Raw genomic sequence first — 922,746 nt, 5'->3', positions numbered from 1 at the left:
AAACTGCGATGCAGTGCTTATTGAAGACACACTCACATTGACCTACAACGAAGTAGCGAGCGATATTGACGAAGCCAGCAAACTGATTGCCGACAATGCTTTTAGCGCTCTTCGTAGCTGTATAAACAGTATAAAAAGCACCACAGACAACCCTTTTTCAGTCTTTCTTGGCGGGGTGTTTGCCTACGACATGGTCGCAAATTTTGAAACGCTGTCTGACGTACCTGAAGGTGAAAACAGCTGCCCAGACTATGTTTTCTATTTAGCCGAAACACTTGTGATAATTGACCATCAAGCCAAAACCACCGAGTTGATTGGTAATGTGTTTAACGGCCCAGAAGTGCACGCCAACTGCTTCGAAGTCGGTCAGCAGCTAGAACGCTTGAACAGCGTATGTGACAACGCAGCGCAATACCAAGGACAAAAGCAAAACGGTGCAAGCCCTGTCTCGGTTGATGTCAGCGATGAGCAATACTGCGAGCATGTCATCAAATTAAAAAAGAACATTGTCGATGGCGATATCTTCCAAGTCGTACCATCACGTACTTTTTCTCTTGCCTGCCCAGATTCACTTCATGCCTACAGCCAACTTAAGCAACAAAACCCCAGTCCTTACATGTTTTACATGCGCGACGAAGAGTTTGTGTTATTTGGTGCATCGCCTGAGTCAGCACTTAAATATTGTGTTGATAGCAAGCAAGTTGAAGTGTATCCAATTGCAGGTACTCGCCCACGCGGTAAATTTGCCAATGGACAAATAAACCCAGATTTAGACAGCCGCATTGAACTTGAACTACGTAACGACCAAAAAGAGCGCGCTGAACATTTAATGCTGGTTGATTTAGCCCGTAACGATGTCGCCCGCATAAGCGTGCCGGGTACACGCCATGCCAAAGAGCTATTAAAAGTAGACCGCTACTCACAAGTGATGCATTTAGTTTCACGCGTGGTCGGTACATTAAAACCTGAACTTGATGCCCTGCATGCGTATCAAGCATGTATGAATATGGGCACCTTAGTCGGTGCTCCCAAAGTACGAGCTGCTGAACTTGTACGTCAAACAGAACAAAAGCGCCGTGGTAGCTACGGTGGTGCAGTTGGTTATTTAACCGGTGATGGTGCGATGGACAGCTGTATTGTTATTCGCTCAGCTTTTGTGAAAAACGGCATGGCTTATGTACAGGCAGGTGCTGGCGTGGTGTTTGATTCAGACCCGCAGTCAGAAGCCAATGAAACGCGCGCTAAAGCACAAGCAGTGATTACCGCAATTCAATCGACTTATGAGGCACAATAATGAACACACCATCAGCCTATAAAATCTACTTTTTAGATAACTTTGATTCATTTAGTTATAACTTAGTCGATGAACTTTCTATGTTAGGGTGCGAGTTAGTGGTATACCGTAACAATATCAGTGCACAAAGCATTTATAACAAAATGTGCCAAGAAACTGTGCCAGTATTACTCGTGTTATCACCTGGGCCGGGAGCCCCCTCAGATGCGGGCTGCTTAATGGCATTAATTGAGCTTTGTAAGGGACGTTTCCCAATGCTAGGTATTTGTTTAGGCCAACAAGCATTAACACAAAGTTATGGTGGCGTGATTGGCCATGCAGGTGAAACCGTACATGGTAAATCGTCGATTATTGCGTTGTCTGATCACCCTGTATTTGCAGGGATGGGTGAAAAAATGCCAGTAGCGCGTTATCACTCACTCATGGCAACTAAAGTGCCAGACGCAGTCGATGTCATTGCCTCGTATGAAAATATTCCAATGGCAATTTATCACCCGCAAGATAATGCACTTGGTTACCAGTTTCATCCAGAATCGATTTTAACGCCAAACGGCGCCTTGCTATTACAGCAAAGTATTGAGTTTTTAACCGCACGCGTGCAGTAGAGGAATAACATGGAAGCAACAACCCTATCCCCGTTAAACCAATTATTGGCCAATCAACACTTATCGTTTGAGCAATCAAGTGCCTTATTCGATGCAATAATGAATGGCCAATTAAATGATATAGAGCTAACTGCTGCACTTATCGCGTTAAAATTTAAAGGTGAAACGAGCGACGAAATCGCTGGCGCTGCAGCATCTATGCGCGCCAACGCAATGCCATTTACCACCAGTAAAACACTGTTAGCCGATAGCTGCGGTACCGGTGGCGATGGCTCAAATACGATTAATATAAGTACCACGGCTGCCATTGTTGCCGCAGCCGCGGGTATCAATATGGTAAAACATGGCAACCGTAGCGTATCGAGTAACTCGGGGTCAGCTGATTTACTAAAAGCCTTGGGCATCAATATTGATATGAGCCCAGAGCAAGCTGCCACTTGCTTAGAAAACACTGGCTTTGCATTTTTATTTGCCCCGCATTATCACAGTGGTGTGCGCCATGCGATGGGGGTACGTACTGCCCTGAAAAGCCGCACTATTTTTAATATTTTAGGTCCGCTTGCCAACCCAGCCGCACCCCACGTGCAATTGCTTGGTGTCTACGATGCATCTCTTTGCTTACCGATGGCCGAAACCCTAAAAACCCTCGGCACGCAACGCGCTATGGTAGTGCATGGAGCCGGTACCGACGAAATTGCGCTACACGGCGAAACCAACGTCGTTGAGCTCAATGATGGCAAGCTAACCGAGTATACGCTGACAGCAAACGATTTTGGTCTTGCAAACTATTCACTTGAACAATTAGCAGGTCAAGGCCCAGAATATAATGCGAAAGCCAGTTTAGCGATTTTACAAGGCCAAGGGGAAGACGCTCACAACGCAGCCATTATTGCCAACGTAGCAGCGCTTCTTTACCTAACAGGCAAAGCAAGCGACTTAAAAACAGCCGCGAAACACGTAACCGAGTTGTTAGCATCTGGCAGCGCGATGAACACATTGAACGCAATTATTGAGGTAAGTCATGGCTAACGTATTAGACAAAATTGTTGCCGACAAACGTATCGAACTTGAAACCAGAAAAGCACAGCGTCCACTTACATCATTCATTGCGGATGTTGTGCCAACCACCCGTGATTTTGAAGGTGCGCTGGCAGCAAAAGGCACACAATTTATTTTAGAATGTAAAAAAGCATCGCCTTCTAAAGGGCTTATCCGTGAACCGTTTAACTTAGATGAAATTACCGCGGTCTATAAAAAATACGCAACCTGTATAAGCGTATTAACCGACGAGAAATATTTTCAAGGAAGCTATCACTACCTTGAGTATGTGCGCAGTCAGGTTGAGCAGCCGATTATTTGTAAAGACTTTTTCATCGATGAGTACCAAGTGTATTTGGCACGGTTATCAGGCGGTGATGCCATTTTATTAATGCTGTCAGTACTCAATGATGAGCAATACTTAGCACTGCATAACGTCGCAGATACTTTAAATATGTCGGTGCTGACTGAGGTTAGCAACGAAGAAGAAGTGAGCCGTGCACTTGCACTGAATGCTCGTTTGATTGGCATCAACAACAGAGACCTGCGTGATTTAAGTACGGACTTGGCAACCACTGAACGATTACGCACCTTAATACCAAACGACAAAGTAGTTATTTCAGAGTCTGGTATATATACACACAACGATGTAAAACGCCTTGCTCCTTTATGTGACGGTTTTTTAATTGGCAGTTCACTCATGGCTGAACGCGATTTAGACGCAGCTTGCCGCAAGGTGATTTTAGGTGAAAATAAAGTGTGCGGTTTAACCCGTTCACAAGATGCTGAGGCTGCTTATCAAAGTGGTGCGGTGTATGGAGGGTTAATTTTTTACCCTAAATCGCCTCGTTATGTTGATATTGACTGCGCGAAACAAGTGACACAAAGTGCCCCGCTTGCTTATGTTGGCGTGTTTGTTAACGCACCACTTGAACAAGTCGTTGACTACGCACAAAGCCTAAAATTAGCCGCCGTCCAATTACATGGTGATGAGAATAGCGAGTATATTCAAAGTCTCAGAAAGCAGTTACCACTTGGCTGTGAAATTTGGAAAGCGCAAGCGGTAAATGGCACGTTACCAAAACCGCTTGAAGGGGTTGACCGCCACTTATACGACACATACAGCAAAACCCAAAAAGGTGGCACTGGCGAAGCCTTTGATTGGTCAATATTAGACACAGCCACAGTGCCATTTATGTTAGCGGGCGGTTTAAATCCAGAGAATATTCATGCAGCGCTTTATCGCGGTGCCAAGGGGCTTGACCTAAATTCTGGCGTAGAAGCGTCAGCAGGTAAAAAATGCCCAACAAAATTACACAATGCGTTTTCGCATATCAGAAATTATTGAGGTTAGAATGCAAAATCCAGCTTATTTCGGTGAATTTGGTGGTATGTTCGTACCACAACTGCTTGTACCAGCACTTAAGCAATTAGAAGCAGAGTTTAATAAATCACAAAACGATCCTGCTTTTCAGGCAGAATTTGAAAAATTATTGAATGAGTACGCAGGTCGTCCAACGCCATTAACGTTAACCCGAAACTTAATAAAAAACCCCAAGGTTAAATTGTATTTAAAGCGTGAAGATCTCCTTCACGGTGGTGCACACAAAACCAACCAAGTACTGGGCCAAGCGTTATTAACGAAACGCATGGGTAAAAAAGAAGTGATTGCAGAAACAGGGGCTGGTCAGCACGGTGTTGCAACAGCACTTGCGTGTGCCCTACTTGGTTTAAAATGCCGCGTTTATATGGGTGCAAAAGATGTTGAGCGTCAGCAGCCTAACGTGTTTCGTATGAAGTTAATGGGCGCAGAAGTTATACCTGTAACAGCCGGTTCTGGTACGTTAAAAGACGCAGTAAACGAAGCACTTCGTGATTGGTCTGCAAACTACAAAGATGCCCATTATTTGCTAGGTACAGCAGCAGGTCCGCATCCATTCCCGACCATGGTTCGCGAGTTCCAAAAAATGATCGGCGAAGAGGCAAAACAGCAAGTATTAAAAGCAGAAGGCCGTTTGCCTGATGCCGTATTAGCCTGTGTAGGAGGTGGCTCAAATGCCATTGGTATGTTCACTGATTTTATCGATGAGCCAAGTGTAAAACTCATTGGTGTAGAGCCTGCGGGTAAAGGCTTAGATACCCACCAGCACGGTGCTACTTTATGTAAAGGCACGAAAGGTATTTTACACGGCACCTATACGTACATTATGCAAGATAATGATGGCCAAATTGAAGAGTCTTACTCTGTTTCTGCTGGCCTTGATTACCCTGCTGTGGGTCCTCAACACGCTCATTTACATGAAACAGGCCGAGCTCAGTACGTCGGTATTACCGATACCGAAGCACTTGAAGCATTTCAGCTCCTTGCTAAAAATGAAGGGATCATCCCTGCGCTAGAATCGAGTCATGCACTGGCTTATGCACTGAAATATGCCGAGCAACAAACCGAAGACACAATTTTAGTGGTTAATTTAAGTGGCCGAGGCGATAAAGATTTGGCTCACGTTCACAGTGTTTTATCAGAAGGAGGCGCGCTATGAGCCAAACTAATCGTTACGGACACATGTTCGCCACATTAAACGAGACAAACCAAGGTGCGTTTGTGCCCTTTGTCACCATTGGCGATCCTAATAAAGAGCTCAGTGTTGAAATCATCAAAAGTTTGATAGATGGCGGCGCAGATGCGCTTGAGCTAGGTATCCCGTTTTCAGATCCAATTGCCGATGGCCCAGTTATTCAAGCAGCGAACATTCGCGCACTTGATGAGAACATAAATACCCAAGACTGTTTTGATATTATTAAACAAGTACGTGAATACAATGCCGACATTCCCATCGGTTTATTACTGTATTCAAACCTTGTGTTTAAACGGGGCATCGAAAAGTTCTATCACGATGCAAAAGACGCCGGTGTTGATTCAATTTTAGTGGCTGACGTGCCGCTGCACGAATCAAAGCTGTTTCGTCAAACGGCAATGAAAAATGGCATTGACCCAATTTTTATCGCAACCCCGAATGCCGATGACGACACCTTACGTCAGTGTGCATCTTATGGCCGTGGTTATACCTACTTGCTTTCACGCGCGGGGGTTACGGGCACTGAAACCAAAGCACAAATGCCTGCTGATTCATTGGTTAAAAAATTAAAAGAGTACCATGCAGCCCCTGCTTTGCTCGGCTTTGGTGTATCAACACCTGACGATGTGAAATCGGCGCTTGAATCGGGTGCTGCTGGTGCAATTTCAGGCTCTGCGGTTGTAAAAATCATCGAAGCAAACCTTGACGACCAAGCAGCAATGCTAAGTGGTTTAAAGGCGTTTGTTGCCAGTATGAAAGCGGCAACGAAGTAATACCATTCCGCTTAATTAAGTGGTCTATTTTGAGGCAATAAAACCGCGTTGATAACAAGGCAAAAATTTAGTTATTTAGTTGTTCTAAATCAGAAATTTTTAACGTAGGTAGCGACTGGTTTAATCACTCAAAATGATTAAGTATTTTTGCGGAATGGTATAACGCGCAACCAATATTAAAAAAGGGCCCTGTGGCCCTTTTTTGCTGCTTATGACTAATGATGACGATGAACGCCTTCTTTTATTTCCTCAATAAACTTACGATTGAACGCCTCTAAGTCAGCAGGACTGCGGCTTGTTACAATCCCTTCGTCGACACACACTTCTTGGTCAACCCAATTGGCACCTGCATTAATTAAGTCGGTTTTAATGCTCGGATAAGAGGTCACTTTCCGATCACGTAATTTGTTAATCTCGGCTAATAACCATGGGCCGTGGCATATCGCCGCAATCGGTTTGTTCTTACCGGCACTGAAGAAGCCATCCACAAATGCTTTTGCATCGCTATCTTGTCGTAACGTATCTGGATTAAATAATCCACCTGGCAGTAATAACGCGTCATACTCCGTTGAGTCAGCTTCACTCACAACACGGTCTACAGTGACACGCTCCCCCCATTGATTTTCATTCCAGCCTGTAATATCCCCACGTTCAAGAGATACCACTTCGACTAGCGCCCCAGCTTCTAATAAAGCGCTTCGTGGTGACAGTAGTTCGCTTTGTTCAAAGCCATTGGTGGCTAGAATTGCAATCTTTTTACCATTAAGTTGGCTGTTTAAATCTGACATGTTACCTCCTTATTACTGTGAAACTACACCAGTAAAAGCAGACAACATGCCAAGCTTAATGCATTGATATTATTGAAATTAAATTTAATGAGTTGCGACAAGCTCTGTAAATACTACAGTGCCTTTGCAAATCCTACTTAAAGAATATCCTTTAAGGCTTTAGCAGGCTTAAAAACAGGTTTATTTGCGCCTTCAATTTCAATTTCTTCACCCGTTTGTGGATTGCGGCCTTTACGTGCTGGGTAATAACTTAAAGCAAAGGTACCAAACCCGTTAATTTGTACTTGATCACCTTCTGAGAGTGATTTTTCAATGGCATTTAACATACTATTCAGCGCTGCTTGGGTGTCTTTTTTAGTTAATTCACTGTGGGCTGCCATTTGTGACACTAAGGCGGCTTTATTCATAAACTGCTCCAAAATACGCCGCTTAATCATCTAAGGTTAAGCGGAAAAAGATAAGGTAAAACAACCTAAACACGGGTTTAAGTCAAATTGGCTCGGCAGGCTAAGCGTTAAGGAAAGCTAAGTCAACCTTGTATCTTAGCCAATATATTGATACAACCCATTATCTTTTTAAATGAGAGCATTTTAAAATCTATGCATGCAATTATTGAATATATTCCGCTGATTCTGTTTTTTGCGGTTTTCAAACTCGTTGATATTTACTGGGCAACAGCAGTACTTATGCTAACTACCTTGATACAAGTTGCGTATTGTTATTTTAAGGAAGGTAAAGTACCGACTCGCCACTGGGTCTTTTTTGCTATTGCCGTCGTGCTAGGAACATTAACGTTAGTTTTCCATGATGAGCAATTCGTAAAATGGAAAGCCACAATTGTATACGCAATTTTAAGTTTCACCTTATTATTTAGCCGTTATGTACTTGGTAAAAACCTCGTAAAAAAAGCATTGAGTTCAATTTTAGAAAATGCCTCAGAAAGTAAACAAGAAGTCATTGTTCCCGACTCCTTGTGGAATAAACTAAATTTATTCTGGGTGGCTGTTACAGCGGGTATCTCAGCACTTAATATTTATATTGCTTATAATTTTTCACTCGATTTTTGGGTTAACTTTAAAGTATTTGGTTTAATGGGTATCACCTTTGTTTGCGTACTTGCGACCATTATCCTGCTGTTCAAATACTTACCCGAAGATGACGAAAACACCGATACGAAAGAACTGTAATGTCATAAAACTGTCGTCTTAGCTTGGTAACGTAAACAAAAAACGCGCTGAGACGACATTGAACGCCAATCAATACCGCTGGTTTGAATTTACCCTCATATTTGTTTCGCTTCCGCTTTTAGGCTTCTTGTTACGCGCACACCTTGCGAATTGGCTGATACCCGCCCTAATCATTTTAATGAGTGTCTGCGGGATGTTACTGTTATCAGACCCCCACTTTAAGCGCTTTCGTTTAACCAGTCTTGGTCAATTTAGTGCCGTTAAGCGCAGGCTATTTAGCTTTTTCTTTTTAGGTGCACTCTTTTCAGGTATGTTTTACGGCATCATAAATCAAGAAAATTGGTTTTCATTACCCCGAAACTCATTCAACGACTGGCTGTTATTGTTGCTGCTTTATCCTATTTTATCTGTGATGCCACAAGAGCTGATTTTTAGGACGTATTTTTTTCACCGTTATAAACGCATTATGCCAAGCAAAACAGTGCGGATTTTTGTGAGTGCTTCAGTCTTTGCCCTCGCTCATATTGTCTATGCCAATGTACTTGCGGTACTGCTTGCCTTTATGGGCGGCCTGTTGTTCTCCTATACATATGCGAAAAGCCGCTCCACTTTTGTTTGTGTTATCGAGCACAGCTTATGGGGGCTTTGGATGTTTACTTTGGGACTGGGTGATGTTTTAGATGCAGGGGCTATTTAGCGAATATAAAAAAGCCGCGCAAGGTGCGCGGCTCAATAACGAACGGGTTTTTAAAATCCGAAAATACTAAATGCAAAGAACTTCGTTGCGACAGTATTTACAAATATAAGCAGTAAAATAGCCGGAATAAATGTTGATAAAGAGAAGTTCACATACTTTTCTGTAAAGCTGCCTATATAACCTTCACAACCTTGGCTTAACTCTTCAGATAGATTTGCTTTTTTCCAGCGATACATAACGAACAAGCACACCATTAAACCATTCAGCGGCAAAATAGTATCGTAGAACACGTCATAAACAATATCGAATAAGCTTTTATCTGCGCCACCATAATTTACAAACGACGTTAACGACTCCACCATACCAAACGACATGGTGCATAAAACCGTTAAAACACCTGTTGAAAGCGTTAAAATAGCTAACGCTTTTTTACGGCTAATACCTTTACGATCGCTTAGCGTTGCTGTTGGTACTTCAACAATTGAAACTAATGACGTAATTGCGGCAAAAAACACCAATAAGAAAAATACAAAAGCAACGACCGACGCACCAAAGTATCCGATGTCAGCTTGAAGAGCTAACAGAATTTTGGGTAAGTACACAAAAATCATTGATACTGATGAATCTGATAACGTGCTTGGATCTGTATTTGGATTAAAACTAAAAATAGCAGGTAACACCATAAGACCAGCAATAAATGCCACTAATGAATCCGTGACCGCGACCATCTTTGCACTGCCAACAATGTCATCTTTCTTAGAAATATACGACGCATAGGTCATTAAGATACCCATACCTAACGATAAAGAGAAAAACGCTTGAGCCAATGCCCCATTTAATACGCTAGCATCCATTTTACTAAAATCTGGAACGATGTAATATTTAACACCCGCCATAGCATTATCAAGGGTTAATACATAAACAACTAAGGCCGTTAAAAGTACAAAAAGCGCTGGCATCATAAACTTCGCGGCTTTTTCAATACCTTCTTTAACACCACCCACCAGAATTAAATTTACAATAATGGCGACAACAGCCATGTAACCAAACACAGTATAATTGTTTATAAACGTGCCAAAATTATCTGGCTGAGCGAGTGCATCTAAATTACCCAATGCGGTTTGCGATAAATAACCAAAAATCCACACTGTGATTACCATATAAAAAACAGCAATCATAAATGGCGTTAATACTGCTAAAAAGCCTGCAAAGTTCCATTTAGGATCATTACCCGCTAAAAGCTTGTACGAACCAAGGGGATCTTTTTGCGCCTTGCGACCCATTGCCATTTCGGCCATCATTACCGGTAAACAAATAAAAATGACAAACAGTGCATAAACTAAAAGGAAAGCGCCACCGCCATTTTTAGTTGCCGAAACTGGAAAACCCACTAAGTTACCAATTCCTACAGCAGAACCCGCTGCCGCTAAAATAAAACCGAGGCGGGAGCTAAAATGCTCGCGTTTTTCGCTCATTTAAAAACCTTATTATTATTTTTTCAATCCCGCGACTCTACCAGTGTTACACCGCGTATTTCAAGCTTTATAAGTTAAAGCTATATGCCCAGCTGTAAAGATTATTACGCGAATAACTTCTCGTCTATTGACAAGAATATGCTACTATTTTCAAAAATTACTTTGGGAACACACCATGTTGTATATGATTTATTCAACAGATGTTGAAAATAGTTTAGAGGCACGTAAGTCTGCACGTCCTGCTCACTTAGCTCGCCTGCAAGAGTTAGCCGATCAAAACCGATTATTCACTGCAGGCCCATTGCCAGCAACTGACAATGAAGATCCTGGCGAAGCTGGATTTACTGGCTCTTTAGTCGTTGCAGAGTTTGAATCATTAGAAGCGGCTCGCGAATGGGCAGCCAACGATCCTTATATTGCTGCGGGCGTTTATGATAATTCTGTGGTTAAGCCGTTTAAAAAAGTATTTGGTTAAGCCCTTTTAGGCCTGAACTTAACTGAAGCAACAATTCAGTGTTTGTTCACTGCTTATTAACTAAAATTTGCTCGTTGAATCACTTAATTTAACGTTTTTACTTGAGTTTTAGTTAATTGGTTAATTAAACTAAAAGGGTCTGGTTTAGGAGTTCCCCATCATGCGCGTATTGTTAGCCTTCAGTTTTAGCCTACTATTTGCACTTTCAAGCTATCAAGCTGCTGCAAATAACAAGCAACCTGCTGAGGTGACTAAAAAGCAAGCTGTTGTTATAGCTAAAAAAGCTGAAGATGGCCGAACCCTCAAGATCACAGAGCAAGAAAAAATATATACCGTGAGAATTTTAAAAACGAACGGCCATGTGGTTGATGTCCACGTGAACAAAAAAACTGGCGAAGTGAAAAAGGATTAAGAATGCGAATTTTAGTAATTGAAGATGATTTACATTTAGCAGACAACCTTCGTAATGCTCTAGAAAAAGAGCGTTATAGTGTAGACCTTTGTCACGACGGTGAAGCTGGTTTATTTCATATTACAGAGTACCCGCTTGATATGGCTGTGGTCGATCTTGGCTTACCAAAAATTGATGGTATTGAGCTAATCAACAAAGCACGTGCTCAGGGTATTACAATCCCTATTTTGATTTTAACAGCACGTGACCGTTGGCAAGATAAAGTAGAAGGCTTAGATGCTGGCGCAGATGACTATTTAACAAAACCATTTCATGTTGAAGAGTTAATTGCCCGTTGTAATGCACTTATCCGCCGCAGTGCAGGTAAAGCAAACCCAGAAATGACAGCCGGCCCGATAAAAATCCATACCCGCTCACAACAAGTCTGGGTTAATGACAGAGAATTAAGCTTAACGGCATACGAATACAAAGTGTTAGAGTACTTGATGGTTAATCCGCAAAAAGTGATCTCAAAATCTGAGTTAACTGAGCATATATACGACCAAGACTTTGACCTTGACTCAAACGTTATCGAAGTTTTTGTTTTACGTTTGCGTAAAAAGCTTGACCCTGAGGGTACATTGAACCCTGTTGAAACATTACGCGGCCGTGGTTACAGGCTTAAAAGTCAGTGGTAGCATCGCAAATTCCGCTTAAAGTAAGGCAAGGATTTATCCTTGTCTTTGTTTTATTGGTCGCTTTACCCATTTTATTTTTCTCAATTGGTAAAGCTTATTATGCCTCCCTAGTCGAAGCGACCGAAAAAACCCTTGAAGCTCACCTTTACTCATTGATCTCTGAAGTTGATTTCACCGAGCGTGGTATTGTGATGCCAAGCACAATTTTAACGCCAGAATTAAACCGATTAAATTCAGATACCTATGCAATGATTTACCGAGGTGATTTACCCGTCTGGTATTCTGAGTCAGCCACAAATATTAATTTTATTCCCGATAACTTTGAAGCGCCTGCAGGCTCCGCTGATTTTCGCCGTGTAGAGTACAATAATGTTGTGTACTGGCAATTAACGCTCACCGTTATATTAGAAAACATCGATCAATCAGAACATGCTCGCTTCATTTTGCTCAAACGCAACGACGCCCTATTGCGTTTAATGGATGGTTTTAAACAAACACTCGTCAATTGGATGTATGTAATGGGGGTAGCCATTGCGGCATTGATGGCAATCGGCTTTGTTTGGAGTGCGCGACCTTTACAACGGTTAGATAAAGAAATTAAAGCGATTGAATCGGGTGATAATCAACAAATAAGAGGGCTTTACCCTGTTGAGCTACAAACAATCAAAGCCGATTTAAACCTTTTGCTTGAATCACAGCAGCGACAAAAAGAACGTTACCGTGCTTCACTCAGCGACTTGGCGCATGCCCTAAAAACACCGTTGGCTGTATTAAAGTCGAGCCCTTTAGCCAATGACGCAGATGCACAAGAACAGCTAGACCGCATAAATGTGATGATCGAACATCAATTAAAACGCGCTGCAACGGGAGCATCTGACACGTGGAAAAAGCAAACCCACATCAAACCTGTTATTGATTCTATCCTAAGTGCAATGACTAAAGTGTATCGTGATAAAGATATTATTTTTACTTCAGAGGTGAGCGAAAAAGATTACTTCTTAGGGGATAAAACTGATTTAATGGAGCTACTTGGGAATTTAATTGATAATGCATGTAAAGCCTGCCGTTCTCAGGTCGATATAAAGGTTATACAAAATAAAACGTTAACAGTGAGTATCTGTGATGACGGCCCGGGTGTCCCACACGATAAGCGTGAATCGTTATTAACACGTGGCACACGTCTAGACACTTACGAGAGCGGTCATGGGGTGGGTATGGCCATCGTTTCCGATTTAGTAAACTCCTACAATGGCACACTAACAATCAGCGATGCTGAAAAACTAGGTGGTGCAGAGTTTATCTTAGAGTTTAATTATCATGATAAAAAATAGACCTTCTTTAATCAGTTCATCAGCCCTAATAAGCTTACTCGCCCTCAGCTCGCATGCAATCGCAGATCAAAACTGTGTGCTTAAAGGCAATCATCCTGATGAAACTAGGCATTATATTCAATGCTTAGATCAAACCATTGAAGATTTACAACGTGACCATAAAATGTGGGTCAACAAACTTACAATGGATATCGAAAAAATTAAAGAAGAGACAGGTAATAGTCAACTTTTGCCTATTTTTCAGCGTAGTTTAAAAAACCAAGAACGTTATTTAGAAGACAGCTGTCGTTGGCGCTACTTACAAAAAATGCCAAATGCAACAACAGCGGCAATTACCTATAAACACTGTGAGATTGAGATTTTAGAAAATCATATTAAAGTTTTACAACGACCATTAAATTAAAAAAGGCGCTTAAGCGCCTTTATTAATCTTCTAGTTTTAACTCTTCACCATTACCAAGCAAAGTAGCAAGCCAGCGCCCTTCTTGACTTGTCTCTAGCGCAATTTTAACGATCATCGTAAGCGGTACCGACAACAACATACCTACAGTACCCATGAGCCATCCCCAAAATATTAACGATAAAAAAACCACCAGCGTTGATAAACCAAGGCCTTTACCCATAAATTTTGGTTCAACAATATTTCCCATTACAGTGTTAATAACGAGATAACCACCGGCAATAAAACTGGCCACCAGCGGGCCCTGGGTTATCAGCGCCAATAATACTGCAGGTATCGCGGCAATAATCGACCCTATATTAGGAATGTAGTTAAACATGAAAGCAACAACACCCCACAGCACAAAATAATCAACATTAAGCGCCCAAAGCATAAAACCAGCCAGCAGACCCGTGCCTAGGCTCACCATCGTTTTTATGGCTAAATAGGAGTTAATTGAGTCTAAGAAACGGTCAATTTGCTTCATTTTCATTTCGGGGTCATCTAATGCCAAATGTATCTTTTTGCCCAACATAGGGCCTTCAAACAGCATGAATACTACGGTTAGAATAATCAAAAATAGATTTGCCATTACACCACCCAGCCCCGTTAGCATGTTAGTGGCAACATCGATTATTTTACCTGGATCAAACAGTGATATTATTTGTTCTTTGTCTATCAAAATGTTGTAACGCGCGGCAACATTGACTACCCACACAAATTCTTCTTTTAATTGCGCTTTATATTCTGGGAGATTTTTCGAGAAATCTGTCATCGATTGCCCAACCAACCCGGCAAGACTGATCCCCACACCAACAATTATCATCATTACAAATATCACTGCTATCGCTTTGGGGATGCCATATCGGGCAAAAAAACGAATTAAGGGATTACATATAATGGCAATAAATGCCGCCAAGACAAATGGAATAACAATCACACTTGCAGCTTTAATTCCTGCTAGAACAATAACTAATGCAGCAAATATCACTAAACTCTTATTAACACCCGTCAAACTCGACAAAATAAAATCCTTGTAAACTATTTCCCCCAGTGTAAGTGAAATGAGCAACAAAATAAATCACAACGCACTTGGCATAATAAGCGCTTAGCATATGTACGAAATTTGTACAAATTATAATATTGAGTTACCATGCGTTGAAGGCGCTTAAAAGGAGTTATAAATGTCACATTTATCAGAACAAGAGCTCTCTTTTTTCAACAGCCTATTTGAGGCAGAACACGGTGTAAAAGATTTAACAACCGACACTAAAATATCTGTTAACTTTAATTTACCCGATAAGCTGAATGGTCTGTTAAACAATGCCAAGCTAACCCTACTTGCTGAAGTGGGTATTTATCAATTGTGGTTTCCACTTGAGTTTATTGTTGACGACAAAGGGCAAGTTACCCCCACGTTAAGTGCCCCCGAAGTGATCGATACAAAAGGAATTGAACGCAGCTGGCGTACCCCCAACCTAGAATTGCAAACAGAACAATACCTGATTATTTCACTGTCTAGCACGGGCGTATTGTTGCAACCCAAAAATGCTGAGGAAACGCTCGATAAAGAAATTTTACTCGCTTTTAATCTGCCTAATAATGAGCATGTCGTCATTAGTGCAAAACCTGTGCGTGTCACAAGTAATGGCGTTGCAGCTAAAATAGAAAAAATTTGCGAAGGTGAAGACGCTATGCGTCAATACTTGTTTGATATTCATAAGCATCATCATGCAAAACTGTATGAAGAGGAAAATATTTCCACTGACCTTATCTAGTTGCAGGCTATGCTGAGCTTCGTTAAGCTTGGCTTTTTTGCACCTAAATCCAAAAAGGTATTTTATGAATTATCCTATCGGAACCCCTGGTAAGCCATGGAACGACGCAGATAAAAAAGCATGGCTTGAGTTACAATCTGTCAAGCGAAGCTACCAAGATGATGTTGTTTCACAATTAGACGCCTTATCAGCTCACTTCGATATTGAGCAGTATGGTGCACTAAGTTATGACACCGAAAACTACCCTCTTTACATTCTAAAAAGTAAGCATTGGCAAGCAGATAAACCGTGTGTGCTGATAACCGGAGGTGTTCATGGCTATGAGACAAGTGGCGTTCATGGTGCACTAGCCTTTGCTAAAACAAAAGCAGCTGACTACCTTGAACATTTTAATATCTTGGTTGCGCCGTGTATTAGCCCATGGGGTTATGAAACAATCAACCGCTGGAATCCGAACGCAACAGATCCTAATCGTTCATTTTATAAAAATAGCCCCGCAGAAGAATCAGCAGCTATTATGTCTTTTTTAGCAGAGCATGATATCGCGCCGTTAGTGCATGTTGATTTGCATGAAACAACCGATACCGATAACAGTGAGTTTCGTCCAGCGCTGGCAGCCCGAGATGCAAAAAACCACGATAATTGGAACATTCCTGATGGTTTTTACCTTGTTGCAGACAGTGAACGACCACAGGATGCCTTTCAAACAGCAATCATTAAAGCCGTTGAAAAGGTAACACATATTGCTCCAAGCGATGAAAACAACCAGCTCATTGGTGTTGTACAAACTCAATTTGGCGTCATAAATTACGAGGCGAAAAAACTGGGTTTATGCATGGGTTTAACCAATGCAAAATATGTTACTACCACAGAGGTATACCCTGACAGCCCACACGCTAACGATACAATTTGCATCAATGCTCAAGTCGCTTCTATTACCGGAGCACTTGATTACGTTGTTAATAATTAGTTAGTTATAAATCAATTATGTTGCATATAAATTATACACATATGGACGTAATACAGGTAAATTATTAATTAAAATAAACAATAGCGAAAAAGTTATGCTTTTTCGCTATTGTTCAAAAAATCGCTAGACACGCACTGCAGATTGTATAAAATTCGCGCTCTTTTAATTAGATAGGGAAGCAAATTGAATTTTAAGAATCACTATGGCAGTGTCGCTATAATCACTGATGGCCCCATTATTATTGGGCAATTTTCTGGTAATATTAATGCACGTTTGGTCAACGACTTCGCGGCTGGATTAAAAAAACATATTTGCGATTTAGCTGGAAAACCGTGGGCATACATTAGTCATTCAACAAATTTATATGCAACTACCCCAGATGCTGAGCACGGTTTTGTCAGCTTATTAAAAGAGTTGAAAGATACCAATTGTAAAGCCACCGCGTTTATATTTAGCTCATCCATTGTGCTAAACCAAATGAAGCGTGTAATTGCGCAAGCACAATCACCGATTCAAATTCTAGACTGTTTATATGATGATTTAGACAGTGCAAAGGCCTATGTTCTAAAACAACTAGAGTTAGCAGAAATGGCTTGTTAAAAACAAGCCATTTAATACCAATGTGCAAAAATACTTAATCTTTTTGAGTGATTAAACCAGTCGCTACCTGCGTTAAAAATGTCTGGTTTCAAACACCTAAATAACTAAATTTTTGCCTTGTTATCAACGCGGTTTTATTGCCTCAAAATAGACCACTTAATTAAGCACAATGGTATAGGTAGCCACTGTTTAATCTCTGTAGAATTTACTTTCTTTCGTTATGCCAATACTCGCATCTTCCAGTGCTTGTATATGAAAACGAATTGATGTCACTTTTGATTTTAACCCATAGCCATCTGCAACAACAGTCACTGGCACTCGCTTCATTTTACCGGCTTCAATTAAAATTGACTCTGCTACTTGCAACACTGCCCCATCAATTCCTGAAATGCCAATCGTATAATTTAACGGCTGCTGTGTTTTATTGATAATCGACAACGTGTAAGGATTCTCAACTAGCCCTTCAAAGTTAACCCGATATAAAGCGTTTCTATCCCTTATCACTGATGCTTCGATTGGCGTACGCATTGCTGTCCATACAACCATAGCTAAAATAAACAAAGCTGTTAGACCACCATAACCAAGTAGCTTCAACCTAAATGGATTTGTCGTTTCACCATCCATTTGCTTTTCAGAAGCATATTTTATTAACCCTTTTGGATAGTTAAATTTTTCCATTGTACTATCACAAGCATCAATACATAACCCACAGTTGATGCACTCGTATTGCAAGCCATTACGAATATCGATGCCAGCAGGGCAAACTTCAACACATAGATTACAGTCAACACAGTCACCTAGCCCAAGTGCTTTAGGGTCGGCTTTACGTTTACGTGCACCACGTGTTTCTCCCCTTTGTTGGTCATAAGTTACCACTAACGTGTCTTTATCAAACATCACTGATTGAAAACGAGAGTAAGGACAGGCGACAGTACACATTTTTTCACGTAAAAAACCCGCATTGCCATACGTACAAAATGCAAATAAAAACACCCAGAAGCTTACAATACCTGACATTTCAAGCGTAAATAAACTCATGTATAACGACTTTGCAGGAATAAAGTACGCCATAAAAGACATCGATGTGATTAATGAAATAAGTAACCACGCAGCATGTTTAATCACTTTTTTTTGTACTTTTGTTGCCGACCAAGGTGCCTTATCCATTTTTATACGTTGGTTTCTCGATCCTTCTATTTTTTGCTCAACCCATGTAAACATTAACATCCAGATTGTTTGCGGACAGGTGTAGCCACACCATACTCGCCCTAACCAATTCGTAACGAAAAACAAGGCAAATGCACCAGTCATAAATAACATAGCTAAAATCATAAAGTCTTGGGGTAATAGCGTTAGGCCAAACAAGCTAAACTTTTGACTCGCAACGTCTAATAGCACTGCTTGGTGACCTTTATAAGGTATCCATGGAATCGCTATAAATATAAGCATTAAAACCCATCCAAGGTATCGACGAATACGTTGAAAACGGCCTTTTTGCTCACGAATATAAATGGGACCCTCTTGATTATAGGGCTTGATGATTAGGTCTTGCTCTTTGATTTCTAATTTCATTTTGCTACTTACTGTTAGTCTCGGTTCTAACAAGTAAGAGCAACAATCAGGCCAACAACACAACACACATAACACATTGAAAAATAACGACATTAAATATATAGAACGCCTTAATTTCGTGAAATACCGCGAGCTTGCGTGATATTTCGCGCCTTAGTATTTAATACCTAGCTTTTTCATTTTTGAGCGCAGAGTACTTTCTGGCAACTCAAGTAATGTCGCAGCACCATCCTCACCAGAAATTTTGCCATGACACTGCTTGAGTACAGTACAAATATGCTGTTTTTGCGCGGCATCGAGTGAAAGTACCACACCAGAAGCAGGGTCTTTATCACTCAACGCAGATGATAATTGCAGAACATTTTGTTTTGATAGAATTGCTTCACGCTCAAGTATGTTTTGTAATTCACGAATGTTGCCAGGCCACTCGTAGTTAGCAAGCTGTGCCAAGGTTGTTTTTGTAAGACCTTTAAAGTGTTTGCCAAGACGCTTATTAAGCTGGTTAATAATATTAGCAGCAAGCAAGGGGATATCTTCTTTTCGCTCACGCAATGCTGGTACGCGAATAGGAAATACATTTAATCGGTAATAGAGATCCATACGGAAACTTCCCTGCTCTACCATCTGCCATAAGTTTCGATTTGTGGCTGCAATAACACGAATATTCACAGTTAAAGTGTGTGTTCCCCCTACGCGCTCAAACTCATGTTCTTGTAATACTCTCAAAAGTTTACTCTGTAATTCAAGCGGTAGCTCTGCTATTTCATCTAAAAAAAGCGTTCCGTTATCAGCTAACTCAAAGCGACCTTTCCTGCGTTCATTCGCGCCTGTAAACGCCCCTTTTTCATGACCAAATAATTCAGATTCGATCAAATTTGCTGAGAATGCAGCACAATTTACTTTGATAAAAGGTTGCTCAGCTCTCGTACTCAAACGATGTAAGTTACGTGCGACAAGTTCTTTACCTGTGCCATTCTCCCCCAAAATAAGCACTGTGCTGTTTGTTTGGCTGACAAGGGTAATTTGTTCAAGCATCGTCTGAAATGAGTGACTTTTTCCAACAAGACCCGAATCTTGCCAATCTTCATTTAACTCAGAAATAAGATAAGCATTCTCTTCTTGTAATTGTTCAGATAAATGCTGTACTTGCGCCAATGCATCACGCAAAGCGAGTTCGGTTTGCTGTTGTTTTGAAACGTCGCGAAAAATCGCGACAGCCCCTATCAGCTCACCATTCTTATAGACAGGTGTTGAGGTGTATTCTACTGCAAAATGGCTTCCATCTTTGCGCCAAAACACCTCATCGGTTACATGCCGATGCTTGCCATCAAACATGGTGCAATATATCTGACATTCGTCGGCAGGATAAGGCGAGCCATCTTTTCTAGTATGATGATGATATTGGTGAATTTTTTTACCTAATAACTCATCGGCATGCCACCCCGTCATGCGCTCTGCGGCAGGGTTAACAAACACCGCATTGCCCGATAAGTCAAAGCCATAAATCCCTTCACCTACCGCATTGAGTAATAATGTTGGGTCGTTTAAAAATTCCTTAATCATACATAGGCTCCACTCGCGAAATATCACGAGCATTATGACAAGCTTTTAATTAGCAAACAAGTAAAGTAATAAAGGACTGTTATACCAATTGGCTTAATTAAGTGGTCTATGTTTAGGCAATAAAACCGCGTCAATAATAAGGTAAAAATGTCGCTATTTAGTTGTTTTCGGCAATTGCTCCTGCATTGCTCTCCCCCCTGCATCCATGCAGTCGTAAATCAGGCATTTTTGTCGCAGGTGGCACAGGTTTTATCACTCAAAATGATTATCTATTTTTACGGATTGGTGATAGTCAGTTGGCGACTAAGTTTGACGTTTACAAAATTACACTGACGTTTTCAGAAAAACGACTTAACTATTTTTAAATTGACGCACTAAATACATTAAAAAAGCGGCATTTTGCCGCTTTTTACACTGCTTGCTGATACCCTTTCTAGAGAGTAGGTACTAAGAGAATTTCACCCTGTGATACTTTCATATCCAAAGGTAACTTACTTAGTAGTGCCACTTTAGGGTCATTCATATTTAGTTTATAAACTGGATTAACGGCTAAAAAGCTATTTATAACTTGCATCGCTTGCTCATCTAGTAAGTTTAAATTACCTTTAAACCCAGCAGTATCGACCGTGGTGTCTATTAATTTCACATTACGAAGAAACACCGCTTTTTTCTCACTGTCATAGAAAGGACTGCCTTCGATTTTTAGTTTTAATCTTACTGGGTATTTAAGTGCAAACGCTTTAATCACTGCACTTGAGTCTGCGCCTAAAACGACTACGTCGCGTTTATCTGGACCAACGTTAACACTTAAGTCATTTACTGAAAAATCAACTGGCAAACCCATCAACTTAATTTGTTCACTGAGTTTTGGTAACTGATTTGCAAGTGCAGTTTCTATTTCTGAATTTGTAAATGAATAAACAGAGACACCTTGATCTGTGCTCTTACACGCCCCTAAAAATAAACACGTAAGTAATATTAAAATTCTCATTTTTTTCCTCAAAAAAGCCGCTTTAAAAGCGGCTTAAATCAACCATGTTAACTTATTTAATCTTTCAATAATCAAGATAAGTAGGATATGACACCCCACTTATCTTGAGAGAAAACTAAATACCTTAATCGATTGCTATTAATCGTTAAATTGCGAATATAACTTTAAGCCTAGCTAGTGTGTCAGGTGAAACTGAACCTTCACTGACCGCTAAAAGTTGTTTTAGATAGTAGTAAACATCAGCCTGTTCGCCACGATGCTTATCATCAAGCATTGCAACTTGCTCTGTCATACGTAATTGGCTATCGGCTGATTCAACCCCTGCTAAAATTTCAATACGTGTCAACAACTGCTGCGCAGTTAATGCTGTTGTTAACGAAGCCTGAAATTGAGCCGGTATAGTACTGCCCTCTTCTAGGGCACTAAACAAAGCAGCTAGCTTTGATTGTTCAGCTTGTTTACCAAGCACCTCTGTTTTCGCCGCGATGGCACTTTCTAATTGCGCAACTCGACCACTAAGTGATTTAGAGTAGTCTAATGCTGATAATTTAGCCGCTAAGTCTTTAAGTTGTGCTAAGTGAACCACACTGCCTAACGCAGACTCAAGCTCGGTTAATTCCACTGCAGCGACTTCATCATTCTGCTGTTGAGCTTGCTTTTGTATTTCAAACTCTGCGCTACGCTTTGCAAATGTCTCATCGTTGACACGTCTAAATTGCTGCCATAACGTGTTTTCTGCTTTCATGCCAGCAAAACCAATTGTTTGCCATGTTTGTTGCAATGCCTTTAATTGCTGACATGCGGTTGCAAGGTCGTCAGATTGAGAAAGTAGTGTTGCCTGCTCAACGAGGGCACTTTTCTGTTCCGCATTGGCTTTGTGAAATGCAGCTAACTTCGCATTCACTTGCGACTGAACCGTTTTGAACTCGCTGTGTAATTCACGATACGTTTTAGGGTCTACATTACCCACAGAACGCCATGATTTACTGATGCGGTTATACTTACTTTCAAACTGTTTCCAGTCAAAATCATCGGTCTGTGCATCAAGCTCAGCTAATTGCTGCATTTGTGCAATAATATCTAAACGCTGTGTTTTTGCGTGCTCGCGCAACTGCTCTTGCTCTGCAAAATACTCACGACAAGGCGTGAACAACACTTCAATGTGTTGATCAAAAAGTTCACCCTGCTGTTTTTCAGCATCAGTATCTAAGCGACCTAATTCATTCCAACGACGGCGTAATTGTTTAACTTGCTCAGCACGCTGTTTAGGATCGGTACATGGCGTTGCAACAAGCTCACTGACCTCTTGTAAAATAGCGTCGCGCTTCGGCGCCGATGCATATTTTTGCCAGTCTTTCGCTTCTGCTAGCTGTGCCTCAAGATCTGCTTTTAATGTATTTAATGGCTGCTTATAAGACTCGGTTAATGTCTCATATAACTCTTCAAATCCTTTAAAAACACCAAAGGCAACATTAAAACGACCTTGATCAATCAAACGTTTAACATCACGTGCTTTGCGCTTCGCGGCTTGTTGGTTTTTGTCAAACTTATTCGTTAATGGCAACATAGCATGTTGCCACGCTTTCACACATTCCGTTAAGTTAGCTTTAAAGCGCCCTTGTAAGCGAGACGGGATATGCGAGAGTTTTTTTCGCGCGAATTTGCTTTTCTGCTCAAACTCTTTATTTAGCGTATCAAACTGTGTTTCATCGTCGCTTGTCGTAACCGCAGATAAAGCATCGAATGCCGCTTTATAGTCAGCAATCGCAGCAACTAACTGTGGTAACTGCTCCACTTGTTTAAACAAATTCGTTAAATGCTGTTTCACATCACGTACATTTTGATTGTCAGCAAGCTCAGTCTCAGCAAGTGCCTCTTTTGCTTGACTTACTTTCGCTTCAAGCCAATCTTGCTGTATTTGTTCTGGGGTCTCTAGACCGAGCTGTAATGCATTTTCAATTTCTTCGCCTAGCGCTTCTAAAGTAGCCAGTGCCAACACTTGACGCTGTTGCTCTGCAAGCTTTTGCTGCTGCGCCTCATGCTCTTTGCTAAGCATCGCAAGATGTGTATCTAACTTTGCGATAATGGCTGAGTATTTTTTATCTAATAAGTTGACTTGTTCATCCGTTAGCCACTTTAACTCGATGGCCTGCCATTGCTGTAGTAAATCAGCATGTTGCTGAGATACTAGGTTGAAATCACTTTTTTCACGCAGTGCATTAAGTTTAGCAAGTACAATTCGGGTATCAGCTTCAACTTTAGCCGGCATTTCAGCGGCTAAACGCTCATTTTCTAAATGGGCAGCAAGTTGCGTATGCGCTTCACCTTTAGCATGTTTCAAAAGTGGTTTAGACAGTTGGTGTTGAATTACAAGTTCAACTAATTTGAGCTGTAACTCTTCGCTTCCTTCTTTGAAAGCTTTATCAACTAGGTTTGGGTTAGCTAAGCGTTTTAGTAACTTAACACGCACTTGAATTTCTTTTTCTGCAAACGCGAGTTTTTCAAGTGTTTTAACGGGTGCAAAACGTTCAATGAATTCGTTTTTTATGCTCTCATCAAGCTGACTGTCGGTGTTTAACACCGCTTGATTTATATGCTGTTCGGCAATCTCTTTTAATGCCTGATCTTGTTTATATACTTGCCACCATAAAACAATATCATTTACTTTATTCAATGCTTTTTTACGGATTTCTGCTGAACTGTCTTCAAGCGCGATGCTATTCAAAATGTTGACATCACGTTCTGAGTCAAGGCGTTCAACAGCAGCCAAACGAACTTGGCTCTTAGGGTGTTTCCATTTCGGTGTAAATAGGTGTTTAAAGATCATTTTCACTAAACCTAGCTATTTCATTTTCAGATGCGAATTCTTTTTGCAATTGAGCTTTGCTCTTTTGCACCATTTCACCATTGGCACCAATGGTAAACTGCTCATTGGTCTGCGAAACTTTAGCTTGATAAAGCATCACGAGTTGAACGGTTTGTTGTTTTTGCTCTTCAGTCAATACCGTGCCATCAGGCCATTTGCCTGTTGATGCGCCATACTGAAGACGTTCAAATACTTCTGGGGTGATATTCTTAACGATGTGATCAATATTCATGTTACTTTTTCTTTTTTAAAACAACTAAATAGATACGGCTTACAATATACCATACAAAGCCTACTGCCATGGCTGCCGAATAGGCATACCACTCTAAAGATTCTGCTTCAGGGTGAATAAAGTAATAACAGAAAAAGCCCCCTAAAAATAAAATCAGTGCGAGGAAAGAATGATTCATAAACTTTTGCTGTTTACGAATGCGCGTTTCTTTTTGCATTTGCTGCAACTGCTCATTGCTCAGCTCAGTGACTTGGCACTCACAATGAGGACATTGTTTATGTTTGTCAGATATTGATTTTGCACATTGCGGGCAACTAATAATCGCCATATCTTTCTCCATACTACGCATAAAAAAGGCGCCTTTAGGCGCCCTTTATTGTACTTGTTTTATGAGTCGATGTCTTTTTCGAATTGCATTCAATCGTGAAGATTCGAAAATAGTAATAACTAAGACGCTCTAACCCACACTTTAAGTTTATTGCTTTAGCAACTTATAATTTATCTTTTGCCTTTTGTTCAAGGCGTTTTTCCCAGAATGTGGCATTTTTAATCCCTAACTTAATAGGGTCGAATGTAATTTCGCCACCGGCTTTCTTTTGCTCTTCATAATCGCGTAAACAATTAAGCGCAGGCTTAGCCACGAAAAAGATAGCTAAAATGCCCACAATATTAATCCACGCCATTAAGCCAACACCGATATCACCAATAGCCCAGATATACCCAGAGCTATTAACCATACCGTATGCCACCATAAACATAATAACGAGCTTTACAAGAACAAGTGGAATGCTCCCCTTGAAGTAACGATTTAAGTAAGCAACGTTTGTCTCTGCGATATAGTAATAAGCAAGAATTGTCGTAAATGCAAAGAAAAATAACGCAATACCAACAAACGCCTGGCCAAAACCACCAAACACACTAAATAATGCCATTTGCGTAAAGGCTGCTGAGCCAATTTCAGTTGCTGCATCAACGTTTTGAACAATGAATTGCCCTTCAGGTAATTCACCTACGATATTATATTGTTGAGTAATTAAAATCATTAATGCCGTTGCTGTACATACAAAGATAGTATCAACATAGACTGAAAAAGCTTGCACTAATCCTTGTTGTGCTGGGTGATCAACCTCAGCGGCTGAAGCAGCATGCGGCCCCGTACCCTGACCCGCTTCATTTGAGTATATACCGCGTTTTACACCCCAACCTATCGCTGCACCAAAGCCCGCTTGAGCCGTAAATGCATCAGTAATAATAAGTGAAAAAATACCCGGTACTTTATCAAGGTTTATAAATACCACGATTAAAGCAAGAACAATGTAACCAAGAGCCATAAATGGCACAACGATTTGAGTAAAGTTGGCAATACGTTTAATGCCACCAAAAATAATGAACGCTAACACAATCAAAATGATCGCAAGTGCAACCAGTTTAAAGCTACCAACATCACCAAAACTTGTGCTCACTAATGTACCTTCGCCAAAAACTTGGGTAAATGCGTTACCTACCGCATTCGCTTGTACACCTGGTAAAAATACACCGCATGCGATAATTGCCGACACAGCAAATAGCACTGCTAACCACTTTTGTTGTAAGCAACGATCAAAGTAATAAGCAGGGCCACCGCGATACTGGCCATCTTCTTCTGATTTATAAATTTGACCTAGTGTTGATTCTGCATACGCGGTACTGGCTCCTAAAAATGCCACGACCCACATCCAAAAAATAGCACCGGGGCCACCAAAACCAATTGCTGCAGCTACACCTGCGATGTTACCAACACCAACACGGCCTGATAACGAAACTGCCAAAGCTTGAAATGATGAAATACCGGTATTAGAACTGTTTGAGCTTAGTAGCAACTTACACATTTCTTTGAAATGTCTAACTTGAGCAAAACGGGTTAAAACGGAATAAAACAGACCTGCGCCAAGACATAAATAGATGAGTGCACTACTCCAGACTACGTCATTAACGGCGCTTACAAAAGCTTCCATGGATATCCTCTATGATTATATTTTTTATTGTTAGTTACGATACTCGGCGTTAGCTTGTGAGAATGCGCGACATACATATAGATGCGAGAAATAAATACTAAGATTAATTTACTTCTCAGCTAAACGTATTGAATATTAACTTAAATCAACCAACCTTGTTAACAGTTAATTTTCAATATAACAAATCTAATTACGTGATATGTAGCAGAAACAAGGACGGGCATCAGTATTCGCTGATGCCCGTCATTGGATTAGACTCGTTATCGTAATTTATCGACAACGTTAACAATGGCCGCTAGTGTATCTTGACCAAATTGATACGAGCGACGATCTGACCAGCCATAGTCAGGATCTGGTAAATCGTTATTATCTTTAAATGGCATTTCAACAGTGTACGCCAAAGCATTAAACTCATGAGCAACTGCAGAAGAACCAACCGTTAAGTTCGCTTGGCCTGGTTCATCTTTCGGATAACCGTGCTCATCTTGAAATTCAGGTGTCACTGTTAATAGCGCTGCTTTGAAGCTGTCTTCAAGCTCTTTTAAGCGGTCATCGTATCCCGGAATACCTTCGCTGCCCGCAACAAAGTTATATGGAATAGCTTCGTCACCATGAATATCTAGGTGCATATCAAGGCCTGTTTCACGCATTTTATTTAGCACTAAGAATACTTCAGGGCTATTTTCCATGCTTGGCGTTTGCCATTCACGATTTAAGTTCACGCCTTTAGCATTGGTACGCAGATGACCACGAACGCTGCCATCTGGGTTCATGTTTGGCACAATGTAGAACACCGCTTTTGATAAAAGTGCAGCGGCATGTGGGTCTTCATCATCAAGTAATTTATGTAGTAAACCTTCAACGTACCACTCAGCCATCGTTTCGCCTGGGTGTTGGCGTGCAGTAATCCAAATTGTTTTCTTATCACTGCTTGGAATACCAACACGTAGCACACTCATGTCACGACCATCTAACGTTTCGCCGAGTGTTTCAAGCTCACAAGCGTGCTGGCTTTGTGCCCATGCTAATAAATCTAAATGACGGTCATAGCTGTATGGCGCAAAATACGCGAAATACACGCTGCCACACTCTGGTTCCATTTCAAATGATAGTGTGCCATTTGCGTACTCTGAAGGGACACGGAACCACGTTTGACGGTCGTAAGACGCAACAGCATGGTAACCTTCCCAACCATCTGGGTAGGCTGAATTTTCTAAGTTGTTGATATGTAACTTGTGGTTTTGAAATGGGGTTGTTTCTAGACGAAAGTGAAACCACTGGAAAAAATCAGACTGATTATCTTTATTGATTTCTAATTGAATATTCAGCGGGTCAACGGCTTCAATAACCTTGATGTTACCACTGTCAAAATTGCTGGTAATTTTCATTCTATAAACCTATTGCTTAAAAATAATTCTTAACGACGTAGTCATTAGATAAGAATTAAGTCAACGCACCGATTAGGACGTTTTGTTAGTAATATGTAGCAGACTAAATACAGCCTACCACATGCAGAAAATTTGCAAAAACTTTCACGACTAAAAAAGCCAGCAATATGCTTAATGCAGATCAGTTAAGCATATTTTTATGATCACTTGACTGATCTTTTCATAGCTTCACAATCCGATATTAGAAATAGTATCGGATTTTTTTATGTCTCTAATTCAACACTTCGATGATATGTCCTCCTTTTTAGATGATGTACATACACTCGACAAACTTAAGCAGGTTCTTGACCCTGATATTCTTGAACAAGCATTTGAACATGCGGGAGTTGCCACTGTTCGTAAAAGGCGGTTACCGCTAGAAGCTATTATGTGGTCTGTAATTGGTATGAGTTTATTCCGAAACGAAACTGTGTGGGATATTGCTAACAGACTCGACATATCCTTGCCTGGAAAAAACAAATTAGTAGCGCCGAGTGCGCTCGTGCAAGGTCGCCAAAGGTTGGGTTACGAAGCAGTCCAACAAACATTTCAATTACTTTCACATAAAGTGTTTGCCACCCAGCCTTTTGAGCAGTGGTGTGGACTTAATTTACTTGCAGTGGATGGCGTTAGCTTCCGAACTCATGATAATCAAGAAAACCGAGAAAAGTTTGGCAGTGACAGTAATCAGCATGGAGAAGTCAGCTATCCACAAATTCGAATGTGTAGCTTAATGGAAGTATCTAGCCACTTATTGTTAGACAGTAGTTTTGATGCCCGTTGTGTAGGCGAAATGAGCTTAGCTCAACGTCTATTACCAGCCGTACCGGATAACTCTCTGACCTTGTTTGACCGTGGTTATTACTCATTAGGGCTACTTTATCAATGGCAAAGCCAAGGAAAAAACTCTCACTGGATGTTGCCAGCAAGGAAGGATTTACAGTATCAAGTTGAACACAGTATCAGTGACAATGATAAGATTGTTACCTTGTCTACAAGCCTTCAGGCGAGAAAGAAGTTTGAGTCATTACCAGATACCATAACGGCAAGATTAACCACTTATAAAGCTGATGGAAAAAGCTATCGTGTTCTGAGTTCTCTTATTGACCCTTTACGATTTCCGTATGACGAATTAATAGAGGTTTATACACAACGCTGGGAAATTGAGCTGGCGTTTAGAGAAATAAAGCAGGGATTGAATCACAGCAAACATACATTACGTAGTAAGAAGCCAGACATGGTACGCCAAGAGTTATGGGGATTACTACTCGCTTACAACTTAATACGCATAATCATGCTTGATGCAACTAAAGAAGAAGATATCTTGCCTACTCAATTAAGCTTTAGCCAATCTATGCGGCAGGTAATCGCTTTCTTCATGTTTACGCCAATACATAGTGCAAGTAAGTTACCTGTTCATTATGATGAGTTACTGACAACACTTAGGTTGTTTATCTTACCCGATAGGCTACCAGACAGGCATTATCCAAGGGTGATAAGAAGGAAACCAAATAAGTATCCTTACAAAAGAAAATGCCAGTCAGCTCTTAACTGACTGGCATTAAGCAATATGCTGGCTTTTAAATTTATCACGTTAGGTATTAGCGAGGTAAGCTTGGGAACGTTACTTCAGCCATATCACGCATACAACGTACTACTTGGCAGCTATAACCAAACTCGTTATCGTACCAAACGTAAAGTACAACACGGTTGTCATCAACAATCGTCGCTTGTGAATCTACAACACCTGCATAGCGGCTGCCCACTAAGTCTGTAGATACGATTTCTGTTGATGCTGTGTAATCGATTTGGTCACGTAAATCTGAATGCAGCGCAGTATCACGTAAGAAAGCATTTAACTCTTCAACGGTTGTGCCTTTTTCAAGGTTAAGGTTTAAGATAGCCATTGATACGTTAGGTGTAGGTACACGGATAGCGTTACCCGTCAGTTTACCTTCAAGTTCAGGTAATGCTTTTGATACAGCTTTAGCAGCACCTGTCGAAGTGATAACCATGTTAAGTGCCGCAGCACGACCACGACGCTCAGCACTGTGGTAGTTGTCGATTAAGTTTTGGTCATTTGTATAAGAGTGAACCGTTTCAACGTGGCCATTCTTAATACCAAACTTATCGTTTAATGCTTTAAGCGTTGGTGTGATTGCATTTGTTGTACAGCTTGCTGCACAGACAATTTTATCTTCAGGTTTGATATCTTTGTTATTTACACCGTAAACGATATTTTTAATATTACCTTTCGCAGGCGCAGTTAAAAGTACTTTTGAAGCGCCTTTTGATTCTAGGTGAAGTCCAAGACCTGCTTCGTCTTTCCAGATACCAGTATTATCAACGATAAGCGCGTTGTCGATACCGTATGCAGTGTAATCAATTTCGTTAGGTGAGTTAGCATAGATAACTTGGATGTAGCTACCGTTCGCTTTAATTGCATTGCGCTCTTTATCAATCGTAATAGAACCATTGAAAGGACCATGGATTGAGTCACGACGCAATAAACTTGCACGCTTTTCAAGGTCACCGTCTTTACCGCCACGTACAACTATCGCGCGTAAGCGTAAGTCTGCATAAGGACCTGATTTTTCAATTAATAAACGAGCTAACAAACGACCAATTCGGCCAAAACCATATAAAACAACGTCACGTGGCTCTTTACGCTCTGCATTCGCAATTTCAGCAAGCTCTTCAGTTAAATACTCTTCAACAGAACGGCCTTTAGCGGCATCGTTATATAAATAACCGTATGCTAATTTACCAATATCGATGCGTGCTGAGTTTAAATCCATTTTGCTGATGGCTTCTAAAAATGGGAAGCTCTCGCGCAAACGTAATTTAGTGCCTTCAAACTGAGCAACAGTTTTGTGTGCTTTGATGATATCGATAGGGCTAGCATTAACAAGCGGGCGGCCATAAACAGCAATTTCGATACCGCGGTTACGGTATAGGCGACCAATAATTGGTTGCATGCTTTCTGCGTAATCTTGGCGTTCTTGCCAGCTGTTTGTGTATTCTAACTCGTGAGATGAGGTCATTTTTTTTACCTAATTAAACAATTTTGAACGGATAGCCTTAAAAATATGCTGTGATTTGAGAGCAACACATCTCAGGCAGGGGTATTCTAATTTAAACTCAAATGATTCTCCACTGTTACAGAACAATTCATTGCGCTAGAATAAAGTCGTATTTATTAACTCGAGGTTAAGGAATGTTACTAAGAGCAAGCGTTTTGCTTGGTTTATTGGCATTAACAGGGTGTGAAGATCCGCTTACACTGGCTAAAGTGTGCGACGAAACACCGGGTTTTTGTAGTGATCTAAACAAAGATAGCCACTGCAAAGAACAACGTGCCGATGTGATAATTCAACGTTATGTTGAATATAAGTCACCCACTGACGAAAACAAATATCAATTATTGAAAGACTTTGAAAAATATAATCAATGTGTGTCTTTGGCAGCAAAAATTGAGCATATTAAGTTAAAAGAAAAAACCACATCTCGTGTGGAAGGTCATTTAACCAGTATTAAAGAAATGACACGTATCTTCCAAGACACTAAAGATACCAATCATCCAGGGCTACTCTATTACCATTGGTCACGCAATAACGACCAATCAGCGTTATCAAAATTACTTGCTTTAGAGAACAAACAAGATAAACGCGTAACAGAAAATGCAGAAATACAATTTTTCTTAGCCAGTTACTATGTCAAGTTTGACGATGAAAAAACCATTGATCTGCTCTACAAAACATTAGAGCTAAATAAGGCGGGTCAAACACCTAACCCAGAAATTTATCCAACACTTGTAAGCTTATTTTACAAACACGAAAAATATAAGCACGCTTACACATTTGCACGTGTTGCACAATTATCAGGGTTTGAAAATGTTGATATCTTGCCGATTGAGCACAAGCTCACCGTTTCTGGTAAAAGTCTCGACAGCCTCAATGAGCTCGCACAAAAAACTTACGACAGCATTCAAGCTGGCGAATTTGTCTCGCCCCGAGGCTTTTAAAAATAAAAAAGGCAGCGAATGCTGCCTTTTCTTATTTTGATTTGCTTGTACCAACTTCCACACGAGTTTTAAGCTTCTGACCTGGTCTAAAGGTCACAACTCGGCGTGCCGAAATAGGGATGTCTTCGCCTGTTTTCGGATTACGGCCTGGACGTTCTTTTTTATCTCGAAGATCAAAGTTACCAAATCCAGAGAGCTTAACCTGCTCGCCTTTTTCTAGCGCTGAGCGGATTTCTTCAAAAAACGCTTCAACTAAATCTTTGGCATCTTTTTTATTGATCCCGAGTTTTTCAAATAGGTGTTCAGCTATGTCGGCTTTAGTAAGCGCCATATCTAGTCCCTCAACGATGCGTTAAATTGTTCGGCCAATGCGGCCACCACATTATCAACTACTTGATTGATATCTTTCTCTTCGAGCGTTCTATCAACCGCTTGCAGTGTTAGAGCAATCGCCAAACTCTTATAATTTGGCTCAATACCTTTGCCCTTATACACATCGAATAAGTTTAGGTCAACCAATTGATTTCCGCCAACTTTTTCTATGACCTTAAAAATATCACCCGATTTCACGTGATCTTCCACTAAAATCGCGATATCACGGCGGTTTGACGGGAATTTCGACACTGCAACTGCTTCAGGTAATTTTCTTTTTTCAAGAGCCGACATTTCAATTTCAAACACGAATGCTGTGTTATTGATATCTAGCGACTTTTGTACTTGTGGATGAACCGCACCAAAGAAACCAACCTTTTTACCATCAGCATAAATAACGGCAGATTGACCAGGGTGTAAGCCATCTGACTGTTCTGCTTTTATCTCAAAACGTGACATATCGTTGCTAATAGCTAAAAGTGCCTCAACATCGCCCTTTAAGTCATAAAAATCAACAGGACGCTTTTCTTGAACCCAATGTTCACCGTGAGCAAGACCCGAAATCACACCACCGATTACCGCAACTTGGTTTACCCCGTTTTCGGCCTGTTCGTCACGTAAGAATTTTAAGCCATGTTCAAACAAACGAACACGCGGTTGCTGACGATTTTGGTTATACACCAATGATGCCAACAAGCCAGGCATTAAGCTTACACGCATCGCTGACATTTCAACTGAAATTGGGTGAGGTAATATCAATGCATCACTTTGCGGATGCAGAATTGCTTGTGCTTTAGGGTCTACGAAGCTGTATGTGATGGCTTCTTGATAACCACGTGTCACTAAAGTATTACGGAATTTAGTAACCGCAACATGTGATTCATTGTGGTTAGTCATTTTTAGCTTAGCTGTCGGCGCTACGTTTGGAATGCTGTTATAACCAAACACACGCGCCACTTCTTCAATTAAGTCTTCTTCGATACGGATATCAAAGCGGTAACTAGGTACATCAGCGCTCCATACACCATCGACAATTTTCACGTCTAAGCCTAAACGCGTTAGGATATCAGTAACTTTTGCATCATCAATGTGATAACCAATGACACGGTCTAAACGCTCACGGCGTAAACGCACTTCAGTTACTTTTGGCAATTTATCATTTGCAACCGCTTCAACGACTGGACCTGCTTCACCACCTACAATATCAAGTAACAGTGCTGTTGCACGCTCCATTGCATCTTCTTGCAAGGCAAAGTCAACACCGCGCTCATAGCGATGTGATGCATCTGTGTGAAGACCGTAACTACGTGCTTGGCCCGCAATAGCAACTGGGTTGAAAAACGCACTTTCTAATAAAATATCAGAGGTTGATTCTGTCACACCTGACTTTTCGCCACCAAAAATACCTGCAATAGCAAGCGCTTTGTTGTGATCTGCAATAACAAGCGTAGACTCATTCAGTTTAGCTGTGTTGCCATCAAGAAGGACCAACTCTTCGCCCGCATGAGCGCTGCGAACTTTAATGCCGCCTTCAATCGCATTTAAGTCAAATGCGTGCATTGGGTGGCCAAGCTCTAATAACACGTAGTTTGTTACATCAACCACTGGGTCGATTGAACGAATACCACTGCGGCGCAGCTTTTCTACCATCCAAAGTGGTGTCTGTGCATCTAAGTTAATTCCCTTGATTACACGACCTAAATAACGAGGACAGGCATCATCGTTAACAAGTTCAATTGAAACTTTGTCGTCGATCGTTGCAGCAACTGGCGCAATATCAAGTGTATTAACATCAATACTGTTTAGAACACCCACTTCACGGGCAAGACCTTTTATGCCTAAACAGTCACCACGGTTTGGTGTAAGGTCAACATCAATGATGTTGTCATCTAGGTTTAAATACTCGCGTAAATCTGTACCGATTGGTGCATCAGCTGGCAATTCCATGATGCCGTCGCCTTCTTCGCTGATCCCTAATTCAACGAATGCGCACAGCATACCATGTGAGGGGTGACCACGAAGCTTGGCTTTTTTAATTTTAAAGTCGCCAGGTAAAACTGCACCAACCGTGGCGACAGCTACTTTTAGTCCTTGACGGCAGTTTGGTGCACCACACACGATATCAAGAAGCTCATCACCGCCAACATTTACTTTAGTCACACGTAGTTTGTCTGCATCTGGGTGCTGACCACATTCAACAACTTCACCAACGACAACACCGGTAAATTCTGCCGCTGCGGGCTCCACGCCATCCACTTCAAGACCAGCCATTGATAACTGTTCCGAAAGAGCCTGCGTGTCGATTGCTGGGTTAACCCACTCTCTTAACCACTTTTCACTAAATTTCATTTTATTTCTTCACTCTTAACGGAACTGGTTTAGGAATTTTAAATCGTTTTCGAAAAATGCACGTAAGTCATTCACGCCATAACGTAACATTGTTAAGCGCTCTACACCCATACCGAATGCAAAGCCGGTGTATTTTTCAGGATCGATACCTACTGATTTAAGAACGTTAGGGTGTACCATGCCACAACCAAGTACTTCTAACCATTTACCGTTTTTACCCATTACGTCAACCTCTGCTGATGGCTCGGTAAATGGGAAGTAAGATGGACGGAAACGAATTTCCATATCTTCTTCAAAGAAGTTACGTAGAAAATCGTGAAGAATACCTTTTAACTCTGTGAAACTAACATCTGTATCAACCATCAAGCCTTCCACTTGGTGGAACATCGGCGTGTGCGTTTGGTCATAATCGTTACGGTATACACGACCAGGAGAGATAATACGCAATGGCGGCTGTTCCGTTTCCATAGTACGAATTTGCACACCACTTGTTTGCGTACGTAGCACAAGCTTAGGATTAAAATAGAAAGTATCGTGATCCGCACGCGCTGGATGATGCTCAGGAATATTTAATGCGTCGAAGTTATGAAAATCGTCTTCAACTTCAGGGCCTGATTTAACCGCAAAACCTAATTCGCCGAAAAAGCTCTCAATTCGCTCAATTGTACGAGTTACTGGGTGTAAGCCACCTGTTGGCATAACACGACCAGGTAATGTTACGTCGATCGTTTCTGCCGCTAGCTTTTCTTCAAGAGCCTTACTTGCTAGTAACTCACGCTTTTCGTTGATTGCTGTTTGTACTTCTTGTTTTGCTTGGTTAATCACTTGACCCGCTTCTTTACGCTCTTCAGGGGCAATCTTGCCAAGCGTTTTAAGTAAGTTGGTGATTTCACCCTTTTTACCAAGGTAATTAACCCTGATATCTTCTAATTGCGCGATTTCACTCGCACTGGCTACTGCCTCAAGTGCTTGCGCTAAAATATTTTCTAAGTTCATTGAGTACCTGGTTTTTCACAGAGGATTTTGTAATAGCTAATGATAACTGAAAGCAAGGACTAGATTCTAGCCCTACTAAAGCTTTAACGTTGATTTTATGAAAGGAATAGTTAATTTTCTTTGTGCAGCCATCGATGCATGGTCAAGTTTGTCCAATACATCCAATAATGCTCGCATATCACGACTTAATCGGGTTAATAAAAAGCGGGCACACTCATCGGTTAATTCAAGGCCACGCATATGAGCACGACGTACTAGCGCTTCTGCTTTATCATCATCGCTCATAGAACGAATTTGCAACGTTGTGCCCCACTTTAAACGCGACTCCAAGTCGGGCAAATTAATATGCAACATGTCTGGAAGCAAATCAGCCGTTACCACTAAAAACTTGCTCGGCTCGTTAAAGCGATTAAAAAAGTTAAAAAGGCCTTTTTCCCACGCATCATTCCCTGCAATAAGGTGCAAGTCATCAATACATAGAACATCGAGCGTTTCTAATCCTTCGAGCACAACTGGACCAAAATCAATGACCTCTCTCATCGATAACAACATCGTTGATAGACCCAGTTCTTGCGCGTGAATACAGGTTGCATAAAGTAAGTGTGACTTGCCTGAGTCACCTAAACCACACAAATATGTGTATTGAAACTTGCTATTTAACTTAGTAAAAGCATCTTTCAAGTGGCTGACTTCAAGCGAGTTTTCACCACCAAAATACGATGTAAATGTTTCATCATCAGGCAACGTTACTGGCAATGCCATTTGCATAGGTTCTTGCACGAGTGTTAAAGCCCCTGCCATTGATACTCTAGTTCATCGTTGTTGACGACTTGATAAAAATCTCTTGGGTTTTGGTAGGCTTTAAAAGCACTATCAAGTTCTAGTGCTTTTCTAAAATCATTCATACTGCCAGTGTGGTTCACAACAAATTGTACGGAGTTAGGAGTACGAACAGCAATTTGTGCTTGTGTAACAACACTTAAACTTTCTAAGCGACGTTTTGCAAACTCAATATCAACAAAGTTCGTAATTCCTTTTAAATGAAAGGTTGCGGTTGCGAGTTGCCCAATCATGGTAGGATCAATGGCGTACTCAAGCGCTAAGCCGCCTGCTAGGCTATCTACCATATCAGCCACAATTTGTTGCTTATCACCCACCAAGCGATTCGATTCAAACAATTCATCATTGGTAAACCGCCAATCAAGCACCCACGTTTCAGAATCCTGCTGTTTATACATGCGCGCAGTAATACTTCTTTCAGCACTGTAACGACTTGAAGCTCGCTCTACAGGGTCTGAAAAGTTCCCCCATACTTCTGGTATACCGACAATGGCTCGATCTTCTAAATCAAGCAATGGCACAACAACGGGTAAACCGCGGCGACCTGCTTTATCATATATAAGCTGTTCAAGCTGAGGGTAACTTTCTTGTGTCACAAGTTCGCGACGCCAGTTATCTTCAATTGCAAGCCAAATTGCCACCAATGGACGACGAGTCCCCCAAAGTGGAAGATTTAAATCTTTAATTAACGCATTGATTTTATTCGCTTCAAATTTTACGACGAGATTTAAAGTGCCATCTGCTTTTTCGTCGTATTCGAATTTAAGCATGTAATCTGAAATGTCTTTCGTGCGCTCTTTCGCGGTTGGATTTTGATCCGCACTCGTGTCGCCACTCACTTTAACCAATACATTCAGAAGCGCTTCACGGCTTGCTGCTAGGCGAGCATCGCGTGATTTATCAGCCACTTTAAGGGTATCTTGGTATAAGTTGGTTACTTCAACTGCAAATACTGACGCACTCGAAAAAAATAATAATAAACAAATAAGTAATCTAGACACTGGCTATTAGTTCTTGCTTTTAAACTCATTTGATCCTAAATCAAAGCCATAAACAAAGCAAAGTTAATTTACTGAACGGTCGCTGATCATAAGGTGATTCATCGTGCACAACGCTGTTAGAAGACTCATTAATAAAGGACGAATCAGCGCTAGGCGAAGTAGACAGCTTTAAAGATTTCAGCCCACTCTTCCCCTTTGATCGATACATCGTGATTAAACACCGTAGGAGATTTATGGACTCCCATAAAATAATGACACTGCGAGTAATCGTATGCGTTTTCGTGCGTTTGGTTCTTTTCGCGAAAGCGCTAAAAGCTGTTCAGCTATGTTTTGGTTCAATGTTATTAACCGGTGATTTTATATAGCCTATATTAGATCAGATATTAAAGCGGAATGGTATTAGCCCTGAACTTAATTAGGAGCCATGGTGCGCTACGCAGTAAGATGTCCTACTTTCACATGGTCAATGCCACACGATGCTTACAAAGATATAGGTCGTAGGGGTCTTGGTTGGGTATTTTATTTTTCTACAGGCAACAAAAAACCCGACTCTTTCGAATCGGGTTTCTCTAATTAGGAGCCTGGCGATGTCCTACTTTCACATGGCAAATGCCACACTATCATCGGCGCTGTTTCGTTTCACTACTGAGTTCGGCATGGAATCAGGTGGGTCCAAAACGCTATTGTCACCAAGCAAAATGCGTGGAAAGGATTCTCGACAAAGCGCATCGCGCTTACGAGTCCTTTGCGCAAGGTGAACTGATTTCGCATTAAGCGCTGCGGTTCACCCTACATAAAATTCGGAAATCTGATAATCGTAAAATCTACTTTAGTATACTAACTTCTGTCTGTTACGCTGTCATAAAACGCGTTTGGCGTTGTATGGTTAAGCCTCACGGGTAATTAGTACAGGTTAGCTTAATGGCTCACACCACTTCCACATCCTGCCTATCAACGTTGTAGTCTTCAACGGCCCTTCAGAGACTTTAAAAGTCTAGTGAGAACTCATCTCGAGGCCTGCTTCGCGCTTAGATGCTTTCAGCGCTTATCAGTTCCGAACGTAGCTACCGGGCAATGCCATTGGCATGACAACCCGAACACCAGCGGTTCGTTCACTCCGGTCCTCTCGTACTAGGAGCAACCCCTCTCAATTCTCAAACGCCCACGGCAGATAGGGACCGAACTGTCTCACGACGTTCTAAACCCAGCTCGCGTACCACTTTAAATGGCGAACAGCCATACCCTTGGGACCGACTTCAGCCCCAGGATGTGATGAGCCGACATCGAGGTGCCAAACACCGCCGTCGATATGAACTCTTGGGCGGTATCAGCCTGTTATCCCCGGAGTACCTTTTATCCGTTGAGCGATGGCCCTTCCATTCAGAACCACCGGATCACTATGACCTACTTTCGTACCTGCTCGACGTGTCTGTCTCGCAGTTAAGCTGGCTTCTACCATTACACTAACCGTACGATGTCCGACCGTACTTAGCCAACCTTCGTGCTCCTCCGTTACTCTTTGGGAGGAGACCGCCCCAGTCAAACTACCCACCAGGCACTGTCCGTAACCCCGATCAGGGGCCAACGTTAGAACATCAAAACTACAAGGGTGGTATTTCAAGGACGGCTCCACAAAGACTAGCGTCTCTGCTTCAAAGCCTCCCACCTATCCTACACATGTAGGTTCAATGTTCAGTGCCAAGCTGTAGTAAAGGTTCACGGGGTCTTTCCGTCTAGCCGCGGGTACACAGCATCTTCACTGCGATTTCAATTTCACTGAGTCTCGGGTGGAGACAGCGTGGCCATGGTTACACCATTCGTGCAGGTCGGAACTTACCCGACAAGGAATTTCGCTACCTTAGGACCGTTATAGTTACGGCCGCCGTTTACCGGGGCTTCGATCAAGAGCTTCGTCCGAAAACTAACCCCATCAATTAACCTTCCGGCACCGGGCAGGTGTCACACCGTATACGTCATCTTGCGATTTTGCACAGTGCTGTGTTTTTAATAAACAGTCCCAGCCACCTGGTCACTGCGGCTCCAATCAGCTTAAAGAGCAAGTCTCATCACCAATCGGAGCGTACCTTCTCCCGAAGTTACGGTACGATTTTGCCTAGTTCCTTCACCCGAGTTCTCTCAAGCGCCTTAGTATTTTCTACCTGACCACCTGTGTCGGTTTGGGGTACGATTCGGTATAATCTGAAGCTTAGAGGCTTTTCCTGGAAGTATGGCATCAACAACTTCACCACCTTAGTGGCTCGTCTCGTGTCTCAGTCTTAAGAGTCCGGATTTTCCTAAACTCTCAACCTACTCACTTTCACATGGACAACCAACGCCATGCTTGCTTAGCCTGCTCCGTCCCCCCATCGCAATTATACCAAGTACGGGAATATTAACCCGTTTCCCATCGACTACGCCTTTCGGCCTCGCCTTAGGGGTCGACTTACCCTACCCTGATTAACATGGGATAGGAACCCTTGGTCTTCCGGCGTGCGGGTTTTTCACCCGCATTATCGTTACTCATGTCAGCATTCGCACTTCTGATACCTCCAGCATACCTCCCGGTACACCTTCAACGGCTTACAGAACGCTCCCCTACCACTCAAAATAAATTTTGAATCCGCAGCTTCGGTGCATAGTTTAGCCCCGTTACATCTTCCGCGCAGACCGACTCGACCAGTGAGCTATTACGCTTTCTTTAAAGGGTGGCTGCTTCTAAGCCAACCTCCTGGCTGTCTGGGCCTTTCCACATCGTTTCCCACTTAACTATGACTTTGGGACCTTAGCTGGCGGTCTGGGTTGTTTCCCTCTTCACGACGGACGTTAGCACCCGCCGTGTGTCTCCCGGATAGTACTTTACGGTATTCGGAGTTTGCAAAGGGTTGGTAAGTCGGGATGACCCCCTAGCCTTAACAGTGCTCTACCCCCGTAAGTATTCGTCCGAGGCTCTACCTAAATAGATTTCGGGGAGAACCAGCTATCTCCCGGTTTGATTAGCCTTTCACTCCTAGCCACAGGTCATCCCCTAACTTTTCAACGTTAGTGGGTTCGGTCCTCCAGTTGATGTTACTCAACCTTCAACCTGCCCATGGCTAGATCACCGGGTTTCGGGTCTATACCTTGCAACTCAACGCCCAGTTAAGACTCGGTTTCCCTACGGCTACCCTAATCGGTTAACCTCGCTACAAAATATAAGTCGCTGACCCATTATACAAAAGGTACGCAGTCACCCAACAAGTGGGCTCCTACTGCTTGTACGTACACGGTTTCAGGTTCTATTTCACTCCCCTCACAGGGGTTCTTTTCGCCTTTCCCTCACGGTACTGGTTCACTATCGGTCAGTTGGGAGTATTTAGCCTTAGATGATGGTCCACCTATATTCAGTCAAAGTTTCACGTGCTCCGACCTACTCGATTTCACTTAAGATGCATTTTCGTGTACGGGACTATCACCCTGTATCGTCATACTTTCCAGAATGTTCCACTAACACATAATAAGCTTAAGGGCTGGTCCGGTTTCGCTCGCCGCTACTTCCGGAATCTCGGTTGATTTCTGTTCCTACGGGTACTTAGATGTTTCAGTTCTCCGCGTTCGCCTCTTACACCTATGTATTCAGTGCAAGATACCTGCAAGCAGGTGGGTTTCCCCATTCGGAAATCCTAGTCTCAAGTGCTTTTTACTAGCTTGACTAGGCTTATCGCAAGTTAATACGTCCTTCATCGCCTCCAACTGCCAAGGCATCCACCGTGTACGCTTAGTCACTTAACCATACAACCCAAACGGGTCTTTGTTAGTGACAGCTGTTAACTTCGCCAGAAGTTAATTCATCAAATAATGATGAGAATACTAAAGTAGATACCGATTAATTTTTCAATTAATTGGCATATTTTTACTTTTGAAAACTCTTGATAAATAACAATTGTCATTCATCAGAATTTTATTATCAGCTTTCCAAATTTTTAAAGAGCATATTAATTAGTGAAGCCAACGGCTTTACTAACTAACAATCATCTGTGTGGACACTACGAACAAATAAGTTCTAAATCGTATAAGGAGGTGATCCAGCCCCAGGTTCCCCTAGGGCTACCTTGTTACGACTTCACCCCAGTCATGAATCACTCCGTGGTGAACGTCCTCCCGAAGGTTAGACTATCCACTTCTGGAGCAACCCACTCCCATGGTGTGACGGGCGGTGTGTACAAGGCCCGGGAACGTATTCACCGCGTCATTCTGATACGCGATTACTAGCGATTCCGACTTCATGGAGTCGAGTTGCAGACTCCAATCCGGACTACGACGCACTTTAAGTGATTCGCTTACCCTCGCAGGTTCGCAGCACTCTGTATGCGCCATTGTAGCACGTGTGTAGCCCTACACGTAAGGGCCATGATGACTTGACGTCGTCCCCACCTTCCTCCGGTTTATCACCGGCAGTCTCCTTAGAGTTCCCGACCGAATCGCTGGCAACTAAGGATAGGGGTTGCGCTCGTTGCGGGACTTAACCCAACATCTCACAACACGAGCTGACGACAGCCATGCAGCACCTGTATCAGAGTTCCCGAAGGCACCAAACCATCTCTGGTAAGTTCTCTGTATGTCAAGTGTAGGTAAGGTTCTTCGCGTTGCATCGAATTAAACCACATGCTCCACCGCTTGTGCGGGCCCCCGTCAATTCATTTGAGTTTTAACCTTGCGGCCGTACTCCCCAGGCGGTCTACTTAATGCGTTAGCTTTGAAAAACAGTTCCGAGGAACCGAGCTTCTAGTAGACATCGTTTACGGCGTGGACTACCAGGGTATCTAATCCTGTTTGCTCCCCACGCTTTCGTACATGAGCGTCAGTGTTGACCCAGGTGGCTGCCTTCGCCATCGGTATTCCTTCAGATCTCTACGCATTTCACCGCTACACCTGAAATTCTACCACCCTCTATCACACTCTAGTTTGCCAGTTCGAAATGCAGTTCCCAGGTTGAGCCCGGGGCTTTCACATCTCGCTTAACAAACCGCCTGCGTACGCTTTACGCCCAGTAATTCCGATTAACGCTCGCACCCTCCGTATTACCGCGGCTGCTGGCACGGAGTTAGCCGGTGCTTCTTCTGTAAGTAACGTCACAGCTGAATGCTATTAACATCCAACCTTTCCTCCTTACTGAAAGTGCTTTACAACCCGAAGGCCTTCTTCACACACGCGGCATGGCTGCATCAGGCTTGCGCCCATTGTGCAATATTCCCCACTGCTGCCTCCCGTAGGAGTCTGGGCCGTGTCTCAGTCCCAGTGTGGCTGATCATCCTCTCAAACCAGCTAGGGATCGTCGCCTTGGTGAGCCATTACCTCACCAACTAGCTAATCCCACTTGGGCTGATCTTATGGCGCGAGGCCCGAAGGTCCCCCGCTTTGGTCCGAAGACATTATGCGGTATTAGCAGTCGTTTCCAACTGTTGTCCCCCACCATAAGGTACATTCCCAAGCATTACTCACCCGTCCGCCGCTCGTCAGCAGAGTAGCAAGCTACTCTCTGTTACCGCTCGACTTGCATGTGTTAGGCCTGCCGCCAGCGTTCAATCTGAGCCATGATCAAACTCTTCAATTAAAAGTTTTTTCTGTCCTTCCCATAAGGGAGCGGACATGCTCAATGAATTCTGAATTTATTTAACATCTTTCGATGTTGAATTGACTGTGCTGAAATAAGTAAACTTATTTCCGTTGGTCACTCAGTTTAAATTGAGACTCTAAATTTTTTTGTCTTACTACCTAAGTAGCTCGACTGTTAGAACTCAATCTGTACGAGTGCCCACACAGATGATTGCTTTATATTGTTAAAGAACGTTTCGAGTTGCTTTCGCGTCTCGAGGGATGCGTATAATACATCCTTAATTTTTCGAGTCAACACTTAATTTTAAACTTTCTTTCGAAGACTTAAAACCGAAGTTTTACTTAACTCTCTGCTACGTTGTTCAGCGTCTTTCGTTGCTGCCCGCCGTGTCAGTGAGGTCGCATTATAGGGAGATGGATTTTTTACGCAAGCACTTTTATTACTATTTTTTAATTATTTTTAAATACGTTAGATACCCACTAAGTACCAACATCTTACCCACAAAACCCTGTGGATAACTCTGGTTTTTTAACAGAATTACTAAACTATCCCTCTATGTTGTGGTAAGTTGCGCCGCAGATTTTCCACTCGCTCACAAGGCATGTAAAATGACAGATATTATAAATAGTATAAGTGGCCTACTTTGGGGTCACATTCTGGTTTACCTATTAATAGCTGCGGGGCTATTTTTTACTCTTCGACTCGGTTTCATTCAATTCACCCAATTTCCCCATATGATCAAGGTTATGTTTCATAGCCGCCAAGGTTCAGGAGAAGGCATCTCCTCTTTTCAAGCTTTTTGTACTTCTTTAGCAGCTCGCGTTGGTACAGGTAATATGGCGGGTGTAGCAGTTGCACTTTATTTAGGGGGCGCAGGTGCTATTTTTTGGATGTGGTTGATTGCTTTAATTGGTATGGCAACCAGTTTTGCTGAAAGTACACTTGCGCAAGCTTATAAAACGGTCGATGAAGACGGTAACTTTCGAGGTGGTCCTGCTTATTATATGGAATACGGTTTAGGTAAACGTTGGATGGGCGTGATCTTTTCGCTGTGTTTGATCCTTGCCTTCGGCCTTGTATTTAATGCTGTACAATCTAACTCTATCGCTGCAGCGTTTGATGTCGCGTTTGGTATTCCAAAGTATATTGTCGGTATTACGCTTGTGCTTGGTTCAGGCATTATTATTTTTGGTGGTTTAAAGACAATTTCTCGATTCGCAGAGATGGTTGTTCCCTTTATGGCGCTTGCCTACTTACTCGTTGCACTTTATGTTTGTGCAATCAACTATGAATTATTACCTAATGTGTTTATGCATGTAATTAATAGTGCATTTGGACTTGAACAAGCAGGTGCAGGCGCTATTGGTTATGGCGTGATGCAAGCAATGATCCAAGGTATAAAACGTGGTTTGTTCTCAAATGAAGCAGGTATGGGTAGCGCCGCGAATGCTGCTGCAACAGCAACACCTAATCCGCCACACCCAGCTTCACAAGGTTATGTACAAATGCTTGGCGTCTTTGTTGATACCATTATTATATGTACAGCCACAGCGGCTCTTATTTTATTATCTCAACAATTAATCCCAGAATCAGGGGTTACGGGTATTGCACTGACACAAGCAGCACTTGAGGAGCATGTTGGAAGTTGGGGCGCAACCTTTGTTGCAATTGCGATTTTATTCTTTGCATTCACATCGATAGTTGCCAATTACTCATACGCTGAAACAAATCTATTATTTCTAGAACATAACCACGCTGCAGGTATGGTGATCTTCAGATTATTAGTGCTGGGTATGGTAATGTTTGGCGCACTTGGTGAGTTACCTATTGTCTGGACTCTCGCTGATATATCCATGGGCCTTATGGCTATCGTCAACGTTATTGCGTTATTTATGTTGTCAGGTGTCGTAATTTGGCTTGCTAAAGACTACAACACCCAACGTAAAGCGGGCAAGCTACCCACGTTTGATCCGTCACAAAACGAAAAATTAAATCAAACAATACCAAAAGGTGCTTGGCGTAAGTAAGCTTGATAGGTCTTTGCTTAATTTAGTGTCGTATTTTCAGGGAGCTGTTCAGCTCCCTTTTTTGATTCTGCAAGCTTTTCAAAAACCGTGAGTAAGAATGTAACTTGCTGTTCGGTTAACGTTACTTTTAGCTTTTCTGTTAACTGAGCTTTGACTTTTGTTTTAAGGGCTTGCTTCTGTTCTGCCGAAAATAGCGGCTGAGTTTGTTGTTGGTAAGATTGCACTGCCGTGAGCACTTCCATCACCACTTCATTGTCAAAATCAACAAGTGCTGTTTTCGCTTTTTCGAGAGCTTGTTCTGTTTTATTAAATGCCGTTGAGACTTTTTTGACTAACACACTGACTTCATGAATCTTCAGTACGTCATTGATGTTAGACATGATAATCGCAACCGGAATAAGAACAAGCGCAATGGCGAAACATACACCAAACACTGCGCCTACCCAAAACTGATTTAAACCACGTTTAAATTGTTCCATTATCTGTCCTTGATACTTTATGAATAATACCACTGATAATGTAAGGAAATTTAACGCATACATTAATCAAGTAGCCATAAACAAACTATAAAGCTATTTTGGAAATAACAAAACTAATTAGAGTAAATAAGGAAATAGAAATAAATATGAAATAGAGTAGATATAAACTTTGAAGTATAAATGGTGCCCGGGGCCGGACTTGAACCGGCACGTCCTTACGAACGAGGGATTTTAAATCCCTTGTGTCTACCAATTCCACCACCCGGGCATCGGGTCGCTCTAAGAGCATGTGGAGTATTAAATGGAGGCGGAACCCGGAGTCGAACCGAGGTAGACGGATTTGCAATCCGCTGCATGGCCACTCTGCCATTCCGCCTTATCGCTTCCAAATAATTGGAGCGGCACACGAGGCTCGAACTCGTGACCTCAACCTTGGCAAGGTTGCGCTCTACCAACTGAGCTAGTGCCGCAAATTTAGTGTTTTATCCATACAGTTTAAACTAAATAAAGTTTAAATGGTGCCCGGGGCCGGACTTGAACCGGCACGTCCTTACGAACGAGGGATTTTAAATCCCTTGTGTCTACCAATTCCACCACCCGGGCATCGGGTTTGCTATTTAAAGCAAGTGGATAAAGCTAATATGGAGCGGCACACGAGGCTCGAACTCGTGACCTCAACCTTGGCAAGGTTGCGCTCTACCAACTGAGCTAGTGCCGCATCATATTAACTCTAAAGTTAAACTATTTTAAAACTACATTTGGTATTGTAGTCAACCAAAAATGGTGCCCGGGGCCGGACTTGAACCGGCACGTCCTTACGAACGAGGGATTTTAAATCCCTTGTGTCTACCAATTCCACCACCCGGGCATCGGGTTGCTCAAAGAGCGTGTGGAGTGTTGAATGGAGGCGGAACCCGGAGTCGAACCGAGGTGGACGGATTTGCAATCCGCTGCATGGCCACTCTGCCATTCCGCCAATTTAGATAATTGGAGCGGCACACGAGGCTCGAACTCGTGACCTCAACCTTGGCAAGGTTGCGCTCTACCAACTGAGCTAGTGCCGCTTTTCTTTATCTTGTGGGCTATACCCTCTCAACACGGACGCATTCTACAGAGATTATTAAACGCGTCAATATAAAAAATGCGAGTTTTAAACTGTTTGCTTATTTTTTATCTAAAATGGTGTGTAATTATACGTTTAGGATCAATTTTTGGTCAATTCTGACCAAGCAGCAAACAAATATTGCAGCATCGAACTCAATGTTAAGAACGTGGCAATATATAAAAGTCCATAACTTAAATAAATCATCCAGGTATCAAACTGCCAAATAAGTCCGATTATCGCCAACATTTGTGCAGCTGTTTTGAACTTGCCCATATTAGATACAGCAACGTTATCTCGTTTGCCCTGCTCTGCCATCCATTCGCGTAAGGCAGAAATAACTATTTCACGGCTAATGATAACAAGTGCGGGAATCGTCATATATAAATTCTGATAATGACTAGATAATGCCACTAATGCAGCACAGACCATTACTTTATCGGCAACAGGGTCTAAGAATGCACCAAAAGGTGTAGACTGATTTAAACGGCGTGCTAAATAGCCATCAAGAATATCAGTAATTGATGCAAGCCAAAAAACAAACGCGGCCGCGAAAAACGCCCATGAATAAGGTAAATAAAATATCACCAAAAAAATGGGGATAAGAAAAAGTCTAAAGGTTGTGAGTGTGTTTGGAATATTCCACATAACTACTTGGAGATGTCTTTTTTTCTATATTCGCATGAAGGCTACGCCTTGTCATGCAAATGATTAAATATCTTTTCAGCCATTTCAGGGCTGATCCCAGGAACTTGTTTTAGTTGTTCTATATTAGCAGCTTTTACCCCTTGCATGCCCCCTAAATATTTTAATAATGATTGTCGGCGCTTTTGCCCCACACCATTTATTTCTTCAAGTAATGATTGAGTCCGTTGTTTCTGACGCTTATTACGATGTCCTGCAATTGCGAAACGGTGTGATTCATCGCGAATATGTTGGATCAAATGAAGTGCCGGCGCATCTGAATCAAGCGGAATAGTCTTCCTGCCGCCGTCAATCAATAAGGTTTCTAAACCGGGCTTACGGCTCGTGCCTTTTGCTACGCCAACTAACAGTGGCATTTTGCTATGGGGCCAATTTTCAAAATATTGCTCAGCACGCGATAATTGCCCCTTACCACCATCAATAAAGATAACATCTGGGATCTTGTCTTCATCAACAACTTTGTTATAACGCTTGTTTAACGCAAACTCCATGGCGGCATAGTCATCACCGCCAGTAATACCCGTCACATTAAAGCGACGATACTCTTTATTATTTGGCCCTTGTGAGTCAAACACGACACAACTTGCTACTGTGTTTTCACCCATTGTATGGCTGATATCAAAACACTCCATGCGATTAATGTCGTCAAGCCGAAGTGTTTCTTTTAATTGCGCATAACGCTTGTTAATTGAGTCTTGCGTGCTTTGTTTTACACTTATGCTGTTAAGCGCATTCTTATTTGCAAGCTTTAAGTATTGCGCTCTCTCACCTCGATTCGCTACTTTCAAGCTGACTTTACGTTCTGAAATTGTGGTAAGCGCATTACTCAATGGCTCACTTTCTTCAATAGCAAACGGCAAAATGATTTCTTTTGCAATTCGCCCTGTTGCACCCGGTGCTAAATAGTATTGCCCTAAGAAGGAGGTGAGAATTTCTTCTTGCCCTGAATCCTTAGGGACTTTCGGAAAATAAGTCTTACTGCCTAATACTTTATGATCGCGAATCATTAATAAATGTACGGCATTTAAACCATTTAAATGTGCAAAGCCCACCACATCCATTTCAGCATGATTACCTGAAATAGATTGTTGCTCTTGCATTTTTCTAAGCAACAAAATTTGGTCACGAACTTTAGCGGCCAGTTCAAACTTTAGTGCTTTACTGGCCTGTTCCATTTTTGTAATTAAATCGGCAATAACTTCATGTGACTTGCCAAGTAGAAACTTACGAACAAAGTCGACTTCTTGACTGTACTCTTCATCAGATACTTTGTTGACACAAGGTGCAGAGCAGCGTTTTAACTGATACTGAAGGCATGGGCGACTTCGTGCACGATAATAAGCATCTTCACATTGACGAACAGGAAAGATTTTTTGCATTAGCCGTAAGCTTTCTGATACCGCACCCGCACTTGGAAAAGGACCGAAGTACTCACCTTTAATTTTGCGACTACCACGATGAAACGCCAAACGGGGATGTTTATGATTTGTCAGTAAAATATACGGATACGATTTGTCATCTCGCAGTAAAATATTATAGCGAGGCTGATATTTTTTTATAAGGTTGTTTTCGAGAAGAAGAGCCTCAGTTTCTGTATTCGTCAGGGTAACTTCAATGCCACAGATATTGCTAACTAATACACGCGTTTTACTGTCTGTTACATTGCTGCGAAAATAACTTGTAACACGCTTTTTGAGGTTCTTTGCCTTACCGACATAGATAACTTGCCCTTCACTATCAAGCATTCGGTATACACCGGGTTCGCTTGATAGTGTTTTAAGAAAACGGGCGGAATCGAAATCAGACATTGAGCAAATTAATGCGAGCTATCAATGTCGATCATTTTATGACGTATCGCCAAATGGGTTAACTCAACATCGCCACCCACATTTAGCTTTTCAAACATACGATAGCGATAGCTATTGACTGTTTTAGAGCTGAGGTTTAAACGCTCTGCGATATCTTGTGCTTTTTCACCTTTGGTGATCATAAGCATAATTTGCAGTTCACGCTCAGATAAACTTTGGAAAGGGTTTTCATCAGTACGACCGCTAACTTGCGCAAGAGCAATCTGCTGGGCAATTTCAGGCGCAATATAACGCTGACCCGCATTAACAGCACGAATGGCATTAACCATTTCATCAGACCCAGCCCCTTTGGTTAGATAACCATGGGCACCAATTTGCATTACTTTACTTGGGAATGGATCTTCACAATGTACAGTAAGCACAATAATTTTCACATCAGGGCAGTAACGACAAATTTTCTTCGTCGCTTCTAAGCCGCCAATACCTGGCATATTCATGTCCATTAACACGATATCAGGTGAGTTTTGACGGCAAAATTGCACCGCTTCTTCACCTGTTTTAGCTTCACCCACCACTTTAAAACCACGAACATCATCAAGTATACGTCTGATCCCTGTCCGTACAAGCTCATGGTCATCAACTAAAAGTACATTAATCAATGGAACACCCTCAAATAACCCAAATATATGCTTTTGCACTATTTAATGTGCCACATTAGCACAGAAGAAGTGAAACGATAAATCAAAATATCGTTTCACTCGTTAATTTTACGCAGCGGCTTTCTCGCTAAAGCGATCAACCCACAACGCAATGATACCATCGCCTGTTACATTACAGGCAGTACCAAAACTGTCTTGCGCTAAATAAAGGGCAATCATTAATGCCACTGCACCTTCATTAAAACCAAGCATACTTGTTAACAAGCCTAACGCAGACATCACTGCACCACCTGGTGCACCCGGTGCTGCAATCATTACAACGCCTAACATCATAATAAATGGCAACATACCAAACAATGACGGCACATCCATATTAGGTGATAAAAACATGACAGCCATCGCACAGGTAACGATTGTAATCGTCGAACCTGATAAATGAATGGTTGCACATAGAGGCACAGTAAAGTTTGCAACATCTTCTTTTACATTGTTGGCTTTACTAGAGCGTAACGAAACTGGAATCGTCGCCGCGCTCGACATTGTACCTAAAGCAGTAAAATAAGCTGGCAGCATATTTTTTACAAGCTCTAATGGGTTACGCTTTAATAATAAACCAGTTGTTACATATAAAACGGTTAGCCATAACCAATGCATTATAAGTGCGGCAAGTAACACAATACCGAAGGTTTGAAGGGTATCAACGACGGTACCAGCCACTGTCATTTCAGCAAACACACCAGCAATATAAAATGGTAATGCTGGAATAATTACTTTCGCCAACAAGCCATCAATAACATCGCGACCTTGATCTGACACTTTCTTTAAAGTATCTAGCTGCAACTGGCTCATACCAATACCAAACACAAATGCGGTTGCAAGCGCGGTCATCACACCCATTAACGGCGGAATTTCTAGATCAATAAAGCTACCCACTTCTGTGGCAACTTCAGCTTCAAATGTTAAGCCACCATCAAATAATGGGATCATGGCACTTACGAGTAAAAATGCCAATGTGCCAGCAATGATGGTAGAGCCATAGGCAAAGCCAACTGTTTTGCCAAGTAAGTGGCCCGAGCCTTTTGGCAAACCAGCAATACCTGATGCAATAAAAAATAAAATAATCAGCGGAATCGTAAAGGTGATCAACTGACCAATAATTTCTTTTGCTGTATAAAGGAGTTCAACACCCGTTAGTGGCACATACAAGCCCACTAAAATACCGGCAACAATACCGGCAATTAATTTAAGAATTAACTTCATAACGATCACTTCTTTTTTGTGGTGGTAACCTTTTACCACGTTTTGATTTACTTTTGTTATAAAACAGCCAAATTTGTGTTTGATTGCCTAATTTACCACCACGATTATCCTGAATCTAATTTGAACGTAAATATATGCACCCTATCGCGTTGCATTTGTTAACAAACTCGTAAATTAATAACATGCGCGCAGTTTTGAATACCAAAAATAGTACTTATGTATAAATCAATTTTAAGTGTGGCCCTTTTGTGTACGCCTTTTACAAGCTTGGCGACTAGCCTACCCATTCAACTTCCATTTATTGCTGAATCTGCAACAGTTGATGGTCAACTGGATGAACCTAGTTGGCAGCAAGCCAGAAAAATAATAATCGATAATGTCACTTGGCCTTACGAGAATGCTAAGAGCCCAGTCACTACCTTTGCCTATGTCTATGAAGATGGCGAAACCTTATACATAGGTTTTGAAGCAAACGATCCGAACCCTGAACTTATTCGCGCTTTTTACCGTGACCGTGATGCTGCATGGAATGATGACCTAGTCGGCCTAAAAATAGATTCATATAATAATTCGCAGCTTGCTTATCAATTTTTTATTAATCCATTAGGTGTGCAACAAGACTCCATTGAAAATGAGCTTACAAAACATGAAAGCTCTTCATGGGATGGTATTTGGGATAGCGAAGGCGTTATTCATGACCGTGGTTATACCGTTGAAGTGGCTATTCCACTTCGCGTACTTAACTTCGATGACAGCATTAAAACCAAAACCATGGCTATGGAGTTTGTCAGATTCTTACCACGCAGCGAACGTTTGCGTCTTTCCAATATGAAAATTGACCACGGCAATAACTGCTGGATTTGCCAAATGCCAAGCTATCAAGGTTTTGAAGAAGCCAAACAAGGGAATAACGTGGCCGTGATCCCCTCTATTGTATTAGGCAAAAATGAAACCCGAGAGATAGAGAATGCTCATATTGATGAATGGGAAAGTGAAAACACCACCGAAGCAAGCTTAGATTTGAAATGGGGTATAACACCCGATATCACATTAAATGCCACTATTAATCCTGACTTTTCACAAGTTGAGGCCGATGTAGCGCAGTTAAGTGTTAACAACAACTTTAGCTTGTTCTTTCCTGAAAAGCGGGCATTTTTTCTTGATAATGCAGACTACTTTGCTTCAACACTCAATTTAATCCACACCCGTAATATTGCTCAACCTGATTACGGCACAAAAATAACGGGTAGCAAAAATGGTCATACTTTCGCAGGCTTTATAGCCAACGACAATCAAACCAATGTGCTGATCCCTGGCAACTTGGGCTCGTCGCTTGTCTCTCTTGACAGTAAAAGTGAGAACGGTGCTTTGCGCTATCGATACGATTTTGAATCAGGTTTGTCATTAGGCTCAACAGCCACACACCGTCAGAGTGATGACTACAAAAACACGGTATACAGCATCGACAGCAAATATAAACCAACGGTGAACGACACGTTTCTCGTACAAGTCCTGAAGTCGGAAACTCAGTACAGTCAAACATTTATCGATGAGCTTTGCGATGGCAATAACTGCACACAGCCAGAACAAGTGACATGTGAAATCAATCGCGACTGTGATTATAACGAAGGAGTTTTACGGGTACTCAACCAACAGGAGCAATCAGGGAACGGTTACTTTGTAAAATACCAACACGACGAAAAATATTGGCGTGCGTTTGCAGACTATAATTACCGCGATGCCGACTTACGCGCTGATTTAGGTTTTATTTCACAAGTTGATTTTAAAAAATTTACCACCGGTGGTGAATACCGCTGGTATGGCGATAAAGGTAATTGGTGGAATCGAGCTAACCTTTATGCCGATTGGGATATTACACATAACGAGAATAACGAACTACTTGAGAAGGAAGCGCAGTCAAGTTTTTCAGTCAGTGGCCCATTACAAAGCTTCTTTGAGTTATCAGTTGAACATCGAAACCGCAGAGGGCTTCGTCATGACAAGTCACGACTAGACATAGATGACAACACGGATCTATTTAGCGAAAACGGCATTGGCTTTTACAGTGACTTTAAGCCACAGGCAGGTTTGTTTGCCTCTCTATATATGTATACCGGAAATGCAGTCGATTTAGCGAATAACCGTGTTGGTGAAAAGCTGCATATTCGCCCTGTTCTAAATATGAACTTAGGCAAGCACTTTGAAGTACGATTACGTCATACATACGAACAACTAGAAGCTGATGGTAGCGATGTTTTCACTGCTAATTTAAGCGATGTACGTTTGACTTACCAATTTAACGTCAATAGCTTTTTACGTCTCGCTGTTATTTACACAGACCTAGAGCGCAATCAAGCTAACTATCAAGACGACGTAGACAGCCAATACAAAAAGCTCGCCACACAATTACTGTATTCATACAAATTGAACCCACAAACAGTCTTTTTTGCTGGCTATTCTGATAATGGCTACCAAGATGATGAACTGTCATCAATCACCCAAGAACAACGAACCTTATTTGCTAAGTTCAGCTACGCTTGGTTATTGTAGACTCATTAAGGGCACTCAAACGAAGTGCCCTTTTGTCCTTTAGTTTTAAAGCTTATTCCTAAATGCTATAAGCCTATTCGCTATATGTTATAGCCAAACTTTACTTTCGTTTTTTATTAGGCGAAGTAAAGTGTGACTATTACAGATCGATAGCCTAAGCTATTTGATCCCGATTGAATAAATTGCTTCCAAGGGAACATTATGTCTAACATTTTTGAAGATAATTCATTAACGATTGGTAACACACCAATTGTAAAGCTTAACCGCGTTACCACAGGTAATGTGTTTGCTAAAGTAGAATCACGTAACCCGAGCTTCAGTGTTAAATGCCGTATCGGCGCTTCAATGATCTGGGAAGCTGAAAAGTCTGGCGTTTTAACAAAAGACAAAGAGTTAATTGAACCTACATCTGGTAATACGGGTATTGCATTAGCATTCGTAGCCGCTTCTCGTGGTTACAAATTAACTCTGACTATGCCAAATACAATGAGCTTAGAACGTCGTAAGCTATTAAAAGCATTGGGTGCAAACCTTGTGTTAACCGATGGTGCTAAGGGGATGAATGGCGCAATTGAAAAAGCGAAAGAAATTCAAGCGAGCGAGCCTGAAAAGTACATTCTTTTACAACAATTTGAAAATCCAGCCAACCCTAAAATCCACTTTGAAACCACGGGCCCTGAGATCTATGATGCAATGGATGGAAAAATCGATATTTTCGTAGCTGGTGTAGGCACGGGCGGTACAATCACTGGCGTGAGTCGTTACCTTAAGCTTGAAAAAGGCCTAAATGTGCAATCTGTTGCTGTTGAGCCAACAAACTCACCTGTTATCAGCCAAACGCTTGCTGGTGAAGAAATCAAACCAGGCCCTCATAAAATTCAAGGTATCGGAGCCGGCTTCATCCCGGGCAACTTAGATTTAGAAGTTGTCGATTCAGCGGAGCAAGTATCAAATGAAGATGCGATTGCAATGGCACATGAATTGATGAAAAACGAAGGGATTTTAGTCGGGATTTCTTCTGGTGCAGCGGTTGTTGCAGCTAAACGTTTAGCTGAAAAACCAGAAAATGCAGGCAAAAATGTTGTCGTTATTTTACCAAGTGCAACAGAGCGTTACTTATCTAGCCCATTGTTTGCAGAAGAATTTAGCGACAAAGAATTAGTACAGTAATCACACACTCAAAATCAAAAAAAAGGATGCATGTGCATCCTTTTTTATTACATAAAATTCAATATTATCCAATAAATTTACTGAGTTAACTTTACATCACTGCCATTTCGTCACACACTTAAAGTTATCTTGAACTGCCAAACAATAACAATGAAAAAAATACTCTTTATTTGTGCTCTATTAAGTGGCGTGCTGCTGTTCGGTTGCGGCTCTGAAGATTCTCCAAAAGGTGAAAAGAACACACCAGGAAACACGGCAACCTTATATTTCGATGCCCTTTATAATCAAAAAGATTTCGACCTTGCAATGCAATATGCCACCCCTAAAATGGCGCGCATTATGAAATCTTACGGCACAGCAAGCCAATTTGCGCGTAACCTTATTAATATGCAATACGATGAAGTCGTGATTGAAGTCGATATGACAAATATGAGTCTACGCGAACAGTACGGTGATAAAGCGAATATAAACCTAATATTTACCGGCTACTTTAATGGTAAGAAAATAGATGATATGCGCAGTGTTCAAATGATACGTAAAAAGAGCAATTGGTATATCGAAAAAATTAATCCAGACCCATTTGCACGATAAATAACGTTTAAAAAAGCCTTGCTCTTGCAAGGCTTTTTTATGCTATGAGCTACAGCTCACCGGGGGCAAAGTTATCAACAGCAATGGCTCGTTTTCGCAGCGCATTTGCTTCATTCATTCGCTCAACAACCGTGTCGTTAATCAAGTTTTTCTCTGCCGCCACCGCTATCGCATCTTCTAGCTCTAAATTACGGCCAATGGTGCCCTCTTTTTGCCACTTGCGCAGCTGCTTGAAGTCTTCATGAGTATCAATCATCGCCATAAAGGCATTTTCCATCACACCCGTCCCAGCATTCTCATCTACATAGCACAAGTGTGTTAACCTATCTCTGAACACACCAGGCTTACTCATGTGCTCACACATAGTTTGCGCCAGCTCATCACTTGGGCGGTGATAATGGTTGCCTAATGGAAACACAATACGTTTAAGTAAAAAGTTCACTACAGGGTTTGAGAAGTTTTTGAAAAAGCCATCAAATGCTTGGCCAATACTAAACAGTGAATGTTCTACTGCGTATTGAACAAACGGTAAATCGGCCTGTTGACGCCCTTCATCTTCGTAACGTTTAAGTACACAAGAAGCTAAATACAGGTGGCTGAGAACATCGCCTAAGCGTGCTGAAATCATTTCTTTGCGCTTTAACTCGCCGCCTAAAACTAACATCGCTACATCGGTGCAAAACGCTAAGCCTCGGCTCATGCGCCCTAATTGCTTATAATACACAGAAGTGGCACCACTCACAGGCGCTTTGGCAAAATAACTACGCGTTAAACCGTGTACAAAAGCCATCCCCGCATTACTCCCAGCAAACAAAATATGCTGTAGTAGTAGCGCGTCGAACTCTTTTAACGCTAAGTCGTGATCTTCCATTGCAGCAGCTTCCATTTCTTTAAGTACAAATGGATGGCAGCGGGTTGCGCCCTGACCAAAAATCATTAAATTACGGGTAAGAATATTAGCGCCTTCTACCGTAATAGACACTGGGATCCCCATATAACCATGAGCTAGATAGTTATTAGGCCCGACTTGAATTCCCTTGCCTGAATGAATATCCATTGCGTCGTTCATTACTGTACGACCCATTTCTGTCATATGGTATTTGGCAATCGCAGTGACTACCGAAGGGCTCAATTTTAAATCAATGGCTCCTGCGGTCATGAGTCGAGCAGACTCAAGCGTGTAAGTTAACCCGCCGATGCGTGCCAAAGCCTCTTGCACTCCTTCAAATTGACCAATAGAGACACCAAACTGTTGACGAACAGTGGCATAGGCAGATGTCATCCGTGAAGCTAAATGCCCGGTTGCTGTGCTTAAGGCGGGTAACGAAATACCGCGGCCTGCGCTTAAGCATTCAACCAACATACGCCAACCTCGTCCTGCACCCTGCTTTCCACCAATAATCCAATCAAGCGGAATAAATACATCTTTACCATACGTGGTGCCATTCATAAACGCCATATTCAATGGATAGTGGCGCTCACCTGTTTGCACGCCTTCGTGGTCGGTTGGAATTAACGCACACGTAATGCCCAGCTCTTTTTTATCACCTAGTAAACCATCGGGGTCATACATTTTAAACGCGAGCCCCAACACGGTCGCAATCGGTGCAAGCGTAATGTATCGTTTCGACCAGTTAAGTTTTAAACCAATGACTTCTTCGCCATTAAACTCACCTTTACACACGACACCCGTATCAGGAATACTCCCTGCATCTGAGCCGGCCTCAGGTCCTGTTAATGCAAAGCATGGCACATCATCACCTTTTGCAAGGCTTGGTAACCAACGCTCTTGCTGCTCTTTTGTACCGTAATGAAGCAGTAATTCTCCCGGTCCTAAGCTATTAGGAACCATAACCGTCACAGCGGCTGTTAGACTCTTAGTGGCGATTTTAGACACAATGGTTGAGTTAGCAATTGCCGAAAATTCACGACCACCAAACTTCTCTGGAATGATCAGTGCAAAGAAACCTTCTTTTTTCAGGTAATCCCATACTTCTTTAGGCAGGTCTTTATCTTTTTGAACAATTTGATAATCGTCGAGCATTGCCAGCAAGGTTTCTACTTGCTCAGCTAAAAATGTACGTTCTTTTTCGCTCAACTCAGGCTTGGGAAAGCGATGTAGCTTTTGCCAATCAGGGTTACCACTAAATAACTCACCATCCCACCAAACATCACCCGCTTCCATTGCTTCGCGTTCTGTTTGAGATAAAGGCGGTAATACCCTTTTAAACATACTAAATGTAGGTCGCGTGATCAGGTTTATGCGAATATCTTTCACAGCAAAAATCACAATCACAGCAACCAGTAACAGAATAATTACAGTAGTCATTGTGCAATCCTTTTATTTTAATCAACTGCCTCAAGTATGACTGATCGTGCCATAAATACAACGTGTCAAATCGTAACGGTGACTCAATTCGGCTCTTCGCTTGTTCTTTTTTTCGACACTGCTATTATGCCACTACCATACTAAAACTACTGACACATCAGAGCTCAGCCAGTAGTTCGATAACAATAACATTCTTTAGGGAAAAACTATGAAGACTCCATTTAAGCTCAGTGTGAGTGCTGTAATGGTCGCAAGTGCCTTGGCACTTTCTGGCTGTAACGACGAAGCGCCTACTGCGAAAACAACGACCACGCAAACACCACCCCAAGCAACAGCACAAGATGCAGATAAATTTATCGCAGAAACAGAAAAAGAATTAAGTGCACTGTTTTTAGAATCGAGCCGTGCTGAATGGATTTACGCAAACTTCATTACTCATGACAGTGCTGAGTTATCAGCAGAAGTTAATCGAAAAATGACTGAATCGGTTGTGCGACTCGCTAACGAAGCAGCCAAGTTTGACAGTATAGAGCTTGATTACGATGCGCGCCGAAAACTCGATAAACTAAAGCTAGCTCTCACATTGCCTGCACCTCAAGATGCAGCAAAAACTGCTAAGTTATCACAGCTTGTGGCTGAACTCGGCGGTATTTATGGTAAAGGGAAATATTGTAAAGAAGAGGGAAATTGTTTAAGCCTAGGTGAAATGACCGCTAAAATGGCCACCAGCCGAGACTACAACGAACTACTCGATTTATGGCAAGGTTGGCGACAAGTATCAAAACCTATGCGCCCGTTGTATGAACAACAGGTTGTGCTAACCAATGAAGGCGCTAAAGAACTAGGTTACGCAGATACAGGTGCAATGTGGCGAAGCAAGTACGATATGCCTGCTGATGATTTTGCCAAAGAACTCGATCGTATTTGGGGTCAAGTTAAACCACTTTACGAATCGCTTCATTGTCACGTTCGTGCAAAACTGGGTGAACAATATGGTGAAGATAAAGTACCCCAAGACCAACCAATCCCAGCACATCTATTAGGCAACATGTGGGCACAAACGTGGGGCAATATCTATGATGTTGTTGCGCCTGAAAACGCAGATCCTGGTTACGATGTGACAGCATTGCTTGCTGAACACGATTACGATGAACTGAAAATGGTTCGCGGTGCAGAAAAATTCTTTACATCAATGGGATTCGCACCACTTCCTGACACGTTCTATGAACGTTCATTATTTATAAAGCCTCGTGATCGTGATGTGTTGTGTCATGCCTCTGCATGGAACATCGATAGTAAAGACGATTTACGAATTAAAATGTGTATTCAACGCACAGGCGAAGAATTCTCAACTATTCACCACGAGTTAGGGCATAACTTTTATCAACGTGCCTACAACACTCAACCGGTTTATTATCAAGAAAGTGCGAACGATGGTTTCCATGAAGCAATTGGCGACACCATTGCCCTCTCGGTAACGCCGGGTTACTTGAAAGAAATAGGCCTGTTAAATGAAGTGCCTGATGAGTCTAAAGATATTGGGCTATTAATGAAAATGGCTCTTGAGAAAGTCGCCTTCATTCCATTCGGCCTGCTTGTCGACCAATGGCGCTGGAAGGTATTCTCTGGCGAAGTAACACCTGAAAACTATAATAAAGCATGGTGGGAGTTACGTGAGAAATATCAAGGTGTGCAAGCGCCAATCGCTCGAAGTGAATCAGACTTTGATCCCGGTGCAAAATACCATGTTCCAGGTAATGTGCCTTATACACGTTATTTCTTAGCTCATATTTTACAGTTTGATTTCCACAGAAGCCTTTGTGAAATTGCGGGCAACGAAGAAGCCATTCATCGCTGTTCTGTGTATAACTCTAAAGAGGCTGGTGAGAAACTAAATGCAATGCTTGAAATGGGCTCGAGTCGTCCATGGCAAGAAGCACTTGCCACCATTACCGGTAAAGAACAAATGGATGCCACTGCAATCTTAGATTACTTTGCACCATTACAAAAATACCTTGATGAACAAAATAAAGACCGTGAGTGCGGTTGGTAAACAACCTAAAGCAAAAAGCCCGCATATGCGGGCTTTTTCATATAATCAAATAAATGATTAGAACTGCAGGCTAACGTTTGCGAAGTATGCATCGTAATCTGAGTCATCCCAGTTGTTTGCATAACCCACTTTTAAGCCCACATTTTTGTTGAAATAATGTTGAGCACCAAAGCTGTAATCATCTTCTTTGTTAAATGTAACAAATGCCGATGTTGCTTTTGAGAAATAGTAGTTAGAACCTAACTCCCATGAACTACCTGCATTATCAGTATCAGAGATAGTCCCTTCAACCGTTAAGTAATTACCTTGTTTAAGGTCCATGAAGTACTTCGCATTCACCGCGCGATAATCAAAGTCATCATCCGCTGTTAATGTGAAGCCCACGTAATCTGTGCTGTTTAGCTGGTGATTGTACTTAAGATCAAACATCACCGAATTTTCACCGTCTTCAACGTCGATGAATGTCGCTTTTAACAGTAGGTTCGGATTAAAGAAATAACCCGCAGATACGTTAAATACATCTGTGCTCGAACCATAGTCATAATTGTTATAGCCCGCACCAAATACGAAATCTTTTACAAAGTACTCACCGCCAAGACCCGTCACATCACCAAAGTCATCATCAGCATACGAACCATACACGTTGGTTGTTTTGTTGATGTATTCAAATTGATCATACGGACCTAATGTCGTCTTTGGAGCAAAGTAGTAAGTTGAATCAACACTCACAGTGTCGTTGCCATCGGTGTCCATGTACCCTAAATGGCTAATTGATTGATAACTATCCGCAGCAGTCGCGGCAGTTGACAGAAGCATACTTGAAATAATAACTGCTAACTTTTTCATAAACAGATTTCCCTATTAACATTGTTTTATTGCTATTAAAAACTAGCCTGTTGGCTAATGTGGGCACATGCTAACGTGAGAAAACTGAACAACAACTTAACTAAGCATTTGTTTTTACTATACTAATTGTAATAAAGTGTCGGTAAATGTAAAGAAAAAGTTGGCTTAAACGGATGTTCAAAGCCCCCTTTTTTCTAGAAAAGAACAAGCAGTTCAGTACCTTATATAGAGAATTGGCTTATAATTTTATAAACTTCATTAATGTTATCTCCGGCTTTAAAGTCTTTAGTGATTGGTGTTGGATCTGACCCAACCCAAATTTTCAACTCCGCATCTAAATCAAAATGACCGGCACTTTCCTTACTAAACTTGGTGATTTTTGAATAAGCAATACTCAAAATTTCCATTTTAGAACCAGTAACACCTTGTTTATCAATAAGGATTAGTCTTTTATTGGTAAAGATAAACATATCGCGTACAACCTTGTAGGCTTTTTGTACGCTTTCTCCTTCAATTAATGTATTGGCAATTAAATGCTCTAAGTCACTGTTATCGACTTCGCTTGCATTCCCCATTAACCCACTTAATAGACCCATGATTAGCTCTCCTTATTAAATATTTGATTTTCAAGTGTATGACCATTAACCAATTGGCGATAGTGCCAACCTTGTTGATAACAAAAATGAAGAAGATTGATATCAAATGGGTCAGCGCCTTTTTCAAACTCTATAACATATTCTTTTGATTGACTCATATAGACATGGTTGACCTCTGGCAAACTTGATAGTTTGGTCTCTACCCCGTCGTATAATTGACTCAGTTGCAAAGTGATATAATGTTTGTTGTCCTGACTTGTTGAACGAGCTTGATGCTCGCTTAACACACCTTGGTCTAAATGCAGCACTTGAGAGCATAAACGCTCGAGTTCAGTTAAATCATGCGAGCTCAAAATAAAAGTCGCTTCATTGCTAAGTGTACTGACAAGCTCGCGCACTTCACGCGCATGAATCGGATCAAGGCCAGCGGTTGCTTCATCTAGCATCACGATTTCAGGTGTGCCTATTAATGCTTGCGCAATTGTGACACGCTTGCGCATACCATGCGATAAATCATCAGGGCGCTGTTTAGCTACCTCAGCCAAACCAACCAGCTCAAGTACGCGTGCGGTTTCTTTGTTGCGTACCGCATTGCTTAAGCCTTGTAATTGACCATAAAAATTAAGTTGATGGGCAATGCTAAAGCGCGGGTCCAGTTGAGCATCTTGTGGTAATGCAGTGAGCTTACCAAACAAGGCCGCACTGCCCGGTTTATGTCCCATTACCGATAAACTTCCTGCGCTAGGTAAAATGTAACCACAGAGCAAACTAAATAGCGTTGTTTTACCGGCTCCATTTGGCCCAACCAATGCCACTGGTGCCCCTTTACTAATTTCGAAACTGACATTATCGAGCGCGCGTTTGCTGCCATAATTTTTCGATAGACCTTCGCCACGAATTAATACGGTCATAATGAACTCCTTGCAAAAATACGCTCAGCCACAACTAACAAAACAGCTGTCTGCAGCAAAGGTAAACCGACACCTAACATCAGCCCTGCCCTTTGCCCTGCCATAAGGTCAATTTGATAACCTGGAAACAGATAATTTAACACCTCAAAAATAGGCCATTGCCAGCTTAAAAGACCAATAATAATGTTCCCTGCTGCAAAAAATAAAATAGCCAAAACAAAGGATAATCGCGCAGAACGTGCAAACGTATTTAAAAAACTCATTAACGCGATAAATGGCATAACGGTGATCACTAAATGCAGTAATAAAACAACACTGCGGCTAAGCCCAGATACAAATAAGCTCGGCTCTCGGTACGCTAACATCGAAACAGTGGCCATTAAGGTCACAAATAAAAGTACGGTGAGTATTAATAACTGCCCTAAAAAGCGACCTATAATTATTTCGCTGCGCGTCGCTCTCAAGGATAAAAAGCGCAGTGTGCCGCGTTGTTTATCTCCCACGGTTTGGTCACTGCATAAAAATAAACAAAAACCAGGAAAACTAAACAAAGCAATAAGCCAATACACCGCAAGTTCTGATTCTGGCCAATCGAGAAGTTTACTAATTCCGATAGCACCAAACATTTGCCTCGCAAAATCGGCAAAATCTGGCGAACTTATTAAGCTAACAGATTGCGCTATGGGGTAGCGTAAAATTAATAACCAACAAATGGCAAATGCGGCAACGGCTAGTAACCCTCTTTTGGTTAAAAAGAGTCTTACAAGCTCAAATTGTGCAATTTGCGCAAGGCGTTTAGGATGTAACTGCGTCACTCATAATCCTTAATGAATTTTAATATTTAATTTACACTAAGGTGAAACAGCTTGAATTACCAGAAAAAAAGAGCCGATAAACGGCTCTTATGTAACAAAGTATATTTTTAAGTTAGAGGTGCTGCTCATAAATGGCGAGTGCTTGATCTAAATCGGCTAGCAAATCAGCCACATCTTCTAGGCCTATATGTAAACGTATCACAGGGCCTTGCGTCCAACCAGTTTCAGAACGCAGTCCTTTCATGGTTAAATTTGCCGTGACGAGGCTTTCATATCCTCCCCATGAAAAGCCCATTTTAAAATGCTGTAAGCTATCTAGAAATGCATCAATGGCTTGCTGATTACCTGCTTTCATTACAAATGAAAACAAGCCATTACTGCCATCAAAGTCACGCTTAAAGAATTCATGCCCTGGGCATGTTTCGAATGCAGGATGGCGTACATGATCAACCAATGGGTGGGTTTCAAGCCATGTTGCAACGTCAATTGCAGCTTGCTCATGTTGTTTTAATCTCACAGCCATCGTACGAAGGCCGCGCAATGCTAAATACGCATCATCTGCTGAGGTACATTGACCCAATAAATATGAGTTTTCTCTTAATGTTGGCCAATATTTTTTGTTTGAAACCGCCACACCCATCATTACATCGGAGTGACCAACAATGTACTTTGTTGCAGCTTGAATACTGATATCAACACCGTGCTCAAGTGGGCGATAATGCAAACCGTTCCCCCACGTATTATCGAGCATGGTCATCACACCACGTTCGTTTGCTTTAGCAACCATCGCTGGCACATCTTGAATTTCCATGGTGATTGAGCCCGGCGATTCTAAAAATAGCACGCGGGTGTTGTCTTTTATAAGCGCACTAATGCCCGCGCCAATGCCTGGCGGGTAGTAAGTGGTTTCTATGCCCAAGCCCGCCAATATTTTATCGCAAAAGTCGCGTGTCGGCTCATAAGCCGTGTCGACCATTAAAATATGATCACCCGTTTTTACAAACGACAATAAAGCGTTACTAATAGCCGCAGCGCCTGATGGATAAAGCGCACAGCCTTCGCCACCTTCAAGTTCAGCGATGGCTTCTTGTAATGCAAAGTGTGTTGTTGTTCCTCGTCTGCCATAAAAAAGTGTTTTATCACCCCGTTTTTTTGCTGCTTCCTTTAACTCTGCAACTGAGTCGAATACCACCGTTGACGCACGTTGCACTACCGGGTTAACAACGCCTTGTGTATAGGCTTTCTTACGCCCTGCAGAGACGAGTTGGGTATTTCTATTTATCTTTTTCATTTGTTTTCCAATCTGCTTTACAGGTTGCGCCAGTGCTCAACCAAAAATCGTGAAATAGAATCTTGTCGTGTTAGCTTAAGGTGATTGCCTTGTTCATGCCATTGCCCAAATTCATTAAGTTCTGCACGACTAAACCATCTCGCATCGTCTAATTCGTCTTTATCAACTAAGATATCTTCTGACACGGCGGTTGCCATAAAACCAAACATTATAGAGGAAGGAAATGGCCACGGTTGAGAGGCAATGTATTGAATGTCTGTCACCTCAATCCCCGCTTCTTCCATTACTTCGCGTGCAACGGCTTGTTCTAACGTTTCGCCAGGATCAACAAATCCAGCAAGCGTTGAATAAACCCCTTCGGGCCAACTGGCTTGGCGGCCTAGTAAACAGCGCTCAACGCCATCAGCAAAGGTTTTTGTTACAATCATAATAACGGCAGGATCAGTGCGCGGGAATGTTTGATGTTGGCAGGTTTGATTTTCACATAAGCGTGAATGACCCGCTTCAACCATGTTATTTTCATGACCACACCGACCACAAAAGCGATGCGTTGCATGCCAGAAGCACAAACCTCTGGCAAGGGCTGCAATAGAGCCTTGTTTAAGTTCAACTTGAGGGCCTAACTTGCGAATATCAACAAATTCAGCACCATCAAGTACGGGAGCTATTACCGATTCTGGAACGTCACTTACATCCAATGCAAAATGAGCAATGTCCTGCTCATCAAGGCCAAGCAAAATGCCTTTTGATAAGTCTAAATGATCCACTTGCGATAACCGTAAATAACATACTTGCGGCGTATCTTTTACGAATAAACTTTGATTTTTATTAACCAATAACCAGCGGCTTTGCGAATTTATTTGTGCCTTTAGCCACTTAGGATCTTTGCGACGATTTGATGCACGGTCCAATGGCATTTGAGAGTAATTCAGCATGACGTTCCTTTGAAATAATTTACATCTTCTACTCTAACCATTTAAAGAAACTACGTTTTAGTATCCTAAAAAGGTTCGTCTACGAAATTACCATAAGCTGATGATAAACCCAATTTATAACGGGCATAAAAAAAGCCCAAATGGGCTTTTTTATGCTCTCTCACAATTTTACAAGCTCGCTAGGTGTGCCTGTAATTTTTGGTTTTCAGCCTCTATGTGCTGATAAAACGCCAAATCTTCTAATTTACTTGCGGCAGCTTTATCGATAATAATCACTGCATCTTTGTGTAGCTGCAATGCTGATGCTGGGCATTTCGCCATTAATGGGCCTTCAACCATCGCATGTACAGCATCGGCTTTACTTTCACCTGTAGCTAGCAGCACCACTTTTTTAGCATCGAGAATGGTGCCAATCCCCATCGTAATTGATAAATGAGGCTGGTATTCGCCCTCAGCAAAAAAACGCGCGTTATCATCTATCGTTGCTTTAGTCAGTGTTTTAACACGTGTGCGTGATGCAAGCCCTGACGACGGCTCATTAAAGCCAATGTGACCGTTACGACCAATGCCCAGTAATTGCACATCGATGCCGCCCGCATCGACAATTTTTTGCTCGTAGTCTTTACACGCAACCAAAGGATTCTCTGCATCCCCTGGCGGCACATGCGTATTGGCTTTATCGATATCAATATGATTAAACAGCTGCTCATTCATAAAGTATCGGTAACTTTGTGGATGCTCACCTGTTAAACCTAAGTATTCATCTAAATTAAATGTTGTCGCTTGGCTAAAGGAAATATCACCCGCTTTATTTTTAGTAATGAGTTCTTGATATAGCGCAACAGGTGTTGAACCTGTTGCGAGACCAAGTACTGACGCTGGCTTTTTTAATAATTGTTTTGCAAAGATGTCAGCACCATAGGCTGCGACTTGTGCGGCATCATCAAGAATCACTATTTGCATATCGATTAGCTCTAATTTTAAGTTGGAAAAAAATGGGATCTAAAACCCAACCACACGTGCAATCTAATTGGGTTTTAGATCAAGCCACTGCCAGGATACGGTACAGTGACTACAACCATTATGACAACGCTGTCATTATCACTTTTAGATTTAAGTTTGTAAAGTAAAAGTGAATAAAAAATAACTGTTTTCGACAAAAATATGGGGCTATTTTGTCATACACTCACGAAAATTTTGCGGCGGTACATCCAATGTAACACCAGCATTTGAACGGCCAGTAATGCAATAACACTCATTAAAGGCTGCCATATTTCTGGTGTTGAGCGGATCACTCCACCAAACACACTTTGGCTTACATAGCCCCAATTCACCAAACTTGATGCCAAATAAATAATAATTGAATTAGCACCAATGATCACAAATGGATACGCTGCTCGCTGGCCTGGCAGAATATCCACCAGCGCGTAAAACACAGCAAGTAACATCGCACTCCAGCCAACAGTGACCAATACAAACGAACTCGTCCATAATTCTTTATTTACCGGAAAATGTAAGTCCCATAACCAGCCTAAACACACACAGATAACCCCTGAGGCAAACAGTATTACCGACATTTTCCATTCACCCATTTGCTGAGCTCGGGCAATAAGTTGGCCTGCAAACACACCGATTAAAGCATTAACAATCGCTGGAACATTCGACAGCACGCCTTCTGGGTCAACGACACGGTTTTGATAGCTAATACCTGGTAATAAATGTGCATCAAACCATGCATTCCAACTCCCCGCTGCAGATAGGTCCCCTGCACTGCCACCGGGTACTGGCACAAAGCACAAAAGGACCCAATAACCGACTAAAATAGACAATGCCGTGATAACTTGAGTACGCAGACTCGTGTGCCACACTAGCATGGCACAAAAAAACCACGCGATCGCAATGCGACCAAGTACACTGGCATAACGGATTTCATCAAGCGCCACAGGCATGCCTGTGCCCCAACCATGATTATACAAAATCCCTAATAGGCACAATAATAACAAACGTTTAGCTGCCTTACGGTAATACACTTTACGCTCATCCCAACTTAAGTGGTCAATGCGCTTCGGTGCAAGCCCCATAGCAACGCCTGATAAGAAAATAAATAACGGGAAAATTAAGTCATAAAAAGTAAAGCCATGCCAGGCACTGTGCACAGTATGTGCTTCAAATACTTTCCAGCCAGTCCAGCCTGTTAACACAAATAGCGCTGCGAATATCGACTGACCACCTAATATCCAAAACATGTCCATGCCACGAAGCGCATCTAATGAGGCTAAACGTTTTTTTGTAGGGTGTGTTGTTGTCATGTTATTACCTCGAATACAAAAAGCCCCGCGATACAACGGCGGGGGTTTTTACCAGGGAAGTTAATTACAGCGCTTTACCAGCAATAAAAGTAGCTGTCACACATTGATGCTCATCAAGTACGACAAAATCGGCATCATAGCCTTCTAGTAAGCGGCCTTTTTTCTTTAAACCGAGGTACTGTGCAGGATACAGTGACGCCATGCGTAATGTTTCCGCTAAACTAACATCTAAGGTATTCACGGTGTTTCGCACCGCGCTTGCCATGTCTAATACACTGCCCGCCAACTCGCCCGTCGTTGAATTTAAACGATCACCTGTTCGAATTACTTTTCGACCATCAAAAAAATCAAATTCCATATCATTTGTACCCACAGGTGGCATCGCATCTGTGACTAACATGATTTTCCCACGTTGCTTGGTACGAATTGCCAACTTGGCTGATGATGGGTGTACATGGTGACCATCAACAATCAATCCGCACCAGCTGTTATCATCCCAAAGTGCGGCACCAACAACACCAGGCTCTCGAGAAGTAAACGCTGACATAGCATTAAATAAGTGTGTAAACCCATCGGCTCCCGCAGCAAGTGCTGCATTCGTTGTCGCAAAATCAGCATTCGTGTGACCAATAGATACTTTTACACCACACTCGATTAAACGAGCAATGTCGTCGGTACTGACACTTTCAGGTGCCAAGGTCACCATTTTTATACCCAAGTCTTGACGTGCATAAATCGCAAATTCTTGTTCTGTTATTGGTCGAATGAATTGCTCACTGTGTGTGCCTTTTTTAGGGAATGATAAATGTGGGCCTTCAAAGTGTATTCCTAGTACCCCAGGTACCCCCTCAGCAAGTGCTTTGGCTGTTGCATCAGCCGCCATCGCCATTACTTCAACTTTATCGGTGATCAAGGTGGGCATCAGTGCCGTAGTGCCAAACTGACCATGTGCTTTCGCTATTCGGTCTAAGCATTCTGTTGTTTGCTCAGCATTAAAGAAGGCACCGCCTCCTCCATTCACTTGTACATCAATGAAACCCGGAGCGACTAAGCCATCTAATTCAATCGCATTATCAACAGCATCAACAAATGTCATCACCCCATTTGCAACACTAAAAAAAACATTTTCTAAAAACTCGTCACCGGTAAACAATGACGTAGCATGATAAGTAGCCATTACAGAGCAACCTCTTGATTTTGTTCGAGCACTGATTGTTGTGCGAAATACACAGCGCCCATTTCTGGTGGCTGAATAGGCGCTTCTACGCGTTTTGCTATCTCGGTATCAAGCCATTTATTAAGGGGCTCTGCTAGGCCACCAATCATCGATAACCGAGGAGGCTTATTTTCAAGTAAACGGTGCGCTAATTTACTCACATAATCAGCACCATCTTGAACGATAGCAGTGGCAACCGCATCGCCATTATTAGCAGCGTCAAACACATAGCGCGCTAGTTTTGCATAACTACTTGAAGGCTGTCCCGACATTTGCTCAACAATACCCATCGCATTTTCAGCAGAAAAATGTTCAGTAATCACTCTCGTTAAGCTCGTTGAAGGCCCTAAGCCATCTAAATTAAGTAATGCGGCTTTAATTGCTTCTAAGCCCATCCATGCGCCACTTCCTTTGTCACCTAACGCAAAACCGTGGCCACCAAAGTTAGTCGTGCGACCGTTTACGCATGAAAAACCACATGAGCCAGTGCCTGTAATAATAACAGCGCCATCACTGCCCTCATGTGCCCCTATACACGCGGTGTGTAAGTCGGTCGTTAAGAACATTTGTTTGAATGGATGATCCCATTCCATAATTTTATCGTAAAGGCTCGGAAGATTTACACCCGCTAATCCTAAACCAGCATAAAGTTGATGAACCGTTTCAAGGGGTAATCCCGCGTCTCGAAGCGCAAGCTGTGTGGAAACCATGATTGATTCAAGTGTGCGTTCCAAACCATGTAATGGATTCGCTGGACCACCCAGGCCGGTTCCTAATACACCCTGTTTAACAGAGTAGATAGTTGCTCGACATTTCGTTCCGCCACCATCAATACCAATAAACAACTGGTCCTCACTCACACTCTTCGCCATCATTTAACGACCCCTAACCTTCGTTTAGTTTTTGTCTCAATCGCACTTTTTTTCTTATCTGAATGCGAAATCATCTCGACCCATGTTGATTTAATGTTACACAACAAATGACAGCGTTGTCATTATATTTTTTATAAAAATTAGCATTAGTTTCATATTTATTCATAATTCACTGAATTAAATAGCTTTATTTAAAGGTAAGAAATTTTAATTCTCCATCAAGGATGGCTGATAACGCTTTCATTCACACCTTTTTTGGCATAAATCTGGTTTTGACAAACCACGTTTCCTTTATTTGTAATCAGTGTAACTCATGTTAGCTTAGCTGAAATAATACTTTATTTAAATATTTTATTTATTATGGAATAATTTTTCTTCACTTACCGAGCAACAAAGAATCATCAATACAATGAAACTCAGCAGCAGCGTGTTTAAGCACATCGGCAGTAAGGTATTCAGCGCCATACACATCGCAAGGAATGTGGTAGTTGTGTGCTAGGTGGCCAAGCAATAAGGCAAAGTCACCATCGCCGGAGAGCAAAATCATTTTATCGAGTTGTTTTGCATGCTCAAGCATATCAATGGTAATACCAACATCCCAATCCCCTTTTGCGCTCCCGTCGCGGCGTTGAATAAAAGGTTTAAGTTTTACCTCAAAGCCAATCGCACGGAGAATATTTTGAAACTGAGACTGTTTCTCATCACCGCGATAAATTGCATACGCAATCGCGCAATCAATCTGATATCGTTCGCTCATTTTCGCCCAGAAGGCATTGTAATCAAAATTCTTTTTATAGCTCTCTCTGCAGGTATAATAAATATTCTGCACATCAACAAAAATGCCGACTTTTGGCTTATCAACTGCTTGCATACTGATTCTATTCTTAGTGGTTTGATCACACTGTAGCATATCTTGGTTGAAATTTACGAAAGAGTAACCTAAATTGGTTACATAAAACAAAGTAACCGAATTTGGTTACTTATCGCGATGTAACCGAATTAAGTTACTTTAAAAAGGAAATCCATAATGATAGCGGTGATCAGTGGTGATTTAATTAAATCACAAAAAATCCCCCAGCAAGAATACGACGCGATGCTGTATCAGCTTGATCAGAGTCTACGCTTTATTGCTAATCGGTTCGACGCTGACTATACCATTTACCGCGGCGATGCTATGCAACTGCATCTAGCGACGCCTGATACAGTATGTTGTGCGGCGATACTTTTATATTTGCAAATGAAAGCCGCTAATTATGAGCTCAGACAAAGCCTGGCCATTGGAAAGGTTGATAATCCACGGGCTGATATAAAAACAGCCACAGGCAGTGCCTATACTCTATCTGGCCGGGGGTTAGATAATATGGGCCATCAACGACTCATTTTACAAATAGACAATCAGCCCCTTGACGAGGGTTTTTTACTCAATATTGAACTAATTGAAGTATTACTTGAAAAAATGAGTCAAAAACAAGCAAATGCGTTGTTTTATTATTTAACAGCAGAACACAACAATCATGCCGAACTTGCTAAAGAACTCGCAACAAGCCGAGCCAATGTCACAAAACTTTTAAATTTAGCTCACTACCAATTAATTGAACGTTTTATGCAGTACAGCCAAACCACACTCAAAGGAATGACAACATGAGTTTTTCATTACTTATCGTAAGCTTAATTTTAGCGCATTTAATTGCCGACTTTTACTGGCAACCCATGAGCTGGGTGCATGACAGAAATACACGCCACTTTCGTGCCAGTAAACTTTACTTACACGTGCTCACCCACGGTGTTAGCTCATTTTTGGTGCTATTACTTTGGGAGTTTAATTATGGTTGGCAAGCGCTTTCAAGCGTCGTTATCGCCACGGCAGTAATTATGGTTACACACTATGTAATCGACCTTGCTAAATCTTACTCAAGTAAAGGCGTGGTTCCTTTTATTGTCGACCAACTTGCACATTTAGTTGTCTTGTTGTTACTGGCTATATGGTTAAGCGACAACGATGAATTTTTTACACATAGCTGGGAATGGTTGATACAACCGGCGACATTATGGGTGCTGTGTGGCTATTTATTGGTTTTAAATCCAACAGCGGTGTTTATTCGCATGATGTTAGAGCGCATCACATCTGGCTTTAGCGCCACTGGCAGTTTACCAGCCGCAGGACAAAGTATTGGCATGCTTGAGCGCGTATTAATGCTAACATTTATCTTACTGGACCAATTTGCAGGCGTTGGCTTTTTACTTGCAGCAAAATCCGTATTCCGCTTTGGTGATTTAAGTGCCAGTAAAGATAAAAAACTGACTGAATACGTTATGCTCGGTACCTTACTCAGTGTCAGCATGACTTTATTCATTGGCTTAGCGGTTAATTACCTCAAAGCAGTGTGACTTTGCAGACCCATAAAAAAACGCGCCAAAATAGGCGCGCTTTTTATTAATCAACCGATAAATTAGCTGTTATTTGAGCCACCGTTTTTAGGGCGACGTTTGCGTTGAGCATTCCCCCCTACAGACTGACGCTTAGCCCATGGGCTTTGTGTTTGCTCGTCACTTCCTTTAGTGGCATTAGATTTTTTTCCCGAACCACCACGGCGTGGACCTATGCCACTGCCATTGCTATTTGGTTTTTTACTATCCGACTTCGGCTTAGAAAACGGCTGTTTGGCTTTTTTCGGCTTTTTAGGTTTAATTGGGCGTGCATCAAGCTCTCTTTCAGGCACGGGATTGCTTGGTTCAAACCCCGCTTCAGTCGCGCGCGGGATCAATTCACCAATAAAACGTTCAATACCGTATAGATCAATGGCATCCTCGGCTGTCACAAACGAAATAGCATGCCCAGAAGCACCTGCACGACCAGTTCGACCAATACGGTGTACATAATCTTCGTACACATTCGGCAAGTCGTAATTGATAACGTGTGGCAGCTCAACAATATCAAGCCCTCGGGCTACGATATCTGTGGCAACTAATACACGTACTTCGCCATTTTTAAAACCTTCAAGCGCTTTAACACGCGCACCTTGCGATTTATTACCATGAATAGCCGCGCCCACAATGTCATCACGCTCTAACTGTTTAACCAAACGGTTAGCACCGTGTTTGGTACGGCTAAAAACTAATACCTGTTGCCAATTGTTGGTACGAATCAAATGGCTCAATAGGGCTGTTTTTCTTGACTTATCAACCGCGTAAACCGATTGTGACACGGTTTTTGCGGTGGTGTTTTTAGCTGCTACAGAAATCTCGACTGGGTCGTTAATAAGTCCCTTTGCTAAGGCACGTATTTCATCAGAGAACGTCGCTGAAAACATCAAATTTTGACGCTGAGTAGGTAACTTCGCAATGATACGTTTAATATCGTGAATAAAGCCCATATCAAGCATACGGTCGGCTTCATCAAGCACTAACACTTCTAAGGTATCAAACTGGAGCGCATTCTGATTATGTAAATCCAGTAAGCGTCCCGGTGTTGCAACTAAAATATCAACACCTTTACGAAGGCGCATCATTTGCGGGTTAATTTTAACGCCACCATACACCACAAACGAACTAATATTAGAATGCTTAGCATATTCCTCTACGTTTTCGCTCACTTGTAATGCAAGCTCACGTGTAGGTGCAAGCACAAGCGCGCGCACGCGATTTCCACTTGCCTTTTTGCCTTTGGCTAAACGCTCGATTAACGGTAAAGTAAAACCTGCTGTTTTGCCTGTACCGGTTTGCGCCGCGGCCATCACGTCTCTACCCGCTATAATCGCAGGGATCGCTTGTGTTTGAATAGGCGTAGGTGTTTCATAGCCTTTTTCTAAAACTGCATTAACTAAAGACTGTGATAATCCTAAGCCATCAAAACTCATAGTGTCTCTCAAATTCAAAAAGTCAGCTGAATTGCCGAAGTGCGCGCATTATACCTATGATAGCCAATAATGCATGGAATTATTTTATAACGGCGATTTATTGGTATGTGTATTAAAGACGAAAAAAGCGGCCTGAGCCGCTTCTTTCTAGTCGTTTGCTTTTACTTAACGCCTAGCTCACGTAAACGTTCTTGTAAATAACTATCGGCAGTATAGCGCTCAGACAATACAACATCTGGACGCGGGTGAAGGAATAACGGTAACGAAATGCGTGATTTCGTTGACGCTTTACCCGTTGGGTTGATCACACGGTGAATAGTCGATGGGAAGTAACCACCCGACGCTTCTTGTAACATGTCACCAATATTGATGATCAGGTTACCAAAATCACACGGAACATCTAACCAACCGCCATCTGTTGTTTGTACTTGCAAACCTGGTTCGTTCGCTGCTGGTAAAACCGTTAATAAGTTAATATCGCCATGTGCAGCGGCGCGAATCGCACCCGGCTCTTCATCACCCGTCATGGGGGGGTAATGTAAAATACGTAGAAGTGTTTGCTCAGAGTCTGCAATCATATCTTTAAGATCGATAGAAAACTTAGCACGCACGTCTTCTGGTGCTTCAGCTTGAACCCAGCTTAAAAGTGTGGCTGCAAACTCATTGGCTAAGCGATAGTACTCACGAATTTCTTCTTCTAATTGTGCGGGCACTCGGCCTTTAGGATAAACGTGGTAGTACTCTTTAATATCTTTTACGGTAAAGCCTTTTGCAACTTCAGACACAGACGGCGGGAAATAACCATCTTGTGTTTCTTTTGAGAATAAAAACGCATGCTTTTGCTCAGAATTAAAGAATTCTTGCCAATTTTTATAGATTGATTCAACTAATGACTGAGGAATTGGGTGATTTTTTAATACACCGAAACCTGTGTTTCTTAGTGACTCAACAAATTGAGCGGCCGCATCGCTCGCTTTATAATCAACGGTAGGTAAATGTTGCATTGTCTTTTCCAGTGAATAAGGTTCTAGAAGTCTGTGCTAAGCATAGCATTTCTTCATTATAGCGCTTCGCGAGGATAGAGAAACGCAGTTAAAAATATAAGGACTTATGTCCTCCCCTACAGGCTGAGTTCCTGAAATTTGACACAGATCAACTAAACTTTATCGACTATAATACACACGCTAGAACACACTTTAATGTGCTTATTTAGATACGTTTCAACGTAAAAGGATTGTTTATTCTACACCGCGATGCCAATTTTCCATCCGCGTCGTCATGTAAGGCGGCTCAGGATTTAAACTTGGGTCACCGTTTAATTCATGCGCAACTTCAACCGTTAAATAGCCATGCTGATGAAAAACCTGCTGCGCAAATTGATAATCTGTATGCGCCATACCGTAACCTGCGCCAATAAAAACAACGGGGCACTTTTTCTGCGCGGTGCATTTACTATCGGTAGGCGTTATCGTCACTGGAATATGGCGCGATCGTTGGGTATCAAACAAAACCTCAGTTTCAGTAGCAATGGCTCGCTGTCCAAAAAGTGTAAACGCTAATAACAAAGTTATTTTTCTTATAGTCAACACTTTCTACTGCTCTAATTTATATTCTAAACTGCGTTTAACCATCGGCCACTCGCCATCAATAATTGAAAACACCACCGTGTCACGCACATGCCCATCGGCCATTACTTGGTGGTTTCGAAGTACACCGTCTTGTTTAGCCCCTAAACGTGCAATAGCATTGCGTGATGCCATATTATGCCAATGAGTACGAAACTCTACAGCAATCACATGCAGCGTTTCAAAAGCATAATTAAGCAGTAACTTTTTGCATTCGGTATTGACGGCTGTGCGCTGAAAGCGCTTGGCATACCAGGTATAACCAATTTCTAAACGGCGGTTTTTAGTATCAATATTACAAAAACGGCTTGAACCGATAACCTCGCCACTTTGCTGGTCTATAACTGCAAATGGTAATGCTCGGCCCTGAGCTTGTTGCTCAAATGCCATGGTTAAATAGTCATCAACTCGCTCTTCATTGGGCACAGAGGTAAACCATAATTTCCACAACTCACCATCTGCGGCTGCATTTACAAGTGCATCACGATGCGCTGGTGTTAATGGCACTAATTTAATAAATTTTCCTTCCAAGGAGGTGGGACTTAAATTCATGGCTTTCCTTAATCCTATTAGTAATGGTACTTAATCCACCAGCTCTATATCGAGCCCGGCGAGTAAGTCCAAAGCTGCATAACGCTCGAATTTAGCTTTACTTATATTATTAGCGGTTATATCAATAGCAAAATGGCTGGCGCCAATAAAATTAGCTTTACTGAGATTCGTTTGTTGAAACACGCTGTCACGAAAATCAGTATCAGTAAAATCAGCAGATGATAAATCCGCATGCCTAAAATCAACATCTTTGGCAAAGCAGCTGCGCATTTTTAAGGCCTTTAAACTGAGTTCAAAAAAGCTGCTATGGCTAAGTTCACAGCCAATAAAACTCACAGGGGCACGGGTGGCAAGCAGCGGCCAATCAACATCTGTAAAGCGTACACTGGTTAATTTACACGCTTTAAAGCTCACCTCTTCAAGTGAGGTATACTTGAGCCCAAGCGCCACTAAATTACAGTTTTTAAACTCGCATTCTATAAACCGACAGTTTTCAAACTGGCTGTGGCTAAAGTCGCAATCGATAAATTCGCATTGCTCAAATTCGCAATGCGAAAATGTTTGCCCTGCTAGGTTTACTTCAAAGGTGTGTTCAAAGGTGTGTTCAAAATAAAGCGAATGGCTTGTGATCACGCGCTCGTCTCAATATCTTTTTTAAGCGCCAGTACAGCAATAAATACCAGACCAAATAAAGGCATTAAACCTAACAAACCACCGATAATAGCGACAATGATAGGGGTTGTCGTTTTACGTTTACCGAGGTAATAACTCATTACAGCAAAAAACGGAACTAAAATAAGCATTAAGTAATTAATAAAGCTGGCGTTTATATTCATACCCACTCCTTGAAATACACCATATAAAAATTAATTTAAACACAAAAAAGCCCTAAGGGGTACACCTTAGGGCTTTCATTAAAGCTTATAATTCAGTTTATTAAGAATTACTCAGCGTCTTTTGCAACCACATTAATCGCAAGCTCTGTTAACGAATCCGCATTGGCTTTGCTTGGTGCATCTGTTAATAAACATGATGCTTGCGTTGTTTTAGGGAATGCAATTACGTCACGAATGTTATCAGTGCCACATAGCAACATCACTAAACGGTCAAGACCAAACGCAAGACCTGCATGCGGTGGTGTACCGTATTTTAGGGCGTCAAGTAAGAAACCGAACTTGTCTTGTTGCTCTTGCGCATCAATACCTAAAATTCTAAACGCTGTTTCTTGCATGTCGGCGTTGTGAATACGTACTGAGCCACCACCTACTTCATAGCCATTCAATACCATGTCGTATGCATCAGAGATTGCTGCGGCAGGGTTTGCCTCAAGCTCTGCTGGCGAAATTTCTTTTGGAGCCGTGAATGGGTGGTGAACCGCATGTAATGTACCTTCGTCGTCTTCTTCGAACATTGGGAAGTCAACAACCCATAGCGGTTTCCAGCTATCAAGGTTTGTAATACCTAAATCAACACCAATCTTAAGACGTAGCGCACCCATTGCTTCGTTAACCACGTTGCGTTTGTCTGCACCAAATAGAATGATATCGCCCGATTGCGCATTAGTACGCTCAAGTAATTGGTTAATCACGTCTTCATTTAAGAATTTAGCGATTGGTGATTGTACACCTTCAACGCCCGCAGCACGGTCGTTAACCTTCATCCATGCAAGGCCTTTCGCCCCATAAATACCGATGAATTTCGTGTAGTCGTCAATCTGCTTGCGAGAAAGCTCTGCACCGCCTGGTACAGTTAACACGGCAACACGGCCTTTTTCGTCGTTTGCAGGGCCTGAGAAAACTTTAAATTCAACGTCTTTGACTAAGTCAGCAACATCAACAAGTTGCATTGGGTTACGTAAATCTGGCTTATCTGAACCGTATAAACGCATTGCTTCGCTGTAAGGCATGACAGGGAAGTCACCTAAATCAACGTCAAGCAGTGATTGCCACATTTCACGGATCATTTTTTCTGTCATCGCACGAACTTCATTAGAGCTCATGAATGACGTTTCTAAATCGATTTGTGTGAATTCTGGCTGACGGTCAGCACGTAAATCTTCGTCACGGAAACATTTAACAATTTGATAGTAACGGTCAAAACCCGACATCATTAGTAATTGTTTAAATAACTGTGGCGACTGAGGCAATGCATAAAAGCTGCCTTTGTGCACACGGCTTGGTACTAAGTAGTCACGCGCACCTTCTGGTGTTGCTTTTGTAAGTACGGGTGTTTCGATATCTAAGAAACCATTGTCATCTAAGAAACGACGCACAAAGCTGCTCGCTTTTGCACGTAGTTTAATACGGTCACTCATTTCAAGACGACGTAAATCTAGGTAACGGTATTTTAAACGGCGCTCTTCAGAGTTTTGCTGATTAAAATCAAGAGGTAATGGCTCTGAACGGTTGATGATAGTTAAGCTTGTGCCTAAAATTTCAACTTCACCTGTTGCCATGTCTTTATTTACTTGGCTTTCAGGGCGTGCGCGAACAACACCTTTTAACTGCACACAAAACTCTTGGCGTAGTTTATTCGCAGTGTCCATTAATCCTTCTACTTCAGGATCAAAAACCACTTGAACGAGCCCTTCTCTGTCACGCAAATCGACGAAAATAAGTCCACCAAGGTCACGGCGTTTATTGATCCAACCACATAGTTCAACTTCTTGATCTACGTGAGATTTATTTAGCTGTCCGCAATATATAGAGCGCATAGTATTCCTGTCAGTTAAAGACTTATAGCCGCCTGCTCTTAAGAGTTCGCTATTTTGAGAGCAAAAGCCACTATACAAAGTAATCATTTAAGGCTGAGCATTATACCCAAACCATCTCAAAATGCGAGTGCCAGCAGTGCGCCAAGAAGCCTAAATATGCGCACTGACTTCTGAGCATTCATTTCTTTTGTTACACTACGCGCAGTTTAAATTTATTGGTTGATTTAATGCTGTACTTAGGTTGTCCACAGTGGTCTAGCACCGCATGGAAAGGAAGTTTACTTTCTAGTCACTGTAAAAGTGCCGACATGCTCAACGAGTATGCGCACACCTTCAACTCGGTTGAGGGCAATACCAGCTTTTATGCTGACCCAAGTCACGAATCACTATTACGCTGGTACGATGCTGTACCCGAAGACTTTAAATTTACTTTTAAGTTTCACCGGCGTTTTAGTCACGAATTACAGCTCACCAATATAAACAATGAGCTAAATGCATGGCTGACCCTGTTTGAACCTATTTTTGCCAAAACTGGGCAAATTATGTTGCAGTTACCAAGTGCCTTTGGCCCTAATGCTCTGCCCCTGCTGACTAATTTTATTACCCAGTTACCCAAACACCTCAATTATGGTGTTGAAGTACGCCACCCCGCGTTTTTTCAAAAAGGTGATGCTGAAATTCGCCTTAATCAGCTACTAATTGAAAACAACATTAATCGCATAAGTATGGATACACGGGCTTTATTTGCAGTGCCCGCAGAAACAGATGCATTGATTGATGCGCAAAAGAAAAAGCCTTATTTACCTGTCCATGCTATAGCAACGGGCAGTAATCCGATGCTGCGCTTTGTGATTGCAAGCCTTAACCATGAATACAAATCGTATTACCAACCTTGGCTTAAAAAAATAAAACAATGGCTTGAAGAAGGTAAATCACCGTATGTGTTTTTTCATACCGCCGATAACCGCGAATCGCCACTATTGGCGAGGCAATTTTGCCAAGATTTAGGTTATAATCACCCGGTGCTCGCGCCTTTTGCAGGTGAGCGAGAAGCCAGCCAAAGCAGTTTATTTTAATTTCAGAGTGCATATGAAAGACTACAGCCGTTATTTTCAAGGTTACCCGCCCCATATCGTTGACCAAGTATTACAGCTTTTTAATAATGACAAAGCCGCACAGTATTTAAAAGGTAAATACCCTGACGCGCATAACATCACCAGTGATAAAGCCTTATACAATTATGCAACCGAGCTTAAAAAACGTTACCTTAAAAACGCCCTGCCTTTTGGTCGTGCCGCGTTTAAAAAACAAGGCGATATGGTCACCAATGCGTTAGGTACGCATACTTTTCGTATGCAAGGCAAAACGCGTAAGCACGACCTAGCCATTAACAGCGACTTACTATGCGCACCAGAGCCGTTATTAAAAGCATTGGTTGTTCACGAACTTGCACATTTTAAAGAAAAAGATCATAACAAAGCGTTTTATCAACTCTGTTGCCACATGGAGCCGCAATACCATCAACTCGAGCTTGATTTAAGAATATTCAGTGTGTTGGTAGGTGAAGGGAAAAACCCTTATTAATGCTATCAGTAAAAATAATATGAGATCTAATACCAAAAATAGACTGTTTACTTAAGCTTTTTTATAACATCATCACTAAAGAGCATTAAAATCAATGCACCTTCGCAAAGAGTAAGTAAATAACCAATAGATGCATCAAAATACATTGTGACATATAGCCCAAGAATGTAAGGGCTAACAAGAAAGTTAAAGGCAGTCAGTGAACAAAATAACCACTTTGCTAATTTTTTGTATAAATAAAGACCAAGTAGACTTAATACATATACCATTGAGTAAATATATGGAAACGAGCTTTGAGGATCGATAATTCCACCTGTTCCTGCAGCAGATAATAAGTAAGAAATGTCTTCAGAGTAAATATATTGCCAAATATACGGTAAGAAAAAAAACGTCGAGTATAAAACTGCTGTAACCAGCACAGTAAACTGAAAATACCTAGTCATGCTTTTCTTGCCAAAAATTTTAAACTTAATATTTACAATAATTAAGTTATTGGTTCATAGCAACATGTTCCTCATAAACGTTCAATCAAAATTGCCCCTCTCTCATTTCGGCTAAAAACTGACAGCTAAACTTCAGTTACCTCAAACCTTCTCTGACCTATCAGCTGCCCTGATTCGGTAACCACTTTAACGACCCATTTTCCTGCCGCATTAGCAGGGAAATTCGTTTTGTGGCTCCATGCTCTATAGCCTTTTTTACGACCGCCGGAAATATCCAGGGCTATGCGTTCAACTTCTTTACGATTATGCACCCAAACATGGAAGACTTTTTCATTTAAACCTCTCGGGGCTTTAACTGCGCTAAAGCTGTATAGACCTTTTTGATGTAAATCATACTCGGTTAACTTTTGGATAGGCTCTATTGGTTTACGGGCTTGTTCATCAAGCTGATACGACACGCTCATATCGGTTAAACGCAGTGCCGCAGGCGGTACAAAGCTACGTAATTGCCAAAGCCCGGCACTTAAAGCGCAAAGCAATAGTACCAACAGCGGGAAACGCCACCATTTTGCATTCGGCATCAAGTTTCCTAAACTCGGGATAGTTAAAATAACCGCTGTCACCAGCGCAATTTCAAAACTCTGACTGGTCGTTAATTTTAATAAAATAGGTAAGGTAACCGACAACACGACAAACAAGGAAAAGCTATGAAACACACTAAACCAGACACTGTGCCTTGCGAGCTTTTTGTAATAGAGGGGATCAACAACAGAAACGAACGCACAAAGAATGATTAAGGCGGTAAACGCAGCCTGACCATGATCCCAGGTTGTCACCGCTAAGAAAAATGGTAAAGCAAAGAACAGGCTTTCTTGCTGCACAACTTGCAGCGCAAAGCGCACCACGTTGGGCGACACCGCCACACCAAAACGCTCCTCTACTTTATCTCTTAGCCAGTTATCTATTAACAACCACAACCAAGTGACTAATAACAAAATAGAGATAAGTTGCGAAAACGATTCTTTTCGCTCAACAAATACATAGCTTGCCACACCACTGCAAAACGCTAACACCGCCATTAACCCTGGGCGCTTTTGCATCATGAAAACAAATTTAGTTATAACGTTTTTTAAGTAATTCATGCAGTCATCAAATCCTTTTTAGGCTTTATGAGTAAAGCATAAATTGGATGAATGTAGGCTTTAAAACGAGCTTTTAGTTCAAAGCTGTAAGATATTTAGATAAAGTTAACGAGCATCGAGTATTTTTTCTAAAAGGAACAAATGAAATGTTATATAGAGTCTTGATAATACTTTTATTACTTTTTAAGTGTACAACTGCAGATGCTTTTGAAGATTATAACTTTCTAAATGGTGAATGGACTTGCAAGATGAAATCAGTATTAGAAAACGATGCAATACTTGAAGTTGATAGCCACATAGCTACTTCAATTAAAAATTTAAACTCATACGCAAAAAGCTTTTTTTAAATTTATTTTAAGCAAAACCCTGATTTGGCCTCTATTATCTCTGTTGAATCGTCAGAAAAAATGGATTTTGAGGGTGATATCATGATCAGCTTTGATTCTAAAACCCATAAAATAGATTTAATCAAAGATGAGCTAAATATCTTTTCACCAGAATCTGTGAAAAGCTTTACTCGAGGGCCTTCAGTGACAGTTAAATCAAAAATTCAAAAGATAGACGATGAGACTATTACGTTAATTGGGATCCCTGCTAAAGATGTTATCAATTGCTTTAAAGCACAAAAAAGCGCGGTCTAAACCGCGCCTCTATTTTATCTAACAGCTGAAAGCCCAAGTCGTTGAGTTACAACCCTAATTCGGCCATAAAATCATCATCGGCATCGTCTGCTTGTGATGCTGCTTTTTGCTTTTCAGCTTTTTGTTTTGCTTCGTTTTCAATGATGTCATCAGGGTCAACCGCTTCTGAAATATCAAAGTCATGAAGCTTGATAAACTCAGTTTTATCCATCGCAAGCTCAAGATAGAAGATATTTTGCTTCGATGTAGTGAATGTCACGCGGCGTGCTTGTGGTCTATCCATAGTGGTATCAACCGAAATCTGTACTTGCTTGTTGATTGCCATCATTTTAGGTTGGTTTTGGGTGATAGACGTATGCAATTGGTCGCGTACTTTAGAAGTAAAGTCGCCCACGATTTGGTTCATCAGCTCACCAAGTACGTTGGCAACGTCGTCTGATAAATGGCTATTGGCTATTTCTTCTTCTGGCATACCCATACTGCGCATATAATCATGGTAAATTTCCATCGCCGCTTGTGCCGTGAAGTTTGTTACCACCAGGCCTGTAAAACCACCATCGAACAATACAAAACAACCTATATCTGGGCGCATGCAGGTACGGGTTATTTTTTGTACCATAGCCGAATAGCTAATTTTATTGCCACTTGCTGACGATAATACGCCGGTAACTGAATGACACAGAGTTGATAAGATATCTTCTGTACTGATCACTTTGCTTTTAGTCATTAAACTTCTCTTTCTTGTACTTGTTATTGATAATTCTAGCCAAGCTACTGAATTTATCACTGACTATCCAGCTAAAAATGCTAAAATAGCGGTATTATTTTTTAAAGAGACTGTTCACGTGACGCAAAAAGACAGTATTTATGCCACTGAGCAAGCGGTTAAAGACTTTAGTTTTGACCAACATGTAGTTGAAGTATTCCCAGATATGATCCAGCGTTCGGTGCCGGGTTATGCCACTATTGTTAGTACCATGGGAAAACTAGCTGGTGAGTACGCACAAAGTAACTCAAACCTATATGATTTAGGCTGCTCGTTAGGCGCTGTAACATTAAGCATGCGCCGTAATATTCGTACAGATAACTGTAATATCATTGCGGTAGATAACTCACAAGCCATGGTTGAGCGTTGTAAACTGCATTTACAAGGCTTTCGTTCTGAAGTTCCCGTTACAGTTACCCTTGGTGATATTAACGATTTAGCCATCGAAAATGCTTCTGTTGTAGCAATGAACTTTACCCTGCAGTTTATTCCGCCTGAAAAGCGCCACGCAGTGCTTGAGAAAATCTATGCTAATTTAAAGCCCGGTGGCGTATTGCTGCTTAGCGAAAAAATTAAAGGTGAAAATGAGCAATGCAATAATTTGCTGATTGATTTACACCATGATTTTAAACGTCACAACGGTTACTCAGAACTTGAGATCAGCCAAAAACGCACTGCGATTGAAAATGTTATGCGCCCTGATCATTTGAGTACTCATTTAGCACGCCTCACTGAGATTGGCTTTAGCCAAACCCAAGTATGGTACCAATGTTTTAATTTCTGCTCGATGATTGCCATCAAGTAACAGCACAACGATATAAAGAGTATTTCATGTCTCAATGGTTTAACCAATTTTACGCTGCAATAGCACAAAGCCCGCTCAGTCATTGGCTCGAAACCTTGCCTGCTCAACTTAAGCATTGGGAGCAAGAAGCAAGTCATGGTGATTTACCCAAATGGCAAAAGGTATTAAAAAACTTACCAGAAATCAGTACGGATCATGTAAACCTGCAAGATAAAGTACAGATAGGCACAGGCGATGAGTTATCAGAAGGTCAACAAAAGCAGCTCACCCATTTATTAAAACGCATGATGCCTTGGCGTAAAGGCCCATTTAGCTTACACGGTATCGACATTGATACTGAATGGCGCAGCGATTGGAAATGGGATCGTTTGTTGCCGCATATTGAGCCATTAAAAGGCCGTACAGTACTTGATATTGGCTGTGGTTCTGGTTACCACTTATGGCGTATGCGTGGTGAAGGTGCCAACTTTGTGGTGGGCATTGACCCCTCTGATCTATTTTTATGCCAGTTTCAAGCGATTAAACATTACCACCAAGATGACAATGTTCACTTATTACCACTCGGTGTTGAAGCACTGTCAGAGCTTAAAGCGTTTGATACCGTGTTTTCGATGGGGGTGTTATATCATCGTCGCTCGCCTATCGACTTTTTAGCCCAATTAAAAGCACAGCTTCGTCCTGGGGGTGAATTAGTGTTAGAAACGCTGGTTGTCGAAGGTGACGAACACACGGTACTTGTGCCCACCGATCGTTACGCAAAAATGCGCAACGTGTGGTTTATTCCAAGTACGGCAGCATTAAAGCTGTGGATGGAGCGCGTTGGTTTTAAAGATGTCCAAGTTAAAGATTGTGCAATCACCACACTTGAAGAACAACGCAAAACCCAGTGGATGGAAAACGAGTCACTGGTTGACTTTTTAGACCCCACCGACACCAGCAAAACGATTGAGGGCTACCCTGCTCCTCTGCGGGCTATTTTAACGGCGAAAGCCTAACCTATTTTACCCCTCTTTATTTAGGCGCCAGAACACAGTGGCGCCTCTATCCTTACACCTTCATTCTCATTTTGCGGACAACTGTCCTTGTCAAGTCGGTTAAAGTGATTTTTCAACTAGCCGCGCCAGTGCAATTGTTGTAAAATACGCGCGTTTCTAAGCAACCCACATGCAACTTTTTTGAGGAAAACCTGTGAGCGAACAAAAACAGTCTCTTAGCTATAAAGACGCGGGCGTAGATATCGATGCCGGTAATGCACTTGTTGAGCGTATTAAAGGCGTCGTTAAAAAAACCAAACGTCCTGAAGTAATGGGCGGTATCGGTGGTTTTGGCGCACTTTGCGAACTACCAACTGGCTATAAAGAGCCTGTCCTGGTTGCTGGCACAGACGGTGTTGGTACAAAACTACGTTTAGCAATCGATCTTAAAAAGCACGATACAGTGGGTATCGACCTTGTTGCTATGTGTGTGAACGACCTTATTGTACAAGGTGCTGAGCCACTATTTTTCCTTGATTACTATGCAACGGGTAAATTAGACGTCGACACTGCAGCTGATGTTGTAACAGGTATCGGTAAAGGCTGTGAGCTTTCTGGCTGTGCGTTAATCGGTGGTGAGACTGCTGAAATGCCAGGTATGTATGAAGGTGAAGACTACGATATGGCTGGTTTCTGCACCGGCGTTGTAGAAAAGTCAAAAATTATCGATGGCACTAAAGTGGCTGCTGGCGACCAATTAATCGCTCTAGCATCAAGTGGTCCTCATTCAAACGGCTTCTCATTAATTCGTAAAGTACTTGAAGTATCAGGTGCTGACACAAGCGCTGACCTAGACGGCAAAACACTGGGCGATCACCTTTTAGAGCCAACTCGCATCTACGTTAAACAACTTCTTGAGTTATTTAAGCAGGTTGACGTTCACGCGTTATCGCACATCACAGGCGGTGGTTTCTGGGAAAATATCCCACGTGTTTTACCTGAATCTGCAAAAGCAGTGATCAAAGGTGACAGCTGGGAATGGCCTGTAATTTTCAACTGGTTACAAGAAAATGGCAACATCACAACTCACGAAATGTACCGTACATTTAACTGTGGTGTTGGCATGGTATTAGTTGTTCCAGCCGATAAACTTGAGCAAAGCCTAGCGATTCTAAAAGATCTTGGCGAAAATGCATGGCATATCGGTGAAATCCAAGATGCAAAAGCTGGCGAAGAGCAAGTTGAAATTTTAGGTGGCCGTGATTAATGGCCCCTTGTCGTCTTGTTGTATTAATTTCTGGTAGTGGTTCGAATCTTCAGGCCATCATTGATGCCTGTGGACGTGGTGAAATTAACGCCGATATCGCCGCTGTAATTAGTAATAAAGCCGACGCCTATGGCCTTGAACGAGCAAAGAATGCAGGTATACAAACACGTGTACTTAGCCATAAAGACTTTGACTCACGCGAGGCCTATGATGCAGAGTTAATGGACATTATTGACAGTTTTGAACCAAATCTGGTTGTATTAGCTGGTTTTATGCGTATTCTAACACCTAACTTAGTGCAAAAATTTAAAGGAAAAATGTTGAACATTCATCCTTCTTTGTTGCCTAAGTACCAAGGGCTGAATACCCATCAAAGAGCTATAGACGCAAAAGATGATGTTCATGGCGTTAGTGTTCACTTTGTGACAGAAGAGCTAGACGGTGGTCCCGTTGTGCTTCAAGCCAAAGTGCCGGTACTCGAAAACGATACCGCAGAAACACTCGCACAACGTGTTCATCAGCAAGAACATATAATCTATCCTTTGGTGGTCAAGTGGTTCAGTGAACAACGACTCAAGATGGAAGCAGATTATGCAGTTTTTGACGAAAAACAACTTCCTGCACACGGCGCGCACTACCCAGAATAAAAATCGAAGTGCCCTACTCGCGTGTGTGGGCACTTTATTACTTCCTACCAGTGTTTTAGCTGGCGATCTCACTCAATACCAAGCCAAATACGATGTACTTCGTAAAGGTGAAACCCATGGTAAAGCAGTACGCGAACTTAAAAAAACAGCCAACGATAGCTATGTGCTAACTTATCATAGTGAAATCGAATGGATGATATTTTCTGATTCACGAAAAGAAACCTCAAAATTTACCTATCAAGATCAAAAAGTATCGCCTTTAAGCTACACAATGGAGCGCTCTGGTACAGGACCTGATAAAGAGTACACATTAAAATTTGATGCTGCACAAAAGCAAGTGAACAGTAATCAAAGTAAATACCCGCTAAAATTTGATTGGTCAGATGATTTTCAAGACTCTCTGTCGTACCAAGTTCAAGTGCGCGAAGAGTTAAAGCAAGGTAAAACCCAGCTTTCATACCCATTAGTAGATAAAAAAGGAAATCTGCGTAGCTACGACTTTGAAGTCATTGGCACCGAAATGATTTCTTTACCAATCGGCAATATTGAAGCCATTAAAGTAAAACGCTTATACGATAACGATAAACGTCAAGCCCTTGCTTGGTTTGCTCCCGAAATGGATTACATGTTAGTGCGTATGTGGAAAGGCGAAAAAGGCGTGGAACAGTTTGAAGTACAACTTAACTCATTCACAGTAACAGCACCTGTGAGTACGCCGACTGCGGTTAAGCAAGAAATGAGTAACGAAGCGCCGTAAAAGCGCTTCGATTTTATCGTTATATTTTCTCGCCCATTTTAAATAGCACGAACTCACCTGGTTCCATTTTTTGCCAGCGCTCATCGTGGGTAAGTGGTCGGGTTGCAATGACAGTAACCACATCATTCGGTGTGGTTTCTTTTTGAAAATCAACCACCATATCAGCATCAATTAATGTGGCTTTGCCAAACGGCGCACGACGGGTGATCCAATGCAGATTATTAGTACAATAAGCCAACACATACACGCCATCCGTTAATAGCATATTAAACACCCCCTTTTCTCGCAGAGTATGGGCGAGTTTTGCGGCATAACGGAAAACCGACGCCATGTTGGATGGGCGCTTAGGGTACTTTTCACGAATTTTATCGAGTAGCCAGCAAAAAGCCAATTCACTGTCGGTGTTGCCAACTGGCCGATAGTAATCAGGCTTTAAGTCATGATAATTAGACAACTGACCATTATGTGCGTAAGTAATTTCGCGGCCCCATAATTCACGCGTGAATGGGTGTGTATTTTCAAGACACACGCGGCCACGATTGCCCTGACGAATATGACTAATAACCGAAATACTCTTTATAGGATACGCTTTAACAAGCTTCGCAATCTCAGATTGGCAGCTTGGCTCAGGATCCTTAAACGTACGGCAGCCTTTTCCTTCATAAAAAGTAATGCCCCAGCCATCTTTATGTGGTCCGGTGTTACCGCCACGTTCTAATAAGCCTGAAAAACTAAAACAAATATCCGTTGGTACATTGGCAGACATGCCAAGCAACTCACACATAGAACTCTTTACCTATAAAACTAAATGAAGGAATGGCATTAATAGCGAAGCTGTGCCAGCAGTTATTGTTAAACATAGCGACACTATTAGCAACTACCCTATTTGTATTTTATTAACTATCTGGTTGAACACGCTAAATTTTCACTTTTATCAACATTATTATTTATTAAATCGCAATAATAAACCCGAATGCCAATCTGGTTGTCTGCTCATCATGGTTTACACTGTAAAAAAATGAACAGGTAAAATTAGTTTTATCCGTGTCCCCCTCTTGATAATTAGCGTTTCTAGCGCTACTCTAAGAGAGGTGGTCTGACCTCTATTAAGGAATAATCAATGACTCTCTTATTTTTACTTGGTTTACTCGTGCTGCTTAGTATTGCGAGTTACCACAGAGCAAGCTGGAATACCTGCTTAGGTATTGCCATTGCGACCTTACTTGTTGGCACTTTTGCTGGCGCGTTTGGCGCAATTAGTTGGCTACTATTCTTATTAATTGCTGTGCCACTTTCTGTGACTAGCATTCGTCAACAATACATTATCAAGCCTATTTTTGCTGCATTTAAAAAAGTAACTCCGACAATGTCGGATACAGAAAAATCAGCAATCGATGCCGGTACAACATGGTGGGAAGCGGATCTATTCTGCGGCCGTCCTGACTGGAATAAATTACATCAATACCCAGTCCCCAAACTAACCATTGAAGAGCAAGCCTTTATTGATGGTCCTGTTGAAGAAGTATGTGGCATGCTTGATGATTGGCACGCAACTCATGAATTAACCGATTTACCACAAGATGTTTGGCAATATCTAAAAGATAATAAATTCTTTGCCATGATCATCAAAAAAGAATACGGCGGTTTAGAGTTTTCTGCGTTTGCACAATCATGCGTACTGCAAAAGCTTACGAGTAAATCAACACTACTTTCTTCAATTGTCGGTGTGCCTAACTCGTTAGGTCCAGGTGAGCTGCTTCAGCACTATGGTACTAAAGAGCAAAAAGATCATTACTTACCACGCTTAGCAAGTGGTCAAGAAATTCCATGTTTCGCCCTAACCTCACCTGAAGCCGGTTCAGACGCGAGTGCTATTCCTGACTACGGTGTCGTATGTAAAGGTCAGTGGAATGGTGAAGAAGTGGTAGGTATTAGCCTAACATGGAATAAACGTTACATTACCCTAGCACCTGTTGCGACAGTGCTTGGTCTTGCTTTTAAATTACAAGATCCAGACGGGTTATTAGGTGATGACAAAGAACCAGGTATTACTTGTGCGCTCATCCCAACAGACACCCCAGGGGTTGAAATTGGTCGTCGTCACTTCCCGCTAAATGTTCCATTCCAAAATGGTCCTACACGCGGTAAAGACATTTTCGTACCACTAGATTACATCATTGGTGGCCCTAAAATGGCTGGCCAAGGCTGGCGTATGTTGGTTGAATGCTTATCGGTAGGCCGCGCAATCACCTTGCCGTCTAATTCAACGGGTGGTATCAAAACCATCGCACTTGCTACTGGTTCATACAGCCGCATTCGTCGTCAATTCCGTTTACCTATCGGTCAAATGGAAGGGGTTGAAGAGTCACTCGCAAAACTTGCAGGTTATGCCTACAGCTCTGATGCCGCAGTCAGCATGTCGACCGGTGCCGTTGACCTTGGTGAAAAGCCGTCAGTGGTATCAGCTATCATTAAATACCACTTAACAGAACAAATGCGTGAAGCAACCATTCACGGCATGGATGTTCACGGTGGTAAAGGCATTATGCTTGGTCCAAACAATTATTTAGGCCGTGGTTACCAAGGTGCGCCAATTGCAATAACAGTTGAAGGTGCAAACATTCTTACGCGTAACATGATCATTTATGGTCAAGGTGCAATTCGTTGTCATCCGTTCGTACTTACTGAACTAGGTGCATGCTCGATTGAAGACCGCGAAGAAGCACTTGCAGTATTCGACAAAGCACTTATGGGTCATATTGGTTTTACCATTTCGAACCTAGTACGTACTAAGTGGTTAGCATTCACCGGTGCGCGCTTTACAAGTACGCCGTACAAAGATGAAACCGCAGAGTTTTACCGCGTAGCGTCACGTTTTAGTGCTTCACTTGCATTAATGTCTGACATCAGCATGGCTGTATTTGGTGGTTCATTAAAACGTAAAGAGCGTATTTCAGCACGTTTAGGTGACTTACTAAGCTACTTATACCTAGTGTCTGCAACACTTAAACGTTACAACGACGAAGGCCGTAAAAAAGAAGATTTTGCGCTTGTTCAATGGAGCTGCCAAGATCACCTTTATCACTGCCAACGTGCACTGGCTGACTTAATTAATAACATGCCATCTGCTGCGCTTCGTGCGATGCTTAAAATCATGTTATTCCCATTTGGTCGCCCGGTACGCAAGCCAACAGATAAGCTTGAGCACAAACTCGCACACTTATTACAAGTACCTAGCGAAACACGTAACCGTTTAGCAAGTTATGTATACCTTAAAAATGAGCCACTTAACTTAGTGGGCCGTCAAGAGCAAACGCTTAAAGACGTACTAGAAGTTGAACCATTATTTGATAAAGTATGCCGCGAAAAAGGCGTAAAACTGCCTTTCTTCCAACTTGATAAAGTGGCGCAAATGGGCCTTGAAGCAGGCATTTTAAGCCAAGCCGAAGCTGATAAACTAGCTGCTGTTGAAAAAGCTCGTCTCGATGTAATTAACGTAGACGATTTTGACCCAGCTGACCTCGTTGCAGGTAAAGCTGCACGTAGCGGAAATAACAGCAAAGCTGATGCAGCTTAAGCAATTAACGCTATTCCAATTGTTATAACACACCAAACCAGCGCATAATGCGCTGGTTTTTTTTGCGCTAAAAGCTGCTGTAAAAAGCACCACACAGCAGCCAAAGCGACCAGCGGCCATTGTAAAACATTTAACAAAAGCATTGCCGCCAATGTCGCTGCACTATAAAACAGTAAACTGGGTATAAAATGACTTAAATAAAACCGTCTGTACTGACCATTTGTTTGAAAAAACACTCGGTATTTTTGAAGCACTGCAAAGCAATCAAACTGTAATGAACTACCTAGTAATACACAGTTTGCCAACACCATAACCTGTATCGCATGATTAAAGTCGCTACGAATTTCAACTAGTTGCACTGCGGCTAATAGGCTTGCAGTAAACAAAGCACTTCGCCAAATTACACTCCAGCTGTGCTCCAAAAAGTAACTAATCCAAAATGAAGTGAGTGAACTAACCACACGTTTGTGACTGAGGTTCATGTTAGGAAAAAATAAACTCCCCATAAAACCAATTAAAAAGCCGCTATGGTAGTGTAAGGAATCTAAACTAAACGGTAAAAGAACCAGAATACTACACGCTAAAAAACCATAAAATAGCGAATAAGGTCTATAAATTACCATTAAACCGCACAGCCACTGCAACAGCATAAATAGAATAAAATGAGGAACCTGCAACCATTGCTGAAGACGAAGGTCAACGGCTATCAATAAGCTTGCCATTAACCACACATTACTGAGTAGTAAAAGCTTACAGTCGATTAAAATTAGCCAAGCAGGCTTAAAGATATGTGCTTGAAAGGCTCTATTTTCTGAGTTTGTTATAGCAGGAGCAACAGCCCATAACATAACGGCTTGCAGTGCCAGATAGAGCAAAGCTAACTGGGCGCTAAAACGGGCATGTTCATGGCTGTCTACAATTTTACCCAGCCCCAAAAATAACAACAGCGCGATGCCTAAAACCGCAGGCCCAAGCACTAACGCAAACAACAAACCAAAGTTTTTAAGCTGCGCCAGTAAGTTCTTAAGTGCAGTTGTATATGCTAAATAGCGGTAGCTCATTAATGCATTATAACGTGACAAGCTCTCTATCATAATGGCGTACACTCAAAGCCTTGGTGTAAAAACACATCTGGCTCGTGGCTGGTTAAAATGATTTGCCCATCGGGTTTATCACTTAAATAGTTATCAAGCAAATTTAGTAAATAATGGATACTTGCTTGGTCAAGTGCTGCACTCGGCTCATCTAAAAGCAAATAAGGCGCCCGCTTCATAAACGTGATTATAAGCTGGCATTTTTTTTGATTGCCTGTCGATAATGCACTAAAACGGGTGTGTAAGTGTTCGCTGAACTTAAATCCGTTAATAAGGTCAATTGGCGCAGGCACATTTAAGGCTTTACAGGTCAGTTGAATAATTTGCTGAGCCGTTAAAAAATCAGGTAAACAAATGCGATCGCTGGCAATAGCCACATACTTTTGTGGTGAACTATGCTGTTTATTAGCATACATTATTTGCCCCGACTGTGGTTTTTCAAGGCCAGCAATTATCATCAGTAACGTGGTTTTGCCACTCCCATTGCTCGCCTGTAAGCACATTTTCTTACTGTTAAATTGCTTATTATAATTTTCGAACACGGTTGCTGTAGCAAAACGCTTATTGAGATTTTTTATTTCTATCATTGCCATTCCTTTGCGAAATTTAAATTGTAACACAGCAATGTCCCTAAAAAGTTACATGCTTTGTAACAATTATTTAGCTGCAAAACTTGCGTTTATATATTGAACAAGTAAGACTCAATAACGGAAAAATAATAAGGAATAATTAAAATGAAACCGAGTTTTCAACTAGCAGCCATTGCGTGTGCATTAAGCCTTGCATTAGCAGGATGTTCACAATCAAACCAAACGACCACCAGCGAAATTAGTCAGCAACAAGAACACACTATTAAACAGTATGACGCTGAAACATTTTTTGATACCACTTCAATTATGGGCAGCAGCTTTTCACCTAAAGGTGACAAAATCCTTGTTAGCAGTGATGAAAGCGGCATCTATAGCCTCTATGAAATTGATATTAAAACAGCGAAAAAAACACGTTTAACAAACTTTGAAGACAGCACCTATGCTGTTCGCTATTTTCCAAATGATGAGCGCGTATTATTTACCAAGGACTCAGGCGGGAACGAGCGCTATCATATTTATGTACGTGAGACAGACGGCACTGTCAAAGACCTGACTCCTGGCGATGAAACTCGTGCCAGCTTTGCGGGCTTTACAGACGATGGCAAACACTTTTTTATAACGAGTAATCAACGCGATCCTAAGTTTATGGATTTATATCGCGTAGACAGTTCACGCTATGAAATAACACCTGTTTATCAAAATACTCTTGGTCTAGATGTCGGGGCGATTAGCCCTGATGGCCGCTTTATTGCCTTATCAAAAAATAACTCTAATAAAGACAGTGATGTGTTCATTCTCGATACAATGAAAAAAACGCTCAAACCTGAGCTAATCACTCGTCATGATAATGAAGCGCAATATGGCCCTGAAACATTCTCAAAAGACAGCAAGTCTCTGTATTACTCGACCGATGCAAAAGGTGAATTTTCACAGGTTTGGCGCTATGACTTAACGACAGGTGAGCACAGCCCCGCCCTAAAAGATGACTGGGATGTCAGCTTTATTTACTTCTCAAAATCAGGGCGTTACCAAGTAAGTGGGGTTAATGCTGATGCCAGTACTAAAGTGACAATCATTGACACAAAAACCAATAAACAAATCGATATGCCTGCCTTGCCCCAGGGCAATTTACGTGGTGTAAGCTTTTCAGCTGATGAAAAGAGCATGGCGTTTTACCTAAATTCAGATACCTCGCCAAGTAACTTATTTGTTTGGCAATTAGGCGAAACGAAAGCAAAAAAACTGACCCATACTTTAAGCGATGCAATTGATCAAAATGATCTCGTTGAAAGCACGATTGTGCGTTTTAAAAGCTTTGACGGTTTAGAAATCCCTGGCGTTTTATATAAGCCCAAACAGGCTAATAGTAATAATAAAGTGCCTGCTCTAGTGTGGGTGCATGGGGGTCCGGGCGGCCAGAGCCGCACAGGTTACAGCGCAATGCAGCAGCATTTAGTTAATCATGGCTATGCTATATTTGCTGTAAACAATCGCGGTAGCTCTGGCTATGGTAAAACTTTTTTCCATTTAGATGATAAAAAGCATGGCACAGACGATTTGCAAGATATTGTCTACGGGAAAAAACACTTACAGAGCTTAGACTGGGTTGATGCTGATAAAATTGGCATTATGGGTGGCAGTTACGGTGGCTTTATGACGGCAGCGGCGCTGGCTTTCGAGCCTGAAGAATTTAAAGTGGGTATTAATATTTTTGGTGTAACTAACTGGGTAAGAACATTAAACTCTATACCACCTTGGTGGGAAAGCTTTAAAAAAGCGCTGTACGATGAAATGGGTGACCCTGCAACTGATGGCGAACGCCATCGAGCGATATCTCCCCTCTTCCATGCTAAAAACATTACGAAACCACTGATGGTTATTCAAGGTGCAAACGACCCTCGTGTATTGCAAGTTGAAAGTGATGAGCTTGTTGCCGCAGTAAAAGCGAATGGTGTCCCCGTAGAATACGTGTTGTTCGATGACGAAGGTCATGGTTTTACTAAAAAAGAAAACCGTATCAAAGCATCAAACGCGTACCTTGAGTTTTTAAATACGTACTTGAAAAACTAAATTTTAGAAGCCGGTGTACACCGGCTTCTTTATCAAAACACCTGTATAAACCTCAAATATCCTGCATACAAACTACTGTATAAACTTCGATATAAAACACTATATATATTATTTCATCCATTTTTCACAAAATATCACACTGCAAAGAAACAAAATAACCAATTGTTTTTAAAGATTTAATTTTTTAAAATTATTAAAAGCTGAATAATTGGTTAAAAAAATAGCAAAAAAACACTTGCGCAAAAACACTGTATAAACTACTGTATACACATACTGTATAAACAACCAGTGAGTGAAAGTTATGTTACAGCCAATTACCTTAAGAACCGTTAAAAGCTATCAACAAGATAACGACAAAGCGTCGGTTAATTTAATTCAAATTGAAGACGAAATTTCAGCAACATTTGAGCTATTAAAGGTATTACATCACTATAACAGTCAAAGTGCGTGGACATTGTTAATTGCACCTGATCATGTGCCAAGTAAAGCATTACTCGATTCATGTTCAATCGACACCAGTAAACTGTTAGTGATCAGACAAAAGCACCTTGTGAATCTTGAATATGTGTTAAGTTCGGCGCTGCACAACGGTAACTTTGCCGCAGTGATCACCTGGACAGATATTGTCAGCAACAATCAACTAGATTCTATGACTCTTAATTTAGAACATGCATCTGCAAAGTTTTACTGCTTCACCAAAAGCAACCCATTAAACAATTTAGTACCGCAGCCACAATAGGCTTGCTAAAATAGCAATTTATTGTTTTAGGTAAGTTGTTATGACATCACTCACACACTCCCTTTGTCCTTGTGGCAGCAAACAAGATTACTCGCTTTGCTGCCAACCTTTGCACACAGGCGATAGCCAAGCGCAAACGCCGGAACAACTTATGCGTTCTCGCTTTAGTGCTTATGCCTTAAAAGATGCAAAATATGTCTTTACAACATACGCACAAAGCCAACAAACCGCTAACCCTGTTAGCGAAATCAAAGATTTTGCTAATAGCTGTCGTTTTACCAAGCTAAGCGTTTTAGATACTGAATATAACGAGCAAGAAGGTTTTGTAGAATTTAAAGCAAATTACTTTTACCAAAACTTGTATTGTGAGTTACACGAGAAATCGCGTTTTATTAAAGAAAATGGACTATGGCGTTACCTTGATGGTGAAATAACGCCCGTTGCTGATATTAAAATTGGCCGTAATGATGAATGCCCTTGCGGTAGCGGCAAAAAATATAAAAAGTGTCACGCAATTTAAATCACGGCTATTCACTTTTTATATAGCCAATCTAAACCTTGACTAGCCATTGTAGGGAAAGCCGTTGCGTGGTGGGCATGTGATATAAATCAACACAAAATAATGTCATTGTATTTCAGACAATAAAAATGGGCCTCAAGGCCCATTCTTAAATTCTATGAATTATAACGACTATTCTTCGTCAAATTCTTGTAACTGGCGTTGTGCTGGACGCGCTAGAATCTCGACATAAAACGATGTAAGCCCTTTTGCTTCAATATCGCTAATGCATTTATTAATTTCCGCCACATGAACGACTTTCGCGTCGTCAGCTGACTCTCCAAATTTACAATCAAATGCCCAGTAATCGGCATCTTCTGGGAGAGTTTTATTACGCTCACGTTTTAAATACTTCTTCACTTCGTGCTTAGCTGCATCAACCATGCGAGGGTATTTAATTTTCTCATGGTTAAGCGTGAATGTTTTCTTCATTATAGTCCTAATAACTTGGTTCAATGATAATGGCATAAAGCCATTTGGGCGCATTATAACAAGCACATAAAAAATTAGCTGTACTTTTTACTGATTTGCACCAATTTACCTATCTTTGTAAGTGTAGCGTACAAGGCGAGTATGACAATTTCAATTAATTAAGCAGTTGCCAATTGCAAAGGCTGATGAATCGCCTCGTCCGTTAAGCTGTCATAAAACGCAGCTGCATCCATTTGCATACGCTCTGTGGGTGCGTTTTTATCGTAATAGCGTTTTCTGACTGCTGGCTCACAGTTATCGATAACTTCTAACGGCACATGATTTTTATCATCGCGGATAGCAAGCGGCTCAGGACTGAGACAATTACGTAGGCGAATATCTGACAAGCCACCTTGTAAAAGTCGCAGCCCATTATTCTGCCCGATTAACATATCATATTGTTCAGGCGCTAATGGTTGTTTTGGGCCTGCCCCTAACTCATTTCTGAGTACGTGTTCTGAACTCTGAGTATCGGTTAATTCTGTTTTCGGTAAATGAAACTGGCTAAAATCAAGCGCATCATGAGACAGCATCGCCAATAATAAGGCAAACTCACCTTGGCGGTGTTCATGAACACTTTTGTTAAGACGATTATCAAGTTGACTCTCGTTGAGCAACAAACCATCAATTTGCATAGACTTTGGCCGAATAGTTTCAAGATTAACCAGTTATCGGCATTAATCTATTTTTCTTTAGTTTTTTTCTTTACTTAAAGAGCCAGTTTGCTATTATCAGCGCCGTTGCATTGGAGGGGTTCCCGAGCGGCCAAAGGGATCAGACTGTAAATCTGACGGCTCAGCCTTCGCTGGTTCGAATCCAGCTCCCTCCACCACTTTTCTACGCTCAGTTAAGTGGGGCCAAATGCAATAAAAATTAGTGTGGAGGGGTTCCCGAGCGGCCAAAGGGATCAGACTGTAAATCTGACGGCTCAGCCTTCGCTGGTTCGAATCCAGCTCCCTCCACCACTTTCCTTCTCTGCTAATTCACTATTCTATTTTTCATCTTATTATTTACTTCTCTTTTCCTAAATCGTTAAACTAAAAATACAGCTATTTCAATTGAATTATCCTTTTGTTATACCATTACGCTTAATTAAGTGGTCTATTTTGAGGCAATAAAACCGCGTTGATAACAAGGCAAAAATTTAGTTATTTAGTTATTTAGTTGTTCTCGGCAATTGCTCCTGCATTGCTCTACCTCCTGCATCCATGCAGTCGTAAATCAGACATTTTTAACGCAGGTAGCGACTGGTTTAATCACTCAAAATGATTAAGTATTTTTGCGGATTAGTATTAGAGCCAGCGTAAAAATGGACCATTCACTTTCAGCCAATTGCTTGCTTTTTTATGTTCGGGATAAAACTCACTCACCCGTTGCCAAAATGCCGCACTGTGATCCATATGCTTTAAATGCGCAAGTTCATGAACAACAACATAATCAATAACCCATAGGGGCGCACTGGCTAAGTGCAAATTAAAGGTTAACTCTCTTTGGCGATTACAACTGCCCCATCGCCGCTTGTAATGTTGAATTTTAAGACGTGTTGGTAACGCTTCTCTCATTTGAATACAGTAGTTTTGTATACGCATCTCAAGGTAGGTTTCTAACTTGTCATGTAAAAACTCTTCCATCAATGCAAGATACTTTGCGTCTGTGAGTTTAACGCGCGGTGAAATAGCAAGGGTTAATTCATGAGTATCAGTGTCTTGATACCATTGGCTGCAATTTTCTTGCTTAAATACAAGGGGAATTACCTGATCAAATAGCTTGATTTGCGAATTTTTAATGGGAAATTGACACTGCTCAGCGTGTAATGATTGTTTAGTAACTTGCTCTGCAACCCAATGCTGCTTTGTTTTTAACCACGCTTCAATATCTTTACGCGGGACAAAGTGAGGTGCATACACAGTCAACTGCTGCTCGGCGACTTTAATCGCGACAGTTTTTCTACGTTTACTGCGTTTTAACGTGTACTCAAACAAAATAAGCCAATGTAATTAATAAAATCTTTGTATTATATTTTACCCCGTAAAATACCTGCTAATCTATAAAGATGACTCATAAATAAGTTTTTATTCTTATGCCTGATAAACCGTGTTGTAGCTACATTTCACCAACAGGTAACACGTGTCAAGAAACCGATATGGGTTCTGGGTATTGCTTTTGGCATGACAATAAATTTGATAAATCAGGCTTAGAGCTGACTCAAAAACTTGAACGATATGCGAAAAAGGGCGGGTTACTTCAGGGTCTGCAATTACAACGTGCAAATTTAGTGGGTCTAAATTTAATAAAGAAAGATGATGAAGAAGGTTATGATCTTTCTTACTGCAATTTTTATCGAGCCAATTTGTCGGGGGCACATCTTTTCAACAATAAAATTGCCAATACATCCTTAATGAAAGCGAACCTTCATAGCGCCAGCTTACACTACTGCGATTTACGAAATACCAACCTACTTGGGGTTAAACTCAGTGATAGCCGCATTGATAATATCGATTTAGGCGAACAATTACTGCAAGAAGCCGAGGCGTTTAAAGCTCGTCGAAATAGGCAATACTCGACTGCACGCGACTTATTTGAACAATCCGAAGAAATATACAGAAATTTACGTAAAGCGTCTGAAGACCAAGGGCTTTTCGAGCTCGCGGGTAACTTTACCTATAAAGAATTAAGAATGCGCCACGCACAGTACCCGAAAGGATCAACGAAACAAATTACTTCCAGCTTTATTGACATGTTATGTGGTTATGGTGAAAAACCTGAAAATGTCATTCGCTTTAGTCTGTCTCTTATCGTTTGTTGCGCAATATGTTACTTTTTATTTGGTGTCAGCTATCAAGATTCATTGCTTAGATTTAGTTTTGATAATTCGTTCGATGATAACGTATCAGCACTTTTAAACAGCATTTACTTTAGCGTTGTTACTTTTACAACGCTAGGCTATGGCGATATTACCCCCATTGGATTATCAAGGCTCATAGCTGCGATTGAAGCATTTTGTGGCAGCTTTTCGCTAGCGCTGTTTGTGGTGGTGTTTGTAAAGCGTATGACACGTTAATGGATTATGTGAGAACCTTGATGCTTTTTAGCCTCGTACATTTTCCGATCAGCACGATTTATAAGCTCCTCAGCACCGACGGTGCTGTCTAAAGGCGCTGAAATAATGCCAAAACTCAAATGTAACGGGGGGTATTTTGCTTCAAAAGCAACGATCAGCTTATTACATATCGCAATGGTGTTTTCTACGTCGCAATCTGGCATGATCAGGCAAAATTCATCTCCCCCATAACGACAGGCAATGTCTATTTCTCTTGTATTCTTTTTAAGATATTTCCCGATGAATTTTAATACCTCGTCACCTTTCAAATGCCCTTGTGTGTCATTCACTGATTTAAAGTTGTCTAAATCAAAATATACAATAGTCAAAGGTAGCTTCTGACGGCGCGCTCTTGCTAATTCTCGCTGAAACAACTCTTGCATTTCTCGGCGATTATACAAATTTGTGAGGGGGTCTAGTTTGGCAAGTTTTTCAAGTTCATGTGTACGCTGCGCCACTTTCTCTTCAAGCCCTTTCGCATACACTTCTGTTCTTCGTTTCGCATTTTCTATTTCGCCAACAAGACTCGCAATGTACGTATCAAACACTAATGTTGTATCAAAATAAATAAGCTTATCAATAATGGTTAATGTTTGATTTAGCTCTGCATGGTCTTTTATGGTGTTTCTTAACACATCAAAAATGAGCTCTTTAAGGGTACATACCGCCGATAAATAAAGTTTGGGCTCTACCCCAATTCGCTTATGTACCATGCCAATACGTAGCCGATTATTAACGTAATCATTTTCATAACAGCCACAAAATAAATCTATAATGTATTGTCTTTGTGCATCTCTTAAACGTGTCAGTGTGTCAGCATCTCCAATAAGTAATGAAATTTCATCGACTTCTGTTTGCTTTTTATAGAACTCATCAACCATTTTCTCAATCGCCGACTCGATAAGTGGTTTATAGTTAATGAGTGATGCTAAGCATTGTGAAGAGAGCCCTAATAAATTCATTCTATGCTGAATTTCAACATCATTTATTTGCATTTGCTCGACGAGTGTCTGCTCAGTCCTGCGCATGGGTAATCTCACACTTAAGTATTTTCTAATTAAATATAGCTAATGAAATAAATCCTACTTAGTCTGTCATATCTTTTTTCTCTAAATCTAGCGCAAATTGTATTAGACTGACATTACTTGCAGTCTGAACGAATTATTATGCTCGCGAAATTTTTTATTACCGATCAAAATCCAAGCTTAATCATAAGTGGGGTGTACAATCCTAGTTTAGTTGTCCTTTCGATTGCTACCGCTATTTTTGCTGCATATTTTTCATTGCATATTATTGATTTAGCCAATAAAACCCGCTTTGAATCATACAGAAAACTAGGCAATGCAACCGGCTCTCTAGTCTTGTCTGGCGGAATTTGGAGTATGCACTTTATTGGTATGCTTGCATTTTCTTTATGCACAACCATTAACTATGATCCTGCTCTGACATTTTTTTCGTTTATTCCTGCTTTTTTAGCCTGCTACACAGGTATGTCACTAATACGCAGTAAAGACATTGCACATATTCCCGCAGGGTTAAAGTTACTCATGAGTTCTGTGTTAGTGGGCGCAGGTATTGGTACCATGCATTACACGGGTATGGCGGCAATGGAAATGAGCCCATTACTTCGTTATGACCCTATGTGGTTTGCTGCATCCATTTTTGTTGCCGTGTTTTTATCCTTTATTGGGCTGTATACTCGCTTTCATTTGAACGACCACTTTCAAAATTTAACCGCATTACAAAACCGGATTATTTGCGCCATTATTTTTGGTTTTGCTGTCGCCGGTATGCATTACATGGGCATGGCTGCAACGCGATTTGTCGCGACCTCCCCTTTTTTATCCGATAACACAGACAATACCAATCTTGTTTTTATTGCTGCCATGGTGTCATTTGCTACCGTGTTATTAACCGCTGTCGTTGCGATTATCAATGGTATGGTGCGCTATCGTATGCTGCTTGCTGAAAAATCGGCAGAAGAATCACGACTCGATGCCATTTTAAGTACGGCAATCGATGGTATTGTGACAATTAATTGTCGCGGTATTATTTTAAGCTTTAATAAATCTGCAGAAAGTATCTTTGGCTGGAAACAAGAAGAAGTGCTCGGTCAGAACGTGAAAGTGTTGATGGATGACGACATTGCGGCTCAGCACGATGGTTATTTGCTAAACAGTGGCAACCACGCTCTTAAAAAAGTGATTGGCGTTAACCGCGACGTGTGTGCAAAACACAAGGAAGGTCATTTATTCCCTATTCGCTTAGGTCTTGGTGAAGTGAAACAACCCGATGCAGAAACGTTGTTTGTGGGCTTCATAACCGATTTAACTGAACAACGCGCATTACAACGCAGCCTAGAAGAAAAAGAACAGCAATATCGCACGTTAATGAATAACACGCCTGGCGCTGTATTTCGTTGTTTGCTCGATGACCATTGGAGCATGCTGTTCATTAGTCCCAATGTATTTGATCTAACGGGCTATACTGCCGAAGAATTTACGTCAAAAGCCATCAGTTTTGCTGACATTATAAATAAAGAAGACGAAGCGCATATTAATGAGATCATGACAAAAGCAATCTCTGAAAAAAATCAATATGCACTTGAGTATCGCGTACGCCATCGCAGCGGTAAGGTCGTTTGGGTATTAGATCAAGGTTCTATTAACAAAACGGATGATTCTGAAGTTCAGTGGATTGATGGTGTATTAGTTGATATTACCGCACGCCATATCTATGAAGAATCATTAAAACACGCAAAACAAGAAGCTGAAGCCGCTGCACAAGCTAAACAGGCATTTATGGCAAATATGAGCCATGAAATTCGCACGCCCATGAATGCAATTATCGGGTTCAGCGATATTTTAATGGACAGCCCACTTAATAAAGAACAACAAAAGCACATCGTTACCGTAAATAATGCAGCACGCTCATTATTGCATCTTCTTAACGATGTTTTAGACTCGGCAAAATTAGAAAAAGGCAAACTCGATATTCATCACGAGCACTTTAATTTACAAGCCCTTCTCGATAACATCGTTTCTACCTTTTGGCTTGAAGCAAAGCGCAAAAACCTGTTATTAGATTTAAAAATTGCTGATGATGTCGCACCAATTTATATCGGTGATGACGCGCGTATTCGTCAAGTACTCAATAACTTAATTGGTAATGCGGTTAAGTTTACAGAATCAGGTTCTGTCACGATTAGTGTAAGTAAGACACAAAACAATCAGCTCTTTTTTGAGGTGCAAGACACTGGGATTGGCATTGCAAAACACCGCTTGAAAGCAATTTTCCAACCTTTTGAACAAGCCGATGGAACGATGACGCGTCGCTTTGGCGGCACAGGCTTAGGCACCACCATAAGCAAGCAATTGGTCGAGCTTATGGGAGGCACAATAAGTGCCGTGAGTAATGAAGGCGAAGGCAGTTGTTTTTTCTTTTCTCTTCCTTTGCAAGAAGGCGACATTAATAAAGTAGATAAACTCAGTAATAACCTACTTACATTACCACCTCTTCGTGTCTTAGTGGTTGATGATATTGAACAAAATGTCGAGCTATTAAACATATTACTCTCACAAGCTGGCCACACAGTGTATAAAGCAAAAAATGGGCTAGAGGCTATTGCTGAATTTAAACAACACAGCTTTGATATCATTTTAATGGATATCCACATGCCTGAATGCGATGGTATAACTGCTTGTAAAAAAATTCGTGAATTAGAGCAGCAACAACAATTAAAGAAAACACCTATCATCGCGTTGACCGCCAGCGTGCTTCAACAAGATAAGCTCACAGCTAAGCAAGCAGGTATGAATGGCTTTGCAAACAAACCCGTCGATATACAACAAGTTAATCATGAGATAGCGAAAGTGCTCGGTTTAGAAATTAAGCACATCACAGCTAAGCCTGATAACAAAGCAAAGCAACATATCAATTATGTTAAAGGTATCCAAATGTGGGGTAGCAAAGAAAAGCTTAATACTGAAATACGCTTATTTCTTGCTAATCATCAGCAGAGTATTCTACGTTTAAAAGAGTCAACACTTAATGCATCTGAACAAACGACACTGTTACACACGCTAAAAGGTGTGGCGGGCAATTTGACACTAACGAAATTACTGTATTTATTGTCGCAGGCCGAAAAAGAACAGGGTAAAGAAGACTTTTCTAAATTAATAACTGCGTGCTATCAAGAGTGGCAAGCACTGGCTACTTTACTCGATGAGCAAGAGCAGGTTAATACTGATAAAACACCTTCGCAAGCGGTATCGATAAGCGTATTTTTAAATCACATCGAGGCACTACAAAATCAAGCCGAGCATGCTGAAATAGATGATGAACTACTGAGTGATGTTCAAAACAATGCCCCTGTCGAGTATAAAGACGCAGTCGCAGAGATAGTTGGACATTTTGATAACTTTGACTTTGATGCAGCAAGTACTGCATTAGCCAATTTAAAGCACCGCATTGCAGCTGATTAAGGAGCAGTCATGAGTCAAATTACTGATCGAGCAAGAATTCTTGTCGTTGATGATGAGCCCGCAAATCTTAAGGTCATGCGTGAAGTTCTTGCAAATGACTATCGGTTATCATTTGCTAAATCGGGTGATTTAGCTCTGCAGCTCATTGAAAATGAACCTCCAAAACTAATTTTACTGGATGTCATGATGCCAGATATGAATGGCTTCGAGGTATGTAAAATTTTAAAAGCGAACCCTGAAACAGCTCATATTCCCGTGATATTTGTCACGGCACTGTCCCATGAACAAGATGAGTCCGAAGGCTTTTCACTTGGTGCTGTTGATTATATAACCAAACCCATCAGCCCTGCTATTGTGCGAGCCCGAGTGAAAACACATTTATCGCTAGTGCAGGCCGAGCAATTACAATTAGCCCATATTGATTTAATTAATCGCTTAGGCCGAGCGGCAGAATATAAAGACACAGATACAGGTGAGCATATCGCCCGTATGAGTCGCTACAGCAAAGTACTCGCGTTAGCTTATGGTATGACTGAATACCAAGCCGAACAGTTGAAACAAGCCGCCCCTATGCATGATGTTGGCAAAATAGGCATACCTGATTCGGTACTTTTAAAACCCGGCCGTTTAGATGCCAACGAGTTTGAGCATATGAAGCAACATGCTGTCATTGGTGCAAAAATACTCGAAAATTCAAGCTCTCCCCTATTACAGCTCGCTCATAAGCTTGCACTGGAGCATCATGAAAAGTGGGATGGTACGGGTTACCCTCTTGGTTTAAAAGGAGAAGAGATCAGCATTGAAGGTCGTATCGTCAGTATTGCTGATGTATTTGATGCACTCACCTCTGTGCGCCCATACAAAGATGCGTGGCCAGTTGAAAAAGCAGTAGAGCTGCTACAAGCCGAATCAGGCAAACACTTTGATCCCCAACTCGTCGATTTATTCATTGGCCAAATCGACGCAATTATCGAGATTAAAAATACTTACTCTCGCTAGTTTATACCCATTAAAAGGGGCCTTACTTAAGCCCCTTTTTAATTTGCTCATAATCATGAGAGGTAATTTCATGACTGTTGCCAGCACAGTCTTTAAAATACATAGAATAAGTCACGCCATGATCGGCAATCACCGTTTTTATATTAAATTGAGCTAAATGCTCAAGCCACGCTAAAAATTGCGCTGCGTTTACACTAAAAGCGATCCCTTTACTATTACCGGGCGCTTCAAATAATGCGAGACGGATTGTTTTTGCCTGATCTTCAAGGGTTAATGGACCTTTACCTTCATCCCAAAAAGCAAGCTCAGGAACCACAGAAAAACCTAACACATCACGGTACCATGTCACTGCCCGCGCCAAATCATCAACATTTAAATGGCAGTGATCAACCCCGTTTAATAAAGGTACACCCATGGTTACTCACCAATCTCAGATTTAAGTTGTTCTAGAAAGGCCAACATATACTCTGTTCGTCTTTTTGCTTCATCTTTCGCCGAGGGAGTATTCATACTTTGGGCGATATGTAATAGTTTAATAAAAAAGTGATCAAGCGTGTATTTAGTGTCATCAGGCTCACGATGTAAACAGAATGGATCGTCTTTATGGTAAAGGTAACGCCCTATCGAGCCACCCACTTTCATGCAGCGACTTACCCCAATAGCCCCTAATGCATCCATTCGATCAGCGTCTTGGACTATTTGTGCTTCAACACTTTGTACTGCGATGTTAGCGCTAAAACTATGTGCAACAATGGCGTGATGAATTGCGGCAAAGTATTGCTCAGGGTAATTAATGGATGATAAAAAACTCAACGCTTTATCTGCAGCCATTGTTGACGCTTTCGCTCTATCAGGGTGGTTTTTAGCAACCGCAACGCAATCATGTAACCAGGCTGCGGGTAACACAACTGCCATATTAGCCTCTTCTGCAGTGCACAGCTGTTTTGCAACCCTCACCACTCGCTCAATGTGGCTGATGTCGTGTGCCACATCGGCATGAAGTAAAGATAAAATAAAATCTCGACATTGGGTTTCAAGTTCTGCAAAGTCTATTTTTGACTGCATAAAGCGGCTGTTACCATTAACTGATTGAAATTATGCTTACTTTAACGTGGTTACTGGATTTGTTCAAAACATTCATTGTATGTTTGCCAGTGCTTCATTAAACTATGCCCCCTTTTGTTTGACGCGAGAATCCCTATGTCATCTGCTATTTACCTACAAGCTGGACGAGAAAAATCATTAAAAAGAAAACACCCTTGGGTGTTCTCTAAAGCCATTAAAAAAGTAAAAGGTAAACCAGGACTAGGTGATACGGTTACTATTTATGATAATGACGGTAAGTTTCTCGCCATTGCAGCTTACAGCCCAGAGTCACAAATTCGCGCACGTGTATGGAGCTTTGACCAAAACGAAGTGATTGATCAAGCATTCTTCGAAAAGCGTCTTCGCCGTGCGTACGATGCACGCCAGCAAGTGATTAGCGAGGGAGGCTTAACAGGCTTTCGTTTAAGTGCTGCGGAGTCTGATTACTTACCGGGTATCACAATCGACAAGTTTGATAACGTATTAGTATGTCAGTTACTCAGTGCAGGTGCAGAGCGCCATAAGGGCGAAATAGTCGCGGCATTAATGGCTATTTTTCCTGGCTGCGATATCTACGAGCGCTCTGATGTCGACGTGCGAACAAAAGAAGGGTTAGATCCAATCAAAGGTGTTCTGTGGGGTAATGCACCGACAGAGCCCGTATTAATTGAAGAAAACGGCCTAAAGCTAGAAGTCGATATTATAGAAGGTCATAAAACAGGCTTTTATTTAGACCAACGTGATAGTCGTGCGGCTCTAGAACGCTTCTCTAAAGATAAAACAGTGCTTAACTGCTTCAGTTATACTGGCACATTTTCGCTGTACGCATTACGTGGCGGCTGTCAGCATGTAACCAATGTGGATGTATCGCAACCTGCGCTCGATACCGCCAGACGCAATGTAGAGCACAACAACCTAGATTTGAATAAAGTCGATTTTGTTAAGCAAGACGTCTTTAAGTTACTGCGTCAATACCGTGATGAAGGCAAGCTGTTTGATACCATCGTGATGGACCCGCCTAAATTTGCAGACAATAAAGCACAGCTGACCGGCGCATGTCGCGGCTATAAAGATATTAATATGATTGCGATGCAAATACTAAAGCCCGGTGGCACCTTATTAACGTTCTCGTGCTCTGGCTTAATGGAACAAAACTTATTTCAAAAAGTGGTTGCCGATGCAGCGCTTGATGCAGGTAAAGATTTACTGATTATGGAACGATTAAACCAAGCTGCCGACCACCCTATTGCTGGCAGCTACCCCGAAGGTTTTTACCTAAAAGGCCTTATCTGTAAAGTGTACTAAAACAGCTAAAACCTAGTTAAAGTGAACAATTTCAAGTCCTGCACTCAAGGAGCCATCTTGCTCCTTGGTTGCTCTAATAACTTTAACTGTTGCATCAAACGAGGTGATTGCTGTGCTCGTAGAGGCAATCACCACTCGGTAAACACTGCCAATTTCTAATACTTCATCACAACATATTGCTAAGCCTGTTGCACTTAAATCAGTGCATGTAACGACTATTTCGGTGTGACTATTTTCGCCCTCTAAAGGTATTAACTTTGCGGGGGTATGAATTTGCATGCGGCGAAAATCGCGCTTTTCCTCATGAAACATGACGCCTCCTTACACAAGTGCTTTTATTTTTTCTATGAGTGTTTTTACAGAAAATGGTTTCACTACATAGGCGTCACATCCAGCATCAAATCCTGCTTTTTGCTCAAGTTCAGATTCTAAGCCAGATACCATAACAACGGGGATATTTTCTGTTTCCGGGGTGTTTTTTAATAACCGACACGTGTCATAACCATCAAGACCAGGCATACACACATCTAATAAAATGGCATTGGGAGGGTTTGCAATAGCCGATGCCAAACACGATGTTCCTGAATCTGCATAGCTTAACGAAAACTCATTGCTTAAGGTTGCTTTGAGCATTTCGAAGTTAAAATATTCATCGTCAACAACCAAAATTTCTGGTCGTACTCGACGTGAAGTGTCTGCTGGAACTGCAATCGGTTTATCCTTTTCTATGCCCACATAATCTCCTTTTAGCATTTGTGTTACTAATTCAAGCGCAATGAATTCACTGTTTCATTGCGCATACCTTTACTGAATTATAACTCACATTCTTTGATTGCGTTTAAAACACGCTTTGCAGATACAGGATAAGGTGTCCCTAGTGTTTGTGCAAATAAAGAAACACGTAATTCCTGCTGCATCCAAAAAATAGACCTGATTTCATCAGGTACGGGCATTCCTTTGGGAATTTTATTCGCCAGTTTTTGATACTGTTCAGCCACTTTTTCTAGTTCAAGTACACATAAACGATCTCGATTAGGATCAACAGGGAGTTTTTCTAGACGACGTTCAATCGCTTTTAAATAACGAATTAAATCCGCCATTTTTGCCGCGCCGTGCTGACTTACAAACCCTTTAAAAACGAGGCTTTGTAATTGTGATTTAATATCACCATGAGCGGTGATCATGGTTAAATCTACGCGCCCTTTCATACGCTTATTAAGACTGTGAGCAATGCTGAGCACTTGCTCAACTTGCGTTGCTATGTCGACCACCGTATCGCCCAACTCACCACGAATTTGCTCTTTAGCCTGCTCAAATGCTTGCTGAGTACGAATGTTGCCGTACTTTATCAATAAACTATCAACACCTGCAGCAATACAATCATCAATCAAATCATTCACTTTACCAAAGGGGTTAAAATACAACCCAAGCTTAGATTTATTAGGTAAATTTTGCTGCAAATACTTAATCGGTGACGGTACATTTAAAAGCACTAAACGACGTAAGCCCTGTTGGTGCGCCTGCTGTGCTTTTTGTTCGTTATCAAATAACTCAACCGCAGCGGAGTCTTTTTTATCGACTAAAGCTGGAAACGCTTTTATTTCATACTGACCTTGCTTTTTAACATAGGAAGCTGGTAACTCACCAAAGCTCCACTGTGTTAAGTCGGCTTTTTCTATGCCTTTATCAGCCACTTTTGATAAGGTATCGGTGACTTTGCCCTGAAGCTGAGCTTTCAGCTTAGCCAAATTTAGACCTCGAGCAAGTAACTTATCGTGCTCATCGCGAACTTCAAACTGCAAACGCAAATGAGGGGCCAACGTTGAGTAATCCCAAGCGTCTGGCTCAACACGTACCCCTGTCATACGCAGCAAACGAGTGCTTATGGCGTCAATTAAATTGCCTTGCATAGGCTCAATTGCCGCTAATACAGCATCGGCGTAGTTCGGAGCTGGAACAAAATTACGGCGTAGTGTTTTTGGTAATGACTTAATTAATGCGCAAATCAACTCATGCCTAAACGCAGGAATATGCCAATCAAAGCCGGTTTCTTGTACTTGATTAAGTAATGCAACCGGAATTTGAACCGCAACACCATCAACAGCTTGCCCTGGATCAAAATGGTACGTCAGCGGCAAGAGTAAGTTTTCTTGTTGCCATGTATCTGGGTAATCAAATTCGGTGACATGATCAGCACCATGCTGCATTAACGCTTCACGTGACATGTGCAAAAAGCGTTTATCTTTTTGTTTTTGTTGCTTCCACCAGGCGTTAAATGCCGCACGATTGTTGATATCAGCAGGAATTTTTTTGTCGTAAAACTCATACAGTGTTTGCTCATCCACTAAGATATCGCGACGACGAGACTTATTCTCAAGCACTTGAATATCATCAATAAGTTCTTGGTTATACTGTAAAAAGCCTTCATTCTGACCAAGCTCTTGTTCAACCAAAGCGCCACGAATAAACAACTCTCGGCTCACTTTAGGATCAATTTTGCTGTATACACAACGACGCTTATTAACAATAAGCAGGCCGTATAAAGTTTGCTGCTCGAAGGCGATAACAGCACCCGGTTTTTTCTCCCAATGAGGCTCGCTGTAGCTGCGCTTCACTAAATGTTGAGCAAAACCTTCAACCCATTTAAGGTCGATACGGGCATTTATACGAGCGTAGAGTTTACTTGTCTCCACCAGCTCCGCAGCCATAATCCACTTAGGGCTCTTTTTAAATAATCCTGAGCCCGGAAAAATATGGAACTGACTATTACGTGCGCCTTTGTAAATTTGTTTTTCGTCTTTAAAACCAATGTGGCTCAACATACCGCTTAAGAGTGACTGATGAATTCGGTCGCTGTCGGCTACGTTAGTTGTTGCTTTCATGCCCATTTCATTACACACAGTCGACAGTTGATAAACGATATCTTGCCATTCTCGAATACGCATATAAGCTAAAAAGTCTTTTTGACACAGCTTTCTAAACTGACTATTGCTTAACTCACTTTGTTGCTCTTCAAGATAATTCCACAGATTTAAAAATGCGATAAAGTCTGAATCTGGATCATCAAATCGGCCATGTTTTTCATCAGCTGCCCCCCGCTTTTCTTGGGGTCGCTCACGGGGGTCTTGAATCGAAAGCGCAGCAACTATAATAATGACTTCACGCAATGCCCCAAGGCTGTCTGCGGTTAGCACCATTTTGGCTAAACGCGGGTCGACGGGTAAACGACTTAAGCTACGTCCTGATTTAGTCAGCTCAGTTTGCTTATGGCGCTTAGCAGGTTTAACCGCCTCAAGCTCTTCGAGTAACGTTAAACCATCATTGATGTTACGACTGTCTGGCGCTTGTACAAACGGAAATTGTTGCATATCGCCCAGCCCAAGGCCTAGCATTTGCAAAATAACCGACGCTAAGTTAGTACGTAGAATTTCAGGGTCAGTAAATTCTGGACGCGAATTAAAATCATCTTCGCTGTATAAACGAATACAAATACCCGCTTCGATACGACCACAACGGCCTTTACGCTGATTGGCACTGGCTTGTGAAATTGGCTCTATTGGTAAGCGTTGTACTTTTGTACGGTAGCTGTAACGGCTAATTCGCGCGGTGCCTGGGTCAATAACATACCGAATACCGGGCACGGTTAACGAGGTTTCTGCCACATTTGTGGCTAAAATGATGTGGCGACGTGAATGCGGTGCAAAAATACGATTTTGCTCGGCATTTGATAAACGCGAATAGAGTGGCAGGATATCTGCGCCTTTTAAGTTGCGTTTAGAAAGCGCATCGGCAGTGTCGCGTATTTCACGCTCACCATTCATAAAGATAAGAATGTCACCGGGTCCTTCGTCACACAGCTCGTCAACGGCATCAAAAATACCTTGCAGTTGGTCACCATCGGCTTCCATCTCTTCTTTATTAATCTCTGTAGTTGGGCGATAACGTACTTCTACAGGGAAAGTGCGTCCTGACACTTCAATAATCGGGGCGTCATCAAAATGCTGAGAAAATCGCTCTGGATCGATGGTTGCTGAGGTAATAATGACTTTTAGATCGGGGCGTTTTGGCAATAAATTCTTTAAATAGCCCAAAATAAAATCGATATTTAGGCTACGCTCATGGGCTTCATCGATAATAATCGTATCATATTGATTTAAAAAGCGGTCTTGCTGAATTTCAGCCAGCAAAATACCATCGGTCATCAATTTTATATAACTATTATCTGAGACCTGATCACTAAAACGAATTTTAAAACCGACTTGCTGACCAAGCTCACATTGCATCTCTTCAGCAATACGGTTAGCAACACTGCGAGCTGCCAAACGCCTTGGTTGAGTATGCCCTATGTAGCCCTCTACCCCACGACCAAGCTCTAAGCACATTTTTGGAATTTGTGTTGTTTTACCCGAGCCAGTTTCACCTGCAATGATCACCACTTGGTTGTTGGCAATCGCCTGCTTAATATCCTCTTTCTTTTGGCTAACAGGAAGTTGCTCTGGATAGGTTACTGATGGTAATGCCGCTATACGTTGAACACGCAATTGCTGTGAGCGAGCAATATCATCCGCAATTTTTTGCGCTATGTTCGCTTGCTTTGTTTCATCGTTTATTTTTTTGATGCCATGCAGGCGTTTTTTGAGGATGAATTGATCTTTGCGTAAGCATGTTTTTAATTCGCCGAACAGCGGACCTAGGTTAACCACCCGATACCCTTATAGTTATTTGCCAATAGGGCAACCATTGTATCAAATAATCTATTGGGTGGTCATGGCTTATTTATGCCAATTCGCTCAATTAAATGAACAGTTTTGAGGCAATCAAACCGGGTTGATAACAAGGCAAAAATGTCGTTATTGGGGTGTTCTCGGCAATTGCTCCTGCATTGCTCTACCTCTTGCATCCATGCAGCCGTAAATCAGACACTTTTAACACAAGTAGCGACAGGTTTAATCCCTCAAAATGATTAAGTATTACTGCGACTTGGCATTATTCGCTCGGTTGGAATAGGCATGGCACATACGTCGATGTAATGTGGGCTTTCAACGAACCAATCTTCTACTCGATTTTTGCGCGCATCGATTAACTGTTTAAAAGCTGTTGAATCTGTTTTCATTACTTTAAACTGGCTTGTATCAATGTCTGTAATATCAGCCAGAACTTGCATATCTGTAATAGGATTAAATACCGCACCTTCAATGGGCTTTCGCATTAATTGGTTAAAGTGCTCCATCCCCTCTAATACACGCCCAAATACTGTAATATTTCGGTCTAGGTAGCGCTGTGCATTACCTATCGTGATATAAAATTCTGTGCCACCACTGTTAATATCGTTATCACGAGCCATTGCAAAGATGCCGGGGCAATGCACTTGCCATGTTTGTGTTTGACTTTCATTTTGCGCAACCGCGAACCCATTTAGAAAGCCCGTTTTTACTGCGTAACCATCTGGGCCTTTTAATTCAGTGATCGCCAGTGGTGTATCCGTTTTGAAGTAAAATTCAGCAGGCAGCGCTTTTTTCGCCTTTTTAACCGACTTTGTTTCATTCGCGTCACCACCTTGCGCGACAAAACCTTCAACAAAGCGGTAAACACTCAGCCCTTGATAAAAACCTTCTTGGGCGAGTAGTCGCATATTTTTGGCGTGCAAAGGCGCCAAGCCATCATTGAGCTCAATATACGCGGCACCCGTCGGGAGAGTAAGTTTAAGAACGTTGTTTGGTTGCACAATGCGCCATTGAGACTCATCTGCGGTTTCAATAATTTCAGCTGCTGAGCGTTTTTCAACGTTATCAGCAGCGTGAATAGGCCCTGTTAAAAGTGCAGCAACGCATACCGTTAATAGACTAAATTTCATTATTATTATCTTTTAAGTAATTGACAATTCAGCCTATTAACTTCTTAACAATTAAGCAAGTAAAAATACCCCAACGCACTGTGATACGATTCGCTTAATTAAGTGCTCTATGTTGAGGCAATATAACCTCGTTGATAACAAGGCAAAAATGTCGTTATTGAGGTGTTCACTGCAATTGCTCCTGCATTGCTCTCCCCCCTGCATCCATGCAGTCGTAAATCAGACATTTTTAACACAGGCAGCGACAGGTTTAGTCCCTCAACATGATTAAGTCTTATTGCGGATTGGTATGGTTATTAATCCCAATCAAACTTATACAGAATATCAACATTTTGATAAAGACCGCTGGTTACTTCAATATACAGTTGTGACAAGAGTTGATAGCGCACTGCCACCTCACTCAATGAATCAAAAATCCCCACGCTGTATTTCACTTGAATACCGGGCGTAACATAGCCTGATATTTCAACTTTAGTATCATCGCCACTGCCTGTAGAACTCAAGCTCACATCCGATAAACCAAAGCTTTCGCCAATTTTAGATACCACACCTTCACTGCGGTTAACACCTTGCGCTAATAATAGTTGCGTCAACATTGCATCGGTTGAGCTGTCCCCTTCGTCAAGTGGCTGACCATTCAATAAGTAAGCCAATGCTTGTGCTTGATCCATTGCCGGCTCTGAGAACACTTTTAACGATGGCTGTTCCACATTCCCGGTTAAAGTAATACCCGCAACCACACCATTTGCGGTGTTATCAGGGTTGCGAATAGCTTTAATATTTAAATACGGTTTATCTATAGAGCCACTAAAGCCGACTTGACCTGTCCGTATTTGTAAATCTTGGCCAAAAGCGCGGTAGGTTCCTTCAACAAGGTTTAATTCTCCGGTGGCAATCATCGGTGTCGTTTGGTCCATGTTGATATTAATATCCCCTTCGACTTTTGACTGTAATCCAAATGAATCAATACGCACGTCTCTTTCAACCAGTACCTTTAAGTTGATAGCGTAATCGAAAGGAACTTTTTCAGCTTGTTGTTGTTCAATATCCACAATGACTTCGTCATCACTGACTTGCACAGCCCCCTCGGGTAGCTCCTCAATGGCAATCCGCCCCCACGGAACAACAACCTGCCCTTCAAGGTTAAAGGCATTATTTTTTAATGACATAGTGAGCTCAGGCGACACTTTAAAGGTGACATCTTGTTGCGCACGTACAAAGAACTCATTGCCTTGCAATTGTAAATTTACATCGGGTAAATCTGCATGCCAATCAACACCCCCAGATAACTTTAGCGCTCCCCCTTCACGGTCTTTTAGCTCACCAGTCACTGTCGCACTTTGATTATTAAAAGCGATATTCACCTGTGAGTTTTGCAATGAAACAGGAAGCGTTGCTCCTTCTAAGTTAATGCTGTCAACATTAAGCTCACCATTAATGAGTGGCTCTTTTAATGAACCTGCCAAGGCAAGCTGACCCTTAATATCACCATTTAGCTGCTCTAACGTGCCAATAAAAGGCTGTATATTCGTGAGTAGAATTTTTTCAATAACCAGATCACCCGAGAGTAATTGCTGGTTTTGAATATCCTCTACATTAATTTGTGAGGTTACTTTTCCAAGTACTGATGAGTCGAGTGTCGCTTCAAGCTTCGCCGTTTCTGCATCACTTATCGCAGACAGGCTGAAGACCTCAATCGGTAGCTTATAAACTGTCGCACCATCGATTAGTGATGCAGCTAGTTCTTGCGTATTAATGTTAGCTCGCAGGGTTTTTAGCTCTGCGTTATGCCAGTTGGCAACAAACTCACCTTGCGCTAAGCCGGTTAAATCGAGATTATCTGGTAAGAAATGTTTAAACTCTGGTATCGATAACGCCCCAAGTTGCGCATTAAGTTGACCCAATTGCTTTGTTTGCTGCAAGGTGTTTACACACAACTGAGACTTTTCACTTTGCCAACAGTGTGCCGAGACATTAAAGTCTTGCGTCTGCGTATTTACACTGACATTAATGGCTTTATCTGTTCCAAAACGAACTTTATTATCGGTAACAAGTATTTGACTTAACGCCCCTTGCCACGTGTTCTTTGTGAACTTTCCATCTAAATCAAACGACACTTTACCTTGATCAGCATCCAGTAAAAATACGACATGGTGATCCGTTTTGTCACCTGAGGCATTAAGTTCAATCTGATTAATTTTGTGCTCAGCAAAACTAGCTGAATCCAAAATAAGCGATATCTCTGTTTGCCAGTCCGCAGCATAATCAAACTGCCCGTTTAACGCTAAACCCTCAACTTGGATATCCTGATAACTTAAAGTATTGAGGAGCAAGTTCACATTGGCTGTCGGTTCAAGGCGTGCTCCGCGCAATTTAAGGTCTGCACTTCCTTTACCCTGCAAAGGAAGCACACTTTGTTCACTTGCATCAAGGCGGATTTTACCGTCAACAAGCCATGTATCATCGACTTGACCCGATAGTGTAATTTCGTTATTTCCACTTTTAAGCTCAAGCTTATCAAAACTCGCGTGAAGGCTGCTGTCGAGTTTAAAGTCAGAGGCGACGTTCACAGGGATATCATTTACTGTGCCATCAATCACTGTGTTTGCTAAGATTAGCTGCCAATCCTCGTCTTTTAGAGTGAAGGAGCCATTAAACTTGCCAGATAAATTACTGCTTACGGCATCCGTTAAGTACTGAGCTTTTAAATCGCTTAACGTGCCTGAAAACTGACTTGTCACGCCCTCAGACCAATCTGCTGATGCGTTAACCGTAGCTTGGCTGTCGTTAGCACTGAGCTTTAGTTGATCAATTTTGACTCGTGTAAGGCCTCCATTTGCCTGCATTTCAGTTAACATCGCAGGGTATGCACCTAGCCGACTTGTTAAATTCACATTAATGGCGTAATCATCCGCATCGCCTTGCATACTGATAGCAAGGTCAGATAAACGTAATTGCGCAGCTTCTGTGTCTAACAGCCACGTATCAATGCCACCTTTTAGGCTAAACGGGTAATTCGTTTGTTGTAGATTGACTTGACCACTCAGTGTAGCTGGGTATTGACCCTGCGTAGTGAGGTTTAAGTTTAAATCCCCTAAACGCCCATTTAAGCCAAGAGTTGCTTGGTGCTGAGAATTAACCACAGACAACGAGGCATCAACTTTATTATCACCCCTTAAAAGCGCATGAAACTGGGTATTCAACTGCCAGTCAATGTAACGTGCAGCCAATTTCTCGACGCTGATTTCACTCTCTTTCGCTATCGCTTCAAGTTCAATGTTGTTAATAACGTGCGCACTTTCAGCTGCAAAAGGAGTTATTGCAACTTTATCGACCTTAAATGCGTGCAATTGCACATTAATTGGTAAGGTAAAATCAAGTGATGGTAGAGCTGGCAGCTCATTCAGCGGCGCACTTTTTGGGGCTTCTTTTACTTCATGCAATGCAACTGCAATATCGGCGATAGTAAATGCGTGTACGTTGATATCAGATTGTGATGCATAGGCTGTCAGGTTTAATTTGCTCACCGTCACATCAGCACTTGCATGCTCCAAGGTAAAACGATTAACAGCAATGCGTTTAACCGTGACATTTATCGGCAACGTTATTTGCTCAGCCGTGGTGGGCTCACCGTCAGTCATTTTTGTATCGGTTGGTTGTGGGTTTTCTGCCAAAGAGGGGGGTGTATCAAGTTTTAAATCTATTGTTTGCGCACTTAAGTTGTCTACACAAACACCATCACACCCCCACCAGTACAAATCAATTTTTAGTTGTTTTGCTGAAAACTTAAGTCCTTGTTTATCGTACGAGATATCGAATGCATCATTGTACAAAAAACGCCCACTCGGTAAATTTATCTTCAAGCCATCTACTAATTTATTAGCTGAATATGCAATAAAGTGATTTCCTGGCGCGGTGAATAATAAACAAAAAAGTATGACGCCTACGCTGACTAGTATGGCTGATAAAATCGTCGTCGTTTTTTTAAACTTGTTCATTAAATTTCAGGCCCTATGGTAATACTTAAACGGGTACTTTTACTCTCTTTTGTCAGCCCCCATGCATGATCAATGCGAACGGGTCCAACGGGCGTTAAGTAACGAAAACCAAAACCAGCACCAACTTCAACACGATCAGTAAAATCATTAGTCGCTGTACCACTGTCTACAAAGACGGCAGCTCGCCAATGTTCTGCAAATTGATAGTTATACTCAACAGTTCCAGTGGCTAGGTATTTCCCCCCAATAAGGCGACCTTTTTCATCTTCAGGAGAAATTGATTGATATGCAAAACCACGGACACTTTGGTCCCCCCCCGCATAGAAACGCAGTGAAAAAGGCACATTGTCAATATCATCCACTAACATGGCCCCCAAATTAGCACGTAAAAATATCATGTGACGATCAGCAACGGTTGTAAGCCAAGCGTTCTGTAATTGAAGTCGCAAAATATTTGTCGTTGAAAACATGTCTTTTAAACCAAATTCAGCAGATATAAGCCATTGATAACCCTCGTAAGGTGTTGTGCCACCTTCGGTGTCTTTTTTCGCGTAACTAATGCCTGGCATCAGCATTTTAGAGCTTTGCTCTTCATCGCCAATTTGGTAGGTTTCTCTATCGCGTCTTAAAAAGGCAGTACGCACCCACTCATCATCAGTTAACCACTGGCGCTGCAGTTGGGCTGTTAAAATTTTACTGTATACATCATTTGTCAGCTTATCTTCGAGCTTATAACCGACTGAAAAACGCCATAAATCATCATTTGGATCATTTACCGGCACAGTATAACCTAACGATATGTCTTGTTGCTTTTCAGAGACATTCAGGTTGCTTTCGAGATAGTGTCCGTCTTGTGTAATCCAAGGTTTAGACCATTTAAAACGCACTTTTGGGCCTAGGTCGGTACTAAATCCTCCCCCCACTTCGTAACTATTTGCAGGCTTGTGCAAAACATCAACATTCACTGGCACCTTGCCATCTTTTCGATTTGCTATGTCGGCATAGACTCGTACACTCGTAAAATAAGGGGTACTCGAGAGTGCTAGATTGTAGTCGGATACTTCTGTTGATTTGTAAGGTTGACCTGCCTTAAATTCAGCTAAAGATCGAATGTATTTTTCAGCTGGCGTTTGATTACCTATCGTTATTTCACCAAATTGATAACGAGGACCGGTATCAACATTGAAGGTAATTTTCGCACTGTTTTTCTTAAGAGATACAGCCAAGGTATGTGCATGCCATTTAGCATCAAAATACCCCAGCTCTAAAAGTTGACTTTCAATACGCTTCCTTGCGGCTTCATATTTAGCGTGATTTAAAAAATCACCCGGTTTTAAACTAATACTATCTACAGCAACCATAAACTCAGGATCCGCTTTACCGGCCCCGCTAATGGTAATTTCAACGTCGGATATACGTGTCACTGGCCCACGCTCTATATCAACGATGATCAACTGCTCGGCGTTATCAAATTTTATTTTAACGACAGGCTTATAATACCCCAGTGCTTTTAAGCTCGCTTTTACTTGGCTTTTAGCATGACGCTGCAAGGCTTTAGACGTTTTTTCATCTATTAACGGTTTAATGTAAAGCGCGACGTTTTTTTCAAGGTCGCCATTGACCCCTTGAATTTTATAATCTTTGATGATCGTTTCAGCACTAAATGCATTATTACTCAGTGAAAAAAATAAAATTAAAAAGACAAAAAAGAAATGCCGAATGTACAAAAAATATCCTTACTTTTTTGAAAGTGTCATAAATCAGATAAATACAAAATGATACTAGCACAGTGAAATAGCCACTGACATAATTGAAGTGTTAAAATTAGTGCGCGTTAACCAATTATTTTCGCTACAATAGCTAACAATTCCTAGATTTATAATGAATGAGCGATTAAATGCATTTCCCTGACGACGAAAATGGTCAATTATTAGCAGAAATTGCAGCGGCTGGTGTTGATTTAACCAGCATGCAAGTAATAGATTTCTATATTCTTTTTGAACAAAAACCTGAAGCAGAAAAGTTCGCAACGGCAATTGCAAGTGATGAACTAGCGCCTGCAACAGAGTTAGTAAAGTGTCCCGACACCGGGGTGTGGGAAGTCGTTACACGTGTTGAAATGGTCCCTGACCACACGCTATTAAGCCAAACTGAACAATACCTCGAGAGCATCGCAAATAGCCACAACGGCTATGGTGATGGTTGGGGTTTAATGGCTGACGAATAAACACGCGACATAACGCCTGCATATGGCAGGCGTTGATTACTTTAATTGATTGGCTTTTCTATAATTACCCTGATAATCAAATAGTTTCTGGGCAACTTTCCAACCATACTTTTTGTTCTTCCGGGCAATAACAAAATCTGGCGCGACCAATACATGTTGTTGTTCAATAACCTGTTCTGCCGTTTTCCAGGTAATCGGGGCACTATTCCCTTGAGCTCGCCGACCAAATTGCTTGTTAAAGATAAAACGGCCTGTGTCGTTACTAAGATTAAAAACTTCGTCGCAACTGGCACCATCCTCATCAAAATAGCTAATTTTCAACAGCCCATTTGCGATAAGTTGTGCCGATAAACCACTACAGCGAAGCACCAACGCATCTTTTAAATTAAGCGCTTCACGCAACTTATCATCGGGGTCTGTCATCATGGCTGAGCAAGCTTGGCATTGCCTCGCTGCTATATCATTTTGCTCACCGCACTGCTCACATTCTTTAAATCTAAAACGGTAGTCGCACTGTATTTGCGTGCCATCATCATCGTCTAGAAGACCTTGGCAGCGACGCCCAAAGTGCTCAATGACATTGCCTGCGGCATCTGTTTTTCCCCAAAAAATATTCGCAAAGCCACAACCAGGACACAGTACTTGCACAGGTTCGTTGTCACTTTGGGCTTTTTTACTGCCCACCTCTGGGTAAAATAAGTCAAAGCCATTGCCTGCGTAATCAATCACTAAGCACTCTTTTTTCCCCTCACTTAATCTAAGCCCCCTGCCAACAATTTGCTGATATAAACTGACTGACTCGGTTGGACGCAAAATAGCAATAAAATCGACATGCGGCGCATCAAATCCGGTGGTGAGTACAGACACATTGACCAAAAATTTCAACTTTTTCGCTTTAAATTGATTGATGATAGTGTCGCGCTCGTTGTTATCTGTATCACCAGTAATTAATGCGGTATTGTCAGTTGGCAAGTAGCCGACGATTTCTTTGGCATGCATGACTGTTGCCGCAAAAATCATGACGCCGTGCCGATGTTCACTGTAGTCAATAACCTGCTCAATAATCGCCTTCGTTGCGCGGGTATTATCTTTGAGGAGCGCATTCATATTTTCAGCACTATAGCGTCCAAATGAATCGCTGGGTAAAGATGAAAAATCATAATGGCTTATGGCTGCGTCTACTTCATGAGGCGGCGTTAAATAGCCATGTTTAATCATGTAACGAAGCGGTAACTCAAAAATACACTTTTTAAAGGGTGCGTCTTTATCTCCCCTTACAAAGCCATGATAATGATGATGATAAACCCACCCCATTCCCATACGAAAAGGAGTCGCGGTTAACCCCAATACTTTTAGCCGGGGGTTCTGTTTTTTAAGGCTGGATATCACTTGACCATACTGACTTTGATCATCCCCACTGACGCGATGACACTCATCAATAATGAGCAATGAATACGTATCACTAAGTTGCGCCGTATTGCGCGCTAGTGACTGCACACTTGCAAACGTAACCTGTTCTTTAAGCGATTTTTGTTTAAGCCCTGCAGAGAAGATACTCGCTTCAAAACCAAAGCTGATGTACTTTTGCGCGTTTTGCTCTACGAGCTCTTTAACATGTGCTAATACTAAAATTTTCTGTTTAGCAATACGTGCTAATTCAGCAATCACTAAACTTTTGCCCGCGCCTGTTGGTAATACAATCAGTGCCGCCTCGTCCGATTGCTTAAAGTGGCTAACCGTTCGCTGTACGGCCTCTTGCTGATAAGGTCTAAGTACGTATTTCATTATTTTGTGCAGTAATAAAGACAAAAAAGGGAAGCATGTGCTTCCCTAAAAGTTCATATGGGTGAAATTAAGCGAGGTGCTTAGTTAAGTCAACACCTTGGAATGCTTTAGGGCGTTTACCACGGCCTGTCCACTCAATAATTTCACCATTGTATTCGATGCGGTATTTAGGTTTTACTTTCGTACGCTTATCTGTGCCTACTACATCTTGTAAATCTTCTAATGTAAGTCCTTTTTCTTTTAGCAGATCGAGTACTTCTTTTTTAGCTTCTTGCTGTTGAGTATATTTCTCGATAGCTGAATCAATTAACTGTTTTGCTTTTTCAAGTTCAGTTAAAGACGCAGATTTGACAAAAGATCGGATTTCTTTCATTTAAAGCTCTCTTAATTATAAAAGTTAAAGATACATATCAATACACAGCTTAGTATATGGTGAAAAAATAAAATAATCTAATTTAAGTTTATTATAACCATAACTTTATTTTTTCGATCACGTCGCTTAACTCGACAATTAATTCCCTGACTATTAATGTCTCTTTTTCTTGATTAAAGCGATTTTCAGTACTCACTATAAGTTTTGATAATGGCGGGTATTGCAACATCACAATAGCCCCCTTAAGTTTATGAATAGCAGGGGGAATTTTTTCTATATCTTGGTTATCCACATGTGCAGTTAGCGTGTTTAGATCTTGTTTCAAGCTCGTAATAAACACCTCTGCTAGTGTTTTAGCGTCATTTTCATTACCAAAAACATTTAACCAATGTTGTTTATCTTTTATACCTTGCAGGTTCGATACTGGCACCTCATCTTGTACCTGTATTTCATCTTTATTTACATCAATAAACTCGGCTAAACGATTATATAACTCGTTAAGTTTATATGGCTTAAATAACACACTGTTCATGCCTGCATCTAACGCTTTATTTAGGCACTCTTGTGAATCGTCAGCAGTAAAACCAATGATCGGTAAATACTTAAACTTTTCTTTATCACGTAACTGTTTAGCTAATTTAAAGCCATCTAAATGAGGCATATGACAGTCAGTTAGTAATACATCAAAATTATCATTTTCTAGGGCTTTTAATGCGGCTAAACCGTCTTCAACCATCACGGCTTTTATGCCTAATTTTTGACACTGTTTTTCTAAAAGAAGCTGATTAGTTTTATTATCTTCTGCAATTAGAATCTGCCCATGCAACGCAGTTGTGAGGCTGTGTGGTAATACGTCAACACCACAATGAACATTGTTAACCAGCTCTCTGAGTAAATCGGGATAAAGAGGATCAACAAGTAAAATATGGCAACTACATTTTGCGGGAGTTTGAGTATCATTAGCGCTGGCCACGATGATGTATTTATTCTCAATATTACAAATATTCTTTTGCCAGTTTTTACCCCATCGCTCAATGGCATACTTTTCATCAATAATCATATTATCAACTTGCTGAAATACGTTAGCATCTAAAGGATGACTGAGCTGATTATGTTTAACTCCCATGCTTGCTAAATTATTCAGTAATAAATGATTCTGAGTACACACAGACCAATAAACAGAACTCGCTGCTAAATCAGGTTTAGCGACTTTAGTCAAAGGAACCGAAATAAATACATTCGTACCTTTTCCAAATGTACTGGAAATATTAATTTCACCTTTCATCGCTTCTATTAATTGCTTAGCAAGTGTTAAACCAAGCCCTGTGCCGCCATAACGTCGCTCTGTCGAGTTATCAGCTTGCTCAAAGGGTGTAAAAGTATGCGCAAGTTGCTGGGCAGTCATTCCTGCGCCGGTGTCGGATATCTCAATCTTCAAGGTCTGTTTTTCAAATAAAACGTCGCAGCTAATCGCGCCTTTCTCAGTAAACTTAACGGCATTATTTAAAATATTAGACAAAACTTGCAGTAAATGACTTACATCTATACGCGCTTGAGTAAAAGCAGCTGTTCGCCACGTTAAACGGAATTCGAGACCCTTTTGTTTTGCTAAATATTCATGCGCCCTTAAAACACGGCACAGGTGGGACTCGAGATCTACATCTTGGCAGTCGATTTCAATTTTACCTGAGCTTGTATTTGCAAAATATAAAATGTCATCAACCAAGTTACGTAATTTCGAAATCGCACTGTCAATATGTTCTACGAGGTAGAACTGCTCTTCATCTAAATAAGAAGCCCGCAGTAGTTCAATAAAACCATTAATGCCAGATATGGGGGTTCTTAACTCGTGACTCATGGTCGCGATGAATCGGCTTTTAGCTAAATCGGCCTGATGAGCCAGTTGATTTGCTTTACTTAAATCTGCTTGCTGACGCTTGAGTAAACTAATATCAAGCAATATACCATTCCAGCGAACGCCTTGAAGTTGATCATCAGAATTTTTTTCGCCTGTCGCAATGTAACGACACCATATTTTCTGCCCTAAGTTATTAACCCTAAACTCAATATCAATCATTGAGTTACGCTTTGCCGCTCGCTTAAAACTCTTCGCAATTTTTACTCTGTCTTCATCAACAATAAGCGGTGAAATACACCCTGTCATACCGCGTTGGTTAATGGTTCGAGATGTAATCCCTAAAAGGCTTTGCGCTCCTTTACTTATGTAAGTATAAAACCCCTCACCATTGTCATAGTATTCATATTGAAATACCCCGCCGGGTATCGTATCCGTGATCGTCTTTAATAATTTTTGAACAGATTCATTTTCTCGCTGCAGATTATTATGCTCTGTGACATCAGTTATCACAGTCATGATCCCTGCGATATGGCCGTCAATCCCCAAAAAAGGTTTCTTTGTATAAAGCAACTCGAGTGGTTTACCCAGACGATTGGTGAAGCGAATATGTTGATTAATTATTTTACCCGAAGTAAGGCTTTGCTTATTTTGATCTACTAATTCTTTAACGACTGCAAGATCACTGCGCAAAAATTGCTGCTCGTCATCCCAAAGATGCGCGAAATTATCTTTATACGCTTTATTCCACATGATGCGCTTTTGGTCTTGATCCTGAATAACAACCATTGTGGGTAAATCATCAATTAACTTTTGCGTAAAATTAAGCTTACTCAGTGCAGCCTGTTCTGATTGCTTACGACTCGCTATTTCCCGATTTATATTGAGACGCCGATTGATAAAGTAAGTCAGTGATAAAACAACTAAAATCAACACCAAAATTGCAGTGATATTGACCGTTTTTTTATCATAACCACGCTCTATATTAAAAATACCATGACGATTTACAACATGGCTAAAATCATTACTAGTTAAGGTTTTAAATAAACTGTCTAGCAACGTTGTTAATTCAGAAAAGTGCCTATTAATTAAAAAATAAATTGGCTGTGTATATCGATATTTAGGGTTGATATAAAACTCACCAATATAAAACTGGTTTAGCTGATACGCTGCAATGCTCTGCGGTAGCATAGCCGCATCAACAGCATCATTTCGTAGTGCATAGAAAAGCGTTTGAATTGAGTCAAATGACACGGTTTCGATAGGCTCGCTACCAACTAATTTTTCTTTAGGATCTGCAAACGCCTCAATATAACCAATACGGCGAATTTTACTCGCACGCTTAGAAACCAATACCATTTCGAAGCTATAATGTGAGGGTAACGCAATTAATATTCCTTCATCTATTTTGTCAGGTGTCATCGATGGAATGATATCGATTTTATTTGCAAGAAATAGCTTTTCTAACTCTTTACTATTTGCAGCGGGTATATATTTAAACTGTATGCCACTTCTCTGTGAGAGCAATGCAAGAGTATCATTTAAATACCCAGTAGCTTCGCCTGTTTTACTGGTTGAATTAACGGGGTATAAACCATCAATAAACGAGAATGTGAGTAAATAGTTAGTACTCTGCTGTGCATCAATACGGTTAAAATCACGCTTGAATTTACTGTATGCCTTTGCAGCGATGTATTCTTCACTGGCAGAACTTTCCCACAGCTGTTTAGTTGCAGGTGAAATAGAGGCGAGTACCGAGTTAACTTGATTTCGTAATGCGGTTTCCTCTTTATTAAACATGACGTGAAGGGTTTCACTCTCGAGCCAAATAGGACTAACAACCTTTAAGTTATTTTTAGAGTGATTTTTTAATTGGTGAGACAACACTGAATAGTCCCCCAAAAACCCGTCAAACGTACCATCAGCAACCTTGTCTATCGCATCTTCAGGTTGAATAAATCGGTTTATGAATAAAGCACCATTTTCGGCTAAATACTCACAGTGTGAGCTCCCTGTTATACATACCCAACGCAGACTCGCTAAATTCTTTAATGCATCATTAGCAATAGACTGGTTTGCAACAATACCCCGTGGGGCTTCCATAAATGCGGAAGAGAATAAAAAATGCTTTTTACGTTGCTGGGTTTTATTAAGACCCACTGTAAAATTAATGTCGCCCGCCTGAAGCGCATCTAACAGTAAATCGAGACTGTCGTATACATGATACTCTAAATCAGCATCTGCTAATCGCGCAATCTCATTACTGTAACCAACGATGACCCCCGAAAACCGGCCATTTTCATCACGTGTATGATAAGGAAAGAAGTTATAATTAACGATACCTGCTTTGAGCTGCTTTGCATATGCACAACTTGAAAGGAAAGCAAATGTTAACGCAATGAAAAATAAGAATAGCTTATTCAGAATGATGCCAATAAGAAGGTTAAAATTTGTTACATTTTAGCAGTGTAAATTAAATACAACAATTCAGAAATCCCCACTGCTTAGATTTCTTTACAGCAAAGACTATTTAAAAGCCCTAACAACAACTTTACATGTATCACTTAAGCTAACTCGTTTTAACGTGTGAACAACACCACTCTAATTCACCTTAGTTCAAATACAGTTTATAAGGTGATAAAAAATCATGGTTTATGCCAGACATAAGCAAGCTGTAAACAGCAAAAATACTTCACCTAAATGACGATGGATATTTGACTACCCAAATTTATACCATTCCGCTTAATTAAGTGGTCTATTTTGAGGCAATAAAACCGCGTTGATAACAAGGCAAAAATTTAGTTATTTAGTTGTTCTCGGCAATTGCTCCTGCATTGCTCTACCTCCTGCATCCATGCAGTCGTAAATCAGAAATTTTTAACGCAGGTAGCGACTGGTTTGATCACTCAAAATGATTAAGTATTTTTGCGGATTAATGGAATGGACTCTCTCCACTCCCCAACGGCGTCATAATGCGCCATAGTAGTTTAGGGTAAGTTTTAGCGTAAACAAAGTAGAGAGAGTCACATGAATAAAATAACAATTGGATTAGATATCGCCAAGAACATTTTTCATTTAGTTTGGTTATCAAACTCGGGAAAAGTGCTCAAAAAGAAAAAGCTCAAACGCACTAACATGAAAGAGTATTTTTGTAATTTAGAGCCCGCAATTGTCGTCATGGAAGCGTGTGGCTCATCAAACTACTGGGCACAAAGTATTCAAAACTATGGTCATGAAGTGAAAGTTATCGCTCCACAATATGTAGTCCCTTACCGAAAAGGAAATAAAAATGATTTCAATGATGCAGAAGCGATAGCTGAAGCTTCACAACGAGTGAATATGCGATTTGTGCCAATAAAAAGTGTAGAGCAACAAGACATTCAACTGTTGCACCGTATAAGAGAGCGGCGAATAAAATGTAGAACGGCCTTAGTGAATCAAACCAGAGGCCTCTTAGCCGAATATGGTATTAGCCTCTCGCAAGGCGTTAATCAAGTGAGAAAGTCTATCCCCGATATTTTAGAAGATGCGAGTAACATGTTAACGCCATTGTCTCGTCGATATATAGCCAGTTTGTATGATGAATTAATTGAGGTAGATAAGTTAATCACGGATTTGGATAGCGAGATAAAAGCTTTAAGCCATCAGATAGAGCAGTGCCAGAAATTAGAAACAATGACAGGAATAGGTCCCATCATCGCAACAGCTTTGTATAGTGCAATAGGTGATGGTAAAACCTTTAAAAGTGGACGTCATATGGCAGCCTGGCTGGGACTAGTTGCCAAACAGCATACGACTGGCGATAACCCCAAGTTAAAGGGAATAAGTAAACGAGGAAATACTTATTTGCGAACTCAGCTGATTAATGGTGCCAGAGCTGCGTTAGTCAAATCGGGGAGTAAAGCTGACAAGGTAAGCTTATGGGCAAATAACCTGCGGGAGCGGCTGCCATTTAATAAAGCAGTGGTTGCATTAGCGAATAAAATGGCGCGAATGGCATGGGCGATGACCGTAAAACAAGAGAGGTACAAATTTGTATAAAAACATTAACCGCAATTAAAAGACAAAAGTTCAATAGCAAAAATTGCAAAGATTGAGATTGACGGAAAACGGTTCATAGCCGTCCTATTTAAACCTGATAATACCAAAGGCTGTTAGAAGCCGTCGAGATTGATAAGGTGATAGGGGCGGATATCCATCAGGGCTAGAGCGGATAAATCCGCTCATAAAAAAGCCGAATATATGGCAGCAATGAACTTTGAAATTCTATCAATTACTGTCTTGCAATCGGAGAGAGTCCATATATGGTATTAATATTAAGAAAATTCTTGTACGAAGGAAAGGCTATTGGAGCGTAATGATGAATGATACACCATAAAGAACAGGAACGTTCTTTATGGTGTATTTTATTGATAATACAGACTAATTATACTGTATTAAAATTTATAAGATGCTTGAAGGTAACCAAATCGACCGATATTGTCATAGATGGCTGAGCCTGCACCTGTACCCGTTGTGCTTCCTGGTAACCTACGGTTAAATAAGTTGTCAACACCCAGTTTAAGGCCAACGCCATTTTCAAAGTTATATGCGAATGAAGCATCAGTTATAAAGTATGAGCCATAACGCATTTCACTTGATGGATTTGGGTTAGTATCTAACGACGTGTGATCATATAGTTCAACACCATCTATAAAGCGTGTGCTAAAACCAACTTTATAGTTATTGTAAGTATAATCAACGGTTAGATTACCTTGCCATGTCTCTTCACCTAAAACACCTTCATAATCAGTGTAGTTTTCTGGCTCTGCTGAGAATGGATAATCTTTTGCTTCAATTAGGTATGTACCAATGAAGCTAGTATTGAATCGACCACCTAGTGCGTCAAAGTCATATGCAAACTCAAAGTCAACACCAGAATTTAAACTACGAGCAATGTTAAGCGCAAACCCTTTTAGTAGGGTAATTTCGCTCGTTTCAGGATCGCGAGTAATTAAATTACAGAATTGATTATCAACACCTGTAGGCGAATCAACACAACGGTCAATAATAGTTTGGAAACCGATACCACTAATTGTATCGTCAATGTCAATTTCCCAGTAATCCGCAGTTACGCTGAAGCCTTCTAACCAACTTGGTTGATAAACGATACCAGCCGTAATTGATTTTGATTCTTCAGGTTGCAAATCAGGATTACCACCGACTAAAGTTTCAAGAGTTGCGCTATCGTAGTTAGAATCGAAGTCTGCTGGAACACCTAATGCAGCACAGTTTGCAGCACGTATTGCTCTGCCCTCAGCGCTTAACTGATCCAACTCAGAAACCTTACAACTATCATCTACATTAGTAAATGACTGGCTCTGACCAGAGAATAGCTCGTCAATGTTTGGTGCTCTCATTGCTTCTGAAACAGTGAAACGTGCTCTCAACTCTGGGTTAATGGTCCAATCTAAACCTAACTTCCAGCTTGTTGCATCACCAATTGTAGAATAATCCGCATAACGAACAGCCGTGTCTAAAACGAGTGAATCGATTAAAAAGACTTCTTCTAGTAATGGAATCGATAATTCAAAGAATGCTTCAGATACATCATATCCACCATCGGTTTCACCTAGGGCATTAAAGAAAGTAGCCCCGGTTTTAGCAAATGGGTCTTCAATAGTGACGCTTGATTCGTCTCTATATTCGATACCACCGGCGAAACCAACCATACCCGCAGGTAATTCAAAAAGTGCAGAATTAGAGAATGTCGCATTAAACACAGTTTGCTCAATCTCTGAAGTTCCCACAGACGTCGTAGTTACATAGTCAATCGCTTGCTGACTAATAGCACCATCGCCCATAATATTAGCAGCTACACAGCCATCAGCACGGGCTTCTTCACTACGACAAACAATATTTCCTGCGTCATCAAAAACCGCATCTATTGCATTGGCATAATTAGCCATGATGACGTTTGCACCATTAATACGTTCTATCTCTGACTTACCATGTACCAAAGATATATCCATGCTCCAGTCTTCAGTCAAATTACCTTTGAACCCTGCTACGAATCGTGTTGTCTCACGCGTATTTTCTTCTAAGCGGCGACCGATATCATTGTACATTTTATTGACACCAATGATCGATAGACCTTCTTGATCCATTAGGGCTGCTGTATCTTCAGATAAGAAAGCATTATCACGCTTTATTAAGTTTGCACCACTGAAGAAGCGGAAGAAAGGCTGACCAATATTTTCCCCTTCGGTTTTAGAGTACTTTGCTTGGAAATATGCATTCAAGTCATCTGTAACATCATAATTAACTTTGAAATTTAAGTTAATGCGGTCAAACTTTGGCTGAATTTCCGAATATTGGCGTAAATTAATATAATCACAATCTGGGCCACCACAATATGAGCCGTCCTCAAAACTGCCTGTATTTACAGGTCCTAACGTGCTGTCTGGGTTAAATCGACCCATAATCGCACCAGTGTTAGGGTTCCAAACTGTACCCGCGTTAGAGATTAAATAATAGCCCGCATTTGGTACTACTATTTTGTCTGGAAAATCTTCACTGTCTAGCATATCTTCAGGTCTTTCCATACCTGTCACGACTTCATATGGCATCGAAGCATAAGATGTCGAAGTCCACGGGTTATCTAATGCATTTAGAGAATCCTGTGAATTGTATTCGAAAGAGATAGCCGCATTACCGCGCCCTTCTGAAAAATCTTGACCGTATGAAAAAGTAAACTTCTCATTTTCATAATTATTGTTATCCGCAAACCCTTTCGTTGCAGATACATTAAGGCCTGTTATTTCTTCTTTTAAAATGAAGTTAACAACCCCCGTTACAGCATCAGCACCATATACAGCTGACGCACCACCTGTGATAATCTCAACTCGTTCAATCCACGCACTAGGAATAGTATTTGTATCTACAGAAGATGTACCTGGGGCACTAGAAACGTGACGTTTTCCATCTACAAGTACTAACGTACGCTCACTACCCATACCACGTAAATCAAGTAAGCTTACACCGGCTGTACCAATAAATCGGCCTGAGTTAGCCAGTGAATACGTCGTTGCTAGTGCAGGTAGCTTGTTTAAAACCTCACCGATATTCATTGCACCAGTGCTTACTAAATCTTCACCTGTAATTACAGTAACTGGTGATGGAGAGATAGCCCCTTCACGAAAAATGCGCGAACCTGTAACCTCAATACGCTCAACTTTTTCTACGCCTTCATCATTTTCATCTGCCGCAATAGAGCTTGCAGAGAATAGTGAAGTTGACGCTGCACTGAAAGCAAGTGCTAAGCGAACGGCCTTCGAAACCTGATTATTTAACATTGTATTCTCCCTGGTCATATCCATATTATGACTTATTAATTTTTATTTAACCCCGCCATAGGCACTAATACCTTAATGCGGTGATTAAATACTAATATCCTAGATAACTTCTGGTCAACATGTTTTTAACTTGCGCTTTTTAAAATAAAATCAATATAAATACAAACGCAACAAAAAATAAAAAATTTAAAATAAACCAAACAATGTAAAAACAAAATTGCAACAATATATTAATAATGCATATTTAAAAAAAACATTAAAACCCCACTATTTTAAAGGGAAAAAGTCTAAAAACGCAGGAAAGAAGAGAGCATCAACCTTAAAACACATAAATCCAAAAAACAGAACAATGAACAACCACTAAGCTCATCACCTATAACGTCCTCATAAGTCAAAAAGGTTATAAGCACTGATGATTTGCTAATATAAAATACTAAAGACACAACTTTTCATAAATAAAAGTAGCTTTGATAGCCTTCGGCATAATTACCACCCGATAGACGGATCAGCTATGTACATTTACATGTCAAACTCACCACCCAATCATAAGCACTTGATTTTAATGTATTTTTAGTTTTAATGGCCAGAAAGCTAAATTTGAGACGCAGGAAAGATTTTAAATGTTCGAGATTAATGGCATATCAGTGTCAAAATATGCAGCTGCTATGCGAAATGAAATGGACGGCTACTTCATAACTGAAGCACTACCCTATTCTTAATTCAATATTGTTGAATGACAAAAGATCTAATATAAAAAGTAAAGAAGTGACATTTCTAAAAAACACCATTACAAATATAAAGTTTATTTTCATTCACGTAAAAATTAATAGTACAAAATATTAAATATAATCTTCCAAAACTTATTATAAAAACCCCTCATAAAAACACAAAAATTTAACAAACGTAAAAACAAGCATTAGAAATAAATAAAGACATGAAACCATTGCATTCAAAGCCAATACCAAAGAGCTAGAACAATTACTTCAACCTACACTAAATTACATATGATAAAACGATGTTACAACAATGTATTTACAACACTTTCAACTCTGATATTCTTAATACCTACAATTAAAAAACCAAAAACAATTGGATTGATATGAGATATATAAAAAGTTTAGGCCTCTTACTTTTACTATTTAGCCAAATGACTTTTGCTAAAAACACCCTTGAAGACTTCTTTAACAGCAAAGATTATCAACAAGTAAAAATCTCGCCTAATGGAAAATACTTTTCGATTACATTTCAAGATGAGACACAAGTTAAGCTTGTGATTCTCGATAGAAAGACAAAAAAAGTGCTATCCAGTTATGGATTTGGTGAATATCAAAAAATAGCTAACGTCATCTGGGTAAATGATGAACGCTTCATCATGTCAGTCAAAAAAACCGTTGGTTATTTAGATACTAAAGGTGGTTCACCTTACTTCATAGCTTCAAACTTTGACGGCTCTAACCGACGGGAATTGTTAGCGTCACAAACATCGTTTTACAACATTTTAAGTATTTTACCTGACGACAAAGAAAACATATTAGTTACAAAACAACATTATGCTGATGATTTTGCAGTAAAAGTTCATAAGGTAAATGTTTATAATGGTCGTTCTAGTTATCAAGCAGATCAACCTAAAGAAGATGTCTTTGGCATGGTTGCAGATGTGTCAGGCCAACCAAGAATTGCTTTTAGTTATGTTGAAAAAGAAGAGCATGAAATGGGGAAAGGTGAACTCAACATGTTCTATAAAAAGACACCTAATTCAGACTGGGAGACATTTAACCTAGGAATCTTAAATTATAATCCTGGTGATAACCTTTCAATTATTGGCATGAACAAGTCAGGAAATTTAGCGTACTTTACTAATGACTCTACCACTAAGAACATAGCCGTATTTTCTTTTAATTTGGAAACAAATGAACTTAAGAAACTGATAGAAGACGCAGATGTTGATATTTCAACACCTATATATGGCTTTTCAGGTGAGGTTGTGGGTGTTACGTATGATCCCAATTATCCTGCATATCATTATTTCTCGGATGCAGGGGATAACGATGTTTTAAAAAGGCTAAGTGACTCATTCCACGCATATAGGCTAAGATTTACAAGTCATGCCAAAGAACAAAAGCTTTCTGTCTTTGAAGTTTCATCAGATAAATCACCCACAGAATTTTACCTTTACGACATTACCTCGAAGAAAGCGAGTTTTGTCGCTTCGATGAACGAGAAAATAAACAAAAAGGAACTAGCAACTGTAGAGCCATTCAAAATATCAGCACGAGATGGTGTCGTATTACACGGTTATATAACGATACCAAATAATAAAAAAGAACCTTACTCTGCAGTAGTAATGCTGCATGGAGGACCTCATGGTGTCAGAGATTTCTGGGGGTTTAATGCTGAAGCTCAGTATCTCGCAAGTATTGGATATGCAGTGTTGCAAGTAAACTTCAGAGGCTCTGGTGGCTATGGTAGCTCATTTTTAAAGAGTGGTTACAAAAATTGGGGTACAAAAATGCAAGATGATGTAACTGATGCCACCCACTGGGCTATAAAGCAAAAAATTATCGATAAAAATAATATCTGTATATATGGTGGGAGTTATGGTGGTTACGCAGCACTAATGGGCGCAGTAAGAGAGCCTGACTTGTACAAATGTGCTATTGGATATGTAGGCGTATACTCTATCCCTGAAATGTTTTCCAGTGGAGATATCCCAACGAGAGATTCTGGGGTGAAATTTTTAAATACTGTGCATGGTATGGACGTAGAAGATCAGAAATCTCGTTCACCTGCATATAATGTTGATAAAATTAAGGCTAAACTTTTTATAGCTCATGGCTCGGATGATATTAGGGTTCCTATGGAGCAATATGAAGCGCTAACTTCAGCCCTTGATAGAATTAATTACCCTTATAAATCAATGGTAAGAAATGAGGGGCATGGTTATCATAAGCCTAAAAATCGCACTGATTTTTACAATGCTATGACAAAGTTTTTAGATGAAAATCTTAAATAGAGTTTAAAGAACCAGAAATAAAATTAGCAAAATTTTAAGCCGTTAGTTAAATAACCTCTAACGGCTTAATGTTAAACAGAGTGTAGATAATTAAGTTTATTAACCTAGTTGTGATACGCTTTGAGAAAATAAAAAAGTTCACTGCTCTTATAAATAGCGTGCAGTAATTAATCTGAGCAGCTTATATTTACTAGGAAGTTTTTATAATGTTCATGCTTTTTTGTAACGCTAACTTAAATTTAAAGTCCTTTTATTAGTGATAAATACACAGAAACACAATAGAAATATTCAGCGGGAGATTCGTTTTAACGAAACAAGGGGCCCTTGCCTCTTTACTCGATAACAACGGTCCATGCAAAGTGTTCTTCATCAACTGACATTGGGTTAATACTTTTAATCTTTAATTCTAGACTCGCTTCATCGAATGCGCTGCGAATAGAGTTTTCAGTCATTGACACACGTGTTTGCTCTTCAAGCCGTTTAATTTGAAATTCAACATTAGTCTGTAATTTATCAATTGCAGTATGCGACTCTGAATTAATGTTTTGCATTATTTTTGCAACATTACTTACAACATCTTGAAACCACTGTAATGAATTATTGTCCAGTGAAAACTCATTTAGTGATTTAATGAGTTGTTTATTTTTGTTAGTAAACTCAAGCTGCTGATTTGTAAGCTTGAGATCAACCAATGTTTTTAGTTTTTCAAACAGTTCCAACTCAACCAAAGATTTAAACACTGACAGTCCTGCTGCCGAGTTTAGTGCAATTTGTGATGATGCACTGTGCATCATAAACACCGCTTGGCCACCTGGTTTTAAAACCCGGGTCACTTCTTTGAGGGATGATTCCCACGACGAATATTCGAAGCCAAATTGACTAACTAACAGATCAAAACAATCATCTTCATAAGGCAACTGTTCAAGGTTAGTCGCAAATGAAAAATTTATATCTTTAATGATTTTTTCTAATTTCACATCATTTGACTTTATCGAACTTACGTCTATGTCAGCCGCATCACAAGCATAAATATCAACCAACTTATTCTGTGAATTTGCCGCAGCTTTTAGCCAAATAGCAAGCGCCCCCTTACCGGTTGCTAAATCAAGTACCTTTAGATTTTCACTGCTTATTTCACTAAGAGTTTTCTGCCAAAAATGCAGTATTTCTTTAGGGTAACCAAACTCATTTTTAAGTTCTGCAAAACTTGAAAAACCATCTGTTGAATTCCAATATTGTTCCCAATGCATAATAAAGTCCGAATTTGATACGCACACACTCCAGCTCATATTATAAAGAATCAAAAAACTAGATTCTATAATTAAAGTCTCTACTGTGTATTCGTATTAATAAAGAGGGGCGAAAGAGGTTATAAAATAAAAGAGCGACATATAATAATGTCGCTCTTTTCTAGTTAAACTTAAACAATATTAGAATGATTGTTTAAAGTTGAAGTACATGATACGACCGAAACCTGAGTATAGGTTGAAGTTGTAGTCACGACCATCATAAGCAAATAGAGGTGGCTCTTTACCAAATGCATTTTGAGCACCGAAGCTGATCTTAGAGTTCCAAGGCGTGTTATACGCTACTTGAAGGTCATGAGTTACCCACGTAGGAATATGACCAATACACTTACCATCTGCATCGATGTCTTCACATTGGCTATCAATAAGGTTTAAGTTCCAAGTTACATCAAAATCAGCAACTGAATAAACATTTGATAATGTTAGACGTTGTTGTGGTACACCTGGGTCTTTAACGAAGTTACGACCACCGTCCGTGCTGTAATCAAGGATGTGAGAGATGTTTAAGTTAGTTGTTAAACGACCTGCATCACCGAAATCAAAGCTTGAACGTGCTTTAAAGTCTAAACCAGAAGTTTCAAGTGTACCATCGTTACCGAAACCACGAACTACATTAGTAATACCGCCATTTGGTGCACGAGTTACTGTAAATGCTGGCGGAAGTGAGTCACCACGTAATGTTGCATCAATAATGTATTGAGAACCAAACGCACGGATACGGTTAGTAATCTCGATATCATAGTAGTCTAGCTCAAAATCGATGTTATCAGTCGCTTGATATACGATACCTAATGACATTTGCTCTGATTGCTCAGATTGTAGATCAGGGTTAGAGATAACAGTTGCATTAATTTGTGATGAACAACCAGCTGCCTCACCGATTGCCGCACATGTTAAATCATCGCTTACTGAGTCAGCAGACTCTGCTGGCTGTTGTGTAAGGTCTGGTAATGACGGTGCACGGAAACCTTTACCCCAAGAAGCACGAAGTACTAACGCATCAATTGGGTTATAACGAGCAGATACTTTTGGTGAGAAATCTGAACCATAGTCAGAATAATCATCGTAACGACCAGCGAAGTTTAGTTCAAATTGCTCAGTTACTGGTACTAGCGCTTCGAAGAATAGACCTCGAACAGAACGTGAACCACCTGCAGAGCTACCTGATGAACCACCTACTTGACCCGCTTCAGAAAGTGAATCGTAGTTATCAGCATAATCTTCTGTACGGTATTCAAAACCTACGAAACCTTGGATAGCACCAGCATCAGTTTCCATGATGTCAAATGCCGCATTCGCAAAGACTTCTTCTTGGTTAAATTTACCAGTACGAGAAGTCGTTACAGTCATCGCGTTACGTACTTCTGCTGAAGCACCAAACGGGTCGTTTAACATGTAAGTACCGTCATTGATATACTGACGAGCGATACTACGAAGAATGTAACCACTACCTACGTTGTGGCTTTCGTTGATTGTTTTACGTGCGCCAGCTTCAACTGAAACACTACCAATCATACCATTAGTACCGAATGTGATATCTTTCAACTCTGTAGAAAGGTTGTTATCACGATTACCTAGAGCAGCAAAACGGTGCCAAAAATCGAGTGGCTGTTGCTCAAGCTCTAACGAAGGATCGTAAATAGGGCTATCAGGGTTAGTTGGGTTATTTGGGCTATCCGCATCAATTTGGTCTGGGCCATATGCAGTCTCATCTAGACCTGGTGCGTAACGACCAAATGACTTAGTTTGTGCGATATTGATGTTAGAGAAAATGCTCCAGTCATCATTGATGTCAAAACGTGCTTTTACGAAAGCTGAACGGTTTTTAATTGACGCTTCATCAGCAGATACAGCTGCGAAGTTAAAACCACAACGCGCACCAATTCGGTAGAAGTTTTCGTTACCAACACCTTCACAAGTAGCTTCTGGCGAGAAGAAATCAAAGTTACTTGCACCTGGGATGTAATTACCCTCATCATCTTGTGCCATTGTTGTGAAGTTGTTTGAGTACACTGAACCACCTGGCGAATACCAAGGGAAGTCACGAGCGTAAACAATATCACGACCATTCCATGAAGCACCTGCAAGTACTGATGCATTATCAGAAGAAGCACCGAAAACTACAGAACCATTTTCACGATCGCCACCTTCATGCTCAATACGACCAGAACCTAATGTAACTTCTGCGCCGTTGTAATCTTTACGAGTGATTACGTTGATTACACCACCAATTGCATCTGAACCGTACAATGCTGATGCACCATCTGAAAGAATTTCAACACGCTCAACAGCTGCCATTGGGATGAAGTTTAAATCTTGGCTAGAACCAGTAAGTGTTGACTTAGGTAAACGACGACCGTCAACTAGAACTAATGTACGGTCAGAACCTAGACCACGTAAACTTACAGTAGTAGCACCTTGCGCAGAGCTACCAGACTGTGGACGAAACGAACCCAGACTGTTGAAAGTTGTGTTACGAAGTAGATCAGCAACTGAAGATTCACCACTAAGCTCAATTGCTTCACGGTCAATTACTGTGATTGGTAAATCAGTAGCCATATCAACACGCTTAATGCGTGAACCAGTTACTTCAATTCGCTCAACCTTTTCAGCACTTTCTTCATCTTCTGCTGCCATAGTGCTAACAGAAAAAGAAGCAGCTGAAGCTGCACCAAAAGCGATCGCTAAGCGAACAGCTTTTGAAACTTTATTATTTAACATTTGATTCTCCCTGGACCACTATACTGTGGCTATATTTTGCATAAGCTTGTTTATTATTTGTTATCGGACATGCGTCGCGACCAACAAATAATAAACAAATTAAACAAAATATCCAGAGTTTTGTTTATAAAAAATTAATAAATTGATACAAAAATTAATTAAACGCTCAAAAAAAGCACTGTTTTAACATTAATAAAGCTGTGAAATTTACAACACTTGGGCAAAAAACAATCAGAATAGCTGAATTTGACTAGAATATAGCCCCTTTGAATTAGTCCCTGAAACCTCAATAATCATGTTAACCAGTGGCAACAGCTGTTTATTAACATAAACACCATAATCGAACTTGTGATTTCCGGTATAATACTCAGCGCCTTTCAGCGTATATACGTATTCAATTACTTGACCTCGTTGCATTTGAGCATTGGGGTTATGTGCTAAATATTGCTTAGCAGCTTTGACATGAGGAGGGATATTTTTTTGATAGTCTGTTAGGTGTTGACCTAGACGTTTTCGATAAACCAGTAGCGAGTCATACTCGCCTGCGTAAAGCTTTTCCACATAGTTATCAAATAGCTGCCTGATCAGCTCTTGGTTGTATTGTTCGCTAAATAAAATTTCAAAGAGTGCGACCTGAAACCTCTGAGCAAGCTCTGTCCAATCACTTCGCACTGTTTCCATTCCTTTAAACACAAGTGCTGTTTTTCCATGTTTTGCTACTCTACCTACATAGCGTTTCTTTGAACCGGTGGTTTTGCCCCTAATTGTCGGCATAAAAAATGGGCTGTAGTGAGTTTCAAACTCAATTTCTAAGAAATTTTCTAATTTGTATGTTTCCTGTAATACACTTTCCCAGCGTTTGTTTATATTTCTTGCCAGCTTTGTACCGATTTCGTTACAGTTCTGAGAATTTAATTCATCATCAAGTTTCACAAACGTGGAGTCAGTATCACCATAAATTACCTTATACCCCCACTCTTCTAGCCACTTTTTAGTAGTTTGCATAATTTCATGACCACGTAATGTAATTGAACTTGAAAGACGAGGATCGTAAAACCGACAGCCTTTCGAGCCTAAAACACCATATAAACTATTCATGATGATCTTTATAGCCTGAGAAAGCATCGGCTGTTCATTGTCTTTAGCAAGTTGCCTCGTTGCGGCAAGTTCACGAATAAGCTCAGGTAGGTGGTGCTCTGTTCTTGAGAAAAGGGCTTGATTAAAACCTTCAATTGCGTGATTAGGGTGTTTTAGCCCCTCCACCATACCAAGTGGATCTATACAAAAAGTGCGCATTATTGATGGATATAAGCTTTTGTAATCAAGTACTAATATATTTTTATATAAACCAGGTTCCGAGGACATGACATAACCACCTGGACTATCAAAGCTAAGACCATGATCGCCTGAGTTTGGAGCTACATAACCACTGCGATGCAATAAAGGAAGATAAAGGTTAGTAAAGGCCGCAACGGATCCACCCATTCTTTCAAGCTCCAAGCCGGTTAGTTGACTTCGAACAACGGCAAAATCGAGTAGCTTAAGCTTTTCGAAAATGCGTTGTACTAAAATGCAGTCTTGGCGGTTGTAGCAAGCAAGTGCGCGCTTATCTTCATTAAATTGGCGAACGATTTCTTCTAAGCGGTTATCTGAAGAAATCAGTTTTTCTTCACCTAGCTCAATATTTGCCACATTCGCGAGGCTAAAGCTATCGTAGTGATACGTTGCATTTTTAAGTGTATCAATACCATCAATAACAACCCTGCCTGGGATCGTTAAACGTGTAAAATTACCAGTTCTGAGGGTCATTTTTTCATTGTTACGACCCAGAGGCAGCCCTACACCTAATGCTTCAGAACGAGCATGAAGTACCGTAAAATCAAACTCAATGACGTTCCAGCCAATAATAACGTCAGGGTCAATGACTTGCACACACTCACAGAGCTTATACAATAAGTCGATTTCATCCTCACACCATATAACATTGAAGTTAAGATCAGCGGTGTCATCAGCTTTACCGATCATAAGAACAGCATCTATGCTCTTCCCGACTAGTCCTACTGAAAACAGCACCCCTTCTCCATCACATTCGATATCTAACGATACAGTCGTGAAAGTGGGTGTGAACTCGGTATTTTGTTTAAACTGAACGTCTGCTAATACGGGGTAAGGCTGACCTTTAATTAACCGCCCTTTGGCCCACACCGAACCTTTGATAAAACGCTCCATTAAAAACCGGTCAACCGGTCTAATATCGTCTTCGTAAACTTTGATGAAATGGGCTTTTAGCTGTTTTGCAGCGCGGTAATAATGCTTAAGTGAAGAAAAATAGCACGACACAACAGCCTGCTGCTGGAAGCTTTTTAATTGCACTGGCTTAAATTCACATGCCACATTGTGCTGTGCCAAGATTCGAGTTGCCGCAGCAACATCTTTTTCATTAATGAAAAAGAGCACTTTTTGCGGTGGGCTAATCAGCTTGACAGGTCCTTGCTCAGACAAAATCCACACCACAATGGATACGCCATGCGTACTATCAAAGCATTGTGTTGAAAGAATAAAGCCAGAAGTTAATTGCATCTATATGACCCTTTAAACCCAAATATGAAAATGCGAAATGCATAAAACAAATGCTAATCAACAAATTTACTAACAAGTCGCTTGTAGTTACTCAGTTAACTCTCTAAAATTAATTACTGTAATTATATACATACTTTAGGTTATCTGGGCATGCTTTCTGACTCATTAAAAAAAACTATTCGGCAAATTCATAAGCATGTAGCTGATAATCTCACTGATTACCGCCCACGAAGTAGTCAAAACTACTTAGTTGCTGAAATAGCCAAAACACTGGCGGGTGAATACCATAAAAGCCAACGTATCTGTGTTATAGAAGCCGGCACAGGCACGGGTAAATCGTTAGCTTATTGTTTAGGTGCGCTGCCACTCGCTATGGCAAAAAAGAAAAAGCTGGTTATTTCAACGGCGACCGTTGCACTGCAAGAACAGCTAATTAATAAAGAGCTGCCTTTTTTCAAAGAGCATTCTGGCCTCGATATCAAGTTTGATCTTGTTAAAGGCCGACAACGATATATTTGTGCACAAAAGCTCAGCAATGCGGTCAATGGCGATAGCCAAACCCAAATGGAGTTCATGCCCACACTTTCTTCTCCCTTAAGTGATATGGAAACAAAGTGTTTAAAACAGCTGTACGATGCGTATTCAAAAAAACAATGGCAAGGCGATCGCGATAGCTGGGCCGACACAATTCCCGATAAAGTATGGGGCCTTATTGCTTGCGATAAGCACTCATGCCAACGACAAATGCGTGCTCATCAATTATGTCCATTTCATATGGCGCGCCAGCGGTTAATGCAGATGGATGTGCTTGTTATCAACCACTCATTATTGCTTGCCGATCTTGATTTAGGCGGCGGAAAAATACTGCCTGAACCCGATAACACCATTTATGTTATTGATGAGGCGCATCACTTAGCCCATATCACTCGCGACTTTTCATCTGCCGCAGCGACCATCAAAGGCACGATAGAGTGGCTTGATAAACTGGTAAAATTTGCAGGCAAAATGGCCAACGTTTTGGTAGGCCAAAAGGCCATTGGGCAAAATTTTAAACTGAGCGACAGTATTAATGATGCGGCTAAAAACTTAAAAGTGGTGCGCGACATACTCGACAATGCCAACTTTAATTACAACAGTGATGATACCTATCGCTTTGAGCACGGTGAAATCCCAGCCTCGTTACATGCCAAAGCAAAAGACATTAGCGACGCAACGCTTGATGCTCTGCGTGCCTTGAATAAAATGCATGACACGCTCGTACAAGATGTGAGTGATGGCGATATAAAACCCTATGTTGCCGACCCTATTTTAGGAGAAAGTGGTCACTACATAAATCGTTTGGAATTATTAAATAAATTATGGTTTAGTTATGCCACAAAGGGTGAAGGTATTCCCCATGCACGCTGGATTAAACGTTTAGAATATAAAAATCATCATGATCATTTACTCAGTGATTGCCCAATTGAAGTTGGTTATTACTTAAAAGATAAACTTTGGAATCAATGCGCGGGAGCCGTACTTTGCTCTGCAACTTTAACCGCACTAGGGTCATTTGACCACTTTGCTTACGAGTGTGGCCTTGCCAAAGAAGAGGGTGTTAAATATATCAAAGTGCCGTCACCTTTTGATTACCCCAAACAAGCTATATTACATATTCCGAACACACTTATAGAACCGACAGACAAAGCATTTAGTGATCATTTAGCCGAAAAGTTACCAAGTTACCTTGATGATAAAAAAGCAAATTTAGTGCTTTTTGCCTCATATTGGCAAATGGACCATGTGGTCAAAGTACTTAGAACAAAAGGGATAGATGTCTTAGTTCAAGGTGAAATGTCGCGCGAGGCTTTACTCAAAAAACACAAAGCTAATGTCGATTTAGGGAGGGCAAGTTATTTATTTGGTACACAAAGCTTATCAGAAGGGCTCGATTTACCGGGTAAATACCTAGAAAACCTCGTCATTACTAAAATTCCTTTTGCGGTGCCAACTTCACCGATAGAAGAAGCACAGGCCGAGTTTGTGCAAAGTAAAGGGGGCAATCCATTTTTATCAATCACAGTTCCTGATGCAGCAAAGAAATTAGTTCAAAGCTGTGGTAGACTGCTTCGCAAAGAAAACGATCAAGGTCGCATTACCATTCTTGATCGCCGTTTAGTGACCAAGCGATATGGCAAAGCCATGCTCGATACCTTGCCACCTTTTAAAAGACAAATTGATTATTAATGTTTGAACTAGCTTTAGAACCAACCACATGGGCATTACTTTGCGCTGTCGCGCTGGCCGCTGGATTTATTGATGCCATTGCTGGCGGTGGAGGTATGCTTACCGTCCCCGCGTTACTGACAGCCGGACTTCCTCCCCATCTTACGCTTGGCACCAATAAATTGGCAGCCAGTTTTGGCTCATTAACAGCCAGTGTCACCTACTTTCGTAAGAAGTTATTTAGCCCTCGTTTTTGGGCTGCATCCATAATAGCAACAGCAATAGGGGCATTAATTGGTACGTTGGTTGTTGATTATTTAAGTATCGATTTTTTAAATAAATTGCTCCCTGTGGTAATCATTTTGGTTGCCTGTTACAGCTTATTTGGCAGCCTAAGCACAACAGAGCATAATGAATTACCAACACTTGATACTAAAACAAAGATTAAACAATGGTTACAAGGTTTAGGACTTGGCTTTTTTGATGGTCTTGCAGGCCCCGGTACCGGCACGTTTTGGACGGCTTCAAATAGTCTATTATATAAAATGAGCTTATTGCTTAACTGCGGCCTTGCTCGGTCAATGAACTTTGTCTCAAACTTTATTTCATTGATTACCTTTGTCGCATTAGGCCATGTTAATTTTTTATTAGGCATCACAATGGGCTTATTTTTAATGCTAGGCGCATGGCTAGGTGCGCATTCTGCGATTAAATTTGGTGGTAAAATGATACGCCCTGTCTTTAATACCGTGGTCATTATTTTGGCATTAAAGTTAATTTATGAGGCTTACTTATAAATGCATTCCCCTGCTTTTGATAAACTATGTGAACAAATTGCTCGGCTGAAACATCAAGCCACACAATTCGATCAAAGCAATTTATTTGCTAAAAACCGCTACATGCAAGCGCAACCAAGTTTATTTGATAGAGGGGTGTTTACAACAAAAAGTATGAAGCTTGCTGACTACGTGAGTGAAATTGAAGACGAGTTAAAAAGTTTACCCCCGGCAGAGCATCGCCACGCGTATCAATATGCCTTAGAGCGGATAACTCAGCAGGTACAAGCCGTCTTCAATGTAATAAAGTCGACTCCTGTTTGGGCAAAAGAAAATAAATACAGTTTTAAGCCTAAGACCAAACCTCAGGTATACAAACAAGCCGTACAAAAAATGATGCAATCGTCGCATGAACTGTATGACGAACTGAAACAGAACCATGAGTTTGAACGTCGTTTAGTACTGATGATCGAAGAAAGAAAACTCAAACTAGACGCAGCCAGCGCAGCAAAAGCAGCAGAAATAAATCAAGAGATACTAGCATTGCATGCACGCTTAGGAAGGTGTCGTAAAGCAATTTCTGCCACCGAAGACAAAATTCAACAGGTCGAAAAACAGCAGCTTAGATAATGTTTTACTATCATCCCAGTTATTCTGCGCTTAATTTACCCGCACGGCATCGCTTCCCTATTCAGAAGTACAGCTTACTAAAACAAAAATTAAGTACCTTTATAAACGACGATAAGTTTATTACACCTAATAAAGCCACAACAGCACAATTAGCGTTGTGTCACGACCCGGCTTACATTAATGCATTTTTAAATGGGACACTTGAGGAAAAAGCCATTAAGAAAATGGGCTTTCCTTGGTCAAACGAGTTAGTTGAACGCACCTTACTTTCTGTTGGTGCAAGTATAAATGGCGCTGAATTCGCATTGCAGCACGGTGCCGCTTTTAATCTAGGCGGCGGTTATCATCACGCCTTTAGTGATCACGGAAGTGGTTTTTGTATTTTTAACGATTTAGCGATTGCTGCAAACCACTTAATAAACGAAGGGCTGGCTGACACTGTTCTGATTTTCGATTGTGATGTACACCAAGGAGATGGCACCGCAGAAATTGTAAGCCATCACGAACAAGTGATTAGCTGCTCAATTCATTGTGAGCAAAATTTTCCGCGCATCAAGCAAGACTCTCACTACGACTTCGCACTTGAGCATGGCACCACTGACCAACACTACCTTGAAACAGTAAAACAAGCATTCCAACTAACCGTTCGACTTCATCAACCCGATATCATTTTATATAACGCCGGCGCAGATATCGCTAGCGACGATGAGTTAGGGCATTTTTTTGTTAGCCTTGATGGGGTATACCAACGTGATCACTTCATATTAAGCCAAGCAAAAGCGCAGCAAATTCCTATTTTTTCGGCTTTGGGTGGGGGCTATCAACGAAATATAAATCGCTTAGTTAATGTTCATTCTCAGCTTTTTAGAGCTGCTGTCGATTTATTTTAAAGCTTGGTATACACTGAAATGACTATCACTTTGGATTCAAACTGTATGAAATTGCATGATGATATTCATAACTATTATGAAAAACTGGTTGTCGAAGATATAGCGCAACGAGAGTTAGATTCCGTATACAATGACGATGTGATGGCCGATTTATGCTGCACAGTACTCAACCAGCTTCCCGCTCGTTACATTCGCTACGATGTCGATATGGAGTTCTATTTACCGCACAGTGAGCGAATGCTAATGGAACAACAAGTACAAACGGCTATCGATGTTGCAATCAGCCAGGTTGCAAAGAAAAAGGAATTACAGAATGGGCAATGAATTAGAAGCCGCTCCTAATTATATTAAAGTGGCTGTCGACCTTATTATGCTCTTAGAACAAAACGAAGTCCCTGCAGAGGATGTGCTCGCAGCATTAGAAATAGTCAAATCAGATTACGAAAAAAAACGTGTGAAACCTGCTGAATAGAGGCCTTCTATCCAGTGCTTACTCTACACTTACAAGCCCGAATAAGGCGAGTTTATCAGGCAGTATCTGATATGCTCGTGTTTTATTATTTTGAATGATTCATCATTATGCCAATACACAGCTTACTGCGCTTATTTTTTCTTGCCGCTATTTGGGGCGCATCATTCTTGTTTATGCGTATGGCGGCCTCAAGTTTAGGGCCTGCCGTTTTAATTGAACTACGCGTAGGGTTTGCTGCCTTAACACTCTGTGTCTTTGCCGTGTATTTTAATAAAAAGCTTGCTTTTCTTACCTACAAAAAGCACTTTTTTATTATTGGTGCACTCAATTCTGCGATTCCATTTTTATTATTTGCGTTTGCCGCACAAACTATTAATGCCTCGACATTAGCGATTTTAAATTCAACAACCCCCATTTGGGGAGCCATTGTTGGCATAATTTGGAGTAAATCGACACCGAGTAAAAGTATGATACTGGGACTCTTAGTCGGTCTCATTGGGGTTGCTATCCTAGTTGGACAAAACAGCCTAACTATCAATACCGCCACAGTAACAGCAATTATTGCATCCCTGTGTGCCTCACTTAGTTATGCTATTGCCTCGCATTACACCAAACACGCCCCCAAACTGTCAGCTTTCGATAATGCGCATGGCAGTATGTGGGCCGCAAGTATGCTCGTATTACCATTGATTTTTGTGATGCCAATAAGAGAAATGCCAAGTCAAACCGTAATGGCGGGTGTTATTGCTCTGGGTATTGTGTGTACTGCAGTGGCGTATATTCTCTTTTTTCGTCTAATTGACGAGATTGGTCCAACCTCTGCGCTCACCGTTACCTTCTTAATTCCTTTGTTTGGCATTATATGGGGCAACCTGATACTCGACGAAGAAATAGGGCCAAATACGTTACTTGGCGCTCTGTGTGTTATTGCTGGCACCATGCTTGTGACTGGGTTTATTCGTATAAAATCGCTTTTTAAACGACATACCTTGTAACAGAATCCCCTTTGCTTTTTAAAATCCAGTCTATACTCTATTGGATAAAGATACTGATAAAAGGAGAATTATGATGTCAGGCACTACGATGGTGGTATTAATTGTACTGATCTCGGTTGGTTCAGGCGTTATCTTCGATATGTATAAAAAACATTTAGAATTTAAATCGCGCACCCTAAAAGACAATAAAGAAGCGAATGAACAAGTTGCAGCGGTTACCGCTGAGCTTCTTGAGTTAAAACAACGCGTACAGACCCTCGAAGCCATAGTCACAGACTCAAGTTACAGCGTAAAACAAGAGATTAACAAGCTTTAAAACAATTAGGTTCGCATTAAGCGAGTATACTCATTAAGCACTTGCTGATAATAATCAGCATCTTGGTTTAGCATGCGTTGGTAATGTGCACATAGTTGCCCTAAGTAAGCTTGGTGCTCCTTATTCGTTAATTGCCACATCCCCTGTCCTACTCGCGTTATTGGCGTTTTAGCCGATGCGCTCACGAACATTAACTCATAAAAGCGTCTATTTTCAGAAATAAGGTGCTCGGCGACTAAACCAAAATCTAATGACTGTAGGTGGCTGCGTACTTTATAGCTATGGTGCACAGGACAAACTATAAAATCGATGTGAGCAAGATGATTGTGAGCCTGAATCTGCGAAATAAACTGACACATTAAATCTCCCCCAACTCCTGCAATAATCACGAGATGACGTTTTTGGGGTGTTAAAGAAATAGTGGCCACATCTTGGCAATGTACCTGCCAATGTCCGCGTTGTTCTTCAGTTGAAAAACGCGCCAGTGTCTGTTGGAGTGACTGCATCAACTCAGGCACGATATCTACAAAGTGGATTTGATCGGCTCTATTATCTTTGAGTAACTGCATGCCTAAAAAGCCATGATCGCAGCAGCAGTCCCAAATCTCATCATACTCATTTGGGACCATTTGCGCGATCGCTGATAAACGCTTACTTAACGCCATTACTGTGTGGTTTTATAAACAAGCGCTTTTAAGCTTCTATCGCTGTCTACTTCAATAAAACCAGCGGTAGGCGCTAAACGTTCAACGAATGTAATTGCACCTTCTGTGTGCTCTGCAATCAGTGCTTTAAATGCTTGTTCAGACATTTCAGGGCTATTGGCACACAACAATAAAAGGGTGTTTTCGTTGAGCAGCTCAGGCAAACGGCGCAATATTTTTTGATAATCTTTCGTCAAAATAAAGCTGCCTTTTTGAAAGCTGGGCGGATCGACAATAATCAACTCATAAGGTGCTGACTTTTTAAGCTTACCAAATGATTTTAAAATATCATGAGGCAAGTAACTAACACCCCGTGTAAACCCATTAAGTTGGTGATTTTGTTTACCTGTTCTGAGCACGCCTTTATTCATATCCATATTAATGACTTGCTCAGCCCCCCCTTGCATTGCCGCAACGGAGAATCCGCAAGTATATGAAAATAAATTCAGTACTTTAGCCCCCTGACTATGAGCCTGTACAAACTCACGGCCACGACGCATATCAGGAAAAATACCGGTATTTTGCCTGCTCAATAAATCGACTCTAAATTTTATGTCATTTTCTTGAACAACATGCTCGTCAGGAAGTTCGCCGTGTACCACGCTATTAATCGTATTTATACCGCTACGCTGTTGATACACCAACGCAGTAATTAATTCTGGGGCATTATTTTGCGCCCATTGCCAAAGTACTTCAGTGAGTTGACCTAGTTGATCGTCAGGGATGCTCTCATACGACACTAAAAATAATGCCGGAGGGTAAAAATCAACATTAATATGGCTTAATTCAGCCACACTGTGGCCGCGGCCATGAAAAATACGGCAAAGTTCGTTAGCCGAAAGTGGCGCATCTGCTAACGCAGTTAAAATGGCTGAAAAATCGTTTGTCATAGTACTTAATTTATTAGCTGTTGTTGTAATTCATGTATTTCGTCACGCACTGAGGCTGCTTTCTCAAACTCCAGATCACTTGCGTACGCGTGCATTTTAGTCTCCAGTGCTTTAATTTGACTGGCAATCTCTTTAGCGCTTAGCACTTTTTTAGATTCTTTACGGACCAATCGAAGGTTATCTTTAGGGCCAGCCTCTTCACCAACATCCATAATATCCGTGATACTTTTCACTAACGCTTGCGGTACAATTCCATGTTCTGCGTTATGAGCTTGCTGTTTTTCACGACGACGATCAGTTTCATCAATAGCCTGACGCATTGAATTCGTTATACGATCACCGTACAGAATTGCTTTACCATTTAAATGACGAGCAGCGCGCCCTATTGTTTGTAATAAAGAACGCGTCGAACGTAAAAAGCCTTCTTTATCAGCATCGAGTATCGCTACGAGTGAAACCTCTGGCATATCAAGGCCTTCTCGTAATAAGTTAATACCCACTAACACATCGAAAACACCAGCGCGCAAATCACGAATAATCTCAACTCGCTCAACAGTGTCGATGTCAGAATGCAAATAACGAACTTTTACATCATGATCATTTAAGTAATCCGTTAAGTCTTCTGCCATACGTTTTGTTAAGGTCGTCACTAAGACACGCTCATTTACCTCAACTCGTTTGTAAATCTCAGACAATAAGTCATCAACCTGAGTACCCACAGGGCGCACTTCAATTTCAGGATCTACTAAGCCTGTAGGACGAATAACTTGTTCAGCCACTTCACCTGCTGAGCGCGTTAGCTCAAATTCGCCTGGCGTTGCCGATACATAAATCGTTTGCGGTGCAATTGCTTCGAACTCTTCAAATCGAAGTGGCCGATTATCCAATGCCGAAGGAAGACGAAATCCATATTCAACTAAGTTCTCTTTTCGACTACGGTCACCTTTGTACATTGCACCAATTTGCGATACGGTCACATGCGACTCATCGATGATCATCAAGGCATCATCAGGTAAATAGTCAAGCAATGTAGGCGGCGGATCGCCCGGAGTACGCCCCGATAAATAACGGCTGTAGTTCTCAATACCAGAGCAATAACCAAGCTCGGTCATCATTTCTATATCGTATTGTGTTCGCTGTGCAATACGTTGCTCTTCGACAAGTTTATTTGCGCTAAGCAACTGGGCTCTGCGATCTTTTAACTCGACCTTAATATTTTCAATCGCATCAAGAATTTTCTCACGGGGTGTCACATAGTGTGTTTTTGGGTAAATAGTCGCGCGCACAATGTGCTTTTCAACAGCCCCTGTTAATGGATCAAAGATACTTAAACGCTCAATTTCATCATCAAACATTTCCACGCGCACCGCGTATGTATCTGACTCAGCTGGGAAAATATCAACCACTTCACCGCGCACACGGTACGTACCACGACTAAATTCAATGTCATTACGCGTATATTGCAACTCGGCTAAGCGACGAAGCATATCACGCTGGTCGACAGTTTCGCCTACTTTAAGTAACAACATCATCTTCATGTACGAGTCAGGATCGCCCAAACCGTAAATAGCCGAAACAGATGCAACAATAATTGTGTCACGGCGTTCAAGTAACGCTTTGGTTGCACTTAAGCGCATTTGCTCAATATGCTCGTTAATAGAGGCATCTTTTTCTATAAATGTGTCACTGGCAACAACATACGCTTCAGGCTGATAGTAATCATAATATGAGACGAAATATTCAACCGCATTATGAGGGAAAAACTCTTTCATCTCTCCATATAACTGCGCTGCAAGCGTCTTATTATGCGCCATGATAATCGTTGGCCGATTTAGATCATGGATTATATTTGCCATGGTAAAGGTTTTACCCGTCCCTGTAGCACCTAACAATGTTTGATGAGCAAGCCCTGCTTCAAGGCCCTCAGATAATTGAGCAATGGCCGTGGGTTGGTCACCACTTGGTTTAAATTTTGAAACCAGTTGAAAATGATCACTCATAAATGACACTCCTTCATCGCCGTTGTGCTTAATGCATTTACTTCTTTTATAAACCACTTATAAGCCACAAAAGCGGTAAACAAATTACCCACAGCTGCGCCTATAAACAAGCCTGTTAACCCTGCAATTTCACTCCCGACATAAGCAATTGGCACATAAAAGACAAATAAACGAATGATACTTAAAATCAGCGCATTCATTGGCTTATGTAAAGCATTAAATGAAGAGTTAGAGAGAATTATCACACCTTGCAAACCGTAACTTAATGGCAAGATATAAATGAAAAGTTTAATGACATCAATAACCGCCTGCTCTTTACCAAAGACATGCGCAATAAAACCAGAGGTCAAAAGCAACAGTAAATAAATGCCGAATTGCCAAATCATCACAAACTTCAACGTAGTAATATACGCTTCTTTTACACGGCCTAACTTTCCGGCTCCGAAGTTCTGACTAACAAACGGTGGCAATGTCATCGACAATGCTAAAACCACTAAACTGGCTATTGACTCAATTCGGCTACCCACACCAAATGCAGCGACGGCTTCAGGGCCATGCTTAGCCACTAACGCCGTCATCACAGCCATTGCAATGGGTGTCAACATGTTCGCCCCTGCTGCAGGTAAACCTATTTTTAAAATTTTTCTTATTGCCCCAATAATCGTTTGTTGGCCAGCGTACAAGCTCAACAAACCATTTTTAATTGCCAGTATATAAAGAATAATCACCACCGCGAAAGACCATGCAATTACACTGGCAATGGCAGCGCCTTGAATACCCAATGCCGGTATTGGGCCCAAACCAAAAATTAAAATCGGATCTAACACGGCATTAATGAGACCCGCTCCCCCCATTACTAAACTCGGCGTTTTTGTATCGCCACTTGCGCGCAAAACAGAATTACCAACCATCGGGGTAATCAAAAATACACTGCCTAAAAACCACACACTCATATAGTCGTGTATTAGCGGAAGTACTTGCTGCCCAGCTCCCAACAATTCAAAAATAGGGTTAATAAATACATACCCAACAACAGACAAGCAAAACACCAAAACCACAGAAATGAGTAAAGCAATACTGGCATCAAACCGAGCTTCATCTAATTTGTCACTCCCTAATGCTTTCGCAATTACCGCTGAAGTGCCAATACCGAGGCCAATGGCAAGACTAATAACCGTAAAGGTTACAGGAAAAGTAAAGCTTACTGCTGCAAGGGGTTCTGTACCAAGTAGACTAATAAAGAAAGTATCAACTAGGTTAAACATCATTAAGGTGATCATCCCGAAGATCATAGGGATAGTCATTTTTTTCAACGTTGGCAGGATTGGAGAGTTTAAAAGATCAGGTTTAGATTTGCTCTGCGACGTCACGGTCATGGGAATACTTTGCCTCTTTTACTGAGCTGATAAGTTTAAAGCATCCTCGCCTTGCAAGCCACGGTTAATTTTAAACAAAGAAAACTGTCACTTTTGAGGCTTTAACATAAAAACAACCACGAACATCGTTAAAAAACAAAATAAGAACATCATTAATAGCATTGTTACAATAAAATGGCAGTAACCGCTGCTTTTTTACACAACAAACCGTGTCATTTTATCGTCACGAATAACATTACTTATCAATTCAGCGTCGCTTCAGATACAAAACTTAACTGTTTGATTTTAAATAAGTAAAAAAAATATGATTAAATGCTTGAAATTGCTGCAGCGCCCTAAAATTCTAGCGCCATAGCTGTTCTTAAAGTTTAATAAACAGAGTTATCCACAGAAACCGTGGATAACTCTCTGAAAGCCGCAATTATAAAGGCTTTTGAGCTCAGTATTTATCGCAACCTATGAAAATCACGCAAGTGTCTTGTTTTAACCCTTTTGTTAGATTCTTTTAAAGAATGCCTAATTATTGTTCACACTCACCCTGCAAATAAATATGACAATTCAAAATAAAGTGGCTAAAAAACAGCCTAACACACTGATAAAAAACACTTAAACCACTCTTCCATCTGTCTTTACATTCACAATTCAGGATCAATTAATGCCGTATTTAACGTTTTTTCTCAACCGACAGACCGATTTGAGACCTCTAAAATGGAAGAATTTAATGCGCAAAAAAAATGATTAGATTAAATTTTTATAGCGAGAATAAAATCTGAGATAAATGACAATTTCCTCTCTTATAAGCCAAAATTCTATACAACGAATACTTTTGACTAATTTATAATATTGCTCGTGGTCAAAAAGCATGCAAAAAATCACATGATCCAACATGAAATTTTACTTTAACCGCGAAAACATCTGTGTTTTTCAGCTACATTTTGTTCAGATCGAACATAAAAACATCGAATACACTTCTTTTTTGAATTTATGAAGTTTTTATGTTGACACTTTGCAATGCTGTCATTAATATTTCGCCCCGTTGAAAGGCATGACGCTTCCCCCTTAGCTCAGTTGGTTAGAGCGACGGACTGTTAATCCGCAGGTCCCCCGTTCGAGTCGGGGAGGGGGAGCCAAGTTTTTCGACCATAAACGTTTCCCCCTTAGCTCAGTTGGTTAGAGCGACGGACTGTTAATCCGCAGGTCCCCCGTTCGAGTCGGGGAGGGGGAGCCAAGTTTATGATTATGATTGTTCCCCCTTAGCTCAGTTGGTTAGAGCGACGGACTGTTAATCCGCAGGTCCCCCGTTCGAGTCGGGGAGGGGGAGCCAAATCATAAAGCACACTACTCTATTGTTCCCCCTTAGCTCAGTTGGTTAGAGCGACGGACTGTTAATCCGCAGGTCCCCCGTTCGAGTCGGGGAGGGGGAGCCAACTTCCAGAATATATTAGACTTTTATCATCTTTCACATTCTGCGAATCTATTAGACTTTCTGCCTTATATATTCTAATCTATCCTGAGTTATTTCTTTTTTGCTATTTAAATAGAATTCACTGTACTTAAAGCAATCAATCAGGGAATTGATTCTTCCTTTTAGGCTTTTATAAGATAAAAAACATGGCAGGCTTTAAAAAACTAATATTTGTTCAACTTATTTCTTGGCTACTATTTGCATTGCTCGGTGGGTATTTTATTGCACTGGGGTTTGACAACGCAGTTAGCGATGCTCAGAAAAAAGCGCAATTCGTAGTGAATACTTACATAAATAGTTTAACGATGGACGAGCTTGCGCCTGAAAAAATACAAAAAGCGCTTGCCGACGGCACTACTTTCTCTAAATTTATAATACGAGATCAAGCAGGTAACCTCGTTACCATGGTTGAATCGCCACAGCCCCTGCCCCTCTTTGCAGATATTGTAAATACGAGCTTTAATTCGATTCGCCCACAATTTGCTGTTAACCAAGCTTCTGACATAAAAGTTGAATTCACAATCAACGCAAACAATCTGGCAAACCTGCTACAACAGTCCATGTTTATTGTCATTTTAGTCTCAGGCTTAATTGCTTTGTTGCCTATTATATATATGCAAAGCATGTTCAGACGCTTAAACCGAAAAGTGAGCACCACCATTGCAGATATCATCGATATCTATATCAATCAAAATCAGGTTAATGGCGATCTTGAACAAGCAATGGACACAACACGCTTGAAAAAGCTTAGTAAAGATTTAATACCTACTTTCAATCGTCTTTCGCACTTTTTACAAACCAAGCATGATGATATTGAAAACAATGCAATGAGCATTAAGCAAGAAGCGTATAAAGATGTCATTACAAATCTTGGTAATCGTAATATGTTCGTCGAATACTACGAGAAAAACATCGAAAATGCCGATAAAAGCACCTTTGGCTCTTTAGCTATGGTGCGTTGTAGTGAGCTACAAGCAATAAACCAAACTCGCGGTTATCAAAAAGGCGATGAATACGTAAAAGGTGTTGCCGATATTATTAAACATATCAGTGGTACTTACACCAATAGCCAAGTATTTCGGGTAAACAGTTCAGACTTTGCTGTTATTTTACCTAATACTCCCCTAAAAGAAGCTGAACGATTCGGTGATAACTTACAATCGCGTTTTACGCAGTATCAGCAGAACCAAGAATTAAGTTCAGTAGCAAATACAGGCATAGTTGGGTACGAAAAAGGCAAACCTTTAGGCGAACTACTGTCGATTGTTGATAACGCTATGAGCATGGCACAATCTAAGCAAGCAAATGCATGGCATGTTCAACGCGAAACAGATTTAGTAAACAATGTGAGTGCTGGCTTTGGTAATCAAAACTGGCGCAAAGTGATAAACGAAGTGATCGAGTCAAAGCGTGTTCACTTAGTTATGCAAAATATCATGCCAATTGGTAAAAGCATCAAAGCCTATGCCGAAATTCAAGTGCGCTTTAAAACAGCCGAAAATCAAATGCTTCCTACGGCGTCTTTTTTAGCGATGGCCGAAAAACTCGGTATGGCAATGGAAATTGATCGATTAATAATCGACACCACCCTTGAAAAAGTGAAGACACGCAACTTCTCACAAAAGTTTTTTGGTATAAATGTCACAGCATCCAGTGCGCATAATGATCAGTTTCTTATTTGGTTAGAACGCCGTTTGTTAAAAGATAACAATATTGCCACTAAATTAATTTTTGAAGTCAGCGAATTTGGTCTTCAGCAAAATATAAAAGCAAGTAAGCGTTTTATTGATATGGTTCATCGTGTCGGTGCGCGTGTGACTGTTGAACGCTTTGGTGTAGGCTTAACTTCATTTAAATTCTTCAGAGACTTGAAGCCTGACTTTATTAAAATGGATGCAAGCTATACCCGCGGCCTTGAAGATGATAAAAACAATCAATATTTTATGCGCTTGATGGTAGATCTTGCTCACCGGATTGGGGTTAATGTTTTTGCCGAAGGTGTAGAGAGCCAGGAAGAGAAACACATTATCGAAACCCTTTGCTTAGATGGCGTGCAGGGTTATTACATAGAAAAACCAAAAGACATCTAAGATCTACGCCAATAAGACCTAATAAACCGACTGTTTATCAGGTCTTTAACGTAACTTTAACACTTCAAATACAAACAGCTTTGTTAATTTAAGCTAATCGCCTCGCATGTGTTGTGTCAGCCTCCAGAAAAAAGGATAATGACGTTGTTTTTATTCTCGTGAGGCACGCATGACAGAGTATGTCTTGTTACTGATTGGTACCGTACTAGTCAACAACTTCGTTTTAGTTCAGTTTTTAGGTTTATGCCCGTTTATGGGTGTATCAGGTAAACTCGACACTGCTATTGGTATGTCTTTAGCGACAACCTTTGTGCTAACACTCGCCTCTGTTACCAGCTATCTGGTGAATCACTATATTTTGATTCCACTCGATATCGCATTTTTACGCACCATGAGCTTTATTTTGGTGATTGCTGTCGTTGTGCAATTTACTGAGATGGTTGTTAGAAAAACCAGTCCAACTTTGTATCGTTTGCTCGGTATATTCTTGCCTCTGATCACAACAAACTGTGCAGTGTTAGGTGTTGCCCTTCTTAATATCAAAGAAGACCATTCATTCTTACAATCAGCCGTGTATGGTTTTGGCGCAGCAGTTGGTTTTTCAATGGTGTTAATTCTTTTTGCCGCATTACGCGAACGTTTAGCTGTTGCAGACGTTCCTTCACCATTTAAAGGTGCATCGATTGCGATGATCACCGCAGGTCTGATGTCGATGGCCTTTATGGGTTTTACAGGATTAGTGAAGTTTTAATATGACCTTGTTTTATGCCTTAATTGCGCTAGGTTCATTAGCGCTAATATTTGGTTTGATTTTAGGATTTGCTGCCGTACGTTTTCGGGTAGAAAGCAACCCTATCGTTGATCAAATTGACACCATATTGCCACAAACTCAATGTGGACAATGTGGCTACCCTGGTTGTCGCCCTTACGCAGAGGCGATAGCGAATGGTGACGAAATAAATAAATGCCCGCCGGGCGGCGAAGCCACGGTAAAAAAACTGGCAGATTTAATGGGGGTTGAAGCAAAACCTCTTGCTGGCGGCGAACAAGCAGAGCCAGTAAAAACCGTTGCATACATTCGAGAAGACGAATGTATTGGCTGTACTAAATGTATCCAAGCCTGCCCTGTTGATGCCATTGTTGGTGCGACCCGTCAAATGCATACCGTACTCATTGACGAATGCACTGGCTGTGATTTATGTGTTGAACCTTGCCCAGTTGACTGTATTGATATGCTGCCTGTAAAAGAAACCAAACAAACTTGGAAATGGCAATTAAATGCAATCCCTGTGACTCAGGTAGATTAGGAGCGCAGATGGAAACGTTAATAGAACAAATCAAACAAGGTAAAGTCTGGCCATTCGCTGGGGGGATTCATCCACCTGGACAAAAGCAACAATCAACATCACGTGCAATTGAGCGACTAGAGCTGCCAGATAAATTAGTTGTGTCACTAAAACAACATATTGGTGCCAACGGCAAATTAATCGTAGAAAAAGGCCAATCAGTTCTTAAAGGTCAAGCGTTAACGAAACCTAGCGGTAACTGGTCAGTACCTGTACATGCGCCTACTTCTGGTGTGATCACTGATATCTGCCCGATGCCATCTGCGCATCCATCAGCGTTGCCTGAGCTCAGCGTCATTATTGAACCAGATGGCAAAGATACATGGTGTGAACTAAACCCTGTTGATGACCCTAAAGCACTCTCACATGATGAGCTAGTCGATATTATTCATCAATCAGGTATTGCAGGGATGGGGGGAGCTGGTTTTCCCACTTACGTAAAAGCAGATACGCGAAAAAGCATTGAATTTTTAATTGTAAATGCCGTTGAGTGTGAGCCATACATCACTGCAGACGACATGTTAATGCGTGAACATGCACACGGAATTATCGCCGGTATTGAGTTAATGCAGCACTTGCTCAACCCAACACTGACAATCATAGGTATTGAAGATAATAAGCCAGAAGCTATTGCAGCAATGCAACAAGCAGCAAAACATAATGAGTCTATCATTGTTCAAACTGTCCCTACTGTTTATCCTTCTGGCGGTGAAAAACAATTGATAAAATTGCTAACAGGCAAAGAAGTACCTAGCGGCAATATTCCTGCTGACATTGGTATGTTAGTGCACAATGTAGGCACCCTGTTTGCAATTAACCAAGCGGTTTATGAAGGCAAGCCATTAATTGAACGCGTGGTCACAGTGACTGGCAATACAATCCATAAACAAGGAAATGTATGGGCGTTACTTGGCACTGAAATAAAACACTTACTAGATTGCCAAGGCTTTTCACCGGTGCCACAACAACGAGTTGTCATGGGCGGCCCTATGATGGGCTTTACCTTACCAACGGTAAGAATCGGCATTGTAAAAACCACAAACTGTATTTTAGCCCCTGATCATCAAGAGCTGGCTGAACCAGGAGACGAAAAAGCCTGTATTCGTTGTAGTGCCTGTGCTGATGCCTGCCCTGCTTCGCTATTACCCCAACAGCTGCAGTGGTTTGCTAAGTCAAAAGAATACGACAAGTTAAATGAGCATAACCTATTCGATTGCATCGAATGTGGAGCCTGCGCCTATGTCTGCCCGAGTGAAATTCCACTTGTGCAATACTACCGAGTTGCTAAAGCCGAAATCAAAGAGCAACAAGCAGAACAAATAAAAGCTGAGCGCGCCAGAGAGCGCTTTGAAGCACGCAAAGAGCGTTTAGAGCGCGAGCAAGAAGAGCGACAAAACCGTCATAAACGCAAGCCCGCGACGAAGTCGAGCGATGAAAAACAAAAAGTGGCCGATGCCCTCGCCCGTGTTAAACCAAAATCTGACGATAAAGACAGTAAATCAGCTGTTGCAGCCGCAATTGCTCGTGCCAAAGCGAAAAAACAAGGTGCAGAACTGGAACCAGATAATTCTGAAGTAGCTAAAGAACGTGCTGCACGTAAAGAGCAAGCGCGTAAGTACAAAGAGCTAAAAGCGCTAGAGCAAAGTGAAGAAACCGTCGATAAAGACGATAAGAAGTCAGCTGTTGCAGCGGCTATTGCCCGTGCTAAAGCGAAAAAAGCAGCACAAGCCACAGAAGCTGATAACGCAACCAATGCAGAGCCTCCAGCCGTTGACGATAAAAAAGCGGCCGTAGCGGCGGCGATTGCCCGTGCTAAAGCGAAAAAAGCAGCACAAGCCACAGAAGCTGATAACGCAACCAATGCAGAGCCTCCAGCCGTTGACGATAAAAAAGCGGCCGTAGCGGCGGCGATTGCCCGTGCTAAAGCGAAAAAAGCAGCGCAAGCCACTGAAGCTGATAGCGCAACCGATGCAGATCCTGCAGCCGTTGACGATAAAAAAGCGGCCGTAGCGGCGGCGATTGCCCGTGCTAAAGCGAAAAAAGCAGCGCAAGCCACAGAAGCTGATAACGCAACCGATGCAAAGCCTGCAGCCGTTGACGATAAAAAAGCGGCTGTTGCAGCGGCGATTGCCCGTGCTAAAGCAGAAAAAGCAGCACAAGCCACTGAAGCTGATAACGCAACCGATGCAGAGCCTGCAGCCGTTGACGATAAAAAAACGGCTGTTGCAGTGGCAGTTGCCCGTGCAAAAGCAAAAAAAGCAGCGAAAGAGCAAGCCGAAACTGAGAGCGCAACCGATGCAGAGCCTGCAGCCGTTGACGATAAAAAAGCGGCCGTAGCAGCGGCAGTTGCCCGTGCAAAAGCGAAAAAAGCAGCGAAAGAGCACGCTGAGCAACAAGCAAAAAACGAAAGCGAAAGCGCAGACACCCACGGTACTGACGCTCACTCTGATGATTCAAGTACAGATGAATCTGAAGCACAGCAAATAGATAACACGCCTGAATCAAGCGAAGACAAAAAGAAAGCGGCGATTGCACGTGCAATTGCTCGCGCTAAAGCTAAAAAGTTACAACAAGAAGGAACCGATAAGTCATGAAACTAACCATGGCCAGTTCGCCGCATAATCATAGTACCAAATCATTAAGCCGCTTAATGATCACCGTGATTGCTGCGTGTATTCCAGGTTTAATAGCCCAAGTTTACTTTTTTGGCACTGCGGTATTAATTCAGCTTGTGCTCGCGTTACTGACTGTCAGTGCCTGTGAAACGGCTGTTCTGTTACTTCGTAAACGCAAAGTATGGCCAACATTAAGTGATGGTAGTGCTTGGCTTACAGCTGTGCTATTGGCGCTTAGTATCCCACCTCTTGCCCCATGGTGGATTATCGTAATTGGTTGCCTATTTGCTATTGTCATTGTTAAACAACTTTATGGCGGGCTTGGTTTTAACTTGTTTAACCCTGCAATGGCGGCATATGTATTATTGCTTGTGTCATTTCCTGTGCAAATGACAAGCTGGCTGCCAGTAAACGATCTGCTCGCAAACCCAATTAGCTTTACACAACAAGTATCCGTTATTTTTAACGGCTTTACCTTTGCTGGATTTAGTGTTGATCAGCTGCGTGTTGCAATTGATGGCACAACAATGGCAACCCCTTTAGATACGGTTAAAACCGATGTGGCTCACCACCTAACAGTATCAGAAAGTATGAGCAAACCGCTGTTTAATGATTGGTTTGGACTTGGCTGGGGCTGGGTAAACTTTGGTTTCTTATTAGGTGGTTTATACTTATTAAAAGCAAAGATAATAAACTGGCATATTCCTGTCGGCTTTTTAGCATCTCTTATACTGTGCAGTGGTATTGGTTATATTGCAGCGCCAGGCACAGAGCCAGGCGTGGTATTTCATCTATTCAGTGGTGCAACCATGTTAGGCGCATTTTTTATCGCGACTGATCCTGTTTCGGCATCAACCACCAATAAGGGCCGCTTAATTTACGGTGCCTTAATTGGTTTACTTGTTTACTTAATTCGTACCTTTGGTGGTTATCCAGACGCGGTGGCATTTAGTGTTTTGTTATTAAATATGGCTGTGCCGTTAATTGATTACTATACACAACCACGTACTTACGGCCATGGAGTGAAATAATGATCCTTTCCTCAATGACTAAAAATGGTGGCATTCTTACTGTTTTTGCACTGCTTACCACAGGGGCTGTTGCACTGACACATAGCCTGACGGCTGAGCGTATAAGCGAGCAAGAAAAAAAGCAACTTGCAGAGCAATTACAGCAAGTGCTTGATGCCCATCACTATGACAATCAACTATATAAAGATTGTGTGATCATTACAGATGAACGTTTAGGACCTCGTCCTGATCAGGTTATTTACCGTGCTTACAAAAATAACGAACCCTATGCTTTAGTCATGCGCCATGTCACACCTAGTGGCTACAGCGGCGATATCAACTTACTAACAGCCGTATTTGCTAATGGCGATATTGCTGGCGTGCGTGTCACAAAGCATGAAGAAACGCCCGGTCTCGGCGATAAAGTCGAAATAAAAAAATCGGATTGGATCACCCTCTTTAAAGGCCAAAATGTGCTAGGTGACGATGACACACGTTGGGCCGTTAAAAAAGATGGCGGTCAGTTTGATCAGTTTACTGGGGCAACAATTACCCCTCGAGCGGTCGTTGGCTCAGTCAAAAATGCGGTGCTGTTCGCAAAAGCTGAGTTTGATAACCTATTTGCTGCGCCAAATTCATGCCAAGGAGCACAGTAATGAGCGAAATCAAAACCTTATTTAAAGAGGGTATGTGGGCAAACAACCCCGCCCTCGTGCAATTACTGGGCTTGTGTCCTCTGCTGGCCGTAACATCAACCATTACAAATGCATTAGGCCTTGGTTTAGCAACCTTACTGGTATTGGTTGGTTCAAACATCACTGTCTCTATTGTGCGTAACTGGGTGCCGAAAGATATACGTATTCCCGTTTTCGTGATGATCATTGCAGGGTTTGTTACCATCGTTCAGCTGCTTATGAACGCCTACACATTTGGTCTGTATCAATCATTAGGTATTTTTATTCCACTGATTGTAACCAACTGCGCAATTATTGGCCGAGCAGAGGCATTTGCCTCTAAAAATACCGTGCCTCTTTCTGCATTCGATGGCTTAATGATGGGACTTGGCTTTATGTTGGTGCTTGTTGTGCTTGGCGCTATTCGAGAATTAATAGGCCAAGGCACGCTGTTTGATGGTGCCGACTTATTACTTGGACCATGGGCAGAAGTACTGCGCATTGAAGTCTTTAGCTTTGACAATCAGTTCTTATTAGCAATTTTACCTCCTGGCGCTTTTTTAGGGCTTGGATTATTGATTGCGGCAAAGAATGTGATTGATACACAAATAAAATCTAAGCAAGTTGTTACTCCAGAAGTAGAAAAAGGCCCTCGAGCCCGAGTAACGAGTTTAACTTAAAGGGGAGCACGCACCGTCACTGCGTGCTTAACACTCACCATGAATAAAGAAAAACGCTACGAGATCCTGTCTCGCCTCCGCGCAGAAAACCCTCACCCAGAAACTGAGCTTGAATACTCAAGTCCTTTCGAGTTGTTGGTTGCGGTTACCCTATCAGCTCAAGCAACGGATGTTGGTGTAAATAAAGCGACCCGTAAGCTTTTTCCTGTCGCAAACACGCCCCAAGCTATTCTTGATTTAGGTCTTGAAGGCCTGCGTGATTACATAAAAACAATTGGTTTGTTTAATTCTAAAGCCAATAATGTCTATAAAATGTGTGAAATTCTGGTCAATAAACACAACGCTGAAGTACCAGAAAACCGCGAAGCCCTTGAAGCACTACCGGGCGTGGGTAGAAAAACGGCTAACGTTGTTTTAAATACCGCTTTTGGCTGGCCGACAATTGCAGTTGATACGCATATTTTCCGTGTTTCTAACCGCACTAAGTTTGCCATGGGTAAAGACGTCGTTGCAGTTGAGCAAAAACTAGAAAAAGTCGTACCTAAAGAATTTAAGGTCGATGTGCACCACTGGTTAATACTTCATGGGCGCTACGTGTGTACTGCACGTAAACCTAAATGCGGCAGCTGTATTATCGAAGACTTGTGTGAGTTTAAGGATAAAACAGAGTAATAAAGTTTGCTTTGCTAACTTAAAAAGTGGTCGCGCTGAATGCGCGGATAATGTCGCTAATGTGTCAATATAATCGCTAATTTGTGAGAATCTATCAGTATTGCAAACTCACCACTGCTATTTTCCATCCTGAGTTCATTCGCTAATTGTGCCAAACACAGGCTTTGACACAATTAGCTAGGCCTATTATTAAGGGTTTTGGCTCAACTGTTTTTTAATAAAGTCTCGCGTATCTTTTAAAAGCGACACTCTTGCTGGTTCGTGAACATACATCATGTGACCACCGTGATAATAGTAGTAATCAATTTTATCAGCGTTTATACCGTGTCTGTTTAAGGTGTATTCAGCATCAAAAAATGGTGTGACCATATCGTAATACCCAGAGGCAACCATAACTTTCATCTGTGGATTACTGCGAAGGGCATACGATAAATCTGGCGCAGTATTCACGTATTTTGGCTCCCAGCTTTGTCCATCAGGAGCCGTACGCCAGCGCCAATTATCAGATAATTCAGGGTCAGATGGATTTAAGTATTTTCTTTTCCACTGTACGTTTAAATCCGTGTGCATATATTTCATGAGTGCTGCTTTGTAGGCCGGTGCTATGGCTTTCGACGCATCTTGCGAAGGATCAGCGGATAGGTCGTCTCTTTCATCAAGCTTATAACGTCCATCGAGCAACCCAACGGCGACGCCCTCGTCACGCAACAACTCTTTAGCAAATCTAAACGCGTTGATGCGCAAATCAGTTCGCTCTATGTATTGTTTGCTAAGGCCTGTATAACGTTGTAATCCCTCAACAATTCGCGCTCTTTCAGCTGTGCTAAGGGTATTACCTTTAAATAATGCGGGCAGCAATTCATCAACGGAAAATTGTCGACTCGCATCAATAAACGCTTCAAAACTTCCTGATGTATCAACTTTTTTATGGTACCAAGCTGTCGCAGCTAATGTTGGTATGTAAGTAATGTAAGATATAATATTGTCGTCTACATAAGGGCTTGAGCCTTGGTAATCCAAAGCTTGGGACACAAAAATGATGCCATTTACATTAATAAGGTGTTTGTCCATGAGCACTTTAGAAACAGCTGCCGCTCTAGTCGTACCATAGCTTTCTCCTAATAAAAATATTGGCGCGTTCCAGCGATTTTCTTTCGTCAGCCACTGCGCGATAAAATCAGCAATGGCGGATGTGTCTTCATTCAACCCCCAAAAGGCTTTGCTTTCAGTTTCACCTAATGCGCGAGAGTACCCTGTACCAACAGGATCAACAAACACCATATCAGTCACATCGAGAATCGTTTCTGGCGCATCTTTTAATTCATATGGAGCAGCCCCTGGATGCGCTGCGTCACTTGGCACAACAACGCGTTTAGGCCCGTAAGCGCCCATGTGTAACCAATTAGAAGACGAACCAGGGCCACCATTCCATATAAACGTAACCGGTCTGTTCTCTTTGTCGTCTGCGACAATGTAATCAAATGAAAAGACAGAGGCGGTAGGTCCTTCGTCTTTGTTCAATAAATAGGTTTCACCGGCTATAACTTTGTATTTCAGTTTTTTGCCATTAAAGGTGCCTTTGTGCTGTGTAACAAATTGAGTGGCTTCTGGTATCAGTTTCTTACTGTTGTTTGAAGCTGATACTTCCTCTGCATACGCCACGTTTATACTCAACGCGCTTAATGTAAATATGACCACTGTTTTGAAATTTTTAAAATACGCCATTCTTTACTCTCTTGGTTGTTTACTTTTGTTTTTATCTGTATCGAGTGGGAGTGCTTTTGTCACTCGTTCTTTATCGCTGAGCATTTTTCAATTAGGCAGTCATCCTCCCACGAGTCAAACTTAGAAGCGTGCAAGTCCCCTCTGTTTACACTTGGCAATGATGTAAAAAGTTGCATTATCGTGTTGCTCACTCAGGATAGCCTCTGTGGTGAATACCCTATGCCATCGGGTCCATTTCCTGTGGGCAGTTCAAATAACGTTTTGCCAGAGATTATATCAATAACAAGCACCTTATTTTTTCATAAGCAAACAAAAACAAAGTACGATCATCAGGATGAAAAACCACACCTTTTGGCCCCGTCCCCTTCTCAAATACGATTTGATGCAATATTTCCAACGAAAAGTACACAAATCAAATAATACATCCACTTCATTTTCTGCTCCCTATTCTTAATAAGCTTAATTTTCGAATTAGGTATAATTAAGCCCCCTCTAAGGAAAATATATTTTTCTGCCTTCCTAACTCAAGTGCGGCGATATAAGTTGTCTGCGTTTAGTTGTATATAATTACAGCAATCTCGCCAGAAAATAAAATATATGTGTTCAAACTCACTATTCTGTTTGCTAATACATAAAACATTTTCCTTGCTAAGGTATTACTAGTATCGAATGATTGTGAGTGATTCCAACTTGTACTCGAATTAAAAACATGAAATTGCACAAACTGTCATCTCAAAAGACTCGAAACTAATAGCACAATAATCAAAGTATTAATTTCACAAGCCACCATCCTTTCGTTATGCTGTTGAGTATTGTGAAAATTTTTATGAGAATTGCTATGTTACCTTTACTTCGTATCTTGTTAATTGAGCAAGACCCTGCCACTTTGCAAGAGCTGTCAACGAACCTTGCACGAACAATCCCTAATTTTGAGCGGAGTGATGTTGATATCGATATTATTGAATGTAATGAGCTCAAGCAGGCATTAACATGTGTAGAAGAAGATGGTGATATTCAAGCTGTGGTACTCAGTTGGGATGTACTGAACAATAGCGAACGAACCTATAGTCGCTTTATAGAGCAGTTAAAAGGGATCCGTCTTGAGCTGCCAGTGTATGTTATTGGCGACGATACTAAAGGGTTAGAGATCGTTAACGAGTCAGAAGAAATTGAATCTTTCTTCTTTAAAGATGAAGTAATTTCGGACCCCGAAGCAATCTTAGGTTATATGATCAACGACTTTGATGACAGATCAGAAACCCCATTTTGGACAGCCTACCGTCGTTATGTCGGCGAAGCGAATGATTCATGGCACACACCCGGGCACAGTGGTGGTTCTAGCTTTAGAAATTCTCCCTACATCAAAGATTTTTATCAGTTTTATGGCCGTAATGTATTTGTTGGCGACCTGTCGGTTTCTGTTGATTCGCTTGGTTCATTGTCAGACAGCACCAATACCATTGGCCGCTCACAAGAGTCAGCTGCTGCGACATTTGAAGTTAAGCATACTTATTTTGTCACCAACGGTTCATCCACCTCGAATAAAATTATTTTGCAAACGTTGCTGCGTAAAGGCGATAAAGTGATCATCGATCGCAATTGTCATAAATCAGTACATTATGGCATTTTGCAATCAGCTAGTTTACCCATTTATTTGTCGAGTATTTTAAACCCTAAATATGGCATCTTCGCGCCCCCCTCATTAGCAGATATCAAGCAAGCGATTGAACAAAATACTGACGCAAAACTGCTTGTTCTCACCGGTTGTACCTACGATGGTCTTCTTAGTGACTTGAAACAAGTGGTTGAGTTTGCCCATCAACATGGGATTAAAGTGTTTATCGACGAAGCGTGGTTTGCGTACTCGCTTTTTCACCCAAGTTTACGCTACTACTCTGCCATTCATGCGGGCGCTGACTATGTAACCCACTCTGCACATAAAGTCGTGTCGGCGTTTTCTCAGGCGTCTTATATTCACGTAAACGATCCTGATTTCGACGCCGATTTCTTCCGCGAGATCTACAGTATTTACGCCAGTACATCACCTAAGTATCAACTTATTGCCTCGCTTGATGTGTGCCAAAAACAACTAGAGATGGAAGGCTATAAGCTACTGAATGCCTTGTTGAATCATGTCGCAGAGTTCAAGCAACAGATGGCGTCACTCAAGTATATAAAAGTGCTTGGAAAAGAAGATTTTATGGAAATTTTCCCGCATTTTAGTGGCGATAACATGGGTCACGATCCACTAAAAATTCTTATTGATATTAGCGAATTGCCTTATTCATTAAAGGATATTCATAAATTCCTATTGGATGAAATTGGCCTAGAAATAGAAAAATACACGCACAGTACAATATTGGTTTTACTGACACTTGGCGGAACGCGTTCAAAGATCATTCGTCTTTACAATGCATTAAAGAAACTAGACAGCGGAAAAGTAAAACTAGCTACATCAATGAGACGTACACGCTTACCAGAGAACTTACCAGCCATAGACTTAGCATGTATTCCAAGCGATGCGTTTTACGGCGAACGCGAGTCTGTGCCTATTAGTAAGAGTAACAACCGCATTTGTGCCGGATTAGTGACTCCTTACCCGCCTGGTATTCCACTTTTAGTGCCAGGCCAGCATATCACTGATGAGCATATAGAATATCTAAAAGAATTAGCAGGACAAGGACTGACGATTCAAGGGAGTTTTGATGGCGAGATCTATGTTCTTAAAGGTAAGGTGAAAAAGTAAACAAGACTATTAATACCGTCAAGTACCTTATCACTATTCAGCAATGCCTCACGGTATTGCTGAATAGTAGATTAAAAACAGCCCCACACACTACAAAATAAACGAAGCGAGAATGCAATGCTACAATTGAAGAACAAAAAAGCGCTCAGACTTATGCGCGTTGCAGCTCTTATTGTTACTCTCACTAGCATATACATTTTTGCCCCCTGGCAGTTTGCCATATATTACTTTCAGCCACTTCCCGCCAACATTCAAGCACAAACACAAGAGGCTATTGAACAAGGAGTTGATGGCATTATTGTGTATATTCATAAACAAGGAAACCAACCTGAATATTTTGCACAAGGTTGGCATAATCGAGAGCAAAAAATCCCCGCTTATGCGACTGCGTTGTTTAAAATTGGGAGTATCCGTAAGCTGTATGACGCATCAGCTTTAACAAAGCTTGTGTCTGCAGGGCTGATTGATATCGATAAAACACTGGCTGATTATCTTCCATCGTTAGTTGGACGCATTCAAAACGCAGATAAAATCACCTTACGAATGATGGTACAGCACAGAAGTGGCATTCCCAACTACACAGATACTAATAACTTTGATTGGTCAATCGCCTACCCCGATCCGCTAGCTTTGGTGCTAGACACCCCTGCTGACTTTGATCCAGATACAGATTATGGTTATTCCAACACAAATTACCTGCTACTGCGAAAAATAATGTCTACTGTGCTGGGTTATGATCATAACCAATTTATTAAAGATGAAATTTTAACGCCATTGGGCCTAACGCATACGTTTTCATCAGTACATGAAATCAATTTAGTAGATTTGATGAGTGGTTATTACGTGGGTTATGAGAATGATTTTAAAGCACTCGATCAAGGCTATGTGGCGACAGCACAAGATGTAGGCGACTTTATTCTTGCTTTAAACAAAGGCACTTTTTTCAACCAACAAGAGCAAATTTTGTATGCATCACTTTATAAGTATGAACACACAGGTTGGGTATTAGGGTATTCAAGCATTGCTCGTTATTATAAAGATATCGATACAGTCGTTGTGCAGTTTATAAATACTAATGGCGATGATACTGTGATGCTAGCAGAAATAATTTATAATCGAATTATTGATATTTTAACAGCGCAGCAGTAGCTGCGTTATCAAAAATTTGTGAATTTTAAAGAGGATTTAAATGCGTTTATTACACACAATGCTTCGCGTTGCTGATTTAGACAAATCTATCGAATTTTACACGCAAGTATTAGGCATGAAAGAACTGCGTCGTGCAGATAATGAAGAATACCGTTACACACTTGCTTTTGTTGGTTACGGTGAAGAAAAAGACGCTACCGTACTCGAGCTCACCTATAACTGGGATACTGACAGCTACGACTTAGGCAATGCGTATGGCCACATTGCAATTGAGTTTGATGACATTTATAAAGCCTGCGAAGATATTAAAGCCGCAGGCGGTAATGTAAGCCGTGAGCCAGGCCCAGTAAAGGGCGGCACCACTGAAATCGCTTTTGTTAAAGACCCTGATGGTTATGCAATTGAGCTAATTCAGAAAAAAGACTACAGTCAATTTTAATTGTTTTGGCTATTTCAGTCATTAAATTGACTGAAATAGCCACTTTGCAAGCGCCCGTTCAAGCTCTGTGAAATCGATTGGCTTCGCAATGTGATCGTGTATACCTATTTCCATACTTTTTTCGATATCTTCTCTCATTGCATTCGCACTCACCGCGATAATGGGTGTATTAAATCCTTCTTGCTTCAGCAGTGTTTTACTGGCCGTTAAACCATCCATCACAGGCATTTGAATATCCATTAAAATTAACGCGTAGTTATTCATTGATGCCTTATCACAGGCTATTTGGCCATTTTCAGCAAGTTCATAGCTCAAACCTAATTGCGATAAGTATTTCGTAATAACAATTTGGTTAATTGGGTTATCTTCTGCGACTAACAACGGTGTTTTTATGCTTGAAAAGTCGACCGTTATCGCCGTGTCGAGTTGACTTGTTTTTGCTTTGCTAAGCACGTGTGAGTGGGTTTTAAAACTCACCATAATAGTAAATGTAGTGCCTTCACCAAGCTCACTTTTAAGCGTAATTTCGCCGCCCATTAAATCCACTAAGCCTTTACTTATGGCAAGCCCTAAACCTGTGCCGCCATATTCACGCATGATATTACTTTGCGCTTGTACAAAGGGGTTAAACAAAGCGGTTAATTTATCTTCTGCTATACCAATACCTGTATCAGTCACAGTAAATTCAACTGTTGTCGTGTGAGCATCTTTGTCAATGACATTAATTGATAGAGTAATTTCCCCTTCTTTTGTGAATTTAATCGCGTTTGACAGCAGGTTTATGAGCACTTGCTTAACGCGAATTTCATCACATTCGACGTTGACTGCTTTGAGTTGATTAATATTAAGTTGGCAAGCAATCCCCTTAGCATCGCAGCTGGGTTTAAATAACACAATGAGATCTTGGCATAGCGCGATTAAATTGCATTCTCGCGTATCGAGTTCTATTTTATTTGCTTCAATTTTTGAAAAGTCGAGTATGTCATTAATCACTGTGAGTAACACATCGCTGCAGTTATTAATTTGTCTCACAAAATCAGCTTGTTCTGGATTTAATTGGCTTTTTTTCAACAACTGTAAAAAACCAACAATCCCATTCATTGGTGTTCTAATTTCATGGCTCATATTTGCTAAAAACTGGCTTTTAACTTGCTCAGAATGCTCCGCCCTAACCTTCTCTAGCTGTAAAGAAGTGATCTGAATATCAATTGTTTCAGCCATGCTATTGAGTGACTGAGCTATATCTTTAAACTCCTGATAATGAAAATCATCGGTTATTTTTTTGTAGTTACCACATGCAAACTCCCGACTCAGTGCAGTAATACGATTAAGTGGATTATGCAAACGTTGCGTTAACCAATGAACCAAAAACAATGACACAACTGAAAGACCTATAATTAACAAACCTCCAGCTATCGCTGTTTCCTTTACCGCATTGGTATATGCAGTTTCAGCTTCATTAATTCTAAAGTGTAATGCTGTTCGTTCATTATTAAACAGCACGTTACTAATCGACGCACTTCCTGTTAGTAACGCCGTACTTTCAACGACCCCTAAACTGTATAAAACATGATCTTGCACGGTAATTTGTACTTGTTTACCTGATTGGTAAGTAGGCTGCTCATTGTGAACAGCAAGCCACTTTAATGCTTCAGATAACGGAATGAACGACACTAATAACCCCGTTTTTCGGATTGGTTCACTTAACGAGTCTTGCTCGTGTAACAGCGTTGAAGTAATTGCTATTAATGCATTTTGTTTGGCTTCTGTTTGAAAGAGCAATTCATTCAACTGCGGCTTATTAATTACTTGAATGCTATTTTGATTGTTCGAGATCTGCGCACTATCGAGAATACTTTTTGTTAGTGCGTAATTTAGCGTTAACGATGTTATTGGGTAACCTTCAACAATAAAGCCTTGATTATCTAAAACAATTGATGCAATTATTTGTGGGTTATCTGTTACAAATTGCTGTAATTGAACCAATGCAAATTGCGAATACACCACGGTATCTGGAAGCTCAGCTATCGCTTTTGTACTACTTAATAACTGACTATTTTTTTCTAATTTGAAGATCAGTTGTTCCAAGCTTGCCGCGTTATTTCTTGCCTGCCATTGTAAGCTTGTTTTAGCTTGTTCAATCGAGTTTAAATAAAAACGCCCGATCATCAAGCCTGCCAGCACCAAAAGCGGAATAATAACCAGCAATAATACACTTGCGAATAATGCTTGGCTAAACCGTGGGCTGTTCATTGCACCTCTTCATTCGCAATTGAGCGCTCTGCGAGTCCCTGCATAAATAAACCTGCTTGTTCGGCAGTCAGCGCACCACTGCCATAACGAGAAAAGCCTTTTGTTAACACTTCCCATGCAATTATCATCGCAGCCGATGATGGCATTGGTTTGGTGTGTTGCAAAGCAGCAAGCAAGGTAAGTAACGTATCATCGTTTTGCTCTAAAAGCCGCGTTAAAACTTGCGTGTTCACTGGGATATCGTGAAGTTTTTGCCAAATTAAATGCTGAAATGGTGCATGTTGCACAGCCTTTGCAAACTTAATTAAGTTGTCTTTATTAGGGCCCTGTAAACTATTATTCGGAAAAGCTAAAACAAACGTTGAGTAGTACGGCTGCATGAAGTGACCATTCAGTTTTGGTAGTGGTTGTACGGCCAAATGCTCCCCCAGTGCTTCTTTGTAAGTATTGAGGGACCAAGCACCATTTATAATAAATGCAGCCTGTTGGTTTTGAAATGCGGCATGTGAACAGCTGTAATCACACTCTCTGTCCACGATACCTTGCTGATTTAAATCCCATACATATCGCAAAGCTAATTGCATTGCTGATGTATTCAACTGTACTTTGTCATCAACAATCAGGTCGCCTTCAAATGCGCTTAAAAATGGAATAAACCAATACATTTCCATAAAACTCCAAGTGATTAGTTTCACCTGTTCAGGCAGCATAGGTTTTAGTTTAATAATATCCTGCCAGTCATTTATTTTTTTCTTTACGTACCGAGTGTTATAAAAAAGCAGTAAATGATTACCTTGAATAATGGGAATGCCGAGTAATTGACCATTCACTCTTGTTGTATCTAAAGTGCGTTTATCTGTTGTTTCAGCTATCAGTGATTCGGGAATAACACTAAAATTAGCGTATTTGTTCAGACCCAGATGGTCAGCAGGAAAAATTACGGCATCGGTGGTTGTCGCACTATTGGCTTGAACAAGCCGTACTTTTAACGCTTTTTGGTCAACCAACACAGAATCAACCGTTAATTCTGTTTGCTCAGCCAGCTCACTTAACAGTTGATTGAAGTTATCATGCTTCATTGTATAGGCCAGCTTAATTGTCGTGGCATAACACGGGAACATTGCCAACAGCACTACCAACCCAAATACTCGCCACACGCTCGTATCTACTTAATAAACAGAAAATTATAAATTTAGTTAAGCACACTTGTTTACAATTGCCTAGCTTAATCAGGGGTTTTCTTACATCTCAACGTTGTGATCACTAAACCAACAATTGCAAAACAAATTAACCAAATAATACCATTCCGCTTAATTAAGTGGTCTATTTTGAGGCAATAAAACCGCGTTGATAACAAGGCAAAAATTTAGTTATTTAGTTGTTCTAAATCAGAAATTTTTAACGCAGGTAGCGACTGGTTTGATCACTCAAAATGATTAAGTATTTTTGCGGATTGGTATAAGGTCTCCACTCATACTCGTTAACGTCACACCTTTTAAAAACAATGCCTCAAATTAGACATACATGATGTGTCGCAGGAAGCATTAGAAATAGATTAAAACTGTCTGTCGCAGTGAGAAGTAAAGATCTGTACTGTGATTTTTAAAAATATCAGAGAAAAGTCGAAATTAAATAGCGTAGATAATTGATTTTTATAAGATAAGTATGGGATGTATAAATAGGAATTTTTGAATTGAATCTTACAGTATTCACTGTGCAATAAATATAAATTACGCAAGTAAATGGCGTCCCCAAGGGGATTCGAACCCCTGTTACCGCCGTGAAAGGGCGGTGTCCTAGGCCTCTAGACGATGGGGACGCAGAAATTGGTTTGCAAATCACTGATTTGCTATTTCTGCGTAAGATGAGACCGAGCCTGTTAGGCGAATGGCCTTAGCTTAAACAGAAAGTTTCTGTGTCACTAGGACAACTGAATAGTTAAACTCGATTCAGGCGAGCTGTTTAATAACACAACACCCTCTTTAACACGGTTAAAGTAAGTGGCGTCCCCAAGGGGATTCGAACCCCTGTTACCGCCGTGAAAGGGCGGTGTCCTAGGCCTCTAGACGATGGGGACACAAGAATGTGTCACTAGGACAACTGAATAGTTAAGCTCGATTCAGGCGAGCTGTTTAATAACACAACACCCTCTTTAACACGGTTAAAGTAAGTGGCGTCCCCAAGGGGATTCGAACCCCTGTTACCGCCGTGAAAGGGCGGTGTCCTAGGCCTCTAGACGATGGGGACACAAGAATGTGTCACTAGGACAACTGAATAGTTAAACTCGATTCAGGCGAGCTGTTTAATAACACAACACCCTCTTTAACACGGTTAAAGTAAGTGGCGTCCCCAAGGGGATTCGAACCCCTGTTACCGCCGTGAAAGGGCGGTGTCCTAGGCCTCTAGACGATGGGGACACAAAAATGTGTCACTAGGACAACTGAATAGTTAAACTCGATTCAGGCGAGCTGTTTAATAACACAACACCCTCTTTAACACGGTTAAAGTAAGTGGCGTCCCCAAGGGGATTCGAACCCCTGTTACCGCCGTGAAAGGGCGGTGTCCTAGGCCTCTAGACGATGGGGACACAAAAATGTGTCACTAGGACAACTGAATAGTTAAACTCGATTCAGGCGAGCTGTTTAATAACACAACACCCTCTTTAACACAGTTAAAGTAAGTGGCGTCCCCAAGGGGATTCGAACCCCTGTTACCGCCGTGAAAGGGCGGTGTCCTAGGCCTCTAGACGATGGGGACACAAAAATGTGTCACTAGGACATTAAATGATAGTTTGACTCATATCAGAGTAAGGTTGCTAAATTAACATGTAAATACTCGAAATTGACATGTTTAGCGCCTTGGTATTAGCTCACTTACATAAATAAGTGGCGTCCCCAAGGGGATTCGAACCCCTGTTACCGCCGTGAAAGGGCGGTGTCCTAGGCCTCTAGACGATGGGGACGCAGAAAACTGCTACCCTAGGACAAACACTATGCAAATTGGTGGAGCTATGCGGGATCGAACCGCAGACCTCTTCGCTGCCAGCGAAGCGCTCTCCCAGCTGAGCTATAGCCCCGACTTTGCATACACACTACCAACTAATGCTGACGTGTATCGCTGAGTGCGGGGCGCATTCTATGCAGCCCCCCAAATAAAGTCAACAGTTTTTTATCTAACTTTATTTAAATGATTTAAATTTCAACAAGCTGACTAAATAACACCCCAAGGAGGAGCTATTTTATACAATCCACTAATAAATAGCTGAATTTTACATATTAGCGTGCTGTTTAGATTTTATTGTGCCTCAATGAAAGGAGGTTTCGCTTACTAAAAGGTATACATTTATATGGAAAACGGCGATATCTTAATTTTATAACTAAATTGATCATTCTTCCCCTCCCCCACGCCCTTTTAATTAACGTTAAAAAGAGCACTGCGTTGTACTTATTTATACAACCGACAAATGCATTTACATATAAACAAAACTAACACAGCTCATCCCCGCTAAAGTAATTGACCCCAAACAGCCTAAAAGTCAGCTTGCGTATAGAAGGAAAAGCACTGAATTGCATAATTGTTCATCAAAAAATGTAAAAAAGCCATGTCGTTGTTTATAAAAGCTGCATCTAGCACATTTTTACTCATTCAAGTGTTGACACATTTACAACTCTATCTATAATAGCGCCCCACAACAACGCAGCAATGAGTTGTTTTTTAGATATGGGTCGTTAGCTCAGTTGGGAGAGCATCGCCCTTACAAGGCGAGGGTCACTGGTTCAAGTCCAGTACGACCCACCATTATTAAATGGTGTTCATATCTGAAGTTCTTAATGGGTCGTTAGCTCAGTTGGGAGAGCATCGCCCTTACAAGGCGAGGGTCACTGGTTCAAGTCCAGTACGACCCACCATTTAAATGGTGTAAACTCAACATTAAGAATTTATTGCATGTAATATGGGTCGTTAGCTCAGTTGGGAGAGCATCGCCCTTACAAGGCGAGGGTCACTGGTTCAAGTCCAGTACGACCCACCATTATCTTTTAATGGTACTTCATATTACACAATCTAAATGGGTCGTTAGCTCAGTTGGGAGAGCATCGCCCTTACAAGGCGAGGGTCACTGGTTCAAGTCCAGTACGACCCACCATTAATCCAAGTTTAATGGTGTTCTCATTTAGATTATTCTTCGCGGGTCGTTAGCTCAGTTGGGAGAGCATCGCCCTTACAAGGCGAGGGTCACTGGTTCAAGTCCAGTACGACCCACCATTTTAAAAATGGTATCGCGAAGAAAAAGATTATTTGGGTCGTTAGCTCAGTTGGGAGAGCATCGCCCTTACAAGGCGAGGGTCACTGGTTCAAGTCCAGTACGACCCACCATTTAATCTTTACAAATTAGCCTTTCGGCAATTATATGTGGGTCGTTAGCTCAGTTGGGAGAGCATCGCCCTTACAAGGCGAGGGTCACTGGTTCAAGTCCAGTACGACCCACCACATATAAAACACTCTTTTCCATACTCCATACTTTATATTCTAAACTTTCTAAAAGCATCGCCACTCTTTACAAAGACTCGACTCGATGGTTCAAGTCCAGTGCAACCCACCACAAATAAAACACTCTTTTCCATACTCCATATTAAAAATTAAATTTTCTAAAAGCATCGCCACTCTCTACAAAGACAAGGCTCGATGGTTCAAGTCCAGTACGACCCAGCACCTGCAAAACACGTCTAGTCGTTGTGCCATTTTTGATATTCACTAATATAAATATCATCACGTTTGTAGCTGATTGCTAAGCTAATTCTTTGAGATAAAAAGGAAATAAAAAATACGACATAAGTCATGCTATAGCATGAGTCAGGTTTTTAAATTAACTGAAAACCTGTAATTTGCCTTGTCAGCAGCTAGACTGTTTATTATAGTCACTGTTAATATCACTCGATCGCAAGTCCAATGCCTGCAAAGATTTTTTCGAAAGCCAAAATTTTAATAGTTGAAGAGCAACCACTCGCTCAAAGCTACATGAAACAATCCCTCGAAGGATTAGGTTTTCGACAACTGCGCTTTGCTGACCATGCCATTTCAGCCAAAGAACAATGTCAGGACGAACAATTTGATCTGATTGTTTGCTCATTCAATTTAAGCAAGCACCAAGATGGCTACCAACTTTACGAAGAACTTAAAGTTAAACGCTTAATTAAAAACTCCACAGGGTTTATTTTCATTTCAGCCGAAACAAGCGGTTCTCTAGTTCACAGTGTGTTAGAGCTCCAGCCTGACGATTTTTTAGTAAAGCCATTTACCATTTATGAATTAAAAAGCCGTATTGAGAAAGTACTACTTCGTAAGCACCACCTTTACAGTGTTTATCAGCTAATTGATGATGAAAATGACTCGAAAGCAATAAAGAAAATCGATGAATTACTACAAAATAAAAGTAATACCTACAGTGCCATTTTATTACGATTAAAAGGTGATGCCCTACTTCGTTTAAATCGAAATGAAGATGCAAAAACTTTTTTTAAATCCGTACTCGATATACAAAAGTTTACGTGGGCTAAAGTCGGGTTAGTAGAAGCGCTTATTGCCAATAATGAGCATATTCTTGCTCAACGCATGTTAAAAACCATGCTACAGCGCAGTGAAACTCGCCTTGTGGCTCTTGATTTGTTAGGTCGTTTAGACATTAAACTTAATAAGTTTGACGACGCTCAACTATTTTTTAGTCAAGCTGTTGATATAGCACCAAGAAACATTGAGCGACAAAAAACACTCAGCCATGTATCACTGTTAAATCATGACTACGAGAAAAGCTACTTAACGCAAAAAGATATCGCCAGTTATGCAAAGCACTCCATACACGATCACCCTGATATATACTTAAATGCAGCACGGGCAGGTATCGATTTTGCTCTGACAACAGATCAAACAGACCAAGTTAATCGTATTGCGAGACAAACAAATCAATATTTAAATGATTTAAAACAACAGTTTCCAAATAGTAACAATCAAACCCAAATTGATGTACTCAACGCACGTTTACATTATTTGAAAGACGAGCATAAAAAAGCAAAGGCCCTAATCGAGCAACTTGATGAGAGTGACAGTCAAATTCGTTCTGTTGATGGTGCGCTTGATAAAGCAAAGGCATTCCACGAGCTCGGTTTTCACAACAAAGCGCAAACACTCTTTAATCAAATTATAAGCCATTGTGAGCGCCATCCTTCTGTAAGTGATCCTGTGTTTCTTCGCTACATTCAACAACAGCAAACTGAACGTCGTGATATCAAAATGGGGCCGAAAGAACTCAATAACCATGCTGTTACGCAATTTAATAAAGGCCAGCTAAATATTGCGCTCGAAGCGTTTACACAGGCCTTTAGAATTATGCCTAAAAACGCCAGTATTGCATTGAATCTTTTACAGTGTTTATTCGACTCTAATGCGCAAGGGCAATCATTTAACTTATTGCTAGCAAAAAAATGCTACGCTTTACTTAATGAATACACATTACACGATGAGCAAGCCACTCGCTTCGAAAAAATAAAAGCGCAAGCTGCAAAAATGAATCTTCAGCTATCTGAGTAAATGTTCTCATTATGGAGCGCCCTTTTTTGAAATCTATTAAGCTTCTTTTAGCTGCAATAGCACTCTTCAGTCCAGTCAGTATTGCTTCTGCTACTTTGCAGTATTGGCAGCAAGCTAATATAAATTGGCAAAGTGAAGCAGGCAGTCATATAAATATACTGGCTGACGAGCAGCCCGCATTTTTGGCCCTTAAACCTTATATCCCCCTGTTTGAGCAACTTACCGGGATTTCTGTTGGTTTTCATGCGCTGGAACAATCTCAAATGCGCTCTCGTCGTCATCAAGATTTAAGCGAAGGTTTAGGCCTATACGATGTATTGCCTATGGGCATTACATTTTTAGGTGAAGCACAAAATCAAGGCTGGATAGAGCCCCTACAACCTTATCTAGATAACCCACTCATAACTGATAAAACGTGGTATCAACTTGAAGATATTAGCGAAAGAAGCCTCACTCTTTGCAAAATAGATAACAAACTTTATTCTTTACCTTTTGATTTTTCAGCCCCTATTTATTTTTATCGCAAAGATTTATTTGAGCGCTTTAATCTTGAAGTGCCAGATACTTACGAGCAGTTACACGCAACTAAAATAAAATTACAGCGCGCGATTGATGCCGACTCTAAACTCGCCGGCATGCACGCGTTTGCTTCACGCACACTACCCGGTGCGGGGCTTAATACATGGACGGTGTTACCCGTAATGCGTGCCTATGGCGCAGAAGTGCTCAATGAACAAGGTGTATCAACATTTGATAGTCCACAGACGGCACAAAGCCTTAAAATGTATCGAAACTTAGTTACAGGTTACGGTAATCCGGAAAATAGCCGCTTACTGCATTTTTATGAGATACGTCAATTGTTTAAGCACGGCAAACTGGCTTCAGCAATCCTTGCGTCTCACTTTTACAATGAAATAGACACGGCTGAAGAATCCGATATTTGGAATAAATGGGAAGCCGCTCCCCTTCCAAAAGGACCTGTTGCCAGAGAAACATCACCATGGGCATGGGCATTTGCGATTAATAGCCACTCTAATAAAAAAATTGCAGCCTGGTTATTTATTCAATGGGCAACGAGTGAGCAAACGGCCGCTTTACTCAGCACCGGGGGGTCGCCACCAAGACAAAAGGTATGGCACGAAAAGCTATTTACTTTAGTCAATAAACCCGGCTTTAACAACGCAATGCTATGGGTATTTGAGCATGCCACGCCTGATCGACTGCAAGCAGGTATGGTTGAATTTCCAGTCATTGGTGAAATTATTTCGCAAACATTTAGCCAAATATTTTATGGTGCCGACATTAAACAATTAATTAAAAGTACTGATGCAAAAATTAATGCAAACATGCACGCTTTAAAAACACAAACTAAGAGCAGCCAATGAGAATCAGTATTGCGCATAAAATTCTGATAATCATCGGTTTTACTATCACGCTAATTTTAGGCGTGAGTACGGCTATACATGTCTTGGAATTAAAAGAGCAAACCTTGCTTAATATGAGTGAAAAAGCAGACGCGATTGTTTCGCCGATGCTGTCTGAAATAAACTCATTAACATCAGATAACACCGCTGGCAGTTGGGTCTTAAAAATTCAGGGGATAACATTAAAAAATATTCTCAAACATAATACCTTTGATGACCTCAAAACCATTTATTTTATTGATCAAAATAACTTTATTGCGGCCCACCCCGATAACAGTAAAGTCGATACCTTAGAGACGAATCAAACGATATTGCAGCAACTCAATCCGAGACGAAATAATATTATCGCGCTTGATCACCAGTACGCTGTAACAGTGCCAGTAAAAAATCATTACGGTGAAAATATTGGTTACGTTATTGTCACGTTTTCTGACATCGATTTATCCCAAAAAACCAAATCTATTATCAGTAACGCCGTCTCTTTATTTGCAATCTATCTGCTAACTGCACTCATTATTGCTTATATCATTATTAGGCGCATAATTTTGCAACCCATTGATCAACTTGTTGAGTTCTCCCATGCAGTGACCACAGGCGATTTAAATTGCCCTATTAATATTAAAAGCCAAGATGAAATAGGCACACTTGCCAGTGGCTTTAAAATGATGCGAGCCGCGGTTAGACAACAAATTAACAGCATGCATGAACAGCACAGCCAACTCGAAGAAACCGTGGCTAAGCGCACTCAAGAATACTTGGATGCAAAAGAACAAGCAGAACAATCAAACCAAGCAAAAAGTCGCTTTTTAGCCAATATGTCTCACGAGTTAAGAACACCTTTAAATGCCGTGTTAGGCTTCAGCCAATTATTGCAAGACAGCGAAACCGACAAAAACAAACGCCGCTACCTTGAAGCGATTTCCATCTCAGGCAATTCGTTATTAAACGTACTAAACGATATTCTTGATTTATCAAAAGTCGATGCAGGTAAAATGCAGCTCGATATTGAGCGGGTTGAAATTCCCACCATGTGCCATGAATTAAATATGATGTTTTTACAGCTCAGCGCACAAAAAGATCTCAATTTTAAAGTAACCGCACACCCTGATCTCACTCCCCCCGTATTGCTCGACAGTAACAAGCTTCGTCAAGTACTTACCAACTTAATAAGTAATGCTATTAAGTTTACGTCACAAGGCAGTGTAAGCGTATACTTTGACTTTAAACCACATGATGACGACAGCCACCTTGATATAAAAATTCATGTGAAAGATACCGGTAAAGGCATTCCAAAAGATCAACAAGATTTAATCTTTAATGACTTTGAACAAGTTCAAGGACAACGCAGTTCTGAGTTTGGTGGTACAGGCTTAGGCCTTGCTATTTCATTACGCTTTATAAAATTGATGGGCGGCGAGTTATCGGTTATCAGTGAAAAAGGCAAAGGCAGTGAGTTTATTGTTTCAATTCCGAACGTCGAGTTAGCTGAATCAATAACAGAAATTGAGCACCGTAATTACCCTGCAATCACTAGTTATCACTTTAATCCTGCGCGCATTTTAATCGTAGACGACATTCCCTATAACCGTGATTATTTAGAATCGTTCTTATCGCGCTGGAGTTTTACTATCGATACGGCAATTAATGGTGAAGATGCACTGAAAAAAATAGAGCAACATCAGCCTGACCTAATCATAATGGATTTGAAGATGCCTGTAATGGGAGGGCTTGAAGCCAGCCAGTTAATTCGCAGTGATGATCGTTTTAAACATATCCCGATTATTGCTGTAACAGCCTCGGCTTTAAAGGATGATAAGGCACAATCAAGTATCTTGACAGACTACACTATCAGTAAGCCAATTTACCGAGAGCACCTTATTTTTATTATTGCGCAATATTTAGATTAGTTTACCTAATCGCATTTTTTCATTGCCACCGCATTCATGCAGTAGCGCAAACCACTTGGCGGCGGACCATCAGGAAAAACATGACCTAAATGGGCATCGCAGACATTACAAATAGCCTCAATACGTTGCATACCGTGACTTGTATCGGCTATGTACGCAATGCTTTCGACGCTGCTTGGTTGAGTAAATGAAGGCCAACCAGTGCCACTGTCAAACTTTTCATCGGCATCAAACAATAAATTATCGCAACATACACACGCATATTTCCCAGGCTCAAAGAGTGTGCATGAATCAGAGCTGTGCGGACGCTCTGTGCCTTTTTGGCGTGTTACATAGAAAGTATCTTGCGCAAGCTCATGCTGCCACTCTAATGGCGTTTTTTCAACTCTACGGGGAGGTGTTGGATTGCCGTTGTGGGCAAACTCTAAAATATCTTGCCAAGTTAACATTGTGTTCTCCTAGGATTGATAAACCCACGTTCAAAATACTGCTTAAAAAATAGTTAAGCAAATTAAACCTTATACCAATTTACTTACTTAAATGATCTATTTTGATGCAAAAAAACCGTGTGGTCGCAAGGCAAAAACGATGATATTTAGTTGCTATCGGCCATTGCTCCTACCTTGCTCTAATGCCCACAACGAAACTGTCGTTCATGAGCAATTTTTAACGCAGATAGCAACTGGTTAAATCCATCAAAATGATTCTGTATTATGGCTAGTCGGTACTAGACTGCTTAATTATTTTTATATTTTCGCGTTCTCGTTCAGACAGTAAGGTATGTAAATATGCGTCAATTTTCGACTCTGCAACGCTTAAAACTGCGGTCAATGTCTGTTCATTGATATCTGTAACATGAATAATACCATCGCCAATTTTTATCTTTTTAATCTGCCCTATTAATACAAATTCCGCTTTGCGTTTAAAATCAAACAAACCGGAAAGGCTAATCAATGCTAACTGGTTAACATCGCGCTTTAATGAATCTTCAATTGGATTGCGTGACACGAATAAAGGTGTCACACGGTACAGACTTGATACTGTGATAAAAGCCCACAAAAGAACAAAAAAAGAAAACGCGACACTGTGCCAAAGTGGTGTAAAAAACCACAGGGCAATCAATACCACTGCAATCAATGCTGAAATTTTTGCTAGTAATTGATTAATAGCCAGCATGGTTAGTTTCCTTTTTTTACGATTGGATCGGGCCAATCATTGAAAAACACGGATAAATAGCGACTTTTTACCAGATAAAGTAGCACCCAAAGCACCAATACCATTTGGCACGCCAAAAAAAATGAGAATTGATAATAACTGTGCGCGGCTTGGTAGGTCAGCCAGCCTAAATCTATCACAGCACACACAATCAAAGGCCACCGCATAAAACGCCACACAGTTGCCCACCGCTTAGCGGTTTCAGGGTTTTCTTGTGGCCTTCTAAAACAAAAAACAACCGCGGGTAACAGCGCAATTGCTGCAATGCCTATCGCCATAAAAAACTCTGATTTAGAGCTAAAAAACAACGACATAATATCTAAATCAGGGCGCCGACTTAACGCGGCCATTAACCAGATAAAATAACTACGAAGCAGTACTAACAAGGTTAAATGAAACGCTATGGGGGTTCGATAAGCGCCATGTTTATCCCAATATTCTGGCCCGTAACGCATCATAGCTGATTCTTCTTATCTGCGATAACACCCAATACCAAGAATGCACCGGTTAACGTTAAACCTAACCACTTTATACCTAATAACATCAGTAGCTTACTTAAAAATGGCGTCACAAACACCACCAAAAGCCCCATACCAAAGCCTGTCACGGCAACAAAGCATAACACGCGAATAATAAAGTGACGTCTGGCAACAAAGCGCTTAGTCACTTTAATAATATCGTTGGCATATAATGAGATAAAACACACCACTAACAATAAAGAAATATTATACAAATGGGGTTGAATCCACTGACCTATCGTTAAAGAGACTGACGAGACAGCTTGCTGCAAACTATCCATTGTGTTCACTTAATAAAGCAATTAAATCGGCTTCTGTAAGCACCTCAATACCCAACTCTTGTGCTTTTGTTAGTTTAGAGCCTGCTTTTTCACCTGCAATAAGGGCATTTGTTTTAGCCGACACACTCCCCGATACTTTTGCGCCGAGAGCTTGCAGACGCGCTTTCGCATCGTTTCGATTAAGCTCACTTAAGGTGCCTGTTAAAACATACGTCAGCCCAGCTAAAGGTTGCTTCTCAGCGCTTGGTGCATTTAAAGCTGGCCAATGAATTCCCTGCTCTATTAACGCATTAACAACAGCCATGTTGTGCTCTTCACTAAAGAACCCGCGCACATGCTTAGCAACAATTTCACCCACATCGCTCACTTCTGTTAGTGCATCAACACTGGCTTGAGTAATTTTCTCTAAGGTTAAAAAGTGATTAGCGAGGTTTTGAGCTGTTGCTTCACCGACTTCACGAATACCCAAAGAGTAAAGAAATTTAGCTAAGGTAGTTTGCTTTGCCTCTTGCAGCGCATTCACCAAATTTTTAGCAGACTTTGGCCCCATTCGTTCAAGTGACTCAAAGTGACCTTGTTTTAAAATAAATAAATCAGCAGGCGTTTTGATAAGCTCACGATCGACTAATTGGTCAACAATTTTGTCTCCTAACCCGTCAATATCAAGCGCTTTACGTGAAGCAAAATGCTTAATTGCTTGTTTACGTTGTGCTTGGCACACCAACCCACCGGTGCATCGTGCAACTGCTTCACCCTCGATACGCTCTACATGCGAGTCACAAATTGGACAAGTGGTTGGGAATACAATCTCTCTTGCACTCTCAGGACGACGCTCCAGTACCACTTGGGTAATTTGAGGGATTACATCGCCTGCGCGGCGAATAATCACCGTATCGCCAATTTTAACGCCTAACCGGGCTATTTCATCCCCATTATGTAAAGTGGCATTCGATACAGTCACTCCGCCAACAAATACAGGCTCTAAACGTGCTACCGGTGTAATTGCACCCGTTCGCCCTACTTGGAATTCAACATCTAAAAGTTGTGTAATTTCTTCTTGAGCTGGAAACTTAAACGCAATAGCCCAACGAGGAGCGCGAGCAACAAAGCCCAAGCGCTCTTGGAGCTTTTTGTCGTTGACCTTAATAACCACACCGTCAATTTCATAGGCAAGCTCACTTCGGCGCGCTAAGATATCTTGATAATAATCAAGCGCCGCCTGTTGACCTTCAACTAACTTAGTTTCAGGGCAAAGTGGTAATCCCCAATCAGTCAATTTTGCCAGTTGTTGGTAATGATCTTCTGGCAATTGCCCATCAGCCACCAGCCCTGTGCTGTATGCATAAAACATTAATGGGCGTTTTGCCGTTACCTTAGAATCGAGCTGACGTAAACTCCCAGCCGCAGCATTACGCGGGTTAACAAATACCTTTTCGCCTCGCTTTTCAGCGTCGCTGTTCAGTTTTGCAAAGCCTGCACTATCCATAAATACTTCGCCGCGTACTTCAAGTTCAGCAGGAAAGTCATTGCCGCGAAGTTTTAATGGCACATTACGAATCGTTTTCACGTTTTGTGTAATGTTTTCACCCACCATACCATCGCCACGTGTTGCAGCTTGAACCAGCACACCATTGCGATAAATAATCGACACAGCTAAACCATCAAGCTTTGGTTCGCAGCAAAATGTGAGTTCGCGGGTATCCATCACGCGCTCTTTAATTCGGCGATTAAACGCCGCAAACTCTTCTTGTGAAAAAGCATTATCAAGCGACAACATAGGAACTTGGTGCGTTACTTGTTCAAATTTATCAAGCGCGGCCCCACCCACTTTTTGGCTGGGTGAATCAGGACTCTGAAACTCAGGATTTGCTTGCTCTAAGCTACTTAGCTCTCGCATTAAGCGGTCATATTCAGCATCGGGAATACTGGGTGCATCCAGCACATAATAATTATGATTATGCTCTTCTAACTGGGCACGTAGTTGACTAATTTGCTCAAAGATAGGGCTGGACATGAAAACCTCAAAAATCTACATAAAAAAGCCACTTAGACGACTTAACGCCAAGTGGCCTAACAATCATTTACTTGCGAATATGGATTACGCTGAAAAGCTTCTTACCTTTTCAACATATTCACGTACGCTATCAACCGTCATTTCTTCACGGTTGCTATCTAAAATAGTCGCACCAAACTCATCCGCTAACTTTTTAGCAGCGCTGTGCAACATATTGAAGGCACTTAGGCCATCACCATCGCATGGTAATGTCATAAACAAACTAACACCCGCTGTGCTGAACTGTTCCATATTATCAATATCAAACGTTCCAGGATTGTACATATTCACTAAACGGAATAACACAGGGCCTGTTCCAGCAGGGTCTAGATGGCGATTAAAGAAGCCTTCATCCGAGTATTTGAAACCTAGCATATTAACAGCTGGCAGTAATTGACTGCCCTCCATTGCTAAGCCTTCTGGCATCTGTAAGTGCACAATTATAAAGTCTGTCGGTGCAGGCGATTCTGGTTGCTCTTCAGTGTCAGCCGCTTCTTCGACTTCAACGTCTGGCTCTTCGGTGTTTTCAGCAGTAAAGCTTAAATCACCAAACTCAGGCTCATCACGCTCTTGCGCATAAGGCTGTGAAGATTCACTCGTTTCTGCACTTGCTTTATTTGGCTCAACCCGTTCTTGCTGCTCAACATCAGGATTATCCTTTTTGCGCACAGACCATAAACCATGAATTAATAAACCACCAATGACAAATACACTGATTACGATTAAAGCCCATCTTAATTCTTCGGCCATCCCCTCACCTTTATTATTTGATATGCCAAACTAAATTTATGCATGTGCCATTTGCACAGCTTGTTCGATATCTACGGCAACCATACGTGAAACGCCTGGTTCAGCCATAGTTACACCCGTCAATCTGCCTGCCATTTCCATAGCAATCTTATTATGACTGATATAAATAAATTGCACTGATTGTGACATCTCTTCTACCAAACGGCAAAAACGACCCACATTTGCATCATCCAATGGCGCATCCACTTCATCTAGCATACAGAATGGAGCTGGATTGAGCCTGAATATTGAAAACACCAATGATAATGCGGTCAGCGCTTTTTCTCCACCACTAAGCAGGTGAATTGTCGAATTTTTCTTGCCAGGAGGCCGTGCCATTATACTAACACCACTTTCAAGCAAGTCATCACTGGTTAATTCTAAGTAAGCGCTTCCGCCGCCAAATACTTTTGGAAATAACTCACCAAAATCACTATTTACTTGTTCAAACGTCGCCTTAAATCGATTTTTCGTTTCGCGGTCGATTTTTTGAATCGCGCCCTCAAGCGTATTAAGTGCTTGAGTTAAATCATCAAGTTGCTGATCTAAATAGTCACTTCGCTGCTTAGCCTGCTCAAACTCATCGATCGCGGCTAAGTTAACTGCCCCTAGTTCATGTAAGCCCTGCGTCGTTTTAGATAGCATGCTTTGCATACTATTTAAGTTGGCATTGTCTGGCAGTGCTTCAAGCACTGTTTTTAAGTGTTGATCCAACTCTTCAAGTGGCTCCAGCGCCGCTTGCGCTTTTACAAGCAAACTTTGTTCATCTAACGCCAGTGATTGCAGTTGTTCTTGCAACGTAACTAGCTCTGATTGCGATGATTTAAGCGATGCCTGCTTATCCGCTAGTTCCTTTTTAGCGTGAGTCAGTGACGCTTGCAAGTTTTTTAGCTCAACGTCACTTTGTTGATGTTTTTCAAGCAATAACACAATATGCTCTGCCGTCTCTTCAAGCGGGATCACTAACTCTTCTAACTGCGCCGTTAATTCTAAAACAGCGTCACTTGCGGCTGTATGTGCTGCATCAGCATGTTGTAATTTTGTTTCACTGAGTTGACACTCACTACGGGCTTTTTGTTCCGCTAAATTCGCTTGATGGGCAAGTGTCTTGTAATGCTCTAATTGAGACGCAACTTGGCGATACTGATTGTCAGCATCCATTTGCACTTGCTTAGCCTGTTCAAGGTTACTTTCAAGCGTTGCGTGGTGTTCTAGCAAGTCTTCTAGGCGCAATTGTTGGTTTTCTTGTTGCTGAACGACACCTTGCATTTGCTCTTTAAGCGACGTTTTGCGCAGCTGTAATTTAGCCAGTTGATTTTGCCACTGCGTTTGCTGCTCAAGGAGCATGTCTCTGCGAGTACTTGCTGAGGCAATTTGCTGCGCAACGTGATGAATACGCTCTCTGTGTTGCTCTTTTTCAGCGATGAGCGTGTTCTTTTTGGTAAGGTGACTGTCGAGCTGCTGTTGCTTGTCTGCGATTTGCTCATTGAGCTCTTCATCAAGTTCCTCTGCATCACTCAACTGGGCATGTTTTAACAGCAGTGAGTTGTCCGTGTCTTTTTTTGCATCAGCTTGAAAATTACGACCATAAATACAGCCCTTTTCATCAATCACGGCGAGCCAATATGGATCCGCTAGAATCGCTTCATCAAACGTTGCTTGAAATGCAAACCGTGTCAGCAGTTCAGGGTAAATCCCCTGTTCAATGTATTGTGCTAATGAATGTTCAGGCACAGCAAGGGTCTGTGACCAAACACTATTAGGCTGCGCATTTTTGCTGACCTGTAAATGCTCAAGACCCAGTAAAGCTTGCTCAACGAGAGGCTCAAAACCTGGCGTTACTTTTAATTGCGATAATAAAGAAGTGCGGTCACTGTCAGCATGCTCACTCAGGACTGAACTCAGTGCCGCAATACTGGCTTTATTTTCATTGCTGTGTTGTTGCACCCGTTGTAGTGCTTGCGCTAACTGTGCTTGCTCTGTCTCTGTTTGCACTAGATTTTGTGTCAGCCGATTCAGAGCCGTTTGCTGTTGAGCAAGTTCCTTGGTGAGCGCTTGGATATGAGTTTGCTGCTCAGTAATCTGCGTCGCAACAGGAGTCGCTTCAAGCTCACTGATTTCGTCCGTAAGCTGTTTAAGCTGTGTCTCTAGTTGGTCGATGGATTGCGAAAAATGCGCCAGCTGATTTTTGGCTACTGTCACCTCACTACTGAGCGTTTGACTTTGCTCTAATGCACGCTGGTATTCCTGTGAAGCAGTATGTCTGTGCTGATGTTGTTCTGATGCGTGAAGTTCAACTTCGGCCACGTGCTCTGCACATAATAAACTTTGCTCTATCGCTTCTTGTAACTGCTCTTGCAGTAAAGAAGCCGCAGCGTGTTGCTCAGCCTGCAACTCTTTGTTTTGCAATTGCAGTTGCTGCTGCTTAATCAAGTTTTGACTAATATTTTGCTGCTGTTGCTTTAAGCTGATTTGTTGCTGCTCTTTACGCGTTAACTCAGTGTGAGTTTGGTGCTGCGCGTGTTGTGCGTCTTGTAATTTTTGCTGCTCAAGCTGTACTTGATTCTCAAGGCTCGCTAAAACATCATCATGACCAGAGTGGGCTTCTTTAAAAAACTGTATTTGTTCTTTAAGCTTATCTATTTCAGCAGCCTTATCAACTTGCTGTTGATGCAGCTTTTGCCACTTTAAAACCGCAATTTGCCCTTTTAGAGTCCGCTCTGTGGCTTTTAACTCACGGTATTTTTTCGCGTCGACTGACTGTACAGCAAGTTTATCGAGTTGCGTTTGTAACTCTTTACGAACATCCAGTAAGCGCTCAAGGTTTTCGCGAGTACTTTTAATACGGGTTTGTGTTTCGCGTCGGCGCTCTTTGTATTTAGACACCCCAGCAGCTTCTTCTAAAAACACACGCAAATCGGCAGGCTTACTCTCGATTAGTCGCGATATCATGCCTTGTTCTATAATGGCATAGCTTCGCGGCCCAAGCCCTGTTCCCAAGAAAATATCAGTAATGTCGCGCTTACGACATTTGCTGCCATTAAGAAAATAAATAGATTGCCCATCACGCGTTACCAATCGCTTAATAGCAACTTGGTTCCTGTCTGCAAATGTATTCGGTAAATGACCACTGGTATTATCAAAAATTAGCTCAACAGAGGCTTGTGAAATCGGCTTACGATTGGTTGAGCCATTAAAAATAACATCGGTCATGGCATCGCCACGTAAGTTCTTCGCTGAACTTTCACCAAGCACCCAGCGCACCGCATCAATAACATTTGATTTGCCACAGCCGTTAGGCCCGACAACACAAGTCATTTGATCAGGAAATGGGATTTTAGTGGGTTCAACAAACGATTTGAAACCCGCTAACTTTATGGTGCTTAAGCGCATCTAGTTGTTTTACCGATTTTTATTATTATTCTGCAATTTAACTCATTTTATAACAAAAGGTTAAGCGTGACGTTTAAAATTATCTAAAATAATGCCTGTTGCCATGGCTACGTTCAGCGATTCAGCCTGACCATAAGCTGGTATGGTTATTTTATCAGTGACCAGCTTTTCACAATCTGGACGAATACCGTGCGATTCACTGCCCATTAAAAGAACAGCATCTTGTTTAAGCTTTGCTTGATGAATATTATCACCCGCTAAAAAAGCCCCATAAACGGGCAGGTTTAAGCTCGGTAAATAGCACGTTAAATCGGTTTGCGACACTGTCACACGGGCAAATGACCCCATGGTTGCACTAATGGTTTTTGGATTATATGCATCGGCACTGTCTTGGCTTGTCACTATATGGTTAATTCCATACCAGTCCGCCACGCGAATAATTGTGCCTAAGTTACCGGGGTCTGATACGCCGTCTAGCGCTAAAATAAGGCCCGAAGTGGGTAATGCTTGCTGCTTTGGCATATCAACAACAGCAATGGCTGCGTTATTGGTCACCAAGGTGCTGGCTTTCGTTAGACTGTCTTCATCGGCTTCGATAATTTGATGGGCTGCAAGTGCTGAGCGATGCGCGGCAATAAACGCGGGTGTTGCGAATATATTTGCGATACTCAAACCACTGTTTAATAACTCAAGGACATTTTTTTCACCTTGAACTAAATACTGGTTGTATTGCTTGCGGTATTTCTTCTGACCTAATGCTCGAATAAGTTTCAGTTGGTTTTTTGAAATCATAACAGCCTCATAAAATGAAGCCGTTAGTATACCCAAACCACCTAAAGATGCGAGTTTCAGTTAGAATTAAACGCGATTTAGGCAGGCATTAATTGCAAAGTGTGATTATTCCGATATTTAAATCTTTAAATCATAAAAATCACCGTTAAACCGACTACAGGGGGTGTCTCGCGGTGAATGATGTATCGCACAGTAAGAGCGCACTTAAAGTCGCAGACCGTGCCAATTGCTTTCCCCAATCGGCACGTGTGAATAGGCTATAAGCTATTAGCTAATTTTTGTTAGCCATTCATTTAACCATGGCTCAGTTACCGGCCACGGTTCAAAGTCTTCACAGGCATCAATTTCAAGGCGATGGCCAACAGGCTTTGCCTGTAAATCACGAAATAGTTCATCAAAACTGCGCCCTGCCCCACAAAATGTATCACCATAGCTGCGGTCACCCATAGCGATAATGCCATACTGCTTGCCTGTTAACATGGGGAATTGGTCATTTAACTGGCTGTACAATGTCACTAAATTATCAGGAATATCACCTTGGCCTGTGGTCGAGGTAATCACCAATATATGTGATGCAGCCAGCATGTCTTCTACTGTGCCATTTTCAATAAGCTGTGCTTGGTGCGGTGACTTTTTAATCACCTCAATTACTTGCTCACTTAAACGCTCTGCACCGCCGTACACACTGCCGACAAAAATACTAATGGTTGCCATAATAATCCTTTTCTTCTGTTGGCCAGCCTAGTTGCTGGCAAATCGTTAACATCGCCTCTCCAAGGGGGGCTCTAATCGTTATTACTTGTTTATTATAAGGGTGCACAAACTTTAGCTCAGACGCAAATAACATCAGACGACGCAGCTGAAAGTGCTCTCTAAAAAATTGGTTATGTTGGTTATCACCGTGGTTTACATCACCAATGATCGGTAGCGATAAATGTTTTAAATGCCGTCTAATTTGGTGCTTTCGCCCCGTTTTAGGAAAACACTCCACTAGCGAATATCGCACAGTGGGGTATTTACCAATTGGGATCGGCAAAGCGGCTTGGTGCAAGCAGTTAAAGTGAGTTTGCGCCTCTTGTGCAGCCTTATTTTGATCAGCAAACTTATCGGCTATTTTATCGAGTTCTTCTTTTAAAGGCTTATCAAGGAAGATTGACTCATTTAAAAAGCCCCTAACCAAGGCTAAGTAACGCTTTTCTATTTGCCCATCAATAAACAATTGATTCATGTCTCGAGCCGCTTCTGAGCTCAATGCAAACAATAAAACACCTGAGGTGGGTCTATCTAAACGGTGCACCGGAAACACATGTTGACCAATTTGATCACGTAGCATTTGCATGGCAAATTGTGTTTCGTGTTTATCTAAAAATGAGCGATGCACCAGTAAACCCGACGGTTTGTCTATTGCGATATAATTTTCGTCGCGATATAAAACCGTTAACTCTTCATAGTGCGGTTTAACAATTTCATCCATCTTGGTTATCACTCAAATGCTGATCAAGCTTTAGTAAAACGCTAATAACATCATGGCCACCGGCATGTTGTGCCAGCATCATTTCAGCCATAGGCGCAATAGCAAAGTTTCGAGGCAATGGCTGGTTATTGGTGATTAACACCTGCATTTTTTCAATAAATACAAATTGTAACCACTGCTCAAACGCCATGGTGTCATGACAAAACGGAACAGATGAATTTAATGCTGCAGGATCAATTGCAGCTGTTTGCCATAGTTCATGACGTTGGAGTGTCGTTTGTAATTCGCGCAGCAGCGCCAAAGTCTGTTGATACATTATATAACTCTTAAAACCTTTGGACTTATTATACCCTGTTCCAAGGCGCCATGGTATGGCGTATAATTCGCATCTTATAACGATTTATAAACGACGATTGGGATTTTATGACAGAGCAAATTGCTACTTTAGGGCAACTTCTTGATGCTGGGGGCACTACATGGCGTGCTTTTGATATTGGTAGACACATCACTAAGTTAGACAAAAAACAATTTCTTGCGATTGAAGAAACTAAAATCCCTTACCCTTACCCACTTGCTGGTCACGCTTGGCTTGCGATTCAGTTTTGGGATGTCAAAGCATCCAAAGAGCCTTATGTCTGGTTTTTGAAGTTCCCACTCGATGAACAAAGCCGTTTAGTCAGTGCCAGCCGTGATCATTTTGCGAACATGGTCATCGAAGCATTAGGTACCGAAATTACCGGTGAAAATGCAGAAGGCAAACTCGACAATAACCCGTATGTATTTACACCAAACGCCAATAAATTGGCCGCATTTAATGCCCAAGTTAAGTGCTTACTCAAACAAAGTGCATCGCAATATTATGAATATGCACAACTTTATTTTTCTGGCACCCTAGGTTTTGAAAATTGGCAAAGTGTTGCTGTACAAGGCATTGCTGATTTTGCAATGCGATTAGACAACGATAAAAACCTAACTAACTTGCAATCAGCGTGGCCGCAACTACCTGTTGAAGTGTTACAACCACTCAGCGCTATGCTTGAACACGTTACAATTCCTCCCGCTTTTGCGGAGCAACTTTTAGCTTATGGCTTAAATGCCATAGAGCAAAAAGATGAGATAGCACTCGTCGCTGCACTTCGCAGTATATCAAAAGCATCAGCACAAGGTTTAACAGCCCAACTGGTTGATGCCGTATTGAACTCTGAAATGAACACGCATTCAGATGTGCTTTTAACCATTGCCGGACGTTGCTTTAGTACCTTAGAAGATCCTGCGCGCCTACATGTGTTTATGGATTGTTGTGCGCATCACACGGATATCGAACAGTTGTTTGTGAGTATTTTCACAGACCTAGTTGCAATTCCAACTATTCGACCTCACTTATTAGGTTTGTTACGTTTAGAAAATCGCAGCGAAACACTCGCGCGAGCAATAGGAAGGTTATTTTCGTAAATGGCAGGTTTATGGACACTCATCATTATTGGCAGCATTATCTATTTTTTTTGGTTAAACAGAAAAGTAGCTGAGGCCGCCAATCTTCATGCACAAAGGCAAATTGAACAGTTAAATGTGCAATTGGTGAGTGTTGCATGTAATAAGCGACGTATTGGCATTCTAAAAAATGGCAAACCCGGCATCAAAAGCGAGTTTATTTTTGAATTCTCAAGTGATGGGGAAAGTGTCTATCAAGGTGTGCTGTTTATGGAAAATGAAATGCTGAAAAGTGTGGTGATACCACCGCATAAGATTTAAGTTGCGAGTTGCGAGTTGCGAGTTGCGAGTTGCGAGTTGCGAGTTGCGAGTTAACAATACTAAGTTGCTCAGCTAAAAATACAACCCCATAAAGAACTAAGGCGTAGCTTCAAGCCACGCCCCAATCTTGCTACTTCCATGATAAAGTATCCGTACTTTTGCCGAAGCTGCCGTTTTCATCTATCCCCTGAACGGGTATACATCCGATACACCCACCATGCAACATCATGTCACATTTAACACATCCTAGTGTCGTCCACTTGCCTTCACTGGCTATCCTCTACGTTTCCAAACGCTCCTTTAGCTTCCTGCTAATATCATCCCTTGGTCAATCCTTTTCAATTGCTCCGCAATTGTACTGCGTCCTGGCAGTGTCCTTGTTCGTCCTTGCCTTCCTTAGAACTTGTCCTTTTGCTTCCTGCTTAAGCATCATGCTTGGTGTGCCATAATCCTAATCCTTGGCATCAGTTCATTCATTGAACCTGTGTCTTCTTGACATGGTTAAGTTTAGAGAATTCCTGAGATGTAGATAGGCATAAAAAGTAATTTTTCTTAAGTCACAAAATTGCAAAAAACAATAAATCCTTATAAATCATTTAAATAAGTCATTTTAGGTACAAAAATAACTGTATTAAAGTGATAATACTCACAGCAATGTAAGAGAAATCGCACACGCTACTTTCCAAAACGTCCCAATTACTCTCTCGCCGCTTTGAACATTAACTCACCTTCGACCTGATTAAAGCTTAATGCTTTAAAGACTTCGAACCCTTCGGAACTAAAGAATTCACGCTGCTCACCACGTGTGACAAATACGGCTAAACCCGATACTTGTTGGTGGCTGTCTACTAAATCATCTAGTCCTCGAAGTAAGTAACGTCCTAAACCTTGCCCCTGAAAATGAGGGTCTACAGCGATAAACGCTAAAAACAAATACTGCCCTTTTTCAGCTAACATTTCACGAATTGTGCGCTCTTTTTCAATAAGTTGATTTGTCTGTAGATATCCTGCACTAAGCATTAACTTTAAACGCCAGTGCCAATAGCGCTCTGCTTGTAACTCACTGGATGAATCAAACACGCATGCAATGGCTTTTAATCGGCTTTGCGAGTACAAACCAATTAAAGGTTGTTTTTCTTGCCAAAAGCTCGCGAGCTCTTCACGTACTAAAGCGCGTAGTTTGGTTTCATACTTACTGGGATTATCTTCTTTGTAGCCCAGCACATTCTGAAGTACGGGGTCATCATGATAGGCTTGGTAAATAAGACTAGCGGCCGTGCTGATATCTTCAGCACTTAAGTATTGCACACGTAAGGTCTCGGGTTCAGCAACAGTTGTCATACTCATCCTTTTCTGTGTTTTATTATTTTTAGTACTAGACTATAAGGTATATACCCAAGCGCGATTAAAGACAAATTCAGCGTGAGTTAAACTGCTGTTCATCATTATTATGGTTGAGCAGTAATAAAGACCGCCATACACAAGGAGCAGAATTATGGATACGACAAAACATGATATTTCGACCTTATTTGCACAATTAGGTTTACCCAGCAAAGAAAGTGAAATCGATGCATTTATTGCCTCGCATCAGCTGTCTGATACCACCCTACTACAGGAGGCTCCATTCTGGGACGAAGCTCAGCAACATTTTCTAGCAGAATCTTTAGCTGAAGATGGGGCGTGGAGTGAGGTTATTGATGAATTAGACGCCCGATTGCGTCAATAAACACACGATTAGTTATCCATAACCTAAAATCTGCCAATTTTGGGTTATGGATAAGGAAAGTAATTTCACATCACCTCTATTATTGCTACCATACGCGCGCATTGCAGCCCATACGCTACAGTGCTTTTTATTCTTTAATAAGAGTTTATACAAAAATGAATGCCGTTGTATTTGATGCAATTAAAACCCTTCTTGATGAAGGTAAAACCCCTACAGTTGCGCTAACAAAAAGCAAACTATCACAACCGATGCCAATGCCTGTAATTATTGCAGCTGTTAGTCAGTATAAAAACAATCCGGATTCAATTAAAAATTTCATTAATAACCCGTCAAATGAACATGTTAGTGCGCCAAAAGAAAGTCAATTAGATCGTATTGAAGCAAAACTAGATAGGTTATTAGCATTACTTGAGAAAAAATAATGTTTGTTGTCGATCTGACTTTTGATTGCTACCAAGATACCACCCTAGAGCTTGCTGAACAGGCAATAAACCGCCTTGTGAATGCATTGCGATTTAATGGCCAAATAATCGGTGATGAATTCCCCACTGTTTTAAAAGATGGCTATTTTATTACGCGTGTTATGTGCCCAACCGAAGATGCGATGCACCCGCTTAACAACAGCCCGTTTGTTAAACACAGCATTGAGCAACTGCACTCGGCGGGATTGTTAGCGCCTAAAGTGAAAGTGATCGGCCAAGATATACATTCAAATGGGGCTGACGCGTGTCAGGACCCATCGTGTTATATTTTATACACCACTTATGTGCATACCTGCAGCCCACTTTATTGTGGTGATGACTTTTTGCCTGTCCCCCTGTTTCGTATTCCAGCCATTGCTAATGGTGATTACAAAACACTGATCAAATGGCAAGAAGACTGGCAAGCATGCGATCAAATCCAGATCAATGGCGCTACGCGTTGCGAGTTTCCAGCCCTTGAGGAAATGGCGAGCACACAAAGTGATTTGTATCGTCGTGGTAAAGACATTACTAAGCGAATAAGTTATTTGACTAAAAAACCTGTCTACTATTACTTATATCGTGTTGGTGGTATTGATAAAGAATCAGAACTCAAACGACGTTGTCCAAGCTGTGATGGTGACTGGAAACTGCCTGAGCCATGGTTTGGCTTATTTGATTTTAGATGTGAGCCCTGTGGCCTTGTATCGAATATATCGTGGGATTTTCAGTAAACATAAGGGGCACACAGCCCCTTTTTGTTTATTAAACTATACCAATGCAATGCGCTTAATTAATACCACTGTGCTTAATTAAGTAGTCTATTTTGAGGCAATAAAACCGCGTTGATAACAAGGCAAAAATGTCGTTTTTTAGGAGTTGCTCTGCATCCATGCAGTCGTAAATCAGACATTTTTAACGCAGGTAGCGACTAGTTTAATCCCTCAAAATAATTAAGTATTATTGCAGGTTGGTATTAAACCGTTACCATATCTAAAAACTCACTAATGCTGTTAGCAAGTACATGGTGCGGTTTTTTGCCCACGTATTCTAAACACACCTGACCGTTTTCAACTAACACCGTAATCAGCAAATCATCTTGCTCTGTGAGGCCAATAAATACGGTCTCAGGCTGTTTTAACTTACGTTTCATAAGCACATGCCCGGTAATATTTTGTTGCAGGCGGCTAAAATCGTCTTCATTCCATGCTTGTAATAACTCAATATGATGATCGTTTATATTTAACAGCACGTTGCCTGCATAAAGGTGACCAAATAACGCATTTAACCCTTCAGGGAAGCGAAGCTCAAGCGCACTGGCTAGGTCATCTAAAGAACCTGCTGGCTGCTGCGCAACGGCACGCCATTGAATTAAACCTTGCTCGTCCACTTCACCGTGTTCACAAGGACTTGGCCAAGCGGTGTCATGTTCAATGACAGGAAGCTTTCCTGTACGCTCTAGGCATTTTTCACTAAATGCTTGGTGTAACTTATCCAGTTTTGAAGAAACAGACATACTGCGAAACTCATTAGCTTTAGGTATAATGCCGTTATTGTAACCACAAAAGTGTAAAGATGACAGATTACAGCAACTCCCCCGAACTGAAAAACAGCGTGCTTGGTAAGTCAACGGACTATGTTGATACCTATACACCTAGCTTGTTGTTTCCTATTGCCCGTAAACTAAACCGCGATGCACTCGGTGTGAGCGAAGATAACTTACCTTTTAAGGGCCAAGATATTTGGACAGGCTATGAATTATCATGGCTAAATAGTAAAGGTAAGCCGATGGTTGCTGTCGCTACATTCGTGTTTCCTTGCCAAAGTAGTCATATTATTGAATCAAAGTCATTCAAGCTTTATTTGAATAGTTTTAACCAAACTCGCTTTGCATCGATTGAAGAAGTGCACCAAGCACTTACACGCGATTTGTCAGCGACAGTGAATGCAAACGTGAACGTTACTTTGTATCGTGCAGATGATCATAATTGTTTACCATTTAGTGCGCTACCGGGTGAGTGTATTGATGATCTCGATATTGAAATCTCAAGTTATGACATTGATGCAACATCGCTTTGCCATAGCCATGATGAAAAGGTATCTGAAACCTTACACAGCCACCTTTTAAAGTCGAACTGTTTAATCACCTCTCAGCCAGATTGGGCCAGCGTGATCATTCGTTACACAGGCCAAGCAATCAGTCACGAAGCCTTATTAAAGTATTTGATTTCGTTTAGAACTCACAATGAGTTCCACGAACAATGTGTTGAGCGTATTTACTGTGACTTAATGCAGCACTTAAACATTGATGAGCTTGAAGTGTATGCTCGCTATACACGCCGAGGTGGTTTAGATATCAATCCTTATCGCTCGACGAATCAAGACGCAACCCCCTTTAACGTGAAAATTAATCGCCAATAAGCAGAACTCAAGCAATAAAAAACCGAGTAAAACTCGGTTTTTTATTGCTTATCTAATCGTTAAGCAGCATTGCAGAAGAGATTAACGCGTCGATTTCTTTTTTAACAGCCCAGCTTCGTTACTCATCGTTGAAGATCGCAACATACGTTGGTGTTGTATTTGATTTACTCGCGCGATACATGCCAGCAGTATTAAACGGCAAACTAATATTGCCTTTCGTATCAATAATAATTACACCGCCAGTGCCACCAACAGGCATTAATACATCATGGATAACTTCGTTACCCGCTTCAGCAATCGTTTTACCTTGGTATTTCACACGTGCGCAGATATCTGCGGCAACGTTGTAGCGAATAAAGTACTCACCATGGCCGGTTGCCGACACAGCACACGATGCATTTTCGGCAAAGGTGCCCGCACCAATCACAGGCGCATCACCAACGCGTCCAAAGCGTTTAGCTGTCATTCCCCCCGTTGAAGTACCTGCCGCAATGTTGCCATTTTTATCTAGTGCAACGGCACCAACCGTGCCCATTTTGTAATTAACAGGTAACGCTTTATGTGCTGCTTGGTAATCTTTACTGGTCACTTTCTCTTTATCGAGTTTTTCTTTGGCTTTTAGTAAAGCTTCATATCGGTTTTCGGTATCAAATAAATTATTTTCAACCAATGGCATGCCCTGAGTTTTTGCAAACTCTTCGGCTCCTTGGCCACTTAACATCACATGCACCGATTTTTCCATCACTAAACGCGCTAGATTAATGGGATTTTCAATATGCTTTACACCTGACACGGCACCTGCTTGACGAGAACGGCCATCCATAATTGACGCATCTAATTCGTGTGTCCCGTCGTAGGTATATACCGCACCACGCCCTGCATTAAAATAAGGTGAATTCTCAAGTACATTGATTGCCGCAGTGATGGCATCTAAGCTTTCTCCGCCTTTTTCTAACACAGAATAGCCTGTTTCAACCGCCTCTTTTAATTTTGCACGGTAGGCTTTTTCTTGCTCTGGGGTAAAACGGCTTTTCTCGATGGTTCCCGCTCCACCATGAATGGCAATAGCGAATGGTTGCTCTGCTGAGTAAGCAAACGTGCTTGTCGTTAACGCACTGAATGCAACGATTGAAGTGAGTAATGTTCTTAGCATAGTGGGCACTTAAATTGAGTGTAGTTTGTAAGCCCAATGTGAATAATTTACGACTGTTTTTCAAGCTTTAACCGACGAAAGAAACAAAAAAAGCGCCTAACGGCGCTTTTCTGTTTGCTGTTTAAAATTAAGCTTTAGCCGCTTTTAAACGCGCTAAACGTGCTACTTGATGAGTAGACGTTAAGAAAGAGTAGATAGGTGCTAGGTAACCACGTTTACGAAGGTCTAAGAACTCTTCATCGCTTAATGAGTTAAGTTTTTTCTCATCAACCAGATAGATACCGTTAATGTCTTTCTTCTCACCTTTGATTTCTACTGTTAGCGTTTGTGCTACAAGTAGTTCTTTATCTGCAAGGTATTTAGTGAATGCTTCAGTTACTTGAGAAAACTCGATGAAAGAAACAAGCGCTTCTTTACGACGTTTAAGGTACTCCGTTTCTTCACCATTTTCGAAAAGTGCATTACCAGTTTCTTCGCTAACTAAAGGGCTTGCTTCGTCGATAACGATGCCAAATTGGTCAGCTTCTGGGTGCTTAACAAGACCCAGTGGGTAGCGAGTCATTGCCATTGGTGCAAATGCAGCTGTCCACTTGTCGTCTTGAATGAAAAGGTTTTCACCTGGCTCTAGACCAAATAACGCAACGGCTTGAAATTGACCTGACTCGTTGTTTTTAACAAATGCCATTGGGAATTCATTTGCGATACGTGCAAATTCGTGTGCAACCACAGGAACTAAATGCTGAGTTTTCATGAACTCAATGTTGATGCCGTTTTGAATTTTAGTGTTGGCATGTTTTTCGTTATGTAAAGGCTGTACTTGTTGCTCCGCCATGATACTGCTCCATTAAATTTTATAATATGTTTTTTGCTGTTAGTGCCCAAAGCCTATAGGTTTTGGCAACAAAAAGGAAGTGAAAATTTTGTGGCAGTTTGTACATTATTAATTAACAAACCGAGCTGTTTTTACTTACACTTTAAATTGACTAAAAAAACAGCATCAATGAAGTAAATATTGTCACGCTTAAGTAATTATTTTTGTTAGTATATTCAATAAATAATACTATGTTTACTGAGCCTATAATGGAAAGTTATCAATTAAATAAGCACTATAAAACACAAGTCATTCATATTAATGAAATCAACGACAATGTAATCATTATTGATGACTTTTTATCCAGCTTAGCACCTGTTTATCACTTTGCATCAGAGGTTGCCTATTTCCAACCTCCAGGGAGCGACGGTACATTATACCCTGGTAAGCGTGATGAAATGCCCGCCCCTTATTATCGCGTTTTTGAACAATTAATGGCAGAGTTAATTGATAAAGGCATATTAGTCAGTGGCGAAAACACCCTTTATTTACACAAGTGTAAACTCTCTATCGTGACCCAAAAACCGAACGAGCTTTCGCCGTTACAACGTATGCCACATATCGATTCAACCGATGACAAAACATTCGCTGCGGTGCACTACTTATCAGGTAAAGAATGGGGAGGAACTGGTATTTACAAGTATTTACCTGCAAACGTAATTAAAGTGGGCTCCGATAATAAAGAGATAATTTTTGAAATGATCAATGACATGCAGCAATATGAAAGTACGCATCAAGGTTATTTAAATACCAGTACAGAGTTATTTGAAAAAGTGGTCAATATTGAAGCTAAAGAAAATCGTGTTGTGATCTATAAAAGCAATTTACTTCATAGCGCTGCCATCATTAAAGCACCAACAAATGAGCCCACAATAGGGAACTGTCGGTTAAGTATTTCATCTTTTTTTAGAATTGACTAAAACCCGAGGTGGCCATCAATTCATAAAATTAACAGCCAGTTATATGTACCTGATATAAATTAGTATTTTTGCATGCCGAACATTTTAATTTTGGCTAATAATGCCCGGTGCGTCGGTAACTCGGCTAGTAGCTGATTAACACGTTGTTGCTTTAACTGAGTTAATTGTTCATGTGCCTTATTGTCAGAGTGACCGGTGTTTAGCGTCGGCAAATATTTCATACCGAAAAGCACATATAAATAGTTTTCAAGATCAAACAGATCAAACTTACTTTCGAAATCTTCGCGTTGCGGTGCAAACCGCTGCCAACGCGCTAAATTATATTTAAGCTTATCTGATATCTGTGTTTTATTTCGGTTTTCACGCCAAAAACCCGAATCAGTACGATCGGAGACACAGTAGTGCATTTTTATAAAATCAAAAGTCTGTTCCCATACATAATTTACTTGGCGATTATAGTCATCTGCGATTAAAGCGATATCGGCTCTGCACCGAGGAAAACGTTTTGAAAGTAAATTAGCAGAAAAGTCAGCGATGAGTATCGCCGTGGCTTCTAGGGGCTCAACAAAGCCTTGTGACAAACCAATAGCAACACAGTTTTTATGCCACATTTTTTCTCGCCGTCCCACTTTAATCGGTATTTTACGAGGAGTAAGGTGAGTAAATTGATTACCTAAATAGCGATGCAACTTAACTAAAGCCTGTTCTTCCGTCATGTACTTTGATGAATAGACTAAGCCAACCCCTCTTCGCTGTGTGAGAGCAATATCCCAAATCCACCCGGCTTGGTGTGCAGTGGCAATAGTATAAGGTGGGATTTCTTGTTCAGGATTGGTTGGAACTTGAATCGTAATTGCAGTATCCGTCAATAAGTAGTCTGACTTATCGATATACCCAACGTCCAGCTTCTGACCAATAAATGCCGCGGAAAACCCTGAACAATCAATAATAAAATCAAACGCTGTGGCGTTTCCATCAGTATCAATAAGCTGAGTAATGTAGCCATCTTGGTCTGTTATTACTTCTTCAATTTCAGCATAACGATGCTTAACTGCAAATTGTTTCTGCGCATGACGCCCTAAAAAAGCAGCAAACTTCTTCGCATCAAAGTGATAAGCATAACCATTAACTCCTGCATATTCTGGCGTGGCAATTGTTTTTGGTGCCAGGTTATGCTCGCAACAGGCATGTTGCTTTGAAACAAATGAAGCATAGTCTGAATCACTACTTTGTCTGAGCCATGCGTCGGTTAATTGCTCACCGAATACATGAGGGTGATCAAACAAGTGATGATAAAAATTACTGCCATGTTTCGATTTATCGAGCCAATTCACGAACTTTATAGACTGCTTAAAGGTCACATCGCATTCATTTATAAAGTCAGTTTCACTTATACCGAATTTTTTAGTGAATTGCGCATAGAAGGAACCGTGCCCTCACCTACACCTATCGTTGGAATTGTGGGTGACTCAATTAGGGTAATTTCGATACCAGATCCAGCGAGAGCGTGACCCAAGTGATTAGCCGCCAGCCACCCTGCAGTTCCCCCGCCGACAATTGCGATTCTTTTAATCATTATTAACTCGCTATCATTTACACACAAAAAAGCCCAGAACACGCTGGGCTTGATAGTTTCGTTACCTAACTTAAATTAGAAACGAAGTGATACACCTAGCTTATAGCGTGCTTCACCTTCGAAGCTCCATGCTGGGTAGCCATTACGAAGCTCAGGAACAACTTCAGCATCTGAAGGCGCAACACCAATTTGTACGCTATCTTCTTCAGTTAAGTTAACAGCTTCAAACGTTACGTCAATGTTATCTGTCACACTGTAGTTCGCACTGAAATCAAGTGTACCGTAAGATTGGTGTTCACGGTTACCGTAGAAACCAGGAAGCTCACGGATCATATACTCTGAACGCCAGTTATAAGCTAAACGTGCTGAGTACGTATCTGTTTCATAGTAACCTACTAAGTTAACTGTGTGCTTAGACGAATCCGAGAATAATGGAATCATATCAGGGTAATTTTCAGCTTCTGATGGTGCATCTACAAATGTATAGTTTGCAGAGTAACCAAAGCCACTGTCGAAACCATCTTGGATTTGTAGCTCGATACCTTCGATTTGACCGCCACTTGCATTTAGCTTAGTTGATAAAGTCCAGTTGTCGCCTTGGGTATCTGGGTCAACAACACCAATTTGTTGATTCAAGATTTGGCTTGAAGTCACGAATGAAGTGATGTCTTTAAAGAAGTAAGTTGCACTTACCATACCGTCGCCATCAAAGTACCACTCGATACCTAAATCTGCTTGTGTTGCTTTGAATGGGTTAAGACCAACGTTACCTTTTGTTAGTACTTCGTTATTTGCTGTGCCATCTGAGTAACCTGCAAATGATGATGCAGAGAACATATCTGTGTAATTAGGACGCGCAATAACTTGTGCAGCAGAAGTACGTAAAATAACATCTTCAGCAATATCGAATGCAATATTGATACTAGGTAAGATATCGTTGTAGCTTGCTTTATCTGTGCTCAGAGTGCTTTCGTATTCACCGTTTGCAAAGCCATAATAATCTGATTCTGCATCTGTCGAGATATAACGTAAACCGAAGTTACCGCGAATAGATTCCGCAGAGAATTCAGCCATTGCGTAAACTGCAAAGTTTTCTTCTTCGATAGTGCCGTAACCTGAACGGTATACTGCTGAATCATTATCAAAACTTGAAATTGCTGCACGTGCATCTGCAACCATTTTGTCAAAGTCTGGTTCAGGTAAAGTAAAACCAGCGCCTGATGACATCGTACCAGAGTAATATGTCTCGCCATCACCACTTGGTAATGTATCAACTAACGTTGTTGAATAAGTTTCTTGCTTAACTTCGTGGTCAGCCCAGCGGAAACCTGTTTTAATCGCAGTAATAGCACCAAACTCTACAGGGAAAGAAAGGTCGAACTGTGCGTAAGTTTCTTCATCTGTGTTAGGTTGCTTTTTAAGTGCCCAACCAGCTGGCGATAATGGACCAGCAAAGTCTGACGCTTCAAAGTATTTGTTATTAATATCAATTTTGATTACTTCGCCCGTTGCATCATATGTACCGGCATAATCAGATGGAACACCAATAAAGTTACCATAGTTTGCAGTAAGATCTGTACCACCTTCAGACTCAGTTGTACCTAAGCGACCTTTTAGCGTAAAGTTTTCACCTTCATATTTAAGGCTGAAATCAGCTGTATCAGATGTCATGCTAGCGATACGTGCCCACGTTTGAACCCAACCTGGGTTAGCGCCTTCGCCTGTACGACGATAGAAAGTACATGTACCTGATGCATTTTTTTGCTCACATGCAGCTTCTTTATCGTCTGGGAACATTACGAAGTTTGAGGTATTTGCGTTGTTTGCATCTAACTCAAGGCTCATAATATTTAAACCTAATTCTAGGTTTTCTGTAGGACGGTACTGGAAAGTTGCATTTAATGCAGTACGCTCACGCTCTTGTTGGAACGTTGTAGGAACAATATCACCCCAACCGATTAGTGACTCAATACCGTTACGTTGATAGTTTGTTTCAGCCCAAGACACTGAGCCTAATAGACCAAATGTTTCTTCATCATTTTTCCAGCTAAATAAGCCAGAAACTTGTGGATCTGTTTCTTCAGAAATTGTGCCGTAATCTGCTTTCGCACTTAAGAAAGTTGTACCAGCATCAAGGTCAAGCGGTTTACGAGTATTAACAATTACTGTACCACCGACACCACCTTCAACAATGTCTGCTTGAGATGATTTATACACTTGAATTTCACCAACTAATTCTGGTGGTAAAAGTGTGTAGTTAAAGCTACGGTCGATTGATTGCTGATCATACCAACCTGTCGATGCAACAGTTTGACCGTTTAAAAGCGTACGTGTTAATTGACTAGACGCACCACGAATAGAAACTTGCTGACCTTGACCGAATTGACGGTTTACGGCAACACCCGAAATACGGCCTAATGCTTCACCCACGTCACCATCTGGAAATTTACCGATGTCTTCAGCAGACACGGCATCGACAACGCTGTCAGCAAAGCGCTTAGTATTCATTGACGCTTCAAGTGAACGACGAATACCACGTACTTCAATAACTTCAACGTCTTCTTGAACTTTTGTTTCATCAGCTGCATATGCAGCACCAGTGAACCCGGCACTCATTACAAGACCGATATTAACTGCTAATAAGCTTTTCTTAAAATTTTTAGCTAACACAGGATTCCCCTTGAATCATTTTGTTGGTTTTTATATCACTTCTGCCCAGTGATGATGACAACGCTGTCATCTAGTAACAAACCATACACTCTAAATTACATTTGTGCTACATCTTTTTGGTGAATTTGTGCAAAAAATTGGCAACAAATAAACAAAGTTATTGATATAGAAGAAAATTAATTATTAGATATTTAAGAATTGTTACATTTAAACGGCGCAAATATAACATGAGTAATGAGGCTGATGACAAGTCACAAATGATAACTTTGTGAAATTGACATCATTTTTTGGACTTTTTTGTAAGCTTAACTTGCCAGTGACCACTTATTAACCATAACAAAAAGTTATAATAAACCACTGTTTTTACAATATGTTAGAATTAAAAAAACGTGCTATTTTGGAACAGCACTGTCACTGGAAAAGAAATGTTAACTTTTTTCAGGGCAGAAAGAATCAAGGGTTATGATAATAAAAATCAATATCAATGACAGCGCTGTCATTTTTAAGTATAACGAGTCATTCTTACGATGTCTATCGTTTTTATATTTTGTTATTGAAACAAAAAAGCGAGCCTAAGCTCGCTTTAAATACAGAGATATTGATTAGAAACTAAGGTGCCCAATAAACTTCAATATTAATTGTTGGATGGTTAAGAACTGCTCTAAGTGGCATGTCTGCAACATCACCACCCTCTTTCGCTTGTTTGTATACAGCCAGTTTTTCTTCACCACTGATCAACAGCTTAACCACTTTTGAATGAGCAATCGCTGCAAGCGTTAATGTCATTCTTTCAGTAATTTTACCTGTCACATCACTTTCAATCGCATTTATTGCACACACCAAATCATCAGTGGCAAGCCCATGCTCTAATCCATCAGCGTGTGGAAACAACGATGCAGTATGGCCATCTGGCCCCATTCCCAAAATGGTTACATCAAATGGGCGCTTTAATGTCTGATAAGCAGCTTCACATTGAGCAACGCCATTGTGTGCTGTTAACGCATCATTTTTCATTGTAATGAAATTAGCGGCTGCGCCTTTGTTTTGCAATAAGGTGCTGTTGATAAATGCTTCGTTACTTTTGTCATGTGAGGCATCAACCCAGCGCTCATCGACCATTGCAACATCAATATTTTGCCAATCAAGATCAAGGTTAGATAAATGCTTATACGCAGGTGCAGGTGAAGAACCACCCGATACCATCAATACAGCACGGCCATCATCTTTAATGCCTGCAACTAAACGTTGCTCTAAACTTGCTGAAAGCTCAGCTGTTAATTCGTCTTTGCTTGCAAAGAATTTTTCAACAATTGTAGCCATCTTAATTATGCCTTGTCGCCAGTGTTAAACCATACATGGTTATTTTCTTCGAGTAGCTCATCTGCATCTTCTGGGCCCCAGCTACCTGCACGGTATAACGATGGTGCCCCTTTTTCTTGCCAGCGTTCGATAATTGGATCAATCCATTTCCACGCTTGACGAACTTCATCACGATGGATGAAAAGTGATGGATTATTTGCTGCTGCATCTAACATTAAACGTTTATAGGCATCAGAATGGAAACCATTGCTGTAAGCTTGTGATAATTCAATGTTCATTGTCACAGGCTCTAATTGCATTTCAAGGTTATCAAGACGCTTCGACATCAAGGTTAACTGAATTGTTTCTTCAGGTTGTAGTCGGATCACTAAGCGGTTCGGCTCAATATTTCCGACTTTATCGCTGTACACATTGTGCGATACTTTTTTGTATTCAACGACAATTTCAGCACAACGCTTCTTCATGCGTTTACCTGTACGAAGATAAAATGGCACACCCGCCCAACGCCAGTTGTCAATGTGTGCACGAATAGCAACGAAAGTTTCTGTTTTACTTGCCCCTTCGTTTAACTCTTCTAAATAACCAGGGACGATTTTACCGTCAAGGTTACCTGGTACATATTGTCCTCGAACAATATTTGCATCAACATCTTCTGCAACCAATGGACGCAGTGATTCAAGTACTTTTAATTTTTCAGTACGAATGCTATTCGCTGTTAATTTATTTGGTGACTCCATCGCCACTAAGCAAAGTAACTGCAACAAGTGGTTTTGTACCATGTCACGCAAAGCACCTGCTTTATCATAAAAACCAGCTCGGCTTTCAAGACCCACAGTTTCAGATAAGCTAATTTGAATATTGTCGATAGACTTTGCATCCCACATATTTTCAAATAATGAATTTGAAAAACGCAGCGCCATTAAGTTTTGTACGGTTTCTTTACCTAAATAATGATCGATACGGAAAATTTGCTCTTCAGTAAAATACTCAGCGATTTTGGCATTAATTTCTTCTGCAGACGCACCGCAATAACCAATTGGCTTTTCTACAACAACACGTGAAGTTTCCGTGATAAGGCCTTTTTTAGATAAAATTTCACAACAACTACCGTACACGGCAGGAGGAAGCGAAAGATAAAAAACACGAGACTTGTCAGTATCGTGTTCATCTAAAATATCTCTTAATTTATCCCAGTCATCATCGGCTTCTGTCACATTAGAGACAACGGGTACTAAATATGCTGAAAAGGCTTTCCAGTCTTTTGCGTTAAACTCGCCTTTTCCTAAGAAGTCTTGTAATGCTTTGTGCGCAGTTTCTATGTATTCTTCACATTTGCTTTGCTCACGTACGGTAGGAAGGATACGTGAACCTTGAGGAAGGTTGCCCTCTTGATAAGCGCGATACATGGCAGGAAGTAATTTGCGTAACGCAAGATCACCACCGCCCCCAAAAATTACGATATCAAATGGATTTAGCATATATCACTCTCTACATTGGCAATGCCATTTAGTTCACTTCATGTTGTATGGCAGTGCGTATTGTTATACGGATGATTTGGCCGTGTTAGCAGGTTCCCTTAACAAAGCCTGTTGAATTTTTTTGTAAGTAGCTTACTCATTATTCTTATAGTGTGCTGAAGTAAATGAGTCTTAGGGGCTCTGTAAATCCTCTCACAAAAATACAGGCCCTAAGAACTCCAGCGCTACCCGTTCAAAGGTATTTTTTTTGCAGCAATGCTGCGAATCTGTTACTGCTTACGATGTGTTTTGTAGTAAGCGATCAATCCGTTGGTTGAGCTGTCATGAGGATGGCTCACTGAGTCATCACATAATTCAGCTTCAATTTTAGAGGCAAGTCCTTTACCTAGTTCAACGCCCCATTGGTCAAATGAACAAATTTCTAAAATAATGCCTTGGCAGAAAATCTTATGCTCATAAAGCGCAATTAAACGACCCACTGTTTTTGCATCTACTTTGTCTAGTAGCATTGACGTTGTTGGGCGATTGCCTTGATGAATCTTATGATTCAGTAATTCTGCAATTTCGGCTTCAGATTTACCTTTCGCGGTCAAATCTGCTGTTACTTGCTCTGCATCGACACCGGCCATCATGGCTTCTGTTTGTGCAAAGAAGTTTGATAATAAAATATCATGGTGTTTGCCAACATTCACTTGCGGCTCAATTGACGCAATAAAGTCAGCTGGCACAATCACATTACCTTGGTGTAAACATTGGTAAAATGCGTGTTGGCCATTAATACCTGTCATACCCCAAATGATTGGAACTGTTGTATACGGTACAGTGTCCCCTGCAAAGTTAACATGCTTACCGTTACTTTCCATTTCGCCTTGCTGTAAGTACGCAGGTAGCATATGCAGTGCTTGATCATACGGTAAAATAGCGTGCGACGTATGACCTAAAAAGCTCGTATTCCACACACTTAAAAGTGCCATTAATAAAGGAATATTAGTTTCAAAGTCAGCATTTTTAAAATGCTCATCAACTTCAAACGCACCTTCTAATATCGCTTCAAACGCGTCGAATCCTAGGTACAACGCGATTGGTAATCCTATCGCACTCCATAAAGAAAAGCGACCACCGACCCAATCCCACATTGTGAATACGTTTTCATCAGCAATACCAAATGCAGCTGTTTTTTCTAAATTTGTGCTCACTGCTACAAAGTGCTTAGCGATATGCGCTTGTGCGTCTGCCGCTTGTAAAAACCACTCAACAGCCGTTTTAGCATTCGTCATCGTTTCTGACGTAGTAAATGTTTTCGAAGAAATCACAAAAAGCGTGGTTTCTGCGTCTAATTCTTTTAAAACAGATGCAATCTGTACACCATCAACATTCGATACATAATGCACGTTTAACGTATCGTCAGCGTAAGCGGCCAATGCTTCAGTTGCCATTTGCGGTCCTAAGTTAGAACCCCCGACACCAATCGCGACAACATCTTTCACTGCTTTGCCAGTGTAACCACGCCACTCACCGCTGCGCACCTTATTTACAAAGGTCTCCATTTTAGCCAGTTCTGCGTTGACTGCATCGGTCACATTCTCACCATCAACCACAATAGCCGTGTTTGCACGATTACGAAGAGCGGTATGAAGTACGGCACGATCTTCAGTGATATTAATTTTTTCACCACTGAACATTTTTTCACGCCATGCACTCACATTGCACTCTTTGGCTAATGAAATGAGCTGCTCAAAAACCGTTTTATCAATATGTTGCTTTGAATAATCAAATAATATGCCTGGGATTTGAGTAGAGAATTGTTCGAAACGCGCACTATCTTCGGCAAATAAATTTTTAAGATGAATTTGTTTCATCTTCTTTGCACTTTCTGACAGTGCTTGCCAACTAGCTAATTGCGAACGGCTGCTCATAAACATAATCCCCTAAAAACTTGCAACAAACTGATTTAAAACTATCTTTTTATTAATTTAGAATAAAGACAGCAACTAAAAACACGAAGTAAAATAACACTAAGTTAAAATGACAACGCTGTCAATGTTCTACTTTTACATTTTATAGTCGAGATAATAGCGCAATTTTTCTCTTTTGACACCGGTATCATAAAAATTATCTCAATTATTTTACTGCTAATTTGGTAGAACATTAGATACACTAAACAACTTATATTAAATATTAATGTACTTAAGTAAGAAAAGCGTGCAGGAGCACATCTTTCGAGTAATATTATAATACAATTATAACGAACTATAAAGTAACCGTATGAAAGTAACCATAAATGATGTAGCTAAACTTGCGGGTGTTTCTATGAAAACCGTTTCGCGAGTGATCAATAAAGAGCCATCGGTCAGAAAAAAAACGTATGACATCGTGATGGACGCTGTTAATACGCTTAACTACCAACCTAATCTTGCAGCTCGAAATCTTGCGGGTACATCTTCTTTCACTGTCGGCTTAGTGTATGACAACCCGAATGCCTATTACGTTATCGATATGCAAAATGGGGTTTTATCTCGTTGTAAAGAAGAGGGCTATGAACTTGTAATCCACCCATGTAGCTACACAGACAGCAATATGGAAGCAGATTTTAAGACCATGATAAAACGTTCTCGTTTAGCTGGTTTAGTCCTCACTCCCCCACTATCCGAGCAAAATAGTATTATTGATATGCTCGATGAAATGGGTATCCATTATGTGCGTGTATTATCTGGCCGCCCTACAGACGAAGACCAAGATACGTGTATTTATGTGAACGATTATGAAGCTGCGTATGAAATTACTTCTCATTTATTATCGCTTGGTCATAAAAACATTGGCTTTTTATGCGGCGACAAAGAGCATAAGTCAACCACTGAACGCTTAGAAGGCTATCAAGCTGCGCTAAAAGATCACAACATCGCGCTCAACAATGCACTGGTTTATGAAGGCCAATATTCATTTGAATCAGGCGTTGAAGGAGCCAAAGCGTTACTTGGTGAGAACAACCCACTGAAAATTACTGCGCTTTTAGGCGGAAACGATGAAATGGCAGCCGGTGCGTTGTTCGCGTCTCGGCTAATGGGAATTGAAATTCCAGAGCAATTATCAATCACCGGGTTCGAGGATTCACCATTCTCGCGCCAAACATGGCCTAAACTAACAACCGCGCATCAGGCTAATGATGTGATTTCACAACATGCAGCGCGCCTGTTATTCAGAAAAACACGTGGTGCGCGCAATCAAGATAAAGACATTATTACCACATTCACCCCTTCGTTGGTGATACGTGAAAGCTCAGGGCCTAACAGCGCCTCCTGATAAAACACATCAACTATACAAAAGCCGCTATAAATAGCGGCTTTGTTTTTTATAACTCAATGGTGCTGTGTCGCGCTAATACCAGTTCGCTTAATTCAGTGGCCTATTTTGAGGCAATAAAACCGCGTTGATAACAAGGCAAAAATGTTGTTATTTAGATGTTCTCGGCAATTGCTTCTGCATTGCTCTGCATCCATGCAGTCGTAAATTAGGCATTTTTAACGCAGGTCGCGACAGATTTAATCCCTCAAAAATTAAGTATTATTGCTGATTGGAATTGATCAGTGCGAGTCCGCCATTCAAGTTATAAACATGTTCAAACCCTAATTGCGATAAATTATTTGCAGCCTGCTTTGAGCGATTACCGCTGCGGCACACTAAAATATAATTTTTCGCTTTATCGAGTTGTCCTTGCACTATCGCATTTGCCATACGGCTCAATGGAATATTGATAACTTTCGCGTTCTCAACATTAAATACCTCAGCAAGATTAGCCACACCATGTTCGTAAGGTTCACGGGTATCAATCAAATAGGTTGCTTGATCGCCTAACATAGCTTTGGCATCCGTTGATGTAAGCTGTTTCATTGGCGTGCTTTCAAGCACATCAACGTAACCACACAATGGGTGACTTGTGTGCTGCTTTTGTTGATCGGCTTGCTGCTTTAATTCAATAAATTCAGCCTCACTTAACTGCCCATTAAGCAACGTCGCTAATAAAGGAGTCGTCGCTTTTTGTGCATGCCAATCCATCGCAAAGCATTGCTGGTAATCATGTCCCGAGCAAATCAGCGTAGTATCATCAATCAGCGTAGCGAGAGATTTTAATGATTGCACCATTTGTGCCGTATCACTGCCACTAATTACTGTGTTACCTAACCCACCAGGAAGAATTAAATCACCGCAGAAACAATAACTAACATCATTTGTTAGGCTATTTTCGAGTAAATAGCTCACACTGTCTTGGCTGTGACCCGGTGTCGCGACTTTACGTAAACGCGCGGTATTAAGTGCTATTGTTTCATCATTAACAGGCCAGCCTAATTCGTCTGTTTCATTGCCTACGTACTGCTCTGCTAATTCTTTAGCAAGTAAACAGCGAGCTGATAAGCGTTCTTGATGTTTGTGTGTATCTAAAATAGCTTTAACTAACAAACCTTGTGTTGCGACAATTTTAGCCATTCGCGGTATCAGCTCAATAATTGGATCAATCACAACTGCATGCTTATTGCTATCAACGTATAACCAACAACACGCTGCTTGATGACGTAATTGAGTCAAACCAATTGCACAGACCTCTTGTTGAGGTGAAGTGCTGTCCGAAACCACCAAACAATTTGCTTCAAGAATAGGTTTAAGCGAGCGGATCTTATCGCAGGCATAATTAATTTCTTGCTCGGTTACCGCTGGACCAAATGACATCCGAATTGCATTTTCACTCTGCCAATCAGATGCGCCCATTGCATCAAGTACAAAGCTGCGATTCGCACCAGAGCTACACGCAGAACCACCACTAACACGAATACCCGCAGCATCAAATAAGTCCATCATCTCTTTGCTGGTTAATTCGTTCACAGCAAAATTTAATGTCGTTGGCACTGAATACTCAAATTCATGATTAAACGTAATACTGCCAAACGTATCAATCAGAGCTTCATGCAGCTGCTTGCGAAAAGCATGTAACTGCTCTAGTGGTTTAAAGGTGTGATTATCTTTATCAAGCAATAACGAAAACAACTCGTTCAGGCCAGCAATTCCCGGTAAGTTTTCTGTGCCAGAGCGCATGCCGCTTTCTTGACCACCACCGGCAATAAACGGAGTGTATGCACTGCCTTTACGAATATATAGCACCCCAATGCCTTTGGGTGCATACAGTTTATGGCCAGAAAAAGGCGCATAGTCTATTGTGGTTTGGCTTAAAGCCAAACGGGTTTTACCTAAAGCTTGAACACAATCGACCATCCAAGCGACGCGCGTGTTTTCACTGCGGATCACTTGCTCGATAGCCGCTAAGTCTTGAAACACACCCGTTTCATTATTGACTGCCATAGTGCAGATCATTAGAGCATTTGCAGCATGCTTGCGGATGAACTCATGATCTAAAATGCCGTATTTATCAACCGGAATAGCCAACACTTGCGCATTAATATCCAGCACATTGTTCCAGTGCTTTAATGTATTTGGAACCGCTTTGTGCTCTGTGGCGCCATAAAGCAGCACTGGATTTTCAATTTGATGATTTTTTGCCGCTATTAATGTCGATACAACAGCAGTCTGAATACCTTCGGTTGCTCCCGAGGTAAACAATATGTCGCCATCAGACGCCCCAATCACATCACGTGCTTTGCTTCGTGTTTGTTCTAATAGATATTTTGCTTGAATACCTGTGATGTGTGAACTCGATGGGTTACCAAAACAGACTTGCATTGTATGAGACACTACATCTGCAATTTGAGGAAGTACCGGTGTCGTTGCGTTTGCATCTAAATAAATCTGCTGATTAGCATCGTCTGGAAGAAAAAAATTTGCCATGAAAAACGCACCATATTACTAAAAGATATATCTTATAACCTATTTTACATTTTTCACGTGTAAATTATAATAATCAATTAGTCAGTAAAGTGCGTTTTATATAGCTTTTAATACTAAGCTAGCTAGGAGTAAGGTCGACCTGCTTCGATGACCAAGCATTAATTAGTGCTTTAACAAGCGATGCCAGCGGTATCGCAAAAAACACGCCCCAGAATCCCCATAAGCCACCAAAAAATAAAACCGCAACGATTATAAATACAGGATTCAAATCAACAGCTTCCGAAAATAACAGCGGAACTAACACATTGCCATCGAGCGCCTGAATAACCCCATAAATAATAAGGATTGTCCAAAACTGGGTCTCTAAACCAAATTGGAATAGCGCAACAGCCGCAACCGGAATCGTCACCAAAGCAGCGCCAACAAATGGAATAAGCACCGATAAGCCCACTAAAACGCCAAGTAATGCTGCATAACGTAAATCAAGCACCGCAAATGCAATAAATGAAGCAGTACCGACAATTAAAATTTCAAACACCTTGCCACGAATGTAATTCATGATTTGCTGATTCATCTCTTGCCATACTTGGATGATAAGGCGGCGTTGTTTTGGAATTAATCGTTCAGCACTTTGTGTTAATTCTTGCTTGTCTTTAAGCATAAAGAAAACTAACAGTGGCACCAAAATCAGATAAATAAGCCAAGCAGCCACATCTTTTAACGACGTTAACGAAACCGACAGCGCAAGTTGACCAAATTCAATCACTTTTGCTTCAACGCTACTGACTATCGACTTAACTTGTTCAGAGGTAATTAAACTGGGGTAATCTTCAGGTAAATGTAGTAGCAGTGCTTTCCCTTTTTCTATCATGTAGGGGGTTTCTTGCACTAAATTACTGGTTTGCTGCCAAAGTACAGGCCCCATTCCAATTAAAATCATGATCATCAAACCGCTAAATAACAGCATCACTAAAATAGAGGCCGTAAAGCGCTTCATGCCTAGCTTTTCTAAATGAACAACAGGCCAATCAAGTAAATATGCAATGACCAGCGCAACCAGCACCGGCACAATAAGAGAGCCAAAAAAGTAAAACAGCGCCACCGTTGCAATTAGCAGCAACAATAAGGTGACCGAATGGGGGTCGGAAAATTTATTTTCGTACCAAGCTTTTACATATTCAAACACGAATTGGCTCCACAATGAGTACACCTAATTTTAGGTCAATTTTAAAATGGTAATGATGTTTTTCTAAAAATCGCTGCATATCCTCACTCGACTCAGCAGCATTAAATGTAAAAGTAACTGATTGATTGGCAGATACTGCCTTATTTAACCCTAATTTAAACTGAATAAACTGTTGCGGGCATTTAAATGGCCGCAAATCACACATCAACATAACGAATCAACTACGTAATTTATATGAATAATAAGTATTAGATCACAGCACTCATTAAAAAATAAGTCTTTATAATGAGTAATAAATCATTTTTTTCTTAAAACACGCAAAGCAATAGTTTATCCTTATCGGATACCGGATAGTAAAGGAAACACGATGCCTGGCTCGCATAATAAAGCGCAATTACCAGCGAATCCAACTCTTAAAGAGATTAATTGGTTTAAAAAACAAATAAACTGGGGGGAATTGCCTCCATTTTATCACATGGTGGCATCTTCGGTCAGCGAATCGGAAGGTATTTTAGATCATGGTTTTGACAATGCAGTAAAGCGGCTTATCGACCCGCGAAATTGGAATCTTGATATACTTGATGGACACGAAACAGAATTAGGCGAGATAGTGTGTAATAATAAGCCGCGCCTTGCTTTGCACCAAAGCTTCACGGACCGAGGGTTCGAGCTGTGGGCTTATCCTTATGCAAAAGATGTCACGGTCGATCAGTATATTAAAGATAATCGCTTTATGGAGTTTCGTGTGTGGGATCCACATACTATGAAAAATCTGATTCGTATCAATCAGCTACATAAATTTATTGCATTTTACTTTGAACGAGGCGATAAAGCAGATAAAGCACTGATCCTTCATGCTCATAAAGTTGTGCATAAAATCATAACTTTTTTACAACGGGAGTTGAACGTTGTTAAGCTAGATGGAGTCACAATAAAAGATTTCTATCAATTGTGCGAAAAAGATAGCCGTGCATGCAGCGACGAAATTGATATAGCCAAAGTCATGCTAGGTGAACAAATCAACAAGGAATAAAATGCGAATAAAATCAGCCTTTATTACACTATGCAGTGCATTATTAACGTTTTCGATACTGCATAGTGAGCCGTTGAAGGCACAAACAAATTTTAAGCTTCCAGATTTAGGTACCTCAGCACTGCAAGCATTGCCGATTGAAAAAGAGCAAGCAATCGGCGAAGTTATGATGATGCAAATTCGCGGTTCATCCCCTGTCGTATCTGATCCGGTACTTGATGAATACCTCACCACTTTAGGCCGTCGATTAGTGGCCAATGCCAATGATGTGCGTTTCCCCTTTTCATTTTTTTGGATCGACAACCCCGAAATAAATGCGTTTGCTTTTTACGGTGGCCATGTTGGTGTACACACGGGTCTCATTGCACAAGCCGATAATGAAAGTCAATTTGCCTCGGTACTAGGTCACGAGATTGCACACGTAACACAACGCCACTTAGCGCGTCGTATTCAACAACAACAAGACAATAATGCTTTAACCATTGCCGGTATGATTGCAGGTATTTTAGCAACCGTCGTTGCTCCCGATGCCGGTATTGCTATTATTTCAGCTAACCAAACACAAGCGGCATTTAGCCAACTAACACACAGCCGAGCTGCAGAACAAGAGGCAGACCGTATTGGTATGCAAACACTCAATAATGCCGGCTTCGATCCGCGCCAATCGAGTGAATTTTTAACTAAACTGGCTGCACAAATTCGTTACAAATATAAGCCACCGGCGTTTTTGTTAACTCACCCATTACCTGAAAGCAGGGTGTCTGATGTTCGCCTACGTGCCGAGCAATATCCAAAAAAACATTTCGAAGACAGCCTCGAGTTCAATTTAGCAAAAAGCCGAGTTATTGCTCGCTATTACCAGAAATCAAAAGCTGCTGAAGACTTATTTCGTAAGTTAATGCGTGAAAATACCGTACACAACACCGCACTGAAATACGGATTAGGCATTAGTTTGTTAGATCAAAAAAAGCTGGATGAAGCGGCCAGTATTCTTGAGCCTTTACTGAAGGAAGACCCTAAAAACCTATTTTATATCGACACCCACACTGATTTACTTATTGCGCAAGGCAAAGCCGCTGAGGCTGTGACGTATTTAGCAAAACTGGATGTTGATAGGCCAAACAATCAAGTAATTACACTAAACTACGCAAATGCAGCAATTGAAGCAGAACAATACGAACTCGCTGAGCGTATTTTAAAATCGTTTTTATTAGCAAAGCCAGAACATAACTTAGGGAAGCAATTAATTGCCTCTGTTTATAAAAAACAAGAAAATATGGCGTCATATCATGAAGCAAATGCCGATGTACTTGCCCAGTATGGAGCCTATTTAAAAGCCGCTGACGAAATTCAAAAAGCGCTTAATTTTGTTGAGCCTGAAGAGCTCGTTAAGCAACAACGCTTAAAAGCACTTCTAACACAATATCGTCAACTGCAAAAAGAACTAGCGAGACTTTAAGTCTCGCCACGCTTGCCCTAAAATAAACCAAATTCATAAATTTAGAGAACACACCATGTCTGTTACTATTTATCATAACCCACGTTGTTCAAAGTCACGTGAGACACTTGCCCTACTCGAAAGCAATAACGTACAACCTACCGTGGTTGAATACTTAAAAACGCCACTAGATGAAGCGCAAATCGCAACGCTTGTAGACCAGCTTGGTTTTTCTTCTGTGCGAGAATTAATGCGCACCAAAGAAGATATCTATAAAGAACTTGATTTAAAGAGCGAGCAAGATGAAAGCAAACTGCGTGCTGCAATGGTTGCTAACCCTAAATTAATTGAGCGTCCAATTGTTGTAAATAACAACAAAGCGGCCCTAGGTCGTCCACCTGAAAACGTATTAAGCGTGCTTTAATGACAACCAATATTGTTGTTTTATACCACTCAAGCCATGGTTCTTTAGAAGCCATGGCCCATGAGATTTGCGATGCTATTGAGCAGCAAGGGGCAAACGCCTTATTGCGTACGTTTGTACAACGTCAACCGCACGACATCGTGATCAGTAAAGATGATTTGATTAACTGTGATGGCCTTGCGTTTGGCACTCCTACACGCTTTGGTATGATGGCCTCACAAGCAAAAAGCTTTTGGGAAACAACCAGCGATTTATGGCTTAAAGGCCAGTTGATTGATAAACCTGCTTGTGTCTTCTCGTCATCAAGTAGTATGCATGGCGGAAACGAAGCCACACTGCTTAATTTATCATTACCACTGTTACATCACGGTATGATGTTGCTTGGTGTTCCCTATGACGTACCTGAACTGCTTGGCACCGAAACAGGGGGTACGCCTTATGGCGCAACACATGTCGCGGGTAGTAATAACAGCAATGTTCTAAGTAAAGACGAAATAAAAATTTGTCAGAGTGTTGGAAAACGTCTGGCACTGATTGCGAGTAAATTACAATGAGCTCAGAGTCTGAGTTAAACCACCCTGTAGCCAAAAAGCCGATTACAAAGCGTTTTCAACGTTTTGCATTAATTGGTTACATTGGTTTATTAATTTTAATGCCAATTTGGTTGTTTTTAATTGCACCACGAGAAGGCCACAGCAACGCATTTATATTTGTTGTTTATATTGTGCCATTGCTATTGCCATTAAAAGGAATTATTCAAGACAAGCCCTACACCTACGCATGGGCTAACTTTATTGTCATGTTCTATTTTATTCATGGCTTTACCTTGCTTTGGGTAGCCCAAGATCAGCTTATTTGGGTGTTACTTGAGTTAACCTTTGCAAGCCTCATGTTTATTGGTTGCACTTATTATGCACGCCATAGAGGGCAAGAGTTAGGATTAAAAATTCGTAAGCTCAAAGAAGAGTTAGCAGAAGAAAAAGCCGCCCACGAAAGCGAGTCTAAAAAATAGCAAAAACGGCAACCAAGGTTGCCGTTTTTTTATTGAAATAAAAGCGGAAACTCCACACTTCTGTACTTATCCCAATTCAATTCGGTTAATTAAATGAGCAGTGTTGAGGCTAAAACGTCGCTGATAACAAAGCAAAAAAATCGTTATTTAGTTGTTCTCGGCAATGGCTCCTGCATTGCTCTACCTCCTGCATCCATGCAGTCGTAAATCAGCAATTTTTAACGCAAATAGCGACAGGTTAAACCCTCAAAATGATTAAGTATTATTACGAATTAATGATATTAAACAAGCTCTGAAAGTGTCGCTAATGCCACAATGCTTGCCAAACCAACTTGTGCGACCAAACTAAACAACGAAAACATACGCAGTAGAAAGAGTCCCCAAGGGTGGCGTAAATGTGGGTAAAGCGCGCAACGCTTTAAACTCGTTGCAAAGAAAAAGCACATGATGGCAAGCAAGGTAAAGCTCAGCGTTAATTCACTTTTTATAGCAATGCTATCATCAAAAAAGAAGAACAACTGCACAGGGAAAAGCAAAGTGACGATGGCATGCAGCAAATGCACTTTTTTCACACGTTCGAACTGCCCTTCTGGTGAAAGCTCTTTAATCCCAAAATCGCGCTCTAGGCATTTTACCAAGTTATCTGCTTTTATACTGACGGCTAAGCGATAACAACTTAAACCTTCGTTATTACGGACACGAAAATCAAACCCCGATTTTAACAAAAACACTAACAAAGGTTCACTTTGGGCAAACACGGCATAATGTAATGCGGTATTACCTTTGTTATCTTGTCGCGTTTTATCTTGATGTTCGAGTATCGTTTCAACAACATTTACGTAGCCTTTTTCTATCGCCCACATAAACGCAGTTTTACCGTTTTCGTCAGCAAGTGTGCCTGTTGCCCCTTGCTCAATAAAGCGCTTTGCCATTGTTTGCTTTGCACTTTCATGACTTAAATGCGCTAACAGCGCTTGCTCAAGTAACGCGACAGAATCAACGTCTGGCGAGACCAACTTCAATAACGTAAAGTAGTCTTCCCCTTGCGCGACTTTATCTGCTGCAAGGCTGGTTAAATGTTCCAGGTCAGCAACCGTTTCAGGGATAAAGCCACTAAGACGATCTCTAAAATCCACTTCAGTCCACAGCTCAAGCACGTCTTGTGCAGACATTTTTGCACCTTGATTCAGCACATGCTCAATCACCGTAAAATAGCGACGATTGAATAGCTGGTGAATAAGTGTAATCGGTGTTTTAACCGCTGATTGCGCAAATGCACTGGCGTATTTTTCAAGACGCTGGCAGAGCATAAGTACAAGGCTTTCTGGGGTGTAATCGTTGTCTAGAAAATGCGTTTTCATTGCATTTATATAGTGCTGCGCAGATTCATCAAACTCAGAAATATGCTGAAAGTAGCACTCTTCAAAAGGCTCAAGCGGTGTTAACCAAGTAAGGTAATAAATAGGTGGCAGAACCGTCGTGCACACACCGTCATCTTCATTTGTTGAACGACATGCAGGCCAAGCTTCTAAAGCATCTAAAATATAAGCCCCGTTTTGCTCAGCTAATCCTTTGATCAGTAACGGGTATTCCTTCGGCCAAATCAGTACATTTTCCATTAAAAAAACACAACTCCGCTGCACATTATTCGAGGTCTTATTAAGCACTCAGTTATAACAAAATATAACTGACACTGAGCTTAATATTGCGACCAAAAAACGAGTATCTTGACAGATACTTAGGTTAATAAGAAAAGTAGCTTGATTCTACCACAGAGGGTACGAGGTGCTAGCGCAAAGTAGGTGATTTTTAAAGAAAATAGAAAAGCAGTGGCACACACACGGAGCACACTGCTTGGTTGGAGACTATATAAACTTATTTACTGGCTAATTCGTGTGTTACTTGGTCGATGCCTACTTGGCTAATGCGTTGCAATACTTCTTTTTGCTTTGCACTTAAGAGCGAAATACCTTCAGCAACGATATCGTAAACTTTCCATTGCTTGTCTTTGCCTTGACGCAACTTAAAGTGTAAATCAATGGCTGGGGCATTATCGTCAACAATTTGCGTTTTCACTGTTGCATAATCACCATCGACTAACTGAGATTGATCGAAAATAACTTTTTGCCCAGTGTACTTCATAAGCGCACCCGCATAAGTCACCGTTAAATAGTGCTCAACAGCAGCAATAAACTCAACAGCCTGTTCGCGGCGTAAACCTTTAATATGCTTACCTAGCAGTTTGTAAGATACAAATTTAATATCCATGTGTGGCAGTAAACGTTGCTCTACAATACTGCTCATTGCTTCAGGGCTTGCATCACCTTTGGCATTCACATTGGCGATATCAACAAATAAATCGGCTGTTACTGATTCTAATAACTGCTTTGGCGAACTCACATTACTGGCGCTTACACTGGCCGTAAAGAGTGTTGCAATTAGCAAGAATGAATTAACTAATCTGGTCATTGTGTGTGCTTCTGGATCAAAAAATTTTCGCTAATATACCGATTACTACCCCAAAGAAAAAGAACCAATACGACACCTTTTTAATGCCAAAATGACACCAATCAGTTTTTATTAGCATTTTCATATAATTACTTCTAAAACCACGAGCCTGCACAGCGTCTGTGTATTTTCGCACATTGAAAACGGCTCCCCCCTGCCCTTATCTACATTCTCACAGTCACAAAGAGAAGTACCGATATGAAAAAAATGCATCAATTAAAAACCCTCATACTTTGCGCAACGGCTTTGGTCGCAGGCCCGCTTTATGCAGCTTCAAATCATGGTTATGCAATTGATTATATTCAAGGTGAAGGCGACGTGAAAGGCATTAAATTAGCCTACCAATATCATATCCCGAGCGAGAAATTACCACTCAAGTACGGCCGTTTATACTTCGAATCGAGTTTTAACATTTGGCAATACGGTAAAGAAAACAATCATCAAACTAACGTAGTGTTAGCAATGTCACCCGTGATTCAATACCCCGTGTTCAATGTTAAAGGTATACCGGTGTCAGTTGAGTTTGGTATAGGCGTCTCAATTTTAGATGACACCCACTTTGCAGGAAAAAATGTTAGCACTCACTACCAGTTTGAAGATAGGTTAGGCTTGGTTGCTGATTTAGGTGACAACCGTTCGTTAGCACTACGCTATTTACACTACTCTAACGCAGGATTCAAAAGCCCAAACCCTGGACTTGATTTTATTTCTCTTTCTTATGCAAAACGCTTTTAATACCATTGTGCTTAATTAAGAGGTCTATTTTGAGGTAATAAAACCGCGTTGATAACAAGGCAAAAATTTAGTTATTTAGTTGTTCTCGGCAATTGCTCCTGCATTGATCTACCTCCTGCATCCATGCAGTCGTAAATCAGACATTTTTAACGCAGGTAGCGACTGGTTTGAACACTCAAAATGATTAAGTATTTTTGCGGATTGATATAAGTGCTACTATCTAGATTGGTGAATTAGCTGAGTGTACCTATGGAAACCTGGCAAAAAATTGCAATCGTCGTGGCCGTGTTTGGGGTTGTCATTGGCAACCTTGCTTTATTAAAACATGCAGCAAAAATGGACTTTAAAAAGCCCGAAAAAAAAGACGAAAATGATCAAAAAAGCCCTGATTGATCAGGGCTTTTTGATTATGCGCTGACGAGTTTACACTAACCAATGCGCCATCAATACAATGACCGGCAGCGTCACCAATGTTCTTAAAATAAAAATTAAAAACAATTCAACGATATTCACCGGGATTTTGCTGCCTAATAACAATGCCCCTACTTCTGACATGTAAATTAACTGCGTGACACTCATAGCAGCAATAATGAAACGGGTGACATCGCTCTCAATGTTTCCCGCCGCTAATATTGACGGTATAAACATATCGGCAAAACCCACCATAATAGTTTGCGCCGCTGCTTCTGCTTCAGGGACCTGCAGTAATTCTAAAAATGGCACAAATGGTTTGCCCATGTATTCAAAAATGGCAGTGTATTCAGCGATAATCAGGGCAAATGTACCCACAGCCATCACCACGGGTAATACAGCAAAAACCATGTCAAATGCGTTGTGTAAGCCTTCTTTAAGCGTACCTACAACGCCTGGAGCTGTGCGTGCTTTAGCTAAAGCAACATCGAGAGAATGCGTAATAAGAGTTTTCCCTTCTGGCACTGACTCTGCGTGCTTGTCGGGTTCTGTGCCGTCAACATACAAATCTTTCTTAAAACGTAAAGGCGGTAAACGCGGAACAATTAAAGCAGCAACAAAACCCGCTAAACACACGGTCAAATAGAATGGAGCAAACAAGTGTTCTAATTTTACTTGGCCAATAACAACCAAACAAAAAGTAATTGATACCGCAGAAAATGTGGTACCAATAATCGCAGCTTCACGTTGTGTATAATGCTTGTCTTCATATTGGCGTGCGGTCATTAAAATACCGACACTACCATCACCAAGCCACGACGCTACGCAGTTAACTGCGCTTCGTCCTGGTACACCAAATAAAGGGCGCATCACCTTTGTCAGTAACGTACCAACAAGCTCCAACAAACCAAAGTTGAGTAATAATGGCAGCAGTAAACCCGCTAAAATAAACACCGAAAAAAGTACCGGCAGGAGGTCGTTTAAAACTAATGCCCCTGTATCACCCGAAATAATCATTTCGGGACCTTGCTTCGTGTACGTTAATATAATAAATACCATACCGAGCAAACGCACAGTCAACCACAGCCAACTTACATCAAACAAATGTTTAATAATAAATATTTTTAACAGCGCTCTTGGCTTAAAAAACTTTATTATTAACGACATAACACCTGTGATACACACAATTGTGGTAATTAACCCCAATGCAAATGGCGCAATCCACTCCTGCACAGCTTTTGCCATAACAGCAATTGGAATTGTCATTGCTTCACCTATGGGTACCGGCGTCATAAACAAGAAGACACCTATAAGTGAAGGAACGAAAAAGGTAAACAAAGTTCGCAAGTTACTGCGGTTTGCAGCGTTTAAGTTAGACATATTTTCAACCTGTAAAAACCACAAAAAGAGCGGCTAGGCTCTTTTTGTGGTGGTTTTAACTTTTTTAATTATTAAATATTGATGCCGCGTTGGCGCAGCGCATTTTCTAATGCTTGTTGTAGGTCATTCATTGTACCCGGCTCAAGTGTATTGCCTTCTGAGTCCATCCAAGTCAGGCTTGTGCCACCTTCATTGGTACGGCTAACAAGAATTTGGTATTGGCCATCTTCAATAGGCAGTTCTGCAAGCTCTTCACCCCAAATAGAATCCCACACGCTTGACTCTGGCTTTTTGTAATCAGCCGTGATCAAACCGCGCTCTTGATCGATTTCAACAATGGTGAAAGACAAACGCTCTAAGAAACCAGAAAAACGATCAAACACAACAAAGTAATCTTGCTCAGTAACTAATGCGGCATTGCCTTTGTTATCAAAGCCCATTTCAAGCGAAATAATGCCTTGTTGTTTACGCATTTCAACCTCAAGTTGACGATAACGATAGTCAAACTCAGCGATTACTTGGTTTAAAACACGCACTTCTAATTGTTGTTGTAGAAGCGGTGTTAATTCTTGTGAGTCACTTTTATAATCAACCAGTTTTGCATTTAAAGATGCAGTACGTTGATGCGATTTCTCTTCAATTGTAAAAAGAAAACGCTGCTGTGACACTTCCGTTTCGCTTTCCCAAAACCAGCTATCTTCAGGCTTGATGATTGTGTACCAATCAGTTTCTATGCTGCCTAATAACTTATCTTCTTTAACGGCACGGGTATTACTCTCATTCAGTACCGCGTGAACGGAATCCCAAATAAACTCATCTAAATCAACGATACCGTCATTTTTATCAAAATAAACACGTGCGTCTTTATCGCCTTCTTCAACCCAGCTACCTTGTGCAATGGTGATCACTTGCGCCGGTGGACGATAATTTTTCGCTTCAGGATTATTGTCGTACTGAGCCACTTCCATTTTATAAGTCGGATCTTGAGCTGGTTGCGCAAGTCCTTCAGGCGCTTTAACCGGTTCGTTAGCACGATAATTACGTTTATGGTGTGCTTCATCGGTAAATACACCGCACCCAGTTAAACTTACCAATACGCTTACAGCAAGCGCCTTTGAGATCCAATACTGCACAGATATTTCTCCTTAGCAAACCCTTAATTTTTTTAACAAATATATGAGTGGGTAATGCCGATTTGGTTCACTGTAAAATCACTTTTAACTTTACATTTTTTATTTTATGCAAAAAACCCGAATGGTTTGGGTTAGCGTAACGTATGTGTTTGCTTATCACCTTGCAAAATTTTAACTATGGTACTTTCTGATGCCCCTAAAAACAAGAAAGAGCGCACTTTATTCACGGCTTAATTAATCGTCGCTATCGTTAACTGAGTAAATTATGTTAAACTTTGCCGCCGTGCGTTATTAAACTCACGTGAAATCAAGGCTTATTCTGGCTTATATCTATTGGTATTATTAATTACTAGGTACTTAAAATTCCATGACTGTTTTTACAAATCATCAGATAGTGCTCACTGCGATTGGCGAAGATAGACCCGGTATCGTTAGCGAATTGACTCAGTTAGTGAGTGATTGCCATTGCAATATAATTGACAGTCGCATTGCTATTTTGGGCAACGAATTTACCTTTATCATGTTATTGGCTGGCGATATGTCAGCAATTAGCCGCATTGAGCATACATTGCCTACAAAAGGCATGGAGCTTGGCTTATTAACCATGATGAAACGCACAGCAAGTCATGTTGCGTGTGAATTTTGTGCTGGTTACACCCTCGAATACACAGGTATTGACACACCGGGAACACTAAGCAAAGTAACGCGCTTTTTTGCTGACAATCATATCAGTATTTGTTCTCTTAAATCAGACACCTATGAAGAGAATGACGAACTTAAAATGCGCTGCGAACTAGAGTTTAATATCCCTGTAGAAGTCGATATTGATCACTTTAAAGTGAGCTTTGAAGATCTTTCTCGTAGTTTGAACGTAGACTATATATTCAGACGCATTCGCTAAGGAGCAAAGCATGAAGAAAATTAATCCACTACAAGCTGGCGACACAGCCCCTGCTTTTAGTTTACAAAACCAAAACGACGAAACCGTTGTCTTAGCTGATCTTTTAAAAGAGCAGCAAGTACTGGTTTATTTTTACCCTAAAGCATCAACTCCTGGTTGCACAGTGCAAGCTGAAAACCTTCGTGATGAAAAAGCAGAGCTTGCTAAGTTCAATACGCACGTTGTTGGTATTAGCCCTGATCCAATCAAACGACTAAAGAATTTTGAAACAAAGAAAGAGCTTAATTTTGATCTGTTAGCCGATGAAGATCACGCCATTGCCGATGCATTCGGTATTTGGGGTTACAAAAAGTTTATGGGTAAAGAGTACGAAGGTATTCACCGCATCAGCTTTTTAGTTGGTCAAGATGGTAAAATCAAGCACGTGTTTGATAAGTTTAAAACCAAAGATCATCATCAGGTTGTGCTTGATTATTTAGCGCAGAATAAATAGTTACGAGTTACGAGTTACGAGTTACGAGTTACGAGTTACGAGTTACGAGTTACGAGTTACGAGAACATAGTAAAAAAGCGTTGCCATGGTGCAACGCTTTTTTTGTTTCTGTACACAAAAATTATGTGTTTAGCTAATTCCCAAATACTTATGCACTTGCACTGATAAACGCCAGTTCTTTGCAATACAGGTCTCAATGGCAAGTTTAGTCGCTGATGTTTTTTGGCTGATGGGTTGAAGGTAAACTAAACGCGGATTCACGCCTGTTTTTAAAAACAAATCTTCAAGCTCTTCAACATGCTTTTGCATGGCCACTGGGTGTTTAATTTCATCGGCGCGTTGCATTGCACTGCGCAGTACTTTGTAACCGCCGCGCATATTAATTTTTGGTGAAACCGTTACCCACGTTTGCTCAGGGACTAAAATCTCGAATGTGCCGCTGGTTTCTATTTGCGTAGAATAACCGTTTGCATGTAATAGCTCACACACTGGGTTTAAGTCATACATGCAAGGTTCACCACCGGTGATCACCACATGCTTTGCGTTGTAACCGCGTTCTTTAAATAGCGCTAATATTTGCTCTGCAGAGGCTTCGGCCCAATGATCAGAGTCCGCTTTTTTTTCGACCGTGTCATCAAGCGACACCCTATACACATTATCAACGTCCCATGTTTGTTTTGTATCACACCAAGCACAGCCCACAGGGCAGCCTTGCAAACGTAAAAAGATTGAAGGTGTACCCGTAAAACTTGCTTCACCTTGAATTGTTTCAAACACTTCGTTAATTTTGTACAAAAGACATCTCACTTACGACGCGACGGACAGTAAAAATTGGCCGCCTAAAAACCAAAATCGCGGGCAAAAATTGTTATTTAGGCCCGAGCCGTGTAGTATATCGCGCCCTGAAGTAAACCTCTATCAAAAGTATGAGCAAAACAGTTATGACGCAAAAAGTAGTTGTTATTTATTCCGGCGGTATGGACTCATTTACCGTATTAAATAAAGCCCTGCAGCAAGGCCACGAAGTGTATGCCCTGTCGTTCGACTACGGCCAGCGTCATGTTAAAGAGCTTAAAGTGGCGGCACAGGTATGTGAAAAGCTTGGTGTTCCTCATAAAATCGTTGATATTTCTGCGATTAATCAACTAATTGGCGGCTCGTCGTTAACCGACGATATAGACGTGCCAGAAGGTCATTACGAAGAAGAGAGCATGAAAAGCACGATCGTGCCAAACCGTAACATGATTTTATTATCACTGGCTGTTGGCTACGCAGTGTCGCTAAAAGCCAGCAAAGTGTATTACGGTGCTCATTCAGGTGACCATGCAATTTACCCAGATTGTCGTCCAGAGTTCGTTAAAAAAATGGATGATGTATGCCGTATTGCAAACTACGACGCCGTTGAAATTTTCAGCCCTTATTTAAACAATACGAAAATCGATATTTTGACAGATGGTTTAAAAATGGGCCTTGATTACAGCCAAACATGGACCTGCTACAACGGCCGCGACAAAGCCTGTGGTAAATGTGGTGCATGCCAAGAGCGTTTAGAAGCCTTCGCACTTAATAACGTAACAGACCCTATTGAGTACGAATAACCGCAAACGCAAAATGATAAAAGGCGAGTTTAACTCGCCTTTTTTGATTGTGTTTGCTGAATAAGTTTTAACAACTGGGCTGTGGCGGTAGCATCAGCCAGCGCACGGTGATGATTCGTTAAATTCAGTTCAAAATGCGCAGCTAAATTACCAAGCGAGTATGAGGGAAGTTTCGGAAATGCTTTTCGCGACTCAACCACCGTACACAATTTAGGCATTTTAAAGGTCTGGGCGATTGCGGCGTATTCTTTACGAATAAAACTGTAATCAAAATTCACATTATGAGCCACAAATACCGACCCTTTTAAGAACCCTCTGAGCGTATCGGCTATATCAGCAAAACAAGGGGCATCGCGCACCATGGCGGCATTAATGCCGGTCAACTTGGTGATAAATGGCGGTATACTTCGCTCTGGATTAATTAAACTTGCCCACTGCTTAATCACTTCGCCGGCTTGTAGCTGCACCACGGCAATTTCGGTTATTTTATTATTACCTTGCACCCCACCCGTGGTTTCAATGTCAACCACACTGTATATACGGTTAGGATCATTAAACCAATTTACCGCAACAATATTCACGGTAAAGCCATGCTGTTTTAATATATCAATACTCACCAGCTGATTGCGTCTGAGTTTATCACCAGGCGCTTTCACTTCTTCAAAGCACAAGCCAGTGTCTTTCAGTACCATTAAGTCTGGGTAGCCATCTTTGAGTTGTTTAAAAGTTTTTGTCATTTGCAATAAATGCGCTTTTAAACTCTCAAGTTCACTGTGCTGAATAAGCACTTTTAAAGGCTCAAGAATATCACTGTGCCATTGAAACAACCCCGTTGGCGTATCGTAAAACTGCGCTGCACTTTTGCAAACCTGCTTATAAATACAATCATTATGGGTGAACGTTGCCAGTTTTTGCTCAATATCTGCCTGCTGCGAAGCGTAAAAACAATCGGCTAATAAAACATGCGGGTAAATATCAAATTCATTGCACGGTGGGTACGGTGTATCCACAAACAGTTCTTGCCAAAACGTCAACGCGAATAAACTCAACCACAGATTATTTTCAGTAAAAAATACCGTATATCCCTGCTGTTGATAATACTCACAGACTCCTTGTTCAACATCGCCACGATAAATATCGTCAATCTCTAACTGACACTCAGTATCACTGAGCATTTGTGTTAACCGAGAACGCTGCTGCTTGTTGTATTTTCGTTGTAAGAAATCTTCAGCAAAATACAAAATGCCGTCGTCGATGGGGTCGTTAATAATTGCTTCTAACGTTTGCTGTACCCAATCAGTATCACCTTGTTTATAACGTACACGAATAGCCAGTTCTTGTGCCTCACTGCTACCAGTGCAATTATCTAAAAGTGTGCATGCATAAGCCAAATCGGCCTCTTTAAATTGCTTAAATAAGCGAATAAGCAGTTTATTTTTAATACTATGCGCTAAATCGTCAGTACAGTTTATCTGTAACAGTTCATTGGCTAAATGACGATATTGTTCAGGCATCTCGCATGCCTTAAACTGCATGCGGCATTGATTTAATTGGTAATGAGTCTGTGCTTCTTCAAGAGTATTAAAACGTGACCGCGTTTCACCAACATCATTACGCACCTTCGCTATCCCTAAATCACGCATAACAAAGCGGTTTTGATGGTTTATATCACCTGCACTTAAGCGACCGCTGTATAAAAATTCAAAGTACTCGTAATATTCTGCTCGGCTATTAACAACAAACTCTCCACATAACTGCTCAAGCGCATTCGCCTCTCGGTCAATATGTTGTTTACACAGTGCCAGTAAAACCCCTTTACTGGCCGACTTTTTAAACGTAACAGGGGTTTTAAAAAGTACGTCATCGGCAAGCAATGCAACAAGCTCTGGTTTCGTTAAATGAGCAAGTACCAAATCAAGATCATCAACCCTAGGGTGAGCCACCAGCGCAAACTGCTTAAGTTTAAAAATAGCGCCGTGTAGGTTTGGGATTTCTTCGTAATTAAGCGATGAAAGCGCGACGAGTCTTGGTTTTCGCGAATAGATACGTAACAAAGTACACAAGCTTTGTTCGTCGAGCTGGGTTAACTTAACGATAAATTGCTGTTGTTCAGGAGTTAGCAACGTTTTGCATTGCGCCTGAATAAATTCGGCTAATTCAAAAAAGTGATTTAAATAATATTTTAGCGGTAATTGTTTTTGCATAGCTAACACCACAACTGTATATAAATACAGTATCAGGTATTAGCTTGCTTATTTCAACATGTGGTTGCTTATTTTACTTTATAAATTCCCACAATGGCGCAGATTGCCCCACCCACCATACCAAGCCATGCTTCGATTGGTGTGTCGCCACTAAACGTACGACTTACTTGAGCACTGGCCGAGTCATAAACGTTATAACCCCATACAGCAAGTGCAACACCAATCACGATAAGTGCGATACCAATAATTTTACCCATAGTTATTATTCCTTATTGTTGTTCACTTTCAGTGTTGCACATAAATACACACGCTGCAAAATTTCACTTTAATTTCAAACTAAAGGTAATAAATTCCTCATTTAACTCAACGTTAAGTTCGGCGTTTATCGATGTGCTTAACGCTTTTGCAATCGATAATCCAAGACCAAAATTATCGCTGGATGTTCTGGCACTGTCTTTTTGCCACAGTGGATCAAATAACTGGCTAATATCTTCATCGGTTAAGGGTATTTTTAATTCATTAGTAACAGATAATTGCAACTTACCCTCTTTATTAAGCAGCGTACTTACAGTCACTACACTCTTTTCTGGGCTGTATTGTTTGGCGTTATTCACAAGATTGATGATGATTGATTCAAGTGCAAATAGGTTACTAACAATAGCTGGGATATCTTCTTGAAGTGCAAATTCAACTCGCTCTAGATCGCACCTTTCTAAGGTACGCATTATGACCTGATTTAAATCGCAAGCATCTTGTTTTGATAAGGCTTCATTACTGTATTTATGCAGTAGCAATAGGTTCGACACAATGCTTTTTAACCGTTGGCTAATTTTCAGTACCTCGGGTTTAAAATCGGCTTCAAATTCTTTTTCATCAGGAAAACGAATGGCCACTTCGGCCATGTTGATTAGCTCAGCAATGGGGGTTTTTAGTTCGTGAGCGATGTCTGACGTTAAACGTTTTTCGCGAAAGTACAGCTGCCTATTTTCTTTAATAAAGGCATTCAAGCTATTTACAATCGGCTGCAGCTCTTTAACTGGTTCTTCAACGACAATTATTGCATTTTTATCTGCGATACTAAGCCGACTAATATCACGATTGAGTTTATTCAGTGGCGCTAAAGAACTGTCGACCGATTTACGTACAAAGAGCCGAATAAAAACAATGACTGTCACTGTGGTTACAATAAAAATAACGTCAATTAACCACAAAATAAAATCAACTTCTTCAGAAGACGCGGCATAGGCCAAAGTAAGCGTGCTGTGATGTGGTCTACTCACTCCATTATAAAAATTCCTATGTGAGTGCGAGTCAAGTTGCGGCTGAAAACGAGTATAAATGATTCGTCCGTCACGACCATCCGGTAGCTGGGTGGTCATTATTTTCGCTTCACCCAATTTTAACTCTTCAAACTTAAGGTTCTTCAAAGCAAATAAATTAAGGCTTTGTGAGCGTGTAAACACTCCCTCCTCAGTCCAAATCTGAAAATACTCAGGCTCAAACTGCCCATCAAACTCTGGCATAAATTCACTCGAGAAATTAAAAGCCACCCCTTCTTCATCTTCATGTACCAAAGTCATCAGCATGCCAGCTTTTGAGTGTAAGCCACGGTTAAACTCATTATCAATCCAATTATCGACTGCAATATCTGTGGCTAATAAAATACCTAAAACAAGCCCAGTTATCGCTATGGATAGAGTAAAAACTAATTTACTGCGAATTGATTTCATCACCTTCCTTGAATTATGTAACCAAAACCACGCTTGGTTTGAATAGGTAACTCACCACCTGCCGCTCTGACCTTTTTACGTGCTGATGATAAATGCGCCTCAATAGAGTTTTTCGAAACTAAGTCATATTGCCCTGCAATATAAGTACTTAACTTTTCTGATGTAATCACTTTATTTTGATTACTAAATAAGCACTCAACAATTTTGTATTCGTTGGGCGTAAGGTCGATTACAGTGTCACCGACTTGCAACAGTTTTAATTGTAAGTTCAAAGCCAAGTTATCGATGCGGATCACATCACTGATTGTTTTCAAGCCACCGCGACGCATCAAGTTTAATAACCTTGCATGAAGCTCATCAAACGAAAATGGTTTTGTTAGGTAGTCATCGGCCCCAGTCAGCAGCCCTTTCACTTTGTCTTCAGGTTCTTGCTTGGCAGATAAAATGAGCACACGCACATCGAGCTGCTTTGCTCTTATGGTTTGTAATAACGTAATACCATCAATACTGGGTAACATAATGTCGAGTACTATTAATTCGTACTCTCCTGTCATTGCCATACTAAGTCCTTCAGCGCCATCGCCAGTTTCATCAATGGTAAAACCTAAGTTTTCAAGGCCAACTCGTAGACTACGTCTTAATGACACTGAATCTTCAATAATTAACAATTTCATATGTTACTCAAATAAGTAAAAACTCTTCTACCTCATCAGGTTACAGCACCAAACTTAAGATTCACTTAAGATTTACTGAAGTTTTTCTGGTTTAGAAAATATTAAGATTACCATAAGGATTTCTTAAGTTTTGCTTCCTACTATTGCCGTAGTTTCGATTAAGAAAGTACGACTATGACAGCAAAACTCTCCGTTTTAAAACCTTTGTTTCGTTTTACCTTATTATTAATGACAGTTTTTATGCTGTCGAGAATTGGCTTACTGTTATGGCAGCAGCAACGGCTTGTTGATGGTGATAGCATAGCTGTGCTAATTGGTGGCCTGAGAATCGATTTGAGTAGCCTAGGTTACCTATCAGCTTTAGCCGTTTTGATGTTACTTGCTAACGTGTTTTTGCGCAGTAAAACCGCTTTATTTCAACATGCTTTTACTCTTTATAGCAGCCTAGTCGTAACTTTAATCGTGGTTGTTGAGGCTTCAACACCCGCATTTATTAACCAATACGATGTGCGACCAAATCGCTTGTTTGTCGAATACCTAGATTACCCTCAAGAAGTATTCTCTATGCTGTTAAATGGCCATCAGCTGGCTATGATAAGCACCTTAATTATTGCAACACTAAGTTGTGTGTTTGCGTATCGCTTTATAAATGCAGCATTTAGTAAACAACAAAACACTAAAAAGGCTAGCCAAGTGGTAATACTCGTTACCACCTTAATAATTTGTTTAATTAGCGCAAGAGGTACTGTAAGTCATCGACCTCTAAATCCGGCATTAGTGTATTTTTCGGGTGACTCGCTGGTTAATTCACTGGTGCTCAACTCACCCTACAGTGTAGCGTTTGCTTTAAAAAATATGGGTAATGAAAAGAATGCCAGTAGTCTATATGGCACCATGCCACGCAGTGACATTATCGACACCGTTAAAAAAGCATCATATCGCTCACAGTTCACCATTGAGGCAATCCCAACGCTTGCTGTTAACACAGCGTTTAACCATAAAAGTAAAAAAAACTTAGTGATCATTTTAGAAGAGAGCTTAGGTGCTCGTTTTGTCGGGGAGTTAGGTGGCATTGGTGTTACACCACACCTTGATAAGCTGTATAAAGAAGGTTGGGGATTTAACAATTTATATGCAACGGGTACACGTTCTGTCCGAGGAATTGAAGCTGTAACAACCGGTTTTATCCCCTCACCTTCTCGCTCAGTAGTAAAGCTATCAAAGTCACAGCATAACTTCTTTTCACTTGCCGATGTATTGGCACGCACAGGTTATACCACCCAATTTATTTATGGCGGAGAAAGTCACTTCGATAACATGAAAAGCTTTTTCTTAGGCAATGGCTTTAGCGATATTGTAGATATTAATGACATACAAAGCCCAGAGTTTATCTCATCTTGGGGAGTAAGCGACGAAGACTTATTCAATCAAGCTGATAAAGAGCTAAACGAGCTAAATAAAGCGGGCAAACCTTTTTTCAGCCTTGTGTTTACTTCAAGTAATCACGATCCCTTTGATATTCCAGAAGGTAAGGTAACGCTGCCTGAAGGCCACGACCCTCAAAACTACAAACGCGATCTCGCAATTAAATACGCTGACTACGCGCTAGGTAAATTCATCGCAAAAGCCAAAACACAAGATTACTGGCAAGACACGGTATTTTTAGTGGTTGCTGATCATGATGTACGCGTGTTTGGCTCAGAGCCTGTGCCGCTTAAATCTTTCCATATTCCTGCGGTCATTTTAAACAGTGATATGAAAGCAAAGCGTGATACTCGCTTAGTAAGCCAAATGGATTTACCGGTAACCTTGTTATCGTTGTTAGGTGTTGAACAAGCGACTCCAATGATCGGCTACGACTTAACAAAACAATACCCCGTAGAGCGCGCCATGATGCAGTACTACGACAACTTTGCTTACGTAGAAAATGGTGAAGCCGTGATCCTGATGCCAAACCAAAAAGTGAGCTATTGGCGCTATGACCCTGCTAGTAAAACCCAAGTTGCCATCGATAACGCAGATAGCAGCGTTGAGCTTGCCAAAAAAGCCTTAGCTCACGTCTTATTTAGCAATTTAGCTTATACCGAACAGTTGTATCGCTTACCAAATAAACCGTAGCGATGAGGAATGATTATGAGCATGCAAATTAAACAACTCCTTACTAAAAAATGGCACGTTAGCTACAGCCAATTTGTCTGGCTGGTGTCGTTTTACTTGGTTATAGCATTTAATGGCCTGTTTTTATTTAACATGCTTGAAGCTGCCAGCAAACCTGAACATATCAATTGGTTATTTATAGCAAGCGTACCTTTTTTCTTATTAGCACTGACGGCAATGGTATTGAGTTGGTTATCGTTAATCACCTTTGTAAAACCCGTGCTTTTAACAAGCATCGTAGTTTCGTCGCTGTTGTTTTATGCAACCTTAAATTACGGTGTTATCTTTGATAAAAGCATGTTGCAAAATGTCTTAGAAACAAATTCAGGTGAGGCATTTTCATACCTAAATGTACAAGTCATCGCTTTTATTGGTGTGCTTGGGGTGCTCCCAGCCTATTTGTTTTCTCGCTTTAAAATTGTCGGAAACTTTCGTGTTCGCCTAAAAAGCTTTGCGTTTCTTAACGTCACAGCGTTTATTGCTGTAGCCGTTATTGCTGTGCCATTTTATAAAGATTATGCCTCTGTAGGGCGTAATAACCGCCAGCTAACAAGTTACATAACTCCCTTTGCATTTTACACCGCAAGCTATAAGTACTTGCGCGATAATTATTTTTACCCGCCTTTACCATTTAAAGTATTAGATAAAACACCGCATTTATTGGCTGAGCAGCAAAGCTCACTCACCATTATGGTGGTAGGCGAAACAGCCAGGGCAGCTAACTTTTCACTGCAAGGTTATGACAAGAAAACGAATCCATATACACCAAAACTCGGTGTGAAATACTTTAGCGATGTCAGCTCATGTGGCACCGCAACAGCCATTTCTGTGCCTTGTATGTTCTCGCGTTTAGATAGAAATGAATACGATTCCCGACTTGCGCAAAGCCAAGAAAATGTGCTTGATCTTATCCAGCGAAGTGGTGTTGAAGTCACTTGGATTGACAATAACAGCAGCTGTAAAGGCGTTTGTGTTCGCGTTAAGTCTAAGACTATCGAACCAAATAAAACAAATACACAGTGTGATGGCCATTACTGTTTTGATGAAGTACTCGTTGAAGAGTTAGCTGCAACACTTGCCAAGAGTCATGCGACGCACCAACTAGTCGTGCTACACATGATTGGTTCACATGGGCCAACTTACTATCGCCGCTATCCAGAAAAAGAGACTAAATTTTTGCCTGACTGCCCACGTAGCGATATCCAAAATTGTAGCAGCGAGCAACTCACAAACACCTATGACAATACCATTGCTTATACCGACTTAGTGCTGAGTAAACTAATCAACTTGCTTAAAGACAGTAAGGCGGATGATAAATCACTGTTATATGTCTCTGATCATGGTGAGTCGTTAGGTGAAAAAGGTTTGTATTTGCACGGTTTTCCCTATGCATTAGCGCCTAAAGAGCAAACCCAAGTGCCTATGCTATTTTGGAGTAATAAACTAGCCGATAGCCGCTTTAACCAATGTATTGAACAACAGCGTAACCATGCTTTTTCGCACGATAACATATTTGACACCCTACTTGGCTTAACTCATGTCGGAAGTACTAAATATAACCCTGAGCAAGACATTTTCTATGCTTGCTCAAAACAAAGCTAACGAAATAGAGATTTCATACGATGCAATTTGATAGCACTAACAAACCTATAGGCATTAAACGTATTCGCCTAGCATTTAAAAATTCCCAACGTGCATTCACGTGGTTAGCAAAGCATGAGTCTGCTTTTAAACAAGAGCTGATACTGTTAGTCCTTGCCATAGCCGTGGTTTTTGTCTGGCAAATTACCCTGTATGAGAAAATCATGCTGCTTGTATCTGTGTTATTTGTGATGTTTGCTGAAGTGGTCAATACGGCAATTGAAGCTGCAATAGACCGCATAGGCCTTGAAATTCATCCATTATCAGGCCTAGCCAAAGACTTGGGGTCAGCAGCTGTACTTATTGCTCTTACGATTTGTGCGCTGGTATGGGGCGGTGTATTTGTTAACAACCTAGGTTAATTCGCTTTTTTATCATCTGGGGTGTCATTACACAATGCACAATGTCGCCCTTTTGATGAGTGATATAAACGGGTTGCGATAAAAATTGCCGTTGCAATAAATGACCAAAGTAGCGCAAAACTTAATGCACTTTGTGTGTCGTGGCCTTTAAGGATTTCTACCATAAATAATAAAATAGCCACCAGCGTGAAAACTCTAATGGCTCTTAAAATCCAAAATTTTGTACTCATAACTTACTCCTTTAAAAGAGTAAGCGTAGTGCAAAATAAGCAAAAACACCTAAAAATCCAAAGCAGGCTCAGACAAAACCTGTACACCATTTTTAAATACTTCTAATTGCCCCGCTGGTGATTGCTCAGTACCTAGCACAATAACATGACACACATAGCGGTAGCCGTTATTCATAAACGTATAAAAATGGTTACCGCCACTGCCATCAAAACGCAATGTGCCATTTGTTATCACAATGCGTGGTTCATCCGCCATTGTTTGCGTGATGTCCCATGCTGCATAGCGGTATTGATTTTCTGCCAATTCATCAATACGAATTAAATGCTTTTTTGTCTTCCAAGTTAGTATCGGCTGTGTAAATTCGCGAAGACTTTCATGCAGGCGTTGTTTTTGCTTTGCAATAAGCGCTTCACGCCGTGTTTTTTCTGCTTCTGATTCATAGGGAACAGCCCAAATTGAACCATCAAAATCAAGCCACAATTTACCCGAGTCAAACATAATGCCTCGCCAGCCCATCATTTGCCAATCGTGGCGAATATTGGAGGTTGTGATTTTTTCAACGAACGCTTTATCAAAAACCTCATCAAAGCGCGCTATCAGCATGTGCTTGTTTTTAATAGCTTCTAAGGGGGCTTTACGCTTTAGCGGATAATGAACACGCTCTGCGATGGTGTCTTTATCACCCGCTTTAAATGCCGCAACTACTGGCTTAACAAGATTTATATGTTGAGTTGCGGCCATATTTTTTGTCGAAAAAATACATCCCAGCAGCAATACTGCAAATACCTTAATTGCGTTCACTCTGATGCCTATTTTATTGATTTTCATAAGCGTAACAGATAAAGGGATACAGCGTACAGGCTCTACTTAAAGGCGATTTCTGTGGCAGGGCTTTGATTTCCTAGCCTATCGACCGCAATCAGTTTTACAACATTGAGCGACTGCCCCTCTTTTGTTTCATTGACCTTAAGCCAATTAACATCAGGCGTGTAAATTTGATAGTGCCAATCATCACCATATTGCGTGTACACTAAGCTGTGCGCGACGTGTTCAGGGGTTGTATGTTGCCAGCGTAACACTATAGATTCAGCCTGTTGTTGATACTCAAGTTTAAACGGTGATAGAGCGGGCATGTCTATCCAAGGCGTTTCAGGAATTAAAGCTTGATGCTGAAATACGCCATCTGCAATGACGTCACGCATTAATTGGCTACCATCTAGTGCGGCAACATTCCAAAAAACGGTCCCTGGTGATGCAGTCAAAAATCCACGGTTGATCATTATTTGATTAACCACTTCATCAACACCAGCTTCGTCGAATGATCGCAGCGCATTAATACCAGGCCATAAATGACGACCTTGCGTGTTTTGTGACTGCCACCAGCTTAATAAGAGCGGGTAGCTTTGTGCGTATTGGTTTATTGGCCAATAAAGCTGAGGTGAAAAGTAATCTAACCACCCTTCGTTTAGCCATAACTTGGCATCTGCAAAAAGCGTTTCGTACTGATCCATGCCACGAATGGTACTAGGCTGTGTTGGTCTATATACACCGAATGGGCTGATCCCGACTAACACATGTGGTTTAATTTCTTTCACCGTACTGTAAAGACGCTGCACAAATGTGTTCACCGCATTGCGTCGCCAGTCTGACACACTTAGCGTCCCACCTGCTTGAATATATGCCTGATATTGCTCAGCATCTGGAAAATCGTCTCCTTCGTTATACGATGGATACGGGTAAAAGTAATCATCATAATGAATACCATCTAAATCATAGCGCGTTACCAGCTCTGTTAATGTATTTAATGTATGAGTGACCACATCTTTATCTGTCGGCAAAAACCAAAAAGTACCATTTTTTAATTTAACCACCTTATCAGGCTGGGTATTCACGACCGACTGCGACGATAATGGCCCGCCTACATGATGATGTGCTCGATATGGATTGATCCATGCGTGAAGCTTTAAGCCACGTTTATGCGCGTTTTCTATCCAAAATTGTAAGGGATCATAATAAGGCTCTGGGGCTTTTCCCTGCTCTTTCGTTAAATAGTAAGACCACGGCTCATAACTACTTTGATAAAGGGCATCAGCTTGGGGCCTCACCTGAAAAATCACCGTATTAAAATTATGTTGTTGCAGCGTATCCAGTATTCTAATTGCGTGTTCTTTTTGCTCTGCAACAGGTAACCCCGGCTCCAGGGGCCAATTTATATTGGCCACTGTCGCAACCCACGCTGCGCGAAATTCTCGCGCGACGACCTGTTGGTGAATTTTGCCAAGCATCTGCTTTTCAGCACTACTCGGCTCAGAACTGGGCAAAAAGCTACATCCAATCAAACCAGAAAACATCAACAAGATAAGTAAATTTTTAAAATGCATAGCTAACCTATTATTAAAAAGGCACAGCATAAATATGCTGTGCCTTAATCAAATGAGTAAACGTCGAATCAATCTGATTAGAATTTCATTTGTGCGCCCAGTAAGAAACGGCGACCGTAGTCATGAATAGCCAACGGACGATTGTTATCAGGCATACCTGTGCTGTTACCCGACGTCGCTTTTTGCTCTTCGTTTGTGAGGTTAATCGCTTGGAAAATAAGATTAAGATTTTCTGTCACGTTGTAACTCATGTTCAAATCATATTGACCAAAGCCATCTTTATACTGGTTTAAACCTAAGTAGTTTGTGTAGAAGTACTCAGAGCGATAAGTGTATGAAACACGTGCAGAGAATGCGCTGTTTTCGTAATAAACCGTGGCATTAAACGTATCTTCAGAGTTATTTGGTAATACGGCTTCTTCACCTGCTTCTTTTTGCTCAGCGGTTTGCTCAAGCTCAGCATCAGAATAGGTATAGTTTGTTTGAATACCAAAACCATACGGTAGTTTTTGGGTATAGTTCACTTCGAAGCCCGCATTTTCGCCACCTAAACCATTTTGTGGCTGCGTCACTAAGAAATCACGCACTTCTTCAATACCGGTATCTGGGTCCGTCCATGTCCACTGTTTTTCAACAGTCGCATTGGTAATATACGAGTCGATATCTTTGTAGAAGTAAGCAAATGATAGAATTGACGATTCATTAAAGTACCACTCTGCCGAAAGGTCATATTGAGTCGCACGATATGGTTTTAAATAAGGATTCCCTTCGGTGCCTTTACACCCTGTGGCAGCTGCACAGTAACCACTTTTGCGTGCAGATAAAAAGTCATAATCAGGGCGAGACATCACTTTTGCTGCAGCAAAACGCACAACAACATCATCGGCTAAATCATAATTAATATTTACACTCGGTAAAAAGTCATCGTAACTATTTGTGCTTTCGACATCTTGGATATTTTCAGGTGCAAAGCTGCGACCTGTGTACTCAACTGAACGCGAATCAAGCTCAGTTTTCACCGCTCGAACACCCATGTTACCGCGCCATTTATTGTAATCGAACACAGCCTTTACATACCCAGCGGTCACGGTCTCTTCTAAATCAAAGGTGTAATCTAAGTGCTCGTATGGGCCACTAGTCGGCGTGGTTGATGAAATCCAATCGGCGTACTTAGCGTTATCAAACTGCCATAAAATTGCATTTGCCCCCTCGCCCATAAAGTCAGAGGCCGAGTCGCTTGCAAACATACCCAAGTGATAAGTTTCACCGTCTGCTGACACTTTAGGGTAATTAGCTTTCATTAAACTGGCTGCTTTTGAGTGCTCTCTGTACTTAACACCCGCTTTGATAGCGGTAAAAAAACCACCATCAAGTAAATATTCAACGTCTAATTGACCATAAATTTCTTTTGAATCATTAAAAATATCGTTTTTATGGTTATAGTCTAGGCGGTAATCTTGTGGACTTAAATCCGCTGATAAAGTGACATCGGGTGTACCATTTTCAAGTGTAAATGAGGCATCTGTATTAGCATAATATTCTGAATACACATCGCTGACCTCACCATCCGCTTTGCTGTAACCTAATTGCCCCGTTACGGTGTAATTATCAGCTTTGTAAGTTACTTTTAAATCATGCGCTTGAGTCTTAAATTCGCCCTCGTAACCTGCATTACCGTAATAACCTAAATTATTATGAGCCGGTAAATCACCCGCCACTAACGTACCATCAACAATAACAGGATTTTCTACATTACTGATATTTTGTAAAATAAAACCACTGGAGTAAGTGCCAAACGACTTGTGCTCCGACGATGAATATAAATTGTTAAATACAAAATCCAGATTATCATTTGCAGCATATTGCAGCGTCACGGTTGCGGTGTCTAAATCACTGTCACTTGCATAACGGTTGTAACCCACAGCACCCGGATAAAACTCAGCATTGCCGTCTTGGTTTGCATCAGTACTACGGTAGCCAAAACGTACTTCTTTACTGTCACGTTGCGTCGCTGTTTCTTTGTGAATAAAACCTACATTGAAGCCAAAGTCTTGTGCTTCATTTTTCCACGAGTATAAACCCGATAAATACGGTTTTGTTTCATCAGCATTTTCAAAATGGAAAGCCTTTACTGATAACGCGGCATAATTTGCCTCGCTGTCCAACGGTTTACGTGTTTTAACAACAACGGTTCCCCCAATTGAGCCTTCGTCAATGTCAGCTTCAGCCGATTTATATACTTCAAGCGTATCAACAAGCTCTGCAGGTAATAACGAATAGTTAAAACCTCGTGATGGGCGCGTAATTGAGGCTGAAGCTGTCGCTGATGCCACGTTTTGCCCGTTCAACAACGTAATATTTAAATGAGGTGCAGTACCACGGATACTTACTCTGTCGCTTTCGCCACCCAAGTCTTTTTCAACCTGAACACCTGGAATACGCTGAAGTGCGTCTGCGACCGTTTGATCTGGAAACTTACCGATGTCTTCTGCAGACACAGCATCAACTACGCTATTTGAAAAGCGCTTCATATTGATACTTTTTTCAACGGAAGCCGCATACCCACGAACTTCTATTTGTTCAATGTCTTCTTTGGTGACTTTCTTTTTATCAGCTTGTTCATCGGCTGCGAAAACCGATGCTGAAGCCCCTAAAACAAGTGATGGAACGAGCGCTTTTTTAATACAAATAGCTAACGCAGAGAATTTTTTATTCATGAAACTGTAACCCTATCGTTTTTTATAAAGTGAGAGATTTTGTGACTACAAACTACATAAATGCTCTTTAGAACAACAAACGGTAACAACTTTATTGTTACATTGCGGCTACAATATTCGTAATAAACTTTAAAATCAAGATATTTTATTCTTTACATTTAATTTTTTAAAAATATAAAATTCTATAAAAGGGACTAAAAGTGTTTAGCTGAATTTTTGTCACATTATTTTTTATCCATTAATCAACGTTATAGAAAACGAGAAAAGGCTATATCGCTTAACACCCCCTGATGAATACGCATTTATAACGCCTAAAACAGAGAAATTCGCGCTCGGGTTACTGTTATTGGGTAACCAAAAAGTGCTGATGAGACAGTGGGTATACACACCTCCTAAAAAGAGTATGTTTAACTCATAACTAGGTAAATACAGTGCCCAGAAAACTGATTGCAAGGGCCGTTGTCACCATAGTACCGCCCCTTTACTTCGGCACTTATCGGCTTTCGCTCTTTGTGCTCGCCGTAATGTATAAATACCTAAACATAAACTTTAACTTTTTGTTCGATTACAAAAAGCGTTTTATCAGCCTTAAAAAGTGCCCGATAACATAGTTGCAACCGCCTCTTTTAAAACGCTTACTAGCATACTCTGTATGCCATTCACTAAACACAGAGCCATTAAATACACAAAACGCATTGAACAAATCTTTTAGTAAAAAATTAAACTAAAACAATGAGATACTAAGGTCATTAGTTAATTCAATTAAATATGCAGCCTACCTATTACTGTTTTTAGATAAATAACAGCTTATTTTTCAATGCATTATTTTGCGAGTATATAACAGGTTTTTGAACGTTTTTTACCACTGACGCATTAACATTTAGACATAAATTGACGAGATAAAAATGATGAGCCATAGTCATTCAACCCATGCTTTAATCCAAAACAGTAAAACACTCTCAATAAGCAGTGTCATTGCATAAAAAAATAAGGAGGGAGAATGTTATGAGCCGTAAATCAAAATTAATTTACCGTATTATGTTGGCCTCTAAACTTCGTAGCCGTAACAAAGAAATTTCACTGGAAAAACTCAAACAAGATTGCTGCCTGAGCGAGTTTGAATTATTAACCATTATGAAAGAGCTTGAAATCAAACAGCTCGTCAGCTGGGATCCCAATAAATCTGCATTTTTCATCTCTGCTTAATTTCCCTAGATCACATAACGGCTAGCAGTACTTAATGTTAGCTAGCCGTTTTATTTATTGATAAAGGCCCCCCTAAATAAACTTAACCATTCCAGAAAACATCAAAAAATAACTACGAATACACAGCAAATATATCACTTAATCGATTATGTAAATTAAAAGTGAATACGTATGCACTTTATTGTTGCACCGCGATTTGAAGTATATATTTTAATCACACGCTGTTATTCAACTGTGTTTAAGGAATCACATGAATTCATTTCTGCAAAAAAGTTTACTAATACTCACACTGTGTGTGCTCACTGCCTGTACGCAAACCACGTCAACATCCCATGTTTACGAGCCAAAGCCCTATGTAAAGATCACTCACCCCGACTGGTCAAAAAATGCGGTAATGTATCAACTAAACACCCGTCAATTTACGCCCGAAGGCACCTTTAACGCAGCTAAAAAGCAGTTACCTCGTTTAAAAGAGTTAGGTGTCGACATAATCTGGTTAATGCCCGTACACCCAATTGGCGAAGAAAACCGTAAAGGCACTCTCGGCAGCCCATATTCAGTCAAAGACTACAGAAAAGTAAACCCTGAACTGGGCACCCTTGAGGACTTAAAAACCTTTGTAAGTGAAGCGCATAACATGGGCATGTACGTTATTTTAGATTGGGTGGCGAATCACAGTGCATGGGATAACTGGCTGCGCTATGAGCACCCTGATTGGTACGAGCGTGACTACCAAGGACAATTTAGACCAACGCCTTGGTGGGATTGGTCGGACATAATCGACTTCGATTACTCAAAACCTGCGCTGCGTGAATACATGACAGAGTCTATGAAGTTCTGGGTAAAAGAAGTCGGTGTAGATGGCTATCGTTGTGACGTAGCCGGTTTTGTTCCCGTTGATTTTTGGAATAATGTACGTCGCGAACTCGATGAAATAAAACCTGTATTAATGCTAGCAGAATGGGAGTCTCGTGATTTACACGCTGAAGCCTTTGATATGACCTATGCATGGTCGTGGTCAGAACAGATGCACAAAATAGTTAATGACCATGTCGATGTCAGCGCTCTATTTGTTTACTATTCTTGGAACGAAAGCGCATTCCCTGTAGAGGCTTATCGGCTTGTAGGGGTTGCCAATCACGACTCGAATGCATGGGAAGGAACTATGTTTGAAACCTACGGTGACGCACTTGAAGCGGTCATTACATTATCGGTCGTAGGTGAAGGTTTCCCAATGATTTATAACGGACAAGAAGCAGGAAACGATAGACGACTCGCCTTTTTTGAACGCGATCCGATTAAGTGGCAACCCCACCCAATCGGTGATTTATATAAATCACTATTTGCACTCAAACATCGTAACGAAGCGCTGTGGAATGGCCAATTTGGTGGGCGTATGGTACACGTACCAAACACGGCTCCAAAACATGTTCTTAGCTTTGTACGCGCAAAAGGCGATGAAAAAGTCTTTGCAGTATTTAACCTATCCAAAGAACCGCAAACAGTGAACTTTAAAGAACCATTATTTATCGGTGAATATAAAGAGGCGCTATCGGGGAAAACGGTTAACTTTACCAACGACACAACGTTAAGTTTGCCCGCTTGGGGATTTAAGGTATTCGAAAAATAACGACCTTAGGTACATAACAGCTCTCTTAATTAAGAGGGCTGTTTTAAGGCTCAAAAACAGGGTGTTGATAAAATACGTTTCGCTCTTTAAAGCTTGGTTGTTATAGCTTAGCTGTTATGGCTTGGCTGTTATGCATCGCTAATTTAGCCGTGCTAAAAATAAATTAAAAGCGCAGCGGTTTCGCAATAAAATCAACGATAAAGTGACTAAAAAGGCCAACTATAATTTGTAAACGTTGGCAATGCAGAGCGAGCCAACGGCCGACTTAAACGACTTATTGCGTCGTTAAATTAAGCTCACACGCATGAGCAGACCTTGATAATTGTGATACCAGACCTTAAAGCTCCACCATTTTGGCTTTTGTAATGTGTTTATTTTTTAGAAAACAACATACGTTTAAAAGTGTTATCTGCCAAAACGTAATGGTGAAATAATGCAGCCGCAGCATGTAAGCCTATTAAGTAATACCCAACCTCAGCTGCTGTTTCGTGTATTTCTTTAATGGTTTTACCAAGCTCTTTGTTTTCACTTGCCAATGGGGGGAGCTCTACACCAAAAAATGGCACAGGTTTACCTGCCATACTCAATATTAACCAACCCGCTATCGGCATAGAAAACATAAAGACATACAGCAAAACGTGTACACATTTAGCGAGTGTGCTTTGCCACTTTGCAGGTTCAGGCTGAATAGCAGGTAACGAGCCACTCGCCAAGCGCACAATTACCCTCACACACACTAAAACTAAAACAGATAAACCCAACATAAAATGCCACATTTTAAAGGCATCACGGGTTTCTGTGCCTTTTTCAAATAACTCACGTAGCTCAATACTGCCAAAAACAGTGACAATTAATATAAACATTAGCCAGTGCAAGGCAATAGAGAGTGTATTGTAATGAGTTGTTGTATTTTTAAAATTCATAATGCCTCTTTTGTAAAAAACGCATTCAGATAAGTGCTCTTTTTATGCGTAATAAATGTGCAGAATTAGCCTAGCGTATACTCATCCTTGTTTTCATGTTCTAAAACATAAAATGAGTTACTTTTAACTTTTTTGTTTACTACTTTCTTGCTTACTACTTTGCTGGCACTTAACTGTAATTTATTAAACTTAAAATAACCTTATGTATGTTATTAAAATTAAATATCGAGGATAAAAACGATAACCTTAAGTGACCGTTTTAAAAAAATAACGTGCGTTTAAGAGCTATAAACAACTGAGGTTGAAGCAAACAAAGATGTCAGATCTACTTTATTTTATTGCACCAAAATTCTGAATAACCACCATCAATCCAACACTCAACACGAATCGTTCCATACTCTCTTTGTGAGTTTAGTGCTTGGGATATGATTACTTTCTCAGATTGAAGTAGGTTAGAAACTAGATCTAGATCATCCAAGCCCTCTATTTCTATAGTCTTGGATTCATTATCACACTCAACTTGAAAACAGAGTGCCAACTCCCCTTCAAGGCTGTTTTTTCTAGTTGTTAAATCGCTGACAAACCAAGGTCGCTGAAATTCAAAAAATATTTTGTAGTTACTCATATGCGCTAAAAAATGTCATGTTTATAGCGAACAGGTAATGTATTTTTCTACACACTCGTGCTCACTTTTAGTGATTGATGTACATGTATCAAATAATATAAGTTGTTGCCACTTTTTTGACTTTAGTCAAAAGTCTCAAATTGAAAGTTACAGTTAACATCATCATCGTATACATCAAGTTGTATAATCTTCGCAAACCAGGATATTAACCCCACTATTTTATAGCTGTGACTACTTGAAAGCGCAGATACAATTTTTATGACTGCATCGCTTAACTGTTCATTATTGGCTGACTTTGAACATCTTGAACAATCAATGATTCTGGCAACAGTTTTCTAATAAATTATTAAGCTGACGATTTACGCCAGTTATGAACAATTTGTGAAGCATTTTCTTTGGTTATTGCAATATGCTGCTGCAAACGAGCAATAGTTTCTTTTACTGGAGTATCTATGGTACATAGGGCATTTAATGCGTCAGTCAGATTAGCAAATAAAATAGGCTCAATGCTGTACAATCCGTGTGATCTAAACCAACCTCTTTCTGCGGCAAAACACCGTGCAATCGATGAATAAAAATATTTCGAATAACTTACCTGTAATAAAGGGTTTAACATTTTCTGAAATATAGACGCATCAACCGGTTTAGAGAACTTCTCTAAAATACTTTGCATTGAATCCAAATATTTAGGTAAATCTATATTACGATAAGCATGCGCGGGGGTGGTATACAATTGTCGATCGACCTGAACAACGCGGGCCTCTTCAACTAAGCCATCTAGGTAGATTGAAGCGTGAGCAAGACTTTTGCTTTTCAAAAGACTTGCGACCTCCGGTTTAGTGTAGGGCTTTATTCTAGTATTCATAGCTTCGATTATCACATCTTTTTGTGTAATATTTTTGAAGCCTTTTTCACGACCAACCGAATCCGCTTGTGATCGACCACTGAAATAGTAGCCATAGTCTTCACCAAAATGCTTAATGAAGTAACGAATCTCGTAGTAATTAAAACGTTTTAGATAATTTGATGATTTGTAGCACTCATTTAGGTGAAATACATCTCTTGAAGCCACCTCTGTATATTTACAAAGTTCCGCAAACACCTTTTCTAAATTGGTAATATCAGTAATATCAGCACTAATAAATCGCGTGTGTTTATAAATGCCTTTGCCAGCTAGATAGATATAGTCTTTATGCTTAAAAGCTTCGCTGTCTAATCTATCCTCATATATTTCTGTTCTAGAATAACCGTTTGCATTAACTAAGGCTGCAATGTCTAACCATGGTAAACCTTTAGGATGACTTACAAGTATACATGCAGAAGCTTCAGACTTGCCTAGCATTTTCGGCACAATATCTTCACCATCAACAACTAATACACCTTGCTTTTGTAGATATAAAATAGCGTTACGTGGATTTTTCACATTCACCAATTCAGCCTCTTCTATTACATCCATTGCACTTTGGATATGAATTGGAGCTCCATTTTCAGCAAAGTATGAGTTTAAAATCGTTTTATCGATTTCTGGATATACATAATAAAAGAGTTTCTCTTGCTGGCATACAATATCCAAAAACTCATAGAAAGATTTTTCAGACGAGAAACAGCCAAACAAATCAGGAAGTTGTTCCTTGAGTGAAGGTGCCATGTGAGGCTCTAAAAGATGCCAAAGTACGTTAGGGTTAACTTTTAAGTTCAATATCAATAATTTATTAATCAGTGCTTCTTTTTGGCGAACTCGCTCTCTTGTCAGTCCTAATCGAGCACCCACTTGCTCCAAAGTTTCTTTATCCTCTACGAAGCCCCAGCGCCTTTGTGCAATATCAACTTCATCGTCAGCTAATTTATCGAGAAAGGTATCTATATCTTCTAATATCACTCGCTCAATTTCTGTCAAAGGCATGGTCTCGATATCAAAAGGAACTATGATTTGTGATTGTAACGCCAAATAATCGACTTCTCCTTGATAAATCGCTTTGATTTCAGCTTCTATAATACTTTTAAACTCCATCAGTAAATCAACAACACCTTTCCCAAAACCAGGCAATTCTAATAATTTATCTCGCTCAAATTTCAAAATAAGCTCTATTTGCTGTGACATATCTGGTAATTGGTATTGCCGAGCATATTTGTCTAATGGTTTTACGAAACGCAACTCAACTCCCGACATGCTAATTAAGAAGTTAGATGTATCAACTATTGAGCAATCAAACGATTTATTTTTCGCTTTCTCCAATTCAGATGAATAACCAGTTTGCTCAGCAACAAGTGATTTAAGCTCTTTTAGGGTCTCAACGTAAAAAGCTCCTACACCAATTAGGGATGCAACTTCAACAACCTTTAGATCTATCAAATCTCTAAAAGTATTACCTAGCTTAAACTCAAAATTATTGATGTTTGCTTTTCTCAGTCTATTTATAAGTTTCATGAAACGAGTAGGTAATTGCAAGCCATACAAAGGGGTTTCTAGGTCTGGAACTACGAAGTCTTCCTCAGAGGTGGACGCTGGAATTTCAATTTTGTTGCTCGATGCAATTATAGCTAATTGGGAGTCACTTTCTAAGAATTCATTCTCTGGTAGCTCAATTTTATTTTCACTCGACTTAATAAAAACCTGGCGAAGAAAATCTGCAAAATAGACATTTTTATGTAGCATGCTAAAAGTAACCGCATCCATTTCTTCAACAATATCCCACAGGGTTTCAAAGTTATGATTCTTAGAGTCTTGCTGCAGACATAAATCACGGGTTAATTTATCTAATGCCACCATCATTTGTGTTTCATCTATTTCAATACCCAAGTTTTTCAATTTAAGATGCTTCCTTTAACTTCTTTAAAAATAATGAAACCGAGCCATATTTTGCTTTAATCTGCTTCAGCACTGGATCAGAGATTAATTTTAAATCTGAACGTGAACTAATTTTATCTTTATATTGGTTAATGAACTCGCATTCTATATGCTTACTATCTTCAATAACCTCATTTTCACTATCTGGAACGACAACGTTGCATTGCTCGACCTCTAATTTAGGCAAAAGTTGTTTAATTTCGCGTTCTGTAAATTCGAAAAGCTCTTGATACATAAAATGATAAGTAATCGCTCGAAAACTAGGTACAACTTTTTGCTTAGATAAAAACTTCGAAACATACCCCTTTATTCGTTTTTCCATTGAGTGCTTATCAAAACCTTGGTCGAATGCCGCTAACAAATAGCTATAGTAAGAACCGAAGTGAGTAGCAATTTGATCAAGGCTCACATCTGGGAGGCTTTCTTCAAGCTCTTCGATTGCAGGAACTCTGCCTATTTCCTCTTTACACACTCTAATTTTATCTATCAGTATCTCACGGCTATTAAGCTTCATTTTCATATGCTCAAGTAGAGTGAGTACTTTTGCTGCTTCTTCACTGTATTTAACTTCTAGTGTTGAATCATGTAATACGCTTCTGCACTCCTTAGGCTCGTCATAAGCAACAAGACTCTCTTTATCAAGAGGCTCTCTTTCAACAGCTTGTGAAAGCTCTTTAATTTCATTTATACGTTCTAACGAACCTACAAAATCCAATACATGTACATAGTCTTTATTTGGCGTTTTACGTAAACCTCGACCTAATTGTTGTAACCAAATAGTTCTTGAACCGGTGTAGCGCATGAAAATGAGCAAATTAGTTTCGGGGATATCAATCCCTTCATTGAATAGATCACAAACTAAGATGAATTTAAAGTCGCCTTCGCGAAAGTTTCGTATGTTTTCTCTGCGCTCCTGTTCAGCCATTTTTGAATGGACTAAAGTGGCAGTACCTAATTCAAAAAAACCCAGCAAATGTCGCATGTGTTGAATACTACGACAAAAGATAATGCCCTTTACATCTTCTATTTCTTTTTCAACCACTGTTCTTTCTATAATTTTGACAACTTCTTGATCCTTTTTATGCAAGAACAATTGTTTGTCTAGATCTGAGATTGATAGCCCACTTTCTAGTTGATCAATTTTATCTTGGTCAAGGTCATCTAAAAGAACTAAGTACTTAGGAAATGCCAACTTTCGATGCTTAAGAGCCCAAACTAAATCGAACTTACCAATATGACCATCAGTACCTCCGAAAAAACTTAGAACATCTTTGTTGTCTGCGCGATGGGGTGTCGCAGTTAAACCAACCAAAAGCCTTGGCTTAAACAAGCTTACTACTTCACCATATGTTCGAGCAGGTGTGTGGTGAGCTTCGTCAACTATTACAAAATCAAATGACTCTGAACTTATTGAATCTATCTGACCATATAGTGTATCAAATGATGCAAACACAAAGTCTGTGTCCTCTGGCATAGATCCTGAGAAACAAGCAGAAAAACTATAATTCCCCACACCTAATACGTTCTTAAACGATGTAACAGATTGAAGCAATATTTCTACTTGATGAGCTAAAAACAATACTCTTGTCCGCTCTTTAGTATTTTGAATTAAATGTTTAACCAAATGGGCGACCGTATAGGTTTTACCAAGACCAGTGGCCATCTCTATTAAAAGTTTTGTTTTACCCGATGCAAAATTTGCAATAGCATCATCAATCACATCCTGTTGATATTTGCGAGGCTTAATTTCCCGGCCAATTTCTGAATGTTTTTTAACCCATAGGTTTTGTAATGCATCACGATCAATTAATTCAACGCCTAATCGCAAAGCTCGTACTTTTACCTCAGATGTGAAATAAGAGTTAGTAACTAAAATCTTGTTGGTTACGTTTGCAAGTTTTGCCCCAGTAATTAATTGATTTAATGCTTTGACATCAACAGTAGAATCAATATGCCGTTGCTTCACTTCAATCGCAAATTTACGCTTCCCTTTATAAGCAAAAATATCAACACCACCATCACCATAGCGATATTCCCGACCGACCTGTGTTACTTCTGCATTACTCCAACCAGAAACCAAAAATAAATCTCGGATAAAGAGCTCAAAATCACTAGGGCTTAGTTTATCAATATTCTTAAAATCATTAATCATTCAGCTTGAACTAATCCTTTGTATAATTTTCATTCCAGTACAATATTTGCTTTTTGCTTGCCGTTACATTTTTATCACAAAAAGTAACAATTGTGTAAATGCGATCACACAAAAGAAGGAGGAAAATCTCTGTCGGCTAACAATAGTATCGCAACCTAAAGAGGTCGCTTAGGAGTAAAGCCCATCTTTAAATTAAGTTATAGCCTCTTGATTGTGCTTATCAAGTTTTACGCCGGTACATCAGGGTTTCGGCTTTGGATTGATCCCAATATATAAAGTCATTTTCTAGATGGTAAAATTCTAAAAATAAATGCTGCACATCTTATATTTTAATACAAGTTTATCAGCTGCGGTCCTTAGGTGCAGGGAACCATAAACACAGGTAATCAAGGGCGGCTCACTGAGTTGTGTGACGCTGCAATTAGGAGCAAGTGATTTACATTGTTAGCTTTCTATATCAATATTCAGCTTGTTTTTATCTCGCATATACCCCAGCTTATAAAGCTCAATAGCTATTTGCTTGAGCTCCCTATTCTGGGGTGGCGTTCTTGCTTTTAAAGTAATAAGTTTTTGATATCGCTTATGCATAAATCGGACGCCTTGATCTTTTTTTCTACATTCAATACACCTTGTGCAGTGGGCGTCGATCCAAAATCCCAGCTCTTCAAACCAGTGCTTCTGCTCTTGCGCAAAGAAAATGAAAGGCCTGCAACATACGTCACACATTTCTTCAATGTCTACATAAATCTTGCGGGGGTAAATAGCAAAATTCTGCTTAGAAGTGTCTGCAAAAATCGCTGTTTCAGCAAAGTAATTAAGACTTGAGTAACGCCAATGTGCACTTTCAATTGCGCATGCAGGCACTTCATCTGATGATATAACTGGGCGATCGCCATATCTTGGGTGAGTAACATAGCTCGGAATGCTATCTTTCTTCGTCATAAGCCTAGAAGTGCTAATTAAGTAGGATCAGGTCTTTCATTTTGCACATAGCCGATAACTTAATCAACATTAGCTCTATGATACGCTTCGTAAAAGTACCGTTTTCAATTATAGCGGTATAGTGGTTTTGATCACCCAAGATAGCTTGTTTCTTATTTATGCCGCATCAAAGAGTTAATAAACCACTCCACATAAGGTGAATTAGAGGGGATTTTTATACTCATCGAAAGCAGATTCAACTAAACAGCTAGATTTATTTTTTTATAACTTACTGGAGGATTTAACAGGCGGTGTTTTATTTTTTTCTGTACATGTGAATGAGTTAAGGACTACTTAGTTAGGTACAAAGCCATGTCACTTTATACTTTCAATTTATGTCATCTTTTATTAAAACGACACCCAAGAAGAATTTGGGTGGCAGTCTTACCAGCCACATCTCGGCACACACGTCACACGCTGTGGCTGCTCCCTTCCGGGCCTGACCAGGTTCACCTGCTAGTGTTGCGAGAGGACCAATAAGACTACCATTGAGGGCCTTGTTTGGCGCGGGAGGGATTATCTCTACTTTTGGCTCGTTATTCAAGGGGTATTCGAAAAAGAAAGTGCGATTGCATACTTGGTATACAATCGCACTGTATTTAGGGGCTTTTATGCTTACTTTTCAAGTTCAGCTTTTATGTTACGCAATGCTGCTTTTACTTTTTTCATATTTTCTGGGCCCATACGCAATAATTGTTTTTGCGCATCGGGTAAGTTTTCCCATTCTGAATAAGCATATTGATAAGTCACTGAGTTACGCACTAACGGCATATCACCTTTGGGTTCTGGGGTATCGAGTAGTACATCAATCGCTTCTTCAAGTGTTTGCGTAAAGGCATCACCTTGATAACCAATTTCTGCGTATGCTTCATTAATAAGCGGTTTGTATTCGTCATAAATACGAATCGCTTGTGCAGCACTTAAGCTGGTAAATAATTTTACATACGGGGTGTAACGCTCATAACTATTTGGGTCAATCGTTAAAATATCCCCTTCGATAACCATGAATGACTCTTTAGGGCGCTCAACGGGCGCATGGCTCAATGCAACTTTGCCTTTGGCTAGGTTATCAACATAAACCACACCACGGCGAATAAGATCATCGGTCACCATTAAACTCATGACTTGATCTGTTAATAATTCATCCATACGAGCCACCACGACCTCATCACTGTCGTTTAATGTAGGCAGAGGCTTAACCTCTGGCTCAGGTTCAACAGCTCGTTGCTCTGGGCGTTCAACCGCTACAGGGTCTGGGGTTGGCTCTGTTACTACGGGTTCTGGCGCTGGCTCGTTATATTCAGCCATTGGCGTTTCTTCGATAACAACGTCTTCGACTACTTGCGTCGGTTTGTCGTCTGGCTGTAAAAAAATAAACGCCGCAACACAGGCTACAATAATAACAATAACAACTGCAAAAATGAGATTGTTATTCCCAGGACGCTTTTCTAATTCGGTATCTGACGAATGCTCTGACATACACACTCCCTTAATATAAAAAACAGACAAAAAAACACGACAAAATTAATATTACCAGTAAGGTAAACTTTGCTTCTTCTAGCTTAAAGACTTACAGTTGATAAATAAAGTAAAGACGCACAACGATTTAAATGCAACCATGAGCAGTAAGTTAAAAAAAACACAACACTCAAAAATCGCTTTATTATTAACAGGTGGTGGTGCCCGAGCGGCTTATCAAGTGGGTGTGCTTAAAGCCATCACACAAAGTATGCCTCGTACTGCGCCTTTACCTTTTACCATTATTAATGGGACATCAGCCGGCGCAATTAATTCCGCTGCGCTTGCCTGTTATGCTTCTTGTGCTCACTTAGCAAGTAAAAAGCTTGAATGGGTATGGCGCAACTTTTCCACCTCGCAAGTTTATAAAAGTGATTTTTTAAGTGTATTTTCACACCTCACTCGCAATATTTTAACGAGCTTTCAGTCTGAACATATTAACCACCCACCCGCAAGCTTGTTAAATAATCAACCGTTAAGAAAGCTGCTTAACGAGATACTCGATTTAGCACGCATTGAGCGTAATCTTCACAAAAACTACCTTGATGCGGTATCAATCACAGCCTCTAGTTATACAACGGGTGACTCTGTGGCGTTTTTTCAGTCGTTAACCCAACAGCCTTGGCAGCGAGCCAAACGCGAGGGACAAGCGACCCGCATTAATGTTGAACACTTAATGGCATCCAGTGCCATTCCAATGGTGTTTCCAAGTGTTAATGTGTACAACCATTACTTTGGCGATGGTTCAATTCACCAATTGTCGCCGTTAAGTCCTTCTGTGCATTTAGGGGCTGAAAAAATATTTATTATTGGTGTCGATGCACCCAAAGAGTTGCACCCACCTGGTTATCAACCCCACTATCCGGGACTGTCTAATATTGCAGGTCACCTGTTAGATAGTGTTTTTACCGACACATTGCAGTCTGATTTAGAACGTTTACAGCGTATTAATCGTACGCTTGGGTTATTACCAGCGCGTGACAAGCACCAAGAACTGAAACAAATTGAAACCTGTATTATCAATCCATCACAAAACTTTAATATGATTGCTGCGCAGTATTACGACGATATGCCATTAGCTATTAAAGTGTTGCTGCGCATGATCGGGGTGAAAAAACGTTCTCAATCAAGTTTAACGAGTTACTTGTTATTCGAAAAACGTTACACCCAAAAATTGATCGAGATTGGTTATCAAGATGGGCTTAAAAAACTGCCCGAAATACGGAAATTTTTAGAATTAGAGTAACTGACCCGTTACTCTAATCCATCAAGTAAAAAGCGTTCAACGCGCTCTACCCTGCGTGGTTTCCCCTGCAATACCAAAATATCACCGGCGAGCAAAACCGTTTGCTCAGAGGGCGATTCTATTTCACGGTCTTGACGACGTAATGCACGAACTGATACTCGGCGCTGCTCAAGCTTAAGTTCGCTTATCATGTGATTCACAGCGAATGCGTGTTCAGGTAAAGCGATAACATGTAAGTACTCTAATCGGTCTGAGCTGCTTTCTTCGCTGTCGAGTTTATCACCGGTAAAAAATCCATTTAAAAACTGATAACGATTGCGGCGCTCTTTGCTCACTCTACGAATAATACGGGTCATTGGTACACCCGACATATACAGTACGTGTGATACGAGCATTAAACTTGCTTCAAGGGTTTCTGGTACTACTTCTGTGACACCTAACTCTTTGAGGGTTTCGAGCTGTGAGTCGTCACGCATACGTACGAGTATCTTAACGGTGGGTGCAATTTGTTTTATCGCATCTACCACGACTTGCGTCTGCTCAAAGTCTGTAAACGTTATGATCACTAAACGAGCACGTTCAACCCCTGCAGATTTTAAAATATCTTTTTGTTTTACATGACCAAATATAATTGGCTCACCTGCAGCTTTTGCTTCTTGCAATAAAATGGGGTTGCTTTCTATTGCAACGTACTCAATGGCTTCGGGCTTTAAAAAGCGAGCGATTGTTTGCCCTACCCGCGAAAACCCACATATAACAACATGGTTATGATACAAGGGGCTGCTATTCGCTGGCTGTTGCCAATACTGCCCTGGCTGAGAAAGCAAACCCAAACGCTTTAGTAAAACAGGTGTTTTTTCAATAAGGTAAGGGGTCAGTGCCATAGACAACACGCCGACCGCAATTAAAAATGAGGCTTGCTCTGAGCTTATCAATAAATGCTGTGAAGCGAGTGCAATCAACACAAAGCCAAATTCGCCCATTTGCCACAGCATAATACCTGCTGCAACGGCATCTTGCTTTCGCTCGCCTATTAGCTGTGCAGAAATAGCCAGAACCGCAATTTTAAAAAATAATAAACCGACTAATACCGCAATAATCCAATACCAACTTTGCAGCACATACAAAATATCTAATTGCATTCCTACGGTAACAAAAAACAGCCCCATTAAAATATCGCGAAACGGTCTAATATCGGCTTCTAATTGGTGACGGTACTGGCTTTCACCGAGCATCATACCGGCCAAAAACGCTCCAAGCGCCATAGAAAGACCAAACAAATACGTTAAACCGGCTGCAAACAATGCCACTAACAATGTGGTGAGCACAAAGAGCTCGTCGGTTCTAACAAGCGCTATTTCTCTAAAGACTTTAGGCAGTACCCACTTGCCTATTGCCCATAACAAAATACACACAAAAGCACCTTTGGTTAATGCAAAGGCAAGTGCGCCAACAATTTCATCAGAGCCACTTTGAGCAAGTAAGGGGTAAATAATTAGTAAGGGCACGACAGCGATATCTTGAAACAACAATACGCCAATTGCTAACTGACCACGCCGCTGATTTAACTCACCTGATTCTTTGAGTAACTTCACGACCACTGCCGTTGATGATAAAGCCATTAAGCTCGCAATCGTAAAGCTATTAAGTAGGCTGTACTCAAGTAACAGTAAAATCAACATGAACACTAGGCTTGTGATCACCACTTGCAGTGACCCTAAGCCAAATACAATATTGCGCATTGCCATTAGGCGCGGTACTGAAAACTCAAGCCCTAAGCTAAACAGCAAAAAAACAATGCCTAGCTCAGCTACAAAGTGCATTTCGTGGCTTTGTGCCATCCAGCCAATACCATGACTCCCCGCTAATAAACCCGTTGCGAGGTACGCCAGAATAGGAGGTAAGCCAATTCGCTTGAAAAACCAAACAAAAATGACCGCAGCTACGAGTAACCCAAAGGCTTGAATCAGCACATTTTGCAAGCAATTACCTCCTTCTACTTAATGATAAAGCCGAACCCTCGTTTAAATATAGCAACCATATGTTTTTCAGCCAGTTTAAAAAAGTGGCACAAATTTCGCTTTATTAAGGAGTATCTAACACTCCGGGGGGAGAACAATCATGGAAAATGTCCATATTTTGACGCAGCGAGTGACTGCAAGAGGCGACTTTATGCCGTTTTCGGCAGAACGTTACCGAATAAGTGAACAGCACAATACACATGACTTAGTGACAAAGTTACAAACAACCCTGTCTATTGAGGGGATTTTGACTATTTTTGCCGAGCATGCAAAACAGCTCATCAATTTGTCTGGGTTGCAGTTTCAATCGGCTTTGGGTGTGTCTGAAAGTGTCGACAGCGATACCACGCACACTCCCTACTCGTTTGATTTAGATTTAGAAAGTGAGCGTTTAGGTCAGCTAATTTATTTTAGCCAATTTCCTATGGGGCAAGCTATCGAAACCAAACTACAGCAATTACATGCTGCGCTTGTTTACCCGCTTCGTAATGCAATTATGTATACACGTGTATTACGCTTGGCAACAAAAGATGCGCTAACGGGGTTAAATAACCGTAGTCAATTTAATGACAGCTTGGCACAAAGACTAGAGCGTTGTCGCCGTCAGCATCGTCCATTTAGCTTAATGTTGCTCGATTTAGACAACTTTAAACAAGTGAACGACAATTTCGGTCATAAAATTGGCGACGACGTACTACAAGAATTTGCTAACGTTTTACGTAACTGTGTACGAGGCACAGATTCAATTTTTCGCTTTGGTGGCGATGAATTTGCGCTGTTAATTGACGACCCTGAATTTACCACTAACAAAGTCATCGCAGATCGCGTTATGCGTTTAGTCTCGCAATCAAGCATAATGGCCCAATACGCTGTAACATCGAGCATAGGGTTTACGCTTGCGAATAACCAAGACTGCGAAAATGAAGTGTTTGCCCGCGCAGATAAAGGCCTATACCGTGCTAAAGCCGCGGGTAGAAACTGCGCAAAAGCGTACTAAAAGTCACATTTTTAAAGCGCAAAACAATTCGCAAATATCGTTACGAAAAGCCTAGCTTCCCCCGCTAGGCTTTTTTGTAGCCAATTTATAACCGAGTAATACCAACCAAAAACCTGCAAAAAAACCGCTCAGTAAATAAAGTAAAGCTGCCATGGTCGTTAGTGGCGACACAACAACGAGAGCAAGGGGTGTTAACACCCCTAAAATAAAAAACACGCCGCCTTTGCCTGACCAATACCCTAACAGCAATAACGAGCACGCAACGCCCCCCGCTAGCGCATAAAACAAGGTACTCATTTCAAGCTCAGCAAACGAAAAACCGGCAATAACCGCAACTATAATCGACACAATAAAGCCCAGCGGTGCTTTATTAACTAGCGATAAACCAACATGAGCCTGTTCACTCATTTTCACTCTCCCAAAAAATGCCTTCATCTGAACTGTGCGTAGCACTGATAAAATAGCCAACCACTTGAACAAGCGAATCATTATAAAAAATAAGCGGCACTTGTGCACGAACCCAAGGAGCGACCTTCGCATCTTTAAACCAATGTTTGAGCGTATTTGACCCCGGCTTTTTAAGCGGCTTTATGCGCGCTTGCGGGCAATTAAACACCACTTTCACCTGCTCATCAGCCTTTGGCAATCGAATTCCTTTACCGGTTTTAAGTCTTAAAGTTCGACCATCCGATAAGGTTACGGTTTCAAGATTTATATCGCATGATTTAGGTATTGGCTGTTCTGTAACGAAATACCAGTAATGTTGATGGCGACGAACTTGTCCGCTCGCTAAACAGATTTTTAATTGGGCATCGGCCTGTGCGTTTAAGCCCTGTTCAATAATTTGCTTAAGCTGATTTTCAGAGGGCATTTGATGTGTAAATTGCTTGAGCCACGCGCGCACAATGTTTGCTTTACGCGTATCAGAAAAACCTTTAACCGCACAACAGCTTAAACCGCCGTGTTTATTTTGACAGTGCGCAAGGTCTGTTTCTGTGTATTCATCTAACAGTGATTGTTGCTGCTGTAATAAGCGAATACTGCGCGCAGCACTTTTCTCAAAGCCCTGAAAGCGGTCGTTTAAAACGGGGATCACCTGATGACGTAAAAAGTTACGGTCAAAGCGCTCGTCGCTGTTTGAGTCATCTGTAATATGTTGAATTCCACGCTGTTCAGCAAATAGCTCTATTTGCTGGCGTGTCACATTAAGCAAGGGTCTAAAGCAAACACGCCCAGATGACAACACTCTTTGCTGCTGCATTGCACTTAACCCTTGCAAGCCTGAGCCACGCTTTAGGCGCAAAAAGAACGTTTCAAGCTGATCATTTAAATGCTGACCTAGTAACAACACGCTGCCTTTTGGACTATGCGTATCGAGCGCATCATAGCGTGCGTCTCGGGCTTGCGCCTCGAGGCTGGTTCGTGCTTGTGTTTCAATGTTCACTTTTATTGCTTTAAATGGCACTGCAAGAGAGCTGCATAACGTTTCACAAAATGATTGCCACTGCCCTGCATATTCACTCAAGCCATGATTTACATACACAGCATCTACACTCAGTGCCGTATTTTCACGGTGTAATTCAGCCATTAAATGCAAAAGCACCACAGAGTCGACACCACCAGACAAGGCAACAGTATACGCCTTGTGCCCCTTTGTAATTAAAGGCTCAAGTTCTTTACGAAAATCGGTATAAAGTGGCAAAGTTAACATCGACTGGCACGCTTAAAATAAATTGCGTTGTATTATAAAACAAAAAAAGCCGCAAAAGCGGCTTTTTCATCATTATGCTAATTAGCAATAACCAAACGACATTAAACGTTTGTAACGCTGATCAAGCATTTCATCAAGTGACAAGCCTTGTAAATCAGCTAAATCGCGCTTTAGTTGATTTTTAAGGTTACGCGCCATTGCATCGTAGTTACGATGTGCGCCACCCAGTGGCTCTTCAATCACGTTGTTGATTAAATCTAGTTCTTTAACACGTGCAGCTGTTACACCCATTGCTTCTGCAGCGATAGGCGCTTTATCTGCACTCTTCCAAAGGATTGATGCACAACCCTCTGGTGAAATTACTGAGTAAGTGCTGTACTGCAACATGTTTACGCGGTCACCCACGCCTATTGCCAATGCACCACCCGAACCACCTTCACCAATAACAGTACAGATCGTCGGTACTTTTAATGCAGCCATCACTTTAAGATTACGTGCAATCGCTTCTGATTGACCACGTTCTTCTGCGCCAACACCTGGGTATGCTCCCGGCGTGTCGATAAATGTCATGATAGGCATTTTGAAACGCTCAGCCATTTCCATTAAACGTAATGCTTTACGGTAGCCTTCTGGTTTTGGCATACCAAAGTTACGTTTGATTTTTTCAGCTGTATCACGCCCTTTTTGCTGACCAATAACCATGACTGGTTGGCCTTCAAAACGCGCAACACCACCTAAAATAGCGGGATCGTTAGCAAAAGTACGGTCACCTGCTAGTTCGTCAAATTCCGTGAAAATGCGCTCGATGTAATCACGAGTATAAGGACGCAACGGATGACGGGCTAACTGTGAAACCTGCCAAGCACCTAACTCAGAGAAAATTTTCTCTTTCATTTCAGCGCTTTTTTCTTTTAATCGACTGACTTCCTCTTCTAATCCAAGGTCTAATTCGCCAGCGCGGCTTACATTTTGTAACTCTTCAATTTTTGCTTCTAATTCTGCGATTGGAAGCTCAAAATCAAGATAATTGAGGCTCATGCTCTAAACTACCTAATTAATTAAATTCTAGTTCTACATCTTGCGCCACCATCAGTGATAACTTGTGAATTAAGTCATCACTAGGCGTAACACACCATTCGGTTCCTAACGTAATCTCAGCCAACGCATCAGGACGTTGATAGAATACTTTAATAGGACACGTGCCAAACTTATAAGGTTCAAGCACTTTTTGTAAATTATCGAAGAAGTTCGCCTCGATCTGCACCATATTCAGCGTCATTTTAATCGCTTTTATACGCTTTTCTCGCGCTTGAGCAATGGTGCATATGTCTCTGGCGGTCATTGTAATGCCACCGGAGAAGTTATCAAAGCTGACCTGTCCAGATATTACCAAGATATTGTTAACTTGCAGCATATCTTGGTACATTTCAAACTGTTCTGGGAATAAGCGTACATCAATACGGGCACTCTTGTCATCTAAAGTTACAAGACCCCAACGATTTCCCTTTTTATTTATGAGCGTACGCGCCGCAATGACTAAGCCTGCAGCGGTTGACTGCACATCGCGATTCGTTGGCTGCAAATCAACCAAACGCCCCGAAGTATAATATTTAAGCTCTTTTCGGTACTGATTAATCGGGTGGCCCGTTAAATACAGCCCTAACGTTTCTTTTTCACCGTCTAACCATTCGTTATCCGTAAGGTCTGGGGCTTTAATAAAGGCTTGTTCAACTTCGTCTGGCTCTGTGGCTAATAAACCAAATAAATCAGCCTGACCAAGCGACTCCGCTTTATGGTGCTGGTCTGCCGCTCGCATGGCATCTTTTAAACTAGCTAACAATGTTGCACGACCAGGCTGGGTTTTATCAGGGCCTAACTGATCCAGCGCCCCCGCATAAATAAGTTTTTCTACTACGCGTTTATTTAAACGTTTTAAATCAACGCGAGCACAAAAATCAAATAAGTCTTTAAACGGGCCGCCTTCTTTACGCGCTTCTAAAATGGCTTCTACTGGGGCTTCACCCACCCCTTTAATCGCACCAATACCGTAAACGATTTGGCCTTTTAAGTTAACCGTAAACTTGTACTCACCCGCATTTACATCAGGCGGCAGCAAGGTTAACTTCATGTTTTCACATTCGTCGACCAAGGTAACAATTTTATCGGTGTTATCCATATCAGCCGACATTACGGCCGCCATAAACTCGGCCGGATAATGCGTTTTCATCCACAGAGTTTGATACGACACCAATGCATAAGCAGCAGAGTGAGATTTGTTAAAGCCGTAACCTGCGAACTTTTCGACCAAGTCGAAGATTTTTATCGCTAGTTCGCCGTCAATACCGTTCTTTTCTGCACCTTCTTCGAAGGTTGAACGCTGCTTGGCCATTTCTTCAGGTTTTTTCTTACCCATTGCACGGCGAAGCATGTCTGCGCCACCAAGGGTATACCCTGCCAGTACCTGAGCAATCTGCATTACCTGCTCTTGATACAGGATGATGCCGTAGGTCGGCTCTAATATTGGCTGTAAGCTTTCATGTTGCCATTGTACATCGGGGTACGATATTTCTTCACGCCCATGCTTACGGTCGATAAAGTTATCTACCATGCCTGATTGCAGTGGACCCGGTCGGAATAATGCCACGAGTGCAATCATATCCTCAAAGCAGTCGGGTTTTAGACGACGAATAAGGTCTTTCATGCCGCGCGATTCTAGCTGGAAAACCGCGGTCGTCTCAGCGCGGAGCAATAAGTCAATGCTGGGTTTATCATCAAGCGGGATAGCATTGATATCAACGGGGTCTTTACCTTCGCGCGCTAAACGCTCGTTGGTCATGTCGAGCGCCCATTGCAAGATGGTTAATGTTCTTAAACCTAAGAAGTCGAACTTAACCAAACCTGCGGTTTCAACGTCATTTTTGTCAAATTGAGTTACCGGGAACTTGCCTTCATCGTCGCAATAAAGTGCAGCAAAATCGGTGATCGTGGTGGGTGAAATTACCACCCCCCCCGCGTGTTTACCGGCATTACGTGTACACCCTTCAAGAATGCGACACATGTCGATAAGCTCTTTTACCTCTTCGTCACCGTCATAGGCTTCTTGTAAACGCGGCTCTACATCAAACGCTTTCGCAAGCGTCATACCGGGGTCGCCAGGGACTAATTTTGATATGCGATCGACAAACCCATAAGGGTGGCCAAGTACACGCCCCACATCACGAATAACCGCTTTTGCAGCCATGGTCCCAAAGGTGATAATTTGCGATACCGCGTCGCGGCCATACAATGCCGATACGTGATCAATCACTTCATCACGTCTGTCCATACAGAAGTCAACGTCAAAGTCGGGCATGGATACACGTTCAGGGTTCAAGAAACGTTCGAATAGTAAGTCAAATTCAAGCGGGTCTAAGTCGGTAATTTTAAGTGCATATGCAACCAACGAGCCTGCACCCGAACCACGTCCTGGTCCTACTGGAATATTGTTATCCTTACTCCACTGGATGAACTCCATTACGATTAAGAAGTAACCCGGGAACCCCATTTGGTTAATTACATCAAGCTCGATTTGTAAGCGCTCATCGTATTCTACGCGCTTTTCTTTTCGCTCTTCTTCATCGGGGAATAAAAACTGCAATCGCTCTTCAAGACCATCTTTCGATACTTTAACTAAGAATTCATCGATTTTGAGCGAGCCCGTTGGGTAATCGGGTAAGAAATAGGTGCCCAACTGTACGGTTACGTTACAGCGTTTTGCAATTTCAACGGTGTTTTCGAGCGCTTCAGGAATATCACTAAAGAGCTCAGCCATTTGCTCAGCTGTTTTTAGGTATTGCTGATCAGAAAAACGTTTTGGTCGGCGCTTATCTTCAAGGGTGTAACCATCATGAATTGCAACACGAATTTCGTGGGCTTCGAAGTTTTCAGGTTTTAAAAACACCACCTCGTTAGTGGCCACCACGGGCAGTTGTTCTTGGCTTGCTAATTCTACCGCTAAATGAAGGTAATCTTCTTCAAACGGGCGCTCAGTCCGAATAAGCTCAATATAATAATGGTCACTAAAGTGTTGCTTATAGAAACTCACCACCGACTCAATCAGGCCGGCATTGCCTTTAAGTAATGCTTTGCCTAAATCGCCATCTTTTGCGCCTGATAAAATTATGAGGCCATTTTTGAGCCCCACCAGCCATTCACGGTCAATCACGGGACGATGAAAAACATGCCCGCGTTGATACGCTTTAGAGATTAATAACGTGAGGTTTTTATAGCCTTCGTTATCTTTGGCTAAAATAGTTATTCGGCATGGTTCATCTTCGAATTCTGGGCTTCGTAACCAAAAATCAGCCCCCACAATTGGCTTAATTCCAGCGCCATGTGCAGCCCCATAAAAACGCACCAAACCACATAAGTTCATCTGGTCTGTTATGGCCAGCGCTGGCATTTGTAGCTCTTCTGCTTTGGCAACGATTGGTTTTGTTTTTGCGAGGCCATCCACCATTGAAAAATCAGAATGAACACGTAAATGAACAAATTGCGGCGCAGGCATTAGCGTTGCTCTCCTTTTAACGCCAAAATGCGCTGCACAGGTTTAAAGCTTTTGCGATGCTCATTAATAGCACCATACTGTTCTAGTGCAGCAAAATGCGCTTTGGTTGGGTAACCTTTATGTCCTGCGAAGCCGTATTCTGGATAGCGTTTATCGAGTTCAATCATTTCGTCGTCTCGGGCCACTTTCGCAAGAATTGATGCAGCCGAAATCTCTTCCACTAAGCTGTCGCCTTTAACTACCGCTTGCGCAGGTATGGTTAATTGGCTAGGAACGCGATTACCGTCAATAAATACAAACTCAGGTTTTACACTGAGTCCTTCAACCGCACGGCTCATTGCCAGCATAGTGGCATGTAAAATATTAAGCTCGTCAATCTCGCTTGGGCTACAACGACCAATGGCATAACACAGGGCTTTTTCTTTAATTTCTGCAGCTAAAAGTTGGCGTTTTTTATCCGATAATTTTTTTGAGTCGGCTAGTCCCACAATCGGTTTTGTAGGGTCGAGGATCACCGCGGCGGTTACTACGTCACCAACGAGCGGGCCACGTCCTACTTCATCAACACCGGCAATATAATTTACATGTGGTCGATCAATCTGCATTTAGTAACTCCGCGACTGCTGTTGCAGCTTGTTCGTTGGCATTTAACCTAATTTCTTTATGAATCGCTAAAAAGCGTGCTTTTAGTTCACTATTATCTGAATTTAACATAGGTGTGAGTGCATTTGTTAAATTATCAACATTACATTCTGTTTGTAGGTACTCGGGGACAAGCTCTTCATCGGCCAGTAAATTCGGTAGCGAAAAGTACTTGATGTTAAAGGTAAACAGCGTTTTAAATATCCAATAGCTCATTGGCTTTATTTTATACCCTACTACCATTGGCTTTTTATAGAGCATGCCTTCTAATGTCGCGGTCCCTGAGGCAAGTAAAATCGCATCGGCAGCTTGCATAGCAAGATTTGACTGGCCATCGAGTAACTGTAATTTTAAATGAGGGGCTGTTTTTTCTAGAATGTCACAAAACTGAGTTTTTCGTTTTTCGTTAACGAGTGGTACCACTATTTTCAGTGCTGGGTTTTCTGCCTGTAGTTTAGCGGCTGTTTGAATGTAAGTGTCACTCAAAAGACCCACTTCTGAGCCTCGGCTGCCCGGTAAAAGCGCCAATACTTTGTCTGAATCTGATAAACCGAGTGCATTACGCGCTTTGCTCTGATCATGCTCCAGCGCAATATCATCAGCCAGCGTATGACCAACAAATGTGCAAGGCACGTTGTGCTTGTCATAAAATGCTTTTTCGAATGGTAATAAAGCCAACACTAAATTAGTTGCTGCGCTGATTTTATGAATACGTTTTTCACGCCACGCCCAAACAGAGGGGCTCACATATTGAATTGTTTTGATACCTGCTTCTTTTAGCGGCTTTTCAACACGTAAATTAAAGTCTGGCGCATCGATACCAATAAACACATCAGGCGGATTATCTATAAAATGTTGCACGAGTTGTTTGCGAATTTTTAATAAGCGCGGTAAGCGCCCCAACACTTCAACCAGCCCCATTACCGATAACTCATCCATATCGAATAATGTTGTACAACCCGCAGCTTGCATACGCGGCCCTGCAATTCCTTCAAAAATAGCATCTGGGAAACGTACTTTAAGTGCTTTAATGAGCCCTTCACCTAAAATATCACCTGATAACTCACCTGCCACCAAGGCAATACGTAACGGCTTTGTTTGTTCTTTCATTCGTTGATAATTCGCAACTTTCTGCACTAATAAAAATGAGTTTACCGTGTTTTAGCAATCGGATAAATGTCACAGAGTTAATAAATACTAGAAATTAAAATTGCGATTAAAAGTTGCTCTAAAAGCCGTTTATAAAATAGATAAAAACAATGCCAGCACAGGGGACTACTCACTTTTAAGTAAGTCAAAGGGGTTGAATTAGTAATTAATCACTTTCTTAAATTATAGATTAATCATTTGAAATATTTAGTTTTTATCTCTAATCTGTAGAATTAACGAACAATCGCTATCATATTAATTTCCTATTTTCTATTGACTAAAATAGATACAAGGTTAATATTCACAAAGTTTCAGTAATTACTGAAACTTTGAAAGCTGTTTTTTGTCGTGTCTACCTCACCCTTTAATAAGGAGCTAAACAATGATAGATGAAACATTTGTGGATCTATCGCGATTGCAATTTGCAATTACTGCCCTCTTTCACTTTCTATTTGTACCACTCACTATAGGTATGACGTGGATTTTGGTGATCATGGAATCCGTTTATGTGATGACAGGTCGTGAAATTTACCGTGATATGACTAAGTTTTGGGGTAAGTTGTTTGGTATAAACTTTGCGATTGGTGTGGCCACTGGTCTCACCATGGAGTTTGAGTTTGGTACTAACTGGTCTTATTACTCTCACTATGTGGGTGATATTTTTGGCGCTCCTCTGGCTATTGAAGGGTTGATGGCGTTCTTTTTAGAATCGACCTTTGTCGGCATGTTTTTCCTTGGTTGGGAGCGACTCACAAAACGCCAACACCTTGCAGCGACCTTTTTAATGGCTTTAGGCACCAACCTTTCGGCATTATGGATTTTGATTGCCAATGGTTGGATGCAGAACCCTGTGGGCGCAGAGTTTAACTATCAAACCATGCGCATGGAAATGACCAGCTTTGCGGAGCTAGTATTCAACCCCGTCGCACAGGTTAAATTTATTCATACGGTGTCTGCCGGTTATGTCGCGGCTTCAATGTTCGTACTCGGCATCAGTAGTTGGTACATACTCAAAGGTCGTGATTTGGCCTTTGCGAAACGTTCATTCTCTGTTGCATCAGGTTTTGGCCTTGCCTCTATTTTATGCGTTATTTTACTAGGAGATGAGTCTGGTTATGAAGTAGGCGAAGTACAAAAAGTTAAACTGGCTACAATCGAGGCTGAATGGCACACAGAAGAAGCGCCCGCAGCATTTACACTGGTAGGTATTCCTGACTCTGAACAGCAAGTCACCCATGCTGCGGTTAAAATACCTTATGCGTTGGGCATTATTGCGACACGTTCGATTGATGAACAAGTCACGGGTATCAAAGATTTAGAAAAACAACACGAAACACGTATTCGTAACGGTATGCAAGCATACGAGTATCTCGAAAAATTGCGTGGTGGTGATGACTCCGCCGAGAACATTGCCAAGTTCGATACACTGAAAGCTGACCTCGGTTATGGTCTGTTGCTTAAACGCTACACTCCTAATGTGGTTGATGCCACAGAAGCGCAAATTCAGAAAGCGGTGAAAGACTCATTTCCGAAAGTGGGGCCCATGTTTTGGTCATTTAGGATAATGGTTGGCTGCGGTGTGATTATGTTAGGGGTCTTTGTACTGGCCTTTTACTATAACGCCAAACGCGTTATAGAGCATAAGCGTTGGTTACTCTGGGCCGCCGTGTGGAGTATTCCATTACCTTGGATTGCTATTGAGTTCGGTTGGATTGTTGCTGAATATGGACGTCAACCATGGGCTATTTCAGAAATATTACCCACATTTTTAGCAACCTCCTCGTTAACTGTAAATGATTTGCTGATCAGCATTACGGGCTTTATTGTATTTTACACCGGTCTAGCAACCGTTGAAGGTTGGTTGATGCTGCGCTTTGTTAAACAAGGGCCTAGCTCTTTGCACACAGGTAAATATCATCACGAACTCATTAAAGAAGACTCGCTAGCAGGCCAAGGAGTACAGTCATGATCTTTGATTACGAAACACTAAAATTAATCTGGTGGGTATTAATCGGTGTGCTCCTGATTGGCTTTGCTGTTACCGATGGCATGGATATGGGGGTGGCTATTTTGCTCCGCCTTGTTGGCAAAACAGATGTCGAGCGCCGAACCGTTATCAATACCATCGGGGCTCACTGGGATGGTAACCAAGTGTGGTTTATTACCGCTGGGGGTGCATTATTCGCTGCATGGCCTATGGTGTATGCTGCTGCATTCTCAGGCTTTTATTTTGCAATGATGTTGGTCTTATTTGCGCTGTTTTTCAGACCACTTGGGTTTGATTATCGCTCAAAAATTGAGTCAGCTCGTTGGCGAAATAACTGGGATTGGGGCTTGTTTGCAGGCAGTTTTATTCCTGCACTCGTATTTGGGGTTGCTTTTGGTAACTTGCTACAAGGTGTGCCTTATCATATTGACGATTTATTACGTGTAAGCTATCAGGGCTCATTCTTTGCTTTACTTAATCCATTTGCCATTGTTGCTGGCTTAATAAGTGTGCTTATGTTGGTTGGTCATGCGGGTATGTGGCTGCAACTTCGTACCGATGCAGACGTAGCCAAACGCTCAGCACAATATGGCCGATATGCACTTATGGCGTTTATTGTATTGTTTGCCTTAGCAGGTGTTTGGATATCGCAAATTGACGGTTATACAATCGTCAGCATGGGCGACACTCAAGGCTATGCGAACCCACTGGCTAAAACAGTAACGCAGGCACCAGGTGCATGGCTTGATAACTATACAAAAATGCCTCTAACGATGCTTTTCCCAGCGCTAACATTTGTGATGGCGGCACTGGCTATTGTGTTATCTAAATTACAAAAGCCTGCGTTAGCACTTGTTTCATCAAGCATCATGTTGGCTGGAGTTATTTTAACAGCAGGCATGTCAATGTTCCCGTTTATTATGCCTTCAAGCAACAACCCTAATATTAGTCTTACTATGTGGGATGCGGTTTCGAGCCATATGACCCTCAATGTTATGTTTGTTGTTGCCATTATTTTTGTTCCTTTAATTTTAACTTACACGACCTGGTGTTATGTGAAGATGTGGCGAAAAGTCACTATCGCTGAAATCGAAAACAACACTCACGGTAGCTATTAAGGAGATTTAATTATGTGGTATTTTGCCTGGATATTAGGTGTTCTATTAGCCTGTACACTTGGGGTAATTAACGTGATGTGGTACGAATTTCATCAACATAAAGATTCTATCGCTGATGATGAGCTAGAGCTGTACGCGAGACTCAAAAACAACGATGACAACTAAACCCCGACCAAATCGCGCGCAGCAGCAAACGTTGCGCGCTTTTTTAAAGCAGTATAGTCAGTCCGCTTCTGGGCTGCTTAAATTAAGCATTAGTCTGGGCACTTTCAATGCCCTGTTAATGATTGCCTCTTGTTACCTTCTTGCGAATGCAGTTCATCAAGTCATGTTCGAGCAAGCAAACTTGCAAGCTGTAAGCCCTTTATTATGGCCTCTTGCTGGGCTAATTTTAGTTCGTGCTTTGTTGGTTGCGCTAAGTGAACGCGTGAGTAACCTTGCCGCGTTAAAAATAAAAAACGTGATGCGAAATACATTGCTAGAAAAGCTCACCAAACTTGGGCCAGCCTACAGTGAACAAAAAGGTCACGGCGCTACACTTAATACCTTACACAATGGTGTTGAAGCACTGCATCAATATTACGCCAACTATATTCCAAGTGTTGCTTACAGTGCACTTATTCCATTTGCGATATTAGTGGTGATTTTTCCAACCGATTACAAAGCGGGCCTCATTTTCCTATTAACAGCCCCGCTTATCCCATTTTTTATGATTTTAGTGGGCCATAAGGCTGAACAGTTAAACCAAGAGCGTTGGCAACAGCTAGCGGTACTAGGAAATTACTTTTTTGACAGATTACAAGGACTGACTCAACTCAAGCTCTTTAATGCAACCAAGCGTGAGCTAAATAGCATAAGTCAGATTTCTGATGATTACCGTGGTGCGACCATGGGGGTGTTGAAAGTCGCCTTTTTATCATCTTTCGCCCTTGAATTTTTAGCCACCATTAGTGTTGCCCTTGTTGCCGTTATTATTGGCTTTAGGCTGTTTTTTGGCACGCTCGACTTTGCCACTGGTTTTGTGGTGTTATTACTGGCTCCTGAGTTTTATTTACCGCTTAGGCAAATGGGCACCCACTACCATGCAAAACTTGAAGGTATCAGCGCTGCTGCTGATATGGTCGAGATTATTAATCACAGTGAAGCAGATGAACACACGGGTACATCCCCTCTCCCATTACCGCTTAAAGACATAAAATTAACCGCACTTAGCTATCACTACCCCGAAACAAACGAAGGGGTGACAGATATCAATTTAACACTACCTAACACGGGTTTAATTGCATTTGTTGGCGAAAGTGGCTCAGGGAAAAGTACTTTATTTGACTGCCTATTAGGTTTTCATCATCACGCTAACCACGCCATTAGCATCAACGGGCAACCCTTAAGTGACACAGCTTTAAGTGATTGGCATGCACAGCTTGCATGGATCCCTCAACACGCCACTTTATTTTACCGAAGTGTTGCCGACAACCTGCGTCTAGCCAAACCTGATGCATGCCAAGACGAGCTCATTGAAGCCGCCAGTAAAGCGGGCGCACTTGAATTTATTAACGCTTTACCACATGGCTTTGATACCTTACTGGGTGAGCAAGGTGAAGGCCTCTCCGGTGGGCAAAAACAGCGCATAGCGCTTGCCCGTGCATTTTTAAAAGATGCCCCAGTTCTACTACTCGATGAACCTACAGCACATTTAGACAGCCAAACAGAACAGCTTATCAACCAAGCAATCTGTGAATATGCGAAAAATCATTTAGTCTTGGTCATTGCTCACAGACTTAATACGGTAAAGCACGCTGATACCCTTTACGTAATGCAGCAAGGCAGCATTGTAGAATCGGGCCGTTATAAACAACTGGTCAACGACGCGGGGCTATTTGCAAAACTGGTAAGTCGAGGTGAAGCCCATGCATAATTTTGTACGCTTACTTAAACTATGCAAACCGCATGCTGGCATGCTGTTACTCGGGGCTTTTTTAGCAAGCTTAACCTTGCTGGCTAATGTGGGTTTACTGGCTATTTCAGGCTGGTTTTTGGCCGCGATGGCTGCCGCTGGCATTGCCGGTGTGCAGATGAACTATTTTACTCCAGCAGGCGTGATCCGCTTTTTAGCGATTGTGCGAACCGCATCGCGTTATGGCGAGCGAATGATTACACATAACGCGACATTTTTATTATTGAGCGAGATTCGCGTAAAAATGTTCGCAACACTGAGTCGGCTCAATAATGTCGATTTAGCAATGAGCCGCAGTGCCGATTTAGTCAATCGATTACAAAACGATGTCGACGCGCTCGATAAGTTTTACTTAAATGTGCTGCTACCAATCATCGTTGCGCTTTTTACTATCCCAATTGTGCTGGCGTTTATGGCAGCGTATAACGCCGACGTTGCATTGCTATGCTTTATTTCATTAATGGTTATAGGGGTGCTACTCCCCGCTTTACTAAGCCGTAAACTTCATAAAGAAGCGCATGTCGAAACACAACTTAGTGCAGAATTAAGAGCTGAACTTGCCGATACATTAAAAGGGGCAAGAGAGCTTGCTGTATATCAAGCACAAAACGCTCAACTCACGCATTGTGATTCTTTAAGCCAACAATACAATGCTCAGCTTTATAGCCGCCATAAAGCGGTTGCAAACAGCAATGGTTTAAGCACCTTGGTTATTCAACTGACTATGCTGGCAAGTGTGTTTATGATTATTCCATTGGTTTCTCTGGGCACCATGAAAAACGTTGAACTGGCTATGCTGGCGCTATTTGTTCTAGCAAGCTTTGAAACTGTACTCACCCTGCCTACAGCGTTTATAGAATTACCTCTGACCTTAAGCGCCGCAGAGCGCCTGTTCGTACTTGAAGACAATCACAGCAAAGCCAATACACAGCAAAATGAAATAGACAATCAATCAGCGCTCGGTCTTACGTTAAGTAATGTCAGTTATCAATACGCTGGAAGCACACGTAAGGCACTTAATGACATCAACGTGTCTGTCTGTGCTGCAAGCAAGGTTGCGCTGGTTGGTGCCAGTGGCAGTGGTAAAACCACGCTTGTTAATTTACTCACCGGTCTTTGGCCACTGCAATCAGGCTCTTTAAAGCTGACCACAGACGAGCACAGTTTTGAGCTTGAGAGCATGACACCTTCAGCACGCTTTAAACAACTGACAATTGTTGCGCAGCAGCATCATATTTTTGATGGCACTCTGCGTGAAAACCTACTCTATGCAGCGCCTGATGCAACAGATGAAATGCTTATTCAAGCCTGCGAACAAGCAGAACTCAGCTCTTGGCTTAACAATTTAAAGGCCGGGCTCAATACCCGTTTAGGCATAGCAGGTAGAAAGCTGTCGCACGGTCAATCACGCCGTATTGCAATTGCTCAAGCCATATTAAGGCGCGGTAATTTAGTCATTCTTGACGAACCGACAGAAAGTTTAGATAACCACACTAAATACCATTTGCTTAATACACTTGAGACAGTTTGGGCAGATAAAACGATGCTCACTATTACCCATGACCCAGCCATGCTTAGCCGGGTTGATAAGGTCATTTGGTTAGAGCAAGGGAAAATAAGAGCAGTGGCCACTCATGCAGAGTTGCTTGCAAACGAAGCTGATTATGTTGAGCTGATCACGCGTTTTTAATCGAGCTGCTCAACCGTAACGTCAATCACACCGTGCTTTAAGGAAGCAATTTCTGAAAACGCCTGCTTAGATAAATCAATAATGCGACCGCGAATAAATGGGCCGCGGTCGTTAATGGTAACAATCACACTTTTGTTGTTGGCAAGGTTCGTCACTTTGACCCGTTTGCCAAACTTAAGTGTTTTATGAGCAGCACTCAAGGCTTGTTGATTAAAAGCCTCCCCGCTTGCTGTCGTTCGACCATGGTACTTGTCAGCGTAATAACTCGCTTTACCTTTTTCTATCGCGCCCTTTGGTACGGAAGGTGCGCTACTACAGCCACTCATTAGCAAGGTCGCTAACACTAAAATAAAGAGTTTGTTCATATTGATTGTCCTTTTTAATCAATAAATTTAGCAAATCATTGCTTAGTAAAACCTGAACTACAAATACAAAAAAGCCACCTGTCGGTTAATGCCAGTCAGTTAAGAGCTGACTGGCATTTTCTTTTGTAAGGATACTTATTTGGTTTCCTTCTTATCACCCTTGGATAATGCCTGTCTGGTAGCCTATCGGGTAAGATAAACAACCTAAGTGTTGTCAGTAACTCATCATAATGAACAGGTAACTTACTTGCACTATGTATTGGCGTAAACATGAAGAAAGCGATTACCTGCCGCATAGATTGGCTAAAGCTTAATTGAGTAGGCAAGATATCTTCTTCTTTAGTTGCATCAAGCATGATTATGCGTATTAAGTTGTAAGCGAGTAGTAATCCCCATAACTCTTGGCGTACCATGTCTGGCTTCTTACTACGTAATGTATGTTTGCTGTGATTCAATCCCTGCTTTATTTCTCTAAACGCCAGCTCAATTTCCCAGCGTTGTGTATAAACCTCTATTAATTCGTCATGCGGAAATCGTAAAGGGTCAATAAGCGAACTCAGAACACGATAGCTTTTTCCATCAGCTTTATAAGTGGTTAATCTTGCCGTTATGGTATCTGGTAATGACTCAAACTTCTTTCTCGCCTGAAGGCTTGTAGATAAGGTAACAATCTTATCATTGTCACTGATACTGTGTTCAACTTGATACTGTAAATCCTTCCTTGCTGGCAACATCCAGTGAGAGTTTTTTCCTTGGCTTTGCCATTGATAAAGTAGCCCTAATGAGTAATAACCACGGTCAAACAAGGTCAGAGAGTTATCCGGTACGGCTGGTAATAGACGTTGAGCTAAGCTCATTTCGCCTACACAACGGGCATCAAAACTACTGTCTAACAATAAGTGGCTAGATACTTCCATTAAGCTACACATTCGAATTTGTGGATAGCTGACTTCTCCATGCTGATTACTGTCACTGCCAAACTTTTCTCGGTTTTCTTGATTATCATGAGTTCGGAAGCTAACGCCATCCACTGCAAGTAAATTAAGTCCACACCACTGCTCAAAAGGCTGGGTGGCAAACACTTTATGTGAAAGTAATTGAAATGTTTGTTGGACTGCTTCGTAACCCAACCTTTGGCGACCTTGCACGAGCGCACTCGGCGCTACTAATTTGTTTTTTCCAGGCAAGGATATGTCGAGTCTGTTAGCAATATCCCACACAGTTTCGTTTCGGAATAAACTCATTCCAATTACAGACCACATAATAGCTTCTAGCGGTAACCGCCTTTTACGAACAGTGGCAACTCCCGCATGTTCAAATGCTTGTTCAAGAATATCAGGGTCAAGAACCTGCTTAAGTTTGTCGAGTGTATGTACATCATCTAAAAAGGAGGACATATCATCGAAGTGTTGAATTAGAGACATAAAAAAATCCGATACTATTTCTAATATCGGATTGTGAAGCTATGAAAAGATCAGTCAAGTGATCATAAAAATATGCTTAACTGATCTGCATTAACCTGTCGGTGGCTTTTCGTCTATCGCTATTGATTAGCGAATGATTCCGCGCTCAGAACTTTTCACAAAGTCGATCATAAGCTGAACGGCTGGGTATTTTGCTGCATCTTCGCTGAGTTCAGCGATTGCCTCCTCTACACCTAGGCTCTTACGGTAAAGTGTTTTATACGCACGGCGTGTTGCCATTATTTCATCACTTTCAAAGCCACGTCGTTTCATGCCTTCTGTATTGATAGCAACGGGTCCTGCTGGGGTACCAATCGTTGTAACAAACGGTGGAACATCTTTGTTAACGCCTGAATACATGCCAACAAATGCATGTGCACCCACTTTACAAAATTGATGAATACCCGAGTTACCAGCAAGAATAACCCAATCACCAATGTGTACATGGCCTGCAACAGATGCATTATTAGCAAAAATAACGTTATCGCCAATAACGGCATCATGCGCAACATGGGTGTACGCCATAAACAAGTTATTGCTACCAATTTTAGTAACACCTTGGTCTTGGATAGTACCGCGGTGGATTGTTGCACATTCACGAATTACGTTGTTATCACCGATAATTAACGTAGTTGGCTCATTAGCATATTTTTTGTCTTGGCAAGCTTCACCAACCGATGCAAATTGAAAAATATGGTTACCAGAACCTATTGTCGATGGGCCTTTAACAACCACATGAGACTCAATGATACAGTTATCACCAATTTCTACATCATTACCAATGTAGCTGTATGGGCCAACTGAAACATTATTTCCAAGCTTCGCACCTGGTTCGATTATCGCCGTAGGATGGATCACTGTTAAAACTCTCTTCTCGCACACATGATTTCGGCAGTACACACTACTTTGCCGTCAACTTTTGCTTCTGCTGCAAATTTCCATATATTGCGGCGCTCTTTTACAAACTCTACATGCAAATGCATCGTATCGCCAGGTAAAACGGGTTGCTTGAATCGCGCATTATCAATCGCAGCAAATAAATAAAGTTCATTTTCGCTGCGGTTTTCAACTGTTTTAAAACCAAGTAAACCAGTCGCTTGAGCCATTGCTTCTAAAATCAACACACCTGGGAAGATTGGTTGATTAGGAAAATGTCCCGTAAAAATAGGTTCATTCACTGTTACATTTTTAATAGCATGTAACGACTCGCCTGGCGTGTAATCTAGTACACGGTCAACAAGCAACATCGGATAACGATGCGGAAGTAAACTCAAGATATCTTGGATATCAAGACTATTTAATTCATTTGCCAAAATAGCTTCCTTATTTGTCTTCAATATTGAGTGACTTTGTCAGTGACTCAAGTGCTTTAATGCGGTCTTTCATATCACCTAAATTACGGATATGGGCGATACTGCGTCGCCATTCTTTATTGGTTAGATGCGGTAAACCAGATGAGTAGATCCCAGGTTCAGTGATTGCCTTTGTCACCATACTCATGCCCGTGATTATAGCACCATCGCATACGCTAATGTGACCATTAATTGCGACCATGCCACCAATCTGACAATTCTTACCAATCACGGTACTGCCAGCAAAAACAGTGCAACCAGCAACGGCTGTACCTGAACCGATCTCGACATTATGCGCTATTTGACATTGATTATCGATAATTACATTACTATGGATGAGTGTGTCGTCAAGTGCACCACGGTCAATGGTGGTCGATGCCCCAACTTCAACTTTATCACCTATAATAACGCGACCCAGCTGCGGAATTTTCACCCACTCGCCACGCTCATTTGCATAGCCAAACCCGTCACTGCCGACCACGGTATTCGCCTGAAATAAGCAGTCACTGCCAATTTCAACGTCGTGGTAAATAGTGACATTAGCCCAAAGTTTAGTGCCTTGACCTATTTTTGCATTTTCGCCAATGAAACAACCTGGGCCAATTTGCACATCATTTGCAATCACGGCACCGGCTTCAATCACGACGTTAGCAGCAATCGCGGCATTATCACCAATTGAGGCTGAATCGTGAATGACTGCACTCGGATGAACACCTGTCGTAGCAGAGCGTGGCGTCGTGTCCATTAATTGAGCTAGCTTGGCGTAGCACACGTACGGGTTAGCAACAATAATCTTGTTACCCGCAAAATACTCAGCGTCGGCAGGTGATAAGATCACCGCACTGGCTTGTGTATCATCTAATTGCGAGCGATATTTCTTGTTCGCTAAAAATGCAATATGCCCAGTACGGGCATTTGCAAGTGTTGATATTTTTTTAATCTCTGTAGCGCCATCACCCTGAAGTTCGGCGCCCAGAAGATCCGCAATCTGCGAAAGCGTGTAGTTTTGCATATATGGTTTCTATTGCTTACTTACTTTTTCAACTACTTTATCTGATAAATCAGATACTGTTTTAGAGTTAACGTAAATTGTGGTTTCTTTCACTTTTACTTCGTCAAACTTGCCAGCTTTAGCAACTTCTTCAATTGCATCTAAGATTAGCTTTTGTACTTTCGCTAATTCTTGGTTTTGACGCATTTTGATTTCTTGCTCTAAAGGACGGCCTTTTTCTGCAAGTTGTTGTTGCATACCTTGAATCTTAGTACGTAATTCTTCTTTTTGCTTGTCGCTCATTGTCGTTGCTTCACGCTTGAACTTTTCAGCTTCAAAACGGATATCACCTTGCAGCTTTTCAAGCTCCTGACGACGCTCTGAGAATTCAGCTTCAAGTGTTTGTTCAACTTTCGCCATTTGAGGGATTTGTTTATAAATTTCTTGCATGTCTACAATCCCTACCTTGTGCGCAAAAGCATTAGTAGATAGGCCCATAGACAATGTAGCAAGAAGTGCAAACGCTGTTGATTTAAATGATTTTTTCACAAAAAACTCCTTTAGAATGTATTACTAATATTAAAGCTGATGGTCTTCGTATCGTCATCTTCTTCTTTTTGCAATGGATACGCAAAACTGATCAGCATTGGACCCATTGGAGAGATCCATTGTAGTGATAGACCGGTTGACACCCTAAAGCGCATAGGATCTGAATAATCCTCTAATTTAGCGCGTTGATCAGGTAACAAGTTTTGATAACGGTCAATGTTAAACTCTGTATCCCATACGTTCGCAGCATCCACGAAGAAGCTTGTACGTACAGAGCTGGTGTTTTCTTCATCTAAGAAAGGCGTAGGAACAATAAGCTCCATACCTGCAACCGCTTTGGCATTACCACCAATACGGCCTTGTGGTATTAATACATCAAATTCTGATGCGCCACCAATACTGCCTGTTGTTGTGCCATCTGGCAGTGGTGTGCCCGGAATGCTTTGTGGCTGACGAGACACCGCGCGCGGTAGAATTGTATTACGGTCAAAACCACGCAGTTCCATCTCGGTGATACGGAAAAACTCTTGGAAAGGCAGCGTTTGGTCATAACCATTTGTCGTGCCATAACCATTACCATAAGCAAGGGCTGCACGCGTTGAGAATACCCAACGATGGTCATTACTAATTGGCCAGTAAAAACGTGAATCATAATTTAACTTAAAGTAGGTTAAATCTGAATTCGGCGTTGTACCAGTTAAGTTAAGTGACTGACGCGAACCCGCTGTTGGGAATAAACCACGGTTTACAGTAACACGCGACCACCCTGCACTCAGCTCAAACTTGGTAAAGTCGAAACCAGCATCTGGATTCTCTGGGTCTAAGAAGGTTTCACGCATTACACGTGTTTGCTCATATTCTGCAATATCAGACAGTTCTTCTTGAATCCAACGGAAACCAAAGTTAATACGGTTCACCGCATCAATTGGGAAACCAATATTGGTACCAATACCATAACTCTTCGATTTATAGTCGATAAGACTAAATTTGCTCGCATCATAGTTGCTATAGAAGATACTGCTTCCTTGCGATACACCATCTGGCGTAAAGTAAGGGTCGGTATACGACAAGCTGATACGCTCAGAACCACGTGAGGTATTAATGTTAAAGCCAATTTGGTTACCGGTGCCTAAGAAGTTTGATTCACTCACACCAATATTAAATTGCAGACCCAAGTATGAACCATACGCAAGGCCCGCATTAAAGCTACCAGCAGATTGTTCTTTAACCGTAAAGTCTACATCAACTTGGTCGTCAACACCGGGAACTGGCACCACATTAAAATCAACACTTTCCATGTATGGAAGACGTTGAATTTGTAATTTTGAACGCTCAAGATTTTGATTTGAAAGCCATGCACCTTCAAGCTGTGTCATCTCACGACGAACAACTTCATCCGCAGTATTTTGGTTACCACCAACAATGATTCGGCGAACATACACACGCTTACCTGGATTAACAGACAGTGTCAGTTGCACTTCTTTCTTTTCATCATCAATCTCAGGAATGGTGCGCACTTCTGCGTTCGCATAACCAAAACGTGCTAAGTAGCTTTTGATAAATTCTTCAGATGACGTAACCACTGAGCCATTATAAAGCTCACCAGTTTTTAGCGGTATAACACTCTTAATTAGCTCTTCTCGACCTAATAAATCACCGATGAAGTCAAAACCCTTTACGGTGTATTTTACACCTTCGCTAATATTAGCTGTTACATAAACAGAATCGCGCTCAGGGCTAACCGATACCTGTGTTGAATCGATATTAAAACGCAGGTAACCACGGTCTAAGTAGTAACTACGAATTTTCTCTAAATCGCCTTCGATAGTTTGCTTTTGATAACGGTCACTCGACATAAACTTCCACCACGGCAAGTCTTGTTGTGACTCAGCAAGTTTTAGCAATTCTTCGTCAGAGAATAACTCGTTACCCACGAGGTTTATTTGACGAATTGACGCGGCGTCACCTTCATCAAACTTAAATAATAATTTTACACGGTTACGTGGCAGCTTTGTGATGCTAACTTCCACTTTTGCATTGTATTTACCAATACTGTGGAAAAACTCAACTAAGCCTTTTTCAATGTTATCAAGTACCGTTTTATCAAGCGGCTCACCAGTACGAATATCTTGCTGGTCTAGCGACTCGTTTAACTGCTCATCTTTGATGTCTTTGTTACCATCAAACTCAATGAGGCTAATCGTAGGGCGCTCAGTTACTCGAAAAATGACGTTATTACCGTCACGTAACGCTTTAATATTGTCAAAGTGACCAGAGCGATAGAGAGCCTTTATGGTTCTTGAAATTGTGTACTCATCAATATTATCGCCCACGTTGATCGGAATATGGGTTAGCGCTGCACCTAGAGCAACACGTTGTAAACCTTCAACTTTTAAATCTTCTACAATAAAGGAGTTTTGGCCTAGGGCTGCAAAGCTTGCACCTAATAAACTTGAAACTGCCAAATGTTTTTTTATAGCCATTTTGTTATCTTTATCCTTTACAACTGTATTACCGCTCAACACCTTATAAATTAAACTTTTGCGGTGTTTTACAATCGTGTTCAAATTGGAATTTTTCACTTATTTGTTATAAACGCGATACATCATTGAACAAAGCGAAACATGTTAAAAATATGAGTAGCAAGGCACCCACTTTAAAACCAAATTCTTGCGTCTTTTCAGAGACCGGCTTTTTGCGAAAAAGTTCAATTATGTAATACATTAAGTGCCCACCATCAAGCACTGGCAACGGTAATAAGTTAAATACGCCAAGGTTTACACTGATCAAAGCTAAAAAGCTTAAAAATGCAACCAAGCCATAGCTTACGCTAGTTCCCGCTCCAACTGCAATGCCTACAGGGCCACTTAAATTTTTAACCGAGACTTGACCTGTAATTAAATTACCAATCATGTCAAAACTTAGGGTGATTAAACGCCATGTTTCTTGTATGCCCAGCACAATACTATCGACAGGGCCATAATGTCTAGTTTCAATATAATTTTCTGGCCATGCTTCAACTACAGGAGCCACACCTAAAAAGCCCTGCGCTACACCATCTGCATTGGTTCTGCTCTGAGGTGTCACAGTCAACTTTCTTATACTATCTTGCCTTTGTACACTAAATTGTAAGGATTTGTTAGGTGATTGCTGAATAACTGAAACTAACTGGGTCCAACTGCTGATATTTTCGCCATTTACAGCCACAATTGTGTCATTAACCTGTAAACCAGCCAGCTCAGCGGCTGAGTCTTTAGTGATTTGCGCAACGGTTAATGTTGCTTCAGGTCTAAAGGGCACAATACCGATTGAGGTCAATGGTGGGACATCTTGCTGATCAAGTTTCCAACCATCTAGATTTAAAGTGCGGACATGTTTTTGGTAATTCTGATCACGTAATGTGACGACCACACTTTGCTCACCTAAGCGGCTCATTAATGAGAATGTGGCATCTTGCCAAGTGCTGATATCATCTTCACCAATTTTGATAATTTGCTGATTAGGTTCGATCTTAGCCGCTGCAGCACGACTGCCCTCGGTTACAGACCCCACCACAGGCTTTAATGATTGCACACCGACCATGTACATTACAGCAAGTGCAAAAATAGCGAACAAAAAATTGGCCATAGGACCTGCTGCTACAATCGCAATTCGCGCTTTCACTGACTTAGCATTAAATGATAAATGACGCTCTTCAGCAGGCACTTCATCGACACGCTCATCCAGCATTTTAACGTAGCCACCAAGGGGAATAGCAGCAATAACATATTCCGTTTTATGTTTGTCGTACCACTTAATCAGTGGTTTACCGAAACCTATTGAGAAACGTAGCACTTTTACACCCGCTTTACGGGCTACCCAAAAATGCCCATACTCATGGACAGTCACTAAAATACCCAGTGCCAAGATAAACGAACCAAGGTTCCAGAAAAAATCAAACATGTTAGTTCAGACCCCTTTTTATAAACTCACTCGCTTTGATACGTGCAGCTTCATCACACGCTAAAATCTCTTCCAGCGTGTGTACGTTCACATCCTCAGTCGCGTTGAGTGTCTGTGAGTTTATACGGTAAATATCAGTGAAACCGATTTGCCCATTTAAAAATGCAGCAACGGCAATCTCATTCGCAGCATTGACTGTTGTTGTTGCACCCTGTCCCATTTCACACGCATCAATCGCCAGTTTAAGGTTAGGGTAACGAGCATAATCAGGTTTGGTAAATGTAAAATCAGCAATCTGAGAAAAATCAAGCGGCTTAACCCCTGCATCAACACGTTCAGGAAACGCCAGTGCATGCGCTATCGGTGTACGCATATCAGGATTCCCCATTTGCGCAAGCACCGAACCATCTTGATATTGCACCATAGAATGAATGATACTTTGTGGGTGGATCACCACTTCAATATCGCTGGCATGGCAATTAAACAGCCATTTAGCCTCGATAAACTCAAGCCCTTTATTCATCATGGTTGCTGAGTCGACTGAGATTTTTTGTCCCATAGACCAATTTGGGTGCGCAACAGCTTCTGCCACAGTCACCGATGACAAACTCTTTAAGTCACGCGTCAAAAATGGCCCACCAGAACCTGTCAGTAATATTTTACTCACGCCGTTGTCTGACAGTAACCCCGCAGTGGCTTGCAGTTTTGCTGGCATACATTGAAAAATAGCATTATGTTCGCTGTCAATCGGCAACAAGATTGCACCGTGTTGTTTTACTTTATCAATAAACAACTGACCCGACATAACTAACGATTCTTTATTGGCAAGCAGTACTTTTTTACCTGCTTCAACCGCACTTAACGTGGGTAATAGACCTGCCGCGCCGACAATGGCCGACATAACTGTATCAACATCAACATGCGCCGACAGCTCACTCATAGCAGTGACACCCGCGAGCACAGCTGTTGTACAAGCGGTATTAGCTAACAACGATTTTAATTTATTTGCAGCGTTCTCATCCGCCATCACTGCAAATTTAGGCTGATGCGTAATACACAACTCTGCCATTTTTTCTGCATTTTGCCCCGCGGTTAATGCAAAAACAGCAAAACGATCTGTATTTCTAGAAACAACGTCTAAGGTGCTTAAACCGATTGAGCCAGTTGCGCCAAGTACGACAAGCTGTTCTATTTTGCTCATAAACTTAACGTCCATGCATAACAAAGCACAAAAATAGGCGCTGCAGCTGTTAAACTGTCAATACGGTCCAAAATGCCGCCATGACCGGGTAGGCATGAGCCACTGTCTTTTAAGCCGACTTCACGTTTAAACATACTTTCTAATAAATCACCGACTGCTGAAAACAAGGCGATAAACGCGGTCATTACGGCGTAGATTGGCCATACTGCCATGTCTACATTGGTAAAGTGACAAAACGCCAAAACAAAAATAACCGCGGCAACAATGCCCCCCAATAGACCTTCAATCGTCTTATTTGGGCTGACTTTCGGCATGAGCTTGCGTTTACCTAGGTTTTTTCCGGTGAAATAAGCGCCGATGTCTGCGCTCCATACAATACCTAGCACGACTAAAATAAGCACTGATCCAAAATGCGTCGACTCGGTATACCCTGCACTTCTTAAGGTATTGAGCGCAAGCCACAACGGTACTAAAGTAAGGAATCCTGCAATCGCGCGCATGAGAATGCCTTCATTCCATGCTTTTGCCATGGCTGGGTAGCGCCATACTAAGTACGTCGCAACAATCCACCATGCAAATGAAAGGGTAAATAAATAGTTCGCGTCACCAACAAGCTGACCATTTTGCCACAACGCTTCAATAGGCCAATGCCAATTGAAAAGAGCAAGAATGACCGCCGTGGCTGCCACAAATGAAAAACGTTTAATTTTATCGCACAGGCCCATAAAAGCTGACCATTCCCACGCACCAAGTAAAACAATACCAGCGGCGATATAACTAAATAATGTTAGTGGGGTATAAAAAACCAGTACAAGTGCAAGCGGTGCCAGCACCAGCGAGGTTAAAATTCGTTGTTTAAGCAATGTGTGTACCTTCAACTAGTAATTAGGTCTCGGCGAGTAATTGTTTTATTTGTTCGCCGGTACAACCAAATCGTCGCTCTCTGGCAACGTAACATGCGACAGCATCAGCAAAAGCAGCTTCATTGAAGTCTGGCCAAAGCGTATCGGTAAAGTAAAGCTCAGCATAGGCAGCTTGCCATAAAAGAAAATTACTAATGCGTAAATCACCACCAGTGCGGATCATTAAATCAAGCTCACCTTGACCTGCCATACTCATGTGTTCATTCATGAGGTCTTCTGTAATCTCTTCAGCTGCTAATTCACCCGCAGCGACTTTTTTCGCAAGTGCGGTTGCTGCGTTGGTTATATCCCAACGACCGCCATAGTTAGCTGCAACATTTAATTGTAGACCCGTATTATTACGAGTTAATTCATGGGCTGCATCAACTTTGTTTCGCAAACTTTCTGAAAAGCGCGATAAATCACCAATAATAGTGAGCTTTACATTATTCTTATGAAGTTTTTTAACTTCTTTGCCCAGTACGAATAAAAACAGTTCCATGAGTGTATTTACTTCGTCTTCTGGACGTCGCCAATTTTCACTACTAAATGCGAATAGTGTTAACGACTGTATACCTAAGCGAGTACAAAATTGCACTGATTGACGAACCGCATCAACGCCCTTTTTATGCCCATATACACGTGGGCGATTTTTCGCTTGCGCCCAACGACCGTTGCCATCCATGATTATAGCGACATGCTTAGGCAAACTTTGCTGGGAAATTTTATCAGCGTTAAGAACCATAAATATCGAGTATTCCATAAAAAAACGCCGTCTAGTATACCCCAGACGGCGTTTCAAAACTAATAAATTTAGTTGCTTAGATTTCCATCAACTCTGCTTCTTTCGCAGCCAGCTGTGTATCCATCTCTTTGATGAATTTGTCCGTTAGCTTTTGAATTTCATCTTCAGCTTGGCGCGCTTCATCTTCAGAAATATCTTTATCTTTCAATAAGCTCTTAATATCGCCATTAGCATCACGACGAATATTACGAATGGCAACACGGCCACCTTCAACTTCACCACGCACAATTTTGATAAGGTCTTTACGACGCTCTTCTGTGAGTGGAGGAAGTGGTACACGGATTACAGTACCTGCTGACATAGGGTTTAAACCTAGGTCAGATGCCATAATTGCTTTTTCTACCGCTTGTGCAAGCGACTTATCAAACACACTAATTGCAAGAGTACGAGAATCTTCAATCGTCACATTTGCAACTTGGTTTAATGGCGTGTCTGCACCGTAGTAAGACACTTGAATGCCGTCTAGTAATGCTGGGTGAGCACGACCTGTACGAATTTTAGATAATTGACTGCCTAGTGCCGCAACACTTTTTTGCATGCGCTCTGACGCATCTTTTTTGATATCGTTAATCACGGTTCAATCCTAATCTATTTAACAATTTCATCTGAGGCTTGTGAAGAGATAAGCGTTCCTTCATCTTCGCCCATAATAACACGCTTAAGCGCGCCTGATTTATTCATATTAAAAACGCTTAAAGGCATTTTGTGGTCACGTGCAAGTGTGAATGCCGCCAAATCCATCACCTTTAACTCTTTTTCGATGATCTCATTGTAGCTTAAGTGGCGATATAGTGTAGCTTCTGGGTTTTTAACTGGGTCATCAGAATAAACACCATCTACTTTCGTTGCTTTGATCACGGTGTCAGCTTCAATTTCAATACCACGTAAACACGCAGCAGAATCTGTTGTAAAGAATGGATTACCTGTGCCCGCAGCAAAAATAACAACACGGCCAGATTTTAATAAGCTAATCGCTTCAGCCCAGTTGTATGCATCACACACACCATTAAGTGGAATAGCAGACATTAGACGACAATTAACAAATGCACGGTGAAGCGCATCACGCATCGCTAAACCATTCATTACAGTCGCTAACATACCCATGTGGTCACCTACAACGCGGTTCATACCCGCTTCGGCTAATGAACCACCACGCAAGAAGTTACCGCCACCGATAACTAAACCTACTTCTACGTCGAGCTCTACAAGTTCTTTAATTTCTTGCGCCATACGGTCAAGTACTTTCGGGTCGATGCCGAAGCCTTCGTCTCCCATTAATGCTTCACCGCTAAGTTTAAGAAGAACACGTCTAAAAATAGGTTTACGATTGATAGTCATAGTATTTGGGCCAGCCTTAATAATGAGATAAAAAATAACCGCGCTTATGGTTACACATAAAACGCGGTTATTTTAAAGAATTTTCGTCAGTGACGCAAAAGCTAATAGCAGATTAATTTCATCTAATTATCGTTGCGTCACTTACGTTGAAAATTACTCGCCTTTTGCAGCAGCGATTTGTGCAGCAACTTCAGCAGCGAAATCTTCTTCTTTACGCTCGATACCTTCACCAACTTCTAAACGGATGAAGTTAGTAACAGTTGCGCCTTTCTCTTTAAGAATTTCACCAACAGTTTTCTTAGGTTCCATGATGAAAGCTTGACCAGTAAGAGAGATCTCACCAGTGAATTTCTTCATACGACCAACAACCATTTTCTCAGCGATTTCAGCAGGCTTGCCTTCGTTCATCGCGATGTCGATTTGAACTGCTTTTTCTTTTTCAACAACGTCAGCTGGAACGTCTTCTGGGTTTACGAACTCAGGCTTAGACGCAGCAACGTGCATTGCAACGTGCTTAAGTGTTTCTTCGTCAGCATCACCTACTACAACAACACCGATACGGTCGCCGTGGCGGTATGCAGATAGTTTTTCACCGTCGATGTACTCAACGCGACGAACGTTGATGTTTTCACCGATTTTAGCAACAAGTGCAACACGTGTTTCTTCGAACTGTGCTTTAAGTGCATCGATGTCTGCTTTTGATTCAACAGCAGCATCTAAAACTTCGTTAGCAAAACCAAGGAAGTTTGAGTCTTTAGCAACGAAGTCAGTTTGACAGTTAACTTCAAGAAGTGCAGCGAAACCGTTGCCTTCTTTGATAAGGATTGTACCTTCAGCAGCGATGTTACCCGCTTTTTTAGCAGCCTTTGCAGCACCGCTCTTACGCATGTTTTCGATCGCTAACTCAATGTCACCGTTAGTTTCAGTTAACGCTTTTTTACAATCCATCATGCCAGCGCCAGTACGCTCGCGTAATTCTTTAACTAGGGCAGCAGTTACAGCCATTAGAATATCCTCAATTGAATTCTGTTATTAGGGAAGCGGTATAGGCCGCTTTACAAGAATAACAAGTCTTCACCTTAAGTAAGATGAAGACTTGATGACAGCTAATTATTCAGCTTCTACGAAGTCGTCTTTCTCAGCTTGAGCAACGATGTTGTTCTCACGACCTTCAGTGATCGCAGCTGCAACAGCACTTGTGTAAAGGTTGATAGCACGGATCGCATCGTCGTTACCAGGTACGATGTAATCAACACCGTCTGGGTTAGAGTTAGTATCAACGATAGCAACAACTGGAATACCTAGGTTGTTAGCTTCACGGATAGCGATGTGCTCGTGGTCTGCATCGATAACGAAAAGTGCGTCAGGAAGACCGCCCATATCTTTGATACCACCAAGGCTCTTTTCAAGCTTTTCCATTTCACGAGTAAGCATTAACGCTTCTTTCTTAGTTAATTTCTCGAAAGTACCGTCTTGGCTTTGTGCTTCAAGGTCTTTAAGACGCTTGATTGATTGGCGAACTGTTTTCCAGTTAGTCAACATACCACCTAACCAACGGTGGTTTACGTAGAACTGATCGCTTTGAAGAGCTGCTTCTTTAACTGCTTCGCTTGCTGCGCGCTTAGTACCAACGAAAAGTACTTTACCTTTGTTAGAAGCTGCGTTCGATAAGAACTTAAGTGCTTCGTTGAACATTGGTACAGTTTGCTCTAGGTTGATGATATGTACACGGTTACGAGCGCCGAAGATGAAAGGCTTCATCTTAGGATTCCAGTAACGTGCTTGGTGACCAAAGTGAACACCAGCTTGAAGCATATCGCGCATTGAAACGTTTGCCATTTGTAAATTCCTCTAATAGTTTAGGGTTAGGCCTCCACATATCCCATAGCACCAACACCTAAGTTAATTTGTAACTTATGTGCACCCAAGTGTATGTGACGATACGTGTGTGTGTTAAAATAAAATTGTGTTTGTCTTAAATACAAAAAATCAGTAAAGAATTTATTTGTAAAAAGACGGCGCGCTTTATACCATATTAAAATTGAAAACTCAACATTCAGTGCAAAAATTGTGCACTGAAAAATGACCTGAAAAACAACTTTGGAGCCTCAATGAGTGCTGTGATCAAGACCCCTGAAGAAATCGAAAAAATGCGTGTTGCCGGGCGCTTAGCCGCTGAGGTACTCGAAATGATAGAACCGCATGTGGTGCCTGGTGTAACCACAGATGAATTGAATACAATTTGCCACGATTACATCGTTAATGTGCAAGACGCGATTCCAGCGCCGCTAAACTATCACGGTTTCCCTAAATCAATCTGCACCTCAGTGAATCATGTTATTTGTCACGGTATTCCTAACGACAAACCTCTCAAAGAAGGTGACAGCGTTAATATCGATGTAACCGTAATTAAAGATGGCTTTCATGGTGATACCTCAAAGATGTTCCATGTAGGCACACCCAACATTCAAGGCAAACGCCTTGCTGATATAACCCAAGAAAGCCTTTACCTTGCCATAAAAATGGTAAAACCAGGTGTTCGCTTAGGTGACATTGGTGCCGCGATTCAAAAGTACGCAGAAAGCTTTAATTATTCGATTGTACGTGAATATTGTGGTCATGGTATCGGCGCTGAGTTCCACGAAGAACCTCAAGTAATGCACTACGGTAAACCAGGTACAGGCGAGGTGTTAAAAGCAGGAATGTGTTTAACAATTGAGCCAATGGTGAACGCAGGAAAACGCCAATGTAAGTTATTAAAAGATAACTGGACTGTCGTTACAAAAGACCGTTCATTGTCTGCTCAGTGGGAACACACACTGTTAGTGACTGAAAATGGTGTTGAAATTTTAACGCTCCGATCAGATGATACTATCGACAGGATCATCGAACACTAGGAGCCAGCCCCTGTGGCATTACCCAACAAAGTAAAAAAGTTGCTCAGCCAAGCTGAGCAACTTAGCGATTATCGCGACTGTTCTGGTTATTTTTATAAGTGGCTACAGAACGAATTTTCTAAACAACCCGTCAGCAACTTAATCAATGCCCGCGCTGAGTTTATTGACCGCTTATTGATTAAACTGTTTCACGACTTTGACCTTGCCCACGAAAGTGATTTAGCACTTATTGCTGTCGGTGGTTATGGGCGTGGCGAGCTACACCCCTACTCCGATATTGACTTTATGCTGCTGGTTAGTGAACAACCAAGTGACGCTGTATGCGAAAAAATTGGCCAGTTCGTGACGATGCTATGGGACCTCAATCTCGAAATTGGTCACAGTGTTCGCACTATTGAACAAGCACTGGAGCAAAAACGTGAAGACGTTACTTTTGCCACCAGCTTACTCGAAAGCCGTTTAATATTTGGCAATCACATTGAGTTTGAAAAACTCAAAATGCACTTAATCGACACGCCAATTTGGCGCTCTGATGAATTCTTTTTGGCAAAAGTACAAGAACAACAATTACGCCATAAAAAATGCCATGGAACCGCCTATAATCTTGAGCCTAACATTAAAGAAAACCCAGGTGGCTTGCGCGATTTACAAACCATTATTTGGGTCGCAAAAAAGCACTTTAGGGCTGAAACATTACAAGAACTCATTAATCATGGTTACCTCACTCATGAAGAATACCAAGAACTCTCAGAGTGTTTAGAAAACCTGTGGAATATCCGCTTTGCCTTGCACATCGCTGCGGGACGTTCTGAAAACCGTTTATTGTTTGATCACCAGCCTCATGCTGCCGAAATTTTAGGTTTTGGTAGCGACGGTAAAGCGTCGGTCGAGCGCATGATGAAACGTTTATTTCGCATTATGAGCCGTGTACGAGAGCTTAACCAAATGTTGCTGTCTTACTTTGAGCAAAGCATTTTGCCAGGTGCAGGCGAGTTACCCGTTGTAGAGCTTGACCGGAACTTTGAGCGTATTGGTCATCAGATTCGGGTTAAAAACCCTTCTGTATTTTTCCGTCGCGACCAACTCTTTGTGTTGTTTGAGCACATTGCCGACAACCCCGAAATTACGCATATTTACCCAAGCACGATTCGTACAATGCGCCAAGTACGTCGCCGTTTATTAGGTGATTTACAAGATTACGCGGCGTGTCGTGAAGCATTCTTACGGTTAATTAAACACCCTAATGGCATGGGCCGAGCATTCACGCTCATGCACAAACACGGCATTATTGCGGCTTACTTACCGCAGTGGCGAAATATATTCGGACAAATGCAATTTGACTTATTCCACGCCTACACTGTGGATGAGCACACGCACAAGCTTATTAATAATATTTACAAATATTTTGATAAGTCTCGAGTCAGTGAATTTCCTCTGTGCAGTGAAATCGTCACCCGCATGGATAAACCTGAACTGTTATATTTAGCCGGTATTTTTCACGATATTGCCAAAGGACGTGGTGGCGATCACTCAGAGCTTGGCTCGGTCGATGCCTTAGCGTTTGCCAAACTGCACCGTTTTCCTGCATCAGATGGTAAACTTATTGCGTGGTTGGTTGGCAATCACTTACTTATGTCGGTCACCGCGCAACGCAAAGACATTAACGACCCTGATGTAATTAAAGATTTTGCCAGCAAGGTGAAAAATGAACGCCAGCTCGATTATTTATATTGTTTAACACTGGCTGATATCCGTGCTACAAATGATAACTTGTGGAATGATTGGAAAAACACCCTACTGCGAGAGCTGTATTTACACACCCAGCGCGCACTGCGCTTGGGACTTGAAAATCCAATGGACCAACGAGATCAAATTCGAGACAAAAAGCGCCAAGCAAAACAGCGCTTGCTTAATCTTGGCTGTAACGAGGATCAGATTGATTTAATTTGGAGTCGCTTTAAAGCTAATTATTTTACCGCTTTTAGCGAGCAGCAGATTTCATGGCACACAGAGCACCTGTTAAACAGTGCAGACTTAAGCCAACCCAGTGTCATGGTGTCTGACACAGCAATGCATGGTGGCACGCAGGTATTTGCTTACAGCCCCTATTCTGGTGGCTTATTTGCACGCCTTGTGAGTGTTATAGGCTCTAAAAAAGCACAGATCCAACATGCGCAAGTGTTAACGACCAAAGACGGTTATGTGCTGTTTAGCTTTGTTATTTTAGAAGTGAATGGCGACCCTATTGCCAGTGGTCGTGCACAGTCGATTAAGCGTGCATTGGATCTCGCTATTAATGATCCTAAAAAGAAAATTCGCTTTAAAAAGAATCGTTCGCAGCGCTTTAAAGACTTTAATATTAAACCAAAAATTGTGCTTAGACCGCATGCACGAAAAGACCGCAGTCTAATTGAAATTCAAGCAGTGGATATTCCGGGCTTACTCACCAAAATAGCCGAAGTATTCCAAGCACATTTACTGCATATTCATGCTGCACGGATCACCACAGTGGGCGAACGCGCAGAAGATTTCTTCGTGGTATCGAATAATGAATACCAAGCATTAACAGACGAAGAACAAGCAAAAATTCATCAAGCATTGCGTAAAAAACTCAACGCAGAAACCGAATAAGAGGATCTTATGTCAGATTTAAAAACCATGATCGAAAACGCCTGGGAAAACCGCGATAGTATCAGCCCAAGCACAGTATCAAGCGAAGTAAAACAGGCCATTATTGATGCGCTTGAACTGCTTGATAGCGGCGCGGCTCGTGTTGCTGAAAAAATCAGTGGTGAGTGGGTTGTTCATCAATGGTTGAAAAAAGCAGTACTGCTGTCATTCCGTATTCGTGATAACCAACCAATGAACGATGGTGTTAATCAATTCTACGATAAAGTACCACTAAAATTTAGCGACTATACGCCAGAGCAATTCCAACAAGGCGGCATGCGCGTAGTCCCTAACGCTGTGGCGCGCAAAGGCAGCTTTGTTGGTAAAAACGTGGTGCTTATGCCTTCTTACGTCAACATTGGTGCTTACGTTGACGAGGGCACCATGGTCGATACTTGGGCAACCGTTGGCTCGTGCGCACAAATTGGTAAAAACGTTCATTTATCAGGGGGCGTAGGCATTGGTGGTGTACTTGAGCCACTTCAAGCAAACCCAACCATTATCGAAGATAACTGCTTTATTGGCGCACGCTCTGAAATTGTTGAAGGCGTTGTTGTTGAAGAAGGCGCCGTTATTTCAATGGGTGTATACATCAGCCAAAGTACGCGCATTTATGACCGTGAAACCGGCGAGGTTCACTACGGCCGTGTACCAGCGGGTGCCGTTGTTGTTCCGGGTTCACTGCCTTCTAAAGATGGTTCGCACAGCCTATACGCTGCCATCATCGTAAAAAAAGTAGATCAACAAACGCGCGAAAAAGTAGGCATTAATGCACTACTTCGCTCGATTGATGAGTAATCAGTGATTTTACACAGTCTGTTATGACTAAAAAGCGCTTTCCTTAATGAGGAATAGCGCTTTTTTTATACCTGTTAATTTTCATCAACTTTATTAAATTGTTACATCTTATTTCAAAAACACACTTTATCGCGTATTTACAGCAACCCAGCGTCTACTTTGACATACATTCCATTAAACTTACTGGCACTTTTTTTACGTCGCATTACAATGCACACAAATTGATTTTGGAACACACACAATGAATTTGACGCGCAGTTCACTGAAGAACCCAGCGAGTGTTATTGTCATCTTAGTACTGATTATGTTGTTTGGCATGTTGAGTATTTTCAAGCTGCCAATTCAACTTACACCCGATATTGAACAACCGCAAATCACTATTTTTTCAGGTTGGCGCCAAGCCGCACCAGAAGAAATAGAATCCGTGATTATTGAGCCGCTCGAAAACGCAGTAAAAAACACACCTGGCGCTTTAGAGGTGAATACCAATATCAACCGAGGTAATGGCTCTATCACCCTTACTTTTGCAGTCGGGCAAAATATGCAGCAAGCCATGCTCGATGTACTCACAAGTCTAAACCAAGCACCGCCACTGCCCTTAGATGCATTCGACCCTGTGGTATTTGCAGGCGGCAATAATGGCGAAGCCGCTGCCACTTTATTAGTGACTCCGACGCACTACAACGCCGATAGCTTAGATCTTGATATGGCACAGTTTCAAAAACAAATCGACGAATTTGTTGAGCCACGTTTAGCCCGTATTCCCGGTGTTGCCCGCGTTGATTTAGCCAGTGAACGACCAAAAGAGTTGCGCATCACCTTTGATCCTCACAAAGCCGCTGCCCTTGGCGTAAGCCTTGACCAAATAAGTAACGTATTAGCCAGTTCACGCGATACCTCAGGAGGCCTTGCTAATGTCGGACGCCGTCAATATACCGTGCGCTTTACGGGTCAGTATGATTTGTCGAGCATGGCACAAATGCGCGTTGGTTATTCTGGCGACAGGCCAATTTACCTTGGCGATATTGCACGCGTAGAACGCACTTTTTCTGACCGTTTAGGCATGAGTGGCCGAAATGGTAAACCGGCGTATTACATTCGAATTTCGCGCGCCAACGAAGCCAATACTGTCGCACTTCTTGATGACATAAATTTAGCGATTAAAGAGCTAAACGAAGGCCCTCTTGCTGAAAATGGCTTATCGATTGAGTTAAGCTTTGATGCCTCAGTGCATATTCGTAACGCCTTATCATTAGTGAAAAGTAACTTAGGATTAGGTGTACTTTTATCATGCTTGATCTTATGGTTGTTTTTCCGCGGGTTAAAAGCCACGTTTGTGATTGCCGCTACAATCCCGGTGTCGTTGATGGTGGCGTTTTTAGCCCTTAATATTTTTGAACGCAGCTTAAATGTTATTTCCCTTGCCGGCCTAGCCTTTGCTGTCGGCTTAGTTTTAGATGCTGCTATCATAGTCCAAGAAAATATAGCCCGACTCAGAAGCGAAGGCTTTGATACTAAAAAAGCGGCATTAAAAGGAGCAGCGCAAGTCACCGGTGCCTTATTTGCGTCAACCACCACCAGCGTTGCTATTTTTCTCCCTATTCTCTTTATGGCAGGCATTGAAGGTCAGCTGTTTTCAGACCTAGCACTCACCCTCTCTATTGCGGTCATTGCCTCAATGGTCTGTGCCATTACACTCATTCCATTAGCGAACCATGTTTGGCCTGACACTGAACTAAAACCCGATCCTTATCGTGCTTATTGGCAAAAACTAACTAACTTTATCATGGCACTCACTAACACCCGCACTAAGCAACTGCTCTGGATTGCCTCGTTATTAGGTGGCTCATTAATTACCACCATGACTATGCTGCCAAAAACTGACTTTATGCCCAGAGCGCCAACTGATGGCTTTTTCTTTAACTTGAATACCCCACCGGGTGGCAATGTGCAATTTATGGAAGAAGAGTTATTAATGCGTATCAAAAAACGCTTAATGCCTTACTACACAGGCGAGAAAGAGCCAGGAATAAAAGACTTTAACTTTTATGCATTTGGTTCCAACGCTGGCGGATTTATTTATTCGGCTGATCCACAACGCGTTGAAGAATTGATGAAAGTTGCTCGAGAAGAAATTTTCATCGACTTACCCGACACGCAGGTATTCTTCTTTCGAGGTTCTATGATCCAAGTCGCGAATGGGGGAGATGGCCGAGATATCAATATTGATCTAACCGGTCCGAACATGGATGACCTGATTTCAGGTGCTAATGTCGCCTTGCAAGCAGTCACAGAAGCAATGCCAAATGCCACAGCAAGACCACAACCGCGTTTAGATATGGCCGAACCAGAGCTCAGGCTTACACCTAACGACCGCCGTATTACTCAAGCAGGGCTAACTCGCCGTGACGTTTCACAAGCGGTACAGGCTTATACAGGCGGCTTATTTGTTAACGAATACTTTGACGGCAACGAGCGCATGAATGTAATTTTGCGAGGCACTCCATGGCAAACCCCTGAAGAACTAAAAGCCTTGCCCATTGTTACACCGCTCTCGGGCATTCAAACTCTGGGCGAGCTTGCCCAAATTAAGCGCACTGTTGGCCCTACACAATTACGCCGTGTTAACGGACGTCGCACAGTGAGTATTGTCGTCACACCACCTGCCGATATGAGTTTGCAACAAGCACAAACTATTTTAGCCGAACACGTTATGCCAAAAGTACGTGCCAGCTTACCCGAAAGTGCTGGCGCGATTTTGGCTGGCAACGCACAAAAAATGAATTCAGCTATGCAAGAGATGACTCTCAACTTTTTACTAGCCTTGTTTATTTTATTCCTGCTGATGACAGCATTATTTAAATCTGCAAAAGACAGTGTCTTGGTACTGCTAGTTATGCCGCTGGCGATAGCTGGCGGGGTACTGGCCTTGTTTGTGCTGAATTTATTCACTTTCCAATCACTCGATTTATTGACCATGATTGGCTTTATCATTTTGCTGGGATTAGTGGTCAATAATGCGATTTTATTGGTCGACCAAACGCGTGTTGCGATGTCTGCAGGGCTTAACCGAGAGGCTGCAGTTCGCCAAGCAGTGCTACTTAGAGCACGCCCCGTTTATTTAAGTACCTTAACGAGTTTATTTGGCATGTTACCGCTGATGTTAATGCCCGGTGTTGGCTCAGAGATTTATCGCGGTCTTGCGACCGTCATTGTAGGCGGCATGGCTATTAGCGCGCTATTTACGCTTATTTTAATGCCGAGTTTATTGCAGCTTGGCAGGCAATTACCACCAATAAACAATAATCAACAACCCGAAAAAACGCCTTTAAGCTTGGTATCGAATCAATGAGTGATAAAACGATGATAAAAAATATACGTATTGTAACCGCGGTATTATGTGCCTTCGCCTTTCATGCTTTCGCGGTCGTTCCTGTCACGGTCGATACAGTGAGTAAAGCACAGCTAACCAGTGAAATTGAAGTAAGTGGCACTTTATACGGTAAAGACGATGTCACGCTTACCGCAGGAATTAGTGGACGTTTACTCTATGTGGTAGAGCCCGGCACTTTAGTCAACCAAGGTGATACGCTAGTGCGCATGGACACTTTACCACTGGAACTTGAAAAAGCCCGTCAGCAAGAAATGCTCAACCGTGCAAAAATAAACCTGCGTTTATACGAGCAAGAGTTAGCCCGTTTACAAAAACTCGCAAAAGCGAGCAGTGCAGCGGCAAGCCAAGTTGATGGAATGCAAAATAAACACGACCTCGCTTTGTCTGATATTGCCCTTGCTGAGGTAGAGTTAAAGGTGATCGACGATAAACTATCCCGTGCGACCATCAGCGCACCCTTTTCAGGTGTTATCAGCGAGCGCTATAAACGTGCTGGACGTGAAATAAACCGCGCCGATGAATTAGTCACCTTACTCGATATCACTCATTTAGAAGTGCGTTTATATGTCCCTGTTAAATACCTTAAGTTTTTACATAAAGACATTGCACTGCCGGTCAAAGCAGGCGATTTATCAGCACCTGAAACAACAACCGCTAAAATTACAGCAGTGATCCCATCTACAGATCCGCGTTCACAAACAGTCGAAGTACGTGCCGCATTGCACGTATCTCAAGAGCAAGTATGGGCGATAGGTCAACTTGTCGATGTTACTGTTCCATTAACAAGTAAAGGCGATGTGTTATTAGTGAACCGAGATGCCCTCATTTTACGTAAAAATGGCACGCATATCGTAAAGATTGATAACGCCAGTACAGCAACACAAATTCCCGTTATCGTTGGCAGTGGCAAGGGTCAGCTTGTTGAGGTGAGTCCCCTCACTCCTGCGTCTCTTAGTGCGGGCGATAAAGTGGCAATAAGGGGGGCTGAACAATTGCAAACAGGCCAAAAGGTTGATGTACAAATAAAGCCCGAATGAAAAATGAGTAAAGTATAAAGCCAGTGTCACTGGCTTTATACTCCTAGGTTTTTAACTGACTTTAAATTGCTTCACAATTTGGTCTAGCTCAAGCGCTGTTTGCGCTAAGCCATCAGCAATCGCTGCTGCGCGCTCTGCACCATCCATCGTTTCATGTGCTTTTTCGTTAACATGTTGAACACTTTCACTTATTTGCATACTCACGACATTTTGCTCTTCAGACGCACTGGCAATTTGTACATTCATATCTTTAATTGTGCCTACCGATTGTGAAATTTGCTCGAGGACTTCACCGGTTTGCTCAGTTTTCTCTGCGGTTTGCTCCACATTTTGCATATTCATTTTCATCGAATCGACTGAGCGCTTCGCTTCATTCTGTAAATTAGAAATCATCACTTGAATTTCTTCAGTACTTTGTTGTGTCCGACTTGCTAAAGAGCGCACTTCATCTGCAACTACTGCAAAACCGCGTCCTTGCTCTCCAGCTCTAGCAGCTTCGATGGCCGCATTTAAAGCTAATAAGTTAGTTTGGTCAGCAATACCTCTTATCACATCTAAAATGGAGCCCACTGACTCAGTTTCTGCTTCTAAGTTTTCAATCGTTTTGCTCACGTTCATCATGGTCTCAACCAACTCGTCCATTGCGTGATGCGTTTGTGAAACTACTTGCGTGCCCGTCAGTACTTCATTATCGGCTTTTGTTGCTGCATCAGCAGCCATTTGTGCACTTTGCGTAATCTCATTAATGGTTGCTGACATTTCATGCATTGCAGTGGCTGTTTGTGTTAATTGGTCAGATTGATGCTCTGCACCTGTTTTAGAACTCGCCGTTATCGTTGTTAAATCTTGTGATGTGCGCGAAACTTGCGTGGTAGATTCACTGATCTGAGTCAGCATTTCGTTAAGCTTTGACACCATTTCGCGCATCGCTAAGTAAATTCCTGTTTCATTTCCATGCTGACTAAAACGATATGTTAAATCACCTTCAGCTATCGATTGCACAATGGTCGCTATTTCGCTCGGCTCCCCGCCAATAGGCGCTTTTATTAAACGCGAGATAAAGATACTTAAGAAAATGCCCACAGTAATAATTATGATGGCAAAGACTAAAATGGTGGTAATCGCATTTTCACTGCTGGCTTGTATCATGGGACCTATTTCATCTTGGCGGTTTTGGCTGGCGAGTTTAATACGTTCAATTTCCTCAGCTATTTGCGGGCCTACTTTATCAAGTGTCCCGCTAATTATATTATTACGCTCTGTAATCAAGGACTTTACTTGCTCAAGCCCTGTAATATAGTCATTCGTTCTGGTTTTGAAATCAGACAATAATGCCTGCTCTTTTGCATCAAAAAGGCCCGCTGACAATTGCTGAGTTTTAGCTTGAACGCCCTTAAATTCTTTCATTGTTCTGTCAAAATCGGCCAGTGAGTTGCTGACTAAAAACTTTGCAGCATACAATCGCCCAAGTAATAACGACTCTTGCAATTGTGCACTTAAAAATAATGCTGCGCTGTTTTCTTTGTTTTTACTCAGCAGCATAATTTCTGTTAAGGCCTCACGCATAAACGGCCCGTTTCCATCGAGCTTATTTTCGACTACATCATTGCGTTTTTCTACTAACTTAACGATGTCTTCAAAACCATTCTTATAATTACTTGCTCCTTTTTCTATTACTGTCATTGCTTTTACTTTCTCGGCATCAGTAAACTGTTTTTTGCTCTGAGTGATTAATTCACTGAGTAAATTATGACGCTCGTTAAAATCGGAAATGGCTTGAGGTTCTTGATCTTTCAAATATTTGAGTGCATTTAAGCGTAAAGTTAATACGTTTGATTGGACTCGTCCCGTGATATTGCTATCGCGTGCATTTACGCGATAATCAACAAAATTATCATAGCCTGAGTTAAGAGCTAACAAGGCAACTATACTGACTACCCCTAGCAGAACAATCATTGCGCCAAATGCAAGATACAGCTGTGTATTTAACCTGAACTTCGTAAACATAATGTTCTCTCTGTTTAATTGCAGTACCCTATGCGTGATGGCTTCCTTACTAAAAATCTCATTAAGTATAGGAAACAACAGTGAGAATGATATGTTATGAGGGGAAATAGGGGGGAATTTAAGAAATATCTGATATGTAAGTAAAAATCGTCCTAATTATTCCAGTTTTATAAACAATTAAACCCCTCTAAGGAAATCTGTTTAGTTTGCTCATCGACATTACTTTTTTGATAGATCTGTAAACTATCTTGATGAACTTTAAAACTAAATTCACCTGCCCACGGTAATGAAGCAACCGGGATCTGGCGATAAAAACCATAACGGTCATAGCAAATATATGAAATATGATGGTAAACATCTGTAAAAACGCCATAGTCAGCTGTAAATACACTAATATGCTGTTGCTGCTTAAAATACTTTGCCTGTGTCCCTGCAACAAGGTACCAAAAACACAGACTCACCATAACCACAAGTTGAAGCCCTGCGACAATGAATAATAAAAGATGTCGTCTAGCGGTTGGTTGAGTCTCTAGCGCTGCTCTGCCTGTGTCACACCTGTTATTTTTGAGTAATAAATAAATGCCCGTTATGACCATAAACAGCTTAATAATGAGTAACGCAACGCCTATTTGATACATCATTTTTGGGCTATGCCATTGAATGCCAAATACAGGAGGTACAAAAAGGCTGTCGATAAGCGGCAATAAAATAAGTAATGAGGCTATGATTAGGCTTTTATTCTTCATTGTTTTCTACCGTGTTGTTTCATAACGCAAATACACTATATAGGCTTTTTCCTTTTAACAAAAATAAAAAGGCGCGACCTTGGGTCACGCCTTCTGGGCAGAACTTATTGCGTTTTATAATGCAGCAAAGACATCGTCAGTTTTTGCAGCACAAATAAAATCGTTTTTATGTAAGCCTTTAATTGAGTGGCTCCACCACGTAACAGTCACTTTGCCCCACTCTGTAAGTAAACCTGGGTGATGGCCTTCTTCTTCAGCCATATCACCTACTTTATTTGTAAATTCAAGTGCTTGTTTAAAGTTTTTAAACTTATACACACGCTCTAATTGCATAATGCCGTCGCGCACTTCTGGTACCCAATCAGGGATCATTTTAATTAATTCTGCTAACTCAGCATCAGATACTTTCGGCGCATCAGCACGACACGCTTCACACTTTTGTGTGCTTAATGAAGACATTATAAATCCTTAACTTGCTAATTTTTCTTTAGGTGGAAACTTTGGCTCATGAAGCCCTAATTCTTTTGCTTTACTCACCAATGACATGATATCCATTTGTGAGATATCAAATAAGTCATTAATCGAATTAATGGTGTAGTACACAGGCTGCATTATATCAATACGGTACGGTGTGCGAAGCACATCCAGTACATTCATTGCATTGATTTCTGGTTTATCAGAGTACACGTATTGCGTTTCACCTGGGCTTGATAAAATACCGCCACCATAAATACGCAAGCCTTGGTCTGTTTGCATTAAACCAAACTCAACAGTAAACCAATATAAACGTGCCAGATACACGCGATCTTTTTTCTCTGCTGCATACCCTAATTGACCGTATTTATGCGTAAACTCAGCAAATGCAGGGTTTGTTAACATTGCACAGTGACCAAAAATTTCGTGGAAAATATCTGGCTCTTGTAAATAGTCAAACTCTTCACGGGTGCGAATAAACGTGGCCACGGGGAATTGCTTATTAGCTAACAAACGGAAAAACTCGTCAAAATCAATTAACGCAGGCACAGGCGCAACTTGCCATCCAGTGGTTTTTTCCAGTACTTCGTTTAATTCACTTAATTGGGGAATACGATCTGAAGGAAGGTTTATTTTTTTTAAACCCTCAAGGTATTCATTGCAGGCTTTGCCTTCAATGCAAGCGAGTTGGCGAGCAACCAGCTCAGACCATATTTTGTTTTCGTCTTCGCTCCAATGGATCACCCCATTTTCATCGGGTTGCTTGGAGGTGTAATTACTTGCTTTAGCCATAATAACCTTCTTCGTTAAATCTTGATCAGCACGATAAGAATCACTTTAACTTGTTAAGTCGATACTATGTAAAAGTAAGCGAGATTTTAATAGTTTTGGGTGTTTCTACTGTTTGCAGAAACACCCCCACTGTAAATAAAAAATTACACCAAAAGATCTAAATATTTACACACCCCGTTAAATAAGGGCTAAAACACCACTTTGGTGTAAACTTAAATTCACACCCTACCCAATAGATGTAAATGCAGTTTTAAGATCGTTAATTATATCGTTAACATCCTCTAAACCGACTGATAAGCGAATTAATCCATCACTAATACCAGCCGCAGCCCGTTCTTCTGGTGTATAGGGAGAGTGAGTCATAGACGCGGGATGCTGAATGAGGGTTTCAGCATCACCTAAACTCACTGCTAACGTACAAAGCTGGGTATTATTAATGAAGGTTTCACCTTGTTCTAAGGTGCCTTTAATTTCGAACGCGATCACACCACCCGCTGCTTTCATTTGTGTACCAATAAACTTATGACCTTGATGTGATTTAAGGCCAGGATAATAAACCTTGCTCACCAACGGGTGCTGCTCTAAAAACTCAGCAACCACTTGGGCACTCGCACAATGGCGCTCCATTCGTACTGCAAGCGTTTTTAACCCTCTGTTTATTAACCAGGCATCATGTGGACTAATCGTTGCGCCAATATCTTTAAGCACGGTCATTTTTATTAAATTAATGTGCTCATTAGAACCACACACAATGCCAGCAACCACATCGCCATGTCCGTTCAAGTATTTAGTCGCACTGTGAATAACAATATCGATGCCATATGAAGTGGGTTGCTGAAGTAAAGGCGTTAAAAAAGTATTATCAATAACACTGAGCAACTTATGTTGCTTCGCGACTTCTGCAATTAAGCTTAAATCAAGCACCGTCATGGTTGGGTTTATCGGCGTCTCAGCAAAAATCATTTTACTGTTTGGTTTAACAGCAGCACGTAACGCGGCTTCATCGCTCATATCAACAAAACTGACTTCTATACCGAAGCGAGGCAGCATGTGAGCAAAAAAAGCAAAAGTACAACCGTAGAGTGCACTTGATGCCACAAGGTGGTCACCATGCTGTAAAAAGCTCAGTACAGAGGCTGATACTGCGCCCATTCCCGTTGCTGTTGCTGCAGCCGCTTCACAATTTTCAAGTTGTGCAACTTTTTGCTCTAACTCTTGCGTGGTTGGGTTACCTAAGCGAGTGTAAATAAACCCCTGCTCTTCACCAGCAAAACGTGCAGCTCCTTGTGCTGCACTCGTGAACGCAAATGTTGAGGTTTGATAAAGTGGCGCACTCAGTGCGCCGTGAGGATCATTTGGCTTTTCTGGACCATGGATACATTGTGTATGTAAGTGATGCTTAGTCATTGTCTGTTCTCGTTTTTATTATCAGTACTTCATACTCATAAATAAAACGCACATACAGCCTAACCACAAGCATGCCGGATGCTCAGATGGCTAAATATCACTCAACCGTTTTTATTAACTGTACACAAATGTTGTCATTGAGTCTTTTCGGTGTCTTTATCGCTGCTGCGCGAGGCTATTTTTCGCGCAATACTATTAGCCGTTTCTTTTAATAGGCTACGTTTGTGCTCTAAACGTGGCAATGGCCTACTTAACTCCATGGCTTTATAGCCAATGCGAGCAGTAAAAATACCGGCGCTAAGCCCTTGCGCGGCACGGCCCGACAATTTACCCAACAGCTCTGCACTGAGTGCCGTTGCAGCCAGATCGGACACCAGTTCAGCACTGCCTACAAAAAGCACTTGTTTGATCAACAAGCGATACAATTTTATGCGACTTGCATAACCAAAACCAATGCCATAAATACGACCAATTTGCTCAATTAATTTAGTGCCACGCCAAAGTACCGCCATCATATCAACCAGTGCAAGTGGGCTTAATGCCACCAATAAGCCCGATTCTGTGGCAAACCGATTAATCAGTTTCTTTGCTTGCTGATCTTGGCTGACTAATAAGCTGTCTGCATATAACGTCATGATTTCTTTGTCGGTATGATGACTGGCTATTTGTGTTTTAAAGTCATCAAAGCCTGTGAGTGCTTGATGTTTATTGAGTTTTTCTAGCCAAGGCAGCGCTTCACCTACTTGCTCACTATTAAGTAATCGATCAGCCTCTGTACGATGTAGCTGATTGCGCTTTAAGCTACGCAGCATGCGATACTCACGCCAAATAACACGGCTAATCAAGAGCACGCCACTTAGTACCGCTGTTAAATACACTGAACCGACAATAATCGATTGCTGAAACGTCACATACAGCGACATACCAAATTCAAGCAAGACCAAGACTAAAAAGCTCACAACAAAAAGGCTTTTTAATGTTTGCCATTTTGACTTTCTGTATACCGGTGCCAGTTCTATGTCGTCAGTTAATTCGTCATCGTTTTCAATAAACTCTGCATTTTCAATTACCTTTGCAGCTGTAAGCTCCTCAGTCGGTGCTTCATTTGCTGCAGAGCTCGCAATACGGCGCCCAGCTTGAAAATCAACCTCGTTCGGCTGTTTACTCATGTTAGTTTATCTCCTATCAGATACTGCATGACATGATCTAAACGAATATGCTTTAACCGTTTATCAGGGCATGGTAATGGCGAAAACGATAAAAACTCAAAGCCTTGTGCTGGCCACTCGTGTTTATTCAATAGTCGTGAAGGTGGCTGGGGGGGTAAATAAGTGACCCACTCATGCTCGCCCAATGGTTTACCGTAAATACAGGCTAATTGCTGGCCTTTTTCTACAACTTGACGCGGCTCTGTCGCACAAATTGACGACATAGCCATGGTTTCAATTTGTACGCCTTCAAACTTTAAATGGTTGCTTTGATCATGCACGATTGAATCAAGCAATAATGCTAAATCTTTATGATACTGCGCGCTAATATGGTCTGATTTATTTGCAGCAAACAACAGCTTGTCGATGTTAGGTTTAAACAAACGTTTAAAGAAACTGGCTTCACCGTAATTAAAATGTGCAAGCAATTGGTTTATTACACGACTTTGCTCATGTAACGTTTCGGCCCCTTCGTTCAATGCACTCAAGACATCCACCAGCACAATTTGTCGGTCAAAATGGCGAAAATGTTGCTCATAAAATGGCTTCACAACTTCTTTTACGTAGGCCTTATAGCGCTTTTTAAGGTGCGCTAAATTTGACCCTTCAGCAATTTCCTCTGGTACGTTTGCGACCGGGAAAAACTGCAGTAAGGGGGCACCTTTAAGTTCACCCGGCATCAACATACGCCCGGGTTGTAACATGGCAAGTTTGGTATCTTGCTTTAGACTGATGAGTAACTGCTGATACAGTGCTGCCACCTCAGCAAGTAAACTTTCATCAACACTGGACGATAAATCGAGCTCTGCAAGTGCAGATAAAAATGGCTGAGCTTTTTCATTGCGCGCCGTTTGCATAAGCAATGAATATTGTAACTCACACCAATCAGCAAATGACTGCTCAAGCATTGGCAAGTCGAGTAACCATTCACCTGGGTAATCAATGATGTCTAAATACAAAGTGGATTGCGGTGCAAAATGACCACGAAGCCCGGCATTACTTTGATACTTGATTGCCAGTCGCAGTGTGTTGATACGCTCAGTTGATGCCGGCCATGCCGGTTCACCTTCCAGGGGCAATAATGACGACAAAGCCTGATTATATTCAAACGTTGGAATGGTGAGAGCTTGCTGAGGTACCACTTTGGTTGCAATATGGCGTTTTTCACGCATTACATTAAAAAATGGTAGGTTTTTATCATCAGCTTGACTGGTTAAATGCTTAACAAGTGCGGTTATAAACGCCGTTTTACCACTGCCACTTAATCCTGTTACAGCAAGTTTCACGTGTTGATCTAAACCACGATGCAGCGCTTTTTCGGCTTTGTTTTTTAATTTATTAAAGGTGTTCTTTGCAAATGATTGGCTCATACAGTGTCTAGCACCCTATTTGCGCTTGGTTTCACATTGCAAACAAGGTGCTTTAAAATCCTTTAAAGTTTGTTAATTTCACGGCTAACCGTAAATTCAGTTGAGGTGACATAGCGTTCCATCTCTTGTAAACGACCATCAACTCGCGCAAGACGCTCTTTTAAATCTTGCAGTGCACGGCGAGGTGGTTCCCCTTTTTGCCATACTTTAAATTTCACTTCAAGCGGGTCTTGGTGAATACTGTCGCCAGTTTTCATTGTTTTCTCTGATGGTTTCTTATCTAAAATAAACCACGCAGCAATGTAAGCAACAACAATAAATGGCCCACCCGATAACAACACTGCGGTGACGACAAGAATGCGTACGAGCCAAAGCTCCATATTAAAGTAGTCGCTGATACCCGCGCACACACCGGCTATTTTACCGCGCTCTGCGTCTCTGAATAATTCGCGTTTGGTACTCATACTTTACGTCTCCACTGTGGAGCCTCTTGATCAAGTAAGGCTTCTAATGTTTCAACTCGCTCTGCCATTTTGTCTGCTTTTTGTGCAAGCTCTAACAGCTGGCGATGTTCGTGTTCACTTAAACCTTGACTCACTTGCTTTTTACTACGGTAGTGTAAAATAAGCCAAAGTGGGGCAACAACCACCATAAATACAATAATGGGTGCCATCAAAACTTCTGCGTCGAACATGATTCTCTCCTGTCAATCCGTTATGTGTTTAAGCATTGGGGGACTTGCCCCCATTTTTTATTTTTTATCTGCCAGTTTTTTCTTAAGCTCAGCAAGCTCATCATCAATCTTTTCGTCTTGCTGTAGACCCGCAATTTCGTCAGCTAATGATTTTTTACCAAGATCATAAGACTCTATTTGAGATTCTAGACCATCGATCTTGTTTTCGTAACGTTCGAAGCGGTTTAGCGCATCTTCCACTTTTGAGCTATCAAGCGCTTTTTTCACTTCTAAACGTGACTCAGCTGAACGTTGACGTAAGATAATCGCTTTTTGACGTGATTTAGCATCAGCCAGCTTCTCTTGTAACGTACTTACTTCTTGCTGAAGCTTTGCAATATGAGATTCAACATGCTCAAGCTCAGACTCAACGGCAGCCACAGCATCCGCAGACTTTTGCTTTTCAATCAGTGCTGCACGCGCTAAGTCATCACGGTCTTTGCTTAGTGCTAACTCCGCTTTTTCTTGCCAATCAGCAACCTGTACTTTTAATGTATCAACGCGACGTACTAATTCTTTTTTCTCAGCAAGTGTTTTTGCTGACGTAGAGCGTACTTCTACTAATGTATCTTCCATCTCTTGGATGATCAGACGAACCATTTTTTCTGGGTCTTCTGCTTTATCTAAGATGGCATTGATATTAGAATTAACGATGTCTGCAAAACGTGAAAAAATTCCCATAACATTTACCTCTTTGGTGTTTTAACTTAATCAGTTGGTATATCTAGTATCAATATGCTTGCCAACTTTTATAAAGCTAGAATAACTTAATATATTCAAACAGTTAAACTAAATTTATAAATTTCTTTAGTTCTCTCAGATAATGAAATACACTAGATCTTAGTAAAAATGACTAAGAGTTAGGGAATATGAGCCAATTTCGCCAACAGGATAATTTACTCGGCCAATCTGACAGCTTTTTAAGCGTGCTGGATCAAGTATCACAGCTGGCTAGTTTAGATAAACCAGTGCTTATTATTGGTGAACGCGGTACAGGTAAAGAACTGATTGCAGCGCGTTTACATTTTTTATCGAAACGCTGGGAACAGAACTATATCAAGCTCAACTGTGCGGCGCTTAACGAGAACCTACTCGAAAGTGAATTATTTGGCCATGAAAGCGGGGCTTTTACCGGAGCAAGTAAACGCCATGAAGGTCGCTTTGAACGCGCCAACAGTGGCACGCTGTTTTTAGATGAATTAGCCAACACCTCAGCGATGGTGCAAGAAAAACTGTTACGCGTTATTGAATATGGTGAGTTTGAGCGTGTCGGCGGTAAGCAAACCGTTAAAGTAGATACTCGCCTTGTTTGCGCAACAAATGAAGACCTACCAAGTCTTGCAGAGCAAGGTGAGTTTAGAAGCGACCTACTTGATCGTCTCGCTTTTGATGTTATTACCCTGCCCCCGCTTCGTGAACGCCAAGAAGATATTATGTTACTTGCAGAACAGTTTGCGATTAATATGGCGCGTGATCTTGAGTGGGAGCTATTTAGTGGCTTTACTCGCAGCGCTACCGAAACACTGCAGTCATACGACTGGCCGGGTAATATTCGTGAATTAAAAAATGTTGTTGAACGAAGTTTGTATCGTCACGGCAATGAACATATTCCCGTTCACCAGATTATTTTAGACCCATTTGCCAGCAAATTCAGACCTAAGCAACGTATTAAAGGCAGTAGTAACAGTGCACCAATTGCACATATAGAACATGCGGTTACACCCCCTTCACAGGCGCAAGAGTCAGTATCACTAAGCAAACCTGAAATTCAGTTTCCTTGTAACTTGAAACAACTTTCCAATGACTTTGAAATTGATGTCATAAAAAAAGCATTGGAACACAGTCAATTTAATCAAAAGAAAACTGCAGAACAGCTCGAATTAACGTATCATCAATTACGTGGCTATTTGAAAAAATACAATTTATTAGACCAGCAGCAATAGTTAGAGGCTAATCAGGTGTATAAACCGTTACTTGCTTTGTCTTTGGTATGCTTAGTAGGCTGCCTAGATAGCGAAGAAAAAACCACTGAACAAAAAAATCAGGGCTTAGTGTATTGCGCTGAGGCTAACCCGGTGTCGTTTAATCCACAAGTAACGACCACGGGCTCAACCATTGATATTATTGCTAATCAGCTTTATGACCGCCTATTGAGTATCGACCCTGTGTCTGCTGAATTTCAGGCGGAACTTGCCACCGATTGGAAAATCAGTCCAGACGGCAAGTCCATCACTTTTACTTTACGAAAAGGGGTGAAGTTTCATACTACCAAGTACTTTACACCGAGCCGTGATTTTAATGCCGATGACGTCATTTTTACCTTTAGTCGCTTATTTGATGTATACAATCCCTATCATTTTGTGGGTGATGCCAATTACCCGTATTTTCAAAGTGTCGGTATTGATCAATTAATTCGCCGCATTGTGCGTGTTTCTGACTACCAGGTGCGCTTTGAACTTTATAATGCAGAAAGCAGCTTTTTAGCGAATCTTGCAACTGATTTTGCCGTGGTGCTATCAAAAGAATACGCCATGCAATTAAAAGAGCGAAAGCAAGAAAACCTCTTTGACCAGTACCCCGTTGGCACGGGCCCTTATGTGTACAGAGAATACCGTCGCGATCGCTTAATTCGCTATTACCGTAATCCTGATTATTGGAAACACCCTGTGGTGCTTGAGCAATTGGTTTACGACATAACGCCAAATGGCACCACCCGAGTTGCCAAAATGCTGACCAAAGAATGCGATGTAACCGCTCACCCTAGCAGCGCACAATTAAGTATTTTAGCTGAACGAGACGATATTAACGTTCAAAAAGAGCAAAACCTTAATATTGGTTATTGGGCATTTAATACTGAGCGTCCACCGTTTGATGATATTCGTGTGCGCCAAGCACTGGCCAGCGCGATTGATGTCGACAAAATCATGCAAGCAGTTTACTACGGTAATGGTATTAAGGCACAATCGTTACTGCCCCCTGCCTCTTGGGCTTTTGAAGCACAAAAAGCGATGCCTGAATTCAATCCTGAACTTGCGAAAACACTGCTTGCAGAGGCCGGCTATAAAAATGGCTTTGATATGAATATCTGGGCCATGCCAGTCAGCCGAATTTATAACCCAAATGCCCGTAAAATGGCGGAGCTGATGCAAAGTGATCTGCGCAAAATCGGGGTTAACGTGAGTATTGTGGAATACGAATGGAATACCTTTTTACAACGCGTTGGTGAACACCGCCACGATAGCGTGTTACTCGGCTGGGCAGCCGATACGCCCGACCCCGACAACTTTATGAGCCCATTGCTAAGTTGCACAGCAACTTTTAGTGGTAAAAATCCGGCAAACTGGTGTAACCCTGAATTTGATTTATTACTCACTCAAGCGCTCGACACCACCGATTTAGAAAAACGGAAGCAATTTTACAATCAAGCTCAGCGCATTATTGTACAAGAGTTGCCGATTCTGCCAATTGCCCACGGCATGCGTTTTCAAGCATCTAGCAGCGATGTGAAAGGGATAAGTTTAAGCCCGTTTGGCGGTATTTCACTGGCTAACGCGAGGAAAGAATAATGATACTTGATTATATTCTTCGCCGCTTAGCGCTGTTAATGTTTATGATGCTGACATTAAGTATTTTTACTTTTTCGTTAAGCTATTTATTCCCCGGTGATGCCTTAACCAATTTAAGTGGTATTACTAACAGCACTTTTTCGCAAACCAGCGTGCTTGAAGAAAAGTTCCACTTTACTGAAAATTATGCCGTTCAATACTTCGCGTTTTTAGAGCGCATCGTCCAAGGAGATTGGGGGGTATCTTTCGCCTCTGGTGAAAGTGTATTTCAACATATTGTTGACCTATTTCCTGCCACACTCGAGCTGAGTACCTATGCGCTAATCGTGTCAGTGGTCGTCGGCGTGCCAAGCGGTATTTTAGCCGCAGCTTATTACAGACGTTGGCCCGATAAATTCATTAACTCAGGCACACTCATTGGCTATTCAATGCCCGTATTTTGGTTAGCACTGCTGTTAATAATGGTGTTTTCACTGCAGTTAGGCTGGTTTCCGATGTCGGGCCGTATGGGGTTACTTTACGAGATTGAACCTGTCACTGGGTTCATTTTGATAGATATCATTGCGGGAGACTTTCCGTATCATGGCATGGCTTTTGTGGATGCATTGCACCACCTAACATTGCCAACTATCGTTTTGGCTATGTACCCAACAACCGTGTTGGTGCGCTTTACGCGCGATTCAATGCTCAAAGTGCTTGATCAAAGTTACATTAAAACAGCACGTGCTAAAGGGTTAAACCGCGCCCAGCTCATTATTCATCATGCCCTTAGAAATGCGTTATTGCCTGTGATAAAGCAAATCGGCTTACAATTTAGTACGCTGATCACCCTTGCGATGATCACCGAGGTCATTTTCTCATGGCCCGGCATAGGCCGATGGTTAATTGACAGTATTTATCAACGCGATTACCCCGCTATTCAAGGCGGCTTATTGGCTGTGTCTATGTTCGTAATTTTAGCAACGATTGTCGCAGAGCTCACTTACACTCTATTCGACCCACTCTCGCGGAACCAAGCTCATGGCAAAGTTTAATTTATTCTCTGAAGAGTCGAATAAATCGCCGTTGGCGCGATTTTGGCGTAAATTTAAAACCAACCACCCTGCACTTGTTGGCTTATGGTTATTTATTGCCTTTGCTTTACTGGCTGCATCAGCCCCTTTACTTGCCCCTTATGGCGTAAACCAGCAGCACAGCGATGCGTTATTATTGCCGCCGTCATGGCATGATGCCGGTGATGTTCGGTTTCTATTAGGCACCGATGATTTAGGTCGCGATGTGTTGTCGCGATTAATGAATGGCGCAACTTACACATTTGGCTTATCTGTTGTAGCAGCCCTTATCACCACGGTTATTGGGGTTTTGGTAGGCACTTTTGCGGGCATTAGTCGTGGTATTCGTTCAAGCTTTTTAAATCACTTACTCGACATTACCTTGTCGATTCCCTCGTTACTTTTAGCCATAATTATTATCGCGATTCTTGGTCCTGGCTTAATGAACACCGTGTGGGCAATTATCCTTGCTCTACTGCCACAGTTTATTCACTCTGTTCGAAACCTGATTGTTGAAGAGCTCAATAAAGATTATATCACCGCCTTTAAACTAGATGGTGCGTCTAACTGGCACATATTAGCCCGAGGAATTTTCCCGAATATCTACGAACATATTGTGGTTATATTCACAATGGCACTTTCTACAGCAATATTAGATATCTCAGCACTGGGCTTTTTAAAGCTCGGTGCACAGCCGCCAACCACTGAATGGGGGGCGATTTTGGCCGAAAACCTTGGTTTAATTTACCTTGCCCCTTGGACTGTGGGTTTACCCGGCGTATTATTATTTTTAGCTGTGCTGTCTACCAATTTGGTGGGTGATGGTTTACGCCAAGTGCTCAAAGAACGTAAGGCCGACTAGTTATGCAATTACTCGATATTCGCAATCTCACGATAGAGTTACGCACCTCTGATACGGTAATTCGTGCGGTTGATAAAGTGAGCCTAACCCTTAAAGAAGGTGAGGTTCATGCGCTGGTTGGTGAGTCAGGCTCTGGCAAAAGCTTAATTGCGAAAGCCATTGTTGGGGTGTTGAATAAGCGCTGGCATATCACTGCTGACAGAATGCACTGGCGCGGTGTTGACTTAATGCGTCTATCCAATGAGCAACGCCGTAAATTAGTTGGTCAAGATATTGCTATGATTTACCAAGATCCAAGCCGCTGTTTGGACCCCACAGCAAAAATATTTGATCAAATTGCCGAAACCTTACCCGTTGAAGCAACCAGTGGCTTTTTCTTAAAACGAAATCGCCAACGTAAAGACCGCGTAAAAGCACTTATTCATAAAGTGGGAATTAAAGATCACAAAAAAGTGCTCGACAGCTATCCTCATGAGCTTTCAGAAGGTATCTGCCAAAAAGTGATGATAGCGATGGCGATTGCTCGTACTCCTAAATTACTTATCGCCGATGAACCAACCACAGCCCTTGAGAGCACGACTCGTGCACAAGTTTTTAGATTATTAAAAAGTTTGAACCTGTTAAAAAACATGTCAATTTTAATGATCTCTCATGAGCTTGAAGAGATCATAGACTGGTCGCATGGGATGCATGTTTTATACTGCGGACAAATGGTTGAAGCAGGCCCTACAAGCCGCATATTTAGTCAGCCACACCACCCTTATACACAAGCATTATTAAAGAGCTTACCTGACTACGAGCAAGGTTTGGCACATAAAGAGCCCTTTTATGCGCTCAAAGGCACGATTCCAACCTTGCAACATTTGCCGATAGGTTGCCGACTTGGCCCCCGTTGCCCACAAGCACAAAAAGCGTGTGTGGTAACGCCTAAATTGACGAAACATCATGGTCATAGTTATGCGTGTCACTTCCCATTAATTAAGGCGATGAAATAATGCAACCTCTGCTAAAAGTGCAAGCCCTATCGAAAAGTTTTAATTTGCGTGCAGGACTCTTTTCACGCAAGCGTTTTACGGTGCTGAAAGACATTTCATTTTGTTTAGGCCAAGGAGAAACTATCGCCATTATTGGTGAAACAGGCTCAGGTAAAAGCACCCTTGCAAAACTATTAGCAGGTGCAGACAACGCAGATAAAGGGCAAATTTTACTCGATGGTAATATCATTGAAAATGATGGGCTTCGCGATAATGACTGTCGTCATATTCGCCTTATATTCCAAGATTCTGAAGCCTCACTCAACCCCGGCCTCACTATTGGTGACATGCTAAACGACTGCTTACAATATAATACTGATCTAGACAAAGCCGCTCGCGAAGAGAAAATTAAACAAACGTTAGCAAAAGTCGGGCTCTTGTTAGACCATCGTCATTATTACCCGCATATGTTCAGTAGTGGTCAATTGCAACGTATAGCGCTTGCACGCGCTTTAATTCTAGATCCTAAGGTTGTGGTGCTTGATGAGGCTTTATCGTCGCTAGACCCCTCTGTGCGTGCTCAAACGGTAAACTTATTACTACGTTTACAAAAAGAAACGGGCCTTAGCTATGTCCTGATCACTCACCATTTAAGTTTAGTGCGCCATATTAGCGATCAACTTGTGGTGCTTGATCACGGCGAGATTGTCGAATACGGCCAAACTGAAACGATTTTCCAAAACCCGCAATCATCCGTAACACAGAAATTGCTGAGTTGTTGATTTACCTTAACGCTTTACGCTTAATTCGGCGTTAAAACGCCTCCTACACTCGGCACGATTCAAATCGAGGTAGGAATGGCGTGAGCCATGAAGAAGTTGCTATTCGGCGTTAAAACGCCTCCTGCACGATTTCAAATCGGGGTAGGAATGGCGTGAGCCATGAAGAAGTTGCTATTCAGCGTTAAAACGCCTCCTACACTCGGCACGATTCAAATCGAGGTAGGAATGGCGTGAGCCATGAAGAAGTTGCTATTCGGCGTTAAAACGCCTCCTACACTCGGCACGATTTCAAATCGAGGTAGGAATGGCTTTAGCCATGAATGCAGCATTCGCTAATGCACTTTGGTATAAAGAAAGCGCGCAATCTTGGCCCATCAAGGCTAAGTAACAGCACAAGCCTCATCTGAGCGACACTTCGACTCTATCACCGTGACTGGGGGTGTTGAAGTGACAATAAAATGAAGCGCTTCAGAGCCTTGATTACTTAATTGATGAACTTTGCCTGCGCTGAGATGTAAACCATTGGTATTTTTAAACGACAAAAAAGGCGCCATAAGGCGCCTCTTCATTTAGCTAACTAATAGCTTACTCTGAAGGTTGAGCAGCTTTAGGTACTTTTACATCAGCTTGCGCTTTGAGTGCAGCAATAAATACCATATAGTTTTTATTTACTTGCGCCATTGTGATGTTTTGTTTTTGTTGCTCATTAATATCACTGCTTTGAGCTTCATTCACCGCTTTAAGCGCAACAATCGCAGAGTCACCATTATTTAAATCAACAACATCTGTCACGGGTGCACCTTGTGGGTGTGCCATTCTAAATGCCTGTTGAACAATAGCGGGTGAAACGGTGTACGCTTGACGTGCTAACGCCGCTTCTTGGCGAACTTCTAAGCCTTCAGCTTCCGCAATATCACTTAAGCTTTTACCTGCTTCAATATCTGCATACAGAGTACGTGCTTTATCTTTAGCAAGTTCAGATGCTTTCTGCGCAACTAACGTCGCTTTGATTTGCTCTGAAACATCTGCAAGTGGCTTCGTCGTTGCTGGTTTGTGATCATTCACTCGAACAACAACAGCATGCTCATCACCCACTTCAATCACTTCTGAGTTCATGCGATCTTCTAACACTTCTGGAGAGAAAATTGCCGCAATAACTTGTGGGTTGTTAAGTGGCTCTGGTAATGCGTTACGCGTTACTAGCTCTGTTTTTTGAACTTCAACACCTGCCGCTTCTGCTGCATCGTTTAATGTGTCAGAGATTTCAAACGCTAATTCACCCATTTCTGTTTGCTTCTCATAGAAAGCATTCACTTTCTTAGAACGCTCCAGCTCAGCACGTAGCTCGCCTTTTACGTCAGCATAAGGTTTTACTTGCTGTGTTTGAATATCTGTCAGCTTGATGATGTGATAACCAAACTCAGATTCTACAACATCAGAAATGTCACCTTTGTTTGCAAGTGCATATGTTGCCTCTTCAAACGCAGGGTCCATCATGTCGCGTTCTATCCAATCAAGATCACCGCCCATCTCAGCACTCACGACATCGTCTGATGACGACTCAGCAAGCTGAGCAAAGTCTGCACCATTTTTAAGTTGTGCAAGTAACTCTTCTGCTTTCGCTTTTGCAGCATCATCGTCTTCACTATTATCAATTAAGATATGTGAAACACGGCGTTTTTCTGGCTCAATATATTGCGCACTATTTTGATCGTAATACGCTTTTACATCTTCTTCTGACACGCTTGAATCTAGGCTCAGATTCGCCGCATTTAAATCAATGTAGCTCACTGATACTTGCTCAGGTGCTAAAAACTTCGGTTGATTTAGGTCATAGTAATCAGCAATTTCTTGTTCGCTTACTTCAACGCCTTCTTGTAACGACTCTTTAGTAACAACAAGGTAATCGATACTGCGCGTTTGTTGTTGAAGTGCAACACTGTTGTTTAATTCGTTTTCTAATACGAAATCAGTTCCTGCAACAGCACCCACAAGTTGGCTACGCGTCATATCTTCACGTAGATACTCTCTAAAAGTATCTGGTTGAAAGTTCATTTGACGAAGCACTTGTAGATAGCGGTCGTTATTAAACTGGCCACCCACTTGGAAGTAAGGCATTTCTAAAATAGCTTTACGAACACTTTCGTCACTAACACGAAGACCTAATTCTGCCGCTAGTTGAGTTTGCAATTCTTGTTGTACTAAACGGTCAATTACGCCTTGGCGGATTTGTGCCATGTAATTTGGATCGGCTGCGATTTGCGCAAAATATTCACCAAATTGTTGCTCTAAACGATTACGCTCATTTTGATAAGCACGGCTGAATTCGGTTTGGCTAATTTTAACACCATTTACTTCTGCAACGGGTTGCTCTGTGGTTTGTCCTAAATAACCACCGATCCCAGCTAAAGCAAAAGATAAAATCACCGCGCCTAAAATAATTTTGGCTGCAGGTCCCTGCGAACCTTCTCTGATTTTCTCAAGCATTTATCTATCTCTATTCTGATCAGGTACAAATTAACCCTGCTCATGTAAAAAAAGCGTATCTTACCAGATACGCTTTTTCACTTGAAGTAACTGGTGCTAAGTTACCTAATTCAATTTAAGTGTGATTAGGTATCTCTCACCTTACTAATCTTTTATTGATTAGTTTACTGCGTCTTTCAGCGCTTTACCTGCTTTGAAAGAAGGAATGTTTGCTGCTGCAATCTGGATAGCTTCACCAGTTTGTGGGTTACGACCTGAACGCGCTGCACGCTCACGTACTGAGAAAGTACCAAAGCCAACTAGCGCCACTGAATCGCCATCTTTAAGAGCGCCTGAAACAGCCTCGATGAATGAATCTAGTGCACGACCAGCAGCCGCTTTAGAAATGTCAGCATCAGCTGCGATTTGATCGATTAATTGAGATTTATTCACAATATCATCCTCTTTCATTGTTATTATCAAGAGCGATTGTTTTTTTAATTAACATCACTGTTTTGAAAATTTATGAGCAAGTTAAGTTTATGCTCAGGTTATTATATTTTTCTCAACCCTAGGCCACATAAGGCCTAGGCTTGAAAACTAGTGCTTAACTTATCATACCCTTTGTATTTGAAAAGCCCCTAAAAGCACTTTTTTGCTGTTTTTTACTGGTTTTTTTCAGTTTCGACTGAAAAACTCTCTACTGGGTGCTTCAAAGCTATCTTTAAAACGTCATCAATCCATGTAACTGGGTGAATTTCAAGACCCTCTAAAACGTTATCAGGGATCTCTTTTAAGTCACGTTCGTTAATTTTTGGAATAATAACGGTTTTAATACCGCCACGGTGGGCAGCTAAAAGTTTCTCTTTTAAGCCACCAATTGGAAGTACTTCACCACGTAAAGTGATTTCACCCGTCATGGCAACATCAGAACGTACCGGGTTACCCGTTAAGCTCGATACTAAACCTGTCACCATGGCAATACCCGCACTTGGGCCATCTTTGGGTGTTGCACCTTCAGGCACGTGGACATGTATGTCACGTTTTTCGTAAAAGTCACTATTGATACGCAATTTATCCGCGCGATTACGCACCACAGTCATTGCTGCTTGAATTGACTCTTGCATCACATCGCCCAGCGATCCCGTGTACGTTAGTTTGCCTTTACCAGGCACTGCGGCTGACTCAATCGTTAATAAGTCACCCCCTACTTCAGTCCACGCTAAACCCGTTACTTGGCCTATACGATCGCCATCTTCTGCTTTACCGTAATCAAAGCGCTGCACACCTAAGAATTCTTCTAGGTTGTCTTCGTCAATGGTGACTTTCTTAATGTCTTTATTAAGCAAAATATTTTTCACTGCTTTACGACACAGCTTAGACACTTCACGTTCAAGATTACGCACACCAGCTTCGCGGGTGTAGTAGCGAATAATGCCAATGATGGCGCTATCTTCAATCTCAACTTCGCTATCTTTAAGACCATTACGCTTAACTTGCTTTGGAATTAAATGCTGCTTGGCAATATTTAGCTTCTCATCTTCGGTGTAGCCCGATAAACGAATTACTTCCATACGGTCTAATAATGGACCCGGAATATTAAAGCTATTTGATGTAGCAACAAACATTACATCAGATAAATCGTAATCGACTTCTAAATAGTGATCAGCAAAATGGCTGTTTTGTTCTGGGTCTAATACCTCAAGCAATGCTGAGGCTGGGTCACCACGCATATCAGAAGACATCTTGTCGATTTCGTCTAATAAGAACAGTGGGTTTTTAACCCCAACTTTGGTCATGTTCTGAATCAACTTACCTGGCATTGAACCAATGTAAGTACGACGATGACCACGTATTTCAGCTTCATCACGTACGCCACCTAAAGCCATACGAACATATTTACGACCCGTAGAGCGCGCAATAGACTGTCCTAGTGATGTTTTACCCACACCCGGTGGACCAACTAGGCACAAAATTGGGCCTTTTAATTTATTAGTACGCTGTTGTACTGCAAGATACTCAATAATACGTTCTTTAACTTTGTCTAAACCGTAATGATCGGTATCAAGAATTTTTTGCGCACCCGCTAAGTCTTTTTTCACTTTAGAGCGTTTTTTCCATGGCACATTGATAAGCGTATCAATATATGAGCGAACCACGGTGGCTTCTGCCGACATAGGCGACATCATTTTCAGCTTCGCAAGTTCAGCACTTGCTTTCTCTTGCGCTTCTTTTGGCATGCCCGATTCTTCGATACGCTTTTTAATTGCTTCGAATTCATCTGGTACATCATCCAGCTCGCCAAGCTCTTTTTGAATCGCTTTCATTTGCTCGTTGAGGTAGTACTCACGCTGCGATTTTTCCATCTGCTTTTTAACGCGAGTACGAATTTTCTTCTCAACTTGCAGTAAGTCTATCTCACCTTCCATCAAGGCCATTAAGTACTCAAGACGTTCTGTTACATTAGAAATCTCAAGTACTTTTTGTTTTTCTGGCACTTTAAGTGGCATATGCGCTGCCATCGTATCTGCTAAACGTGCAGCCTCATCGATTCCCGACACAGAAGTAAGTACTTCAGGTGGGATTTTCTTATTGAGTTTCACATAGCCTTCAAATTGGCTAATAGCGCTACGAATAAAGATATCTTGCTCTTGCTCATCAATGTGGCTTGATTCAATGAACTGCGCCTCAGCAACGAAGAAATCATCGTTATCTAAAAACGTTTCGACGCTCGCACGCTGCGTGCCTTCTACAAGCACTTTAACGGTGCCATCAGGTAGCTTTAATAACTGAAGTACTGTGGCTATGGTACCAACACGGTAGATATCATCTTGTTGCGGATCATCAACAGAGGCGTCTTTTTGCGCCACTAGGAAAATTTGTTTGTCTTTGTCCATCGCCGCTTCTAAGCATTTTATTGATTTTTCACGACCAACAAATAGCGGGATCACCATGTGCGGGTATACCACTACATCGCGCAGTGCCAACACGGGGATTTCAACTCGATCTGTTCTCTCAAGCGTCATTATATTCTCTTCGCACTTCATTTATTTTAAAGATTACTCAAGTATATGGGGATATGTAAGGGAAAGTTCAACATATTTATAAAAAAAGGAGCCATTGGCTCCTTTTTTATGTTTAACCGCTTAAATTTTGAACTATTTCAAATTTATTCAGATGCCGCTTTGTCTTGATTACCACTTTGGTAAATCAAAATTGGGTCTGACTCACCTTTAATAACCGTTTCGTCAATTACCACTTTGCTTACATCATCCATCGAAGGAAGTTCATACATGGTATCAAGTAATACACCTTCTACGATTGAACGTAAGCCACGTGCACCTGTTTTACGCTCCATTGCTTTGTGCGCAATCGCTGATAAAGCATCTTCACGGAACTCAAGCTCAACGTCTTCCATTGCGAACAATGCAGAGAACTGTTTAGTTAAAGCATTTTTAGGTTCACTTAGAATTTGAATCAGTGCGGCTTCATCCAGCTCTGTTAACGTTGCAACAACCGGTAGACGACCAATGAACTCAGGAATTAAACCGTACTTCACCAGATCTTCAGGCTCAACATCTTTAAATGTCTCACTTAAGCTGCGGCTGCCAGATGATTGTTTAACTTCAGCACCAAAGCCAATACCCGTATTTTTGTGACTACGCTGCTCAATCACTTTATCTAGGCCTGCGAATGCACCCCCACAGATAAATAAAATTTTCGACGTATCAACTTGTAAAAACTCTTGCTGCGGATGCTTACGACCGCCTTGCGGTGGTACAGAGGCAACCGTGCCTTCAATCAGTTTTAAAAGTGCTTGTTGTACACCTTCGCCTGATACATCGCGGGTGATTGATGGGTTGTCTGATTTACGAGAAATCTTGTCAATTTCATCAATATAAACAATACCACGTTGCGCTTTTTCGACGTCGTAATCACATTTTTGCAGTAATTTTTGAATAATATTTTCGACGTCTTCACCCACATAACCGGCTTCGGTTAGTGTTGTGGCATCAGCCATAGTGAATGGCACATCAAGTAAACGAGCCATCGTTTCTGCAAGCAATGTTTTACCACTACCTGTAGGACCAATTAACAAGATATTACTTTTACCAAGTTCAATATCAGCGTTGATGGTTTGATTACGAAGACGTTTATAGTGATTGTATACCGCAACCGACAGTACTTTTTTCGCGTGGTCTTGGCCAATCACATAATCATCTAAGTGATTACGAATTTCTTTCGGCACAGGCAGTTTATCAGACGCGCTATGTTTCGGCGCAATGTCTTTGATCTCTTCCCTGATTATATCGTTACACAGCTCAACACATTCATCACAAATGTATACTGAAGGGCCTGCAATTAATTTGCGAACTTCATGCTGGCTTTTGCCACAAAAAGAGCAGTATAACAATTTATTACTTTTGTCGCCGTCTGTAGGAGTGTCAGACATTCAGCTACCTCATTTTTTACGTTGGCAGCAGCACGCAACTGCTGCTAATTCACTATGGTTAACTATATCAAAGAATATAAGTTTTCGCATAGTAAAGGGTGATAGCTAATAATACGATATCATTAGCTATTCAGATTACTTTGTTTCGCGACTAGAAAATACTGAATCAACGAGACCGTATTCAACCGCTTCGCTTGCACTCATAAAGTTGTCACGGTCGGTATCGCGTGATACCACGTCTAACGGCTGACCCGTATGCTCAGCCATCAAGCGATTTAGTTTATCTTTAATTGATAAAATTTCACGGGCATGAATTTCGAAATCAGACGCCTGACCTTGGAAACCACCAAGTGGTTGGTGAATCATCACACGCGAGTTAGGTAAACAAAAACGTTTGCCTTTAGCGCCACCTGATAGCAAGAAGGCTCCCATGCTCGCCGCTTGACCAACACAAATAGTACTGACATCTGGCTTAATGAAATTCATTGTATCGTAAATCGCCATGCCTGCAGTGACCGAGCCACCTGGCGAGTTGATATAAAGATAAATATCTTTTTCTGGATTTTCTGACTCTAAAAACAGCATTTGCGCAAGAATCAAGTTTGCCATGTTATCTTCAACTTGGCCTGTTAAGAAAATAATGCGCTCTTTTAAAAGACGTGAGTAAATATCATATGAGCGCTCACCCTTTGCTGTTTGCTCAACAACCATAGGGACTAATGCGTTTAGAGGGTCTATCATACCGCTGTTCATTCTTATTTAATTCCTTATCCGCTGCGACTCATCCTTACTATAAGGAAAGCACATTTATACTAATGTTAATTTACGCGTATTTTCAATCTATTTAAGTATATGCGAACACAAAGATGTATTTTCAATCCTTTATGTTTAATGTTGCGCATTAACATAAGTATTGTTGGTTTTGGTGAAACTGGCCACCACAAACTAAAATGGCCCGAGTACGCTGTATAAATACAGTGTAACACGAGCCATTTAATCGCTAGCGAGAGCTTAAGTCAATGACTTATTAGGCACCTTGCTGTGGATTCATGATGTCGTCGAATGCTTTTTCAACGTCAGTCACGTTTGCTTTAGCTAGGATAGCTTCAACTGCTTGCTCTTCCATCGCTACGTTGCGCATTTGCTGCATTAGTTGATCATTTGCTTTGTAGTATTCTACTACTTCAGTTGGATCTTCGTATGCAGAAGCCACTGTTGCAATTAACTCTTCAACTTTTGCGTCATCAACTTTAAGCTCGTTCGCTTTAATCACTTCACCTAGTAATAGGCCAGTTTTAACGCGAGTTACAGCTTGCTCGTGGAATAACTCAGCTGGAAGCTCAGGCATGTTTTGAGCGTTGCCGCCAAAACGTTGTGCCGCTTGTTGACGTAGAGCATCAATTTCTTGATCTACTAGTGCTTTTGGCACGTCGATTTCGTTGTTCGCTAAAAGACCTTTGATAGCTTGGTCTTTCACGTTAGCTTTAACCGCTTGGTCAAGCTCACGTGACATGTTTTTCTTAACTTCTTCTTTCAGTGCATCAACGCCGCCTTCAGCAACACCGAATTTAGTTGCGAACTCTTCGTTAAGCTCAGGAAGCTCTTGAGTTTCAACTTTCTTCACAGTAATAGTGAAAGAAGCCGCTTTACCTTTTAGGTTTTCAGCGTGATATTCTTCAGGGAATGTTACTTCAGCAACAACTTCTTCGCCCGCTTTTTTGCCAACGATGTTGTCTTCGAAACCTGGGATCATACGACCTTGACCAAGTTCTAGAGGGAAGTCTTCAGCTTTACCGCCTTCAAACTCTTCACCATCGATAGAACCAACGAAGTCGATAGTTACACGATCTTTTTCACCTGCAGCAGCGTCAACTTCAGTCCACGATGCGTGTTGCTTACGTAACGTTTCTAGCATGTTAGCTAGGTCTTCGTCAGTAACAGAAACAGCTGGTTTTTCAACGTTAATTTTATCTAGACCTTGAATTTCAACTTCAGGGTACACTTCAAACGTTGCATCGAATTCTAAATCTTTACCTGCTTCTAACGCTTTTGGTGCGAAAGTTGGTGCACCCGCTGGGTTGATTTTTTCAGAAACGATTGCTTCGATGTAGTTGCGTTGCATTAATTCGCCCGCAACTTCTTGACGTACTGCAGCACCGTAACGTTTGTTGATGATAGACGCTGGAACTTTACCAGGACGGAAACCATCGATACGCTGGGTTTTAGACAGTTGTTGTAAGCGTTTTTTTACTTCAGTCTCAACGTTCTCTGCAGGAACGGTGATGGTCAGACGGCGCTCAAGGCCTTGAGTCGTCTCAACAGAAACTTGCATGATTTACCTCAATCTTCAATTTTGGCGACTGTTCGCCTTCCTTACAAACAAGGTGATCTCCATGAGTGATAGCAAGTTTTAACGCTGAAAAATTCAACTTAAAACGGCGCATTGTAACCATGAGATACCATTGCTGCTCTGCCCCTATGGGCACTATGTTAAACAATAGACGCGGCATTATAACCTAATATTTTTGATAGTCGAGTCTAGGGGGCAATTATTTGGTCTATATAGCGGCAATCAGCGTTTAAACGAACAAAAAACGAACGTAAAATTATCAGCAAAGTAAGGTGATTAATTAAATCAGAATGTTTAAAAAGGGAATGACTAAGCGGTATTAGTTTAGCGCATGAAACGCTCAGATTACCAAGATGAATATACTAGTAGAAAGTGGTCGGCGATGCAGGATTTGAACCTGCGACCCCTTGGACCCAAACCAAGTGCGCTACCAAACTGCGCTAATCGCCGATATAAAGAGAAGTTTTGAAAATACAACCACAATGAAAGTGGTCGGCGATGCAGGATTTGAACCTGCGACCCCTTGGACCCAAACCAAGTGCGCTACCAAACTGCGCTAATCGCCGATACTGTGTGTAAATTGGGGTGACTGATGGGGCTCGAACCCACGACAACCGGAATCACAATCCGGGGCTCTACCAACTGAGCTACAATCACCACGGCATTTACATATTTTCAAATGGCGCACCCGGAAGGATTCGAACCTTCGACCAACGCCTTAGAAGGGCGTTGCTCTATCCAGCTGAGCTACGGGCGCATCGAAAACTTCAAAAGTTTGCCTGTAAGCAACCGCTTCTTAAAGAAGAAGTGGTCGGCGATGCAGGATTTGAACCTGCGACCCCTTGGACCCAAACCAAGTGCGCTACCAAACTGCGCTAATCGCCGATGCTTACTATTGTTTGCGAGTGACCTCGTTAACAACGGGGTGCATAATAGTGATTTGGCCGAGTCAGGTCAAACATTTTTTTAAGAAAATAATTCAATCGGTCACTTTTAGTTCATAATGGTTAAATATTGCAAATATAAGCTAAAATTTGAACTCTTTTTTATAAATAGACGCTTTATATCATATTGCATCTTGGCGCTATGCAGGTTTTCTGCGAAAATACGCAGCATAATAAAATATGATCAAACAAACGTGTTTGTTATATCCATGCCCCTTATTCGGATGATCATATTTTGATGTATCAGTATCAAGTTAACTAACCCCAATGAAAGGTCACCCATGACGGCAAACATCATCGATGGTAAGGCAATAGCTAAACAAGTACGCAGTAATGTGGCAGAACGAGTTGCAGCGCGTGTTGCAAACGGTTTACGTGCTCCAGGACTCGCAGTCGTGTTAGTTGGTCAAGATCCAGCAAGCCAAGTATATGTAGGTTCAAAACGCAAAGCCTGTGAAGAAGTCGGCTTTGTTTCTAAATCTTACGACTTACCTGGCGACACGACAGAGCAAGACTTACTCGCATTAATTGATCAACTTAATGAAGACAAAGAAGTAGACGGCATTTTAGTTCAACTTCCTTTGCCGCAAGGTCTTGATGCAGAGAAGATTCTTGAACGTATTACCCCTCATAAAGATGTTGATGGTTTCCATCCTTATAACATTGGCCGTTTAGCACAGCGTATGCCAGCACTTCGCCCATGTACACCTAAAGGGATTATTACCCTACTCGACTCTACGGGTGTGCGTTACAAAGGCATGCATGCGGTTGTGGTTGGTGCATCGAACATTGTTGGTCGTCCTATGTCACTTGAGTTACTGCTTGCCGGTTGTACAACAACGGTGTGTCATAAATTCACGCAAGATTTAGAAACTCATGTGCGTCGTGCAGACTTATTGGTGGTGGCTGTAGGTAAACCAGAATTTATTCCTGGTGACTGGGTTAAAGAAGGCGCTATCGTCATTGATGTAGGTATTAACCGCCTTGAATCTGGCAAACTTGTGGGTGATGTTCAATATGATATTGCCGAACAAAAAGCGCACTTCATCACGCCTGTACCAGGTGGTGTCGGCCCGATGACTGTTGCAAGCCTCATTGAGAACACCCTTGAAGCATGTGAAAAATATCACAGCTAATAATGATTGATTGTAAAAAGGGTTGCCACATGGCAACCCTTTTTTGTTGTGAAACGAATACGTTTACACGCGTTTAAGTTTTAGCATTTGCGGCAACACCGAAAAAATAATCATCGTAAACATAATCAAATACTGCCATGGTTGGTATTGCTCATTTAATAAAATAATTGCACAGATGATCCCTGCAATTGGATTCGCAATCGTGCCAAACGAAAATTCAGCCACACTCATACGCCCAAGTAACCACACATATAAAATATAGGCAATCGCTGTATTGGGCACAATAAGCCAAAATAATGCACTGTATTGTAGCGTTGAAATAGGCTCAAAAACGCTGTAGTAATTTGTTGGATTAATGAAGCTGCCGTCTATAACCGCAGCGAGTAATAAAATAGTACCGCCAATAATTAACTGCCATGTAAGCACCACCCACCAATGAATACTGACTGATAAGGTTTGTACAAGGGTACTGCCAATCACAATCGTCAGTAATGCCCCCAATAAAGCACCGACACCCAGAGCATTTAAAGCGACATAAGCGGGGTCGAACAATAACCATGCAAGCACGACTAATACGGCTGCACTAATAGCTTGAGGCTTTGCAGGTCGCTGTCCTTTTGCTATCCATGCATATAAAAGTGCGACCACGGGGACCGACACCATGCCAACACCAGCAATTGCTGCAGGAAGATTAATCGCCATAATAAAGATAAACGCAAAAAACAGGGCGATGTTTATAGCGCCTAAAACGAGTAAGCTGGGCCATTGACGCGCGCGAGGAAAGCTTGGTTTTATTAATAATAAAAGTAACCCTGCGGGTAATGCGCGTAACGCACCTAATAATAACGGCGGCCAATCAGGGGTCGCATATTTTGTCACCGCATAAGTTGTACCCCATAAAAAAGCGGGGATCATGGCAAGAAAAATATTCAATGTAAGTCCTTGTAAATGCACAATAGCGATAAAATAAAACCTCAACCTTTATTGAGGTCAATACTTAAAAATAAAAAACTAAAAACAAAAAACAAAAAAGGCTGCCAATATGGCAACCTTTTGTCGGTTTCAATTTTAGCTTCGTGTTTACGCTTTACGCCACGTTGTTTTTCCAGCAGAGTCTTCAAGCACCACACCTAACGCATTTAGCGCATCACGTGCTTCATCAGCAGCGGCCCAATCTTTGTTAGCGCGGGCTTCATTACGTTGCATGATTAAGGCCTCAATCTGTGCTACTTCGTCATCGTCTTGACCGCCTTGCAGGAAGGCTTCTGGGTCTTGCTGCGCAACACCTAATACTTCGGCAATACTACGAAGCACAAAAGCTAATTTTCCAGCTTGCTCTGCATCGCTGTCTTTCACACGGTTAAGCTCTTTTGCTAATTCAAATAACACAGGTAATGCTTCAGGTGTATTGAAGTCATCGTCCATTGCTTTTCTGAATTTTATAACGTATTCATTGTCGGCTAATTCACACTCAATAGGCGTTACACCGCGTAATGCCGTGTAAATGCGCTCTAATGATGAACGTGCTTGCTCAAGGTTCTCTTGCGAGTAATTAAGTTGGCTGCGGTAATGACCCGAAATTAAGAAATAACGAACCGACTCAGCATCGTACTCTGTTAGTACGTCACGTACGGTAAAGAAGTTGTTTAATGACTTAGACATCTTCTCTTTATTTACCTGCACCATGCCTGTGTGGATCCAGGTATTTACGTACTTACCATTGTTTGCACAGCATGATTGAGCAATTTCGTTTTCGTGGTGTGGGAACTGTAAATCTGATCCTCCCCCATGAATATCAAAATGCTCACCTAAATGTTTAGAGCTCATTGCCGAACACTCAATATGCCAACCAGGACGACCCTCACCCCATGGCGATGACCACGAAGGCTCACCTGGCTTGGCTCTTTTCCAAAGTACGAAATCAAGCGGATCTTGCTTATCTTGCGCAACTTCAACACGCGAACCCGCTTGCAACATAGTTAAGTCTTGCTGTGAAAGTGCACCGTATTGCTCAAATGTAGATACATCAAACAATACATCGCCGTCAGCTGCTACGTAAGCATGACCTTTCGCTATTAAACGCTCAACCATGGCGATGATTTCATCCATGTGGTTGGTTACCGTTGGCTCAACATCAGGACGAAGCATGTTTAAACTATCAAAGTCTTCGTGCATCGCTTTAGTCATACGGACTGTTAAGTCATTTATAGACTCACCGTTTTCATGAGCACGCTTGATTATTTTGTCATCAACGTCCGTAATATTGCGGACATATTTTAAGTCGTAACCAATGTGGCGCAGGTAACGGACAATAACGTCGAAGCCAACAAAAGTACGCGCATGTCCAATGTGACAGTAATCATAAATAGTGATACCACACACATACATGTCGATTTTGCCATCAACAAGGGGTTTAAACTGTTCTTTTTGTCGTGTAAGTGTGTTGTAAATTTGTACCATTTATAAAATGTCCTTAACGGTGTTTCGAGATTCTCTATGGTAACACTTGCAAAGCCACTGCTCTAGCGCTTTATCAATTGAACAAGCACTTTGTTAATCTTCTCAACAAGCACTTTGTTAATCTTAGCTAAGTGCTATAAAATAACGGCATTATTAAACCAGATATAGGAAACCTCATGGTTGTTCTACACACAAACTTTGGTGATATCACCATCAAAATGCACGAAAGCGATGCACCAAACACTGTTAAAAACTTTTTAGAGTATGCAAACGCAGGCTTTTACAACGGTACTATTTTCCACCGTGTAATTGATGGTTTCATGGTTCAAGGTGGTGGTTTTGAGCCAGGTATGGTTCAAAAAGAAGTTAATAACCCTATTCAAAATGAAGCAAACAATGGCCTAGCAAACAAAGTTGGTACATTAGCCATGGCACGTACGCCTGATCCACACTCAGCGACTGCACAGTTCTTCATTAACGTGAACGACAATGATTTCTTAAACTTCAGCAGCGAAACCTCACAAGGTTGGGGCTATTGTGTATTTGCAGAAGTAGTTGAAGGTATGGACATCGTAAACAAAATCAAAGGTGTTGCGACTGGCAGCGCAGGCTTCCACCAAGACGTACCACTTGAAGATGTAATTATCGAAAAAGTAACTGTTAGCTAAGCTAACGGTGAGTCTTTATAAGCGGGCTTAAGCCCGCTTTTTTGCGAGTGACTATGAAACAGAGCTATTTTATTGCCGACCTCCATTTAACAGAAAACCGCCCTGATATCACTGCGGCATTTTTTGATTTTCTTGATGAGAAGATTATTAATGATGACGTAGATGCGTTATATATTCTGGGTGATTTTTTTGAAGTTTGGGTTGGTGATGACTATCAAACGACACTTTCAGAACGTGTCGCTGCACACTTAAGACAAGCAGCTGAAAGTGGTACTGAGCTTTTTTTCATACACGGCAATCGAGACTTTATTATGCGTGACGGCTATGCCAACAGCGCCAATATGACGTTGCTGCCTGAACAGGTTGTTATTGATTTATATGGCACGCCGACGGTGCTACTGCATGGCGATGAAATGTGTACTCAAGATATTGAATATCAGAAGTTTCGTAAAAAAAGTCGTGGTTGGTGGTGGCCTAAGCTCATGTTAGCGATGCCACTATGGTACAGAAAGAAAATTGCCCGTAACGCCCGCGAAAAGTCAAAACAAAGCCAAGCAGGTAAAGCACTCGAAATTCTTGATGTAACCGAAGAAGCTGTACTTGCCATGTTCAAAAAGCACCACGTTGCCAATATGATCCACGGTCATACACACCGCCCAAATGTTCATCAATACACTGTTAATGGTAAAACGTTAATTCGTACTGTGTTAGGTGACTGGTATGAACAAGGCTCATATTTAAGAGTAACCCCCAACAATCAAGAACTCGTCCACACCCCCTTTAAATCGTAAGAATTTTAGCTATGCTTGAACAGAGTCTCCGTTTAAAGCGTGCCGTTTTATGATTACACGATTAACATGCCTGTGCTGCTTACTAGTTTGCTTTACACTCAATAGCCAAACTTGGCGGTTAGTCACAGAGCCTTTCCCACCTTTTCTAATCGATAATAGTGAAAAACCGGGTTGGGTTCATGAGGTGGTTATTGCCGCTTTAAAAAGTCAAAATAAAAAAGCCGTCATTGAATATACACAGTGGGCTCGGGCACTTAAATTAGCCAAACGACATAAGCACATTGCTGTTCTAGGTGCTTTTTACTCAGAAGAGCGAGCCAAAGTATTTTATTATTCAAAACCTCTCGGCTTTGCCCATGTTGTCTTGTTTAAGCGCCAAGATGCCGTAATTCGTTACAATGGCTCTGTTGATTCTCTGAAACCTTATACCATTAGTATGGGGGAAGATTATGTGAGTAGTGAAGAATTTACGAACAACACAACATTAGGTGTTACAACCACACGTGATTTAGTTGAAAGCCTTTACTTGCTTCAGCAAGAACGGGTTGACCTCGTAGCAGGTACGCAAGAAGTGGCTGAATACTGGCTCGCACATAATAGTAAATTACAAAACAGCGATGTGGTTGTTACCGCGTTAAACCCCAATCTTGCAACGCATCAACTCTATATCATTTCAGCTAAAAGCCATCCTCAATCAATTGAATTTCAAAACGAATTAGAAAAAGGCTTGGTCGAAATAATTAACAATGGCCAAGCAGAAATAATCCTTAATCGTTATCAACTAAGTGACAAAGAAAAACAAGCCTTCTACTCACCATTTCTTCGCACTGAGATGCCTTAAGCAGGCACCCCACTGTGAAATTTAAAATCGTCATCAGGCGTTGAAATTAACTCAGCTTCAATGTGCGCAAAAAATTCGACACGCTCGCTGATATCGAACTCACTGATCTCTTGCGCAAGTGTTAAATAGTCTTGGTAATGACGCGCTTCTGAGCGCAGCAATGAAATATAAAAATCACCTAAGCGTTTATCAACATGCGGCGCTAATTTAGCAAAACGCTCACACGAGCGTGCTTCAATGTAGGCACCAATAATTAACTTATCAACTAAGGCATCTGGCTCGTAAGTTTTTACGTGGCGCAGCATCCCTTTGGCATAACGACATGGGGTAATACTTTTATACTCAATGCCATATTCATCCATAATCTCAAGCACTTGATAAAAATGATGCAGCTCTTCTTTAATCAGCATCACCATTTTATCAATGAGATCTTGCCCATAAGGTGAATCCGACTTTGGGATCATCGACTTAGTCAGCTTGTTTTTATCTGCAAGCTCACGCCAATCGCCGTCGCGCTTATAAATAAGTGTTTCAAAGGGCTTTAACCACTCAAGTAACGCATCCGCACTTTCTTTATCAACCGCATACTTACGAATTAAAAACATCGCACTCTGTGCCGCTTTTAATTCACAAATTAAGTGATCGATTAATACGATATCTAAGTTTTCTTTTTTGGTTGCCGCAACAATCCACTCATCGGGTGTTTCGCATTGCAAAAATGACTGTATCGGGGCTAATAATGCAGAGTAAGGCACTGATTCTATTCTCATCGTCAAACAAGCGTGCATTTTACCACATAAATATCGTTTCACTCCATGACCCAAATCAGGGCAAAAGTAATTTCTTATATGCACTAAAGAGTTACATCTTAACTGAGTATTCGATTATTTCAGCTTCTTGACAAGATTTAATAAGTGAACCATAACTTAATCAAAGCTGTACAAAAATAAAACAGCTCATATTCCTTTTTTACAGGGGCAACAATTATGATTCTAAACCATCTATGGGGCTTATATGCTCATCCACTCGAAGAGTGGCAAACCATTGATAACCGGCATGAAAGCTTGCGTTACAGCTTATCACATATCTTACTTATCGCGTGTATCCCCTCTATTATGGGGTATTACTCTTCAGTTCATTTGGGTTGGAGCATTGGCTCAGGTGAGGCAGTCTTTTTGACCCATGATAGTGCATTGCTTATCGCGGTTGCGATGTATTTTGCACTAATAGTAGGCGTATTTGCGCTGGCCTACCTTGCGCATTGGATGGCCGTTACGTTTGGTGCAAAACCGACCTTTACACAAACTTTGGAACTTGCTGCGTATACGGCAACACCGGTGTTTATGTCATCGCTTGCTGCATTTCTACCCGAGCTGTGGTTTGTCGTGTGTGTAGGCTTGGTCGCGCTTGCTTACTCGGTATATTTACTCTACACAGGGGTGCCCATTTTAATGCATATCCCTGAGGAGCGAGGTTTTATTTATGCCAGTTCAGTGGTCACATGCGGACTGATTTTATTGGTTATTATTTTAGCTGCAACCGCTATTTTGTGGACTAACGGCATTGTCCATCCTATGTTTACCTAACGAGAATTAAATCCTTTCTTTCCACAAACAAAAAAGGAGCTCGCAAGCTCCTTTTTTATTATTCAAGCGAGTTGCTAATTAATCAGCACCATTCTCTTCTTGATTGTGTAACTCTAAACCTGACGACATTGCATTTTCACGCGTTGATTTCGCTGAATCATTACGTAAGCGGTCAATGCGGTTTAAATAATCCTGATCAATATCACCCGTAATATACTGACCATCAAATACCGATGTTTCAAAACGTGTGATTTCAGGGTTCTCTTGGCTTACTGCCGAGATTAAGTCATCAAGTGACTGATAGATTAGGCCATCTGCACCAATACTTGCATTAATGTCTTCTACTTCACGGCCATGCGCAATCAGCTCAGCAGCCGAAGGCATGTCAATACCGTACACGTTCGGGAAGCGTATTTCAGGCGCTGCTGAAGCAAAGTATACATTTTTAGCACCTGACTCACGTGCCATCTCAACGATTTGCGCTGAGGTAGTACCACGTACAATTGAATCATCTACAAGCAGTACATTCTTACCTTTGAACTCACGGTCAATCGCATTTAATTTCTGGCGAACTGACTTTTTACGCATTTCTTGGCCAGGCATGATAAATGTACGGCCAATATAACGGTTTTTAACGAAACCTTGGCGGTATGGCAAGTTAAGTACAGAAGCAATTTCCAGTGCGACATCACATGATGTTTCAGGAATAGGGATCACAACGTCAATGTCTTTATCGGCCCATTCACGTGCAATTTTTTCACCGAGCTTGGTACCCATGTTGACACGCGTTGCATACACTGACATACGGTCAATGTTTGAATCAGGGCGTGCAAAGTAAACAAACTCAAAAATACAAGGCGAGTAACTCGTTTTTTCAGCACAAGGTTGAGAGAAAAGCTGACCGTCTTCAGTCACATAAATCGCTTCGCCTGGCGCAACATCACGTACAAACTCAAAACCGTCTGTTTTTAATGCGACGCTTTCTGATGCAAACATATATTCTGTGCCGTTTGCCGTTTCACGCTTACCAAATACTAACGGACGAATACCATTCGGGTCACGAAAAGCAACAATACCGTGGCCGATGATCATTGCAATTGTTGCATAGCCACCATTTACTTTATTGATTACTTCAGTGACAGCATCAAAAATGTCTTGTGCTTCAAGCTTTAATTTATTTGGCTTACTTAACTCATGCGCCATGATATTAAGTAAGATTTCAGAGTCTGATGTTGTATTAACATGACGGCGAGCTTCTGAAAATAATTGCTGCTTTAATGCTTCTGCATTTGTTAAGTTACCATTGTGCGCAAGTGCAATACCAAATGGCGAGTTAACATAGAAAGGTTGCGCTTCAGACGAGCTAGATGAACCAGCTGTCGGGTAGCGAACATGGCCAATACCAATCGTTCCTTGTAGACGCTTCATATGACGGGTATGAAATACATCTTTAACTAGGCCATTGGCTTTACGTAAGCTAAACGTGTTGTTTTCAATGGTAATGATGCCAGCTGCATCTTGACCGCGGTGTTGCAAAACAGTTAAGCCATCATATATCGCCTGATTAACAGGAGAAGTTCCGACTATGCCAACGATACCACACATTAAATTTATCCTCGCCGATTAACGGTTTACAGAATTTAAAAAACTTGAGTTGTTTTCGAGGTACGAAAAGAACCACTCAACAACAAAGCCAAATTCTGGAATCAAAATAGAGTTGCCCCACCAATGCGTATTAGGCGCACCGGTAAAAGCATCAAGAAAGAAGAGTAACGCGCTCACGACCAACACGCCTCGAAGCGCACCAAACACTATGCCAAAAACACGGTCGGTGCCAGATAAACCAGTACGTTGTACAAGCTCACCTAAAATATAGTTTAGTAATCCACCTAACAGGAGTGTCGCAAAAAATAATATGGCTATTGCGGCAGCATTTCTTAAAAGGGGTTCTGAAATACTTGTTAGGAAGGATGCTAAATATTGGTAAAACAAGCTAGAGATGATAAATGCGCCAGCCCATACAGCCAATGACATTGCTTCTTTTACAAAGCCACGTATTAAGCCAATGATGGTAGACAGTGCAATGATGCCAAGTATGGCGTAATCAACCCAGATCATAATAACCAACTAGTCGTTAATTTGGGGCGCATTCTATACCCAAACCACCTGTAGATGCAAGATTTCAGCATGATATAAAACGTATTTAGACAAGGCATTGATTGCAGGCAATAGTGATATCTTGGCTAAATCAACATGGCAGTAAAAACATGTTTTAGCCATGCCCTTTGGCACGTTACAAGGGGGGCTGTACGGTGTTGTGGCAACTTAAATGATACTTGAGCTGTATCGCCACCCGTTCGGTTAAAGCCCCCTTGTCGCTGTTACAGGATTCGTTAGGGGGTTAAGGGGTTATACCAATCCGCAATTAGACTAAATCACTTTAAGGGACTAAATCACTTTAAGGGACTAAATAAGCGCATTGGTATGAAAGCGTGCAACTTAGGTTAGATCACTTTGTTACTTCAAACTGAGTAACTTTGCCATTTAACTTGGTTAGCTGTTTTAACTCGGGCAGTTTACTCTCAAGCTCTTTCTTATTCAGTGACGGACCCACAAAGACTTTTGTTAAAGTGCCATTAGGGGTCTTAATTGGACGAGTGAAGGTTTTAAAGCCGTTTGCTTTTAGCTTTTCTTGCAGTGATTTAACGTTTGGAGCGTGCGAAAAGCTACCGAGTTGAATCACATAAGCCATTTGCGTCAAGTTTTCTTCGGCTTTGCGTGCCGGTTCTGCTGTTTTTTCAGCAGGCTTAGGCTGCGCTTTAACTTGCGTTTTAACTTGCGTTTTAACTTCCGCTTTAGGCTCTATTTTAGCAATAGTCACGGTGTCGTCTGTCGATGCTTCGACCATTTTGGCGGGTTCATCGATTTGTTTAACGTGGTCTGAAGCAAGCTTTGCGTCATCAGCCTGAATATCTTCTTCCGGCGCTGCTAAGGGCTGCTCTGTTGAGGCGACCTTATTATCAATCGCCTCTTGTAAGTCAATCGTCGTGAACTCTGGGCGTTCAGGGATCGCTTTAAAGCCGTCTGTGTAATGAACCTTCTCTCCATCCAAAATATTTGGAATAAAGACAATAGCCGCTACAACCACAATGGTGGTCCCTACTAAGCGATTAATAAACCCTGCGTTCACCGAATTCCTCTCTATTTTTTAAAGTAGTTAATGGCTGCAGCCACAGTGATAAACGAACCAAACACAATCACTAAGGTGTTCGCATCGACTGTTTGCACTATTTTATCCAGCGCAGCTTCTACATTGGGGTAATGCGTGCTGGGTGCTGTCGATGGTGTCTCAGCCAGTGCCTTCGCTAGATTTTCAACTGTGTCTCCACGAAAACAATCTAAGCTCGCTAATGACCACTCATCAACCACATCTGCCACGGCCGACATCGCAGCCACTTTATCTTTATCTGCAAGCATAGCGACTAATGCATGAATTTTAAACCCTTGATCTTTATACACGCTTAATTTGCGCGCTAAATAACGTGCTGACTCAGGATTATGTGCAACATCGGTAAAAACACGTGGTGTGTCGCTTAATTGTTGAAAGCGCCCTTCTACCGTTAAATTTGCCAAGCACTCACGCACCTGCTGCTCACGTGGTAAAAGTGCAAGCTTGCTTAATAAGGTCAGTGCAGTTGCAGCGTTTTGACAAGGGATGGCAGGCTTTGCAAAGCGCCAGTTATTTCCCTGATACTGCCAATTAAACCCGTCAGCGTCCTCGGCAAAAGTAAAATCACGGCCAGATAACACCATATCCGCGTTAATTTCATTACCGTAATCGGTAACCGTATGAGGAATATTTAAATCGCCAACAACTGCGGGAGTATTGTTACGAAAAATACCGGCTTTATCGTAACCGACAAGCTCACGTGTATCACCTAGGTATTCTTTATGATCAAGGTCGATGGTAGTAATCACACAGGCATGCGGTGTAACAATATTTGTTGCATCGTATCGTCCACCTAACCCGACTTCTAACAGCACGTAATCAACAGCATGGCGTTTAAAGATAGCTAACGCGCCTAAGGTGCCATATTCAAAATAAGTCAGTGACGTGTCACCTCGGCCTTTTTCGAGCATATCAAACGCATCAACATGAAATTGATCGTCCAGCTCTTGTCCGTTAATACGCACTCGCTCGTTATATCGAATTAAATGAGGAGAAGCATACGTACCAACACTAAAGCCTTGCGCCAGAAGAAGGCTTTCAAGGCAACGCGCAGTCGTGCCTTTACCATTCGTACCTGCGATAAGGATAATTTTGCTAGGGCTATTGAGTAAATCGACTTGATTAGCAACGCGTGCAACGCGCTCTAAGCCCATCTCAATATTTGCAGGGTGGATACTTTCTAAATAACAAAGCCAATCATCAAGGCTCGATGATTGGCTAGGAAGGATTTCTGTCATAGCGTGTAATCAGTTAAGCTGAAATTTACGCTACTCTATGCTCTTGTTCGGTAGAAGGCAAGTTCATAAATTTTGCGAGGATGCGAGCAAGGGTGTCACGCATTTCACGACGGTCAACTATCATGTCAATTGCACCGTGCTCTAACAAGAATTCACTGCGTTGGAAACCTTCAGGAAGCGTTTCACGTACTGTTTGCTCAATAACGCGTGGGCCTGCAAAACCAATTAATGCTTTTGGCTCAGCGACATTAACGTCACCTAACATGGCAAGTGATGCAGATACACCGCCCATCGTTGGGTCTGTTAATACTGAAATAAATGGCAAGCCTTTTTCGCTCATTTTAGCTAAAGCTGCACTTGTTTTAGCCATTTGCATTAATGACATTAATGCTTCTTGCATACGCGCACCGCCCGATGCAGAGAAACAGATAAGCGGCATGTTGTGCTCTAAACATTGGTCAACAGCATCAACAAAGCGTGCACCTACAACCGACGCCATTGAACCACCCATAAATGAGAACTCAAATGCAACAGCAGCGACTGGAATACCTTTTAAACGGCCTTTCATTGCAACAAGTGCGTCTTTTTCACCGCTTACTTTTTGCGCCTGCGTGATACGATCTGAATACTTTTTAGAGTCTTTAAACTTTAAAACGTCCTTTGGCTCATGCTGTGCACCAATTTCTTGGCGGTCAGCGTCATCTAAAAAGTTTTCAAGACGCTTACGACCACTTAAACGCATGTGGTGATCGCATTTAGGGCATACATTGAGTGCTTTTTCTAATTCTGCTTTATATAAAATTGAATCACAGTCTGTACACTTAGCCCAAACCCCTTCAGGGATTTCTTTTCGACCTGACGATTTAGTCGTTTTAGGTAAGATTTTTTCTAACCAACTCATTTGCAACTCTCTTAATACTGTTCTGTGTCGCAGTCTGCTAAAGTGAAATACCACTTAGTAATTTACACAAGAAATAAGCAGACAGATTTTTTCAATTAAAACATGAATTACCCGCAGACGATATAAAAAACTGGTCTTAGTAGTGAGCCATTCGCAGTTAACTATCTGAATCAGGTAAGAACAAAGGTCCTAATGGGGTTTTAGGAATACCAAAATGCTCAGGGTAATCCACGTCCACTAAATACAGTCCCGCCGCTTTTGCAGTGGCACTTGCCTTTGCACGCTCTTTTAAATCAAGTAATTCTTTTAACCACACTGGCTCATGCTTGTGTAAGCCAATATCCATTAAACAGCCCGTGATATTTCTCACCATATGGTGCAAAAATGCATTGGCTTTAATGTCAATAACGACATAGTCACCCTGACGTTTTACAGACAAGTGATGAATCGTTCTATTTGCCGTATTCGCTTGGCAATGCAGTGCGCGAAACGAAGTAAAGTCATGCTCACCTATTAAATACTGACAGGCTGCTTGCATTTTAGTTTCATCTAGTGGGTGATGAAAGTGCGTCACCCCTTCGCTCATAATTGCGCCACGATAAGTGTAATTGTAAATCACATAACGATATCGACGCGCCGTCGCACTAAAGCGAGCATGAAAATCTTCATCAACAGGCTTTGCAAAACGTATCGAGATATCTTTAGGCAATAAGGTGTTCATGCCCATCGTAAACGCGACCATTTCACGCTCTGCGTGTGTATCAAAGTGCACGACTTGCCCAGTGCCATGCACTCCAGCATCAGTTCGGCCAGCACAGACTATTTCAACGGGGTGATTACAAATGCGCGACAACGCAGTTTCTACTTCTTGTTGTACGCTATTAACATGTGACTGGCGCTGCCAACCACTATAACGTGCGCCGTTGTACTCTACTCCAAGTGCTACTCGCATAATGACATATTTACCTAGTGTGCTTAATGACGGGGCATTTTATGCGATCTACGAGCGCAATAAAAGCCACCATCGCAGATCGCACAATGCTGTGTGCTCAGATATTAATCGTCTTCAATATTATCTAAGCCCTTTGTGCCTTCTTTAGCCCGTAGCTTATGATGTATTGCCGACTTAATGAGCATGTAGCCACTGATAGGTGCGGTAATTAATAAAAAGATAGAAATTAAAATTTCTTTTACGCTCACGCCATCGTGGGTGTAAGTAAAATAAACCATGGCAGCAATGAGTAACGATGCCATACCTAATGTTGTTGCTTTCGTTGGCCCATGTAAACGCATGAAGAAATCAGGCATTTTAACTAACCCTATTGAGCCTATTAAAATAAAGCAACCACCAATTAATAATAAGATTGATACAATCCACTCACTCATCATCTGTTACCTTATTCAATAATATCGCCGCGTAGCAGGTACTTACATACAGCGACGGTGCTCACAAAGCCCAACATGGCGATAAGTAAAGCCGCTTCAAAATAAAGCCCTGTATCCATGCTCATCCCATACAGAATGATCAATGCGATGGTGTTGATAAACATAGTATCAAGAGCCAAAATGCGATCAGGCACTGATGGCCCTGCAATCAAACGCCACAAGTTAAGCAATAACGATATTGCGATCATGGCGTAAACAATTAAAAAAACCGTATCTAGCATCGAAAAATCTCCTTAAGCGGTGCTTCGTAGCGCTGCTTAATCGTATTAATTAACACCTGTTCATCTGCTAAGTCCAAGACATGAATTAACAAATAGCGTTGCTGTACTTCTTCCCCTTCCGCAAGTGATTCAGGAATAGGATACACCTCAGCACTTACCGTACCTGGGGTTAGCGACACGGTGCTTGCCAAAATTGTGATTGGCATTTCATGACTTAAATCGAGAGGCACTTTAACAAACCCCGGACGCAACTTTTTAGTTGGTCCCAAAATTAAAAGTGCAACTTGCAAATTGGCTGTGACAATATCGTATAAAACTAACAATAAATGTCTAAATGCCAGCCCTGGTCTTACAATTAACGGTTGCGGGTCACGAAATGGAAAAGTAATCCACGGGATCGTGATAGCAAAGAAAGCAGCCAACAATAGGTGCCCAGGTGACACGCTATTATTTAACAGCAGCCACACAATAAATAATAATACGCTGCGAAATGGCGTAGGTAGCCAACGAAAACGAGCTTCTAACCGCATTTACTGGCCTCCATGTAAAACATCATTGATACCACTGTTTATGTCGAACAGTTGCTCTGAGGTCGCCAACATAAATTCAGACACTGGCCCAGCAAAAATAACCATCAACGGCGAGCAAATTAATAGCGTCATTAATGCAATCACTTTCAGTGGGTGTGCATTGACGCCTTTTATTGCATCGCTGTCTTTGTGTTTATGATCCCAAAACAAGCTTGTACCTGCACGAGAAATAGCCACCAAAACAGCCAAACTCGTTAAAAGGTAAATAGGCCAAAATAACATGGCTTTTTCGCTATCTAGGGTACTCTTCAAAATCCAAATTTTACCCACAAAGCCCGACAGCGGTGGCATACCCACAACTGTAAGTGCGGCTATCACAAAACTAATCCCCAACAAAAACGGCTGAGCGACAGCGCGTCCTGCAACTAAACGGTCTGCAACTTTACCACGCTGAAGCGCGACCAAGTCAGCAAGTAAAAACAACACGGCGCACACGATAGTCGAATGCACTAAGTAATACAGTAATGCCGCAGTTGCCGCTACATTTTGAAGCGCAACAAGTGCCACTAACGTACCGACTGATACGATGACTAAGTTAGCCACCAGTTTTCTAAAATCTTGGCTGGCAAGGACACCAATGGCCCCCATTACAATGGTAGCAAGTGCTAAACCCCATAACCAAGGTTGAGCCATGTGCGCAAGCTCGCCTGCATTATCACCAAAAATAACGGTGTATACACGCAGCATGGCGTATACACCGACTTTAGTCATAATAGCAAAGAGTGCAGCTACAACCGGTAATGCGCTTGCGTAGGTGTTCGGCAGCCATAGGTGCAGCGGTAATAACGCACCTTTTAACGCAAACACGACAATAAGCAACAAACCACCTATTTTTGCTAAATAAACATCATCCCCTGTAAGCAAAGGCACTTTTTGGGCTAAATCAGCAATATTCAATGTGCCTAGTACACCGTAGAGCACGCCTAATGCTATCAGGAACACGCTTGAACCAATTAAATTTAAAGTCACATATTGCAACGCAGCTCGGGTGTTGTGTTTGTCGCCAGCATGCATTAATAATGAGTATGAAGCGATGAGCAATACTTCAAAAAAGACGAACAGGTTAAAGACATCTCCCGTTAAGAACGCGCCATTCACACCTAAGATCAAAAAGTGCACTAATGGGTGGAAAAAACTGCCTTTTTTGTCATCTCCGGCACAGCTATAAAGTACAACAACAGCCCCCAGTAAACTGGTTAAAAGCACTAACAATGTCGCTAATCTGTCGGCCACTAATACAATGCCAAACGGTGCTGACCAATCGCCAATAGCATACACAAGTGGCGTAGTATCATTCACATACACTAATAAACCAGCGCTAATGAGTACGGTGATCACAGCCATAATCACCGACATAACACGGCGAATATAGAGGTTTTTCCCACAGGGCGGCATTAAAAGTATAACGCCTGTTAGCATAGGGATTAAAATAGGCAATGAAGCTAAATGCTGGATCATTTTTGCTCCTTCGACGATTTAACCAGGTGTCCGTCTACATGGTCGTTACCTAAATCTGCGCGACCACGAATAGATAAAATCACCACAAAGGCTGTCATTGCAAAGCCAATAACAATGGCCGTTAATACTAACGCTTGCGGTAACGGATCGGCATATTCACTGCCACTGCCAAGCACAGCCGCTTTATTGATTGTTAAACGGCCTGATGAGAATAAAAATAGGTTTACCGCGTACGATAACATGGTTAAACCAAGCACCACCGGAAAGGTTCGTGCTCTTAAAATTAAGTAAATTCCACACGCGACAAGCACGCCCACGCATGATGCGTACAATACTTCCATTAAATATTTACCTCTTGCTTGGGTGTATCAGCAGTGAGTTTTCCTAAACTTGCTAAAATCATCAGCGTTGCACCTACAACAGTTAAATACACACCTAAATCAAACATGATAGCACTGGCAAGTTCTGTCTTGCCGACTAGCGGTATATCAAAATAATCAAACCATGTTGTTAAGAATGGACGCCCAAACACCCAACTTCCTAACCCCGTGAATAAGGCAATGGCAATACCGGAAGAGATAATCTTACGGTAATTCACATCAAAACGTGCCGCAATCCAGTTAGAACCGTTAGCCATATATTGCAAAATAAAGGCAATCGCAGTCACTAACCCCGCTATAAAACCGCCTCCTGGTAAGTTATGACCACGCAAGAAAATGTACGCAGACACCAATAACGCAAGCGGTAATAAGCTTTGTGAAATACTGGCAAGTAAAATGGGGTATCGTTCACGTGCCCAAGGTCGCCCTTCACTGTCACTTGCTGGCATAAATAATGGCAAGTTAATTAATAGTTTATAAATACCCAGTGCAGCGATACCTAACACGGTGATTTCACCTAATGTATCGAATCCCCTAAAATCAACAAGGATCACATTTACAACGTTGGTTCCCCCACCGCCTGTTTTTGCATTTGCCACAAAAAAGTCTGAAATAGACTCAAGCGGTCTAGTTAGGAGTGCATAACAGATACTTGCTATAACAACACCAAATGCAGAGGATATACCTAGGTCACGTAACATGCGTAATGAGCTTGATTCTTTTGGTGTGCGCTGTGGTAAGAAAAACAGCGCAAGCATCAGTAGAATAACAGTCACTACTTCAACCGTTAATTGAGTTAATGCTAAGTCAGGTGCCGAGAATCGAGTAAATGCGACCGATACCATTAAGCCCACGATTGAAATCATGATCAGTGAAATCATACGAGAGCGATGCCAAATAACAGTTGCCAGCGCACCAATAATTAATAAGCCAGCCCCTATCGCATTATGAAAATCAATCGGCGTTAGTTCACTTGCCCCTGCTAGTTGGCGCATTTCAAATAGCGGCCAACCTGCACATAAAAGAACCACCGCAATCATCACAAAAGCATAGCGTTGCAGTGAGCCATTTTCGATACGATTAACTTTCTGTTGCGACCACTTAATAACACTGTACAAGCCAAGGTCGAATCCTTTTTTAGCATTCAGCGTGGGGAGCGATGCTTGGAAATGGAACAGGTGTTTGCGCTGCACATAAATGATGATACCGCAACAGGTCGCAATAAAGCTCATTAACAGCGGAAGGTTTAAACCATGCCAAACAGACAACTTATAGGCTGGCGCCGCATCACCTAAAACGGCAAATGACGCTGAAGCCAAAATATCGCTGACCGCAAAATGCGGGAACATACCGACTAATATGCACACTACGACTAATATTTCGATTGGTACTCGCATATAGCGCGGCGGTTCATGAGGCGTTTTTGGCAAATCAATTGGGTCACCATTAAAAAAGACATCATGAATAAATCGCGCCGAATAAGCGACTGAGAGCGCACCTGCAACGGTCGCTAAAACAGGGATTAACCATGACATTGAACCAAGCACTTGTTGATGCAGTGTTTCTGCAAAAAACATCTCTTTCGATAAAAAGCCGTTCAGTAGTGGCACACCCGCCATTGCCGCTGCTGCGACCATTGCTAATGTGGCGGTATATGGCATAAAACGCCACATACCATTGAGTTTACGCATATCGCGCGTGCCCGTTTCATGGTCAATAATACCGGTGGCCATAAATAAAGACGCTTTAAATGTCGCATGGTTAATAATATGAAAAATAGCGGCCACAGTCGCAAGCTCTGTATCTAAACCAAGCAATAAGGTAATAAGGCCCAAATGACTAATTGTTGAGTAGGCAAGCAGCCCTTTTAGATCATGCTTAAAGAGCGCAACGTAAGCACCAACAAGCAACGTTGATAACCCTGTCATAGCAACCAAAATAAACCACGTATCGGTTCCTGATAAGGCAGGATAAAAACGGGCGAGTAAAAAGATCCCTGCTTTAACCATGGTTGCCGAGTGTAAATACGCACTCACAGGTGTTGGCGCTGCCATGGCATGCGGTAACCAAAAATGGAATGGGAATTGCGCCGATTTAGTAAACGCCCCCAACAGCACAAGTACCAATGCCACTTCATATAAATCATGCGATTGAATCAGTGTCTTACTGGCTAAAATAACATCTAAATTATAACTACCAACAATATCGCCGATGAGTAATAAACCCGCTAATAACGCTAAACCACCTGCACCAGTAATTGCCAATGCCATGCGCGCACCTTTACGTGCTTCTGACTTATCCCACCAATAGCTAATTAGTAAAAACGAGCTAATGCTGGTTAGCTCCCAAAATAGCCATAATTGAATCACGTTATTTGACATAACAATGCCAACCATGGCTGTCATGAATAGCATTAGATAGCAGTACAACTTCGGTAAAGAGTCATCTTTGCTCAGGTAATAGCGAGCATAGAATATGACCAAGACACCAATGCCTAATATCATATACAGAAACAGCAAGGTTAGGCCGTCAAGCCTAAATGAAACTTGCATGTTGAGTAGCGGGATCCAGTCCGCGCTATAACGGATTATTTCGCCAGAAAAAACCGCAGGCGTAAACGAGAATACAATTCCAAGGGCAATCAAAGGCGCTAACATGGTCAAAGCCGTACTTTGATTTCGCGTTAGTTTTGAAGTGCAGGATGAAATAACACTGCCGATTAAGGATAACAGGGGTATCCAGAGCAAAGTCATAATAAGGAGCCTTTTTGTGTCATAAGAATATCAATACCGCTGCTAGTTATAGTTAGGTGCGTACTGTTCATTTGGATGGTTAAAAGTTGGCTTCAAAAAAAGCTTACAGTGCGTATAGTTATACTGATCAGGTGCTATTTTGTCTATAGGAGAGCAGCCTATTTGCACATTTTTTAACCGCTTTGTGTGTTAAAATAGCAATAATTCTACGATTAGTCAGAAAATTTATCCAAGCTTGAAGTTGTTGTTATCGTTGGCTTTACACCTAAAAACGTGAAGTAATCAAGAAACCTTATCGGCTTTGTTAAGGGCTGGTTAATTTGTTTTTGCCAAAGTTGTCTGTATTGCTGTGATAACGCCATTGTTTGGTATTGCATAATTGACCAATTAGGACTGGGTTTATACGCCATTGAATTCTTGCATGCGCGGCTCTTCTGCCAACCACTTGGTGGCAATACATCATTGGCAATGAATAAATTAGGCGCCACTTTACCCTGCTGTTTACACAACCACTGCTGTTTTTTCTCTGGAAGTGGGTATTCATCCTCAAAACCATTAAAGTGCATTAGCTCATGCAAAAACACTTGATAGCTCTGTTGAGAATTAATATGCATAATCCCCCCAACCACATTTGCCGCGCCCGACTCTGACATCATTACGATAAAGTCAAAGCCTGCAGGCCAATTGTATGCAACAGCGTTTTCCCAATTACACTGAACTGCCATATCATGATTACGGCAAGAAAACTGATCGCCAACGTAGACAATTTCGCTAAAGCAAAAACTATTCTTCTCTGGCTCTGGTTTAGCTTGGTAAAAACGTTTAAATGATTTCAGTGCATTAATTCCTGCATGATGATCAGTCAACATCAACACATTAAATTTACACTGTGACATGACACTCACTGTGTGTAATGACAGTGAAAAATTGTGACGTTTTGCAAAATCGGCCTTTATATACTCTGCATCCGAGCGCTGGCGTAACAACCAAGCTTGCCTCGCATCGCCTTGTGGCAAACGATTCGTTTGCCACAACCATTCAATTGACTGCCACTGCTGCTGAGCAATCAAGTTGTCTGCTAAGGCTTGTTGCTGGTCCACAGCATAATTATCAAACTCGGATTGCCACCACAGCTTAGCTGCCGCAGGGTTACCTTGTTGTAGAAAGCGTAATGCGAGTTGGTAATGAGCATCTAACTCACCTAGTTCAGCGAGTTGCCGTAATTGAACATTATCAACAAGGGTAAGGTTTGAACTCACAACAGTGGGAGCCAAATAGAAAATGGCCACAGCACGTGTTGGATTTTTATTAAAATAATAAAGATACGAAGGCGTGAAGTCAGATACTGAGCTTGAGAGAGTGCTCAAGCTCAGTAATAACCCGCCTATCAGGTAAACATTAGCTCGCGTCTTCACCAGCCATTAACTCAAGCTCTAGACGCGCATATTTATATTCAACAAACTCATGCACATTTGTTGCAAGGGCAAGCCTAAAATAATCAGCCGCAATGTAATCATTACCTGCTGCTTGATGTAATTTAGCTAAATAGAAATACGCCTCGCATAAACGATGCGCATACTCTTGCTCAGAAGTAACCCCTTCAATAATACCTGATAAGAATTCAAACTCACTGATTTCGCCTAAATACAATGCAAGTAATTGATAACCCCATTGGGATTCGTCAACCCCTTGTGAATTGGCTTTTAAATCAATCAGCGCTTGCTGCTTGTCAGCGTCTGCTTGTGCTAGGTAAAGCCATAAAACACGATAAGGGTCACTGGGTGAGCGGTCTAAAAACTGCTGTAAGTCGTCTTGTGCTAATAATGGACGATTTCCATAATACAACGCAATTCCGCGGTTTAAGTAAGCATATTCATGCTGTTCATTGAGTTCCAGCGCCGAGTCAAAAAGCTCATACGCCTGCTCATACTGTTGCATAAGCGTGTGATGAATACCTAAAAAGTTATACACTTCTGCTAAATCAGGCTTTAGTTTAATGGCCCGATTAAAGTCTATACGCGCTAATGTCGACATGCCCAAACTGTCAAATAACACACCGCGATCATAATAAAGTTTTGCTTGTTGTTCTGCACTTAAATCGGTGCGATTAAGCAGCTCTGAATAACGGGCTATGGTAATTTCATTTCGAAAATCAGACGCTAATGGTGCGGTGAACGGCACATTAACAATAGGGACTGACTCAGGCTGAGAAGTTGTTTGACATGCACTTAAAGAAAAAATAGCCACAGCTGTCAATGCTAAGTGTTTAAAAATCATTAAAGTCCTTAATACCTGAATTCTCTGTAGACAAAGTTGAAGCGATTGAGTTTCATTAAAGCATAAAAAAAGGGGCTAAACAGCCCCTTTTTCTTGTATCCAGTAAATTACTGGAAAATCAAACCTTATTCAGCGTCTTTAGGCGCTTCTGCTGTTTCTTCAGCAGCCGGTGCCATCGCTTCTTTGATACTTAAACGTACGCGACCTTGGCGGTCAACCTCAAGTACTTTTACTTGTACTTCTTGGCCTTCGCTTAAGTGATCAGTAACGTTGTTTACGCGCTCAGTGCTGATTTGAGAAATATGCACTAGGCCATCTTTACCCGGAAGGATATTAACGAATGCACCAAAATCAACGATACGAACAACTTTACCTGTGTAGATTGTGCCTACTTCAAGTTCTGCTGTTAATTGCTCAATGCGCTTGATTGCATTATTTGCGCTAATGCCGTCAGTTGCTGCAATTTTGATTGTACCATCGTCTTCGATTTCAATCGTTGTGCCTGTTTCTTCAGTAAGTTGACGAATCGTTGCGCCACCTTTACCAATTACTTCAGCAATTTTCTTCGCCGGAATTTGCATCGTGTAGATACGTGGAGCGAACTGAGATAACTCTTCAGAAGGAGCAGAAATCGCTTCGTCCATTACACCTAAGATGTGTAAACGTGCAGCTTTTGCTTGTTTAAGCGCGATTTGCATGATTTCTTGTGTGATACCTTCGATTTTGATATCCATTTGAAGTGCAGTGATACCGTCTGAAGTACCCGCAACTTTAAAGTCCATGTCACCTAAGTGATCTTCATCACCTAAGATGTCAGAAAGAACAACAAAGTTTTCTTCTTCTTTAACAAGACCCATCGCAATACCTGCAACAGAGGCTTTAATAGGCACACCCGCGTTCATTAACGCAAGAGAAGTACCACATACAGACGCCATTGAAGATGAACCGTTAGACTCGGTGATCTCAGATACAACACGGATTGAGTAAGGGAACTCAGTTAGTGTTGGCATTACAGCTTGGATACCACGCTTAGCTAGGTTACCGTGGCCGATTTCACGACGCTTAGGTGAACCAACAAAACCTGTTTCACCTACGCAGAACGGAGGGAAATTGTAGTTAAGCATGAAGTGGTTTTTGTGCGTGCCCGTTAAATCATCAATTAACTGTGAATCACGTTCTGTACCAAGCGTTGCAGTAACAAGTGCTTGTGTTTCACCACGTGTGAAGATAGCAGAACCGTGAGTACGCGGTAATACACCCGTCATTACGTCTAGTGCACGGATCATATCTGGTTCACGACCATCGATACGTTTTTCACCGGCAGTGATACGGCCACGAACAATTTTCTTCTCTAAAGAACCAAATACTTTACTTACTTCTTGAGTATCAAGTGTTTCGTCTTCAGCAAGCTCAGCAGAAAGCGCTTCAATAACAGCGTCTTTAGCTGCGCCTAACGCTTCTTTACGCGCTACTTTGTCAGTGATGCGGTATGCTTCACCCACTTTATCAGCAGCAAGTTCAGCTACTTTCTCTTCAAGTGCAACGTTCTTTTCTGGTGCAGTCCAATCCCATGTAGGCTTGCCCGCTTCTGCTTTGAACTCATTGATTGCGTTGATGATAGCCTGAGATTGCTCATGACCATATACAACAGCGCCTAACATAACATCTTCAGACAGCACGTTCGCTTCAGACTCAACCATTAATACCGCGTTGTCTGTGCCCGCAACCACTAAATCAAGTTGGCTTTCTTCAAGCTCTTTTAACGTTGGGTTTAGAACGTATTCGCCGTTGATGAAACCAACACGTGATGCACCGATAGGACCATTAAATGGAATACCAGAAATTGCAAGCGCTGCTGATGTACCAATCATTGCAACCATATCAGGTTGGATTTCAGGGTTTACAGAAACAACTGTCGCGATAACTTGTACTTCATTTACGAAGCCATTCGGGAAAAGTGGACGAATTGGACGGTCAATTAAACGTGCAATAAGTGTTTCGCCATCGTTAGGACGACCTTCACGCTTAAGGAAACCACCAGGGATACGACCCGCAGCGTACATGCGCTCTTGGTAGTTAACTGTTAGTGGGAAAAAGTCTTGACCTGGTTGTGCATCACGCTTACCAACAACAGTAACAAGTACTGAAGTGTCGCCAATGCTTGCAAGTACAGCGCCGTCAGCTTGACGAGCGATAGCACCTGTTTCTAGTGTCACAGTGTGTTGACCTAGTTGAAATTCTTTAATAATTGCTTGCACTTAAAAATGTCCTTTAAATGTAGAAGCAACTCAGAAAAATTAGCCCGTAGGCTGCATCTCTGAATTGGTAAAAATAGTCCATCAAAGTACCAATTACAGTACTTAATTAACCTTAAGTAAAATCAATTAAGTACTACAATTGGCAATGATGATTTTTCAAACACTTAGCAACCTGTGCTACTAAGTTGTGCGCTAGTATACCTTTCATACGCGCACAAAAAAAGGGGCTATATAGCCCCTTTTCTCGTAATCTAGTTCTTAGCGACGTAGGCCAAGGTCTTGGATTAACGCAGTGTAACGTGCAATGTCTTTACCTTTAAGGTAATCAAGCAGTTTACGGCGTTGGCTTACTTTGCGAAGAAGACCACGACGTGAGTGGAAATCGTGCTTGTGATCAGCAAAGTGGCCTTGAAGCTTGTTGATATCGAACGTTAGAAGTGCAACTTGTACTTCAGGTGAACCAGTGTCGCCTTCAGCGCGTGCAAATTTAGCAATGATTTCAACTTTTTCTTGATTGCTTAGTGACATAGTAACTCCAAAAATTAATTTAAATTGTGTCTTAGCCGATCACTAATTCAGCCAAAACGATTGAGCGGGCGTATTCTACCAGCTTTAGCAATAACTACAAGGTAATCTTTACTCAGGCAGTTGATTCGATAAACCACGCTTTGATTTTAGGTGACCGTCTTTATGACGCTCGCCTGTGCCAATGAATATACCATCAGCCATTACTTTCACCACACCATCAGGCACGGGCTTACCAATCACCACGGTTTGACCATGGCTAAATGCCATACCTTGTTCTTTACTAATTTCAATCACAGGTAAGTCAACCAACGCGGTATCCATGGGTAACAAAAGCGCATCTAAATAAGTAGACGGTGCAACGTCATCGGCTTTAGCTTGTTGCAATTTTTCTTCAAGTTGCTCAAGCGTCACCATTTTATCACTCGGATAATGACCAACAGCACTTCGGTGCAACATAATAACGTGTGCGCCACACCCTAACTTTTCACCAAGGTCATCCACAATAGTGCGAATATACGTCCCTTTCGATACATGGGCGGTCATTTGCACTTCGTTATTTGCTTCATCAAACTCATCAAGCGTTAAACTAAACACATTAATTTTTCGGCATTTACGCGGTACCTCAATGCCCTCGCGTGCATATTTATATAAAGGCTGGCCTTGATATTTTAATGCTGAGTACATTGATGGGTATTGGTCCGACTCACCTAAAAAACTTGCGATCTCTTGCTCGAGTTGAGCACGAGTTACCGCTACTGGACGCGTTTCAACAACTTCGCCATCCGAATCTGAGGTGGTTGTACGTTCCCCAAGTTTAGCGCGTACGACATACGTTTTGTCCGTGTCTAACAAAAACTGGGTAAACTTAGTTGCTTCACCAAAACAAATCGGCAGCATGCCTGTTGCAAGCGGATCGAGCGCGCCGGTGTGCCCGGCCTTCTGTGCAAAGTAAATGCCCTTTGCTTGCTGCAATGCTTTATTAGACGAGATACCTTGCGGCTTGTTAAGTAATAAAATGCCGTCAATTGCACGGCCTTTACTGCGTCTAGCCATTAGTCTTTAGTGCCTTCTTCGCTATCATCTTCGTTGACATGCTTTGCATTATCTTCACGAATAACCGAGTCCACTAAATTTGAAATACGCATACCTTCCATCAGTGAGTTATCAATGACAAAACGTAACTCTGGCATAATGCGCGCACGAATGCGTTTACCTAATAAAGAACGAATATAACCCGTTGCTTCATTCAGGATTTTAGCGCTCTGCTTGGCTTTATCTTCATCATCAGTATTGAATACTGTAATAAATACTTTTGCGTACGAAAGATCGCGAGATACCTCAACTGCAGACACCGTTACCATACCTAAGCGCGGGTCTTTAATTTCGCGTTGAAGAATAACAGCAATCTCTTTTTGAATTTGCTGTGCAACACGATCAGTGCGAGAAAATTCTCTCATTATACTTCACTCTAAAATTATAACTTATTGATGTATATAAATAAGTTAATTTAATTACGAATACACAAATGGGGGCTTAGCCCCCATTTATAATAGTGACTTAGACGAAATTAAAGTGAACGTTGTACTTCAACCGTCTCGAACACCTCGATTTGGTCGCCAACTTTAACATCGTTATAGTTCTTAACGCCGATACCACATTCCATACCGTTACGAACTTCAGCTACGTCATCTTTAAAGCGACGTAATGATTCAAGCTCACCTTCATAGATAACCACGTTATCACGAAGTACACGGATAGGTGCGCTACGCTTAACGATACCTTCGGTCACCATACAACCTGCGATAGCACCAATCTTAGGTGACTTAAACACGTCACGAACTTCAGCAAGACCAATGATCTCTTGCTTAAATTCTGGTGCAAGCATACCAGACATGGCTTGTTTAACTTCTTCGATCAGGCTGTAGATTACGCTGTAGTAACGTAGGTCTAGGTTTTCTGATTCAATCACTTTACGTGCTGATGCATCGGCACGAACGTTAAAGCCTACAACGATTGCATTAGAGGCTGCTGCAAGTGTTGCGTCAGTTTCGGTGATACCACCTACGCCTGAACCAACAATCTTCACTTTAACTTCATCAGTAGATAGTTTAGTTAATGAATCAGCAATTGCTTCAATTGAACCTTGTACGTCCGCTTTAAGTACCACGTTAACTTCAGAAACATCGCCTTCAGTCATGTTAGTAAACATGTTTTCAAGCTTCGCTTTTTGTTGACGCGCTAGTTTCACTTCACGGAACTTACCTTGACGATATAAAGCAACTTCACGGGCTTTACGCTCGTCTTTAACCACCGTTGCTTCATCACCTGCAGCAGGGATACCAGAAAGACCTAGAATCTCTACAGGAATAGATGGGCCAGCAGACTTAATGTCTTTACCGTTCTCATCTTTCATTGCACGTACACGGCCGTATTCAAGGCCACATAGTACGATATCGCCTTGGTTAAGCGTACCAGACTGAACTAAGATAGATGCAACTGGACCACGGCCTTTATCTAAGCGTGATTCGATTACAACACCCGCAGCCATCCCTTCTGATGGTGCAGTTAGTTCTAAGATCTCAGCTTGCATTAATACCGCTTCAAGTAAGTCATCAATGCCTAAACCTGTTTTTGCAGAGATATGGACGAATTGCGTGTCACCACCCCACTCTTCAGGAATAACGTCTAGCTGTGCTAATTCGTTTTTAACGCGATCTGGATCTGCGCCTTCTTTGTCCATTTTGTTTACAGCGATGATTAGAGGCACGCCAGCTGCACGCGCATGCTGAACCGCTTCTTTAGTTTGTGGCATTACGCCATCATCTGCTGCAACAACAAGGATTACGATATCAGTGGCTTTTGCACCACGAGCACGCATTGAGGTAAATGCGGCGTGACCTGGTGTGTCTAAGAACGTGATCATGTTGCCATTTGTTTCAACATGATAAGCACCAATGTGCTGAGTGATACCACCCGCTTCACCTGATGCTACTTTCGCTGAACGAATGTAGTCAAGTGTTGACGTTTTACCATGGTCAACGTGACCCATTACTGTCACAACCGGCGCACGAGGAAGCGCTTTGCCTTCTTCGTTACGGTCGTTTAGCACTTTCTCTTCTAATTCATTTTCTTTAACAATGATAACCTTATGTCCCATTTCTTCAGCAACAAGCTGTGCTGTTTCTTGGTCGATCACTTGGTTGATGGTAACCATGTCACCCATTTTCATCATTGTTTTAACAACTTCGGCACCTTTAACAGCCATACGCGATGCAAGTTCAGCAACAGTGATAGTTTCACTGATACGAACTTCATTTTTAACGTCTGCGGTTGGTTTTTGGAAACCATGCTGTAACGATGTAGGCGCTTTAAGCTTGCCTTTTTTACCTTTAGGTGCAACAAATTTTTCTTTTGCTGGACCTTTTTTCTTTTTCTTAGCACGGCGAGCAGTTTGCTCTTCACGAGCATCAGACTCATCTTCTGCTTCACGTGCATAAGTTGAAGTCGTAAGGTGGTGATCAGCACTTTCTTCACGCTGCTTACGCTCTTCTTCTTCTTTCTTCCAGCGAGCTTCATTTTCTTCAGCTAGCTTTCTTGCCTCTTCTGCTTGACGTTTCGCTTCTTCTTCAGCTTTTCTCAATGCGGCCTCTTCTGCTTCTTTTTGCAGACGCTCAGCTTCGGCGCGATCTTTTTCAGACTTAGCACTTTGTTCTGGGGTCATCTGCTTCTGTTTCGCTTTACGCTCAGCTTCAGCTTTGCGTTTAGCCTCTTCTTTGGCTTTACGCTCAGCTTCTTCTTTCGCTTTACGTTCTGCCTCTTGTTTCGCTTTTAGCTCCTCAGCTTCTTGCTGGGCTTTAAGCTCTGCTGCTTTACGTGCAGCTTCTTCTGCAGCTAAACGCTCTTCTTCTTGCTGTTGCTCAATGGCGCTTTTCTTAACATAAGTACGTGTTTTACGTACTTCTACTTGTACAGACTTTGCTTTACCTGTAGAGCCAGTCACACTCAGTGTGCTCTTGCTTTTACGTTGCAAAGTCATGCGAGCAGGGCCTTCCGAGCCCGTGCCGCCATGCTGCTTGCTAAGGTGGTCAAGTAACGTTGACTTTTCAGCCTCGCTCACCATATCACCTGCTTTTTTAGAAATACCGGCTTGCTCAAGCTGCTGTAGTAACTTATCAACAGTTGTACCAATATCTCCGGCTAGTTTTTCAACATTTACTTCTGCCATAGTGTGTAATACCTCCGTTAATAAATTACTCGTCTGCGAACCAACAAATGTTACGCGCAGCCATAATTAGTTTGCCAGCTTCTTCTTCTGAAAGCTCAGTGATATCAACTAACTCGTCGATACCTTGCTCGGCTAAATCTTCTAATGTTATAACACCTTTACTTGCCATAACGAATGCAAGGTGACGCTCTAAACCTTCAAGGGCTAATAAGTCCTCTGCAGGTTCTGCACCTTCTAGGCTTTCTTCAGTTTTAAGTGCTTTGGTTGTCAGTGCGTCTTTCGCACGTGAACGTAAAACATCAACTGTTTCTTCGTCTAAGCCATCAATTTCTAAAAACTCTGATGCTGGTACGTAAGCAACTTCTTCAAGGGTTGAGAAACCTTCGTTGATTAGTAATGTTGCAAACTCATCATCGATATCTAGGTACTCAGTAAATAAGTTGATTAACTTGTCTGACTCAGCTTCATTTTTCGCACGCATTTCATCAACCGTCATTACGTTTAATTCCCAGCCAGTTAACTGGCTAGCAAGACGAACGTTTTGACCATTTCGACCAATTGCTTGCGCTAGGTTATCAGCTTCAACAGCGATATCCATTGAGTGCGTGTCTTCGTCCATCACGATAGATGCTACCTCAGCAGGTGCCATCGCGTTAATAACGAATTGCGCTGGGTTATCATCGTAAAGTACGATATCAACACGCTCGCCACCAAGTTCAGTAGACACCGCTTGAACACGCGCACCACGCATACCTACACAGGCACCTACTGGGTCAATACGTTTGTCATTTGACTTAACAGCGATTTTCGCACGTGAACCTGGATCACGCGCTGCTGCACGTAATTCAATCATTTCTTCGCCAATTTCTGGCACCTCAATGCGGAATAGCTCCATGAGCATTTCAGGCTTAGAACGCGTTACGAATAACTGTGCGCCACGCGCTTCAGGTTTAACTTCGTAAAGAAGACCACGAATACGGTCGCCCGGACGGAAGTTTTCACGCGGTAGCATGTCGTCACGGTAAATAACCGCTTCTGCATTGTTACCAAGGTCAAGTACGATAGCATCACGCGTTGCTTTTTTAACAACACCCGTTACTAACTCACCTTGTTGGTCTTTGTATTCTTCAACAACAAGTGCACGCTCAGCTTCACGTACTTTTTGTACGATAACTTGCTTAGCCATTTGTGTTGTAATACGGTCAAACTTAATTGACTCAATTTGTTCTTCTACGTAATCACCCATTTGCAATTCAGGGTCTTCAACTTGTGCCGCTTCAAGCGTGATTTCGCTATACGGGTGCTCAAGTGAACCATCTTCTTGCACAGGAGCGATTTTCCAGCGACGGAATGTATCGTAATTACCTGTTTTACGGTCAATTGATACGCGAACGTCAATTTCACCATCGTGTTTTTTCTTTGTTGCAGTCGCTAATGCGAACTCTAACGCTTCAAAAATCTTTTCTTTTGGAACCGCTTTCTCATTGGAGACGGCTTCAGCAACCAATAATATTTCTTTTGCCATGGGTTATGCCTCGCTTGCCCTATTCCTTCGCACTCGAATTAAAACTTTGCGATGATGTTCGCACGTTCAATGTTACTTAGCATAATCATATGCTCAGTCCCATCTGCTGAAAGTGTGATCATATCACTGCTAACTGATACTAAATCGCCTTTAAAATTACGGCGACCATCTTGTGGAAGCTTAGTACGCACGCGTACTTCTTCTCCTTGTGCCTTCTCGTAGTGATCTTGTTTGAATAATGGACGATCAACACCAGGAGACGACACTTCCAAATCGTATTCGTTTGTAATTGGGTCTTCGACATCTAAGATTGCGCTAACTTGACGACTTACGTCGGCACAATTGTCTACCGTGATCCCTGCATCATGATCGATGTAAACACGTAATGTAGAGTGGCGACCAGCTTGCACAAACTCAAGACCATGTAACTCAAAGCCTAACATTTCAACGGCTGGTGAGAGCATGGCTACTAAATCTTGCTCAAGTTTTGTCACGAAAATCCTCCATACAAACAAAAAAAGGGCATATAGCCCTGAAATACTGAGTTTAATAATGATTCATAAAATCATGCTAGATCAGATACAACAACGCCCCGAACCAAGCGGGGCGTCACACCTAAAGCATAAAACTGTGTGGCCTAGGGCCAAGCTTGGTTGCGGTCAATTACCTGACTAAATTAAACTAAATAGCCTAAACGCAAAACGCGCATTACCCAGAATGCGCGACTTCATACAGTAAAAAATTACTGTGCATGTTAAAGACAACTTACGATGTTTTAACATGAATTTGGTTGCGGGAGCCGGATTTGAACCGACGACCTTCGGGTTATGAGCCCGACGAGCTACCAGGCTGCTCCATCCCGCGCCAATGGATATCAAGTAAATTACTTAATATCGTTTGCTTGAGTGGCAAGCACATCAAGTCAATGGCGGCTATTATAAGCATGTAGCGCTCAATTAGCAACCTTCGGGCATGAATTAGTTGGACAATTTTTTACGAAAAAAAATAATGACAACCTTGTCATAAAATTTCCTATTTCCGAAAAAATAGGTCTATAGTTAACACTATAAGAAGAACAAACTATAGTGTTGGCTATTAAGCGATTTTCCTATGAGTCTATCTATTTTTCAAAAAAGGCTTTTACAACAGAATGTTGAATTGCTAAAACCTGATTTCCATCAATTTACGCACACCTTTTACCACAATTTGAGCCAGCGTAATCTAACAATGACGATGCCAAGCGAAGAGAGTGTTAGCAAACGAAGCTATATACTATTTTGTGCGCTTAACAAGGTTGTGTCACACCTTGATGACTTACCTTTGGTGATGCCTTTCATTCAATATATAGCAAATAACCTAAGCTTTTTGAATGTATCAAGTCACGATATAGACCATTTGTGTGACGCATTTTTCGACACGCTGGAGTCCCAGCAAAGAGGCTTAAACAGCCACCTAAAACAAGCGTGGTCACAGGCAATTCGTATATTTTCCAACATTGTTAAAAGCTATTTGTTTGCTTACAGTAATGTAATTTCAATCAATACACGTTGCGCTACTCGACTTAGTTCGTAGTTGAGGGCTGACACTAATTAATGTTGAGTAAGTTCATTATTCAGTCTATCGATTTGGCGCTGCTCAACAGCAATGAGTGTATTAAATTTACTGGTCACCGCAGACATTTTGTCTGATAAAGCCTGGTCGCTACTCGCATCGACTAGATTAGTCGGTCTGGTAGAGGCTTGTTGCTCAAGGCGCTTAATTTGTTGATTTAGCTCAACATGATAACGGTCAATTTTGTCTTTGTGCTCTGCGATTTCACGTTTAATCTGTTCACTACGAATAAAATGGTCAATTTCATTCTTTTCTGTATCGTTACTTTGCAAGACTAACTGGCTTTTTTCTGTGCTTAACCTGTCTATATTACGCTGCTCATTGTTGATCAATAAATTATAACGTTCTGAAACGGCAGACATCTGTTTAGCTATGGCGGCTTCTTTTTTTGCTCCGACCAAATTGTGCAGTTGCGCGTCGGCTTGACTGCTTAATGCCGCAATTTCATTGTTCATCCGTTCTGAGTAAGAGTCTATTTTATTATTGTGTTCTGCAATTTTGGCGTCTATTTGCTTTAATCGAATATAGTTATCAATCTCTGCTGTTACATCGCTTGATTCAGAAACAGGTTTTGGCGAGCCTAATAATGTGGGGTTTTGCTCTTTAACGGTGATCAACTTTGCATCTTTGCCGCAAGGTTGTTGGCTAAACTCAACAATGCCATTTTTTTCACATTGATAAATTGCCGCGTTGGCCGCCTTGCTCAAAGTGACCCCTAAACAAACCAGTGTAAATAAAGTAAAGAAGCGTGGTTTCATAATATCGTCCCTGTTGTTTATCCTGTGTTTCTGTAAGCATGTTGTGGGCCAACACGATCTAAATTCAGCGGTATTACGTAGTAATTTAAATCAATTATCATGGGTTTACTATTGTGCATTACTCTACTTTGCGATTTATTTTTGGCGATCAACTCAATGCTAGCCACAGCTGGTATAAAGACGAAGATCAGCACACCACTCTCTATGTCATCGCTGAGCTAAAACAAGAAACCGATTACGTAAAACATCATACACAAAAAATTGCCGCCTTTTTCTTAGCAATGGAACACTTTGCAAAGGCGCTCAAAAGCGCGGGGTTTAATGTGCTACATCTTACCTTAGATGACACAAAAGATGACGAATCATTACCCGCCCTTCTTACTCGTTTAGCGAAACACTACCAATGTAAACGCATTGAATACCAGTATCCCGATGAATACCGACTCAAACAGCAATTACAGGCATTCTCAGAAAACAGTGAGTGTACGATTAACGCATACGACACAGAGCATTTTTTACTTCCCTTTAATGATATATGCCAACACTTTAAAAAAGACAAGCATGTAAAAATGGAATTCTTTTATCGCGCAATGCGTAAACGATTCAATATATTAATGGACGAAAACAATGAACCGGTCGGAGGCAAGTGGAACTTTGATCAACAAAATAGAAACAAGTTAAAACAACATGATCTCAACGCAATTCCTGAACCACTGTGCTTTGGGCACGATGTTAAGGACATTCTTTCACGCATAAAAAAACATAACATAACGACATTTGGAGAGTGCAATCATTCGATACTTTGGCCAACAACACGTTATGAAGCAAAGCAGCTTCTTGATTTTTTTTGCGATCATTTGTTAGTTCACTTTGGGCAATTTCAAGATGCCATGACCTGTCAATCTGAGCACCAATGGTCGTTATATCACAGCCGCTTGTCGTTTGCTCTCAACACTAAAATGCTGCACCCAATGCAGGTTATTAAGCGCGTGATTGAGGCTTTTGAACAACAGCAAAAAATTGATATTGCCCAAGTTGAAGGGTTCATTAGACAAATTCTGGGCTGGCGCGAATATGTGCGTGGTATTTACTGGCAAAATATGCCTGACTACGCCAACAAAAATGCCCTTGACGCAAAGCGTGCCCTGCCCGACTATTTTTGGCACGCAAACACTAAAATGAAATGTATGCACCATGCAATTAAGCAAAGTTTAGACACCGCCTATGCTCATCATATTCAACGTTTGATGATAACGGGTAACTTTTGTTTGCTTACAGCCATAAACCCAAATGAAGTCGATGCTTGGTATTTAGGTATTTATATTGATGCTATCGAATGGGTTGAAATGCCCAACACTCGCGGCATGAGTCAATTTGCAGACGGCGGCTTAATTGCCACTAAACCGTATGCCGCAAGCGGTAATTACATTAATAAAATGAGTGACTATTGTAAGGATTGCCATTACAACGTGAAAGAAAAAGCCACCGATGATGCGTGCCCTTTCAATAGTTTATATTGGAACTTTATGCTAGAGCACGAACAATTGCTTAGCAAAAATCCGCGTATAGGCATGATTTATAACACTTGGTATAAACAAGACGAATCGCAGCAACAAGCCACTCTCAAACGCGCAAAGTGGTGCGTCGATAATTTAGAGAAATTATAAAAAAGGCCGCCTCAAATGAGGCGGCCTACTTCTAACAAATAACAAGGGGAAACAATGCTGATTACAGCTTAATTACTTATTCTCAAGCAATTTACCACTGCCAATTTCAATTTTACGTGGTTTGAGTGCTTCAGGAATTTCACGCTGTAAATCAATGCTTAAAAGTCCATTTTCAAGGTCTGCACCGAGTACTTTAACGTGGTCACCTAGTTGGAACTTACGTTCAAAGTTGCGCTCAGCAATTCCTTGATGGATAAACTTACGCTCTGCATTGTCTTCTTTGTCAGCTTTTGTGCCGCTGACTTTTAATGTATTGTTTTCTGACTCAATGGTCAGTTCACTTTCACTAAAACCGGCAACGGCCATAGTGATACGGTATTTGTCTTTATCTAATGCTTCGATGTTGTATGGAGGAAAACTTGGCTGCTTGTCTGTGCGTGCTGCCGCATCCATTAATGATGCTAAATGATCAAAGCCAATGAATGAACGATAAAGTGGTGATAAGTCTACTGTACGCATAATAATATCCTCATATTTAAGCGATATTTTGTTAGTACTCTTCTTTTGAACAAGTGCTAACAAAGTTAAATTAATTATATAGATTTCAATTACTTTGGTTTATTTGGGACCCATCAGGCGTCCTCACTAAACGATTTATGGGCAAGCAAAATCTTTTCAAGATTTTTTACAAAAAAAATTGCAATTTTTTTCTCTTTTTGAAATTTATTGAGGCTTATTCTGGTCTGAATAAGTTGATTTTAAAGGGCTAAGCACGTACAAAATAAAAATGAAAAAAATACCCTCAGTTTTAAAAAAAATAGTCGCTTTGACTAAAAACCTGCTGTTGATGGCTATCATCTTGTATGCCGTTACGCTATTTCAGCAACGAAATTTATTACCAACAGACCACACTCCCGCCCCCTATTTCAATTTAGCGACACTCGACAACCCACAGCAACGCGTCACCATTGCCGATTTAAAAGGCACAAACACAGTGCTGTATTTTTTTGCCCCTTGGTGCAGTATTTGTCGCTACAGTATGCCTAATCTCGAAAAAGCCTATCAACAAGGCGAGCTGAATGCGGTTGCCATTGCCCTTGATTATAAAAATATTGACGAGATAACGCAGTTTACAGATTCACTAAACTTAACGATGCCCGTTTTATTAGGGACGCGGTATACAGGACAAGATTACAAAGTCAGTGCCTACCCAACGTATTATGTTATTAATGAGCAACTCGCAATTACAGCTCATTCTATGGGGTATTCCACAGAACTTGGGCTGCGCATACGAACACGTAAGTGACTTAAGAGGCACTCAGAGAAAAAACAGAATAGAGTAATCGATTTTATGCACTGTTTTTATGAATCTAATTCGTTAATATGATAACCAGACCAACACACTTACATCGAGGAGAGCGATATGTTGACTGTAATTTTTGGCCGTGAGGGCTGTCCATACTGTGTACGCGCAAAAGACGTAGCAGAAAAACTAGCGAACGAGCGTGAGGATTTTAAATTTCGCTACATCGATATCATTAAAGAAGGTATCAGCAAAGCAGATTTAGAAAAGTCTGCTGGCAAACCTTGCCCAACCGTTCCACAAATTTTTATTGACCAAACTCACATTGGTGGCTTCACAGAATTCGAAGCATACGCTAAAGAAAATTTAGGGTTATATCAATAAATTGTAAACATGGTTGATTTTGGTAAATTACAACTGATTAAATTATGACCAACATCAACCACATACAAATTAGTTGTAATTTATACAAGCAATTGCATTGTATTTCCTATACAATGCGCGCCTCTTTAAATTCGTTGAGGCGTATTAATGTCAGAACCAGTCACGTTTGAATCTTTAAATCTTTCTCCTGCAATTTTAAAAGCAGTTGAAGAGCTAGGTTACAAGACTCCATCTGAAATCCAAGCTCAATGTATACCGTTATTGCTAGAAAGAAAGGACGTACTGGGACTAGCGCAAACGGGTACAGGTAAAACAGCAGCATTTGCACTGCCATTACTAAATAATATTGACCCGTCTGTGAAACAGCCACAGATCCTTGTTCTAACGCCTACGCGTGAACTTGCGATCCAAGTAGCTGAGGCATTCGAACAATATGCTAAGCATACTCGTGGTGTAGAAGTTTTAGCCCTTTATGGTGGCCAAAGCTACAGCATCCAATTAAGTGCACTTCGTCGTGGCGCGCAAATCATTGTTGCAACGCCAGGCCGCTTAATCGACCACATTAACCGTGGCACAATCAAATTCGAGAGCTTACAAGCCCTTGTTCTTGATGAAGCGGACGAAATGTTACGCATGGGTTTCATTGATGATGTAGAAAGCATCATGGAAAAAACACCGCGTGAAAAGCAAACATGTCTTTTCTCTGCAACCATGCCTAAGCAAATCCAAAATATCAGCAGCAAATACATGAACGAGCCTGAGCAAGTTCATATTTCAGCGCGTAACTCAACAGTATCGACTGTTGAGCAAGTATTTTGGAATGCACACGTACACAAAAACAAAGCGATCGTGCGCTTCTTAGAAGCTGAAGAATACGATGGTGCGATTGTTTTCGTACGTACACGTAATGACACAGTACAATTAGCTGAATTACTTGAGCGCGAAGGTTTCTCTGCCGCACCACTTAATGGTGACATGAACCAACAAGCACGTGAACGCACTGTAGAGCGTTTGAAAAGTGGTTTACTTGATATCGTAATTGCAACCGACGTTGCAGCACGTGGTCTAGATGTTGACCGTTTAAGCTTGGTAATTAACTACGATATTCCACAAGACTCTGAAGCCTACGTTCACCGTATTGGCCGTACAGGTCGTGCGGGTCGTTCAGGTAAAGCGATTCTTTTCGTAAAACACAACGAGCGTTATTTACTTAAAAATATCATTCGTCATACGAAGTCTGAAATTGCACAAGTAGATTTACCAACAGCGAAAGTTGTTGAAGAAAAACGCATCAAAGCATTGCAAGACAAGTTGACTATTGCACTTGAAAATAAAGACATCACGTTCTTTAACCAAGTAGCGGCCAACATGGCTGAAAAGCTTGAACTAAGCTTCGAAGACTTAGCAGGTGCCTTACTGTGTTTAGCGCAGCAACAATCACCAATCAAGGTTGAAGAAGTTAAAGTTCAACCGCGTGGCGAACGTACAGAACGCGGTGGTGATCGCCGTCGTAACGAACGTGCTGACCGTGGTGATCGCCCTGCTCGCGAACGTAAACCACGTGAGCCGCGTGAACGTAACAGCCGCAGCATGGGCCCTATGGATACATACCGTATCGAAGTAGGTCGTGAGCACGGTGTACAAGTTAAAAATATCGTTGGTGCGATTGCTAACGAAGCAGATATCTCAAGCAAGTTTATTGGTGACATTCGTCTGCACGACAGTCACAGTACGGTACAATTACCGCAAAACATGCCTAAAGATGTGCTTGATCACTTCCAAAAAGTGTTTATTTGTAAACGCCCAATGGGAATGACACTCACCAAAGCTGAAACCGCTTCTGAGCGCCCAGAGCGCAGCGAACGCCCAGCAGGTGAGCGCAGTGATAAAAAGCGTAGCTTCAAAGACAAAGACCGTGGTGAAAAACGTAGCGGCCCTCGTAAAGAGCGTCGTCCAGTAAGCTTCACAGCAAACTAAGCGTTTAAAGCTAACGACTAAAAAAACCTTGTCATGAGAGTGACAAGGTTTTTTTGTGTCTGTAATAAAAAGCACCTACTGTTCTCAATTCATATACTCAGCTCATTTCTCTCATATTTGTTAGTTTTCTTTTTATTTATAGCGTTATACTTAATAAGAATCCACTCAGTTCTTTTTTCAAACTTTTTATTCCAATCTGCATTTATTGTTGTTGGCTGAGGATACTTAAGACGTGCAATTACCCTTGCGTAAAAATTGAGATCATATCTTTTAGGGTCGAGTTGATTGCAAAGCTCTGAATAACCGTTCATTGAAGTACCAAAAAATGCAATAGACAAATAACTTTCTGCTATAACTTTTTTTTTCAGTTTAAAACTAACTAACAAAGCTAATAACTGTTCGACTATTTTACGAGTCGCTGTTCTCTCATAACGACCTGTAACAGTTCGAATAAACTGTTGTTCAATTGTACTCGCACCTTGAATGCTACCTTGTAAAGTACTAAGAATGGCTCTTCCCACTCCAAAAAAGTCCACTCCATAATGAATCAAATTACGTTTGTCCTCACCTAAGTAAAGACATTGAATTAATCGCGGATCAAAATTTCTCTCTCTGTTTTTTGCTTTTTCAATACATAAATTATAACAATCCCTCGTCTTACAAATATTAAGGATGTAGAAAAGCACTGACAACAATGCAAAAGGCATTGATAAAGTAAGATATAAAATTCTTAAAAAGGTTTTCTTTGCCAAATTGAAAGTCCTTCTTGGTTGGCTACAAAAGAGTTAAATGTCCCAACAAAATTCTGCTTGTTTACGTCAAGAATAAAAAAGTTTGTAGATTCTCGACCTTTACCACGTTCATTTATGTGTATATGCATACGATCTTTACTAAAATAATTTTTTTCATACACACCAGTTAAACTTCCTCTAGACCTATTCTCACCGATGTATTCTCTTTCTCCTGTAGATGATATTTCATATACTTTCTCAACTGTGCCATATAAGTGATTACCTTCTCTCCAAACTACAGCCACGTATCGTAAAACCATATTTTCATATGGTTTATAAGCAGTTTTTTGAGTAGTCATATCAAAATACCATGTACCTGAAACATCAGCTATTCCGAAACACTTTTCACGAATCCAGAAAAAAAATATTGCCAAGAAAACCCCTCCAACTATTGTTGATAAAGTACCAACAAAAAAACTTTCTAGAAATCCCATTTTATCTCCCTAACTCAATGGTGCATTACAAAATCTGATTAAAAGGATATTTAAAAAGCCTCGACATAAGATGGCGAGGCTAGCTATTCGTTGTCTATGTTGGATATTGGACGTTAGGAGCCCATTGCTGGGTACACGTAGCTTGACTGTAGGCCGAGTGGGATGCCTAAGCCCCAATATGCTAGTAAGAAGATACTCCAGCCAATTAGGAACGCGATAGAGTACGGCAGCATCATGGCAATTAAGGTGCCGATACCTGTGCCTTTAACATACTTCTGGCAGTACACGACAACCAATGGGAAGTAAGGCATTAACGGGGTGATAATGTTTGAGCTTGAATCACCCACACGGTACGCTGCTTGGGTTAAGTCTGGCGATATGCCTAATTGCATTAACATAGGCACAAAAATAGGCCCAAGTAATGCCCATTTTGCCGAGCTTGAACCCACAAACAAGTTTACGAACGCAGTTAAGAAAATAATACCAATCACGGTTACAGAACTGGGTAATTGCATGGCTTTTAACAGCTGTGCACCTTCAATTGCCAGTAATGCCCCTAGGTTTGATTTACTAAAGGCCGCGATAAATAACGCACAGAAAAACGCCATTACTATGTAATACGCCATGCCGCCCATTGCTTTACTCATGGCATCAATCATGTCTTTAGAGCTTTTGAACGTGCCAACCACAAAGCCATAAACTGCACCAGGTATCCAGAACAGTAGGAAAATTAGTGGCACGATAGACTGCATCAAAGGTGAACGGAAGTTAGTCAGCGAGCCATCGGGGCTGCGCATAGCTGAGTCTGCGGGAGCGGATACAAACCAAAGTAAAGCAAGGCCTGCTACCATCACTGTGCTTGCAATATAAAACGCACGCTTTTCATCGCTACGCGCTTCATCAAAAGCGGGTAAGTCTTCGGTGTCACCATCAAGTGGGGTATTTTGTAAGCGTGGTTCAATAATTTTATCGGTAATGTACCAGCCTAATAGAATAATGAATAAGCTTGAAGCTGAGGTGAAAAACCAGTTATTTAATGGGTTAATCGCCATATCAGGATTAATAATTTGTGCTGCACTTTGGGTAAAGCTTTGCAGTAATGGATCGATACCTGATGGAATGAAATTGGCACTAAAGCCCCCACTCACGCCCGCAAAAGCCGCGGCAATACCCGCAAGAGGATGACGACCCATCGCATAAAAAATAACCCCAGCAAGCGGGATAACTAACACGTAGCCAGCATCAGTTGCGGTGTGGCTAACAATCGCCACTAAAATAATAGACGGGGTCAATAGCTGCTTAGGAGTGACTTTTAGCATTAGCTTTAAGCCCGTATTGATAAAGCCTGAATGCTCAGCAACCCCAACACCTAACATTGCAACAAGCACAACACCTAAAGGAGCAAAGCCTGTAAAGGTTTTTACCATCGACGATAAAAAGGTGGCTAAGGAATCACCCGCCAACAAATTATGGACAACAATGGCCTCGCCTGTTCGTGGGTCTATGGCGTCAAATGTCATGCCCGAAAAAAGCCACGACAGCAGCCAAATAAGTAACATGGCCACTAAAAAGATAATGGCCGGATCAGGAAGCTTATTGCCTACCCTTTCAATCGTATTTAAAAAACGTGCGATTGCTCCGCTTGGTGCCTGCACATCATTGTTATTATTCATTTTCGAATTCCCTAGAAAAATTTCTTGCTTACCTTATCGCATCCGCGTTAAGAGGTAAATTTTAAGTTAACTAAGCTATCCGATTTGGGTACTTAAACTATATAAAAAAAGCGGCCAAAGCCGCTTATTTAAATAACATCAACACCGATTAGGCTAATGCTTTTACTTCATCCCATAAACGAACCACTAATGCTTTATCATCTTCGTTAAGCTCCCCATTACGGTATGCTTTAACCAGGCTCGACTCGACTTGGTTATTAAGCTCGTCGGTTGATAAGTTTAATTCTTCAACTTGCGCATACCCTACCGCCAAATCAAAATGGCCTCGTAAATAGCCACCAGCAAATAACTCATCATCGGTTGCTTTATCAACTAAATCATCAAAATATTGCTGCGCTGCATCAATATAATTTACTAAACTCATGGTTATCTCTCCTCTGGGTGCAGCCCATCTTGATGACCTACTGCATACATTATATGGTCATTAAAACCTGTGGTTACTCGAATATAACCACTTAATTCATCGTCTAACTCACTGTCGCCAGTATCGGCAATCAATGGGCGGCCATTCAAGGCCTGTAATTTTGTTTTGGTTGCGACCACAATAATATTATCGCGGCCGATAGCACGAATAAGTGCTGGACTGAGCTGTTGATTTCCACGACCAAAAATATGGCCCTGACCACCGATCAGGGTGATCACTAATTTAGTCGGTTTACCGTGTGTTAGCTCCAGTAATTGCTGTGCAGTTAAATCCTGAGCAATCAGCGCTTGGTCTGCCACTAAATCAACACCGAGTAAGGTATTCTCTAGGCCCATTTCTTCCATAATGGCAGCAACTGTTGAGCCACTGCCCATGACGTATAAAGTCTCTTCATCCATGTCAGACACCACATAAGCAGCAATATCAGCAAGCACTAACTCGTCGGTTTCTTTACCACCATTTTTAACCGCTTGCACGTAACGTACTTCGCTCGGCACTTGCATTTCACCATACCGCTTTGCTTTTACAGTGCCTTCGCGAAATGCGGCTTCGTCGATATCCATCACGTCTGCATCGCCTAAGCTCACCAACTCACCTTTTACAAGCATTTCAACCACTCGGCCCGCAGCTTTTGGGGTAATAGCATACACACCTGAATGAATTTTACAGCCTGCGGGAATGCCCAACACGGGTGTAGTGTCGCCAACAGCATGACAAATATTTCGGGCTGTTCCGTCACCGCCTGCAAATAAAATAAGGTCTACGCCTTGTTCTACGAGACGCTTTGCAGCTTGCTCGGTGTCATCCGGCGTCGTAACGTCGCCACTGTGATAAATAACCTGGGTATTAAAGCCTAATTGGGTGGCTGTTCGCTCCCCCATTTCACCATTAACGGTGTATATAATGAGCGAGTCTTGATACGCAAGTAATGCTTCAAGTGCTGCACGGGTGCGTAAATTTGCTTTGGGTTCTGCGCCGAGTGCCATGGCTTTCGCTGCTGTATCAGCACCATCACTGCCTTTAAGAGCTACACTGCCACCAAGCCCTGCAACAGGGTTTACAATTAAACCTAACTTAAACTGCATCAGATAACTCTCCTGGATGTTGCCATACAAATTGTGCACTTGTCAGTGGCCACGGGGTCTTATAAAAATCACTGAGTGCTTTTAGTAGTGCGTAAGTTCGTTGATTAAAACCAGACGCTAGTAAACTTAATAGGTGCTGGTGAACACGCTGCTGAAAAGCAAAACGACACGTTTGTTCGCCATTTAAATTATCGACCGAAACATTAAAGTCAAACCCTGCCGCAGCGCTAAGCGCCCATTCTATTGCTTGGGGTTTAACTTCTACCGCTTCAAACTCAGCTTGCTGATGTTTATCACGACCATCTGGACAATACCAATAGCCATAATCTTCAAGTAAGCGGCGTTTTTCACCTGCCACCAGCCAATGGGCAATTTCGTGGAGTGCACTGGCGTAAAAACCATGCGCAAAGACAATTTGATGATAAGTCGTTTGCTCATCTGCAGGCAGGTAAATAGGCTCGTCAGCACCTTTAATTAAGCGCGTGTTATGGCTTTGATAAAAAGTGCTGTCAAAAATAGCGATTAAATCGGCAATCTGATGCATACTGGCTTACATTCATCTCGTTAAAAGCGTTACAACAACGCACCAAAAACGAGGCGAATTGTACGGACTTTTCAGCCTAAAGTAAAAACAACCCCTCTCGGTTAGAGGTATTTTGCGATATCGACGTTATCTATTTGTTCAGGGCTCAAATAGCGTTTTGCGTATTCAAGGTAAATACCTGAACTTAAAAACAGTTTAAATACGTCACGATCAATATGATCGTCATCGACCATTTTAGCTAAAATATCAATAGCAACACTCAATGGTTTGGCCTTTTTATATGGCCTATCTGCTGCAGTGAGTGCTTCAAAAATATCAGCAAGTACTAACACTCGTTCAGGTATCGATAAGTCATCCGCTGATAATTTACGCGGATACCCCGTGCCTTTTAAGGTTTCGTGGTGGGTCGATGCATAGCGCGGCACACGGGCTAGCTCTTCAGGGAATGGCACATTATTAAGCATACGAATCGTGCTGATAACGTGTTCATTAATTTTAAATCGGTCTTCTGCGGTAAGTGTTCCACTTCTAATTTGTAAGTTATATAACTCACCTAAATTATACTTGTATTCAGGAACCGACATTTTTATACCTAAATTAGCATCGTATTCCACAGCCTTGTGGTGCGTAATTAGGTCACTGGGTTTATCACTTAACAGCGTTTCTTCAACAGGTAAAGATTGCCCCTTTAAATCTGCAAAGCGCATTTCTTCTAGAGGCGATAAACCAAGCGTTGCATCGAAATGCCGATGCCACTTAATACACGCAACGTCTTTTAAGCGTGCAAGCTGCTCATCATCCATAAATTCACTTCCCACATTGCAAGTAGCAATGAAAGCAAAGTCAGCATGTAATTTGTCTGTTTCAGCGTCTAACTGCTGTTGCAGTGTCTCCTCGTGTGTTGGGTTTTCAAGCAGCTTTTCGTAGTAGTTTATTTTAGCGTCGCGCAGCAACACTTCAAAACGTGTACGGATTTCATGAATACGATTATAAATGGTTTCTAGTTTGGTGCCTTTGTCTACAATGTGTTCTGGCGTGGTAATTTTACCACAGTCATGTAACCACGCTGCCAGTCTAAACTCACGTTTTTCATCTTCGTTTTCAAATGCAAACTCTGCAAAGGCGGGATCTGTTGAATCAGATGCAGCATTTGCAAGCCAAATGCCAAGCTCAGGGACACGTTCGCAATGCCCTGCTGTATAAGGTGATTTATCATCAATCGCTTGGGCTATAAGTTCAACAAACGATTCCATGAGTGCTTTTTGTGAGTTTTCGTGTTTCTCTATAGAGCGGCTCATATCAACCATTGAATTGGCTAAATAATGAATTTCGAGAATGCTACTTGACAGAGTAGACACATTTTTATACTCGCGCTGCTGAATTTTTTTGTTCTCACCAACAAGCTTTAAAATTGGATTCACAATTGATGATGCAAAAAACCACGATATTGGCAGTAGCAGTAATAAACATAAACTCGTTATTAAAATAGAAATCCGAATTTTCTCGCGAATGACCGCAAGTACATCTTCTTTTGCTACCAATACAGTGAAGAAATCGTCATTGTCAGCTTGCATGTCACCGCTTAATGGTAAGGGCACGACAAACATGTATTTTTCTATCCCATTTTCATGTACATCCAGCATTTTGCCAAACTGATGACGCTTATTTGCAAGGCCTGTTTTTTGGTCATCAAGCTTAATAAGCGCTGATAAATCGTCAAAGGTATGCTGATGGCTTTGCGTTCTACTGCTGGCAATAATGTCACCACTACCCTGATAGACATACATTTCGGCGGAAACCAAAAACTGCATTTTAGTCTGTTGCTCAGTTAAATACGCACTTAAACTCGAACTTGCTATATCCACCGCAAGCACATCGCCGGTATCATCTGACTTAATCGAATAGGTATAACCCGGTACGTGGTAAACATTAAACATGTACGGTTCAGATTTGGTAACAACCCCACTTTCTGCGTCTTGAAACCATATTCGCGTTCGTGGATCAAAATCGGTTTGTTGCTCTTCTGCTTTACGGACTGTCAGTTGTGAGTCTAAAAATAACATCGACTTACGACGCTCTTCACCTTCCCCCGATACTTTAATGACCAGCCATTTATACTCATCTTTTATATTCAAGCTGGCGGGTAAATTTGCATACCCTTTTAGATTAATAACTTGGAGAAAATCACCATTCGCACGCCCTAAAATAAGTGAATAAAAATCTGTGTGGCGACTAAGTACCTCTATGAGTACATTTCGAAAAATCTCATAGTTACCTTGGCTTTGTGAAAATAGGCGTGTGTCATGAACCATCACGCTGAGGGTGTTATCTGCACGCTGATTTATACGTGTGATATGATCAGCAATCTGCTGGCTTGTTTGCTTAAATTGCTGAGCTTTGGTGTGCAATACTAACTTTTCACTGAAGTAATAATGCAAGCTAATCGCCACAATTCCCGTTAAAAGACTGGCAAGCGCAAAGACTAAGAGAACACTCGCTCTAATTGATATTTTATAGCCTTTTTTATGGCGTGATAGCATTATGCATCTCCTTGCATGCTCTCTTTATTGAATGAATATAAGAAAAAAGAAGTACAGATAATATATACAAGTATCTTTGGATAATTACAATTTATTGACTAAATTAAACGCACCTTGGTATCGATTAAATTTTAATAACCAATTGATTTCTTCCGCCTTCCTTAGCTTGATACAAAGCCAAATCAGCTCGTGATATCACTGATTTTTGCTGCTCCTCACGCATGATGGTCAGACCAAAACTTGCTTGTATCGACAAAGAGCAACTACCTAATTTAAACTCCTCGGCATTTAACCTTGCTATCATGCCGTTTATAAGCGCAGTGGCATCTTTTAATGAACAAAGCGGCAGTACAATGACAAACTCTTCACCACCAAATCGATAGACATCATCAGCACTGCGCAGAGAGTTCGTTAAAAAAGTCGAAAAGTGCTTAAGCACGGTATCCCCCATTTCATGTCCATGGGTATCGTTTACGCGTTTAAAGTAATCAATATCAGCTAAAACGACACACACATGTTTCGTTTTATTTTGCTGCTTAATTAATTTTTGATATCCCTCATAGTTGTTATCAAACGCACGCCGGTTAGGCAGCTGTGTGAGCGCATCTTTAAATGCCTGTCTTTTCATTTCATCTGCAAGTTGACTTAGCTGAGTGTTACGAACAAAAAGCTGCCGACGCATTAAATGCTCATGAGCCGACATAACGACCCCTGCAAAATTAGCGGATACATGTGCCAACCCAACCATATAAAAAGTATGGCTACTTACATCTTTATTAAAATAAATAACGGTAATTGCAAATGCACTGTAAGACACACCGATTAAGGTGGCATTCTTTAATGACAATAAAGTAGAGAAATACATAGTGATCAAAATAATCACATCAAAAAACATATGCAGGACATAATGGCGCTCAAAGGTGAACACCATAAATTGCATACTAAAAAATAAGAATGTCATAAACGCAGCCACCGCCTGCGATAATTGCTGTGGCGTCCGGATATAGCACACCCCAAGTGCAGTGATCACACAAACTGCAACAGAAATAGTCCGGCTAAATAATGCAATACCGGGCCAAAAGCTGGGTTGAATTATCATTTTATCGGAATAGGTCACCAGCATAATCATAATGGCGGTGATACAGGCAAGAAACTGTGCAGTTTTTTTATCTTGCTCAAGCTTACTTTGAGTAAATGCTTGCTCAACTTGCATAGAGTTGAACCGACAAAAGTAGCGTGCAATTGACATATCTTGATTTAATAACTTTGCACCGAATGTGCTCATAATTATATACCTACGCAGGAACGGAAAAAGGCGAGTAATGAGGTGTTCAAATAAAGAGCAACCGTTCCATTATAGAGTGAAGAGCTTACAATTAAACTCGTTCTTTTGTATATAAATTACACACATGCACCAACACAAAGTTGCGAAAATGGCACAAAGCATAAAATTATCGCTTTGTGCGCGGTGATTAAATAATATTCTCTCCTGCCTCATCACTTGTAACAATATCTGTTTCTTGCAGTGCGTGTGCAATCCAATTCTTCAAAACAGGACACGATAGTACCTGGTCACAATAAGCTTGTGCAGGGCTTGATAATGTAACTTGGTAAGTTTTAAAGCGCAGTACCACGGGCGCAAACATCGCATCAACAATTGAAAACTCACCATACAGCCATGTATTGGACGACGATTGTGGTCGCATCGAAAATATCTCATCAATGCGGGCAATGTCTTTCTTTGCGTGTTCTGTCAGCTCAACATGTCTTTTAGCTCGAATATTCATGGGCATTTCATTTCTGAGTGCGAGAAAGCCACTATGCATTTCTGCAGCCACACTTCTTGCGTGAGCTCTTTTATTTAAGTTTTCAGGCCATGCTCTGCCATTTAGATAAGCATCGTTGATGTATTCACAAATCGCGAGTGAATCCCACACAGCTAAATCACCGTCGATTAATGCAGGGACTTTTTGTACAGGAAATTTCGTTTTTAATCTGTCATAAAAGTCTGGGGTATCTAAAACAAGTTGCTGCTCAGTAAATGATATATTGAATTTACTTAATAAATACCACGCTCTTAATGACCAACTCGAATAATTTTTATTACCAATAAATAATTGCATTTTTCATCCCTTAACGATTAGATTAATACCACTATAGAGCAGCAAAAGGCGAATTACTCGCCAATTGTTCTTATACAACCCATAAGAGAAACTGATACATCATGGATATTGATGCCTTACGAACTTTTTGTGCTTTTGTAGACACGGGCAGTTTTACCCGCGCAGCCGCACAGATTTGCCGAACCCAATCTGCGGTAAGTATGCAGATGAAAAAACTAGAACAAGACATAGGGAGTTCTTTATTTGAGAAGCAAGGACGCCAGTTAGTGCTTACCCAACAAGGTCATCAATTAGCAAGTTATGCAAAGCAGTTAATTAATCTTCACGATGAGGCCTTTAAGCAACTTCAAGCAGGCACTGGAAACCGTCGAATTCGTATTGGCTGCCCTGATGATTACGCCCATTCAATTTTACCGCGACTCGTGAATTCACTGCGCATGTTAAATACTGCGCTGGATATACAAATTAGCTGCGCACCTAGCAGTGAATTAAGGGCTAAGCTTGACCAAGGTCAACTTGATTTAGTGATTGCGACCCGTTCACCGAACTCAGAGGAAGGTTACCTAATACAATCAAGCCAAGGAGTGTGGGTGAAAAGTCCGTCTTTTAAATTAAACCCTGCAACCCCCTTACCACTGGCCTTATTTCAACGCGGCTGTAAATTTCACCAAGCCAGCATCGAAGGTCTACTGAAAGCAGAGCGACACTTTAATATTATCGCCTGCTGCGGCTCTGTGGGGGCTTTACATGGTTTAATTGAGCAAAATCTCGCAATAGGGAGCATGGCACGCATTAGTATGCAAAAGAGCGTAGAAGAAATCACCGATGAAACACTCCCCCTCTTACCAGTGATTGATATAGTGCTTTTGCATGGTAATCATGCTCATAACCCCGTCAGCCTTGAGCAACTTAAGTCTCTGATAGAACACATTAAAGTAGTTTGACTAATTTGCGCGTACGTTTAGGGTCGGTTAAGTATAAAAACTCATTCAAATCGTGTGACGCATTAATCAGCATATGCTGTTTTGGGGCTGTTAATTGCCAACTTTTGCTATTAGATGAAACTAAATCAATCGTTTGATATTTGATACTATGCGGCTGTTCTAGGGTGATAGCTAATTGCTGCTTTTCAACTGCAATTCCAATAATTTCATCTTGTTGAGACTGCCATATTAACTCAATATCACCGTCAGAATTTATGCGAAAAACTTCATTACTATTTGAAAAATAAATCTGGTCTTTATCATCTAAGTCCATACCGTAGCAACTCAAGCGTTTACCAGAACCAGAAAATGGCGTCAGCGTTAGATCATTTAAATCAAACTTAGCTGGGTGAAATGTAACCCCATCTTTTGCGCGGTAAGAGACTAAAATGGATTCTTCATTATGATACATTTCGCGTAAATAAAATGAGTGATGAGGATGTGGAATAGCTTCATAGGTCCCACTGACAATATCAATTTTATATAAGGTATCTTTGCTTGCAGTGAATACTTGCTGACCATTTTTATGCCATACAGTACCAAACAGCTCTTCGTTATCTGGATTTGCGAAGACTAATTTCTGTTTTTCATTTTCATACAAAAATAATTGTTTTAGTCCAAAGCGATGTGACTCAAATACAAATTTTGTTGAATCCGGTGAAAACACTGGCAGAAAGTCAACCGAGGAAGTATCCACCCGCTTTGTAAGTGTATTTGGATCTGTTCGTGTTTGACTGACAATATCAACATCCACATTCACTAATTCCATTAAAATTGATTCAGCAGATGAAGTGTACTGGGCATCGCGAATTATTTGATAATTATTAAACGGAATAAGCTGCAGCTCACCTTCAAGATCTAAACTTATAAGTTGGTTACGTTGGCTTATTAATAACGCTTGATTGTTTGGATGCCAACTCAAACCTTGAATACCGTTTTCTATTACTGCAATGGTTTTCACTGTATTACTAGCAAGCTCAAGCACATCGATACGGTATTTATTTTGTCCTGCTTCAAAACCTAACGCGACTTTACTACCATCATTTGATAACGCATGAACAAGTAACCAATCTTGCTCAGAAGCCGCTAGTAAGCGCTTTTTTTGTTTACTGTTTATATCCAGTGAAACCAGTTGGGTGTCATTACTTTGTTTATTTTTCTCGATAAAATAGAGTACTTCTCCAGCTCCCCAATAAATATGATGGCTCGTCAGTGTCGTCTCGGTAAAGCGATTGACAGTCGTTTTCTCACGTGCCACAAATGACGATAAATCAAGCGATAAAGTTTGGAGTGACTGATTATGCTCACTCGCTTCGACAAACGCCAACGCATTGTCTTGTGAAGACCACCCTAAGGCAAAATAACTTGCAGCAAACTTCGTGAGCCTAGCTTCTCGACCTGTAGCTAATTCCTTTAACCAGATATGTTGGTTGCCTTTATCACCTCGAACAAAGGCTAAGTGGTTACCATTATGCGATAAAGATAAATTAGATTCATTCAGTTCGCTTGACGTCAGTGGCATTAATTGACTAAAACTTGGATGCGCTTGCTTATCAGCAATCATTTGCCAAACTACAACGCCTGTAAAAACGAGTACCACGAGTAGCAACGGCAACCATTGCGTTTTTGCTTTAGTTGCTTTAATTGATTGGCTCAATTCAACCTGCTCCAAGCTATAACCCCGTTTTGGATGAGTAATTATAAATTGAGGGTTCTTGGCATCTTCTTTTAAGGCTTTTCGTAATAACGCAATACAACGCTGTACTGAGCTTGGATTAAATATTGAATTAGGCCAAACCGCAGCGAAGATCATTTCTTGGCTTACGACCTTCCCCTGATGAATATAAAGGGTATGTAATACATCCATGACTTTGGGCTCGACAACTTGCTCATATTCTTGCGATGAAATTAAACATCTGCTTTCATCAATCACAAATTTACCGATTCGATAACTCGCCACTTACTGCTCCAATAAATATTGACGAATCAAAGGTTAAGGTTTTCTTAAGAGAAACTCAAGCATTACTCCATTGTGGCTTTACTCAAACTCATAGATTGTTTTTTCATCTTTCAATAGGTAACAAAAACAATGTATAAACTTTTATCAATCGCCACTATTTTCATCAGTGCTTTTTTACTTTTTCAAATTCAGCCTCTGCTCTCAAAGCAACTTTTACCTCACTTTGGTGGAGGTGCCTCTGTCTGGTCAGCCAGCTTAGTGTTTTATCAAACAATGCTATTGCTTGGTTATTTTTATGCACACTATATCAGTCGGTACACGATTACATTACAAGTAGTTACTCACCTGCTATTGGTTATCATTGCAACACTGGTTATTTACTTACAAAACGAAATTTTTCACTTCACTGATTGGCCTCCAACTCTCGCTGTATTTGTGCATTTATTGCGAGAAATAGGCCCTATTTTTATGCTACTTAGCGCAACCAGTGTGCTTTTACAGCGTTGGTATATCCAAGCCTTTGCAAGACATGTTCCGTACCATTGGTATTCTATTTCAAACCTAGGCTCTTTAATGGCGTTAATGAGTTACCCATTTATATTTGAATTACTGTTTTCGCTAGAGCAGCAAAAGTCATATTGGCTTTTTGGGCTACTCTGCTACTGTGCCTTATTACTATTAATAATGGCATTTTTGCTAAAAAAAGACCTTAAAGTAGCCCGAAAACCTCAGTTAGCGAATAGTGCAAAGCTATCACAAGGAAAATCAATCTGGATTATTTTGAGTGCCTTAAGTACCGCGATGTTAGTGTCAACAACACATATGATCAGTACTAATATTCCACCAATGCCATTACTTTGGTCCTTGCCACTGGTGATTTACTTACTCACTTTTAGTTATACGTTTGCCAATAAAGTAAATTATCAGCGTTATGTGTGGGCGTATACGTTTGTATTTGCAGTGTTTGCTGGACTGTTAATGTTTTATTTTGGCAGCCAATTTAGCGCACTAGCTCAACTCATTATGTATTGCTCTATCTTATTAACCGCCTGCATGGTGTGTCATGGTGAACTAAGAAGTACAGCCCCTGATAACGCTCAATTAACCACTTTTTACTTTTATATTGCCCTAGGAGGTGTGCTAGGTTCACTTAGCAGTACCATGATTGCTCCTTTGCTTTTCGTGCAACTTGATGAGTATCTACTGGGGTTAGCTGTTATTTTTAGCTTTATTTGCTATTGCCAATTTAAAACCCAAACAGGTAATAAACACATTAAGTACACCCTCGTTGCAACCGCTGTTGTATGGCTCTCATGCTATTGTTTCTTAGCCGTAAACTTTAATCAGTATAATGTTGCTACGAGCCGCAATTTTTACGGTTACCTCACAGTAAAAGATATTAATACCAATACAATAAAAGAAAGGCGCTTAATAGATGGCACAACCATCCATGGCGCAGAGCCACTTGATAATAATCAATTCCTTGGTCAAAGTTATTATCATCAACATACGGGTGTTGCTAAATCTCTCACGATTTTAAAACAACAGGGCGCATTAAACATAGGTGTCATTGGTTTAGGAGCTGGTGTACTCGCAAAGTTTGTGGGTCAAGGTGACCGCCTCCATTTTTTTGAACTCAATCCTGCAGTGCATGACATGGCAAAGAATTATTTTTCTTATTTAAATAGCAGTAAAGCCAATGTGAGAGTAACCATAGGTGATGGTCGAATTGCGCTTCAAAAAAATCATCAAGAAACATTTGATGTGTTAATCATTGATGCTTTTTCAAGTGATGTTATTCCCGCGCACTTACTCACTCGAGAAGCTATGTCGCTCTATTGGCAAAGACTCAATGAAAATGGCGTGCTGATCGTGCATATTTCCAATAACCACATCGATTTATTGCCCGTATTACAAGCCCACAGCCAGCATTTTGATAAAACGTTAATAAAGTACAGTTATCAAGGGCGAGGCTTAAAATCTCTAGGCTCTGACTGGGTGGTATTAACCAGTAATCACACTTTTTTAAATGATGTTTCTATTAGTGACTTATCGCCTATAAAGCACTACGGGAATTATCAACTTGCAGAATGGACTGATCAAAAAAACAGCTTATTGCCTCTGTTAAAATTTTAAATTAAAACACAAAAAAGCGCGATGGCTTGAAACCTATCGCGCTCATTACTTTTTCTAAATAGATACTTTTAGATTGAGCCTTTGATTGGCCCATGCTCGTGGCTAACATGGGGGTTTTGGCCACGCTGGCGTAATAAATGGTCCATTAAGGTAATCGCCATCATCGCCTCGGCGATGGGGATTGCACGAATACCCACACACGGGTCGTGACGACCTTTGGTGATCATTTCAACGGCTTCGTTGCTGGTATTTATACTGTTACCCGGAATCGTAATACTTGACGTTGGTTTAAGCGCGATAGACGCAATAATATCTTGTCCTGTCGAGATACCCGCAAGCACTCCCCCCGCGTGATTTGATGTAAAACCATCTGGGGTCAGCTCATCACGGTGCTCTGAGCCTTTTTGCTCAACGACATCAAAGCCATCACCAATCTCAACACCTTTTACCGCGTTGATGCTCATTAGTGAGTGCGCAAGCTCAGCATCAAGACGATCAAATACTGGCTCACCTAAGCCAACAGGCACATTCTTAGCGACTACTTTCACTTTAGCGCCTACCGAATCACCCTGCTTTTTAAGCTCACGCATGTACTCATCAAGCGCGTCTAATTTACTGGTATCGGGGAAGAAAAACGCATTGTTTTCTACTTCATCCCAGTTATAGTTTTCGGCTTTAATAGGCCCAAGCTGACTTAAACATGCACGTACTTCAATACCATGAAATTGCTTTAAATATTTTTTAGCAATCGCTCCTGCCGCCACTCGAATCGCGGTTTCTCGAGCTGATGAGCGACCACCGCCACGATAATCGCGGATACCGTATTTATGCCAGTAGGTGTAATCACCATGACCTGGGCGAAATACGTCAGCGATTTTACCGTAGTCTTTTGAACGTTGATCGGTGTTTTCAATCAGTAAACCAATACTTGTTCCTGTGGTTTTACCTTCAAATACACCTGAAAGAATTTTGACTTCGTCACTTTCACGGCGCTGTGTTGTATAACGACTTTGCCCTGGTTTACGACGATCTAAGTCAATTTGTAAATCGGCCTCACTAATTTCGAGGCCTGCTGGTGTGCCATCAACAACGCCGCCTAATGCAACGCCGTGGCTCTCACCAAAGGTGGACACCTTAAATAACTGCCCTATGCTATTACCTGCCATTAACTTTCCTCATTCCTGGCTACTGAGACCGAGCCCTAAGGCTCGGCTTTTAAATTCGCTATTAATCGGCGAAATAATTAACAAGCTGTTGTTTGCTTATCACAAATACGCCCAAGCCACCTTGTTCGAATTCAATCCATTCAAACGGCGCGCCTGGGTACAGTGCATCCATATGTACCATAGAGTTACCAACTTCGACAAATAACAAACCGTTATCAGTTAGATGCTCTGCTGCTTCAGCTAAAATGGTACGAGTGACGTCAAGGCCATCATGTCCCGATGCTAAACCAAGCTCTGGCTCATGGTGGAATTCGCGCGGTAAGTCGGCCATGTCTTCAGCATCAACATAAGGCGGGTTGGCAACGATCAGGTCATATTTTTGTCCTGGCACACCGCTAAATACGTCTGACTGAATAGGTAATACACGCTCATTAAGCATGTAATCACTAATATTAATATCAGCAACTTCTAAGGCTTCATACGAAATATCGACGGCATCAACTTGCGCGTCTTCAAAAGCTTGTGCAAGCGCAATGGCGATACATGCAGAGCCTGTGCATAAATCAAGAATGCGGGTTACCGACTCAGGCTCTTCAAGCCAAGGAGCAAACCGGTTGTTAATTAGCTCAGCAAAAGGTGAACGCGGAATCAATACACGCTCATCAACATAAAATGGCATGCCGGCAAACCAGGCAATATTTGTTAAATAAGGCACTGGCGTGCAATCGTTAATACGTTCAGCGATTAATGCTGCTAAACGATTTTTTTCAGTGCTCGTTAAACGCGCATGCATTAGCTCTTTAGGTGCATCAACAGGTAAACTTAGTGCTGGTAGCAATAAGCTGACCGCTTCATCCCATGCGTTATCTGTGCCGTGGCCAAAGAAAATACCACTGCTCGCGAATTGACTGGTTGTCCAACGTAACCAATCGTGCAACGTTGAAAGTTCAGCAATTGCCTCGTCTAAAATTGCGTCTTCTATTTGGAAATGGTTCATGTATGTTCCTTAACTTTCAAAGTCTGTTCTGACGCGTATTGTACCGTCTTTTCAATTGCTTTTTACTCGATTTTTAGCGTTTTTTTGTTTAGACTGCCGTCATGAAAAAAGATCCCCACGACAACAATCACATCAGCACTGACGATATAGACTTATTTCGTCAGAGTATCAGTGGTGCCAAAGCATTTAAACAAGACACTATCCGATTTACTAACAAGCCTAAAGTGTCACAAGCGAAGCAATTTTCCCAGCAAAAAAAGCAACATCAGTCAGAATTTTTCTTTTCAGACGAATATGTGCCAGATATTGATACGCACGGCACTGTAAGCTATGTCAAACCAGGACATGATTCCTACTTGGCAAAACAACTGCGTCGTGGTGACTACGTACCTGAGCTAACCCTTGATTTACATGGGTTAAATAAAGAACTTGCCAAAGATGAGCTTGCAGGACTGATTCACGAATGTAAAAAACAACATTACTACTGCGCGTGTATCGTGCATGGGATTGGTGAGCGTATTTTAAAACACAAAGTACCGCAGTATTTAGTGCAACATCCCGATGTTATTGCTATGCACCAAGCCCCGCTTGAATTTGGCGGTAAAGGCGCAGTACTTATTTTAATTAACCTTCCACAAAGTGACGAATTCCGACGTTAACGTCACTTTTAATAAGGCCACAAGTGCATATTTTTTCGATCATCTTTCCACTGATTTTTATCGTGCTAAGTGGTTACATTAGTAGTCGTAGCCGATTTTTATCGAAAGAACACATCGCAGGCCTCAGTAAATTTACTTTTTATATTAGCGTTCCGGCATTTTTATTTGTCAATATGGCGCAAGCAGATTTACATAGTAGCGTTAGTATTGCTGGATTTTTAAGCTTTTATATTCCTGTATTAGCAATCTACGCACTCGGGTATTTGCTTGATCGCTATGTAATTTATAAGCAATCAGCCGCATCTCGCCATGCCGTGTTTGCGCTTGGTAGTAGCTACTCTAATACCGTACTAGTCGGGCTACCAATTATTATCGCCGCACTTGGGCAGCAAATGGTTGGGATTGTGTTTATGATCATTACCTTTCACAGCGCTTTACTGTTTACACTGACTTTTCTATTGAGTGCAAAATCGCAGCAAACCTTTTCATGGCGAGCCTTCGCGAAAAATATGTTACTGAATCCTGTGGTTCTAAGTATAAGCAGCGGCCTTGCGATTAACTTATTGGGTGTAACGCTTTATCACGATTTGGCGAATGGTTTGAGCTTACTTGCCAAGCCAGCTATTGCCTGCGCACTGTTTGTGTTAGGCGCAAATTTAGCGTTTTATAAGGTGGCAGATAACTGGCAAGCATCCCTTATCGCAACCATCATTAAGCTCGTAGCCTTACCATGTAGTGTGTACTTTTTTGCAACTCAGGTTTTTAACCTTGAACACTCTTTGATGACTGTACTGGTATTGCTCAGTGCGTCGCCATTAGGAGTGAATGCGTATTTAATAGCGAACCAAATAAAACAACATCAAGCAACGCTCGCAAGTGCTGTCGTCATATCAACCACACTGAGCGTTATAAGTTTTACAGTTTGGTTAAGCATTTTACTTTAAGTCTTACAGCCCACCAGATACATCCACAAAACTGCCTGTGGTAAACGATGCATGCTCTGAGGCCAAAAAATAAATGGCTTTGGCGACCTCATCAGCCTCACCGCCTCGCCCGAGTGGTAATTTACTTTTTAAGCGGTCTACGCGATTAGCTTCACCACCATCACGGTGCATGTCAGTGTAAATTAAGGCGGGCCTTACAGCATTAACACGAATTCCCATACTGGCGACTTCTTTTGCAAGGCCTATGGTAAAGGTATCAAGTGCGCCTTTTGAGGCAGCATAATCTAAATACTCATTCGCTGAACCTGTCCGTGAAGCCCCCGATGACACATTAACAATACTGCCTTTGTGCATTCGCTTTATAGCTTCTCGCGCACATAAAAATGCCCCTGTCACATTACAGCTCAAAATAGCATTAATACGCGCCGCGTCCATTTCTAAAAGTGACATTTGTGGCTTCATCATCGCAGCATTGTTAACCAGTATATCTAAGCGTGACACCGTGCTATCAAGTGCAGCAAACATAGCCATTACTTGTTGCTCATCAGCCACATCTGCCTGAAAGGTGTGCGCTTTAACCCCTTGCTTTTCGATTTCTTTGGCAACTTGTTCGGCGCTTTGTTGGTCTGATTTATAGTTAATGCACACATCATAGCCATGCTTGGCAAATAGTTTAGCTGTTGCTGCGCCAATACCACGCCCACCACCAGTAATAAGCACAACGGGATTTGAACTCATGATGACTCCTTAAAAACTAACTGAAATTGCTCGCACACTAAGGGCATCTCAGGATGACGTGAATAAGCTGTGCCGTGTAATTCTCGCTGGTAGTATGGCCAATGCACTTGTTGCCAATAACGAAGGCTTTTATCGCCCTCGCCTTCTAACGCGGCATACGCTTCGGTAATTTGATTATAAGGGGTGATAACAACAGAGGTGGTTTCAATAATGCCAAGCGGCCGCCCTTGCCAGTTCGTAAAAATAGCCAAGTCACCAACCCGAGGGAGCGCCTCGTTATTAGCTTCAAACCAATACAGTGATGAGGTGGTCGCTCGCTTGACTCCTTGCAGAACAAGGTCAGCGCATTCATTGGCATCCACCTCATTATCGCAAAAATGCCAAGCAGGCAAAGTACTAATTTGACGAGATGACTGCTGCTTAAAATCAGCAATCATCTTGTTAATTCGTTGCTCGTTACTTAACGGCTGCAACAACTGAAATCTCAACAAGTAGCGCGTCACGCGCCATTTTAGCTTCAACACAGGCACGCGCGGGGGCATGACCTTCAGGTACCCATGCATCCCACACTGCATTCATATCGGCAAAGTATTCCATGCTTTTAAGATAGAGGGTGGCGCTTAACATATGCTCTTTGCTGCTACCGGCTTCAATTAGCAGAGTTTCAACTTTATCGAGCATAGTTTGCGTTTGTTCAGCAATGCCTTTTTCTGCATCAGCGCACACCTGCCCACATAAGTACACCGTGCCGTTATGCTTAACGATGCGGCTCATTCGCGCACCTGTTTGTAATCGTTCAATTGTCATAGTATGTATTAAATAGTTAACAGTGACAGTAATTTAACAGACATACTGCTATATTTCGACGTTATTTGGCGAGTGAATACTTAAGTAATGGCTTCGCTGTTTCGTTTCATCATATTCAATGACTGCTACAGCACCCGTATTAAAAATAGGCATATTACCAGGGCTCAATTGATCAACTAAATAACTCACGATCGGCATATGAGCGACGACTAGCCAAGTATTACACTGTGGATGCATCGCGATTAACGTTTCTAAATAATCAGTAGCCACTTGTGGTACACCGTCGGGAGTAATGTCGCGACACGTTTCTTTGTAGAGTAACGGAATATTGTGTGTTGCATTCTCAGCCGTTTGCTGGGCACGTAAGTACGGACTTACCAACAAAGCGTCTGGTTTATAATGACATGCTAACCACTTCCCCATCCTACTGGCTTCTTGTTGACCCGTTGGCGTCAATTGTCTTGCTGCATCATCTGATTGCATAGGCGTTGCTTCGCCATGGCGCATGATTAAGATTGTTTTCATAAAAAATCAACCAATTAAAGAATATAAAACAGTAGCCAGTTTGCTTGATTGTTAGCTATATTAGAATATCATCACAAGATAGATTAAACATCCGCTTATGATATTCAGGTAGATTTTCGTTGCTGTGCCTTTAGCGTTCCTGAGATTATCATCTGTTGTTAGGACATTAACGCATTCTTTCAGGAGAATCTTTTGAATATCAGCCGCAATGATAACAGAACATACCAGCCCCTAACACTGGACAATGGTCTAAAAGTGCTTTTAGTGCAAGACTTAGAGTCAACAAAATCAGCGGCTTCGATGGCTGTTAATGCGGGTCACTTTGACGATCCCCTTGATAGACAAGGTCTGGCTCATTTTTTAGAGCATATGCTTTTTTTAGGGACTGATTTATATCCCGAGTCTGGTGCCTTTTCGAACTTTGTTTCACAATCAGGTGGCAGCACGAACGCCTGGACTGGCACCGAGCATTCTTGCTACTTTTTTGACATCAATAATCAACAGTTTTCAGATGCACTCGCGCAATTTAGTCGCTTTTTTATTGCCCCCTTACTCAGTCCAAAAGAAACCACCAAAGAGCGCAATGCAATTGACGCTGAATTTAAATTAAAAATTAAAGACGACGGACGCCGTATTTATCAAGCGCATAAAGAAACGGTAAACCCAGCACACCCTTTTGCTAAGTTTTCGGTGGGGAATCAACACACATTAGCAGACCGTGAGGGCTGTATTAGCGAAGAACTGCGCGCATTTTTCGACCGTCATTACCAAGCACAATGGATGACTTTAGTTATTTGCAGTAACGCCGATATTGCCACGATGACTGACTGGGTTAAGCAGTATTTTAGCGATATTAAAGGGCAAGCAAAGAGTAAAGAGATCATCGAGCCTCCCCTTTATCGCAAACAAGATTTAGGCAAAGTTTTACACATTGAACCGCACAAACATATGCAAAAGCTCATCATCAGTTTTGCTATGCCCAACATTGACGATTTTTATCGCCATAAAACGGTTAGTTTTATTGCTCACTTGCTTGGCTATGAGGGCAAGGGCTCGTTGTATTCAATTTTAAAAGAACAAGGTTGGATCAATGCTCTTTCTGCTGGTGGCGGTATTAATGGCAGTAACTTTAAAGATTTTAATATCAGCGTAGCTCTTACAGATGAAGGTATTGAATACTATGAAGATATTGTCGAAATGGTATTTGAGTATATCTGTTTAATTAATCAAAACTGCGCCAAACTTCCCAGGCTTTATCAAGATAAAAAGAACCTGTTGCAAATTGCCTTTGATAACCAAGAAAAAGCACGCCTCATCGACTGGGTTAGTAATTTAAGCATTAACATGCAGCATTACGATGAAGAAAATTACGTACAAGGCGATTATTTAATGGAAGGCTTTAATCGTTGCGCCCATGAAATTGCGATGCAATGGTTAACCCCAGATAATATGCGATTGGTGCTCATTCACCCCGATGTTGAGCCAGAACATACTACCGCTTGGTACAATACACCTTATAAAATCGAAGATATATCGCCATGCTGGTTAGAAGCATTAAGTGAAATAAACACGCCCTTACCTGAAATGTGTCTGCCTTGCGCTAACCCTTATTTAACCAAAGAGGTTGAACTGTTACCGCTAGACACTCCCAAAAAAGCGCCTGAACTACTTGTGAAACAAGAAGGGTTTGATTTTTGGTTTAAGCAAGACGCGACTTTCCGCGTTGCTAAAGGGCATTTTTATTTAGCGATGGATTCTCACTACGCAATTAAAGACGTAAAACACATGGCGCTAACGCGCCTGTTTGCAGACCTTTTTATGGACAGTGTGGCAGAGCAGTTTTATCCAGCCGAACTGGCTGGGCTGAGCTATCATTTAACCTCGCATCAGGGTGGGCTTACACTGCACACCGCCGGTTTATCTTCAAGTCAGCTCACTTTAGTCAACGAATTACTCGAAGCACTGTTTAATGTCGATATTTGCGCAAAACGCTTTGCCGAGTATAAAAAACAGCTTGTTAGGCATTGGCGTAACAGTAATCAAAACAAACCCGTCAGTGAGCTATTCAGTATTTTAGGGGCGCAAATTATGCCGTGGAACCCTGAGCCCAATGCACTTGCTCAGGCGCTAAAAGATACCAGTTTCCACCAATTCAACTGCTTTAGAACTGAGTTTTTTAAAGCCTTGCATGTTGAGTCATTTTTACATGGCAATTGGCAGCGAAGCGATGCACTAAAATTTCAAAAGCAAATCGTTGATCACCTCGCTGGCAGTACCACTATTATCGATTTAACACGGCCACTAAACGATGTTACCGAAGTAGAACACCAACGTATCACACTCAATTGCAACGACCACGCAATGGTGCTTTATTACCAAGCATTAACCGATGACACCACAGAAAAAGTTAAAATGATGGTGCTTAATCACCTTATCAATCAAGACTACTTTAACGAGCTAAGAACAAAACAGCAGCTTGGCTATTTAGTGGGTGCTGGTTATGCCCCATTCAACACACGCGCTGGCATTGCGTTTTATGTGCAATCGCCTAAACACAACGCTGATGAGATACTCAAACGCCACCAGCAATTTATTAGTAATTTTGTCGCACAGATCCCCACTGTTGATGAGCAGCAATGGCTTCAAACAAAAGCGGGACTCGTGACACATATTGCAGAAAAAGACAAAAACTTACGACTTCGCTCACAACGTTTGTGGCTGGCAATTGGTAACCGCGATACTGAGTTTAATATGCAGCAACAACTGATCGCTGAGCTTGATGCGCTGAGTCTTGAGGATATGCAGCAATATATTATTGAGATCTTTTCTGAAAATCGGCCTAGAATCGAACTTTTAAGTGAGCCGAAGCTCAAAAAACCAGCAAAAGCCAACCTTTCTTCTCATTCTCTTTGACTCGTTCGTGAGCTTAGATTAAATTATCTGGTGCGAATTAAGGTATTTCATTAATGATAAAAATAATAAAAATGATTTCTACTTTTTTAATAATGAGTATGGCGGATGTTTTTTCTGCTTCTGCAAGCCCGATAGAGCTTGAGCAAAGTACACTGTTGCTGATCCCAAGCACTATTATGATGCTCTTGCTGCCATATTTGCTATTTGTCATTTACAAACTAAAGCGTTCTCGACATCAGCTGCGAATCTCTGAACATCGACTAAAAAGTACCGTAGAAGGCAGTGGTGATACCCTATGGGACTGGAACATAAAAACGGGCGAAGTAATACGTATCAACGATAAATACACCACAGATACGAATAACGCCAACGGCTTCCCTCCTAATCGAGACCTTATTCACCCACATGATTTACCACACGTTGAAAATGCACTCAAAAGACATTTTGCAGAACACACTGCATTTTTCGAGGCTAGTTACCGAATTAAAGATAGTTTTGATCGCTGGCACTGGGTATTAGACCGTGGAAAAATTATCGAAAAAGATACCAACCTAAACCCCTTACGAATGACAGGCACTGTCAGAGATATTTCACAGCTAAAATCAACAGAAGCCCGTTTAAACCTATTTGCTAAATGTGTTGAATCGCTGACTGATGCAATTGCTATCTACGACAAAAACTTTAAGCTTGTTGATTTAAACCCGAGCTTTTTAACTCTGTTTGGCGGCAGCCGTGAACAGTATTTAAAGAAAGATTTTGCACTGCTTGGCTACGACCAAAGTTATGTCGACGAAATTAAAGCCACCGTAAAAGCCACCGAACATTGGCAACAAGAAGTCAAACTTAAAAATGCTCAACGTCAATTATTACCCATTGAAATTTCAATTGATGAAATTAAAAATGAGCATAATCAAATTTGTAATTACGTGGTTGTTTATTCTGATCAAACCGAGCGTAAAAAAGCGGAGTCTCAATTACATAACCTATCAAACAGAGACCGGACAACCGGTTTGCCTAACCGAAACTTATTTTTCACCAATTTAAAAAAACTCGCAAAGCAAGACAATCACCATGCTCTTTTAGTGTTTGACCTAGACAACTTTAAAAAAATTAATGACTCATTAGGTCATCAACTAGGTGACAGTCTCCTAGCCAAACTGGCAATGCGTTTAAATAAACTCACTCGCGAGAAAGATGTGTTTTATCGTTTGGGTGGTGATGAATTTGCACTGGTTATGTCGGGCACTAACGACATTCATACCATCACACGCATGGCTAAACTATTTTTAGCCGCAATTGCCACCCCTTTTAATATGGCAGGCCATGAGCTGGTAATTACCTCAAGTGTCGGAATCGTGCTGTTTCCAGAAGACGGTAATACCCCCGAGCTATTGCTAAAAAATGCCGATACTGCGATGTATCACGCAAAGAAAAAAGGCAACAGCTACTTATTCTTCAATGACACAATGAACCGTGAGGCGGTAAAGCGCTTGCAAATTGAAAACTTAATGCGCTACGGATTAAAAGAGGATCATTTCGAAGTCTATTACCAACCGAAAATGAATATTCACACCGGTAAACTCGATGGCATGGAAGCACTCGTCCGCTTTATCACTCCTAAAAAGGGGATTATAAGCCCAGGCGTCTTTATTCCGATTGCCGAAGAAACAGGGCAAATTATTGAAATTGGTGAAGTGGTCTTAAATAAAGCCTGTCGCGATGTGAAAAACTGGATAGATCAAGGCCTCTTTAATGGCCGTGTGGCGGTGAACTTATCCGCAAAGCAGTTTAGTTTACCCGACTTAACCACTCGCATTGATTTAATATTACAAAAGAACGAGTTGCCCTCTTATTTTCTCGAACTCGAAATTACCGAAGGCACCGTAATGGATGACCCGCAAGAAGCCATTGCAGTCATGCGCTCGTTAAGCGCTAGAGGCATTCACTTAGCGATGGATGACTTTGGCACCGGTTATTCATCCCTCGCCTATCTAAAACAGTTTCCACTAAACACGCTTAAAGTTGATAAAGCATTTATTGATGATATGCAAACTGAGCGAGGCCGGAACATGGTTGACTCAATCGTTACCATCGCACACAACCTAGAGTTACATGTTGTTGCCGAAGGGGTTGAACAAGCTAAACAAGTAGAGATGTTAAAAGAATTAAAGTGTCAAACGGTGCAAGGTTATTATTACTCAAAACCATTGTCACACCCTGAATTTACCGCATTTTTGAAAAGCCAACTCACTAAGTCAGCTCCAAGTTTAATCAGGAGTGTAAACGTTAATTAAGGGCGCCAACCACATGCCTGACGGCCAACATGGCGAACAAAAGCACGGCGGTAGTGCACATTAAACAAACACCAAGCAATGGGCCCAAGCACGCCCCCTAAAAACATCCAACGTTTTACAGGCATTCCCTTCGAAAGCGACTCTAAATACATCACCAATACAAATAAACAACTCAGTAGAATTAGCAGCACACAGCACCTCATTAAAAACAGCGCGCAGTGTATATAATTTAAGCACAGGTTTAAACCATGAAGCTGTAATAGCCACTATAAAGACGGGTTATATTCTATTACTATCAATTGCAAAGCGTTAAAAAATGCGTGAAATGATATACAGAATAAAGTCGAGGATATAATATAGGAACGTGCCTGTGGCACCTAAGGAAAAAACAATAAAATATGAGGATATATTATGTCTAATGAAACCAGCAATCTATACCAAGCGCCCGAAGCTACCCTAACAGATGCAAACAGCAGTGGTAATAAACCAATCTTAAACTTTGACCGTTTCTCTGCGTGGGGCGTGTTCTTTTTAAGTGTTTTTACACTGGGCATTTACAGTGTTTATTGGCTAGTAAATCGCACAAATCTTGCAAATTCACTCGCTAAACATCAAGTTAGCCAAGGTATAATTTACGGCTATGTTGGTTTATACGCGGTGAATATTATTTTATCGATTGCGGGAGTTAGCCCCGAACTTGGGGGGGTTGTGTCGCTTATTTCTTTTGTTGTCGCGATCATTCTTATCTTTTCACTGCGTACTTCTTTAACTGAGTTAATCAACGAAAGCAGTGATGAGCCTGTCAAACTAAATGGTATTTTAACCTTTTTCTTCAACGTGATTTACTTTCAATATAAAATCAACGAAGCAATAGACAAGCAAAAATAATCGTTACAAACGTAAAAAAGGCATTGAATTCAATGCCTTTTTTATTACCTGCTAGAGAGCACCTGAGTGCTTCACATTTAAATACGTATTCAACACATGTGGCAGTAGTTGCGTAGGCTTACAATCAATAGCGATGACACCTTGCTTTTTAAGCTTTGCCATATTGGCTTTGTGTGCATTAAGTAAAGCAAGTGCCGCACAATAACTAGTTGCATCTTCATACTTCTCGATTGGCTCATCGAGTACCTCAGCCACTGCACGGTTATTTATATTGATAAGCGCTACAAGGTGGTGCTTTTGCAGCATTTTTATGGCTGGGAGCAATTCATCAATACTCTGCTCATCTAACGTTGTCACCAAGAGCACCAAAGAGCGTTTAGTTCGCTTAGCAATAAGTTGATTAACCGCGACTAAATAGTCACTGCTGCTATTATCGGGGTATAAATCATAAAAATGATTCATCACCCGCGAGACATTCTGCGCCCCTTTAACATCTGGTAACCAACGCAAGGCTTGATTGAAACTTTGCATACTGAACCAGTCACCTTGTTTTAAAACGGTGTGAGCGAGCAATAAAAGTGCATTTAATGCATGATCAAAGTGAGTGCCTTCGTTTGCTTCAATCGCCATTTTTTTAGATGCATCAAGCATCACAATCACATGCTGATTCTGCTCTTCTTGGTATTCACGAGAAATTAATTTACGACGTTTACTGGTCGCTTGCCAGTCAATTTGCCTAACACTATCACCTTGCCGGTATTCCCTTAATTGATGAAACTCAATACCTTCACCCCGCTTTTTGGTTAACTTTAAGCCATTAATTGGCTTATTGGTTACGCCATTAAGGTGTTGCTTTGAGGTTACACGACTAAAATCAGGGTACACTTTTAACCGAGTCTCTTGCTTGACTAACCAGCTAGATTGCCACAGCCCAAAAGACGAGCCAACTCTGAGCTCAATAGCGGTTATGTCAGCATCACCGCGTTTATGAGCACGAATATTAAAGCTCAGCTGTGCTTGCTGCATCGCTGTTAAAAATACCGTCTGTTGCGGCTCAGCAAGCTCTATGGCCTGACTTAAATGCAGACTAGCATCGAGAAGCTGGGGCTGCTTAGCGGTGTTATTGATAGTAAGCTGAACTGGCTGCCAACGATACAATGCCATATTTTGGCTCGTCGACAATTCTGTTGATAACAGCGGCTGCGACTTTGACAACATTAAGTCAATCCATGTAATCACGACAGGCACCAATAATAACGCCGTCATTATTACGCTTCCAAGCTCAGCTATAGCACAGACAAGCACCATCAGCACGACTGCACATAGCAGTAAAACAAGGCGTTTGGCAGGTCTAAGCTTAATTCGAATCATGAGCGAGGTGCTTCAATACTGGCTAATATGGCATTGATAACTTCGTCGTACGACACCCCTTCTAACTCTAAATCAGCCGATAAGATCAAACGGTGTCTTAAAATATTAGGGGCGACTGATTTTACATCATCTGGGATCACAAAATCGCGCCCATTCATCAATGCGATTACTTTTGCAGCCTTAATCAGGTTTATTGATGCTCGTAAACCTGCGCCGTGCAATACACCTTGCCAAGTTCGTGAATTACGAACAATATCGACAGCATAATTAAGAATTTTTTCGTCAACTAGCCTATCTGCACATAGCTGCTTAATTTCACTAATACGCGCGGCATTAAGTACTGCTGGCAGTTGCTCAACCGTTGATTCATTCGATATCACTTTGGTGTTAAGTTTTAACAACTCCACTTCCGCTTCATGCGTAGGAAAACCCAATTCAACTTTCATCATAAATCGGTCTAATTCCGCTTCAGGCAACGGGTAAGTCCCTTCTTGATCGAGCGGGTTTTGTGTTGCTAAAACCATAAAAGGAGAATCGATAGAAAGCGATTCACCATCAATCGTTATTTGTTGCTCCTGCATCACTTCAAGTAATGAGGACTGGGTTTTTGCGGGTGCACGGTTAATTTCGTCTGCCAATAAAATATTGGTAAAGGCGGGTCCTTTTTTAATATTGAATTCACCCGACTTCATATCATATAAGCTATGACCAACAACATCTGATGGCATTAAATCAGGCGTAAACTGTACGCGCGAAAAATCCACGTTTAAGCTTTTTGCCAATGCCCTAACCAGTAACGTTTTGCCAAGCCCTGGCACACCTTCAAGCAGTACGTGACCACCTGCAAATAAAACGGTTAGCACATCTTCAACAATGGCATCTTGACCAACGAGGACACGTGAAATGTTTTGCTTTACTTGTTTTACAGCCTCCGCTGCATCTATCAAGCTCATGCGTTTATTTTCCAGTTCCGTGCTCATAATGCATTCCTTAATTGTTTAAATCGTTTGATATATTCTAATCGTTGCTCGCGTGATGTGGGTAATTCACTTACAAGCAGCTGGGTCACTTGTTGTTTGTCGAAGTGCGTTAAATTAGCAATAATTTGTGCCTGTTTATCATCACTTAACATTTTAAAATTAGGGACTCGCATCTCTACTTTGGCATTAAAGTCTTTACGAAGCGCTGTCCATAAATACGCTTCGTGTCCGTGTTGCATGTAGAAATTAGCCACTGCACGAATATGCGCATTAAAACTGGTTTTAATATCGAAGTCAGGGGCATAGGCTCGACCAATTCGACTACTGATATGCCACACTGTAAACACAACCAATAATAAAAGGCTCACAACAAACTGCCAGCTCCAGTGCCATATTTTTGCCAGCCAATTAGGGTATGTTAAATAAGGAACATACGTCACTTTATCAGCCCCTTTGCTAAGCCAAAGTAGGAGGCTGCCATGGTCAAGGTGGCGTAATCGATAGTTTGTAAATGGTGCCAATGACGGCATTACAATAACGCGGCCTTGCCCAAAAGCGAGGTCGCACATAACAGTATCGCCCTGTTCTGTGTTTGTGCTGACACCTGGGCAATGTTCAATCGTAAATGCACGGCTTAGTTCAAGCGCTAACACGGTGTCTTCATTTATAGCCAAGGTGCTGTTTTTAGACCCTTCTTTAAGCATTGCAAAGTCATAGTCAAAGGCACTGTCTTTCGCTGAAACGGTGATCCCTAGTTGATTAAAAAACAATGTATTATCAAGTGCCAACTCATCGCGCTGTCGATTTAATACATACACCAATCGCCCACCTTCAGCCACCCATTCAGCGAGCTGCTGATCTAATTGATACGAATCGGCAAGCACCGCTTCATCGACAATTAAAATAGTGTGTGGGTCAATGCGTATTTGTTCGCTATCGGCATGTGCAGCAAGGTGTTTATCTTTAAGCCATTTAATGCCATTTGCGTTTAACAATCGCTGCGCCATGGTGAAATTATCTTTAGCCACATCAGAGTGAAAACCTATTTCGAATTCTTTTTTCTCCCACTCCAGCGACGCAACCCCCGCAACAATAATAAAACCAAGCAATACCAAACCAGCAATCAGTACATATTTAAGCTTCATGAGTACTTTCCTCCTTGCTGGCTGTCATTGCTTTTATTTCCTCTGTAAGAGCAATAAAATCAAGATCGGGTGTTTGGTGCCCCCAAGCAACACTCACCCACGCTGTAAACAAGCGCGTAAAAATATCGTGTATATGCGTCGGTACTTTGGCATCTATCGCACGCTTACATTCACGCTCAGTCATTGAGCGATGTAATCTCACTTGATGTTGCTGCTGCGCCCAACTAAGCGAGTAATGTAACAAATAAGCCAGCGCTAAACGGTGTTGCCCTGCATTAAAACAACGCAATGCCGAGGCAATTAAATCTGTAGGTAAATCCTGTGCTTTAATTTCAGCAAACAAACTGGGGATCACGGGCTCTTCTTTATGTCTGGCACGTTCAGGCAGGCTTAAATTGGCAAAAAAACCGCGTTTTTTCATTAAGTAATAGACTAACCAAATGACTAATAACGCCACTAACACCCATCCCAATACACCAAAAACCTGCCCTATGGCTTCAAAAATATTAAATAACCATGATAAGTCACTCGATGAGGCTTTTTTGGGTTCAAAAATAGGCGTCCACGTTGTTTCTGTCTCTATCACATTAGGTTCATTATAAAGCGCTGTGACTTGCTCTTTTACCTGTTGTTTATCAATTTCATCGGCGTAACTGGCAGACGGAGCAATAGTAACACTGGATAAGAAAAGCAGTGCCAGTGAACACAATACACCGCTTAGACGTGCGCGAATATTTTTAAAAGCAAGCTCAATATCCCACCCTTCAAGCTCAACTCGACGGTGTAAATAAGCTAAAAAGCCCCCCGTGACAAATAAAGGCGCAACGAGTGCAATACTTACTATATATAAAGCATTAAAGGCAATTTCTAACCATTCAGGGGCCTCAAAAATCTGATACATCGCTTCTTCAGCTGTAAATGAATACGGCACTAATGCAATCGTTAATGCAGAAAACCCCATCAACAAAATAAATTCAAAGTGGACACAAAATAGCATCCAAAGTGTTTGTTTGGGTTTTGTTGAAGCGAACAACAGCTGTTTACGCTTCGCTTTTCGCTCTTTAGACAGTTGCTCTAGTTGTTCAACTGGCGCCAAGAAAGCACGATTAGGACTGAACCTTAAGACACTTAAATGCACTAGCATCTCTGCCAACTTTAATTGCTTTAACGACTTTAAACTGTGGGTAATCGAGACCGGTTGATTAAAAACCGCTTTTGACATGTAATCGAGTATCGGGCGCTCGAATAAAGGTTTAAGCCACCATATTAAAAAAGCACTCCAGCTCCAATTAAGTAACACGCCCACAATTATAAATAGTGGTAAGGCCATGCATAAATACATAAAAAACAAAGAAAAAAAGTGCGATTTAACTAATAACACTGTTAAATCAAAGGTTTCGTAAGCATCACGTTTACGAGGGTTAAAACTCAGGCGATTAAGCTCCATAACGCATTCCCTTATAGAGACGATACAGCACATACGCCCAACACCCACTGCCCACTGTATATTTTATTTCATTCGCAATATCGCGCGGAGACCAAAACGCTTCTATGAAAGCAGCTATCACCAGCATTAAAAAGGCCCCTACAATTAAGGGCAAAGCTTTTTGTGCGGCTTGTTTTATGGCATAAGCACGCGTGAATTGGCCAGGGTTAAGGAGTGCGTAGCCAATTCGGCACCCTGCTGCAGAGGCAATGATAATCGCTGTCAGTTCAAAAGAGCCATGGGTGATAACAAACGAGAAAAACGGTCCTTCAAACCCAACATTTACAATATGTGCGGCAATGGCCCCGAAATAAAAACTGTTGAATAACAAGAAAAATGCAGCTCCTACACAAAACAACACTCCCCCTGCAAACATTTGAAATGCGATCCCTATATTGTTGTAGATATACACCCCAAACATTAATAAATCTTGTGATGCTCCCCGCTCAGCAGATTGCACACTTCCACTTGGGTCATACATTTTTTCTATGTTTAGCAACGTACCTTGCCCTAGAAAAGTATACGCTGCATCTGGGTCCAGTCTTACCCAAATAAAGGCAATTAAAGCTAAGCTCCAAAAAGCCAGCAAATTAACAGCTAACATCACACGGTTTTCATACAGAGCCCGAGGAAACGCTGTTCGTGCGACATGCCATAGCTCAGAAAACTGATTGCTACGAGACAAATACAAACGTTTTTGGCCTAACTGCACTAAACGATTTATTTGTTCAACGAGTATGGGGCTGTATTGACGGCTTTGAGCGATGGCTAAATCATTACAGATCTTGCGATACAGATTTGGAAAATGAATGGGCAACGACTCTGAACGTTCCATTTCACATAACGCTTTGAATTCATCCCAGCTTTGTGTGTTCGATTTTACAAATTGGGTTTGTTTCATTGCTGACTCTCCACGTGTGGGTGGTCATGATTATCGTGTAGTTGCCCAGCAAAATAACGGGCATAACTGGCTAATTGCTCCTCAATATCGGTTTCATTACTGGCTAAAGGCTCAGCAAGTATAGTGGCAATCTCTAGGTGTCTGGCAGCGGATAACTCATTGTGTCGTTCAGCAAAAGCAAGCACCGCTAATTGCTCTTCGGTCGTCAAGCTGACCGCAGGAATGCTTACATCACCTTTAGGCAGTAATGGGCGCTCTTGCAGCTCATCATCATAAATAACTAAGGTGCCTGCTGCCCAATCGCCGATCCGTTTGAATCGCGTATTAAACATCATCACGATGAGTCCTAAAAAATAACCAATAGGCAGCATATCTGCAGGACGTAATAAGTTGCGTACCACTATTTGCGAAAAGCTCGCTGGCAAACCGTTGTCTTGTACTACACGTATTTTGAGGCGTTTTTTACCGGGGGTCTGACCATTTTCCATTTCAAAAAGGATGTTGTATCCCCAAGATATAAGAAAGTAGGCAATAAGAACAAGGCCTTCGCCTGCGTCTCCAAAAAAAGAAAAGAGCGTTGATATGGCAAGCAGGATCAAGCCACGAATAATAAGATCGATAATATAAGCGTAACTACGCGCCACAACACCTGCTGGTGTTATAGCAATATCAACACCTTCTGGGAGTTTAATGTACTCTCTGTTTTCCAATCCGTGGTTTAACATGCAATCTACTACTAGTCGTTATTATCGTCTTTGCTTATTAGGGCAGAACCTTAAAAAGCAATAAGTTAAGTAAACCATGATGCGCGTTTTCCAGTCTTTTTTCAATGCCTTTTAGCCTAAAAAAAGGAACATAGGCTGATGTTTAAAGTGAACTTAGCCCTAATTTTAACTTAACAAAAAAGCCGACATAACGTCGGCTTTTACAGATGATCTGATAATTATTTTTCTGCTCGACCCATAAACTTATGTTCAGCAGTATTAATACGAATACGATCGCCCGTTGAAATGTGCTCTGGTACTTGAATCGTTAACCCAGTAGTTAAACGCGCAGGCTTCGAGCGTGCACTCGCAGAGGCACCTTTAATCGAAGGGTCAGTTTCTTCAACAACAAGTTCTACACTTGAAGGTAAATCGATACCAACAGGCGCGCCATCAATCACAATGACATGCACACCTTGTGTTTCTTCGTTAACGAATAAAATTTCTTCGCTAATTGCGTCTTTATTAAGGTTGTAAGGCGTGTAATCTTCATTGTCCATGAACACATATTCTTCGCCATCAATATAAGAAAACATTGCTTCACGACGCGTCAAATCAGCAAGCTTTAACATGTCACTGTCTTTAAACGTCTCATCGACTTTACCGCCAGTAACAACATCGTATAAACGCATACGGTATAAGCTACCACCAGCTCGACCTTGCGGCACAGAACGCTGGATATCTTTTACTACTAAAACACGGCCATTGTATTCAATCGCTGCGCCTTTTTTTACTTCACTTGCCTTAGGCATGGGTGTATTCCTATCGTTTTTTGATGACAGAAATTTACCACGTAATGGCTTTTGTTCAATAAAAATTTGCAGTTTTCCATCACCCGCATTATTTATCCTAGTTTTCAGCAAATTATAAAAATAGATATCTCCAAACTTAAAAATTCTGCTATGTTTATAACTACGAAAAATGACTTCAAGGATTGGATCATGAATCAACACACAGTACACGAATATTTAATGAAAAAGCCATTGGTGATGATCACCCAACCATTTGGCCAAGATGTCGATGTTTATAAGGTTAACCATAAAATGTTTGCCACTCTCGTAGAGGGAAAAGAAGGCCAAATTGACGATGAAGGTAACCTTGTTTGGTGGTTAAATTTAAAATGCGATCCTGATGAAGCCCAAGCATTGCGAGATATTTTCCCTTCCGTGGTCCCGGGTTATCACATGAATAAACGTTTATGGAATACCGTTATTTTAGATGGCACAGTACCACAAGGGGAGATTGAACGTATGATTGATAATTCGTTTAATCTAGTGGTCGCAAACATGCCTGAAAAAGACAGAAAAGCGATTGAGATGCACCTTTAACCTCTTCGCTAGTTACATCAGCACTGATCACAGGGTGTGATCAGTGCGATTCAAATAAAAATGATGATCGGTATACAAAATACCCCCTATCATATAAGCATCAGGCTGTTTTTCAATTAACTGAAAACCACATTTCTCCAGCACTTTTTCTGAACCGACATTGCCCTCAGTGACCACGGCTTTAAATTCACAAACGCGGTGTTCGCGAATAGCATAATCAAGCACCGCTTTTAATGACTCAGTAGCATAACCACGGCCATGAAAGTTTGGCAGTAGCAAATAGCCTACTTCTTGGCTATTTGGCACAGTGGATGACGTAAACCCTGTCACCCCGACTTCTTTGCCCGTGCAGGTTTCGACTATCACCAAACACAACGGCGTATTGCCACCTGGTGACCAAGGCTTTAAGCGTTCATTAAACTTAGCGCGTACGTGTGCTTCAGAGGGTTTATCAAAGCACTTTTCAATCACATCAATATCGTTGTGTAATGCATAAAATAATGGCCAGTCATCGGCATTTAAAGGTCTTAAAGTTAATCGCGCAGTGGTGAGAGTCATGGTGATTAGTCGTTTGCTAAATAAAGTCTGTTATAGCAAATCACTCCCCTACTTTAAATACAACTTATAGCCAATACAGCAACAAAAAAGCCCTGTTCAATAGGAACAGGGCTTTTAGTATAAAGTCACTCGTTAACTACGCAGCTTAACTTTTAGTTGTTTCAGCATTTGGCTCTTCTAAGGCTTGCTCATCTTCAACCACTTCTTTCGTTACTTCGACAGGGTCTAGGTGTGATTCCTGTTGTTCAACAACAGACTCTTCAGCACTTTGATAAAAACGCCCCTTATTCTCAGCCATTGCCTTTAATGTATCGCATGGCGTAAAAATAGGGTTATAGTTTGCAAATGTTGCCATTTCAGAGCTCACTTGCGCCGCCCCTAGCTTATCCATATAGCTAAATGGGCCGCCTAAGAACGGTGGGAAGCCGATACCAAAAATAGCCCCAATATCCCCGTCACGTGGGCTGGCAATAATGCCATCATCTAAACAACGTACCGCTTCATTTAGCATTTGTGCCACACAGCGTTTGGCTATTTCGCTTTTATTTAGACGTGGCGAAGGAGTCACACCCAATAACTCGTAAACTGACTCATCCACTTTTTTATCTTTCTTGTCGTAAAGATAAAAACCACGTCCCGTTTTACGACCTAAACGTTTAGAATCAATTAAACGATTAAAGGCATCAGGGGCTTTAAAACGCTCACCCAATTCTTTTTCTAAAATTGGCGCAATTTTAGAGCCAATATCAATGCCAACTTCATCAAGTAAAGCTAATGGACCCACAGGGAAACCAAACTCAACAAGCGCTTGGTCAATCTTCTCAATAGGTTCACCCGCAAGCAGTAAATTAGCCGCTTCGTTTACATACGGCGCTAAAATACGGTTTACGTAAAAACCCGCCATGTCTTTCACCACAATCGGCGTTTTACCTTGCTTACGAGCAAAATTAACAACGCGCGCAATGGTGTCTTCAGACGTGCCAGCGTGAGGAATTATTTCAACCAATGGCATTTTTTCTACAGGTGAGAAGTAGTGCAATCCTATTACATTCTCTGGGCGTGCAGCATTAGCGGCAATGTGTGCAATCGGTAATGACGATGTATTACTTGCAAAAATCGTGGTGTCTTGGCACTCACGCTCAACATCGGCCACCATACCTTGCTTAAGTGCCAAATCTTCAAACACAGCTTCAATAACAATATCAATGTGTTTAAAGCCGCTGTAATCTGTCGTGCCTGTAATACGGCTCATGGTTTGTTGCAGCTCGGCTTTTGATAAAATACGGCGCTTTTGCTTTTTGTCTAAAATCTTGTAGCTGTAGTTCATTGCATTACTAATGCCCTTTTCAGCCACATCTTTAATACGCACAGGCACACCCGCTTTAACAGCACTTACGTGGGCAATACCCGCGCCCATCAATCCGCCGCCAAGAACTGCGGCTTTACTAATGGCTGGTGCGTCATCATTACGCCACTCTTTTTTCATTTCAGTGGTTGCAAAGAAAATACCACGCAACGCTTTAGACTCGTCGCTCATAACAAGCGTTGCAAAGCCTTCTGCTTCTGTTTTGTATGCTTTTAATTGATCAAGTTCAACACTCGCACGCACGGCTTTAATAATTGCTAAAGGCGCAGGGTAATGACCGCCTGTTTTCTTAAGCACATTTTCTTGGGCTTTTTTGAAAATAATATTGCGGCCAAACGGGTTTGACTCTAACAATTGGCTCAAACGGTCTAATTTAGGCTTGCTTACTTTCGCTTTCCCTTTAAGGGCAAACTCTTTTGCAACTTCAAGTAATACACTGTGCGGAACACAATCATTTACCAAGCCTGTTTTTTTCGCTTGTTTTGCACGTACTTGTTTACCTGTTAGCATCCATTCGAGCGCTTTTTGCAGGCCAACTAATTTAGGTAAGCGCTGAGTACCCCCACCCCCAGGTAATAAGCCTAGTTGTACTTCGGGTAAACCCAGCTTCGTGATGTCGCTGTCTGAACAGACACGATAATCACACGCTAATGCAAACTCTAATCCCCCACCAAGCGCCGCACCATGAATGGCACTGACTGTTGGGAATGGTAGTTTTTTCATATCGAAAAACGCTTGCTGACACATCTCGCTCAGCGCTAATGCATCTTCACGACTGTTTGCACTATCAAGCATTTTAATGTCGGCACCGGCAATAAAGTTATCGCTTTTACCACTAATAAATACCATGCCTTTAACAGCTTGTTGTTGTGCGTCTTTTAAGAGTGTTTTTAAATCTTCTGCGAAACTACTGCGCAGGGTGTTCATTTTTTCACCCGGCACATCAATTGTCACAACGCCAACACCGTCATCACCTACCGATAAACTAAATACTGAATCTGTCATTACGCACTCTCCAATACAAAGGCTGCACCTAAGCCACCCGCTGCACAGGCAGTCGTTAAAGCAAGGCCGCCACCGCGACGATTAAGTTCATGTAAGCTTTGCGTGATCAGGCGCGCACCTGTTGCCGCAAATGGGTGACCGTAAGCAAGTGAGCCACCTAACACATTGAACTTGTCCATGTTAATTTCGCCGATCGCTTTGCTGCGACCCAGCTTTTCTTGGGCAAACTTATCTGATGCAAACATTTTCATATTTGCCAGTGTTTGCGCTGCAAATGCTTCGTGCATTTCAATTAAATCTAAATCAGCTAATGTGATGCCCGCACGGTCAAGCGCGATGGGTGTTGAATGGGCTGGGCCCATAAGCATGTCTTCGTGCACACCGATTGCCGAAAACGCAAAACTACGGACATAGCCTAAAATATTGTAACCCAGTGCTTTTGCTTTGCTTTCGCTCATCATAAGCACCGCAGCGGCCCCATCAGTTAATGGCGTTGAGTTTGCCGCCGTCACTGAACCGTGTTGACGGTCGAAGGCTGGTTTTAATTTAGCGTAACCTTCAATACTTGAGTTATGACGAATATTGTTATCTTGCTCGATGAAGCTCTTATACGGTGCAACGTGTGCCGTCATCACTTCGTCTTTTAATTTACCGTCGGCCCATGCTTGGCTCGCAAGCGTGTGTGAACGGTGTGCAAGTGCATCTTGGTCAGCACGGCTAATGTTATGCGTTTTAGCCATTTGCTCAGCTGTTTGACCCATAGATAAACCTGTAGAGTATTCCGCAACGGCAGGCGGTACCGGCATTAAGTCTTTTAAACGCAATTTAGAGAATATTTTTAAACGCTGCCCGAACGTACGCGCCTTGTTTAAATCAACTAAGCTGCCCGCTAATTTTTTGCTCACACCGATTGGTAATACAGACGATGAATCAGCACCGCCAGCAATACCAACCTGCACAGACCCCGCCATAATTGACTCGGCTACGTTGGCAATTGCTTGGAAACTTGTTGCACACGCACGTGATACCGAATACGCATCAACAGAGACAGGCATACCGGTACCAAGCACTATTTCGCGGGCAATATTAGGGGCTTCTGGCATTTGCACTACTTGCCCAAATACCAATTGATCAATTTCAGATTTATCGAAGTTAAGGCGCTCAAGCATTTCGTTGACAACTAACTTGCCCATATCAAGGGCTGGTACATGATGGAATGCTGTGGCTTGTTTTGCGAATGGCGTTCGTAAGCCGCTAACGATAGCGATACGATCGCCCTTTGCTGTTTTAAGTATGTTTTGCTCAGACATTTATGCTCTCCCGCTGACAGGTCTGACCTGTTTGTTTTTCCTGATTCTAAAACAACCCGTGTATGAATGCCAATAGTAAGTTACCAACCATAGGCTTTTTTCGACCTATTTACAAAAAATAGCACCATTTATATGCTAGGCTAAAAATCCTTAAAAAATAACGAACTATTTTAGGATTTTCTGTCTAACACTTGTGTTATGACTTTTGAATCCTTATAACTTGTTGATAGCGCCCCAATCACAGTATCGCTTGGATAATTTATCGGCACTGAATAGTGTTTATTGGCGCTTCACAAAAATGAACTTTGACTCACGCTTTTAGGACAGTCTTTTTATTATGGCAGTTAACGCATTTTCACAATTAAAATCATACTTAGACACGCAAATTATCGGCCAACCTCAATTAACTCAAGCACTGTTAATCGCTATTTTAGCGGATGGTCATTTATTGGTTGAGGGCCCGCCAGGACTTGCTAAAACGCGTGCTGTTAACGCGCTAGCTAAAGGCGTTGAAGGCAGTTTCCAACGGGTTCAATTTACCCCTGACTTGTTGCCAGCAGATGTCACAGGCACCGATATCTATCGTCAGCAAACAAGCGAATTCGTCTTTGAAAAAGGGCCGTTATTCCATAACCTGATTTTGGCTGATGAAATTAACCGTGCTCCTGCAAAAGTGCAGTCTGCATTGCTCGAAGCGATGGCAGAACGCCAAGTAACCGTTGGCAAAAACACTTACCCGTTGTCAGACTTGTTTATGGTGATGGCAACGCAAAACCCATTAGAGCAAGAAGGGACTTACCCTCTGCCAGAAGCACAACTAGACCGCTTTTTATTACACTTAAGCATTGATTACCCGGGCGCTGAGCATGAGCTTGATATTTTGCGTCTGACGCGTGGCGAAGCAATTTCTGATAAACAAGCGAGTACAGAGCAAATTAGCCAAAGCGAATTATTTGCCGCCCGAAAAGCAATTTTAGGCTTATACCTTGCTGAACCGCTTGAAAAGTACTTAGTGCAATTAATTGTTGCAACCCGTGAAGCATCAGAACTTGATGAACAACTTGGCCGCTGGATTGAATACGGTGCCAGTCCGCGTGCCACAATCGCGCTTGATAAATGTGCCCGTGCACATGCATGGCTTGAAGGTCGCGACTTTGTTGCCCCCGATGATATCCAAGCGGTTCTTCACAATGTGTTACGTCATCGCATCATTTTGAGCTACGAAGCCCAAGCCGATGGTATTAGTAAGGATGACGTTATCAGTCGCATCCTAGAATTGGTTGCAGTGCCATAAACTATGTCGAGCCAATTTGATACAGCGGCGTGGTTAGCTGCAAGTCATAGTCAAGGCGTTAATTTATCACTCAAAGAGTTGATGTATTACAAAGCTAAGGCTCGCTTGCTTGAACTTGCGCCCAAAGTAAAAATCAAAAACAGCTTAGCAGGGCAATATCTTGCGCCTCATAAGGGGCGTGGGATGGAATTTGCCGAAGTGCGCCATTACCAAGCTGGTGATGATATACGCTCTATCGACTGGCGTGTAACAGCACGTACTGGCGAAACCCACACAAAGCTGTTTCAAGAAGAAAAAGAGCGTCCTGTTTTTGTCTTTACTGACTTTTCAAACTCGATGCTATTTGGCTCTCGGTTATTATTAAAGTCGGTGCAAGCTGCGCATATCAGTGCGCTGGTAGCATGGTCGGCCTGCCAACGAGGTGACCGCATAGGTGGTTTGGTGTTCAACCAACACAGTCATCATGAGCTAAAACCTACATCACGTGAAAAAGCAGTATTAAAGCTTTGCCATAATTTATGCGATATTCACAGCAACGCACTTAACAATATCGACAAAACAGCTTCCAGCTTATTCAGCGATAATCTCAAACGATTAAATCACTTAGCAAAGCCAGGAAGCCTTGTGTATATTGTCTCAGACTTTAATGCTCTTGATGAAGCAAGCTTTAAACAGCTTGAAATGCTCAGTAGACACTGCGAACTAATTGGTTGTCATATCAGTGACCCGTTTGAGCATCAGCTGCCGGCATTTAAGCAAACCGTCACTGTGTCTGCTAATGGCCAAGATTTAGCCCTACCATTAATGGACAAACAATTCCGTGAACGCTTCGCAAAATCAGCCGAGCACTCTTTTACTCAAAGACTAAAACGCTTACAGAAATCGGGGCTGAGTTTAATTTCATTCAGTGCAGCCACACCGCTTGAGCTGCAATTAGTGAGAAAGTAACAATGCAAACAAATCCGCTCGATGGCTTACATGATGTCATTGCACCCGCAGAGGTTGCGTGGTGGCCACTTGCGCCTATTTGGTGGCTAATAATCTCAATAGTCTGTGTGCTTTTGATTATTGGCTTGGTGCAGTTATATAAAAATAACCAATTTAAAAAAGCCAAAAAACAGGCTATTGAACTAAGTCGCACACTCGCAGATGACGACGTTCAAGCGCTGCATATCATTTTAAAACGCTTAACACGTCACTACTACACAGAACAATTAGCTGCTCAGCCTGTGGCACAATGGTCACAGAGTTTGTCACAGCTTAGCGGCGACACCTTTAGCTATGATGAATTAATGCAACTTTATCAACCAAACAATAACCATGCCGAGCTGGGTGTAAAATTACGCCATGCCATCAATAACTTTAAACTCAAGGAGTCTATTAATGTTTGAGTTTAGCTGGCCATGGTGCTTTATTTTATTACCTTTACCTTGGTTATTAAGCCGCTTAAAGCCGCTAAAGCAACAAGGTAACTTGCGTTTGCGTATCCCTGGATTTGCTAAGTTAGGCCTTAATAATCAAGCCGTACAAGACCACGGCCGCAAGGTATCGATTGTCGAGTGGATAATTTGGGCGCTATTGGTTATCGCTATTGCCAATCCAACATGGCTTGATGAACCAATTACCTTACCAAATGAAGGCCGCGATATCATGCTGGCAGTTGATTTATCAGGTTCGATGACAGAGCAAGATATGGCGTATCAAGGACAATATGTTGACCGGCTGACCATGGTAAAAGCGGTACTCAGTGACTTTATAGAGCAACGCCAAGGCGACCGCTTAGGACTGATCTTATTTGGTGATACCGCCTTTTTACAAACCCCACTAACCCGCGATGTAAAAACAGTAAGCCAAATGCTCAGCGAAGCGCAAATTGGGTTAGTTGGCCGTGCCACAGCGATTGGTGATGCTTTAGGGCTGTCGGTAAAACGGTTTGCCAATAAAGACGAAAGTAACCGTATTGTGGTGTTGTTAACAGATGGCCAAAACACTGCAGGCAACCTTGACCCTGATGACGCGCTGTTACTTGCCCGTGAAGAGGGAATAAAAGTGTACACCATAGGCGTAGGTTCCGATAACCCACGCGGTTTTAGCTTATTTAACATGGGCGGAATGAGTGGCGGTAATCTAGATGAGGGCTTACTAAAACGCATTGCAGAACAAACCGGTGGTCTTTACTTTAGAGCGAAGGATGTCGCAGGGCTTCAGCAAATCTATAAAGAGCTCGATAAACTGGAGCCTATCAGCAGTGATGAACAAACATTCCGCCCGCAAGTCTCCTTGTTTTATTTACCCTTACTTGCAGCGTTGGGCATTATTGCACTTGCCTTGCTTGTTAATTTTATTCGCCAATTTAAACGGGAGGTCTAAGCATGGATTTTGAGTTTATTCGCCCTACCCTACTTTGGTTATTGCTGCCTGCATTGATTATTTTTAGCGTGCTATTTGTACGAAATAAAAAGCATGCTCCAGCTGATTTAATTGCACCGCACCTTGCACAATTTGTTATGAGCGAAAGTCACAACAAACAAAAACAACCACTCTGGTTGGTGGCGCTATTTACCCTGCTTGCGATTGTTTTTTCGGCCGGCCCAAGCTTTGAGAAAAAACAGGTGCCCGTGTTTCAAGCAAAAAATGCACGCGTTATCGTCATGGATATGTCGTACTCAATGTTCAGTACCGACATAGCCCCCAGTCGATTAGTACAAGCGCGTTTTAAAGCACTTGATATGATTGAGCTATTTAAAGAGGGTGATACTGCACTTGTGGCCTATGCGGGGTCAGCATTTACTATTTCGCCTTTAACTAATGATGCCAGCACGTTAGCGAATCTGATTCCAAGTTTGAGTCCAGATATTATGCCAAGCAAAGGGTCAAACGTGATTGATGGCCTTGAAAAAGCCGATGATTTACTAAAGCAAGCCGGGTATTTAGACGGTGACATTATTTTGGTAACCGATGGTATTGATCAACTCGATCACGATGACATTAGTCGCTTTACTGCTCAATCGAGCTACCGCTTAAATGTCTACGGCGTTGGCACTGAACAAGGCGCCCCCATTAAGTTACCTGAAGGCGGCTTTTTGAAAGACTCACAGGGGCAAATCGTCATTCCCACTCTTAATATCAGCCGCTTAACAGCAATTGCTCGTAACAGTGGAGGCAAATTTGCGTTATATCAAACCAGTAACCAAGACATAAAAGCCTTCGCCCCCAGCGCCAACGCAGAGCGTCTCAAAGACGAAAAACAAAGCCAAACGTTATGGCGTATCGATGCAGGTATTTATGGCTTACTGATTTTAATGCCACTGGCACTCTTTTTAATCCGGGGCAGCAGCCTAGTGCTTGGTTTTATGTTTATTATGCTACTACCACAACAGCAAATACACGCCGCAGAGTTACCAGCAGTGTTTAAAAACCAAGATCAACGCGCTTTGGATGCTTATCAGCAAAAGCAGTTTGATCAGGCCGTTAATACAGATAACACCCAGCTAAAAGGAGCCGCACTTTATCAGCAAGGTAATTACCAAGCTGCGGTTGATGCTTTTAGCCAAGATAAGTCTGCAACAGGCCTTTATAACTACGGTAATGCTCTGGCTAAAGCTGGGCAGCTAGAACAAGCCATTGATGCCTATAAGCAAGCCCAACAGTTACAAGATGATTTTACTGAGGCACAAGAAAATCAAGCACTTGTTGAGCAGTTATTAAATCAACAACAGCAACAACAAGATCAACAGCAAAATTCTGACCAACAAAACAAGGATGGTCAGCAAGACGACCAGCAAAAGCAACAAGGCGATAATTCGCAGCAAGGTGAAAACAGCGAACAGAGCGAGCAACAAGAAGGTGAACAACCCTCTGAGCAAGATAAACAATCGGATCAGAAAGGTGAGCAAAGCGAGTCAAATAGCGAGCAAAAAAATAAACCTGAAATGCAATCTGAATCAGCGCAACCATCCGACTCTGGTGAACAAAAGCCTGAGCAAACACCCGAGCAAAAAGACGCGCAGCCAGAGCCGATGCAAAGTGATGAACAAGCTAAAAAAGAAGCTGAACAACAAGCTATGCAGGCACAAGCGGCTGAACTAACAAATGAAGAAAAAGAGAAAGCCCAGCAACTGAATCAGTTGCTGCGTAAAGTTCCCGATGATCCCGCTATCTTATTAAGAAATAAAATGCAGTTAGAAGCACAAAAACGAAACTATCAACGTCGTCCACGAGGAGCCGAAAAATCATGGTAATGCGATTATTATGTTGTTTATTGCTAATCGCGGCAGCGCCGCTTTGGGCCGCCACCCAACTACAGGCCAGTGTTGATAAAAACCCCGTCCTTGCGGGCGAATTTTTTATCCTCACTATTTCTGCAGACGACACGATTAACAGTGAACAACCCGACACGTCTGTATTATTAAAAGACTTTGTCGTTGGGCCAACCAGTGTGAGCTCACGCACAAACATTATTAACGGCGAAATTAGTAAACAAACTAATTGGTCTGTAAAACTCATGACGCGTAAGGAAGGCACCTACACTATTCCTGCTTTTACGGTGGCAGGTGTAAGTTCAAAACCAATTCAACTTAGCGTTTCTAAACGCAGCCAATCGTCAGAGCAAAATAAAGATGCGTTTATAAAAACCAGTCTCAAGCCAAACAACTTATATGTACAAGAAGCGGGTGTTTACACGGTTAAACTGTACTTAGACAATAACAAAGAACTGCTCGATGGTAACCTAACGACACCAGTCATGGCAGATGCTGAACTAACCCCTATTAACAAACAATCAGAAAGCTATGAACTGATTGACGGTAAACGGTATTTAGTGATCACCCGTGAATACTTAGTGCAACCACAAAAAAGTGGCATTCACACCATAACAGCCCCTGTGTTTAATGGCCGTATTCGTCAAAACTATCGCCAAATGGAAATCTCTGCGATGGGCGAAGATATTGACGCAGAAATCAAACCGATTCCTGATAACTATTCTGGTGCTTGGTTGCCAAGTGAGCTGGTTAACCTTGATGAGCAATGGCAACCAAAAGATGACACTGTAGAAGTTGGCACCCCGATTACGCGGACCATTACTTTAACGGCACTGGGCGTGACTAAAGAGCAACTTCCTGATATCGATATGCCGCAAGTGCAAGGTTTTAGAAGCTACCCTGACGAAAAAGAGAACAATCACCTTGTTCGCGATGGCCGCGTCATTTCTCAGCAAACAGCCTCTTATGCTTTATTACCGCAAACCCCGGGAACGTATACACTGCCCGAAATCAAGCTACCTTGGTTCAACACTAAAATTAATCGTATAAGCTATGCAACAATCCCAGCACGCTCGATTACCGTCGTACCAAGCACTAACCCGCTCACGCCACCTCAAGCAGCTGTTACAGCGCCTACAGAGCAAGCAGCCACGCCTAGCTTAAATAACAGCACACCTGCTGTCGTTACTCAGTTAAGTACGCCAACTTGGCTGATAATTATTGCCGTTGCCGGTTACATACTGTGGTTAGTGACGCTGGTGCTGTATTTTAAAAAACGCCCTCAATCAACAGGAGAGTCAACGCACACTTCAGCGACGACTTCATCCTTATTACCCGAGCTTAAAAAGTTAGCTAAGCAAGGTAAATACACTGCGTTTTATAGTGCATTAAGTCGCTATGCAAAACACCAGACAGGAAAAACAACGGGGGCTTTAGACTCACTGCTAGCCACACTAAACGATGAATCATTAAACACTGAAATTGCCAAATTACGTGCAAAACTCTATAGTTCATCGCATGAAAAACCTGATTTAGTGCTGATTGTTAATCAGCTTAACCAGGCTGAAAAACACCCTAAATCGGCGGCGCAAAATCAGACATTGAAAAATCTTTACGATTAAAATCAATTAATAGTAATAAAATAATGAAAAATAACAGCTAATCTTGAGGTTAGCTGTTATTAAAAATAATGAATAATATCAGAAATTTTTTTTCTGATAGGCAGGTCTTAATTACTATGACAGAAAAACAGAAGCGATATGAAGCGCTGGTTCATATCTACCACAGTGAGCTTTTTCGCTTTGCATATTGGTTGTGTCGTGATCAAAGTGTTGCCGAAGACTTAGTGCAGGAAACCTTCCTGAGAGCTTGGCGTGCCTTGGATTCGCTTCAAGATCAGCACGCGGTTAAACCCTGGCTTTTAACCATACTAAGGCGCGAAAACGCCCGTCGTTTTGAGCGTAAACAATTTGACTACGCCGACGTTGAAAACGAGACGCTAGTAGATGAAAGAAGCACAACCTTAGACGCTGAAATGGAACAAACAGTGATCCAACGACAGATTGGAAAGTTAGCAGATGAATATCGAGAACCATTACTCTTACAAGTTGTAATGGGGTGTTCTGGCGATGAGATTGCCGAGATCCTCGATTTAAATAAAAATACCGTTATGACACGTCTTTTTCGTGCCAGAAACCAGCTTAAAGAGGCTTTAAGTAGTGATGATGACCAACTTAGAGGAGCATCAAAGTAATGGATGAACTCGAGTTTCGCCGCCGCATCCTCGCCGAACCAAGCACGATTGATAAGGACCTTGAAACGTTTGCCGAGCAGGACACAGAAAAACACGCATTTATTAATGATGTGCGAGCACTTGATGCTGAAATTCACAGCGCATTAAATGTACCCGTGCCCGAAAACCTTGCCGCACGCATTATTGAAAACACCTATGCCGCTGAGGAGCAGCGTGCTGAAGAGCAAACGGCTGAGCAACCACTTGACACAATTATTGAGGCAAAATCTCGATTCGCCTTTAAGCGCCTTTATTTAGCTGCAGCAGCGTCGTTTTTAGTCGCCGTAAGTATTTTCTTTGTCACCAACAAACAACATACTCTCTACAGTGTCGGTGAACATGCTTTTGCACATTTATACCATGAGATTGGATCGCTTGATAAACACGAGGCAATTGATCTTGCCTATGTGAACAAAAAGTTTGCCACGATCGGCGGACACTTAGATGAGCTACCAGGTAAAGTAACGTACCTTACGTTTTGTGATTTCCAAGGTAAAAAAGGCCTGCATTTAGTATTTGAATCTGATTTTGGCCCAATGACAGTTTTTATTGTCCCATCTGATGAACAGCCCTTTGGCACTGGCGCTGAAGATTTCAGCGACGAACGCTTTGCTGGACATATAAACCGAGGTGAGCGAGCAGATACAATACTCATTGCCAGTATCGGCGCACCACTTGATAGCTATAACAGTATGCTCAACAGTGCCATTCGCTGGCTACATTAGCGAAACAGCAGATAGAAAAAAACCGCACGTCGTGCGGTTTTTTTTTGACATACATTAATGTCTTATTTGCATACATCAGCAACTGCGTTAGCAAAGTAGTCAATGTTTGTATCACTGATACCAGCAACATTTACTCGGCTAGAGCCAACGATGTAGATTGAATAGTCTTTTTGTAAACGATCAATTTGCTCTTTATTGATGCCTAAGAAAGAGAACATCCCGTTTTGACGGTCAATAAATGAGAAATCTTGCGCAATACCTTTCGCTGCGAGGCTTTCTTTAATTAGAGTACGTAAACCATTAATACGGTTACGCATTTCATCAAGCTCATCATGCCACATTTGTGTCAGTTCAGTGCTGCTTAAAATAGTGCTTACAATATCAGCACCGTGAGCAGGAGGCATTGAGTAAATACTACGCACAACGCTTAATAGCACAGAATTTGACACATCGGCCGTTGCCGCATCTTTGGCGATGATAGAGCATGCACCAATACGCTCACGGTATAAGCCAAAGTTTTTCGAGCAAGAAGAACAAATGATCATCTCATCGACGGCTGCTGCTAACTTACGTAAGCCTGCAGCATCTTCTTCTAAGCTTGAACCAAACCCTTGGTAAGCGATATCGATAAGAGGTGTAAAACCAACTTCGACAGCAAGGTCTGCAACCGTGCTCCATTGTTCTGCATTTAAATCCATACCACTTGGGTTATGACAACATGCATGGAATAACACAACATCACCCTTTGGCACTTGCTTTAAGGTATTGATCATCTCATCGAATAACAGGTCTTTATTCTCGTAATCGTAATAAGGGTATTCTTTAACTGTTAAACCAGCCGCTTCAAATAGGCTAATGTGGTTTGCCCATGTTGGCGTTGTTACCCACACTGTCGCGTCTTTGTTACAACGCTTGATAAATTCAGCCGCAACGCGAAGCGCACCTGTACCACCGGGTGCTTGTGCTGTGCGTACACGGTTTGCTAATAGTGCTGGATGCTCGCCCAGTAATAAGTTTTCCATTTTTTGGCAGTAATCTAAGTTACCCGCCAAGCCAATGTACGATTTACTGGTTTCGTTTTCTAAACGAAACGCTTCCGCTTTTTTAACCGCTTTAAGTACAGGCGTATTGCCTTGCTCATCCTTATAAACACCGACACCCAAATCAATTTTATTTGGATTTGTGTCTTGTTTAAAGGCCGCCATTAGGCCAAGAATAGGGTCTGTTGGTAATGGTTTTAATTCTGAGAACATTGACTATCTCTTTTTATAGGGGTTAGCGTTGCCACTAGCTTAACATAAAAACCCAGCCTAATTACTAGTTAAATTAGACCAAGAGTTGAGGAATTTTGATACAACAAGCCACCAGTAAAGCAAGGGTTTGCTTATCAAAGAAATCATTATTAAATGCTTCAGCATCAATAATACCTAAGCACTCATTTTGTTGTGAAAGTAGCGGCAAACATGTCTCTGCTTTCACGTTGGGATCACACGTATAATATTCACCGCCCTTGGCAAGGTAATCAGCAACATTGTTAATAACTCGGCCACGCTTAGATAACGCGACTTGCACATTGTTACTGCCTTTAGCAAAGGCCTCTGTTATAGGAAACAAAGGACGACTTGGGGCACCATGGTAAACTAATTTTAATAACTGCTTACCTTCATCCGTTGCTGTCGCTTGATAAATACCAAACCAGTCCACCTGAGTTTTTTCAACAACAAAATCAATAATTTGTTGTAGTTTTGCCAGCTTAGCAGTGTTCTCTGCGTTATTAGCGACATAATCACTCAGCTTGAATGGCTCATCCTGTAAATAACCAAACAGACTACAGGCACCACCTTCACCTAATTCAGGGATTTGATACTGCCAGCGTACTTCTGGTAACTCTGCATCTGCTAGGTATTGTTCTAGATACGATAATTGCTCAGCAACAAGGTTTTCTGGTAAATCAAGCTGCGCAATTGATAAGTAAGTTGAAATCATTTAGCCATCCAAACATCTATAATGGCAGAATCATAACATGCGTTGTTAGTGTGAGCTAGTGCTTGATGAGGATAATTGATAACAAATTTCGACTTGGTTCCCAGCGGCATTAAATGAAATATGAGAGGCTATTTCACCTAGTAAACTTAACCCCCTACCATGCTCTCGCATTAAGCTTTGATCTGAGGCATGTGCCTTAGCAAAGCCATTTCCAGAATCACACACCGTAAAATACAACGCTAAGTTATCTGGGCAATAACGAATATCAATAATAATTAAAGCGTCGCTTAGAGTGGCAAGTGCGGTGTCTCTTTCTTGGTAATAAACTAAAAAACCATCTTCTTGATTTTTAATCTCAGAATCTAAACCTAACACCCCATGATCTAAAGCATTATTGTATGCCTCAGACAATATTAAAAATATATTTGCGCGATGCGCGTTCAAGCCCGCTACTTGGGTGAGCACATCCACAACCTCTAACACCGGATCTGTGCTTTTTATTTGCTTTGAATTCAGGCTCAAAGAAAAGTTAAACGGTAAAGGAGAAAAAGGCTCTGCCGCTTGTTCTGGTTCAGGAACAGGTAAACAATTTAATAGCACTAAACTCAAATCGTCTTGTTGTTCGTTACCTTGCGCAAATTTATTTACCCGCTCTAACACCTGCGCTGTTGTAATGTTTTCTTTTGAACACAAGGCTTCTTTAAAACGCGTCTCGCTAAAAAAATCACCTTGAGGATTGGCCGTTTCAATAATGCCATCGGTAGCCATCACAACGCGTGAGGTTGGCTCGACTTCGATATGTATTAGACCGCGTTCAAATTCATCTCCCTCAAGTATTCCCAGTGCCATATGCTGGGACTCTAAGGTACGTGTAATTTCGCCTTTATCGTTAATGATATAGGTGTCAGGTAAGCCGCCAAGCCACGCAGATAAACTGCGTCCAGAATGGCTAAGCTCTAATATTGTCGCAGCACAGAACATGTGCCCAGGTAATAAATTAGCCAAAACAGCATTAATTTCAGCAGCAATATCACTCACTGACATGCCTTTACTCACCATGGTATAAAACACTCGTGATACTGGCAGGGCCCCAACTGCAGCCGCTAAGCCATGGCCGGTAAAATCCCCAAGCATGCAATATAAACTGCCTATGGGACTTTGCGCGACGAGAAACATGTCACCATTAAACATGGCAGCGGGTGAAAGATGAAAATCGAGGTGTTGCGTAAATAGCTTTTGATTTTCTAACGCATTATTAAAGATATGCTCAACGATTTCGTGTTCGCGTTCAACTTGATTTTGGTGATACTCAAGTTGTAAATTTTGTTCTCGCGCCTTTTGGCTTAAGTTTCTTATTCGGCTGTGCGCCTTAATTTTTGCGTTTAAAATCACTTCTTGAAACGGCTTATGAAGAAAATCATCTCCGCCTACCGCTAAACAACGTTCAAAACTGGCTTCGTCTTCAAGCGACGTAATAAAAATAATGGGGAGATAAACTTGGCTAAAACGCTCTTTTATTATTGCAGCTGTTTCAAAGCCATCCATAACCGGCATAATGACATCAAGTAGCACAATATCAATACTGTGCTCTGCCAGTAATTTTAGCGCCATCAAGCCATTTTCAGCGTTATAAACTCGATAGCCTTGTTGCTCTAACATCACTGTTAACATGCGACGATTTAGAGCAAGATCGTCAACAACCAGGATATTAAGCATTAATCAATGTCGAACTTTTTATCGAAACGAGAAATTTGCAGAATCTTTTTTAGCTGCGGCTGACAATTACTAATTTGAATATTATCAACTTTTCCCGTAAGGTTTTTTTTCATATTTAGTAACATACCCAGCGCAGAGCTATCCATGTAATCAGTTTCTCTTAAATCGATTACAATCTTATTTATGTTATCGCTTAAGTCAGCGTATGCCTGACGAAAAGATTGCACCAGATTAAAATCAAACTTTCCTTTGATTTGTACAGTTAAAATAGCGCCATCAGCAGAAGTGCTGCGCGTCAAACTCATAATAAACTCCTAATAAACAAATCTTTTCTAAGACATATCTAAATATAACTGCTTAGAAGAAATAAGCCAAAAATTAAAACACTTAAGAGGAAATTTGTTATCATTTAGGCAAGCTTTTATAACGAGTATCACTATGAGCGATAATAATCTAGTTTATTCAACAGCCACTGGACGCATTGAGCAACCTAAAGAAACAAAGCCTTTGCAAAGTAAGGTGTTTAAAGATGGCTTCCTTCGCATTGAACGTCAAACCAAAGGACGTAAAGGCAAAGGTGTCATGCTTGTTGTTGGCATTGACGCTGAACAACATGATCTTAAAAAGCTCGCCAAAACCATTAAAAGTAAAATGGGCCAAGGCGGTGCAGTAAAAGACGGTATTATTGAGGTTCAAGGCGACGACCGAGAAAAGCTTAAAGCGATTCTCGAAGCGCTCAAATTTAAAGTTAAAATCGCAGGGGGCTAAAAAGCCCCCTTTTAATTAACGTCTTCTATATGGCTCAAGCGCTCAAAAAGTGCTGGCAGCTGCGCTTCGGACACCGGCTTACTGTAATAGTAACCCTGTACAATATAGCAGTTGTTGTTTTGTAAAAACTCAACTTGCTCTATCGTTTCGACACCTTCAGCAACAACATTAAGCTTTAACTTTTGCGCCATAGCAATAATCGCCGCGGTGATTTCCATGTCATTGGTATCCTCAGGGATATCTTTTACAAATGAGCGGTCGACTTTGAGAATATCAACAGGAAAACGTTTCAAGTAACTCAGCGATGAATAACCTGTGCCAAAATCGTCAATAGAGATTGATACGCCCAATGCTTTAAGCTGATGCAACTGCAAAATTGCCGCTTCAACATGCCCCATCAACATACTTTCAGTTAATTCTAAATGAAGTCGCTTAGGCTCAACCCCTGTTTGTTTAATGATCTTATCGAGTGTCGAAACCAAATTAGCGTCTTTAAACTGGCGTGCCGATAAGTTGATTGAAATATTATTTTTTAGGTTTTTACTCGCTAAACGCGCAGCAAACTCACACGCTTCTTGAAGAACCCACGCCCCTAATTCAACAATTAAACCGGTTGCCTCTGCAATCGGAATAAACTTAGTCGGTGGGATCATGCCTTCTTTAGGGTGGAACCAACGAATAAGCGCTTCATAGCCAACCACTTGCTGATTTCGGCTATCAACTTGAGGTTGATAATAAACCTCAAACTGACGCTCACGAATGCCATTACGTAGCTCATTTTCAATGAACAACCGTTCATTCGCAGCGGCATTTAATTCTTGGCTGTAGAAGTGGAAAGTATTTCGTCCTTTTGCTTTCGCCTCATACATAGCCAAATCGGCATGTTTAAGTAACTGATCTTCTTCTTGGCTATCAAATGGTGCCATTGTAATGCCTATACTCGCACTGATGATCACTTCATTATTACCAAGTTTGATTGGCTCATTGAGCGTTCTTTGAATCGTATTTGCCACTTCCATTGCATGTGTTTGATGCTCAATACCACTTAACAGTACGGCAAATTCATCGCCCCCGAGTCGGGCAATCGTATCTTCTGTGCGTAAACGTTTTTTCAAACGGTTAGCCACTTCGACCAATAACTGATCACCAGCATCGTGACCTAAAGTGTCGTTAATTCGCTTAAATTCATCTAGGTCAAAATAAAATAACGCAAACGCATAATGCCCACGCTCTGCAAGCGCCATCGATTTACGTAGTTGCATTCTAAAGAACGTTCGGTTGGCAAGTCCGGTTAGTGTATCGAAATAAGCTAACTGCTCCATCTTACGTTGGCTTTCTTTTACAAACGAAATATCCTGCGCTGATGCAACATAACTGGTAATTTTTCCGCCATCTTCACGAATCGGCGAAATACTTAATGACACCCATACAGATTGGCGCTCATTGGCTTGTAACAGTGTATCGCCACGCCAATAATTTCGGCTTCTTAAATCAACATCTATGTCGTCAACCAAAATGGCCATTTCTTGCGATATGATGCTCATTAAAGGCGAGCCAATAAAGTAGCGCTCTTCAAACCCAGTCATCTCAACCATTTTCGGATTGACGTACTCAATTTCAAAATCTTGGTTGGTGATGACAACACCGGTTCCAGAGAATGCCACCGCTTTTGATAATCGGTTAGCCGCTTTTTCGGCAATTTCTTTTTCACTGATACGCTGATTTAATCCATCAATTAGCTTTCTGATTTCTATCGCCATATCTTTAAATGAGCCATTGAGGGTGCCAATCTCATCTTTATTTGCGTACGGAAACTCTGTTTGCAATTGCCCTTTGCCAAAGCTGACAACGGCATTAACTAACGAGTGGATACGGCGCAGAACAAGCTGGTAAAGCGCTTGATGTAACAACAGTGCGACTAAGATGGCATATAAAATAAACAGTCCAAAAAACTTAACTTTTAACTCTTCTAAGGCAGACAACGCCGAAGAACGCTTTTTATAAATACCAATGTACCAGTTAAGGCCTTCTACTTTACGAATATTGATAATGTGTGTTTCGCCGCCTTGCACAAATGAATTTGCAGATTCAGGTAATTTAGAACGAATAGTCTCTGAGACGAGCGTTTGTAAATCCGCATTAACAAAGTCTTTTGTCAGTAGTTTTTTACCTTCGCGGCCATATTCTTCTAATGTCGATTTATCTAAATCGGGATGCGCAAGTAACTGTCCTTTTGCATCAAACACAAATAAATGTTGCTCGCGATCACCAATTGGTAATTGAGCAAGTAAGGTTTCTAGCGCAATATCACTGCCTGTGACACCAAAAAATTCATTATTGTGGTAAACCGGTACCAATACACTCACCACCCATTTATGCCAAATGGTGTCGTAGTAAACTTTTGACCACACTGCTTCTCGGCTTGGGTTTAATGCTTCTTGTGCGTAGTTAAATGTTTCGCCTTTTGTAAAATCAAACTCAGCAGGTACATTGAGTGCCCAGTTTGGCGGCGCGATACGTATAAAGTTATCTTTACTGACTAAATAAAAATTAAAGAAATCTTGAATAAGTGTCGGTGACACTATTTTCCATAATGACTCGGAATCGTTAATCAGCCTTTTATAAAAAGCGGAATAGTTATCTTGAGGAATAAAAGCGGCGGAGAGTCCATCTGCAGACGTACTGCGTATGCTGCCATCAACAGCAAATTTAATATCGGCATTGTGATTACTTTGCAAGTGAGACTCGTTAAGTAATAACTGGCTAGTAACGACATTATTCGCTTGTTCAGCAATATTTGTTTTTGTTTTTATCAAGCCGTTAAATTGACGACTTAAGCGTTCACTCGAATGCTTTAAAAGTTCGTGTTCTTCAAAAACGAGCTGTTTTTCTTCTGATTTAAGCATTAATGCCGCTGCACAAATACCCGCAATTAAGCAAATTGCAGAAATCAGCAGCGATAGCTTCATACTTAACGAATTCACACCAAAACGAGATGGCGGGCGTCGATACACCACAGGACTACCTTATTAATAATTGTTATTATTTATTATCCAAAAACAAATATACCAGATTCATTTTTAGATTTATAAATTTTTTATGAAGATTGATGAATTTTCATAACTAATCCATGTGTTTTGCAAATTCCTTCGATATGCTGTTGACTTTATAAACGACACTTCTTACATTAACTGGATGAAACACATTATTTCTCGCACTTATTTTTCGTTTTTTAGCTTCTTTAGATAGAGGAGGCTTAACTGTTTGCGAGATAAATTCACCGAATAGCTAAAGCCTCCCTCTTGGGAGGCTTTTTTGTTTGTGCACTGTTTTGGAATGAGGAAACCAACATGAGCAACGATGCATTAAATGCGTTACGACACGATATCAATGAAATAGATTCCGATTTATTAGTATTACTCGCAAAACGACGACGTATTAGTCACAGTGTTGTTGAATATAAAATTGCCAACAATAAACCCATTCGCGATGAAGCCCGCGAACAAGCATTGCTTGAAAAGCTAATAAGCTATGGAAAGTCGCTGGGGTTAGACGCCTACTACATCAATAATGTGTTCCAGACTATTTTGGAAGACTCCGTATTAAATCAACAGGCCATGTTACAAAAAAGCCTGAACCCAGATGCAATGAGCGAAACGCATCGTGTGGCATATTTAGGTGGTCAGGGCTCATACAGCCAATTAGCATGCCATAAATACTTTAGCCGCCGCCCGGGTAAAGTCATAGAAATAGGCTGCTCGAGCTTTGAGCAAATCACGGGGAAAGTTGAAAATGGCCAAGCCGACTTTGGCTTGTTGCCGATTGAAAACACAAGTTCGGGCAGTATCAATGAAGTCTTTGATTTATTACAACACGCCCAAGTTTCTATTGTAGGTGAAGTTACTCACAGTGTTGAGCATTGTTTACTTGCAATACCGGGCACTGAGCTTTCACACATCAATAAAATATATGCGCATCCACAACCTTTCGCACAGTGCAGTCGTTTTGTGCAAGGGCTCGGTGATATCCAACATGAAACCTGTGATTCGACATTTCACGCGCTACAATCCGCAGTTGAGAACCCGAATAGTGCGGCCATTGGCTCTGCTCAGGCGGGTAAAAATGTTGGCCTAGAGGTTGTTAAGTCTGGACTTGCAAACCAAAGTGAAAACCACAGCCGCTTTATTGTTGTTGCACGTAAACCATTGCAAGTCTCTAAACAAATCCCCACTAAAACAAGTTTGATTATGGCAACTAAACAGCAAGCAGGTTCGCTTGCAGATGCCTTGATGATATTTAAACACCATCAAATTAACCTTGTAAAACTAGAGTCTCGACCAGTGCCAGGAAATCCATGGGAAGAAGTGTTTTACGTTGATTTAGAAGCAAACCTAGATGATGCACATGTAAAACAAGCGCTAGAAGAGCTTAAAGAGCATACCCAATACACTCGCGTACTGGGTTGTTATCAAAGTGAATCTCTACAAGCTGTGAGTGTTTAACCTTCATTCATACACATATAGTAAAGGAGCCGTTGGCTCCTTTACTATTTATCTGCGTTGTTTTTACGAATATTCATCGCAGGCACTTGCACCCTGCGCAGTCCCTAAGCATAATCTTGAAAACAATTAGAAATGAGATTTTTCATGAGTTGGTTAGCTGAGTTAGCAAACAAAAGAACCCCTTGGGTATTATTAGCCTTAACGGCACTCGCATTTGAAATAACAGCCCTGTTTTTTCAATATAGTATGGGTCTAGAACCCTGTATTATGTGCATATACCAACGCACAGCGATGCTTGGTCTCTTAGCCGCGGGTATCATTGGAGCAATAAACCCACACGCTGTAACCTGCCGATTAATCGCCTTTGCAACGTGGGGAGTCTCTGCCATTTGGGGCTACTTTATCGCAAAAGAGCACATTGCTATGCAAAACAACACAGATCCATTTGCATTTAGCTGTGCGTTTGAGCCAAATTTCCCTAGTTTCATGCCCCTACATGAATGGATCCCGCACTTTTTCGCAGCAACAGGAGACTGTGGCAATATTGATTGGCAATTTGCGTCAATGAGTATGCCCGCATGGATGGAAGTCATCTTTGCCGCATATTCAATTGTTTTTGTCGGGGTTTTAGCAAGCCGCTTACTAGTCAAAAAGTCACTGTAATGATTTACTTTTTTAGCAGTCAAATTCCTGAATTAAAGACCTTTAAAGTAAGGCAGCGTCAGCAGATAATAGCAATTGCACTGAGCCACTTAAGCCCAATGCATAAAATCGTTTTATCTGTGTGCAAACTGGCATTTTTAGCGCCCTTGTTTCTAGGCCTTGCCTACTTTGAAGGTTGGATGCTTTTACCTTGGTTATTATTAGCGGGATTAAGCTACCCATTAATCACAACGCCGGTTGAAAATATGTTCGCTCAACCTCACCTGCGAAAAGCGATACAAGAGTTTAAACAGGGCGAATAGACGCCCTGTTTAAATTACTATTTAGTTAAAGCGAAATTTTTCCTTCTATTTTAGCGAACAATTTATCACCAATCCCCTTAACCTCTTTCAGTTGCTTAACTGATTTAAATGGGCCTTGATTCTTACGATGCTCAACAATGGCTTGAGCCTTCGATTTACCAATGCCAGGTAACTGAGAAAGTTGCTCTACAGTGGCTTTATTGATACTCACTTTTTGAATTTTTGTTTGCACTGACTCAGCTGGTTTTTCAGCGAGTGCCTGAGTCGCCGGCAGTAATGCAAGACTTGCTGCAAATAGTAAACTTGATAAAAACTTCATTGTTTCCTCCATGATGTCCTTACGTGGACTGTTAAATAGTCTCGTCACCGAACACTAATTCCATTACATTCGTCACTAATTTGGTGACAAACTAAATAAAGTCAATTTATGCCTTTTTGTCAAATTAATGTCATAAAAAATACACACACGCAGCTTGCAAATTCGGCCCCAAACGATTACTGTATATAAAAACAGTAATCAAAGTAGCGATTACACGCTGCAAATGCCACGCTTGAATGCAGGAGAAATCATGGCTGTTGTTGTTAAATATGTTGTAGAAAGAAACGGAGTCGAGCGCATGACGTTTACTACCAAAAAAGAAGCTGATGCGTACGATAAAATGCTCGACATCGCTGAGTCGTTAGAGCTCATGCTTGAGAAGGTAGATGTACCATTAAGTGAGCAACAAATTGAATCTCTAGCCCTTGAAATAGCAAAAGAAAAAGACCAATTTATGGCTGTACTAAAAGGCGCTAAAGAACTGCCTAGCAAACCGAAAAAAGCCAAATCAGCAGACACAGATAAAGTCGCTGATATAAAAGAAAAAGCAGCCAGTTAATATCCCTTACTTTAGCAGCGGATATTATTCATCAAAGTAACCGGTCACTCTTAAAGTAGAGTTAAAAAAATTAACACAAAAAAGGGCAACTTATGTTGCCCTTTTTAATTACATTCTAAAGAATGACACTTAGCGTCCTAAAGTGACGATTCAACTTCATCAAATAATTGTGTAATTTCTTGTTTTGGCTCTGATGTGTTCAAGCTAACGACCACAATGGCAATACTTGATAAGATAAAGCCCGGTACAATTTCATAAATAATGGCACTTAACTTTTCACCATCAATCGTAATCGGTGCATAAATCCAAAACAGCACTGTCGCAGCGCCCACAACCATACCCGCTATTGCCCCTTGTAGGTTCATTCGTCTCCAATAAAGGCTAAGCAACACTAACGGTCCAAATGCAGCACCAAACCCTGCCCATGCATTGCTCACTAAATCTAATATAGAGTTATCACGGTCATAAGCTAAGTAGATAGCAAAAACGGCAACCAACATCACACTAACACGACCAATTAATACCAACTCTTTTTGAGACGCGTCGCGATTCAGGTAAATTTTATAAAAATCCTCAGTCAAAGAGCTCGAACACACTAATAACTGCGAAGAAATAGTACTCATAATCGCTGCTAAAATTGCAGCTAGGAGAAAACCTGCGATCAGTGGGTGGAAAATGAGTTCAGATAAAACTAAGAAAATTGTTTCCTTATCGTCAATTGGCATTTGGTTTTCAAGCATATAAGCCGCACCGAATAAACCAGTAAATACAGCGCCAATTGCAGACAATGTCATCCAAGACATACCAATACGACGCATGGTAGGCATATCTTTAACTGAGCGCACTGACATAAAGCGAACAATAATATGTGGCTGACCAAAATAGCCTAAGCCCCAAGCCATTGCCGAAATAATCGCAATTGTCGAGCCACCTGCAAACCAATCCATCATGTTAAGTGCATGAATTTCTGTTTCTTTGGGTGAGCTTAATAAGAGGTCATAGCGAGCATTAGCCAAGGTGTCCATGAAAGGCTGATCAAGCATTGTAAAAGTCGCAATAGGCACAGCTAATAACGAAATAAACATAATACAGCCTTGCACAAAGTCCGTTAAACTTACTGCAAGAAATCCACCAAACAAGGTATACACAACCACAACACCCGTGGTGATATAGAGCCCCATTTCGTAGCTCATATTAAATGAGTTTTCGAATAATTTACCACCGGCAACAACACCTGATGAGGTATAAAGAGTAAAGAAGACAATGATCACAATGGCAGAAATAACGCGAAGAATATTCTTATTATCATCGAATCGATTAGCGAAGTAGTCTGGGATAGTAATCGAGTCATTCGCCTTTTCGGTATACACACGTAATCGCGGCGCTACGAGGAAATAGTTTGCCCAAGCACCTAATACGAGCCCTATTGCAATCCAAACTTTACTTAAACCAAATAAATACATTGCACCTGGCAGACCCATTAACAGCCAACCACTCATGTCAGACGCACCTGCCGATAACGCAGCTACACTGGGTGATAAATTACGCCCACCTAGCATATAACCCGATACATCGTCAGTTGATTGCTTATAGGCATAAAGCCCTATTCCCAACATAACAATGAAGTACAATGCTAACGAAATTATCATTCCTGTTTCCAAATCAGCCTCCAAAAATTAATCAATGTAGGCTTCTAATCCAAATAATGACTCGCAAGTTACTTAGTTTTAAGACATTATTGGGATAAAAGCCAGTATCACACACGACTATATCATGCTTGTGCCCCACAACTCCAATTAAGCCGATGAGCTGTATAATTTACAATAACAACGGTTTGCTAACAATTTTTCTGATATTTAATTCAAGTTATAGAATTTAAGCACAATTTATCTTAGTCTTAAGGTCTTGAACAAGAGAATAAAATTACGTTTCCCGCATAAAATTTATTTAACTAATGCTATTTTAAGCTCAATGCAATATATTGCGGGAAGGAAATGAATTAACAGATGTGGACTTGCTTCAATTATGTATTTTTACGCTGCGCGCCAACCGATTTTAGATAAGGAAAAGAAACTCATAGGCTACGAGCTCCTCTTTCGGGATGGTGTAGATAATGTGTTTCCAGACATCGATGGCGATGAAGCAACTTCACGGCTTATTGAAGGGAGCCAGTTTAATTTCGGCTTAGAAGATTTAACCGACAATAAACCCGCTTTTATTAACTTTACTTTAGACACCTTACAAAAAGGCTATCCGCTGTTATTAGGTAAAGACCACGTTGTTGTCGAAATCCTTGAAACAATTCAACCGGGAAAACGCCTGCTTGCTTTAGTCAAAGATTTAAAAGAAAAAGGCTATACACTTGCCCTTGATGACTATATTCATCAACCTGTTTGGCGTCATTTTTATCCGTTTATCGATATTATTAAAATCGACTTTTTAAGCTCCGAGGCCGAGTCAATTAAAGAGGTAATTGAGGCAATAAAGCCTTTCCCTCATATAAAATTACTTGCTGAGAAAGTAGAAACCCACGAAAAATATCAACTTGCTCTCGACCTAGGGTTTAGTTATTTCCAAGGTTTCTTTTTTTCAAAACCTGAAATGGTACAAAGTAAAACGCTGCCTCCGTCAGAGATGGCACTTGCTGAGCTTTTATACGAAACATCGAGTGTTGATCTAAACCTTAAGAAAATCACTGAAGTCTTTGAGCGTGATGTTAATTTATCTTATAAATTATTACGTTACTCAAATTCAGCCGCGTTTAAACGCCGTGCAGAAATAAGCACTATTAAACAAGCACTTATTGTATTGGGAAGTGAAGAAATTAAACGCTTCTTATCGCTACTTTTTGCTGCACAAGTGGCTGCTGATAAGCCTGCAGAGCTTATTCGATTATCACTCACTCGTGCTCGATTTGCAGAGTTATTGGCAATCAGTCACGGAAAATTCCGTGATACAGGAATGGCATTTTTAACCGGTATGATGTCCTTAATGGACGCTATTTTAGATGAAGAGATGTCTAGCGTAATGAATAAGTTGCCGTTGGCAAACGACATTAAAGTTGCGCTTCTTAAAGACGAAGGCCTTTTAGCCAGTTATTTACGCTTGGTAAAACAATATGAGCAAGCTAATTGGCAAAACGCCAATGAAATACAGCAAGCACTTGGTCTGAAGCCTGAAGAAGTTCCCGATGCATACCATGACGCTGTTAACTGGGCGAATGAACAAATGGCTGTGTTTGGCGACTAATACCACCCCGCTTCATCTCCATAAAAAATGCCAGCATTCATGCTGGCATTTTTTATAGGATACTTTTTAAAGATTTTCTAAGAAGTCTTCATCAAAGTCATCAGGCTCTTTTTCGATGGGGGGATTGCCATCGTGAAGCTCATAGAGCTGGCGCTGAAAATAGACATCTTTTACGAAGATATACGGATCGAGCGACTCATTTAATAAACTTTCTTGGTTTATCAATGAGGCACGGGCCTCCACTGCTTTTAAAACAAAAACCAAGACGGTTTGCGGTGTAGTCAGGGCTATTTCTGGTAATACAACGTTATCGACAACATCACCAGTTAAATTACGGGCTGTACTTGGTCCCATGCCTGGGATCATTAAGTAGGCACCATCACCAACTCCCCAAACACCCAGTGTTTGGCCAAAATCTTCATCCACTATCTCTAACCCCAGTGATGAAGCAACATCGAAGAGACCCAACAAACCGACCGTTGAATTGACTAAAAAGCGTGCCAGACTAATTCCCATATTACCAGGCTTGCCTTGAAGACCCGCATTTACCATGTCTGTTGGTGCAGTGATATTATCGGTAAAATTCACAATACTGCGTCTAACAGGCATAGGCGTAACGGCCACATAACCAACCGCTGCAGGGCGAAGAATGTACGCGTCGAGTACGTCCATATTAAAATCGTACATTGGACGGTTAAATGACTGTAACGGGTCACGCTCATCAACTTTTTCTTCAGGAATTTGTGCGCATCCTGCTAGCACTACAAAAAAGATAAAAAATATACTGTGCCTAAACATCGGCTATCCTTACGGTATTAACTCATTAATTAGCAACGCGTATTCTTTAACGTTTTTACGCTCTAAGACATCCGAATTGCCTTCCAACTCGCCGCTAGAAGTTACCACAGTCTCATCTTTTGATAAACGCGCGGTTAAAATAATTTTATCGACACTCGATAAATTTAAACCATCAACCATGGCATTACTATCACTGAGGGTCACCTCAAGTGGAAAGCTATACTCGGTCATTTTCACAACGGCTAATGGCATTTGTGGACCACTGGCTGCTTTTGCGAAAATAAACAAAGTGCCATTTTCAGGTTGTTTATTGCTAAGTGATTCATCTAAATTGACCGTGATTTTAATCTCACTGTTGCTATCATTGACTGCACCAGCGCTTGCGACTTGTTGCTCATTATTTAAATGTGCATCAATTTCAGCAATACGCTGTGCAATCATTGGATAACGGGGATCATTTTGCTCCATACTAGCAAGTAACACTTCGAATGCAGTTTTAGCTTGCAACCAATCCTTACGCTCATACGCAATAAGTGCTAACAATGAAATAGCATCGATATTGGTGGGTTCAGCCTTGAGCACGCGAGATAACATTGTTGCAGCACGTGACATGTTTGCGTCACTGCCTTCCATTAAAAGTACCTGAGAGTAACTGATCAGCACTTGTTTGTTATCAGGATTCATTTTCAACACTTTATCAAATGACTGCATCGCCATGTCGAACTCATTCAACGACATAGCAACACGTCCAAGCAGCATCCAAGCCACTTCATCGTCACCGCTTTGATCAAGCTTAGTACGCAGTGCTAACGCAAACGCTTGTAGCTCATTTGCTGTCAAAGGCTCACCACTTTGCATTACTGCACGCTCACCATATGACTTTAAGTTTGCCATGGCATCGTGCCAGCCTTTAATCTGTTGCTGACTGCCAGTGTAGCTGTAGAAAATAACCGTTAATGTAATTAAAAACACGGCTCCGGTTAGTGCAAAAATACGATTATTACCTTTACTATTCAGTGCTTTTTCTGGCGAAAGCTCGTTTAATAAACGACGCTTTAACTCAATAACCGATTCACTGTGCATATTTTTATCAATACGCTGGTTGTCTAAATCAGCTTTCAATTCTTCTAAACGTTGGTAATAAATTCGGATCAATTCCGAGTTTGCATTGTGATCAAGGCGTTGAATACGTTCGCGTTTAAAAAACGGCACCACAACAAACAGCAATGCAATCAGTGTGAGTAAAACAAAAGAAGCCCACATTAATGCCATTTAGTTTTGCTCCTGACGTTGATTTTGTTCAATTAACTTAGCGAGTAACGCTTCGTCTTCTGTTGTCCAAGTTTGTTTAACCGACGCTTTACGTTGACGCAAAACAATAAAGCCAAAACCCAGCACCACAATCAATACAGGTAACACCCACAACACTAAAGTTGCTGGTGTAACAGGTGGATCGTAGTGAACAAAATAGCCATAGCGATCAATCATGTAATCAATCACTTCCTCTTTGGTTTTGCCATCTTTAACGAGCGCCAACACTTTATCACGGAGATCCTTTGCCACAACGGCATCTGAATCGGCAATATTTTGATTTTGGCACTTAGGACAACGCAGCTCTTTCGTTAACTCACTAAAACGCGCTGCTTGTTCGTTATTATCAAATTGATATTTATCTTGCTCTGCAAAAGCACTCACCGTGATCAGCAAGCTTACTAAAAAAATCACCCACCTCATTGCTGTAGCTCCTGCATTAACGGTGCAAACTTAGCTCGCCATACACGCGGGTTAATATCGCCAGTATGGTGAAGTAAAATAGTACCTTGTTTATCAACTAAAAAGGTTTCGGGGGCACCCGATACACCTAAGTCGAGAGCCAAGGTGCGTTTTAAGTCTAAAATATTAAACTGGTATGGGTCGCCAGCACGATTGAGCATACTCGTGACATCGTCACGTAACGCATTAATATCAAATTGACCGTCAAAGTCAGGGTCATAACCTTGCTCATAGTACAAGCCGATAATTTTAACGCCTTGTTCTCTGAGCTCAGTTAAGTAGCCTAATTCAGCCAAACAGGTTGGGCACCATGTGCCCCATACGTTAAGAAGATACACTTCACCTTTTAAATCAGTGTCTGTCCAACGTTTAGACTCATCCATTAAATCAGGCAAATTAAAAGTAGGCATCGCTTGACCAATACGCCCTGTTTGCAATTCACGTGGATTAGCAAATAAGCCTTGGTACAAAAATACGCACAGTAAAACAAAAACCAGCAAAGGCGCTAATGCTAACAACTTTCGGTTCATGCTGCGGCCTCCCCATTCAATGATTTTTGACGGTAACGCTTATCGCCTAAGACTAAGAAACCCGCGAGTGAAATTAAAATACCACCAAGCCACATCCAACGAACAAACGGTTTGTGGTAAATACGCAACGACCACGCGCCTTGGCTAAGTTGCTCACCAAGCGCTAAATACAAGTCACGAGTAAACCCTGCATCAACCGCAGCTTCTGTCATAAATTGCATGCCAATGTCGTAACGACGCTTTTCTGCATGTAAGACGGTTACTTGCTTGTCGTTTTTAAACACGGTCACCACACCTGCATGACCACTGTAATTCGCACCACGGATTGCTTTAACACCGTCAAAACGATACTGGTATTCATTAAGCGCGACTTTATCACCCGGCTTCATCGATACATCGCGCTCAACTGAGTACGCAGAGGTTAAGGTAACGCCTGCAATTACAAATGCTAAACCAACATGACCCAATACCATCGCCCAATAACTCAAACCTAGACGTTTAAAGCCCTCAGACAAGGTCGTGTGAATAGTCACTTTTGACACTAAATCGACAAACGTTGTGACAAAAATCCATATCGCCAGCGTTGTGGCTATAAACGTGATTGGCGCCACTACATCATAGCTTGAGTACAGCCATGCAGCAGTTGCAACAACACTGACTACTGCTGATAACGCAAGCTTATTTTGTAGCATTGACCACTTATTTTGTTTCCATCGTAGTAGCGGCCCAATTCCCATTAAAATAGCGAATGGAACAAGTAAAATAGCAAACATTTTGTTAAAGAATGGTTCACCAATAGAGATACTGCCTAAACCAAGCTCTTTATGGATCATAGGTAACAACGTACCTAACAGAACGATTAAAGTCGCTACAACGAGAAAGATATTATTAAGCCACAGTGCCACTTCGCGTGATGCAAACTTATAACGCCCTTCACTTTTCACTTGAGAAACGCGCAGTGCATACAGGCTCAACCCGCCACCAACAACAATCGCTAAAAAGGCCAATATGAACATACCGCGATTAGGGTCTGAGGCAAACGCATGCACAGAAACAATAATGCCTGAACGCACAATAAAGGTGCCTAATAGGCTCAATGAAAACGCAGCTATTGCCAGTAATACTGTCCACGACTTAAATACACCACGCTTTTCTGTGGTCGATAATGAATGCAATAACGCGGTGGCAACAAGCCACGGCATTAACGAGGCATTTTCCACTGGATCCCAGAACCACCAGCCACCCCAGCCTAGTTCTGAGTATGCCCACCAACTGCCGATAGTAATACCAAACGTTAAAAAGCCCCACGCTGTCATTGTCCAAGGTCGAGACCATTTTGCCCACGTATTATCAAGCTTGCCGGTAAGGAGTGCAGCAATCGCAAACGCGAATGACACTGATAAACCCACATAGCCCATGTAAAGTAATGGCGGGTGGATAATCATGCCAGGGTCTTGAAGAAGTGGATTCAAATCTCGCCCTTCAACAGGGAAATAAGGCAGTAATCGTTCAAATGGACTCGACATTAACAAGGTGTAAAGCATAAAGCCCACGCCTAAAAAGCCTAAAACACCCAGTACACGCGCACGTAATACCCAAGGCAATGATTTAGAACGCATTGCAACAACCGCAGTCCACCCTGCTTGCATCACTAACCACAACAAAATAGCGCCTTCATGGCCCCCCCACGTCGAGGTAATTTTGTAATACCAAGGTAAGGTGCTACTTGAGTGGTAGGCTACGTACGAAACGGTAAAATCATCAGTTAAACTGGCATAAATAAGCGCAGCAAAAGAGAGCAGTACAAACACAAACTGGCCCACTGCCAGTGAGGGCGCAGCACGCATCAGGCGTAAATTACCAGTATGAGCACCCCACAATGGAAAAATACACAATAAGACACTGAGCACCATGGCCAGTGTGAGTGAAAAATAACCGAGTTCTGGGATCATATTAATTACCGCTTTCTAAGTTATAGGTCGGTTTTTCGTGCTTGATACCTTTCACTGCTTCAGCAACTTCCGCAGGCATGTATTCTTCATCATGCTTAGCGAGTACTTCAAACGCATCAATTTCGTTGGCATTCACAAGCACCCCTTGGGCTACAATCCCTTGGCCTTCACGAAATAAGTCTGGCAAGATGCCTTGGTAATTAATTGTCACCATTGGGCCTGTATCAATCAGTTTAAAACTGACTTTAAGGCTTGATTCATCACGCACAACAGAGCCTGGCACAACCATACCGCCAATACGCAATTTTTGACCTATGTGCGGTTTTTCTTTGTTAGGGCCTTTACCATCAACAAGCTCACTCGGCGTATAAAATAAATTAATGTTTTCTTGTAGTGCATATAGCACCAAACCAATCGTTGCGCCCACACCGAAAATGATGGCGACAACAGCTAATAAGCGTTTTTTACGTCTTGGATTCATTGCCCTGCCTCTTGCTTCGCTTTTTTAATGCGCTCTTCTCGTTGTGCTTGTTGCTTAACTGAAGAGAAAATACGTTTCGTATCGTTTAACGAACTCACTAAAATACCAAGTAAAATTAATGCACAGCTGCCAAATGACAACCACACATAAAAGCCATAGCCTCCCATGGCAATAAAATCTGCAAAAGAATCAAACTGCATGATTAACCTCGCTCAAGCATTTGACGCACCCACGGACGGTGCTTTTCACGCTGTAATATTTCATTTTTAAGACGGATCAACGTCACAGTCCCGACAAAGGCAGCAAACGCAACAATATTCACCATTAATGGCCAAAACATGCTTGGGTCAATCGCTTTTGTATCAAACTTTGTGATTGTGGCACCTTGATGAAGGGTGTTCCACCACTCAACTGAGAAGTGAATGATAGGGAGGTTTATTACCCCAACAATGGCCAAAATACACGCGGCTCGCCCTGCGGCTTTCTTATCTTCAAAAGCATGGTATAGCGACAACACACCTAAGTATAAAAATAACAGAATAAGCTCTGACGTTAAGCGTGCATCCCACACCCACCAAGCGCCCCACATAGGTTTACCCCAGGCTGCTCCGGTGATTAATGCGATTGCTGTTACACACGCTCCAACAGGCGCAATTGCAATCACTGCAAGTTCAGCATTACGTAGTTGCCATACTAATGCGATCACTGCGGCAATCGCCATAGAGGAATAAGCACCCATCGATAAGATTGCAGATGGGACATGGATAAAAATAATTCGGTAGCTGTCTTTTTGTTGGTAATCTGCAGGTGCATAAGCCAGCCCCCAGACCCATCCAACAATCATACACACCACCGTCACGACGGCGAAATAAGGCAGTAAGGTGTTACACAATTGGTAAGCACGATCTGCTTTTGCGTAGGGATGTAACCACTTCCACATATTAACTTACACTCACTTTCAATGCTGACGATATGGCAATTGGCGCAGCTAAAATCGCAACGATTAGCATGGCGCCAAGGATTGCAAGCTGTCCACTATACGCAAGCTCCATTGAACTGGTATCGATAGCAGATGTTGCAAAAATTAATACTGGGATATACAAAGGCAACACAAGTAAACTCATTAAAATGCCGCCTTTTTGTAAACCCACCGTGAGTCCAGCACCGATTGCGCCTATAAAGCTTAGCAAAGGTGTGCCCAATAACAGGGTTAGCACTGTAGCAAGAAGTGCTGAACTTTCTAAATTTAATAACAAAGCGAAAACTGGCGTCATTAATACCAAAGGCAGCCCTGTAATCACCCAATGAGCAGCCACTTTAGCTAATACTGTCAAAGGTAACGGGTATGACGAAGCTATAAGCTGCTCTAATGTGCCATCGTGGTAATCATCACGAAAAAGTTTGTCTAAACCAAGCATGGTTGAGAGTAATGCGGCGACCCAAATAATACCCGGTGCCATTCGTGCTAATAAACCCGGTTCAGGTCCAATCGCCAGTGGGAAAAGAGTGATAACAATCAGAAAAAATAGAATAGGATTAACGATTTCAGCACGCTGACGAAACGCTAATTTAAGATCTTTTGAAAAAACCGCAGAGAACAGTTGCCAATAAGAGTGCTGCTTTACCATCAGTGGCGATACTCCAAAGTCACCGTTTTAAGATCACTAAACTGTGTTGTTAAATCTTGGTGCGTAGTGAGAAGAATAGCCCCACCAGCATTTAAGTGTTCAACGAATCGTGCTTGTAAAAATGCCACACCGCTTTTATCAAGTGCTGTAAATGGCTCATCTAAAATCCATAACTTTGCACTGTTTAGCCATAGTCGCACTAAAGCCACACGACGTTGCTGTCCTGCGGAGAGCATGCGTACTGGCACATCTTCAAGTCCTACTAAACCAATTTTGGCTAAGATAGGATAGAGATCTTGCTGTGTATCGTATCCATTAATCTTTAGCCAAAATGCCACATTCTCAAGCGCCGTCAGTTGGCTATTCACACCTGTTTTATGACCGATAAATAAAAGCGATTGCGCATACTCATCGTAGTATTTTGCAATCGAACGGTCTTGCCATAAAACATCGCCCTCATCTGGCATAGCGAAACCAGCAATAATACGCAATAATGATGTTTTACCAGCCCCATTCGGACCAGCTAACTGCATAATTTGCCCCGATTTCAAGCTGAAATTAAGATCCGCAAACAAACAACGATCTTGCTTGATGCAGGTGACGGCCTTAATGTGTAACAAGATGATGATTCTCTATACCCAAAATTAGGCGTTAGTCTACCATAATGATAGGGTAATACGAATATTGCTTTATAACGATTAACTTATATTTGATCTAAAATAATGAATAAACAAAGCCAGTTGACTCTCACCACTCACCTAAACCTTGATCCAAAAGGCATACATTCGGCTGGTCAACAACACCCCAACGACGCGTTAAAAGCACTCACAGATCAGCACTTAACAGCACGCAATATTGTTGTAACTAAACATACTGTGCAAATGGATGTATTAATTAATAACAGCTGGCAAACCTTACGCTTATCGACAGAACAAGCGAACCCACAACTTGAGAAATTTTTAGCCGCAACCATTCAATTAAGCAGCGATGGTAAACAACTGACAATATCACCCTTACCCGTAACAATGACGCTGAGTAAAGCGCCTCAGTTACACGCTTTACTTAATCTGTTAACACAGGGTGACTCACGTACAACCGCCCCCTTACCTGCAAACCTTGCTGCAACAAAGCCGGCTTTGCAATTACCCGTACTCAACACTGAATTTGTACTCAATAACACCCTTGCAGCACTCTTAAAAACAGAAACTCCACTCAAGGCTGTGATAGTGCCTGCCAGCAATAAACACAACGAGTTTTCGCTGACAATCATTAACCGTTTTGGTGATTCACTTCACCAACAAAGTATTAGCCAGCAAAAGGTCGCAGAACTTTTGGCAAAACTCACACCTGAGCTAAACCTAAAGCTATCTGGGCAACAAGTGCAGTTGAACTTACCTGAAAAGCCAACGTCCTCCTTAACGGTGCCATTAAATACACTGCCCTCTAAGCAAGTAAAAAATATTCAAGCTCAATGGCAGTTAAGCCCGCTTAGTTTAATAATGACACCTAAGGCAATTAAAGACACTATCACGCTTATTAACCAAGCGCCTGCACAGCAAATAACACTTAAAAATTCTCTCGCAGAGACCTTTATTCAAGCACTGCAAAGCCAGCGCAATGCTTCCCCTAAACAGCATGTTGAATTAACGCCACTAAGCACCACAAACTCACCGATTCGCTCATGGTTAAAAGGCAGTTTTGCCGACCTAAAAACGCGCATAACCGATGCTGTTCGTTATTTCGAAAAACTACCCGCTGCAAATAAAGCCACAAATAATTCACTTGATGCTGCATTGAATACTAAAACCGACTCAATCAGTCAGCTTGGCTTTAATGCTAAACGACTCGATATTGTCAAACTCGCGGCTTTTGAAAATAACAGGCCAACCGAAACACGATTCCATCAGTCAACATCAGCAACCGCTGTGGCTGATGCACCAAAGACTCATGCCCCCTTAGCCAACATTTCAGGGACAACAGCTACAATACAAGCGCTGGCCGAAAACCCGATGCTGCCTGTTAGCTTTACTAAATCGGCGCCACTTGTTCAGCTATTTCAATTGATTAAAGCAAGTGTTTTTCCACGCATCAATAGTCAACAAGCAATTGAATTACAAAAACTAATCCCCGCTGAGGCTAATAAAACTCAGGGGACAGAGTCGCCATTAATAAAGCCTCACGCTAAACCTGTTGCAGCAAACCAAATGACACTGACCCAGCCGCCAAGTAATGTAGCAAGTCTCAAAACGCAACCAGCGCTGACACACCCCAAGTTAGACAAACTGCTGACAGATGCGGGTAATACATTAAAAATGCAGCCACCTTATTTAGCGTTGAAAGAGCCTAACTTAGCGCAACCATTACAACCCATTAGGCCTTTAGAGGCGGCGTTAATTGCAAAGTTACTGCCTTTACCTAACACCAAAAGTAGCGCAGTCAGTGATCTTCCTGTACAGCTGAGTCAAAAAATCAATGAACTAAGTGAGCAAAACAAATCCCCCTCAGTCGATTTAAATAGATTGGTGAATCAAGCATTTAATAGAATGATATCAAATCAAAATGTACACCCTTCAACCATTGAGCGTGAGTTACTGAGCATTATAAGGCCCTCAAGTTTGACACCTCAAAGCCAACAAGCCAGTTTTACTCAAGGGCTTGAACAATTAGCTATAACCACACTCGCGGCCCCCATCGTAAGCCAAGCCCCTACAAACCTTAGTTTTAATAATCAAACAGGGCTTGATGCACTTTTACAGGTGTTAGTACCTAACTTTAAAGCCGTGAACAGTAATAAGTTACTCGAACAACTTCAACAACCTAGCTTGCAAGCCATGGCCGCAGAAATAAGCCAAGTAAAAACAGCGCTCACTCAAGTGCAAGCAACACCGATTAACCAGCAACAAGATGCCAGCGCCCTCGCGCAATTTTTCTTACCCATGAAACTCCCCCCAGAAACAGGGCAAACAGAGATAAGTCTTGGGCAATACAAAAAACCCAGTAAAAATAAACTCGAGAGCAAGAATGTGTGGTTTGTTAGGTTAAACTTTGACTTTGCAACGCTTGGTAAACTGCAAGTAACGGCTGAGGTTATGGATACCGCGGTCGATTGCCAATTGCTTGCATCGTCGCAAGAGGTAACCGCTCTAGCGCACCCGCATTTAGATACACTGCGCCATAAGCTCGCTAGTCATGGTTTAAATGTAGGAGAGTTAAGTTTAAAACAAGGTACAACGACTCATCAGGCATTTTATAAATCGCATGCCATCATCAACATTAAGGTTTAATATTCAATGAGCGAACAATACACACATAAGTCAGCCATTGGTCTTCTCTACGAAGCTGGAAACTCGCCAAAAGTAACCTGTAAAGGATTTGGTGAGCTGGCAGAAGAAATTGTGAAGCTTGGCGAACAAAAAGGCATTTTAGTTCATCAAGATGCTGATTTAGCAAAAACACTGTCACATCTTGAGTTAGGTGAAGAGATACCGAAGGAGCTTTATTATGTGATTGCTGAGCTTATTGCCTTTTCGTATGTTTTACGCGGTAAATTTCCCCCTGGTTGGCAAGATTTTCAAGGCAAGTTAAATATTCAGGCTTAAAAAGGAACGTCCTTTCACATCATTAAGTAATACCATTCCGCTTAATTAAGTGGTCTATTTTGAGGCAATAAAACCGCGTTGATAACAAGGCAAAATTTTAGTTATTTAGTTGTTCTAAATCAGAAATTTTTAACGCAGGTAGCGACTGGTTTAATCACTCAAAATGATTAAGTATTTTTGCGGAATGGTATAATCTATATCAGGTAAAAAATGGTGTCGATGGCAAGGCAAAAATGTCGTTATTTAGTTGTTCTCGGCAATTGCTCCTGCCCTACCTCCTGCACCCATGCAGTCGTAAATCAGACATTTTTAACGCAGCTAGCGATAGGTTTAATCCCTCAAAATGATTAAGCATTAGTGCAAGTTGGCAAAAAGGTGCTCTTAAGCACCTTTTTGTTTATGAAGCGACATAAGTAACTCAGCTTCAGCTCTGGGTAGTTCACATTCGTGAATAATCTCTTCGAGATCAGCACCCAGTTCAACCATTTTGACCGCGCGCGAATAGATTTTCGCATTAGGATCATCATATTTTTGTGCGTCTTGCAGTTGCTCAAGCTCTTGGCTTTTTTCTTCCACTGCGACAACACGTTTGCCAATACTTAGCATTCCTGCGCGCATTTCAGCCACTTCACTACGCAGAATACTCAGTTGTTGTTGAGTTTCTTGCAGTTGTTTTTGCTTTGCTTGAATAGCCGCGGATTGTTTATTGTTATTAACAAAAATAAGCCCCAAACACACTAATACAAGTAGGATTGAGGCACCAAACAAGGAGTATAACAGCATATAATTTCCAAACGCTTTATAGTGCGCTCAGCTCGTCCCACTCATCGTCATTTAATAGCTTATTCAGATCAACCAAGATCAATAACTCACCATCACGGTTTGAAACGCCTTGGATAAACTTAGCGCTCTCTTCAGTGCCAATATTTGGCGCGCTGTCGATTTCAGAGCTGCGTAAATAAACAACTTCAGCCACACTGTCGACTAAAATACCAATAACTTGTTTTTCGGCTTCAATAATAACAATGCGAGAATTGTCTGTTACTTCTGCACCCATTAAGCCAAAACGTGCACGCGTATCGATAACCGTAACAACATTACCACGCAAGTTAATAATGCCCAGTACATAAGAAGGCGCGCCTGGTACAGGAGCAATTTCGGTATAGCGAAGTACTTCTTGTACTTGCATTACGTTAATGCCGTACGTTTCTGCTTCAAGTTTAAAGGTTACCCACTGTAACACTTCATCGTTGCTATCAGCATTTTTATTCGCTGACAGTAGTCTTTCTTCACTCATGCTATTACTCCGTAATAATAGTTACTGCTCACGGCTGTCTAAGCCTTGCTCTAGCAATTGATATAAATTTTCAACATCAATCAAGGCACACATTTTTTCTTTGATAACCCCAGCAAGCCAAGGCCGCTTACCTGATTTTGCTCGCCATTTTACATCTTCTTTGCGAAGCGTAATATTATTTACGAGCTTTTCAGCCAACAATCCCCATTGGCTATCACCTAAGGTGATTAAATACTGATAATCTAGTGATTGTTCTAGCTTTTCATTATACTTTTCTGGCATTACCCAGCGAGCGGTGTCTACCACATTCAGTTTTTCATCGCGGTTAAGCATGACCCCTTTAAACCACTTAGGCTTACCAAATAATTGGTTTACCTCTGCAAGTTGATGGATACCGCCTAATGCTTTTAACGGTACTGCAAGGGTTAACCCTGCCACCTCAAAAAATAAAGCCTGAAACTCACCATCAAAATAGTCTTCTTGACGTTCAGATGACGTTTTAGCTGCAATGTCATTGCTAGATTTCTCGACTATATCTTTGATATTAGCTTGGTTCTCGGTTTTCTCAAGCTCTTTAGTCGGTTCAACTAGGGGTATTTCGGGTTCAGGTGCCGCTTCTGGCGGAGCAATGTCTACTTTTGGTTGTTTTACTTGCTCCAGTAATTTTGCAACAGGCTCTAGATTTTGTTCAGCAGGTTCATCTTCGCACAGCAAGGCACCCAAGTATTGGGTCATCACTTTTTCATTGGCAAATAAATGCTTACTCATCGTTAACCTTGTGCAATTAAGAAATCAAGTAACGCGCGATATGCAAAAACCCCGCGTGAACGCGGGCAAAATTGAATCGGCACTTGTTGTGCCAAACTCGCATCTCTAAATTTTGTATCCACCGGCACTACACCAGACCACACTTTGTCTTTGTAATTATCCTGCAACGTTTTATAGGCTTCAAGGGATGCTTTAGTCCGCTTGTCGTACATAGTAGGGATAATTGTATATTGGTATTGTTTCGACTGTGAAGTTTGCATTAACTCCATAGTACGCATCATTCTATCAAGCCCTTTCAATGCCAAGAATTCAGTTTGCACAGGAACCAAAATACGCTCACTGGCAGCTAATGCATTAACCATTAGCACCCCAAGGACTGGCGGGCAGTCAATGATAGCGTAATCATAATGCTCACTAATTTTAGCCAGTGCTTTTTTTAAAATAAGGCCCATGCCATTTTTGTTGCCCATGCTTCTATCAAGCGTTGCTATGGCCATGGTCGCGGGCATTATATCAAGGTTTTCAAGCGTTGAAGGGCACAGCGCCTGTAAAATTTCTTCACTTGCCATACTATTGCCGCGGGCAAAAATATCATAAACACTGACTTCCAGCTCTTCTGAATCAATGCCAAAATAATAAGTAAGTGACGCATGCGGATCGGTGTCTATGAGTAAAACGCGCTTTCCTTGTAATGCTAGAATACCAGCAAGACTAACAGCTGTTGTTGTCTTCCCTACTCCACCTTTTTGATTCGCTACTGTCCAAATTTTCACATCACACCTTATTATTGTTCATTGCGCGTGGTAATTCGAATCCCACCATGGGGTAATTGAATCACTTTAATGGTGTTATCATTGCTTGGCAACTCAATTTCAGCAGGCTCTTCAGGTGCGACATCCATTGGTTGATCATTATTTTGCTTTGGCTCTGGCGGTAAACCGTATTTAGATAATGCCACCACGACTTTACGATTTTCGGCTCGACCTTGTGCTGTATCATTACTGGCAAACGGTGAATACTGGCCATACCCTTCAATTGCCATTCGTGCAGGGTTTATTCCTAAACTTTCAAGCTCAACAAGTATAGACGTGGCACGTGCAACAGATAATTCCCAGTTAGAACGAAACATTTCATTACGGATACCTTCGTTATCCGTGTAGCCTCTAACGCGAATATAGTTATCAACAGGGGCAATAATCTCTTTAACTAGAGCAACCACTTCCTTTGCTCGTTGTTGTGCAACTGCGCTACCCGATGAAAATAACATGCCTGAGCTCAATTCTATGATAAGCCAATCTTGATGAAGCTCTAAACTAGCCTCACCATCCCGAATTTCATCGATTAATGCTGATTGTAACTTGGTAAGCAAGCTATCAAGGGGTTTACCTAAGTGCTTTTTATCTATATTGCTGGTTTCACTTTGACCGTCGAGTAACTCGGGGCCTTGCTCATCTTTACGTATACTTTCACCGTACAAAATATCGTTTTCAGGGGTCACACGGTCAGTTAAAATACCCGTCCCATTGACGCCTGTGCCTGCCTGCTCCTGTTTGCGAGCTGACTTTTCAAACACCTGCTCAAGCGAATCAGACAAAATCTGAAAATCTTCATTCTTGCTAATAGCGATAGCGTACATAACAACAAAAAAAGCGAACATGATAGTCATGTAGTCTGCATAAGAGACTAACCAGCGCTCTGTGTGCTGGCTTTTTTGAGTGGTATGACGCATACGACGGCGCATCATAAAAACTTACTCACTGACTAAGCTTGGACGTTCAACACGGTACGCCTCAAGTTTAAGTTCAATATTGAGTGGGCTCTCGCCTTGAGCAATCGCAATAATGCCTTCAGCAAGTAATTCGTGATACAGCATTTTTTGTTCAATCTGTTGTTTTAGCTTATTTGCCATTGGCAGGAACAATAAATTAGCTAAACCGACGCCGTAAATCGTCGCAATAAACGCCGTTGCAACGCCTGCGCCTAACTTTTCTGGATCAGTAATAAATTGCATTGCCTGAATAAGGCCAAGCACGGCCCCTAATATGCCAATTGTGGGGCTATAGCCGCCCATTGCTTCATACACGCGACTGACTTCTAACAGACGTTCGCGTTCAAGCATTAAATCAATTTCTAGCGTATCTCTGAGCTTATTTTCGCCGGCGCCATCAACAAGCAAGCTTAAACCTTTCGCAGCATAGGGGTCTGGGTGCGCAAGCGCTTCAGACTCTAAAACTAAATACCCTTCTTGACGCGCTTTTTGTGACCACCGCTTCACCTGCTCAATCGCGGCGTCCACGTCATGATAAGGCGGAAAAAACACCCAGTGACTAATTTTCAGCGTCTTAGTAAACACACTGCCTGGTGTTTGCAGCATGACCGCACCTAAAGTTCCGCCAAGTACAATAATTAAGGCAGGACCATTGAACAAAGCACTGACAACCCCTCCCTCAAGCGCGTAGCCGAAGGTTATGGCACAAATAGCAACGATTAATCCAAGAAAAGACAGCTTATCCACAGCCAGTCTCACGTATTAAGCGTGTAGCAACATCATTAAGAGCTAGGTTTTCACTGGCTAAACCCGCATTAGCGACAGCCTGTGGCATACCATAAACCACACTGGTTTTTTCATCTTGTGCCCAAATAGTGGCTCCCACTTGCTTCAGCATGCGAGCACCATCACGACCATCAGCCCCCATACCAGTCAGCACCACCGCTAATACATCACCACCAAATGCTTTTGCAGCACTGGCAAATGTCACATCGACACTGGGTTTATAGGTAATACGCGGACTGTCATCTTCAAACACACGCAGTGTGCGTGCAGAGCCACGTCCCTCTATCAGCATTTGCTGACCACCCGGTGCTAAATACGCAGTGCCAGGCATCAGTCTGTCACCCTGCTGTGCTTCTTTCACATTGATTTTACACAGGCCATTTAAACGTGCAGCAAACGCTGGCGTGAATGCAGCCGGCATATGTTGAATAAGTAATATGGGGTGCGGAAAATTAGCAGGTAGTTGTGTTAATATTGTTTGCAGCGCAACGGGGCCACCTGTCGAGGTGCCAATTGCAACAACTTGGTACTGTTTCCCTGACGCTCTAACATTACTCGACGGCGAAGGCGCTGCGGGAGTTGAACGGCTAAAACTACGATCTGGCTGAACAATGCCGCCGCTTCGCGTGCTAGTTGCAGGTGTCGGGGACGCCGGACGAGGTGAAGTCAAAGGACGTGTAAAACGAGAAATACGGCGACGCCCTATTTCCTTTACTTTATTTTGTAGTAAGGCAATCGCTTCTTCATTGTTTCTTGCAATGTCTTCAAACTTTTTAGGCAAGAAATCAAGCGCCCCCGCGTCCAGTGCATCTAGCGTGGCCGTTGCACCATCTCGGGTTAACGAAGAAAACATTAATATTGGCGTAGGCGTTGCTGCCATAATTTCTTTAACAGCACTAATGCCGTCAAGTACCGGCATTTCAACATCCATTGTAATAACGTCTGGTTTTAGCTCACGCGCTTTATCAACTGCTTCGCGGCCATTTACAGCAAACCCTATTACCTGAATGTCGCTGTCTTGCTCTAATATTTCGCTTACTCTGCGACGAAAAAAGCTTGAATCATCAACAACTAATACTTTGACTGCCATTAGCACTCTCTTGTTATTTATGCCATAAAGTGCAGCATATTAGCTGCACTTTAAAATTATTGAGCCTAACTATTATTAGCCAACGTAATGTTTTAGCATACTTGGTACATCTAAAATCAGTGCAATGCCACCATCAGAAGTGATTGTTGCGCCTGCCATACCTGGTGTACCTTGCAGTAAAGCATCGAGAGGTTTTATCACCACCTCTTCTTGACCAATTAATGAGTCAACGACAAAGCCCACTTGCTTAGTACCAATCTGTACGATAACCACATGACCTTCTGCTTTACGCTCTTGGCGATTGGCTCCTTTCACTAACCAATGTTGTAAATAAAATAATGGAATCGCTTTTTTACGGACAATAATTGTCAGTTGCCCATCGACAACGTTGGTCTTTGTTAAATCAAGATGGAAAATTTCACTCACCCCAGCCAGTGGTAAAGCAAAAGTTTGCTCACCCACAATAACCATCAGAGTCGGCAAGATTGCCAGTGTTAAAGGTACTTTGATCTCAAGTATGGTTCCAACACCTAGCTCAGATTGAATGTTCACAGAGCCATTTAGTTGGGTGATTTTGGTTTTCACCACATCCATACCCACACCACGACCTGAAATATCTGAGATTTCCTCTTTGGTTGAAAAACCAGGTGCAAATATTAAATTATACGCTTCAGTGTCCGATAAACGACTCGCTTGGTCGTGATCGATAACCCCTTTGTTTATTGCTATTTTTTTCAGCTTCTCAGGATCCATACCTGCACCATCATCACGAATGGTGAGCAGAATATGATCGCCTTCTTGCGATGCTGAAAGCGTAACTGTCCCTGTACGAGGCTTACCGGCCGCTTCGCGCACCGCAGGCATCTCGATACCATGGTCAACAGAGTTACGCACTAAATGAACAAGTGGATCAGCAAGGGCTTCAACTAAGTTTTTATCTAAGTCGGTTTCTTCACCGACCAATAGCAAGTTGATATCTTTTTTCAAGCTGCGTGCTAAATCACGAACAACACGCGGGAAACGACCAAATACTTTCTTAATTGGCTGCATGCGGGTTTTCATTACCGCACCTTGCAAGTCTGCCGTGACGACATCTAGGTTCGAAATGGCTTTCCCCATCGCCTCACTGTTGGTGTTATTTGCAAGGCTCACTAAGCGATTGCGCACCAACACCAACTCACCAACCATGTTCATAATTTGGTCTAACCGTTTAGTGTCGACACGCACGGTTGTTTCAGCTTGGGGAGGCGGCGCTTTTTTCGCCGCAGCAGCAGCCTGTTTCTCAGGCGCTTTTTCAGTTGGCGCAGGCTTACTCGTTGCAGGTTGTGGCGCAGGTTTAGCTGGCTCAACCTTTGCAGCCACTGGGGCCGCAGGTTTTGTTGGCTCAACTTTGGTTGTTTCTGGCGTTTGCGGCTTATCTGTCTCTAATGATTGCGGCGCACTGCCTTTGCCATGTAATTCATCAAGTAATGCTTCAAACTCATCATCACTAATTTCATCATCAGAGCCTTCATTACTGACTGCAGGGGGGCTTTGCTCGACCACAGCGCTTGGCTCAGCGGGAGCTTGGCGGGTAATTTTGTCGGCTTTTACTTCACCAAAGCTGCCAACGCCGTGAAGCTCATCTAATAAGCTGTCAAACTCATCATCGGTAATATCATCGCTGTCACTGCTCATGGTGTCTGATGTGATTGATGCAGGCCCTTGGCCTTTACCGTGCAACTCATCGAGCAAGCTTTCGAATTCATCTTCAGTAATTTCATCTATGTTTTGTGGTTGAGCTTGGGTATCACCCAATCCCCCATCAAATAACATATCAAATGCAAACGGATCGTCGTCATCAATATTACTAGAGACATCAGCAGTAACTTCGGGTGTATCAACAACCGGTTCAGGCTCAACAGTGGCTTCTTCTGCTACTTCGTCTGTTACGGTTGTGTCTTCACCAGCGAGCTCTTCTGCTGTTGGTGGTTGACTTAATTTATGTAGGACGTCTAAGAGGGCTTGATCTGCTGGCTCTGGTTGTTCACGATTTTGAATTGTCGCGAACATTTCATTGATTGTATCGAGGGCTTGTAAAATAACATCCATAAGTTCTGGAGTTACACTGCGCACGCCTTGGCGCAACAAATCAAACACATTTTCAGCACCATGACACGCATCAACAAGCTCAGTCATGCTTAAAAAGCCTGCGCCACCTTTTACGGTGTGAAAGCCTCTAAAAATAGCGTTTAGTAAGTCTTTATCATCTGGATTATTTTCAAGCTCGACCAATTGCTCTGACAAAAGCTCTAAAATTTCCCCTGCTTCAACAAGGAAATCCTGTAAAATATCTTCATCGACTTCAAAGCTCATGCAGCTACTCTCCTCTTAGAAGCCCAGACTTGATAATAGGTCATCAACTTCATCTTGTCCTGAAACAACATCATCGCGTGACTCTTTATCAATAATTGGCCCTTCTGGACCTGCCAGCGTATCGCTTTGTGCAGGTGCTTTGTCTATGGCCTGTTTTTCTTGTTTTATTTGACCATCGTCTTGACTGCCGAATACAGTTAAGAGATTGATTAAACTGTCTTCTACTTCGCGCACTAATTCGATAACACGGCGTATTACCTGCCCCGTCAAGTCTTGATAATCTTGCGCCATTAGCACGTTGGTCATCAAGCCTTGTAACTCATCTGTTTTGGTGTGCGAGTTATTCATGAACTTATCTAAGCTGTGGCATAACGTTTTAAATTCACCGAGTTCAATTTCTCGATTCATTAAACGATCCCACGTTGGTTTAATCGTGGCAATTTCATCAGCGAGCTGTTGTGCTATAGGCAAACTCGCTTCCACGGCATCCATCGTTTTATTGGCCGCGCTTTCAGTCATTTCCATAACATAATTCAAGCGCTGCTTTGCATCCGGGATTGCTTCTGTTGTTAAATCTGTGAGTCGAGTATCAAGATCGAAGTTTTTTAGTGCTTCATGAAGTTGTCGTGTCAATTTACCGACTTCAGCAAACAACTCTGATTGTTCTTTTGATGCTGTTTCAAGTATCAGCTTATCAGCTTTCTCTTGTTCACCATTTTCAAGATACTCAACAAGTTGACGAGCTTGCTCTAAACTTATTTGAGGCGCAGCAAGTGCTGACATAAGCCTCTCCCCTTAGATTAACCTAAACGTTCAAACACTTTTTCCAATTTGGTTTTCAGTGTCGCAGCAGTGAATGGTTTGACGATATAGCCATTAACACCCGCTTGAGCAGCAGCAACAATTTGTTCTTTTTTCGCTTCAGCTGTCACCATTAACACGGGGATATGTTTAAGGCTATCATCAGCACGAATTGCGCGTAATAGATCAATACCTTGCATTCCAGGCATATTCCAATCTGTTACAACAAAATCAAACTCTTGATTTTGCAACATCGGCAATGCTGTTGAACCATCATCAGCTTCCTGCACATTGGTAAAACCTAAATCCCTTAACAGGTTTTTAATGATACGTCTCATTGTAGAAAAATCATCAACAACAAGAATTTTCATGTTTTTATCCAAAACATCCTCCGGTGAGGTTTGAACCTTATTTACTTACTACTAATTAATCCAGTCATTGATTTTTGCTTTGAGCTTAATCATCGCCTGACCATGTATTTGACTCACACGCGATTCGCTAACATCGAGTATGTGCCCTATTTCTTTTAAGTTCATTTCATCGTTGTAATACAAAGACAAAACGAGTGCATCTCTTTCTGGTAACGATTGGATAGCCGTCAATAGAGACTGGTTAAACCGTTCATTTTTAACATTATTAAACGGTTTGTCTAGTGCTAAATCATGCCCCATAGGTGTGATGACGTCTTCATCAACGCCTAAATCCTCTATACCCAGTACCTTACTGGAATTTACATCATGTAGAATATGATGGTACTCATCCAGTGTAATATCAAGTTTTTCAGCAACTTCTGTGTCTTTTGGCTCGCGGTTTAAAATACTCTCTAAATCCGAAATCGTTTCAGCGACAAGGCGTGCATTACGGTGAACTGAACGGGGAGCCCAATCACCTCGACGGATTTCATCGAGCATAGCCCCTCGAATTCGAATACCCGCAAATGTTTCAAAACTGGCCCCTTTACTCGCATCAAAATTTTTCGACGCTTCTATAAGGCCAATCATACCTGACTGAATCAAATCATCGAGTTGCACACTGGCAGGTAAACGAGCAATTAGATGACACGCCACTTTTTTGACTAAAGAGGCATGTTTTTCAACAATCGCATTTAAATTCTGTGCTGATTGATATCCCATCGCTTTATTCACCGATGTTGTCATAGTTAACCGTTTACTAGTTTTTCAATAAAAAATTCTAAATGACCTGACGGTTGATTTGGAATTGGCCACTTAACTGCTTTCGTTGCTAATGTTTTAAATGCCACAGCGGCTGGTGAGTTTGGAAATAACTCCACAATCACTTTTTGGCGGCGGGTCGATTTGCGCATATTCTCGTCATACGGAATGGTTGCGACAAGTTCCATAGACACATCTAAGAATCGATCCGTTACTTTTGAGAGTTTAGCAAATAATTCTTGCCCTTCACGCATACTGCGCACCATATTGGCAACTATTTTAAATTTGTAAACGCCATGCTCACGACTTAACACTTTAATTAGGGCGTAAGCGTCGGTAATTGAGGTAGGTTCATCGCATACAACAACAACAACATCTTGCGCTGCACGCGAAAAGCTTAATACCATGTCTGAAATACCCGCAGCGGTATCGACAATTAAAATATCAAACTCAGTATTTAGCTCGCTAAATGCGCGAATAAGCCCCGCATGTTCTGACGGTGTTAACTCAACCATACTTTGCGAGCCCGAAGTCGCTGGCACAATTTTTATACCTGCTGGGCCTTCGACAAGAATTTCATCCAGTTCACACTCACCAGATAAAACATGAGATAAGTTTCTCTCGACACGTAAACCAAGCATTACGTCACAATTTGCCAACCCTAAATCGGCATCTAATACTAATACACGATTTCCCAGTTGACCTAATGCGATCGCGGTATTGAGTGACACATTCGTTTTACCCACACCACCTTTGCCGCCAGTGACAGCGATAACTTTAACGCCACTATTATTATTTTGATTCATTTTGCGCAGGCCGCTTGCTTGATCTAATACTGTGTTAATCATACATCCCTACTGTGTTCGACGCTACTGCTTGACGTCGTGAATGTTGTGCTTTTGCTCGTTTTAAATATAATTGCTCAGCTTTTTTTACTAGTTTCTCTGCATTCGCAACGCGAATATCTTCAGGAACACGCTGACCATTAGTAAGATACCCTATTGGCAAGCGATTTTGAATCGCAATACTAATAATCTCACCTAAACTAAGTGATTCATCTAACTTAGTGAAGATACAACCACTTAGTTGCACTTTTTTAAAGTGGCGAACGGTTTCTTGTAGCACGTTAATTTGCGCTGTTGCACTTAACACTAAATAACTGCGAATGTCGACACGCTGATTGCGCATTAATGTATTAAGTTGCTCAGTTAAGCGTAAGTCGCGTTGACTCATACCCGCAGTGTCTATTAATACTAGACGCTTATTGCGTAAATGGTATAACACTTCAGCTAATTCATTTGCGTCTTTAACTTGTTTCACACCACAGCCAATTATGCGGCCATAAGTGGCTAGCTGCTCATACGCTCCAATACGGTAAGTGTCTGTTGTAATAAGCGCGACTTTATCTGCACCATATTTTTGTGCACCAAGGGCTGCCAACTTCGCCACGGTGGTGGTTTTACCCACCCCCGTAGGACCCACTAAAGCGTACACACCGCCTTGACGTAAAATTTCATTATTTGTTGTATGCATTTGGTTTTCAACCATTTGCAACAAAGCTTGCCACGCTTGTTGACGCGAAACGTCATCAGGAATAAAACACGCCATTTGCTCCGCAACATCACGCTCAATGCCCATACCGGCTAGGCGATCAATCATACAAGCACGGGTAGGATCGCGACGCGCCATGTCTTGCTGCATCAAACCAGACACTTGATGTTCAAGTAATTGACGAATGGCATTCATTTCTTCACGCATCGTCGCCATTTCTGAGTGGCTTGCGGGTGTGGCCGTTTTGTGTTCTGCTGGTGAATCTAAATCGTCGAAGCCTGTGTCTAAATCATCATCAAAACCTAGGCTATGTGCTTGTGTTTGCACTCGCGGTGCAGCTTGCTCTTGATAGCGAGGTTTTGCTGAATATTGCGGCTGATCTTGCGGCGCAAAACTGTGTGCTTTTGGCTGATAATGTTCACTCGTTTCAATACCAGATTGATTAAACATTGAAGCAAGCTCTGGCGAACGAGGGCGTGGGGCTTGACGCTCTAGTAACGCTTGTAGGCTGTCTGCAACTTGGGCTTGTGGCTCAGGTTTAGCGCGCATAGGTTCTGGTTTAACGAAGTTATGCGACTGTTGTGGCGCTGTGTGTGCAGGCACCGGTTTCGCTTCGGCTTTTGGGGCTGCTTTGTCATAATCAACAGCGGCGACAATTTCAACACCATTCGCTAACTTTTTGTTAGACATAATAACCGCATCAACACCTAATTCATCTTTCACTTCTTTTAGTGCGGTGCGCATATCTTTAGCAAAAAAACGTTTAATTTTCATGGTACAACCCCTTTACTATCCTATTGTTGGCCTACTGAGCTGACAATCTTAATCTGTCTTTCGTCTGGTACCTCTTGGTAAGACATTACCCTTAAACCTGGGATGGTGTACTTAACAAAACGAGATAACACAGTGCGTAACATTCCTGACGTTAGTAATATCGAAGGTTCGCCGGCCATATTCAACAAGGGTCTGAACAATTGAACGCATATCACGAATTGCGACCCCTTCGTTAAGTAAGTTTTGCAGCACTTTTACAACCGTGGTCAATGGTAATACGTCAGGAACCAGTCCCTCGACAAGACGAGGATGACTTTTCGCTAACATATCAAGTAGGTTCTGTACTTCTTCATGACCTAATAGTAATGCTGCGCTGTTTGTTAATAGCTGGCTAATATGGGTTGCCACGACAGTAGCTGCATCAACCACGGTGTAACCCAATGATTGGGCTTCATCTTTCTGGTCTGGCTTAATCCATACTGCATCGAGTCCAAAAGCAGGATCTTTTGTTTCAACACCTTTGATTGGGCCAAATACTTGCCCTGGGTTTATAGCAAGTTCGTCACCATGCTTAAGCTCACCTTCACCACTGGATACACCCATCATTGTGATACGGTAGGCGTTAGGGTCTAACTCTAAGTTGTCACGGATATGCACGGGCGGTACCAAGAAACCGAGTTCTTGCGAGAGTTTCTTACGCACACCTTTAATACGGTTAAGTAGCTCTCCCCCTTGCGACTGATCAACCAGTGGAATTAAGCGATAACCGACTTCTAAACCAATCACATCTACTTGCTGTACATCGTCCCAACCCAATTCTTTTTGCTCTTGCTTGTTAGCAACACCGGTGCCTGGCGAGCCCCCATTTGCTTCCAATTCAGCTTTTTCTGCTTCTGCTTTAATTTTTTGTTGTTGGGTAAAGTAAGCAAGGTAACCTAACAATGCGCCCAAGCTTAAAAATGCAAGATGAGGCATGCCTGGCACAAGGCCCATGGTGATCAAAATACCTGAAGCGATAAATAACGACTTTTCGTTTCCTAGCTGCGACTTAAACTGATCGCCCATGTTATGCGACTCATTTTGACGCGTCACAACAATCGCAGTACCAATTGAAAGAAGTAATGAAGGTAATTGCGCAACGAGACCATCACCAATGGTTAATAACGTATATACTTCCATTGCACGGCTGAAGCTTAAGTCATGTTGAATCATGCCGACAAATAAACCACCCACGATATTAATCACAAGGATCACAATACCGGCAATAGCATCACCTTTTACGAATTTACTGGCACCGTCCATTGAGCCATAAAAGTCGGCTTCACGGGTTACTTCTTCACGGCGCTCACGAGCTTGCTCTGCACTAATAAAACCTGCGTTTAAGTCAGCATCAATCGCCATTTGTTTACCTGGCATAGCGTCAAGTGTAAAACGCGCTGACACCTCTGAAATACGCCCTGCACCTTTGGTGATAACCACAAAGTTGATAATAATGAGAATAAGGAACACAACAAGACCAACGGCATAGTTACCGCCGATAACCACCGAGCCGAACGCTTCAATTACTTTACCAGCAGCATCCCCGCCATTATGACCTTCAAGGAGTACCACCCGAGTACTGGCAACATTCAATGCAAGACGCATAATTGTGGCTATTAGCAGCACGGCCGGAAACATACCAAACTCAAGGGGCTTCATGGTGTAAACCGTAACGAGTAACACCACCAGCGCAAGCGCGATATTAAACGAAAAAAGAATATCTAAAAGAAAAGGAGGCAGAGGTAAAATAACCATGCCAAGGGCTGCAAGCACCAGTAATGGTGTTCCAAGCCCCTTCGCATACTCTTTTTTATCTTTATTAAGTTGTTGTAATACCGCTTTAAATTCCATAATTCAACAATTTCAAAAAATTGACACTACACGGAATTTGCAATAACTATTCCAAGTTATTAAACGGCTAATTAATATTTATAAGCCTCTGGGATAGGGAGCTTTTTATTAAGTGGAACAGGACGTTTACCACGCCCTTTTTGGAAGCGTTTTAATTGAAATACATAGGCAAGCACTTGCGCTACTGCGGTAAACAGTTGATCAGGTATTTGCTGGCCCACCTCGGTGGTGTGATAAAGCGCACGGGTAAGCATGGGTGATTCAACAATAGGCACATCGTTACCCTTACCCACTTTACGAATTTGCATAGCAAGCTCATCGACCCCTTTAGCAAGTACAATTGGCGCACCTGCTTTGGCGGTATCGTACTTTAGGGCAACCGAATAGTGAGTCGGGTTGGTCACGATAACATCGGCATCTGGCACGTCTTGCATCATACGCCTTTGCGACATTTCACGCTGAGTACGACGAATACGGGCTTTAATTTGTGGATCACCCTCTGAGTTCTTATATTCGTCTTTTACCTCTTGCAAGGTCATTTTAAGCTCTTTGTGATGCTTGTGGCTTTGATAAGGCGCATCTATCGCTGCAATAATAATTAGCGTGCAAGTTAGGCCTAAAAACATCCAAGCTAGAATCTCAAGGGCATGAATGAAATTCCCCGGCGCACTTTCAATACTTAGATGTAATATTTCATCAAAAAAGGTATTAATTAAAAATACTGCAAAGCCTGCAACCACCGCAAACTTCAATATCGACTTAACCAGCTCAACGCCTGCTTGGGGACCAAGCATACGTTTAATCCCTTTAGCCGGTGACATTTTGCTGGCTTTAGGCGCTGCAGCTTGCCAACTAAAGTTAAAGCCGCCCAGTAACGTGTTACCGATAAATGCCGCTATTACAATAATGAGAACAAACATCGCCATCGGGAACAACAAGGCATCAGAGACAATACTCCACACTGAAAACATTTTGGTGGTGTCGTAAGTTTCATTACGATTAAGGCTTAATAATCGCCCCATCACATTATATAAGCCCTTGCCAATTTCGGGGCCATACAACAGCAATGAAATAGCCGAAAAAATTAATACGAACATCGTTCCCAACTCTTTAGAGCGGGCAACTTGGCCTTTTTTCTTGGCGTCTTCTATTTTTTTCCCGGTGGGTTCTTCGGTTTTCTCTTGACCTGAATCTTCAGCCATGGCGCGCTCCTAAGGTGTACAGCCAACAAGGCTGCACATTAACTCAACCATTTTTAACCACTGAAACTCAAACTGAGTCATAAAATTGCCTAACGTAGCCCAAATAATCACAAGCCCTGCGACAAGAGTAAAAGGGAAGCCTATCGAAAAAATGTTTAATTGCGGAGCAGCACGCGTCATGACCCCAAATGACATATTGATCACAAGCATCGCTGTCAATGGAGCAAGAGCCAGAACTAACGCGGTGGTAAACATCCACCCACCCCATGTAACGATATCCCAGTAGTGGTCAACCGACCACCAAGTACCATCAATAGGCAAGACTTCAAAACTGTGTATGACCATTTGAATCATCATCAAATGCCCATTAAAGACAAAAAATAGTAACGTGGCTAGAATCAGGTAAAACTGGCCCACCGCGGGTACACTCAAGCCATTCGAGGGATCAACAACAGAGGCAAAACCTAAGCCTGTTTGCATCGCCAATATTTGACCTGCAAGTACAAAAGTATTCAGCAATAATACCGAAGCAAAGCCAATTGCCACACCAATCAATAATTGTTGGATAACAACCAGTACCATTTCAAACGAAAACAGGTTTGTAAACGTGCTCTGCGGCAGCATAGGCACAGCCACAAAGGTCACTACGACCGCTAAACCCAGCTTAATACGCGTTGGCACATTCTTCGCACCTAAGCCTGCCATGATCATAATCATGGAGCTAATGCGTACAAATGGCAATAAAAAGTCACTGAGCCACTGTAAGATGACCGCAAATGGAAACTCCATTTACCCCGCAATCTCCGGAATCGACATAACAAGCCGCGTAAAATAATCCATGAGTTCTTGAGTGAACCAATGACCACCCAATATAAGCGCACTGATTGTAATGAGTAGACGAGGCAAGAAACTGAGTGTTTGCTCGTTAATTGATGTTGCAGCTTGAAACACCGCAACGACAAGCCCCACCAGCAAGCCAGGCACAACAATCGCTGACACCAGCTTGATCACTAAAAATAAAGCGTCGCTGAGAATATCGACAAAAATTTCCGGTTCCATCGTATGACTCCTAACTGTTACACGCTATGTTACGCATTGCTACACACCAAGCCCAAAGCTCTTCGCAAGCGTCCCCATTACTAAGCTCCACCCGTCAACCAGTACGAACAACATAATTTTAAATGGTAAGGAGACGATCATCGGCGATAACATCATCATACCCATGGCCATCAAGACCGATGCAACCACGAGATCGACAATCAAAAATGGAATAAAGAACATAAAACCTATGATAAAAGCGGTTTGTAGCTCACTGGTCACAAATGCGGGGATCAGCACGATTAAAGGCGTGTCTTCAGGGGAATCCAACTTATCGTAACCCGCTATTTTTGCAAATGTTTCTAAATCTTTAAGGCGCACTTGCGAAAGCATAAAGGCTTTCATTGGTTCTTTTGCCAATTCTAACGCTTGCACTGAGGTGACTTGTTCATTTAGGTATGGCTCTATCGCACGCTCATTCACTTGCTGGTAAATTGGCGCCATAATAAAGATACTTAAAAACAATGACATACCAAGCAATATTTGATTCGAAGGAGTTTGTTGTAAACCGATTGCTTGGCGCAAAATTGCCAGCACTACAATAATACGCGTAAATGAAGTCATCATAATCACTGCCGCAGGAATAAAGCTCAGCGCAGTCATTATTGCAAGTACTTGCAAAGTTACCGAGTAGTCTTGCGAGCCATCGGGGTTGGTCGTGATAGTGAGTGCATCGATGCCTTCTGCATTAACAGATGGCAGGAATAACACGGTAGCTAAAATAAGTATCCACTTGATCATAGCGTTAATTCTTTTTATTAGGGGGTGATTGTGGGTTCAACAACTTGCCAAAGCGCTTGGCAAGTTCCGGTAATTCTTTTTCTTTTAAGGGAGTTTCTAGCTTATGCAAGTAGTTAATACTGTGCGGCGTAACACCTATTAAATGCTGAGCATTATCAATTTCAATAACCATCAAGCGTTCACGCGAGCCAAGCGGTAAACTGCGAACAACTTTAAACTCTTCACTGTTTGCTAAATTAGGGTTGAGCTTCTTGACAAAAAACGCCAATACCACAATAACCACTAACACTAAAAGCAAAGACATCACCATAGACAGCAAATCTGCCGTAGGTGATGCTGTAGGAAAAACAGTGCTACTGGCACTAGATAAAGCTATAAATGCGCTCATCGTAACTTTTTAATTCGCTCAACTTGGCTAATCACATCTGTAAGACGAATACCAAACTTGTCATTAACAACCACCACCTCGCCGTGCGCAATCAAGGTGCCATTAACTAACACATCAAGTGGCTCACCAGCGACACGATCAAGCTCAACAACAGAGCCTTGGTTTAATTGTAATAAGTTGCGAATATTGATTTTAGAACGACCAACTTCCATCGAAATGGTGACTGGAATATCTAAAATGGTGTCAAGTTTGCGCTTTTCATCACCTGAGAGTTCATGCTTCTCATCTTTCAGCTCGTCAAGCTCAGCAACTGAGGCATTACTTGTTGCACTTTCGGCTTCCTCGGCCTCGGCTAATGCCGCTGCCCATTCGTCCATTGTATCTTGATCATCACTCATTATATTTAACCTTATAAATCGACTACCAGTCTAAATCGACACCTTCAGAGAGGTGAAGATCTTCTTCTAGTTCTGCTAATTCTGCATCCGAATCCAGTTTTTTGCCACCTTTAGTGAACACATGGAGTTCAGACTTAACTGATTCAGGGCGTTTAATTTTTTCGCTAATTTGTAATGCCACATTGTCTCGAGAGCGGCCCATTTTAGCTCTAAAGGTCGGCAGCTCTTCAATAAAGACCGTAATGTGTTCAGGCATTTCAACGGGAATAATATCACCCGCTTTTAATTCCATAATTTGCGCAAGCGTTAAATCAACCTCTAATAACTGAGTTGATAAATCGACTTCGACATCCATAATTTCATCACGGAGAGCTTTACTCCAACGCAAATCAGTGTCTTCAGTATCTGATTGAACACCGGCATCAAGTAATTCACGAATTGGCTCAAGCATTGAATACGGCAAGGCAATATGAAAATCACCACCACCGCCATCAAGTTCAATATGGAACGAGCTAATAACCACCACTTCTGTTGGGCTAACAATATTTGCCATCGCAGGGTTAACTTCAGAGTCGAGGTACTCAAACGACACATCCATAACCGGTGCCCATGCCTCTTTATAATCTTCAAAGATTATTTTGAGTAGCATTTGCACAATACGACGCTCTGTTGGCGTAAATTCACGGCCTTCTATTTTTGCATGATAACGCCCGTCACCACCAAAAAAGTTATCGACCAAAATAAACACTAAGCGTGCTTCCATGGTGATCAGGCCGGTGCCTTTTAAAGGACGAAAACGCACCATGTTTAAACTTGTTGGTACAAATAAGGTATGGATGTACTCGCCAAACTTAATCATTTGTACGCCGTTTATTGATACCTCTGCGGTACGGCGCATCATGTTAAATAAGCTGATCCGCATATGACGGGCAAAACGTTCATTCACGATTTCCAAGGTCGGCATACGACCACGGACAATACGATCTTGTGATGAGAAGTCATACTGAAGTGTATTACCGTCTGAATCACCACCGTCGTGAATATCTTCCTCTTCGACTTCATCAACGCCGTGTAAGAGCGCATCAATTTCGTCTTGGGATAATAAATCGCTCACGCTGACCCCTTATTGCATCACAAAGCCGGTGAACAACACCCGCTCAATCACTTTACTGCCTTCAACATCATTTAAGGCAGTTTGAACTTTTTCTAGTGCCGCCACACGCACTGACTCTTTACCTTCACTGGTGCCAAGTTCATCAGCTGTGGTCGTAGACAACACCCCTAATAAAGTACTTTCGATAAGTGGAATATGTTTCTTTGCCGTTTCTTCGTTTACTTCACCGCGTACTAATAACTGTACTTTAATTTGTACAATTCGATCACGACTGGCACCTGGCACATTAAAAACAAAAGGACGCGGCATCGCGACATATAACGCCGAACCGACCTTCGCAGAGCTTGATGGAGCAGCCGTTTCAGAAACCGTTGTTTCATCAGCAAGGCTTTCTTGTGGGGCATCATCGCCCATAAATAAAAAATACCCCGCACCTGCGGCTAAAATCACAACAACTGCAGCAATGATTATAATCAGCTTTTTTTTACTTTTACCGGTATCTTCTATTTCTAAATTTGCGTCTTCGGCCATAATCATTTCCTTAAGCGTTACAGTAAACTCATTCTCTGTAACTGTATTATTTCTTATAATAGCAGGACTTATGCATAGTAATCTATTGATGATGACGATTGTTGTCGAGAAGTTTCTACGCTTTGCGTCGTGACGTCTTGTTGAACCTCTTCGTCATTATGATGCCCTGCAAGCTGCCCTTGCTCTGACTGGCTGCCTTGTTGTTCAGGGTTACCTTGCTGAATACTACTTTCGCCTAGCTCAATCCCCTGTTGCGCTAACATTTCACGCAGACGTGGCATCGATTGCTCTAAAGCTTCTTTGGCTTGTTGATTTTGCACAACAAAGTTAATTTGTGCTTGCTCAGCATCACTGCGGATACGAATTTGCATGCTGCCCATTTCAGGTGGATCAAGACGTATTTCAGCTTCTTTGTTATTAATATTTAACAGGGCACTGACTCGCTCTTGGAGCATTTTTGCCGCATCACTTTTTATAATATTAATTGCTTGCATCACCCCTGGGTCAAGGCTCACTGTTTTACTTTGTGGCTGCTGTTGAGCCTGTGTTTGAAAACTATGCACATCTAAGGCTTGTTCATATTGTTGATAGGCCGCGTCATAAGCCCCTGTTTGAGAGGGATTAAGCGGTGCCGTCAACTGATTGAAAAGCTGCACGACTCGTGCTGTCGACACCTCTTTTGGGCGCTCAATGTCGAGTAAAGTATCAAGCTTTGATGTTGTTTCAGTGTCTGTGTTTACAGCGCTGGCATTTTTTAGCACTGATAATTGCTCACTGCGCTCAGCTTTAGGGCTTTTACTGTCAGGCTCTGTTGTCGCCGTTAATGTGGGTGTTACAGCATCCGCTTTCACGGGGGTAACCGCGTCAGATAAAAGAGTCTGCACCGCCACTAATTTTTCATATTGTTGAGTGCCTGGTGTTAAAGATTGCAACTGTGCGTTTACTTTATTAAGCAATGCTTGCTGCTCATCTTTCGTTAATGTGGCAATTTGTTTTTCTATTGCAGCCGGAACTTTACTGTCAGGGACTTTACTGTCAGACACTTTGCTTTCTGTAGCATTACTTAGTGCAGCTTTCGCTGCGTCTGCGACTAATGCCGGCTGCGGTGTCTGTGTTTTTTCACTATGAGTATTCATCGCTTCGCTAAGTAGCGCTTTAATCTTATCAACGTCATTTGAGGTTAGCTCACCTGCCGCCTTTAATTGATTAATTTGCTGCTCAAGTTTTACCTGCTGCGTTGACGTTAAAGCCAATTCTTTGGCAAATTGACTGACCGCTTGACCATCACCACTTTGTACTTTTGCCAACAAACTGACGATTGATTGATTCGTGACTGACTCTTTTGCCGCTTTCTCACTCATCACGCTATCAGTTGAATTTGTCGCCGCCATTTTAGTAACGGTATTGTCAGCATCTATCGCTGGCTTACTAGCGATATTTTTCGCATTTTCAGTAGCGTTGTTAGTAGGTGCCAACTTAGCATCTACAGCTGGCGATTCTTGCACTTCGCCACTGGGAGTCACCACTGAACCTAACGATGCGGCCTTCGTATCATTACTTACACTGCTCAACAGTTCTGTAGCCTGTGCGGCCTGTTTCATCGCTGCATTTTGCTCAGTAGTATTTGCCGTGATAACTTGAGGCTGCTTGGCAGTGTTTACTGTTGTCGCATTTTCAGTGTCATCGAGTACAGACGGACTATCAATAATTGGCGTGACTGAATCTTTCGGTGGCAATTCGCCAATCGGTTTCAATTGATTGTCAATCGCGGTAGCAACTTTAGACTTAGTTAATAGATTGGCAACTGAGTTTTCGCTGTCAGACAACGCGTCATCATCTGCTAAAGACGCACTTAAAGGCGAAGGAATAACAGGCGTAATATCATCAATTGGGGTGGGCTTTTTATCAACCACAATCCCACTAAATTCATGTTTGTCTGCGAGCACGTTTACACGCGTGCTCATTGCGTGTGATGCATTAATTTGTGAGAGCAGTGGGTTGTCTTCCCCTTCGATGAGGGCAACGTCTGTGCCTTCATCATCACGCGTCGGCTTATCAGAAACCTGTTTGCTGTCTGTATTATTTGCGACGACACCGCCTGCTTGTTCAGCCTCACTTTGCATTACGTTACTATTGTCGCTCTGTTTATTAGCGACAGTTTTAGAGTGTACCGCTTCGCTTGCTTCAGACAATTCAGTTAAAAAGCTTAGGCCTGATGCGTGATCATTTGCCTCTGATTCTTTGCTTAAAAAACCAGTATCGTGCTCAGTTTTAACCTGCAAATTAATATCACTGATCGCCATAATTCACCTAAATATAAAGAGGCAATTTGCCGCCGCAAGTGCCAAAATTAACGCTGTTAAGCAGATAGCTGCAAATTGCATGCCTAAAAATCAGGATTATAAGGTTGGGTTTTTCAGTTGACGCTGGAAGAACTGATTAGAGGCAAACTCGTCCAACATTTTTTGTTCATTTTTAGCCACTATCGCAGCCTGTTTTAACGCGTGTTTCTCAATTAATTTAGCGACTGCTTTTGCTTTAACTTGCTGTTTTAGCCACAGTGTTTTTCTTTGCGATACAACTTGTTTTGCCGTATTAACAGTACTAGCTTGTTGGCGAATGGCTTCTTCGATTTTTGCTATAAACGAATGGTACTGACTAAACCCTGCGCTTGATAAACCAGAACGGCCTTTTAAGTGCAATTGCTGTGAGTACTCTAATCGAAAGTTGTTTAAACCTTGCAGTTTTTGTTGATTACTTTGCAAGTGCTGCTGTGCTTTTAAGTAATCCATGCGCAATGATTCTTCTTTGTCGTTTTCAAGCTTTAATAATAAATCAAGTTTACTGTTTGCCATTATGCTTGTCCTAATAACTGCGCAAGGCCTTGAAGGCCATCATCATAACTGATCACATCTTTCATGCCTTGCTGTAGGAATTGATTGACTCTTGGCATCATATTAATGGCTTGATCGAGCATCGGGTCAGTGCCTTTTTGATATGCTCCAAGCGTGATCATATCTTTATTCTGCTGATACATTGAATAAACCTGTTTAAGCACACGTGCTTGCTGCATATGCGCCTCTGACACCACTTGCGGCATCACCCGCGAGATCGACTTTTCAATGTCTATTGCGGGATAATGGCCGCTATCAGCAAGCTCTCGAGAGAGCACAATATGTCCATCAAGAATAGCTCGAGCCGAGTCAGCAATAGGGTCTTGCATATCATCCCCCTCACTCAGTACCGTAAAAAAGGCTGTGATAGATCCTTGCCCTTCGCCGCCATTCCCCGCGCGTTCTACCAATGCTGGTAACTTAGCAAACACCGAGGGTGGATAGCCTTTTGTTGCCGGTGGCTCACCCACTGCCAGCGCTATTTCACGCTGTGCCATAGCATAACGGGTTACAGAGTCGAGCAGTAACAGCACATTAAGCCCTTGGTCACGAAAATATTCTGCAATGGTTACTGCACTTTCGCAGCCTTTTAAACGCATCAAGGGAGATGCATCAGCAGGAGCAGCAACGACCACTGAACGTTTACGCCCTTCTACTCCTAGTATTTCTTCAATAAACTCTTTGACCTCACGGCCACGCTCACCCACAAGACCAACAACAATGACGTCAGCCTCTGAACCACGAGTCATCATTCCTAGCAGCACCGACTTACCAACACCAGAGCCTGCAAACAAGCCCATACGCTGGCCTTGACCCACCGTAATCACAGAGTTTATCGCACGAACACCCACATCCATCGGCTGACTAATTGGTCTTCTTGAAAGGGGGTTAATCGTATTTTGCGCAAACTTGAGGTAGTGCTCAGCATTAACAGCACCCAGCCCATCCAACGGTCGACCTAAGCCGTCAACAACCCGACCTAATAAGCCCATCCCTACAGGCAAACCCGTTTCATTAACTTGTGGGATCACCCTTGCACCGGGGAGTACTCCAGAAATATGGTCGTTTGGCATCAAATAAAGCGTTTGGTCGTTAAAACCAACCACTTCAGCATCGACAAACCCATTGATAGTTTCTATTTTACATTGGCTGCCTACTGGCGCTCTCAAACCTCTTGCTTCAAGCGTCAAACCGACTACGCGCGTCAACATACCCGCAACGGCCGGTTTAGAAACTTTAATATGCTTTTCGTACCGTTTTAAACGGTCGCTAAGGGTCATTGATTGACTACTCATAGTGAGCCTAAAAAGAGTTAGATACCACTATTATGCAAGAAGTTTTCCAATGTTTCTTTGACGCGTGTTTTTACGGTCATATCGATGGATGATTGCGGGGTTTTTATTTCGCAGCCGCCGCGTTCAAGTGTCGGTTCTGCTACTAATTGCCAGTGATTATCTGTAATAGTTTGCTCACCGTAACTTTCAGTGATCAGCGCAATGTCATCTGGGTGTAGATGAATACGCACTCTTGTTTGCTCGTCTGCTAGTGCATCAATAGCGTGTTTAAGTGCGTGCAAAATAACATCTGGTGATGTTTTTATTTCTTGATAAATAAGCGATTCGCTAAGCATAACGGCCAGTTGAACAAGTTGCTTTTCAGCACTTTCATCCACTTTTGATAAGGGCTGAGTTAGGCTATCAAGCAAACTTCTTAGCGTAGTCAGTTGCTCTTCTAAAATCGGTTTTATGTCTTCTTGGCCTTGTGCTTTACCCAGCTCAACACCCTCTTTGTAGCCCGCTTCTTTTCCTTCACCCACGCCTTTTTCAAAGCCATCAATGTAACCTTGCTCATGGCCTTGCTTTAAGCCTTCGTCGAAAGCATCTTGACGAATTTTTTCAAGCTCAGCCATCGTCAAAGGTGGAAATTCAGGTTCTTCTGGCTCTTCTTCAACGTCTTTTTTTTCTTGCTCTTTACGGTACAGATCAGCCAAAGGGGTACCGTAAGCTGTTGAGCGCCCAGCAAACTTTCGGGTATCTTGCGCTACATCAGGAATCGGCCAGTTCTCGAGTAGTTCATCGACTGCGTCACTTGCATGAACTGGGCGTCCGGGATGAAAGGAAGGCTTTGTCATGGTTTACAGGAACTCCTCACCACCGCCACCGCCAAGCATAATTTCGCCTGAGTCAGCTAAACGACGTGCTGTAGACAAAATTTCTTTTTGTGCCGCTTCTACTTCACTAATACGCACAGGGCCCATAGCTTCTAAGTCGTCGGCCAGTAATTCCGCTGCACGTTTAGACATATTACTTAAGATCTTCTCTTTCAGTGCCTCATCTGTGCCTTTAATCGCTTTCATTAAGACATCTTGCTGTACTTCGCGCAGAATCGCTTGAATACCTCGATCTTCTACATCCATTAAGTTTTCGAATACGAACATCAAGTCTTGAATTTGTTGCGACATTTCTTCGTCATGCTCACGAATCGAATCCATTAACTGACCTTCAATATTGGTATCAAGGTAGTTCATGATATCTGCCGCTGCTTTTAAGCCGCCCATTTTCGCTGCCTGTGCACCTGCTTGGCCGGCGAACTGTTTCTCCATGATCTCGTTTAACTCTTGCAATGCAGCTGGTTGAACTTCTTCAAGGTTCGCAATACGCATCGTTAAATCAAGACGCACTTTCTCTGGGAATTGCGACAGAATCTCGGCTGATTGCTCAGGCTCTAAGTAAGAAAGCACAATGGTTTGAATCTGCGGATGCTCATTACGAATAATATTAGCCACCTGTTTCGAGTCCATCCACTTAAGTGAATCAAGACCTTTCGCTCCCGAACCCATCACAATTTGGTCGATTAGGCTGGCGGCCTTATCTTCACCAAGTGCGGCCGTAAGCGCTTTTTTAATAAAGTCTTCAGATTGGAAACCTATGGTACTGAAGCTTTGAATTTGCTCAATAAACAAGTTATGAACGGCGCTGATTTTCGCTTGCGATAAATCGTCTAATGCAGCCATCGCCATGCCCACTTTTTGCACTTGCTTAGGCTCTAAGTGTTTTAGAATTTGCGCAGCATCTTCTTCCGATAAACTCAGCAATAAAATCGCTGCTTTATCAACACCGTCTAATTTATCAACATCAAACGCCGGTGGGAGTTGTTTTTGTTCTTGATCAGTCATCTTCAGTTAACCACGCTTTCACTACTTGAGAAGACAGTTCTGGTTCATTAGCAACCAATGCACGAACTGCTTTGAGTAAATCTTCATCACCATGTAAATCTGGCAGCTGTAGTGTACCATCACTTGAGAATCCTACAGCAGCAGAGTCAAAGTCTTTATTTAGCATATCTAGCGTACTATCACCAATATCTACACCAGAGCTAAGTGCATCTTCATCATACTCTTCAAGTGTATCATCTGGGTAAATTAAGCGTTTCAGCATAGGTTTCACAACCGCCATGATAAGTACGATAATCACTAATGCACCTAATGATAAACGTAATATCTTCATAAACCAGTCTCGTTCCCAAATAGGCACTTCTATGGCCGCAGCGGTGTCTTCACGTACAAACGGAACAGTAACAACTTCAAGCGCATCACCACGTTGCATATCAAACCCCACTCCGCCTTGTAGCAAGCGACGGATATTTGACAGCGCTTCAACAGAACGAGGAACCATTGTTGTCTCGCCGTTTTCACCCACTTGTGGCACATAGTCAACCGCAACAGATACACTAATACGACGAATAACACCTGTTTGCTGACGCTTATGAGAAATAGTGGTATCTAGCTCGTAATTACGGGTTGCTTCTTTGTGCGAACGACTTGGGTTCATTGCACTACCAGCGCCCCCTTGTCCTGCAACTTCAGGAATATTTGAATTAACAGGCGGTTGATTAGTCAAGGCACCTGGGATCCCCACAGCAAGACCACCAATGTTATTTTCTTCAAATGTTGTTTCACTGCGCACTGCAGGTAAGTCTGGGTTGTAGCGCTTTTGTGTTTCTTCTACCGCACTAAAGTCCATATTTAAATCAACTTGCGCAGTGTAATTACCTAAGCCTACGACAGGAATTAAGATGCTGTCGATTTTATTTAAGTATTCTTCTTCACGCTTGCGCTCAATTTCATATTCTTTGCGAGAACGCGCTGCCAGTGAATTTTGTGAACCCGAATTAAGTAAGCGACCGTTTTGATCTGTCACCGTAACACGCTCAGGTGAAAGACCTTGTACTGCAGAGGCAACAATATCAACAACTGAGTCGATTTCTTCACCATCTAACATACGGCCACGTTTAAGAGTCAGTACAACGGTAGCTGATGGTAATTTTTCACGACGAGCAAATACGTTTTCTTTTGGAATTGCTAAAAGCACTTTGGCGCGAGTGACATTTTTTAGCTCTTCGATTGTGCGAGCAAGTTGCTGCTCACGACCATGTTTTAAACGTTCACGTTCTAAGCGTTGGCTAACACCAAAGCCCATATCTTGCATGATGATGTCGGTGCCTGAGCTTGGCGCTTGCTCAAGACCTTCACGGGCCATCAATAATTTAATATTTTGGTATTCGCCTTCTTCAACTGAGATGACATTACCATCAAGTTCATAATCAATCTTCTGTGCGTCTAAAAAGTCCAGCGTTTGGATAAGCTCTTCGGTTGGCATTTTACCCAGCGGTCGCATATCTGGTTGACGAGCCCAGATAATAATAAAAATTGCGATTGCCAAACAAATAGCCAGTGCAATGACCAACGTCACCTGACGTAATACATCAACGCCATTGAGGGCACTGAGGTAGCCTGACTTTTGCTCTTGTTGATCATCCGTGTCTGAAGTATCGACACCGCCGCCTGCGAGGGCTAGATCAGTTGATTGATTAGATTGCGCCACAATAATTCTCCACTACCTAGTTAAACAGGCATGTTCATGATTTCTTTATATGCTTCAACAAGTTTGTTGCGAACTTGCACCGTTGCTTCAAAAGCAACCGAAGACTTTTGCGAAGCAATCATTACTTCAGCAAGGGATACACTGCGGTCTCCCATCTCAAGTGCTGTTACTTTTTGTTTTGCTTCTTGCTGCAGGCCATTAACGGTATCTAGCGCGCTTGTAAGTAAGTCACCAAATTGCGCCGATGATGTTGGCTGAGCCTGAGTTGGTAAATTATTAACGGATTGACTACGGCTAGCTTCAAGTGCCATAGATTGCATTTCTTGAAATAATGCGCTGTTTTGAACTTTCATAATACTCTCTGACAATGCAGTTTACTTATATATAGATAAAGCACAAAACGTGCCACAAAATAAAACAATATAAATCAATGTGTTAGGTGGTTATTTTGTTTGTCAGAGTTTTGACAGCAAACAAGCCCACACGGAGTGAGCTTGTCAGTTAAAGGGGGATGCTTTTAAGCGGGTAATGCAATACCTAAATCGCGCATTTGAGCTAGTTTATATCTAAGTGTTCGTGGACTAATCCCTAATGTTTCAGCAACCTCTTTGCGCTTTCCTTGGCACCTAGCTAGGGTTTCTAAAATAATGCGATGCTCTTTGTCTTTAAGCTCATCTTTATAATTTCCCTGCTCGTTAACAGATGGAATTTCGTCATGCATGGGGTTAACCACTTGCTCTTTATAAACCGGGGCATTTTGCACCGGTGCACTATTTACAGTCTGTGCTTTAACCGCTAAGAGCTCTTCAATAAATATATCGTCTTCATGAATGCTATTACCATCACATAGTATCAGTGCACGCTGAATCACATTATCAAGTTCACGGACATTACCCGGCCAAGCATGCGATAGCAGTTTTTGCTTAGCTTGCTCAGTTAATAATGCGATAGGCTCTTTACTTCTGATGCAATGACGCTCAATTAAATGCTCTGCAAGGACAATAATATCACCTGGGCGCTCACACAGCGGACGCCACATTAAAGGAAAAACATTTAAACGATAATACAAATCTTCTCTGAATAAATTTTCGCTAACAGCTTCTTTTAAATCACGGTTACTGGTTGCGAGCACTCTAACATCGAGCTCAATGGTTTTACGACCACCCAAACGCTCAACTTCACGCTCTTGCAAAACACGCAGTAACTTAGCTTGCAGACCTAAATCCATTTCGGTGATTTCGTCAAGCAAGATAGTGCCACCTTGTGCTTGTTCAAATTTGCCAGGACACGCTTGAATCGCCCCAGTAAACGCGCCTTTTTCATAACCAAACAAGGTCGCTTCTAACATGTTCTCAGGAATAGCAGCACAGTTAATCGCTACAAAGGGGGCATCTGCGCGACTTGATTTATCGTGAATAAAGCGCGCCAGCACTTCTTTACCCGAACCACTGGGTCCGAGCACCATGACACTGGCATCTGAACGTGCCACTTTACTGGCCAGCTCAAGTAATTTAATACTGGATGGATCCGCGACAATCGGCCCATCGGTTTCTTTTTCTTTCTCGGGTAAATAACGACTCACCATATTCAATAAAACTTCAGGTGCAAATGGTTTAGCCATATAATCAATAGCCCCTAAACGCATTGCCTCAACCGCATCATCAATGGTGGCGTATGCTGTCATCATTAATACTGGTAGCTCAGGGTAATTAAGTTTAATGCTACGCAATAAATCAAGGCCGCTCATCGCGCCCATTTGTACATCGCTTACCACCAATGAATACGTTCCTTGCTTTAGCAATACCATTGCTTGCTCGGCACTGTCGGCAGCGATGCAATCAATACCTGACATTTCCAATGTATCAATTAAGGCTTCGCGTAAGCCTGCGTCGTCTTCAACGACTAAAATAGAGTTCGTATTCATCTTGCCTCCACTGACGTAGTTTCTGCACTAATGGGCAGGATTAAACTAAAACATGCCCCCCCATGGGCATTATTAGCCACTTCGACCCGTCCTTGATGTGCATTAGCGACTGAGCTTACGACTGCAAGCCCAAGCCCTGTACCTTGGCTTTTCGTTGTGTAAAAGGGTTCAAATAATTTTTCGGCTTGGCTAATATCGACTCCAGGGCCATTATCGCTGACGCTGATACGAACACAGTGTTCACTCCTCTCATCACGCTGAGCGCTGAGTGACACTTTTGCGTGCTGGCCAATAATTTGAATACTGTTATGAATAAGATTTTGAACAGCACTGGCTAACGCTGTTTTATTGCCCACAATTTCAATATCGGGCTCTGGCAAACTAACGGTTAATTCACTGTGGTTTTGCGCCACCATAGCATCAGCTCCTGCTTTTACTTCATTGAGTAATTGCTGCATTGATACACGCTCAACTACTTGCTGTTCGCCACTTTTAGCAAACAACAACATATCATTCACTTGGGTTTCTAAATCTTTTAATCGTGACATTAACTTGTTATGAAAATTACCCCGTGAGCTTTCAGGTAAGCGTTTAGAGCCTAAATTAGCCGCATATAACATAGCAGCCGAAAGCGGTGTTCTTACTTGATGCGCAAGCGATGCGACCATTTTACCCAGCGCACTCAGGCGCTGCATGTGCGCAACACGCTTTTGCAGTCGGCGTGTTTCGGTCAAATCGGTCATTAAAATTAATTGCCCCGGTTCTGGCGTCAGAGCCGTTATATCAAGCTTAATCAAGCGACCATCTTTGAGTGAGACTTCGTGACCATCATCTTGTTTAGGACGAAAAGAGCGCTGAATAACGCTGAACCACTTTTCACCTTCCAGAGGCTCACCAAGCATATCGATAGCGATTTGATTCGCTTTTGCAATCATGCCGCGGCCATCCAATACCACAACCCCCGCAGGCATGGTATCAACCAAATGGCTCAACCAACTTGCTTGCTGACGAAGTTCACTCAACTCACCCACATACTCTTCTTGCTGTAAACATGGGTTATATTGATTAGCTGTGATAAATTGTGGTTTTAGTACATGTGCTAAGGCCATAATCGATACTCAAAAAATCGTGTCTAGCTGTATAAATGCACAATCCGTACCATAATTATTATTGTTTTATTTCAGTAGTTTAGCATTAATTTTACAACGACAAAAAAATGACAATTGCGAGGGAACGATGCAACACCATCACCACAACCGCTGCCCATGGCTCGATACCAGCAAAGACGATTATGTCGCCTATCATGACGAAGAATGGGGGGTGCCAATTTATGATGACCACCGCCTTTTTGAATTCATTACTTTAGAATCTGCACAAGCAGGACTCAGCTGGTACACAATTTTAAAAAAGCGTGATGGCTACCGTCGCGCCTTTAAAAATTTTGTTGTTGACGACGTTGCACAAATGGATGACAGCGACATTGAACGCCTAATGCAAGATGACGGCATTATTCGCAATCGCTTAAAAATTGCCGCCACGATTAATAATGCCAAGCGATTTATTGAGATACAAAAAGAGTTTGGTAGCTTCTCAAATTACCAATGGCAGTTCGTTGGGGGCAAACCTTTGGTGAATAATGTCGATAAACTTGAAGATTACCCAGCCATTACTGAAGCCTCGACAGCATTTGCAAAAGATTTAAAAAAACGTGGTTTTAAATTTTTAGGTCCAACAACTGTTTATGCCCATATGCAGGCCTGTGGCATGGTTAACGATCACAGTAATGATTGTTTTAGAAAAGCCCAGATAATCGAGCAATATTAAGCGCTTGATTTAAATAAAGGAAGGTAATGCGATATCAAGTAGGTCGTACTTTAGCCTGTTAATTCAGGTATTCCCGTAAACATCGACCTACATAATACAAACAAGCGCTAGTCTCGCGATAAGTTATATTTTTTCATTTTTTCGACGAGTGTCGTGCGGCGCACGCCCAAAATTTCGGCAGCACGCGCTACAACATAGTCATAACGCTCAAGCGCTTGACTAATTAGGCTAATTTCAAGTTCTGCTAAGTATTCTTTAAGCTCAATGCCATCATCTGGTAATAAACCCGAGTCAACATGTGTAGCGGGCGTTTGCGGCTCTTCATCTTCATAATCGCTAAAGCCAGTGCTGAATATATCGTTAAATGCATCTCGTTCCATCAACTCTTCAGGGTACTCAGGCTGATAGGCTTCAACTTCTATGTAACGATACTTTGCAGGTAAATCTGGCACATCAACCACTTTATCAGGGAACATGATCACCATACGCTCAACCAAGTTTGCCAGTTCACGAATATTTCCAGGCCACGCATGCTCTTTTAAGCTTTGAATTGCCCGCTCTGTAAACTTCGCCGTCGTGCCACTTTGCTCGTTAACACGACGCATTAACTCTTTAAGCAGGAGCGGAATATCATCAGCGCGTTCGCTTAACGACGGGTTCTCAATAGGAAATACATTTAAACGATAGAATAAATCTTCACGAAAATCGCCTTTTTCTATCATCTCTTCTAAATTGCGATGGGTCGCTGCAATAATGCGCACATCGGCTTGAATTGGTTTCGTACCACCGACCCGCTCATAGCTTCGCTCTTGTAAAACGCGCAGCAACTTTACTTGCATCTGTAGCGGCATATCACCAATTTCATCAAGAAAGAGCGTACCACCTTGGGCTAATTCAAAACGTCCTTTTCGCGCCGAAATTGCACCTGTAAATGCGCCTTTCTCATGGCCAAATAATTCACTTTCTAATAACTCACCCGGAATGGCACCACAGTTAACGGGAACGAATGGGCCGGAGCTGCGCTTAGATAGCAAATGAACATTTCGCGCAACCACTTCTTTACCCGTTCCAGATTCACCGAGTATCAGCACATTGGCATCGGTTTTAGCAACTTGCTCAATTAAAAAACGCACATCTTTAACGGCATCTGTTTCACCAACCAAACCATCAAACAATTTATTCGATTTTGACTGTTTATGATCGCCCGGCAACATGCGTTGATATTGCTGACAATCATGTAAAAGCTGCGTAGTCACATCATGATTAAATGGCTCACAAATTAAGCCTACAACATTGGCAATGCTTAAAAGTGGCTTTAACGTTTCACCAATCAAAAGAAAAGGGATCGCAGGAAACTGCTTAATGACAGACTCATGATCTAATTGCTGAAGTGCACCAAGAATAACCATGCACTCTTGTTGTTGATGTTTTTCACAAAATGATTGAAGTGTTGACTCATCAACGAGTTGTACAGCTTCTCCGATAAAAGTGAGGGCTGCATTTAAACCAATCGCACGATTATTATTATTGTCTAAAATTAAGATCATTATTGGCGAACCACAGTGACTACGGGTTAGTTAGTTTCTAAATTGTAAGCGAGTTTAAGAGGGATGCAAGCGCTAAGCGGCAACTTTTTGACATCAACGCCAAAAAATAGTCACTTAGCAGCTATAACCAATACTAAAGGGTTAAAGCAAACCCAAAATTGATTCTGCAGAACGGTTGGCTTGTCCACGCAGTGCAACGGATGCCTGCGATAAAATATCATTAGCAATTTGATCAGACACCGCTTTTGCATAATCAGTGTCTTCAATTCGACTTTGACTTGCTGCAATGTTTTCGCGTTGGTTACCCAAACCTTTTATCGTACTTTCTAAAGTGTTTTGAAATGCACCTAACTCAGCACGTTGCGTGTTAATTTCTTCGCTCGCTTGGTCGCTTATGTCAATCGCAGCTTGTGCTCCTGCTTGTGTCGAGATATCAATACCCGCAATCACTGAGGCGATACTGCCGTTACTCGGCGTAATTGACTGGGTGGTATTGGCATCTGGTCCCACTTGAAATGACACTTGTTCACCATCAAACAATGGCTTACCACCAAAAGTGGCATTTTCAAATGTTTCTGTGATCTGTGTTTGCAACTGCGTTACTTCTTCTTGCAATGCTGCTCTGTCATTGTCTGTCAGTGCACCATTGCCTGCTTGGATAGACAGCTCGCGGATTCGCGACACCGCATCGTTAACGCCCGACAAGTTAGACTCAGTCACTTGCGAGTAAGAAATACCATCATAAGCATTGCTAATAGCTTGGCTATAACCATTTTGCTGAGAGGTTAGCCTATCAATAATTTGCAGTGCAGCGGCATCGTCCGTCGCAGAATTTACTTTTTTACCTGTCGCTAATTGTTCAGCAAGCTTGTTATTTGCTTGCTGAGTTTGATTGAGTAACCCGGTATTGGGTGATTGAATTTTCATAGCGGCCTCCGACAAACCGATTGCTTAAATTATAAGCAAAAAAGTGGCAAATTGGAATTTATACCAAATCGTTTAACTAAGAGAGGTATTTTGAGGTAAGAAAACCGCAAAATGATTTTGGATTTTTACAGATTGATATCAGATAGGCGATCGAGACTAATTCCAGGCTAGCTATGAACATCCTCCTAAGTAAAAGAAAGTCGCATTGCTAAAGTTCGAGCAAATCAGTAAAGCTAATTGTTAAAAAGCTATACCACGTGTATTTAACGACAAACTTTATTGAAAATAAGTTATAGCCTATTGATAGATCATAGTAACGATCTTAAAGACTTTAACTGTGCACTCTTGAAGCAATAAGTTAATTTAAGAAAAGCATATTACTTATAATTTCTCTACTTATGTGCTTCGTGCACTGTTTTACATTTGGTTTTCCAGTTCACTCTAAAATCACCTTTCACTTCAATTAAGAAAGCAATCCAAAGTTTATTAATCCGAGAAAAGTAATCTTTTGATATTTTTTCATCTTCAAAATAATACAAAGTAGTCAGAAGGGGGCAGAAAAAGTACAGCATAGTCCCTTTCAGCAAATTAAAAATATGGGGGTGGGCTGAGCGTTTATAAGCGTATATTACGCGTTGCTGCCGATTAACTAAATTACTCGCTTCTTCACGAGATGAGTAATGACTACTCGCTAATTCAATTAAATGATCACAAAGAGACTCAAACTCATCAAAGTTAAGTTTACCTTCAAAATCATCAAAACTTACTTTTTGGAAGTTTGATGACTTTATCTTTTCGATAATCATATCTTTATCATCGATCACTTTTGATAAAATTACATCATCCTCAGATAACGGTTGAGTTCCTGAAATTCGAGCACCCTCACCTACATTGTACACGGCCACGGATTTAGGTAACTGCCTTGCTAATCTTTCAAGACTGTTTTTCGACATGGCCATTAAAGGTGTTGCTTTAACGGCATAATTTAAATTCGCTTCAAAATCAATATCAGCACCAGCTGGGGCACTGTATTTTGATTTAAGGCCTGTATCAGAGTAAATACTTAGCTTCGAGTGCGTTTGACCACTTAACGAATAACCATTATCGACACCTATTAGGTAAATATTTTTAAACCCTAACGTAGTTGCAAAAGAAAAAGCGGTATTAGAAACAAAAGGTCCACTTGCTGGTAGTTCTGTAATTGGTTGTCTGTATTTTAAAAAACTATGTAGTGTCAAAAATGCGGTAGATGCTTCAGGCCCTTTTAGACCTAAACCTGCCCATTTATAAAGCTTTGGTAATTCAGGATAAATAACATCTACTGATAAAAGATTTAGCTTTTTGTACTCTTCTCTTGGCAGTATATCTACTAACACATCATATTGAGATTTAGGCCTTTCAACAATCACATGAAAATCTGGTGTTATGCCTACTTTTAATAAACTTTGGAGTGCAGTTCCGGCAGCAAATATGATGGCTTTATCTTGATTTTCTCTTATTAGATCAATAGATTGGTCTAATGAAGGACCATTCCCTACTACAAATACTGGAACATCATCTAAAAACTGATTTTCTTTTTCATTCTTAAAGTAAAATTCTATTCCGTTTTCAACATTGTAAATACTGTGGGCTAGCCCTGTAATTCCATCATTGTAAAAACCAAAGCCTTGGTGAAGCTGGTAGTAGTTTTTGAAAAAAGATTTAATTAACTCATTAATTTCTTTTGAAGGGTAATGTTGGAAACAAAAGCTATTTACTACAGCAGTAGAACCTACTTCGAGAGATATCCTGTATACCTCTTCAAAAAACGACTCATAATCAACGCCAATACTTAAAAAAAGTGAGCTTCCCGCATTATCTAAATCATGAATGACTTTTTGCCAATCAATACAAAACAAACTCGCAAAAAATAGCTCAAAGTCAGGCTCACAAATAAAAACATAGTCAAAACTGTGCTTTTTCATTAATTCAGGAATGTGATACCCCAAACCAATGCCAAAGATGAGTGCCGTAGGATAATGAGTAGGGAGACTAAATGCTAATTTATGCGAACGCTCTTTCTTCCGCTCACTTAAAATACCACTTAATTTAGACATATATTTCATGTGCAGACGATCGTCATCAGGACTTGTATCCCATTTCTGAGTTGAAAAATAGTCTGCACGACCAAAGTTTGCTTGCGAGGTGTATTTATCTACTTGTTCTTTAGCTTGGGCTTTTGGATTATCACTATATAATACAACTTCAGAGTCTTTTGGTTTAAAGTTACCATGGCCTGACTTAGTGACATGAAGGCAGAAATCTTCTCTGGGTTTATAGCTACTTACAACGTTAAAAATATCAGGATAATATTTCCTAAAGACTTCTAGGTTTAGTACAAATCTTTCATTTGCTTCTGAAGCAAACTTTTGCTCACGCTCTTCATGCGCCCTTACCTCTGTCAATTTATCTGCAAGGTGATCTAATTCTTTATCTAAACCCAAAGTGCTTTTCATCTGTTCCTACTTTATTTGGTTATAAAGGCCTACTTTCTTTTTATTTTTAACGATACTCGTTAGTTGGCTTTTAGCTTCGTTCTTCTTTAAAAGAATATCAGAACTGTATCCATCTAACTTCTGTAACAACTGATTTAATTGAGGATGAACTTCAGATGGGATGTCACTATCTGAGTTAAAAAAACTCTCGAGCATCAAATGTAACTCATTGACTAATTCAACACAGCTTTCAATGTTTTCTTCGCTCAACGCTGACTCAACCTTTTCAAGTTGAGCTTGCAAATCATGAATATTAGCTTGCATGAGCACTGTTTTCTGAAAACGTTTTATTGCGAACTTCAACTGGGATCGCATCCCATGCAGATTTAATTTCTTTTAATAACCCAGATACTTCATCAATAATTTCTATATCATTTTTAATTGATGCATCAATGAGTCTGTCAATCATGTATGAATAAAGTGCGTATAAGTTTTCAGTAACCTCTCCACCCACTTCAAAATCTAAACATCCACGTAATGCTTCAAAAATTGCTGAGGCTTTAGATAAGTGCTCACTCTTAGCTTCTAGATTTTTTTTCTCTATAGCAACTTTAGCTAGTACCATTTTTTCTAAAGCACCAGCCATTAACATCTGGATTATTTCATAGCGATCAGCACCCGCCACACGAGTCTTAAGTGCCTCTTTTTGGTAATTTTTAACTTTAGCGTTATACATGGTACACCTTTATATCTAAAAAAGAGAAAAGCAGCGTTTACGAAGATGACTTCTTAAACCCTGGAAGGCTTGATAATTGAGCGCTCAAATAGCTTTGTGTTGACTGCATTTGCGCTAACAATACGTCTAAACCCGCATATTGCTGACGAAGTCTAGCCTCTAACTCTTCCATTCTGTATTCATGATTAATAATATCATCTTCTAAGTCATCAAGTTGCGAGTTTAAGTTAGTTTCTCGCTGATTCATGATCCCTTTAGAATCTAGATAGTTATCAAACAATGACTCTAGTTGTTTTGCTATTCCATTTTCACCTGCAAAAGCCTTGCCAATATCATCATAATTCTCATCCATCGCTTCATTTAGGCTGCGAACTAAACTAGACTTCTCAAGATAGCCTTCTTTATCTATTCCTAAGCCTATATCAAATATGCTTGAAAATGGACCTGCATCGGTCAAGGGAGTTGATAGTGCATTTACTAACTGAGAATCAAAAGAACGAATTGTAGAATCTGAGTTTAATGGTTTGCCAATTCGAGTCTGTAAACCTATTTGACCGATTAAATTGTTATAGTTTTTTATAAACTCATCAACTAGAGCTGTTACGCTTTCTCTATCAGTCTCAACGGATAGTTTCGCTGTTTCGCCATCAACACTCTGACGTTTAGCAACAATTGTCATATCCTGTACAGCATCTTTAAAAGTATTGGTGTCGTTAGTTATAGTGATACCATCAACTTTTATTGTTGCATCGCGTGCTTCATTACCCGCAGCAATAGCGATACCACCAGCTCCTCCAGCGTTTGCAACTGTTGAAACATTATCGAGTTCAGCATTATCGTTAGTAATAACTAAATCATTGCCAGTTCCAGACACACTAGAGCTAAGCACTAACTTTGATTCTGTTCCAGTATTTATAATATTAGCAGTCACACCAAAATTATTATCAGAACTGTTAATTGCGTCTCGTAAATCAGCAAGCGTGGCGCCCGCATCAAGTGTAAGATCAAAGCTCTTATCGCCAGCGGCAAATGATAATGTACCGCCTGATGCTGTCACTACATCATCTGTTGACGTAAATAGACCAGCATTAGATGTTGCTCTACTACCTTGAGCAAGTTCAACCACTTCAATATTAAAATCACCGGGTGATATGTCAGAAGTAGGTGTAACCGAAATTAAATCGCCATCATCACTCGTAGGCTGTTTGATGTTAGCAATACGCTTGTTGAAATTATCAATGTCTGCTAGCTTTTCAATTGTATCTTGAAGCGTAGACATTGCTGACTTTACTTCACCAAGTGAAGAAAGCTCGACCTGCAAAGATTGTTCTTTTCTAGCAAAAGCTTGTAATTTAGGGGTATTTTCAGCTGACAGTGTTGCACTAATAATACTTTCTAGATCAAGGCCAGAACCAACCCCTGCTGATGTAATTAAAGCCATACTAATACTCCTAAAATATCTAAATCTCTATGCAGTTCTATCGAAGAGCAAACCTTTATTGCTTAATTTATCGGCAAATTCTTCCAAAGCTTTAGCCACTTCTCGAAATTCCTCGGTAGGGATTTCTCGAATTACTTCATCGTTCTGTTTATCAAGAACTTTGATTACTGGGGGGTCACCCAATTCATCAAATTCAAAAATCAAATTTGTCGAAGTAACGGGAATATACTCATTCAGCTTTTCTAAGTTTTGCTTCACTTCAGCAATCAGATCTTTTTTATCTTTTTGCTCAGTCTTAGACTGTCTTTCTATGTCTATTGGTTCTCTTCCAGCAAGTTCCGTGCCTTTCGCGAGTTTTGCGTTATCTAACTCTGCTTTTGTGTTGTTGGCACTATTCGTTGTTGAAAGGTTTTCATTAGACCTTTGAGTTGAATTAAGATCTATCATCATAACACCTCAAAATGTTAACTCATATCAAGTATAAGCCACTTCAGGAAAAAATACCTCTGTCTAAAGTGGCTTATAAATCAAGTAAATTAGCCTAGTAGAGAAAGCGCTACTTGAGGACGTTGATTTGCTTGACTTAAGATTGACTGGCTAGCTTGCTGTAAGATTTGCATCTTAGTTAAGTTAGCTGTTTCTGTTGCGAAGTCTGTATCTTGAATACGAGAACGTGCCGCAGATAAGTTTTCAGCGATGTTTGATTGATTACGAATGGTTGATTGGAAACGGTTTTGTACCGCACCAAGTTCAGCACGCTTCTTATCAACAACCGCGATCATCGCATCCATACCAGCCATAACAGCTTGAGCATTACCTTGTGTCGATACACTGATACCTGTTTCTGTAAATACACCAGCGAAAGTATAAGTTGAAGCGGCAGCAGTACCACCTGCATCACTCACACCAGCTACCGATGACGCTAATACACTGCCAGAGATTGCAGATGCAATACCAGCGATACCTGATAGCGTGAAACCACCGTTTGCAGACATCGTGTTGGCTGTTCCACCAACATTCTGCATGCTAAAACCAATTGTTTGAACTGCATCTGCGCCGACTTGGAAGTTTGCTTCATAAGAACCATCCAGAAGGTTTTGGCCACCAAAAGTTGTATCTTCTGCAACACGGTTTACTTCTGAAGATAAAGAACGAATTTCTTCTTGAAGCGCTAAACGGTCTTCATCAGTATTTGAACCGTTTGTTGCTTGTTGAGCAAGTGTACGTATACGTTGAAACATTGATGTTACTTCATCAAGCGCACCTTCAGCAGTTTGCGCAAGTGAAATACCATCATTGGCATTACGGTTACCTTGAGTTAAGCCATTAACTTGGCCTGTTAAACGGTTGGCAATTTGCATACCAGCCGCATCATCTTTCGCACTATTGATGCGTAAACCAGATGATAAACGTTTGAATGATGTATCTAATGAGTTGCCAGAATTCATTAACTGGCGCTGTGCGTTCAATGAACTCACATTAGTATTTACGTATAAAGCCATATTAGCCTCCGCTTTATCATTTTATAGAAGAATAGCGGGATACCCCTACCCTGCTATTCAACCGACTTAGAGTCCTAGATTGATAGTTCTCTAACTCATTTATCGTCTGATAAAGCGAAAGCTTTAGCTTTATTTGTAAATATTTTAAATATTATTTAATTTTTTATCCTTGAAGTAAGCTCAACGCAGCCTGAGGTCGCTGATTTGCTTGACCCAAGATTGTTTGACTCGCTTGCTGTAGGATCTGGTTTTTTGTCAACGCTGCTGTTTCTGCAGCAAAGTCTGCATCTTTAATACGCGATTTTGCAGCTGATAAATTCTCTGAAATATTAGCTTGGTTACGAATCGTTGATTGGAAACGGTTTTGTACCGCACCAAGTTCAGCTCGCTTTTTATCAACAACAGCAATCATCGCATCCATACCAGCTAATACAGCTTGTGCATTACCTTGCGTTGACACACTAATACCTGACGCTGTAAACACACCAGCATAAGAATACGTTGAAGCAGCTGCTGTACCACCTGCATCACTGACTCCTGCAAGACTTGAAGCTAAAACACTACCAGATACTGCTGATGCTATTCCGGCGATGCCTGATAATGTAAAACCACCATTCGTAGATAATGAATTATCTGTTCCACCGACATTTTGCATACTAAAGCCGATAGTTTGTACTGCATCAGCACCCACTTGAAAGTTAGCCTCATAACTACCATCAAGTAAGTTTTGACCACCAAAAGTTGTATCTGTAGCAATACGATTAACTTCATCAGATAACTGGCGAATTTCTTCTTGAATTGCCAAACGATCTTCATCCGTATTTGAACCATTCGCAGCTTGTTGAGCAAGCGTCCTAATACGCTGAAATGTAGATGTAATTTCATCCATCGCGCCTTCAGCTGTTTGCGCAAGTGAAATACCATCATTCGCATTTCGGTTACCTTGATTAAGGCCTAGAATTTGCGATTGTAAACGGTCAGAAATTTGTAAACCTGCTGCATCATCAGCAGCACTATTAATACGTAAGCCTGAAGATAGACGTTTAAATGAAGTATCTAAATCAGTACCTGTTCTGTCCAATTGTCTTTGTGCGTTTAACGCACTAACATTAGTATTTACATATAAAGCCATAATAAACTCTCTTCTTATCTGTCAAAGTTTAGTCACTTCAAAAGTGATTTTGACAAAGTGACTCGTTACAGCGGCAAACCTAAGTCGCCTGGGGCAAAAAACTGCCACTTTGCGGGTTAGTTAGTTAACTTGAGATAAGTAGAGCAATTAGTAGGCCAATTATTTAAGAAGATAATAAAGAGAACGAAAAAAGGCTCCAAAGGAGCCTTATAAAGAGATAAGTTTAAGAGTGGGTTAAATCAACACAAACTATGGCATAATCTGTGCTTAGTAATTTATGTTCTTACAAATGTTAGAACACTACTGTCAGGATTTTGAGCGCCTCCGCTTTATAATCCTATCTTGGCGCCTTTGTTAATACCCCATTAGACAAAGGCGCTTTTTCTTTAAGTCAATATTTTGACTTCATATTCTTTAAGCTAACTATTAACCTAGAAGACTTAATGCCGCTTGTGGACGTTGATTTGCTTGGCTTAAGATTGTTTGGCTAGCTTGTTGTAAGATTTGCATCTTCGTTAAGTTAGCTGTCTCTTGAGCAAAGTCTGTATCTTTAATGCGAGACTGTGCAGCGCTTAGGTTTTCAGAGATATTCGATTGGTTACGAATTGTTGACTGAAAACGGTTTTGTACAGCACCCAATTCCGCACGCTTCTTATCTACGACCGCAATCATTGCATCCATACCTGCTAACACAGCTTGCGCATTACCTTGAGTAGATACACTAATACCTGTCTCAGTAAATACACCTGAATAAGTGTATGTTGAAGCAGCTGCCGTACCACCTGCATCACTCACACCTGCAACACTTGAAGCAAGCACGCTACCTGAAATTGCAGATGCAATACCTGCGATACCTGATAATGTGAAACCGCCGTTTGCAGACATTGTGTTAGCAGTTCCGCCTACATTTTGCATACTAAAACCGATAGTTTGCACCGCATCAGCACCCACTTGGAAGTTTGCTTCGTAGCTACCATCTAGTAGGTTTTGACCACCAAACGTTGTATCAGCAGCAACACGATTAACCTCAGAAGATAGTGAACGAATTTCTTCTTGAATAGCCAAACGGTCTTCATCTGTGTTTGAACCGTTTGATGCTTGTTGCGCCAAAGTACGAATTCGTTGGAACATTGATGTTACTTCGTCAAGCGCACCTTCAGCTGTTTGCGCTAGAGAGATACCATCATTCGCGTTACGATTACCTTGGTTTAGACCATTAATCTGTGATGTTAAACGGTCAGAAATTTGTAGACCTGCTGCATCATCAGCTGCGCTGTTGATACGAAAACCTGATGATAAACGTTTAAACGAAGTATCAAGTGAGTTACCTGAATTCATTAATTGTCTTTGAGCGTTTAATGAACTAACATTTGTATTTACATAAAGTGCCATGATATTTCTCCCGAAGTAAACTTATCATTTACTCTCAAACTTACTCTAATTAAGCGGTAGCGGTTATTTGCTACGCTGCTTGGTTAATTAAGTTATCGGTCCGCTCAAAAAATCCTTTAGCTATTTTTATAAAAAATTTAAAAATATTTCTAATACTATGAATTTAAACAGTAAAAAACATCAACTTTTTACTGTTCAAAATTAAACCACAGCAAACAAGCAGTAAAAAATTGGGTGACATTAAGTCTAAAGAAATAAAAACGAATACTTAAATGACGTAGAAAGGGATATTTTAAAAGTGGTTTTTAAAAGCTAAGCTCAAAAATGAGCTTAGCTTGGGGGAAATTATAAATAATCAAATAACGAAAGGTTTGCTAAACGACCAAAAGTCGCTTGTGATGCTTGCAGCGCCGTTTCTTGTTTAGTGAGTTCAGTGATAGCTTCTGCCATATCAAGCTCAACAAGCTCTGCTTTCGCTGCTTTATTGCTAATATCTAAATCACTATTTGATTGCTCTATTTTTTCTGCCGTATTTAACCTGCCACCCAGGCCAGCTTGAACCAACGACACCTTATTTTTAGCATTCTCTAATTGCACTATTGCATCAGCCAATACTTGGTCAAACTCATCCTGAGTTAAATCAGGATTGGTGAGCCCCGCAATTAAGCTATTTAAAGTATTGAGGGCGTTTTCTTTTTGTGGGGCTTCTAATTGAACGTCAATCTGCCCATTAGCAACTGGCTCAACAGAAATTTCCATACCTTGGTAGATTATTTTACCGTTTTCAAAACTACCACTGTCAATAGCGGTTCCGCCAAGCTCGACCACAAAAGTATTTGGGGTGCCAGTTGTGGTAATAAAGCTCAGGGTATTCGCATTGGCTGCTGCCGTCGGATCTGCGTTGTAATTGGCTTTGTGAAATTTATCAAACTCAGCTTGCTCAGTGACATATATTTTAGAACTGGTTATGCCGCCTGAAACTGTACCATCGTTCGACACCACATTTAAACGTGCATCGACTTTTTCGAAAGTATCATAGCCATTGTCACTTGATTTTATTTCAACACCTTCTGCGACCTTTATCTTATGTTGGCCTTGGTCGCCACCATATTGATAACTACCCGATGTACTATCATAAGAATAAGCAGGGGTATTATCTTGATAACCAGAAAAAATATACTTACCGTCTTCTGTTTTCGCATTCATTAAATCAAGCACGGTACTTTGCAGTGCTTTTACTTCTTCAGCAATGCCTTCGCGGTCAATATCACTATAAGCGCCATTACCTGCTTGGATCGATAAGGTATAGGCAGATTCAAGTGCACCTTTAATATTCTGCAGTACACTTTCTTCTGTGGTTAATCGACTCGTTAGCATTGTAATGTTTTTGCTGTACTGCTCGTTACCCTGAATGCGGTCACTGTAAAGCAATGCACGTGCTGTAGCAGAAGGATCATCTGCGGCTGTTAATACGCGCTTTTGCGTATTGACTTGCTCTTGTGCTTTACTGACATTTTGTTGACTGTTAAGAATAGAGTTAAGGTTATTCTTATACATCATGTTATTTGAAATACGCATAATTACCTCGCCGCACTTAATAAGGTATCAAAAATAGTACGCGCTGTTGCAAGTACTTGTGCTGATGCCGCATACGATTGTTGGAACCGCAGTAAATTGGCCGCTTCTTCATCGAGGTTTACACCTGACAGAGATTCGTACCACGCTTCTGACTGCTCTGCGAGCGCATTAAATGCTGCGCCGTTCGTTTGCGCTTGACTAGTGATAACACCAATGTCGGTTACGATCCCCGAATAAGCCTGATTAAATGTTTGATGATTATCAGCCGTGCTACTCGCTTCAACGTTTTGACGCACTAACTCACCATTTTGTAGGTCAGCAAGTAATAAACCATTACGGTTATCATCGAAACCACCCTCATTGAACTCAACAGTAAACGTATCACCTATTGCAGGTGTACCTTCGATATTAAAATCAAACCCGTAAGTATCGTAAGGTGCTCCCGCTTGCGCAAGAATATTTTCTGCAGGTGGCGTAATCGTAAAAGTACTGGTGCCATTGCCGTCGGTAATTTGATATTCGTTAGCATTGGCGGTTTTTACTAGGGTAATATCACCGTTTGCTAAGCTCGGTGGTGGACCAACCGCAATTCCACTTGAATTGGCAATATCTGATACAGTTCCAGCTGAAATACTCGCGTCGCTGTTATTATTAATATCATTTGCGGTGCGAATGGGTGATGCCAGCGCTAAATCTTCTGGACGCTCTGTTGCCAATTCTAAGCTTGTTGCTGCCTGTGAATTTAATTTAATTTGAAATTGATCGCCTGCGTTTGCAGTACCAGACACATTTAGCTGTAAACCGAAGGCTTCGCCACCGGTGATCGTTGATGAATCAATCACACCGCCAACCACATTTGCTGTTGATGCGGTGCCTACCGGTTCACCTTTATTATCGATTGCCTGAATTTCAACTGTCGATGCGCTGGTGTAAGTAACTATAAAATCACTGGCAGGCAACTCACTGCCCTTACCAGATTCAAGTGTTGCCGTCATGGTCGATGAACCGGTATTAGCTTGATAACCAAAACCATTCACCGTTGGAATGGCAAAAATATCACCACCAATTTCACCATTTGCGTCCATACCAAGACGGTTTTGCTGATTAAAGGCATCAGCAAGGGCTAAGCCCATTTGGCCTAATTGATTCTGGGCTGGCACTAAAATGTCATCACGAAATGACAGTAAGCCGCCTATTTTGCCTTTAAGTTTACTTACATCAACCTCAAGCGGCACGGCTTTGCCACCATTAACATCTAAATGTAGCTCTCTAAAGCTGGGATCGGGATCGCCAGTAAATGAAAACAGGTTAAATGTACCGCTTTCCATCACTAATGCTTGGCCAGACCCCAAATAGACTTGTTTCTCACCGTTATTACCGTTGAGAGTTTCTACATCAATGAGTTCTGATAAGTCACGAATTGCTTTGTCGCGCTCGTTGTACAGTCCGCTAGACGCTGATTCACGATCAGTGCCATGCACCGCGGCAATTTTAGAGTTCAATTCGCTAATACTTTGGATTAAGTTATTTGCTTCATCCGAGAAAATTTCTAATTGCTCATTCACGACAGTCTGCTGGTCAACCACGATGCTTGAAAGCCTGTCCATTTGATCAATGAGGTTTTGTGCATCTGTCATAACCAGCGAACGCGCCACCGTCGATGAAGGCTGATTTAAGCTTTCTTGAACATTATTAAAAAACGAGTTAATGCTGGTTGATAAGCTATTCGACTCTTCAGAAAACAAGCTATCGACTCGGCTTGCTTCTGTTACAAACTGATCAAAAAATGCTTTATTTGACGTGTCACGATTTAGCTGTTTTTGAGCAAACTCATTGAGTAAACGATACGTTTCACCCCGACCAACTTGGTTGTCGATCATGGTGCTGAACTCAGTGCGCTCACGAACATAACCCGCTGTATTTACATTAGCTATGTTTTTACTGGTCGTTTGTAAAAGCTCAGAATTCGCTCTTACACCTGAATTTGCTATGTCATATAAGCTGAATGACATGAGGACTTACTCCTTAACGTACCAATGAAGCAGCGACGCTTTGAAGCTCAACACGCTTCAATACCTGCTTAATTTTGTTGGCATAATTTGGATCAGTTGCATAACCTGCTTTTTGTAACGAATCTAAAAAGGCTGCGGGTTCTGCGGTGTTTTTTAGTGCGTCTTGATAACGTGGGTTTTCATTTAAGAAATCCACAAAATCATTCACACTGTCTTTAATTGACTGATAAGAACGGAAGCTTGCATGCTTTTTAACAGGCACACCTTGCTCAAACTCAAGCGTAACTTTACTTGCTTTGTCACCTTGCCAGCTCTTATCAGATTTAATGTTAAAAAGGTTATTACTACTGGTGCCATCCGCTTTACTAATAATATGCTTACCCCACCCTGTCTCAAGCGCAGCTTGAGCAACCATCACAGCAGGGTTTAAACCAATTTTTTCAGCCGCATTTTTTGCGTGCTCCCAAACAGAGCTAATGAAAGACTCAGCATCTTCAAAGCGGTTTTCTGATTGCTCATCAGTGACAACTTCAGCCATTGGGTGTGTTTCTGGCTTAGCTTCTTGATTACCGCGAACACGCTTATCGCTATCAAACTCTGCGGTTGTTCTTAACACGGAGCCAGGAGTAAATTTCTTACCGTCGGGCGATAACTGCTGCACAATAAGATCAGCCAAACCCAGTGAGCCGTTAGAAGACAACTCAACAGAAAGCTGTTGATCATGCATTTCTTCAAAGAATTTTACGCCACTCGAGTTAAACGGACTGTCTTTGTCTTCAAAGGCTTCATTAGCCTTACGCATGCTTTTAAGCAGCATTTGCGTAAAGATAGATTCAAATTGTGCCGCCGCTTTTTTCAGCGCCTCTTTTGACGCATCGCTAGAGGCATCACTTTTTAGAGCACTTTGACGCAATGAGTCTAAGTTGCCTAAATCAAAAAAGTTTTGTTTGTCGAGATGATTCGTATCCATCAGCTTTTTGACACAATAATTAATAATGCATAATCAAATGCAATAATTACGCCAAAAGAGGATTTATCAGATTGAGGGAAGGTAGAAATGAAAAAACGCGCTGATCTCAGCGCGTTTTTAATTGATTATATAATAACAAGTTGCCCGTTTATGGCTCCCGCCTCTTTCAACGCTTCAAGGATAGCCATTAAGTCACCAGGGGCGGCACCAACTTCGTTTATCGCTCTCACTAAATCATCAAGGCTAATACCTGGATTAAACACAAAAGCACGAGAGTCATCTTCATTAACATCGATAATACTTTGGTTTGTCACCACCGTCTCGCCTTCGCTCAGTGCATTCGGCTGCGATACGTTTTGCTGCTCAGCAATGGTCACGGTTAATCCACCGTGGGTAATTGCAGCTGGCTGTAATTTTACGTTTTTACCAATAACAATGGTGCCCGTACGTGAATTGACAATAATTTTTGCCGCAGTATCAGCCGGTGTGAACTCTAAGTTTTCAAGCGTTGATAAATACGATACGCGCTGCGATGCATCGCGCGGTGCAATGACACGTACAGACGCGGCATCAATTGCTTGAGCACTGTTTGGCCCAACTAAATCATTAATAGTTTGCTCTAGGCGCTTTGCCGTTGTGAAATCTGGACGATTCAAATTAAAGGTGATGTAGTCACCTTGCATAAACGGGCTTTTAACAGCGCGCTCAACCGTTGCCCCATTCGGAATTCGGCCAACGGTGGGAGTGTTTATAATCACTCGGCTGCCATCAGCACCTTCTGCGCCTAGACCACCCACGACCAAACTGCCCTGTGCAATGGCATACGTATTACCATCAACCCCTTTCAAAAAGGTTTGTAATAACGTACCACCGCGTAAGCTTCCTGCACTGCCAATTGAAGACACGGTAATATCAATGGTTTGACCTGGTTTTCTAAACGCGGGTAACTCGGCATGTACAGCAACGGCTGCAACATTTTTAATCTTTGGTTTTAAGTTCGCAGGAAGCGTGATACCGAAGCTATTTAACATCGCTTTAAAGCTCTGCTCTGTAAAACGACTTTGCTCGCCCGTGCCAGGTAAACCCACCACTAAACCATAACCGACTAATTGATTTGAGCGTACACCCTCAACCATAGACACATCTTTAACTCGCTCAGCCTGAACAGAAAACTGTACACTAATTAAGCAAAGAGCAATAATGTATTTAAACCCATTCATGATTTGTATCCTCTAAAATGGGAAAATAGAACTGCTAAAGAAACGAGTTAACCAACCCGCACTTTGCGCTTCTTGAAGTTGACCTTTACCTGAGTATTGAATGCGCGCATTCGCAACTCGGTTTGAAGTCACCGTATTATCTGCTGTCACATCTTGGGGACGCACTAAACCTTCAAGACGAATAAACTCTTCACCGGTATTTAAAGTAAGCCACTTTTCGCCACGGATCACTAAGTTACCGTTCGGCAAAACTCGCATAACATTAACTGAAATATCACCAAATAAGCTGTTCGATTGATTCGATTTAGAATCACCTTTAAATGATGAATCTGAACCAATACCAAATTGGATACTATCACCACCTATATTCACAGGATTGCCGCCTAAACCAATGACTGGGTCAAGGCTTGCGTCGGTTTCTTTATCGGTTTCGGTTTTCGCCGCTTTGGTTGCCTGAGTCGATTCTTGCAGTTTAACCGTGATGATATCGCCTGCCCGCAACGCTTTTTTATCTGAATACAGGTCATTTGATAAATAACTATCAAATAATGAACCAGTGGGTACCATTTGCTCTGCTGCAGGCTCTGGGTACATTGGCGCATAGTAAGGGTCATCCTGAACCACATGGTTATTTTGTGTTGCCATACAACCACCGAGCAATAACGCTGTTGATGTGACTAAGATAATGTTACGCATGCTGCCTCCTACCCATTATAACTGTTGGTTAATGTAACTAAGCATTTCATCAACAGCCGAAATCACTTTTGAATTCATTTCATAAATTCGCTGTGTTTCAATGAGGTTAACGAGCTCTTCTGTTACATTCACATTTGAAGTTTCAAGTGAACCTTGTACAACAGTTCCTAAACCATCAATACCGGGATTACCTTGCACAGGAGCCCCACTTACAGCCGTTTCGGTGTAAAGGTTTTGACCCATAGGCTCAAGGCCAGATGGATTGATGAAATCACTGATAGTTAGCTGACCAATAACAACATTGTCAGCTTGGCCTGAGATACGCACCGACACTTCACCATCTTGTGATACCGTAATTGATTGTGCATCGTCTGGCACATTCATCTCTGGTTGCACAGGAAAACCGGCTCCCGCGGTAACAATGCGGCCATCTTCATCGGTGGTAAATTGACCATTACGCGAATAAGCGATATTGCCATCTGGGAGTAAGACCTCAAAAAAGCCCGGTCCTGAAATCATCCAATCCAATGAATTTTCAGTGGTAAGCATGTTACCTTGTGAAAAGTTCTTTTGGTTAGCAACCACTTTCGCACCCGCGCCTAACATCAAACCTGATGGCATTTCAGTGTCTTGTGAGGAACGACCACCTGGCTGATTAATATTTTGATACAGTAAATCTTCAAATACGGCGCGGCTTTTTTTGTAACCGACCGTGCTGGCATTCGCGAGATTATTTGAGATCACCGAAATATCGGTTTGTTGGGCGTCAAGCCCGGTTTTACTGATCCACAATGCAGGATTCATAACTCTACCCTCTCAGTCATCTTAAACAATGCGTAACAGCTGATCTTGACGTTCATCAATTTCTTCCGCTGTTTTCATCAATTTAACTTGTAATTCAAATTGGCGTTGATTGCTGATCATATCGACCATTTCATGTACGGGGTTAACGTTGGACATTTCAAGGGTGCCCGAAAGCACTTTTACATTATTTGAAATGTCGCAAAACCCACATAAATCATTTACCAACATGTCTGGCTTTGGCCTAAATAAGCCATCATTGCCTTTTTCTAGTTGATTGTTATCGGCTTCGATTACCTTTAAACGATCAACCACTTCTAAAAAGTTTGCAGGTGCCCCTTGTGGACGCACCTGAATTGACCCATCAGAACTAAATTCAATCTTCTCGATTGGTAAAGGCAAAATAATGGGGCCACCTTCGCCAATAACTTGACGACCATGACTGGTCATCAATGCGCCATCGGGAGTAATATTCAGCGTGCCTGTTTTGGTATAGGCTTCATTGCCCGATGCATCTTGTACGCTTAACCAACCCCGATCACTCATGGCAATATCAAGTTCTCGGCCTGTTTCAACAAAACCACCCGACTCCATGTTAGAACCTGGGCGCTCTTGCATTGCGAATACACGCGATGGCAAGCCTTCGCCAAATGCTTGCATTGAGCGTGCTTGTGCAAAATCAGCTTTAAAGCCAGTGGTGTTTGCATTTGCTAAGTTGTTTGCCTTTAATTCAAGGCCACGCAAGCTTTGCTTTGCACCAGACATGGCAATGTAGACCATTTTGTCCATAACATTGACTCACTAAAAATACGATAACTATGAAATGCAATAAAAGTGCCAAAGTAAAATTGACGCGGAAATAAGAAAAGGAAAATAAAAAAAGGCTGCCAATAGAGGGGGCAGCCTTTCGTGTCGGATTAAGCTTAGAGCCGCTAAAATTAACGGATCTGTAAGATATTTTGTTGTAATGTTGAGTTAACTTCTAAGGCACGTGAGTTCGCCTGGAAATTACGCTGTGCGCTGATAAGGTCAACCAGCTCATTCGTTAAGTTAACGTTTGATTGCTCAAGTGCTGATGAGTTAATTGAACCCAATGTGCCTGAGTTGGGCTCACCCGCAATAGGCTCGCCCGAGGTTAGGCTTTTCTTCCAAGAAGTGTCACCTGCTTGTTGTAAGCCTTGAGAGTTTGAAAAGCGCACCATAGCCACTTGGCCTAAGAATGAAGTATCGCCATTGCTGTATGAAGCAACTACTTTTCCATCTGCACCAATATCAATGCCCGCTAAACGACCGACTGTCGCACCATCTTGCTCAAGTGCTTTTACTTCAAAGTTACTAGCGTATTGCGTAGGCACTTTATTAGCGGTGCCTGCTTCATCACGCCAATTAACCGTGATTTCATTCGGGAACTGTGCGCCATTACCAAGTAGTGTCGATAAACCTGTTGAAGCATCTGAAGGCAAAATAATGTCATCAAATGTGGTTTCTGGAGCGGTTACGTTCGGTAAACCCGCCGCCGTGAACTCAAGTGTATCAATTGGCGTGTGTGCACCTGTGCCCGTTGCAGCACCTGAAGCATCAAACGCTTGACCATCCATTGTGGCGTACACTTCCCACGTATTTGGCGTTGCTGTAGGGTCTTGCTTTACAAAAAATAACTGTACAACATGCGGCTCACCTAATGAGTCATAAACAGTTGTTGAAGTAGACGAGTTATAGCTCGTGCTATCAGTTGGATCAAAGGTTGTCGTTGTTGGCGTATCGACACGTGCGTCTAAATTCATTGAGCTGTAGATATTACTCGTATGACGAGGCGAACCTGAAGCATCAGGAATTTGAATCGGTGAAGTAGTACTTAAACTTACCGACGTCGTATTACCCGTTGATGGGTCAACAGGGAAACCTTGCAAGTAGTTACCATTGGCATCAACAACAAAGTTATCTGCATTTAATTTAAATGCACCCGCACGCGTATATGTAAAGTCTTGTGATGCGATGTCATCACTCATCGCAAAATAACCTTCCCCTGTGATTGCTAAATCAAGTGAGTTATTTGTGAATGATAACGACCCTTGGTGAAACTGTTGTGCAACCGTTGCTGTTTTAACACCGTCGCCGTTTTTTGTTTTACCAGAACTAAATACTGACGATGCGTACACATCAGCAAACTCAGCACGCGACTCTTTAAAGCCCGTTGTGTTTACGTTGGCAATATTATTTGCCGTTACGTCTAAATCTTTTTGTGCGGCTGCTAAACCTGTTAATGCAATATTGAAGCTCATAACTCACCTCTAACCTATCTCTTAGCCTAAGCTAACCCAAACCTTTTTAATTATGCGATTTCAGCTATATCAGTTAGCCTAACCGCACCCTCTTTTGTATTTACGATAATGCCGCTGCTGCCATTAATATTGACACTTTCAATGTTCTTAAAGGTTGCCAGAGGCATGCTGCTGTAGTCTCCATTTACGAAGCCTTCAGCGCTAATATTGTATTCGCCTTCAGGAAGAACATTGCCCTCACCATCTTTACCATCCCACTCGAAACGGTGAGCACCGGCAGATTTCGATCCTAAATCAATAGTGCGAACTAATTGTCCCGTCGAATCAGTGATTCTTAACGTAAGAGATTCAACAGTTGTTTCTGCCACAACGGAACCTTTAGCTAAATTTTCGCCATCAAAGTCAATAGTCTCTGACTCAAGCAATGCTTGCTTACCCACTAACGTTGACGCTTGTAATGCCGAATTTGATGTCATGGATGCAGTGAGTGACTCAAATTTTGTGTTTAAATTTGAAATACCTTCTGCCATGGTAAAGTTCGTCATTTGCGCAATCATTTGATCGTTATCAGCAGGATTGCTCGGATCTTGAAACGACAACTGCTGCGTTAACAACGAAAAGAAATCTTCTTGAGACAGTGTATTACTGTCTTCTTTTGCTGTTGGCGTGTTTGTCTCATTCCAACGCAAGCTATCCATATAGGATGATGATGCAGAGCTGATGTCGTTACTCATAACTTATCCTCGATTACCGTTGTCCTAACAACAGTGTTTTACTTAACATTTGCTTAGCTGCATCAGCAACTTGCACATTTGTTTGGTAAGAGCGAGAGGCAGAAATCATATTAGCCATTTCTTCTACAACGTTGACATTTGGTTTATAGATATACCCATTTTCATCCGCGCTGGGGTGATTCGGGTTGTATTCTATTTGTAGCGGCTTATCGCTCTCTACAATGCCTAATACTTTAACGCCAACAGAAGAGCCCTGCGGATTACTTTGCGATGCTGACGCTTTTGTAAGTTCAGCAGCAAACACAGGATGGCGCGCTCGGTATGTCTGGTCTTGGCTTGAGCTAATTGTATTTGCATTCGAAATATTACTTGCTGTGGTATTTAAGCGAACATTTTGTGCGCTCATACCCGTGCCCGAAATATCAAAAACATTATATAAACTCATGATTAAGCTCCTTGACTACCGAGGGCTTTTTTAAGGCCTTTAATTTTACTACTCATAAATTGCAGGCTTGCCTGATACTCTAATGAGTTTTGTACATACAAGTTTCGTTCCACTTGTATATCAACAGAGTTACCATCACCTGTATCTGCTTGATTTGGCGTACGAAACATTTCTGAATTACCAACAAATCGACTGCCACCGGCAAGGTGTTTCTCATCCGTTCTTACCATGCTATTGCCGCCGTGCTGGTTGCTTTTTGCCGCTTTTAATGCGGATGCAAAATCGACATCTTTCGCTTTATAGCCCGGCGTATCAGCATTAGCGATATTTGTCGCTAATAACTCAGCGCGTTGTGAACGGATCAACATGGCATGAGGATGCACACCGAATGCTTTATCAAAACTGATAGCCATAACCATCTCCAAAAATTTGACTCTCCTTAGCTAATGCAAAAGGTAAGCCAAAAATTAAGCATGATTATTTTATAATTAAGGTGTTGATATATAATGAAATTAGCAACCTAAGAACTAGGTTGCTAAGGAAAGATTACTTTTTCTGGTAGATGATACCCGGATTACATCGCACCATATCAAAACTGTCACTAAGGCCAGCCATTGACTCTGAAGCGCCTAAAAACAGGTACCCTTTTGGATTAAGTGCTTGCGCAAATTGCGCGATAATTTTTGCTTTTACTTCGGGTGCAAAGTAGATCAATACATTACGGCAAAAAATAATATCAAATTTACCCATCAAGGCATACGAATCCAATAAGTTTAAATGCCTAAAACTGACCATTTTCTTTATTGGATCAACTACTTGAGCCATACCGTTACCACTGTCTTTAAAAAACTTTTGACGTCTTTCAACAGACAGGCCACGTGCCAAAGCCAGTGAGTCATATTCTGCGTTTTTGCACATATCAAGCATAGTATTAGAAATATCTGTGCCGATAATTTGTGCGCCCATTTTTAAAACGCCAGGTTGCTTAGATTGAAACTCAGCAACCGACATGGCAATAGAATACGGTTCTTGACCTGATGAACTTGCCGCTGACCAAATTTTAATTGGACGACGCAATTCTTTGAATTCAGGGAAAAGTTTAGTTTTAAGCAATTCAAATGGGTATTGATCACGAAACCACAAAGTTTCGTTTGTTGTCATTGCATCAACCACTGCGGCACGAAGCTGCCTCTCGTGAGGACTCAAGGTTTTACTTACCAACTGTGACAATGACTCAACATTAAAACGCGCCATCAATGGCGCCAAGCGACTTTTCACTAAATAAAGTTTGTTATCGCCTAGTACAATGCCACATTGTTGCTCTAAAAAAGAGCGGAACTGATCGTATTCGCTTTGTTGTAAGTGCTTATTTTCCAAAGTAATACCACCTATAAATAATTAATCACAATGAACCCACTTTTTAACGGCAGTCGCTAATTCGTCTGGGTTAAATTTTGCAATAAAATCATCGGCACCCACTTTTTCTATCATCGCTTGATTAAAAACACCACTGAGTGATGTATGCAAGATTACATGCAAAGGTGATAATTTTGGATCGGCCTTAATTTCTGCGGTTAAGGTGTAGCCATCCATTTCTGGCATTTCAACGTCTGAAATTAACAAGCCAACTCGCTCAGTAATATTATTTACACAATCAAGTTCTGCTATTTCACGTAAGCGTATTAAAGCTTCTTTACCATTTTTAGCGAGTTCAGTTTGTACACCGAGAGGTTCTAACGCACGTTTTACCTGATTACGCGCAACGGCCGAGTCATCAGCAATAAAAACGATTCGCTCCCCTAAATCTTTTTGGATTTCTCCCTCACCAATCACATCCGCACTTACTTCAGTGTTAACAGGGCAAATTTCGTTAAGGATCTTCTCGACGTCTAAGATTTCTACCAGTTCGTTTTCTATTTCAGTGACCGCGGTTAAATAAGAGTAACGCCCTGCACCTGAAGGTGGCGGCATAATTTTTTCCCAGTTCATATTAACGATGCGCTCTACGCCACCGACTAAGAACCCTTGCACTGAACGATTGTATTCCGCAATGATAATAAAACTATCTTTGATATTTTCAATGGCAGGACCGCCAACAGCCATTGATAAATCGATAACAGAAATGGTTTGACCACGAATGTGTGCAACACCACGAATATAAGCATTCGATTTTGGCATGTTTGTAAGCGGTGGACATTGTAGAACCTCTCTTACTTTAAACACGTTAATACCAAAGCGTTGTCGCCCTCTGAGTTTGAATAATAGTAATTCAAGGCGGTTTTGCCCAACCAACTGTGTACGCTGGTTTACTGAGTCTAAAATGCCTGCCATTTCAATCTCCTAAAGATAAACAACCAGAGCCGGAACAATAATTGCTTACTTTGTGTTAAAGCTACATAAGGTTACGAAGCGTCTGTTTTTTGACGCAAAATATTTATACCTTGTTTTCAACAATAAGCATAGTCGAAACAATATGAGTTTGTTAAAAAAAAGCCGAAGATACAGTGTTTTTTATTTTCTTTCTAGCTTGTTATTTGCCACGCATCTACAAGCTGAAGTGTATAATAACGAGCAACTTCAACAAATCGCTATTGATTTTGTCAGCGAGCAGATCCCCGATCTCGATACGGCACCGCAAGTAAGTGCATTACCACTTGATAGCCGTATTCCAGAAAGATTGTGTGAATCGCCATTAAATAAAACATTACCGACAGAACCTCCTTTTAATCGGCAGGTTACCGTACAACTTAAATGCGATGACATAAATAGTTGGACTCAATATGTGCATGTTCGCATTATTGAGCTGGAACCCGTTGTTGTCGTAACAACCAATTTAGCACGCGGTGAAGTAATTAGAGCAGAGCATTTGCGCTTAGAGATGAAACCTAAGCAGTTTGTAAGAACGCAATATGTTCAAGAAAAATCAATGCTTGTCGGCAGTCGTAGCAAGCGCAATATTCGCAGTGGTGTGCCTATTGTAATGAGCCATGTTTGCATGGTGTGTAAAGGCGACAATGTGACTATTTATGCTTCACTGCGTGGCTTGAGGATCAAAACAACAGGTATTGCGCTTGAAGATGGCACATTAGACGAATTAGTACGTGTAAAAAACAAAAAATCAGGTAAAGTATTAAATGCACGTGTGGATGGTGTTGAGTCTGTGCAAGTGAATATTTAATTTTTTATATTTATGCTAAAGTATCCGCTGTGCCCGCCGATATATAGGCATATGTTGGGTAATGTATAGGTCAAAAATTATGGTAAGCAATGTCAATAATGGTCAACAACAAACTTCTGTGTTGACGAATACCAAGCAAAAAAATCTTGATTTACAAAAAGATAACGCTAACGCGGCAGCGGCAAAATCGACAGCGCCAAAAGCAAGTGCAGATTCGGTAAGCTTAACGCCTCAGGCTAAACAACTTAAATCTTTACAAGATAAAGCTGAACAGTCGTCTGGCTTTGATAGCAATAAAGTGGCTGAGTTAAAAAAAGCAATCAGCGAAGGTAAATACCAAATTGATGCTGAAAAGTTAGCTAAAAATATCGCCGCATTTGAGTTTGATGTGTATGGCTGATCATAATCATTTAATCGCCAGCAAATTAACACAACAAGTCACTTGTTTAGAGTCTATTGCTGTGCTTTTGGATGATGAATTAACAGCCATTGCTGCAAAACGTGGTGAGGGGCTAAAAAGTATTGCCCAACAAAAAGTCTCTCTACTACAGCAAATTCAGTTAATAGATAAAGAAGTGCAAACGCTGGTTAGCAAAAATGACTCGCCAGATGATGAAGTAAACGAACTCATTTCTAAAGTAAACTCTCTTCTTGCAGCCTGTAAAAAGAAAAATGATGTGAATGCACATGCAGCTCATCAAGCCCAGCTTAGTGTTAAGCAACTAAAAGATATCTTGATTGGCGCACCTTCATCGATGACCTACGATCAAGGTGGCAGTGTGATTCAAGGCGATAAAAAAATAGTGCATAACCTTAAAGCATAATGCCCGTTACTCGTTTCTAGCTACTCGTTTCTCGTTTCTCGTTACCCGTTGCTCGTTACCCGTTGCTCGTTACCCGTTGCTCGTTACCCGTTGCTCGTTACCCGTTGCTCGTTACCCGTTGCTCGTTACCCGTTGCTCGTTACCCGTTACCCGTTGCCCGTTACCCGTTACTCGTTTCTCGTTTCTCGTTTCTCGTTTCTCGTTTTACAAACTACCCAATTCAAAAAGAAAGCGCGATAATTATCGCGCTTTTCTTATTTAAGCTTAACTATTTATCTAAATATCAATTGAGTTATTGCCTCCCTCAATGAGTTTTTTGATTAGCTCATCTGACTCACTTTGGATATTACTGGCAGGCTCTGACGTGACTTCTGAATTGCCTGTAAATGCTAAGCTCTGACTTTCACTGTTGCTATCAAGGGCAAGTAAATTACTTTGCTCACTATCACTTAAGACATCTTCGATAGTCACGTCAAGCGCAGCAATGCCACCACTTGAGGTTGGCTCTGGGCTTGCATCTAATAGAACAAGGCTGAGATCAATACTTTCTGCAGTTTGCTCGTCAGCCTCAATGCTGTCAGCTCCTAAGGCCATTTCTTCAGGCCCCGCACCACCAGTGCTTGCGGGCTCTCCATTAATTTCAATATCATTGCCGTTAATATCAACAACGCGCACATTACCAATTGAATCTGTAATGCTAAAGCGTGCATCTGCTAGGCCTAAACCCAATATATCAAGCAGGTTAATATCAACGATACCTATTGACCACTGTCCATTTTGTACAACCGAGCCGCCTTCACTTAATAAGGTGATCCCTAAAGCAAGGGCGTTATCTAATTGCACGATAGCCCCATCTTCTGCATCCGTTGTGCCGTCAAAGCCAGTAATGACAAGCCCTAAGTTTAGTAAAGAGTTAACATCTATATTTTCAAGTGTCGGCGGAATCGTATCAATTTCTAATCCTGAAATTGCACCTGTTGTTACGCCACTACTAACAATCGTTGCGGTTACCGTGTAAGTGCCATCCACTAACGCACTGTCTGGTGTTACACTCCAAGTGCCATCACTTAATGAGGTAACCGTTTTCGTTTGTTGCGTAGTGCCATTATCAAACACCACTTCTATTTCACTGTTTGGTGCAATTGATTTACCCGTAATGAGCGGGGTGTCATCGTTGGTTAGCTGTAACCCATCATCAATGGTTATAGTCAATCCAGCATCAATAATACCTGAGGCTGTTTGCTCTGTAGTGCGGTCTTCAGCATCTGTGACACTTGCCGTTACGGTGTAAGTGCCATCAACAAGTTCAGATAATACTTCCACTGACCAAGTGCCATTACTGTTCACTAAGGTCGTTAGCGTTTGTGAAGCACCATCGGCACCTTGCACAATCAGTGTCACAGTTTGCCCTGTTCCCACAGTACTTGTGCCGCTTATCACTGGCGTTGTGTCTGCTGAGATAGCGGGTACATCTAATGTCAATTCAGGGGCAGAATTGTCAAAAGTGTCTGTACTAATAGTCGTGGTATTACCGGCGGCATCTGTCGCTGTTGCCTCTACATAAGCTAAGTTCAATAATGACACCGACAAGTTCAATACTTGCCAATCACCATTGGCATCAACGGTTGCTGTATATGGCACACCAGCCACTCCACCGACGAGGTAGTTTGTTATCGTAATAACACTGCCTTCAGGTAAGTCAGATGTACCAGATAAAGAGACCAACAGACCTAATAGGAACGATGGCACAATGGTGAGCTCTGGGGCTACGGTATCAACTTCGCCACCTGTTTTACTGTCTGTTCCGGTATTACCCGCAGTATCCGTGATACTTGCAGTAACAGAATAAACTCCATCGGCCAACACTTGATCTGCTGCTGCTTGCCAGTCACCGTTCGCATCGGTGGTCGTTGTAACACTGTGCTGTGCTCCACCGGCTGCGATAAAGGTGACTGTAATAGTGCTATTGGCCGCATCAGACGTACCACTAATAAGAGGGGTTGAGTCGTTCGTTAAAGTTAAACTACTTTGATCAATGCTAACGACAGGTGCTGTGGTATCAACCGCAGATGTCGTTGAAGCGCTGCCATTGTTTCCTGCGGTATCTGTCACGACTGCGGTTACTGTATACGCTCCCTCAGCGAGTGCTTGAGTCGCTTCAACTTGCCAATTTAAACTTGCATCTAGTGTCGTTTCGACACTGTGACTTACGCCGGCAGAGTCTACAAACGTAACGACTACTCGATTGCCTGCCACTGCGCCAGTTGCACTGCCCATTATCACTGGCGTTAAATCGGTTGAAACAGCCACAGTGTCAATGACCACATTCGCAGGTGTAATATCAATCACACCCGATGCAGAGGCTGAGCTGGTGTTACCAGCAGTGTCAGAAACGCTTGCTGAAATCGTGTAGGCACCTTCAGCTAATGCTGTACCTAATGCAACAGACCAAGCACCTGATGTGCCAACAACCGCAGATGCTGTCACAATATCGCCCGCACTGTCGGTGACACTTATCGTCACCACGCTACCCTGTGGTGCATCACTTGTACCACTGATTGTTGGTGTGGTGTCATTCGTGATTGCTGGAGAGTCAACTGTTAACGCTGGCGGAGTGAGATCGATGCCACCTTGACGACTTGCCGTACCAGTGAGTCCATCTTCAGATACACTTGCTGTAACAGTATAGTTTCCTTCGCTGAGTGGCGTTGTTAAGTCTACAGTCCATGTACCGCTGCTAATAGTGGCGATAGCTGTTTGGCTATTACCAAGTGCATCGACAACAGTAATGGTCACTTGAATACCGTCAGCTGCATCACTTGTTCCCGAAATGGTCGGTGTGGTGTCGTTAGTGACTGCAAGAGCATCAATCGAAATTGTAGGTGCATTGGTATCTAGCGTTGCCGTGTCTGTTACCGTTGCCGTGTTGTTTGCAGCATCGGTAATTGTCGCTGTAATAGTCAGTAAGCCATCAGCCAATGCTGTTGGAACATCTGCTGACCATGACCCATCAGCCTGAACAGTTGCAGTAAAGCTGTATGTATTCCCATCATTTACCACACTAATATTTACGGTGCTGCCTGCAGGCTCATTGGTGCTACCACTAATTGTTGGTGTTGAATCATTAATAGTCCCTAAACCATCAAGAACCAACTCAGGTGTAAGAGTATCAATTGACCCCGTTTCGGTGTCAGTACCAACATTACCTGCAACATCTGTGATAGTCGCTGTGACACTATAATTGCCATCTGGCATAGTACTCGGTGTTACTTGCCATGACCCATCACTTTGGACGGTTGCCGATAATGTTTGTATATCGTTGTTGCTATCTGTCACCGTAACAGAAACCTGAGTACCTGTGGCTTCTGTCGATGTGCCCGAAATAACAGGCGTACTTGAGTTACCAAGTCCCAGTGTATCTATCGCCACAACGGGGGCGACGGTATCAACCGTTATAGATGCCGTTGCAGTTTGCGTATTATTAGCATCATCCGTTATGGTCGCCGTAATAGTGTAACTGCCATCGGTAATATCAACCGGTACTATAAACTGCCAAGTACCATCTGATGCTACTGTGGTGGTAATGGTTTGTCCTGCAACCTCAACGATAACTAAGCCGCCTATTTCGTTACTACTACCTGAAATAGTTGGACGCGCGTCAGAGGTGCCATCAACCGCGTTAACAACTAAGGTTGGCGCAATGCTGTCTAACACACCCGATGTTTGCTCTGTAGTTAAATTACCGACCTGATCCCTTACCGATGCCGTTACTGTAAAGGTCCCTTCAGCTAGCGCTGTGGGCACATCGACAGACCAAGTTTGGTTACTTTGCACAGTTGCAGTAAAGGTTTGTGAATCACCATTGGCATCTTGAACGGTGATGTTGATCACCGTGCCTTCTCCCATATCCGTTGTGCCCGAAATGGTTGGGGTTGTATCATTTGTTAATGCATCAACAGTAACCGTCAGCTCAGGCGCCACATTATCAAATTCTAATGTGCTCACAGTAGCAGTGTTACCCGCCGCATCTGTGCCACTTGCCGTAACATAAGCCAGGCTAATAAGTGGGACAGTAATGTTGGCAAGCGTCCAATTACCATTTGCATCAGTCGTGGCGGTATAATTCGCACCTATTAAGCCCCCTACTAAATGTTCAGTAATTGTGATCACACTGCCTTCTGGCAAATCTGATGTGCCCGATAAGCCAACTAAATTTCCTAATAAGAATGAAGGAATAATACGGATATCTGGTGCAATTGTATCAACTACACCACTGTCTGTGGCGCTGCTGTTATTACCGGCTGAATCGCTGATACTCGCTGTCACACTGTAGTTACCATCGGCCAATGCTTGCGCTGCATCGACACTCCAATTACCTGACGCATCGGTGGTCACTGTCACTGTGTGGCTGGTGCCATTGGCATCGGTAAAGGTCACATCTAAATTAGTATTGGCTAAGTCTGATGAACCTGTCACCGTTGGCGTGTTGTCATTGGTCAGCGCTGGCGCATCAATGGTGATGGTTGGCGCGGTCACATCAATTGTGCCGGTTTCAGTGTCGGTGCCCGTATTACCGGCGGCATCACTCAGTGTCGCAACAACGGTGTAGTTTCCTTCCGCCAGTGCTGAGCTCAGCTCAACTGACCAACTGCCATCAGCCTGCACAATGGCTGTGGCGCTTTGTGTCGCCCCGTCACTGTCAGTCACGGTTAACAAGACTTGAGAGCCTGCTGCCGCACCACTGCTTTGGCCACTAATAACAGGGGTTACATCGTTGCTGTCGGCAATCGCATCAATACTAACAACAGGCGCGGTGATATCCACTTCACCGGTGGCACTTGCTGATGCTGGGTTACCAGCTTGATCGCTGACTGTCGCGGTAACGGTGTATTCGCCTTCCGCTAGAATCGTGCTGGCTGCCACTGACCAACTACCATCACTTTGCATGGTGGTGGTCACGGTGTGACTGTTGTTGTTTGCATCGGTGATCACCACGGTGACTGTGCTGCCTTGTGGCGCACTGGCTGTGCCGCTAATCGTCGGGGTGGTGTCGTTTGTAATACCCAGTTCGTTAATGTCAATCGCTGGCATGGTGGTATCAATAATACCGGTGCGTGTGGCGGTGCCAGTGTTACCATTTTCGAGCACTGAGGCGGTCACGGTAAACTCACCTTCTGGTAATGCGGTCATCGCTGTGACACTCCACGTACCCCCACTGACGGTGGTGGTAATTGTTTCGACAGGGTTTATCCCATCATCAATCACAACCGTCACCACACTGCCATTCTCTGCATCACTGGTGCCGTTGATGGTCGGTGTGGTGTCATTTGTTTCACCAATCACATTAATCGTGATACTCGGAGCAGTGGTGTCAAGCAGTGCACTGTCGCTTGCGGTGGTGGCGTTGCCTGCCGCATCGGTAATGCTGGCATCAATCGTGAAGGTGCCATTATCCAGTGGGCTAGGGACATCGGCGCTCCAAGTGCCATCCGCTAATACTGTCGCGGTGAAGGTGTAGGTGTTGGTGCCATCAGAGACACTTAAGTTCACCACACTGCCCGCAGGCTCGTTAGACGTACCGCTAATGGTTGGGGTGGTATCATTCACCGTTCCCAGGCTATCAATTGCTAAGCTAGGCGGTAAGGTATCAATGCTGCCGGTGCCTGTGTCTGTGCCAACATTGCCCGCAGCATCGGTGATGGTTGCAGTCACAGTGTATGCACCATCTGGCAAGCTGCTTGATGTGGCTTGCCATGACCCATCAGCTAAGACTGTCGCGGTCAAGCTGTGTGAATCACCATTGCTATCAACAATGCTGAGGTTCACGACCGTGCCAGCAGGCTCGGTTGAGGTACCACTTAAGGTTGGTGTACTGTCATTACCTAGGCCATTGTCATTTACAGTAACAACAGGGTTGGTGGTATCGATATTGCCTGTGGCGGTAACGCTGCTGGTGTTGCCTGCATCATCACTGATGGTCACGGCAACCGTGTAGCTGCCCTCGGCTAGGGCTGTCGGTACTTCAACGCTCCAATCACCACTGCTATTTACGGTGGCGGTGAGTGTTTGCTCTGCCCCATTGCTGTCGGTGACTGTCACAGTGACGGTGCCGCCCACTTCATTACTACGACCACTGAGTACCGGCGTGACATCACTGCCCTCACCCACACCAGTTAAGGTCAAGGTGGGCGCAAGGGTGTCGATAACACCGGTCACGGTTTCTTCGCTTAAGTTACCAACCCCATCGCGGACACTGGCTTCAACGCTAAACTGACCATCGGCTAAGGCGGTGGTTGGGCTCACACTCCAATTACCATTAGCATCAACAATGGCGGTCAGTGTTTCTGTTGCACCGTTGGCATCGGTGACAACCACGCTGACTTGTGCCCCTTCACCGGCATCGGTGGTCCCGCTAATAAGTGGGGTGTTGTCGTTTGTCAGTGCATCCACGCTCACGGTTAAGGTCGGCGGTGTACCATCAAAATCAGTTGAGGTAATCGTGCGTACATTGCCGGCTTCATCAGACGCACTTGCGGTGATAGACGCTAAACTGGCCAGTGGCACAGTTAAGCCGGTCAATGACCAATCACCATTGGCATCGGTTGTCGCAGTGTATGTCACTACGCCACCACCTACCAAGTTTTGGGTAATAGTGACCGTGCTACCAGCCGGTAAATCAGAGGTACCGCTTAAAGTCACCAATTGACCCAGTAAGAAGGTCGGCACAAAGGCAAGCTCTGGTGGAATTGTATCAACCACGCCGCTGTCTGTGGCGCTGCTGTTATTACCCGCTGAATCGCTGATACTCGCTGTCACACTGTAGTTACCATCGGCCAATGCTTGCGTCGCATCGACACTCCAATTACCTGAGGCATCGGTGGTCACTGTCACTGTGTGGCTGGTGCCATTGGCATCGGTAAAGGTCACATCAAGATTCGTATTGGCTAAATCGGATGAACCTGTCACCGTTGGCGTGTTGTCATTGGTCAGCGCTGGCGCATCAATGGTGATGGTTGGCGCGGTCACATCAATTGTGCCAGTTTCGGTGTCGGAGCCTGTATTACCGGCGGCATCCACAATGGTTGCAACAACGGTGTAATCACCTTCGGCGAGTGCCGTTGCTGCTTCAGCTGACCAACTACCATCGGCTTGTACAGTTGTTGTTACTGTTTGAACATTACCCGCACTGTCGGTGATGGTTAACGTAACAAGCGTCCCCGCAGGCACGCCTGTACTTTGGCCACTAATTGCTGGTGTTACATCGTTGCTGTCGGCAATCGCATCAATACTGACAACAGGTGCGGTGATATCTACATTACCTGTCGCATTGTCTGTGCCTGTGTTACCAGCAGCGTCTGTAACAGAAGCTGTGACTGTAAATGTACCTTCGGCTAATATAGTCGAAGCGGCAACAGACCAACTACCATTGGCTAATACTGTCGCGACAACTGTTTGTGTATTTCCAAGTGAGTCAGTAATAGTCAAGGTGACTAAGCTGCCTGCACTTGAGTCTGTCGTACCACTAATTGTTGGAGTGGTATCATTGGTGTCGTTAATATCATTTATGGTGATACTAGGCGCAGTAAGATCGACTGTTCCTGTGCGTGTTGCCGTGCCATCAATAGTATTAACTGTCACCGTTGCGGTAACTGTAAAACTTCCTTCTGGTAACGCATTGTTTGCTGTCACAAACCAAACCCCGCCAGTGACCGTTGTGGTTAATGTTTCTACCGGATTGACACCATCATCAATCACAACTGTCACCGTGCTGCCATCAGCGGCATCAGTTGTGCCCGTAATCGTAGGAGTTGGATCGTTAGTTTCACCAATAACATCTATCGCAATGCTTGGCGCTGAGGTATCGAGTGTAAAGCTTTCAGAGGCTGTTGCGGTATTACCCGCAGCATCTTCAACCGTTGCCACAACCGTGTAATCATCGTTTGTTAGTGACGGTGAAGTAACAGACCAGTCGCCATTTCCATCAACCACCGCTGATAAGTTCAGCGTATTACCGCTTGAATCAGTTACAACTAAAGAAATAACTGTGCCAGCCGGTTCTGACGAAGTCCCACTGATTGTTGGCGTATCTGTATTGACCGTCCCTAGATTATTAATGGTTAATAATGGTGGCGTTGTATCAATACGACCCGTGCCTGAGTCTGTGCCAACATTGCCTGCTGCATCGGTGATCGTTGCAGTAATAGTATAATCGCCGTCAGGTAATACAGAGGCATCTGTTTGCCACGACCCATCGGCAGCTACAGTCGCAGTAAAGTTATGTGTATCCCCATTACTGTCAATAACAATAATACTGACCAGTGTTCCCGCAGGCTCGGTTGAGGTACCACTTAAGGTTGGTGTATCGTCATTACCTAGGCCATTATCATTCACAGTAACAACCGGGTTGGTGGTATCAATATTACCTGTTGCAGTCACGCTGCTGGTGTTACCTGCATCATCACTTACTGTCACCGTGACGGTATAATCCCCCTCAGCAAGACCATTAGGAACTTCTCTACTCCAGGTTCCGTTGCTGCCAACAATGGCAGTAAAAGTTTGTACTGTGCCGTTGCTATCCGTGACAGAAATAGTAACCGTCGCACCAATTTCATTACTGGTACCACTTAACACCGGAGTGACATCACTGCCCTCACCCACACCGGTTAAGGTTAGTGTTGGCGCAAGGGTGTCGATAACACCGGTCACGGTTTCTTCGCTTAAGTTACCAACCCCATCGCGGACACTGGCTTCAACGCTAAACTGACCATCGGCTAAGGCGGTGGTTGGGCTCACACTCCAATTACCATTAGCATCAACAATGGCGGTCAGTGTTTCTGTTGCACCATTGGCATCGGTGACAACCACGCTGACTTGTGTCCCTTCACCGGCATCGGTGGTCCCGCTAATAAGTGGGGTGTTGTCGTTTGTCAGTGCATCCACGCTCACGGTTAAGGTCGGCGGTGTACCATCAAAATCGGTTGAGGTAATCGTGCGTACATTGCCGGCTTCATCAGACGCACTTGCGGTGATAGACGCTAAACTGGCCAGTGGCACAGTTAAGCCGGTCAATGACCAATCACCATTGGCATCGGTTGTCGCAGTGTATGTCACTACGCCACCACCTACCAAGTTTTGGGTAATAGTGACCGTACTACCAGCCGGTAAATCAGAGGTACCGCTTAAAGTAACCAATTGACCCAGTAAGAAGGTCGGCACAAAGGCAAGCTCTGGTGGAATTGTATCAACTACACCACTGTCTGTGGCGCTGCTGTTATTACCGGCTGAATCGCTAATACTCGCTGTCACACTGTAGTTACCATCGGCCAGTGCTTGCGCTGCATCGACACTCCAATTACCTGACGCATCGGTGGTCACTGTCACTGTGTGGCTGGTGCCATTGGCATCGGTAAAGGTCACATCTAAATTAGTATTGGCTAAGTCTGATGAACCTGTCACCGTTGGCGTGTTGTCATTGGTCAGCGCTGGCGCATCAATGGTGATGGTTGGCGCGGTCACATCAATTGTGCCGGTTTCGGTGTCGGTGCCTGTATTACCTGCGGCATCCACAATGGTTGCAACAACGGTGTAATCACCTTCGGCGAGTGCCGTTGCTGCTTCAGCTGACCAACTACCATCGGCTTGTACAGTTGTTGTTACTGTTTGAACATTACCCGCACTGTCGGTGATGGTTAATGTAACAAGCGTCCCCGCAGGCACGCCTGTACTTTGACCACTAATAACAGGGGTTACATCGTTGCTGTCGGCAATCGCATCAATACTGACAACAGGCGCGGTGATATCTACTTCGCCTGAGGCCGTGTCGTTTCCTGTGTTACCAGCAGCATCTGACACCTCAGCGTCAATGGTATAACTGCCTTGCGCTAATGCTTGAGATACAGCAACTGACCAACTACCGTCGGCTCCCGTTGTTGCCACCAGCGTTTGCACATTGCCCGCACTGTCTGTAATTGTCAGCCTAACTTCGGTGCCGGTTGGCACACCTGAGGTTTGTCCGCTAATGACGGGGGTTGTGTCGTTTGTCACAGCTTGTGGGTCGATGACCACTGTCGGTGCTGTGGTATCAATAAGACCTGTTTCGGTGTCTGTACCTTGATTTCCGGCTGCGTCTTGCACTGTTGCAACAACGGTGTATTCGCCTTCAGCGACCGCATCTAACGCCTCTACAGACCAACTACCATCGTTGTTAACGGTTGCAAAGAGTGATTGCTGCACGCCTTGGCTGTCTGTGATCACTATACTGACAACAGTGCCCGCAGGAACTCCTTCTGCCATACCACTGATCACTGGTGTTACATCTGAGCTTGGTGCAAGTGCATCCACCGTGATGGTAGGTGCGGTAGTATCCACAACACCAATCGCAGTATCAGAGGCTGTATTACCTGCCGCGTCACTTACTGTTGCTTCAACGGTGAATGCGCCTTCGGCAATAATCACATCAGCCTCAACTGACCATGAACCATCTGCTAAGGTAGTCGTAATCAGGGTTTGCGTATTACCGTTACTATCTGTCACCAAGAGGGTAATTTGTGAGCCTGCAGGTACACCCGTTGTTTGACCAGACAACACGGGCGTTACATCATTTGTGTCGGCAATATTATCAATGCTGATTGTAGGGGCTGTTAAATCAATAATGCCTGTTTCGGTGTCTGTTGCTTGATTACCTGCACTGTCGGCAACCACCGCGGTTACTGTATATTGACCTTCGGCTAAGTCTGTACTTGCCGCCACAGACCACGAACCATCTTGTGCCACCGTCGCTGAAACAACCTGCGAATCCCCATTACTGTCTGTAATAGTCACGGTTACAATACTACCCGACACTAAACCCGATGTTTGGCCTGAAATTAATGGCGTAACATCACTGGTATCTGCAAGTGCATCAATAGTGACTGTCGGAGGGGTTATATCAATTAAACCCTGTGCACTGGCATCGCTGGTTAAGCCATCCACAGTGACCGACGCCGACACAGTGAAATTCCCCTCACTAAGTGCTTGTGTTGGTTCTACACTCCATACGCCATTTTGCACTGTCGCAGTAACAGACTGGCTATTATTATCACTGTCTTCAATGATGACTGTTATTAGCGTGCCATCAGGGGCATCAGACGTACCGCTAATTGTCGGTGTTGTATCATTGGTATCATTAATAGCATCAATCGCAATACTCGGTGCAGAGCTATTAAGAATAAAGGCGCTGTTAGCTTGCGCTGAATTACCCGCCGCATCGGTCACAGTAGCAGTAACACTAATATTGCCATCTTCTAACTGAGCAGGTACATCGCCTGACCAGCTGCCATCGGCATTCACAATTGCTGTAAATTCATAACTTGCGACACCATCAGTGACCACCACTGTTACGATGCTGCCCGCAGGTTCATTTGTTTGACCACTGATCGTTGGCGTGGTGTCATTCACTGTGCCCAGATTATCAATCGAAATGGTCGGCGCAGTGATATCAATCACCCCAGTATCCGTTACTTGAGTTTGATTACCTGACTCATCCGCGACACTGGCTGTGACTGTAAATGCGCCCTCAGCCAAAGGCGTATCAGGGCTGATAGACCACGTACCATCAGCAGCTACAACAGCCGAAAGAGTTTGCGTCGCTCCATTGCTATCTGTAACAACAACCGACACAACCGTGCCAGCAACTGCATCTGTAGTACCCGAAATAAGTGGGGTTGTATCATTTGTAAGCGGATCGAAATCAAGCGTTAATAGCGGACCCACACCATCAAAATTACCAATTTCGGTATCTGTGCCTGTATTACCCGCATTATCAGTGATACTGGCCGTCACTGTAAATTGCCCTTGCGCGACTGCACTGGTTACAGGCACAGACCAATTTCCATTGGCATCGACTGTGGTGGTATACACTTGGCTATTATTTTGCGAATCAACCACTGTCACAGTCACTGTACTGCCATTCACGGCACCTTGTGATGTACCCGAAATCACTGGTGTGCTGTCGTTTATTGAGCCTATCGTATCAATTGTCACGCTAGGGGCCGTAATATCAATCACCCCTGTAATTGAGTCGCTTGCTGTATTACCAAATTGATCTGTCAGCGTTGCATCAACGGTAAACTCACCCTCAGCTAACGCTTGCGATACTGTAATGGTCCAATTACCATTTGCATCAACCTGTGTGGTAAATGTTTGAGCCACGCCAGATTCAGGCGTAATCACCACGGTGATTTGATCTCCCGCTGTCGCGTTTAATGTAGACCCTGAAATAGTGGGGGTTATATCATTTGTCTCACCAACAGCGTCTATTAAAATAGTCAGTGATGAACTATCGATTTGACCTGTTTCAGTGTCAGAGGCTTGATTGCCTGCATCATCTGCCACCGAGGCAGTTACGGTATACTCACCTTCAGCAAGGCTTGTAGGCACATCTGCACTAAAGCCACCATTATTGTTGGTTACCGTTGTAAATGTTTGGCTATTGCCGTTGGAGTCAGTGACCACGAGCGTGACTGTTGTTCCAGCATTAACACCTTGTACCGTACCTGTAATGGTCGGGGTGTTGTCGGCACTGCTCCCTAAGGGGTCAAGATCAATAATTGGCGCGGTTAAATCGATATTACCCGTTGCGGTATCAAGCGCTTGATTGCCAGCTTCGTCTGCCACTGAAGCAATTACCGTGTATTCACCCTCTGCTAGGCCGTTTGGTACATCCGCACTAAAGCCACCTGCGCTGTTGATTAAGGCCGTGAACGTTTGGCTATTGCCATTAGAGTCAGTGACCACAAGCGTGACGGTTGTACCCGCATTAACGCCTTGCACCGTCCCCGTGATAGTCGGGGTGTTGTCTGCACTGCTTCCAAGGAAGTCAAGAGCAATAATAGGAGCTGTTAAATCAATAACGCCTGTTGCTGTATCAAGTGCTTGATTACCAGCAGGGTCACTCACCGTGGCGGTGATTGTAAACTCACCTTCTGCTAAGACCTGATTTGCACCGACTTGCCACGTGTTGTCTGCATTTACAACCGCAGTTAAGACCTGTTGATTGCCATTGCTATCAACAAGCGTAATAGTGACTAAAGTGCCTGGCTCAACGCCCGAAACAACACCCGATATAACGGGTGTAACATCATTTGAATCCGTAAATTCGTCTATCGCAATGCTCGGAGCGGTTAAATCAATAACACCTGTTTCAGTATCTTCAGCACTATTACCCGCTTTGTCCTGTGTTTGTGCAACAACCGTAAATTCACCTTCTGCTAATTCATCAGTGACTGTAACTGACCAGCTACCATCGGCATTAGTAATTGTTGTGAATGTTTGTGTACTACCCGCACTGTCTGTCACACTTACCGTGACTGTCGTTGCTGCATCAAGTCCTTGCGTCGTGCCTGATATTGTCGGCGTTGTGTCGTTACTATCAGCCATTGTATCAATGTTGATAATAGGCGCGGTCAAATCGATAGTACCTGTTGCAGTGGCGGTGCTGGTATTCCCGGCTTCATCACTGACACTTGCTGTGACAGTGTAATCGCCTTCGGCTAATTCGCTGGCAACATCGACCTGCCAGTTACCTTGCGCATCGGTTGTAGCTGTTAGTGTTTGCGTTACTCCATTGCTGTCTATCACAAGCAATGAAACGGTAGTACCTGCGGGTACATCAAGTACTGACCCTGAAATTGTTGGCGTTGTGTCATTGGTATCATTAAGGGGATCAATGAAAATAGTTGGATCGGTTAAGTCAATTTCACCAATTTCACTGGCTGTGGCCGTGTTACCCACCTCATCCGTCACGGTTGCCGTGACGGTAAATTGGCCTTCGACCAGAGGAATGGTGGCCTCTACAGACCAATCACCATTTGCATCGGTAATAACCTGTATTGTTTCTGTCGCGCCATCACTGCCTATAAAGGTCACGGTGACCACTGCGCCCGGGGCAACATCTTGGGTCGAACCCGATACGCTGGGGGTTGTGTCATTGGTATCAATAATAAAGTTAATACTGACTGTTAGGTCAACATTACCGATTGCAGTAGCTTGCGCTTCGTTACCTTGTGGGTCTAGCACGGTTGCTACAACCGTAAAATCCCCCTCAGGAAGAGGTTGAGTCATTTGAATAGACCAACTTCCGTCAGCTTGTGTAATTGCTAATAAATTAAATACGCTACCATCACTTGCTGTAACAGACAGCATGATAGTTGTGCCCGGCGCAACTCCCTCAGTTTGACCACTTAGTAATGGCGTGGTGTCGTTGCTATCTGCAATAGAATCGATCGTGATTGAAATAGACGAAAACGCCACTGTCCCAGAAGTATTAGCCGTCGCAGAATTTCCTGCCGGATCTGATACTGTTGCAATCGCAGTAAAACCGCCTTCAGGTAATGCTGTGCTCGCCTCCACACTATAGCTGCCATCAGCTAACACAAACGCTGTAAGCGATTGTGATTGGCCATCACTACCCACAACTTGAATAGTCACTTGTGTGCCTTCTGGCACACCCTCTACACGACCAACAAACACAGGCGTGGTGTCATTCGTATTGGCAATGGCAGTTAAGGTGATGTCTGGTGCCGTTAAGTCAATCACCCCTGTTGCGCTATCCTGTGCTTGGTTTCCTGCCAAGTCGCTGACAGTTGCAGTCACCTCAAACGGCCCTTCAGCCAGTTCACTTGGAACATCGAGAGTCCAATTACCATTAGCATCGGTGAGGGCGGTTAAAGTCTGTACTTGGCCATTTATATCGGTTACCACAACCGTCACAACGCTACCTTCAACCACACCGACTACATTACCGGTTATGGTTGGCGTGGTGTCTTGCGTATCATCAATTGGGGTAATATTTATTATCGGGGCGGTTACATCAATAATACCAGTGGTGCTTGCTTGTGCTTCGTTACCCGCTGCGTCTAAAACAGTGGCTGTAACAGTAAACTCGCCTTCAACCAACGCAACTGGCACATCAATTGCCCAGCTACCGTCGTCAGCAACAATCGCTATCACGGTTTGAATAGCGCCATCGGCTGCAGTAATCACCACCGTGATCTCACTGCCAACAGTCACCCCACTCACATTGCCTGAAATCGTGGGGGTTGTGTCATTAGTTTCACCAATTGGGTCTATGTTTATCACCGGTGCCGTTAAATCAACGAGTCCATTTTCTGTATCGGTGCCTTCGTTACCTGCCGCATCTACAGCCGAAGCCAATACGGTATATAAACCTTCAGCAAGCGCTTCAGTGGTAATACTCCAATTACCTTGCTCATCAACTTGGGTGACAAATGTTTGTACTTGGCCTGCGCTGTCTGTCACCGTAATTGTGACATCATCACCTGCGCTAATGCCTGATACAGAGCCATTAATCACCACCGTTTGTGACGCAGAGTCGGACAATTCATTAATGATAACAACAGGCGCGATGGTATCGATATTCGCACCAATCGTGTCACTAACAGGGTCGCCATTTGGGTCAATAGCAACCACTTCAATCACAATAGGGCCGTCAGGCAGTGGATCCAAAGGTGGAGTCGTAAAGGTACCATCGGGTTGAACAACAACCGTAACCACTTGGTTATTACCATTCACATCGGTGACAGTCACCGTGATTGTTTCACCAACAAGATTTTCAGTGGTTCCTGTGATCACAGGTTGAGAGTTATTTATAACACCTGGGTCATCAATACTAACCGTTGCCGTTAAGGTGTCTGTTGGGACAACACCATCGGTTGTATCACGTGGCGAAAAAATACCACTGCTATCGCTATTAAAACTATCATCAAATGCGAGACTTGAAGGGTCAATGCCCTCTGCAATACGTGCTAATTCTACAAATGAAGTACCGCCACCTGAGGTCGCTCCCCCTGTACCACCAGCGGCAGTGGCTTCTAAACTATCGAGAATATCGCCGCCGCCTTCAAGCGCATCTAAAAAGTCGCTTATGTCACCACCTTGCTGCGGGTCTGGGGCTGCTTGATTTGGTTGATTCAAGCTTGCAATGGCGTCGTCAATACTGTCATCAAACACCGTATTTTCAGAGCTATCTTTGACCTCTTTTGCGAGTAGGTCCGGCGTAATGGTGACCTTTTTATTAGCAGGAATAGATAAAGACTCACCTTGCACGTCAATTAACAATGTTGACTTATCCGCAGTGATAACGGTATCACCCACAGTGATAACATCACCCACACTCAGTGCTTTAATTGACCCATCGGCTTGAATAATACCGGCAGAGCCTTGTACATCAATAACTAATAATTGGTTCGCATCCATTTGCTATTCCTCAACATATTTAAATTGCACGCGTATAACGTAAATCTAGTAGAGAAACAGCACTTAGTTACTGGACTATGGTACAGGTTTTACATAAAGCTAATACTATAGAACTAAAGTACGGGTACACGTAAAATGTGATCAAACACCCACAAAATAATACAAAAGAAGTATTTGCAGTATCTAAATTTGTTGACTAAAACTAACTTAGCGTGAATTAAATTTAGTCGATAAAAGAGGATGATATGACTATTAGCGAAAAGTTCACTACCAAGAAACTCTCTGTATTTTTCACTTTATTATTTGCTGCAAACGGCAGCTTTTTTAATGCTAATGCAGAACAAGTTTCAGTGATGCCTCTAAATTATGTGGCAGATAAAGCAATTTCAACCAACCCTGAAGTGCAACAAGCTTGGCATGCATTTAAAGCATCTATGCATGGTATTGATGCGGCACGTTCTGGCTATTTACCCACAGTGGATGTGTCGGCCAGTGCTGGGTACGAAAAGCGCAATTACGGTATTGAAGAAGAATATAACCGTAACACTGCCGAATTAACGCTCGGGCAAATGCTTTACGATGGTTTCAGAACCTCAAATAACGTAAAACGTTTTGAACGAATCCAATTAATACGTTATTTCGAGTTATTAGATCAAGCCGAAAAAACAGCACTCGCTGCAAGTATCGCTTATTTAGACGTACAAAAGTTTACCGAGCTTGTTGAACTTGCTGAAATTAACCTTAAAGAACATGAATCGGTTTATCAGCAGATTGAACAAAGTGTGGGAGCTGGCGTTGCGCGTGCTGCCGATCTTGAACAAATTAGTGGTCGTCTGTCATTAGCGCAGTCAAACGTGATGACAGAATATGAAAACTTGCATGATGTCAGTGCACGCTATTTGCGTATTATTGGCGAGCTTCCGACTCAAGGTACGGTAAAGGCAAAGTTGAGTGATGACGCAATCCCCATCACAATAAATCAAGCCCTTGATATCGCCTATAAAAACAGCCCAAATTTTTATGCATCGCTTTACAATATCGAAGCACAAAAAGCCAATGCAGACTCGCAAAAATCGGCCTTTCATCCGAATGTTGATTTATCTGCACGCTACGGCATGCAAGACCGAGACGAGTTAGGGTTAAACGAAACCCGCTCTGAGGCACGTGTTGGTATTGATGTGAGATACAACCTCTATAACGGCGGACTCGATAGCGCAAATCTAGACCAAGCCTATCAAGAAGTGAACGTTGCTAAATATCAACGCGATCAAACATGTATAGAAATAAGGCAGAACTTACAAATCGCCTACAACAGTGTACAAGTCCTACAAAGCAAAATACCTTCGCTCGCTAACCATAAAGAATAGTCGCAAAAAGTTAAATACGCCTACAAAGACCAATTCGATATCGGTCAGCGCACATTGCTCGATGTACTTGATGCAGAGAATGAATCATTTCAATCTAATCGCTCTTACACTGCAGCCCTTTACGATAGACAAGCAGCCATACTAACGATGCTGGCCGAAATGGGGAAATTACTTGAAACCCTCAATGTAAAATCAGATAAATTCCCTGCAATCAGTGAGCTAACCGACGATCCTATCGCACTCAGTGCTGACAGTATTTGTCCTAAATTTGATGTTGCAGCGACCCTGAGTCGACAAGCCTTTTTACAAAAAAAGAAGCAACAAGATAACGCGTATATGAGTGTGACAGCCATGCCGAGTTATCTCACCATTCCAACAACACCCGCAAGCACCTTCGTTGACGATGACAACGACGGCGTTGCTAACGAAAATGATGATTGCCCATCAACTCCTGCTTTTACGGAGGTCGATGAAAGAGGCTGTACAAAGTACCGTAGCAACACTAGCAATGTCGAAATAGGTATTCCCTTTCTTGCCGACTCTAGTGTTGTACGCCCTGAATATATGCAAGAAATTGCAAGACTGGCAGACTTCTTAAAAGAACACCCCAGTAAAAATGTCGAAATCCAAGGCCATGCTTCATTAGAAGGCCCTGCTCTTTACAATAAAAAACTGTCAGAAAAACGTGCTTTTTCGGTCGCTGAAATACTCATTCAACAATACGGTATATCACCAACAAGAGTGAAGTCATTAGGCTATGGAATTGATCAGCCAAGAATAAATGAGATTTCTGTTCGCGCAAACGCAGCAAATCGTCGCATTGAAGCGGTAATAACCGAAAAAGGTAATCGCCCACCCGCCATGCAAGACGGCTGGTCTTAAACTTTAGGTTTATTAATAATGGACATTTTATGCAAGAGAACGATGTACTCGACCACGGCGGCAGTCTTGTAGACTGCCTAGAAATTTTATGCCGCTATCATGATCGAGAGTTTTCTCGTGAAACACTGCTTAGTGGGCTTCCCCTTGAGGATGGCTTATTAACGCCATCGGGTTTCTCGCGAGCAGCAAAACGTATTGGTTTTAAAACCAAGGTTGTGCGCAAAGCACTTTGCGACTTAAACGTTGCTTTGTTACCCGCCGTATTAATTTTGCAAGGGAATGAGGCTTGCGTCATTACAAAACTCGACACTCAAAATGATAAAGTCGAAGTGATCTACCCCGAGATGCCAGACTCTGCTGTGACATTAAGCCTTGAAGAGCTTTATAAAACCAGTACATCGATGATCATTTATGCACAACCCGAGTTTGCCTTTGATGCGCGCTCCCCCGTACTGCAAAAACTGTCGAAAGACGGCTGGTTTTGGGGTGTCATTAAAGAGTGTCGAAGCTTATACAAAGATGTCATTATTTCTGCCATTGCTTTAGGCATTCTTTCCATTGCAATGCCATTGTTTGTCATGAATGTTTATGACCGCGTTGTGCCTAACCATGCCACTGAAACGTTATGGGTGCTTGCCACAGGCGTACTAATTGCCCTTACCGCAGACTTTATTCTCAGACTCGTGCGCAGTTATTTTGTAGAGCTGGCAGCCAGTCGTATTGATGTCAAAGTGTCGGCAGTGATCATGGAACGCGTGTTGGGTATGAAGTTAAAAAACCGTCCTGCGTCAGCAGGCTCGTTTGCCAGTAATATTCAATCATTTGAGGCAGTGCGCAGCTTTTTTAGCTCCATTACTTTAATTGCCCTTGTCGATTTACCTTTCGTACTGCTTTACCTCACAGTCATCGCGATTATTGGTGTTGAATTAAGCTTACCTATTATCGTTGGGGCACTGCTATTAATGAGTTACGCGCTGGCTGCCCATCGAAAACTCGAGAGCCTCTCAGAACAAACCATGAAAGCAAGCTCTATGCGCAATGCTGTTTTGGTTGAAAGCTTAACAAACATTGAAGATGTCAAAAGCTTTCACAGTGAATGTAAAACCCAGTCAAACTGGGAAAAATCAACGATTTTTATAGCCCGAGTCAATGCCCAAAGTCGCTTAATATCATCTTCTATAGCCAATGCTGGCTCGTGGGTTCAGCAATGTGTTGGTGTGGTGATTATGTTAATAGGTGTACACCTAATTATCGAAGGTGATTTAACCCAAGGGGGGCTAATTGCCGCTTACTTATTGTCGTCACGTACTATGGCTCCTATTAGTCAATCTGCGGCTGTACTCGCGCAATTTCATCATGCCGCAATTGCAATGCACTCGTTAAATGAAATCATGGAAAAAGACGTTGAGCGCCCCACAGGCAAACATTGGTTAAGTCATCCAGTGTTGCTTGGCGACATAGAATTTAACGACGTACGCTTTAAATATACCGATGAAAGCAACGAAGCGCTCAGTGGGGTTAGCTTTAAAATAAAAGCCGGTGAAAAAGTAGCTATTTTAGGGCGCAATGGCTCAGGGAAAAGCACCATAGAAAAACTAATTTTAGGTTTGTATGAGCCAACGGCGGGCACTATTTCAATTGATAATAACGACATCCACCAAATAGACCCCGCAGAGCTTAGGCACAACATTGGGTATGTGCCCCAAACCATTTCATTATTTTTTGGTTCGTTAAAAGACAACATCACCCTCAGTGCGTGGCACGCTAAAGATGAGCAAATACTTTCGGCATGCCAGCAAAGTCAGTTATTTGAACTTATAAACTCTCACCCCGATGGGTTCGACATGCAAGTTGGTGAGCAAGGCCGATTACTCTCTGGGGGTCAACGTCAGGCGGTTGGTATTGCCCGAGCACTGTTAAATAACCCGCCAATACTGTTGATGGATGAACCAACTTCGGCGCTTGATCACAACAGCGAAACTAAGATCATTAATAACATCAAACGCAGTTGCCAAGAAAAAACCTTAATCGTTGTAACTCACAGAACCTCGTTACTCGAACTGGTCGACCGTGTCATTGTGCTCGATAACGGTAAAGTGGTTGCCGATGGCCCTAAATCTCAAGTGTTATCAGCGTTAAATCATCAAACAGTAGGAAAAGTATCATGAGCGATAATAACCTACCTATTGAACAGCGCTCGTTTGAGCGCTTAAACAAAGCACTTGAAAAACAAAAAACAAAACGCCCTTCGATCTTTTCAAAGTTATTTTCAGGTTGGTTATCACCCCCAACCAGTCAAGACTGGGTTGTAGATGCACAATGGGAAAAAATGCAACAGCAACCTGCTAGCGCTAAAGTACTGCTTTATATTATTTGTTTCAGCCTGTTAGCCTTAATTATGTGGGCCGCATTTGCGCACCTCGACGAAGTAGCACGGGGCGAAGGACGCGTTATCCCGTCGCATAAACTACAGGTCGTGCAGTCTTATGATGGCGGCATGATTGAGCAAATCTATGTCAGAGAAGGCCAAATAGTTAACGAAGGCGATGTATTAATAAAGATAGATCCAACACGCTTTATTTCTTCATTTAGAGAAAACCAAGCAAAAATACTGTCGTTAACAGCAAAGGTAGAGCGCCTTAAAGCGTTAACCCAAAAAAGACCTCTCGCGTTTGATCCAGAAATTATAGAAAAAGCCCCTGAGGCAATCGCCCACGAACAAGCCATGTTTGAGAGCAGTAATCAAGAACTCGAACAGCAAGTTACTATACACAAGCGGCAATTAGAGCAACGCCGTCAAGATTATGCCGAAGCAAAAGCAGCACTTCAGCAACATACTAACTCATTAAGTTTGGCCAATCGTGAGTTGTCTGTCACCCGCCCATTATTACGCTCTGGTGCTGTTTCTGATATTGATATTATTCGCCTAGAGCGCCAAATAGTAGAACACACAGGCGAAATAAACAGAACCAAAGCCGCCATAAACCGCACCATGTCAGCCATTAACGAAGCTAAAAACAAAGTGACCGAAGTTGAGCTTGCCATGATCAACCGCTGGAGCAACGAGTTATCAGAAGCTTTGCTTCGTCTTGATGCTGTAAAAGAAACCGAATCAGGGCTTGCCGACAAAGTAACACAAACCGAAATTCGCTCCCCCGTGAATGGCACGGTTCAACGTTTACTGGTTAATACCGTCGGGGGCATTTTACAACCGGGCAGTGATGCTCTTGAAATTATTCCACTTGATGATCAGCTCGTTGTCGAAGCAAAAATTTTACCGAAAGACATCGCTTTTTTACGTCCAGGCCAAACTGCGATGATCAAATTCAGTGCCTATGACTTTGCTATTTATGGCGGCTTAGAAGCCGAAGTAACACATATCAGTGCTGATACCGTCACCGATGAAAGAGATAATACGTTTTACATTGTGCAGTTAAAAACGAACCGCAATCATTTTTCAGAAAACCTGACCATTATTCCGGGCATGACCACTCAGGTAGATATAATAACCGGCAAAAAAACCGTACTAGAATACCTTTTCAAACCCATTTTACGTGCAACGTCTTTAGCGATGACCGAAAGGTAAGACGAGATAATTACAGCATTTTTACGGAGTATTCATGCGCCGCAGTATTTTTATTACACAAGATAAATTGCAATCGCCTCATTGGCAAAGTGCGTTTCCAGATTGTGCCGTTCATACCTCGTCGCCCAAGCAATTAATTGCAGACACATTAATTTGGTTGTTAGCCGATGGACCTGAGTGGCCGTCTCTCGTTGAGAAGTACAGCGCCCAACGCATACCCGTTATCGTGATGACCACACAACTTGATATAGCCCAATTGTGTCAAGCACTTCAACTTGGTGCACGTGGTTACATAGAGGCATTTGCGAGTAAGGTGATTATCGAGCAAGTAGCAGAAACCGTGTGTTCAGGCGGTATTTGGTTACCGGGGCAGTTACTGTCGAATCTGGTCGGTGTTTTGTCAAACCAACCTATTAGCTACCAACATCAATGCGATTTGAGCTGTTTAACTAAACGTGAAAAACAAGTTGTTGATCACGTTGTCACTGGCGCAACCAATAAACAGGTTGCGCAAACCTTACATATTACAGAGCGGACTGTAAAAGAGCATATGAGCTCTATTTTTAATAAATTAAAAGTACGCGATCGTATGCAATTAATGTTGGCCGTAAAAGGCCATTAACCAACACGTTCCTCAATTGCGACTAAGCCATCAAATCCTAAACTGTGCAGTATGGCTTGGTCACTCGGGTTTTTAACTCCCTCTGCAACCACTTTAATACCTAAAGAATGAGCTAAAGAGCATACGCCACGTAAGAACGTTTGGTTGTCTTCACTAAAACTAATATTGTGGCAATAAACCGTGTCAATTTTAATCATCTCAAGGCCAAGTTCTTGTATTTTAGTGAGCTTAGTAAACTCAGCCCCCACTCTTTTCAGCGCAACTTTGGCGCCAATACAGTGTACTTGCGAACAAAAGCTTCTAAACAAACTAAACTCTTTCACTGCAAAACCCGCTCTTACCTCAAAACATAAGCGTTTAGCTAAATTCGGGTAAGCAGAAAGCCCTGTTAAAATAGAGGCCACTGCCATGTCATCTCGCAAAGTATCGGCGCTCAGCTCTATGGCAAGTATTGATTCATCCTCACTATCACCATATTCAAGGATCATCAGTTTCATTAAACTCCAATCAAGCCTTGCTAATAAGTGCAAGCGATGTGCCCATTGGTAGTAAAATCCAAAGCGGTATTTTTCACCGTTTAACAGTAAACTCAATGAAATTTGCTGCTGGAGTAACGAGCCACTAAAGCTACTGACCGGGTATAAGGCAATTTCAAGTTGATTCTCTTTAAGTGCAGTTTCGATTGTTGTGCGCCATTGGTCGGCATCAATATGCTCTTGATGGACCGGCACATTGTCGTTAATGCATGCATTACATCCTGGCTGGGCAATAGCAATTTTTAATAGCTGATCAACGCGTGTTAGTAACTCTCCTCGAGTATCATCGGCTTTAATAAGGCTACAACTATGAGACACCCCAAGCTCCACTTGAGCAAACTCTGCCACTAACTGTTTGTGTATATTTAGCACATTATCGCTGAGTGTTTTTAGCTCGCTGACATCACTAAATAACACTAAAAAATCGACATGCGACATACGTGCAATTTGGCTCTCACGAAAACTGTCTTCATTTGATTCTAAAAACACCACTAACGACTCTGAAAAACGGCGTAAAAATGACACCATTTCAACTCGCCCCACTTGGTCAGATAGTGCATCAAGATTAATCACTCTAAACAGAAATAAAGCACCGTGTGCTTGTGAGTTTTGTAAAAAGGTATCGAGTGTTGCATTAAAATACTCACGATTAGCAAGCCCCGTTAAATCGTCGTGCTGACTTTTAAAACGCATTTCTTCTAGGCGTCGGCGGTCTTCTTTGACTGTGCGACTAAAGCGAGATGATAATTGGTTCATTGACGTGACAAGCTTGGCAAATTCGTAGGTTCTTGGCACTTTTGATTTAATAAAGCGCTTTTCACCCAGCGCCACCGCTTGTTTCATTACATCGCTCAATGGGCTTAATATTTTTGATAAGAAATAAGCACCAGCAATGCATGCAGACACCGCAACCGCTAAAAAGCTATAAAATAAATTTACGGCGCTCTGCCACAGTGCATCTTGCGTATATTCGCTGTGGCTTTCGACATATAACGTACCAAATTGTTGCCAGCCATCGCTAACTTGTGCGATGCCCGGCGCCACATTTAGCGAATATAAATGCCGAAACCAACGGGGGGCATTTAGGGTTAGCTCACCACTGTATGTGCGTTTTATTATGGTGTCGCCTTGGGGGTCTTTGAGCTCAATACGATGGTAGTAACCGGTATCAAAAGTAGCCGAAATAAGTAACTCTATTTCCACCGGATCTTTATTCATTTGACTCAGCATTAATGCCAACGAGTTAGCATTATCGACATTTTTCATTCTAAGCTCAGTGGTAAAGTATTCTTTTGCCGAGCTGGTACTAATCAGCAAACTACTTACAAAACCAATAATGATCACCGTTAAAATGGCAATCCACAATTCCTGTTTTAAGGTAATGGTTTTATTTCTTTTGCGTTTTAACACTTTAAATACGCTCACCATTTAACTCCTTCTTTACGCGTTTGCTCTAAAATATGACGCCAACGCGATAGTCTCGCGGTTGGATCTGCCACACTTTGCGTCGAATTATTTGCCCAAAGGCCTTTACTATTAAAACTAAAAACGGGACTAAGATCGGTGCGTTTGGCTGCAGGCAGCACCTTAACAATCAAACTGTCTAAAATAAGGGGTTGGGCATTAGGCTGAGTAAAATAACCGAGCACCATATGCGCTTGGGTTTGCCGAGTACCGGGGAGTTGGGCTTTAACATAAATAAGCCTAAGTTTGTCGTCACTGATACCCAGCGCACGTAAACTCACATACTTGGCAATCGCATAATCTTCACAATCCCCCAACCCTTTGCCCATGGTCTCGAGAGGGGTCGCCCAATAGTCGTTTTGCTTCCAAAGTTCTATATCAGTTTGATAACGAAGTGTGCGGGCAAAAAAGTCATTCACAACTAAAATTTGCTGCTGCTCGGGTAAGCCTGCAGCATGTTGCAGCATGCCCTGCCACTGTCTGGCGACAGTCACTCGGTTAGCACCATAACGCTGTTGCATTTGTTGGATAAAGGTTGAAAACTCAATCACCAAACGTTCAGCAAGCGCGACGCTCGTTAAGCATAAAACCAAAAAAAAGAGGATCGAAAAAAAGCGATAGCGCCAAGCAAAGCGGCATGCACTCACAACGCCTTTACTGAGCATAGGCCATGCCAAAGAACAGAACAGCTTGGTTTAAGTAACGTGTTATCACCAGTATGCTTTTATTAAAACCGACAGTCCTAAAAGCATAGCACCCAAGCTGCAACTATGAGAATTTAACGGTTAATAATAAGTCACTTTTTTTACTTCACGCGGCTTAATTTCACCAATATAAAGGTCGTGAACGCGTTTCATATCTAGCTGTAATTCGGTTGCATACGTATCGCCTACAGCGTAGCTTTTGATCACCTGAGCGCCTTTGATCACCCCTTGCACTTGGCTTTGCAATTGATCGTTGTGCGCAACACTATTTTGCACCGTGGTGCCGGCGGAAATTTTTTGCCCATAAACTTGCTCAGCTAGCTCTCGGTAGGCTTCAAGCTTAGAGGCTTTAATTGCAAGCAGCGCTCGTTGCGATTCACTGCTGCCTGGCTGCGCACTAATAGGCGCGTAACCCACTGCTTTTAGTATTGGGTAGTCATCTGGTTCAATGTAAGTATACTCAACATGCTTATCAAAAATACTGCTACAGCCCGTTAATGCTGCGCAGGTAACAAGCCCAATAAATAGAAGTGCTCGCATAATTTGCTTCCGCTTAAAACTCATTTGTCACAAATATGCACGTTTAATGCCACTTCTGGTACATTCCTTGCTCGTTTAGGCTAATCAATAGTTATCGGTGCTAGGTGTCAGCATGAAACGTAAAATTATAGCCAGTTTACAAGGTATCGGATTAGCCTTCACAATTGTGTTTTCAAACAATAGCTTAGCCCAATGGTTTGAGTCTACAGGGCATGCCGTAGTGAAAAATGGCGACACGAGTCAGGCAAAATCAGCCGCCATTAAAGATGCGATCACCCAAGCATTGGTGTTTTCAGGGGCCCGTGTAACGTCTGTTCAAACCCTTGTTGACGGGGTTTTGACACAAGATCAGTTGAAGATCAGCAGTCATGGCGAGATCCAAAAAATAGAGTTAATCAGCGAAGACCGTCATAACGACACCTATGCCATTACACTTCGCTTAGATATATTCCCTCAAGCTGAAGAATGCCCTGCAAATCAATACACTAAGTTTATCGCGGTTACACAAAGCCAATTAGTAAATCGTGAACAAGCAAGAATGGGCCAAATTTTTGACGTTAATAAAGCGATCAGTGAGCAACTGTATGCCAGTTTAAGTAATACGCAAATGGCAGCCAAGCCAACAGCCTATTACAACGTGCCTCTTAGGGTTGATCACTTTTTTACCCAACAATACGATTACAGTAATGCCCTACTTGAAGAAATAACCAGTCGCAGTAATTCGCAATACGTGTTGCTTAGCCGTATTCGCGACCTGTCGGTTAATCAAAAGCTCAACAACGACTATGCATTTTGGCAAGACGACAGCTTTAAACGTGCTTACAAAGTCGATTATGTTTTATTTGATGGTACAACCTATGAAAAACTGTGGGAGAAAAGCTATCAAGCAGAAGGGGTCTGGCCGTACAAAAAAACCGATATCATCGATGTTTACAGCGATAGATTTTGGGCAACCGATTATGGCCGAGCAATCAGTGATGTAAACCAAACTCTTACCTACGACTTGCAAGCAGCCATGGCGTGTTTGCCCACTCAAGGCAAGATCTTACATATTGAAAACGACACGCTCATTATTAACTTGGGCAAAGCTCATGGCCTGCAACAAGGCCAAATTTTAAATATTGCGCATCACAACTACATTACAGATGCACAAGGTAATAAGCTGCCACACAAAATTACCACTTTAAACCAAGTGAAAGTAACACAGCTGTATCAGCAGTCAGCGGTTGCTACCAGTATCGATAAACAACCTTTGCCCGCGATTCAAATTAACGACATTATAGAACTAGCGGGCGCTGAGTAAGCGTTCGTGTAAGCCCTTATGAGCATTTAGCCATGCGGCTAATTGCTCTACCCCAGCGATATGTGGGTAATGTTTTCGGGTTGCAATTACAATTTGACGCTGCTGATTAGGCGCAATAGACACATAGTTAATACCCGCTCTGGGTGAACACGCCAATTTTGGCACAAAGGTCACGCCATCATCCATTGCTACCAGCGCAAGCAAGGTTTCTAAACTGTTTCCTTTATATTGATTAGACACTTCAACCCCTGCCGAAAAGCAAAACTGCTCAGCTTGCTCTTTAAAACAGTGCCCTTCATTAAGCATCAGTAACTCGCCGCCATTTAACTGTTTTAATGCAACCTCATTATGGCTTGCCAGCGCGTGCTGCTCAGATACCGCAAGTAAAAAGTCTTCTTTGTACAAAGCCGATTTGTGATAACTCTCTAAGTCTGGCACATCAGCGACAATCGCAATGTCTATTTCGCCCTTGTCGAGGGCGCTTAATATTTGTGCTGTTTGCATTTCTATAAACGAAAACTGCGTTTTAGCGAATGCATGCTTCATTGAGGTCAGCAAAGTAGGTAATAAATAAGGCGCTATGGTAGGAATAATACCCACATTAACTTTACCTTGAAGGGGGTCATGTGAACTCGCGGCCAGTTCTTTTAACACTTGAGTTTGCTCAAGTATTACAATAATTTGGTCAACTAGCCGCTGCCCTTGCGCTGTTATAGTAACGTGCTTGGTTGAGCGGTCAAAAATAGTCACGCCAAGCGCTTCTTCAAGCTTTTTTATTTGCCCACTTAACGTAGGCTGGCTGACATAACATGCATCGGCCGCTTTACGAAAGTGCTGAAATTGGGCAACGGCTTTAACATATTCAAAGTCTTTTAAATTCATATCCGTCTCAAAATGATTAAGCATTATTACTGATTGGTATTACCTATCGTATCAATACAAACAAACGATTGGAACTATTAAGAGCAAACCGTCACAATAGTACTCAACAAATCAAGAGGAATTAAAAACAATGTTAAACAATATCGAAGGTCAAAAAGTACCAAACGTTACATTTGCAACACGTGTAGGTGAGCAATGGCAGTCAATCACCACTGACGACATTTTTAAAGGTAAAACCGTGGTGTTATTTGCCTTACCAGGTGCGTTTACACCCACTTGCTCATCAACTCACTTGCCTCGCTATAACGAGCTTGCAGCCGTATTTAAGAAAAATGGGGTAGATGACATCGTATGTATTTCGGTAAACGATACATTTGTAATGAACGCATGGGCACAAAACCAAGAAGCACAAAATATTACCCTGCTTCCAGATGGTAATGGCGAATTTACTGACGGCATGGGTATGTTAGTAGATAAAAACGACTTAGGTTTTGGTAAACGTAGCTGGCGCTATTCAATGCTTGTTAAAGATGGCGTGATTGAAAAAATGTTTATTGAGCCACAAAAGCCAGGTGACCCATTTGAAGTCTCTGATGCTGATACCATGCTTGATTACATCAACCCAGCGCAAGTTAAACCAGAGCCTGTGAGCATTATTACTAAACCTAATTGCCCATTTTGTATAAAAGCAAAAGCATTGCTAGACAGCAAAGGCCTTGTGTACGAAGAAATTGTATTGGGGCAACATGCGTCACTTACTAGCTTAAAAGCCTTGTCTGGTCGTGAAACTGTACCACAAGTATTTATTGGTGGTCAGCACATTGGCGGCTCAGACGACTTAGAAAAACATTTTGCATAAGCAACGCAAAACTTCCTTTAAGGGCTACTTTGTAGCCCTTTTGTATTTACGCTATTTAATCGTTATAAACCGCGCTGAATAAACCTTAAATAAAACCTTTAACGATTCTGCCCATTAGAAATCGCGGCCTATTTACCTTACGAACTTTTCCCCTGCTATTTTTAGCGCCTTCATACCTAAACATTACTCATATTTATATTGGATATACCTACATTTTTATTACTTCTTTGTTACAAAAAGTACAAAAAAAATCTAAAATAGCCACCGCTTCACACAGTAAATACCGTCGACTCTAAATATGACTAAATGGAACACACAATGAACAAACTGATACTAGGACTCCTGCTCTCCTTGGTAGGATTCAGTAGCCAAGCTTACGCTGAAACAACAGCCGCTATTGACCTACTTAACCACCCCGTCGGCATTATCTGTGTCGCTATTTTTATTTTTGCCTATGTACTCGTTATTCTTGAAGAAAAAATCCATTTACGAAAATCAAAACCGGTTCTTGTCGCTGCCGGTATTATTTGGACCTTAATTGCGTGGCAATACAGCGCCCAAAACATGTCGGACTTAAGCACCAATGCATTTCGTCATGCGTTGCTTGAGTTCTCTGAGTTAATGCTCTTTTTACTGGTCGCGATGACGTACATTAACGCGCTTGAAGAGCGCCGCCTATTTGACGGCCTACGTAGCTGGTTAGTCGCACGCGGTTTTAGTTATAAACAATTATTTTGGATCAGTGGCGTACTCGCTTTTTGTATTTCGCCTGTGGCAGATAACTTAACCACCGCGTTGCTGCTATGTGCAGTGGTAATGAAAGTAGCAACCGATGATAACCGCTTTATTGCTATGTCGTGCGTTAATATTGTTATTGCTGCCAATGCGGGCGGTGCATTTAGCCCATTTGGTGACATAACCACACTTATGGTCTGGCAGGCTGATGTTGTTGCCTTTTCTGAGTTCTTCGTTTTATTTTTACCCGCGTTAGTCAGCTATATTATTCCTGCTTTAGTGATGTCTTTCTTTATTAACAATAAACACCCACAAACAGCCGATGAAGACGTGGAACTAAAACGCGGTGCTATCCGTATTTTATGCCTATTTTTACTTACCATTCTTACGGCTGTGGTACTTAAAACAGCGTTTGGTTTACCCCCTGTTGTAGGTATGATGATGGGGCTTGGTTACTTACAATTCTTTGGTTATTTCTTACGTGTAACCCTACCGGGTTCACTGGCAAGAAAACGTGCTATGGCAGAGCGTGAAGGTGATAAACAACGTTTAGAGCGCTTAGGAAATGTGGTGCCATTTGATGTATTTAGCCGCGTATCTCGCGCAGAATGGGATACCCTACTGTTCTTCTATGGCATTGTAATTTGTGTGGGTGGTTTAGGGTTTATCGGATACTTAAGCTTATTGTCTGATTTGCTTTATAACAACTGGTCAGCAACAGGTGCAAATATAATCTTAGGTTTAATGTCGGCTGTGGTAGATAACATTCCTGTGATGTTTGCAGTACTGCAAATGATGCCAGATATGTCTCATGGTCAATGGCTATTAATTACCCTCACCGCTGGCATTGGCGGCAGTCTATTGTCAATTGGTTCGGCTGCGGGTGTGGCTCTTATGGGGCAAGCGCGTGGTATATACACCTTTAATAGCCATTTAAAATGGACACCGGTTATTTTGCTCGGCTATTTTGCAGGGGTGGTCACACATTTATACCTAAATACAGGTTATTTTAACTAACTCAGTAATACGCCCTCGGTAAAGCGCCGAGGGCTTACTTCTTTATTTGCCGCTTAAAAGCACGAGGCGACAGCCCGAACCAATGTTTAAAACTGCGACTAAACACCGAGAACTCTGCATAACCAAGGTTCAATGCCAAGGTGGTCATCGACATATTACTCATTTCGAGAGTACGTAACGTAATTGATTTTCGTGTTTCATTTAACACTTCCCGAAAGCTCGTACCCGCTTCTTTGAGCGACCGCTCTAACTTTTTAGGGTGCATACCAAGGTTTAAAGCCACGCTGTCTTTATTGCATTCACCTGTCGGTAATAACATTGTAATGCTGTGCTTAACTAAATCGCTAATAGGTAGCACTACAGATGCACTGTTTAGTTGAAATTGCTGATTAATAATGTCGGTAATTAAATTATCTGGACGAATTGGTTTTTTCATCAAAATATGCGACGAAAACAATAAAGCATTATTTTGAGCCTGTGGCACAACTTCACATTGAAACATCTTTCGGAGTATTTTTTGCTGTTCGTGGCTAATGGCTTGCTGTAAACAAATACACTGAAGCTCAAAATCAGCCCCCGCCATATCACGTAAAATACGGTAAATAAGCGCAATGCTTAATTGCACGACTTGTGTGCTGCGGCTTAACTCGTTTATCACTAAACTTATTTGCAGCTCGCATTGCTTTGCCGTCAAATGTGTTAGCGCTAGCTGCGCCCCTTGCACATGCATAAATGAATATTTACGTGCAATACTCAAGGCTGTCGCAATATTTTCTTGCTGCGCCATATGTGCGCCAATTAATCCTAACGCGCGGATCCCTTGGCGTAATCCCAACTTAAAACCAAATAAAGGGTCGGCCAGCTGCAGCGCCGTTAGCTCTAATAAGTGCGATACTTTTTCGTATACAATCATGTTATCAGCGTCACGCAAGTGGCTAGGTAAAAAACCCGCTTGTTTTAATAAGCTTATAGGGTTTGCACCCAGCTCATTCACCAACTCTTGATACCCAGCTAACGAACCAGCACGTACACAATAGTCCATGTTAATGCTCTTATTGCTTTGTTATGTCGCAATTTATCATGTTTTTGTCGTAAAAAGTCAAGATATACCCTGCCAGTTTACTTAGTGTAGATAGCACACAAGGTGAAAACCTTTCCCGTTCAATTGAGGATACACATATGAGCCAAATGAATTCGGTCGCTATGCAAAATGGCCAACTACATGTAAAACAAATAGCCATTCCAACACCTGGGCCTGGACAAGTACTTGTAAAAAGTCTTGCGTGTGGAATTTGCGGATCAGATATTCATATTACTCGCCATACGAGCGATGTATTTGATATTTATAAGAACCTTGGCATCATGGATAAAAGCGCAGGGAATGATCAAGAAGTATTACTCGGCCACGAATATGCCGCTGAGATTGTTAGCTATGGTCCAGATACAAAAGGCGAGCTTACTGCGGGCACACGCGTAACATCGGTGCCTATTTTAATGTCGGCAGGCGGTGCTGGAGTTGGAGTAACACCCGGTATATATGGTGCTTACTCTGAGTACTTTATTGTTGATGAAGCGCTATTATTACCTATTCCTGATGGCGTGCCGTCAGAAGCCGCCGCCATTACCGAGCCTCTTGCTGTGGGCTTGCATGCCGTTAATCGCGCAAACATGAATAAAGATGATGTCGCCGTTGTCGTAGGTTGCGGACCTATTGGTCTTGCCGCTATTGCCGCTCTAAAACTGCAAGGCGTAAAACATATTGTTGCCTCTGACCCGCAAGAGAGTAAAAAACAAATCGCCCTTGAGTTTGGTGCAACACACTACGTAAACCCCATGGCCGATGACGAAGTAACAACAGCGGCCACACTCGCAGGCGATCACAAGGTAGTAATTTTTGAATGTGCAGGTGTAAGCCGCCTACTAAACGACTATATTTTGCGTGTGCCAGCCAAAGCAAAAATTATTGTAACAGGCATTCATACCGCACCACTCGAAGTGAACTTTGCGTATGCAACCGTAAAAGAGCTCGACCTTATTTTCTCTTATTACTATCAACCTGAAGAGTTCGCACAATCACTTGAGAATATCGCCTCAGGCAAAATAGCGTGGCAAAAAATGCGCACCGGCAAAGTCGGCATCGACGGTGTACAAGGCGCATTCGACACCTTATTTAAACCAAACAACCACATTAAAATTATCATCGAACCATGGCGCACAGGTGCATTAGAAAAGGTAACAGATTAGTCATCACAATGACTAAAACGGGGGTTATTCGGGTTGATATGCAACTTGGTAGCCCCTAAAACCAGCAAACAGATATTCTAAAAAACCGATAAGTAAAAACCTTCGTTACCCGCTTTTACCCATGGCAGTTAGAAAAACCTAACTCAATCACTTTAAATAGCTAAAGTCCTATTATGATCTTCCCCTGAAACTCTTGCCATTCAAGCAACCTGTCACTTCTTATCCGAAATGCTGCTGTCGATGACAGTTTGGACATAATGCAATGGTATTCTCAAGCGTATCATCACCTCCTTGGGATAACGGGATAACATGATGTACTTCAAGATAAGGAGTCCCATTTGAGGCTCTAACGAAAGGAGCTGTTTTTTTACAAGATTGGCATTTTCCTTTAGCCATAAATAACTGCTCTGCAATGACATCTGCATTCCTTATATAAATCTTTTGTTTTACTGTCAGAACACTAGGTTTGCGAGATGCAGACTTTAGGCGCTCTAATCGTTCGGCACGCTCTCTATTCTCTGAATCTTCAACCCTTTCTTTGAGATCATCAACAATATCTGTGAATGAGGAGCCAGCTTTAATTACAGTGAAACCCAGACTTTCCAAATGCGGCATTATTGTTTTTTGAACACCTTGTGAACGTCGAGTTTTCAATTTTTCACCAAACTGCAATACATACGCACCATAAACAAGAGGTTTGCAATCATAAAGTTGTCCTTTATAAACTAAGAAATATTCCTTAGCTTTGGAAAAGTCATATTTTTCTAAAAATTTGGTTCTACCTAACTTGTCATATTCTCTAATTGCAGAAATTACATATTCCCTCTGCGAAACTTTCAAATACCACATATACACTCCTTAGATATGAAATAATTCAATATAAAACGCTTACTCGTGTTTATTCTTTCAATTCACTAATCCGCTTTCGAAAGTTCACCTTGATTATAAATAAATATTTACACTAAAAATGAACATATCGTACTAAACTTTCTTGAAAAAGAGTTGTTTGAGTGGTGTTCAAAATCGGTGAACATGTCTGCTCTCTAAGACTTTTTGGCCTACTAATAAATAGGTTTGGCAGTTGAAATTGAGATAAAAATAAATGCGACAATCTTTGTCTGTATTTATTCTTTTACTCTGCCATTCACTATGAGTATAAACAACCCGTTCGTATTCATGTTCAAGTTAACTTAACCAGAGCTAATTCTTAACTAGAATTATACAAACTTTATGTGAAACATCAGCAACGTTTCAATTTATCAAACGGAACTTGAAGACTATAAGGAAACGGCATCTGTCAAGTAATGATAGAGCCCCCTCTTTGGTTTAGGTTGAATCTCACTACTGTGTAAGCACATAGACTGAGAACTGCCTCTTGCTGGACTATCCTTGTACAATAATAAAAGCGACTCAATGAGAAGCTAAAAGCTATTTACTCAAGACGTGAGCGCAATTATAGTACAGCCGAAGCAAGCTACGTTAACAGGTCAATCCCAAAAATAATTTCAAATTTTTGACCAAAATACTAAAGAAAACTGAGTATTAAAAATGTATTTATAATATTGTCCATCAATTTTCAATTCGACTTGCAGCTGTTTCCTTAAGTTAATACTAAGTCATTTACCTACCATATTGTCATGTAAGTAACTATAACGATCATATTTAAGTGACAAAACACTTTATCTTCTACTGTTACGAGTAGCAGAATTCCCTTAAATAAGAACACTATGATGATGAATAAGAAGATTTTCTGATATTTAGGTTAATAAATAGGTACTAAAACTTACAGGAATTATTGGTAGCCCCTACAGGAATCGAACCTGTAACTGCCCCTTAGGAGGGGGCCGTTATATCCATTTAACTAAGAGGCCACACTTGCACTGGGTTTTCTAGTGATGGTCACTAGCGGTATGCAACTCGTAAAATTATAACGGGCTAAGGCTTTGGTAATCAAGAGATTATACCAACCGACTACGGTTTTAGCCGGTTGGTATTAATTTTTGTTAGTTTAGCTGGGCTGTTGCCGACTGTATCGACTCATTTTGCAGCACAAAGTACGGGATTACTTTGTTTGAGGTGGCGACAACTTGCTTGGTGGTTAAGTTGATCACGCGGGCATTCACTTCAACGCCACTGGGGCGATAAATTAAGGTACCCGCTAACACATGACTTGCAATTCGGCGCTTGGTTAATTCGTTGATATCGCGTGAAAAAACAAAATCACCTGTTTTATCAATAACCACACTATCGCGCGTCTTAAAATCAATAACACCGTAACCAAATTTTTGCAGTTGATGATACAAGGTTTCTGCCACTTGATTACCAAGTTGGTTACTTTGTTGTAGGCTTTCATTTAAATCGACAAACGAGGTCACGGCTATGCCAAGCTCAGACTCTTGTTGCATGGTGTCGGCTATATCAAGCGCCATTTGCTCAACATAGTTGCCTAACGTTTTATAATGCTGATAAGGCTTAAATTGGCGACTATTGGTTTGTAACTCTGATTCATTTTGCTGCTGAGCAAGTAGCATCATGGTGTTTATATCATAGTTAGTTGGCGCGTTGCTCGCAGTCTGGTTGCTTGGCTCAGGCGCTTGGCTAAGTAACTCACACCCAGATAAACTGAGTGTGATAGCGGCGGTTAATGCAACAAGTTTAAACTTGCTCATAGCTTACCTCACTCACTCGCTTGTTTAAGCATAATACCGTCGGTCCGGTTGCTACTATCAAGAGCATCAACCACTGACTGCGGAATAAAGCCTTGTGCCGAGCCAACCACAGCTTTGCTGGCAAGCCCAATAATACGTGCATTTACCAACACACCACCTTGGTGGTTTACTAACGTGCCTGCAAGTACGTAATTAAAGTTTTGATCTTGACTCAACTCTAAATAATCACGGCTAAACACAAAATCACCGCTTGGGGTTACACGAATGTAGTCTGTGGTTTTAAAATCAACAACAGGCACACCAAACGTATGCAGTTCGTGCATGAAGCTTTCGGCAATTTGATTACCTAGTAAGCTCGATGTGTTGTATTGATCATCTAAAAAGATGAAACTCGATACGGCAAGGGGTGTTTTATCACTAACGTATTGAAGATTTTGTGCCATGTCTTGCATTAATCCACGTACATAATGATTTATATTTTTGCGCGTAGGGGCTGCGGTAAAGGTGGTGTTATTTTTAACGGCCTGACTACTTTGATAAACCGACACATTTGTTTGTGGTGCGGCAACCGCGCGCTCACTGCGGGTAAGCTGTGGCTCTTTGGTGTCTATCGTTTGTGAGGGTGACATCATTTGTGCGCAGCCGAACCCTAATGGTAAACATAAGCTGAGTAGTAAACGTCTCATGAGTGGACTCCTAATTAGTATTCACTGCGGTAGATCATGCCACCGCGCTGCTGAACTTTTTCACTTCCCCACATTACATTAATGGGGATCTCGGTACTGGCTGCAGACACGATCCGCTGATCGGCTGCATCCACTAAACGGGCATTAACAATATAGGCATGTTGTTGCCGCGTTAAGGTGCCGGTGATCACAAAGTCAATATTCTGACGTTGGCGCAAATTTTTTGTATTTCTGCTTAACATACTATCGGCAGATGATTGTAAATTTAAATTATTTTCTAATCGGTACTCAATGGTATGGTAACCAAGCTGAGCAAATTGCGTCATTAAGCTTTCTTGAATTTGTTGACTAAGCCCTGCCCCCTGACCTTCTGCAAGGCCCGAATCAAGTGCATCAGCCAAGTAAAAGCTGGTTACAGCAATGCGTGCATTACTTTTAAAAGCCCCTTGAATTCGGCTTAATTGCGAACTTAAATCAGCCACATACTGGTGTACCGTATAAGGAGCCATTACGGCTTTTGGTGCTGCTGTACTTACCACTGGTTTTGGCTCTTCAGAGAGCTTACAACCCGCTAAGCTTAAAAATATTAATGACACTAGTAGACGCATAATTGCCATCCCATATCGAACATGGTTAATTAAAAGCAATAACTGTGCCTACTTAGTATAAATCGTTTTAGCGACGTGATAAGTCGAGTGGTTCGCCTAAAAAAGGCGCGGTTAAACAGTGCTGTTGTAGCTGTTTAGCAAGGTAACAAAACACGGTTGCTTCGTTATAGTTAGCAAACGGGCCAACACGCAGTGCATACCGTGTTTGTGATTTTGTGGGGCGTTCTAAAAATACAAACTCTAGTTTATCAAATGCACCGGGATACTGTTTTTTCATTATTAACACTTGGCGCTTAATTTGGCTTGGGTCTAAATACACTCCAAGCTGAGCCCCAGCAGGCGCCTGAGCATTTCGCGCTACGGCATCATTGTAAGTTATTGACGCGTTATCGGAATGAGTTTGATCACTCTCAGATGCTTTAGAGAGCATTTGCACGTCTGGCTTACTATTGAGTTCGGCCGTTATAATGCGTAAATCATTTTCCATTTCGGTTAAACGGGCAATACTTTGCTGCTGTGATTGATATTGAGCCGCAAATTGCTGTATTTGTTGCTCTGTATATAGCGGCTCTGGTTGCTGTTGCAGCAACATACATGCAGGCAACAGACTTACACTGGCAGTAATTAATAAGTGTTTGAACAACGTTGAAATTGACATATTTATCATCAGCTAAAAAAAACAGAACTTAAGCACAGCAAATAAAATGCCAGCTTTTAGCCTTTATATCAGCACGCTATAGGTAAATGCGATTATCGGTATAATTACTTACCCAACAATCAAGCCCTTGGCGCTTAATGGCTTCACAATCAGCGGTTGCGTTTTTAAGGTATTTATAGCCACCAAATTTTAAACGGTAATAGGTATTTTGATTAACATCAGCCACTTCAACATTTAATAGCGGTTTGCCCTGAAAAACCTCGGGGGCTAAGGCCTTCATTTTTTTAAATGTAATAGCTAAGTTTTTTTCTGAATTTACTGCAACAAGCTGTAATGCAAAACTGTATTCAGGTTTAACCTGTTCGCTGCTCTTACGCTCGTCTGATTTAGCCATAGAATCTGGCTCTTCTTTAGTAGGCAGCCCAGCTGCAGGTAACGCGCTATCTGTGCTCTCTGCGCCATCTGTGCTTAGCTCAGGCAGCGATTGCACGTTTGCTAATAGGCTTTGCTCATTGGCCTGAACATTCATTGACTGAAATAGATGACTAAACGACAAAAAATTAAATAATGTGGTAGGTAATGAATGGTTACTACAACCCGATACAACAAACAGCACCATTAGGCACGCGCTGTAACGCAACGGTTTTAAGCAATATTTCATAAGCAGGATTCTTAAACGTACCATTATATTTGCTTCTTAATCTGAGAAGACCGTTTGTTAGTACTTACCTGCCTGTAAAAAGCCTGAAATATCGTTTAGATATTAAACAAGAAAACACTAACAAATTGCTTTTTTATTATTATATTTTCAGTACAGTGCTTCTACTAACTGCAATAAAAACTTAGTAGCACCCTCAGCTTAAGTTTTCATATACGACAACCTAAAGCAGTAAAAATCCGTTTCATTATAGGTATTTTTATGAGTATAGCTTAATTAGCTATTCTACAGTGGGTAACTAAGCACTTTTCTGTAATAACTATCTTAGCAATCTGCTAATACAAAGGTATATCAGAAAAGTCCTTAATTAGGTAATAATCGACAATTGTGGATGACATGTAAATAACAAAAAAGTGCCATATAGGCACTTTTTTTACATCATTTTTAACTAATCAAATAGAATTGATTATTTAACCAGCGTTTTTATGAAGTCGGTGAGCTCATCTTTAAATTCATCGCGTCGTAATGAAAACTCAACAATCGCTTTTAAATAGCCTATTTTGCTACCACAGTCATGGCTTTTCCCTTTCATTGAGTAGGCATCAACGGTTTCTTTTTCCATTAACATTGCAATCGCGTCTGTTAACTGAATTTCATCGCCTGCCCCTGCTGGGGTTTTTGCAAGAAGTGGCCAAATGTTTTTACTTAATACATAACGACCAACCACGGCGAGGTTTGAAGGCGCTTGATCAATTGGCGGCTTTTCAACCATATTTAAAATAGCGGCACTTTCACCTTGTTTAATTTTCGCATCACCTAGGTCAACCACACCAAACTTATCAACTTCGTTAAGTGGCACAGGCTCAACCATAATTTGGCTTTGACCAGTACTTTCAAAGCGTCCAATCATCTCTGCAAGGTTGTCTTTTTTTAGATCGCTCGCCACATCGTCAATAATCACATCGGGTAAAATAACCACAAACGGTTCATTACCAATGATTGGCGCAGCACAGTTAATTGCGTGGCCTAACCCCTTCGCTTCACCTTGGCGTACTTGAATAATCGTGACATCTTTAGGACAAATAGACTGTACTTCTGCAAGTAGTTGACGTTTAACACGCTTTTCTAATGTTGCTTCTAACTCAAAGCTCGTATCAAAGTGGTTTTCAATAGAATTCTTACTTGAATGCGTCACTAATACGATTTCTTTAATTCCCGCTGAAATCGCCTCATTAACCACATATTGAATCAAAGGGCGGTCAACGATAGGTAACATTTCCTTTGGAATCGCTTTTGTTGCAGGCAACATACGCGTGCCAAGACCAGCAACTGGGATCACTGCTTTCATTGATTTCTCCTTAAACTTTTTTCTTTTTACACTGAAAACGGATACTTAATTGCATCGTGACACTGATAACCTTCTACTTCAAAATCGTCTTTTGTGACCCAAGTTTCAATGTCTTCAAGTGATTTAATATTTGGATTTATTTTTAGTGTAGGTGATGCAAATGGCTCACGCTTGAGCTGTACATCACGCATTAACTCTAACTGATTTTCGTAAATATGTGCATTTGCTATTTTATGATACGCCTTTCCGGGCTTGTGTCCGGTGATTTGTGCAACCAACGCTAATAACACAAAACATTGAATTTGATTAAAATTCAAACCCAGTGGCACATCACAACTACGTTGATACGAGGTTAAGTATAGAGTATCACCCAGTAATGAAAAAGTGTGCGTATGCATACACGGACGTAAACAACCTAGCTCAAACTCGCCCGGATTATAAAACGTGACAATTTCACCTCGGTCATCAATGCCGTTAGATAAGTTAGTAATTACCTTTTTAAGTTGATCAAGGTGTGTACCATCTGGGCGCTGCCAGCTACGGCCTTGTACGCCGTACACACGGCCCATATCATCTTCACCACGTCGATGCGGGTTTTCGAGCCAAGCTTTATTTTCGTTCGCGTTGGCATTCCATGTCATGCAACCGATATCACGAAACTGTGCCGCACTGTCGTAACCACGAAGATAGCCTAACAACTCTGCAATGGCTGCTTTATAAAAGCTTTTACGTGTTGTTATAAGCGGAAACTTATTGTTTGCTACATCGTACTCAAGGTCAGCATTAATAACGGTTAAACATTTGGTGCCTGTACGCTTATTTTCGACCCACACGCCTTCATCAACAATGCGTTGACATAAATCTAAATACTGTTTCATTGACTTGCTCTTATTATGCTTTGCTTGCAACGCGTCGTTGCGGCTTCATGTAGGCCCATATTAACAAACCAAGGCCCCCAAATACCATTGGCAGCGAGAGTATTTGTCCCATTGAAATCACACCTGCAAATAGACCTAAATGCGCGTCTGGCTCACGGAAATACTCAACAACAAATCTAAATACGCCGTAGCCTAATAAAAATAAACCGGCGACACTCCCTGCTGGGCGTGGCTTTTTAATAAACCATTGCAAAATTAAAAATAGCACCAAGCCTTCTAAAAATGCTTCGTATAGTTGTGACGGATGGCGTGGTTCTGGCCCACCGGTAGGGAAAATAAACGCCCAAGGTACATCGGTTACGCGTCCCCATAACTCACCATTAATAAAGTTACCTATGCGGCCGGCTAGTAGGCCCAATGGCACTAATGGCACCACAAAATCGCCGACCTCTAACAATGATTTTTTACGTGTCCAGGCAAAGACCATAATTGCGGTAATAACCCCCAGTGTGCCGCCATGGAATGACATGCCACCTTGGTCTATTCTGAATAAATAAAACGGGTTTTCAATAAAATAACTAAACTGATAAAACAACACATAGCCAATACGCCCACCGAGTATTACCCCGAGCATACCGTAAAATAATAAGTCGCTTACTTGCTCTTTCGTCCACCCAGAATTAGGTTTTGCAGCTTGACGGTTTGCCAGCCACATAGCTAAAGCAAAGCCAATTAAATACATTAAACCGTACCAACGTACGCTGAGCGGTCCTACCGAAAAAATAACCGGATCTATCTCTGGAAATTGAAGAGCCATAAAAATAAAAACCTTTAACTAAACACCATTTTAAGCGCAATTATGACAAGTAATAGCGCGAATACTTTTTTTATTGTTGCCACAGGTAAATAATGCGTCGCTTTTGCACCATAAGGAGCAATTAATGACGACGTGACAACGATGCCGACTAATGCGGGTAAATAAACAAATCCGGCAAAACCATCACTAAAGGAGGTTACTTGCCAACCTGCAGACACATAACCAACCGAGCCAAACAGCGCAATGACAATACCACATGCTGCGGCACAACCAATGGCCTTTTTAATATCGACAGAGAAATAATGCAGCAAAGGCACAATAAGTGCACCGCCACCAATACCAATCAGTCCTGATAACGCCCCCATTATTGCACATAAAAAGCCAATTACGGGACCTGAGGGCAATGGTTTTTCACTTGCAGCCTTGGTACGTGTAGATAACACCATGCGTAACGCGATAAACACCACACTCGTGGCAAAAACTAAACGTAATAACTGCTCAGGAATAAAACTCGCCGCAAAGCCACTCACAAGTGCACCAATACCTACACCGGTCATGACCCAAGGAGCAATTTCCCACGGCACATTAGCATTACGATGATGAGCCAACGCTGAAGAGGTAGACGTAAAAATAATGGAAGCAAGTGAGGTGGCTATGGCAATAACTAATACATGGCTTGAGTCAGCAACATTAAATGATACCAACATGGCGCTCAGTACAGGCACAATAATTAAGCCACCACCAATGCCTAGCAGACCGGCTAAAAACCCTACTACACTGCCTAAAATAGCGCAGTACACCATTAAAAGTATTACGTCATACATAGCACACTCATATATTCAGTTTGTTATATGTATATACTAAACGAATATATAAACGCTTCACAGTACAATTTACTCTCATGCTTGCCCTTGGCTAGGGGTATAAAATAACTCACCCAATTGGTGCTCTATCATAAAGTTACGCGTGAGCCTCAATACTTGCTTAGCGGTAGGCTGCAATAAACATTCGCTAAGCAGCTCCTCCATATCGCTCACTTTTAAGCGACGTAGCACAAATTTAATTTTACTGATTGATGAAAGGTTCATACTTAAGCGACGATACCCCATGGCGATTAGTAATAATGCCCCTTCTGGGTCACCACCAAGCTCACCACATAAACTAAAGGGTAATTCATGGTTTTGGCACTCTTGAGCAACTTTAAGTAGCACTCGCAGCACACTAGGATGATAGGGGTTAAAGAGCTCTGCAACACGCGCATTAGAGCGATCAACGGCCAGCATATATTGAGTTAAATCATTGCTACCCACAGAGCAAAAGTCGACTTTTTGTGACCACTCTTCAAGCATGAATATACTTGAAGGGACCTCTAACATAATGCCAATTTCTGGGCGGTCAATGGCTTGCTCTGGGTATTGTTCTTCTAGTTCGAACAGCGCTTGTTCAACTAACTTAATTGACTCGTCGACTTCTTCAGAGCCACTGATCATGGGTAACATTATTCTAAGGTTACCTAAACCGATATTGGCCTTTAACATCGCTCTGAGTTGATCTAAAAATAGTTCAGGATGATCCAAGGTGACGCGAATACCCCGCCACCCTAAGAAAGGATTCTCTTCTGTGATATTAAAGTAGTCTAATACTTTATCACCGCCGATATCTAAGGTGCGCATTACCACAGGATTCGGGTGATAGCTGGTAAGCACTTCTCGGTACCACTTTTCTTGCTCCGACTGCGAAGGAAATTGCCCCTTTTGCATAAACCAGGCTTCGGTACGATACAAACCCACTCCATCACAAAACAGTTTGTTGTCTTGCTCTGTGTTTAATTCAAGGCCTGCATTTAACAATAAGCTAATGTGCTCGCCATCTAAGGTGACCGCATCTAGGTTCTGCTCTGCGACGAAACGATCATTCAGTAATGTTTCTTGGTATTTTAATTGGCTGTATTCATCGTGGAGCATTTGCGAAGGTGAGATATATAAACGCCCTGCGTAGGCATCTAAAATCATCGGCTTACCTTCAAATTGCAGTAAGGGAACGTCTTCAATACCCCAAATAGCGGGTATCCCCATTGCTCGCGTTAATATTGACGCATGGCTGTTTGCTGCCCCATTTACACTCACCACCCCCGCTAAATGCCCTTTGGGCACTTCGGCAAGCATGGCAGGTGTTAGCGTACTGGCAATTAAAATGGTGTCTTTAGGGTAAGGTTTTGCCGCATGCTCGGTATTAACTAAGTGGTGTAAAACACGCAAACCAATGTCTTTAACATCTACTGCGCGCTCTTTTATGTATGGATCTTGCATGGCGTTAAACTGCGCCACCAGCTTTTCGATAACTATTTTTAATGCGCTTTTTGCACTCCAGCCTTGTTGAAGTTGCTCTTCAACATTTTTGCCTAGGCTTTTTGCATCAAGTAGTTGCTGATACACATCGAATACCGCAAGCGCTTCTTGCGGAATCGAATCACTTAATGTCATTGATAACGTATTAAACTCGTTGCGTGTTGCCGCAACAGCCTGCGTAAATAATTTACGTTGCGTACTTATGTCATCGTCTTTTTGCAACTCAATCGATTTAAAATCGAGTTTAGGCAACACCACAAAAGCTTCACCAATGGCAATACCCGGCGCGCTCGATACCCCTTTGAGTACCGAAGTCTGATGCGAGAATTCATCAAGCCTTAAAATCTCTTTGATCTCGGCATGCGCAAGCTGCGATGCAAGTTGTGCCGAAAGAGTAATTAAAAAAGATTCTTCATCGGGACTAAAAACACGCGCTAACTTTTGCTGAACTACAATAACGCCCAGCACTTTTTTTTGATGCACCACAGGCACAGATAAAAACGCGTTATAGCCTTCTTCATTAACTTCTGGAGAGAGTTTAAAGCGAGGGTGTGATTTAGCGAACGCTATATTAATTGGCTCTTCGCGTTGCGCCACTAAGCCAACTAAGCCTTCGGTAAAACCAATTCTAAACTTACCCACAGCATCTGGGTTAAGTCCTTGCGTGGCCATTAATACAAAGTTGTCTTGGCTATAATCAGCAAAGTAAATTGAGCAGCACTGTGTTTGCATGGCATCTTTTACCATTTGCACAAAACACGCTAAGGCACTGTTTAAGTCCGCTTGTTGCGACACAGCCTCAGCAATTGATCTGAGCGTGGCTAACATGATGCTGCTCCTTTCATTTAGTTGATAAAGTTGCCCTTATCGCTTTTGTCGCCAATTATCTTTATGTTGTTCTCGTTTATTAAACGGCATTGCAAACGGGGCAAACTCTTTCATTACACGACGGTAAACATCGCGCTTGAATGACACAACTTGCCTCACCGGATACCAATAGCTCACCCATCGCCAGTCATCAAACTCTGGATGATGAGTTTTAAGTAAGTTTACATCTTCGTCTTTACAACGTAATTTCAGTAAAAACCATTTTTGTTTTTGCCCAATGCACACAGGACTTGAGTCTCTGCGAATTAAACGCTTGGGTAATTTGTAGCGTAACCAATGTTTTGAACTTGCGACGATCTCGACGTCTTCAGGAAGCAAGCCCACTTCTTCGTGTAATTCTCGGTACATGGTTTGCTCTGCTGTTTCACCATCATCGACACCACCTTGGGGAAATTGCCAAGAGTGCTGACCATAACGTCGAGCCCAAAATACTTGTCCCTGATTATTGCAAATTACAATTCCGACATTGGCACGAAAACCTTCGGCATCAATCACCTTAGTGCCTCATTTGTAAGTCGATTTTTATTGATTGTTCCACATAACCTGCGATACAGCAAACACTTTACACCTTCGCCGAAACCAGATTTGAAATTAGCATTTTAACAAGCGCTTTTAATCAATATGTTAGAAAGCAATTATTACGAAAATACGCGCTTTTAATAAAATAGTAGTTTACAACCGTATTTTTCTCACCTTACCCACAGCTTGTGCATAACTTTTGTAAATCATGCTTATTTTGCAAACAAATCCACAATAGCCAGTTCAAAAAAGCACTTTCTCCACAGAAACTGTGGATAAACATGTTCATATATCTGTATTTATACAAACAACTGTCTAATTAATACAACAGCCAAAAATCAAACACCGACAAAAGTCATTAAATTTCAATAGATTAAGATGTTATTCCCACAAAACAAATTGACTATTTTTAACTCACTTTCAACATGCGCAAAAAACACCCAAATACAAAGATATCCACGGCAATGCGCATTTGTTATCATGTTAAGGTTAATAACACAATCAAATAAACGCCGTATGCGACCACTAAAACCAAGCTCAATCAACGAATTAATGCAACGCGTGAATGCAATAGCGGGGCTTACACTCGGCCAGCTTGCAGAGCAGTACCAATTTAAAACACCCGATGACTTGCTGCGTGAAAAAGGCTGGACCGGTCAGCTTATTGAATATGTATTAGGGGCAACCGCGGGCTCGAAACCCACTCCTGATTTTGAAGAGCTTGGTATTGAGTTAAAAACCTTGCCTATTTCGTTTAAGGGTAAACCCTTAGAGACAACTTTTGTCTCTGTTACGCCGTTATTGAACGTAACAGGTCTTACATGGCAGCAAAGTACGGTGCGTAAAAAGCTCAATCATGTGTTGTGGTTACCGATTTTGGGAGAACGCGAAATTCTGCCATTTAATCGTACCATTGGCAGTGGTTTTTTATGGCAACCCAGTGCTGAGCAAGATGCACAGTTGCAACGTGACTGGGAAGAGCAAATGGAACTTATCGCGCTGGGTCGTATCGATGAAATTTCGGGACACTTGGGTGATGTCATGCAAATAAGACCAAAAGCGGCTAACAGTAAAGCGCTTACTGATGCTATTGGGCCAAATGGGCATGTGATCCAAACCCTGCCTCGCGGCTTTTATTTAAAAACAAGCTTTACCGGCGAGATTTTAAAACGCCAATTTCAGCTGTAAGGGTCGCAACTCTTTGTATTTATATGCGGTTTGTCGTGCTAACTCGTAAAAAAGCCGCGATGATGGTCGTCGCGGCTTTGTTCTAACTTGAATTCTTAACGTATTGTTATTTCCAACTTTTCATCTTATGGCCTTTAAGAGCATAAAATAAAATGAATAGATAACTTGGGATCATAACAATATACGCACCTTGCGCGCCCAGCCCTGCTACGTTACCTAAACCAATCAGCAGCGGACCTAAAGCACCACCTGCAATACCCATGATCAACAACCCCGATGCAGTGCCAGTTAAGCGGCCTAAACCCGCCAATGCTAATGGCCAAATTGCAGGCCACACCATCGCATTCGCAAAACCAAGTATCGCGATACACAATAAAGGATCGGGGAGTTCAGGGCCTCCAAATGGCACAAGTAATAGATTAGAAATAATAAACGAGTCATTGCTACCAAATACCACCAGTAGCACGGTGATTATGCCTGCGATACCCGACATTAATAGCGCTGTTTGCTGGCTCATAAAACGTGGGATAGTTGCAATACCTATCGCGTAGCCAATCAACATACACGCCATTGTGTACGAAGTCATAACGGAGTAATCAGCAACGCCAATTTGCAAAGCGTAAGAGCCAATCGTATCGGCAGCAATCACTTCAACTGCGACATACAAAGCAATACCCACAACACCTAGAACAAGGTGCGGATGAGCAAGTGTTTCTTTTAACTCACCTTTACCATTTGATGACTCGCCTTCGTCAAACACTAAATCTGGAAGAGGCGCAAATTTTGCGAACGCAGCAAATAACATAATAAGACCCGCAATTAATACATACGGCATAATTAAGCTATTGGCCATAATGTCTTTTTGCTCTTGCGACAGTTTACCCGCACCATCGACTACACCGCTTACAACGACCGCAGCAAAGATCACCGGTACGATAACTCCAGCAAACTTATTCAATAAGCCCATAATACATACACGCACCGCGGCTGATTTTTCAGAGCCCATTTTTACTACATAGGGGTTAACAGCCGTTTGAAGAATTGTTTGACCTACACCTATCATAAGCTGTGCAAATAAAAATATTTCGATCATTTGCAGTTTCGCGGCAGGAATATACATTAACGCCGACAGTGCCATGACAGCACAGCCAATCGCCATTCCATTTTTATAACCAACGCGTCTTATGAGCATCGCTGAGGGAATACCTGCAACAGTAACCGCAATATAAAACGAAGAAATAATAAACGAAGCTTGTAACGGCGACAGCTCAAGCATTTGCTGCAAAAATGGTGTAATTGCACCATTAAGCCACGTTATACACCCCAGAATAAAAAACATTGATCCTGCCAATACCATTGGCAGCCAAATGCTTTGTTTTGTGTTGTTGTCACACTCAACCGTTGCTTCCATAATTTTTCTCAACTAGTTATTTTAATTAATTATTTTTATTTGGCTGGCTTTAAAACATCATTGTGCTGTTTAATTTCCATACCAATCACAAAAATTTAATCATACACTAACAAAAATGACAGCGCTATCATTTTGCATTCAGCTAAACGTAAAAAAGCCGTAACTAGCTGGCTAGTTACGGCTTTATTTAAATATTTACAACGGCTTAGTTATTACTTACCAATCGCTTCTTTTGCGAACAAGTGTTTAATTGGCCCCAAGTTATCAACAAGGCTAAGCCCCACACTTCGCACGAGCTTTTTAAGCGGATTAGCACCGGCAAATAACTCTTTTAGTCCTTGCATCATGGCAATGTGTTTTTGCGCATCAAGCTTACGGGTACGTTCATAATCACGCAGCGTGCGTGTACTTGCAAACTCACCCTGCTCATTGGTTAATAACTCAATCAGGTAAGCGGCATCTTTTAAGCCTAAGTTCATGCCAAGCCCGGCAAGTGGGTGAATAGTATGCGCTGCATCCCCCATTAACACGACTTTGCCCGACACCCACTGCTGTGCATAACGCATTTTGAGTGGAAACGCCATGCGCTCACTTTGAACTTCGCATAAACCGCATTGGCCATCCAGTGCAGCCAGTAGTGCTTTATTAAACTCGGTATCGTCAAGTGCTAGTAACTGCTCGCAGTGCACAGGGCTGGTTGACCACACAATCGAATGCGTGTGTTTATCAGGCAGCGGCAAAAACGCTAAAGGGCCGGTTGGTAAAAACACTTGGCGTGCTGTGTGATTATGCTCATCATCGGTTTTTACAGTCGCAACAATGGCATGATGATCATAATCTTTAAACGTAATTGGCATATTGAACTGCTTTCGAATCGCCGAGTTTGCTCCGTCGGCTGCTACCAGCAATTTAGCAATCACAGGCTCACCGCTTTCAAGTGTAATAAAGACATCGGACTCTGTTTGATGTATTTGTTGATAACGGGTTTCGAATAATAAGCTGGCATTACTTTGCTTTTCAAGTTCGCTAATTAAAGCGTAGCGAATAATGTCGTTTTCAACGATATGACCAAGCTGCGGTAAGTCGAGATCATTGTGATCAAAATGAATTTTGCCAAAGCTGTCTTTATCGCGTACATCCATCGAGGTATAAGGCGTGGCGCGTTGCTTAATGATTTCTGGCCACACATTCAGTGACTCAAACAAACTTTGGCTCGCCAAACTCAGCGCACTAACGCGAAGGCCGTACTCATCCCCCGGAAGCGCCTGCTTTTCACTGGCATCAATCACCACCACACTAATATTGGCTTTAGCTAAACCAAGTGCAAGCGTAAGGCCTACACAGCCACCGCCAACAATACAAACCTGTGCTTGTTTCATATCCGTTTACCTTGCTTAACTTGACCCATTAACTGTTTGGCTAACGGGGTTTTTAACGAGGAGAATAAATCCATTGAGAAAAGACCAATGCTACGACCAAGCGCAAGCATTCGCGATGAATTTGAAAATAACCGCACCAAGCTGTCAGTTAAAGTCATAACCGTGGCAATATCTTGACTACGCACTTGGCTATAGTAGCGGGTAAAAGCGTAATCACCTAAATCGCTGCGGTGCGCCATATCACAAAGTAGTTGCACATCACGTAAGCCTAAATTAAAGCCCTGCCCCGCAATGGGATGAATAGCATGACCAGCATTACCTATAAGTACAGTGCGATGGCTGCTTAGCGCATCTACTTTTCCATACACCAGCGGGTAGCTGGCACGCATACCAACTTTACTGAACGTGCCGGCACGATAGCCAAACGACTTTTGCAAGGCAGCTAAAAATGCATCATCTGAAAGCGCCATGTGCGCATCTATATGCTCAGGCTCCATGCACCATACTAACGAGTAACGGTTATTGCTCATGGGCAAAAGCGCCATCGGGCCATGCTCGGTAAAGCGTTCAAATGCGTGGTGATGATGACCACCCGCCACTTCAATATTGGCAATGATCGCGCCTTGCTGATAAGGGCGCGTATTAAACTCAATATTAGCCAGCTTTCGACTACTCGAATTAGCACCGTCGGCTATAACCACCAGTTTTGCACTCAGCTGTTCGCCCGAACTTAAAGTAACGTTCGCAGCATCGGCTTGGTACTCAAGTTTAGCAACCGTGTCAGGACAAAACAGGCTCACATCTGTGCGAGTTAACTGCTGGTGCAAGCTGCGACCAAATGGATTCACCTCAACGACATACCCAAGTGCATCTTGCGCATATTCATGGCAATCAATGTGGGTTTTACCAAAGTGACCACGGTCAGAAACCGTTACTTTTTCAATTGCAGCAGCAAATTGCGCTTGGCAATCAAATGCATTAATGGATTGTAAGTATTGAACCGATTGCTGAGCCAGTGCAATACTTCTATCATCAAAGCTTGGGTGATAGTTTGCACTTACTTCATTTGCTTCAATCACAGCGATTGATAACTGTTTATTGCTGTGTTTTAGGCCTAATGCACAACTTGCGCCAGCCAAACCACCGCCGATAATGACAACATCAAACTGCTCTGCCACGTTTGCTCCTAGCCTTTATTTGCCTTGCATCACTGCTTCAATGTCACTGATAGTTTTAGGTACTGAGAGTGTCAGGTTTTCATGACCCTCTTTTGTGACAAGTAAGTTATCTTCTATACGAATGCCAATACCTTTGTATTGCGCAGGTGCTTTGGCATCTTCGCTGATGTATAAACCGGGTTCGATAGTTAAGACCATTCCTGGCTCAAATACGCGCTCTTTTTCGTCAAGCTTGTATTCGCCTACATCATGCACATCAAGGCCTAACCAATGGCCAAGGCCATGCATATAAAACGCTTTACAGGCTTGGTTTGCCATTAGCTCATCAAGCTCACCCGTTAAAATACCCAAGTCAATTAAGCCTTGCGTTAATACCGTTGAAGCCAGTTCATTGGCTTTAGATAAACTACCACCGGGTTTCACTTGGCTAAATGCAGCCTCTTGCGCCGCAAGTACAATATTATAAAGCGCGGCTTGTGGCTCACTAAACTTGCCATTCACAGGGAATGTTCGAGTAATGTCTGCTGCATAACCCTCAAGCTCACACCCTGAATCAATCAGTACTAGGTCGCCCTCTTTTAGTTCGGCGTCGTTTTGTGTGTAATGCAGTATATTGGCGTTATCACCACTGCCAACAATGGTGCCATATGCTGGGTGGCGAGCACCATTCATTGCGTAGTGATGGTGCAGTTCTGCTTCTAGCTGATATTCAGTTGCGCCTGGTTTTGCAAATTGCATCGCACGAATATGGCCTTGCGCACTAATTTCACAAGCAGTGCGCATAATGTTTAGTTCAGCGTCAGATTTAAATAAACGCATTTCGTGTACTAGGCCACGAATATCTTTAATGGTGTGAGGCGCTTTGTAACCTTTTTTTGGTGCGCCACGAAGTGTGCTTAATAAGTCCCAAATTTTCGTATCAAAATGTGGGTAAGTGCCTTGTGCATAAAATAAAATCTGCTGGCCGTTCACCAAATCTAATAATTGTTCATCTAGTTCACTAAGTGGACAGGTTGCGTCGAATAAGTACTCAGACTTCGCTTTTTCGAAGCCAATTCGACGACCATGCCAAATTTCAGCTAATTTATCTTTATTGCGACAAATAAGCGTACTTGGCGTGTCACTTGATGGGCAAAGCACTAACACTGCATCGGGTTCGTTAAAACCCGTTAAGTAGAAAAAGTCACTGTCTTGGCGAAATGCGTATTCGGTATCACGACTGCGTGTAACTTCAGCAGCTGCAGGAATAATCGCGATGCTATTTTTGTCCATCATCGCAAGTAAACGCTCGCGACGGGCTTTAAATTCAGCTTTATCGATAGCAATAGACAACATGCTAAACCTCTGTAATTTAATTAGTGAAGGGTCTTTTTAGTGCTTTTATCTGTTTGCTCTTTACCGAGTTCAGCAAAACATAATAAGGCAGAAACGCGCACGTACTCGATCACCTCGTGTAGTGCTTGGCTGTCTTCTTCGGTTTCTTCGAATAAAGTATCCAAGCGAGTAATTTCGCTAAAATCGCTAATAACTTCTTTTACGTCCGCAGACAATTTGCCATAGTCTTTTTGCTTTAAACCGAAACCAAGCATAAAACCCGACACCCAAGACACTAGGCCGTTTGCTACGTCAACTAGGGTCTCGTCATCACTTGGCAAGAATAAATCGAACTGAAATTCATCGTCACCAAAACTCGCCACAACCTGTGTATATATAGTGGCAAAAAACGCTTTTAGATCGGTATTGAATGCTAAACCATCATTGAAAACATCGCTTAATAAGCCTAAATACTCGTCGGCTTCAATATTAATGCCACAAGCAAGTAAGCCACTTATTACGCCATGGGCTTCGGCGGGTGCGACAAAAATTTCATTTTTTTCTAATAGCAATTGCGCTTGCTGGTAATCAGGTAACGTGCTCATAACTTTTTCTTTGTTCGTCTCAGTAACGCCATGCTACCACTCGATAAATCGCAACTCCAATTAATTGTATGATTGAGGTCAAAAAGCAATCTGAAAAGTAAATGCCTCGTTAAAGGTGGGGAAAAACTACCCGAACGATCCGCTTTTTTGGTTTCTATGGTTTAATGATTGAAACTTGTCTTATATACTGAATATGTTCCCTAGGGTGTTGGAGCTTGGTTAAGTCCCTGAGCCGATAAATTTTATGTTAGGGTTTCTGTTCGTTTACTATTGTGCAAGCTCGGCATGTACCGAGAAGCCTACGGTAGACCGCAGATTCCCGCCCTGAAACCTCAAGGTTTCAGGACTGACACCGGGCACCGCATACTTGGGGAACACCTTCATTACTTCATGCTACGAGCTACGAGCTACGAGCTACGAGCTACGAGCTACGAGCTATCAATACTTTCATTTTATATTTTTCTAAACTGTATTTTTTGCACGCAGAATAAATTCGCACCTAGACCATTTGGCATTTAATTTTTGGCGTTTAAAGGTCTTCTTCGGTTTATCTTTAATCTTTAGAATTTGCTAACTTACTTGATTTCGCTACGCTCGAATCTACCTACGAATAAAAACGCGGAATAAATCCGCCGCCACCTTTTTACCTGTAGCAGCGGGTTTACCCCGCGTTATAGCACTGAGTACTTGTATTTAGAATCTAATAACGAGTACCTAGTCTCAAGCCTATTTAAACCATCCCTGAAAACGTTCCATCAATAAGTAATTAACCGGAACAAGTAATAAGGTAATAAGGGTTGCAAAAATAATTCCAAACCCAAGGCTTACCGCCATCGGAATTAAGAATTGTGCTTGTGTGGCTTTTTCAAATAACAACGGCATTAAACCAATAAAAGTGGTTAAACTGGTGAGCATTACTGGGCGAAAACGCGATGCTCCCGCCATTTTAACTGTTTCAAGAAGGTCACCGCCCTCCTCGCGCTTTTTATTGATAAAATCAACCAGCACCAGTGAGTCATTCACAACCACGCCAATCAAGGCCAGCATACCGAGCAAGCTCATAATGGTAAGCTCCATCCCCATGATCCAATGCCCCATTACCGCACCTATCATGCCAAAGGGGATCACACTCATGACAATCAATGGCTGCATATACGATTTAAACGGTATTGCCAACAGCGCATAAATAATGAAAAACACAAACACCAGCCCCCAAGCAAGCGACCCAAATGACTCGCGTTGCTCTTTAGCTTCACCTTCAAGCGAATAGTCTGCACCAGGGAATTGCTGCATTAGTTCATCAAGGTACGATTTTAAGTCTGCCTGCAGCACTGTCATGTTGGTGTTTGACTTTTCAACATCGGCAGTCACATTAAGCGTACGGTATCGGTCAATACGGTAAATTGATGACGGGCTTTGTCCCGGCACTAAAGTGGCAACATGCGACAATGGCACCGTACCACCGCTAGGTGTATTTATAAGAATATCTTTTAAATCGGCTACTGAACGGCGCTCATCAATGGGTAAGCGCACCATAACACGTACATCGTCACGACCACGCTGAATGCGCTGTACTTGCGCACCAAAAAACGAGTTACGTATTTGCTGCGACACATCAACGCGATTCAAACCAAGCGCTAAACCTTGCTCTGTTAGCTCAATTTGCAGCTCTTCTTTACCATCGGACATGCTGTCGGCAATTTCGTACACTGTTGGGTATGTTGCCAAACGTTGCTTTACTTTTTCTGCAACTTGCTCAAGTGTCGATATTGAATTGCCTGTTAGCTGTACGTCGATAGGGCTCGATGTTCGACCAAATTCAGCACGAAAGGTTACGCTTTCCGCACCGGGGATAATACCAATTAAATCGCGCCATTCACTCGCAAGTTCTCGAGAGCCAATGTCTGATTCGCGTTTTTCTGCTGGCATAATTTCAAACCGAACACTCCCCGAATTAGACGCGCCACCACGGCCACCTGTAGTAGCCAAAATGTTTAAAATAACACTTTGACCGTCTTCGTCACGGTACTTATCTTGCAGCTCTTTTGCTTTATCAGACATTTTAATCACGTATTTATTAGTGACTTCAAACGGTGTACCCGCAGGAAATGTTACTGATGCCCTCACTGTTTCACTCGGAATGCGTGGGAAGAACACAAACTTTGTCCAGCCACTGGTAATTAACGTTAAAATAATAACGAAAATACCCACAAACAAGCTGACTGTTGCCAGTTTATTCTTAAGAGCGTGATTAAGCAGCGGTTGGTAATATTTCATAATGGCATGCTCAAAGCCATCGGCAAAACGCTGTTGTAAGCGCTCCAGCTTAGTAGGCTCACCCTTTTCGTGGCGCAGCTTTAAATACTTTAAATGTGCCGGTAATACAAACTTAGACTCAATTAACGAGAACAGTAATACAGGAATAACCACCACGGGGATTTGCGCGAAAATAGCACCACGCGCACCTTCAATAAAGGCAAGCGGTAAAAATGCTGCCACCGTAGTCAATACCCCAAATGTCACTGGGGTCGCTACTTCTTGTGTACCACGAATTGCAGCCTGCTCGCCTGTTTCGGCTGTTTTTAAGTGGGTATAGACATTCTCGCCGGTGACAATCGCATCATCCACAACAATACCCAGCACTAAAATAAAGCCAAATAAACTAATAACATTTAATGTGATACCAAATAGTGGCATCACTAAAAATGCCCCCATAAACGATACCGGTATACCAATAAACACCCAAAATGCGATAGCGGGACGTAAAAACAGTGTCAGCAAAGCAAGCACCAGAATGCCACCTTGAATCGCATTGCTGGTGAGGGTTGCAATACGACTTTTTACCACTTCTGAGTCATCATCCCAGTAGCTTAATTCGAAGCCTTCAGGCAGGTTATCTTGCTGTGCGACAATAAAGTTTTTCACGGCATCTGCAACTTCAATCGCACTTTGTGGGCCAATACGATAAACATCAATAAAGGCGGCTTGTTTACCATTAAAACGCGTGCGTACCGGGGTTTCTTCAAAATCGTCTTTAATGCTAGCAATGTCTCCCAAACGAATGATCGTGCCATCTGCTTGATGCTTAATTACAATCTTTGAAAACTCATCTTTACGATATGCCTGCCCTTTAGAGCGAATAAGCACATCACCCCCTTCTGTTTTTAAGTTACCTGCTGAGACATCGGTACTTGAATTACGAATAGCAGAAGAGATATCCGACAAACTTAAATCGTATTGACGCAAGGTATCTTTGCTTACCTCAATAGCAATTTCATAATTGCGCACCCCACTTAGCTCAACCTGAGTCACGCTAGGTAGGCGCAACAATTCATCGCGCACTGTTTCTGCATATTCTAAGGTTTCTTTTTCACCATAAATACTTGAAACGGTGACCGCTATTACTTCACGTTTCCATTCAGCGAGCGACACTATCGGCTTTTCAGCATCAACCGGAAAGGTATTAATCGCATCGACTCGGCTTTTTATATCCGCTAATAACTCTCGCGGGTCATAACCTGTTTCGACTTCAATTGTGACCGAAGCCGAGCCTTCAGCTGAGCGACTCGTTATGCGTTTTACACCTTCTAAATCTTGCACCGCTTCTTCGATTCGGATTGTGACCCCTTTTTCGACGTCTTCAGGTGTAGAGCCACGTAATGAGACGCTGACGCTGATGCGATCAGATTCAAATGATGGGAACACCTCAAGCGGTATTTGCGTTGAAACGCTAAATAACCCCGCTAATAAAATGCTGATCAGCAATAAGTTAGCTGCAACATGATTTTTTGTGAACCAAGCTATCATTATTGCGCTCCTTGCTCACGAGCGGCGCGGCGTTGCTCAATCAATTTTTTAACCGTAATGCCTTGCTCTTTTGCTTGCTTTTCAAGCTCTTCGCGGCTTAGTCGCGGTGTATCCGCGCGCGTAGCTTGATAAGCTTCGCTGCCCATTACCGTTACTTGCGTACCTGAACTTACTTGCCCAAGTGGTGTAAGCACTAAATTATCTCCAGCCGATAAACCATCAGCCACGATTGCCTGAGTTGCATTTTGCCAAGCCAGCGTAATGTCTTTTCGACGTAAAACCCCTTTTTCCTCGGTGTACACATAGCTGCCTTGGTAAATTGCACTGTTTGGAATAACTAAAGCATTCTCAACGGTTTTACCTTTAATCTGCGCTTTAATATATTGACCAATTTTAATGGGGTACTGGTTATCGCTTGTGGCTTTATACGGGTCGTGAATTTGAGCCACAACATAAAGTTGCTGAGCACTTTCATCAATCGCACCTTCGGTACGAATCACTTGGCCTTGCCAATGCTGTTTGCCTACTAGGTTTGAGCTGAACTCAACAAGTGAACCCGCACTATTTTTAGCACCATCGCGGAATTGCTCCGGCAAATTAATAAACGGTAAGTCTTTATTTTTAATAGGTAGCCTAATTTCAACACTGTCTACAGCATAAATAATGGCTATTTCCATGTTATTGCTAACAACTTGGCCTAAATCAACACTACGGCTTAACACTCGTCCTGCATAAGGCGCGGTTATTTTAGTTCGCTCTAAATCAAGTTTTGCTTTTTCAAGGTTGGCTTGTGCCGATAATACACTCGCCTCTGCGGCTGCCAGTTGAGGTTTGCGAAGTACTAAGCTACTCGCTTCTTCGCCTTTACCTAAGCGCTGCCAATCAGTCATTGCTTGTCGGCCACGCGCTTGCTCTTCAAGTAAACTTTGTTCAGCGGTTAATAGTGCGGCTTGCGCTGATTTAACTTCAGCGCGGTGATCTCTATCATCAAGCTGTACAAGTACATCGCCTTTTTCAAAAAAGCCCCCTTCACGGAATTGCTCACTTATTTTAATGATTTGTCCTGAGGCCTGCGCAACCAACTTACTCTGTGTGCGCGGTTTCACTGTACCAAAACTGTCGATCATAATTTGAAAGCTTTGCGGTGTGAGGCTCTCAACAGCAACATTCACTTTTGCTTTAGGAGGTGATGAAAAGCGATTAGCTTGCGGCGGATTCCCTTTTATAAACATCACTAAAAGTACCGTCACGATTATCACTACGAGTGGAATTAATATTTTACGAGTTTTGCTTTTCATGATTATTGCTCTGCTACTTCGGTGTTTGCTTCACTAAAATCACCCCCGAGGGCAATATGTAAGTTGATTCTGTTGATGATAAGTTGGTTTTTAATTTGAATGACTGAACTTTGTGCGTTAAAAGAGCGGTCTTGTGCATCCAGAACCGTGGTGTACGTTACCAAACCACTTTGATATTGCTCAAAAGCAAGTTGCTCTGCCGCGATGGCATTTTTTTGTGCTTCAAGTGTTTTTTCGTAACGCACTTTTAGCGCTTGCTCTTGGCTTATTGCTGTTTCAACATCGTTAAATGCATCATAAAGAGTCGCTAAGTAAACTTGTTCTTGGCGTTTAACATTGAGCCTAGCTTGCTCTTCGTTCGCTTTTAAACGTCCGCCTTCAAATAACGGCATCGAAATGCTGCCAAGTAAAGACCAAGCAAGGCTTGAAGGCGAAAATAAATCACTCATTCGATCAGTGCTATCACTGATTGAGGCTGATAAGTTCAAGCTTGGAAAACGCTGTTTGTGCGCATACGCAAGACCGGCATCGGTGCTGAGTAATTGATACCAACTGGCCATTAAATCAGGTTTACGGGTAATAAGCTCAGACGGCAAACCAAGCGGTATGGCATTATCAAGTAAAGGTAAGTCTGCGCTGACCGTAAGCGCTCCTCTGGGGTATTGCCCTGTTAAACGCTCTAAATCACGAATTGATTTTGTTAACGTAGCTTGCTGCTCAGCAATGTTTGAACGCTCTGTATTTAGCTCATTGCGAGCAAGGTAAACATCCAGTGCTTCGTTTAGACCTTGGCGGTAACCAGATTCAATGATTGATAAGTTTTGTTCTGCATTTTGTTCGCGCTGCTTATAAAGATCGAGCAATTTATGATTGCTGATCACATTAAACCAACCCGAAACAACATCAGCAACTAACTGCTGCTTAGCTTGCTCAAACGACGCTTTCTCTGCTAAGTATTCTAAGTTAGCTTGGCGCTCTGACGCCGACAACTTACCCCATAAATCAACTTCGTATCCGAGCTCAAGTGATGCTGAACTTGCATTATTGTAATTTACCGGGCGGTTATCTTTACTGCGGCTAGTTCGTGTTGATAAGTCTAAGCTTGGCCACAAAGCCGCCCCCGCAGCAACGAGTTGTTGCTCTTTAATTGCAACATCATAACCCGCTTGTAAAATCCCCTGATTATTCGCTAAAGCCTGTTCAACTAAGCTCAGCACCTGTGGATCTTGTAACTGCTGTAACCAATTACCCTTCACAGCTAATACTTTTGAAGCACTGTCTAGTTGTTGCCAAGCGTTTGGTATAGCTTCAAGTTCTGGTACTCGTTCACTATTCGTTGGCTGGCTTGCGCATGCACTTAGCAAAACCACACTTAAGGCAACTAAACTTGGCCTACATTGCCAATTCATCATAAAAACCTGAAAAATAACTATTTATGAGTGTAATTCAAGCATTGCATTAAGTTTTGCTCAACTGACTTTACATAAAATTACACTCGTTGACGTTGTAGTACGATAAACGGCAGGTATTTAGCGATGAGATTAGAGTTACAACGTTCAAACGTAAGCTGGGAGCAATTTGAGGAGAAAAAGCAACCCAGAGTGAAACTGTATTAGGAGCGACCGGTTTAACACTCAAAGCCTATGACCATTACTTGTTACTATTTTTTGCAACAGAAACAAAAAAGCCCCGCAATAGCGAGGCTTTTAAATAATGGTGCCCAGAGGCGGAATCGAACCACCGACACGAGGATTTTCAATCCTCTGCTCTACCGACTGAGCTATCTGGGCATAACAATTTACTAATTGTTTAATAAATGGTGCCGACTATCCGAGTTGAACGGATGACCTACTGATTACAAGTCAGTTGCTCTACCAACTGAGCTAAGTCGGCACACTAAAACTGTGTGCGTTGTGCACTATAATCACTTTAAAAGTAATTATCAAATAATGGTGCCCAGAGGCGGAATCGAACCACCGACACGAGGATTTTCAATCCTCTGCTCTACCGACTGAGCTATCTGGGCTTAACAATTTACTAATTGTTTAATAAATGGTGCCGACTATCCGAGTTGAACGGATGACCTACTGATTACAAGTCAGTTGCTCTACCAACTGAGCTAAGTCGGCACACTAAAGCTGTGTGCTGCTGCACTATATTGATGTTATAATCTTTTGATTTAAAACACCAATATTTTTAATAATGGTGCCCAGAGGCGGAATCGAACCACCGACACGAGGATTTTCAATCCTCTGCTCTACCGACTGAGCTATCTGGGCGTGCGGCGTATTAAACGGGTTTTGCCTTCGCAAGTCAACTTTTTTTTTGAGCTTTATAACTGTTTGAACAGTTTTCCATCAAGATTGCTATTTTTAATACTTTTACGGTTATTTAAGCATCAAACTGACGCTTTCTGATAGTTTACTCTAATTGTTATTTGGTTTCCTTAGGTAAAAACGTGGTGAATTTTTCTTCGTTGATGGTAGGATTGTTCTACCATCAAGGAACTGCTTAATTTTGCTGTAAAATTATTGGATAAGACCCATGCCGAGTAAATCGACCTCTACTGTAAAAGGCCTATTACCTCTTTTTATAATAACAAACGTAGTTATCACCCTATTAGCGGTGGTTGCTTACTCCTTTTACCCAACCAGTAACGCGCCGAAGCAAACAGAGCCCCCTCGCTTAACTGCAATAGAAGTTTCAGAGTTATTATCTGCACCACTTATCAGCGCACTCACTATGCCTGGACAAGATAAAGTTAAAGAAGTACTCGATTTAAGCCTATTGCTTAATAAAGATTTTGATTACTACTTATATAGATACGAAATTAATGGCGATGCATCGCTTGTCTACGCTAATAACAAAGAGGCGCTTATCGCTTCAAGTAAAGTGGACCAGCAACTTGCTCAAGGCACAATTATTCATACGGTGCTTGAGCTGAATGATCAACCCGTTGGTGAGCTTATAGTAAAACAACATCCACAGCAGCAACCAATCATAGAATCAGCCGCGCTCTCGTATGCCCTCGCGGGTTTAACGCTTTTAGCTTTAGTTATTTTATCATTTGCCTTGAGTGTATTAATTAATAAGCGTTTTATGAAAAACAGCGAATCACTCAGCAACGAATTAATGGTAATAACACAAAATGCCGATTATCAAACGCAGGTGACAGAAGAGCTCGATTTTGGCTTAGATAAAGTCGCTAAAAATATTAATCAATTACTTAATAAAGTGTTGTCGGTTATTACCGAAAACAAAGCCGCTCAGCAAGACTTAGAAAAACTACAAAGCGGTCTTGAAGCAGAGGTACAAAGCAGAACACTGGCCCTTGAACAAGCCACCTTAAAAGCAGAACAAGCAAACGAAACCAAAACGACCTTTTTAGCAACCATGAGTCATGAAATTCGCACTCCCATGAATGGCGTGATTGGTACAATTGATTTACTGCGTCAAACAGAACTTGATGGAGCGCAACATAGACTAAGCACCATTATTAGAGACTCAGCGTTTTCATTATTGGGAATTTTGGATGATATTCTTGATTTTTCTAAAATCGAGGCGGGTAAACTTAATATAGATAATACGCCATTTTCAGTGTCAGACACCATTGAAGAGGTCGCGCGGGTGTTGTCCTCTGTCGCGAGAAAGCGCGATCTTGACCTTGAGCTTGCCATTGCCCCCGACATTCCAACCAACCTGATTGGAGATACTGTTCGCGTACGCCAAGTACTGTACAACCTATGTAGTAACGCCATTAAGTTCACCACCACCGATGATAACCGTAAAGGCTGCGTAAAAATATCAGTAGAAGTGGTGCAAAATACCACCGATCACTACACCTTACGCTTTAGTGTTTCTGATAATGGCAAAGGGATGACACGCGCACAACTTGGCGAAATATTTAATCCCTTTATACAAGCCGAAAGCTCAATTACGCGTGAATACGGTGGGACAGGCCTGGGGTTATCCATTTGTAAAAGCTTAACAGAGCTTATGCTGGGCACTATTTCTGTCACTAGTGACTTGGGTATCGGCAGTGAATTTATTGTAGAACTTCCTTTTAGCACGCAAGGTAAAGTCGATTTTGCACATAAACACGTCATTAAAGATCAGCGCGTTGTAGTTGTTACGAATCATGATGGCCGTAAAAAACTATTAACGCGCTATCTCTCGTTTATGGGAGCCACCGCCGTCATTGCCGACAGCAACGAAAAAATAGAAGCAGAACAAGACAGTAAAGATATTATTTGGGTTCTCGATGGGATCGAAAGCATGGAGGACATTAATTATATATTGCGCCGCCTGCTTTACACGCTAGAAGATAACCACCAACAAGTAATCGTTCTCAGTAAATTAGATGAAGCAGCCGTTAATCATAAAAATATTTTCTATTTAAATGCTGCCCCACTGTGTAAGTCTAACTTTATGATGTCGCTACTTGTTGCTGCGGGCTTACATCAGCCAAAACAAATTACTTCTGCAAAAACATTTAACAACTACTTAAGCGTTGAACAAGCGCGCGAGGAAAATAAGCTTATTCTGTTAGTGGAAGATAATGTTTTAAACCAGCAAGTGTTAACTGACCAACTTCATTTACTCGGTTACGGGGTCGAGTTGGCAGAAAATGGCCAACAAGGTTTAGAGCTGTGGCGAAAAAATCACTATGCGATTATTCTCACCGACTTACACATGCCAAAAATGTCAGGTTACGACATGGTGAAAAGTATTCGCGAAGAAGCTTCTCAGCTAGAAGACATTAATGCACAACCGTATATAGTAGCAATCACAGCGAATGCGCTTAAAGGTGAAAAAGATCGTTGCTTGAGCATTGGTATGAATGATTACATCACTAAGCCTGTTGAATTAAATGTGCTTGAATCCACCTTATTAAAGTGGTCTAACAAAAGAAATCCACAAAGCACATCGGTTGAAGTCAAAAAATCAGCTATGCCTATCGATATGAACATGCTCGCTAAATATATTAATAACGATGAGGCTAAAAAACTGCGCTTCTTTAAAATGTATTTAGAGCAAAGTAATCAATTGACTAAAAATATTAATGCGGGTGTCATTGAACATGACATCGACAGCATTATTTCGTCGTGCCACCAGCTAAAATCAATTTCGAAAACGATTGGTGCGATGAAAGTCGCCGAGCTTGCCGCTGAATTTGAGCTCTTTTGCAAAAACGAAGAGCCAACCAGCGATGAGCTAATTGAGCTGCGTGATGGTTTTGAAATTGAGTACTCTAAGGTGGCGCAGTTTCTCAAAGAGCAAATTAAAAAAGCTGAAACCGAGCAATAAAAAAGGGCCTTTTGGCCCTTTTCTATTATTTTTCAGGTGGACGGTAGCCTTCAATTTCTACGTCTTTACCTTCAAATAAAAACCCTACCATTTGCTCTTCTAAAAAAGCACGGTGCTCTGGGTCCATCATATTTAAATGTTTTTCATTGATCAGCATTGTTTGCTTATGCTGCCATTGGCCCCACGCTTCTTTGCTGATGTTGTTGAAAATCTTTTCACCAAGCTCACCTGGGTATAGTTGGAAGCCTAAGCCTTCAGCTTCTTTTTGTAACTTTTGACAAAATACTGTACGTGCCATAATTGCTCTCTACTCTTATTGCGTGATGCTATTGTAATCTATTGTGCTTAATTGTTTAACCAGCTTTTTAGTGGGTGCAGCCAACCCAACTTCAACCGATTCGTCAAGCGGATACCAAACAAGTTGGCGCTCGTTAATAAAATCAGGAATTGCCGGTAAGGTTAGCACATGTGGGTTAATGGTTAATTCAAAATGCGAGAATATATGGGTAAATGCCTCAAGTGCTTGCGTGTTATCAGTTAAACCATGTTGTGCTAAAAAGTGTTCTAACTCGCTGTACTCGGTAAATTCAAAAAAGCCAAATAAACCTCCCCAAATACCGCTACTTGGCCGCTTTTCCATTAATACTTTATTGTCACAGGCTAAAATAAGTTGATGACACGCTTTTTTAGGCACCGCTTTTTTAGGTTTTGAGTGTGGAAACTCTTTCACTTTACCTTGATTAAATGCCTGACATTTACTCTTTAACGGGCATGGCTGACAATCAAACTTACTGCGAGAACAAAGACTTGCTCCTAAGTCCATCATGGCTTGGTTAAATTCAGTAACCGACTCTTTGGGGGTTAACTGAGACGATAACGACCAAAGCTGGTTTTCAACTTTTTTAACCCCGTACCAGCCCTCAACCATAAAGAACCGCGCAAGAACCCGCTTAACATTACCATCTAAAATAGGGTGATGTTGACCCAGCGATAACGATAAAATAGCGCCTGCAGTCGAGCGGCCAATGCCAGGTAAATCCATGACTTCTTCGAGTGTTGTAGGAAACTTGCCTTGGTATTTATCACGGACTATTTTTGCTGTTTTATGTAAATTACGGGCACGGGCGTAATAACCAAGCCCAGTCCAGTGATGTAATACCTGATCTTCATCAGCATTAGCGAGCGCGATAATATCAGGGAAGCTTTGCATAAACTTCTCAAAGTATGGGATAACAGTGATCACTTGCGTCTGTTGCAACATCACTTCGGAGATCCATACTTTGTAAGGGGTTTTATTTAACTGCCATGGCAGTGTCTTACGACCATGAAGGTGATACCAGTCAACCACTTGGTTAGCAAACCAAGTTGACTCCTTATTGCTTAAATTCAAAATAACATCTTTACTTGCTGAAGCTCATTGCGGCTCAGTCTATTGCAGTTAGTTAGGCCAAGCAAGTGAAAACCCAGCATCGAGGCGTGTTACCCTTACAGGATTAAATAAGAGTTAATATAAGTGTTAATCCGTCCTTAAATAGAGCAAAAGCGCTTCGCATATTTATTCGCGTAATTAACAGCGACACAGCGCTTTTGCCAATTATGCCCCCTCTCCACGTCATAAACTCCGCCATGCCTCAATATCAAATTCACTACAGCAAAATTAATCTCGAAAGATAAACAGGTCCTAACTATTGTACTCAAGGCGCTGGTCAGGGATAATACGCACCCTTTTTCTATAGTCCGTGTTTTTATCAGGCCAAATTATATGAATGACTCAAGTAACCCTAACCTCGAGCAAGCAAAGCAAGAGGGTAAATATATCCGCACTATTCGTAGTTTCGTTAAGCGCGAAGGTCGCCTAACTAAAGGCCAAGCAGCCGCCATCGAAAAGTGTTGGCCAACAATGGGCCTTGAGCATAAAAACGGCATGCTCGACCTGAAAGACGTCTTTGGTAACGATAACGATATCGTATTAGAAATCGGCTTTGGTATGGGTAAATCACTTGTTGAAATGGCCAAAAATGCCCCTGAGTTAAACTTTATTGGTATCGAAGTACATCGCCCAGGTGTGGGTGCATGTTTAATGGATGCCGATGAAGCGGGTATTACCAATCTACGTGTATTTGAGCACGATGCTATTGAAGTGTTGGCTGACTGTATTGCCGATGAAAGCTTATCTAAGCTGCAACTGTTTTTCCCTGATCCATGGCATAAAAAGCGTCACCACAAGCGTCGTATCGTGCAACCTGAATTTGCACAAAAACTACGTAGCAAGTTGAAAATAGGTGGGGTTTTCCATATGGCAACAGACTGGGAAAATTACGCAGAACACATGCTAGAAGTTATGCAAGTTGCAGAAGGTTACAAAAACCAATCTGAAACAAACGATTATGTTCCTCGCCCTGATTCTCGCCCGTTGACTAAATTTGAGCAACGCGGTCACCGTCTAGGTCACGGTGTATGGGATTTAATGTTTGAACGTACGAAGTAACATAAGGTAAAGCCAGAATGAGTAAGTTAACCAACCCCAGTTTATTATTACTTCGCAACGACGAAGAGTTAGTTGGGCAATCCATTTTAGTGGTTAACTTTGAACAAGATGGCTTTTTACGAGAGCTAAAAGCATTAAACCCAAATGCGGCCATAACTGCATTTAGCTATAACCACGCAAATGCACAGTATGCCAGTAAAATTAATGGCATACGCGCGGTGGTTGATCACACTATTCCTGAAGGGAATTACGACTTAGTTATCTATTACTACCCTAAAGCGAAGCCTGAAGCTTTAATGTGTCTTGATAATATTCGCGCTATTTGTAAAGAAGATGCACAGCTTCTTATTGTTGGTGAAAAAAAAGGTGGCGTTAAGTCAGCAGAAAAACAGCTTAAGGATTTATGTGGTTTTAGTAACAAAATCGATAGCGCCAAACACTGTATTCTATACCTTTTTTCTGAGCTGACATTAAACGATAGTTTTGATATCAGCCGTTACCACAAGCCATTTCAAGTTAAAGCGGGCGATCTTGAATTTACCGCTATCAGTGTACCGGGGGTATTTAACCATGGCGCACTCGATGTAGGGACCGCTGTGCTATTAAATAACGCCCCTAATATCAGTAAAGGTAAAGTACTCGATTTTGCTTGTGGGGCTGGTGTAATTGCCGCCTATTTAGGTATTAAACACCCTGACCTTGTGTTTACTTGCAGTGATGTCAGCGCACTTGCAACCTATGCAACCACACAGACTCTTGCGTTAAACAATTTACAAGGTGACGCAATATTAAGTGATGGTCTTGAAAGTATTGATGGTAAATTTGATTTAATAATCAGTAATCCACCTTTTCATACCGGCATTGCGACGGACTACACAATTGCTGAAGCGTTTTTAGCTAATGCAAAACAACACCTTACTAAACAGGGTAAGCTTACAATCGTCGCGAACAGCTTTTTGAAATACCCTCCTATTCTTGAAGCACAATTTGGTCAATACACAACTGACTTCAAAAATACCAAGTTTTCAGTTTACTCAGCGGCTTAGTTTTCGTTAATTAATATTGGTTGTTGAAATATTTTTCTTATTATTTAGTTACTTTTTGTTGTCTTTGCTAGACTAAGAAGTTACTAATAATACTAAAAAGATTGGCTTTAGACAGCGCATGTCAATATTCTCTGCACAAACAAGTATTCGCAAAGCTTTAACTAACGCAGTAATGTTAGTTACCGCACTCTGTTTGTCGCTATCTATTTCTATTTCGACCTACCTTGATGTAAAAGAGCAAAAATCACTCATCATCGATAAGATTACTATTTTATCTAAAATTGTCGCATACAACGCACAAGTTACCGTGCTATTCGACGATAACGAAACAGAAACTGAGCGCTTAAAATCATTTGAGTCAGTGCCTTTAATAAAAAACATTCATATTTACTCTATTGACGAGCTTTCTAATGAACCGGTTTTTTTCAGTAGCTTTAACGCCAGCAAAACGCCGCCCGTTCCGATTAAAGTTGGTAGTATTAATGACTTATTAGTACCTAATGTTAAAGATAAGGTTATTGAGCTTGTTACCCCTATCGTTTACGAGGGGAACACCATTGGCTATGTGTATATTCGCGGTGGTCTAGACCGATTAAATGAATACATTAATCATAAAATTATGATTGATATCCTACTGACGCTGTTCGTACTGGTATTAGTGTTTTTTGTTGCGCGAAGTATTCAAAAGCGTATTGCAAACCCCATTGATGAGCTGAGTGTGTTACTGCAAGACGTTTCTAAAAATCATAATTATGAAACGCGCGCGCAAAAAACCAATATTGATGAAATAAATCAACTCGCGGGCAGCTTAAATATCATGCTTGCGCGCACTCAAAAACAAATTGAGCGCCATGAAAAAGACAAACAAGAGATAAAACAACTCAACCAAAGCCTTGAAGAAAAAGTAAATCAGCGAACCATTGCCCTTCGTGAAGCAAACCAAGAGCTACTCAACACCCTTGAGCGAATGCATCAATATCAAAACCAAATCGTTGAAAACGAAAAAATGGCTTCGTTGGGCCAAATGGTTGCAGGGGTCGCACACGAAGTTAACACCCCAATTGGTCTGGGGATCACCGGGTCGACGCTGTTGCGTGACAAGCTGGCTGAAATCAATACGCTGTTTGAACAAAAAACCTTAACATCGGCACATTTAAAACGCTTTATAGATGATGGCATTGAAAACCTCGACTTAATTTATCGTAACCTCAACCGCGCTGCCGAACTGGTGTCGAGCTTCAAAAAGGTGGCTGTAAACCAAGATGGCGAAATGACTTCTCTGGTTAACTTACATAACCTATTAAGTGATGTTGTGCTCTCAATGCGTTCAGAAATTGAATACCGCAGCCCTAAAGTAAACATTAATTGCAGTCACGACATTAGCATCGAAACAAAGTCAGGGCCGCTGCAACAGATCTTACAACAACTGTTAAGTAACTCCGTGATACACGCTTTTACTGACAATCAAAATAACGAAATAACCTTTGACGTTGAGCGTAATGAGAGCAGCTTAGTCATTCATTATTTCGACAATGGCGTTGGGGTAGACAAATCGATTAAAAAACGAATTTTTGATCCCTTTGTTACCACCAAACGTGGCGAAGGTGGAAGTGGTCTAGGCATGCACCTCGTTTATAATTTAGTTACCCAAGCATTAGGGGGCAGCATTATTTACGATGAGCTAAGTAATGAAGGCGCTCACTTTATTATTACTCTGCCATTGAACGAAGGTGTAGTTTAATGAGAGCGCTCTTTTATCTATTTGTATTAGTGCTTATAACATACCCCGCGCAGGCTAAGTCGCCTGACCAAGTAAAGTCGGCATTTTTATTTCAAATTGCGAAGTTTGTTGAGTTCACACATGATGACACTGCACGCCCTGTGTCATTTTGTTTTTACAGTTTAAATAGTGGTCCTGGTGCATTTATGAAGGACCGAGATGAACTGCAAATTAACAACAAACCAATTAATGTGATATTAGTTAAAAAAACTCAGCAAATTTCTGAACTTTCTCAACTTTGTGATATCACATACATTGATGAAACATTAGAAAATGATATACTTCCACTTTGGACCGATACAATTTCATTGGATACTTTAACAATAGGTGAAAGTATCAGTTTTTTAGAAAACGGCGGCATAGCCTCTCTGGTTCAAGAAGGGAATAAAATCCGACTGTATATCAATAAGCAGCACGTATTGCAGCAGAACTTTAAAGTGCAATCTCGATTGTTAGCTATGGCTAAGTTTTATCCAAATTGATTTTACTTGTTAACAATTGGATCTACTCCTATAATCTCTAGTATTCGGTTTTGCTTGATAATACCGAATTTTTGTAAATAAAATTTCCGAAAAGGTTAATATACAATGCAAACGCCAGTCATTCTGATCGTAGAGGATGAAGACGTAACTCGACTAAACCTCGTTAGTTTATTTGAAGCTGAAGGTTACAAAGTTATTGAAGCCATTGATGGCGATGATATGCATGACAAGCTTACAAATAATGATGATGTGAACCTTGTAGTTATGGACATCAACCTACCAGGTAAAAACGGGTTAATCTTAGCTCGTGAATTACGTCAAAAACGCAATGTTGGCCTGATTTTCTTAACAGGTCGTGACAACGACGTTGACCGTATTCTAGGTCTTGAAATTGGTGCAGATGATTACATCACTAAGCCGTTCAACCCTCGCGAACTAACGATTCGTGCGCGCAACCTAATCTCTCGTACAGCGTTAGGTGGCGAAGAAGCTAATATCGAAACAAATGGTGTTATTACATTTAACGGTTGGGAACTTGATGAAAACAGCCGTTGTTTAACATCACCAAGTGGCGATGCTAAACGTCTGCCTAAAGGTGAATACCGTGCGTTACGCTTAATGCTTGATTCTCCTGGCCGTATCTTTAGCCGTGAACAACTTATTAAGCATATGACTGGCCGCGAGCTACGTGCTAACGACCGTACAGTTGATGTAACAATTCGTCGTATTCGAAAACACTTTGAAAGCGATAACAGCACATCTGAGCTTATCAGCACCATCCATGGTGAAGGCTACCGCTTCATTGGTAAAATTGACAACTAATTAGAACTAATCTTCTAACTGTTGTAAAAATAATTGGAGGGCTTCATGCCCTTCATTTATTTTATCTGCTAAAACACTTAACCACTCTTGCAGTTCTTCTGCACTCTCATCAAGCGCACCGTGTTCCATCTTTTTAGCATGTAATTGCACATCGTTTAAACCAACAGAACCTGCAGCACCTTTTAGCTTATGGGCTACCGATTTATATTCTTCTCTGTCGTCTATAGCCAGAGCATCGGCTAATTCTGTTTGATACTGCGGGTTAAGCTTAGCAAATAACGCAGCGCTGCGTTTAAACACTTCTAACCCCATAGAGCCAACAAAATCTTCAATGGTTTCAATGTCGAGTAATTCTACTTTGATACCGGAAAGATCTTTCGGCTTAGCGGCTTTAACAGATGCAGAGTCAGGTACTTTTTGCTGTTTAATATCAAATAGCTCACCCAGCATTTTATCAAGCTTAGTGGTGTTAATTGGTTTTGCTAATGCACCTTGAATACTTATACCAGCGAGCTCCTCTTCCGCGCTTCTTACGTTGGCGGTAAGGGCGACTATCGGTAAGTTATCAAAATGCTCATCATCACGAATTTGCCTTGCTACTTCATCACCATTAATGTCGGGTAATTGCATATCCAGTAGCACTAAGTCTAAATCATCCTCGGTGTAAACAAACGACAGCGCATCTTCACCGGTTTCAGCCCAAATAACTTCGTGACCACGCTGCTCTAACAGGTTAGTTGCTATTTCAGCATTTAATGGCACATCTTCAACTAACAAAATGTTTAAGCTGCGAACTGCATAGCTTTGCTCGGTTGGCGCAATACAAAGTTTAAGGGGGATTTCTACCACGAATACACTGCCCTCGCCCTCTGTGCTACTAACATGTATTTCACCTTTCATGGCACTAACCAACGCTTTAGTTACGGCTAAACCAATTCCCGAGCCAATTGCGTTGGTGCCATTTATATCTGGCGCTTTATAATACATGTCAAAAATACGGTGTAGCTGCTCTTGAGGGATCCCTTGTCCTGTATCACTCACTCGCATTACTAACCAAGGCCCATCGGGGCGATTTTCACGGCGGCATTCGAGTTCTACATGACCTTGCTGGGTAAATTTCACCGCATTATTAATAAGGTTCCAAACAACTTGGCGAAGGCGGGTTGGATCTAAAGACGCATACACATCAAGCGTGCCTTTACGCTTGATATTAAAGTCGAGGCCTTTTTGTTCAGCAATTAAACCCGCAAAGTTCACAACATCATTAATAAAGTCTGCAACATTCACTGAATCGGCGACAATATCAAGTTGCTCACGGTCAATTTTATCTAAATCTATAATATCATTGAAGATATTACCCAGCGTTTCAGCACTTGAGAACACCGTATTACACCAGCTTCGTTGCTGCTTATCGAGCTCAGTATCGAGTAGCATGCGGGTTAAACCAACAATGCCATTAAGTGGGGTTCTTAATTCATGGCTCAGAGTAGCAATGAATTTCCCTTTATCTTTGTAGGCTGCCTCTAGCGCTTGAGCAGCTTCTTTACGGCTGGTGATATCACGACCGAACGCAAGTAAGCCTATGTATTCACCTTTTTCATTAATAAACGGCAATTTACGCATTTCAAACCAACGTTTCTCCCCTGCTACAGGGTATTCAACGTCTAAAGTGAGTGCTTGATGAGTCTGCGACACTTTTTTGTCGGTGCGTAAAACTTCAGGTAGATAATCGCTTGGGTAAATTTCTTCGACACTTTTGCCAATCAGGTCTTCGCTACTTTTACCAATCACCTCTTCAAACATTTTATTACACCCAGCGAACACACCATTGTTATCACGGTAGTAGAATAAATCGGGTGAGGAGTCGACAATAGAGCGAAGTAACATGCCCTGTTGTGCTAACTCTTGTTGTGTTTTCTTACGCTCGGCAATTTCTCGTCTTAACTCTTCAATTGCTCGGTGTTTGGCATGAAACGCCATTTTACGTTCGTCAATTTCTTCATTAAGGCGACTAATATTGTCTTTTAACGTTTGGTTTAAGAGCTTTTCTTGTTTGGTTGCACTGTCTAAGTAACTGTATGACGCTTCTAACTGACGAATAGAATTTAACAGTACAGAAATTAAAATTGGCGATACGACAGCCGTAAAAAACATTACAGCCAATACATCAACTAAGGTTACGGTTCCAACTGCCACGTAGTAAAACATACACGACAATATTAAAGACATAACCAATAACAGGGCATAGCAAGCTGCGGCGGTTTTGAATTCACCGTATTTTGATATAAAGCTTGAGAGTGTGCGAGCCCACGGACTCAAAGAAGAATCAATCATAGATAAAGCTTAGGCACATAATCTAAAAAAAACAGCATAGCTAATTTTATCACTATTCCTTATGAAATATTCATATTGTGCGATAAACACAGAATTTTTTCATCAACGCCGCGTTTTTTATATTTTTTCATGTAAAATACCGCGCTTTAATAATTGCAAAGAATGAGTATTACCATGCAGACCACGATGCCAGATATTGCTGATACGGCTCCCGCCTTACGAACAGGAAAATTAGACTGGGTTGGCATGGGCGAAATTGAACTTCCTTTCATTTTTGAATCTCGCAATATTGCCCCTGTAAATGTAGTTGCTAAAGCACGCGCATTTGTAAATTTACATAAAGAAGATGCGAAAGGCATTCACATGTCGCGCTTATTTTTAGCACTCGATACCTTATCAACTGAGCAGCAAGTGAACCCACAAACACTTGCTCAGGCACTTGATACCTTTATTAGTAGCCATGATGATTTAAGTGACCAAGCACAAATTGAATTTAAGTTTGAGCTTCCGTTGCGTCGTGAGTCTCTATTGAGTGGCAAAGTGGGTTGGAAAAACTACCCAATCCACCTAATAGCCAAAATTAATCAAGGTGTATTAAGCTTTGAGCTAATGGTTGATGTCACTTACTCATCGACTTGCCCATGCTCAGCTGCGCTCGCAAGGCAATTAATTCAACATGCATTTGATGAAAAATTTGCAGAGCAACAACTTGATAAACAAACAGTTTTAAACTGGCTTGGCACAACAGAAGGGATTGTCGCCACACCGCACTCTCAGCGATCAATTGCAAATGTGAAAGTGAAGCTTGATAACGCTCTCACCAGCTTTGATGTGGTTGGCTTAATAGATGCATTAGAAGGTGAATTAAAAACCCCTGTGCAAGCGGCAGTTAAACGTGAAGACGAGCAAGAATTTGCACGTTTAAATGGCCAAAACCTGATGTTCTGTGAAGACGCGGCTCGTAAAATCAAAGGGCTGTTAGAAGAGCAAGATTATGCCGATTACTGGTTGCAAATCAACCACTACGAATCACTCCATGCGCATGATGCTGTTGCAATTGCCGTAAAAGGAGTTGCTGGCGGTTATACTGCTTAAATAATTTGGTAACTCCCGACACTTAGGCACACATATTGCTTTTATATTTCAGTGTCAATTTGTTGTTGTGGAGTTACCTTATGGAATTCGCTTTATTATCAATTTTAGTTTTAGTCGTAGTGGCTTCTGTTGTTGCGTCAAAGTTCAGCGATGATGGCGGAAACCCGTACCCTTTCACTCGTAAACAAAGTGTTTTTACTCAAGTTGAAAGTGCTTTTTTAAACCTTCTTGAACGTGCCGTTGGCGATCAATACAAAATTGTAAGCCGCGTAAAACTAATCGATTTAATTGACTGCAAGCAAGGCTTATCTGTTAAAGCAAAGCGAGCAGCCATGACGAAGGCAAAAGGTAAGCAATTAGATTATGTGCTTATCGATAAAGAAAAGCTAACAATCGTTGCAGCGGTTGATTTAGTAAATAATACCAACAAAGACGGTCATAAAGCACAGCGAGATTGGTTTGTTAGTGGCGCATTAGAAGCGGCTGGCATTCCTCATATTCGTATGAAGGTGAAATCGGGTTATCAACCAAGGGAAGTCCGTGATGCGATTATGTTTAAGCTAGGGAAACCTGCAGCAGCGCCGATAAGACCAACACGCAACCGTGTTACAAAGCCTGCAGTATTGTCGCCATCTCAAGCAAAAGCTCATACGAGCTCTACCGCACTTGCTGAAATATAAGTTGTCATAATAGTGGCAAAAGCAGACTTTCGGGTCTGCTTTTTTGTTTGTTTTATACATTTTTAGGTATAATCATCCTATTCAATCTAAGGAATCAAATATTATGCACGTTGGTATTATTGGCGCGATGGAGCCAGAAGTAAAAATTTTACGCGAAGCAATGGCAAACCCAAGCACGATGACAAAAGCAGGGTTTACATTCTACACAGGCGAATTAGCAGGTAATAAAGTAACACTTGTTCAGTCTGGTATCGGTAAAGTGGCGTCTGCGGTAGCGACCACGTTACTCATTGATAACTTTACACCTGATTGTGTGATCAACACCGGTTCTGCGGGTGGCTTTGAACCGTCATTAAATGTGGGTGATGTGGTTATTTCATCTGAAGTGCGTCACCACGATGTTGATGTTACTGCGTTTGGTTACGAAATCGGTCAAGTACCACAAATGCCTGCTGGTTTTGCAGCTCACCCAAAACTGATTGAAGCTGCAGAACAAAGCGTTAGCCAAATCAGTGATGTTAAGACCATGATTGGTCTAATTTGTACTGGCGACTCGTTTATGTGTGACCCGGTACGTATAGAAAAAACACGTGCTGAATTTCCTACAATGCTTGCCGTAGAAATGGAAGGCGCTGCAATTGCTCAAGCTTGCCACGTACTTGAAACTCCATTTGTGGTTATTCGTTCTATGTCAGATATAGCGGGTAAAGAATCACCGCAGTCATTTGAAGAGTACATTGAAACAGCATCAATTAATTCATCAAAAATGGTTGTGGCCCTATTAGAAAAACTGACCTCGGTGAGTTTATAAGGTGATTACACATTTTGTTCAAACCCATTTGGACATTATTGTATTTTTTATAGCGCTCCTTGCTGAGCGCTTTTTCCCCTTAGTTAGCTGGTATCACCCCAACACTTTTTTAAGCATTATATTCGCAGCCTTGGGAGAGCGTTTATATAACCGTTCAAACCCCACGAGTTATCAATATCTTGCCTCTACCCTTGCCTTTACTTTGACCGTTTTAGTGATTGTCATTCTCGTTGTGTTGTTCTTAGAGTTTGCTTTCTACCCCGAGTTACTGAATGGCTTAATCTTATATTTACTGCTAAGTAGCCGCTTACAAGAAAAGAAGTCGCTGCGTATTGCTAGACTCATAAAACAAAATCAAAAAGCTATCGCAAAAGAGCTACTATCGAGTTTGGTTGCACGTGATGTGTCACGACTTTCATCGCCAGGTATCTGTAAAGCCACCATGGAGTCATTGGTGCTGCAAAGTGCGAGGCATTATTTTGCCGTTATATTCTTTTATTTAATCGGCGGCCCTATTAGCGCAATCGTTTATCGTTTATTAACGCTTATTCACCAATCATGGCGTAAAAAGCAACAGCCAAATAGTCCATTTTTAAAACCTATCGCAAAGCTGTTATTTGTCCTTGAGTGGCTACCCACTCGATTAGTTGCCATCACGATTGCGGCAACCAATGCCAGTAAACACAGTATTCATTATATTAAATACTACGGTAGACATTTTTATCAAACGAATACAGGCTGGTTATTAAGTGTGACCTCAGCAGCCTTACACGTACAACTTGGCGGCCCCGCACTTTATCAAGGCGAACGTTACAATAAAATGCGCGTGGGCACCGAACGATTACCCACTGCCGATGATATTCCTGTGCTTGTAAACCGTTTAAATCAAGCAAAAGCATTCTGGCTGCTATCAATCGTTGCAATCGAAATAGCCACACTATTGCTCGTTAACTAATTGCGACAAAAAAACCAGCCGAAGCTGGTTTTTTGTTTTGCTTAGTATGGAAGTATTAAGCAACCGTGATCTTTGCAAACTTACGTTTACCTACTTGGTAAATCTCAGTGGTGCCTTTTGCAACTTCAAGCTTAGTATCTGTTACTTTTTCTTCACCATTAATTTTAACTGCGCCTTGCTTGATCATTCGCATTGCTTCAGACGTACTCGCTACTAAGTTTGCTTCTTTTAGCAAATTAGTGATAAAGACCGACTCTTCAGCGATGGTTACAGTCACTTCAGGGATTTCATCTGGTAAAGCATTTTTTTGGAATCGTTTGATGAAATCTTGGTGTGCACCTTCGGCTGCATCTGCGCTGTGGAAACGCGCAATTAATTCTTTAGCCAGTTCAATCTTAATATCACGCGGATTAACACCCTCTGCAACGCGTTGCTTAAGCGCAGCAATTTCTTCAATAGATAACGCACTTAGTAAGTCATAGTAACGCCACATTAGCTCATCACTAATTGACATCACTTTACCAAACATATCGTTTGGTTCATCAGTAATACCAATGTAGTTGCCTAATGATTTAGACATTTTTTGTACGCCGTCAGTCCCTTCAAGCAGCGGCATCATTAGCACTGTTTGTGGCTTTTGACCTTCGTCTTTTTGTAACTCACGACCCATTAGTAAATTAAAACGTTGATCAGTACCACCTAGTTCAACGTCTGCTTCTAATGCAACTGAGTCCCAACCTTGAACAAGTGGATATAAAAATTCGTGGATTGCAATAGATTGGCCACCGGCATAACGCTTTTTAAAGTCATCACGTTCTAGCATACGTGCTACTGTTTGACGCGCAGCCAGTTTGATCATGCCCGCAGCACCTAATGTCTCCATCCACGTAGAGTTAAATGCGACCGTTGTTTTAGCAGGATCAAGAATCTTAAATACTTGCTCTTTATATGTTTCGGCATTTGCAAGCACGTCATCACGGGTTAACGGTTTACGTGTCACGTTTTTACCCGTTGGATCACCAATCATACCTGTGAAATCACCAATCAAGAAAATCACTTCATGACCTAGGTCTTGGAAGGTTTTCATTTTATTGATAAGTACTGTGTGACCTAAATGTAGATCAGGCGCAGTTGGATCGAAACCCGCTTTGATCTTTAACTTCTTACCAGACTTTAATTTTTCAACTAATTCGTCTTCAATTAATATCTCTTCTGCACCGCGTTTTATCTCAGCTAGAGCGGTTTGTAAATCCACTGTGTATTACTCCAAAAATTCAGCTTACCGGGCGTGGTGGCCTATTAGGGTTAAAATAGAACTAAAACATTAAAATTTAGCTAGTTAGCGCCAGAAATACTGCACAAAAATAAAGCTAACTTAACCGTGTTAAGTAAAAGCCCCGAAGGCAGCGCGCGTGATTGTTCTTTATACCGCGTTATTGCATTTTAATGAAGGTACTTTAGTTAACTAATGCATAATTAGTTTAACTCTTGACATCTGCTGCAAATTTAATCAAAAAAGTTTAACGCGCCTACTAATTCTAGCGTAAAATAGCGCCAGTTTAAATCTACAAAACTCTGGTATTTGCTCTATTTTAGGTATATCCTGCAATATTAGTAATTAATTTTCTTGACAGCAGAAAAAGGCACGTTATGGTTCACGTTGTGCACAAACTCCCCAAAAAACACAAACTGCTTATTCTCGGTTTGGTTTCTGCTATTGCTGGCTTAGCATTATTACCTTCGGAAAAAGCCACCGCATCAAAGGATAACAGTGCGAATGCACTTGAGATTGGCAAGCGCTACGAATTACAAGTTAAAGTTGACGATAACGAAAAACTGACTGAATTAAATTCTGAGCAAGCAGCAGCTAAACTTCCAGAATACGACCTTATCGACCATGAAGTTCGCAATGGCGATAATTTAGCACTTATTTTTAAACGTGCAGGTTTTTCAGCACAAACATTACACAAGCTAATCAATACAAACGCTGAAACGCGTAAACTGACAAAAATTCATCCAGGTGAAGTATTAAGCTTTGCAACCGCAGAAGATGGCTCATTAGCACAGCTTCGCTATGTTATCTCAAAAACAGATACCTTATACGTTACCTTAAACGAAGAAGGTAACTACGACACCTCTATCGATAGTAAAGAGATAGAAACGCTGAGTAAATCAGCCGGTGGAGAGATTAATAGCAGCTTTTGGACATCAGGTATTGCCGCAGGCCTTAGCGAACGTCAAATTATGAACTTTGCTGATATTTTTGGTTGGGATGTCGATTTTGCCAATGATATTCGTAATGGCGACCAATTCGGTTTAATTTACGAAGCACATTATGTTGATGGTGAATACATTGGCGACGGTAAAATTATTGCCGCAGAATTTATTAACCAAGGCGAGCGCTACACAGCAATTCGTCATACAGATGGTAACTTTTACACTCCTGAAGGCCGTAGCATGAAAAAAGCCTTCTTGCGTGCACCAGTTAACTTTAAATATATTAGCTCTAGCTTTAACCCACGCCGTTTACACCCTGTAACAAAGACAGTTAAGCCACACAACGGTATCGATTATGCCGCGCGCACTGGCACACCGGTTGTTTCAGCTGGTAATGGTAAAGTGCTTAAGGCAGGCTACAGTAAGTACAACGGTAACTATGTTTTTATTAGCCATGGCACTCAATACGTGACTAAGTACTTACACTTAAACAAAAAAATGGTTAAAACGGGTCAGAAAGTGAAGCAAGGCCAAAAAATTGGTACGGTCGGTGCCACTGGTCGTGTAACAGGCCCACACTTACATTATGAGTTTTTGGTAAATGGTGTACACCGTAACCCTAAAACGGTAAAACTACCTAAGTCAGAACCCTTGCCTCGTGATGAGTTAGCCAAGTTTAAACCTATTGCAGATAACTTCTTAGCGCAATTACAGCGTAACCGTGAAATGCAATTAGCCTTAAACAAATAAGCTAAATTAATAATGACAAAGCCGCTGCACGTTGTAGCGGCTTTTTTGTGCTTGGCCCTAAATTACCTTACGAGTAAATAAATAAGCTGAATAACCATTGAGATCATCACCAGAGGCCAAATGTACTTAGCGTATTTAGTTGCGCCATCAAGGCCCAGTTTTGAATGGTACTTTTCAAGTAACGGCACCAGAATAACCAAGGCAATAAACAAGCAAAGTAAGATAACAAATATATTCATGGTGGCTTCCTAATGTAGACGGTAATGTAACCAGTTTATAGGCAAAAAAAAGCGCAGTAAAATTACTGCGCCAGTCGGTTGGAAGTAAAATGTGTAATCGATTTATTAACCTACAATCGCTAACAAAATACCTGCTGCAACAGCACTGCCTAGTACCCCTGCAACATTTGGCCCCATTGCATGCATTAACAAGAAATTATGCGGGTTACTTTCAAGGCCTACTTTATTAACAACACGCGCAGCCATCGGAACGGCCGACACTCCAGCAGCCCCTACTAGCGGGTTAATAGGTGATTTAGAAATCTTATTGAGGCCTTTTGCCATAAAGACACCAGACGCTGTACCAATGGCAAAAGCCAATGCACCAAGTACTAAAATACCTATCGTTTCGACAGTTAAGAACTTATCGGCAGCCAGTTTTGAGCCAACAGCAAGACCTAAGAAAATAGTGGTAATGTTAATGATCTCGTTTTGCGCACTATTACTTAAACGGTCAACAACACCAGACTCTCGCATTAAATTACCTAAACAAAACATGCCAACAAGAGGGGTTGCCGCTGGTAAGAACAAAATAGTTAGGCTCAATACCATAAGCGGGAAAATAATCTTCTCAGTTTTCGACACAGCACGTAATTGTGGCATTTGAATTTGGCGCTCTTCAGGCGTTGTTAAAGCTCGCATGATAGGCGGTTGAATTATAGGAACCAATGCCATGTACGAATAAGCAGCTACTGCAATGGCACCTAATAAATCAGGAGCCAATTTCGACGCTAAAAATATTGCCGTTGGACCATCGGCACCACCGATAATAGCGATAGCGGATGCATCTTGCAGGGTAAACTCAAAACCTGGAATAAAGTTAAGTAAAATGGCACCAAATAAGGTTGCAAAAATACCAAACTGAGCAGCAGCCCCCAATAACAACATGCGAGGGTTTGCAATTAAAGCACTAAAATCTGTTAATGCACCCACCCCCATAAAGATCAACAGTGGAAAAACACCTGAGTCGATACCAATGTGATAAACATAATATAAAAGCCCACCTGGGTCAGATAACCCAGCAACTGGAATGTTTGTCAAAATAGCGCCGAAGCCAATGGGTAAAAGCAGCAACGGCTCAAAATTACGTGCAATTGCCAAATACAGCAATAAGCACCCTACGGCAATCATAATCAAAGCAGGAAAGGTAAAGTTTGCTATACCCGTTGCATGCCAAAGGTTTAAAAGACCATCCATCTTCTATCCCCTACGCTAACGAAATCATAGCATCGCCAGTGGTAACTGAGTCACCTTCGGCTACTAAGATTTCAGCGACAGTGCCTGTATGTGCAGCACGGACTTCGGTTTCCATTTTCATTGCTTCCATAATGATAACCACATCGCCTTGATTTACCGTTTGGCCCGGCTTTACCTTAATTTTAAAGATATTACCCGCCAATGGCGCATTGAGCGTTTCACCCGCTGACGCTGATGCCGATTGTGGAATTAATTCGCTGTCTTTAAGAGTAACTTCTTTAAGCTCACCACCTTGCGCTACTACGACATCGTAAACTTTCCCATCAACTTTTACGCTATACTGCTCAGCTTTAACGGCATTTTTGCCTGACGTAGGTTGTTTACTTTCAGTCTGGGCAGTTTGAGCTGTTGGAACTGCTTCAAATGCATCAGGGTTATGGCGGTTTTTAATAAACTTCAAGCCAATTTGCGGGAATAATGCATAAGTAAGCACATCATCAATTACTTCATCAGCAAGCTCTAAGCCTTGCTCTTTGGCTTCTTTTAAAAGCTCGGCTTCTAATTTCTCAAGTTCAGGCTCAAGTTTATCAGCAGGGCGACAAGTAATCGGTTCAGCACCATCAAGGACGCGTTCTTGCAGCTCTTTATTCATTGGCGCTGGTGTCGCACCATATTCACCTTTAAGTACACCGGCAGTTTCTTTAGTGATTGTTTTATAACGCTCACCAGTTAATACATTAAGTACCGCTTGTGTTCCTACTATTTGTGAGGTGGGTGTAACAAGCGGAATGAACCCTAAGTCTTCACGAACACGCGGGATCTCAAGTAATACTTGGTCTAATTTATCTGCTGCACCTTGCTCTTTAAGCTGGTTTTCCATGTTAGTTAACATGCCGCCAGGCACTTGTGCTAGTAAAATTCGACCATCAACCCCTTTTAAACTGCCTTCAAATGCCGCATACTTTTTGCGAACATCACGGAAGTACGCAGCAATTTCTTCAAGTTGATTTAAATCGAGTTCAGTATCGCGCTCTGTGCCTTCAACAATTGACACAATTGTTTCAGTGGCACTGTGGCCATACGTCATACTCATTGACGATATTGCGGTATCAAGCATATCAATACCCGCATCAATTGCTTTTTGATATGTTGCAGTGCTAAGCCCTGTAGTCGCATGACATTGCATAGCAATCGGAATTGAAACTGTCTCTTTCAACCCTTTAATGAGTTGCTCACACTCATACGGTTTTAATAAACCCGCCATATCTTTAATACAAATAGAGTGGCAACCAAGCTCTTCTAATTGTTTAGCAAGTTTTAACCACATATCAAGCGTATGAACAGGGCTTACCGTATACGAAATAGTCCCTTGCGCGTGCGCTCCCACTTTAACAGCCGCTTTAATCGCCGTTTCTAAGTTACGTACATCATTCATCGCATCGAAAATACGGAATACATCAACGCCATTTTTATGGGCGCGTTCAACAAATTTTTCAACAACGTCATCAGCATAGTGGCGATAACCTAAGAGATTTTGACCGCGTAATAACATTTGCTGTTTAGTGTTTGGCATTGCCGCCTTTAGCTCACGGATACGCTGCCAAGGGTCTTCACCTAAATAACGGATACAGGAGTCAAAAGTAGCTCCCCCCCATGATTCAATAGACCAATAACCTGCATGATCAAGCTTTTCGGCAATAGGCAGCATATCATCTAGGCGCATACGCGTTGCTAATAGAGACTGATGCGCATCACGCAATACTAATTCGGTTAGTTTTAATTTAGCCATGTTCAAGCTGCTCCGTTATTGTTGTTTATTTCTAAATTGAGCGATAGCAGCGCTGATAGCTGCAATATGTGCCGGTGGTACCCCTTGCTGAGGCTGTAATTTTGCGGTTCGGACTGGAACTGAGCTCGCAGAGTTTTCAAATCGCCCCAACAATTTCGACATCAGCAGTACGGCTGAAATCAAAATACTGAGAAAGATAAATACACCCACCATACCCGTTAGCATTAAGCTGGCTGCGGTTGTAAGTAAGCCACCAATATCCATACTGCTCCCCTCGCTACTCAGAATAAAAAAACACTTAAATCGAATATTTATACATTTATAATAACAAACAAAACTTATTTTTAAAGCTTTATTGTAAATTGGTAAAACCAATTAATTACAGAGTAACACATCAAACAATTAATTAACACCAAGCCATTACGGCAATTAACTACCCAATATAGACGATAAAAATACTCAATATAGTCAAAAGTTATATGTAAAAATAGTTAACTGTGTAACGTAGCAGCGTAAAAATCAGCTAAAGCAAGGGGTTTGGTAACTTGTATGCCATACAGGTTAAATTGGTCTTACCAAGAAAACATAATCACAGGCGTCCACTTTCAGCATAGAAGTTGAAAAATTATCACTATGAATAAGTTACATGATCACTCGTAATAATTACCAAACGACACGCCACAAAAAAAACCGAAAACAAAACTAACAAATTGAAAAATAAGGACTTTAAAACTTTGGTATGGAACTCGCTTCAGTCTAATCAACCGAAACGAAATTAAATAACCAAGGAGAACATTATGTTACGCTGGACAGTTACTTTTTTAGTTATAGCGCTAATCGCTGCAGTGTTAGGTTTTGGCGGTATTGCAGGGGCCGCAGCAGGCATAGCTAAAATCATATTTTTTATATTCTTAGTTTTACTTGTTATTTCACTTATATCAGGTGCTCTTAGAGGCAATGTACCTAAGTAATAACAAACCAACAGCAATTTACTTTACTAATTTATTTACAAGGAATTTCATTATGAAAAATTCAACTTTAAAAGCAGCTACTATCGCCCTATTTTCAGCTTTATTTATTATGGGGTGTGAAGACAACACAGCAGAAGAAGCTGGTGAGCGCATTGATGAAGCAGTAACCGACGCTCAAAATGCAGTAGAAGATGCATGCGAAGAAGTTAAAGAAGGTGTAAAAGCAGAAGAAACTAACTGCTAAAAATAGAGACTTTACGAAAAAAAGCGGCTTTATAAGTCGCTTTTTTTCGTAAAGCATTGGTATTTTTGAAAAACATATACAAAATAACGAAGTATTTTTTTACTTTTACCTAATATATATACTAAGCTGATATTGCTAAGAATGGACTATCAGCAGTATTCCATTGTTTTCTAGCCAACTATAATTTATTGGGAGATAACAATGTTAACCAGCAAACTATCTAATGCTATAAGATTAGCAATTAGTACAGGCTTCGTGTCATCAGTTTTACTGTATGCACCAACAAGTTCAGCCGAAGAAGAAACTGAAGCAAAAAAAGATCTCGAAGTGATATCAGTCACCGGTAGTCGGATTAGACAACCTGGTGCGGTCTCTGCAAGCCCTATTGTTTCAATTGGAGAAAAAGAACTAGGTTATCAACAAGAACCTGAAGTAGAGCAAATCCTTAGAACCCTTCCCTCAACAATCCCTGGAGACGGTAGTAACGTAAATAATGGCTCTGGCGGTGCAGCAACCATTAACTTAAGGGGCTTAGGTTCACAACGCTCTTTAGTGTTAATGAATGGTCGCCGGATGATTCCATACAACTATAATGGGTCTGTTGATAGCTCAACAATCCCCACAGCCCTCATTGAAAGAATTGACATTATTACCGGTGGTGCTTCTGCGGTATACGGCTCAGATGCGATTGCAGGTGCTGTGAATGTAGTCTTAAAAGATGACTTCCAAGGCGTTGATTTAGACTTTAAGCACTCTGAAACAGGTGATGGTGATGGCGATAAAGACAGCATAGCTCTGACAATCGGCTCTAATTTAGAAGATGATAAAGGCAATGTGGTTCTCTCTTTAGGCTGGAGCCAACGTGATCAAATCTTACTGGGTGACCGTCCGTTGGGCCTACTCGGTATAGAAACTAAAACAGGTGCTAACTACGAGCAATTCCTCAATGGTGAACCCCCAATTCCAGCACCAGCAGATTGTAGCGGTCCAAACTCTGTTGAAAGTGGCGGTTCAACAACAGCATTCCCTACGAGATTTGCGATTGTAGGTGCGGGTACAACAGGTTCTGGGCAATTTAGAAATGACGGAACATTGCAACCAGACACCTGTAGTGTATTTAACTTTAACCCTTATAACTTCTACCAAACACCTTCAGAGCGTTATTCTGCTACAGCCATTGCTAAATATAACTTAACTGATGAGCATAAAGTATATTCAAGCTTCAACTACACAAATACCAGTGTTGATACTCAGGTCGCACCATCTGGAACATTTGGTTCAAGCTTCAACTTACCGCTTGCTAATCCACTAATTGGTGACCAAGCTAGACAATTTATGATTGACGGGGCAACAGCAGCTCTGGCAGCTGGAAGCTTAGATGATAGCAACTGGCAAGACGTCAATGGCAATGGTATCGTTGATAGTGAAGACTATTTAAAAGTTCAACTTCGCCGTAGAACGTTAGAACTTGGCGCAAGAACAGAACGTTATGACAGTGCGCAATTCCAACTTGTAACTGGTGTGACAGGTTTCTTCCTTGATGACTGGGAATACGATGTTAGCTACCAATATGGTGAATCTAACAGAACCACAGTGCGTGGCGGCTATACTAACCTAACTAATATTCAAAATGCTCTTGATACAACAGATGGTGTCACTTGTAAAAATGGTGATTCTAGCTGTGTGCCAATCAATTTATTTGGTGGTTTCGGTACAATCACTGAAGAAATGGCAGGATACGCTCAAGCAATCGCCCTACAACAGCAAAAATACAGCCAAGAAATTTTCACCGCAACGGTTAATGGCGCCATTAATTTTATCGAAATTCCAGGTGCAGGTGCGCCACTTTCGATGAGCTTTGGTTATGAAAATCGTCGCGAAAAAGGCCTTTTTGAACCGGATGAATGTTTAAAACTTGCCCCTGCAAGCTGCCAAGGGGGAGCAGGTGGTAACCAGCTACCAATTTCGGGTGGCTTTAAAGTTGATGAGGTATTTTTAGAAGGTTACCTACCTGTGTTAGATGGGTTACCTGGTGCTGAAACACTTGATGTTGAATTTGGTTTCCGCTGGGCAGACTATGACACTGTTGGTAGTAACGAAACTTGGAAGCTCGGTTTTAACTGGCGCCCTGTAAGTGATGTACTTGTTCGTGTAATGCAACAACAAGCAACACGTGCACCTAATGTTGGTGAGATTGCTTCACCTGTAGTCACAGGCTTAGACAATGCACAACAAGATCCTTGCTCTGTCGCAAATGCCGCTAATATTGATGCAACGTTGAGACAACTTTGTATTTCAACTGGCATGACTGACGCGCAAGTAGGTAATGTACAAGATGTAATATCTGGTCAAGTGCAAGTTATCAGCGGGAGCGATCCTTTGAACCCACCTGGTGCTGAAGAAGCAGAAACATTTACTGCGGGTATTGTCTGGACGCCTGAGTTCAGTGCAGTTGAAAACTTTACAATTACACTCGATTACTACGATATTGATATTGATAATATTATTGGTAACTTCTCAGCTCAGGAAATTCTGGATGCATGTTATGTACTTGGCGATGCAAACGAGTGTGCAAAAATCAACCGCATTGGGGGTGATTTAACAATTGCTGGCGCGGGTATTGAGCAATTTACGACCAACTTAAAAAACCAACGCGCCGAGGGTGTAGAGCTTGGGTTTAATTTTGGTATTTTGCTTGATGATATGGGCGAATTGCAGTTCTCTGGTAATGTAAACAAATACCTAACTCAAGAATCACAAAGTTCCAGCACTGCCCGCATTATTGACTGTAAAGGGTATTTCAGCACAAGCTGTGATCCTGTTTCTGAATTACGCTGGGTACAACGTACTAGCTGGATTTGGGAAGACTTTACGGTTTCATTACAATGGCGCCATATAGATGGTGTTGATGTTGAGCCAATCGAAGCACCTAATGTTTTTGAAGAATTCAGAAGTATTGAAAGCTACGATTACTTCGATTTATTTGCCAGCTATCATGTTACCGAATACATGAATGTTACATTCGGTATTGATAACATGTTTGAAAAAGAGCCACCTGTAGTGGGCGGTGAAGCTGGTGATACAAGCTCAAACTCAGGTAACACATTCCCAAGTAACTATGACGTTTTAGGTCGTCAATTTAAAATGGGTGTGAAGTTAAAGTTTTAATAACTTAAAACCAGAGCGGCTTATAAAGCCGCTCTTTTTTTACTTAATTTTTTACTTACATTGAACAGTTAATACCTTCCCTGACGCCATACTGTTAATTTGCCAATTACCATCGACTAAACTCACCTTCGCTATATCACTTACTTCAAAGTCGCCGGGTACATTCAAACGGGTTAAATTATCAGCCAGTTGCTGCTGACAGTATGGGGGTGTATCACCATGCATTACCAACACCGGCTTATCAGTGCGCTTTGCAAAGTCATTGATTGCATCTCGATATACTTTAAAGGCGTCGCAGTCGCTTCGGCGTGAATCAGCGCATGGCTGCTTTTTAGTTGAACGATAGATATCGGCTTGAAAGCCAAACACATATGCTTTCGCACTCTGATTAACTAACGCCTGATTTAACCAATTTACATTAAGCTTGTCTCGTGTATCGGCCGCATCGAGTGCAACATGTTTATCAGTTTTTAGTATTTGAGAGCGGCCATTAAACGTACCAGGTATATGCAAAGTGCGAAACTCTATTCCGTCAAACTGCCAGCGAGCGTTTTCAAGCATATCGGCCTGCTGTGTAAAGCCCTCTAGCTGCTTCGCTTTTTTAACGTATGCTTCGTCATACATTAATCCTTTAACGTAGTTTAATCGCTCAAGTTCATCAAAACGGGGATTTAGCGTAGCACGGTCACAGTCGGTCCATTCATTGTCGCCAGGCGTGTAAATAAATGGCTGAGAAGAAAGAGAAGTAAGTAGTTTTTTATTGCTTGTTAAGAGTTCATTGGTACATGCAAGAGAGCCAGATTTCATATCACCTAAATGCATCAAAAAGCCATGAGGCGTAGTCGCAACAGCTTTTGCTAACTTGCCATTGGGCTTAGCAAGGTTAATTTCATCAATCGGTGTATAAGGCAAGTCGGCCATAACTAAAAACGAGTTAGTGGCCACTGTAAGAGCTAAAGATAATGAGCTAAAGAGCATAATATTTTCGCCTAAAAACACATTTACTTAAACGCATTCACTTAAACTCTAGGCAGCTTAATTAAATAAGCTGTTTAGAGACAGGTAAAACGGGCAATAGCAAGGCAAAAAGCTTCATCATTACGTTGTTCTAGATAGAAACTTTTAACGCAGCTAGCGTCAGGTTTAATCCCTCTGAATAATTAAGTAATATTGCAGGTTGGTATAAGCTCTCATAATGACAACAAAATGAAAACCAACTACGGTAGTTTTTTTCTAAAAATGATAAACTTCATGTATCAAATAATGTGAGTACCATGAATGTCGCTAAGTATAACTTACACACTAGATAAACCTTATTACTATGAGTGCTTTGATGAGTCATTGCCCTACTCTTCACAGGCAAAACCAAAATATCCATTATTAGTATTGCTAATAAGCCTAGGGTTACTTGCCTTTTATATGCTTGAAAACCATTACCTTGGCAGCTTTATGTTTATGCTGGCTATCGTTGAGTGTTTATCGTTTTACTACAAACGCCCTTGGTGGGTCACTAGGCAAATGCTGAGTCGCGCATCAGGCAGTGAAGTAACCGTTAGTTTTGATGATGAGGGTGTAAAAGCCGAAAACCCTTACAAAAGCTACCAATTAAGTTGGCAGCAAATCAATGAGATTATTGAAACAGAGCAGGGTTATATTTTAAAAGCAGACAAAGGCATGCAGTATTTATCAAAGCAAGCGCTAAACGAAGCAATGACCACCGTGCTAAATAAAAGAGCCACTCAATGAGTGGCTCTTAAAAAATCTTTTTGCTGATTAAACATTACCCGGATTAGGGTTAGATTTCTCTGCTTGGATTCGCATGTAAATTTCTTCACGATGTACAGAGACATCTTTAGGTGCATTTACACCAATGCGAACCTGATTTCCTTTAACACCAAGAACAGTAACTGTTACTTCGTCACCGATCATTAGGGTTTCACCTACTCTTCGAGTTAGTATTAGCATTCTCTTGCTCCCATGTTCCAAAAAATTAAAAGATTCCGCGTCAAAATCATTTTAATGAAAACTAGACCTAAAAGTAAGTAAAAACTCTATATCTTACTCATTTTCAGTTAAAAAAACTTTGTGTAGTGCACGTACAGCCAGTTCTAAATACTTTTCATCAATTAAAACTGATATCTTTATTTCTGATGTTGATATAAGTATCACTTTGATGCTTTCTTGTGCAAGTGCATTAAAAAATAAACTTGCGACACCTGAGTGAGATTTCATCCCTACGCCAACAGCAGATACCTTGGCAACATTGCTTACTCCATTTATAGATTCAGCTTTGATAGCACTTTGGTTACTGGTTAAAATTTCAAGCGCCTGCTCAAAATCATTTGTGTGCACAGTAAAAGCATAGTCTATTTTTTCAAAGTTATGATTAACTTGATTAATCATATCTATTTCGATACCGAATTCTGCAAAAAGTTGCAAAATTTTTGCAAGGTTTTCCATTCCTTGTGGCACTGCGTTGACATAAATAAGACTTTCATCTCGATTAAACGCAATACCCGACACAATATTTGCTTGCACATCCGGCTCCTCAAAACTGATCAAGGTCCCTTGATCGGGATTAAAACTCGATAACACCCTGAGCGGTATATTATACTTTCCTGCTGCTTCGACACTGCGAATATGTAAGACCTTTGCGCCTAAACTCGCCATTTCGAGCATTTCTTCAAAAGTAACATGGCTCATACGACGCGCATTTGGTTCAATGCGTGGATCGGTCGTATAAACGCCGTCAACATCAGTATAAATTTGGCATTCATCGGCATTAATTGCCCCCGCAATTTCAACTGCTGAGGTATCAGTGCCGCCGCGACCTAACGTGGTGATATTGCCCTCGATATCACGGCCTTGAAAACCAGCAATAATTGCAATCCGGTTATGCTCAAGCTCATGCTTTAGCCGTGTCGCTGCAATTTCTTCAATACGGGCTTTACCGAACATATTGTCGGTACGAATATTTACCTGATCGGCAAGTAAGCTAACAGCTGAGTGTCCACGCTTAATTATTGCCATTGCCAACAACGATACCGACACTTGCTCACCAGTGGTAAGCAACACATCGAGTTCACGGGCACTAGGCCGAGAATCTATTTGTTTAGCGAGGTCAATCAGACGGTTAGTTTCTCCCGACATAGCCGAGAGTACCACCACAACTTGATGGCCTTGTTGTTTTGTTTTAACAACAAGGTCGGCGACGGCCTCAATACGCTCAATGGAGCCCACTGAAGTGCCGCCGAACTTTTGGACGATAAGTGCCACTAGTGATTAAGAACGTTCAGATAACCAACTAGTTACGCTTTCTAAAGCTGCGCTTAGGTTCTCTGGCTGAGTACCACCCGCTTGCGCCATATCAGGACGACCACCGCCTTTACCGCCCACTTGTGCAGCCATGTGATTAACAAGTTCACCCGCTTTCACTTTGCCTGTCAGGTCTTTAGTTACACCGGCAATTAAGCTAACTTTGTCGCCGTTTGCTACACCAAGTGCAATCACGCCTGAACCAATCTTCGTTTTCAGGTCATCAACCATGCCACGTAATGCTTTCGACTCTGTACCAGCTACATCAGCAACTAGAAGTTTAATACCATTCACTTCAACAACTGAGTCAAGTAGCGATGCACCCGCCGCACTTGCTAGCTTATCGTTAAGCTGAGCAATTTGCTTCTCAAGCCCTTTTGACTTTTCAAGGAGTGCTGTTACTTTTTCAAGTACCGTGCTGCTATCACCTTTTACTAGAGCTGCAACATCGTTTAACTGTTGCTCCTGCTCACTGACATACGCAACAGCTTCAGCACCTGTTACCGCTTCGATACGACGAATACCAGCTGCAATGCCGCTTTCTGATACGATTTTGAATAAACCAATATCACCAGCACGCTTAACGTGAGTACCACCACACAGCTCGATTGAGTAATCACCAATCGTGACTACGCGCACTTCGTCGTCGTATTTCTCACCGAATAACGCCATCGCCCCTTTTGCCTTGGCCTCATCAATTGCCATAAGCTCAGTCTCAAGCGCAAAGTTACGACGGATTTCGTCGTTCACTGCACGCTCAATTTGACGTAATTCATCTTTTGTTACGGCTTCAAAGTGAGAGAAATCAAAACGTAAACGCTCAGGGTCAACCAGTGAACCTTTTTGACTTACGTGATCACCTAAAATTTGGCGAAGCGTTTCATGTAAAATATGCGTGGCAGTATGGTTTTTCTTAATGCTATCGCGACGTGCTGCATCAATTGTTGCTTCTGCTTTGTCGTTTGTACCAATGCGGCCTTGTACACGACCATGGTGCGCAAATGCATTACCCAGCTTGGTAGTGTTAGTAACAACAAACTCACCACCCGCCACTTTTAACACACCCGTGTCACCAACCTGACCACCTGACTCGGCGTAGAATGGTGTACGGTCAAGAATAGCAATACCTTCTTGGCCATCTTCAAGTACAGAAACAGATTGGCCCTCGGCAAATAATTCAACCACGGTGCCAGTGTAGTGCTCTGAATCGTACCCTTTAAAGTCTGTGTGTTTTTCAGATTTAAGTTGCTGGTTATAATCAGCACCAAATTTACCCGCTTGCTGTGCTTGCTTACGCTGAACAGCCATGCACTCTTGAAAACCTTGCTCATCAATAGTCATGAAACGCTCACGCGCAACGTCAGCCGTTAAATCAGCAGGGAAACCGTAAGTATCGTAAAGCTTGAAGACTAAATCACCCGGGATCACATCACCTTCGATGTCAGTAAGGCTTTCTTCAAGAATTGCTAGACCACGCTCAAGTGTTTTACCAAACTGCTCTTCTTCGATGCGTAATACTTTTTCGATAATTTCTTGTTGCTTAGCAAGCTCAGGATACGCTTGACCCATTTGCTCGATTAGTGCAGCAACAAGCTTATAGAAGAACGCGCCTTTTGCGCCAAGTTTGTTACCGTGACGTACTGCACGACGAATAATACGACGTAATACGTAACCGCGGCCTTCGTTTGATGGCATAACGCCGTCAGACACTAAGAATGCACACGAACGAATGTGGTCAGCCACTACGCGTAATGATTTATCATTTAAATCTTGCGCGTTGGTTACTTTAGCCGCCGCAGCAATGAGTGCTTGGAACAAATCGATTTCGTAGTTTGAGTGAACGCCTTGTAAAATAGCCGCGATACGCTCAAGACCCATACCAGTATCAACAGATTGCTTAGGAAGCGGCTCCATTGTACCGTCGGCATGGCGGTTGTATTGCATGAATACGAGGTTCCAAATTTCGATGAAACGGTCGCCATCTTCTTCAGGTGAACCTGGAGGCCCCCCCCAAATTTCTTCACCGTGATCATAAAAGATTTCTGAACATGGACCACACGGCCCCGTGTCACCCATTGACCAGAAGTTATCGCTCGTTGCAATACGAATGATGCGGTCTTCACTTAGACCCACTTCTTTGTGCCAAATGTTAAACGCTTCTTCGTCATCGTGGTAAATAGTAACCAATAACTTTTCTTGCGGTAACTTTACAGTCTCTGTTAAAAACTGCCACGCAAACTTAATCGCGTCTTGTTTGAAGTAATCGCCAAAGCTGAAGTTACCTAACATTTCGAAGAATGTATGGTGACGTGCAGTGTAACCCACGTTTTCAAGGTCGTTATGTTTACCACCTGCGCGCACACAACGCTGTGAGCTGGTTGCACGTGAATAAGGGCGGCTTTCCGCACCTAAAAATACATCTTTAAATTGCACCATGCCGGCGTTATTGAATAATAATGTGGCATCGTTGCCCGGGATCAGCGAGCTTGAAGGAACAATTTGGTGTTGTTTAGAGGCAAAAAAGTCTAAGAACTGTTGCCTGATCTGTGCGGTAGTCATATGCTGCATGTGAAAGTCTCACCCGTTTATTGCTGTGCTTGCATTGCAAAATCAATTTGTTCGTAATTAAAGCCTCGATACATCAAGTAGCGTACACGTTTCGCTTTTTCTTTCTGATCGAGTTCTTTACGTGAATTTGAAAACTTTTTTAAATATGCGTCCTGTGCGAGCTCAAACCAATCGATTTCGAACTCTTCGAGCGTCTTGTCTAACAAAGCCCGATCTATCCCTTTTGCCATTGCTTCGCTTTGGATGCGTTTAGCCCCATGATACTTCGCTAAATGGCGGCGTACAAACCCTTCGCAGTAGCGCTGCTCGTTAATAAAGTTGTGTGACTCACACCAATCTAACAAACGCTCTGTAAACTCGGGCGTCGCTTCTTTTTGTTGTAGCTTTCGAGTTAAATCACGACGCGAGTAATCTTGTCGTGAAAGTAACCAAAGTACGTAATTTTTTAACTTTTTTTCTTTATCATCCATTACGCGTCAAAGCGTCCTGATTGTGACGATGTTTCTGGTGTCTTTGGTTGGTCATCACTTTTTGGCACAACTGGCATAAAAATAGCCTGAAAAGACACGAAGAAGCTAATGTAACAAATTGGCATTAAAACCAATAGTGGAATAAACGATAAAGGTATACAGATCAGCATTAATACAGCACAAATCAAACCGTAAACACCTAACGGAGCCATATTATGATAAAACACCATGAACGAGGTTTTTAATACCTGGAACATGTTGGTTTGCTTTTGAAAATAAACCAAGGGGACTGCATAAGCAAACGCCGTTAAATATACACAGATTGCCAGTAAAAAAACGGCCACTTGCCCCATAGAAATGGTTGCCAGTAAATCCGCTATGTGTGTTTGGTTTTGTGGGTCGAACGTTTGACTTGAAATAACCGCATAGGCATCTGCAAAGATAAAATTAGATAACACCGCTAATAAAATGCCCGCCGCCATTTGATACACAGCAACTCGCACTAAACCAATACGATTCCCTTTATTGGTAAACGGTTTAAAGATATCTGCCTGACTAATCGTGCCACCTTGTTGTTTAGTTAGCACCGCTTGATAAAAGCCCGCCATTAAAAATGGGGCAACAAATGCACCGACAACTTGCAGCAGGGGTAACACTAACGATAAGAAACCAATCACACCTATTAATAGGTGCATTAAAATAAACGTAAACGGTTGCAGCTTAAAGATTTCCCAACCTGCTTTAAACCATTTTACGCCTGCATCGGCTTTAAAAATACGCACTTCGATCGACATAGCTTCTCATTCAATAACGACAAAACGCACCGAGTATAACTGGGTGCGCTATTTGTTTATAGTCACCTGCTGTGAAAATTATTCAGGCTTTTTAATTTTTTTGATATCAAGCATGTGTGAACCATGTTTGATTTTTGTTTCTAAGTAAGCGCGATTACCAACAACACCTGCTTTAATGTGTGCATGCGTGCCGACAACTGAATCAACTTCAATGCCAGCATCACGCAGAGCTTTGAGCTTATTTGGGTTGTTAGTCATTAACTTAACATGCTTTTGATTAAGTGCCTCGAGCATTAAAACGGCGTCAGAGAAATCACGCAAATCATCGGCAAAACCAAGGTGGTTATTCGCTTCGTAAGTATTCATACCTTGCGATTGCAATACATAAGCATCAATCTTATTGTATAAACCTATGCCACGCCCTTCTTGGCGTAAATATAATAAAATTCCACCTTGCTCATGCATCATTTCAATGCACTCATTTAACTGCTCACCACAGTCACAACGCGAAGAATGAAATACATCACCCGTTAAGCACTCTGAATGCATACGAATTAAGGGGATGTCTTGCTCGGTGTCGGCTTGATTAAATACTAAAGCAATATGCTCTTGGCCATCATTTAAACCACTAAACGAGACGATTTCTGCAGGGATATCACTGTTTTTGCCAACATTTAGCTGGACTCTTGCTCTTACTTGCGCCACGACAAATCCAAATTAAAAAAATAAATGCAATACTGCAAATGTGATTACAACAGTTTGAGGTTGTAAGAATGCAACATACGACGAGTGATAACTAATATTGAGGCAGTTACCAGCAATTCAAGTATTATACACTCAAACCAGACGAAGATACGAGCTTTGCACATCTTTCAAGCTTAATTTTACAGCCGTATTCATCAACACTTCCTCCGCATTTTTAACTAGAAATTACCCAATTAAGTGACATTTATAATACCTTTTGCTAATCTCGACTAATAAATATGAGTAACCCTCGTTTGTGGTTTATTTAAAAGCTAACTTGCGAAATATAATAAGGATTATTATGAAAAAAGCCTCTTTAGCCATATGTTTAGGCATACTATTAAGCCAGCCTTGTTTAGCTAATCAAGATATAAACAGTGAGTTTAATGAAACTTACCGCGCCTATTTAGCTGCACTTGAAAACCAACAAGACACTACCGAACTTGCGCAAAAAGCCTATCAACTCGGTCAAAAAGTGTATGGCGAAAACACCGATAATACAGCGAATTTAGCCATTAACTACGCAAATAGCCTTGCCACGTACCAGCACGAAAAACAATACGAGTTATACAAAACGGCATACACTATTTTAGAAAAAAGACATGGTGAACACAGTACCGAAGTCTATGATGCACTGCTCGGCATGGCTGAATCGACTCAATCAGCAAGAAAAGCAAGTGCTTACTTAAGCGACTTAATTAGTATTGCTGAGCAACAAAAGAATGACAAACTGGTTGCCGACAGTAAGCTCAATGCAGCGCGTATTTTGGCCCTTAAAAACAGTGGTGAACGTTACTTAACAGCTAAACGTTACCTAGAAGAAGCCGATGAATATTACAAAGATAATGTGCCAAGTAACTCGCTAGAGCGTATTCAAGCAGACTTTTTAGCCGCTGCTTTTGCTCAAAGCAGGCACGATTATGACTACGCAATTGAGCGTCTTAACCATGTTGTTAAAGTATTTGATGACGCACTCAGTTTTGATCACAAAGCCGAACTGGACGCCCACTCTAAGCTAGTTCATTTATACGAAAAAATAGGTAAAAGCGATGAAGCAACCAAACACTGTATTGCTATCGCAAAAATGGTGCCGTGGAAAGACAACCAAGAGCAAGAGCCCTTGTATCGCGTGCATCCTAAGTACCCCATGTCAAAGGCACAGCTTAGACAAAGTGGTTCTGTTATTATGGAGTTCGAAGTGACTCCCACAGGCTTTGTAGATAACGTTGCCGTACTTGAGTCTAAAGGCGGTAAAGCATTCGAAGTAGAAGCTATAAAAGCAATGAAAAAGTGGCGTTATGCCCCAAAATTTGAAGATGGGCATGCCGTTGCATCAACAACCCAAGTTCAGCTCGACTTTAAAATAAACTAATCAAAATAAACTAAAAGGTCGCAGTGCGACCTTTTCAAAACCTTGATCGCCACCATAATAAGGATCGGGAATTTCTTGCTCGCCCGCATCACCATGGCTTAAAAATAACGACAATTTATATTGCAAATGCTCAGGGCATTGCGCGTGTAAATCAGCAAGGTTTTGCTTGTCAGCCGCTAAAATAAAATCAAACTCATAAAAATCAGCCTGCGTAACCGGGCGCGAATAAATCCCTTTAAAGCTGTAGCCTCGTTTTTCGCCTGCTGCTTTTGAACGTGAATCAGGTGGATTACCTTGGTGATAGCCAATCGTGCCTGCTGAGTCGACTTTTACATTAACATTAAGCGTCTTTGCACGACTTCTGAGCACCGCTTCAGCAGTTGGTGAGCGGCAAATATTACCCAAACATACAACCAAAACCTTCTTCATTACTCGTCCTTAAAAGTTCTTTAAAATAGCCTCATCATAACGCTCGGCATCCAGGCTTAAATTATATTTCTCGGCGACACTATCAAGCTCAGCTTGTTTAATTGCCAGCTCATCCATAGTGATGGTGTTGTCGTCGAGCTGCCATAACAAACGCGAGCCAGCATAGCTGTAATGAATCGCTAATAAAGCATCGGCATTGCCCTCACGCCCAGCCGCTTTTAGCTTTGGCATTTTACGGGTAATCTTATTCAGCGCTTTTTTAAGCTCCCACACATACACAATCTCGGTCATATAATCATGGTTGCGGTATTTATTGAGTACAAAGCCCACCAGTAAACTGCACACAACAACCCCCAATAGATTCCAGTGAAAATGACTCCCACTTGGGTCTGGGAATAACGCAATCAAGGTTTGTGAAATGGCTAAACTACCAACGGCTAAAGCAATAACACACGCTACAATAACGTGGTTTAAATGCTTACGGTAACGGGCTTTATCTATTTGAATGAGTTTCATAACTACCTAAAGAATCACACTAATTAAAGTGAAAAAATAAAAAGTGAAAATAGTTTCACCCCTTTTTTATTTGCCAGCCGTTTTAGCTATGAAAGCAATTATCCAAAAAGGAACGGCTATGCATACTTTACCACTAAACTCAGCAAGCTTGAATAACAGCAATGGCGCTTTAAAGACAATCGTCGCAATTATAGGTGGCGGGGTAATGACCTTTGCTGCATTTGCCTTTATGCAATACCTAATTTCAGCAGAGCAACGCGCAGATATAAAAATGGGCCCCGATATTACCGTTGAAATTTACCAAGTGCCCGAAGACTCAAAAGTGCAAGTAAAGCAAACTTTGCCGCCACCCCCCGTTACTCAGGTGCCACCGAAAACGCCCCCGCGGCCAGCTGCTGAAAACCCAGATACAATAATCATTTCCGATGCAACACCTACTATGACATTTGATGATATTGGCGACTCACTCAGTAAAGCAATTAATCAACCAACCGGTGATGCGACCCCTATCGTGCGTATTAACCCTAAGTATCCCCCTGTTGCTGCACGTGATGGTATTGAAGGATGGGTGCAAATTAGTTTCAGCATTTCACCCACCGGCGAAGTTATCGACCCAGTCATTATTGACGCTGAGCCAAAACGAGTATTTGATCGAGAAGCTATTCGCGCTATAAAACGTTGGAAATACCGCCCCAAAGTAGTTGAAGGTGTGGCACAATTACAAACAAACCAAAGCGTTCAACTTGATTTTAAAATAGATGGATAACGGCCTATGCTAATGAGCATCAAGACATGGTTATTTGACACGCCAAACAGCGATTGTTTGGCGCTGTATGCCAAAACAGGCGACAACCGTTATCTCAACCAACTTGTTGCTCAATACGGTAACGACCTTTATCACTACCTAGTAACACAAAGTGATAAAGATTTAGCATTCGATATTTGCCAGCAAACCTGGTTAAAAGTCATTGATAAACGTGACTTTTATCACGCGCAAAACAACCCAAAAGCGTGGCTATTTCGTTTAGCGCGTAACGTGCTAATTGATGAGTTTCGAAAACAACAAAAATTTGTTGAACTAGAAGACAACCAGCTAGTGTCTGAGCCACACGATGCAAGTTATCACTACGATTATGACGCATTTGATAAAGCACTAATGGCGCTTAGCTTTGTGCAGCGAGAAGCACTGACCCTGCAGCAAGAAGGCTTTAGCCTCGATGACATTGTTGCCATTACACAAAGCAACCATGAGACCATAAAAACTCGGCTGCGATACGCCCGTCAAAACCTAAAACAACAACTTGGAGGCAATCATGAAGCGTAACGACGAGCAATTTGATGCCGATTTAAAAGCGCATTATCAAAAACGCAAAGCACAGCATACTTTAAGCCCTGAGCAGCTGACGCAAATGCAAAAGCCACAACAAGCTCGCTCAAAACAGCAACGCTTTTTAGGACTTCAAATGACAGGTGTTTTTGCTGCGCTGGCCATTTTGGGCTTTATTATGTTGCAATACAATAACCGCGAACTGACTGACGTATATGCTGTAGATTTATCAGATTACCACTGGCTTGAAGTTCATGAACTTGACGCAAAAGGCGGCTATGTCAGCAACCTAAAACAACAAAAACAGACCCTAGATGCTGACTACCAACACGCCCTTGCAGCTCATCAAACCCGTACCCGCTTCACTGGCCGCTTAGTCAGTGTTGATAACGATTGGTATATCGCAGACTGCGAGCAAAATATACTCGTACAAATAAAACAGTCACTACTTGAAGAGCTACAAAAACACGGCACACTCGATACCCACATTCACCAAGGCGACCTGTTGGCCCTTGACCAAAATCAACAAGGGCAAATCATCGCACTTAAACAATTAACGCATGAAGCCATGAAATGTGAAGCATAAAAAGCTTAAGCCAATTTTTCGAGCCTAAGAGGCGATTTAACGCCGAGATATTTAGATTGAATAACAACTACTCCGGAATAAGAGAGTCATTAATATCAAGTGCTATGCTTATAATTTTTCCTCTAAGTCTTTGAGTATCAGTTTCTTCAATTAGACCCAATTTAGACAATACATTGATTATAATAGAAAAATCAATGAAAAAATACGCAATTTCAATCCCTCCTTTGTTCTGGCATGAGCCATAAGAGTTTATTTGAAACACAACGCCAAAATCTAAAAACATTTCGTAGAAAGAGTACAAAGATATTAAATTAACTTTTAATAAATCGAGGTTACTTAGTGAATATAGTTTTTCACTCAATACTTCAATATTTATGATCTCTTTACTTTTAGGCACCCATAAATCAAAGCAAACCATTTCTTCGGGGCTATTTTCTGGAAATAATTTTTTATATAGCTTTTGACTATCAATACATAAAGCTGATTTAAAATCTCTACTTTGAAGAATGTTGCTCTGATAAGAAACTTGCTCTTTTAGCTCTAATTTTACTAACTCAGACAGTGCTTTCCTATGTTCTATGAACAGAACAAAATTTTCTTTCTTATTGGCCAAATTAAATTGCTGTTGAGAAATATCTAACTGCTTTTCTATTTTATTTAGCTGATGTGAAACTTGAATGCTTCTGAAATACATCCCTATTAATGAGGTAATAGCAACCATAGAAGTAAAGACACCTATAGGTAACTTGAAGGTACTAGAAAAGCCAACCCAGTTTTCAATTAGTTTAAAATCTGTAGATAGCTGTTCACTAGTGAATAGTGCTTGTAATAAGAAAAATACTATAGTTATTATTGGAGTAGCATAAAAAGAAATCTTAAAACGACTTTTCCATAAAGTTAGCTCTTTATCATAGTCTTCACTTATTACTTCGCTTTCCTTTCTTTCCATACCATGTATCCAAATATCAAATTATTTTAAATAGCATTAATTTTTGGGTCATGCCCCGACCTTCGGCAGCATACTCTTACTAATCACTTTGAATGTATCTAGATCTATCAACATCGAATAAACTTCGTTGTTGTTGATGAATACCACAAATAGATTGCCTTCGGCGTTGAGATTAGACTCTACAATGCGGTTGTAACCTGAAATGACTTCGGTGTAGTTTGAGCCATCAATCTTGCTAAGCGCAAAGGTGCGCTTATCTTTGCCATCAAGCCGTTTATCATTATTGCTATCGTTTTTGATAACCTCATAAGAGACCCCACGAGGAGTATCGACTTGTTGCTCCATGTAGGCTCGAGTATCAAACTCTTTGTAATTGCTTAAAGCACCAAACTCTATGATTAACTGATCAGTTGTGTTAAATAGCCACTTTGCTTGATTGGTTTTGTCATTAATAAATAAGATATTCTTTGAGCGCGTGGGATTATATTTGTAGCTGCCGCTACCAAAGCTTTCGTAAACTGCTGATTCAGGTTTTATATCAACCGATCTTTTTTCTGACTCTAACGGGATGTAATAATAATCGCTATCAGCGACTTTTCGTGGGTACCCTAACTTCCACTTTTCTTGCTGCTTTTCATCTTCAGCTAAATTGAGCGCCTGATGATCCATTTGAGTATTAGATTTAAACAAAAAGCTCGCAAGATTATAGCCAACAACCAATATTGTGATAATTAAGCCAATAAGTAACACAAGGCCATTAATATTCCACACCCATTTGAAAAACTTTTCTGATTTCATACGTAGATTAAATCCATTTAAGTAACTGATATCTCTAAGCTACCAGTAAACTTAAAACAAAGCTATCTAGGGACGAAGGTTCGAGTTAATCAACTTGGCAGGTTTTTTCATGACTGTAATGCCTAATATTCGAGATTAAAAAGCCAACTACATTCATACATTTCATTTTTCGCGCGAAGTAAATTTCACGCCTACGGCTAACTTACAACCGCTTTTGTTCTATCCCGCTTTTTCTACCAATAGTCGCACTTTACTGAAAGTTAATAACAATTTACCTACGAACAAGCTAGGCTAATAGTATTGTGCTTAATAATTTGGAGTAACCATGAAAAAGTCTTTATTTAGCAGCCTCGTCGTCGCTTCTATCAGTTTAACCAGCTTGCAGGCATGTGCGCAGCCAGAGCAAACAATTCCGTTAGATGCCAGTGCCAATAAGTATGAGCTTGAATTAGTGAGTAAAGGGATTCAGATCCCTTGGGGTATGGCGTGGCTAAACGAGCGTGATTTATTAGTGACTGATAGGCGTGGTGAGTTAAGGCTGATCCGCGATGGTCAGCTTGATAAACAAATAATCAAAGGAACTCCTAAGCTTCACGCAGAAGGCCAAGGGGGATTACTTGATATAGAGCTCGACCCAAATTTTGCCGACAATGGCTGGATTTACCTTTCTTACTCAGGTTATGAAGGTGATGATGAAGGCTATAACACCTCAATAATGCGTGCACGTTTAAAGGACATGACGCTTGTAGACCAGCAACTCTTATTTAATGGTGAACCAAATACCACAACAACTAAACACTATGGTTCGCGTATTGAGTTTGATAAAGACGGTTATTTGTATTTTTCGATTGGCGACCGTGGCGACAGAGATGTTCACCCACAAAGCCTTGATTACGATGCGGGTAAAATTCACCGTATCAACAGTGATGGCTCTATTCCTGAATCAAACCCTTTTTATAACCATAAAAGCGCGCGTAAAAGCATTTACTCATATGGTCACCGTAATCCTCAAGGTATGGCTATGCACCCAGAAACTGGGGTAATTTGGAGTCATGAACATGGCCCTCGAGGGGGAGATGAAATTAATATTATTAAAGCTGGGGCTAATTATGGTTGGCCTGAGATCACCTACGGCATTAACTACATTGGTACAAAAATCACTGATGAAACAAGCCGCGAAGGCATGGAGCAACCTGATTGGTACTGGGTACCTTCAATTGCGCCCTCTGGTATGGCGTTTATAAATAGCGATAAATACCCGCAGTGGCAAGGGCAAATAGCCGTGGGCTCAATGAAGTTTGCTCACCTTGTGCTTGTTAAACTCGATGGTAATAAAGTCACTGGCCACAGCAAAGTATTTGAGGGTGTTGGCAGAGTGCGCAGTATTGCGACCCATCCAAATGGAGATTTATACCTTGGGGTTGATGGTGTAGGTATTTATAAAGTTGTGCCTAAAGCCTAGCTCCAAGCCTTAAGCTGTCACCTCGAAGAAGCTAGTTTTCAGTCGTCAGATATCAGATTTGAACGTGCTGGCTATCGAGATTTGAGAAGCGAGCCTAGAAATACGAGGTACGGACAATAAAAAACCACAGATTTCTCTGTGGTTTTTTATTGTTTGCTTAAGGGCTTAAAGTTACAAAACCAAAATACTGGTTACCAAATAAGCGATAAAGGTTAATGCGCCGCCGAATAAGGCGTAAGGCATTTGAGTTTTAACGTGGGTTAATAAGTCACACCCAGAGGCAATCGCCGATACCGCACTGGTATCTGAAATTGGCGAGCAGTGATCGCCAAACACACCGCCACCTAGAATGGCAGCAATAACCAGTGAAGGCGGTAAACCTAGCGCTTGAATAAGCGGCACACCAATTGGAATAAGAATGGCAAATGTGCCCCACGAGGTGCCCGTAGTGAATGAAATAACCGCTCCGGTTAAAAATAGCACTGGCACAACAAGGTAAATAGGTAAGAAATCACCCACAAGCCCCGCTACAAATACACCGGTGCCTAAGTCTTTTAAGCTCGCACCAAGTGTGAGTGATAACAAGACAATTGCAACCAGCGGTAATAATTCACCCATGCCTTTAAAGCCAATATCAACAAGCTTATGGTGAGTAAAATCACGAGAGCTAATCATTAAAAAGTAAGCGACTACACAGGCTAAAATAGTTGCATACAACACTGATTTTGAGCCACTGCCACTAGCAATATCGCCATCGCCAGTCCAGAACATAAAGCCAACCATGCTGCCAATTAAGGTAATAAGTGGAATAAGCATGTAACGCGCTTTTGAGCCTTTAACTTCTTCTGCTAATTCGGTTTCTTGCTGCTCAAAGTTCTCTTCGGCTTGTTTTAATGGCCCATGTACTTTGTCGAAAGTAATGGTATAAAACACGATGAGCAAGGTGATAATCGCATAAAAATTATAACCAATACTGCCCCACAGTACCGAAACAGCAGACTCTTCCATCTCGTAGTTACCAAGTAGGCCAAGCACATACGCACCCCAGCCGTTAAGTAAAATTAAAATACACACGGGTGCACTAGTACTATCAATAATATAGGCAAGACGCGCCCGGCTCATTTTAAATTTATCAAATAAACCACGCGATAAAATACCCGAAGTTAATACGCTCAAGTTCGATTCAATAAACACCGCAATGCCCGAGAACATGGTTAAATAACCCACTTGGCGCTTACTCTTAGCAACACCTTTGTTCATTAATAGGTTTACGGTTGCTGCCACACCGCCAGATTCACGAATATAGGCAAGCAGTGCACCAATCAAAATACTAAAAATAAGAATACGGCTGTTACCCGCTGAGCTCGCGACTTCGATTACCCGTTCAATGGTATTGATAAAAGTGTAAAACACGCTATTGCCTTCACCATTGAGGGCTAGCAAAAACTCAGACGACGCAACGGCGACCAATAAAGCCATGATCACTTCTTTGCGCCAAAACACAATTAAGATAGCAATCAAGGGTGGTAAAATTGAATACCAAGACATAAAAACCCTTTTAAATTAAGACCAATATTTTATTTTTATTATGCAAAAACTCGCTAAGCTTAATGGCTTTGCCGCTAAACTCAACTTAAATCGACTAGTGATTTAATATACTCTCATAAATCAGTGAGATAATTGAACCATACTTACCTGTTTCAAAACGCTTTCCAACAAATTCATAATTTTTATCGTTGCCCTCAATAGGTGTGTGACGGGCATTGGTAAGTAACACGATGGCAAGGTCATACTCGGGGTCAATCACAGTAACGGTGCCGGTCCAGCCAGTATGACCATAGGCTCTTGGGCTGGCATACGGGCCAAAATGCCATGTGCGTGCTTGGTGCCCTGCTCTTCGCCAGCCTAAGCCATAGGTTTCGTCGCTGGCTTGAGGCTGAGTAAATTGCGCGAGTACTTGTGGGGTAAATAACTGTTTATTGTCGTAGCCACCGCCGTTAAGCAGCACCTGCATCAATACCATTATATCGCCAGCCGAACTAAAGAGGCCTGCATGCCCTGCTACGCCCCCTAAAGCATAAAAGGCTTTTTCGTCATGTACTTCACCTTGCAATACATCGGTACGAATATTGTCAAACTCAATACGCCCGCCACGGGTGTTGCCATTTATTTCAGTTGCAGCAATCTGCGACGCTAAAAATCCCTTTTGCAAAGGGTTGTACACTGTGTGTGTTAACCCTAGCGGCTGATAGAGTTGGCTTTCGACATAGCTGTCGAGAGGCATACCGCTAATGCGCTCAATCAATACGCCTAGCAACATGTAATCAATATCTGAATAGAGGTGCTTTACATTACGCCCCGCCACAAAAGGCACTCCTGTAAGCAGTAAATTTTTGGTACGTAAACTGTTTTGCGAGAAAAACCGTTCGCCAAATTTATTATCTTTACGGTGAAAATCAACCACTGCAGGGTAACCTGCGCTATGCGTGAGCAAATCCTTTACTAAACGCTGCTCTCGACCGCTGCCTCTAAATTCTGGCAGGTAATAAAATAATGGTTTTTCTACATCTAACTTACCTTCGCTTGCAAGTTTCATTAACGCAAAGTTAGTAGCAAACATTTTTGAATTCGAGGCAATGTCGAATAAGGTATCGTTTTTCATCGCTTCAGGCGATGCGAGCAACGTGCCATCTGCATGGTACTTTTTAGCGGCGCCATAGTGGCTTAATTTAATTAACTCACCCTCTTTAATAACGCCAAGCACAGCGCCAGGAAATCCTGCAGCGACTTCTTTATTTATCAGCTCATCAACAGCCTTAAAACGGTCTTTATGTGTGCTTTTAATCAACGTTGGGTAAGGAAACCGCAATGTTAAGCTCGCCCCCTCTGGTTGAACATTGTCAACTTTAAAGGTGTTAATACCGTTATGAGTGCGTTTCGCTAAGCTGTATTGATATACTTTTTCAGCTGTTAATGGTGATGCGATATTAATTTTTTCACCATTAATATAAATATCAGCACTGCGGGCATCGTGGTTTTCAATGATTATTTCACCACGTCCCTTATACGCTTGAAACGTGCCTCGGTTATTTACTAACTCACGGCTACTAGGGTCGAGCGATGGAATACGTACGACAACTTGTGCATTCGCAAGCACCGTCGTCTCAGGCTCCGTTGCCAGTTGCTGTTGCTGATACTCTTTAAACAGTCTCTCGCTCTTTTTAGGAAAATACTTTTCTAATAAAGCAAACAGTACAGCTGCACTTCTGGCATCGTTATTACCGCTAACATGCCAAGGTAAAAAATGCATTTGAAAGGCGCTCAACGCATCTAATGTTTGTGAATCAAGTTGCCCCGTTGCAATCACCTCGTAACCGTAGCTGCGCATGGCTTTTTGCATTAACTCTGTCGAAGGTTTCGATGCACTAAATAACTGCCAATACTTATCGACCGTTTCGCTGTCGTACCACGCGCCAATACCCGCTTTATATAATTGATACCAAGGAAAACGCGGACCAGGATCATTTTTACGACTTGGCGCAATGTCTGAATGCCCGACAATTTGAGTTGGCCCAATATCTGGATTGCGTTTAAGAATATCTTTGCTTAAGGTAATTAATAATTCAATTTGCTTGGCATCATAATCAGGATAAATACACAGCTTGCTTGCATCATTTTGCATTGCAGGCGAACTATGCTCAGGAATATGACATGTAGGCACATTTACTATTTCAATGCCAATGGAGTGATCGTTTAAATCTTCACGTCCTTGCCAGTAACTTCGTCCAGCATGCCACGCGCGATCGTTCTCATCAACAAGTTGAATAATTTCTAATTTATCGTGCGGATAACTTGAATCGCCCGACTCCGGTAATAAGTAATGTGAGCTTAAGCCCCCTTCATCCACTAAAGCTCGCATCGACTTTTCGTAATCAATCGCGGTGTAGTGCATCACTAAAAACTTAACGCGATGACTGTAGTTAGCTGACTGGGTAAACGTATATTGATTACTGGCACAACTGACTAAAAGCGCAGCGCCACTGAGATAACACAGCTGTTTAAGTAATGTTTTTAAAGAGGGAAAACTCATAACAGTTTCATACCTGAAGTTTTAAGCATTGACGATTCACTGCAATACAGTAGCAACACCCACTTAACATGTAAAATATTTTATTTTAAGATCTAAGAATAAAAAGCATACATTATCGCTACCTCACTAAAAATGGTGCTATCTCAACAAATAATGTTGTATCTATTATGGAATAAAACTATATTATTCCATCTAAATTAAGAAAAATATTCCAAAGTTAATTCGAGTAAAACAAAAATAATTCGTCGTTTATACTTAATTTTGCGTCTTGGCGCTTAATATTCTCGATTGAAAAGTTTGTATTACACAAAGAATAAGTTAACTAACAAAGTGAGCCCGAATGTCTACTTTTGTAAAAATTAAAGCCTTACGCCAGTCTTTGTCGAGCAGCGAAGCCAAACTAGCAGATTTCACATTAAACTCGGCCAATGCGATTCGTAATTTATCCTCTGTTGAATTAGCAAAAGTGGTTGGTGTAAGCCAATCAAGCGTGGTTAAGTTTTCACAAAAATTAGGTTATAAAGGGTTTCCTGCTTTTAAGCTAGCCGTTATCGATGCACTAAACGATGAAAGCAGCGAGCCCAAGTTACACGGTAAAATTACCTTAAACGACTCTCTTGAACAAATTGCCGAAAAATTACTCAGCAGTAAACTGGCCGTTTTAACTGAAACCAAAAACCTTAACGAAGCGCCTGCAATCGAAAAAGCGGTTGAATTATTAAAATCAGCTAAACGTATTCTTATTTGCGGTTTAGGTGGCTCGGCGCTGGTTGCCAAAGATTTCTCTTATAAATTACAAAAGCTAGGAATGCCAGCTATCGCTGAACCAGACGGCCACGCCCAACTTGCCTACGTTGCTACGTTTTCAAAAGGTGACTTGGTTATTGCGATTAGTGAATCGGGGATGACCCGTGAAATTGCTGAGGTCGTTAAACAAGCTAAGAAAAACGACAGCGCAGTGATCTCAGTCACTAAGTTTGGTAGTAGCCCCGTCGCAGACTCAGCAGATGTAAAACTCTACTCTGTTGCTGAAGGTGAATCAGTAAGGCTGTCATCAATTTTAGCCCGAACTGCACAAGATTTTGTCATTGATATTCTGTTCATTGCACTGACTCAATCGAGTCGACAAGGCAGAAAATTACTAGAACATTCTAATGAAGTTGTAGGCGAATTTAAGAATAACTAATTTTTAAATACAGACTATAAACCTAAAAAAGCAGCGAAAGCTGCTTTTTTTATGCTTTTATTTAGCAACTAAATTTGCACCTCACCTTTCTTGTTATGTATTGATTTTTATAAGCTAATAAAAAATAAAGCGTTCATAATTTCTTACAAAAAAGCCCCTTCACATTCCGTATGCTCTTAAAAGCAAATGAACACAAACACTTACCCAATAAAGGTAATATATTTTATTCCACAAACAAACGCAAGTAACAAAAAAATATTCTTGACCGATTCTTCTAACAGCTGTTTAATGTATAGGCAACATAATTTTAAAGTTCATAAGTCTCAATTGGGTAAGCAGTCCAACAAAGCATATAAATATAAGGACGGGAAACAATGAAACAACATGCATCCTCACTCGTAATAAGCTCCATAGCTAAAGCGACACATAATGCACTTCGCGCAAAGAAAACAGCTCTAACAGGTGTTGTAATGGCCGCGGCTTTAGCCAGCGCACCAGCCTTTGCTAATTTAACCGGTGGAATCAAGGGTAAAGTATCAACACCAGAGGCACAGCAGTCTCTGGCGGGGATCACGGTAACGGCAAAAAGTAACGTAATGCCGAAACCACGCACTGTTGTGACTCGTGAAGACGGAAGCTACGACTTACCCCAACTAAAACCGGGGACTTATGAACTCACTTTCACCGATAAAAACGGGGTCACTCAAACGATGACCGTTGATGTTTTGCTTGAGCAAACATCGAGCCTAAACGTTACCTTCGGTGGCGCAAATGAAAATGTTGAGGTCATCACCATTACTGGTAGTAAATTATACCGTCAGGGTAAGTCAGCTCTGACCAACTCACTAGGCGAAGAGGCAATCAACAACGTGCCAGTGGGTCAAGACTACCGCGACCTGTTAAAACTCGTGCCTGGTGTTGAACTTTCTGAGAATGCAACATTGGGTCCATCGGCAGGTGGTTCGGGGGTTGATAACTCATACGGTTTTGATGGTGTTGACGTATCTCTGCCTATGTTTGGTAATTTAGCGTCAGAGCCTTCGACCCATGACGTGGCGTATGTCACCATGGACCGAGGTGGTGCTAAAGCGGTAGGCTTTAACCGCTCAGGTGGCTTCTCAATCAATACAGTATCAAAATCTGGCACTGATGAATTTCACGGTAACGTTGAATATAAAGTTCAACCTAAGAGCCTAGTAGCGACTCCAACAGGTGAAGAAAGCTATGAAATGGATAAAAGCTGGCTAACTGCGAGCTTAGGTGGACCGCTGATTGAAGATACACTGTACTTTTATACCTCGTATTATCGCCCTGAAGAAACGCGATCTAATAAAGATACGGCATATGGCGCTGTAAAAGACTATAAAAGTGTCCGTGACGAATACTTTGGTAAGCTTACATGGGCACCGACCGACGATATTTTAATTAATATTTCACAACGTACCTCAGAAAAAACAATTGAAGGTCGCTCAATTGGGGCATTCGAAACAGATAGTGTGTCTGCTGGTGATCGAGCAGACCAAGATATCTTTACCTTAGATGGCTCTTGGATAGTTGGAGATGCCACAACGCTGTCATTCCAATACAGTAAATTTGAGTTAGAGTCAGGCACAACACCGGATAACGCATTATCAGTTGTACCGTCACTAACAAGCCAACTTGATTTAAGTAACTTAGATCAAATGGGTTACTTTAACGTACCAAGCCTATTAGATGCCGATGATAATTACACTGCAGAGCAAATAGCAGCCTTTAATGCTGGGGCCATGCCATTGATTGCGCAGTATGGTTACTCTGAAAATGGCGAGATGCTTGGTGGCGGGGGGGTTGGTGCTTATTACCAATACGATAACATCGATTTTTACCGCGACAGCTTTGAACTAAACCTAGAGCATGAATTTAGCTGGGGTGATACCTACCATACTCTACATGTTGGTGGTGAATGGAAAGAAGGTAAAGAAGTACTGGCTCGACTTTCTAATGGTTGGGGAGCAATTTCTTACGTTGGTGGCTTAGATGAAAGCCTAGAAGAAGGCAGCTCAGCACCGGTTATTTATCGTGCTCGCGTACAACAAATGAGTTTAGTCGCAGGTGAAGATGCAGTTTCAGCTATCAATTCAGAAATGGAAACGCTTAACTTCGAAATTAATGACACAATAGAAGTAGGTGATTGGACTTATAACTTAGGTGTATTAGTAAGCCGCGATACATGGTACGGCCAAGGCCTCAAATCAGCATCTGGTACACTTTCTGGTTACGAGTTAGCACCGGGTGAAAAATATAAAATGTATCAAACTGATTGGTCAGATATGATTCAACCACGTTTAGGTGTTAATTGGAATTATGCAGAACAAGACTCAGTCTTTGCAAACTTTTCAATGTATAACCCTGAAGCGAGCTCATTGGCCCGTGCAGCTTCTTGGGATCGTAATACCCGTGCTGAAATTGAAGTTGAGTTTGATGAAGCAGGTAATGTAATTTACGCAGAACCACGCCAAGGTTCATCAGGTAAAGTATTCGCTGATAACTTGAAACCGCGCCAAATAAAAGAATTTACACTTGGCACAACAAAATATGTGGGCTCTGATTTAGTATTACGTGCCCATGTCCGCCACCGTAAAGCATCCCACTTCTGGGAAGATATGCCTAACAATGCACGCTTAACAGACTACTCAGGGGTTGATGCCGAAGGTGTGCCACAACATATCGCAGATAAAGGCTTATATGTTGAAAACCTTGCCGATATTCGCGATGAAATCGGTGGTTCATCGTATGTAATCGCTGAGGTTGATGGCGGCGAAACGAAATACTGGGAAGCCAGCATCGAAGCTGAATACCTAGGTGAAAACAGCTATATCAATGCTTCTTATGTGTGGAGCCATTACTACGGTAATTTCGACCAAGATAATACGACTGCAACCACAGATGCCAATACTTTCATTGGTTCATCAAACTATGGTGATGGGCGTGGTCGTTACCCTTGGGATAATAAATATGGCACATTATCTGGTGATAAACCGCATAAACTAAAAGTTTATGGTTACTATACGGTGCCGTGGGAAGCGAATATCGGTGCGTACTTTATATTCCAGTCGGGTAAACCTTGGGAAGCATGGGATGGTTCAATTTATGGCTACTCAAATGGCACCACGCGTTACGGTGAACCTGCTGGTAGCCGCCGCAGCCCAAGCCATTGGCAACTTGACTTAAACTACACGCAAGACTTTACGTTCTCAGGTGATATGGAATTACAGTTCCGCGCTGATATCTTCAACATATTTGACCGTCAAACAGGTTATAATAATAACCCATATGTATCGTCAGAAACGTTTGGGGAATATAGAAATTACTACAGTCCTCGACGTGTACAACTGTCATTTAACTTTAAGTTCTGATTAAGTTTTAAACCAATCAATCCTGTTGGGGGCCGCATATGCGGCCCTTTTTCATCCCTTTTAATCTAAATTGTACAAAACGTTCTTGCTTCATCTAAATTAATGGCCTGCTTCATAAAATAATCAATCTGTACCGTACATTTAATAGCGTGTTGCTGGCTGTTTTTTGATGTTGCTTGCCAGTGCCAGTCACTAAGTGCTTCACGCGATTCACTAATAAACATGCCTGCGGGGAAACTTTCTAGAAAGGTAATATCTTTGCTATTCCCGTGTTGATCAATCGTAATAATGAAGCGTGCACTGCCCGCTTTTTTGGTCATCTGTGCCACTTTAGGATAGCTAGGTTTAGTTACGCGTTTTAATGCCCATAGCTCGATCTGCAGCGCTTTTATCGGCGCTTAAGTCAAGTATACGTGCAGCCTTGCTAGGGGCCTGTGAGCAGCCAGAGAGTAAGGCAAATACTGCCGCACAAAAATAGACCTTCATAATACATCCTTTTAATTATTCAGGGCCTAAATTTACCACAGCCGTCAAAAAGTGATAATAAAAAAAGAGGCAAGTGCCTCTTTTTGAAATATGTTTTGTTATTGATACAGTAAATAGGGCTGTCGCTTACGTTTAAATGCCGCAAGCTCAGTTTGCCAACTCTGTTTTATTTGTTGCTCGGTTTGTCCCGCCTCAATCGCTAAACGAAGCTTATCTGTGCCCGCTAACTTATCCATAAACTCAGCACGTTCAAAAAATAACTGCTGTGAATCGGTTAGTTGTTGATAAGCAGCAATAAATAAACTTAAATCTAAGCCATGCATGTTTGAATCACGTAAATCTTGACCAAAAACCTCAACGTCTTTGAATTTAGGGTTCATTGATGCCCCTTTAATCGCACGTGGCGTAAAACTAAACTCTCCTAGTTTTACAGGTGAATAGCCGACGACTTGGAACGGAAAATCAGTTCCACGACCAATGGTTATGGGTGTCGCTTCAAAGAAGCATAATGATGGATAAAGCTGAATAGATTGAGCATTTGGCAAATTAGGGCTTGGTTTTACTGGCAAGTCGTAAGTAATGGTGCGCTTATAATTCGCCACCGGTACCACTGATAGCTGAAGTTCAGCTGCGTTATTGATCCACCCTTCGCCTTTAATCATCTGTGCAAGCTCAGCAACCGTCATACCATGTAAAACGGGAATTTCATGCATCCCCACGAACGAACGGAATTTGGGATCTAAAATTGGCCCATCGACATAAGCAATGTTCGGATTGGGTCTATCAAGGACAATAAATGCTTTACCGTTCTCAGCAGCCGCTTCCATCATATAATGCATTGAACTGATGTATGTATAAAAGCGCACACCGACATCTTGGATATCAAAAATAATAACATCCAGATCAGCCAGTGCTTCTGGGTTCGGTTTTTTATTGCTGCCGTATATAGAAACAACATCGATACCCGTTTTGGCATCTACAGTACTTTTTACATGGGCACCCGCATCATGATCGCCTCGAAAACCATGTTCCGGGGCAAATATTTTACGCACCACAACCCCTTTTTCGAGTAAAAAGTCGACTAAATGTTGACCATTAATTTCTGACGTTTGATTGACAACTAAACCAACGCGCTTGCCTTTAAGTTCTGGCACATAGGCTTGATAGTTAACAGCCCCCACTTGTAATGGTTGTGCTTTTTCTGGCACATTAACTGGCGTTTCCTTACAACCAAGTAATGCTAAACAGCTCACAATTAAAATGGCTAAAAAACGCATTATTCCTCCACCGCTTTACGTAAAAACCCATTCGCTTGGCAAAGCAGCTGTTTTGCCTCATCTGCAGGCTTACCCGTTAATACAATCAAAATAGCTAATTTGGCACTTTGCTCGGCTTGCTTTAAAGCATCGACAGCTTGCTGCTGTGAGCAACTAGTTGCCTGCATCACTATACGAATAGCACGTGCATGGAGCTTTTCGTTACTTGCATTTACATCAACCATCAGGTTTTTATACACTTTACCGGTGCGGATCATACTGGCAGTGCTTAACATATTAAGTACAAGCTTTTGTGCCGTACCCGACTTCATTCGTGTTGAGCCTGTAACAGCTTCTGCCCCTACCACAGGGCAAATACCAATTTGCGGTAAACGCATCACCGCTGAATCAGGGTTACACGTAATGCCCACCGTGACACACCCTAACGACTTAGCATACTCAATTGCAGCACACACGTATGGAGTACGTCCACTGGCAGCGATACCCACAACGATATCTTTTCCTGTAAGGTTCGCATTTTTTAAATCTTCCACACCAAGTGTGGTGCTATCTTCGGCACCCTCAACAGCTTTTTTAAACGCGGTGTCACCGCCAGCAATAATGCCTAAAACCTGCTGTTCGCTCACACTGTAGGTCGGGGCACACTCAACAGCATCAAGAATACCTAAACGGCCGCTAGTGCCTGCGCCTATATAAATAAGTCTGCCACCTTGTTGAAATGCTTCAACAATATGATCTACTGCTAAGCTTATTTGCGGGATAACCAGCTTAACGGCTGCTGCAACCTTGTGATCTTCATTATTGATTTTTGTGAGGATCTCAGTGGTGCTGAGCAGATCGATATCCAAAGTGTCAGGGTTTTGTCCTTCAGAGACAATACCGTTTAATTCTTCAAGTAACTCACTTTGATGCTTAAAGACGTGCTCAGGGCTCATTACGTTGTCCTTTTTCAATAATGTCATGGTAATGCTTTACCGCTAGTATAGCGGCACCAGTTAATGAATCCCCTTTACAAGGAGATAATTCGTTTTGCAATGTAAGTGGCAATAAGTCTTGGCTCACCTTAGCAAGCCCCCCAATTAAAATTACGGGTAACGGCGATGTACCGCGACTTTTATTAATTAACTCAACCACTGACGTCGTGTGCTCAGTTAATACCTTATTGGCTACTTTACATTCGTTTTGTAAGCTAAACACAAGCGGACTAAAACGTGCATAATCCGCGGGTTTGGCTTGTTTAAGCCAATGACTAATTGCTTGACGAGTGCATCCTAGCTGCTCACTCAAGCGAATCGTTAATCGGCTTTTTGGTAAATCGTAACAATCTATATCGTTTAATAAATACTGTACAGCCATTAGACCAATACGCGCGCCGCCACCAAAGTCATCCACAGTAAAACCCCAACCACCGACTAATTTAGCTTGGTTGTTTGATTGTAAACGCGCACCGACAGCACCTGTACCAAGGGCAACAACAACACAAGGTTCCCCCAAATTTGCACCATAAAGCGATGTAATGGCATCACTCTCTATGCGAAGACTTGCAAACTCAATCTCGTAAATTAGCTTGAGCATTACTTTAACTTGCTCAGCTAATGTGGTTGATGCACCTCCGGCGAGGCCCATTACAGCAACGATATCACTGGCCTTTGCACCACTTTGTTCGCAAACGTCTCGAACAACCTTCACAATATTCTCAACTGCTAAATCAAGATCATTCGAAATAGACGCGGGCCCGCCTTGTGAGCGAAACGTCAATTGTGAGGATTGCTCTGTCAGTTCAGCTAAAACTTTAGTACCGCCACCATCAATGGCTAGAACATAACGCACTGTCATTTATGCAAATGCCTCATTACTTGCTTTGGGTTTGCCAACACAACACACTAATGTTGATAACAAGGTGCCAATACATAACTGCCAAGTAAAACCTAAATAAAAGCGCATCGACTCAGGCAATAACCAATCAATCATATAGGGTTGCATTAATAGCGTAACAACAAAACCAACAATTAATGCAGCGAGCACAGAACCTTCACTGCCGCGTTTTGTAAATAACGTTGTGAAATAAACACCCAATAAACCGCTGTACGAAAACACCATAACGCTTAAGGCAAACTTTAATAACGGCATATCACTGTATTGCTGCCAGAAATAGCAAAGTATTGCCATCAACGCCAACGCTAAACTAACTACTGCCATCCCCACTCTACCAGCTTTAACAAAGTGGTGGTCACTCACGTGTTTATTGGCTTTTTCTAGATACGGGCGATATAAATCTTGCACTATCACTGATGACATTGAGCTCAGCCCCGAATTTAATGTTGATATCGCCGCAGCGATTATGCCCACACTAACCAAGCCTTTAATTCCTGCAGGTACTTCATTTAATACGTAATACATAAAAATAGTAATTTTTTCGCCATTAAACTCTTGTACAACCGCCTCTCCAGCCTGATTATTCATAAGTGTTGGTTGCTGATAAACAATATAAAGCAGCATGCCAATGAAGATAAAAATAGCCATAACCGGTATTACCATCAGCACCGATAGCAATAATGCCTTACTGCCTTCTTTTGGACTCTTACAGGTTAATAAACGCTGTGTCATGTCTTGATCAAGGCCAAATGCTGCAATATTTAACAATACAAACCCGGTTAATACAGAGGCCATATTGAATACCCCCGATGGCGTAAAGTCTAAATCAAACTTAAACAAAGCAAGTTTCGAGTCAGCACCAGGAGCGGGTTCATTTAAGGTGGCTATAATGGTCGAGAAATCGGCAGGAATAATATTCAGCAAACACCAAATAACCGCGATCGCTGCACTAACATAAACAACACTCTGTAAAACATCAGAATAGATAACGCTGCGGATCCCGCCTAAAAAGGTATAAAGTAACCCCGCCAGCGCCAGTACTAAGGTCGCTATCACCACACTGTCGGCATGTATATTGCCATATAAAATCATAGCCACCGCGATGGCTGCCATATAAAGACGCGCACCACTGGCAAACACACGACCAAATAAATACATTAAACCGCTACGGCGTTTAGCTTTTGGGCCTATACGCTTTTCTAACAGCTCATACACTGTGTACACTTTTTGTTGGTAAAACTTAGGAATTAAAAATGCCGACACCACAAATGCCGCAATAAACGCCCCTATATTTGTTGCGATATAAGAAAAATCACCTTGATAACCTTGATCAGGGCCACCAATAAAGGTTGCCGCAGATTGCGACGTCGCCAAAACAGAGATAGCCACCATCCAGGTCGGCATGCTATTTCCACCCAAGAAAAAATCTTGGCTTGAGTTGGCACGTTTGCGATTAAACCACCAGCCACTGAGCAATAAAATTGCGCCATAACTTGCGAATACTAACCAATCGAGTAATGCGTAATTTGCACTCATTTATTATCCTAACTCAAACCTTAATGGAATATATTATTCCACCATTACGACAAAAATAAAATACTTTTATTTTATTATTTTTAATTTTCCAGTACCGGCAATTGCCACTGACTTTGTTTTTGCTGATATTGCTGCTTAGTTAAACTCACCAATAATGGTTTTTTAAGCTCATCAAGCCAAGCTAATAAGGCATCCATATCGGTTTCGGTCATCGCTGTACATCCTGCCGTTGGTTTACTGGGCGCACGCCATAAATGCATAAAAATACAACTGCCCGCCCCATCGACATTGTAAGGATTGTGCTTTACCACGATCCCCTTTTTATATAAGTCGTCTTGGCTGTAAATATCACGGCGCATCCATTCAGATGAGTTTTTTACCGCAGCGTCTCCCACTTCTGACTTATCAACGAGTTGGTTGTAAAAAGGAGACCCTTTTACATCAATGCAGTAATCGTTAGCAGTCATAGCTTGATAGCTAAGATTCGTTTGTAATGTGTCTAAGTAACCAAATGCAGTACCTAGTTCAAAGATACCCGCTGGCGCTTTGCCATCCCCCTCTTGTTTTTGCAAACCAGCTTGTGCTGGATGTAAGCCAACACCCCAAGCAAGCCCAGTACGCCCAAGCACAACAGCGTGTTGATCACCTTGTTGTTGCCATTGTCGCCCTTTTTTTTCAAAGCGATAAAGCGTCGCATCAATTGCGTCACTGTCATTGGCTACAACCACAACTAATTGTTGATGTGTATTATCAATCACAGGCGTGTACTGCTGCGAGCTTGCACAGGCGGTTAAACTCATTGCTGCAACAAAACTAAAGATTTTTTTCATTCTGGCCACACTCCATTTGTTATCAGTTCAAGACCGTTGATTGATTCAATACCAAGACCTGGGGCATCCGAAAGCGTGATCTGCGGGCCATTAAATTCAACCCCACCTTGCACCGGATCATACTGGCCAAGGGCTGGACCGTCTAAATCAATTTTACTAATTTGTTGGGCTTTTGCGGATGCTAAATGTGCAGCACCCGCCACAGCAATACTGCCCTCAAGCATACAGCCAATCATACACTGCGCTTGATACTGCGCAGTGATATTGGCTATTTCAATCGCACGGCTCAACCCACCGGTTTTCATCAGCTTAATATTAATAATATCAACGGCACCAAGTTCTAAAAGCTGAATAACCTGCTGAGGAGAAAAAGCACTCTCGTCGGCCATAATCGGTGTATTAACACGATCAGTAATGTATTTTAGTCCTTGGATGTCGTTACTTTTAACAGGCTGCTCTACAAGCTCAAGCACGACTCCGGCGTGTTCTAGTTGCTGTAAGGCCTGCACTGTTTGCTTAGCACTCCAGCCTTGATTAACATCAAGACGCAAGAGTGCTTTGCTCGCAAAGCCCGCATAAATTGCTTTAACACGCTCAATGTCTTGGTTCAGGTTATTGCCGATTTTAACTTTTAATACATCGAAACCTTGATCAACCGCGAGCTGGCAGTCGCTGAGCATCTTATCGATATTATCAACACTGATAGTGATATCAGTCTTGAGCTCTGACTGCCCGCCACCGAGTAATTTATACAATGGCGCTTTATAAAGCTTGCCCCATAAATCATAAACAGCAATTTCTAGCGCCGCTTTTGCGCTACTATTACCGACTACAGTCGTTTGTATAATATGGGTGAGCTGATTAATATTTTCTATTTCGAGGCCCAATAACTTCGGCGCAATAAACTGCTTAATAACGCTTATCATGCCTTGGTGAGTATCCCCTGTAATAACTGGGGTTGATGCTGCTGAACCATAACCAATCTGGCCGCAGTGAGTCTCGATGATCACCACTAAATCTTCTATAAAACTAACTTCTCTCAACGCCGTTTTGAATGGGGTCACTAATGGCACTTTGAGCTTTGCAAAACGAATTGCTTTAATTTTCATACAGGCCTCTAGCGAATACGTTTAATGTTGTACACACGGTCTAAATAGCTGGTTTCTTGCGAGAGCCTTAACGGCAATAATGGAGTAACCGATACCCCATTTAGAGCACTGCTGTAAAAACTACCATCGCCTTTGTTGTAGCCAAGCCCTTTCACGTCGTGAATTACGTACGGCTCACCTTGGTGTTCACCTAAATACATCATCACATGACCTGGAATATAAATTAAATCACCAATTGCCATATTCTTAACCACAGATAATTTAGACGCTTCATTGGCATTTTTATCAAAGCGGCTATTTTTACCGTATTCACTGCTCCCTTGCTGACCGGAGTTACGTGGCATGAGTAAACCAAAACTTTTATAAATTTCTCCCACAAAACCAGTGCAATCTCGGCCATTGTAATCGTGCCCCCATCCATACCGCTCACCTAAAAACTTAAAGCCTTGCTTAATCAGGTTTTGTTCGGTGTAGGCGAGGTAACCGATATTTACATCTGCGGTTTTACTGATCATTGCTGGCTTTATGGCTAATTGGCCATTTTCATCCCGCGTTGGTAATTGCACAATATGGCTGGCATAAGTATTTTGCCCATTCAGTAAGTAAGGAACTTGCTCGTTATCAACAAGGGGTAAACGCACTCCCATATCAAGCTGAACTTCTGAGCGTGCATCATCATTAGGCACATAAGCAGTGTGCACTTTAGCGCCAGTGATGACTAAAAAGTTTTCTTGGTCACGGTACGCTTTAATTTTATCAGCATCGGCAAAAGCAATATCCTCAGCGGGTGTCCACGCTAAATAGTTATAAGCACGCACTAAAAGCCACTTTTTATCCGCGCTTTGATGCAAGACAGCGACAGTCTCTCCCGGAAACATGCCACTTTCTTGAAAGCGATCTAGGTCGTGATCTAAGCCACTGTTGAGCACCCGATCCCACGTTGGAAAGGTCCGTAATGACGTACGCTTCACCACCACACCAAAGCGAACTAAGTTAGTACTCGCGACCTTATTAATATTTAAATTTTCCTGATATTTAGCAAAATCTTTCGCTGTTAATTGACGTCCGTCAGTAAAAAAGCGCGGGCTTTTTGGCACTGAGCTGGCTTGATTAATTAAGCTAGTGAGTTCGGCTTTAGACAGCGATTTTTGAAATGACAGTGGATCAACAATGTACTTATTTTCTTTGATTAACTTATCGTTAAACGCCTGAATTTGCGCATTTGTCATGAGCATTTTTGCTGATGCGCCTTGCTGCAACCAATAACTAGGTGACAACTGTGACTGAGTGACGGCTATCACATCTGACTGCCACCCTTCGGCATGCATAGGTGAGCTAAAGGCAACACCTAGGCTAATTGATAAAGCGATAATTGAACGACGCATGTGTGTTCCTTAATACTTATTGAGCGCGTGAATCTAATAGTTTTGTAAAAGCTGCCTGCAAATTTTGCTGCATTAGCTTGCCGACTTTTGGCAAGTGGGCTTCCTCTGCACCAGGGATTGCTTGCTGAATACTCAAGGTAAACTCGCGACCGCCATTAATTTGCCCCAAGCAAACATGAGCGAGCATAACCGTTTCGGTCGTAGAGCGAGTTTCACTTGGGCCCCAGCCGATTTTTTGCCACACTCGCCACTGCCCATTTGTCGCGGTATCAAGTACTTCTTTTGCCGAGCGTGTATCATTGGGTGCAATCGCTTTTGCAAGTGCATTAGTCACAAGATGACTGATGCCAATCATCATACCACCTCCGCCAGCCTGTTGTTCGCTATGACCTGTGCCATTAAGGAGTACATCTACATCGCTACTTTGCAAATACGGCATACGGGTACTGGGTTCACGGTCGTGACTAACAAGGCGTTTTAACCATTCAGCTTGTGCCAAGGTAGTCATTGCCTTATTACCGGTTAAACCGCAGTTATCACAACGGTAACTTAAATAACCAGGATCATCACGATTTGCTTTGTAATGGCTGATCTTTGCATCATGTTCTGGGTGTGCAGGGTCATGCCAATATTCATCAGATGGCATAAACTGCTCACCGCCATAGGCACCATTAAATAATAAACCAGGGGTTTCGAGCTTTAACCAGTCATTATAAAAGAAGCTTTGTAATGTATTGCTCCCAGCAACATTAATAAAATAACTCGCGATTGCATTTGAATTGCCATCCGCTTTTCCAAATGGCTCATAGCTATTTACGCTACTAATTAAATCAGCCAAGGGAGTATCACCAGCCAGTGCGTGCGCACCTAATTTAGGCTGCTCTTTTCTCACGGTAGCGACAGCACCTGTGAAGGCTTGAATCTTTGATGAGCTCCATGGCTCATAAAGCTCATTGTGTGTGCCATCACTTAAGTAACGGTAAGCAAGTGCCCCGCCTTTTACCTGATAATCAATAACAAGCAATTTTCCTTGCTGTTGAGACGGAGAAAAATATTGCCAATCCGCGGCAATTCGAGACTGCCAATCAGGTTGCTGATAAGCCACTTGGTCAGCACTTTTATAGCCTTTTCCAGTCCCATTATTAGCGAGACTTAAACAACCGGTATTATTTAAATCACGTGGCATGATTGCAGGTGCCATCATCACTTCGGCAAAAAACTGCTCGTCAGTCATTGTGTCCACGGGGTTATTCGCGTGACAGCCAACTAACAGAAAAAGGCTACTACACAGCGTAAAATTGAGAGAGCGTAAACGCATGGTGTGCATAAAATAAAATTCCCACTTATTTTTATTTTTGGAATATTTTATTAAATTTAACACAAATTTCCCATGAAGCAAATTAACTCAGCTTTATTACGATTCATCTATTCTGCATCCAAAAAAATGACTTACGCGTATATACTTTTAATACCAAATAGAAAAGGGATTTATAAAATGAAAAAGTTATGCTTTATTGCGGGCTGTCTAAGCTGTTCTGGTGGCGCATTTGCTAATATTGAAAAAATTACCGTATATGGCCACCGCACTGGCTTAATCGGTGAATCAATCAGCGCCTCAAGTGGCATTATTGGCCAAGGTGAGATTGAAAATAGACCCATGCTCAGAAGCACAGAGCTACTTGAGTTAATCCCTGGTATGGCCGTTACTCAACACAGTGGTTCAGGTAAAGCAAATCAATACTTTATTCGTGGTTTTAACCTTGACCATGGTACAGACTTTTCAACCAATATTGATGGTATGCCAATCAATATGCGCAGCCATGGACATGGTCAAGGCTATACAGACTTGAACTTTATTATTCCCGAAACGATTGCCACAGTCAGTTATCAAAAAGGCAGTTACGATGCAAAGCAAGGTGACTTTTCAACTGCGGGCAGCGCCTACTTTCACCTGACAGATAACCCAAAGCATCAACAGTTAGATTTCACTATTGGTGAGGATAACTATTTACGCGCGGTTGCTTTAGGCAGCATTCCACTTGGTAATAGTAAACTTATTGGCGCCACAGAATGGCAAGGTTACGACGGGCCATGGCAAGACATTAAAGAAAGTGTAAATAAAAAGAACGCCCTCCTTCGTTTCGTTAATGAGTCTAAGCACGGTAACCTATCCATCAGTGCTATGGCATATGATAATACGTGGAATTCGGCTGACCAAATTCCGCAACGCGCCGTTGATCAAGGTATCATTTCATCGCTGGGCTCTTTGGACACCACATTAGGTGGCAGCTCTAGTCGCTATAGCTTATCGGCTAATTGGCAAAACGAACACCTCACAGCTAATGCCTATGTAATTGATTACAAACTGAACTTGTATTCTAATTTCTCGTATTTTCTTAATGATCCTGTTAATGGCGACCAATTTAATCAACGTGATAATCGTACGGTGTCTGGCGGGGCAATCAGTTATCAATTTTCAGGTGTTTTAAACTCTATTTTACTGAATCATGATGTAGGTGTTGAACTTCGTAACGATAACATTGATAACGTAGGACTGTATAACACACAGTCGAGAAATTACTTATCAACCGTACGTGAAGACCGTGTTGACGAAACAAGTTATGCTGCTTATTGGCAAACCCAACTTACTATGAGCCCTCAATTAGAGGCCACTGTAGGCGTACGCTATGACTATATTGATGCGAGCATTAACAGCGATAATCACTTAAATTCAGGCGATGCAAATGACGATTTACTCGGTTTCAAAGCAAGCCTAACTTATTTATTCAACGAGAACGTAGCGGGTTATGCCAACTGGGGGCAATCGTTTCATTCTAACGATGCACGCGGCGCAACAATTCAACAAGACCCTGTAACCCTTGCAGCCACGGATACCGTTGATTTGCTGGTTAAAAGTAATGGTGCTGAGTTGGGCATGCGCTACTTTGATGAAAAGCACTTTAACTTTTCAGCGGCACTGTGGTGGCTTTCACTTGACTCAGAACTCCTCTTTGTTGGTGATGCAGGCAATACTGAAGCCAGTGATGCATCAACACGTTACGGATTAGAACTAAGCGCTTACTATTGGCTAGCCGAGACACTTAGCCTTGATGCTGAAGCATCGTTTACACATTCACGCCTAGACATAGATAGCCAGAACGACCGCATTGAAGGGGCTGTGCCAGTAGTTGCCAGTGCTGGGGTAAACTGGCACATAACAGAGCAATGGCAAACATCGTTGCGTCTTCGCCATATAGGTAAACGCATGCTCAATGATGATGGCAGTCAACGTTCAGAGCCTTTGACCGTCGTTAACGGTTTAGTTAGTTACCAACATACTCACTGGAAAGTCGGCTTAGAGCTACTTAATCTATTCGATAGCAGTGATCATGATATCGATTACTATTATGCATCACGCTTACCGACTGAGCCCGCAGAGGGAGTAGAAGATAATCACTACCACCCCATAGAGCCACGTACGCTTAGATTCAACGTCAGTTTACTCTTTTAGAGAACCTGCTCTGTGTACTTTTGCAAGTCAGTGAGCAGGTCACGGTAAAGCGATACACTGTTATCTTTGATGCGGTCGAGGAAAAAGTCGTCAGTAATGCGAGTTATTTGCTGGCGCTTGTTCTTATCACTTAACTTACTGCCAGCAATTCCTATTAGTTCAGAAATTTTTAACGCAGGTAGCGACTGGTTTAATCACTCAAAATGATTAAGTATTTTTGCAAAATGGTATAATACCGCGGCTGCGGATTTCGGGCACAAAAAAACCGACTTTCGTCGGTTTATGTCACTTTCAGAGTGAAAGTGGCGGACGCGGGAGGATTCGAACCTCCGACCGCCTGGTTCGTAGCCAGGTACTCTATCCAGCTGAGCTACGCGTCCGCAATAGTTCTGCTTATTTACGTCTTGCAATGACGGTGTCGTTTAAACACAAAAAAAACCGACAGTTTGTCGGTTTATGCTTTCTTACATTGCTGTATGAATGTATAGAAAGTGGTGGGCGCAGGAGGATTCGAACCTCCGACCGCCTGGTTCGTAGCCAGGTACTCTATCCAGCTGAGCTATGCGCCCACATTCTATTCTAGTTAGTTTAAGTCTCACTAAGACTTTTCAAAAGTGGTGGGCGCAGGAGGATTCGAACCTCCGACCGCCTGGTTCGTAGCCAGGTACTCTATCCAGCTGAGCTATGCGCCCACATTTTGATGTTAGTAAAGGATGGTGGGCGCAGGAGGATTCGAACCTCCGACCGCCTGGTTCGTAGCCAGGTACTCTATCCAGCTGAGCTATGCGCCCATTCTTTACTTTACAAGATAACCATTTAAAAAATGGTGGAGAAGGAGGGATTCGAACCCTCGATAGAGCTACAAACCCTATACTCCCTTAGCAGGGGAGCGCCTTCGGCCACTCGGCCACCTCTCCGTCTTGTGGGGCGTATAATAAAGATTTCAGAAAATATGTCAAACACTTTTCAAGGAAAATCGCACAGATGGTTATAGATTGTCCACTACGGGTAAAAACAACAAACTTTTGCTCAGCCTTTGACCGGTTTTGCTTTTTGTCTGAACGAATCGATGCCCGCTAATGGGATATGCTCATCGGTTATTTCTGCTAAATATTGATCCTGATAGCCTAGTTGTTGAAACTCGGCGATGCAGGCACGATAAAAAGCTTCACGTTGCTCATCGTTTTTACTGGTGTCTGTCTGCAACTGCACAGGCTTTTTTGTCATTATAATTAAGTCCACTAATACGTTGAACGACATTTGTACAATGTTCTCATACTCGTATTAAAAAAACACCACTGTAATTACGAACAAAAGGCGATGTTTAACATTTTTACTACAACAACAACGCAGACTTAATCAGTATTTCTTTTTTTATCAATTAATTACAAATCAGTAGTTACAGAACTCAACGTTTAAAATCAGAAATTTCCGATAATAAAAACGCCGCTAAAAAGCGGCGTTTATTAGAGTCTTAGTACTGATTAGTACTGATTAATCAGCTTGCGGACGCATATGAGGGAATAAAATGACGTCTTTAATCGTTGATGAGTCTGTAAATAACATCACCAAACGGTCAATACCAATGCCCTCGCCTGCTGTTGGCGGTAAGCCGTACTCTAATGCACGAATGTAGTCTTCGTCGTAGTGCATTGCTTCATCATCACCCGCGTCTTTCTCTTCAACTTGACGAGAGAAACGTTCTGCTTGGTCTTGTGCATCATTTAGCTCAGAGAAACCATTTGCAAGCTCACGACCCCCTACAAAGAACTCAAAACGGTCAGTAACAAATGGGTTTTCATCGTTACGACGAGCCAGTGGCGACACTTCCCAAGGGTATGCCGTAATAAATGTAGGTTGAATTAACTTATGCTCTGCAGTCTCTTCGAAGATTTCACACAAGAACTTACCTGGGCCCCATACACAGTTTTCAGGTACTTTAACGTGAACTTGCTTCGCATACGCTTTAAGCTCTTCAAAATGATTTTCTGGGTCATTAAATACAGCCGCATCAAAGTCAGGGTTGTACTTAAGGATAGCTTCGCTCATTGTTAAACGTGCGAAAGGCTTACCAAAGTCATACTCTACAGAGTCAACTACGTCGCCATGCTCGTTTTTCGTTGTGTTAACAACGATTGGTGAACCCAATACATCTGTTGCAACTGTACGTAGCATATCTTCAGTGATGTTCATTAAGTCGATGTAATCAGCGTATGCTTGGTAGAACTCAATCATCGTGAATTCTGGATTATGACGCGTCGATAAACCTTCGTTACGGAAGTTACGGTTGATTTCGAATACACGCTCAAAGCCACCCACAACTAAACGTTTTAAGTAAAGCTCTGGCGCAATACGTAAATACATATCGATATCAAGTGCATTGTGATGCGTTACGAATGGGCGTGCAGACGCACCACCAGGGATAACCTGTAGCATAGGCGTTTCAACTTCCATGAAATCACGGTCTGCTAAGAAACGACGAATACCTTCTACCACTTTTGAACGAATACGGAATGTCTCACGCGTCGCTTCATTGGTGATTAAATCAACATAACGTTGACGGTATTTTGTTTCTTGGTCTGATAGACCATGAAATTTCTCTGGTAATGGACGCAGTGACTTAGTCAGTAGCTCATACTCAGTCATTTCGACGTATAAATCGCCTTTGCCTGATTTATTTAGCGCACCTTTAACACCGATGATGTCACCGATATCAAGTTGGCCGTATTTTGCTTTTAATTCTTTTTGTACGTCTTTTGATGCGTATGCTTGAATTTGACCTTTCATGTCTTGTAACGCAAGGAAAGGACCACGTTTAGCAAGGATACGACCTGCTACTGAAACTACATGTTGCTCAGCAACTAATTCTTCTTTCGATTTATCACCAAACTCAGCTTGCAAATCAGCCGTGTAATGTTCACGACGGAATTGGTTTGGATGACCGTTGGCTGGGCAATTTTCGCGAATAGCGTCTAATTTGCCGCGACGCTCAGCGATTAACTTATTTTCGTCTTGGATTTGATCAGTCATTTTTTAGCTCTTTTTTAGCTTGGTGGTTATAGGCCAGATTTAAGGCTGGCTTCAATAAATTTATCTAAATCGCCGTCAAGAACCGCTTGAGTATTGCGGTTTTCAACGCCCGTTCGTAAGTCTTTAATGCGCGAGTCATCAAGCACGTATGAACGAATTTGACTTCCCCAGCCAATGTCTGATTTTGCATCTTCTTGGCTTTGCTTCTCGGCATTTTGTTTTTGCAACTCAAGCTCAAACAATTTCGCTTTTAACTGCTTCATTGCTTGGTCTTTATTTTTATGCTGCGAACGCTCATTTTGGCACTGCACAACCGTATTGGTTGGTAAATGCGTAATACGTACTGCTGATTCGGTGGTATTTACGTGCTGACCACCCGCACCCGACGCGCGATATACGTCAATACGTAAGTCGGCGGGGTTAATATCAATTTCAATATTATCGTCAATTTCTGGGTACACGAAAGCAGACGCAAACGAGGTATGACGACGACCGCTTGAATCAAACGGGCTTTTACGCACTAAACGGTGCACACCCGTTTCAGTTCGTAACCAGCCATATGCATATTCGCCAACAAAGCGAACTGTCGCCCCTTTAATACCAGCCACATCACCGTCGGTTGCTTCAACAAGCTCAACTTTAAAGCCTTTCGCTTCACCCCAACGTAAATACATGCGCAGTAGCATATTACACCAGTCTTGCGCTTCAGTACCGCCAGAACCCGATTGTAAATCTAAGTACGCGTCGTTTTGGTCATGGGCACCTGAGAACATACGACGGAACTCAAGCTTTTCTAGTTGCGCATTTAAATCGGCTAATTCAGCCTCGGCTTCAGCAAAGGTTTCCTCATCTTCGGCTTCAACAGCAAGTTCAACTAAGCCTTCAACATCTTCAGTACCGGCCACTAAATTATCAATGGTCTCAACGATAGCTTCTAATGCCGACTTTTCACGGCCAAGGGCTTGAGCACGCTCAGGCTCATTCCACACTGCTGAATCTTCAAGTTCTGCGTTAACTTCTTCTAACCGCTCTTTTTTAAGAGGGTAGTCAAAGGTACCCCCGAAGCAGTTCAGTACGTTCGCGAATTTCCTTGATTTGATTAATCACAGGATTCACTTCAAACATGTACATTACTCCAAAATGGCTGATTTACCGCGCACAGCTCTCAAGATGAATTACGGTAAAATATCTACAAATATTAAAAACGCCCGATTTTAACAAAAAACCGAGCGTTTTATTAGCCTTTTATGTCGATTATAGCGATATTTTTATGTCGCTTTTTGTAGCTCTCGAATAATCAGTTGTAACGAGAATTTGCCACGGAATTCATTTATATCGAGTTGGTAGGCAGCTTTAACATAGCGTGCTTCGGTATCGGGCCAGGCACGCACATCGACACCAAATGCAATACCATCAACCAAACGTCCAGATTGATGCTTTAACACGAGTTTTAAGTGCTTTTCACCTACAATACGTTGTTGAATAATCTCGAATAGGTGCTCGAATACCGGTTCGGGAAATTGCTGTCCCCATGGCCCTGCATTTTTTAACAGGTTGGCAAACTCCATCGAAAAACACTCATTTGGCAACTCGCCGTCGGTCAACAAAATACTTTGTTTATGCTCATCGGTCAGTGTGTCGGTGACCATACGCTCAAACACAGCTTTAAACTCGGGAAAACTCTGCTCATTAATGCTCAAGCCGGCTGCCATTGCATGCCCCCCAAACTTACTGATTAAGTGTGGGTGTAGAGTATTCACTCGTTCAAGTAAGTCACGCATATGCAGACCTTCAATTGAACGACATGAGCCTTTTATTTCACCGTTATCGCCCGCGGCAAAAATAATCGTAGGCCGGTGATATTTCTCTTTTAAACGCCCCGCTAATATACCAATTACCCCTTGATGCCAGTCAGCTTGATACAAGCAAATCGCATCGGGGATAGCGTCGGTTTTAAAGGCAAGGCGATCGAGCACGGCCTGCGCCTCAACCTGCATGCCCTGCTCTATTTCGCGGCGCTCATGATTAAGACTGTCGAGTTCACTGGCAATACGGCGAGCTTGATTTATGTCGTTTGATAACAAGCACGCGATGCCTAAGCTCATGTCATCTAAACGCCCTGCAGCGTTTAAGCGAGGAGCCAATGAAAAGCCAAAGTCACTGGCACTTAAACGTGCCGCATTTCGATTAGCCACTTCAATTAAAGCGCTTATTCCCGGACGAGTTTTACCACTGCGAATACGTGCTAATCCTTGGTGAACCAACGTACGATTATTAGCATCAAGCGCAACGACATCAGCCACCGTACCAAGGGCGACAATATCAAGTAACTCAGCAAGGTTTGGCATTGGACTATGCTCAAAGGCCCCTTGTTCGCGTAAGTGGCTGCGCAGCGCAATTAATAAATAAAATGCCACGCCTACACCGGCAATCGATTTAGATGGGAACTGACAATCATGGCGGTTAGGGTTCACGATAGCATCTGCATTAGGCAGCGTATCCCCTTGTAAATGATGATCTGTAACCAGTACCTTAATACCGGCGCGCTTCACAATCGCAATGCCATCAATGCACGAAATACCATTATCCACTGTAATAACCAGCTCAGGCTTCATTTCAACAATTTGCGCCGCCAGTGCGGGGCTTAAGCCATAACCAAGGCTAAACCTATCAGGCACTAAATAGTCAAGGTTGTTAAACCCAAACATGGCCAAGCCTTGCATTAAAGTGGCCGTACTGGTTGCACCATCGGCGTCGAAGTCACCGACAATTAATACTCGCTGTTGTTCTGCGAGTGCCTGTTGCAGTAATAATACGGCTTTGTCTATGTCTTTAAATAATTTAAAGTCATGCAGGGTCGCTGCACTGTTATCTAATTCATTGGCATCTTTTACCTGGCGCGAGGCATAAATTTGCTTAATAACGGGATGTAAGTGTTGAGGAAGGTATGAGTCATCGACACGGGGACGAACTTGGATTATTTTTTCCATGTTGGAAGTATTACTTTAGTTAGCTTAAAGCGAATAAAAGGCCTACCTAAGGCAGGCCTATTTATAAAAAGATTATGAAGATGTTTTTGGTAAGGCATCAAGCGCTTGGCTAATTTGTGCTGCTGATTGATAACCTGGGATCATCGTTCCATCTTCTAAAATAATTGCAGGTGTACCCGACATACCAAAGCTTTGGCCTAATTGATAATGCTCAGCAATAGGGGCACTGCATCCTTCTACCTTGGCAACCTCTGCACCGGCTTTGGCTTCAGTTAGTGCTTCTGCTGGGTCTTTTGCACACCACACATTCATTAAGTCTTCGTAACCTTTACCGCGTAAACCGCCACGAGGGAAAGCTAGGTATTTTACGGTGATGCCCGCTTCTAAGAAATCGTCTAATTCGCGGTGTAATTTACGACAGTAACCGCATGTAATATCGGTGAATACAGTAATTGAATGTTTTTCATTTTTTGCTTTATAAACAATCATTGAATCTTCGTATTCAGCCACACCCGCCTTACGTACATCACTTAATGCGTGCTCAGTGAGATTGACACGATTTTGAAGATCAATCAGCGTACCTTGCATTAAAAATTGACCGTCAGGGCTTGCGTAAAGTACCCCCTTGTCAGTAATTAGCTCTTTAAGGCCAGCAACAGGGCTTGGGTTTACTTTTTTAACCGTAACACCTAACTCAGCAAATTTAGCAATAATTGGCGCATCTGCAGCGTCGGTGGTCGACACACCATTTGCAAACACACTTAAACTCGTACCAAGCAGTGCCGTGGCTAAAACTAACTTTTTCATAACTATCCTATATCCTGATCATTTATTATATAGACCGGTACATCTTTAAAAATCTTGCACTAAGCACGTGGATGATGTTGCTCGTGTACCGACTTCAATCTCTCATTCGCTACATGGGTATAAATCTGTGTTGTTGATAAGTCACTGTGACCTAACATCATTTGCACGACACGAAGATCAGCCCCATGATTCAGCAAATGCGTTGCAAACGCATGTCGAAGCGTATGCGGTGATAACGGCGATTCAACTGATGCCAAAATAGCATAGTGTTTGATACGATGCCAAAAAGTTTGTCGCGTCATGCCAATCCCTCTCTTAGATGGGAACACAAAGTCAGTTGCATGCTTGATCATCTGCGCGCGGCCAACTTTTAAAAAGCGCTCAAGCCAATACATCGCTTCTTCACCAAGCGGCACTAAACGCTCTTTATTTCCCTTGCCTTTAACGAACACAACTGCTTGGCGCAAGTTAATTTGCTCCATCCTAAGCCCTACCAGCTCAGTGACGCGCAGACCCGTTGCGTATAAAAGCTCCAACATCGCTTTATCGCGCAGCCCCATAGGCTCTTCAATATTAGGCGCAGCGAGTAGTGCTTCAACCTCAGCCTCAGACAGAGTTTTGGGTAATGACTGCCCTGCTTTTGGCTGTGCAATATTCAGCATTGGCGAATCAGCAATGGCTTTTTCACGTACAAAGTATTGGTAAAAACGTTTAAGCGCACTGATGCTGCGCGCAGTGCTGCGTGATTTAAGCCCTAAATCAACTCGGTATGCCAAGTAAGCTTCAATATCTTCACTGCTGACAGCCAGTAGATCTTTGTCTTTTAAAAACTGACAAAACTTATCAAGATCGCTGCGATATGCCATCAATGTGTTTTCACTGACCCCTTGCTCAAGGTACAAAATATCTAAAAACAGCTCTAAATGTTCGGCATTGTTTGACGTTATTGCTACTTTTTCAGCTGTGAAATTATTTTCAGCCACGCGTATTGTCATCCTTATCAAGGTATCAATTAAAAAAGCCTTACGGTAAAATAGTATCAAACTACAGGAAGATAGATACTAAAAGCAGCTTGAGTAACTATCATATCAAGCAAATAGACGGTGATAAATACGATGCAGATTGGTTTATTTTATGGTTCTACTACTTGCTATACAGAAATAGCGGCAGAGAAAATTCGCGATATTATCGGGCAAGATGTTGTCAGCTTACACAATATCAAAGATGAGCCATTAAAAAATGCAGAACAATTCGATTTCGTTATCTTCGGCATTTCAACGTGGGACTTTGGTGAGTTACAAGAAGATTGGGAATCAATTTGGGACGACATCAAAGAGGTGAATCTAAACGGTAAAACCGTGGCCCTTTTTGGCATGGGCGATCAACAAGGTTATGGCCAGTGGTTTCAAGATGCTTTGGGTATGCTACACGACGAAATTTGCCATCAAGATATTACCTTCTTAGGTCTATGGCCTAACGATGAAAGCTATGAATTTGAAGCGTCAAAAGCTCTCACAAATGAGGGTAAACACTTTGTTGGATTGGCACTTGATGAAGACAGCCAATATGAACTCAGCGATGAACGTATTGCTAATTGGGTTGAGCAAGTGATGACTGAATACAGCGAGACCCTGTAATATTCACTCCCTAATTAAGTGAATTGCTGCATAACCCATTTATTTATTAAAACGCCAAGCATTGCTTGGCGTTTTAATGTCAGGCTATTCAACACGCTGCCAGTATTGGTTGCGGTAGAAAAAGGCGATATAACCGCGTACTTCAAGCACTTTTCCCTGTTCTTTAGGGGTGAGCTTTAAGGTGTAGGTTTTGCCATTATTAGGGTCAAGAATTTCACCGTCTTGCCAACTGCCATCGCCCGCTTCTTTCGCGCCATCGATAATGGCCATTCCCAAAATTGGCTTATTTTTTTTATCGCCTTTACATGCATCACATATTGCATCTTGTTTGGCTGGGTTAAGAATTTTTTCAACTTCACCAATAAGTACACCGTTTTGCTCACGAATGCGTACCAAAGATTTAGCTTCATTGGTTTCTTCGTCAATGGTTTTCCAAAGCCCGACAGGGCTCATTGCAGCGACGCTTAATTGAGAAAATAAAAGGGCTGATAAAGCGATTGTGAGTCGTAACATAAAATACTCGCATAAAATTTAAGGCCTTATTACTATATCAGGGCTTGGTAAAACACACCATTTTGCTATGATCAGAAAAAGACAACACATTGCGAGGGAACACAATGAGTCAATATACGTTACTTACCGGAGATATTGTCAGCTTCGACAATAATCAAGTCACCCCAATTAAAGCAGATGGCGAGATTAAAACAAACCGCTTTGGTGAGTCATTATTTATTCCGCATAGCGCTAAAACCGCCGTAGAGCTTGGTAAACTCGACGATAATTTATTTAACTTAAACAAATTAATGCGCTCTGGGTATGCCGACCCCTGCCCTGCCACACGCGTGCTAATAGAAACCAAAGATCCTTTACCTGATATCGATGGCTTATTGATAAAACGCCGTTTTAGTATCATTGATTTTTGCAGTGCTGAAATAGAAAAACAGCACACAAAAGCAGTCTTAGATGCCTTGCTTGAGCTTGAGCATGTTCAACAAATTCAACTTGATGAAGTAATGCAGCTGCAACCTCCCGTGCAATTAAGTGCAAAATAGAGGTACAATCAACGCATCAATATGCCATACCAATTCGCTTAATTAAGTGCGCTATTTTGGGGCGATAAAACCTCGTTGAAAACAAGGCAAAGGTTTCGTTATTTAGTTGTTCTCGGCAATTGCTCCTGCATTGCTCTGCATCCATGCAGTCGTAAATCAGCAATCTTTAAAACAGGTCGCAACCGGTTTAATCCCTCAAAATAATTAAGCATTTTTTGCGAATTGGAACCATACGGCAGCTTCATTAGTAAAAGGATAAACAATGAAAAATGCGCTATTTTTACTCTTTGCAACAACGCTGCTTGTAGGGTGTGAGGAATTAGAAGTCGAGGAAAGTCATGATTTTGGCAACCAGATGTATGAGAACAAGTATACATTGATAAACACCACCGCCTTAGAGGTTGACTACTCCATGGCAAATACCGACCTGTTTGGTAACGCAAGAGAAGTCAGTGATGCGCAATATTATGTAGACACGCTCGCATCAGATTCATTACCTGTTGATATAACACACCTTCACAATGAACGACGCCGTATTTCATTTTATGTAGAAGATCACAGTGAAGCGAGCAACTTCGCAGAGCAAATGTATCAAGTGGACAACGACCAGCCTTACCATTTTGTCGCCTGGCAAAGTGGAGAAAAGCTGCGTTTAACGCTCATAAAACAGACTCAAAGTAACAAAGAGGGCTTTTTTGCCGTCCGCTTTCTTGCCACCGAAAACATTCGCTTAAAAATAGAGAATCAAATAGTTAACCTATATCAAAATCAATTAAGTACGTGGTATCACACTGATGACTGCGCAGATGATATTAAAGTCTCTCGACTGAATGATGAAGGTAAGCGTGTTGATGAATCAGTTGCCATTTGTCATGCCTCATATGGACATTCTTATACATTATTAGTAAGCGAAGATGGCCTACAATCGAGCATCAGTGAATAGCAAATACGACCTTTTAGAGTAAAGTGATGACGGACTATTAATGGCTGGTATGCGTCACATTTTCAAATAAAAGTCCTTGCATAGCGCACTATATTCAGCACTATACGCGCCACTGTTTGCATGAATCGTTAAATGTGTTGTCGTTAAAGGGGCTGCAACCTGACTAAATAACATTAAACTGCGACTGGGTGCTTTTTTCTCGGTTGTTTTAACTAAACACAGGTGGTTTAAATACCAGCCTTCTTGCTCTGCAATGGCAATAAATTGCTCGGCCTCAGGACAAGGCAGTATCACATTGAGCAGAGTATGTGCATGACTCAGCGCACTACACGCTTTGATTAATTCGCTAAAACTCAATCCATCGGTGTGGCGCGCTGTATTGCGTGCTGCATTATCGCCTTTAAGGCTGGCATTGAAATAAGGTGGATTAGTGATAATTGCATCAAAGGGGGTTGCTGCTTTAAAAGACTGCACAGCCCCTTGATAAAGCATAATGTCAGGCCAAGGGCTATTAGCAAAATTAGCGCGAGCATCAATACACGCGTTAGCCTCTATTTCGATAGCGTTAACAACCGCCTTCGGCGCACGTTGTTTTGCCATTAAAGCAAGCAACCCGGTGCCTGTGCCAATATCAACAATTCGTGCAGCATCGCTTACATGTGCCCATGCACCCAACAAAATCCCATCTGTTGAAACTTTCATTGCAGTGTGAGTTTGCCCTATCGAAAACTGTTTAAACACAAAACCTGACATTTTTTCACCTTTTCATTCACCAACAGCTGGATAGCGCGTATAATTAACGCCAATTGTCCTCTATTTATGTCACTCTATGCAATTTTCTGAATTTGATATCGATAACAAGCTGTTAAATGCCATTAATAAAATGGGTTTTGATACGCCAACCAGCATTCAACAACAAGCGATCCCTGAAGCATTACAAGGGCGCGATATTTTGGCATCTGCACCCACAGGTACCGGTAAAACAGCCGCGTTTTTGATCCCAGCTATTCAATACTTGCTTGATTTCCCTCGTCGTGACCCTGGTTTTGCCCGCGTACTTATCATGACTCCTACTCGCGAGCTTGCTTATCAAATCCATGAGCATTGTGAACAGCTTGCTGAGCAAACACACCTTAAAATAGGTGTCGTGACGGGCGGCATTAACTATGGAACGCACAAAGAAATTTTTGAGAACAATAACGACATTCTTATCGCGACACCTGGGCGCTTAATGGAATACCTCGAAACCGAGAACTTCCATGCTGAAAATGTCGAAATGCTTATTTTAGACGAAGCCGACCGCATGCTCGATATGGGCTTTCGTAAAGAAATGCTGCGTATTTGTGATGAAGCCAGAAATCGTCGTCAATGTTTTCTATTTTCAGCCACACTTGAAGGTGACAGTGTTGAGCTTTTCGCTGAGCGTATTTTAAATGATCCTGCGCTACTAGAAGCAGAATCGTCGCGTAAAGAAAAAGCAAAGATCCACCAGTGGGTTCACTTAGCCGACGACTACAACCACAAGCTTAAAATGTTAGTCGATATCTTAAACGGCGATGATATCCATAAAGCGATAGTGTTCGTTAAGACCCGTGAACGCCTAGAATCATTAATTGGTGCGTTAAATAACGAAGGACTGCGCGTTGCTTGGTTACGTGGTGAAATGCCACAAGATAAACGCATGAAAGCAATGGAGAACTTCCATTCTGGCCGCAATAAAATATTGGTAGCAACCGATGTGGCTGCCCGTGGTATTGACGTGGCAGATATCAGCCATGTGATTAACTTTGATATGCCTCGCACCGCAGACATATACGTTCACCGTATTGGACGTACTGGTCGTGCAGGCAAAAAAGGAATCGCGATTTCATTTATCGAAGCGCATGACGTTGCCATTTTAGGCAAAGTTGAGCGTTACATCGAACAAAAACTAAAGCGTCGAGTAATCAAAGGGATAGAGCCGCAACACAAAGAAGCAAAAATCCCTTCTAAAAAGAAAAAAGATCCAGCAAAGATCAAAGCGAAGAAAAAGGCAAAACCAAAAAAGAAAAAGTAGTGCGTGCTTAATAAGCCTTGTTAATAAAAATGCCGAGCCTGTCTCGGCATTTTTATCGCTGTTATTTGCCGTGTCTTTTTTACTGAACTATGTGTAATTACTTCACATACAGTTTCTTCAAAAAAATAAAACCTATAAAAATCAACAAACTAAAATTGGAACAGAATTTGTAATTGTTCATACAGAGTTCAATCTGTCATTATTGCGAGGGAATTGTATGAGCCGTTTCAAATTATCTGTTGTCGTAACCTTATTTAGCTGTCTTTTTTTATTGGCTTGCGCCACACAAGTCAGTGCCAACACCCATGTTTTAACAACCAGTACTTCGGCGCAACCGCGATTACAGCAAGTGGCTTTAAAGAAACTAACGAATAACCGCAATTTTAAAATTGAAAACTTACAGGTTATTGTAAATGGCGATACGATTGAATTATTAGGTTCAACGGAAACGGGGTTTCAACGTGCGCTGGCACAAAAGTTCTTAGAACACAGTCAGGGTGTAAGGCATGTAAAAAATAACCTTAAAGTGAGCAAACTAGAGAGTTGAACACTTTAAGGTTATTGAAGCTAACGCACGGCTGCGGTCAGCGGGTTATTCACCACTCGCTTTTAAATTAATAAATTTCGCAAGCTCTTCAGGCTGACCAACCAGCATCATGATTTGCTGGTTGATTTGCATCATCGACTTGCCTTCAGGTAGGCGTGCCGATAAAGACAATTTTGATAAACCACTGGCAAAGTTTTTAATCGCAGTGTCTAACTCCGCACTTACAGGAGCTTGTTGTAATTGCATTGCCACAACTTGCTCAAGGTCATCAAGTGTCATGCCTTGCGCTTTTAAGAAGCTTTCGACAACAGTTTTAAGTTCACCGTCGTCGTTGATTTCAAGCTCGATACTGCGCGGCTCTAATTGGCTCATTGCCGCCATCATTTTTGATTGTTGCTGTAGTTGTTGCTCTAAAGTGAGCTCAGCCCCATTCGCAGCATTTTGTGCTTGGCTGATTGATAAAGATGCTTCCATCAACGCCGTTGAATTTGCTAAACCAAGATTAAAACGTACATCAGCCACTTCGCTTGCCTTCACGTTAAGCGCAAACTTGCTATCACCTGACTCTTTGTTGTAATCAAGCGATGAATTCACGTTGTAACTCGTTGCGGCAAGCTTATTATTCGCACTGTCTGGAAGTTGCGATAAAAACTCATCACTAAAGCGGAAATTTGTCATCACGAAGCCCGTGTGGGGTGGGATCGCATCAACTTCGTAACCCGTCACTTCAATATTGTCGATAGTGGCAATGGTTTCATCGCCTTCAATGCTTTGCACATTTATACCAGACAACTGCATGCTGCTACTGAACACGCTTGCTGAAATATCGCTGTAAGTGATATCTACACCACTTTGGCTTGATAAAGCGCTTAGTTGCTTATCAACAACCTTTTTCACTTCCTGTGTTGCTGTATAGTTTGCGTAAACGACGCCACCTACAGCTGCAGCAACAACGGCTGCAATTACTAACTTTTTCATTTTATTTCCTTTGATTGGTGTTTTTTATAGTCTATCAAATTACAACTAGTTTATTAAAGACAGTAACTCATGCACTGTTTTAACAGGTGTAATTTTTGCGCCCAATCCTTCCATTGATTTATGGTAGTTACGATATGGAATAAAAATTTCAGTGAAACCATGCTGAGCGGCTTCTTTTACTCGCGGCACCCCACTGTCGATGGGCCTAACGTCACCATTTAAGCTTAATTCGCCCATAATACAGGTGGTTCTTGGCACAACAAATTCATTCAAACTACTCAACAATGCCGTAACTAATGCTAAGTCGATACAGGTTTCAGACTCATCAATTTTTAGGCCACCGACAATATTAAAAAACGTGTCATGAAAAATTTTAGTCTTGGTGTGTTTACGCAAAATCCCTGTGAGCATTTTGATACGATTCATATTTAAACCAACACACACTCGCTGCGGAAACTCAGCCTCGGTTTCTGTGGTTAAGCACTGAATCTCTAACAATAAATTACGATTACCTTTACGAATACATGTAATAGCCGATCCCGGCGATTCGGTGCTTGATCCCGATAAAAATATTTCGCTTGGGTTGTCAACACTGAGCATACCGCGCTCACACATTCTAAAAATACCGACGGTATCAATATCGCCAAAACGGTTTTTATTGGCACGTAAGGTACGAATTTGCCCATCGTTGGTATCAATATGCAGCAGCGCATCAACAATATGCACTAAGGTTTGCGGGCCTGCGATTTCGTTGTTTTTATTTACGTGAGCAATAATGAACATGGTGACGTCATTTTGCTTACAATATTGAGTGAGTGCTTGTGCTGCACTTTTAACTTGTGAAGGAGAGCCTGGGCTGCCATTAGCGGCTTCTGTCACAACCGCTTGAATTGAATCGATCACCGCAAACTTAATCTTGTTCTTATCAAGCTCTTCAATAATTGCTTCAACGCTGGTTTCTGACAGTAAATAAAGCTCATCAGGGTTATAATCTAAACGCAGTCGGTTTACACGGTTTTTAAACTGCGATAATGACTCTTCTGCCGTACAATAAAGTGACGGCATCACTTTCGACATGCGAGCAATTAAATCTGACAATAATGTCGTTTTTCCAGCCCCTGGATCGCCCGAAATAATATTTACGGAACCGGTGGTCACACCGCCACTTAATACACGGTCTAACTCACCAATGTCGGTTAAGCGTTTTTCTGCTTCGGCGGTTTCGACTTCATTAATTTTTTTTGAGCCGCCGCCAACACCGCCTGCGTAGCCTGCAACCACGGCACGGCTTGCCGCTTGTTTTGACTGTCCGGCTGAGGGCTTAAATTCTGCTAGCGTGTTCCATGCACCGCACTTACACTGTCCTTGCCAGCGCTGATAGTTCATGCCGCACTCTGTGCAGACAAATTCGATTTTTGCTGATTTTGCCATTCGGCCTTACCTATTTAGGTCGCTAATTTGTGACTAACTTGTTATTAAAAACTGACACTTAACACAATTAATGTATAGTAAGTTTATAATCACAAAAAGATAACTCGTTGTAACTAAAACCTCTTACTCCAGCTCTTTATTCAACACACTGTTAAATAAAGAACCGCTTTAGGGCATAGTTTTTGCTTACAAATAAAACTTAACAGTGCTTGCCATTTATTTGGCAAATACTTATAACAATAATTAATAAAATAAAAAAGTGACTACTGTTTGTGTTTTTACTGCGTAATTGCCGACTAGTATACCTACTTTTTTTAATAGACGTTGATGGTTTTATAAATGGCTGAAGACATTCTGCTTAAATATGAAAGCCTAGTTGAAGAGCTAAAGGCGTATTTAGGCACCCCAAAATTCGACAAACTGTTTAAATCAAAAACAGCGGGCTTAACTAAGCCTGAGCAGTTTTTGATCAAAATGGAGATGTCGCGTTTATCTCAGCCTGTTGCACGGTTTATTGATTTACGTGGGCAAGTAACGGGTCAAGTAAAACCATACGAATACGAAGGTAAACAACACTTTATGGACGATACTGCCATCGAAGTGTTTGAACAGGCTATTAAACGCCATGGCGGTTACACCCTTGCTGTCTATGAAGCGGTGATGAACACTGAAAACAACCATCGTGTCATGCAAAAGAAAGCGGCCGAACAAGCTCTTACTGAAGACGATAACGACAGTCAGTTATCAGCCAAAGTGATAAAATTTGCCTCCTACGAAAGCCGTCGTGAAGAGCGGATGAATTACTCTATCAAAATCACTGTTGAGTTTGATAAAGACAGCAAAGTAGCCGCAACAACATCTGATATCTCACTCAGTGGTGCAAAGATAAAGCTCGCGCCACGCTACAAGTTAAAAAAAGGTCAACTTATAGGCCTGCGCCTAGTCGGCCTTGAACAAGATTTTGAGTTAGGTTTAAAAAACGGAATTCAGTACGAAGTCGTCGCGATTGAAAAAGTATCACGCGAATACAATCATGTTCGCCTAAAACGCACCTTTATTGAAAACAACGAAAAGTTTGATGAGTTTTTAGAAAGCTTTATCCACGGCAATAAGCGTCGTTATAAAGTTAACCTAGACAATACGCTCGATGCGGTTGTGTCAAAAGGCTATGAACAATATTACATTCCGCGTGTGACCTCTCTTTATACCTTTTTAAGCTTACAAGGTGACAAGCTATACCCAAGCCTTGCCTTAACAACTGAAAATAATATTTTTATTCAGCGTTATTTTTGTGACGAGCGCAAGCTGTCTTGCTTATACAGTATTATTAACCAACAACGTATAGGCCACTTATTAAGCTCACCAGAGGCAGTAAAAGAAGAGTACCTTTATACTTTCACGCATGTTGTTGCTGGTAAAGTGTATTACTACTCTGCCACGCGTAGTGAGCTTGAAAGCCAGCCTCAGCTTAAAAATTTATTTTTAGGGTTTGGTAGTCAAAAAGACAGCTGGCAATGTTTTAAGTTGCAATTGATGCCAAGTCACCCTGAAGATTCGTATATTCCGTTGTCACTGCCCAGTAGTGCAGGGAAAGACATTGAAAAGTTGAACAAACCGCCCTCACCTCGCGTGCAAGGGTTGATCAAAGACGTTAAATATTTACTGATCTTAACGGCCATTGGTACGCCCTATGAGCAGCACTCTTATAAACAATTAACATTTGATAAAAACGCGATTAATCAACTAAAACAATTTGGCCATAGCAAACATAAAACACCGCCACACCTAGAGCCCGTAGCCCTTGAATATGTAAATTTAAGAGCGCACAAGCGCTATTTGTACAAGACAGCTATCGCCATAAATCATCACGAGCAGATTATCACAGGCCATACCCGCGACTTGTCAGTTATGGGATTACAAATCGAGTGTGATAAACCTGTTGAGTTTAAAAAAGGCGACATAATTAATATTAGCTTGCCTGATTTACAAAAAATTACCAAAAAACATGATTTATCGAGCCTTGCTTACGAAGTCATGGCGATTAGTAAGTCACTCACCACGGTTAATCTAAAAGTTCACCGTATTACAGACTTACCACATATGGCGATTAAGTTCTTTACGGTACTGATTGAAAACAATAAAGATAAGTTAAGGGTGTGTGAAGAGTCGCCTAAAATACCGGGTCTTTCAACGGCACTCAGAAATATGGTAACCAAAAGTGTTTGCCAATTTCCGTTCTATTTACACAAAGAAGCAGCGCATTTTAAAGCCGGTGCAATTGGTCAGGGTTTATATCCGAGCCCATTACATGTATTACTGCAAAACTTTGCGCTCTTAAACGAAAACACCAGTATTGAAGGGATTTTATCAACGCAGCAAATCACCGAAGTCATTACACCACTCATAAAAGATCGTAGCCGCCAAGACCCGCCGCTTGCTTTTACCTTATTTATTCGTTTTGACCCTCGCCAACCTTCAATCAGCGACGCGATTACGAGTCGGTGCATTAGTGAAGATGACTACAAACCCCAGACTTTGTTTGTAAAAAAAGCGCTGAGAAATGACCTCATGTTTGTGTTTCGTTTATATGTATCACGTACAGGGCGCCCTGATATTGATTATTTATCAAACGAACTCAAATATATAAGTCAGTATGCCTTACATAAAGCGAAAGATCTTGAAGAAGCGCTGTGGGCCGTGGCAGGTGTGGGTGATTTAATTGATATTAGTGATGAAGCGCTTACGCATTTTGATATTGATGAAACACTCAAAATCGAAATGAATAAGCGCAAGAAAACGTGGTTAAAGCGTGTAATCTAATGGAATTGTGAGCAAGTAACTGACTTGAAGTAACGAGCCTTCATTAATGGCTGTTTGTGCTTGCTCAACAACTTTCGGTTTTCCATGAACAGCCACGCCAAGCCCTGCTGCAGCCATCATTTTTAAGTCATTAGCCCCATCACCCATGGCAACAGTTTGACGGGTATTAAGCGCCAGTTTTTCTGCGATTCGCTTAAGCACTCGCGCTTTTTCTTCTGCATCAACAATCGTGCCTATGACCTTACCCGTTAGCCGGTTATCTTTAAACTCAAGTGTATTAGCATGTACTTCATCTAAACCAATAAGCGATTGTACTTGCTCAGCAAATGGCACAAAACCACCCGAGGCAATGGCAAGATGCCAGTCATACTTTTTAAGGTATTGGCAGAGCTCATTCACACCAGGCATCAAGGGTAAACGCGATTTTAAATCATCGATTAAATCAACATCAATGCCTTCAAGCTTTGCAACACGCTGTTTTAAGCTTTGTGCAAAATCAAGCTGCCCAGCCATGGCTTGCGCAGTGACAGCGGCCACTTCATCATACACATCGGCTAAACGTGCAATTTCATCAATACATTCTATCGTAATCGCTGTTGAATCCATGTCCATGAGTAATAAACCAGGCTCATTCACGGTGGGTGGATTCGTTAACTGCACCAATTGCAAGCCATGCTGATTGGCAAAGGCGGTTAATACGGATGGACTGAGTGGTGATGTTGAGTCGCTATGAACACACCACGCTGAGGGCATAGATTCAATAGGCTGATAACAACACACGGTTAAATTTGTGAAGCCGTGCGAGCTTAAAAACGCTGTCAGAGCCAGTAAATGGTCAGCACTGAGTTCACCGCCAAACGCCACGCTCAGTACGCCTTGATGTGCTTTGGGTAAAATATCTGTCGCAATTAGGTGTTTATTTTCAATTTTATACCAGCAATTTAGTGTTATTTGACCTGTTAAATTTGCTGTAGGTGTAGCAGCTAAGCTAAGCTGTGACATAGTGGCTCCACGTTAGACTTATGTCTGTTGTTGTGCGTGTATTTGCTACTCGCAATCAATGAACTAATAAGGTTATTATACTGGTTTAGTTGTACCATCAATTGTAAAAGCTGTCAGCAGCGTATACGGTGACTATGAAAAATAACCAACTTAAAACTCCATTTTCGGCTACTTATCGCCAACGCATCGTGCGATTAAGCCTAGCTGCGGCCTGTTTTGTGTTGCTTAGTTGGGTTGCCGTTAATAGTAGCTTTCAAAGCCATCAACTACTTTATGACAGTGCAAACAGTACCGCGACAAGCCTAACAAAATTTATGGCGCTTAATGCGCAGACCCCGCTCGAAGAAAAAAATAAGCCCGCATTAAATGCACTGTGTAATAACATAGCAGAAGACGAGTATGTTTTAGCAGCCATCGTTTATGACCAACAAGGGATCCAAATTGCCGCCAGTGATAACTGGCAAAGCCACCACACATTTGGACTTTTACCAGACTCGACTCCGGGAATAAGTAAACTCAAAACCCCCTTTGTCGAGCCTGTAATAAGCGATGATGAGCGTCCGATAGGCTTTGTAACCATCACTTATTTAACACAAGCGTCAATTGCAACCAGCCACAGCAGTTTTCATGATTTAGGCAGACAGGTCTTACTCATGTTGGTTATTACCTGTATTTTTACATGGCAACTAGGCCGAGGATTAAAGCGCTGGCAGGTAAATCGTTATATCAAAAAAAGTGCTGAGCAAGAGTCATAAAGCGCATCAGCTAACGATTGCTTTTCAGTACCCGAGACACCTTTTAGCTCACATAGGTGAGTAAACACCTCTCGTATTTTTAGTGGCGTATTGATTTGCCCTTGAGAGCCTGCAAGTGGCATTGAGGGCGCATCGGTCTCAAGCACTAAATGCTGGGGGGCAATATTACTTATCACTTGGCGTGTTTTTTCAGCTCGAGGGTAACTTATCACCCCACCCACCCCGAGTTTAAAACCTTGCTTAATATAGCTGTTTGCTTGTTGCTGCGACCCGGAAAATGCATGAATTACCCCGCCATATTTAGGCTTGCATCGCTTGAATGAACGCGCAATGAGATCATGGCTTTGTCGGTGGTGAACTATCAGCGGGAGTGCCAATTGGTTAGCAAGCTCAATCTGCCCTTCAAATAACGCAATTTGTTTATCAAGATTATCAATACTGCGATCAAGCCCGCATTCACCAATCGCAACAAGTTCATTCGCATGGGTTTTAGCAAGCTGCTCTAGCTCGCTTAGATGATGAGGTTGATGCTGTGATAAAAAATAAGGGTGTAAGCCTAGTGCAATTGATACGCTTGGATACGATTTTGAAAAGCAAAGCAATTGGGTCGATTGTGCCAAGCTAATACCCGGCACAACAAAGTGTGCGATCCCTGCGTTTTGACACGCGTCGATAAGCGCGTCGCGATTCTCATCAAACTCGCTAAAATCGAGGTGACAATGGGAATCAATAAAACGCATTTATGGATTTAAACGACCGAATTGCCAACTGCCGTCAGCGTTGCGCTGATACATAAAGCGGTCATGCAAACGGTGTGCACCGCCCTGCCAAAATTCAACTTTAGTCGGCTCTACACAATACCCTCCCCAAAAATCAGGGAGAGGAATTTCACCATCAGAAAACTTTTTCTTCATTTTAGCAAAGGTTTCCATTAGCACTTTACGAGACGAGACAGGGCGACTTTGCGCAGACGCCCAAGCTGCAAGCTGACTTTCCTTGGGACGCGATAAAAAGTACTTTGCCACTGCTGTGGTTGGTAATGGTTTTGCTTCGCCATACACAATTACTTGACGCTCCATATGGTGCCAAGGAAAGTGTAAGGAAATTTTGTTGTTCCCTTTAAGCTCTTGCGCTTTGCGTGAGCCCGTGTTGGTAAAAAACACGAAGCCGTTTTCATCAAGGTGCTTTAGCAAAACAATGCGCTGCGAAGGCTGACCATGCTCATCAACCGTTGCCACCACCATTGCCGTCGGATCTGGCAAGTTAGTTGCCACAGCCTGCTCAAGCCATTTTTCAAACTGCTTGATAGGCGATGCATCAAGCATGTCTTCAGATAAACCATCCTGTAAATATTCACGGCGAATATCTTCAAGTTTCATTTAAAAATTCCTTCTATCACAGTAAGCTATCAGCTAAAAATTAAGCAACATTTATATCTTGTCAATTTTTGTTGGGTGTCGCTGCGCTCTACCCAACCTACGAAGGCGGTAACATACGTTATCTGCAAGTGTAGGAGTGCTAGCAAGGCAATGAGCTTATTTATGCCATGGAGCATACGTTTTTGTATGTGACTTAGGCTAAATAAACTCATTAACGCAGCTAAAGCGAACTACACGAAGCAGATTACATTTGCTCCATAACTTCGATACCTAACAAATCCAACCCTTTTTCAAGCGTCTTCGCAACCAAATTACACAGTACTAAACGGCTATCACGTACACTTGGTTCTACACCGTCTTTAAGTACTGGGCACGCTTCGTAGAACGTCATGTATAGGCTTGCAAGTTCGTATAGGTATCCACATAGTACGTGTGGTGTTGCTTCGCTGATCATCAGGTCGAGTACTTCTTCTAATTGGAGAAGTTTTAGCGCAAGTGCTTTTTCTTGCGGCTCGTTGATAGCAACGTCTGCTGTTAATGAAGCGGCATCGATACCTGACTTGCGGAAAATACTGCGAACACGCGTATACGCATATTGAAGATAAGGTGCAGTTGCGCCTTCGAAACTCAACATCGTATCCCAATTGAAGATATAGTCGCTGGTGCGGTGCTTTGAAAGATCCGCATATTTTACTGCGCCAATCCCTACTTTACGGGCAATTTCACTACGCTCTTCGTCGCTTAGATCAGACTCACGCTCTGCAAGCTTTGCTGCTGCACGCGTGATTGACTCTTCAAGTAAGTCAGCTAGTTTAACGGTGCCACCCGTACGTGTTTTGAATGGCTTGCCATCTTCACCCATCATGGTGCCGAATGGGCAAAACTCGTAACTAGTTTCATCACGTAACAAACCAGCTTTACGTGCAGTTAGCTCAACTTGGTTAAAGTGTAAGCTTTGACGCGCATCAACAAAAATTAAGATACGGTCAGCACCAAGTTTGTTTGAGCGGTAATCACACGCTGCTAAGTCAGTTGTCGCGTATAAGAAACCGCCGCCTGATTTTTGCACGATAAATACTGAAGGTTCACCGTCTTTATTAGCAAGCTCGTCTAGGAACACAACTTGTGCGCCATTAGACTCAACAGCAATGTGCTTGTCTTTTAATAAAGCGATGATATTAGCAAGCTCACTGTTGTAAGCACTTTCAGCCATGATATCGTCTTGTTTAAGCGTAACATTTAAGCGCTTATACACTTCTTCAGAGTGCTTCACTGACGTGGCAATGAATAGCTTCCACAGCTTTTCACAGTGCGCATCGCCACCTTGTAATTTAACCACGTAGTCACGGGCTTTATCGGCAAAGCCTTCTTCATCATCAAACCGTTTTTTCGCATCGCGGTAGAAGGTTTCTAAGTCTGCCAGAGCCACTTTGTCTAAGTCGACACCTTGGCTAATTTGGTCTTCTAAATGCGCAATCAACATACCAAACTGCGTACCCCAGTCTCCCATGTGGTTTTGACGAATAACATCATCACCACGGAACTCAAGCGCACGAACAACAGCATCGCCAATGATCGTAGAACGTAAATGGCCAACGTGCATTTCTTTCGCAAGGTTGGGTGATGAGTAATCAACCACAACTTTTTGCGCGGTTGCATGCGGTGAAACCGCGAGCTTTTCATCTTCATTCGCTGCTTTTAAGCTTGTTGATAAAAATTCAGGCTTTAAGTGAATGTTGATGAAACCTGGGCCTGCAATTTCTGTTTTTTCTGCGATATCAGCAAGGTCTAGGTTATCGATAATTTTTTGTGCCAGTTCGCGTGGGTTTGATTTTAGCTTTTTAGCCGCTCCCATCGCGCCATTGATTTGGTAATCACCAAACTGCGGGCGTGTACTTTGTGTTACCGCGGGGTTCGTGTCTTCGGGTAGTCCTGCTGCAACCATGGCTGCAACGGCTTTTTCAATTAAAAGAGTACGGATATTCATTGTAATTTTTACCTTTATTGCCCGCCATGCGGGCACTTAAAATATGTGCCTGTGTAAGCTTAGTTTTCGCGTGTATGGTTAAACTTAATATCAGGATAACGTTCCATTGATAAGTTTAGGTTTACACGACTTGGCGCGATGTAAGTAAGGTTATCCCCCCCATCTAGCGCTAAGTTGCTTTCGCACTTGCGTTTAAACTCTTCAAACTTTTTAGTATCGTCTGAACTTACCCAGCGTGCAGTATTAACACTGACCCCTTCATAAATAGCATCCACGTTGTATTCTGCTTTTAAGCGTGCAACAACCACATCAAACTGTAGTACACCAACAGCGCCAACGATAAGGTCGTTGTTAATAAGTGGTCTAAATACTTGCACCGCCCCTTCTTCTGATAACTGCACTAAGCCTTTTAATAACTGCTTTTGCTTGAGAGGATCTTTTAGACGAATACGGCGGAATAATTCAGGCGCGAAGTTAGGAATACCGCTAAACTTCAACTTTTCACCTTGGGTAAAAGTATCACCAATTTGAATCGTACCGTGGTTATGTAAACCAATAATATCGCCCGCATAAGCATCCTGCGCACGTTCGCGGTCGCCGGCCATAAAGGTTACCGCATCAGAAATGCTCACTTGCTTGCCAATACGAACGTGATTCATCTTCATACCTTGGCTGTATTTGCCTGATACGATACGCATGAAAGCAATGCGGTCACGGTGTTTAGGGTCCATATTCGCTTGAATTTTGAATACGAAACCAGTGAAGTTTTCTTCTGTTGCAAGCACTTGGCGATCTTCTGTTTCGCGTGGTAATGGTGACGGAGCCCACTCAGTTAAGCCATCAAGTACATGGTCAACACCAAAGTTACCTAGCGCCGTACCGAAGTAAACAGGTGAGAGTTCGCCCGCTAAAAAGAGGTCTAAGTCAAACTCGTGCGATGCACCCATTACCAGCTCAAGTTCTTCACGTAATTGCTCTGCTAGTTCGCTACCGATGGTTGCATCTAGCTCAGGGTTATCTAAGCCCTTAATTGTACGAACTTCCTGAATAGTGTGGCCTTGGCCGGTGCTATATAAAATCGTTTCTTCGCGGTGAATATGGTAAACACCTTTGAATTCTTTACCACAGCCAATCGGCCATGTTACTGGTGCACATGCAATGTTTAGTTCGGTTTCTACTTCGTCTAATAACTCCATAGGATCACGAATATCACGGTCACACTTATTCATAAAGGTAACGATTGGTGTGGTACGTAAGCGCGTTACTTCCATTAATTTACGTGTGCGATCCTCAACACCTTTTGCCGCATCGATAACCATTAAACACGAGTCAACTGCGGTCAAAGTACGGTATGTATCTTCAGAGAAATCTTCGTGTCCTGGTGTATCAAGAAGGTTTACCAAACGCTGGTTATAGGGAAACTGCATTACTGACGTAGTTACCGAGATACCACGTTCTTTTTCCATTTCCATCCAGTCAGATTTAGCGTGCTGGTTTGAGCCACGACCTTTTACGGTACCTGCTTTTTGGATTGCTTGTCCGAATAACAGCACTTTTTCTGTAATGGTGGTTTTACCCGCATCCGGGTGCGAGATAATCGCAAAGGTGCGTCGTTTATTAATTTCGGTAGTTAAATTAGACATGTAAGCTGCTTTTAGTCATAACAAAGCACACCTAGCGGCTCTAAAAACGAGAGGCCTCGGTGCGCACTGAAAAATAAAATAGAATTGCGGGCATTATACCTTGTTTGTCTTAGCCAAAAAAGCAGCGATTGTAAGTAATTATTCCCCCTTGATAAGCAATTTTCGTTGTTCACTTTTTTGCTAAGCTTGTGTAATCAAGTTGTAACGCATACTATTGACAAATTGCACGGAGGGATATCAATTTAGGTCATGAAAACCAGTAAGCTCAGTATTCGATTATTATGGTATATCACGCCATTAGTGATCTTACCTTTGTTGTTTTTAGGTGGCTTTACGTTAACCAATGTGACCAATTCAACAAAAAAACAAGCAGAGCTTATTGTGAGTCGCTTTGTTGAGCAGCAACAGCATAAAATTTTCAACTATATTGACTCATTTCATTCTATTACTCGCCTTTTATCAACCTCTCCGGTACTTGCCGATTTTTTAGCACGCGAGCCTAATTCGAAAAATCAGTATATAGAACACCTCGGCGAGTTAATGAATGTATTTGCCAGTTACTCAGAAGCGTACCCCGATATTGTCAGCATTAACTATGTTGACTCGCAAGGTAAAAGTGATGCGTTTTATTCGAGCCAATTAACTCCTGCACCTAAAAGTTACCCGTTTTTTGATCAAGTTCTACAGTCTAATTTGCGTCAACAACAATTTATGATCCCCAAAGAAGATGGCTCAACCAGTCTTTATTTTGTGCACCCTATTTACAATATCGACTATTACTTAAAACGACCCCAAGAGTTAGGCTTTATCGTTGTTCATGTTGAACCATCAATTTTGAACACCAGTATTTTAGAAGCCCCTTTTAATAACACCTTAAACCTATTTTTAACCAGTAAAGGGCAAATACTCTTTAGCTCCGACTACGATTTACGGGGCAACTATTTAAGTGAGTATGAATTAGAACAAATTAAAGGCTTGGCCGATTATGGCAAGCTGTCTAGCATTGAACTGTCAAGTATCGATAAAGAAGAGCGTATTATTTATGCGGTACAAATGACTGATGGCGATTATTACGTATCGACCACGCCCAAAGATTTACTTTACCAATCTGGTAAAGCCATTAGTTTAATCACCGCGCTGATTGTGATCATCTCGGTTATTTCGTTACCCATTTTAATTTATATTGTGGTACGCAATTTACTACTCACCCCTGTTGAGTTATTGGGTGCGGCCAGCCATCGCGTTGGTGATGGTGACTTATCGGTGTATTTACCCGCCCACACCAATGATGAAGTCGGTGTATTATTTAACGACTTTAACCACATGGTGAACCAGATTCGTCATTATCAAGATGAGTTAAAAGAGTATAAACACCACCTAGAAGATAAAGTTGAAAGCCGTACAAAAGCACTTGAAGCAATGAATAACAAGCTTGAAATAGCCATTGCACAAGCTGAACAAGCGAATCAACTTAAAAGTCGTTTTTTAGCGAATATGAGTCATGAAATTCGCACGCCTCTTACTGCCATTATGGGGTTTACCGAACAGCTACTACACAATAAAGATGCCGTGAATGACGACCAGCATTTAAGCACTATTTTAAGAAACTCAAAACACCTGCTTGAGCTCATTAATAACATTCTCGACTTATCAAAGATTGAAGCTGAGAAGCTTGCTGTAGAGTGTGGGCCATGCTCAGTCGTCCAATTAATTCATGATCTTGATTCGATTATTCGCCCACTGGCAAACGAAAAACGATTAGAGTTTACAATTAACTACAGCCTGCCAATTCCTAAAAGTATTAACAGCGATACGACCCGTTTAAAGCAAATATTAATCAACATAGCCAGTAATGCGGTGAAATTTACCGAACAAGGGCATATCTCCATTGAAATTCGCTACAACAGTGCAAAACAATATTTAGAATTTGCGATTCAAGATACAGGTATTGGTATGTCAGAGCGCGAAGTTGAACGGGTGTTTAAACCGTTTGAACAAGCCGATGCCACAACAACTCGCCGCTTTGGCGGTACTGGGTTAGGACTTTGTATTTCAAAAAACTTGGCTCAGCTATTAGGAGGGGATGTTTACCTTAAGAGCGAGCCCGGTATAGGCAGCTGTTTTACAGTGCAAATTGCGTGTCACCTAAAACCAGAGCAACAACAAAATGACGCCTTTATTCATAACTTAGAGCAATTGTCTCCAAGCAAAGATCTACAGCTTTCTTTTGCCTCAAATAGTTTTGATGCAAATATATTGGTCGCTGAAGATAACCCTGATAACCAATTGCTTATCAAACTGTTATTACAGACCTGGGGACTTGAGCCAGACATCGCGAAAAACGGCGCAGAAGCCGTTGAAATGGCACTCGTCAATGACTACCAACTCATTATTATGGACATGCAAATGCCTGTTATGGGTGGTTTAGAGGCGACGCAAATGCTGCGCCATGCAGCCTACGATGGCCCAATCATCGCGCTTACGGCAAATGTAATGAAAACCGATGTTGACACCTATCTCGAAGCAGGCTGCGATGAAGCACTTGCAAAACCGATTGATAAAAATGCCCTTGAGCAAGTGCTGGTTAGTTATTTAAATATTGAAAAAGACAGTCAAAACAAGTGGGAAAATTTACTCAAAAGTGAGAAGTTCCAGCAAATTAACGACAACTACCGTTCTAAATTACCTGACTACCTCAACCAAGTCGTGCAGTTGTACCGAACTAAAGAGTGGGAAGCATTACGCTCGCTGGCACACAGTCTAAAAGGCAGTGCGGGTTGCTTTAGCTTTGAGGAAATCCATGAGACTGCGGGGCAACTCGAAACGGCACTACGCAGTAACCAAGCCCAGCAAATAGAACAAAGTTACGAAATGCTTATCAGTGCGTTAAAAAAGGCTTCTTAAACGCTAGAAGCGTAAAGTTAAGCCCATTAAAATGGCATCTTCGTTACCTGTTGCTGTCGGATAATAATTTTTTCGCACCGACATATGAGAAAAACCTGCACGCTCATATAGTGCAATGGCACGCGTGTTTGACTCTCGCACTTCTAAAAATAGATTCTCAGCGTGCTGTTGCTCACCATGATGAATAAAAGCATCTAAAAGCTGCTTTGCAATGCCCTGCCCCTGATGACTTGGCGCCACACAAATATCCATTAACGTGTAGTCAGGCCCAGCTTGCTCACCAATGTAAAAACCAAGCATCTCATCACCTTTAAAAGCGGCAAGATTAAAGTAACGTCCAGCTAAACACGACAACATGGTTTTTTCGGTCCATGGGTGACTGTGACAGGCATTTTCGATTGTCATTAGCTGAGTTATATAATTTGCATCAACAGGCTTAAAGCTTATCAAGTTGTTCACCAATTAAAGTCCACAATTGTTTTTTTTGCTCACTGTTAAGTTTCTCACTTGGTAAGGCTAAACAGCCATCCTGCCAGCTTATATTTGGCGCTTTGACAACGTGTGTAATCACCAAAGGAGCACATGCTTTTTCAAGATCGTGATGAAACTGTAACGAGAGTGTAAGCGGCGTTTTATCAGACATTGACGCATGTTCTACTTGAACATCAGGCACTGTTCGATAGTGTTGGTTTAACTCTAAAGATTGTACAGAAAATATCGCAGCGTAACTTGGATTCATAACAACTCAATCATGATTAAGAGCAAGTAATATAGGGAGATTTGCGATTAAAGTAAAGCGGGAAGAAATGGCAGGGGCGGAGAGATTCGAACTCCCAACCGTCGGTTTTGGAGACCGCTGTTCTACCAATTGGAACTACGCCCCTGCAATGACGATGAATTATATAGAGCTTTTTATAAAGGTAAAGTAAAAAAACACAGTTTGTGGTTCAACTGCTTTCAAAATAAACAAAACGGCGAATTAGCAAGCTAATCCGCCGTTTTTTATACGATAGTTACAGAAATAAAAGGATTATTCCCACTCGATAGTTGCAGGTGGCTTACCTGAAATATCGTAAACAACGCGTGAGATACCATCAATTTCATTAATGATACGGTTAGACACCACCCCCAAGAACTCATAAGGTAAGTGTGACCAACGTGCTGTCATAAAGTCGATTGTTTCTACACAACGCAGTGATACAACCCAATCATACTTACGCGCATCACCCATTACACCGACTGATTTAACAGGTAGGAATACCGTAAACGCTTGGCTTACTTTGTGGTAAAGCTCAGCTTTGTGTAGCTCTTCGATAAAGATAGCGTCTGCACGGCGAAGTAAATCACAGTATTCTTTCTTGATTTCGCCCAGTACACGTACACCTAAACCTGGCCCTGGGAATGGGTGACGGTAAAGCATGTCGTACGGTAAACCTAACTCAAGACCGATTTTACGTACTTCGTCTTTGAATAGCTCACGTAAAGGCTCAACAAGACCCATTTCCATGTCGTCTGGTAAACCACCTACGTTGTGGTGAGACTTGATTACGTGTGCTTTACCTGTTGCTGATGCAGCAGATTCGATCACGTCTGGGTAGATAGTACCTTGACCTAACCAACGTGCATTCTTCAGTTTCTTCGCTTCTGAATCAAATACTTTGATAAATGTATGACCAATTGCTTTACGCTTGTCTTCTGGGTCTGATTTACCGGCAAGATCTGCAAGGAATTGATCTTCAGCATCTACTTTGATGATGTTTAGGCCAAACTTGTTACCAAACATATCCATGACTTGTTGGCCTTCGTTTAAACGAAGTAAACCGTTATCAACAAATACACAAGTCAGCTTGTCGCCAATCGCACGGTGAATAAGCATCGCAACAACCGATGAATCAACACCACCTGAAAGACCTAAGATAACTTCATCGTCACCGACTGTTTCTTTAATTCGCTCAATCGCATCGTCGATGATTTTTGCAGGTGTCCAAAGCTTTTCACAGCCACAGATATCAATCGCAAAACGCTCAAGAAGACGAAGACCTTGGTGAGTATGTGTCACTTCTGGGTGGAATTGTACGCCGTAAAAACGCTTTTCTTCCCATGACATAGCAGCATGTGGACACGTTGATGTTTTAGCAGTCGTTTTGAAAGTATCAGGTACTTCCATTACTTTATCGCCGTGGCTCATCCATACATCAAGTACGCCTGCGCCGCCATCTGTAATGTGATCTTCAATAGCATCGAATAACGCACAGTTGCCTACTTTTTCAACTTGCGCATAACCAAACTCTTTCTTATCTGAGCTGTGTACACTTCCGCCAAGTTGCATTGCCATTGTTTGCATGCCGTAACAAATACCAAGTACAGGCACGCCTGCATTAAATACATACTCTGGAGCACGTGGGCTGTTATCAAGCGTTGTTGACTCAGGGCCACCCGACAAGATAATACCTTGTGGGTTAAACTCGCGGATTTGCTCTTCTGTTACATCCCAAGCCCACAGCTCACAGTAAACACCAATTTCACGTATACGACGTGCGATTAATTGCGTGTATTGCGAACCAAAATCTAAAATGAGAATTCGTGAATCGTGAATGTCTTTGCTCATGGAGTATCTCGTTAGTCAGGAACTGCTCTCCCACAGGGGAGATGAAAAATAAATAAGGGCTAGCATATGCTAGCCCATGTAATTTCAATACGTTACGGTTATTAACCTAAACGGTAGTTTGGCGCTTCTTTGGTGATTTGCACATCGTGAACATGTGATTCACCCATACCAGCCGACGTTACACGGACAAACTGAGGTTTAGTATTTAACTCTTCAATTGTCGCACAGCCAGTTAAGCCCATTGCACTGCGAAGACCACCCACTTGTTGGTGAATGATTGTCGCAATAGGTCCTTTATAAGCAACACGGCCTTCGATACCTTCAGGAACAAGCTTGTCTGCTTCGTTCGATTTCTGGAAGTAACGGTCTGATGAACCTTCTTTTTGGTTCATCGCACCAAGGCTACCCATACCACGGTATGACTTGTAGTAACGGCCTTGATATAGCTCAACTTCACCTGGTGCTTCTTCTGTACCCGCGAGCATTGAACCCACCATGACACATGATGCACCCGCAACCAGTGCTTTTACGATATCGCCAGAGAAACGAATACCACCGTCAGCAATAACAGGAATGTCACGGCCTTTTAAGCCTTCAACTGCATCTGAAATAGCGGTGATTTGTGGTACACCACATCCTGTAACGATACGTGTAGTACAGATAGAGCCTGGGCCAATGCCCACTTTAACGGCATCAACACCCGCATCAGCAAGGGCAATTGCACCTTCAGCTGTCGCAACGTTACCCGCTACGATTTGTAAATCTGGGTATGTTTGACGAGTTTGTGCAACACGGTCGATAACACCTTGTGAGTGACCATGAGAAGTATCGATAAGTAATACGTCAACACCAGCTTCAACAAGGGCAGCGATACGCTCATCAGTACCTGGGCCAACACCTACAGCAGCGCCTACACGTAAACGACCTTGCTCGTCTTTACATGCGTGAGGTTTGTCTTGTGCTTTTTGATAATCTTTTACAGTGATCATGCCTTTCAGTTTAAATGCATCATCAACTACAAGAATTTTTTCGATACGGTGCTCGTGCATGAGACCTAAAATTTCATCGCGGTCTGCACCTTCTTTTACAGTCACTAACGATTCTTTTTTCGTCATCACTGTAGAAACAGGCTGCTCAAGTTTAGTTTCAAAACGCATATCACGGCTTGTAACAATACCTACAAGGTTATTGTCAGCGTCGGTTACAGGGAAACCTGAAAAACCTTTTTCTTCTGAAAGCGCGATAGCATCAGCAATTGTTAGATCCGCAGTCACAGTAACAGGGAAAGAAACAATACCTGCCTCGTACGTTTTTACTTTACGTACGTTTTTAGCTTGCTCTTCGATTGTCATGTTTTTGTGGATAAAACCTAAACCGCCTTCTTGCGCTAGCGCAATCGCCAAGCGAGCTTCTGTTACAGTATCCATAGATGCTGAAACTAGCGGCAAGTTAAGTTTGATACCACGCGTTAAGCGAGTTGAAATATTTGCCGTGTGTGGCAAAACAGTAGAATGACCTGGTACTAAAAGTACGTCGTCAAAGGTAAGAGCTTCTTTAGCAATTCTAAGCATTTTGGCAACTTCTCACATGTGGATCTGAGTATAAGGAATTGCGGCCAAATTTTATCAGCGTTATGCGCATGAGTAAATAAAATTCCGCATTTATTTATGATAAAGTAGACGCAGTTTATTTTATTGGGGTTTTAAATGGCTTTAACGCACTCAACACAGCCTATTTATACGGTCTCGCGCCTAAATAAGGAAATTCGCCATGTTTTAGAGCAAGGCTTTTCATCACTTGTGTTAACAGGCGAGATTTCTAATTTTATTGCCCCGGCTTCAGGCCATTGGTATTTCACTTTAAAAGACGACAGAGCTCAAGTGAAAGCGGCTATGTGGCGAGGCAATAACCGTGGACAGACTTTTCGCCCAACAAATGGCGCGCAAGTCACAGTGCGTGCTCGGGTTTCATTGTACGAACCGCGCGGTGATTATCAACTCATTGTTGAGCATATGGCGCCGGCTGGTGAAGGGTTACTAAAACAAGAATTCGATGCACTGAAAATGCGCCTTGCCGCTGAAGGCCTTTTTAGTTCTGCACATAAAAAGCCCCTCCCCACTACGATAAACCGCGTTGGTGTCATTACCTCTGCGACCGGGGCTGCCATCCGCGATATTTTAACCGTTTTAAAGCGTCGCGCACCGCAGCTTGAAGTTGTGATTTACCCTGCCATGGTGCAAGGGGCTGATGCCCACAGCCAACTTATTGAAAAAATTAATATTGCTAACCAACGACATGAGGTTGATGTATTAATACTCGGTCGTGGCGGTGGCTCATTAGAAGATCTATGGTGCTTTAACAATGAACAACTCGCCCGCGCTATATTTGCCAGTGAATTACCTATTGTCAGCGCAGTTGGGCATGAGGTCGACACCACTATCAGTGATTATGTAGCCGATATACGTGCCGCTACACCTTCTGCCGCTGCCGAGCTTGTTAGCCCTAACACGCAGGAGCTACACAATAAAGTCAGTCAGTTAGTGAAGCATTTACACCATGCATTTAAACATACACTGTCTGTTAAACGCAGCACTGCGACACAGTTTGAACATCGTTTGCAGCTGTGTCATCCGCGTAACCAATTAAACCAGCAAACTCAAAAATTAGATGAGTTAACCCTCGCATTGCACAGCGCTATTAACGGTAAAATTCAGCATTATGAGCGCGTTCTTGCAAACTTAACACCGCGTTTAATGCAGCGTTCACCTGAAAAGCAGCTGGCCAGAAGCGAACATCAATTAGTGCAATTACATGGCCGTTTAACGCAAGCTATGCAACAACAGCTCTCAATCTCTCGTAACACCCTTTCACTGCAAGCAAGCCGTTTAGACTCGGTGAGTCCGCTAAGCGTGCTAGCACGTGGCTACAGCATCACTAAAAATGAGCACGGTCACGTTGTGAAGTCAGTGGCTGATATCAAATCAGGGGAATTATTGATAACTGAACTAGTGGACGGCCAATTAAAATCAAACGTGATCTAGCTGTGCGTTATTTACTGTTCAGTACTAACAATGATGCTCAGAGTATCGTCGCTTGATGTGGAAGAAGAGTATTTAAACTGCTTCCACCAGCCTTGCTCCATCAACTTATCGCTGATATTTCGCCAATAATGTGCAGGAAGTGAATCAACCCCTTCAGGCTGTTGCAATTTAAATTCACAGACGGAGGTTTTACAGTTGGCAACTGTCATATTTGGCTGTACAGGTAAATCGGCCATGATGAGAAAGTCTGCCATGGCTGTTTCTGTTTGATACGCCCATGCTTCATCACGCGCCTGCTCTTCTAATAAACTGTGCAATGCCTCGGTACGCGAATTAATCTGTTGAGGTGAGACAACCGCCGCTTTGTAACTGGCTATAATTGTTTGTTGATTTGCCACTTGCTGCTGTAACTCTTCAATTTGTTGCACAAGCTCAGTTGCCGTAGCGGATTCTATAGGCGCCTTGTTGAGTGGCTCATTTTGAGCGCTCATGGTTTCAGGTTTTTTAATGCTCACAGATGAGGTTTCATGCGGTTCATAACCAGCAACACTCGGCGCTGCTGGCTCAATGTCAGGCGTTGTTGTAGCAGAAAAAGATTGATAGAACGACATCGCAGCAGCGCCACATAAAAAAGACGCTGCAACGACTAACCCTAAAGATAATTTAGACACTTCCGTTGCCCTTTAAATAACAATTAATTGAAATTACAACATAGCACTCGTATGCGATTCATTGCTAGGGGTAGCAGCACTGTCATCTAAAAAGTTTTGATTCATGCTTTCTGCGGGGCATGGGCAGTTTGGTTTACCAACCACCTTAGCAGGCACCCCAACCACCGTTGTATGGGCAGGAACAGGACTCAATACCACAGAGTTTGCGCCGATACGCGCACCCTCACCGACTTCTATATTACCAAGTACTTTTGCACCCGCGCCAATTAAAACGCCTGCGCGAATTTTAGGATGGCGATCGCCTTGCTCATTACCCGTACCGCCTAATGTCACAGACTGTAGAATCGATACGTTATCTTCGATAACCGCGGTTTCACCAATTACAATCCCAGTTGCATGGTCAAACATAATACCATGACCGACTTTACAAGCAGGATGGATATCAACGCCAAATACTTCTGAGGTTCTACTTTGAATAAAGCGAGCAAGCTCTTTTCTGTTTTGCAGCCATAAACAATGTGCGAGCCGGTGTGCTTGTATTGCATGGAAGCCCTTTAAGTTAAGTATCACAGTTAAATAACTATCGGCTGCGGGGTCACGATCTTTAACAGCTTTTATGTCGTGGGCCACATGCGTTAGCATTAAGTCACATTTTACAAAGGCTTGGTCAAATAATTCACGAATAGTAAATGCTGACACGACGGCATCTGCCAGCTTATTAGCAACAATAAAACTCAGCGCCGACCCCAAACACTCATGATTTAACACACACGAGTAAACATGACTTGCTAATAATGGTTCGCGAGTAACGACTTCGTTTGCTTCTTCGCGAAGCTGTTGCCAAATTTCATGACGCATATTTTTGCCTTTCTGGTTGTACCTAACTGCTATGCCTTAAGTTTAACGGATTTGTAGCAAGATGTACTAACCCGTTGTTTATTTGTTCTGGTTATATCTAATAACCAGAGTGTCATCGCTACTTTTTTGTTATCAAACGGTTATTTTAGTGCAAGCCAATACGACAGTGACCGATACAACATCAATCGAACCACTTAAAATAATTCGCTTATATTTCAATAACAAAACCAATATGACATCTTGGCTGTCATATGCCAAAATAGGGACTGGCGTATCGCTGACGGCGTAAAAAACAAAAATAATCATTAAATTTACATCATCAACTTAACAAGGAAACGATGATGAAAAACGACGTACTAAACTCACATAAACTAGGTTATAAACTTTACTTTCAAGATGGTGATAACCAAATCGCATGCTTTGGTCACATCATGAGCGGCAAAGAAGAAATATATGTAAACGATGAATTGGTTAGTGAAAAGCGCAGCTTCGGCTTTAAAAGTCGTCACGACTTTAACTACCAAGATAATGCGTATGCAGTCGAATTTAAGATGCAAAATATGCTAACAGGCAAGCTTGAATGTTCGTTTTTTAAAGCTGGCAAATTGGTAAAGCAAAGCACGCAAACCGCACTGACTGATAACCCAAAACAAGTTGCTATGGTTACCTTAGGTTGCTTTATTGGGGGGGCTATTTTTGGTTTTGCCTTTATCACACTTATCGAGCCGTTTATTGGGAAGTAAGTGATGCAATTAAACCCTAATACAATTAAAACATTAAGGCTTAAGTTCGACTGGACACAACAGCAGTTGGCCGACGCCTGTGATGTGAGCCTACGAACCATTCAACGCGTTGAAAAAGAAGGTGCGGCATCAAAAGAAACCACCATGAGCCTATGTGCGGTATTTGAAGTACGCCAAGGTGAGCTTATCAAACTAGACGATGAACCAGCCGTTGAAAGCGAAGCAAAAGCAGTATCGAAGCAAAACTTGGCCGCAATTGTTGCAGCTTCATCGTGTGTTAGTTTTGCACTGGGTATGGCAACAGTATTTGTTATTTTTTAGGAGTGAACGATGAAAAAAGAACAGCGTGGTCACGCAGTACTCATCGCCTTTGTTGCAGCAACTTTGTTGTTAGCTATCGGCGTGGAAGTTGGCGCATTGTTATAACAAATAGATTAACTGTCAGAGTTGAGCCTTGGTGTGATTCTGGCAGAAAACTAAATAGCAAAACCTTAAAACCGACTCAACAGCCTCTCTATTACGTAAAACAGGTTACTTAAAAATATGAGTAACCTGTTTCACTGTTGTTTGAAGTATCGACTTATTCCCTGTTGTAACACCTTCACAATGCAGTAAAATGAACTGCGCAATAAATTAAGTGCTTCGGATTATTTTTTACATCAACAACAGTGAAAACTCAGCATTTATTGCTAATCTTAATTGAGTAGTCATGGTCAGGAACCAATGTGGTTGAATCAAAAGAATTTTTGAAATTAATACTTGATACCATCTCAGAACATATCGTTGTTATCAATGAGCTGGGCGATATCATATTTGTTAATCGCAGTTGGCAAACGTTTGGCGATGAGAATAATTGTGACTGCAATATTCAATGGCAGAAACAAAATTACTTAGCTATCTGCAAGTCAGCCGCAATACAAGGCGATGATTTTGGAATAAAAGCCTTAGCAGGTCTCAATAAAGTCATCAATCATCAAGAACCTGAATTTTACTTAGAGTACCCTTGTCATAGCGACATCGAAAAACGCTGGTTTATGATGCGTGCTGTGCCACTGGAGTATAATGCGCAGCGTTTCGTGGTGATTAGTCATTTAAACATCACTGAACGAAAACTTGCTGAACAGCAAGTTCAAGAGTTAGCGCACATTGATGGTCTGACACAAATTGCTAATCGACGTCATTTTGATGACTTTTATGAGCAAGAGTGGAGCCGCTGCATGCGACTCAAACTTCCCATATCGCTGGCGATGATTGATTTAGATAACTTCAAACTTCTCAATGATAACTTTGGCCATGTCGTTGGTGACACTTGCCTAAAAGAAGTCGCAAAAATACTGCCCGACTTCGCGCGTAGACCTGGCGATTTATGTGCAAGATACGGTGGCGAAGAATTTATATTAGTGTTGGGAAATACTCACTGTTTACAGGCTCAAATGCTATTAACGCGTTTTATGGCCGAGCTTACAGCATTAAAGCTCCCCGAACTGGCTGGCCACCCTTTAACAGTCAGTATTGGTTTGGCAACACTTGTGCCAAACGTCGCTGATAATGCCATGCAATTGATCGAAATGGCTGATAATGCACTTTATCAAGCGAAGGATACTGGCCGCAACAAACTTGTTGTTGCTGATCACTACCCGCAAACAAATAAAGAAGAGTGCCCCTAAAGGAGCACTCTATTGTGTGTTATTGAAACACCTTTTCTACATCAACGACTGATATATTTTTCGCTGGAATAGCGAGCTTATAATCAGCAATCACGTTGTCTTCCGCGACAAGTCCTGCTGGTTTTTCTGCGTTATAAACCATAGGCGATGTTTGCTCTGACGCTAAGCGCTTTTGCATGTCTTTACCGTCACCTGTAATAAACACATAGTGAATATTGTCGGTTTGCAGATTCTCGCGAATAACACGGTTCACATCCTCAAGTGTTAGCTTTTCAAGCTTGCCACGTACATAGTCAACAAAGCTCTCTGTATTATAAAACTCACTATCTAGCGCGTAGCCTAGTTGGCGGTCTTGGCTTGCAACCATTTGTGGCACAAAGTTAATTAAGAAGTTGCGCGTTGCTTCAAAATCTTCTTTGCTGATGCCGTTTTTAATAAGCTTATCTAACTCGAATAACGCGGTACGGGTTGCAAAGTGCGCATCGTTATTAGAGCGCAATGGACGCAGCCATACTTGGAAAATTTGCTCAGAGCGGCCTAAGTTCGCATCAGGCTTAGTTTGGAACATACCACGTGGGAAGTATTCAATGTACGCATAGTCACCATAGTTCATACCACGGGTTTGACGAATACGCTGATACAAGAAGCTATTCGAACTTCTGTGCTCGCCAAAGTATGAACGCACTAGCCATAATGCAGTCCAATCTTCACTACTACGAATCGTCTCTATTGGGAAACCAAACGACACGGCTGTTGATTGCGCCGACTTTTCAACAATGGTGGCATGGTGACCACTCAGTGCTGGCGCATCGGGAATTACTAAACGGCTTTCTTTGCCTTCTGGCAGCGATGTTAAATCTTTTAGCATCGCCGATTTTACATCGCTTGGAATCGCACCAATTAAACCTACGGTTAGTTTTGATTGTGTGAATTGCTTGTCGTAAAACGCTTTTACATCATCAAGCGTCAATGCTTCCAGATCAGATAAGTCACCATAGTTATAGCTTTCGTATGGGTGGCCTTTATACAGTTGATGATAAAGCACTTCTTTACCGAGCTCTTCATCGTTTGATGCTTTAAGCCCCGCTTTAATGCTATCGATAAGCTCTTTTTTCAGGCGTTTGAAGTCATCTTCTCTAAAACCTGGGTTGAGTAATTGTTCACTCACAAGCGCATACCACTGTGCCGCATTGTCTTTGTGTACACGACCGCGCAACGAAATCATCTCTTTATCGATTTGATACCCAAAGCTACCCGCGAGTGGGTATAACGCTTTTTGAATGTCTTTATAGCTCATCGTTTCTGAGCCACCTTTCGCAAGCATGGCTGCCGTTAATGCGGCGACGCCTTTTTTACCTGCTGGATCGGCCGCGGCACCGGTATTAAATAACCAGTTAACATCAACCAATGGTGAACTGTTGGTTTTATCGAGCACTTTAAAATGACGCTCTGTTGGCGCTTGTTCTGTACTTGCAACGGCTGCGTTTAGGTCAACTTCTTGCTCAAATCCTGCCACGTTATCTAAAGCCGACATCGTCACTGTAGTACGGCTTGAATCAACAAAGTATTTATTCGCTATCGCTTTAATGTCTTCTGGGGTGATGCTATCGGCAGTCGCATAGAGCTGATTGATTACCTCTGGATCACGCTCAAAATGCATGTAGCTTGCAAGTGTCGAGGCGATTGATTGCGATGAATCAAGCCCATTGATAAAGCTGTATTTTAAATTTGATTTTAAGTCTGCCAGTTTTTGGGCATCAACAAGCTCAGTGCGTGCTTGTACATATGTGCGGTTAATGGCATCACGTGCTTTTGCAAGATCGGCTTCGTTTTCTACTTTTACAAAGACATGCAATAACCCCGGATCTTTTGTATCAGGATTATAAGTGAACATTTGACTCGCGATTTGCTTATCAACCACCAATTCTTGATAAAGCGCTGAGTTATTTGAGAAATAAAGCTGTGAGATTAAATCAAGTGCGGCGCGATCTTTTTGCGTTGGATCCCACGCAGTGCCTTTATACGATACGAGTAACCAATGGCCTGGTAAACCGTCATTTTGCTCATGAATATATTTTGGCGCTTGTTGCTTTGGCTCTACTGGAATATCGGCTTGGTAATCACCTTTTTTCCAGTTACCCCAATGTTTTTTCACCATTGCCATGGTTTCTTGAGGGTCGACATCACCAACAATGACCAACGATACATATTCTGGTTTATAAAATTTTGCGAAAAACTCTTTCCCGTAAGCCATTTGATCTGGCATGGCTTCAATGTCTTCAAAAAAGCCCATCGTGGTGTGTTTATAAGTATGTTTCTCAAATGCTTCGTTACGCACTGCTGAAAGCAATTTACGAATTGGACTGGCATTATTTTTTAAGTACTCACCTTTCACTGTTAAGGCTTCTGTACGGAACTGTTCTTCGCTGTACGTGAGGTTTTGAAAGATATCAGCTTCAATTTCAAGCACTTTATCAAGGTGCTCTTTTGAGAAATTTAAATGATAGTTGGTGTAATCATTAGTAGTATACGCGCGGTTATCAACACCCGAATTTTTTAAAATATCTGAATACACATCTTGTGGGAATTTTTCTGAGCCTTTAAACATCATGTGCTCAAAAAAGTGAGCAAAGCCCGTTTTGCCTTCTTCTACTTCGTTACGAGAGCCTACCGACACGGGAATTTGTAATGAAACAACATCGGGGTAATCCGTTTTTACCACCATGACACGAAGACCGTTTTCTAGTTCTTCTAAAACGTAATCTTGGCTAAATACACGGTTATCTTCTTGGCTGACAACCTGTTCTATTTCGACTTCTTTAACCATATTTGATTGTGAATTCGTCGCACACCCGCTAAGAGCAAGCGTTACAGCAACACTGGTCGCTAATAATCTAAATGTCATAATGATCCTTTAATTTTACTTGTTAGTTATTTTTCTCATAATCAGTTGTGTTTGATTATGCATGAAAGTACTGGAAAATATGAGGGTCAAGGGCACAATTAATGTAAACAGGTGTGTCAATTTAAGATAACACCTCACCAGCAACTTGAATTAAATTCATGCTCATTGAAAAACTTTCAACAGAAAAATCTATCTAGACGTCTAAATGGCTGCTATATTATTTCCCATAGACGCAGGCACGAGCTGGAATGAGGATTATGGCTTTATCACTACAAGAGAAAATTGAAGACACCAATCAGGGTGTATACCTGATTGGTACCACACCGCCTAAATCAGGCACTGATAAAGCCATGCTTGAAACCATTGCACAAAAATTATTGGGTCGCCTTCATGAAATTGAATACGATGGTGTCATTATCTACGACATTCAAGATGAAAGCAGCCGTACAGAAAAGCCGCGTCCGTTTCCATTTAAAGAAACCGTAGACCCACGTGAGTACAGCCATTTGTTGCGTAGCCTTTCTCATTTAGATGTTATTACCTACAAAAGTGTTGCCCAGCGCGGTGAAGCTGAATTTACCGATTGGCTACACGAAACACGTAATGAGTTTGATTTAAAAAACCTAGTCTTGGTAGGTAGCCCATCTTCGCATGGCGATATCAAACTAAGTTTACCGGATGCTTATAACACCCTTGCTAAGCAAGACAATGATGTGTTTCTTGGCGGTGTGACTATTGCTGAACGCCATGCAAGCAAACGTAACGAGCATGACCGTCTATTAGAAAAAACAGAGCAAGGTTGTAAGTTTTTTATTTCACAAGCCGTGTACAACGCACAAGCAACCATTGATTTAATCACTAGCTATGCACGTAGCTGCAAAGCGTTAGGCATCGCACCTAAGCGTATAATTTTAACGTTTACACCCTGTGGTGGTGAGAAAACGTTAGATTTTATGGAGTGGCTGGGTATCTCTGTACCGGAGGCAACAAAATGGCGCATGCTTGATTCTGCAAATCCATTGAGTGAGTCAGTACGCATTTGCCGTGAGAATCTTGACCTCATATTACAAAGCTGCGCACATTTAGCGGTGCCACTTGGTTTAAATATTGAGAGCTTAACAAACCGTAAAGAAGAAATTGATGCGTCAATTAATCTTTACCGCTTACTTAAAGCAACCATGGAATTAAACCTAGCTGAAAAACAAATCGCTTAAATAATGTGCGCATTTATACCAATACGTTTAATTAACAGCGATTTTAAAACAAGAAAACGTGGTCGCTAGCAAAGAAATGCGGATAAGCATGACAGTTCATTAAACGCTTTTGTTCACCAAGCTAATGTACACACGACTTTATGCTATTAGCGTGTTGATTAGTGCTAATTTAGGCTCCCTTAAATTAGCACTGATACAGCTTAATCTATCGGCGCCTAGGATTTTTTTGCCCTAATATACGTTTTTTGTCACGAGAGCGTCGTGCCTTATTCGTGTTTTTTCGGACTTGTTTTGGCTCTTTTGTTAAATCAGGCTCGTACCCTGGCAGCCATTGTGGTGTTAAGCGTGTATCTAATAAAACATCAATTTCATCCAGTAACCATTGCTCATCAATACTCACCAATGACATGGCCAACCCTGTTTCACCCGCTCGTCCTGTCCGCCCTATACGGTGAACATAGTCCTCTGCAACATAGGGTAGTTCGTAGTTAATCACATACTTTAATGAGGCGATATCAAGGCCACGCGCCGCAACATCTGTAGCGACAAGTACTCGAGTGACACCCGTCTTAAAATTTTGCAGCGCTTTGTCTCGCGCCCCCTGGCTTTTATCGCCGTGAATAGACTCCGTTTTTAAGCCGTCCTTACACATTTCTTTTGCCAGACTATCGGCCGTTTGTTTAGTGCGGGTGAATATAAGTACTTGTTGCCAATTTTTCATGCCGATCATATGTGAAACGAGTTCGCGTTTACGATCCTCATCAACCGCATACACAATCTGCTCAACTTCAACAGCAGCCGAATTGCGTTTATCAACCTCAACTAACTTAGGATCATTCAACAACTGTTTACTTAGCTCAAAAATGCTGTCATCAAATGTGGCTGAAAAGAGTAAGGTTTGGCGCTGTTTTGGAACATGACGAAGAATACGCTTTATTTCATCAATGAACCCCATATCAAGCATACGATCTGCTTCATCAAAAACAAGGGCACTAATGGCAGATAATTTAATGCTCCCTTTGATCACATGATCAAGTAATCGTCCCGGTGTAGCCACCACAACTTGCGCACCTTTAATGGCTTTAATTTGTGGGCCAATACTGGCGCCGCCATAAGCAAGCGCAGCTTTAATAGGTGTATTAGCTGCATAACGCTCAACACTGGCAAATACTTGCTGTGCAAGCTCTCGCGTTGGTGTCAGGATTAAAACTTTTACAGCCTCGGGCAGCGGCTCTTCACGCAATAAGTTATTAAGCAATGGTAAAACAAAGGCAGCTGTTTTACCCGTGCCTGTTTGTGCACTTCCCATAACATCAACCCCGGCTAAAATAAGCGGGATAGTTTGGCTTTGAATAGCCGTTGGGGTGTGATAATTCTCTGCTTGCAATGCTGAAAGGAGTTCAGGCGCAAGGTTTAACTCTGAAAAGCTGGTTACTGACATGATAGGGTGCACAATTACTGTAAAACGTCTATTGTACGCGCAACACTAAAAACAAAAAAGGCGCCTTAGCGCCTTTTCTTACAAGCGTTGCCGTTATGCAGGTTTAAGTGTTTCTTTGCGTTGATTATAAAACGCAATCAGATCATCCACGGTTGCTTGGCAGTATTCACGAATACCTGACACCACCATGTGCTTTTCGCCTGACCCGACTTTTTCACCTTTTTCTAATAAATCGAAACGTAAGGTGATTTTTCCTCGCTTACCTGTATAAGTGAAATCAGGCTCCGCGAATTGCAGCGCTGGTGACGTAATATCAAGTCGGTCTAAATTAATGAGCATTGACTCATAGATAACCATAGGTCGTGCTGGATTGATCATTACATCTTGCTTACCCATTAATGGAATGATCACATGCGGGAAAGTGGTACCAGAAAACTCAACGTAGTTTTTAATTAAGCTATTGATCAAATCTGGACATTGACTGACCGCACCCTCACGTTTCACTTTAAGCATTACTTTATCGCCATCAGTGATATCAAATTCATCGGCGCCTTCTGGAAAAGAGAGCTTTGATGTCTCATCAACCATACCAGCAAAAGTGAATTCCATCTTTTCGCTGATCCCGTAACGGCTGAGTACAAGCGAAAAAAGTAAATCGCCAGGTACACAAAACTTTTTGGCATCTTTGTCGTGTAACGGATTAAAGTCATCTGCCACGGACTTAGCAAAACGACAGCCTTGCTCACGAGTAATAGAGACGTAATCAGCATGTTGCTGATAAAATGGACTTAACATAATTGTTCACTGCTTAAACTGCTTATAACCTGCCTATACTACCAGAAAAATTTATAGGAGAGGTCGAATCTGTTAAATATATGTCACACGCTCAGCGAGAGTTTAGCTACAATTACTAAAATGTTGGTTTTTATATCTAAAATGAACTTTGTATCAATTTGTACGCAACAGTTAACAAATGAACAACAATAGTGAACACTAAAGCAGCGCCAGAGCGTAATGAAAAGTTATTAATTTTAACTAAATATAAATTCAGATTCTATTTTAAAACAAGGCGCTAACTTAGAAGTGGCGACAATAACACAAATAGGTCTGAAAGCGCTGGCAGTTCTTAGTGCTATTTGTGGCGGGAACGGTAAATAAGGTATGATGAACACGTTTTTTATCGTGTAATTGCCACTCATAGGCTGCATAATCATAATTATAATAAGCGGCATAAAAATGAGCTCTCATATTGAGATAGGTACGTTACACCAACGTTCAATGGTTAATATTACTTTGAAAAAAAGACTTTTAGAAAACAGGGGCTTGGTTAAATGATAAACCGATTAAGCTGGTCATTACTGTTTTTATGTTTGTGCTTTTCAGCAAATTTGCTGGCCGATGAAAGTACAGACCAGCCTTTTTTTAAAGTATCACCCATTGTGTGTGTAACAGATACAAAACAAAAAGTATGTGAATTTAATATTCAAGTTCACTTTAGGTTAGCCCCATTTAAAGAACTTTGCTTAGAGGTAACACAACGCCCACAGTACACACAGTGCTATACACAAAACGGCTTAATTATTGAAAAATTTATAATAAAAACCGAGCACCCGCTGACTGTTAAACTAATAAATCCGATAAACAATGAAGTTGTTCAACAACAATTACTTTCAATAGCAAACTATGAAGCTAAAGATTATCGTATTAAACGGCGTTTTGGCTGGAGTTTATAATGCACCATATTTTTTTAATTGAAGATGATGTAAAGCTAGCTAGCTTAATTCAAACGTATTTATTGAAGCATGGCTACACAATTGATGTTTTTAATACTGCAAAGGCATATCGCCAAAGCGAAATTACCTTTATTCCATCACTTATTATCTGCGACATAATGCTCCCAGATGGTAATGGTTTTGAACTAATTTCGCAGCTGAAAGAAAAGTTCAGCTGTCCGGTGATCTTTTTAACCGCCTTAGATTCAGTGCAATCACAAATTAAAGGGTTAGATTTGGGCGCCTATGACTATCTTTTAAAACCAATCAAGCCTGAATTACTACTGGCCAAAATTAAAACCATTATTACCCACTCTGTTGGCCAAGATAACTTTTCTAAGCAAAACGATATTTTGCGCATCGATAATAAAAAAAGAGATATCTTTTTCCATAACACAGCGCTTAACCTGAACGACAGTGAATTTGAAATTATTGCCTACCTTGCCAAAAACTCACCACAACCCGTTTCACGTGAAGTCTTGTTCAAACATATTATCGGTCGTGAGTACGACGGACTTGACCGTGCTATCGATTTAAAAATCAGTCGACTCAGGAAAAAACTAAAAGAAACCATTAAAGATCATAAAGAATCTTTAGATATCAAGTCTGTGCGAGGTAAAGGATACAGCTTGGATATTTCAGAAATATGAAGCAGCAGTTTTTTAAACTTTATTTAATCATCACCGTAAGTTTAATTGCCTTAGTGCTTGCATTTGGCCAACTCTATAATCAGTTTTTCTTAGAGCAAACCCCTAGTATTCAACTCAGTGTGGATGAATTAGCACTCATCGCTCAACATAAAGACACGCGTATTAACGCATTTAATCAAAATGAGTTAATTTTACCTGACTCTTTACAGGCATCATTCGACAGAGATGGCATTATCAGTGTCAATGAAAACGGCCAACAATTTGTTTATTTGAAGAGCGATAATGGCGCAATACAAAGAGTCGGCCCTATTACGCTTATTTCACAAAGTAAAAATGACTGGCTCGCTTTTTTTGCATTTTACATTTTGCTTGCAGCCATGATCTTAGCCTTTATTCGCCCTGTATTTCGTGATTTAGGGTTATTGCAACGTGCCGCATACCGTTTCAGTAAAAAGCCGCAACGCATAGAGCTGGATATCAAACCAAACTCCTCCATTGCGCCTTTAGCAAATACCTTTACTCATATGTCTGATCGCATCACACAGTTTGTACAACTTCATAATGATTTATCACGCATTATTTCCCATGAGATTCGTACCCCACTCTCGCGAATGCGCTTTGCACTGTCGATTTCTGAATGTGAAACAGAAGAAAGTATTCAAATAGAACGCGATATAGATGAAATTGAATTACGCCTTGAACAATATTTGTCATTTGCACGATTAGAGCATCAACAAAGTGTCTTTAATCAAGAGAAAACCAACCTGACAAGGTTGATTGAGACTGAGATCCACAAATTTGAACTCTACAAAGAGCTTAAGTTTAGCGTTAAATTAGACGTAGTAAATGCCTATTGCGAAGCAAGTTTTATGGCCATTGCCGTTCAAAACTTGCTGATTAATGCCACTAAGTACGCAAAACACACCATTTTAATACACAGCGCGGAAGAAAGTGATTTTTATACCATTAGTGTGACTGATGACGGGCCCGGACTGCCTATAAATGCTGACGCACTCATAGAGCCTTTTAAACAAGGTGAAGGGGATAAACTCGCAAGCGGCTATGGGTTAGGGCTCTACATTGTGCATCGCATTGCCAGCTGGCATGGTGGGGTCATAACACTTGCAAACAACACAGACACCGGTGGGGCTGAAATTGCAATACGCTGGCCTAAAAGTGGTAAGTAATTCCAGCAAAACCCGAAAAGTAACCATTTTTTTCGATCATGTGTGAACGTGCCAAATGGCTATCAAGCCACGTGTGTTTGAGCTTAAAGTCGATACTAAAACTGTCACTCAGTGGGTATACGTAACTCACTTTTAAGTGATAATTAACCGCACTCTCTAAATCATATTTAGGTAAGCGAACCACACTTTCTGATGGTAAAACGGTATAGTAATAATCGATTAATTCTTCATTCTTATAGGTCGCGCCGGCCTCTATACCCGCGATACCCGAAAACAATTTAAATTCACGAGAGCCAGTCAAAAGTAATTCATAACCGTCATGTACATGCGTTACATCGTGAAAATATGCAGCACTTAACCACACAGAGTCGTACACGTTTACCGCTGAGGCTACCCCTGCCATATACGATAAATCGCGTTCAATGGGGGTCAGGTTTATTGGTGAAGCTGAGGGTCTTGTTGGTCTATCAGTGCCTGTTCTAATGACACCCGTGGCATACAGTTTATCGATACCATCCAACTCAAAAAAGAAACCATCATCGTTAAAGCGGCCGAGTAAATCGACATAGTAATCTGGGGTTTCGATTAAGCTGTAACCAAGCGAAAAGTCGTCGAAGTACCAATCATCACCATAATAAGCCACGCTTGGTAAAACAGGAGACGTGACGTTATCCGCACCAAGAACAGGGTTCTCTATACCACCGTATCCTAGTGTAATACTGGCATGAATTGTCGACTTTTTTATCAACTGTGGTTGTTTTACATCTCCCTGCGCATAAGCGGTAGACGTCGTTAAACAACACAGTAAGCCAAGCAATTTTTTCATCAACTTAATTCACCTTAATAGCATTATTAATGATTATAATGATGCCTAAACACGATTAATAACCCACAGGTTTCCACCCTTCTGGGTGCGATCATAGCGTTTGCACACATTTTTGTATAATTTTTTCACTCAACAACTATGTTAATGCGGGGCTAATCCCTCGCTTACTTCAAACTAACACACTGAAAAAAATATGAAATACTCTGTACATTTTGCTACAGAGGATTTTCAATCGCTTTATTACTTTTAGCTATAAGGTAAAAACCCATCTTTCTAAGATGACTTATTTTCCCTTATAAAAGAGTAACATAAACACTCACCTTCCCTATCCCCCCTTTTTACAATCTGGCTTTTGCCCCCATTTTTAATTAACTGCAAACGTTAATAAAACAGCCTGACTAAAAAGCGAAGTAAACATGACATATAGGCCACATCCTTTTATGTTGAGCAGATTACACAAACGAAAAAAGGGCCCGAAGGCCCTTTGTCACATAACACACTTAGGGAGTGATTAGCTGCGTTTTGCTTTACGGCGTCTTAAGCCTGCAAAACCTGCCATTAGAAGTGTTAGCCACGCAAGTGAGCCGCTTGAATCCTCATCGTCATCTGAGTCATCAACCTCGGGAGCTTCTGTTACTGATAACTGTAAGCTTTGTTCAACCGTTGTTGTACCATCACTTACTGTCACAGTATAAACATAGTCACCCGCAACGAGACCTGACACTTTCGTGCTCGCACTGTTTGCTGACTCTATCGTACCTGGACCCGTCCACTCATACGTTAACTCATCACCATCAAGGTCTGATGCCGTTGCGCTAAGTGTCGGTACTTGACCTTCACGTACATATAAATGAGTCTCTGCAAGCTCTACAACAGGCGCATCATTCACTGCGTTTACTGTCAGTGTAAAGGTTGTTTGCGCTACCGCCGAAGGCTCATCTGTATAAGCAACCATTACTGTTACTTCAATTTCACCATTGAAGTTTGCTGCTGGTGTCAGTTTTAGCATTGAACCCGTTTCATGACCCATTACCTCAACTTCAGCATTGTCAGCCATTGCTGTAATAACGGTTTCTTTACCTAACTGGTTGTCAAAGTTAACCGCAATCTCTGTGCTGTTATCTTCATCAACTGATTGGTTAGAAATAGCATCAATTGCTAAGCGCTCTGCAACAGTAACTACTTTCACATTCACAGTTGCTGATGTTTCAAGTTCACCATCTGATACTGTCACTGTAAATACATGGTCACCCGCAGTTAAGCCTGACACGGTTGTTAACGCTGCGCTTGCATCTGCAATAACACCGTTACCTTGCCAGCTATAGCTCAGCTCATCACCATCTGGGTCCATTGACGCTGATGCATCTAGTGTGACCGTATCGCCTTCTGTGATAACCATCTCTGTATTCGCTACATTTGCAACAGGTGCATCGCTCACGCCAGTTACTGTCAACATAAACGTCGTGCTTGCAGCATCTGATGGGTTCTCAATGTCAGAAACAACCACCGTCACTTCTGTTTCACCGTAGAAATTCTCATTGGGTGTTACGGTGACTGTATCGCCATCAACTTCAAAACTTACATTGTCTGAAATAACTGAAATTTCATTTTTCGAGTTTGTTTCATCAATATAGTGAACATCAAAGCTAATTGCTGTTTCTTCTGTGGTTACCATATCGTCAAGCGCTACAACCGTGATGTTGCTTGGTACACTGAGTGTCGCAGTCGTTGTCATGTCATTTAGGCCAGAGATAGCTGCTTTCGCATCAATATTTAGCATTTGACCTGCCGCTGATGGCAATACTTCTGCCCATGCCGTTACTTCGAACTGTGATGATTCTGGGCCAACGTAATCCATACACACAACATAGTCGTCACTAATAACTTCATCTAGATTGTTATAAGCAACTTGAACGCCGCGATATTTATCAAGTGGACCGTATTCATATACTTCGCCACGGAAACCTTGAAGACCAATACTGCCGTGCGGACGGGTCGTACCAAAGTCAAGATTATCGTATGCATAGTAAATTTCGTGTTCACCTTTACCAAAACGCGTATTTGCATTGAATAGCACTTGGAAGTCGAATGAGTTATCACGTTTTGTATAACTGTATGTACCTGTTGAACGGTCATAAACAGGATCGTCATAATCAGATGCATTATCCCACTCAACAATCCCCCATCCCGTTGCAGTACTTGCAAGTGAAATACCCTCGTTTGACGATAAGCCAACAGACATTACAGAGCGTAGTAAGCCTTGTTCAGAGAATTCCCAACCACGCCATAATGGACCCATGTTCTCAAATGGGAATGAGTGATATGGGAACGGATTGTGAACTGGGTAGAAGAAGCGACTACCGCTTGTATTCACCGTACCCATGCCGCGAATTTGGATAACCTGGTTCTGAATGTTTGTATTTTCAGTGTTATTATACAAACTGAAGTTATCGTACGCACCATTGTAAAAACTTGCGATAGGTAAGGTATAGCCATCACGATAGTTATATAGGTTTTTATCATCAAAACCTGATAGCAACGGCATAATTCCAAACTGTGATAAATCTACATAACCACCTGGGTTTGCATTACCAAAGTCAGGTGTACGACACATCTCATCAGTAATGTTATCGGTAACAATGTAGTCTGGCTCAACATCGCGCGTATCAGCCTGCATTCCTGTTACAACAACCTTGCCATCAACAACTTCAACATTGATTTCTGATGTTGTTGATATTGCAACATTTTCAGCTTTAACATCCAGACCTTCTGGAATCGCTAGTTCAAGAGTAAATTCACGGTCAACACCTGAGTTATTTGCCAATACTTCAAAAGTATAAGGAACGAAGTCACCGACTTTAGCACCTGTATTCGGCGCATCTAGGTGCGCAACATCTTTACCACGATTAATCTTGAATGGAATAGAACCTAAGTTACCAGGATTAACTGCTGATGTGCCCACATCCAATAATGAGTAGTAAACACTATTAGCATCAAATTCCATGTTCCAATCAACAGTCATGTCAACTTTGTTTAAACCATCACTCGCAGGAAGGCGTGCAGTCATCCCCGTTGCAACTTGCTCTGATACAACAGCCGTTGCCAGTTCAAAGGTTTCTTCAACTGGACCTACAGAGGTTTTATTACTGCTATATAAAACAACCCAATATTCACCTTCTTCAGGGTTATTAATATTACAGAAGTTGTTGTAGATTCGATGGTTAGATACGCATAAAATCTCATCTTGAGGCTGAACAATACCATCACCATTGTAGTCTTTACCTACATAAACGATTGGATTACCTTTTTTCAGTGAATCATCAAGTTCCGATTCAACACTGACAGTTTCCGCAATAAAACGTTTAGAATTAGCGGGTACGGTTACAAACTTAGTGAATGTTGCTTCATCTAAGATATCTTCAACAGCTACATCATCTTTACGATTCATTGTCCAAGGGAAAGTCGTATCGTCATCTTTTGGCAGTGTTACAGAAGTAATTTCTGCTTTCACTGGTTCATAGACACGTGCTACAGGTGCTTCGATGTTTGGTAACATAATGCCTTTAGCAACATACGTTCCTTCGTCAGAATGCGCAGTTGTCGATAGCATTGAAGGTAAGTTACCGCGATCATATTTAAACGCTACAGGCCAATGCGCATCTGGAATACCCGCTTCCTCAGCTTGGAATACTAGGTTCGTGTGTAGCTCAACTTCAGAGTTACTAAACCAATCTTGCGTATCCATAATCGACGCTTTAACGATAATGGTTTGTGTCTCACCTTTTTTCAATGAGAAAGTTTTCGGGAAGATATCAATATTCACACCATTTTGAGCGGATTGTGAATTAACATCATAACTCCAGTTTTCAACATCCTCATGACTAACGGTCCAAGTACCGTCTTCTGTCGCTTTAATAGTTCGTACCCATTGACACTCTGGTGCACATGAGAAGTTAACTAAATTAGGCAAGTTAAGTTTATGCGGTGTACCGCCATTGAATGGATCTGCTGCTAAGAAGTTATCTGCTGACTCATCCATGACAAAGCCCGCTTTTGCTGCTAGCGCAACATTTATGCGACCCGCACCTGAACGATAAGTCTTCGCATCAGCAACTACATCATTTTTATTATTTAAGCGGTGATATTTAACCACATTTTCAGCCGTCATTGATAATGCTGACTGAACTTCAGCTGCAGTCCAATCTGGGTGAATTTGACGAAGTAACGCCATTGAACCCGCAACATGTGGAGATGCCATTGAAGTACCACTAATTGCCGCATAATCTTGGCCATGTGGTGTTACAAACGGATGCTCATCAGAATAAGCAGCATAGATATCAACACCCGGAGCAGCAAGTGTCGGTGCGAGCACTTCTATATTAGAGAATGAAGGACCACGCGATGAGAACGTTGCTAACCAATCAGCATCTTCAGCGTTAACTCGACGCTCAATCACCGTTGGTTTAATAGTGATCATATGGCCCATTTCTGAATAACTATCGACCCAGTCTTCTAGGCCATCATTACCATCAACACCATTCCATTGATCATACGTAAAGTGTACACCTGGTAAAGAATAACTTTCTGCAACAGTACCTTGAGCACCATCACGGTTGTACATGATGAAACCATCCGCTCCACCGGCTTTCACGTGATCAACTTTTGCTGTACGTGCATTCGCAGCAGGATCAGCTGCTAAGTGACGCTGACAAATAACAATAACGTTAGTCGTTCCATCAGCCGCACCCGCTATCTCCGTGCCATCCTTATAGAAGTTAAAGGTATTTTCAGGGTAATCAGCTGTACAATAACCGTTGTAATCTTTGAAACCATTAACATCTTCATAGTCTTTAGCCCAAACAACAACCCCGGTGATTTCCTCACTGTTGATTGCGCCCCCTACTAGACCCGTTTCTGACCAGCTAGGAACCTCAGAACCAAGTGAGGCATCTGCAAAACCAGCGAACTCAACGGCGGTTTCAACAGCAACACTACGGCCGTGTGTAGTCGCTGCAACTTGCGCCAGCCAAGGCGATGAGTTATCTAAATAACCAAAACACTCTGCGCTGCCACACCCTTGTCCGCTATTACCAGCCGCTGCTGCAACGTTAATGCCCGCTTCACGCGCGGCTAAAAATGCAAGTTGCACAGGGTCAGCCCACACGTTCGAATCTGCACCACCGATTGAAAAGTTGATTACATCAACACCATCAGAAATCGCGTCTTCAATACCCGCAACAAGCGCTTCGCCCGGACACCCTCTGTATTCGTCACTTGACGGGTAACAGACTTGATAAGCAATAATATTCGCATGGGGTGCAACACCTGAAATCTCAGGGAATAAATCTTCTGCAAGGATATTACCATCTGTATTTTCACCAAAACTCGGTAACATATAAGGCACATTTTTAACGACGTTACCCGCTGCAGTTGATGCAACGTGTGAACCGTGACCTTGATAATCCTCACCAATTGCAGGCCAACCTGGGATCATGGCATCAAATGCATCAGTGATCACATCATAAGAACGCACACCAATTAACTTACTATTACATTGGATTTCTTCAGGTTCTTCAACACAGTCACCCACATAATTACCGCTACCAAATGGATTAATGTGCTCATAACCATCATCACCTACTGCAGCAAATGATGGGTGATCAGAGTTAATACCCGTATCGATAATGCCGACAATTTGGCCTTCACCTTTGCCTTTAATACCGCTGGGAACACTTGTGCCATCCCACACTTGGTCTGCACCAATATGACGAGGGCCTTCATCAGATAAAAGATCGTAATTTTTTGAACGCATCACAGAAGCGACCGCTCCTAGTTCAGCAACACTCCTTGCTTCACGTTCAGTCATTTTTACAGAGAAACCATTCAATGCTTTAGTGAACTGACGACGCATTTCTGTACGGCCTGTTACAGCTGTTACGCTTTGCATAACAGTGCGTTGTTTTATAAGTAGCTTATTTTGGTACTCGGTCACGGCAGAAATCGACGGCTGACCTTTTTCGAAAACCTTTGTCACACCTTGAGTTTGCATTGTTTTCGCTAAAGGCGAATCGAACTCACGCGCTTCAAGTGCAACAGAGTTATCTCTTAAGCGAACAATATAAATATGCTCACCGTCTAGGCCTTCTTCAGTAAACTTTTTATTTTGTCCACTCAATTGCACATTTAGACCATCATTCTGCATCATGCTAGTTGAGTCGCCTTGATTGTACTCTTTGCTAAATGCTTTGATTTCTTCAAATGTAATATTAGGTGCTTTTAATTGATTTTGTGTTTTAAGCTGACTATCAACACCGACTGCATGAGCAGCGCTGGCACTATAGATAGCTGCGGCAACAGCAATCGAGAGAGTTTTCACTTGCATAAAGTATCCCCTGGATAGTTAATTAGTATAATTATTCAAGCTGGGTGGATATCCATTCCACCGCTCGCGCTTATAATATAACCACAGAGAATTAAAAAATTACCTACATTCGTGTAGCGTTTTGTACACATAATTAACATTTAAGATACTTGAAACTCCTATAATCGTATTTTTATTTGCAATTAATAAATAGAAGCACACTATTTAAGGGTAAGTACACTCATAGGCAGCGGCAAAACCACTTTAATTATTTACTTTTTATCAATAATATAGCCGTGATAATTCCTGTATCGTTGCAGCCACTCATAAGACGTTTTTAACGCTCTGCTTCCTCCCCTCAAAATGAGTGAGCATTACTGCGAATTGGTATGAGGAATCCTAAAAACGAAAAAAGGGCCCGAAGGCCCTTTGTCACATAACACACTTAGGGAGTGATTAGCTGCGCTTTGCTTTACGGCGTCTTAAGCCTGCAAAACCTGCCATTAGAAGTGTTAGCCACGCAAGTGAGCCGCTTGAATCCTCATCGTCATCTGAGTCATCAACCTCGGGAGCTTCTGTTACTGATAACTGTAAGCTTTGTTCAACCGTTGTTGTACCATCACTTACTGTCACAGTATAAACATAGTCACCCGCAACGAGACCTGACACTTTCGTGCTCGCACTGTTTGCTGACTCTATCGTACCTGGACCCGTCCACTCATACGTTAACTCATCACCATCAAGGTCTGATGCCGTTGCGCTAAGTGTCGGTACTTGACCTTCACGTACATATAAATGAGTCTCTGCAAGCTCTACAACAGGCGCATCATTCACTGCGTTTACTGTCAGTGTAAAGGTTGTTTGCGCTACCGCCGAAGGCTCATCTGTATAAGCAACCATTACTGTTACTTCAATTTCACCATTGAAGTTTGCTGCTGGTGTCAGTTTTAGCATTGAACCCGTTTCATGACCCATTACCTCAACTTCAGCATTGTCAGCCATTGCTGTAATAACGGTTTCTTTACCTAACTGGTTGTCAAAGTTAACCGCAATCTCTGTGCTGTTATCTTCATCAACTGATTGGTTAGAAATAGCATCAATTGCTAAGCGCTCTGCAACAGTAACTACTTTCACATTCACAGTTGCTGATGTTTCAAGTTCACCATCTGATACTGTCACTGTAAATACATGGTCACCCGCAGTTAAGCCTGACACGGTTGTTAACGCTGCGCTTGCATCTGCAATAACACCGTTACCTTGCCAGCTATAGCTCAGCTCATCACCATCTGGGTCCATTGACGCTGATGCATCTAGTGTGACCGTATCGCCTTCTGTGATAACCATCTCTGTATTCGCTACATTTGCAACAGGTGCATCGCTCACGCCAGTTACTGTCAACATAAACGTCGTGCTTGCAGCATCTGATGGGTTCTCAATGTCAGAAACAACCACCGTCACTTCTGTTTCACCGTAGAAATTCTCATTGGGTGTTACGGTGACTGTATCGCCATCAACTTCAAAACTTACATTGTCTGAAATAACTGAAATTTCATTTTTCGAGTTTGTTTCATCAATATAGTGAACATCAAAGCTAATTGCTGTTTCTTCTGTGGTTACCATATCGTCAAGCGCTACAACCGTGATGTTGCTTGGTACTGTAATTTCATTAAGCTTAGTGATTGCTTCGATGCCATCAACATTTGCAATGGTGTTAAGTGCCAATGTTTGACCTGCAGCAGAAGGGAGTACTTCAGCCCATGCCGTTACTTCGAACTGAGACATTTCAGGGCCAACGTAATCCATACACACGATGTAGTCATCTTTTACTACTTCGTCGATGTTATCGTACGCAATATCAACCCCTAAATAATCACCTAATGGACCAAATGTTGATACTTGGCCTTTAAAGCCTTGCACACCGATACTACCGTGAGTACCTGTACTGCCAAAGTCGATGTTATCGTACGCATAGTAGATTTCATGCTCATTCTTACCAAAACGTGTTTCAGCATTGAAAATTAATTGGAAATCGAATGAGTTATCACGACGATCATAAGAGTACTGACCTCTAAAGCCAAACTCGTTACCGTAGTCAGATGCATTATCCCACTCAATAATAGCCCAACCATTTGCCGTTGAAGCCAGTGAGATACCTTCAGATGCAGATAGACCTACAGAGAGAACATCTTTGGTGATAGATGATTCAGTGATAGACCAACCACGCCAAAGTGGTGCCATATTTTCGTATGGAACATTTTCATATGGGAAGCGTAAATGTGCTGGAACAAGGTAACGCGCACCTAGCGTATCAACCGTACCAATCCCTTTAACTTGGATGAAGTTATTCCACATATTTACTTCATCACCATTATTAAACAGGCTTACTTTATCGTATGCACCATTGAATAAAGTGTTAACTGGAATTATCCAACCACGACCATAGTTAGCTTGACCATTTTCTTGGAAACCCGACAACATTGGGAAAATACCAAAATCAGATAAGTTAACATAACCACCTGGGTTTGAATTACCAAAACTTGGAAGGCGACACATTTCATCTGTTACATTGTTAGTAACAAGGTAATCAGGTTGAACATCTCGTGTATCTGGTTGTACACCCGAGATAACAAGTTTACCGTCAACAACTTCAGCATCCACATCTGACGTGCTTGAGATTTCAATGCGATCAGAGTGGAAATTTAATCCTGCAGGCGCATCAATATCAAATGAGAACTCACGGTCGGCACCCGAGTTATTCGCAAGTACATTAAAGCTAACAGGAATTAAGTCACCGACTTTAGCTGCTTCAGTGCCTACGGCTACGTCAACAACATCAACACCACGTTCAATGCGAAGTGGAATAGTCCCGAGGTTATCTGGGTTTACGGTTGATGTGCCAGCGTCGATTGCACTGTAGTAAATACCGCCTGCATTCATGTTCATATCCCAATTGATTGTCATATCAACTGGGTTTACGCCATCACTTGCAGGAAGTGTAACGTCAAGCGTATCCGCTACATCATTACTAACAACGGCTGTTGCAATTTGAATTTTTTCGATAAAGTCAGGATTACGTTGTTTCGCTGGGTTATAAATAACGGCCCAATATTCACCTTCTTCTGGGTTATTAATATTACAGAAGTTGTTATATACAACGTGACCAGAGACACACAAGATTTCATCTTCAATCTGAATTTCGCCATCACCATTGTAGTCTTTACCAATGTAGACAAGCGGGTTAGCACGGTCAGAGTTTCCTTCAAGTTCAGACTCTACGCCCACAACTTCAACGACTAAGCGTTTAGAATCAGCCGGTACAGTGATGAACTTAGAATAGGTAGCCTCATCAAGTATATCAGCGGGGTCTACTTCAACCGTACGATTAGAAGCCCACGGGAAGAAATTGTCTTTATCTTTTGGTAATTCAAACGTATCTATGGTTGCTTCAACTGGCATATATGCTTGTGCAACAGGTGATGAAACAACTGGTAACTCAACGCCTTGTACAACGTAGCTGCCTTTATCAGAGTGTGCAACGGTTGTTAGGTTTGCTGGTAAATCGCCACGATCATATTTGAATACAACAGGCCAACGCGCATCAGGAATGTTCTCTTCTTCTGCTTTAAACAGTAGGTTGCTGTGCAGCTCTACTTCTGAGTTACTTGACCAATCTTGTGTTTCCATGATTGATGCTTTAACAATAATGGTTTGTGTTTCACCCGCTTTTAGAGAGAACTTATTAGGGGTAATTTCAAAGTTGATACCATTTTGTGGAATTTGCTTATTCATGTCGAAATTCCAGTTCACAACTTCTTCGTTGCTTACTGTCCATGTACCATCTTCGGTGGCAGTAATGGTACGCACCCACTGACACTCTGGCTTACATGAGAAATTAACAAGATTTGGCATGTTCAACTTATGTGGTGTACCGCCACTGTCAGGGTTTGCTGCAATAAAGTTTTCCGCAGACTCATCCATGACAAAACCGGCTTTAGCTGCATTAGCAACATTAATACGACCTGCACCAGCACGGTAAACTGACGCTTCACCGATGGTATCTTTTTCATTGTTCAAGCGATGATATTTAACCACGTTATCAGCAGTCATTGATAATGCTGATTGAATTTCAGTTGCTGACCAATCTGGGTGTACCTGGCGTAGCAATGTCATTGCACCTGCAACGTGCGGTGATGCCATTGATGTACCACTAGAACTTGAGTAATCAGTGCCGTATGGTGTGGCAACAAATGGATGTTCATCAGCGTAAGCCGCATAAATGTCAACACCTGGCGCTGCAAGGGCTGGAGCCAATACTTCACGGTTTGGATACGACGGACCACGAGAAGAGAATGGCGCTAACCAATCAGCATCTTCAGCATTAACTATACGCTCAACATTGGTTGCTTTAATGGTGATCATGTGGCCTTTTTCAGAGAAGCTATCAACCCAATCCTCTAAACCATCATTTGGGTATACACCATTCCACTGATCATAAGTAAAGTGAACACTTGGAAGTGAGTAGCCTTCAGCAACTGTCCCTTGGTCTCTATTACGGTTAAACATAATGAAACCATCTGCTCCGCCTGCTTTGATATGATCAGACTTTGCACCACGTGCATTAGCATTAGGGTCTTGAGGGTCATGGCGTTGACAAATAACGATTACGTTAGTTTCACCCTCTGCAGCACCCACAATTGGCGAGCCATCTTTGTAAAAGTCAAACGTGCCAGCTGGGTAGTCAGCAGTACAATACCCATTCGCATCTTTAACACCATTCACATCAGCATAGTCTTTAGCCCACACAACGACACCCGTGATGTCTGTTTGGTTAAGTGAGCCACCTGTTAGACCCATTTCTGACCAGCTTGGCACTTCAGAGCCCATTGATGCGTCAGCAAAGCCTGCATATTCAACCGGCGTTTCAATCAAAACACTTCGGCCATGCGTCGTTGCTGCAACTTGCGCAAGCCAAGGTGATGAGTTATCCAAATAGCCGAAACACTCTGCGCTACCACACCCTTGGCCGCTGTTACCAGCCGCAGCCGCAACGTTAATACCCGCTTCACGTGCTGCTAAAAACGCAAGTTGTACTGGGTCTGTCCAGCTGTTTGAATCTGAACCACCAATTGAGAAGTTAATAACATCAACACCATCAGAAATCGCATCTTCGATACCTGCTAGTAATATTTCGCCCGGACAGCCATTCGCACCGATATCATTTGATGGGTAACACACTTGGTAAGAAATAATATTTGCATGCGGTGCCACACCCGAAATTTCTGGGAAGAGATCTTCTTTAATCACCATGCCATCTGATTGGTCACCAGCACCAACAGTGACTAATGGTACGTTTTTAACTACGTTACCCGCTGCTGTTGACGCAACGTGCGAGCCATGCCCTTGGTAATCTTCACCAATTGCAGGCCAGCCTGGGATAATTTCAGAGAACACATCGGTGATCATGTCATAAGAACGTACACCGATTAATTTATTATTACATTGGATGAACTCTGCATCGTCAACACAGTCACCTAAGAAGTTACCATCGCCGAGCGGGTTAGTGTGAACATAACCGTCGCCGCCAACTTCTGCAAAAGACGGGTGATCTGAGTTGATACCGGTATCGATTATACCAACGATTTGCCCTTCACCTTTGCCTTTGATACCGCTTGGTACGCTCGTACCATTCCACACTTGGTCTGCACCAATATGACGAGGGCCTTCATCAGATAAAAGGTCATAATTCTTTGAACGCATAACAGATGAAACAGAGCCTAGCTCTGACACTCTACGCGCTTCGGCTTCTGTCATTTTTACTGAGAAACCATTGATTGCTTTAGTAAACTGGCGACGCATTTCTGTACGGCCTGTTACTGAAGCCACGCTCTGCATTACCGATTGCTGCTTAGTTAATAACTTATTTTGATAGTCGATTACAGCAGGAGAAGACGGCTTACCGTGTTCAAAAATCTTACTTACACCTTGTTGTTGCAAGCTACGAGCAAGTGGAGACTGAATATCTCTTGCTTCTAATGCAACGGCATTGTCACGAAGTTTTACAATATAAATACTTTCGCCTGTGATGCCTTCTTCAACGAACTTTCTTGTTTGTGCATTTATTTTTACGTTCAAGCCATTGTTTTGCAACATTGTTTCTGAACTAGCGTCATGTACTTTATTTGAAAGAGCTTTTACTTCATCGAATGTAATATTAGGTGCTTGTAATTTATTTGCGTTGTTATTAGCTTCAATACCAGTCGCATAGGCTGCGCTGGCACTGTAAAGAGCCGCAGCGACAGCAATTGAGAGTGTTTTTACTTGCATAAGTAATTCCTGGATAGTTATTTGAATAATTATTTAAGTTTTATGAATATCCATTTCCAAACTTAACCGTTATTCAATCACACCCATGAAACAAATTAATCAACTTAGTTGTAGCGTTTTGTACTTAACCTTAACAAATAAATTACCAAAATAACGACAAAATCAAATTTAAGCTTATAAAACAAGCCATAACGCTAATCGAAATTTGATGACCACTCTCTAAATGTGAAAATTTCTACTTTTATTTAAGACGCAAAAAAATCGACACCGTTAACAAAGATTCAAGCTTAGTTACATTTTCAACCCCATTTAAGACTAACCAAAGTGCATAAATAGATGCATTGATTCAATATTCGCCTCAATTTTTAACAACAAAGTCATGCTTTTAGCGATAGAACAATAGAACTAAGTTAAAGTGAAAAACATCACTCGACTGCTCGTTTTACTCACCACTTTTTCAACTTTATCTGCCTGCAGCAACATAGGTTTAAGACTAACAGTCCCCTAATTTGTTTACTTATGAATTCGAAAAGTAGCGAATACAGGAATTTATAAGTGAAGAACAAGCTATTCAAAGTGATGCATATTATTTTGGCGATGTTGAAGAACTTAGCTGCCTGGGGCAACGTTCAGTGCAATCTAGCGGTTACAATCCAACAGCGATAAATAGAGTATTGCTATTGAGCAGTTAAAACGTGAGGGGGTAAATAGAGGCGGCAATGGCTACAAGGTTGAAAGTTGTAAAGGCTTTACCAGTGACGAACAAAACTGCGATGTCGCAACGTCGTGCCCTGGTAAAGCCTATATTTTTAGCGGTTTAGCGCTTGCTTTGAAATCATTTCAGCGACACTATCCACTTGTACTGACATGCTCTCTTGGCTAGGCGGGAAAGCCTTAAAGGTTTTTACAAACTCTGAAATTTGATTACCTGCAGGGCCTAAAATCCAGCTACGGTTTTCAGCCCACTCATCGTAACCCCTTGCATCAATGAAGCGCTCAAATGGGTCCATTTTTAGGTTAATGATGTAAGGTGTAGTAAGGGCTTGTTGCGAAGATCTGAACCAATGCTCTTGCTCTGTGAAAATTAACTTCCAATCACCGTAACGCATACCGTGGAAAGTCGTTTCGGTAAAATAATAAAACTCTTTACGGTTTGTTTTACCATTATTCAACAAGATATCACTTTGATCGAAGCCATCTAAATGAACTTTATACTTTTGGCCATTAATTTTTGTACCTTTAATTTAAGCAAATTAGCTTTTAGGTCTTTATCACCGAGCCATGACATAATCGTTGGTATCCAATCTTCCATGGTCATAAACTCACCCGTGCTTACACCACTTGGAATATGGCCTGGCCATTTAACAAGCATAGGAACTCTGAAACCACCTTCCCAGCCACCAACACCTTTTTCACCATGAAACGGCTGGTTGCCACCATCAGGCCATGAGTTTGACGCAGCACCATTGTCGGTAGAAAACATCACTATCGTATTATCAGATACTTTAAGCTCATCAAGTAAGTTAAGCAGCTCTCCTACATCATCATCCAGTTCAGCCATACCATCAGCATATAAACCAAACCCTGTTTTACCGTCATACGCTTTATTAAGGTTAGTTTGGTAATGCATGCGTGTGGTGTTATGCCAAACGAAGAAAGGCTTATTTTGTTTTACAGCATCACGAATAAAACGTTTTGATTCAACAAGCACTTCTTGGTCTAAATTACGCTGACGTTCTTTACCAAATGGGCCAAGATCTTTAACCTCTTGTTTACCATTAGCAAGCGCTTTTGAATGAATGACTCCACGCATTTTTAGACCAAACTTTTCTTGTGTTTTGGCGTCTTGTGGATAATCTTGCTGTTCTGGGTATTCACCCGCATTGAGGTGGTACAAAATACCAAAAAACTCATCAAAACCATGATTTGTTGGTAAGTGTTCATCAAGGTCACCTAAATGGTTTTTACCAAACTGCCCTGTTACATACCCCTTAGATTTAAGCATCGTTGCTAACGTTGGATCTTTCTTTTGCAAACCTTGTGGTGCTCCAGGTAGACCTACCGTACTAAGACCGGTACGCATTGGGTACTGACCAGTAATAAATGCAGCACGACCAGCCGTACACGAGGCCTGTGCGTAATGATCCATAAATATCATGCCATCATTGGCAATGCTATCTATGTTAGGTGTGCTACCTCCCATCATGCCACGATGGTAAGCGCTAATATTCCACATACCAACATCATCACCCCAAATAATAAGCACATTGGGTTTATCAGCAGCGAAACTCGACATACTAATGCCAAAAACGGTCAAACAGACCAATAAGTATTTGAACATCACTTTCTCCTTGAAAATTAACCGAAGCATTCACTTCAGCTTAAAAAATCCCTCGCTTGCAGCTACCTTATACTGCTTAATTAAGATATTCCTACAAGTGATAAGTTGTACATGTTTAATACTATTAGAGTAGTACCTATTTACAAGTTAAATCTGCGTTAACTTTGATTTAAATATAAAAAAACCGAGCATATGAAGTGACCCCCAATAGTTGGACATTCCAATTACTGGGGGTCTTTTTATGTCCAAACATCATCGAGCTTTTAAGCTCAAAATAGCAGAGCTCGCTTTGTCTGAAAGCTCTTCGACGGTAAGTAACAGATTTAATGTTACAGATAGGCAGGTCCGATATTGGACCGCTATTTATCGAATTCATGGCGCTGAAAGCTTCAGGTCTGTTCACAAACCTTATTCTCAAGCATTTAAGGTAGAAGTGTTAAAAACGATGACAGCAAACAGTTGGTCACTCGGTTATACCAGTGCTTTTTTCGATTTATCGTCCCCTGGCATTCTTTTTCAATGGCAAAAGCTTTATGCTCGTGATGGTATATCACGTCTCAAACCACAAATAAAAGGTAGGCCAGTCATGACTAATAATTCTTCTTCTTCATCAAAACCAGTAGAGCAAATGACTGAGGAGGAGTTACGAGAAGAATTAGCATACTTACGAGCAGAGAATGATGTGCTAAAAAAGTTAGAAGCCTTGGCTCAAGCCAGAAAGAAAAAAGCAAAGACAAGACGATAGTCGTCGAAGAGTTCAAGGCAAAACATAGCTTACGACACCTTTTAAAGGCTACAGGGCTGCCAAAGAGTGTTTACTATTATCATCGCACTACCTGTAAGCAACCCTGTACAAGCAATGATTTACTGGTAAAAATACGTGATATCTATCACGCGCATAAAGGACGATATGGCTATCGCAGAATTACGAGTGCTCTGAGAACAATGGGGGTACTTGTTAATCATAAGCGCGTTCAACGGCTGATGAATGAGTTAGGCCTCAAGTCAAAAGTAAGGCCTAAGCGCTATAAATCCTATAAAGGTGAAGTGGGTAAAATCGCAGAAAATACGCTTAACCGCGAGTTTAGTGCGCAGAAGCCAAATCAAAAATGGGTGACGGATGTGACAGAGTTTAAAGTGGATAATGAGAAGGTATATCTATCGCCTATGATTGACCTATTCAACCAAGAGGTAATCAGTTACGAAGTCAGAAAATCCGTTGCACTCCCTTTGGTAACTGACATGCTTAAAACAGCAACTGCTAGGTTGAAGCCAAATGAAAAGCCAGTTGTACACTCAGATCAAGGGTGGCAATATCAAAACAAACAATATCAAAATCATCTCAAGGAAAAAGGGTTGCAACAAAGTATGTCTAGAAAAGGAAATTGTTTAGATAATGCGGTTGCTGAGAACTTCTTCGGCATATTGAAGAGTGAGATGTACCACAACGAAACGTTTAAAGACGTGAATGAGCTTATTGAAAACATCAAAGAATATATCCACTATTACAACAATGAGCGTATTAAGCTGAAACTAAAAGGCCTGAGTCCGATACAGTATCGAAATCAGGCCTTGGCAGCCGCTTAAAAATGAGTCCAACTTTATGGGGTCACTTCAATATAGCTCGGTTTTTAAAGCGTAATAATTTTTAAGCTTGCGGGTAATCGCGGTAAGCGCGCTCAATATTTTTCGCTTGCTTTTTTGACACGCCAATGTGCGAAAGTGCAACACGTAATCGCGCACGCGACAGGTCTGAGCCTAATATTTCCATTGCATCTAGTACTGATGTTGATGATGTTTTGCCCGTAATAGCGACAAAAATCGGCTCAAGAAAATCTTTAATCTTCAGCTCATGGAACGTTGCAACTTCTTTCGCAATGGCAAAAATCGCTGATTTTTCCCATGTACGTAAGCCTTCTAATTGCCAGATGAAGAATTGCAGTGCTTGACGTGTTGCATCTTCACCCGCTTTACCAACCGTTAACAACGCAGGATCATAGCTTGGAATACCGCCCACGAAATGACCGGCAAGATCAACCATGTCTGATAACGTATTAATACGTGTTTTTGCTTCTGGTAATACTTTAGCGAATAACTCAGTATTAAATTTCCAATCAACAAAACGTTGCATTAATTCAGCATCTGACAAGTTTTCACGGATCCACATACCGTTTAACCAGCTAAGCTTATCCACGTCGAAAATAGGCCCACCCAGAGAAACACGTTTCATATCAAAGTGTTCAATCATCTCATCTAGCGTGAACTTTTCACGTTCATCAGGCATTGACCAACCCATGCGGCCTAAATAGTTCAATAGTGCCTCTGGCAGGTAACCCATTTCTTTGTAGTAATTGATTGAAGTTGGATTTTTACGCTTTGATAACTTTGATTTATCTGGGTTACGAAGTAACGGCAAGTGACCAAGTACAGGCGCTTCCCAACCGAAGTCTTCGTATAATTTTAATAGCTTAGGCGCTGAGTTGATCCACTCTTCACCACGGAAAATATGGCTAATTTGCATGTGGTGATCATCAACAACGTTAGCAAGGAAATACGTTGGGAAGCCATCGGCTTTCAGCAACACTTGCATGTCTACGTTTTCCCACGGGATCTCAATTTCGCCACGAAGATAGTCGTTAAACTTAAACGTGCCGTCGCTTGGGATCTTCATACGAATAACGTACGGCTTACCCGCGTCAAGATTCGCTTTGATTTCATCGTCTGATAGATTTAAACCACGACCATCATATTTAGGACGCAAACCCTCAGCCATTTGTTCTTCACGCATTTGATCTAGCTCTTCGCTAGTTGCAAAACAATAAAATGCTTTGCCTTGCTCAACTAACTGATGCGCAAACTTTTTGTATAAATCACTTCGCTCAGATTGACGGTATGGACCAAACTCACCGCCCACATCAGGACCATGATCCCAGTTTAAGCCTAACCAACGTAAGCTATCCATGATAGCTTGCTCTGATTCAGCTGTACTGCGCACTTGGTCAGTGTCTTCTATACGTAAAACAAACTCCCCACCTTGCTGTTTTGCAAAGCAGTAGTTAAATAAAGCGATGTAAGCAGTACCTAGATGCGGATCACCTGTTGGTGAAGGAGCAACACGGGTGCGAATTGTCATGGTTATATCTCTCAAAAGACAATTAAAAATTTGCCCAAATGCTAGCACAGCATGAGCTATTATCGAAGTGAAAAGCCGCTTTATGCAGCGACTTTATCTAAATAAGCAATGATATCGTTTGATTCATACAACCACGTTACTTGGCCGTTTTCTTCAATACGTAAACACGGTACTTTAATTTTTCCGCCCTGCTCTAATAGCTCTTGGCGAAAGAGTTCATTACCTTTGGCGTCACGAGTTTCCACAGATAAGCCCTGGCGTTTAATCGCACGGCGTACTTTTACGCAAAATGGGCACGCTTTGAATTGATATAGCTTAAATTGTGATGTTACTAAATCAAGCTGTGCTTGCTCTGCAGCAGGACGTTTTTTACTGCGCGGCGTAAAAATAAAATCAAAAAGTAAAATAAGGCGGCCTAACAACCAGCGGACAAACTTCATCTCACATTCTCATACTGAATAAAATAAGGTGGGCAATTTTAACACAGCACTACACGCTGCAACAGGCTCAAAATAACTCTATCGAGTCATCATTGTGTTTATTATCTTGAATATCCAATTCGCAATACGCCGTTATGCGATTACGCCCCATGTTCTTTGAATGATACAAGGCGTTATCTGCTTTTTGAACTAAGCTTGCAACCATTTCAAACTCACAAATAGGCAAAAAACCACAACTTACAGTGAGGCTACCTACTTGCGGAAATGGATACTCAGCGACACACGCACGAAATCGATTTAACACGTTGCGCGCATCACATTCGTCGGTTGCTTGAAATAAAATGGCAAACTCTTCTCCCCCATAACGAAATACATAATCTTCGAATCGGAAGTTATTTTTGAGTAATTGTGCGACCAGCAAAATGACTTCATCACCAATAACATGGCCGTAGTTATCATTCACACGTTTAAAGTGATCAATGTCGATCATTGCCAAATACCAGTGGCGGTGATTTACATCTGAGTGAGTAACTCCATGCGCCGCTTGCGCCGCGATATCAATCACTTTTTTATCAAACGTTTGACGATTAAGTAATTCAGTCAATGGGTCAAGGCGGGACTTATGCAACAATGCAAGTTGGTTAGCGTAAATATTTAGCATGTAAATTGCTAACATACTACAGCGTTCGGTGAGCTCTTGATTCGACTCAATCACTAAAACCCCTACTACATTTCCCGTATAATAAACAGGTACATAGGTATAAATACAGCCATAGTTATGGCTAATGCGGATTTTATTGCGACTGACTTTATCTATTAATTCATTGACCTCGTGTTCAGAGAGCTTCTCTATCACGGTGTCTTTATTAATTAATTGTGCAGGTAGCCCTGGTTTAAAGAATTTATTGACATAAATAGCAAACCGCGAAAACTCTCCTAACCCTGCCACCGCATCGACAAGGGCCTGATCAAGCTCTGGCTCTTCTTCTTGCTGTGTTATCGTCACAACCCATTCATGTCCACAAGGGTTTGCCTGCATTGAAAAGTCCCCAGAACTATTAGTAACTTTAGTGTAGTTAAATTTATAAAAATTACTAAAAAACTATAATAAAATCATATCATCTCTGTGTATTACTTCACTGCTTGGTGCAAACACAAGTAACTGCGCAATTTGTGATGAGTGGCAGCCTTTTATTGTATCGATTTCTTGATGGTTAAAGTTAACGAGCCCCTTTGCAATACATTGACCTTCACTCGATATCACTTCAATTACATCACCTCGTTCAAATTGGCCTCTAACAGCTCTGACCCCTTTTGCTAAAAGGCTGGCTCCGCGCTCTTGGAGTGCCAAACTGGCACCATCATCGATCACCAGTTGCCCAGAACTTTTGGGGCCCGCTAATAGCCATTTTTTTCGACCATCTTTGGGGGCGGTTAATTTTAAAAACCGAGTACCTGGCAGTTTGTCAGCCATGCAATTTAAAATCACATTTTTACCCGCACCTTTGGCAATAATCACTTCAACGCCTGCACGACGAGCAATATCAGCAGCTTGAAGTTTAGTTGCCATTCCGCCAGTTCCTAAACTTGTACCACTTCCACCAGCAAGCTCTCTAAGCTCATCGTTAATGTGTGATACTTCGTTTATGAGAGTTGCATTAACATCAGAGCGCGGGTCACCAGTAAACAACCCCTCTTGGTCGGTCAGCAGCAAAAGTTTTTCTGCATTTGCTAAAATAGCCACCAACGCAGACAAGTTATCATTATCGCCGACTTTTATTTCAGTCGTGGCTACGGCATCATTTTCGTTAATGATTGGAACCACATTATGCGCAAGCAATGCATTGAGTGTGTCGCGGGCATTTAAATAACGTTCGCGGTCTTCAACATCTGCTCGGGTAAGCAGCATCTGCCCAACATTAATACCATAGAGTGCAAATAAACTCTGCCAAGTATGAATAAGATGACCTTGGCCAATTGCTGCCAGCATTTGTTTTTCGATCAAAGAACGGCCACAGGGGGTTATTAATTGCTCACGACCCGCAGCGACTGCGCCACTGGATACTAAAACAACCTGATAACCTTGTTTTTTTAACTCACAACACTGGCGAACAAGCTCCACCATATGTGCTTTATCTAATTTGTCTGTACCGCCTGTCAGCACACTTGTGCCTAGCTTTACAACAACGACGTGTGGCCTTTGCATCTGCGTTATTAATTCTGTAAATAAAATAGAGAATTTATATATACCAGCAAACAGTTTTTGAACAAGTTAAAAAAATTCATGCTAGGATCGTTTTTTCATTTTTAACACACGAAGCGACACCTATGCCTGCCAGTTTATGCTTAATAATTGCCACTTTTTTATGGGGAAGTTCCTATATTGCGTTAAAGCATGCAATCACAATTTATGACCCCGTGTTGGTAATTTTTTTAAGGATGTTAACCACCCTTTTAATTTGTTTATGCTTGTGGCGATTTGTGATCCGCTTTGAATTTAAAAAAGGCGACTGGAAATACTTGATAGGCATGTCGCTGGCAGAGCCTTGCTTATATTACTTATTTGAAGGTCATGCGCTTGAATACACGTCAGCATCGCAAGCGGGTGTTATTGTGTCTTGCTTACCGATTATTGTCGCTATTTTAGCTTTCTTAATGTTAAAAGAGTACATCAGTAAAGCCATTGTGGTTGGCTTTACACTCTGTATTGGTGGCAGTATTTTGTTAACCTTGCTTTCGCCAAGTAGCGAGCAAGCGCCAAACCCTTTACTGGGTAACTTTTTAGAGCTCATGGCCATGGTCTGCGCGGCCTTTTATACTGTCAGTGTTAAACACTTAGTAACACGTTACTCCCCGCTTACACTGATAGCCATACAAGGCTTTAGTGGCAGCCTATTCTTTGCACCCTTTTTATTCTTTATTGAACTGCCGAGCGAGAATCAACATGATTTGAGTGCCCTATTGAGTATTTTATATTTAGGCTCGTGCGTGACCTTAGGCGGCTATGGTATGTATAACTATGCCATCAGTAAAGTATCGGTCCTAACTGCCGCGGCTTACTCTAATTTGATTCCTATTTTTGCGTTAATTTTATCCGCTATCTTACTGGGAGAAGTGCTAACAACTTGGCAGTGGTTAAGTATCGGTGTGGTATTTGCGGGCGTGATTGTCAGTCAACGCCATCAAGAACTTAAAATTGACGTAGATGATGAGAGCTTGTCTGCCGACACTAATAACCTCAACTCGGTACCCGATGCCAAAGAATCAAAAGGGTAACAGGTTAATAAATACAAACCGGGTTGCATTAAAAAGGCCTGCTCGTGTTGATGAATGACACGAACACTGCGTACTTGGTAGTGCACGACTTGGCCGTTTTGTAACTGCATAGAAAACGACTCGCCCACTTTCACATTTTTTAAAAATGCAAAGTGGGTATCGTTGTGGCCTGCAATTAACACCCCATTGTCACTCGAAAGTTCACCACTGGGTAAGAAATGCCCGGGAGCAAAGGCTAAGTTACGCCCCGACGCCCCCGCTAAAATAGTTAAACGTTGCTGCTGAGTAGGCCAATTTAGTTGTGCTGTGACATAACCGTCAGCGTAAAACCACGGCCTGACTTTTTCATTTGGCGTCAGCAAAGCATGTTGCCAAGCTGACTCAATCAGATGCTGGGCAAGCCACGCCTTGGCTTGCATATAACTGCCATTGAGTAGCAGTGAAATGCCAAGCAACCCCACACACAGTGGTAAGGCCTTTTTTAACGTCGCCATTGCCATAACCATGCTAACGATACCAATAACAAGCCAAACACTATAAATACACGACTTTGCCCATCTGTTTGTGGCAATGTCATTCCACTCGGCAGCCTATTTCTTAGTTGCACTGAGCGCTCAGCAATTTCGTTCCCAGCGACGTTATCAACAGCAATAAAAGCAGTAAATGGACTGAGTAAATGATGCTGAAGTGCCAATGTTTCGACTTCTGACTTTACGCTGTCTTTATCATTATAAAGCAGGAGTGACTTAATTTTCTGCCTTGCCCATAGTCTTGCTATGCCCTCACCTTGCGCCGCGTGATTCGCTGATAAGTTAATATTAAGGGGTCCTGATTGGGTCTGCCCGGTCAGGGTTACATGTTGATTTCCAGCTAACTTCACCGCAACTAACACGGGCTCAGAAAAATAAAGATCGGGTAAAGGCGATGGCCAGTACTCAAGCTCTTGGTTATCTGCATGTAAGACAAGCTCGGTTACAACTGGGTGAGCGAGTTTATCGAATAATAGCTGCATTTTAGGCTGTACTTGGCTGGCGCTACTAATAAAGGTAAACGTACCACGACCAATATCAGCAGCGCGTGTCATAAAGAAACTATTTGGTGCACTGCCAATACCAACGGTAAATAAGCGGCTATCACCTAAGTCAGCTTGAATTTGCGAAAACAACTGTGTTTCATTGCCCACACTGCCATCGGTTAAAAATACAATTTGACGCACAAAACCATCATGTTGTTTGCCATCTAATACCCGCGATAGTGCATTACTTATCTCTGTGCCACCATCAGCTTGCAAGCCATATATAAAACGCTCTGCACGGCGAATATTAAAGTCATTGGCAATCATTGCAGACTCACTGAGAGCCGTAACGTCATTATCAAAACCAATAATATTAAAGCTATCGTTTTCATCGAGTAACGATAAAGCATAAAACAAAGCGTGCTTTGCCTGCTCCATGGACTGACCATGCATAGAACCCGACGTGTCGACTACAAAGACCATTTCACGCGGGAGGCGTGCCTGTGCGGTAAAATGATCCGCTGGCGGCACGAGCATCAATAGTCCATATTCTTCGCCATTGACGACTTCTTTAAAAAACGCAGCCTGTGAACTTTCTTTGTCGAGCGGCTTAAATGTCAGCTCAAAATCACGTGTCATCGGTACATCGCGATTAAGGGCAAGTATATAGCGCCCAAAATGTGGGTTATCAATTTGCATACCGCTCAGGTTTGCATTTATATCACTAAGCTCTAAACCAATATCCATGTTAATAGCCAAGTTTAAATGTGCATCAACCTGCTGACTATTTGTGCTTTGGTACACCGGTTTTAACCACGCAGAAGCCAGAGCGCTCTGATTCAACATTGACGATGAATTAGGCTCTGGGTTTTCGCTTGTATGAGGCTTAAGCTGAGCTGTTTTTGGTTCATAGCGGGGTGTAATCGTGGTTGGGAAACGCAGTGAAAATACCCCATCACGAAAACCAATTATCTCTTGATACTGTAAGGTGATTTCAATTTCATCGCCCGCCCCGATATTTGCAACATCGGTTGCGAAAATATTCGCCCGTTGCTGACGTACTAGGGCTGCTCGCTTGCCTTGCTGCTGCGCCTCTTTAAACTGCTGCTCAGCTTGCTGTTTGAGTGCAATATTGCCCGTAATCACACGCTCACCAATTTGCATTTGTAATGCATGTACTGCGCTTTCATCGGGCAAAGGAAATACATAACGCGCATTAACTGCAAACGGGTGTGGGTTTTGATAACGCTGCTTAACAACCACATGATTGATTAAACCTGTGAGCGTCATCGTCACATCGTTTTTGACTAAAACGCCTGATGACACTTCGCTGTGCAAGTTATCATAAAACCGTAATTGTGCACTGACATTAGCGGCTAATGCAGGATTTATAGCATATCCTAAAAGTAGGATAAAAAGGCTCACGGACAAGAGCCTTTTGGTTCGGTTACTCAACATAACATGTCACTCCATCGACAGATGAATTAGCGATTGCTTTTTGCAGTCTGTAATTGCGTGTTTTGAACAGGTCGTGTGGTTAGTGTGACTCTGCGATCAAACACGTTATCTTCATAATCATTTGAACTTGCAACACTTTGTTTCTCGCCAAATGCTGTAGCAGACAGTCGCGTGTGCGGCACACCTTGTTTAATTAAATAACTTTGCACGGCATTCACACGTTTCTTAGATAGCATTAAATTAGCGAGTTCATCACCCCGTTGGTCGGCAAAGCCGTTTAAGTCGATAGCCAAGTGTGGTTGTTCAATCAGTAACCGTGCGACTTTATCGAGCTGACTGGCAAAATGCGGGGCTATCTCACTTGACCCTGTTTTAAATTGAACGGTCATGGCCAGCAAAGTATTTAGTTGGGCTTGAAGCAATTGCTCTTTCTCATCATTCAAGCTCTCAAGTTGCTCAGTCAAAACCGCATTATTAGCAATAACCTGCTGATAATCTGCGGTGTGCTGCTGCATAACAACAAGTGCCTGGTTTTGCGCTTCGATAACACGCTCACCGGCTTCTTTTTCACCGATTAATCCTCCGGCAAATGCGCCAACAAATGCACCCACAGGGCCCCCAATCAAACCGCCAACTACAGCGCCTGCACTAAGGCCAATGGCTGTTTCTTTTGGTGTTTCTTGTTTTGCTTGGGGCGCAGCCTCAACAAATTGGCTTGTTGAGAGGGCCGACGTTATAAGTGCAGCAATGATGATCTTTTTCATAATTTAATCCTTTCTTTTACATTAATTGTTTGGCAACTATTGGTTGGCGTTGCAAACGTGGTATAGCGCTATTAAAACAAGCCGAAATGGCAATAAAGGGGATCAAAAAAGGCAAACTGCTGAGCAATTGTGGCAGAAAAATGGCAATCGCATTTTTGCCAGTACGCACAGTAAAATTTTCGGTATAGTGTATTCATAGTGCTGACTATGAAGCTAAATAAGTAGGAAGAATGAAGAAAATAGCCATTGTCGAAGATGAAACAGCCATCCGCGAAAACTACACTGAAATGTTGAGCGCACAAGGCTATCAAGTCATTGGGTTTGCTGACCGAGCAAGCGCAGAGCTGTCGTTTAGCCAGTCATTGCCAGATTTGGCCATCGTAGACATTGGCTTAGCGCATGAAATTGATGGAGGGTTTTTATTATGTCAAACATTACGGTCGCTCTCGAAAACCTTGCCTATTATCTTTTTAACCGCGCGTGATAGTGAAATTGATACGGTCTGCGGCCTGCGCATGGGTGCTGATGACTACTTAACAAAAGATATCAGTATGGCGCACCTTGCCGCACGAATTGGGGCTTTATTCAGACGCTTAGATGCACTTGAACAACCGGCTAATCAAGATGCGCTACTGCATCGTGGTCTATTAAAATTAGATAGCCAGCGTATGCAAGTGTTTTGGCACGATCAGCTTGTTGACTTGACGGTGACTGAGTTTTGGATGGTGCATTCACTTGCGCAGCGTCCAGGGCATGTAAAAAGTCGCAATGAATTAATGAGCGATGCAAAAATTTATGTCGATGACAGTACGATTACTTCCCACGTTAAGCGTATCCGAAAAAAGTTTATTGCCTTAGATAATAGCTTCGATTGTATCGACACAGTGTACGGTATGGGTTATCGCTGGGAGCAAGCTTAATGCTCAGATTTGGTTTGCGCAGTAAGTTTATTTTACTGTCTTGCTTTTTGTTTTTACTGCCTTGGCTTGGCTATGAATATGTTTGGGAAATGGAAAAGTTTTTAAGGCAGGGCCAAGAAAAAACACTCGTAGGCACCACACGAGCCCTGGCAACAGCGTTACATGAACGGCCAGCCTTATTCGACTCGCAAACCAATTTTTTAGATCAGGTCGTTAAAGGCCGTGATTTATATGCCTATAACCTCAGTAACCCGATTCAACTTGATGGCAAACTTGCTGACTGGCAACCCTATAGGGCACTTTTTTGGCATTACGATAAACGCTACTTACAACGTGTAAACCCCGCGCACGAAGACGCTGATTTAGCATTTAGTCATATGGTTGGTAAGTACGAAAACTATTTGTATGCAGTCTTTGAGGTGCGTGATAGCTCGTTGGTGTATCGCGCTAAAAATACGCTCAGTATTACGCGCAATGATCACTTACAAATCATGTTAAAGACCCCCGAAGGTGAATTTAAGCATTACGTGATTGCTGCTCGCCAAGATGGCTGGGTTAATGCCTTTGACGCTATCAGCCGCGAGCCTGTTACAAAGATTCAAGGCTATTTTCAAAGCACAGAAACGGGCTATAACATTGAACTGCGCTTTCCATTAAGCATGCTTGGCAACAAGCTGGGATTTGCAATTGAAGATTGGGATGATGACAAAGTTGAGCCTCAACTTATGTCAACGTCTAACCTACTCAATCCCAACGACATTGGCTCGGTGCTTGTGCCTTCACCAGAGATAAACCGTATTTTAAAAGGGATGGGCCATAGCGGCAGTCGAATTTGGGTAGTCGATAGCCACCATCGCGTACTCGCACAAGCGGGGTCTATACATCACGCTGATGGTGTCTGGGCAGATGGACTCACAGATAAACCGGCAACAACATGGTGGCAACAATTTGAGCGTGATTACTTGCATCCGCTTTATTACCAAATACTAACTCGCCCTGAAAATGAGTTTATTGATACTTTGCATGATGTGGCCGCTATGCAAGGCACGCATATCGCCAGTGCATTAAACGGGAAACCCGCTTCATCGTGGCGTTTAACTCCCGATAGCAAGGCGGTGATCTTATCAGCAGCCTACCCAATTTGGATTCAAGATAAGGTCATTGGTGCTGTTATCGCAGAAGAAACCACCAATGGTGTGCGTACTCTTCGTAATAAATCGCTCGAGAAACTATTTAACGTTATTTTAGCTGTCATGCTAGTCGGTACTGTCACCTTATTCTTTTTTGCATCACGGATCTCAAGCCGTATTCGTCGTTTACGTGATAACGCTGAGCAAGCTATTGATGCACAAGGCCGAATTACAGGCAAAATAACGTATACCGATTCAAATGATGAAATTGGTGATCTCTCACGTAGTTTTGCCAATATTGTCAGCCGCTTAAGTGGTTATACCGATTACCTTGAGAATATGTCATCACGCCTTTCTCATGAATTACGTACCCCTGTTGCGGTGGTGCGCTCATCGCTTGAAAACTTACAAATGCAGCCGCAATCTGAGTTTAGTCAAAAATACCTCGCGCGCGCCAGTGAAGGCGTTGAGCGACTAGGTAAAATAATAACCACAATGAGTGAAGCAACACGCCTAGAACAAAGCATTCAAAATGTGGAAGCTGAGACGTTTGATCTCACTCAAGTTATCACTGGCTGCATGCAAGGTTACCAAATTACTTATGGCGAGAAATTATTTAATTTATCACTTTATGAATCACCACTGCCCCTGCGAGGGGCCCCGGAGTTTATTGCCCAACTTCTTGATAAACTGATTAATAATGCGCTCGAGTTTAAATCTCCTGACAGCCAAGTAACGGTGAGTTTAGCTAAAAACGAACAGCACGCTATTCTAAAAATTGTGAACCAAGGCCCTTTGTTACCAGAGGGCTTAGTAGATCATATATTTGATTCGATGGTATCAGTGAGAACTCAGGAGCATCAGCAACAACCCCATTTGGGATTAGGCTTGTATATTGTTCGTTTAATTTGTGATTACCATGAGGGACAGGTCAAGGCTGAAAATCTCGCAGATGATTGCGGCGTGGTGTTCACTGTAAGTTTGCCTATAAAACAACGATGACAGCGTTACACTTGATAACAATTTAATGCTTAGTTATTCACCAATAATTCAGATTGGCGGGCTTAGTATATTGTACTATAAAAGGCAAATTTGACTCGAGGGGGCATCATGCAATCAAGGTTACAACGTGAAGAAATCGAATTCATAATGGCACTTTATAATTGTAATGATGTAACAGATAAACCCGCAGAGCCTAAAAAGCAATCAAAGAAAATACCGACTAAAAAAGTTGATACAGCGCAATATAAGTCACCAAGTTATTTGACCTAGCTTAACTTAGCTCATTACAATGCCCCACCATTGAAATTTGACCTTATGTAATGAAAAATCACTCGCCAAAAAAAGAGTTAATCTTATTGCCTGTTTTGTTTGTGGCAATCTTGTTATGTGTTGCTGGGCACTTTTTACTTCAGCCTAACTACCAAGATAGCCATACTGTAGAATATTTACTTGCTGCACTCCCTTTTGCACTGTTTGCTTTAGTCATCATTGCTTTTAAGGTTGCCAGTAAAAGCGAGAATGATGACTAATTAATTCACTATAAAACGTGATAGCCAAACCAATCGGGTTTCATCGCTTGAGAGTGCCCACTTGGTGTTAGCTTAAGGGTCAAGTTGCTATCGAGTAAATCGATAGCAAAACAATCATCTACGTCATGTAAATCATCTTTGTGCAAATGTGTCAGCCCTGCAAGCAAAGAGTCTTTAGCACGTTGCTTTGCTTCCTCACTGCTGCGCGCAACATACAATGCAAAGTCATGTTGTTCGGCAAGACTGTCTGCTCGATACGCGCCTAAATTAACAAAATAAAGCTTTTCAGGTTGCTCGTGAGCCCCTTCTATCACCTCTACTTTGTAACCATCAATGTGCTGAATATGCATGTAGCTATCCATGTGCACACTGCCTTTGTCACCCACCCACTGCGCTTTTAGCTTTGAGTAGGTGTCTTCAATTTTATCACCAACAACAAATCGAACATCGTGCATTTCGATATGACAGCCTTGTATACGACCACCAAGGTAAACTAAATAAAGCCCCATGCGCTTTCCTTTTTTTGCATCTAGGTTTTGTTGTATCTAGATTAAATTTTCTACATTAATGTTGTGTTTTTTAATTAGCTTATAAAAATCTGAGCGATTGCGTTTTGCAAGCTTTGCAGCCTCTGCAACATTGCCGGCTGCCATTTTTAGCGTATTTATTAAATAGTCACGCTCAAACTCTTTTTTAGCATCGTTTAATGATAATGGCTCTGCATTACTTACATTGCTATTGAGCGCGCTTTCAACTAGCTGTACCGCAATTACATTACCTGGGGTCAGCGCGACAACTTGTTCAATCACGTTTTGTAACTGACGAATATTACCAGGCCAGTCATAACGCACCAATGCATGCATTGCGTCATTAGCAAAACGCTTTTCATCTTGATTCATACGTTTTGCTATTACGCTTGCAAAGTGCTGTGCCAGCAAGCTTATGTCTTCCCGTCTTTCACACAAAGGAGGAAGTTTTAAGTTCACCACATTGAGTCGGTAATACAAATCTTCACGAAACAATTGGTTATTAATCGCTTCAGGTAAGTTTTTATGCGTTGCCGATACTATCCGTACATCAATAGGAATTTCTTCTTGAAATCCCACGGGACGAATTGTTTTTTCTTGCAATACACGTAATAGCTTTACTTGTAAATTCAGTGGCATATCACCTATTTCGTCAAGAAAAAGGGTACCACCTTGAGCCTGTTGAAACAAACCCTGGTGATCTTTTACCGCCCCAGTAAACGCACCTTTTTTATGACCAAATAATTCTGATTCTAACAACTCACCTGGTACAGCCCCACAGTTAATTGCAACAAAAGGCCCATCACTAACGTGACTATGCTGGTGAATCGCCTGTGCTAATAACTCCTTACCTGTGCCACTCGCCCCTGAAATTAATACATTAACATGCGTTGGCCCAAGTAACTTTACTTGCTCAAGGAGGTGCAACATGGCACCGCTGCGCGTAACTATGTTTGTTTGCGTTGGAGTTTCATCACCATGCACACCATGGATCTCGATTGCTTTGGCGAGGCTATCAAATAACTCATCTTTATCAACTGGCTTGGTAATAAACGCAAAGATCCCCTGCTTAGTTGCTTCAACTGCATCGGGGATAGAGCCATGCGCTGTCATCATAATGACTGGCATAGACGGATAGCGACTTTGCAACTGGCGGTGCAACGCCATACCGTCCATTTCATCCATACGTAAGTCGGTAATCACAGCATCAAAGGTTTGCATTTTTAATTGCTGAAGCGCAGCCAGACCACTCTCAACCGTGCTAACTTGATACCCTTTTGATTCGATTCTAATTGCAAGTAATTTCAGTAAACTTGCATCGTCATCAACCAACAATATGCGTGGTTTTGTTATTTCAGCCATGGTTACTGCTCCTTAGTTTCTTCGCGTAACAGCAATTGTTGTTCAATTGCCGCCAGTGACGACAACGTTTTTTCCATTTTTTCTGTTAAGGCCTGCTTGGCTTGCTTGGCCTTTAGACTATGTTGAACACTTTGTTTTTGTAGCCATAAATACTGTTTTATATCATCAGGCCAATAATAAGCTTGATCACTGCTTTCGAGTAATGCTAATGCTTGTTTAGGTTCTGAGGCACTGTGTATACATAAATATTTAAATAAACTGATCAACTCTTTTTGCCCTACATACGTCTGCTTCTGCGGCGTACTTTTAAAGCCACCACATTGCTCTGCATGCCATGCAATAACCAAACGTGCAGGCGGATACACAGGCTCGCTTTTAGGCCTTGGCTTAGGATTAGGTTGCTCCTTTGGTGTTAGCTGTGTTTTATGCTCTTTTTGTGCTGTCGATGATGTTGGCTGTGTTAAGGCACACCCGGTCAAAAATACAACGAGTACAGCGGGTATAAAACTGGCTTTATTTACGAAGCCCATATCAGTTAACTCCTTGGGTTACTTGAATTGGTAATGTCACTGTAAATCGACAGCCTTGCGGTTCATTATCAGCAATATTAAGTGTGCCTCTCAGTTGCTCAACCGTTTCTTTCACTATTGTGAGGCCAAGACCACTGCCCATTTCAGTTTGCTCTTTGGCATTTTTCCCCTGATAAAAGGCACCAAAAACAGCTGTCTTTTCAGAATCAGCAATGCCTTTACCGACATCACTGACCGTCACTTGAAGCTGAGTGTGTTTATAACGAGCTTCGACCGTGACAACGCCTTGTTCAGGTGAAAATTTCAAGGCATTGGAAATGAGTTGCACAAGCATCATTTCTAACAACTCGGAAGAAATATACATCGCTTTTGAGGGAAGTTCATTTACCCATATTAACGACTGATTTCGCGCAATTAAACGATGTTCAAAATGACGCTCAATATTCGATTTCATACTATTGAAGTTAAGCTCTGTGACACTCTCTTTACTGGTACGAATCGCGTTATAATTTAATAAGCTTTCAATCATCACTCGTAAACGCGCCATACTCTGTGTAATTAGCTCAAGGACAGCTTGCTGCTCGCTATTAATTGGGCCAACAATTTCATCAGCGAGTAAATCAGTGCCTTCAACCATGGAGGCAAGCGGTGTTTTTAATTCGTGAGTAACATGACGTAAAAAGGTGTCTTTTTGTTGCTCAAGCATATGCAGCTGCGCTTGCACCCACTCTAATTTATTACCTAACTCAACTAGCTCCGATGAGCCTCGTACAGAAATTTTCTGCTGCCAATGACCTTGACCTAGTTTATCTATTACACTTGTTAGTTCACCTAAACGGCCACTGATCCGCCATAAAAACCCACCACTTACTAATAATGTGAGTGGAATTAATGCAATCAACCAGTTTATAAACGACGCTTGAAGCGCCTTTAATTGCTGTTGATTCTTGGTGATCCGTAATTCATTTTGATCACGTAGCCACACAGTTTGCTCTGCAATAAGTTTGCTTGCTGGGGCAAATAATTCACCATCTTGTTTTTGCTCTGCAACTAAGTGTTGCTGGGCAAAGTTGAGTACTTCTGCCAATTGCTGCCACTGCGCCACATACTCTGTCGATGGACTAAGAAAAATAAGCTCATCAATACTTTGCAGCGATGACTGCCACTTATTTTCAATTAAGGTATCGAGTGATTCACTTTTTAAAACCCAATTTTGTCTTGTTGCTCTTTCTAGGCTATTTAAATCTTGTTTTAAACTATTAAACGCCTTTGTAACTAAATAATTATCGCTGACAATTTTTTGTGTCACAGCCAATTGTTTATTCAGTGCGTTTAAAAACACGATCACAACCAACGATAAAGGCAGCAAAGACAACAAAGTGCTAAAGACAAACTGGCCAATTAAACTGGGCCGCCAATCGAGCGCATGTTTAAATTTATTCGCAACGAGACCTTGCATACTGATCCTTTTCAACGTGACAGAAGATGATTATTAGATAAATAACTTAGACACTCGCTGAATCCAGCCTATATAACAGCACTTTTTAACCAATAAATGCTTTTTTGTTGCTAATCAGCAACAATATAACTCTCTGTTTTAAAATGAATAACCCTTTAGAACCCAAAAAACGTTGCAAAAAAGACACAACTCTTTGTAAGTATTGCTGAGCAAATCACTCGGGGAATATATAAACTATTGATATTAAATGAATTTTAAAGTTGGCACTTTTTTTGCTTATACCGTAATAAGTTATAGATTTTAGGAAACAAAATGAAAACGATGGCCTGTATCTCAATCATGCTTGCCAGCTTAGTATCAATAAGCTCTTACGCGCTTGATCTCAACGAGACGTTTAATGAACTTGATAAAGACAGTAATGGCGCGCTAAGTGAGTCTGAAGCATCTGAGGACGCACTGTTACATGGCAATTTTTCTCAAATTGATAGTAATGAGGATGGCCAAATTTCATTTCCAGAGTTTCAGTCGTTTATTCAATAGGAGATTGTTATGAAACAACTTATCGCTGCCTTTTCGCTGATATTTTTGGCTATCAGTGCGACCGTTTTGGCATCTCAAATGGATGTTCGCTTTACTAAGTTTGATAGCAATGCAGACAATGCAATTTCACTTTCTGAAGCCAATGAACACCCTGAGCTAATTAAGCAATTTACTGATCTTGATACAAATAATGATCAGCGATTATCTGAACAAGAGTTTGAAAAATTCAAACCTTAACCTCTTAAAGTGCTTGCCATAATCCCAGAGGGAGCGTGTAAACGGATTTAAATTTTGGGATTTAAATTATGGCAAGCACTTTTCCCAAAAAGGATTTTACTTTCTGAGGAGTTTTATTATGAAAATTGCGACACTTGCTTCATTCACTTTAATTACTATAAGCTTCAATACCTTAGCATTAGATGTTAAGCAGCGATTTGATCATTTAGACAAAGATAAAAATGGTTATTTAAGTGTTGAAGAGCTTGCATCTCAGCCACACTTGCAAAAGCACATGGCTAAATGGGATACAGACAACGATCAGCAAATATCACTCCTTGAATTTAAGCACTACTTAACAAACAAGAGTTAAAGCAATGTCAAAATACACTTTCGCCAGTCTTATAATCTGTGGTTTATATAGCAGTATGGTTTTTGCAACAGAAAGTATTGGAGAAAAATTTAAACAACTCGATCGTAATGAAGATGGCTTCTTAAGCCGTTCTGAATCTGCACGAGACCCCGCTCTGTGGTCTCGTTTTAAAAGTTACGACAGCGATAAAGACAATAAGTTATCGTTTGCTGAATTTAATGAATATGCTAGCAAATAATGCTGAGGGTGCGAGTCACCCTTTTGCACGTTTTAATTACCTAATTATTTGCAGTTTACAGCAACTCTGATACTGTTTTTATAAATAAATAAAAATAAGAATAGTATGAAACTCATTATCAGCTTACTTGCAACTGCATCGATATCTTGCTTCGCTAACACCACCGTTATTTATAACGTAAATGGCTACACACCAACCTATCAAGGTCAGACACAGCAATTTTCAACCTTAGTCTTTAAAGATGGAAAAGTTGTCAAAACAGGCGATGATTCCCTTAAGGCTAGTTTTCCTGATGCGACAACGATCGATGGAAAAAAGGCAACACTGCTGCCCGGGCTTATTGATGCACATGGTCATATAATTGGGCTTGGCAATAACTTGTCACAACTGGATGTTAGAAATACCCAATCTGTCGATATGGTCGGTAAAATGTTGGCCGAATTCGCTAAAGATAAACAAGGTTGGATAATTGGCCGAGGCTGGAACCAAGAACATTGGCCTGGCGGTCAATTTCCTACGGCAGCAGATTTAGACAAATACGTAAAAGACAAGCCTGTTGTGCTGTCTCGCGTTGATGGTCATGCCGTGTGGGTCAATTCAAAAGCAATGGCGTTGGCTGGCATAACGGCGCAAACAGATACGCCCTCTGGAGGCGAAATAATTAAACTTCCTTCGGGTCAGCCATCAGGGGTGTTTATTGATAAAGCAGAAACATTAGTAACGCAACACATCCCCAAGACAGATCACGCGAGTATCAATCGCGCACTTGATAACGCCGGTAATCACCTACTCAGTTTAGGCATTACATCAGCACACGATGCAGGTATAGACTACGATACGTGGCAAGTGTATAAACAGCGTGCAGAACACAATAACCTGCCTGTTAGAATTGTTGCTATGCTCAGTGCTGGCGATCCAAAGCTCGAAACCATGCTTAAAGCTGGTCGCTATAAAGATATGAACGACATGCTCTCCATTGGCAGTGTAAAAGTCTATGCAGATGGTGCATTAGGCAGTCGAGGCGCTGCATTAATTAATGAGTACGCTGATCGCAAAAACCATCATGGCTTAATGCTCGAAACGCAAGAAAAGCTAGAACAACTTTTTACCTTAAGTTTTTCACACGGCTTTAGCGCGAATACCCATGCGATTGGCGACCAAGCTAATAAAACCGTTTTAGATGCTTATGAGAATGTCTTCAAGAAATCGGGAGGCATTTTATTACGGAACCGCATTGAACACGCGCAAATTGTGTCGCCAAACGATATTCCTCGCTTTAAAGCGTTAAAAATTATTCCTTCCATGCAGCCTGTTCATGCGACTTCTGATATGCACATGGCTGAGCAACGTCTGAACGAAACACAGTTGACGGGTGCCTATGCGTGGAAAACATTTTTATCACAAGGCTCCATTATTGCGGCAGGCTCTGATTTCCCCGTTGAACTTGCTGACCCATTCGATGGCTTATACTCAGCAATTACACGCATGGACCATAACCAACTTCCTGAAGGAGGTTGGCGTCCTGAAGAGTTACTGTCACGTGATGAAGCACTAAGAGCGTTTACATTGGGAGGCGCTTACGCTGCCCATCAAGAATTTAAAGTAGGAAGTTTAGAACAAGGAAAATGGGCGGACTTTATTTTAATCAATAAAGATTATTACACGGTGCCGCTCGCTGACGTTCACGCTATAAAAGTACAGCAAACCTGGCTGGCAGGTGAGCTTAAATATACACTTGAAAACGAAAATTAAATTACTTTTTAGCGTCAACTGTCGGTTGACGCTTTAATTTTATAATATGGTAGATATTTACGAAGGTAAGCAAGCCATTGGTAAATGCCACAGGCACGGCATCAATTGCTACACCATAAAGAGTAAATGCGATACAGCCTGCTAAGTTAAACCAACGAAGCTTCATAACATCGCTCATTGTTAAAGAAGCGACCAATAATGCAGATGCTAAATAGCCTAAATATTCCCAACTCAATTGTTCTCTCCTAGGCTTTAGGTTAGCATTAGAGTTTGTCATTTTTAGACTCACTCATTGCTCACTTTGACAATGAAAATAAAAAAGCTAACTTACTAAAAACCTTGTAAAGCCTGAGAATTAACCCGACTTTAAAATCATTACACGGGAAATGAAGGTATGAGTAACGTGAACACCTTACTAGTAAGTTAGCATAAATTCTTAGAATCTTAATGCTAGCGTCATTAAGATGTAATAAATAGGACAATTGTCCGAAGAGCGGCGTTAATGTTTCAATATCATTTTTCAAGCTACCTTGTTGATCAATTACTCACTTTTGCAGGGAGTCGTTTTCAACAAGCCAAAAAAGAAGTGCTGATCCATCAAGATCAACCACTTTCCAAACTCGTATTAGTGAGAAGTGGTACCGTTTCGTTTAGTTACGATGTCGGTAATGGTCGCCGCCTTTTGCTCGGTCAGCTTGACTGTAATAATACATTAATTGGTGAGATTGAAGCTCTTAACAACCTCCCTTGTATCTACACAGTTACGTGTTTCAGTGATGTTAGTTACAATCTCATTGAGCTTAAACATTGGCGCGCACTACTTTTAGAAAAACCAGAACTGAGTTTATACACAGCACAAACAATAGCCGCTAAGTTTCAAGAGAACCAAAAAATCAACCTAGACAAATTGCTATTACCCTTAAGCTATAATATTGCTAAAGATTGTTTATTAAGAGCTGAAAATAATAATCCGACACTGCTTAGAGCCTACCCAACTGTGAATGCTGAAGCTGAACGTTTCGCCACTACCGAACGTGCCTATCGACGTGTTGTGACTGAGCTTGTAGAAAAGGGCTTAGTAAAACGCAGCAATCAAGGTTTACAAGTGGTCGACATAGACAAACTGAGTGATTACGTGGACAGTTTTTCGCAGTTATAAACTTGTTACATAATCTGTTATTATGCTTTACAATTACGCAGGCAAACTGAAATTAATAGTCAGCATGAGTTCAGTTGCATAAACTATAAATATTCATAGAGTTGAGCTTTTTAATAGCTGGGCTCTGTATTATAATTCGGCAAAGCGAAATGTGCCGCCCACAATGTTTGAAGGACGAGACAAAACTTTCTTATTCTATTAATGAAAGTATATATAATGTTCACTTGACGTATATATAATGTACGCTTATCCTTCAATAACAGATAACCATGTGTGGCGTATTTCGGTGCACAAACCGGTACTATTTGCTCTAATAAAAGTCTGATTACTTTACGATAAAGGAAAGAAAGGTAACGATTATGGGAAACAATGAATTTAAACTAACAAAGCTAGCGCTAGCGTTAGGTGTCACTCTAAGCTTAAGCGGTTGTTTTAGTGATAACGACGACAACACAACTGTACCAAAGCCTCCAGTACCAACGCAAGATGTAGCTGTTCCACCGACTGCAGTTGAGACGCAAGCTGGTGCTATCTCAGTTAGCTTACTGGATGCGACAGGTCAACCTTTAGCAGACACTGTTACAGCTACTATAACTTTTACATCACCTGAAGATGGACTTTTAAATGTAGCTGGTGAAGCGCTTGCAGATGCAGATAAATCAACAACAGCAGGAACATTCTCTTTCACCGTTGGTTCTATTCCTGCAAATGGTATTACGTATGACTATGTTGTTTCTGCAGATGGTTACTTAAACAACTCAGGTTCTTTAACTGTTACAACGGCAGAAAATGTATCGGCAGAAGAAATTCGTTTAACTCCACGAACTCTTGCTAACTCTGATATTGCAATTGTTGCTGAAACAAAGACTCTTGAATCACTTGTGCCTGCAGGTGAAAACACAACTGTTTCTTACGATCCAACTACTGGTCTAAGCATTTCGGGTGATAAAACTGAAATTGAACTACCGCAGTCAATCAATAAAGCTGGTGTTGCTGTTGGTGGTACAACAGTAAAAATTAAGAATGGCACTCAATTCTTAACTAAAGACGGTACAGCTCTAACATCAGCTCCACAAATGACCGTAGCTTATTTCGCGAATGAAGCAACTCGAAATGACACTGAAACTGAAGCTGACGCTACAGAAAACTCTTCGCTTGACGCTTTCCCTGGTGGTTTAGCTCTTTCAGTTGCAAATCCTGATGGCACTGATTCAACTGTGGATGGTTCATTTACCTCAGGTGGCTTTGTTGCAATCGAGTTAGTAGATGACGAAGGCAATAAAGTTAGTACTTTTGGTCCTGGAAATTCTATCACTGTAGCAATGCAGGTTGATAAAAACACTTCTAACCCATGTCCTGTCTCTTTACCAGCAGGCACAACTGATGTTGCAACTTACGCTGAAGCAAATGGTTACAGTAAAGGCACTTGTACTTTAACTACCCCAACCGCTAGAAAATTAGCTGTTGGTGATATCTTCCCAGTGTGGAGCTATGACGAAGATGCAGGTAAATGGTCATTTGAAAGCTACGGTGAAGTTAAAGATAATGGAAGCGCAGACACATTTGACGTAACTGTTGATGTTAACCACTTATCTTACTGGAACTTAGACTACTTCAACAACAATCTATGTTCTAGCCTTCAGTTTGACATTGTCGATAGTAATGACCAGCCTAATGCAGGCCGCTATACCCTTCTTCTTGAGACGAACGGTTATCGCCGCAATGTAGGCCAATTAAAAGCCAATACAGGTGATTATTCACAAGCTAATATCGCTAACCCTCCTGCGTTCCCTGTGAATATCAAGATCCGTCAGAATGGTAAAAACGTGTTAGATGGTTTAGCCAGTAATTCAGATGGCACAGCCTCTAAATTAAGTGTAAATAACTTATGTGACTTGAACGGCGAAACGTTAAAGCTTACATCTACATCACCTAATAAAGTTTCTAAATCTGTCACTACACAACTAGTATGTAGTAATACAGAAGACTTTGATGTAAACACTGCTCCAGTGCCTACACCAACAACATCATTGTTGTATTCTGGCAATAGAGTTGTAAATGCATACTACGGAGAGGGTGCAACTTTCAACGTTTCACTTGAAGAAGGTGCTAGCTACACCATTCGTTACTATGATTATGTTAATAACGCGTGGCTATCTCAAGCTCTTGCAGTTAACACTACAGCCGTTGCGCTTAATATCCCAACAGTATGTGAAGTTGTAGAACAACCAATTACTGGTGGTTCAGGTGGTTCAGGTGGTTCAGGCGGTAACTAATCCACGAGTTTAATCCAATTAGACTAAATAAAACCGCGCATTGTGCGCGGTTTTTTATTACATCAATATCACCTGCCGAAAAGAAGCTTTTGACACTAAGGCTCTACTTTATAAAACCCCATAAAAATTATCATGTTGAACAACAGTACCATGAGTTTTATTCTCTTGAACATGTGAGTATGCTAAATGTGCTTGCTGATCTTTAACATTCTAATAGTTCCCTAAAATAATACGGTAAGATTGAGGTTTCAGAGCGGTGCTGTATACACCCTAAAAAGACAAGAGATATATTATACCAATCCGCAAAAATACTTAATCATTTTGAGTGATCAAACCAGTCCTACCTGCGTTAAAAATTTCTGATTTAGAACAACTAAATAACTAAATTTTTGCCTTGTTATCAACGCGGTTTTATTGCCTCAAAATAGACCACTTAATTAAGCGGAATGGTATTAAATACACTCCCGGAGCACTAACTTTTTTTTCTCATCAACAACAACGAATAGCAACTGGGACTAGTAGCAAACAAGGCTAAATAACAAAAAGCGATCTTCAACAAGCACTATCAAATGATACCAATTCGCTTAATTAAGTAAGAAATTTTGAGGCGATAAAACTTCGTTGATAATAAAGCAAAATTTCGGTATTTAGTTGTTCTCAGCAATTGCTCCTGCATTGTTCTACCTCCTGCTTCGATGCAGCCGTAAATAAGAAATTTTTAGCCCGGTAGTGACCTGTTTAATCTCTCAAAATGATTAAGTATTATTGCGAATTGGTGTGAGAACTGAATACAAAAAAGACCCTAAACAGGGCCTTTTCATGCATTTTTTAAAAACTTACTTTTTGAGCAGTAAATCGTGGATATTGGCTAAATCCGATTTACCTTCAATAATTTCATCCGGTGTTAAGCCTGAAAGCTCGTGAGGGAACACCAGCCACTCGTCAGACTCATGAATATAATAATCTGGCACCATGTCTACCTTTGAGTTTTTAGGCTTGTAGTAGGGGCAAGCAACGCGAATATCGCGTGGTAAGTTTAAGCGCATTAATTCAGATAACTTTTCTTTTAATGCAAAAATACTGCGGCCAGAATCAAAAACATCATCCACAATAAGCAAAGAGTCACCCGCATTTGCATTTTCAATAATATAATGCAGGCCGTGTACTTTAATTTCTTTCGATTGCTGATTGATACCGTAATACGATGATGTACGAACAGCAATGTGGTCTGTCTCTATGCCTTTGTAATCGTAGTATTCTTGTACTGCAATACCAATTGGAGCGCCACCACGCCAAATACCAATGATGAAATCAGGACGAAAACCATCGTCATAAACTTGTGCCGCAACACGAAATGAATCTTCGAGAAGCTGCTGCGCAGTGATATAGCACTTATCTGACATAAATAGAAACCCCAGTGTGAATTGATCATCCAAGTGTAGTTAATGAAATATAAACTAACCACTTGATGAGAAAATGTGGGGCGAGATTTTATACTATATTGTGCGAAAAATCTTGTATCCGTTTGTAAAATTACCAAAAACGAAAAACGCCCATCATCGGGCGTTTTTACTTATTTAGTTAGCAAACTGGTTATTACGCTTTCTCTAATAACGTTCTTGCTACTGTGCGCATCCCTTGGGTTGTTGCACCTGCAGCCCACTCGCTTGTGCTACCCATATTAAATGCTGCTGCAAGGTCAATATGAACCCATCCCTTGCCATCATTTGGCACAAAGCGAGATAAGAAACCAGCCGCATTCGATGCACCACCATAACCACCGCCTTTTTGTGGGCGGCTGTTTGCAGTATCAGCATATGGTGAAGGGCAATTTTGTTGATGCCACTTCTCAAGCGGTAATGGCCAAGCGCCTTCCATTTCTTGCTCTGCAAAGTCTTGCACTTCACGGACAAACTCTTTATCAAGGCCAAATAGTGCGTTGTACTCTTGACCAACAGCCACCAGTGCAGCACCGGTTAGCGTTGCCGCATCAATAATTAATGGCGCACCGGTTTCACCCGCAGCCATTAAGCCATCAGCAAGCACTAGACGGCCTTCGGCATCGGTATTAACAATTTCAACTGTGGTGCCATTTTTATAGGTAAGAATATCACCTAGTTTGTATGCATGGCCTGAAATTAAGTTTTCAGCACAACATAGGAATAATTTAATGCGCTTATTAACGCCACGGTTAATCGCAAGTGCTAAACCAGCCGTTACGGTTGCTGCACCGCCCATGTCACACTTCATGCCTAGCATGCCTTCACTTGGCTTAATAGAGTAACCGCCAGAATCAAATGTAATGCCTTTACCAACAAGCGCAGCGGCCACTGGCGCCGTTTCGTCACCCGTAGGGTTATAGTCTAGCTCAAGTAGTACAGGTGGGCGCTCACTACCACGACCAACCGCATGAATACCAATCCATTGCTGCTCAAGTAATGCATCCCCTTTAATAATTTGATAGCTAACATGCTCAGGCGCTAATGACTGAATAAACTCAGCCGCTTTACCAGCAAGGCTTTCAGGGAAAATATCATCAGCGGTCCCATTGATCATTTGACGAGCCCAAGTCGCTGCTTGCGTTAAAGAAGCCAGCTCTTTGCTGTCTGTTTTTGCATTCTCGGCAAATTCAACTGCGTCTAAATTCTTTGGTGAAACAAAGCCTTGGTAAAAAGCCCACTGTGTTTCTGTGCACCAAACATCACCCGTTAGCGCAATATTTTTTAAACCTTGATTCGCTAACGTACGCGCTGCTTTCTGAACGTTTTTAAGTGTATCTTGTTCAGTTAAATGAATAGTTGCGCCTTGTTCAGTAAAAGAAAGAGAGGCTTTATCACCCCAATGTGCGGCAGCAGCCTGCTCGCTTAGTTGAACTAAAAATTTTTCCGACATGTTAGAATACTCTTTTTGCGCTAAAAATTGTTCACTGAGTTTACTACAGGCTACGTCAGTTCCCAACCGCTTGCGATAAATAACGCCTTAAATGACAACGAAGGTGCACTCTGCTTGGTTATTCACTTACAATATAGAAAAGCTCAAATAAAAACAAAATAATGAAATTTAATCCTCCATTACAATCAGCCACTTTATTAAAGCGCTATAAGCGATTTTTAGCTGATTTAGTCACGCAAGATAATCAACAATTTACAGCACACTGCGCCAATACAGGCAAAATGACAGGCTGTGCCGAGCCAGGTTTTAACGCGTTTTACTCAACCAGTGATAACCCAAAACGTAAATACCCGCAATCGTTACAACTCACCCAAAATCAACATGGGCATTTAATTTGTGTTAATACTGCAGTTGCTAATCAAGTCGTTCAAGAAGCTCTCGAAAATCATCTTATCAAGCAGCTTGATGGCTACGATACACTGCAAGCTGAAGTGAAATACGGTCAAGAGAATAGCCGCATCGATTTTTTATTAACGGCTGAAAACGCCGCTCATTGCTATGTTGAGGTTAAGTCAGTGACCTTGCTATCAGAAGAAAAGCCAGAAACTGGCCAAGGTTACTTTCCCGATGCTAAAACAGTGCGAGGACAAAAACACCTGCGCGAGTTAATAGAAATGGTGCAACAGGGGCACCGAGCTGTTTTGCTTTTTGCTGTATTACATCAAGGAATTAATACAGTCAGTGGCGCATCACATATAGATGCTAAATACAGCGAACTATTAGTACACGCCGTTGACTGTGGTGTAGAAGTATATGCTTATAAAGCAGAGATTTCAGCCAGTCACATTGTACTGGCTGAAGAAGTGCCGTTTATTGCTTAGTCATTGAGATATCAATTTCATCGATCAGATTTTGTTCTATATCTGCTTCTTTGTAGTATAACGGTCTGAGTTTTGCTGTTTGAGAATAATAACGGCTTTGATCATCAAAGTGCTCTGAACGTGAATCAGAGCTCTGTGACATGGTTAATAATCCTTTAGCAACCGGTCCATCCTCAGTAAAATTCATCACAAACATCCAGCTTGAACCATAGTTCACAGGGTAGCCTTGCGCTGATAAATTTGACGCTAAAGGTTGGCCTGTAACTGCATCCGGTAATGTTTGATAATCAGCATAAGGTATCAGAGTAGAGCGTGTTAAATTACTTCTATCGTATCTGAAAACATTAAAGCCTCCCTCAACATGCATCGGCCCAGCCCATGGAAGCTGCTCACCTGAAGCATGCCCTCCGGCCAGTGATTTTTCTACGAACTGAAGCTCAGCTAAAGTACTTGTTAATGGCACCCCATTCGCCTGCACATTTAACATAGCGTGCGCCAGCGCTTTTAATGCAACTTTATCTTGGCGTAGAGTATGAGGCGTATTAGCCGGGTCTGTAACATCAAAGTTGTTATATAAGTGTGCTGAAGGATTAAATAGATGCGCAAACTCACGGATCAATGCAGCACCTTCTGTATCTAAGTTCATAGCACCATTCCAGTTAGCAACGATATCGCAGGCAGGACTAATATCCACGTCAATACCCGCTGAAACTTGCACCGGTGTATTTCCTTGGGCAATACATTGTGAGGCTAAATCGGTAAATACCAGCTCACCTAAATAGATACGATTGCCAATTAATGCCTGTTCTAATTCATCAAGTGTAAATTTACCGTCTTCTCCCCCGCCTTCTTGCAATAACTTCAGACCCATTCGTGTTCTTAGTGATAAAGGCTTATGTACATCACCATACTGCGCAGCAAAACCAAGTAAAGGCTGTTTTAAGTTTGTCACCCAATAACTATCATTCGAGTTTTGTACATAGTCTGTCCGCGTAAGCTGGGGTGCTTCAGAAAAAGGCACCTTACCTTGGCTTTCAAAGAGCTTCATGTTGCCAGGCACCAAATCAAAGCCCGTTGATTCCCTCAAAGCAACGAGCTCAGGCTGCAAACGAATTGCTAGGTTAGCAGTGTCATCTAATTTAAGCACTGTGCTGTCATCAACGTAAAAAACAGTGCCCGTTTTATCTGTTGCCATCGTATTGTTAAACGACACCCCATCAAACTGAGCGAATGACGCTTTCATATCATCAAGACTCACGGCTTGGTTGAGTGCTGACCACTGCGCTACAACATCCATATTAAATTCATTGGCATCTTTTATGGTAAATGCTTGAGTGTCATTCCAGCCTAACCCTCTTTCAGCAGGCGTTTCTAGCATCAAACCATGGTGGCTGTAATAAAATGGTTTTGTAAGCTCAATCGTTGTGTTTGGCCCCACAGCAACCTCCACCGTTACCATTTTACTGGTAATAGTGTGTTGCTCCCCCTCAACACCATAACTCATGCGATCATTTTCATTTAATGCGAGCTGATAAATTAAAAAGTGACGTGCCGTCGAGAAGGTGTGCGTCCAGGCCACATGTTCATTAAAACCTATATTAATAACGCCAGGCATGCCTTGCAGGCTCCCACCCATCACATTCATGGCACCAGGGACTGTTAAGTGTGACTGCCAAAAACGCAAATTTCCTTCATGAGGAAAATGTGGATTTGCTAATAATCCGCCCTGACCGTTGGCCATCATCTCTTTACCCAGCCCCCAGCCATTTGAGCCCAAGTGCTCAAATTTCTTCTCTAACTTAAATTGCTTTGCTTGCTGATTTATATTTTTAACAAGGCTCGAAACGGCACTCGGTTCACTACCACTTGGCACAGGCAAATACTCATCACCATCACCTGGGTTTGCAAAAAATGCTAATTCTAAAAAGTTAGCTGAGCTTGCAAGTTGCACTGTCGCCATTGAATAAGCCAGCATATCTTGAGCCGTTAAGCTAATAACCCAAGGCTGAGATGCACATTCAGGCGCTAAATTTTCAGCCCCCGTATCAGTCACATATTTATTGAAGCCCTGCACAAACCCTTCAAAATGAGCACGACTTGTTTCATCTAATTCAGCATAATGTTCCGCCGCATACTCATTTACACCTAGTGCTTTATAACCAAAATCAGAGATTAAGTGTTTTGAATCACCACTCCCCGCAACTTGATCAGGGCCATAGTATTTAGCACGCTCGCCGCGGGTTTTAATTATTTGATCCATTAATAAACACGCATGATCTTTTGCATAAGCATAGCCACTGCCAAATGCCAAGCTTTCAAGGTTTGATGCTGTAATATGTGGGACGCCATAACTTGTCCAACGAATATTGGCATCAAGCGTCTTGTTATCTGCAAAAGTAGGTATTGCGACCTTTACAACATCTTCAGGTTCGGGTGTTGTCGTAACGGGGGGCTCAACGGTTTTATTATCGTTATCTGAGTTACAACCTACAGCAAGAAATGCGGCTGCAATGCTGAACATTATTGGATGAAGTTTCATTGTGCTTCCTTTATTATGAGTATTATATCCATCAACCAGCTTGCCTTAATTAAAAGACTAAATCTTGACCCTCCACGCAAAATATTGACTTTGCGCGCCTAGTCATGCAGCTTAACTGTTGCTAATAATAATAAAAAATGAACGACTATGTTTTATGTCAATAGCCAAATCATTCGCTCCTTGGTCTATTTCTTACAAAAACAAGGGCTTGAAAAAGAACAGCTGCATGCATTACTTGCTGAGCGCCGCTGTTATCTCAATGAAACTAGCTACCGATTTCCTGTATCAGATTACGAATCGTTAATGCATTATGCTGACACCCAGCTTAAGCAAGAGCATATAGGCCTTTTGTTTGGTCAATCACTCAAAGCACAAAACTGGGGGCTATTGGGGCATGTCGCCTTGGTGAGTCAAAATCTTGAGAAAGCGCTGCAGCATGCGCAAAGATTAAATTCACTGGTAAGAAACATTGGTCGAATAGAGCTGAGAAAAGTGCAGCAGCAATGCCAACTGAGCTGGCATGCACGAAGCCCAATACGACATTACATGGTAGATGAACTGTTTAGTAGTTGGTTATCGTTTGCAAACCACTGCTGCCAGCAGAACGCTGAACTTGCGCTTGAAAAAGTAACCCTTACCAGACCCATTCCGAGCACTGCGAGTGTGCACATTTATCAGCATACTTTTAACTGCCCTATCGAATTTGGTGCCAAATCCAACAGCCTTATTTTTAATGAAAAACTACTTAATAGCCGTTTACACTCGCCAAACCCAGAGCTTGAACAACTCTTGTTATCGCAAGCGGGAGATTTAACGCCGTATGCAGATCATATTAATGAATTAAATGCCTTTATTGCCTGCCAATTCCCTGTTATTCCAAGTGTTGAGCAAGCCGCATTACAATTAGGCTTAAAGAAACGCAGCTTGCAGCGCTACCTCACTGGGCAGCAACTAAGCTTCACAAAGTTAATTGATCAGCAAAGAAAACAACACGCAAAACGCATGTTACTGCAAGGCTATTCAGTGCTTGAGATCAGCAATAAACTGGGATTTTCAGAGCAGAGTGCTTTACAACGCGCATTTAAACGCTGGTACGACACAACCCCCAAAAAGTTTCTCAATGAACACATGTTTTAAGTTGTAATATGATTTTTTGCCCATATAACTTAGCAAATTAAAAATTGCACGGGCCGTGTAAACGAATAAAACCGCCCATTCTTATTTTTAAAGTCGATAAGTTGGGGCATACAGGATTAATTAAAAAATAAATTTGCCTCAAACAGAAGATTCTGCTATTTATAGCCGCCGGCTAATGCTGGGCAAAATATTAAGGATTTAGGAGAAAGTTATGCCAGACCAGAAAAGACTAGGGTTATTGGCTCAGGCCGGGTTAGAGCCGTATCAGGAACAGCCGGGTGAAGAGTATATGAATGATGCACAACGTGCTCATTTTAAAACAATTTTAGAAGCTTGGCGTAACGATTTACGTAACGAAGTAGACCGTACTAAATCGCACATGCAAGATGAAGCAGCTAACTTTCCAGATCCAGTAGACCGTGCAGCACAAGAAGAAGAGTTCTCTTTAGAGCTTCGCACTCGTGACCGCGAACGTAAACTGATCAAGAAAATTGAAAAAACAATTCAATTAATCAAAGATGATGACTTTGGTTATTGTGAATCATGTGGTATCGAAATTGGTATCCGCCGCTTAGAAGCGCGTCCAACAGCTGATTTATGTGTTGACTGTAAAACGCTTGCGGAAATTAAAGAAAAACAATCAGGACGCGGTTAATTACATACATTAATTAACCTATGTCTACCACAGCCGTTAATGCGCCTATGCGCACATACAGGGGCCGTTTTGCGCCATCACCTTCTGGGCCATTGCACTTTGGCTCATTAATAGCGGCTGTGGGCAGCTTCCTTGATGCAAAATCAAATCAAGGTAAGTGGCTAGTCAGAATAGAAGACATTGACACAACCCGTGTTGTACCCGGCGCAAGCGATGACATATTACGCACTCTAGAAGCGTATGGGCTGCACTGGGACGAAGGCGTTATCTACCAAACTAAACGCCATACTGAATACCAAGCCGTTGTTGACGCACTCATTACAAAGAACCTTGTCTACGCCTGTCATTGCACCCGTAAAGAAATCAAAGCAATGGGCGGAATATACCAAGGGTATTGCAAATCAAAACATCACCCATTAAACGATTCTGCACTGCGCTTAACTCAGCAATTTGCGACGAGTGAATATCATGACCTTATTCAAGGTCAGGTGAATATTGACAGCCGACTTGCTAAAGAAGACTACCTTATAAAACGAAGTGATGGCTTATTTGCTTATCAGCTGGTTGTCGTCGTCGATGATATTGCACAAGGAATAAGCCACGTGGTGCGTGGAGCCGATTTACTCGAGCCAACAGCAAGACAACTCAGCTTATTTAAGCAACTAGGGCAACCAGCACCTAACTACGCGCATCTACCATTGGCTGTTGCAAAGCCCGGTTTTAAATTATCAAAACAAAACTACGCACCGGCCATATCAAAACGAGCGCCAAAACCAGCATTATTTGATGCGTTTCGTTTTTTAGGTTTAAACCCAGAGCCTGCTCTATTGTCTTCAACAGTCGAAGAAATGCTTAATTGGGCAATCTCAGCCTACCGTATTGAAAACATCCCAACAGCGCTAGAAATACAAGTTAGTGAGAATCCACACGCCACTTTTTGTGATTTTCAAGTCATTACAAAATAAATTGCCAATTTTAAAGGCAGAGTAACTTAATTTTTGAGCCACGCTGGTATATGATAGCGACCCAAAGTGTGCGAATCATTAACACCATACTGTAGCGTCATATAAAACACACATTTACTGACTCAATCTCATATCGACGAAGTGAAAAAACACACGCTATACTTGATGAGTCGCAAAGTCCGCGTCGTAGGAGACAGATTATTATTTCCAAGCTTTTTCAATTTTGTCGGCAAATTATCGGCCCAAATGCCTCGACTTCAACAAATGCCGCACAAACGAGCGAGTTACCTTTGGTGATCGAGCGCAGTGAACATGGTATTTCACGCAAACAATTTAGCCCAAATGCAATCAAAGTATTATACCGCCTCAAAGAAGGTGGCTACGATGCTTACTTAGTCGGTGGTTGTATTCGAGATATATTGTTAGGCCAACAACCTAAAGACTTTGACGTAGTTACAAATGCGACGCCAGAACAAATCAAAAAACTATTTCGTAACTGTCGCCTAATTGGTCGTCGCTTTCGTTTAGCGCACATTGTGTTTGGCCGTGAAATAATTGAAGTTGCTACGATGCGCGGCCATCATGAAGCCGACGAAGAAAAAAACCACGTTAGCCAATCAAGCGAACATGGGCAACTGCTGCGAGATAATGTGTACGGTAGTATTGAAGAAGACGCCGAGCGTCGAGATTTCTCAATTAATGCGCTGTATTATTCAATTAATGATTTTTGCATCTATGACTACGCCAACGGTATTAGTGCAATAAAAGCCAAACAGGTTGAATTAATTGGCGATCCAGAAACCCGCTACCGTGAAGACCCTGTACGTATGCTGCGTGCAGTCCGTTTTGCAACAAAGTTAGGCATGACCATTGCGCCTTCGACAGAAAAGCCAATGAAAGAGCTTGCAAGCTTATTAGACCACATTCCTCCTGCACGTCTATTTGAAGAGTCACTCAAGCTGTTTTTAAATGGTAAAGCAGAAGAAAACTATATCATGTTGCGTCAGTATGGCCTTTTCAAAGCCCTATTCCCTGCCCTTGATAAAATTTTGAATGCTAACCCAGATGGACTCGAGCACGCATTTATTCTGCAAATGTTTAAAAACACAGATAAACGTATCAATGCAGAGAAAAAAGTAACCCCCGCGTTTATATTCGCTGCACTATTGTGGTTCCCGTTATTAGACATCGCTAAAAAATTACAGCAACGTGACCAACTTTCTGAGTTTGATGCATTTGCACAAGCGATGAATAAGGTACTCAGTGAAAGCGCACAACATGTTGCTGTACCTAAACGGTTCACGTTAGGCGCTAGAGATATCTGGCATATTCAACAACGCCTTGATAAACGCGGTGGTCAACGCGCATACAGGTTAACGCAACAGCCTCGTTTTAAAGCTGCCTACGACTTTTTACTATTACGTGTTCAAGCTGGTGAGCAGCAACATCAGGAACTTGCTACGTGGTGGACGGCGTATTTAAGCCAAGATATAAATGGCCAAAAAGAGATGGTTAAAGCACTTGGCCATCAAGGTGGCCCTAAACGCCGCCGTCGACCTCGTAAGAAAAAAGCAGAATAAACATGAACATAGTGTATTTAGGGTTAGGCGCAAATTTAAATGCGCCACGTACACAAATTCGTAATGCTATTACAGCATTACAAGGGCTACCAGAAATTGAGCTGGTTTGCGTATCGCATGATTACGCAAGTAAGCCAATGGGGCCACAAGATCAACCCGACTATGTCAATGCGGTTGCGTGTATTAAAACGGCTCTGCAACCAGAGCAACTACTCGATTTAACCCAAGCAGTAGAACGTGATCATGGCCGTGTACGTAAAGAAGAACGTTGGGGACCTCGCACCCTTGATATTGATATTCTATTATTTGGTGACCAAGTGATCGACACGCCTCGCCTTACCGTGCCTCATTATGGCCTCGTTGAGAGAGAGTTTGTTGTTTATCCTTTATTAGAGATAGCCCCTTCTCTTGTTTTACCGAATAACCAATCACTTGCTGATATAACAAAAACGTTGCCTTTAAACGATTTACAAAAACTCCCTCAGCAGTAATCAACCTAGGCGAAGCCTTAGAGGAAATTATGTCTAAAATCACCGTTTCAACTCTTAATAAAATGAAACACGAAAAACAAAAAATTACCGCGCTTACAGCTTACGATGCCAGCTTTGCAAAATTGTTTCATGATAATGGCGTCGAAGTGATTTTAGTCGGTGACTCACTGGGCATGGTTTTACAAGGTGGTGATGACACATTAGCAGTAACGAACAGCGAGATTGCTTACCATACACGGTGTGTCCGCGCCGGTAGCCGCGAGCTATTCATCATCGCTGACTTACCTTTTATGACCTACTCAAACCCTGCCGATGCGTGTAAAAATGCAGCCGAGTTAATGCGTGCTGGCGCCAACATGATCAAACTTGAAGGTGGCGAGTGGTTACACGACAGCATCCGCGCAATGACGCAACAAGGCATACCTGTGTGTGGTCATTTAGGTTTAACACCTCAGTCTGTGCACGTATTTGGCGGCTTTAAAATTCAAGGCCGCGAACAATCACAAGCTGATAAAATGCTTAGCGATGCTAAAGCGCTTGAAGCTGCAGGTGCACAATTATTGGTATTAGAGTGTATTCCTAGTGAATTGGCTAAGCGTATTACCGATGAATTAACTATCCCGACAATCGGAATTGGTGCTGGCAATCAAACCGACGGACAAATTTTAGTTATGCACGACCTCGTCGGCATTTCAGCTGGTTATATCCCTAAGTTTTCAAAAAACTTTTTACTTGAAACAGGGAATATGCCAGCAGCCGTGCAAAAGTATTGTGAAGATGTAAAAAGTGGTGCTTTCCCAAGTACCGAACATGAGTTTAAATAATGCAATCAATCACTGAAATAAAATCGTTACGTAGTCAAATCAAAGCTTGGCGTCAAGCTGGACTTAGCATTGCACTCGTCCCAACCATGGGCAACTTGCACCAAGGGCATTTTTCATTAGTTGAAAAAGCAAAAACGTTAGCCGATAAAGTCGTCGTCAGTATTTTTGTTAATCCTATGCAATTTGGCGCCAATGAGGATCTTGACAACTACCCGCGCACGCTCAACGAAGATAAACAAGGCCTAGCAGAACTTGAAACTGACATTGTGTTTACGCCGTCAGTTGAAACCATCTATCCAAATGGCCTTGGTGAACAAAGCTTTGTTGATGTACCTGGCGTGTCGATGGGTTATTGCGGTGGTTCACGTCCCGGCCATTTTAAAGGTGTCGCCACCGTTGTGACTAAGTTATTCAATCTTGTGCAACCTGACTTTGCCTGTTTTGGTGAAAAAGATTTTCAGCAACTGCAAGTGATTAAAACCATGACACGCGATCTCTCTATCCCTGTCGAGATTGTCGGTGTACCTACGTGCCGTGAAATATCAGGCCTTGCTATGAGCTCACGTAATGGCTATTTGTCTGATGAGCAAAAAGACACCGCAAAAGTATTATTTGCAACCCTTAACGAGACGGCTGAGCAGCTAAAACAAGGCCAAACGAATTTCGCTGAATTAGAAGCTAAAGCCAAAGCCACGCTTGAAGCCGCAGGCCTAAAACCTGATTATTACTCGATTGCCGAACGATCAACGCTAAAAGCTGCATCAGCAGCGGATAAACAACTGGTTATTTTGGCCGCAGCCTTCTTAGGATCGGTTCGTTTAATTGATAATTTGCAAGTTACGCTGGATTAAGTTTCAACAATCTGGGTAAGATGGATTTAAAAGAATAGCCATAAACTAGGGATAAGCATGAAAAAATTACCAGCTATTGCAGCATCATTGTTTGCATTCACCTTGTTAGCAGCTTGCTCAAGCAAGATTGATAACCCAGAAATGCAACAATGTGCCCAACAAAACTATCAATGCGAAGCCAGCTGCGAACAGCAAAGCACCGCAGATGGCTTAGTTCATAAAGTCTGTAGTAACAAGTGCATCGAAGCTTACAATCAATGTAAAGCGAATGCAGAAAAGTTAGGCGAAGTTAAATAAATTTGCCTTTCTGAGGCACTGAATTATATCAATTTACTTAATTAAACATTCTATTTTGAGTGTTATTGCGAATTGGTATGTGTCAGTTCAGTGCCTGCACCTTCCTTCTCGATTACAATTTCACTTTTTCAATTAAGCCTCTGCTAATTTTGTTCATATTTTTGTTCATCCTTTAAGCTATTCATATTAGGGCAAGCTTTCGTTCATTAAACTTCTCCATATTGGTGACGAATTAACAACTGCTACCGTGTAATTGTTTCTCACTAATTTCAAAATTTACTCTTCGCATTTAGCTGTACCAACTCAACGTCATTGAGATTATTAGTGTTTTTTTAGGTTCACTTTTTGCTGAGAGGTATGAATGAATAAACGTGATTTACGGCTAAAGGAAAAATTAATGAAACCAGAAACCCGAACTAAGCTCTTCAGCGCTGTTAAAAAGAAGACCTTCTTGGGCGTATTATTAGCCATGAGTGCAGGCCATACTTACGCAACTGAAAACCAAACTCAGCCACAAAAAACTGAAACACAGCACACCGTTGTTGAGCAAAAGCCTGCGATGATCACAATTCCACAAGAGAAACTATTTGATGTAATCACTGCTCGCGCTAAAAAGTTAGCCTCTGAGCCGTATGTCGCACCAAAAGATTTAGAACTTGAAGCATTAACCAGCATTGGTTATCAAGATTACCGTGCTATTCGCTTTCGCCCAGATCAAGCAATCTGGAAAGATCAAAGCTTATATGAAGTGCAATTATTTCATCCTGGCTTTTTATATAAATCACCGGTGGCAATTAATACCCTAGAGCAAAATGCCGAAGTTAAAAGCCTGCCTTTTAAAACTGATTATTATCGTTACGATGCAACCGCGGCTCCGTTGGAAGCAGAAATAAGCACTGCAATTAAGAATACTCAGTTGGGTCATGCCGGTTTTCGTCTGCATTTTCCGCTCAATAATAGCGAATACAAAGATGAAGTTGCGGTATTCCAAGGTGCCTCTTATTTTCGTTTAGTGGGCCCACACCAAGTCTATGGCCTTTCAGCCCGCGGACTTGCGGTTGATACTGCTCTTAGCTCGGGCGAAGAATTTCCCGTGTTTAAAGAATTTTGGTTAGTAAAACCAGCGCCTGAAGACACAACTATCGTGCTTTATGCACTGCTTGATAGCCCATCTGTTGCTGGAGCATATCGTTTTGAGTTAACACCTTCGACAAACACTGAAGTAAAAACTCAGATGCAAATTTTTGCCCGCAAAGATATTAAAAAACTGGGTATAGCACCACTAACAAGTATGTTTTATCACGGTGAAAACAGCACCAAGTTTTTTGATGACTACCGTCCAGAAGTACATGACTCAGACGGCCTATTAATGCAATCAGCAGAGGGTCAATGGGTATGGCGAGCACTTAACAACCCTAAAAAATTAAGTGTTACATCATTTAGTTATGATAATCCGAAGGGATTTGGCCTCGCACAACGTGACCGTGATTTTAACAATTACTTAGACACAGAGGCACATTACCATAACCGCCCGAGTATGTGGATTGAGCCAATGGGTTCGTGGGGGAAAGGCCGCGTTGAGCTGGTAGAAATTCCCACAGACACAGAAACTAACGACAACATTGTTAGCTACTGGGTGCCTGAGCAAGCGATGAAAGCAGGCGATAGCTTAAGTTTCAGCTATAAGCTATCAACTTTTAATGCAACCCTTGCATCTCAAGATAAAGCGAGTGTTTTAAGAACACGCATAGGCAGTGCAGCCCTGCCTGGCGAAAAGAATCCACCACCAAAAAGTCACCGTCAATTTACTGTTGACTTCAGTGGTGAAAACATCAATCAACTGTCTGCAAATTTTGCTATGAAGGCCGATTTAACACTGTCATCAGGTGAGATTAGCGATAAAACAGTTCAGCAGTTACCGAATAATCAAGGATGGCGCGTCGCGTTTAAAGTGGCGCCAGAGGGAGATAAGCCTGTCGATATGCGCTTATCGTTAAAACTACGTGACAAAGAAATCAGCGAGGTATGGAGCTATGTCTGGTATCCAAATGACGTCCAATAGCAAAACATTAACACCAACCGCAATGCCATTTAAGAAAACTCGCGTTTGGCTATTTTCATGCCTTGCGCTAGCGATTACTGCATATGGTGTGTGGATCATGTTCGATATTTTAAATTCTAACGGCATGACACCGCTTGAGTACGCATTGCTGTTTTTATTTTCAGTGACCTTCGCGTGGATCGTAACAGCCTTTTGTAGTGGCTGTATGGGCTTTATTTTACAACTGCTGCGTATTGACCCACTGACGCTTAAACGTCAAAAGCCCATTGAAATTAACGAACATGCATTAAGCCAGACTAAAACAGCTGTCGTAATGCCAATTTATAACGAAGATACCGAGCGTGTGATCGCTGGTTTTGAAGTGAGTCTTCGATCGCTCGCTAAAACGGGCCAAATGCCGAACTTCGATTTCTATTTACTTAGTGATACACAAGATCCAGAGATTGCGCGCAATGAGCTAAAAGCATGGAATGCATTAACGGCACGTTTAGGTGACTTAGCTCAGCATACTTTTTATCGTCGTCGTGAAGATAATAAACACCGTAAAGTGGGTAACCTCACTGATTTTTGTGAACGCTGGGGAAGTCAATACGAGCACATGATTGTACTTGATGCTGACAGCATCATGACAGGAAAATGTATGCTTGAGCTAACCACAAGCATGATCAGTAATCCAAAATCAGGCCTTATTCAAACGATTCCGATTCCGGTTCGCCAAGATACTTTTTTTGGTCGATTTTTACAATTCGCCTCAATTTTATACAGCCCTATGCTGGCGACAGGTTCTGCATTTTGGCAAACCAATCAAGCAAATTACTGGGGACACAACGCAATTATTCGTGTTGAAGCCTTCACGCAATGTTGCGGTCTTCCTGTATTAAAAGGCAATGCCCCTTTTGGTGGAGAGATTTTAAGTCACGATTTTGTTGAAGCATCACTGCTACACCGTTCTGGTTGGGATGTATTATTACTCAGCGATATTGAAGGCAGCTATGAAGAAGTACCGAGCAACATTCTAGACTACGCAATTCGCGACAGACGATGGGTGCAAGGTAATATTCAGCATCTCGGTTTATTGCCAAAATCAGGTTTGAAACTGATGAGTAAAATGCACTTTTTATTTGGTGCCACTGCGTATATCTCATCACTTATTTGGTTATCTATGCTGGCATTAAGTACCTTGGATGCAGTTACGCGTGCACTGAATAGTGATGTGTATTTTAACCATGCGTACCAGCTATTTCCTACTTGGCAAATTGCTAAAACTGATTTAATTGATTCACTGCTATTTATCACTGCGGTATTACTACTTTTACCAAAACTTATGGGATTGATAGTGACTTTAGTGCATCGCAATAAAGCCTTTGGTGGCAGTGTAAAATTGATCGCAGGCTCACTCATTGAGAGCGTATTTGCTATTGTAATCGCGCCACTCATGATGGTGTTTCATAGCTACTTTGTAGTGTGTGTATTTCTTGGTAAGAAAGTTAGCTGGGATGCGCAGCCTCGTGAAGGACGCATGGTGCCGTGGCAAGAAGCAATTGGGTATACTCTATTTTCAACCATCACCGCTATTATTTGGGGTGGTGTAGCTTATTACTATACCCCGACTTTCTTTTGGTGGTTATCACCTATTTTAGTTGGACTGATTTTAGCAGCCCCGATTGTACGTTACTCAAGTAGCATAGGATTAGGCATAAAAATGCGTAAATTGGGCTTATTCTTATGCCCAAGCGAAGTGCAAAACGATGACACTCTGGCAGCACTTCGTGTGCATCAGCAAGAGATTGGTCTTCCTAAAGACGAGCACGCTAATTTTAACATTCCCGCATTACCAACCGAGACCCCAACGGTGATGCCAATCCAAAGCTTTAAAGCTAAGCCTGGCAAAAAGCGCAAACAAGTTCGCCTTGCTCAGCAACGCATAAAAGCAAAACTCTTTGCTAAAAGCTAAAACGAAAAGAACCGCTCATTGAGCGGTTCTTTTATCACTGTCTGTATTGATTGTTACAGAAGACCTAGCTTTTTAAGTTCAGCCATTGCCATCTTGCCTGAAAGCGGCACATAACCATCTTTCTCAACAATTTTTTGACCATCTACTGATAACACCATTTTTAAGAACTCTGCATCAATAGGTGCAAGTGGCTTATTAGGGTGTTTGTTAACGTATACATATAAGAAACGAGAAAGTGGGTATTTGCCCGTTGCAACGTTTTCTAATGTCGCATCAACAAAGTTATCACCTTTCTTAGCAAGTGGCACAGTACGTACACCCGATGTCTTATAACCGATACCTGAGTAACCAATCGCATTCACTGACGAAGAGATTGACTGAACAACCGATGCAGAACCTGGTTGCTCATTTACATTGTTACGGAAGTCACCTTTACACAATGCTTTTTTCTTGAAGTAACCGTAGGTGCCTGATACTGAGTTACGACCATAAAGTTGGATATCTTTTGCAGCCCAATCACCTGTTAAGCCTACATCACTCCAACGATTTACTTGAGCATCAGCACCACACTTGCGAGTTGAAGAGAAAATAGCATCCACTTGGTCAATACGTAAACCTTCGATTGGGTTATCTTTATGTACAAAAACCGCTAGCGCATCAATTGCAACGCGAACTTCTGTAGGCTTGTAACCATAACGTTTCTCGAAAGCTTCAATTTCTTTAGACTTCATACGTCGGCTCATAGGGCCGAAGTTTGCAGTCCCCTCTGTCAGTGCTGGAGGCGCAGTTGAAGAGCCCGCTGCTTGGATTTGGATGTTTACATTTGGGTAAAAGCGTTTATATTCTTCCGCCCAAAAGGTCATCATATTGGCAAGTGTGTCAGAGCCCACAGATGAAAAGTTACCAGAAATACCACTTGTTTTTTGGTACTCAGGCATATCTTTATCAACTGCAGCTGCTTGAGCTGATACAAATGTTGTTACAGCCACACCCATTGCGGCAACGAGATTTTTAAATTTCATAGGGGTTACTCCGATTTGTTCGTCCCATTTCCTAACTGCAGTCTACTCTAAAGACACTAGATGACAGTTAGATTACCCTAAAATGACAGTTTTATGACTTTGCATTAATTTCTAAAGAGTCTGGTAAGCGAACGACTTTATCGCTGCCAAAGGCAAACGAAAATGTCGATCCTTCACCAACTTTACTCTTAATATTCAAATGACTATCGTGACGTGTAAGTACATGTTTTGTTATCGCTAAACCTAAGCCAGAGCCACCCGTTGTGCGACTACGTGCTTTATCTACTCGATAAAAACGCTCTGTTAGGCGATTAATATGTTCGCTGGCAATACCATCACCGTTATCAGTGACACTAAACGCAGCCTGATTATTTTTAAGCTGCCAATCGACCACAATTTTACCGCCAGGCTTAGTGTAATGAATGGCGTTAAATACCAAATTAGAAAATGCACTGCGTAACTCATCCTCAGCACCTTTAATATCTAAATGGCTATCGACATTAAAAATAAGCTCATGGCCTTTATCTTGATTCAGCGATTGTGCTTCTGTGTGAATATAGGTGAGTAACTTTGGCACATTCACAGGCTTGTCGTTGTCTTGACGGCGAGCGCCTTCAATGCGAGACAATGACAAGAGTTGGTTTACTAGACTGTCCATGCGTTTGCATTGTTCGAGCATCGTTGTTTGCGCTTTATTCCACATACTTGGCGGTGGCATGTTATCGCCATCAAGCATTTCTAAATAACCAGTCACGACCGTAAGTGGTGTTCTCAATTCGTGTGATACATTGGCCACAAAGTCTTTACGCATTTGCTCTAATTGCTTTAGTCGCGTGACATCACGAACAACCATCATTAACTGCGAGCTTGCATAGGGCATGACCCTAAATTCGAGTATTTGTTCATAACTGTGACCACCATCCAGCTCCAGTGGCTCATCAAAACTGGCTTGGTGCATATATTTAGCAAATTTAGGATCACGAATAAGGTTATCGAGTCGCTGTCCATGATCCGTTGGCCATTGTAAGCCCAATACTTTAAGCGCGAGTTGATTACACCAAATAATACTCAGATCTTTTTGCAACACCACAACCGCATCAGGTACCGCCTCTGCACCATCACGAAAACGGCGAATTAAATCAGCCAGTTCATTACGCTTTTTACGATTACGATGCTGTAAATGGTAGATCCCTTCAAAAACTTGCTCCCAAGCTCCCTCACCTTCAGGTGGGTTGAAGCTACGCTGATTAAGGAGCCAATCACTAAGGCGATAGAGTTGATGATAATGCCAAATCAGTAGTGCAAAGGAGCCTAAAAATAAAAGCAAAAATGGCGCACCTACAAGCACGCCAACTAATAACAAAGGTAAGAAATACATAAACAGGCGTTTTGCTAACGCCTGTTTATTGACTACTCGATACATACACTCACTTTACCTTAAGGATGTAAATTAGCTGAATATAGTCAGCCAACGCACTTATAATTTACTTGAAAAACGATAACCTGCACCACGCACAGTTTGTACGAGCCTGTCATGTCCAAGGGGTGCTATCGCTTTACGTAAACGACGAATATGTACATCAACAGTACGGTCTTCAACGTAAACGTTTGTTCCCCATACATGATCAAGTAATTGTTCACGGCTGTAAACACGTTCAGGGTGAGTCATGAAAAAATGCAGTAGTCTAAATTCAGTAGGTCCCATATCTAATTCGCTTCCCTCAGAGGTGACACGATGTGAAATAGGGTCAAGGCGCAAACCATGTACTTCAATAGCCTCTTCGAGTGAAGTCGGCGATACACGGCGGATAACCGCTTTAATACGGGCCATTAATTCTTTTGGCGAAAATGGTTTAGTAACATAATCATCAGCACCCACTTCAAGACCGCGTACTTTATCTTCTTCTTCACCGCGGGCTGTTAGCATAATAATAGGGATTTGACGTGTATATTCGCTTTGCTTAAATTTCTTCGCAATCTGAATTCCGCTTCCACCGGGTAGCATCCAGTCTAATAAAACCATATCGGGGTATGGCTCAACCATTGCCTCAATTGCAGAATCATAATCTTCGGCTTCAATTGCTTGAAAACCATTTTGCTCTAAAACAAAAACCAGCATCTCTCTGATAGGCGCTTCGTCATCGACGACTAGTACTTTACGTGACATTCCAATTTATCTCTTTCGTTAGCGAACTGGTTTCATTATTATGACTAAGTATGACATTTTTATGAAAGTCTAACGAGTAATTCAAAAAGCACCAAAAAAACTCAGTAAAAATGAATGGTTTTCCGCTTAAATATGCTTTTTTACACCTTAAAAGTCATACCTTAATGTTACAGCAAGGTGATCTTCATCAGCTTTATTATCGAGTGAAAACTGCGTATACCACATATACATACGTGCTTGTTTCGAAAGGCTTCTCTCAACGCCGACCGATGTTCCGGTGCCAGAGTCTTTTAATTTACCAAAGTCTCCTTCTGAGTCTTGATATTGAGCAAGTAACTTATACTTATCAATTTTATAAGAGGCACTAAGCAAAAAACCATCTTCAGTATCTGAGCCTGATACTTTTTCACTTTGTTGATACATGCCCCCAATCACAAGATCACCTATTTTGCTTTGTGCAGTAAACCGCGTGATGTCGTAACCCGCAACCTGACTGTCATGTGCAACACTTACAAAATAAGGTGTGTTTTTAAGTTTGCTATCACCGTATATAAAGGCAGCAGAGATGCCTGTTTCATCATCTTGCTTTGAATTGTCTTCAGCAATATACGTCACAACAAATTGTAAGTTTCCGACAATTGGTGAGCTGTAATGTACGACATCACCTAAACGATTTTCACCATTAAACAATGCTTTAACGTCCCCATTAAAGTCATTCATTTGGTCAATCTTGCCTTGTGATATTTTAAGGGCAGTATCATGACGGCCTAAAACAATTTGACCATAACTGCCTTGTAAACCGACATACTGATTACGCGCAGAGATATTTTCTTCGGTTTTACCATCGCTATCTTGATCTGCTGCATTTACAGCAAACTCAAACTTATAAACCGCTTTCAGACCCTCATTTATTTCACCGCTGCCTTTAATTCCAATCCGCGAGCTGTAGCTTTCAACTGATGTTTTACTTCCTTCATTGGTGTCACTATTGGCAACCCCTAAATGCGCCCGACCATATATATCAACGGCTTCAGCAACACTATTAAAAGAAAGTAGGCACATTGCAAAGCTCGAGAACATAATGGCGGTTTTTTTCATGGTAGCGATCCTTAATGTAAGCAATAACTTAAAAATCGAACATAAAGCCATATTGGTCAAGTTCTAAACAGTATATTTAAGATAAACATTTCAGATCACTGATCTACTAACTTCGGCGAGTCAGGATCAGATTTTTACCAAGCCGATCTATTTCGGATCATGATCTTACTAAGTTAGTCTACTAACTCTTTGATTTAATGCTCAACACGTTACCCGCTTGTTTAAAAGTTAAACAAAAATAGGCAATGATCATCCTAAAACTAGTAAAATAATGATCCGGGCTATTTATGGTTAGTAAAACAATGATCTTAAAATAAACAGTAAGTAAAACACTGATCCGTTAAGATCGAGGCAATAAAAAACCGGCAATTAAAGCCGGTTTTTTATATTAGTATCAATTACTTGATTTTAGGATCAAGTTCACCTGATAAGTATTTCAGGTGCATATCATCTAATGAGATAGGTTTGATCTTACCTGCTTGACCTGCTGTGCCAAATGCTTCATAGCGAGCAACACAAATTTCTGTCATCGCTTTCGTTGCTTCAGCTAAATATTTACGCGGATCGAAATTCGCAGGGTTTAGTGCAAGGTGACGACGAATGGCACCTGTTGATGCTAAACGTAAATCGGTATCGATATTCACTTTACGCACGCCATACTTGATACCTTCGATGATCTGCTCAACTGGCACACCATAAGTTTCAGGGATCTCACCACCGTATTGGTTAATTACTTCTAACCATTCTTGCGGCACTGAAGACGAACCATGCATAACTAAGTGTGTGTTAGGAATACGCGCGTGAATTTCTTTGATGCGATCAATCGCTAAAATATCGTCTGTTGGTGGACGCGTGAACTTGTATGCACCATGTGATGTACCACACGCAATTGCCAGTGCATCAACGTGAGTTTTACGAACGAAGTCAGCCGCTTCTTCAGGATCTGTAAGCATTTGATCTGTTGTAAGCTTGCCTTCTGCGCCTACGCCATCTTCTTCACCCGCTTCACCAGTTTCAAGAGAACCGAGTACACCTAGCTCGCCTTCAACTGATACGCCACACGCGTGCGCCATTTCAACTGTTTGACGAGTAACTTCTACGTTGTACTCATAGCTTGAAGGTGTTTTACCATCAGACATCAATGAACCATCCATCATGACTGATGAAAAGCCTAATTGAATAGAACGTTGACACACACCAGGTGACGTACCGTGGTCTTGGTGCATAACGACAGGGATATGTGGCCATTCTTCAACAGCTGCTAAAATCATATGACGAATAAAAGGGGCACCAGCATATGCACGTGCGCCAGCTGAGCCTTGTACGATTACTGGGCTATTAGTTTTGTCAGCTGCTTCCATAATTGCACGCATTTGCTCTTGGTTATTAACGTTAAACGCTGGTACGCCATAACCATGTTCAGCTGCATGATCAAGAAGTTGTCGCATACTGATTAAAGCCATTTGGTATTCTCCAAATTGTATCGACAGTAGTTTCCTACCATCTAGTTTGAACGGATAAATTATTTTTTGATGCATCACTGCATCACGAGAAGCCATCGCTTACCGCAAAAACTGTCTATAAAATAAGGGTGAGAGGTATTTTATAAACAGCCAAACCAGCGTAATTAAATAACCACGCTGGTGTTCGTACTAATTACTTAGCACGCTCTTCTAGCATAGCAACTGCTGGTAATTTTTTCCCTTCTAAAAATTCAAGGAAAGCACCACCACCTGTTGAAATGTAAGACACTTTATCGGCAATACCGTATTTATCAATCGCAGCAAGCGTATCACCGCCGCCCGCAATTGAGAATGCGCTTGAATTTGCGATAGCTTCAGCAATCGCACGCGTGCCATTACCAAATTGGTCAAATTCAAATACGCCAACTGGACCATTCCACACAACCGTGCCTGCTTTTGCAATAATATCTGCAAGCTGTTTCGCTGTATCTGGGCCAATATCGAAAATCATATCTTCATCGGTTACTTCATTCACATCTTTCAATGTCGCAACAGCCGATTCTGAGAACTCATTACCAACAACAACATCAGTTGGCACTGGAATTTCACCATTATTTGCTTTTGCAGCGGCACTTAATTTATTTGCTTCGTCAATTAAGTCAGCTTCAAATAAAGACTTGCCTACAGGGTGACCAGCTGCTGCGATGAAAGTATTTGCAATACCTCCACCCGTAACAAGTTGATCAACCACTGTTGATAGTGAATCAAGTACGGTTAACTTAGTCGACACTTTAGAGCCACCAACGATAGCCACTAAAGGACGCGCAGGGTTATCAAGCGCTTTACCCAAAGCGTCTAGCTCTGCGGCTAAAAGTGGGCCTGCACACGCTACATCGGCAAATAAACCAACACCGTGCGTTGATGCTTGTGCACGGTGAGCCGTACCAAATGCATCCATCACGTAAACATCACATAATGCAGCTAGCTTTTTAGATAATGCTTCATCATTTTTCTTTTCACCTACGTTAAAACGTACGTTTTCAAAAACAACCACTTCATTATCTGCCACGTCAACGCCATCTAGGTAATCTTTTTCAAGACGAACCGTTTGCTCAAGCGCATCATTTAAATAATTAACGACAGGGGCGAGTGAAAACGCTTCATCATATTCCCCTTCCGTAGGGCGGCCAAGGTGTGACATCACCATTACTTTTGCGCCTTTTTCTAACGCTAATTTAATAGTAGGTAATGCTGCACGAATACGTGCATCAGAGGTCACTTTACCTTCTTTTACAGGCACATTTAAATCTTCACGAATTAACACGCGTTTGCCGTTTAAATCTAAATCTGCCATTTTAATGACCGACATGGACTTCTCCTTTGTTAACGATACTAAATTATAGTTATAAGTTATTGGCTTACAGCCATCATCGCACGCGCTGTATCGAGCATACGATTCGCAAATCCCCACTCATTATCGCACCACACTAACAACTTTATCAGTCGTTTATGACTAACACGTGTCTGAGTGCCATCTATGATACAAGAATGTGAGTCATGATTAAAATCTACCGACACCAGCGGCTCTTCAGTGTAACTTAAAATCCCTTCAAGGCGATCTTTTGCTGCTAACTTAAGTGCTTGATTAACGTCGCCTAAATCAACATCAGTGTTTACCGTGACGCTTAAGTCCATCGCGGTGACGTTAATCGTCGGTACACGCACGGCAATGGCTTCAAAGCGGCCATGAAACTTAGGTAAAATACGTTCGATACCACGGGCAAGTTTTGTATCTACAGGAATAATAGACTGGCTTGCCGCACGGGTACGACGTAAATCATGATGATAAGCGTCGATCACTTGTTGATCATGCATCGAGGCATGAATTGTCGTGATTGCCCCAGATTCAATAGAAAATGCATCATCTAATACTTTAATCACAGGCACAATACAGTTAGTTGTACATGAGCCATTAGAAACAATTGTATGCGCTGCTTTTAATTCATCGTCGTTGATACCATACACAATGGTTGCATCAACGTCGGCATCTGCAGGTTGCGAAAAAAGTACTTTTTTAGCCCCTGCATTTAAATGTAACTTAGCATGTTCACGCGAGTGATAAACACCCGTGCATTCAAGTACAACATCGACATCAAGGGTTTGCCAGGGCAATTCTGCCGGATTCTCTTCGGCAAATAGCGCAATAGAGTCACCTGCGACTGTTAGCGTATCTTCACCTAAATTAACAGGAAACGAAAAACGACCGTGGGATGTATCGTACTTAAGGAGATGGGCAATGCCCTTAGGGTCAGCTAATTCGTTAATAGCGACAATTTTGATTTGATCTTCAAGCCCTGATTCATAAAGGGCTCGGACAATATTACGCCCAATACGACCAAAACCATTGATTGCAAGTTTGATTGCCATGAAGAAGAAAATCCACTCTATTTGCTTGCAGATAAAGACAGCTGCCTTTTAGATGACGGTATTGTAATCGACCTTACACTTTTTTATAAGAGGGCAAGCTAAAATAAAGTGGTTTTAGGTGTTTTAGATGACGCTGGTTTTGGTAATCGACCTTACACTTTTTTATAAGAGGGTGCGCTTAAATAAAGTGGTTTTAGGTGTTTTAGATGACGTTGGTTTTGGTAATCGACCTTACACTTTTTTATAAGAGGGTGCGCTTAAATAAAGTGGTTTTAGGTGTTTTAGATGACGCTGGTTTTGGTAATCGACCTTACACTTTTTTATAAAAGGGCAAGATAAAATAAAGTGGGTTTAGGTGTTTTAGATGACCCTGGTTTTGGTAATCGACCTTACACTTTTTTATAAGAGGGTGCGCTTAAATAAAGTGGTGTAAAGTCGTGGTGGCGATAATTGAAAAATACCGTCTTCAGCAGTCCCTAGTCTTATTCAGCTTTGATTGTTATATCCATCGACGAACTGCTTTTTTATATTCACTATATTCATGCCCAAACTTTTGCTGCATGTACCTCTCTTCAGGCACTATTTGAAATCGATTCATGTAAAGGACAAACACCACAGGCAGCATAATATTTACGATATTTCCCAAATAAATACCCCACCCGATTAATATAAGTAAAAAACCGACATACATCGGGTTTCGACTAACTTTATAGACTCCATGAGTGACAAGGCTTGCCGACTCCTCAGGCAATCTCGGATCGACCGTCGTGCCAGCAGAGCGAAACTCATAAACACCCAATAAAGAGAAAGCGACCCCTATTAATGCGGTGATCACTGCCACAGGTAACAAAACGGCAAGCGTCATACTAAAAGGTGCCAACACGTCAGCTAACACCCACATTATGGCAGCTAATATCACGACTTGAATAATTGGCGGCACTGTTAACTCTAATTTATTCATATCAATTCCGTTTGTTGTCTAACTTTGCGATGAGCATAACACATTACAGTAACTCCCCCACTTTTAAGGCTTTACCCCGACTGATTTGATGACACTGCGCTAAAAAAAGCTCGGCGGTGGCCATGGCATCGGTTAAAGCATGGTGAGAACTGTAATGAGGTAAGCCATAGCGTTTACGGCACTCGCTTAATGTTAGGTCATCGTGGCCTATTTCATGGCCTTGCTGATGGAGACGCTTTTTTTCAATAACGAACGTATCAAGAATTAACCGCGCTTTAGCTTCTAAGCCTAGTTTACGGCACGCTTGTTTTAAAAACCCCCAATCAAGCGTCGCGTTATGAAAAACTAAAATACAGTCATCAACGTGTTGGTGAAGCTTAGCAAGAATTGCTTCAAGGCTTTCACCGCTATCGATATCTTGCTTGGCAATGCCGTGATAAATAGGGCTTTGCTCTAGGCTCTGTACGTCTTTATTAATTATGTGCTGTGCCCCACTCATTTTAATGCACTGGTCTTCTATCATCACCCATGCCACCGAGACAATTTCATGTTGGCGGGGATCAAGCCCCGTTAGTTCCATATCTATCACAACGTAACGTTCTTTATAGGCATCAGCTGCCAATAATTGTTTGCGAGCCACATAACGACTGAGCCAACGTTTAACCATCAGTTATCCTCATAAGCTGCCACGCGCAAACTTAAAAGCGGCGGCTTGCTGAGCTTGTTTAACTAAATAAAAGGCTTCTTTTAATTGATGGCGTTCTAAAGAATTCAAGGTATTGGGGTTAATACAATTGCTCGGTAAGCCTTCTTCATTTATTTGTGTGCGTAAGCGCAGTTGCGTTAAGAAACGCCAACAATCTTTTAAGTTATAAACATCGTCTTTATTAAGTAAAGAATACTTCAGCAGTGCATCCAAACGCTCTTGGGTATTCGCCCGCTGAATACCCGCTTTGAGTGAATACAAACGCACTATATCGTTAATAATCACCACGCCGCGTTTTTTTAAATCAAGGTACTTGTGCTGTTTCGCATCTTTTTCTAATTTAAATTGGTTAAATAACCCAATGGGCACATGAGTATTTTTAATATCACTCGCCATAGCAGCATAAAATAAATCATTTTTAGAGATACGTTTTAATTGCTCATAAAAGCGCGTGTACAGTGACGTTGAGCCCTCAATAAAGCGTAAATCAAAGTAGATTTTACAATTTAACATGGCTTCTGGAGTCGGCGATGTAATCCATTTATAAAAGCGTTCACACCACTCACTGATGCCCATTCGACACTGTGCATTACTGGCCATAATGTTACCTGGACAACGTTTAATACCGCATTCAACCAACTGCTCACACACAAACTCCCCCATACGTTTAAAGTAGTCTTGCTGCTCTGTTGTTAAATCATCAGGTAAAAGTAAACCATTATCTTGGTCAGAATGCAGGGTTTGCTCTTCACGGGCTTGTGAGCCAAAACAAATAAAACTAAAGTGACTAGGGGCAGCGCCGTTATCTTCTTGAAATAAATGAATTAAACGCGAAGTTAACGCATCGGTTAAACCACTTAATAACTTACCGATAAGCGATATATCATCAATATTATTCGAAAAGCCTTTTAATAAGCTGGGGATCTCTTGCGAATAGCGCTTTAAATCAACCACTGAGTGGGCTTTATATATGCGCCCAATTAATTGCACTGGGTCGCTTTTTTGCTGACGCAGTAAATCAGTACTGGTCAACATGCCTAAGGGCTTATGATATTCATCGAGCACAGGTAAATGATGAATATTGTGTTTGAGCATTAAGTGCAGCGCTGAGAACACCCGATTATTCTCAAAAATAAACTTTGGCTTACAAGTCATAATCGTGCTCACAGACTCGTGTGGGTCAACCTCATCAGCAAGCACGCGATTACGAAGATCTCGGTCTGTAACCACCCCTACTAAGCGCTCGTTCTCAGTCAACATTATTGATGAAACACCCTGCTGCTTCATTTTTTTGGCTGTTTGGCGAATACTCGCATCAGGCGAAAGAGTTACCGCTTTGCGGTTCATTAACTCTGCTATTTTCTTCTCAGACCAACTGTCGTTTTGACTCTTATAATGCGATGACAACAAACGATTCTTATGAGCACGGACAAAGTATTGCTCAAACACTTTGTACTCGCGGCGTAAATAATCAAAAGACGCTTGGTCCAGCATATAAACAATGCCTTCTTTTTGCACCGAGAGACTATTTTGAATAGCCTCCCCCGTTAGCAAAGAGGGAAAGCCAAAATAATCCCCTGCAGAGAGCTTCGTGATCACATCCCCTTTTGCATCGACTAAGTCATAATCTCCTGAGCGAATTAGAAATAATCTCGGATTGTCAGAGCATAACCATTTATTTTGGTTTTCTCGTGTGAGGTAAATAATATCGAGGTGATTAACAAAATACTCGCTTGCCGCCGAATCGAGCTGATTAAACGGTGTTTGATTAATTACAAATTGGGCGACTTCCTGTTGCTCTGCATTCATAGCTATTCTCGAAATTAAGTGAGGCTAATAACTACACTACCCCTGTTTTAAAAAAATAAAAAGCCCGACTTAAGTCGGGCTTTGGGTTTATCAAAAGTGTGTTCTTTTAGTACCGGTTTGTTAGTGCGCGTGCGCTGCACTTGACCCTTTAGGGTTACGAATGCCTTCCACCATTTCTTGAATTTCAACAGGTGTTTCAGCTGTTAGTTTAAGTACGATACCTGCTACTGCAAAGTTAATAATCATACCCACTAAACCAATCCCCTCAGGTGAAATACCAAATAACCAGTTAGCTGGGCCATTTAATTCAGGGCTAACAAACTTGAAGTAAATAATGTACGCCGCGGTGAATGTAATACCTGTAACCATACCTGCGATCGCACCTTCTTTGTTCATCTTCTTAGAGAAGATACCCATGATAATCGCCGGGAAGAAACTTGCAGCCGCTAAACCGAATGCAAATGCCACCACCGACGCTACGAATCCAGGCGGGTTAATACCAAAGTACGCTGAGATAACAATGGCGACCATCGCAGCAAGTCGCGCTGCAAGTAGTTCTTGCTTATCACTAATATCTGGTTTCAAGGTACGTTTTAACAAGTCATGCGATACCGAGGTCGAAATAACCAATAACAAACCCGCGGTGGTTGACAGTGCTGCCGCAATACCACCTGCTGCAACAAGGGCTACTACCCATGCTGGTAAGTCGGCAATCTCTGGGTTAGCAAGTACCATGATGTCGCGGTCAACATTCACTTCATTGGCGCTATTTGGATCATCAATCTTGCCAGCTGAGTAGAACATTTTGCCATCACCGTTTTTATCGTTAAAAGTGATTAGGCCTGTTCTTTCCCAATTTTTAACCCATGCAGGTGCTTCAGCATACTCTGTACCGTTACCATCTTTACCGTTAATAGTATCAATCATGTTTACACGTGCAAACGACGCAACAGCAGGTGCAGTTGTATAAACGATAGCAATAAATACTAATGTCCATGCCGCAGAGATACGCGTGTCTTTAACACGTGGAACCGTGAAGAAACGTACGATAACATGAGGTAGACCCGCAGTACCCACCATAAGCGCACCCGTGATTGCGAATACATCGATCATACTCTTAGAGCCTTCGGTGTACTGCGCAAAACCGAGTTCGGTACTCAGTCCATCTAATTTATCAAGCACGTACTGGCCAGAACCATCTGCAAGCGTGGCACCAAAACCAGTTTGTGGGAAAAAGTGACCTGTCATCATCATTGAAATGAAGATTGCTGGAACAAGGTAAGCAAATACCAGTACGCAGTATTGCGCAACTTGCGTGTAAGTAATGCCCTTCATGCCGCCAAGAACAGCATAGAAGAATACAATCACCATACCAATGTAAACACCGGTCTCAATATCCACTTCTAAGAAGCGAGAGAATACAACACCAACACCCCGCATTTGACCCGCGATGTACGTGAAACAGATAAAGATTGCACATAAAATTGCAACCACACGTGCTGTTTGTGAGTAATAACGGTCACCAATGAAATCAGGGACGGTGAACTTACCAAACTTACGTAAGTAAGGTGCTAAACACAGCGCCAGTAATACGTAACCACCCGTCCAGCCCATGAGGTAAACACCCCCATCGTAACCCGCAAACGAGATAATACCCGCCATTGAGATAAACGATGCTGCACTCATCCAGTCAGCTGCTGTTGCCATACCATTTGCAAGAGGAGGAACGCCACCACCTGCAACATAGAATTCATTAGTAGACCCTGCACGAGCCCAAATTGCGATGCCGATATAAAGCGCGAAGCTTAAACCGACGATAATAAACGTGAGTGTTTGAACATCCATTGCTTAGCTCCTATTCGTCTACGCCATATTTTTTATCTAACGTATTCATTTTGAAAACGTACACAAAAATCAAAGCTACAAAGGTGTAAATTGCGCCTTGCTGGGAGAACCAGAAGCCGAGTTTAAACCCAAAAAAACGTACTTCATTCAGTACATCTACCAATAAAATGCCAAAACCAAATGAAACGATAAACCACACTGCTAACAGTTTGAATAGCAGCGAAATGTTTTCCGCCCAGTAAGCTTTTGCTTGTTCTTCGTCTTTAAAAGCCATTTTTATCCCCTTATGCATTACTTAAAAGTAATGAGTGGTATTAGTTGTCATTAACTAAGTTAGCAACGGTTCGGCATTATGGAATTGAGACCATAGTCGTAACAGTCAGTTTACGTTTACGTAAACTGTAAAACACCTTTTGTTAATCAATGGTAAAAAACCATATTTAACAATAAGTTAACCTATGAATATAAATGAGAGAAATAACCAAAATAGTAAAAACGAATGATCTGCGACATTAGTCTAATAAAAAGGCCAAAATAAAATTAAGCATTAAATATCATAAACTTGTAAAAATTGATTTTTAACAAATCAAAATCAACACATCGAAATCAGCTTTAATTCTGGTAAGGTAGTGGTATTACAATAATGACTGAATTTGAACATGACTGCTGCGCTTATTTTTGTTGCTCTTGCCTACATTGGTGTATTGTTTTGGTTAGCAAACTGGGGGGATAAAACCACGCCTCTGGCTAAACGCATTAGCCATCACCCTTTTGTTTATTCGTTTTCATTAGGGATTTACTGTACATCGTGGACTTACTATGGCTCAGTCGGTACTGCCGCCACCAGCAGTTGGAATTACCTTCCTATTTTAATTGGTCCTGCGCTGTTATTTTTCTTTGGCCAAGGCTTTTTACGAAAACTGGTACTTGTTAGTAAAAAACAAAATATTACGACCATTGCCGATTTTATTTCTGCTCGGTATGGAAAAAGACAAACAACAGCAATCATGGTCACAGTTATTGCACTGTTGGCGACCATTCCTTATATCGCGCTGCAATTAAAAGCCCTTAGTAGTAGCTTTTTATTATTACAAAACGACAACCGTATCTCAGGGTCAATGTTAGCGTTGTCAGCGACGCTAATTATGGCCATGTTTGCAATATTTTTTGGGACCCGTAAGGTCGATGTTACTGAATATCGCTCTGGGTTAATGCTGGCTGTTGCGTTCGAATCGATGGTGAAACTATTAGCTTTAGCTGCAGTGGCTGGGCTTGCCTTATACACGTTATTTAACTTAAACAGCGTACAAAGCGAGCAGTTAACTGGGTCACTGTGGCAGCACTGGCATAATTTTGACTTTTTTAGCTTTAATTTTATCGGTCAATCGTTAATGGCCGCGGCGGCAATAATCTGTTTACCAAGACAATTCCATGTAACCGTTGTTGATAACCAAGATAAACGCCATCTTTATACCGCCCGCTGGGCTTTTCCGCTTTATTTATTGCTTACTGCTGCAATGATTTTCCCTATTGCCACAGCAGCAATCCACCCTGGTATCGGCAGTGGTTTTTCACCCGACAGCTTTGTGTTAGCCCTGCCTTTAATGCACGAAAATGCATTTTTAACCACCTTTGTATTTATCGGTGGATTATCGGCAGCCACCGCGATGATTGTCGTCGCGACACTCACACTCAGTACTATGATCTCAAATGATGTGGTGCTGCCATTAATGTTGCGTCGCAAATTTAAACGTAACCTCATCACCAGTAGCTACAAATCACAAATATTACTGGTGAGACGTTTTACTATTGCCGGTATTCTGATCCTGTCTTATTTTTATCAACAATGGTTTGGCCATGGCAAAGCCCTCGCCAGTATGGGCTTAGTTGCATTTTCGCTTGTATCTCAACTACTCCCTGCCATTGTCGGTGGCTTATATTGGCGTAAAGGTCATGCTTACGGGGTATATGCAGGGTTACTTGCAGGCTTTATATGTTGGGTGTTATTCCTCATGTTACCGATTTTAGATGCCGGTAATAGCCTAAATGCAGAACTACAACAAACCCTTATTACGCGCGGAACACTCATTGCGTTGTTTGCCAATATTGGTTGCTATATAAGTTTCTCGTTAGGGGCTGATGAGCGTTTAATTGATAAAATTCAAGCGGCTGCATTTGTTAACCCCAAAGAACAAGCGGTGTTTGCACGGCGTTTAAATAAAAATGTAAAGGCCACTGTGTACGACTTTAAAGTACTGCTACAGACCTTTTTAGGTATTCAACGCAGTCAGCAAGTACTGGCGCATTTCGCTTTAACGCACAAGCTAGATGATAATAATGCCCACCCTGCCCCTGAATTTATCGCCTATTGCGAACGCGCTTTAACGGGTGTATTGGGCGCGTCATCGGCGCAAGCGCTTATTCATACTGTCGCTTCTGGTAAACGAATGGCCTTTGAAGAAGTGGTAAACTTCTTTGACGAAACAACACAAGCTCTGCAATTTAATCAAAACTTATTATTCACATCACTTGAAAACCTCAGCCATGGTATTTCGGTTGTCGACAAAGAACTCAATTTAGTCGCGTGGAACAAGCGTTATGCCGAAATGTTTAACTACCCCGAAGGGTTCTTAGAGGTGGGTCAAGCCATTGAAGAAGTGATTCGCTACAACGCCGAACGCGGTGAATGCGGCCCCGGTGAAATAGAGCGACACGTAGAAAAACGTGTACAACACCTTAAAAATGGCAGTCCACATCACTTTATTCGTCATCGCCGAAATGGCCAAGTATTTGAAATGATAGGTAACCCATTACCTGATGGCGGCTTTGTGACCAGTTTCTCTGATATTACAGCGCATATCGAAACACAAAATGCCCTTGAAGAAGTGAATATGGATCTTGAAAATCGGATTGAAGCACGCACGCAAGAAATCCGAACAATCAATAGAGATCTACAAGCACAAATAGACAGTCGTGTACAAACTGAGCAAGCACTTACTTTAGCTAAAAAAGAGGCCGAGCAAGCTAACGACAGTAAAACCCGATTTTTAGCACTCGCAAGTCACGACATACTTCAACCGCTAAATGCTGCCCGCCTGTACTTGGCGGCAATTGATGATAAGACGCTTTCAAGTAACAATTTAAATAACTTTGAAAAACTGGGGGCAAGCCTCGATTCAACTGTCCACTTAATGTCGGCACTGCTTGAAATAGCCAAGTTAGAACAAGGCGCAATGACCCCAACACCTCGCCACTTTAGCATTGATGACATTTTAGCCCCGTTGAAAAATGAATACGCCATCATGTCAAGCGAAAAAGGTCTTAAGCTTAAAGTGCGATCAACCGGTGTTATTGTACATAGCGACATCACTTACTTACGTCGTATTGTTCAAAATCTTGTTTCAAATGCTGTTAAATACACTAATAGCGGCCAAGTTTTGATTGCGTGTCGCAAACGAAAACATCATTTAAGAATCGAGGTATGGGATACCGGCCCTGGCATTTCAGAGCTAGAACAAGCGAAAATCTTTAATGACTTTTACCGCATTGAAGCGGGCGATAATAAAGGTGTAGGCCTAGGTCTTGGGGTCGTAAAAAGAATGGTCGACCTTTTGTCTTTGCGTCTCGATGTAAGCTCAACACCCGGCAAAGGAAGTCGCTTTAGTATTGAAGTGCCCTACGGAGACAGTCAATTTATACAACAAAAAGAGACACCGAAAAAAGGCGTTGAGAATCGTACAGCCATGAATATTGTGGCTGTTGATGATGACCCCGAAAACCTGCATGCAATGGCAAGTTTATTACAAAAATGGCAAGCAAATTATAAGCTATTTGAAAATGTCGACACCGTACTTGCGTATGCCAAAGAACATCGCGCCCCCGACGTGATTCTAATGGATTATCAGCTTGGCCATGATTGCGACGGCATTACCTTAATAAAAACACTTCGAGAGATTTGGCAAAGCCCTGTTCCTGCCATTTTAATTACCGCAGTGCGTGACGAAGCCCTAAAACAGCAAACCAAAGCCGATAATATTCACTACTTGAGCAAACCGGTGAAACCGGCAAAATTAAAAGCGCTGCTTAATCACAGCACTTAAATGACCCCATTATTAAGGCAAAGCAACGGGCTTTGCCTTAAACTTTTGAAATAACCAGCTCAGTGCCACTAAAGATAATCCCAGCCCTATAAACGAGACGGCTCTTAACAGCCCTGTTAAATTTGCCATATCAATCAAAAATACCTTTAATACCACCAGCGCTAATAAACCAAGCCCTAGCTTTTGCACCGTAGCCAATGACTTTAAATGACCCATCACTACCACTAAAGCACCTATGATCAACCACACTAATGAATAGCTATAAAGCTCAGCATCTGAGGTAGGCTGCGCTAAGTTAATAAACTCACCTTGCCAGTTATGGCGTATTTCTGCATTAATATACAGTGCGGTGAAAGCACCCGCTAAAATATAAAATGGCTTCAGTAAACGGGAATTAATAGACCTAGTTAATTGACCTGCCCATACACATATTAATGCCGGCACTAACCACACAAGTAGTAACCAGTTAAAAACAGGCATTTGACCAATGCGTATCTGTGCAAAGAAAGGATTTAACTCCATGAATAAAGTAGCAGCGAGCACCCCTGCAAGTGCCAGTAATCCTAACCCCGCTAGTTGGTAAAGTTTTACCATTTGCTGCGTATACCGAGCACGCAGTAAATATACACACCCTAATACCCCCCAATTACACGTAAGCAAGATGTGCTCGTACACTGACAGGTTATTAAAGTCAGGATAATGCCCAACCAATTGATAACTGGTCTCTGTGGTAACAAATAAAGCAATACAGTGTAAGCCTGCGCCTTCTAACCAAACCCTCAATGGCTGCTGTTGCCAAAACCTTGCGGCCCAATAAAATAACCCAGCACACAAAGGATAGACAACAATACTCCAATGAACGCCAAGCAATACTGCATCACTGTAACTTGGTGTCCAAGGTGCTAAGCTTAAGCGTACCAACAAACACGCTATTAACGCTTTTAATGGCCACATTGGTAAACGCAGTGCATGCTTATTAATATAAAAGCTAATTAATACAACCTGCATAGCTAATGCAAGCGTCAAACTACTTCCTTCAAGCAACATTGTGAGCGCTAAGCTGATGTTGCCATTGCCACCTAACCAAAAACAAAAAACCTGTAAGGGCTGCTTGTTACGCACCGCTAATTTAAATAACAGTGCACTGACCCCCAATAACACCGTACACCAGAGCGGATAAGCATCTGTAAGCGCATAATTTGGCGTAATAGCATACAAGCAACCAATAATCACAAAGCTCGACAGCGAAGCTATCAGCGAGAATCCTAACCGCTGTGGATATTTGCGTGCGAACAGCAAACCATAACTAATAAACAGCGCGATAAAAAACAGCCCGACTCCGTAGTTTTGCCTAAACACAAAAAGCTGCTCGTTAAAATCAACGCTATTACGCTGGCTAATTAATAACAGCACAACACAGCCAACTGCAATCGCTAACCAACTATCCCACGCGCTGTTTTTAAGCACTAAAAACAACAGCACACTGACCATTAACAGACTACTAAGTTGCCAAGTGAGTAACGCATTATTGCTAAACATCAAAAAACCAAGCGGCGCTAAAATCGCTATAAGCAATGGATTATCGGGTAGTTGCTTAAGCTGCTTTATGAAACGCTGAGGGCGGTGTTCTATTTGACTAAACTTGAGACCCAAACGCACAATCGCAATCAGTAGAAAGATACTGAACACAGCGTATACGTTAATAAACCACAGAATATTATGTGAAGCGCTTACTGCCACTAACCAATACCAACCAAGGTGTCCAGTCCAGAGCAAATACCAAAGCCACTGACGTTTCACATAATGAGCCACCAAAGAGGCCGAAACACTCACAAAGCCAACATAGGTCAACAAACCAACAAAGTCGTTACTCCCTGTATTCACCCAGACCGGCACACTGTAAGCACCAATAATACCAATAGCCGCAAGCAGAGGACCAAAGCGCAATGCCATCCAACTGGCAGCCAACGACACCAATGTCAAAATAGTGAAGGCAGGCAAAGGCGCTAATAATGCATAGTGGGTATAAGCAAGTAATGTTAAAGCAAAACAACTGATAAAGCCGCCACTGGCAAGCGCTGCCGGTATATAGTTATTAAAGCCTTCAAACACTATTCCTTTACGGTGCAAGTACTCTGCTGCCACAATTAAACTTACCCCAAAAACAGCGCCTAAAGTTAATCGCATCGTTTCTGACAAGAGCCCTGCTTCTAGCGAATAACGGGCTAAAAAGATTCCGCCAAAAGCAAGTGCAATAGCCCCAACCCAGGTCAGCCAATTAGTTTTAAACACTGTAATAAGAGAAGTGATAAACTCAAACGGAGCGGCTTTCCCTTGGGTAAGCATTGGCTCATGAGACGACCCCTGAGGCTGCCTTGCTGCAGAGAGCATTGGCTCAACGTGCAACGAATCAATCGTTGCTGTTATTGTTGAATGCGAAGCTGTGTTTGTTGATTGTGATGAGGTTCTTGGTACATGCTGTTGAAATTCAGTATCCGTTTGCGGCTTATCGGGCCTTGGATCAGCAAGCTTCTCTCTTAATAACGCGACTTCTTTTTTTAAAACAGACAGCTGAAATAAAGCAATTATTCCTGCAACAGAACCGCCGAATACCACTAAAACAAGCAATATTAATAACGCAATACCTTCATCCATACCCAATCCTTGTCTCTGCTTTAACAACATAAAAGCGTTCATTGTTTATACAACAAACACTTAGTAAGAGTAAAGCGATGGTCGTTTCGCGTATTTTTTATTAGCGAGGGTCAGCTCCCATTCGCTCAAACATCATTTTATAGTTTAAGTTATAGCATCATGCTCTATCCTCGCTATTTTCACCCTCACCGAGTTACGTTGCTTAAAAACGACGCTCTGTCGGGTGTGTTCACGTATCACATAAGATGCGTGCACTTCATTCACAACAAGGTGTTGTTGGCTCATCGGGTTAAACCTCAACACCATTACATGTAATATCAACAGTTTCAGCGCTTTGACTGTTATAAAGCCAGACCAGTCTGTTTAAAATTAATTATTAGATAGTCGAAATTGCGCTATGCAGCGCTAAAAAATTAGCAAATAATGACGTTCACACAAATGGGATTAGAATGAGGACTATGAACACGATTTTAACAACACAATGCGATGATGATGTGGGTCTAATTGCCAAGATCACCGGTCTTTGTCATCAACATAATTTGAATATTACCCGTAATAACGAATTTGTAGACAAAGATGCCCAACGCTTTTTCATGCGCACCGAATTAAGCGGGGTTATTTCAGATGACTTTTTACCAAGCCTTGCTGAGCTACTTCCTGATGGCGCAGAGCTTGCGCTGCACAGCAGTGAAAAAACCAAAGTGGTATTGCTTGCCACCAAAGAAGCGCATTGTTTAGGGGGAGTATTACTTAAGCAATTCGAAAAAGCCTTAAACATCGAAGTACTGGCCGTGATTGCCAACTATGCAGATTTAGCGCCACTGGCTGCAGGCTTTGGCGTGCCGTTTCATGTTGTTTCACACGAAGGTTTAAGCCGTGCTGAGCATGACCAAAAAGTGGGTGATTTAATTGCCAGCTACCAGCCTGATATTATCGGCCTTGCCAAATACATGCGTATTTTAAGCCCTGAGTTTGTGGCGCGCTTTGAAGGTAAAATTATTAATATTCACCATTCATTTTTACCTGCCTTTATTGGTGCAAAACCCTACCACCAAGCCTTTGAACGTGGGGTAAAAATCATTGGTGCAACCGCTCATTTTGTTAATAACGAACTCGATGAAGGGCCAATTATTTTGCAAGATGTGACGCATGTTAGTCATGCGGATACCGCAGAGATGATGGCAAAAATGGGTAAAGATGTTGAAAAAACAGTATTTTGCAAAGCCTTACAGTTGGCCTCTGAACATAAACTGTTTATAAACGGTAATCGAACCGTGGTGTTTGCTTAAGTAATGAATGAAGAGGCTGCTCGCCTCTTTATTATTTTTATTATCTAATGACTAGTTCGATTCAATAGGATCAAGTTGAAGTTTTGAGGCAATAAGCACGGCTTGAGTACGGTTGTATACGCCAAGTTTTCTGAAAATGGCCGTAATATGTGCTTTTACTGTCGCTTCAGAGATATGTAACTCATAAGCGATTTGCTTATTTAACAAACCTTCATGCAGGTACTGCAGCACTTTGTATTGTTGTGGGGTTAGTGATGCCACCTGAGCTGCAATTTCTTTGTCTTCGCCATCAACGGCTGCTACTTTATCTTTAAGCTCTGCTGGTAACCACACATCGCCTTCTAGAATATGATTAATCGCCATTGCGATATCATCCGATGATGATGATTTAGGAATAAATCCCATCGCACCGTATCCCATTACTTTCGACACAATATTAATGTCTTCACTCCCCGACACAACTGCAATCGGTAAGCTTGGGTAATCTTCGCGAATACGAATAAGGCCGTATAAATCGCCATTTCCTGGCATGTGAAGGTCTAGTAGTAAGATATCAAGATCTTCTTGTTCGCTTAGCACTTGCAATGTGGTATCGAAGTTTTCCGATTCAAATACTTCCAAATCCGTAAACTTAGTACTCAATGCCCCTTTCAGCGCTTCACGAAATAACGGATGATCATCCGCTATTAAAAACTGACTCATGGTTCACTCCTAATAAATTCGGCTGACACCTATTTCTAAGTGACAGCCGATATACTACGTTTAGAATCAACTTCTAATCAAGTTTTTAACGCGTTTTTAACGATTTAATCTATTCTCGATTAGCTCATCAACCACACTCGGATCGGCCAGTGTTGAAGTATCACCTAACTGTTGATGCTCATTAGCGGCAATTTTACGTAAAATTCGACGCATAATCTTACCTGAACGTGTTTTTGGTAAACCTGGCGACCATTGAATCATATCTGGTGATGCAATAGGACTTAGCTCTTTACGAACCCAGTTACGCACTTCTGCGGTTAATTCATCGCTCACTGTGACGCCTTCATTTGGCGTGATATACACGTAAATACCTTGGCCTTTGATGTCGTGCGGGTAACCCACCACGGCAGCCTCAGCAACGGCTTCATGAGCAACTAAGGCACTTTCAATCTCAGCCGTACCTAAGCGGTGGCCCGATACATTCAGTACGTCATCAACACGCCCAGTGATCCAATAATAACCATCTTCATCACGGCGACAACCATCCCCCGTGAAATAAACACCAGGGTAAGCAGAGAAGTAAGTTTGTTCAAAACGCTCATGGTCACCATACACTGTACGAGCTTGTGAAGGCCAGCTATCTAAAATAACCAAGTTACCGTCAACCGCACCTTCAAGTGTATTGCCTTCTGCATCATAAAGCGCAGGTGCAATACCAAAGAATGGACGAGTTGCAGAACCAGGCTTCATGTCTGTTGCACCCGGCAATGGTGTGATCATGATGCCACCCGTTTCTGTTTGCCACCAAGTATCAACAATTGGGCAATTCTCATTACCGATATGCTCGTAGTACCATGCCCATGCTTCTGGGTTAATAGGTTCACCCACAGAGCCCATAATACGCAGACTTGTGCGTTTTGATGTCGCTGTTGGCTCATCACCTTTTGCCATCAACGCGCGAATAGCGGTTGGTGCAGTGTAAAGAATAGTGACATTGTGTTTGTCGATTACTTCACCCATACGACCTGCAGTTGGGTAAGTGGGTACACCTTCAAATACCACTTGTGTACAGCCGTTAACTAATGGGCCATACGCAATATAACTGTGACCCGTGATCCAACCAACATCAGCACTACACCAGAAAATATCGTCTTCTTTTAAATCAAATACATATTCATGGGTCATTGATGCGTAAACAAGGTAGCCACCCGTGGTGTGAACAACACCCTTAGGCTGACCAGTAGAGCCCGATGTATAAAGAATGAAAAGTGGATCTTCAGCATTCATTGGCTCTGGTTCACATTCTGCCGGTAAATCTGCCACTAAATCATGCCACCATACGTCGTGGCTGTTCCACTCTACTTCACCGCCAGTTAACTGGTGAACAATCACATGCTCAACTGTGGTTACTGAATCTTGTGATACCGCTTCATCAACATTTGCTTTTAATGGCACGCAGTTACCAGCGCGACGACCTTCATCAGATGTGATCACGACTTTTGCACCTGAGTCATTAATACGGTCAGCGATTGCTGATGGAGAAAAACCACCAAACACAACAGAGTGAATCGCGCCAATACGAGCACACGCTTGCATGGCATAAACAGCCTGCGGAGTCATTGGCATATAAATCGCTACGCGGTCACCTTTTGCAACACCCAGCTTTTTAAGACCATTTGCTAATTTTGCAACTTCATCGTGCAATTGTTGGTAGGTAATATTTTCGCTTTGCTCTGGGTTGTCTCCTTCCCAGATAAGGGCTGTTTTGTTTGCTTTAGCAGCGAGATGACGGTCGATACAGTTATATGAGGCATTAAGTTGGCCATCTTCAAACCAACGAATATTGATATGGCCTTTGTCAAATGATGTGTTTTTAACTTTAGTATAAGGAGTTGACCAATCAAGACGCTTACCATGCTCTCGCCAAAATCCTTCAGGGTCATCGATAGATTGCTTGTACAGTGTATTATATTTATCGTTATCAACTAATGCGGCATTCTTGATATGCGCGGGAACTGGATAGATACTTTGTGACATTGTTGTCGTCTCCATTTTAATTACTTGCCTTCGGCCTGCTTCAAGGATCACTCAGCAACGCCCCTTAAAGTATTAGACCTTAGTTGTATATCTCGCCAAATAGCTAAAAACTTCGTAATAGCCACCTATAATCTACTCCAATATATTGATGTAAGCGATTTATCGCTATGTAACACCTTAGTCTAATAGACCAATAGATAATTGAGAGAAGTCATTTCTTAAACAACAGTGATACAACAACACACAAATAGCTTCAACAGGAATAGACATTATGACAACAACAAAAATAACCGCTTTAAAGACCCTCACGGCATCGGCCGTGTTATGCGCACTGACAGGCACTGCAAGTGCTGCCACTTTAGGTAATACCGATATCACTTATGGCGGTTATGTAAAGCTAGATGCGATGTGGAGTGACTATTCATCAGGTGTTCCAGATGGTACCAGCATTGGTCGTGATTTTTATGTACCGAGTACAACTCCCGTGGGACCTGACGTTGACAGCGATGCAGTCTTTGATATGCATGCCCGCCAATCGCGTTTTAATTTTGGCACTGCAACAAAGTTAGACAATGGTAAAACTGTTAACACTAAAATCGAAATTGACTTTTTAGCCTCCGCACCGGGTGGTAATGAACGTGTTACCAACTCCTATGCTCCGCGTATTCGCCAAGCTTTTATCACGTATGATGGCTGGTTATTTGGTCAAGCGTGGTCAAACTTTCAAAACGTAGGCGCACTGCCAGAAACGCTGGACTTCGTAGGCCCTGCAGAAGGGACCGTTTTTGCCCGTCAATCACAAATTCGTTACTCAACGGGCAACTGGTCGTTCTCTGTTGAAAACCCAGAAAGTACAATTACGACCCAAGGTGGCGCACGCGTTGCAACGGATGATGCATCTTTACCTGATTTTACCGCGCGTTATGCTCATAAAGCAGACTGGGGTGAATTAGTCTTTACAGGCTTAGCGCGTCAACTAACCTATAAAAAGAATGGCGTCGATGCAGACGAAACATCCTTTGGTATTAGTGCATCGGGTAAAGTTAATTTTGGTCAAAACAACCTCAAATTCATGCTGACACAAGGTTCAGGCTTAGGTCGATATGTTGGTTTAAACGTAGCACATGGTGCAGTACTTAATGGTGATGAACTAGATGCCATCGACTCAACTTCAGGCTTCATTGGTTATCAACAACACTGGAATAGTCAGTGGCGTTCAACTTTCCTTTATTCATTTTTCTCAGCAGATAACAACACAGATCTGTTAGCTATTTCGGGTGATCCGACTAAAACAAGTCAAAGCTACAGCGCGAATATTTTATACTCGCCAGTAAAGAAACTCACATTTGGTGTTGAACTGAAACATGCTGAACGAGAATTAGAAAGTGGCGCTGATGGTGATATGGACCGCCTTCAATTTTCTGCAAAATACGTTTTTTAAGTATAAAAATAGTTTTACTTCCTGAGCGGCTCCGGCCGCTTTTTTTATTAAAGCCCCCAAAAGCAAATTGCAAATCATTTTCATTTAGATTAAATTACGCATTAATTTGAATCATCATTGAACTATTTGGAAATTTGCATGTCATCAACTAAATTTTTGCGCTTGTCACAATTAAGCATAGTGACTTCAGCTCTTCTTAGTGGCTACGCTTTAGCAGAACAACCAAAAGAAGAACCTGCGATCGAAAAAATTGCTGTCTACGGTCAACATCACAAAAACTATATTACCGAACAAGCTCAATCAGCGACCAAATTGGGCTTAACCATAAAAGAAACACCTCAGTCTATCTCTGTTGTTTCTCGTGCGTTGATGGATGACTTTTCACTTGATGATTTAAACTCAGTACTTGAAAGCACGCCGGGTGTGACTGTTGAGCAAATTGAAACCGATCGCACCTACTTTAAAGCTCGCGGCTTTGAAATTACCAACTTTCAAGTTAATGGCATGGGTTTACCCCAAGATAATGGCTCTATTCAAGGCACACTTGATACCTCTATATACGATAGTGTCGAAATTGTTCGTGGTGCTAATGGCTTAATGACTGGTGCTGGTAATCCATCGGCAACGGTCAACATGGTATTAAAACGCCCAACATATCAAACACAGGTCAATGCATCAGTGTCATATGGCTCATGGGATAATAAACGTCTTGAACTTGACGCATCAACGGCTATCAACGATAACCACGCTGTGCGTGCCGTATTTACAAAGCATAAAACAGACTCTTATCTTGATCGCTACGAGCAAGATAAAACAATTTATTACTTAGCATATGAAGGCCAACTGACTAACAGCACAGTCGTAACAGCTAGCTATGTTAAACAAAATAAAGACGCAGACAGCCCTCTTTGGGGTGCGTTACCACTTTATTATAGCGATGGTACTGCGACTAACTTCGATGTATCAACTAGCACTGCATCCGATTGGTCATACTGGAACAACACCACCGAGCAGTTATTTTTATCCATTGAGCAAGCAATCACTAATACTTGGTTTTTAAAAGCCAGCTATGCACACTTAGAAAATGAGCAAGACTCTGAGCTTTTCTATGTTTATGGCACGCCTGATAGAGAAACAGGTTTAGGCTTAACAGGTTACGCAAGTGAATACGATCATAAAGATAAGCACGACATTTTAGATATCTATGCAACGGGTAAATTTAATTTATTTGGTATGGAGCATGACCTATCGTTTGGTGTTAACCAAGCAGACATGGATTATAATGATAAATCTCTTTATGACCGCACCACAGGCAATGGTTTCCCTAAAATGCCTGAACTGGGTGGTTGGGACGGAGTTGCGCCAATTCCAACACTCACTGATGGTTTAACAGGAGCAGATCTGACTAGCCGTCAACGTTCAGCTTATATTTCAACACGCATTAGAGCCACCGATTCACTTAGCTTCTTAGCAGGTGTCAGCCAAGTAAATTGGGAAACTGAAGGTGAGTCATACGGGAAAGCGAAAGATAAAGACAGCGATCAAACCGTGCCCTACTACGGTGTTGTTTATGATATCAACGAGCGCTTTTCAACTTATGCAAGCTACACAGAAACATTTGTGCCGCAAACTGAGCGTGACATAAATGGTGACTATCTCAACCCTATTACTGGTAAAAGTAGTGAAGTGGGTTTAAAAGCACAATTACTTGATGACAACCTGTTTGTCACTGTTGCCTACTTTGATGCAGAGCAAGTGGGTCTTGCTGTAGCAGTACCAGGATCCTTACCGGATGATACACGCTACTATGGCGCAGACGGCATTAATAGCGATGGTTTTGAACTAGAACTTAGCGGTCAAATCAATGAAACATTGAGTGCAAGCTTTAGCTATAGCAACTTAAACATCGATGGTGATGAGCTGGTAAAAGACTACACGCCAGAGAATCAATTTAAACTTGCGCTAACTCACAAAGTGCCTGAAGTTGATGGCTTAACCTTTGGCCTAAATTATCAATGGCAAGACGATACGCAGCGCGTACAGGTTCGCGATGCGGATACTAATGCACCGCTAATAACCACTCAGCAAGATGCCTATGGTTTATTAAGCTTAATGGCCACTTACGATATTAACGACAATGTTAGTGTTAACTTAAATATTAATAACGTCACCAACGAAAAGTACCTTCATAGCCTATTCTGGGCACAAGGTTACTATGGTGCGCCACGTAGCTATGCTGTTTCATTCAACTGGCAGCTTTAATGAGTGCCAAGTTTGAAACGATAAGCTATAAACTTTAAGAATTTAAAAGCCGCACACTGTGCGGCTTTTATGTATCGACTCGTTGCAGCTGGTTTATCCCGCGTTGACAGATTGAATCCCTTATATCCCCTTACCTTAATCCCTAAAATTGCTCACTTATAGCATTCCGCTTAATTAAGTGGTCTATTTTGAGGCAATAAAACCGCGTTGATAACAAGGCAAAAATTTAGTTATTTAGTTATTCTAAATCAGAAATTTTTAACGTAGATAGCGACTGGTTTAATCACTCAAAATGATTAAGTATTTTTGCAAAATGGTATTAATTAAGTGAACTGGTATAGGCCCGCCCCTGTAAAATCGCCGCTACAGCCAGCGCAACTTTTCACCTATAAAAACGGCTCAGTGCGACTTTTATTCGCCCATAAAAAAACCGCCAACTAAGTAGCGGTCTTTTTGTGTTAAGGGCGGGTCAAATCACGCTTAACAATACACTGTAAAGGTGTTTTATAGCTCGTCTTCAGCTATCAAGCCAACATCTACACCGTCTTCAGGCTTAATAGTTGCTTGAAGTAATAGCATTTCACGTAACTTACCTTCAATCTCATCTGCGATCTCTGGGTTGTCTTTTAAGAACTTAATTGAATTTGCTTTACCTTGGCCTACTTTATTACCGTTGTAGCTATACCAAGCACCTGACTTTTCAACAATCTTATGTTTAACACCTAAGTCAATTAATTCACCGTGTTTAGAGATACCTTCACCATACATAATGATGAACTCAGCTTGTTTAAACGGCGGTGCAACTTTGTTTTTAACAATTTTAACGCGGGTTTCGTTACCCACAACTTCATCACCCTCTTTCACCGAACCAATACGACGAATATCAATACGTACCGATGCGTAGAATTTAAGTGCGTTACCACCCGTTGTTGTTTCTGGGTTACCAAACATGACACCTATTTTCATACGGATTTGGTTGATGAAAATACACAAGGTGTTCGAGCGCTTAATATTACCCGTTAATTTACGAAGGGCTTGCGACATTAAACGAGCTTGAAGACCCATGTGTGAGTCACCCATGTCGCCTTCAATTTCAGCCTTTGGTGTTAATGCAGCAACCGAGTCAACAATAACCACGTCAACCGCACTTGAACGAACAAGCATGTCACAGATTTCTAATGCTTGCTCACCAGTATCAGGCTGAGAAACAAGTAACTCATCAATGTTTACACCTAGCTTTTGTGCGTATACAGGATCGAGAGCATGCTCAGCATCAACGAATGCACACGTTTTGCCTTGCTTCTGAGCTTCAGCGATAACTTGTAGCGTTAGCGTTGTTTTACCTGATGATTCAGGGCCGTATACTTCAACGATACGTCCTGCTGGTAAACCACCTATACCTAATGCGATATCAATCCCCAGTGAACCTGTTGAGATAGCTTCAATATCAAGGGCTTTGTTGTCGCCCAATTTCATAATTGAACCTTTACCAAATTGACGTTCAATTTGTGATAAAGCAGCGTCCAACGCTTTTTGTTTGTTATCGTTCATTCTGTTCTCCAAATCCGGCTAATGCAGACAGTATACTGTATGAAATCACAGTATCAAGCTAATTTTCTGATTTTATTATCTCGATAACTTTTTCTATTGAATAAACAATAGCTTGAGCTCTAACACTGGCTCTATCACCGGTAAAAACATGTTTGCTTGGGTAATTTTTTCCTGCAAAATGCACGCAAAACCACACCAAACCAACCGGTTTATCCCGGGTTGCCCCACCGGGGCCCGCAATACCCGAAATAGCAATCGCAATATCTGCCTTTGCAGCCTTCGCAGCACCTGACGCCATTTCTAAAACAGTTTGCTCACTGACGGCGCCAAAGTTCTGTAAAGTCTCGTTACTCACACCAATTAATTCATGCTTTGCTTGGTTGCTGTATGTAACAAAAGCACGGTCAATATAATGAGAACTTCCTGGTGTATCTGTTAGCGCATAACTCACGCCCCCACCCGTGCACGATTCAGCGGTAGTGATCCATAAGCGTTTATCCGTTAAAATAGCTCCTAATTTCGCAGCAAGTGTTTTAATCTCTTGATGTAATTCCATATTCAGCCTTTGGGTAAATACATGTCGTTTGATCTTTATGCTCCACACACTATAAAACAACAAACACCGATGATGCAGCAGTATCTAAAAATAAAAGCCGAGCATCGCGATATTTTATTGTTTTATCGTATGGGTGATTTTTACGAACTCTTTTTTGATGATGCTAAACGTGCAGCTCAACTTCTTGATATTTCTCAAACTCATCGCGGTAAAGCCGGTGGCGATCCTATTCCTATGGCCGGCGTACCTTATCACGCAGTAGAAAATTACCTAGCACGCCTTGTACAAATGGGTGAATCGGTTGCTATTTGCGAACAAATAGGCGACCCAGCAACCAGCAAAGGTCCGGTAGAGCGTAAAGTCGTGCGCATTGTAACACCCGGTACTATTTCCGATGAAGCCTTACTGCAAGAGCGCCAAGATAACTTACTCACAAGTGTGTGGCAAAATAAACACGGTGTTTACGGCATTGCCTACCTCGATATTAACTCAGGCCGTTTTAATGTACTTGAAGTGAATACTGACGAAGCATTTAGCTCAACACTGCAACGCCTCGCGCCAGCCGAACTGCTTTACAGTGAAACGTTTGCCAATATTCACTTAATCGAACATATTAAAGGGGCTCGCCGTCGCCCAGAATGGGAGTTCGATTTAGACACCGCACAACACCTCTTATGCGATCAATTTGGCACCAAAGATCTAGTTGGTTTTGGGGTTGATAAAGCCCATTGCGCTCTGATTGCCGCGGGCTGTTTAATGCAATATGTAAAAGACACTCAACGCATTGCTCTGCCACATATTCGCGCCATTACCCTTGAGCAAAACGAACACGCAGTGATCTTAGATGCTGCAACCCGTAAAAACTTAGAGCTCACTGTTAACCTCTCAGGAGGCTATGAAAACACCTTGGCACAGGTGCTTGATAAAACCGCTACAGCAATGGGGTCTCGTTTATTAAAACGCCGAATTCATACCCCAGTGCGCAGTAAAGATGAGCTTAACTCACGCCTAAATGCGATTAGTGCGATCATCGATGCTCAACTGTGTGGCGAATTGCACGAATCATTAAAACAAATTGGTGATATTGAGCGAGTTATCGCGCGCCTTGCATTGTGTACTGCCAGACCTCGTGACTTAACGCGTTTACGTAGTGCATTACAAGCGCTGGCACCACTGCATGAGCTACTTAATGATGCCAGCGATCCACGCATTAACCAGATCATCGCACAGTCACAAGAATTACCAGCGCTGCAAGATCTCCTAGAACGCGCAGTCATTGAAACACCACCGGTACTTATTCGTGATGGGGGAGTTATTGCCCCAGGCTATAATAGTGAGTTAGATGAATGGCGTGCGCTTAGTCAAGGCGCAACCGATATCCTTGAAAAACTGGAAGAGCGCGAGCGTGAACGCACAGGCATCAGCACCTTAAAAATTGGCTACAACAAGGTGCATGGCTTCTTCATTGAAGTTAGCCGTGCTAATTCACACTTAGTTCCTGCTGATTATATTCGTCGTCAAACATTAAAAAATAACGAACGCTATATCATTCCTGAGTTAAAAGAGCATGAAGACAAAGTACTCGGTAGCCAATCAAAAGCGTTGGCTCTCGAAAAACAACTTTATGAACAACTATTTGAATTTATAGCACCGCACATTGAGCAGCTACAAACGATGGCTGCGGTACTGGCTGATTTAGACGTTCTTAATAATTTAGCTGAACGTGCGCAAGCACTCAACTATGCCAAACCAACACTGTGTGATAACGACAATATAAGCATAAAGCAAGGGCGTCATCCCGTTGTTGAGCAAGTAATGAAAGACCCCTTTATTGCCAACCCTGTCGAGTTAAGCAACGACCGTAAGATGTTGATCATCACGGGGCCAAACATGGGGGGTAAATCAACCTATATGCGTCAAACTGCGTTAATTGTACTCATGGCACATATTGGGTCTTATGTCCCTGCTGACAGCGCAGAAATTGGCAATATTGACCGCATTTTTACGCGTATTGGCGCAAGTGATGATTTAGCATCAGGGCGTTCAACCTTTATGGTTGAAATGACAGAAACAGCGACCATTTTAAACAATGCCACGGCGCAATCTTTGGTCTTGATGGATGAAATAGGACGCGGTACTTCGACCTATGATGGCCTATCTCTCGCCTATGCTACGGCCGATTATTTAGCCTCAAAAATTGCCGCAAAAACCTTATTCGCCACCCATTATTTTGAGCTAACTGAACTGGCCGAGCAGCAGCAAGGATTGGTTAATGTTCACCTAGATGCTATTGAGCATAACGACACTATTGCCTTTATGCATACCGTGCTTGAAGGTGCAGCAAGTAAAAGCTTTGGTTTACAAGTTGCCGCACTTGCCGGTGTACCAAAAGCCGTTATTCAGCAAGCAAAGCAAAAACTAAAAATGCTCGAAAATCATCAGCCTGTAACAGCCCCTGTGCAACAACAGCAAGCACTGGCGTTTGACAATGAACCCTCTGAACTTGAGCTAACTTTACAGCAGCTCGACCCAGACAGTTTAACACCAAGACAAGCACACCAGCTGTTATACCAATTAAAAGATTTACTTTAATTGCGTGCATAAAAAAAGCTGACAGTATGTCAGCTTTTTTGTGTGTTCTAGAGACCCAAAGGCCTCATACCTGAGTCAGGTATATTGTTGTCAACTCAAGTAAATTGGTCAAACAGGCTATCTGTACTTAAGCCTTCGTGTTGCAAAATATCTTTTAAACGACGTAATGCTTCCACTTGAATTTGTCTTACACGTTCACGCGTTAAGCCAATTTCACGACCGACATCTTCAAGCGTTGAAGGCTCGTAGCCAAGTAAACCGAAACGACGTGCTAGTACTTCGCGTTGTTTTGGGTTTAATTCACCAAGCCAATCAACAATGTGTTTGTTGATGTCATTATTTTGTACTTCGCCCTCAGGACCAGAGCCTTTTTCGTCAGCAATGATATCGAGTAAGGCTTTGTCGTTTTCGCCTCCAATTGGCGTATCAACCGACGTGATTTTTTCGTTTAAACGTAGCATTTTAGTCACGTCTTCAACGGGTTTATCCAGACACTCTGCAATTTCTTCTGCGGTTGGTTCGTGGTCAAGTTTTTGTGTTAGTTCGCGAGCCGTTCTTAGATAAACGTTCAGTTCTTTTACAACATGAATAGGTAAACGAATTGTTCGTGTTTGGTTCATTATGGCACGTTCAATCGTTTGACGGATCCACCAGGTTGCATAAGTTGAAAAACGAAAACCACGTTCTGGGTCAAATTTTTCAACAGCGCGAATCAGGCCAAGGTTACCTTCTTCGATAAGATCTAGCAGCGCAAGACCTCGGTTGTTATAGCGGCGAGCAATTTTCACCACTAAACGTAAATTACTTTCTATCATTCGTTTGCGAGAGGCTTCACAGCCTTTCAATGCTTTACGCGCAAAAAACACTTCTTCTTCTGCACTTAAAAGAGGAGAAAAACCAATTTCACCCAGGTATAACTGTGTCGCGTCTAGGTTTTTGACGACTTCGTCTTTTGTAAAAATTTCATCATCGTTGTCGACTTCTTCGAGTAACTCTGATGAATCATCTTCAACCATCGTGTCATCAAATTTATCATCAACTGTTTCAGTTGTTTTCTCAAGTTTTGCTGTGTGACCCATAAGCGTCCTCCCGAGCAAATATGTGATTGAGCTAAATCACTTTATCAATACCTTTGGCTAAGGTAGATACTTAGCAGGATTGACTGCTTGACCTCGGTAACGAATTTCAAATCTTAAAGCCGTAACCGACGAATCTGAACTGCCAATTTCTGCTATTTTCTGCCCCGCCTTTACTTCCTGTTTTTCCTTTACAAGCAACTTTGAGTTGTGTGCATAAGCACTTAGGTAATCATCATTATGTTTCAGTATGATTAAATTACCGTAGCCCCTCAATGCGTTACCCGCGTATACCACAGTTCCTTGTGCAGCAGCTAAAACAGATGCCCCCTGTTTATTAGCGATTTGTAACCCTTTATAGCCATTTTCTTTTGTAGAGAAACGGCGCGTGACCTTACCCTTAGCGGGCCAGCTCCATATGACTTTTGTATTAGGATTACTATTTTTTGCACTAACTTTCTTGTTGGCTTGTTTTTGAACATACTCTCGTTGTTTTGGCTGATCAAGCTCTTTTTTTAATTTTTTGTTATTTTTTTGTATCAAAACAGTAGACTTTTTACTCGAATTCGTATATTTTTTCGTCTTTTTTTGTTTTTGTGCAGATTTTGTGAGCAAAATGCGTTGCCCAGGATAAATCGTATAAGGTGCTGGAATATCGTTTAATTTTGCTAAAGTACGAAAGTCTTTTTGAGCACTAAACGCGATTGAGTATAAAGTATCGCCTTTGTTAACCTTGTAACTTGAGCCAGAAATATTAACTTTGCGGGTAATTTGTTTTGTATGATTATCTAAACTACTAACAGGAGCGGGAGCATTACGGGAGGAGCAACCAAAGAGCAAAATACTAATAAACAAAGTAACATACACTGCTAACTGTCTGTTCATCGTAAAATGCTCCTTATAATACTAACTGTGAGTTTTAGGGGTTATCGTAGTAAAAAGTACGCAACAACAACTAAAATAACTAATCCCCAGCCAAGCGCTTCAACATATTGACGTAATTTTTGCTCCATTTTCACGCCCCCCCACTTCATTAAAGCCGACACTAAAAAGAACCGAGCCCCACGTCCAATGGCAGACGCAATTAAGAAAGGTAAAAATGCCATCTGCATTAAGCCTGCCCCAATAGTAAAAACTTTATAAGGGATAGGCGAAAACCCAGCAAGAAATACAACCCACACGCCGTATGTTTCAAACCAGCCTAGCGCAGTATCAAACTTTGCTTGCCAGCCCATTTGAGCAATTAGCGGCTCAACGACGGGCTCAAATAGCCAAAAGCCAAGCAAGTAACCTAAAATACCACCAATAACAGACGCAATAGTAGTAAAGCTGGCAAATCGCCATGCTTTATCTGGCTGAGCGAGTGACATAGGAGCTAACATCACATCTGGCGGAACAGGAAAAAAAACAGATTCAGCAAAGCTCATCCCTGCTAAATAACGCTCTGCGTGACGGTGCTTAGCCCACACAAGCGCCATATCATATAACTTAGTAAACAACTTCAAAGTGTAACGTCCTATTCAATATCACCAGGTACTAAAGGTACAAATCGTACTGGTGCAACTTTATGTTCTGTGAATGTGTCGCCATTTCTGACAACCATCATTAATTGCTGATCTTGCTCGCCCACGGGGGCTATCATCACACCGCCATCAGCAAGTTGTGCTAGTAACCCTTGCGGCATCGTTGCTGCCGCGGCAGTCACGATAATCCCTTCAAATGGTGCTTGCGATTGCCACCCTTGCCATCCATCACCATGTTTCATCGTTACATTGTATAAATCAAGCTTATGTAAACGGCGCTTTGCTTGCCACTGCAACGCTTTAATGCGTTCAACTGAACACACTTTAGTGAACGTTTTTGCAAGAATCGCGGTTTGATACCCTGATCCCGTACCAATTTCAAGTACCTTATCGCGTACTCCTGCAAGTCGCAGTAACTCTGTCATTCGCGCAACGATATAAGGCTGCGAAATTGTTTGCCCTTGACCAATAGGTAAAGCGGTATTCTGATACGCTTTATGCTGTAAAACATCATCAACAAACACATGCCGCGGGGTCGTCGCAATCGCTTCAAGTACAGCGGCATCTTCTACGCCATCCCGTTTTAATAATTCAGCCAATGCCAACGCACTGCGATTATAATTAGTCAGCACTATTAATCTCCATCTTCGCTAACCAGCTATCGACGGCTTGAAGACTCTCCTTCGCTGTCATATCAACACTTAACGGTGTTACTGAGGCATACCCATTATTAATGGCGTAAAAGTCAGTCCCTTCTCCTGCGTCACTTTCAGCGCCGAGCGTGCCATACCAAAAAATATCACGCCCCCACGGGTCTTGTTGCTTGGTCATGGTTTCAGCTTTATGACGTGCGCCAAGGCGTGTTACTTTTACTCCTTTGAGTTCTGAAAGAGGAATATCTGGCACATTTAAGTTAATGATCTGATCTTTCGGTAGAGGGTGTGATGCAAGCTCTTTAATGATACCGACAGCCACTGCTGCTGCCGTTTCAAAATGATTCCCTTCTTTAGAACAGAGTGAGACAGCGATCGCTGGCAGCCCTAAGTGGCGGCCTTCGGTTGCGGCTGCAACCGTACCAGAATAGAGCGTGTCATCACCTAAGTTAGCCCCATGATTAATACCAGCCACAACTAAGTCAGGCTGCTCATCGGTTAGCTCATTCACGCCAAGGTGAACACAATCCGTGGGGGTGCCATTAATAGAAATAAAGCCATTATCTAGCGTGGTCGCACGTAACGGGTTCATTAAGGTTAATGAATTACTGGCGCCACTGCAGTTACGGTCAGGGGCAACCAGCGTCACATCGGCAATTTGCGTTAACGCATGATATAAAACGGCAATCCCTTTTGCATGCACTCCATCATCATTGCTTAATAAGATTTTCATTTACGCATCCTTTTGTTTTTGTTCTCTTGGGCTGGCGTCTTTATAGTCCACCAGCTCTCGCAAAAGCGCGGTTGCAAAGCAGCCTTTTGGTAAACCAAAACTCAGTTTTACCGTTGTCTCATCAAGTGTTTCAACAGTTAAAGACTCGGGAATTAAGCGCAGCATTCTGCGCTCATTCTTAAGCCCAAGCTCAGCTAATCCCTCTATCCAAGACTGATAAGGGAGCAACCATTGCTTTTCGGTTTCGGTTAAGCCTTTTTCGCCTTTGCCCACCATTGGTGCCGACATAACAATATCGCCAGAGGCTAAACGTGCAATATTGTCATCGCTTATATTGTCTTCAAAAAAGGCATTACTGCCGCTAAGCATAAACACTTCGCGGTGCATGGTTTTCGCAAGACCATGCTCAGCTACACGCATACTTACTATTTCATTGAACACATAAGAACGGGCCGCTGAAATCACTAAACCACGCAGCTTTTTATCGCGAATACGCTCTCCTGCAAACAACCGTTTAGCCATTTCAAGGTTATGCCCTCCATGACCAAATCGCTGTTCGCCAAAGTAATTTGGCACCCCAGCACGCACTGCATTAATACGACACAAAATATCTAAAGGCTCGGTCACATTACGCAGGGTAATCGTAAATCGATTGCCTTTGTGGCAGCCTGTTCTTAATTTACGGTTGTGGCGCTGCTGCGCGATAATAAAGAATTGCTCGTTATTCAGTTCACTAAATTCAATGTGCTTTTTAATCGGCACAGGCACACTAAACCACTGTGTACAGACACCGTGGCGATCTTTTAAACCCGCATAGCTTACATCACGCGGTGATACGCCCGCTTTTTCGGCAATTCGCTTGGCTATAAACTGGGTGTTTTCACCTTTTTTGACGACCTGCAAGCACACATGCTCGCCGCTGCCAGTGAATTCAATACCGAGGTCTTCGTCAACCATAAAGTCTTCAGCAAACGTTTTAAAGTCGGCTTTTGATAGTGGTTTTCCGTATAAATAATTCAATTCACTCATGAATTTTGTTTACTCATAATAACCACTGCGTGGCTTGAAATGCCCTCTTTACGACCTTCAAAGCCCAGCTTTTCGGTGGTAGTAGCTTTCACATTCACTTGCGAAATATCGGCTTCTAAATCAGCAGCTAAATTTTTACGCATGGCTTGAATATGAGGCAGCATTTTTGGTGCTTGAGCTACAATGGTTACATCTGCATTGCCAAGTTCATAGCCTTGCTCTTTTGCAAGCTTAACCACATGACGCAATAATATACGGCTGTCGATGTTTTCGTATTCACTCGCAGTATCTGGGAAGTGCTTACCAATGTCGCCCATTGCCAGTGATCCTAATATAGCATCACATAATGCATGAATAGCCACATCGCCATCTGAATGCGCTAAAAAACCTTGTGGGTAATCAATTTTTTCACCACAAATAACCAACGGGCCTTCGCCGCCAAATTTGTGAACATCAAAGCCATGGCCAATTCGAATCATGGGGTTCTCTCGTTTTGTTGTTTTTGCAGTAGAAACGCTGCTAAATCTAAATCTTCTGGGGTGGTTATTTTAATGTTGTCACTGCGCCCAGCGACTAATTTTACTGGCTGCTTTGCCCACTCAATCGCCGAAGCTTCATCGGTGATAGTCACGCCGTTCTCTAGGGCATTTGAAAGTGCATCTACAAGCGCCTGATAAGGGAAAAATTGAGGGGTAAGCGCCTGCCATAAATCATCACGTGGCACAGTTTGCTCACTATGAGTACGGCCGCGTTTAATGGTATCTTTGACTTTAGAGGCTAAAATACCGCCCTCGTTAGCTGCTAGGCACTCATCGACCAAACGAGTTATATCGCTTAAACACACTAACGGTCTTGCTGCATCATGCACCAGTACCCAGTCTGGCGGGTTATCAGCAAGTGACAGCAAAGCATTAAGGACTGAGTCGGCACGCTCTGTGCCGCCCGACACTCGTTCTATGCGGCTATCGATTCGAGGTATCGCGTCAAAGTAACCATCGTCGTCACTTATTGCTACTTTTATCGTGTGAATAAAATCTAATTCAGCAAGCTTGCTAAGGGTATGCTCTAAAATGGTTTTACCCGCCAGTTCGATATACTGTTTTGGCGCAGAATGTTGCATTCGGCTGCCAACACCGGCTGCGGGAACTATTGCAGTGATTTTCTGTTTAGTTTTCATTTTGTTGTTGGCCTGGCAATACACGAATAAACGTTTCACCAGGTTTAATCATTCCTAATTCATTACGCGCACGTTCTTCTATGCCTTCTTGGCCGAGTTTTAAATCTTTAATATCGGCTTTCAGCACTTTGTTACGTTTTAATAATTTAGCATTTGTATCTTGATGAGAGGCGACCGCTTGTTTTAGACGAGTGTAATCCTGCACACCATTATGGCCAAACCATAAACGATACTGGATAAATAAAGCCAAACATAACAAGGCGAATTGAAACACCCGCATTGAACACTCCTTCGCGGTTAAATTAAGTCAAAGGGCGTTTTAAATTACGCCAATTTATATTGCTTGCTAGTAGCATTTCTCTTAATGACAAACGCTTAGGTGTAATCCGTTTATTAAGTTGCCATTGATGGCCACAACAGGCTGCTGCCATCACTGCTTTTGACGGTTTTAATAACTGCGCTGGCGCGTGTTCTAATGACTCACCGGATAACGTAAACCAACCAAGCTCATTACAATGTACCTTATTGTCGCTTACTTGATCTAAGCTGTCTATGCGCACGGTGGTACATTGCCCGTCATTAATTAGCACGGGGACAATTAACCCACGCTTAGCATATTGACTATAAAAGTCTTCTGATGCACTTTTGCTATATACAGGCGGCGTAGTTTTTTGTTTTTCGAGCCAGCTGCCATTTTGTGAATCAAGCTGTAAAGGCGCATCACCACTGACTATCCGTATTGCTAGTCGCTCTATGTAATAAGGCAAACTTGCCAATAAGCGTCTAAGCCTTGCCGCATCAGGTTCATCGACCAAACGCGGGATTTCTCGAGCATAAAACGCATTACATAACTGTGCATACAAAGCCCGTTCGGCATCAGTTTGCCAAATTTCGGCTTGTGGCGACGGTTCGCTCTGTGGATTAGAAATAGACAATGCCCGCTCTTATAAAACAATTGCTTGACTGTTTTATAGCATAGAGCGTTAATTGAGCGCTACTTTACTGCGCCTTTTTTACCCAGTTTAGCATTGCCCGTTTCTAAAAATTGCACGACTGCATCGCGTTTTTTGCCCATTAACAAACTGCCGTCGGCTAAAAACATAAAGTTTTGCCAGCAACGTTTAAACACTGCAAAGCTAGTTTCAATAATATTGTCGCGCGCCATACAAAAATACACGGTGGTGTTGGCTTCCCAATCAAGGTGCGCCAAGATAGCCTCGGGGAGTTGTTCTTCGCCAGCTTCCCACGCATTTTCCCAATTAATGGTTTCGGTAAAGCTGTCTTCTTTGCCACACCAATCTGTTTTATCGAAAAAATCTGGGTGATCATGCTCGCGGCTCACCATGGTAGACCAAAGTACAGCGGCACGTTCGCTGGTCATTGGTTTGATTTGCTGCGCATCTGCTGCGTTAATTGGCATGTCTTTATGGCGAAAAACCCATGCTTTTTTGTATTCATCTAACGAAATATAATTCATAGTGTTGACAGTTTATTTAGCATTAAAAAGTGCAAAACGTAATTATACAAGAGATCAAAACATGACTACAGCAATAAAAACTCATCCTCTCAAATCAGGCATATACCAGCATTACAAAGGCCCAAAATACAAAGTAGAGTATGTCGCCACTCACAGTGAAACCGAAGAGCCACTCGTTATTTACCAAGCACTGTATGGTGAGTTTGGTATGTGGGCACGCCCACTCAGCATGTTTTTAGAAACCGTTGAGGTAAACGGCAAAACAGTCCCACGCTTTGCATACCTTTCAGACGCAGAATAACTATGGCATCATAGCATTATTAATCACTGCTCAGACCAGATAAGGTGACATCGTGCTTTTTAATTCAACCGACAACTACATTGCCAGTAACTCATTAAAACAAGCGGTTAACGCAGCCATCTTGCTCGAAAAACCTCTGCTTATAAAAGGGGAGCCCGGCACAGGTAAAACCATGTTAGCCGAGGAGCTTGCAAAAAGCTTAGACACCACGCTTATTCAATGGCATATCAAATCGACCACCAAAGCACAGCAAGGCCTATACGAATATGATGCAGTGTCACGGTTGCGCGACAGCCAGTTAGGTGATGAGCGCGTTCACGACATTAGTAACTACATTGTAAAAGGTAAATTATGGCAAGCCTTCACCTATGGAGAGCAACATAATAAACGCCCCGTATTGCTGATTGACGAAATCGACAAAGCCGATATCGAGTTTCCAAACGACTTATTGTTAGAACTCGATAAAATGGAGTTTCATGTTTATGAAACCGGTGAGCGCGTTATTGCCAAGCACCGCCCTATTGTTATTATTACCTCAAACAACGAAAAAGAGCTGCCTGATGCCTTTTTACGTCGTTGTTTTTTCCACTACATCGACTTTCCATCGAGCGACGAAATGGCGCAAATTATCGATGTACATCACCCGCATGTTAAGCAAGACTTGGTACGCGAAGCACTTGAAGTATTCTTTAACCTGCGCGATGTAAATGGCATAAAGAAAAAGCCCTCAACCAGCGAGTTACTCGATTGGTTAAAATTATTGATGGCTGAAGATATCGATGCCAAAACACTGCATGATAAAAGCCAAAAAGGCGGCCTAATGCCAATGTTTGGTGCGCTATTAAAGAACGAGCAAGACATTAGCCTCATCGAAAAACTTGCTTTTATGAGTCGTCGTTAAGATGTTAATTGCGTTTTTCTTTAAGTTACGTGAATACCGCTTACCCGTGAGTCTGCGTGAGTTACTTGATTTGATCAACGCGCTCAAGCAAGGGGTCATTTTTGCCGACGTAGACGCGTTTTATTACTTAGCGCGTACCATCATGGTCAAAGACGAAACTCACTTTGACCGGTTTGATAAAGCCTTTGCCGATTACTTTAGCGGGGTTGCTGACCTTGATTTACTCGAAAGCTTAAAACAACAGCATAACCTGCCTAACGACTGGTTGCGCAAAGAGTTTGAAAAACACTTAACAGACGAAGAAAAAGCACAGTTAAAAGCGATGGGTGGCCTCGATAAACTTATGGAAGCCCTGAAACAACGCCTTGAAGAACAGCAAAAACGCCATGCTGGCGGCAACAAATGGGTTGGCACTGGCGGCACCTCGCCGTTTGGCGCGTATGGCTTTAACCCAGAAGGCGTGCGTATTGGTCAAGACGGTAATCGTAACCGCCGTGCTGTAAAAGTATGGGATAAACGGACATACCGCAACCTGGACAGTGACCGCGAAATTGGCTCTCGCACCATTAAGCTCGCGCTTAAAAAACTGCGTAAATTTGCCCGCACCGGGGCTAGCGACACTCTCGATTTAACCGAAACCATTCGTGCTACTGCAAAGCAAGGTGGCATGCTCGATGTAAAAATGGCACCCGAGCGCCACAATGCTGTAAAAGTGCTGATGTTGTTTGATATTGGCGGCTCAATGGATGATTACATTCATACCTGTGAGGAGTTATTTAGTGCTGCACACAGCGAATTTAAGCACCTCGAGTTTTACTATTTTCATAATTGTTTATACGAACATGTTTGGCAAGACAACGAGCGCCGCCATTCAAACGTGATTGATACCATGACCTTGATTAACAAGTTCACCAGTGACTACAAGGTCATTTTTGTTGGCGATGCCACCATGGGTCCTTACGAAATAGCCTACCCTGGTGGCAGTGTAGAACATTGGAATGAGGAACCCGGCAGCGCCTGGCTAAACCGCATAACAAATCACTTTGATAAAGTCGCTTGGCTCAACCCACAACCCGTTGAGCACTGGCGTTACTATCAATCGATTGATTTTATAAAACAGTTAATGAACAACCGTATGTATCCACTCACCTTAGATGGCATAAGTAATGCGATTAGGGAATTGAGTTAGCCTAGATTGTAGGCGCGATTTTATATCGCGCAATACTAAAAATTGACTTGGGATCAACCCACTGCTGACACACAATGATGCTGGATTTCACTTCGTTCAGGCAAATTAGGTAAACTTCCAAACCAAAAACACCAACGCAAAGCCCACTAAATAAACCAAACCTAGCCAGCTTAGAGTCCGAATTAAGGGGGAATGCACAATACTTGGCTCTGAGCGCACTAAACTAAAGTTAAGCCATGCAAATACTGGGGTGGTAACAAAGGCGAGAGTCATGGCAAACGTAAGCATTGGGCCAAGTGCCGATTTAAAGAATAAAATGATTGCCATACCAGAAAATGCTTGCAGTAAAAGCCACATATTTAAACTGTGTTTAGACTGTTTTACAGGCAGTAATTTGTGCGATTCATTTAAGGTTCTGGCGTAGCCGTCAAGCACAGTAAGCGTGGTGCCAAACATACATAAAAAAGCGATACCCGACACCAATGGCCTTGCCCACTCTCCCATTGTAAGGGCGTACATATCAATAAGCTGTTTAGCAAACGCCACCCCACCTAATTGCACGGCTTGTACGTGTCCGTATTGCACTAATACACCTAGCGAAAAAAACACCAAAGCTAGGGCTGCTGTAAGCCAGTAGCCTAAATTAAAATCAAATAAACCTTGCTGCTTAGTAATAACTTGTTGCTGCTGCTTTTCTTTTAGCCAAAGTGAACTAATCGCTGAGATTTCAATAGGAGCTGGCATCCAGCCCATTAGCGCCACCATAAAGCCAAGCATTGCAAGCTCATACGGCGACGGGCCCACGTAGTCAACTGGAGCCATAAGACCATTATTAATTGCCACCACCAAAGCAGCCACAGTTGTAACAGTAAGCAGCCCCATAATGATTTTAGACACGTTATCGAGCGCCTTAAAATGCCCCAACAACAAAATAAGTAAACAAACAGCCAAAATAATCCAACACAACAAGGTCACCGAAATGGTGATCGGCAGTGCGTAATGTAATAGGCTGGCTGTTAAAAGTAGTACCCCTGCGGTATTCACTACTGCAGCCACAATATTTAACGCAATAAAACTGTAAAAGTAACCCGGCCCTTTTTGCTTGTAGCCCTCAACTAAACTTTGTTTAGTTGCAAGGGTGTATTCCATACCAAATCGAAAGAATGGGTACTTAAGTACATTCACAACAATGATTAGCCAAAATAGTTGCCAGCCAAATAACGAGCCAGCCTGCGTCGACGCCACCAAATGTGAGCCACCAATCGCCGCTGTGGCCATTAATATGCCAGGGCCAAGTGCATTAAGTTTAGATTGCCAATGTGATACTGCTGATTGCATATGCTTTATGTGTTTTATTCTTAGTTACAAGCAACTTACAGCGTTTTAGATGAGATTGGAAGACACTCCTCGCTTCTGAGTTCTAGGATTAAGTTGTCAGTTTATAAAACCAAAAAAGCCAAACATATTTATGTTTGGCTTTCTCTTGTTCGAGGTTTTGCGCTAAATTTTTGTGGCTAACACTTAGCGTCTAATTTATTAGCTTAAATTCATTTCTTGAATAATCTCATGGGCGATTTCCGGCGTTGTGCTCACCGGTTTTTCATGTAGTTTAGCTTTCATTTGCCCTTTACGATGTTTTAGCGATGCATCGAGTTTTTTAGCTGCATTTGCAAGTGCTGGGTACATCACTTCATCTTCTCCTTTAACTGATAAACGTGCACCTTCATAAATAGTGCTGATCTCAGCTTGATACTTGTGATGTTCTTTTGAAAGAATAATATCGAGAGATATTAACGATGGAAAATGGCTAGCAATTTTTGAGAATTTCTCGTTGATATGAGCTCTAACAGCCTCAGTAACGTCAACATGATGACCAGAAATATTAATCTTCATAGGGTATCCTTTTTTCTTGTTACCTCATAGTTAGTATTGGGGGCGATTTGAATTAACACAAGCGAAAATCAAAGATAATTAGTAATTGATTGTAACCACACATGATTTAGATCATGCTCTGCGGATAAAATATGCAAAAGCCCGTATTACACGGGCTTTATAGAAAGGTTATCAACTGCTCATTAAGTGTACGAGCAACAATAATCAGCAAAGTCAGTTACTTTTACGCGGAAGGTAACGTTGGCGTCTACATTAAACGAATCTCCAGCCTTCATGGCTTGCCACTCAGTTTCGCCTGGCAGTAACACTTGCCACTCTCCCGCAAGTAACTCCATGTGCTCTTTTTGATTTGTGCCAAACTCAAATTCTCCTGGTTGCATAAAACCTAATGTTTTAGTACTGCCATCGGCAAAAAGTACAACACGGCTCGAAACTTTACCATCAAAATAGACATTCGCTTTTTTTACAACACTTACACTGTCAAACTGAGTCATACTCACTCCTGTTATGTTTTATAATCTTCTTTATTTCAGCCTGCCCGAATTTTAAGTAAGCAGCAACTGAAGATTATTCAATTAACCTCTATATGTGAGCTGATTTTTTATTATCTTTTATACACTGAGCAATTAAAAAAACAAAGAGAGTGCCTATGTGTTCACCAAAACACTAATAACGCCCCCTACGGTATTAAGTACCCAAGTAGCAGTGATAATTATTGCTGATCTGTCGGGTATGTATCGAATCTTTTGACTGGCAGCAAAAATCCATAAAAAAGCCCGCGCAGTGCTAAGACCGCGCGGGCTTTTAAATTTTAGCGACTAAAGCTTAGAACAAAGCGTTTGCTTTGTTTACGATGTTTTCAACCGTGAAACCAAAGTGCTTGAATAACTCACCAGCAGGTGCTGACTCACCAAATGTCGTCATACCTACTACTGCGCCATTTAGGCCTACGTATTTGTACCAGTAGTCTGCAATGCCCGCTTCGATAGCTACGCGGCGTGTTACGCTTGCTGGTAATACGCTTTCTTTGTAGGCTGCGTCTTGCTCATCAAACAAGTCAGTTGAAGGCATAGAAACCACACGTACTTTTTTGCCTTGTGAACGAAGCTCTGCAGCGGCGTCTTGTGCAAGCTGTACTTCTGAGCCCGTTGCAATAAGGATAAGCTCAGGCTCACCATCGCAACTCAGTACGTAACCACCTTTTTTCACATCGCTTAACTGTTGTGCAGTACGCGTTTGTTGCTCAAGACCTTGACGTGTGAAGATCAATGACGTTGGGCCATCTTTACGCTCAATCGCTTGTTGCCATGCAATTGCAGACTCAACTTGGTCACACGGACGCCAGTTAACAAGGTTAGGCGTTAAACGCATGCTTGCAATTTGCTCTACTGGTTGGTGCGTAGGGCCATCTTCACCCAGACCAATTGAATCGTGCGTGTATACAAAAATGCTTGGTTGCTTCATTAATGCAGCCATGCGTACCGCATTACGCGCGTATTCCATAAACATTAAGAATGTTGCGCCGTAAGGAATAAAGCCTTTGTGCAGTGCAATACCATTCATAATTGCCGACATACCAAACTCACGTACACCGTAGTAGATGTAGTTACCGCTTGCGTCGTCTGCTGTTACGCCTTTTGAACCATCCCAAATTGTTAAATTTGAACCAGCAAGGTCAGCTGAGCCGCCCATAAACTCTGGTAATAATGGACCAAATGCATTCAGTGCATTTTGTGAAGCTTTACGTGTTGCAGGGTTTGCAGGGTTTGCTTGCAGCTCTTCGATGTACGCTTGTGACTTTTCAGCCCAATCTGCTGGCAATTCGCCATTTGTACGACGCTTAAATTCTGCTGCTAGCTCTGGGTGTGCATTTGCGTATGCCGCAAACTTTTCGTCCCAGTTTGATTCTAGCTGTTGGCCCTTTTCTTTTGCGTCCCATTCGCTGTAGATATCAGCTGGGATTTCAAATGCTTCGCCTGTCCAGCCTAAGAACTCACGTGCCGCTTTGATCTCATCATGACCAAGTGGAGCACCATGACAGTCATGACTACCCGACTTATTAGGTGAACCGTAACCAATCACTGTTTTACAACAAATTAATGATGGCTTGTCGGTAATGCTACGTGCTTCTTCGATTGCTGCGCGGATGGCCTCTGGGTTATGGCCATCAACATCACTCACTACGTGCCAGCCATATGCTTTAAAACGTGCAGGTGTGTCGTCGCTGAACCAACCTTCTACTTCACCGTCGATAGAGATGCCGTTGTCATCCCAAAACGCAACAAGTTTACCCAGGCCTAATGTGCCCGCTAATGAACAGGCTTCGTGAGAGATACCTTCCATTAAACAGCCATCACCCATAAACGCGTAGGTAAAGTGATCAACGATGTCGTGGCCTTCACGGTTAAATTGAGCAGCAAGCGCTTTTTCAGCAATTGCCATACCTACCGCATTTGTGATCCCTTGGCCTAATGGGCCCGTAGTGGTCTCAATACCTGGTGCATAGCCATACTCTGGATGCCCTGGTGTTTTTGAATGCATTTGACGGAAGTTTTTAATTTCTTCAAGTGGTAAGTCGTAACCACTTAAATGTAGTAGAGAATAAATCAGCATCGAACCGTGGCCATTTGAAAGAATAAAGCGATCACGGTCTGCCCACTCTGGGTTCGTCGGGTTGTGCTTTAGATAATCGCGCCATAGTACTTCTGCGATATCTGCCATGCCCATAGGGGCTCCAGGGTGGCCAGAGTTGGCCTGTTGTACTGCGTCCATTGATAAGACGCGAATAGCATTTGCAAGTTCTTTGCGAGATGGCATGAATTCTCCTACCTTTAATGTATTTGCGCTGGTTGTTTGTTAAGCCCCATTCTTACTTATTGTATGGGTGCAGTGCAATTAAAAATCCGTATTAAATGGGTCTATTACCACTGTTTATTAAGAACGAAATGTTATTAGTAATTTAAAATAGACGTCTAGGCGTAAAATAACTATGCAAACATAATTGTTTTAGATAAAATACGCCCCTTAATTTTTTAGCGCTATTACCGACGTTAGTGAAGCGCAATATTTGTGAGCAGAAATACAATGGCAAAACATTTATTTACTTCTGAATCTGTATCTGAAGGTCATCCGGATAAAATCGCGGACCAAATCTCTGACGCGGTTCTAGATGCTATCTTAGAGCAAGATTCTCATGCCCGTGTTGCATGTGAGACTTACGTTAAAACTGGTATGGTTATGGTGGGTGGTGAAATCACTACTAGCGCGTGGGTTGATATCGAAGAAATTACACGTAAAACTGTACGTGAAATCGGTTACACGCATTCAGACATGGGTTTTGATGCTGACTCGTGCGCAATCCTAAACACTATCGGTAAACAATCTCCAGACATCAACCAAGGTGTTGACCGTGCACGTCCAGAAGACCAAGGCGCGGGTGACCAAGGTTTAATGTTTGGTTATGCATGTAACGAAACAGACGTTTTAATGCCTGCACCAATCACGTATTCACACCGTTTAGTTCAGCGTCAAGCGCAAGTTCGTAAAAGCGGTGAGCTTAACTGGTTACGCCCAGATGCAAAATCACAAGTAACATTTGCATATGAAAATGGTAAGCCGGTAGGTATTGATGCTGTTGTTCTTTCAACGCAACACTGTGATTCAATCTCACAAAACGACCTAGTAGAAGCGGTAATGGAAACCATCATTAAGCCGGTTCTTCCAGCAGAGCTTATCTCTAGCGCAACGAAATTCTTCATCAACCCAACTGGCCGTTTCGTTATCGGTGGCCCAATGGGTGACTGTGGTCTGACTGGTCGTAAAATCATCGTTGATACATACGGTGGTATGGCGCGTCACGGTGGTGGTGCTTTCTCAGGTAAAGATCCATCAAAAGTTGACCGTAGCGCTGCATACGCGGCACGTTACGTTGCTAAAAACATGGTTGCTGCGGGTCTTGCTGACAAGTGTGAACTTCAAGTTTCTTACGCTATCGGTGTTGCAGAGCCAACATCTATCAGCATCGAGACATTTGGTACAGGTAAATTAGAAGAAGCACGTCTAATCGAATTAGTGCGTGAGCACTTCGACCTACGCCCTTACGGCTTAATCCAAATGCTTGATCTTGAGCGTCCTATCTATCAACCGACTGCCGCTTATGGTCACTTCGGTCGTGAAGAGTTCCCTTGGGAGCGTACAGACAAAGCAGACGCACTTCGCGCAGCTGCTGGCCTGTAATAGGGTATACAGACTGAAAAAGCGCCATTTTGGCGCTTTTTTTGTGTTTAATTTTTTACTCTAAATTTTTATACCATTGCGCTTAAATAAGTGGTCTATTTTTAGGCAATAAAACCGCATTGATAACAAGGCAAAAATTTAGTTATTTAGTTGTTCTCGGCAATTGCTCCTGCATTGCTCTACCTCCTGCATCCATGCTGTCGTAAATCAGATATTTTTAACGCAGATAGCGACTGGTTTCATCGCTCAAAATGATTAAGTATTATTGCGATTGGTATTAATTACAGTAACATCATTATCTTTTCATACACCGCCACCAGCCAAACCAGTGCTAAAATAACCAATGACAAGGTCACCGCTGCCGAGGCCATATCCTTTGCGCGCCCAGACAGTACATGATATTCAATCCCCACTCTGTCAGTCAGCGCTTCGATGGCCGAATTGAGTAGTTCAACAATCAACAGTAATAAATACGGAATAAACAACACGAGCCAATGAGTCAGTGACTGCGCCAGAAAAACCGATAACGGTAATAAACACACCCCTAAATAAATTTCTGAGCGAAAAGCTGACTCTTCTTTAAATGCGGCCTTAAAACCTTTAATTGAGCACCTTGTGGCTTTTAAAATACGTCCAATACCAATGCCGTTGGGTTTATTGACCAAGGGGATTTTGGGTTCTTTCATGCTGTTCCTAGTACGAATAAACTTCGCAGATAATATTCATAAATACCTAAAATGTCATCTTCGCTTTACTAAGATAAGCACTTTCCTGGCACACTTGGGGGATTTGTCCGTGAAAACGCATTCATTTTTAGCTGTTCACGCAATGCTTGTAATGACTTAAACACACTTTTTAAAGATACTTTATTACTTAACCAATGCGGAATAGCACCGCTTGGGTCTGCATACGCTTGGTGGGTAATCAGTAAGTTATTTTGCTATTGCTCTAAGCGCCAATAAGCGGTGAGCTCTTTAATACGCACCACCCCTTTTACCAAGGGTTTAACGTGGGGCTGGCTGGTAATTTTAAGCTCGGTTTTATTATCGCTTAAGGTGTGATAGCAAGAGTAGCTCACTAAATCACGATCAGAAACCGGCCAAGGCGAGTTAAAGCGCGTATAAACGAGCGTCTCTGCGGGGCTAAGCCGCTCTATTAAGGTTACACTTTGAACATTTTCGAGCCAATTTGGCGCGTTGTCGGTGTCGCTAAGTAAGGCCATAAAGTCATCTGCCTTGGTATCTTCAACAACCACAGATGCGTTAATTTCGATAATGCCACTGTCATGTTTTTGATACGTGACCTTTATACCTTCTTGCTGCTTGTAAGTATGCCATTCTATTGGGGTCGCGACAGTTGAACAACTAAACCACGCTAACCCAATGAATAGCCAACGATTCACAGATTTATAACCAGTAGGGATCAGTATTGAATGAGGCATGACGACTTTGTTCCATGGCGCTCACTAAAAACTCTGACTTTTGCTCGAGCCACGTTTGAATCTTTGCTAATTCCTGATCGTCTTGTCCTGCACACAACTGCTTTAAATACTCAAGAGTACTGAGCTCGTAAATACCATGCGAAATATCTAACCAAGGAATACGAAACTCGCTTCTGTCGTCTTTATTAAATAATGCCCCCAAACAGTTACCACTTAACAGAGAGTTTTCTAGACGAGTACGCAACGATAAATAGTCTTTATCACTCAGTGCTTGTTGTTCAGGAATAAGCTCATGCATATCGTGCCAATCTTTTGCAAATAAGCGCTTGGCTATATCTGCTACTGGTTTTTCTGCTGCTTGGAACTCTGCCTGCCCCCACGACTTACGCCATTGCTTTTCAATCAACCAGGTGGTCAATTGCAACAGCAAACGGTTGTAACGGGTGCTGTGAAATAACGCTTTTACATCGTCAATACTCGGCTGAAGCTCTTTTAGGTCGTTAATCACTTGAGTTAGCTCTGGTGCGCTATTAATTTTTTTATAATAGGCGTGACGTTTTGAGGTATAGGTTTTTAACTGAATGGCGTTTTCTACCCACGCCAACTCACTCAGCAACCACTTTAACTCAGTACGTAATGACTCTGTATCATCCTTACTAACAATATCATCGAACAGCCAAAAGGTGTGGCGAATTAATCGAATGCCATCAGTGACTCGTTTCAAGGTTTTTAAGCTCGGCTTGATGAAGTAACAGGCTTCATGCTTTTGTACAAAGCGAATCGCGTAATTTATCCCTGCGACCAAAGCTTGTTCTTGTGTGGCCTCTTTTTTAAGAGGCACAAACCCAATCGATTTACTTGCTTTTAGTGGGGTGTTATCAGCTAAGCCATAACCTCGTGCAGCTTTCGAATATAGCCCAAGACGCACATTACATTCGCTAACCAGTTTATCTGCAAGGGCAAATAACTCGTGGCGACTGCCTTCAATTAATTCCACTTCAAGCTCAGAGATCAGCTCAACTTTACCTGACGCTGCAATTTCACCTTTATCAAGTACAACCTCAATTTTAGCTCCACTGTTGGTTTCGATTAACCACGTGCGACGAATAAAGTTAGTACTAAAAATAGGATACAGGTTGTCGGCAATCGCATTAACTTGCATGCCATGCGGCCAAATTGTGGCATCAAAAGCCATTAAATCTGGGCGACCACCCTCTAAAGGTAAGTTATATTCTGGGCGTTGATGTAATCCACCTACAACTTCGCCAGCGAGTTTAATCGTTTGCTCGCACTGGTTATCACAGCAGCGGGTACGCAAACCAATATCCAGTGCGCGTAACTCACGACTTGGCGTATCATAGTAAGCATTTTGTAAGCTGCGTGACGGTTTATTTGTAACGGTTTTTGCAAATTGAGTAATTAATGCGGGGATCAGTGGAACAACGGCATCTGACACCAAAAACTTCAGTTCTATCTCAGTATCCATTCGTTTTGCGGAGTACATTTAAAATAAATAAGTGCTCAAAATAAACAAAGCAGCTACTTAATGCAAACTTTTTCCTGATTTTTACACTCAAACCCTGTCTTGGATTACAATATCAGCCTTGCTATTAATAGTTGAAATCCCTACTATCTCTATACATTACGTATTTAAAAATTTGACCATTTTTGGGCAAGGTTACATTAACAAGGTAGATTGATGTTAAAACAGTGTATTTTTGGGCTGCTCCTATCAGCCGCCACTTTCATTAGCTATGCAGAAGAAGCGCCTACAAGCGACAACGGAAACACCGCATACATAGTCGACAACCTCTATACCTTTATGCATTCAGGCCCGAGTAAAAACTACCGTATTTTGGGGTCAGTTGATGCAGGTACTCAAATTACCTTGTTATCAGAAGAAGATAATGGTTATTTTAAAATTCGCGACGACAAAGACCGCGAAGGCTGGGTAGAAACGAAGTTTATCAGCGAAAACGCCGGTATCCATCAGCAATTTCAAGCTCTGAATAACGACATGACCTTGATGCAAGAGCAATTACGCCAAGCAGAAATTGAACTACCGCAATTACAAGAACAAAACAGAACCCTCACTGAGCAAAACCAAGCGCTAAGCGAACAAATTGAAAAACTAAAAAGTACCATAGAATCTGAGCGCAACGTGAAACAATTAGCCAGTGCCAAAGAAAAACGCCAACTATTAACTTACGGCGGCGCTATTGCATTTATTGGTTTATTACTTGGTATTATTTTAACGATTATGCTTTCACGCCGTAAACGTTATGATGGTTGGGCGTAATAATAGCAACCCGCAATAATAGTTAATCATTTTTAGGGATTAATTAAGCGAGTGGGTATAACCCAGCAAAAAATCTTCATAAAAAAAGCACCGTTTGGTGCTTTTTTTGTTTAGATATCGAATCTTAAACCGCTATCTTGTTTTATCTTTTCGATCACCATATAGGTGTGGTGCGTACCAACACCGGGAATATCGACCAAATCACCCAAAACTTGGCGATATTCGTCCATATCAGAGACTCGCACTTTTAATAGGTAATCGTATCCGCCTGCCACCATGTCGCACTCGACCACTTGTGGAATATTTAAAATATATTCTCTGAACACCTTAAACACTGAGGTATTTGAGGTCACTAACGACACTTGCACATGAGCCAACAAACTTTGATTAAGCTTGGCTTCGCTTAACTTTGCATAATACCCCTCAATGTAGCCCTCTTGCTCTAAGCGCTTAACACGGTCAAGGCATGGACTCGGACTCAAATTGACCTGTTTTGCCAGGTTTACGTTCGATATTCTGCCATTTTTTTGCAGAGCGTCTAAAATTGCTAAATCGATACGATCTAACATGCGTAATCTATTCGGGTTAGTCATAACAGAATTTTATGCGGCTAAGTTAACGGTATGCCCTGTAAATTATCGTAAATCGAAAAATATAACCAGCATATTCTGCTGGATTTTAATTAGAATGCACGGATTATATCAATGGTAAGAAATACTTTTAGTTTATTTCTAGACTCCACATACCAGAGGGTTACATATGCTATTTAATGGCGATTTGACAACTGAATGTCCAATTAGACAAAAGATCCGCGACTTTTACCGTATAGATGAAAATGCGGTTATCGATCACATTTTGCCTTTGGCTGAAGTAGGCGTTAAAGCCCGTAGCCGAGCGTGGGAACGTGCTCGTCAAATGGTTTTAAATATCCGTCGCGACCAAGATGGTCAAAGCGGTGTCGATGCACTGTTAAACGAATTCTCACTATCGAGTGAAGAAGGCGTTGTTTTAATGTGTTTAGCAGAAGCATTACTACGTGTTCCAGATAAGGCAACGCAAGACTCGCTTATCCGTGACAAGCTTGCCAAGGGTGATTGGAGTTCGCATTTAGGTAGCAGTGACTCTTTATTCGTAAACGCCTCATCTTGGGGTCTGTTAGTAACGGGTAAAATGGTTAACTACAGCGACAAATCTAAAGAGCAACAATTTGGTGTGCTTAAGAAAACCATTGGTCGTTTAGGTGAACCGGTTATTCGTAAATCTGTGAACTTCGCGATGAAGATCATGGGTAAGCAGTTCGTAATGGGTCGTACCATTGACGAAGCAATTGAACGTGCTGCTGATAAAGAACAAAAAGGCTACGTATACTCATACGATATGCTAGGTGAAGGCGCGCGCACCATGAAAGATGCTGAGCGTTATTTCCAAAGCTACATGACAGCCATTCACGCAATTGGTAAAGCTGCAAATGGTCGTGGCCCAATAAAGAGCCCGGGTATTTCAGTAAAAATTTCTGCGATTCATCCACGTTACGAGTTCACGCATCGTGAACGTGTTATGGCTGAAATCGTACCAAAACTAAAAGAACTTGCACTTGCAGCTAAAAGCTACGATATCGGCTTTACGGTTGATGCTGAAGAAGCTGACCGTTTAGATATCTCTTTAGATATTATCGAAGCGGTATTCAGTGATGAAGAACTGGGTAACTGGCAAGGTTTCGGTTTAGCAGTTCAAGCCTACCAAAAACGCGCTATTTTCGTTGTTGAGTGGGTTGCAGACCTTGCACGCCGTGTTGGCCGCAAATTAATGGTTCGTCTTGTAAAAGGCGCATACTGGGATACCGAAATCAAAACCACACAACAAGATGGTTTAGATCACTACCCTGTATTTACCCGTAAAGCGACTACCGACGTATCATACAAAGCCTGTGCGATTAAACTGCTTGAAGCACGCGATGTTCTGTATCCGCAATTTGCAACACACAATGCTTATACAGCAGCGACGATTTTAGAAGTTGCAAAAGGCGATCACGAAGGCTTCGAATTCCAACGTTTACACGGTATGGGTGAATCACTGTTCGACCAAATCGTTGAACAAGAAAAAATTCAGTGTCGTGTATACGCACCCGTAGGTCAGCATGAAGACTTACTTGCATACTTAGTACGTCGTTTATTAGAAAACGGCGCTAACTCATCGTTTGTTAACGCGATTGTTGATACCACTCAACCAGTTGAAGCACTGTTACCTGACCCAGTTGAAACACTGCAAGGGCTGCGTAATAAGTACAACACGCAAATCAAGATGCCTATCGATTTATACGGTGACGAGCGAGCGAACTCAAAAGGCATGGATTTAACTGACATCAATGCCATTACACCATTTAAAGAAAACCTAGACACCTGGTTTGCAGAAAATCGCATTGAGTTAAATGATGTACCAGAAGGTTCAATTGCAGTTAAAAACCCTGCGAACCACAAAGAAATCATTGGTCATGTGAAACTACAATCATCTGACGAGATGACTGCGCTTCTTGAAAATGCTGAAAAAGCGTTTGAATCATGGTCACAAACACCGGTTAAAGAACGTGCTAACTTACTTCGCCGCATCGCTGATATTTTAGAGCGTCACCACGATGAACTCGTCGCTCTTTGTATTAAAGAAGCGGGTAAAGTGGCGCAAGATGGCATTGATGAAGTGCGTGAAGCCGTTGATTTCTGCCGTTATTACGCTGCTCGTGCTGAAGAGTTATCTGAAGATGAGCGTTTTGAAGCGCGTGGCGTGATCTTATGTATCAGCCCATGGAACTTCCCGCTTGCTATCTTCTTAGGCCAAGTTGCTGCTGCTATCGTAACGGGTAACACGGTGATTGCAAAACCAGCTGAGCAAACAAGTTTAATTGCGCTTCGTACAATTGACCTTATGTTATCTGTTGGCTTACCTGAGCATGTTGTACAACCTGTTATTGCACGTGGTAGCGAAGTAGGTAAGACAATTGTACCTGATGAGCGTATTCAAGCTGTGATGTTCACAGGTTCAACTGAAACAGGCACAATCATCTCGCAAACACTGGCTGCACGTAACGACATTCAAGTGCCGTTAATTGCAGAAACAGGTGGTCAAAACTGTATGATCGTTGACTCAACAGCGCTTCCTGAGCAAGTTGTTGATGATGTGATCAGCTCTGGCTTCCAAAGTGCAGGTCAACGTTGTTCTGCATTACGTGTTTTATTCTTACAAGAAGATATTGCTGATGGCATCATTGAGATGATCAAAGGCGCATTAAAAGAGCTTCATGTTGGCGACCCTTCATTACTTTCGACTGACATTGGTCCTGTAATTGACGAAAAAGCACTGAAAAACTTAAACGAACACGTTGAATACTTAAAAGGTAATGCAACACTTCATTACGAGTGTGCTATTCCTGATAACAACGAAAATGGCGCTTATTTCTTCGCACCGCGTTTATATGAAATTAAAGACCTTTCAGTACTTAAACGCGAAGTATTTGGTCCATGTGTGCACATTATTCGTTTCAAAGGCTCAGAGCTTGATAATGTGATTGATCAAATCAATGGCACAGGCTTCGGTCTAACAATGGGTATTCACTCACGTATTGAAGAGCGTTGTGAATACTTAGCAAAAATGTCTCGTGCAGGTAATGTGTACGTAAACCGTAACATGATTGGTGCAATTGTTGGTGTGCAACCATTTGGTGGTCGTGGCCTTTCAGGTACTGGCCCTAAAGCAGGTGGTCCTAACTACTTACAACGTCTTGTGAAAGAAAAAGCGTCACCTGATAACGTACAAATGACGAACCTATCACCTGATGAGCTAGACACTCACCATTATTCAGGTGCGGCTGAGCAAGTTGCTAAGCTAATGGAAAACTCATTACGCGATGAAAAAATCTGGCGTGCAACACCGTTAAACGACCGCGTTTCTGCGGTACGTCAGTTGTTAGCAAAAGTCGCTACTGTCGAAATTATCGACGAGCTTGCTGATGACTTAGCATTAACATTAGCCGATGCACGTGCGCAGCTTAACCGCCTTGAAAAGCACATGCGTAAACACACTGTATTACCTGGACCAACAGGTGAATCTAATACGCTTCACCTTGAGCCTCGTGGTTGTGTTGTGTGTTATGCCGATAAGAGTACTTCATTTAACTTCTGGGCGATTTCAATTATCACAGCACTTGCTGCGGGTAATACTGTCATCACCGTTGCATCTGAACTGTTCTACGAAGAAGCGGTTGCTTTCAAAGACAAGTTTATTTCAACAGGTATCGCCGAAGGTGTATTCCAAGTTGCTAAGCCTAACCAGTTACAAGCTATCTTGGCACACCCTCACCTTGCCGGTGCGGTTGTAGCAGCTCGCTCATCACGTTTAGGCTATTTCAGCCAACAGTTAGCACAACGTAAAGGGGCGATTCTGCCAGTGATTAGCTCTGAGTACTACGATACGCTAATCAAGCGCTTACTGACTGAAAAAACAATCAGTATCGATACAACAGCGTCAGGTGGTAATACATCACTGATGACGCTTGTTGAAGACGATGAGTAAACAGCGCATAAAAGTTAACTAACTTTGCTGTTATAAAATCTAAAAGCCCCTGTACCTAACAGGGGCTTTTTTATACCCAGATAAAATAGCCTAACATTAAGAAAAACAACCACTTTATAGACGAAAAGCTGCACCAATTTCAAAATTATCACCTTTATTATTATTTACTAGAAGACAAATTATCTGCTAGGTTAAAGGTAATGTATTTAACTTGAAGTAAAGGCCTTGAAAACTCTCCCTATTGATCAACTTAAGCCCGGTATGTTTGTACAAAGCGTTACAAAACAGACAGGCAAAATCCGCATTAAAAACCAAGGATGGGTGAAGACTCAGGGAGGTATCGATAAACTAGCTAAAGCGGGTATCTTAGAAGTCGTTATCGACCCCGATAAAACGCTCACAATGAGCAGTGACAATAAAGTGGAAGAGCAGCAAAACACTTCGCCGCCAGAGCCGCAAACCGTCGCCCATAACCCTTGGCATACATCGCATAGCGTGTCTGCAGAAATGGCCAAAGCGAATAGTTTATACAACGAAGCAAAATCACTCCAAAGCAAAGCATTTAATGATATTCGTACTGGTAATAAAATTGATATTGCGCCATTTCAAGAATTGGCCAGTGGCTTTATGGACTCCGTTTTCCGTAATCAAGATGCCCTTGCCTGCATTACCAGAATGCGCGAAAAAGACGCCTATTTACTCGAACACTCAATTAACGTTTCAATTCTTATTAGTATTTTTGCCAAACACTTAGGCATCGATAAAAGCATCATTCAAGAAATAGCGACAGGTGCCCTATTGCATGATATTGGCAAAATAAAAATACCTGATGAAATACTCAATAAGCCAGGCAAGTTAACAGACGAAGAATATCAAATCATTCAAGACCATGCCCGTTTCAGCAAAGAAATATTAGAACAATCAGGCCTCAGTGGCATCGCAGTTGAAATTGCGGGTTTCCATCATGAGCGATTAGATGGCAGCGGCTACCCATTCGGTAAGCATGGTGATGAATTAAGCCTGTACGTTCGTATGGCGTCGATTGTTGATGTATATGACGCACTCACCGCAGAGCGAGTCTATAAAGCCGGTATGGAGCCAATTAAAGCATTTAAAATTCTAAAAGATGGCTGCCCAGATAGTTTTGATGGCGACCTTGTGACGAAATTTATTCAATGTATCGGTATTCACCCTGTCGGCACCTTGGTGAAACTTGAAAGCCAAAAGCTTGCCGTGGTTACACGAAGTAACCCAAGCAGCCCATTAAAACCCGTGGTAAAAGTGTTTTATAACGCCAAGCATGCACACTATACCGAAGTGCAAGATATTGATTTAGCAAATAACCGTTGTCACGATAGCTTAGAAGCAGCAGTCAGACCCAATGACTTTAATGTCGATCTGATCCGCTTCTTCAAAAACTCAATTTTGCCATAACCACTATTTTTAAATATAAGACTGGCTACTCAGGCCAGTCTTGCAGTGCCTTTAACGTAAACTCGTAACCGTCGTAACTAAATAAACTTTGCTCAGGTGTGATTTCTATCACATTGAGTACGCCAATATTATCGCCTTCATACAATTCACGACCATTTATCTTTATCCAACGTTTAGAGGCTTCAGAGGCATAAATATGCGCCTGATACTTAATAGTTGGGATCAAGCTTTGCAGCGAGTCAGGCAGCAGTTCGACAGGCTCTGCGTATGATGAGTTTTTAGTACTGCGCGTTATATCAGCCACATGCTTATTATCGACATCTTGCACTGCTCTCTCGAAGGCACTTTTTAAGTTATTAGGCACGTCGTTAAATTCGTCATCAACCACGGTTTGGTTGACTTGCGATGGGCTTTGATCATTTAGCGGCTTACCCAGCACCTTGTATTTGCTCATGTCAATGTCTCGACTGCTCATTTGCTGCGGTGTCATTTGTTGCATTTGCATTGGCTGCGAAAATTGCGGTTGCTGAGGCTGATAAATTGGCTGATTTTGATACACAGGCTGTTGATAAACAGGTTGCCCTTGATAACCTTGATTAGCATAAACAGGCACGGTATTAACGGGTACTTGTACCCATTGATATTGCTGCCCTTGCACAGGAACTTGCTGCATCATTTGCTGCTGAGGTGCGACTGTAACAGGCACTTGGCCCACATTATTCGCAGTATTGTTAACAGGTGGATTAGCCTGTGTATTGGCAGCTTGCGGAACAGCTGTTGCGGGTGCTTCCTCTGTCACAGGTACATTATTTGTATCTGTTGCCGCTAAAGTCTCTGTTGCTTGTGAAGAACTTTGTGTCTCTTCAGCACTGTTACTAGTAACTTGCTTTTGCGCAAAAGGTTCATTTTTTTGCAGCCATTTACCAATAGAAAAGCCTGCCATCAGCGTTAAAATAACCGCTAGTAATAACCCAAACGAAAAAGCAAGACGGCGATAACGGGTTAATTCTTGTTGTTGTTTAAGCTGCAGAGCAGCGTGGTCATGATCAATCGCTGTTTGCTCGTGTTGACCAGATTGTTTAATTGCATCTAAAAGTAATGACATAAATGATCACTCGTTATATTAGGTAAGATAAACCAATACCCATACCCAATACGGCTAAAAATGAAACAGGATAAAGCCAAACATAACTTGGCTCTTTGTTCGCAGTTGACGAAATAGGCGCACTGCTTGGCGGTAAAGCTTCAACTGCTGAGCGCATGACAAGCTCACTATCAATGCTCAGCTTTTGCTGTGAAAAAGCCCCGACTAAGCAGCGCTCACACAATAAATTAATAAGCCTTGGCACCCCTTCTGTTACTTGGTAAATCGCTTTTAAGGCATCAGCAGAAAAGAGCGCTTGTTCAGTGCCAGCTTTGAGTAAACGGTGTTTAACATAAGCAAACACTTGGCCTTCGCTAAGCGGTAATAAGTGGTAACGCGCCGTTATACGTTGAGCAAGTTGTCTAAGTTCGGTGCGTTTTAATAGCTCTTGTAGCTCAGGCTGCCCAACTAACACTATTTGTAGTAACTTTTTATGATCTGTTTCTATATTCGTCAATAAGCGTAATTGCTCAAGCACATCGGGAGCCAGCAATTGTGCTTCATCGATAATTAAGATGGTATGACCGCCTGCTAAATTATTCGCCTCAAGATGCTTTTTAATCACATCTGTTAAGGTTTTTAATGTGGCATTTTCGCTGTCATAGTCAATCTTAAGTTCGTCGCAAATACTGGCAAGCAATTCAAGTTGAGACAATGCCGGGTTGTGAATTTGTGCGACTTGCGTGTTTTCAGGTAACTGCTCTTGCAGACTTCTGGTTAATGTTGTTTTACCTGTTCCCACTTCGCCGGTTAAAAGTACAAAACCGCCGGCTTCACCTAGTCCATAAGTAAGGTGCGCTAAGGCCTCTTTATGACGCTCACTAAGAAATAAATATTCAGGATTAGGGGCAATCGAAAAAGGTTTTTCTGACAAGCCAAAATAGCTTAAATACACCGTGATGTTCCTTGCGTTTAAAATCACGGCCTATAATGGCAAAAAACTACGCGACTTAAAACCTTGTTCGTACGTTATACTAAAATTACTTTAAGATAAAAAACACGGCCCCGAATAAAGCGCCTATTTTTTGGAGTTTGGGTATCGCTGGCAAATAACGTAAAATACCGAAAAGGTAAAAATAATAGGTGTACTATGCAGGTTTATTTGGTCGGTGGCGCTGTAAGAGACGCACTGTTAGGTCGTGAAGTAAAAGAACGCGACTACGTTGTCGTAGGTGCAACTCCCGAGCAACTAATTAAACAAGGCTACCAACAAGTCGGCAAAGACTTTCCTGTTTTTTTGCACCCAAAAACAAAAGAAGAATATGCACTTGCCCGAACTGAGCGGAAACAAGGCCAAGGTTATACGGGATTTATCTGCGATTTCACGCCCGATGTCACTTTAGAACAAGACTTAATCCGCCGAGACCTAACTGTTAATGCGATAGCGCAAGCCGAAGATGGCACATTAGTTGACCCTTTTGGTGGGCAAAGCGATATCGAGAACCGTTTATTACGCCATGTTTCAGATGCGTTTTCTGAAGATCCGTTACGTATTTTACGAGTCGCCCGATTTGCTGCTCGTTATCATTACTTAGGCTTTTCTATTGCGCCAGAAACAGAACGTTTGCTTATTGCGATGGTAAAAGCAGGCGAGCTTGAAACACTCACAGCGGAACGAGTTTGGTTAGAATGCGAAAAATCTCTTAGTGATGGCGCATTTGCAGAGTTTTTAAATACTCTCTTTAAAATTGGAGGCTTACATGTGATCAGCCCCACGTTAGAATCACAGTGGAGTGATGCATTGTATCAAACGATGCAAGCGCGCTTTGATTATGCCAACAAGCACTCTATTACAGACACAGCATTACTTTTTAGCCAAGTGACACTCTCGCTAACAGAATCTGATATTCACACAATCGCACAGCAGATCCGTCTACCAAATGAAGTGCGTGATGTTGCTCTTAACACTGTTGCTCATCGTTCAATATTGACTGACAAGCAGCCGGATTGTGACGCACTGCTAGGCTGTTTTAACCGACTTGATTTATGGCGTCGTCCTGAGCGTTTAAACGCCGTACTCAAGGCGTTAGAAATAAGTGAACAAAAGCCAGTGGCATGTATAACACAACTACACCAAGTGACTGAACAGGCAAGCGCTGTCGATCCACAGCAATTTATCGCCCAAGGAATTAAAGGGGCCGACATAAAAACCGCGCTTGAAAACGCGCGGCTATCTATCATTAAAAATTATTTTTCATAACGTACGAGTCGCAGAAATACATCGGATTCTTTAGCGTGAAGACTGTTTATGCCTTTATCAAACTGATAAACCCAAGCAAGGTCTGTTCGCTCTTTTCCTGATGTGCTGCTCCAGTAATTTTGCAGCTTAGTAGCAAGAAAGACACTTTCGTTAATACTCGGCTGCACGCATCGATGCTCTAAAATGCTGGCTAACTCTTTTACATTAGGCACATGCCAATCAGAAAAACCGGCAAGACGCGTATTCTTTGCACCGCGTAATGCTTCACCCCAGGTTAGCTGCTGGCTGGTGCCTTCACATGTTGCCGTTGCACTATTGTAAGTTTGTCCAAAGCTACAACGTTGCCACATTAAGCCTGTTTCTACATCACTTACCGTGCCATTTTCGTTAATGACAAAGCGGCTGTCTGGGGTCGTTTGCGTTACCGCATCGTAGCAAACCTGCGCCATAGCAAATGTAGGCTGTGTTGCCAGTAAGGCAACCGATGCATAGAAAGATAGTTTACGCATATTATTCTCCCGGTGTTCTTACTAAGCGGACAAAGGCGGTTTTCCCTTTCGGGTAGGCCAAGTCGTTTGCGCTACTCATATCAATGATATATGCCTGCGACAAACTGGTACCATCCACAGCGGTTTGTGATGTCCAATACGGCATAAACGGGTTGCCATCATCGCTTAGCTGAATATTGCTTGGCTGATTTGGAAAAAACTCACTGTTGAGTAAGCTTGCTTCACCTTGTTTAGCGTAATCCAGTATTCCAAGAAGTTCGGTATAGGTGGGAACACGCCAATTAGTGCCGCCGCAAAAATCAATCGCATTCACTTCATTCACATACGTTTGTAAACCACACGCAGTGTTACTTGGGCACGTTGAGTTTGCTGCACCTTGAACACTGCCCGTTTGTACCCCGTTATTACTATTTAAATACCACGTGTAATGATTTGTTGCTGCACGGTTAGTGGTTGCCGGTGGCAGTGTGGCACTTGCCGCTTTTACTTCCCAAATTAAGCCTGTCACGTTATCGCGTACACAACTAAAGTTTACTGCGTCGTCTGGCAGCTCATCCGCAAATTCATTTAATTTTGTAAAATCAAATGCCAAGTCACCTTGGCCTACTTTATCAAGTTGATTAGCAACACTGTCACGCCCTAAATCTGCATCTTGAGCTGGGAAGTTGTCACTTTTGCAGTTAATTTTTTGCGTGTTGTTATAGCAATCGCTCATGCCCGTATCATTTATAAGGCCGAGGGGTTTAGGGCTGATACCAATCACTACCGTATCTGTATCACTGCGCGATTTACTGTCGGTTACGGTAACCTCAAAACTAAGTTCTGTGTCGGTATCAACATCAGAGGCAATGAATGTGGTGATACATTGATTTTGATTTGCAAGGGTGACTATTTCACCCGTTAGTTGTTCCCAATAGCACTGCTTGGTTGCAGTCACAATTTCACTGTTACTTGCATCAAGCGTAACGGTATCAAACTCTATAACTTGCTGATCTTCCCCAGCGTTAGCAATGATTACTTCAAGGGTTTTATTAAGCGTAAATGACTGTTCAGAGCTTGCAGAGCCCCCTTCATCATCGGTCACTGTTAGTCGCCATGTCATTGGCGTGTTTGATTCTAGCAGCGGGTGAGTAAAGCTAATCGTTTGATTATTAAAGCTATCAACGGTTAAATCTGGGCCCGAAAGCTGAGTCCATAAGTAACTGTCTATCGAACCATTTTCATCAATATCGACAGACTCTTCACCACTGAGCACAATAGTATCATTGTATTTTGAGGGCAGTTCTTGCGGTGCAGTTTGCGTGATCACGGCAACAGGCAGCTGGTTATTAGAGGTAATGAATATGCTTACTTCATCACTGACTAACTGACCATCACCCGTTTGATAATTAACTTTAAGTACGAGCTCTGAGTCTCGCTTAATATCAGGGGCAGTGAGAGTTTGCTCAGCACCTTCTGCTGGGAACCCCTCTACAACAGGGCCACTTACTCGTTGCCACGTAAATGTTCCATCAGCAGGCGAGCCCTTAGCCAATAATGTAAACTCGCTTTTTTCAATAATTTGCTGATCAGCTCCAGCATTAACTGTCGCAGCGATTGGTGTTGTGTCACTCGACCCACCGCCCCCACAGGCTGTGAGTGTCGTTAATGCAACAACTACAAGAGGCACTAATCTCATGTTTACCACCTTAAAATGCAACGTTGGCTTTATAACCAACGGCCAAATAAGAAGATAACTAGCAAGTAAAGTGCCAAGAACACCCTAAATTATAAGTAACTTTCTTGATGAATACGCACAAACAATTTAGTGCCAATTTTACTGTAATCTATCTTATATTCTCGGCCATCAAGGGCTTGAATGAACAATAGACGTTTTTCTTCTGCAAAAACATCAGGGCTGGTGATGTAAACCATTTCGAGGTAACGCTCTTTTGCTTCACGACGGTTTTTTGGCAGATCTTCTTTAAACGGTTCAAGACCATTTTGTGTCACTTTTATACGTGGGTGGGTTTCGCCATTCACAATTACTAAGTCGAGTTTTTTATCTTTATGAATAATTGTGTTTCGACCACTTTTAATAAAAGAACGTTCTTGACTCATAGCCTTTTCCTACTTACTGCCACCTAATTACTTACATCTTTCTGTAAACGAGTATTGATAAATTCACTAGGGTTTAATTTCCAACGATTCAAATCTGCACTGAATTGCCAAATATCAGTATCAAGTGCATTGGCAGGCAACAATAAATCGTACCCTGTCAATTGCCTCAAATGCTGCGTACGATTAGCAAACATGGCAATCAATCCTTTGTAAAGCTGACCACTAGGGGCAGTGTAGTCCGTCTCTTCAACTAACCATTCTGATGGGCAATTGCCATTTTTGCAATGTTTTTGAACAACTTGCATAAATATATGACGTTGTTCTATTAATAATCGCCCTGCAATTCGGGGGTGAATCTGAGTTAAAAATTCATCTATGTTATTGAGTTTAATACCAACTGCGTTTAACTCAAGGTATTCTAAGCCTTGTTCCACTTTTGGGACGCCACTGTGGTGAAAGTTTTCTCGTTTTAATTGCCAATGCCCAACTTTATGATGATATATAAGCAACTGATTAGTATAGGTAAAGCTATAATAAGGCTCTTGTGTTTTTAAAAAGCCGACAAATATAGCAGCAAGGCAGCTACTGACTAAAAAAATTTCCACTATACTAATCTCACCGGGCCGTAGCAGGTTAAACAGCATAATGAATACAAGCCCAATGCCTCCGACCAATAAAAACTCAATACCATGTCGCGAAGCCTGTGCCCGTACCTTTAAAATCGCGTTTTTGTTATCCATACACTGAAAAGTAAAAAATAAACATTACAATTGTGACCAAAACAATCTTTCTAAGCGTTAAACAATACGGACACTTGGTTTGTTTACTCATACTTACACCTCTCTTCTCATAACAATTAAGGAACAAATACGCTGAACTTTTAACTTTTACGCCAAATGCACAAATATATGAGATACCTGACATACGGGGCACGTACTAATTTTGTACACTACACTCAACTAATTTTCTGGTAACACGATGATGTATTCGACACAATCTGGTAAAGCGCTTTTTCCTTTTATTATTACCCTTTTGCTAGGGTTATGTATTTATTTATATTTACCTTCAAGCCAAGGCGAGCAAAGCAACTTTGGAGACCGTTCAACCCAGGTTGTCGCACATACCGTCACGGCTGAAGAAAATGCCGTTTTAATCGAAGCGATAGGCAGCGCGCGCGCGAATCAAGCGATCTTCATTCGCAGTGCACAAAACGACTATGTGACTGATATATTTTTCAATGATGGCGATTTAGTAAGTAAAGGTCAAAAACTAGTTCAGTTACAAGCACAACAAGAAGAATTAGCAGTAAAAGAATTGAGTATCAATTTACGTGAAGAAAAACGCCAACTAGACCGCTTAACCGAACTATCACGTTCGCAAGCAACCGCTAAATCGTTACTTGAAGAGCAATTGTCTCGTGTAGATGCCACCGAAGCTCAGCTTGAAAGCGCCAAAACTAAACTGGCAGAAATGACCATTAAAGCGCCTTTTTCAGGCTTATTAGGTAAGCGTGAAATCTCGATAGGTACTTATGTTAATAGCACCACCAATATTACCACTCTCGATGATATCAGTATTATAAAAGTGGACTTTAAAGTTCCTGAAAAATACCTTGCGCAACTGCAGCTAGGCATGAAAGTCATGACTCAAAATGATGCTTACCCAGGAAAAACCTTTAACGGCAAAGTCACGCACATCAGCTCACGCATTGACTCGGTTACTCGCAGTGTTGAAGTGACGGCCAGTTTTACCAATTCAAGCGGTTTATTACGCCCTGGCATGCTGTTAAACACTGCATTACAACTGAGTTCAAACCAAGCACTCATGGTGCCTGAAAAAGCAGTAATCCCTCAGCAAGATAAACACTATGTATTCAAAATTGAAGACGGGGTTGCCAATAAAGTTGAAGTACATGTAGCGGGACGTCATAACGGGTGGGTTGCCATCGATAAGGGTCTAACAGATGGTCAACAAGTCGTGACTGAAGGCATTATCAAAATTCGCACTGGCAGCAAAGTTAGTATCAAGGGCTAAACCATGAAAATTACAGATACTAGCGTTAAACGTCCGGTCTTTGCGATCGTAATAAACTTACTGTTACTTACCTTTGGTCTCGTCGCTTTTTCGATGCTACCACTGCGTGAATACCCTGATATTGAAACCCCGATTGTGAGTGTAAGCACATCGTATACTGGGGCCAGTGCAGAAATTATTGAAACCAAAATAACCCAAGTGCTCGAAAATCGTATTTCGGGTATTGAAGGGATTAAAAGCATTAATTCGTCAAGCCGTAATGGCCGCTCAAACATCACTATTGAGTTTAATATCAGTCGCGATATCGATGCCGCATCAAACGATGTGCGTGAGCGTGTAGCACGTGCGCTTGATAGCCTACCAGAACAAGTACGCCCACCTGAGGTGTCAAAATCGAACAGCGATGAAAGTCCAATCGCTTGGTTTGTCCTTAATAGTTCGACAATGGATTCGTTGCAACTTTCTGACTACGCACAGCGTTTTATTGTCGACCGTTTAGCCGTAGTTGATGGTGTGTCGAATGTACGTGTCGGTGGTGAGCGTAAGTACGCCATGAAAATTTGGCTAAACCGCAAGGCCATGGCGGCGCGCGGGATTACCAGCAGCGATATCGAGAATACCTTACGCACAGAAAACGTTGAACTGCCCGCTGGTGAGATTGAATCGATTGACCGTGATTTTACTGTGCGTACAGCACGCAGCTATAAGGATCAACGCGACTTTAGAAACCTGGTTATTAAACGGGGCGACGACGGCTACTTAGTGCGCCTAGGTGAAGTGGCCGATGTGCATTTAGAAGCCGCTGACGACGAAAGTTTATTCCGTGGTAATGGCCGTAACATGATTGGTTTAGGCATTGTAAAACAAGCAAAAGCGAATACCCTTACGGTGGTAGACAATGCCCGCGCCGAACTTGAGAAAATAAAACGTAACCTACCTGAAGGCACCACGATTCAAGACAGCTACGACTCGTCAGTGTTCATCAAAGAATCGATTAACGAAGTGTACCGCACACTCGCTATTTCAATGGCCTTGGTTGTCTTAGTTATCTACTTATTCTTGGGGAGTATTCGCGCGACTTTAGTGCCCGCAGTTACTGTCCCTGTGGCACTCGTTGGTAGCTTTATGTTCTTGCTTGCCATGGGATACTCAATCAACTTGCTTACCCTACTCGCTTTAGTGTTAGCCATTGGTTTAGTGGTCGACGATGCCATTGTAATGCTTGAAAACATTCACCGCCGTATAGAGCTTGGTGAGCCACCTTTACTTGCTGCCTTTCGTGGGGCACGTGAAGTAGGCTTTGCCATTATTGCCACCACGCTGGTGCTTATTTCAGTGTTTGTGCCACTGGTCTTTATGGATGGCCGTATTGGCGCATTGTTCACAGAATTTGCCATGGCAGTGAGTGCGGCTGTGTTTTTCTCAAGTATTACAGCGCTAACCTTGTCACCAGCGCTGTGCTCAAAGGTACTTAAAGCCTCTGAAAAAGAAAGTAAATTTAGCCAATGGATGGATAAAACATTTGCCAAAATTGAACATGCGTATCGTAATTCACTAGCATCAAACATGAGTCGAAAATGGAGCTTGTTGCTCACCATGATCATGACAGGCGTTGCCAGCTTCATGCTATTTCAGCAAATTCCTTCGGAACTGACGCCAAAAGAAGACCGCGGTACTTTCTTTATCATGATGAGCGGCCCTGAAGGGGCAAGTTACGAAAATAACGCCGCTAATATGGCTAAAATCGAAGAGCGTTTAATGCCATATTCAGAGTCTGGTGAGTTGAGCCGTGTGCTCATTCGTGTACCTGGCTGGGGCGGCCAAGGGGGTGTTGCAATCGTTGGTATGGCCGATTGGGATAAACGAAAACGCTCAACATGGGAAGTGATCGATGAAATTAGTGGAAAAATGCAAGAAGTGACCGACATTCGAGCCTTTGCTATTATGCGCAGTGGTATTGGTGGCGGTGGCTCATCACGTCCAATTGAGTTCGTATTACAAGGTAACGATTACGACCAATTAGCCGATTGGCGTGACCGCATTATTAAACGTGCTGAGAAAAACCCAGGCCTTGTGCGCATTGACCACGACTATAAAGAGACATTCCCACAGTTTTTAATCAATATCGATAAAAACAAAGCCGCTGATTTAGGCGTGTCTGTATCCGATGTAGGCCGCACTCTTGAAACCATGCTAGGTCAACGTCGAGTGACAACCTTTATCGACCGTGGTGAAGAGTACGATGTGATCCTAAAAGGGACCAAAGAAGACTTTGCTAACCCGACGGATATCTCAAATATCTACTTAAAATCACGTAGTGGTGAACTCGTGCCGCTAGATAGCCTCATTACGCTAAAAGAAGAAGCGACTGCATCACGTTTAAATCGCTACAACCGTATGCGTGCGATTACTCTTAGCGCCAACTTAGCTGATGGCTACACCTTAGAAGAAGCACTGAACTTTTTAAATCAGGTTGCCGCTGAAGAGAACGACATTGATGGCGCCATTGATTACAAAGGTGAGTCTCAGCTGTTTTACGAAGGTGCATCAGCGATGACCTATGTGTTCATCCTTGCACTGACAGTGACGTTCTTAGTGCTTGCAGCCCAGTTTGAAAGTTTTATTCACCCACTGGTGATCATGCTAACCGTGCCACTCGGTTTAGTTGGGGCCTTATTTGGTTTATGGTACACAGACTTAACGCTAAATATTTACAGCCAGATTGGTATTGTGATGCTAATAGGTTTAAGTGCTAAAAATGGTATCTTGATTGTTGAATTTGCAAACCAGCTACGAGATAAAGGCGTTGAGTTTAACGAAGCCATTACACAAGCTGCTACGCAGCGTTTACGTCCCATTATTATGACCTCATTAACAACCGTAATGAGCTCTGTACCGCTAGTACTCGCAAGTGGTCCGGGTGCAGAAAGCCGTATGGTAATTGGTGTTGTGGTATTCACCGGCGTAATTGTGGCAACCTTACTCACCTTGTTTGTTGTGCCCGCTGCGTATACTGCCTTTGCGCGTAATACACAGTCACCAGAGTACTTACAAAGTAAACTGGAACAGCAAGCGAAAGACAAACCGTTAGAAGAAATTTAGACGCTCTGTAGCTTTTAACAAAACGCCGTCTTTACGGCGTTTTGTTTTTTCAGCTATAGTCAGCAAAACAGTGAGGGAGTAAAACATGAATAACAACATACAAATAGCCACATTGGGTGGTGGCTGCTTTTGGTGTATTGATGCCGCATTCAGACGCGTCAAAGGCGTATTAAATGTAAGCTCTGGTTATGCTGGCGGCGAGATTGAAAACCCCAGTTATCAGCAGATTTGTACGGGGTTAACCGGACACGCCGAGGTCGTACAACTGGACTTTGATAGCAGCATTATTAGCTACAATACCTTACTTGAAATGTTTTTTACGCTGCACGATGCGACACAATTAAACCGCCAAGGTAATGATGTTGGCACACAATACCGCAGTGTCATTTATTATCATGATGAACAGCAAAAAGATGAAGCAGAGGCGATGATAGCAGCCTTACAAAAACAAATTCGTGAGCCGATTGTCACCGAGCTGAGCCCGCTTACACACTTTTACCCAGCAGAGCAATACCATCAAGATTACTATAACGAAAACCCGAACCAAGGTTATTGCAGTATTCTTATTGCCCCTAAACTTGAAAAGTTCGCTCGTTATTACGCCGATAAATTAAAATGAAAAAAGCCCGCTAAGTAGGTAGCGAGCTTTTAGACGCAGAACTAATAATTTCCTTTATTATTAGAACTGATAACGGGCACCTACAAATAAGCGACGCTCTGGCGTATTGTAGTAATAAAATTCGTCGTTGATGAAATCACCATCGAGATCTTTCCCATACGCATCAACGGCGTTATATTCTCTATCGAATAGATTTTCTACGCGAAGTGACACGGTCAGGTTATCGGTTGCTTGGTAATGGCCCACAAGGTTCCATAACGTGTATGAAGGTAAGTGTGTCAGTTTGCCATCTCGATCACCGCGATATTGCATATCAATACCAGCATCAAAGTCGCCCCATGCTTTATGTAATGACCAATTCACGCTGTGTTTAGATACATAGGTCAATGCATTACCTGTTTCAGTATCCTCTGCTGATAGGTAGGTAAAATTGAAGCTGTGATCAAAACCTAGCACTTGGTTTTTAAAGCTAAATTCAACCCCTTCGTGGCGAGCTTGATTGATATTCGTTGGTTGCCAAGCGCCGGATGCATTTGGTGCCCAGGCAATTTTGTTATCTATTTCACTGCGGAAAATAGCGATATCTAGGCTGATATCATTCACATTAAGTGATAAACCTAACTCTTGGTTATCTGATGTTTCAGGATTGAGTTCTGGGTTACCAGAGCCGGGATAATACAGATCATTAAAGGTTGGTGACTTAAAGCCGGTGCTTTGGCTTAAGCGGAATGTCGCGATATCATTTAGATGATAACCGACCGCTGCCGTATAGGTTGTTTCGTCACCAAATTGTTGGTCATCATCTTGTCGTACAGTCAGATTTGCCAGCACGTGCTCATCATCGTAGTAAGCCCCAACAAACGCAGCGAATACCTCACGACTGTCTTTTAGATAAGTGCCAGAATTAGTATTTACTTCATCTTTATACCAGTTTAAACCACCGCTAATTGTTAAACTTTGATTTAAAAAATATTGGCCGTTGTAATCGATTTGCTCACGTTCTGTCTCAAACTTATCAACCACCGTTGCACCGGTGTAGTCGATACGCGAGTCATCTGAACTGTCGCTAGAGATTGCAATATCAATCGCATGGGCGTGTTTTTCGAATGCTTTTTTCCAACCTAATGAAGCTTGGTAGTTTTCGAACTCACCTTTTTCTACTGTACTATCAGCAGGACTAAAAGAGCTATCGTATTGCGCTTCACCTTCTGAGTACTGACCCTGTAATAAAAGCTCCCCTAGTCGCTCATTTTGATAACCTAGGTTAAAACCAAGGTTTTTATTTTCATAGCCATCTTCATCAGGCGCTACACCTTGTAATACATCAAAGCCGTCTGTTTTTTCGTAACCTGCATTAACAGAAATATCGACGTCTGCAATCTGACCACCAGTAGCCACTTGGTACTCTTGGTAAGAATCTGAACCAAAGGTGACATCCAAAGTGGTATTTTGTGCTTTACGAGTAATAATATTGATCACACCCGCTAACGCATCTGAGCCATACACAGCAGCACGAGAACCCTTAATGACCTCAACGCGTTCAATACTGTTTAACGGAATATTGCTAATACTTTTATAGCCCAGCGTTGCCGAACCTGTGCGTACACCATCAATTAAAATAAGCGTATGACGTGAGCTGGCACCCCGAAGTGAAACACCTGAACTTTGCCCAAAACCACCATTAGCATTAATTTGGAAACCGGCTTGTGTTGCCAGTAAACTAGGTAAGTCGCGAACATAGCTTGCATCGATATCAGCACGGTCAATGACTGTAACGCTCGCTAAGACTTCATTAATAGATTGTTCGAATTTATTGGCAGTCACTGTGATGTGCTCGATTGATTGCTCATCCGCAGACACAGAAAAAGACAACGCAGCAGCAACCGCTACGCCTAACGTAGATTTATTTAGCATGATATCCCCTAGCCTGTGCCCACCGCACACGCAAATAGTAAGTTAATTCAAGGCCGGTCTCCGGACTCTGCATATACTGAGCATACGCATTACCGTTGCGGGGGCAGTGTTGGCATTGTTTTCTCCTTGAAAACGCACCAGCTTCCCGATTATCTTGCTGTTATTTCAGCCTTTGAAATAGCATGTATCTAAGCAGATACAGCAAGCACCTTGAAAATAGGCTGCTATTGTGATGATTTTAGGAATAAATGTCAATGGACGTCTAAACTTCTAAATAAAGCTAGATAGAAAGTAAAATAAAAAAGCCAAACACGTTTATGTTTGGCTTTAGATTAGTCACAACTTCACCGTTCTTCTAGTAGAGCTGTGCGTTCGTAGTCAGACAGTGCTTTCGCAATAAAATTAATTAATCGCGGAAGTTTTTGAATTGGAATGGTTGACCTAAATCAGCAGTACGAACAACTTGCATTGCTTCTTGTAAATCATCACGCTTTTTACCCGTTACACGTAACTCTTCACCTTGAATAGCGGCTTGTACTTTAATTTTTGAGTCTTTAATCAACTTGACGATTTTCTTTGCAACGTCTTTTTCGATACCTTGCTTAAGTGCCACATCACGCATGACGAATTTACCGCTGCGCGACTCATCTCTAAGCTCTAAACTAGATACGTCTAAACCGCGCTTTGAAATTTTCGCAGCAAGAATATCGAATAATTGCATAACTTGCTGTGGTGCTTCAGCTTTTAGCTTAATGACTTTGTCGTTTAATTCGATTGATGCATCAACACCACGAAAGTCAAAACGTGTTTCTAATTCACGCTTAGCATTATCCACTGCATTCTGCGCTTCGTTCATTTCTACTTCAGAAACAATATCAAATGAAGGCATGGGGTTCTCCTAACAAGATTTTTAAAATAAATATGCCTAGGATTATAACGTCAATTTTATAAATCTTTACATTTTTCTGCACACCGTTCAGGTGCGATACGAAAATTGTTTGATATACTGCCCATTCATTTTTTAGGCAGTTTAAAGGTTTATTGTGACTAGGCGCATATACCAAATTATATTTTTAGTCAGCATTATTGGCTTCACTATTCTTTTCGCCAAAGAAATTAAAGGCGTAAGTAACCTATTCCCACATGTTGATAAAGTCGCGCATTTTGGCATTTTCTTCGTACTGGCTATGGTGATGGATAAAGCGTTTAAATTACCCCTTATAGTGCAAATATTATTGCTTGCAGGGTACGGTGCTGCCATTGAGTTTATGCAAGATATGCTGCCTTATCGTCAAGCTTCAGTTGCCGATTTTGTTGCCGATTTTATAGGTGCTTCGAGCTACTTTATTATTAAACTTGGTTTTCATTTAGGTAATAAACAGCGCAATGGCTAATATTTTAATTGTAGGTGATGGTGCTATTGGCTTGTTATTCAGTCATTTTTTATCAGCTCAACATACTGTTACCTTATTAACGCGCAAGCCCACTTTGACCACCCGTTTTTATCAACCTTCAAATGGTAAATCACAACCTATTAACGCACGCCTAATTAATCATAAAGAACTTAACCAGTTTGCCCCATTCGAGTGGGTGTTATTTACGGTGAAAGCCTTTCAGGTTGAAGCTGCATTTAAGCAACTTCAACCTTATCTAGCTGAGCACTGCCAAGTTATCTTGTCTCATAATGGCATGGGCAATGTGGATGAACTTAACGCCGCGCTTTCGGCCCATCAAGGTCTATCATTTTTAACCACTCAGCAGGCGGGGTTCAAAGCAACTCAATACAGCGTGAATCATACTGGTGACGGTGCCAGTCTTTTAGGTACGTGTAATGATGCGGCGCGCAAAGTGCTAAAGCAGATCGAGCAGCACTTTAGCAGCTTACCTAATTTTAGTGTTACCGATGATATTCATACCCTTCGTTGGCAAAAACTGTTGGTGAATATCGCTATTAATCCGTTGAGCGCTATTCATAATGTAAAAAACGGTCAACTTCGTACGCCGCACTTTAGCTCGCGAATTATTAATTTACTCAGTGAGGCGTGCTTAGTTGCTAACAAACAAGGTATTTCACTCTCATTAAGTGACGCGCTAAACAATGCCTACAGTGTAATGAGTGCAACCGCCGCAAACTTTTCGTCGATGCAACAAGATATTAGCCATAATAGAGCGTCTGAGATTGACGCTATTTGTGGGTATGTATGTGAGCAAGGCGCTAAGCTTGGAGTGAAAACCCCCTACAATCAAGCCATGCTTAGTATGATAAAAGCCAAATCAGCGGGGCTTTAACAACACCCCTCTTCTATTGTGGCAGCTGGAAGGTGTGCCAATTAACAGCAAATTGAAAAGTCAGCGTCTTTCGTTAGGCATTAAAAAAGCGCGAAATTCGCGCTTTTCTATACCCGTTTACTTATGGGCGATACACTTTTACGTTGCTAAAGCCTTCTTCGTGTAAAATAAGCGCTTGTAGCTGGCTCATTACCCCTTTAGCACAATATAAGTAGTATTCTTTATCTTTTGGTAAATCACCAAACTTAGTCGCTAAGCGGAAAAATGGTAAATGAATTACTTCGATACCTTCAAGCTCTAGCGGGTTAGCGTCTTCTTCTTCTGGTGAACGAATATCAACAACCACTGCGTCTTTTGGAAGATCAGAGACTGACTCTGCTTCTTTCACTTCTTGTTTTGCTTCGGTATCAATGTCGCGGACATCCATAACACGTGCATTTTCAACCACCGTATTAAGTACATCAAAATCAAATTTAGCTTCTTCAGCTAAGATGGTTTTAATTTTTGCTTTAACTGTTGGTTTTTTAGATATTACACCACAGTATTCAGGCATACTCTCTGCCATTTCTGCTGTGCCAATTTTACGTGCAATATTAATAATATCTTGCTTGTCGTGTTGAATAAGTGGGCGAATGATCAGCGTTTCGGTGACACGGTCAATCACACTTAAATTTGCCAGCGTCTGACTCGAAACTTGGCCAATACTCTCACCGGTAACAAGTGCTTGTACACCTAGTTTTTCAGCCACTTGGCTGCCAGCACGCATCATCATACGTTTAAGGACAACGCCCATTTGGCTGTTTTCAATGTTTTCGAGTATTTCCGCTACGACGGGTTCAAAATCAACAGTGACAAATTTCACTTTATGGGTTGAGCTAAACTGTTTCCAAATGTAGTAACTTGCTTGCTTCACGCCAATTTCATGCGCTGCGCCGCCTAAGTTAAAGAACAAAAAGTGAGTACGAGCCCCTTTTCTGATCATTTGATAACTAGCAACACCTGAGTCAAAACCACCTGACATCAGTGATAGCACATCTTCTTGCGTTGGTAATGGGAAACCAGCCATACCAAAATGAGTCTCTGTAACAATGTAGGCTTTTTCGTCACGCACTTCTAAACGTACTGTTACCTCTGGGTGAGATAACTTAACGCGCGCGCCCTCTACATGTTGATTTAACCCACCCCCTACATAGCGTTCAACATCACTTGATGTAAAGTCGTGCTTACCAGAGCGTTTACAACGAACACAAAATGTTTTGCCTTCAATGGTGTGGCCGATTAATTCTTTGGCTTTTTGGTAAATGTCATCAAGCGATTCGAAATCAGTCTCGGTTACTTCTATAAACTGTACGATCCCAGGTATACGCTTTAAGCCATCGATGATATCAAGACGGACTTGTTCTGACTCCAAGAGACTTACAACTGAAATATTATCCCAGTTGTTTCTTACTTGCACTTTTTCGTCAACACGACGTAAAACGATCTTAATGTTATTTTCTAATAACTTGGTAAAACGCTTACGTACAGATTTACTCTTGATAGCGATTTCTGGGTGTAATTTGACGATAAATTTAAGCATAGTTCACTCTTAGACTGTGGAATTCACACGCCTTGAGACATACCAACCTCAAGGGCGCGCGATTATAACAAAAATTATAGCGTCTAGGAAATAAACTGCTTCAGACGGATTATTGTGCAGTTGGTTCAGCGTTAGCTAAAGCTAAGTACTTCGCGCGTAATTGGTTAACTTGCGCTAGGCTATGCTCAGTACAGTGGGCTTTTAATAGTAATAACACCTTTAAAATACCGTGGTAAATATCTTGTCTTGCCAATTCACCACTTAAGCGACGCGCTTTGATATAAGGTGTCCAGAAACTCACTGTCATTTTTAACATATGAGCAAGCTCTGTTACATCATCATCTTCAATGGTGATAATATCACCCGCTCTCAACGCTAATAAAACCTCTTTGACTTGTTCAAGTAATGCCGCCTGAAATTCGATGTAATCTTTTTTAAGGGCTTCGTCTCGCGACAAAATGTCACCCAAGTTGTCATAAAAAAACTGGTATCGCCACATCAATTCAAACAAGGAGTCTAAATACCCTGCTAAGTTTTCGAGTGCATCATCATCGGGGGTTAACGGCTTGAAGTGAGTGTGCAAGTGCTCACTATATAAAGCAAATATATGACGGATGATATCTTCTTTATTTTTAAAGTGATAATACAAATTACCCGGACTAATACCCATATGTGCAGCTATATGATTGGTTGTTATGGCACGCTCACCATGGAGGTTAAATAACTCAATGCTGGTGTGTATAATTTTATCCTTAGTGCTCATATGCTGATTACTCTGTTTTTTATGATTATTAAGTACTGAAAGCCAAGCAGTATAAACAAATGCGCGGCAATAAAATACTACCTTGAAAAAATCTAACCTCAATCGGTTTACCGTTCCTTTTTAGGGACAAAAACTAGTAAGATACGCGTATTTTCTAAGCTGCATACAGACTCAAACACTGTTAATATAACAAGCAAATTTATAGATAGCTGATAGTTATGAACGTTACTGCAATATATCCGGGCACATTCGACCCGCTAACAAATGGCCACACAGACCTAATTCATCGCGCTGCAAAAATGTTCGATCACGTTATTGTTGCAATTGCGCACAACCCAAGTAAGCAACCTTGCTTTACACTTGATGAGCGTGTTGAACTGGCTAATAAAATATTAGCGCACCTTGATAATGTCAGTGTTATCGGGTTTTCTGGTTTACTGGCTGATTTAGCGCGCGAGCATAAAGCAGAAGTTCTTATTCGCGGTATTCGTGCGGTGTCAGACTTTGACTATGAATTTCAATTAGCAAACATGAACCGCCGCCTAAACCCTGATTTAGAGAGCGTGTTTTTAACGCCTGCCGAAAAAAATTCTTTTATCTCTTCAACCTTAGTGAAAGAAGTAGCACGTCATCATGGCGATGTAAGTGAATTTGTTGACCCAATAGTTGGTAAAGCATTACAGGAAAAAATACACGGATGAAATTAAAGAAGCTCATTAGCTTAAGTGCATTACTAATGATCTCTGCGCCAAGTATTGCTGGGCCATGGATAGAAAGCGATGACCCACTGCTACGCGCATCAATCGAAATGCTATTTAATCAAGGCGTTATTAAGCAACCAATTAATAGCTACCCGCTTATGTGGCAAGGAATTGCACGAGACTTAGCGTCTGTAAATACCAGCCAACTTAACGCGCAAAGCTTGTTTGCTTATCAGCATGTAAAACATGCGTTAGATAATGCGAAGCAAAAAACCAGCTCGAGTGTGCGCTTAAATTACAATAGCGAGCCTGAAACACACCAAAGCTTTGGTAAACGCCACCAGCAAAAAAGCGGTATAAATAGTTACGGCTCAATCACAGGTCAGCGTGTCAGTGCAAAAGTCAGTGTTAATTACGCCGATGAGGCACTCGATACACAGCATGTTAATTACCAAGACAGCTATTTAGCTGTGCTTGTCGGTAACTGGTCTATTAGTGCTGAACAAGTCAGTCACTGGTGGGGGCCTAGTAACGAAAATGCGCTGTTACTCTCTAATAATGCCGCGCCCATGAAAGGACTGCGTTTTAGTCGAGCTAATAGCCAGTATGTTGGCCCACATTGGTTATCGTTTGTGGGGAATTGGCAGTTAACGGGGATATATGCCAAGCAAAAACCGTATCTAAACAACAGTGAACAAGGTGATTATTGGGCCCTCAGATTTGCCAGTACACCACTTATGGGACTAGAAGTTGCCTTTAATACTGCCGGCTCTGACTATTTAACATCAACCGAGCGTGATGTCATTGCATTAGAAAATAACGAATCGACTCACCGTTTAACAAGTTTTGATATTAAGTACTCAACAAGTGCGTTATCGCACCCTGTGGCATTCTACGCAGAGGTAATGGGTCAAAACAAAAGTGGTTTAGCACCCAGCGATCCGTTCTACACGTTAGGCGTTGAAAGTTATTTTGGTACATCGGATAGTTTATTAAAAACGTATTTAGAGTACTCAAATACAGAACAAACATGTGAACTACATAGCGAGTGTGTCTACGGCTCAGGAAGCTATACTCAACGCCAGCGACTTGTAGGAAGCTCAATACCACAACAAAGTAAATCGGCTATCCTTGGAGCCTATTACCATACTTTAGATGGCTATGGTGGACATGCAAAGCTACGATGGATTGATAGTGAACGCCTTGATAACGAAACCATTACCAGCGTAAGCCAATTGCAACTTGAACTTGGCTACCAACAAGCACTCTTCAATGGTCTTTGGAAAGTAACAGGGCTGGTCTCAAAAGATGAGATGGGCGACGACTCAAACACGAATACAGCACTTAGAACAAGCTGGGAATACCGTTTCTAGAGCGGGTGAGGTCAGGCTAATTTGGTTTGACCTCGCATGCTTCTATAAAGCTTTACTAACCCTAAAAAATCCTTATTACAAAACAGCGCTATAAGCATCATCATGTCCATGAGATTCACTGTAATAGTGTAAAAATCCCAAAACCACCACTCACCCGTATAAGTGTAGTTAATATCATAGTACATCCCTAAAAACAGCGATGTATTTACTAAAAGCCCCGTGTAAATATACAGTTTTGCAGGCACTTCAAGAAAAGTTTTTTGGTGGGCGACTAACCAGATAACGGCCAACATCAATAAATCAGAGCCAGCCCAAATGACGTATGCAAAACTCGAATCTAACATATTGTAGCCAAACGCTATACTAAGTAATGGGTCACTAGCCATGTAAGAGATAAACATAGCCAGTGCCATCCACATCACTGTTCTATCACCATTTGGCGATGAAGACTTCTTCACCATGTTATATAAAAAGGCCATTAAAAATCCCCACATGATGAAAGTAGCGAGATAAAGGCCAAAGTTTTCTTGCAGGAGTTTAAGCACAGGGCAGTCTTCTAGTCGCTTTAGAACTAAAACGTTTCGCTACTGCTGCAAACTTAAAAAAATCCTTGTTAGTGAGTAATGCGACTATCATCATAAGATCAATAATATTTACGCCGAACGAATAGATACTCCAAAGGATCCAAGGAGTACGATTTTCAACAAGTACGATATCTACAAAAATAGAAAGCATCAAAAGAGAGTTTAAAAACAAGCCTACAACGATATAATAAATGGCACAGAAAGAGTCGGCTCGCCCACAGTAAATCCAAATAAATATGGCCGCGATGGTTATAACATCAAAGTAAAACCAGTTCAGATAAATATTGCTTGATAAATTTAATACTCCACTCAAGAAGTATGAAAGCATCATTATCAAGGACAAAACGACAAGACGTTTATCTGGTTTGTTAATGTGGGTTACTAAATTGAAAAGGAATGCCATTAAAAACCCCCATTCAATGAAGGCTCCTATCAGGCTTCCTACTACATCACTGATATACATAGCTTAACTTTTTAAGCTAACTTATGAGTTTTGAGAGAAGAGAACACTGTGTTTTTTAATTTATTTAGCAGAAGAAAATCGCGATCAACTATCAAAGCAATGATCATCGTGAAATCAACGATGTTGACTCCTAAAGAGTAGATATCCCATAAAATCCAATGCGTTGTATTTTTATAAACTTCAACATCTATATAAACAGAAAGAAACAATAAGGTGTTAATTATCAAGCCAATTACAAGGTAGATAAAAGAAGGAGTAGTCCGTTTTATAATAAAAAATGAAGCAACTAAAAATACAAGTGTGGCTATGTCATATAAAGCCCAATCAAGAAATGTAGTCGCAGTGTAGGTGAGCCAATTGAAAAAATAGTCTCCACCTAGATAGGAAAGCATCATAATGAATGAAGTTAAGAGCAACGTGGTCTTTCTTTTATTTTCGTCGATAAAATAAACAAAAATATTAAAAAAGAATGCCATTAAAAATCCCCATGCGCTCATCGCAGATAGGGAGAAAAAACCAAGTTGCTCTATAAAAAACATTCAGTGCCTAGTACTCTTTCTTACTTGGTGGAAGCATTGCACCACCGCCACGTTGAATTTCTGCGCCACTTGATAGAGAAAGCGCTTCACTTGATATGCTCACTGTATCAGATTGCAGGGTTTTATTACTAGTAGTTTGTTCCAAAGCGGGCTTTGTTTGTTGCATTTGGCTGTAAGCTTGCATTTGAAGTTGGCTATTGTTCGTAACTTGCATCAGTTAAATCCTTTAAAATTATTAGTTGTTTACAATAAGCTTACAACAGGTTGTAAGCTGAGTTAAGCGTTCTCATTCTTTTGACGCTTTTTGCAGTAAAATAACTGCTGTCTCTAACATTGCAATTAGTGATCCAACTTTTTAGAAACAACGATCATTTGGATCAATTTCCGCTGATCTTTGTAAATTTTAGGCATAAAAAAACGCACAGGGGTAACCGTGCGTTTTTCCTATCCAGGGAGTTAAGCCTCGTTTTTACACGGGATCACCGCATTATCACAAGACTTCAAAATGAATTTCGTTCTTTTAAAGTGAGCGACACACATTATTTTCATCGTGTATAAGACAAACAGCCTCATCACACTTTTTGCATAACGAGTAATACATTATGGCGTTGAGTTAATAGACATCGTGCCAAATTTTTGGCTATTGTTTATAAACTATCAGCACCACACTATAAAATGTCTGTGCACGCTGTCACTTTGGTGCGGCAAGAATTCAGCCATCCATAGCTTTGAGCCGAAATAACAGAACCATTAATTCGGCATCAGCTTAATGTGCATTACACATCTTTATTAGCAGACTTCTTGGCATTATCGATGGCGCTCGTTACTTGTTCTAACGAAGTACCCCCTAAAGCCTGTCGCGCTTTAATACATGCATCTATTTCTAATACAGGATATACATCTGATTCGAAAATGCTATGCACAGATTTGAATTGCTCTAAACTTAAATCTTCTAAGTTATTCCCTTCGGTAATAGCCATTTGCACTAAGGTGCCTACGATGTGGTGGCCTTCTCTGAAGGGGATGCCTTTAGCCACTAAATAGTCAGCCAATTCGGTGGCGTTAGAGTGCCCCCCTTTTGCTGCGGCTAGGGTCTTTTCAGCATTAACTTTAATCCCTTTAATGCAAGCTTGTGCCATATGAATACACGCAAGCCACGTTGGCATCGCATCAAACAAGCCTTCTTTGTCTTCTTGCATATCTTTATTATATGCAAGTGGTAAGGCCTTTAAGGTCATCATCATGGCACTAAAAGCACCAAAAACTCGCCCTGTCTTACCCCGAATTAGCTCAAGTGCATCTGGGTTTTTCTTTTGTGGCATCAATGATGAACCCGACGTCACACCATCCGACAATTCAACAAACCCTGCTTCACCAGAATTATAGAAAATAAGATCTTCAGCCATACGAGATAAATGAATCATTGAGATAGAGGCACAGCTTAATAGCTCCACCACAAAGTCGCGATCAGACACTGCATCAAGACTGTTGCGCGTTGCAGCGGTAAAACCTAGCCCCTCGGCAAGCGTTTGCCTGTCAATTGGGTACGCCGTACCAGCCAGTGCGCCACTGCCTAATGGACAAAAGTTCATACGCTTTTTCGCATCTGTTAAACGACTTTCATCACGCTCAAGCATTTCCACATACGCCATGCACCAATGACTAAAGAGCACGGGCTGCGCGCGTTGCAAATGTGTATAACCCGGTAAAATAGTACCCAGCTCACGTTCTGCTAAAGCAATAAATTCGGCCTTTAAATCAGCAATAGCGTCAAGAATATGATCCGCTGTATCGCGACACCATAAACGGAAATCTGTAGCAACTTGGTCGTTGCGGCTACGACCTGTGTGAAGTTTTTTTGCTAAGTCGCCAACTTTGTCAATTAATGCCGACTCAACATAAGAATGAATATCTTCATGCCCTGCCACAGCGACAGCCTGTGGATTAGCTTTAACCTCATCCAACAGAGTATTAAGTGCTGCGACAAGATCGTCGTATTCTTGTTGATTTAACACATCAACCTGTTTAAGCGCACCGGCCCACGCAACTGAGCCAATAATATCTTGCTCTGCAAGCTGATAATCAAAGGGAAGTGAATCGTTAAATTGCTTAAATGCTTCATCTGGACCCGTAGAAAAACGTCCGCCCCATAATGCCATTGAATTCTCTCCAAACGCTGATATTGCCCCGCTGAACGGGGCAAAATAAAATTATTTTTTCGTTAATGCAGAGATTCTGCTCGAAAGTGAGAATAAACGAATAAACCCTTCAGCATGTGATTGGTCGTATACATCATCTTCACCAAAGGTTGCAAAGTCTTCACTGTATAAGCTGTTAGGTGACTTCTTCTGCACTGCAGTTACTTGACCTTTATACAGTTTAAGAACAATTTCACCTGTTGCCAGCTTTGAGAGTGATTCAGCAGCTGCAAGAATTGAATCTTTAAGCGGCGTAAACCAACGGCCGTCATACACTAAGTGTGAGAACTCACCACCCAGCACTTCTTTCCACTTGCGGCTTGATTTATCTAACACGAGCTCATCAACAGCTTGCAGTGCAGCCATGATTACTGTGCCCCCTGGTGTTTCATAACAACCACGCGATTTCATACCGACTAAACGGTTTTCAACAATATCTACACGGCCTACACCATGTGGCGCTGCGATATCATTTAGCTTAACTAAACAATCGTATGGTTTTAATGTCTCACCATTAACCGCAACCACTTCACCTTCTACTACGTTTAATGTCACATATTCAGGCTCGTTTGGTGCTTGCTCTGGAGAGTTAGTCCAGGTCCACACTTGATCGCTCGGTTGGCACCATGGATCTTCAAGCTCGCCACCTTCGTGCGAAATGTGCCATGCGTTTGCATCACGGCTGTAAATTTTTGTAGCAGATGCTGAACAAGGGATATTACGCTCAGCCAAGTAATCTAGTAATGATTCACGGCTTGATAAATCCCATTCACGCCATGGCGCAATCACTTTAAGATCAGGCGCTAATGCTGCGAAACATGATTCAAAACGCACTTGGTCGTTACCTTTACCTGTGCAGCCATGCGACAGTGCATCAGCCCCCACTTTACGCGCAATCTCTACTTGTGCTTTTGCAATAATAGGGCGCGCCATCGACGTACCCAGTAAATAAGTACCTTCGTAGATAGAGCCTGTTTTTAATGTCGGATAAATATAATCACTGACCATTTCGTCTTTTAGGTCAACCACATAACACTCAGATGCACCTGAAGCGATTGCTTTGGCCTCAACGCCTTCAAGCTCTTCAGCACCTTGGCCTACATCAGCAACGAATGCGATAACTTCACAGCCGTAGTTCTCTTTTAACCACGGCACGATTGCCGATGTATCTAGACCACCAGAATAGGCTAATACGACTTTTTTGATTGAACTCATTGGTGTTCCTTAAACAAAATTTGGATTTAATAATGTGACAAGCAGTGCGTTTTGCGCATGCATACGATTTTCTGCTTGTTGAATAATTTTTGATGCAGGGCCATCCATTACCTCAGAGGTAATTTCAAATTCGCGATGAGCTGGCTGGCAATGCAACACTGTTTGCGCGCCCGTTTGATCAAGCAACGCTTGATTTAACTGGTACGGCATATATTTAGCCTTAACTTGCTCAAGTGGGGTTTTATCTCCCATAGATACCCACGTATCAGCATAGACTGCATTTGCGCCGACTGCCGCTTCAATTCTGTCACTGACCATCACAGATGCACCATTCATGGCTGCAATTTGCTCTGCTTGTTTGAGAATCTGTGAATCTGGAGAACTCCCCTTAGGGCAAACCGCCACAAAATCAGTCCCTAACGTTGCAGCAAGTAACATAAGTGAATGCGTCACGTTATTGCCTTCACCTAAATAAGCAAGCTTCAGTTTACTGACATCGCCGTGTACTTCTTGCAGCGTTAAGAAATCCGCTAATGCTTGGCATGGGTGGTATAAATCACACAGACTATTCACCACAGGCACTGACGAAAATTCAGCAAGCGTAGTTAATGTTTTATGTGCAAATACACGAGCCACAATACCGTCGGCCCAAGTAGAAATATTTAAAGCAAAATCTTTCACCGATTCACGTGCACCCATAGCCCCATTTTGTGAGTCTAAATACACAGCATGGCCACCTAATTTATTAATGCCTATATCGAATGATAAACGCGTGCGTAAGCTTGGTTTTTCGAATAATGTCACCACTGATTTGCCCGCTAACGCTTGGCTAAAATCAACAGGGTTTGCTTTAATTTTTTGCGCTAAGTCTAATAATTTAAGCGCGCCTTTTTGGTCTAATTCAAGACCCGATAAAAAGTGAGTTAACATGTAATACCTATGGTGTAATCTTTGTTCCAACGTGCTCGCCTTGCAATAAAGCGACTAAATTTTCTGGCTTTAACCAGCTTGAGATATACACACCACGTCGTAAATGTTGGGCAGCAAGAAGACTGGTCTTAACTTTGACCTCCATCCCGCCCTGAATAACTCCTTGAAGAATTAATGCATCTATTTGCTGCGTATTAAGTTGATGTAATGGTTGCTTATTTGCATCAAGTACCGCTTCTACATCAGTCATAAAAATAAGTTCTGCATCAAGCTCTTTCGCAATCGCTGCGGCCGCTTCATCTGCATTTACGTTGTACCAAAGTCCCTCTTCATCAAAACCAATAGAGCTGACTAATGGTAGACGGCCTTGTTCAATTAAGCTGGGTAAAATACTGTCGATACTGTCACAGCATTGCCCAACTTGCCCCAACGCTTTTAATTTTTGCTTAACCACAACACCGGCTTCATAAAGGCTCATACCCACAGGTTTATGACCCGAGGCAATGGCTTGACTCATTAGTTGTTTATTAGCACAGCCAGCTAACGCCCCAACGATGTATGGCATTTGTTCTTTTGGACTGATACGTAAACCTTGGTGCTTAGCACTGGCGAATCCCGCATCCATAAGCCATGCATCAACTAATGCACCCCCACCATGAACAATCACAAAGTTAGCTTGCTGTTGTGAGATTAAAACATCAAATAGGGCTTTTGCAGCATCGGCAGTATTTAATACCGCACCGCCAATTTTAATGACCCATGTTTTCATCATAACGCTCCTACTAATCCGGTATGATGAGGTATACCCATCGCTAAATTAATACATTGCAATGCTTGCCCAGCCGCCCCTTTTAACAGGTTATCAATGGCCGACATAACAATGAGCTGTTCGCCTTTTTGTTGCCACGCAATATCAACATACGGCTGTTTAGCAACGCCTTTAATACTGGGTATTTTGCTTCCAAGTAAACGAATCAACGGTTCATCGGCTAACACCTGATACGCTTCTGTTACTTGCTCTGGTGTTACACCGGGTTTTAATTGCACATAAATAGTTTCTAAAATTCCCCGCGGAAAATTCCCCAAATGCGGGGTAAATAACACAGGATGGCCTAAATGTTGTTCAATTTCAGGTGTGTGCCTGTGGTTAAATAACCCATAAGGCGCAAGTGATACTTCGCAAAAATGCGTATTAACACTCGCTTTTCTACCCGCCCCCGTGACGCCTGACACGGCATTAATAATAATTGTTTGCTCTGCTAATAAGCCGGCTTCTTTCAATGGTTTTAATGAGTTAAGTGCGGCTGTAGGATAACAGCCTGCAACCGCAACCAAATTTGCCTGACTGATTGCATCCGCATTCCACTCTGCTAGTCCATAGGCTGCTTGTGTTAAAAGCGTTGGATGCTGATGCGCAAAGCCATAGTAAGTGAGGTAATCCTCATTCCCAGCTAAACGAAAGCCGCCTGATAAATCGAATACTTTTTTACCCATTGCTAAAAATCGAGGAGCAAGGTCAACACTCACTTCATGATCTGTACATAAACACACGTAATCAGCATGCTGTTCGATGTCGGTATAAGCGGCTGCTGTTAATGGCTGTAATGGATGGTCTAAAAGCCCTAAATGCTCAGGATATAAGTCACTTAAACACTTATTTTTATCTAAGCTGCCCTCAGAGACATAACATGCCTTTAAAGTTAGTTGTGGGTGCTTGGCGACTAAACTCGCAAGCTCTGCGCCGCTATATCCACTTGCGCCAATAATCACTACATTCATTGCTTGGTTTTACCTATTTAACTTATCTATTTACACATTTAAAACTACTCGCTGTTTAGCGAATAAAAACACTATCTAAAGTAATGAAATAAGGTTATCGTCGTTTTGTGTTCATACGCTACTTTAAAGTATATTTATGCTCAAAAAGTGAATTGATATTCATAATAAATACTTTTATATTGTTATGCAATTAGATTGAATAATTATTTTTGGATTTTTTTATGTCGCTTCCCTCTTTTTTATCGATGTATCAACAATTGATTGCTGCGCCTTCAATTAGTGCAATTGAAGACTCTTTATGCATGAGCAATAAAGAGGTCATTACCTTACTTGCCAATTGGTGCGAAACCTTAGGCTTTAGCTGCGAAATTACAGAGCTTGAGCATGGCAAAGGTCGCTTTAATTTATTAGCGAGACGGGGTGAAGGTGAAGGGGGACTGATGTTAGCGGGCCACACCGATACCGTGCCATTTGATGACAGCCGCTGGAATTATGATCCGTTTAAATTAAGCGAGCATGACAACAAGTTATTCGGTTTAGGCAGCATTGATATGAAAGGTTTTTTTGCTTTTGTACTGCAGGCCATTAGTGAGCTTGATGCAAGCCAGCAAACAGAGCCTTTATTAATTTTAGCCACAGCCGATGAAGAAACGACAATGGCGGGTGCTCAGCAAATATGTCGCCACCCTAATTTAAAGCCCGCGCGCTGTATTATTGGCGAGCCAACAGACATGACACCGGTGTTTACTCATAAAGGCCACATGAGTTCAGCGATTCGCGTTGTGGGTCGTTCGGGTCACAGCTCAGACCCTGAGCGAGGCTTAAATGCCATCGAAGTCATGCATAAAATGATTACAAAACTGTTAATCATTAAAGACGAATTAAAGAATAAATATTCAGTTGAGCACTTTGTAATACCGTACCCAACATTAAACCTAGGTCATATTCATGGCGGCGATAACGCAAACCGTATTTGTGGCTGCTGTGAAATGCACATTGATATGCGCCCACTACCCGGTTTAAGCGTACAAGAGCTGCAAGCCATTTTGATTAATGCAGCCAATGAAATAAATACTGAGTATCCAAACGCTGTCAGCGTTATTGACTTACACGACCCAATACCTGCATTCAGCGGCAGCACAGATAGCGCTTTAGTAAAACTGGCAGAAAAGGTGTCAGGCCAACCTGCGGTTGCAGTTAACTACTGCACCGAAGCGCCGTTTATTCAACAATTAGGCTGTGAAACGATTGTTATGGGGCCAGGGTCAATCAACCAAGCACATCAGCCTGATGAGTTTTTAGCCATGGAAAAAATCAAACCATCGCAACAGATCATCAGTGAAATGATTAAGGCTAGCTGTTTTCAAAAGGCATAATACCATTTTGCAATAATTTTTAATCATTTTGAGGGATTAAACCAGTCGCTAACTGCGTTAAAAATTGCTGATTTACGACTGCATAGATGCAGAAGGTAGAGCAATGCAGGAGCAATGCAGGAGCAATTGCCGAGAATACCTAAATAACGAAATTTTTGCATTGTTATCAACGAGCTTTTATTGCCTCAACCTTGCTCATTGAAATACGCAAATTGGTATAAAAAAAGGAGCTTTCAAGCTCCTTTTTACTTATTTATATCACCTAATCCATGTACTTACTTAAATACTTTTTAAATACAGGATCTGTTTTAGACAGTTCTTTTTGCTCTGCAAGAATATCTTTTAATATAGCCTTTGACGTAAGCGGATTCGCTAACACAACTCTAAACACCACGGTAGGCTGGTAATCGTATTGCGCAGGGGTTAAACGTGTACGCGATACAAAAGAACGCCCAGCTTCACGCTGACGTTTTTGCATACTGGCCGTAAAACGGTTCAGTGAAGCATAAATATCGAGTTTAGTTTCTTCGTCAGCATTTTTAAGTTTTTCTTGAATCTGTTTAGGGACATATCGATAGGTTAATAAACACAATTCAGGTTCTGAAATCAGCTCAAAGTCTTCGTCTTGCCTAATTAATTCAGCAAAGGTACGTGCTTTAACGATACTGCGATCAATCAGCATCTCGTAACCTTTACGACCAATGACACGTAAGCATGCATGCACCAACATTGCCATGCCTGGGCGACTACCTTCAAGCGTATGACTCCCCAAATCTTTTGAGCCTTTACGTAAAATATACTCTGCATGATGCTCAATCGCATCGGTTGCTGCTGGGTCTTTAAATAACACTAAACCAGCGCCCATTGGCACATACATCTGTTTGTGGGCATCGATTGTAATTGAATCGGCTCGCTCAACACCACTCAATAAATGGCGATAGTTTTGCGATAATAAGGTTGCTCCTCCCCATGCTGCATCAACATGGAAATGACAGCCCAATTCTTCACTTAAATCAGCCATATCATTAAGGGGGTCAATACTGCCTGTTTCCGTAGTACCCGCAACACCTACCAGCGCCATTACCTTAATGCCTGCCGCTTCCAGTTCTTGCGCTTTTTCACGCATGGCTTGAATGTCTACTTTATTGTTCTTATCGGTTTTTATTGCAATGATATTGTCGCGACCAATTCCCAATAAATCGACTGTTTTACCAAGAGAGTAATGACCTCGTTCAGAAACCAGTACAGCAAGCCCTTTATAGCCATAATGCAACATACCCGCAATTAAGCCTTGAGCTGCAATTCCTTTGTAATCGCCATCCGCTCTTAATAAACGGTTTCGTGCAATCCACAGTGCGGTAATGTTGGCAACTGTCCCCCCTGAGCAAAATGCACCGAGTGACGTTTTTGCACTATGCATCCACTTACTGTAAAACGCATCATCTTGTCCATATACAAGGTGATGCATCATACCAAGCACTTGTCGTTCAAGTGGGGTGAACGCTTTTGAGGTTTCAATTTTTACTAAGTTTTGATTCAGACCTACCATCAACTTTGATAACGGCAGTACAAAGTGCGGTAAAGCAGAAGTCATGTGGCCAATAAAGCTAGGCGCGGCTGTATGAACTGAATGCGCAACAAGTTGCTCCATAATATCTTGAGCATAGTCAGATACAAATGTGGGCTCTTCTGGAATCATTGCCGATTGAAAGTCTTTCTCTATCTCATGAAGAGGCTTCTCAATCGCAGCAATATTCTCGTTTAAGAATCCTGCAAGGTTGCTTGAAATCTCTGATTCAATTTTACTCAGTGTCGAGTCTGGTGCTTCTGGCACCGTAAAAATACGAATCAAACTTTCTTTAGAGGCGACGGCACAACGCTTTTGATCCATCCTAATACCCATTATAAGCAGCTTAAAAATGAACCCAATGCAGGAACATTGAGGTTTACATTTTGCGGCACTGTTTCTATGAAATTGGCTAACTTTACTGGAATATCATGAAAATGTCTCGCTTAAAGCCAAAAAGCCATGCTTTCGGTGACAAAAAAATGATCGATGGGTGAATTTTGTCGTAATTTTCTGCTATCAGCTGCGTATTTTTTAAGTATAATCAAGTCATAACTGCAAAGGGAACACCTATGCCGAATGGAATGCAAAGAACACGCTGGCTTATTTATGGTTTTGCCGCATTTTTTATTAGCTTATTTGGCTATATTTATTACACCTATGAATCAACACGTAGTGAGATAATGGCGAATGTTGATGCCAAATTACTCAATGCGGCAATCAGTGTTAAGCATATTTTAGGGGATGATTATCATACCCGTGTGAATGCAGGCCAAACTATTTCACCTGAGCTGTATAAAGATAAGAGCAGGGCTTTATCTGACTACGCTAAGCAAATGCAGGTAGCGTATGTATATGCGATGGTGCTGCGCGATGATACGGTATTCTTTAGTGCCTCTAGCTATACTCAAAAAGATCACAACAGTGGACGCGTGACACACTTTTTAGATGCGTACCCTGAAGCCACCGACATCAATAAAGAAGCTTTTTTTTCGACAGAACCCGTTTTTGAAATATCACAAGATCACTGGGGCAACTTTAAAAGTATCTTTGTGACCTTTGTTGACAAAAACGGCCACACTTATATTACAGGTGCAGACATTGCTATTGATGATCTCAATGAGCAACTGCAACACAGCATAACAAAAGCAACCATTACAAGCGGCTTCTTTTTCTTTATTGTTGCTTTAATCGCGTGGCTTTATTTTTTACAGCTTAAACGCTCACTCCTGACTGATGCTCGCACCGGCTTTGCCAATCATATTGCGCTCGAGAATTACATAGAAAGAACAACCAGACACCGCATGGAACTTGCTGTTATCAGTATCAATGAGCTTGAGGATATTAGTAGTTTTTATGGCACCGATGTCAGCGATAGAGTGATGGCTAATCTACTCACATATTTTCAATCCCGCATACCAAGCGAGAGCGCAATCTTTCGTTTAGCGACGAATAAAATCGCATTATTGAATATTCGCAACGCTGAGCAACGTATTGACGATATTATCAATACCTTTAATCACGCAATTCCTGTGCTAAGCGAGCCATTTATTTATATTACTTTGCATGCTGGAATCGCCTCGTGTAACAAACTCATGCTCATAGAAAATGCACATATAGCCTTGCAACAAGCCAAGTTAAATAATCAACGTATTGTTCGCTATGAGAATGTATTTAAACAAGTTGAAGAGCAATTTAGACACAACGTCACTCTCGCTAAAGAAGTTAGAGAAGCGTTCGATAACAATCGAATCGTGCCCTACTTTCAGCCAATTTATAACACGGAACTGAAGCAAATAAGTCACTATGAAAGCTTAGCCAGAATGGCAACTGCACAAGGTCGGATTCATTGCCCTGATTACTTTATGGCTGTATTAAAACGCTCACGCATGGACGGGTTGTTAACACGCACCATGTTTTCACGATGTATTGAACAATTCAGAAAGACAAATGTGCGCTGGAGTATCAATATCACCGCGCAAGATATTCTCGATCCAAGTTTAAGTGAATTTCTAGAGCAGCAATTAAGGCGTTACCCAAAACCACACAATATTATTTTTGAGTTTCATGAAACTGAAGCCATTGCATACTTTAGCCAAGTGAAAGCCTTTATTAGTTTATTAAAGAATAAAGGGGCGCAAGTGATGATCAATGAATTTGGTGCGGGGTACTCAAACTTGTCTCACATTTTAAAGCTTGAAGTGGATGGCTTAAAGCTCGACAAAGACCTAGTAAGCCAAATACACAATAATGCCGATAGTTTTATGTTTATAGAGCATTTAGTGAAGTATGCTCAGCAATTAAACTTAGCGGTTATTGCTGAGCAAGTAGAAAGTGAGCAAATTGCCGATGCACTTTCACGTGCGGGTATCACACTCATGCAAGGTAATTATTTTGCTCCACCCACTCCCTACATTAACACGCAAATTTAAAGGTTTATGACCAAGCGGTGGCTCTGCTGTCCACTGGCCCAATACTTTCGCTCGAACGGCGTAATAGGCACATCGTGTTCATAGCGTTCAACTTGGCATGGATGTCCAGCCAACTCAAGGGCGCGAGCGAACTCTTTAACGTAGATATCCCAGTTACTTCTGAGCTCTAATCGGCCGCCAAGTTTAACAATAAATGGAAAAATTGCGGCCCCATGCCAGCGCCTTTGTAAGTGCTTAGCTTTTGGCCAAGGGTTTGGATAAAGCAGATAATGGTGAGTTGGCTGCCAATTTGCTGCAACCGCTAAACGCCAAAAATCATTTAAATCAGCTTGTACCAAAATATACTGGCCAGTGTCTGTTTGTTTATATTCAATATCGTGCTTATCTAAACGATGTGACGACTTGTCAATTCCAATAACAAGTGCCTCTGGGTGGCGCTTAGCAAGATTAGCGGTACTCTCTCCCACCCCACAGCATGAATCAAGAATAATTGGTCCATTGAATGCGTGAACTTTTTCATTCACTTGGTCAAATGCAGCTTGCGTGTGCGCTGCAATTGGTTTTTTAAACTCTGCACTTAAGTGCTTTAAAACAATCTCGTCTAGCTTGTCATGCAAGCCGGGTTGATTCGATACAATACTTCTCGAATTTGCATCTGTCATTAGTGTCTAAGCCCCACACCGCGTTTAATTAGCGTTAAAGCTAACGTAAATAACCCCACAATAAATAATCCTAGTACACCAAACGCGACCGATAAGTCGACATCCGACACACCTAAGAAGCCATACCTAAATGCATTAACCATATATATAATTGGGTTTACTTGCGATACCCCCTGCCAAAACTCAGGTAACAGGGTAATCGAGTAAAACACCCCACCTAAGTAGGTTAATGGCGTTAAAATGAACGTAGGTATAATGCTGATGTCATCAAAGCTATTTGCGTAAATTGCATTTATTAAGCCCCCCAGAGCAAATACGGCTGAGGTTAAAATCACAGTCGCCATAATCACGAAAATATTGTGAATTTGAATATCAACAAATAGCAAAGACACGCACGTAACAATTAAGCCAACCAACATGCCTCGTGTCATACCTCCACCCATGTAGCCTAGTACAATGATGTAATTAGGCACCGGTGCCACAAGTAGCTCTTCGATACTTTTTTGGAATTTAGTGGAATAAAAGCTCGACGCCACATTAGAGTAAGAGTTAGTAATCACCGACATCATGATGAGGCCAGGTACTATAAATTCCATGTAGGAAAAACCACCCATATCACCAATGCGTGAGCCAATTAGGTTACCAAAAATAACAAAATAAAGGCTCATCGTAATTGCTGGCGGTACCAGCGTTTGCACCCAAATACGTAAAAAACGAATACACTCTTTAATCCAAATACTCTTTAGCGCTACACCATATTTAAACATTATTCGCCTCGCCCTTGTTCTAATAAACCCACAAACAACTCTTCTAATCGATTGGCCTTATTACGCATACTGAGCACTGTATTGCCTTGCTCGGTTAACGCCGTAAACACCTGATTTAGCCCCTGCGATTTAGCCACCTCAACTTCTAAGGTATGATCATCGGTTAAAGTAAACTGATAACCATCAAGGCTGATAGGGTTAACTGGCTGTTTTAAGTCAAGCACGAAGGTTTCTTTATCAAGCTTGGCAAGTAACGCTTTAATTGTGGTGTTTTCGACAATCACACCACTATCAATAATAGCGATGTTCTTACACAACAATTCCGCTTCTTCTAAATAGTGCGTGGTAAGAATAATGGTAACGCCTTGTTTATTGATTTCACGCAAGAAATCCCACATAGAGCGACGCAGTTCAATATCAACCCCCGCCGTAGGCTCATCAAGAATAAGTAACTTTGGTTCGTGCATAAGCGCACGGGCAATCATTAAACGGCGCTTCATTCCCCCCGATAACGTGCGAGCTTGTTTATCTTTTTTCTCAAATAAACCAAGTTGTTTTAGGTATTTTTCAGCACGTTCATGAGCAAGCTTTCTTGGTACGCCATAGTAGCCAGCTTGATTAACTAATATTTGGTTAAGCGTTTCAAACTGGCTAAAGTTAAACTCTTGCGGTACTAAGCCGAGCTCTGATTTTGCAGCTTCGAGATCTGTATCGATATTATGACCAAAGACTTCAACACGGCCTGCGCTTTTATTCACAAGTGATGAAATCACGCCAATTGTGGTTGATTTACCCGCCCCATTGGGACCTAACAAAGCAAAAAAGTCGCCTTGTTTTACCTGTAAATCAATCCCTTTTACGGCTTCAACGCCATTTTTATAAACCTTTTTAAGGCCTTCAATATTTAATGCGATTGTCTGTTCGCTCACTGTTTGCCCTCTCCATAACCCCAACGTTTCGTTAGAGTATGTTCAATATGTAAATGATCTAAAATACGTGCCACCATAAAATCGACCAAGTCAGAAATGTGCTCAGGTTTATGATAAAACCCGGGTGCTGCAGGCATAATGGTGACACCCAATTTTGCTAACTTGAGCATGTTTTCTAGGTGTATTTCACTAAAAGGTGTTTCGCGTGGCACCAAAATAAGCTGACCACGTTCTTTAATAACCACATCAGCAGCACGTTCCAATAAGTTATCAGATGCGCCAACGGCAATGGCCGAGACTGAGCCTGCACTGCAAGGACACACCACCATTTTTTTAGGGGCTGCCGAGCCCGATGCTACGGGGCTAAACCAATTATCTTTACCAAATACTTTTAGCTGCTCTGGGGCTGCATTGAACAGCTTACTAAGCTGCTCTGTCGCTTTGTCTTCATTACCTGAAAGCTTAATATTTGATTCGGTATCAAGTACCACACGCGCAGCGCTTGAGATCAACACGTACACTTGAAACTGTTGTTCTAATAATACTTCTAACAACCTTAAACCGTAAGGCGCGCCCGACGCGCCACTAAACGCTAGGGTTATTTTATCTTTAAATTGCATACAGTTAACTCCGTATACTGGTTAGTTTTGTTCTAATACCGTGATCAAGCGCTGATGAATACCTTCAAAACCACCATTACTCATAATCAAAATATGGTGATGGGCAGCCGCACTGTTTGCAACCAACGTAATGATTTCCTCAGTACTCGTGCTGCAGTGCATACCCGCTTTGTCAGCATAGTCTTTTAATGACCAACTCAAATTTTCTGGCTCAAACAAATACACCTCATCGGCTGCACTAAGCGAGTCAATAAGCGTTTGCTGATGCACGCCCATTTTCATGGTGTTCGAACGGGGCTCTAGTATCGCAATAATTTTCTCATTGCCGACTTTAGCGCGCAGGCCTGCTAAAGTCGTTTTTATCGCGGTTGGGTGATGGGCAAAATCGTCATACACTTTAATGCCCTTTATATCAGCTTTGAGTTCCATGCGACGCTTAGGTGAAATAAACTCAGCTAAACCTGCAATGCTCACGGGCACAGCGATACCGACATGACGCGCAGCTGCAATCGCCATAATCGCATTTTTGACATTATGTTCGCCCATAGCTTGCCACGACACAACGCCCTGTACTTCTCCCGCTAACAACACTTCAAACTCGCTGCCATCCGCTTTAAGTAAGCGATAATCCCAATCACCTGACAGCGTTTCGCTATCACTCCAAAGGCCGCGCTCAATCACATCCTGCAGTGCTTCATCTTGGCTTGGCCAGATAACTTTGCCACTACAGGGTAATGTACGCATCAAGTGATGAAATTGTTTTTTAATCGCATTTAAATCTTCAAAAATATCAGCATGATCAAATTCAAGATTATTGAGGATTAAGGTCCGTGGTAAGTAATGCACAAACTTACTGCGTTTATCAAAAAAGGCGGTGTCATATTCATCGGCTTCAATGACAAAAAACGGCGTCTCACCAACTCGTGCTGATACCCCAAAGTTTTGCACAATGCCACCAATCAAAAAGCCCGGTTTCATACCTGCATATTCTAGCAGCCATGCCAACATACTCGCGGTTGTCGTTTTACCATGCGTGCCTGCGACAGCAAGCACCCATGAGTTTTGCAATAAATTATGCTTAAGCCATTCTGGGCCTGAGGTGTAAGGTAAGCCTTTATCGAGCACATATTCCACACAGGGGTTACCACGGCTCATCGCATTGCCAATGACCACCATATCGGGCGCGGGGTCTAATTGTGTAATGTCATAACCTTGAGTTAGCGTAATGCCAAGCTCTTCCAGCTGCGTACTCATTGGGGGGTAAACATTTTGATCAGAGCCTGTCACTGTGTGACCCAACGATTTAGCGATTGCGGCAATCCCGCCCATAAAGGTGCCACAAATTCCAAGAATATGAATATGCATCTACTGTCCTGAACAAAATGAATTACGAAAAAATAAAGCGTTATAATGCCAAATATAACCTTTACTTACCATGATTAGACGGCAATAGACTTTTGCCGAATAGCAAACATAAAAAAACACCTCAAGACCGAGGTGTTTTTTAAAGTGAGTAAAACGGTTTTTTACAGCATTAAAAATGCAAATAAACCGACACCAAGTAACAAGCGATAGATAACAAATGGCATCATGCCCATGCGCTCAATTACTTTTAAGAAAAAGAAAATACAGGCATAAGCCGAAACAAACGATAGACCTGCACCGAGTAAAATAGCTTGCCAATCAATCGCTTCACCTGCAGTTGCAAGTTGATATATATAATATGAACCTGCCGCAGCAATGACCGGAATCGACATTAAAAACGAAAAACGTGCTGCGCTTTGCTTATTTAAACCCAGCAATAAACCCACGGTTATCGTTATGCCAGAGCGCGACGTGCCAGGAAAGACCATTGCCAGCACTTGCGAAAAACCCAACAGTAACGCACTAAAAAAATTTACTTGGTAGATATTTTTTACTTGTTTTGCTTTTACATCGGCATACCAAAGTAACAAGCCGAAAACGATAGTTGAAGTGGCAATCACCCACGCATTTCGTGAATAGCTCTCTACAAAGTCTTTAAATAAGTACCCAATTAATAACGCAGGAATCGTGGCAACAATGATCCACCAGCCCAAACGGCTGTCATCGGTTGCGCCTTGTGAGCCAAACGACTTAAACCAAGCCCCCAAAATATCAACCACTTCTTTACGGAAATACAGTACCACCGCACCAAGCGTACCTACGTGTACTGCAACATCAAATGCTAAACCTTGATCATGCCAGCCTAAAACTTGCGAAGGTAAAATTAAATGCGCTGAGCTCGAAATAGGTAAAAACTCAGTCAATCCTTGAATTAAGGCTAAAACAATTATCTCAATAATACTCATGGGTTAGTAAACTCCACCTTCCATAGTTTTTGTTGTGGGTTGTTATAATTTTTCCATAGCTCAGCCAGTGTTTGCTTAGCTACAGGGTGAAAAAAATCAGGGGCAATTTCTGCTAGCGGTTTTAAAACAAACGCATTTTTTGTTATTTCATCACGCGGTAATTGCGCTGGCGAATCGCAAATAATGTCATCATAAAACAATAAATCAAGGTCTAATGTTCTAGGACTAAACTTTTTATCTTCACGAGTACGACCGTTATCTAACTCTATTTGCTTCAGTAATTTACACAGCTCAGGCAGTGGCATGTCAGTATTCGCACCAAGCACTGAGTTATAAAAATTATTACCCGCAAATCCCACCGCTTCACTTTCATATACCGATGAATGAACACTATCAGGGAAATACGGCTTTAACGTCTTTAATGCTTGGCGAATATAATGCTCTTTATTTACATTCGAGCCTAAGCTGATAAAAATCTGTGCCATATTAACTTGCCTTGTGACGGGTGATTTCGACTCCCACCGTTTTAGCTTGAGGAACCGCAGCTGGTTTGCTGACACGAATTGTGACTTGGCTGGTTGTAAATTCGGTTAAAATAATCGCGGCGAGTTGTTCAACTAAGGTTTCAAGAAGTTCGACGGGTTTTGCCGTCGTGTGCGCTATAACGCGTTCACTGACTTTAGCGTAATCAAGCGCTAAGTTTATATCATCGGTTGCCGCTGCGGCTGAAATATCACACACCATTTCAATATCAAAATACAGGCTTTGTTTCGTTTCTTTTTCAAAATCATACACGCCTATAATGGTGTCTACGTGCAGTTGTGATATGTATACCTTGTCCATTGATACTCCAAGCGACATAAATATTAAAACCAATACCTATCGTATACGCGTATTAATTTCAATAATGCGCACAGAGCTGTCATAAAGTTTTAATATATAAAAATTCCCTCTACAATAACGGGTAGATGCACTGCAAAATGTAGCGTACTATCTACTCAAAAGTAGCGGCAGATGGTTTTGCCGCCAATGATAGCCCAAAAGTGCAGATTAAAAAATAAGGAAGCGCGTGTTAGAAGTTTTAATGTTAGTTTTAGCCTATTTACTGGGGTCGGTTTCCTCCGCAATCCTCGTGTCTAGGTTATTTAAACTACCAGACCCACGCAGTCACGGATCGAATAACCCCGGTGCCACCAATGTGTACCGACTTGGTGGAAAAGTCCCGGCTGTATTAGTGCTGGTGTTTGATATTTTAAAAGGCACCATCCCTGTGTGGGGCGCTTATTTCTTAAAAATCGAACCGCTGATGTTAGGTTTAATTGGCGTCGCAGCGTGTTTAGGGCATATGTACCCTGTATTTTTCAGCTTTAAAGGGGGTAAAGCCGTTGCTACGGCCTTTGGTACTTTACTACCTATTGGATTATCTTTAGGTGGATTATTAATCGCGACTTGGCTATTAATAATCGCAATAACGCGCTATTCGTCACTTGCAGCACTTATTACAGTGTCGCTTGCCCCACTTTATACATGGTGGATAAAACCACTTTATACGTTGCCAGTCACGTTTTTAACACTGTTGATTATTTTCCGTCACAGAGCAAACATAACCCGTTTATTAAGTGGTGAAGAGCCAAAAGTAGGGACTAAGAAAAAAGCCCCTGACAATAACAACGACTAAGTTACAGCGCTTCTAATGAGTCGATTGGCCAGCGCGGCTTAGTTTTCATATCAAGGCTTGCAAACTGCCCCGCTTTAAGGCGTTGCATGCCCGCGTAGGCGATCATAGCGCCGTTATCTGTACAAAATTCAGTGCGAGGATAATACACTCGACCTTTCATGCCTTGCATTACACGCTCTAATTGCGCACGTAATTGAACGTTAGCACTCACTCCACCGGCAATCACTAAGCGTTTAATACCTGTTTGTTTAAGGGCACGCTTACACTTAATAATCAACGTATCAATTACTGCAGTTTGAAATGCGTGGGCTATGTCAGCTTTAGTCTGCTCATCATCAGCACTGTCACGAATAGCAAGCGATGCAGCCGTTTTTAAACCACTGAAGCTGAAATCAAGCCCAGGTTTATCTGTCATCGGACGTGGAAACACAAACCGTTCAGGCGTGCCTTGCTCAGCTAGTTTTGCTAAACGAGGACCCCCTGGGTAATCAAGTCCTAATAACTTCGCTGTTTTATCAAATGCTTCACCTGCCGCATCATCGACAGATTCACCCAGTACTTCGTACTCACCAATCCCTGACACTTTCACCATCATTGTGTGCCCACCCGACACAAGTAGCGCAATAAACGGGAATTCAGGCTTATCTTCTTCAAGCATTGGCGCCAGTAAATGCCCTTCCATGTGGTGCACAGCGACAGCAGGAATATTCCAGCCATAAGCAAGAGAGCGACCGATAGAGGTGCCCACTAACAAAGCCCCCACTAAACCTGGCCCTGCGGTGTAAGCAATGCCGTCAATATCGTCAGGACCACAACCGGCTTGCGCAAAAGCTGCGTCGATTAATGGCAAAGTTTTACGTACATGGTCGCGTGATGCAAGCTCAGGTACCACACCACCGTAGTCTGCGTGCACTTTAACTTGGCTGTATAGTTGATGTGCTAATAAGCCTTGTTCATCATCGTAAATGGCAATACCTGTTTCATCACATGATGATTCAATACCTAAAATTCGCATCAATTACTCCGCCAAGAAAAATAAGCGCGTATTTTACAGCTAAAATACGCATTACTGAACACTAAATTGCAATACCAATGTTGGTTTGACCGTCTGAAATAGCAAGCTGCTTGAGCTCTTTTACGTTTTCTGAGGTAATTCGGCCCATTTGCTCAACAAAATCAATTAGCTCTGCAAGCACATCCATCTCGTACTGCATTAGCGGGTGTTCGCGGACTGATTTGTTATCAGCCACTTCACCTTCAACCGTTAATTGGTATTCAATAAAGCGTGCAACAGAGGCTTGTGAAATTTTGCTAATGTTTAAAAACTCTTGGTCATCTTTAGCCATCAGACCATGCAACATTCCCAATAATGCGGTTGCAGTGTCAATAGCGGGGTAAGTGCCAAACATATCAAAGTCACTGAGCTCAGGTACATTAGGCTCAATTTTTTCAATTTGTTTTTCAAGGCTTATCTTACTTTTTGGCAGTAATATTTTTTCCCAGCATACATTCAGTGCGCTGCGAAATACCGCTGCGTCACCAAAGCCAGTTGCTTCACTAAATAAGCTGTAATTAGGCAACATACGCTCAAGAAGCGCGCCGCCTAATACCGCTTTTTGCAAATAGTTTAATTCTCTAATGCGTTGAAAATTATTCGCTTTCGTCATTCTTAACAGTCCTACAAGACCAACATATTTCAAATGTTGGGCCATTCAGTTCGCTGCATGATGGGCAAACCCAGTCTGGAGCCGATTGTTTTACTTGCCGGTAGTTTACCAATATTTCTTGTGCATGGCGCTCTTTTAATGCGTAAACAAGAATATCAACCCCCGTTTGTTCAAAGGGAATCTCTCCCATTGCACCTTGCAGAAGCTCACCTTGCAGTTGGCATTGTATTCCTGCGGTATGTAAAAGCCCTTTTATAATATTAGCTTCAAGCCCATTAGCGGCTTGGTAGATACGTACCCATGAAAAAGGTTCTGACGTAGTTGGTTGATTTAAATTATTTTTATGCAAATTTACTCTCTTTTACTTTGCAGCTTTAGCAACCTAAGCTACCCTAGCAATTGACCCTGCTACAACCTATATTGAAGGTAGCCTTATGACATTAACAACGCCTGGGCTGTTATTCCCGGCCATTTCTTTACTTTTACTTGCTTACACCAATCGCTTTTTGGTACTTGCCCAACTCATTCGAGAACTGAATGCGCGCGAAGGAGAAAGTATTCGTCCTTTGGTTGTTGCACAAATCGCCAACCTCAGAAAGCGTATTAAACTGATTCGTATAATGCAAGTTTACGGCGTGGCATCATTTCTCATGTGTACCTTGTCAATGTTCGCTTTGTTTATTGAGTTTAATACAACAGGCATCATATTATTTGGACTCAGTCTTGCTTGCTTAACTTTATCGCTTCTTACCTCTTTATATGAGATTCATATTTCATGTGATGCAATAGAAATTGAATTAAGAAATATAGAAAAAAAACCCTTAGTGGATAAGGCAGAGTAAATTTCTGCCTCTATACTTATTGTTACCTGATACGACAATAAGTGGTGCTTGTGTGGATGATTTTTTATTTTCTGAAGAACGGTTAGAAGAAAATAACGTACAAACTGAAGAACCAGAATACTGGCATATTCTTGTTGTTGATGACGAAGAAGATATTCATCAAGTTACCAAGCTTGTACTAGCTGGTTTTCAATTTGAAAATAAAAGCTTACGCTTCTACGATGCCTATTCTGCAGCAGAGGCTAAAGAGCTTTTGAAAAAAGATATCCCTTTTTCAGTGGCACTTGTTGATGTCGTCATGGAAACAAACCATGCCGGACTTGAACTTATTCAGTATATTAGGGACGACATTGATAACCACCATATCCGCCTAATTCTTCGTACAGGCCAGCCAGGTGAAGCACCTGAAGAATCTATTATCCGTGATTACGATATAAACGATTACAAAAACAAAACCGAATTAACAGCCATAAAAATTAAAACACTGCTCTATTCTGCACTGAGATCTCATCGTGATATCCAAATTATTGATCGCCATAAACATGGCCTCGAACAAATCATAAATGCCTCAGCTAACTTTTTAAAATGCGACAGTGTGCAAGAATTTGCATCCACTATTTTAAGCCACGTGACAAATGTGATGGGTATAAACGACACTCAAATTTATTGTGCTGCCGCGGTTAATTTACAATCATCTCCTGCAACAGACTTTCAATTATTGGCGGCTTCAGGCGTTGGGCCTATCCCCAGTCAAAATAATATTCCTGACGAAGTTAAAAGTTTATTTATTGATGCTCATGATCGTAAGTCATCACTAAAAACAAGTACCGACTACATTGGTTACTTTCCAACCAAAGCGGGCCTTGAAACTATGCTGTATGTAAATAAAGGAAGTAAATTACATGCTACCGACCATCAACTTCTTGAGTTTTATGCAAACAATATTGCACTGGCCTATGACAATCTTAAATTGCGCGAAATGGTAAAAGAATCGCAAAAGGAATTGTCCTATATTCTTGGTGAAGCAGTAGAAAAACGCTCTAAAGAAACAGGCTCACATGTTAAACGTGTCGCGTTATACAGCGAGTTACTTGCAAAACTATCAGAACTTAATCCCTTTCAGTGTGAAATCATCAAGCTTGCCTCCCCCTTACACGACATAGGAAAAATAAGTATCCCTGACAACATCTTAAATAAGCCCGGAAAATTAGATGATACAGAATGGGAAATAATGAAGACACACGCTGAAGTAGGTTATGAAATTCTAAAAAATTCAAGTAACGAGATCATGACTTGCGGTGCAATGATCTCACTTCAGCACCATGAAAAGTGGGATGGCTCTGGGTATCCACACGGTTTAGCAGGTAAAGATATTCATATCGTTGGTCGTATAACTGCGCTTGCTGACGTGTTTGACGCTCTATGCAGTGACCGTTGTTACAAAAAAGCGTGGCCACTCGATGAAGCACTTGCACTAATAAAAAATCAACGTTCGAAACATTTTGATCCAACTTTAGTCGACTTATTACTTGAAAATTTACCACTTTTCTTGGAGATTAAAGACCGTTACCCTGACTAGTTGTAACTTACCTGTAAAACAACACTTTTAAAAATGGGTACAATAATTTACTATACTCAATGTTAGGTATTATTATTTTAACTCAATGTAAGGGCTTACTTAATAAAAAGGGACTATATAAAGTGAGATTTGAACAACTTGAACAATTCGTTGCACTCGGCGTACTCAGACACTTCCGCCAAGCTGCTGAAAAAACCCAGATAAGCACTTCAGCATTAACTCGTAGTATTCAAACACTTGAAGATGAAGTGGGCTATGAACTCGTTACTCGCTCTACTCGTTCTGTAAAGCTAACCAAAGAAGGTGAACTTTTCCTCGAGTACGCACAACAAACACTTAATAATTTAGAAGAAACAAAAAAACGTTTATTCGAGTCATTAAATGGTTGTGAAAACGAAAAGCTCGTTATCGGCTACACAACTAAAGCAAGTGCAGTTGTACCTGTGTCGTGTGGGCAATTTTTAGCACAATACCCACATGTTAAAATTGAAATGCAGTTGCAAGAACAAAGTGAGTTAATTCGCAAACTGCAACTTGGTGAAATTGATATCAGCGTTTGCTCACAAGCCATGAATAGCATTGGTAGTGATATCCATTTGCCTGATCAGCTAATTTTATTTGTATCAAAAAATCATCCAATTGCTAATAAAACAGACATTAGCAAGAAAGACTTAACAGACTACCCAATGTACAGCTGTTTTTCACAATCGAAGCCGGTTCAATCGATGCTAAACGAAGCAATTGATTCATTCAATAAATCAACCAGCGTTAAGGTCGGTAGTATTGAACAAGTTATGGAAGGCTTGAAAAAGTCAAACCATATTGCGATTGCAAGTATTGAGCATGCCAACAGCGTTTCTTCAGACCCTGAATTGCTAGTATTAAAAACCAATAAAGGAATCGCTCACGAACAGTTAGTGATCCAAACTAATCAACAAATTAATGAAAACTCGCACGTGAGTTATTTATTAGATCTTATTGAAAAAACAGCATTATCTAGCCACAACTAAATGTACATATCAAGCTGGCTTGACTACGTTAGGCCAGCTTATACATCCTCATTGTTTTACTGCATAAAAAGCGTGCATGTAATTTTTTTTCAGATACACTTACGCACCTTTTTTTGATTGTGCATATGAATGACCGCGCAGCTTATTTCCAATACTTATTTAAATGCAATTGAACATACTGGTTATGCCATTGTTGAAAACGCAATTGATGAGCAGTTGATAAATGATTTAATTGCAGATTGTTACCGAATTAATCCCCATTTTCATGTTGCAGGTATCGGTAGGTTAAACGATCAGCAAATCGATAAAACGGTACGCAAAGATAAGACCTTTTGGTTTGATAGCTCAAGCCAAGCGCAAATAACTTATCTCGCGACCATGGAAGCAATTAAGACCCAGTTAAATAGAGAGTTTTTCTTGGGCTTGTTTGATTATGAATGCCACTATGCGAAGTACCAACAAGGTGACTTTTATAAAAAGCATTACGATGCCTTTAAAGGACGCTCAAACCGTATTTTTACAACGGTTTGCTACCTAAATAGCCCCGCGTCTGGCGGCGAGTTGGTTATTTATAAACCTAAAAGTAAAGACATTGAAGTGGTCATAAAACCGAAGGCAGGCACATTAGTCATGTTTGAAAGCGAACGCTTTATGCATGAGGTATTACCCGCAGACGATGTGCGTTATTCAATTGCTGGTTGGTTCAGAAAAAATGCCTCAATAAGCGGCATTATCGACCCACCGCGATAATCAAAACGGTAATGGCAAGGATGCTACAAGGCCAATAAAAATAACCAGCCCGACGTAATGATTATTTAGAAACGCTTTAAAACAGTGCTCTCTGTCGCGATAGTGAATAAGCGTTTGCTGGTAAAGTAAAAATCCAATCGCCGCTATTAAGCCTAACCAATAAGGCATATCAAGCTGATTGCTTATGCCAATGTAACTGAGTATCGCAATGAATAGCGCATTCAGTAAGAAAATAATATGCCTGTCAAAACGTGCAAATAAGATGGCCGTTGATTTAACACCAATCTTTAAATCATCATCACGGTCAACCATGGCGTACATGGTATCGTAAGCCACAGTCCACACGAGGTTTGCAATAAATAACAGCCATGCTTCAATTGGCACTGAGCCAATTGAGGCCATGTATGCCATTGGAATAGCCCAACTAAATGCGGCTCCTAGTACCACTTGTGGTAATTGGGTATAACGCTTCATAAACGGATAGCAAAATGCCAACGCAAGAGCCCCCAAAGAGAGCAAAATCGTCGACCACCCCAGCATTAAAACTAATCCAAATGCCACGGCAATTAACAACACAAATAAGCTCAACGCCTCACCACTGGACACTCGCCCTGCGGCTAGGGGACGCGTTGCTGTGCGCTTTACTGAACCATCAATTTTACGATCAGCAAAGTCATTGATAACGCAGCCTGCACTTCGCATTACAAACACCCCTAAACTAAACACCACAAAATTTAATAAGCTTGGTGCTCCCTGATTTGCAAGCCATAACGCCCAGTACGTTGGCCAAAGCAATAGCAAAGTACCAATCGGCTTATCTGTTCGCATAAGTTGTTTGTAATAAGGAATGTGTGCGATTTTTAATGCAGCTAGTTTCATAAGTAAATATAAGCCTCTGGCAGAAAAACTTCGGCCACTAAAAAATGGGCATTTGACAATGAAAATACACTTCGTCTTCCCCACAGTGGTTTAGACTCTTTGCCAAGCGCAGCTAATAAGGTTTGAATAGTGTGCTGCTCATTAAACTCTGCCACTTCTATCTCTGTGCGAGATAAGCTTGGGTCTTGAAAAATAACATCCCCTAATGGCCGTGTTCCCATACTTAGCAACTGCTGCTTTTTTAAGGTATCATCTGCGGGTAACCAACTTTGTGCATAAACCATTGGTTTATCATCACATAATAGTAGCACTTCGCGGTTAAGCGCTTGGCTCAACGGCGTATTTAATAAAGCTTGTTGCTCCTTTGTAAGATCAAAAGGGGCTTCATTGAGCACTTTAACTGAAAAGTGTTGGCAATGACGCTTAAGCTTGGCCGTCAATGACCCAGCTTCAAGCAACCAACCTTGCTGCTGTTGCGTTAAATAAGGGTATGCCGAAGCAGGCTGCCAATGCGCAGCTAACGAAACTGGGAATGTAATCACAACGACTCAATAATTATAAAAACCGCGTAAATGATATCACTGCAACCCGTTTCGAAAAAGTCATGATTTAATCTCTACATGGATTAAAAAACAGAGAACAACCTGTATCTTAAGTTAATTTGGGTATAGACTAAAAACCATTGAATAGGTGGGATATTCTTAAACTATGAAAAAGTCATTGTTATCAATTTACTTGATTAGCATGCTAGTTATTGGCGCTACGACAAGTTTCTCGACACGCGCAGAATCAAATGTCGGTTACTTCGGTTTTGAGCCTGACATTATCACCAATTATATTGGCCAAGGAAATAAAAAACTGGGTTATGTACGGATCACTGTTGATCTAATGCTTAATGATATTTCTGATATTGGTGTGGTTGAGCACCATACTCCACTATTGCGTGATGCGATTGTCGAGATACTGTCAAAAGAACCTGAAGAAAATATCAAGTCGCTCACGGGTCGTGAAGAAATTAGAAAGCGCTGTACAGAAAAACTCAAAGCACTGTTAAAGCAAGAGACTGGACAAGAAATAGTACGTGAAGTGTTGTTTACTAAGTATTTATACCATTAAACGTGACGGCAAAGGCCGTCACGTATAATAAAACTACTTACGCGACAATAGTTTATCTGACATGGCGTAAGCCATACCCGCAATAAGCCCTGCTAAATGTGCCCAGTTCGCCATCCTAACCGGCAACATATCCACAAAGCCTAAAATCAGCCACACCAACATAAAGCCAACAATACTGTTGCTAACAAGCGGGGGTTGTTGAGGTCGCATTACACTGTAAATCCAACAGAAACCGAGCAAACCATACACAACACCACTGAGCCCACCAAAGTTCGGACCAACTACTAAAAACTGTGCCCAATTACTGATAAATGCCGTCACTAAGAAAAGCCCAACTAAGGTTAATTTACCACTGCGTTTTTCTATGTCATTACCCAGTGTCATCCACCAAATCAGGTTAAAAATGAGGTGGATAGCGCTAAAATGAACAATCGCTGGGGTAAACCAGGTTAGCGGCTTAGCAGGGTTAAATTGCAACATACCATAAAGAGTTTCAAACCCACCCAGTAAAAACGCCACAAAAATAGCGATTGAAACCAAGGTAACAGTACGGTTTAACCAGCTCAATGCTTTAAAGCGTGCTTTTAGGTTAAGTGACTGGCCTTGATATAACAACGGCGACTCAGTACTGCCAACTTGCCACGATGCTTGAAGGTACTTTTCGTCATTTGGATTCGCGGTGAACGCTTGCCACAGTGGCTGAGCTTGATGAAAATGCTCAGGAGCAACACAAATAATCACTGTCTTACCATCGTGTGAGCGCAGTTCACCCTGCAAGCCTTTACTTTTAATGTAATCGATAAAGCCTTGCGCGGCGCGAGGATTATTAATGCTGCCCAATTCAATCATCGTTCAATGTGCTCCGGTTGTTGTGTCTGCCATGCTGTAAAGCCGCCATCCATACTGTAGACGTCTTCAAAGCCTTGCTCTACTAAATAGCTTGCTGCACCTTGAGAACTTACGCCATGATAGCAAACGATAATAATAGGCTGATCAAACTCTTTGTTCATCATAAACTCACTGATATTAGCATTTGATAAATGCTCAGAACCAGGGATATGCCCAGCTTGAAATGAGTTAGGGTCGCGAATATCAGCAATCACCACATCATTTTTATCTAATAATGCAAACGTTTCACTGACTGAAATATGTTTATATGACATAACACTCTCTAAACTAAAAAGGCGGCCGAAAGCCGCCTTATCACACTCTACGGTATTAATCCCAGTTTAGGATTACTTTACCTGATTGGCCTGAAATCATTGTATCAAAGCCTTCTTGGAAATCATCCACTGAGAATTGATGCGTGATAATTGGATTAAGGTCAAGACCAGACTGAATTAGACTCGCCATTTTGTACCACGTTTCAAACATTTCTCGGCCATAAATACCTTTGATAATTAAGCCTTTGAAAATAACTTGATTCCAATCAACTGCCATATCTGATGGTGGAATTCCCAGCATGGCAACTTTACCACCATGATTCATGTTATTTAACATGCTGTTGAATGCAACCGGTACACCTGACATTTCAAGACCAATATCAAAGCCCTCGGTCATGCCGAGCTCTTTCATAATATCTTCTAGGTTTTCATTCGCAACGTTTACAGCGCGTGTCGCGCCCATTTTACGCGCTAAATCTAGGCGGTACTCGTTTACATCAGTAATCACTACATGACGCGCACCGACATGCTTAGCAACCGCTGCTGCCATAATACCAATTGGACCCGCCCCGGTGATAAGGACATCTTCACCAACAAGATCAAACGACAACGCTGTGTGTACCGCATTCCCGAATGGGTCAAAGATTGATGCTAATTCATCAGAAATATTATCTGGAATTTTAAATGCATTGAATGCAGGGATCACGAGGTATTCGGCAAATGCACCTTCACGGTTCACACCCACACCTGTTGTGTTACGGCATAAATGCACGCGACCAGCGCGACAGTTACGACAGTGACCACAGGTAATATGGCCTTCACCAGAAACACGATCACCCACTTGGAAACCACGTACTTCCTGACCCATATCAACCACTTCACCCACGTATTCGTGGCCAACAACCATAGGTGTTGGAATAGTGTTTTGTGCCCATTCATCCCATTTATAAATATGGACATCTGTTCCACAAATTGCTGTTTTGCGGATTTTAATAAGCAGATCGTTATGGCCAACCTCAGGTTTTGGCGCATCGGTCATCCAGATCCCTGGTTCTGCTTTTAATTTAGATAATGCTTTCATGATTTACACTCAATTAAAAAAACCGAAGCAGGTGCTTCGGTTTAGAAAATAAAATTAGATAACACCCATTTCTTTACCAATACGGGTAAAGGCAGCAATTGCAGTGTCTAATTGCTCTTTTGTATGCGCCGCAGAAATTTGCGTACGAATACGTGCTTGACCTTTAGGTACAACAGGGAATGAGAAACCTGTTACATAGATACCTTCAGCAAGTAACTTGTCAGCCATCATCGAAGCGACCTTCGCATCGCCAAGCATTACTGGAATAATCGCGTGGTCTTTACCTGCGCAGGTAAACCCTGCTGCTTCCATTTGCTCACGGAAGTAATGAGCGTTATCCCATAATTTAGCGCGAAGTTCGCCACCGTTACTCAACATTTCAAGTACTTTGATTGATGCTGTAACAATTGATGGAGCTAATGAATTAGAAAAAAGATATGGACGTGAACGCTGACGTAACCACTCTACAATTTCTTTTTTGCCTGATGTATAACCACCTGATGCGCCGCCCAACGCCTTACCTAATGTGCCGGTAATGATATCGACACGGTCTAATACGCCACAGTATTCAGGTGTTCCTTTACCGTTTTCACCCACAAAGCCCACTGCGTGAGAATCATCAACCATAACTAATGCATCGTATTTATCAGCAAGGTCGCATACTGCTTTAAGATTACAAATAACGCCATCCATTGAAAACACACCGTCAGTGGCAATAAGCTTGGTTTTTGCCCCGGCTTCATCAGCTGCAATTAATTGCTTCTCTAAGTCGCTCATATCATTATTAGCGTAGCGGAAACGTTTTGCTTTACATAAACGAACCCCATCAATGATAGAAGCATGGTTTAACGCATCTGAGATGATGGCATCATCTGGGCCTAAAATTGTTTCAAATAAGCCTGCATTAGCATCAAAACACGATGAGTAAAGAATAGTGTCTTCTGTTTCTAGAAACTCAGAAATTTTGTGCTCTAATGTTTTATGAATATCTTGAGTACCACAGATAAAACGCACTGAAGCAACACCAAAACCATGATCGTCAAGGCCTTGTTGTGCGGCTTTTATTAGCTCTGGGCTATTTGCAAGACCTAAGTAGTTATTTGCACAGAAATTGATAACTTTATCACCTGATGCAACTTCAATTTGAGCTTGTTGCTGTGAAGTAATAACACGTTCGCTTTTGTATAAACCCTCAGCTTTTACTTCATCTATTTGTTGCTGAAGCTGAGTGAAAAACGCAGATGCTCTCATCTGAAATCTCCAAATAATCTTTTAAGTAATCAGAGCCGATTAGCTGTGACTGTGAAATTTGCGCCTATTGTAAAAGCTTAGGCGAACAATTGCACTGTTTGTAGTTCGTCGCACAACCTAAATTAGGCGCGGTAGATAGGAAAAAACTGGTCATACCTGCTGTAAGTGTAAAATCAAATTAGGTAATTCAGCTAACGAGTCGCATACATAGTGCGCATGCTGCTCCGTTGACTCTGCATAACTTTGTCCAGAGCGCACTAAAACACGCGTTGCCACATTGGCTCTTTCGCCAGCGAGTAAATCACCAAGCTTGTCACCAACCATGATACTTTGAGCGGGATCTATGTGGTGCTCTTCAATCGCTTGCAACAACATGCCAGGCGCTGGCTTACGGCATTCACATTCTTGTAAATAGGCAGGCAACGCTTTACTTGGATGGTGTGGACAAAAATAGACATCTAGAATGTGTACGCCGTGTTTTAAAAACTCATTTTTCATCCATTCACTTAAGTGGTGAAAATCTTGCTCTGAGTAATAGCCTCGACCAATTCCAGATTGATTCGTCACGATGATAATTTCATAACCCGCATCAGTGAACTTTTTACACGCCGTAAAGACCCCTGGCACAAACTCAAAATCATCTGGCTTGTATACGTAACCATGGTCAATATTTACAACACCATCGCGGTCTAAAAATAGCACTTTACTCATCACAATTGCTCTTTTAATAAAACAAGATCAAACATTAAAGTAACCTCTTCAACACGTATCTGCGACATTAAATCTGCACCTTTAACGCGTGTCCCCCACGGCAGCTGGTCTGCTGTTTTACCTGTTTGCTCAAGTAAGTTTTGGTGATAAACCTCAACAACATAATTTTGATATAAATAAGGCCCCGTGCGTTTTGGATTTGAGTGAGCGTATAAACCTATCACCGGTGTACCCACTGTAACGGCCATATGCGCAGGTCCTGTATCAGGCGCAAGCACTAATGAGGCACGCTTTAGCACACACAACAACTCTTTAAGCTGAGTTTTACCAACTAAGTTGAGTACAGGCACGTGACTGTGCGCAATAATTTGCTCAGCCAGTTCATTTTCAAGGGGTGTTGGCCCCCCCGTAATCACAACTGAGAATCCTTGATTATGAGCGTAATCAGCGAGCGCAGCATAACGTTCAGGAAGCCAGTTACGCTCTTTTTTACTGGCCGCAGGTGAAATAACAAAAATACGTCCTGCTAACCGCTCAGTACCGAGTAAAGTATCTGCCGTATGTTGATGAGCATCTGTTATTGGCATCTGCCAGCTAGGCTCATACTCTGGTACACCGATTGCTTTTGCAAAACCTTGGAACCCTTCAAGAACATGTGCTTCTGCTTGAGCTGCAATTCGCTTATTGATAAATAGGCTATGTAATTCTTTTGAACGTGCCCAGTCAAAGCCCACTTTAACTTTAGCAGGTATACAACGTGCAGCAAGATTAGCTCTGAGCGCTACCTGCATATGAAGTAACACATCAAACTTTCGCCCTTTAAAGGTTTCTTTAAGTTGTTTGTATGCTTGCTTACCCTGCTTTTTATCAAATACAACAAACTCAACACCCGGTAAATCAGCAAGCAGCATCGCTTCCACTTTACCAATAACCCAAGTGATTTTCGCATGAGGATGCGCTTTTTGAATTGCTTGCACCGCCGACACCGCATGACATACATCACCAATAGCCGAAAGCCTTAATATACAAATATCTGAATAGGAGGTTGATTGAGTCACGTGCACCCTTAGCAACAGCAAATAATAGGCGATCTTAAATTAACCTGATGCTATTGCAAGCACTTATGCGAAAAGCTAAAAATGCGGTACTATATAGCTATTCACTGTTTATATTTTAAGTTGTTATGTTCGACATTCAGCATCTGCAAAATTCAACCCTTTTGTGCCACCCTGCATACACTCAGATGCTTACATATGACTGGTTTGATGCTCACTTTTGGCAACAACAAAATAAAATAGTTGGCGCTAAAAAAGGCCGAGCAACGGCCTGGTTTTTTAAGCATGAACAACTGACTGGTGTATTGCGTCATTATTGGCGTGGCGGACTCATAGGCAAACTATTAACAGATCAATATGTGTATGTCGGCTTAGAGCACACGCGGGTTTACAAAGAGTTTTCGTTGATGATGCACTTAACTGAGTTAGGCTTAAATGTGCCCACACCTATCGCTGCAAAAGTCACACGAAGTGGTTTTATTTATCGAGGCGATATTATCACCGAGGCAGTAAAAGGAGCACAAAGCCTTTTAGATATTTTGGTGACTCGCCCGTTAACTCATGACGAATTAAAGAATGTGGCCACAACGCTCAGTGAATTTCATAACCGCGGTGTTTATCACGCTGATTTGAATATCAATAATATTTTATTTGACGAAGCGGGTAAGGTCTTTATTATCGATTTTGACCGTGGTGAAATAAGACAGCCCGAAATTGCGTGGCAACAAGAAAATATTAAACGCCTTGCCCGTTCATTTGCCAAAGAACAAGGCCGTAATGAGATAATGCACTGGCAACAAAGTGATTGGCAGTCACTGTATTGTGACTACCAAGCATTGCTTAAGATTTAATTTTGCTGATGACGTTAGACGTCGAGCAACCATTAAGGAACTCAAGCACTTCAACTTTACCGCCATGGCGTAATACATGGTCTGCACCCGCAATTTGATCAACCGTGTAATCACCCCCTTTCACCAGTACATCGGGGCTAATTTGCTCGATGAGCTTAGCTGGCGTGTCACTCTCTTGTGCACTACCAAATGGAATTACCCAGTCAACCGATGCAAGCGCACTGAGAACCATAGCCCGCTCTTCAAGCGGGTTTATTGGACGTTCAGGTCCTTTAAGGCGCGTGATTGATTCGTCATTATTTAAACCAACAACTAAACGATCGCCTCTGGCTTTTGCCTGCGCTAAATAGCGTACATGACCTGCGTGTAGAATATCGAAGCAGCCATTGGTAAAGACAATTTTCTCGCCATTTTGTTTTGCAAACTCGATATGCTGCAACACATCTTCAAATGGCGTTTGATAATGCTCGCCGGTTTGCTGTAAGTACTGACCCAATTTACGACTCAATTCTTCAGGAGATACCGTCGCTGCGCCTAGTTTACTTACGGCAATACCCGCTGCAAGATTAGCAATTTCAACGGCATCTTTAGGTTGCATGCCAGCGCCTAACATCACCGCTAATGTAGCAATTACAGTATCTCCGGCACCAGTAACATCACTGACTTCTAATTGCTGCGCCGCAAAGTCATGCTTCTCAGTTTGACTGATTAACGACATTCCTTGCTCTGAACGAGTTAATAACATCGCCGCAACGCCCGCATCTTCAATAAGCTGGCGCGCACTCTCGGTTAAGCTTTGCTCAGACTCAGTTTTACCACCAGCCAGCTTAAATTCATTCAAGTTTGGCGTAATATAGTCGGCACCACGATACAAATTTAGATCCGATGATTTAGGATCAACAAGAACCGTTTTACCTGCATTTTTAGCCACTTGGATCATGGCTTGAATTAAGCTTAGTGAGCCTTTGTTGTAATCAGAAAATAGTACAAAGTCATAATCATCTAACACTAACTCTAAACGATTCAAAAGCAACTGGCTGTGTTGTCCAGTAAAGGTTTCTTCTAAATCTAGGCGCACCACTTGCTGATGACGACTTATCACGCGCATTTTAGATATGGTGGGTAAATCACAGACGCTAACAAGCTGCGAATCAATTTTCTCAGAACTCAAAATAGTTTCAAGAATTTGTCCGCTTTCATCTTCACCAACAAGCCCTAATAAACCGACCTTACCATCTAAACGGGCAATATTTTTAGCCACGTTTGCAGCGCCACCCGCTTTGTCTTCAAACTTACTGACTTTAACTACGGGCACCGGGGCTTCTGGTGAAATACGACCCGAGTCACCATGCCAGTAACGGTCTAGCATCACATCACCAACAACTAAAATTCGCGCTTTAGATAAGTTTTTAAGTAACGCTAAATCCATTACTGTTGCTCCGCTACAACCATATCAATGGCTTCACATAACCAGTGACCGATAAACATATGTGCTTCTTGAATGCGCGCTGTTTCATCGTTTTTAATGATAATTGGCAGCTTCGCGATATCTTTCACTTTACCGCCGTCACGGCCAGTTAAAGCCACTGTGAAAGCGCCTATTTCATTAGCCGCAGCAAGCGCAAGATTAATATTAGGGCTAGTGCCTGAAGTCGTTAAGCCAATCACTAAATCTTCAGGTTTACACAACGCCTGAACTTGGCGTTCAAACACAGTATCAAAATGATAGTCATTACTGTGCGCCGTTAAAATTGACGTGTCAGTTGTCAATGCGATTGAAGCAAGCGGCCCACGCTCTAACTTATAACGTACAACAAACTCTGCCGCTAAATGCTGCGCATCGGCGGCACTGCCACCATTACCAAACCAAATTACTTTACCCCCTGCCTGCAAAGCACTGTGGCATGCTTCAAGTAATTGCATTACCTCAGGATGATAAGTTTCCATGGTCTCAAACAGCATTTGATGACGATTTAAACTTTCTAGGTAGCTTGCCGCTACAGAATCAAGATTAGACATATAAATTCCTTAAAAAAAACGGCTAGACCTACCAGTATACTGCAACAGATAGCCAAGTATAATTTTCACCAAACACATCTTCGCCATAAGTCAGGGTGGTTTCGAGTGTATGTTCATTCAATTGACGCGTATTGCTCAGTTGAAGTTCAATGGCACTTTCGTATTCTTTACTATAACCGCCAATATCATAATGGTAGTTACTCTCATTTTTAATGCTTGTTAATTTCGCTACCCATAAAGAGCTCAGAGACTCTAAGTAGCTCAGCTCTAATACATGAGTTTGAGATGGAACACCATCTCCGAAATAGCGTTGATCCGCTGCAAAATGTCCTACGACAAAACCATCAACGGTGTTCCCAAAAGTTGGATATATATAATTTTCATACCACAAACTGTGCATATTTGTATGCTCATAGCGTAGCGCAACGGTATCCGTTATTTGTGGGAAGAAAGCACCGATACTATAAGCAATATTGCCGAATTGGTAATTTTGGTGCTCTTTTGTGTCTTCGCCACCGTACTCAAAATACAACTCGGTTGGAAAGCCAAAATCAAAATTGATAGTGCTAGTGATAGATGCAAACTGATCCCCTAGCTCATTATCTGGCCCACCTGCAAGCTCGCTATTATCATTACCCGCTGGGTCAAAAAATGCATCAAACACATCACCTGCATCAACCTCTCGAGGACCACCACCAAATTGCATCATTCGGTTGATGCCAATTTTCCAACCACTTAGGGGCTCTATACTGAAATGCGTACCAGCAAGCTTTGGCGTGCCGCTATGCAGCTCCCCTTGATATAAAATACCGTTTTCGACATGCTCTAATTCAGAATAATACAGCTCAAAGTCAAAATTCCACCAATTATGCGCAGGTTGCACCATACCTAATGAAATAGAAGGGGCTGTTTTTGCATTAGTAGAAATAATTTGAGCTGAATGTTTAAACGGTGAAAACCAATGTTCTTTATAACCAACATTCAGTTGCAAATCATCTCCAGCAAAACTTACAAAAGTATTGTAATTCACAAATTTATTTTGCTTGGCTCTGTAATCAACACCAACTTGTACTAAGGTATAATCGTTTGCACGCCAAATACCTTCAAAAAAGCCTTGGCCCCACTCATCTGAGCTTAAACCACGTTGATTAGCAATTTTCTTCGTAGTATCACCATCGACCTGAAATTTTAGACCCACACGCGTAATAGCATCTTCACGCTGATAGGGTTTAATCTTAGCGCGGATCGCTGCAGCCAAACTTGGCGCTTTATTTTCAAGTTTATTAAGTGCGTATTCTACCTCAGCCAAACGATATGGCTTCGTCATAGGTGTGCTTGAGGTTAATGCAAATAAAGTATCTAATTGATGATCAAGCTGTGCATCCATGCCAATCGGTAAGTAAGCGGTGGGTGTTGCCAATAAAGGAGAAGAGCAACTGAGTAACACGCTTATAGCCGTGGCTTTTATCATTTTAAATTTCATAACTATAAAGACTAAATATAAAGTAACTGAAATACTACCAAATTAGCGGCGACGAAACACTTAAAACTCTGCAAGATAACCCTTTTTAACATTTTATATTTAGCTCGATTGGCTAACACGCTATCATAATGTTTTACACTGATAGGCTAACCAATGGCACGTATTTTATATTCTCTCATTTTATACATTCTTAGCCCGCTTATTATTTTCTACCTTTACGCTTTGCGTGGAAAAAAAAATAAAGGCTACCGTGCGCATTTTACACAGCGTTTTGGTGTTTCATCATTACAACAGCATGACGTGGTTATACATTGCGCGTCTGTTGGTGAGGTTTTAGCAGCAACGCCACTTATCAAGGCGCTGCAACAGCAAAATTCGCAGCTAAGTATTTTAGTAACCTGTAATACACCCACTGGTCGTGAGCAAATAAAGAACAACTTTAAAAATACGCTCAGTTGCTGTTATTTACCGATTGATTTCCCGTGTGCCACCAGCCGGTTTTTAAAGCGAATTAAGCCTCGCGTCCTGTGCATTCTGGAAACAGAGTTGTGGCCCAATTTAATGGCGCAATGTAAAAAACGCAATATTGAAGTACTTGTTTTAAATGCGCGGCTTTCAGCTAAGTCGCAGCAGGGGTATCAAAAAGTGATGCCCTTAACAAACGTGATTATGAACTCAATTAGCGCCCTTGCCAGTCATAACCAAGATGATGCTAACCGCTTTATTGAGTTAGGTTTAGCGCCGCAGAAGGTGCGTGTCTTTGGCTCAATTAAATTTGATATTACCCCCACGCGCGCGCAATTAGATAAAGTCGCCGCTCTTAAGAGCGAATATAACAACGCGCGCTTTATTTGGGTTGCAGGTTCAACCCACCCAATTGAACATGAGCGTGTTCTAAGTGCACATCAGCAGTTGCTCAGTGTAGTACCCGATGCCCTGTTAATTATAGCTCCGCGTCATCCTGAACAATTTGATAAAGTAGCATTACTCCTTAAACATTCAGACATGACTTTTAGTCGTCGCAGCGAGAATAATTATACGAGCCAACAAGTCGTTCTTGCCGATACCTTAGGTGAACTACAATGCCTGTATGGCGTTGCTCGCATAAGCTACATTGGCGGCAGTTTAATTGAACGAGGTGGCCATAACCCACTCGAGTCTGCGGCATTTTCAGTTGGCGTACTAGCAGGTCCTCACACGTATAATTTTGACCATATTTACCCTGAGCTTATAAACGCTGAAGGCGCTAAAACAGTTAACAATGAACAGCACCTTGCTGAAACACTTATCGCTTTAAGTGCCGATAACGAGGCCCTCGTTAAGTTAGGTCAACAAGCCGCAAAATGTGTTGTTAATAATCAAGGTGCTATTCGTAAAACAGTGCAATTAATTGAGCAATTTTTAGAGAAACAACGTGAATCATAACCAGCCAAAAAGCCGTCCCGAACTACAAATGCGCGAATGGGTATCAAGTGTCATTGTGAAATACAACTTTTGCCCATTTGCCCGTAAAGAAGTAGAAAACAACTGTATTCACTATCAAGTCAGTCCGTCAGTAACGCTAGATGATGCTGTCATGGATATGCTTGAGCAATGCACGGAACTTGACCACAATGAGCAGCGCGAAACAACTTTACTAATGTTTGAGCAAGGCTTTAGTGATTTTGACGAGTTTTTAGATTTGGTCGACCTAGCCAACGCGCTACTAGTTGCACAAGGCTTTGAAGGGAAATATCAAATCGCTAATTTTCATCCCGATTATGTGTTTGCGGATAGTGATGAGACAGATGCTGCAAATTATACAAACCGTGCTCCGTACCCGACACTTCATTTAATTCGTGAAGCGAGTATGAGCGAAGCGCTCGCCAACTACGATGAGCCTGAATCTATTCCTGAGCATAATATTAAACTTGCAAGACGCAAGGGTATCGACTTTTGGCAGCAGCTGTTAAAAAGCTGTATTGATAAAGGCTAAAGCCAGCTTTCGCTGGCTTTTAGCACCTTTAATAGGTTATTTTTTTACCCATTGCCCATTCACTTCAATATAGTGACCAGTTTTTGTTTTTTCGATAGTTTTCGCGGCCGCCAATGCCTCTACTTGCGCTAAAGATAAATTGTTCTTTTTGGCAAGTTTCAAGTATTGCTCTTTACGCTTCGCATTGATTTCATCAACCACGGCTTTCGCTTCACTGTTATTGACGACTAATCCGAGATAACCAGAGCTATCTTCACCCACTAATCCTTGGTTTTTAGCCTCATCTAGGCTAATAGCCCAAGCAGAAAATGATAAACAAACAGCACTGATTAAAGTGATCACATTCAATTTTTTAAGTTGGAATTTACGCATGTTTGCTCCTTAGAATAATTCGCTGTCGTCACTGAATAACGTGTCGAGTTCTTTATCCACTTTAACGCGGATTTCGTGATCAACTTTCACATTTAAGTTGATTGTAATCGGTTCTTTTGCTGCTACCTCAACGCGGTGTGTGCAAGCACTTAACAAACCGACGGCTGTTAGCATTACTAACCATTTAGCCATTATTGCTTCCTTTTTTTGCATACTCTTTCTCAACCTTTTGAGTAATCTCATCACTTAAACGCAGTGCTCTTAATAACGTAAACACATTTTCCTCGTGATTATAGTTAAAATTAACGGCTTGCTGCTGTTTTTCATTAAAGCCTTGTAAGTTAACACCTAAGTGCAGCCACCCATCCGGTTTAAGATCAACACTGCTTTTTAATTGTTTAATATCTAAATTCTCTAACAAGCTAAGCGTGGTACTTAGTTCTTGTTGCTGTGCTTTTACCGCTTCAAAACCTGCATTGTTAGTAATCAATAATTTACCATCGCCTTGATTAACCAGCTGCCCTTGCTTAACGGCAATGCCCTGCTCATTTATAATGACAGGCAAGGTTCCTGCTAAGCGCCCAGATAAACTAATACCTGACTCCGCATCCAGCGTTACCAACTTGCTGGCGTCGATGTTTTCGAACTTAATCATTGCAGTTTGGCTTGTTGCAAGCGGGCAAAATTCATTCACAACAAATGCTCCCCCCATCACAAGACCAGTGACATTTGATGTACATGGCTTATTTGCGTCAACCTGTAATAGGCCTTGTAATTTTGTAACCACAGCACCTGCACGCAGTTCATTAAGTGTAAATTTAGTTGAGGCAATATTAAGCTGACCTGAATTAAACTCCGCCTTCACCTGAGTGTTAAAATCATTAGCGAGATAATCATTATAAAGCGCACTGAGCTTAGCAATGCGGATATCCCCGCTTGCCTGCAGTAAGTTTACGTCACCTTTTATAAAGCCCGAGATAACGCCATCGGTTAACGTCGCTAATGGCTCAAACTGCTTTAAAATAGGGTTGAGTTTTGACATAGCTTGTTCAGGTATCACCAACTCAAATGGATGAGCAACCTTAGACATATGATGTGTTATCAGCGCTTCAATACCGTCGACAAAAACATGGTGCGTTGCCTGTAATGCGCGACTTTGGATTGCATTTGACACCACAGACAAATTCGTTAATGTCAGTTTAGGAGTCACTAGCTTAGCTAATTTACTGGTCGCGCTAATATCAGCAAATAACTCTCCCACACTTAAATCACTCTTCACTGTGAGCTCATTTGTTAGTCCCGACATCTGCATATCTGAATAGGTCGCTGACTTTATAGCACTATTGAGTTTCGCTGTTACGTTCTGTGAATCACTGAGATGCACGTTTATTTTAGTTTTTAAATCAGTCACTTTCGCATCAAAAACTTGAGCTCTTTTAACGGATATATCAGCATTGAGATTGCCCGCTATAGGACGAGTAAGTATATTCTCAAGCTCTACTTCCCCTTTGATACTCACGCTATCCGCTAGTACATCAATAAAATCAGGCAGTGATGCCAGTGAAAGTTGAAATTCAGAGTTAACGCGCCCAGCTTCAATACGAGCCTTCAACATTAGCTTATCTATCTCGTCACTGGTGAAATTTACTACAGCGTGTGAGTAAAGTGTTTTAAGGGGAGCGTCTAGCGCTAATTGGGTATTTTTAAACACCAATTGGCCTTGTTCATTACTTGAAGTCAGTTCCAACTCGGGTAAAGAAAGCTGCTTTTGTTGCAGCACAATGGGTTGTGTAAACTGCACATGCCAAGTAAGGGGGGTGTGTGCTCGTGCAAACTTTTTGTATTGCTGCTGTTCGATTTTATCTAAACAAATAGGTGAAACAACGACTTGATTCTTTAAACCACTCAAATCAGCAGTGAGCTGTTGCTGATTGAGCTGAAATTCAGCCGTTACTTGGCCACGGCTCTGTGCGCTAAAATCACAGTGTTCGATGCTTTGCTTATTTTGCTGATGTTGATGTTCATGTTGATAATCGGCAGTAACAGAGCTGGCCACATTGAGTGTTATGCCATCGAACTTAATCTGTGAGTCAGTCGAAAAATAGGCATTTTTTGGCAGCGCAATAAACCTTCCGGCAAGTTCATCATTAAGCATTATATTGGCGACTATCTCACCACCAGTAACCGTGACATCCGCATTAATATCGCGGCTGACTGTAAAGTGATTTAAGCGATTTTCTTGCACGGTGACTCTAACCGGCTCGGCGCTAAAACCCGACGAAATATCAAGCTGCTCAATATTTATAAGCGGTCTTTGCTTTGGAAGGTCTAAAGCAAGTTTTTTTAATTCTGTGCGCTGATTGTCGCTTTTTGATAAGGGGCTATTGATCGTAAGGTTGGCACGAGAAATGATAATTTGCTGCTTATTAGCACGTATACCCGCAACTTCTAATTGCTGACCTTGATAAGTCAAACACAGCTTTTCGACCTTTAAATCAAGCTTTCTTGTTAATGACCAATCAATACAATGCAGCTCAATGCCATTAGCACTCAGCACAGGCGTTACGTACCATGAGGTCAGTGGTAATCTAAAAATATAGGCAAGCAGAAAAACCCCGAGCACTAAACCTAACAAGCCTGTAATAGCACGTTTAAACTTCAAAAAACTCTCCTTGCCTTTGCTCTCGCTTCTCAACCCATTATAAACAAAAAGGCTGCACTTAATAGTGCAGCCTTTTTAGTTTAATAGGTTTATATGAACCTAAGTAGATTACTTAAACTCTACCCCACGTTTTTGCGTGCGTTGCGGAACATACGCATCCACGGGCTGTCTTCTGTCCACTCATCAGGGTGCCATGAGTTCGCTACTGTACGGAATACACGCTCAGGGTGAGGCATCATAACCGTTGCACGGCCATCTGTAGACGTAATACCTGTGATACCTTCTGGCGAGCCGTTCGGGTTAGCTGGGTATTGCGTTGTTGGGTTACCGTAGTTATCAACAAACTTCACAGCCACAGTGCCTGACTCAAGCGCGGCTTTTACTGAATCGCTGTTAGCAAACTCAGCATGACCTTCACCGTGAGAAACAGCGATTGGCATACGAGAACCCGCCATACCATTAAAGAATACCGATGGGTTTTCTTGTACTTCTACAAGGCTAAAACGTGCTTCAAAACGCTCTGACTTATTGGTTACAAAACGTGGCCAGTGCTCTGTGCCTGGGATCAACTCTTTCAATGTTGAAAGCATTTGACAGCCATTACACACACCTAAGCTGAATGTATCTTCGCGGTGGAAGAAGCTTTGGAACTGCTCGCGAGCCATCTCGTTAAATAAGATTGACTTAGCCCAACCTTCACCCGCACCCAGTACGTCACCGTAAGAGAAACCACCACATGCCACTAAGCCTTTAAACTGCTCAAGTGTTAAACGACCTTCAAGAATGTCGCTCATGTGTACGTCTACCGCTGCAAAACCTGCGCGGTTAAATGCCGCAGCCATTTCTAAGTGAGAGTTAACACCTTGCTCACGTAAGATAGCCATTTTCGGTTTTGCACCTGTTGCAATGTAAGGTGCAGCGACGTCTTCGTTTAAGTCGAAGTTTAATTTAACGTTCAGACCTGGGTCTTTGGCATCAAATTTTGCATCAAACTCTTGCTTAGCACACTCAGGGTTATCACGACGTGCTTGCATTTGGTAAGTTGTTTCTGCCCAAATTGTACGAAGCTCTGTGCGTGTGTGATTAAGCACGACTGCCTCACCGCGAGTAAATACCACACGGTCATCGGCATTTAATGCACCAATTTCATGGCTAATAGCCGCTAAGCCGTGATCAGCAAGTACCGCTTTAACTGCGTCTAAATCTGCGTTAGCAACTTGAATTACTGCACCGAGCTCTTCGTTATAAAGTGCTTCGATGTCTGACCCCGTTAAGCCAGCAAGGTCAACCGTTACGCCTGTGTGGCCAGCAAACGCCATTTCAGCGATTGTGGTAAATAAACCACCATCAGAACGGTCGTGGTAAGCAAGTAACTTGTTATCAGCAACAAGCGCTTGCATCGCTTCATAGAAACCTTTTAATAACGCAGGGTTATCAACGTCTGGGGTTACATCACCTAATTGCTTGTAAACCTGTGCAAGGCTTGATGCGCCCAGTCGGTTTTGACCCGCACCTAAATCGACTAATAATAGCGATGACTCACCTTTATCAGTGCGAAGCTGTGGCGTTACTGTTTTACGTACGTCTTCAACGCGACCGAATGCAGTGATGATCAGTGATAATGGAGCTGTTACTGATTTTTGTTCACCGTTTTCATCCCACTGTGTCTTCATCGACATTGAGTCTTTACCCACAGGGATCGTTAAACCAAGTGCCGGACACAACTCTTCACCTACCGCTTTAACCGCTTCGTAAAGACCCGCATCTTCACCTGGGTGACCCGCTGCTGCCATCCAGTTTGCAGATAGCTTGATATTTTCAAGGCCACCGATGTTAGCACATGCAATGTTCGTTAATGACTCAGCCACCGCTAAACGTGCAGACGCACCATAGTTTAGAAGTGCAGCTGGCGTGCGCTCACCCAATGACATTGCTTCACCGTGGTAAGTATCATACGTCGCAGCTGTTACCGCACAGTTTGCAACTGGCACCTGCCAAGGACCGACCATTTGGTCACGTGCAACTAAGCCCGTTACCGTACGGTCACCAATGGTGATTAAGAAAGTTTTTTCTGCAATCGTTGGTAAGCGTAATAAGCGCTGTGCTGCATCAGCTGCATCAATTGCCGTCACATCTAATGGCTGCGACTGTGCTTTTTTAGACTCAACTTCGCGGTGCATTTTTGGTGCTTTACCAAGTAATACATCAAGAGGAAGGTCTACAGGATTATTACCAAAGTGGCTGTCTTCAACCGTTAAGTGACGCTCTTCAGTGGCTTCACCAATCACTGCGAATTCTGCACGTTCACGTTTACAAATTGCCTCGAAACGTGGGAAATCTTCTGGCGCAACAGCAAGTACATAGCGTTCTTGTGATTCGTTACACCAAATTTCGTGTGGTGCCATACCCGGCTCATCATTCGGGATATCACGTAGTTGGAATTTACCACCACGGCCACCGTCGTCTACTAGCTCAGGGAATGCGTTTGATAAACCACCCGCACCCACATCGTGAATGAAAGCGATTGGGTTTGCATCACCTAATTGCCAACATTTGTCGATAACTTCCTGACAACGGCGCTCCATTTCAGGGTTTTCACGTTGAACAGAGGCAAAATCAAGATCTTCATTCGATTGGCCAGATGTCATACTTGACGCAGCACCACCACCTAGACCGATGTTCATCGCAGGACCACCTAGTGCAATAAGTTTTGCACCAACTGGGATTTCACCTTTTTGAACATGCTCAGAACGGATATTACCTAAACCACCGGCAAGCATAATAGGTTTGTGGTAACCACGTACTTCTTCACCGTTATGGCTTGATACTTTTTCTTCGTATGTACGGAAATAACCAAGTAGATTAGGACGACCAAATTCGTTGTTAAATGCCGCGCCACCTAATGGACCTTCTGTCATGATATCAAGTGCAGTAACGATACGACCTGGTTTGCCGAAATCAGTTTCCCACGGTTGCTCATAACCAGGAATACGTAAGTTAGATACCGTAAAGCCAACTAAACCCGCTTTAGGTTTAGAACCACGGCCTGTTGCACCCTCATCACGAATTTCACCACCAGAGCCTGTTGATGCACCTGAGAATGGCGCAATAGCTGTTGGGTGGTTGTGAGTTTCAACTTTCATCAAAATTTCGATGTTTTCTTGATGATACGCGTACTCACCTTCGTTATTCGGGAAGAAGCGACCCGCTACCGAGCCTTTCATTACCGCAGCGTTATCTTTATAAGCTGATAGTACGTTTTCAGGATTTTGCTCGTAGGTGTTTTTGATCATTTTGAACAATGATTTTGGCTGTTCGATGCCATCAATTGTCCAATCAGCATTAAAGATTTTATGACGACAGTGCTCAGAGTTTGCTTGTGCAAACATGAATAATTCGATGTCGTTCGGATTACGCCCTAACTTTTGGAAGTTTTCTACCAGGTAATCAATTTCGTCATCAGCAAGTGCAAAACCTTGCTCAACATTAGCTGTCGCAAGCGCTTCACGGCCACCACCTAAAATGTCAACTGATGACATAGGACGTGGTTCATCATGACGGAACAGCTTAGCAGCATCAGCCATCTCAGCGTGTGTTGCTTCTGTCATACGGTCATGCAATAACGCAGCAACGTCTGCAAGCTGCTCAGCACTTAACTGACCTTCAACATAATATGCAATACCACGTTCTACACGGTGAACTTGGCTCAAACCACAGTTGTGTGCAATGTCAGTTGCTTTAGATGCCCAAGGCGAAATAGTACCAGGACGCGGCGTTACAAGAATTAACGACCCTGCTGGTGTATGCTCGGCAATAGTTGGACCATAAGTAAGAAGCTTCTCCAGTTTAGTGTGCTCATCAGCTGAAAGCTCAGCAGTAAGATCAGCAAAATGCATGAATTCTGCATAAACATTGGTGACTGGAAGTTGCGCCTGTTGGCAACGCGCTAAAATTTTCTGAACTCTAAAATCGGAAAGTGCTGGTGCACCACGAAGGATCAACATAGGTATTTTCATCCGGGGTTAGGGATTGAACGATATTTTAGGCGCGTATTATATACCCAAACCACCTCGAAATGCGAGTTTCAGTTGGAATTAAACGCGATTTAGGCAAGGTATTGATTGCAAAGAATGGTCACCCCCTTATTAAAATCAATTACGCCGTATAAATGCGAGTTTCAGTTGAAATTAAACACAATGAAAGCTGTTATAAATCTTCACGTTGATAGGCTCACCAGTCGTTATAATACAGGCCCTTGTTATAGTTGATAAAATAACGATAAGGTCGCTCATAATTTTTGTTAGTACTATTCGCCAAGTGACGCAGCAACGAAGTTTTGCTATAACGGTAAAGTAATGTATTAAGGGGCATTTATTTTTTATGCAAAAGTTACTCGCTATTTTTAGCCTAGTGCTCATGTTGTGCGCGTGTGATATGCAACAGCAACCATCGCAATTAGCGCAAATCAAAGCACAAAATAAAATTAGAATTGGCACATTAGCGGGTGCGAGTAATTATTACCAAGCCCCTCAAGGCGTACAAGGTTTCGAATATGAATTGGCGCAAGAGTTTGCTGACTACGTTGGTGTTGAACTTGAAATGGTGCCATTTTTTAATTTATCCGACATGTTTGCTCGCCTCGAAAGTGGCGATTTAGATGTGATTGCATCGGGTCTTACCTACAATACAATTCGCGCGCAGCACTACCGATTCGGCCCGACTTACCGCACAATTAGTCAAAAGCTTGTTTATAAACAAGGGCATGTTCGTCCTCGTGAGTTTGCAGATTTAACAGGTAACCTAACCGTACTCGCCAAAAGCAGCCATTCCTTAGCGCTGCAACAGCTAAAGCAACTTCACCCCAATCTAACTTGGCATGAAACAGAAGACATGGATGAGGAAGAGCTACTACAGGCGGTGATTGATAATGAAATAGATTACACACTGGCTGATTCACACACGTTATCGTTGTTTAGACGCTACCACCCTAATTTGAGTATTGGCTTTTCAGTAACAAGAAACGACCCAATAGCTTGGCTACTCAGAAAAGATGGTGATGATTCTTTATACGCTTTGATGGTGCCTTTTTTCGGCGAGGTAAAACAAAATAATCAGTTATACGTCCTCGAAGAAAAGTATTTTGGCCATGTAAGGCAGTTCAATTATGTAAATACACTGGCATATATTGAGGCCATAAAAGAAACCTTACCCAAATACCAACCGTGGTTTGAGCAGTATGCAGGCAATATTGATTGGCGCTTGTTAGCAGCCCTCAGTTACCAAGAATCGATGTGGAACCCTAAAGCAAAATCGCCCACCGGAGTGCGTGGTATCATGATGCTTACACAAGCGACTGCGAAACAAGTGGGTGTAACAAATCGCTTAGCCCCAGAGCAAAACATCAAAGGGGGCGCCGAATATTTAGCTCAACTCATTTCATGGATCCCAGAACGCATCCCACAGCCTGATCGTACTTGGTTTGCATTAGCCTCTTACAATGTCGGGTGGGGGCATGTAAATGATGCGAGAATTATCACAGAACAAGAAGGCGCGAGCCCTGATAAATGGGCTGATGTAAAAAAACGCTTACCGCTGCTCATTAAAAAGCGTTATTATCGTCAAACTAAATACGGTTACGCGCGTGGCGATGTTGCCGTGAAGTATGTTGATAATATTCGCCGTTACTACGATGCTTTGGTTTGGTTGGATGAAAATGATGCGATTGCCAATCCAAGCACCGAAGAAAACATTGAAGAACAACCCGTCATTTCGCCTGAGTTAGATGAAAATACGGCTCAACCAGCTGACACTCAACAACAAACCAGCTCTGAACAGCAAAAGCCAGATAACAACTAGCCTAAAGCCAGAGAAACCTGTTTACTTGTCATCAAATGATCATTATCTTCTAGTATTGATGGAATGGACAATGTCATGCTTTACTCTCACTTAAGGAGCACACATGTTAAAAAGAAGACGTACCACACATAAGTTCAAACGGAATGTTATCTATTCGACAGCGACTCGCCGTCGTATTATGTTACGCAATACCCACAAAAAAGTTATTTGGCGTCGTCGTTTATTCGCGATGCAATTAATGGAAGCACAGGAAACTCCTGCAACGCCAGTTGTTTAACTAGGCGTTGCGAGCAGCGAGTTTAGCCGCTTTTTTCTCTTCTCTGCGGCGTTTAAAAAATGCCGAAATTACAGCCCCACATTGCTCAGCCATTATCTCACCGGTTACTTCAACCTGATGATTAAGACGCGGTTCTTGCAGTAAGTTCATAATAGACCCAGCCGATCCTGTTTTAGCGTCTTTTGCGCCGAATACCAGACGCTTAATTCGGCTATGAACTAATAGCCCTGCACACATAGAGCAAGGCTCTAAAGTGACATATAAAGTGCAATCAATAAGCCGATAATTATTAAGTGCCTTACCTGCTTCACGAATAGCCATCATTTCGGCATGAGCAGAAGGGTCGTTATCAGTAATTGAGCGATTATACCCATACGCTATTAATTGATTGTCTTTGACTAATACCGCCCCCACAGGAATTTCATTAATGTTTCCCGCCTCATTTGCATAAGCGAGGGCTTTTTTCATCCAGTATTCGTCGCTATATTGTTCGCTCATAAATCACACAAAACTTGTAAACTGCCTGTAATTATACCTAGTTAGTCGATAAAAAGGGCGATAATTAAGACTACACTAAAAAATTAAAGTAAATTTTAATGGCTTTATCATGGCTCAATGAACCTATATTGCGCTATAATCTCGCGCTTTTTTTATTTAGCTAATAGCAATTCAACTAGGTAAATTTGTTGATTTACACTTTGCAATTGATATCAATACACGGGTAGCAAATGAAATTTCCTGGACGCCGCAGGCATAAACATTATTTTCCAGTGGAAGCCAAAGATCCACTAACAAATCAACTGAACTCAACCGAGCGGCTACAACGTAGTTATATAACGGGTATCGATCAAATAGTTGTCGATATTGAAGCGAAAGTTGATCAAGCTTTCCTCGATGAATTTCAATTGCGCCGTGGCATGTCACAGGTAATTGATAGCGACATTACCAATGCATTATATGACCGCCTAAAGCTTGACGATATGATCGATTACGAGTTCGCAGGTGGCACCATCGGTAACACGATGCATAACTACTCAACACTTGCTGATGATCGCTCTGTGTTGTTAGGTGTAATGAGTGAAAACATTAAAATTGGCAGCTATGCGTACCGTTTTTTATGTAATACATCAAGCCGGGTTGATCTAGATTATTTACAACCTGTTGATGGCCCAATTGGTCGCTGTTTTACACTGATTGATGAAACTGGTGAGCGCACCTTCGCGATAAGCGCAGGTTTAATGAATCATCTACGTCCTGAATCAATTGATAAAGAGTTAATTGAAAATTCATCAGCACTTGTGATCAGCGCATACTTAATGCGTACCCAAGGTGATGAAACCATGACTGAAGCAACCATGCAGGCAGTTAAATATGCCAATGATGCAGACGTGCCAGTGGTATTGACTCTAGGCACTAAATTCTTAATTGAGCAAGACCCTTTATGGTGGGCCGACTTTGTTAAAAAGCATGTCGATATCTTAGCAATGAATGAAGAAGAAGGCCTTGCGATTACAGGCTTCGAAGACCCACTTCTTGCGGCAGATAAAGCACTTGATTGGACCGACTTAGTGATTTGTACTGCAGGTGAAAAAGGCTTGTTTATGGCCGGTTATGTTGACGAGCAATTTAAACGCGAAACAGAGTACCCGCTGCTACCAGGCGCTATCGCTGACTTTAATCGCTATGAATTTTCGCGTGCAATGAGAAAAGACGATTGTCAAAACCCAATCCGTGCATACAGCCACACTGCCCCATTCATGGGCGGCCCTGATAGCATTAAAAACACCAATGGCGCGGGTGATTGTGCACTCGCTGCTGTGCTACATGATTTATCTGCAAATGTGTACCACAAGCTTAATGTTGCTAATTCGGCGAAACACCAGCAACCAGCGATGACTTACTCATCACTGGCGCAAATTAGCAAGTATGCCAACCGTGCGAGTTATGAAGTTCTCGTACAGCACTCTCCGCGTCTATCGCGTGGTTTACCTGAACGTGAAGATTGTTTAGAACAAGTATACTGGGATCAGTAATACTCATTAAAAAATCGAAATATCCAGTTTCTGGGATAAACGCTCAAGGGCGGCTATCCCAGCCACTGAGTTACCGTATGAGTTTAAACGTGGTGCCCACACAGCAACTGTAAACTGATTAGGTAAAACGGCTAATATTGTGCCCGATACCCCTGATTTTCCGGGCATCCCAACACGGTAACCAAAATCTCCCGCCGCATCATATAAACCACTGGTAAACAGCAACGAATTAAGCTGCTTATTTTGTCTTGTACTCAGTACTTTATTACCCCGAGTGTCTTTGCCTTGGTTTGCAAGATAATTATACGCTTTAGCGAGCTCCACACAGTTAAGCTCAATGGCACAAAAATTAAAATAAGCCCACAAAACATCATCGACTTCATTATTAAAATTACCAAATGATTTCATTAAGTGTGCCATAGCGGCATTGCGATGACGAAACTCATACTCTGAATTAGCAACTTTTTTATCTATCACAACCGATGGATTGCCTGACAGTTGACGAAAAGATTCAAGCATCGAGTGCATTGGCGCTGAAAGTCGGCTGTATAAGGCATCGCAAGTCACGATGGCTCCAGCATTAATAAACGGGTTTCGGGGAATACCCTGCTCAAACTCTAGCTGAGTGAGCGAGTTAAATGCAGTACCAGAAGGCTCTTTGCCCACGCGTTGCCAAAGTTCATCACCATAACGCTGCAGTGCAAGCGTTAATGTCATCACTTTAGACACAGACTGAATGGTAAAGCGAGCACGGCAATCACCAGCGCAAAAAGTGTGACCATCGACTGTATGAATAGCAATTGCAAATTGGTTTGGTTCAACATCCGCAAGTGCAGGAATGTAGTCTGCCACTTTGCCTTGACTCAATAATGGCTGAACTTCTTTGGTAATTTCATTAAGTACGTGTTGGTAATCAGTATCTGGCATACTGCATCCTTAAAACAGAAAACCCCGCATTTGCGAGGCTTTATAGTAGAGATAACTCTGAAGTCCGAGCTCTTAATTAGCTCGTGACTCCATTAGCTCATGGCTGTTTGCAGTTTTTTCATCGCTGTTTTTTCTAGCTGGCGAACACGCTCTGCTGACACGTTATACTTTTCAGCAAGCTCTTGCAGGGTTGCTTTATCATCAGCTAACCAACGAGCACTTACGATATCTTGCGAGCGTTCATCAAGCGTTTTTAATGCACTAAATAAACGTGCATGCGACTGTTCTTGCCATTGCTGCTCTTCAATATCGTCAGCAAGGTCAGCACTGCCATCAGTTAAATATTGTACTGGCGAGTAGGTGCTTGTAGGTGCATCGTCATTGTCGTCACCCGTTAAATCAAAGCCCATATCTTGGCCACTCATACGCGATTCCATCTCACGTACTTCTTTTTCACTAACCCCTAGCTCGTTAGCAACAGTGCTAACCTCGGCTTGGTTAAACCAACCTAAACGTTTTTTGTTTTTACGTAGATTGAAGAATAGTTTACGTTGCGCTTTTGTCGTTGCAACTTTCACGATACGCCAGTTTTTTAGTACGTATTCATGAATCTCCGCTTTAATCCAATGTACAGCGAATGAAACTAAGCGTACGCCGACGCTCGGGTCAAAGCGTTTTACAGCCTTCATTAGACCGATGTTACCTTCCTGAATTAAATCAGCTTGCGGTAAACCATACCCTGAATAGCTTTTTGCAATGTGAGCTACAAAACGAAGGTGCGACATAATGAGTTGCTTCGCAGCATCAAGATCACCTTCTTCCTGAAGACGTGTCGCTAACTGCTTTTCATGCTCGGCATCAAGCATTGGAATCGTACTGACAGCTTGAAGATAGCCGTCCATACTCGCGCTTTGTTGACCTGCAGTAAGTGCCATTGCGTATAAATCTTTACTCATTTTTCACCTCAGTGATAAACATTTGAAACCATCTTAGCACTCTTTAAGCGAGAGTGCTAACTTCAATTAAAAACTTTTTTAACGTTCAAATCAAGTGGTTTTTGTATCTATTTTTAGTCTACGCTAACACGCTGAATATGCGGTGAATTCTAGCTTTAATTGAAAGAGCGATAAATTTATTACTGCTTTTATTTAGTGCTAATAAAGCAGTGTAACAACGAATTGTTACACTTTATTGTTATACTTTATCGGGTTCTATTTCTTTTATATATCTATTTACAGACAAATACGAGCCGACAAAACCAAGCCCCGTTGCAAGTGCAACTAAAATGGCAAATTCAGATAACGTCAAACCGATTAAATTAAAACGGCTGCCATAAACTCCCGCGACTTCGCTCACCGCTGCACCTAGCCACCACATCATCAAAGCAACACAAATAAATGAAAATAGTCCACCGATAATGCCATACCAAATACCCGTCCATAAAAATGGCGCATGTATAAATGCATTGGTTGCCCCCACTAACTTCATAACTTGGATCTCTTCCTTTTTATCCATGATAGATAAACGAATCGTGTTTCCAATGATCAAAGTCACCGAGGTTAATAATAGTAAAGCAATGGTAATCACGCTCTCTTTTAATAAGCTTAACAGTGCATTTAAGCGCTCAAGCCATGCAATATCCAGTTTACCAAAATCGACTTCACGCTCATCTTCAAGTTTTTTGAGTAACTGTTCAGCAGCATTTGGCTGACGATACCGTGCCGTCGGTGTCACAATAACAACATCGGGCAGTGGATTCGCATCTAAGTATTCTAATGCTTGTCCAAATCCTGACACCTGCTTAAATTCAACAAGCGCATCTGCTTTAGAAATAAACTCAACCTTATCGATTTCAGGGTAAAGCGCTAAACGTTTGACTAATGTTTGTGTTTGTTGCTCTGTCATAGACTCTTTAACAAACAACGAAATTTCAGCGGCATCTTCAAACCCGCTGCTTACCTGAGACACATTTTTCACGACTAAATACAAGGTCGCTGGTAACGTTAAGCTTAGCCCTAATACCGCAATGGTCATCAAGGAGGCAAGTGGCGTGCGCCACATTTCACCTAAGCTATGCACACCTTGACGGATTAAGTTAATAAAAAAGAAATACGGCGCCGCTAGAATTGATTTCTGCTGACGATCATTGTGACTGGCTCTACTTTTAAATAATAGGCTCATAGCGCTCCCTCAGCTAATGGATCCTGGATCATACGTCCATCTTTAAGGGTTAGGCTGCGATAGCGCATCCGTGCAATTAAACCAATATCATGGGTGGCAATTAACACCGTCGTACCATGATTATTAAAGTCTTCGAATAAGCGTAAAATATCCATTGAAAGTTCGGGGTCTAAATTACCGGTCGGTTCATCAGCTAACAAAATAGGCGGTGAATTTACGATAGCCCTCGCAATTCCCACGCGTTGTTGCTCGCCTCCAGATAAAGTCGCAGGGTTACATTTGGCTTTATCAAGTAAGCCCACTTTATCAAGCGCACCATGCACACGCTTTGCAATTTGTTTATGGTGTGTGCCTTCAATAATCAACGGCAAAGCGACATTATCAAATACCGTATAGCGTTCTAACAAACGATGGTTTTGAAAAATAATCCCTATATCACGGCGTACATAAGGAATTTGACGAGATTTAACAGCATTTAAATCAATATCATTAATTAATACTTTGCCAGCCGATGGACGTTCCATCAAACTAATCAGCTTTAATAATGTACTTTTACCTGCGCCACTATGCCCAGTTAAAAAAGCCAACTCGCCTGACTTAATATGAAAACTGACTTTTTCCAGCGCACGGTGACCGCCGGGGTATGTTTTACTGACTTGCTGAAAATTTATCATTTTAGTTATCAATCATCTTGCAGCTGAAAAGGGAGCATGCTCCCTTTTTTATGAATTATACGTCGTCCTCATCTTGGCTAAACAACGCATCAATGAAGTCATTACTATTAAAAGTACGCAGGTCGTCGATTCCCTCGCCAACGCCTATGTAACGAATTGGAATATTAAACTTATCTGCCACAGCAAAGATAACACCCCCTTTTGCTGTCCCATCCAGTTTAGACAAGGTAATACCCGTTAAGCCAACACATTCATTAAATAGTTTTACTTGGCTAATGGCATTCTGCCCCGTGCCCGCATCAATTGTTAGCATGACTTCATGCGGCGCATCTGGGTCTATTTTCTTCATTACACGGGCTATTTTTTCAAGCTCTTGCATGAGGTTATCTTTATTTTGCAAGCGCCCTGCTGTATCCGCGATTAATACGTCTACATTACGTGCTTTCGCCGCTTGAAAGGCATCAAACACAACCGATGCACTGTCTGCACCAGTATGCTGTGCAATAACAGGTATACTGTTACGCTCGCCCCACACTTGTAATTGCTCAACTGCGGCGGCACGGAAAGTATCCCCCGCAGCCAGCATGACTGATTTGCCTTCATTTTGGAATTGCTTAGCAAGCTTACCAATGGTCGTGGTTTTACCCACCCCATTTACACCCACCATTAAAATAACAAACGGTTTTTTATTTTCTGGCACAGTTAATGGCTGCTCAGCTGTCTTTAACATTGCGGCCATTTCTTGCTTCATTAGCTCGTAAAGTGCATCGCCATCTTTAAGTTGTTTTCGATCGGCTGCATCTGTTAGGTTATCAATCAACTTCATGGTTGTATCGACACCTAAATCAGCCGTTAATAGCTGTGTTTCTAACTCTTCGAATAGCTCATCATCAATTTTTTTACCACTAAAAATAGAGGCAAAGCCCGAGCCAATATTAACGCGAGTTTTTAATAAACCTTTTTTAAGGCGGGCAAAAAAGCCTTCTTTTTTGGGTTTATCGGTTACTTGCTCTGTTTTTTCTTTTTCAATACGAGCTTGTTCTATACGTTCAGCTTCTGCTTTTTCTGCTGCAATACGTTCCTGTTCTACACGTTCAGCTTCAGCTTTTTCTGCTGCAATACGTTCCTGTTCTACACGTTCAGCTTCAGCTTTTTCTGCTGCAATACGCTCTTGCTCTAAACGTTCAGCTTCAGCTTTTTCTGCTGCAATGCGTGCTTGTTCTACACGTTCAGCTTCAGCTTTTTCGGCTGCAATGCGTGCTTGTTCTACACGTTCAGCTTCTGCTTTTTCTGCTGCAATACGTGCTTGTTCTACACGTTCAGCTTCAGCTTTTTCTGCTGCAATACGTGCTTGTTCTAAACGTTCAGCTTCAGCCTTTTCTGCTGCAATGCGTTCTTGTTCTACACGTTCGGCTTCAGCTTTCTCGGCTGCAACACGTGCTTGCTCTACACGTTCGGCCTCTGCTTTTTCTGCTGCAACGCGTGCTTGTTCTAAACGTTCGGCTTCTGCTTTTTGTGCTGCAATTTGCTCTGCTTCACGCTGCGCCTGTTCAGCTGCAATACGCTCTTGCTCTAACTTCATGGCCGCTTCTTGCTCTGCAAAACGCGCTTGTTGTTCTTGACGACATTGCTCTGCTGCTTGCTGTTCTGCAGCGATACGTTCAGCTTCAGCTTTTTCTGCCGCAGCGCGTTCCTGCTCTATGCGCATCGCTTCTGCTTTTTCTGCTGCAATACGTTCTTGTTCTACACGTTCAGCTTGTGCCTTCTCTGCTGCAATTTGATCTGCTTCACGCTGCGCCTGTTCCGCTGCAATACGCTCTTGTTCTAACTTCATGGCCGCTTCTTGCTCTGCAAGACGCGCTTGTTGTTCTTGACGACGTTGCTCTGCTGCTTGCTGTTCTGCTGCGATACGTTCAGCTTCAGCCTTTTCTGCTGCAATGCGTTCTTGTTCTACACGCTCGGCTTCAGCTTTTTCTGCTGCAATACGTTCCTGCTCTAAGCTCGCCGCTTGCGCTTTTTCAGCTTCAATACGCTGTTGTTCTTCTAATTGCTTTTGGTTATCAGCCTCATTTGCTGTTTGCTCTGCTTGTTGTTTTTCTGATTTGCCAAAACCAAACCAAGACAAGAATTTACTTTTTTTTGCCATACTTGCTAATAACCACTTATAAAAATCTGATAAACTTACATGAATAATAGTTTGGTGATAGTTCAGCTATGCTCAGCCAAACCGAAACGGGTACCATCTATCGCTAAGGTCGCAATACTACCATTTTTAGCGCAGTAGAAAAATGACACACCAGCTATTGCTTGCAATATTATCTGAGCTGGGGGTCAGTTACCAATAATTAGTGAGTTAAATGAGAAAAAAATCAACAGCTAACCGCCAAGTAAACGCTAGCAATAATAAATCAGCAAATGGCTTTATCCGTATTATTAGCGGACAATTTCGTGGCAGAAAACTTCCTGTTAAAGATGTACAAGGTTTACGTCCAACGACTGATCGCATTAAGGAAACCGTGTTTAACTGGTTAATGCAAGATACGCGTGATGCAGCGGTCCTTGACTGCTTCGCAGGTTCTGGCGGGTTAGGATTCGAAGCGTTGTCACGCTTTGCTAAACGTGCTGTATTTTTTGAGCTTGATAAAAGTGCTGCATCTCAACTTATACAAAATATAAGCACCCTCAAACTTGAAAATGCCACAATTAAACAGGGCGATAGCCTCGCATTATTGGCAAATAATTCGCTAGATGAGCAGTTTGATCTTGTTTTTGTTGATCCGCCATTCCGACAAAATTTAGCTGAAAAAAGTTGTTTATTACTCGAATCAAATCAATGGTTAACTGAGCAAGCGTTGATTTATGTGGAAGTTGAAAGTGAGCTAACCAGCTTCACTCCCCCAGATAACTGGCTGCTTTTAAAGGAGAAATCTGCAGGGCAGGTAATTTGTCGTTTGTATCAACGAGAGCCAAATTAATACTGTTTAGCCGCCTCAGTTTCTGTTAATATTATTCTTTACATGTGGTGTTGCTTCGGATTACAATACCGCACCATTTTTGAACCACTTGATCGTTATTCGATCAACTTGAGCAACGCTCATTATTTAGGTAGGTGAATTTTTAATGCCAGTAATTAAAGTAAGAGAGAACGAACCGTTTGACGTAGCACTTCGTCGCTTCAAGCGTTCATGTGAAAAAGCAGGTATCCTTTCAGAAGTTCGTCGTCGCGAGCACTATGAAAAGCCAACAGCTGAGCGTAAGCGTAAAAAAGCTGCTGCAGTAAAGCGTCACATGAAGAAGCTTTCTCGCGATAACGCACGTCGCGTTAAATTATACTAATCAGTATTTGGTCTTGTATAAATGAGCCTTTTATTAACGCTAAAAGATGCGCAAAAAGATGCGATGAGAGCAAAAGACAAAGACCGTCTTAAGCCAATCCGCATGGTACTTGCTGCAATCAAGCAACGTGAAATTGACGAGCAAATCACGCTAGACGACGACGGAATTACCGCTGTTTTAGTGAAGCTTGTAAAACAACGTCGCGACTCTTACACCCAGTATATTGATGCGGGTCGTGAAGATTTAGCAGAAATTGAAGCCAATGAGATTAAAGCTCTTGAAGAATTCTTACCTCAACAATTGAGTGAAGAAGAAATCATTGCTCTTATTGACTCGGCTATTGCTGATACAAACGCAGCAGGTATGCAAGACATGGGTAAGGTAATGGGAGTAATCAAAAGCAAAGCCGAAGGTCGTGCCGATTTAGGTAAGATTTCTGGCTTAATCAAGCAACGATTAACTGCCTAACCCCCACATACAGACGTATGATTCAAGCAAACCGAGCCTAGTGCTCGGTTTCTTGTTTTTAGTCTTTCATAAAGAGAGTAATTGTGTTCAAATCTCACTTTAGAACGCAAAAATAGCGCAGGAAAAACAACAGCTATGGCCGGAAAAATCCCTCGACAATTTATTGATGATTTGCTCGCACGAACAGATATTGTTGAGCTAATTGATTCAAAAGTTGGCCTAAAAAAAGCCGGGAAAGACTACCAAGCATGTTGCCCTTTTCACAACGAAAAAACCCCGTCATTTACTGTTTCTCAAGATAAACAGTTTTACCACTGCTTTGGTTGCGGAGCGAATGGTAATGCCATTTCGTTTGTCATGGAATACGACAAATTAGAGTTTGTTGATGCTATTGAAGAGCTGGCTAGTATTCTAAATTTAGACGTACCACGTGAGCAAGGCACTAGTTCAGGTCCACAGCGTACCGCCGAGCAAAAACGTTCCGATTACGATTTAATGCTTCATGCCGCCCGTTTTTATCAGCACCAATTAAAACACCATAGCAACTCAAAAGCGGTAATTGATTACATAAAAGGCCGTGGCCTAAGCGGTGAAACTGCTAAAAAGTTCATGATTGGTTATGCGCCAAGTGAATGGGAAGCACTGTGCCAGCAATTAGGCCGAAATAAAGAGCAAAAAGAGCAATTAATTGAGCTAAAACTCGCGTCTGAAAAGTCGCCGGGTCGCCAATTTGACTTTTTTCGTGATCGGCTCATGTTTCCTATTCGTGATAAGCGAGGCCGGGTTATTGCCTTTGGTGGTCGCGTGATGCAAGCCGATCAAGGTCCAAAATACCTTAACTCTCCTGAGACACGTATTTTCCACAAAGGTTTTGAGCTTTATGGTTTATACGAAGCGAAACAAGCACATAAGAAACTTGAACATATTTTAATTGTTGAAGGGTATATGGATGTGGTTGCCTTAGCAGAGCAAGGCATTGAATACGCTGTAGCAGCACTTGGCACAGCAACCACAGCTGAGCACATGCACACCTTGTTTAGAACCACTGATAAAGTGATATGCTGCTATGATGGTGATAGAGCGGGTCGTGATGCAGCATGGCGCGCACTCGAAAATGCCCTACCTTATCTAGCTGATGGCAAATCACTTCAATTTGTCTTTTTACCTGACGGTGAAGACCCCGACTCATTGGTACAAAAAGAAGGAAAAGAGGCATTCGAAGCACGCCTAGCAGAGGCCGATGATTTCAGCAAAGTGTTGTTCAGCAAGCTAAGCCAAGAGATTGACCTAACGAAAGACGCTGGCAAAGCAAAGTTACTCAGTGATGCCTTACCTTTAATCGAAAAAATACCGAGTGAATTTTACCAAGAAAATATACTGGAACATTTGGGCCGATTAATTGGTCGTACACGAGAGCAATTGAGTAATCGGGTTAAAACCCCGAAGCAGCAACATGCAATTGAGCGTAAATTTAAAATAACGCCGATGCGTCAAGCTATAGGTATTTTATTGCAGCATCCGAATCTAGCAACGAGCATCGCTTACATGCCTGAACTTGCTGAAATGAAAATTGCCGGCATTGAGCTATTTTTACGGATACAGCATTTAGCACGTGAACGACATGGTATTACAACCGCGCAAATCTTAGAATCGTTCCGAGATAGCGCTGAATATGATGCATTAGTGAAATTAGCAACTTGGCAGCATCAAATAAATGACGATCGTTTAGAGACAGTTTTCAAAAATACTTTTAAATTTATTGAAGACCAGTGTTTAAATTATCGACTAGAGACCCTATTAATAAAAGACAAGACCCAAGGCTTAAGCAGCGAAGAACGGCTAGAATGCCACTTACTGACGCAAGCGTTAAAAGGCAGCAACAGCTAGTCAGAATTGAATAAAGCTGTTATACTGTGCTATTCACTGCGTCTAGTTAGTTTTCGTGTCGCTTATTTTTTAAGCGAGCTGGCGCCTGTTGTATCAACTTTCAGAGTGGAAGAAAAAATCTCTATGGATCCAACTCCTCAGTCACAATTAAAGCTTCTGATTCAAAAAGGTAAAGAGCAAGGTTATTTAACTTTTGCAGAAGTTAATGATCACCTTCCACAAGACATTATCGACTCAGATCAGGTAGAAGATATCATTAGCATGATTAATGATATGGGTATCAAGGTAAGTGAAAATGCGCCTGATGCCGATGAATTAATGATGCAAGAAACAACGACAGACGAAGACGCAGCAGAAGCCGCGGCCGCTGCACTTGCGACTGTAGAAAAAGAGATCGGTCGAACGACTGACCCTGTGCGTATGTACATGCGCGAAATGGGTACTGTTGAGCTACTTACACGTGAAGGCGAAATTGTTATCGCCAAGCGTATTGAAGAAGGTATCAACCAAGTTCAGATTTCTGTTGCTGAATACCCTGAAGCAATTACATATCTACTCGAGCAATGGGACAAGTTTGAAGCAGAAGAAATGCGCTTAAGCGACATTATTTCTGGTTTCTTTGATCCTAATAATGAAGACGAATCACAAATTTCTGCGACTCACATCGGTTCAGATCTAAATGAAGAGCAGCTCGACGACGAAGACGACGATGACGACGACGACGACGATGATGACAGCGATGATGATGCAGATGGTGACACAGGTCCAGATCCTGAAGAAGCACGTGTCCACTTCGAACATTTGCGTGAGCTTTACAATAAAGCACGCGATACATTCGAAGCAAAAGGCCGCTCACACCCTGATTCACAAGCTGCTATTTTTGAAATCGGTGAACTGTTTAAAACATTTAAACTAGTTCCTAAACAGTTTGATCGCATGGTAAACAACATGCGTGAAATGATGGATCGCGTTCGTGTACAAGAACGTCTTATCATGAAGCAAGCTGTACAAATTGCGAAGCTACCAAAGAAAAACTTTGTGAAGCACTTCGCTAACAACGAAACAGACACTGCTTGGATTGATCTTGAAATTGCTGCAAACGAGAAGTACTCAGTAGCACTTGAAGAAGTAAAACCAGAAATAATTCGTTGTATTAGCAAGTTATCTGCAATTGAAGAAAGCACTGGCTTAAGCATTGAGCGTATTAAAGATATCAACCGTCGAATGAGCATTGGTGAAGCTAAAGCGCGCCGTGCAAAGAAAGAAATGGTTGAAGCCAACTTACGTCTTGTAATTTCAATTGCGAAAAAATACACCAACCGTGGTTTACAATTCTTAGACCTTATCCAAGAGGGTAACATTGGTCTAATGAAAGCGGTTGATAAGTTCGAATATCGCCGTGGTTATAAGTTCTCTACTTATGCAACATGGTGGATCCGTCAAGCAATTACGCGTTCAATTGCTGACCAAGCGCGTACCATCCGTATTCCTGTGCACATGATTGAGACGATCAACAAGTTAAATCGTATCTCTCGTCAAATGTTACAAGAGATGGGCCGTGAGCCGAGCCCAGAAGAGTTAGCTGAGCGTATGTTAATGCCTGAAGATAAAATTCGTAAGGTACTTAAAATCGCTAAAGAGCCAATTTCGATGGAAACTCCTATCGGTGATGATGAAGATTCGCACTTAGGTGACTTCATTGAAGATACAACCATTGATTCGCCAATTGATTCTGCAACAATGGAATCTCTTCGAGGCGCAACCAATGACGTATTAGCAGGTCTAACAGCACGTGAAGCTAAAGTACTGCGTATGCGTTTCGGTATCGACATGAACACCGACCATACTTTAGAAGAAGTAGGTAAACAATTTGACGTAACACGTGAACGTATTCGTCAAATTGAAGCGAAAGCGTTACGTAAATTACGTCACCCTTCTCGCTCAGACCTACTAAAAAGCTTCTTAGATGCTAAATAAATAGCATTATTAATATATTAACTAAAAGGCCGCTGTTGCGGCCTTTTTTCTATTTGAGAGACGACCATGGCTTGGATCCAAATTCGCATAAATGCAAACGCTGATAATGCCGAGATGATCAGCGACTTACTTATGGACACTGGCAGCGCATCGGTTACTTATGTTGATGCGAAAGACACCCCTATTTATGAACCAAAACTTGGTACAGTACAACTGTGGGCTGATACCACGGTGATTGGTTTATACGATGCTAATCATGATATGGACAGCGTCGTAGCCGTACTTAAGGCTGAACCGACGCTCGCAGACAAACTCGTATACAAAATTGAGCAACTTGAAGATAAAGACTGGGAACGTGAGTGGATGGATAACTTCCACCCGATTAAGTTCGGTGAGCGCTTATGGATTTGTCCAAGCTGGCGTGATATTCCAGAACCGGATGCAGTCAATGTATTGCTTGATCCTGGTCTTGCTTTTGGCACGGGCACACATGCAACGACAGCGCTATGCTTAAAGTGGCTAGAAAGCCAAGATTTAACCGGGAAAACGGTCGTCGACTTCGGGTGTGGTTCAGGTATTTTAGGAATTGCAGCGATCAAATTAGGTGCTGAACGTATGATCGGCATCGATATTGATCCTCAAGCAATTGAGGCCAGTCGCGATAATGCTGAGCGCAATGGTGTTGCAGACAAGCTCGAAGTGTATTTACCTGAAGATCAACCTGATTTTAGTGCTGATGTGGTTGTTGCGAATATCTTAGCACAACCTCTTAAAGAGCTTCATGAAGTCATTTTGGGACTATTAAAGCCCAACGGTAAAATTGCTATGTCGGGTATTTTAGAGGAACAAGCACAATCTGTTGCCGATGTTTACGCACCGTTTTTAGCACTTGACGAGATTGTTGTTGAAGGTGAATGGACACGTGTTAGTGGTACCAAAAAGTCATAATACACATCTGAACATTTAATAGGTAAAGCCAGTATTTAACAGGCTTTACCTTATTTTTACACTCTTCAATTTGTTATCTATTTTCACGTGAATTTTTTTCTGGTTAAATAACAAACAAATCAACCCGCCCGTCAAACTGTTATCAAAAGTCAATACAAAATAGGCAAAAAAAAGTCACTTTTGTTCAATTTATAGCCTTTGATTTTTGCAAAAAAAGCCGTAAACTTAGCGCCCCTTGAAAAGAGGCCTATTGAATAACAGTGCGTATCGGTTCATACCAACTTGAGAACAACGTAATTGTCGCGCCAATGGCAGGCATTACAGACAGACCATTTAGACAACTTTGCCGTCGCTTAGGTGCGGGGCTTGCGGTATCTGAAATGCTCTCGTCAAACCCAAAAGTGTGGAAAACCGAAAAGTCGATGAACCGTATGGATCACAGCGGTGAATCGGGTATTCGCTCGGTGCAGATTGCCGGAGCCGATCCTGAGCTTATGGCACAGGCAGCACAATTCAATGTTAGCAACGGTGCACAGATCATAGATATTAATATGGGGTGCCCAGCTAAAAAAGTGAATAAGAAACTCGCAGGCTCAGCCTTATTACAGTTTCCTGAATTAGTGGAAGAGATACTCGATGCAGTTGTTAATGCTGTCGATGTCCCTGTCACCTTAAAAATCCGTACTGGATGGGATCAGGATAACCGTAATGGTGTCGAGATTGCGAAAATAGCTGAACGTTATGGCATTGCTTCTTTGGCTGTACATGGGCGTACGCGCGCATGTATGTACAAAGGTGAAGCAGAGTACGCCACGATTAGGGATATTAAACGTTCAGTGTCGATCCCTGTCGTTGCCAATGGTGATATTACATCACCAGAAAAAGCAAAACAGGTTTTGGATTATACGGGTGCAGATGCCATTATGATTGGTCGAGCCGCCCAAGGTCGCCCTTGGATATTTAGGGAGATAGACCACTATTTGCGAACTGGAGAACATTTGCCAGCACCTGAAATTGCAGAGGTGCGTAGCATTTTGATGGAGCACTTAGCAAACCTTCATCAGTTTTACGGTGAGCCAATGGGAGCGCGTATCGCTCGTAAGCATGTATCTTGGTATTTGCAAACCCATGACAGTGACGGTCAGTTTAGGCGAGTATTTAATGCGTTAGATAACCCACAGGCACAAGTCGACGCATTAGAGCAATACTTTAAAACACTAGCAGCTAACTAAGAAAGAAAGAGACATATAACGATGTTCGAACAAAACGTGACTTCTCCATTTATCACAAACCCTCATGTACAGTCACACGAGAAACCACAGCCGTTGCGTGATGCAGTGAAAAAAGCGGTTCATCACTACTTGAAGCAACTTAATGGTCAAGACGTACAAGACGTATACGACCTTGTTCTTTCTGAGCTAGAAGCACCATTACTTGAAGAAGTAATGACGTACACGCGTGGTAACCAAACTCGTGCAGCAATCTTACTAGGTATCAACCGTGGTACTTTACGTAAGAAGCTTAAAAAATATGGCATGAACTAATACCGTTATATTGAAATCGTAATCATTCTAACGCCCTGTCGTTTTAATAGGTTACCAATCCAATACAACGCGAGTATGTGGGTCACTGCATACTCGACAAAAAAGCACCTTAGGGTGCTTTTTTTATAACCGTTAAAAACTATGCAAATTCCTCACGCTTAAAACATCGTTTTCTCAGCAATATTCAGTTAAAATACCGCCTTTCTAAGCTAGCTCAAACATTGAGGTAATCAAAACTACAATGGATACACATCGTCCAATTCGTCGCGCACTATTAAGTGTGTCAGATAAAACCGGTATCGTTGAATTTGCTCGCGCTCTTGAAGCTCAAGGCGTAGATATTTTATCAACAGGCGGTACTTGCAAATTACTTGCTGATAATGGCATTAAAGTCACTGAAGTATCTGACCATACTGGTCACCCTGAGATCATGGATGGTCGCGTAAAAACACTTCATCCAAAAATTCATGGCGGCATTCTTGCGCGTCGCGGCCAAGATGAAGATGTAATGAGCGAGAACAATATCTCTGCTATCGATATCGTTGTAGTTAACTTATACCCCTTCGCAAATACAGTTGCGAAAGAAGACTGCAGCCTTGAAGATGCAATTGAAAACATTGATATCGGCGGTCCAACAATGGTGCGTGCTGCAGCGAAAAACCACAAAGACGTGACTATCGTTGTTAATGCGAAAGACTATGACCGTGTAATCAGCGAAATGCAAAGCAACAATGGCTCAACAACGTATAAAACACGTTTTGACCTAGCGATTGCTGCGTATGAGCACACAGCACAATACGATGGTATGATTGCAAACTACTTCGGCAAAATGGTTCCTGATTATACAGAGGAAGCTGCTGAAGAAACTAAATTCCCTCGTACAATCAACATGCAATTCACTAAAAAGCAAGACATGCGCTACGGTGAAAATTCACACCAAGATGCTGCTTTCTATGTTGAAAATGACGTTGCAGAGGCATCTGTTGCAACTGCAGTACAACTTCAAGGCAAAGCATTATCATTCAATAACATCGCAGATACGGATGCTGCATTAGAGTGTGTTAAAGAATTCGACGTACCCGCCTGTGTTATCGTAAAACATGCGAACCCATGTGGTGTGTCTATCGGTGAAAATATTCTTGAAGCTTACGACCGTGCATTCAAAACTGACCCTACATCAGCATTTGGTGGCATTATTGCTTTTAATAAAGAGCTAGATGCAGACACAGCCGAAGCGATTGTTTCTCGTCAGTTCGTAGAAGTTATCATTGCTCCTAAAGTATCAGAAGCTGCAGCACAGATCGTTTCAGCTAAACAAAACGTACGTTTATTAGAATGCGGTGAATGGTCTGCCAAGACAACAGGTCACGATATCAAACGTGTTAATGGTGGTATCTTAGTTCAAGACCGTGATTTAGGTATGGTAACCGAAGGTGACCTTAAAGTTGTTACTAAGCGTCAGCCTACTGAGCAAGAATTAAAAGACTTATTATTCTGCTGGAAGGTTGCAAAATTCGTTAAGTCAAACGCAATTGTTTACGCTCGTGACGGTATGACTATTGGTGTAGGCGCCGGCCAAATGAGCCGTGTTTACTCAGCGAAAATTGCAGGAATTAAAGCAGCTGATGAAAACCTTGAAGTAAAAGGCTCTGTAATGGCATCTGATGCATTCTTCCCATTCCGTGACGGTATTGATGCAGCTCGCGACGCTGGTATCACAGCGGTTATTCAACCTGGTGGTTCAATGCGCGATGAAGAAGTTATCGCGGCAGCTGATGAAGCGGGTATGGCAATGGTATTTACTGGTATGCGCCATTTCCGCCACTAATTACATAAAGGGTTAAGCAAATTGTTTAACCCTTTTTGTTTGCTACTAATTCACGTATTCTGATTATTAATAACCCTAAAAATGAAGGAATAGATGATGAAATTTGCCGTAAAATCGCTACTTGTTGCAAGCCTAGCACTTGCATCTGCACACGCACTCAGTCACAGCCATGAATCAGCGCTTACAAGTGCTGTACAATCAAGTGAACGTGACGCTAAAAACAGCGCGCGCGATACATATCGCCACCCTATTGAAACCCTTGAATTCTTTGGTTTCAAACCGACAATGACAGTGGTAGAAATTGCCCCTGGTGGTGGTTGGTACAGCGAAATCTTAGCGCCGGCTGTAAAAGGTCATGGCGTCTATTACGCGGCACATTTCCCAGCTGATTCAGAAGTCGGTTATTATCAACGTTCATTAGCGGGTTTTAAGAAAAAGATGAGCGATGATGCACGTTTTAGTGAAGTAAAACTCACTGAATTTGCTCCCATTACTCACCTTGATATTGCCCCAGCCGGCAGTGCTGACTTAGTACTCACATTTAGAAATGTACACAACTGGTACATGGGTAAAGAGAAAGAAGGCACCTTAAGTGCATTTAAAGCATTTTATAAAGCACTTAAACCTGGTGGCACACTAGGCGTTGTTGAACATCGCCTTCCTGAATCTCGTAGTGATGACGATCAGAAATCTTCAGGTTATATGAAACAAAGCTATGTGATTGATATTGCAAAACAAGCAGGCTTTGAACTGGTAGCAACTAGTGACATTAATGCAAACCCACTCGACACAGCAGATCACCCTAAAGGGGTATGGACATTGCCACCACGCTTAGCGCTTGACGAACAAGACGCTGCAAAATATAAAGCGATTGGTGAAAGTGACCGCATGACGCTGAAGTTTAAAAAACCGCTTTAAATAGGATTATTTCGCCATGAATGTACTTGTCATCGGCAGTGGCGGCCGCGAACACGCACTTGCGTTTAAGGCTGCTCAAAATAGTAAAGTAAACACGGTATTCGTTGCGCCAGGTAATGCTGGTACGGCACTAGAGCCAAAACTTGAAAACGTTGCAATCAATGTTGAAGACCTTGAAGGTCTTGTTACGTTTGCAAAAGAAAACGCTGTAGAGCTCACCATTGTAGGTCCTGAAGTGCCATTGGTACTGGGTGTTGTTGATACATTCCGTGAACACGGTCTTGCTATCTTCGGCCCTACAGCTGGTGCGGCACAACTGGAAGGCTCAAAGTCATTCACGAAAGACTTTTTAGCACGACACAATATTCCAACAGCTGATTATCAAACATTTGAACAAATCGACCCTGCTCTTGCTTATTTAAAAGAAAAAGGCGCTCCAATTGTTGTTAAAGCAGACGGCTTAGCGGCAGGTAAAGGCGTTATTGTTGCAATGACTGAGAGCGAAGCTGAAGAAGCTATCCGCGACATGCTTGCAGGTAATAGCTTTGGTGAAGCGGGTAGCCGTGTGGTTATCGAAGAGTTCTTAGAAGGTGAAGAAGCGTCTTTCATCGTCATGGTTGATGGTAAAAACGTATTGCCATTCGCCACAAGCCAAGACCACAAACGTGCTTACAATGGCGATAAAGGTCCAAACACTGGCGGTATGGGTGCATACTCACCTGCCCCCGTTGTTACAGATGAAATTCACCAACGTGTTATGAATGAAGTGATCAACCCTACGGTTGAAGGTATGGCGCAAGAAGGCCACCCTTACACTGGTTTCTTGTACGCAGGTTTAATGATCACTGCAGACGGTACACCAAAAGTGATCGAGTATAACTGTCGTTTTGGTGATCCTGAAACACAACCAATGATGCTGCGTTTGAAATCAGATCTTGTTGAATTAATTGAAGCGGCTAACCGTGAAGAATTAGATAAAACAAGCATTGAATTTGATCCGCGTGCAGCAGTGGGTGTTGTTCTTGCAGCGAAAGGTTATCCTGGTGATTACCCGAAAGGTGATGCAATTAACGGTTTACTTGTTAATTACCCTGAAGGCGAAAAGGTATTCCATGCTGGCACTAAGCAAGATGGTGATGCGGTTGTAACCGCGGGTGGTCGCGTATTATGTGCAACCGCACTAGGTAATACGGTAACCGAAGCACAGCAACGCGCGTATAAGCTAGTTGAGCAAATCAGCTGGGATGGTATGGAGTATCGCACCGACATCGCTTACCGTGCTATTGCACGTGAACAGCATTAAGGTCGAACCTGTACCCTTGTGAAAAAAGCGCAGTTTAACTGCGCTTTTTTAATGCTACACTGTAGTAAAGTATTAATTTGTTAAAGAACCCATTTTGAATAATAAAACGCTGAAATATCATTTTGTTTCATTTTTTATTCTTGCAACTTTGTTTTTTATCATCACGACTTTGTCGACTCATCTTGCAAGCCCTACTCGTTATACTATTGATAAAACAGCGCCTGTATACACCCACACAGCTTACCGTATTGACGACACTGAATCATTAACCCTTAAAGAGCTCCTTTCTGAGCCAAAGAAATTAATTGAGCAACCCTTCGAGTACATAGAATGGGATTTAGCGGCAAAAGATTACTGGCTCAAGCTAGACCTGGAAAATAGACAATCGAAAGCAATTGATTTATTTATCCACTTCGACAATCCCATGGTTGACTATTTAACCCTGTTTGAATTGGATGCTGATCAAAAGCTGATCAAAAAAACGAGATTAGGCGATAAAGTTACTGGGCTTAACTTATTTCAGTACAGTACGCCTCATGCGTTACTCACATTACAGGCTAACGAACAAACAACTCTGGTTGTAAAAATTGATACGGTTGGTATCAGCAAAACCCCCATCAAAATTTATGGTAAAAACGAATTTCAACACCTTATTCGCTCACAAGTGGGGATTTGGGGGATATTTATTGGCGTGCTTATCATGGCGGCCCTTTATAACTTAGTGTTATTTTTTGGTATTCGTGACCGTGTTTACCTAATTTACATTGGTTATATCATTTCAGCCTTATTACTTATGGGCTCAGTACTGGGTTTTGGTTTTTATTTATGGCCTCTTTCATGGCAACTATTTTTTAATGAACACGTCGTTTTTAGTAACTATGCCATTGCCTTTTTCACGGTCGCATTTTGCACCATGTTTTTGCGTTACCACAAAGACAACTGTCTTCTCTACAAACTCAGCATTAGCTTTTTAGCCTTACTGTTCAGTTTTAGCTTAATTAGCTTCTTTATGTTGGAGTACCATTCGTCAAAGATTTTCTTTGCCTTAATGGTGCCGCTGTATATTTTATGTATTTGCATGATTTACAAAAAGCTTGTGAGTGGCTTTCGTTGGGCAAAGTTTTATGTGATGTCATGGGTCCCGTTAATAATAGGTGCTGCTGTGCAACCACTCGAATTAACGGGTTTTATCCCTTACAGTTTTGCAACTCGCCACCTATTTTTAATTGCGATTTTATGCGAGATCGTATTAATGGCAATGGCTTTGGCCGACCGTGTACGGTACCAACGAGAGAAAGCGCTGTATCATGCGACTCATTCGCAGCAAACAAAATTACTTAATCAGGCCATGTTAAAGCAAGCCTACATGAGAATGATAAATGAGCATAGAAACGCCAACTTATGCTTGTTAAAAATCGAGCAGTTTAATGCCTTAATGAGCATTTTAAATCCGACCCAAAGCAGTCATATCATTACCACAGTTGCTAAATCTTTAGAGCACCAACTTAGCAAACAAAGACAGTTTATAAGCTTAGAATCCTCACTGGATACCGCCCCAAAGGTAGCCGATTTAGGCAACGGCATACTGGCTTTTGTTTCAACCAAAATTCAACCGCAAGACGAGCTCAACGAAGAACTCAATACGCTTTGCAAACAACTGCCAAAGCAGTATCAAATATCAGGGCTAGATTTACAGCTTTATTACCGCTTCAGTATTACAGAACCTGTGGAAAATGATGGTTTTGACTCTTGGTTACAACGCGGCTATTTAGGGCTGTCACAAAAGCACCAAAATACAGATACAACCGCCCCACATATCGACATGGATTTAAGTTTAGCGGTGTCATTACAACACGCGATTCGCAGCAACTCTCTCGCCATTTACTTGCAACCCATTGTCAATTTACGCACCGGAACTATCGTGGGTGCTGAGGCGCTATTGCGCTGGCCATCAGCCGATAAGCACCTTGATATTGAGCAACTAATTTTACTTGCTGAACGCACAGGCCTTATCAACGAGCTAAGCTTATGGGTTATCGAAAAAGCATGTCAGACAGTGGCAAAACTGAATCAACAAGGCTATTACGATCACACGATTAGTGTGAATTTAAGTGCTAAAAATTTAGCCATTCCTAAATTAATCGAAAAAATCGAAAACAGTATCTTAAAGCACGGGGTTTCTGCTGCGCAGTTAAAATTTGAGTTAACTGAATTTGCACTGATAAAAAATCACACTGATATGGTGCGTTTCGTAAATGAATTAAATAAATTAGGAAGCCAAGTGATTCTTGATGACTTTGGTACAGGCTACTCTTCATTGAATTATTTAGTTAATTATTCATTTAGTACCATTAAAGTTGATAAGTCATTTATTCTCGACCTTACCAACAACGAGACACACCAAGTTATCGTTAAAACAGCCATTGATATGGCTCATAACCTGGATATGAATATCACCGTTGAAGGCATTGAGGATCAAACGACAGAACAGTTATTAATTAAAATGGGCGCCGACCAAGGACAAGGTTTTTATTACAGCAAAGCGATTCCATTCGATGAGTACCTGTCGTTAATTGCCACACATTCTAAATAGAGCATGTTACACTAGCCTTTTTTACATCTTTAGGGGCTATGTAAAGATGCAAGGCACACTTCGCAAATTAAAATCGTCGCACGCTGCACCCGTTCAATACCACCTGCCAATTGGTGATGAACTCGTTTCTTTAAATGATTACATTGGCAAAACACTGACACTGACTTTTACAGGCAATATTTTTTGTAGCAACTGCGGCAAGAAAACCAAAAAAAGTTACTCGCAAGGTCACTGCTTTGTATGCATGCGTAAGCTCGCTAGCTGTGATATGTGTATTATGAAACCAGAAACATGCCACTTTGATAAAGGGACTTGCCGCGAGCCACAATGGGGGGAAGAAAACTGCATGATCCCTCATTATGTCTATTTAGCAAACACTTCTGGATTAAAAGTCGGTATTACCCGTCACACGCAAATCCCCACTCGTTGGATTGACCAAGGCGCGACCCAAGCACTTCCTATCTTTAAAGTGCAAACTCGACTTCAATCGGGTCTTGTTGAAGTTGCTTTAGCACAGTTTATCGCCGATAAAACGAACTGGCGAAACATGTTAAAAGGCCAATCAGAAGTCATCGATTTAAAAGCTGCTGCTGCAGAACTTATTCCGCAAATAGAGCCTAAGCTCTCTGAACTTGCAGCGCTTTTTGGTGCAACAGCCATTGAAAAACTTAACGAAGACGTTGTTGAACTAGACTACCCTGTTAGCGAGTATCCGACAAAGGTTAGCTCTTTTAACTTTGATAAAAACCCTGAGGTATCTGGCGTACTTCAAGGTATTAAAGGTCAGTACCTCATTTTTGATACTGGCGTCATTAATATTCGTAAATTTACGTCTTATGAAGTCACTCTGGGTTAAGCACTCTGGGCTTTAGCAAGATAAAAGTCATACCATTGCTGCTTCGCTATGGGGCGGCAAAAGTAATACCCTTGGATGGTATCGCAGTTAAGCATTTGCAAATAGTTTAGCTGCTCTATTTTCTCCACGCCTTCAGCAACCACATGAATACTTAGACTTTTTGCAAGCGTAATTATTGCAGTTACAATCTCACTATTGCCATATTCATCCGGCACTTTGGCGATAAAACTGGCATCAATTTTCAATGTATCAATGGGTAACTTGGTTAAATAACTTAGCGCAGAATACCCCGTGCCAAAATCATCAAGCGTAATATGCACACCGAGTTTTTTTAGTGCAAGTAACTCTTGCTTCGCTTCACTAAAATGACTAATAAAGCAGCTTTCTGTTAGCTCAATTTCTAACTTGCGGGGGTCTACATCATATTGTTCAAGTAAACGCGCAACATTAGATGCCAGCAACCCCTGACGTAAATGATTGGCCGAAATATTAATCGCTAAACGGCCTGCCTCAATATCATATTGCCGCCATTTGGTTAATTCCTTACAGGCTTGCTCGATCACCCATAAATCAAGCTTAACAATTAAACCAAGCTCTTCTGCAAGGGGGATAAATTTGGCAGGCGATATCACACCTAAACTCGGCTCTTGCCAGCGTAATAATGCCTCAACGCCTAATATTTTACCGCTATTTAAATGCTGCTTAGGCTGAAAGTACAATTCGAATTCATCGCTTTCGATAGCATTTTGTAAACGACTCATCATCGCTAAACGCTCTAAAGAACGTGCATTCATCGCGGGCTTAAAGAGCTGAAATGAGTTTCGTCCGACTTCTTTAGCACGGTACATCGCTATGTCGGCATGTTTAAGCAACGTTGCACTATCAATGCCATCATCGGGGTAAACAGCCGCGCCGATTGAAGCAGTAATCGCAACCTCATGTTCATTAATTAATAGTGGCATACTGACTTGTTGTAATACTTGCTCTGCGAAGCCCAATAAAGTTTCAACACGGCTCACTTCGCACAGCAATACAAACTCATCGCCACCTAAACGCGCTAGAGTGTCTCCTTGGGGGAGAATAGATAAAATACGATCTGCAACTTGCGCTAATAAGTTATCGCCAGCATCATGCCCTAAGCTGTCATTGACTTCTTTAAAGCGGTCTAAATCAATAAACATCACAGCGAGTAGATCATCGTTTCGCTTAGCCGCACTTAATGCGATTGAAAGCCGGTCATTAAATAAGCGTCGATTAGGCAGACCGGTCAATTCATCGTAATAGGCAAGCTGTGAAATCTTTTCTTCTGCGCGCTTACGCTCCGTGATATCACTGAAAATAGCAGCGTAAAGAATTTCATCAACATTAGGGTCTTTAATTTTAATGATGGTCAACCACTCAACAAACTCTTCCCCCCTTTTTTGCAGTTACAAATTTCTCCCTGCCAAACTCCGTCGTACTCAATGGCATGCCACATTTTCTGATAAAAAGAACGACTGTGTTTTGTAGAACTTAAAATACTCGGCCGTTTGCCGATGACTTCATGCTCAGCAAAACCTGTTAGCTTTGTGAACGCGGGGTTTACTTGAATAATCGTGCCGTCTCTTTGAGTCAGCATAATGCCATCGAGTGAAGCATCAATAATCTTATTAGCAAGGAATAAGTTACGCTGAGACTTTTGTAGTGCAATGTCGCGTTGTTCAATTGCACGCTCTAATTCACAGCAATAAGCCGATTCAATTTCAGTAATCAAATCGGCAAATGAAATAACGCCACAAATATCGGTATCTCTCACAACAAGATGACGTACATTTCGATCAGACATCAATCGGTACGCATCAAATAGGCTGCTTTCACTATCAATTTCAATCAATGGATAACTTGCATACTGCCAACAAGGATTTAGCCATTCAGTTTGAATGATCAACCCAACAATATCACGCTGCGTAATAATGCCATGAATGTCTAACGCTTGATTATAAACAAGAACGCTTTCAAGGCGCTTCGCGCGCATAATATCAACCACGCCTTCGATAGACATCGCTGAGTCCACAATTTCTAAATCGGTGCGGTATTGCTCATGAATGGGTCTAAACTGTAAATAATGATCAAGCCCTTGATTATGAACTATATCAGAAAGGCTGAGCATTCCCGCGGGCTGCTTATCGTTATCCAATACCAACAAGTGACGAATCCCATGTTGCTGAAAACGCAATGTCGCATCACTCAGCAAGCACTGACTTGGCACAGAAACAACTGGCGCCGACATCACCTCGTGAATCGCCACATCTTTAAAAACAGGGCTGGTAATGTCTACCTGCAAGCAGTCAGCTTCGGTCCAAATACCGACAATTGATTGTTCGTGTTTAACAAAAATAGCCGTTACATTATGAACATGCATCAACCGCACAGCATCAACCAGCGGAGTATGCGCAGGGCACGATACCAGCTTTTGCGAGAAAACATCACCGACCTTTTGATGGCGTCTTGGTTGATTCATAAGCAAACTTACCTAGTTTTGAAAGGAGTTAGCAATTATAATCATTTCAACCTATGTAGCTTTGATGCAGGACAATAAATGCACCAATCATTTCCCTTGATCATCTGCGCACAGCAGGAGTTGGATTACTTAAAAGATGAGAGTGATCTGGAGAGTTTCTTATTTAATTTAGATGAAAATCAAAAAAATCAGGTCATTTTAATAGCCAAAAACGGCCAGCACTTTGACTTAAATAATAACCAACTCGCCCCATTGAGTGATACAGATCTGGCAAAGCGCGTAACGCAACATTTAACTCAAGAAGGTATTTGTTGTCTCAGTAAGGTAACGAGACTGACCACGCAACAAGCATTTTCACTGCTGGAGTCTTAGGGCGCATCCACCAGCGCTTTTACATGAGCAACGGCGCTGCGACCTAATGCAGAAAGAGCGTATCCCCCTTCTAAAAAAGACACAATACCCCGGCAGTGTTGTTGCTCACACAGCTCAGCGAGCTGAGATGTTAGCCATGCATAGTCATCTTCTACAAACTTTAAGCTTGCCATATCATCTTCTAAATGAGCATCAAATCCCGCACTTATGAATAATAACTCAGGCTGAAATTCAGTCAGTTTAGGAAGCCATTGCTCAAGATAAACAGCTTTTAAATCATTTCCATCACTGGCAATTGGCAAGGGAGAATTAACCAGAGTTTGATTATTTTCAACAGCCGTATTCGGATAAAAAGGATGTTGGAACAAAGAGCAAAATAATACATTTTCATCGTCTAAAAAGATGTCTTGCGTACCATTACCATGGTGGACATCAAAATCAACAATTGCAATGCGTTGAACCCCTTTACTTTGGGCATACTTAACCGCAATTGCTAAATTATTAAAGACACAAAACCCTGCAGAAGTGGTGCGGTTAGCATGATGGCCAGGGGGTCTTATAGAACAAAATGCCGCATCAATGTTATCAGCAAGAATTTCATCAACCGCAAGTATGCCCGCCCCTACAGCTCGCTCAATGGCTTTCATCGAGTCGGGACATAACCATGTATCACCATCTAGTTCAGCAAGGCCTGAGCTTGGAATCGTTTGCTCAACATGCCGAACAAGGGATTCATCGTGAGCGCGTAAGAAGTCATTCCGGGTGGCTTTGGGCGCTTGTAAATGAGTTACCGCAATATCAACACCGCTTGCCAGTAAGCGATCAGTGATCATATCTAATCGTGCTGGACACTCTGGATGATCTTCTATCATTTTGTGTTTACGGCACATTGGGTGTGAGATAACAGCCGTTCTCATAACATGCTCCTTGAACAATTTTCTCCGATTATAACAAAGCCGCCATGTGGCGGCTTTGCGACTTTGGTTTACTTTTTAGCCTGTAAATCGAGGTTTCTAAAGTCAAAGCTAAAGTCAGTGACCTCGGTCGAAACGGCACGCATTGTCGCGCTACTGACACGGTTATCGGGGTTCATTTGGAACTCGATATACGCATCTGCTTCAAGCAGCTTCTCATCCCATTTAACAATAAACGTATTACCGGTGTAATGCTCAAGCTGGCCTTTTAAACGTTTGGTATGAGTGAAATCAATACGTAGTTGACCATTTAATTCTTCAATTATTACATCGCCATACCAGTTATCATGCAATGTGCCTGTGTAATTAATATTAGGCAGTTTAGGTTGATAATCAGCGGGGGTTTCTGGCGTAGCGTTCGCGTAGGCCTTTTCTTTGTTCTCAAAATGCTTTTTCGCTAACTCTTCCACCCAATCTTTATCGTCAAGTTCAAGGGCATCTTCCAATACTTCGTAAGTCACAGCTGATAATGCACTGAATGCTTGCTGGTTACTTAAAATGACAATCCCAAGGTTTTTCTCTGGGAGTAACGTTACTTGCGAAACCATGCCAAGAATCCCACCACCATGGCCTAGCTTTTTAATTCCATGAAAGTCTTCAATACTCCACCCTAAGCCATAACCTCTAAATTGCTGATGATACATGTCATAGGCACTTTTTGATGCCAGTGAGGTAATGTGTGGATGCCACATTTGCTGCTGTTGTTTTTCTGTGAATAGTTGCTCACCGTTAGGCATTTTTCCGTGAGCAAGTTGTGTACGTAGCCACTGGCTCATATCGTTTACACTGGATGCTATTGCACCTGCACCACGAAAATCTTCTAAGTAATTAACGAAAAATGGGTGTAACTGACCATCCATCGGAATGTGGCCTATTGCCCAGTTTTTATTGCTTTTAGGAATACGTGAAAAACCTGCTCGTGAATTTTCCATCGCAAGGGGTTGTAGTATGTTTTTTTCGATATAATCATTCCAGCTCATGCCTGAGACGCGTGCAACGACTTCGCCTGCCGTAACAAACATTAAATTGTTATACGCATACTTACTGCGAAAACTACTTGCCGGTTTTAAATATTTTAGACCTGCGATAATCTCATCAATCGATTTATCCGTGTCAGGCCAGATCATTAAATCGCCTTGGCCTAAACCAAGGCCACTGCGATGGCTTAATAAATCGCGTATGGTCATTTCTCGGGTCACGTACGAATCGTATAAACGAAACTCAGGTAGGTGATCAATCACCTTGTCATCCCAATTTAACTTACCTTCATCAATCAGTTTTGCTAACGCGGCTGCCGTGAACGCTTTTGTATTAGAGGCGATACCAAATAACGTGTCTTTGTTCACTTTTTTACCGGTATCAAGGTTCGCAATACCAAAGCCTTTAGCTAGCACTACCTTGTCATTTTCAACAATCGCAACAGCCATCCCCGGTACATCAAAACGTGCCATTGAGGTTTCAATAACTTTTTCTATTTTTTTCGTGTCGATATCGGCATAGCTGTTAAATGCACAGCTAGTTAACAGCGCAGCTGCTACGGCTAATTTACGGAATGTCATAATGTACCTTGGTGATTTTTATTGTTATGAATAGCGAACTCTTTCGCTGCTCGGGTTTTATCTGGATCATCGCGACTGTCTCGCGATAGGATAGCTTCACTGTAATGATTTGGCACGCCAGCTTCAAGTGCGCCGCGATGAACATGCTGTAGATACCAGTCGAATGGCAGTAACGCGCTGTCTAATGTATTGGCAATGTAGCAATGCGCTGTCAATTGCTCACCTTCAACCAGTTCTACACACACATCAACACAATCGTATCGTGGACCTTCAATTTCATCTAATATCGCTTTTTCAGCTAAACTTAACTGATACACCACACCATAAACTAACGCTTCAGGCTCGTGGGTTTGACGAATACTGCATTTAGCTGAGCCATCTGTGCTCACCATATCAAACGTCAGTTCGTAGCCTTTCAATACCGCTGTCCCGACACGCTTTGCTTCAGGCAGCCTAGCTAATAGACGACTTGACGACATGTTTGACCCAAATGAAAAGTTATATACTGTCATAATCACCTCACACGACTACACGAATGGCTAAGGCAATTAGCACCACACCAATGCCTCTATCAAACCAATAACCACGCTTTAAAAAAAATGCGCGAACCGATGCCTTGGAAAGCACCAGTGATAAAAATGAAAACCACAGCCAAGTAGCCACAGCCATATACACCCCATAGCTAGCTTGCACTCCAACTGGCGTATCTGGGCTAATTACAAGTGTGAATAACGACATAAAAAATAATGTCGCTTTAGGATTAAGCGCATTAGTAAAAAAGCCACGTCGAAACGCTTTGAAATAGGATTCAGGTGCAGTTTCAGTGAGTGTTTGTTCATCAGTGTGAGCGGGCTTAGCACTGCGAATTGCGTGTACGCCTAAATAAGCTAGATATGCACCTGCCACGTATTTAAGCACCATAAATAAGCTGGGTGATTGTGACAAAATAAGCGCCACGCCTAAAACACAATAGCCAATATGCAGCAGTATTGCCGCGCCCACTCCCGCACTAGTCCAAAGCGCATTTTTACGCCCTTGTTGAATACTTTGTTTAAGCACAACAGCAAAATCAGGGCCGGGGCTTGCCACAGCAAAAAAATGCGCCACAGCAATTAATAAAAATTCATCAACATATTGCACGTGCTAACTAACCTACTTTTTGTTCATCTAAAGCAAGTAGCAAAGGATTAGCGCTATCATTAATAAAGGCTTTTATCTGCTTTTGTGCTTTTTTATATTGGCTACGTAAATGTGGTTTCAAATATTTTTTAGTTTGATTGTCTGTTTTAAAGTGCGTGACCAGTGCATGCATAAATAACGTTTGAGGCTCTGTTAATGCAGCCTGACGATTTGCATACGGATTATAACCACACCCACATCCACCTTTAAACTGATAGACCGTGTTACTCATCATAACCCCAAACCCTAAATAACACGCAAGTGCATCACTGGCCTGTGGTAAAAACTCTTTTCCACCTGGCGGTAACACGCCAACATGATGAATCAATATGGTTGCCAACGTACCAGCAAAGCTCGCCACTAAATCTTGTGGTTGGTTAATTTGATTTTGGTTAAACGACACATTAATCAAATGATTGGCAGGTACCATAAGCGTTGCACTTTCCCCTCTTAATGAGTCTTGAAACGCAAAATGAGGAAATACCTGTGGTGTTAATTGCGAGGGCGAGACCAAATTAACTGGCCACGCTTGCATGCCGGCATAATCAACAACGCGGGCAAATACCTTTTTTGCCATGTCTTCAATGCTAGACACACTGTCAGGAAAGAACTGACTATTCGGCAAAATTATTTGTGTCTGATTTAAAAAGTAATCGCTGTCAAAGTGCTCAACAGCCCACATAAACGTGTCTATTAACCATTGTTGTTCTTGTTCATCAACTAATGGGGCTGATTTAAATAGTGCTAACATAATTTACTCTTGTGAAAGTGCCCACTGCCATGCTTCGGTATTATACAAAGGCACCGTAGATAAGGCGTGATGATGGCTGCCTGTTGACTCTTTGGTTGAATAAGATAGATACAATAAAGTACGCGTTGGCGCATCATAAATGCGACGGACTTTTAACGATTTAAATAAAATACTTTTCGATGACTTAAACACCACTTCACCAGATTTACTACGATCGATACTTTGTAACTGCTGAGCCGTAATTGGTCCCGTTTGACGACACGATATCGACATATCCGATGGATCGGCAAAATCGAGGTTCGCCTCAATATGACTAATATGACAGGTTACACCGCTAATAAGTGGGTCTTGTTGTGATACAACTTTAATATCTTTAGTCGTAAATAGCCCTAAACTGACTGACGCAGCCTCATCCGAACAGCCGTTGAGCAACGCCAAAGTCGCTGCACAGGCTACATATTTCAGTAACTTCATGTTAGTTATCCTTATAAAAACGCGCGTTATGCATTTACAACAATTTGCCTGCTATGTTTCAATACTATCTCAAAACATCCTCAACAACGAGCACCTAAACAATGAAAAAGTCGCTAACTGTATTGTGCTTAATGCTAACGAGTTTCACCGCCTCTGCTGGGTATTCTGTCAGTGCAGGTTTTGGCAAGAATTTCAGTCAATCATTAGAAACCGAAGAAAACCTAAAAATTGATCTCGACGATGATAGTCAATTTACATTCAGCATTGACCGAACTATTGAATCAGCACGGTATGGGCTATTTTACTCAGCAACAACATTGAATATGGAAGCACAGAGTGATAAGAAAATCGAGATGCAATACCTACTATTTCAAAGTGCTGTTGAAGTGCCTCTAGGTAAAAACATCAGTGGCTTTGTCGGTGCACAAATTGGTGCAAACCATGTTAGTACCAACTTTACAGAGTCTGATACCTTTTTTACCACAGGCTTATATGCCGGTGCTGAGTACTTATTTACCGACAATGTACGTGTTTATGTTGAAAGTCGCTGGTTGGCGACTATTGTAAATAATGCAAGTAATGTGTCATGTACCTTGCCCACATCAGAAAACGAACAATGCCTTTGGCATTTCGACGGTGATGTGTTGAACCAATTTCAGACAAACATCGGTTTTAGCTACCGCTTTTAAGGAACACCCCATGCCGCATATTGTTATTGAACACTCTGAAGACTTACCAATTCTTCCGCAAGTGCTGGTTGAAAAAGTACACTTGGCAGTCTTTGATTCTGGTTTATTCGAACTATCAACCATAAAAACGCGTGCCATCGCTTATCAACACTACCAGCTAGGTGAAGGAAAAGACGGTTTTATTCACATTAGCGCATCGATAATGCAAGGTCGTACCGTTGAACAAAAGCAACTCTTGAGTGAGCAATTGCTGAATTGTTTGAGAACATACTGTCGTCGTTCGTACAGCTTAAGTGTCAACATTTCCGACATGAACCCAGACATTTACTGCAAGTGTTAAACAATTTGCTGAGTTAGAAACTCTATTCATAAGCATTTCATTTCTATTTAAGGCAACAAATAAGCAGTAAGCACTCACCACGCTCATTGGGCGACAATGCAAAACCCAATGAGCAACTCTGTGCATATTCAGCTCTCCCTTTAAATCAAAAGAATGTGCTGTTTAAAAATGATAATAACTTGCTTGCTTAGTCATTAAGCGAACATCCTCAGTACACTTAGATTAGTGTCGTGGTTCTCACTCAATGCTTTACTCTCCCTCTAACACTATTTCAGCGCCGAATGCTGTTAGTAGTCGCTTTTTCAAAGTGTTACCCAGTAATAAAACAAGCTAATAAACCATCAAAAGAGAGCGAATATTACATAGTTACTGGCTTTTAGGTACTGGCTTTAACGTACTCACTTTAGACTAATGAGTTACATAGCTACAATCTTATTCGCTTCTCTTTAAAATCATCAAAAACATAACAAATTGTTTTTATTAAACAATATTTAAAAATAGATGTAAAAAAGACATATAAGCCATCAAAAATAGAGTTTAAATGATTTGTTACCTCATTCTGTAATTGCGATAACTCATTACAGGTGCTCTTTTCGCCTTACCTTAGTGATGGATGTTGCAATGAATTAACACCTTCGAGTACATCCCTAGCACCTGATGATAGAGACAAATAACGTAACGCACATAGAAAATTAGGAGGTAAAAATGAATAATCACTCCATAGCAAAGCGAAAGCATAAGTATCGTGAAGAGCAAAAAGGTGTACTGGCTTTAATGCTTGATTTTACGTTTATTATTTTCGTTACATTAATCTGCTCTTTATATATTTACTCACTTTGCTTTATATCTCTTAAAGCTTTGTAATACGCAATTAAAGAGAACCCGAGGTATTAACATGCTCTTTTCTAAGTTTTTAATTTACACATTACTTCTTACAAACTCATTGTTTATCACCACAGCATTGGCACACAATAACGATGAAAAAAGCACCAAGTATGATGATGGCCCTTATTTATTTTATAATAACAATCACATCCAACAATTTGATGTGATTAACAGCAAGCTAGAAATTACAAACTATGCTGGCCCACTTGCTATTCCTGAGGAGTTTAAAGCGACAGACAAGGATCAATATAGTGATGTAAAAAAGTTTGCTGCAATCAGTGATATCCATGGGCAATTTGCAATATTTAAAAAATTGCTCATCAACAATGGTGTAATAAACGACGCATTAAATTGGCAGTATGGTACTGGGCACCTAATCATAACTGGCGATATTTTTGACCGTGGCGACACTGTTACAGAAGCACTTTGGCTAGTATTCAAGCTTGAGCAACAAGCAGCAATTGCCGGAGGTCACGTTCATTACCTTCTCGGTAATCATGAATATCTAGTTTTGCGAAATGACCAACGCTACCTGCACCCCAAATATAAACATACCGTCTCGTTTTTTAACGATAATCTAACAGAGCAATACAGCGTGCAAAGTGTGTTAGGCCGCTGGTTAAGAAGTAAATCAACCATTATAAAATTAAATGACTTTATTTTTTTACATGGGGGCATTCATGAGGACTTTCTGAATCTAAACATGACACTTGAAAGTGCAAACCAAGCGTTTAGAGACAGCATATCTAAAAGTAAGAAGGAATTAAAAGCCAATCCTTTATGGGCTACTTTACATGGAAAAACAGGCCCTATCTGGTATCGAGGCTACTTTAGAGATGAGCAACTTAAAGATGAAGCGGTTGCTGGCGTGCTAAGAAAGTTACAAGCGAGTAAAGTAATCGTAGGCCATACTTCAATGCCATCAATCGAAATGCGTTTCGATGGTAAGGTTATCGCGATCGACAGCTCAATCAAACGAGGAAAAGAAGGTGAATTGCTCCTATGGGAAAACAACCAGTTTTTTAGAGCAACGCTTACCGGTGAAAAAAAGCCACTGTAATAAATGCAATTTAAAGCTGCAACATTAACCACCCAATGCTTAAAGGAGTGCTTAATGTTGCAGTTAACTACACCGTTAATGAGAATGGGTAATGAATAACAGGTAACTGAACAGATTAAGACGTACTTGCACTTAAGGCATTTAGTTTTAAACCCACAGTGTTAAAACCCACTTAGTCTTGTACGCGCTTAGCCTTAAGCCCTCTTGTTTTACACAGAATTTGTCCCCTATTTCGCTGCCTTGGCTATCAGATAAAGACACCGTAATTACATATACATGCCTTTTCTTTTAATACTTACCGGCAAAGCTGTAAAACAGAGGCAGCAAAACTAGAGTTAGAGAAACTAGGGTATAAACTCGGCAGGTAAACGCTTGATCTCTATCTCAGGCAATAAATAAGCGGTATAGACTAACCAACGCTCATTAGGTATGTAGGTTAAACCTGATGAGCGGCTGTATGCTCGTTCAGGTAACGCAATTAAATCAAAATGACGTTGTGTTTCTAAATCATAATAGCTAATACGGTAGTCGCCTAAGCGCACTTTATAGTAATAAATACGCCCTTCATGAAAAGCATTTTCAGCAACATATAACCATGTATAGTGATGCGCTAAATTAATATCCTGTACCAGTAATTCTTCTACACCTGTGTCGTGATGCTTAACCCAAATAGCATCATTTGAGTTACTAAATAATATATCGCTTTGCGATGTCTCAATACCATAACGAGCTTTAGTATTTACAGCCTTGCCTTTAATTTGCCCATTTAAATCATAACGGTATAAATAATCACCATCCGACACCAAAAACGATTGACTGTCTGCTGAAAATCTCGGCTTAATATCAGGCTTAAATGGCAGCGTTAGCGCTTGGCTTTGCTCGACTTTGAAATCATAAAAATATAAAGACGTGCGTCCTTTGTTTTCCAAAAAGAACAAAATATAGCGGCCATCAGGTGACCACGTGGGATCGAGTATTTGCCCTGTAACATGACTAAAATCAGTAAGCTGTTTGCGAGAACTACTATCAGGGTTCACAATCCATAATTGTGAACTACCAGATTCATCAGATACATATAAAAGTTTATTCTGTTGCTCGTTATATTCAGGAAAACGAGAGCTAAAATTAGTTGAAAGCATTGAAAAAGGTGAACTTGCAACTTGCTCGTCTATTTTCAAGCGCGTGATCACTCTATCGAGATCCCACTGATGATAATACACACTGCCATCACTACTAAAGTTAGGTGAACTCATACCTGCAATTTGTGTATTTATTAAAGAGTTGTCACTTATGTCGTAAAAGTACCCATAACGCTTTCCTGCTTCCACAGCTGTAAAAGCCAGTTTATCTTTATGTGGATGCCAATCAACGCCATGAATATCAACAAAATTATCGGTAATGCGGCGGCTTTCCCCAGAAGACACATCGATTAAAAACAATGCTTTTTGATCATTTTCAACATTTCGAGTCACCACTACTTGCTGAGCATCCGGAGAAAATGACACTGATTCATCGATTACGTCACAGTGATCTGTACAGGGTATAAATGTTTCACTTAATTGATTAGCATGTAAATCAAGTAGTTTTAAGCGACTAACAGACTTACCAGATTCAGAAATTTGTTCATCAATATAAACTAATGTACGACCATCAGCACTAATGTCTAAATCAGTTCGAAACTGACGACTACACTCAGTCAGTACCACACTGGTTGCGTTCACTAAAGAGAGTTTAACAATCTCACAAAACTTATTTGTTTGATACCGATAATAATAGAGAGTCTTTGCATCAGGACTGAATACAGAGTGGCCTTTAGTGTAAGGTGAGTCAGTGAGTTGTTTTGCTGGGTGCTCAGGAAAGTGCAAATCACGTAAGTATAAGTTGGTCGGTTTGCCTAACTGTCGCCATAAATACACTAAATAATGCTGGTCGTTTGATATCGCAGGGTATATTTCTCGCCCGGGACTTGCCGTTACGCTTTCGATACTGTTAAGGGGGAGTGAAAATGCAGTATTATCTTGATTATCGGGTTGGGTAGAAAACTGCCAATACAAAGCAACAACACTAATAACAAAAACGGCTACAAAAGCACCCGCAAGAATCGGCCTAATCAATGATAAGCGCCTACTTTTGTTTTTTTCGTTTCCACTTAACGCACATTCAGAGGGAGGTTGAACCAGTCGATACCCTGTTTTACGCAACGTTTCTATATAAGTCTGTTCAGGGTCAAGCTCTTTAAATGCTTTACGTAAATGCCATATTGCATTGGTTAATGCTTTTTCACCAACATAAAAATTCCCCTCCCATACAATATTGATTAACTCTTCTCGGGTAATAGCTTCAGGATAACGCGCAACAAGACAAGCGAGTAATTCAATAAACTTTGGTTGTAAGATTTGCTCGCTATTATCATGGATCAGTTTGTTTTCTAGCGGGTTAATAACACAACGACCCAATTGATAAGCACGATTAGTTGTTTCCATTAACTCAAAATAACCCTCATTGTTGGTATGTAGCAGTATATAGCTTATTCAAGTTATCTTAAATCCTCCCTTTTAACCAGCTTTAAAGTTAAGAACTAGTTAATAGCATCTTCACAGTTAACCTACTGATTTTAAATAAATAGACATTCAATAGATGTTAAATAGAGACATAAACGAGTCATGGTTAGTTGTAGTTGCATTCACATTTATATAAAAGTTTTAACGTCAATACCTGACAACCAGAGTGTTGCTCGCTGTACATTTATACTTAACTGCCCTTAATTGAGCTTCACTCTGGTTTTTTAGAACTAAAAATAAACACAACATAAGTAGGAACACCCGTGAGAAATCAACTAATCAAACCGTGTGCTATCGCGCTTGCTGTAACGAGCGCTTTATGCCAGCAAGCTTATGCAAATGAAGCTGAAGAAGTTAAAATTGACCGTCAACAAACAACGAACTCTGTTAATGTTAAACCCGAAGCCAAAGAAGACGTTGAGCAAATCATTGTTACTGGTTCGCGCTTAAAGCGTGATAGTTTTTCTGTAACAACCCCCTTAGTAACGATGGACAAAGCGGCGATTGAAGACACTGGTTTATCTAATTTATCAGATATACTTGTGGATAATATGCCCGGTTTAGGTATAGATATTGGTAACACAACTAGCCAATCAAATAACTCTAATACAGGTTTATCAACTGTTGAACTTCGTAATCTAGGTGCTAATAGAACTCTTACCCTAATAGATGGTCGTCGTGTTGTAGCAAATAGTTACAGTGGTAACTATGTAAGCCTTAACACTATCCCGAGTGGTATGGTTGAACGTGTTGAAATCATTAGTGGTGGTGCCTCTGCTACTTATGGCGCTGATGCCGTAGCCGGTGTAGTTAATATTATTACCCAGTCGAAAAAAGAAGGCTTTGATTTTTCGGCTAAAACTGGCCGCACTGATGAAGGTGGAGGTAAAACCTTTACCATAGATGCAAACTACGGCAGTTCATTTGCAGAAGATCGTGGTTATATGTATGTCAGTGCAAACTGGGACCGCGATTTTGGTATTAGTTACTACGATAGAAAGCGTGCCCAGATGGAAGCCGACGTATTCTATAACGAAGATGAACTATGTAATGGTGTTGGCACAACTACGGGCGACCAATGTATGCGCGATACCACACGTGCTGACTGGCGAGATAGAAGTGACGGTCTTCCTGGCGGTGTTTTCTTAGAAAGCTCAAAGAATGATACGCAGTTTTGGTATGACGGTACAAATTTACGTGATGATTGGGCTGGAAACGAAGAATTATACGGCATCAACTCAGCTCAGTATGTAATGTTAAACGTACCGAGTGATAACTTATCACTTGCTCTAAAAGCTGATTTTGATATCAATGATAGCACTACTGCATATGCGCAAGTGCAATTTAGTAAAAGTGGTTCATTTAATAACAAATCACCAGAAGACACATCAGAAGGCAGTGAGGTCGTTTATATTAACCCAACGACTGGTGAAGCAGAACCATTCTCAGCTGGTTATATTCCTATTGATAACCCTTACGTACCGCAAAGAATTATCGATAGCGACCCGTATAAAGACCGTATATATTGGGACCGAAGATTCAATGAAGTGGGTAATATTAGCACTGACAATAACCGCGAGACAATTCGAACATGGGCGGGCTTACAAGGCACTATGTTTGATGAAATGTGGGATTGGGATGTTTCTGTAGGTTATGGTCGATACAAGCAAAAACAAGTACGCGCCAATGAACTTAGCTTAGTACGTTTAGCACAAGCCCTTGATGCTGAAAAGCTAAATGATGGCACTATTCAATGTGCTGACAGTGATGCACGTGATGAAGGTTGTGTGGCTGTTAATTTATTTGGTGAAGGCTCTATCACACCTGAAATGGCTGACTGGATCCGCTCGACACCAGTACTTGAAACAACCAATGAACAACTTACCTTAATGGGTTACATTAGTGGTGATTTATTCGAATTACCAGCGGGTTATGTGTCGTCTGTTTTTGGTGGTGAATACCGTAGAGATTCGCAAGACATTAAAACATCTACAGACATGCAAACGGGCGGTATTACTTATAACTACATGCCAGAATTTTACGGTGAAATTGATGTAGTTGAGGCCTTCGCAGAGTTTGGTATTCCCCTTTTACGTGATGCTCCTTTAGCAAAAAGTTTAGACGCTGAAACATCAATACGTATCTCTAACTACGACATTGACGAAGTAGGCACTGTTGCTAGTTATAAGTTAGGGTTATTTTGGAAACCTGTTGATACACTCGCTTTACGTGCAAATTATGCACGAGCTCAACGCGCTCCTACAATTACCGAATTCATGTCACCTGAACGTGGTGATTACGATTCATACAAAGACATCTGTGATGGGGTGACAGCAACTTCTGACGATATAGGTCACAATAACTGTCGTCTAGATCCAGCTATCGCAGCTCTAATTACAGAGGATGCTAGTTTTGAACTTGATGATGACAACAGCGGTTATTCTCCATCATCTGGTAACAGTAATATAAAAGAAGAAACCGCAGATACTTATACTGCTGGCTTCACTTATTCACCAGAGAGTTTAAAAGACTTCAATTTAGCGGTTGATTATTACGATATCGCAATTGAGGATGCAATTGATGAAATAAGTAATGAGAATATTCTATATCAATGCTACGCATCAAATACTGGCTATGGTACGACTAACCCATTTTGTAATGATATTACCCGCGGTAGTGATGGACAAATCAATAAGATACAGCAGCGTGAATATAACCTTGATGAAATTAGAACTCGCGGTTATGACGTTGTAGCTACCTATAACTTTGACCTAGATGACATGGGTAATATCGCAGTCAAACTTGATTACAACCATATCATTGAACACTCTCAAACATTTTTAGGTGAAGATGGTGATTTCGTAACAACCAACTATGTTGGCTATGGACGAGGTAAAGATAAAGCTGCATTCTCGCTTTCGTGGAGCAATGAAAACTTACGTATTCGTTGGAGCTCTCAGTTCCAAGGAAGCTTCCGAGAAGATGAACAGCTAGATCGAGATTACGAAAAAGCGATTGCCAAAAATACTGAAAAGTGTGCAAATGAATCAGCTGATTGTATTAGTAACCCTGAGCCACTTGCATTTCAAAAGTTTGGCTCATTTATAAAACACAACTTAGCAGCTTCATACACTATGGAACTAGATAATAACAGCGAATTACGTTTATCAGGTGGTATTAACAACATCTTTGATAACAATGGGGCGTTTTTCCCACATGGAACAGGTAACTTCAACTCTGATTGGGGTGGTGGTAAAGGCCGCTATATGTTTATTGGAGCGCAATATAGCTTCTAAAAAAATATTTTAATGCTCCCAAGCAATCCCTGGTAAAGGCGAAGCATGATGGCTTCGTCTTTTTTCACCATGTTTGTACCTCAATAAGGCGTGATTCTGCTCGGGCGTATTCAAATGCTAACTTGTGGCCTTGATACAACTCACTTATGCTCCCCTCGGCTGATATAATCAACAGCCTATTTCTATCATAAAATTCATCCACTAAAGCAATAAAACGCCGCGCTTCATCATCTAAAAAATGTTCTTGTAAATCTTGTTTCTCACGCTGATAACTGTCTTCAATACCGTGTACTATCTGCTTACCTGTCGCACCTCGTCCCATAACGGGGACGTTAAGCAAATACACTCGTTTAAACTGCTCAGCTAAATAGATATAATCAGCCGTACTGCGTGCTCCTGAGCACAGCGCCATAAAATCAAACATAATGGCTTCTTTTGCCTTTAGCACGAAGCAAATACTTCGATTGTGAACCGTTATAGCCTGATTCTCAGTAATTGCTTGCTCTTGCGCATAAAAGCGCTCTTTTATTGCTTCATCATTATTGATAACAAAGTGTTTATTTTGTTTTCCAAAGCGAAGCCGATGATCAGTCTCGCCCGCAATACTCATCACACAGCAATGTTGTTGTAATAAATCAATAGTCGGTAAAAAACGTGCACGTTGTAGGCCATTCCAATATAGCCTCTCAGGCTGACAATTTGAGGTGGCAACCAGTACAACTTGATGCTCGAATAGCGCTTCAAAAAGCCCTGCTAAAATCATTGCATCGCCAATATCAGAGACAAAAAATTCATCAAAACAAAGTAGTTTAATTCGCGCGGCCCACTCTTTGGCTATAACAGACAGCGGATTTTTTTGTCCTTGTAATTCTCCCAAACGTGCATGCACTTGCTTCATAAAATGGTGAAAGTGCAACCGCACTTTTTCTTTGATATCGACATGATGAAAAAACACATCCATCAGCATCGACTTACCGCGTCCAACTGGGCCGTGCAGATAAAGGCCTTTAATTGGCTTTCGTCTTTTCCAGAAAGGTGTTGGCGCTGTTAGCTCAAAGGCTAAACTATCAAGCGCAGTAATGGCATTACGCTGAGCAACATCATCACTTAAGACTCCCTGCTCTATTTGCGCATTGTAGTACTGTAAAATTTGTCCTTGCTGTACTGTCATAGGTCACTAGTATCCGCTATACTCGCCGCCATTGTAGCCGACTAAAAATGTGATCCCAATGAAATTTCCATGCCGTTTAGATAAATTTATCAGCCATATTGCAGAGTTACCTCGCAGTAAAACCAGAGCGGGTATAAAGCGTAAGTACGCTAGCGTTAATGGTGAGGTGATCACCTCGTTTGATTATTCAATAACTCAAGAAGACGATGTACGTTGGCAAGGCGAACCGTTAGTATTTTTAGGTAAACGCTACTTTATGCTCAATAAGCCCTCAGGCTATGTATGCGCAAATAAAGATGACTTACACCCAACTGTGTTTGATTTATTAGACGAACCAAACATGAGTGATTTTCATGTTGCCGGACGCTTAGATATCGATACGACAGGTCTTGTTATCATCACTAACGATGGCGATTGGTCACACAAAATTACGGCTCCTAAACACAATAAATTCAAAACGTACTTAGTTGAAACACAAGAGCCTATCGATGAAGATGCTATTTTAGCTCTGCAGCAAGGTGTGCAATTACATAACGAAAAAGAGTTAACTCGCCCAGCCATTGTTGAGCAACTTGCGAGTTACAGTTTACGTTTATCAATCTGCGAAGGTAAGTACCATCAAGTTAAGCGAATGCTTGCCGCTGTTGGCAATAAAGTCGTTGAATTGCATCGTGAAAAAATAGGCGACATTCACCTTGATGAAAACTTAAAGAGTGGTGAATATCGTCCGCTAACAGACGCTGAATTGATACTCTAAATAGGGACTTGAGTAAAAATCATGATAACGCTGTCATTTTTTCTTAATTAATGCTGATAAACATGGTAGAAGATTAAAGGGGAAATAATAAAGGAGGCTGACTGTGTTATCAGGACTAGCTTTAAAAACAAAAATCACCTTTTTTGCTATCGCTATTTTTATCGCGTTATCAGCGATAGCTTTACTAGGTTTGCAATCATTACGTCATGCCAGTGAAAGCGACAATATCGCTCGCATAAACCAACTAATGAAAAGTACTACCAACATTGTAGAACAATTTGAGTTGATGGTTAAAAACGGTCAACTTGAAGAAGCACAAGCCAAAAAACTCGCAATCCAAGTACTTAGAGAAAATAAATATCACGACTCTGAATACGTGTATGTGGTCGACAACAACCTTGATTTTGTTGCTACTCCGCATGATCCCGAGTTGCATGGTACGAGCTTTAATGACTTTAAAGATGCCAGTGGTAACAGTATTGGTCGCATGGTTGAAAAACTGGTGGGTAATACTACCAATAAAATTATTACTTATCATTGGGACTCTGTCCGTGACGGTGAAACCGTCGACTTAACCTCTGTCGTGCAAAAAACACCTCTGTTCGGTTGGTATGTTGGTACTGGTATCAGCGCAAAAGAAGTTGATGAGCGCTACTGGAGCACCGCAAAATGGTTGCTCGCTTTATCAATGCTCATTGCGATAGCTCTCACGTTTGCTATCGCTCGGTTTGGCTCATCACTCACCAATGCTTTAGGCGGTGAAATTGATGAAGTAATTGGCATTGTTAAAAACGTATCGCGTGGTAATTTACATTCGCCTATTCGCCAAGATGCTCCTAGTGAAAGCATTATTGCCGCAATGCATTATATGCAACAAGGTTTGCGAGGCGTTGTTGGCGGTATTAAAGACGTGACCGACAGCTTACAAAATCAAAGTGTTGACAATGAATCACGTTCAATTGAACTTGATAGACTTACTCGCAGCTTAAATGAGGAAACGCAGATAGTCGCCTCTGCAATTACCGAATTAACCGCCTCAGCGCAAACCGTCGTTGAGCATGCTGAGCAAGCCGCTTATTCAGTCCAAGAAGCTGAGAATCAAGGGCAAAGTGCCAGCCATTTAACCAACGAAGCAGCCGAAACCATTGCCCTGTTAGAGAAGCAAATTGACAATGCGGGCAATAACATTCAAGTACTTGATGATGAGGTAAATAATATCGCTAACGTACTTAGCGTTATTCAAGGTATTGCTGAGCAAACAAATTTACTTGCTTTGAATGCAGCCATTGAAGCCGCCCGAGCGGGGGAGCAAGGTCGTGGTTTTGCCGTTGTCGCCGATGAAGTGCGTGGTCTTGCGCAGCGTACTCAAACCAGTACCGAAGAAATACGTAATATGATTGGGAAACTGCAATCAGCAACGCAAGACGCTAAATCATCCGTGTCGTTAAGTATTGCAACCAGTGAACAAACGGTAGAAAAGTCGACTAAAGCGAACGAAGCACTTAATCGCGTCGCCAGCTCGCTTAGTGCCATTGCTCAAATGAGTCACCAAATTGCAATTGCAGCGAAGGAGCAGCTAGATGCAGGTGAAGATACAGCAAAACGTATTGTGACCATCTCTGATACCGCAGCACAAACAGCCAATGTATCAAATCAAGCACACACTGCGACTGATTTAATTAAAGGCCTCACCACAAACTTAGAAACCGAAACAGCTAAGTTTAGCTAATGAGTACACTTAACGTGTTATTTATGTGCATTTGTCATAATGAGTTCTCAATGTGTCAGCACATTTAAAACAACACAGTACATGACACTAAAAAGCCCAGTAAACAACTGGGCTTTTTATTATTGATTACCTAACTAAGGCCTTAACTGTACTAGGATTTAATCTGTACCAAATCAAAGTCAGCCATCCCTGGTACTATTTTTTGCAACCGTGACTCGGTAACATCTAACGAGTTCAAACACTCACAATACTCAGAGGCTTTCATTTCAAGTTGCTCTGCTTTCTTTTGGAGGGACTTATCTATTTCTTTAGATATAATATCCATACGCTGTCCCATGTCGTTGATGCGGTCTTCAATATTCCCTTCGCGAGATTTAAAGGCATCCCCTAACGAAACTAAAATAGCGCCTAATGAACCATGCACCGCTGAGTGAATTTTTTGACTGATCTCTTTGGTAAAGAAATCATCAATTTTCGATAATGATTGCGGAGCAATAAAGAAAAAGTCATCACCGCGCTTAAATTTATCCATCAACGCGCGTTCTACATATTGTAGTTGAGTTTTTAATACTTCAGGCTCTTTATCAGACATCCCTTCAACAACTTGTTCAATTGCGCTCAACCCTAAATTCACACCGTCAGTGGCCAGTTCAACTAATTCTGGCACCGTATCTCGGATACCAAGACTAAATTGCTCAACAACTTTGGTTTCTTCTGGATTTAAATCAACCCAATAACCACGAATAAACAGCTGGTTATTATTATTAATTTGCACACGAGTTTGGCCTTTATCAACAATACGAATGACATCGTCAGTAATAATTAAGCCATGACTTAGCTCGACCTCACATTGTTTTTTTTCTAACGAGGCATAACTAGAAAAGCTAGAGAATGCAATGGCCGCTGCCAATAACGAGCGAGAGAGTAACGCCATATACACCCCAAAAAGACAAAAAAGAGAGGCCGCTAGATTAGCAAATATCCAATTTTATGCAAGTAAAACGCCAAGGCCTAACGTCGCTTTCACAATAGCTTAAACGTTCATCCATGGTAAGGCTTGGCGTTTTACTTTTTAGACTAATAAGTTAAATTGGCGAGCCCGGAGGCATGGGTAATGCTTTAAAGTTATCCGGCCATTTCCCCGTGTCTAAAAATTGCGACACCTGCTCGCTCAAAAATTGCTTAAATGCACTGTTCCCTACCGAGGCACTGCCTAGCATTGACTCTTGCTGATAACTTTTTGCAAGCTTTGCCAAGTAATAACGAAACTGCGCTTGCACCTCAGGATCAACCTCATCACTGGCAACTAAATCAGCGAACTGCTTTGCCGTTAACAGTTGTACACGCTGAGTTATTTTACCCGCTAGGCCGTCATCCATTTTTTGCTCAAAAATTTGCTGATACGTTTGTGCTAATAACGCATCTAACCCATAAAACGCATCGCTTCTGGCGTGTTGTTGTGCCAAACGGTTAACACGTTGACTATTAAACAGTAAGCTTAAACTATGTGTCGCCGCCACTTCGGGAAGTGCCATTGCATCAAGGGTCAGTCCTGTACGACCAACAATACTCTCACGTGATTTTGACTCTCCGTACGCTTTTGGCGGAATAAGCGATAATATCGATTCAGGCAAGACAAGATTATCAGCCTTAAGCGTTTCAAGAAGCGCATTAACGGCTAATTGTTGCGTTTGTTTTGCAACCACCTGTGCACCTTTAGGTTGTGAGCCATTTCGTACTTCATATTCGTAGTTTACGCCAGCTACGAGCTTTACTGCAGCTTCAACTTGATAGCGGTGGAACAAATATAACGGCACTAACATTTCCTCTAACTGCGACAATGCAGTACCCGTTTTAATATTATGAATACCAAAACTAGCGAGTGCTTGTTTGCGCACAGCAAGTACACGCACTAATTCATCACTGGGCGAACTGCCATTATCCCAAAGATGTCCCGTAGGGTGTGCCCCACCTTGTGCCCGAGCATCACTGTCTGAGATGAACTCAAGACCTTTACTTTTGTTTTCGGCAAGAATAGCAGCAAGCTGCTTTGTTTCATCTTGATTGCTAAAATCACTGTAGCCATATTTAACGACTTGAGTATCCCAAACGCCCATCCCAGATGCATAGCCGCGACTAACATCCAATTTACCGTGCTCATTAAAACTTAATAAAGGATGCGGGTAATCCATGACAGAGGCTCTGTCGGCAACAGACGCTGCAAAGTTGTGAGAAATACCCAGAGTGTGCCCTACTTCGTGCGCACTGAGTTGGCGAATACGGTCAAGCGCCATCGCATGTAAACGCGTTGCCACTTCATTCCCTTCTAAATACGGGGCAGCTAATGCTTCTGCTAGTAAGATATCTTGACGTACACGCAATGAACCAAGAGTCACGTGGCCTTTAATAATTTCACCCGTACGTGGGTCAATCACTGAACTGCCATATGACCATCCTCGGGTTGCTCTATGCACCCATTGAATCACGTTGTAGCGCACATCCATAGGGTCAGCATCATCAGGCAGCACCTTCACAATAAAGGCATTTTTGTAGCCTGCTGCTGTGAAAGCATCGTTCCACCATTTAGCCCCATCTATCAGTGCTGTTTTCACTGGCTCAGGCACACCTGGATCTAAATAATACACAATCGGCTCAACGGGCTCACTAACTGGTAAGCTTGGATCTTTTTTAGCTAAACGGTGACGCGGGATATAACGCACATACATGGTTTCATCCAGTGGTGCCGCATAATCTTTATGTTCAATACTCCAAAAACCAGCCTGCGGATGGAATTTACGCGGCGTGTAGTTGTCATCGGGTAATTTAATTAAAGAGTGATGCATGTGCACTGTCAGCGCATAAGGGTGCGCACTAACTTGACGAACATACTTACCAGGGTTGCTACCTTGAAAGGTTAAAACCGCTTCAAGCTCAGTATTTTCTGGGAATGCGTTTGAGCGCGTTAAATACACCGCACTTCGATTGGCGTCTACATTAAAACTACCCTGCCCCCGAGCTGCTAAGCTGCGAGTAACGCCATGCACATCACTTAATAAGTAAGGAGTGTAATCAATGAGGGTGGCAGAATCGGATTGGGCGACAACATCAAAGCCGGCAAGAATACTTGACGCGAATGCCTCTTTTATACTTTGTTGTTCAGCGACATTGGTAGTGTTAGCGCGATAATACGTATTGAGTGCACGTAACATGACTTTATCGCCAAAACGCTCGAACTGCACAAGGTGGGTATTGCCAAGTTGCCCTCGGTCTAGACCAATATCATTCGAGCCAACGCCATACGGCAAGCTTTGTTGTAATAAAAACGGCTGCGTGAGTTTATCTACCTCAACATAGACTTTGCCGTTTTCAGTGTCGTAATAAAAGGAAAAGTAACCTGAAAAATGTGTCATTTTTTCAGTAAAATCATTTATAGACTTAATTGCTGCGTGTGCTTGGGTTATCATAGTAAGTAACACAGCTAAGAGCAGGTATCGTAGTAATGGTATTTTTTGCATAATCTTATCTTTGTTATTCGCGTTTTAAATACTGTACAGGTATTAGGCAGTATAAAGTATCGCCGATAAAAAACAGCTATTTAAGACGAAATTCAGCGCTTGCTAAGACATTCTCTCTCACACTAAAAAATGTCTAGCTACAACGTTATCAGGAAAATAGAATGCGTAGACTCCCACCGGTATTGTTAGAAGATGGCTGCCCACGAGAACTGATTTCATTGATCAGAACGGTTCTTGCGGCATGTAAAGAAATTTCATTCCGTGTTGGCCAAGGCGCCCTTTCTGGCGTATTAGGGTCAACTCTTGATGAAAATATTCAAGGTGAAACACAAAAGAAGCTTGATGTCCTTACCAACCAGCTTTTAAAAGATATCTTATTAGAATCGGGCTACGTAAAAGCCATCGCTTCTGAAGAAGAAGATTTCACTGTAGCAGGGAATCCGGACGCAAAGTATATTGTGGCGTTTGACCCGCTAGATGGTTCATCAAATACCGACATAAACTCCTTAGTTGGTACTATTTTTTCAATAATGGAAGCCCCTGAAGGTGCAGACCCAGCTGACCAAAGTATTTTCATGCAACCAGGTAAAAACCAAGTCGCGGCTGGTTATGTTTTATATGGCCCATCGACAGTACTGGCATTAACAACGGGTAAAGGCACTCGCTTTTTTACGTTAGATAAAACACACGGTACCTTTTTATTAACAGAAGACTTTGCCAGTATCCCTGAAGAGACCAGTGAGTTTGCAATTAACGCCTCTAACCAACGTCATTGGCAACCGGCTATGCAAAACTACATTACTGACTTGATTGCTGGTGATACAGGTCCTCGTGGACGCAACTTTAACATGCGCTGGATTGCCGCAATGGTCGGAGATGTTCACCGCGTGTTATGTCGAGGGGGGATTTTTACTTACCCTACTGACACAAAAGATCCCAATAAACCAAACAAATTACGTTTACTATACGAAGCAAACCCTATGGCAATGTTAATTGAACAAGCTGGCGGTATTGCTTCTACCGGCACTGAGCGCATTATGGATATCCAACCTAATGCCATTCACCAACGTGTCGCGGTGATTTTAGGTTCCAAAAACGAAGTAGAAACTTGCTTGAGTTATCATAAGTAGCGACAGCTATTAAAAATAATAAAACCGTGTTTGTTAAAGCAGCACGGTTTTTTATTACTCACTCCCGGTTGTGCAATCACAGGGCCAACAAAAGTTACTTAATAAGTGCTAATAACGTAATCAGCGTCTCTTTATTCAGCTCGCCCATTTGCTCAGCATTACTCAACGCAAAAATAGCCCCTTCAACAGCACTTTCATCGATATCTTGGCGTGACTCTAAAACACTCGCCCATAATTCTAACTCATCAATATCAATTTCATTGCTGATCACACGCTCTAGTACATTACAAAAAGTTGCTTTTGTTAGTGTATATATAGCGCCTTGATCATCTGCGGTATTAACGATTACAGCCACAGCTTGCTCGCGTTTCTTACCAAAACTCGCAAACTGACTTAGTGCGTCTAATTTATCCATTTGCTATGCTTACCTATTAATATCAAAAAATTACTTCTAGCCAATGACCATCCTTAGTTGCTCACAGTGTAATGCGACACTGACATGTCGTGCCGACGATATAAACGCATGCTGGTGTAATGAGTTACCTGCTATTTTACCACTTGATGACGCCGCAACATCCTGTTTATGCCGTGATTGTACAATTAAAAAGATAAATCTATTTTTATCTACGCTATATGAACAGCCCCTTGCACAGCAATTGGCTTTTGCAAAACCCTTTTCGCATCATGGAAACTTAATAGAAAATCTCGATTACACAATGCAGAACAACTACATGGTATTTAGCCGCTGGTTCTTTTTAAAGCGTGGTCATTGCTGTTCCAATGGCTGCACTCACTGCCCATTTACCGATAAATAACAGTAAAGTAGAGTATTTATTCAATTATTTTGCATTTAATTGCAAATAACGCATGACCACAAGAATAAAAATACATTATAATTGGATATAAATTCACTTAATATCCCTTATTTATTGCTTAAACTATTAACTTAGTGTGTTTTTTAAGCATAATTTTACTGTAACTTTATCGGAATCAAACATGAATACCTTTAAGCCTGCTCTACTTGCCAGTGCAATTTCTGCGGTTTTAATCAATAGCAACATCGCACTCGCTGCTGATGATACTGTTGAACTTGATAAATCAATTGAAACTATTCAAATCACTGCAACGCGACGAGCAGGTTCAGTACAAGATGCGCCACTTAATATCACCGCTTTAAATGGTGATGTAATTAGCGATCAGAATATTGGCGATCTTGAAGATGTTGCACGCTGGGTACCCGGTTTAACAATTTCTGACCAAGGTGGTCGTGAAGGGTCTCCGATCATTGTACGTGGTCTTAATACAAATACCTCAGACCGTATTTCTGACAGTGGCACTGTTGCAACTTATGTTGGTGAAATACCGCTCAGCATCGATTTGCGTTTAACTGATGTTGACCGTGTAGAGGTCCTCATTGGTCCGCAGGGCACCCTGTATGGTGCAGGTACTTTAGGTGGCGCAATTCGCTATTTATTAAAGCAGCCAGAACTTGATATCACTGAAGGTAAAGTAACCGGTGATGTATTCAGCATGAATGAAAGTGATGGCACTGGCGGTGAGTTTGGTGTGGTATTTAACACCCCACTCATTGACGATAAACTCGCATTACGTGCCAGCTTGAACTATTACGATAACCCAGGTTACATTGATTACACCCACGTGGTTAAAGAGCCGGGTGTGTCTAACCCAAATCCTGACTTTAGCGACAGTAGCGACGTTAATGCGAACCTTAAAAGCGTCAGTGACGTGAACGATGAGCAAATTACCACTGCCCGCTTATCACTGCGTTGGTTAGCAACAGAAACAGTTGATGCAACGCTTAACTACTTCTATCAAAAACAAGAAAATGGCGGCAACTCAACATCGCAATACGGCTCGTTGGCTGATAGCAGTGCTTTGCAAGGCGTATCAGGTAAATACGACAATGTCGCGCGAGTGCTTGAACCTGGTGAAGAAGAAAACGATTTATTAAGCTTAGAAATAAAAGCAGATCTTGGTTTTGCTGAACTTGTTTCAGCATCTGGCTGGTCAAGCTACGAGCAGTCGGGCCAACGAGACCAAACAGACCTACTCTACGATATTTGGTCTGGCTATGCTGATTTCCCTGCATTTGTTGGTTACACGCACGATACATCAGAGCGCGATAATTTCACTCAAGAGCTGCGCCTCGTATCAAACAGCAGTAGTAACCTCAACTGGATTGTCGGCGGTTTCTACAACAAACTAGAAAGCCACTCTGATGACCGCGAGTATACGCCGGGTCTTACTGAGTACTGGGGGGGTGGCATTTTAAATGTAGAAGAAGATCTTGAATACATTCTCATTTCAGATAGTGAAACCACTGAAAAAGCTATTTTCGGTGAAATTGGCTACAGCATCACTGATCAGTTTGATGTCACTTTAGGTGCGCGTTTTTATGAATATGACGTATCGACTACGTCGGGCTCTGCAACACCTCTATATTCAGGCGACTTTGATTCACTTGATAACCTAGTAATGGAAAATGTCAGTGCAAGCGATAGTGGTAACTTATTTAAGTTTAATGCTAATTACACGTTTGATAATGGTATTCTTGCTTACTTTACCGTCAGTGAAGGTTTCCGTATTGGTGGTGGTAATGGGATTGCACCATGCCCAGACGTATTACCAGAGCAACAAATTGTTTGTGCACTTCCAAACGAAGAAGATTATAAACCGGATACCACCGTTAACTACGAGCTTGGTTTTAAATCATCGTGGTTGCGTAATCGCTTGCACTTTAATGCCGCGCTGTTCAACGTTGATTGGAAAGATGCGCAAGTCGGCAGCAGTACTGTTAACGGCCAAGAACTTATCACGTCAAATGCAGGCTCTGCCAACTCAAAAGGTGTTGAACTGTCTACCCGTGCCATGATCGGCGACAGATGGGCTGCTTATGCAACCTACGCGTACGCTAAAGCAGAGCTAACTGAAGATACACCTTATTTATTTGGTGTTCTTGATGACAAACTTGCACACTATCAAAGCTACTATGACGGCGCAAAAGGAGACCGTTTACCGGGAGCACCTGAACATCAGTTTTCATTTGGTCTGCGTTATGAGCAAGACATCCTCGGTGATAAGTTACTTAGCGTAAACTACGGGATTACAGCCCAAAGCGATGTAATCACAAAAGTAGGTTTAAAAGCCGACGGTGAAATACTGCCAGGTTACGCTCTTAGCAATTTATCAGCAAAAATTACAGGCGATATGTGGTCAGCAACCTTATACATCGATAACCTTTTTGATAAGTATGCATTTACCTCTGTACGCCGTGATAAGTCATGGGCAGGACAGTCTCAATATGCTGAGCTAAACAAAGAGTTACCTGAGTTACAACGTGTATATGGCCACTACACAACAGCACCCCGTACTATTGGCTTAAAATTTAGTTATAACTTTGAGCTATAATTAGCCTATCTCATAAAAGCCTTGCTGGTTTACCGCAAGGCTTTTAAGATGAACCATGCTTAATAGTACTCAACACGCGCTTCGCACACATATACATCAACTTCTAGCGAATAAACAATTGGCTGAAGCCCACCAGCAGTTAGTTTTACGCCTGCAGCAAAACCCGCATGATCACGTTAGCTACTTTTTACTCAGTGAAGTAAATACAGCTGCCGGTGATTTAAATAAAGCGGTTAAGTTAATTGAAAAAGCCCTCAGTATTGAGCCTTTAAATATTTATCATTTAAACCTCGCTAAGCACCTTATATTGCGAGGGGAGATAAGTCGCGCCACTGTTCATTATAAAAGTGCAATGGCAACACAGCATTACAGTGCGTTGGAGTTAGATACACTCGCCAACATTGCAACTCGCTTAGGCTATTATGATGATGCCCTTACATTTCAACAATCAGCCTATCAACTTGATAAGCAAACACCTCAAATAAGCTATAACTTAGCAGTGGCCTTAAAAGTTCACGGCCTGTTTGGCGAAGCTAAAACACTATTAAAGCAGCTTATTACTGAACACGAGCACTATTATCAAGCCCATTATTCACTGGCCGAGTTGAACAATACCGAAGAAGCTAAGCAGCACTTAAACGTGTTACAACCCCAAGCTCAACGCGTACATACAGCGAGTGATCAACAGGCGTATTTCCATAGTCTTGCTTTAAATTATGAGCATTTAAACGACTACGAGAATGCATTTAAGTACTTTACGCACAGTAAACAAGCTATTGCGCAACAACTTAACTATCAATCACAGCAACATCGTCAGTTTTGCCAAACATTAATGAGACACAGCACACACAGTCAATTATCTCCTAGTAACTCTGACTTTGCCCCTGTGTTTGTTGTAGGGATGCCGCGCTCAGGCACCACTCTCGTTGAAAAAATACTTAATCAAAGTGATGAATTACAAGGGATTGGCGAACTGAATGATATCGCACAACTCATGCAACATGGCACACAATCAAACCGTGTTATTGATAGTGAAATGTTCGCCAAGGCTTACGCTTGCGCTGACATTCACCAAACAATAACCCACTACCAACAACGAGCCGAAAAACTCAGTAACACACTGCGCAGTTGTGATAAACAACCGTTTAATTTTTACTATATTGATTTTATTTTAGCGGCTTTTCCTCACGCCAAAATAGTGTGTATGCAACGAAATTGGCATGATTGCAGCGTAGCCAATTACAGGCAGTTATATAACCCGCAAAGTGTCTTTCACCATTACAGCTTTACATTTTACGATATTGTCGCCTTTCACCAAGACTACACCGCTTTAGCGACGCACTTTGCCACTAAGTACCCTAAACAAGTGTATTTACAGAGTTACGAGCAGTTAGTCGAAGAGCCAATTAAACAAACCCAAAAGCTCTATGCATTTTGTAACTTAAATTGGCAAGCAAGCTGTTTGGCATTTTATAAAAATAACGCAGCATCAGCGACAGCGAGTAAAAAGCAAATTCGCCAGCCACTTAACAAAAATAGTATCGGCAGCTGGCATAACTACGCTGCATTTATTGATGCGGGCCTTTTTCAATAGGTAAATCGTGACAAGCGCCCCACTCACTCCAAGAACCATCGTAAACCCGAAGGTTAGTATAACCACACTCATCCGCACACAAAGCAAGGGCACAGGCCGTCACTCCTGAACCACAGCTAAATTGCAGCTGAGTGTGTCCATTTACATGTGAGTTGAACAATGTGTGTAATGCATCAAGAGACTTAAGCTCCCCGCCATTCAATAAATCTGACAAAGGTAAAGAACGACTACCCGGAATATGACCACTGCGCATGCCATCACGTGGCTCTGCTTGCTCGCCAGTAAAACGAGCTGTAGGCCTTGCATCTAGCGTGATAATACTCGTATCTGAAAGTGAATTTAGTACCTGTTCTGCCGTGATAAAATAATCTTTACGGGGCTGTGCAACAAAGTTACCTTTTGTTGTCGGCGTATAATACTCAGAGTGAACATCAAATCCCTGAGCCAACCACTTTGCTAAACCTCCACTTAAGACTTTTACGTTATCAAAGCCCATAGCCTTAAACATCCACCATGCCCGTGCTGAACTAAATAAACCTTGGTCTTCATAAATAACAACACGTGAATTCTGATTAACTCCCGCGACTTGCATGTGTTCGGTGAATTGCTCGCTACTACACATCATACTTGGGACCGGATTACAGTTATCAGCCAGTGTATTTTTAAAATCAAAGCGCTGTGCATTCGGTAGCATAGCGGCTGGAGCGTAGCTGCCCTCCTGACCTGGGCGAACCATACCCGCATCAAAAATAACCAGATCCTTCGCTGTCAGGTTATTATTTAACCATGAGGCTGAGACTATATTTTTCATTTAATTCCTGTTTAGTCATAAGTGTTTAAACGCTGCTCACGCAATTCATCAAACTTTCAAATTCTGGATGTATCTTTTATTCTAAATGTTAGAATAAAAATTAGAAAAGGTTAATTAATAGAAGTCATGTCAGTTCCTATATTTGTCATTAACATGCAAGGCAGTGAAAAGCGCTGGAAAACACTCAATAATAGACTTACGAACATAGGTATCAGCGCCGAGAGGTTTCCTGCGACAATTGGCAAGGAACTCACTAAAGAGCAATTAGATGAGTGGTATTCACCGCAAAACAATAAACAAAAATATCATCGTGACTTAACGCTAGGCGAAATAGGCTGTTATGTAAGCCACATGCGTATATGGCAAAAAATAGTCGATGAAAAAATTAATCATTGTTTAGTGCTTGAAGACGACCTGTTTATTGAAGAGCACCTAATATCAATCATAGAATTATCAAGTTCGCTGCATGGTTGGGATCTCATTAAGCTTTCTGACAACAGAGATTTTCCTTTTATTGATAGCAAAAGCCTTCAACATAATTTCACACTTGGTAATTATCGAAAAGCCCCAAATGGCACACAGGGATACTTAATAAGTTTACCTGGAGCAAAAAAATTACTTACTCGAAAACCCTTCTGCCGGCCTGTCGATGTGGATATGCAATTCCATAGCGAGGTAGGGCTGCAAATGCTAGGTATCAAACCCTATCCAATTTCAGAAGACAGAAGTTTTGAAAGTGATATAGTGATGGCAAATTCTGGAAGGCACTCATCACGATCCACATTCCTTAGGAACCTCAAATACAGAACTTGCATGTATTTGCAGCGAAAAGTGAAAACTGCAGAGTTAGAGAAAATAATGACCGAAAAAGAGACCTAATATTAAGTTGAACAAATATCAGGCGGTCAATTCACTCGCACAAAATAATGTGGTAGTTTTTGTTATTTACTCGAAGGATCGCGCACAACTTCAATTATCTCAGTTGTTGAGATTGATGGTGTTCGCTTTAAATAGACTACATCGCATAAATGCTTAAACTGATCAAAACGGCCCGCCCAATCATCTCCCATAACAAGAAGTTGAGCTTGGTGATCTTTGATATATTCAGCTTTAAGCTCCAATGAATGCTCAATAAATACTTCATCGACACATTTCATCGAACTAATAATTTTTAGTCTATCTGCTTCACTGTATACAGGTTTTCGTCCTTTTTTATATAAGTTAAGGTCATCAGAAGAAACCCCCACAATTAAATAATCTCCAAGCGCTTTTGCCCGTTCTAATATATTAATGTGCCCTACATGAAAAATATCAAACGTACCAAACGTTATAACACGTTTCATTTATGCTCCTCTAAATAAGAGACAATTCTCTTTGCTGAGTGTCCATCCGTCTTCCCTGCAAGCTTATAAATAATGTTTTCCCTTAATTCAACAAATTCAGCAGGTTGCTGTTCTGCAAACCCAATGATAGATTGTAATTCTTCGTAGCAGCTAGCTCGATTACAAAGCTGATGGAAATACTCAATATCGTCATCCAACCTTGCTTTCAATCTAAAAGAGAAAATTCCTTTGTAAGACCAACGTAACTTGTAAAAATCACACCAAACAACAGGTTTACCTAATGCCGCAAATTCAAAAATTGCTGATGAAGCATCCGATATCATAATGTCAGCAATGTCCAAAAAAGGGGTAAGGTCAAAATCATACTCGCTTGCTACGTACACATTATTAAACGTTGCCCATTGCTCTAGCTTTAAACGTTGCTTTTTATACCTTTGTTTAAACAAACTAAAATGATGAGGTTTTATAATTATATTGAAATCACGGTAGTGAGAGGGAAAATCATCGCTAAAACATTCAATAGAGCTGGGGTAAAAAGTAGGGGCATATAAGAGTGTTTTTTTACAAGGATCTAATCCTAAATCACTTAAATCAAGCTTTTCAAGTGTTTGATTAAATATGGGATCAAGCTTCGCATAACCAACATCGATAAAGTTACTATGTGGGTAAAGACTTTTCAAACGCGCTAACCTATGCTCACCTTCTACAAAACGCACTGTCGTTTTGTTTTGAGATACATCGTAATAACACTGCTTTGGCCCAATTCCATGCTGCATTAAAACAGTCTTTTTATTTAAAAGTTCAACTTTTTCAAAGCTATTGCCAAACACGATCCAATCTGCATTTGAGTTTTGATAAAAATTAAATGCATCATCACTGCTTGCTAACCAAATAGCATTTATTGAGTTTTTATTTATAAAGCTATGGCTAACATCTACACTTCGCCTATCTTGGTTCTTGTAAAAAACCATCGAAACTTTATGACCTTTTGATAACAATTCCTGTAAAACTGGCACATATTGAGGAATGTAATACAGGTGCAGTACGTCAAAGTATAATTGCATTTTTCACAACTTAATTACCAAAAGGGGGCTCATTGTACATAAATAGATTTTTTGTTTCAGCCATCTAACCTAAATAAAAAGAGGCTAATAACACCCTATCAAACTAAATTAGACTTTTAGAATACAGAGGGTATCAAAGTTCTTAAAACAATGAAGCATTAATCTTTCTCTGCTCTACCTAGATAATAAAACGAGTGATATTTCCCCCCCCTCGAAACAAAAAAGCCAAGTGCCCTTTTAGCAAACTTGGCTTTTATACGCTACATCAGTGCGTCACTTACGAAAGAATACAGCTTAGCCCTGCTTAATTAAGCCGTACTCTGTATCTAAAATGGCAATCACTTCACTGCGTGGATCACTTGGAATAGTGATCTCTTGGCCAATGATCTTACTTGCAATACCCACATAAGTATCAGATACCTCAAGCATCACAGATTCTGGCAAGGTGTAGTCTTTTGCAAGCTGCTCACGCTCATCCATACGATCTTTGTTTAATAACACATCACTGTCAGGCACATTATTGATTAATAACTGACGGAAGCCTTCTTTAGAGTTTTCGATAATTTTACCATCGCGATACGCTTGCCCATCCCAAATACGTGATGAATCAGGTGTACCCACTTCGTCGATGTATATAAGTTTGTCAGAACCATCAACGTCTTCAACGTAACCAAACTCAAATTTCGTATCTACAAAAATTTGGTCAAGTTTAGCAAGCTCTTCGCTGATTAATTTAAAGCCTTCAACCAGTAACTGTTCGTACTTCGCAACATCATCTTCCGACTTAAAATTAAACACTGACAAGTTATTAGTGATGTTTTCACGCGTGATATTGACATCATCCACTTCGGGGATCTCAGCTACGCCGGTAATAATTCCTTTCGTTGAAGGAGTGATAAGTACGTTATCTAGCTTTTGATTTGCTGTTAGACCTTCTGGTAAATCGATACCACAAAAGTTACGGGTACCCTTTGCGTAATCGCGCCACATGCTGCCCGTGATGTATTGGCGTGCAATTGCTTCCACTTTGACTGTACTTGCTTTGCGTACAATCCACACATAAGGGTGAGGAATATCAACGATATGGTTACCAGCAAGGCCTGCTTTATCAAACAATTTAAACCAATGAGATGCAACTGAATTTAACGCGATCCCCTTACCAGGCACGCCATTTAAGCCATTCTCACCTTGCCAAATACAATCAAATGCTGAAATACGGTCAGAGATAACCATAATAGCAAGCTCAGTCCCCTTTGGAACCTGATACCCTTTTTCACTAATTAAACGCGCGCTGTCCTCATCAGTTAACCAATAAACTGAACGCACTTTACCACTGTGTACCGCACCTTTGGTACGGATCGGTAAATCATCGTTTACGTCTAAAACTTTATAGCTAGTCATGCTATCTCCGATAGTATTTGGCATGCTCTTAAAAGCACATGTATGGGATTGGGGTTATGGCCGCCTATAATAATCTAGACGCTGTGAAAGCTCAATCATTGCGCTCAGATCCGCTACGAGGCTCCGCAGATAAAATCAAAAAAAAATTAAAATCACCGTAATTTTGCTGTCATAAACAATATTTAGCTATAATACGCCTCTCGCAATAGGAGGTTTTTTTGGATTACTTAACAGCTACCGCAGAAAAAAAATACTTAATGTATATTTCACAAAACTATTCGTACGCTATTTTGCGCCCATTACAGCAAGAAATCTTAGCGCGCGGTGGCCAAGTTAGGTGGTTTTTAGAGGGTAGCAACGTTAATCATGAATTCTTAAATGAAGGTGAACAGACTCTGAGTACTATAGAAGAGGTTCACAACTGGCAACCTGATGTTGTTTATGCACCTTCAAATATTATTCCTACATTTATTCCAGGAATTAAAGTCGGCGTTTTTCATGGGTTTGATGCCGGAAAGCTAAACAGAAAAGGCGAGAATGATCACTTTAAAATTCGTGGTTGTTTTGACTTATATTGTACTCAAGGACCGAATACAACGGCTCCATTTAAGGCACTTGCAACAAAACATGGCTTTTTTGAAGTGAAAGAAACCGGTTGGCCAACGCTCGATCCGTTCTTTTCACAGATCGCAAATAACCCTTATAAAAACCCAAATGATCCTAGAAAAACCTTATTGATCTGCTCAACGTTTTCAAAGCGATTATCGCTAGCCCCTAAACTTTACGAACACATTAAAGCATACAGTCAGCAAGGTAAGTGGCGTATTTTAGTGCAATTCCACCCAAAAATGCCGAGTGAGTTAGTCGAGCAATATAAAGCCTTACAAAACGATAATTTAACTTTCGTAGAAACCGATAACGTATTACCGCTACTACAAGCGGCAGATGTCATGCTCTGTGATACCTCCTCTATTCTGCTGATGTTTTTACTGCAAAGAAAGCCCGTGGTAACTTTTTGTAATCAAGCACCCGATGAGCACCTTATTGATGTAACAAACCCAGATAAAGTTGAAGACGCAATCGATTATGCGCTCACAACGCCTACTGAGCTGATGACAAAAATTGAGCACTTTTGTCAGCAGTTGCACCCCTACCAAGATGGCTTATCGAGTCAGCGTGTACTTGCAGCAAGCAATGAATTACTATTGAACAATCCAGTACTTAAGCCAAAACCACGTAACTTTATTCGTAATTTTAAAATGCGTAAAAAGTTAAATTACTGGCGATGGTAACAACGAATAGGTCGTTATGATCACGCTTTCAAATGTGCTATTTAAATGGCACGCACAACAAGCTTCGCCCACCATTAATATTGCTTCGCTGCATATTGAGCAAGGTGAGCATGTGTTTTTACATGGCCCGAGTGGTTGTGGTAAGTCGACGCTATTGTCTTTGCTTGCGGGCGTCACCACTCCCAACCAAGGGACTATCACTCTTTTAGATAAGGCTGTTAACCAATTAAGTAATAGTAAACGCGATCGTTTTCGAGCCGATCACATTGGTTATATTTTTCAAAACTTTAATTTATTGCCGTATTTATCACCTATTGAAAACGTAATTTTAGGCTGCCAATTTTCTAAATTACGGCAAAAGCAGGCGCTTAATAACAGCCCTTCTATTAACCTTGAAGCAAGTCGTCTTTTAACAGCACTTGGTTTGACAGATGCGTTACAGCATCAGGCTGTCTCTAAACTGAGCATCGGTCAGCAACAACGTGTTGCAGCTGCACGTGCATTCATTGGCAGCCCTGAAATTATTATTGCCGATGAACCGACCTCCGCACTCGATACACAAAATCGCCAAGCATTCGTTAAATTGCTGTTTGAACAAGCTAAAGCAACGCACAGTACACTGGTATTTGTAAGCCATGACGAAACCTTGCAAGGGCTTTTTAAGCGCAGTGTTAACCTTGTTGAATTACAAGGAGGCACACATGTCGCTGCTTAAACTCGCGATTAAAAGTTTACTAAACCGCAAAGCTAGTGCCTTACTCACCTTATTTACGATTGCCATTAGCGTCATGCTCTTGATGTCAATTGAGCGAGTGCGGGTCGATGCTAAAAGTAGCTTTAGTAACACGATTTCCGGCACTGACTTAATTGTTGGTGCTCGCACCGGCGACATCCAATTATTGTTATCTTCGGTGTTTCGTATTGGCCATGCTAATAACGGGGTTAGCTGGCACAGCTATCAATACATTACGCAACAACGTGGCGTAAAATGGGCCATTCCACTGTCGTTGGGTGATAGTCACAAAGGCCTTGCAGTGCTCGGGACCAATAAAGATTATTTCAACCATTATCGGTTCGGAAAAAAGCAGCCTCTTCGTTTTGCATCAGGCCAGCAGTTTAATCACTTATTTGAAGTGGTGCTGGGTTCAGAAGTTGCCAGTTCGCTTAATTATAAATTGGGCGATAAAGTCGTTATTGCGCATGGCATGGGTAACACTAGTTTTCATAATCATGATGATAACCCATTCACGGTAGTCGGTATTTTAGAGCCAACAGGTACGCCGGTTGATAAAACTCTCCATATACCACTTGCTGCAATTGACACGATTCATGGTAAATCTCATACGCACGAAGCCGACCATGTCGAAGATGAATCTCATGAGCATGAGCATGAGCATGAGCATGAGCATGAGCATGAGCATGAGCATGACGAGATTAATTTGGTTGGAAATCCTAAGCAAATCACCGCTTTTTTGCTTGGCTTCGATTCACCGCTTTACACATTACAAGTTCGCCGTAATATCAACCAATATAAACCGGAGGCTTTATTAGCGATTATGCCGGGAGTCACATTGCGTGAACTGTGGGAGATGCTGTCAATTGTCGAAAAAATCTTGCTGCTGTTTTCCATCGTCGTGGTCTTAATTAGTTTACTTGGTATGCTAACTAGCCTGTTATCGAGCCTAAACCAACGCCGAAGAGAGTTGGCAATTTTGCGTTCTGTTGGCGCGAGACCGTGGCATATATTCACCTTGATCAGTGTTGAATCGATTCTCATCACTGGGTTAGGTTGCCTGCTCGGCATTGTACTGTTCTATGGCTTAATGCTACTGAGCGCAGATTACTTGCAAAGCCATGCAGGAATAAGTCTAAATATAGCGTTATTGTCATCCTATGAACTCATGCTATTAGCTGCGATAATAGCAGCAGGCTTTATTGTTGGGTTAATTCCTGCGACCCGCGCGTATTTCTACTCACTTGCAGATGGTATGAGTATTAAAATTTAAGGAATGTTATGCAGTTTTTTCAAAAGTTCGCAGTCTTAGCGACATTATTACTATGCACAGGGGCTTATGCTGGACCACCAAAGGAAATCTTCTGGGAAGATTTAATCCCTAAAGGGCACGTGCAAATTGACACGCAAGCACAAGCAAACCATGAAGGCAGCGAGCAAAACTGGGTACAACCAGACCTTGATGCTCCTGTAGTCAAAGAACTTGATGGCCAATCAGTCAGTCTTCCGGGCTTTGTCGTTCCGCTTGAAGGGGACAGTGAGGTAATTACTGAATTTTTACTTGTGCCGTATTTTGGTGCTTGTATTCATGTACCACCTCCACCGCCAAATCAAATTGTTCATGTAACCATTAAAGGTGGCGTACCAATCGAGAGCCTATATGATGCCATTGTGGTAACAGGGGTAATAAGCACTGAGACTTGGTCCGGTGAAATAGCCCAAGTAGGCTATAAAATGAAAGCCGTCGGTGTTGCCCCGTTCGAGCTATAATTAAAAAGCACGCCAACGGGCGTGCTTTTTACTGCCTTATTAATACACGCTTATTTTTGGCAATTTGCACAAAACACGGTACTTCTTTGGCCTAATCTAATTTCTTTTAACGGCTCTTTACAGGTAACGCACGGCTCACCTTTGCGGCCATACACCAATAATTGCTGAGCAAAATAACCCGGTTTACCATCACTTTGCGCAAAATCTTTTAACGTCGTGCCGCCTTGAGTAATCGCCGCAGCTAGTGTGTCTTTAATTATAGGCACTAATTGTTGATAACGTTTTAAGGATACCTTTCCCGCTTCACGTTTGGGGTGGATCCCCGCTTTAAATAGCGACTCATTGGCGTAGATATTCCCCACACCAACAACCACGACATTATCCATAATAAATTGCTTAACCGGTACTTTCTTGTTTCTTGATTGCTCGTAAACACGCTCAGCAAAAAAATCATCAGTAAGAGGTTCTGGGCCTAGCTTGGTCAGTAAAGTATGGCACTCGCCAGGTGCTTGCCATAAACATGCCCCAAAGCGGCGCGCATCATTTAGCCTAAGCGCTTTTCCAGACTCTAAAACAAACTCGATATGGTCATGTTTTTTAAGTGGTTCATCGGCATTCACAACGCGTAAATTGCCTGACATTCCCAAATGTAATATGACACTTCCACGCTCACAACCCAGTAATAAATACTTTGCTCTGCGTTCAATCGAGTTAACTTTAAGACCTTGTAACTGATATACATCATCAGGCACTGGCCAGCGCATGCTGGCATTATGAATATTCACTTTAGCCACTACGTGGTCAAGCACATGCGGAGTAATCCCCAACCGACTTACTTCAACTTCTGGTAATTCAGGCATCTGTCATTCTCTTAAACGGATATAACGGAAATAACTGAGTGGCATCGGCGTGTTCAAGCGCAAATACACGCTGTAACCGCTTATCGAGTAGGTAGTAATTTCCTTCAATGGTATAAAGTTGATACACCGCAGGTAATTGCTCACCCGCTAACCACACTGAAGCAACATAGTTCGCTGATGTCTTCGAAAGCTTACTTACAGGTATACTTGCAAGATTGAGCAGTTGATGCTGCCACAGCTCAACTAATTGCTCTAACGCTTGTTCATCCCCGTGCCATGTTGTTTCTTGTAAGGTTTGACTACGCCAAGAAGTGCCAATTCGCTCAATTTTAAGTTCGGGAAATGCCATCGCCAAAATAAAACTTTGTTCAGGTAGCAGCGCGTGCATGCCGTCCTCTGCAGGTTGAGTATTGAGCTTTTTATGTAAACCATTGAAGAAAAAAATCATCAATAGCATTGAAATAATGACCACATTATTCCACGCTTTTCTGCTCAATCGCATGTGTATCTTCCTCTACTTTCAATACGTTAAAGTGTAACTAAAATTCTGGTTAATTGGCAGTTGTAATTGATCAACAAAATTTCATGTCTGTTATGTATCAATCTGTAGAGACTTTGCTAAAATATCTGCCAAATTTAAAGGAGTTCCGTCAATGTCAATGTATGTAGTGGGCCATAAGATCCCTGATTCAGATTCAATTTGCGGTGCAATTGCGCTTGCTTACTTAAAAAACCAAATCAATGAACCGGCCATTCCAACGCGTTTAGGTGAAATATCACCTGAAACACAATTTATCTTAGATAAATTTGGCTTCGAAGCACCTGAGCTTAAACTTAGCTACGCAGGTGAAGACGTTTATATCGTTGACCATACAGAAAAAACACAAGCACCTGATGACATCGACGAAGCACGCGTTGTAGGTGTAGTCGATCACCACAAATTAGGCGACTTAACATCATCAACACCTCTTGAGTGTTGGATTCGCCCGGTGGGTTGCTCAAATACCATTATTAAAATGATGTATGATTTTTACAATGTAGAAATCCCGAAAGACATCGCGGGCATCATGTTATGTGCTATTTTAAGCGACACCGTTATCTTTAAATCACCAACATGCACCACTGCTGATATTAAGTGTGTTGAAGCACTTGCTGACATTGCCGGTATCGAAGATTTCAAAGAACTTGGCATGGAAATGTTCAAAGTAAAATCTGCAGTAGAAGGCACGCCAGCTCGCGACCTAGTTATGCGTGATTTTAAAGACTTCAACATGAACGGCAAGCTAGTAGGTATTGGTCAACTAGAAGTCATTGACCTTGCTGTTTTTGATGAGATCAAAGCAGACCTTGAAGCTGACATCGTGAAGCTAAAAGAAGAAGGCGGCCGTCACTCAGTATTACTACTATTAACAGATATCATGAAAGAAGGCTCACAAATGCTGATAAGCTCTGATGACGTTGCTGTTATTGAAGCGGCATATGATGTTAAATCTGAGAATAGCAAAGTATGGTTAGATGGTGTATTAAGCCGTAAAAAGCAAGTTGTACCGCCACTACAAGACGCATTCGCAAAAATCTAATTGTCATTCGCGGTGCCGAATATAGATATGCAAAAGCCGATATTATATCGGCTTTTTTATTGTCGAACGCAAAGATTAAAGCTGCGTCGCATTACGCTGACGTAATACCTCAAATAAGCAAATACCGGTCGCAACCGATACATTTAAACTTGATACCGTGCCTGCCATGGGTATTTTAACGAGTAGGTCGCAGTGCTCGCGAGTTAGACGACGCATACCGTCACCTTCGGCTCCCATCACTATGGCCATTGGACCTGTTAAGTTAGCATCAAATAATTCGGTGTCAGTTTCACCTGCTGTGCCAACAACCCACACACCTGCGTCTTTAATTTCACGTAATGTGCGTGCAAGGTTTGTCACTTGTACTAAAGGCACTGTTTCCGCGGCACCACAGGCTACCTTACGTGCTGTGCCATTAAGCTTTGCAGACTTATCTTTAGGCACAATAATCGCGTGTACGCCTGCTGCATCCGCACTGCGTAAACACGCACCTAAATTATGCGGATCGGTTATGCCATCTAACACTAACAAGAAAGGCGTGTCTTCGCGGGCAATGATTTCGTCGAGATCTTTTTCATTGTACATTCGCGCTGCTTTCACGTTAGCAATGATCCCTTGGTGCTGTTCACCATTGGCTTTGTTATCAAGTGCTTTACGCTGCATAAATTGCACTGAAATACCGAACTTACGAGCTTCATCAATAATCGGGTTTAAACGCTTATCTTCACGCCCTTTTAGCGCATAAATTTCTAAAAAGCGCTCAGGCTCTTTTGCTAAAATAGCTTCAACAGAGTGAAAACCAAAAATTAATTCATTACTCACGTATTATTTGCTCCTCAGCTAGTACGTTTTCGGGCGTTCTTGCCCGGTCTTTTTGCCTTTTTGGTGGCTTTTTTCTTGCTCTTCTTCTTACCTGCTTTTACAACATCCGCTTGTTTGCTGTTAGGTTTTTTACGCCCTTTTGCATGAGAAGACTTGCCACGCTTTGCATTATCTTTCTCTGAAGATTTAGGGTCTGAGCGACTATCATCCCCTTTTTTGCCAGGGATTTTCCCTGCTTTTAACTGCGCACGAATACTCGGTTTTGCAGGTGCACTTTGCGCACGGCGTCGCGCATAGCGGTCTTGCGGCACATCACCAGCAAACACTAAATTAATTCGACGCTCATCTAAGCTGACAGACGATACCTGAACCGTCACTTTATCGCCTAAGCGATGAACCGTATGAGTTTGCTCACCAATAAGACAGTGTTTTGCATTGTCATAATGGAAGTATTCATTGCCAAGATTCGTTACGTGGATCATGCCATCTATTTGTAAGTCGTCTATGCGAACAAATAAACCAAAGTTAGTGACCGATGAAATAACCCCGCCAAATTCATCGCCAACATGGTCTTGCATAAACTCACATTTAAGCCAATCGGCGACTTCACGGGTCGCATCATCTGCGCGACGTTCAGTGGTTGAACATTGCTCGCCTAAAATATCAACTTCATCATTACTGTAAGCATACTCGCCCGACGTTTGTTGGCCTTGTGCTTTTAAAACAGCTTTAATCGCACGGTGCACAACTAAATCAGGGTAACGGCGAATTGGCGATGTAAAATGCGCGTAAGCAGGCAACGCCAAACCAAAGTGCCCAATGTTGTCTGGTTGATACACAGCCTGTTTCATTGAACGTAATAACATGGTTTGAATTAACTCGGCTTCTGGACGGTCACCTAGTTTTGCAAGTACATGTGTTATTTCTTTTGGTGTCGGCTCATCTGACAATGTTGACTCAATGCCCAGTTCAGATAAAAAGTTTCTGAAAAAACCAAGCTTTTCAGCATCAGGTTCATCATGCACACGATAAAGTGCACTGGCCTCATGTTTTTCTAATAAACGAGCTGCCGATACATTCGCCAAAATCATGCATTCTTCAATGAGCTTATGCGCATCATTACGCACCACAGGGACGATTGATTCAATTTTTCGGTGAGCATCAAACACAAAACGCGTTTCTAGCGTTTCAAACTCAATTGCACCACGCTCTTGGCGAGCTGCTTTCAGTGCCATGTACATTTGATGTAAATCAGTTAAATGCGGCACCATTGGCGCGTATTCTTCGCACAGCCTTTCATCACCTTGCAAAATTGCATGCACTTTAGTGTAAGTAAAACGGGCATGTGAATTCATCACCGCTTCGTAAAACTTATAATTCTCTAAGGTGCCCTGCTCAGATACGGTCATCTCGGCAACCATACATAAGCGATCAACATTGGGGTTTAATGAACACAAACCATTTGACAACACCTTCGGCAACATGGGAATCACTTGCTCAGGAAAGTACACTGAATTACCGCGTTCTATCGCTTCTTTATTCAGTGGCGTGTTCATACCAACATAATGTGATACATCAGCAATCGCGACCCATAAACGCCAACCACCTGATGGTTTTCGCTCACAGTAAACGGCGTCATCAAAGTCTCGTGCATCTTCACCATCAATTGTTACTAATGGTAAATCACGTAAATCGACTCGGCCTTGCTTTGCTTGCTCATCAACAAATTCACCTAAATGGGCAACTTGCTTTTCAACGGCTTCAGGCCATACGTGCGGAATATCATGGTTTCGAAGTGCTACTTCAATTTCCATACCGGGGGCTAAATGCTCACCCAATACTTCCGTTACTTTACCCACTGCATTCATGTGACGACTTGGGTTTTGCGTGATCTGAACTTGCACCATTTGATTATGGCGCGCGCCATTCTCACTGCCAGGCAGTATCATAATATCTTGCGTGATTCGCGGGTCTTCGGCAACAACCACCGCAATGCCATGCTCAACAAAATAACGACCAACAATCGGGGCGCGCTCATTCGTTAACACTTTAATGATACGCGCGTCGCATTTACCACTGCCGCCTTTGCGATTGCCTTTAGCAAGCACAATGTCGCCATGCAGCACCATGTTCATCTGGTGTTTTGCGATAAACCAATCTTTATTTTCGCCTTCAACTTCTAAAAAGCCGAACCCATCACGATGGCCAACTACTTTGCCTTTCACAAGGCCTGATTCATCAATCAACGCGTAGCATTTAAATTTATTGAAATACAACTGACCGTCACGCTCCATAGCGCGCAAACGACGTTTAAACGCAATTTGGCGTTCAGTGTCATCCACGTGTAATTCGTCACAAAGTTGTGTGAAGTTTGCTGGTTTAGCGCGAGATTCTAAGTGAGTAAGTATAAACTCACGGCTAGGGACTGGGTTTTCGTACTTTTCTTGTTCTCGACTGAGATTGGGATCCTGTTTTGTCATTCACTATCTTGTTAGTTGGTTATGTTGTTATTTTAACCCATAACCACGCAATGAGACAGGCAAATGCTATGAAACTTTTAAGAAATTAACTAAATATGCCAAAAATAACACGTTGATATTCTTCGCAGTAAAGAGTCTGTGGTAATATTTTCTGAAAATAACAACAACCTAACAAATATATATGGATATTAATTTAACCCACTACCTTGCAGCAATGGCGTACAACAGCGCATACATCGCTCTTTTTATCGCGATAATCGCACTCGCAAAGCTGTCGTATAACTTAGCAACCTCCTACAACACCACAAATCAATTAACAGATAATGCCAATACAGCATTAGGTTTATCAATTGGTGGCTATTTGGTCGCTATTACGATTATTTATGGGTTTGTACTAGCAGGACCAAGCAAGGGCCTACTGACCGACTTAATTAATGTATCGCTGTATAGTGTACTCGGCATGGTGTTATTAACATGCTCACGCTTTCTAAATGATAAGTTACTGCTGCGTTTATTCTGCAACCAAGAACAGTTAATTAATCGACAAAATGAAGCCGTTGGCTTAGTACAAGCTGCTAATTACATGGCTGCTGCCTTAATCATTGGTGGCGCTTTAACGGGTGAAGGGACGTGGTTATCAGCCATTGTATTTTACGCACTCGGACAGCTTTTGCTGATCATGTTTGCTAAAGGCTATGATCACCTCACTGCTTTTGACCTGCATGAACAGCTTGAAAAAGGCAATAAAGCTGTAGCGATGAGCTTCTCAGGCACCATGTTAGCGTTAGCAATCATTCTGTGCCATGCCCTGCTTGGTGGCTTTCATACTTGGCAACAAAGTCTTAGTTTATTTTTTATTGATGCGTTGTTTGGCTTCTTAATCTTGCCGATCGTACGTTACTTGGTTGATAAAATTATCTTCAGTAAAATCTCTCTTGACCAAGCTATGCATGACAATAATACCGCTGTTGCCGTTATCGAAAGCAGCATCGCAATAAGTGTTGCAGTGATTATCACGATCGCTATTTAAGCTTATTGGAGTAAGGATGAGCATCTATAAGCTTTTTACTATCGCGTCGATTGCTTTTTTAAGCTGTTTTTTGATACGCGCAGACCTTCAAGAGCCTCTGCAAAATGGCCAATATGGCAACTTCAAAGAATATGATGGCCAAGATAAGCCCTATTTATTTAATGTTCCTGAAGATGGCCAAATGATGCACAGCTATTTAATTTTACGCCAGATATCAGTGCAAATAACGAAAAAGTCTCGACCCTCGATGAGCCCAATGTGCTGCACTATTATTTAAAAGGCTGGAAACACTGGAACTAAACCAATGGATTAGCCTATAGGATGGTTTACAAAGCAAAGGATTACCGTTAAAAAGAGAGTTAAGCATAATAATAACAAGGGTCGCAATGCAGGCGCACAAACAAAGTCTTATGTACTTACACATTGCAGTGTTGCTATTTGGTGGAACTGCGTTGTTTGCCAAGCTCATTAACTTAAGTGCATTAGACATTACCGTATACAGAACAGGTATTGCCGGTTGTGCCTTATTGATCTTACTTTCTATCCAAAAAAAGGCGATTAAACTCCACTCTCGCCGTGATTATCTTATTGCTCTATTACTCGGAGTGACTGTCGGTATTCATTGGTTAACCTATTTTGCAGGAATGCAATTAGCCGGTATTGCTGTTGGCATGATTGCCTTTTTTACTTACCCCGTGATCACTGTATTTTTAGAGCCTCTTTTTCATGGTCGTAAACCGCAACTGAAAGATATTATTAGCGCTGTAGTGGTGATGTTCGGTATTTACTTACTCATCCCAGATGCAAGCCTTGGGAATGATGTTACGCTTGGCATTGCGATCGGTATTTTATCAGCCTTCTTTTTTGCTTTTAGAAATATTATTCATAAGCGTTACTTTAGCCAATACGGTGGCCCACAGACCATGCTTTATCAAACGTGGATTGCCTGTATTATGCTGTGCGCCTTCCTTGAAGTACCGCCATTACAAGTTGATACAATTAATTGGCTGCTATTGATCACCGCTGGGATTATTTTTACAGCAGCGCCGCATTCACTTTTTGCTGCAAGTTTACAACACTTATCAGCCTCAACGGCTGGATTAATTTCTTGCTTGCAACCGCTATACGGCACGTTTTTGGCTTTTTTAATTTTGCATGAGCAACCAACAATAAGCACAATTATGGGGGGCGTTTTGGTTATAAGCGCCGCTTTTTATGAAACATGGTCAGTGACTCGGAAACACACGCAATGATAAAAGTATTCGCTCACAGAGGTGCCAGTGGTACCTACCCAGAAAATACCAAAAGTGCCATATTAGCCGCTGTAGATTTGGCTGTTGACGGTATTGAAATCGACGTACAAAGCTGCCTTGATGATTATATGATTATTCATGACACATGGCTTGACCGGACCACATCAGGTCGCGGTAAAGTGAATGCCTGCAGCAAAGCCCAAATTCAACAGTTCGATGCAGGTAATGGCGAAATAGTGCCAACGCTACAGCAAGCGATTGATTGGGTTAATGATAAAACACTGCTCAATTTAGAACTCAAACATACCTTTTCACTTGATAAGTTTGTAGAGCTTATTGAATCAAACATTAGCACTGGAAAGCTATCAAGAGATAATCTTTTAGTCTCATCCTTTGATCATCATCAACTCATGTGGCTCAAGCAAAAGTTACCCTGGGTGAAGATTGGCGCGTTAACCGCATCAATTCCTATCAATTACAGTGAGTTTGCGCAAAAGCTGCATGCCTACAGCATTCATATTGATAAAAACTTTATAAACCATGAGTTTGTTGCCGATGCCAAACAACGCGGACTTAAAGTCTATGCGTATACGGTCGATAAGGTAGAAGATATCGAGTTAATGCTTGATTATGGCGTGGATGGAATTTTTACTAATTTCCCATGCCATACACAAATGACACTGCAGTCGCTGTGACTCAAAAAGAATAAGCTATACTGTGTCGAATAACGTGGAATTAAATAAGACTAAGAAACGCCCGACATGAATCAACATAACACCTCAATGAGTAGCTATATGCGCATTTATAATTTTATCGAACAAACTTTCTTTTACACCTTAACGCGTAAAATTGTCGGTAACTTGGGGTTTGTGTTTGCCTTTCAGGTCATTACTTTAATTTGGCTTTACAGTAGCTTATCTGAACAGCAAGCAAGCACAGGGCTATTCTGGCTCATGACACTCGTTATTGTTGGCAGTTTTATTTTCACACTTTTTTATATGCGTTTTTTAATTGTGCGGCCCGTACAGGCTATGCGCGATACTTTAGCGCAAATTAATCGTCATGATGCTGACTTATCGGCAAAACTCCCACACTTTACCTTTGATGAATTTCGCGATTTAAGCGAGCAATACAATACTTTTACATCTCACCTAAGCCAGCTACTGGCCACCACATACCAAAGTGCGCAAGCCAGTGCCGATAGTAGTTCAAAAATGACAGAATCGATGCAGCAAACAGCGAAGCTTAGCCATCAACAAATTACGTTTAGCCATACAATTACCGATGCAAGTAATCAAATTACGACAAGTTTAGAGCATATCTCTGCAAACACCGACAGTGTTCATACGGTTAACAGTGAGCACCTAAGTTTTGTACAACATTCAGCTGCGGAACTATCGACTCTGGTAAAAAAAGTGGCCATGATCAGCCAAATTCTCGGCAACTTTTCTGCGACCGTGTCGGGGTTAAAAGAAAACAGTGAAAATATTCGTGCTATTTTAAAAATGGTTGAAGAGTTTTCTGATCAAACAAATTTGTTAGCCTTAAATGCCGCCATTGAAGCTGCACGTGCTGGTGAAGCTGGCCGAGGGTTTGCGGTTGTTGCTGATGAAGTTAGAACTCTTTCTGTAAAAGTGAACGATGCAACCCGTCAAATTAGCGACTTTATTAATCAAATGAATAGCTTGGTAAACGAAACAAATAAAGAGTCTGAGTTATTAATTAGCCATTCAAGTGAAGCTGAAACAGCCATTAGCAATACCTCAGCAGGGTTTAGCAACATGCTGAGTGAGTTTGAGCAAAATCAACAGCAGCTACAACAGATTGTTAGTGCTGTTCATTTACTAGAACAAACACAAACTCAAACACACCAAAGTGTCGAGCAAATTGTGGCGTTAGGTGAGCAAGCGAAACAGCAAATAGATGAATCCCTTGCTGATTGTGAGCAATCACATTTACTTAGCCAACAAACCCAACAACAGCTAAAGCGGTTTGTTTAATGGGCGCTGAAACGCTTTTAATTCTAAGCTTTCTATAACTATGATAAAGTAGCCATTCCTTGGCTACTTTTTTATTCACCGTGACAACACCTATCGATTACCAGCAACTCGCGCAGCAAATTAAGCAATGGGGTAAAGACCTTGGTTTTGCAGAAGTCGGGATCACCGATATTGATCTCTCTCAGCACGAAGCCCAGCTTCAACGTTGGTTAGATTTGGGTTACCACGGCGACATGGAATACATGGCTGCGCATGGGATGAAACGTGCCCGTCCAGCAGAATTAGTACCGGGTACTCAGCGTGTTATCTCGGTTAAAATGAACTACCTTCCACCCGATGCAAGCTTTGCTAAAAACCTCAAGCAAACCGAAAAAGCGTACATAAGTCGCTATGCGCTAGGTCGCGACTACCATAAGCTCATTCGTAATCGCCTCAAAAAATTAGGCCAAAAAATAGAACAACAAGTAGGTCAGCTAGGATTTCGCCCATTTGTGGACTCTGCGCCAGTCCTTGAGCGGCAATTAGCAGAAAAAGCAGGGTTAGGCTGGCGTGGAAAACACAGCCTTCTGATAAATAAAGAAGCGGGGTCGTGGTTTTTCTTAGGCGAGTTATTTGTTGATATTCCACTGCCTATCGATAACGAAAATACCTTTGAAGGCTGTGGAAAGTGTGTGGCGTGTATGACTCTGTGCCCGACAGGTGCGATTGTTGAGCCGTATGTAGTCGATGCCCGTAAATGTATCTCTTATCTCACGATTGAGCTGCAAGGCCCTATTCCTGAAGAGTACCGTTCATTACTTGGTAACCGTGTGTATGGCTGCGATGACTGTCAACTCGTGTGTCCGTGGAATCGTTATGGACAAATAACCGATGAAGCCGACTTCCATCCTCGAACGCAATTAAAAGATCAAGACTTACTCACACTCTTTGCATGGGATGAAGCCACATTCCTAAAAAACACTGAAGGCAGCCCGATTCGTCGTATTGGCCATGAGCGCTGGCAAAGAAATCTAGCGGTTGGACTTGGTAATGCTGACTATAGCGACACAATTATTATCGCGCTTAAAAAGGCGCTTCAAAGTGCAACCCCACTGGTCGCAGAGCACATAGAGTGGGCGCTTTCACAACAACAGAACAAGCGTCAGCTTAAATTACGTAAAACCGCACGTTTGATTCGTATTGTTGAAAAAGGCTTACCGCGAGATGCTTAAAGCGCGGCCAGCACCGCGCGTACTCAATGAGTGTGTCATTGCTTTAATAAGACCGATAAATCGTTTTCAATCTCTTTAAATGCGGCCTTTACTCCCTGCACTGACTCTTCACGCGCTACTGAGTTTTGAATGGTTTCATCGACTTTCTGATAAATAAAGATCTCTTGGTCTTCGTCTAATCCCATTGTGGGTATTCGTTGTTCCAAATCCTCTTGTAACTGTTTAAACACCGCTTCGTTATTAATACGATTGTCATTCAAAAGCTCTATGAGCCCCTTAAACTTACTGTGTACTTTAGACACTGCGTCATTCAGTTGCTGTTGCTGTTTTACCAGTTCTTTTTTTGTAATTATCGCTTTAAGCTGCTGCTCGGTCACACTCACTAAAAAGCAAATGTGGTCACGAATACGGCCATGTTTATCGGGATCTTGTTCTGGCATATTCAAAATGAGTAAGCTAATCATTTCATAATTTACTAAAATTCGACTCGAAAACTCATGTAAACGGCCTTTGTTTTTAAGCATTTCAAATAGCTCAACAACAATGGGCGAACAAACACCTGACACTGAAAAGTGCTCTAGACCCGATGCTAAGCGAAATTCAACATTACTTTGTAAGTCAAATGCGCTTAAACAATGAAGTAATGCTTTGCCCAACTCTTTTTCATCATCAATTAAACCGATATGCTCGATATAATTAACAATTTGGCCCATTTCACTACTGTTAGCCATTGCATTAAAGGCTGTTGATGTGGCGTCTTCCACTTGTTGTTCAAGCATTTCTTTTTCGATCAGTACTTGGTTTAAGTGTTGTAGCTTGAGCTTTAATTCATCATGCCCAAAAGGTTTTACAATATAATCTTCAGCCCCTACAGAATACCCTTCCATACGCTCTTCAACCGTGCCTCTGGCCGACACAAACATAACGATTATTTTTTCTGTATTCGGGTTTTCTTTTAACTTTCGGCATACTTCATAACCACTCATTTGTGGCATGCTAACATCCAGCAAGATAACTTGTGGATCAAACGCTTCAACAACATCTAAACATTCTGGACCGCTGTTGACCATTTTCAGCTCAAAATCGAGTTCTTCGAGGATCTCTTCAATTATTTCTAAGTTAAATGGTTCATCATCGACGGCTAAAATTCGCTTCAAGGCCATGTCTAGTTCTTCCGTTTTGTTAATTAAGCTTCATAGTTTGCTCTTCAGTCGCTAAATGCTGAGGCAAATCTATATTCAAAGGTAGTCGCACTAAAATTGTAGCGCCCCCATATTCGTTGTTATGTGCGGAGATAGTGCCTTGGTGTAAGCTCACAAACTCCCGACAAATAGCTAACCCAAGGCCTGTGCCTCCTGCGCCACTATTGGTTTTGCTACTTTGTTCAAACTTGGCAAATACTTTTTCAAGTTCACACTCTGGAATACCAATACCACGGTCAACAACCGCTACTTCAGCGATGTTATTTTGCACTGATAACTGAATATCTATCTCGCTGAACGGTTCACTGAATTTCAGCGCGTTTCCTAATAAATTGCGCATAATTTGATTGATCTGTTCTTCATCACAATCCAGAACGATATCTTGCCCAGTTTCCAGTAGACGAATCATTATATTTCGCTCAAGTGCTGTGCCAGACACATCATCAATACTGGTTTTTATAATGTTGATCAGATTGTGTTTTTGAGGGTTAAATGGAAACTTGCCAACATCCAATTTAGATAAGTCGAGTAGGTTATTAAGCAGCGATAGCAACCGCTCTCCACTTTGCTCTATCCGCGATAAATACTTGTTTAACTTATCTTTATTTAGATCGTCATTCGCAACTTTTTCAAGCCCAAAGCGTGCAAAACTTAAAATAGAATGCATGGGAGTTCTTAACTCATGAGACATATTAGCTAAAAACTCTGATTTACTCAGATTTGCGGCCTCGGCAACGTTTTTAGCATGCTCAAGTTGTGCTGTACGCGCTTTAACTTCTTCTTCGAGCATGTCTTTTGCTTCAAGCAGCAAGTCTTCTTTTTCTTTCAGGTGGGTAACATTTTTAAAGATAACCGCCAACGCAATTTCACCATGGTGATCTATTTCGTTAAACGAGCCTACGAGAGGAACCTCATTGCCGTTTTCTTTAAGCAGTCTTAAGTCACAGCTAAATTGTCGATTTTTATTCAGGGTGCTTATTTTATCTTTAATAAGGTTTATTGAAGGTGTATCAAAAAAGTCAAACACCGAGCAGTTTTCAAACTCTTTAAGCGGTTTTTCAAATAACAGTTCACAGGCATCATTGGTTTCAATAATTTTACCCGTGCGATCAAACAATATAATCGCATCAGGAGTGTGTTTAAAAATAACCCTTAACAGGCTGTCTTTTTCTATGAGGGCATCAACGGTATTTTGTAAACGCTCAACTAACTCTGCGTTGTGGCGTTTGAGTAGCTCCGTTTGCCATAATTTATGAACCGACTGTAATAGGCTATTATCATCAACGGGCTTAACCAGCACATCCTCCACCCCCTGACGAATCGCTTCAATCATCGAAACCTGTTCAGGCTTTGAGGTATACAGTAAACAACGGCTGTTAGGCTGCGTCCCTTTCAGCTTGTTAAACAACTCAAGTCCAGTGCCATCTTCAAAGGTAAAGTCGCTTATTAATAAATCAATGCTGTGTTGATTTATTATTTCAATAGCTGAAAGCTTACTCCCAGCTTTAAAGGTTTTAATGTGCGCGCCTTTTAAGTTTTGAGTAATTTTTTCTAATCGTTCTGGGAGATGGTCAACAACCAATACCGTGGGCAGCTTTAAGATGTTGTCACTACCCAGCTCTAACACCCCTTCTAATAAAGTGCTAATTTCTTTGTTTGCAAAAAATGGGTAAATAACCACTGAATTAGGCAGCAAGCGATTAATTTCACTGAAGTGCTCGAGTAAATCACTACGCTGTGCTTTGGGTGCAAGCAATAAAAAATTTTCTTGCGAAAACACCCCACTCAGTTTCTTTATAGTTTCTGTCGGCACACCATGAGAAGCCGCAACTAAATCAAATTCTTGAGTTAAAACAGTGTCATCTATCATCGAAAAGTGCAATAACTCGACTTTACAGCCAATGAGTTCCAATAACACTTTTACGCGCATTGCTAAAACACTATTACTATCGACAATTAATATTCTTCGCACAGTACACTAGGCTCAAATTAATGATAATTACCTAATTAGAGTAGTCGAAAAAAAACAAAGTCACTAAATTTACACTGCTTTTTTTATTACTTTAAGATCTAAGTGCTTACCTAAAATAACGAGGCTATATGCTTTATCATCCATAATTGCAACTTCAGGCAGTTCTCCCCAAACCTGATAATCAAAACGATTAAACAGTTTAATGCTCGGCAGGTTATGACTAAAAATAAACGCTAGCAAAACTTTTATATTAAGCGTTTTGGCATGCTCCTCTGCAAACGAAAGCAACATTTTGCCTAACCCCTGTCCCTGAGCGTTTGAGGTAATATATATACTAATTTCGACTGTGCCATCATACGCTGGACGCCCATAAAAAGATTTATAGCTGAGCCATGCAAGTACTTTCGAGTTTTGCTCATACACAAAAATCGGCCTTTGTTCTGTATGGGCTGCGAACCATGCTTGTCGCTCAGCCACCGTTACCTCTTCGGTATCTGCGGTTACCATACGCCCAGGAATTGTTTCGTTATAAATAGCGACAATCTGTGTTAAGTCGTGTTCTGTTGCTGTTCGAATAGTCATAAATAACTGAAATTAAATGATCACTTTCTCGCATATTAGCGTATATTCATCACAAATAACTAGCAGGAAATCATTATGAATAAATATGCTTTGTTACTCTCTGCAAGCCTTATGTCTACTCATCTTGCAGCAGAATCTCCCCCGTCAATTCCAGACCCAGTCGCAGAAACTCAATGTGATGACTTTACCAATGTAACGCTGCGTAAATTACGCTCAAAAGAAAGTGTTAATCTTTGCGAATTTAAAGGTAAGCCATTGCTCATAGTGAATACCGCAAGTAACTGTGGATTTACGCCACAGTTTGAGGGTTTAGAAGCAATTCATAAAGAATACAAAGACCGTGGTCTCGTTGTTCTTGGTTTCCCTTCTGATGACTTTTTCCAAGAAGAAGATGACGAAAAAGACACCGCAAAAGTATGCTACATTAATTACGGTGTTACCTTTACCATGTTCGCTACCAGCGCGGTGCGTGGTAGTGACGCAAACCCAATTTTTAAGCACCTAAACGAAGCAACAAGTTCACCTAATTGGAACTTTTACAAATATATTGTTTCGGCAGACCGTAAAACGGTTGAGCGTTTTAACAGTAAAACCAAACCAGAATCAAAAGCTATGCGTGACGCGATTGAAGCGCAGTTAGCTGCAAAATAAATTTAACCTTTCGTTCAGCAAATATTGAACTAAACTCATTATTTAATTTAGAAAAACACACAATGGGGAGTTATTATGGCAGTAGCCAGCGCAAGACATATACTCGTAGACAGTGAAGCACAATGTCTAGACCTTAAACAACAAATTGATCAAGGCGCAGACTTTGCAGAACTCGCGCGTACTCACTCAAATTGTCCTTCAGGCCAAGATGGCGGTGCGTTAGGTGAATTTGGTCCGGGCATGATGGTTCCAGAATTCGATAAAGTTGTTTTTTCAGCGCCAATAAATCAAGTGCAAGGGCCTGTGCAAACTCAATTTGGTTATCATCTACTTGAAGTAACTAGCCGAACAGACTAACTTCATAATGAATCGTTAAAAGCCGCTTTCGCGGCTTTTTTTTTGATAGGAAACTAATCTATGAAACTGCTTGGTTCAACAACTTCACCGTATGTCCGCCGGATACGAATGTGGGCACTGAACAATGATATTGCGCTTGAGTTTATTAATTTAGATATTTTTTCACAGCAAGATAGACACACTATGATTGCACACAATCCCGCTCGAAAAATTCCGGTATTAATTGATAATGGTTTTAGTGTATGCGATTCAAACTCAATTATTCGCTACTTATTAGAAAAGTCAGATCAGCCTTTATTGAGCTGGCAGCAAGAAAACCATTTAACCATTATTAACGCCTGCAATGATTCGCTCGTTGAAATGCTACTGTGCCAGCGCTCAGGATTTGATACAAAAGACGATAAATTGTTCTTTAATTTACAAAATGAACGAATTGCTGAAACATTGCGCTATTTAAATAGTCATTTATCTGAGCCTGCATTTAAAAGCTGTGAATACCTCAACATCAGTTTATACTGCTTGCTAGATTGGATTTGCTTTCGTGAATTAACTGATTGGAGTCAACTCGAGAATTTAGCGGACTTTTATCAACAATTCTCAGCAAAAGCAGCTGTAAAACACACAGATCCACGAAATTAATGATAAGGGTTAAGCAAATGAGCGATATCGAAATAGAATCAGAATTAGTTAACTTTGTTGAAAAAGTACGTTTAAACGAGTCTATGTGGGCACTTGGTGCCGAAGATGGTGGTTTTGTTGTGTGTGAATCAAACCAATTTAGCGACACTGATGTGTTGTTGCTATGGGGCACAGAAGACGCTGCAAAAGCACAATGTAAAGACGAGTGGAATGACTATACACCGGTAGAAATTGGTTTAGACGAATTTTTAGATGAGTGGGTTGAAGACTTAAACGAGGATGATGCGCTCGTTGGTCTAAATTGGAACGACGACCAAGTATGCGTCGAAATAGAGCCTGTAGGTCTTGCTAAGGCCCTTTGCGACTAACTATATTGACAGCAAATGGTACTGTGGTTACAGAGTGCCATTTGCTGGAAACTTTACATTTCTCAGGTATACTCTTCAAGACATCTTTATTATCAAGGTATTAGGTTGAAGTCCCATCTCGGTCGTAGGCCCTTTTCGGCCATGGAGTTACATACCCTGTATACTGGTTACATCTTTAGTGATCAGCTTTTGCCCCGTGAACAAGCAAAACACTGGCATTTTTGGCTTCCTCTTTTTGCTTATTATACTGGCGCTTACAGTGATGAAATTGGCCATCTCACCCTTGATGATATTGTCACATTGTCAAATGTGCGTTGCTTTCACTTTCATACCCACGGCAAGATAAAGTCACGCTTTGTGCCGATTCATGATGCCTTATTCGCAGCAGGGCTTGACCCATACCTTGACTTTTTAAAAGCACAAGGGCATACCCGCTTAATGTTTGATTTACCTTCTAAGTCAGGACGTTACAGTGAAAAAGTCCGTATTTGGTTTTCTGGTGAAGGTGAACGAGCTGGTTATCTACAAAAATGTGCCATTCCCAATGTTGATCAACAAGGGATGAAAACGGCTATCAGCAGTTTAAGACTCAACTTTGAACAACAAGTGCGTATTCATGCAATACAAGCTAACAGTAAAGATGCGTTTAACTATTTAATGGGCTTTAAAGAGTTTTCAGGCTCTTTATTTAACGATATGTCGTTGCTTAACGGCATTCTACAAAATGTGAGACAAATTAATCCACAGTTGCACTGGCAACGCTTCATTGAACGCCATCATTAAATTGACAAACTTTGTTACTAACTAATTATTACTGTTCAATTTAAAACCTGATAGCATGGAAAACAGCACTCAAAGTCGGTGCCTTTCTAACAACAAAAAATCAGGGATACTTATGTTCTT

779 protein-coding genes, 47 tRNA genes, 3 rRNA genes, 2 other RNA genes, 6 pseudogenes and 1 riboswitch (2 of these 838 running past the window's edge) are annotated in these 922,746 nt (G+C 41.8%); of the genes and pseudogenes, 308 read left to right on the top strand and 529 right to left on the bottom strand.

Features of this window, described 5'->3' with window-relative positions; genetic code table 11:
- The 6 genes in view from H3302_RS06585 to trpA are tightly spaced (at most 9 nt apart) and all read left to right on the top strand, a layout consistent with a single transcriptional unit that may run on beyond the window.
- A protein-coding gene (locus tag H3302_RS06585; RefSeq protein WP_036968981.1) for an anthranilate synthase component 1 crosses the window boundary here: on the top strand, window positions 1-1,294 show its 3' portion. Its footprint begins 275 nt before the window's first position; 1,294 of the gene's 1,569 nt are visible here — the last part of the coding sequence; its start codon lies off the left edge, out of view; its stop codon occupies window positions 1,292-1,294.
- Window positions 1,294-1,899 (top strand): aminodeoxychorismate/anthranilate synthase component II, encoded by a 606-nt coding sequence (locus tag H3302_RS06580; protein WP_065979808.1) that lies wholly within the window; start codon window positions 1,294-1,296, stop codon window positions 1,897-1,899. Before H3302_RS06585 ends, H3302_RS06580 begins: the two co-directional genes overlap by 1 nt.
- Before the next feature lie 9 nt (window positions 1,900-1,908).
- On the top strand, window positions 1,909-2,928 hold the full coding sequence (gene trpD, locus H3302_RS06575; RefSeq protein ID WP_182396283.1) for an anthranilate phosphoribosyltransferase: 1,020 nt from the start codon (window positions 1,909-1,911) through the stop codon (window positions 2,926-2,928).
- On the top strand, window positions 2,921-4,285 hold the full coding sequence (gene trpCF / locus H3302_RS06570) for a bifunctional indole-3-glycerol-phosphate synthase TrpC/phosphoribosylanthranilate isomerase TrpF (RefSeq protein ID WP_118844200.1): 1,365 nt from the start codon (window positions 2,921-2,923) through the stop codon (window positions 4,283-4,285). The genes trpD and trpCF overlap by 8 nt, the downstream gene beginning before the upstream one ends.
- A 7-nt stretch (window positions 4,286-4,292) precedes the next feature.
- Window positions 4,293-5,477 (top strand): tryptophan synthase subunit beta, encoded by a 1,185-nt coding sequence (gene trpB / locus H3302_RS06565; RefSeq protein WP_036969276.1) that lies wholly within the window; start codon window positions 4,293-4,295, stop codon window positions 5,475-5,477.
- Window positions 5,474-6,286 (top strand): tryptophan synthase subunit alpha, encoded by an 813-nt coding sequence (gene trpA / locus H3302_RS06560; protein WP_036968988.1) that lies wholly within the window; start codon window positions 5,474-5,476, stop codon window positions 6,284-6,286. Before trpB ends, trpA begins: the two co-directional genes overlap by 4 nt.
- Before the next feature lie 215 nt (window positions 6,287-6,501).
- On the opposite strand, the gene H3302_RS06555 is transcribed toward trpA, so the two are convergent.
- The gene (locus H3302_RS06555; RefSeq protein WP_036968990.1) at window positions 6,502-7,074 is read right to left on the bottom strand and encodes a type 1 glutamine amidotransferase domain-containing protein; all 573 of its coding nucleotides are present in this window, start codon (window positions 7,072-7,074) and stop codon (window positions 6,502-6,504) included.
- Window positions 7,075-7,211: 137 nt separating this feature from the next.
- Window positions 7,212-7,481, bottom strand: a complete 270-nt coding sequence (locus H3302_RS06550) for an HU family DNA-binding protein (RefSeq protein ID WP_065979805.1) — start codon at window positions 7,479-7,481, stop codon at window positions 7,212-7,214.
- 192 nt (window positions 7,482-7,673) lie between these two features.
- On the opposite strand from H3302_RS06550, the gene H3302_RS06545 reads away from it, so the two are divergent.
- Together H3302_RS06545 and H3302_RS06540 are read left to right on the top strand one after the other, a co-directional pair.
- Window positions 7,674-8,261 carry an inner membrane-spanning protein YciB gene (locus H3302_RS06545; protein WP_036969278.1) on the top strand — a complete coding sequence of 196 codons (588 nt, stop codon included), beginning with the start codon at window positions 7,674-7,676 and terminating at the stop codon, window positions 8,259-8,261.
- Between the two features lie 58 nt (window positions 8,262-8,319).
- Window positions 8,320-8,958 carry a CPBP family intramembrane glutamic endopeptidase gene (locus tag H3302_RS06540; protein WP_036968994.1) on the top strand — a complete coding sequence of 213 codons (639 nt, stop codon included), beginning with the start codon at window positions 8,320-8,322 and terminating at the stop codon, window positions 8,956-8,958.
- Window positions 8,959-9,008: 50 nt separating this feature from the next.
- On the opposite strand, the gene H3302_RS06535 is transcribed toward H3302_RS06540, so the two are convergent.
- Window positions 9,009-10,433 (bottom strand): sodium-dependent transporter, encoded by a 1,425-nt coding sequence (locus H3302_RS06535; RefSeq protein WP_182396282.1) that lies wholly within the window; start codon window positions 10,431-10,433, stop codon window positions 9,009-9,011.
- 175 nt (window positions 10,434-10,608) lie between these two features.
- Here H3302_RS06535 and H3302_RS06530 point away from each other — a divergent pair, with 175 nt between their 5' ends.
- The 5 genes from H3302_RS06530 (at window position 10,609) to H3302_RS06510 (ending at window position 13,731) form a co-directional block, all read left to right on the top strand.
- A complete protein-coding gene (locus H3302_RS06530; protein ID WP_036968998.1) occupies window positions 10,609-10,908 on the top strand; it encodes a YciI family protein in 300 nt (99 codons plus the stop codon).
- 160 nt (window positions 10,909-11,068) lie between these two features.
- Window positions 11,069-11,320 (top strand): PepSY domain-containing protein, encoded by a 252-nt coding sequence (locus H3302_RS06525; RefSeq protein WP_036969000.1) that lies wholly within the window; start codon window positions 11,069-11,071, stop codon window positions 11,318-11,320.
- Between the two features lie 2 nt (window positions 11,321-11,322).
- Window positions 11,323-11,997, top strand: a complete 675-nt coding sequence (locus tag H3302_RS06520; protein ID WP_036969002.1) for a response regulator transcription factor — start codon at window positions 11,323-11,325, stop codon at window positions 11,995-11,997.
- Window positions 11,991-13,328: an ATP-binding protein gene (locus H3302_RS06515; RefSeq protein WP_074988346.1), complete on the top strand. Its 1,338-nt coding sequence runs from the start codon at window positions 11,991-11,993 to the stop codon at window positions 13,326-13,328. The genes H3302_RS06520 and H3302_RS06515 overlap by 7 nt, the downstream gene beginning before the upstream one ends.
- A complete protein-coding gene (locus H3302_RS06510) occupies window positions 13,315-13,731 on the top strand; it encodes a hypothetical protein (RefSeq protein WP_075593670.1) in 417 nt (138 codons plus the stop codon). The genes H3302_RS06515 and H3302_RS06510 overlap by 14 nt, the downstream gene beginning before the upstream one ends.
- Before the next feature lie 22 nt (window positions 13,732-13,753).
- Here the strand turns inward: H3302_RS06510 and H3302_RS06505 are convergent, their stop codons facing one another.
- Window positions 13,754-14,791 carry an AI-2E family transporter gene (locus H3302_RS06505; RefSeq protein WP_036969008.1) on the bottom strand — a complete coding sequence of 346 codons (1,038 nt, stop codon included), beginning with the start codon at window positions 14,789-14,791 and terminating at the stop codon, window positions 13,754-13,756.
- A 160-nt stretch (window positions 14,792-14,951) separates the two neighbouring features.
- Here H3302_RS06505 and H3302_RS06500 point away from each other — a divergent pair, with 160 nt between their 5' ends.
- The 3 genes from H3302_RS06500 to H3302_RS06490 all read left to right on the top strand — a co-directional run bounded on the left by H3302_RS06500 (window position 14,952) and on the right by H3302_RS06490 (window position 17,115).
- Complete coding sequence (locus tag H3302_RS06500; protein ID WP_065979804.1) at window positions 14,952-15,545, top strand: hypothetical protein; 594 nt, start codon at window positions 14,952-14,954, stop codon at window positions 15,543-15,545.
- A 64-nt stretch (window positions 15,546-15,609) separates the two neighbouring features.
- On the top strand, window positions 15,610-16,515 hold the full coding sequence (locus H3302_RS06495; RefSeq protein ID WP_182396281.1) for a M14 family metallocarboxypeptidase: 906 nt from the start codon (window positions 15,610-15,612) through the stop codon (window positions 16,513-16,515).
- Window positions 16,516-16,698: 183 nt separating this feature from the next.
- Window positions 16,699-17,115, top strand: coding sequence for a hypothetical protein (locus H3302_RS06490; protein WP_036969014.1), 417 nt, complete (start codon window positions 16,699-16,701; stop codon window positions 17,113-17,115).
- Between the two features lie 189 nt (window positions 17,116-17,304).
- Here H3302_RS06490 and ccoG read toward each other — a convergent pair whose 3' ends face one another.
- The 8 genes from ccoG to H3302_RS06450 all read right to left on the bottom strand — a co-directional run bounded on the left by ccoG (window position 17,305) and on the right by H3302_RS06450 (window position 27,721).
- Window positions 17,305-18,687: a cytochrome c oxidase accessory protein CcoG gene (gene ccoG, locus H3302_RS06485; RefSeq protein WP_182396280.1), complete on the bottom strand. Its 1,383-nt coding sequence runs from the start codon at window positions 18,685-18,687 to the stop codon at window positions 17,305-17,307.
- A gap of 153 nt (window positions 18,688-18,840) precedes the next feature.
- The gene (locus H3302_RS06480) at window positions 18,841-20,250 is read right to left on the bottom strand and encodes a sigma-54-dependent Fis family transcriptional regulator (protein ID WP_036969017.1); all 1,410 of its coding nucleotides are present in this window, start codon (window positions 20,248-20,250) and stop codon (window positions 18,841-18,843) included.
- A 433-nt stretch (window positions 20,251-20,683) separates the two neighbouring features.
- Window positions 20,684-21,241, bottom strand: a complete 558-nt coding sequence (locus H3302_RS06475) for a DUF1439 domain-containing protein (protein ID WP_036969019.1) — start codon at window positions 21,239-21,241, stop codon at window positions 20,684-20,686.
- Between the two features lie 145 nt (window positions 21,242-21,386).
- On the bottom strand, window positions 21,387-24,068 hold the full coding sequence (locus H3302_RS06470; protein ID WP_182396279.1) for a DUF349 domain-containing protein: 2,682 nt from the start codon (window positions 24,066-24,068) through the stop codon (window positions 21,387-21,389).
- Entirely contained in the window at window positions 24,058-24,339 is a 282-nt protein-coding gene (locus H3302_RS06465) for a YeaC family protein (RefSeq protein WP_036969024.1), read from the bottom strand. The genes H3302_RS06470 and H3302_RS06465 overlap by 11 nt, the downstream gene beginning before the upstream one ends.
- A 1-nt stretch (window position 24,340) precedes the next feature.
- A complete protein-coding gene (locus tag H3302_RS06460; protein WP_036969280.1) occupies window positions 24,341-24,667 on the bottom strand; it encodes a hypothetical protein in 327 nt (108 codons plus the stop codon).
- Window positions 24,668-24,830: 163 nt separating this feature from the next.
- A complete protein-coding gene (locus tag H3302_RS06455; RefSeq protein ID WP_065979799.1) occupies window positions 24,831-26,333 on the bottom strand; it encodes a sodium:alanine symporter family protein in 1,503 nt (500 codons plus the stop codon).
- A gap of 260 nt (window positions 26,334-26,593) precedes the next feature.
- The gene (locus tag H3302_RS06450) at window positions 26,594-27,721 is read right to left on the bottom strand and encodes a M14-type cytosolic carboxypeptidase (protein WP_074988356.1); all 1,128 of its coding nucleotides are present in this window, start codon (window positions 27,719-27,721) and stop codon (window positions 26,594-26,596) included.
- Window positions 27,722-27,986: 265 nt separating this feature from the next.
- Between H3302_RS06450 and H3302_RS06445 the strand changes: the two genes are divergently transcribed.
- Window positions 27,987-29,315, top strand: coding sequence for an IS4 family transposase (locus H3302_RS06445; protein WP_036973019.1), 1,329 nt, complete (start codon window positions 27,987-27,989; stop codon window positions 29,313-29,315).
- A 46-nt stretch (window positions 29,316-29,361) separates the two neighbouring features.
- Here the strand turns inward: H3302_RS06445 and H3302_RS06440 are convergent, their stop codons facing one another.
- Complete coding sequence (locus H3302_RS06440; protein WP_036969029.1) at window positions 29,362-30,804, bottom strand: glyceraldehyde-3-phosphate dehydrogenase; 1,443 nt, start codon at window positions 30,802-30,804, stop codon at window positions 29,362-29,364.
- 173 nt (window positions 30,805-30,977) lie between these two features.
- On the opposite strand from H3302_RS06440, the gene H3302_RS06435 reads away from it, so the two are divergent.
- Entirely contained in the window at window positions 30,978-31,784 is an 807-nt protein-coding gene (locus H3302_RS06435; RefSeq protein ID WP_036969031.1) for a DUF2989 domain-containing protein, read from the top strand.
- Between the two features lie 31 nt (window positions 31,785-31,815).
- Here H3302_RS06435 and ihfA read toward each other — a convergent pair whose 3' ends face one another.
- From ihfA to H3302_RS06395, 8 genes are all read right to left on the bottom strand, one after another.
- Window positions 31,816-32,115, bottom strand: a complete 300-nt coding sequence (gene ihfA, locus H3302_RS06430; RefSeq protein ID WP_036969033.1) for an integration host factor subunit alpha — start codon at window positions 32,113-32,115, stop codon at window positions 31,816-31,818.
- Window positions 32,116-32,117: 2 nt separating this feature from the next.
- Window positions 32,118-34,505: a phenylalanine--tRNA ligase subunit beta gene (gene pheT / locus H3302_RS06425; RefSeq protein WP_182396278.1), complete on the bottom strand. Its 2,388-nt coding sequence runs from the start codon at window positions 34,503-34,505 to the stop codon at window positions 32,118-32,120.
- Between the two features lie 15 nt (window positions 34,506-34,520).
- Window positions 34,521-35,501: a phenylalanine--tRNA ligase subunit alpha gene (pheS, locus tag H3302_RS06420; RefSeq protein WP_074988360.1), complete on the bottom strand. Its 981-nt coding sequence runs from the start codon at window positions 35,499-35,501 to the stop codon at window positions 34,521-34,523.
- Between the two features lie 75 nt (window positions 35,502-35,576).
- Window positions 35,577-36,302: a DnaA regulatory inactivator Hda gene (gene hda, locus H3302_RS06415; RefSeq protein ID WP_213019300.1), complete on the bottom strand. Its 726-nt coding sequence runs from the start codon at window positions 36,300-36,302 to the stop codon at window positions 35,577-35,579.
- Window positions 36,287-37,342, bottom strand: a complete 1,056-nt coding sequence (locus H3302_RS06410; protein WP_182396277.1) for a DUF2066 domain-containing protein — start codon at window positions 37,340-37,342, stop codon at window positions 36,287-36,289. Before H3302_RS06410 ends, hda begins: the two co-directional genes overlap by 16 nt.
- Before the next feature lie 579 nt (window positions 37,343-37,921).
- Window positions 37,922-38,036: ribosomal RNA gene (gene rrf / locus H3302_RS06405) — 5S ribosomal RNA — on the bottom strand.
- A 188-nt stretch (window positions 38,037-38,224) separates the two neighbouring features.
- A 23S ribosomal RNA gene (locus H3302_RS06400) occupies window positions 38,225-41,110 on the bottom strand.
- 281 nt (window positions 41,111-41,391) lie between these two features.
- Window positions 41,392-42,932, bottom strand: a 16S ribosomal RNA gene (locus H3302_RS06395).
- The 16S, 23S and 5S rRNA genes sit together here, the layout of an rRNA operon.
- Before the next feature lie 611 nt (window positions 42,933-43,543).
- Between H3302_RS06395 and H3302_RS06390 the strand changes: the two genes are divergently transcribed.
- Complete coding sequence (locus tag H3302_RS06390; RefSeq protein ID WP_036969309.1) at window positions 43,544-44,962, top strand: sodium:alanine symporter family protein; 1,419 nt, start codon at window positions 43,544-43,546, stop codon at window positions 44,960-44,962.
- Between the two features lie 17 nt (window positions 44,963-44,979).
- Here the strand turns inward: H3302_RS06390 and H3302_RS06385 are convergent, their stop codons facing one another.
- The 13 genes from H3302_RS06385 to H3302_RS06325 all read right to left on the bottom strand — a co-directional run bounded on the left by H3302_RS06385 (window position 44,980) and on the right by H3302_RS06325 (window position 50,975).
- Entirely contained in the window at window positions 44,980-45,441 is a 462-nt protein-coding gene (locus H3302_RS06385) for a hypothetical protein (protein WP_075594111.1), read from the bottom strand.
- A gap of 181 nt (window positions 45,442-45,622) precedes the next feature.
- Window positions 45,623-45,709 (bottom strand) — tRNA-Leu (locus H3302_RS06380).
- A 34-nt stretch (window positions 45,710-45,743) separates the two neighbouring features.
- A tRNA-Cys gene (locus H3302_RS06375) sits at window positions 45,744-45,817 on the bottom strand.
- 18 nt (window positions 45,818-45,835) lie between these two features.
- Window positions 45,836-45,911: transfer RNA gene (locus tag H3302_RS06370), tRNA-Gly, on the bottom strand.
- Window positions 45,912-45,957: 46 nt separating this feature from the next.
- Window positions 45,958-46,044 (bottom strand) — tRNA-Leu (locus tag H3302_RS06365).
- Between the two features lie 39 nt (window positions 46,045-46,083).
- Window positions 46,084-46,159, bottom strand: a tRNA-Gly gene (locus tag H3302_RS06360).
- Between the two features lie 63 nt (window positions 46,160-46,222).
- A tRNA-Leu gene (locus H3302_RS06355) sits at window positions 46,223-46,309 on the bottom strand.
- 34 nt (window positions 46,310-46,343) lie between these two features.
- Window positions 46,344-46,417, bottom strand: a tRNA-Cys gene (locus H3302_RS06350).
- A gap of 12 nt (window positions 46,418-46,429) precedes the next feature.
- Window positions 46,430-46,505, bottom strand: a tRNA-Gly gene (locus H3302_RS06345).
- 140 nt (window positions 46,506-46,645) lie between these two features.
- Window positions 46,646-47,191, bottom strand: a complete 546-nt coding sequence (gene pgsA, locus H3302_RS06340; RefSeq protein ID WP_036969313.1) for a CDP-diacylglycerol--glycerol-3-phosphate 3-phosphatidyltransferase — start codon at window positions 47,189-47,191, stop codon at window positions 46,646-46,648.
- Between the two features lie 41 nt (window positions 47,192-47,232).
- On the bottom strand, window positions 47,233-49,056 hold the full coding sequence (gene uvrC, locus H3302_RS06335) for an excinuclease ABC subunit UvrC (protein WP_065979584.1): 1,824 nt from the start codon (window positions 49,054-49,056) through the stop codon (window positions 47,233-47,235).
- An 8-nt stretch (window positions 49,057-49,064) separates the two neighbouring features.
- Window positions 49,065-49,715 (bottom strand): UvrY/SirA/GacA family response regulator transcription factor, encoded by a 651-nt coding sequence (gene uvrY / locus H3302_RS06330; RefSeq protein WP_036971600.1) that lies wholly within the window; start codon window positions 49,713-49,715, stop codon window positions 49,065-49,067.
- A 108-nt stretch (window positions 49,716-49,823) separates the two neighbouring features.
- Window positions 49,824-50,975 (bottom strand): dicarboxylate/amino acid:cation symporter, encoded by a 1,152-nt coding sequence (locus H3302_RS06325; protein ID WP_036971603.1) that lies wholly within the window; start codon window positions 50,973-50,975, stop codon window positions 49,824-49,826.
- Window positions 50,976-51,191: 216 nt separating this feature from the next.
- Here H3302_RS06325 and H3302_RS06320 point away from each other — a divergent pair, with 216 nt between their 5' ends.
- From H3302_RS06320 to H3302_RS06310, 3 genes are all read left to right on the top strand, one after another.
- A complete protein-coding gene (locus tag H3302_RS06320) occupies window positions 51,192-53,525 on the top strand; it encodes a carbohydrate binding family 9 domain-containing protein (protein ID WP_182396276.1) in 2,334 nt (777 codons plus the stop codon).
- 201 nt (window positions 53,526-53,726) lie between these two features.
- Window positions 53,727-54,695 carry a cysteine synthase A gene (gene cysK, locus H3302_RS06315; RefSeq protein ID WP_036969317.1) on the top strand — a complete coding sequence of 323 codons (969 nt, stop codon included), beginning with the start codon at window positions 53,727-53,729 and terminating at the stop codon, window positions 54,693-54,695.
- 150 nt (window positions 54,696-54,845) lie between these two features.
- Window positions 54,846-55,286: a hypothetical protein gene (locus H3302_RS06310; protein ID WP_036969320.1), complete on the top strand. Its 441-nt coding sequence runs from the start codon at window positions 54,846-54,848 to the stop codon at window positions 55,284-55,286.
- Window positions 55,287-55,335: 49 nt separating this feature from the next.
- On the opposite strand, the gene H3302_RS06305 is transcribed toward H3302_RS06310, so the two are convergent.
- The gene (locus H3302_RS06305) at window positions 55,336-57,615 is read right to left on the bottom strand and encodes an acyl-CoA dehydrogenase (RefSeq protein WP_075594113.1); all 2,280 of its coding nucleotides are present in this window, start codon (window positions 57,613-57,615) and stop codon (window positions 55,336-55,338) included.
- Window positions 57,616-57,823: 208 nt separating this feature from the next.
- Here H3302_RS06305 and H3302_RS06300 point away from each other — a divergent pair, with 208 nt between their 5' ends.
- Window positions 57,824-59,668 carry a M2 family metallopeptidase gene (locus H3302_RS06300; protein ID WP_074989862.1) on the top strand — a complete coding sequence of 615 codons (1,845 nt, stop codon included), beginning with the start codon at window positions 57,824-57,826 and terminating at the stop codon, window positions 59,666-59,668.
- Between the two features lie 57 nt (window positions 59,669-59,725).
- Here H3302_RS06300 and H3302_RS06295 read toward each other — a convergent pair whose 3' ends face one another.
- The 11 genes from H3302_RS06295 to H3302_RS06245 form a co-directional block, all read right to left on the bottom strand.
- Complete coding sequence (locus H3302_RS06295; RefSeq protein WP_036969325.1) at window positions 59,726-60,514, bottom strand: putative porin; 789 nt, start codon at window positions 60,512-60,514, stop codon at window positions 59,726-59,728.
- Between the two features lie 221 nt (window positions 60,515-60,735).
- Window positions 60,736-61,110: a PH domain-containing protein gene (locus tag H3302_RS06290; protein ID WP_036969326.1), complete on the bottom strand. Its 375-nt coding sequence runs from the start codon at window positions 61,108-61,110 to the stop codon at window positions 60,736-60,738.
- Window positions 61,111-61,112: 2 nt separating this feature from the next.
- Window positions 61,113-62,021: an ABC transporter ATP-binding protein gene (locus H3302_RS06285; protein WP_065979344.1), complete on the bottom strand. Its 909-nt coding sequence runs from the start codon at window positions 62,019-62,021 to the stop codon at window positions 61,113-61,115.
- Window positions 62,018-62,836, bottom strand: a complete 819-nt coding sequence (locus H3302_RS06280) for an ABC transporter permease (RefSeq protein WP_036969330.1) — start codon at window positions 62,834-62,836, stop codon at window positions 62,018-62,020. The genes H3302_RS06285 and H3302_RS06280 overlap by 4 nt, the downstream gene beginning before the upstream one ends.
- A 112-nt stretch (window positions 62,837-62,948) precedes the next feature.
- Window positions 62,949-64,127, bottom strand: a complete 1,179-nt coding sequence (locus tag H3302_RS06275) for a cystathionine beta-lyase (protein WP_036969333.1) — start codon at window positions 64,125-64,127, stop codon at window positions 62,949-62,951.
- A 17-nt stretch (window positions 64,128-64,144) separates the two neighbouring features.
- Window positions 64,145-65,062 carry an NAD(+) diphosphatase gene (gene nudC / locus H3302_RS06270; RefSeq protein ID WP_075594117.1) on the bottom strand — a complete coding sequence of 306 codons (918 nt, stop codon included), beginning with the start codon at window positions 65,060-65,062 and terminating at the stop codon, window positions 64,145-64,147.
- A 168-nt stretch (window positions 65,063-65,230) separates the two neighbouring features.
- Entirely contained in the window at window positions 65,231-66,025 is a 795-nt protein-coding gene (nagB, locus tag H3302_RS06265; protein ID WP_180311498.1) for a glucosamine-6-phosphate deaminase, read from the bottom strand.
- Between the two features lie 215 nt (window positions 66,026-66,240).
- Complete coding sequence (gene nagX / locus H3302_RS06260) at window positions 66,241-67,371, bottom strand: transmembrane glucosamine N-acetyltransferase NagX (protein ID WP_065979347.1); 1,131 nt, start codon at window positions 67,369-67,371, stop codon at window positions 66,241-66,243.
- Window positions 67,372-67,435: 64 nt separating this feature from the next.
- Window positions 67,436-68,548: an N-acetylglucosamine-6-phosphate deacetylase gene (gene nagA, locus H3302_RS06255; protein ID WP_036969341.1), complete on the bottom strand. Its 1,113-nt coding sequence runs from the start codon at window positions 68,546-68,548 to the stop codon at window positions 67,436-67,438.
- Window positions 68,548-69,462, bottom strand: coding sequence for an N-acetylglucosamine kinase (gene nagK / locus H3302_RS06250; protein WP_036969344.1), 915 nt, complete (start codon window positions 69,460-69,462; stop codon window positions 68,548-68,550). Before nagK ends, nagA begins: the two co-directional genes overlap by 1 nt.
- Before the next feature lie 373 nt (window positions 69,463-69,835).
- Window positions 69,836-70,330, bottom strand: a complete 495-nt coding sequence (locus H3302_RS06245) for an NYN domain-containing protein (protein WP_081759726.1) — start codon at window positions 70,328-70,330, stop codon at window positions 69,836-69,838.
- 156 nt (window positions 70,331-70,486) lie between these two features.
- On the opposite strand from H3302_RS06245, the gene H3302_RS06240 reads away from it, so the two are divergent.
- Together H3302_RS06240 and H3302_RS06235 are read left to right on the top strand one after the other, a co-directional pair.
- Complete coding sequence (locus H3302_RS06240) at window positions 70,487-71,104, top strand: hypothetical protein (RefSeq protein ID WP_074989714.1); 618 nt, start codon at window positions 70,487-70,489, stop codon at window positions 71,102-71,104.
- Entirely contained in the window at window positions 71,101-71,847 is a 747-nt protein-coding gene (locus tag H3302_RS06235; protein ID WP_036969349.1) for a DUF3307 domain-containing protein, read from the top strand. Before H3302_RS06240 ends, H3302_RS06235 begins: the two co-directional genes overlap by 4 nt.
- 62 nt (window positions 71,848-71,909) lie before the next feature.
- Here the strand turns inward: H3302_RS06235 and H3302_RS06230 are convergent, their stop codons facing one another.
- The 7 genes from H3302_RS06230 to aspS all read right to left on the bottom strand — a co-directional run bounded on the left by H3302_RS06230 (window position 71,910) and on the right by aspS (window position 78,206).
- Window positions 71,910-73,316, bottom strand: coding sequence for a DEAD/DEAH box helicase (locus H3302_RS06230; protein WP_065979349.1), 1,407 nt, complete (start codon window positions 73,314-73,316; stop codon window positions 71,910-71,912).
- Window positions 73,317-73,477: 161 nt separating this feature from the next.
- Window positions 73,478-74,320, bottom strand: a complete 843-nt coding sequence (locus H3302_RS06225; protein ID WP_036969353.1) for an isopenicillin N synthase family oxygenase — start codon at window positions 74,318-74,320, stop codon at window positions 73,478-73,480.
- Between the two features lie 234 nt (window positions 74,321-74,554).
- The gene (locus tag H3302_RS06220; RefSeq protein WP_182396275.1) at window positions 74,555-74,905 is read right to left on the bottom strand and encodes a hypothetical protein; all 351 of its coding nucleotides are present in this window, start codon (window positions 74,903-74,905) and stop codon (window positions 74,555-74,557) included.
- A 3-nt stretch (window positions 74,906-74,908) separates the two neighbouring features.
- On the bottom strand, window positions 74,909-75,493 hold the full coding sequence (locus H3302_RS06215; protein WP_074989717.1) for a GNAT family N-acetyltransferase: 585 nt from the start codon (window positions 75,491-75,493) through the stop codon (window positions 74,909-74,911).
- A 30-nt stretch (window positions 75,494-75,523) separates the two neighbouring features.
- On the bottom strand, window positions 75,524-76,126 hold the full coding sequence (locus tag H3302_RS06210; RefSeq protein ID WP_409076800.1) for a pentapeptide repeat-containing protein: 603 nt from the start codon (window positions 76,124-76,126) through the stop codon (window positions 75,524-75,526).
- Window positions 76,123-76,329, bottom strand: a complete 207-nt coding sequence (locus H3302_RS06205) for a hypothetical protein (RefSeq protein ID WP_036969362.1) — start codon at window positions 76,327-76,329, stop codon at window positions 76,123-76,125. Before H3302_RS06205 ends, H3302_RS06210 begins: the two co-directional genes overlap by 4 nt.
- Window positions 76,330-76,436: 107 nt before the next feature.
- Window positions 76,437-78,206 (bottom strand): aspartate--tRNA ligase, encoded by a 1,770-nt coding sequence (gene aspS, locus H3302_RS06200; protein WP_036969365.1) that lies wholly within the window; start codon window positions 78,204-78,206, stop codon window positions 76,437-76,439.
- 227 nt (window positions 78,207-78,433) lie between these two features.
- Here aspS and H3302_RS06195 point away from each other — a divergent pair, with 227 nt between their 5' ends.
- The gene (locus tag H3302_RS06195) at window positions 78,434-79,282 is read left to right on the top strand and encodes a DUF72 domain-containing protein (RefSeq protein ID WP_075594123.1); all 849 of its coding nucleotides are present in this window, start codon (window positions 78,434-78,436) and stop codon (window positions 79,280-79,282) included.
- 13 nt (window positions 79,283-79,295) lie between these two features.
- The gene (locus tag H3302_RS06190) at window positions 79,296-79,790 is read left to right on the top strand and encodes a M48 family metallopeptidase (RefSeq protein ID WP_075594124.1); all 495 of its coding nucleotides are present in this window, start codon (window positions 79,296-79,298) and stop codon (window positions 79,788-79,790) included.
- Between the two features lie 47 nt (window positions 79,791-79,837).
- Here H3302_RS06190 and H3302_RS06185 read toward each other — a convergent pair whose 3' ends face one another.
- Window positions 79,838-80,233, bottom strand: a complete 396-nt coding sequence (locus H3302_RS06185) for a hypothetical protein (protein ID WP_075594125.1) — start codon at window positions 80,231-80,233, stop codon at window positions 79,838-79,840.
- 125 nt (window positions 80,234-80,358) lie between these two features.
- On the bottom strand, window positions 80,359-81,375 hold the full coding sequence (locus H3302_RS06180) for a DUF5924 family protein (protein WP_075594126.1): 1,017 nt from the start codon (window positions 81,373-81,375) through the stop codon (window positions 80,359-80,361).
- Window positions 81,376-81,803: 428 nt separating this feature from the next.
- Here H3302_RS06180 and H3302_RS06175 point away from each other — a divergent pair, with 428 nt between their 5' ends.
- Entirely contained in the window at window positions 81,804-82,016 is a 213-nt protein-coding gene (locus H3302_RS06175) for a hypothetical protein (RefSeq protein WP_182396274.1), read from the top strand.
- 46 nt (window positions 82,017-82,062) lie between these two features.
- Here the strand turns inward: H3302_RS06175 and H3302_RS06170 are convergent, their stop codons facing one another.
- The gene (locus tag H3302_RS06170; RefSeq protein WP_036969376.1) at window positions 82,063-82,743 is read right to left on the bottom strand and encodes a DUF3334 family protein; all 681 of its coding nucleotides are present in this window, start codon (window positions 82,741-82,743) and stop codon (window positions 82,063-82,065) included.
- A 118-nt stretch (window positions 82,744-82,861) separates the two neighbouring features.
- Between H3302_RS06170 and cmoA the strand changes: the two genes are divergently transcribed.
- From cmoA to H3302_RS06145, 5 genes are all read left to right on the top strand, one after another.
- Entirely contained in the window at window positions 82,862-83,587 is a 726-nt protein-coding gene (cmoA, locus tag H3302_RS06165) for a carboxy-S-adenosyl-L-methionine synthase CmoA (RefSeq protein WP_036971611.1), read from the top strand.
- A gap of 26 nt (window positions 83,588-83,613) precedes the next feature.
- Window positions 83,614-84,582, top strand: a complete 969-nt coding sequence (cmoB, locus tag H3302_RS06160; RefSeq protein WP_182396273.1) for a tRNA 5-methoxyuridine(34)/uridine 5-oxyacetic acid(34) synthase CmoB — start codon at window positions 83,614-83,616, stop codon at window positions 84,580-84,582.
- 193 nt (window positions 84,583-84,775) lie between these two features.
- On the top strand, window positions 84,776-85,828 hold the full coding sequence (gene purM, locus H3302_RS06155; RefSeq protein WP_036969381.1) for a phosphoribosylformylglycinamidine cyclo-ligase: 1,053 nt from the start codon (window positions 84,776-84,778) through the stop codon (window positions 85,826-85,828).
- Entirely contained in the window at window positions 85,828-86,475 is a 648-nt protein-coding gene (purN, locus tag H3302_RS06150) for a phosphoribosylglycinamide formyltransferase (RefSeq protein ID WP_065979357.1), read from the top strand. The genes purM and purN overlap by 1 nt, the downstream gene beginning before the upstream one ends.
- Window positions 86,420-87,232 (top strand): DUF3108 domain-containing protein, encoded by an 813-nt coding sequence (locus H3302_RS06145; protein WP_083422938.1) that lies wholly within the window; start codon window positions 86,420-86,422, stop codon window positions 87,230-87,232. The genes purN and H3302_RS06145 overlap by 56 nt, the downstream gene beginning before the upstream one ends.
- Window positions 87,233-87,251: 19 nt before the next feature.
- Here H3302_RS06145 and H3302_RS06140 read toward each other — a convergent pair whose 3' ends face one another.
- Window positions 87,252-88,016 carry a class II glutamine amidotransferase gene (locus H3302_RS06140; protein ID WP_036969389.1) on the bottom strand — a complete coding sequence of 255 codons (765 nt, stop codon included), beginning with the start codon at window positions 88,014-88,016 and terminating at the stop codon, window positions 87,252-87,254.
- Window positions 88,017-88,352: 336 nt separating this feature from the next.
- On the opposite strand from H3302_RS06140, the gene fadE reads away from it, so the two are divergent.
- Window positions 88,353-90,809, top strand: coding sequence for an acyl-CoA dehydrogenase FadE (gene fadE, locus H3302_RS06135; RefSeq protein WP_036969391.1), 2,457 nt, complete (start codon window positions 88,353-88,355; stop codon window positions 90,807-90,809).
- On the opposite strand, the gene H3302_RS06130 is transcribed toward fadE, so the two are convergent.
- Window positions 90,806-91,903 (bottom strand): DUF6136 family protein, encoded by a 1,098-nt coding sequence (locus H3302_RS06130; RefSeq protein WP_259369884.1) that lies wholly within the window; start codon window positions 91,901-91,903, stop codon window positions 90,806-90,808. The genes fadE and H3302_RS06130 overlap by 4 nt on opposite strands.
- Window positions 91,900-92,490, bottom strand: coding sequence for an ATP-binding cassette domain-containing protein (locus tag H3302_RS06125; protein ID WP_036969395.1), 591 nt, complete (start codon window positions 92,488-92,490; stop codon window positions 91,900-91,902). Before H3302_RS06125 ends, H3302_RS06130 begins: the two co-directional genes overlap by 4 nt.
- A 147-nt stretch (window positions 92,491-92,637) precedes the next feature.
- On the opposite strand from H3302_RS06125, the gene H3302_RS06120 reads away from it, so the two are divergent.
- The 3 genes from H3302_RS06120 to H3302_RS06110 all read left to right on the top strand — a co-directional run bounded on the left by H3302_RS06120 (window position 92,638) and on the right by H3302_RS06110 (window position 95,822).
- On the top strand, window positions 92,638-94,563 hold the full coding sequence (locus tag H3302_RS06120; RefSeq protein ID WP_182396272.1) for a S9 family peptidase: 1,926 nt from the start codon (window positions 92,638-92,640) through the stop codon (window positions 94,561-94,563).
- 301 nt (window positions 94,564-94,864) lie between these two features.
- Window positions 94,865-95,302: a SulA-like leucine-rich domain-containing protein gene (locus H3302_RS06115; protein ID WP_036969400.1), complete on the top strand. Its 438-nt coding sequence runs from the start codon at window positions 94,865-94,867 to the stop codon at window positions 95,300-95,302.
- A 40-nt stretch (window positions 95,303-95,342) separates the two neighbouring features.
- Entirely contained in the window at window positions 95,343-95,822 is a 480-nt protein-coding gene (locus H3302_RS06110) for a YchJ family protein (RefSeq protein ID WP_074989732.1), read from the top strand.
- A gap of 171 nt (window positions 95,823-95,993) precedes the next feature.
- Here H3302_RS06110 and H3302_RS06105 read toward each other — a convergent pair whose 3' ends face one another.
- Window positions 95,994-96,293 (bottom strand): DUF6172 family protein, encoded by a 300-nt coding sequence (locus tag H3302_RS06105; RefSeq protein ID WP_036969405.1) that lies wholly within the window; start codon window positions 96,291-96,293, stop codon window positions 95,994-95,996.
- 158 nt (window positions 96,294-96,451) lie between these two features.
- Window positions 96,452-96,967 (bottom strand): VC2046/SO_2500 family protein, encoded by a 516-nt coding sequence (locus tag H3302_RS06100; RefSeq protein ID WP_065979363.1) that lies wholly within the window; start codon window positions 96,965-96,967, stop codon window positions 96,452-96,454.
- 112 nt (window positions 96,968-97,079) lie between these two features.
- On the opposite strand from H3302_RS06100, the gene H3302_RS06095 reads away from it, so the two are divergent.
- Window positions 97,080-97,164 (top strand) — tRNA-Tyr (locus tag H3302_RS06095).
- A 48-nt stretch (window positions 97,165-97,212) separates the two neighbouring features.
- A tRNA-Tyr gene (locus H3302_RS06090) sits at window positions 97,213-97,297 on the top strand.
- A gap of 327 nt (window positions 97,298-97,624) precedes the next feature.
- Here the strand turns inward: H3302_RS06090 and H3302_RS06085 are convergent.
- On the bottom strand, window positions 97,625-98,314 hold the full coding sequence (locus H3302_RS06085; protein WP_036969409.1) for a M48 family metallopeptidase: 690 nt from the start codon (window positions 98,312-98,314) through the stop codon (window positions 97,625-97,627).
- Between the two features lie 98 nt (window positions 98,315-98,412).
- Here H3302_RS06085 and H3302_RS06080 point away from each other — a divergent pair, with 98 nt between their 5' ends.
- Entirely contained in the window at window positions 98,413-99,393 is a 981-nt protein-coding gene (locus tag H3302_RS06080; protein WP_182396271.1) for an ion channel, read from the top strand.
- Here H3302_RS06080 and H3302_RS06075 read toward each other — a convergent pair.
- Window positions 99,390-100,460, bottom strand: coding sequence for a GGDEF domain-containing protein (locus H3302_RS06075; RefSeq protein ID WP_182396270.1), 1,071 nt, complete (start codon window positions 100,458-100,460; stop codon window positions 99,390-99,392). The genes H3302_RS06080 and H3302_RS06075 overlap by 4 nt on opposite strands.
- 138 nt (window positions 100,461-100,598) lie before the next feature.
- On the opposite strand from H3302_RS06075, the gene H3302_RS06070 reads away from it, so the two are divergent.
- The gene (locus tag H3302_RS06070) at window positions 100,599-103,916 is read left to right on the top strand and encodes a PAS domain S-box protein (RefSeq protein WP_182396269.1); all 3,318 of its coding nucleotides are present in this window, start codon (window positions 100,599-100,601) and stop codon (window positions 103,914-103,916) included.
- A gap of 9 nt (window positions 103,917-103,925) precedes the next feature.
- The gene (locus tag H3302_RS06065) at window positions 103,926-104,915 is read left to right on the top strand and encodes a two-component system response regulator (protein WP_036969419.1); all 990 of its coding nucleotides are present in this window, start codon (window positions 103,926-103,928) and stop codon (window positions 104,913-104,915) included.
- Window positions 104,916-104,937: 22 nt separating this feature from the next.
- Here H3302_RS06065 and H3302_RS06060 read toward each other — a convergent pair whose 3' ends face one another.
- Both H3302_RS06060 and H3302_RS06055 read right to left on the bottom strand, forming a co-directional pair.
- Entirely contained in the window at window positions 104,938-105,330 is a 393-nt protein-coding gene (locus H3302_RS06060; RefSeq protein WP_036969421.1) for a VOC family protein, read from the bottom strand.
- 2 nt (window positions 105,331-105,332) lie between these two features.
- Window positions 105,333-105,980, bottom strand: a complete 648-nt coding sequence (locus H3302_RS06055) for an HD domain-containing protein (protein WP_036969424.1) — start codon at window positions 105,978-105,980, stop codon at window positions 105,333-105,335.
- A 135-nt stretch (window positions 105,981-106,115) separates the two neighbouring features.
- On the opposite strand from H3302_RS06055, the gene H3302_RS06050 reads away from it, so the two are divergent.
- A complete protein-coding gene (locus H3302_RS06050; protein WP_036969427.1) occupies window positions 106,116-107,306 on the top strand; it encodes a class I SAM-dependent methyltransferase in 1,191 nt (396 codons plus the stop codon).
- Between the two features lie 12 nt (window positions 107,307-107,318).
- Here the strand turns inward: H3302_RS06050 and H3302_RS06045 are convergent, their stop codons facing one another.
- From H3302_RS06045 to H3302_RS06020, 6 genes are all read right to left on the bottom strand, one after another.
- On the bottom strand, window positions 107,319-107,618 hold the full coding sequence (locus H3302_RS06045; RefSeq protein WP_036969429.1) for a PilZ domain-containing protein: 300 nt from the start codon (window positions 107,616-107,618) through the stop codon (window positions 107,319-107,321).
- Window positions 107,619-107,627: 9 nt separating this feature from the next.
- Window positions 107,628-107,939, bottom strand: a complete 312-nt coding sequence (locus tag H3302_RS06040) for a response regulator transcription factor (protein ID WP_230236506.1) — start codon at window positions 107,937-107,939, stop codon at window positions 107,628-107,630.
- Between the two features lie 179 nt (window positions 107,940-108,118).
- Window positions 108,119-112,009 carry an ATP-dependent RNA helicase HrpA gene (gene hrpA / locus H3302_RS06035; protein WP_065979367.1) on the bottom strand — a complete coding sequence of 1,297 codons (3,891 nt, stop codon included), beginning with the start codon at window positions 112,007-112,009 and terminating at the stop codon, window positions 108,119-108,121.
- A 260-nt stretch (window positions 112,010-112,269) separates the two neighbouring features.
- Window positions 112,270-113,160 carry a peptidylprolyl isomerase gene (locus H3302_RS06030; protein ID WP_182396268.1) on the bottom strand — a complete coding sequence of 297 codons (891 nt, stop codon included), beginning with the start codon at window positions 113,158-113,160 and terminating at the stop codon, window positions 112,270-112,272.
- 296 nt (window positions 113,161-113,456) lie between these two features.
- Window positions 113,457-117,158, bottom strand: a complete 3,702-nt coding sequence (locus H3302_RS06025) for a translocation/assembly module TamB domain-containing protein (protein ID WP_182396267.1) — start codon at window positions 117,156-117,158, stop codon at window positions 113,457-113,459.
- Window positions 117,158-118,885, bottom strand: coding sequence for an autotransporter assembly complex protein TamA (locus H3302_RS06020; protein ID WP_409076799.1), 1,728 nt, complete (start codon window positions 118,883-118,885; stop codon window positions 117,158-117,160). Before H3302_RS06020 ends, H3302_RS06025 begins: the two co-directional genes overlap by 1 nt.
- 170 nt (window positions 118,886-119,055) lie before the next feature.
- Between H3302_RS06020 and H3302_RS06015 the strand changes: the two genes are divergently transcribed.
- Complete coding sequence (locus tag H3302_RS06015) at window positions 119,056-119,385, top strand: ribonuclease E inhibitor RraB (RefSeq protein ID WP_036969441.1); 330 nt, start codon at window positions 119,056-119,058, stop codon at window positions 119,383-119,385.
- Between the two features lie 36 nt (window positions 119,386-119,421).
- Here the strand turns inward: H3302_RS06015 and H3302_RS06010 are convergent, their stop codons facing one another.
- The 3 genes from H3302_RS06010 to H3302_RS06000 form a co-directional block, all read right to left on the bottom strand.
- Entirely contained in the window at window positions 119,422-121,170 is a 1,749-nt protein-coding gene (locus H3302_RS06010; protein WP_036969443.1) for a DEAD/DEAH box helicase, read from the bottom strand.
- Between the two features lie 67 nt (window positions 121,171-121,237).
- A complete protein-coding gene (locus H3302_RS06005) occupies window positions 121,238-121,543 on the bottom strand; it encodes an H-NS family nucleoid-associated regulatory protein (RefSeq protein WP_036969446.1) in 306 nt (101 codons plus the stop codon).
- Window positions 121,544-121,634: 91 nt separating this feature from the next.
- Entirely contained in the window at window positions 121,635-125,675 is a 4,041-nt protein-coding gene (locus H3302_RS06000; RefSeq protein WP_409076801.1) for an ATP-binding protein, read from the bottom strand.
- 750 nt (window positions 125,676-126,425) lie between these two features.
- Here H3302_RS06000 and H3302_RS05995 point away from each other — a divergent pair.
- A complete protein-coding gene (locus H3302_RS05995) occupies window positions 126,426-127,439 on the top strand; it encodes an IS110 family transposase (RefSeq protein WP_065979998.1) in 1,014 nt (337 codons plus the stop codon).
- A gap of 395 nt (window positions 127,440-127,834) precedes the next feature.
- Here H3302_RS05995 and H3302_RS05990 read toward each other — a convergent pair whose 3' ends face one another.
- A complete protein-coding gene (locus H3302_RS05990) occupies window positions 127,835-130,732 on the bottom strand; it encodes a TonB-dependent receptor domain-containing protein (RefSeq protein WP_074989797.1) in 2,898 nt (965 codons plus the stop codon).
- Window positions 130,733-131,831: 1,099 nt separating this feature from the next.
- On the opposite strand from H3302_RS05990, the gene H3302_RS05985 reads away from it, so the two are divergent.
- A complete protein-coding gene (locus tag H3302_RS05985; protein WP_065978828.1) occupies window positions 131,832-133,745 on the top strand; it encodes a S9 family peptidase in 1,914 nt (637 codons plus the stop codon).
- 332 nt (window positions 133,746-134,077) lie between these two features.
- On the opposite strand, the gene H3302_RS05980 is transcribed toward H3302_RS05985, so the two are convergent.
- The 3 genes from H3302_RS05980 to H3302_RS05970 all read right to left on the bottom strand — a co-directional run bounded on the left by H3302_RS05980 (window position 134,078) and on the right by H3302_RS05970 (window position 140,353).
- Entirely contained in the window at window positions 134,078-134,995 is a 918-nt protein-coding gene (locus tag H3302_RS05980) for a class I SAM-dependent methyltransferase (RefSeq protein WP_051501799.1), read from the bottom strand.
- Window positions 134,996-135,175: 180 nt separating this feature from the next.
- Window positions 135,176-137,773, bottom strand: a complete 2,598-nt coding sequence (locus H3302_RS05975) for a TonB-dependent siderophore receptor (protein ID WP_036969455.1) — start codon at window positions 137,771-137,773, stop codon at window positions 135,176-135,178.
- 231 nt (window positions 137,774-138,004) lie between these two features.
- The gene (locus H3302_RS05970; RefSeq protein ID WP_182396265.1) at window positions 138,005-140,353 is read right to left on the bottom strand and encodes a DNA polymerase II; all 2,349 of its coding nucleotides are present in this window, start codon (window positions 140,351-140,353) and stop codon (window positions 138,005-138,007) included.
- A gap of 150 nt (window positions 140,354-140,503) precedes the next feature.
- On the opposite strand from H3302_RS05970, the gene dinG reads away from it, so the two are divergent.
- The 8 genes from dinG to H3302_RS05930 all read left to right on the top strand — a co-directional run bounded on the left by dinG (window position 140,504) and on the right by H3302_RS05930 (window position 146,637).
- Complete coding sequence (gene dinG, locus H3302_RS05965; protein ID WP_182396264.1) at window positions 140,504-142,579, top strand: ATP-dependent DNA helicase DinG; 2,076 nt, start codon at window positions 140,504-140,506, stop codon at window positions 142,577-142,579.
- A complete protein-coding gene (locus H3302_RS05960) occupies window positions 142,579-143,355 on the top strand; it encodes a TSUP family transporter (RefSeq protein ID WP_036969465.1) in 777 nt (258 codons plus the stop codon). Before dinG ends, H3302_RS05960 begins: the two co-directional genes overlap by 1 nt.
- Window positions 143,356-143,964 (top strand): primosomal replication protein, encoded by a 609-nt coding sequence (locus H3302_RS05955; protein WP_036969469.1) that lies wholly within the window; start codon window positions 143,356-143,358, stop codon window positions 143,962-143,964.
- Window positions 143,961-144,854: a histone deacetylase gene (locus H3302_RS05950; RefSeq protein ID WP_182396396.1), complete on the top strand. Its 894-nt coding sequence runs from the start codon at window positions 143,961-143,963 to the stop codon at window positions 144,852-144,854. The genes H3302_RS05955 and H3302_RS05950 overlap by 4 nt, the downstream gene beginning before the upstream one ends.
- A 45-nt stretch (window positions 144,855-144,899) precedes the next feature.
- Window positions 144,900-145,178 (top strand): late competence development ComFB family protein, encoded by a 279-nt coding sequence (locus tag H3302_RS05945; RefSeq protein ID WP_065978833.1) that lies wholly within the window; start codon window positions 144,900-144,902, stop codon window positions 145,176-145,178.
- Entirely contained in the window at window positions 145,168-145,326 is a 159-nt protein-coding gene (locus H3302_RS05940; protein WP_075594137.1) for a YbaM family protein, read from the top strand. The genes H3302_RS05945 and H3302_RS05940 overlap by 11 nt, the downstream gene beginning before the upstream one ends.
- A gap of 107 nt (window positions 145,327-145,433) precedes the next feature.
- On the top strand, window positions 145,434-146,321 hold the full coding sequence (locus tag H3302_RS05935; protein WP_182396263.1) for a DMT family transporter: 888 nt from the start codon (window positions 145,434-145,436) through the stop codon (window positions 146,319-146,321).
- A 73-nt stretch (window positions 146,322-146,394) separates the two neighbouring features.
- Window positions 146,395-146,637, top strand: coding sequence for a hypothetical protein (locus H3302_RS05930; RefSeq protein ID WP_036969480.1), 243 nt, complete (start codon window positions 146,395-146,397; stop codon window positions 146,635-146,637).
- A gap of 5 nt (window positions 146,638-146,642) precedes the next feature.
- On the opposite strand, the gene H3302_RS05925 is transcribed toward H3302_RS05930, so the two are convergent.
- Genes H3302_RS05925 through H3302_RS05910 form a run of 4 tightly spaced genes read right to left on the bottom strand, consistent with a single transcriptional unit; the run spans window position 146,643 to window position 151,607 of the window.
- Entirely contained in the window at window positions 146,643-147,302 is a 660-nt protein-coding gene (locus H3302_RS05925; protein WP_182396262.1) for a tRNA (adenine(22)-N(1))-methyltransferase TrmK, read from the bottom strand.
- On the bottom strand, window positions 147,302-148,231 hold the full coding sequence (locus H3302_RS05920; protein WP_074989788.1) for a class I SAM-dependent methyltransferase: 930 nt from the start codon (window positions 148,229-148,231) through the stop codon (window positions 147,302-147,304). Before H3302_RS05920 ends, H3302_RS05925 begins: the two co-directional genes overlap by 1 nt.
- Window positions 148,232-148,236: 5 nt before the next feature.
- On the bottom strand, window positions 148,237-150,231 hold the full coding sequence (uvrB, locus tag H3302_RS05915; protein ID WP_036969486.1) for an excinuclease ABC subunit UvrB: 1,995 nt from the start codon (window positions 150,229-150,231) through the stop codon (window positions 148,237-148,239).
- Window positions 150,228-151,607, bottom strand: coding sequence for an MATE family efflux transporter (locus H3302_RS05910; RefSeq protein WP_182396261.1), 1,380 nt, complete (start codon window positions 151,605-151,607; stop codon window positions 150,228-150,230). Before H3302_RS05910 ends, uvrB begins: the two co-directional genes overlap by 4 nt.
- Before the next feature lie 1,053 nt (window positions 151,608-152,660).
- Here H3302_RS05910 and H3302_RS05905 point away from each other — a divergent pair.
- From H3302_RS05905 to nth, 12 genes are all read left to right on the top strand, one after another.
- Window positions 152,661-152,737 (top strand) — tRNA-Asn (locus H3302_RS05905).
- A 21-nt stretch (window positions 152,738-152,758) separates the two neighbouring features.
- A tRNA-Asn gene (locus H3302_RS05900) sits at window positions 152,759-152,835 on the top strand.
- A 19-nt stretch (window positions 152,836-152,854) separates the two neighbouring features.
- Window positions 152,855-152,931: transfer RNA gene (locus tag H3302_RS05895), tRNA-Asn, on the top strand.
- A 26-nt stretch (window positions 152,932-152,957) separates the two neighbouring features.
- Window positions 152,958-153,034: transfer RNA gene (locus H3302_RS05890), tRNA-Asn, on the top strand.
- A gap of 184 nt (window positions 153,035-153,218) precedes the next feature.
- Complete coding sequence (locus tag H3302_RS05885) at window positions 153,219-155,162, top strand: EAL domain-containing protein (protein WP_036969491.1); 1,944 nt, start codon at window positions 153,219-153,221, stop codon at window positions 155,160-155,162.
- 169 nt (window positions 155,163-155,331) lie between these two features.
- Window positions 155,332-155,913, top strand: a complete 582-nt coding sequence (gene rsxA / locus H3302_RS05880) for an electron transport complex subunit RsxA (protein ID WP_036969494.1) — start codon at window positions 155,332-155,334, stop codon at window positions 155,911-155,913.
- A 1-nt stretch (window position 155,914) separates the two neighbouring features.
- Window positions 155,915-156,469, top strand: coding sequence for an electron transport complex subunit RsxB (gene rsxB, locus H3302_RS05875; protein WP_036969496.1), 555 nt, complete (start codon window positions 155,915-155,917; stop codon window positions 156,467-156,469).
- Window positions 156,470-156,477: 8 nt separating this feature from the next.
- Window positions 156,478-159,102, top strand: coding sequence for an electron transport complex subunit RsxC (rsxC, locus tag H3302_RS05870; protein ID WP_182396260.1), 2,625 nt, complete (start codon window positions 156,478-156,480; stop codon window positions 159,100-159,102).
- Window positions 159,099-160,154, top strand: a complete 1,056-nt coding sequence (gene rsxD, locus H3302_RS05865) for an electron transport complex subunit RsxD (RefSeq protein WP_182396259.1) — start codon at window positions 159,099-159,101, stop codon at window positions 160,152-160,154. Before rsxC ends, rsxD begins: the two co-directional genes overlap by 4 nt.
- The gene (gene rsxG, locus H3302_RS05860) at window positions 160,154-160,789 is read left to right on the top strand and encodes an electron transport complex subunit RsxG (RefSeq protein ID WP_036969504.1); all 636 of its coding nucleotides are present in this window, start codon (window positions 160,154-160,156) and stop codon (window positions 160,787-160,789) included. The genes rsxD and rsxG overlap by 1 nt, the downstream gene beginning before the upstream one ends.
- The gene (locus tag H3302_RS05855) at window positions 160,789-161,487 is read left to right on the top strand and encodes an electron transport complex subunit E (protein ID WP_036969507.1); all 699 of its coding nucleotides are present in this window, start codon (window positions 160,789-160,791) and stop codon (window positions 161,485-161,487) included. Before rsxG ends, H3302_RS05855 begins: the two co-directional genes overlap by 1 nt.
- Window positions 161,488-161,526: 39 nt before the next feature.
- Complete coding sequence (gene nth / locus H3302_RS05850) at window positions 161,527-162,159, top strand: endonuclease III (protein ID WP_182396258.1); 633 nt, start codon at window positions 161,527-161,529, stop codon at window positions 162,157-162,159.
- A 189-nt stretch (window positions 162,160-162,348) separates the two neighbouring features.
- Here the strand turns inward: nth and H3302_RS05845 are convergent, their stop codons facing one another.
- Window positions 162,349-163,884, bottom strand: a complete 1,536-nt coding sequence (locus H3302_RS05845; RefSeq protein ID WP_182396257.1) for a S10 family peptidase — start codon at window positions 163,882-163,884, stop codon at window positions 162,349-162,351.
- 838 nt (window positions 163,885-164,722) lie between these two features.
- Here H3302_RS05845 and H3302_RS05840 point away from each other — a divergent pair.
- The 3 genes from H3302_RS05840 (at window position 164,723) to gloA (ending at window position 168,218) form a co-directional block, all read left to right on the top strand.
- The gene (locus H3302_RS05840) at window positions 164,723-166,630 is read left to right on the top strand and encodes an aminotransferase class I/II-fold pyridoxal phosphate-dependent enzyme (protein ID WP_065978844.1); all 1,908 of its coding nucleotides are present in this window, start codon (window positions 164,723-164,725) and stop codon (window positions 166,628-166,630) included.
- A gap of 117 nt (window positions 166,631-166,747) precedes the next feature.
- On the top strand, window positions 166,748-167,779 hold the full coding sequence (locus H3302_RS05835; protein WP_182396256.1) for a serine hydrolase: 1,032 nt from the start codon (window positions 166,748-166,750) through the stop codon (window positions 167,777-167,779).
- 40 nt (window positions 167,780-167,819) lie between these two features.
- Window positions 167,820-168,218, top strand: coding sequence for a lactoylglutathione lyase (gene gloA, locus H3302_RS05830; RefSeq protein WP_036969520.1), 399 nt, complete (start codon window positions 167,820-167,822; stop codon window positions 168,216-168,218).
- Window positions 168,219-168,239: 21 nt separating this feature from the next.
- Here gloA and H3302_RS05825 read toward each other — a convergent pair whose 3' ends face one another.
- From H3302_RS05825 to H3302_RS05780, 10 genes are all read right to left on the bottom strand, one after another.
- Complete coding sequence (locus H3302_RS05825) at window positions 168,240-170,471, bottom strand: ATP-binding protein (protein WP_182396255.1); 2,232 nt, start codon at window positions 170,469-170,471, stop codon at window positions 168,240-168,242.
- Window positions 170,468-171,550, bottom strand: coding sequence for an extracellular solute-binding protein (locus tag H3302_RS05820; RefSeq protein ID WP_182396254.1), 1,083 nt, complete (start codon window positions 171,548-171,550; stop codon window positions 170,468-170,470). The genes H3302_RS05825 and H3302_RS05820 overlap by 4 nt, the downstream gene beginning before the upstream one ends.
- Before the next feature lie 664 nt (window positions 171,551-172,214).
- Window positions 172,215-172,290, bottom strand: a tRNA-Glu gene (locus tag H3302_RS05815).
- Between the two features lie 182 nt (window positions 172,291-172,472).
- A tRNA-Glu gene (locus H3302_RS05810) sits at window positions 172,473-172,548 on the bottom strand.
- A gap of 94 nt (window positions 172,549-172,642) precedes the next feature.
- Window positions 172,643-172,718, bottom strand: a tRNA-Glu gene (locus tag H3302_RS05805).
- Window positions 172,719-172,812: 94 nt separating this feature from the next.
- A tRNA-Glu gene (locus H3302_RS05800) sits at window positions 172,813-172,888 on the bottom strand.
- Between the two features lie 94 nt (window positions 172,889-172,982).
- Window positions 172,983-173,058, bottom strand: a tRNA-Glu gene (locus H3302_RS05795).
- 94 nt (window positions 173,059-173,152) lie between these two features.
- Window positions 173,153-173,228: transfer RNA gene (locus H3302_RS05790), tRNA-Glu, on the bottom strand.
- A gap of 129 nt (window positions 173,229-173,357) precedes the next feature.
- Window positions 173,358-173,433: transfer RNA gene (locus H3302_RS05785), tRNA-Glu, on the bottom strand.
- A 38-nt stretch (window positions 173,434-173,471) separates the two neighbouring features.
- Window positions 173,472-173,547 (bottom strand) — tRNA-Ala (locus tag H3302_RS05780).
- Window positions 173,548-174,193: 646 nt separating this feature from the next.
- Here H3302_RS05780 and H3302_RS05775 point away from each other — a divergent pair.
- From H3302_RS05775 to H3302_RS05730, 10 genes are all read left to right on the top strand, one after another.
- Window positions 174,194-174,269, top strand: a tRNA-Val gene (locus tag H3302_RS05775).
- Between the two features lie 34 nt (window positions 174,270-174,303).
- Window positions 174,304-174,379 (top strand) — tRNA-Val (locus H3302_RS05770).
- A 46-nt stretch (window positions 174,380-174,425) separates the two neighbouring features.
- Window positions 174,426-174,501: transfer RNA gene (locus H3302_RS05765), tRNA-Val, on the top strand.
- Window positions 174,502-174,539: 38 nt separating this feature from the next.
- Window positions 174,540-174,615: transfer RNA gene (locus H3302_RS05760), tRNA-Val, on the top strand.
- Window positions 174,616-174,658: 43 nt separating this feature from the next.
- A tRNA-Val gene (locus tag H3302_RS05755) sits at window positions 174,659-174,734 on the top strand.
- A 35-nt stretch (window positions 174,735-174,769) separates the two neighbouring features.
- A tRNA-Val gene (locus H3302_RS05750) sits at window positions 174,770-174,845 on the top strand.
- Between the two features lie 38 nt (window positions 174,846-174,883).
- Window positions 174,884-174,959: transfer RNA gene (locus H3302_RS05745), tRNA-Val, on the top strand.
- A 459-nt stretch (window positions 174,960-175,418) separates the two neighbouring features.
- Entirely contained in the window at window positions 175,419-177,053 is a 1,635-nt protein-coding gene (locus H3302_RS05740) for a response regulator (protein WP_065979792.1), read from the top strand.
- 26 nt (window positions 177,054-177,079) lie between these two features.
- A complete protein-coding gene (locus tag H3302_RS05735) occupies window positions 177,080-178,438 on the top strand; it encodes an extracellular solute-binding protein (RefSeq protein ID WP_167330958.1) in 1,359 nt (452 codons plus the stop codon).
- Window positions 178,435-180,384: an ATP-binding protein gene (locus tag H3302_RS05730; RefSeq protein WP_075594150.1), complete on the top strand. Its 1,950-nt coding sequence runs from the start codon at window positions 178,435-178,437 to the stop codon at window positions 180,382-180,384. The genes H3302_RS05735 and H3302_RS05730 overlap by 4 nt, the downstream gene beginning before the upstream one ends.
- Before the next feature lie 5 nt (window positions 180,385-180,389).
- Here the strand turns inward: H3302_RS05730 and msrB are convergent, their stop codons facing one another.
- The 11 genes from msrB to H3302_RS05675 form a co-directional block, all read right to left on the bottom strand.
- Window positions 180,390-180,833: a peptide-methionine (R)-S-oxide reductase MsrB gene (gene msrB / locus H3302_RS05725; protein ID WP_182396253.1), complete on the bottom strand. Its 444-nt coding sequence runs from the start codon at window positions 180,831-180,833 to the stop codon at window positions 180,390-180,392.
- A 268-nt stretch (window positions 180,834-181,101) separates the two neighbouring features.
- Window positions 181,102-181,560 carry a hypothetical protein gene (locus H3302_RS05720; protein WP_036969534.1) on the bottom strand — a complete coding sequence of 153 codons (459 nt, stop codon included), beginning with the start codon at window positions 181,558-181,560 and terminating at the stop codon, window positions 181,102-181,104.
- A 2-nt stretch (window positions 181,561-181,562) separates the two neighbouring features.
- A complete protein-coding gene (locus H3302_RS05715) occupies window positions 181,563-182,057 on the bottom strand; it encodes a DUF2919 domain-containing protein (protein ID WP_065979790.1) in 495 nt (164 codons plus the stop codon).
- Window positions 182,054-182,398 carry a DUF3392 family protein gene (locus H3302_RS05710; RefSeq protein WP_182396252.1) on the bottom strand — a complete coding sequence of 115 codons (345 nt, stop codon included), beginning with the start codon at window positions 182,396-182,398 and terminating at the stop codon, window positions 182,054-182,056. Before H3302_RS05710 ends, H3302_RS05715 begins: the two co-directional genes overlap by 4 nt.
- Window positions 182,391-184,412: an NAD-dependent DNA ligase LigA gene (gene ligA, locus H3302_RS05705; protein WP_182396251.1), complete on the bottom strand. Its 2,022-nt coding sequence runs from the start codon at window positions 184,410-184,412 to the stop codon at window positions 182,391-182,393. Before ligA ends, H3302_RS05710 begins: the two co-directional genes overlap by 8 nt.
- A gap of 84 nt (window positions 184,413-184,496) precedes the next feature.
- On the bottom strand, window positions 184,497-185,201 hold the full coding sequence (gene zipA, locus H3302_RS05700; RefSeq protein WP_182396250.1) for a cell division protein ZipA: 705 nt from the start codon (window positions 185,199-185,201) through the stop codon (window positions 184,497-184,499).
- A 36-nt stretch (window positions 185,202-185,237) separates the two neighbouring features.
- The gene (locus tag H3302_RS05695; RefSeq protein WP_182396249.1) at window positions 185,238-188,633 is read right to left on the bottom strand and encodes a chromosome segregation SMC family protein; all 3,396 of its coding nucleotides are present in this window, start codon (window positions 188,631-188,633) and stop codon (window positions 185,238-185,240) included.
- 60 nt (window positions 188,634-188,693) lie between these two features.
- Complete coding sequence (locus tag H3302_RS05690) at window positions 188,694-189,425, bottom strand: RNA methyltransferase (RefSeq protein WP_036969551.1); 732 nt, start codon at window positions 189,423-189,425, stop codon at window positions 188,694-188,696.
- Window positions 189,426-189,692: 267 nt separating this feature from the next.
- Window positions 189,693-190,139 carry a flavodoxin gene (locus H3302_RS05685; protein ID WP_182396248.1) on the bottom strand — a complete coding sequence of 149 codons (447 nt, stop codon included), beginning with the start codon at window positions 190,137-190,139 and terminating at the stop codon, window positions 189,693-189,695.
- A complete protein-coding gene (truC, locus tag H3302_RS05680; protein ID WP_036969558.1) occupies window positions 190,126-190,899 on the bottom strand; it encodes a tRNA pseudouridine(65) synthase TruC in 774 nt (257 codons plus the stop codon). Before truC ends, H3302_RS05685 begins: the two co-directional genes overlap by 14 nt.
- Window positions 190,892-191,215, bottom strand: coding sequence for a YqcC family protein (locus tag H3302_RS05675; protein WP_036969562.1), 324 nt, complete (start codon window positions 191,213-191,215; stop codon window positions 190,892-190,894). The genes truC and H3302_RS05675 overlap by 8 nt, the downstream gene beginning before the upstream one ends.
- Before the next feature lie 107 nt (window positions 191,216-191,322).
- Here H3302_RS05675 and H3302_RS05670 point away from each other — a divergent pair, with 107 nt between their 5' ends.
- Both H3302_RS05670 and H3302_RS05665 read left to right on the top strand, forming a co-directional pair.
- A complete protein-coding gene (locus H3302_RS05670) occupies window positions 191,323-192,351 on the top strand; it encodes a DUF3549 family protein (protein WP_182396247.1) in 1,029 nt (342 codons plus the stop codon).
- A complete protein-coding gene (locus H3302_RS05665) occupies window positions 192,352-192,651 on the top strand; it encodes a DUF3301 domain-containing protein (RefSeq protein ID WP_036969572.1) in 300 nt (99 codons plus the stop codon).
- 696 nt (window positions 192,652-193,347) lie between these two features.
- Here H3302_RS05665 and H3302_RS05660 read toward each other — a convergent pair.
- Entirely contained in the window at window positions 193,348-193,998 is a 651-nt protein-coding gene (locus tag H3302_RS05660; RefSeq protein WP_182396246.1) for a GNAT family N-acetyltransferase, read from the bottom strand.
- Between the two features lie 148 nt (window positions 193,999-194,146).
- Between H3302_RS05660 and H3302_RS05655 the strand changes: the two genes are divergently transcribed.
- From H3302_RS05655 to H3302_RS05645, 3 genes are all read left to right on the top strand, one after another.
- Entirely contained in the window at window positions 194,147-194,377 is a 231-nt protein-coding gene (locus H3302_RS05655) for a DUF2789 domain-containing protein (RefSeq protein ID WP_036969581.1), read from the top strand.
- Between the two features lie 155 nt (window positions 194,378-194,532).
- Window positions 194,533-194,799 carry a hypothetical protein gene (locus H3302_RS05650; RefSeq protein ID WP_036969583.1) on the top strand — a complete coding sequence of 89 codons (267 nt, stop codon included), beginning with the start codon at window positions 194,533-194,535 and terminating at the stop codon, window positions 194,797-194,799.
- The gene (locus H3302_RS05645; RefSeq protein WP_036969585.1) at window positions 194,799-195,572 is read left to right on the top strand and encodes a Zn-ribbon-containing protein; all 774 of its coding nucleotides are present in this window, start codon (window positions 194,799-194,801) and stop codon (window positions 195,570-195,572) included. The genes H3302_RS05650 and H3302_RS05645 overlap by 1 nt, the downstream gene beginning before the upstream one ends.
- A gap of 242 nt (window positions 195,573-195,814) precedes the next feature.
- Here H3302_RS05645 and syd read toward each other — a convergent pair whose 3' ends face one another.
- Complete coding sequence (gene syd / locus H3302_RS05640) at window positions 195,815-196,354, bottom strand: SecY-interacting protein (protein WP_118844162.1); 540 nt, start codon at window positions 196,352-196,354, stop codon at window positions 195,815-195,817.
- A gap of 59 nt (window positions 196,355-196,413) precedes the next feature.
- Here syd and queF point away from each other — a divergent pair, with 59 nt between their 5' ends.
- On the top strand, window positions 196,414-197,259 hold the full coding sequence (gene queF / locus H3302_RS05635; protein WP_182396245.1) for an NADPH-dependent 7-cyano-7-deazaguanine reductase QueF: 846 nt from the start codon (window positions 196,414-196,416) through the stop codon (window positions 197,257-197,259).
- A gap of 118 nt (window positions 197,260-197,377) precedes the next feature.
- Here the strand turns inward: queF and H3302_RS05630 are convergent, their stop codons facing one another.
- Both H3302_RS05630 and H3302_RS05625 read right to left on the bottom strand, forming a co-directional pair.
- Window positions 197,378-198,412: an isoaspartyl peptidase/L-asparaginase family protein gene (locus tag H3302_RS05630; RefSeq protein WP_180311474.1), complete on the bottom strand. Its 1,035-nt coding sequence runs from the start codon at window positions 198,410-198,412 to the stop codon at window positions 197,378-197,380.
- Between the two features lie 127 nt (window positions 198,413-198,539).
- Complete coding sequence (locus tag H3302_RS05625) at window positions 198,540-199,244, bottom strand: SapC family protein (protein ID WP_036969596.1); 705 nt, start codon at window positions 199,242-199,244, stop codon at window positions 198,540-198,542.
- 230 nt (window positions 199,245-199,474) lie between these two features.
- Here H3302_RS05625 and H3302_RS05620 point away from each other — a divergent pair, with 230 nt between their 5' ends.
- Complete coding sequence (locus H3302_RS05620) at window positions 199,475-200,203, top strand: DUF6445 family protein (protein WP_220469623.1); 729 nt, start codon at window positions 199,475-199,477, stop codon at window positions 200,201-200,203.
- Between the two features lie 59 nt (window positions 200,204-200,262).
- On the opposite strand, the pseudogene H3302_RS05615 reads toward H3302_RS05620, so the two are convergent.
- The 5 genes and pseudogenes from H3302_RS05615 to pgi form a co-directional block, all read right to left on the bottom strand.
- Window positions 200,263-201,779 (bottom strand): annotated as a pseudogene (locus H3302_RS05615) (tryptophan halogenase family protein).
- Window positions 201,780-201,854: 75 nt separating this feature from the next.
- Window positions 201,855-204,395: a TonB-dependent receptor gene (locus tag H3302_RS05610; RefSeq protein ID WP_180311623.1), complete on the bottom strand. Its 2,541-nt coding sequence runs from the start codon at window positions 204,393-204,395 to the stop codon at window positions 201,855-201,857.
- 663 nt (window positions 204,396-205,058) lie between these two features.
- Window positions 205,059-205,769: a 6-phosphogluconolactonase gene (pgl, locus tag H3302_RS05605; RefSeq protein ID WP_036969607.1), complete on the bottom strand. Its 711-nt coding sequence runs from the start codon at window positions 205,767-205,769 to the stop codon at window positions 205,059-205,061.
- Between the two features lie 5 nt (window positions 205,770-205,774).
- Complete coding sequence (zwf, locus tag H3302_RS05600) at window positions 205,775-207,247, bottom strand: glucose-6-phosphate dehydrogenase (RefSeq protein ID WP_036969609.1); 1,473 nt, start codon at window positions 207,245-207,247, stop codon at window positions 205,775-205,777.
- Window positions 207,248-207,516: 269 nt separating this feature from the next.
- Window positions 207,517-209,163, bottom strand: coding sequence for a glucose-6-phosphate isomerase (pgi, locus tag H3302_RS05595; RefSeq protein ID WP_182396243.1), 1,647 nt, complete (start codon window positions 209,161-209,163; stop codon window positions 207,517-207,519).
- A gap of 349 nt (window positions 209,164-209,512) precedes the next feature.
- Here pgi and H3302_RS05590 point away from each other — a divergent pair, with 349 nt between their 5' ends.
- On the top strand, window positions 209,513-210,547 hold the full coding sequence (locus tag H3302_RS05590; RefSeq protein WP_182396242.1) for a LacI family DNA-binding transcriptional regulator: 1,035 nt from the start codon (window positions 209,513-209,515) through the stop codon (window positions 210,545-210,547).
- A 261-nt stretch (window positions 210,548-210,808) separates the two neighbouring features.
- Here H3302_RS05590 and H3302_RS05585 read toward each other — a convergent pair whose 3' ends face one another.
- Window positions 210,809-213,079: an aminotransferase class V-fold PLP-dependent enzyme gene (locus tag H3302_RS05585; protein ID WP_182396241.1), complete on the bottom strand. Its 2,271-nt coding sequence runs from the start codon at window positions 213,077-213,079 to the stop codon at window positions 210,809-210,811.
- A gap of 118 nt (window positions 213,080-213,197) precedes the next feature.
- Window positions 213,198-214,265 carry an AI-2E family transporter gene (locus H3302_RS05580; RefSeq protein WP_036969615.1) on the bottom strand — a complete coding sequence of 356 codons (1,068 nt, stop codon included), beginning with the start codon at window positions 214,263-214,265 and terminating at the stop codon, window positions 213,198-213,200.
- Between the two features lie 367 nt (window positions 214,266-214,632).
- Between H3302_RS05580 and H3302_RS05575 the strand changes: the two genes are divergently transcribed.
- Genes H3302_RS05575 through H3302_RS05555 form a run of 5 tightly spaced genes read left to right on the top strand, consistent with a single transcriptional unit; the run spans window position 214,633 to window position 218,172 of the window.
- The gene (locus H3302_RS05575; protein WP_036969618.1) at window positions 214,633-215,298 is read left to right on the top strand and encodes a hypothetical protein; all 666 of its coding nucleotides are present in this window, start codon (window positions 214,633-214,635) and stop codon (window positions 215,296-215,298) included.
- Between the two features lies 1 nt (window position 215,299).
- Complete coding sequence (locus H3302_RS05570; protein WP_075594284.1) at window positions 215,300-216,757, top strand: M48 family metalloprotease; 1,458 nt, start codon at window positions 215,300-215,302, stop codon at window positions 216,755-216,757.
- 55 nt (window positions 216,758-216,812) lie between these two features.
- Window positions 216,813-217,160, top strand: coding sequence for an arsenate reductase (glutaredoxin) (gene arsC / locus H3302_RS05565; protein WP_182396240.1), 348 nt, complete (start codon window positions 216,813-216,815; stop codon window positions 217,158-217,160).
- Window positions 217,160-217,714, top strand: a complete 555-nt coding sequence (wrbA, locus tag H3302_RS05560; RefSeq protein WP_036969628.1) for an NAD(P)H:quinone oxidoreductase — start codon at window positions 217,160-217,162, stop codon at window positions 217,712-217,714. Before arsC ends, wrbA begins: the two co-directional genes overlap by 1 nt.
- Window positions 217,711-218,172 (top strand): DUF2069 domain-containing protein, encoded by a 462-nt coding sequence (locus H3302_RS05555; RefSeq protein WP_036969630.1) that lies wholly within the window; start codon window positions 217,711-217,713, stop codon window positions 218,170-218,172. Before wrbA ends, H3302_RS05555 begins: the two co-directional genes overlap by 4 nt.
- 281 nt (window positions 218,173-218,453) lie before the next feature.
- Here the strand turns inward: H3302_RS05555 and H3302_RS05550 are convergent, their stop codons facing one another.
- Window positions 218,454-219,791 carry an ankyrin repeat domain-containing protein gene (locus H3302_RS05550; RefSeq protein WP_036969633.1) on the bottom strand — a complete coding sequence of 446 codons (1,338 nt, stop codon included), beginning with the start codon at window positions 219,789-219,791 and terminating at the stop codon, window positions 218,454-218,456.
- 256 nt (window positions 219,792-220,047) lie between these two features.
- A complete protein-coding gene (locus H3302_RS05545) occupies window positions 220,048-220,641 on the bottom strand; it encodes a phospholipid-binding protein MlaC (protein WP_036969635.1) in 594 nt (197 codons plus the stop codon).
- A 237-nt stretch (window positions 220,642-220,878) separates the two neighbouring features.
- On the opposite strand from H3302_RS05545, the gene H3302_RS05540 reads away from it, so the two are divergent.
- Both H3302_RS05540 and H3302_RS05535 read left to right on the top strand, forming a co-directional pair.
- Entirely contained in the window at window positions 220,879-221,415 is a 537-nt protein-coding gene (locus H3302_RS05540) for an acyloxyacyl hydrolase (protein WP_065979777.1), read from the top strand.
- 249 nt (window positions 221,416-221,664) lie between these two features.
- The gene (locus H3302_RS05535; protein ID WP_074988602.1) at window positions 221,665-221,808 is read left to right on the top strand and encodes a DUF2897 family protein; all 144 of its coding nucleotides are present in this window, start codon (window positions 221,665-221,667) and stop codon (window positions 221,806-221,808) included.
- A 30-nt stretch (window positions 221,809-221,838) separates the two neighbouring features.
- Here the strand turns inward: H3302_RS05535 and H3302_RS05530 are convergent, their stop codons facing one another.
- Entirely contained in the window at window positions 221,839-223,206 is a 1,368-nt protein-coding gene (locus tag H3302_RS05530; RefSeq protein ID WP_074988603.1) for a YjiH family protein, read from the bottom strand.
- 71 nt (window positions 223,207-223,277) lie between these two features.
- Complete coding sequence (gene bamC / locus H3302_RS05525; RefSeq protein WP_182396239.1) at window positions 223,278-224,339, bottom strand: outer membrane protein assembly factor BamC; 1,062 nt, start codon at window positions 224,337-224,339, stop codon at window positions 223,278-223,280.
- Between the two features lie 367 nt (window positions 224,340-224,706).
- On the opposite strand from bamC, the gene H3302_RS05520 reads away from it, so the two are divergent.
- Together H3302_RS05520 and bcp are read left to right on the top strand one after the other, a co-directional pair.
- Complete coding sequence (locus tag H3302_RS05520; RefSeq protein WP_036969643.1) at window positions 224,707-225,240, top strand: glycine cleavage system protein R; 534 nt, start codon at window positions 224,707-224,709, stop codon at window positions 225,238-225,240.
- 10 nt (window positions 225,241-225,250) lie between these two features.
- Window positions 225,251-225,733: a thioredoxin-dependent thiol peroxidase gene (gene bcp, locus H3302_RS05515; protein WP_036969646.1), complete on the top strand. Its 483-nt coding sequence runs from the start codon at window positions 225,251-225,253 to the stop codon at window positions 225,731-225,733.
- A 129-nt stretch (window positions 225,734-225,862) separates the two neighbouring features.
- Here bcp and queE read toward each other — a convergent pair whose 3' ends face one another.
- Window positions 225,863-226,528: a 7-carboxy-7-deazaguanine synthase QueE gene (queE, locus tag H3302_RS05510; RefSeq protein ID WP_036969649.1), complete on the bottom strand. Its 666-nt coding sequence runs from the start codon at window positions 226,526-226,528 to the stop codon at window positions 225,863-225,865.
- Window positions 226,529-226,674: 146 nt separating this feature from the next.
- On the opposite strand from queE, the gene queC reads away from it, so the two are divergent.
- Window positions 226,675-227,331, top strand: coding sequence for a 7-cyano-7-deazaguanine synthase QueC (queC, locus tag H3302_RS05505; protein WP_065979774.1), 657 nt, complete (start codon window positions 226,675-226,677; stop codon window positions 227,329-227,331).
- Window positions 227,332-227,360: 29 nt separating this feature from the next.
- Here the strand turns inward: queC and H3302_RS05500 are convergent, their stop codons facing one another.
- From H3302_RS05500 to H3302_RS05485, 4 genes are all read right to left on the bottom strand, one after another.
- Window positions 227,361-229,535 (bottom strand): exonuclease domain-containing protein, encoded by a 2,175-nt coding sequence (locus H3302_RS05500; protein WP_182396238.1) that lies wholly within the window; start codon window positions 229,533-229,535, stop codon window positions 227,361-227,363.
- A gap of 68 nt (window positions 229,536-229,603) precedes the next feature.
- Entirely contained in the window at window positions 229,604-229,792 is a 189-nt protein-coding gene (locus H3302_RS05495) for a DUF3185 family protein (protein ID WP_065979772.1), read from the bottom strand.
- Window positions 229,793-229,855: 63 nt separating this feature from the next.
- The gene (locus H3302_RS05490; protein ID WP_182396237.1) at window positions 229,856-231,265 is read right to left on the bottom strand and encodes a cell wall metabolism sensor histidine kinase WalK; all 1,410 of its coding nucleotides are present in this window, start codon (window positions 231,263-231,265) and stop codon (window positions 229,856-229,858) included.
- Window positions 231,265-231,939, bottom strand: coding sequence for a response regulator transcription factor (locus H3302_RS05485; RefSeq protein ID WP_036969661.1), 675 nt, complete (start codon window positions 231,937-231,939; stop codon window positions 231,265-231,267). Before H3302_RS05485 ends, H3302_RS05490 begins: the two co-directional genes overlap by 1 nt.
- Before the next feature lie 174 nt (window positions 231,940-232,113).
- Between H3302_RS05485 and H3302_RS05480 the strand changes: the two genes are divergently transcribed.
- The 3 genes from H3302_RS05480 to H3302_RS05470 are packed head-to-tail and all read left to right on the top strand — an operon-like array spanning window position 232,114 to window position 236,099.
- Entirely contained in the window at window positions 232,114-234,057 is a 1,944-nt protein-coding gene (locus tag H3302_RS05480; protein ID WP_182396236.1) for an LTA synthase family protein, read from the top strand.
- Window positions 234,058-234,072: 15 nt separating this feature from the next.
- Window positions 234,073-235,698 carry a phosphoethanolamine transferase gene (locus tag H3302_RS05475; protein WP_259369883.1) on the top strand — a complete coding sequence of 542 codons (1,626 nt, stop codon included), beginning with the start codon at window positions 234,073-234,075 and terminating at the stop codon, window positions 235,696-235,698.
- A gap of 20 nt (window positions 235,699-235,718) precedes the next feature.
- Window positions 235,719-236,099, top strand: a complete 381-nt coding sequence (locus H3302_RS05470) for a diacylglycerol kinase (protein ID WP_075594281.1) — start codon at window positions 235,719-235,721, stop codon at window positions 236,097-236,099.
- Here H3302_RS05470 and H3302_RS05465 read toward each other — a convergent pair.
- The 4 genes from H3302_RS05465 to H3302_RS05450 all read right to left on the bottom strand — a co-directional run bounded on the left by H3302_RS05465 (window position 236,096) and on the right by H3302_RS05450 (window position 241,428).
- Window positions 236,096-236,329 (bottom strand): hypothetical protein, encoded by a 234-nt coding sequence (locus H3302_RS05465; RefSeq protein WP_075594280.1) that lies wholly within the window; start codon window positions 236,327-236,329, stop codon window positions 236,096-236,098. The genes H3302_RS05470 and H3302_RS05465 overlap by 4 nt on opposite strands.
- A 49-nt stretch (window positions 236,330-236,378) precedes the next feature.
- Window positions 236,379-237,131 carry a hypothetical protein gene (locus H3302_RS05460; RefSeq protein WP_182396235.1) on the bottom strand — a complete coding sequence of 251 codons (753 nt, stop codon included), beginning with the start codon at window positions 237,129-237,131 and terminating at the stop codon, window positions 236,379-236,381.
- A gap of 62 nt (window positions 237,132-237,193) precedes the next feature.
- On the bottom strand, window positions 237,194-238,711 hold the full coding sequence (locus tag H3302_RS05455; protein WP_182396234.1) for a glycoside hydrolase family 10 protein: 1,518 nt from the start codon (window positions 238,709-238,711) through the stop codon (window positions 237,194-237,196).
- A gap of 77 nt (window positions 238,712-238,788) precedes the next feature.
- Complete coding sequence (locus H3302_RS05450; RefSeq protein WP_036969673.1) at window positions 238,789-241,428, bottom strand: TonB-dependent receptor; 2,640 nt, start codon at window positions 241,426-241,428, stop codon at window positions 238,789-238,791.
- 1,005 nt (window positions 241,429-242,433) lie between these two features.
- Between H3302_RS05450 and H3302_RS05445 the strand changes: the two genes are divergently transcribed.
- Complete coding sequence (locus H3302_RS05445; RefSeq protein WP_075594278.1) at window positions 242,434-242,634, top strand: hypothetical protein; 201 nt, start codon at window positions 242,434-242,436, stop codon at window positions 242,632-242,634.
- Window positions 242,635-242,884: 250 nt separating this feature from the next.
- Window positions 242,885-244,264: an alpha-amylase family glycosyl hydrolase gene (locus H3302_RS05440; protein ID WP_182396233.1), complete on the top strand. Its 1,380-nt coding sequence runs from the start codon at window positions 242,885-242,887 to the stop codon at window positions 244,262-244,264.
- A 371-nt stretch (window positions 244,265-244,635) separates the two neighbouring features.
- Here the strand turns inward: H3302_RS05440 and H3302_RS05435 are convergent, their stop codons facing one another.
- The 7 genes from H3302_RS05435 to H3302_RS05405 all read right to left on the bottom strand — a co-directional run bounded on the left by H3302_RS05435 (window position 244,636) and on the right by H3302_RS05405 (window position 253,272).
- The gene (locus tag H3302_RS05435) at window positions 244,636-245,187 is read right to left on the bottom strand and encodes a cytochrome b (protein WP_182396232.1); all 552 of its coding nucleotides are present in this window, start codon (window positions 245,185-245,187) and stop codon (window positions 244,636-244,638) included.
- 325 nt (window positions 245,188-245,512) lie between these two features.
- Window positions 245,513-245,812 carry a hypothetical protein gene (locus H3302_RS05430; RefSeq protein WP_182396231.1) on the bottom strand — a complete coding sequence of 100 codons (300 nt, stop codon included), beginning with the start codon at window positions 245,810-245,812 and terminating at the stop codon, window positions 245,513-245,515.
- A 346-nt stretch (window positions 245,813-246,158) separates the two neighbouring features.
- Window positions 246,159-248,621, bottom strand: coding sequence for a sigma factor-like helix-turn-helix DNA-binding protein (locus tag H3302_RS19825; RefSeq protein ID WP_220469622.1), 2,463 nt, complete (start codon window positions 248,619-248,621; stop codon window positions 246,159-246,161).
- A gap of 1 nt (window position 248,622) precedes the next feature.
- Complete coding sequence (locus H3302_RS05420; protein ID WP_182396230.1) at window positions 248,623-250,812, bottom strand: DEAD/DEAH box helicase family protein; 2,190 nt, start codon at window positions 250,810-250,812, stop codon at window positions 248,623-248,625.
- A 444-nt stretch (window positions 250,813-251,256) separates the two neighbouring features.
- Window positions 251,257-251,754 carry a zinc-ribbon domain containing protein gene (locus H3302_RS05415; RefSeq protein ID WP_182396229.1) on the bottom strand — a complete coding sequence of 166 codons (498 nt, stop codon included), beginning with the start codon at window positions 251,752-251,754 and terminating at the stop codon, window positions 251,257-251,259.
- A gap of 421 nt (window positions 251,755-252,175) precedes the next feature.
- An RNA gene (gene ffs, locus H3302_RS05410) (signal recognition particle sRNA small type) lies at window positions 252,176-252,272 on the bottom strand.
- Window positions 252,273-252,408: 136 nt separating this feature from the next.
- Window positions 252,409-253,272, bottom strand: coding sequence for a DUF3014 domain-containing protein (locus H3302_RS05405; protein WP_118844141.1), 864 nt, complete (start codon window positions 253,270-253,272; stop codon window positions 252,409-252,411).
- A gap of 139 nt (window positions 253,273-253,411) precedes the next feature.
- Between H3302_RS05405 and H3302_RS05400 the strand changes: the two genes are divergently transcribed.
- The gene (locus H3302_RS05400; protein ID WP_036971648.1) at window positions 253,412-254,557 is read left to right on the top strand and encodes a patatin-like phospholipase family protein; all 1,146 of its coding nucleotides are present in this window, start codon (window positions 253,412-253,414) and stop codon (window positions 254,555-254,557) included.
- A gap of 8 nt (window positions 254,558-254,565) precedes the next feature.
- On the opposite strand, the gene H3302_RS05395 is transcribed toward H3302_RS05400, so the two are convergent.
- The gene (locus tag H3302_RS05395; RefSeq protein WP_182396228.1) at window positions 254,566-256,539 is read right to left on the bottom strand and encodes a monovalent cation:proton antiporter family protein; all 1,974 of its coding nucleotides are present in this window, start codon (window positions 256,537-256,539) and stop codon (window positions 254,566-254,568) included.
- A 139-nt stretch (window positions 256,540-256,678) separates the two neighbouring features.
- Between H3302_RS05395 and H3302_RS05390 the strand changes: the two genes are divergently transcribed.
- The gene (locus tag H3302_RS05390; protein ID WP_036969691.1) at window positions 256,679-257,575 is read left to right on the top strand and encodes a GGDEF domain-containing protein; all 897 of its coding nucleotides are present in this window, start codon (window positions 256,679-256,681) and stop codon (window positions 257,573-257,575) included.
- A 51-nt stretch (window positions 257,576-257,626) separates the two neighbouring features.
- On the opposite strand, the gene H3302_RS05385 is transcribed toward H3302_RS05390, so the two are convergent.
- The 6 genes from H3302_RS05385 to lpxB all read right to left on the bottom strand — a co-directional run bounded on the left by H3302_RS05385 (window position 257,627) and on the right by lpxB (window position 265,584).
- Window positions 257,627-257,983, bottom strand: coding sequence for a hypothetical protein (locus tag H3302_RS05385; protein WP_036969693.1), 357 nt, complete (start codon window positions 257,981-257,983; stop codon window positions 257,627-257,629).
- The gene (gene tilS / locus H3302_RS05380; protein WP_182396227.1) at window positions 257,976-259,286 is read right to left on the bottom strand and encodes a tRNA lysidine(34) synthetase TilS; all 1,311 of its coding nucleotides are present in this window, start codon (window positions 259,284-259,286) and stop codon (window positions 257,976-257,978) included. Before tilS ends, H3302_RS05385 begins: the two co-directional genes overlap by 8 nt.
- An 81-nt stretch (window positions 259,287-259,367) precedes the next feature.
- Window positions 259,368-260,324 carry an acetyl-CoA carboxylase carboxyl transferase subunit alpha gene (gene accA, locus H3302_RS05375; RefSeq protein ID WP_036969697.1) on the bottom strand — a complete coding sequence of 319 codons (957 nt, stop codon included), beginning with the start codon at window positions 260,322-260,324 and terminating at the stop codon, window positions 259,368-259,370.
- A 16-nt stretch (window positions 260,325-260,340) separates the two neighbouring features.
- On the bottom strand, window positions 260,341-263,832 hold the full coding sequence (dnaE, locus tag H3302_RS05370; protein ID WP_182396226.1) for a DNA polymerase III subunit alpha: 3,492 nt from the start codon (window positions 263,830-263,832) through the stop codon (window positions 260,341-260,343).
- Window positions 263,832-264,437, bottom strand: coding sequence for a ribonuclease HII (gene rnhB / locus H3302_RS05365; protein ID WP_075594266.1), 606 nt, complete (start codon window positions 264,435-264,437; stop codon window positions 263,832-263,834). Before rnhB ends, dnaE begins: the two co-directional genes overlap by 1 nt.
- On the bottom strand, window positions 264,427-265,584 hold the full coding sequence (gene lpxB / locus H3302_RS05360; protein WP_036969702.1) for a lipid-A-disaccharide synthase: 1,158 nt from the start codon (window positions 265,582-265,584) through the stop codon (window positions 264,427-264,429). Before lpxB ends, rnhB begins: the two co-directional genes overlap by 11 nt.
- 421 nt (window positions 265,585-266,005) lie before the next feature.
- On the opposite strand from lpxB, the gene H3302_RS05355 reads away from it, so the two are divergent.
- Genes H3302_RS05355 through cydC form a run of 5 tightly spaced genes read left to right on the top strand, consistent with a single transcriptional unit; the run spans window position 266,006 to window position 272,372 of the window.
- The gene (locus H3302_RS05355; RefSeq protein WP_036969704.1) at window positions 266,006-267,592 is read left to right on the top strand and encodes a cytochrome ubiquinol oxidase subunit I; all 1,587 of its coding nucleotides are present in this window, start codon (window positions 266,006-266,008) and stop codon (window positions 267,590-267,592) included.
- Window positions 267,589-268,728: a cytochrome d ubiquinol oxidase subunit II gene (cydB, locus tag H3302_RS05350; protein ID WP_074988619.1), complete on the top strand. Its 1,140-nt coding sequence runs from the start codon at window positions 267,589-267,591 to the stop codon at window positions 268,726-268,728. Before H3302_RS05355 ends, cydB begins: the two co-directional genes overlap by 4 nt.
- A 12-nt stretch (window positions 268,729-268,740) precedes the next feature.
- Window positions 268,741-268,893 (top strand): cytochrome bd-I oxidase subunit CydX, encoded by a 153-nt coding sequence (gene cydX, locus H3302_RS05345; protein ID WP_036969707.1) that lies wholly within the window; start codon window positions 268,741-268,743, stop codon window positions 268,891-268,893.
- Window positions 268,883-270,643, top strand: coding sequence for a thiol reductant ABC exporter subunit CydD (gene cydD, locus H3302_RS05340; RefSeq protein WP_180311456.1), 1,761 nt, complete (start codon window positions 268,883-268,885; stop codon window positions 270,641-270,643). The genes cydX and cydD overlap by 11 nt, the downstream gene beginning before the upstream one ends.
- Window positions 270,636-272,372: a thiol reductant ABC exporter subunit CydC gene (cydC, locus tag H3302_RS05335; RefSeq protein ID WP_182396225.1), complete on the top strand. Its 1,737-nt coding sequence runs from the start codon at window positions 270,636-270,638 to the stop codon at window positions 272,370-272,372. Before cydD ends, cydC begins: the two co-directional genes overlap by 8 nt.
- Here the strand turns inward: cydC and H3302_RS05330 are convergent.
- The 15 genes from H3302_RS05330 to rpsB form a co-directional block, all read right to left on the bottom strand.
- Window positions 272,369-272,743, bottom strand: a complete 375-nt coding sequence (locus tag H3302_RS05330; RefSeq protein WP_118844133.1) for a septal ring lytic transglycosylase RlpA family protein — start codon at window positions 272,741-272,743, stop codon at window positions 272,369-272,371. The genes cydC and H3302_RS05330 overlap by 4 nt on opposite strands.
- 89 nt (window positions 272,744-272,832) lie before the next feature.
- A complete protein-coding gene (locus tag H3302_RS05325) occupies window positions 272,833-274,161 on the bottom strand; it encodes an IS4 family transposase (protein WP_182396224.1) in 1,329 nt (442 codons plus the stop codon).
- 126 nt (window positions 274,162-274,287) lie between these two features.
- Window positions 274,288-275,058 (bottom strand): acyl-ACP--UDP-N-acetylglucosamine O-acyltransferase, encoded by a 771-nt coding sequence (gene lpxA / locus H3302_RS05320; protein WP_036969713.1) that lies wholly within the window; start codon window positions 275,056-275,058, stop codon window positions 274,288-274,290.
- A 2-nt stretch (window positions 275,059-275,060) separates the two neighbouring features.
- Window positions 275,061-275,513, bottom strand: coding sequence for a 3-hydroxyacyl-ACP dehydratase FabZ (gene fabZ, locus H3302_RS05315; RefSeq protein ID WP_036969715.1), 453 nt, complete (start codon window positions 275,511-275,513; stop codon window positions 275,061-275,063).
- 10 nt (window positions 275,514-275,523) lie between these two features.
- A complete protein-coding gene (gene lpxD, locus H3302_RS05310; RefSeq protein WP_065979755.1) occupies window positions 275,524-276,564 on the bottom strand; it encodes a UDP-3-O-(3-hydroxymyristoyl)glucosamine N-acyltransferase in 1,041 nt (346 codons plus the stop codon).
- Window positions 276,565-276,573: 9 nt separating this feature from the next.
- Complete coding sequence (locus H3302_RS05305; protein ID WP_036969722.1) at window positions 276,574-277,092, bottom strand: OmpH family outer membrane protein; 519 nt, start codon at window positions 277,090-277,092, stop codon at window positions 276,574-276,576.
- 11 nt (window positions 277,093-277,103) lie between these two features.
- Window positions 277,104-279,575, bottom strand: a complete 2,472-nt coding sequence (bamA, locus tag H3302_RS05300) for an outer membrane protein assembly factor BamA (protein WP_065979794.1) — start codon at window positions 279,573-279,575, stop codon at window positions 277,104-277,106.
- Window positions 279,576-279,681: 106 nt separating this feature from the next.
- Entirely contained in the window at window positions 279,682-281,034 is a 1,353-nt protein-coding gene (gene rseP / locus H3302_RS05295; protein ID WP_036969731.1) for a sigma E protease regulator RseP, read from the bottom strand.
- Between the two features lies 1 nt (window position 281,035).
- Window positions 281,036-282,235, bottom strand: a complete 1,200-nt coding sequence (gene ispC, locus H3302_RS05290; protein ID WP_182396223.1) for a 1-deoxy-D-xylulose-5-phosphate reductoisomerase — start codon at window positions 282,233-282,235, stop codon at window positions 281,036-281,038.
- Entirely contained in the window at window positions 282,232-283,098 is an 867-nt protein-coding gene (locus H3302_RS05285; RefSeq protein WP_036969733.1) for a phosphatidate cytidylyltransferase, read from the bottom strand. The genes ispC and H3302_RS05285 overlap by 4 nt, the downstream gene beginning before the upstream one ends.
- 22 nt (window positions 283,099-283,120) lie before the next feature.
- Window positions 283,121-283,900, bottom strand: a complete 780-nt coding sequence (locus H3302_RS05280) for an isoprenyl transferase (RefSeq protein WP_036969734.1) — start codon at window positions 283,898-283,900, stop codon at window positions 283,121-283,123.
- A gap of 58 nt (window positions 283,901-283,958) precedes the next feature.
- Window positions 283,959-284,516, bottom strand: coding sequence for a ribosome recycling factor (frr, locus tag H3302_RS05275; protein WP_036969745.1), 558 nt, complete (start codon window positions 284,514-284,516; stop codon window positions 283,959-283,961).
- A gap of 14 nt (window positions 284,517-284,530) precedes the next feature.
- Window positions 284,531-285,280: a UMP kinase gene (gene pyrH / locus H3302_RS05270; RefSeq protein ID WP_036969747.1), complete on the bottom strand. Its 750-nt coding sequence runs from the start codon at window positions 285,278-285,280 to the stop codon at window positions 284,531-284,533.
- A gap of 153 nt (window positions 285,281-285,433) precedes the next feature.
- Window positions 285,434-286,285: a translation elongation factor Ts gene (gene tsf, locus H3302_RS05265; RefSeq protein ID WP_036969749.1), complete on the bottom strand. Its 852-nt coding sequence runs from the start codon at window positions 286,283-286,285 to the stop codon at window positions 285,434-285,436.
- 105 nt (window positions 286,286-286,390) lie between these two features.
- On the bottom strand, window positions 286,391-287,119 hold the full coding sequence (gene rpsB / locus H3302_RS05260) for a 30S ribosomal protein S2 (protein ID WP_036969753.1): 729 nt from the start codon (window positions 287,117-287,119) through the stop codon (window positions 286,391-286,393).
- A 272-nt stretch (window positions 287,120-287,391) separates the two neighbouring features.
- Here rpsB and map point away from each other — a divergent pair, with 272 nt between their 5' ends.
- The 5 genes from map to H3302_RS05235 all read left to right on the top strand — a co-directional run bounded on the left by map (window position 287,392) and on the right by H3302_RS05235 (window position 296,076).
- Window positions 287,392-288,177 (top strand): type I methionyl aminopeptidase, encoded by a 786-nt coding sequence (gene map / locus H3302_RS05255; RefSeq protein WP_036969755.1) that lies wholly within the window; start codon window positions 287,392-287,394, stop codon window positions 288,175-288,177.
- Between the two features lie 12 nt (window positions 288,178-288,189).
- Window positions 288,190-290,808 (top strand): [protein-PII] uridylyltransferase, encoded by a 2,619-nt coding sequence (glnD, locus tag H3302_RS05250; protein ID WP_036969758.1) that lies wholly within the window; start codon window positions 288,190-288,192, stop codon window positions 290,806-290,808.
- Window positions 290,809-290,817: 9 nt separating this feature from the next.
- Window positions 290,818-291,645, top strand: a complete 828-nt coding sequence (gene dapD / locus H3302_RS05245; RefSeq protein WP_036969760.1) for a 2,3,4,5-tetrahydropyridine-2,6-dicarboxylate N-succinyltransferase — start codon at window positions 290,818-290,820, stop codon at window positions 291,643-291,645.
- Between the two features lie 241 nt (window positions 291,646-291,886).
- Window positions 291,887-294,997 (top strand): efflux RND transporter permease subunit, encoded by a 3,111-nt coding sequence (locus H3302_RS05240; protein ID WP_182396222.1) that lies wholly within the window; start codon window positions 291,887-291,889, stop codon window positions 294,995-294,997.
- Complete coding sequence (locus tag H3302_RS05235; RefSeq protein ID WP_259369882.1) at window positions 294,994-296,076, top strand: efflux RND transporter periplasmic adaptor subunit; 1,083 nt, start codon at window positions 294,994-294,996, stop codon at window positions 296,074-296,076. Before H3302_RS05240 ends, H3302_RS05235 begins: the two co-directional genes overlap by 4 nt.
- A 51-nt stretch (window positions 296,077-296,127) precedes the next feature.
- On the opposite strand, the gene H3302_RS05230 is transcribed toward H3302_RS05235, so the two are convergent.
- From H3302_RS05230 to pspA, 10 genes are all read right to left on the bottom strand, one after another.
- Window positions 296,128-298,083, bottom strand: coding sequence for a methyl-accepting chemotaxis protein (locus H3302_RS05230; protein WP_182396221.1), 1,956 nt, complete (start codon window positions 298,081-298,083; stop codon window positions 296,128-296,130).
- A gap of 167 nt (window positions 298,084-298,250) precedes the next feature.
- On the bottom strand, window positions 298,251-298,829 hold the full coding sequence (locus H3302_RS05225; protein WP_182396220.1) for a hypothetical protein: 579 nt from the start codon (window positions 298,827-298,829) through the stop codon (window positions 298,251-298,253).
- A gap of 114 nt (window positions 298,830-298,943) precedes the next feature.
- A complete protein-coding gene (locus H3302_RS05220; protein WP_036969771.1) occupies window positions 298,944-299,288 on the bottom strand; it encodes a 4a-hydroxytetrahydrobiopterin dehydratase in 345 nt (114 codons plus the stop codon).
- 9 nt (window positions 299,289-299,297) lie between these two features.
- Complete coding sequence (phhA, locus tag H3302_RS05215) at window positions 299,298-300,095, bottom strand: phenylalanine 4-monooxygenase (RefSeq protein WP_036969774.1); 798 nt, start codon at window positions 300,093-300,095, stop codon at window positions 299,298-299,300.
- 225 nt (window positions 300,096-300,320) lie between these two features.
- Window positions 300,321-301,502, bottom strand: a complete 1,182-nt coding sequence (gene megL / locus H3302_RS05210) for a methionine gamma-lyase (protein ID WP_074988625.1) — start codon at window positions 301,500-301,502, stop codon at window positions 300,321-300,323.
- A 134-nt stretch (window positions 301,503-301,636) separates the two neighbouring features.
- Window positions 301,637-302,671, bottom strand: a complete 1,035-nt coding sequence (locus tag H3302_RS05205; protein ID WP_182396219.1) for a YcjF family protein — start codon at window positions 302,669-302,671, stop codon at window positions 301,637-301,639.
- Window positions 302,668-304,080, bottom strand: coding sequence for a YcjX family protein (locus H3302_RS05200; protein WP_036969783.1), 1,413 nt, complete (start codon window positions 304,078-304,080; stop codon window positions 302,668-302,670). The genes H3302_RS05205 and H3302_RS05200 overlap by 4 nt, the downstream gene beginning before the upstream one ends.
- A 62-nt stretch (window positions 304,081-304,142) precedes the next feature.
- Entirely contained in the window at window positions 304,143-304,544 is a 402-nt protein-coding gene (pspC, locus tag H3302_RS05195; protein ID WP_036969787.1) for an envelope stress response membrane protein PspC, read from the bottom strand.
- On the bottom strand, window positions 304,541-304,774 hold the full coding sequence (gene pspB, locus H3302_RS05190; RefSeq protein ID WP_036969793.1) for an envelope stress response membrane protein PspB: 234 nt from the start codon (window positions 304,772-304,774) through the stop codon (window positions 304,541-304,543). The genes pspC and pspB overlap by 4 nt, the downstream gene beginning before the upstream one ends.
- A 57-nt stretch (window positions 304,775-304,831) precedes the next feature.
- Window positions 304,832-305,494 (bottom strand): phage shock protein PspA, encoded by a 663-nt coding sequence (gene pspA / locus H3302_RS05185; RefSeq protein WP_036969796.1) that lies wholly within the window; start codon window positions 305,492-305,494, stop codon window positions 304,832-304,834.
- A 188-nt stretch (window positions 305,495-305,682) separates the two neighbouring features.
- Here pspA and pspF point away from each other — a divergent pair, with 188 nt between their 5' ends.
- Genes pspF through H3302_RS05155 form a run of 6 tightly spaced genes read left to right on the top strand, consistent with a single transcriptional unit; the run spans window position 305,683 to window position 312,049 of the window.
- Window positions 305,683-306,756, top strand: a complete 1,074-nt coding sequence (gene pspF / locus H3302_RS05180) for a phage shock protein operon transcriptional activator (RefSeq protein WP_036969799.1) — start codon at window positions 305,683-305,685, stop codon at window positions 306,754-306,756.
- Window positions 306,757-306,771: 15 nt separating this feature from the next.
- Window positions 306,772-308,379, top strand: coding sequence for an ABC transporter substrate-binding protein (locus tag H3302_RS05175; RefSeq protein WP_036969802.1), 1,608 nt, complete (start codon window positions 306,772-306,774; stop codon window positions 308,377-308,379).
- Complete coding sequence (locus H3302_RS05170) at window positions 308,379-309,413, top strand: ABC transporter permease subunit (protein WP_036969807.1); 1,035 nt, start codon at window positions 308,379-308,381, stop codon at window positions 309,411-309,413. The genes H3302_RS05175 and H3302_RS05170 overlap by 1 nt, the downstream gene beginning before the upstream one ends.
- Complete coding sequence (locus H3302_RS05165; protein WP_036969812.1) at window positions 309,400-310,293, top strand: ABC transporter permease subunit; 894 nt, start codon at window positions 309,400-309,402, stop codon at window positions 310,291-310,293. The genes H3302_RS05170 and H3302_RS05165 overlap by 14 nt, the downstream gene beginning before the upstream one ends.
- 2 nt (window positions 310,294-310,295) lie before the next feature.
- On the top strand, window positions 310,296-311,288 hold the full coding sequence (locus tag H3302_RS05160) for an oligopeptide/dipeptide ABC transporter ATP-binding protein (protein ID WP_036969815.1): 993 nt from the start codon (window positions 310,296-310,298) through the stop codon (window positions 311,286-311,288).
- Window positions 311,288-312,049, top strand: a complete 762-nt coding sequence (locus H3302_RS05155; protein ID WP_036969818.1) for an ATP-binding cassette domain-containing protein — start codon at window positions 311,288-311,290, stop codon at window positions 312,047-312,049. Before H3302_RS05160 ends, H3302_RS05155 begins: the two co-directional genes overlap by 1 nt.
- Window positions 312,050-312,429: 380 nt before the next feature.
- Here H3302_RS05155 and H3302_RS05150 read toward each other — a convergent pair whose 3' ends face one another.
- The 12 genes from H3302_RS05150 to H3302_RS05095 all read right to left on the bottom strand — a co-directional run bounded on the left by H3302_RS05150 (window position 312,430) and on the right by H3302_RS05095 (window position 322,203).
- Window positions 312,430-312,618, bottom strand: coding sequence for a hypothetical protein (locus H3302_RS05150; protein WP_220469621.1), 189 nt, complete (start codon window positions 312,616-312,618; stop codon window positions 312,430-312,432).
- Window positions 312,619-312,634: 16 nt separating this feature from the next.
- Window positions 312,635-314,536, bottom strand: a complete 1,902-nt coding sequence (ppiD, locus tag H3302_RS05145) for a peptidylprolyl isomerase (protein ID WP_182396218.1) — start codon at window positions 314,534-314,536, stop codon at window positions 312,635-312,637.
- A 159-nt stretch (window positions 314,537-314,695) separates the two neighbouring features.
- Window positions 314,696-314,968, bottom strand: coding sequence for an HU family DNA-binding protein (locus H3302_RS05140; protein ID WP_036971652.1), 273 nt, complete (start codon window positions 314,966-314,968; stop codon window positions 314,696-314,698).
- A gap of 212 nt (window positions 314,969-315,180) precedes the next feature.
- Window positions 315,181-317,541 (bottom strand): endopeptidase La, encoded by a 2,361-nt coding sequence (gene lon / locus H3302_RS05135; RefSeq protein ID WP_036969826.1) that lies wholly within the window; start codon window positions 317,539-317,541, stop codon window positions 315,181-315,183.
- A gap of 143 nt (window positions 317,542-317,684) precedes the next feature.
- Window positions 317,685-318,968, bottom strand: coding sequence for an ATP-dependent protease ATP-binding subunit ClpX (clpX, locus tag H3302_RS05130; RefSeq protein WP_036969827.1), 1,284 nt, complete (start codon window positions 318,966-318,968; stop codon window positions 317,685-317,687).
- A gap of 135 nt (window positions 318,969-319,103) precedes the next feature.
- Window positions 319,104-319,721 (bottom strand): ATP-dependent Clp endopeptidase proteolytic subunit ClpP, encoded by a 618-nt coding sequence (gene clpP, locus H3302_RS05125; RefSeq protein ID WP_036969828.1) that lies wholly within the window; start codon window positions 319,719-319,721, stop codon window positions 319,104-319,106.
- Between the two features lie 274 nt (window positions 319,722-319,995).
- A complete protein-coding gene (gene tig, locus H3302_RS05120; protein ID WP_074988630.1) occupies window positions 319,996-321,300 on the bottom strand; it encodes a trigger factor in 1,305 nt (434 codons plus the stop codon).
- A 391-nt stretch (window positions 321,301-321,691) separates the two neighbouring features.
- Window positions 321,692-321,768, bottom strand: a tRNA-Pro gene (locus tag H3302_RS05115).
- Window positions 321,769-321,807: 39 nt separating this feature from the next.
- Window positions 321,808-321,884: transfer RNA gene (locus tag H3302_RS05110), tRNA-Pro, on the bottom strand.
- Window positions 321,885-321,899: 15 nt separating this feature from the next.
- Window positions 321,900-321,975: transfer RNA gene (locus tag H3302_RS05105), tRNA-His, on the bottom strand.
- A gap of 23 nt (window positions 321,976-321,998) precedes the next feature.
- A tRNA-Arg gene (locus H3302_RS05100) sits at window positions 321,999-322,075 on the bottom strand.
- Window positions 322,076-322,126: 51 nt separating this feature from the next.
- Window positions 322,127-322,203: transfer RNA gene (locus tag H3302_RS05095), tRNA-Pro, on the bottom strand.
- A 340-nt stretch (window positions 322,204-322,543) separates the two neighbouring features.
- On the opposite strand from H3302_RS05095, the gene folD reads away from it, so the two are divergent.
- Entirely contained in the window at window positions 322,544-323,398 is an 855-nt protein-coding gene (gene folD / locus H3302_RS05090) for a bifunctional methylenetetrahydrofolate dehydrogenase/methenyltetrahydrofolate cyclohydrolase FolD (protein ID WP_036969836.1), read from the top strand.
- 63 nt (window positions 323,399-323,461) lie between these two features.
- On the opposite strand, the gene H3302_RS05085 is transcribed toward folD, so the two are convergent.
- Together H3302_RS05085 and cysS are read right to left on the bottom strand one after the other, a co-directional pair.
- Entirely contained in the window at window positions 323,462-324,331 is an 870-nt protein-coding gene (locus tag H3302_RS05085; RefSeq protein WP_118844123.1) for a DMT family transporter, read from the bottom strand.
- A 147-nt stretch (window positions 324,332-324,478) separates the two neighbouring features.
- On the bottom strand, window positions 324,479-325,858 hold the full coding sequence (gene cysS, locus H3302_RS05080) for a cysteine--tRNA ligase (protein ID WP_182396217.1): 1,380 nt from the start codon (window positions 325,856-325,858) through the stop codon (window positions 324,479-324,481).
- A 176-nt stretch (window positions 325,859-326,034) separates the two neighbouring features.
- Between cysS and H3302_RS05075 the strand changes: the two genes are divergently transcribed.
- From H3302_RS05075 to H3302_RS05065, 3 genes are read left to right on the top strand one after another with little or no spacing between them, the layout of a single operon-like run.
- The gene (locus H3302_RS05075; RefSeq protein WP_036969841.1) at window positions 326,035-326,526 is read left to right on the top strand and encodes a peptidylprolyl isomerase; all 492 of its coding nucleotides are present in this window, start codon (window positions 326,035-326,037) and stop codon (window positions 326,524-326,526) included.
- 53 nt (window positions 326,527-326,579) lie between these two features.
- On the top strand, window positions 326,580-327,317 hold the full coding sequence (locus H3302_RS05070) for a UDP-2,3-diacylglucosamine diphosphatase (RefSeq protein WP_182396216.1): 738 nt from the start codon (window positions 326,580-326,582) through the stop codon (window positions 327,315-327,317).
- Between the two features lie 49 nt (window positions 327,318-327,366).
- Window positions 327,367-328,158: an ABC transporter substrate-binding protein gene (locus H3302_RS05065; RefSeq protein WP_182396215.1), complete on the top strand. Its 792-nt coding sequence runs from the start codon at window positions 327,367-327,369 to the stop codon at window positions 328,156-328,158.
- Here H3302_RS05065 and miaE read toward each other — a convergent pair.
- A complete protein-coding gene (gene miaE / locus H3302_RS05060; protein ID WP_036971653.1) occupies window positions 328,155-328,913 on the bottom strand; it encodes a tRNA isopentenyl-2-thiomethyl-A-37 hydroxylase MiaE in 759 nt (252 codons plus the stop codon). The two genes, H3302_RS05065 and miaE, sit on opposite strands and share 4 nt — an antisense overlap.
- 231 nt (window positions 328,914-329,144) lie before the next feature.
- Here miaE and H3302_RS05055 point away from each other — a divergent pair, with 231 nt between their 5' ends.
- Window positions 329,145-329,744 carry a Yip1 family protein gene (locus H3302_RS05055; protein WP_036969848.1) on the top strand — a complete coding sequence of 200 codons (600 nt, stop codon included), beginning with the start codon at window positions 329,145-329,147 and terminating at the stop codon, window positions 329,742-329,744.
- A gap of 78 nt (window positions 329,745-329,822) precedes the next feature.
- On the opposite strand, the gene purF is transcribed toward H3302_RS05055, so the two are convergent.
- From purF to H3302_RS04940, 23 genes are all read right to left on the bottom strand, one after another.
- On the bottom strand, window positions 329,823-331,349 hold the full coding sequence (purF, locus tag H3302_RS05050; protein ID WP_065978800.1) for an amidophosphoribosyltransferase: 1,527 nt from the start codon (window positions 331,347-331,349) through the stop codon (window positions 329,823-329,825).
- A gap of 18 nt (window positions 331,350-331,367) precedes the next feature.
- Window positions 331,368-331,862, bottom strand: a complete 495-nt coding sequence (locus tag H3302_RS05045; protein ID WP_036969851.1) for a CvpA family protein — start codon at window positions 331,860-331,862, stop codon at window positions 331,368-331,370.
- Window positions 331,863-332,253: 391 nt separating this feature from the next.
- Window positions 332,254-332,934, bottom strand: a complete 681-nt coding sequence (locus H3302_RS05040; protein ID WP_182396214.1) for an SPOR domain-containing protein — start codon at window positions 332,932-332,934, stop codon at window positions 332,254-332,256.
- A gap of 11 nt (window positions 332,935-332,945) precedes the next feature.
- On the bottom strand, window positions 332,946-334,211 hold the full coding sequence (gene folC / locus H3302_RS05035) for a bifunctional tetrahydrofolate synthase/dihydrofolate synthase (protein ID WP_065978798.1): 1,266 nt from the start codon (window positions 334,209-334,211) through the stop codon (window positions 332,946-332,948).
- A 25-nt stretch (window positions 334,212-334,236) separates the two neighbouring features.
- Window positions 334,237-335,112 (bottom strand): acetyl-CoA carboxylase, carboxyltransferase subunit beta, encoded by an 876-nt coding sequence (gene accD / locus H3302_RS05030; RefSeq protein WP_036969857.1) that lies wholly within the window; start codon window positions 335,110-335,112, stop codon window positions 334,237-334,239.
- Between the two features lie 157 nt (window positions 335,113-335,269).
- The gene (gene truA / locus H3302_RS05025; protein ID WP_036969860.1) at window positions 335,270-336,064 is read right to left on the bottom strand and encodes a tRNA pseudouridine(38-40) synthase TruA; all 795 of its coding nucleotides are present in this window, start codon (window positions 336,062-336,064) and stop codon (window positions 335,270-335,272) included.
- Between the two features lie 104 nt (window positions 336,065-336,168).
- Complete coding sequence (locus tag H3302_RS05020; protein ID WP_036969868.1) at window positions 336,169-336,501, bottom strand: Na+/H+ antiporter subunit G; 333 nt, start codon at window positions 336,499-336,501, stop codon at window positions 336,169-336,171.
- Window positions 336,502-336,509: 8 nt separating this feature from the next.
- Entirely contained in the window at window positions 336,510-336,779 is a 270-nt protein-coding gene (locus tag H3302_RS05015; protein WP_036969869.1) for a K+/H+ antiporter subunit F, read from the bottom strand.
- Window positions 336,773-337,309, bottom strand: a complete 537-nt coding sequence (locus H3302_RS05010; RefSeq protein ID WP_036969871.1) for a Na+/H+ antiporter subunit E — start codon at window positions 337,307-337,309, stop codon at window positions 336,773-336,775. Before H3302_RS05010 ends, H3302_RS05015 begins: the two co-directional genes overlap by 7 nt.
- A complete protein-coding gene (locus H3302_RS05005; RefSeq protein WP_182396213.1) occupies window positions 337,310-338,827 on the bottom strand; it encodes a monovalent cation/H+ antiporter subunit D in 1,518 nt (505 codons plus the stop codon).
- Window positions 338,824-339,168: a Na+/H+ antiporter subunit C gene (locus H3302_RS05000; RefSeq protein WP_036969879.1), complete on the bottom strand. Its 345-nt coding sequence runs from the start codon at window positions 339,166-339,168 to the stop codon at window positions 338,824-338,826. Before H3302_RS05000 ends, H3302_RS05005 begins: the two co-directional genes overlap by 4 nt.
- The gene (locus H3302_RS04995) at window positions 339,168-341,960 is read right to left on the bottom strand and encodes a monovalent cation/H+ antiporter subunit A (protein ID WP_065978796.1); all 2,793 of its coding nucleotides are present in this window, start codon (window positions 341,958-341,960) and stop codon (window positions 339,168-339,170) included. Before H3302_RS04995 ends, H3302_RS05000 begins: the two co-directional genes overlap by 1 nt.
- Before the next feature lie 212 nt (window positions 341,961-342,172).
- Window positions 342,173-343,219 (bottom strand): hypothetical protein, encoded by a 1,047-nt coding sequence (locus H3302_RS04990; protein WP_167330959.1) that lies wholly within the window; start codon window positions 343,217-343,219, stop codon window positions 342,173-342,175.
- Between the two features lie 139 nt (window positions 343,220-343,358).
- Window positions 343,359-344,237 carry a lipoprotein NlpI gene (nlpI, locus tag H3302_RS04985; RefSeq protein ID WP_036969883.1) on the bottom strand — a complete coding sequence of 293 codons (879 nt, stop codon included), beginning with the start codon at window positions 344,235-344,237 and terminating at the stop codon, window positions 343,359-343,361.
- Window positions 344,238-344,362: 125 nt separating this feature from the next.
- Window positions 344,363-346,495, bottom strand: a complete 2,133-nt coding sequence (pnp, locus tag H3302_RS04980) for a polyribonucleotide nucleotidyltransferase (protein ID WP_036969884.1) — start codon at window positions 346,493-346,495, stop codon at window positions 344,363-344,365.
- A 258-nt stretch (window positions 346,496-346,753) separates the two neighbouring features.
- Window positions 346,754-347,023: a 30S ribosomal protein S15 gene (gene rpsO, locus H3302_RS04975; protein WP_182396212.1), complete on the bottom strand. Its 270-nt coding sequence runs from the start codon at window positions 347,021-347,023 to the stop codon at window positions 346,754-346,756.
- 108 nt (window positions 347,024-347,131) lie between these two features.
- Window positions 347,132-348,076 (bottom strand): tRNA pseudouridine(55) synthase TruB, encoded by a 945-nt coding sequence (gene truB / locus H3302_RS04970; RefSeq protein ID WP_065978794.1) that lies wholly within the window; start codon window positions 348,074-348,076, stop codon window positions 347,132-347,134.
- Window positions 348,076-348,480, bottom strand: coding sequence for a 30S ribosome-binding factor RbfA (gene rbfA / locus H3302_RS04965; protein WP_036969898.1), 405 nt, complete (start codon window positions 348,478-348,480; stop codon window positions 348,076-348,078). Before rbfA ends, truB begins: the two co-directional genes overlap by 1 nt.
- Before the next feature lie 110 nt (window positions 348,481-348,590).
- Window positions 348,591-351,248, bottom strand: a complete 2,658-nt coding sequence (gene infB, locus H3302_RS04960) for a translation initiation factor IF-2 (RefSeq protein ID WP_065978793.1) — start codon at window positions 351,246-351,248, stop codon at window positions 348,591-348,593.
- 25 nt (window positions 351,249-351,273) lie between these two features.
- A complete protein-coding gene (gene nusA / locus H3302_RS04955) occupies window positions 351,274-352,773 on the bottom strand; it encodes a transcription termination factor NusA (protein WP_065978792.1) in 1,500 nt (499 codons plus the stop codon).
- Between the two features lie 38 nt (window positions 352,774-352,811).
- Window positions 352,812-353,267 (bottom strand): ribosome maturation factor RimP, encoded by a 456-nt coding sequence (rimP, locus tag H3302_RS04950; RefSeq protein ID WP_036969905.1) that lies wholly within the window; start codon window positions 353,265-353,267, stop codon window positions 352,812-352,814.
- 293 nt (window positions 353,268-353,560) lie between these two features.
- Window positions 353,561-353,637 (bottom strand) — tRNA-Met (locus H3302_RS04945).
- A 725-nt stretch (window positions 353,638-354,362) separates the two neighbouring features.
- Window positions 354,363-355,142 (bottom strand): hypothetical protein, encoded by a 780-nt coding sequence (locus H3302_RS04940; RefSeq protein ID WP_182396211.1) that lies wholly within the window; start codon window positions 355,140-355,142, stop codon window positions 354,363-354,365.
- 110 nt (window positions 355,143-355,252) lie between these two features.
- On the opposite strand from H3302_RS04940, the gene H3302_RS04935 reads away from it, so the two are divergent.
- Entirely contained in the window at window positions 355,253-356,809 is a 1,557-nt protein-coding gene (locus H3302_RS04935; RefSeq protein ID WP_182396392.1) for a cryptochrome/photolyase family protein, read from the top strand.
- A gap of 72 nt (window positions 356,810-356,881) precedes the next feature.
- Here the strand turns inward: H3302_RS04935 and H3302_RS04930 are convergent, their stop codons facing one another.
- Entirely contained in the window at window positions 356,882-357,328 is a 447-nt protein-coding gene (locus H3302_RS04930) for an Hsp20 family protein (protein ID WP_036971655.1), read from the bottom strand.
- Window positions 357,329-357,596: 268 nt separating this feature from the next.
- Between H3302_RS04930 and H3302_RS04925 the strand changes: the two genes are divergently transcribed.
- The 3 genes from H3302_RS04925 to H3302_RS04915 all read left to right on the top strand — a co-directional run bounded on the left by H3302_RS04925 (window position 357,597) and on the right by H3302_RS04915 (window position 360,473).
- On the top strand, window positions 357,597-358,115 hold the full coding sequence (locus H3302_RS04925) for a TlpA disulfide reductase family protein (protein ID WP_182396210.1): 519 nt from the start codon (window positions 357,597-357,599) through the stop codon (window positions 358,113-358,115).
- 117 nt (window positions 358,116-358,232) lie between these two features.
- On the top strand, window positions 358,233-358,496 hold the full coding sequence (locus H3302_RS04920) for a GrxA family glutaredoxin (RefSeq protein ID WP_036969909.1): 264 nt from the start codon (window positions 358,233-358,235) through the stop codon (window positions 358,494-358,496).
- A 147-nt stretch (window positions 358,497-358,643) separates the two neighbouring features.
- The gene (locus tag H3302_RS04915; RefSeq protein ID WP_182396209.1) at window positions 358,644-360,473 is read left to right on the top strand and encodes a DEAD/DEAH box helicase; all 1,830 of its coding nucleotides are present in this window, start codon (window positions 358,644-358,646) and stop codon (window positions 360,471-360,473) included.
- Window positions 360,474-360,562: 89 nt separating this feature from the next.
- On the opposite strand, the gene H3302_RS04910 is transcribed toward H3302_RS04915, so the two are convergent.
- From H3302_RS04910 to H3302_RS04870, 9 genes and pseudogenes are all read right to left on the bottom strand, one after another.
- Window positions 360,563-361,225 (bottom strand): transglycosylase domain-containing protein, encoded by a 663-nt coding sequence (locus tag H3302_RS04910; protein ID WP_182396208.1) that lies wholly within the window; start codon window positions 361,223-361,225, stop codon window positions 360,563-360,565.
- Window positions 361,204-361,698, bottom strand: coding sequence for a hypothetical protein (locus H3302_RS04905; RefSeq protein ID WP_182396207.1), 495 nt, complete (start codon window positions 361,696-361,698; stop codon window positions 361,204-361,206). The genes H3302_RS04910 and H3302_RS04905 overlap by 22 nt, the downstream gene beginning before the upstream one ends.
- A gap of 113 nt (window positions 361,699-361,811) precedes the next feature.
- Window positions 361,812-363,371, bottom strand: coding sequence for an AbgT family transporter (locus H3302_RS04900; RefSeq protein WP_182396206.1), 1,560 nt, complete (start codon window positions 363,369-363,371; stop codon window positions 361,812-361,814).
- Between the two features lie 148 nt (window positions 363,372-363,519).
- Entirely contained in the window at window positions 363,520-363,795 is a 276-nt protein-coding gene (locus H3302_RS04895; RefSeq protein ID WP_036969913.1) for a YfcL family protein, read from the bottom strand.
- A 2-nt stretch (window positions 363,796-363,797) separates the two neighbouring features.
- Window positions 363,798-364,940, bottom strand: coding sequence for an ATP-NAD kinase family protein (locus tag H3302_RS04890; protein WP_182396205.1), 1,143 nt, complete (start codon window positions 364,938-364,940; stop codon window positions 363,798-363,800).
- Window positions 364,930-365,484, bottom strand: a complete 555-nt coding sequence (locus tag H3302_RS04885; RefSeq protein ID WP_036969921.1) for an elongation factor P hydroxylase — start codon at window positions 365,482-365,484, stop codon at window positions 364,930-364,932. The genes H3302_RS04890 and H3302_RS04885 overlap by 11 nt, the downstream gene beginning before the upstream one ends.
- Before the next feature lie 101 nt (window positions 365,485-365,585).
- Window positions 365,586-367,175, bottom strand: a pseudogene (locus H3302_RS04880) (HD-GYP domain-containing protein); the annotation flags it as partial.
- 973 nt (window positions 367,176-368,148) lie between these two features.
- Complete coding sequence (locus H3302_RS04875; RefSeq protein WP_051501806.1) at window positions 368,149-369,309, bottom strand: GGDEF domain-containing protein; 1,161 nt, start codon at window positions 369,307-369,309, stop codon at window positions 368,149-368,151.
- 187 nt (window positions 369,310-369,496) lie between these two features.
- Window positions 369,497-370,147: a glutathione S-transferase family protein gene (locus H3302_RS04870; RefSeq protein ID WP_182396204.1), complete on the bottom strand. Its 651-nt coding sequence runs from the start codon at window positions 370,145-370,147 to the stop codon at window positions 369,497-369,499.
- Between the two features lie 101 nt (window positions 370,148-370,248).
- Between H3302_RS04870 and H3302_RS04865 the strand changes: the two genes are divergently transcribed.
- A complete protein-coding gene (locus H3302_RS04865; protein ID WP_182396203.1) occupies window positions 370,249-371,091 on the top strand; it encodes a LysR family transcriptional regulator in 843 nt (280 codons plus the stop codon).
- Here H3302_RS04865 and H3302_RS04860 read toward each other — a convergent pair.
- A complete protein-coding gene (locus H3302_RS04860; RefSeq protein WP_182396202.1) occupies window positions 371,078-373,090 on the bottom strand; it encodes a winged helix-turn-helix domain-containing protein in 2,013 nt (670 codons plus the stop codon). The genes H3302_RS04865 and H3302_RS04860 overlap by 14 nt on opposite strands.
- Before the next feature lie 129 nt (window positions 373,091-373,219).
- Here H3302_RS04860 and H3302_RS04855 point away from each other — a divergent pair, with 129 nt between their 5' ends.
- A complete protein-coding gene (locus H3302_RS04855; protein WP_182396201.1) occupies window positions 373,220-375,226 on the top strand; it encodes a fused MFS/spermidine synthase in 2,007 nt (668 codons plus the stop codon).
- Between the two features lie 68 nt (window positions 375,227-375,294).
- Here H3302_RS04855 and aroC read toward each other — a convergent pair whose 3' ends face one another.
- Both aroC and prmB read right to left on the bottom strand, forming a co-directional pair.
- Window positions 375,295-376,392: a chorismate synthase gene (aroC, locus tag H3302_RS04850; RefSeq protein WP_036969935.1), complete on the bottom strand. Its 1,098-nt coding sequence runs from the start codon at window positions 376,390-376,392 to the stop codon at window positions 375,295-375,297.
- A gap of 61 nt (window positions 376,393-376,453) precedes the next feature.
- Window positions 376,454-377,389: a 50S ribosomal protein L3 N(5)-glutamine methyltransferase gene (gene prmB, locus H3302_RS04845; protein ID WP_065978781.1), complete on the bottom strand. Its 936-nt coding sequence runs from the start codon at window positions 377,387-377,389 to the stop codon at window positions 376,454-376,456.
- Window positions 377,390-377,490: 101 nt separating this feature from the next.
- Here prmB and smrB point away from each other — a divergent pair, with 101 nt between their 5' ends.
- The gene (gene smrB, locus H3302_RS04840; RefSeq protein ID WP_036969939.1) at window positions 377,491-378,048 is read left to right on the top strand and encodes an endonuclease SmrB; all 558 of its coding nucleotides are present in this window, start codon (window positions 377,491-377,493) and stop codon (window positions 378,046-378,048) included.
- 23 nt (window positions 378,049-378,071) lie between these two features.
- A complete protein-coding gene (locus tag H3302_RS04835; protein WP_036969941.1) occupies window positions 378,072-378,992 on the top strand; it encodes an AEC family transporter in 921 nt (306 codons plus the stop codon).
- A 3-nt stretch (window positions 378,993-378,995) separates the two neighbouring features.
- Here the strand turns inward: H3302_RS04835 and H3302_RS04830 are convergent, their stop codons facing one another.
- The 4 genes from H3302_RS04830 to sixA are packed head-to-tail and all read right to left on the bottom strand — an operon-like array spanning window position 378,996 to window position 381,062.
- Window positions 378,996-379,730 (bottom strand): SDR family oxidoreductase, encoded by a 735-nt coding sequence (locus H3302_RS04830; RefSeq protein ID WP_036969943.1) that lies wholly within the window; start codon window positions 379,728-379,730, stop codon window positions 378,996-378,998.
- Window positions 379,727-380,206: an ASCH domain-containing protein gene (locus H3302_RS04825; RefSeq protein WP_220469620.1), complete on the bottom strand. Its 480-nt coding sequence runs from the start codon at window positions 380,204-380,206 to the stop codon at window positions 379,727-379,729. Before H3302_RS04825 ends, H3302_RS04830 begins: the two co-directional genes overlap by 4 nt.
- Entirely contained in the window at window positions 380,187-380,537 is a 351-nt protein-coding gene (locus H3302_RS04820; RefSeq protein WP_065978777.1) for a RidA family protein, read from the bottom strand. The genes H3302_RS04825 and H3302_RS04820 overlap by 20 nt, the downstream gene beginning before the upstream one ends.
- A gap of 48 nt (window positions 380,538-380,585) precedes the next feature.
- Window positions 380,586-381,062: a phosphohistidine phosphatase SixA gene (sixA, locus tag H3302_RS04815; protein WP_182396199.1), complete on the bottom strand. Its 477-nt coding sequence runs from the start codon at window positions 381,060-381,062 to the stop codon at window positions 380,586-380,588.
- Window positions 381,063-381,254: 192 nt separating this feature from the next.
- Here sixA and H3302_RS04810 point away from each other — a divergent pair, with 192 nt between their 5' ends.
- Together H3302_RS04810 and H3302_RS04805 are read left to right on the top strand one after the other, a co-directional pair.
- The gene (locus H3302_RS04810) at window positions 381,255-383,975 is read left to right on the top strand and encodes an insulinase family protein (RefSeq protein ID WP_036969952.1); all 2,721 of its coding nucleotides are present in this window, start codon (window positions 381,255-381,257) and stop codon (window positions 383,973-383,975) included.
- Between the two features lie 176 nt (window positions 383,976-384,151).
- Window positions 384,152-386,269: a putative bifunctional diguanylate cyclase/phosphodiesterase gene (locus H3302_RS04805; RefSeq protein ID WP_371915642.1), complete on the top strand. Its 2,118-nt coding sequence runs from the start codon at window positions 384,152-384,154 to the stop codon at window positions 386,267-386,269.
- Here H3302_RS04805 and H3302_RS04800 read toward each other — a convergent pair.
- On the bottom strand, window positions 386,266-386,460 hold the full coding sequence (locus tag H3302_RS04800; protein ID WP_036969956.1) for a hypothetical protein: 195 nt from the start codon (window positions 386,458-386,460) through the stop codon (window positions 386,266-386,268). The two genes, H3302_RS04805 and H3302_RS04800, sit on opposite strands and share 4 nt — an antisense overlap.
- A 220-nt stretch (window positions 386,461-386,680) precedes the next feature.
- Between H3302_RS04800 and H3302_RS04795 the strand changes: the two genes are divergently transcribed.
- Window positions 386,681-387,157 carry a DUF4234 domain-containing protein gene (locus H3302_RS04795; RefSeq protein WP_036969958.1) on the top strand — a complete coding sequence of 159 codons (477 nt, stop codon included), beginning with the start codon at window positions 386,681-386,683 and terminating at the stop codon, window positions 387,155-387,157.
- A 51-nt stretch (window positions 387,158-387,208) separates the two neighbouring features.
- Here the strand turns inward: H3302_RS04795 and H3302_RS04790 are convergent, their stop codons facing one another.
- The 7 genes from H3302_RS04790 to yeiP form a co-directional block, all read right to left on the bottom strand.
- Window positions 387,209-388,528, bottom strand: coding sequence for a DUF58 domain-containing protein (locus tag H3302_RS04790; protein ID WP_182396198.1), 1,320 nt, complete (start codon window positions 388,526-388,528; stop codon window positions 387,209-387,211).
- Window positions 388,525-389,508, bottom strand: coding sequence for a MoxR family ATPase (locus tag H3302_RS04785; protein WP_182396197.1), 984 nt, complete (start codon window positions 389,506-389,508; stop codon window positions 388,525-388,527). The genes H3302_RS04790 and H3302_RS04785 overlap by 4 nt, the downstream gene beginning before the upstream one ends.
- Window positions 389,505-390,653 carry a DUF4350 domain-containing protein gene (locus tag H3302_RS04780; RefSeq protein ID WP_182396196.1) on the bottom strand — a complete coding sequence of 383 codons (1,149 nt, stop codon included), beginning with the start codon at window positions 390,651-390,653 and terminating at the stop codon, window positions 389,505-389,507. Before H3302_RS04780 ends, H3302_RS04785 begins: the two co-directional genes overlap by 4 nt.
- Window positions 390,643-392,100, bottom strand: coding sequence for a hypothetical protein (locus H3302_RS04775; protein WP_182396195.1), 1,458 nt, complete (start codon window positions 392,098-392,100; stop codon window positions 390,643-390,645). Before H3302_RS04775 ends, H3302_RS04780 begins: the two co-directional genes overlap by 11 nt.
- On the bottom strand, window positions 392,090-393,040 hold the full coding sequence (locus H3302_RS04770) for a stage II sporulation protein M (RefSeq protein WP_180311437.1): 951 nt from the start codon (window positions 393,038-393,040) through the stop codon (window positions 392,090-392,092). The genes H3302_RS04775 and H3302_RS04770 overlap by 11 nt, the downstream gene beginning before the upstream one ends.
- Complete coding sequence (locus H3302_RS04765; protein ID WP_180311436.1) at window positions 393,037-393,765, bottom strand: RDD family protein; 729 nt, start codon at window positions 393,763-393,765, stop codon at window positions 393,037-393,039. Before H3302_RS04765 ends, H3302_RS04770 begins: the two co-directional genes overlap by 4 nt.
- 218 nt (window positions 393,766-393,983) lie before the next feature.
- Window positions 393,984-394,556, bottom strand: coding sequence for an elongation factor P-like protein YeiP (yeiP, locus tag H3302_RS04760; protein WP_036969970.1), 573 nt, complete (start codon window positions 394,554-394,556; stop codon window positions 393,984-393,986).
- Window positions 394,557-394,745: 189 nt separating this feature from the next.
- Between yeiP and H3302_RS04755 the strand changes: the two genes are divergently transcribed.
- Window positions 394,746-395,132, top strand: coding sequence for an MmcQ/YjbR family DNA-binding protein (locus H3302_RS04755; RefSeq protein ID WP_118844102.1), 387 nt, complete (start codon window positions 394,746-394,748; stop codon window positions 395,130-395,132).
- A gap of 27 nt (window positions 395,133-395,159) precedes the next feature.
- On the opposite strand, the gene H3302_RS04750 is transcribed toward H3302_RS04755, so the two are convergent.
- The 3 genes from H3302_RS04750 to fadI all read right to left on the bottom strand — a co-directional run bounded on the left by H3302_RS04750 (window position 395,160) and on the right by fadI (window position 399,371).
- A complete protein-coding gene (locus tag H3302_RS04750; protein ID WP_036969973.1) occupies window positions 395,160-395,690 on the bottom strand; it encodes a GNAT family N-acetyltransferase in 531 nt (176 codons plus the stop codon).
- Window positions 395,691-395,835: 145 nt separating this feature from the next.
- Window positions 395,836-398,061 carry a fatty acid oxidation complex subunit alpha FadJ gene (gene fadJ / locus H3302_RS04745; RefSeq protein WP_180311435.1) on the bottom strand — a complete coding sequence of 742 codons (2,226 nt, stop codon included), beginning with the start codon at window positions 398,059-398,061 and terminating at the stop codon, window positions 395,836-395,838.
- Window positions 398,061-399,371 (bottom strand): acetyl-CoA C-acyltransferase FadI, encoded by a 1,311-nt coding sequence (gene fadI, locus H3302_RS04740; RefSeq protein WP_036969977.1) that lies wholly within the window; start codon window positions 399,369-399,371, stop codon window positions 398,061-398,063. Before fadI ends, fadJ begins: the two co-directional genes overlap by 1 nt.
- Before the next feature lie 337 nt (window positions 399,372-399,708).
- Between fadI and H3302_RS04735 the strand changes: the two genes are divergently transcribed.
- The 8 genes from H3302_RS04735 (at window position 399,709) to H3302_RS04700 (ending at window position 407,942) form a co-directional block, all read left to right on the top strand.
- Window positions 399,709-400,665, top strand: a complete 957-nt coding sequence (locus H3302_RS04735; protein WP_036969980.1) for a MoxR family ATPase — start codon at window positions 399,709-399,711, stop codon at window positions 400,663-400,665.
- A 3-nt stretch (window positions 400,666-400,668) separates the two neighbouring features.
- Window positions 400,669-401,613, top strand: coding sequence for a DUF58 domain-containing protein (locus H3302_RS04730; protein WP_036969983.1), 945 nt, complete (start codon window positions 400,669-400,671; stop codon window positions 401,611-401,613).
- Window positions 401,614-401,615: 2 nt separating this feature from the next.
- Complete coding sequence (locus tag H3302_RS04725; protein ID WP_036969985.1) at window positions 401,616-402,056, top strand: DUF4381 domain-containing protein; 441 nt, start codon at window positions 401,616-401,618, stop codon at window positions 402,054-402,056.
- Complete coding sequence (locus tag H3302_RS04720; RefSeq protein ID WP_036969987.1) at window positions 402,049-403,035, top strand: VWA domain-containing protein; 987 nt, start codon at window positions 402,049-402,051, stop codon at window positions 403,033-403,035. The genes H3302_RS04725 and H3302_RS04720 overlap by 8 nt, the downstream gene beginning before the upstream one ends.
- A gap of 2 nt (window positions 403,036-403,037) precedes the next feature.
- Window positions 403,038-404,906, top strand: a complete 1,869-nt coding sequence (locus H3302_RS04715; protein WP_182396194.1) for a VWA domain-containing protein — start codon at window positions 403,038-403,040, stop codon at window positions 404,904-404,906.
- The gene (locus H3302_RS04710; protein WP_075593879.1) at window positions 404,900-406,546 is read left to right on the top strand and encodes a BatD family protein; all 1,647 of its coding nucleotides are present in this window, start codon (window positions 404,900-404,902) and stop codon (window positions 406,544-406,546) included. Before H3302_RS04715 ends, H3302_RS04710 begins: the two co-directional genes overlap by 7 nt.
- 116 nt (window positions 406,547-406,662) lie before the next feature.
- The gene (locus H3302_RS04705) at window positions 406,663-407,178 is read left to right on the top strand and encodes a sigma-70 family RNA polymerase sigma factor (RefSeq protein ID WP_036969992.1); all 516 of its coding nucleotides are present in this window, start codon (window positions 406,663-406,665) and stop codon (window positions 407,176-407,178) included.
- Complete coding sequence (locus H3302_RS04700; RefSeq protein WP_182396193.1) at window positions 407,178-407,942, top strand: DUF3379 family protein; 765 nt, start codon at window positions 407,178-407,180, stop codon at window positions 407,940-407,942. The genes H3302_RS04705 and H3302_RS04700 overlap by 1 nt, the downstream gene beginning before the upstream one ends.
- A 62-nt stretch (window positions 407,943-408,004) precedes the next feature.
- On the opposite strand, the gene H3302_RS04695 is transcribed toward H3302_RS04700, so the two are convergent.
- The 4 genes from H3302_RS04695 to H3302_RS04680 all read right to left on the bottom strand — a co-directional run bounded on the left by H3302_RS04695 (window position 408,005) and on the right by H3302_RS04680 (window position 411,949).
- A complete protein-coding gene (locus tag H3302_RS04695) occupies window positions 408,005-409,195 on the bottom strand; it encodes an amino acid aminotransferase (RefSeq protein WP_036969996.1) in 1,191 nt (396 codons plus the stop codon).
- A gap of 73 nt (window positions 409,196-409,268) precedes the next feature.
- Window positions 409,269-409,928 (bottom strand): GAF domain-containing protein, encoded by a 660-nt coding sequence (locus H3302_RS04690; RefSeq protein WP_074988666.1) that lies wholly within the window; start codon window positions 409,926-409,928, stop codon window positions 409,269-409,271.
- Window positions 409,929-409,973: 45 nt separating this feature from the next.
- A complete protein-coding gene (locus H3302_RS04685) occupies window positions 409,974-411,644 on the bottom strand; it encodes a fused response regulator/phosphatase (RefSeq protein ID WP_074988667.1) in 1,671 nt (556 codons plus the stop codon).
- Complete coding sequence (locus tag H3302_RS04680; protein ID WP_036970002.1) at window positions 411,644-411,949, bottom strand: STAS domain-containing protein; 306 nt, start codon at window positions 411,947-411,949, stop codon at window positions 411,644-411,646. Before H3302_RS04680 ends, H3302_RS04685 begins: the two co-directional genes overlap by 1 nt.
- Before the next feature lie 133 nt (window positions 411,950-412,082).
- Here H3302_RS04680 and H3302_RS04670 point away from each other — a divergent pair, with 133 nt between their 5' ends.
- Window positions 412,083-412,412 carry a translation initiation factor gene (locus H3302_RS04670; protein WP_036970005.1) on the top strand — a complete coding sequence of 110 codons (330 nt, stop codon included), beginning with the start codon at window positions 412,083-412,085 and terminating at the stop codon, window positions 412,410-412,412.
- 11 nt (window positions 412,413-412,423) lie between these two features.
- On the opposite strand, the gene H3302_RS04665 is transcribed toward H3302_RS04670, so the two are convergent.
- Window positions 412,424-415,429, bottom strand: a complete 3,006-nt coding sequence (locus tag H3302_RS04665) for an EAL domain-containing protein (RefSeq protein WP_118844097.1) — start codon at window positions 415,427-415,429, stop codon at window positions 412,424-412,426.
- Window positions 415,430-415,762: 333 nt separating this feature from the next.
- On the opposite strand from H3302_RS04665, the gene H3302_RS04660 reads away from it, so the two are divergent.
- The 3 genes from H3302_RS04660 (at window position 415,763) to H3302_RS04650 (ending at window position 417,879) form a co-directional block, all read left to right on the top strand.
- The gene (locus tag H3302_RS04660; protein ID WP_036970008.1) at window positions 415,763-416,914 is read left to right on the top strand and encodes a chorismate mutase; all 1,152 of its coding nucleotides are present in this window, start codon (window positions 415,763-415,765) and stop codon (window positions 416,912-416,914) included.
- A 144-nt stretch (window positions 416,915-417,058) separates the two neighbouring features.
- The gene (dsbB, locus tag H3302_RS04655; protein WP_036970011.1) at window positions 417,059-417,577 is read left to right on the top strand and encodes a disulfide bond formation protein DsbB; all 519 of its coding nucleotides are present in this window, start codon (window positions 417,059-417,061) and stop codon (window positions 417,575-417,577) included.
- Window positions 417,577-417,879, top strand: coding sequence for a DUF6170 family protein (locus H3302_RS04650; protein WP_036970014.1), 303 nt, complete (start codon window positions 417,577-417,579; stop codon window positions 417,877-417,879). The genes dsbB and H3302_RS04650 overlap by 1 nt, the downstream gene beginning before the upstream one ends.
- 25 nt (window positions 417,880-417,904) lie before the next feature.
- Here the strand turns inward: H3302_RS04650 and H3302_RS04645 are convergent, their stop codons facing one another.
- Window positions 417,905-418,198 carry a helix-hairpin-helix domain-containing protein gene (locus tag H3302_RS04645; protein WP_075593876.1) on the bottom strand — a complete coding sequence of 98 codons (294 nt, stop codon included), beginning with the start codon at window positions 418,196-418,198 and terminating at the stop codon, window positions 417,905-417,907.
- Between the two features lie 250 nt (window positions 418,199-418,448).
- On the opposite strand from H3302_RS04645, the gene H3302_RS04640 reads away from it, so the two are divergent.
- A complete protein-coding gene (locus H3302_RS04640) occupies window positions 418,449-418,757 on the top strand; it encodes a YebG family protein (protein WP_074988669.1) in 309 nt (102 codons plus the stop codon).
- Window positions 418,758-418,894: 137 nt separating this feature from the next.
- Here H3302_RS04640 and putP read toward each other — a convergent pair whose 3' ends face one another.
- Complete coding sequence (putP, locus tag H3302_RS04635; RefSeq protein ID WP_065978762.1) at window positions 418,895-420,406, bottom strand: sodium/proline symporter PutP; 1,512 nt, start codon at window positions 420,404-420,406, stop codon at window positions 418,895-418,897.
- Between the two features lie 376 nt (window positions 420,407-420,782).
- On the opposite strand from putP, the gene H3302_RS04630 reads away from it, so the two are divergent.
- A complete protein-coding gene (locus tag H3302_RS04630; RefSeq protein WP_036970026.1) occupies window positions 420,783-422,006 on the top strand; it encodes an EAL and HDOD domain-containing protein in 1,224 nt (407 codons plus the stop codon).
- A 66-nt stretch (window positions 422,007-422,072) separates the two neighbouring features.
- On the opposite strand, the gene H3302_RS04625 is transcribed toward H3302_RS04630, so the two are convergent.
- From H3302_RS04625 to ccmA, 10 genes are read right to left on the bottom strand one after another with little or no spacing between them, the layout of a single operon-like run.
- Window positions 422,073-422,804 (bottom strand): VacJ family lipoprotein, encoded by a 732-nt coding sequence (locus H3302_RS04625; protein ID WP_036970030.1) that lies wholly within the window; start codon window positions 422,802-422,804, stop codon window positions 422,073-422,075.
- Between the two features lie 9 nt (window positions 422,805-422,813).
- Window positions 422,814-424,076, bottom strand: a complete 1,263-nt coding sequence (ccmI, locus tag H3302_RS04620) for a c-type cytochrome biogenesis protein CcmI (protein WP_182396192.1) — start codon at window positions 424,074-424,076, stop codon at window positions 422,814-422,816.
- Entirely contained in the window at window positions 424,077-424,538 is a 462-nt protein-coding gene (locus tag H3302_RS04615) for a cytochrome c-type biogenesis protein (protein WP_036970035.1), read from the bottom strand.
- Window positions 424,535-425,107 (bottom strand): DsbE family thiol:disulfide interchange protein, encoded by a 573-nt coding sequence (locus H3302_RS04610; RefSeq protein ID WP_065978760.1) that lies wholly within the window; start codon window positions 425,105-425,107, stop codon window positions 424,535-424,537. Before H3302_RS04610 ends, H3302_RS04615 begins: the two co-directional genes overlap by 4 nt.
- Complete coding sequence (locus H3302_RS04605; protein ID WP_036970041.1) at window positions 425,104-427,059, bottom strand: heme lyase CcmF/NrfE family subunit; 1,956 nt, start codon at window positions 427,057-427,059, stop codon at window positions 425,104-425,106. The genes H3302_RS04610 and H3302_RS04605 overlap by 4 nt, the downstream gene beginning before the upstream one ends.
- A 1-nt stretch (window position 427,060) precedes the next feature.
- Window positions 427,061-427,540: a cytochrome c maturation protein CcmE gene (gene ccmE / locus H3302_RS04600; RefSeq protein ID WP_036970044.1), complete on the bottom strand. Its 480-nt coding sequence runs from the start codon at window positions 427,538-427,540 to the stop codon at window positions 427,061-427,063.
- Window positions 427,537-427,740 carry a heme exporter protein CcmD gene (ccmD, locus tag H3302_RS04595; RefSeq protein WP_036970047.1) on the bottom strand — a complete coding sequence of 68 codons (204 nt, stop codon included), beginning with the start codon at window positions 427,738-427,740 and terminating at the stop codon, window positions 427,537-427,539. The genes ccmE and ccmD overlap by 4 nt, the downstream gene beginning before the upstream one ends.
- Window positions 427,741-427,742: 2 nt before the next feature.
- On the bottom strand, window positions 427,743-428,480 hold the full coding sequence (locus H3302_RS04590) for a heme ABC transporter permease (RefSeq protein ID WP_036970052.1): 738 nt from the start codon (window positions 428,478-428,480) through the stop codon (window positions 427,743-427,745).
- A 1-nt stretch (window position 428,481) separates the two neighbouring features.
- The gene (gene ccmB / locus H3302_RS04585; RefSeq protein WP_036970055.1) at window positions 428,482-429,168 is read right to left on the bottom strand and encodes a heme exporter protein CcmB; all 687 of its coding nucleotides are present in this window, start codon (window positions 429,166-429,168) and stop codon (window positions 428,482-428,484) included.
- Window positions 429,168-429,788: a cytochrome c biogenesis heme-transporting ATPase CcmA gene (ccmA, locus tag H3302_RS04580; protein WP_118844096.1), complete on the bottom strand. Its 621-nt coding sequence runs from the start codon at window positions 429,786-429,788 to the stop codon at window positions 429,168-429,170. Before ccmA ends, ccmB begins: the two co-directional genes overlap by 1 nt.
- 102 nt (window positions 429,789-429,890) lie before the next feature.
- Between ccmA and H3302_RS04575 the strand changes: the two genes are divergently transcribed.
- Both H3302_RS04575 and H3302_RS04570 read left to right on the top strand, forming a co-directional pair.
- The gene (locus H3302_RS04575) at window positions 429,891-432,452 is read left to right on the top strand and encodes a flagellar hook-length control protein FliK (RefSeq protein ID WP_259369881.1); all 2,562 of its coding nucleotides are present in this window, start codon (window positions 429,891-429,893) and stop codon (window positions 432,450-432,452) included.
- Between the two features lie 6 nt (window positions 432,453-432,458).
- Window positions 432,459-432,767 carry an EscU/YscU/HrcU family type III secretion system export apparatus switch protein gene (locus tag H3302_RS04570; protein ID WP_036970060.1) on the top strand — a complete coding sequence of 103 codons (309 nt, stop codon included), beginning with the start codon at window positions 432,459-432,461 and terminating at the stop codon, window positions 432,765-432,767.
- A gap of 381 nt (window positions 432,768-433,148) precedes the next feature.
- Here H3302_RS04570 and H3302_RS04565 read toward each other — a convergent pair whose 3' ends face one another.
- The 31 genes and pseudogenes from H3302_RS04565 to H3302_RS04415 form a co-directional block, all read right to left on the bottom strand.
- The gene (locus tag H3302_RS04565; RefSeq protein ID WP_036970062.1) at window positions 433,149-433,550 is read right to left on the bottom strand and encodes a DUF2802 domain-containing protein; all 402 of its coding nucleotides are present in this window, start codon (window positions 433,548-433,550) and stop codon (window positions 433,149-433,151) included.
- A gap of 16 nt (window positions 433,551-433,566) precedes the next feature.
- On the bottom strand, window positions 433,567-434,064 hold the full coding sequence (locus tag H3302_RS04560) for a chemotaxis protein CheW (protein ID WP_036970065.1): 498 nt from the start codon (window positions 434,062-434,064) through the stop codon (window positions 433,567-433,569).
- Between the two features lie 21 nt (window positions 434,065-434,085).
- Window positions 434,086-434,832 (bottom strand): chemotaxis protein CheW, encoded by a 747-nt coding sequence (locus H3302_RS04555; RefSeq protein ID WP_036970068.1) that lies wholly within the window; start codon window positions 434,830-434,832, stop codon window positions 434,086-434,088.
- A 2-nt stretch (window positions 434,833-434,834) separates the two neighbouring features.
- Window positions 434,835-435,605, bottom strand: a complete 771-nt coding sequence (locus tag H3302_RS04550) for a ParA family protein (protein ID WP_036970071.1) — start codon at window positions 435,603-435,605, stop codon at window positions 434,835-434,837.
- An 11-nt stretch (window positions 435,606-435,616) separates the two neighbouring features.
- Window positions 435,617-436,576 (bottom strand): flagellar motor protein MotB, encoded by a 960-nt coding sequence (locus tag H3302_RS04545; RefSeq protein ID WP_065978756.1) that lies wholly within the window; start codon window positions 436,574-436,576, stop codon window positions 435,617-435,619.
- Between the two features lie 6 nt (window positions 436,577-436,582).
- A complete protein-coding gene (locus tag H3302_RS04540; RefSeq protein ID WP_065978755.1) occupies window positions 436,583-437,347 on the bottom strand; it encodes a flagellar motor protein in 765 nt (254 codons plus the stop codon).
- Entirely contained in the window at window positions 437,340-438,476 is a 1,137-nt protein-coding gene (locus H3302_RS04535) for a chemotaxis response regulator protein-glutamate methylesterase (protein WP_118844095.1), read from the bottom strand. Before H3302_RS04535 ends, H3302_RS04540 begins: the two co-directional genes overlap by 8 nt.
- A 75-nt stretch (window positions 438,477-438,551) precedes the next feature.
- Window positions 438,552-440,831, bottom strand: coding sequence for a chemotaxis protein CheA (locus H3302_RS04530; RefSeq protein ID WP_182396191.1), 2,280 nt, complete (start codon window positions 440,829-440,831; stop codon window positions 438,552-438,554).
- Between the two features lie 15 nt (window positions 440,832-440,846).
- Entirely contained in the window at window positions 440,847-441,614 is a 768-nt protein-coding gene (locus tag H3302_RS04525) for a protein phosphatase CheZ (protein WP_036970081.1), read from the bottom strand.
- 17 nt (window positions 441,615-441,631) lie between these two features.
- Entirely contained in the window at window positions 441,632-442,015 is a 384-nt protein-coding gene (gene cheY, locus H3302_RS04520; protein WP_016708035.1) for a chemotaxis response regulator CheY, read from the bottom strand.
- A 39-nt stretch (window positions 442,016-442,054) separates the two neighbouring features.
- Window positions 442,055-442,765, bottom strand: a complete 711-nt coding sequence (locus H3302_RS04515) for an RNA polymerase sigma factor FliA (RefSeq protein WP_036971668.1) — start codon at window positions 442,763-442,765, stop codon at window positions 442,055-442,057.
- A gap of 26 nt (window positions 442,766-442,791) precedes the next feature.
- Window positions 442,792-443,652 (bottom strand): MinD/ParA family protein, encoded by an 861-nt coding sequence (locus H3302_RS04510; protein ID WP_036970099.1) that lies wholly within the window; start codon window positions 443,650-443,652, stop codon window positions 442,792-442,794.
- On the bottom strand, window positions 443,645-445,129 hold the full coding sequence (flhF, locus tag H3302_RS04505) for a flagellar biosynthesis protein FlhF (protein WP_182396190.1): 1,485 nt from the start codon (window positions 445,127-445,129) through the stop codon (window positions 443,645-443,647). The genes H3302_RS04510 and flhF overlap by 8 nt, the downstream gene beginning before the upstream one ends.
- 20 nt (window positions 445,130-445,149) lie before the next feature.
- Window positions 445,150-447,019, bottom strand: a pseudogene (locus H3302_RS04500) (flagellar biosynthesis protein FlhA).
- A gap of 71 nt (window positions 447,020-447,090) precedes the next feature.
- Complete coding sequence (gene flhB / locus H3302_RS04495) at window positions 447,091-448,221, bottom strand: flagellar biosynthesis protein FlhB (protein ID WP_036970105.1); 1,131 nt, start codon at window positions 448,219-448,221, stop codon at window positions 447,091-447,093.
- Window positions 448,222-448,230: 9 nt separating this feature from the next.
- Window positions 448,231-449,010: a flagellar biosynthetic protein FliR gene (gene fliR, locus H3302_RS04490; RefSeq protein ID WP_065978751.1), complete on the bottom strand. Its 780-nt coding sequence runs from the start codon at window positions 449,008-449,010 to the stop codon at window positions 448,231-448,233.
- Window positions 449,011-449,280 carry a flagellar biosynthesis protein FliQ gene (gene fliQ, locus H3302_RS04485; protein ID WP_036970111.1) on the bottom strand — a complete coding sequence of 90 codons (270 nt, stop codon included), beginning with the start codon at window positions 449,278-449,280 and terminating at the stop codon, window positions 449,011-449,013.
- A 39-nt stretch (window positions 449,281-449,319) separates the two neighbouring features.
- Window positions 449,320-450,060, bottom strand: coding sequence for a flagellar type III secretion system pore protein FliP (gene fliP, locus H3302_RS04480; protein WP_036970114.1), 741 nt, complete (start codon window positions 450,058-450,060; stop codon window positions 449,320-449,322).
- A gap of 4 nt (window positions 450,061-450,064) precedes the next feature.
- Window positions 450,065-450,448: a flagellar biosynthetic protein FliO gene (gene fliO, locus H3302_RS04475; RefSeq protein WP_036970117.1), complete on the bottom strand. Its 384-nt coding sequence runs from the start codon at window positions 450,446-450,448 to the stop codon at window positions 450,065-450,067.
- A complete protein-coding gene (gene fliN, locus H3302_RS04470) occupies window positions 450,445-450,846 on the bottom strand; it encodes a flagellar motor switch protein FliN (protein ID WP_036970120.1) in 402 nt (133 codons plus the stop codon). The genes fliO and fliN overlap by 4 nt, the downstream gene beginning before the upstream one ends.
- A 22-nt stretch (window positions 450,847-450,868) precedes the next feature.
- Window positions 450,869-451,960 carry a flagellar motor switch protein FliM gene (fliM, locus tag H3302_RS04465; protein WP_074988675.1) on the bottom strand — a complete coding sequence of 364 codons (1,092 nt, stop codon included), beginning with the start codon at window positions 451,958-451,960 and terminating at the stop codon, window positions 450,869-450,871.
- A 9-nt stretch (window positions 451,961-451,969) separates the two neighbouring features.
- Window positions 451,970-452,491, bottom strand: a complete 522-nt coding sequence (gene fliL / locus H3302_RS04460; protein WP_036970126.1) for a flagellar basal body-associated protein FliL — start codon at window positions 452,489-452,491, stop codon at window positions 451,970-451,972.
- 68 nt (window positions 452,492-452,559) lie between these two features.
- The gene (locus H3302_RS04455) at window positions 452,560-454,794 is read right to left on the bottom strand and encodes a flagellar hook-length control protein FliK (protein WP_182396189.1); all 2,235 of its coding nucleotides are present in this window, start codon (window positions 454,792-454,794) and stop codon (window positions 452,560-452,562) included.
- Window positions 454,795-454,890: 96 nt separating this feature from the next.
- Entirely contained in the window at window positions 454,891-455,346 is a 456-nt protein-coding gene (fliJ, locus tag H3302_RS04450; protein WP_036970129.1) for a flagellar export protein FliJ, read from the bottom strand.
- Entirely contained in the window at window positions 455,346-456,680 is a 1,335-nt protein-coding gene (fliI, locus tag H3302_RS04445; RefSeq protein WP_075593868.1) for a flagellar protein export ATPase FliI, read from the bottom strand. The genes fliJ and fliI overlap by 1 nt, the downstream gene beginning before the upstream one ends.
- A gap of 17 nt (window positions 456,681-456,697) precedes the next feature.
- Window positions 456,698-457,516, bottom strand: coding sequence for a flagellar assembly protein FliH (gene fliH, locus H3302_RS04440; RefSeq protein WP_075593867.1), 819 nt, complete (start codon window positions 457,514-457,516; stop codon window positions 456,698-456,700).
- 3 nt (window positions 457,517-457,519) lie between these two features.
- Complete coding sequence (gene fliG / locus H3302_RS04435) at window positions 457,520-458,560, bottom strand: flagellar motor switch protein FliG (protein ID WP_036970138.1); 1,041 nt, start codon at window positions 458,558-458,560, stop codon at window positions 457,520-457,522.
- Window positions 458,553-460,268, bottom strand: coding sequence for a flagellar basal-body MS-ring/collar protein FliF (gene fliF, locus H3302_RS04430; RefSeq protein WP_036970141.1), 1,716 nt, complete (start codon window positions 460,266-460,268; stop codon window positions 458,553-458,555). The genes fliG and fliF overlap by 8 nt, the downstream gene beginning before the upstream one ends.
- Before the next feature lie 20 nt (window positions 460,269-460,288).
- Window positions 460,289-460,621 carry a flagellar hook-basal body complex protein FliE gene (gene fliE, locus H3302_RS04425; RefSeq protein WP_036970144.1) on the bottom strand — a complete coding sequence of 111 codons (333 nt, stop codon included), beginning with the start codon at window positions 460,619-460,621 and terminating at the stop codon, window positions 460,289-460,291.
- A 164-nt stretch (window positions 460,622-460,785) separates the two neighbouring features.
- The gene (locus tag H3302_RS04420; RefSeq protein ID WP_075593866.1) at window positions 460,786-462,192 is read right to left on the bottom strand and encodes a sigma-54 dependent transcriptional regulator; all 1,407 of its coding nucleotides are present in this window, start codon (window positions 462,190-462,192) and stop codon (window positions 460,786-460,788) included.
- On the bottom strand, window positions 462,189-463,301 hold the full coding sequence (locus H3302_RS04415; protein WP_036970150.1) for a PAS domain-containing sensor histidine kinase: 1,113 nt from the start codon (window positions 463,299-463,301) through the stop codon (window positions 462,189-462,191). Before H3302_RS04415 ends, H3302_RS04420 begins: the two co-directional genes overlap by 4 nt.
- Window positions 463,302-463,428: 127 nt before the next feature.
- Between H3302_RS04415 and H3302_RS04410 the strand changes: the two genes are divergently transcribed.
- Window positions 463,429-464,016 carry a DNA-3-methyladenine glycosylase I gene (locus H3302_RS04410; RefSeq protein WP_075593865.1) on the top strand — a complete coding sequence of 196 codons (588 nt, stop codon included), beginning with the start codon at window positions 463,429-463,431 and terminating at the stop codon, window positions 464,014-464,016.
- Between the two features lie 107 nt (window positions 464,017-464,123).
- Here H3302_RS04410 and H3302_RS04405 read toward each other — a convergent pair whose 3' ends face one another.
- The 23 genes from H3302_RS04405 to H3302_RS04295 all read right to left on the bottom strand — a co-directional run bounded on the left by H3302_RS04405 (window position 464,124) and on the right by H3302_RS04295 (window position 488,236).
- A complete protein-coding gene (locus H3302_RS04405; RefSeq protein ID WP_074988678.1) occupies window positions 464,124-465,563 on the bottom strand; it encodes a sigma-54 dependent transcriptional regulator in 1,440 nt (479 codons plus the stop codon).
- A gap of 141 nt (window positions 465,564-465,704) precedes the next feature.
- Window positions 465,705-466,490: a flagellin gene (locus H3302_RS04400; RefSeq protein WP_182396188.1), complete on the bottom strand. Its 786-nt coding sequence runs from the start codon at window positions 466,488-466,490 to the stop codon at window positions 465,705-465,707.
- Between the two features lie 392 nt (window positions 466,491-466,882).
- Window positions 466,883-468,985 (bottom strand): 6-hydroxymethylpterin diphosphokinase MptE-like protein, encoded by a 2,103-nt coding sequence (locus H3302_RS04395; protein WP_180311424.1) that lies wholly within the window; start codon window positions 468,983-468,985, stop codon window positions 466,883-466,885.
- Window positions 468,986-468,991: 6 nt separating this feature from the next.
- Window positions 468,992-469,288, bottom strand: a complete 297-nt coding sequence (locus H3302_RS04390; RefSeq protein ID WP_180311423.1) for a hypothetical protein — start codon at window positions 469,286-469,288, stop codon at window positions 468,992-468,994.
- Window positions 469,278-469,700: a flagellar export chaperone FliS gene (gene fliS / locus H3302_RS04385; RefSeq protein WP_118844090.1), complete on the bottom strand. Its 423-nt coding sequence runs from the start codon at window positions 469,698-469,700 to the stop codon at window positions 469,278-469,280. The genes H3302_RS04390 and fliS overlap by 11 nt, the downstream gene beginning before the upstream one ends.
- A gap of 37 nt (window positions 469,701-469,737) precedes the next feature.
- The gene (gene fliD / locus H3302_RS04380) at window positions 469,738-471,141 is read right to left on the bottom strand and encodes a flagellar filament capping protein FliD (protein ID WP_118844089.1); all 1,404 of its coding nucleotides are present in this window, start codon (window positions 471,139-471,141) and stop codon (window positions 469,738-469,740) included.
- A gap of 27 nt (window positions 471,142-471,168) precedes the next feature.
- On the bottom strand, window positions 471,169-471,588 hold the full coding sequence (locus H3302_RS04375; protein WP_118844088.1) for a flagellar protein FlaG: 420 nt from the start codon (window positions 471,586-471,588) through the stop codon (window positions 471,169-471,171).
- Window positions 471,589-471,677: 89 nt separating this feature from the next.
- A complete protein-coding gene (locus H3302_RS04370; protein WP_118844087.1) occupies window positions 471,678-472,643 on the bottom strand; it encodes a flagellin in 966 nt (321 codons plus the stop codon).
- Between the two features lie 163 nt (window positions 472,644-472,806).
- Window positions 472,807-473,775, bottom strand: a complete 969-nt coding sequence (locus H3302_RS04365) for a flagellin (RefSeq protein WP_118844086.1) — start codon at window positions 473,773-473,775, stop codon at window positions 472,807-472,809.
- Between the two features lie 426 nt (window positions 473,776-474,201).
- The gene (locus H3302_RS04360; RefSeq protein WP_118844085.1) at window positions 474,202-475,167 is read right to left on the bottom strand and encodes a flagellin; all 966 of its coding nucleotides are present in this window, start codon (window positions 475,165-475,167) and stop codon (window positions 474,202-474,204) included.
- 345 nt (window positions 475,168-475,512) lie between these two features.
- Entirely contained in the window at window positions 475,513-476,745 is a 1,233-nt protein-coding gene (gene flgL / locus H3302_RS04355) for a flagellar hook-associated protein FlgL (protein WP_118844084.1), read from the bottom strand.
- A gap of 2 nt (window positions 476,746-476,747) precedes the next feature.
- The gene (gene flgK / locus H3302_RS04350; RefSeq protein WP_182396187.1) at window positions 476,748-478,757 is read right to left on the bottom strand and encodes a flagellar hook-associated protein FlgK; all 2,010 of its coding nucleotides are present in this window, start codon (window positions 478,755-478,757) and stop codon (window positions 476,748-476,750) included.
- A 13-nt stretch (window positions 478,758-478,770) separates the two neighbouring features.
- Window positions 478,771-479,727, bottom strand: a complete 957-nt coding sequence (gene flgJ / locus H3302_RS04345; RefSeq protein WP_182396186.1) for a flagellar assembly peptidoglycan hydrolase FlgJ — start codon at window positions 479,725-479,727, stop codon at window positions 478,771-478,773.
- Window positions 479,728-479,852: 125 nt separating this feature from the next.
- Window positions 479,853-480,947 carry a flagellar basal body P-ring protein FlgI gene (locus H3302_RS04340; protein ID WP_036970188.1) on the bottom strand — a complete coding sequence of 365 codons (1,095 nt, stop codon included), beginning with the start codon at window positions 480,945-480,947 and terminating at the stop codon, window positions 479,853-479,855.
- A gap of 12 nt (window positions 480,948-480,959) precedes the next feature.
- Entirely contained in the window at window positions 480,960-481,643 is a 684-nt protein-coding gene (gene flgH / locus H3302_RS04335; RefSeq protein ID WP_036970191.1) for a flagellar basal body L-ring protein FlgH, read from the bottom strand.
- 15 nt (window positions 481,644-481,658) lie between these two features.
- Window positions 481,659-482,447 (bottom strand): flagellar basal-body rod protein FlgG, encoded by a 789-nt coding sequence (gene flgG / locus H3302_RS04330; RefSeq protein WP_036970195.1) that lies wholly within the window; start codon window positions 482,445-482,447, stop codon window positions 481,659-481,661.
- A 21-nt stretch (window positions 482,448-482,468) separates the two neighbouring features.
- On the bottom strand, window positions 482,469-483,233 hold the full coding sequence (locus H3302_RS04325) for a flagellar basal body rod protein FlgF (protein WP_036970198.1): 765 nt from the start codon (window positions 483,231-483,233) through the stop codon (window positions 482,469-482,471).
- 149 nt (window positions 483,234-483,382) lie between these two features.
- Window positions 483,383-484,726 (bottom strand): flagellar hook protein FlgE, encoded by a 1,344-nt coding sequence (flgE, locus tag H3302_RS04320; protein ID WP_074988697.1) that lies wholly within the window; start codon window positions 484,724-484,726, stop codon window positions 483,383-483,385.
- A gap of 50 nt (window positions 484,727-484,776) precedes the next feature.
- Window positions 484,777-485,460, bottom strand: coding sequence for a flagellar hook assembly protein FlgD (locus H3302_RS04315; protein ID WP_074988698.1), 684 nt, complete (start codon window positions 485,458-485,460; stop codon window positions 484,777-484,779).
- 13 nt (window positions 485,461-485,473) lie between these two features.
- Window positions 485,474-485,905: a flagellar basal body rod protein FlgC gene (gene flgC / locus H3302_RS04310; protein ID WP_036970207.1), complete on the bottom strand. Its 432-nt coding sequence runs from the start codon at window positions 485,903-485,905 to the stop codon at window positions 485,474-485,476.
- A 2-nt stretch (window positions 485,906-485,907) separates the two neighbouring features.
- Window positions 485,908-486,318 (bottom strand): flagellar basal body rod protein FlgB, encoded by a 411-nt coding sequence (flgB, locus tag H3302_RS04305; RefSeq protein ID WP_036971676.1) that lies wholly within the window; start codon window positions 486,316-486,318, stop codon window positions 485,908-485,910.
- Window positions 486,319-486,451: 133 nt separating this feature from the next.
- On the bottom strand, window positions 486,452-487,282 hold the full coding sequence (locus H3302_RS04300; protein WP_036970209.1) for a protein-glutamate O-methyltransferase CheR: 831 nt from the start codon (window positions 487,280-487,282) through the stop codon (window positions 486,452-486,454).
- A gap of 21 nt (window positions 487,283-487,303) precedes the next feature.
- Entirely contained in the window at window positions 487,304-488,236 is a 933-nt protein-coding gene (locus H3302_RS04295) for a chemotaxis protein (protein WP_036970211.1), read from the bottom strand.
- 142 nt (window positions 488,237-488,378) lie between these two features.
- Here H3302_RS04295 and flgA point away from each other — a divergent pair, with 142 nt between their 5' ends.
- The 3 genes from flgA (at window position 488,379) to flgN (ending at window position 489,907) form a co-directional block, all read left to right on the top strand.
- Window positions 488,379-489,083, top strand: a complete 705-nt coding sequence (flgA, locus tag H3302_RS04290) for a flagellar basal body P-ring formation chaperone FlgA (RefSeq protein ID WP_036970214.1) — start codon at window positions 488,379-488,381, stop codon at window positions 489,081-489,083.
- Between the two features lie 79 nt (window positions 489,084-489,162).
- On the top strand, window positions 489,163-489,483 hold the full coding sequence (gene flgM / locus H3302_RS04285; protein ID WP_036970217.1) for a flagellar biosynthesis anti-sigma factor FlgM: 321 nt from the start codon (window positions 489,163-489,165) through the stop codon (window positions 489,481-489,483).
- A complete protein-coding gene (gene flgN, locus H3302_RS04280; protein ID WP_036970220.1) occupies window positions 489,476-489,907 on the top strand; it encodes a flagellar protein FlgN in 432 nt (143 codons plus the stop codon). Before flgM ends, flgN begins: the two co-directional genes overlap by 8 nt.
- Before the next feature lie 276 nt (window positions 489,908-490,183).
- Here flgN and H3302_RS04275 read toward each other — a convergent pair whose 3' ends face one another.
- On the bottom strand, window positions 490,184-506,161 hold the full coding sequence (locus H3302_RS04275) for an Ig-like domain-containing protein (RefSeq protein WP_182396185.1): 15,978 nt from the start codon (window positions 506,159-506,161) through the stop codon (window positions 490,184-490,186).
- Window positions 506,162-506,406: 245 nt separating this feature from the next.
- Here H3302_RS04275 and H3302_RS19885 point away from each other — a divergent pair, with 245 nt between their 5' ends.
- Genes H3302_RS19885 through H3302_RS04255 form a run of 5 tightly spaced genes read left to right on the top strand, consistent with a single transcriptional unit; the run spans window position 506,407 to window position 512,618 of the window.
- Complete coding sequence (locus H3302_RS19885; RefSeq protein WP_259369880.1) at window positions 506,407-507,528, top strand: TolC family protein; 1,122 nt, start codon at window positions 506,407-506,409, stop codon at window positions 507,526-507,528.
- Window positions 507,529-507,582: 54 nt separating this feature from the next.
- Window positions 507,583-508,410 (top strand): OmpA family protein, encoded by an 828-nt coding sequence (locus H3302_RS19880; RefSeq protein ID WP_259369879.1) that lies wholly within the window; start codon window positions 507,583-507,585, stop codon window positions 508,408-508,410.
- 29 nt (window positions 508,411-508,439) lie between these two features.
- On the top strand, window positions 508,440-510,578 hold the full coding sequence (locus tag H3302_RS04265) for a type I secretion system permease/ATPase (RefSeq protein ID WP_182396184.1): 2,139 nt from the start codon (window positions 508,440-508,442) through the stop codon (window positions 510,576-510,578).
- The gene (locus tag H3302_RS04260; RefSeq protein ID WP_074989852.1) at window positions 510,575-511,996 is read left to right on the top strand and encodes an HlyD family type I secretion periplasmic adaptor subunit; all 1,422 of its coding nucleotides are present in this window, start codon (window positions 510,575-510,577) and stop codon (window positions 511,994-511,996) included. The genes H3302_RS04265 and H3302_RS04260 overlap by 4 nt, the downstream gene beginning before the upstream one ends.
- Window positions 511,997-512,030: 34 nt before the next feature.
- Window positions 512,031-512,618: a response regulator transcription factor gene (locus tag H3302_RS04255; protein WP_036970232.1), complete on the top strand. Its 588-nt coding sequence runs from the start codon at window positions 512,031-512,033 to the stop codon at window positions 512,616-512,618.
- Here the strand turns inward: H3302_RS04255 and H3302_RS04250 are convergent.
- The 3 genes from H3302_RS04250 to H3302_RS04240 all read right to left on the bottom strand — a co-directional run bounded on the left by H3302_RS04250 (window position 512,615) and on the right by H3302_RS04240 (window position 515,862).
- Window positions 512,615-514,582: a LapD/MoxY N-terminal periplasmic domain-containing protein gene (locus H3302_RS04250; RefSeq protein WP_182396183.1), complete on the bottom strand. Its 1,968-nt coding sequence runs from the start codon at window positions 514,580-514,582 to the stop codon at window positions 512,615-512,617. The genes H3302_RS04255 and H3302_RS04250 overlap by 4 nt on opposite strands.
- Complete coding sequence (locus tag H3302_RS04245) at window positions 514,576-515,283, bottom strand: transglutaminase-like cysteine peptidase (protein ID WP_083633653.1); 708 nt, start codon at window positions 515,281-515,283, stop codon at window positions 514,576-514,578. Before H3302_RS04245 ends, H3302_RS04250 begins: the two co-directional genes overlap by 7 nt.
- Before the next feature lie 120 nt (window positions 515,284-515,403).
- Window positions 515,404-515,862 carry an LPP20 family lipoprotein gene (locus H3302_RS04240; protein WP_065978388.1) on the bottom strand — a complete coding sequence of 153 codons (459 nt, stop codon included), beginning with the start codon at window positions 515,860-515,862 and terminating at the stop codon, window positions 515,404-515,406.
- Between the two features lie 112 nt (window positions 515,863-515,974).
- Here H3302_RS04240 and H3302_RS04235 point away from each other — a divergent pair, with 112 nt between their 5' ends.
- Complete coding sequence (locus H3302_RS04235) at window positions 515,975-517,165, top strand: flagella assembly protein FlgT (RefSeq protein WP_036970238.1); 1,191 nt, start codon at window positions 515,975-515,977, stop codon at window positions 517,163-517,165.
- Here the strand turns inward: H3302_RS04235 and H3302_RS04230 are convergent.
- Complete coding sequence (locus H3302_RS04230; RefSeq protein ID WP_036971689.1) at window positions 517,148-518,047, bottom strand: LysR substrate-binding domain-containing protein; 900 nt, start codon at window positions 518,045-518,047, stop codon at window positions 517,148-517,150. The two genes, H3302_RS04235 and H3302_RS04230, sit on opposite strands and share 18 nt — an antisense overlap.
- A gap of 130 nt (window positions 518,048-518,177) precedes the next feature.
- Here H3302_RS04230 and H3302_RS04225 point away from each other — a divergent pair, with 130 nt between their 5' ends.
- Together H3302_RS04225 and nhaD are read left to right on the top strand one after the other, a co-directional pair.
- Window positions 518,178-518,906, top strand: coding sequence for a glutathione peroxidase (locus tag H3302_RS04225; RefSeq protein ID WP_036970241.1), 729 nt, complete (start codon window positions 518,178-518,180; stop codon window positions 518,904-518,906).
- Between the two features lie 318 nt (window positions 518,907-519,224).
- Window positions 519,225-520,658 carry a sodium:proton antiporter NhaD gene (gene nhaD, locus H3302_RS04220; protein WP_036970244.1) on the top strand — a complete coding sequence of 478 codons (1,434 nt, stop codon included), beginning with the start codon at window positions 519,225-519,227 and terminating at the stop codon, window positions 520,656-520,658.
- A gap of 34 nt (window positions 520,659-520,692) precedes the next feature.
- Here the strand turns inward: nhaD and H3302_RS04215 are convergent, their stop codons facing one another.
- On the bottom strand, window positions 520,693-521,700 hold the full coding sequence (locus H3302_RS04215) for an AraC family transcriptional regulator (RefSeq protein ID WP_180311419.1): 1,008 nt from the start codon (window positions 521,698-521,700) through the stop codon (window positions 520,693-520,695).
- A gap of 137 nt (window positions 521,701-521,837) precedes the next feature.
- Here H3302_RS04215 and H3302_RS04210 point away from each other — a divergent pair, with 137 nt between their 5' ends.
- Entirely contained in the window at window positions 521,838-522,902 is a 1,065-nt protein-coding gene (locus H3302_RS04210) for a zinc-binding dehydrogenase (RefSeq protein WP_182396182.1), read from the top strand.
- A 219-nt stretch (window positions 522,903-523,121) separates the two neighbouring features.
- Here the strand turns inward: H3302_RS04210 and H3302_RS04205 are convergent, their stop codons facing one another.
- The 13 genes from H3302_RS04205 to rppH all read right to left on the bottom strand — a co-directional run bounded on the left by H3302_RS04205 (window position 523,122) and on the right by rppH (window position 534,955).
- A complete protein-coding gene (locus H3302_RS04205; RefSeq protein WP_051501811.1) occupies window positions 523,122-523,751 on the bottom strand; it encodes an HNH endonuclease in 630 nt (209 codons plus the stop codon).
- 947 nt (window positions 523,752-524,698) lie between these two features.
- Window positions 524,699-524,773 (bottom strand) — tRNA-Arg (locus H3302_RS04200).
- 132 nt (window positions 524,774-524,905) lie between these two features.
- Window positions 524,906-525,571: a FlgO family outer membrane protein gene (locus H3302_RS04195; RefSeq protein WP_036970385.1), complete on the bottom strand. Its 666-nt coding sequence runs from the start codon at window positions 525,569-525,571 to the stop codon at window positions 524,906-524,908.
- A gap of 8 nt (window positions 525,572-525,579) precedes the next feature.
- The gene (locus H3302_RS04190; RefSeq protein ID WP_036970388.1) at window positions 525,580-526,257 is read right to left on the bottom strand and encodes a FlgO family outer membrane protein; all 678 of its coding nucleotides are present in this window, start codon (window positions 526,255-526,257) and stop codon (window positions 525,580-525,582) included.
- 14 nt (window positions 526,258-526,271) lie between these two features.
- Entirely contained in the window at window positions 526,272-526,865 is a 594-nt protein-coding gene (locus H3302_RS04185) for a FlgO family outer membrane protein (RefSeq protein WP_036970392.1), read from the bottom strand.
- A 67-nt stretch (window positions 526,866-526,932) separates the two neighbouring features.
- Window positions 526,933-527,523: a hypothetical protein gene (locus H3302_RS04180; protein ID WP_182396181.1), complete on the bottom strand. Its 591-nt coding sequence runs from the start codon at window positions 527,521-527,523 to the stop codon at window positions 526,933-526,935.
- Window positions 527,524-527,599: 76 nt separating this feature from the next.
- Window positions 527,600-528,184: an SPOR domain-containing protein gene (locus tag H3302_RS04175; protein ID WP_065978396.1), complete on the bottom strand. Its 585-nt coding sequence runs from the start codon at window positions 528,182-528,184 to the stop codon at window positions 527,600-527,602.
- A gap of 463 nt (window positions 528,185-528,647) precedes the next feature.
- A complete protein-coding gene (gene galU / locus H3302_RS04170; RefSeq protein WP_065978397.1) occupies window positions 528,648-529,529 on the bottom strand; it encodes a UTP--glucose-1-phosphate uridylyltransferase GalU in 882 nt (293 codons plus the stop codon).
- 26 nt (window positions 529,530-529,555) lie between these two features.
- Window positions 529,556-530,407 carry a thymidylate synthase gene (locus tag H3302_RS04165; RefSeq protein ID WP_036970397.1) on the bottom strand — a complete coding sequence of 284 codons (852 nt, stop codon included), beginning with the start codon at window positions 530,405-530,407 and terminating at the stop codon, window positions 529,556-529,558.
- Between the two features lie 13 nt (window positions 530,408-530,420).
- Entirely contained in the window at window positions 530,421-531,224 is an 804-nt protein-coding gene (lgt, locus tag H3302_RS04160) for a prolipoprotein diacylglyceryl transferase (protein WP_036970400.1), read from the bottom strand.
- A gap of 14 nt (window positions 531,225-531,238) precedes the next feature.
- Window positions 531,239-532,048, bottom strand: a complete 810-nt coding sequence (locus H3302_RS04155; protein WP_036970403.1) for a sulfite exporter TauE/SafE family protein — start codon at window positions 532,046-532,048, stop codon at window positions 531,239-531,241.
- 75 nt (window positions 532,049-532,123) lie between these two features.
- Window positions 532,124-534,400, bottom strand: coding sequence for a phosphoenolpyruvate--protein phosphotransferase (gene ptsP / locus H3302_RS04150; protein ID WP_036970406.1), 2,277 nt, complete (start codon window positions 534,398-534,400; stop codon window positions 532,124-532,126).
- Between the two features lie 36 nt (window positions 534,401-534,436).
- Window positions 534,437-534,955: an RNA pyrophosphohydrolase gene (gene rppH / locus H3302_RS04145; RefSeq protein WP_036970409.1), complete on the bottom strand. Its 519-nt coding sequence runs from the start codon at window positions 534,953-534,955 to the stop codon at window positions 534,437-534,439.
- 540 nt (window positions 534,956-535,495) lie between these two features.
- Between rppH and mutH the strand changes: the two genes are divergently transcribed.
- The gene (gene mutH, locus H3302_RS04140) at window positions 535,496-536,167 is read left to right on the top strand and encodes a DNA mismatch repair endonuclease MutH (RefSeq protein WP_036971710.1); all 672 of its coding nucleotides are present in this window, start codon (window positions 535,496-535,498) and stop codon (window positions 536,165-536,167) included.
- A gap of 106 nt (window positions 536,168-536,273) precedes the next feature.
- On the opposite strand, the gene nagP is transcribed toward mutH, so the two are convergent.
- From nagP to H3302_RS04115, 5 genes are all read right to left on the bottom strand, one after another.
- On the bottom strand, window positions 536,274-537,578 hold the full coding sequence (gene nagP / locus H3302_RS04135; protein ID WP_182396180.1) for an N-acetylglucosamine MFS transporter NagP: 1,305 nt from the start codon (window positions 537,576-537,578) through the stop codon (window positions 536,274-536,276).
- A 212-nt stretch (window positions 537,579-537,790) separates the two neighbouring features.
- A complete protein-coding gene (locus tag H3302_RS04130) occupies window positions 537,791-538,957 on the bottom strand; it encodes an FAD-dependent monooxygenase (protein WP_182396179.1) in 1,167 nt (388 codons plus the stop codon).
- Entirely contained in the window at window positions 538,954-540,135 is a 1,182-nt protein-coding gene (ubiH, locus tag H3302_RS04125; protein WP_065978399.1) for a 2-octaprenyl-6-methoxyphenyl hydroxylase, read from the bottom strand. Before ubiH ends, H3302_RS04130 begins: the two co-directional genes overlap by 4 nt.
- Before the next feature lie 15 nt (window positions 540,136-540,150).
- The gene (gene pepP, locus H3302_RS04120; protein ID WP_065978400.1) at window positions 540,151-541,470 is read right to left on the bottom strand and encodes a Xaa-Pro aminopeptidase; all 1,320 of its coding nucleotides are present in this window, start codon (window positions 541,468-541,470) and stop codon (window positions 540,151-540,153) included.
- Window positions 541,471-541,490: 20 nt separating this feature from the next.
- Entirely contained in the window at window positions 541,491-542,054 is a 564-nt protein-coding gene (locus H3302_RS04115) for a UPF0149 family protein (RefSeq protein WP_036970422.1), read from the bottom strand.
- A gap of 194 nt (window positions 542,055-542,248) precedes the next feature.
- Between H3302_RS04115 and ssrS the strand changes: the two genes are divergently transcribed.
- Window positions 542,249-542,432, top strand: a non-coding RNA gene (gene ssrS, locus H3302_RS04110) — 6S RNA.
- A gap of 348 nt (window positions 542,433-542,780) precedes the next feature.
- On the opposite strand, the gene H3302_RS04105 is transcribed toward ssrS, so the two are convergent.
- The 8 genes and pseudogenes from H3302_RS04105 to H3302_RS04070 all read right to left on the bottom strand — a co-directional run bounded on the left by H3302_RS04105 (window position 542,781) and on the right by H3302_RS04070 (window position 549,438).
- The gene (locus tag H3302_RS04105) at window positions 542,781-545,861 is read right to left on the bottom strand and encodes an efflux RND transporter permease subunit (protein WP_065978401.1); all 3,081 of its coding nucleotides are present in this window, start codon (window positions 545,859-545,861) and stop codon (window positions 542,781-542,783) included.
- Complete coding sequence (locus tag H3302_RS04100) at window positions 545,861-547,159, bottom strand: efflux RND transporter periplasmic adaptor subunit (RefSeq protein ID WP_182396178.1); 1,299 nt, start codon at window positions 547,157-547,159, stop codon at window positions 545,861-545,863. The genes H3302_RS04105 and H3302_RS04100 overlap by 1 nt, the downstream gene beginning before the upstream one ends.
- A pseudogene (locus H3302_RS04095) lies at window positions 547,140-548,568 on the bottom strand (efflux transporter outer membrane subunit). The gene H3302_RS04100 and the pseudogene H3302_RS04095 overlap by 20 nt, the downstream one beginning before the upstream one ends.
- Before the next feature lie 305 nt (window positions 548,569-548,873).
- Window positions 548,874-548,949: transfer RNA gene (locus tag H3302_RS04090), tRNA-Phe, on the bottom strand.
- A 27-nt stretch (window positions 548,950-548,976) separates the two neighbouring features.
- Window positions 548,977-549,052: transfer RNA gene (locus H3302_RS04085), tRNA-Thr, on the bottom strand.
- A gap of 57 nt (window positions 549,053-549,109) precedes the next feature.
- Window positions 549,110-549,185 (bottom strand) — tRNA-Phe (locus H3302_RS04080).
- 27 nt (window positions 549,186-549,212) lie between these two features.
- Window positions 549,213-549,288: transfer RNA gene (locus H3302_RS04075), tRNA-Thr, on the bottom strand.
- Between the two features lie 74 nt (window positions 549,289-549,362).
- A tRNA-Phe gene (locus tag H3302_RS04070) sits at window positions 549,363-549,438 on the bottom strand.
- A 265-nt stretch (window positions 549,439-549,703) separates the two neighbouring features.
- Here H3302_RS04070 and H3302_RS04065 point away from each other — a divergent pair.
- The gene (locus H3302_RS04065) at window positions 549,704-552,466 is read left to right on the top strand and encodes an ATP-binding protein (protein WP_065978404.1); all 2,763 of its coding nucleotides are present in this window, start codon (window positions 549,704-549,706) and stop codon (window positions 552,464-552,466) included.
- 25 nt (window positions 552,467-552,491) lie between these two features.
- On the opposite strand, the gene H3302_RS04060 is transcribed toward H3302_RS04065, so the two are convergent.
- Both H3302_RS04060 and mutY read right to left on the bottom strand, forming a co-directional pair.
- Window positions 552,492-552,764: an oxidative damage protection protein gene (locus H3302_RS04060; RefSeq protein WP_036970432.1), complete on the bottom strand. Its 273-nt coding sequence runs from the start codon at window positions 552,762-552,764 to the stop codon at window positions 552,492-552,494.
- Window positions 552,765-552,779: 15 nt separating this feature from the next.
- A complete protein-coding gene (gene mutY, locus H3302_RS04055; RefSeq protein ID WP_409076798.1) occupies window positions 552,780-553,856 on the bottom strand; it encodes an A/G-specific adenine glycosylase in 1,077 nt (358 codons plus the stop codon).
- A 372-nt stretch (window positions 553,857-554,228) separates the two neighbouring features.
- Here mutY and trmB point away from each other — a divergent pair, with 372 nt between their 5' ends.
- From trmB to arcA, 5 genes are all read left to right on the top strand, one after another.
- Window positions 554,229-554,954 carry a tRNA (guanosine(46)-N7)-methyltransferase TrmB gene (trmB, locus tag H3302_RS04050; RefSeq protein WP_074989461.1) on the top strand — a complete coding sequence of 242 codons (726 nt, stop codon included), beginning with the start codon at window positions 554,229-554,231 and terminating at the stop codon, window positions 554,952-554,954.
- A 17-nt stretch (window positions 554,955-554,971) separates the two neighbouring features.
- On the top strand, window positions 554,972-556,000 hold the full coding sequence (locus H3302_RS04045) for a methyltransferase (RefSeq protein WP_182396177.1): 1,029 nt from the start codon (window positions 554,972-554,974) through the stop codon (window positions 555,998-556,000).
- A gap of 118 nt (window positions 556,001-556,118) precedes the next feature.
- Window positions 556,119-557,741 (top strand): ATP-binding protein, encoded by a 1,623-nt coding sequence (locus H3302_RS04040; protein ID WP_182396176.1) that lies wholly within the window; start codon window positions 556,119-556,121, stop codon window positions 557,739-557,741.
- Window positions 557,741-558,262, top strand: coding sequence for a YfiR family protein (locus H3302_RS04035; protein ID WP_036970447.1), 522 nt, complete (start codon window positions 557,741-557,743; stop codon window positions 558,260-558,262). Before H3302_RS04040 ends, H3302_RS04035 begins: the two co-directional genes overlap by 1 nt.
- Before the next feature lie 105 nt (window positions 558,263-558,367).
- A complete protein-coding gene (gene arcA / locus H3302_RS04030) occupies window positions 558,368-559,084 on the top strand; it encodes a two-component system response regulator ArcA (protein ID WP_036970449.1) in 717 nt (238 codons plus the stop codon).
- A 6-nt stretch (window positions 559,085-559,090) separates the two neighbouring features.
- Here the strand turns inward: arcA and arcB are convergent, their stop codons facing one another.
- Window positions 559,091-561,418 carry an aerobic respiration two-component sensor histidine kinase ArcB gene (gene arcB / locus H3302_RS04025; RefSeq protein ID WP_182396175.1) on the bottom strand — a complete coding sequence of 776 codons (2,328 nt, stop codon included), beginning with the start codon at window positions 561,416-561,418 and terminating at the stop codon, window positions 559,091-559,093.
- Window positions 561,419-561,592: 174 nt separating this feature from the next.
- On the opposite strand from arcB, the gene folE2 reads away from it, so the two are divergent.
- The 4 genes from folE2 (at window position 561,593) to H3302_RS04005 (ending at window position 564,959) form a co-directional block, all read left to right on the top strand.
- On the top strand, window positions 561,593-562,513 hold the full coding sequence (gene folE2 / locus H3302_RS04020) for a GTP cyclohydrolase FolE2 (protein WP_182396174.1): 921 nt from the start codon (window positions 561,593-561,595) through the stop codon (window positions 562,511-562,513).
- A gap of 80 nt (window positions 562,514-562,593) precedes the next feature.
- Entirely contained in the window at window positions 562,594-563,193 is a 600-nt protein-coding gene (locus H3302_RS04015) for a DUF2726 domain-containing protein (RefSeq protein WP_036970456.1), read from the top strand.
- 103 nt (window positions 563,194-563,296) lie between these two features.
- On the top strand, window positions 563,297-564,004 hold the full coding sequence (gene mtnN, locus H3302_RS04010) for a 5'-methylthioadenosine/S-adenosylhomocysteine nucleosidase (protein WP_065978410.1): 708 nt from the start codon (window positions 563,297-563,299) through the stop codon (window positions 564,002-564,004).
- Between the two features lies 1 nt (window position 564,005).
- Window positions 564,006-564,959 (top strand): regulatory signaling modulator protein AmpE, encoded by a 954-nt coding sequence (locus H3302_RS04005; RefSeq protein WP_182396173.1) that lies wholly within the window; start codon window positions 564,006-564,008, stop codon window positions 564,957-564,959.
- 55 nt (window positions 564,960-565,014) lie between these two features.
- Here H3302_RS04005 and tyrS read toward each other — a convergent pair whose 3' ends face one another.
- A complete protein-coding gene (gene tyrS / locus H3302_RS04000; protein ID WP_065978412.1) occupies window positions 565,015-566,214 on the bottom strand; it encodes a tyrosine--tRNA ligase in 1,200 nt (399 codons plus the stop codon).
- A 395-nt stretch (window positions 566,215-566,609) separates the two neighbouring features.
- On the opposite strand from tyrS, the gene H3302_RS03995 reads away from it, so the two are divergent.
- Window positions 566,610-567,926: a peptidoglycan DD-metalloendopeptidase family protein gene (locus tag H3302_RS03995; protein ID WP_036970468.1), complete on the top strand. Its 1,317-nt coding sequence runs from the start codon at window positions 566,610-566,612 to the stop codon at window positions 567,924-567,926.
- A 62-nt stretch (window positions 567,927-567,988) separates the two neighbouring features.
- On the opposite strand, the gene H3302_RS03990 is transcribed toward H3302_RS03995, so the two are convergent.
- The 4 genes from H3302_RS03990 to H3302_RS03975 form a co-directional block, all read right to left on the bottom strand.
- Window positions 567,989-568,165 carry a hypothetical protein gene (locus H3302_RS03990; protein ID WP_162898025.1) on the bottom strand — a complete coding sequence of 59 codons (177 nt, stop codon included), beginning with the start codon at window positions 568,163-568,165 and terminating at the stop codon, window positions 567,989-567,991.
- Between the two features lie 105 nt (window positions 568,166-568,270).
- Window positions 568,271-569,401 carry a sodium ion-translocating decarboxylase subunit beta gene (locus H3302_RS03985; RefSeq protein ID WP_036970471.1) on the bottom strand — a complete coding sequence of 377 codons (1,131 nt, stop codon included), beginning with the start codon at window positions 569,399-569,401 and terminating at the stop codon, window positions 568,271-568,273.
- Window positions 569,402-569,411: 10 nt separating this feature from the next.
- Entirely contained in the window at window positions 569,412-571,190 is a 1,779-nt protein-coding gene (oadA, locus tag H3302_RS03980) for a sodium-extruding oxaloacetate decarboxylase subunit alpha (RefSeq protein WP_182396172.1), read from the bottom strand.
- A 15-nt stretch (window positions 571,191-571,205) separates the two neighbouring features.
- A complete protein-coding gene (locus tag H3302_RS03975) occupies window positions 571,206-571,454 on the bottom strand; it encodes an OadG family transporter subunit (RefSeq protein WP_065978414.1) in 249 nt (82 codons plus the stop codon).
- Window positions 571,455-571,987: 533 nt separating this feature from the next.
- On the opposite strand from H3302_RS03975, the gene H3302_RS03970 reads away from it, so the two are divergent.
- The 3 genes from H3302_RS03970 to H3302_RS03960 all read left to right on the top strand — a co-directional run bounded on the left by H3302_RS03970 (window position 571,988) and on the right by H3302_RS03960 (window position 575,573).
- Window positions 571,988-572,161 (top strand): DUF1328 domain-containing protein, encoded by a 174-nt coding sequence (locus H3302_RS03970; protein WP_036970480.1) that lies wholly within the window; start codon window positions 571,988-571,990, stop codon window positions 572,159-572,161.
- 52 nt (window positions 572,162-572,213) lie between these two features.
- Window positions 572,214-572,405, top strand: a complete 192-nt coding sequence (locus H3302_RS03965) for a hypothetical protein (RefSeq protein ID WP_036970483.1) — start codon at window positions 572,214-572,216, stop codon at window positions 572,403-572,405.
- A gap of 201 nt (window positions 572,406-572,606) precedes the next feature.
- A complete protein-coding gene (locus tag H3302_RS03960; protein ID WP_036970486.1) occupies window positions 572,607-575,573 on the top strand; it encodes a TonB-dependent receptor domain-containing protein in 2,967 nt (988 codons plus the stop codon).
- A gap of 51 nt (window positions 575,574-575,624) precedes the next feature.
- Here H3302_RS03960 and H3302_RS03955 read toward each other — a convergent pair whose 3' ends face one another.
- Entirely contained in the window at window positions 575,625-576,551 is a 927-nt protein-coding gene (locus tag H3302_RS03955) for a hypothetical protein (protein ID WP_182396171.1), read from the bottom strand.
- Between the two features lie 300 nt (window positions 576,552-576,851).
- Here H3302_RS03955 and H3302_RS03950 point away from each other — a divergent pair, with 300 nt between their 5' ends.
- A complete protein-coding gene (locus tag H3302_RS03950) occupies window positions 576,852-577,319 on the top strand; it encodes a YcxB family protein (RefSeq protein ID WP_182396170.1) in 468 nt (155 codons plus the stop codon).
- A 27-nt stretch (window positions 577,320-577,346) separates the two neighbouring features.
- Here the strand turns inward: H3302_RS03950 and csrA are convergent, their stop codons facing one another.
- The 6 genes from csrA to ribA form a co-directional block, all read right to left on the bottom strand.
- Window positions 577,347-577,538, bottom strand: coding sequence for a carbon storage regulator CsrA (csrA, locus tag H3302_RS03945; protein WP_036970495.1), 192 nt, complete (start codon window positions 577,536-577,538; stop codon window positions 577,347-577,349).
- Between the two features lie 93 nt (window positions 577,539-577,631).
- The gene (locus H3302_RS03940; protein WP_036970498.1) at window positions 577,632-578,849 is read right to left on the bottom strand and encodes an aspartate kinase; all 1,218 of its coding nucleotides are present in this window, start codon (window positions 578,847-578,849) and stop codon (window positions 577,632-577,634) included.
- A 6-nt stretch (window positions 578,850-578,855) separates the two neighbouring features.
- On the bottom strand, window positions 578,856-581,456 hold the full coding sequence (gene alaS, locus H3302_RS03935) for an alanine--tRNA ligase (protein WP_065978417.1): 2,601 nt from the start codon (window positions 581,454-581,456) through the stop codon (window positions 578,856-578,858).
- Between the two features lie 17 nt (window positions 581,457-581,473).
- On the bottom strand, window positions 581,474-581,926 hold the full coding sequence (locus H3302_RS03930; RefSeq protein ID WP_036970503.1) for a regulatory protein RecX: 453 nt from the start codon (window positions 581,924-581,926) through the stop codon (window positions 581,474-581,476).
- Window positions 581,926-582,720: a BPSS1780 family membrane protein gene (locus H3302_RS03925; RefSeq protein ID WP_065978419.1), complete on the bottom strand. Its 795-nt coding sequence runs from the start codon at window positions 582,718-582,720 to the stop codon at window positions 581,926-581,928. The genes H3302_RS03930 and H3302_RS03925 overlap by 1 nt, the downstream gene beginning before the upstream one ends.
- Window positions 582,721-582,798: 78 nt before the next feature.
- The gene (gene ribA, locus H3302_RS03920) at window positions 582,799-583,425 is read right to left on the bottom strand and encodes a GTP cyclohydrolase II (protein ID WP_036970507.1); all 627 of its coding nucleotides are present in this window, start codon (window positions 583,423-583,425) and stop codon (window positions 582,799-582,801) included.
- 340 nt (window positions 583,426-583,765) lie between these two features.
- Between ribA and H3302_RS03915 the strand changes: the two genes are divergently transcribed.
- Entirely contained in the window at window positions 583,766-584,836 is a 1,071-nt protein-coding gene (locus H3302_RS03915; RefSeq protein ID WP_182396169.1) for a TonB family protein, read from the top strand.
- Here the strand turns inward: H3302_RS03915 and H3302_RS03910 are convergent, their stop codons facing one another.
- Together H3302_RS03910 and H3302_RS03905 are read right to left on the bottom strand one after the other, a co-directional pair.
- Window positions 584,837-585,265 carry a low molecular weight protein-tyrosine-phosphatase gene (locus H3302_RS03910; RefSeq protein WP_182396168.1) on the bottom strand — a complete coding sequence of 143 codons (429 nt, stop codon included), beginning with the start codon at window positions 585,263-585,265 and terminating at the stop codon, window positions 584,837-584,839.
- Between the two features lie 9 nt (window positions 585,266-585,274).
- Window positions 585,275-585,781 carry a DUF3087 domain-containing protein gene (locus H3302_RS03905; RefSeq protein WP_074989455.1) on the bottom strand — a complete coding sequence of 169 codons (507 nt, stop codon included), beginning with the start codon at window positions 585,779-585,781 and terminating at the stop codon, window positions 585,275-585,277.
- Window positions 585,782-585,899: 118 nt separating this feature from the next.
- On the opposite strand from H3302_RS03905, the gene H3302_RS03900 reads away from it, so the two are divergent.
- From H3302_RS03900 to H3302_RS03890, 3 genes are read left to right on the top strand one after another with little or no spacing between them, the layout of a single operon-like run.
- The gene (locus tag H3302_RS03900; protein ID WP_182396167.1) at window positions 585,900-586,547 is read left to right on the top strand and encodes an energy transducer TonB; all 648 of its coding nucleotides are present in this window, start codon (window positions 585,900-585,902) and stop codon (window positions 586,545-586,547) included.
- Between the two features lie 6 nt (window positions 586,548-586,553).
- Window positions 586,554-587,105 (top strand): RNA polymerase sigma factor, encoded by a 552-nt coding sequence (locus H3302_RS03895; RefSeq protein WP_065978423.1) that lies wholly within the window; start codon window positions 586,554-586,556, stop codon window positions 587,103-587,105.
- On the top strand, window positions 587,095-587,694 hold the full coding sequence (locus tag H3302_RS03890; RefSeq protein WP_182396166.1) for a hypothetical protein: 600 nt from the start codon (window positions 587,095-587,097) through the stop codon (window positions 587,692-587,694). Before H3302_RS03895 ends, H3302_RS03890 begins: the two co-directional genes overlap by 11 nt.
- A gap of 67 nt (window positions 587,695-587,761) precedes the next feature.
- Here H3302_RS03890 and H3302_RS03885 read toward each other — a convergent pair whose 3' ends face one another.
- Together H3302_RS03885 and H3302_RS03880 are read right to left on the bottom strand one after the other, a co-directional pair.
- A complete protein-coding gene (locus tag H3302_RS03885; RefSeq protein ID WP_182396165.1) occupies window positions 587,762-588,643 on the bottom strand; it encodes a hypothetical protein in 882 nt (293 codons plus the stop codon).
- A 48-nt stretch (window positions 588,644-588,691) separates the two neighbouring features.
- Complete coding sequence (locus H3302_RS03880; RefSeq protein ID WP_075593833.1) at window positions 588,692-589,441, bottom strand: hypothetical protein; 750 nt, start codon at window positions 589,439-589,441, stop codon at window positions 588,692-588,694.
- Window positions 589,442-589,766: 325 nt separating this feature from the next.
- Between H3302_RS03880 and H3302_RS03875 the strand changes: the two genes are divergently transcribed.
- Complete coding sequence (locus tag H3302_RS03875) at window positions 589,767-590,903, top strand: PQQ-dependent sugar dehydrogenase (protein WP_036970531.1); 1,137 nt, start codon at window positions 589,767-589,769, stop codon at window positions 590,901-590,903.
- Between the two features lie 171 nt (window positions 590,904-591,074).
- On the opposite strand, the gene H3302_RS03870 is transcribed toward H3302_RS03875, so the two are convergent.
- Both H3302_RS03870 and pbp4b read right to left on the bottom strand, forming a co-directional pair.
- Entirely contained in the window at window positions 591,075-592,451 is a 1,377-nt protein-coding gene (locus tag H3302_RS03870; RefSeq protein ID WP_036970533.1) for a Na+/H+ antiporter NhaC family protein, read from the bottom strand.
- Between the two features lie 94 nt (window positions 592,452-592,545).
- Window positions 592,546-594,993 carry a penicillin binding protein PBP4B gene (pbp4b, locus tag H3302_RS03865; protein WP_182396164.1) on the bottom strand — a complete coding sequence of 816 codons (2,448 nt, stop codon included), beginning with the start codon at window positions 594,991-594,993 and terminating at the stop codon, window positions 592,546-592,548.
- A 340-nt stretch (window positions 594,994-595,333) separates the two neighbouring features.
- On the opposite strand from pbp4b, the gene H3302_RS03860 reads away from it, so the two are divergent.
- Together H3302_RS03860 and H3302_RS03855 are read left to right on the top strand one after the other, a co-directional pair.
- Window positions 595,334-596,179 carry a MurR/RpiR family transcriptional regulator gene (locus H3302_RS03860; RefSeq protein ID WP_036970537.1) on the top strand — a complete coding sequence of 282 codons (846 nt, stop codon included), beginning with the start codon at window positions 595,334-595,336 and terminating at the stop codon, window positions 596,177-596,179.
- Between the two features lie 374 nt (window positions 596,180-596,553).
- Window positions 596,554-599,574, top strand: coding sequence for a TonB-dependent receptor (locus tag H3302_RS03855; RefSeq protein ID WP_182396163.1), 3,021 nt, complete (start codon window positions 596,554-596,556; stop codon window positions 599,572-599,574).
- A 65-nt stretch (window positions 599,575-599,639) separates the two neighbouring features.
- Here H3302_RS03855 and H3302_RS03850 read toward each other — a convergent pair whose 3' ends face one another.
- From H3302_RS03850 to H3302_RS03805, 10 genes are all read right to left on the bottom strand, one after another.
- Complete coding sequence (locus H3302_RS03850; protein ID WP_182396162.1) at window positions 599,640-599,894, bottom strand: energy transducer TonB; 255 nt, start codon at window positions 599,892-599,894, stop codon at window positions 599,640-599,642.
- Window positions 599,895-599,919: 25 nt separating this feature from the next.
- Window positions 599,920-600,060, bottom strand: a complete 141-nt coding sequence (locus tag H3302_RS03845) for a hypothetical protein (protein WP_182396161.1) — start codon at window positions 600,058-600,060, stop codon at window positions 599,920-599,922.
- Between the two features lie 98 nt (window positions 600,061-600,158).
- Entirely contained in the window at window positions 600,159-601,337 is a 1,179-nt protein-coding gene (locus H3302_RS03840; RefSeq protein WP_036970543.1) for an exo-beta-N-acetylmuramidase NamZ domain-containing protein, read from the bottom strand.
- Window positions 601,337-602,272, bottom strand: a complete 936-nt coding sequence (murQ, locus tag H3302_RS03835; RefSeq protein WP_036970545.1) for an N-acetylmuramic acid 6-phosphate etherase — start codon at window positions 602,270-602,272, stop codon at window positions 601,337-601,339. Before murQ ends, H3302_RS03840 begins: the two co-directional genes overlap by 1 nt.
- On the bottom strand, window positions 602,262-603,173 hold the full coding sequence (locus H3302_RS03830) for a BadF/BadG/BcrA/BcrD ATPase family protein (RefSeq protein WP_051501818.1): 912 nt from the start codon (window positions 603,171-603,173) through the stop codon (window positions 602,262-602,264). The genes murQ and H3302_RS03830 overlap by 11 nt, the downstream gene beginning before the upstream one ends.
- Complete coding sequence (locus H3302_RS03825; RefSeq protein WP_065978428.1) at window positions 603,174-604,748, bottom strand: sodium:solute symporter; 1,575 nt, start codon at window positions 604,746-604,748, stop codon at window positions 603,174-603,176.
- Window positions 604,749-604,828: 80 nt separating this feature from the next.
- Window positions 604,829-605,578, bottom strand: coding sequence for a L,D-transpeptidase (locus H3302_RS03820; RefSeq protein WP_182396160.1), 750 nt, complete (start codon window positions 605,576-605,578; stop codon window positions 604,829-604,831).
- Entirely contained in the window at window positions 605,575-606,687 is a 1,113-nt protein-coding gene (locus H3302_RS03815) for a mandelate racemase/muconate lactonizing enzyme family protein (RefSeq protein WP_065978430.1), read from the bottom strand. The genes H3302_RS03820 and H3302_RS03815 overlap by 4 nt, the downstream gene beginning before the upstream one ends.
- An 8-nt stretch (window positions 606,688-606,695) precedes the next feature.
- Entirely contained in the window at window positions 606,696-608,072 is a 1,377-nt protein-coding gene (locus H3302_RS03810) for an SH3 domain-containing protein (RefSeq protein WP_182396159.1), read from the bottom strand.
- Between the two features lie 16 nt (window positions 608,073-608,088).
- Complete coding sequence (locus tag H3302_RS03805) at window positions 608,089-609,315, bottom strand: hypothetical protein (RefSeq protein WP_182396158.1); 1,227 nt, start codon at window positions 609,313-609,315, stop codon at window positions 608,089-608,091.
- 252 nt (window positions 609,316-609,567) lie between these two features.
- On the opposite strand from H3302_RS03805, the gene H3302_RS03800 reads away from it, so the two are divergent.
- A complete protein-coding gene (locus H3302_RS03800; RefSeq protein WP_182396157.1) occupies window positions 609,568-611,583 on the top strand; it encodes a TonB-dependent receptor in 2,016 nt (671 codons plus the stop codon).
- 303 nt (window positions 611,584-611,886) lie between these two features.
- On the opposite strand, the gene H3302_RS03795 is transcribed toward H3302_RS03800, so the two are convergent.
- From H3302_RS03795 to xerD, 11 genes are all read right to left on the bottom strand, one after another.
- Window positions 611,887-611,963: transfer RNA gene (locus H3302_RS03795), tRNA-Arg, on the bottom strand.
- Window positions 611,964-612,075: 112 nt separating this feature from the next.
- Window positions 612,076-612,152: transfer RNA gene (locus H3302_RS03790), tRNA-Arg, on the bottom strand.
- 46 nt (window positions 612,153-612,198) lie between these two features.
- Window positions 612,199-612,275: transfer RNA gene (locus H3302_RS03785), tRNA-Arg, on the bottom strand.
- Window positions 612,276-612,297: 22 nt separating this feature from the next.
- Window positions 612,298-612,374 (bottom strand) — tRNA-Arg (locus H3302_RS03780).
- Window positions 612,375-612,407: 33 nt separating this feature from the next.
- A tRNA-Ser gene (locus tag H3302_RS03775) sits at window positions 612,408-612,500 on the bottom strand.
- 112 nt (window positions 612,501-612,612) lie between these two features.
- Window positions 612,613-612,810 carry a hypothetical protein gene (locus tag H3302_RS03770; RefSeq protein WP_182396156.1) on the bottom strand — a complete coding sequence of 66 codons (198 nt, stop codon included), beginning with the start codon at window positions 612,808-612,810 and terminating at the stop codon, window positions 612,613-612,615.
- Window positions 612,811-613,077: 267 nt separating this feature from the next.
- Window positions 613,078-614,613, bottom strand: coding sequence for a lysine--tRNA ligase (gene lysS / locus H3302_RS03765; RefSeq protein ID WP_036970557.1), 1,536 nt, complete (start codon window positions 614,611-614,613; stop codon window positions 613,078-613,080).
- A gap of 26 nt (window positions 614,614-614,639) precedes the next feature.
- Window positions 614,640-615,738 (bottom strand): peptide chain release factor 2 gene (prfB, locus tag H3302_RS03760; RefSeq protein WP_118844059.1). Its coding sequence is split into 2 segments (ribosomal slippage): window positions 614,640-615,662 and window positions 615,664-615,738, totalling 1,098 coding nucleotides; the frame shifts between segments, so codons are not numbered across the junction.
- Between the two features lie 143 nt (window positions 615,739-615,881).
- The gene (recJ, locus tag H3302_RS03755) at window positions 615,882-617,603 is read right to left on the bottom strand and encodes a single-stranded-DNA-specific exonuclease RecJ (RefSeq protein WP_036970559.1); all 1,722 of its coding nucleotides are present in this window, start codon (window positions 617,601-617,603) and stop codon (window positions 615,882-615,884) included.
- A 72-nt stretch (window positions 617,604-617,675) separates the two neighbouring features.
- Window positions 617,676-618,410 (bottom strand): bifunctional protein-disulfide isomerase/oxidoreductase DsbC, encoded by a 735-nt coding sequence (dsbC, locus tag H3302_RS03750; protein ID WP_036970561.1) that lies wholly within the window; start codon window positions 618,408-618,410, stop codon window positions 617,676-617,678.
- A gap of 59 nt (window positions 618,411-618,469) precedes the next feature.
- The gene (gene xerD / locus H3302_RS03745) at window positions 618,470-619,357 is read right to left on the bottom strand and encodes a site-specific tyrosine recombinase XerD (RefSeq protein WP_371915641.1); all 888 of its coding nucleotides are present in this window, start codon (window positions 619,355-619,357) and stop codon (window positions 618,470-618,472) included.
- A 168-nt stretch (window positions 619,358-619,525) separates the two neighbouring features.
- Between xerD and fldB the strand changes: the two genes are divergently transcribed.
- Entirely contained in the window at window positions 619,526-620,047 is a 522-nt protein-coding gene (fldB, locus tag H3302_RS03740; RefSeq protein WP_036970565.1) for a flavodoxin FldB, read from the top strand.
- 84 nt (window positions 620,048-620,131) lie between these two features.
- Here the strand turns inward: fldB and H3302_RS03735 are convergent, their stop codons facing one another.
- Complete coding sequence (locus tag H3302_RS03735) at window positions 620,132-620,560, bottom strand: DUF2147 domain-containing protein (RefSeq protein WP_036970567.1); 429 nt, start codon at window positions 620,558-620,560, stop codon at window positions 620,132-620,134.
- Between the two features lie 104 nt (window positions 620,561-620,664).
- Here H3302_RS03735 and H3302_RS03730 point away from each other — a divergent pair, with 104 nt between their 5' ends.
- Both H3302_RS03730 and H3302_RS03725 read left to right on the top strand, forming a co-directional pair.
- Window positions 620,665-621,099: a hypothetical protein gene (locus tag H3302_RS03730; RefSeq protein WP_065978437.1), complete on the top strand. Its 435-nt coding sequence runs from the start codon at window positions 620,665-620,667 to the stop codon at window positions 621,097-621,099.
- A gap of 262 nt (window positions 621,100-621,361) precedes the next feature.
- Window positions 621,362-622,042 (top strand): hypothetical protein, encoded by a 681-nt coding sequence (locus H3302_RS03725; RefSeq protein WP_074989444.1) that lies wholly within the window; start codon window positions 621,362-621,364, stop codon window positions 622,040-622,042.
- Window positions 622,043-622,096: 54 nt separating this feature from the next.
- On the opposite strand, the gene H3302_RS03720 is transcribed toward H3302_RS03725, so the two are convergent.
- Window positions 622,097-622,795: a tRNA1(Val) (adenine(37)-N6)-methyltransferase gene (locus tag H3302_RS03720; RefSeq protein ID WP_065978439.1), complete on the bottom strand. Its 699-nt coding sequence runs from the start codon at window positions 622,793-622,795 to the stop codon at window positions 622,097-622,099.
- Between the two features lie 76 nt (window positions 622,796-622,871).
- Here H3302_RS03720 and srmB point away from each other — a divergent pair, with 76 nt between their 5' ends.
- Window positions 622,872-624,098, top strand: a complete 1,227-nt coding sequence (gene srmB, locus H3302_RS03715; protein ID WP_036970576.1) for an ATP-dependent RNA helicase SrmB — start codon at window positions 622,872-622,874, stop codon at window positions 624,096-624,098.
- A gap of 217 nt (window positions 624,099-624,315) precedes the next feature.
- Entirely contained in the window at window positions 624,316-624,645 is a 330-nt protein-coding gene (locus H3302_RS03710; RefSeq protein WP_074989443.1) for a BON domain-containing protein, read from the top strand.
- A 45-nt stretch (window positions 624,646-624,690) separates the two neighbouring features.
- Here H3302_RS03710 and H3302_RS03705 read toward each other — a convergent pair whose 3' ends face one another.
- Both H3302_RS03705 and radA read right to left on the bottom strand, forming a co-directional pair.
- Complete coding sequence (locus H3302_RS03705) at window positions 624,691-625,623, bottom strand: hypothetical protein (protein ID WP_074989442.1); 933 nt, start codon at window positions 625,621-625,623, stop codon at window positions 624,691-624,693.
- Between the two features lie 45 nt (window positions 625,624-625,668).
- Window positions 625,669-627,054 carry a DNA repair protein RadA gene (radA, locus tag H3302_RS03700; RefSeq protein WP_036970582.1) on the bottom strand — a complete coding sequence of 462 codons (1,386 nt, stop codon included), beginning with the start codon at window positions 627,052-627,054 and terminating at the stop codon, window positions 625,669-625,671.
- Window positions 627,055-627,393: 339 nt separating this feature from the next.
- Between radA and H3302_RS03695 the strand changes: the two genes are divergently transcribed.
- Window positions 627,394-629,874 carry a PilZ domain-containing protein gene (locus H3302_RS03695; protein ID WP_075593820.1) on the top strand — a complete coding sequence of 827 codons (2,481 nt, stop codon included), beginning with the start codon at window positions 627,394-627,396 and terminating at the stop codon, window positions 629,872-629,874.
- Here the strand turns inward: H3302_RS03695 and serB are convergent.
- The gene (serB, locus tag H3302_RS03690; RefSeq protein ID WP_036970584.1) at window positions 629,857-630,876 is read right to left on the bottom strand and encodes a phosphoserine phosphatase SerB; all 1,020 of its coding nucleotides are present in this window, start codon (window positions 630,874-630,876) and stop codon (window positions 629,857-629,859) included. The genes H3302_RS03695 and serB overlap by 18 nt on opposite strands.
- Window positions 630,877-631,010: 134 nt before the next feature.
- Between serB and H3302_RS03685 the strand changes: the two genes are divergently transcribed.
- Window positions 631,011-631,631, top strand: coding sequence for an AhpA/YtjB family protein (locus tag H3302_RS03685; protein WP_036970587.1), 621 nt, complete (start codon window positions 631,011-631,013; stop codon window positions 631,629-631,631).
- Here H3302_RS03685 and H3302_RS03680 read toward each other — a convergent pair.
- The 4 genes from H3302_RS03680 to prfC all read right to left on the bottom strand — a co-directional run bounded on the left by H3302_RS03680 (window position 631,598) and on the right by prfC (window position 636,640).
- Entirely contained in the window at window positions 631,598-632,371 is a 774-nt protein-coding gene (locus H3302_RS03680; protein WP_182396155.1) for a TatD family hydrolase, read from the bottom strand. The genes H3302_RS03685 and H3302_RS03680 overlap by 34 nt on opposite strands.
- The gene (gene pdxH / locus H3302_RS03675; RefSeq protein ID WP_182396154.1) at window positions 632,372-633,010 is read right to left on the bottom strand and encodes a pyridoxamine 5'-phosphate oxidase; all 639 of its coding nucleotides are present in this window, start codon (window positions 633,008-633,010) and stop codon (window positions 632,372-632,374) included. It abuts the gene before it with no gap.
- Window positions 633,011-633,254: 244 nt separating this feature from the next.
- Window positions 633,255-634,997, bottom strand: coding sequence for an arginine--tRNA ligase (gene argS / locus H3302_RS03670; protein WP_036970597.1), 1,743 nt, complete (start codon window positions 634,995-634,997; stop codon window positions 633,255-633,257).
- A gap of 59 nt (window positions 634,998-635,056) precedes the next feature.
- Window positions 635,057-636,640 carry a peptide chain release factor 3 gene (gene prfC / locus H3302_RS03665; RefSeq protein WP_036970600.1) on the bottom strand — a complete coding sequence of 528 codons (1,584 nt, stop codon included), beginning with the start codon at window positions 636,638-636,640 and terminating at the stop codon, window positions 635,057-635,059.
- 249 nt (window positions 636,641-636,889) lie between these two features.
- Between prfC and H3302_RS03660 the strand changes: the two genes are divergently transcribed.
- Window positions 636,890-639,544, top strand: a complete 2,655-nt coding sequence (locus H3302_RS03660) for a hybrid sensor histidine kinase/response regulator (RefSeq protein ID WP_182396153.1) — start codon at window positions 636,890-636,892, stop codon at window positions 639,542-639,544.
- Between the two features lie 3 nt (window positions 639,545-639,547).
- On the opposite strand, the gene rimI is transcribed toward H3302_RS03660, so the two are convergent.
- From rimI to guaB, 5 genes are all read right to left on the bottom strand, one after another.
- The gene (gene rimI, locus H3302_RS03655; RefSeq protein WP_065978446.1) at window positions 639,548-639,994 is read right to left on the bottom strand and encodes a ribosomal protein S18-alanine N-acetyltransferase; all 447 of its coding nucleotides are present in this window, start codon (window positions 639,992-639,994) and stop codon (window positions 639,548-639,550) included.
- The gene (locus H3302_RS03650) at window positions 639,981-640,283 is read right to left on the bottom strand and encodes a hypothetical protein (RefSeq protein ID WP_182396152.1); all 303 of its coding nucleotides are present in this window, start codon (window positions 640,281-640,283) and stop codon (window positions 639,981-639,983) included. Before H3302_RS03650 ends, rimI begins: the two co-directional genes overlap by 14 nt.
- A 68-nt stretch (window positions 640,284-640,351) precedes the next feature.
- Window positions 640,352-640,428 (bottom strand) — tRNA-Trp (locus H3302_RS03645).
- Window positions 640,429-640,574: 146 nt separating this feature from the next.
- Window positions 640,575-642,152, bottom strand: coding sequence for a glutamine-hydrolyzing GMP synthase (gene guaA, locus H3302_RS03640; protein ID WP_065978447.1), 1,578 nt, complete (start codon window positions 642,150-642,152; stop codon window positions 640,575-640,577).
- A 101-nt stretch (window positions 642,153-642,253) separates the two neighbouring features.
- On the bottom strand, window positions 642,254-643,723 hold the full coding sequence (gene guaB, locus H3302_RS03635; RefSeq protein ID WP_036970614.1) for an IMP dehydrogenase: 1,470 nt from the start codon (window positions 643,721-643,723) through the stop codon (window positions 642,254-642,256).
- A gap of 135 nt (window positions 643,724-643,858) precedes the next feature.
- Here guaB and xseA point away from each other — a divergent pair, with 135 nt between their 5' ends.
- Window positions 643,859-645,193, top strand: a complete 1,335-nt coding sequence (gene xseA, locus H3302_RS03630; RefSeq protein WP_182396151.1) for an exodeoxyribonuclease VII large subunit — start codon at window positions 643,859-643,861, stop codon at window positions 645,191-645,193.
- An 11-nt stretch (window positions 645,194-645,204) separates the two neighbouring features.
- Here xseA and H3302_RS03625 read toward each other — a convergent pair whose 3' ends face one another.
- From H3302_RS03625 to H3302_RS03615, 3 genes are all read right to left on the bottom strand, one after another.
- Window positions 645,205-645,864, bottom strand: coding sequence for a hypothetical protein (locus tag H3302_RS03625; protein WP_182396150.1), 660 nt, complete (start codon window positions 645,862-645,864; stop codon window positions 645,205-645,207).
- Window positions 645,865-645,897: 33 nt separating this feature from the next.
- A complete protein-coding gene (gene cysE, locus H3302_RS03620; RefSeq protein WP_036970620.1) occupies window positions 645,898-646,722 on the bottom strand; it encodes a serine O-acetyltransferase in 825 nt (274 codons plus the stop codon).
- A 132-nt stretch (window positions 646,723-646,854) separates the two neighbouring features.
- Window positions 646,855-647,028, bottom strand: coding sequence for a hypothetical protein (locus H3302_RS03615; RefSeq protein WP_155950843.1), 174 nt, complete (start codon window positions 647,026-647,028; stop codon window positions 646,855-646,857).
- Window positions 647,029-647,060: 32 nt separating this feature from the next.
- Here H3302_RS03615 and H3302_RS03610 point away from each other — a divergent pair, with 32 nt between their 5' ends.
- From H3302_RS03610 to H3302_RS03600, 3 genes are all read left to right on the top strand, one after another.
- Window positions 647,061-647,465, top strand: a complete 405-nt coding sequence (locus tag H3302_RS03610) for a hypothetical protein (RefSeq protein ID WP_065978449.1) — start codon at window positions 647,061-647,063, stop codon at window positions 647,463-647,465.
- A gap of 3 nt (window positions 647,466-647,468) precedes the next feature.
- Window positions 647,469-647,786, top strand: a complete 318-nt coding sequence (locus H3302_RS03605) for a helix-turn-helix transcriptional regulator (protein ID WP_074989757.1) — start codon at window positions 647,469-647,471, stop codon at window positions 647,784-647,786.
- Window positions 647,787-648,190: 404 nt separating this feature from the next.
- Complete coding sequence (locus H3302_RS03600) at window positions 648,191-649,132, top strand: sensor domain-containing diguanylate cyclase (protein ID WP_182396149.1); 942 nt, start codon at window positions 648,191-648,193, stop codon at window positions 649,130-649,132.
- A gap of 19 nt (window positions 649,133-649,151) precedes the next feature.
- Here H3302_RS03600 and H3302_RS03595 read toward each other — a convergent pair whose 3' ends face one another.
- Window positions 649,152-652,037, bottom strand: coding sequence for a pitrilysin family protein (locus tag H3302_RS03595; protein WP_182396148.1), 2,886 nt, complete (start codon window positions 652,035-652,037; stop codon window positions 649,152-649,154).
- A 257-nt stretch (window positions 652,038-652,294) separates the two neighbouring features.
- Between H3302_RS03595 and H3302_RS03590 the strand changes: the two genes are divergently transcribed.
- On the top strand, window positions 652,295-653,251 hold the full coding sequence (locus H3302_RS03590; protein ID WP_065978452.1) for a methylenetetrahydrofolate reductase: 957 nt from the start codon (window positions 652,295-652,297) through the stop codon (window positions 653,249-653,251).
- A 205-nt stretch (window positions 653,252-653,456) separates the two neighbouring features.
- Here the strand turns inward: H3302_RS03590 and H3302_RS03585 are convergent, their stop codons facing one another.
- Both H3302_RS03585 and H3302_RS03580 read right to left on the bottom strand, forming a co-directional pair.
- Window positions 653,457-654,692, bottom strand: coding sequence for a DEAD/DEAH box helicase (locus tag H3302_RS03585; protein ID WP_075593816.1), 1,236 nt, complete (start codon window positions 654,690-654,692; stop codon window positions 653,457-653,459).
- 93 nt (window positions 654,693-654,785) lie between these two features.
- Window positions 654,786-655,487, bottom strand: a complete 702-nt coding sequence (locus H3302_RS03580) for a DUF3581 domain-containing protein (protein WP_036970634.1) — start codon at window positions 655,485-655,487, stop codon at window positions 654,786-654,788.
- A 536-nt stretch (window positions 655,488-656,023) separates the two neighbouring features.
- Here H3302_RS03580 and H3302_RS03575 point away from each other — a divergent pair.
- Genes H3302_RS03575 through H3302_RS03565 form a run of 3 tightly spaced genes read left to right on the top strand, consistent with a single transcriptional unit; the run spans window position 656,024 to window position 658,301 of the window.
- Entirely contained in the window at window positions 656,024-656,425 is a 402-nt protein-coding gene (locus H3302_RS03575; RefSeq protein ID WP_036970636.1) for a DUF3019 domain-containing protein, read from the top strand.
- The gene (locus H3302_RS03570; RefSeq protein ID WP_036970639.1) at window positions 656,425-657,114 is read left to right on the top strand and encodes a response regulator transcription factor; all 690 of its coding nucleotides are present in this window, start codon (window positions 656,425-656,427) and stop codon (window positions 657,112-657,114) included. The genes H3302_RS03575 and H3302_RS03570 overlap by 1 nt, the downstream gene beginning before the upstream one ends.
- Window positions 657,111-658,301, top strand: a complete 1,191-nt coding sequence (locus H3302_RS03565) for an ATP-binding protein (protein WP_036970642.1) — start codon at window positions 657,111-657,113, stop codon at window positions 658,299-658,301. The genes H3302_RS03570 and H3302_RS03565 overlap by 4 nt, the downstream gene beginning before the upstream one ends.
- Here H3302_RS03565 and H3302_RS03560 read toward each other — a convergent pair.
- The 5 genes from H3302_RS03560 to H3302_RS03545 all read right to left on the bottom strand — a co-directional run bounded on the left by H3302_RS03560 (window position 658,285) and on the right by H3302_RS03545 (window position 674,153).
- The gene (locus tag H3302_RS03560; protein ID WP_182396147.1) at window positions 658,285-659,127 is read right to left on the bottom strand and encodes a MipA/OmpV family protein; all 843 of its coding nucleotides are present in this window, start codon (window positions 659,125-659,127) and stop codon (window positions 658,285-658,287) included. The genes H3302_RS03565 and H3302_RS03560 overlap by 17 nt on opposite strands.
- Before the next feature lie 511 nt (window positions 659,128-659,638).
- Window positions 659,639-665,509, bottom strand: a complete 5,871-nt coding sequence (locus H3302_RS19985; protein ID WP_182396146.1) for a S8 family serine peptidase — start codon at window positions 665,507-665,509, stop codon at window positions 659,639-659,641.
- Between the two features lie 435 nt (window positions 665,510-665,944).
- Window positions 665,945-671,812, bottom strand: coding sequence for a S8 family serine peptidase (locus tag H3302_RS03550; protein ID WP_182396145.1), 5,868 nt, complete (start codon window positions 671,810-671,812; stop codon window positions 665,945-665,947).
- An 809-nt stretch (window positions 671,813-672,621) separates the two neighbouring features.
- On the bottom strand, window positions 672,622-672,984 hold the full coding sequence (locus H3302_RS19860; protein ID WP_259369878.1) for a hypothetical protein: 363 nt from the start codon (window positions 672,982-672,984) through the stop codon (window positions 672,622-672,624).
- Between the two features lie 26 nt (window positions 672,985-673,010).
- Complete coding sequence (locus tag H3302_RS03545; RefSeq protein WP_259369877.1) at window positions 673,011-674,153, bottom strand: sulfatase-like hydrolase/transferase; 1,143 nt, start codon at window positions 674,151-674,153, stop codon at window positions 673,011-673,013.
- Between the two features lie 241 nt (window positions 674,154-674,394).
- Between H3302_RS03545 and H3302_RS03540 the strand changes: the two genes are divergently transcribed.
- Together H3302_RS03540 and H3302_RS03535 are read left to right on the top strand one after the other, a co-directional pair.
- Window positions 674,395-674,898: a transposase gene (locus tag H3302_RS03540; RefSeq protein WP_182395458.1), complete on the top strand. Its 504-nt coding sequence runs from the start codon at window positions 674,395-674,397 to the stop codon at window positions 674,896-674,898.
- Window positions 674,895-675,740, top strand: a complete 846-nt coding sequence (locus H3302_RS03535) for an IS3 family transposase (RefSeq protein WP_259369895.1) — start codon at window positions 674,895-674,897, stop codon at window positions 675,738-675,740. The genes H3302_RS03540 and H3302_RS03535 overlap by 4 nt, the downstream gene beginning before the upstream one ends.
- A gap of 61 nt (window positions 675,741-675,801) precedes the next feature.
- Here H3302_RS03535 and gltX read toward each other — a convergent pair whose 3' ends face one another.
- The 4 genes from gltX to proB all read right to left on the bottom strand — a co-directional run bounded on the left by gltX (window position 675,802) and on the right by proB (window position 679,932).
- Window positions 675,802-677,286, bottom strand: coding sequence for a glutamate--tRNA ligase (gene gltX / locus H3302_RS03530; protein ID WP_036970646.1), 1,485 nt, complete (start codon window positions 677,284-677,286; stop codon window positions 675,802-675,804).
- An 80-nt stretch (window positions 677,287-677,366) separates the two neighbouring features.
- Window positions 677,367-677,726: a glutathione S-transferase N-terminal domain-containing protein gene (locus H3302_RS03525; RefSeq protein ID WP_036970649.1), complete on the bottom strand. Its 360-nt coding sequence runs from the start codon at window positions 677,724-677,726 to the stop codon at window positions 677,367-677,369.
- Window positions 677,727-677,793: 67 nt separating this feature from the next.
- A complete protein-coding gene (locus tag H3302_RS03520) occupies window positions 677,794-678,765 on the bottom strand; it encodes a GGDEF domain-containing protein (RefSeq protein WP_036970652.1) in 972 nt (323 codons plus the stop codon).
- Window positions 678,766-678,828: 63 nt separating this feature from the next.
- Entirely contained in the window at window positions 678,829-679,932 is a 1,104-nt protein-coding gene (gene proB, locus H3302_RS03515) for a glutamate 5-kinase (protein ID WP_036970656.1), read from the bottom strand.
- Between the two features lie 122 nt (window positions 679,933-680,054).
- Between proB and H3302_RS03510 the strand changes: the two genes are divergently transcribed.
- Window positions 680,055-681,002 (top strand): DMT family transporter, encoded by a 948-nt coding sequence (locus H3302_RS03510; protein ID WP_036970658.1) that lies wholly within the window; start codon window positions 680,055-680,057, stop codon window positions 681,000-681,002.
- Here the strand turns inward: H3302_RS03510 and H3302_RS03505 are convergent.
- The 3 genes from H3302_RS03505 to pdsO are packed head-to-tail and all read right to left on the bottom strand — an operon-like array spanning window position 680,909 to window position 684,239.
- A complete protein-coding gene (locus tag H3302_RS03505) occupies window positions 680,909-681,496 on the bottom strand; it encodes a class GN sortase (protein ID WP_075594533.1) in 588 nt (195 codons plus the stop codon). The genes H3302_RS03510 and H3302_RS03505 overlap by 94 nt on opposite strands.
- Window positions 681,484-683,475: a marine proteobacterial sortase target protein gene (locus H3302_RS03500; RefSeq protein WP_182396144.1), complete on the bottom strand. Its 1,992-nt coding sequence runs from the start codon at window positions 683,473-683,475 to the stop codon at window positions 681,484-681,486. Before H3302_RS03500 ends, H3302_RS03505 begins: the two co-directional genes overlap by 13 nt.
- A gap of 26 nt (window positions 683,476-683,501) precedes the next feature.
- A complete protein-coding gene (pdsO, locus tag H3302_RS03495) occupies window positions 683,502-684,239 on the bottom strand; it encodes a sortase-associated OmpA-like protein PdsO (protein WP_074988891.1) in 738 nt (245 codons plus the stop codon).
- Between the two features lie 230 nt (window positions 684,240-684,469).
- Here pdsO and pdsR point away from each other — a divergent pair, with 230 nt between their 5' ends.
- From pdsR to H3302_RS03475, 4 genes are all read left to right on the top strand, one after another.
- Entirely contained in the window at window positions 684,470-685,159 is a 690-nt protein-coding gene (gene pdsR / locus H3302_RS03490; protein ID WP_036970667.1) for a proteobacterial dedicated sortase system response regulator, read from the top strand.
- The gene (gene pdsS / locus H3302_RS03485; RefSeq protein ID WP_180311381.1) at window positions 685,159-687,291 is read left to right on the top strand and encodes a proteobacterial dedicated sortase system histidine kinase; all 2,133 of its coding nucleotides are present in this window, start codon (window positions 685,159-685,161) and stop codon (window positions 687,289-687,291) included. The genes pdsR and pdsS overlap by 1 nt, the downstream gene beginning before the upstream one ends.
- Window positions 687,292-687,399: 108 nt before the next feature.
- The gene (locus tag H3302_RS03480; protein WP_155950844.1) at window positions 687,400-687,561 is read left to right on the top strand and encodes a hypothetical protein; all 162 of its coding nucleotides are present in this window, start codon (window positions 687,400-687,402) and stop codon (window positions 687,559-687,561) included.
- 50 nt (window positions 687,562-687,611) lie between these two features.
- Window positions 687,612-687,821, top strand: a complete 210-nt coding sequence (locus H3302_RS03475; protein WP_036970671.1) for a hypothetical protein — start codon at window positions 687,612-687,614, stop codon at window positions 687,819-687,821.
- 8 nt (window positions 687,822-687,829) lie between these two features.
- Here H3302_RS03475 and H3302_RS03470 read toward each other — a convergent pair whose 3' ends face one another.
- From H3302_RS03470 to H3302_RS03455, 4 genes are read right to left on the bottom strand one after another with little or no spacing between them, the layout of a single operon-like run.
- Window positions 687,830-688,330, bottom strand: a complete 501-nt coding sequence (locus H3302_RS03470; protein ID WP_036970673.1) for a DUF1543 domain-containing protein — start codon at window positions 688,328-688,330, stop codon at window positions 687,830-687,832.
- A 36-nt stretch (window positions 688,331-688,366) separates the two neighbouring features.
- Window positions 688,367-689,710 carry a sigma 54-interacting transcriptional regulator gene (locus H3302_RS03465; RefSeq protein ID WP_065978059.1) on the bottom strand — a complete coding sequence of 448 codons (1,344 nt, stop codon included), beginning with the start codon at window positions 689,708-689,710 and terminating at the stop codon, window positions 688,367-688,369.
- A 2-nt stretch (window positions 689,711-689,712) separates the two neighbouring features.
- Window positions 689,713-690,240 carry a hypothetical protein gene (locus H3302_RS03460; RefSeq protein WP_065978058.1) on the bottom strand — a complete coding sequence of 176 codons (528 nt, stop codon included), beginning with the start codon at window positions 690,238-690,240 and terminating at the stop codon, window positions 689,713-689,715.
- Between the two features lies 1 nt (window position 690,241).
- Entirely contained in the window at window positions 690,242-691,699 is a 1,458-nt protein-coding gene (locus H3302_RS03455) for a HAMP domain-containing sensor histidine kinase (protein ID WP_118844039.1), read from the bottom strand.
- 312 nt (window positions 691,700-692,011) lie between these two features.
- Here H3302_RS03455 and H3302_RS03450 point away from each other — a divergent pair, with 312 nt between their 5' ends.
- The 5 genes from H3302_RS03450 (at window position 692,012) to H3302_RS03430 (ending at window position 694,818) form a co-directional block, all read left to right on the top strand.
- Entirely contained in the window at window positions 692,012-692,239 is a 228-nt protein-coding gene (locus H3302_RS03450; RefSeq protein ID WP_036970684.1) for a cag pathogenicity island protein Cag25, read from the top strand.
- A 9-nt stretch (window positions 692,240-692,248) separates the two neighbouring features.
- Window positions 692,249-692,476, top strand: coding sequence for a hypothetical protein (locus H3302_RS03445; protein WP_065978056.1), 228 nt, complete (start codon window positions 692,249-692,251; stop codon window positions 692,474-692,476).
- Window positions 692,477-692,594: 118 nt separating this feature from the next.
- Window positions 692,595-692,828, top strand: coding sequence for an EF-hand domain-containing protein (locus H3302_RS03440; protein ID WP_036970689.1), 234 nt, complete (start codon window positions 692,595-692,597; stop codon window positions 692,826-692,828).
- 4 nt (window positions 692,829-692,832) lie between these two features.
- On the top strand, window positions 692,833-693,066 hold the full coding sequence (locus H3302_RS03435) for an EF-hand domain-containing protein (RefSeq protein WP_065978055.1): 234 nt from the start codon (window positions 692,833-692,835) through the stop codon (window positions 693,064-693,066).
- Between the two features lie 105 nt (window positions 693,067-693,171).
- Window positions 693,172-694,818: an amidohydrolase gene (locus H3302_RS03430; protein WP_118844037.1), complete on the top strand. Its 1,647-nt coding sequence runs from the start codon at window positions 693,172-693,174 to the stop codon at window positions 694,816-694,818.
- Window position 694,819: 1 nt separating this feature from the next.
- Here H3302_RS03430 and H3302_RS03425 read toward each other — a convergent pair whose 3' ends face one another.
- The gene (locus H3302_RS03425; protein WP_036970694.1) at window positions 694,820-695,053 is read right to left on the bottom strand and encodes a YgjV family protein; all 234 of its coding nucleotides are present in this window, start codon (window positions 695,051-695,053) and stop codon (window positions 694,820-694,822) included.
- A 267-nt stretch (window positions 695,054-695,320) separates the two neighbouring features.
- Here H3302_RS03425 and H3302_RS03420 point away from each other — a divergent pair, with 267 nt between their 5' ends.
- Window positions 695,321-695,977: a Crp/Fnr family transcriptional regulator gene (locus tag H3302_RS03420; RefSeq protein WP_036970695.1), complete on the top strand. Its 657-nt coding sequence runs from the start codon at window positions 695,321-695,323 to the stop codon at window positions 695,975-695,977.
- A 359-nt stretch (window positions 695,978-696,336) separates the two neighbouring features.
- Window positions 696,337-698,253 carry a hypothetical protein gene (locus H3302_RS03415; protein WP_180311380.1) on the top strand — a complete coding sequence of 639 codons (1,917 nt, stop codon included), beginning with the start codon at window positions 696,337-696,339 and terminating at the stop codon, window positions 698,251-698,253.
- An 836-nt stretch (window positions 698,254-699,089) separates the two neighbouring features.
- On the opposite strand, the gene H3302_RS03410 is transcribed toward H3302_RS03415, so the two are convergent.
- Both H3302_RS03410 and pepB read right to left on the bottom strand, forming a co-directional pair.
- Window positions 699,090-699,656, bottom strand: coding sequence for a phosphoribosyltransferase (locus H3302_RS03410; protein WP_036970696.1), 567 nt, complete (start codon window positions 699,654-699,656; stop codon window positions 699,090-699,092).
- A gap of 193 nt (window positions 699,657-699,849) precedes the next feature.
- Window positions 699,850-701,145: an aminopeptidase PepB gene (gene pepB, locus H3302_RS03405; protein ID WP_036971743.1), complete on the bottom strand. Its 1,296-nt coding sequence runs from the start codon at window positions 701,143-701,145 to the stop codon at window positions 699,850-699,852.
- Between the two features lie 161 nt (window positions 701,146-701,306).
- Between pepB and sfsA the strand changes: the two genes are divergently transcribed.
- Window positions 701,307-702,026: a DNA/RNA nuclease SfsA gene (gene sfsA, locus H3302_RS03400; RefSeq protein ID WP_074988886.1), complete on the top strand. Its 720-nt coding sequence runs from the start codon at window positions 701,307-701,309 to the stop codon at window positions 702,024-702,026.
- On the opposite strand, the gene H3302_RS03395 is transcribed toward sfsA, so the two are convergent.
- A complete protein-coding gene (locus tag H3302_RS03395; protein ID WP_118844034.1) occupies window positions 702,016-704,565 on the bottom strand; it encodes a penicillin acylase family protein in 2,550 nt (849 codons plus the stop codon). The genes sfsA and H3302_RS03395 overlap by 11 nt on opposite strands.
- 147 nt (window positions 704,566-704,712) lie before the next feature.
- Here H3302_RS03395 and H3302_RS03390 point away from each other — a divergent pair, with 147 nt between their 5' ends.
- The 10 genes from H3302_RS03390 to mdoH all read left to right on the top strand — a co-directional run bounded on the left by H3302_RS03390 (window position 704,713) and on the right by mdoH (window position 715,381).
- On the top strand, window positions 704,713-705,702 hold the full coding sequence (locus tag H3302_RS03390; protein WP_036970703.1) for an AraC family transcriptional regulator: 990 nt from the start codon (window positions 704,713-704,715) through the stop codon (window positions 705,700-705,702).
- Between the two features lie 211 nt (window positions 705,703-705,913).
- Entirely contained in the window at window positions 705,914-706,357 is a 444-nt protein-coding gene (dksA, locus tag H3302_RS03385) for an RNA polymerase-binding protein DksA (RefSeq protein ID WP_036970706.1), read from the top strand.
- A gap of 20 nt (window positions 706,358-706,377) precedes the next feature.
- Window positions 706,378-707,322 carry a tRNA glutamyl-Q(34) synthetase GluQRS gene (gluQRS, locus tag H3302_RS03380; RefSeq protein WP_074988884.1) on the top strand — a complete coding sequence of 315 codons (945 nt, stop codon included), beginning with the start codon at window positions 706,378-706,380 and terminating at the stop codon, window positions 707,320-707,322.
- Between the two features lie 293 nt (window positions 707,323-707,615).
- Entirely contained in the window at window positions 707,616-708,902 is a 1,287-nt protein-coding gene (pcnB, locus tag H3302_RS03375; RefSeq protein ID WP_118844032.1) for a polynucleotide adenylyltransferase PcnB, read from the top strand.
- 2 nt (window positions 708,903-708,904) lie between these two features.
- Window positions 708,905-709,393 carry a 2-amino-4-hydroxy-6-hydroxymethyldihydropteridine diphosphokinase gene (gene folK, locus H3302_RS03370; RefSeq protein WP_118844031.1) on the top strand — a complete coding sequence of 163 codons (489 nt, stop codon included), beginning with the start codon at window positions 708,905-708,907 and terminating at the stop codon, window positions 709,391-709,393.
- A gap of 29 nt (window positions 709,394-709,422) precedes the next feature.
- Window positions 709,423-710,217: a 3-methyl-2-oxobutanoate hydroxymethyltransferase gene (gene panB, locus H3302_RS03365; protein WP_036970718.1), complete on the top strand. Its 795-nt coding sequence runs from the start codon at window positions 709,423-709,425 to the stop codon at window positions 710,215-710,217.
- Window positions 710,217-711,068 carry a pantoate--beta-alanine ligase gene (gene panC / locus H3302_RS03360; protein WP_036970720.1) on the top strand — a complete coding sequence of 284 codons (852 nt, stop codon included), beginning with the start codon at window positions 710,217-710,219 and terminating at the stop codon, window positions 711,066-711,068. Before panB ends, panC begins: the two co-directional genes overlap by 1 nt.
- A gap of 57 nt (window positions 711,069-711,125) precedes the next feature.
- Complete coding sequence (locus tag H3302_RS03355; protein WP_036970723.1) at window positions 711,126-711,365, top strand: hypothetical protein; 240 nt, start codon at window positions 711,126-711,128, stop codon at window positions 711,363-711,365.
- A gap of 397 nt (window positions 711,366-711,762) precedes the next feature.
- Window positions 711,763-713,427: a glucan biosynthesis protein gene (locus tag H3302_RS03350; RefSeq protein ID WP_182396143.1), complete on the top strand. Its 1,665-nt coding sequence runs from the start codon at window positions 711,763-711,765 to the stop codon at window positions 713,425-713,427.
- Window positions 713,399-715,381 carry a glucans biosynthesis glucosyltransferase MdoH gene (gene mdoH / locus H3302_RS03345; protein ID WP_036970731.1) on the top strand — a complete coding sequence of 661 codons (1,983 nt, stop codon included), beginning with the start codon at window positions 713,399-713,401 and terminating at the stop codon, window positions 715,379-715,381. The genes H3302_RS03350 and mdoH overlap by 29 nt, the downstream gene beginning before the upstream one ends.
- Before the next feature lie 53 nt (window positions 715,382-715,434).
- Here mdoH and H3302_RS03340 read toward each other — a convergent pair whose 3' ends face one another.
- The 12 genes from H3302_RS03340 to H3302_RS03285 all read right to left on the bottom strand — a co-directional run bounded on the left by H3302_RS03340 (window position 715,435) and on the right by H3302_RS03285 (window position 729,153).
- The gene (locus H3302_RS03340; protein WP_036970734.1) at window positions 715,435-716,403 is read right to left on the bottom strand and encodes a PstS family phosphate ABC transporter substrate-binding protein; all 969 of its coding nucleotides are present in this window, start codon (window positions 716,401-716,403) and stop codon (window positions 715,435-715,437) included.
- A gap of 91 nt (window positions 716,404-716,494) precedes the next feature.
- The gene (gene phoR / locus H3302_RS03335) at window positions 716,495-717,826 is read right to left on the bottom strand and encodes a phosphate regulon sensor histidine kinase PhoR (RefSeq protein WP_182396142.1); all 1,332 of its coding nucleotides are present in this window, start codon (window positions 717,824-717,826) and stop codon (window positions 716,495-716,497) included.
- Between the two features lie 54 nt (window positions 717,827-717,880).
- Complete coding sequence (gene phoB, locus H3302_RS03330; protein ID WP_036970740.1) at window positions 717,881-718,570, bottom strand: phosphate regulon transcriptional regulator PhoB; 690 nt, start codon at window positions 718,568-718,570, stop codon at window positions 717,881-717,883.
- A 147-nt stretch (window positions 718,571-718,717) separates the two neighbouring features.
- A complete protein-coding gene (locus H3302_RS03325; protein ID WP_075593156.1) occupies window positions 718,718-719,668 on the bottom strand; it encodes a porin in 951 nt (316 codons plus the stop codon).
- Between the two features lie 398 nt (window positions 719,669-720,066).
- Entirely contained in the window at window positions 720,067-721,131 is a 1,065-nt protein-coding gene (gene fba, locus H3302_RS03320; protein WP_036970746.1) for a class II fructose-bisphosphate aldolase, read from the bottom strand.
- 193 nt (window positions 721,132-721,324) lie between these two features.
- Entirely contained in the window at window positions 721,325-722,500 is a 1,176-nt protein-coding gene (locus H3302_RS03315; RefSeq protein ID WP_036970748.1) for a phosphoglycerate kinase, read from the bottom strand.
- Window positions 722,501-722,541: 41 nt separating this feature from the next.
- Window positions 722,542-723,558, bottom strand: coding sequence for an erythrose-4-phosphate dehydrogenase (gene epd / locus H3302_RS03310; RefSeq protein WP_118844029.1), 1,017 nt, complete (start codon window positions 723,556-723,558; stop codon window positions 722,542-722,544).
- 499 nt (window positions 723,559-724,057) lie between these two features.
- Window positions 724,058-724,519, bottom strand: a complete 462-nt coding sequence (locus H3302_RS03305; protein WP_182396141.1) for an isoprenylcysteine carboxylmethyltransferase family protein — start codon at window positions 724,517-724,519, stop codon at window positions 724,058-724,060.
- A 43-nt stretch (window positions 724,520-724,562) separates the two neighbouring features.
- The gene (locus H3302_RS03300; protein WP_180311376.1) at window positions 724,563-725,186 is read right to left on the bottom strand and encodes a 3'-5' exonuclease; all 624 of its coding nucleotides are present in this window, start codon (window positions 725,184-725,186) and stop codon (window positions 724,563-724,565) included.
- Between the two features lie 9 nt (window positions 725,187-725,195).
- A complete protein-coding gene (locus H3302_RS03295; protein WP_180311375.1) occupies window positions 725,196-727,034 on the bottom strand; it encodes a DUF294 nucleotidyltransferase-like domain-containing protein in 1,839 nt (612 codons plus the stop codon).
- A 120-nt stretch (window positions 727,035-727,154) separates the two neighbouring features.
- Window positions 727,155-728,879: a sodium:solute symporter family protein gene (locus tag H3302_RS03290; RefSeq protein WP_036970761.1), complete on the bottom strand. Its 1,725-nt coding sequence runs from the start codon at window positions 728,877-728,879 to the stop codon at window positions 727,155-727,157.
- Window positions 728,880-728,889: 10 nt separating this feature from the next.
- Window positions 728,890-729,153 (bottom strand): DUF4212 domain-containing protein, encoded by a 264-nt coding sequence (locus H3302_RS03285; RefSeq protein WP_036970763.1) that lies wholly within the window; start codon window positions 729,151-729,153, stop codon window positions 728,890-728,892.
- A gap of 385 nt (window positions 729,154-729,538) precedes the next feature.
- On the opposite strand from H3302_RS03285, the gene H3302_RS03280 reads away from it, so the two are divergent.
- A complete protein-coding gene (locus tag H3302_RS03280; protein WP_180311374.1) occupies window positions 729,539-732,979 on the top strand; it encodes a PAS-domain containing protein in 3,441 nt (1,146 codons plus the stop codon).
- A 12-nt stretch (window positions 732,980-732,991) separates the two neighbouring features.
- On the opposite strand, the gene H3302_RS03275 is transcribed toward H3302_RS03280, so the two are convergent.
- Entirely contained in the window at window positions 732,992-735,634 is a 2,643-nt protein-coding gene (locus H3302_RS03275; protein WP_182396140.1) for a DUF2339 domain-containing protein, read from the bottom strand.
- Window positions 735,635-736,092: 458 nt separating this feature from the next.
- On the opposite strand from H3302_RS03275, the gene purU reads away from it, so the two are divergent.
- Window positions 736,093-736,923 (top strand): formyltetrahydrofolate deformylase, encoded by an 831-nt coding sequence (gene purU / locus H3302_RS03270; protein ID WP_074988871.1) that lies wholly within the window; start codon window positions 736,093-736,095, stop codon window positions 736,921-736,923.
- Window positions 736,924-736,974: 51 nt separating this feature from the next.
- Here the strand turns inward: purU and H3302_RS03265 are convergent, their stop codons facing one another.
- Both H3302_RS03265 and acs read right to left on the bottom strand, forming a co-directional pair.
- Window positions 736,975-737,625 (bottom strand): response regulator transcription factor, encoded by a 651-nt coding sequence (locus H3302_RS03265; protein WP_036970789.1) that lies wholly within the window; start codon window positions 737,623-737,625, stop codon window positions 736,975-736,977.
- A 96-nt stretch (window positions 737,626-737,721) separates the two neighbouring features.
- Window positions 737,722-739,662: an acetate--CoA ligase gene (gene acs / locus H3302_RS03260; RefSeq protein ID WP_036970791.1), complete on the bottom strand. Its 1,941-nt coding sequence runs from the start codon at window positions 739,660-739,662 to the stop codon at window positions 737,722-737,724.
- A 271-nt stretch (window positions 739,663-739,933) separates the two neighbouring features.
- On the opposite strand from acs, the gene H3302_RS03255 reads away from it, so the two are divergent.
- Both H3302_RS03255 and H3302_RS03250 read left to right on the top strand, forming a co-directional pair.
- Entirely contained in the window at window positions 739,934-741,103 is a 1,170-nt protein-coding gene (locus tag H3302_RS03255) for a DcaP family trimeric outer membrane transporter (protein WP_036970793.1), read from the top strand.
- Window positions 741,104-741,241: 138 nt separating this feature from the next.
- Window positions 741,242-743,365: a TonB-dependent siderophore receptor gene (locus H3302_RS03250; RefSeq protein ID WP_182396139.1), complete on the top strand. Its 2,124-nt coding sequence runs from the start codon at window positions 741,242-741,244 to the stop codon at window positions 743,363-743,365.
- Between the two features lie 504 nt (window positions 743,366-743,869).
- On the opposite strand, the gene recA is transcribed toward H3302_RS03250, so the two are convergent.
- Both recA and H3302_RS03240 read right to left on the bottom strand, forming a co-directional pair.
- Window positions 743,870-744,916 (bottom strand): recombinase RecA, encoded by a 1,047-nt coding sequence (recA, locus tag H3302_RS03245; RefSeq protein ID WP_036970796.1) that lies wholly within the window; start codon window positions 744,914-744,916, stop codon window positions 743,870-743,872.
- A gap of 58 nt (window positions 744,917-744,974) precedes the next feature.
- Window positions 744,975-745,472, bottom strand: a complete 498-nt coding sequence (locus H3302_RS03240; RefSeq protein WP_036970798.1) for a CinA family protein — start codon at window positions 745,470-745,472, stop codon at window positions 744,975-744,977.
- 21 nt (window positions 745,473-745,493) lie between these two features.
- On the opposite strand from H3302_RS03240, the gene mutS reads away from it, so the two are divergent.
- The gene (mutS, locus tag H3302_RS03235) at window positions 745,494-748,064 is read left to right on the top strand and encodes a DNA mismatch repair protein MutS (protein WP_180311368.1); all 2,571 of its coding nucleotides are present in this window, start codon (window positions 745,494-745,496) and stop codon (window positions 748,062-748,064) included.
- Between the two features lie 95 nt (window positions 748,065-748,159).
- On the opposite strand, the gene rpoS is transcribed toward mutS, so the two are convergent.
- Genes rpoS through H3302_RS03180 form a run of 11 tightly spaced genes read right to left on the bottom strand, consistent with a single transcriptional unit; the run spans window position 748,160 to window position 755,732 of the window.
- The gene (gene rpoS, locus H3302_RS03230) at window positions 748,160-749,143 is read right to left on the bottom strand and encodes an RNA polymerase sigma factor RpoS (RefSeq protein WP_036970803.1); all 984 of its coding nucleotides are present in this window, start codon (window positions 749,141-749,143) and stop codon (window positions 748,160-748,162) included.
- Between the two features lie 57 nt (window positions 749,144-749,200).
- The gene (locus H3302_RS03225; RefSeq protein WP_036970808.1) at window positions 749,201-750,025 is read right to left on the bottom strand and encodes a peptidoglycan DD-metalloendopeptidase family protein; all 825 of its coding nucleotides are present in this window, start codon (window positions 750,023-750,025) and stop codon (window positions 749,201-749,203) included.
- Window positions 750,026-750,066: 41 nt separating this feature from the next.
- A complete protein-coding gene (locus H3302_RS03220; RefSeq protein WP_065978037.1) occupies window positions 750,067-750,645 on the bottom strand; it encodes a YqaA family protein in 579 nt (192 codons plus the stop codon).
- A gap of 11 nt (window positions 750,646-750,656) precedes the next feature.
- Window positions 750,657-751,295 carry a protein-L-isoaspartate(D-aspartate) O-methyltransferase gene (locus tag H3302_RS03215; RefSeq protein WP_036970812.1) on the bottom strand — a complete coding sequence of 213 codons (639 nt, stop codon included), beginning with the start codon at window positions 751,293-751,295 and terminating at the stop codon, window positions 750,657-750,659.
- Entirely contained in the window at window positions 751,285-752,049 is a 765-nt protein-coding gene (gene surE, locus H3302_RS03210; protein ID WP_036970815.1) for a 5'/3'-nucleotidase SurE, read from the bottom strand. Before surE ends, H3302_RS03215 begins: the two co-directional genes overlap by 11 nt.
- Window positions 752,050-753,078, bottom strand: coding sequence for a tRNA pseudouridine(13) synthase TruD (gene truD / locus H3302_RS03205; protein WP_182396138.1), 1,029 nt, complete (start codon window positions 753,076-753,078; stop codon window positions 752,050-752,052).
- Entirely contained in the window at window positions 753,075-753,557 is a 483-nt protein-coding gene (gene ispF / locus H3302_RS03200; protein ID WP_036970817.1) for a 2-C-methyl-D-erythritol 2,4-cyclodiphosphate synthase, read from the bottom strand. Before ispF ends, truD begins: the two co-directional genes overlap by 4 nt.
- Window positions 753,554-754,255: a 2-C-methyl-D-erythritol 4-phosphate cytidylyltransferase gene (gene ispD / locus H3302_RS03195; RefSeq protein WP_182396137.1), complete on the bottom strand. Its 702-nt coding sequence runs from the start codon at window positions 754,253-754,255 to the stop codon at window positions 753,554-753,556. Before ispD ends, ispF begins: the two co-directional genes overlap by 4 nt.
- Window positions 754,245-754,535, bottom strand: coding sequence for a cell division protein FtsB (gene ftsB / locus H3302_RS03190; RefSeq protein ID WP_036970819.1), 291 nt, complete (start codon window positions 754,533-754,535; stop codon window positions 754,245-754,247). Before ftsB ends, ispD begins: the two co-directional genes overlap by 11 nt.
- Before the next feature lie 22 nt (window positions 754,536-754,557).
- Complete coding sequence (locus tag H3302_RS03185; protein WP_065978034.1) at window positions 754,558-755,190, bottom strand: hypothetical protein; 633 nt, start codon at window positions 755,188-755,190, stop codon at window positions 754,558-754,560.
- A gap of 59 nt (window positions 755,191-755,249) precedes the next feature.
- Window positions 755,250-755,732, bottom strand: a complete 483-nt coding sequence (locus H3302_RS03180; RefSeq protein WP_036970820.1) for a DUF2947 domain-containing protein — start codon at window positions 755,730-755,732, stop codon at window positions 755,250-755,252.
- Window positions 755,733-755,793: 61 nt separating this feature from the next.
- Here H3302_RS03180 and H3302_RS03175 point away from each other — a divergent pair, with 61 nt between their 5' ends.
- Genes H3302_RS03175 through H3302_RS03165 form a run of 3 tightly spaced genes read left to right on the top strand, consistent with a single transcriptional unit; the run spans window position 755,794 to window position 758,123 of the window.
- Window positions 755,794-756,033: a DUF1653 domain-containing protein gene (locus H3302_RS03175; RefSeq protein ID WP_182396136.1), complete on the top strand. Its 240-nt coding sequence runs from the start codon at window positions 755,794-755,796 to the stop codon at window positions 756,031-756,033.
- Between the two features lie 52 nt (window positions 756,034-756,085).
- Entirely contained in the window at window positions 756,086-756,934 is an 849-nt protein-coding gene (locus tag H3302_RS03170) for a MoxR family ATPase (protein ID WP_036970821.1), read from the top strand.
- A 1-nt stretch (window position 756,935) separates the two neighbouring features.
- Window positions 756,936-758,123: a VWA domain-containing protein gene (locus H3302_RS03165; RefSeq protein ID WP_036970823.1), complete on the top strand. Its 1,188-nt coding sequence runs from the start codon at window positions 756,936-756,938 to the stop codon at window positions 758,121-758,123.
- A 105-nt stretch (window positions 758,124-758,228) separates the two neighbouring features.
- Here the strand turns inward: H3302_RS03165 and H3302_RS03160 are convergent, their stop codons facing one another.
- The 4 genes from H3302_RS03160 to tkt form a co-directional block, all read right to left on the bottom strand.
- Window positions 758,229-759,401 carry an NRAMP family divalent metal transporter gene (locus H3302_RS03160; protein ID WP_155950848.1) on the bottom strand — a complete coding sequence of 391 codons (1,173 nt, stop codon included), beginning with the start codon at window positions 759,399-759,401 and terminating at the stop codon, window positions 758,229-758,231.
- A gap of 258 nt (window positions 759,402-759,659) precedes the next feature.
- On the bottom strand, window positions 759,660-760,016 hold the full coding sequence (gene hpf / locus H3302_RS03155) for a ribosome hibernation-promoting factor, HPF/YfiA family (protein WP_036970825.1): 357 nt from the start codon (window positions 760,014-760,016) through the stop codon (window positions 759,660-759,662).
- Window positions 760,017-760,198: 182 nt separating this feature from the next.
- The gene (locus H3302_RS03150) at window positions 760,199-760,510 is read right to left on the bottom strand and encodes a pyrimidine/purine nucleoside phosphorylase (protein WP_036970827.1); all 312 of its coding nucleotides are present in this window, start codon (window positions 760,508-760,510) and stop codon (window positions 760,199-760,201) included.
- Between the two features lie 331 nt (window positions 760,511-760,841).
- Complete coding sequence (tkt, locus tag H3302_RS03145) at window positions 760,842-762,833, bottom strand: transketolase (protein ID WP_036970828.1); 1,992 nt, start codon at window positions 762,831-762,833, stop codon at window positions 760,842-760,844.
- Between the two features lie 267 nt (window positions 762,834-763,100).
- On the opposite strand from tkt, the gene metK reads away from it, so the two are divergent.
- Window positions 763,101-764,252, top strand: coding sequence for a methionine adenosyltransferase (metK, locus tag H3302_RS03140; RefSeq protein WP_036970829.1), 1,152 nt, complete (start codon window positions 763,101-763,103; stop codon window positions 764,250-764,252).
- Between the two features lie 281 nt (window positions 764,253-764,533).
- On the opposite strand, the gene H3302_RS03135 is transcribed toward metK, so the two are convergent.
- The 3 genes from H3302_RS03135 to H3302_RS03125 all read right to left on the bottom strand — a co-directional run bounded on the left by H3302_RS03135 (window position 764,534) and on the right by H3302_RS03125 (window position 767,179).
- The gene (locus H3302_RS03135; protein ID WP_182396135.1) at window positions 764,534-764,938 is read right to left on the bottom strand and encodes a diacylglycerol kinase; all 405 of its coding nucleotides are present in this window, start codon (window positions 764,936-764,938) and stop codon (window positions 764,534-764,536) included.
- Window positions 764,939-765,192: 254 nt separating this feature from the next.
- Complete coding sequence (locus H3302_RS03130; protein WP_182396134.1) at window positions 765,193-765,693, bottom strand: START domain-containing protein; 501 nt, start codon at window positions 765,691-765,693, stop codon at window positions 765,193-765,195.
- A complete protein-coding gene (locus tag H3302_RS03125; protein WP_036970831.1) occupies window positions 765,659-767,179 on the bottom strand; it encodes a CYTH and CHAD domain-containing protein in 1,521 nt (506 codons plus the stop codon). The genes H3302_RS03130 and H3302_RS03125 overlap by 35 nt, the downstream gene beginning before the upstream one ends.
- A gap of 213 nt (window positions 767,180-767,392) precedes the next feature.
- On the opposite strand from H3302_RS03125, the gene H3302_RS03120 reads away from it, so the two are divergent.
- The gene (locus tag H3302_RS03120; protein WP_036970833.1) at window positions 767,393-767,992 is read left to right on the top strand and encodes a TIGR04211 family SH3 domain-containing protein; all 600 of its coding nucleotides are present in this window, start codon (window positions 767,393-767,395) and stop codon (window positions 767,990-767,992) included.
- Window positions 767,993-768,102: 110 nt separating this feature from the next.
- On the opposite strand, the gene H3302_RS03115 is transcribed toward H3302_RS03120, so the two are convergent.
- On the bottom strand, window positions 768,103-768,585 hold the full coding sequence (locus H3302_RS03115) for a winged helix-turn-helix transcriptional regulator (protein WP_036970835.1): 483 nt from the start codon (window positions 768,583-768,585) through the stop codon (window positions 768,103-768,105).
- A 166-nt stretch (window positions 768,586-768,751) separates the two neighbouring features.
- On the opposite strand from H3302_RS03115, the gene putA reads away from it, so the two are divergent.
- On the top strand, window positions 768,752-772,555 hold the full coding sequence (putA, locus tag H3302_RS03110) for a bifunctional proline dehydrogenase/L-glutamate gamma-semialdehyde dehydrogenase PutA (RefSeq protein ID WP_036970837.1): 3,804 nt from the start codon (window positions 768,752-768,754) through the stop codon (window positions 772,553-772,555).
- Between the two features lie 225 nt (window positions 772,556-772,780).
- Window positions 772,781-773,989, top strand: a complete 1,209-nt coding sequence (locus H3302_RS03105; RefSeq protein ID WP_065978031.1) for an HD-GYP domain-containing protein — start codon at window positions 772,781-772,783, stop codon at window positions 773,987-773,989.
- A 25-nt stretch (window positions 773,990-774,014) separates the two neighbouring features.
- Here H3302_RS03105 and H3302_RS03100 read toward each other — a convergent pair whose 3' ends face one another.
- Both H3302_RS03100 and H3302_RS03095 read right to left on the bottom strand, forming a co-directional pair.
- Window positions 774,015-775,094, bottom strand: a complete 1,080-nt coding sequence (locus tag H3302_RS03100) for a general secretion pathway protein GspB (RefSeq protein ID WP_118844016.1) — start codon at window positions 775,092-775,094, stop codon at window positions 774,015-774,017.
- 13 nt (window positions 775,095-775,107) lie between these two features.
- The gene (locus H3302_RS03095) at window positions 775,108-776,028 is read right to left on the bottom strand and encodes an ExeA family protein (protein WP_036970843.1); all 921 of its coding nucleotides are present in this window, start codon (window positions 776,026-776,028) and stop codon (window positions 775,108-775,110) included.
- Between the two features lie 195 nt (window positions 776,029-776,223).
- On the opposite strand from H3302_RS03095, the gene H3302_RS03090 reads away from it, so the two are divergent.
- On the top strand, window positions 776,224-777,333 hold the full coding sequence (locus H3302_RS03090; protein WP_065978028.1) for a tRNA nucleotidyltransferase: 1,110 nt from the start codon (window positions 776,224-776,226) through the stop codon (window positions 777,331-777,333).
- On the opposite strand, the gene H3302_RS03085 is transcribed toward H3302_RS03090, so the two are convergent.
- The 4 genes from H3302_RS03085 to H3302_RS03070 form a co-directional block, all read right to left on the bottom strand.
- Entirely contained in the window at window positions 777,321-777,782 is a 462-nt protein-coding gene (locus H3302_RS03085; protein WP_227006851.1) for a DUF1566 domain-containing protein, read from the bottom strand. The genes H3302_RS03090 and H3302_RS03085 overlap by 13 nt on opposite strands.
- Before the next feature lie 61 nt (window positions 777,783-777,843).
- On the bottom strand, window positions 777,844-779,520 hold the full coding sequence (locus H3302_RS03080) for a DUF1566 domain-containing protein (protein WP_182396133.1): 1,677 nt from the start codon (window positions 779,518-779,520) through the stop codon (window positions 777,844-777,846).
- An 89-nt stretch (window positions 779,521-779,609) separates the two neighbouring features.
- Window positions 779,610-779,942: a hypothetical protein gene (locus H3302_RS03075; RefSeq protein WP_036970853.1), complete on the bottom strand. Its 333-nt coding sequence runs from the start codon at window positions 779,940-779,942 to the stop codon at window positions 779,610-779,612.
- A gap of 23 nt (window positions 779,943-779,965) precedes the next feature.
- Window positions 779,966-780,682: a DUF2982 domain-containing protein gene (locus H3302_RS03070; protein WP_036970855.1), complete on the bottom strand. Its 717-nt coding sequence runs from the start codon at window positions 780,680-780,682 to the stop codon at window positions 779,966-779,968.
- Between the two features lie 241 nt (window positions 780,683-780,923).
- Here H3302_RS03070 and H3302_RS03065 point away from each other — a divergent pair, with 241 nt between their 5' ends.
- From H3302_RS03065 to msrA, 3 genes are all read left to right on the top strand, one after another.
- The gene (locus tag H3302_RS03065) at window positions 780,924-781,976 is read left to right on the top strand and encodes an efflux RND transporter periplasmic adaptor subunit (RefSeq protein ID WP_036971758.1); all 1,053 of its coding nucleotides are present in this window, start codon (window positions 780,924-780,926) and stop codon (window positions 781,974-781,976) included.
- Window positions 781,977-781,979: 3 nt separating this feature from the next.
- The gene (locus tag H3302_RS03060; RefSeq protein WP_182396132.1) at window positions 781,980-785,078 is read left to right on the top strand and encodes an efflux RND transporter permease subunit; all 3,099 of its coding nucleotides are present in this window, start codon (window positions 781,980-781,982) and stop codon (window positions 785,076-785,078) included.
- Between the two features lie 85 nt (window positions 785,079-785,163).
- Window positions 785,164-785,697, top strand: coding sequence for a peptide-methionine (S)-S-oxide reductase MsrA (gene msrA, locus H3302_RS03055; RefSeq protein ID WP_036970858.1), 534 nt, complete (start codon window positions 785,164-785,166; stop codon window positions 785,695-785,697).
- Window positions 785,698-785,757: 60 nt separating this feature from the next.
- On the opposite strand, the gene H3302_RS03050 is transcribed toward msrA, so the two are convergent.
- A complete protein-coding gene (locus tag H3302_RS03050) occupies window positions 785,758-787,611 on the bottom strand; it encodes a TonB-dependent receptor domain-containing protein (RefSeq protein WP_036970860.1) in 1,854 nt (617 codons plus the stop codon).
- Window positions 787,612-787,644: 33 nt separating this feature from the next.
- Window positions 787,645-787,800, bottom strand: a riboswitch (cobalamin riboswitch).
- Window positions 787,801-788,017: 217 nt separating this feature from the next.
- A complete protein-coding gene (locus tag H3302_RS03045) occupies window positions 788,018-788,500 on the bottom strand; it encodes a YajQ family cyclic di-GMP-binding protein (protein WP_036970862.1) in 483 nt (160 codons plus the stop codon).
- 154 nt (window positions 788,501-788,654) lie between these two features.
- Here H3302_RS03045 and H3302_RS03040 point away from each other — a divergent pair, with 154 nt between their 5' ends.
- Window positions 788,655-789,005 carry a VanZ family protein gene (locus H3302_RS03040; RefSeq protein WP_036970865.1) on the top strand — a complete coding sequence of 117 codons (351 nt, stop codon included), beginning with the start codon at window positions 788,655-788,657 and terminating at the stop codon, window positions 789,003-789,005.
- The gene (locus H3302_RS03035) at window positions 788,998-789,900 is read left to right on the top strand and encodes a ketopantoate reductase family protein (RefSeq protein WP_065978023.1); all 903 of its coding nucleotides are present in this window, start codon (window positions 788,998-789,000) and stop codon (window positions 789,898-789,900) included. Before H3302_RS03040 ends, H3302_RS03035 begins: the two co-directional genes overlap by 8 nt.
- A 121-nt stretch (window positions 789,901-790,021) precedes the next feature.
- On the opposite strand, the gene thiI is transcribed toward H3302_RS03035, so the two are convergent.
- On the bottom strand, window positions 790,022-791,479 hold the full coding sequence (gene thiI / locus H3302_RS03030) for a tRNA uracil 4-sulfurtransferase ThiI (protein WP_036970869.1): 1,458 nt from the start codon (window positions 791,477-791,479) through the stop codon (window positions 790,022-790,024).
- A gap of 109 nt (window positions 791,480-791,588) precedes the next feature.
- Window positions 791,589-792,242, bottom strand: a complete 654-nt coding sequence (locus H3302_RS03025; RefSeq protein WP_075594110.1) for a TetR/AcrR family transcriptional regulator — start codon at window positions 792,240-792,242, stop codon at window positions 791,589-791,591.
- 218 nt (window positions 792,243-792,460) lie between these two features.
- On the opposite strand from H3302_RS03025, the gene coaD reads away from it, so the two are divergent.
- Both coaD and H3302_RS03015 read left to right on the top strand, forming a co-directional pair.
- Window positions 792,461-792,943: a pantetheine-phosphate adenylyltransferase gene (gene coaD / locus H3302_RS03020; RefSeq protein WP_036970871.1), complete on the top strand. Its 483-nt coding sequence runs from the start codon at window positions 792,461-792,463 to the stop codon at window positions 792,941-792,943.
- Entirely contained in the window at window positions 792,940-794,316 is a 1,377-nt protein-coding gene (locus H3302_RS03015; protein WP_182396131.1) for a capsule assembly Wzi family protein, read from the top strand. The genes coaD and H3302_RS03015 overlap by 4 nt, the downstream gene beginning before the upstream one ends.
- 11 nt (window positions 794,317-794,327) lie before the next feature.
- Here H3302_RS03015 and H3302_RS03010 read toward each other — a convergent pair whose 3' ends face one another.
- The 9 genes and pseudogenes from H3302_RS03010 to argC all read right to left on the bottom strand — a co-directional run bounded on the left by H3302_RS03010 (window position 794,328) and on the right by argC (window position 802,024).
- Window positions 794,328-794,861, bottom strand: a complete 534-nt coding sequence (locus H3302_RS03010; protein WP_182396130.1) for a hypothetical protein — start codon at window positions 794,859-794,861, stop codon at window positions 794,328-794,330.
- Window positions 794,854-795,363, bottom strand: coding sequence for a hypothetical protein (locus H3302_RS03005; RefSeq protein WP_036970874.1), 510 nt, complete (start codon window positions 795,361-795,363; stop codon window positions 794,854-794,856). Before H3302_RS03005 ends, H3302_RS03010 begins: the two co-directional genes overlap by 8 nt.
- 11 nt (window positions 795,364-795,374) lie before the next feature.
- Window positions 795,375-795,902: a hypothetical protein gene (locus H3302_RS03000; protein WP_065978020.1), complete on the bottom strand. Its 528-nt coding sequence runs from the start codon at window positions 795,900-795,902 to the stop codon at window positions 795,375-795,377.
- A 7-nt stretch (window positions 795,903-795,909) separates the two neighbouring features.
- The gene (locus H3302_RS02995) at window positions 795,910-796,116 is read right to left on the bottom strand and encodes a hypothetical protein (protein ID WP_065978019.1); all 207 of its coding nucleotides are present in this window, start codon (window positions 796,114-796,116) and stop codon (window positions 795,910-795,912) included.
- 583 nt (window positions 796,117-796,699) lie between these two features.
- Window positions 796,700-798,061: pseudogene (gene argH / locus H3302_RS02990) on the bottom strand (argininosuccinate lyase); the annotation flags it as partial.
- 51 nt (window positions 798,062-798,112) lie between these two features.
- On the bottom strand, window positions 798,113-799,315 hold the full coding sequence (locus H3302_RS02985) for an argininosuccinate synthase (protein WP_036970883.1): 1,203 nt from the start codon (window positions 799,313-799,315) through the stop codon (window positions 798,113-798,115).
- Between the two features lie 9 nt (window positions 799,316-799,324).
- Complete coding sequence (locus tag H3302_RS02980) at window positions 799,325-800,245, bottom strand: ornithine carbamoyltransferase (RefSeq protein WP_036970885.1); 921 nt, start codon at window positions 800,243-800,245, stop codon at window positions 799,325-799,327.
- 7 nt (window positions 800,246-800,252) lie between these two features.
- Window positions 800,253-801,014 (bottom strand): acetylglutamate kinase, encoded by a 762-nt coding sequence (gene argB / locus H3302_RS02975; protein ID WP_036970887.1) that lies wholly within the window; start codon window positions 801,012-801,014, stop codon window positions 800,253-800,255.
- The gene (argC, locus tag H3302_RS02970; RefSeq protein WP_065978016.1) at window positions 801,014-802,024 is read right to left on the bottom strand and encodes an N-acetyl-gamma-glutamyl-phosphate reductase; all 1,011 of its coding nucleotides are present in this window, start codon (window positions 802,022-802,024) and stop codon (window positions 801,014-801,016) included. Before argC ends, argB begins: the two co-directional genes overlap by 1 nt.
- A gap of 221 nt (window positions 802,025-802,245) precedes the next feature.
- Here argC and argE point away from each other — a divergent pair, with 221 nt between their 5' ends.
- A complete protein-coding gene (argE, locus tag H3302_RS02965) occupies window positions 802,246-803,400 on the top strand; it encodes an acetylornithine deacetylase (protein ID WP_036970890.1) in 1,155 nt (384 codons plus the stop codon).
- Window positions 803,401-803,662: 262 nt separating this feature from the next.
- Here the strand turns inward: argE and panP are convergent, their stop codons facing one another.
- Window positions 803,663-805,291 carry a pyridoxal-dependent aspartate 1-decarboxylase PanP gene (panP, locus tag H3302_RS02960; protein WP_036970892.1) on the bottom strand — a complete coding sequence of 543 codons (1,629 nt, stop codon included), beginning with the start codon at window positions 805,289-805,291 and terminating at the stop codon, window positions 803,663-803,665.
- 248 nt (window positions 805,292-805,539) lie between these two features.
- Here panP and H3302_RS02955 point away from each other — a divergent pair, with 248 nt between their 5' ends.
- Window positions 805,540-807,399 carry an EAL domain-containing protein gene (locus tag H3302_RS02955; RefSeq protein ID WP_036970894.1) on the top strand — a complete coding sequence of 620 codons (1,860 nt, stop codon included), beginning with the start codon at window positions 805,540-805,542 and terminating at the stop codon, window positions 807,397-807,399.
- On the opposite strand, the gene H3302_RS02950 is transcribed toward H3302_RS02955, so the two are convergent.
- The 8 genes from H3302_RS02950 to folB all read right to left on the bottom strand — a co-directional run bounded on the left by H3302_RS02950 (window position 807,396) and on the right by folB (window position 813,550).
- Window positions 807,396-808,061 carry a tRNA (guanosine(46)-N(7))-methyltransferase TrmB gene (locus H3302_RS02950; RefSeq protein WP_118844011.1) on the bottom strand — a complete coding sequence of 222 codons (666 nt, stop codon included), beginning with the start codon at window positions 808,059-808,061 and terminating at the stop codon, window positions 807,396-807,398. The two genes, H3302_RS02955 and H3302_RS02950, sit on opposite strands and share 4 nt — an antisense overlap.
- The gene (locus H3302_RS02945; RefSeq protein WP_036970898.1) at window positions 808,061-808,828 is read right to left on the bottom strand and encodes an ABC transporter permease; all 768 of its coding nucleotides are present in this window, start codon (window positions 808,826-808,828) and stop codon (window positions 808,061-808,063) included. The genes H3302_RS02950 and H3302_RS02945 overlap by 1 nt, the downstream gene beginning before the upstream one ends.
- Complete coding sequence (locus H3302_RS02940; protein WP_036970900.1) at window positions 808,828-809,757, bottom strand: ABC transporter ATP-binding protein; 930 nt, start codon at window positions 809,755-809,757, stop codon at window positions 808,828-808,830. The genes H3302_RS02945 and H3302_RS02940 overlap by 1 nt, the downstream gene beginning before the upstream one ends.
- Window positions 809,754-810,377, bottom strand: a complete 624-nt coding sequence (locus H3302_RS02935; RefSeq protein ID WP_036970902.1) for a flavin prenyltransferase UbiX — start codon at window positions 810,375-810,377, stop codon at window positions 809,754-809,756. The genes H3302_RS02940 and H3302_RS02935 overlap by 4 nt, the downstream gene beginning before the upstream one ends.
- A 21-nt stretch (window positions 810,378-810,398) precedes the next feature.
- Complete coding sequence (gene mpl / locus H3302_RS02930; protein ID WP_065978011.1) at window positions 810,399-811,742, bottom strand: UDP-N-acetylmuramate:L-alanyl-gamma-D-glutamyl-meso-diaminopimelate ligase; 1,344 nt, start codon at window positions 811,740-811,742, stop codon at window positions 810,399-810,401.
- A 161-nt stretch (window positions 811,743-811,903) separates the two neighbouring features.
- Complete coding sequence (locus tag H3302_RS02925; protein WP_036970908.1) at window positions 811,904-812,707, bottom strand: undecaprenyl-diphosphate phosphatase; 804 nt, start codon at window positions 812,705-812,707, stop codon at window positions 811,904-811,906.
- Window positions 812,704-813,192: a 2-amino-4-hydroxy-6-hydroxymethyldihydropteridine diphosphokinase gene (gene folK, locus H3302_RS02920; protein ID WP_036970912.1), complete on the bottom strand. Its 489-nt coding sequence runs from the start codon at window positions 813,190-813,192 to the stop codon at window positions 812,704-812,706. The genes H3302_RS02925 and folK (H3302_RS02920) overlap by 4 nt, the downstream gene beginning before the upstream one ends.
- A 1-nt stretch (window position 813,193) precedes the next feature.
- Complete coding sequence (folB, locus tag H3302_RS02915) at window positions 813,194-813,550, bottom strand: dihydroneopterin aldolase (RefSeq protein WP_036970914.1); 357 nt, start codon at window positions 813,548-813,550, stop codon at window positions 813,194-813,196.
- Window positions 813,551-813,776: 226 nt separating this feature from the next.
- On the opposite strand from folB, the gene plsY reads away from it, so the two are divergent.
- On the top strand, window positions 813,777-814,385 hold the full coding sequence (gene plsY, locus H3302_RS02910; protein ID WP_036970917.1) for a glycerol-3-phosphate 1-O-acyltransferase PlsY: 609 nt from the start codon (window positions 813,777-813,779) through the stop codon (window positions 814,383-814,385).
- A gap of 1 nt (window position 814,386) precedes the next feature.
- Here the strand turns inward: plsY and tsaD are convergent, their stop codons facing one another.
- From tsaD to H3302_RS02895, 3 genes are all read right to left on the bottom strand, one after another.
- Complete coding sequence (tsaD, locus tag H3302_RS02905) at window positions 814,387-815,400, bottom strand: tRNA (adenosine(37)-N6)-threonylcarbamoyltransferase complex transferase subunit TsaD (RefSeq protein ID WP_036970921.1); 1,014 nt, start codon at window positions 815,398-815,400, stop codon at window positions 814,387-814,389.
- Between the two features lie 61 nt (window positions 815,401-815,461).
- Window positions 815,462-816,052 carry a YjaG family protein gene (locus H3302_RS02900; protein WP_036970924.1) on the bottom strand — a complete coding sequence of 197 codons (591 nt, stop codon included), beginning with the start codon at window positions 816,050-816,052 and terminating at the stop codon, window positions 815,462-815,464.
- Window positions 816,036-816,401 carry a DUF2007 domain-containing protein gene (locus H3302_RS02895; RefSeq protein ID WP_065978009.1) on the bottom strand — a complete coding sequence of 122 codons (366 nt, stop codon included), beginning with the start codon at window positions 816,399-816,401 and terminating at the stop codon, window positions 816,036-816,038. The genes H3302_RS02900 and H3302_RS02895 overlap by 17 nt, the downstream gene beginning before the upstream one ends.
- An 85-nt stretch (window positions 816,402-816,486) precedes the next feature.
- On the opposite strand from H3302_RS02895, the gene H3302_RS02890 reads away from it, so the two are divergent.
- The 4 genes from H3302_RS02890 to H3302_RS02875 all read left to right on the top strand — a co-directional run bounded on the left by H3302_RS02890 (window position 816,487) and on the right by H3302_RS02875 (window position 820,233).
- The gene (locus H3302_RS02890; protein WP_036970930.1) at window positions 816,487-816,894 is read left to right on the top strand and encodes a DUF2721 domain-containing protein; all 408 of its coding nucleotides are present in this window, start codon (window positions 816,487-816,489) and stop codon (window positions 816,892-816,894) included.
- A gap of 52 nt (window positions 816,895-816,946) precedes the next feature.
- Window positions 816,947-818,473, top strand: a complete 1,527-nt coding sequence (locus tag H3302_RS02885) for a DUF3369 domain-containing protein (RefSeq protein WP_036970933.1) — start codon at window positions 816,947-816,949, stop codon at window positions 818,471-818,473.
- A 122-nt stretch (window positions 818,474-818,595) separates the two neighbouring features.
- Window positions 818,596-819,483, top strand: coding sequence for a LysR family transcriptional regulator (locus H3302_RS02880; RefSeq protein WP_065978067.1), 888 nt, complete (start codon window positions 818,596-818,598; stop codon window positions 819,481-819,483).
- A gap of 129 nt (window positions 819,484-819,612) precedes the next feature.
- Entirely contained in the window at window positions 819,613-820,233 is a 621-nt protein-coding gene (locus H3302_RS02875) for a 2OG-Fe(II) oxygenase (protein WP_036970936.1), read from the top strand.
- Here H3302_RS02875 and ubiA read toward each other — a convergent pair whose 3' ends face one another.
- On the bottom strand, window positions 820,234-821,112 hold the full coding sequence (ubiA, locus tag H3302_RS02870; protein ID WP_036970938.1) for a 4-hydroxybenzoate octaprenyltransferase: 879 nt from the start codon (window positions 821,110-821,112) through the stop codon (window positions 820,234-820,236).
- Window positions 821,109-821,654, bottom strand: a complete 546-nt coding sequence (locus H3302_RS02865; RefSeq protein ID WP_182396129.1) for a chorismate lyase — start codon at window positions 821,652-821,654, stop codon at window positions 821,109-821,111. Before H3302_RS02865 ends, ubiA begins: the two co-directional genes overlap by 4 nt.
- A 166-nt stretch (window positions 821,655-821,820) precedes the next feature.
- Between H3302_RS02865 and H3302_RS02860 the strand changes: the two genes are divergently transcribed.
- Window positions 821,821-822,228, top strand: coding sequence for a flagellar basal body-associated protein FliL (locus H3302_RS02860; protein WP_036970946.1), 408 nt, complete (start codon window positions 821,821-821,823; stop codon window positions 822,226-822,228).
- A 33-nt stretch (window positions 822,229-822,261) separates the two neighbouring features.
- Here the strand turns inward: H3302_RS02860 and glpG are convergent, their stop codons facing one another.
- From glpG to H3302_RS02830, 6 genes are all read right to left on the bottom strand, one after another.
- The gene (gene glpG / locus H3302_RS02855) at window positions 822,262-823,077 is read right to left on the bottom strand and encodes a rhomboid family intramembrane serine protease GlpG (RefSeq protein ID WP_065978006.1); all 816 of its coding nucleotides are present in this window, start codon (window positions 823,075-823,077) and stop codon (window positions 822,262-822,264) included.
- Complete coding sequence (gene glpE, locus H3302_RS02850) at window positions 823,074-823,391, bottom strand: thiosulfate sulfurtransferase GlpE (protein WP_065978005.1); 318 nt, start codon at window positions 823,389-823,391, stop codon at window positions 823,074-823,076. Before glpE ends, glpG begins: the two co-directional genes overlap by 4 nt.
- A gap of 55 nt (window positions 823,392-823,446) precedes the next feature.
- Window positions 823,447-824,472 (bottom strand): L-threonine 3-dehydrogenase, encoded by a 1,026-nt coding sequence (tdh, locus tag H3302_RS02845; protein ID WP_036970956.1) that lies wholly within the window; start codon window positions 824,470-824,472, stop codon window positions 823,447-823,449.
- Between the two features lie 54 nt (window positions 824,473-824,526).
- Entirely contained in the window at window positions 824,527-825,723 is a 1,197-nt protein-coding gene (locus H3302_RS02840) for a glycine C-acetyltransferase (RefSeq protein WP_036970959.1), read from the bottom strand.
- A gap of 150 nt (window positions 825,724-825,873) precedes the next feature.
- Window positions 825,874-826,434: a D-glycero-beta-D-manno-heptose 1,7-bisphosphate 7-phosphatase gene (gene gmhB, locus H3302_RS02835; protein ID WP_036970962.1), complete on the bottom strand. Its 561-nt coding sequence runs from the start codon at window positions 826,432-826,434 to the stop codon at window positions 825,874-825,876.
- Entirely contained in the window at window positions 826,434-827,492 is a 1,059-nt protein-coding gene (locus H3302_RS02830) for a glycosyltransferase family 9 protein (RefSeq protein WP_065978003.1), read from the bottom strand. The genes gmhB and H3302_RS02830 overlap by 1 nt, the downstream gene beginning before the upstream one ends.
- Before the next feature lie 125 nt (window positions 827,493-827,617).
- Between H3302_RS02830 and H3302_RS02825 the strand changes: the two genes are divergently transcribed.
- Complete coding sequence (locus tag H3302_RS02825) at window positions 827,618-828,340, top strand: 3-deoxy-D-manno-octulosonic acid kinase (RefSeq protein WP_036970968.1); 723 nt, start codon at window positions 827,618-827,620, stop codon at window positions 828,338-828,340.
- On the opposite strand, the gene hldE is transcribed toward H3302_RS02825, so the two are convergent.
- Genes hldE through H3302_RS02810 form a run of 3 tightly spaced genes read right to left on the bottom strand, consistent with a single transcriptional unit; the run spans window position 828,330 to window position 831,842 of the window.
- Entirely contained in the window at window positions 828,330-829,769 is a 1,440-nt protein-coding gene (gene hldE, locus H3302_RS02820; RefSeq protein WP_182396128.1) for a bifunctional D-glycero-beta-D-manno-heptose-7-phosphate kinase/D-glycero-beta-D-manno-heptose 1-phosphate adenylyltransferase HldE, read from the bottom strand. The two genes, H3302_RS02825 and hldE, sit on opposite strands and share 11 nt — an antisense overlap.
- Window positions 829,769-830,359 carry an SIS domain-containing protein gene (locus H3302_RS02815; RefSeq protein WP_036970972.1) on the bottom strand — a complete coding sequence of 197 codons (591 nt, stop codon included), beginning with the start codon at window positions 830,357-830,359 and terminating at the stop codon, window positions 829,769-829,771. The genes hldE and H3302_RS02815 overlap by 1 nt, the downstream gene beginning before the upstream one ends.
- 28 nt (window positions 830,360-830,387) lie before the next feature.
- Window positions 830,388-831,842: a capsule assembly Wzi family protein gene (locus H3302_RS02810; RefSeq protein ID WP_182396127.1), complete on the bottom strand. Its 1,455-nt coding sequence runs from the start codon at window positions 831,840-831,842 to the stop codon at window positions 830,388-830,390.
- A 153-nt stretch (window positions 831,843-831,995) separates the two neighbouring features.
- Here H3302_RS02810 and waaA point away from each other — a divergent pair, with 153 nt between their 5' ends.
- Together waaA and H3302_RS02800 are read left to right on the top strand one after the other, a co-directional pair.
- On the top strand, window positions 831,996-833,267 hold the full coding sequence (gene waaA, locus H3302_RS02805; RefSeq protein WP_182396126.1) for a lipid IV(A) 3-deoxy-D-manno-octulosonic acid transferase: 1,272 nt from the start codon (window positions 831,996-831,998) through the stop codon (window positions 833,265-833,267).
- Between the two features lie 28 nt (window positions 833,268-833,295).
- Window positions 833,296-833,817 carry a DUF1415 domain-containing protein gene (locus H3302_RS02800; RefSeq protein WP_036971769.1) on the top strand — a complete coding sequence of 174 codons (522 nt, stop codon included), beginning with the start codon at window positions 833,296-833,298 and terminating at the stop codon, window positions 833,815-833,817.
- Between the two features lie 36 nt (window positions 833,818-833,853).
- Here the strand turns inward: H3302_RS02800 and H3302_RS02795 are convergent, their stop codons facing one another.
- The 4 genes from H3302_RS02795 to purL all read right to left on the bottom strand — a co-directional run bounded on the left by H3302_RS02795 (window position 833,854) and on the right by purL (window position 840,855).
- Window positions 833,854-834,189 (bottom strand): YdbL family protein, encoded by a 336-nt coding sequence (locus H3302_RS02795; protein ID WP_182396125.1) that lies wholly within the window; start codon window positions 834,187-834,189, stop codon window positions 833,854-833,856.
- A gap of 9 nt (window positions 834,190-834,198) precedes the next feature.
- Window positions 834,199-834,381, bottom strand: a complete 183-nt coding sequence (locus H3302_RS02790) for a YnbE family lipoprotein (RefSeq protein ID WP_036970983.1) — start codon at window positions 834,379-834,381, stop codon at window positions 834,199-834,201.
- A complete protein-coding gene (locus H3302_RS02785; protein ID WP_182396124.1) occupies window positions 834,374-836,851 on the bottom strand; it encodes a YdbH domain-containing protein in 2,478 nt (825 codons plus the stop codon). Before H3302_RS02785 ends, H3302_RS02790 begins: the two co-directional genes overlap by 8 nt.
- A gap of 119 nt (window positions 836,852-836,970) precedes the next feature.
- Entirely contained in the window at window positions 836,971-840,855 is a 3,885-nt protein-coding gene (gene purL, locus H3302_RS02780; RefSeq protein WP_182396123.1) for a phosphoribosylformylglycinamidine synthase, read from the bottom strand.
- Window positions 840,856-841,231: 376 nt separating this feature from the next.
- Here purL and mltF point away from each other — a divergent pair, with 376 nt between their 5' ends.
- Together mltF and H3302_RS02770 are read left to right on the top strand one after the other, a co-directional pair.
- Window positions 841,232-842,707 carry a membrane-bound lytic murein transglycosylase MltF gene (mltF, locus tag H3302_RS02775; RefSeq protein ID WP_036970988.1) on the top strand — a complete coding sequence of 492 codons (1,476 nt, stop codon included), beginning with the start codon at window positions 841,232-841,234 and terminating at the stop codon, window positions 842,705-842,707.
- Between the two features lie 103 nt (window positions 842,708-842,810).
- Window positions 842,811-842,984: a hypothetical protein gene (locus tag H3302_RS02770; protein WP_162898022.1), complete on the top strand. Its 174-nt coding sequence runs from the start codon at window positions 842,811-842,813 to the stop codon at window positions 842,982-842,984.
- Here H3302_RS02770 and tadA read toward each other — a convergent pair whose 3' ends face one another.
- On the bottom strand, window positions 842,985-843,482 hold the full coding sequence (gene tadA / locus H3302_RS02765) for a tRNA adenosine(34) deaminase TadA (RefSeq protein ID WP_065978122.1): 498 nt from the start codon (window positions 843,480-843,482) through the stop codon (window positions 842,985-842,987).
- 230 nt (window positions 843,483-843,712) lie between these two features.
- Here tadA and H3302_RS02760 point away from each other — a divergent pair, with 230 nt between their 5' ends.
- Complete coding sequence (locus H3302_RS02760; protein ID WP_075594081.1) at window positions 843,713-845,017, top strand: inosine/guanosine kinase; 1,305 nt, start codon at window positions 843,713-843,715, stop codon at window positions 845,015-845,017.
- Window positions 845,018-845,023: 6 nt separating this feature from the next.
- Here H3302_RS02760 and glsB read toward each other — a convergent pair whose 3' ends face one another.
- The 5 genes from glsB to ftsY all read right to left on the bottom strand — a co-directional run bounded on the left by glsB (window position 845,024) and on the right by ftsY (window position 850,945).
- Window positions 845,024-845,944, bottom strand: a complete 921-nt coding sequence (glsB, locus tag H3302_RS02755) for a glutaminase B (protein ID WP_036970994.1) — start codon at window positions 845,942-845,944, stop codon at window positions 845,024-845,026.
- 92 nt (window positions 845,945-846,036) lie between these two features.
- Window positions 846,037-846,900, bottom strand: coding sequence for an RNA polymerase sigma factor RpoH (rpoH, locus tag H3302_RS02750; RefSeq protein WP_036970997.1), 864 nt, complete (start codon window positions 846,898-846,900; stop codon window positions 846,037-846,039).
- Window positions 846,901-847,138: 238 nt separating this feature from the next.
- Complete coding sequence (gene ftsX / locus H3302_RS02745) at window positions 847,139-848,125, bottom strand: permease-like cell division protein FtsX (protein ID WP_065978123.1); 987 nt, start codon at window positions 848,123-848,125, stop codon at window positions 847,139-847,141.
- Window positions 848,122-848,799, bottom strand: a complete 678-nt coding sequence (gene ftsE / locus H3302_RS02740; protein ID WP_036971003.1) for a cell division ATP-binding protein FtsE — start codon at window positions 848,797-848,799, stop codon at window positions 848,122-848,124. Before ftsE ends, ftsX begins: the two co-directional genes overlap by 4 nt.
- 55 nt (window positions 848,800-848,854) lie before the next feature.
- Window positions 848,855-850,945, bottom strand: coding sequence for a signal recognition particle-docking protein FtsY (gene ftsY, locus H3302_RS02735; RefSeq protein ID WP_182396122.1), 2,091 nt, complete (start codon window positions 850,943-850,945; stop codon window positions 848,855-848,857).
- Window positions 850,946-851,156: 211 nt separating this feature from the next.
- Here ftsY and rsmD point away from each other — a divergent pair, with 211 nt between their 5' ends.
- From rsmD to H3302_RS02670, 13 genes are all read left to right on the top strand, one after another.
- On the top strand, window positions 851,157-851,774 hold the full coding sequence (rsmD, locus tag H3302_RS02730) for a 16S rRNA (guanine(966)-N(2))-methyltransferase RsmD (protein WP_036971010.1): 618 nt from the start codon (window positions 851,157-851,159) through the stop codon (window positions 851,772-851,774).
- Window positions 851,775-851,919: 145 nt separating this feature from the next.
- On the top strand, window positions 851,920-852,135 hold the full coding sequence (gene rpsU, locus H3302_RS02725) for a 30S ribosomal protein S21 (RefSeq protein ID WP_002957797.1): 216 nt from the start codon (window positions 851,920-851,922) through the stop codon (window positions 852,133-852,135).
- Between the two features lie 21 nt (window positions 852,136-852,156).
- A complete protein-coding gene (locus tag H3302_RS02720) occupies window positions 852,157-852,603 on the top strand; it encodes a GatB/YqeY domain-containing protein (protein WP_036971016.1) in 447 nt (148 codons plus the stop codon).
- Window positions 852,604-852,738: 135 nt separating this feature from the next.
- A complete protein-coding gene (dnaG, locus tag H3302_RS02715; RefSeq protein ID WP_036971774.1) occupies window positions 852,739-854,490 on the top strand; it encodes a DNA primase in 1,752 nt (583 codons plus the stop codon).
- Between the two features lie 123 nt (window positions 854,491-854,613).
- Window positions 854,614-856,467, top strand: coding sequence for an RNA polymerase sigma factor RpoD (gene rpoD, locus H3302_RS02710; protein WP_036971019.1), 1,854 nt, complete (start codon window positions 854,614-854,616; stop codon window positions 856,465-856,467).
- A gap of 66 nt (window positions 856,468-856,533) precedes the next feature.
- Window positions 856,534-857,415 (top strand): 50S ribosomal protein L11 methyltransferase, encoded by an 882-nt coding sequence (gene prmA, locus H3302_RS02705; RefSeq protein ID WP_182396121.1) that lies wholly within the window; start codon window positions 856,534-856,536, stop codon window positions 857,413-857,415.
- A 260-nt stretch (window positions 857,416-857,675) separates the two neighbouring features.
- Window positions 857,676-858,647, top strand: coding sequence for a tRNA dihydrouridine synthase DusB (dusB, locus tag H3302_RS02700; RefSeq protein ID WP_036971025.1), 972 nt, complete (start codon window positions 857,676-857,678; stop codon window positions 858,645-858,647).
- A gap of 21 nt (window positions 858,648-858,668) precedes the next feature.
- Window positions 858,669-858,959 (top strand): DNA-binding transcriptional regulator Fis, encoded by a 291-nt coding sequence (gene fis, locus H3302_RS02695; RefSeq protein WP_002957804.1) that lies wholly within the window; start codon window positions 858,669-858,671, stop codon window positions 858,957-858,959.
- A gap of 241 nt (window positions 858,960-859,200) precedes the next feature.
- Window positions 859,201-860,787, top strand: coding sequence for a bifunctional phosphoribosylaminoimidazolecarboxamide formyltransferase/IMP cyclohydrolase (gene purH / locus H3302_RS02690; RefSeq protein WP_036971028.1), 1,587 nt, complete (start codon window positions 859,201-859,203; stop codon window positions 860,785-860,787).
- Between the two features lie 96 nt (window positions 860,788-860,883).
- A complete protein-coding gene (locus H3302_RS02685; protein ID WP_036971030.1) occupies window positions 860,884-861,705 on the top strand; it encodes a class I SAM-dependent methyltransferase in 822 nt (273 codons plus the stop codon).
- Window positions 861,706-861,721: 16 nt separating this feature from the next.
- Entirely contained in the window at window positions 861,722-863,008 is a 1,287-nt protein-coding gene (gene purD / locus H3302_RS02680) for a phosphoribosylamine--glycine ligase (RefSeq protein ID WP_036971033.1), read from the top strand.
- Between the two features lie 94 nt (window positions 863,009-863,102).
- Window positions 863,103-865,601 (top strand): EAL domain-containing protein, encoded by a 2,499-nt coding sequence (locus tag H3302_RS02675; protein ID WP_036971037.1) that lies wholly within the window; start codon window positions 863,103-863,105, stop codon window positions 865,599-865,601.
- A gap of 46 nt (window positions 865,602-865,647) precedes the next feature.
- On the top strand, window positions 865,648-866,457 hold the full coding sequence (locus H3302_RS02670) for a DUF2797 domain-containing protein (RefSeq protein WP_036971040.1): 810 nt from the start codon (window positions 865,648-865,650) through the stop codon (window positions 866,455-866,457).
- On the opposite strand, the pseudogene H3302_RS02665 reads toward H3302_RS02670, so the two are convergent.
- Window positions 866,454-868,957, bottom strand: a pseudogene (locus H3302_RS02665) (EAL domain-containing protein). The gene H3302_RS02670 and the pseudogene H3302_RS02665 overlap by 4 nt on opposite strands.
- Window positions 868,958-869,035: 78 nt before the next feature.
- On the opposite strand from H3302_RS02665, the gene H3302_RS02660 reads away from it, so the two are divergent.
- On the top strand, window positions 869,036-869,329 hold the full coding sequence (locus H3302_RS02660; protein ID WP_036971045.1) for a DUF4144 family protein: 294 nt from the start codon (window positions 869,036-869,038) through the stop codon (window positions 869,327-869,329).
- On the opposite strand, the gene H3302_RS02655 is transcribed toward H3302_RS02660, so the two are convergent.
- The 6 genes from H3302_RS02655 to H3302_RS02630 all read right to left on the bottom strand — a co-directional run bounded on the left by H3302_RS02655 (window position 869,326) and on the right by H3302_RS02630 (window position 874,266).
- Window positions 869,326-870,246 (bottom strand): histone deacetylase family protein, encoded by a 921-nt coding sequence (locus H3302_RS02655; RefSeq protein WP_036971046.1) that lies wholly within the window; start codon window positions 870,244-870,246, stop codon window positions 869,326-869,328. The genes H3302_RS02660 and H3302_RS02655 overlap by 4 nt on opposite strands.
- A gap of 68 nt (window positions 870,247-870,314) precedes the next feature.
- Window positions 870,315-871,862 carry a serine hydrolase gene (locus tag H3302_RS02650; protein WP_065978128.1) on the bottom strand — a complete coding sequence of 516 codons (1,548 nt, stop codon included), beginning with the start codon at window positions 871,860-871,862 and terminating at the stop codon, window positions 870,315-870,317.
- Window positions 871,859-872,374, bottom strand: a complete 516-nt coding sequence (locus tag H3302_RS02645) for a gamma-glutamylcyclotransferase family protein (protein ID WP_036971050.1) — start codon at window positions 872,372-872,374, stop codon at window positions 871,859-871,861. Before H3302_RS02645 ends, H3302_RS02650 begins: the two co-directional genes overlap by 4 nt.
- A gap of 7 nt (window positions 872,375-872,381) precedes the next feature.
- Window positions 872,382-873,002, bottom strand: a complete 621-nt coding sequence (locus H3302_RS02640; RefSeq protein WP_036971052.1) for a LysE family translocator — start codon at window positions 873,000-873,002, stop codon at window positions 872,382-872,384.
- A 7-nt stretch (window positions 873,003-873,009) separates the two neighbouring features.
- Entirely contained in the window at window positions 873,010-873,792 is a 783-nt protein-coding gene (locus H3302_RS02635; protein ID WP_036971055.1) for a hypothetical protein, read from the bottom strand.
- A gap of 3 nt (window positions 873,793-873,795) precedes the next feature.
- Window positions 873,796-874,266 carry a CreA family protein gene (locus H3302_RS02630; protein ID WP_065978130.1) on the bottom strand — a complete coding sequence of 157 codons (471 nt, stop codon included), beginning with the start codon at window positions 874,264-874,266 and terminating at the stop codon, window positions 873,796-873,798.
- Between the two features lie 101 nt (window positions 874,267-874,367).
- On the opposite strand from H3302_RS02630, the gene H3302_RS02625 reads away from it, so the two are divergent.
- The 3 genes from H3302_RS02625 (at window position 874,368) to H3302_RS02615 (ending at window position 877,240) form a co-directional block, all read left to right on the top strand.
- The gene (locus tag H3302_RS02625) at window positions 874,368-874,955 is read left to right on the top strand and encodes an outer membrane beta-barrel protein (protein WP_180311352.1); all 588 of its coding nucleotides are present in this window, start codon (window positions 874,368-874,370) and stop codon (window positions 874,953-874,955) included.
- Window positions 874,956-874,965: 10 nt separating this feature from the next.
- Window positions 874,966-875,295, top strand: coding sequence for a 5-carboxymethyl-2-hydroxymuconate Delta-isomerase (locus H3302_RS02620; RefSeq protein ID WP_065978132.1), 330 nt, complete (start codon window positions 874,966-874,968; stop codon window positions 875,293-875,295).
- A gap of 895 nt (window positions 875,296-876,190) precedes the next feature.
- Complete coding sequence (locus H3302_RS02615) at window positions 876,191-877,240, top strand: metallophosphoesterase (protein WP_118843992.1); 1,050 nt, start codon at window positions 876,191-876,193, stop codon at window positions 877,238-877,240.
- Window positions 877,241-877,584: 344 nt separating this feature from the next.
- Here H3302_RS02615 and H3302_RS02610 read toward each other — a convergent pair whose 3' ends face one another.
- Window positions 877,585-879,723 carry a winged helix-turn-helix domain-containing protein gene (locus H3302_RS02610; RefSeq protein ID WP_182396120.1) on the bottom strand — a complete coding sequence of 713 codons (2,139 nt, stop codon included), beginning with the start codon at window positions 879,721-879,723 and terminating at the stop codon, window positions 877,585-877,587.
- A 341-nt stretch (window positions 879,724-880,064) separates the two neighbouring features.
- Here H3302_RS02610 and H3302_RS02605 point away from each other — a divergent pair, with 341 nt between their 5' ends.
- On the top strand, window positions 880,065-883,097 hold the full coding sequence (locus tag H3302_RS02605) for a TonB-dependent siderophore receptor (protein WP_036971073.1): 3,033 nt from the start codon (window positions 880,065-880,067) through the stop codon (window positions 883,095-883,097).
- A gap of 64 nt (window positions 883,098-883,161) precedes the next feature.
- Here H3302_RS02605 and zapE read toward each other — a convergent pair whose 3' ends face one another.
- Complete coding sequence (gene zapE / locus H3302_RS02600; protein WP_182396119.1) at window positions 883,162-884,268, bottom strand: cell division protein ZapE; 1,107 nt, start codon at window positions 884,266-884,268, stop codon at window positions 883,162-883,164.
- 58 nt (window positions 884,269-884,326) lie between these two features.
- Between zapE and rsuA the strand changes: the two genes are divergently transcribed.
- Together rsuA and H3302_RS02590 are read left to right on the top strand one after the other, a co-directional pair.
- Complete coding sequence (rsuA, locus tag H3302_RS02595; RefSeq protein ID WP_036971079.1) at window positions 884,327-885,025, top strand: 16S rRNA pseudouridine(516) synthase RsuA; 699 nt, start codon at window positions 884,327-884,329, stop codon at window positions 885,023-885,025.
- 103 nt (window positions 885,026-885,128) lie between these two features.
- Window positions 885,129-886,754 (top strand): methyl-accepting chemotaxis protein, encoded by a 1,626-nt coding sequence (locus H3302_RS02590; RefSeq protein WP_036971082.1) that lies wholly within the window; start codon window positions 885,129-885,131, stop codon window positions 886,752-886,754.
- Between the two features lie 151 nt (window positions 886,755-886,905).
- Here the strand turns inward: H3302_RS02590 and H3302_RS02585 are convergent, their stop codons facing one another.
- Together H3302_RS02585 and H3302_RS02580 are read right to left on the bottom strand one after the other, a co-directional pair.
- Entirely contained in the window at window positions 886,906-887,688 is a 783-nt protein-coding gene (locus tag H3302_RS02585) for a YggN family protein (protein WP_036971085.1), read from the bottom strand.
- A 151-nt stretch (window positions 887,689-887,839) separates the two neighbouring features.
- Window positions 887,840-890,269 carry a zinc-dependent metalloprotease gene (locus H3302_RS02580; RefSeq protein ID WP_182396118.1) on the bottom strand — a complete coding sequence of 810 codons (2,430 nt, stop codon included), beginning with the start codon at window positions 890,267-890,269 and terminating at the stop codon, window positions 887,840-887,842.
- A 161-nt stretch (window positions 890,270-890,430) separates the two neighbouring features.
- Between H3302_RS02580 and H3302_RS02575 the strand changes: the two genes are divergently transcribed.
- Window positions 890,431-891,399 carry a class 1 fructose-bisphosphatase gene (locus tag H3302_RS02575; RefSeq protein WP_036971090.1) on the top strand — a complete coding sequence of 323 codons (969 nt, stop codon included), beginning with the start codon at window positions 890,431-890,433 and terminating at the stop codon, window positions 891,397-891,399.
- Between the two features lie 94 nt (window positions 891,400-891,493).
- On the opposite strand, the gene H3302_RS02570 is transcribed toward H3302_RS02575, so the two are convergent.
- Entirely contained in the window at window positions 891,494-891,814 is a 321-nt protein-coding gene (locus H3302_RS02570) for a hypothetical protein (RefSeq protein ID WP_182396117.1), read from the bottom strand.
- A 43-nt stretch (window positions 891,815-891,857) separates the two neighbouring features.
- Here H3302_RS02570 and H3302_RS02565 point away from each other — a divergent pair, with 43 nt between their 5' ends.
- From H3302_RS02565 to H3302_RS02555, 3 genes are all read left to right on the top strand, one after another.
- Window positions 891,858-892,214 carry a DUF5522 domain-containing protein gene (locus tag H3302_RS02565; protein ID WP_074988837.1) on the top strand — a complete coding sequence of 119 codons (357 nt, stop codon included), beginning with the start codon at window positions 891,858-891,860 and terminating at the stop codon, window positions 892,212-892,214.
- A 181-nt stretch (window positions 892,215-892,395) separates the two neighbouring features.
- On the top strand, window positions 892,396-894,828 hold the full coding sequence (locus H3302_RS02560; RefSeq protein ID WP_065978137.1) for a TonB-dependent receptor: 2,433 nt from the start codon (window positions 892,396-892,398) through the stop codon (window positions 894,826-894,828).
- Window positions 894,829-894,883: 55 nt separating this feature from the next.
- On the top strand, window positions 894,884-896,422 hold the full coding sequence (locus H3302_RS02555) for a sulfotransferase (RefSeq protein ID WP_182396116.1): 1,539 nt from the start codon (window positions 894,884-894,886) through the stop codon (window positions 896,420-896,422).
- On the opposite strand, the gene H3302_RS02550 is transcribed toward H3302_RS02555, so the two are convergent.
- Window positions 896,397-897,233, bottom strand: coding sequence for a sulfurtransferase (locus H3302_RS02550; RefSeq protein WP_075594065.1), 837 nt, complete (start codon window positions 897,231-897,233; stop codon window positions 896,397-896,399). The genes H3302_RS02555 and H3302_RS02550 overlap by 26 nt on opposite strands.
- Window positions 897,234-897,359: 126 nt before the next feature.
- Between H3302_RS02550 and H3302_RS02545 the strand changes: the two genes are divergently transcribed.
- Window positions 897,360-898,112: a glycosyltransferase family 25 protein gene (locus H3302_RS02545; protein WP_182396115.1), complete on the top strand. Its 753-nt coding sequence runs from the start codon at window positions 897,360-897,362 to the stop codon at window positions 898,110-898,112.
- Window positions 898,113-898,174: 62 nt separating this feature from the next.
- On the opposite strand, the gene H3302_RS02540 is transcribed toward H3302_RS02545, so the two are convergent.
- The 3 genes from H3302_RS02540 to H3302_RS02530 all read right to left on the bottom strand — a co-directional run bounded on the left by H3302_RS02540 (window position 898,175) and on the right by H3302_RS02530 (window position 901,041).
- A complete protein-coding gene (locus H3302_RS02540; RefSeq protein ID WP_036971103.1) occupies window positions 898,175-898,576 on the bottom strand; it encodes an adenylyltransferase/cytidyltransferase family protein in 402 nt (133 codons plus the stop codon).
- Window positions 898,573-899,640 (bottom strand): CDP-glycerol glycerophosphotransferase family protein, encoded by a 1,068-nt coding sequence (locus H3302_RS02535; RefSeq protein WP_036971106.1) that lies wholly within the window; start codon window positions 899,638-899,640, stop codon window positions 898,573-898,575. The genes H3302_RS02540 and H3302_RS02535 overlap by 4 nt, the downstream gene beginning before the upstream one ends.
- A gap of 294 nt (window positions 899,641-899,934) precedes the next feature.
- Window positions 899,935-901,041, bottom strand: coding sequence for a phosphoribosylaminoimidazolesuccinocarboxamide synthase (locus H3302_RS02530; RefSeq protein WP_036971109.1), 1,107 nt, complete (start codon window positions 901,039-901,041; stop codon window positions 899,935-899,937).
- A 218-nt stretch (window positions 901,042-901,259) separates the two neighbouring features.
- Between H3302_RS02530 and H3302_RS02525 the strand changes: the two genes are divergently transcribed.
- The 4 genes from H3302_RS02525 to H3302_RS02510 are packed head-to-tail and all read left to right on the top strand — an operon-like array spanning window position 901,260 to window position 904,836.
- A complete protein-coding gene (locus H3302_RS02525; RefSeq protein ID WP_231387309.1) occupies window positions 901,260-902,333 on the top strand; it encodes a CDP-glycerol glycerophosphotransferase family protein in 1,074 nt (357 codons plus the stop codon).
- A gap of 16 nt (window positions 902,334-902,349) precedes the next feature.
- Window positions 902,350-903,048 (top strand): ABC transporter ATP-binding protein, encoded by a 699-nt coding sequence (locus H3302_RS02520; protein WP_036971112.1) that lies wholly within the window; start codon window positions 902,350-902,352, stop codon window positions 903,046-903,048.
- On the top strand, window positions 903,035-904,339 hold the full coding sequence (locus H3302_RS02515) for an FtsX-like permease family protein (RefSeq protein ID WP_182396114.1): 1,305 nt from the start codon (window positions 903,035-903,037) through the stop codon (window positions 904,337-904,339). The genes H3302_RS02520 and H3302_RS02515 overlap by 14 nt, the downstream gene beginning before the upstream one ends.
- 8 nt (window positions 904,340-904,347) lie before the next feature.
- The gene (locus H3302_RS02510; protein ID WP_036971118.1) at window positions 904,348-904,836 is read left to right on the top strand and encodes a DUF3299 domain-containing protein; all 489 of its coding nucleotides are present in this window, start codon (window positions 904,348-904,350) and stop codon (window positions 904,834-904,836) included.
- Window positions 904,837-904,886: 50 nt separating this feature from the next.
- Here the strand turns inward: H3302_RS02510 and mutM are convergent, their stop codons facing one another.
- A complete protein-coding gene (mutM, locus tag H3302_RS02505) occupies window positions 904,887-905,696 on the bottom strand; it encodes a bifunctional DNA-formamidopyrimidine glycosylase/DNA-(apurinic or apyrimidinic site) lyase (protein WP_182396113.1) in 810 nt (269 codons plus the stop codon).
- Entirely contained in the window at window positions 905,689-906,198 is a 510-nt protein-coding gene (locus tag H3302_RS02500) for a hypothetical protein (RefSeq protein WP_182396112.1), read from the bottom strand. Before H3302_RS02500 ends, mutM begins: the two co-directional genes overlap by 8 nt.
- 151 nt (window positions 906,199-906,349) lie before the next feature.
- Between H3302_RS02500 and H3302_RS02495 the strand changes: the two genes are divergently transcribed.
- Entirely contained in the window at window positions 906,350-907,276 is a 927-nt protein-coding gene (locus H3302_RS02495) for a manganese-dependent inorganic pyrophosphatase (RefSeq protein ID WP_182396111.1), read from the top strand.
- A gap of 75 nt (window positions 907,277-907,351) precedes the next feature.
- On the opposite strand, the gene rlmB is transcribed toward H3302_RS02495, so the two are convergent.
- Entirely contained in the window at window positions 907,352-908,098 is a 747-nt protein-coding gene (gene rlmB, locus H3302_RS02490) for a 23S rRNA (guanosine(2251)-2'-O)-methyltransferase RlmB (protein WP_075594453.1), read from the bottom strand.
- Window positions 908,099-908,112: 14 nt separating this feature from the next.
- Window positions 908,113-910,578: a ribonuclease R gene (gene rnr, locus H3302_RS02485; protein ID WP_182396110.1), complete on the bottom strand. Its 2,466-nt coding sequence runs from the start codon at window positions 910,576-910,578 to the stop codon at window positions 908,113-908,115.
- 181 nt (window positions 910,579-910,759) lie between these two features.
- Between rnr and H3302_RS02480 the strand changes: the two genes are divergently transcribed.
- The 6 genes from H3302_RS02480 to queG all read left to right on the top strand — a co-directional run bounded on the left by H3302_RS02480 (window position 910,760) and on the right by queG (window position 916,072).
- The gene (locus tag H3302_RS02480; RefSeq protein WP_231387308.1) at window positions 910,760-911,608 is read left to right on the top strand and encodes a DUF350 domain-containing protein; all 849 of its coding nucleotides are present in this window, start codon (window positions 910,760-910,762) and stop codon (window positions 911,606-911,608) included.
- Between the two features lie 16 nt (window positions 911,609-911,624).
- A complete protein-coding gene (locus H3302_RS02475) occupies window positions 911,625-911,885 on the top strand; it encodes a hypothetical protein (RefSeq protein ID WP_182396109.1) in 261 nt (86 codons plus the stop codon).
- A gap of 109 nt (window positions 911,886-911,994) precedes the next feature.
- Window positions 911,995-912,861, top strand: coding sequence for a DMT family transporter (locus H3302_RS02470; RefSeq protein ID WP_182396108.1), 867 nt, complete (start codon window positions 911,995-911,997; stop codon window positions 912,859-912,861).
- Window positions 912,858-913,556, top strand: coding sequence for a glycerophosphodiester phosphodiesterase family protein (locus H3302_RS02465; protein ID WP_065978148.1), 699 nt, complete (start codon window positions 912,858-912,860; stop codon window positions 913,554-913,556). Before H3302_RS02470 ends, H3302_RS02465 begins: the two co-directional genes overlap by 4 nt.
- Before the next feature lie 87 nt (window positions 913,557-913,643).
- Window positions 913,644-914,861, top strand: a complete 1,218-nt coding sequence (locus H3302_RS02460) for a methyl-accepting chemotaxis protein (RefSeq protein ID WP_074988893.1) — start codon at window positions 913,644-913,646, stop codon at window positions 914,859-914,861.
- A gap of 59 nt (window positions 914,862-914,920) precedes the next feature.
- The gene (gene queG, locus H3302_RS02455; protein ID WP_259369876.1) at window positions 914,921-916,072 is read left to right on the top strand and encodes a tRNA epoxyqueuosine(34) reductase QueG; all 1,152 of its coding nucleotides are present in this window, start codon (window positions 914,921-914,923) and stop codon (window positions 916,070-916,072) included.
- A 35-nt stretch (window positions 916,073-916,107) separates the two neighbouring features.
- Here the strand turns inward: queG and H3302_RS02450 are convergent, their stop codons facing one another.
- The 3 genes from H3302_RS02450 to H3302_RS02440 all read right to left on the bottom strand — a co-directional run bounded on the left by H3302_RS02450 (window position 916,108) and on the right by H3302_RS02440 (window position 919,828).
- Entirely contained in the window at window positions 916,108-917,235 is a 1,128-nt protein-coding gene (locus tag H3302_RS02450; RefSeq protein ID WP_036971147.1) for a PleD family two-component system response regulator, read from the bottom strand.
- A gap of 19 nt (window positions 917,236-917,254) precedes the next feature.
- Window positions 917,255-919,204, bottom strand: coding sequence for an ATP-binding protein (locus tag H3302_RS02445; protein WP_182396387.1), 1,950 nt, complete (start codon window positions 919,202-919,204; stop codon window positions 917,255-917,257).
- A 111-nt stretch (window positions 919,205-919,315) separates the two neighbouring features.
- Window positions 919,316-919,828 carry a GNAT family N-acetyltransferase gene (locus tag H3302_RS02440; protein WP_075594459.1) on the bottom strand — a complete coding sequence of 171 codons (513 nt, stop codon included), beginning with the start codon at window positions 919,826-919,828 and terminating at the stop codon, window positions 919,316-919,318.
- Window positions 919,829-919,903: 75 nt separating this feature from the next.
- Here H3302_RS02440 and H3302_RS02435 point away from each other — a divergent pair, with 75 nt between their 5' ends.
- From H3302_RS02435 to H3302_RS02410, 6 genes are all read left to right on the top strand, one after another.
- The gene (locus H3302_RS02435) at window positions 919,904-920,479 is read left to right on the top strand and encodes a glutathione peroxidase (protein WP_182396107.1); all 576 of its coding nucleotides are present in this window, start codon (window positions 919,904-919,906) and stop codon (window positions 920,477-920,479) included.
- A gap of 75 nt (window positions 920,480-920,554) precedes the next feature.
- Window positions 920,555-920,836 (top strand): peptidylprolyl isomerase, encoded by a 282-nt coding sequence (locus tag H3302_RS02430; RefSeq protein ID WP_182396106.1) that lies wholly within the window; start codon window positions 920,555-920,557, stop codon window positions 920,834-920,836.
- Window positions 920,837-920,896: 60 nt separating this feature from the next.
- Window positions 920,897-921,475, top strand: coding sequence for a glutathione S-transferase family protein (locus H3302_RS02425; protein ID WP_182396105.1), 579 nt, complete (start codon window positions 920,897-920,899; stop codon window positions 921,473-921,475).
- Window positions 921,476-921,492: 17 nt separating this feature from the next.
- Window positions 921,493-921,843, top strand: a complete 351-nt coding sequence (locus H3302_RS02420; protein ID WP_036971160.1) for a DUF2750 domain-containing protein — start codon at window positions 921,493-921,495, stop codon at window positions 921,841-921,843.
- A gap of 105 nt (window positions 921,844-921,948) precedes the next feature.
- On the top strand, window positions 921,949-922,626 hold the full coding sequence (locus H3302_RS02415; protein WP_182396104.1) for a hypothetical protein: 678 nt from the start codon (window positions 921,949-921,951) through the stop codon (window positions 922,624-922,626).
- 112 nt (window positions 922,627-922,738) lie between these two features.
- Window positions 922,739-922,746 carry the 5' portion of a M1 family metallopeptidase gene (locus H3302_RS02410; protein ID WP_182396103.1) on the top strand. Its footprint extends 2,563 nt past the window's final position, so 8 of the gene's 2,571 nt are visible here — the first part of the coding sequence; the start codon lies at window positions 922,739-922,741; its stop codon lies off the right edge, out of view.

Source organism: Pseudoalteromonas sp. MT33b, assembly GCF_014117385.1.
Lineage (GTDB): Bacteria > Pseudomonadota > Gammaproteobacteria > Enterobacterales > Alteromonadaceae > Pseudoalteromonas > Pseudoalteromonas lipolytica.
Note: the sequence above shows the minus strand (reverse complement) of the source record. Positions and strands in the feature narration are given on the sequence as shown.

What these genes read in the sequence shown, in the direction of transcription:
- H3302_RS05075 (WP_036969841.1), top strand. Translation starts at nt 326,035, where the DNA reads ATGGTTGTTCTACACACAAACTTTGGTGATATCACCATCAAAATGCAC.
- H3302_RS02475 (WP_182396109.1), top strand. Translation starts at nt 911,625, where the DNA reads ATGAGCATCTATAAGCTTTTTACTATCGCGTCGATTGCTTTTTTAAGC.
- panB (WP_036970718.1), top strand. Translation starts at nt 709,423, where the DNA reads ATGTCTAAAATCACCGTTTCAACTCTTAATAAAATGAAACACGAAAAA.
- H3302_RS02610 (WP_182396120.1), bottom strand. Translation starts at nt 879,723, where the DNA reads ATGGAAACAACTAATCGTGCTTATCAATTGGGTCGTTGTGTTATTAAC.
- H3302_RS06225 (WP_036969353.1), bottom strand. Translation starts at nt 74,320, where the DNA reads ATGCAACATTTACCTACCGTTGATTATAAAGCGAGCGATGCGGCCGCT.
- fliR (WP_065978751.1), bottom strand. Translation starts at nt 449,010, where the DNA reads ATGGAGTTTCCATTTGCGGTCATCTTACAGTGGCTCAGTGACTTTTTA.
- H3302_RS04205 (WP_051501811.1), bottom strand. Translation starts at nt 523,751, where the DNA reads ATGTGGTATTTGAAAGTTTCGCAGAGGGAATATGTAATTTCTGCAATT.
- H3302_RS06555 (WP_036968990.1), bottom strand. Translation starts at nt 7,074, where the DNA reads ATGTCAGATTTAAACAGCCAACTTAATGGTAAAAAGATTGCAATTCTA.
- H3302_RS02565 (WP_074988837.1), top strand. Translation starts at nt 891,858, where the DNA reads ATGACCATCCTTAGTTGCTCACAGTGTAATGCGACACTGACATGTCGT.
- H3302_RS04555 (WP_036970068.1), bottom strand. Translation starts at nt 434,832, where the DNA reads ATGAGTAAGCATTTATTTGCCAATGAAAAAGTGATGACCCAATACTTG.
- H3302_RS02660 (WP_036971045.1), top strand. Translation starts at nt 869,036, where the DNA reads ATGCACCAATCATTTCCCTTGATCATCTGCGCACAGCAGGAGTTGGAT.
- yeiP (WP_036969970.1), bottom strand. Translation starts at nt 394,556, where the DNA reads ATGCCTAAGGCAAGTGAAGTAAAAAAAGGCGCAGCGATTGAATACAAT.
- H3302_RS05585 (WP_182396241.1), bottom strand. Translation starts at nt 213,079, where the DNA reads ATGGCAAATTTTTTTCTTCCAGACGATGCTAATCAGCAGATTTATTTA.
- H3302_RS03160 (WP_155950848.1), bottom strand. Translation starts at nt 759,401, where the DNA reads ATGGCCACAGCGGCGATTGGTGGCTCACATTTGGTGGCGTCGACGCAG.
- H3302_RS19885 (WP_259369880.1), top strand. Translation starts at nt 506,407, where the DNA reads ATGACTATTAGCGAAAAGTTCACTACCAAGAAACTCTCTGTATTTTTC.
- H3302_RS02770 (WP_162898022.1), top strand. Translation starts at nt 842,811, where the DNA reads ATGTTAAAAAGAAGACGTACCACACATAAGTTCAAACGGAATGTTATC.
- H3302_RS06510 (WP_075593670.1), top strand. Translation starts at nt 13,315, where the DNA reads ATGATAAAAAATAGACCTTCTTTAATCAGTTCATCAGCCCTAATAAGC.
- H3302_RS02570 (WP_182396117.1), bottom strand. Translation starts at nt 891,814, where the DNA reads ATGGATAAATTAGACGCACTAAGTCAGTTTGCGAGTTTTGGTAAGAAA.
- H3302_RS04190 (WP_036970388.1), bottom strand. Translation starts at nt 526,257, where the DNA reads ATGAGACGTTTACTACTCAGCTTATGTTTACCATTAGGGTTCGGCTGC.
- H3302_RS03505 (WP_075594533.1), bottom strand. Translation starts at nt 681,496, where the DNA reads ATGGCGACGTTAAAAAAGGCCTTACCACTGTGTGTGGGGTTGCTTGGC.
- msrA (WP_036970858.1), top strand. Translation starts at nt 785,164, where the DNA reads ATGAATAACAACATACAAATAGCCACATTGGGTGGTGGCTGCTTTTGG.
- flgB (WP_036971676.1), bottom strand. Translation starts at nt 486,318, where the DNA reads ATGGCTATCAGTTTTGATAAAGCATTCGGTGTGCATCCTCATGCCATG.
- H3302_RS05670 (WP_182396247.1), top strand. Translation starts at nt 191,323, where the DNA reads ATGACAGAGCAAATTGCTACTTTAGGGCAACTTCTTGATGCTGGGGGC.
- H3302_RS04180 (WP_182396181.1), bottom strand. Translation starts at nt 527,523, where the DNA reads ATGTCAATTTCAACGTTGTTCAAACACTTATTAATTACTGCCAGTGTA.
- H3302_RS06075 (WP_182396270.1), bottom strand. Translation starts at nt 100,460, where the DNA reads ATGCGCAGGACTGAGCAGACACTCGTCGAGCAAATGCAAATAAATGAT.
- H3302_RS02980 (WP_036970885.1), bottom strand. Translation starts at nt 800,245, where the DNA reads ATGTTAACTCACTTTTTATCGGGTCTTGAATTAGACCAAAAAGGCGCG.
- H3302_RS03850 (WP_182396162.1), bottom strand. Translation starts at nt 599,894, where the DNA reads ATGACCAAAAAAGCGGGCAGTGCACGCTTCATTATTACGATTGATCAA.
- H3302_RS06060 (WP_036969421.1), bottom strand. Translation starts at nt 105,330, where the DNA reads ATGGGTGTACCTTTATTAAACGGGGTTGATCACTGCCATTTAAATGTT.
- H3302_RS03180 (WP_036970820.1), bottom strand. Translation starts at nt 755,732, where the DNA reads ATGAATTATATTTCGTTAGATGAATACAAAAAAGCATGGGTTTTTCGC.
- hda (WP_213019300.1), bottom strand. Translation starts at nt 36,302, where the DNA reads ATGGCAGGGGCTTTAACACTCGTGCAAGAACCTATGCAAATGGCATTG.
- fba (WP_036970746.1), bottom strand. Translation starts at nt 721,131, where the DNA reads ATGGCTTTAATCAGTATGCGACAACTTCTTGATCATGCAGCTGAACAT.
- H3302_RS05885 (WP_036969491.1), top strand. Translation starts at nt 153,219, where the DNA reads ATGGCAGGCTTTAAAAAACTAATATTTGTTCAACTTATTTCTTGGCTA.
- H3302_RS02615 (WP_118843992.1), top strand. Translation starts at nt 876,191, where the DNA reads ATGCTCTTTTCTAAGTTTTTAATTTACACATTACTTCTTACAAACTCA.
- H3302_RS05415 (WP_182396229.1), bottom strand. Translation starts at nt 251,754, where the DNA reads ATGACGAAGAAAGATAGCATTCCGAGCTATGTTACTCACCCAAGATAT.
- pspA (WP_036969796.1), bottom strand. Translation starts at nt 305,494, where the DNA reads ATGGGAATTTTTTCACGTTTTGCAGACATCGTTAATTCTAATATCAAT.
- H3302_RS04875 (WP_051501806.1), bottom strand. Translation starts at nt 369,309, where the DNA reads ATGAGCACATTCGGTGCAAAGTTATTAAATCAAGATATGTCAATTGCA.
- tilS (WP_182396227.1), bottom strand. Translation starts at nt 259,286, where the DNA reads ATGTTAACTTTGCCACTTTATACCGATTTTCGTAAAGAACTTGAGCCT.
- H3302_RS03870 (WP_036970533.1), bottom strand. Translation starts at nt 592,451, where the DNA reads ATGTCTTGGTATTCAATTTTACCACCCTTGATTGCTATCTTAATTGTG.
- H3302_RS05070 (WP_182396216.1), top strand. Translation starts at nt 326,580, where the DNA reads ATGAAACAGAGCTATTTTATTGCCGACCTCCATTTAACAGAAAACCGC.
- H3302_RS04930 (WP_036971655.1), bottom strand. Translation starts at nt 357,328, where the DNA reads ATGCGTACAGTAGACTTATCACCACTTTATCGTTCATTCATTGGCTTT.
- H3302_RS05150 (WP_220469621.1), bottom strand. Translation starts at nt 312,618, where the DNA reads ATGAAGAGGCGCCTTATGGCGCCTTTTTTGTCGTTTAAAAATACCAAT.
- H3302_RS02430 (WP_182396106.1), top strand. Translation starts at nt 920,555, where the DNA reads ATGGCAGTAGCCAGCGCAAGACATATACTCGTAGACAGTGAAGCACAA.
- rpsU (WP_002957797.1), top strand. Translation starts at nt 851,920, where the DNA reads ATGCCAGTAATTAAAGTAAGAGAGAACGAACCGTTTGACGTAGCACTT.
- rsxC (WP_182396260.1), top strand. Translation starts at nt 156,478, where the DNA reads ATGGAAACGTTAATAGAACAAATCAAACAAGGTAAAGTCTGGCCATTC.
- flhF (WP_182396190.1), bottom strand. Translation starts at nt 445,129, where the DNA reads ATGAAAATTAAACGTTTTTTTGCTAAAGATATGCGCACCGCACTAAAA.
- H3302_RS03525 (WP_036970649.1), bottom strand. Translation starts at nt 677,726, where the DNA reads ATGAAGTTTGTCCGCTGGTTGTTAGGCCGCCTTATTTTACTTTTTGAT.
- H3302_RS06455 (WP_065979799.1), bottom strand. Translation starts at nt 26,333, where the DNA reads ATGGAAGCTTTTGTAAGCGCCGTTAATGACGTAGTCTGGAGTAGTGCA.
- aspS (WP_036969365.1), bottom strand. Translation starts at nt 78,206, where the DNA reads ATGCGCTCTATATATTGCGGACAGCTAAATAAATCTCACGTAGATCAA.
- H3302_RS05910 (WP_182396261.1), bottom strand. Translation starts at nt 151,607, where the DNA reads ATGACCGTGACGTCGCAGAGCAAATCTAAACCTGATCTTTTAAACTCT.
- H3302_RS05930 (WP_036969480.1), top strand. Translation starts at nt 146,395, where the DNA reads ATGTCAGGCACTACGATGGTGGTATTAATTGTACTGATCTCGGTTGGT.
- H3302_RS03275 (WP_182396140.1), bottom strand. Translation starts at nt 735,634, where the DNA reads ATGGATGAAGGTATTGCGTTATTAATATTGCTTGTTTTAGTGGTATTC.
- H3302_RS03925 (WP_065978419.1), bottom strand. Translation starts at nt 582,720, where the DNA reads ATGTCGATCGAAGTGCGTATTTTTAAAGCCGATGCAGGCGTAAAATGG.
- H3302_RS02585 (WP_036971085.1), bottom strand. Translation starts at nt 887,688, where the DNA reads ATGGCGTTACTCTCTCGCTCGTTATTGGCAGCGGCCATTGCATTCTCT.
- wrbA (WP_036969628.1), top strand. Translation starts at nt 217,160, where the DNA reads ATGACAACCAATATTGTTGTTTTATACCACTCAAGCCATGGTTCTTTA.
- H3302_RS06520 (WP_036969002.1), top strand. Translation starts at nt 11,323, where the DNA reads ATGCGAATTTTAGTAATTGAAGATGATTTACATTTAGCAGACAACCTT.
- H3302_RS03860 (WP_036970537.1), top strand. Translation starts at nt 595,334, where the DNA reads ATGTCTACTTTTGTAAAAATTAAAGCCTTACGCCAGTCTTTGTCGAGC.
- trpD (WP_182396283.1), top strand. Translation starts at nt 1,909, where the DNA reads ATGGAAGCAACAACCCTATCCCCGTTAAACCAATTATTGGCCAATCAA.
- H3302_RS02810 (WP_182396127.1), bottom strand. Translation starts at nt 831,842, where the DNA reads ATGAAATTTAAAATGATAAAAGCCACGGCTATAAGCGTGTTACTCAGT.
- H3302_RS06025 (WP_182396267.1), bottom strand. Translation starts at nt 117,158, where the DNA reads ATGAACAAGTTTAAAAAAACGACGACGATTTTATCAGCCATACTAGTC.
- H3302_RS03165 (WP_036970823.1), top strand. Translation starts at nt 756,936, where the DNA reads ATGTTAATTGCGTTTTTCTTTAAGTTACGTGAATACCGCTTACCCGTG.
- H3302_RS02995 (WP_065978019.1), bottom strand. Translation starts at nt 796,116, where the DNA reads ATGCAAGTTACGAACAATAGCCAACTTCAAATGCAAGCTTACAGCCAA.
- H3302_RS05155 (WP_036969818.1), top strand. Translation starts at nt 311,288, where the DNA reads ATGCAACCTCTGCTAAAAGTGCAAGCCCTATCGAAAAGTTTTAATTTG.
- H3302_RS04155 (WP_036970403.1), bottom strand. Translation starts at nt 532,048, where the DNA reads ATGTATGACGTAATACTTTTAATGGTGTACTGCGCTATTTTAGGCAGT.
- ispD (WP_182396137.1), bottom strand. Translation starts at nt 754,255, where the DNA reads ATGAAAACTAAACAGAAAATCACTGCAATAGTTCCCGCAGCCGGTGTT.
- H3302_RS05010 (WP_036969871.1), bottom strand. Translation starts at nt 337,309, where the DNA reads ATGCGGTTAGAAGCTCGTTTTCGTTGGCTACCTACGCCATTTCGCAGC.
- fadI (WP_036969977.1), bottom strand. Translation starts at nt 399,371, where the DNA reads ATGTCTGAGCAAAACATACTTAAAACAGCAAAGGGCGATCGTATCGCT.
- H3302_RS03975 (WP_065978414.1), bottom strand. Translation starts at nt 571,454, where the DNA reads ATGGATATTGGTGGCTTACTTACAACCGCAGCCAGCTTAATGCTAACG.
- map (WP_036969755.1), top strand. Translation starts at nt 287,392, where the DNA reads ATGAGTGCTGTGATCAAGACCCCTGAAGAAATCGAAAAAATGCGTGTT.
- H3302_RS03915 (WP_182396169.1), top strand. Translation starts at nt 583,766, where the DNA reads ATGAAAAAAGCCTCTTTAGCCATATGTTTAGGCATACTATTAAGCCAG.
- H3302_RS05975 (WP_036969455.1), bottom strand. Translation starts at nt 137,773, where the DNA reads ATGTTAAATAATAAAGTTTCAAAAGCTGTTCGCTTAGCGATCGCTTTT.
- H3302_RS03090 (WP_065978028.1), top strand. Translation starts at nt 776,224, where the DNA reads ATGCAGGTTTATTTGGTCGGTGGCGCTGTAAGAGACGCACTGTTAGGT.
- H3302_RS05445 (WP_075594278.1), top strand. Translation starts at nt 242,434, where the DNA reads ATGAGCCGTAAATCAAAATTAATTTACCGTATTATGTTGGCCTCTAAA.
- syd (WP_118844162.1), bottom strand. Translation starts at nt 196,354, where the DNA reads ATGTCTGTTTCTTCAAAACTGGATAAGTTACACCAAGCATTTAGTGAA.
- H3302_RS04795 (WP_036969958.1), top strand. Translation starts at nt 386,681, where the DNA reads ATGTCTAATGAAACCAGCAATCTATACCAAGCGCCCGAAGCTACCCTA.
- proB (WP_036970656.1), bottom strand. Translation starts at nt 679,932, where the DNA reads ATGCAAAGGCCACACGTCGTTGTTGTAAAGCTAGGCACAAGTGTGCTG.
- H3302_RS04515 (WP_036971668.1), bottom strand. Translation starts at nt 442,765, where the DNA reads ATGGGATATCAATCAGCACAGAATTTAAATGCGATTGTTGAAAAACAT.
- H3302_RS05630 (WP_180311474.1), bottom strand. Translation starts at nt 198,412, where the DNA reads ATGCTAAGAACATTACTCACTTCAATCGTTGCATTCAGTGCGTTAACG.
- H3302_RS03840 (WP_036970543.1), bottom strand. Translation starts at nt 601,337, where the DNA reads ATGCGTTTTTTAGCCATTTTAATTGTGAGCTGTTTAGCATTACTTGGT.
- fliE (WP_036970144.1), bottom strand. Translation starts at nt 460,621, where the DNA reads ATGAAAGTTCAAAACAGCGCATTATTTCAAGAAATGCAATCTATGGCA.
- H3302_RS06105 (WP_036969405.1), bottom strand. Translation starts at nt 96,293, where the DNA reads ATGAAGAAAACATTCACGCTTAACCATGAGAAAATTAAATACCCTCGC.
- H3302_RS06300 (WP_074989862.1), top strand. Translation starts at nt 57,824, where the DNA reads ATGAAGACTCCATTTAAGCTCAGTGTGAGTGCTGTAATGGTCGCAAGT.
- H3302_RS02420 (WP_036971160.1), top strand. Translation starts at nt 921,493, where the DNA reads ATGAGCGATATCGAAATAGAATCAGAATTAGTTAACTTTGTTGAAAAA.
- H3302_RS04705 (WP_036969992.1), top strand. Translation starts at nt 406,663, where the DNA reads ATGACAGAAAAACAGAAGCGATATGAAGCGCTGGTTCATATCTACCAC.
- H3302_RS06310 (WP_036969320.1), top strand. Translation starts at nt 54,846, where the DNA reads ATGAAAAAAATACTCTTTATTTGTGCTCTATTAAGTGGCGTGCTGCTG.
- H3302_RS05490 (WP_182396237.1), bottom strand. Translation starts at nt 231,265, where the DNA reads ATGAAATCAATTCGCAGTAAATTAGTTTTTACTCTATCCATAGCGATA.
- H3302_RS02925 (WP_036970908.1), bottom strand. Translation starts at nt 812,707, where the DNA reads ATGAGTATTATTGAGATAATTGTTTTAGCCTTAATTCAAGGATTGACT.
- H3302_RS06480 (WP_036969017.1), bottom strand. Translation starts at nt 20,250, where the DNA reads ATGATTAAGGAATTTTTAAACGACCCAACATTATTACTCAATGCGGTA.
- H3302_RS02635 (WP_036971055.1), bottom strand. Translation starts at nt 873,792, where the DNA reads ATGTTAGCACTATTTAAATCAGCCCCATTAGTTGATGAACAAGAACAA.
- H3302_RS03545 (WP_259369877.1), bottom strand. Translation starts at nt 674,153, where the DNA reads ATGTTCAAATACTTATTGGTCTGTTTGACCGTTTTTGGCATTAGTATG.
- H3302_RS04215 (WP_180311419.1), bottom strand. Translation starts at nt 521,700, where the DNA reads ATGGACTATTGTGTACGTGCTGGTTCGTTAGCTGGGTATCAAGAGTTG.
- arcB (WP_182396175.1), bottom strand. Translation starts at nt 561,418, where the DNA reads ATGATTGATTCTTCTTTGAGTCCGTGGGCTCGCACACTCTCAAGCTTT.
- H3302_RS03900 (WP_182396167.1), top strand. Translation starts at nt 585,900, where the DNA reads ATGCATACTTTACCACTAAACTCAGCAAGCTTGAATAACAGCAATGGC.
- H3302_RS05935 (WP_182396263.1), top strand. Translation starts at nt 145,434, where the DNA reads ATGCCAATACACAGCTTACTGCGCTTATTTTTTCTTGCCGCTATTTGG.
- coaD (WP_036970871.1), top strand. Translation starts at nt 792,461, where the DNA reads ATGAACGTTACTGCAATATATCCGGGCACATTCGACCCGCTAACAAAT.
- folE2 (WP_182396174.1), top strand. Translation starts at nt 561,593, where the DNA reads ATGCAGACCACGATGCCAGATATTGCTGATACGGCTCCCGCCTTACGA.
- fliG (WP_036970138.1), bottom strand. Translation starts at nt 458,560, where the DNA reads ATGACTGATCAAGAACAAAAACAACTCCCACCGGCGTTTGATGTTGAT.
- H3302_RS06055 (WP_036969424.1), bottom strand. Translation starts at nt 105,980, where the DNA reads ATGCAGTCAAAAATAGACTTTGCAGAACTTGAAACCCAATGTCGAGAT.
- H3302_RS03440 (WP_036970689.1), top strand. Translation starts at nt 692,595, where the DNA reads ATGAAAATTGCGACACTTGCTTCATTCACTTTAATTACTATAAGCTTC.
- gmhB (WP_036970962.1), bottom strand. Translation starts at nt 826,434, where the DNA reads ATGAGTAAAGTGCTATTTTTAGACCGCGATGGTGTTGTAAATATTGAC.
- H3302_RS03350 (WP_182396143.1), top strand. Translation starts at nt 711,763, where the DNA reads ATGAAACCAGAAACCCGAACTAAGCTCTTCAGCGCTGTTAAAAAGAAG.
- H3302_RS04100 (WP_182396178.1), bottom strand. Translation starts at nt 547,159, where the DNA reads ATGAAAAGCAAAACTCGTAAAATATTAATTCCACTCGTAGTGATAATC.
- prmA (WP_182396121.1), top strand. Translation starts at nt 856,534, where the DNA reads ATGGCTTGGATCCAAATTCGCATAAATGCAAACGCTGATAATGCCGAG.
- H3302_RS06475 (WP_036969019.1), bottom strand. Translation starts at nt 21,241, where the DNA reads ATGAGAATTTTAATATTACTTACGTGTTTATTTTTAGGGGCGTGTAAG.
- tsaD (WP_036970921.1), bottom strand. Translation starts at nt 815,400, where the DNA reads ATGCGAATTTTAGGTATTGAATCATCATGTGATGAAACAGGTATTGCC.
- fadE (WP_036969391.1), top strand. Translation starts at nt 88,353, where the DNA reads ATGACTCTCTTATTTTTACTTGGTTTACTCGTGCTGCTTAGTATTGCG.
- uvrC (WP_065979584.1), bottom strand. Translation starts at nt 49,056, where the DNA reads ATGTCTGATTTCGATTCCGCCCGTTTTCTTAAAACACTATCAAGCGAA.
- guaA (WP_065978447.1), bottom strand. Translation starts at nt 642,152, where the DNA reads ATGAGCAAAGACATTCACGATTCACGAATTCTCATTTTAGATTTTGGT.
- glpE (WP_065978005.1), bottom strand. Translation starts at nt 823,391, where the DNA reads ATGTCATATAAACATATTTCAGTCAGTGAAACGTTTGCATTATTAGAT.
- gloA (WP_036969520.1), top strand. Translation starts at nt 167,820, where the DNA reads ATGCGTTTATTACACACAATGCTTCGCGTTGCTGATTTAGACAAATCT.
- H3302_RS06080 (WP_182396271.1), top strand. Translation starts at nt 98,413, where the DNA reads ATGCCTGATAAACCGTGTTGTAGCTACATTTCACCAACAGGTAACACG.
- arcA (WP_036970449.1), top strand. Translation starts at nt 558,368, where the DNA reads ATGCAAACGCCAGTCATTCTGATCGTAGAGGATGAAGACGTAACTCGA.
- H3302_RS04415 (WP_036970150.1), bottom strand. Translation starts at nt 463,301, where the DNA reads ATGGCCTTAGCACATGTACTAAAACCACAATTTATCACAGCTAATCAA.
- H3302_RS06450 (WP_074988356.1), bottom strand. Translation starts at nt 27,721, where the DNA reads ATGAAAATTACCAGCAATTTTGACAGTGGTAACATCAAGGTTATTGAA.
- H3302_RS04400 (WP_182396188.1), bottom strand. Translation starts at nt 466,490, where the DNA reads ATGAAAATTCAATCACCCAATACCGGGTTACTCAATCAAACTCAGCAA.
- H3302_RS03995 (WP_036970468.1), top strand. Translation starts at nt 566,610, where the DNA reads ATGGTTCACGTTGTGCACAAACTCCCCAAAAAACACAAACTGCTTATT.
- acs (WP_036970791.1), bottom strand. Translation starts at nt 739,662, where the DNA reads ATGTCACAAAGTATCTATCCAGTTCCCGCGCATATCAAGAATGCCGCA.
- H3302_RS06170 (WP_036969376.1), bottom strand. Translation starts at nt 82,743, where the DNA reads ATGACTAAAAGCAAAGTGATCAGTACAGAAGATATCTTATCAACTCTG.
- H3302_RS04855 (WP_182396201.1), top strand. Translation starts at nt 373,220, where the DNA reads ATGTATAAACTTTTATCAATCGCCACTATTTTCATCAGTGCTTTTTTA.
- lysS (WP_036970557.1), bottom strand. Translation starts at nt 614,613, where the DNA reads ATGACTGATCAAATCCAAGACGAAAATAAGTTAATCGCTGAGCGTCGC.
- rnhB (WP_075594266.1), bottom strand. Translation starts at nt 264,437, where the DNA reads ATGCAGATTGATCGACCACATGTAAATTATATTGCCGGTGTTGATGAA.
- H3302_RS04590 (WP_036970052.1), bottom strand. Translation starts at nt 428,480, where the DNA reads ATGTGGAAGTGGTTACATCCCTACGCAAAAGCAGATCGTGCTTACCAA.
- pgl (WP_036969607.1), bottom strand. Translation starts at nt 205,769, where the DNA reads ATGGCTACAATTGTTGAAAAATTCTTTGCAAGCAAAGACGAATTAACA.
- H3302_RS03540 (WP_182395458.1), top strand. Translation starts at nt 674,395, where the DNA reads ATGTCCAAACATCATCGAGCTTTTAAGCTCAAAATAGCAGAGCTCGCT.
- H3302_RS03580 (WP_036970634.1), bottom strand. Translation starts at nt 655,487, where the DNA reads ATGTTAAGTCCATTTTATCAGCAACATGCTGATTACGTCTCTATTACT.
- H3302_RS04250 (WP_182396183.1), bottom strand. Translation starts at nt 514,582, where the DNA reads ATGGTGAGCGTATTTAAAGTGTTAAAACGCAAAAGAAATAAAACCATT.
- H3302_RS02435 (WP_182396107.1), top strand. Translation starts at nt 919,904, where the DNA reads ATGAATAAATATGCTTTGTTACTCTCTGCAAGCCTTATGTCTACTCAT.
- H3302_RS05985 (WP_065978828.1), top strand. Translation starts at nt 131,832, where the DNA reads ATGAGATATATAAAAAGTTTAGGCCTCTTACTTTTACTATTTAGCCAA.
- H3302_RS04660 (WP_036970008.1), top strand. Translation starts at nt 415,763, where the DNA reads ATGAGCAACGATGCATTAAATGCGTTACGACACGATATCAATGAAATA.
- H3302_RS04545 (WP_065978756.1), bottom strand. Translation starts at nt 436,576, where the DNA reads ATGATGCGCCGTCGTATGCGTCATACCACTCAAAAAAGCCAGCACACA.
- H3302_RS05590 (WP_182396242.1), top strand. Translation starts at nt 209,513, where the DNA reads ATGAAAGTAACCATAAATGATGTAGCTAAACTTGCGGGTGTTTCTATG.
- H3302_RS05665 (WP_036969572.1), top strand. Translation starts at nt 192,352, where the DNA reads ATGGCAGGTTTATGGACACTCATCATTATTGGCAGCATTATCTATTTT.
- ftsE (WP_036971003.1), bottom strand. Translation starts at nt 848,799, where the DNA reads ATGATAAATTTTCAGCAAGTCAGTAAAACATACCCCGGCGGTCACCGT.
- H3302_RS02800 (WP_036971769.1), top strand. Translation starts at nt 833,296, where the DNA reads ATGCGCGAATGGGTATCAAGTGTCATTGTGAAATACAACTTTTGCCCA.
- H3302_RS04165 (WP_036970397.1), bottom strand. Translation starts at nt 530,407, where the DNA reads ATGAAACAGTATTTAGATTTATGTCAACGCATTGTTGATGAAGGCGTG.
- H3302_RS04575 (WP_259369881.1), top strand. Translation starts at nt 429,891, where the DNA reads ATGAATAAACAAAGCCAGTTGACTCTCACCACTCACCTAAACCTTGAT.
- nth (WP_182396258.1), top strand. Translation starts at nt 161,527, where the DNA reads ATGAATAAAGAAAAACGCTACGAGATCCTGTCTCGCCTCCGCGCAGAA.
- H3302_RS05495 (WP_065979772.1), bottom strand. Translation starts at nt 229,792, where the DNA reads ATGGGTAAAATTATTGGTATCGCACTTATCGTGATTGGTGTTGCACTT.
- H3302_RS02545 (WP_182396115.1), top strand. Translation starts at nt 897,360, where the DNA reads ATGTCAGTTCCTATATTTGTCATTAACATGCAAGGCAGTGAAAAGCGC.
- nagB (WP_180311498.1), bottom strand. Translation starts at nt 66,025, where the DNA reads ATGCAAATAGTGATTCTTGATGATGCCGCACAAGTCGCAGCCTATGGT.
- H3302_RS06110 (WP_074989732.1), top strand. Translation starts at nt 95,343, where the DNA reads ATGACATCACTCACACACTCCCTTTGTCCTTGTGGCAGCAAACAAGAT.
- H3302_RS03015 (WP_182396131.1), top strand. Translation starts at nt 792,940, where the DNA reads ATGAAATTAAAGAAGCTCATTAGCTTAAGTGCATTACTAATGATCTCT.
- H3302_RS04045 (WP_182396177.1), top strand. Translation starts at nt 554,972, where the DNA reads ATGAGTAAGTTAACCAACCCCAGTTTATTATTACTTCGCAACGACGAA.
- H3302_RS04770 (WP_180311437.1), bottom strand. Translation starts at nt 393,040, where the DNA reads ATGAAACAAACCCAATTTGTAAAATCGAACACACAAAGCTGGGATGAA.
- H3302_RS04680 (WP_036970002.1), bottom strand. Translation starts at nt 411,949, where the DNA reads ATGAGTTTGACGCGCAGCACTTCTGCTGATGGCGCTATTTTAACTGTA.
- H3302_RS05005 (WP_182396213.1), bottom strand. Translation starts at nt 338,827, where the DNA reads ATGATCCAGCATTTAGCTTCATTGCCTATTTTAATCCCTATGCTAACA.
- H3302_RS02575 (WP_036971090.1), top strand. Translation starts at nt 890,431, where the DNA reads ATGCGTAGACTCCCACCGGTATTGTTAGAAGATGGCTGCCCACGAGAA.
- dksA (WP_036970706.1), top strand. Translation starts at nt 705,914, where the DNA reads ATGCCAGACCAGAAAAGACTAGGGTTATTGGCTCAGGCCGGGTTAGAG.
- H3302_RS04765 (WP_180311436.1), bottom strand. Translation starts at nt 393,765, where the DNA reads ATGTTAAACCACGGATTGGAAAACAGAGAGTACATTAAACTCCCAGAA.
- H3302_RS05955 (WP_036969469.1), top strand. Translation starts at nt 143,356, where the DNA reads ATGCATTCCCCTGCTTTTGATAAACTATGTGAACAAATTGCTCGGCTG.
- rsxB (WP_036969496.1), top strand. Translation starts at nt 155,915, where the DNA reads ATGACCTTGTTTTATGCCTTAATTGCGCTAGGTTCATTAGCGCTAATA.
- H3302_RS05240 (WP_182396222.1), top strand. Translation starts at nt 291,887, where the DNA reads ATGAATTTGACGCGCAGTTCACTGAAGAACCCAGCGAGTGTTATTGTC.
- H3302_RS03770 (WP_182396156.1), bottom strand. Translation starts at nt 612,810, where the DNA reads ATGACAAAAAAGCCTGTGCAGTTGCAGACAGACACCAGTAAAAACGAT.
- H3302_RS05970 (WP_182396265.1), bottom strand. Translation starts at nt 140,353, where the DNA reads ATGCAATTAACTTCTGGCTTTATTCTTTCAACACAATGCTTTGATAGT.
- nusA (WP_065978792.1), bottom strand. Translation starts at nt 352,773, where the DNA reads ATGGCAAAAGAAATATTATTGGTTGCTGAAGCCGTCTCCAATGAGAAA.
- guaB (WP_036970614.1), bottom strand. Translation starts at nt 643,723, where the DNA reads ATGCTTAGAATTGCTAAAGAAGCTCTTACCTTTGACGACGTACTTTTA.
- H3302_RS06230 (WP_065979349.1), bottom strand. Translation starts at nt 73,316, where the DNA reads ATGAGTTTTGATGGCTTAGGATTATCACAGTCTTTAGTTAATGCAGTT.
- dinG (WP_182396264.1), top strand. Translation starts at nt 140,504, where the DNA reads ATGCTTTCTGACTCATTAAAAAAAACTATTCGGCAAATTCATAAGCAT.
- H3302_RS04615 (WP_036970035.1), bottom strand. Translation starts at nt 424,538, where the DNA reads ATGAGGTGGGTGATTTTTTTAGTAAGCTTGCTGATCACGGTGAGTGCT.
- lgt (WP_036970400.1), bottom strand. Translation starts at nt 531,224, where the DNA reads ATGGCTCTTCAATTTCCAGAGATAGATCCGGTTATTTTTTCGGTAGGA.
- H3302_RS04175 (WP_065978396.1), bottom strand. Translation starts at nt 528,184, where the DNA reads ATGAAATATTGCTTAAAACCGTTGCGTTACAGCGCGTGCCTAATGGTG.
- H3302_RS06470 (WP_182396279.1), bottom strand. Translation starts at nt 24,068, where the DNA reads ATGATCTTTAAACACCTATTTACACCGAAATGGAAACACCCTAAGAGC.
- H3302_RS06465 (WP_036969024.1), bottom strand. Translation starts at nt 24,339, where the DNA reads ATGAATATTGATCACATCGTTAAGAATATCACCCCAGAAGTATTTGAA.
- xseA (WP_182396151.1), top strand. Translation starts at nt 643,859, where the DNA reads ATGGCTTTAACGCACTCAACACAGCCTATTTATACGGTCTCGCGCCTA.
- H3302_RS03115 (WP_036970835.1), bottom strand. Translation starts at nt 768,585, where the DNA reads ATGACTAACCCGAATAGATTACGCATGTTAGATCGTATCGATTTAGCA.
- H3302_RS04830 (WP_036969943.1), bottom strand. Translation starts at nt 379,730, where the DNA reads ATGAGTTCAAATCCCGTTGTGCTTATTACTGGTGGTGGGCGTGGTATT.
- H3302_RS04340 (WP_036970188.1), bottom strand. Translation starts at nt 480,947, where the DNA reads ATGAATGGGTTTAAATACATTATTGCTCTTTGCTTAATTAGTGTACAG.
- H3302_RS03985 (WP_036970471.1), bottom strand. Translation starts at nt 569,401, where the DNA reads ATGGATGGTCTTTTAAACCTTTGGCATGCAACGGGTATAGCAAACTTT.
- H3302_RS03910 (WP_182396168.1), bottom strand. Translation starts at nt 585,265, where the DNA reads ATGAAGAAGGTTTTGGTTGTATGTTTGGGTAATATTTGCCGCTCACCA.
- H3302_RS04370 (WP_118844087.1), bottom strand. Translation starts at nt 472,643, where the DNA reads ATGGCTTTATACGTAAATACTAATGTGAGTTCATTGAACGCACAGCGC.
- csrA (WP_036970495.1), bottom strand. Translation starts at nt 577,538, where the DNA reads ATGCTAATACTAACTCGAAGAGTAGGTGAAACCCTAATGATCGGTGAC.
- H3302_RS04530 (WP_182396191.1), bottom strand. Translation starts at nt 440,831, where the DNA reads ATGAGCTTTGAAGTCGATGAAGATATTTTACAGGATTTCCTTGTTGAA.
- fliD (WP_118844089.1), bottom strand. Translation starts at nt 471,141, where the DNA reads ATGGCTTTAATTACATCAGCAGGGGTTGGTTCTGGCCTTGATCTAGAA.
- H3302_RS04640 (WP_074988669.1), top strand. Translation starts at nt 418,449, where the DNA reads ATGGCTGTTGTTGTTAAATATGTTGTAGAAAGAAACGGAGTCGAGCGC.
- ispF (WP_036970817.1), bottom strand. Translation starts at nt 753,557, where the DNA reads ATGATTCGAATTGGCCATGGCTTTGATGTTCACAAATTTGGCGGCGAA.
- H3302_RS06530 (WP_036968998.1), top strand. Translation starts at nt 10,609, where the DNA reads ATGTTGTATATGATTTATTCAACAGATGTTGAAAATAGTTTAGAGGCA.
- H3302_RS06180 (WP_075594126.1), bottom strand. Translation starts at nt 81,375, where the DNA reads ATGAATTACTTAAAAAACGTTATAACTAAATTTGTTTTCATGATGCAA.
- H3302_RS03550 (WP_182396145.1), bottom strand. Translation starts at nt 671,812, where the DNA reads ATGCAAGTAAAAACACTCTCAATTGCTGTCGCTGCGGCTCTTTACAGT.
- H3302_RS03080 (WP_182396133.1), bottom strand. Translation starts at nt 779,520, where the DNA reads ATGAGATTAGTGCCTCTTGTAGTTGTTGCATTAACGACACTCACAGCC.
- H3302_RS02470 (WP_182396108.1), top strand. Translation starts at nt 911,995, where the DNA reads ATGCAGGCGCACAAACAAAGTCTTATGTACTTACACATTGCAGTGTTG.
- H3302_RS05000 (WP_036969879.1), bottom strand. Translation starts at nt 339,168, where the DNA reads ATGGAAGTATTGTACGCATCATGCGTGGGCGTGCTTGTCGCGTGTGGA.
- H3302_RS04235 (WP_036970238.1), top strand. Translation starts at nt 515,975, where the DNA reads ATGAAACGTAAAATTATAGCCAGTTTACAAGGTATCGGATTAGCCTTC.
- pdsR (WP_036970667.1), top strand. Translation starts at nt 684,470, where the DNA reads ATGAAGAAAATAGCCATTGTCGAAGATGAAACAGCCATCCGCGAAAAC.
- H3302_RS05440 (WP_182396233.1), top strand. Translation starts at nt 242,885, where the DNA reads ATGAATTCATTTCTGCAAAAAAGTTTACTAATACTCACACTGTGTGTG.
- H3302_RS05720 (WP_036969534.1), bottom strand. Translation starts at nt 181,560, where the DNA reads ATGCTGGCTATTAATCAATTACTAGCAAAAATTTCAGCATTGATTGCA.
- H3302_RS05435 (WP_182396232.1), bottom strand. Translation starts at nt 245,187, where the DNA reads ATGAATTTTAAAAATACAACAACTCATTACAATACACTCTCTATTGCC.
- H3302_RS04920 (WP_036969909.1), top strand. Translation starts at nt 358,233, where the DNA reads ATGTTGACTGTAATTTTTGGCCGTGAGGGCTGTCCATACTGTGTACGC.
- H3302_RS05835 (WP_182396256.1), top strand. Translation starts at nt 166,748, where the DNA reads ATGCTACAATTGAAGAACAAAAAAGCGCTCAGACTTATGCGCGTTGCA.
- H3302_RS05225 (WP_182396220.1), bottom strand. Translation starts at nt 298,829, where the DNA reads ATGAAGAATAAAAGCCTAATCATAGCCTCATTACTTATTTTATTGCCG.
- H3302_RS02555 (WP_182396116.1), top strand. Translation starts at nt 894,884, where the DNA reads ATGCTTAATAGTACTCAACACGCGCTTCGCACACATATACATCAACTT.
- H3302_RS02530 (WP_036971109.1), bottom strand. Translation starts at nt 901,041, where the DNA reads ATGACTAGCTATAAAGTTTTAGACGTAAACGATGATTTACCGATCCGT.
- H3302_RS03035 (WP_065978023.1), top strand. Translation starts at nt 788,998, where the DNA reads ATGGCTAATATTTTAATTGTAGGTGATGGTGCTATTGGCTTGTTATTC.
- H3302_RS06030 (WP_182396268.1), bottom strand. Translation starts at nt 113,160, where the DNA reads ATGAAATTTAGTCTATTAACGGTATGCGTTGCTGCACTTTTAACAGGG.
- H3302_RS05675 (WP_036969562.1), bottom strand. Translation starts at nt 191,215, where the DNA reads ATGTATCAACAGACTTTGGCGCTGCTGCGCGAATTACAAACGACACTC.
- H3302_RS05540 (WP_065979777.1), top strand. Translation starts at nt 220,879, where the DNA reads ATGAAAAAAATGCATCAATTAAAAACCCTCATACTTTGCGCAACGGCT.
- murQ (WP_036970545.1), bottom strand. Translation starts at nt 602,272, where the DNA reads ATGAGCCCTGAGCACGTCTTTAAGCATCAAAGTGAGTTACTTGAAGAA.
- H3302_RS06440 (WP_036969029.1), bottom strand. Translation starts at nt 30,804, where the DNA reads ATGACCTCATCTCACGAGTTAGAATACACAAACAGCTGGCAAGAACGC.
- H3302_RS02825 (WP_036970968.1), top strand. Translation starts at nt 827,618, where the DNA reads ATGTTCGACATTCAGCATCTGCAAAATTCAACCCTTTTGTGCCACCCT.
- clpX (WP_036969827.1), bottom strand. Translation starts at nt 318,968, where the DNA reads ATGTCTGACACTCCTACAGACGGCGACAAAAGTAATAAATTGTTATAC.
- pdxH (WP_182396154.1), bottom strand. Translation starts at nt 633,010, where the DNA reads ATGAAACTTGAAGATATTCGCCGTGAATATTTACAGGATGGTTTATCT.
- cydB (WP_074988619.1), top strand. Translation starts at nt 267,589, where the DNA reads ATGATCTTTGATTACGAAACACTAAAATTAATCTGGTGGGTATTAATC.
- H3302_RS05690 (WP_036969551.1), bottom strand. Translation starts at nt 189,425, where the DNA reads ATGATTTCAAAAAACCAACTGAAACTTATTCGAGCATTAGGTCAGAAG.
- H3302_RS03430 (WP_118844037.1), top strand. Translation starts at nt 693,172, where the DNA reads ATGAAACTCATTATCAGCTTACTTGCAACTGCATCGATATCTTGCTTC.
- H3302_RS04820 (WP_065978777.1), bottom strand. Translation starts at nt 380,537, where the DNA reads ATGACAATTGAACGATTACAAACAGGTGCGCGAATGAGCCGCATCGTT.
- H3302_RS03510 (WP_036970658.1), top strand. Translation starts at nt 680,055, where the DNA reads ATGCCTGCCAGTTTATGCTTAATAATTGCCACTTTTTTATGGGGAAGT.
- H3302_RS03325 (WP_075593156.1), bottom strand. Translation starts at nt 719,668, where the DNA reads ATGAAAAAAACCGCCATTATGTTCTCGAGCTTTGCAATGTGCCTACTT.
- mutH (WP_036971710.1), top strand. Translation starts at nt 535,496, where the DNA reads ATGCGACCACTAAAACCAAGCTCAATCAACGAATTAATGCAACGCGTG.
- H3302_RS03225 (WP_036970808.1), bottom strand. Translation starts at nt 750,025, where the DNA reads ATGAACAGACAGTTAGCAGTGTATGTTACTTTGTTTATTAGTATTTTG.
- H3302_RS03070 (WP_036970855.1), bottom strand. Translation starts at nt 780,682, where the DNA reads ATGGATAACAAAAACGCGATTTTAAAGGTACGGGCACAGGCTTCGCGA.
- H3302_RS05625 (WP_036969596.1), bottom strand. Translation starts at nt 199,244, where the DNA reads ATGGCGGAGCAACAAGTACAGCCTTTACATAACGAAAAACATGCCAAC.
- H3302_RS05990 (WP_074989797.1), bottom strand. Translation starts at nt 130,732, where the DNA reads ATGTTAAATAATCAGGTTTCGAAGGCCGTTCGCTTAGCACTTGCTTTC.
- tkt (WP_036970828.1), bottom strand. Translation starts at nt 762,833, where the DNA reads ATGCCATCTCGCAAAGAACTTGCAAATGCTATTCGCGTCTTATCAATG.
- purF (WP_065978800.1), bottom strand. Translation starts at nt 331,349, where the DNA reads ATGTGTGGTATCGTTGGCATAGTCGGAACTTCTCCTGTTAATCAGGCG.
- H3302_RS03445 (WP_065978056.1), top strand. Translation starts at nt 692,249, where the DNA reads ATGAAACAACTTATCGCTGCCTTTTCGCTGATATTTTTGGCTATCAGT.
- H3302_RS03480 (WP_155950844.1), top strand. Translation starts at nt 687,400, where the DNA reads ATGCAATCAAGGTTACAACGTGAAGAAATCGAATTCATAATGGCACTT.
- lpxD (WP_065979755.1), bottom strand. Translation starts at nt 276,564, where the DNA reads ATGCAAAACTACACGCTTTCGCAGATTGCGGATCTTCTGGGCGCCGAA.
- H3302_RS06190 (WP_075594124.1), top strand. Translation starts at nt 79,296, where the DNA reads ATGAAAGACTACAGCCGTTATTTTCAAGGTTACCCGCCCCATATCGTT.
- H3302_RS05920 (WP_074989788.1), bottom strand. Translation starts at nt 148,231, where the DNA reads ATGACAAACGATTTTTCAGCCATTTTAACTGCGTTAGCAGATGCGCCA.
- rsxG (WP_036969504.1), top strand. Translation starts at nt 160,154, where the DNA reads ATGATCCTTTCCTCAATGACTAAAAATGGTGGCATTCTTACTGTTTTT.
- lpxB (WP_036969702.1), bottom strand. Translation starts at nt 265,584, where the DNA reads ATGAAAGAACAAACAAAGCCGTTACGTATTGCCTTGGTGGCAGGTGAG.
- H3302_RS05980 (WP_051501799.1), bottom strand. Translation starts at nt 134,995, where the DNA reads ATGCATTGGGAACAATATTGGAATTCAACAGATGGTTTTTCAAGTTTT.
- H3302_RS03610 (WP_065978449.1), top strand. Translation starts at nt 647,061, where the DNA reads ATGATGAAAAACGACGTACTAAACTCACATAAACTAGGTTATAAACTT.
- H3302_RS06385 (WP_075594111.1), bottom strand. Translation starts at nt 45,441, where the DNA reads ATGGAACAATTTAAACGTGGTTTAAATCAGTTTTGGGTAGGCGCAGTG.
- flgH (WP_036970191.1), bottom strand. Translation starts at nt 481,643, where the DNA reads ATGCGTAACATTATCTTAGTCACATCAACAGCGTTATTGCTCGGTGGT.
- rnr (WP_182396110.1), bottom strand. Translation starts at nt 910,578, where the DNA reads ATGACAAAACAGGATCCCAATCTCAGTCGAGAACAAGAAAAGTACGAA.
- folD (WP_036969836.1), top strand. Translation starts at nt 322,544, where the DNA reads ATGACGGCAAACATCATCGATGGTAAGGCAATAGCTAAACAAGTACGC.
- H3302_RS04885 (WP_036969921.1), bottom strand. Translation starts at nt 365,484, where the DNA reads ATGCATCAGATTGCCGATTTAATCGCTATTTTTGACAGCACTTTTTAT.
- H3302_RS03990 (WP_162898025.1), bottom strand. Translation starts at nt 568,165, where the DNA reads ATGAATATATTTGTTATCTTACTTTGCTTGTTTATTGCCTTGGTTATT.
- fliQ (WP_036970111.1), bottom strand. Translation starts at nt 449,280, where the DNA reads ATGGAACCGGAAATTTTTGTCGATATTCTCAGCGACGCTTTATTTTTA.
- H3302_RS03000 (WP_065978020.1), bottom strand. Translation starts at nt 795,902, where the DNA reads ATGTTTTTTATAGAGCAACTTGGTTTTTTCTCCCTATCTGCGATGAGC.
- H3302_RS04700 (WP_182396193.1), top strand. Translation starts at nt 407,178, where the DNA reads ATGGATGAACTCGAGTTTCGCCGCCGCATCCTCGCCGAACCAAGCACG.
- H3302_RS05845 (WP_182396257.1), bottom strand. Translation starts at nt 163,884, where the DNA reads ATGGCGTATTTTAAAAATTTCAAAACAGTGGTCATATTTACATTAAGC.
- H3302_RS06435 (WP_036969031.1), top strand. Translation starts at nt 30,978, where the DNA reads ATGTTACTAAGAGCAAGCGTTTTGCTTGGTTTATTGGCATTAACAGGG.
- H3302_RS02840 (WP_036970959.1), bottom strand. Translation starts at nt 825,723, where the DNA reads ATGAGAGCATCTGCGTTTTTCACTCAGCTTCAGCAACAAATAGATGAA.
- H3302_RS04260 (WP_074989852.1), top strand. Translation starts at nt 510,575, where the DNA reads ATGAGCGATAATAACCTACCTATTGAACAGCGCTCGTTTGAGCGCTTA.
- cysS (WP_182396217.1), bottom strand. Translation starts at nt 325,858, where the DNA reads ATGGTACAAATTTACAACACACTTACACGACAAAAAGAACAGTTTAAA.
- H3302_RS05945 (WP_065978833.1), top strand. Translation starts at nt 144,900, where the DNA reads ATGAAATTGCATGATGATATTCATAACTATTATGAAAAACTGGTTGTC.
- ccmE (WP_036970044.1), bottom strand. Translation starts at nt 427,540, where the DNA reads ATGAATCCAAGACGTAAAAAACGCTTATTAGCTGTTGTCGCCATCATT.
- H3302_RS03970 (WP_036970480.1), top strand. Translation starts at nt 571,988, where the DNA reads ATGTTACGCTGGACAGTTACTTTTTTAGTTATAGCGCTAATCGCTGCA.
- cydD (WP_180311456.1), top strand. Translation starts at nt 268,883, where the DNA reads ATGACAACTAAACCCCGACCAAATCGCGCGCAGCAGCAAACGTTGCGC.
- H3302_RS06050 (WP_036969427.1), top strand. Translation starts at nt 106,116, where the DNA reads ATGTCATCTGCTATTTACCTACAAGCTGGACGAGAAAAATCATTAAAA.
- H3302_RS05160 (WP_036969815.1), top strand. Translation starts at nt 310,296, where the DNA reads ATGCAATTACTCGATATTCGCAATCTCACGATAGAGTTACGCACCTCT.
- H3302_RS05470 (WP_075594281.1), top strand. Translation starts at nt 235,719, where the DNA reads ATGCAATTTGATAGCACTAACAAACCTATAGGCATTAAACGTATTCGC.
- queC (WP_065979774.1), top strand. Translation starts at nt 226,675, where the DNA reads ATGACGCAAAAAGTAGTTGTTATTTATTCCGGCGGTATGGACTCATTT.
- H3302_RS04940 (WP_182396211.1), bottom strand. Translation starts at nt 355,142, where the DNA reads ATGAAACCACGCTTCTTTACTTTATTTACACTGGTTTGTTTAGGGGTC.
- dsbC (WP_036970561.1), bottom strand. Translation starts at nt 618,410, where the DNA reads ATGAAAAAGTTAGTTTTAGCCACGGCACTGCTTGGTACGAGTTTAAGT.
- H3302_RS03950 (WP_182396170.1), top strand. Translation starts at nt 576,852, where the DNA reads ATGTCGCTAAGTATAACTTACACACTAGATAAACCTTATTACTATGAG.
- H3302_RS03815 (WP_065978430.1), bottom strand. Translation starts at nt 606,687, where the DNA reads ATGAAAATTAAAGCAATTCGTTTTGCAAAGCTCAAAGTGCCATTAGTG.
- H3302_RS05355 (WP_036969704.1), top strand. Translation starts at nt 266,006, where the DNA reads ATGATAGATGAAACATTTGTGGATCTATCGCGATTGCAATTTGCAATT.
- zwf (WP_036969609.1), bottom strand. Translation starts at nt 207,247, where the DNA reads ATGCTAAATCCATTTGATATCGTAATTTTTGGGGGCGGTGGTGATCTT.
- H3302_RS06005 (WP_036969446.1), bottom strand. Translation starts at nt 121,543, where the DNA reads ATGAAAGAAATCCGATCTTTTGTCAAATCTGCGTCTTTAACTGAACTT.
- H3302_RS03615 (WP_155950843.1), bottom strand. Translation starts at nt 647,028, where the DNA reads ATGATTATTTTTGTTTTTTACGCCGTCAGCGATACGCCAGTCCCTATT.
- purN (WP_065979357.1), top strand. Translation starts at nt 85,828, where the DNA reads ATGGCCCCTTGTCGTCTTGTTGTATTAATTTCTGGTAGTGGTTCGAAT.
- H3302_RS04890 (WP_182396205.1), bottom strand. Translation starts at nt 364,940, where the DNA reads ATGCAGTTTAAGTTAGGTTTAATTGTAAACCCTGTTGCAGGGCTTGGT.
- rpoD (WP_036971019.1), top strand. Translation starts at nt 854,614, where the DNA reads ATGGATCCAACTCCTCAGTCACAATTAAAGCTTCTGATTCAAAAAGGT.
- H3302_RS02540 (WP_036971103.1), bottom strand. Translation starts at nt 898,576, where the DNA reads ATGAAACGTGTTATAACGTTTGGTACGTTTGATATTTTTCATGTAGGG.
- H3302_RS04900 (WP_182396206.1), bottom strand. Translation starts at nt 363,371, where the DNA reads ATGAATAATAACAATGATGTGCAGGCACCAAGCGGAGCAATCGCACGT.
- H3302_RS03810 (WP_182396159.1), bottom strand. Translation starts at nt 608,072, where the DNA reads ATGCGTCGTTCAATTATCGCTTTATCAATTAGCCTAGGTGTTGCCTTT.
- H3302_RS19985 (WP_182396146.1), bottom strand. Translation starts at nt 665,509, where the DNA reads ATGCAAGTGAAAACTCTCTCGATTGCTGTTGCCGCAGCTATCTATAGT.
- pspB (WP_036969793.1), bottom strand. Translation starts at nt 304,774, where the DNA reads ATGTTCGACGCAGAAGTTTTGATGGCACCCATTATTGTATTTATGGTG.
- H3302_RS02890 (WP_036970930.1), top strand. Translation starts at nt 816,487, where the DNA reads ATGACATTAACAACGCCTGGGCTGTTATTCCCGGCCATTTCTTTACTT.
- H3302_RS03560 (WP_182396147.1), bottom strand. Translation starts at nt 659,127, where the DNA reads ATGAAAAAATTGCTTGGCTTACTGTGTTGTTTAACGACGTCTACCGCT.
- H3302_RS02655 (WP_036971046.1), bottom strand. Translation starts at nt 870,246, where the DNA reads ATGAGAACGGCTGTTATCTCACACCCAATGTGCCGTAAACACAAAATG.
- nagA (WP_036969341.1), bottom strand. Translation starts at nt 68,548, where the DNA reads ATGGCTACTTATCATGCTACGTCATTGTTTACCGGTGACGAGTTTTTA.
- H3302_RS05520 (WP_036969643.1), top strand. Translation starts at nt 224,707, where the DNA reads ATGACTGTTTTTACAAATCATCAGATAGTGCTCACTGCGATTGGCGAA.
- H3302_RS03300 (WP_180311376.1), bottom strand. Translation starts at nt 725,186, where the DNA reads ATGGTTAAACGTTGGCTCAGTCGTTATGTGGCTCGCAAACAATTATTG.
- H3302_RS04065 (WP_065978404.1), top strand. Translation starts at nt 549,704, where the DNA reads ATGCCGAGTAAATCGACCTCTACTGTAAAAGGCCTATTACCTCTTTTT.
- pbp4b (WP_182396164.1), bottom strand. Translation starts at nt 594,993, where the DNA reads ATGAGTTTTCCCTCTTTAAAAACATTACTTAAACAGCTGTGTTATCTC.
- H3302_RS03725 (WP_074989444.1), top strand. Translation starts at nt 621,362, where the DNA reads ATGAAAAATGCGCTATTTTTACTCTTTGCAACAACGCTGCTTGTAGGG.
- fadJ (WP_180311435.1), bottom strand. Translation starts at nt 398,061, where the DNA reads ATGACAGATTCAGTATTTAGTTTATCGGTAGGTGATGACGGTGTTGGC.
- surE (WP_036970815.1), bottom strand. Translation starts at nt 752,049, where the DNA reads ATGAAAATCTTATTAAGCAATGATGATGGAGTGCATGCAAAAGGGATT.
- H3302_RS06235 (WP_036969349.1), top strand. Translation starts at nt 71,101, where the DNA reads ATGAGTTTTTCATTACTTATCGTAAGCTTAATTTTAGCGCATTTAATT.
- cysE (WP_036970620.1), bottom strand. Translation starts at nt 646,722, where the DNA reads ATGCGTCATGAAATTTGGCAACAGCTTCGCGAAGAAGCAAACGAAGTC.
- H3302_RS02445 (WP_182396387.1), bottom strand. Translation starts at nt 919,204, where the DNA reads ATGCGCGTAAAAGTGTTATTGGAACTCATTGGCTGTAAAGTCGAGTTA.
- H3302_RS04780 (WP_182396196.1), bottom strand. Translation starts at nt 390,653, where the DNA reads ATGAAGCTTAAATATGTACTGATTGCTGGTTTGGTATTGCTTGGTTTT.
- H3302_RS04805 (WP_371915642.1), top strand. Translation starts at nt 384,152, where the DNA reads ATGATGCTCTTGCTGCCATATTTGCTATTTGTCATTTACAAACTAAAG.
- H3302_RS03085 (WP_227006851.1), bottom strand. Translation starts at nt 777,782, where the DNA reads ATGGCGCAGGTTTGCTACGATGCGGTAACGCAAACGACCCCAGACAGC.
- H3302_RS03075 (WP_036970853.1), bottom strand. Translation starts at nt 779,942, where the DNA reads ATGAGTCAAGAACGTTCTTTTATTAAAAGTGGTCGAAACACAATTATT.
- H3302_RS04360 (WP_118844085.1), bottom strand. Translation starts at nt 475,167, where the DNA reads ATGGCACTTTATGTAAATACAAATGTTAGTTCATTAAACGCTCAAAGA.
- ccoG (WP_182396280.1), bottom strand. Translation starts at nt 18,687, where the DNA reads ATGAAATTAGAAATCAAAGAGCAAGACCTAATCATCAAGCCCTATAAT.
- H3302_RS04565 (WP_036970062.1), bottom strand. Translation starts at nt 433,550, where the DNA reads ATGCTGTTATACTCCTTGTTTGGTGCCTCAATCCTACTTGTATTAGTG.
- fis (WP_002957804.1), top strand. Translation starts at nt 858,669, where the DNA reads ATGTTCGAACAAAACGTGACTTCTCCATTTATCACAAACCCTCATGTA.
- H3302_RS04605 (WP_036970041.1), bottom strand. Translation starts at nt 427,059, where the DNA reads ATGATCCCAGAACTCGGTTATTTTTCACTCACACTGGCCATGGTGCTC.
- H3302_RS04775 (WP_182396195.1), bottom strand. Translation starts at nt 392,100, where the DNA reads ATGGAGCTTAATCGCCTGAGTTTTAACCCTCGTAAACGTGATGCTTAC.
- smrB (WP_036969939.1), top strand. Translation starts at nt 377,491, where the DNA reads ATGAAAAAAGATCCCCACGACAACAATCACATCAGCACTGACGATATA.
- hpf (WP_036970825.1), bottom strand. Translation starts at nt 760,016, where the DNA reads ATGAAGATTAATATTTCTGGTCATCATGTTGACGTTACTGAGGCTGTT.
- H3302_RS02630 (WP_065978130.1), bottom strand. Translation starts at nt 874,266, where the DNA reads ATGAAGTTACTGAAATATGTAGCCTGTGCAGCGACTTTGGCGTTGCTC.
- truB (WP_065978794.1), bottom strand. Translation starts at nt 348,076, where the DNA reads ATGGCTAGACGCAGTAAAGGCCGTGCAATTGACGGCATTTTATTACTT.
- H3302_RS04265 (WP_182396184.1), top strand. Translation starts at nt 508,440, where the DNA reads ATGCAAGAGAACGATGTACTCGACCACGGCGGCAGTCTTGTAGACTGC.
- recA (WP_036970796.1), bottom strand. Translation starts at nt 744,916, where the DNA reads ATGAACGATAACAAACAAAAAGCGTTGGACGCTGCTTTATCACAAATT.
- H3302_RS06495 (WP_182396281.1), top strand. Translation starts at nt 15,610, where the DNA reads ATGAATTATCCTATCGGAACCCCTGGTAAGCCATGGAACGACGCAGAT.
- H3302_RS03460 (WP_065978058.1), bottom strand. Translation starts at nt 690,240, where the DNA reads ATGGGCTTCGTAAATAAAGCCAGTTTTATACCCGCTGTACTCGTTGTA.
- prmB (WP_065978781.1), bottom strand. Translation starts at nt 377,389, where the DNA reads ATGAACCATTTCCAAATAGAAGACGCAATTTTAGACGAGGCAATTGCT.
- H3302_RS03315 (WP_036970748.1), bottom strand. Translation starts at nt 722,500, where the DNA reads ATGTCGGTCATTAAAATGGCAGATTTAGATTTAAACGGCAAACGCGTG.
- H3302_RS04420 (WP_075593866.1), bottom strand. Translation starts at nt 462,192, where the DNA reads ATGAATACGAACTCTATTTTAGTCGTTGAAGACGACGCAGGCTTACGC.
- H3302_RS05570 (WP_075594284.1), top strand. Translation starts at nt 215,300, where the DNA reads ATGCGAATAAAATCAGCCTTTATTACACTATGCAGTGCATTATTAACG.
- H3302_RS03125 (WP_036970831.1), bottom strand. Translation starts at nt 767,179, where the DNA reads ATGGATACTGAGATAGAACTGAAGTTTTTGGTGTCAGATGCCGTTGTT.
- H3302_RS05940 (WP_075594137.1), top strand. Translation starts at nt 145,168, where the DNA reads ATGGGCAATGAATTAGAAGCCGCTCCTAATTATATTAAAGTGGCTGTC.
- folC (WP_065978798.1), bottom strand. Translation starts at nt 334,211, where the DNA reads ATGACAGAAATCCTTCCTAGCCAATCATCGAGCCTTGATGATTGGCTT.
- H3302_RS03130 (WP_182396134.1), bottom strand. Translation starts at nt 765,693, where the DNA reads ATGCCTCATTCAATACTGATCCCTACTGGTTATAAATCTGTGAATCGT.
- H3302_RS05020 (WP_036969868.1), bottom strand. Translation starts at nt 336,501, where the DNA reads ATGATGAGTGAGTGGATTGTATCAATCTTATTATTAATTGGTGGTTGC.
- H3302_RS05645 (WP_036969585.1), top strand. Translation starts at nt 194,799, where the DNA reads ATGTTTGTTGTCGATCTGACTTTTGATTGCTACCAAGATACCACCCTA.
- H3302_RS02560 (WP_065978137.1), top strand. Translation starts at nt 892,396, where the DNA reads ATGAATACCTTTAAGCCTGCTCTACTTGCCAGTGCAATTTCTGCGGTT.
- H3302_RS05710 (WP_182396252.1), bottom strand. Translation starts at nt 182,398, where the DNA reads ATGGATAGTTTGCAGCAAGCTGTCTCGTCAGTCTCTTTAACGATAGGT.
- H3302_RS03100 (WP_118844016.1), bottom strand. Translation starts at nt 775,094, where the DNA reads ATGTCATTACTTTTAGATGCAATTAAACAATCTGGTCAACACGAGCAA.
- H3302_RS04730 (WP_036969983.1), top strand. Translation starts at nt 400,669, where the DNA reads ATGTCGAGCCAATTTGATACAGCGGCGTGGTTAGCTGCAAGTCATAGT.
- ubiA (WP_036970938.1), bottom strand. Translation starts at nt 821,112, where the DNA reads ATGAAACTAGCTGCATTAAAAATCGCACACATTCCTTATTACAAACAA.
- H3302_RS05235 (WP_259369882.1), top strand. Translation starts at nt 294,994, where the DNA reads ATGAGTGATAAAACGATGATAAAAAATATACGTATTGTAACCGCGGTA.
- H3302_RS05205 (WP_182396219.1), bottom strand. Translation starts at nt 302,671, where the DNA reads ATGAGTAAACAGCCGAACGAGGTTGATTTTCAAGCTGGGCGCCGTATT.
- H3302_RS04405 (WP_074988678.1), bottom strand. Translation starts at nt 465,563, where the DNA reads ATGATCTTAATTTTAGACAATAATAATAATCGTGCGATTGGTTTAAAT.
- H3302_RS02535 (WP_036971106.1), bottom strand. Translation starts at nt 899,640, where the DNA reads ATGCAATTATACTTTGACGTACTGCACCTGTATTACATTCCTCAATAT.
- H3302_RS06115 (WP_036969400.1), top strand. Translation starts at nt 94,865, where the DNA reads ATGTTACAGCCAATTACCTTAAGAACCGTTAAAAGCTATCAACAAGAT.
- H3302_RS02935 (WP_036970902.1), bottom strand. Translation starts at nt 810,377, where the DNA reads ATGCAATTTAAAGATAAAATAACCCTAGCGTTTAGTGGCGCGTCGGGC.
- H3302_RS05535 (WP_074988602.1), top strand. Translation starts at nt 221,665, where the DNA reads ATGGAAACCTGGCAAAAAATTGCAATCGTCGTGGCCGTGTTTGGGGTT.
- H3302_RS03520 (WP_036970652.1), bottom strand. Translation starts at nt 678,765, where the DNA reads ATGCAGGCAAACCCTTGTGGACATGAATGGGTTGTGACGATAACACAG.
- H3302_RS03420 (WP_036970695.1), top strand. Translation starts at nt 695,321, where the DNA reads ATGTTTCAATATCATTTTTCAAGCTACCTTGTTGATCAATTACTCACT.
- H3302_RS02985 (WP_036970883.1), bottom strand. Translation starts at nt 799,315, where the DNA reads ATGAGTTCAATCAAAAAAGTCGTATTAGCCTATTCTGGTGGTCTAGAT.
- fliH (WP_075593867.1), bottom strand. Translation starts at nt 457,516, where the DNA reads ATGACAAAGCCTTCCTTTCATCCCGGACGCCCAGTTCATGCAAGTGAC.
- argS (WP_036970597.1), bottom strand. Translation starts at nt 634,997, where the DNA reads ATGAATATCCGTACTCTTTTAATTGAAAAAGCCGTTGCAGCCATGGTT.
- nudC (WP_075594117.1), bottom strand. Translation starts at nt 65,062, where the DNA reads ATGCTGAATTACTCTCAAATGCCATTGGACCGTGCATCAAATCGTCGC.
- radA (WP_036970582.1), bottom strand. Translation starts at nt 627,054, where the DNA reads ATGGCAAAATCAGCAAAAATCGAATTTGTCTGCACAGAGTGCGGCATG.
- folK (WP_118844031.1), top strand. Translation starts at nt 708,905, where the DNA reads ATGAACATAGTGTATTTAGGGTTAGGCGCAAATTTAAATGCGCCACGT.
- nlpI (WP_036969883.1), bottom strand. Translation starts at nt 344,237, where the DNA reads ATGATTTTTAAACACTTAGCATTGACAGCTGTGGCTATTTTTTCTTTA.
- H3302_RS03825 (WP_065978428.1), bottom strand. Translation starts at nt 604,748, where the DNA reads ATGAGTGCAAATTACGCATTACTCGATTGGTTAGTATTCGCAAGTTAT.
- H3302_RS02550 (WP_075594065.1), bottom strand. Translation starts at nt 897,233, where the DNA reads ATGAAAAATATAGTCTCAGCCTCATGGTTAAATAATAACCTGACAGCG.
- H3302_RS05450 (WP_036969673.1), bottom strand. Translation starts at nt 241,428, where the DNA reads ATGAATAAAAAATTCTCTGCGTTAGCTATTTGTATTAAAAAAGCGCTC.
- H3302_RS05840 (WP_065978844.1), top strand. Translation starts at nt 164,723, where the DNA reads ATGTTACCTTTACTTCGTATCTTGTTAATTGAGCAAGACCCTGCCACT.
- ccmD (WP_036970047.1), bottom strand. Translation starts at nt 427,740, where the DNA reads ATGCAGTTTGATTCTTTTGCAGATTTTATTGCCATGGGAGGCTATGGC.
- H3302_RS04630 (WP_036970026.1), top strand. Translation starts at nt 420,783, where the DNA reads ATGTATTTTTACGCTGCGCGCCAACCGATTTTAGATAAGGAAAAGAAA.
- putP (WP_065978762.1), bottom strand. Translation starts at nt 420,406, where the DNA reads ATGATAATTTCGTTAGCATTGTACTTCATTGTTATGTTGGGAATAGGG.
- ispC (WP_182396223.1), bottom strand. Translation starts at nt 282,235, where the DNA reads ATGAGCAAAATAGAACAGCTTGTCGTACTTGGCGCAACTGGCTCAATC.
- H3302_RS04720 (WP_036969987.1), top strand. Translation starts at nt 402,049, where the DNA reads ATGTTTGAGTTTAGCTGGCCATGGTGCTTTATTTTATTACCTTTACCT.
- H3302_RS06240 (WP_074989714.1), top strand. Translation starts at nt 70,487, where the DNA reads ATGATAGCGGTGATCAGTGGTGATTTAATTAAATCACAAAAAATCCCC.
- H3302_RS02425 (WP_182396105.1), top strand. Translation starts at nt 920,897, where the DNA reads ATGAAACTGCTTGGTTCAACAACTTCACCGTATGTCCGCCGGATACGA.
- H3302_RS04365 (WP_118844086.1), bottom strand. Translation starts at nt 473,775, where the DNA reads ATGGCTTTATATGTAAATACTAATGTTAGTGCGTTAAACGCACAAAGA.
- flgL (WP_118844084.1), bottom strand. Translation starts at nt 476,745, where the DNA reads ATGCGTATTTCAAATAACATGATGTATAAGAATAACCTTAACTCTATT.
- H3302_RS03880 (WP_075593833.1), bottom strand. Translation starts at nt 589,441, where the DNA reads ATGAAATCAGAAAAGTTTTTCAAATGGGTGTGGAATATTAATGGCCTT.
- H3302_RS02580 (WP_182396118.1), bottom strand. Translation starts at nt 890,269, where the DNA reads ATGCAAAAAATACCATTACTACGATACCTGCTCTTAGCTGTGTTACTT.
- H3302_RS03930 (WP_036970503.1), bottom strand. Translation starts at nt 581,926, where the DNA reads ATGGATGATAAAGAAAAAAAGTTAAAAAATTACGTACTTTGGTTACTT.
- H3302_RS02875 (WP_036970936.1), top strand. Translation starts at nt 819,613, where the DNA reads ATGACCGCGCAGCTTATTTCCAATACTTATTTAAATGCAATTGAACAT.
- H3302_RS06015 (WP_036969441.1), top strand. Translation starts at nt 119,056, where the DNA reads ATGCATTTCCCTGACGACGAAAATGGTCAATTATTAGCAGAAATTGCA.
- H3302_RS03435 (WP_065978055.1), top strand. Translation starts at nt 692,833, where the DNA reads ATGTCAAAATACACTTTCGCCAGTCTTATAATCTGTGGTTTATATAGC.
- H3302_RS05065 (WP_182396215.1), top strand. Translation starts at nt 327,367, where the DNA reads ATGATTACACGATTAACATGCCTGTGCTGCTTACTAGTTTGCTTTACA.
- H3302_RS03150 (WP_036970827.1), bottom strand. Translation starts at nt 760,510, where the DNA reads ATGACTCAGTTTGACAGTGTAAGTGTTGTAAAAAAAGCGAATGTCTAT.
- H3302_RS05220 (WP_036969771.1), bottom strand. Translation starts at nt 299,288, where the DNA reads ATGTCTTCATTAAGCACACAAAAGTGTGAAGCGTGTCGTGCTGATGCG.
- H3302_RS04060 (WP_036970432.1), bottom strand. Translation starts at nt 552,764, where the DNA reads ATGGCACGTACAGTATTTTGTCAAAAGTTACAAAAAGAAGCTGAAGGC.
- H3302_RS03355 (WP_036970723.1), top strand. Translation starts at nt 711,126, where the DNA reads ATGAAAAAATTACCAGCTATTGCAGCATCATTGTTTGCATTCACCTTG.
- trpA (WP_036968988.1), top strand. Translation starts at nt 5,474, where the DNA reads ATGAGCCAAACTAATCGTTACGGACACATGTTCGCCACATTAAACGAG.
- H3302_RS06305 (WP_075594113.1), bottom strand. Translation starts at nt 57,615, where the DNA reads ATGACTACTGTAATTATTCTGTTACTGGTTGCTGTGATTGTGATTTTT.
- H3302_RS04390 (WP_180311423.1), bottom strand. Translation starts at nt 469,288, where the DNA reads ATGCAAGCTAATATTCATGATTTGCAAGCTCAACTTGAAAAGGTTGAG.
- H3302_RS06545 (WP_036969278.1), top strand. Translation starts at nt 7,674, where the DNA reads ATGCATGCAATTATTGAATATATTCCGCTGATTCTGTTTTTTGCGGTT.
- ftsX (WP_065978123.1), bottom strand. Translation starts at nt 848,125, where the DNA reads ATGAGCCTATTATTTAAAAGTAGAGCCAGTCACAATGATCGTCAGCAG.
- H3302_RS05465 (WP_075594280.1), bottom strand. Translation starts at nt 236,329, where the DNA reads ATGAGTACAAAATTTTGGATTTTAAGAGCCATTAGAGTTTTCACGCTG.
- H3302_RS06125 (WP_036969395.1), bottom strand. Translation starts at nt 92,490, where the DNA reads ATGATAGAAATAAAAAATCTCAATAAGCGTTTTGCTACAGCAACCGTG.
- H3302_RS02515 (WP_182396114.1), top strand. Translation starts at nt 903,035, where the DNA reads ATGTCGCTGCTTAAACTCGCGATTAAAAGTTTACTAAACCGCAAAGCT.
- rsmD (WP_036971010.1), top strand. Translation starts at nt 851,157, where the DNA reads ATGAGAAAAAAATCAACAGCTAACCGCCAAGTAAACGCTAGCAATAAT.
- glpG (WP_065978006.1), bottom strand. Translation starts at nt 823,077, where the DNA reads ATGATTGAATTGGGCAGCATTAATAATCCTCGCGCCGCGCAAGGCTTT.
- H3302_RS05925 (WP_182396262.1), bottom strand. Translation starts at nt 147,302, where the DNA reads ATGGCGTTAAGTAAGCGTTTATCAGCGATCGCGCAAATGGTCCCAAAT.
- H3302_RS03120 (WP_036970833.1), top strand. Translation starts at nt 767,393, where the DNA reads ATGTTAAAACAGTGTATTTTTGGGCTGCTCCTATCAGCCGCCACTTTC.
- aroC (WP_036969935.1), bottom strand. Translation starts at nt 376,392, where the DNA reads ATGGCAGGTAATAGCATAGGGCAGTTATTTAAGGTGTCCACCTTTGGT.
- accD (WP_036969857.1), bottom strand. Translation starts at nt 335,112, where the DNA reads ATGAGTTGGTTAGAAAAAATCTTACCTAAAACGACTAAATCGTCAGGT.
- rpsO (WP_182396212.1), bottom strand. Translation starts at nt 347,023, where the DNA reads ATGTCACTAAGCAATCAAGAAAAAGTTGAAATCATTGCTAAATTTGCA.
- ptsP (WP_036970406.1), bottom strand. Translation starts at nt 534,400, where the DNA reads ATGTTAGCCACGCTCAGATCAATTGCTGAGGCTGTGTCGCAACAAGCG.
- H3302_RS02625 (WP_180311352.1), top strand. Translation starts at nt 874,368, where the DNA reads ATGAAAAAGTCGCTAACTGTATTGTGCTTAATGCTAACGAGTTTCACC.
- argB (WP_036970887.1), bottom strand. Translation starts at nt 801,014, where the DNA reads ATGAAAACATGGGTCATTAAAATTGGCGGTGCGGTATTAAATACTGCC.
- H3302_RS03585 (WP_075593816.1), bottom strand. Translation starts at nt 654,692, where the DNA reads ATGTCAGTAACCAGCTTTTCAGAGTTAAACCTTGCGCCTGAACTCCTT.
- H3302_RS03905 (WP_074989455.1), bottom strand. Translation starts at nt 585,781, where the DNA reads ATGAAACTCATTCAAATAGATAAAGCCCGTTACCGTAAGCATTTAAAC.
- rsxA (WP_036969494.1), top strand. Translation starts at nt 155,332, where the DNA reads ATGACAGAGTATGTCTTGTTACTGATTGGTACCGTACTAGTCAACAAC.
- H3302_RS06175 (WP_182396274.1), top strand. Translation starts at nt 81,804, where the DNA reads ATGATCAGCTTTGATTCTAAAACCCATAAAATAGATTTAATCAAAGAT.
- H3302_RS05390 (WP_036969691.1), top strand. Translation starts at nt 256,679, where the DNA reads ATGGAAAATGTCCATATTTTGACGCAGCGAGTGACTGCAAGAGGCGAC.
- H3302_RS02950 (WP_118844011.1), bottom strand. Translation starts at nt 808,061, where the DNA reads ATGACAGATGCAAATTCGAGAAGTATTGTATCGAATCAACCCGGCTTG.
- H3302_RS03470 (WP_036970673.1), bottom strand. Translation starts at nt 688,330, where the DNA reads ATGGGGCTTTATTTAGTTTACCTTGGTGGTCGTATACAAGGCTGTCAT.
- folB (WP_036970914.1), bottom strand. Translation starts at nt 813,550, where the DNA reads ATGGACAAGGTATACATATCACAACTGCACGTAGACACCATTATAGGC.
- H3302_RS03305 (WP_182396141.1), bottom strand. Translation starts at nt 724,519, where the DNA reads ATGAATAAATTAGAGTTAACAGTGCCGCCAATTATTCAAGTCGTGATA.
- nagP (WP_182396180.1), bottom strand. Translation starts at nt 537,578, where the DNA reads ATGGAAGCAACGGTTGAGTGTGACAACAACACAAAACAAAGCATTTGG.
- H3302_RS05550 (WP_036969633.1), bottom strand. Translation starts at nt 219,791, where the DNA reads ATGGAAAATGTACTGATTTGGCCGAAGGAATACCCGTTACTGATCAAA.
- truC (WP_036969558.1), bottom strand. Translation starts at nt 190,899, where the DNA reads ATGGATGAAATTGTTAAACCGCACTATGAAGAGTTAACGGTTTTATAT.
- H3302_RS05730 (WP_075594150.1), top strand. Translation starts at nt 178,435, where the DNA reads ATGAGAATCAGTATTGCGCATAAAATTCTGATAATCATCGGTTTTACT.
- H3302_RS05170 (WP_036969807.1), top strand. Translation starts at nt 308,379, where the DNA reads ATGATACTTGATTATATTCTTCGCCGCTTAGCGCTGTTAATGTTTATG.
- H3302_RS03965 (WP_036970483.1), top strand. Translation starts at nt 572,214, where the DNA reads ATGAAAAATTCAACTTTAAAAGCAGCTACTATCGCCCTATTTTCAGCT.
- H3302_RS03415 (WP_180311380.1), top strand. Translation starts at nt 696,337, where the DNA reads ATGGGAAACAATGAATTTAAACTAACAAAGCTAGCGCTAGCGTTAGGT.
- flgA (WP_036970214.1), top strand. Translation starts at nt 488,379, where the DNA reads ATGAGTTTGTTAAAAAAAAGCCGAAGATACAGTGTTTTTTATTTTCTT.
- thiI (WP_036970869.1), bottom strand. Translation starts at nt 791,479, where the DNA reads ATGCTTAAATTTATCGTCAAATTACACCCAGAAATCGCTATCAAGAGT.
- H3302_RS03680 (WP_182396155.1), bottom strand. Translation starts at nt 632,371, where the DNA reads ATGCGTTTTATTGATTCCCATTGTCACCTCGATTTTAGCGAGTTTGAT.
- H3302_RS03720 (WP_065978439.1), bottom strand. Translation starts at nt 622,795, where the DNA reads ATGTCAGGTTTTGTGTTTAAACAGTTTTCGATAGGGCAAACTCACACT.
- rpsB (WP_036969753.1), bottom strand. Translation starts at nt 287,119, where the DNA reads ATGGCAAACGTTTCAATGCGCGATATGCTTCAAGCTGGTGTTCACTTT.
- H3302_RS05545 (WP_036969635.1), bottom strand. Translation starts at nt 220,641, where the DNA reads ATGACCAGATTAGTTAATTCATTCTTGCTAATTGCAACACTCTTTACG.
- H3302_RS02645 (WP_036971050.1), bottom strand. Translation starts at nt 872,374, where the DNA reads ATGACAGTATATAACTTTTCATTTGGGTCAAACATGTCGTCAAGTCGT.
- H3302_RS04115 (WP_036970422.1), bottom strand. Translation starts at nt 542,054, where the DNA reads ATGAGCACGTTACCTGATTACCAGCAAGCGCAATTGCTATTAGAAAAA.
- argC (WP_065978016.1), bottom strand. Translation starts at nt 802,024, where the DNA reads ATGAATGTAGTGATTATTGGCGCAAGTGGATATAGCGGCGCAGAGCTT.
- H3302_RS06290 (WP_036969326.1), bottom strand. Translation starts at nt 61,110, where the DNA reads ATGGGTCTATTAAGTGGGTTAATGGGGAATGCAAGCGAAGTCGATAAC.
- phoB (WP_036970740.1), bottom strand. Translation starts at nt 718,570, where the DNA reads ATGTCACGTAAAGTACTAGTCGTCGATGACGAAGCGCCTATCAGAGAG.
- H3302_RS02670 (WP_036971040.1), top strand. Translation starts at nt 865,648, where the DNA reads ATGCAAGGCACACTTCGCAAATTAAAATCGTCGCACGCTGCACCCGTT.
- H3302_RS04735 (WP_036969980.1), top strand. Translation starts at nt 399,709, where the DNA reads ATGGCAGTTAACGCATTTTCACAATTAAAATCATACTTAGACACGCAA.
- pspF (WP_036969799.1), top strand. Translation starts at nt 305,683, where the DNA reads ATGAGCCAATTTCGCCAACAGGATAATTTACTCGGCCAATCTGACAGC.
- argE (WP_036970890.1), top strand. Translation starts at nt 802,246, where the DNA reads ATGTCGCTTCCCTCTTTTTTATCGATGTATCAACAATTGATTGCTGCG.
- tig (WP_074988630.1), bottom strand. Translation starts at nt 321,300, where the DNA reads ATGCAAGTTTCTGTTGAGACGACTCAAGGCCTTGAGCGCCGTCTGACC.
- H3302_RS04905 (WP_182396207.1), bottom strand. Translation starts at nt 361,698, where the DNA reads ATGGGATTTCTAGAAAGTTTTTTTGTTGGTACTTTATCAACAATAGTT.
- mdoH (WP_036970731.1), top strand. Translation starts at nt 713,399, where the DNA reads ATGTCTGGTATCCAAATGACGTCCAATAGCAAAACATTAACACCAACC.
- H3302_RS03050 (WP_036970860.1), bottom strand. Translation starts at nt 787,611, where the DNA reads ATGCTAAATAAATCTACGTTAGGCGTAGCGGTTGCTGCTGCGTTGTCT.
- H3302_RS04710 (WP_075593879.1), top strand. Translation starts at nt 404,900, where the DNA reads ATGGTAATGCGATTATTATGTTGTTTATTGCTAATCGCGGCAGCGCCG.
- serB (WP_036970584.1), bottom strand. Translation starts at nt 630,876, where the DNA reads ATGTCACAGCTTAGCTTAGCTGCTACACCTACAGCAAATTTAACAGGT.
- H3302_RS03135 (WP_182396135.1), bottom strand. Translation starts at nt 764,938, where the DNA reads ATGAAAGAACCCAAAATCCCCTTGGTCAATAAACCCAACGGCATTGGT.
- H3302_RS05230 (WP_182396221.1), bottom strand. Translation starts at nt 298,083, where the DNA reads ATGTTTACGAAGTTCAGGTTAAATACACAGCTGTATCTTGCATTTGGC.
- H3302_RS03450 (WP_036970684.1), top strand. Translation starts at nt 692,012, where the DNA reads ATGAAAACGATGGCCTGTATCTCAATCATGCTTGCCAGCTTAGTATCA.
- oadA (WP_182396172.1), bottom strand. Translation starts at nt 571,190, where the DNA reads ATGGCTAAATTAAAACTAACCGAATTAGTATTGCGTGATGCGCATCAG.
- H3302_RS05485 (WP_036969661.1), bottom strand. Translation starts at nt 231,939, where the DNA reads ATGAAATTGTTAATTATTGAAGATTCAGTGTCATTAAGACGTAGTCTA.
- H3302_RS05695 (WP_182396249.1), bottom strand. Translation starts at nt 188,633, where the DNA reads ATGCGCTTAAGCACCATAAAGTTAGCGGGTTTCAAATCGTTTGTTGAA.
- pdsS (WP_180311381.1), top strand. Translation starts at nt 685,159, where the DNA reads ATGCTCAGATTTGGTTTGCGCAGTAAGTTTATTTTACTGTCTTGCTTT.
- H3302_RS06460 (WP_036969280.1), bottom strand. Translation starts at nt 24,667, where the DNA reads ATGGCGATTATTAGTTGCCCGCAATGTGCAAAATCAATATCTGACAAA.
- sixA (WP_182396199.1), bottom strand. Translation starts at nt 381,062, where the DNA reads ATGAAAACAATCTTAATCATGCGCCATGGCGAAGCAACGCCTATGCAA.
- H3302_RS05995 (WP_065979998.1), top strand. Translation starts at nt 126,426, where the DNA reads ATGAATAAAATAACAATTGGATTAGATATCGCCAAGAACATTTTTCAT.
- H3302_RS02510 (WP_036971118.1), top strand. Translation starts at nt 904,348, where the DNA reads ATGCAGTTTTTTCAAAAGTTCGCAGTCTTAGCGACATTATTACTATGC.
- H3302_RS03730 (WP_065978437.1), top strand. Translation starts at nt 620,665, where the DNA reads ATGAGTCAATATACGTTACTTACCGGAGATATTGTCAGCTTCGACAAT.
- H3302_RS03705 (WP_074989442.1), bottom strand. Translation starts at nt 625,623, where the DNA reads ATGAAAAAGTTAGTAATTGCAGCCGTTGTTGCTGCAGCTGTAGGTGGC.
- H3302_RS03410 (WP_036970696.1), bottom strand. Translation starts at nt 699,656, where the DNA reads ATGTCAGATAAGTGCTATATCACTGCGCAGCAGCTTCTCGAAGATTCA.
- pgsA (WP_036969313.1), bottom strand. Translation starts at nt 47,191, where the DNA reads ATGTGGAATATTCCAAACACACTCACAACCTTTAGACTTTTTCTTATC.
- cmoB (WP_182396273.1), top strand. Translation starts at nt 83,614, where the DNA reads ATGTCTCAATGGTTTAACCAATTTTACGCTGCAATAGCACAAAGCCCG.
- ccmI (WP_182396192.1), bottom strand. Translation starts at nt 424,076, where the DNA reads ATGGCATTAATGTGGGCTTCTTTTGTTTTACTCACACTGATTGCATTG.
- H3302_RS04410 (WP_075593865.1), top strand. Translation starts at nt 463,429, where the DNA reads ATGCAACACCATCACCACAACCGCTGCCCATGGCTCGATACCAGCAAA.
- sfsA (WP_074988886.1), top strand. Translation starts at nt 701,307, where the DNA reads ATGAAATTTAATCCTCCATTACAATCAGCCACTTTATTAAAGCGCTAT.
- flgM (WP_036970217.1), top strand. Translation starts at nt 489,163, where the DNA reads ATGGTAAGCAATGTCAATAATGGTCAACAACAAACTTCTGTGTTGACG.
- H3302_RS03565 (WP_036970642.1), top strand. Translation starts at nt 657,111, where the DNA reads ATGAAGCAGCAGTTTTTTAAACTTTATTTAATCATCACCGTAAGTTTA.
- H3302_RS05960 (WP_036969465.1), top strand. Translation starts at nt 142,579, where the DNA reads ATGTTTGAACTAGCTTTAGAACCAACCACATGGGCATTACTTTGCGCT.
- H3302_RS03455 (WP_118844039.1), bottom strand. Translation starts at nt 691,699, where the DNA reads ATGCAAGGTCTCGTTGCGAATAAATTTAAACATGCGCTCGATTGGCGG.
- H3302_RS05620 (WP_220469623.1), top strand. Translation starts at nt 199,475, where the DNA reads ATGTTTACTGAGCCTATAATGGAAAGTTATCAATTAAATAAGCACTAT.
- H3302_RS03830 (WP_051501818.1), bottom strand. Translation starts at nt 603,173, where the DNA reads ATGACAGTGCGTTATGTTCTAGCCATTGATGGTGGCGGTACTAAAGTT.
- H3302_RS02790 (WP_036970983.1), bottom strand. Translation starts at nt 834,381, where the DNA reads ATGGCTAAATGGTTAGTAATGCTAACAGCCGTCGGTTTGTTAAGTGCT.
- rpoS (WP_036970803.1), bottom strand. Translation starts at nt 749,143, where the DNA reads ATGGGTCACACAGCAAAACTTGAGAAAACAACTGAAACAGTTGATGAT.
- pepB (WP_036971743.1), bottom strand. Translation starts at nt 701,145, where the DNA reads ATGTCGGAAAAATTTTTAGTTCAACTAAGCGAGCAGGCTGCTGCCGCA.
- H3302_RS05325 (WP_182396224.1), bottom strand. Translation starts at nt 274,161, where the DNA reads ATGTCTCTAATTCAACACTTCGATGATATGTCCTCCTTTTTAGATGAT.
- ppiD (WP_182396218.1), bottom strand. Translation starts at nt 314,536, where the DNA reads ATGCTTGAGAAAATCAGAGAAGGTTCGCAGGGACCTGCAGCCAAAATT.
- ligA (WP_182396251.1), bottom strand. Translation starts at nt 184,412, where the DNA reads ATGTCCAGCCCTATCTTTGAGCAAATTAGTCAACTACGTGCCCAGTTA.
- H3302_RS03875 (WP_036970531.1), top strand. Translation starts at nt 589,767, where the DNA reads ATGAAAAAGTCTTTATTTAGCAGCCTCGTCGTCGCTTCTATCAGTTTA.
- H3302_RS06070 (WP_182396269.1), top strand. Translation starts at nt 100,599, where the DNA reads ATGCTCGCGAAATTTTTTATTACCGATCAAAATCCAAGCTTAATCATA.
- rseP (WP_036969731.1), bottom strand. Translation starts at nt 281,034, where the DNA reads ATGTTTGATTTTTTCTGGAACCTTGGTTCGTTTATCTTGGCACTGGGT.
- putA (WP_036970837.1), top strand. Translation starts at nt 768,752, where the DNA reads ATGCTATTTAATGGCGATTTGACAACTGAATGTCCAATTAGACAAAAG.
- nagX (WP_065979347.1), bottom strand. Translation starts at nt 67,371, where the DNA reads ATGACAACAACACACCCTACAAAAAAACGTTTAGCCTCATTAGATGCG.
- H3302_RS05455 (WP_182396234.1), bottom strand. Translation starts at nt 238,711, where the DNA reads ATGCATTTTAAAAATTTACTTATCTTGTTGATGTTTTCTGGTTTGATT.
- H3302_RS03475 (WP_036970671.1), top strand. Translation starts at nt 687,612, where the DNA reads ATGAAAAATCACTCGCCAAAAAAAGAGTTAATCTTATTGCCTGTTTTG.
- H3302_RS05055 (WP_036969848.1), top strand. Translation starts at nt 329,145, where the DNA reads ATGATTCTAAACCATCTATGGGGCTTATATGCTCATCCACTCGAAGAG.
- fliS (WP_118844090.1), bottom strand. Translation starts at nt 469,700, where the DNA reads ATGTATAACGCTAAAGTTAAAAATTACCAAAAAGAGGCACTTAAGACT.
- mutM (WP_182396113.1), bottom strand. Translation starts at nt 905,696, where the DNA reads ATGCCTGAATTACCAGAAGTTGAAGTAAGTCGGTTGGGGATTACTCCG.
- H3302_RS04715 (WP_182396194.1), top strand. Translation starts at nt 403,038, where the DNA reads ATGGATTTTGAGTTTATTCGCCCTACCCTACTTTGGTTATTGCTGCCT.
- flgE (WP_074988697.1), bottom strand. Translation starts at nt 484,726, where the DNA reads ATGAGCTTCAATATTGCATTAACAGGTTTAGCAGCCGCACAAAAAGAT.
- H3302_RS04230 (WP_036971689.1), bottom strand. Translation starts at nt 518,047, where the DNA reads ATGAATTTAAAAGACTTTGAATATGTTAAAGCCGTTGCCCAATTTCAG.
- H3302_RS03960 (WP_036970486.1), top strand. Translation starts at nt 572,607, where the DNA reads ATGTTAACCAGCAAACTATCTAATGCTATAAGATTAGCAATTAGTACA.
- cydC (WP_182396225.1), top strand. Translation starts at nt 270,636, where the DNA reads ATGCATAATTTTGTACGCTTACTTAAACTATGCAAACCGCATGCTGGC.
- H3302_RS04570 (WP_036970060.1), top strand. Translation starts at nt 432,459, where the DNA reads ATGAGCGAACAATACACACATAAGTCAGCCATTGGTCTTCTCTACGAA.
- H3302_RS05650 (WP_036969583.1), top strand. Translation starts at nt 194,533, where the DNA reads ATGAATGCCGTTGTATTTGATGCAATTAAAACCCTTCTTGATGAAGGT.
- H3302_RS06045 (WP_036969429.1), bottom strand. Translation starts at nt 107,618, where the DNA reads ATGTTTCATGAGGAAAAGCGCGATTTTCGCCGCATGCAAATTCATACC.
- panC (WP_036970720.1), top strand. Translation starts at nt 710,217, where the DNA reads ATGCAATCAATCACTGAAATAAAATCGTTACGTAGTCAAATCAAAGCT.
- nhaD (WP_036970244.1), top strand. Translation starts at nt 519,225, where the DNA reads ATGAACAAACTGATACTAGGACTCCTGCTCTCCTTGGTAGGATTCAGT.
- H3302_RS04995 (WP_065978796.1), bottom strand. Translation starts at nt 341,960, where the DNA reads ATGACTTTGCTCTGGATACCCCTGTTATCCTTAATCGGCAGTGTTATT.
- H3302_RS03885 (WP_182396165.1), bottom strand. Translation starts at nt 588,643, where the DNA reads ATGGAAAGAAAGGAAAGCGAAGTAATAAGTGAAGACTATGATAAAGAG.
- H3302_RS05165 (WP_036969812.1), top strand. Translation starts at nt 309,400, where the DNA reads ATGGCAAAGTTTAATTTATTCTCTGAAGAGTCGAATAAATCGCCGTTG.
- H3302_RS05555 (WP_036969630.1), top strand. Translation starts at nt 217,711, where the DNA reads ATGAGCTCAGAGTCTGAGTTAAACCACCCTGTAGCCAAAAAGCCGATT.
- H3302_RS02450 (WP_036971147.1), bottom strand. Translation starts at nt 917,235, where the DNA reads ATGGCCTTGAAGCGAATTTTAGCCGTCGATGATGAACCATTTAACTTA.
- H3302_RS03695 (WP_075593820.1), top strand. Translation starts at nt 627,394, where the DNA reads ATGGCTGAAGACATTCTGCTTAAATATGAAAGCCTAGTTGAAGAGCTA.
- folK (WP_036970912.1), bottom strand. Translation starts at nt 813,192, where the DNA reads ATGGCACAGATTTTTATCAGCTTAGGCTCGAATGTAAATAAAGAGCAT.
- H3302_RS04040 (WP_182396176.1), top strand. Translation starts at nt 556,119, where the DNA reads ATGTCAATATTCTCTGCACAAACAAGTATTCGCAAAGCTTTAACTAAC.
- lon (WP_036969826.1), bottom strand. Translation starts at nt 317,541, where the DNA reads ATGACGCTTGAGAGAACAGATCGAGTTGAAATCCCCGTGTTGGCACTG.
- H3302_RS04225 (WP_036970241.1), top strand. Translation starts at nt 518,178, where the DNA reads ATGTTAAACAATATCGAAGGTCAAAAAGTACCAAACGTTACATTTGCA.
- arsC (WP_182396240.1), top strand. Translation starts at nt 216,813, where the DNA reads ATGTCTGTTACTATTTATCATAACCCACGTTGTTCAAAGTCACGTGAG.
- flgK (WP_182396187.1), bottom strand. Translation starts at nt 478,757, where the DNA reads ATGTCATTCAGCTTATATGACATAGCAAATTCAGGTGTAAGAGCGAAT.
- H3302_RS04455 (WP_182396189.1), bottom strand. Translation starts at nt 454,794, where the DNA reads ATGGCGATCAGTGATATTAATTTGCAGGTTAAAACTGAGCACGATACT.
- pyrH (WP_036969747.1), bottom strand. Translation starts at nt 285,280, where the DNA reads ATGACTATCAATCGTAAACCTATTTTTAGACGTGTTCTTCTTAAACTT.
- H3302_RS04670 (WP_036970005.1), top strand. Translation starts at nt 412,083, where the DNA reads ATGAGCGATAATAATCTAGTTTATTCAACAGCCACTGGACGCATTGAG.
- H3302_RS06195 (WP_075594123.1), top strand. Translation starts at nt 78,434, where the DNA reads ATGCTGTACTTAGGTTGTCCACAGTGGTCTAGCACCGCATGGAAAGGA.
- pdsO (WP_074988891.1), bottom strand. Translation starts at nt 684,239, where the DNA reads ATGAAAAAGATCATCATTGCTGCACTTATAACGTCGGCCCTCTCAACA.
- H3302_RS02480 (WP_231387308.1), top strand. Translation starts at nt 910,760, where the DNA reads ATGGATATTAATTTAACCCACTACCTTGCAGCAATGGCGTACAACAGC.
- mutS (WP_180311368.1), top strand. Translation starts at nt 745,494, where the DNA reads ATGTCGTTTGATCTTTATGCTCCACACACTATAAAACAACAAACACCG.
- hldE (WP_182396128.1), bottom strand. Translation starts at nt 829,769, where the DNA reads ATGGATTTAGCGTTACTTAAAAACTTATCTAAAGCGCGAATTTTAGTT.
- H3302_RS03175 (WP_182396136.1), top strand. Translation starts at nt 755,794, where the DNA reads ATGACTACAGCAATAAAAACTCATCCTCTCAAATCAGGCATATACCAG.
- trpB (WP_036969276.1), top strand. Translation starts at nt 4,293, where the DNA reads ATGCAAAATCCAGCTTATTTCGGTGAATTTGGTGGTATGTTCGTACCA.
- H3302_RS02620 (WP_065978132.1), top strand. Translation starts at nt 874,966, where the DNA reads ATGCCGCATATTGTTATTGAACACTCTGAAGACTTACCAATTCTTCCG.
- waaA (WP_182396126.1), top strand. Translation starts at nt 831,996, where the DNA reads ATGGCACGTATTTTATATTCTCTCATTTTATACATTCTTAGCCCGCTT.
- H3302_RS04725 (WP_036969985.1), top strand. Translation starts at nt 401,616, where the DNA reads ATGCAAACAAATCCGCTCGATGGCTTACATGATGTCATTGCACCCGCA.
- H3302_RS03390 (WP_036970703.1), top strand. Translation starts at nt 704,713, where the DNA reads ATGTTTTATGTCAATAGCCAAATCATTCGCTCCTTGGTCTATTTCTTA.
- H3302_RS05200 (WP_036969783.1), bottom strand. Translation starts at nt 304,080, where the DNA reads ATGAGCCAATCATTTGCAAAGAACACCTTTAATAAATTAAAAAACAAA.
- purU (WP_074988871.1), top strand. Translation starts at nt 736,093, where the DNA reads ATGAACACGATTTTAACAACACAATGCGATGATGATGTGGGTCTAATT.
- H3302_RS03820 (WP_182396160.1), bottom strand. Translation starts at nt 605,578, where the DNA reads ATGAAAAAAATCTTTAGTTTTGTTGCAGCAATGAGTTTAACCGCCTGT.
- H3302_RS05430 (WP_182396231.1), bottom strand. Translation starts at nt 245,812, where the DNA reads ATGAGTAACTACAAAATATTTTTTGAATTTCAGCGACCTTGGTTTGTC.
- H3302_RS06285 (WP_065979344.1), bottom strand. Translation starts at nt 62,021, where the DNA reads ATGACCGTATTAATTCGTGGCGAAGGTCTATCGAAAAATTATGGCAGC.
- pgi (WP_182396243.1), bottom strand. Translation starts at nt 209,163, where the DNA reads ATGAGCAGCCGTTCGCAATTAGCTAGTTGGCAAGCACTGTCAGAAAGT.
- H3302_RS04255 (WP_036970232.1), top strand. Translation starts at nt 512,031, where the DNA reads ATGCGCCGCAGTATTTTTATTACACAAGATAAATTGCAATCGCCTCAT.
- trmB (WP_074989461.1), top strand. Translation starts at nt 554,229, where the DNA reads ATGAATGACTCAAGTAACCCTAACCTCGAGCAAGCAAAGCAAGAGGGT.
- H3302_RS06145 (WP_083422938.1), top strand. Translation starts at nt 86,420, where the DNA reads ATGCAGTTTTTGACGAAAAACAACTTCCTGCACACGGCGCGCACTACC.
- H3302_RS05500 (WP_182396238.1), bottom strand. Translation starts at nt 229,535, where the DNA reads ATGCAAAAACAATTACCGCTAAAATATTATTTAAATCACTTTTTTGAA.
- H3302_RS06320 (WP_182396276.1), top strand. Translation starts at nt 51,192, where the DNA reads ATGTATAAATCAATTTTAAGTGTGGCCCTTTTGTGTACGCCTTTTACA.
- fliL (WP_036970126.1), bottom strand. Translation starts at nt 452,491, where the DNA reads ATGGCCGAAGACGCAAATTTAGAAATAGAAGATACCGGTAAAAGTAAA.
- flgG (WP_036970195.1), bottom strand. Translation starts at nt 482,447, where the DNA reads ATGAATCCTGCATTGTGGATCAGTAAAACCGGGCTTGACGCCCAACAA.
- cydX (WP_036969707.1), top strand. Translation starts at nt 268,741, where the DNA reads ATGTGGTATTTTGCCTGGATATTAGGTGTTCTATTAGCCTGTACACTT.
- H3302_RS04130 (WP_182396179.1), bottom strand. Translation starts at nt 538,957, where the DNA reads ATGAAACAAGCACAGGTTTGTATTGTTGGCGGTGGCTGTGTAGGCCTT.
- H3302_RS06010 (WP_036969443.1), bottom strand. Translation starts at nt 121,170, where the DNA reads ATGAAATACGTACTTAGACCTTATCAGCAAGAGGCCGTACAGCGAACG.
- msrB (WP_182396253.1), bottom strand. Translation starts at nt 180,833, where the DNA reads ATGTTAACTTGGCAAGATATTTTAGAGTTTGCCCACAACGGCAATCCA.
- H3302_RS02900 (WP_036970924.1), bottom strand. Translation starts at nt 816,052, where the DNA reads ATGACGAAAGCGAATAATTTTCAACGCATTAGAGAATTAAACTATTTG.
- H3302_RS06580 (WP_065979808.1), top strand. Translation starts at nt 1,294, where the DNA reads ATGAACACACCATCAGCCTATAAAATCTACTTTTTAGATAACTTTGAT.
- H3302_RS04245 (WP_083633653.1), bottom strand. Translation starts at nt 515,283, where the DNA reads ATGCTCAGTAAAGGCGTTGTGAGTGCATGCCGCTTTGCTTGGCGCTAT.
- trpCF (WP_118844200.1), top strand. Translation starts at nt 2,921, where the DNA reads ATGGCTAACGTATTAGACAAAATTGTTGCCGACAAACGTATCGAACTT.
- H3302_RS04560 (WP_036970065.1), bottom strand. Translation starts at nt 434,064, where the DNA reads ATGAGTGAAGAAAGACTACTGTCAGCGAATAAAAATGCTGATAGCAAC.
- fliO (WP_036970117.1), bottom strand. Translation starts at nt 450,448, where the DNA reads ATGAGCGCATTTATAGCTTTATCTAGTGCCAGTAGCACTGTTTTTCCT.
- H3302_RS05475 (WP_259369883.1), top strand. Translation starts at nt 234,073, where the DNA reads ATGAGCATGCAAATTAAACAACTCCTTACTAAAAAATGGCACGTTAGC.
- H3302_RS03465 (WP_065978059.1), bottom strand. Translation starts at nt 689,710, where the DNA reads ATGGCTGAAATAACAAAACCACGCATATTGTTGGTTGATGACGATGCA.
- H3302_RS03065 (WP_036971758.1), top strand. Translation starts at nt 780,924, where the DNA reads ATGTATTCGACACAATCTGGTAAAGCGCTTTTTCCTTTTATTATTACC.
- ccmB (WP_036970055.1), bottom strand. Translation starts at nt 429,168, where the DNA reads ATGGTAAAGCAGCACTCTTATTGGCAACTGTTCTCTGCGGTTTTTTCA.
- H3302_RS03290 (WP_036970761.1), bottom strand. Translation starts at nt 728,879, where the DNA reads ATGGATGTTCAAACACTCACGTTTATTATCGTCGGTTTAAGCTTCGCG.
- bamA (WP_065979794.1), bottom strand. Translation starts at nt 279,575, where the DNA reads ATGGCTATAAAAAAACATTTGGCAGTTTCAAGTTTATTAGGTGCAAGC.
- H3302_RS06040 (WP_230236506.1), bottom strand. Translation starts at nt 107,939, where the DNA reads ATGCTCAAAGCAACCTTAAGCAATGAGTTTTCGTTAAGCTATGCAGAT.
- H3302_RS03240 (WP_036970798.1), bottom strand. Translation starts at nt 745,472, where the DNA reads ATGGAATTACATCAAGAGATTAAAACACTTGCTGCGAAATTAGGAGCT.
- H3302_RS04755 (WP_118844102.1), top strand. Translation starts at nt 394,746, where the DNA reads ATGAATCAACACACAGTACACGAATATTTAATGAAAAAGCCATTGGTG.
- fldB (WP_036970565.1), top strand. Translation starts at nt 619,526, where the DNA reads ATGCAGATTGGTTTATTTTATGGTTCTACTACTTGCTATACAGAAATA.
- H3302_RS04105 (WP_065978401.1), bottom strand. Translation starts at nt 545,861, where the DNA reads ATGATAGCTTGGTTCACAAAAAATCATGTTGCAGCTAACTTATTGCTG.
- H3302_RS03005 (WP_036970874.1), bottom strand. Translation starts at nt 795,363, where the DNA reads ATGTATATCAGTGATGTAGTAGGAAGCCTGATAGGAGCCTTCATTGAA.
- H3302_RS06325 (WP_036971603.1), bottom strand. Translation starts at nt 50,975, where the DNA reads ATGAAGTTAATTCTTAAATTAATTGCCGGTATTGTTGCCGGTATTTTA.
- H3302_RS03045 (WP_036970862.1), bottom strand. Translation starts at nt 788,500, where the DNA reads ATGCCTTCATTTGATATTGTTTCTGAAGTAGAAATGAACGAAGCGCAG.
- H3302_RS05820 (WP_182396254.1), bottom strand. Translation starts at nt 171,550, where the DNA reads ATGAAGCATGATAACTTCAATCAACTGTTAAGTGAGCTGGCTGAGCAA.
- H3302_RS03735 (WP_036970567.1), bottom strand. Translation starts at nt 620,560, where the DNA reads ATGTTACGACTCACAATCGCTTTATCAGCCCTTTTATTTTCTCAATTA.
- flgN (WP_036970220.1), top strand. Translation starts at nt 489,476, where the DNA reads ATGGCTGATCATAATCATTTAATCGCCAGCAAATTAACACAACAAGTC.
- H3302_RS03710 (WP_074989443.1), top strand. Translation starts at nt 624,316, where the DNA reads ATGAGCCGTTTCAAATTATCTGTTGTCGTAACCTTATTTAGCTGTCTT.
- H3302_RS04525 (WP_036970081.1), bottom strand. Translation starts at nt 441,614, where the DNA reads ATGTCAGCACTTGCTGCGCCTCAAATAAGTTTAGAGCAAGCTCGTCAA.
- H3302_RS04750 (WP_036969973.1), bottom strand. Translation starts at nt 395,690, where the DNA reads ATGACTCTCACCACTGCGCGATTAACTTTAAGACCTTTAAATGCCGAT.
- H3302_RS02860 (WP_036970946.1), top strand. Translation starts at nt 821,821, where the DNA reads ATGAAAAAGTCATTGTTATCAATTTACTTGATTAGCATGCTAGTTATT.
- H3302_RS06390 (WP_036969309.1), top strand. Translation starts at nt 43,544, where the DNA reads ATGACAGATATTATAAATAGTATAAGTGGCCTACTTTGGGGTCACATT.
- glsB (WP_036970994.1), bottom strand. Translation starts at nt 845,944, where the DNA reads ATGCCAGATACTGATTACCAACACGTACTTAATGAAATTACCAAAGAA.
- pspC (WP_036969787.1), bottom strand. Translation starts at nt 304,544, where the DNA reads ATGAGTACCAAACGCGAATTATTCAGAGACGCAGAGCGCGGTAAAATA.
- H3302_RS05420 (WP_182396230.1), bottom strand. Translation starts at nt 250,812, where the DNA reads ATGATTAATGATTTTAAGAATATTGATAAACTAAGCCCTAGTGATTTT.
- ftsY (WP_182396122.1), bottom strand. Translation starts at nt 850,945, where the DNA reads ATGGCAAAAAAAAGTAAATTCTTGTCTTGGTTTGGTTTTGGCAAATCA.
- H3302_RS04325 (WP_036970198.1), bottom strand. Translation starts at nt 483,233, where the DNA reads ATGGACAAAATGGTCTACATTGCCATGTCTGGTGCAAAGCAAAGCTTG.
- H3302_RS04785 (WP_182396197.1), bottom strand. Translation starts at nt 389,508, where the DNA reads ATGAGCACGGAACTGGAAAATAAACGCATGAGCTTGATAGATGCAGCG.
- gluQRS (WP_074988884.1), top strand. Translation starts at nt 706,378, where the DNA reads ATGTCTACCACAGCCGTTAATGCGCCTATGCGCACATACAGGGGCCGT.
- alaS (WP_065978417.1), bottom strand. Translation starts at nt 581,456, where the DNA reads ATGCAGCATATGACTACCGCACAGATCAGGCAACAGTTCTTAGACTTT.
- truA (WP_036969860.1), bottom strand. Translation starts at nt 336,064, where the DNA reads ATGCGAGTAGCACTTGGAGTAGAGTACAACGGCGCACGTTATAGTGGT.
- H3302_RS05480 (WP_182396236.1), top strand. Translation starts at nt 232,114, where the DNA reads ATGACAGCAAAACTCTCCGTTTTAAAACCTTTGTTTCGTTTTACCTTA.
- H3302_RS04625 (WP_036970030.1), bottom strand. Translation starts at nt 422,804, where the DNA reads ATGTTTAGGCACAGTATATTTTTTATCTTTTTTGTAGTGCTAGCAGGA.
- phoR (WP_182396142.1), bottom strand. Translation starts at nt 717,826, where the DNA reads ATGTATCGAGTAGTCAATAAACAGGCGTTAGCAAAACGCCTGTTTATG.
- H3302_RS06525 (WP_036969000.1), top strand. Translation starts at nt 11,069, where the DNA reads ATGCGCGTATTGTTAGCCTTCAGTTTTAGCCTACTATTTGCACTTTCA.
- H3302_RS06120 (WP_182396272.1), top strand. Translation starts at nt 92,638, where the DNA reads ATGAAACCGAGTTTTCAACTAGCAGCCATTGCGTGTGCATTAAGCCTT.
- megL (WP_074988625.1), bottom strand. Translation starts at nt 301,502, where the DNA reads ATGACTAAGCATCACTTACATACACAATGTATCCATGGTCCAGAAAAG.
- H3302_RS04650 (WP_036970014.1), top strand. Translation starts at nt 417,577, where the DNA reads ATGATTTACTTTTTTAGCAGTCAAATTCCTGAATTAAAGACCTTTAAA.
- zapE (WP_182396119.1), bottom strand. Translation starts at nt 884,268, where the DNA reads ATGACAGTACAGCAAGGACAAATTTTACAGTACTACAATGCGCAAATA.
- H3302_RS05715 (WP_065979790.1), bottom strand. Translation starts at nt 182,057, where the DNA reads ATGATGCGTTACGGGCCAGAATATTGGGATAAACATGGCGCTTATCGA.
- purH (WP_036971028.1), top strand. Translation starts at nt 859,201, where the DNA reads ATGGATACACATCGTCCAATTCGTCGCGCACTATTAAGTGTGTCAGAT.
- pheT (WP_182396278.1), bottom strand. Translation starts at nt 34,505, where the DNA reads ATGAAATTTAGTGAAAAGTGGTTAAGAGAGTGGGTTAACCCAGCAATC.
- H3302_RS04395 (WP_180311424.1), bottom strand. Translation starts at nt 468,985, where the DNA reads ATGAAAAGCACTTTGGGTTTAGATAAAGAATTAGATCACCTTGCAGAT.
- H3302_RS04195 (WP_036970385.1), bottom strand. Translation starts at nt 525,571, where the DNA reads ATGAGCAAGTTTAAACTTGTTGCATTAACCGCCGCTATCACACTCAGT.
- zipA (WP_182396250.1), bottom strand. Translation starts at nt 185,201, where the DNA reads ATGGCCGAAGAATTAAGATGGGCTTTAATCGTAATCAGTGTATTTGTC.
- fliJ (WP_036970129.1), bottom strand. Translation starts at nt 455,346, where the DNA reads ATGGCAAACAGTAAACTTGATTTATTATTAAAGCTTGAAAACGACAAA.
- mtnN (WP_065978410.1), top strand. Translation starts at nt 563,297, where the DNA reads ATGCACGTTGGTATTATTGGCGCGATGGAGCCAGAAGTAAAAATTTTA.
- H3302_RS04685 (WP_074988667.1), bottom strand. Translation starts at nt 411,644, where the DNA reads ATGCTTAATATCCTGGTTGTTGACGATCTTGCTCTAAATCGTCGCATG.
- H3302_RS04210 (WP_182396182.1), top strand. Translation starts at nt 521,838, where the DNA reads ATGAGCCAAATGAATTCGGTCGCTATGCAAAATGGCCAACTACATGTA.
- cysK (WP_036969317.1), top strand. Translation starts at nt 53,727, where the DNA reads ATGTCTAACATTTTTGAAGATAATTCATTAACGATTGGTAACACACCA.
- panP (WP_036970892.1), bottom strand. Translation starts at nt 805,291, where the DNA reads ATGGATCAAAAGCGTTGTGCCGTCGCCTCTAAAGAAAGTTTGATTCGT.
- H3302_RS06245 (WP_081759726.1), bottom strand. Translation starts at nt 70,330, where the DNA reads ATGCAAGCAGTTGATAAGCCAAAAGTCGGCATTTTTGTTGATGTGCAG.
- H3302_RS03250 (WP_182396139.1), top strand. Translation starts at nt 741,242, where the DNA reads ATGTCATCAACTAAATTTTTGCGCTTGTCACAATTAAGCATAGTGACT.
- tdh (WP_036970956.1), bottom strand. Translation starts at nt 824,472, where the DNA reads ATGAAAGCATTATCTAAATTAAAAGCAGAACCAGGGATCTGGATGACC.
- H3302_RS04015 (WP_036970456.1), top strand. Translation starts at nt 562,594, where the DNA reads ATGGAATTCGCTTTATTATCAATTTTAGTTTTAGTCGTAGTGGCTTCT.
- purL (WP_182396123.1), bottom strand. Translation starts at nt 840,855, where the DNA reads ATGTTGATCCTTCGTGGTGCACCAGCACTTTCCGATTTTAGAGTTCAG.
- H3302_RS03025 (WP_075594110.1), bottom strand. Translation starts at nt 792,242, where the DNA reads ATGAGCACTAAGGATAAAATTATACACACCAGCATTGAGTTATTTAAC.
- H3302_RS04690 (WP_074988666.1), bottom strand. Translation starts at nt 409,928, where the DNA reads ATGATTTCAACTTACTTATCAATTGCGCAGCTTGATTTACCAGAAAAC.
- H3302_RS04295 (WP_036970211.1), bottom strand. Translation starts at nt 488,236, where the DNA reads ATGGCAGGCATTTTAGACTCAGTAAACCAGCGTACACAGTTGGTTGGG.
- ihfA (WP_036969033.1), bottom strand. Translation starts at nt 32,115, where the DNA reads ATGGCGCTTACTAAAGCCGACATAGCTGAACACCTATTTGAAAAACTC.
- H3302_RS03890 (WP_182396166.1), top strand. Translation starts at nt 587,095, where the DNA reads ATGAAGCGTAACGACGAGCAATTTGATGCCGATTTAAAAGCGCATTAT.
- H3302_RS03895 (WP_065978423.1), top strand. Translation starts at nt 586,554, where the DNA reads ATGCTAATGAGCATCAAGACATGGTTATTTGACACGCCAAACAGCGAT.
- bcp (WP_036969646.1), top strand. Translation starts at nt 225,251, where the DNA reads ATGAAGAAAATTAATCCACTACAAGCTGGCGACACAGCCCCTGCTTTT.
- H3302_RS03285 (WP_036970763.1), bottom strand. Translation starts at nt 729,153, where the DNA reads ATGGCTTTTAAAGACGAAGAACAAGCAAAAGCTTACTGGGCGGAAAAC.
- H3302_RS02760 (WP_075594081.1), top strand. Translation starts at nt 843,713, where the DNA reads ATGAAATTTCCTGGACGCCGCAGGCATAAACATTATTTTCCAGTGGAA.
- rbfA (WP_036969898.1), bottom strand. Translation starts at nt 348,480, where the DNA reads ATGAGAGAATTTTCTCGCACTGATCGTGTTGCACAGCAAATTCAAAAA.
- H3302_RS05610 (WP_180311623.1), bottom strand. Translation starts at nt 204,395, where the DNA reads ATGAGTGCCGGGTTCACTGGTGCTGCATATGCAGCTGATGAAACAAAA.
- rpoH (WP_036970997.1), bottom strand. Translation starts at nt 846,900, where the DNA reads ATGAGTAAAGATTTATACGCAATGGCACTTACTGCAGGTCAACAAAGC.
- H3302_RS04375 (WP_118844088.1), bottom strand. Translation starts at nt 471,588, where the DNA reads ATGATAGATCTTAATTCAACTCAAAGGTCTAATGAAAACCTTTCAACA.
- H3302_RS05655 (WP_036969581.1), top strand. Translation starts at nt 194,147, where the DNA reads ATGGATACGACAAAACATGATATTTCGACCTTATTTGCACAATTAGGT.
- H3302_RS04240 (WP_065978388.1), bottom strand. Translation starts at nt 515,862, where the DNA reads ATGCGAGCACTTCTATTTATTGGGCTTGTTACCTGCGCAGCATTAACG.
- H3302_RS02955 (WP_036970894.1), top strand. Translation starts at nt 805,540, where the DNA reads ATGCCGAATGGAATGCAAAGAACACGCTGGCTTATTTATGGTTTTGCC.
- H3302_RS04610 (WP_065978760.1), bottom strand. Translation starts at nt 425,107, where the DNA reads ATGAACCGAAAGTTGTTAGCATTAGCGCCTTTGCTGGTTTTTGTTTTA.
- H3302_RS02685 (WP_036971030.1), top strand. Translation starts at nt 860,884, where the DNA reads ATGAAATTTGCCGTAAAATCGCTACTTGTTGCAAGCCTAGCACTTGCA.
- tsf (WP_036969749.1), bottom strand. Translation starts at nt 286,285, where the DNA reads ATGGCTGTAACTGCTGCCCTAGTTAAAGAATTACGCGAGCGTACTGGC.
- H3302_RS05855 (WP_036969507.1), top strand. Translation starts at nt 160,789, where the DNA reads ATGAGCGAAATCAAAACCTTATTTAAAGAGGGTATGTGGGCAAACAAC.
- H3302_RS02815 (WP_036970972.1), bottom strand. Translation starts at nt 830,359, where the DNA reads ATGTCTAATCTTGATTCTGTAGCGGCAAGCTACCTAGAAAGTTTAAAT.
- H3302_RS04870 (WP_182396204.1), bottom strand. Translation starts at nt 370,147, where the DNA reads ATGCAATTATTTATTGGTAATAAAAATTATTCGAGTTGGTCATTAAGA.
- H3302_RS05660 (WP_182396246.1), bottom strand. Translation starts at nt 193,998, where the DNA reads ATGAGTATGACAACTGTTGCTGAACCCGAGACCTTACGTGTGCAATAC.
- nagK (WP_036969344.1), bottom strand. Translation starts at nt 69,462, where the DNA reads ATGATGGCGAAGAGTGTGAGTGAGGACCAGTTGTTTATTGGTATTGAT.
- H3302_RS05530 (WP_074988603.1), bottom strand. Translation starts at nt 223,206, where the DNA reads ATGTCTAACTTAAACGCTGCAAACCGCAGTAACTTGCGAACTTTGTTT.
- H3302_RS03800 (WP_182396157.1), top strand. Translation starts at nt 609,568, where the DNA reads ATGAAAAAGTTATGCTTTATTGCGGGCTGTCTAAGCTGTTCTGGTGGC.
- H3302_RS03685 (WP_036970587.1), top strand. Translation starts at nt 631,011, where the DNA reads ATGAAAAATAACCAACTTAAAACTCCATTTTCGGCTACTTATCGCCAA.
- H3302_RS05685 (WP_182396248.1), bottom strand. Translation starts at nt 190,139, where the DNA reads ATGGCAACCATTAGTATTTTTGTCGGCAGTGTGTACGGCGGTGCAGAG.
- H3302_RS05045 (WP_036969851.1), bottom strand. Translation starts at nt 331,862, where the DNA reads ATGATCTGGGTTGATTACGCCATACTTGGCATCATTGCACTGTCTACC.
- H3302_RS03650 (WP_182396152.1), bottom strand. Translation starts at nt 640,283, where the DNA reads ATGAATCCAAGTTACGCTGCGATATTTTCTGTACAATCTTTAGAGTTA.
- metK (WP_036970829.1), top strand. Translation starts at nt 763,101, where the DNA reads ATGGCAAAACATTTATTTACTTCTGAATCTGTATCTGAAGGTCATCCG.
- accA (WP_036969697.1), bottom strand. Translation starts at nt 260,324, where the DNA reads ATGAGCCTCAATTATCTTGATTTTGAGCTTCCAATCGCAGAATTAGAA.
- H3302_RS03570 (WP_036970639.1), top strand. Translation starts at nt 656,425, where the DNA reads ATGCACCATATTTTTTTAATTGAAGATGATGTAAAGCTAGCTAGCTTA.
- H3302_RS03845 (WP_182396161.1), bottom strand. Translation starts at nt 600,060, where the DNA reads ATGAAGGTCTATTTTTGTGCGGCAGTATTTGCCTTACTCTCTGGCTGC.
- srmB (WP_036970576.1), top strand. Translation starts at nt 622,872, where the DNA reads ATGCAATTTTCTGAATTTGATATCGATAACAAGCTGTTAAATGCCATT.
- H3302_RS03605 (WP_074989757.1), top strand. Translation starts at nt 647,469, where the DNA reads ATGCAATTAAACCCTAATACAATTAAAACATTAAGGCTTAAGTTCGAC.
- pepP (WP_065978400.1), bottom strand. Translation starts at nt 541,470, where the DNA reads ATGTTGTCTATTGCTATCGATAAAGCTGAATTTAAAGCCCGTCGCGAG.
- dapD (WP_036969760.1), top strand. Translation starts at nt 290,818, where the DNA reads ATGTCAGATTTAAAAACCATGATCGAAAACGCCTGGGAAAACCGCGAT.
- H3302_RS05400 (WP_036971648.1), top strand. Translation starts at nt 253,412, where the DNA reads ATGAGCAGTAAGTTAAAAAAAACACAACACTCAAAAATCGCTTTATTA.
- H3302_RS06185 (WP_075594125.1), bottom strand. Translation starts at nt 80,233, where the DNA reads ATGACTAGGTATTTTCAGTTTACTGTGCTGGTTACAGCAGTTTTATAC.
- H3302_RS06295 (WP_036969325.1), bottom strand. Translation starts at nt 60,514, where the DNA reads ATGAAAAAGTTAGCAGTTATTATTTCAAGTATGCTTCTGTCAACTGCC.
- H3302_RS03855 (WP_182396163.1), top strand. Translation starts at nt 596,554, where the DNA reads ATGAAACAACATGCATCCTCACTCGTAATAAGCTCCATAGCTAAAGCG.
- H3302_RS05280 (WP_036969734.1), bottom strand. Translation starts at nt 283,900, where the DNA reads ATGGAATACTCGATATTTATGGTTCTTAACGCTGATAAAATTTCCCAG.
- H3302_RS04645 (WP_075593876.1), bottom strand. Translation starts at nt 418,198, where the DNA reads ATGAAGTTTTTATCAAGTTTACTATTTGCAGCAAGTCTTGCATTACTG.
- H3302_RS02650 (WP_065978128.1), bottom strand. Translation starts at nt 871,862, where the DNA reads ATGACATTCCGTAAATTAGCCGTAGCAGCTGCGCTGTTAACTAGCTGT.
- H3302_RS05740 (WP_065979792.1), top strand. Translation starts at nt 175,419, where the DNA reads ATGCCTGCAAAGATTTTTTCGAAAGCCAAAATTTTAATAGTTGAAGAG.
- phhA (WP_036969774.1), bottom strand. Translation starts at nt 300,095, where the DNA reads ATGGCTAAAGCAAGTAATTACACCTCCAAGCAACCCGATGAAAATGGG.
- H3302_RS03500 (WP_182396144.1), bottom strand. Translation starts at nt 683,475, where the DNA reads ATGTTGAGTAACCGAACCAAAAGGCTCTTGTCCGTGAGCCTTTTTATC.
- tadA (WP_065978122.1), bottom strand. Translation starts at nt 843,482, where the DNA reads ATGAGCGAACAATATAGCGACGAATACTGGATGAAAAAAGCCCTCGCT.
- H3302_RS06550 (WP_065979805.1), bottom strand. Translation starts at nt 7,481, where the DNA reads ATGAATAAAGCCGCCTTAGTGTCACAAATGGCAGCCCACAGTGAATTA.
- flgC (WP_036970207.1), bottom strand. Translation starts at nt 485,905, where the DNA reads ATGAGTTTATATAATGTTTTTGATATTTCGGGCACGGGTATGAGCGCA.
- H3302_RS06100 (WP_065979363.1), bottom strand. Translation starts at nt 96,967, where the DNA reads ATGCAAATTGATGGTTTGTTGCTCAACGAGAGTCAACTTGATAATCGT.
- H3302_RS06275 (WP_036969333.1), bottom strand. Translation starts at nt 64,127, where the DNA reads ATGAAAAAGATAAATAGAAATACCCAACTCGTCTCTGCAGGGCGTAAG.
- H3302_RS05385 (WP_036969693.1), bottom strand. Translation starts at nt 257,983, where the DNA reads ATGAGTGAACAGGCTCATGTTGGTTTATCGCTAGTTAATAAAGCACCG.
- H3302_RS02720 (WP_036971016.1), top strand. Translation starts at nt 852,157, where the DNA reads ATGAGCCTTTTATTAACGCTAAAAGATGCGCAAAAAGATGCGATGAGA.
- H3302_RS03575 (WP_036970636.1), top strand. Translation starts at nt 656,024, where the DNA reads ATGATAAACCGATTAAGCTGGTCATTACTGTTTTTATGTTTGTGCTTT.
- fliP (WP_036970114.1), bottom strand. Translation starts at nt 450,060, where the DNA reads ATGATCAAGTGGATACTTATTTTAGCTACCGTGTTATTCCTGCCATCT.
- H3302_RS03660 (WP_182396153.1), top strand. Translation starts at nt 636,890, where the DNA reads ATGAAAACCAGTAAGCTCAGTATTCGATTATTATGGTATATCACGCCA.
- epd (WP_118844029.1), bottom strand. Translation starts at nt 723,558, where the DNA reads ATGGCAATCAAACTTGCAATCAATGGTTTTGGTCGTATTGGGCGTAAT.
- H3302_RS04315 (WP_074988698.1), bottom strand. Translation starts at nt 485,460, where the DNA reads ATGAGTAACGACATCAGCTCTGCATCATCATCCTATATGGATAGCTTG.
- H3302_RS04510 (WP_036970099.1), bottom strand. Translation starts at nt 443,652, where the DNA reads ATGATTAACACAGTATTAGATCAAGCAAGCGGCCTGCGCAAAATGAAT.
- H3302_RS04695 (WP_036969996.1), bottom strand. Translation starts at nt 409,195, where the DNA reads ATGTTCTCAGAATTAAAACCATTACCAACAGACCCTATTCTTGGCCTA.
- H3302_RS06500 (WP_065979804.1), top strand. Translation starts at nt 14,952, where the DNA reads ATGTCACATTTATCAGAACAAGAGCTCTCTTTTTTCAACAGCCTATTT.
- H3302_RS02520 (WP_036971112.1), top strand. Translation starts at nt 902,350, where the DNA reads ATGATCACGCTTTCAAATGTGCTATTTAAATGGCACGCACAACAAGCT.
- dnaE (WP_182396226.1), bottom strand. Translation starts at nt 263,832, where the DNA reads ATGCCTGCGCCGCAATTTGTTCATTTACGTGTTCATTCTGATTTTTCA.
- H3302_RS04185 (WP_036970392.1), bottom strand. Translation starts at nt 526,865, where the DNA reads ATGCGTCTACTAGTGTCATTAATATTTTTAAGCTTAGCGGGTTGTAAG.
- uvrB (WP_036969486.1), bottom strand. Translation starts at nt 150,231, where the DNA reads ATGAGTGATCATTTTCAACTGGTTTCAAAATTTAAACCAAGTGGTGAC.
- dnaG (WP_036971774.1), top strand. Translation starts at nt 852,739, where the DNA reads ATGGCCGGAAAAATCCCTCGACAATTTATTGATGATTTGCTCGCACGA.
- H3302_RS04925 (WP_182396210.1), top strand. Translation starts at nt 357,597, where the DNA reads ATGAAAAAAATACCCTCAGTTTTAAAAAAAATAGTCGCTTTGACTAAA.
- clpP (WP_036969828.1), bottom strand. Translation starts at nt 319,721, where the DNA reads ATGAACAGCGGTATGATAGACCCTCTAAACGCATTAGTCCCTATGGTT.
- H3302_RS04535 (WP_118844095.1), bottom strand. Translation starts at nt 438,476, where the DNA reads ATGGCAGTCAAAGTATTAGTTGTTGATGATTCAAGCTTTTTTCGTCGC.
- H3302_RS06140 (WP_036969389.1), bottom strand. Translation starts at nt 88,016, where the DNA reads ATGTGTGAGTTGCTTGGCATGTCTGCCAATGTACCAACGGATATTTGT.
- H3302_RS02495 (WP_182396111.1), top strand. Translation starts at nt 906,350, where the DNA reads ATGTCAATGTATGTAGTGGGCCATAAGATCCCTGATTCAGATTCAATT.
- H3302_RS06445 (WP_036973019.1), top strand. Translation starts at nt 27,987, where the DNA reads ATGTCTCTAATTCAACACTTCGATGATATGTCCTCCTTTTTAGATGAT.
- queF (WP_182396245.1), top strand. Translation starts at nt 196,414, where the DNA reads ATGACAGATTACAGCAACTCCCCCGAACTGAAAAACAGCGTGCTTGGT.
- H3302_RS03280 (WP_180311374.1), top strand. Translation starts at nt 729,539, where the DNA reads ATGACTGCTGCGCTTATTTTTGTTGCTCTTGCCTACATTGGTGTATTG.
- dsbB (WP_036970011.1), top strand. Translation starts at nt 417,059, where the DNA reads ATGAGTTGGTTAGCTGAGTTAGCAAACAAAAGAACCCCTTGGGTATTA.
- recJ (WP_036970559.1), bottom strand. Translation starts at nt 617,603, where the DNA reads ATGGAAAAAATAATCCAAGTTCGTCCCCGTGTCGATGACTCATACCTT.
- fliI (WP_075593868.1), bottom strand. Translation starts at nt 456,680, where the DNA reads ATGAGTAGTCAATCAATGACCCTTAGCGACCGTTTAAAACGGTACGAA.
- mpl (WP_065978011.1), bottom strand. Translation starts at nt 811,742, where the DNA reads ATGCATATTCATATTCTTGGAATTTGTGGCACCTTTATGGGCGGGATT.
- H3302_RS02460 (WP_074988893.1), top strand. Translation starts at nt 913,644, where the DNA reads ATGAGTAGCTATATGCGCATTTATAATTTTATCGAACAAACTTTCTTT.
- H3302_RS04790 (WP_182396198.1), bottom strand. Translation starts at nt 388,528, where the DNA reads ATGATTCGAATTAAGCTTAGACCTGCCAAACGCCTTGTTTTACTGCTA.
- H3302_RS04035 (WP_036970447.1), top strand. Translation starts at nt 557,741, where the DNA reads ATGAGAGCGCTCTTTTATCTATTTGTATTAGTGCTTATAACATACCCC.
- rsuA (WP_036971079.1), top strand. Translation starts at nt 884,327, where the DNA reads ATGAAATTTCCATGCCGTTTAGATAAATTTATCAGCCATATTGCAGAG.
- galU (WP_065978397.1), bottom strand. Translation starts at nt 529,529, where the DNA reads ATGAAAGCAGTGATCCCAGTTGCTGGTCTTGGCACGCGTATGTTGCCT.
- H3302_RS04915 (WP_182396209.1), top strand. Translation starts at nt 358,644, where the DNA reads ATGTCAGAACCAGTCACGTTTGAATCTTTAAATCTTTCTCCTGCAATT.
- H3302_RS05015 (WP_036969869.1), bottom strand. Translation starts at nt 336,779, where the DNA reads ATGCTAGATACGGTTTTTTTAATTGTTTACGCCATGATCGCAATATCG.
- truD (WP_182396138.1), bottom strand. Translation starts at nt 753,078, where the DNA reads ATGAGTGAATTGAATTATTTATACGGAAAACCACTATCAAAAGCCGAC.
- H3302_RS03590 (WP_065978452.1), top strand. Translation starts at nt 652,295, where the DNA reads ATGGCTTTATCACTACAAGAGAAAATTGAAGACACCAATCAGGGTGTA.
- H3302_RS03955 (WP_182396171.1), bottom strand. Translation starts at nt 576,551, where the DNA reads ATGCTCTTTAGCTCATTATCTTTAGCTCTTACAGTGGCCACTAACTCG.
- rsxD (WP_182396259.1), top strand. Translation starts at nt 159,099, where the DNA reads ATGAAACTAACCATGGCCAGTTCGCCGCATAATCATAGTACCAAATCA.
- pheS (WP_074988360.1), bottom strand. Translation starts at nt 35,501, where the DNA reads ATGAACTTAGAAAATATTTTAGCGCAAGCACTTGAGGCAGTAGCCAGT.
- H3302_RS03060 (WP_182396132.1), top strand. Translation starts at nt 781,980, where the DNA reads ATGAAAATTACAGATACTAGCGTTAAACGTCCGGTCTTTGCGATCGTA.
- H3302_RS06130 (WP_259369884.1), bottom strand. Translation starts at nt 91,903, where the DNA reads ATGATAGAGAGCTTGTCACGTTATAATGCATTAATGAGCTACCGCTAT.
- flhB (WP_036970105.1), bottom strand. Translation starts at nt 448,221, where the DNA reads ATGGCTGAAGATTCAGGTCAAGAGAAAACCGAAGAACCCACCGGGAAA.
- H3302_RS03395 (WP_118844034.1), bottom strand. Translation starts at nt 704,565, where the DNA reads ATGAAACTTCATCCAATAATGTTCAGCATTGCAGCCGCATTTCTTGCT.
- gltX (WP_036970646.1), bottom strand. Translation starts at nt 677,286, where the DNA reads ATGACAATTCGCACCCGTGTTGCTCCTTCACCAACAGGTGATCCGCAT.
- H3302_RS05405 (WP_118844141.1), bottom strand. Translation starts at nt 253,272, where the DNA reads ATGTCAGAGCATTCGTCAGATACCGAATTAGAAAAGCGTCCTGGGAAT.
- H3302_RS04895 (WP_036969913.1), bottom strand. Translation starts at nt 363,795, where the DNA reads ATGAGTTTAGTAAATTATATTGATGCAGCGCAGCAATATTTTGATGAT.
- H3302_RS05825 (WP_182396255.1), bottom strand. Translation starts at nt 170,471, where the DNA reads ATGAACAGCCCACGGTTTAGCCAAGCATTATTCGCAAGTGTATTATTG.
- H3302_RS02440 (WP_075594459.1), bottom strand. Translation starts at nt 919,828, where the DNA reads ATGACTATTCGAACAGCAACAGAACACGACTTAACACAGATTGTCGCT.
- H3302_RS03595 (WP_182396148.1), bottom strand. Translation starts at nt 652,037, where the DNA reads ATGACATTTAGATTATTAGCGACCAGTGTTGCTGTAACGCTTGCTCTT.
- infB (WP_065978793.1), bottom strand. Translation starts at nt 351,248, where the DNA reads ATGGCAGAAGTAAATGTTGAAAAACTAGCCGGAGATATTGGTACAACT.
- H3302_RS04275 (WP_182396185.1), bottom strand. Translation starts at nt 506,161, where the DNA reads ATGGATGCGAACCAATTATTAGTTATTGATGTACAAGGCTCTGCCGGT.
- prfC (WP_036970600.1), bottom strand. Translation starts at nt 636,640, where the DNA reads ATGTCTAATTTAACTACCGAAATTAATAAACGACGCACCTTTGCGATT.
- H3302_RS03295 (WP_180311375.1), bottom strand. Translation starts at nt 727,034, where the DNA reads ATGAATGCAGAGCAACAGGAAGTCGCCCAATTTGTAATTAATCAAACA.
- H3302_RS06065 (WP_036969419.1), top strand. Translation starts at nt 103,926, where the DNA reads ATGAGTCAAATTACTGATCGAGCAAGAATTCTTGTCGTTGATGATGAG.
- H3302_RS02945 (WP_036970898.1), bottom strand. Translation starts at nt 808,828, where the DNA reads ATGTTTAAATATGGTGTAGCGCTAAAGAGTATTTGGATTAAAGAGTGT.
- H3302_RS04865 (WP_182396203.1), top strand. Translation starts at nt 370,249, where the DNA reads ATGGATATTGATGCCTTACGAACTTTTTGTGCTTTTGTAGACACGGGC.
- H3302_RS03340 (WP_036970734.1), bottom strand. Translation starts at nt 716,403, where the DNA reads ATGAAATTTAAAAATCTCGTTGCCGCAATGGGTGTGGCTGTAACAACA.
- H3302_RS06215 (WP_074989717.1), bottom strand. Translation starts at nt 75,493, where the DNA reads ATGAATTTAAGTCCCACCTCCTTGGAAGGAAAATTTATTAAATTAGTG.
- flgJ (WP_182396186.1), bottom strand. Translation starts at nt 479,727, where the DNA reads ATGGATACGAATCATCTCGACAAACAAAACTTTTTTGATTTAGGCAAC.
- H3302_RS02500 (WP_182396112.1), bottom strand. Translation starts at nt 906,198, where the DNA reads ATGCGATTGAGCAGAAAAGCGTGGAATAATGTGGTCATTATTTCAATG.
- H3302_RS06535 (WP_182396282.1), bottom strand. Translation starts at nt 10,433, where the DNA reads ATGAGCGAAAAACGCGAGCATTTTAGCTCCCGCCTCGGTTTTATTTTA.
- H3302_RS03255 (WP_036970793.1), top strand. Translation starts at nt 739,934, where the DNA reads ATGACAACAACAAAAATAACCGCTTTAAAGACCCTCACGGCATCGGCC.
- purD (WP_036971033.1), top strand. Translation starts at nt 861,722, where the DNA reads ATGAATGTACTTGTCATCGGCAGTGGCGGCCGCGAACACGCACTTGCG.
- mltF (WP_036970988.1), top strand. Translation starts at nt 841,232, where the DNA reads ATGCAAAAGTTACTCGCTATTTTTAGCCTAGTGCTCATGTTGTGCGCG.
- fliN (WP_036970120.1), bottom strand. Translation starts at nt 450,846, where the DNA reads ATGAGTGATGATCAAGATACAATGGACGAATGGGCAGCGGCATTAGCC.
- H3302_RS03265 (WP_036970789.1), bottom strand. Translation starts at nt 737,625, where the DNA reads ATGAGTCAGTTTTTAATAGCGGATGATCATCCGTTATTTCGTGAAGCG.
- H3302_RS05575 (WP_036969618.1), top strand. Translation starts at nt 214,633, where the DNA reads ATGCCTGGCTCGCATAATAAAGCGCAATTACCAGCGAATCCAACTCTT.
- H3302_RS02795 (WP_182396125.1), bottom strand. Translation starts at nt 834,189, where the DNA reads ATGCGTAAATTCCAACTTAAAAAATTGAATGTGATCACTTTAATCAGT.
- H3302_RS02465 (WP_065978148.1), top strand. Translation starts at nt 912,858, where the DNA reads ATGATAAAAGTATTCGCTCACAGAGGTGCCAGTGGTACCTACCCAGAA.
- ftsB (WP_036970819.1), bottom strand. Translation starts at nt 754,535, where the DNA reads ATGCGGGTGTTTCAATTCGCCTTGTTATGTTTGGCTTTATTTATCCAG.
- H3302_RS06205 (WP_036969362.1), bottom strand. Translation starts at nt 76,329, where the DNA reads ATGAATATAAACGCCAGCTTTATTAATTACTTAATGCTTATTTTAGTT.